863 protein-coding genes, 6 tRNA genes, 1 other RNA gene and 23 pseudogenes (2 of these 893 only partly in view) are annotated in these 894,716 nt (G+C 67.6%); 465 read left to right on the top strand and 428 right to left on the bottom strand.

The features are described from left to right. From EVJ50_RS06065 to EVJ50_RS14550, 3 genes are all read left to right on the top strand, one after another. Positions 1-7,013, top strand: partial view of a DUF5801 repeats-in-toxin domain-containing protein gene (locus tag EVJ50_RS06065; RefSeq protein ID WP_150882959.1) — the 3' end only. The gene continues 27,118 nt to the left of window position 1, outside the view; 7,013 of the gene's 34,131 nt are visible here — the last part of the coding sequence; its start codon lies off the left edge, out of view; the stop codon is at positions 7,011-7,013. Between the two features lie 152 nt (positions 7,014-7,165). After that, positions 7,166-7,843: a response regulator transcription factor gene (locus EVJ50_RS06060; protein ID WP_150882957.1), complete on the top strand. Its 678-nt coding sequence runs from the start codon at positions 7,166-7,168 to the stop codon at positions 7,841-7,843. A gap of 264 nt (positions 7,844-8,107) precedes the next feature. Then, entirely contained in the window at positions 8,108-8,281 is a 174-nt protein-coding gene (locus EVJ50_RS14550; protein WP_191964887.1) for a hypothetical protein, read from the top strand. Positions 8,282-8,507: 226 nt separating this feature from the next. Here the strand turns inward: EVJ50_RS14550 and EVJ50_RS06055 are convergent, their stop codons facing one another. Both EVJ50_RS06055 and EVJ50_RS06050 read right to left on the bottom strand, forming a co-directional pair. After that, positions 8,508-9,602, bottom strand: a complete 1,095-nt coding sequence (locus tag EVJ50_RS06055; protein ID WP_150882955.1) for a hypothetical protein — start codon at positions 9,600-9,602, stop codon at positions 8,508-8,510. A gap of 143 nt (positions 9,603-9,745) precedes the next feature. Further along, the gene (locus EVJ50_RS06050) at positions 9,746-13,762 is read right to left on the bottom strand and encodes a magnesium chelatase subunit H (RefSeq protein WP_150882953.1); all 4,017 of its coding nucleotides are present in this window, start codon (positions 13,760-13,762) and stop codon (positions 9,746-9,748) included. A 99-nt stretch (positions 13,763-13,861) separates the two neighbouring features. On the opposite strand from EVJ50_RS06050, the gene EVJ50_RS06045 reads away from it, so the two are divergent. From EVJ50_RS06045 to EVJ50_RS14545, 6 genes are all read left to right on the top strand, one after another. Next, positions 13,862-16,804 carry an HD-GYP domain-containing protein gene (locus tag EVJ50_RS06045; RefSeq protein ID WP_150882951.1) on the top strand — a complete coding sequence of 981 codons (2,943 nt, stop codon included), beginning with the start codon at positions 13,862-13,864 and terminating at the stop codon, positions 16,802-16,804. Positions 16,805-16,830: 26 nt separating this feature from the next. After that, positions 16,831-17,679: a 4-hydroxy-tetrahydrodipicolinate reductase gene (dapB, locus tag EVJ50_RS06040; RefSeq protein WP_150882949.1), complete on the top strand. Its 849-nt coding sequence runs from the start codon at positions 16,831-16,833 to the stop codon at positions 17,677-17,679. Positions 17,680-17,701: 22 nt separating this feature from the next. Continuing rightward, complete coding sequence (locus EVJ50_RS06035) at positions 17,702-18,364, top strand: hypothetical protein (protein WP_150882947.1); 663 nt, start codon at positions 17,702-17,704, stop codon at positions 18,362-18,364. A 69-nt stretch (positions 18,365-18,433) separates the two neighbouring features. Next, entirely contained in the window at positions 18,434-18,688 is a 255-nt protein-coding gene (locus tag EVJ50_RS06030) for a high light inducible protein (RefSeq protein ID WP_150882945.1), read from the top strand. A gap of 71 nt (positions 18,689-18,759) precedes the next feature. Continuing rightward, on the top strand, positions 18,760-20,067 hold the full coding sequence (locus tag EVJ50_RS06025; protein WP_150882943.1) for an FAD-dependent monooxygenase: 1,308 nt from the start codon (positions 18,760-18,762) through the stop codon (positions 20,065-20,067). Next, complete coding sequence (locus EVJ50_RS14545) at positions 19,991-20,161, top strand: DUF2949 domain-containing protein (protein WP_225323169.1); 171 nt, start codon at positions 19,991-19,993, stop codon at positions 20,159-20,161. Before EVJ50_RS06025 ends, EVJ50_RS14545 begins: the two co-directional genes overlap by 77 nt. Positions 20,162-20,170: 9 nt before the next feature. Here EVJ50_RS14545 and EVJ50_RS06015 read toward each other — a convergent pair whose 3' ends face one another. After that, positions 20,171-20,737 (bottom strand): adenine phosphoribosyltransferase, encoded by a 567-nt coding sequence (locus tag EVJ50_RS06015; protein ID WP_150882939.1) that lies wholly within the window; start codon positions 20,735-20,737, stop codon positions 20,171-20,173. Between the two features lie 41 nt (positions 20,738-20,778). Between EVJ50_RS06015 and EVJ50_RS06010 the strand changes: the two genes are divergently transcribed. The 4 genes from EVJ50_RS06010 to EVJ50_RS05995 are packed head-to-tail and all read left to right on the top strand — an operon-like array spanning position 20,779 to position 22,678. Further along, positions 20,779-21,318 carry a DUF3038 domain-containing protein gene (locus EVJ50_RS06010; RefSeq protein WP_150882937.1) on the top strand — a complete coding sequence of 180 codons (540 nt, stop codon included), beginning with the start codon at positions 20,779-20,781 and terminating at the stop codon, positions 21,316-21,318. Between the two features lie 25 nt (positions 21,319-21,343). Further along, positions 21,344-21,991, top strand: coding sequence for a DUF4335 domain-containing protein (locus EVJ50_RS06005; protein WP_150882935.1), 648 nt, complete (start codon positions 21,344-21,346; stop codon positions 21,989-21,991). A gap of 27 nt (positions 21,992-22,018) precedes the next feature. Then, a complete protein-coding gene (locus EVJ50_RS06000; RefSeq protein ID WP_150882933.1) occupies positions 22,019-22,279 on the top strand; it encodes a hypothetical protein in 261 nt (86 codons plus the stop codon). A gap of 18 nt (positions 22,280-22,297) precedes the next feature. Beyond that, on the top strand, positions 22,298-22,678 hold the full coding sequence (locus tag EVJ50_RS05995; RefSeq protein WP_150882931.1) for a hypothetical protein: 381 nt from the start codon (positions 22,298-22,300) through the stop codon (positions 22,676-22,678). Here EVJ50_RS05995 and EVJ50_RS05990 read toward each other — a convergent pair. Further along, a complete protein-coding gene (locus EVJ50_RS05990) occupies positions 22,660-23,136 on the bottom strand; it encodes an EF-hand domain-containing protein (protein WP_191964885.1) in 477 nt (158 codons plus the stop codon). The two genes, EVJ50_RS05995 and EVJ50_RS05990, sit on opposite strands and share 19 nt — an antisense overlap. Positions 23,137-23,328: 192 nt before the next feature. Here EVJ50_RS05990 and EVJ50_RS05985 point away from each other — a divergent pair. The 3 genes and pseudogenes from EVJ50_RS05985 (at position 23,329) to ppk2 (ending at position 26,589) form a co-directional block, all read left to right on the top strand. Beyond that, a pseudogene (locus tag EVJ50_RS05985) lies at positions 23,329-24,053 on the top strand (response regulator). Next, positions 24,054-25,403, top strand: a complete 1,350-nt coding sequence (locus EVJ50_RS05980) for an ATP-binding protein (protein WP_150882927.1) — start codon at positions 24,054-24,056, stop codon at positions 25,401-25,403. A 295-nt stretch (positions 25,404-25,698) separates the two neighbouring features. Further along, positions 25,699-26,589 carry a polyphosphate kinase 2 gene (gene ppk2, locus EVJ50_RS05975; protein ID WP_370455634.1) on the top strand — a complete coding sequence of 297 codons (891 nt, stop codon included), beginning with the start codon at positions 25,699-25,701 and terminating at the stop codon, positions 26,587-26,589. A 156-nt stretch (positions 26,590-26,745) separates the two neighbouring features. Here ppk2 and EVJ50_RS05970 read toward each other — a convergent pair whose 3' ends face one another. From EVJ50_RS05970 to EVJ50_RS05960, 3 genes are all read right to left on the bottom strand, one after another. Further along, positions 26,746-26,982 (bottom strand): hypothetical protein, encoded by a 237-nt coding sequence (locus EVJ50_RS05970; RefSeq protein ID WP_150882925.1) that lies wholly within the window; start codon positions 26,980-26,982, stop codon positions 26,746-26,748. 118 nt (positions 26,983-27,100) lie between these two features. Continuing rightward, positions 27,101-27,691 carry a thermonuclease family protein gene (locus EVJ50_RS05965; RefSeq protein WP_150882923.1) on the bottom strand — a complete coding sequence of 197 codons (591 nt, stop codon included), beginning with the start codon at positions 27,689-27,691 and terminating at the stop codon, positions 27,101-27,103. A gap of 151 nt (positions 27,692-27,842) precedes the next feature. Further along, complete coding sequence (locus tag EVJ50_RS05960) at positions 27,843-27,986, bottom strand: chlorophyll a/b-binding protein (RefSeq protein ID WP_150882921.1); 144 nt, start codon at positions 27,984-27,986, stop codon at positions 27,843-27,845. 113 nt (positions 27,987-28,099) lie between these two features. Here EVJ50_RS05960 and EVJ50_RS05955 point away from each other — a divergent pair, with 113 nt between their 5' ends. Both EVJ50_RS05955 and EVJ50_RS05950 read left to right on the top strand, forming a co-directional pair. Next, positions 28,100-29,179, top strand: coding sequence for a hypothetical protein (locus tag EVJ50_RS05955; protein WP_150882919.1), 1,080 nt, complete (start codon positions 28,100-28,102; stop codon positions 29,177-29,179). Beyond that, the gene (locus tag EVJ50_RS05950; RefSeq protein WP_150882917.1) at positions 29,179-30,222 is read left to right on the top strand and encodes an amino acid ABC transporter substrate-binding protein; all 1,044 of its coding nucleotides are present in this window, start codon (positions 29,179-29,181) and stop codon (positions 30,220-30,222) included. The genes EVJ50_RS05955 and EVJ50_RS05950 overlap by 1 nt, the downstream gene beginning before the upstream one ends. A gap of 12 nt (positions 30,223-30,234) precedes the next feature. On the opposite strand, the gene EVJ50_RS05945 is transcribed toward EVJ50_RS05950, so the two are convergent. Then, positions 30,235-30,468, bottom strand: coding sequence for a hypothetical protein (locus EVJ50_RS05945; protein WP_150882915.1), 234 nt, complete (start codon positions 30,466-30,468; stop codon positions 30,235-30,237). A 158-nt stretch (positions 30,469-30,626) separates the two neighbouring features. Continuing rightward, a tRNA-Ser gene (locus tag EVJ50_RS05940) sits at positions 30,627-30,711 on the bottom strand. 66 nt (positions 30,712-30,777) lie between these two features. Here EVJ50_RS05940 and EVJ50_RS05935 point away from each other — a divergent pair. From EVJ50_RS05935 to siaD, 4 genes are read left to right on the top strand one after another with little or no spacing between them, the layout of a single operon-like run. Next, entirely contained in the window at positions 30,778-31,938 is a 1,161-nt protein-coding gene (locus EVJ50_RS05935) for a SpoIIE family protein phosphatase (RefSeq protein ID WP_150882913.1), read from the top strand. Beyond that, positions 31,935-32,492: a SiaB family protein kinase gene (locus tag EVJ50_RS05930; protein WP_150882911.1), complete on the top strand. Its 558-nt coding sequence runs from the start codon at positions 31,935-31,937 to the stop codon at positions 32,490-32,492. The genes EVJ50_RS05935 and EVJ50_RS05930 overlap by 4 nt, the downstream gene beginning before the upstream one ends. A 10-nt stretch (positions 32,493-32,502) precedes the next feature. Continuing rightward, on the top strand, positions 32,503-32,895 hold the full coding sequence (gene siaC, locus EVJ50_RS05925; RefSeq protein WP_150882909.1) for a biofilm regulation phosphoprotein SiaC: 393 nt from the start codon (positions 32,503-32,505) through the stop codon (positions 32,893-32,895). Further along, positions 32,892-33,731: a biofilm regulation diguanylate cyclase SiaD gene (gene siaD, locus EVJ50_RS05920; RefSeq protein WP_150882907.1), complete on the top strand. Its 840-nt coding sequence runs from the start codon at positions 32,892-32,894 to the stop codon at positions 33,729-33,731. Before siaC ends, siaD begins: the two co-directional genes overlap by 4 nt. A 33-nt stretch (positions 33,732-33,764) precedes the next feature. Here siaD and EVJ50_RS05915 read toward each other — a convergent pair whose 3' ends face one another. Continuing rightward, positions 33,765-35,471: a SulP family inorganic anion transporter gene (locus EVJ50_RS05915; protein ID WP_150882905.1), complete on the bottom strand. Its 1,707-nt coding sequence runs from the start codon at positions 35,469-35,471 to the stop codon at positions 33,765-33,767. A 109-nt stretch (positions 35,472-35,580) separates the two neighbouring features. Here EVJ50_RS05915 and EVJ50_RS05910 point away from each other — a divergent pair, with 109 nt between their 5' ends. The 3 genes from EVJ50_RS05910 to EVJ50_RS05900 all read left to right on the top strand — a co-directional run bounded on the left by EVJ50_RS05910 (position 35,581) and on the right by EVJ50_RS05900 (position 38,237). Further along, entirely contained in the window at positions 35,581-37,203 is a 1,623-nt protein-coding gene (locus EVJ50_RS05910) for a peptide chain release factor 3 (protein WP_150882903.1), read from the top strand. Positions 37,204-37,321: 118 nt separating this feature from the next. After that, positions 37,322-37,492, top strand: a complete 171-nt coding sequence (locus EVJ50_RS05905) for a hypothetical protein (protein WP_370455613.1) — start codon at positions 37,322-37,324, stop codon at positions 37,490-37,492. A 49-nt stretch (positions 37,493-37,541) separates the two neighbouring features. After that, the gene (locus EVJ50_RS05900; RefSeq protein ID WP_150882899.1) at positions 37,542-38,237 is read left to right on the top strand and encodes a CPP1-like family protein; all 696 of its coding nucleotides are present in this window, start codon (positions 37,542-37,544) and stop codon (positions 38,235-38,237) included. Between the two features lie 28 nt (positions 38,238-38,265). On the opposite strand, the gene hslO is transcribed toward EVJ50_RS05900, so the two are convergent. Both hslO and EVJ50_RS05890 read right to left on the bottom strand, forming a co-directional pair. Then, the gene (hslO, locus tag EVJ50_RS05895) at positions 38,266-39,180 is read right to left on the bottom strand and encodes an Hsp33 family molecular chaperone HslO (protein ID WP_150882897.1); all 915 of its coding nucleotides are present in this window, start codon (positions 39,178-39,180) and stop codon (positions 38,266-38,268) included. A 35-nt stretch (positions 39,181-39,215) separates the two neighbouring features. Further along, entirely contained in the window at positions 39,216-39,860 is a 645-nt protein-coding gene (locus EVJ50_RS05890) for an ABC transporter ATP-binding protein (protein ID WP_150882895.1), read from the bottom strand. A 42-nt stretch (positions 39,861-39,902) separates the two neighbouring features. Between EVJ50_RS05890 and EVJ50_RS05885 the strand changes: the two genes are divergently transcribed. Then, the gene (locus tag EVJ50_RS05885) at positions 39,903-40,364 is read left to right on the top strand and encodes a DUF3531 family protein (RefSeq protein ID WP_150882893.1); all 462 of its coding nucleotides are present in this window, start codon (positions 39,903-39,905) and stop codon (positions 40,362-40,364) included. Further along, the gene (locus EVJ50_RS05880) at positions 40,357-41,151 is read left to right on the top strand and encodes a 16S rRNA (uracil(1498)-N(3))-methyltransferase (RefSeq protein WP_150882891.1); all 795 of its coding nucleotides are present in this window, start codon (positions 40,357-40,359) and stop codon (positions 41,149-41,151) included. The genes EVJ50_RS05885 and EVJ50_RS05880 overlap by 8 nt, the downstream gene beginning before the upstream one ends. Here EVJ50_RS05880 and EVJ50_RS05875 read toward each other — a convergent pair. After that, positions 41,114-41,542, bottom strand: coding sequence for a hypothetical protein (locus tag EVJ50_RS05875; RefSeq protein WP_150882889.1), 429 nt, complete (start codon positions 41,540-41,542; stop codon positions 41,114-41,116). The two genes, EVJ50_RS05880 and EVJ50_RS05875, sit on opposite strands and share 38 nt — an antisense overlap. A 90-nt stretch (positions 41,543-41,632) precedes the next feature. Here EVJ50_RS05875 and EVJ50_RS05870 point away from each other — a divergent pair, with 90 nt between their 5' ends. Next, the gene (locus tag EVJ50_RS05870; RefSeq protein ID WP_150882887.1) at positions 41,633-42,403 is read left to right on the top strand and encodes a DUF92 domain-containing protein; all 771 of its coding nucleotides are present in this window, start codon (positions 41,633-41,635) and stop codon (positions 42,401-42,403) included. Here the strand turns inward: EVJ50_RS05870 and EVJ50_RS05865 are convergent. From EVJ50_RS05865 to EVJ50_RS05840, 6 genes are all read right to left on the bottom strand, one after another. Continuing rightward, positions 42,336-43,160, bottom strand: a complete 825-nt coding sequence (locus EVJ50_RS05865) for a sigma-70 family RNA polymerase sigma factor (protein WP_150882885.1) — start codon at positions 43,158-43,160, stop codon at positions 42,336-42,338. The genes EVJ50_RS05870 and EVJ50_RS05865 overlap by 68 nt on opposite strands. A 100-nt stretch (positions 43,161-43,260) precedes the next feature. Further along, positions 43,261-43,935, bottom strand: coding sequence for a GDSL-type esterase/lipase family protein (locus EVJ50_RS05860; protein WP_150884892.1), 675 nt, complete (start codon positions 43,933-43,935; stop codon positions 43,261-43,263). A 35-nt stretch (positions 43,936-43,970) separates the two neighbouring features. Beyond that, positions 43,971-45,626 carry an ABC transporter permease gene (locus EVJ50_RS05855; RefSeq protein WP_225323110.1) on the bottom strand — a complete coding sequence of 552 codons (1,656 nt, stop codon included), beginning with the start codon at positions 45,624-45,626 and terminating at the stop codon, positions 43,971-43,973. Beyond that, positions 45,623-46,384: a phosphonate ABC transporter ATP-binding protein gene (locus tag EVJ50_RS05850; RefSeq protein WP_150882883.1), complete on the bottom strand. Its 762-nt coding sequence runs from the start codon at positions 46,382-46,384 to the stop codon at positions 45,623-45,625. The genes EVJ50_RS05855 and EVJ50_RS05850 overlap by 4 nt, the downstream gene beginning before the upstream one ends. Before the next feature lie 9 nt (positions 46,385-46,393). Then, on the bottom strand, positions 46,394-47,332 hold the full coding sequence (locus tag EVJ50_RS05845) for a putative selenate ABC transporter substrate-binding protein (RefSeq protein ID WP_370455633.1): 939 nt from the start codon (positions 47,330-47,332) through the stop codon (positions 46,394-46,396). A 47-nt stretch (positions 47,333-47,379) separates the two neighbouring features. Further along, positions 47,380-48,633 (bottom strand): pyridoxal phosphate-dependent aminotransferase, encoded by a 1,254-nt coding sequence (locus tag EVJ50_RS05840; protein ID WP_150882881.1) that lies wholly within the window; start codon positions 48,631-48,633, stop codon positions 47,380-47,382. A 73-nt stretch (positions 48,634-48,706) separates the two neighbouring features. On the opposite strand from EVJ50_RS05840, the gene EVJ50_RS05835 reads away from it, so the two are divergent. The 4 genes from EVJ50_RS05835 to EVJ50_RS05820 all read left to right on the top strand — a co-directional run bounded on the left by EVJ50_RS05835 (position 48,707) and on the right by EVJ50_RS05820 (position 52,557). Beyond that, the gene (locus tag EVJ50_RS05835; RefSeq protein ID WP_150882879.1) at positions 48,707-49,141 is read left to right on the top strand and encodes a VOC family protein; all 435 of its coding nucleotides are present in this window, start codon (positions 48,707-48,709) and stop codon (positions 49,139-49,141) included. A 149-nt stretch (positions 49,142-49,290) separates the two neighbouring features. After that, positions 49,291-49,857: a uracil-DNA glycosylase family protein gene (locus tag EVJ50_RS05830; RefSeq protein ID WP_150884889.1), complete on the top strand. Its 567-nt coding sequence runs from the start codon at positions 49,291-49,293 to the stop codon at positions 49,855-49,857. A 69-nt stretch (positions 49,858-49,926) separates the two neighbouring features. Beyond that, positions 49,927-51,159, top strand: coding sequence for a (E)-4-hydroxy-3-methylbut-2-enyl-diphosphate synthase (gene ispG / locus EVJ50_RS05825; RefSeq protein WP_150882878.1), 1,233 nt, complete (start codon positions 49,927-49,929; stop codon positions 51,157-51,159). 93 nt (positions 51,160-51,252) lie between these two features. Then, the gene (locus tag EVJ50_RS05820; RefSeq protein WP_370455612.1) at positions 51,253-52,557 is read left to right on the top strand and encodes a S41 family peptidase; all 1,305 of its coding nucleotides are present in this window, start codon (positions 51,253-51,255) and stop codon (positions 52,555-52,557) included. Here the strand turns inward: EVJ50_RS05820 and EVJ50_RS05815 are convergent. The 4 genes from EVJ50_RS05815 to mfd form a co-directional block, all read right to left on the bottom strand. Beyond that, on the bottom strand, positions 52,548-53,006 hold the full coding sequence (locus EVJ50_RS05815; protein WP_150882874.1) for a hypothetical protein: 459 nt from the start codon (positions 53,004-53,006) through the stop codon (positions 52,548-52,550). The two genes, EVJ50_RS05820 and EVJ50_RS05815, sit on opposite strands and share 10 nt — an antisense overlap. A gap of 21 nt (positions 53,007-53,027) precedes the next feature. Continuing rightward, positions 53,028-53,519 carry a hypothetical protein gene (locus EVJ50_RS05810; protein WP_225323108.1) on the bottom strand — a complete coding sequence of 164 codons (492 nt, stop codon included), beginning with the start codon at positions 53,517-53,519 and terminating at the stop codon, positions 53,028-53,030. Positions 53,520-53,620: 101 nt separating this feature from the next. Next, positions 53,621-53,773, bottom strand: a complete 153-nt coding sequence (locus EVJ50_RS14540) for a hypothetical protein (protein ID WP_191964935.1) — start codon at positions 53,771-53,773, stop codon at positions 53,621-53,623. A 109-nt stretch (positions 53,774-53,882) separates the two neighbouring features. Then, complete coding sequence (gene mfd / locus EVJ50_RS05805) at positions 53,883-57,473, bottom strand: transcription-repair coupling factor (RefSeq protein WP_150882872.1); 3,591 nt, start codon at positions 57,471-57,473, stop codon at positions 53,883-53,885. Positions 57,474-57,589: 116 nt separating this feature from the next. On the opposite strand from mfd, the gene EVJ50_RS05800 reads away from it, so the two are divergent. Next, positions 57,590-57,877, top strand: a complete 288-nt coding sequence (locus EVJ50_RS05800) for a hypothetical protein (RefSeq protein WP_150882870.1) — start codon at positions 57,590-57,592, stop codon at positions 57,875-57,877. Further along, entirely contained in the window at positions 57,859-58,131 is a 273-nt protein-coding gene (locus EVJ50_RS05795; RefSeq protein WP_150882868.1) for a hypothetical protein, read from the top strand. The genes EVJ50_RS05800 and EVJ50_RS05795 overlap by 19 nt, the downstream gene beginning before the upstream one ends. On the opposite strand, the gene EVJ50_RS05790 is transcribed toward EVJ50_RS05795, so the two are convergent. The 4 genes from EVJ50_RS05790 to EVJ50_RS05775 all read right to left on the bottom strand — a co-directional run bounded on the left by EVJ50_RS05790 (position 58,067) and on the right by EVJ50_RS05775 (position 61,244). Next, the gene (locus EVJ50_RS05790; protein WP_150882866.1) at positions 58,067-58,951 is read right to left on the bottom strand and encodes a hypothetical protein; all 885 of its coding nucleotides are present in this window, start codon (positions 58,949-58,951) and stop codon (positions 58,067-58,069) included. The genes EVJ50_RS05795 and EVJ50_RS05790 overlap by 65 nt on opposite strands. Before the next feature lie 79 nt (positions 58,952-59,030). Next, positions 59,031-59,888 (bottom strand): hypothetical protein, encoded by an 858-nt coding sequence (locus EVJ50_RS05785; protein WP_150882864.1) that lies wholly within the window; start codon positions 59,886-59,888, stop codon positions 59,031-59,033. Between the two features lie 14 nt (positions 59,889-59,902). Continuing rightward, positions 59,903-60,274 carry a hypothetical protein gene (locus EVJ50_RS05780; RefSeq protein ID WP_150882862.1) on the bottom strand — a complete coding sequence of 124 codons (372 nt, stop codon included), beginning with the start codon at positions 60,272-60,274 and terminating at the stop codon, positions 59,903-59,905. A gap of 40 nt (positions 60,275-60,314) precedes the next feature. Beyond that, positions 60,315-61,244 carry an IS3 family transposase gene (locus EVJ50_RS05775; protein ID WP_225323107.1) on the bottom strand — a complete coding sequence of 310 codons (930 nt, stop codon included), beginning with the start codon at positions 61,242-61,244 and terminating at the stop codon, positions 60,315-60,317. 68 nt (positions 61,245-61,312) lie between these two features. Here EVJ50_RS05775 and EVJ50_RS05770 point away from each other — a divergent pair, with 68 nt between their 5' ends. Beyond that, positions 61,313-61,930 carry a transposase family protein gene (locus tag EVJ50_RS05770; protein WP_150882860.1) on the top strand — a complete coding sequence of 206 codons (618 nt, stop codon included), beginning with the start codon at positions 61,313-61,315 and terminating at the stop codon, positions 61,928-61,930. Beyond that, complete coding sequence (locus tag EVJ50_RS05765; RefSeq protein ID WP_150882858.1) at positions 61,924-62,454, top strand: ISAs1 family transposase; 531 nt, start codon at positions 61,924-61,926, stop codon at positions 62,452-62,454. The genes EVJ50_RS05770 and EVJ50_RS05765 overlap by 7 nt, the downstream gene beginning before the upstream one ends. A 210-nt stretch (positions 62,455-62,664) precedes the next feature. Here the strand turns inward: EVJ50_RS05765 and EVJ50_RS05760 are convergent, their stop codons facing one another. Together EVJ50_RS05760 and EVJ50_RS05755 are read right to left on the bottom strand one after the other, a co-directional pair. Further along, positions 62,665-62,793 carry a hypothetical protein gene (locus EVJ50_RS05760; protein ID WP_150882856.1) on the bottom strand — a complete coding sequence of 43 codons (129 nt, stop codon included), beginning with the start codon at positions 62,791-62,793 and terminating at the stop codon, positions 62,665-62,667. A gap of 131 nt (positions 62,794-62,924) precedes the next feature. Then, the gene (locus EVJ50_RS05755; RefSeq protein ID WP_191964884.1) at positions 62,925-63,368 is read right to left on the bottom strand and encodes a transposase; all 444 of its coding nucleotides are present in this window, start codon (positions 63,366-63,368) and stop codon (positions 62,925-62,927) included. Between EVJ50_RS05755 and EVJ50_RS05750 the strand changes: the two genes are divergently transcribed. Next, positions 63,351-64,462 (top strand): IS3 family transposase gene (locus tag EVJ50_RS05750; RefSeq protein WP_370455611.1). Its coding sequence is split into 2 segments (ribosomal slippage): positions 63,351-63,612 and positions 63,612-64,462, totalling 1,113 coding nucleotides; the frame shifts between segments, so codons are not numbered across the junction. The genes EVJ50_RS05755 and EVJ50_RS05750 overlap by 18 nt on opposite strands. A gap of 48 nt (positions 64,463-64,510) precedes the next feature. On the opposite strand, the gene EVJ50_RS05745 is transcribed toward EVJ50_RS05750, so the two are convergent. Both EVJ50_RS05745 and EVJ50_RS05740 read right to left on the bottom strand, forming a co-directional pair. Further along, positions 64,511-65,407 (bottom strand): transposase, encoded by an 897-nt coding sequence (locus EVJ50_RS05745; protein WP_150882850.1) that lies wholly within the window; start codon positions 65,405-65,407, stop codon positions 64,511-64,513. Positions 65,408-65,449: 42 nt separating this feature from the next. Next, entirely contained in the window at positions 65,450-65,689 is a 240-nt protein-coding gene (locus EVJ50_RS05740; protein ID WP_150882849.1) for a hypothetical protein, read from the bottom strand. Between the two features lie 321 nt (positions 65,690-66,010). On the opposite strand from EVJ50_RS05740, the gene EVJ50_RS05735 reads away from it, so the two are divergent. Then, positions 66,011-66,229 (top strand): IS3 family transposase, encoded by a 219-nt coding sequence (locus EVJ50_RS05735; protein ID WP_191964883.1) that lies wholly within the window; start codon positions 66,011-66,013, stop codon positions 66,227-66,229. Positions 66,230-66,414: 185 nt separating this feature from the next. Here EVJ50_RS05735 and EVJ50_RS05730 read toward each other — a convergent pair whose 3' ends face one another. Beyond that, on the bottom strand, positions 66,415-67,341 hold the full coding sequence (locus tag EVJ50_RS05730) for a hypothetical protein (RefSeq protein ID WP_150882845.1): 927 nt from the start codon (positions 67,339-67,341) through the stop codon (positions 66,415-66,417). Positions 67,342-67,905: 564 nt separating this feature from the next. On the opposite strand from EVJ50_RS05730, the gene EVJ50_RS05725 reads away from it, so the two are divergent. Both EVJ50_RS05725 and EVJ50_RS05720 read left to right on the top strand, forming a co-directional pair. Further along, the gene (locus tag EVJ50_RS05725) at positions 67,906-68,010 is read left to right on the top strand and encodes a transposase (RefSeq protein WP_370455610.1); all 105 of its coding nucleotides are present in this window, start codon (positions 67,906-67,908) and stop codon (positions 68,008-68,010) included. A gap of 153 nt (positions 68,011-68,163) precedes the next feature. Beyond that, positions 68,164-68,433 (top strand): annotated as a pseudogene (locus tag EVJ50_RS05720) (transposase); the annotation flags it as partial. A 54-nt stretch (positions 68,434-68,487) separates the two neighbouring features. Here EVJ50_RS05720 and EVJ50_RS05715 read toward each other — a convergent pair. Beyond that, a protein-coding gene (locus EVJ50_RS05715; protein ID WP_370455564.1) for an IS3 family transposase occupies positions 68,488-69,599 on the bottom strand; the annotation gives its coding sequence in 2 pieces (ribosomal slippage) (positions 68,488-69,338 and positions 69,338-69,599; 1,113 coding nt in all). A 107-nt stretch (positions 69,600-69,706) separates the two neighbouring features. Between EVJ50_RS05715 and EVJ50_RS05710 the strand changes: the two genes are divergently transcribed. Further along, positions 69,707-70,516: an IS3 family transposase gene (locus tag EVJ50_RS05710; protein WP_191964881.1), complete on the top strand. Its 810-nt coding sequence runs from the start codon at positions 69,707-69,709 to the stop codon at positions 70,514-70,516. 129 nt (positions 70,517-70,645) lie between these two features. On the opposite strand, the gene EVJ50_RS05705 is transcribed toward EVJ50_RS05710, so the two are convergent. From EVJ50_RS05705 to EVJ50_RS14970, 5 genes and pseudogenes are all read right to left on the bottom strand, one after another. Beyond that, positions 70,646-71,557: a transposase family protein gene (locus tag EVJ50_RS05705; RefSeq protein ID WP_150882837.1), complete on the bottom strand. Its 912-nt coding sequence runs from the start codon at positions 71,555-71,557 to the stop codon at positions 70,646-70,648. Next, positions 71,526-72,092: a hypothetical protein gene (locus EVJ50_RS05700; protein WP_150882835.1), complete on the bottom strand. Its 567-nt coding sequence runs from the start codon at positions 72,090-72,092 to the stop codon at positions 71,526-71,528. The genes EVJ50_RS05705 and EVJ50_RS05700 overlap by 32 nt, the downstream gene beginning before the upstream one ends. A 101-nt stretch (positions 72,093-72,193) precedes the next feature. Then, a pseudogene (locus EVJ50_RS05695) lies at positions 72,194-72,343 on the bottom strand (transposase); the annotation flags it as partial. A 12-nt stretch (positions 72,344-72,355) separates the two neighbouring features. Further along, entirely contained in the window at positions 72,356-73,168 is an 813-nt protein-coding gene (locus tag EVJ50_RS05690; RefSeq protein WP_370455632.1) for an IS3 family transposase, read from the bottom strand. Between the two features lie 69 nt (positions 73,169-73,237). After that, positions 73,238-73,525 (bottom strand): transposase, encoded by a 288-nt coding sequence (locus EVJ50_RS14970; protein WP_225322874.1) that lies wholly within the window; start codon positions 73,523-73,525, stop codon positions 73,238-73,240. Positions 73,526-73,715: 190 nt separating this feature from the next. Here EVJ50_RS14970 and EVJ50_RS05685 point away from each other — a divergent pair, with 190 nt between their 5' ends. Both EVJ50_RS05685 and EVJ50_RS05680 read left to right on the top strand, forming a co-directional pair. Continuing rightward, complete coding sequence (locus tag EVJ50_RS05685; RefSeq protein ID WP_150882833.1) at positions 73,716-74,531, top strand: sulfotransferase family 2 domain-containing protein; 816 nt, start codon at positions 73,716-73,718, stop codon at positions 74,529-74,531. A 323-nt stretch (positions 74,532-74,854) separates the two neighbouring features. Beyond that, positions 74,855-75,507: pseudogene (locus EVJ50_RS05680) on the top strand (IS5 family transposase); the annotation flags it as partial. Between the two features lie 54 nt (positions 75,508-75,561). Here the strand turns inward: EVJ50_RS05680 and EVJ50_RS05675 are convergent. The 6 genes and pseudogenes from EVJ50_RS05675 to EVJ50_RS14960 form a co-directional block, all read right to left on the bottom strand. Beyond that, a complete protein-coding gene (locus tag EVJ50_RS05675; protein ID WP_191964880.1) occupies positions 75,562-76,005 on the bottom strand; it encodes an integrase core domain-containing protein in 444 nt (147 codons plus the stop codon). A 53-nt stretch (positions 76,006-76,058) separates the two neighbouring features. Then, positions 76,059-76,682, bottom strand: a pseudogene (locus EVJ50_RS05670) (transposase); the annotation flags it as partial. A gap of 50 nt (positions 76,683-76,732) precedes the next feature. Next, positions 76,733-77,843 (bottom strand): annotated as a pseudogene (locus EVJ50_RS05665) (IS3 family transposase). 64 nt (positions 77,844-77,907) lie between these two features. Next, positions 77,908-78,830 (bottom strand): annotated as a pseudogene (locus tag EVJ50_RS05660) (transposase); the annotation flags it as partial. 243 nt (positions 78,831-79,073) lie between these two features. Continuing rightward, positions 79,074-79,283: pseudogene (locus EVJ50_RS14965) on the bottom strand (IS3 family transposase); the annotation flags it as partial. Between the two features lie 77 nt (positions 79,284-79,360). Beyond that, complete coding sequence (locus EVJ50_RS14960; protein WP_191964731.1) at positions 79,361-79,639, bottom strand: transposase; 279 nt, start codon at positions 79,637-79,639, stop codon at positions 79,361-79,363. A gap of 63 nt (positions 79,640-79,702) precedes the next feature. Here EVJ50_RS14960 and EVJ50_RS15345 point away from each other — a divergent pair. Next, positions 79,703-79,966: pseudogene (locus EVJ50_RS15345) on the top strand (transposase); the annotation flags it as partial. 241 nt (positions 79,967-80,207) lie between these two features. Here EVJ50_RS15345 and EVJ50_RS05640 read toward each other — a convergent pair. After that, complete coding sequence (locus tag EVJ50_RS05640) at positions 80,208-81,047, bottom strand: IS3 family transposase (RefSeq protein ID WP_225323105.1); 840 nt, start codon at positions 81,045-81,047, stop codon at positions 80,208-80,210. 84 nt (positions 81,048-81,131) lie between these two features. On the opposite strand from EVJ50_RS05640, the gene EVJ50_RS05635 reads away from it, so the two are divergent. From EVJ50_RS05635 to EVJ50_RS14945, 11 genes and pseudogenes are all read left to right on the top strand, one after another. Beyond that, positions 81,132-81,749, top strand: coding sequence for a transposase family protein (locus tag EVJ50_RS05635; RefSeq protein ID WP_150882827.1), 618 nt, complete (start codon positions 81,132-81,134; stop codon positions 81,747-81,749). Continuing rightward, positions 81,743-82,294: an ISAs1 family transposase gene (locus tag EVJ50_RS05630; protein WP_150882825.1), complete on the top strand. Its 552-nt coding sequence runs from the start codon at positions 81,743-81,745 to the stop codon at positions 82,292-82,294. The genes EVJ50_RS05635 and EVJ50_RS05630 overlap by 7 nt, the downstream gene beginning before the upstream one ends. A 35-nt stretch (positions 82,295-82,329) precedes the next feature. After that, positions 82,330-82,617 (top strand): transposase, encoded by a 288-nt coding sequence (locus EVJ50_RS14950; RefSeq protein WP_225323104.1) that lies wholly within the window; start codon positions 82,330-82,332, stop codon positions 82,615-82,617. Positions 82,618-82,636: 19 nt separating this feature from the next. Beyond that, positions 82,637-83,500, top strand: a complete 864-nt coding sequence (locus EVJ50_RS05625; RefSeq protein WP_225323167.1) for an IS3 family transposase — start codon at positions 82,637-82,639, stop codon at positions 83,498-83,500. An 81-nt stretch (positions 83,501-83,581) separates the two neighbouring features. Continuing rightward, the gene (locus EVJ50_RS05620) at positions 83,582-84,133 is read left to right on the top strand and encodes a transposase (protein WP_370455609.1); all 552 of its coding nucleotides are present in this window, start codon (positions 83,582-83,584) and stop codon (positions 84,131-84,133) included. A gap of 209 nt (positions 84,134-84,342) precedes the next feature. Then, on the top strand, positions 84,343-85,176 hold the full coding sequence (locus EVJ50_RS05615) for a methyltransferase domain-containing protein (RefSeq protein ID WP_150882823.1): 834 nt from the start codon (positions 84,343-84,345) through the stop codon (positions 85,174-85,176). Between the two features lie 23 nt (positions 85,177-85,199). Further along, positions 85,200-85,898 (top strand): hypothetical protein, encoded by a 699-nt coding sequence (locus EVJ50_RS05610; protein ID WP_150882821.1) that lies wholly within the window; start codon positions 85,200-85,202, stop codon positions 85,896-85,898. Positions 85,899-85,903: 5 nt separating this feature from the next. Then, the gene (locus tag EVJ50_RS05605) at positions 85,904-86,836 is read left to right on the top strand and encodes a glycosyltransferase family 2 protein (protein ID WP_150882819.1); all 933 of its coding nucleotides are present in this window, start codon (positions 85,904-85,906) and stop codon (positions 86,834-86,836) included. Next, positions 86,821-88,704, top strand: a complete 1,884-nt coding sequence (locus EVJ50_RS05600; RefSeq protein WP_150882817.1) for a glycosyltransferase — start codon at positions 86,821-86,823, stop codon at positions 88,702-88,704. The genes EVJ50_RS05605 and EVJ50_RS05600 overlap by 16 nt, the downstream gene beginning before the upstream one ends. A 116-nt stretch (positions 88,705-88,820) precedes the next feature. After that, a pseudogene (locus EVJ50_RS05595) lies at positions 88,821-89,021 on the top strand (IS5/IS1182 family transposase); the annotation flags it as partial. 337 nt (positions 89,022-89,358) lie between these two features. Continuing rightward, positions 89,359-89,942 (top strand): annotated as a pseudogene (locus EVJ50_RS14945) (transposase); the annotation flags it as partial. A 112-nt stretch (positions 89,943-90,054) separates the two neighbouring features. Here EVJ50_RS14945 and EVJ50_RS14940 read toward each other — a convergent pair. The 3 genes and pseudogenes from EVJ50_RS14940 to EVJ50_RS14935 form a co-directional block, all read right to left on the bottom strand. After that, positions 90,055-90,261 (bottom strand): annotated as a pseudogene (locus EVJ50_RS14940) (DDE-type integrase/transposase/recombinase); the annotation flags it as partial. Positions 90,262-90,285: 24 nt separating this feature from the next. Then, on the bottom strand, positions 90,286-91,119 hold the full coding sequence (locus EVJ50_RS05575) for an IS3 family transposase (RefSeq protein ID WP_255452644.1): 834 nt from the start codon (positions 91,117-91,119) through the stop codon (positions 90,286-90,288). Positions 91,120-91,168: 49 nt separating this feature from the next. Further along, positions 91,169-91,456 carry a transposase gene (locus EVJ50_RS14935; protein ID WP_225323104.1) on the bottom strand — a complete coding sequence of 96 codons (288 nt, stop codon included), beginning with the start codon at positions 91,454-91,456 and terminating at the stop codon, positions 91,169-91,171. A gap of 76 nt (positions 91,457-91,532) precedes the next feature. On the opposite strand from EVJ50_RS14935, the pseudogene EVJ50_RS05570 reads away from it, so the two are divergent. Next, a pseudogene (locus EVJ50_RS05570) lies at positions 91,533-91,739 on the top strand (transposase); the annotation flags it as partial. Between the two features lie 43 nt (positions 91,740-91,782). Here EVJ50_RS05570 and EVJ50_RS05565 read toward each other — a convergent pair. Then, entirely contained in the window at positions 91,783-91,989 is a 207-nt protein-coding gene (locus EVJ50_RS05565; protein ID WP_150882811.1) for a hypothetical protein, read from the bottom strand. After that, positions 91,989-93,598 (bottom strand): annotated as a pseudogene (locus EVJ50_RS05560) (IS3 family transposase). The gene EVJ50_RS05565 and the pseudogene EVJ50_RS05560 overlap by 1 nt, the downstream one beginning before the upstream one ends. 157 nt (positions 93,599-93,755) lie before the next feature. On the opposite strand from EVJ50_RS05560, the gene EVJ50_RS05555 reads away from it, so the two are divergent. Together EVJ50_RS05555 and EVJ50_RS05550 are read left to right on the top strand one after the other, a co-directional pair. Beyond that, entirely contained in the window at positions 93,756-94,373 is a 618-nt protein-coding gene (locus tag EVJ50_RS05555) for a transposase family protein (protein ID WP_150882807.1), read from the top strand. Then, positions 94,367-94,897 (top strand): ISAs1 family transposase, encoded by a 531-nt coding sequence (locus tag EVJ50_RS05550; protein WP_150882805.1) that lies wholly within the window; start codon positions 94,367-94,369, stop codon positions 94,895-94,897. The genes EVJ50_RS05555 and EVJ50_RS05550 overlap by 7 nt, the downstream gene beginning before the upstream one ends. A 9-nt stretch (positions 94,898-94,906) precedes the next feature. Here the strand turns inward: EVJ50_RS05550 and EVJ50_RS05545 are convergent, their stop codons facing one another. After that, positions 94,907-95,725, bottom strand: a complete 819-nt coding sequence (locus tag EVJ50_RS05545; RefSeq protein ID WP_225323164.1) for an IS3 family transposase — start codon at positions 95,723-95,725, stop codon at positions 94,907-94,909. 292 nt (positions 95,726-96,017) lie between these two features. On the opposite strand from EVJ50_RS05545, the gene EVJ50_RS05540 reads away from it, so the two are divergent. Continuing rightward, the gene (locus EVJ50_RS05540) at positions 96,018-96,290 is read left to right on the top strand and encodes a hypothetical protein (protein WP_150882804.1); all 273 of its coding nucleotides are present in this window, start codon (positions 96,018-96,020) and stop codon (positions 96,288-96,290) included. Here EVJ50_RS05540 and EVJ50_RS05535 read toward each other — a convergent pair. From EVJ50_RS05535 to EVJ50_RS05515, 5 genes are all read right to left on the bottom strand, one after another. Then, entirely contained in the window at positions 96,272-98,848 is a 2,577-nt protein-coding gene (locus EVJ50_RS05535; RefSeq protein WP_150882802.1) for a glycosyltransferase, read from the bottom strand. The genes EVJ50_RS05540 and EVJ50_RS05535 overlap by 19 nt on opposite strands. Before the next feature lie 36 nt (positions 98,849-98,884). After that, entirely contained in the window at positions 98,885-99,616 is a 732-nt protein-coding gene (locus tag EVJ50_RS05530) for a calcium-binding protein (RefSeq protein WP_150882801.1), read from the bottom strand. Between the two features lie 103 nt (positions 99,617-99,719). Continuing rightward, entirely contained in the window at positions 99,720-101,024 is a 1,305-nt protein-coding gene (locus EVJ50_RS05525; protein ID WP_150882799.1) for a hypothetical protein, read from the bottom strand. Positions 101,025-101,028: 4 nt separating this feature from the next. Next, complete coding sequence (locus EVJ50_RS05520; protein ID WP_150882797.1) at positions 101,029-102,102, bottom strand: sulfotransferase domain-containing protein; 1,074 nt, start codon at positions 102,100-102,102, stop codon at positions 101,029-101,031. Between the two features lie 6 nt (positions 102,103-102,108). Next, positions 102,109-104,709 carry a glycosyltransferase gene (locus EVJ50_RS05515; RefSeq protein WP_191964879.1) on the bottom strand — a complete coding sequence of 867 codons (2,601 nt, stop codon included), beginning with the start codon at positions 104,707-104,709 and terminating at the stop codon, positions 102,109-102,111. A gap of 47 nt (positions 104,710-104,756) precedes the next feature. On the opposite strand from EVJ50_RS05515, the gene EVJ50_RS05510 reads away from it, so the two are divergent. From EVJ50_RS05510 to EVJ50_RS15265, 7 genes and pseudogenes are all read left to right on the top strand, one after another. After that, the gene (locus EVJ50_RS05510; protein ID WP_150882793.1) at positions 104,757-105,332 is read left to right on the top strand and encodes a hypothetical protein; all 576 of its coding nucleotides are present in this window, start codon (positions 104,757-104,759) and stop codon (positions 105,330-105,332) included. Then, on the top strand, positions 105,296-106,018 hold the full coding sequence (locus EVJ50_RS05505; protein WP_150882791.1) for a tetratricopeptide repeat protein: 723 nt from the start codon (positions 105,296-105,298) through the stop codon (positions 106,016-106,018). The genes EVJ50_RS05510 and EVJ50_RS05505 overlap by 37 nt, the downstream gene beginning before the upstream one ends. Continuing rightward, the gene (locus EVJ50_RS05500; RefSeq protein ID WP_150882789.1) at positions 106,018-106,794 is read left to right on the top strand and encodes a peptidylprolyl isomerase; all 777 of its coding nucleotides are present in this window, start codon (positions 106,018-106,020) and stop codon (positions 106,792-106,794) included. The genes EVJ50_RS05505 and EVJ50_RS05500 overlap by 1 nt, the downstream gene beginning before the upstream one ends. Then, complete coding sequence (locus EVJ50_RS05495; RefSeq protein WP_150882787.1) at positions 106,791-109,751, top strand: peptidase domain-containing ABC transporter; 2,961 nt, start codon at positions 106,791-106,793, stop codon at positions 109,749-109,751. Before EVJ50_RS05500 ends, EVJ50_RS05495 begins: the two co-directional genes overlap by 4 nt. A 106-nt stretch (positions 109,752-109,857) precedes the next feature. Beyond that, positions 109,858-111,084 carry an HlyD family secretion protein gene (locus EVJ50_RS05490; protein WP_150882785.1) on the top strand — a complete coding sequence of 409 codons (1,227 nt, stop codon included), beginning with the start codon at positions 109,858-109,860 and terminating at the stop codon, positions 111,082-111,084. 10 nt (positions 111,085-111,094) lie between these two features. Next, positions 111,095-112,303 (top strand): glycosyltransferase, encoded by a 1,209-nt coding sequence (locus EVJ50_RS05485; protein WP_150882783.1) that lies wholly within the window; start codon positions 111,095-111,097, stop codon positions 112,301-112,303. Then, positions 112,296-112,448: pseudogene (locus EVJ50_RS15265) on the top strand (hypothetical protein); the annotation flags it as partial. The gene EVJ50_RS05485 and the pseudogene EVJ50_RS15265, both read left to right, overlap by 8 nt. A 438-nt stretch (positions 112,449-112,886) precedes the next feature. Here the strand turns inward: EVJ50_RS15265 and EVJ50_RS15260 are convergent. Further along, a complete protein-coding gene (locus EVJ50_RS15260; RefSeq protein ID WP_150882779.1) occupies positions 112,887-114,143 on the bottom strand; it encodes a glycosyltransferase family 4 protein in 1,257 nt (418 codons plus the stop codon). 11 nt (positions 114,144-114,154) lie between these two features. Here EVJ50_RS15260 and EVJ50_RS05470 point away from each other — a divergent pair, with 11 nt between their 5' ends. Then, positions 114,155-116,092, top strand: coding sequence for a glycosyltransferase (locus tag EVJ50_RS05470; protein ID WP_150882777.1), 1,938 nt, complete (start codon positions 114,155-114,157; stop codon positions 116,090-116,092). Here the strand turns inward: EVJ50_RS05470 and EVJ50_RS05465 are convergent. Then, the gene (locus EVJ50_RS05465; protein WP_150882775.1) at positions 116,080-116,781 is read right to left on the bottom strand and encodes a tetratricopeptide repeat protein; all 702 of its coding nucleotides are present in this window, start codon (positions 116,779-116,781) and stop codon (positions 116,080-116,082) included. The genes EVJ50_RS05470 and EVJ50_RS05465 overlap by 13 nt on opposite strands. A 50-nt stretch (positions 116,782-116,831) precedes the next feature. Here EVJ50_RS05465 and EVJ50_RS05460 point away from each other — a divergent pair, with 50 nt between their 5' ends. Together EVJ50_RS05460 and EVJ50_RS05455 are read left to right on the top strand one after the other, a co-directional pair. Continuing rightward, positions 116,832-117,575 carry a hypothetical protein gene (locus EVJ50_RS05460; protein WP_150882773.1) on the top strand — a complete coding sequence of 248 codons (744 nt, stop codon included), beginning with the start codon at positions 116,832-116,834 and terminating at the stop codon, positions 117,573-117,575. Next, a complete protein-coding gene (locus EVJ50_RS05455; protein ID WP_150882771.1) occupies positions 117,562-118,482 on the top strand; it encodes a hypothetical protein in 921 nt (306 codons plus the stop codon). Before EVJ50_RS05460 ends, EVJ50_RS05455 begins: the two co-directional genes overlap by 14 nt. On the opposite strand, the gene EVJ50_RS05450 is transcribed toward EVJ50_RS05455, so the two are convergent. Next, positions 118,467-119,267, bottom strand: a complete 801-nt coding sequence (locus EVJ50_RS05450; protein ID WP_150882769.1) for a hypothetical protein — start codon at positions 119,265-119,267, stop codon at positions 118,467-118,469. The genes EVJ50_RS05455 and EVJ50_RS05450 overlap by 16 nt on opposite strands. Positions 119,268-119,331: 64 nt before the next feature. Here EVJ50_RS05450 and EVJ50_RS05445 point away from each other — a divergent pair, with 64 nt between their 5' ends. Then, on the top strand, positions 119,332-119,691 hold the full coding sequence (locus EVJ50_RS05445) for a DUF6464 family protein (protein WP_150882767.1): 360 nt from the start codon (positions 119,332-119,334) through the stop codon (positions 119,689-119,691). 178 nt (positions 119,692-119,869) lie between these two features. Continuing rightward, a complete protein-coding gene (locus EVJ50_RS05440) occupies positions 119,870-120,292 on the top strand; it encodes a DUF1499 domain-containing protein (RefSeq protein ID WP_150882765.1) in 423 nt (140 codons plus the stop codon). A gap of 19 nt (positions 120,293-120,311) precedes the next feature. On the opposite strand, the gene fmt is transcribed toward EVJ50_RS05440, so the two are convergent. From fmt to EVJ50_RS05385, 11 genes are all read right to left on the bottom strand, one after another. Further along, positions 120,312-121,358, bottom strand: a complete 1,047-nt coding sequence (gene fmt / locus EVJ50_RS05435; protein ID WP_150882763.1) for a methionyl-tRNA formyltransferase — start codon at positions 121,356-121,358, stop codon at positions 120,312-120,314. Between the two features lie 20 nt (positions 121,359-121,378). Further along, on the bottom strand, positions 121,379-122,740 hold the full coding sequence (locus EVJ50_RS05430; RefSeq protein WP_150882761.1) for a TldD/PmbA family protein: 1,362 nt from the start codon (positions 122,738-122,740) through the stop codon (positions 121,379-121,381). A 2-nt stretch (positions 122,741-122,742) separates the two neighbouring features. Continuing rightward, positions 122,743-124,185 (bottom strand): TldD/PmbA family protein, encoded by a 1,443-nt coding sequence (locus EVJ50_RS05425; protein ID WP_370455607.1) that lies wholly within the window; start codon positions 124,183-124,185, stop codon positions 122,743-122,745. A gap of 79 nt (positions 124,186-124,264) precedes the next feature. Further along, positions 124,265-125,350, bottom strand: a complete 1,086-nt coding sequence (gene acsF / locus EVJ50_RS05420; protein WP_150882760.1) for a magnesium-protoporphyrin IX monomethyl ester (oxidative) cyclase — start codon at positions 125,348-125,350, stop codon at positions 124,265-124,267. Between the two features lie 99 nt (positions 125,351-125,449). Further along, positions 125,450-125,878: a DUF2996 domain-containing protein gene (locus EVJ50_RS05415; RefSeq protein ID WP_150882758.1), complete on the bottom strand. Its 429-nt coding sequence runs from the start codon at positions 125,876-125,878 to the stop codon at positions 125,450-125,452. 87 nt (positions 125,879-125,965) lie between these two features. Beyond that, positions 125,966-126,508 (bottom strand): hypothetical protein, encoded by a 543-nt coding sequence (locus EVJ50_RS05410; protein WP_150882756.1) that lies wholly within the window; start codon positions 126,506-126,508, stop codon positions 125,966-125,968. 4 nt (positions 126,509-126,512) lie between these two features. After that, complete coding sequence (locus EVJ50_RS05405) at positions 126,513-127,148, bottom strand: flavin prenyltransferase UbiX (RefSeq protein WP_150882754.1); 636 nt, start codon at positions 127,146-127,148, stop codon at positions 126,513-126,515. 27 nt (positions 127,149-127,175) lie between these two features. Beyond that, entirely contained in the window at positions 127,176-129,491 is a 2,316-nt protein-coding gene (locus EVJ50_RS05400; RefSeq protein ID WP_150882752.1) for an RNB domain-containing ribonuclease, read from the bottom strand. 69 nt (positions 129,492-129,560) lie between these two features. Next, complete coding sequence (locus tag EVJ50_RS05395; protein ID WP_150882750.1) at positions 129,561-129,869, bottom strand: TMEM165/GDT1 family protein; 309 nt, start codon at positions 129,867-129,869, stop codon at positions 129,561-129,563. Between the two features lie 47 nt (positions 129,870-129,916). Further along, on the bottom strand, positions 129,917-130,261 hold the full coding sequence (locus EVJ50_RS05390) for a TMEM165/GDT1 family protein (protein WP_150884883.1): 345 nt from the start codon (positions 130,259-130,261) through the stop codon (positions 129,917-129,919). 11 nt (positions 130,262-130,272) lie between these two features. Then, on the bottom strand, positions 130,273-130,761 hold the full coding sequence (locus EVJ50_RS05385; RefSeq protein ID WP_370455606.1) for a YkgJ family cysteine cluster protein: 489 nt from the start codon (positions 130,759-130,761) through the stop codon (positions 130,273-130,275). Here EVJ50_RS05385 and psb30 point away from each other — a divergent pair. Beyond that, positions 130,760-130,867 carry a photosystem II reaction center protein Ycf12/Psb30 gene (psb30, locus tag EVJ50_RS05380; protein ID WP_150882748.1) on the top strand — a complete coding sequence of 36 codons (108 nt, stop codon included), beginning with the start codon at positions 130,760-130,762 and terminating at the stop codon, positions 130,865-130,867. The two genes, EVJ50_RS05385 and psb30, sit on opposite strands and share 2 nt — an antisense overlap. A 16-nt stretch (positions 130,868-130,883) precedes the next feature. Here the strand turns inward: psb30 and EVJ50_RS05375 are convergent, their stop codons facing one another. Together EVJ50_RS05375 and recJ are read right to left on the bottom strand one after the other, a co-directional pair. Beyond that, a complete protein-coding gene (locus EVJ50_RS05375; protein ID WP_150882746.1) occupies positions 130,884-132,269 on the bottom strand; it encodes a chloride channel protein in 1,386 nt (461 codons plus the stop codon). After that, a complete protein-coding gene (recJ, locus tag EVJ50_RS05370) occupies positions 132,270-134,192 on the bottom strand; it encodes a single-stranded-DNA-specific exonuclease RecJ (RefSeq protein ID WP_150882744.1) in 1,923 nt (640 codons plus the stop codon). It lies immediately after the preceding gene. 52 nt (positions 134,193-134,244) lie between these two features. On the opposite strand from recJ, the gene EVJ50_RS05365 reads away from it, so the two are divergent. The 3 genes from EVJ50_RS05365 to EVJ50_RS05355 are packed head-to-tail and all read left to right on the top strand — an operon-like array spanning position 134,245 to position 136,438. Continuing rightward, positions 134,245-135,042 (top strand): HAD-IA family hydrolase, encoded by a 798-nt coding sequence (locus EVJ50_RS05365; protein ID WP_191964877.1) that lies wholly within the window; start codon positions 134,245-134,247, stop codon positions 135,040-135,042. After that, positions 135,039-135,374 carry a DUF565 domain-containing protein gene (locus EVJ50_RS05360; RefSeq protein WP_150882741.1) on the top strand — a complete coding sequence of 112 codons (336 nt, stop codon included), beginning with the start codon at positions 135,039-135,041 and terminating at the stop codon, positions 135,372-135,374. The genes EVJ50_RS05365 and EVJ50_RS05360 overlap by 4 nt, the downstream gene beginning before the upstream one ends. Next, entirely contained in the window at positions 135,374-136,438 is a 1,065-nt protein-coding gene (locus EVJ50_RS05355) for a hypothetical protein (protein WP_150882739.1), read from the top strand. The genes EVJ50_RS05360 and EVJ50_RS05355 overlap by 1 nt, the downstream gene beginning before the upstream one ends. On the opposite strand, the gene rpmF is transcribed toward EVJ50_RS05355, so the two are convergent. Continuing rightward, positions 136,399-136,578, bottom strand: a complete 180-nt coding sequence (gene rpmF, locus EVJ50_RS05350; RefSeq protein WP_150882737.1) for a 50S ribosomal protein L32 — start codon at positions 136,576-136,578, stop codon at positions 136,399-136,401. The two genes, EVJ50_RS05355 and rpmF, sit on opposite strands and share 40 nt — an antisense overlap. Before the next feature lie 270 nt (positions 136,579-136,848). On the opposite strand from rpmF, the gene ftsH (EVJ50_RS05345) reads away from it, so the two are divergent. Then, positions 136,849-138,636 carry an ATP-dependent zinc metalloprotease FtsH gene (gene ftsH, locus EVJ50_RS05345; RefSeq protein ID WP_304622902.1) on the top strand — a complete coding sequence of 596 codons (1,788 nt, stop codon included), beginning with the start codon at positions 136,849-136,851 and terminating at the stop codon, positions 138,634-138,636. A 22-nt stretch (positions 138,637-138,658) separates the two neighbouring features. Here ftsH (EVJ50_RS05345) and EVJ50_RS05340 read toward each other — a convergent pair whose 3' ends face one another. Next, positions 138,659-139,606, bottom strand: a complete 948-nt coding sequence (locus tag EVJ50_RS05340; RefSeq protein WP_150882733.1) for a cupin — start codon at positions 139,604-139,606, stop codon at positions 138,659-138,661. Between the two features lie 105 nt (positions 139,607-139,711). Between EVJ50_RS05340 and EVJ50_RS05335 the strand changes: the two genes are divergently transcribed. Beyond that, complete coding sequence (locus tag EVJ50_RS05335) at positions 139,712-142,597, top strand: UPF0182 family protein (RefSeq protein WP_225323100.1); 2,886 nt, start codon at positions 139,712-139,714, stop codon at positions 142,595-142,597. An 86-nt stretch (positions 142,598-142,683) separates the two neighbouring features. Here the strand turns inward: EVJ50_RS05335 and EVJ50_RS05330 are convergent, their stop codons facing one another. Further along, positions 142,684-143,283 carry a peroxiredoxin gene (locus EVJ50_RS05330; protein ID WP_150882731.1) on the bottom strand — a complete coding sequence of 200 codons (600 nt, stop codon included), beginning with the start codon at positions 143,281-143,283 and terminating at the stop codon, positions 142,684-142,686. Between the two features lie 137 nt (positions 143,284-143,420). On the opposite strand from EVJ50_RS05330, the gene EVJ50_RS05325 reads away from it, so the two are divergent. Continuing rightward, positions 143,421-143,684, top strand: coding sequence for a hypothetical protein (locus EVJ50_RS05325; RefSeq protein ID WP_150882729.1), 264 nt, complete (start codon positions 143,421-143,423; stop codon positions 143,682-143,684). Positions 143,685-143,689: 5 nt separating this feature from the next. Then, positions 143,690-144,472 carry an ABC transporter ATP-binding protein gene (locus tag EVJ50_RS05320; protein ID WP_150882727.1) on the top strand — a complete coding sequence of 261 codons (783 nt, stop codon included), beginning with the start codon at positions 143,690-143,692 and terminating at the stop codon, positions 144,470-144,472. A gap of 13 nt (positions 144,473-144,485) precedes the next feature. Here EVJ50_RS05320 and EVJ50_RS05315 read toward each other — a convergent pair. The 6 genes from EVJ50_RS05315 to EVJ50_RS05285 form a co-directional block, all read right to left on the bottom strand. Then, positions 144,486-144,559: transfer RNA gene (locus EVJ50_RS05315), tRNA-Met, on the bottom strand. Between the two features lie 50 nt (positions 144,560-144,609). Beyond that, positions 144,610-145,569 carry a M23 family metallopeptidase gene (locus EVJ50_RS05310; RefSeq protein ID WP_150882725.1) on the bottom strand — a complete coding sequence of 320 codons (960 nt, stop codon included), beginning with the start codon at positions 145,567-145,569 and terminating at the stop codon, positions 144,610-144,612. Positions 145,570-145,685: 116 nt separating this feature from the next. Next, complete coding sequence (gene cobU, locus EVJ50_RS15340) at positions 145,686-146,738, bottom strand: bifunctional adenosylcobinamide kinase/adenosylcobinamide-phosphate guanylyltransferase (RefSeq protein ID WP_370455605.1); 1,053 nt, start codon at positions 146,736-146,738, stop codon at positions 145,686-145,688. Between the two features lie 3 nt (positions 146,739-146,741). After that, the gene (gene pxcA / locus EVJ50_RS05295; RefSeq protein ID WP_150882722.1) at positions 146,742-147,890 is read right to left on the bottom strand and encodes a proton extrusion protein PcxA; all 1,149 of its coding nucleotides are present in this window, start codon (positions 147,888-147,890) and stop codon (positions 146,742-146,744) included. 27 nt (positions 147,891-147,917) lie between these two features. Further along, on the bottom strand, positions 147,918-148,613 hold the full coding sequence (gene psb32, locus EVJ50_RS05290) for a photosystem II repair protein Psb32 (RefSeq protein WP_150882720.1): 696 nt from the start codon (positions 148,611-148,613) through the stop codon (positions 147,918-147,920). A 37-nt stretch (positions 148,614-148,650) separates the two neighbouring features. Beyond that, positions 148,651-149,055, bottom strand: coding sequence for a tellurite resistance TerB family protein (locus tag EVJ50_RS05285; RefSeq protein WP_150882718.1), 405 nt, complete (start codon positions 149,053-149,055; stop codon positions 148,651-148,653). A gap of 81 nt (positions 149,056-149,136) precedes the next feature. Between EVJ50_RS05285 and EVJ50_RS05280 the strand changes: the two genes are divergently transcribed. Beyond that, positions 149,137-149,802: a cofactor assembly of complex C subunit B gene (locus EVJ50_RS05280; RefSeq protein WP_191964876.1), complete on the top strand. Its 666-nt coding sequence runs from the start codon at positions 149,137-149,139 to the stop codon at positions 149,800-149,802. Here EVJ50_RS05280 and lptC read toward each other — a convergent pair. Together lptC and metG are read right to left on the bottom strand one after the other, a co-directional pair. After that, positions 149,732-150,958: an LPS export ABC transporter periplasmic protein LptC gene (lptC, locus tag EVJ50_RS05275; protein ID WP_150882714.1), complete on the bottom strand. Its 1,227-nt coding sequence runs from the start codon at positions 150,956-150,958 to the stop codon at positions 149,732-149,734. The two genes, EVJ50_RS05280 and lptC, sit on opposite strands and share 71 nt — an antisense overlap. Next, the gene (metG, locus tag EVJ50_RS05270; RefSeq protein ID WP_150882712.1) at positions 150,955-152,502 is read right to left on the bottom strand and encodes a methionine--tRNA ligase; all 1,548 of its coding nucleotides are present in this window, start codon (positions 152,500-152,502) and stop codon (positions 150,955-150,957) included. The genes lptC and metG overlap by 4 nt, the downstream gene beginning before the upstream one ends. A 101-nt stretch (positions 152,503-152,603) precedes the next feature. Between metG and EVJ50_RS05265 the strand changes: the two genes are divergently transcribed. Continuing rightward, complete coding sequence (locus EVJ50_RS05265; protein ID WP_150882710.1) at positions 152,604-153,224, top strand: Mo-dependent nitrogenase C-terminal domain-containing protein; 621 nt, start codon at positions 152,604-152,606, stop codon at positions 153,222-153,224. After that, positions 153,224-155,038, top strand: a complete 1,815-nt coding sequence (locus EVJ50_RS05260) for an FAD-dependent oxidoreductase (protein WP_150882708.1) — start codon at positions 153,224-153,226, stop codon at positions 155,036-155,038. The genes EVJ50_RS05265 and EVJ50_RS05260 overlap by 1 nt, the downstream gene beginning before the upstream one ends. A gap of 1 nt (position 155,039) precedes the next feature. Here the strand turns inward: EVJ50_RS05260 and EVJ50_RS05255 are convergent, their stop codons facing one another. The 3 genes from EVJ50_RS05255 to rpmG form a co-directional block, all read right to left on the bottom strand. Beyond that, positions 155,040-157,094 carry a ribonuclease catalytic domain-containing protein gene (locus tag EVJ50_RS05255; protein WP_225323099.1) on the bottom strand — a complete coding sequence of 685 codons (2,055 nt, stop codon included), beginning with the start codon at positions 157,092-157,094 and terminating at the stop codon, positions 155,040-155,042. 33 nt (positions 157,095-157,127) lie between these two features. After that, positions 157,128-157,349: a 30S ribosomal protein S18 gene (gene rpsR / locus EVJ50_RS05250; RefSeq protein ID WP_150882706.1), complete on the bottom strand. Its 222-nt coding sequence runs from the start codon at positions 157,347-157,349 to the stop codon at positions 157,128-157,130. 117 nt (positions 157,350-157,466) lie between these two features. Continuing rightward, the gene (gene rpmG / locus EVJ50_RS05245; RefSeq protein ID WP_150882705.1) at positions 157,467-157,661 is read right to left on the bottom strand and encodes a 50S ribosomal protein L33; all 195 of its coding nucleotides are present in this window, start codon (positions 157,659-157,661) and stop codon (positions 157,467-157,469) included. Positions 157,662-157,789: 128 nt separating this feature from the next. Between rpmG and pheT the strand changes: the two genes are divergently transcribed. Next, positions 157,790-160,249 carry a phenylalanine--tRNA ligase subunit beta gene (gene pheT / locus EVJ50_RS05240; RefSeq protein WP_150882703.1) on the top strand — a complete coding sequence of 820 codons (2,460 nt, stop codon included), beginning with the start codon at positions 157,790-157,792 and terminating at the stop codon, positions 160,247-160,249. On the opposite strand, the gene rlmD is transcribed toward pheT, so the two are convergent. Next, positions 160,227-161,642, bottom strand: a complete 1,416-nt coding sequence (rlmD, locus tag EVJ50_RS05235; protein ID WP_225323098.1) for a 23S rRNA (uracil(1939)-C(5))-methyltransferase RlmD — start codon at positions 161,640-161,642, stop codon at positions 160,227-160,229. The two genes, pheT and rlmD, sit on opposite strands and share 23 nt — an antisense overlap. Positions 161,643-161,778: 136 nt before the next feature. On the opposite strand from rlmD, the gene EVJ50_RS05230 reads away from it, so the two are divergent. Further along, complete coding sequence (locus EVJ50_RS05230) at positions 161,779-162,273, top strand: allophycocyanin subunit alpha-B (protein WP_150882699.1); 495 nt, start codon at positions 161,779-161,781, stop codon at positions 162,271-162,273. A gap of 1,210 nt (positions 162,274-163,483) precedes the next feature. Here EVJ50_RS05230 and EVJ50_RS05225 read toward each other — a convergent pair. Continuing rightward, positions 163,484-164,557 (bottom strand): molecular chaperone DnaJ, encoded by a 1,074-nt coding sequence (locus tag EVJ50_RS05225; protein ID WP_150882698.1) that lies wholly within the window; start codon positions 164,555-164,557, stop codon positions 163,484-163,486. Positions 164,558-164,581: 24 nt separating this feature from the next. Further along, entirely contained in the window at positions 164,582-166,216 is a 1,635-nt protein-coding gene (locus EVJ50_RS05220; RefSeq protein WP_150882696.1) for a DUF3370 family protein, read from the bottom strand. 270 nt (positions 166,217-166,486) lie between these two features. On the opposite strand from EVJ50_RS05220, the gene EVJ50_RS05215 reads away from it, so the two are divergent. After that, positions 166,487-166,693, top strand: a complete 207-nt coding sequence (locus tag EVJ50_RS05215) for a sigma factor SigF (RefSeq protein WP_150882694.1) — start codon at positions 166,487-166,489, stop codon at positions 166,691-166,693. On the opposite strand, the gene EVJ50_RS05210 is transcribed toward EVJ50_RS05215, so the two are convergent. The 3 genes from EVJ50_RS05210 to EVJ50_RS05200 all read right to left on the bottom strand — a co-directional run bounded on the left by EVJ50_RS05210 (position 166,642) and on the right by EVJ50_RS05200 (position 169,381). Next, positions 166,642-167,418, bottom strand: coding sequence for a sigma-70 family RNA polymerase sigma factor (locus EVJ50_RS05210; protein WP_150882692.1), 777 nt, complete (start codon positions 167,416-167,418; stop codon positions 166,642-166,644). The two genes, EVJ50_RS05215 and EVJ50_RS05210, sit on opposite strands and share 52 nt — an antisense overlap. 93 nt (positions 167,419-167,511) lie before the next feature. Then, the gene (locus EVJ50_RS05205; protein ID WP_225323097.1) at positions 167,512-168,414 is read right to left on the bottom strand and encodes an ATP adenylyltransferase; all 903 of its coding nucleotides are present in this window, start codon (positions 168,412-168,414) and stop codon (positions 167,512-167,514) included. Further along, positions 168,404-169,381, bottom strand: a complete 978-nt coding sequence (locus EVJ50_RS05200; protein ID WP_150882690.1) for a SpoIID/LytB domain-containing protein — start codon at positions 169,379-169,381, stop codon at positions 168,404-168,406. Before EVJ50_RS05200 ends, EVJ50_RS05205 begins: the two co-directional genes overlap by 11 nt. Positions 169,382-169,536: 155 nt before the next feature. Between EVJ50_RS05200 and EVJ50_RS05195 the strand changes: the two genes are divergently transcribed. After that, positions 169,537-170,283: an SDR family NAD(P)-dependent oxidoreductase gene (locus tag EVJ50_RS05195; RefSeq protein ID WP_150882688.1), complete on the top strand. Its 747-nt coding sequence runs from the start codon at positions 169,537-169,539 to the stop codon at positions 170,281-170,283. Here EVJ50_RS05195 and EVJ50_RS05190 read toward each other — a convergent pair. Next, positions 170,265-170,663 carry a DUF2237 family protein gene (locus EVJ50_RS05190; RefSeq protein ID WP_150882686.1) on the bottom strand — a complete coding sequence of 133 codons (399 nt, stop codon included), beginning with the start codon at positions 170,661-170,663 and terminating at the stop codon, positions 170,265-170,267. The two genes, EVJ50_RS05195 and EVJ50_RS05190, sit on opposite strands and share 19 nt — an antisense overlap. A 133-nt stretch (positions 170,664-170,796) precedes the next feature. Between EVJ50_RS05190 and EVJ50_RS05185 the strand changes: the two genes are divergently transcribed. Beyond that, a complete protein-coding gene (locus EVJ50_RS05185; RefSeq protein ID WP_150882684.1) occupies positions 170,797-171,024 on the top strand; it encodes a hypothetical protein in 228 nt (75 codons plus the stop codon). A 36-nt stretch (positions 171,025-171,060) separates the two neighbouring features. Here the strand turns inward: EVJ50_RS05185 and metH are convergent, their stop codons facing one another. Both metH and EVJ50_RS05175 read right to left on the bottom strand, forming a co-directional pair. Continuing rightward, positions 171,061-174,609: a methionine synthase gene (gene metH / locus EVJ50_RS05180; protein ID WP_370455631.1), complete on the bottom strand. Its 3,549-nt coding sequence runs from the start codon at positions 174,607-174,609 to the stop codon at positions 171,061-171,063. Positions 174,610-174,779: 170 nt separating this feature from the next. Next, entirely contained in the window at positions 174,780-175,703 is a 924-nt protein-coding gene (locus EVJ50_RS05175) for a branched-chain amino acid transaminase (RefSeq protein ID WP_150882681.1), read from the bottom strand. Between the two features lie 114 nt (positions 175,704-175,817). Here EVJ50_RS05175 and cobN point away from each other — a divergent pair, with 114 nt between their 5' ends. Continuing rightward, positions 175,818-179,585 (top strand): cobaltochelatase subunit CobN, encoded by a 3,768-nt coding sequence (cobN, locus tag EVJ50_RS05170; RefSeq protein WP_150882679.1) that lies wholly within the window; start codon positions 175,818-175,820, stop codon positions 179,583-179,585. A 14-nt stretch (positions 179,586-179,599) separates the two neighbouring features. Here the strand turns inward: cobN and EVJ50_RS05165 are convergent, their stop codons facing one another. Genes EVJ50_RS05165 through EVJ50_RS05135 form a run of 7 tightly spaced genes read right to left on the bottom strand, consistent with a single transcriptional unit; the run spans position 179,600 to position 185,835 of the window. Next, positions 179,600-180,136, bottom strand: a complete 537-nt coding sequence (locus EVJ50_RS05165) for a hypothetical protein (protein ID WP_150882677.1) — start codon at positions 180,134-180,136, stop codon at positions 179,600-179,602. A gap of 33 nt (positions 180,137-180,169) precedes the next feature. Next, the gene (locus EVJ50_RS05160; protein WP_150882675.1) at positions 180,170-180,844 is read right to left on the bottom strand and encodes a PHP domain-containing protein; all 675 of its coding nucleotides are present in this window, start codon (positions 180,842-180,844) and stop codon (positions 180,170-180,172) included. A 30-nt stretch (positions 180,845-180,874) separates the two neighbouring features. Beyond that, entirely contained in the window at positions 180,875-181,447 is a 573-nt protein-coding gene (hemJ, locus tag EVJ50_RS05155) for a protoporphyrinogen oxidase HemJ (RefSeq protein ID WP_150882673.1), read from the bottom strand. A 27-nt stretch (positions 181,448-181,474) separates the two neighbouring features. Continuing rightward, the gene (locus tag EVJ50_RS05150; protein ID WP_150882671.1) at positions 181,475-183,046 is read right to left on the bottom strand and encodes a cryptochrome/photolyase family protein; all 1,572 of its coding nucleotides are present in this window, start codon (positions 183,044-183,046) and stop codon (positions 181,475-181,477) included. An 8-nt stretch (positions 183,047-183,054) separates the two neighbouring features. After that, positions 183,055-183,390: a hypothetical protein gene (locus EVJ50_RS05145; RefSeq protein ID WP_225323096.1), complete on the bottom strand. Its 336-nt coding sequence runs from the start codon at positions 183,388-183,390 to the stop codon at positions 183,055-183,057. Beyond that, positions 183,387-185,351: an excinuclease ABC subunit UvrC gene (gene uvrC, locus EVJ50_RS05140; protein WP_150882669.1), complete on the bottom strand. Its 1,965-nt coding sequence runs from the start codon at positions 185,349-185,351 to the stop codon at positions 183,387-183,389. Before uvrC ends, EVJ50_RS05145 begins: the two co-directional genes overlap by 4 nt. A gap of 1 nt (position 185,352) precedes the next feature. Then, on the bottom strand, positions 185,353-185,835 hold the full coding sequence (locus tag EVJ50_RS05135) for a flavin reductase family protein (protein WP_150882667.1): 483 nt from the start codon (positions 185,833-185,835) through the stop codon (positions 185,353-185,355). A 97-nt stretch (positions 185,836-185,932) separates the two neighbouring features. Here EVJ50_RS05135 and coaD point away from each other — a divergent pair, with 97 nt between their 5' ends. Then, the gene (coaD, locus tag EVJ50_RS05130) at positions 185,933-186,424 is read left to right on the top strand and encodes a pantetheine-phosphate adenylyltransferase (RefSeq protein ID WP_150882665.1); all 492 of its coding nucleotides are present in this window, start codon (positions 185,933-185,935) and stop codon (positions 186,422-186,424) included. Between the two features lies 1 nt (position 186,425). Further along, positions 186,426-187,457: a hypothetical protein gene (locus EVJ50_RS05125; protein ID WP_150882663.1), complete on the top strand. Its 1,032-nt coding sequence runs from the start codon at positions 186,426-186,428 to the stop codon at positions 187,455-187,457. On the opposite strand, the gene EVJ50_RS05120 is transcribed toward EVJ50_RS05125, so the two are convergent. From EVJ50_RS05120 to dapF, 5 genes are all read right to left on the bottom strand, one after another. Then, complete coding sequence (locus tag EVJ50_RS05120; RefSeq protein ID WP_150882661.1) at positions 187,402-188,766, bottom strand: D-alanyl-D-alanine carboxypeptidase/D-alanyl-D-alanine-endopeptidase; 1,365 nt, start codon at positions 188,764-188,766, stop codon at positions 187,402-187,404. The genes EVJ50_RS05125 and EVJ50_RS05120 overlap by 56 nt on opposite strands. Before the next feature lie 59 nt (positions 188,767-188,825). Beyond that, positions 188,826-189,332, bottom strand: coding sequence for a DUF4330 domain-containing protein (locus tag EVJ50_RS05115; protein ID WP_150882659.1), 507 nt, complete (start codon positions 189,330-189,332; stop codon positions 188,826-188,828). A gap of 96 nt (positions 189,333-189,428) precedes the next feature. After that, positions 189,429-190,124: a DUF1995 family protein gene (locus EVJ50_RS05110; RefSeq protein WP_150882657.1), complete on the bottom strand. Its 696-nt coding sequence runs from the start codon at positions 190,122-190,124 to the stop codon at positions 189,429-189,431. A 28-nt stretch (positions 190,125-190,152) separates the two neighbouring features. Further along, entirely contained in the window at positions 190,153-191,367 is a 1,215-nt protein-coding gene (locus tag EVJ50_RS05105; protein WP_150882656.1) for a cysteine desulfurase family protein, read from the bottom strand. Then, positions 191,348-192,463 carry a diaminopimelate epimerase gene (dapF, locus tag EVJ50_RS05100; RefSeq protein ID WP_150882654.1) on the bottom strand — a complete coding sequence of 372 codons (1,116 nt, stop codon included), beginning with the start codon at positions 192,461-192,463 and terminating at the stop codon, positions 191,348-191,350. Before dapF ends, EVJ50_RS05105 begins: the two co-directional genes overlap by 20 nt. 28 nt (positions 192,464-192,491) lie before the next feature. Between dapF and EVJ50_RS05095 the strand changes: the two genes are divergently transcribed. The 3 genes from EVJ50_RS05095 (at position 192,492) to EVJ50_RS05085 (ending at position 196,270) form a co-directional block, all read left to right on the top strand. After that, on the top strand, positions 192,492-192,713 hold the full coding sequence (locus EVJ50_RS05095) for a hypothetical protein (RefSeq protein ID WP_150882652.1): 222 nt from the start codon (positions 192,492-192,494) through the stop codon (positions 192,711-192,713). 61 nt (positions 192,714-192,774) lie between these two features. Next, positions 192,775-195,423 carry a leucine--tRNA ligase gene (gene leuS, locus EVJ50_RS05090; protein WP_150882650.1) on the top strand — a complete coding sequence of 883 codons (2,649 nt, stop codon included), beginning with the start codon at positions 192,775-192,777 and terminating at the stop codon, positions 195,421-195,423. Positions 195,424-195,556: 133 nt separating this feature from the next. Further along, the gene (locus tag EVJ50_RS05085; protein WP_370455630.1) at positions 195,557-196,270 is read left to right on the top strand and encodes a helicase DnaB; all 714 of its coding nucleotides are present in this window, start codon (positions 195,557-195,559) and stop codon (positions 196,268-196,270) included. 32 nt (positions 196,271-196,302) lie between these two features. Here EVJ50_RS05085 and EVJ50_RS05080 read toward each other — a convergent pair whose 3' ends face one another. The 3 genes from EVJ50_RS05080 to EVJ50_RS05070 are packed head-to-tail and all read right to left on the bottom strand — an operon-like array spanning position 196,303 to position 199,285. After that, positions 196,303-197,181 carry an N-acetylmuramoyl-L-alanine amidase gene (locus EVJ50_RS05080; protein ID WP_150882646.1) on the bottom strand — a complete coding sequence of 293 codons (879 nt, stop codon included), beginning with the start codon at positions 197,179-197,181 and terminating at the stop codon, positions 196,303-196,305. Next, entirely contained in the window at positions 197,178-198,893 is a 1,716-nt protein-coding gene (locus EVJ50_RS05075; protein WP_150882645.1) for a M61 family metallopeptidase, read from the bottom strand. The genes EVJ50_RS05080 and EVJ50_RS05075 overlap by 4 nt, the downstream gene beginning before the upstream one ends. A gap of 17 nt (positions 198,894-198,910) precedes the next feature. Beyond that, entirely contained in the window at positions 198,911-199,285 is a 375-nt protein-coding gene (locus tag EVJ50_RS05070; protein ID WP_150882643.1) for a DUF1257 domain-containing protein, read from the bottom strand. Positions 199,286-199,293: 8 nt separating this feature from the next. On the opposite strand from EVJ50_RS05070, the gene purN reads away from it, so the two are divergent. Next, the gene (purN, locus tag EVJ50_RS05065; RefSeq protein ID WP_150882641.1) at positions 199,294-199,989 is read left to right on the top strand and encodes a phosphoribosylglycinamide formyltransferase; all 696 of its coding nucleotides are present in this window, start codon (positions 199,294-199,296) and stop codon (positions 199,987-199,989) included. Here the strand turns inward: purN and argC are convergent. Beyond that, the gene (gene argC, locus EVJ50_RS05060) at positions 199,980-201,056 is read right to left on the bottom strand and encodes an N-acetyl-gamma-glutamyl-phosphate reductase (protein ID WP_150882639.1); all 1,077 of its coding nucleotides are present in this window, start codon (positions 201,054-201,056) and stop codon (positions 199,980-199,982) included. The genes purN and argC overlap by 10 nt on opposite strands. Positions 201,057-201,170: 114 nt before the next feature. On the opposite strand from argC, the gene ribBA reads away from it, so the two are divergent. Continuing rightward, a complete protein-coding gene (gene ribBA / locus EVJ50_RS05055; RefSeq protein WP_150882637.1) occupies positions 201,171-202,799 on the top strand; it encodes a bifunctional 3,4-dihydroxy-2-butanone-4-phosphate synthase/GTP cyclohydrolase II in 1,629 nt (542 codons plus the stop codon). On the opposite strand, the gene EVJ50_RS05050 is transcribed toward ribBA, so the two are convergent. Further along, positions 202,774-203,214, bottom strand: coding sequence for a peptidylprolyl isomerase (locus tag EVJ50_RS05050; RefSeq protein ID WP_150882635.1), 441 nt, complete (start codon positions 203,212-203,214; stop codon positions 202,774-202,776). The genes ribBA and EVJ50_RS05050 overlap by 26 nt on opposite strands. Positions 203,215-203,288: 74 nt before the next feature. On the opposite strand from EVJ50_RS05050, the gene mtnP reads away from it, so the two are divergent. Further along, entirely contained in the window at positions 203,289-204,230 is a 942-nt protein-coding gene (gene mtnP / locus EVJ50_RS05045) for an S-methyl-5'-thioadenosine phosphorylase (protein WP_225323095.1), read from the top strand. A 5-nt stretch (positions 204,231-204,235) separates the two neighbouring features. Here mtnP and murQ read toward each other — a convergent pair whose 3' ends face one another. The 4 genes from murQ to dnaK are packed head-to-tail and all read right to left on the bottom strand — an operon-like array spanning position 204,236 to position 208,600. Continuing rightward, on the bottom strand, positions 204,236-205,168 hold the full coding sequence (gene murQ, locus EVJ50_RS14915; protein WP_225323094.1) for an N-acetylmuramic acid 6-phosphate etherase: 933 nt from the start codon (positions 205,166-205,168) through the stop codon (positions 204,236-204,238). Then, complete coding sequence (locus tag EVJ50_RS14910; RefSeq protein ID WP_225323093.1) at positions 205,165-205,587, bottom strand: DUF3110 domain-containing protein; 423 nt, start codon at positions 205,585-205,587, stop codon at positions 205,165-205,167. Before EVJ50_RS14910 ends, murQ begins: the two co-directional genes overlap by 4 nt. Positions 205,588-205,625: 38 nt before the next feature. Beyond that, positions 205,626-206,588, bottom strand: a complete 963-nt coding sequence (locus EVJ50_RS05035) for a DnaJ C-terminal domain-containing protein (RefSeq protein WP_150882631.1) — start codon at positions 206,586-206,588, stop codon at positions 205,626-205,628. Next, positions 206,585-208,600, bottom strand: coding sequence for a molecular chaperone DnaK (gene dnaK / locus EVJ50_RS05030; RefSeq protein ID WP_150882630.1), 2,016 nt, complete (start codon positions 208,598-208,600; stop codon positions 206,585-206,587). Before dnaK ends, EVJ50_RS05035 begins: the two co-directional genes overlap by 4 nt. A 184-nt stretch (positions 208,601-208,784) precedes the next feature. Between dnaK and pstC the strand changes: the two genes are divergently transcribed. The 3 genes from pstC to pstB all read left to right on the top strand — a co-directional run bounded on the left by pstC (position 208,785) and on the right by pstB (position 211,651). Next, positions 208,785-209,738: a phosphate ABC transporter permease subunit PstC gene (pstC, locus tag EVJ50_RS05025; protein WP_150882629.1), complete on the top strand. Its 954-nt coding sequence runs from the start codon at positions 208,785-208,787 to the stop codon at positions 209,736-209,738. A gap of 76 nt (positions 209,739-209,814) precedes the next feature. After that, positions 209,815-210,705, top strand: a complete 891-nt coding sequence (gene pstA / locus EVJ50_RS05020) for a phosphate ABC transporter permease PstA (RefSeq protein ID WP_150882628.1) — start codon at positions 209,815-209,817, stop codon at positions 210,703-210,705. A gap of 127 nt (positions 210,706-210,832) precedes the next feature. After that, positions 210,833-211,651 (top strand): phosphate ABC transporter ATP-binding protein PstB, encoded by an 819-nt coding sequence (gene pstB, locus EVJ50_RS05015; protein ID WP_150882627.1) that lies wholly within the window; start codon positions 210,833-210,835, stop codon positions 211,649-211,651. 43 nt (positions 211,652-211,694) lie between these two features. Here the strand turns inward: pstB and EVJ50_RS05010 are convergent. Then, positions 211,695-211,781: transfer RNA gene (locus tag EVJ50_RS05010), tRNA-Ser, on the bottom strand. Positions 211,782-211,838: 57 nt separating this feature from the next. Between EVJ50_RS05010 and EVJ50_RS05005 the strand changes: the two genes are divergently transcribed. From EVJ50_RS05005 to EVJ50_RS04935, 16 genes are all read left to right on the top strand, one after another. Beyond that, positions 211,839-212,207 (top strand): 2Fe-2S iron-sulfur cluster-binding protein, encoded by a 369-nt coding sequence (locus EVJ50_RS05005; RefSeq protein ID WP_150882626.1) that lies wholly within the window; start codon positions 211,839-211,841, stop codon positions 212,205-212,207. 8 nt (positions 212,208-212,215) lie between these two features. Beyond that, on the top strand, positions 212,216-213,094 hold the full coding sequence (locus tag EVJ50_RS05000) for an inositol monophosphatase family protein (protein ID WP_150882625.1): 879 nt from the start codon (positions 212,216-212,218) through the stop codon (positions 213,092-213,094). A 19-nt stretch (positions 213,095-213,113) separates the two neighbouring features. Then, on the top strand, positions 213,114-214,298 hold the full coding sequence (locus tag EVJ50_RS04995) for an ATP phosphoribosyltransferase regulatory subunit (protein WP_150884876.1): 1,185 nt from the start codon (positions 213,114-213,116) through the stop codon (positions 214,296-214,298). Positions 214,299-214,341: 43 nt separating this feature from the next. Then, on the top strand, positions 214,342-214,566 hold the full coding sequence (locus EVJ50_RS04990) for a ferredoxin family protein (RefSeq protein ID WP_150882624.1): 225 nt from the start codon (positions 214,342-214,344) through the stop codon (positions 214,564-214,566). A gap of 103 nt (positions 214,567-214,669) precedes the next feature. Further along, positions 214,670-216,628, top strand: a complete 1,959-nt coding sequence (gene htpG / locus EVJ50_RS04985) for a molecular chaperone HtpG (RefSeq protein WP_150882623.1) — start codon at positions 214,670-214,672, stop codon at positions 216,626-216,628. A gap of 113 nt (positions 216,629-216,741) precedes the next feature. Beyond that, entirely contained in the window at positions 216,742-216,978 is a 237-nt protein-coding gene (gene rpmB, locus EVJ50_RS04980) for a 50S ribosomal protein L28 (protein WP_150882622.1), read from the top strand. A 52-nt stretch (positions 216,979-217,030) separates the two neighbouring features. Further along, entirely contained in the window at positions 217,031-217,606 is a 576-nt protein-coding gene (locus EVJ50_RS04975) for a peroxiredoxin (RefSeq protein WP_225323160.1), read from the top strand. 82 nt (positions 217,607-217,688) lie between these two features. Continuing rightward, the gene (gene ggpS, locus EVJ50_RS04970) at positions 217,689-219,221 is read left to right on the top strand and encodes a glucosylglycerol-phosphate synthase (RefSeq protein ID WP_150882620.1); all 1,533 of its coding nucleotides are present in this window, start codon (positions 217,689-217,691) and stop codon (positions 219,219-219,221) included. Between the two features lie 10 nt (positions 219,222-219,231). Then, the gene (locus tag EVJ50_RS04965; protein WP_150882619.1) at positions 219,232-220,527 is read left to right on the top strand and encodes an ABC transporter substrate-binding protein; all 1,296 of its coding nucleotides are present in this window, start codon (positions 219,232-219,234) and stop codon (positions 220,525-220,527) included. A gap of 11 nt (positions 220,528-220,538) precedes the next feature. Beyond that, positions 220,539-221,399, top strand: coding sequence for a carbohydrate ABC transporter permease (locus tag EVJ50_RS04960; RefSeq protein ID WP_150882618.1), 861 nt, complete (start codon positions 220,539-220,541; stop codon positions 221,397-221,399). Further along, positions 221,396-222,220: a carbohydrate ABC transporter permease gene (locus tag EVJ50_RS04955; protein WP_225323092.1), complete on the top strand. Its 825-nt coding sequence runs from the start codon at positions 221,396-221,398 to the stop codon at positions 222,218-222,220. The genes EVJ50_RS04960 and EVJ50_RS04955 overlap by 4 nt, the downstream gene beginning before the upstream one ends. Further along, on the top strand, positions 222,217-223,239 hold the full coding sequence (locus tag EVJ50_RS04950) for an ABC transporter ATP-binding protein (protein WP_225323091.1): 1,023 nt from the start codon (positions 222,217-222,219) through the stop codon (positions 223,237-223,239). The genes EVJ50_RS04955 and EVJ50_RS04950 overlap by 4 nt, the downstream gene beginning before the upstream one ends. Before the next feature lie 4 nt (positions 223,240-223,243). Further along, a complete protein-coding gene (locus EVJ50_RS04945; protein ID WP_191964874.1) occupies positions 223,244-225,268 on the top strand; it encodes an NAD-binding protein in 2,025 nt (674 codons plus the stop codon). Between the two features lie 65 nt (positions 225,269-225,333). After that, positions 225,334-225,492 (top strand): hypothetical protein, encoded by a 159-nt coding sequence (locus tag EVJ50_RS14530; protein ID WP_191964873.1) that lies wholly within the window; start codon positions 225,334-225,336, stop codon positions 225,490-225,492. A 120-nt stretch (positions 225,493-225,612) separates the two neighbouring features. Next, the gene (locus EVJ50_RS04940) at positions 225,613-225,849 is read left to right on the top strand and encodes a CorA family divalent cation transporter (RefSeq protein ID WP_191964872.1); all 237 of its coding nucleotides are present in this window, start codon (positions 225,613-225,615) and stop codon (positions 225,847-225,849) included. Positions 225,850-225,979: 130 nt separating this feature from the next. Next, on the top strand, positions 225,980-226,957 hold the full coding sequence (locus EVJ50_RS04935) for a PstS family phosphate ABC transporter substrate-binding protein (RefSeq protein ID WP_225323090.1): 978 nt from the start codon (positions 225,980-225,982) through the stop codon (positions 226,955-226,957). A 6-nt stretch (positions 226,958-226,963) separates the two neighbouring features. On the opposite strand, the gene csaB is transcribed toward EVJ50_RS04935, so the two are convergent. Further along, positions 226,964-228,052, bottom strand: a complete 1,089-nt coding sequence (gene csaB, locus EVJ50_RS04930; RefSeq protein WP_150882613.1) for a polysaccharide pyruvyl transferase CsaB — start codon at positions 228,050-228,052, stop codon at positions 226,964-226,966. A gap of 62 nt (positions 228,053-228,114) precedes the next feature. Between csaB and EVJ50_RS04925 the strand changes: the two genes are divergently transcribed. Genes EVJ50_RS04925 through psaK form a run of 3 tightly spaced genes read left to right on the top strand, consistent with a single transcriptional unit; the run spans position 228,115 to position 229,095 of the window. Beyond that, positions 228,115-228,405 (top strand): DUF2499 domain-containing protein, encoded by a 291-nt coding sequence (locus EVJ50_RS04925; RefSeq protein ID WP_150884874.1) that lies wholly within the window; start codon positions 228,115-228,117, stop codon positions 228,403-228,405. 12 nt (positions 228,406-228,417) lie between these two features. Continuing rightward, positions 228,418-228,780, top strand: coding sequence for a DUF3593 domain-containing protein (locus EVJ50_RS04920; RefSeq protein WP_150882612.1), 363 nt, complete (start codon positions 228,418-228,420; stop codon positions 228,778-228,780). A gap of 57 nt (positions 228,781-228,837) precedes the next feature. Beyond that, positions 228,838-229,095 carry a photosystem I reaction center subunit PsaK gene (psaK, locus tag EVJ50_RS04915; RefSeq protein ID WP_150882611.1) on the top strand — a complete coding sequence of 86 codons (258 nt, stop codon included), beginning with the start codon at positions 228,838-228,840 and terminating at the stop codon, positions 229,093-229,095. Positions 229,096-229,133: 38 nt separating this feature from the next. Here the strand turns inward: psaK and EVJ50_RS04910 are convergent, their stop codons facing one another. Both EVJ50_RS04910 and dxs read right to left on the bottom strand, forming a co-directional pair. Continuing rightward, positions 229,134-230,381, bottom strand: coding sequence for an NAD(P)/FAD-dependent oxidoreductase (locus EVJ50_RS04910; RefSeq protein WP_370455603.1), 1,248 nt, complete (start codon positions 230,379-230,381; stop codon positions 229,134-229,136). Positions 230,382-230,428: 47 nt separating this feature from the next. Beyond that, a complete protein-coding gene (gene dxs, locus EVJ50_RS04905; RefSeq protein ID WP_150882609.1) occupies positions 230,429-232,360 on the bottom strand; it encodes a 1-deoxy-D-xylulose-5-phosphate synthase in 1,932 nt (643 codons plus the stop codon). Between the two features lie 109 nt (positions 232,361-232,469). On the opposite strand from dxs, the gene ilvA reads away from it, so the two are divergent. From ilvA to EVJ50_RS04890, 3 genes are read left to right on the top strand one after another with little or no spacing between them, the layout of a single operon-like run. Beyond that, on the top strand, positions 232,470-234,020 hold the full coding sequence (ilvA, locus tag EVJ50_RS04900) for a threonine ammonia-lyase, biosynthetic (protein WP_150882608.1): 1,551 nt from the start codon (positions 232,470-232,472) through the stop codon (positions 234,018-234,020). Further along, complete coding sequence (gene scpB, locus EVJ50_RS04895) at positions 233,983-234,579, top strand: SMC-Scp complex subunit ScpB (RefSeq protein ID WP_370455601.1); 597 nt, start codon at positions 233,983-233,985, stop codon at positions 234,577-234,579. Before ilvA ends, scpB begins: the two co-directional genes overlap by 38 nt. A 31-nt stretch (positions 234,580-234,610) precedes the next feature. Continuing rightward, on the top strand, positions 234,611-234,904 hold the full coding sequence (locus tag EVJ50_RS04890) for a YggT family protein (RefSeq protein ID WP_150882607.1): 294 nt from the start codon (positions 234,611-234,613) through the stop codon (positions 234,902-234,904). A gap of 33 nt (positions 234,905-234,937) precedes the next feature. Here EVJ50_RS04890 and EVJ50_RS04885 read toward each other — a convergent pair whose 3' ends face one another. Then, positions 234,938-235,267: a nucleoside triphosphate pyrophosphohydrolase family protein gene (locus tag EVJ50_RS04885; RefSeq protein WP_150882606.1), complete on the bottom strand. Its 330-nt coding sequence runs from the start codon at positions 235,265-235,267 to the stop codon at positions 234,938-234,940. A gap of 62 nt (positions 235,268-235,329) precedes the next feature. On the opposite strand from EVJ50_RS04885, the gene pyk reads away from it, so the two are divergent. The 5 genes from pyk to EVJ50_RS04860 all read left to right on the top strand — a co-directional run bounded on the left by pyk (position 235,330) and on the right by EVJ50_RS04860 (position 241,273). Continuing rightward, the gene (gene pyk / locus EVJ50_RS04880; protein WP_150882605.1) at positions 235,330-237,114 is read left to right on the top strand and encodes a pyruvate kinase; all 1,785 of its coding nucleotides are present in this window, start codon (positions 235,330-235,332) and stop codon (positions 237,112-237,114) included. Between the two features lie 179 nt (positions 237,115-237,293). Further along, the gene (locus EVJ50_RS04875; RefSeq protein ID WP_225323158.1) at positions 237,294-238,487 is read left to right on the top strand and encodes an ABC transporter permease; all 1,194 of its coding nucleotides are present in this window, start codon (positions 237,294-237,296) and stop codon (positions 238,485-238,487) included. A gap of 132 nt (positions 238,488-238,619) precedes the next feature. Continuing rightward, positions 238,620-238,877, top strand: coding sequence for a DUF1830 domain-containing protein (locus EVJ50_RS04870; protein ID WP_150882603.1), 258 nt, complete (start codon positions 238,620-238,622; stop codon positions 238,875-238,877). A gap of 84 nt (positions 238,878-238,961) precedes the next feature. Beyond that, a complete protein-coding gene (gene ftsH, locus EVJ50_RS04865; RefSeq protein ID WP_150882602.1) occupies positions 238,962-240,899 on the top strand; it encodes an ATP-dependent zinc metalloprotease FtsH in 1,938 nt (645 codons plus the stop codon). Positions 240,900-241,117: 218 nt separating this feature from the next. Next, entirely contained in the window at positions 241,118-241,273 is a 156-nt protein-coding gene (locus tag EVJ50_RS04860; RefSeq protein ID WP_255452611.1) for a hypothetical protein, read from the top strand. A 36-nt stretch (positions 241,274-241,309) separates the two neighbouring features. Here EVJ50_RS04860 and clpP read toward each other — a convergent pair whose 3' ends face one another. Further along, on the bottom strand, positions 241,310-241,903 hold the full coding sequence (clpP, locus tag EVJ50_RS04855) for an ATP-dependent Clp endopeptidase proteolytic subunit ClpP (protein ID WP_150882601.1): 594 nt from the start codon (positions 241,901-241,903) through the stop codon (positions 241,310-241,312). 107 nt (positions 241,904-242,010) lie between these two features. On the opposite strand from clpP, the gene psb29 reads away from it, so the two are divergent. Next, positions 242,011-242,814 carry a photosystem II biogenesis protein Psp29 gene (gene psb29, locus EVJ50_RS04850; protein WP_150882600.1) on the top strand — a complete coding sequence of 268 codons (804 nt, stop codon included), beginning with the start codon at positions 242,011-242,013 and terminating at the stop codon, positions 242,812-242,814. A gap of 1,408 nt (positions 242,815-244,222) precedes the next feature. Here the strand turns inward: psb29 and cofH are convergent. The 3 genes from cofH to petN form a co-directional block, all read right to left on the bottom strand. Beyond that, on the bottom strand, positions 244,223-245,293 hold the full coding sequence (cofH, locus tag EVJ50_RS04845; protein WP_150882599.1) for a 7,8-didemethyl-8-hydroxy-5-deazariboflavin synthase subunit CofH: 1,071 nt from the start codon (positions 245,291-245,293) through the stop codon (positions 244,223-244,225). A gap of 236 nt (positions 245,294-245,529) precedes the next feature. Beyond that, the gene (locus tag EVJ50_RS14525; RefSeq protein WP_191964871.1) at positions 245,530-245,700 is read right to left on the bottom strand and encodes a hypothetical protein; all 171 of its coding nucleotides are present in this window, start codon (positions 245,698-245,700) and stop codon (positions 245,530-245,532) included. A gap of 18 nt (positions 245,701-245,718) precedes the next feature. Further along, on the bottom strand, positions 245,719-245,820 hold the full coding sequence (petN, locus tag EVJ50_RS04840) for a cytochrome b6-f complex subunit PetN (protein WP_150882598.1): 102 nt from the start codon (positions 245,818-245,820) through the stop codon (positions 245,719-245,721). A 118-nt stretch (positions 245,821-245,938) separates the two neighbouring features. Between petN and clpS the strand changes: the two genes are divergently transcribed. Further along, positions 245,939-246,298, top strand: coding sequence for an ATP-dependent Clp protease adapter ClpS (gene clpS / locus EVJ50_RS04835; RefSeq protein ID WP_150882597.1), 360 nt, complete (start codon positions 245,939-245,941; stop codon positions 246,296-246,298). Positions 246,299-246,303: 5 nt separating this feature from the next. Next, on the top strand, positions 246,304-246,609 hold the full coding sequence (locus EVJ50_RS04830; protein WP_150882596.1) for a DUF2103 domain-containing protein: 306 nt from the start codon (positions 246,304-246,306) through the stop codon (positions 246,607-246,609). 27 nt (positions 246,610-246,636) lie between these two features. Here the strand turns inward: EVJ50_RS04830 and ssrS are convergent. From ssrS to EVJ50_RS04815, 3 genes are all read right to left on the bottom strand, one after another. Then, positions 246,637-246,821, bottom strand: a non-coding RNA gene (gene ssrS / locus EVJ50_RS04825) — 6S RNA. Positions 246,822-246,827: 6 nt separating this feature from the next. Then, positions 246,828-248,135, bottom strand: a complete 1,308-nt coding sequence (locus tag EVJ50_RS04820; RefSeq protein WP_225323089.1) for a 5-(carboxyamino)imidazole ribonucleotide synthase — start codon at positions 248,133-248,135, stop codon at positions 246,828-246,830. Between the two features lie 34 nt (positions 248,136-248,169). Beyond that, a complete protein-coding gene (locus EVJ50_RS04815) occupies positions 248,170-249,060 on the bottom strand; it encodes a carbohydrate ABC transporter permease (RefSeq protein WP_150882595.1) in 891 nt (296 codons plus the stop codon). Positions 249,061-249,097: 37 nt separating this feature from the next. Here EVJ50_RS04815 and aroB point away from each other — a divergent pair, with 37 nt between their 5' ends. Further along, positions 249,098-250,240, top strand: a complete 1,143-nt coding sequence (gene aroB / locus EVJ50_RS04810) for a 3-dehydroquinate synthase (RefSeq protein ID WP_150882594.1) — start codon at positions 249,098-249,100, stop codon at positions 250,238-250,240. A 9-nt stretch (positions 250,241-250,249) separates the two neighbouring features. Here aroB and EVJ50_RS04805 read toward each other — a convergent pair whose 3' ends face one another. Further along, entirely contained in the window at positions 250,250-251,488 is a 1,239-nt protein-coding gene (locus EVJ50_RS04805) for a class I SAM-dependent methyltransferase (protein ID WP_225323088.1), read from the bottom strand. Positions 251,489-251,616: 128 nt separating this feature from the next. On the opposite strand from EVJ50_RS04805, the gene EVJ50_RS04800 reads away from it, so the two are divergent. Continuing rightward, entirely contained in the window at positions 251,617-252,414 is a 798-nt protein-coding gene (locus EVJ50_RS04800; RefSeq protein ID WP_150884869.1) for a TPM domain-containing protein, read from the top strand. Between the two features lie 88 nt (positions 252,415-252,502). On the opposite strand, the gene EVJ50_RS04795 is transcribed toward EVJ50_RS04800, so the two are convergent. The 3 genes from EVJ50_RS04795 to EVJ50_RS04785 form a co-directional block, all read right to left on the bottom strand. Then, positions 252,503-253,249, bottom strand: coding sequence for an endolysin (locus EVJ50_RS04795; protein ID WP_191964870.1), 747 nt, complete (start codon positions 253,247-253,249; stop codon positions 252,503-252,505). Positions 253,250-253,610: 361 nt separating this feature from the next. Continuing rightward, positions 253,611-254,702: a hypothetical protein gene (locus tag EVJ50_RS04790; protein WP_150882593.1), complete on the bottom strand. Its 1,092-nt coding sequence runs from the start codon at positions 254,700-254,702 to the stop codon at positions 253,611-253,613. Next, positions 254,703-255,668 carry a TIGR04168 family protein gene (locus tag EVJ50_RS04785; protein WP_370455600.1) on the bottom strand — a complete coding sequence of 322 codons (966 nt, stop codon included), beginning with the start codon at positions 255,666-255,668 and terminating at the stop codon, positions 254,703-254,705. It abuts the gene before it with no gap. A gap of 14 nt (positions 255,669-255,682) precedes the next feature. Between EVJ50_RS04785 and nadA the strand changes: the two genes are divergently transcribed. From nadA to EVJ50_RS04750, 7 genes are all read left to right on the top strand, one after another. Further along, complete coding sequence (gene nadA, locus EVJ50_RS04780) at positions 255,683-256,645, top strand: quinolinate synthase NadA (RefSeq protein WP_150884866.1); 963 nt, start codon at positions 255,683-255,685, stop codon at positions 256,643-256,645. Between the two features lie 30 nt (positions 256,646-256,675). Further along, positions 256,676-257,665 carry a ligase-associated DNA damage response exonuclease gene (locus EVJ50_RS04775; RefSeq protein WP_150884865.1) on the top strand — a complete coding sequence of 330 codons (990 nt, stop codon included), beginning with the start codon at positions 256,676-256,678 and terminating at the stop codon, positions 257,663-257,665. A gap of 33 nt (positions 257,666-257,698) precedes the next feature. Continuing rightward, the gene (locus tag EVJ50_RS04770) at positions 257,699-259,420 is read left to right on the top strand and encodes an ATP-dependent DNA ligase (RefSeq protein ID WP_150882592.1); all 1,722 of its coding nucleotides are present in this window, start codon (positions 257,699-257,701) and stop codon (positions 259,418-259,420) included. A 26-nt stretch (positions 259,421-259,446) separates the two neighbouring features. Further along, positions 259,447-261,930, top strand: a complete 2,484-nt coding sequence (locus EVJ50_RS04765; RefSeq protein ID WP_150884864.1) for a ligase-associated DNA damage response DEXH box helicase — start codon at positions 259,447-259,449, stop codon at positions 261,928-261,930. 52 nt (positions 261,931-261,982) lie between these two features. Continuing rightward, a complete protein-coding gene (locus EVJ50_RS04760) occupies positions 261,983-262,606 on the top strand; it encodes a glutathione S-transferase family protein (RefSeq protein WP_150882591.1) in 624 nt (207 codons plus the stop codon). Further along, entirely contained in the window at positions 262,603-263,301 is a 699-nt protein-coding gene (gene pdeM, locus EVJ50_RS04755; protein ID WP_225323087.1) for a ligase-associated DNA damage response endonuclease PdeM, read from the top strand. Before EVJ50_RS04760 ends, pdeM begins: the two co-directional genes overlap by 4 nt. 227 nt (positions 263,302-263,528) lie before the next feature. Continuing rightward, the gene (locus EVJ50_RS04750) at positions 263,529-265,007 is read left to right on the top strand and encodes a hypothetical protein (protein WP_225323157.1); all 1,479 of its coding nucleotides are present in this window, start codon (positions 263,529-263,531) and stop codon (positions 265,005-265,007) included. Here the strand turns inward: EVJ50_RS04750 and EVJ50_RS04745 are convergent. After that, on the bottom strand, positions 264,961-265,431 hold the full coding sequence (locus EVJ50_RS04745) for a CBS domain-containing protein (RefSeq protein WP_150882590.1): 471 nt from the start codon (positions 265,429-265,431) through the stop codon (positions 264,961-264,963). The genes EVJ50_RS04750 and EVJ50_RS04745 overlap by 47 nt on opposite strands. 49 nt (positions 265,432-265,480) lie before the next feature. On the opposite strand from EVJ50_RS04745, the gene EVJ50_RS04740 reads away from it, so the two are divergent. Beyond that, on the top strand, positions 265,481-266,011 hold the full coding sequence (locus tag EVJ50_RS04740; protein ID WP_150882589.1) for a CDP-alcohol phosphatidyltransferase family protein: 531 nt from the start codon (positions 265,481-265,483) through the stop codon (positions 266,009-266,011). Here the strand turns inward: EVJ50_RS04740 and EVJ50_RS04735 are convergent. Beyond that, the gene (locus EVJ50_RS04735; RefSeq protein WP_150882588.1) at positions 266,004-266,927 is read right to left on the bottom strand and encodes an NAD-dependent epimerase/dehydratase family protein; all 924 of its coding nucleotides are present in this window, start codon (positions 266,925-266,927) and stop codon (positions 266,004-266,006) included. The two genes, EVJ50_RS04740 and EVJ50_RS04735, sit on opposite strands and share 8 nt — an antisense overlap. Positions 266,928-267,020: 93 nt before the next feature. On the opposite strand from EVJ50_RS04735, the gene hisA reads away from it, so the two are divergent. The 19 genes from hisA (at position 267,021) to fba (ending at position 283,809) form a co-directional block, all read left to right on the top strand. After that, a complete protein-coding gene (hisA, locus tag EVJ50_RS04730) occupies positions 267,021-267,791 on the top strand; it encodes a 1-(5-phosphoribosyl)-5-[(5-phosphoribosylamino)methylideneamino]imidazole-4-carboxamide isomerase (protein ID WP_150882587.1) in 771 nt (256 codons plus the stop codon). Between the two features lie 117 nt (positions 267,792-267,908). Continuing rightward, complete coding sequence (locus EVJ50_RS04725) at positions 267,909-268,307, top strand: Fur family transcriptional regulator (protein ID WP_150884862.1); 399 nt, start codon at positions 267,909-267,911, stop codon at positions 268,305-268,307. A gap of 27 nt (positions 268,308-268,334) precedes the next feature. After that, positions 268,335-270,014, top strand: a complete 1,680-nt coding sequence (locus EVJ50_RS04720) for a DUF3685 domain-containing protein (protein ID WP_225323086.1) — start codon at positions 268,335-268,337, stop codon at positions 270,012-270,014. Positions 270,015-270,046: 32 nt separating this feature from the next. Continuing rightward, entirely contained in the window at positions 270,047-270,634 is a 588-nt protein-coding gene (locus EVJ50_RS04715; protein WP_150882586.1) for a thylakoid membrane photosystem I accumulation factor, read from the top strand. Between the two features lie 58 nt (positions 270,635-270,692). Next, a complete protein-coding gene (locus tag EVJ50_RS04710) occupies positions 270,693-271,868 on the top strand; it encodes a F420-0:Gamma-glutamyl ligase (protein WP_150882585.1) in 1,176 nt (391 codons plus the stop codon). A 99-nt stretch (positions 271,869-271,967) separates the two neighbouring features. After that, entirely contained in the window at positions 271,968-273,029 is a 1,062-nt protein-coding gene (locus tag EVJ50_RS04705) for a hypothetical protein (RefSeq protein WP_150882584.1), read from the top strand. Positions 273,030-273,032: 3 nt separating this feature from the next. Continuing rightward, positions 273,033-273,512, top strand: coding sequence for a Holliday junction resolvase RuvX (ruvX, locus tag EVJ50_RS04700; RefSeq protein WP_150882583.1), 480 nt, complete (start codon positions 273,033-273,035; stop codon positions 273,510-273,512). Positions 273,513-273,531: 19 nt separating this feature from the next. Next, entirely contained in the window at positions 273,532-274,077 is a 546-nt protein-coding gene (locus EVJ50_RS04695) for a DUF3727 domain-containing protein (protein ID WP_150882582.1), read from the top strand. Further along, positions 274,077-274,589, top strand: coding sequence for a YqeG family HAD IIIA-type phosphatase (locus EVJ50_RS04690; protein ID WP_150882581.1), 513 nt, complete (start codon positions 274,077-274,079; stop codon positions 274,587-274,589). The genes EVJ50_RS04695 and EVJ50_RS04690 overlap by 1 nt, the downstream gene beginning before the upstream one ends. Continuing rightward, positions 274,586-275,692, top strand: a complete 1,107-nt coding sequence (proB, locus tag EVJ50_RS04685) for a glutamate 5-kinase (protein WP_150882580.1) — start codon at positions 274,586-274,588, stop codon at positions 275,690-275,692. The genes EVJ50_RS04690 and proB overlap by 4 nt, the downstream gene beginning before the upstream one ends. Positions 275,693-275,745: 53 nt before the next feature. Continuing rightward, positions 275,746-276,774, top strand: a complete 1,029-nt coding sequence (gene lpxD, locus EVJ50_RS04680; RefSeq protein ID WP_150882579.1) for a UDP-3-O-(3-hydroxymyristoyl)glucosamine N-acyltransferase — start codon at positions 275,746-275,748, stop codon at positions 276,772-276,774. Positions 276,775-276,825: 51 nt separating this feature from the next. Next, a complete protein-coding gene (gene leuB / locus EVJ50_RS04675) occupies positions 276,826-277,905 on the top strand; it encodes a 3-isopropylmalate dehydrogenase (protein WP_150882578.1) in 1,080 nt (359 codons plus the stop codon). A gap of 79 nt (positions 277,906-277,984) precedes the next feature. After that, complete coding sequence (locus EVJ50_RS04670) at positions 277,985-278,887, top strand: phosphoribulokinase (protein WP_150882577.1); 903 nt, start codon at positions 277,985-277,987, stop codon at positions 278,885-278,887. Between the two features lie 258 nt (positions 278,888-279,145). Next, a complete protein-coding gene (locus EVJ50_RS15335; RefSeq protein WP_370455599.1) occupies positions 279,146-279,289 on the top strand; it encodes a hypothetical protein in 144 nt (47 codons plus the stop codon). A 14-nt stretch (positions 279,290-279,303) separates the two neighbouring features. Then, positions 279,304-280,104, top strand: a complete 801-nt coding sequence (locus tag EVJ50_RS04660; RefSeq protein WP_150884860.1) for an A24 family peptidase — start codon at positions 279,304-279,306, stop codon at positions 280,102-280,104. A 59-nt stretch (positions 280,105-280,163) separates the two neighbouring features. Continuing rightward, positions 280,164-281,039 carry an acetyl-CoA carboxylase, carboxyltransferase subunit beta gene (gene accD, locus EVJ50_RS04655; RefSeq protein WP_150884859.1) on the top strand — a complete coding sequence of 292 codons (876 nt, stop codon included), beginning with the start codon at positions 280,164-280,166 and terminating at the stop codon, positions 281,037-281,039. After that, on the top strand, positions 281,029-281,481 hold the full coding sequence (locus tag EVJ50_RS04650; RefSeq protein ID WP_225323085.1) for a hypothetical protein: 453 nt from the start codon (positions 281,029-281,031) through the stop codon (positions 281,479-281,481). Before accD ends, EVJ50_RS04650 begins: the two co-directional genes overlap by 11 nt. 27 nt (positions 281,482-281,508) lie before the next feature. Further along, positions 281,509-282,618, top strand: a complete 1,110-nt coding sequence (locus EVJ50_RS04645; RefSeq protein WP_150882575.1) for a Gfo/Idh/MocA family protein — start codon at positions 281,509-281,511, stop codon at positions 282,616-282,618. 117 nt (positions 282,619-282,735) lie between these two features. Next, positions 282,736-283,809, top strand: a complete 1,074-nt coding sequence (gene fba, locus EVJ50_RS04640) for a class II fructose-bisphosphate aldolase (protein ID WP_150882574.1) — start codon at positions 282,736-282,738, stop codon at positions 283,807-283,809. Between the two features lie 99 nt (positions 283,810-283,908). Here the strand turns inward: fba and EVJ50_RS04635 are convergent, their stop codons facing one another. The 3 genes from EVJ50_RS04635 to purS form a co-directional block, all read right to left on the bottom strand. Next, the gene (locus EVJ50_RS04635) at positions 283,909-284,808 is read right to left on the bottom strand and encodes an LD-carboxypeptidase (protein WP_225323084.1); all 900 of its coding nucleotides are present in this window, start codon (positions 284,806-284,808) and stop codon (positions 283,909-283,911) included. Positions 284,809-284,906: 98 nt separating this feature from the next. Next, positions 284,907-285,560 (bottom strand): phosphoribosylformylglycinamidine synthase subunit PurQ, encoded by a 654-nt coding sequence (purQ, locus tag EVJ50_RS04630; RefSeq protein ID WP_150882572.1) that lies wholly within the window; start codon positions 285,558-285,560, stop codon positions 284,907-284,909. Further along, positions 285,557-285,829, bottom strand: coding sequence for a phosphoribosylformylglycinamidine synthase subunit PurS (gene purS, locus EVJ50_RS04625; protein WP_150882571.1), 273 nt, complete (start codon positions 285,827-285,829; stop codon positions 285,557-285,559). The genes purQ and purS overlap by 4 nt, the downstream gene beginning before the upstream one ends. 103 nt (positions 285,830-285,932) lie before the next feature. Here purS and EVJ50_RS04620 point away from each other — a divergent pair, with 103 nt between their 5' ends. After that, complete coding sequence (locus tag EVJ50_RS04620; protein ID WP_150882570.1) at positions 285,933-286,295, top strand: hypothetical protein; 363 nt, start codon at positions 285,933-285,935, stop codon at positions 286,293-286,295. 32 nt (positions 286,296-286,327) lie between these two features. Here EVJ50_RS04620 and EVJ50_RS04615 read toward each other — a convergent pair whose 3' ends face one another. Further along, on the bottom strand, positions 286,328-286,777 hold the full coding sequence (locus tag EVJ50_RS04615; protein ID WP_150884857.1) for a pentapeptide repeat-containing protein: 450 nt from the start codon (positions 286,775-286,777) through the stop codon (positions 286,328-286,330). A gap of 93 nt (positions 286,778-286,870) precedes the next feature. On the opposite strand from EVJ50_RS04615, the gene EVJ50_RS04610 reads away from it, so the two are divergent. Genes EVJ50_RS04610 through ilvD form a run of 3 tightly spaced genes read left to right on the top strand, consistent with a single transcriptional unit; the run spans position 286,871 to position 289,676 of the window. Beyond that, a complete protein-coding gene (locus EVJ50_RS04610) occupies positions 286,871-287,596 on the top strand; it encodes a uracil phosphoribosyltransferase (RefSeq protein WP_370455597.1) in 726 nt (241 codons plus the stop codon). 32 nt (positions 287,597-287,628) lie between these two features. Next, complete coding sequence (locus tag EVJ50_RS04605; protein ID WP_150882569.1) at positions 287,629-287,949, top strand: hypothetical protein; 321 nt, start codon at positions 287,629-287,631, stop codon at positions 287,947-287,949. A gap of 59 nt (positions 287,950-288,008) precedes the next feature. Next, the gene (gene ilvD, locus EVJ50_RS04600) at positions 288,009-289,676 is read left to right on the top strand and encodes a dihydroxy-acid dehydratase (RefSeq protein ID WP_150882568.1); all 1,668 of its coding nucleotides are present in this window, start codon (positions 288,009-288,011) and stop codon (positions 289,674-289,676) included. Between the two features lie 165 nt (positions 289,677-289,841). Here the strand turns inward: ilvD and EVJ50_RS04595 are convergent, their stop codons facing one another. Then, a complete protein-coding gene (locus EVJ50_RS04595; RefSeq protein ID WP_150882567.1) occupies positions 289,842-290,129 on the bottom strand; it encodes a hypothetical protein in 288 nt (95 codons plus the stop codon). 220 nt (positions 290,130-290,349) lie between these two features. Between EVJ50_RS04595 and EVJ50_RS04590 the strand changes: the two genes are divergently transcribed. Continuing rightward, positions 290,350-290,793 carry a hypothetical protein gene (locus tag EVJ50_RS04590; protein WP_150882566.1) on the top strand — a complete coding sequence of 148 codons (444 nt, stop codon included), beginning with the start codon at positions 290,350-290,352 and terminating at the stop codon, positions 290,791-290,793. 6 nt (positions 290,794-290,799) lie between these two features. Here EVJ50_RS04590 and EVJ50_RS04585 read toward each other — a convergent pair. The 3 genes and pseudogenes from EVJ50_RS04585 to EVJ50_RS04575 all read right to left on the bottom strand — a co-directional run bounded on the left by EVJ50_RS04585 (position 290,800) and on the right by EVJ50_RS04575 (position 292,662). After that, positions 290,800-291,353 (bottom strand): annotated as a pseudogene (locus EVJ50_RS04585) (peroxiredoxin). Between the two features lie 20 nt (positions 291,354-291,373). Further along, positions 291,374-292,204 carry a DUF3050 domain-containing protein gene (locus EVJ50_RS04580; protein ID WP_191964869.1) on the bottom strand — a complete coding sequence of 277 codons (831 nt, stop codon included), beginning with the start codon at positions 292,202-292,204 and terminating at the stop codon, positions 291,374-291,376. Continuing rightward, the gene (locus EVJ50_RS04575; protein WP_150882564.1) at positions 292,201-292,662 is read right to left on the bottom strand and encodes a nuclear transport factor 2 family protein; all 462 of its coding nucleotides are present in this window, start codon (positions 292,660-292,662) and stop codon (positions 292,201-292,203) included. The genes EVJ50_RS04580 and EVJ50_RS04575 overlap by 4 nt, the downstream gene beginning before the upstream one ends. A gap of 208 nt (positions 292,663-292,870) precedes the next feature. On the opposite strand from EVJ50_RS04575, the gene EVJ50_RS04570 reads away from it, so the two are divergent. The 6 genes from EVJ50_RS04570 to EVJ50_RS04550 all read left to right on the top strand — a co-directional run bounded on the left by EVJ50_RS04570 (position 292,871) and on the right by EVJ50_RS04550 (position 295,998). Continuing rightward, positions 292,871-293,281: a hypothetical protein gene (locus EVJ50_RS04570; protein ID WP_150882563.1), complete on the top strand. Its 411-nt coding sequence runs from the start codon at positions 292,871-292,873 to the stop codon at positions 293,279-293,281. A gap of 59 nt (positions 293,282-293,340) precedes the next feature. Then, positions 293,341-293,484 (top strand): chlorophyll a/b-binding protein, encoded by a 144-nt coding sequence (locus EVJ50_RS04565; RefSeq protein ID WP_150882562.1) that lies wholly within the window; start codon positions 293,341-293,343, stop codon positions 293,482-293,484. Between the two features lie 4 nt (positions 293,485-293,488). Further along, positions 293,489-293,611: a hypothetical protein gene (locus tag EVJ50_RS15195; protein ID WP_255452604.1), complete on the top strand. Its 123-nt coding sequence runs from the start codon at positions 293,489-293,491 to the stop codon at positions 293,609-293,611. Positions 293,612-293,722: 111 nt separating this feature from the next. Then, a complete protein-coding gene (locus EVJ50_RS04560; RefSeq protein WP_150882561.1) occupies positions 293,723-294,472 on the top strand; it encodes a 1-acyl-sn-glycerol-3-phosphate acyltransferase in 750 nt (249 codons plus the stop codon). Positions 294,473-294,708: 236 nt separating this feature from the next. Then, positions 294,709-295,290 carry an alpha/beta fold hydrolase gene (locus tag EVJ50_RS04555; RefSeq protein ID WP_370455596.1) on the top strand — a complete coding sequence of 194 codons (582 nt, stop codon included), beginning with the start codon at positions 294,709-294,711 and terminating at the stop codon, positions 295,288-295,290. 15 nt (positions 295,291-295,305) lie between these two features. Continuing rightward, positions 295,306-295,998, top strand: coding sequence for a DUF547 domain-containing protein (locus EVJ50_RS04550; protein ID WP_150882559.1), 693 nt, complete (start codon positions 295,306-295,308; stop codon positions 295,996-295,998). Here EVJ50_RS04550 and EVJ50_RS04545 read toward each other — a convergent pair. Both EVJ50_RS04545 and EVJ50_RS04540 read right to left on the bottom strand, forming a co-directional pair. Beyond that, positions 295,980-296,726: a TIGR04283 family arsenosugar biosynthesis glycosyltransferase gene (locus EVJ50_RS04545; RefSeq protein ID WP_150882558.1), complete on the bottom strand. Its 747-nt coding sequence runs from the start codon at positions 296,724-296,726 to the stop codon at positions 295,980-295,982. The genes EVJ50_RS04550 and EVJ50_RS04545 overlap by 19 nt on opposite strands. Beyond that, on the bottom strand, positions 296,723-297,922 hold the full coding sequence (locus EVJ50_RS04540; RefSeq protein ID WP_150882557.1) for an acyltransferase: 1,200 nt from the start codon (positions 297,920-297,922) through the stop codon (positions 296,723-296,725). Before EVJ50_RS04540 ends, EVJ50_RS04545 begins: the two co-directional genes overlap by 4 nt. On the opposite strand from EVJ50_RS04540, the gene EVJ50_RS04535 reads away from it, so the two are divergent. After that, positions 297,921-298,724 carry an alpha/beta hydrolase gene (locus EVJ50_RS04535; protein WP_150882556.1) on the top strand — a complete coding sequence of 268 codons (804 nt, stop codon included), beginning with the start codon at positions 297,921-297,923 and terminating at the stop codon, positions 298,722-298,724. The two genes, EVJ50_RS04540 and EVJ50_RS04535, sit on opposite strands and share 2 nt — an antisense overlap. Here the strand turns inward: EVJ50_RS04535 and EVJ50_RS04530 are convergent. The 8 genes from EVJ50_RS04530 to glpX all read right to left on the bottom strand — a co-directional run bounded on the left by EVJ50_RS04530 (position 298,672) and on the right by glpX (position 306,623). Continuing rightward, the gene (locus tag EVJ50_RS04530) at positions 298,672-299,478 is read right to left on the bottom strand and encodes an EAL domain-containing protein (RefSeq protein WP_191964868.1); all 807 of its coding nucleotides are present in this window, start codon (positions 299,476-299,478) and stop codon (positions 298,672-298,674) included. The genes EVJ50_RS04535 and EVJ50_RS04530 overlap by 53 nt on opposite strands. 168 nt (positions 299,479-299,646) lie before the next feature. Next, on the bottom strand, positions 299,647-300,018 hold the full coding sequence (locus EVJ50_RS04525) for a hypothetical protein (protein ID WP_150882554.1): 372 nt from the start codon (positions 300,016-300,018) through the stop codon (positions 299,647-299,649). Continuing rightward, complete coding sequence (locus tag EVJ50_RS04520; RefSeq protein ID WP_370455629.1) at positions 300,005-300,571, bottom strand: CIA30 family protein; 567 nt, start codon at positions 300,569-300,571, stop codon at positions 300,005-300,007. The genes EVJ50_RS04525 and EVJ50_RS04520 overlap by 14 nt, the downstream gene beginning before the upstream one ends. Positions 300,572-300,585: 14 nt before the next feature. Further along, on the bottom strand, positions 300,586-301,311 hold the full coding sequence (gene pgl, locus EVJ50_RS04515) for a 6-phosphogluconolactonase (RefSeq protein ID WP_150882553.1): 726 nt from the start codon (positions 301,309-301,311) through the stop codon (positions 300,586-300,588). A gap of 27 nt (positions 301,312-301,338) precedes the next feature. Then, the gene (gndA, locus tag EVJ50_RS04510) at positions 301,339-302,757 is read right to left on the bottom strand and encodes an NADP-dependent phosphogluconate dehydrogenase (protein WP_150882552.1); all 1,419 of its coding nucleotides are present in this window, start codon (positions 302,755-302,757) and stop codon (positions 301,339-301,341) included. Between the two features lie 118 nt (positions 302,758-302,875). Further along, positions 302,876-304,171 carry a glucose-1-phosphate adenylyltransferase gene (locus tag EVJ50_RS04505; protein ID WP_150882551.1) on the bottom strand — a complete coding sequence of 432 codons (1,296 nt, stop codon included), beginning with the start codon at positions 304,169-304,171 and terminating at the stop codon, positions 302,876-302,878. Between the two features lie 103 nt (positions 304,172-304,274). Next, positions 304,275-305,582 carry a glutamyl-tRNA reductase gene (locus EVJ50_RS04500; RefSeq protein WP_150882550.1) on the bottom strand — a complete coding sequence of 436 codons (1,308 nt, stop codon included), beginning with the start codon at positions 305,580-305,582 and terminating at the stop codon, positions 304,275-304,277. 36 nt (positions 305,583-305,618) lie between these two features. Beyond that, positions 305,619-306,623, bottom strand: a complete 1,005-nt coding sequence (glpX, locus tag EVJ50_RS04495; RefSeq protein ID WP_150882549.1) for a class II fructose-bisphosphatase — start codon at positions 306,621-306,623, stop codon at positions 305,619-305,621. Positions 306,624-306,860: 237 nt separating this feature from the next. On the opposite strand from glpX, the gene rpe reads away from it, so the two are divergent. Beyond that, complete coding sequence (rpe, locus tag EVJ50_RS04490; protein ID WP_150882548.1) at positions 306,861-307,544, top strand: ribulose-phosphate 3-epimerase; 684 nt, start codon at positions 306,861-306,863, stop codon at positions 307,542-307,544. A 13-nt stretch (positions 307,545-307,557) separates the two neighbouring features. On the opposite strand, the gene ccsB is transcribed toward rpe, so the two are convergent. From ccsB to EVJ50_RS04455, 7 genes are all read right to left on the bottom strand, one after another. Next, entirely contained in the window at positions 307,558-308,466 is a 909-nt protein-coding gene (ccsB, locus tag EVJ50_RS04485; RefSeq protein WP_370455595.1) for a c-type cytochrome biogenesis protein CcsB, read from the bottom strand. Positions 308,467-308,563: 97 nt separating this feature from the next. Then, entirely contained in the window at positions 308,564-309,730 is a 1,167-nt protein-coding gene (locus EVJ50_RS04480) for an LptF/LptG family permease (RefSeq protein ID WP_150882546.1), read from the bottom strand. Continuing rightward, the gene (lptB, locus tag EVJ50_RS04475; protein ID WP_150882545.1) at positions 309,730-310,458 is read right to left on the bottom strand and encodes an LPS export ABC transporter ATP-binding protein; all 729 of its coding nucleotides are present in this window, start codon (positions 310,456-310,458) and stop codon (positions 309,730-309,732) included. The genes EVJ50_RS04480 and lptB overlap by 1 nt, the downstream gene beginning before the upstream one ends. Continuing rightward, the gene (locus tag EVJ50_RS04470; RefSeq protein ID WP_370455594.1) at positions 310,455-310,859 is read right to left on the bottom strand and encodes a hypothetical protein; all 405 of its coding nucleotides are present in this window, start codon (positions 310,857-310,859) and stop codon (positions 310,455-310,457) included. Before EVJ50_RS04470 ends, lptB begins: the two co-directional genes overlap by 4 nt. Before the next feature lie 122 nt (positions 310,860-310,981). Further along, on the bottom strand, positions 310,982-311,380 hold the full coding sequence (locus EVJ50_RS04465) for a DUF309 domain-containing protein (protein WP_150882544.1): 399 nt from the start codon (positions 311,378-311,380) through the stop codon (positions 310,982-310,984). A gap of 66 nt (positions 311,381-311,446) precedes the next feature. After that, entirely contained in the window at positions 311,447-313,261 is a 1,815-nt protein-coding gene (gene typA / locus EVJ50_RS04460) for a translational GTPase TypA (RefSeq protein ID WP_150882543.1), read from the bottom strand. A gap of 90 nt (positions 313,262-313,351) precedes the next feature. After that, complete coding sequence (locus tag EVJ50_RS04455; RefSeq protein WP_150882542.1) at positions 313,352-314,077, bottom strand: D-alanyl-D-alanine carboxypeptidase family protein; 726 nt, start codon at positions 314,075-314,077, stop codon at positions 313,352-313,354. A 112-nt stretch (positions 314,078-314,189) separates the two neighbouring features. Between EVJ50_RS04455 and chlP the strand changes: the two genes are divergently transcribed. Then, entirely contained in the window at positions 314,190-315,578 is a 1,389-nt protein-coding gene (gene chlP / locus EVJ50_RS04450; protein WP_150882541.1) for a geranylgeranyl reductase, read from the top strand. A gap of 91 nt (positions 315,579-315,669) precedes the next feature. Here the strand turns inward: chlP and glyS are convergent, their stop codons facing one another. Continuing rightward, entirely contained in the window at positions 315,670-317,871 is a 2,202-nt protein-coding gene (gene glyS / locus EVJ50_RS04445) for a glycine--tRNA ligase subunit beta (RefSeq protein ID WP_150882540.1), read from the bottom strand. 83 nt (positions 317,872-317,954) lie between these two features. On the opposite strand from glyS, the gene sir reads away from it, so the two are divergent. After that, complete coding sequence (gene sir, locus EVJ50_RS04440) at positions 317,955-319,733, top strand: sulfite reductase, ferredoxin dependent (RefSeq protein ID WP_150884854.1); 1,779 nt, start codon at positions 317,955-317,957, stop codon at positions 319,731-319,733. Here the strand turns inward: sir and EVJ50_RS04435 are convergent. The 11 genes from EVJ50_RS04435 to EVJ50_RS04385 form a co-directional block, all read right to left on the bottom strand. Further along, positions 319,721-320,476 carry a M15 family metallopeptidase gene (locus EVJ50_RS04435; protein ID WP_150882539.1) on the bottom strand — a complete coding sequence of 252 codons (756 nt, stop codon included), beginning with the start codon at positions 320,474-320,476 and terminating at the stop codon, positions 319,721-319,723. The genes sir and EVJ50_RS04435 overlap by 13 nt on opposite strands. Before the next feature lie 71 nt (positions 320,477-320,547). Then, a complete protein-coding gene (gene recG / locus EVJ50_RS04430) occupies positions 320,548-323,079 on the bottom strand; it encodes an ATP-dependent DNA helicase RecG (protein WP_370455593.1) in 2,532 nt (843 codons plus the stop codon). Then, positions 323,037-324,170, bottom strand: coding sequence for a hypothetical protein (locus EVJ50_RS04425; protein ID WP_150882538.1), 1,134 nt, complete (start codon positions 324,168-324,170; stop codon positions 323,037-323,039). Before EVJ50_RS04425 ends, recG begins: the two co-directional genes overlap by 43 nt. A 14-nt stretch (positions 324,171-324,184) precedes the next feature. Continuing rightward, positions 324,185-324,841 carry a translation elongation factor Ts gene (tsf, locus tag EVJ50_RS04420; protein WP_150882537.1) on the bottom strand — a complete coding sequence of 219 codons (657 nt, stop codon included), beginning with the start codon at positions 324,839-324,841 and terminating at the stop codon, positions 324,185-324,187. A 102-nt stretch (positions 324,842-324,943) separates the two neighbouring features. Next, on the bottom strand, positions 324,944-325,654 hold the full coding sequence (gene rpsB, locus EVJ50_RS04415; protein ID WP_150882536.1) for a 30S ribosomal protein S2: 711 nt from the start codon (positions 325,652-325,654) through the stop codon (positions 324,944-324,946). 129 nt (positions 325,655-325,783) lie between these two features. Next, a complete protein-coding gene (locus tag EVJ50_RS04410) occupies positions 325,784-326,716 on the bottom strand; it encodes a glycosyltransferase family 2 protein (protein WP_150882535.1) in 933 nt (310 codons plus the stop codon). Between the two features lie 41 nt (positions 326,717-326,757). Next, positions 326,758-326,913, bottom strand: coding sequence for a hypothetical protein (locus tag EVJ50_RS04405; protein ID WP_150882534.1), 156 nt, complete (start codon positions 326,911-326,913; stop codon positions 326,758-326,760). 57 nt (positions 326,914-326,970) lie between these two features. Next, the gene (locus EVJ50_RS04400) at positions 326,971-327,705 is read right to left on the bottom strand and encodes an ATP-binding cassette domain-containing protein (RefSeq protein ID WP_150884852.1); all 735 of its coding nucleotides are present in this window, start codon (positions 327,703-327,705) and stop codon (positions 326,971-326,973) included. A gap of 55 nt (positions 327,706-327,760) precedes the next feature. Then, on the bottom strand, positions 327,761-328,930 hold the full coding sequence (gene devC / locus EVJ50_RS04395; RefSeq protein WP_150882533.1) for an ABC transporter permease DevC: 1,170 nt from the start codon (positions 328,928-328,930) through the stop codon (positions 327,761-327,763). Continuing rightward, positions 328,927-329,886 (bottom strand): efflux RND transporter periplasmic adaptor subunit, encoded by a 960-nt coding sequence (locus EVJ50_RS04390; protein ID WP_150882532.1) that lies wholly within the window; start codon positions 329,884-329,886, stop codon positions 328,927-328,929. Before EVJ50_RS04390 ends, devC begins: the two co-directional genes overlap by 4 nt. Further along, positions 329,829-330,581, bottom strand: coding sequence for a phycocyanobilin:ferredoxin oxidoreductase (locus EVJ50_RS04385; RefSeq protein WP_150882531.1), 753 nt, complete (start codon positions 330,579-330,581; stop codon positions 329,829-329,831). Before EVJ50_RS04385 ends, EVJ50_RS04390 begins: the two co-directional genes overlap by 58 nt. Positions 330,582-330,639: 58 nt before the next feature. Between EVJ50_RS04385 and EVJ50_RS04380 the strand changes: the two genes are divergently transcribed. Then, the gene (locus EVJ50_RS04380; protein WP_225323082.1) at positions 330,640-331,887 is read left to right on the top strand and encodes a pitrilysin family protein; all 1,248 of its coding nucleotides are present in this window, start codon (positions 330,640-330,642) and stop codon (positions 331,885-331,887) included. Beyond that, the gene (locus EVJ50_RS04375) at positions 331,884-333,176 is read left to right on the top strand and encodes a pitrilysin family protein (protein ID WP_225323081.1); all 1,293 of its coding nucleotides are present in this window, start codon (positions 331,884-331,886) and stop codon (positions 333,174-333,176) included. Before EVJ50_RS04380 ends, EVJ50_RS04375 begins: the two co-directional genes overlap by 4 nt. On the opposite strand, the gene EVJ50_RS04370 is transcribed toward EVJ50_RS04375, so the two are convergent. Then, positions 333,130-333,366 (bottom strand): DUF3148 domain-containing protein, encoded by a 237-nt coding sequence (locus tag EVJ50_RS04370; RefSeq protein WP_150882530.1) that lies wholly within the window; start codon positions 333,364-333,366, stop codon positions 333,130-333,132. The genes EVJ50_RS04375 and EVJ50_RS04370 overlap by 47 nt on opposite strands. A 57-nt stretch (positions 333,367-333,423) precedes the next feature. Here EVJ50_RS04370 and EVJ50_RS04365 point away from each other — a divergent pair, with 57 nt between their 5' ends. From EVJ50_RS04365 to EVJ50_RS04350, 4 genes are read left to right on the top strand one after another with little or no spacing between them, the layout of a single operon-like run. Continuing rightward, complete coding sequence (locus EVJ50_RS04365; RefSeq protein WP_150882529.1) at positions 333,424-333,999, top strand: biotin transporter BioY; 576 nt, start codon at positions 333,424-333,426, stop codon at positions 333,997-333,999. Beyond that, positions 333,996-334,469, top strand: a complete 474-nt coding sequence (gene lspA / locus EVJ50_RS04360; RefSeq protein WP_150882528.1) for a signal peptidase II — start codon at positions 333,996-333,998, stop codon at positions 334,467-334,469. The genes EVJ50_RS04365 and lspA overlap by 4 nt, the downstream gene beginning before the upstream one ends. 28 nt (positions 334,470-334,497) lie before the next feature. Beyond that, positions 334,498-336,615: a transglycosylase domain-containing protein gene (locus EVJ50_RS04355; RefSeq protein WP_150884849.1), complete on the top strand. Its 2,118-nt coding sequence runs from the start codon at positions 334,498-334,500 to the stop codon at positions 336,613-336,615. Positions 336,616-336,618: 3 nt separating this feature from the next. After that, positions 336,619-338,247: a YcjF family protein gene (locus EVJ50_RS04350; RefSeq protein ID WP_150882527.1), complete on the top strand. Its 1,629-nt coding sequence runs from the start codon at positions 336,619-336,621 to the stop codon at positions 338,245-338,247. 84 nt (positions 338,248-338,331) lie between these two features. Here EVJ50_RS04350 and EVJ50_RS04340 read toward each other — a convergent pair whose 3' ends face one another. Beyond that, the gene (locus tag EVJ50_RS04340; RefSeq protein WP_150882525.1) at positions 338,332-339,765 is read right to left on the bottom strand and encodes a pyridoxal-dependent decarboxylase; all 1,434 of its coding nucleotides are present in this window, start codon (positions 339,763-339,765) and stop codon (positions 338,332-338,334) included. A 101-nt stretch (positions 339,766-339,866) separates the two neighbouring features. On the opposite strand from EVJ50_RS04340, the gene EVJ50_RS04335 reads away from it, so the two are divergent. Next, complete coding sequence (locus tag EVJ50_RS04335) at positions 339,867-340,349, top strand: nucleoside deaminase (protein ID WP_150884847.1); 483 nt, start codon at positions 339,867-339,869, stop codon at positions 340,347-340,349. Here the strand turns inward: EVJ50_RS04335 and EVJ50_RS04330 are convergent. Next, positions 340,282-341,475, bottom strand: coding sequence for an alanine--glyoxylate aminotransferase family protein (locus tag EVJ50_RS04330; RefSeq protein WP_225323080.1), 1,194 nt, complete (start codon positions 341,473-341,475; stop codon positions 340,282-340,284). The genes EVJ50_RS04335 and EVJ50_RS04330 overlap by 68 nt on opposite strands. 66 nt (positions 341,476-341,541) lie before the next feature. Further along, positions 341,542-342,066, bottom strand: a complete 525-nt coding sequence (locus EVJ50_RS04325; RefSeq protein WP_150882524.1) for an allophycocyanin subunit beta — start codon at positions 342,064-342,066, stop codon at positions 341,542-341,544. A 282-nt stretch (positions 342,067-342,348) separates the two neighbouring features. Between EVJ50_RS04325 and glnA the strand changes: the two genes are divergently transcribed. After that, positions 342,349-343,767, top strand: a complete 1,419-nt coding sequence (gene glnA / locus EVJ50_RS04320; protein ID WP_150882523.1) for a type I glutamate--ammonia ligase — start codon at positions 342,349-342,351, stop codon at positions 343,765-343,767. Between the two features lie 3 nt (positions 343,768-343,770). On the opposite strand, the gene EVJ50_RS04315 is transcribed toward glnA, so the two are convergent. After that, on the bottom strand, positions 343,771-344,094 hold the full coding sequence (locus EVJ50_RS04315; RefSeq protein ID WP_150882522.1) for a hypothetical protein: 324 nt from the start codon (positions 344,092-344,094) through the stop codon (positions 343,771-343,773). A 185-nt stretch (positions 344,095-344,279) separates the two neighbouring features. Between EVJ50_RS04315 and EVJ50_RS04310 the strand changes: the two genes are divergently transcribed. The 3 genes from EVJ50_RS04310 (at position 344,280) to EVJ50_RS04300 (ending at position 346,107) form a co-directional block, all read left to right on the top strand. Further along, a complete protein-coding gene (locus EVJ50_RS04310) occupies positions 344,280-345,347 on the top strand; it encodes a class I SAM-dependent methyltransferase (protein WP_150882521.1) in 1,068 nt (355 codons plus the stop codon). Positions 345,348-345,601: 254 nt separating this feature from the next. Beyond that, positions 345,602-345,844 (top strand): hypothetical protein, encoded by a 243-nt coding sequence (locus tag EVJ50_RS04305; RefSeq protein ID WP_150882520.1) that lies wholly within the window; start codon positions 345,602-345,604, stop codon positions 345,842-345,844. A 32-nt stretch (positions 345,845-345,876) separates the two neighbouring features. Further along, positions 345,877-346,107 (top strand): hypothetical protein, encoded by a 231-nt coding sequence (locus EVJ50_RS04300; protein WP_150882519.1) that lies wholly within the window; start codon positions 345,877-345,879, stop codon positions 346,105-346,107. A 247-nt stretch (positions 346,108-346,354) separates the two neighbouring features. Here the strand turns inward: EVJ50_RS04300 and EVJ50_RS04295 are convergent, their stop codons facing one another. Next, entirely contained in the window at positions 346,355-346,624 is a 270-nt protein-coding gene (locus EVJ50_RS04295) for a hypothetical protein (RefSeq protein ID WP_150882518.1), read from the bottom strand. Here EVJ50_RS04295 and EVJ50_RS15330 point away from each other — a divergent pair. Beyond that, positions 346,525-347,046: a DUF6439 family protein gene (locus EVJ50_RS15330; protein WP_370455590.1), complete on the top strand. Its 522-nt coding sequence runs from the start codon at positions 346,525-346,527 to the stop codon at positions 347,044-347,046. The genes EVJ50_RS04295 and EVJ50_RS15330 overlap by 100 nt on opposite strands. On the opposite strand, the gene EVJ50_RS04285 is transcribed toward EVJ50_RS15330, so the two are convergent. Next, positions 346,964-347,407 carry an ATP-binding protein gene (locus EVJ50_RS04285; RefSeq protein ID WP_150882517.1) on the bottom strand — a complete coding sequence of 148 codons (444 nt, stop codon included), beginning with the start codon at positions 347,405-347,407 and terminating at the stop codon, positions 346,964-346,966. The two genes, EVJ50_RS15330 and EVJ50_RS04285, sit on opposite strands and share 83 nt — an antisense overlap. Before the next feature lie 47 nt (positions 347,408-347,454). Further along, on the bottom strand, positions 347,455-348,174 hold the full coding sequence (locus EVJ50_RS04280; RefSeq protein WP_150882516.1) for a GUN4 domain-containing protein: 720 nt from the start codon (positions 348,172-348,174) through the stop codon (positions 347,455-347,457). Positions 348,175-348,257: 83 nt separating this feature from the next. On the opposite strand from EVJ50_RS04280, the gene mnmH reads away from it, so the two are divergent. The 3 genes from mnmH to EVJ50_RS04265 are packed head-to-tail and all read left to right on the top strand — an operon-like array spanning position 348,258 to position 350,748. Next, positions 348,258-349,301: a tRNA 2-selenouridine(34) synthase MnmH gene (gene mnmH, locus EVJ50_RS04275; protein ID WP_150882515.1), complete on the top strand. Its 1,044-nt coding sequence runs from the start codon at positions 348,258-348,260 to the stop codon at positions 349,299-349,301. Between the two features lie 24 nt (positions 349,302-349,325). Beyond that, on the top strand, positions 349,326-349,676 hold the full coding sequence (psb28, locus tag EVJ50_RS04270; RefSeq protein WP_150882514.1) for a photosystem II reaction center protein Psb28: 351 nt from the start codon (positions 349,326-349,328) through the stop codon (positions 349,674-349,676). Next, positions 349,663-350,748, top strand: coding sequence for an AI-2E family transporter (locus EVJ50_RS04265; protein ID WP_150882513.1), 1,086 nt, complete (start codon positions 349,663-349,665; stop codon positions 350,746-350,748). The genes psb28 and EVJ50_RS04265 overlap by 14 nt, the downstream gene beginning before the upstream one ends. Here the strand turns inward: EVJ50_RS04265 and EVJ50_RS04260 are convergent. The 8 genes from EVJ50_RS04260 to EVJ50_RS04225 all read right to left on the bottom strand — a co-directional run bounded on the left by EVJ50_RS04260 (position 350,699) and on the right by EVJ50_RS04225 (position 357,185). After that, on the bottom strand, positions 350,699-350,971 hold the full coding sequence (locus EVJ50_RS04260) for a hypothetical protein (protein WP_225323079.1): 273 nt from the start codon (positions 350,969-350,971) through the stop codon (positions 350,699-350,701). The genes EVJ50_RS04265 and EVJ50_RS04260 overlap by 50 nt on opposite strands. Then, entirely contained in the window at positions 350,968-352,005 is a 1,038-nt protein-coding gene (gene secF / locus EVJ50_RS04255) for a protein translocase subunit SecF (protein WP_150882512.1), read from the bottom strand. Before secF ends, EVJ50_RS04260 begins: the two co-directional genes overlap by 4 nt. 7 nt (positions 352,006-352,012) lie before the next feature. Continuing rightward, positions 352,013-353,518 (bottom strand): protein translocase subunit SecD, encoded by a 1,506-nt coding sequence (gene secD, locus EVJ50_RS04250; RefSeq protein ID WP_150882511.1) that lies wholly within the window; start codon positions 353,516-353,518, stop codon positions 352,013-352,015. 3 nt (positions 353,519-353,521) lie between these two features. After that, positions 353,522-354,505 carry a pyruvate dehydrogenase complex E1 component subunit beta gene (locus EVJ50_RS04245; RefSeq protein WP_150882510.1) on the bottom strand — a complete coding sequence of 328 codons (984 nt, stop codon included), beginning with the start codon at positions 354,503-354,505 and terminating at the stop codon, positions 353,522-353,524. A 195-nt stretch (positions 354,506-354,700) separates the two neighbouring features. Next, on the bottom strand, positions 354,701-355,030 hold the full coding sequence (locus tag EVJ50_RS04240) for a DUF3082 domain-containing protein (RefSeq protein ID WP_150882509.1): 330 nt from the start codon (positions 355,028-355,030) through the stop codon (positions 354,701-354,703). Continuing rightward, on the bottom strand, positions 355,027-355,956 hold the full coding sequence (gene ispE, locus EVJ50_RS04235; RefSeq protein ID WP_150882508.1) for a 4-(cytidine 5'-diphospho)-2-C-methyl-D-erythritol kinase: 930 nt from the start codon (positions 355,954-355,956) through the stop codon (positions 355,027-355,029). The genes EVJ50_RS04240 and ispE overlap by 4 nt, the downstream gene beginning before the upstream one ends. Then, positions 355,949-356,800, bottom strand: a complete 852-nt coding sequence (gene rsmA, locus EVJ50_RS04230) for a 16S rRNA (adenine(1518)-N(6)/adenine(1519)-N(6))-dimethyltransferase RsmA (RefSeq protein ID WP_150882507.1) — start codon at positions 356,798-356,800, stop codon at positions 355,949-355,951. The genes ispE and rsmA overlap by 8 nt, the downstream gene beginning before the upstream one ends. Positions 356,801-356,825: 25 nt before the next feature. Further along, complete coding sequence (locus tag EVJ50_RS04225) at positions 356,826-357,185, bottom strand: YraN family protein (RefSeq protein ID WP_225323078.1); 360 nt, start codon at positions 357,183-357,185, stop codon at positions 356,826-356,828. Positions 357,186-357,249: 64 nt separating this feature from the next. On the opposite strand from EVJ50_RS04225, the gene EVJ50_RS14520 reads away from it, so the two are divergent. The 3 genes from EVJ50_RS14520 to EVJ50_RS04215 all read left to right on the top strand — a co-directional run bounded on the left by EVJ50_RS14520 (position 357,250) and on the right by EVJ50_RS04215 (position 358,411). Beyond that, complete coding sequence (locus EVJ50_RS14520) at positions 357,250-357,420, top strand: hypothetical protein (protein ID WP_191964867.1); 171 nt, start codon at positions 357,250-357,252, stop codon at positions 357,418-357,420. A gap of 73 nt (positions 357,421-357,493) precedes the next feature. After that, positions 357,494-357,958: a pentapeptide repeat-containing protein gene (locus tag EVJ50_RS04220; protein WP_225323154.1), complete on the top strand. Its 465-nt coding sequence runs from the start codon at positions 357,494-357,496 to the stop codon at positions 357,956-357,958. 33 nt (positions 357,959-357,991) lie between these two features. Continuing rightward, positions 357,992-358,411 (top strand): hypothetical protein, encoded by a 420-nt coding sequence (locus tag EVJ50_RS04215; protein WP_150882504.1) that lies wholly within the window; start codon positions 357,992-357,994, stop codon positions 358,409-358,411. A gap of 30 nt (positions 358,412-358,441) precedes the next feature. Here EVJ50_RS04215 and EVJ50_RS04210 read toward each other — a convergent pair whose 3' ends face one another. From EVJ50_RS04210 to EVJ50_RS04200, 3 genes are all read right to left on the bottom strand, one after another. Beyond that, a complete protein-coding gene (locus EVJ50_RS04210; RefSeq protein WP_150882503.1) occupies positions 358,442-358,927 on the bottom strand; it encodes a DOMON-like domain-containing protein in 486 nt (161 codons plus the stop codon). Between the two features lie 110 nt (positions 358,928-359,037). After that, positions 359,038-360,192, bottom strand: coding sequence for a phosphotransferase enzyme family protein (locus EVJ50_RS04205; RefSeq protein ID WP_150882502.1), 1,155 nt, complete (start codon positions 360,190-360,192; stop codon positions 359,038-359,040). 35 nt (positions 360,193-360,227) lie between these two features. Then, positions 360,228-360,752, bottom strand: a complete 525-nt coding sequence (locus EVJ50_RS04200; protein ID WP_150882501.1) for a hypothetical protein — start codon at positions 360,750-360,752, stop codon at positions 360,228-360,230. Between the two features lie 68 nt (positions 360,753-360,820). Between EVJ50_RS04200 and EVJ50_RS04195 the strand changes: the two genes are divergently transcribed. Further along, positions 360,821-362,233 (top strand): glycosyltransferase family 2 protein, encoded by a 1,413-nt coding sequence (locus EVJ50_RS04195; protein WP_150882500.1) that lies wholly within the window; start codon positions 360,821-360,823, stop codon positions 362,231-362,233. Here the strand turns inward: EVJ50_RS04195 and EVJ50_RS04190 are convergent. After that, positions 362,197-363,336, bottom strand: coding sequence for a metallophosphoesterase (locus EVJ50_RS04190; RefSeq protein ID WP_150882499.1), 1,140 nt, complete (start codon positions 363,334-363,336; stop codon positions 362,197-362,199). The two genes, EVJ50_RS04195 and EVJ50_RS04190, sit on opposite strands and share 37 nt — an antisense overlap. Before the next feature lie 39 nt (positions 363,337-363,375). On the opposite strand from EVJ50_RS04190, the gene EVJ50_RS04185 reads away from it, so the two are divergent. After that, complete coding sequence (locus EVJ50_RS04185) at positions 363,376-364,353, top strand: bile acid:sodium symporter family protein (RefSeq protein ID WP_225323077.1); 978 nt, start codon at positions 363,376-363,378, stop codon at positions 364,351-364,353. A gap of 16 nt (positions 364,354-364,369) precedes the next feature. Here the strand turns inward: EVJ50_RS04185 and EVJ50_RS04180 are convergent, their stop codons facing one another. Beyond that, on the bottom strand, positions 364,370-364,810 hold the full coding sequence (locus tag EVJ50_RS04180) for a 23S rRNA (pseudouridine(1915)-N(3))-methyltransferase RlmH (RefSeq protein WP_150882498.1): 441 nt from the start codon (positions 364,808-364,810) through the stop codon (positions 364,370-364,372). A 126-nt stretch (positions 364,811-364,936) separates the two neighbouring features. On the opposite strand from EVJ50_RS04180, the gene EVJ50_RS04175 reads away from it, so the two are divergent. From EVJ50_RS04175 to glnT, 4 genes are all read left to right on the top strand, one after another. Next, entirely contained in the window at positions 364,937-365,473 is a 537-nt protein-coding gene (locus EVJ50_RS04175; protein ID WP_150882497.1) for a hypothetical protein, read from the top strand. Between the two features lie 131 nt (positions 365,474-365,604). After that, on the top strand, positions 365,605-366,582 hold the full coding sequence (locus tag EVJ50_RS04170; protein WP_150882496.1) for a fatty acid desaturase: 978 nt from the start codon (positions 365,605-365,607) through the stop codon (positions 366,580-366,582). Beyond that, positions 366,579-367,598: an alpha/beta fold hydrolase gene (locus EVJ50_RS04165; RefSeq protein WP_150882495.1), complete on the top strand. Its 1,020-nt coding sequence runs from the start codon at positions 366,579-366,581 to the stop codon at positions 367,596-367,598. The genes EVJ50_RS04170 and EVJ50_RS04165 overlap by 4 nt, the downstream gene beginning before the upstream one ends. Before the next feature lie 111 nt (positions 367,599-367,709). Next, positions 367,710-369,014 (top strand): type III glutamate--ammonia ligase, encoded by a 1,305-nt coding sequence (gene glnT / locus EVJ50_RS04160; protein WP_191964866.1) that lies wholly within the window; start codon positions 367,710-367,712, stop codon positions 369,012-369,014. 16 nt (positions 369,015-369,030) lie between these two features. Here glnT and EVJ50_RS04155 read toward each other — a convergent pair whose 3' ends face one another. Then, positions 369,031-370,449 carry a cytochrome P450 gene (locus tag EVJ50_RS04155; protein WP_150882494.1) on the bottom strand — a complete coding sequence of 473 codons (1,419 nt, stop codon included), beginning with the start codon at positions 370,447-370,449 and terminating at the stop codon, positions 369,031-369,033. A gap of 74 nt (positions 370,450-370,523) precedes the next feature. On the opposite strand from EVJ50_RS04155, the gene EVJ50_RS04150 reads away from it, so the two are divergent. Beyond that, positions 370,524-371,228 carry a response regulator transcription factor gene (locus EVJ50_RS04150; RefSeq protein WP_150882493.1) on the top strand — a complete coding sequence of 235 codons (705 nt, stop codon included), beginning with the start codon at positions 370,524-370,526 and terminating at the stop codon, positions 371,226-371,228. A gap of 90 nt (positions 371,229-371,318) precedes the next feature. Further along, positions 371,319-373,778, top strand: a complete 2,460-nt coding sequence (locus tag EVJ50_RS04145) for a glycoside hydrolase family 9 protein (protein WP_150882492.1) — start codon at positions 371,319-371,321, stop codon at positions 373,776-373,778. Between the two features lie 53 nt (positions 373,779-373,831). On the opposite strand, the gene EVJ50_RS04140 is transcribed toward EVJ50_RS04145, so the two are convergent. The 7 genes from EVJ50_RS04140 to EVJ50_RS04110 form a co-directional block, all read right to left on the bottom strand. Next, entirely contained in the window at positions 373,832-375,664 is a 1,833-nt protein-coding gene (locus tag EVJ50_RS04140; RefSeq protein WP_191964865.1) for a glycosyl hydrolase family 18 protein, read from the bottom strand. A gap of 196 nt (positions 375,665-375,860) precedes the next feature. Then, positions 375,861-376,628 carry a response regulator transcription factor gene (locus EVJ50_RS04135; protein ID WP_150882490.1) on the bottom strand — a complete coding sequence of 256 codons (768 nt, stop codon included), beginning with the start codon at positions 376,626-376,628 and terminating at the stop codon, positions 375,861-375,863. Positions 376,629-377,196: 568 nt separating this feature from the next. Beyond that, positions 377,197-379,284, bottom strand: coding sequence for a hypothetical protein (locus EVJ50_RS04130; protein ID WP_150882489.1), 2,088 nt, complete (start codon positions 379,282-379,284; stop codon positions 377,197-377,199). Between the two features lie 939 nt (positions 379,285-380,223). Next, complete coding sequence (locus EVJ50_RS04125; protein WP_225323076.1) at positions 380,224-381,321, bottom strand: hypothetical protein; 1,098 nt, start codon at positions 381,319-381,321, stop codon at positions 380,224-380,226. Positions 381,322-381,608: 287 nt separating this feature from the next. Then, positions 381,609-384,935 (bottom strand): calcium-binding protein, encoded by a 3,327-nt coding sequence (locus EVJ50_RS04120; RefSeq protein WP_150882487.1) that lies wholly within the window; start codon positions 384,933-384,935, stop codon positions 381,609-381,611. 19 nt (positions 384,936-384,954) lie between these two features. After that, complete coding sequence (locus EVJ50_RS04115; protein WP_150882486.1) at positions 384,955-385,365, bottom strand: hypothetical protein; 411 nt, start codon at positions 385,363-385,365, stop codon at positions 384,955-384,957. Continuing rightward, the gene (locus tag EVJ50_RS04110; RefSeq protein WP_150882485.1) at positions 385,362-385,859 is read right to left on the bottom strand and encodes a hypothetical protein; all 498 of its coding nucleotides are present in this window, start codon (positions 385,857-385,859) and stop codon (positions 385,362-385,364) included. The genes EVJ50_RS04115 and EVJ50_RS04110 overlap by 4 nt, the downstream gene beginning before the upstream one ends. A gap of 29 nt (positions 385,860-385,888) precedes the next feature. Between EVJ50_RS04110 and EVJ50_RS04105 the strand changes: the two genes are divergently transcribed. Next, positions 385,889-386,449 carry a redoxin domain-containing protein gene (locus EVJ50_RS04105; RefSeq protein WP_225323075.1) on the top strand — a complete coding sequence of 187 codons (561 nt, stop codon included), beginning with the start codon at positions 385,889-385,891 and terminating at the stop codon, positions 386,447-386,449. 17 nt (positions 386,450-386,466) lie between these two features. Beyond that, positions 386,467-386,985, top strand: coding sequence for a WbuC family cupin fold metalloprotein (locus EVJ50_RS04100; RefSeq protein WP_150882484.1), 519 nt, complete (start codon positions 386,467-386,469; stop codon positions 386,983-386,985). Positions 386,986-387,040: 55 nt separating this feature from the next. Here EVJ50_RS04100 and EVJ50_RS04095 read toward each other — a convergent pair whose 3' ends face one another. The 3 genes and pseudogenes from EVJ50_RS04095 to EVJ50_RS04085 all read right to left on the bottom strand — a co-directional run bounded on the left by EVJ50_RS04095 (position 387,041) and on the right by EVJ50_RS04085 (position 390,752). Beyond that, complete coding sequence (locus tag EVJ50_RS04095; RefSeq protein WP_150882483.1) at positions 387,041-387,304, bottom strand: hypothetical protein; 264 nt, start codon at positions 387,302-387,304, stop codon at positions 387,041-387,043. Positions 387,305-387,355: 51 nt separating this feature from the next. After that, positions 387,356-388,466 (bottom strand): annotated as a pseudogene (locus EVJ50_RS04090) (IS3 family transposase). 42 nt (positions 388,467-388,508) lie between these two features. Beyond that, complete coding sequence (locus EVJ50_RS04085) at positions 388,509-390,752, bottom strand: calcium-binding protein (protein ID WP_150882482.1); 2,244 nt, start codon at positions 390,750-390,752, stop codon at positions 388,509-388,511. Positions 390,753-390,941: 189 nt separating this feature from the next. Here EVJ50_RS04085 and EVJ50_RS04080 point away from each other — a divergent pair. After that, positions 390,942-392,053, top strand: a protein-coding gene (locus EVJ50_RS04080) for an IS3 family transposase (RefSeq protein ID WP_370455587.1) whose coding sequence is annotated in 2 segments (ribosomal slippage) — positions 390,942-391,203 and positions 391,203-392,053 — 1,113 coding nt in all. Because the reading frame shifts where the segments join, the coding sequence is not laid out codon by codon here. 226 nt (positions 392,054-392,279) lie between these two features. Here EVJ50_RS04080 and EVJ50_RS15190 read toward each other — a convergent pair. From EVJ50_RS15190 to EVJ50_RS04065, 3 genes are read right to left on the bottom strand one after another with little or no spacing between them, the layout of a single operon-like run. After that, on the bottom strand, positions 392,280-393,137 hold the full coding sequence (locus EVJ50_RS15190; protein WP_304622900.1) for a hypothetical protein: 858 nt from the start codon (positions 393,135-393,137) through the stop codon (positions 392,280-392,282). Next, the gene (locus EVJ50_RS04070; RefSeq protein WP_150882479.1) at positions 393,127-393,489 is read right to left on the bottom strand and encodes a hypothetical protein; all 363 of its coding nucleotides are present in this window, start codon (positions 393,487-393,489) and stop codon (positions 393,127-393,129) included. Before EVJ50_RS04070 ends, EVJ50_RS15190 begins: the two co-directional genes overlap by 11 nt. A 42-nt stretch (positions 393,490-393,531) precedes the next feature. Next, positions 393,532-394,356 (bottom strand): SDR family NAD(P)-dependent oxidoreductase, encoded by an 825-nt coding sequence (locus EVJ50_RS04065; RefSeq protein ID WP_150882478.1) that lies wholly within the window; start codon positions 394,354-394,356, stop codon positions 393,532-393,534. Positions 394,357-394,446: 90 nt separating this feature from the next. On the opposite strand from EVJ50_RS04065, the gene EVJ50_RS04060 reads away from it, so the two are divergent. Further along, positions 394,447-394,908 carry a LexA family transcriptional regulator gene (locus tag EVJ50_RS04060; protein ID WP_150882477.1) on the top strand — a complete coding sequence of 154 codons (462 nt, stop codon included), beginning with the start codon at positions 394,447-394,449 and terminating at the stop codon, positions 394,906-394,908. A 154-nt stretch (positions 394,909-395,062) separates the two neighbouring features. After that, positions 395,063-396,142 (top strand): photosystem II q(b) protein, encoded by a 1,080-nt coding sequence (gene psbA, locus EVJ50_RS04055; RefSeq protein WP_150882476.1) that lies wholly within the window; start codon positions 395,063-395,065, stop codon positions 396,140-396,142. A 71-nt stretch (positions 396,143-396,213) separates the two neighbouring features. On the opposite strand, the gene EVJ50_RS04050 is transcribed toward psbA (EVJ50_RS04055), so the two are convergent. Together EVJ50_RS04050 and EVJ50_RS04045 are read right to left on the bottom strand one after the other, a co-directional pair. Further along, on the bottom strand, positions 396,214-397,794 hold the full coding sequence (locus tag EVJ50_RS04050; protein WP_150882475.1) for a serine hydrolase: 1,581 nt from the start codon (positions 397,792-397,794) through the stop codon (positions 396,214-396,216). 289 nt (positions 397,795-398,083) lie between these two features. After that, positions 398,084-398,275, bottom strand: coding sequence for a DUF3955 domain-containing protein (locus EVJ50_RS04045; protein ID WP_191964864.1), 192 nt, complete (start codon positions 398,273-398,275; stop codon positions 398,084-398,086). Between the two features lie 60 nt (positions 398,276-398,335). Between EVJ50_RS04045 and EVJ50_RS04040 the strand changes: the two genes are divergently transcribed. Further along, positions 398,336-398,704, top strand: a complete 369-nt coding sequence (locus tag EVJ50_RS04040) for a hypothetical protein (protein WP_150882474.1) — start codon at positions 398,336-398,338, stop codon at positions 398,702-398,704. A gap of 54 nt (positions 398,705-398,758) precedes the next feature. Here EVJ50_RS04040 and EVJ50_RS04035 read toward each other — a convergent pair whose 3' ends face one another. The 4 genes from EVJ50_RS04035 to EVJ50_RS04020 are packed head-to-tail and all read right to left on the bottom strand — an operon-like array spanning position 398,759 to position 403,090. Then, positions 398,759-399,574 (bottom strand): SdiA-regulated domain-containing protein, encoded by an 816-nt coding sequence (locus EVJ50_RS04035; RefSeq protein WP_191964863.1) that lies wholly within the window; start codon positions 399,572-399,574, stop codon positions 398,759-398,761. 14 nt (positions 399,575-399,588) lie between these two features. Then, on the bottom strand, positions 399,589-400,635 hold the full coding sequence (locus tag EVJ50_RS04030; protein ID WP_150882472.1) for a DUF952 domain-containing protein: 1,047 nt from the start codon (positions 400,633-400,635) through the stop codon (positions 399,589-399,591). A 5-nt stretch (positions 400,636-400,640) separates the two neighbouring features. Beyond that, entirely contained in the window at positions 400,641-401,582 is a 942-nt protein-coding gene (locus EVJ50_RS04025; RefSeq protein ID WP_225323074.1) for a rhodanese-related sulfurtransferase, read from the bottom strand. Positions 401,583-401,593: 11 nt separating this feature from the next. After that, positions 401,594-403,090, bottom strand: a complete 1,497-nt coding sequence (locus EVJ50_RS04020; protein ID WP_370455586.1) for a glycosyltransferase — start codon at positions 403,088-403,090, stop codon at positions 401,594-401,596. A gap of 286 nt (positions 403,091-403,376) precedes the next feature. Here EVJ50_RS04020 and EVJ50_RS15255 point away from each other — a divergent pair, with 286 nt between their 5' ends. The 6 genes from EVJ50_RS15255 to EVJ50_RS03990 all read left to right on the top strand — a co-directional run bounded on the left by EVJ50_RS15255 (position 403,377) and on the right by EVJ50_RS03990 (position 419,387). Then, entirely contained in the window at positions 403,377-412,439 is a 9,063-nt protein-coding gene (locus EVJ50_RS15255; RefSeq protein ID WP_150882469.1) for a DUF5801 repeats-in-toxin domain-containing protein, read from the top strand. 57 nt (positions 412,440-412,496) lie between these two features. Next, positions 412,497-413,876: an HlyD family type I secretion periplasmic adaptor subunit gene (locus EVJ50_RS04010; RefSeq protein ID WP_150882468.1), complete on the top strand. Its 1,380-nt coding sequence runs from the start codon at positions 412,497-412,499 to the stop codon at positions 413,874-413,876. Between the two features lie 87 nt (positions 413,877-413,963). After that, positions 413,964-415,565 (top strand): ABC transporter transmembrane domain-containing protein, encoded by a 1,602-nt coding sequence (locus EVJ50_RS04005; RefSeq protein ID WP_191964862.1) that lies wholly within the window; start codon positions 413,964-413,966, stop codon positions 415,563-415,565. A 2-nt stretch (positions 415,566-415,567) separates the two neighbouring features. After that, entirely contained in the window at positions 415,568-417,754 is a 2,187-nt protein-coding gene (locus EVJ50_RS04000) for an ATP-binding cassette domain-containing protein (RefSeq protein ID WP_150882466.1), read from the top strand. 86 nt (positions 417,755-417,840) lie between these two features. After that, on the top strand, positions 417,841-418,485 hold the full coding sequence (locus EVJ50_RS03995; RefSeq protein ID WP_150882465.1) for a hypothetical protein: 645 nt from the start codon (positions 417,841-417,843) through the stop codon (positions 418,483-418,485). A gap of 146 nt (positions 418,486-418,631) precedes the next feature. Next, positions 418,632-419,387, top strand: a complete 756-nt coding sequence (locus tag EVJ50_RS03990; protein ID WP_191964861.1) for an MlaD family protein — start codon at positions 418,632-418,634, stop codon at positions 419,385-419,387. A 38-nt stretch (positions 419,388-419,425) separates the two neighbouring features. Here the strand turns inward: EVJ50_RS03990 and EVJ50_RS03985 are convergent, their stop codons facing one another. After that, a complete protein-coding gene (locus EVJ50_RS03985; RefSeq protein WP_225323073.1) occupies positions 419,426-420,082 on the bottom strand; it encodes a hypothetical protein in 657 nt (218 codons plus the stop codon). A gap of 179 nt (positions 420,083-420,261) precedes the next feature. Here EVJ50_RS03985 and glsA point away from each other — a divergent pair, with 179 nt between their 5' ends. Continuing rightward, positions 420,262-422,175: a glutaminase A gene (gene glsA, locus EVJ50_RS03980; RefSeq protein ID WP_150882463.1), complete on the top strand. Its 1,914-nt coding sequence runs from the start codon at positions 420,262-420,264 to the stop codon at positions 422,173-422,175. Here the strand turns inward: glsA and EVJ50_RS03975 are convergent. Further along, the gene (locus EVJ50_RS03975) at positions 422,172-422,927 is read right to left on the bottom strand and encodes a hypothetical protein (protein ID WP_225323072.1); all 756 of its coding nucleotides are present in this window, start codon (positions 422,925-422,927) and stop codon (positions 422,172-422,174) included. The two genes, glsA and EVJ50_RS03975, sit on opposite strands and share 4 nt — an antisense overlap. A gap of 184 nt (positions 422,928-423,111) precedes the next feature. On the opposite strand from EVJ50_RS03975, the gene EVJ50_RS03970 reads away from it, so the two are divergent. From EVJ50_RS03970 to EVJ50_RS14515, 4 genes are all read left to right on the top strand, one after another. Further along, the gene (locus tag EVJ50_RS03970) at positions 423,112-423,714 is read left to right on the top strand and encodes a cysteine hydrolase family protein (RefSeq protein WP_150882462.1); all 603 of its coding nucleotides are present in this window, start codon (positions 423,112-423,114) and stop codon (positions 423,712-423,714) included. Between the two features lie 147 nt (positions 423,715-423,861). After that, positions 423,862-424,239, top strand: coding sequence for a hypothetical protein (locus EVJ50_RS03965; protein ID WP_150882461.1), 378 nt, complete (start codon positions 423,862-423,864; stop codon positions 424,237-424,239). Positions 424,240-424,329: 90 nt separating this feature from the next. Next, positions 424,330-425,430: a hypothetical protein gene (locus EVJ50_RS03960; RefSeq protein ID WP_150882460.1), complete on the top strand. Its 1,101-nt coding sequence runs from the start codon at positions 424,330-424,332 to the stop codon at positions 425,428-425,430. Between the two features lie 148 nt (positions 425,431-425,578). Then, complete coding sequence (locus tag EVJ50_RS14515; RefSeq protein ID WP_191964860.1) at positions 425,579-426,391, top strand: calcium-binding protein; 813 nt, start codon at positions 425,579-425,581, stop codon at positions 426,389-426,391. Positions 426,392-426,477: 86 nt separating this feature from the next. Here EVJ50_RS14515 and EVJ50_RS14510 read toward each other — a convergent pair whose 3' ends face one another. From EVJ50_RS14510 to EVJ50_RS03945, 3 genes are all read right to left on the bottom strand, one after another. After that, on the bottom strand, positions 426,478-426,642 hold the full coding sequence (locus EVJ50_RS14510) for a hypothetical protein (RefSeq protein ID WP_191964934.1): 165 nt from the start codon (positions 426,640-426,642) through the stop codon (positions 426,478-426,480). A 74-nt stretch (positions 426,643-426,716) separates the two neighbouring features. Continuing rightward, on the bottom strand, positions 426,717-427,985 hold the full coding sequence (locus EVJ50_RS03950; protein ID WP_225323071.1) for a patatin-like phospholipase family protein: 1,269 nt from the start codon (positions 427,983-427,985) through the stop codon (positions 426,717-426,719). Continuing rightward, entirely contained in the window at positions 427,880-428,320 is a 441-nt protein-coding gene (locus EVJ50_RS03945) for a hypothetical protein (RefSeq protein ID WP_150882457.1), read from the bottom strand. The genes EVJ50_RS03950 and EVJ50_RS03945 overlap by 106 nt, the downstream gene beginning before the upstream one ends. 33 nt (positions 428,321-428,353) lie before the next feature. Here EVJ50_RS03945 and EVJ50_RS03940 point away from each other — a divergent pair, with 33 nt between their 5' ends. From EVJ50_RS03940 to EVJ50_RS03925, 4 genes are all read left to right on the top strand, one after another. Beyond that, positions 428,354-428,938 carry a hypothetical protein gene (locus EVJ50_RS03940; protein ID WP_150882456.1) on the top strand — a complete coding sequence of 195 codons (585 nt, stop codon included), beginning with the start codon at positions 428,354-428,356 and terminating at the stop codon, positions 428,936-428,938. Next, complete coding sequence (locus tag EVJ50_RS03935) at positions 428,935-429,183, top strand: hypothetical protein (protein WP_150882455.1); 249 nt, start codon at positions 428,935-428,937, stop codon at positions 429,181-429,183. The genes EVJ50_RS03940 and EVJ50_RS03935 overlap by 4 nt, the downstream gene beginning before the upstream one ends. 402 nt (positions 429,184-429,585) lie before the next feature. Then, the gene (locus EVJ50_RS03930) at positions 429,586-430,347 is read left to right on the top strand and encodes a GIY-YIG nuclease family protein (RefSeq protein WP_150882454.1); all 762 of its coding nucleotides are present in this window, start codon (positions 429,586-429,588) and stop codon (positions 430,345-430,347) included. Positions 430,348-430,885: 538 nt separating this feature from the next. Continuing rightward, complete coding sequence (locus EVJ50_RS03925) at positions 430,886-431,152, top strand: DUF3104 domain-containing protein (RefSeq protein ID WP_191964858.1); 267 nt, start codon at positions 430,886-430,888, stop codon at positions 431,150-431,152. A 16-nt stretch (positions 431,153-431,168) separates the two neighbouring features. On the opposite strand, the gene EVJ50_RS14865 is transcribed toward EVJ50_RS03925, so the two are convergent. Then, positions 431,169-431,396: a hypothetical protein gene (locus EVJ50_RS14865; protein ID WP_225323070.1), complete on the bottom strand. Its 228-nt coding sequence runs from the start codon at positions 431,394-431,396 to the stop codon at positions 431,169-431,171. A gap of 324 nt (positions 431,397-431,720) precedes the next feature. Between EVJ50_RS14865 and EVJ50_RS03915 the strand changes: the two genes are divergently transcribed. Further along, complete coding sequence (locus EVJ50_RS03915) at positions 431,721-432,551, top strand: hypothetical protein (RefSeq protein WP_150882451.1); 831 nt, start codon at positions 431,721-431,723, stop codon at positions 432,549-432,551. A gap of 233 nt (positions 432,552-432,784) precedes the next feature. Beyond that, positions 432,785-433,360 carry a hypothetical protein gene (locus EVJ50_RS03910; RefSeq protein ID WP_150882450.1) on the top strand — a complete coding sequence of 192 codons (576 nt, stop codon included), beginning with the start codon at positions 432,785-432,787 and terminating at the stop codon, positions 433,358-433,360. A 304-nt stretch (positions 433,361-433,664) separates the two neighbouring features. Here EVJ50_RS03910 and EVJ50_RS03905 read toward each other — a convergent pair whose 3' ends face one another. From EVJ50_RS03905 to EVJ50_RS03860, 11 genes are all read right to left on the bottom strand, one after another. Further along, positions 433,665-434,090, bottom strand: a complete 426-nt coding sequence (locus tag EVJ50_RS03905; protein WP_150882449.1) for a hypothetical protein — start codon at positions 434,088-434,090, stop codon at positions 433,665-433,667. A 26-nt stretch (positions 434,091-434,116) separates the two neighbouring features. Further along, a complete protein-coding gene (locus EVJ50_RS03900; protein WP_150882448.1) occupies positions 434,117-434,449 on the bottom strand; it encodes a hypothetical protein in 333 nt (110 codons plus the stop codon). Positions 434,450-434,576: 127 nt separating this feature from the next. After that, positions 434,577-434,777 (bottom strand): hypothetical protein, encoded by a 201-nt coding sequence (locus tag EVJ50_RS03895; RefSeq protein ID WP_150882447.1) that lies wholly within the window; start codon positions 434,775-434,777, stop codon positions 434,577-434,579. Next, the gene (locus EVJ50_RS03890; protein WP_150882446.1) at positions 434,774-435,172 is read right to left on the bottom strand and encodes a hypothetical protein; all 399 of its coding nucleotides are present in this window, start codon (positions 435,170-435,172) and stop codon (positions 434,774-434,776) included. Before EVJ50_RS03890 ends, EVJ50_RS03895 begins: the two co-directional genes overlap by 4 nt. Then, positions 435,172-440,085: a DNA polymerase gene (locus tag EVJ50_RS03885; protein WP_150882445.1), complete on the bottom strand. Its 4,914-nt coding sequence runs from the start codon at positions 440,083-440,085 to the stop codon at positions 435,172-435,174. Before EVJ50_RS03885 ends, EVJ50_RS03890 begins: the two co-directional genes overlap by 1 nt. A 234-nt stretch (positions 440,086-440,319) precedes the next feature. Further along, positions 440,320-440,607 carry a hypothetical protein gene (locus EVJ50_RS03880; protein ID WP_150882444.1) on the bottom strand — a complete coding sequence of 96 codons (288 nt, stop codon included), beginning with the start codon at positions 440,605-440,607 and terminating at the stop codon, positions 440,320-440,322. 96 nt (positions 440,608-440,703) lie between these two features. After that, entirely contained in the window at positions 440,704-441,090 is a 387-nt protein-coding gene (locus EVJ50_RS03875; RefSeq protein WP_150882443.1) for a hypothetical protein, read from the bottom strand. Next, the gene (locus tag EVJ50_RS14505) at positions 441,087-441,236 is read right to left on the bottom strand and encodes a hypothetical protein (RefSeq protein WP_191964857.1); all 150 of its coding nucleotides are present in this window, start codon (positions 441,234-441,236) and stop codon (positions 441,087-441,089) included. Before EVJ50_RS14505 ends, EVJ50_RS03875 begins: the two co-directional genes overlap by 4 nt. Before the next feature lie 93 nt (positions 441,237-441,329). Next, positions 441,330-441,767 (bottom strand): hypothetical protein, encoded by a 438-nt coding sequence (locus EVJ50_RS03870; RefSeq protein WP_150882442.1) that lies wholly within the window; start codon positions 441,765-441,767, stop codon positions 441,330-441,332. A 166-nt stretch (positions 441,768-441,933) separates the two neighbouring features. Further along, on the bottom strand, positions 441,934-443,127 hold the full coding sequence (locus EVJ50_RS03865) for a hypothetical protein (protein ID WP_150882441.1): 1,194 nt from the start codon (positions 443,125-443,127) through the stop codon (positions 441,934-441,936). A 238-nt stretch (positions 443,128-443,365) separates the two neighbouring features. Beyond that, entirely contained in the window at positions 443,366-443,707 is a 342-nt protein-coding gene (locus EVJ50_RS03860) for a hypothetical protein (protein WP_150882440.1), read from the bottom strand. Between the two features lie 155 nt (positions 443,708-443,862). Here EVJ50_RS03860 and EVJ50_RS03855 point away from each other — a divergent pair, with 155 nt between their 5' ends. Beyond that, the gene (locus EVJ50_RS03855) at positions 443,863-445,137 is read left to right on the top strand and encodes a Y-family DNA polymerase (RefSeq protein ID WP_150882439.1); all 1,275 of its coding nucleotides are present in this window, start codon (positions 443,863-443,865) and stop codon (positions 445,135-445,137) included. 27 nt (positions 445,138-445,164) lie between these two features. Here EVJ50_RS03855 and EVJ50_RS03850 read toward each other — a convergent pair whose 3' ends face one another. Further along, complete coding sequence (locus tag EVJ50_RS03850; protein ID WP_150882438.1) at positions 445,165-445,938, bottom strand: metal ABC transporter permease; 774 nt, start codon at positions 445,936-445,938, stop codon at positions 445,165-445,167. Positions 445,939-445,985: 47 nt separating this feature from the next. Here EVJ50_RS03850 and EVJ50_RS03845 point away from each other — a divergent pair, with 47 nt between their 5' ends. Continuing rightward, positions 445,986-446,393 (top strand): Fur family transcriptional regulator, encoded by a 408-nt coding sequence (locus tag EVJ50_RS03845; protein ID WP_150882437.1) that lies wholly within the window; start codon positions 445,986-445,988, stop codon positions 446,391-446,393. Between the two features lie 16 nt (positions 446,394-446,409). Here EVJ50_RS03845 and EVJ50_RS03840 read toward each other — a convergent pair whose 3' ends face one another. Genes EVJ50_RS03840 through EVJ50_RS03830 form a run of 3 tightly spaced genes read right to left on the bottom strand, consistent with a single transcriptional unit; the run spans position 446,410 to position 449,261 of the window. Further along, positions 446,410-447,096 (bottom strand): metal ABC transporter ATP-binding protein, encoded by a 687-nt coding sequence (locus tag EVJ50_RS03840; RefSeq protein WP_150882436.1) that lies wholly within the window; start codon positions 447,094-447,096, stop codon positions 446,410-446,412. Between the two features lie 56 nt (positions 447,097-447,152). Continuing rightward, the gene (locus EVJ50_RS03835; protein WP_150882435.1) at positions 447,153-448,352 is read right to left on the bottom strand and encodes a hypothetical protein; all 1,200 of its coding nucleotides are present in this window, start codon (positions 448,350-448,352) and stop codon (positions 447,153-447,155) included. Between the two features lie 54 nt (positions 448,353-448,406). Further along, the gene (locus EVJ50_RS03830) at positions 448,407-449,261 is read right to left on the bottom strand and encodes a metal ABC transporter substrate-binding protein (RefSeq protein ID WP_225323069.1); all 855 of its coding nucleotides are present in this window, start codon (positions 449,259-449,261) and stop codon (positions 448,407-448,409) included. Positions 449,262-449,488: 227 nt separating this feature from the next. On the opposite strand from EVJ50_RS03830, the gene EVJ50_RS03825 reads away from it, so the two are divergent. Next, positions 449,489-450,286: a metal ABC transporter permease gene (locus tag EVJ50_RS03825; protein ID WP_150882434.1), complete on the top strand. Its 798-nt coding sequence runs from the start codon at positions 449,489-449,491 to the stop codon at positions 450,284-450,286. Here the strand turns inward: EVJ50_RS03825 and dnaG are convergent. Beyond that, a complete protein-coding gene (gene dnaG, locus EVJ50_RS03820) occupies positions 450,281-452,371 on the bottom strand; it encodes a DNA primase (protein ID WP_150882433.1) in 2,091 nt (696 codons plus the stop codon). The two genes, EVJ50_RS03825 and dnaG, sit on opposite strands and share 6 nt — an antisense overlap. On the opposite strand from dnaG, the gene EVJ50_RS03815 reads away from it, so the two are divergent. From EVJ50_RS03815 to EVJ50_RS03805, 3 genes are read left to right on the top strand one after another with little or no spacing between them, the layout of a single operon-like run. After that, positions 452,351-455,722: a CHAT domain-containing tetratricopeptide repeat protein gene (locus tag EVJ50_RS03815; protein WP_150882432.1), complete on the top strand. Its 3,372-nt coding sequence runs from the start codon at positions 452,351-452,353 to the stop codon at positions 455,720-455,722. The two genes, dnaG and EVJ50_RS03815, sit on opposite strands and share 21 nt — an antisense overlap. Positions 455,723-455,726: 4 nt before the next feature. Then, positions 455,727-456,617, top strand: a complete 891-nt coding sequence (locus EVJ50_RS03810) for a DMT family transporter (protein WP_225323068.1) — start codon at positions 455,727-455,729, stop codon at positions 456,615-456,617. A gap of 52 nt (positions 456,618-456,669) precedes the next feature. Then, positions 456,670-457,254, top strand: a complete 585-nt coding sequence (locus tag EVJ50_RS03805) for a ferritin (RefSeq protein ID WP_150882431.1) — start codon at positions 456,670-456,672, stop codon at positions 457,252-457,254. Between the two features lie 40 nt (positions 457,255-457,294). Here the strand turns inward: EVJ50_RS03805 and EVJ50_RS03800 are convergent, their stop codons facing one another. After that, entirely contained in the window at positions 457,295-457,606 is a 312-nt protein-coding gene (locus EVJ50_RS03800) for a hypothetical protein (RefSeq protein WP_150882430.1), read from the bottom strand. A gap of 201 nt (positions 457,607-457,807) precedes the next feature. After that, complete coding sequence (locus tag EVJ50_RS03795; RefSeq protein WP_370455583.1) at positions 457,808-458,416, bottom strand: Crp/Fnr family transcriptional regulator; 609 nt, start codon at positions 458,414-458,416, stop codon at positions 457,808-457,810. Positions 458,417-458,698: 282 nt separating this feature from the next. Between EVJ50_RS03795 and cobW the strand changes: the two genes are divergently transcribed. Beyond that, a complete protein-coding gene (gene cobW, locus EVJ50_RS03790) occupies positions 458,699-459,835 on the top strand; it encodes a cobalamin biosynthesis protein CobW (protein ID WP_150882429.1) in 1,137 nt (378 codons plus the stop codon). Positions 459,836-459,892: 57 nt separating this feature from the next. Here cobW and EVJ50_RS14500 read toward each other — a convergent pair whose 3' ends face one another. Together EVJ50_RS14500 and EVJ50_RS03785 are read right to left on the bottom strand one after the other, a co-directional pair. After that, on the bottom strand, positions 459,893-460,066 hold the full coding sequence (locus EVJ50_RS14500; RefSeq protein ID WP_191964856.1) for a hypothetical protein: 174 nt from the start codon (positions 460,064-460,066) through the stop codon (positions 459,893-459,895). Beyond that, complete coding sequence (locus EVJ50_RS03785) at positions 460,063-460,440, bottom strand: hypothetical protein (RefSeq protein WP_150882428.1); 378 nt, start codon at positions 460,438-460,440, stop codon at positions 460,063-460,065. The genes EVJ50_RS14500 and EVJ50_RS03785 overlap by 4 nt, the downstream gene beginning before the upstream one ends. A gap of 571 nt (positions 460,441-461,011) precedes the next feature. On the opposite strand from EVJ50_RS03785, the gene EVJ50_RS14495 reads away from it, so the two are divergent. Further along, positions 461,012-461,161 carry a hypothetical protein gene (locus EVJ50_RS14495; protein ID WP_191964855.1) on the top strand — a complete coding sequence of 50 codons (150 nt, stop codon included), beginning with the start codon at positions 461,012-461,014 and terminating at the stop codon, positions 461,159-461,161. A gap of 67 nt (positions 461,162-461,228) precedes the next feature. Here the strand turns inward: EVJ50_RS14495 and EVJ50_RS03780 are convergent, their stop codons facing one another. The 3 genes from EVJ50_RS03780 to EVJ50_RS03770 all read right to left on the bottom strand — a co-directional run bounded on the left by EVJ50_RS03780 (position 461,229) and on the right by EVJ50_RS03770 (position 462,846). Next, positions 461,229-461,600, bottom strand: a complete 372-nt coding sequence (locus EVJ50_RS03780) for a DUF2834 domain-containing protein (RefSeq protein ID WP_150882427.1) — start codon at positions 461,598-461,600, stop codon at positions 461,229-461,231. Between the two features lie 211 nt (positions 461,601-461,811). Then, the gene (locus tag EVJ50_RS03775; protein ID WP_150882426.1) at positions 461,812-462,330 is read right to left on the bottom strand and encodes a hypothetical protein; all 519 of its coding nucleotides are present in this window, start codon (positions 462,328-462,330) and stop codon (positions 461,812-461,814) included. Positions 462,331-462,390: 60 nt separating this feature from the next. After that, on the bottom strand, positions 462,391-462,846 hold the full coding sequence (locus EVJ50_RS03770) for a hypothetical protein (RefSeq protein WP_150882425.1): 456 nt from the start codon (positions 462,844-462,846) through the stop codon (positions 462,391-462,393). A gap of 23 nt (positions 462,847-462,869) precedes the next feature. Here EVJ50_RS03770 and ruvA point away from each other — a divergent pair, with 23 nt between their 5' ends. The 3 genes from ruvA (at position 462,870) to EVJ50_RS03755 (ending at position 464,386) form a co-directional block, all read left to right on the top strand. Next, on the top strand, positions 462,870-463,508 hold the full coding sequence (gene ruvA, locus EVJ50_RS03765; RefSeq protein ID WP_150882424.1) for a Holliday junction branch migration protein RuvA: 639 nt from the start codon (positions 462,870-462,872) through the stop codon (positions 463,506-463,508). A gap of 71 nt (positions 463,509-463,579) precedes the next feature. Further along, on the top strand, positions 463,580-463,849 hold the full coding sequence (gene rpsO / locus EVJ50_RS03760; protein WP_150882423.1) for a 30S ribosomal protein S15: 270 nt from the start codon (positions 463,580-463,582) through the stop codon (positions 463,847-463,849). Between the two features lie 15 nt (positions 463,850-463,864). Continuing rightward, on the top strand, positions 463,865-464,386 hold the full coding sequence (locus EVJ50_RS03755; RefSeq protein ID WP_150882422.1) for a PAM68 family protein: 522 nt from the start codon (positions 463,865-463,867) through the stop codon (positions 464,384-464,386). Here the strand turns inward: EVJ50_RS03755 and EVJ50_RS03750 are convergent. The 9 genes from EVJ50_RS03750 to EVJ50_RS03710 all read right to left on the bottom strand — a co-directional run bounded on the left by EVJ50_RS03750 (position 464,348) and on the right by EVJ50_RS03710 (position 475,351). Continuing rightward, positions 464,348-467,875 (bottom strand): DNA polymerase III subunit alpha, encoded by a 3,528-nt coding sequence (locus EVJ50_RS03750; RefSeq protein WP_150882421.1) that lies wholly within the window; start codon positions 467,873-467,875, stop codon positions 464,348-464,350. The two genes, EVJ50_RS03755 and EVJ50_RS03750, sit on opposite strands and share 39 nt — an antisense overlap. Positions 467,876-467,981: 106 nt before the next feature. Further along, positions 467,982-469,460: an Asp-tRNA(Asn)/Glu-tRNA(Gln) amidotransferase subunit GatA gene (gene gatA, locus EVJ50_RS03745; RefSeq protein ID WP_150882420.1), complete on the bottom strand. Its 1,479-nt coding sequence runs from the start codon at positions 469,458-469,460 to the stop codon at positions 467,982-467,984. A gap of 33 nt (positions 469,461-469,493) precedes the next feature. After that, positions 469,494-469,745: a DUF1816 domain-containing protein gene (locus EVJ50_RS03740; RefSeq protein WP_150882419.1), complete on the bottom strand. Its 252-nt coding sequence runs from the start codon at positions 469,743-469,745 to the stop codon at positions 469,494-469,496. 128 nt (positions 469,746-469,873) lie between these two features. Further along, positions 469,874-471,766: a 23S rRNA (guanosine(2251)-2'-O)-methyltransferase RlmB gene (gene rlmB / locus EVJ50_RS03735; RefSeq protein ID WP_150882418.1), complete on the bottom strand. Its 1,893-nt coding sequence runs from the start codon at positions 471,764-471,766 to the stop codon at positions 469,874-469,876. Beyond that, the gene (locus EVJ50_RS03730) at positions 471,750-472,208 is read right to left on the bottom strand and encodes a ribonuclease III domain-containing protein (protein WP_370455581.1); all 459 of its coding nucleotides are present in this window, start codon (positions 472,206-472,208) and stop codon (positions 471,750-471,752) included. Before EVJ50_RS03730 ends, rlmB begins: the two co-directional genes overlap by 17 nt. After that, positions 472,198-472,545, bottom strand: a complete 348-nt coding sequence (locus tag EVJ50_RS03725; RefSeq protein WP_225323067.1) for an STAS domain-containing protein — start codon at positions 472,543-472,545, stop codon at positions 472,198-472,200. Before EVJ50_RS03725 ends, EVJ50_RS03730 begins: the two co-directional genes overlap by 11 nt. A gap of 129 nt (positions 472,546-472,674) precedes the next feature. Beyond that, a complete protein-coding gene (carA, locus tag EVJ50_RS03720) occupies positions 472,675-473,850 on the bottom strand; it encodes a glutamine-hydrolyzing carbamoyl-phosphate synthase small subunit (RefSeq protein WP_150882417.1) in 1,176 nt (391 codons plus the stop codon). A gap of 22 nt (positions 473,851-473,872) precedes the next feature. After that, positions 473,873-474,919 (bottom strand): anthranilate phosphoribosyltransferase, encoded by a 1,047-nt coding sequence (gene trpD / locus EVJ50_RS03715; protein ID WP_150882416.1) that lies wholly within the window; start codon positions 474,917-474,919, stop codon positions 473,873-473,875. A gap of 123 nt (positions 474,920-475,042) precedes the next feature. Then, a complete protein-coding gene (locus EVJ50_RS03710) occupies positions 475,043-475,351 on the bottom strand; it encodes a DUF3288 family protein (protein ID WP_150882415.1) in 309 nt (102 codons plus the stop codon). 106 nt (positions 475,352-475,457) lie between these two features. On the opposite strand from EVJ50_RS03710, the gene EVJ50_RS03705 reads away from it, so the two are divergent. The 8 genes from EVJ50_RS03705 (at position 475,458) to EVJ50_RS03665 (ending at position 481,260) form a co-directional block, all read left to right on the top strand. Beyond that, positions 475,458-477,215 (top strand): ABC transporter ATP-binding protein, encoded by a 1,758-nt coding sequence (locus EVJ50_RS03705; RefSeq protein ID WP_150884832.1) that lies wholly within the window; start codon positions 475,458-475,460, stop codon positions 477,213-477,215. Between the two features lie 49 nt (positions 477,216-477,264). Continuing rightward, positions 477,265-477,537: a hypothetical protein gene (locus EVJ50_RS03700; protein WP_150882414.1), complete on the top strand. Its 273-nt coding sequence runs from the start codon at positions 477,265-477,267 to the stop codon at positions 477,535-477,537. 53 nt (positions 477,538-477,590) lie between these two features. After that, on the top strand, positions 477,591-478,310 hold the full coding sequence (gene msrA, locus EVJ50_RS03695) for a peptide-methionine (S)-S-oxide reductase MsrA (RefSeq protein ID WP_150882413.1): 720 nt from the start codon (positions 477,591-477,593) through the stop codon (positions 478,308-478,310). A gap of 11 nt (positions 478,311-478,321) precedes the next feature. Further along, positions 478,322-479,305, top strand: coding sequence for a bile acid:sodium symporter family protein (locus EVJ50_RS03690; RefSeq protein WP_150882412.1), 984 nt, complete (start codon positions 478,322-478,324; stop codon positions 479,303-479,305). An 830-nt stretch (positions 479,306-480,135) separates the two neighbouring features. Next, positions 480,136-480,318: a hypothetical protein gene (locus EVJ50_RS03680; RefSeq protein WP_150882411.1), complete on the top strand. Its 183-nt coding sequence runs from the start codon at positions 480,136-480,138 to the stop codon at positions 480,316-480,318. 19 nt (positions 480,319-480,337) lie between these two features. Then, positions 480,338-480,748, top strand: coding sequence for a hypothetical protein (locus tag EVJ50_RS03675; RefSeq protein WP_225323066.1), 411 nt, complete (start codon positions 480,338-480,340; stop codon positions 480,746-480,748). A 14-nt stretch (positions 480,749-480,762) separates the two neighbouring features. Then, positions 480,763-480,836 (top strand) — tRNA-Pro (locus tag EVJ50_RS03670). 106 nt (positions 480,837-480,942) lie between these two features. Then, positions 480,943-481,260: an STAS domain-containing protein gene (locus tag EVJ50_RS03665; protein WP_150882410.1), complete on the top strand. Its 318-nt coding sequence runs from the start codon at positions 480,943-480,945 to the stop codon at positions 481,258-481,260. 4 nt (positions 481,261-481,264) lie between these two features. Here EVJ50_RS03665 and EVJ50_RS03660 read toward each other — a convergent pair whose 3' ends face one another. From EVJ50_RS03660 to EVJ50_RS03635, 6 genes are all read right to left on the bottom strand, one after another. Beyond that, a complete protein-coding gene (locus tag EVJ50_RS03660) occupies positions 481,265-482,755 on the bottom strand; it encodes a hypothetical protein (protein WP_150882409.1) in 1,491 nt (496 codons plus the stop codon). Next, complete coding sequence (locus EVJ50_RS03655; protein ID WP_150882408.1) at positions 482,752-483,237, bottom strand: ATP-binding protein; 486 nt, start codon at positions 483,235-483,237, stop codon at positions 482,752-482,754. The genes EVJ50_RS03660 and EVJ50_RS03655 overlap by 4 nt, the downstream gene beginning before the upstream one ends. Next, positions 483,237-484,232 carry a sugar transferase gene (locus EVJ50_RS03650; RefSeq protein ID WP_150882407.1) on the bottom strand — a complete coding sequence of 332 codons (996 nt, stop codon included), beginning with the start codon at positions 484,230-484,232 and terminating at the stop codon, positions 483,237-483,239. The genes EVJ50_RS03655 and EVJ50_RS03650 overlap by 1 nt, the downstream gene beginning before the upstream one ends. Continuing rightward, entirely contained in the window at positions 484,229-484,714 is a 486-nt protein-coding gene (locus tag EVJ50_RS03645) for a glycosyltransferase (RefSeq protein ID WP_150882406.1), read from the bottom strand. Before EVJ50_RS03645 ends, EVJ50_RS03650 begins: the two co-directional genes overlap by 4 nt. Positions 484,715-484,762: 48 nt before the next feature. Continuing rightward, entirely contained in the window at positions 484,763-485,206 is a 444-nt protein-coding gene (locus tag EVJ50_RS03640) for a UDP-N-acetylglucosamine--LPS N-acetylglucosamine transferase (RefSeq protein WP_150882405.1), read from the bottom strand. Between the two features lie 96 nt (positions 485,207-485,302). Continuing rightward, positions 485,303-486,259 carry a glycosyltransferase family A protein gene (locus EVJ50_RS03635; RefSeq protein WP_150882404.1) on the bottom strand — a complete coding sequence of 319 codons (957 nt, stop codon included), beginning with the start codon at positions 486,257-486,259 and terminating at the stop codon, positions 485,303-485,305. Positions 486,260-486,334: 75 nt separating this feature from the next. Here EVJ50_RS03635 and EVJ50_RS03630 point away from each other — a divergent pair, with 75 nt between their 5' ends. Next, a complete protein-coding gene (locus EVJ50_RS03630) occupies positions 486,335-487,090 on the top strand; it encodes a PP2C family protein-serine/threonine phosphatase (RefSeq protein WP_150882403.1) in 756 nt (251 codons plus the stop codon). 2 nt (positions 487,091-487,092) lie between these two features. Here the strand turns inward: EVJ50_RS03630 and EVJ50_RS03625 are convergent, their stop codons facing one another. Beyond that, entirely contained in the window at positions 487,093-487,731 is a 639-nt protein-coding gene (locus EVJ50_RS03625) for a Crp/Fnr family transcriptional regulator (RefSeq protein WP_150882402.1), read from the bottom strand. 243 nt (positions 487,732-487,974) lie between these two features. After that, positions 487,975-488,952, bottom strand: a complete 978-nt coding sequence (gene pstS / locus EVJ50_RS03620) for a phosphate ABC transporter substrate-binding protein PstS (protein WP_150882401.1) — start codon at positions 488,950-488,952, stop codon at positions 487,975-487,977. Positions 488,953-489,401: 449 nt separating this feature from the next. On the opposite strand from pstS, the gene EVJ50_RS03615 reads away from it, so the two are divergent. Then, positions 489,402-490,115 (top strand): hypothetical protein, encoded by a 714-nt coding sequence (locus EVJ50_RS03615; protein WP_225323065.1) that lies wholly within the window; start codon positions 489,402-489,404, stop codon positions 490,113-490,115. A gap of 37 nt (positions 490,116-490,152) precedes the next feature. On the opposite strand, the gene EVJ50_RS03610 is transcribed toward EVJ50_RS03615, so the two are convergent. Together EVJ50_RS03610 and EVJ50_RS03605 are read right to left on the bottom strand one after the other, a co-directional pair. Next, entirely contained in the window at positions 490,153-491,178 is a 1,026-nt protein-coding gene (locus EVJ50_RS03610; protein ID WP_150882399.1) for a glycosyltransferase family 4 protein, read from the bottom strand. A 54-nt stretch (positions 491,179-491,232) separates the two neighbouring features. Beyond that, positions 491,233-492,468, bottom strand: a complete 1,236-nt coding sequence (locus EVJ50_RS03605; protein WP_150882398.1) for an oligosaccharide flippase family protein — start codon at positions 492,466-492,468, stop codon at positions 491,233-491,235. 96 nt (positions 492,469-492,564) lie between these two features. On the opposite strand from EVJ50_RS03605, the gene EVJ50_RS03600 reads away from it, so the two are divergent. Further along, positions 492,565-493,935 carry an O-antigen ligase family protein gene (locus EVJ50_RS03600; RefSeq protein WP_191964854.1) on the top strand — a complete coding sequence of 457 codons (1,371 nt, stop codon included), beginning with the start codon at positions 492,565-492,567 and terminating at the stop codon, positions 493,933-493,935. A 5-nt stretch (positions 493,936-493,940) separates the two neighbouring features. Here EVJ50_RS03600 and EVJ50_RS03595 read toward each other — a convergent pair whose 3' ends face one another. The 3 genes from EVJ50_RS03595 to EVJ50_RS03585 form a co-directional block, all read right to left on the bottom strand. Next, entirely contained in the window at positions 493,941-495,947 is a 2,007-nt protein-coding gene (locus EVJ50_RS03595) for a hypothetical protein (protein WP_150882397.1), read from the bottom strand. Next, positions 495,944-497,056: a polysaccharide biosynthesis/export family protein gene (locus tag EVJ50_RS03590; RefSeq protein ID WP_150882396.1), complete on the bottom strand. Its 1,113-nt coding sequence runs from the start codon at positions 497,054-497,056 to the stop codon at positions 495,944-495,946. Before EVJ50_RS03590 ends, EVJ50_RS03595 begins: the two co-directional genes overlap by 4 nt. Positions 497,057-497,158: 102 nt before the next feature. Further along, a complete protein-coding gene (locus EVJ50_RS03585; protein ID WP_150882395.1) occupies positions 497,159-497,968 on the bottom strand; it encodes a WecB/TagA/CpsF family glycosyltransferase in 810 nt (269 codons plus the stop codon). 74 nt (positions 497,969-498,042) lie between these two features. Between EVJ50_RS03585 and EVJ50_RS03580 the strand changes: the two genes are divergently transcribed. Next, entirely contained in the window at positions 498,043-499,080 is a 1,038-nt protein-coding gene (locus EVJ50_RS03580; RefSeq protein WP_191964853.1) for a glycosyltransferase family 2 protein, read from the top strand. A 30-nt stretch (positions 499,081-499,110) separates the two neighbouring features. Here EVJ50_RS03580 and EVJ50_RS03575 read toward each other — a convergent pair whose 3' ends face one another. Together EVJ50_RS03575 and EVJ50_RS03570 are read right to left on the bottom strand one after the other, a co-directional pair. Next, positions 499,111-499,359: a hypothetical protein gene (locus EVJ50_RS03575; RefSeq protein ID WP_150882394.1), complete on the bottom strand. Its 249-nt coding sequence runs from the start codon at positions 499,357-499,359 to the stop codon at positions 499,111-499,113. A 35-nt stretch (positions 499,360-499,394) separates the two neighbouring features. Continuing rightward, positions 499,395-500,282: a 3'-5' exonuclease gene (locus EVJ50_RS03570; RefSeq protein ID WP_370455580.1), complete on the bottom strand. Its 888-nt coding sequence runs from the start codon at positions 500,280-500,282 to the stop codon at positions 499,395-499,397. A 62-nt stretch (positions 500,283-500,344) separates the two neighbouring features. Here EVJ50_RS03570 and EVJ50_RS03565 point away from each other — a divergent pair, with 62 nt between their 5' ends. After that, positions 500,345-500,818, top strand: a complete 474-nt coding sequence (locus EVJ50_RS03565) for a peroxiredoxin (protein ID WP_150882393.1) — start codon at positions 500,345-500,347, stop codon at positions 500,816-500,818. Next, positions 500,815-501,588 carry a DUF1350 family protein gene (locus EVJ50_RS03560; protein ID WP_150882392.1) on the top strand — a complete coding sequence of 258 codons (774 nt, stop codon included), beginning with the start codon at positions 500,815-500,817 and terminating at the stop codon, positions 501,586-501,588. The genes EVJ50_RS03565 and EVJ50_RS03560 overlap by 4 nt, the downstream gene beginning before the upstream one ends. Positions 501,589-501,593: 5 nt before the next feature. Here the strand turns inward: EVJ50_RS03560 and acs are convergent, their stop codons facing one another. Further along, positions 501,594-503,585: an acetate--CoA ligase gene (gene acs / locus EVJ50_RS03555; protein WP_150882391.1), complete on the bottom strand. Its 1,992-nt coding sequence runs from the start codon at positions 503,583-503,585 to the stop codon at positions 501,594-501,596. A gap of 12 nt (positions 503,586-503,597) precedes the next feature. Here acs and EVJ50_RS03550 point away from each other — a divergent pair, with 12 nt between their 5' ends. After that, positions 503,598-504,338, top strand: coding sequence for an HAD family phosphatase (locus EVJ50_RS03550; RefSeq protein ID WP_150882390.1), 741 nt, complete (start codon positions 503,598-503,600; stop codon positions 504,336-504,338). Here EVJ50_RS03550 and sds read toward each other — a convergent pair. Genes sds through EVJ50_RS03525 form a run of 5 tightly spaced genes read right to left on the bottom strand, consistent with a single transcriptional unit; the run spans position 504,322 to position 508,848 of the window. Next, positions 504,322-505,293, bottom strand: a complete 972-nt coding sequence (gene sds / locus EVJ50_RS03545) for a solanesyl diphosphate synthase (protein ID WP_150882389.1) — start codon at positions 505,291-505,293, stop codon at positions 504,322-504,324. The genes EVJ50_RS03550 and sds overlap by 17 nt on opposite strands. A gap of 23 nt (positions 505,294-505,316) precedes the next feature. Then, positions 505,317-506,138 carry a glutamate racemase gene (gene murI / locus EVJ50_RS03540; protein WP_150882388.1) on the bottom strand — a complete coding sequence of 274 codons (822 nt, stop codon included), beginning with the start codon at positions 506,136-506,138 and terminating at the stop codon, positions 505,317-505,319. Further along, on the bottom strand, positions 506,135-507,229 hold the full coding sequence (locus EVJ50_RS03535; protein ID WP_370455579.1) for an N-acetylmuramoyl-L-alanine amidase: 1,095 nt from the start codon (positions 507,227-507,229) through the stop codon (positions 506,135-506,137). Before EVJ50_RS03535 ends, murI begins: the two co-directional genes overlap by 4 nt. 14 nt (positions 507,230-507,243) lie before the next feature. Beyond that, complete coding sequence (locus EVJ50_RS03530; RefSeq protein WP_150882387.1) at positions 507,244-508,062, bottom strand: carbon-nitrogen hydrolase family protein; 819 nt, start codon at positions 508,060-508,062, stop codon at positions 507,244-507,246. Between the two features lie 42 nt (positions 508,063-508,104). Continuing rightward, positions 508,105-508,848, bottom strand: a complete 744-nt coding sequence (locus EVJ50_RS03525) for a 2-phosphosulfolactate phosphatase family protein (RefSeq protein WP_150882386.1) — start codon at positions 508,846-508,848, stop codon at positions 508,105-508,107. Positions 508,849-508,962: 114 nt separating this feature from the next. On the opposite strand from EVJ50_RS03525, the gene EVJ50_RS03520 reads away from it, so the two are divergent. Genes EVJ50_RS03520 through glmU form a run of 4 tightly spaced genes read left to right on the top strand, consistent with a single transcriptional unit; the run spans position 508,963 to position 514,244 of the window. Further along, positions 508,963-510,522 (top strand): UbiD family decarboxylase, encoded by a 1,560-nt coding sequence (locus EVJ50_RS03520; protein ID WP_225323064.1) that lies wholly within the window; start codon positions 508,963-508,965, stop codon positions 510,520-510,522. 29 nt (positions 510,523-510,551) lie between these two features. Next, complete coding sequence (gene aroA, locus EVJ50_RS03515; RefSeq protein ID WP_150882384.1) at positions 510,552-511,874, top strand: 3-phosphoshikimate 1-carboxyvinyltransferase; 1,323 nt, start codon at positions 510,552-510,554, stop codon at positions 511,872-511,874. After that, positions 511,855-512,853 (top strand): MnmC family methyltransferase, encoded by a 999-nt coding sequence (locus EVJ50_RS03510; protein ID WP_225323063.1) that lies wholly within the window; start codon positions 511,855-511,857, stop codon positions 512,851-512,853. Before aroA ends, EVJ50_RS03510 begins: the two co-directional genes overlap by 20 nt. A 26-nt stretch (positions 512,854-512,879) precedes the next feature. Continuing rightward, complete coding sequence (gene glmU, locus EVJ50_RS03505) at positions 512,880-514,244, top strand: bifunctional UDP-N-acetylglucosamine diphosphorylase/glucosamine-1-phosphate N-acetyltransferase GlmU (protein ID WP_150882383.1); 1,365 nt, start codon at positions 512,880-512,882, stop codon at positions 514,242-514,244. Here glmU and murF read toward each other — a convergent pair. The 6 genes from murF to menD form a co-directional block, all read right to left on the bottom strand. Continuing rightward, positions 514,198-515,592, bottom strand: coding sequence for a UDP-N-acetylmuramoyl-tripeptide--D-alanyl-D-alanine ligase (murF, locus tag EVJ50_RS03500; RefSeq protein WP_150884822.1), 1,395 nt, complete (start codon positions 515,590-515,592; stop codon positions 514,198-514,200). The genes glmU and murF overlap by 47 nt on opposite strands. An 11-nt stretch (positions 515,593-515,603) precedes the next feature. Then, a complete protein-coding gene (locus EVJ50_RS03495; protein ID WP_150882382.1) occupies positions 515,604-516,428 on the bottom strand; it encodes a hypothetical protein in 825 nt (274 codons plus the stop codon). 26 nt (positions 516,429-516,454) lie between these two features. Beyond that, complete coding sequence (glgA, locus tag EVJ50_RS03490) at positions 516,455-518,056, bottom strand: glycogen synthase GlgA (RefSeq protein WP_370455578.1); 1,602 nt, start codon at positions 518,054-518,056, stop codon at positions 516,455-516,457. A 59-nt stretch (positions 518,057-518,115) separates the two neighbouring features. Next, entirely contained in the window at positions 518,116-518,751 is a 636-nt protein-coding gene (locus tag EVJ50_RS03485; protein ID WP_150882381.1) for a L,D-transpeptidase family protein, read from the bottom strand. A gap of 62 nt (positions 518,752-518,813) precedes the next feature. Further along, positions 518,814-519,725, bottom strand: coding sequence for a 1,4-dihydroxy-2-naphthoyl-CoA synthase (gene menB, locus EVJ50_RS03480; RefSeq protein WP_150882380.1), 912 nt, complete (start codon positions 519,723-519,725; stop codon positions 518,814-518,816). Continuing rightward, positions 519,722-521,518, bottom strand: a complete 1,797-nt coding sequence (gene menD / locus EVJ50_RS03475) for a 2-succinyl-5-enolpyruvyl-6-hydroxy-3-cyclohexene-1-carboxylic-acid synthase (RefSeq protein WP_150882379.1) — start codon at positions 521,516-521,518, stop codon at positions 519,722-519,724. Before menD ends, menB begins: the two co-directional genes overlap by 4 nt. A gap of 49 nt (positions 521,519-521,567) precedes the next feature. On the opposite strand from menD, the gene lepB (EVJ50_RS03470) reads away from it, so the two are divergent. Next, positions 521,568-522,164: a signal peptidase I gene (gene lepB / locus EVJ50_RS03470; protein ID WP_150882378.1), complete on the top strand. Its 597-nt coding sequence runs from the start codon at positions 521,568-521,570 to the stop codon at positions 522,162-522,164. 59 nt (positions 522,165-522,223) lie between these two features. Beyond that, the gene (locus tag EVJ50_RS03465; protein ID WP_150882377.1) at positions 522,224-522,571 is read left to right on the top strand and encodes a DUF760 domain-containing protein; all 348 of its coding nucleotides are present in this window, start codon (positions 522,224-522,226) and stop codon (positions 522,569-522,571) included. A 22-nt stretch (positions 522,572-522,593) separates the two neighbouring features. Here the strand turns inward: EVJ50_RS03465 and EVJ50_RS03460 are convergent, their stop codons facing one another. After that, entirely contained in the window at positions 522,594-523,790 is a 1,197-nt protein-coding gene (locus EVJ50_RS03460) for a DUF4336 domain-containing protein (protein ID WP_150882376.1), read from the bottom strand. 96 nt (positions 523,791-523,886) lie between these two features. Here EVJ50_RS03460 and EVJ50_RS03455 point away from each other — a divergent pair, with 96 nt between their 5' ends. Beyond that, positions 523,887-524,996, top strand: a complete 1,110-nt coding sequence (locus tag EVJ50_RS03455) for an AAA family ATPase (protein ID WP_150882375.1) — start codon at positions 523,887-523,889, stop codon at positions 524,994-524,996. 8 nt (positions 524,997-525,004) lie between these two features. Here the strand turns inward: EVJ50_RS03455 and EVJ50_RS03450 are convergent, their stop codons facing one another. The 3 genes from EVJ50_RS03450 to EVJ50_RS03440 form a co-directional block, all read right to left on the bottom strand. Next, positions 525,005-525,406, bottom strand: a complete 402-nt coding sequence (locus tag EVJ50_RS03450; RefSeq protein WP_150882374.1) for a type II toxin-antitoxin system VapC family toxin — start codon at positions 525,404-525,406, stop codon at positions 525,005-525,007. Further along, positions 525,403-525,666, bottom strand: coding sequence for a type II toxin-antitoxin system Phd/YefM family antitoxin (locus EVJ50_RS03445; protein WP_225323061.1), 264 nt, complete (start codon positions 525,664-525,666; stop codon positions 525,403-525,405). Before EVJ50_RS03445 ends, EVJ50_RS03450 begins: the two co-directional genes overlap by 4 nt. Positions 525,667-525,744: 78 nt before the next feature. Next, complete coding sequence (locus EVJ50_RS03440; protein ID WP_150882372.1) at positions 525,745-526,269, bottom strand: DUF3122 domain-containing protein; 525 nt, start codon at positions 526,267-526,269, stop codon at positions 525,745-525,747. A gap of 291 nt (positions 526,270-526,560) precedes the next feature. Here EVJ50_RS03440 and EVJ50_RS03435 point away from each other — a divergent pair, with 291 nt between their 5' ends. Both EVJ50_RS03435 and EVJ50_RS03430 read left to right on the top strand, forming a co-directional pair. Then, positions 526,561-527,079: a DUF3365 domain-containing protein gene (locus EVJ50_RS03435; RefSeq protein WP_225323060.1), complete on the top strand. Its 519-nt coding sequence runs from the start codon at positions 526,561-526,563 to the stop codon at positions 527,077-527,079. Then, the gene (locus EVJ50_RS03430; RefSeq protein WP_150882370.1) at positions 527,072-528,364 is read left to right on the top strand and encodes an FAD/NAD(P)-binding oxidoreductase; all 1,293 of its coding nucleotides are present in this window, start codon (positions 527,072-527,074) and stop codon (positions 528,362-528,364) included. The genes EVJ50_RS03435 and EVJ50_RS03430 overlap by 8 nt, the downstream gene beginning before the upstream one ends. A gap of 42 nt (positions 528,365-528,406) precedes the next feature. Here EVJ50_RS03430 and EVJ50_RS03425 read toward each other — a convergent pair whose 3' ends face one another. The 3 genes from EVJ50_RS03425 to EVJ50_RS03415 form a co-directional block, all read right to left on the bottom strand. After that, complete coding sequence (locus EVJ50_RS03425) at positions 528,407-528,622, bottom strand: ferredoxin (protein ID WP_150882369.1); 216 nt, start codon at positions 528,620-528,622, stop codon at positions 528,407-528,409. A gap of 74 nt (positions 528,623-528,696) precedes the next feature. Further along, positions 528,697-528,894 (bottom strand): hypothetical protein, encoded by a 198-nt coding sequence (locus EVJ50_RS03420; RefSeq protein WP_150882368.1) that lies wholly within the window; start codon positions 528,892-528,894, stop codon positions 528,697-528,699. A gap of 6 nt (positions 528,895-528,900) precedes the next feature. Continuing rightward, positions 528,901-529,443 (bottom strand): hypothetical protein, encoded by a 543-nt coding sequence (locus tag EVJ50_RS03415; RefSeq protein WP_150882367.1) that lies wholly within the window; start codon positions 529,441-529,443, stop codon positions 528,901-528,903. A gap of 307 nt (positions 529,444-529,750) precedes the next feature. Here EVJ50_RS03415 and EVJ50_RS03410 point away from each other — a divergent pair, with 307 nt between their 5' ends. Beyond that, complete coding sequence (locus tag EVJ50_RS03410; protein ID WP_150882366.1) at positions 529,751-530,092, top strand: c-type cytochrome; 342 nt, start codon at positions 529,751-529,753, stop codon at positions 530,090-530,092. A 128-nt stretch (positions 530,093-530,220) separates the two neighbouring features. Beyond that, positions 530,221-531,435, top strand: a complete 1,215-nt coding sequence (locus EVJ50_RS03405) for a gamma-glutamyl-gamma-aminobutyrate hydrolase family protein (RefSeq protein WP_150882365.1) — start codon at positions 530,221-530,223, stop codon at positions 531,433-531,435. 18 nt (positions 531,436-531,453) lie between these two features. Here EVJ50_RS03405 and EVJ50_RS03400 read toward each other — a convergent pair whose 3' ends face one another. The 8 genes from EVJ50_RS03400 to EVJ50_RS03360 all read right to left on the bottom strand — a co-directional run bounded on the left by EVJ50_RS03400 (position 531,454) and on the right by EVJ50_RS03360 (position 544,497). Continuing rightward, positions 531,454-531,996, bottom strand: coding sequence for an ecotin (locus EVJ50_RS03400; protein WP_150882364.1), 543 nt, complete (start codon positions 531,994-531,996; stop codon positions 531,454-531,456). Between the two features lie 59 nt (positions 531,997-532,055). Next, the gene (locus EVJ50_RS03395) at positions 532,056-532,358 is read right to left on the bottom strand and encodes a hypothetical protein (RefSeq protein WP_150882363.1); all 303 of its coding nucleotides are present in this window, start codon (positions 532,356-532,358) and stop codon (positions 532,056-532,058) included. A 359-nt stretch (positions 532,359-532,717) separates the two neighbouring features. Then, on the bottom strand, positions 532,718-535,906 hold the full coding sequence (locus EVJ50_RS03385) for a DEAD/DEAH box helicase (RefSeq protein WP_150882362.1): 3,189 nt from the start codon (positions 535,904-535,906) through the stop codon (positions 532,718-532,720). A 186-nt stretch (positions 535,907-536,092) separates the two neighbouring features. Beyond that, positions 536,093-537,391, bottom strand: coding sequence for a sensor domain-containing diguanylate cyclase (locus EVJ50_RS03380; protein WP_191964852.1), 1,299 nt, complete (start codon positions 537,389-537,391; stop codon positions 536,093-536,095). Positions 537,392-537,756: 365 nt separating this feature from the next. Then, entirely contained in the window at positions 537,757-538,551 is a 795-nt protein-coding gene (locus EVJ50_RS03375) for a metal ABC transporter permease (protein WP_150884821.1), read from the bottom strand. A 35-nt stretch (positions 538,552-538,586) separates the two neighbouring features. Then, positions 538,587-539,381 carry a metal ABC transporter ATP-binding protein gene (locus EVJ50_RS03370; protein WP_150882360.1) on the bottom strand — a complete coding sequence of 265 codons (795 nt, stop codon included), beginning with the start codon at positions 539,379-539,381 and terminating at the stop codon, positions 538,587-538,589. Next, positions 539,381-540,343 (bottom strand): metal ABC transporter substrate-binding protein, encoded by a 963-nt coding sequence (locus EVJ50_RS03365; protein ID WP_150882359.1) that lies wholly within the window; start codon positions 540,341-540,343, stop codon positions 539,381-539,383. Before EVJ50_RS03365 ends, EVJ50_RS03370 begins: the two co-directional genes overlap by 1 nt. A gap of 32 nt (positions 540,344-540,375) precedes the next feature. Continuing rightward, complete coding sequence (locus EVJ50_RS03360) at positions 540,376-544,497, bottom strand: cation-translocating P-type ATPase (RefSeq protein WP_150882358.1); 4,122 nt, start codon at positions 544,495-544,497, stop codon at positions 540,376-540,378. A 181-nt stretch (positions 544,498-544,678) separates the two neighbouring features. Here EVJ50_RS03360 and EVJ50_RS03355 point away from each other — a divergent pair, with 181 nt between their 5' ends. The 3 genes from EVJ50_RS03355 to EVJ50_RS03345 all read left to right on the top strand — a co-directional run bounded on the left by EVJ50_RS03355 (position 544,679) and on the right by EVJ50_RS03345 (position 547,291). Next, entirely contained in the window at positions 544,679-545,161 is a 483-nt protein-coding gene (locus tag EVJ50_RS03355; RefSeq protein ID WP_191964851.1) for a YtxH domain-containing protein, read from the top strand. Continuing rightward, entirely contained in the window at positions 545,124-545,486 is a 363-nt protein-coding gene (locus EVJ50_RS03350; protein ID WP_150882356.1) for a hypothetical protein, read from the top strand. Before EVJ50_RS03355 ends, EVJ50_RS03350 begins: the two co-directional genes overlap by 38 nt. Positions 545,487-545,623: 137 nt before the next feature. After that, entirely contained in the window at positions 545,624-547,291 is a 1,668-nt protein-coding gene (locus EVJ50_RS03345) for a heavy metal translocating P-type ATPase (RefSeq protein WP_255452587.1), read from the top strand. A 177-nt stretch (positions 547,292-547,468) separates the two neighbouring features. Here EVJ50_RS03345 and EVJ50_RS03340 read toward each other — a convergent pair whose 3' ends face one another. The 3 genes from EVJ50_RS03340 to EVJ50_RS03330 all read right to left on the bottom strand — a co-directional run bounded on the left by EVJ50_RS03340 (position 547,469) and on the right by EVJ50_RS03330 (position 550,774). Continuing rightward, positions 547,469-547,996 (bottom strand): ferritin, encoded by a 528-nt coding sequence (locus tag EVJ50_RS03340; RefSeq protein ID WP_150882354.1) that lies wholly within the window; start codon positions 547,994-547,996, stop codon positions 547,469-547,471. 125 nt (positions 547,997-548,121) lie between these two features. After that, a complete protein-coding gene (gene psbA / locus EVJ50_RS03335) occupies positions 548,122-549,198 on the bottom strand; it encodes a photosystem II q(b) protein (protein WP_150882353.1) in 1,077 nt (358 codons plus the stop codon). A 187-nt stretch (positions 549,199-549,385) separates the two neighbouring features. Continuing rightward, on the bottom strand, positions 549,386-550,774 hold the full coding sequence (locus EVJ50_RS03330; RefSeq protein ID WP_150882352.1) for a YcjF family protein: 1,389 nt from the start codon (positions 550,772-550,774) through the stop codon (positions 549,386-549,388). Between the two features lie 180 nt (positions 550,775-550,954). Between EVJ50_RS03330 and EVJ50_RS03325 the strand changes: the two genes are divergently transcribed. From EVJ50_RS03325 to EVJ50_RS03285, 9 genes are all read left to right on the top strand, one after another. Then, positions 550,955-551,497: a hypothetical protein gene (locus EVJ50_RS03325; protein WP_150882351.1), complete on the top strand. Its 543-nt coding sequence runs from the start codon at positions 550,955-550,957 to the stop codon at positions 551,495-551,497. A 12-nt stretch (positions 551,498-551,509) separates the two neighbouring features. Next, positions 551,510-552,100 carry a hypothetical protein gene (locus EVJ50_RS14860; protein ID WP_225323058.1) on the top strand — a complete coding sequence of 197 codons (591 nt, stop codon included), beginning with the start codon at positions 551,510-551,512 and terminating at the stop codon, positions 552,098-552,100. A gap of 5 nt (positions 552,101-552,105) precedes the next feature. Next, entirely contained in the window at positions 552,106-553,128 is a 1,023-nt protein-coding gene (trpS, locus tag EVJ50_RS03315; RefSeq protein ID WP_150882350.1) for a tryptophan--tRNA ligase, read from the top strand. 289 nt (positions 553,129-553,417) lie between these two features. After that, positions 553,418-554,218: a glycoside hydrolase family 104 protein gene (locus EVJ50_RS03310; protein WP_225323057.1), complete on the top strand. Its 801-nt coding sequence runs from the start codon at positions 553,418-553,420 to the stop codon at positions 554,216-554,218. 149 nt (positions 554,219-554,367) lie between these two features. Further along, on the top strand, positions 554,368-556,077 hold the full coding sequence (thrS, locus tag EVJ50_RS03305) for a threonine--tRNA ligase (RefSeq protein WP_225323148.1): 1,710 nt from the start codon (positions 554,368-554,370) through the stop codon (positions 556,075-556,077). Further along, complete coding sequence (locus EVJ50_RS03300) at positions 556,074-557,105, top strand: glucokinase (RefSeq protein ID WP_150882348.1); 1,032 nt, start codon at positions 556,074-556,076, stop codon at positions 557,103-557,105. Before thrS ends, EVJ50_RS03300 begins: the two co-directional genes overlap by 4 nt. A 20-nt stretch (positions 557,106-557,125) precedes the next feature. Next, on the top strand, positions 557,126-558,070 hold the full coding sequence (gene thrB, locus EVJ50_RS03295) for a homoserine kinase (protein ID WP_150882347.1): 945 nt from the start codon (positions 557,126-557,128) through the stop codon (positions 558,068-558,070). 173 nt (positions 558,071-558,243) lie between these two features. Beyond that, positions 558,244-559,818 carry an NAD(P)H-quinone oxidoreductase subunit 4 gene (locus EVJ50_RS03290; protein ID WP_150882346.1) on the top strand — a complete coding sequence of 525 codons (1,575 nt, stop codon included), beginning with the start codon at positions 558,244-558,246 and terminating at the stop codon, positions 559,816-559,818. A gap of 109 nt (positions 559,819-559,927) precedes the next feature. Further along, positions 559,928-562,093 (top strand): M3 family metallopeptidase, encoded by a 2,166-nt coding sequence (locus tag EVJ50_RS03285; RefSeq protein ID WP_150882345.1) that lies wholly within the window; start codon positions 559,928-559,930, stop codon positions 562,091-562,093. Here EVJ50_RS03285 and EVJ50_RS03280 read toward each other — a convergent pair. From EVJ50_RS03280 to EVJ50_RS03255, 6 genes are all read right to left on the bottom strand, one after another. Further along, positions 562,083-563,378, bottom strand: a complete 1,296-nt coding sequence (locus tag EVJ50_RS03280) for a diguanylate cyclase (RefSeq protein ID WP_150882344.1) — start codon at positions 563,376-563,378, stop codon at positions 562,083-562,085. The genes EVJ50_RS03285 and EVJ50_RS03280 overlap by 11 nt on opposite strands. A gap of 192 nt (positions 563,379-563,570) precedes the next feature. Further along, a complete protein-coding gene (locus EVJ50_RS03275; protein WP_225323056.1) occupies positions 563,571-564,206 on the bottom strand; it encodes a triacylglycerol lipase in 636 nt (211 codons plus the stop codon). After that, entirely contained in the window at positions 564,203-564,592 is a 390-nt protein-coding gene (locus EVJ50_RS03270) for a dihydroneopterin aldolase (protein ID WP_225323055.1), read from the bottom strand. Before EVJ50_RS03270 ends, EVJ50_RS03275 begins: the two co-directional genes overlap by 4 nt. Next, a complete protein-coding gene (locus EVJ50_RS03265; RefSeq protein WP_150882343.1) occupies positions 564,589-565,902 on the bottom strand; it encodes a glutamate-5-semialdehyde dehydrogenase in 1,314 nt (437 codons plus the stop codon). Before EVJ50_RS03265 ends, EVJ50_RS03270 begins: the two co-directional genes overlap by 4 nt. Positions 565,903-565,945: 43 nt before the next feature. Next, entirely contained in the window at positions 565,946-566,842 is an 897-nt protein-coding gene (locus EVJ50_RS03260) for an ROK family protein (RefSeq protein ID WP_150882342.1), read from the bottom strand. Positions 566,843-566,844: 2 nt separating this feature from the next. Continuing rightward, positions 566,845-571,281 carry a translocation/assembly module TamB domain-containing protein gene (locus tag EVJ50_RS03255; RefSeq protein ID WP_150882341.1) on the bottom strand — a complete coding sequence of 1,479 codons (4,437 nt, stop codon included), beginning with the start codon at positions 571,279-571,281 and terminating at the stop codon, positions 566,845-566,847. A gap of 66 nt (positions 571,282-571,347) precedes the next feature. Between EVJ50_RS03255 and EVJ50_RS03250 the strand changes: the two genes are divergently transcribed. From EVJ50_RS03250 to EVJ50_RS03205, 10 genes are all read left to right on the top strand, one after another. Next, entirely contained in the window at positions 571,348-571,815 is a 468-nt protein-coding gene (locus EVJ50_RS03250; RefSeq protein ID WP_150882340.1) for a Ycf51 family protein, read from the top strand. A gap of 3 nt (positions 571,816-571,818) precedes the next feature. Next, positions 571,819-572,259 (top strand): DUF4332 domain-containing protein, encoded by a 441-nt coding sequence (locus tag EVJ50_RS03245; protein ID WP_225323054.1) that lies wholly within the window; start codon positions 571,819-571,821, stop codon positions 572,257-572,259. 64 nt (positions 572,260-572,323) lie between these two features. Further along, on the top strand, positions 572,324-572,656 hold the full coding sequence (locus EVJ50_RS03240; protein ID WP_370455577.1) for a hypothetical protein: 333 nt from the start codon (positions 572,324-572,326) through the stop codon (positions 572,654-572,656). Beyond that, positions 572,646-574,325 carry a CocE/NonD family hydrolase gene (locus EVJ50_RS03235; RefSeq protein WP_150882339.1) on the top strand — a complete coding sequence of 560 codons (1,680 nt, stop codon included), beginning with the start codon at positions 572,646-572,648 and terminating at the stop codon, positions 574,323-574,325. The genes EVJ50_RS03240 and EVJ50_RS03235 overlap by 11 nt, the downstream gene beginning before the upstream one ends. An 11-nt stretch (positions 574,326-574,336) precedes the next feature. Further along, entirely contained in the window at positions 574,337-575,047 is a 711-nt protein-coding gene (locus tag EVJ50_RS03230) for a DUF3887 domain-containing protein (protein WP_150882338.1), read from the top strand. Between the two features lie 48 nt (positions 575,048-575,095). Next, positions 575,096-577,432, top strand: a complete 2,337-nt coding sequence (gene glgB, locus EVJ50_RS03225) for a 1,4-alpha-glucan branching protein GlgB (protein WP_150882337.1) — start codon at positions 575,096-575,098, stop codon at positions 577,430-577,432. A gap of 24 nt (positions 577,433-577,456) precedes the next feature. Beyond that, complete coding sequence (gene hemE, locus EVJ50_RS03220; RefSeq protein ID WP_150882336.1) at positions 577,457-578,515, top strand: uroporphyrinogen decarboxylase; 1,059 nt, start codon at positions 577,457-577,459, stop codon at positions 578,513-578,515. Beyond that, entirely contained in the window at positions 578,512-579,501 is a 990-nt protein-coding gene (locus tag EVJ50_RS03215) for an NAD(P)-dependent oxidoreductase (protein ID WP_150882335.1), read from the top strand. The genes hemE and EVJ50_RS03215 overlap by 4 nt, the downstream gene beginning before the upstream one ends. 52 nt (positions 579,502-579,553) lie before the next feature. Beyond that, positions 579,554-579,901, top strand: a complete 348-nt coding sequence (gene petE, locus EVJ50_RS03210) for a plastocyanin (protein ID WP_150882334.1) — start codon at positions 579,554-579,556, stop codon at positions 579,899-579,901. A gap of 213 nt (positions 579,902-580,114) precedes the next feature. After that, positions 580,115-580,477, top strand: a complete 363-nt coding sequence (locus EVJ50_RS03205; RefSeq protein WP_225323053.1) for a c-type cytochrome — start codon at positions 580,115-580,117, stop codon at positions 580,475-580,477. 178 nt (positions 580,478-580,655) lie between these two features. Here the strand turns inward: EVJ50_RS03205 and EVJ50_RS03195 are convergent, their stop codons facing one another. Beyond that, complete coding sequence (locus EVJ50_RS03195; RefSeq protein WP_150882331.1) at positions 580,656-580,847, bottom strand: hypothetical protein; 192 nt, start codon at positions 580,845-580,847, stop codon at positions 580,656-580,658. 145 nt (positions 580,848-580,992) lie between these two features. On the opposite strand from EVJ50_RS03195, the gene clpB reads away from it, so the two are divergent. The 3 genes from clpB (at position 580,993) to EVJ50_RS03180 (ending at position 584,409) form a co-directional block, all read left to right on the top strand. Beyond that, positions 580,993-583,614, top strand: a complete 2,622-nt coding sequence (gene clpB / locus EVJ50_RS03190; RefSeq protein WP_150882330.1) for an ATP-dependent chaperone ClpB — start codon at positions 580,993-580,995, stop codon at positions 583,612-583,614. A gap of 100 nt (positions 583,615-583,714) precedes the next feature. Continuing rightward, entirely contained in the window at positions 583,715-583,936 is a 222-nt protein-coding gene (locus EVJ50_RS14855; RefSeq protein WP_225323052.1) for a DUF3721 domain-containing protein, read from the top strand. Then, positions 583,933-584,409 (top strand): hypothetical protein, encoded by a 477-nt coding sequence (locus EVJ50_RS03180; RefSeq protein ID WP_150882329.1) that lies wholly within the window; start codon positions 583,933-583,935, stop codon positions 584,407-584,409. The genes EVJ50_RS14855 and EVJ50_RS03180 overlap by 4 nt, the downstream gene beginning before the upstream one ends. Positions 584,410-584,414: 5 nt before the next feature. Here the strand turns inward: EVJ50_RS03180 and EVJ50_RS03175 are convergent, their stop codons facing one another. Both EVJ50_RS03175 and EVJ50_RS03170 read right to left on the bottom strand, forming a co-directional pair. Continuing rightward, on the bottom strand, positions 584,415-584,702 hold the full coding sequence (locus EVJ50_RS03175; RefSeq protein ID WP_150882328.1) for a 4a-hydroxytetrahydrobiopterin dehydratase: 288 nt from the start codon (positions 584,700-584,702) through the stop codon (positions 584,415-584,417). A 49-nt stretch (positions 584,703-584,751) separates the two neighbouring features. Beyond that, positions 584,752-585,207, bottom strand: a complete 456-nt coding sequence (locus tag EVJ50_RS03170; RefSeq protein WP_150882327.1) for a secondary thiamine-phosphate synthase enzyme YjbQ — start codon at positions 585,205-585,207, stop codon at positions 584,752-584,754. Positions 585,208-585,272: 65 nt separating this feature from the next. Between EVJ50_RS03170 and EVJ50_RS03165 the strand changes: the two genes are divergently transcribed. From EVJ50_RS03165 to EVJ50_RS03145, 5 genes are all read left to right on the top strand, one after another. Then, the gene (locus EVJ50_RS03165; protein ID WP_191964850.1) at positions 585,273-585,518 is read left to right on the top strand and encodes a hypothetical protein; all 246 of its coding nucleotides are present in this window, start codon (positions 585,273-585,275) and stop codon (positions 585,516-585,518) included. 68 nt (positions 585,519-585,586) lie between these two features. Further along, on the top strand, positions 585,587-585,931 hold the full coding sequence (locus EVJ50_RS03160) for a thiol-disulfide oxidoreductase DCC family protein (protein WP_370455575.1): 345 nt from the start codon (positions 585,587-585,589) through the stop codon (positions 585,929-585,931). Continuing rightward, positions 585,928-587,460, top strand: a complete 1,533-nt coding sequence (locus EVJ50_RS03155) for a carboxypeptidase M32 (protein ID WP_150882325.1) — start codon at positions 585,928-585,930, stop codon at positions 587,458-587,460. The genes EVJ50_RS03160 and EVJ50_RS03155 overlap by 4 nt, the downstream gene beginning before the upstream one ends. Positions 587,461-587,552: 92 nt before the next feature. Continuing rightward, positions 587,553-588,140 (top strand): inorganic diphosphatase, encoded by a 588-nt coding sequence (locus tag EVJ50_RS03150; protein ID WP_150882324.1) that lies wholly within the window; start codon positions 587,553-587,555, stop codon positions 588,138-588,140. 67 nt (positions 588,141-588,207) lie between these two features. Beyond that, positions 588,208-588,831: a L,D-transpeptidase family protein gene (locus EVJ50_RS03145; RefSeq protein WP_225323051.1), complete on the top strand. Its 624-nt coding sequence runs from the start codon at positions 588,208-588,210 to the stop codon at positions 588,829-588,831. 4 nt (positions 588,832-588,835) lie between these two features. Here the strand turns inward: EVJ50_RS03145 and hemC are convergent, their stop codons facing one another. Next, positions 588,836-589,783, bottom strand: a complete 948-nt coding sequence (hemC, locus tag EVJ50_RS03140) for a hydroxymethylbilane synthase (RefSeq protein WP_150882323.1) — start codon at positions 589,781-589,783, stop codon at positions 588,836-588,838. 92 nt (positions 589,784-589,875) lie between these two features. Then, on the bottom strand, positions 589,876-591,318 hold the full coding sequence (gene rpoD / locus EVJ50_RS03135; protein WP_150882322.1) for an RNA polymerase sigma factor RpoD: 1,443 nt from the start codon (positions 591,316-591,318) through the stop codon (positions 589,876-589,878). 371 nt (positions 591,319-591,689) lie between these two features. On the opposite strand from rpoD, the gene priA reads away from it, so the two are divergent. Next, on the top strand, positions 591,690-593,966 hold the full coding sequence (gene priA / locus EVJ50_RS03130; RefSeq protein ID WP_150882321.1) for a primosomal protein N': 2,277 nt from the start codon (positions 591,690-591,692) through the stop codon (positions 593,964-593,966). 16 nt (positions 593,967-593,982) lie between these two features. On the opposite strand, the gene EVJ50_RS03125 is transcribed toward priA, so the two are convergent. Genes EVJ50_RS03125 through EVJ50_RS03115 form a run of 3 tightly spaced genes read right to left on the bottom strand, consistent with a single transcriptional unit; the run spans position 593,983 to position 596,589 of the window. Then, positions 593,983-595,095 (bottom strand): DUF3153 domain-containing protein, encoded by a 1,113-nt coding sequence (locus EVJ50_RS03125; RefSeq protein ID WP_191964849.1) that lies wholly within the window; start codon positions 595,093-595,095, stop codon positions 593,983-593,985. A 10-nt stretch (positions 595,096-595,105) separates the two neighbouring features. Further along, positions 595,106-596,014 carry an acetylglutamate kinase gene (gene argB / locus EVJ50_RS03120; RefSeq protein WP_150882319.1) on the bottom strand — a complete coding sequence of 303 codons (909 nt, stop codon included), beginning with the start codon at positions 596,012-596,014 and terminating at the stop codon, positions 595,106-595,108. Then, complete coding sequence (locus tag EVJ50_RS03115) at positions 596,014-596,589, bottom strand: DUF2854 domain-containing protein (RefSeq protein WP_150882318.1); 576 nt, start codon at positions 596,587-596,589, stop codon at positions 596,014-596,016. Before EVJ50_RS03115 ends, argB begins: the two co-directional genes overlap by 1 nt. A 62-nt stretch (positions 596,590-596,651) precedes the next feature. Between EVJ50_RS03115 and EVJ50_RS03110 the strand changes: the two genes are divergently transcribed. Continuing rightward, the gene (locus EVJ50_RS03110; protein ID WP_150882317.1) at positions 596,652-596,879 is read left to right on the top strand and encodes a hypothetical protein; all 228 of its coding nucleotides are present in this window, start codon (positions 596,652-596,654) and stop codon (positions 596,877-596,879) included. An 18-nt stretch (positions 596,880-596,897) separates the two neighbouring features. On the opposite strand, the gene EVJ50_RS03105 is transcribed toward EVJ50_RS03110, so the two are convergent. Beyond that, positions 596,898-597,374 (bottom strand): single-stranded DNA-binding protein, encoded by a 477-nt coding sequence (locus EVJ50_RS03105; RefSeq protein WP_150882316.1) that lies wholly within the window; start codon positions 597,372-597,374, stop codon positions 596,898-596,900. Positions 597,375-597,424: 50 nt separating this feature from the next. On the opposite strand from EVJ50_RS03105, the gene EVJ50_RS14490 reads away from it, so the two are divergent. From EVJ50_RS14490 to cutA, 3 genes are read left to right on the top strand one after another with little or no spacing between them, the layout of a single operon-like run. Next, a complete protein-coding gene (locus tag EVJ50_RS14490) occupies positions 597,425-597,583 on the top strand; it encodes a hypothetical protein (RefSeq protein ID WP_191964848.1) in 159 nt (52 codons plus the stop codon). Beyond that, positions 597,571-598,257 (top strand): precorrin-6A/cobalt-precorrin-6A reductase, encoded by a 687-nt coding sequence (locus EVJ50_RS03100; protein WP_191964847.1) that lies wholly within the window; start codon positions 597,571-597,573, stop codon positions 598,255-598,257. The genes EVJ50_RS14490 and EVJ50_RS03100 overlap by 13 nt, the downstream gene beginning before the upstream one ends. Positions 598,258-598,259: 2 nt before the next feature. After that, a complete protein-coding gene (cutA, locus tag EVJ50_RS03095) occupies positions 598,260-598,700 on the top strand; it encodes a divalent-cation tolerance protein CutA (RefSeq protein WP_150882314.1) in 441 nt (146 codons plus the stop codon). Here cutA and EVJ50_RS03090 read toward each other — a convergent pair. The 4 genes from EVJ50_RS03090 to EVJ50_RS03075 form a co-directional block, all read right to left on the bottom strand. Continuing rightward, positions 598,633-599,661, bottom strand: a complete 1,029-nt coding sequence (locus tag EVJ50_RS03090; protein ID WP_150882313.1) for an adenosine kinase — start codon at positions 599,659-599,661, stop codon at positions 598,633-598,635. The genes cutA and EVJ50_RS03090 overlap by 68 nt on opposite strands. A gap of 22 nt (positions 599,662-599,683) precedes the next feature. Continuing rightward, entirely contained in the window at positions 599,684-600,997 is a 1,314-nt protein-coding gene (locus EVJ50_RS03085) for an adenylosuccinate synthase (RefSeq protein WP_150882312.1), read from the bottom strand. A 137-nt stretch (positions 600,998-601,134) separates the two neighbouring features. Continuing rightward, positions 601,135-601,542, bottom strand: a complete 408-nt coding sequence (psb27, locus tag EVJ50_RS03080) for a photosystem II protein Psb27 (protein WP_150882311.1) — start codon at positions 601,540-601,542, stop codon at positions 601,135-601,137. A gap of 25 nt (positions 601,543-601,567) precedes the next feature. Beyond that, a complete protein-coding gene (locus tag EVJ50_RS03075) occupies positions 601,568-603,400 on the bottom strand; it encodes a proline--tRNA ligase (protein WP_150882310.1) in 1,833 nt (610 codons plus the stop codon). A gap of 260 nt (positions 603,401-603,660) precedes the next feature. Here EVJ50_RS03075 and EVJ50_RS03070 point away from each other — a divergent pair, with 260 nt between their 5' ends. The 4 genes from EVJ50_RS03070 (at position 603,661) to EVJ50_RS03055 (ending at position 605,821) form a co-directional block, all read left to right on the top strand. Continuing rightward, positions 603,661-604,092: a resolvase gene (locus tag EVJ50_RS03070; protein ID WP_150884812.1), complete on the top strand. Its 432-nt coding sequence runs from the start codon at positions 603,661-603,663 to the stop codon at positions 604,090-604,092. Between the two features lie 319 nt (positions 604,093-604,411). Next, complete coding sequence (locus EVJ50_RS03065) at positions 604,412-604,975, top strand: inorganic diphosphatase (RefSeq protein WP_150882309.1); 564 nt, start codon at positions 604,412-604,414, stop codon at positions 604,973-604,975. Positions 604,976-605,052: 77 nt separating this feature from the next. Further along, entirely contained in the window at positions 605,053-605,415 is a 363-nt protein-coding gene (locus EVJ50_RS03060; RefSeq protein WP_150882308.1) for a 2Fe-2S iron-sulfur cluster-binding protein, read from the top strand. Between the two features lie 34 nt (positions 605,416-605,449). Continuing rightward, positions 605,450-605,821 (top strand): arsenate reductase family protein, encoded by a 372-nt coding sequence (locus EVJ50_RS03055; RefSeq protein ID WP_150882307.1) that lies wholly within the window; start codon positions 605,450-605,452, stop codon positions 605,819-605,821. Here the strand turns inward: EVJ50_RS03055 and EVJ50_RS03050 are convergent. Continuing rightward, on the bottom strand, positions 605,803-607,308 hold the full coding sequence (locus EVJ50_RS03050; protein ID WP_150882306.1) for a hypothetical protein: 1,506 nt from the start codon (positions 607,306-607,308) through the stop codon (positions 605,803-605,805). The genes EVJ50_RS03055 and EVJ50_RS03050 overlap by 19 nt on opposite strands. A 73-nt stretch (positions 607,309-607,381) precedes the next feature. On the opposite strand from EVJ50_RS03050, the gene lepB (EVJ50_RS03045) reads away from it, so the two are divergent. Then, positions 607,382-608,119: a signal peptidase I gene (gene lepB, locus EVJ50_RS03045; RefSeq protein WP_370455574.1), complete on the top strand. Its 738-nt coding sequence runs from the start codon at positions 607,382-607,384 to the stop codon at positions 608,117-608,119. Here lepB (EVJ50_RS03045) and EVJ50_RS03040 read toward each other — a convergent pair. Together EVJ50_RS03040 and EVJ50_RS03035 are read right to left on the bottom strand one after the other, a co-directional pair. Further along, positions 608,079-609,398 carry a dihydroorotase gene (locus EVJ50_RS03040; protein WP_225323050.1) on the bottom strand — a complete coding sequence of 440 codons (1,320 nt, stop codon included), beginning with the start codon at positions 609,396-609,398 and terminating at the stop codon, positions 608,079-608,081. The two genes, lepB (EVJ50_RS03045) and EVJ50_RS03040, sit on opposite strands and share 41 nt — an antisense overlap. Further along, positions 609,388-610,770 (bottom strand): histidine phosphatase family protein, encoded by a 1,383-nt coding sequence (locus tag EVJ50_RS03035; RefSeq protein WP_225323145.1) that lies wholly within the window; start codon positions 610,768-610,770, stop codon positions 609,388-609,390. The genes EVJ50_RS03040 and EVJ50_RS03035 overlap by 11 nt, the downstream gene beginning before the upstream one ends. Positions 610,771-610,797: 27 nt before the next feature. Here EVJ50_RS03035 and EVJ50_RS03030 point away from each other — a divergent pair, with 27 nt between their 5' ends. From EVJ50_RS03030 to EVJ50_RS03010, 5 genes are all read left to right on the top strand, one after another. Next, positions 610,798-612,222 carry a type II CAAX endopeptidase family protein gene (locus EVJ50_RS03030; RefSeq protein WP_150882304.1) on the top strand — a complete coding sequence of 475 codons (1,425 nt, stop codon included), beginning with the start codon at positions 610,798-610,800 and terminating at the stop codon, positions 612,220-612,222. A gap of 78 nt (positions 612,223-612,300) precedes the next feature. After that, positions 612,301-612,774 carry a hypothetical protein gene (locus EVJ50_RS03025; RefSeq protein ID WP_150882303.1) on the top strand — a complete coding sequence of 158 codons (474 nt, stop codon included), beginning with the start codon at positions 612,301-612,303 and terminating at the stop codon, positions 612,772-612,774. Positions 612,775-612,790: 16 nt separating this feature from the next. Further along, entirely contained in the window at positions 612,791-614,584 is a 1,794-nt protein-coding gene (locus EVJ50_RS03020) for a penicillin-binding protein 2 (RefSeq protein WP_150882302.1), read from the top strand. A gap of 86 nt (positions 614,585-614,670) precedes the next feature. Further along, on the top strand, positions 614,671-615,843 hold the full coding sequence (locus tag EVJ50_RS03015) for a transaldolase (RefSeq protein WP_150882301.1): 1,173 nt from the start codon (positions 614,671-614,673) through the stop codon (positions 615,841-615,843). Between the two features lie 61 nt (positions 615,844-615,904). After that, entirely contained in the window at positions 615,905-616,285 is a 381-nt protein-coding gene (locus tag EVJ50_RS03010) for a Crp/Fnr family transcriptional regulator (RefSeq protein WP_150882300.1), read from the top strand. Between the two features lie 5 nt (positions 616,286-616,290). On the opposite strand, the gene EVJ50_RS03005 is transcribed toward EVJ50_RS03010, so the two are convergent. The 6 genes and pseudogenes from EVJ50_RS03005 to EVJ50_RS02985 all read right to left on the bottom strand — a co-directional run bounded on the left by EVJ50_RS03005 (position 616,291) and on the right by EVJ50_RS02985 (position 621,442). After that, positions 616,291-617,451: an NAD(P)/FAD-dependent oxidoreductase gene (locus EVJ50_RS03005; protein WP_150882299.1), complete on the bottom strand. Its 1,161-nt coding sequence runs from the start codon at positions 617,449-617,451 to the stop codon at positions 616,291-616,293. A 9-nt stretch (positions 617,452-617,460) separates the two neighbouring features. After that, the gene (gene frr / locus EVJ50_RS03000; protein ID WP_150882298.1) at positions 617,461-618,009 is read right to left on the bottom strand and encodes a ribosome recycling factor; all 549 of its coding nucleotides are present in this window, start codon (positions 618,007-618,009) and stop codon (positions 617,461-617,463) included. Between the two features lie 64 nt (positions 618,010-618,073). Then, the gene (gene pyrH / locus EVJ50_RS02995) at positions 618,074-618,787 is read right to left on the bottom strand and encodes a UMP kinase (RefSeq protein WP_150882297.1); all 714 of its coding nucleotides are present in this window, start codon (positions 618,785-618,787) and stop codon (positions 618,074-618,076) included. A gap of 82 nt (positions 618,788-618,869) precedes the next feature. After that, positions 618,870-619,493: a cob(I)yrinic acid a,c-diamide adenosyltransferase gene (cobO, locus tag EVJ50_RS14850; RefSeq protein ID WP_225323144.1), complete on the bottom strand. Its 624-nt coding sequence runs from the start codon at positions 619,491-619,493 to the stop codon at positions 618,870-618,872. A gap of 246 nt (positions 619,494-619,739) precedes the next feature. Further along, positions 619,740-620,138, bottom strand: a pseudogene (locus EVJ50_RS15325) (class I SAM-dependent methyltransferase); the annotation flags it as partial. Positions 620,139-620,257: 119 nt separating this feature from the next. Then, positions 620,258-621,442, bottom strand: coding sequence for a site-specific integrase (locus tag EVJ50_RS02985; protein WP_150882295.1), 1,185 nt, complete (start codon positions 621,440-621,442; stop codon positions 620,258-620,260). Positions 621,443-621,578: 136 nt separating this feature from the next. Here EVJ50_RS02985 and hemH point away from each other — a divergent pair, with 136 nt between their 5' ends. The 6 genes from hemH (at position 621,579) to EVJ50_RS02955 (ending at position 627,065) form a co-directional block, all read left to right on the top strand. Continuing rightward, positions 621,579-622,754 carry a ferrochelatase gene (gene hemH / locus EVJ50_RS02980; protein WP_150882294.1) on the top strand — a complete coding sequence of 392 codons (1,176 nt, stop codon included), beginning with the start codon at positions 621,579-621,581 and terminating at the stop codon, positions 622,752-622,754. 49 nt (positions 622,755-622,803) lie between these two features. Then, positions 622,804-623,337 carry a M23 family metallopeptidase gene (locus EVJ50_RS02975; protein WP_225323049.1) on the top strand — a complete coding sequence of 178 codons (534 nt, stop codon included), beginning with the start codon at positions 622,804-622,806 and terminating at the stop codon, positions 623,335-623,337. A gap of 29 nt (positions 623,338-623,366) precedes the next feature. After that, positions 623,367-625,220, top strand: coding sequence for a biosynthetic-type acetolactate synthase large subunit (gene ilvB / locus EVJ50_RS02970; protein ID WP_150882293.1), 1,854 nt, complete (start codon positions 623,367-623,369; stop codon positions 625,218-625,220). 71 nt (positions 625,221-625,291) lie between these two features. Then, on the top strand, positions 625,292-625,603 hold the full coding sequence (locus EVJ50_RS02965; RefSeq protein ID WP_370455572.1) for a nuclease: 312 nt from the start codon (positions 625,292-625,294) through the stop codon (positions 625,601-625,603). Further along, positions 625,600-625,851 (top strand): GIVxVP protein, encoded by a 252-nt coding sequence (locus EVJ50_RS02960; protein WP_150882292.1) that lies wholly within the window; start codon positions 625,600-625,602, stop codon positions 625,849-625,851. Before EVJ50_RS02965 ends, EVJ50_RS02960 begins: the two co-directional genes overlap by 4 nt. A 59-nt stretch (positions 625,852-625,910) precedes the next feature. Further along, the gene (locus tag EVJ50_RS02955; protein ID WP_150882291.1) at positions 625,911-627,065 is read left to right on the top strand and encodes a hypothetical protein; all 1,155 of its coding nucleotides are present in this window, start codon (positions 625,911-625,913) and stop codon (positions 627,063-627,065) included. A 5-nt stretch (positions 627,066-627,070) separates the two neighbouring features. Here EVJ50_RS02955 and EVJ50_RS02950 read toward each other — a convergent pair whose 3' ends face one another. Genes EVJ50_RS02950 through EVJ50_RS02930 form a run of 5 tightly spaced genes read right to left on the bottom strand, consistent with a single transcriptional unit; the run spans position 627,071 to position 632,542 of the window. Next, positions 627,071-627,844: an MBL fold metallo-hydrolase gene (locus EVJ50_RS02950; protein ID WP_150882290.1), complete on the bottom strand. Its 774-nt coding sequence runs from the start codon at positions 627,842-627,844 to the stop codon at positions 627,071-627,073. A gap of 36 nt (positions 627,845-627,880) precedes the next feature. Then, entirely contained in the window at positions 627,881-629,572 is a 1,692-nt protein-coding gene (locus tag EVJ50_RS02945; protein ID WP_150882289.1) for an FAD-binding domain-containing protein, read from the bottom strand. Positions 629,573-629,609: 37 nt separating this feature from the next. Then, positions 629,610-630,434 carry a peptidoglycan editing factor PgeF gene (gene pgeF, locus EVJ50_RS02940; RefSeq protein WP_150882288.1) on the bottom strand — a complete coding sequence of 275 codons (825 nt, stop codon included), beginning with the start codon at positions 630,432-630,434 and terminating at the stop codon, positions 629,610-629,612. A gap of 6 nt (positions 630,435-630,440) precedes the next feature. After that, entirely contained in the window at positions 630,441-631,334 is an 894-nt protein-coding gene (locus tag EVJ50_RS02935) for a Tab2 family RNA-binding protein (protein WP_150882287.1), read from the bottom strand. Next, positions 631,331-632,542 (bottom strand): S1 RNA-binding domain-containing protein, encoded by a 1,212-nt coding sequence (locus EVJ50_RS02930; protein ID WP_150882286.1) that lies wholly within the window; start codon positions 632,540-632,542, stop codon positions 631,331-631,333. The genes EVJ50_RS02935 and EVJ50_RS02930 overlap by 4 nt, the downstream gene beginning before the upstream one ends. A 96-nt stretch (positions 632,543-632,638) precedes the next feature. Between EVJ50_RS02930 and EVJ50_RS02925 the strand changes: the two genes are divergently transcribed. The 7 genes and pseudogenes from EVJ50_RS02925 to folE all read left to right on the top strand — a co-directional run bounded on the left by EVJ50_RS02925 (position 632,639) and on the right by folE (position 646,080). Beyond that, positions 632,639-633,466 (top strand): creatininase family protein, encoded by an 828-nt coding sequence (locus EVJ50_RS02925; protein ID WP_150882285.1) that lies wholly within the window; start codon positions 632,639-632,641, stop codon positions 633,464-633,466. A 226-nt stretch (positions 633,467-633,692) separates the two neighbouring features. Next, a pseudogene (locus EVJ50_RS15320) lies at positions 633,693-634,865 on the top strand (fatty acyl-AMP ligase); the annotation flags it as partial. Positions 634,866-635,594: 729 nt separating this feature from the next. Beyond that, complete coding sequence (locus tag EVJ50_RS02920; RefSeq protein ID WP_225323142.1) at positions 635,595-642,422, top strand: type I polyketide synthase; 6,828 nt, start codon at positions 635,595-635,597, stop codon at positions 642,420-642,422. Then, positions 642,413-643,450 (top strand): DUF6208 family protein, encoded by a 1,038-nt coding sequence (locus EVJ50_RS02915; protein WP_150882283.1) that lies wholly within the window; start codon positions 642,413-642,415, stop codon positions 643,448-643,450. The genes EVJ50_RS02920 and EVJ50_RS02915 overlap by 10 nt, the downstream gene beginning before the upstream one ends. 134 nt (positions 643,451-643,584) lie before the next feature. Then, a complete protein-coding gene (locus EVJ50_RS02910; RefSeq protein WP_150882282.1) occupies positions 643,585-644,583 on the top strand; it encodes an acetyl-CoA carboxylase carboxyltransferase subunit alpha in 999 nt (332 codons plus the stop codon). A 34-nt stretch (positions 644,584-644,617) separates the two neighbouring features. Then, positions 644,618-645,328, top strand: coding sequence for an SDR family oxidoreductase (locus EVJ50_RS02905; RefSeq protein ID WP_150882281.1), 711 nt, complete (start codon positions 644,618-644,620; stop codon positions 645,326-645,328). A gap of 8 nt (positions 645,329-645,336) precedes the next feature. Continuing rightward, a complete protein-coding gene (gene folE / locus EVJ50_RS02900; protein WP_150882280.1) occupies positions 645,337-646,080 on the top strand; it encodes a GTP cyclohydrolase I in 744 nt (247 codons plus the stop codon). A 9-nt stretch (positions 646,081-646,089) separates the two neighbouring features. Here the strand turns inward: folE and EVJ50_RS02895 are convergent, their stop codons facing one another. Further along, positions 646,090-646,773 (bottom strand): phosphoribosylanthranilate isomerase, encoded by a 684-nt coding sequence (locus EVJ50_RS02895; protein ID WP_150882279.1) that lies wholly within the window; start codon positions 646,771-646,773, stop codon positions 646,090-646,092. Positions 646,774-646,842: 69 nt separating this feature from the next. On the opposite strand from EVJ50_RS02895, the gene EVJ50_RS02890 reads away from it, so the two are divergent. Beyond that, positions 646,843-648,096, top strand: coding sequence for a site-2 protease family protein (locus tag EVJ50_RS02890; RefSeq protein ID WP_150882278.1), 1,254 nt, complete (start codon positions 646,843-646,845; stop codon positions 648,094-648,096). On the opposite strand, the gene EVJ50_RS02885 is transcribed toward EVJ50_RS02890, so the two are convergent. Further along, complete coding sequence (locus EVJ50_RS02885; RefSeq protein WP_225323048.1) at positions 648,024-648,779, bottom strand: lipoate--protein ligase family protein; 756 nt, start codon at positions 648,777-648,779, stop codon at positions 648,024-648,026. The two genes, EVJ50_RS02890 and EVJ50_RS02885, sit on opposite strands and share 73 nt — an antisense overlap. 43 nt (positions 648,780-648,822) lie before the next feature. Between EVJ50_RS02885 and EVJ50_RS02880 the strand changes: the two genes are divergently transcribed. After that, a complete protein-coding gene (locus EVJ50_RS02880) occupies positions 648,823-649,593 on the top strand; it encodes a sulfite exporter TauE/SafE family protein (RefSeq protein ID WP_225323047.1) in 771 nt (256 codons plus the stop codon). A gap of 3 nt (positions 649,594-649,596) precedes the next feature. Here EVJ50_RS02880 and EVJ50_RS02875 read toward each other — a convergent pair whose 3' ends face one another. Beyond that, positions 649,597-650,097: a CRR6 family NdhI maturation factor gene (locus EVJ50_RS02875; RefSeq protein WP_150882275.1), complete on the bottom strand. Its 501-nt coding sequence runs from the start codon at positions 650,095-650,097 to the stop codon at positions 649,597-649,599. Between the two features lie 86 nt (positions 650,098-650,183). On the opposite strand from EVJ50_RS02875, the gene psaM reads away from it, so the two are divergent. The 4 genes from psaM (at position 650,184) to EVJ50_RS02855 (ending at position 653,272) form a co-directional block, all read left to right on the top strand. Continuing rightward, a complete protein-coding gene (gene psaM / locus EVJ50_RS02870) occupies positions 650,184-650,288 on the top strand; it encodes a photosystem I reaction center subunit XII (protein WP_150882274.1) in 105 nt (34 codons plus the stop codon). Between the two features lie 182 nt (positions 650,289-650,470). Continuing rightward, complete coding sequence (locus EVJ50_RS02865; RefSeq protein ID WP_150882273.1) at positions 650,471-650,830, top strand: hypothetical protein; 360 nt, start codon at positions 650,471-650,473, stop codon at positions 650,828-650,830. A gap of 29 nt (positions 650,831-650,859) precedes the next feature. Beyond that, on the top strand, positions 650,860-651,837 hold the full coding sequence (locus tag EVJ50_RS02860; protein ID WP_150882272.1) for a protochlorophyllide reductase: 978 nt from the start codon (positions 650,860-650,862) through the stop codon (positions 651,835-651,837). A gap of 10 nt (positions 651,838-651,847) precedes the next feature. Then, positions 651,848-653,272, top strand: coding sequence for a cytochrome P450 (locus EVJ50_RS02855; protein WP_150882271.1), 1,425 nt, complete (start codon positions 651,848-651,850; stop codon positions 653,270-653,272). A 33-nt stretch (positions 653,273-653,305) separates the two neighbouring features. Here the strand turns inward: EVJ50_RS02855 and bchL are convergent, their stop codons facing one another. The 3 genes from bchL to EVJ50_RS02840 all read right to left on the bottom strand — a co-directional run bounded on the left by bchL (position 653,306) and on the right by EVJ50_RS02840 (position 657,457). After that, positions 653,306-654,214, bottom strand: coding sequence for a ferredoxin:protochlorophyllide reductase (ATP-dependent) iron-sulfur ATP-binding protein (bchL, locus tag EVJ50_RS02850; RefSeq protein ID WP_150882270.1), 909 nt, complete (start codon positions 654,212-654,214; stop codon positions 653,306-653,308). A 183-nt stretch (positions 654,215-654,397) separates the two neighbouring features. Further along, positions 654,398-656,089 (bottom strand): ferredoxin:protochlorophyllide reductase (ATP-dependent) subunit B, encoded by a 1,692-nt coding sequence (locus EVJ50_RS02845; RefSeq protein WP_150882269.1) that lies wholly within the window; start codon positions 656,087-656,089, stop codon positions 654,398-654,400. Between the two features lie 60 nt (positions 656,090-656,149). After that, on the bottom strand, positions 656,150-657,457 hold the full coding sequence (locus EVJ50_RS02840; RefSeq protein ID WP_150882268.1) for a ferredoxin:protochlorophyllide reductase (ATP-dependent) subunit N: 1,308 nt from the start codon (positions 657,455-657,457) through the stop codon (positions 656,150-656,152). A 163-nt stretch (positions 657,458-657,620) separates the two neighbouring features. Here EVJ50_RS02840 and EVJ50_RS02835 point away from each other — a divergent pair, with 163 nt between their 5' ends. Further along, entirely contained in the window at positions 657,621-658,193 is a 573-nt protein-coding gene (locus tag EVJ50_RS02835) for a hypothetical protein (RefSeq protein WP_225323046.1), read from the top strand. A gap of 32 nt (positions 658,194-658,225) precedes the next feature. Here EVJ50_RS02835 and EVJ50_RS02830 read toward each other — a convergent pair whose 3' ends face one another. Then, positions 658,226-658,690 (bottom strand): hypothetical protein, encoded by a 465-nt coding sequence (locus tag EVJ50_RS02830; protein WP_191964845.1) that lies wholly within the window; start codon positions 658,688-658,690, stop codon positions 658,226-658,228. A gap of 121 nt (positions 658,691-658,811) precedes the next feature. Between EVJ50_RS02830 and EVJ50_RS02825 the strand changes: the two genes are divergently transcribed. After that, a complete protein-coding gene (locus EVJ50_RS02825; RefSeq protein WP_370455571.1) occupies positions 658,812-659,558 on the top strand; it encodes a BMC domain-containing protein in 747 nt (248 codons plus the stop codon). On the opposite strand, the gene EVJ50_RS02820 is transcribed toward EVJ50_RS02825, so the two are convergent. Beyond that, positions 659,548-660,165 carry a non-canonical purine NTP pyrophosphatase gene (locus EVJ50_RS02820; protein ID WP_150882266.1) on the bottom strand — a complete coding sequence of 206 codons (618 nt, stop codon included), beginning with the start codon at positions 660,163-660,165 and terminating at the stop codon, positions 659,548-659,550. The genes EVJ50_RS02825 and EVJ50_RS02820 overlap by 11 nt on opposite strands. 217 nt (positions 660,166-660,382) lie before the next feature. On the opposite strand from EVJ50_RS02820, the gene EVJ50_RS02815 reads away from it, so the two are divergent. The 14 genes from EVJ50_RS02815 to cbbX all read left to right on the top strand — a co-directional run bounded on the left by EVJ50_RS02815 (position 660,383) and on the right by cbbX (position 674,112). After that, complete coding sequence (locus tag EVJ50_RS02815) at positions 660,383-660,694, top strand: BMC domain-containing protein (protein ID WP_150882265.1); 312 nt, start codon at positions 660,383-660,385, stop codon at positions 660,692-660,694. Positions 660,695-660,765: 71 nt separating this feature from the next. Then, positions 660,766-662,178: a form I ribulose bisphosphate carboxylase large subunit gene (locus EVJ50_RS02810; RefSeq protein WP_150882264.1), complete on the top strand. Its 1,413-nt coding sequence runs from the start codon at positions 660,766-660,768 to the stop codon at positions 662,176-662,178. A gap of 90 nt (positions 662,179-662,268) precedes the next feature. After that, positions 662,269-662,610 (top strand): ribulose bisphosphate carboxylase small subunit, encoded by a 342-nt coding sequence (locus EVJ50_RS02805; RefSeq protein ID WP_150882263.1) that lies wholly within the window; start codon positions 662,269-662,271, stop codon positions 662,608-662,610. Between the two features lie 107 nt (positions 662,611-662,717). After that, positions 662,718-665,084: a CsoS2 family carboxysome shell protein gene (locus EVJ50_RS02800; protein WP_150882262.1), complete on the top strand. Its 2,367-nt coding sequence runs from the start codon at positions 662,718-662,720 to the stop codon at positions 665,082-665,084. A gap of 7 nt (positions 665,085-665,091) precedes the next feature. Then, the gene (locus EVJ50_RS02795) at positions 665,092-666,606 is read left to right on the top strand and encodes a carboxysome shell carbonic anhydrase (protein ID WP_150882261.1); all 1,515 of its coding nucleotides are present in this window, start codon (positions 665,092-665,094) and stop codon (positions 666,604-666,606) included. A 3-nt stretch (positions 666,607-666,609) separates the two neighbouring features. Continuing rightward, the gene (locus tag EVJ50_RS02790; RefSeq protein ID WP_150882260.1) at positions 666,610-666,972 is read left to right on the top strand and encodes a carboxysome peptide A; all 363 of its coding nucleotides are present in this window, start codon (positions 666,610-666,612) and stop codon (positions 666,970-666,972) included. Then, on the top strand, positions 666,972-667,223 hold the full coding sequence (locus EVJ50_RS02785) for a carboxysome peptide B (RefSeq protein ID WP_150882259.1): 252 nt from the start codon (positions 666,972-666,974) through the stop codon (positions 667,221-667,223). The genes EVJ50_RS02790 and EVJ50_RS02785 overlap by 1 nt, the downstream gene beginning before the upstream one ends. A 71-nt stretch (positions 667,224-667,294) precedes the next feature. Then, on the top strand, positions 667,295-667,852 hold the full coding sequence (locus EVJ50_RS15250; RefSeq protein ID WP_304622898.1) for a BMC domain-containing protein: 558 nt from the start codon (positions 667,295-667,297) through the stop codon (positions 667,850-667,852). 14 nt (positions 667,853-667,866) lie between these two features. Further along, positions 667,867-668,358, top strand: a complete 492-nt coding sequence (locus EVJ50_RS02775; RefSeq protein WP_150882258.1) for a ferritin-like domain-containing protein — start codon at positions 667,867-667,869, stop codon at positions 668,356-668,358. Positions 668,359-668,411: 53 nt separating this feature from the next. Next, on the top strand, positions 668,412-670,271 hold the full coding sequence (locus EVJ50_RS02770; protein WP_150882257.1) for an NAD(P)H-quinone oxidoreductase subunit F: 1,860 nt from the start codon (positions 668,412-668,414) through the stop codon (positions 670,269-670,271). Positions 670,272-670,277: 6 nt separating this feature from the next. Continuing rightward, entirely contained in the window at positions 670,278-671,780 is a 1,503-nt protein-coding gene (locus EVJ50_RS02765) for an NADH-quinone oxidoreductase subunit M (protein WP_150882256.1), read from the top strand. Then, the gene (locus EVJ50_RS02760; protein ID WP_150882255.1) at positions 671,777-672,931 is read left to right on the top strand and encodes a CO2 hydration protein; all 1,155 of its coding nucleotides are present in this window, start codon (positions 671,777-671,779) and stop codon (positions 672,929-672,931) included. Before EVJ50_RS02765 ends, EVJ50_RS02760 begins: the two co-directional genes overlap by 4 nt. Before the next feature lie 31 nt (positions 672,932-672,962). Continuing rightward, positions 672,963-673,211, top strand: coding sequence for a 4a-hydroxytetrahydrobiopterin dehydratase (locus EVJ50_RS02755; protein WP_150882254.1), 249 nt, complete (start codon positions 672,963-672,965; stop codon positions 673,209-673,211). Continuing rightward, on the top strand, positions 673,147-674,112 hold the full coding sequence (gene cbbX, locus EVJ50_RS02750) for a CbbX protein (protein WP_150882253.1): 966 nt from the start codon (positions 673,147-673,149) through the stop codon (positions 674,110-674,112). Before EVJ50_RS02755 ends, cbbX begins: the two co-directional genes overlap by 65 nt. 17 nt (positions 674,113-674,129) lie before the next feature. Here the strand turns inward: cbbX and EVJ50_RS02745 are convergent, their stop codons facing one another. From EVJ50_RS02745 to EVJ50_RS02735, 3 genes are all read right to left on the bottom strand, one after another. Then, entirely contained in the window at positions 674,130-674,381 is a 252-nt protein-coding gene (locus EVJ50_RS02745) for a DUF3136 domain-containing protein (protein WP_150882252.1), read from the bottom strand. A gap of 130 nt (positions 674,382-674,511) precedes the next feature. Beyond that, positions 674,512-674,919 carry a hypothetical protein gene (locus EVJ50_RS02740; RefSeq protein ID WP_150882251.1) on the bottom strand — a complete coding sequence of 136 codons (408 nt, stop codon included), beginning with the start codon at positions 674,917-674,919 and terminating at the stop codon, positions 674,512-674,514. Between the two features lie 114 nt (positions 674,920-675,033). Beyond that, the gene (locus tag EVJ50_RS02735) at positions 675,034-675,447 is read right to left on the bottom strand and encodes a RidA family protein (RefSeq protein ID WP_150882250.1); all 414 of its coding nucleotides are present in this window, start codon (positions 675,445-675,447) and stop codon (positions 675,034-675,036) included. Between the two features lie 43 nt (positions 675,448-675,490). Here EVJ50_RS02735 and EVJ50_RS02730 point away from each other — a divergent pair, with 43 nt between their 5' ends. Further along, a complete protein-coding gene (locus EVJ50_RS02730; RefSeq protein ID WP_225323045.1) occupies positions 675,491-676,636 on the top strand; it encodes an ABC transporter ATP-binding protein in 1,146 nt (381 codons plus the stop codon). 29 nt (positions 676,637-676,665) lie between these two features. Here the strand turns inward: EVJ50_RS02730 and gloB are convergent, their stop codons facing one another. Beyond that, positions 676,666-677,490, bottom strand: coding sequence for a hydroxyacylglutathione hydrolase (gloB, locus tag EVJ50_RS02725; RefSeq protein WP_150882249.1), 825 nt, complete (start codon positions 677,488-677,490; stop codon positions 676,666-676,668). A gap of 73 nt (positions 677,491-677,563) precedes the next feature. Here gloB and hisG point away from each other — a divergent pair, with 73 nt between their 5' ends. After that, positions 677,564-678,208 carry an ATP phosphoribosyltransferase gene (gene hisG, locus EVJ50_RS02720; protein ID WP_150882248.1) on the top strand — a complete coding sequence of 215 codons (645 nt, stop codon included), beginning with the start codon at positions 677,564-677,566 and terminating at the stop codon, positions 678,206-678,208. Next, positions 678,208-679,995, top strand: a complete 1,788-nt coding sequence (locus EVJ50_RS02715; RefSeq protein WP_150882247.1) for an ABC transporter ATP-binding protein — start codon at positions 678,208-678,210, stop codon at positions 679,993-679,995. Before hisG ends, EVJ50_RS02715 begins: the two co-directional genes overlap by 1 nt. 7 nt (positions 679,996-680,002) lie before the next feature. Here the strand turns inward: EVJ50_RS02715 and EVJ50_RS02710 are convergent, their stop codons facing one another. After that, entirely contained in the window at positions 680,003-680,800 is a 798-nt protein-coding gene (locus EVJ50_RS02710) for an alpha/beta fold hydrolase (protein WP_150882246.1), read from the bottom strand. A gap of 82 nt (positions 680,801-680,882) precedes the next feature. On the opposite strand from EVJ50_RS02710, the gene EVJ50_RS02705 reads away from it, so the two are divergent. Then, the gene (locus tag EVJ50_RS02705) at positions 680,883-681,386 is read left to right on the top strand and encodes a GNAT family N-acetyltransferase (RefSeq protein WP_150882245.1); all 504 of its coding nucleotides are present in this window, start codon (positions 680,883-680,885) and stop codon (positions 681,384-681,386) included. On the opposite strand, the gene EVJ50_RS02700 is transcribed toward EVJ50_RS02705, so the two are convergent. From EVJ50_RS02700 to EVJ50_RS02690, 3 genes are read right to left on the bottom strand one after another with little or no spacing between them, the layout of a single operon-like run. Next, complete coding sequence (locus EVJ50_RS02700; protein ID WP_150882244.1) at positions 681,286-682,089, bottom strand: TIGR04283 family arsenosugar biosynthesis glycosyltransferase; 804 nt, start codon at positions 682,087-682,089, stop codon at positions 681,286-681,288. The two genes, EVJ50_RS02705 and EVJ50_RS02700, sit on opposite strands and share 101 nt — an antisense overlap. Then, complete coding sequence (locus tag EVJ50_RS02695; protein ID WP_370455567.1) at positions 682,077-682,688, bottom strand: TIGR04282 family arsenosugar biosynthesis glycosyltransferase; 612 nt, start codon at positions 682,686-682,688, stop codon at positions 682,077-682,079. The genes EVJ50_RS02700 and EVJ50_RS02695 overlap by 13 nt, the downstream gene beginning before the upstream one ends. Continuing rightward, on the bottom strand, positions 682,685-683,785 hold the full coding sequence (locus EVJ50_RS02690; RefSeq protein WP_150882243.1) for a trypsin-like peptidase domain-containing protein: 1,101 nt from the start codon (positions 683,783-683,785) through the stop codon (positions 682,685-682,687). Before EVJ50_RS02690 ends, EVJ50_RS02695 begins: the two co-directional genes overlap by 4 nt. Positions 683,786-683,913: 128 nt before the next feature. On the opposite strand from EVJ50_RS02690, the gene dnaA reads away from it, so the two are divergent. After that, positions 683,914-685,308, top strand: coding sequence for a chromosomal replication initiator protein DnaA (gene dnaA / locus EVJ50_RS02685; protein ID WP_225323044.1), 1,395 nt, complete (start codon positions 683,914-683,916; stop codon positions 685,306-685,308). 1 nt (position 685,309) lies between these two features. Here the strand turns inward: dnaA and EVJ50_RS02680 are convergent, their stop codons facing one another. The 4 genes from EVJ50_RS02680 to EVJ50_RS02665 form a co-directional block, all read right to left on the bottom strand. Continuing rightward, entirely contained in the window at positions 685,310-685,972 is a 663-nt protein-coding gene (locus EVJ50_RS02680) for a ParB-like protein (RefSeq protein WP_150882241.1), read from the bottom strand. 206 nt (positions 685,973-686,178) lie between these two features. Further along, positions 686,179-686,754, bottom strand: a complete 576-nt coding sequence (locus EVJ50_RS02675; RefSeq protein ID WP_150882240.1) for a DUF2808 domain-containing protein — start codon at positions 686,752-686,754, stop codon at positions 686,179-686,181. A gap of 8 nt (positions 686,755-686,762) precedes the next feature. Then, positions 686,763-688,067: a glutathione S-transferase family protein gene (locus EVJ50_RS02670; RefSeq protein WP_150882239.1), complete on the bottom strand. Its 1,305-nt coding sequence runs from the start codon at positions 688,065-688,067 to the stop codon at positions 686,763-686,765. Continuing rightward, on the bottom strand, positions 688,064-690,052 hold the full coding sequence (locus EVJ50_RS02665) for a mechanosensitive ion channel family protein (RefSeq protein ID WP_150882238.1): 1,989 nt from the start codon (positions 690,050-690,052) through the stop codon (positions 688,064-688,066). The genes EVJ50_RS02670 and EVJ50_RS02665 overlap by 4 nt, the downstream gene beginning before the upstream one ends. Positions 690,053-690,128: 76 nt before the next feature. Between EVJ50_RS02665 and gorA the strand changes: the two genes are divergently transcribed. Together gorA and EVJ50_RS02655 are read left to right on the top strand one after the other, a co-directional pair. Beyond that, positions 690,129-691,496 carry a glutathione-disulfide reductase gene (gene gorA / locus EVJ50_RS02660; RefSeq protein ID WP_150882237.1) on the top strand — a complete coding sequence of 456 codons (1,368 nt, stop codon included), beginning with the start codon at positions 690,129-690,131 and terminating at the stop codon, positions 691,494-691,496. A gap of 194 nt (positions 691,497-691,690) precedes the next feature. Further along, positions 691,691-694,729: an EAL domain-containing protein gene (locus EVJ50_RS02655; protein ID WP_150882236.1), complete on the top strand. Its 3,039-nt coding sequence runs from the start codon at positions 691,691-691,693 to the stop codon at positions 694,727-694,729. Between the two features lie 4 nt (positions 694,730-694,733). Here EVJ50_RS02655 and EVJ50_RS02650 read toward each other — a convergent pair whose 3' ends face one another. The 5 genes from EVJ50_RS02650 to EVJ50_RS02630 form a co-directional block, all read right to left on the bottom strand. Further along, positions 694,734-695,063: a helix-turn-helix transcriptional regulator gene (locus tag EVJ50_RS02650; protein ID WP_150882235.1), complete on the bottom strand. Its 330-nt coding sequence runs from the start codon at positions 695,061-695,063 to the stop codon at positions 694,734-694,736. 120 nt (positions 695,064-695,183) lie between these two features. After that, positions 695,184-697,211: a 4Fe-4S binding protein gene (locus EVJ50_RS02645; protein ID WP_150882234.1), complete on the bottom strand. Its 2,028-nt coding sequence runs from the start codon at positions 697,209-697,211 to the stop codon at positions 695,184-695,186. A 206-nt stretch (positions 697,212-697,417) separates the two neighbouring features. Next, positions 697,418-698,284: a PAS domain-containing protein gene (locus EVJ50_RS02640; protein ID WP_150882233.1), complete on the bottom strand. Its 867-nt coding sequence runs from the start codon at positions 698,282-698,284 to the stop codon at positions 697,418-697,420. 91 nt (positions 698,285-698,375) lie between these two features. Next, complete coding sequence (locus EVJ50_RS02635) at positions 698,376-699,053, bottom strand: pentapeptide repeat-containing protein (RefSeq protein ID WP_225323043.1); 678 nt, start codon at positions 699,051-699,053, stop codon at positions 698,376-698,378. 55 nt (positions 699,054-699,108) lie between these two features. After that, positions 699,109-699,414, bottom strand: a complete 306-nt coding sequence (locus EVJ50_RS02630; RefSeq protein ID WP_150882231.1) for a helix-turn-helix transcriptional regulator — start codon at positions 699,412-699,414, stop codon at positions 699,109-699,111. 111 nt (positions 699,415-699,525) lie between these two features. Between EVJ50_RS02630 and EVJ50_RS02625 the strand changes: the two genes are divergently transcribed. Together EVJ50_RS02625 and EVJ50_RS02620 are read left to right on the top strand one after the other, a co-directional pair. Continuing rightward, on the top strand, positions 699,526-700,269 hold the full coding sequence (locus EVJ50_RS02625; protein ID WP_191964844.1) for a hypothetical protein: 744 nt from the start codon (positions 699,526-699,528) through the stop codon (positions 700,267-700,269). Positions 700,270-700,410: 141 nt separating this feature from the next. Continuing rightward, positions 700,411-700,908 (top strand): hypothetical protein, encoded by a 498-nt coding sequence (locus tag EVJ50_RS02620; RefSeq protein ID WP_150882230.1) that lies wholly within the window; start codon positions 700,411-700,413, stop codon positions 700,906-700,908. On the opposite strand, the gene EVJ50_RS02615 is transcribed toward EVJ50_RS02620, so the two are convergent. The 7 genes from EVJ50_RS02615 to EVJ50_RS02585 all read right to left on the bottom strand — a co-directional run bounded on the left by EVJ50_RS02615 (position 700,851) and on the right by EVJ50_RS02585 (position 708,183). After that, positions 700,851-702,401 (bottom strand): GMC oxidoreductase, encoded by a 1,551-nt coding sequence (locus EVJ50_RS02615; RefSeq protein ID WP_150882229.1) that lies wholly within the window; start codon positions 702,399-702,401, stop codon positions 700,851-700,853. The genes EVJ50_RS02620 and EVJ50_RS02615 overlap by 58 nt on opposite strands. A 46-nt stretch (positions 702,402-702,447) precedes the next feature. After that, positions 702,448-703,077, bottom strand: coding sequence for a heme-copper oxidase subunit III (locus EVJ50_RS02610; protein WP_150882228.1), 630 nt, complete (start codon positions 703,075-703,077; stop codon positions 702,448-702,450). Next, positions 703,074-704,795 (bottom strand): cbb3-type cytochrome c oxidase subunit I, encoded by a 1,722-nt coding sequence (locus EVJ50_RS02605; protein WP_150882227.1) that lies wholly within the window; start codon positions 704,793-704,795, stop codon positions 703,074-703,076. The genes EVJ50_RS02610 and EVJ50_RS02605 overlap by 4 nt, the downstream gene beginning before the upstream one ends. A gap of 18 nt (positions 704,796-704,813) precedes the next feature. Beyond that, complete coding sequence (locus tag EVJ50_RS02600) at positions 704,814-705,752, bottom strand: cytochrome c oxidase subunit II (protein WP_150882226.1); 939 nt, start codon at positions 705,750-705,752, stop codon at positions 704,814-704,816. 72 nt (positions 705,753-705,824) lie between these two features. Continuing rightward, complete coding sequence (locus tag EVJ50_RS02595; protein WP_225323042.1) at positions 705,825-706,463, bottom strand: DUF2231 domain-containing protein; 639 nt, start codon at positions 706,461-706,463, stop codon at positions 705,825-705,827. After that, entirely contained in the window at positions 706,460-706,960 is a 501-nt protein-coding gene (locus tag EVJ50_RS02590) for a DUF2231 domain-containing protein (protein WP_150882225.1), read from the bottom strand. The genes EVJ50_RS02595 and EVJ50_RS02590 overlap by 4 nt, the downstream gene beginning before the upstream one ends. A gap of 122 nt (positions 706,961-707,082) precedes the next feature. After that, positions 707,083-708,183 (bottom strand): calcium/sodium antiporter, encoded by a 1,101-nt coding sequence (locus EVJ50_RS02585; protein ID WP_150882224.1) that lies wholly within the window; start codon positions 708,181-708,183, stop codon positions 707,083-707,085. Positions 708,184-708,294: 111 nt separating this feature from the next. Here EVJ50_RS02585 and EVJ50_RS02580 point away from each other — a divergent pair, with 111 nt between their 5' ends. Both EVJ50_RS02580 and pyrC read left to right on the top strand, forming a co-directional pair. After that, positions 708,295-710,013, top strand: coding sequence for a SulP family inorganic anion transporter (locus EVJ50_RS02580; protein ID WP_150882223.1), 1,719 nt, complete (start codon positions 708,295-708,297; stop codon positions 710,011-710,013). A 90-nt stretch (positions 710,014-710,103) separates the two neighbouring features. After that, entirely contained in the window at positions 710,104-711,186 is a 1,083-nt protein-coding gene (gene pyrC, locus EVJ50_RS02575) for a dihydroorotase (protein WP_150882222.1), read from the top strand. Here pyrC and EVJ50_RS02570 read toward each other — a convergent pair. After that, complete coding sequence (locus EVJ50_RS02570) at positions 711,141-712,613, bottom strand: bifunctional orotidine-5'-phosphate decarboxylase/orotate phosphoribosyltransferase (protein WP_150882221.1); 1,473 nt, start codon at positions 712,611-712,613, stop codon at positions 711,141-711,143. The genes pyrC and EVJ50_RS02570 overlap by 46 nt on opposite strands. Positions 712,614-712,690: 77 nt before the next feature. On the opposite strand from EVJ50_RS02570, the gene EVJ50_RS02565 reads away from it, so the two are divergent. From EVJ50_RS02565 to EVJ50_RS02550, 4 genes are all read left to right on the top strand, one after another. Continuing rightward, complete coding sequence (locus EVJ50_RS02565) at positions 712,691-713,923, top strand: NAD(P)-binding protein (protein ID WP_150882220.1); 1,233 nt, start codon at positions 712,691-712,693, stop codon at positions 713,921-713,923. Positions 713,924-714,104: 181 nt separating this feature from the next. Beyond that, positions 714,105-715,139, top strand: a complete 1,035-nt coding sequence (locus EVJ50_RS02560) for a sensor domain-containing diguanylate cyclase (RefSeq protein ID WP_150882219.1) — start codon at positions 714,105-714,107, stop codon at positions 715,137-715,139. Between the two features lie 110 nt (positions 715,140-715,249). After that, the gene (locus EVJ50_RS02555) at positions 715,250-715,651 is read left to right on the top strand and encodes a GAF domain-containing protein (RefSeq protein WP_370455566.1); all 402 of its coding nucleotides are present in this window, start codon (positions 715,250-715,252) and stop codon (positions 715,649-715,651) included. Between the two features lie 13 nt (positions 715,652-715,664). Further along, a complete protein-coding gene (locus EVJ50_RS02550; RefSeq protein ID WP_150882218.1) occupies positions 715,665-716,699 on the top strand; it encodes a diguanylate cyclase in 1,035 nt (344 codons plus the stop codon). Between the two features lies 1 nt (position 716,700). Here EVJ50_RS02550 and EVJ50_RS02545 read toward each other — a convergent pair whose 3' ends face one another. Beyond that, positions 716,701-717,387 carry a response regulator transcription factor gene (locus EVJ50_RS02545; protein WP_150882217.1) on the bottom strand — a complete coding sequence of 229 codons (687 nt, stop codon included), beginning with the start codon at positions 717,385-717,387 and terminating at the stop codon, positions 716,701-716,703. A gap of 181 nt (positions 717,388-717,568) precedes the next feature. After that, complete coding sequence (locus tag EVJ50_RS15315; RefSeq protein ID WP_225323140.1) at positions 717,569-717,790, bottom strand: DUF3136 domain-containing protein; 222 nt, start codon at positions 717,788-717,790, stop codon at positions 717,569-717,571. Between the two features lie 227 nt (positions 717,791-718,017). On the opposite strand from EVJ50_RS15315, the gene EVJ50_RS02535 reads away from it, so the two are divergent. Then, positions 718,018-718,638: a nitroreductase family protein gene (locus tag EVJ50_RS02535; RefSeq protein WP_150882215.1), complete on the top strand. Its 621-nt coding sequence runs from the start codon at positions 718,018-718,020 to the stop codon at positions 718,636-718,638. Positions 718,639-718,761: 123 nt separating this feature from the next. Continuing rightward, positions 718,762-719,439: a hypothetical protein gene (locus EVJ50_RS02530; protein ID WP_150882214.1), complete on the top strand. Its 678-nt coding sequence runs from the start codon at positions 718,762-718,764 to the stop codon at positions 719,437-719,439. Between the two features lie 12 nt (positions 719,440-719,451). On the opposite strand, the gene EVJ50_RS02525 is transcribed toward EVJ50_RS02530, so the two are convergent. After that, positions 719,452-719,895, bottom strand: a complete 444-nt coding sequence (locus tag EVJ50_RS02525; RefSeq protein ID WP_150882213.1) for a hypothetical protein — start codon at positions 719,893-719,895, stop codon at positions 719,452-719,454. Between the two features lie 59 nt (positions 719,896-719,954). Between EVJ50_RS02525 and EVJ50_RS02520 the strand changes: the two genes are divergently transcribed. Genes EVJ50_RS02520 through EVJ50_RS02510 form a run of 3 tightly spaced genes read left to right on the top strand, consistent with a single transcriptional unit; the run spans position 719,955 to position 722,514 of the window. Then, positions 719,955-720,929: an ATP-binding cassette domain-containing protein gene (locus EVJ50_RS02520; RefSeq protein WP_150884800.1), complete on the top strand. Its 975-nt coding sequence runs from the start codon at positions 719,955-719,957 to the stop codon at positions 720,927-720,929. After that, on the top strand, positions 720,926-721,711 hold the full coding sequence (locus EVJ50_RS02515; RefSeq protein ID WP_150882212.1) for an ABC-2 family transporter protein: 786 nt from the start codon (positions 720,926-720,928) through the stop codon (positions 721,709-721,711). Before EVJ50_RS02520 ends, EVJ50_RS02515 begins: the two co-directional genes overlap by 4 nt. After that, a complete protein-coding gene (locus EVJ50_RS02510) occupies positions 721,711-722,514 on the top strand; it encodes an ABC transporter permease (RefSeq protein ID WP_150882211.1) in 804 nt (267 codons plus the stop codon). The genes EVJ50_RS02515 and EVJ50_RS02510 overlap by 1 nt, the downstream gene beginning before the upstream one ends. A gap of 19 nt (positions 722,515-722,533) precedes the next feature. Here the strand turns inward: EVJ50_RS02510 and EVJ50_RS02505 are convergent, their stop codons facing one another. Together EVJ50_RS02505 and EVJ50_RS02500 are read right to left on the bottom strand one after the other, a co-directional pair. Further along, complete coding sequence (locus tag EVJ50_RS02505; RefSeq protein WP_150882210.1) at positions 722,534-723,436, bottom strand: sensor domain-containing diguanylate cyclase; 903 nt, start codon at positions 723,434-723,436, stop codon at positions 722,534-722,536. 70 nt (positions 723,437-723,506) lie between these two features. Then, positions 723,507-724,070 (bottom strand): 2'-5' RNA ligase family protein, encoded by a 564-nt coding sequence (locus EVJ50_RS02500; protein WP_191964843.1) that lies wholly within the window; start codon positions 724,068-724,070, stop codon positions 723,507-723,509. Positions 724,071-724,104: 34 nt separating this feature from the next. On the opposite strand from EVJ50_RS02500, the gene EVJ50_RS02495 reads away from it, so the two are divergent. Both EVJ50_RS02495 and EVJ50_RS02490 read left to right on the top strand, forming a co-directional pair. Continuing rightward, positions 724,105-725,472: a cytochrome P450 gene (locus EVJ50_RS02495; RefSeq protein ID WP_191964842.1), complete on the top strand. Its 1,368-nt coding sequence runs from the start codon at positions 724,105-724,107 to the stop codon at positions 725,470-725,472. Then, positions 725,469-726,380: a bestrophin family ion channel gene (locus tag EVJ50_RS02490; protein ID WP_150882207.1), complete on the top strand. Its 912-nt coding sequence runs from the start codon at positions 725,469-725,471 to the stop codon at positions 726,378-726,380. The genes EVJ50_RS02495 and EVJ50_RS02490 overlap by 4 nt, the downstream gene beginning before the upstream one ends. Before the next feature lie 16 nt (positions 726,381-726,396). Here EVJ50_RS02490 and EVJ50_RS02485 read toward each other — a convergent pair whose 3' ends face one another. Next, on the bottom strand, positions 726,397-727,218 hold the full coding sequence (locus tag EVJ50_RS02485; protein WP_150882206.1) for a carboxylesterase: 822 nt from the start codon (positions 727,216-727,218) through the stop codon (positions 726,397-726,399). Further along, entirely contained in the window at positions 727,218-727,685 is a 468-nt protein-coding gene (locus EVJ50_RS02480; protein ID WP_150882205.1) for a secondary thiamine-phosphate synthase enzyme YjbQ, read from the bottom strand. The genes EVJ50_RS02485 and EVJ50_RS02480 overlap by 1 nt, the downstream gene beginning before the upstream one ends. A gap of 100 nt (positions 727,686-727,785) precedes the next feature. Between EVJ50_RS02480 and EVJ50_RS02475 the strand changes: the two genes are divergently transcribed. Next, positions 727,786-728,517, top strand: a complete 732-nt coding sequence (locus EVJ50_RS02475) for a type 1 glutamine amidotransferase (protein ID WP_150882204.1) — start codon at positions 727,786-727,788, stop codon at positions 728,515-728,517. A 503-nt stretch (positions 728,518-729,020) separates the two neighbouring features. Here EVJ50_RS02475 and EVJ50_RS02470 read toward each other — a convergent pair. Continuing rightward, entirely contained in the window at positions 729,021-729,407 is a 387-nt protein-coding gene (locus tag EVJ50_RS02470; protein WP_150882203.1) for a cytidine deaminase, read from the bottom strand. A gap of 52 nt (positions 729,408-729,459) precedes the next feature. Between EVJ50_RS02470 and EVJ50_RS02465 the strand changes: the two genes are divergently transcribed. Further along, the gene (locus tag EVJ50_RS02465; protein WP_150882202.1) at positions 729,460-729,996 is read left to right on the top strand and encodes a hypothetical protein; all 537 of its coding nucleotides are present in this window, start codon (positions 729,460-729,462) and stop codon (positions 729,994-729,996) included. Here EVJ50_RS02465 and EVJ50_RS02460 read toward each other — a convergent pair. Continuing rightward, on the bottom strand, positions 729,993-731,105 hold the full coding sequence (locus EVJ50_RS02460) for an NAD(P)/FAD-dependent oxidoreductase (RefSeq protein WP_150882201.1): 1,113 nt from the start codon (positions 731,103-731,105) through the stop codon (positions 729,993-729,995). The two genes, EVJ50_RS02465 and EVJ50_RS02460, sit on opposite strands and share 4 nt — an antisense overlap. 80 nt (positions 731,106-731,185) lie before the next feature. Between EVJ50_RS02460 and EVJ50_RS02455 the strand changes: the two genes are divergently transcribed. Genes EVJ50_RS02455 through EVJ50_RS02445 form a run of 3 tightly spaced genes read left to right on the top strand, consistent with a single transcriptional unit; the run spans position 731,186 to position 734,615 of the window. Then, positions 731,186-731,836 (top strand): class I SAM-dependent methyltransferase, encoded by a 651-nt coding sequence (locus EVJ50_RS02455; protein WP_150884799.1) that lies wholly within the window; start codon positions 731,186-731,188, stop codon positions 731,834-731,836. After that, positions 731,833-734,307 (top strand): type II CAAX prenyl endopeptidase Rce1 family protein, encoded by a 2,475-nt coding sequence (locus EVJ50_RS02450; protein WP_225323041.1) that lies wholly within the window; start codon positions 731,833-731,835, stop codon positions 734,305-734,307. The genes EVJ50_RS02455 and EVJ50_RS02450 overlap by 4 nt, the downstream gene beginning before the upstream one ends. A gap of 47 nt (positions 734,308-734,354) precedes the next feature. Further along, a complete protein-coding gene (locus EVJ50_RS02445; RefSeq protein ID WP_150882200.1) occupies positions 734,355-734,615 on the top strand; it encodes a hypothetical protein in 261 nt (86 codons plus the stop codon). 38 nt (positions 734,616-734,653) lie between these two features. On the opposite strand, the gene EVJ50_RS02440 is transcribed toward EVJ50_RS02445, so the two are convergent. The 3 genes from EVJ50_RS02440 to EVJ50_RS02435 form a co-directional block, all read right to left on the bottom strand. Further along, complete coding sequence (locus tag EVJ50_RS02440) at positions 734,654-735,010, bottom strand: phenylpyruvate tautomerase MIF-related protein (RefSeq protein WP_150882199.1); 357 nt, start codon at positions 735,008-735,010, stop codon at positions 734,654-734,656. Then, positions 735,010-735,165 (bottom strand): hypothetical protein, encoded by a 156-nt coding sequence (locus EVJ50_RS14485; protein ID WP_191964841.1) that lies wholly within the window; start codon positions 735,163-735,165, stop codon positions 735,010-735,012. The genes EVJ50_RS02440 and EVJ50_RS14485 overlap by 1 nt, the downstream gene beginning before the upstream one ends. Positions 735,166-735,339: 174 nt before the next feature. Beyond that, positions 735,340-735,753 carry a tellurite resistance TerB family protein gene (locus EVJ50_RS02435; protein WP_150882198.1) on the bottom strand — a complete coding sequence of 138 codons (414 nt, stop codon included), beginning with the start codon at positions 735,751-735,753 and terminating at the stop codon, positions 735,340-735,342. A 101-nt stretch (positions 735,754-735,854) separates the two neighbouring features. Here EVJ50_RS02435 and EVJ50_RS02430 point away from each other — a divergent pair, with 101 nt between their 5' ends. From EVJ50_RS02430 to fetB, 3 genes are read left to right on the top strand one after another with little or no spacing between them, the layout of a single operon-like run. After that, on the top strand, positions 735,855-736,127 hold the full coding sequence (locus tag EVJ50_RS02430) for a DUF6737 family protein (protein WP_150882197.1): 273 nt from the start codon (positions 735,855-735,857) through the stop codon (positions 736,125-736,127). Continuing rightward, the gene (locus tag EVJ50_RS02425) at positions 736,124-736,786 is read left to right on the top strand and encodes an ATP-binding cassette domain-containing protein (protein ID WP_150882196.1); all 663 of its coding nucleotides are present in this window, start codon (positions 736,124-736,126) and stop codon (positions 736,784-736,786) included. Before EVJ50_RS02430 ends, EVJ50_RS02425 begins: the two co-directional genes overlap by 4 nt. Continuing rightward, complete coding sequence (fetB, locus tag EVJ50_RS02420) at positions 736,783-737,643, top strand: iron export ABC transporter permease subunit FetB (RefSeq protein WP_150882195.1); 861 nt, start codon at positions 736,783-736,785, stop codon at positions 737,641-737,643. The genes EVJ50_RS02425 and fetB overlap by 4 nt, the downstream gene beginning before the upstream one ends. Here fetB and EVJ50_RS02415 read toward each other — a convergent pair. Continuing rightward, complete coding sequence (locus EVJ50_RS02415; RefSeq protein ID WP_150882194.1) at positions 737,564-738,322, bottom strand: triacylglycerol lipase; 759 nt, start codon at positions 738,320-738,322, stop codon at positions 737,564-737,566. The two genes, fetB and EVJ50_RS02415, sit on opposite strands and share 80 nt — an antisense overlap. Before the next feature lie 102 nt (positions 738,323-738,424). Here EVJ50_RS02415 and EVJ50_RS02410 point away from each other — a divergent pair, with 102 nt between their 5' ends. Beyond that, a complete protein-coding gene (locus tag EVJ50_RS02410; RefSeq protein WP_150882193.1) occupies positions 738,425-738,697 on the top strand; it encodes a hypothetical protein in 273 nt (90 codons plus the stop codon). A gap of 51 nt (positions 738,698-738,748) precedes the next feature. Next, complete coding sequence (locus tag EVJ50_RS14480) at positions 738,749-738,979, top strand: hypothetical protein (protein WP_191964840.1); 231 nt, start codon at positions 738,749-738,751, stop codon at positions 738,977-738,979. 25 nt (positions 738,980-739,004) lie between these two features. Here the strand turns inward: EVJ50_RS14480 and EVJ50_RS02400 are convergent, their stop codons facing one another. Further along, on the bottom strand, positions 739,005-739,835 hold the full coding sequence (locus EVJ50_RS02400) for a DUF3598 family protein (RefSeq protein WP_150882192.1): 831 nt from the start codon (positions 739,833-739,835) through the stop codon (positions 739,005-739,007). Positions 739,836-740,120: 285 nt separating this feature from the next. Continuing rightward, entirely contained in the window at positions 740,121-741,014 is an 894-nt protein-coding gene (locus EVJ50_RS02395) for an RNA polymerase sigma factor RpoD/SigA (RefSeq protein ID WP_150884797.1), read from the bottom strand. Positions 741,015-741,546: 532 nt separating this feature from the next. Here EVJ50_RS02395 and EVJ50_RS15310 point away from each other — a divergent pair. After that, on the top strand, positions 741,547-741,981 hold the full coding sequence (locus tag EVJ50_RS15310) for a type IV pilin protein (protein ID WP_150882191.1): 435 nt from the start codon (positions 741,547-741,549) through the stop codon (positions 741,979-741,981). 54 nt (positions 741,982-742,035) lie between these two features. Here the strand turns inward: EVJ50_RS15310 and EVJ50_RS02385 are convergent, their stop codons facing one another. The 3 genes from EVJ50_RS02385 to EVJ50_RS02375 form a co-directional block, all read right to left on the bottom strand. After that, on the bottom strand, positions 742,036-742,284 hold the full coding sequence (locus EVJ50_RS02385) for a chlorophyll a/b-binding protein (RefSeq protein WP_150882190.1): 249 nt from the start codon (positions 742,282-742,284) through the stop codon (positions 742,036-742,038). Positions 742,285-742,543: 259 nt separating this feature from the next. Continuing rightward, the gene (locus EVJ50_RS02380) at positions 742,544-743,533 is read right to left on the bottom strand and encodes a glutathione S-transferase family protein (protein WP_150882189.1); all 990 of its coding nucleotides are present in this window, start codon (positions 743,531-743,533) and stop codon (positions 742,544-742,546) included. A 53-nt stretch (positions 743,534-743,586) separates the two neighbouring features. Beyond that, positions 743,587-744,045, bottom strand: a complete 459-nt coding sequence (locus EVJ50_RS02375; protein ID WP_150882188.1) for a DUF2721 domain-containing protein — start codon at positions 744,043-744,045, stop codon at positions 743,587-743,589. Between the two features lie 219 nt (positions 744,046-744,264). Between EVJ50_RS02375 and EVJ50_RS02370 the strand changes: the two genes are divergently transcribed. Genes EVJ50_RS02370 through EVJ50_RS02360 form a run of 3 tightly spaced genes read left to right on the top strand, consistent with a single transcriptional unit; the run spans position 744,265 to position 745,527 of the window. Then, positions 744,265-744,639, top strand: coding sequence for a VOC family protein (locus EVJ50_RS02370; protein WP_150882187.1), 375 nt, complete (start codon positions 744,265-744,267; stop codon positions 744,637-744,639). Between the two features lie 12 nt (positions 744,640-744,651). Then, positions 744,652-745,035 (top strand): MAPEG family protein, encoded by a 384-nt coding sequence (locus tag EVJ50_RS02365; RefSeq protein ID WP_150882186.1) that lies wholly within the window; start codon positions 744,652-744,654, stop codon positions 745,033-745,035. 42 nt (positions 745,036-745,077) lie between these two features. Next, on the top strand, positions 745,078-745,527 hold the full coding sequence (locus tag EVJ50_RS02360; RefSeq protein WP_150882185.1) for a hypothetical protein: 450 nt from the start codon (positions 745,078-745,080) through the stop codon (positions 745,525-745,527). Positions 745,528-745,555: 28 nt separating this feature from the next. Here EVJ50_RS02360 and EVJ50_RS14475 read toward each other — a convergent pair whose 3' ends face one another. Continuing rightward, positions 745,556-745,705 carry a hypothetical protein gene (locus tag EVJ50_RS14475; RefSeq protein ID WP_191964839.1) on the bottom strand — a complete coding sequence of 50 codons (150 nt, stop codon included), beginning with the start codon at positions 745,703-745,705 and terminating at the stop codon, positions 745,556-745,558. A 192-nt stretch (positions 745,706-745,897) separates the two neighbouring features. Here EVJ50_RS14475 and EVJ50_RS02355 point away from each other — a divergent pair, with 192 nt between their 5' ends. Together EVJ50_RS02355 and EVJ50_RS02350 are read left to right on the top strand one after the other, a co-directional pair. Beyond that, positions 745,898-748,330, top strand: a complete 2,433-nt coding sequence (locus EVJ50_RS02355) for an EAL domain-containing protein (protein ID WP_150882184.1) — start codon at positions 745,898-745,900, stop codon at positions 748,328-748,330. After that, positions 748,327-749,622: a PQQ-dependent sugar dehydrogenase gene (locus EVJ50_RS02350; RefSeq protein WP_225323040.1), complete on the top strand. Its 1,296-nt coding sequence runs from the start codon at positions 748,327-748,329 to the stop codon at positions 749,620-749,622. The genes EVJ50_RS02355 and EVJ50_RS02350 overlap by 4 nt, the downstream gene beginning before the upstream one ends. On the opposite strand, the gene EVJ50_RS02345 is transcribed toward EVJ50_RS02350, so the two are convergent. The 3 genes from EVJ50_RS02345 to EVJ50_RS02335 all read right to left on the bottom strand — a co-directional run bounded on the left by EVJ50_RS02345 (position 749,553) and on the right by EVJ50_RS02335 (position 752,451). Continuing rightward, positions 749,553-750,755 carry an EAL domain-containing protein gene (locus EVJ50_RS02345; protein ID WP_191964838.1) on the bottom strand — a complete coding sequence of 401 codons (1,203 nt, stop codon included), beginning with the start codon at positions 750,753-750,755 and terminating at the stop codon, positions 749,553-749,555. The genes EVJ50_RS02350 and EVJ50_RS02345 overlap by 70 nt on opposite strands. Before the next feature lie 578 nt (positions 750,756-751,333). Further along, a complete protein-coding gene (locus EVJ50_RS02340; RefSeq protein WP_150882182.1) occupies positions 751,334-751,594 on the bottom strand; it encodes a hypothetical protein in 261 nt (86 codons plus the stop codon). 647 nt (positions 751,595-752,241) lie between these two features. Continuing rightward, the gene (locus EVJ50_RS02335; RefSeq protein ID WP_150882181.1) at positions 752,242-752,451 is read right to left on the bottom strand and encodes a hypothetical protein; all 210 of its coding nucleotides are present in this window, start codon (positions 752,449-752,451) and stop codon (positions 752,242-752,244) included. Between the two features lie 149 nt (positions 752,452-752,600). Here EVJ50_RS02335 and EVJ50_RS02330 point away from each other — a divergent pair, with 149 nt between their 5' ends. Next, positions 752,601-753,455, top strand: coding sequence for an MOSC domain-containing protein (locus EVJ50_RS02330; protein ID WP_150882180.1), 855 nt, complete (start codon positions 752,601-752,603; stop codon positions 753,453-753,455). A 30-nt stretch (positions 753,456-753,485) separates the two neighbouring features. Here the strand turns inward: EVJ50_RS02330 and EVJ50_RS02325 are convergent, their stop codons facing one another. Then, on the bottom strand, positions 753,486-754,232 hold the full coding sequence (locus EVJ50_RS02325) for a sulfite exporter TauE/SafE family protein (protein WP_191964837.1): 747 nt from the start codon (positions 754,230-754,232) through the stop codon (positions 753,486-753,488). 197 nt (positions 754,233-754,429) lie between these two features. Between EVJ50_RS02325 and EVJ50_RS02320 the strand changes: the two genes are divergently transcribed. The 5 genes from EVJ50_RS02320 to EVJ50_RS15305 all read left to right on the top strand — a co-directional run bounded on the left by EVJ50_RS02320 (position 754,430) and on the right by EVJ50_RS15305 (position 759,180). Beyond that, positions 754,430-754,990, top strand: a complete 561-nt coding sequence (locus tag EVJ50_RS02320; protein ID WP_150882179.1) for a PilZ domain-containing protein — start codon at positions 754,430-754,432, stop codon at positions 754,988-754,990. Between the two features lie 62 nt (positions 754,991-755,052). Next, on the top strand, positions 755,053-755,736 hold the full coding sequence (locus tag EVJ50_RS02315; protein ID WP_225323039.1) for a hypothetical protein: 684 nt from the start codon (positions 755,053-755,055) through the stop codon (positions 755,734-755,736). Between the two features lie 408 nt (positions 755,737-756,144). Beyond that, on the top strand, positions 756,145-757,512 hold the full coding sequence (locus EVJ50_RS02310) for a TolC family protein (protein WP_150882178.1): 1,368 nt from the start codon (positions 756,145-756,147) through the stop codon (positions 757,510-757,512). A gap of 88 nt (positions 757,513-757,600) precedes the next feature. Further along, positions 757,601-758,851: an IS256 family transposase gene (locus EVJ50_RS02305; protein WP_191964910.1), complete on the top strand. Its 1,251-nt coding sequence runs from the start codon at positions 757,601-757,603 to the stop codon at positions 758,849-758,851. Then, positions 758,848-759,180 (top strand): Nif11-like leader peptide family RiPP precursor, encoded by a 333-nt coding sequence (locus tag EVJ50_RS15305; protein WP_150884793.1) that lies wholly within the window; start codon positions 758,848-758,850, stop codon positions 759,178-759,180. The genes EVJ50_RS02305 and EVJ50_RS15305 overlap by 4 nt, the downstream gene beginning before the upstream one ends. Before the next feature lie 94 nt (positions 759,181-759,274). Here the strand turns inward: EVJ50_RS15305 and EVJ50_RS14470 are convergent, their stop codons facing one another. Beyond that, complete coding sequence (locus tag EVJ50_RS14470; RefSeq protein ID WP_191964836.1) at positions 759,275-759,424, bottom strand: hypothetical protein; 150 nt, start codon at positions 759,422-759,424, stop codon at positions 759,275-759,277. A gap of 232 nt (positions 759,425-759,656) precedes the next feature. Between EVJ50_RS14470 and EVJ50_RS02295 the strand changes: the two genes are divergently transcribed. Further along, positions 759,657-760,862: a serine hydrolase gene (locus tag EVJ50_RS02295; protein ID WP_150882176.1), complete on the top strand. Its 1,206-nt coding sequence runs from the start codon at positions 759,657-759,659 to the stop codon at positions 760,860-760,862. Between the two features lie 109 nt (positions 760,863-760,971). Here EVJ50_RS02295 and EVJ50_RS02290 read toward each other — a convergent pair whose 3' ends face one another. Further along, on the bottom strand, positions 760,972-761,793 hold the full coding sequence (locus EVJ50_RS02290; protein ID WP_150882175.1) for a Dam family site-specific DNA-(adenine-N6)-methyltransferase: 822 nt from the start codon (positions 761,791-761,793) through the stop codon (positions 760,972-760,974). 210 nt (positions 761,794-762,003) lie between these two features. Between EVJ50_RS02290 and EVJ50_RS02285 the strand changes: the two genes are divergently transcribed. After that, positions 762,004-763,569, top strand: coding sequence for a class I adenylate-forming enzyme family protein (locus tag EVJ50_RS02285; RefSeq protein WP_150882174.1), 1,566 nt, complete (start codon positions 762,004-762,006; stop codon positions 763,567-763,569). Positions 763,570-764,195: 626 nt separating this feature from the next. Next, positions 764,196-764,570, top strand: a complete 375-nt coding sequence (locus EVJ50_RS02275) for a hypothetical protein (protein WP_225323037.1) — start codon at positions 764,196-764,198, stop codon at positions 764,568-764,570. Positions 764,571-764,663: 93 nt separating this feature from the next. On the opposite strand, the gene EVJ50_RS02270 is transcribed toward EVJ50_RS02275, so the two are convergent. Beyond that, the gene (locus tag EVJ50_RS02270) at positions 764,664-765,293 is read right to left on the bottom strand and encodes an isoprenylcysteine carboxylmethyltransferase family protein (protein WP_150882173.1); all 630 of its coding nucleotides are present in this window, start codon (positions 765,291-765,293) and stop codon (positions 764,664-764,666) included. A 275-nt stretch (positions 765,294-765,568) separates the two neighbouring features. Between EVJ50_RS02270 and EVJ50_RS02265 the strand changes: the two genes are divergently transcribed. The 3 genes from EVJ50_RS02265 to EVJ50_RS02255 are packed head-to-tail and all read left to right on the top strand — an operon-like array spanning position 765,569 to position 768,536. Further along, positions 765,569-766,285 (top strand): methyltransferase domain-containing protein, encoded by a 717-nt coding sequence (locus EVJ50_RS02265; protein ID WP_150882172.1) that lies wholly within the window; start codon positions 765,569-765,571, stop codon positions 766,283-766,285. Further along, positions 766,282-767,454, top strand: a complete 1,173-nt coding sequence (locus EVJ50_RS02260; RefSeq protein WP_225323036.1) for an NAD(P)/FAD-dependent oxidoreductase — start codon at positions 766,282-766,284, stop codon at positions 767,452-767,454. Before EVJ50_RS02265 ends, EVJ50_RS02260 begins: the two co-directional genes overlap by 4 nt. Further along, on the top strand, positions 767,445-768,536 hold the full coding sequence (locus EVJ50_RS02255; protein ID WP_150882170.1) for a type III polyketide synthase: 1,092 nt from the start codon (positions 767,445-767,447) through the stop codon (positions 768,534-768,536). The genes EVJ50_RS02260 and EVJ50_RS02255 overlap by 10 nt, the downstream gene beginning before the upstream one ends. Before the next feature lie 68 nt (positions 768,537-768,604). Here the strand turns inward: EVJ50_RS02255 and EVJ50_RS15175 are convergent, their stop codons facing one another. Next, positions 768,605-768,736, bottom strand: coding sequence for a hypothetical protein (locus EVJ50_RS15175; RefSeq protein ID WP_255452578.1), 132 nt, complete (start codon positions 768,734-768,736; stop codon positions 768,605-768,607). A 241-nt stretch (positions 768,737-768,977) separates the two neighbouring features. Between EVJ50_RS15175 and EVJ50_RS02245 the strand changes: the two genes are divergently transcribed. After that, a protein-coding gene (locus EVJ50_RS02245; protein WP_150882168.1) for an IS3 family transposase occupies positions 768,978-770,089 on the top strand; the annotation gives its coding sequence in 2 pieces (ribosomal slippage) (positions 768,978-769,242 and positions 769,242-770,089; 1,113 coding nt in all). Positions 770,090-770,811: 722 nt separating this feature from the next. On the opposite strand, the gene EVJ50_RS14465 is transcribed toward EVJ50_RS02245, so the two are convergent. Continuing rightward, positions 770,812-771,468 (bottom strand): hypothetical protein, encoded by a 657-nt coding sequence (locus EVJ50_RS14465; RefSeq protein ID WP_191964835.1) that lies wholly within the window; start codon positions 771,466-771,468, stop codon positions 770,812-770,814. Here EVJ50_RS14465 and EVJ50_RS02240 point away from each other — a divergent pair. The 3 genes and pseudogenes from EVJ50_RS02240 to EVJ50_RS02230 all read left to right on the top strand — a co-directional run. Beyond that, positions 771,451-771,765, top strand: a pseudogene (locus tag EVJ50_RS02240) (transposase); the annotation flags it as partial. The gene EVJ50_RS14465 and the pseudogene EVJ50_RS02240 sit on opposite strands and share 18 nt — an antisense overlap. A gap of 185 nt (positions 771,766-771,950) precedes the next feature. Continuing rightward, positions 771,951-773,252 carry an IS21 family transposase gene (gene istA, locus EVJ50_RS02235; protein ID WP_191964834.1) on the top strand — a complete coding sequence of 434 codons (1,302 nt, stop codon included), beginning with the start codon at positions 771,951-771,953 and terminating at the stop codon, positions 773,250-773,252. Continuing rightward, positions 773,249-773,410, top strand: a complete 162-nt coding sequence (locus EVJ50_RS02230; RefSeq protein ID WP_191964833.1) for a hypothetical protein — start codon at positions 773,249-773,251, stop codon at positions 773,408-773,410. Before istA ends, EVJ50_RS02230 begins: the two co-directional genes overlap by 4 nt. A gap of 182 nt (positions 773,411-773,592) precedes the next feature. Here the strand turns inward: EVJ50_RS02230 and EVJ50_RS14830 are convergent, their stop codons facing one another. Further along, entirely contained in the window at positions 773,593-774,561 is a 969-nt protein-coding gene (locus tag EVJ50_RS14830) for an IS3 family transposase (protein WP_225323035.1), read from the bottom strand. A gap of 32 nt (positions 774,562-774,593) precedes the next feature. Then, a complete protein-coding gene (locus tag EVJ50_RS14825; RefSeq protein WP_150882165.1) occupies positions 774,594-775,100 on the bottom strand; it encodes a transposase in 507 nt (168 codons plus the stop codon). Between the two features lie 78 nt (positions 775,101-775,178). Here EVJ50_RS14825 and istB point away from each other — a divergent pair, with 78 nt between their 5' ends. Both istB and EVJ50_RS02210 read left to right on the top strand, forming a co-directional pair. After that, on the top strand, positions 775,179-775,826 hold the full coding sequence (istB, locus tag EVJ50_RS02215; protein ID WP_150882164.1) for an IS21-like element helper ATPase IstB: 648 nt from the start codon (positions 775,179-775,181) through the stop codon (positions 775,824-775,826). A 230-nt stretch (positions 775,827-776,056) separates the two neighbouring features. After that, positions 776,057-777,205, top strand: a pseudogene (locus EVJ50_RS02210) (transposase); the annotation flags it as partial. Between the two features lie 1,149 nt (positions 777,206-778,354). On the opposite strand, the gene EVJ50_RS02205 reads toward EVJ50_RS02210, so the two are convergent. Continuing rightward, positions 778,355-778,600: a hypothetical protein gene (locus EVJ50_RS02205; protein WP_150882163.1), complete on the bottom strand. Its 246-nt coding sequence runs from the start codon at positions 778,598-778,600 to the stop codon at positions 778,355-778,357. Positions 778,601-778,713: 113 nt separating this feature from the next. Then, positions 778,714-778,947, bottom strand: a pseudogene (locus EVJ50_RS02200) (IS5/IS1182 family transposase); the annotation flags it as partial. 121 nt (positions 778,948-779,068) lie between these two features. On the opposite strand from EVJ50_RS02200, the gene EVJ50_RS02195 reads away from it, so the two are divergent. From EVJ50_RS02195 to EVJ50_RS02185, 3 genes are all read left to right on the top strand, one after another. Then, positions 779,069-779,926: a DUF924 family protein gene (locus tag EVJ50_RS02195; protein ID WP_150882162.1), complete on the top strand. Its 858-nt coding sequence runs from the start codon at positions 779,069-779,071 to the stop codon at positions 779,924-779,926. A 50-nt stretch (positions 779,927-779,976) separates the two neighbouring features. Then, complete coding sequence (locus tag EVJ50_RS02190; protein WP_150882161.1) at positions 779,977-782,196, top strand: cation:dicarboxylate symporter family transporter; 2,220 nt, start codon at positions 779,977-779,979, stop codon at positions 782,194-782,196. Between the two features lie 391 nt (positions 782,197-782,587). Beyond that, positions 782,588-783,040 carry a transposase family protein gene (locus EVJ50_RS02185; protein ID WP_150882160.1) on the top strand — a complete coding sequence of 151 codons (453 nt, stop codon included), beginning with the start codon at positions 782,588-782,590 and terminating at the stop codon, positions 783,038-783,040. A gap of 33 nt (positions 783,041-783,073) precedes the next feature. Here EVJ50_RS02185 and EVJ50_RS02180 read toward each other — a convergent pair. Then, positions 783,074-784,665 (bottom strand): IS3 family transposase gene (locus EVJ50_RS02180; RefSeq protein ID WP_370455565.1). Its coding sequence is split into 2 segments (ribosomal slippage): positions 783,074-784,192 and positions 784,195-784,665, totalling 1,590 coding nucleotides; the frame shifts between segments, so codons are not numbered across the junction. A gap of 91 nt (positions 784,666-784,756) precedes the next feature. On the opposite strand from EVJ50_RS02180, the gene EVJ50_RS02170 reads away from it, so the two are divergent. Together EVJ50_RS02170 and EVJ50_RS02165 are read left to right on the top strand one after the other, a co-directional pair. Next, positions 784,757-785,392: a hypothetical protein gene (locus EVJ50_RS02170; protein WP_150882157.1), complete on the top strand. Its 636-nt coding sequence runs from the start codon at positions 784,757-784,759 to the stop codon at positions 785,390-785,392. Between the two features lie 52 nt (positions 785,393-785,444). Further along, positions 785,445-785,678, top strand: a complete 234-nt coding sequence (locus tag EVJ50_RS02165; protein ID WP_150882156.1) for a hypothetical protein — start codon at positions 785,445-785,447, stop codon at positions 785,676-785,678. Positions 785,679-785,763: 85 nt separating this feature from the next. Here EVJ50_RS02165 and EVJ50_RS02160 read toward each other — a convergent pair whose 3' ends face one another. Then, the gene (locus EVJ50_RS02160) at positions 785,764-786,333 is read right to left on the bottom strand and encodes a uridine kinase (protein WP_150882155.1); all 570 of its coding nucleotides are present in this window, start codon (positions 786,331-786,333) and stop codon (positions 785,764-785,766) included. Positions 786,334-786,532: 199 nt separating this feature from the next. Here EVJ50_RS02160 and EVJ50_RS02155 point away from each other — a divergent pair, with 199 nt between their 5' ends. Beyond that, positions 786,533-787,246, top strand: coding sequence for a tyrosine-type recombinase/integrase (locus EVJ50_RS02155; RefSeq protein ID WP_225323034.1), 714 nt, complete (start codon positions 786,533-786,535; stop codon positions 787,244-787,246). Positions 787,247-787,278: 32 nt separating this feature from the next. Here EVJ50_RS02155 and EVJ50_RS02150 read toward each other — a convergent pair whose 3' ends face one another. Next, positions 787,279-787,497, bottom strand: coding sequence for a hypothetical protein (locus EVJ50_RS02150; RefSeq protein ID WP_150882153.1), 219 nt, complete (start codon positions 787,495-787,497; stop codon positions 787,279-787,281). Between the two features lie 376 nt (positions 787,498-787,873). Between EVJ50_RS02150 and EVJ50_RS02145 the strand changes: the two genes are divergently transcribed. Next, positions 787,874-790,153, top strand: coding sequence for an ATP-dependent RecD-like DNA helicase (locus EVJ50_RS02145; protein WP_150882152.1), 2,280 nt, complete (start codon positions 787,874-787,876; stop codon positions 790,151-790,153). A 234-nt stretch (positions 790,154-790,387) separates the two neighbouring features. After that, positions 790,388-791,131, top strand: coding sequence for a prohibitin family protein (locus EVJ50_RS02140; RefSeq protein WP_150884789.1), 744 nt, complete (start codon positions 790,388-790,390; stop codon positions 791,129-791,131). Positions 791,132-791,592: 461 nt separating this feature from the next. On the opposite strand, the gene EVJ50_RS02135 is transcribed toward EVJ50_RS02140, so the two are convergent. Beyond that, positions 791,593-792,261 (bottom strand): phosphoribosyltransferase, encoded by a 669-nt coding sequence (locus EVJ50_RS02135; protein WP_150882151.1) that lies wholly within the window; start codon positions 792,259-792,261, stop codon positions 791,593-791,595. A 384-nt stretch (positions 792,262-792,645) separates the two neighbouring features. Between EVJ50_RS02135 and EVJ50_RS02130 the strand changes: the two genes are divergently transcribed. Continuing rightward, complete coding sequence (locus EVJ50_RS02130) at positions 792,646-793,074, top strand: Hsp20/alpha crystallin family protein (protein WP_225323033.1); 429 nt, start codon at positions 792,646-792,648, stop codon at positions 793,072-793,074. A 1,793-nt stretch (positions 793,075-794,867) separates the two neighbouring features. Here the strand turns inward: EVJ50_RS02130 and EVJ50_RS02125 are convergent. The 6 genes and pseudogenes from EVJ50_RS02125 to EVJ50_RS14810 all read right to left on the bottom strand — a co-directional run bounded on the left by EVJ50_RS02125 (position 794,868) and on the right by EVJ50_RS14810 (position 801,203). Then, positions 794,868-796,033, bottom strand: a pseudogene (locus EVJ50_RS02125) (IS5 family transposase). Between the two features lie 642 nt (positions 796,034-796,675). After that, the gene (locus EVJ50_RS15300) at positions 796,676-797,080 is read right to left on the bottom strand and encodes a type II toxin-antitoxin system PemK/MazF family toxin (protein WP_150882149.1); all 405 of its coding nucleotides are present in this window, start codon (positions 797,078-797,080) and stop codon (positions 796,676-796,678) included. A gap of 514 nt (positions 797,081-797,594) precedes the next feature. Continuing rightward, positions 797,595-798,706 (bottom strand): IS3 family transposase gene (locus EVJ50_RS02115; protein WP_370455564.1). Its coding sequence is split into 2 segments (ribosomal slippage): positions 797,595-798,445 and positions 798,445-798,706, totalling 1,113 coding nucleotides; the frame shifts between segments, so codons are not numbered across the junction. A 1,184-nt stretch (positions 798,707-799,890) separates the two neighbouring features. Next, positions 799,891-800,580, bottom strand: coding sequence for a DUF1353 domain-containing protein (locus tag EVJ50_RS02110; RefSeq protein ID WP_150882147.1), 690 nt, complete (start codon positions 800,578-800,580; stop codon positions 799,891-799,893). Continuing rightward, on the bottom strand, positions 800,577-800,906 hold the full coding sequence (locus EVJ50_RS14815; protein ID WP_225323032.1) for an integrase core domain-containing protein: 330 nt from the start codon (positions 800,904-800,906) through the stop codon (positions 800,577-800,579). Before EVJ50_RS14815 ends, EVJ50_RS02110 begins: the two co-directional genes overlap by 4 nt. A gap of 87 nt (positions 800,907-800,993) precedes the next feature. Then, a complete protein-coding gene (locus EVJ50_RS14810) occupies positions 800,994-801,203 on the bottom strand; it encodes a hypothetical protein (protein ID WP_225323031.1) in 210 nt (69 codons plus the stop codon). 480 nt (positions 801,204-801,683) lie between these two features. On the opposite strand from EVJ50_RS14810, the gene EVJ50_RS02100 reads away from it, so the two are divergent. Beyond that, complete coding sequence (locus EVJ50_RS02100; protein WP_150882146.1) at positions 801,684-804,116, top strand: EAL domain-containing protein; 2,433 nt, start codon at positions 801,684-801,686, stop codon at positions 804,114-804,116. A gap of 265 nt (positions 804,117-804,381) precedes the next feature. Continuing rightward, positions 804,382-804,813, top strand: a complete 432-nt coding sequence (locus tag EVJ50_RS02095) for an integrase core domain-containing protein (protein WP_370455563.1) — start codon at positions 804,382-804,384, stop codon at positions 804,811-804,813. An 888-nt stretch (positions 804,814-805,701) separates the two neighbouring features. Here the strand turns inward: EVJ50_RS02095 and EVJ50_RS02090 are convergent. Continuing rightward, positions 805,702-806,142 carry a hypothetical protein gene (locus tag EVJ50_RS02090; RefSeq protein ID WP_150882145.1) on the bottom strand — a complete coding sequence of 147 codons (441 nt, stop codon included), beginning with the start codon at positions 806,140-806,142 and terminating at the stop codon, positions 805,702-805,704. A 533-nt stretch (positions 806,143-806,675) separates the two neighbouring features. Between EVJ50_RS02090 and EVJ50_RS02085 the strand changes: the two genes are divergently transcribed. After that, on the top strand, positions 806,676-807,065 hold the full coding sequence (locus tag EVJ50_RS02085) for a hypothetical protein (RefSeq protein WP_150882144.1): 390 nt from the start codon (positions 806,676-806,678) through the stop codon (positions 807,063-807,065). Between the two features lie 118 nt (positions 807,066-807,183). On the opposite strand, the gene EVJ50_RS02080 is transcribed toward EVJ50_RS02085, so the two are convergent. Together EVJ50_RS02080 and EVJ50_RS02075 are read right to left on the bottom strand one after the other, a co-directional pair. Continuing rightward, positions 807,184-809,748, bottom strand: coding sequence for an AAA family ATPase (locus EVJ50_RS02080; RefSeq protein ID WP_150882143.1), 2,565 nt, complete (start codon positions 809,746-809,748; stop codon positions 807,184-807,186). Positions 809,749-811,181: 1,433 nt separating this feature from the next. Then, positions 811,182-811,255 (bottom strand) — tRNA-Pro (locus EVJ50_RS02075). Positions 811,256-811,386: 131 nt separating this feature from the next. On the opposite strand from EVJ50_RS02075, the gene EVJ50_RS02070 reads away from it, so the two are divergent. Continuing rightward, the gene (locus EVJ50_RS02070) at positions 811,387-812,574 is read left to right on the top strand and encodes an aspartyl protease family protein (protein ID WP_191964832.1); all 1,188 of its coding nucleotides are present in this window, start codon (positions 811,387-811,389) and stop codon (positions 812,572-812,574) included. A 312-nt stretch (positions 812,575-812,886) separates the two neighbouring features. Then, positions 812,887-813,516, top strand: a complete 630-nt coding sequence (locus EVJ50_RS02060; RefSeq protein ID WP_150882141.1) for a MarC family protein — start codon at positions 812,887-812,889, stop codon at positions 813,514-813,516. A gap of 18 nt (positions 813,517-813,534) precedes the next feature. Here the strand turns inward: EVJ50_RS02060 and EVJ50_RS02055 are convergent, their stop codons facing one another. From EVJ50_RS02055 to EVJ50_RS02045, 3 genes are read right to left on the bottom strand one after another with little or no spacing between them, the layout of a single operon-like run. Beyond that, the gene (locus tag EVJ50_RS02055; RefSeq protein ID WP_225323030.1) at positions 813,535-813,852 is read right to left on the bottom strand and encodes a hypothetical protein; all 318 of its coding nucleotides are present in this window, start codon (positions 813,850-813,852) and stop codon (positions 813,535-813,537) included. 58 nt (positions 813,853-813,910) lie between these two features. Continuing rightward, complete coding sequence (locus tag EVJ50_RS02050; protein ID WP_150882139.1) at positions 813,911-814,735, bottom strand: fatty acid desaturase; 825 nt, start codon at positions 814,733-814,735, stop codon at positions 813,911-813,913. Between the two features lie 44 nt (positions 814,736-814,779). After that, the gene (locus EVJ50_RS02045) at positions 814,780-815,763 is read right to left on the bottom strand and encodes an orange carotenoid-binding protein (protein WP_370455561.1); all 984 of its coding nucleotides are present in this window, start codon (positions 815,761-815,763) and stop codon (positions 814,780-814,782) included. Positions 815,764-815,885: 122 nt separating this feature from the next. On the opposite strand from EVJ50_RS02045, the gene EVJ50_RS02040 reads away from it, so the two are divergent. The 9 genes from EVJ50_RS02040 (at position 815,886) to EVJ50_RS02000 (ending at position 828,103) form a co-directional block, all read left to right on the top strand. Beyond that, a complete protein-coding gene (locus tag EVJ50_RS02040; protein ID WP_150882138.1) occupies positions 815,886-818,693 on the top strand; it encodes an ATP-binding protein in 2,808 nt (935 codons plus the stop codon). Further along, entirely contained in the window at positions 818,693-819,814 is a 1,122-nt protein-coding gene (locus EVJ50_RS02035) for an HD-GYP domain-containing protein (protein ID WP_150882137.1), read from the top strand. The genes EVJ50_RS02040 and EVJ50_RS02035 overlap by 1 nt, the downstream gene beginning before the upstream one ends. 57 nt (positions 819,815-819,871) lie before the next feature. Then, positions 819,872-820,435, top strand: coding sequence for a sigma-70 family RNA polymerase sigma factor (locus EVJ50_RS02030; RefSeq protein ID WP_150882136.1), 564 nt, complete (start codon positions 819,872-819,874; stop codon positions 820,433-820,435). Between the two features lie 79 nt (positions 820,436-820,514). Further along, entirely contained in the window at positions 820,515-821,303 is a 789-nt protein-coding gene (locus EVJ50_RS02025) for an anti-sigma factor domain-containing protein (RefSeq protein ID WP_150882135.1), read from the top strand. A gap of 10 nt (positions 821,304-821,313) precedes the next feature. Then, positions 821,314-823,518, top strand: coding sequence for an FAD-dependent oxidoreductase (locus EVJ50_RS02020; protein WP_191964831.1), 2,205 nt, complete (start codon positions 821,314-821,316; stop codon positions 823,516-823,518). Positions 823,519-823,612: 94 nt separating this feature from the next. Then, entirely contained in the window at positions 823,613-824,152 is a 540-nt protein-coding gene (locus tag EVJ50_RS02015; protein ID WP_150882134.1) for a DM13 domain-containing protein, read from the top strand. 65 nt (positions 824,153-824,217) lie between these two features. Further along, on the top strand, positions 824,218-824,937 hold the full coding sequence (locus EVJ50_RS02010; protein ID WP_150882133.1) for a DUF4079 domain-containing protein: 720 nt from the start codon (positions 824,218-824,220) through the stop codon (positions 824,935-824,937). A gap of 5 nt (positions 824,938-824,942) precedes the next feature. Continuing rightward, on the top strand, positions 824,943-825,875 hold the full coding sequence (locus EVJ50_RS02005) for an ion channel (protein ID WP_225323029.1): 933 nt from the start codon (positions 824,943-824,945) through the stop codon (positions 825,873-825,875). Positions 825,876-825,934: 59 nt separating this feature from the next. After that, positions 825,935-828,103 (top strand): bifunctional diguanylate cyclase/phosphodiesterase, encoded by a 2,169-nt coding sequence (locus EVJ50_RS02000; protein WP_150882131.1) that lies wholly within the window; start codon positions 825,935-825,937, stop codon positions 828,101-828,103. Here the strand turns inward: EVJ50_RS02000 and EVJ50_RS01995 are convergent. Next, positions 828,051-828,251, bottom strand: coding sequence for a hypothetical protein (locus EVJ50_RS01995; protein ID WP_150882130.1), 201 nt, complete (start codon positions 828,249-828,251; stop codon positions 828,051-828,053). The two genes, EVJ50_RS02000 and EVJ50_RS01995, sit on opposite strands and share 53 nt — an antisense overlap. 231 nt (positions 828,252-828,482) lie before the next feature. Between EVJ50_RS01995 and EVJ50_RS01990 the strand changes: the two genes are divergently transcribed. From EVJ50_RS01990 to EVJ50_RS01950, 9 genes are all read left to right on the top strand, one after another. Beyond that, a complete protein-coding gene (locus EVJ50_RS01990) occupies positions 828,483-828,656 on the top strand; it encodes a DUF4278 domain-containing protein (RefSeq protein WP_150882129.1) in 174 nt (57 codons plus the stop codon). A 189-nt stretch (positions 828,657-828,845) separates the two neighbouring features. Beyond that, complete coding sequence (locus EVJ50_RS01985; RefSeq protein WP_150882128.1) at positions 828,846-829,970, top strand: glutaredoxin domain-containing protein; 1,125 nt, start codon at positions 828,846-828,848, stop codon at positions 829,968-829,970. A 25-nt stretch (positions 829,971-829,995) separates the two neighbouring features. Then, positions 829,996-830,370, top strand: a complete 375-nt coding sequence (locus EVJ50_RS01980) for a cation:proton antiporter subunit C (RefSeq protein WP_191964830.1) — start codon at positions 829,996-829,998, stop codon at positions 830,368-830,370. Further along, positions 830,371-831,654 (top strand): proton-conducting transporter membrane subunit, encoded by a 1,284-nt coding sequence (locus EVJ50_RS01975; protein ID WP_150882126.1) that lies wholly within the window; start codon positions 830,371-830,373, stop codon positions 831,652-831,654. Continuing rightward, the gene (locus EVJ50_RS01970; protein ID WP_150882125.1) at positions 831,648-831,854 is read left to right on the top strand and encodes a hypothetical protein; all 207 of its coding nucleotides are present in this window, start codon (positions 831,648-831,650) and stop codon (positions 831,852-831,854) included. The genes EVJ50_RS01975 and EVJ50_RS01970 overlap by 7 nt, the downstream gene beginning before the upstream one ends. Continuing rightward, the gene (locus EVJ50_RS01965) at positions 831,851-832,279 is read left to right on the top strand and encodes a Na+/H+ antiporter subunit E (RefSeq protein ID WP_150882124.1); all 429 of its coding nucleotides are present in this window, start codon (positions 831,851-831,853) and stop codon (positions 832,277-832,279) included. The genes EVJ50_RS01970 and EVJ50_RS01965 overlap by 4 nt, the downstream gene beginning before the upstream one ends. Continuing rightward, entirely contained in the window at positions 832,276-832,524 is a 249-nt protein-coding gene (locus EVJ50_RS01960; RefSeq protein WP_150882123.1) for a hypothetical protein, read from the top strand. Before EVJ50_RS01965 ends, EVJ50_RS01960 begins: the two co-directional genes overlap by 4 nt. Then, positions 832,521-832,796 (top strand): monovalent cation/H(+) antiporter subunit G, encoded by a 276-nt coding sequence (locus EVJ50_RS01955; protein WP_150882122.1) that lies wholly within the window; start codon positions 832,521-832,523, stop codon positions 832,794-832,796. Before EVJ50_RS01960 ends, EVJ50_RS01955 begins: the two co-directional genes overlap by 4 nt. 192 nt (positions 832,797-832,988) lie before the next feature. Next, positions 832,989-834,068: a hypothetical protein gene (locus EVJ50_RS01950; protein ID WP_150882121.1), complete on the top strand. Its 1,080-nt coding sequence runs from the start codon at positions 832,989-832,991 to the stop codon at positions 834,066-834,068. A 130-nt stretch (positions 834,069-834,198) separates the two neighbouring features. On the opposite strand, the gene tmpT is transcribed toward EVJ50_RS01950, so the two are convergent. After that, positions 834,199-834,813 (bottom strand): thiopurine S-methyltransferase, encoded by a 615-nt coding sequence (gene tmpT, locus EVJ50_RS01945; RefSeq protein WP_225323028.1) that lies wholly within the window; start codon positions 834,811-834,813, stop codon positions 834,199-834,201. 332 nt (positions 834,814-835,145) lie between these two features. On the opposite strand from tmpT, the gene EVJ50_RS01940 reads away from it, so the two are divergent. Further along, on the top strand, positions 835,146-835,364 hold the full coding sequence (locus tag EVJ50_RS01940) for a hypothetical protein (protein ID WP_150882119.1): 219 nt from the start codon (positions 835,146-835,148) through the stop codon (positions 835,362-835,364). Positions 835,365-836,491: 1,127 nt separating this feature from the next. Here the strand turns inward: EVJ50_RS01940 and EVJ50_RS01935 are convergent. The 3 genes from EVJ50_RS01935 to EVJ50_RS01925 form a co-directional block, all read right to left on the bottom strand. Next, complete coding sequence (locus EVJ50_RS01935) at positions 836,492-836,884, bottom strand: hypothetical protein (protein ID WP_191964829.1); 393 nt, start codon at positions 836,882-836,884, stop codon at positions 836,492-836,494. A 240-nt stretch (positions 836,885-837,124) separates the two neighbouring features. After that, a complete protein-coding gene (locus EVJ50_RS01930; RefSeq protein ID WP_150882117.1) occupies positions 837,125-838,354 on the bottom strand; it encodes a HEPN domain-containing protein in 1,230 nt (409 codons plus the stop codon). A 324-nt stretch (positions 838,355-838,678) separates the two neighbouring features. Next, positions 838,679-838,792: a hypothetical protein gene (locus EVJ50_RS01925; RefSeq protein ID WP_370455627.1), complete on the bottom strand. Its 114-nt coding sequence runs from the start codon at positions 838,790-838,792 to the stop codon at positions 838,679-838,681. Between the two features lie 739 nt (positions 838,793-839,531). Here EVJ50_RS01925 and EVJ50_RS01920 point away from each other — a divergent pair. From EVJ50_RS01920 to EVJ50_RS01885, 8 genes are all read left to right on the top strand, one after another. Beyond that, positions 839,532-840,554: a patatin-like phospholipase family protein gene (locus EVJ50_RS01920; RefSeq protein ID WP_150882116.1), complete on the top strand. Its 1,023-nt coding sequence runs from the start codon at positions 839,532-839,534 to the stop codon at positions 840,552-840,554. A gap of 1,296 nt (positions 840,555-841,850) precedes the next feature. After that, positions 841,851-842,477: a hypothetical protein gene (locus EVJ50_RS01915; RefSeq protein ID WP_150882115.1), complete on the top strand. Its 627-nt coding sequence runs from the start codon at positions 841,851-841,853 to the stop codon at positions 842,475-842,477. Positions 842,478-842,900: 423 nt separating this feature from the next. Then, positions 842,901-843,974: a Shedu anti-phage system protein SduA domain-containing protein gene (locus EVJ50_RS01910; RefSeq protein WP_150882114.1), complete on the top strand. Its 1,074-nt coding sequence runs from the start codon at positions 842,901-842,903 to the stop codon at positions 843,972-843,974. Positions 843,975-844,486: 512 nt separating this feature from the next. Continuing rightward, positions 844,487-845,383: a phage terminase large subunit gene (gene terL / locus EVJ50_RS01905; RefSeq protein ID WP_150882113.1), complete on the top strand. Its 897-nt coding sequence runs from the start codon at positions 844,487-844,489 to the stop codon at positions 845,381-845,383. Positions 845,384-845,724: 341 nt separating this feature from the next. Continuing rightward, positions 845,725-846,174: an HNH endonuclease gene (locus tag EVJ50_RS01900; protein WP_150882112.1), complete on the top strand. Its 450-nt coding sequence runs from the start codon at positions 845,725-845,727 to the stop codon at positions 846,172-846,174. Positions 846,175-846,262: 88 nt separating this feature from the next. Further along, positions 846,263-847,513, top strand: a complete 1,251-nt coding sequence (locus tag EVJ50_RS01895; protein ID WP_150882111.1) for an IS256 family transposase — start codon at positions 846,263-846,265, stop codon at positions 847,511-847,513. Between the two features lie 338 nt (positions 847,514-847,851). Beyond that, positions 847,852-848,106, top strand: coding sequence for a peptidyl-prolyl cis-trans isomerase (locus EVJ50_RS01890; protein ID WP_150882110.1), 255 nt, complete (start codon positions 847,852-847,854; stop codon positions 848,104-848,106). Positions 848,107-848,675: 569 nt separating this feature from the next. Next, positions 848,676-849,602: a hypothetical protein gene (locus EVJ50_RS01885; RefSeq protein ID WP_150882109.1), complete on the top strand. Its 927-nt coding sequence runs from the start codon at positions 848,676-848,678 to the stop codon at positions 849,600-849,602. Between the two features lie 19 nt (positions 849,603-849,621). Here the strand turns inward: EVJ50_RS01885 and EVJ50_RS01880 are convergent, their stop codons facing one another. From EVJ50_RS01880 to EVJ50_RS01865, 4 genes are read right to left on the bottom strand one after another with little or no spacing between them, the layout of a single operon-like run. After that, positions 849,622-852,741, bottom strand: coding sequence for a type I restriction endonuclease subunit R (locus EVJ50_RS01880; protein WP_150882108.1), 3,120 nt, complete (start codon positions 852,739-852,741; stop codon positions 849,622-849,624). Continuing rightward, on the bottom strand, positions 852,738-853,679 hold the full coding sequence (locus EVJ50_RS01875) for a DUF4268 domain-containing protein (RefSeq protein WP_150882107.1): 942 nt from the start codon (positions 853,677-853,679) through the stop codon (positions 852,738-852,740). The genes EVJ50_RS01880 and EVJ50_RS01875 overlap by 4 nt, the downstream gene beginning before the upstream one ends. Continuing rightward, positions 853,676-855,040, bottom strand: coding sequence for a restriction endonuclease subunit S (locus tag EVJ50_RS01870; RefSeq protein WP_150882106.1), 1,365 nt, complete (start codon positions 855,038-855,040; stop codon positions 853,676-853,678). The genes EVJ50_RS01875 and EVJ50_RS01870 overlap by 4 nt, the downstream gene beginning before the upstream one ends. After that, a complete protein-coding gene (locus EVJ50_RS01865) occupies positions 855,037-856,788 on the bottom strand; it encodes a class I SAM-dependent DNA methyltransferase (protein ID WP_225323027.1) in 1,752 nt (583 codons plus the stop codon). The genes EVJ50_RS01870 and EVJ50_RS01865 overlap by 4 nt, the downstream gene beginning before the upstream one ends. A 944-nt stretch (positions 856,789-857,732) precedes the next feature. Between EVJ50_RS01865 and EVJ50_RS01860 the strand changes: the two genes are divergently transcribed. From EVJ50_RS01860 to EVJ50_RS01845, 4 genes are all read left to right on the top strand, one after another. Then, on the top strand, positions 857,733-858,278 hold the full coding sequence (locus EVJ50_RS01860) for a hydrogenase subunit MbhD domain-containing protein (RefSeq protein WP_150882105.1): 546 nt from the start codon (positions 857,733-857,735) through the stop codon (positions 858,276-858,278). Continuing rightward, the gene (locus tag EVJ50_RS01855; RefSeq protein WP_225323026.1) at positions 858,275-858,970 is read left to right on the top strand and encodes an MnhB domain-containing protein; all 696 of its coding nucleotides are present in this window, start codon (positions 858,275-858,277) and stop codon (positions 858,968-858,970) included. Before EVJ50_RS01860 ends, EVJ50_RS01855 begins: the two co-directional genes overlap by 4 nt. Positions 858,971-859,051: 81 nt before the next feature. Next, positions 859,052-859,303 carry a hypothetical protein gene (locus EVJ50_RS01850; protein ID WP_150882104.1) on the top strand — a complete coding sequence of 84 codons (252 nt, stop codon included), beginning with the start codon at positions 859,052-859,054 and terminating at the stop codon, positions 859,301-859,303. Between the two features lie 207 nt (positions 859,304-859,510). Further along, entirely contained in the window at positions 859,511-860,836 is a 1,326-nt protein-coding gene (locus EVJ50_RS01845; protein WP_150882103.1) for a GGDEF domain-containing protein, read from the top strand. Here EVJ50_RS01845 and EVJ50_RS01840 read toward each other — a convergent pair. Further along, positions 860,814-861,146, bottom strand: coding sequence for a helix-turn-helix transcriptional regulator (locus EVJ50_RS01840; protein WP_150882102.1), 333 nt, complete (start codon positions 861,144-861,146; stop codon positions 860,814-860,816). The genes EVJ50_RS01845 and EVJ50_RS01840 overlap by 23 nt on opposite strands. Before the next feature lie 156 nt (positions 861,147-861,302). Between EVJ50_RS01840 and EVJ50_RS01835 the strand changes: the two genes are divergently transcribed. Continuing rightward, positions 861,303-862,403, top strand: a complete 1,101-nt coding sequence (locus tag EVJ50_RS01835; protein ID WP_150882101.1) for an ArsJ-associated glyceraldehyde-3-phosphate dehydrogenase — start codon at positions 861,303-861,305, stop codon at positions 862,401-862,403. Positions 862,404-862,406: 3 nt separating this feature from the next. Continuing rightward, positions 862,407-863,690 (top strand): organoarsenical effux MFS transporter ArsJ, encoded by a 1,284-nt coding sequence (arsJ, locus tag EVJ50_RS01830; protein WP_150882100.1) that lies wholly within the window; start codon positions 862,407-862,409, stop codon positions 863,688-863,690. 4 nt (positions 863,691-863,694) lie between these two features. On the opposite strand, the gene EVJ50_RS01825 is transcribed toward arsJ, so the two are convergent. Then, positions 863,695-863,766 (bottom strand) — tRNA-Lys (locus EVJ50_RS01825). Positions 863,767-863,866: 100 nt separating this feature from the next. Here EVJ50_RS01825 and EVJ50_RS01820 point away from each other — a divergent pair. The 7 genes from EVJ50_RS01820 (at position 863,867) to EVJ50_RS01790 (ending at position 868,986) form a co-directional block, all read left to right on the top strand. Next, positions 863,867-864,367: a gamma carbonic anhydrase family protein gene (locus tag EVJ50_RS01820; RefSeq protein ID WP_150884777.1), complete on the top strand. Its 501-nt coding sequence runs from the start codon at positions 863,867-863,869 to the stop codon at positions 864,365-864,367. 72 nt (positions 864,368-864,439) lie between these two features. Beyond that, positions 864,440-864,562, top strand: coding sequence for a photosystem II protein Y (locus EVJ50_RS01815; protein ID WP_150882099.1), 123 nt, complete (start codon positions 864,440-864,442; stop codon positions 864,560-864,562). 22 nt (positions 864,563-864,584) lie between these two features. After that, positions 864,585-865,994, top strand: a complete 1,410-nt coding sequence (trmFO, locus tag EVJ50_RS01810) for an FADH(2)-oxidizing methylenetetrahydrofolate--tRNA-(uracil(54)-C(5))-methyltransferase TrmFO (RefSeq protein WP_150882098.1) — start codon at positions 864,585-864,587, stop codon at positions 865,992-865,994. After that, a complete protein-coding gene (locus EVJ50_RS01805) occupies positions 865,978-866,511 on the top strand; it encodes a hypothetical protein (protein WP_150882097.1) in 534 nt (177 codons plus the stop codon). Before trmFO ends, EVJ50_RS01805 begins: the two co-directional genes overlap by 17 nt. A 68-nt stretch (positions 866,512-866,579) precedes the next feature. Next, on the top strand, positions 866,580-868,076 hold the full coding sequence (crtH, locus tag EVJ50_RS01800; protein ID WP_150884775.1) for a carotenoid isomerase: 1,497 nt from the start codon (positions 866,580-866,582) through the stop codon (positions 868,074-868,076). Between the two features lie 53 nt (positions 868,077-868,129). Continuing rightward, on the top strand, positions 868,130-868,417 hold the full coding sequence (locus tag EVJ50_RS01795) for a hypothetical protein (RefSeq protein ID WP_150882096.1): 288 nt from the start codon (positions 868,130-868,132) through the stop codon (positions 868,415-868,417). An 11-nt stretch (positions 868,418-868,428) separates the two neighbouring features. Continuing rightward, positions 868,429-868,986, top strand: coding sequence for a hypothetical protein (locus EVJ50_RS01790; RefSeq protein ID WP_150882095.1), 558 nt, complete (start codon positions 868,429-868,431; stop codon positions 868,984-868,986). A gap of 27 nt (positions 868,987-869,013) precedes the next feature. Here EVJ50_RS01790 and EVJ50_RS01785 read toward each other — a convergent pair whose 3' ends face one another. Beyond that, positions 869,014-869,802 (bottom strand): response regulator transcription factor, encoded by a 789-nt coding sequence (locus EVJ50_RS01785; protein ID WP_225323024.1) that lies wholly within the window; start codon positions 869,800-869,802, stop codon positions 869,014-869,016. A 199-nt stretch (positions 869,803-870,001) separates the two neighbouring features. Between EVJ50_RS01785 and EVJ50_RS01780 the strand changes: the two genes are divergently transcribed. Beyond that, positions 870,002-870,274: a DUF6761 family protein gene (locus EVJ50_RS01780; protein ID WP_150882093.1), complete on the top strand. Its 273-nt coding sequence runs from the start codon at positions 870,002-870,004 to the stop codon at positions 870,272-870,274. A 15-nt stretch (positions 870,275-870,289) separates the two neighbouring features. Here the strand turns inward: EVJ50_RS01780 and grxD are convergent, their stop codons facing one another. The 4 genes from grxD to EVJ50_RS01760 form a co-directional block, all read right to left on the bottom strand. Continuing rightward, a complete protein-coding gene (grxD, locus tag EVJ50_RS01775) occupies positions 870,290-870,613 on the bottom strand; it encodes a Grx4 family monothiol glutaredoxin (RefSeq protein ID WP_150882092.1) in 324 nt (107 codons plus the stop codon). 60 nt (positions 870,614-870,673) lie between these two features. Continuing rightward, a complete protein-coding gene (locus EVJ50_RS01770; protein ID WP_150882091.1) occupies positions 870,674-870,907 on the bottom strand; it encodes a BolA family protein in 234 nt (77 codons plus the stop codon). 67 nt (positions 870,908-870,974) lie between these two features. Continuing rightward, on the bottom strand, positions 870,975-871,478 hold the full coding sequence (locus EVJ50_RS01765) for a hypothetical protein (RefSeq protein ID WP_225323136.1): 504 nt from the start codon (positions 871,476-871,478) through the stop codon (positions 870,975-870,977). 77 nt (positions 871,479-871,555) lie between these two features. Then, positions 871,556-872,242: a lysophospholipid acyltransferase family protein gene (locus tag EVJ50_RS01760; RefSeq protein WP_370455560.1), complete on the bottom strand. Its 687-nt coding sequence runs from the start codon at positions 872,240-872,242 to the stop codon at positions 871,556-871,558. A gap of 192 nt (positions 872,243-872,434) precedes the next feature. Here EVJ50_RS01760 and EVJ50_RS01755 point away from each other — a divergent pair, with 192 nt between their 5' ends. Both EVJ50_RS01755 and EVJ50_RS01750 read left to right on the top strand, forming a co-directional pair. Continuing rightward, entirely contained in the window at positions 872,435-873,184 is a 750-nt protein-coding gene (locus tag EVJ50_RS01755) for a pyridoxine 5'-phosphate synthase (RefSeq protein ID WP_150882089.1), read from the top strand. Continuing rightward, entirely contained in the window at positions 873,181-873,498 is a 318-nt protein-coding gene (locus tag EVJ50_RS01750; RefSeq protein WP_150882088.1) for an MgPME-cyclase complex family protein, read from the top strand. Before EVJ50_RS01755 ends, EVJ50_RS01750 begins: the two co-directional genes overlap by 4 nt. 6 nt (positions 873,499-873,504) lie before the next feature. On the opposite strand, the gene EVJ50_RS01745 is transcribed toward EVJ50_RS01750, so the two are convergent. Continuing rightward, positions 873,505-873,879 (bottom strand): hypothetical protein, encoded by a 375-nt coding sequence (locus tag EVJ50_RS01745; protein ID WP_225323023.1) that lies wholly within the window; start codon positions 873,877-873,879, stop codon positions 873,505-873,507. Positions 873,880-874,006: 127 nt separating this feature from the next. On the opposite strand from EVJ50_RS01745, the gene EVJ50_RS01740 reads away from it, so the two are divergent. From EVJ50_RS01740 to EVJ50_RS01710, 7 genes are all read left to right on the top strand, one after another. After that, complete coding sequence (locus EVJ50_RS01740) at positions 874,007-874,696, top strand: metallophosphoesterase (RefSeq protein WP_150882087.1); 690 nt, start codon at positions 874,007-874,009, stop codon at positions 874,694-874,696. A gap of 12 nt (positions 874,697-874,708) precedes the next feature. After that, positions 874,709-878,056, top strand: coding sequence for an exodeoxyribonuclease V subunit gamma (locus EVJ50_RS01735; RefSeq protein ID WP_150882086.1), 3,348 nt, complete (start codon positions 874,709-874,711; stop codon positions 878,054-878,056). After that, positions 878,053-881,901, top strand: a complete 3,849-nt coding sequence (locus tag EVJ50_RS01730; protein WP_150882085.1) for a UvrD-helicase domain-containing protein — start codon at positions 878,053-878,055, stop codon at positions 881,899-881,901. Before EVJ50_RS01735 ends, EVJ50_RS01730 begins: the two co-directional genes overlap by 4 nt. 44 nt (positions 881,902-881,945) lie before the next feature. Next, on the top strand, positions 881,946-883,577 hold the full coding sequence (locus tag EVJ50_RS01725; RefSeq protein WP_191964827.1) for an ATP-dependent RecD-like DNA helicase: 1,632 nt from the start codon (positions 881,946-881,948) through the stop codon (positions 883,575-883,577). A 291-nt stretch (positions 883,578-883,868) separates the two neighbouring features. Next, positions 883,869-884,240: a phosphomannose isomerase type II C-terminal cupin domain gene (locus tag EVJ50_RS01720; RefSeq protein WP_150882083.1), complete on the top strand. Its 372-nt coding sequence runs from the start codon at positions 883,869-883,871 to the stop codon at positions 884,238-884,240. 183 nt (positions 884,241-884,423) lie between these two features. Next, positions 884,424-886,061 (top strand): DEAD/DEAH box helicase, encoded by a 1,638-nt coding sequence (locus EVJ50_RS01715; RefSeq protein WP_150882082.1) that lies wholly within the window; start codon positions 884,424-884,426, stop codon positions 886,059-886,061. A gap of 8 nt (positions 886,062-886,069) precedes the next feature. Next, positions 886,070-886,375, top strand: a complete 306-nt coding sequence (locus tag EVJ50_RS01710; RefSeq protein ID WP_150882081.1) for a hypothetical protein — start codon at positions 886,070-886,072, stop codon at positions 886,373-886,375. A gap of 75 nt (positions 886,376-886,450) precedes the next feature. Here EVJ50_RS01710 and EVJ50_RS01705 read toward each other — a convergent pair whose 3' ends face one another. After that, on the bottom strand, positions 886,451-886,648 hold the full coding sequence (locus EVJ50_RS01705) for a hypothetical protein (RefSeq protein WP_150882080.1): 198 nt from the start codon (positions 886,646-886,648) through the stop codon (positions 886,451-886,453). Between the two features lie 270 nt (positions 886,649-886,918). Between EVJ50_RS01705 and EVJ50_RS01700 the strand changes: the two genes are divergently transcribed. Then, positions 886,919-887,221 carry an RNA-binding protein gene (locus EVJ50_RS01700; RefSeq protein WP_150882079.1) on the top strand — a complete coding sequence of 101 codons (303 nt, stop codon included), beginning with the start codon at positions 886,919-886,921 and terminating at the stop codon, positions 887,219-887,221. Positions 887,222-887,550: 329 nt separating this feature from the next. Here the strand turns inward: EVJ50_RS01700 and EVJ50_RS01695 are convergent, their stop codons facing one another. After that, complete coding sequence (locus tag EVJ50_RS01695; RefSeq protein ID WP_150882078.1) at positions 887,551-887,763, bottom strand: hypothetical protein; 213 nt, start codon at positions 887,761-887,763, stop codon at positions 887,551-887,553. A 77-nt stretch (positions 887,764-887,840) separates the two neighbouring features. Between EVJ50_RS01695 and EVJ50_RS01690 the strand changes: the two genes are divergently transcribed. The 5 genes from EVJ50_RS01690 to EVJ50_RS01670 form a co-directional block, all read left to right on the top strand. After that, positions 887,841-889,646, top strand: coding sequence for an ABC transporter ATP-binding protein (locus EVJ50_RS01690; RefSeq protein ID WP_150882077.1), 1,806 nt, complete (start codon positions 887,841-887,843; stop codon positions 889,644-889,646). A 181-nt stretch (positions 889,647-889,827) separates the two neighbouring features. Next, positions 889,828-891,900 (top strand): cation:proton antiporter, encoded by a 2,073-nt coding sequence (locus tag EVJ50_RS01685; protein ID WP_150884771.1) that lies wholly within the window; start codon positions 889,828-889,830, stop codon positions 891,898-891,900. Positions 891,901-892,092: 192 nt separating this feature from the next. Further along, positions 892,093-892,983 carry an LCP family protein gene (locus EVJ50_RS01680; RefSeq protein WP_150882076.1) on the top strand — a complete coding sequence of 297 codons (891 nt, stop codon included), beginning with the start codon at positions 892,093-892,095 and terminating at the stop codon, positions 892,981-892,983. Positions 892,984-893,010: 27 nt separating this feature from the next. Continuing rightward, on the top strand, positions 893,011-893,964 hold the full coding sequence (locus EVJ50_RS01675) for an aromatic acid exporter family protein (protein WP_150882075.1): 954 nt from the start codon (positions 893,011-893,013) through the stop codon (positions 893,962-893,964). Then, positions 893,961-894,716: the 5' portion of an FUSC family protein gene (locus EVJ50_RS01670; RefSeq protein WP_150882074.1), read on the top strand. Its footprint extends 366 nt past the window's final position; the window shows 756 of its 1,122 coding nt (coding positions 1-756); it begins with the start codon at positions 893,961-893,963; the stop codon falls past the right edge of the window. Before EVJ50_RS01675 ends, EVJ50_RS01670 begins: the two co-directional genes overlap by 4 nt.

Here is an 894,716-nt window from a genome sequence, read left to right as displayed (position 1 = left end):
CCGGCGGCGTGATCGAAGGCCGTACGGAGACGAGCGACGACCTGGTGTTCACGCTGAGCGTGGATGCATCGACGGGAGCGGTGACGCTGGATCAGCGGCGTGCTGTGGAGCACGGTCGCAGCGACACGAACGACAGCCCGTCGTTCGACACGGATGTGACGGGTCTTGGCGTTGCGGATGCGGTGCTGCTGAAGGGAACGCTGACGGACGCCGATGGCGACGTGGCGACGGACACGATCGATCTGAGCGGGAACATCAAGTTCACCGATGACGGACCGGTTCTGGATCTGACGCTGGGAGGTGGTCTGCTGCAGACCGACGACGGCGGACTGAGCGGCGGCAACGAAGGCGGAACGACGACGGACACCGAGGGAGCAGGAAGCCTGTTCACCGTGACGAGCGAACTGCCCGGAGCGGACCAGGGAAGCCCTGCACCGGAGGTGACCTACGACCTGGAGGTTGGAAGCAATGCCACGACGTCAGTTGTGGATGTGGCGACCGGTGAGGTTGTGGAACTGAGCGAGACGGCCGGCGGCGTGATCGAAGGCCGTACGGAGACGAGCGACGACCTGGTGTTCACGCTGAGCGTGGATGCATCGACGGGAGCGGTGACGCTGGATCAGCGGCGTGCTGTGGAGCACGGTCGCAGCGACACGAACGACAGCCCGTCGTTCGACACGGATGTGACGGGTCTTGGCGTTGCGGATGCGGTGCTGCTGAAGGGAACGCTGACGGACGCCGATGGCGACGTGGCGACGGACACGATCGATCTGAGCGGGAACATCAAGTTCACCGATGACGGACCGGTTCTGGATCTGACGCTGGGAGGTGGTCTGCTGCAGACCGACGACGGCGGACTGAGCGGCGGCAACGAAGGCGGAACGACGACGGACACCGAGGGAGCAGGAAGCCTGTTCACCGTGACGAGCGAACTGCCCGGAGCGGATCAGGGAAGCCCTGCACCGGAGGTGACCTACGACCTGGAGGTTGGAAGCAATGCCACGACGTCAGTTGTGGATGTGGCGACCGGTGAGGTTGTGGAACTGAGCGAGACGGCCGGCGGCGTGATCGAAGGCCGTACGGAGACGAGCGACGACCTGGTGTTCACGCTGAGCGTGGATGCATCGACGGGAGCGGTGACGCTGGATCAGCGGCGTGCTGTGGAGCACGGTCGCAGCGACACGAACGACAGCCCGTCGTTCGACACGGATGTGACGGGTCTTGGCGTTGCGGATGCGGTGCTGCTGAAGGGAACGCTGACGGACGCCGATGGCGACGTGGCGACGGACACGATCGATCTGAGCGGGAACATCAAGTTCACCGATGACGGACCGGTTCTGGATCTGACGCTGGGAGGTGGTCTGCTGCAGACCGACGACGGCGGACTGAGCGGCGGCAACGAAGGCGGAACGACGACGGACACCGAGGGAGCAGGAAGCCTGTTCACCGTGACGAGCGAACTGCCCGGAGCGGATCAGGGAAGCCCTGCACCGGAGGTGACCTACGACCTGGAGGTTGGAAGCAATGCCACGACGTCAGTTGTGGATGTGGCGACCGGTGAGGTTGTGGAACTGAGCGAGACGGCCGGCGGCGTGATCGAAGGCCGTACGGAGACGAGCGACGACCTGGTGTTCACGCTGAGCGTGGATGCATCGACGGGAGCGGTGACGCTGGATCAGCGGCGTGCTGTGGAGCACGGTCGCAGCGACACGAACGACAGCCCGTCGTTCGACACGGATGTGACGGGTCTTGGCGTTGCGGATGCGGTGCTGCTGAAGGGAACGCTGACGGACGCCGATGGCGACGTGGCGACGGACACGATCGATCTGAGCGGGAACATCAAGTTCACCGATGACGGACCGGTTCTGGATCTGACGCTGGGAGGTGGTCTGCTGCAGACCGACGACGGCGGACTGAGCGGCGGCAACGAAGGCGGAACGACGACGGACACCGAGGGAGCAGGAAGCCTGTTCACCGTGACGAGCGAACTGCCCGGAGCGGATCAGGGAAGCCCTGCACCGGAGGTGACCTACGACCTGGAGGTTGGAAGCAATGCCACGACGTCAGTTGTGGATGTGGCGACCGGTGAGGTTGTGGAACTGAGCGAGACGGCCGGCGGCGTGATCGAAGGCCGTACGGAGACGAGCGACGACCTGGTGTTCACGCTGAGCGTGGATGCATCGACGGGAGCGGTGACGCTGGATCAGCGGCGTGCTGTGGAGCACGGTCGCAGCGACACGAACGACAGCCCGTCGTTCGACACGGATGTGACGGGTCTTGGCGTTGCGGATGCGGTGCTGCTGAAGGGAACGCTGACGGACGCCGATGGCGACGTGGCGACGGACACGATCGATCTGAGCGGGAACATTTCGTTCACCGATGACGGACCCAACCAGCCCGGCCTCACTCTTGATGACCAGACCGCTCTGCTCACCTTCGATGGCGGTCTCACCGGTGGCAACTTTGTGGGTGCTGAACTGGGAGAGGACACGAACCCTTCTTCGACTGTGGCGACCGTGAACCTGGCGGACTTCTACACGGTTGATCCATCGGACCTCGGTGCCGATGGCGCCGGAGGCCGGGACATCAGTCACGCTCTGAAACTGGCCAGCCCGAGTGTTGATTCGGGCCTCACCAGTGGTGGTGAGGCGATCACGCTGACTCAGAACGGTGATGTCATCACGGGTGCCACTACGAGTGGCACGGTGTTCACCCTCACGCTGGATGACACCAACGACACCCTCACCCTCAGCCAGGTGGCGGCCGTTGATCATGCCAGCCAGGACGAATACTCCGGTTCTTACATCAACGACCTTGCCGTTCTTGGTGACGGCAAGGTCAGTCTGACCGTCACGGTGACCGACACCGACGCGGATGGTGACAAGGGTGTTACCGAGAAGGATCTTGATCTCGGCCATCAGATCAAGTTCGGAGATGACGGACCCCAGGTTGCCGATCCCGACCCCACGGCTCTCAACGGCGAGAATGCAGCTCTGGATGAGTCCGAACTCTCTGTCTTCGATGGTGTTTATTCAGCCACTCTCAATGTGAGCCCGGCCTTCAGCCAGCCTGGTGTCGACAATCCGGGTGCCGATCTGCCCGGTACACCGGTCAGCTACGACCTCGAGCTTGTTGGCGACAACGTGCTCTCGGGCCTCTTCATCCTTGACTCCTTCAAGGCGGATGGTAAGGGCAACGAGATTGTTCTCAACCAGGATGCCCAGACAGGTCTGATCACCGGCAGTGCCGAGCTGCAGGTGGATGCCGGAGGGACCACGGAATCAGTCGATGTCTTCACCATCGATGTGGACTCCTCCACGGGCATCATCACCTTCCAGTACAAGGACGACGAGGCTGGTGGCACCGTTGATCCCGGCGACGCAGCCTCCAATCCTTACAACATCTGGCACAGCAACGCCTCGTCTGACGATGAGGCGGCGCTCAAGACCCAGATTCCCAACAGCTTGCTGGTGACTCAGACGCTGGGCGATGCCGATGGAGACTTCGCCGTCAGTTCCGGCCTGGATCTCGGCAACGGCGAACTGCTGTTGATCGAGGACTCCGGCCCCTTCGCTCCCAATCTCACCAACACAGGCACGGCCGAACCACGCGGCACCAACCTGCAGCTGCTGGTGGATGTGACTGGAAGCATGGAGTTCTCCACTGACTTCCCCGATGCTGTCCGCTTTGATCTGCTCAAGAATGCACTGCTGGAGGTCCTGGATCAGTACGAGTCGCAGTACACCGATTCGGCCGATCTGAATGTTCAGATCATTGAGTTCAGCCAACGGAGTGGTCGTGATGCTGACCTGATCACCGTTGGTGGCCAGTCCTGGTACACCGCTGCCGAGGCCAAGGATGTGATCATTGGTTTGGATGCTGGTGGCCGAACCAACTACGACGCTCCGCTGCTCGAGGCTCAGGACACTCTCAATAACACGGGCTTTGATCCCGACTTCGCCAACATCGGCTACTTCATCTCCGATGGCGAGCCGAATGAGAGTGAGTCCTGGCCCACGGCGAACTACGGCGGTCAGGGAACCGTCAGCGTGACAACCGGCAGCGACGGCATCACCAATACCAGCAGTGGTGGCAACATCAGTGAGCAGGAAGCCTGGGCTCGTTTCCTGGAGTCTCAGGAGATGACCTACTACTCGCTGGGTATCTCCGAGGCCCTTGCGGGCAACACCACCGCCAAGGGATTCCTGGACAACATCGCCTATGAGTTCGGAGGCGAAGGTAAGGATGCTGAAGCGATCATTGTGGAGGATGTGTCTCAGCTTCAGGACACCCTGGTGGCGCTGGTTTCCTCTCAGCCTGTTCAGGCCGAGATTCTCACCAGTGACCCTACGGAAACCGCCAAGGCTTATCTCGGTACGGATCTTCCTGGTGATCTGGTCTCGATCACCGATACCGCAACCGGTGATGTCTACACCATCGCAGATGTCGACGCTGACGGGAAGATCACCATTCCTGATGCTGATCCCAATGACGGTATCGGGGGCACCCTCACCGTTCAATTCACTGGACCCGATCGAGGCCAGTATGTGTTCACCCCGACAGACGACATCTCAGACTCCTTCACTTCGTCCTACGGCTATGAAATCGTTGATGAGGATGGAGATCGGGCTACGGAGTCTCTTGATCTCTCCATCGATCTTGAAGGAACGAAAGATGTGATCCGTAACGTACGGATTGAGACCAACCAGGACATCACGTCTGATGGCTCAACGCTGCGCATCCCTGAGTGGGCCCTCCTGGCGAACGACACGTTCCGCTCTATTACAGATCCCACGATCCTGGGTCTCAGCAATGCTGTTGAAGGAACTGTGGTCAAGAACGGCTCCGACGTTGTCTTCACCTTCGATGGTGGTACTGGCGGGATTGAAGGTGCCTTCACCTACAGCGTCGCGGCTGTGGCCACCCCGAACTTCGAGGCCGATGTTGAGATCAACTATGATGAAGGTACTCTCAATGGCTCAGGCTTCTCTGATCTTCTGATAGGACGGTCGGGAGTGGACGACACGATCAATGGTGATGCTGGCGATGACATCATCCTTGGCCTCTCCGGTGACGATGTCATTACCGGTGGCAGCGGAAAGGATCAGATCGTCGGTGGCACTGGCAGTGATGAGATGTTTGGCGATCCCGGTTCGGGGACGCGTAGCACCGACTGGTTCACCTTCATCAAAGGTGAGGGCAGCAGCACAGATGTTGACTTCATCAGGGACTTCAATGCTGGCGGGGTGGATGACTTCATCGTGATTCGAGGTGAGAACTACGATGGCATCACTCTCAGTGGACCTGGTGGGTCAGGTGGCGACGATTACACTCTGACTGTCAGCTACACTGACGCCTCGGATGACACGTTCATCATTGATACCGATGGTGTCACGGTGAACACCGATGATGTATTGCTATCCAACCGCACCGGCACCATTGACGGCCCGATTGCTGACGCCTCGCTCTATCTGGATGCTGACCTGGACGGGGTTCTGGAAGCGAGTGAGTTCATCGGTTCAACTGACACCACAGGTGCCCTGCAGTGGTTTGCTTCTCTATCCCAGCTCGACGTCAACGACGACGGCTCCTTCACACTCGGTGAAGCAAGGGCGGTGCAGACCGGTGGCACCGACACCGAGACCGGTCTCTCATACGACATCAATCTGTACGGCCCGGCCGGCGCTTCTGTGGTGACACCACTGACCAGCCTGCTGCAACCACGTCTGGAGAAGGGTGAATCTCTGGACGAGGCTGAGGCACGTCTCAAGGCGGCGCTCGACATCAAGAGCGATCGCTCGCTGACCAGCCTTGATCCCATGGTCAATGGCGTAGAGGGTCTCATTGCGGCCGCATCCGTGATGACGGCCGCCGTTCAGCTCTCCGAGATTGCTTCCGCCGAAACCGGCAGCACTGAAGCGGCTGTGTCCTACGACGCCTTCTCCGCTCTGTCGGACACGCTGGTCAGCACATCCGACAGCACTTCTGCCCCGGTTGATCTGGCCGACCCCACGGTCCTGAGCCAGACCGGCGAGGCACTCTCCCTCACCACCACCAGCGACAGTGCCGTTCTGGCCTTCATGACGGCCAGCCAGGACGCCCTGCAGGCCTCCATCGCAGACATCGAAGTGATGGATGAGGCCGTGGATGCCATCAGTGCGGTTCAGTCCCTCACCCAGGGCTCCTTCGCTCAGGTGCTTCACAGTGTCGGCAGCGGTGCACTCGATGCGTCACAGCTCAACCCGCTCACCGCCAGCCTCCAGGCTCTCGCAGAGGGAGAGATCAGCGTTGAGGAACTGGCCCCCGTGGATCAGGCCCTCAACGAAGCGCTGGCCAGCAGTGAGTCGGCTGCCGCTGAAGCCGTCGCCTCAGATGCGGCGGATCCAGGGCTCAGTGAGCCTGCCGGCCCGGCCCTCACCCCAGAGGCCCTGGACACCGCCCTGGCCCAGCTGCCGGAGTCGGTCATGGATCGTCTCGTCGAGACGGACCCAGTGGAGTCTGCTGAGTTGGTCGAGGAGTCGGAAACGCCCTCCGGCACCCCTGAGACGGACCTCGATGAGCCACTCGTCGCAGAGACGGATCTCCCCGGCGAGACGGAGGATGGCTCTGGAGATCTGGCTGCGGAGCTGGAGTCGCCCGCTTTCGACGTGTCCGCCGATGGCACTGTGGCTGATGTGGAACTGGCGTCGGCTCTGGAAGAGGCCCTGGCGAACCCGCTCCTGCTTCAGGACGGCGATGCCGGGCTGAGCAGCCTTGAGACGCCTGAGGATCCGACCACGGTGTCTGACGACGCCGTGGCGGAGATTCAGACCGAGTATCTCGTCAACGGTGAGCACAGCATCGGAGAGGAGAGCTCCGATGTGGATCTCGACGCCGATCCCAGCCTGGAGACCTTCCATGCCGAGGACCTGCTCGCGCTGGAAGCGGAGAGCCTGCCGGGGCACGACACGGTGGAAGCCGATGCTCTCGATGTGATCCCACCCCACGAGACCGCCGGCCACGACTACGCCTGATTCCATGCAGTGGTGGGAGGAGGCCCAGGCCGCTCCTCCGGATCAGCAGGGCCGCCCGGAGGGCGGCCCTTTTTTGCGACCATGGAGCCGTGCCTTCTTCAGCATTGGCTGCACCTCCTCCCGCGGCTGAGCCAAGCCAGCCCCTCGCTGTGTTGCCGGGAGAGGCTGACGAGGGCGTGTTGCTGCTCAAGACCCTCGAGGCATCCCACTGGTCGGTTCTGGAAGTGCCGACTCCAGTGGATCTCCCGGATCTGCTCCAGCAGCGACGCCCCTTTGCGGCCCTGATCAACGTGCCTGGACGCGACTCCCCAGCGCACCAGCAGGATGTGGTGGATCTGCTGCAGCAGGTGCGTGAGCGTGGCCTGCCTACGCCGTTGATCTGCCTGGCTCGCGGAGCCGAGGTATCCGAACGGGTGGGCTATCTCAATGCCGGTGCGGATGATGTGCTGGCGCGCCCGTTTGCCTTCGAGGAACTGCTGGCTCGCCTGCGGGTCTGGAGCCGCCGATCCCGCATGGGTCAGCGCGATGTCGCCGGTGATGACCTGCGCTGCAGAGACCTCACCATCAACACGGCCTCACGCGTGGTGAACAGAGCCGGCAGGCTGGTGAAGCTCACCGTGAAGGAATACGACCTGTTGCTTCACTTGATGCGCCATCAGGGACAGGTGCAGGAACGTCTGCAGATCCTCCACGCCGTCTGGGGAGACAACTTCTTCGGCGATCCGAACCTTCTGGAGGTGTACATCCGCTATCTGCGCAAGAAGCTCGAGCGCCCCGAGCTTGCGCCCCTCATCCACACCGTTCGCGGTGTGGGCTACATGCTCCAGTGATCACTGGGAGACGCGGGCATGGTCTGCCATTTTCATCAGTTCTCCCGGGCTGATCGCGTGCAGATAGACCTTCGAGGCGTGCTGCTCCTGCTCGTTGCTGCTTGCGTCCGCAGGGAGCTGGGATCCGGCAGAGACTGGACCCGATGCAGATGCCGCCACGGTGAGCCTGCCGGGACGCGCGCCTCTGCCAGAGTTGGACGAGGTTTGTCCGGGAACAGCCAGCCTCCCGGAGACGGTTCTTGCCCCGCTAGCCCAACCCGGTTGGTGCTGAGCGCTTCGCTGACCCGCTGGCGCTGCACCGGCCGCCGGCGGACCGGGCCGGGGCTCTGGAGCCCCGGCCCGGACCCCGGCAAGGAGGTCATTGAGGTGGTGAATCGCTTCACCGGCCATGAAGCCCAGGACGTAGGTGGCAGCGATCAGCGGTGCCAGCTGTTTTGAGCTGGATTCGAGCCAGGGCCCCCAGTCGGCGCGAACCACAGTGGATGTGGTTCGGCACATCTCCTGCGTTGCGGCTGGAGTCTCACTCATGCTCTCGTTTCCGGTGCTCTGGTGGGCCGTCACCATCGGGCCGACCGGGCCAGATCGACACTATCACCGCTGCGAGGCGATGCCGCGGGCAGGGCCAACGAACGTCACGGTGTCGGCAGGCATGGCCCGGCCCGGCTCAGTCCTCGCCGGATTGGTTGTGACGCTCCTGGAGTTTGCGGAAGGCGTCGAGCCCCCCCATGTTGACCTTCACCTCCTTGATCACCTCGGGTGCATCGGCTTCGGCTGATTCAGGCGCGTCTGGTTGTGAGGCTGGCTCTCCACCATTCAATGGGGTGATGAGCTGAGGTCCTCCCACGACGGCCAGGGCGATGCTGGCCTTCTGCTTCAGGGGTGCTCGGGTGGCGTAGGTGTCGTCCAGACTGACGAAGCGTTGGTGGATCGACGCCACGAAGGCCGGCAGGTCAGCCTGGTAGCTGGTGACCTTCTGCAGATTGCGGGCCACCGCCTGCTGGAGACCGAAGACCCGCTGGCGGTCGTCCGCACCGAGGAAGTCGTGGGTGGAGAGGCGATCGGCGATCACCGGCACGTCGTGGCCGGGGGCCTGCAGATACACCAGGATCTGACGTTCGTCCATGCCGAACAGACAGCGGTGGATCGCACTGAGGCCGGAGGCCTCCATCTGCTTGTAGTGCTGCTTGAGGGCGGGATCGTCGAACAGCTCGTCCCCGTGATGCTTCGCCATCAGGGCACGGTTGTGATCCACCGCCACGCGGAACTCGAGCTTGTCATCGCGCTGGCGCAGCAGCGCAAGATCCATCGTGAGCAGCGCCTCGGTGTTGGCCTGGCGGATCGCGGCGCTGCGCTCGCTGGCCAGCTCGGAGGCGAGCTTGTGCAGCACCATCCAGTTGGCTTCGCTGATGCAGTGGTTGACCCGATCGCCTTCGTCGACCGCGATCAGTGAGCTGTGGTCGTACTGCAACCGGCTGAGACGCTGGCCATTGTCACCACCGGGGTTGCGGCGGGCCTCGTTCACATACTCCGGATCCAGGCCGAGCACCGCACAGGCATCAGCCTCGGCCGGCCGGATGCCGGCGCCGATCGAGGTCAGGTCGTAGCAGCGCACCGTGGCGCCCCAGAAGGGACAGTCGGGCAGCACCCGCACCGGGATGCTCGACTCCTTCAACCGGATGACGAGGTTGCCCCCGATGGTCAGACCGGAGCCGCCAGCGGACGCTGCGGATTCAGAGCTGGCGGCGGGGCTGGATGTCATGTCGGAACGCAGGGCGAACTGGCGCTGCCCATGGCGTGAAGAAGCGGCCGGAGTCTAACCCTTGACTCCATATCTGGATGGACAGTGTGAGCATCGGCACGGGAGGCTCGCCGATGCTCAGGGGTGGCCGTCTTGGCCGGGGCTCACTTCACTCCTTCGATGCGATCCTCCACGTCCTGATAGATCTGCTGCAGGCGTTCGATGTTCTCATCGCTCGTCTCCCAGTAGCCCCGGCCGTGCACCTCCAGCAGGGTGCCCACCATGCGGCGGAAGCTGTTGGGATTGAGCTCCAGCAGCCGCTGACGCATCGTTTCATCGTTGATGAAGGTGTCGTTGGCCTCCTCGTAGACGAAGTTGTCGACCTGGCCCGAGGTGGCGCTCCAGCCGAGGGTGAAATTGAGCCGCTTGGCCACTTCGCGCACGCCCTCGTAGCCAGAATCGAGCATGCCCTCGTACCACTTGGGGTTGAGCAGCTTGGTGCGCGAGTCGAGGCGGATGGTTTCGCTGAGGGAGCGGACCTGGGCGTTGGCGGTGGTGGTGTCGGCGATGAAGCTGGAGGGAGCGCGGCCGTCGTCGCGCAGGCTCTGGATCAGCTTGGTGGGATCGGAATCGAAGTAGTGGCTCACATCGGTGAGTGAGATCTCGGCCGAATCAAGGTTCTGGAAGGTGACATCGGCCGTTTTCATGGTGGCTTCGAACACCTCGCGCTTCTGATTCATCTCGCCCGGGTTGTCGGCGTTGAAGGCGAAGCTCTTGCGCGAGAGGTACATGTCCTGCAGATCGCTCTCCTCCTCCCAGCTGGAGTTCTCCACCGCCAGATTCACATTCGAGCTGTAGCTGCCGCTGGCGTTGCTGAACACCCGGCTTGCCGCCTCCCGCACCGTGGTGCCCTGCTGCTCGGCCTGCTCGAGGCTGTGCTTGCGCACGAAGTTGCTTTCCAGCGGCTCGTCCGCCTCGGCGGCCATCTTCACGCCCTGATCGATCAGGGCCATCTGGTTGATGAACAGATCGCGGAACACGCCCGAGCAGTTCACCACCACATCCACCCTCGGCCGGCCCAGCTCCTCCAATGGGATCAGCTCGAGCCGGTTGACCCGGCCCAAGGAATCGGCCAGGGGCCGCACGCCGATGAACCAGAGGATCTGGGCCAGCGATTCGCCGTAGGTCTTGATGTTGTCCGTGCCCCAGAGCACACAGGCGATGGTCTCGGGCCAGCGGCCCTCATCCTCGCGCTGCCGTTCCAGCAGCTTGTCCACCACTCCCTTGGCGGCGGCCACGGCGGCCCGGGTGGGGATCGCCTGGGGGTCGAGGGCGTGGATGTTCTTGCCGCTGGGCAGCACGCCCGGATTGCGGATCGGATCGCCGCCCGGGCCGGGCAGCACGTATTCGCCATCGAGGGCCCGCAGCAGGCTCTCCATCTCCATGTCGGCGCAGACTTGCTCCAGGCAGAAGCGCAGATAGGCGAACAGGCCGTCGAGCGCCTTGCTGTCCACCTGGGCGAAGCCCGCTCCGCAGCAGGCCCGCAGCCAGGGGGAGGGCAGCTTCATGCCGAAGCGGGAGAGGGCATCCACCAGCCAGCCGAAGTTGCCGCGCAGGTTGACCCGCCCGTCGAGGCCGGTGAGGGAGCGCACCATGGCGCCCACGGCGGCGCGACTGGTCTCGGTGATGCGCTGGTTGAGCGCCACATCGGCCAGGTGGCCGGCGTCGTTGCCGGCGTACACATCCTCGATCCGGCGGCCAACGGCTTCCGCCAGCAGACCCGGCAGGGAGCGGATGCCCTCCTCCTCGCGTTCGAGGGCGGCGATGCTGACCAGCGTGGCGATCGCCTCCTCGGCCGTGGGCGGCTTGCCGATGGTGTGCAGACCGCAGGGCAGCAGCCGGCTCTCGATCTCCATCAGCTGGCGGTACACCGCGCCCACCACCGCATCGCGGGCCTCGAGATTCAGCGCGCCGGCGTCCTGATCCGGCAGGGCCACGTCCTTGTCGAGATTGCACTGGCGGGCCGTTTCCACGATCGCGTTCACGATCGGCACACCGCGGCCGCCCTCGCGCAGCTGCTGATAGGAGCCCACCAGTTCCCCCAGCTCCTTCAGGCCCTTGTAGAGGCCGGCGTTCTCGGCCGGCGGGGTGAGGTAGCTGATGGTGGAGGCATAGCCGCGCCGCTTGGCGATGGTGGCCTCGGAGGGGTTGTTGGCGGCGTAGTAATAGAGATTGGGCAGGCTGCCGATCAGGGAATCGGGGTAACAGGTCTCACTCATGCCCATCTGCTTGCCGGGCATGAACTCGAGCGAGCCATGGGTGCCGAAATGGAGCACCGCATCGGCGTTCCAGATCTTCTCCAGATACGTGTAATAGGCGGCGAAGCCGTGGTGGGGGCTGGCGCTGCGGGAGTAGAGCAGCCGCATCGGATCGCCCTCGTAGCCGAAGGTGGGCTGCACGCCGATGAACACGTTGCCGAAGTGGCGGCCGTAGATGAGCAGGTTCTGGCCGTCGCTGTTGAGCTGGCCGGGCGGTTTGCCCCAGTTCTCCTCCAGCCGCTCGGAGTAGGGGGTGAGGCGCTCGTATTCACTCACGCTCATGCGGTGGGCGATGGCCAGTTCCGGCGCGCCCTCCATCGCCTCGGGGTCCTTGAGCACGGCCTCCATCAGGCCCTTCGGGGTGCGGGGCACGTCCTGCACGTCGTAGCCGCGGCGGCGCAGCTCCTCCAGCACCCGATGGATCGAGCCGAACACGTCGAGGTAGGCGGCGGTGCCGACATTGCCCTTGTCGGGCGGGAAGCTGAAGACGGTGATCGCCAGCTTCTTCTGCAGCCGCGGCTTCAGCCGCAGCGATGACCAGCGGATCGCCCGCTCGGCGATCGCCTCCACCCGGTCCTGCAGGGTGTGGGCCTTGCCGGTGGCATCGTCGCGGCCGCTGAGCACGATCGGTTCGATCGCCCCATCGAGTTCGGGGATGGCGATCTGCAGCGCCACCTGCACCGGGTGCAGGCCCAGGTCGCTGTCCTCCCATTCGCGGGTGGTCTGGAACACCAGCGGCAGCGCCACCATGTAGGGCCGGTTCAGGCGCTTCAGCGCCTCGATTGCCCGCGGATGGTCCTGCCGGGCCGGGCCGCCCACCAGAGCGAAGCCGGTGAGGCTCACCACCCCGTCCACCAGCGGCTGCTCCGGATTGAGCGGGTCGTAGAAGAAGCTGTTGACCGGCCTGGAGAAGTCGAGGCCGCCGCAGAACACCGGGATCACCCTGGCGCCGCGGTACTCCAGCTCCTGGATCACGGCCACGTAATGGGCCTCATCGCCGGTGACGATGTGGCTGCGCTGCAGCACCAGGCCGATCACGGGGCCCCGCTGCGCCGCCTCGGGCAGGTCGCTGCGGCTGCTCGTCCAGTTCAGGTATTCCCGGATGTCCTCGAACATCGCCGGCGCCAGAGGGTGCCAGATGCCGAGATCCGGGAACACCACCGGATCGGCCACCGCGAGCGTGGGGGCGTCGCCCTCGGCACCGGGGAACACGTACTTCTCCGCCAGCATCAGCAGGAAGTTGCGCAGATTTTCCGGTGTGCCGCCCAGCCAGTACTGGAAGCTGAGCATGAAGGAGCGGGCGTCCTGGGCCTTCTCCACTGGCAGGTACTTCAACACCGTGGGCAGGGTGTTGAGCAGCTTGAGCATCGCGTCCTGGAAGCCGGCGCCGCCGGCCTCCTTCCGCTTCTTCATGAAGCTGGCGATGGCGCTCTTGCTCTGGCCCAGCTGGGCCATCGAGAAGCTGCCCAGCTTGTTCAGGCGCATCACCTCCGGCATGGAGGGGAAGACCACCGCTGCCTTGAGCCGCTCGCGGTGCGGGGCCACCGCATCGACGACCTTCTGGGCCAGATCCTCGATGAAGATCAACGAGGCGATGAACACATCGGCCTCGCTCACATCGCGGCAGAAATCGGCGTAGTTGTCCGCATCGCGCAGCTCCTCGATCAGGTAGCCGCACAGATCCACCGCCAGCGGCCCGTCCGCTTCGTTGAGACCCGTCGCGGCCTGGGTGAGGGCGTTCTGGTACTGGGGTTCGAGCACCACGTACACCACCCGCAGCACGCGGCGGGCCTGCCCATCGCTGCTGCGGGGATCCACTCCAGGGCTGACTCGGCGGCTGGCGGAGCGGACCTGAGTGAACATCAGCGACCCTGTTGAGCAATGTGAAGCAGATTACGGGTCAGTCCCCGTTGATGCCGGCGGCCTGAAACAGGCGTAACAAAGGGGTGTCACCGCCTGCCCGTGCCCGCCTCCCGCCGCCGCAGCCTCCCCTTCGTCGCCGCCCTGCTGGGCGTTCTGATGCCCGTGGTGCTGGTGGGCGGCGGGGCTCTTCTGGGGCTCGCGTACAGCGGCGCGAGCGCCATCCTGCGCCGCAGCACTGATGAGCGCCTGGATGCCCTGGTGCAGTCGGTGCGTCAGCAGCTTTCGACTCAGCTGTCCAGTCGCCGCGTGGGCCTTGGTCTTGACTGGTTCGTGACCAACGAGGCGCTGCTGAGGGGCGTCGAGGATCAGTCCGAAGACGCCCAGAGGGAGTTCGCCGCCCTCTTCCTCGGGCCTGAGCAAACCACCTACAGCTACTTCCGCAGGTCCGCCGACGGGAGCTACCTGGCGCTCGTCAATCCGCTCCGGGTTGACGACGTCAGCGTTGCGTCGGTCCCGTACGAGCCCCTGGTCGGCGTGCTGCGGGCCGAGCGCACGGCCGGGGGCTGGAGCTGCCGCTTCACCGTGATTCCGGTCGAGGACTCGATCGCCTTCTCCGAGCTGCCCTGTCGCCGCGAGACGCTTGCCGCCTCGGAAGCCCTTCTCGACCTCGAGCGTCGCCGCTGGGATGCCGACGGCCGGCTTGAGGTGATGGGGCCGTACGAGCTCCCCCTGTTTCCCGGCATCGGTGAAGCCGTTGTGAAGACGCTGCCGGGTGGCGACGAGTTGGTGGGCGCCTCGATTGCCTTTCAGGGCATCTACGAGCGACTGGAGCGTTTGCGCATCACCCCCGGAACCCGCATCGCGGTGCTGAGCGATGGCGGGGTGATGGCATCCAGCGCGGGCCCGGTCACGAGCGTTTTGCTGCCGTCTCTGGCCTCCCTGCCGGATCCGGTGCTCTCCAGGCTCGGTCCGCTGTCCAGACGCGGCGAGGGCCCTCTCACCCGGCTGCGGGTGGATGGGCAGGTCTGGTGGGCCGATGCTCTGGAGCTCCCCGATCCGCTCAGTGCCGGAGGACCCGTGGTTGTTCTGGCCATTCCGGAGGGTGAGCTGCTGGCCGAACCCCGTGCTCTGCTGCATCGCCTGGCCGGTCTGAGCACCGCTCTGGTGCTGATCGGGGCGTTGCTGATGGTGCCCCTGGCGCGTCGCTTTGGCCGGTCGTTGCGTGACCTCAGCCGCCGTGCCCGGCGCATCCGAGCGTTCGAGTTCACCGCCGACGCTCCGGCAGCGAGCCTCATCGCAGAGGTGGACGAACTGCAGGTCACTCTGGCCCGCATGGAGGACAGCATCCGACGCTTTCTTGCTGCTTCCGAATCCCTGGCCTGCGAGCCGGACGTGACCGCTCTGCTGCAGCAGTTGCTCGATGACGCCGTGACGGAGACCAGGGCGAGGTCCGGACGGATGTACAGGGTGGATCGCCAGGAGGGCCGCCTGCACTGCGCCGCCGGAGCGGAGGGTACGGATGCTGAGGCCGCCGCGATCGCTCTGCCCCCGGGGGGTCTCGAGCCGATCCCGCGCGGCCTGCTCGATCTGCCGCCGGCTGCCGGCGGCGGTGTTCTGGAGGAGCAGCTGGCGGCGTCCGCCCCGGAGGATGCCCGTTGCGGCCTACTGCTGCCGCTGCTCAACCGCGACCAGCGCCCGCTCGGTCTGCTGGTGCTCTGGTTCATCGAGCCGCCGGAGCAGCCCCTGATCGCCTTCTGCGAGGCCCTGTCGGGTTCGGCCGCCACCGCGCTGGAGACCCGCAAGCTCCTCGATGACCAGAAGCGCCTCTTCGATGCCTTCATCCAGCTGCTGGCGGATGCCATCGATGCCAAGAGCCCCCACACCGGTGGCCACTGCCGCCGGGTGCCCGAGCTGACCGAGGCGCTGGTGCAGGCCGCCTGCCGCAGCCGGGAGGGCTCCCTCGCCGGCTTCGATCTCACCGCGCGGGAGTGGGAGGCGGTGCATCTGGCCTCCTGGTTGCACGACTGCGGCAAGGTCTCCACACCCGATGCGGTGGTGGAGAAGGCCACCAAGCTGCAGATGCCCTACGACCGCATCCATGAGGTGCGGATGCGCTTCGAGCTGCTCAAGGCCGAGCGCTGCATCGCCCACTGGCGCGACCGGGCCGCCGCCGGCGGAGGAGGCGGCGAGCCGGACGGAGGCGAGGTTTCCCAGCGGCGCCTGGCCGAAGACCTGGCCCACCTCGATGAGGAGTTCGCCTTCGTGGCCCGCTGCAATCTGGGAGCTGAACGGATGGCGCCCGAGGATGCCGAGCGGCTGCGCCGCATCGCCCGCCGCCGCTGGACCCGCACCCTCGACGACCGTCTGGGCCTCAGCCGCGATGAACGTCTGCAGCGCGATCTGGAGCCTGCACCGGCCCTGCCGGTGCAGGAGCCCCTGCTGGCGGACCGCCCGCGCCACCGGATCGCCCGCCCTCCCGCCGAGCAGCTTCCTCCCGGCAACCCCTGGGGCTTCCGGATGGCGGTGCCCGAGCTCAAGGCCGATCACGGCGAGCTGCACAACCTCTGCGTATCGGCCGGCACCCTCACCGAGGAGGAGCGCTACACGATCAATGAGCACATCGTGCTCACCATCAAGATGCTCTCGGCCCTGCCCTTCCCCGATCACCTGGCGGAGGTGCCGGAGCTGGCCGGCGGCCACCACGAACGCATGGACGGAACGGGCTACCCGCGCGGGCTGCAGGCCGCCGCCATGAGCCCGGTGGCCCGCAGCATGGCGATCGCCGACATCTTCGAGGCCCTCACCGCCCCCGATCGTCCCTACAAGAGCGCCAAGACCCTCTCGGAATCGCTGGGGATCATGGCGGGCATGGTGCGGCGCGGCCATCTCGATCCCGAGCTCTTCGCCCTGTTCGTGCGCTCGGGTGTGGCGGCGGACTACTGCCGGCGCTTTCTCGACCCCGCCCAGCTCGATGCGGTGGACGAGTCCGGCCTGCTGGAGGGCCTGAGCGATCCGGCTGGTTCGGTGGCCGTGGCTCCATAGGCTGAGACCCCCCAGCGCTCCAGCGGATGCCCCCGACCGATCCCGGCTCCCAGCCCATCCCCGTGGTGGTGGCCGGAGCCCTCGGGCGCATGGGGGCGGAGGTGGTGAAGGCGGTGGTCAGCGCCGCCGACTGCAGCCTGGCCGGCGCCATCGACACCGGAGCCGGCTCCGAGGGGCAGGACGTGGGTCTGGCCCTCGGCCTGGAGGAGCTCGGGGTGGCGCTGAGCAGCGATTTCGAGGGCAGCCTCTGTCAGGCCTCTCAGGAGGCGCGTCGGGGCGGAGCGGCCGTGCTGGTGGACTTCACCCATCCCTCCGTCGTCTACGAGCACACCCGGGCCGCCATCGCCTACGGGGTGCATCCGGTGATCGGCACCACCGGGCTCACGCCTGAGCAGCTGGCGGATCTGGCCACCTTCTCCCAGAAGGCCTCCATGGGGGGAGCGGTGATCCCCAACTTCTCGGTGGGCATGGTGCTGCTGCAGCAGGCGGCCGCCGCGGCGGCCCGCTTCTACGACTTCGCCGAGCTCACCGAGCTGCACCACAACCGCAAGGCCGATGCCCCCAGCGGCACCTGCGTGAAGACTGCGGAGCTGATGGAGGAGCTGGGCAAGACCTTCAACGCGCCCCAGGTGGAGGAGCATGAATCCCTGCCGGGCTGCCGGGGCGGACGGCGTGAGAGCGGCCTCAGGCTCCACTCGGTGCGCCTGCCCGGGCTGGTGGCCCACCAGGAGGTGATGTTCGGCGCGGCCGGGGAGACCTACACCCTCCGCCACGACACGATCGAGCGGTCCGCCTACATGCCCGGCGTGCTGCACACGGTGCGGCGGGTCCGCGAGCTCGGCGGGCTGGTCTACGGCCTCGAGCGCCTGCTGTGATGACCGCTGCCTGTCGCCTCCGGTGCTGATCCCCATCCCGGCCGCCGAGATGCAGCGGCTGATTCCCGCCGTGGCCTCCGGACCGCAGTTCAAGGTCTGCAGCGGCAACCCCCGCGCGGTGCTGCAGCGCCTGCTGATCGCCGCTATCGGCGGGGTGATCTCCCTGCTGATTTCCCAGAGCCAGCTCAACAGCCGCTGGGGTCCCGCCTGGCTGATCGTCGGCTTCGTGTTTCTGCTGTACATGCTCTGGGGGCCGATCCTCGAGGGCGGCCAGCGCAACGCGCAGCTGCGTCGCTACCCGCAGGCCGCTCTGTTCGAGGGGCGCATCGCCGATCTCCACACCCGGGAGCGGGTCGAGGGGCGGCAGGAGAAGGTGGACCGCCGCGGCAGCCTCGAGCTGGTGGAGAATCGCCGCACCTGGCTCTGCCTCGATCTGGAGGATGAGGACGGCTACCTGGGCCAGCTCCGCTTCCCAATGGAGAAGAAGCATCAGCAGTTGCGTCCGGGCATGGTGGTGCGTGCCCTGGTGCTGAGCGAGTACAAGGACTTCCGCCGCATCGGGGCCATCAGCGATGCCTGGCTGCCCCAGACCCGCGACTGGGTGGGCGAGTACCCCTACCTGATCCGGCCGCTGTTCGAGGAGTTGTGCGAGCGGCGCCTGGGCCGCAGCCGGAGGCGCCGCTGAGCCCCGGAGCAAGAGGCGCTTTACAAACCGAAATAATCGGTTACAGTTCGTTCAGTTCCGGAGAAGACCATGACCCAGGCCACCCCCGCCGCTCCCGCCAGCATCCGCGGTGCCACCGTCACCACCGAAGACGGCGGCCGCCTCAACGCCTTCGCCACCGAGCCCCGCATGGAGGTGGTGAGCCCCGAGCGTGGCTGGGGCTTCCACGAGCGTGCCGAGAAGCTCAACGGCCGCATGGCCATGCTCGGCTTCATCGCCCTCCTGGCCACCGAGTTCGCCCTCGGCGGTGAGGCCTTCACCCGCGGCCTGCTCGGCATCGGCTGAGTGCCTCTGCTCACGGCGCAGCCAGCCGCTGCGCCAGCCTGAACCCTGGCGAGACCCGCCAGGGTTTGTTCATGGGACGCAACCGTCAGCACAGCACGGCCACCAGCAGAGAGCTGCGGGCACGGGTCATCGGAGCCGGACCCACCGGTGCCCTGGCTGCGCTGGCCCTGGCTGACGCCGGCTGGATCGTGGAGCTGCGCGACCGGCTCGATCCATCGGCCCTGCTCGCGCGCGAGCGGGCCTACGCCATCAGTCAGTCCAGCCGGATCCTGCTGCAGCAGCTAGGCCTCTGGGCTGGGCTCCGCCCCAACCTGAGTCCCTTCCAGCGGCTGCAGCTCGAGGACCGGGCTGCTGCCAGGCACGTGCTCTTCGGTCTCGACGACCTCCCGGCCGAAGCCGCCGCCATCGGCTGGATCCTCGGCCACCGGCCCCTCATGGCCTTGCTGCTTGAGCGGCTGTCCGCGGCCGCTTCGGTCTCGCTCCAGCTCGGTGTGGATGGACCTTTCGAGTCGCCGGGACCGGCGCCTGATCTGGTGCTCGCCTGTGATGGACCCCGATCGGGTCTGCGGCGGCAGGCCCGGCTGCCCTGGTGGGAGCACCGCTACGGCCAGTCGTGCGTCACGGCCACGGTGGCCCTGAGTCAGGGCCATGGCGCTCCAACCTCCGGCTGCGCCTGGGAGTGCTTCCGTCCGGAGGGGCCGCTGGCCGTGTTGCCGCTGGAGCGGGGCTGGGCCCAGGTGGTCTGGAGCTGCGGCAAAGAGCGCGCCGAACGCCTGACGGACCTCTCGCCTTCCGCCTTCCTTGATGCGCTGGCGGCCGTGCTGCCCGGAGGCCTGGAGCCCGAGGGCCTGCGCGATCAGCCCAGGGCCTTCCCGGTGGGCATCGGTCTGGCGCCCAGGCTCAGCCGGGGTCGGATGCTGCTGGTGGGGGAGGCGGCCCACCGCTGCCACCCCGTCGGGGGGCAGGGGCTCAATCTCTGCTGGCGGGATGTGGCCACGATCCATCGCCTCGCGGCCCTGGCCAGGGCCGGACGATTGCGGGCCGCCGCCATCCCCAGTCGCTACGCCCTGCGGCGTCGGCTCGATCTGCTGCTCACCCTTCTCAGCACCGATCTGCTGGTGCGGCTGTTCTCCAACCGCCAGCCGCTGCTGCTGCCGCTGCGGCGCCTGGCGCTGGCGCTGCTGCGGCAGCAATCCGCCCTGCGTCGGCTCGCCCTGGCCATGATGGAGCTCGGACTACCGGGTCTGCTCCCGGGCCGCCGTGATCTTCAGCACCACGCCCCAGCCCATGCCGCCTCAGGCCCTGCTGCGCTTTCTGCAGCAGCGTCTGGGCATCAGCGACAACGCCTTGCAGCTGGGGATGCGGCAGGCCGCCCTTGAGCAGGCCCCGCTGCCGGTGGTGCTTTGGCGCTTCGGCCTGCTCTCCATCGATCAGCTCGAGGCCGTGCTCGAGTGGCAGGACCGCCAGCCCTGAGCCTGGGGTTCAGCCGTAGACGATCAGCGACTCCACCGGGGCGCCGTCCGGCAGCTGCCGGCGTCCGGCCAGCCCGGCGAGCTCCACCAGGAAGGCGAAGCCGCACACCCGGCCGCCGGCCTGCTCCACCAGCCGGGCGCTGGCCGCGGCGGTGCCGCCCGTGGCCAGCAGGTCATCCACCACCAGCACGCGGCTCGATCCGCTGAGGGCATCACAGGGGATTTCCAGCCGGTCGCTGCCGTACTCCAGCTCGTACTCCACCCCCAGCACGGCGCCAGGCAGCTTGCCCGGCTTGCGCACCGGAACGAAGCCCAGAGATCGGCTCGTGGCCAGTGCCATGCCCACGATGAAGCCGCGCGATTCGATCCCCACGATCAGGTCCGGTTGCAGGCGCTCGCACACCCCGGACAGCTGCCGCATCGCCTCCTGCCAGCCCCGCGGATGGCGCAGCAGGGGATTGATGTCGCGGAAGAGGATGCCGGGCTTGGGGAAATCCGGGATCTCCGCCACCAGGGAGCGCAGGTCCACCGGAATCGCCCCGGCCTCTGTCTCGCCGGGGCGGCCTGCTGCGGACATGGGCGTGACGGAAGGCCTGTGGCGCTGGCATCATCGCAGCCATGAGTCAGACGATTGCCGCACCGGCGGACGCGAAGCTGGGGCGACGGGGCCTGGAACGGCTCGATCTGCTGCTGCTGGCGGAGGAGGCGCTCGATCTCAACGGCGGCGAGGCGATGGTCTGGATGTGCCGGCAGCTGGGCTACGGCGAACTGCTGCCGGACCGGGTCGCCCTCTGGTCGCGCCGCTGCCACAACCCGCTGCGCCGGGCAACCCGCCGCGGCGGCCTGCCCGCCCGGGACTGCGAGGCTCTGATCCATCTGGTCTGCGCCATGGCGGAACGGCTCTACCCCCTTCTGCGGCAGCTGCTGTCGGGGGCGGAACCGGCGGAGGTGAACGCCCATCGCTGGACCCTCTTCCACAGCCGCCTTCAGGATCTGCTGCATGAGCGCATGAACCTTCGTCGCAGCGGCGTGCAGCGCCTCCTGGCCCCGGATCGGGCCCGCGAGCTTGAGCGGCAGCTGATCCTCACCCTCGCCCTGGTGGCCGGAAATGCCGGCGTGCCGCGCCTGCGGGCCAGCCTGCTTGACTCGGCACCCTGACCTCTCCACCCCCTCTGTTCCGGTCGTGATCCAGCGCTCCCGTCGCTACGAGCAAGCGGCCGTCCGTCTGGTCGTGAGCGGCGTTCCCGATGTCTCCTCCGACCAGGCCGCCGAGACCATCGGCATCGTGACCGGCTGGACGCTGGAGCTGGTGGGACGCCCGCAGCTCGAGGGGCGCCGCGAGCATCTGCAGGCCCTGACCAGCGTGGTGCTGCCCTATGCGCGCCATCTGCTCAGCGGTGTGGCCCTGCCCCGGGGCGGCGCTGACGCCCCGGTGAGCATCGCCCCGGCGGCACCCGGCCATGAGCTGCTGCTGCGCAGCAGCGTCGAGGGGACCGATCCGCTCAGCCTGAGCATCGATGACGGCGAACTGGCCGATCTGGTGCGCTGCCTCGACGCCATGCGTCTGGACCCGCAGCTGAAGGTGACCTTCCCGCTCGAGGCCGACCGCCCGCTGCCCCGGCGTGAGCTGCAGGAACGCGTGCCGCTGCGTCAGCGGCTCAGTGCCCCGGTCTTCGGGGTGGGCAGCGCCGTGGCGGTGGCGGCCCTCGCCCTGGTCGTCCCTCTGCCCCGGTCCACTGAGCCGCCCGCACCGACGCTCGAGACGCCGGTGCCGGAAGCCGGCGGCGAGTCGGGGGATTCCGCGGCAGAGGCCGGACCGGAGGGAGGATGATGGCGACGCTGTGTCCGGGATCCGTCGATGACGATGAGCTGGTCGGAGCTGCGTCGACGGGTCGCCCGTCTGGGTGCCCATCTCGATGTGGTGGTCCGCAGCGATCCTGAGGTCTGCGGTCTGAGCGGGCCCGACTTCCACATTTCCCTCCATCACGGCGGCAGTGGCGACTGCACGGTGGAGGGCCTCTCCCTGGTGGAGTGCCCGAACGAACTGGTGCTGATCGAGTTCGAGCGCTGGATGCGCCGTGCCGGTCACCGGCTGGATGAGGTCGGCGGCACACCCTGACTTGACGCGTCCCGCACCATGCCCACATGGGAGGGGGATGTGACGGGTCCGCGCATGAGGCTGGTGAAACGCGGGTCGTCGCGCGGCCCGGCCCCGCGTCGGCGTCGGCTCAAGCCCCTCTGGCGACGGCTGACGGAGCCGGCCCTGCTGGTGGCCGCAGGGGTGGGGCTGCTGCTGGCGCTGGTGCGGGTGCCCCGGGATCTCGATGTGCTGCTGGTGATCAGCGAGGTGATCGATGAGTTGATCGCTGGCCTGGCGCTGCTGGCCCGCTCGGTGCTGTCTCTCGCCGGCATGCTGCTGATGGTGGGTCTGGCCGTGATGGCGCTGCTGCTGATCGTGGCCGGCCTGGTGCGGTTCGGCCGGGTTCTGCTCTCGCCGTTTCAGTCCCGGCGGCCCTGAGGCGTCGGCCTCGGGCTGAGGGCCCGCTGCAGGATCCAGATCTCCCGCAGGGTGATGCCCGCATCCGCGTCGATGTCGGCGATGCGGAAGCGCTGCAGCAGCCACGGGATGGTGCCGGCCTCGTTGCGGTTCAGGCGGCCATCACCGTTGCGGTCGGCCTCCCGGAAGCGCTGCCGCAGCCGCTCTCCCAGCACCGTGCGCTGGGCCGGCATCAGATCGCTGCGCACCAGGTGGTTGCGGGCGGGCCGTCGGCGCCTGAGCTGGCGCTGCAGGTAGGGATGGCCGTTCACCTCGCCGGCATCCAGCCGTCCATCCCCGTTGCGGTCATAGCGCTGGAACAGCTGCCGCAGTCGCTCCCGGTAGCTGCTCACCCCCTGCACCGCCTGGCCGGAGAGGCCATCGGCCCGCAGCACCGGTGGCGCCGCGAGGGCGAAGGTCAGCAGCGCCGGCAGAGCCAAGATCGCCGCAACCGGCCTCCGTGGCGAGACTGACATCAACGACACCGGCCCCCGCAGCGTTCGGGCACAGCCTGACGCCGTCGCCATGACTGAGGTGTGTCCCGAGCGGCTGCAGCTGTGACCCGATCCCAATTCCTGGGTTCGAGGCCGCTGCGATCCATACAGTCGGGCCAGTCGCTGCCTGACACGGCCATGGGCAAGCCCTCCACCATCTGGGTCGTTGATGATGACCCCGATCTGCGCCAGATGGTGAACACCTATCTGCTCGATCAGGGCTACGAGGTCCGGGCCCTGAGCGACGGCCGTCAATTGATGGCCAGGCTCGAGTTCCAGCGGCCCGATCTGGTGGTGCTGGATCTGATGATGCCGGGCGAGGATGGGCTGACCCTGCTGCGACGGCTGCGCGATCAGGGGGACGATCTTCCGGTGGTGATGCTCACCGCCAAGGGTGAGGCGGTGGACCGCATCATCGGTCTCGAGCAGGGGGCTGATGACTACCTGGCCAAGCCCTTCCTGCCGAGGGAGCTCACGGCCCGGATCGAGGCGGTGCTCCGCCGCCGCGCCCCCCTCCCCCCGGCAGCCCCCTGGCGGAGGGTGAGAAGGTGCTCTTCGGGGAGAACGTGCTCGATCTGGCCGCCCGCACCCTGGAGCGCTCCGGCGAGACCGTGACGATCACCTGCGGTGAATTCAGCCTGCTGGCGGCATTCGTGCAGCATCCCCACCGCCCCCTGTCGCGCGAGCGCCTGATCGAGCTCGCCCGGGGCCCGGAGAGTGAGACCGACACCCGCAGCATGGATGTGCAGGTCTCGCGGGTGCGGCGGCTGATCGAGCCGGATCCGAGTCGTCCCCGCTATCTGCAGACCGTGTGGGGCTACGGCTATGTGTTCGTTCCCGATGGGACACCCCGTTCGCGCTGAATGAGCCGGCTGCCCTGGCGATGGCTGCTGCTGGGCCGGCTGATCGGGGCTTTCGCCGGCAGTTCCCTGGCCAGCCTGCTCGTGTTCCAGCAGGTGTTCGCCCAGCAGATCGAGCGTCTCCAGACCGCCCAGCTCGGCCGCGGACTCGCTCTGACCGTCCGGCTCAGCGAACTGGCGCTGGAGCGCTTCCCTCCCCCCCTGGTCTCCGAACTCACCGGACTCCGGCTGATCGTGCAGCCCGTTCCGGGTGGCATGGCACGCAGCATCCTCAATCCCCGGGCCGGCCCGGCCTCTCTGCGGCGGCAGGGCCTGGCCCTGCAGGGGGAGCTCTGCCGCCGCCTGTCCCACTGCCCGGCGATCCAGATGGCGCAGGGGCCCGAGCGGGGGGTGTGGATCGAGCTGATCTCGCCGCTGGAGCCGGTGTGGCTCTTCGCCGCCCTGCGCTCACCGGTCAGCTGGCCGCCGGCGCCGCTCCTGCTGAGCCTGGCCCTGGTCAGCGGTGCCACCATCAGCGGTGCCGCGTTCCTGCTGTTGGAGGTGGAGCAGCCCCTGCGCGCGCTGGAGCGGGCGCTCGGACGGGTGGGGCGCTCCGGCCGGCAGCCGGCCGTGGAGGAAACGGGTGCTCCCGATGTGCGCCGCCTCACCCGCCACTTCAACGCCATGCTGGCCCGGCTGGAGGCGACTCAGCAGGAGCGGGCCACCATGCTCGCCGGCATCGCCCACGACCTCCGCAGCCCGATCACCCGTCTCCGCTTCCGGCTCTCCCTGCTGGCGGCACCGGTCAGCGGTGCGGACCGGGTGGCCGAGATCCGCGAGAGGGGTGAGCGCGATCTGGATGCGCTCGAGCGCATCACCTCCCAGTTCCTGCTCTTCGCCGGTGGCGGTGAGCACGAGGCGGCGGTGGAGGTGCCGCTCGACGCCCTGCTGGCCGAGGCCCTGGCCCAGCACGACCCCGGGGCCGTGCGCCTCGAGCTGCGGGCGCTCACCGCCCGGGTGCAGCCCATCGCCATGGCCCGGGCGGTGGCCAATCTGGTGGACAACGCCCTTGCCCACGGCACACCACCGGTGGTCGTGCGGCTCATCGAGGGGGAGGAGGGCGGCTTCGCCATTCAGGTGTGGGATCAGGGCGAGGGCATCTCCGCCGAGGCCTGGGAGCGTGCCCTGCAGCCCTTTCAGCGTCTCGACCAGGCCCGGGGCGGACAGGGCCATTGCGGTCTGGGCATGGCCATCGCGGCACGGGTGGCCCGCTGGCACGGCGGTGAGCTGCGCCGGCTCCAGCAGCCCGGCGCCGATGGGCGCTTTGCGGTTGCCCTGGTGGGGCGCTCCCTGGCTTCTGCTGGACCCACCTGAGTCCCCCACATGTGCAGAACGTGTCCGTTTGTGGCGCGGACGCGCCGTCGTCGCCATGACAGAGGCATCAGCGTGGGCCGAGGCGGCGATGGGAAGCAAGCACGACAGGAAGGACCGGAAGGCAGAGGCGGTTGCCTCGGACAGCACCGGAGCGCCCTCCCTCTGGCCGGCGGCCAAGGGCAAGGGAAAGAAGAAGCTGAAGCTCAGCGGCAAGGGCAAGGCCAAGGCCGGCAAGATCAAGGCCGGCAAGCACCGGCGCCGGGGAAGCGGTCATGGCAAGCATCCGGCCTACAAGGTGCCCAGCGATGTGCTGGCCGCGGTGCAGGGCAACGGTGTGGATGTGTTCCGCCCCTCCGAGCTGCTCGAGGATCTGGTGGAGGCCCCGGGCTCGAAGGCCGGCAAACGCCTCAGCCGCAAGGTCTATGAGCACGATCTGGCGCGGCTGCAGACCGAGCTGGTCAAGATGCAGTACTGGGTGAAGGCCACCGGATTCCGCCTCATCGTGCTCTTCGAGGGCCGTGACGCCGCCGGCAAGGGCGGAACGATCAAGCGCCTCACCGAGCCCATGAATCCCCGCGGCTGCAGGGTGGTGGCCCTCTCCAAGCCTTCGGATCAGGAATCCAGCCAGTGGTACTTCCAGCGCTACGTGCAGCACTTCCCCTCAGCGGGGGAGATCGTGGTGTTCGACCGGAGCTGGTACAACCGCGCCGGTGTGGAGCGGGTGATGGGCTTCTGCTCGGAGGCGGATGTGCAGCTGTTCATGCAGTCGTGCCCCGAATTCGAACGCATGCTCGTGCGCAGCGGCATCATGGTGCTCAAGTACTGGTTCTCCGTCAGCGACGAGGAGCAGGAGGCCCGCTTCCGGTCGCGCATCGAGGACCCGACGCGGCGCTGGAAGCTGAGCCCGATGGATCTGGAATCCCGCAACCGCTGGGTGGAGTTCTCCCGAGCCAAGGATGAGATGTTCGCCCGCACCAACATCCCCGAAGCGCCTTGGTTCACGGTGGAGGCGAACGACAAGCGCCGCGCCCGCCTCAACTGCATCCGCCACGTGCTCAGCAAGGTCCCCTACGACGACATGACCCCGCCGGCGATCGAGCTGCCGCCGAGGGCCGAGCAGGGCGATTACGTGCGGCCTCCCATCAACGAACAGTTCTATGTGCCGAACGCCTATCCCTATGTCTGATCTGCCGGGGCAGCCCTGACCCGGCGCGCCTGCCTGAGCGCCGCCGGGGGGCATCCCCTGCATGTCATCCCATCAGGGAGCTGCCGTGAAGACGCTGCAGCCAGAACCCGGCCAGTTGCCAGCTGCTCCAGAGAAACATGGCCAGGAAGGCCCAGTTCAGCCAGGCAGGGCGCTGATCATTTCGGAAGGGCATGGGCCGTCGGATTCCGTGGGTGGGTTGCGCTGGGCTCGCTTGAGATCGTGGAGCCCCTCCAGCTGGTTGTACACGGACACCAGCTGGCGGCGGATGTGATCGGTGCCCTCCAGCTGGGAGAGCCGCATCAGGGTGGCTTCAATGCTGCTCTTGGATTCGATCAGCAGCCGGCAGTCGGAGGTCCCGGGTTCGTAAGGCACCGTTGCTTCGCGTGTGGCAATGACGCTCCATCTCAACCGGCCCGGGCCGATCCGAGCTGTCGGCGTTGCTGCGGTTTGGCGGGTTCGGGGTGGCGGATCGTTCAGGACGCGGCCCTGCTTACGGCAGCTGGTTGCCGCCCTGCTGCTCGATCAGGTTCCAGGGACGCGCGATGCCCTCCGGATGGCTCCGCCAGAAGCCGCGGCCCGCCTTCCTGGCCTCGTTCTGCAGAGCGGGATAGCCCAGATCATCGCAACGGCCCACGTAGCCGTCATGGGCGAAGACCATGCCCCCGGCCACCAGCTGGGCTCCCAGGTCCTGCTGGCCCAGCCGCACGACCGCAACCGTGCGACCGTACACGTCGCGTCCCCGCAGCTCCAGCGACACCGAGTCTCCCGCTCCGACCAGCTCCTCCAGAGCTCTTTGGGCGTCGCCGGCGTGGGGCTGCTGCTCCGGCCGGGGTGCCTGGAGACAGGCAAGGCGCACGCTGTCGGCCTCGTTGTCGAAGCGGACCAGAAGCTCCTGGCCATCCTGAACGGCCAGCACCGTGCCCTCCTGGCGGGGACGTTCGCCAGCAACGAGACGGGCTCCTGAAGCAGCCATGGCCAGAGTCGCGCCCAGCAGGCCCCAGAGGATCAGGGGCGGGCAGTGCCGCAGTCGGGTGGGGTGGTCGCCTCGCATGGCCACAGGCCTCAGGCTCGGGTCCGGCATTGAAGCAGAGGCCAGATGCCAGGTGCCGGGTTCATCGCATCACGACAGGGTTGCGGGCCAATGCACTGAAAGACCCCATGCCGGCGAACGGCTCGTCGGCATGGGGTCTTTGACGAGGGGCGTCTGGACGACCCCTTTCAGGGACGTCGACTCAGCCGAGGCCGATCTGGGAGAGGATGCCCTGACCGGTGAGCAGTTCGGTGGCCAGACCGATCACGAAGCCCATCATGGCCATGCGGCCGTTCCAGGTTTCGGCGAAGGCGACGAATCCGAAGCGGGAGGTGGAGTCGGACATGGAGTTGAAGTGGTCGACTTCTCAAACTGTAACGGAAACCTTGAGAAGTGTTGCGCCCGCGTTCCGGTGATGGCATTCCTTGTCCTGAGCGCCGTTCCCCCCTGGCTGCGTTGATGGCGCGTCGGACCCACGGCAGACCTGGCTGGAAGCGGGGACGGGCCCTCATCGTGGTGATCACGCTGCTGGCTCTGCTGGCCGGTCCCGGCATGCGGGCCGTTCCCGCCCCAGCCGCTGTTCCCTTCGCCTCGGATGATCCGATGCCGGGGCTGCCGGCCACCATCGATCAGGCGCCGCTTCTCCCGGACACCCTGCGGGTGGGGATGTACCTCACCCAGCTGGACGGGATCGATCTCCACAACGCCTCCTTCAACGCTCAGCTGTATCTCTGGACCCTCTGGCCCGGCGATGAGGCCGAGAACCCCAGCGACGACCTGACGGTGCTCAACAGCATCTTCAATGCAGATCTGGACCGCTTCGAACGGCTCAGCCGGGAGCGCATCGGATCGCGGATCTGGTCGCTGTACACGGTCCACGGGCGCTTCGTGCATCGCTGGCGCCTCGACAGCTATCCCTTCGACAGCCATCTCCTCAACCTGCAGGTGGGTTATGCCAACCCGTTGCGCCGAAGCCCCGCACTGGAGGTCGACACGGCCAACAGCGGTGTCAGTCCCACCCTCTATCTCTATGGCTGGCAGCTCGGGGAGAGCGGCATCAGCCTGAACCGGCTTCAGACCCTCAGCAACCTGGGCGACCCGCGCCTGGAGGTCGGCTCGCCCGGGCGGGCCGAGGCGGTGACGAGCACGCTGGAGATCTCCAGACGAGCCTCGCTCTATCTGGTGCCGGATTTTCTCGGCTACATGCTGGCGATCGGCCTCTGCGTGCTGGCACTCGTGATTCATCGCACCCGGGACGATCTGATCCTGGCGGCAGTGGTCTCCGCGGCGGGCAACTACGTCTTCCTGGCCGGCATCCTGCCTGTGGATGCGATGGCCGGGTTCATTGGCCAGCTGCAGCTGGTGATCCTGGTGGGCATCCTCTATGTGATCGGTGCCGATGAGATCATCGATCACCAGATGGAGGGCTGGCCGAGACGGTGGCGCTCCCTGCTCCAGTCCGCCGTGCTGCCCAGCTACCTGCTGCTCACCATGAGCGCCATCTACGCCCTGATCCCCCGCGGGGTGGTGAGCGGCTGATGGGCTGGCGCTCGCGCATCTGGGCCGCCGGCGCCCTGCTGGCCTCGGTCGCCATCCTCGCGGTGGGGTGGGCCCGGATCGAAGATCGCATCCGCGAGCGCCCGACCATCCGTGATGACGATGAACTCACGGTGGATGAGCTGGCCAACGTTCCGCCGGGAACCCTGCGGGTCGTGGTGCCCAGAACGGCCTCCAGCACACCGGATGCCCTGCCCTATCGGGTGCTGCGCCTGGCACTGGAGGCCAGCGGCCGACCCTTTGTGATGGGTTACGCACGCCTGCCCGGCAATCAGGAGATGGCGGTGCAGCGCCTCGCTGCCTCGCCCGATGTGAGCAGCGATAATCCCGCCGGACTCACTGTGGGCTTCTTCGGCGCGGGCCCTGAGCTGCACCGTCGCCTGAGGCCGGTGCCGGTGCCCGTTCTCGGCGGGCTGCTGGGACTGCGTGGGCTCTGGGTCAACCGCTCCAGGCGTGATCGACTGGCCTCCAGCCGACTGCTGGAGGATCTGCAGGGACTGGTTGTGGCCCAGGGGACCGGCTGGAGCGATGCCCGGCTGATGGCGGCTGCCGGCCTGCGCACGTTTGAAGTGGAACCCGATCTCCTGTTCGAGCTGCTCAACGAGAACCGGATCGACATGATCCCCCGCGGTCTGCCGGAGCTCGGCACCGATCACCTCGTCGTGGAACGCCGCTACCCCCGGGTCGAGCTGGACGACCACCTGTTGCTGGCGTATCCCTTCGCGATGATGTTCTACGTCCATCCCAGTCAGGACGAGCTCGCGAGCGCCCTGGATGAGGGTCTGAGGCGGGCGATCGCCGACGGTCGTTACCAGGCTCTGCTGGAGAAGGCCATGGTCAGGCCCTGGTTGCGGCGGCGACTGAACCTGCGCGAGCGCCGCATCGTTGAACTGCCCAACCCGGGTGTGGATGCGCTCCTGGAGGATGTGCCGGACGATGTGTGGATCGTGCCCTGGGACGATCTGGGACCGCTGACCAGCGGGGAGCAGCTGTGCGACCGGCCGGTGCTGAGCGAGCTCTGCTGAGCTGTGCGGTCGTCAGGGTGCGATGGGCTCGGCGTGCCGCTCGCTCGAAAGCTCCACGGGGGACTCAAGGGCCTCCACTTCACTGCTGCGCACACTGAACGTGCGGGACGCGTCGTGTAGGAGGGAGACCTTGAGCAGATCACCCTCCATGGAGATGATCCGCGCCTGCTTTCCGTCCAGGCAACGGCGAACCGGACGGGTGTGACCCTCTCCAAGGCGCACGCGGGCGATGTCTCCAGGAACCATGCGCTGAACGATGACAGGCAGATGATAGGAAAATCCACTCATGCGGCACATCGGCGACGCCCAGCGAACGCTCGGCGTCAGTGCCTGCTGACGTGACGGAGAGCCTCAGCTGCTGTGGCCTGACCGGGCGGCTTCAGCCGTGCATCGGAGAATAGAAGCGGAGGGGGTGGGATTCGAACCCACGGAGGCTTGCACCTCGCTGGTTTTCAAGACCAGAGCCATCAACCACTCGACCACCCCTCCCTGAGCGGATTCTGCCATGGTCAGCCCACTGGGGAATCCCTAGCCTGAGAGAGTCAGGCGCTGAGCATGACCCGTCGGCTCACGATTCAGAAGCTGTTCACCCTGCTGGCGGTGTGCAATGGGATCGTTCTGATTTATCTGTTCGTCGTTGTCCAGGCGCTTGTGGCCAGCCCCTGGCGCAGCCAGGAACTCTTGCCGGTTGCGGGTCTGCTGAGCTTCTTCCTGGTCCTGCTGTCCCTGCTGTCCTACCGGTTGATCTACACCCGGGTGCTCGGCCCACTGAGCGTGCTCTCCCGTGAAGCCCTGCAGATCGAATCCGGCGACTTCAGCTCCCGACTGACCGTGCGTGGCAGTGATGAGGTCTCGGCTGTGGCCCGTGGCTTCAATTCCGTCCTCGAGACGATCAGCAGCTACACCGGCAAGCTCAACGACTACAACGTTGAACTTCGCGCCGCTCAGAATCAGATCGGCGCCTCCATCCGCTACGCCTCCCTGCTCCAGCGAACGATTCTGCCGGACTCCCAGCTCCAGCAGACGTTCGCCGACAATTATTTCGTCATCTGGAAACCACGCGACGGTGTGGGAGGTGATTGTTATCTCTTCCATCGTGAAGGCTCCCGCTGCCTCGCCGGCGTGGCCGACTGTGCCGGCCATGGTGTCGCCGGGGCCATGATGACCATGCTGGCCCGCTCCAGTCTGGACCGGGCCGTTCATCAGGTCGGGATCGCTTCACCGGCCGTTCTGATGGACACCGTGGACCAGCTCATGCGGCCCCTGTTCCGTGAAGCCCACGAATCCAGGGCCCTGGCGACGGGTATGGACCTTGGCCTTGTCATGCTCGACTTCGATCGATCGCTGCTCCGCTTCAGCGGTGCTCACATTCATCTGTTCTGGAGCGATGGCAGCCGTGTGGGCATGATCCGAGGCGACAAGCGTTCGCTCTGGCAGAAGCGACAGGGCCAGTACAGCGATCATGATGTGGTGCTGCGGCCCGGAACGACCTACTACCTCACCACCGATGGCATCCTTGATCAGGCCGGAGGCAGCGATGGCTTCGGCTTCGGCACTGATCGCTTCCAGGACTGGATTCAGCGCAACTCCGCTCTGCCGATTCACCGGCAGAAGGATGTGCTGGCAACCACCTTTGACCACTTCCGGGGTGATCATCAGCAGCGCGACGATGTGACCATCCTCTGCTTCCGCTTCGATGAGGCTGTGATCGCATGAGTGAGGACGCACTTCTGAGCCTGGGCAGGTTGCGGCAGACCTTCAATGACCATCGGATCCTGATGTGCTTCAATGGGTTGATCTCAAGCAATCTCATCGGTGAGATGGGTCTTGCGCTCAAGCGGCATATCGAGTCGGTTCAGCCCCACGCCTCCACAGCTGTCGATGTGTTCAGTGTCTACATCGAGTTCTGTCAGAACATCAGTCACTACGCCCGTACGCATGAGCTCAGTGACGTGCAATCCTCAGCCACGGTTGTGATCAGTGAGACCGATGCCGGCTCCATCAGCATCACCGCCGGCAACTGGGTCCATCCCGAGGATGGCCGGGATGTGATCCGTCGCATCTCCGAGCTGCACGACCTGGACGCCGCGGCGCTCAAACAGCGCTACAAAAAGCAGCTGCGCCGCCCCCGCGTGGATGGGGCCACCTCCGGTGCGGGTCTGGGGCTGCTGCAGGTGGCCCGGACGGTGCGTCAGCCGGTTCAGGCCTACATGGATGAGCAGCTGGTGCCGGATGGTCTTGCGTTCCTGGCTGTGCGGGCGGTGATCTGAGATGAGGTCGATGGTGACGCAAGGCAGTGATCTCCGCGTTGAACCCACATCCTGCACGCCGTTGATTCATGCGGTCTGGCAGGAGGGGTTGCTTCGCATCGAGGGTGAATCGTATCCAGAGAACACCTTCGAACTGTTCGACGATCTGATCGAGTGGACTGAGCTCTATCTCTCAAGCTCATCGGCTCCTCTTGCGTTGGTTCTCTCCCTCACCTATCTGAACACCAGCAGCATTCGGGCAATGATAGATGTCTTTGATGCGCTTGAGGACTCCTTTTCCACCGGGCGGGATGTGAGTGTGCGCTGGTACTACGACCATCGCAATCCTCGCGCTGCCGAGCTTGGCGAAGAGTTCAAGGAGGACTACACCTTCCCCTTCGTGATCACAGCGGAGCAGCCGTGACCCCGGCCCCCGACCTCCCCTCGCTGCCAGCGCCATCCGCCTGCCAGGCCGAGCTCGAGAAGACGATTCAGTCCCTCCTCGAGGATCCTGCTTATCGCAATCACCCCCTGCATCAGGCGCTCGAGAGCCTCTGGAACGATCACGTCGACAAGATCGACCGTCTGGAGCGTGCGACCGGTGCTCCGGAACGCCGCAACAGCAATCGACCCTTCTCCGAACGTCGCAGCGTTGATCAGCGCTTTGAGCGGCTGGAGCGGCAGATCGAGAAAGTCACTCGCATTTCGGATCGCTACCAGTCCATGCTCAAGGACCTCAATGAGGCCCTTGAAGTGGCCTCAACCCGGGACCCTCTGACCAACCTGTGCAACCGCCGGATGATGAACGAACGCTGCCAGGCGGAGGATGAGCGGAGCGCCCGCACCGGATCGGCCTATTGTATTGCCATCCTGGATGTCGACTTCTTCAAGTCCATCAATGACGCCCACGGTCACGATGCCGGTGATGCCGTCCTGGTGAATCTCGCCAGAACGCTGGAAGCCAAGCTGCGTGACTACGACCTCTGCGGACGCTGGGGTGGTGAGGAGTTCCTGATCCTCTTTGCCGGCTCCCCGCAGTCACTGGCCATCCACGGAGCCGAACGCGTCCTCCAGCAGATCCGCCTGATGCAGACCAGCTGCAACGAGGTTGTGATTCAGTGCACCGTCAGCATCGGACTGGCCGAGCATCGGATCGGGGAGCGCTACAGCGACACGATCCACCGCGCCGATGAAGCCCTCTACCGGGCCAAGCACGAGGGACGCGACCGGATCGTTCTGGCCGCTTCCGTCGACAGCTGAGCCCGGCATCGGCGAATCGCCCTGACAGGGGCTTCAGGAGGGCCCGGCGGAGACCTTGGTCAGATCGGAGTGGGCGGCCTCCAGCGCTGACAACCGGCTGGCGAGGATTCCGTGCACCCCGAACCGCTCCAGCCGTTCCCGCACCTTGCCGCCCGCTCCGGCCACGTAGGCAGAGCGCCCCTGGCTGCGCGCCATCTCCACCATGCGTTCGATTGCCAGCGTGGCGGTGACCCCCAGACGCGGCACCTCACTGACATCCAGGATCAGAACGCGGTAGCTGCGCACCAGGGCCATCCGCTCACTGATGCCCCGTGCGGCCCCGAAGCTCAGGGGGCCGCGCAGGCGGAAGAGCATCACGTCGTTGCCGCACTGCTCCAGGAGCTCCTGCTCCTCGGCGGGCAGGGTCATGGATGCCGGCGGCGGCTGCGACCCCTTGCCGCCCGGATTGTCGGCGGCCATCCCTTCCAGCTGGGTTTCGGTGAGCGATTCGATCGTGAGCAGATTCGCCACGAACACACCCACCAGCACACCCCAGATCAGGTCCCAGAACACCGTCATCAGCAGCACTCCGTACATCACCACCGCTGTCTTCATCGAGAGCCGGTGGGCCCGCAGCAGAAAGCCCCAGTCGATGATGTCGATCCCCACCTTGATCAGGATTCCCGCCAGCAGAGCGGTGGGAATCGTGGCGGCGAGCGGCCCGGCACCCAGCAGCACCACCAGCAGCACAAGGGAGTGGACCATGCCGGAGAGCGGCGTGCTCCCGCCCGACTTGATGTTGATCACGGTGCGCATGGTCGCTCCCGCACCGGGAAGTCCGCTGAGCAGGCCGGCGCAGCTGTTGGCCAGGCCCTGGCCGATCAGTTCCCGGTCGGAGTCGTGGCGGGTCTGACTGATGTTGTCGGCCACCAGGGAGGTGAGCAGGGAGTCGATCGACCCGAGCACGGCCAGCACCAGACCGGCACGCATCAGGTCCGGCCAGTGCTGGCCCCAGGCCGGCAGGGTGATGCGCAGGCCACCCTCCGGAATCGCTCCGATCCGGGCCAGAGGAGCCAGATTCATGGCCTCCAGCCGCGCATCGGCGAACAGCAGCAGCGACAGGGGACTGACGATCAGCAGCGCCAGCAGAGGCGATGGCAGCCAGCGGGTGATCCGGCGTGGGCTGAGAAACACGATCGCCAGGGTCATCAGCCCCACCGCCAAGGCGGCGCCATTGGGCTGAAACGACAGCGCCAGCGTCCGCAGCGACTCGACCACGCCGCCGCGGGTGCTGATGCCGAGAAAAGGGCCGATCTGGAGCACCAGGATGATCACCCCGATGCCCGACATGAATCCCGACACCACCGAATAGGGCACGAGCGTGATGTAGCGGCCCAGGCGCAGCACACCGAAGAGCACCTGCACCAGTCCGCCGAGAACCACCGCCGCCATCACCAGGGGCAGGATCTCCCCCGCGGCGAGTTCCCGCGAGACCCCCACCGCAGCCAGGCTGGAGACCACGCCGGCCACCGTGACGCTCATCGGTCCGGTGGGGCCGCTGACCTGGGCGGGGGTTCCGCCCAGCAGGGCCGCCACGAATCCCACCACCACGGCGCCGTACAGCCCGTAGATGGCCCCTCCGGGCCCCAGGGCGGCGTTACCGAAGGCGAGCGAGAGCGGCAGAGCCACCACAGCGGCGGTGAGCCCGCCGAGCAGATCACCGCGCAGGTTGCGCAGATGGAATCCGTGAATCAGCTCCATGGCGGTTCCGGGGCGATGGGCCGTTCCCTGCGCCGATCAGTCTCCGCGATCGGGACGGCCGCGCCGCATCAGCCCGTCTGGCAGGGTGAGCGAATCACCACGTTCATCGATGACCGCTGCCCCCGAGAGCCTGCATGAGGCCGTGGAGCGTCGCCGCAATTTCGCGATCATTTCGCACCCCGATGCCGGCAAGACCACGCTCACGGAAAAGCTGCTGCTCTACGGGGGAGCGATTCAGCAGGCCGGGGCGGTGAAGGCCCGCGGCGAACAGCGCCGCGTCACCTCCGACTGGATGGAGCTGGAGAAGCAGCGCGGCATCTCGATCACCTCCACCGTGCTGCAGTTCGATTACGGCAGCACCACGATCAACCTGCTCGACACGCCGGGCCACCAGGACTTCAGCGAGGACACCTATCGCACTCTGGCCGCGGCGGACAACGCCGTGATGCTCGAGGACGCCGCCAAGGGGCTGGAACCCCAGACCCGGAAACTGTTCGAGGTCTGCCGGATGCGGCGCATCCCGATCTTCACGTTCATCAACAAGATGGACCGCCCCGGCCGCGAGCCGCTCGAACTGCTCGACGAACTGGAAGCCGAGCTCGGGCTGGTGCCCTGGGCGGTGAACTGGCCCATCGGCAGCGGCGACGAGTTCCGCGGCGTGATCGACCGGCAGGGCCATCGGGTGATCCTCTTCGATCGGGCCGAACGGGGTCGTCAGGCCCGCGAGCAGGTGCTGAGCCTCGAGGAGGTTCGCAGCAGCGGCGCTGTCGAGGAGGAGCTGCTCTCCCGGGCCCTGGAGGAGCTGGAACTGCTGGAGGAGGCCGGTGCCGAGCTGGAGATGGATGCCGTGCATCGCGGCGAGCTGACGCCGGTCTTCTTCGGGTCGGCGATGACGAACTTCGGCGTCCGGCCGTTCCTCGATGCCTTCCTCGATCTGGCTCAGAGGCCGATGGCTCGCTCCAGCCGGGAGGGGCCGGTGCCGCCCGAGCATCCCGATTTCAGCGGCTTCGTCTTCAAGTTGCAGGCCAACATGGATCCGCGCCACAGGGACCGTGTCGCCTTCGTGCGGGTCTGCAGCGGCCGGTTCGAGAAGGACATGACGGTGCGCCACGCCCGCACCGGTCGTTCAATCCGTCTCTCGAGGCCGCAGAAGCTGTTCGGCCAGGAGCGCGCCGTGCTGGATGATGCCTATCCCGGCGACGTGATCGGCCTCAACAACCCCGGCATGTTCGCCATCGGCGACACGCTCTACGTCGGCCGGCAGGTGGAATACGAAGGCATTCCCTGTTTCAGTCCGGAGCTCTTCGCCTGGCTGCGCAATCCGAATCCCTCGGCGTTCAAGAGCTTCCGCAAGGGGGTGAACGAGCTGCGTGAGGAAGGTGCCGTTCAGATCCTCTACGACACCGATCAGAGCAAGCGGGATCCGATCCTGGCGGCCGTGGGTCAGCTGCAGATGGAGGTGGTGCAGCATCGGCTGCAGAGCGAATACGGCGTGGCCACTCGCCTTGAACCCCTGGGCTTCAGCCTGGCCCGCTGGGTGGAGGAGGGCTGGCCGGCCCTCGATGCCGTGGGCCGGCTGTTCAACTGCAAGACGGTGAGTGACGCCTGGAACCGACCGGTGCTGCTGTTCAAGAACAGCTGGAACCTTCAGCAACTGCAGGAGGACCATCCGGACCTCAGCCTCAGTGGCGTGGCTCCGGTGGCCAGCGGTGTGGAGCCGATTGCCCTCTGAGGCCACAGTGGCGGGTCGGGCCGGTCAGACTTGACATTCCTTCATGTGTGGGTGCCCGCCTTCCATGGCAGAGACCTTCTGGTTAGTGCGTCGTCGGCAGGACGGAGGGTGTGACTTCGTGAGCTTCGCCCCGGCACCGGACCGGGTTGAGATGCGGGAGGGCAGCCATCTCCCGCCCCAGATGCCTCTGCTCAAGCGCCGCTCCTGGCTGCCGCAGGCCGAGGCGGAGCGTCAGAGCCAGCGCCTGCAGCGGGAGGCCGGTTTCCGCTGCAGCGAGCCCCTGTTCTGAGTCAGGAGCGATACGCTCTCCCAAGATCATCGGCCCGCCCGCTTCCGCCATGACCACCGGCTCGGATCCTTCCCGCGATGGAGCCGGTTCACAGGACCCCTATGAACGGCTCGGCATCCGTCAGGACGCCAGCTTCGAGGCCGTCCAGATTGCCAAGCAGGCCCGGTTACGCGATGTCGGCTCCGATCCAAGGGCCCAGGCCCTGATCGAGGCGGCCTACGACGCCGTGCTGATGGAGCGACTCAAGGAGCGCCAGCAGGGCAAGGTGAGCTCCGCGGCGCGAACCGCCTCTCAGCAGGAGACCACGCCCGCCCGGCCCGTGGCCGCTGCGGGCGGCCCCATGCGGCAACTCCCCAGACTTCCCTCCTTCTCCCTTCCCCAGACATCGCTCCTGCCCCAGATCGAGCCGGCCGCCGGCCGCCAGCTCTGGGTGCCGCTGCTTGTCCAGGTGGGTGTGCTGCTGGTGCTCGTGGCCTCTCCCTCCGCTCCGGCGGACCTGCTGCTGGCCTTCAGCACCGGGGTCTGCGTCCTGGCCCAGGTGCGCCGCCAGCGCAGGCTTCTGCCCGCCCTGGGCTGGAGCGTGGTTCTCCTCTCCAGTGGCCTGATCCTCGGAGAGCTTCTGGCCACGGTCGCCGCCGCCGGCGATGGCGTTCCCTCCATGGCGGTGATGCCCCTCGGCCCCGAGGCGCTGCGCGCTCTCCCCGCCTGGCTGCTGCTTCTGCTCGGCTCCCTGCTGCTCGCCTGACTCAGCGAACCGGCGATCCGGCCCTCACTCAGGCCGCGCTCAGCTCGTCGATCATCCGGCTCAGCTCGTCGCCGCCGACGCGGTAGACCTCCTGGCAGAACTGGCAGGTGAGCTCGGCGCCGCCCTCCTCCTCGAGCATGCTGCGCAATTCGGCCGTGCCCAGGAGCTGCAGGGCACCGAGGCTGCGCCGGCGGCTGCAGCGGCAGGAGAAGCGCACATCGCCGCGCTCCTGACCCTCCTCCAGCAATTTCGGATCCAGGTCCGGCATCACATCCTCCAGAAGCTGCCGCAGGTTCCCCTGACAATCCAGCAGCCTGCGGCTGAAGTGGCCGATCTCACGGCAGCGCTCCTCCAGAAGAGCCACCAGTGCCGGTTCGCGGGCCGCCTTCGGCAGCACCTGCACCAGCAGGCCGCCGGAGATGTGCAGCTCCCGGCTGTCGATCGATTCGCCGACGAACACACCGGACGGGGTCTGTTCCGAGTGGAGCAGATAGGAGGCCACGTCCTCCCCGATGCCGCCGCTCACCAGCTCCACCGTGCTCATGTAGGGCTCACCCTTCCCCACATCCCGCATCACGGTGAGGTATCCGGTGCCGACGGCGCCGGCGAAGTCGAAACCGCCATGGCCGTCGCCGCCGGGGATCGGGTCCAGCTCCAGGTCGGGACGGCCCACATAGCCCCGCACCGTGCCGTCGCGGCCGGCGTCCACCATCAGACCCTTGAGCGGACCATCCGAGCGCAGGCGCAGATTGACCCGTCCGTGAGCCACCTTCATCGAGCTGGCCAGCAGCAGGCCAGCCGCCATGGCGCGCCCCATCAGCGCCGTGTTCAGGTAGGAGAGCCCGTGGCGGCGGCGGCATTCGAGCGTGGCCTCGGTCACCGTGACGGCCACCAGCCGGATCCCACCGTCGGCGGCGGTGGCCCTCACGATCTGATCGGCCATCACCGCACCCTGTCTGGCGGCATCGTACGGAGCGTCTAGGGCGCGATGAGAGCCTGCGCCGTCTCGAGATGACCGGCCTCCAGCCGCCAGCGCTCGCCCACGAGATCCTCGAACAGATCGGGCTCATGGGTGACCACCAGCAGAGCCCGATCGCTGCTCACCGATCGGATCAGCTCCAGCACCTCGCCGCGCACCGACCAGTCGAGGCCCGCGGTGGGCTCATCCAGCAGCAGCACGCCAGGGTCCCGCAGCAGCTGAACCGCCAGCGCCAGCCTTCGCTGCTGGCCTCCGCTGAGTCGCTCCGGTGCCTGCTGCAGCGACAGGCCCGCCAGTCCCACCCGGGCCAGGACCGCCTCCAGCCGCTCGCCCGGCACCCGGCGATGCCCGAGACGCAGCTCCTGACCCACGCTGAGCCCGAGGAAATGGCGTTCGGGAAACTGAAACACCAGGCCGCAGAGCCAGCGCCGCTGACGGTCGCTGACCACCTCCCCCTTCCAGCGGACGCTGCCGGCCGTGGGACGGGCCAGACCGCTGATCACCTCCAGCAGGGTGGTCTTGCCACTGCCGCTGCGGCCCGCCACCAGGGCCGGCACGCCGGGCCGCAGCGCCAGGTTCACACCGGCGAGAAGATCGGCGGGGCTTCCGGCCACCCGATAGCGGATCCCCTCCAGTTCGAGCATGGTGCCGCGGCCGTGTTGGATGGAACGCCATCCTGGGCGGCCATGGACATTCATTTCCGGGAGGTTGATCCCTTCAACTGCTGGCTCTGGCTGCGCTTCCTCAGCAGCCCTCAGGGAGGAGAGCGGGCCTACGTCAACGGCGTGCTCGACAGCTGGTTCGTGCTCGGCAAGCTCGGAGGCTTCAACGCCGGCAACCAGCAGGTGCAGGAGGTGGCCGACAGCCTCAGCTGGATGGCCTACAACCACGATCAGGCCGATCAGGCTCTGCCGGCACTGATGCACAGCATGAGCGAGCCCGAGTACCGCGGGGAATGGATGCGGGTCTGGGTGGACTTCGGCACCAGTGACGCCGTGGCTCTCGATGTGCTGATCAATGCCCTGCGGCAGCTCGATGCCGATGTGGTGCAGCTGCAGACCCTGCTGGTGGGAGGCGAGAACGAGGACTGGCCGGTGGAGGAGCCCGCCGACCTCACCTTCAGCGCCGGCCCGGACCCGGATGCCTGACGGCCGCGGTCGGCGGGAGCGCCGGCGACTCCTGATCGCCCCGGATCGGCTGCATGCCGGTGGCGGCGTGGTGACCCTGCTGGAGCGGGAGCGCCACTACCTGCGCAAGGTGCTGCGTCTGCGCAGCGGCGAGCGCTGCGATGTCGTCGATGGAGCGGGCCATCTCTGGTCGGCGCGGCTGGCCGCGGATGAGACGCTGGCCCTGGAGCCGTCGCTCTCCGAGCCCAGACGGACCGGCACCCCGCCGCGACCGGGGCTGGAACTGGCCCTGGCCGTTCCGCGGCGCTCCTTCGATGAGGGGCTCCGCATGGTGGTGGAGCTGGGGCTGGACCGGCTCACCCTGCTCCGGGCCGAGCGGAGTGTCGCTGCGCCAGGCGCCATCAGCGATCGCTGGCGGCTGATCGTGGCCGAGGCCTGCGAACAGTGCGAACGACTCTGGTGTCCGGCTCTGGAAGGCATCGAGCCGGCGTGCGGTGTGTTCGAGACGCCCCCCGCGGCAGGGGAGCTCCGTCTGCTGGCCACCACCCGCCGGCGCCTCGACGGCCTGATGGATGTGCTGAGGCGGCGATCCGGCGATGGTCTGGTCCGGGTGGTGCTGGCGGTGGGCCCCGAAGGAGGCTGGAGCCCGGCTGAGGAGGCTCGCGCAGAAGGCGCCGGTTGGCTGCCGGTGAGCCTGTCCGATCAGATCCTGCGCACGCCCACCGCCGCCGTGGCGGCAGTGGCCCAGTTGGCAACCTGGCGGGACGGCCTCAGCTCCCCTTGCCCAGCTCCTTCGCCATCGCCTTGAAGCCGGAGAGGTTGGCTCCACCGGTGCGGCGCCGGCGGGGAAGAGCGGCGGACGGGGCCAGACACTCCGGCGCGAAGGTCGCCAAGACCGGCTCGGGCCGCTCAATGGCCTCCAGGCGCAGGGCTTCGGCGGTCGTCATCGGGGCCGGCTCGGCGGGCGCGGCCACCTCCGCCGGTGCGGCTGCTGTTGGTGCTGTGCCCGCCGGGGGAGCGGGAGCTGGGGTGGTCCCGGCCGGCTCAGCTGCGGGTGCCTCCGGCTCCGGCGTCGTCTCCTCGCGTGTGGGGGACACCACCGTGGCTTTCGGGGTGGCCGCCTTGGAATCGGGGGTGTCACCGCCCTCGAGATTCAGGAAGAAGGCTCCCTGACGCTGGAAGAGACGGCGGAGGACCACGGGCCGGAGCGAAGCGGAAGCCATGATTATCCGCTGTCGGATCCGGTCCTGGCCTGCCGGCTTAGGGCTGCGAAACATCCCCCGCTCGCCATGCCCGTGGCTCTCTCGCCTCTGTTCGCCTCGGGACCGGTGCCCGCCGCCGGCTGGCTGGTGGTGGCGCTTCTGCACGCGCTGGTCATCACCGCCCTGCACAGGCTGCCCCTGCTCACGCCTGCGGGCTGGGCCCATGCCGCCGCCCTCGGCACCGTGCTCTGGGGCTGCCTGGGCTGGCGGGGCTGGTTGGCCGTCGTTCTCTATCTGGCGATGGGCTCGGCTGTGACGCGGCTGGGTCTCGCCTGGAAGACGCAGGCCGGTCTGGCGGAAGCCCGCGGCGGTCGCCGCGGGCCCGAGAACGTGTGGGGTTCCGCCGCCACCGGAGCGGTTCTGGCCCTCCTTGCGGCGGCGCTGCCGGCCTCACGCCCCCTGTTGCTGGTGGGCTTCGCCGCCAGCTTCAGCGCCAAGTTCGCCGACACGTGCGGCAGCGAGATCGGCAAGCGCTGGGGCGGTCAGCCGCGGCTGATCACAACGCTCCGGCCCGTGGCCCCCGGCAGCGAGGGGGCCGTGAGCCTGGAGGGAACCCTGGCCAGCGTGGGCGGCAGCCTGGTGATGACGGCGCTTGCGGCAGCCCTGGGCCTGATTCAGGGCGTTGCGGCCCTGGTGGCGGTGGTGCTGGCCGGTCTGGTGGCGACCCTGTTGGAGAGCGTGCTCGGAGCCACGCTTCAGGTGCGAGTGACCTGGCTGAGCAACGAACTCGTCAATGCCCTGCAGACGGTTGCGGGGGCGCTGATCGCCATGGGGCTGTGGGCTGCAATTGCGCCCTGAGCTCCGCCAGCAGCTGGTCACAGCGGCGGTGGGCCAGCCGCGGGTGCATGCCCAGCTCCTCGCCGAGGGCCGACCAGCTCAGACCATCCACCACGCGGCCCTCGATCAGGCGCCGGAGCAGCGGATCGAGCTGCTCGAGCAGCTGGCGCAGCAGGCCCGCTCCAGGGCTCTCCTGCCGCTCCCCAGCGGCCGGATCGTCGGCCTGGCTGCGGGGGTCGGGCAGCTGCTCCATCAGTGTCGGCGCGGCGGCGTCCTGCCCTGAGCCCGCAGCGAGCGGCTGATCGAGCGAGCGCATCTGCAGGCAGTGATGCAGCTGCCTGGCCTCTTGCCACTGCTCCCTGCTGCAGCCCAGCGCCAGGGCGAGCTCCGCCTCGCTGGGGCTGCGGCCCTGGTGGGCCCATTCGGCCGCCAGGCGCATGCCGCGGGCATGAAGATCCCGCTGCCGCCAGGGGCTGCGCAGCGGATGGTGACGGTCGCGCAGGTAATGCAGCATCTCGCCGCGGATCTTGCCGATCGCATAGCTGCTGAAGGCCGCTCCCCGGCCTGGCTCGAAGCCTTCCGCCGCCTTGATCAGGCCCAGGCAGCCCACCTGGAAGAGATCGTCGTAGGGGCAGTCGGTTCGGGCGATCAGTCGTCCGGCCACATGGCCCACCAGGCCCAGATGGTGCTGGACGAGACAGTTGCGCTGCCGCAGAGCCTGCCGTCCATCGACGACACGAAGCGCCGGGCGCGCGAGCGGGACCTGTTTCGGGTGCATGGTGTGGAGACCTCGGGGGATGCCTTCAGCCTCCGCGCGCCGTCCGGAATGCACCTCACCCTCCGGAGGGAACGGCGCTCCCCCCAACGGGGGATCGTGTTCAGCCCGGGGTGGCCATCACCCTGGCCTCCAGCCCGGCCCAGCGCAGCAGGGCCGGCCAGCGGCTGATGCGCCGGTGCAGTTCGGCATGGCCCTCGCTGTTGAGATGGATGCCGTCCGGGCTGAGCCACTGCAGCCAGTCGGGCTCGCCGAGCAGAGCATCGATCAGCGGCAGGAAGGGCACATCCCGCTCCAGGCAGGCCTCCTCGATCAGCGATTCGTACAGCCGCACATCGGCATTGCTGTAGTGGAGCAGGCCGGCGAAGGGCATCATCGACTCGTCCACCGGCGTGAGGCCCAGCACCAGCACCGGGACGTGCTGCTGCAGTTCCTGCAGCAGCTGGTTCAGACCGAAGCCGAAGCCCTCGGGGGAGAGCTGCGGCCGCCCGTTGGCGCGCCCCACCCGGGCGCTGTCGTTGAGGCCGACCTGGAGCAGCAGGCCCTGGGGGATCTGGCGGCGCAGTTCACCGCGCACCTCGAGCTCCGGCAGGCATCGCCGGGCCAGGCGTTCGAGGCCATCGCCGCGGACGCCCAGGTTGTAGATCACAGGGGCCAGGGGCTGAGCCATCCATTCCAGCCGCAGGCGCTCGCACCAGCCTCCGGCCTCGCTGTCCCCCCAGCCCTGCACCGTGCTGTCGCCCATCACCACCAGCTTGCGCGGCACCGGCAGGGTCATGGGTGCGGAGGCGACGCGGCGGCGGTCCGAGGGTCTCACAGCGCGACTGCGGTGGTGGTGCCGGCCTGCGGACCATCGGCCCGCAGCAGCTTCAGGCGCACCCGGTCGCTCAGGGTCTCACCCAGCAGGGTCAGTAGGATGTAGGCGCCCACCACGGCGGCCACCTCGCCCCAGGCGAACGAGCTGAGCGACTCCATCAGCTGGCTGCCGAGGCCGGTGGCTCCCACCAGGCCGACCACCGCCGTTTCCCGCAGGATCACATCGGCTCGGTAGGCCCCGTAGGCCAGGTAGGGCGCCGCCAGGGCGCTGCCGCGTCCGTAGAGCAGGGCCAGGCGGGGCGGACACCCCGCCGCCCGCAGCGCTTCCCAGGTGCGGCCGCCGCGACCCCGGTCCGGCTGGCCGGCCGCGTCGCTCTCCAGAAACAGCCGCATCAGAACGCCGCAGTTGTGCAGGCCCAGCGCCAGGCCCCCGGCCACCAGGCCCGGCTGCATCAGGAAGAGCAGCATCAGGGCGATCAGCGGTGGCGGCAGCAGCCGTGCCAGGGCGGCCAGCAGACTCAGGAGCAGGCGACCGGCGGGCCAGGGTTCCAGCACCAGCCAGGCCAGGGGCGGCAGACCCACCGCCAGACAGGCGGCCAGTGCCGTCATCAGCAGCGTGCGTGAGCAGAGGCTCAACCAGGGCAGGGATCGCAGCGCCTCCAGCAGCGCCGCGCCCGGGTCGCCGGCTGCGATCAGCGCGACCGGCATCGGCCAGCCCTCGCTGCCCGGTCCGAGATCCAGGACCCTGGCTGAGACCAGCATCAGGGCCAGCACGACCAGCAGGCTGACCAGCAGCTCCCGGCCGCGGCGCCCCACCGCCGGCGACGCCGCCACCTGCGCGCTCTGCACGACCAGTCGCTCCGGCGCGGCCCAGCGGGACCGGAGCCGGCTCAGGCCCTGCTCGAGCAGCAGCATCACCGCCAGCAGGGCCCAGAGGCCCGTCCAGAGCTCGCGGAACTGCAGTGACTGCATGGTCAGGCGCAGGGTGGTGCCCAGGCCCCCCAGTCCGAAGATCCCCAGCACGGTGGCGCTGCGCAGAGCGCATTCCAGCCGGTAGCCGCCGTAGCTCAGCAGGGTCGGCAGCAGCGCCGGGGCCAGCCCGGTGAGCAGCGCCTGGCCCGGTGGGCTGCCGCCGCTGAGCAGGGCCTGCAGGCTGCCGGTGGGGAGTGCATCGAGCTGATCGCTCAGCACCCGGGCCACCAGGGCTCCATAGGGGATGGTGATCGCGGCGATGGCCACGGCCGGCTCCAGGCCGAACACCTGCAGCAGGAGCAGGCCCCAGATCAGCTCGTGCACGGCCCTCGGCAGGGCCAGCAATCGCCGCAGCAGCAGCGCCGGCCAGGTGAGTCCGCACTGCACCCGGCAGATGGTGGTGGAGCAGGCCAGGGCCAGCCCCAGCCCCAGACCGAGCGAGAGTCCCCATCCGAGCCAGGCGATGGCGATGGTGCGCGCCAGACCGCTCAGCACGTCCTGCAGCACCAGTGGATCCAGCGAGGGCCGGATCGCTCCCTGCAGCAGGGCGAGCAGCAGGCTGCCGCCGCCGCCGTGCCAGAGCCGGGGCAGCAGCACCAGCAGGGGCAGCAGTCCCAGCAGGGGCAGCAGCGGCAGCAGCGGCGCCGCGGGCAGCCGGATGGTTGCGGCGGAGCGGCTCACGCCGTTTCCGCCGGTTCGCCGACTCCGGCTTCGTAGAAGCGCTCGAGCGCAGCGGGGGCGAGGCTGGCCGGATCGGCATCGAGCACGCAGCGGCCCCCCTCCAGGCCGATCACCCGATCGAATCCGCCGAGCCAGTCGGGCCGGTGCAGGCTCAGCAGCAGGGTGGCCCCGTCGCCGGCCAGATCCATCAGCAGGGCGAGCACCGAGCGGGCCCGCGGTGGATCGAGGGCCGCCAGAGGTTCATCCACCAGCAGCAGCTCCGCCTGCTGGCGCAGGAGCCGGCCGATGGCCACCCGTTGCCGCTGGCCACCCGAGAGCCGTTGCACCGGCAGCGGCAGCAGGCCTTCATCCAGATCGAGCCGGCGCAGCACCTCCCGCCCCGCCGCGGTGTCGACAGGGCCGAGCAGGTTGGCCACCGCACGCCAGGGCGACCAGCGGCCGAGGCAGCCGCAGTTGAGGTTCTGCTGCACCGTCAGTGCCTCGACCAGGCGCAGGTCCTGCCAGAGGGTGCCGATGCGCCGCTGCTGCAGACGCCGGCGCCGCCGGGAGCGCGGGGCCGGTTCGCCGAACCAGCGCACCACTCCCCGCGTGGGTTGCAGTGAGCCGTTGGCCACCGCCAGCAGGCTGCTCTTGCCGGCGCCGCTGGCCCCGATCAGGGCCACCCGCTCCCCCGCCTGCAGGGTGAGGCTGATGCCATCGAGACGGGGCTGGCCGCGACCGGCCAGCCCGACGGCCTTCAGCTCGAGAACGGGGCTCACCGCCGCGGCTCAGCGGATCTTGCCGATCTCGCGGCCCACCGTCTCGATCGGCCGGTATTCCGCCGCCCGGGCGGGGATGAACCGCTCGGCGCCGAAGAGCTCGAGGATGCGCCGCTCGCCGCTGCTGCTGCCGTCCAGCTCCAGGATCGCCTCCTTCAGGTTGACGGTGAAGCCATCACCGAAGCGCTTGTCCAGCCCCGGCTGAGCCACCCAGTGGTAGTCGGGGTAGCCGGGTGTGCGCCAGATCACGCTCACCTTGTCGGCGTCCACCTTGCCCGCCCTGACGTTGCTGAGCCAGACCTGCTCGTTGAGCACCCCGGCCTGATAGGCGCCGCTCTGGACGAGGGCGAGGGTGGCATCGTGGCTGCCGCTGAAGCCGGGCGCTCCCCCGGCGAAGTCCTTGAGGGTCACACCGGCCTGAGCGAGGAAGTGCTGGGGCATCAGCCGCCCGGAGGTGGAGCTCTCCGATCCGAACGTGAAGCGTTTGCCCTTCAGGCGGGTCAGGTCCTTCTGGCTGCTCAGCGGGGTGAGACCGCTGCCGCTGTTGGCGATGAAGACGCTGCGGAAGTCCTTGTCGATGTCGCGCTGGGCAAGCACTCTGGCCCCGGGCCGCTGCAGCCGGGCCTGAACGCCGGTGAGGCCTCCGAACCACACCAGATCGAGCTGGCCGGTACGGAAGGCACTCACGGCGGCGGTGTAGTCGCTCACCGGCACATAGCGCACGGGCACGCCACCCAGGCTTCGGCTGAGATGGTCGGCCAGCAGCTTGTAGAGGCGGTTGAGTTTCTCGGGGTTCTGATCGGGGATGGCCCCGATCCGCAGCAGCTGGCCCTGGGCCACAGCCCCGTGCAGGGCACCCTGCTGTTCAGCCGCGGACCGCTGAGCGGCGGGTGCTGCCGCGGCCAGAGCGGCGGGGTTCCAGGGGAGGAGGGAGGCGGGCCAGAGCAGGGCCAGCGCCAGTGGCAGGCCGAGCCGGCGGGAGGCGGTACGGGGCGTCACGGCTGCGGGGAGGGACGGGTTGACGACATGCCGCTCACCATGGCCGAGGGTGCGGCTGCCTGCAGAGCCCCGTTCCGCAGGCTGTCGATGAAGCGGCCCAGCCGCTCCAGGCCGTCGCGGATGGCGGAGGGCTCGGCCGCGCAGGAGAGGCGGATGCAGCGGTCGTCACCGAAGGCCTCACCCGGCACCACGGCCAGGCCCTGCTCCTCCAGCAGGCGGCGGGAGAACTCCAGCGAACTCAGAGCGAAGCCGCTGATGTCCGGGAAGGCATAGAAGGCCCCGCGCGGGGGCTGCAGTGACACACCCGGGATCGCCTGCAGGCCGCTGCTCAGGAGGTCGCGCCGTTCGTTGTAGGCAGCCACCATGGCCGCCATCTCCTCGCGGCCGCCCTGCAGGGCCGCCAGGGCTCCGTACTGGGCAAAGGTGCAGACGTTGCTGGTGCTCTGACTCTGCAGGGCGACAGAGGCCGCGATCGCATGGGCCGGCCCGCTGAGGTAGCCGATCCGCCAGCCCGTCATGGCCCAGCTCTTGGCGAAGCCGTTCACCAGGAAGCCCCGCTCCTGCAGATCCGGAGCCAGCGCCAGCAGGCTGTGGTGGCGCTCCCCCTCGGCGAGCAGGTGCTCGTAGATCTCATCGCAGATCAGCACCACCCGCGGATGCCGCCTCAGCACCTCCGCGATGGCCTCGAGTCGTTCGCGGCCCAGCACCGTGCCGGTGGGGTTGCCGGGGCTGTTGATCACCAGGGCGCGGGTGGACGGCCCGATGGCCGCTTCCAGTTGCTCCGGCTCGAGCAGGAAGCCGTTGCCGGGCTCACAGGGCAGCAGGCGGACGCTGCCGCCGGCCAGCCGCACCATCTCCGGGTAGCTCACCCAGTACGGAGCCGGCAGCAGCACTTCCTCACCCGGATCCAGAAGGACCTGAAACAGGTTGAACAGCGCTTGCTTGCCGCCGTTGGTGACCAGCACCTGGGCGGGCTCGGTGGCGATGCCGTTCTCCTCGCTCAGCTTCCTGGCGATCGCCTGCCGCAGCGGCGGCTCGCCCGCTGCGGGGCCGTAGCGGGTGGCGCCGCGTTCCATCGCCTCGCTCGCCGCGCGCCGGATGAAGGCCGGGGTGTCGAAGTCGGGCTCGCCGGCACTGAGCACGCAGATCGTCTGACCCTCGGCCCGGAGCTGCTTGGCCCGTGCCGTGATCGCCAGAGTGGGGGAGGGTCTGAGGCCGCGGGCCCGCAGCGAGAGAGGCAGCGTCGACATCGGCGTGCGCCCGATGTGTCGGAACGCACTCACAAACAGTCATCCTGCCTGATGCGCTGCATCGGCCCCTCCCATGCCCTCCACGGCGGATCAGCGGGGCGCAGCGGTGGCCTGCGGCTGGGTTCTGGCCGCGGCGCAGCCCGCTGCGCTGGCGGCGTTCTATGCCCGGCTCCTGCGGGTGCAGGCGACTCAGGGTGCCTCCGAGCGGCACTGGCGCCTGCGGCTCACCAGCGGAGCACTGCTGCAGATCTACAGGCCCTCGCGCCGCAGAGGGGACCTGCCTCCGGCCGATGGTCGCCTGGCGATGGTGCTGACCCGGGAGTCGCCGCCCGGGGCGGAGCTGGAGCGGCTGGAGGCCTGGCGACTTGAGGCGGCGGACCTGGGAGCGGACCTGAGCGAAGCGGCCCGGCGCGAGGTCTTCGGGGCGGAGGCCTGGATCCGGGACCCTGAGGGCAACCGCGTGCTGCTGCTGGTGACGCCGCCCGGCTCCGTGGCAGCCTCGGCCTGAGCCCGTGCACCTCCGCCTCCGTGCCGCCCTCCTCCGGCCGCGCCTCCCGGCCCGATCCCGCCTCCGATCCCGGGCTGCTGGCGCCCTCGCTCTTCGATGCGGCCGGGACGGACCCGACGGAGCCACCCATCGCGGAACCGTCGCTCTCGATGGAGGAGCTGACGGCGCAGTGCCGGAGCTGCCAGCGCTGCGGCCTCGCCGCCACCCGCACCCGGGTGGTGGTGGCCCGGGGCAACCCGGAGGCGCCCCTGATGGTGATCGGTGAGGGCCCGGGAGCCCAGGAGGACGAAACCGGTCTGCCCTTCGTGGGCCGTGCCGGCCAGCTGCTGGACCGCATGCTGGAGAGCGTGGGGCTCGACAGCGAGCGCGACGCCTACATCTGCAACATCGTCAAGTGCCGGCCTCCCGGCAACCGCCGGCCCACGCCGCTGGAGATGGAGGCCTGCCGGCCCTGGCTGCAGGAGCAGATCCGGCTGGTGGATCCACCCGTGGTGCTGCTCGCCGGCGCCACGGCCATGGAGGGAATCCTGGGGGTGAAGGGCGGCATCACCCGATTGCGGGGCCAGTGGCGCGAGTGGGAGGGGCGCTGGCTGATGCCGATCTTTCACCCCTCCTACCTGCTCCGCAACGCCTCGCGGGACCGCGGTTCACCGAAGTGGCTCACCTGGCAGGACCTCCAGGACGTGACCCGCCGCCTGAAGCAGGTGCGGCCCTGAGCCCGCCGCGCCAGTGACGGCCTGGCCTGTGGCAGGGTTGGCGCGTTCCGCCCCACCCCGGCAGACCCCATGACCGGAACCCTGGTCCCCAGCGAACGCTCCGACCGGGAGCTCTCCCAGGATCCGCGCTTCGACACCGCCATCCATCGCCGCCCCACCCGCACCGTCTGGGCCGGCGAGGTGCCGATCGGCAGCCAGCACCCGGTGGTGGTGCAGTCGATGATCAATGAGGACACCCTCGACATCGAGGGCTCGGTGGCGGGCATCCGTCGTCTGGCGGACGTGGGCTGCGAGATCGTGCGGGTCACGACCCCGTCGATGGCCCATGCCCGGGCGATGAAGGAGATCCGGCATCGCCTGCGGGATCAGGGCTGCACCGTTCCCCTGGTGGCCGATGTGCACCACAACGGCATCCGGATCGCGCTCGAGGTGGCGCAGCACGTCGACAAGGTGCGCATCAATCCCGGCCTGTTCGTGTTCGAGAAGCCCGATCCCGGCCGCGACTCCTTCAGCGAGGCGGAGTTCGCCGCCATCGGGGCGCGGATCCAGGAGAGCTTCGAGCCCCTGGTGAGCACGCTCAAGGATCAGAACAAGGCGCTGCGCATCGGCGTGAACCACGGCTCGCTGGCCGAGCGGATGCTGTTCACCTACGGCGACACGCCCCGGGGGATGGTGGAGTCGGCGATGGAGTTCATCCGCATCTGCGATGCGCTCGACTTCCACAACATCGTGGTGTCGATGAAGGCGTCGCGCGCCCCGGTGATGCTGGCCGCGTATCGGCTGATGGCTCACACCATGGACCGGGCCGGCTTCCACTACCCCCTGCATCTGGGGGTGACGGAGGCAGGTGATGGCGATTACGGCCGCATCAAGAGCACGGCCGGCATCGCCAGCCTGCTGGCCGAGGGCCTGGGCGACACGATCCGGGTGTCGCTCACGGAGGCGCCGGAGAAGGAGATCCCCGTCTGCTACAGCATCCTCCAGGCCATGGGCCTGCGCAAGACGATGGTGGAGTACGTGGCCTGCCCCAGCTGCGGACGCACCCTGTTCAATCTCGAGGAGGTGCTGCACAGGGTGCGCAGCGCCACGGCCCACCTCACCGGCCTCGACATCGCCGTAATGGGCTGCATCGTCAACGGTCCCGGAGAGATGGCCGATGCCGACTACGGCTACGTGGGCAAGACGCCGGGTGTGATCTCCCTCTACCGGGGCCGTGATGAAATCCGCAAGGTGCCCGAGGCCGAGGGGGTGGAGGCGCTGATCGCCCTGATCAAGGAGGACGGTCGCTGGGTGGACCCCTGACGCTCCGGTTTCACGGCCCGGCAATGCTGGTTACATTGAAGTGCCGCACTGGAGTCCGCGATGATCCGTCGACGCACTGGTCTGATCGCGTTGATGAGTGTGGGCGGCGGAGTCCTGGCTGTGGCCGTGGCCAGCCCGTTCCTGGGTGCTCCCAGCGTGGCCTCCCTGATCACCGACAGCCCGAAGGAGGTGATGGATCAGGCGTGGCAGATCGTCTTCCGCGACTACCTCGACACCAACGGCAATTACGACGCCGGCCGCTGGCGGACCCTGCGCCGCGACCTGCTGGCCCGCTCCTACGGCAGCCCCGATGAGTCCTACGAGGCCATCCGCGGCATGCTGGCCTCCCTGGACGATCCCTACACCCGTTTCCTGGATCCGCAGGAGTTCAAGGAGATGCAGATCGACACCTCCGGTGAACTCACCGGGGTGGGCATCCAGCTCTCTCTCGACAAGGACACCAAGGAGCTGGTGGTGGTCTCGCCGATCGAGGGCACCCCGGCCTCCCGCGCCGGCGTGCAGCCCAAGGACGTGATTGTGGCCATCGATGGCCGCAGCACCAAGGGCATGACCACCGAGGACGCGGTGAAGCTGATCCGGGGCAAGCGCGGCACCACGGTGACCCTCAGCCTGCGGCGCCGCGGCTCGGTGATGCAGGTGCCTCTCGAGCGGGACCGGATCGAGATCCACGCGGTGAACCATCAGGTGAACACCACGCCTGATGGCCGCAAGGTGGGCTACATCCGCCTGAAGCAGTTCAACGCCAACGCCACCAAGGAGATGCGGGCCGCCATCAAGGAGCTCGAATCCCAGGAGGTGGATGGCTATGTGCTCGACCTGCGCAGCAACCCTGGCGGTCTGCTGATGGCGAGCGTGGAGATCGCACGCCAGTGGCTCGACGAAGGCACGATCGTCTCCACCAAGACCCGCGATGGCATCCAGGATGTGAAGCGGGCCAACGGGCGCGCGCTGACCGAGGCTCCGGTCGTGATCCTGGTCAACGAGGGCTCCGCCAGCGCCAGCGAGATCCTTTCCGGCGCCCTGCAGGACAACGACCGGGCGGTGCTGGTGGGCCAGAAGACCTTCGGCAAGGGTCTGGTTCAGTCCGTGCGCAGCCTGTCGGACGGTTCCGGCATGACGGTCACCATCGCCAAGTACCTGACGCCGGACGGCAACGACATCCACAAGCACGGCATCCGGCCGGACGTTCCGGCCGAGATGACCAAGAAGGAGATCGAATCCCTCACGGTGGAGGATCTGGGCAGCTCCAAGGACAGCCAGTACCGCGTGGCTGAATCCACCCTGGTGAAGCAGCTGCGGGCCGCCGCCGGTGCGGCGACCGGCTTCGACCCCTCCAGCGCCAACCTGCCCGCTGCCCTCGGACCGGCTCAGCGGTAGGGCGCCAGCCCGAATCCCTCCTGCTGGCTGCGGCTGCCCCAGCCGTTGCCCCGGCCGCGGGGCGCCGCAGGTCGGTCGGTCTCCCAGCCAGGCCGGCCCGTGAGCCCATCCAGCTGAGCCACGATGCGGGAGCAGCCGCCGGACCCGGCGATCAGTCGATCGAGGGTATTGAGGGGCACGCGCCGCCCCCAGCCCTGGGGCCATCCCTGGCGCCGCCCCTGGGCCTCCACCAGGCGCACGGCCTCGTGGCGGGGCATGAGGCCCTGACGCATCAGGCAGGTGGCCGTGGCCAAAGTGGCCACCTGGGCGCGGTTCACCGGGGAGCGCCGCACCACGGCCGCGGGCCGGATCGGTTGGAACGGCTGGGCTGGGGAGAGGGTGCTGAGGCCGCCGATGGGAGCCATCTGGCTCAGGGCCGCCATCACCAGTTGCAGAAGGGTGGGATCCATGGGTGCGGTTGCGTTGGGAGCTCAGAGATCGGTCTGTGTGGGGCCGCAGTAGCGGTCGAACAGCTGCAGCACCTGCTCACTGGTCAGCTTGGCCGTGTAGCGGGCCTCCAACTCGGCCAGGTGCTGGCTGCGGGGGTAGGCCCGCAGGGAGCGCAGGTCCGCCGGGGAATGGCGGGCCAGGGCCCGGGCCATGTGCCGGTGATGGCTGGCATGGGTGATCGAGCCACCGGCGCACTGCTGCATGCGATGGGCCGCCTCATGGGCGAGGGTGTCCCACACGTCCTCGGGAGAGGCATGCACGCGGCAGATCACGATCGTGTCGCTGCGGGGGTGGTAGAGGCCCATCAGGTTGCGGCGGCGGCAGTTCTCCTGCCGCACGTCCACGCCGGCCCGCTCGAGGCGGCTGCGCAGGGCGTCGATCGCCTCCCAGGTGCGAGCGGCGGCCGGAGCCGGCAGCGGTGCCGCCGCCAGCACCAGGATCAGAGCCGTGAGGGCATGGGAACGCTTGAGCATCGCCGGCAGGCGCAGCGGAGGGTCTCTCTCCACTCTGATGGCGCCCTGTGGCTGAGGTGTGGCGTTCCCTGAGGGGGATGTGAGCCGATGTGACCGGCGGCTCAGGCCACCGGTTGCATCAGGCCACCGCCGGGGGTGGAGTCGTCATCGTCGTCGCCGTCCTCGTTGAAGAGGGCGAACATGCCGAGGGCCAGAACGCTCACCACGCCGGAGATCAGGCTGAAGGAACTGCCCATGCCCTGAGAGATGTCCACCACTTCACCCATGCGTCAATCCGTCAAGTGGGACCAATGTAACGAGATTTTGCGGTTCTGCAGGGTTTTCTCAGGAAGTGGTGGGTCTCCAGGCACCGTCTGAGCCCGCTCAGACCCGCAGCACCTCGGAATCGGCCTGCGCGACGGCGTTCTCGCGCTCGGTGCTGCTGAGGCCATCGGCGCCCGGCAGCGTGGCGGCCATGGCCCGCAGCCACTCCATCAGCTGCTCCACCTGCCTGTCCATCGGCAGCACGCCCAGACCGCGGGCCAGCACCTTGGCGTTGCTGCCGCTGCCGGCCTGATACACCAGCCGGCCGTGCAGATGCTGGGGCAGACCCTGGCGCAGGCGGCGGAAGGCGGGCTCCTCCATCGGCGTGTCGAGCACGATGTTCGGTTTCTCGGGCCGGATGCGGGCGATGCCGCAGCGGCGGGCCAGCAGCTTGAGCTCCATCAGCTGCAGCAGCGCCTGGGCCGCCGCCGGGATGGCGCCGTAGCGGTCAGCCCAGCCGGCGGCCAGTTCCACCAGGGCTTCGGGTGAGTCGCAGTCGGCCGCGGCCCGGTAGGCGGCCAGCTTCTCGTCGCCATCGCTGATCCAGTCGGCCGGGATGAAGGCGGTGAGGGCCAGATCCACCTGGGTCTCCTCCACCGAGGGGATGTCCTGCCCCTGCATCTCAGCCAGGCACTCCTGCAGCATCTCCATGTAGAGGTCGAAGCCGATGGCCTCCATCTGGCCGCTCTGCTCCACCCCCAGCAGGTTGCCCACGCCGCGGATCTCCATGTCGCGCATGGCGAGCTGGTAGCCGCTGCCGAGCTGGGCGAATTCCTGGATGGCCCGCAGGCGCTGGCGGGCCGCCTCCGACAGGGAGGCATTGCCCGGAAAGAAAAGCCAGGCGTGGGCCTGGATGCCGCTGCGGCCCACCCGGCCGCGCAGCTGATACAGCTGGGAGAGCCCGAAGCGCTGGGCGTCCTCCACCAGGATCGTGTTGACGCGGGGGATGTCGAGCCCGCTTTCGATGATGGTGGTGCAGAGCATCACGTCGGCCTCGCCGGCGTTGAAGGCCACCATGGCGCTCTCCAGCTCGCCTTCGGCCATCTGGCCGTGGGCCACCAGCAGCCGCAGGCCGGGCAGCATCCGGCGCAGGCCGGCCGCCACCTCCTCGATGCCCTCCACCCGGGGCACCACGTAGAACACCTGGCCGCCACGGTCGAGCTCCTGGCGGATGGCGCTGCGCACCGCCTCCTCATCCAGGGGCGCCAGGTGGGTGCGGATCGGTCGCCGCTGCGGCGGCGGCGTGGTGATCAGGCTCATCTCCCGCACGCCGGAGAGGCTCATGTAGAGGGTGCGGGGAATGGGCGTGGCCGAGAGGGTCAGCACGTCCACGTCCTTGCGCAGCACCTTGATCTTCTCCTTCTGGTTCACGCCGAAGCGCTGCTCCTCATCCACCACCAGCAGACCCAGCTGCTGGAAGCGGGTGGCCTTGCCCAGCAGCTGGTGGGTGCCCACCACCACATCCACCACGCCATCGCGCAGCCCATCGAGGATGGTGCGCCGCTCCGTGGCCGTGCGGAACCGGTTGAGCAGCGCCACCTTCACCGGGTACGGGGCGAAGCGTTCGCTGAGGGTGCGCCAGTGCTGCTGGGCCAGAACGGTGGTGGGCGCCAGCATCGCCACCTGACGGCCGGCCGTCACCGCCTTGAAGATGGCGCGGATCGCCACCTCGGTCTTGCCGAAACCCACATCCCCGCAGACCAGTCGGTCCATCGGCTGGGGGCGCTCCATGTCGCGCTTGACATCGCCGGTGGCCTTGAGCTGATCAGGTGTGGGATCGAAGGGGAAGGACTCCTCCAGCTCCCGCTGCCAGGGGCCGTCGGGGGGGAAGGCGTGCCCGCCGGCCTTGTGGCGCTCGGCGTAGAGCTTCACCAGGTCGGTGGCCACCTTGCGGATGGCCTTGCGGGCCCGCTCCTTGGCGCGGGTCCAGGCGGTGCCGCCCATGCGGTTGAGCTCGGGCGGGCTCTCCGAGGTGGCGCGGTAGCGCCCCAGGCTGCCCAGCTGGTCGGCGGCCACCCGCAGAGTGCCGTCGGCGTACTGCACCACCAGGTATTCGCGGGTCTCGCCGCTGATGGCCAGCTTCTCGAGCTTCAGGTAGCGGCCCACGCCGTGGTTGCGGTGCACCACGAAATCGCCGGGCCGCATCTTGTTGGGGTCCACCGTGCGGCTGGCGGCGCGGCGGCGCCGGCGCACGTAGCCCGTGGCGGTGAGGTTGTGCTGCCCGAAGAATTCCCGGTCGCTGATCAGGGCCAGCCGCCAGGCGGGCAGTTGCAGACCCTCGAGCTCGCTGGTGCCCGGCGTCTTGAGCGCCACCGGCGTGCGCTGCTCGATCAGCCGCTCGATCGCCGGTCGGTCGTTCGGGTTGGGCACGAAACGGCAGACGCAGTCGTGCTCCTCCAGCAGCGCCACGGCCCGGCTGGGCTGGGCCGAGAGGAGCCACACCTGGGATTTCTCCTGCAGCAGGCCCTTCACCAGGCCGGCGAGCTTGCCGAACTGGTTCGGGTAGGCGGGCACCGGCCGGCTGGCCAGATCGAGGGCGTTGGAGTGGCTGTCGCTCTCGTGCAGCTCGGCCAGATCGAAACCGGCGAAGGCCTCGGCCAGGGCCAGCGCCTCCTGCACGGGCCGGTGCAGGACGGGGCGGATCAGATCGGCCGCCCCGGGGGGGAGGTCGGCGATCACATCGCCGTGGTGGTCGCTCACGTGGCGGAGCCACTGCTCGCCGTGGGCCAGGAGATGGCGCCGCTCATCGCAGGCGATCAGGGTGTCCGGCGGGAGGTAATCGAGCAGGCTGGCGGGCTCCGGCCAGACCAGGCCCATCAACCGGCGCATGCCCTCGGGTGTGCCGCCCTCGAGCAGCTGGTCGGTCGCCTCCTCCCCCAGCAGGGTCTCGATCCCATCGGGCATCGTGTCCCGCAGGGCATCGGCCACGAGCGTGGCGAAGCCGGTGGGGGTGAGCCGCACGGCCTCCACGGCATCGAGTGAGCGCTGGGTGGCGGGATCGAATTCCCGCACCTTCTCGATCTCCTCCCCGAAGAGCTCCAGCCGCAGGGGCAGTTCGGCGCTGACCGGGAAGATGTCGAGGATGTCGCCGCGGCGGCTCCAGGTGCCCTCCTGCTCGATCGTGGGCACCCGCTCGTAGCCGAGACCCGTCAGGGTCAGGGCCAGCTCATCGAGATCAACGCGGTCACCGCGACTGAGGGTGAGGCAGCGGCGCCGCAGCTGGTCGGGTGGCGGCAGGTGAGGCTGGAGGGCCCGCTCGGTGGCCACGATCGCCAGGGACCGGCCATTGCTTTGGCTTGAACCGGAGCCGGTGGGGCTGAGCAGGTCGGCCAGCACCTGCAGCTGGCCCCAGCAGATCTCGCTGGTGGGATCGAAGGGCTCGTAGGGCGATCCCTCACTGGTGGGGTAGAGCTGGGCCGTCTGCCAGCCCATCAGGCTGAGCAGGCCCGTCCAGCGGCCGGCCTCCTCGAGGGTGGGCACCACCACCAGCAGGGGCGAGCCGTTCAGCCGGGCCAGGGCGCTGCTCACCAGGGCCCGGCCGGCCCGGGAGGCGCCGCCGAGGCGCAGGCGCTCGCTGCGGCGGCTGCGCTCCAGCACCTCACCGGTGAGTGCCGCTTGCTCGAGCTGGCGCACAAGGGCGGTGAGGGGCATCGAGGCGGGTGGACACGCAGCACTCGATTGTGCAATCCCGCTCCCTGCATCGGCGGGGTCACCGGTGCGGGCGGCGGGGATGACTAGGGTCCCGGCAGATCGCCGGGGAGGCTGTGGTGCTGGGGCTGCCTCTGCGCTGGCGCTGCCGCAGCTGCGGCGGACCCTCCATCCCCGTGCCGCGGGGCGGCCGGCCGCCGGTCCACTGCCCGGCCTGCGGCGAGCGCACCGAGTCGGTGCCGCTGGTGCGCCCGGGGGCGGCGGTGGTGGCGCTGCTGGTGGCGGGCGGCCTGGCGGCCTGGAGCCTGCCTCAGCTGTGGGCGCCGGAGCCGCCGCGCCCGCCGATGCCGGATCAGGGAACCGTGGCCAGCGCTCCTGACGGGCGGCCGTGGCCGCCGGCAGACTGAGCCTGCGTGCCGCATCTGCCATGGAGATCGATTTTCCCGGTTCCCAGCCCCTGAACGAGGCTCAGCAGCAGGTGCTGGAGCAGTTCCGGCGCCGGCTGGCGGAAATGCTCGACGACATGGCCCTCAGCAACGACGAGGTGATGAACCTGATGCAGGAGTTCCGCCAGCATCCGGATCTGCGCAACGCCTTCATGGCCGAGCTGCAGAAGGTGCGGAGTCAGCTGCCGGGACCGATCCCCCGGGTGTGGGACTGAGCAGCAGCCATTCGGAGCGGGGCTTGAGGCGTACCGCCGGCCGCTGCTCGGCCAGGCGGCCGCAGCGCTCGCGGAAGGCCGCCAGCCGGGCGGGGAAGCCCTCGATGGCGGCGATGCGCCGGTTGAGCTGCGCTTCCGCCCGCTCGTGGAGGCTGAGATCGAGCTCGGTCACGAACAGGGCCTGGGCCATGGGATCGCCGGAGGCTCCGTTGCTGCCGGAGGGGCGGGCGGAGCGGTTCTGGGGTTCGGGGTAGGCCAGATCGAGCGGCTGGCCGAGGGCTTCGAGGGCGTGCTCGATCACCACCATCGATTCGTCGTAGCGCTCCACCAGGCCCACCACCAGATCGGGCCGTTCCAGATCGATCAGCTCGGGCCGGGCGGCCCAGCCGCGGCGGCGTTGCCAGTCGATCGGTTCCTGGGGCGAGAGGTGGCGGGTCTGGTAGTTGGCCAGGGAGGTGCGCACCAGGCCGTTCACGTAGTCGGCGAAGCTGGAGGCGCTGGTGGAGTGCTGCACCTCCCGCTGGAAGCGGTAGGCCGAGAGGATGCGGGCCAGGGGCCGGCGCAGCAGGGCCACATGCAGCCGGGCCAGGCGGCCGGGCGGCGGCAGGGTGATCAGGTGGGAGCTGGCGGCCGTGGTGCGGCCGTCCTCTGAGATCCCGGGGTGGGCGGCCAGGTGCTGCTCCAGCAGGTGCCAGTCGAGCCGGTCGCCGGGGCCGGGTGATTCCACCTGCAGCAGGGTGCCTCGGGTGCTGTGCTCAAGCGCCCAGATCAGGGTGCTGCCGGCGCACTTGAAGCCGTGCAGGTGGAGCAGGGTGAGCAACGGCCGCGGCTTGGAACTGCGCCATCCCACCACGCGGGGGCTGATGACGGCACAACAGCGTCACAGAATCAAAGAGAGATCAGCCGTTCGAGGGGGCTTCCTCGTAGGCGGCGTAGCGATCGATGATCGATCGGGCCTGGGGGTGCACGGAGGCCGCCCAGGGCAGCAGGCCGGGCAGGTAGCGCTGCACGAGGGAGAGGCGGCCGTGGTGGTGCAGGCCGATGCCATTGCCCACGTAGCTCTGATCCTTCTGCCAGTGGAAGAGGTTCTGGTTGAGGCGGCCATCGAGCACGCTCGCCGCCGTGAGAGTGCCCTGGGGTGCGAGGGAGGCCATGGCCAGGGGCAGGGCGATCTGATCGAGGTAGGGAAAGCGCCGCGGCACCCACTCCAGGTGGTTCACGCGCTCGGCCATCTCCAGCCAGGCGCGGCCGAGGGCGGCGGCATCCGGGGCGGCCACCAGGCCGGCGTTGAACCAGGGACGGGAGGCGGCGCCGCTGCCGCAGAGCTGGCGCAGCTGGGGCTGGGGCAGGCCGCAGGCCTCGTAGAGGCGCTGCCAGGGCAGCTCGATCTGGCCGTGCTCGGGCACGGCGGCGGGGCAGGCCCGCCAGGTGAGGTATTCGGCCGGCAGGGGCCGGTGGAAGAAGAGATCGGAATCGGTGAGCAGGGCAGGCCGCGCCCCGAAGGCCGCCAGGGCCTGCACCTTGTTGAGGATGCGGTAGGGGCGGCCCTCCACCTGCAGGGCGGGGGTGGGGATCTCCAGCAGGGGGATGGCCAGATCGGCGGCGAGGCCGCGCAGGGCGTCCTGGCGCCAGAAGGGGCAGCCACTGGGGGCGGCGAAGTGGTAGCGGCTTTCGGGGAAGGTGCGGCAGGCCACCAGGGCGGCCAGCAGCGCCGCCAGGCTGATGCGCTCGCTGTCGACCACCACCACCACATCCATGGGCCTGCCTCGGTTCAGCCGCCCCGACGGGCGAGGAGGGTGAAGGGATCGAAACGCACGCTGATGCCGAACTCTTCGGCGAATTCGAGCACACGGCACCAGGCCCGGGCCGGTTGCCCAGCCGCCTGCGGGCGAAGGATGCCCCGCAGGATCACCGGCGCGGTGGCGCTCTGGAGGCTCATCTCGAACAGGGGCCAGCCGATGGAGTCCTGGATCGCATCCTCCCGGTAGGCGGGGGCCACATCGAGGGCACCGATGAGGATGCGGCGGAGGCTGGCATCCCAGAGGTATGGAATCCCATAGCGGGCCAGCAGATCGGCCGCCAGGGCCCAGGAGAGGCCGTTGGCATCGATCCACACCGTGAGCGGCTGGCGATCGGCCTGCATGGTGGCCTCGCGGCGGAAGGTGAGGGCGCCTTTGGGACGCTTAGGATCGTCGTGCGCAGACTCTGGATCCCCCTGGAGCAGGGCGCGGATGCGGGATCGAAGCTGGTCGCCGCCATCGAGCGGACCGCCCTGAGGTGGGTGCCTTTTTTTGGACAGTGTTGGCGCCTGACATCGTTAACCCTGGACGGGAGGAACAGGGTTGAGTCTCAGTGTAGACCTGATTGGGAGTTCTGCCTCCCAGAGCACTGTGGGGTCTCACATGGCAGTACCTCCACAGGAAGCGGGCCAGGCTGACTTCTGCTTCCCAGCCATCGCTGTAGGCGTGTAGATAGACCTCCTCATATTTGAGCGTCCTCCAGAGTCGCTCGACCAGGATGTTGTCGTAGCAACGCTTCCTGCCGGACCAGCTGATCCTGATGCTCACCTTCTGCAGCCTGCCGACGAACTCGGCAGACGTGAACTGGCAGCCCTGATCGGAATGGAAGACCTCTGGCTTTCGACCACCGGAGAGGGCCATCTCCAGGGCATCCATGCAGAACTCCGTCTCAAGGCTGTTGGAAAGCCTCCAGCTGAGCACGTGGCGTGAGTGGAGATCCATGATCGCCACCAGGTAGAGAAAGCCCTTACGCAGCGGGATGTAGGTGAAATCGGTGGCCCAGACCTGGTCCACGGCGTGGATCTCATCGATGTCCACCAGGCAGGGGAATCGCTCCGATGGCTCGCCTGGAATCGTGGTTCGAGGTCTCTGGTAGATCGCCCGTAAACCCATGCGGCGCATGAGGTTTCGCACGCGGTCACGGCTGATCGGGATCCCTTCCCTGGCCAGATAGGCCACCATCCGTCGGCTGCCGCTGCAGGGATCCTCCAGGTAGAGGGCATCAATCCTGGCCATGATCCGTAGCGTCGACGAACGGACCGGAGCAGGGCGGTAGTAGAGCGTGGATCGAGGGAGACCCCAGGGCTGATTCAAAGTTCGGCACAGCAATCCTTGCCACGGCTGCCAGCATGGGCTGAGGTCAGCGGGATCGCTCCGTCTCCGTGCCCCAGATCGCCTCTGACGCAACTGATCTCGACCTGATCACCTACCTCCGGGCTATTCCTGATGCCCGCATGCGACGGGGCGTTCGCATCCCTGCCTGGTACCTGCTCCTGGTGGCGGTTCTCGGAATCCTGAGCCGGTGCGAGAGCCTCCGGGATCTGGAGCGCTTTGCCCGGCGCCATCACGCTGTTCTCATCGAGGCGCTTGGGATCGAACTGCGGCGCCCACCGTCTGATTCCGCCTTCCGCTACTTCTTCCTGCAGGTGGATGTCACGGCCGTCTGCGATGCCATTCGCGACTGGACGATCGCTCAGATCCCTGATGGTGCGGCCGATCTCGATCAGCTGGTGTGTGACGGCAAGACGTTGCGGGGCTCGGCAGAACCCACCGCTGGCGGTGGCTCGGCGTTCATTGCCCAGGTGACGCTCTACTCCGCGGCCCTGGGCGTGGCGATTGCTCAGACCTGCACCGCCACAGGCGAGGACCACGAGCGGGCTGTCCTCAGGAGGCTGCTTGGAGAGCTCGACCTCGGCGGTGTGCTGGTTCAGGCCGACGCACTCCACACGCAGAAACCGTTTTTCGGCAGCTCCAGGAGCAGGGAGCCGACTTCCTGCTGACGGTCAAAGCCAACCAGCGGACGCTGCATCGTCAGATCCGCAGCCAATTCCAGGGGAAGCGCCGGATCCCTTTCACCGCAACGGATCACGAGCTTGGCCATGGCCGTGACATCACCTGGAGCATCCGGGCGAAAGAGGCACCCGCTCACATCAAGGAGAACTGGCCCGGCAGTGCCTGGATCGTGGAGGTGAGCGCCACCGGCTCCCGCCAGGGCAAGCCGTTTCAGGCCACCCACCGGTTCATCACCAGTCTGCGCACCCCTCCAAAAGCCCTGCTGCAACTGGTCCGTGACCGCTGGAGCCTGGAAAGCTGGCACTGGATCCGGGACACCCAGCTCAGAGAAGACAACCACCGCTACGGCGGCAATGGCGCCGGAGTGATGGCCACGCTGCGCACCGCCGCTCTCAACATGTTGCGGCTGGCTGGATTTCGCTTCGTCCGCGAGGGACTCCAGGTCGTGATGCACGACATCACCGCGCTGCTGGCGATGGTCAGGAGGCCACCAGGGGGAACGATGGCGTAGAACTTTGAATCAGCCCTGAGGGAGACCCAGCAGGGCACACTGCCGGCTGATGCTGAGCCGGCGGTGGTCATGATCGACGAGGCTGCGGACTTCATGAGCCTCACAGGAGCTGAGACTTTTTCTGAGCCACTCCAGCACCATCTGCAGGCGGCCGATCTGCTGGAACAGCTGCGCCTCTCTGGCCTGACCGTCCTCCTTGTCCTTGCTCTTCTAGCCCCTGGTGAACAGGTCGCTCGCCCCGTCCAGGAGCTGCTTCTTCCACTGGCTCACCTGGATCGGGTGAATCGCGTGGTCTGCGGCGATCTCCTGGATCGTCTTGCGGCCGCTGATCGCCTCCATGACGACCTACCGCAAGCGGAAGCCTTCGGCTAGGAGCGTGTCGCAAGTTGCACCGTGGCCCGGCGGCAGTGGTTGAGCTCCGGGGATTCCGGAACTACCCGATCGCAGCCGTGGCGATCTGAACCAGGCCCTCAGGCCGTTGCCAGCGATGCCCTGAACAGCTTGAGGATGTTGTGGGTGGTGGCCATCAGTGTCCACTCCCCGTTCACCTTCTCAAGCCCTCGCAACCGGAAGCGATCCAACCGCCTGGCTCCTTTGATCTGTCCAAACACGGGTTCGACCACCGTCTTGCGTAGGGCGTAGATCGCCTGGCCGCTCACGGAACGCAGCTTGCGATCCATGCGCCCTCGGGCATCGAGATCCTTGGGCGCTCGACCCCGTGATGGTCTTGGCCGGTGCCCGTGCTGCTGCCGGCTCGTGGAGATATGGGCGTTGAGTCCCCTCTCCTCGCAGGCTTCCAGATTGGCGGTGCTGCAGTAACCCTGACGTGGACCCCGGAAACCGGTCCAGGGTGAATGAGAGTCCTCAACCGGCCAGACTGGGCCGGGGACTTCACCATGAAACGAATCCGTCACACTCCAGAGCAGATCATCCGCAAGCTCAAGACTGCAGAGCAGCTGATCGCCCAGGGCAAGACCGTCACCGAGGTCTGCCGCGTGATCGAGGTGACGCAGCCGACCTATCACCGCTGGCGTCAGCAGTACGGCGGCATGCAGGCCGAGGAGGCCAAGCGGCTGACTCAGCTGGAGAAGGAGAACGCTCGGCTCAAAAAGCTGCTGGCAGAGGCGGAACTGGAAAAGGCGATGCTCAAAGATCTTGCCGAGGGAAACTTCTGAGCCCGGAACGCCGGCGCAGGGCGGTGGTCGTCCTGCAGCAGCGTTACCGGGCATCGGAGCGGTTCACCTGCCGGGTTGTGGGTCAGAACCGCAGCACCCAACGCCATGGCGGCAGGGCCCCTGGGGTCGAGGAGACCAAGCTGCGGCACCGGCTGAGGGAGATCGCCGCTGAGCACATCCGCTGGGGCCGGCGGATGGCCCACCGCGTGCTGCGGCGCGAGGGCTGGAGCGTGAATCACAAGCGGGTGCAACGGATCTGGCGGGAGGAGGGTTTGCAGCGGCCCACCCCCAGAAAGCAGAAGCGGGCACGGCCAGCGGACGGCTCAGTGCGTCGCCATCAGGCCGAGCATCCCCACCAGGTGTGGGCCATGGACTTCCAGTTCGATGCCACGGCCGATGGCCGGCGGCTCAAGTTCCTGAACGTGATCGATGAGCACAGCCGCCTCTGCCTGGCCATCCGGGTGGGCAGGCGTTGCAAGGCCAGGGACGTGGTGGCCGTGCTGGAGGAACTCACCAGCCTCTACCCGGCACCGGCGTTCATCCGGTGCGACAACGGCCCTGAATTCATCGCCCACGCCTTACGGCGTTGGTGCAGGACCAGCGGCACGACAACGGCCACGATCGAGCCAGGTTCCCCGTGGCAGAACGGCTTTGCCGAGTCGTTCAACGGGAGATTCAGGGATGAGTTCCTCAACACCGAGCTGTTCACCACAGCCCCAGAAGCTCAGATCCTGGCCGACCGCTGGCGCTGGGAGTACAACTCCCTCAGGCCGCATTCGGCCCTCCAGGGGCGTACGCCCCTGGAGGCAGCTCAACAAGGAGCTGCTGCATGACCATGACCAACCACTCTCATAAGGCCTGGACCGATAAAGGGGGTCACGTCAACCCGCATCCGCGATGAACACGTCAGGCTGCTGGCCGGTATTCGCCTGGATCCGCTCCAGCATGGGCAGTAGGTGCACCGCATCGCTGGCCTGGTTGCTCACACCGATCGCCACGATTACCTGGTGATCACCATCGACTGCAGCCTGGCAGTTGTAGCCCTGGATCCAGCCGTCACCGCTTTTGAGGATGTGGCTGTCGGGGTCGGTGAAGTTCCTCTGGGCAGAAGGCTTGGGGTTGCCGGCTGCGTCGGTAGGGAGTGTGCGGGCTGGCATCGGCAGCGCATCGCTCTCAGCAGGAGTGGCAACGGTGCTCAGCTCCAGGCCTGAGGCCTCTGCCTTCTCCATCGCCAGCTTCTGGGCGTCATCGGCGCGCTTGCGAACACCACGGGCCCGGCGGGCTGCTCGCTTGCTGCGCTGCTCATCACCACTGGCCTGCGCTTCTGCCGCCTCCTGCTCGGCGACCTCAGCCTGCTCCTCACGCTGACGGGCCTTGGCGGCTGCGGCCTCTGCTTCCAGCTCCGCCTTGGCCTTGCGGATCCACTCCAGACGGCTGGAGCGCCGCTGCAGTTCCTCGGGCAGCTCATCACCTCGTTTGCCCTTGCCGTACTGGCCGTCCTCCTGGGCGTCGATCAGCTCGGCCTTGCGCAGCAGCGCCCGCATCTCACCCTCCAGCTGCCGCTCGGACTTGAGCATCCGCTCGTGGCTCATGGCCTTGTGTTTGCTGGCATTGGCCCGGAGTTTGGTGCCATCCAGCGCCACATGGCCCAGGCTCACCAACCCCGCCTTCTGGCAGACCTTGAGCACCTGGACAAACAGTCCGGCCAGTGCGCCCAGGTGGCGGCGACGGAAGTCGCTGATCCGGCTGTGATCCGGTTGCTGGTTGCCGGTCAGCACCCGGAAAGCCGCGTCCTCCCAGCAGGCCCTCTCGATCTTGCGCTAGCTGGGCAGGCCGACGCAGTAGGAGTACAGGAGTAACACCACCATCATCTGCGGGTCGTACGCCTTCTCACCACGAGGATCCTTCTGGTCGTAGTAGACGTGGATCTCGCCCAGATCCAGCTCAACGATGAGATCGAGCAGGAAGAACACCAGATGGTTCTCCGGCAGCCAATCCACCGGTGAGGGCGGCAACAGCAGCGTCTGCTCGGGGTTCCAGGGGCGGAAGGTCTTGCTCATGCCCCATTGTCGCGCCCAGATCGATTGCGGCAACAGCGATCTGGGCGGATTTAGGGGCGTCTCTGGAGAGGATGGACGCGATCTATGCGCGACACGCTCCTTGGGCCTTGAACTCAGGGCTGTGGGTTCGGCGCTTGCTCATTGGTGGGAGCCCCTTCTCAGGGGCGGTGCCCCGCCTCGGAGGTTAACGATGGGAGCTGTCCAGAAAAACCAGTCCACCTCACAGGGCAGCCAGTACCGGGCCAGCGACTATCTCGCCCTTCTCAGCAAGCATGAGATCAGCGCAGCATGTCCGCCAAGGGCTGTTGTTGGGACAATGCCGTGGTTGAGAGCTTTTTCTCCACCCTGAAACTGGAACTAGATCTCGATGACAATCGAGACGCGTTGATCACGCCCCAGCAGCTGCAGCGTGATCTGGCCTTCTGGATCGAGGGTTACTACGACCGCGAGCGCCGTCATTCAACGATCGGTTACCTCAGTCCGATCGACTACGAGCAGCAGTTCATCGCTGCCCGTACACTCACTCCTGTGAACCCCTGAGACCTGTCCACGAAATCGAGGGAAACCCACAATGATGAAATGGAAAGCTTAGCGCATTCGCTTCAGATTGTATCCATGGCTCACCTGACTAACGAACAACATGCAAGATGCATGAGCTGATGGGCGAATTGCAAGTCGAAGACAGGAAGATGATCCCCTGACACACGCACACAGATAGAGCCTGTTCAGACTGCGAACCTAAGAGCCCTTGAAAGAGAAGGATGGCTTTTGAAGTGGCATGAAATAGCATTTTCTGGAAGACGTATATCCTTAGGAATCCATACGACTGTCTTCGGAACGCCGTGCATAGACACCTCAACAGCACTCTCCGCGTCATAGGCAAGACACAGGCCTTCTTCTGTCACAATCTTCAAGCATTCATGGCGAATAGGCTGGATTAATATATCATGGGGCGGAGGCAGGATGCTAAACTCTTTCAATATCGCCCCTGACTCCCTTCTTGTGACTGGATGAACAGTGATGGTTCCATTGGATCCTGACCCGAGCAAGAACATTTCGCGGGCTAAAAAGAGATCGCAAGGATCTCGATGACACAAGGCCGGCGGCGGATTTTGCAGGCCATTAGACTTCAAAGCCTTCAGGTAATATAAGGCTGTGTCCTCAAGCCTTATAATTTCATTGATTTTTCTTAAGTACTTATTATCGCTTGCGACTCGGGCTGGCTTAAGAGAACGGGATTTCCCTGCGACATAAGGATACGTAACATATGAGATCAAGTTGGTTTTCATCCATGGCATGCTGGGAATCATCGAGATACCATCTGCCACCTCATGGAAGGGAAGCCTGGTCACCATCGCCATTGCATACCTCTTGCTAATGAGATGAGCTTTGGCAGTCCCCCATTCGTCACAGCCGATAAAAATGCCTGGAATAAACTCCTCGCGATCACGTCTCAGAGTAGAAAATAGATGAATTATATCCCAAGACTGATCAGATAGACTTTGAATAACATTCTGGATGCGCTCATTAAAGTCATCAACGAGAACTGCATTATCTTCAAGTACCACATAATACTCACAGCTATCTTTCAATAGCTCTACCACAGAGAGCCAATGGTTTAACTGGCAGCCAAGGGTGCCGGGATAGTACATTCTCTGCTCAAATGAGTAAAGCTTGTCCGATATAAGGTGGGAAGGGAAAAGATCAATAATTCCATTTCTGGCTAGCTGATACTGATCGGGATCAAATGGTGAGCTTATTACCTTAATTGAATCTGCGCATACAGCCGACGATAGCTGCGCAACAAGATGCTCAGACCTGCAGGAGGCTTCATTCGTAAGTACAACATACTTAAAGAGGTGGTCAAGGCAGTTGTTCACAGTAGTGATTTCACTTTGCTGAACCGAGCATCAACCAATGCTCTGTCCTGAGTTATGGGCATTCATTAACTTAGGTACCTCGTGGAAAGGAGGCAAGGCCTGAGGTGGTCTGGTTTTTCTGGACAGGTCCTGACGTGGACCCCGGAGATCGGTCCAGGGTAAATGAGAGTCATCAGCCGGCCAGGCTGGACCGAGGACCGCACCATGAAACGAATCCGTTACACGCCGGAGCAGATCATCCGCAAGCTCTAGCCGAAGGCTCTTGCGAAGCAGTAAACGGCCGAGCAGCTGATCGCCCAGGGCAAAACCGTCACCGAGGTCTGCCGCGTGATCGAGGTGACGCAGCCGACCTACCACCTCTGGCGGCAGCAGTTTGGAGGGATGCAGGCCGAGGAGGCCAAACGGCTCACCCAGCTGGAGAAGGAGAACGTCCGGCTCTAGGAGCCTGTTGCGCGTTGGGCCCAGGCCAACTCGTCCTGAATGAGCCCCTGGTCTGGGATCGAGGGGGATCAAATCCCAGTGACGTGGACCCCGGAAACCGGTCCAGGGTGAATGAGAGTCCTCAACCGGCCAGACAGGGCCGGGGACTTCACCATGAAACGAATCCGTCACACTCCAGAGCAGATCATCCGCAAGCTCAAAACCGCCGAGCAGCTGATCGCCCAGGGCAAGACCGTCACCGATGTCTGCCGCGTGATCGAGGTGACGCAGCCGACCTATCACCGCTGGCGTCAGCAGTACGGCGGCATGCAGGCCGAGGAGGCCAAGCGGCTGACTCAGCTGGAGAAGGAGAACGCTCGGCTCAAAAAGCTGCTGGCAGAGGCGGAACTGGAAAAGGCGATGCTCAAAGATCTTGCCGAGGGAAACTGACGTGACCCCCTTCATCGGTCCAGGCCTTATGAGAGTGGTTGGTCATGGTCATGCAGCAGCTCCTTGTTGAGCTGCCTCCAGGGGCGTACGCCCCTGGAGGGCCGAATGCGGCCTGAGGGAGTTGTACTCCCAGCGCCAGCGGTCGGCCAGGATCTGAGCTTCTGGGGCTGTGGTGAACAGCTCGGTGTTGAGGAACTCATCCCTGAATCTCCCGTTGAACGACTCGGCAAAGCCGTTCTGCCACGGGGAACCTGGCTCGATCGTGGCCGTTGTCGTGCCGCTGGTCCTGCACCAACGCCGTAAGGCGTGGGCGATGAATTCAGGGCCGTTGTCGCACCGGATGAACGCCGGTGCCGGGTAGAGGCTGGTGAGTTCCTCCAGCACGGCCACCACGTCCCTGGCCTTGCAGCGCCTGCCCACCCGGATGGCCAGGCAGAGGCGGCTGTGCTCATCGATCACGTTCAGAAACTTGAGCCGCCGGCCATCGGCCGTGGCATCGAACTGGAAGTCCATGGCCCACACCTGGTGGGGATGCTCGGCCCTGTGGCGCCGCACTGAGCCGTCCGCTGGCCGTGCCCGCTTCTGCTTTCTGGGGGTGGGCCGCTGCAAACCCTCCTCCCGCCAGATCCGTTGCACCCGCTTGTGATTCACGCTCCAGCCCTCGCGCCGCAGCACGCGGTGGGCCATCCGCCGGCCCCAGCGGATGTGCTCAGCGGCGATCTCCCTCAGCCGGTGCCGCAGCTTGGTCTCCTCGACCCCAGGGGCCCTGCCGCCATGGCGTTGGGTGCTGCGGTTCTGACCCACAACCCGGCAGGTGAACCGCTCCGATGCCCGGTAACGCTGCTGCAGGACGACCACCGCCCTGCGCCGGCGTTCCGGGCTCAGAAGTTTCCCTCGGCAAGATCTTTGAGCATCGCCTTTTCCAGTTCCGCCTCTGCCAGCAGCTTTTTGAGCCGAGCGTTCTCCTTCTCCAGCTGAGTCAGCCGCTTGGCCTCCTCGGCCTGCATGCCGCCGTACTGCTGACGCCAGCGGTGATAGGTCGGCTGCGTCACCTCGATCACGCGGCAGACCTCGGTGACGGTCTTGCCCTGGGCGATCAGCTGCTCGGCGGTTTTGAGCTTGCGGATGATCTGCTCTGGAGTGTGACGGATTCGTTTCATGGTGAAGTCCCCGGCCCTGTCTGGCCGGTTGAGGACTCTCATTCACCCTGGACCGGTTTTCGGGGTCCACGTCAAAACTTCTGAGCCCGGAACGCCGGCGCAGGGCGGTGGTCGTCCTGCAGCAGCGTTACCGGGCATCGGAGCGGTTCACCTGCCGGGTTGTGGGTCAGAACCGCAGCACCCAACGCCATGGCGGCAGGGCCCCTGGGGTCGAGGAGACCAAGCTGCGGCACCGGCTGAGGGAGATCGCCGCTGAGCACATCCGCTGGGGCCGGCGGATGGCCCACCGCGTGCTGCGGCGCGAGGGCTGGAGCGTGAATCACAAGCGGGTGCAACGGATCTGGCGGGAGGAGGGTTTGCAGCGGCCCACCCCCAGAAAGCAGAAGCGGGCACGGCCAGCGGACGGCTCAGTGCGTCGCCATCAGGCCGAGCATCCCCACCAGGTGTGGGCCATGGACTTCCAGTTCGATGCCACGGCCGATGGCCGGCGGCTCAAGTTCCTGAACGTGATCGATGAGCACAGCCGCCTCTGCCTGGCCATCCGGGTGGGCAGGCGTTGCAAGGCCAGGGACGTGGTGGCCGTGCTGGAGGAACTCACCAGCCTCTACCCGGCACCGGCGTTCATCCGGTGCGACAACGGCCCTGAATTCATCGCCCACGCCTTACGGCGTTGGTGCAGGACCAGCGGCACGACAACGGCCACGATCGAGCCAGGTTCCCCGTGGCAGAACGGCTTTGCCGAGTCGTTCAACGGGAGATTCAGGGATGAGTTCCTCAACACCGAGCTGTTCACCACAGCCCCAGAAGCTCAGATCCTGGCCGACCGCTGGCGCTGGGAGTACAACTCCCTCAGGCCGCATTCGGCCCTCCAGGGGCGTACGCCCCTGGAGGCAGCTCAACAAGGAGCTGCTGCATGACCATGACCAACCACTCTCATAAGGCCTGGACCGATGAAGGGGGTCACGTCAGCAGGGTGCGCAGATGCCGCTCTCCGTAGCGCTCTGGGTTGTGTTGGATCAGCCGGTCCAGAAGAGTTCTGGCCCTGATCAAGGGCTCGGCTGCCAGCCACTGCTCGATCCGTGCCACATCCGGCTCAAACGGATCGGGCCTGGAGCGTCGACCGTTGCGGGGCCGTGGCTTGCGGCGCCTGGGCTGGTTGCTGTGCCACAGGGCCTGCAGCCCGCCCAGGAACACCTCCAGTGATCGGTTCTCCGCTGCCAGATCCCGGGCCTGGGTGCGGGCTGCTCTCCTGTTCCGTGGTCGCCACTGGCCAGCACGGCCAGCTGCCCCTGACAGCGGGGGATGGTGCTCCGCAACACCACCGGGTCCGTGCCGCGCTGCAGATGCTGCAGCGCCTCGGCCTGCTCAGCAGACAGGGCGCCGCTCCTGATCAACCGCTGCAGAGGTGTGCGGGGCGGGTGGTGCTGCCGCTTGATCCGGCCGCCATCGCGTTCACTGCGTTTGAGCTTGAACGACGGCTGGAACAGATTGGTGAACAGGCGCATCGCGCCATACAGCTCTCCCAGCACCTGGGCGGCGTCCAGGCCTTCCAACCGCTGGTAGCCCACCACCCGGCGAACCAGCATCCCGTTCTTCTGCTCCACCCAGGCCTGGTCGTTGCTCTGGTAGGCCCGAGAGCGGGTCAGCACGATCTGGTGCCCCGGCCGGTCGCACCAGGCCTCCATCAGGCTGTTCATGAACACGGGGTCGTTGTCGGCATCGATGCCCCGCAGCGGGAACGGCAGCTGCCGGCGAATCAGCTGCAGGGCTGTGAGCACAACGGCGCCATCGCGCAGCAGGATCGGCACGCTTTCACTCCAGCCCGTGGCGATGTCGGTGGCCATCAGGGTCCAGAGAAACGGCCCCTGCATCCGCCCGCCGCAGTGAGCCACCAGATCGATCTCCAGCCAGCCAGGCTCGTGATGCTCATCCCAGCCCTTGAACGTGCGCACCGGCACCCGCCGCCGGACGGCGCTGTAGGCCCGCGGTTGGCCGCCTCCAGTTGTTGCCGCCACTGGCTCTGCGAATCGGTGCCAGCAACCGATCGATCGTGGCGCTGCTCATCGAGAGCACCTGCTCGCGCACAGCCGGCTCCAGGGACAGGTGGCCGTGGTGCTCCAGCGATTCCACCAACAGAGGCAGCAAGGCCGCCAGACGCTTGCCGCAGAGCCGGTCACTCGCCTCCCACAGGGGCACCAGGGCCGCTGCAGCCTCCGGGCCATAGCCCCGGCGGGGATGGGATTTGGGCTCAGCGTTCTCATCCATGGCCCGCGCTCCATCCGGCGGCGGGGAGGGACGACGGTTGAGCAGACGCAGCAAGGATTTGCGGTGGTAGCCGGTGAGCAGCTCCAGCTCATCGAGAACTGTCTTCTTGCCCGCAGCGCTCAGGTCCCCGTAGCGCTTGCGGGCCGCCGCCAGAGCGGCGCGCCGGCGCTGCGGATCAGGGCCGGCCGCTCCAGCCTCACGCCACCCACTCGCCGAAACCCTCGGCATGGCCGCCACGCCGAATCAGGCATTGATGCAACAACCCTAGACCGGTAACTGGATCAACGATGCAATGCGCCTCTCAACCAGATTGTCGCCGGACAGGGGCTCAAGCCCACAAACCTGCGGAACAACAGGTTGTAGTCGAGCTGCTCCAACAACAGCCACTCCGAGCGGATGCCGTAGAACGCCTGCAGCAGTGACACCAGAAGCAACTGGTCCGGCGGAACCGATGGCCGGCCTTCTGATGCGTACAGTGAGGTGGGTGCCTTTTATTGGACAGTGTTGGCGCCTGACATCGTTAACCCCGGACGGGAGGAACTGGGTTCGGTCTCATTGTAGACCTGATTGGGAGTTCTGCCTCCCAGGGCACTGTGGGGTCTCACATGGCCGTACCTCCACAGGAAGCGGGCCAGGCTGACTTCTGCTTCCCAGCCATCGCTGTAAGCATGCAGGTAGACCTCCTCATACTTGAGCGTCCTCCAGAGTCGCTCGACCAGGATGTTGTCGTAGCAGCGCTTCCTGCCGGACCAGCTGATCCTGATTCCCTCCTTCTGCAGCCTGGCGACGAACTCAGCAGAGGTGAACTGGCAGCCCTGATCGGAATGGAAGATCTCTGGCTTTCGCCCATCGGAGAGGGCCATCTCCAAGGCATCCAGGCAGAACTCCGTGTCAAGGCTGTTGGAGAGCCTCCAGCTGAGGACATGCCTTGAGTGGAGATCCATGATCGCCACCAGATAGAGAAAGCCCTTCTGCAGTGGGATGTAGGTGATATCGGTAGCCCAGACCTGGTCCACGGTGTGGATCTCATCGATGTCCACCAGGCAGGGGAATCGCTCCGATGGCTCGCCTGGAATCGTGGTTCGAGGTCTCTGGTAGATCGCCCGTAAACCCATGCGGCGCATGAGGTTTCGCACGCGGTCACGGCTGATCGGGATCCCTTCCCTGGCCAGGTAGGCCACGATCCGTCGGCTGCCGCTGCAGGGATCCTCCAGGTAGAGGGCATCAATCCTGGCCATGATCCGTAGCGTCGACTGCCGCACCGGTGTTGGTCGGTAGTAGAGCGTGGATCGTGGGAGACCCAGGAGGGCACACTGCCGGCTGATGCTGAGCTGGCTGTGGTCGTGATCGACCAGGCTGCGGAGTTCATGGCCTCACAGGAGCTGAGACTTTTTTTTGAGCCACTCCAGCTCCATCTGAAGGCGGCCGATCTGCTGGAACAGCTCCGCCTCCCTGGCCTGACCGTCCTCCTTGTCCTTGCTCTTCTTGCCCCTGGTAAACAGGTCGCTCGCTCCATCCAGGAGCTGCTTCTTCCACTGGCTCACCTGGATCGGGTGAATCGCGTGGTCGGCGGCGATCTCCTGGATCGTTTTGCGGCCGCTGATCGCCTCCATGGCGACCTTTGCCTTGAACTCAGGGCTGTGGGTTCGGCGCTTGCTCATTGGTGGGAGCCCCTTCTCAGGGGCGGTGCCCCGCCTCAGAGGTTAACGATGGGACCTGTCCAGAAAAACCAGACCACCTCACAGATCACATCAGGTTGGATTGAGGCGATCGAGACGTAGGAGAACTGAGAACCGCTGCGCTGCTACTGACTTCGCATCTCAGCTGGGCAGTTTCCTGATTTTCGCAGAGGTGAAGGGGGTTTTCAGCGAACTCTTAGGCAGTCACAGCCAGATGCTACGATTAGCGAATAAACCAAACGCCCTGCAACAGGTAAGTACTGCAATCATGATTATCTGCAACTCTAGGGAATATATTTTTATCCATCTCCACAAGACTGGAGGCTCCAGCCTTGAAATTGCAGTCGAGCCTACACTTAAATGGAACGATCTACTGCTGGGGAGCACTCCAATCGGCGAAGAACTAGATAAATACTATCTCAAGAAATTCAAACTGCACAAACACAGCTCTCTCTCTGAAGTACTCGCCACCTGCGAAAATCCGAACTTTCACAATTATCGATATTTATCGATAGTTAGACATCCGCTCGAGCGAGCCTTGTCACTCTTTCGTTTTATTAGCGGTATCATTGATAAATACTCAATAAATACAGGGCTGACGCTTCCTGAATTATCACAAGATTACGATAATTCCAAGCATCTATTCTGGCCTTTACAGTGGCCCGCAGGCGAGGCATACATCAAAGCAACTGGAGATCTCAATGAGTTTTTTAAACAGGATGCTTTGAAAAGGGAAAGAGCGATGAAGACCCAGTATAGCCAGCTTGCCCTCGGAAGCAACCTGCCTGAACAGCTTAGAATCATCAAGCTTGAGGAGCTGGCATCTTGCAAGAATGTGATCTCAGATTATACAGGGAAAACACTAGCAATTCCCCACGAAAACAAAAGCTCCCCCGGAAAAGCATGCATAGAATCACTCTCAGAACACTCGTTGGGTCACCTTAGAGAGATCTTTGCAGAGGATTATCTCGCCTTTAACTATGCCTGAGACAACAAGCCAAGGAAATCTCTTGCTTGGCAACGGCAGGCTGAGCGGTTGTTGATTCAACAAACCAATCCAACTCGACCTCGACGCCCTAATCCGCTGGGCTCAATGGCCGTTAAAGTGATTACCCAGCTCTATTGCTTTCTCCCGAACTTGCTCGTCGGTCTTCTGAGACACGCCGATGGCGTCATGGCTATGTCATTGCCAACGGGTTTCGCTGGGCCAAGAATAGGTTCCTCAGCGCGCCGAGAACATTAGGGAGATCCTGGGAAACCAGCACGGTCCAAGCGAGAATGGTCTCGTGATTACAGACCAGGTCTGCACTGATGGGCAGCAAGCAGCTCGGCTTCTCGGATCATGAGCTGACCACAGCCAAGAGGCAGACCAAACGCGAGAAGTTCCTCTCGGAGATAGAGGCCGTCGTGCCCTGGGAGGCGCTGATCGCCCTGATCGAACCCCACCACCCTAAGACGATCAAGAAGGGGGGCCGGCCTCCGTATCCACTGGCCACCATGCTGAGGATCCACCTGTTGCAGCAGTGGTATTCGCTCAGTGATCCGGCCATGGAAGAGGCTCTGATCAAGTGCCCACGATGCGCCGCTTTGCCGGCATTGAGCTGATTAGTGACCGGATCCCGGATGAGACCACGATCCTGACCTTCCGCCACCTGCTGGAGAAGCACGCGTTGGGCGAGCAGATCCTTGAGGCCGTCAAGGCCCACCTCAGCGCGCGGGGGATGACGATGCGGCAGGGCACGATCGTCGATGCCACCTTGATCGCCGCGACCAGCTCCACCAAGAACAGAGTTGGCAAGCGGGATCCGGAGATGCATCAGACCAGGAAGGGCAACCAGTGGTATTTCGGGATGAAGGCCCACGCAGGCGTGGACAAGGATTCTGGCCTGATCCATTCGGTGGTGGTCACGGCCGCCAATGTCCACGACCTCAACCCAGCTGCCAAGCTGCTGCATGGCGACGAGGAGTGACGTGACCCCCTTTATCGGTCCAATCCTTATGAGAGTGGGTGGTCATGGTCATGCGGCAGCTCCCTGTTGAACTGCCTCCAGGGGCGTACGCCCCTGGAGAGCCGAATGCGGCCTGAGTGAGTTGTACTCCCAGCGCCAACGATCGGCCAGGATCTGAGCCTCTGGGGCTGTGGTGAATAGCTCAGTGTTGAGGAATTCATCCCTGAACCGTCCGTTGAACGACTCGGCAAAGCCGTTCTGCCACGGAGATCCCGGTTCGATGGTCGCGGTGGTGGTTCCGCTGCCCTGGCACCAGCGCCGCAGCGCGTGGGCGATGAATTCGGGGCCGTTGTCGCACCGGATGAACGCCGGCGCCGGGTAGAGGCTGGTGAGCTCCTCCAGCACGGCCACCACGTCCCTGGCCTTGCAGCGCCTGCCCACCCGGATGGCCAGGCAGAGGCGGCTGTGCTCATCGATCACGTTCAGGAACTTGGGGCCTCCTGAGAAATCCACGCCCGCAGCAGAAGTACGATAGCCGGTCGCTAGTCCTCCTGCACGACTGTTCATCAGGCAGGAATCAGGTGGTAGCCACAGGCCGTAGATTCACGCTCATCAGCGACCTCTGTGCCCAGGAGAATCTGCAGCCAAAAGGCGACAAGGACAAAAAGAAGCTCCAGCAGCTTCTCCAGGTTCATCGCCAGCACATTGATCGCAATCGCTGAACCCTGCGTCGCTGCCAGTTTCTCCCGGATCAGGGCGAGGCCAAAGCGGCGTTTGCCCTGGCCGAATTTGCCTTCCACAGCGTTGCGCCGCCGCTGATCTGCGGCAAATTGCTGCCTCTCTGCTGCCACCAGATCAGGATCAGTCTTGGGCCGGCCGAGGCGGGGACCACTCAGGCGAATGCCATGGCGCCGGCAGAAGGAGCGATTCGCCCTGGTTCGATAGATCTGATCGGCACAGATCGCTTCTGGATAAGAACCATGCCGGCGTCGGTAGGCTCTGGCTTGGCTCTTGAGGTCTTCTCCTTCGTTATAGGGGGAATAACTGAGCCGATCCAGGAACGCAAATCCAGTGCCAGTCACCGAGATTGAGATCTTCGCTCCGAATTCCACATTGCTCCTGGCTTTGCCTCGAACGATTGGCCTGATGTGAGATTGAACCAGGCTGACGATCCGATCGGGGATGCTCCTGACGTGACCCCCTTCATCGGTCCAGGCCTTATGAGAGTGGTTGGTCATGGTCATGCAGCAGCTCCTTGTTGAGCTGCCTCCAGGGGCGTACGCCCCTGGAGGGCCGAATGCGGCCTGAGTGAGTTGTACTCCCAGCGCCAGCGGTCGGCCAGGATCTGAGCCTCAGGAGCCGTGGTGAACAGCTCGGTGTTGAGGAACTCATCCCTGAATCTCCCGTTGAACGACTCGGCAAAGCCGTTCTGCCACGGGGAACCTGGCTCGATCGTGGCCGTTGTCGTGCCGCTGGTCCTGCACCAACGCCGTAAGGCGTGGGCGATGAATTCAGGGCCGTTGTCGCACCGGATGAACGCCGGTGCCGGGTAGAGGCTGGTGAGTTCCTCCAGCACGGCCACCACGTCCCTGGCCTTGCAGCGCCTGCCCACCCGGATGGCCAGGCAGAGGCGGCTGTGCTCATCGATCACGTTCAGAAACTTGAGCCGCCGGCCATCGGCCGTGGCATCGAACTGGAAGTCCATGGCCCACACCTGGTGGGGATGCTCGGCCTGATGGCGACGCACTGAGCCGTCCGCTGGCCGTGCCCGCTTCTGCTTTCTGGGGGTGGGCCGCTGCAGACCCTCCTCCCGCCAGATCCGTTGCACCCGTTTGTGATTCACGCTCCAGCCCTCGCGCCGCAGCACGCGGTGGGCCATCCGCCGGCCCCAGCGGATGTGCTCAGCGGCGATCTCCCTCAGCCGGTGCCGCAGCTTGGTCTCCTCGACCCCAGGGGCCCTGCCGCCATGGCGTTGGGTGCTGCGGTTCTGACCCACAACCCGGCAGGTGAACCGCTCCGATGCCCGGTAACGCTGCTGCAGGACGACCACCGCCCTGCGCCGGCGTTCCGGGCTCAGAAGCTTCCCTCGGCAAGATCTTTGAGCATCGCCTTCTCCAGCTCGGCTTCCGCCAGCAGCTTCTTGAGTCGGGCGTTCTCCTTCTCCAACTGGGTCAGCCGTTTGGCCTCCTCGGCCTGCATCCCCCGAACTGCTGCCGCCAGCGGTGGTAGGTCGGCTGCGTCACCTCGATCACTCGGCAGACCTCGTTGACGGTCTTGCCCTGGGCGATCAGCTGCTCTGCAGTCTTGAGCTTGCGGATGATCTGCTCTGGAGTGTGACGGATTCGTTTCATGGTGAAGTCCCCGGCCCAGTCTGGCCGGTTGAGGACTCTCATTCACCCTGGACCGGTTTCCGGGGTCCACGTCACTCCGGCTGCCGGAGTGATGGAGAATCCTCTGCTGCCGGACCAGCTCACTGACCACCAGCAGCTTGCGGTACCAGTGCCGGCCTGCAGCAAGAAGGCAGCCGCCGCAGGCGGTCAGGGCATCAATGCTGGCCAGATTGCGGTCCAGGTGGCTCAGTTGCTGCCCAATGGCCTTGCGAATCCTGCTGATGCGGGGCCGCTTCTTCCGGGCTACCGCAAGGAACTGCTGTCTGGCCTTCCTGCGATGCGTGCGTGGCTTGCCGCCAAAGCAATACCTGACCTGCGGATGCATCGCATCGATCAGCCGCTCGGTGACTTCCCTGGCTTCATTGAGCAGAGACAGATCGGTTGGGTAACGGATGTCAGCTGGGACGCATGTGGCGTCAATCAGAAGCGTGCCCTGATTCTGAGATGGCGTGTCTGGCTGGGTCAGCCGTTGACCACCGCTGGTAGATCCGCCACCACGGCCAGGATCCTCGTCATCACTGGAAGCCGCAGCTTGGATGACATTCAATCCATGTCGCACGATCCGCTCGTTGCAGTCGTTCACCACCGACTCCGGTAATCGCTTGCGGAAATGGACCAGCATCGATGGATCGAATGGAGCAGAGTACTGATAGGCCTCCAGACCAAGGAAAAACTGGAGATAAGGATTCTCCTTGACTTGCTCGACCAGCTCTTCATCGGTGAGTCCCATGCGCGCCTTGATGATCAGAGCTCCAAGCGCCATGCGGAAGGGCTTGGCGGGTGCTCCAAAGCCCTTGCAGAACTGGGCGGCATAGTCGTCCTCAAGCTCATCCCAGGGAATCAGCTCAGCGAGCTTGATCCAGCGATTATCTCCAGAGAGCTCTTGCCGCCGAATGGCAGGAAGAAATCCTCAAACGAGAGCTGATGACGATGCTCACGTCGGTACATGTGGAAAACTCTGGGCAGCTTTTCGGCCGGAATGCGCCGAATTGCCAGCATTTTACTGCGACAAGCTCCTCGGACTCGTTGCAGCGCAGTTGGTCTGGCCTTTCTCAGGAGGCCCAACTTGAGCCGCCGGCCATCGACCGTGGCATCGAACTGAAAGTCCATCGCCCACACCTGATGGGGATACTCGGCCTGATGGCGGCGCACCGACCCGTCCGCGGGCCGTGCCCGTTTCTGCTTTCGGGGAGTGGGCCGCTGCAGACCTTCCTCCCGCCAGATCCGTTGCACCCACTTGTGATTCACAGCCCAGCCCTCCCGCCGCAGCACGCGGTGGGCCATCCGCCGGCCCCAGCGGATGTGCTCAGCGGCGATCTCCCTCAGCCGGCGCCTGAGCTTGGCCTCCTCGGCCCCAGGGACCGTCCCGCCATGGCGTTGGGTGCTGCGGTGCTGACCCACCAGCCGGCAGGCGAACCGCTCAGATGCCCGGTAACGCTGCTGCAGGACGAGGACCGCCCTGCGCCTGCGTTCCGGGCTCAGAAGTTTCCCTCGGCAAGGTCTTTCAGCATTGCCTTCTCCAGCTCGGCCTCGGCCAGCAGCTTCTTGAGTCGGGCGTTCTCCTTCTCCAGCTGGGTCAGGCGCTTGGCCTCCTCGGCCTGCATCCCTCCAAACTGCTGCCGCCAGCGGTGGTAGGTCGGCTGTGTCACCTCGATCACGCGGCAGACCTCGTTGACGGTCTTGCCCTGGGCGATCAGCTGCTCTGCGGTCTTGAGCTTGCGGATGATCTGCTCGGGTGTGTGGCGGATTCGTTTCATGGTGAAGTCCCCGGCCCAGTCTGGCCGGTTGAGGACTCTCATTCACCCTGGACCGATTTCCAGGGTCCACGTCAGGAGGTCGTCTACGGCGACGCTGGCTACCAGGGCATCGCCAAGAGGCCCGAGATGAAAGGCACGAAAGCGGATTTCAGAGTTGAGATGCGACCCGGGAAGCGCCGCGCTCTGCCAGACACACCAGAAGGAAGGCTGCAAGATCTGATTGAGGCTGCAAAGGCACACGTCCGCGCCAAGGTCGAGCACCCATTCCGAGTCATCAAACAGCAGTTCGGATTCCAGAAAACCCGGCTGCGCGGCCTGGCCAAGAATCGCTACAAGATCAATGTGCTAGGAGTCTGTCGCGCGTTGAGCTCAGGCCAACTCATCCTGAATGAGCCCCTGGTCTGGGATCGAGGGGGATCAAATCCCAGCATTGCCGTCAGGAACAAGCCGCCCTCAGGCCATGGCCAGCGAGGCCCGAAACAGTTTGAGGATGTTGTGAGTGGTCGCCATCAGGGCCCACTCCCCGTTCGCCTTCTCCATGGGGTTCCCCCGATTTCGTGGACAGGTCTCAGGGGTTCACAGGGGTGAGTGTACGGGCAGCAATGAACTGCTGCTCGTGATCGATCGGGCTGAGGTAACCGATCGTTGAGTGGCGGCGTTCGCGGTTGTAGTAACCCTCGATCCAGAAGGCCAGATCCCGCTGCAGCTGCTGGGGTGAGATCAAGGTGTCTCGATTGTCATCGAGGTCGAGCTCCAACTTGAGGGTGGAGAAGAAGCTCTCCACCACCGCGTTGTCCCAACAGCAGCCCTTTGCGGACATGCTGCAGGCGATCTTCTGATCCCTGAGCAGATCGCGGTAGTCAGTCGCCCGGTACTGACTGCCCTGATCCGTGTGCAGCAGCAGCTGTTCCGGCTCCACATTCCGGTGACCGAGAGCCCGGCTGAGGGCCTCGATCACCAGGGCGGTATCCATCCGCTGATCCAGCGTCCAGCCGACGACACGGCGGCTGAACAGATCGATCCACACCGCCAGGTACCGCCAGCCGGCCGACGTGCGGATGTAGGTGATGTCGCCTGCCCAACAGCGGTTCGGAGCGGGTGGCTGGAAGTCCTGCTGGAGCTGGTTCTCGACCACACCCGCGGTTCCACTGCTGGCCCTGGAGCAGGGCCGGAACGGCTTGCGGGTCCTGGCCCTGAGCTCAGCCCGTTGCATGAGCCGGGCGACACGGTGGCGTCCGACCTGCCGGCCTGACGCTCGCAGCTCCTGGTGGATCCGAGGGGAGCCGTAGAAGCCCCGGTGCTCCTGAAACACCGCCTCGATCTCAGCGGTGAGCCGAGTGTTCTCGGCCGCCCGCTTTCCCGGCGCCTCCTGACGCTTCCGCCAGGCGTAGTAGCCACTGCGGGCCACCCCAGGGCTGATTCAAAGTTCGGCACAGCAATCCTTGCCACGGCTGCCAGCATGGGCTGAGGTCAGCGGGATCGCTCCGTCTCCGTGCCCCAGATCGCCTCTGCCGCAACTGATCTCGACCTGATCACCTACCTCCGGGCTATTCCTGATGCCCGCATGCGCCGGGGCGTTCGCATCCCGGCCTGGTACCTGCTCCTGGTTGCGGTTCTCGGAATCCTGAGCCGTTGCGAGAGCCTCCGGGATCTGGAGCGCTTTGCCCGGCGCCATCACGCTGTTCTCATCGAGGCGCTTGGGATCGAACTGCGGCGCCCACCGTCTGATTCCGCCTTCCGCTACTTCTTCCTGCAGGTGGATGTCACGGCCGTCTGCGATGCCATTCGCGACTGGACGATCGCTCAGATCCCTGATGGTGCGGCCGATCTCGATCAGCTGGTGTGTGACGGCAAGACGTTGCGGGGCTCGGCAGAGCCCACCGCTGGCGGTGGCTCGGCCTTCATTGCCCAGGTGACGCTCTACTCCGCGGCCCTGGGCGTGGCGATTGCTCAGACCTGCACCGCCACAGGCGAGGACCACGAGCGGGCTGTCCTCAGGAGGCTGCTTGGAGAGCTCGACCTCGGCGGTGTGCTGGTTCAGGCCGACGCACTCCACACGCAGAAACCGTTTTTCGGCAGCTCCAGGAGCAGGGAGCCGACTTCCTGCTGACGGTCAAAGCCAACCAGCGGACGCTGCATCGTCAGATCCGCAGCCAATTCCAGGGGAAGCGCCGGATCCCTTTCACCGCAACGGATCACGAGCTTGGCCATGGCCGTGACATCACCTGGAGCATCCGGGCGAAAGAGGCACCCGCTCACATCAAGGAGAACTGGCCCGGCAGTGCCTGGATCGTGGAGGTGAGCGCCACCGGCTCCCGCCAGGGCAAGCCGTTTCAGGCCACCCACCGGTTCATCACCAGTCTGCGCACCCCTCCAAAAGCCCTGCTGCAACTGGTCCGTGACCGCTGGAGCCTGGAAAGCTGGCACTGGATCCGGGACACCCAGCTCAGAGAAGACAACCACCGCTACGGCGGCAATGGCGCCGGAGTGATGGCCACGCTGCGCACCGCCGCTCTCAACATGTTGCGGCTGGCTGGATTTCGCTCCGTCCGCGAGGGACTCCAGGTCGTGATGCACGACATCACCGCGCTGCTGGCGATGGTCAGGAGTGAGGTGGTCTGGTTTTTCTGGACAGGTCCCATCGTTAACCTTTGAGGCGGGGCACCGCCCCTGAGAAGGGGCTCCCACCAATGAGCAAGCGCCGAACCCACAGCCCTGAGTTCAAGGCCAAAGTCGCCATGGAGGCGATCAGCGGCCGCAAGACGATCCAGGAGATCGCCGCTGACCACGCGATTCACCCGATCCAGGTGAGCCAGTGGAAGAAACAGCTCCTGGACGGGGCGAGCGATCTGTTCACCAGAGGCAGGAAGAGCAAGGACAAGGAGGACGGTCAGGCCAGGGAGGCGGAGCTGTTCCAGCAGATCGGCCGCCTGCAGATGGAGCTGGAGTGGCTCAAAAAAAAGTCTCAGCTCCTGTGAGGCTCATGAACTCCGCAGCCTGGTCGATCACGACCACAGCCAGCTCAGCATCAGCCGGCAGTGTGCCCTCCTGGGGCTCCCGCGATCCACGCTCTACTACCGACCTGCTCCGGTCCGTTCGTCGACGCTACGGATCATGGCCAGGATTGATGCCCTCTACCTGGAGGATCCCTGCAGCGGCAGCCGACGAATCGTGGCCTACCTGGCCAGGGAAGGGATCCCGATCAGCCGTGACCGCGTGCGAAACCTCATGCGCCGCATGGGTTTACGGGCGATCTACCAGAAACCCCGGACCACGATTCCAGGCGAGCCATCGGAGCGATTCCCCTGCCTGGTGGACATCGATGAGATCCACACCGTGGACCAGGTCTGGGCCACCGATGTCACCTACATCCCGCTGCAAAAGGGCTTTCTCTATCTGGTGGCGATCATGGATCTCCACTCAAGGCACGTCCTCAGTTGGAGGCTCTCCAACAGCCTTGACACGGAGTTCTGCCTGGATGCCCTGGAGATGGCCTTATCCACTGGCCGCAGGCCAGAGATCTTCCATTCCGATCAGGGCTGCCAGTTCACCTCTGCTGAGTTCGTCGGCAGGCTGCAGAAGGAGGGAATCAGGATCAGCTGGTCCGGCAGGAAGCGTTGCTACGACAACATCCTTGTCGAGCGACTCTGGAGGAAGCTCAAGTATGAGGAGGTCTACCTGCATGCCTACAGCGATGGTTGGGAAGCAGAAGTCAGCCTGGCCCGCTTCCTGTGGAGGTACGGCCATGTGAGACCCCACAGTGCCCTGGGAGGCAGAACTCCCAATCAGGTCTACAATGAGACCCAACCCTGTTCCTCCCGTCCGGGGTTAACGATGTCAGGGGCCAAGGCTGTCCAATAAAAGGCACCCACCTCAGAGGCCACCAGGGGGAACGATGGCGTAGAACTTTGAATCAGCCCTGGGCTCTCAGGCCTGCAGCTGGTGATCAGCGACGCCCACGCCGGGCTCAAGAAGGCTGTTGCCCGCTGCTGTCAGGGCACCAGCTGGCAGCGCTGCCGCGTGCATTTCGCCCGCAACCTGCTGGTCAAGGTGCCCAAAGGCAGTCAGGACATGGTGGCTGCCGCCCTGTGCTCGGTGTTCGTTCAGCCCGAGGCGGGGGCCGTCGAGCAGCAGTGGGAGCAGGTGATCACGATGCTCCAGGAGAAATTCCCCGCTGCTGCGGCCCTGATGCAGCAGGCCAGGGAGGACGTCCTGGCCTTCCGCTTCTATCCCCCGGAGCATTGGCGAAAGATCTGGAGCACCAACCCCCTGGAGCGGCTCAACAAGGAAATCAAGCGCCGCACGCGTGTCGTCGGCCTCTTCCCCAACGACGCCGCGATCATCCGCCTGGTGGGCGTCCTGCTGCTCGAGCAGCAGGAGGAATGGCAACTCGATGGCCGGCGCGTGTTCTCGGAACTATCGATGGCCAAGCTGGACAACACCAGCGATCAGGGCCAGGATCAACTCACAGCTGCAATCTCAGCAGCTGCCTGATCAGCCATCTCCGATCAGGTCACTGACCTCGGGATTTACACCACTCCACGGGGCGCGACCTAAGCCGGAACTAAACTGAAGGCCTGCCAGGCGGGTTTGAGCTTTGAAGCCGTGCTCATCAAAGGTCACTTCCTATGTAATATGAGTCCTGTAGTGCAAAGTTGGTGGACGGAGTATTGGCCCCAGCCCTGTCGCCCAATGAGAGCCTGATGACACTTCATGAGCTGCACCGGTGCTATGACTGCTTTGACGAGTTCCAAGCCGATCTGCCAAGCTTGATACAACTTGGATCGCTACTCGACGAATGCATCACCATCACCCAAGCACTTGGCATATTGGAGCCCCTTACAGGGGAACATGTACCGCCAGAAACGATGATGATGCAAGGCCAGAACTGGCGCGAGTCACTCATCGGAAATGGGCTTCTTAGTCGAAACCGTGCCGTACTCTGGCTTCTCGAAAGACTCTATGGATCACTTGAAACTCTGAGACATAAAGATGTATATCTAGCTGAGGCGCTGAGCGGTTTCGCTCTTTGGCTTAGGCGCCAGCTTGGACCAAATCGCCTGCTATGCAGTGAGTATCTAGAAGATGCCCAGTCAGCCTTTAGCGATATCTCCCATCAGGATTTGTCAAAGCTCACACTTGCGAGTTCCAGTCTCGATCTTGTGCTCTGCAATGATCTGTTTGAGCATCTGCCACTTTTGGATCGCGCTTTTGTAGAGATCGCTCGGGTACTGAGACCTAGAGGCCGGCTTGTAGCCACTTGTCCAATGGCTTTTGGCCGCCAGATCAGTATTGTCAAAGCCGTCGCTGATCCAGCGACAGGTGAAACCCAGATGTTCGGCGATGCCGAGCTGCACGGTGATCCCGTCCGCCCTGAGTGGGGTTCACTAGTGTATCGCATTCCTGGGTGGGAGATACTAGACCAGCTCAAGGAAGCAGGCATGGCGCAAGCCAAGATTCACCACATTTCCAGCTGGAAATACGGGGTGCTTGGAGCTGATCTCCCAGGCATTCTAGTGATCGAAGCTCAAAAGTAAGATTGTAGTAAGGGTAATTTCCAGTGAACACCAAAACCTTCTACCTTAAGCAGATCAGCTGTCTGCAGACCCCGGCCGACAACCCGGCTTGGCACGAGATCATCCACCACTCACCAGGTGTATCGCACAGCCTTGTTGAAGTAGAGCCTAGATTTCAGAGTGAGTCTATTTCTGTCCACACTGAATCTATTCTAACCGATCAAACCAACAGGCAAAGCCAAGCCGATGAGCCTATTCCCTGGTATCCAAAATCAATCGATCAACAGTTCGGCGAAGAAAGCAAGCCGTTATGTCTGCGCAGATTTACCTATGACTGTAGCTATCTGAGCCCCTTTGTAGGCAATCTTTATTCGCGCGAGCCCTCTGCGAAGGGATGGTACCGCTGGATTGGGCCCAATCCGATTTTGGAACTTAGGCTTCCTCTCGCGCCAGATATATCAGAGAACTGGCTATTTACAGCGACTTTCCATGCCTTCACCAATGAGGAACACGCAGAATGTCTTGCCTTTGAGGTGAATGGCCACCATAAGCCTCTTGAGTGGACAGGAGGTTCCTCCTATCAATGTAAGCTGAAGGCGAAAGACTTCTTAGGAACTTCGATTTCTAAAGGTATTTCTGTTGCAATTATCTCCCTTTCTATACCAGCTTCACGACAAGCCTCAGAAAGCGATCAGCGGATAATTGCTTTTGCCATCCGTTATTTATCCCTCGTTCCCGCTTGAGCTCCATGACAAAGCCTAAGCTCAGTATTGTTATTGCTACATTCAAGCGCTACGATACTTTAGCCAATTCCATCAATAGTGTCCTCACTCAGGAACACGTAGATCGCGAAGATCTTGAGATCATTGTAGTCGACAATACACCTCCCGGAGAGCGGAAGCCAGTTTACAATGCAATCAAATGTGATCAGTTCATCACTGAGGATATTTCAGGCCTAAGCAGAGCGCGAAACATTGGCATTGAGGCTTCTTGTGCCGAGCTTATTGCTTTCTTAGATGACGATGCTATGGCAAGCTCAACTTGGGCATCTGAAGCTATTGACTTGTTCAGTAATAATCCACAATGGGATGTGATCGGCGGGAGAATCCTTGCAAAATATCCAGCGAACCGCAAGCCCGTATGGATCGATTCCAAGCTAGAAGAATTTCTTTCTTGCATTGATTGGCCTGTTGATCAGCCGACGTCGATGGCTGAAGGAGTATGGATAGCAGGGGCGAATATGGTATTCCGTCGGCGGGTATTTCAGCAGGGTATTGGCTTTGATGAGAGACTCGGGCGCAACGGCACAAGTGCACTCCTGAGCAATGATGAAACCGAGCTTTTTGAAGCGATTGGAAAAGATCGAATCTATTATGTCCCACAGATGGCAGTGGACCACTTAATTCCAATAGAGCGCCTCGATCCCCAGTGGTTTCGTAAGCGCATCTTTTGGCAAGCATTATCTGACATCGTGGCTGGCACAGTGTGGCTCAGTTCAAAGGATGCGTCTCAACGCTTTGCGGACGATATTCTTAACGTTCCTGCTGAATATCGCAGTTACAGAGCGATGGAGTTTGAACCATCGAACAGTGAAGACATGAATCGGCAATTGAGGTTAATCTATTCGCAACTAATGATCATGATGAATGGCTCTCCTACCTTTACTTGGCCAAAGAGCTAATGAATTATCTCGGAAACGCTCTGATTCTTTCACCTTTTGCAACCCATCCATTGGATGCAGGACAGCGAAAGCGGGCATTTCAAACCACTTCTCTACTAAGGAAGTGGGGCTTCTCGATTACATTTCTGCACTTCGCTTTCGAAACGCGCTGGTATTGGGGCCACAATAGCGAAGACGATGCGGTGATCAGGAAACAGTGGGAGGGAGATGTTCTTCATTTCTATGCTAGCAAGGCTGTAGGCCTTCCACCAGCAAACGGTGAATCTCATCATTTAGATGAGTGGTGGGACGAAGCTTTGGGTAGCTATATCAGCAATATCTTTAGCAAGCGTCAGTATGATTTATTTGTCTGTCATAATGTCTGGCTTAGCAAGGCATTCGATTATGTACCTAATCGCTGCCTCAAGGCACTTGAGATGCATGATCTCTTCAGTCAAAGAGCAAAAGAATATGAGGCTACAGGAGTGAAGCCTGAATTCTTTTTCTGTAGCGAGAAAGATGAGATATTTGGCTTGAGACGTGCTGACTTGCTTCTAGCTATTAAACAGGAAGATGCAGACTGGTGTATAGCCAGGGGATTCTCTGACATCATCACTATCCCTTACGTTGAGGAGCCCGATCTAGATGTGACAGCCATTAGTCCAATGGCTAATTTGCAGCCACTCCATCCCGGGAAAGTGGTATTCGGAATGATTGGATCCGATATTCACTTCAACCGTCAATCCGTTCATGCCTTGATCAAAGAGTTAGAGGCAGTGGTGCGAGATACTTATGCACCAATTGAATTTGTCCTGGCGGGATCTATCTGCCGATCTGTCGGTGAATGCCCGAGCTTTGTCAAAAAGCTTGGGTTTGTTGATCATGTTTCTACATTCTACTCAGCTGTGGACGTGGTAACGGTGCCAATGTTGCATGGGACTGGCGTCAAGATCAAGTCGGTTGAAGCTCTCGCCTACAGCAAGCCTGTTCTGTTTACAGTTCATAGTGCTGAAGGGACTGGTTTTCATGGACGCATCTGTCAGAGCTTGAGAGAGATGGCATTATGGGCAGCACAAATCTCACTGGATGGAAAGGTTCCTGCTGATCTTGTTAAGGAATGCAATGAAAGCTCTACTCGAGCTTCTGGCTGGATTCAAGGTGCAAAGGACAGACTTATCTTTTGGTACAACTTGGGAAGACCCTCTTTTTTCCAGCTTCTTGGAACTAGGTCTGCTTCTCTATCCAGGGTTATAGTTGAGTCATTTGCAGGACTTGCGCTCTACAAAGAACTTGTCAGCGCCTTTCGACCGCAAGGCATTGCTGTTCAGCCAGAAATGGAGCAATTTATTGCGTCAGTCCCATCAGACCAAATACCTAAGATTCAATCACTGTCCGCGGCTATTGATTCTTGGTCAAGCTCGACGTTTGCAGTCTTTTCATTCGGACAGTATCAGCTGCTAGACATCTTTCTTTCTAATCCTGGTCCTCGGTTGATTCTGCTTGATTGCAGATTCTGCTCCGTTGAAGAGTTAAACTCACTATCTTCGTTGAGCGCTGCAACTATGCACGCAATGATATACTTGCTCACCCCATTGCAAGCATCGCTGATTAACGCGTCTTCCGGGATGAGGGTGGTTGTCTACCCTATCCTCTCTGATCGCTCAACATGGGATCCCCATCTCCATCCTCTGTATGCTGAGATCGCATTGCATGCATCCCACATGTCTAGTGATCCCTATCTAGAAGTTCGCCTAGAAGTAGATGCTTCTGGTCTAGAGAGTGATGATGTTGGCGATAGTCATTTCTTCCCTCTTTCCCCCAGCATGATTATTCGAGAGGCGATTGGGGACATTGACAAGCTTTGCAGGGATACCATGGATAGCAAATAAGCAGACGCAGAGTTTACGGCCGAGTCGTTGGATACTCTCTTGGCCTGAAGAGATCCTGGGAAACCAGTACGGTCCAAGCGAGAATGGTCTCGTGATTACAGACCAGGTCTGCGCTGATGGGCGGCAAGCAGCTCGGCTTCTCGGCTTATGAGCTGACCACAGCCAAGAAGCAGACCAAACGCGAGAAGTTCCTCTCGGAGATAGAGGCCGTCGTGCCCTGGGAGGCGCTGATCGCCCTGATCGAACCCCACTACCCTAAGACGAGCAAGAAGGGGGGCCGGCCTCCGTATCCACTGGCCACCATGCTGAGGATCCACCCAGGACTGATTCAAAGTCTGGCACAGCAATCCTTGCCGTGGCTGCGACCATGGGCTGAGGTCAGCGGGATCGCTCCGTCTCCGTGCCTCAGATCGCCTCTGCCGCAACTGATCTCGACCTGATCAGCTACCTACAGGCGATTCCTGATGCCCGCATGCGACGGGGCGTTCGCATCCCGGCTTGGTATCTGCTCCTGGTGGCGGTTCTCGGAATCCTGAGCCGGTGCGAGAGCCTGCGGGATCTGGAGCGCTTTGCCCGGCGCTGACGTGGACCCTGGAAATCGGTCCAGGGTGAATGAGAGTCCTCAACCGGCCAGACTGGGCCGGGGACTTCACCATGAAACGAATCCGCCACACACCCGAGCAGATCATCCGCAAGCTCAAGACCGCAGAGCAGCTGATCGCCCAGGGCAAGACCGTCAACGAGGTCTGCCGCGTGATCGAGGTGACACAGCCGACCTACCACCGCTGGCGGCAGCAGTTTGGAGGGATGCAGGCCGAGGAGGCCAAGCGCCTGACCCAGCTGGAGAAGGAGAACGCCCGACTCAAGAAGCTGCTGGCCGAGGCCGAGCTGGAGAAGGCAATGCTGAAAGACCTTGCCGAGGGAAACTTCTGAGCCCGGAACGCAGGCGCAGGGCGGTCCTCGTCCTGCAGCAGCGTTACCGGGCATCTGAGCGGTTCGCCTGCCGGCTGGTGGGTCAGCACCGCAGCACCCAACGCCATGGCGGGACGGTCCCTGGGGCCGAGGAGGCCAAGCTCAGGCGCCGGCTGAGGGAGATCGCCGCTGAGCACATCCGCTGGGGCCGGCGGATGGCCCACCGCGTGCTGCGGCGGGAGGGCTGGGCTGTGAATCACAAGTGGGTGCAACGGATCTGGCGGGAGGAAGGTCTGCAGCGGCCCACTCCCCGAAAGCAGAAACGGGCACGGCCCGCGGACGGGTCGGTGCGCCGCCATCAGGCCGAGTATCCCCATCAGATCCCGGTTCGATGGTCGCGGTGGTGGTTCCGCTGCCCTGGCACCAGCGCCGCAGCGCGTGGGCGATGAATTCGGGGCCGTTGTCGCACCGGATGAACGCCGGCGCCGGGTAGAGGCTGGTGAGCTCCTCCAGCACGGCCACCACGTCCCTGGCCTTGCAGCGCCTGCCCACCCGGATGGCCAGGCAGAGGCGGCTGTGCTCATCGATCACGTTCAGGAACTTGAGCCGCCGGCCATCGGCCGTGGCATCGAACTGAAAGTCCATCGCCCACACTGAGGTGGGTGCCTTTTATTGGACAGCCTTGGCCCCTGACATCGTTAACCCCGGACGGGAGGAACAGGGTTGGGTCTCATTGTAGACCTGATTGGGAGTTCTGCCTCCCAGGGCACTGTGGGGTCTCACATGGCCGTACCTCCACAGGAAGCGGGCCAGGCTGACTTCTGCTTCCCAACCATCGCTGTAGGCATGCAGGTAGACCTCCTCATACTTGAGCGTCCTCCAGAGTCGCTCGACAAGGATGTTGTCGTAGCAACGCTTCCTGCCGGACCAGCTGATCCTGATTCCCTCCTTCTGCAGCCTGCCGACGAACTCAGCAGAGGTGAACTGGCAGCCCTGATCGGAATGGAAGATCTCTGGCCTGCGGCCAGTGGATAAGGCCATCTCCAGGGCATCCAGGCAGAACTCCGTGTCAAGGCTGTTGGAGAGCCTCCAACTGAGGACGTGCCTTGAGTGGAGATCCATGATCGCCACCAGATAGAGAAAGCCCTTTTGCAGCGGGATGTAGGTGATATCGGTGGCCCAGACCTGGTCCACGGTGTGGATCTCATCGATGTCCACCAGGCAGGGGAATCGCTCCGATGGCTCGCCTGGAATCGTGGTCCGGGGTTTCTGGTAGATCGCCCGTAAACCCATGCGGCGCATGAGGTTTCGCACGCGGTCACGGCTGATCGGGATCCCTTCCCTGGCCAGGTAGGCCACGATTCGTCGGCTGCCGCTGCAGGGATCCTCCAGGTAGAGGGCATCAATCCTGGCCATGATCCGTAGCGTCGACGAACGGACCGGAGCAGGTCGGTAGTAGAGCGTGGATCGCGGGAGCCCCAGGAGGGCACACTGCCGGCTGATGCTGAGCTGGCTGTGGTCGTGATCGACCAGGCTGCGGAGTTCATGAGCCTCACAGGAGCTGAGACTTTTTTTTGAGCCACTCCAGCTCCATCTGCAGGCGGCCGATCTGCTGGAACAGCTCCGCCTCCCTGGCCTGACCGTCCTCCTTGTCCTTGCTCTTCCTGCCTCTGGTGAACAGATCGCTCGCCCCGTCCAGGAGCTGTTTCTTCCACTGGCTCACCTGGATCGGGTGAATCGCGTGGTCAGCGGCGATCTCCTGGATCGTCTTGCGGCCGCTGATCGCCTCCATGGCGACTTTGGCCTTGAACTCAGGGCTGTGGGTTCGGCGCTTGCTCATTGGTGGGAGCCCCTTCTCAGGGGCGGTGCCCCGCCTCAAAGGTTAACGATGGGACCTGTCCAGAAAAACCAGACCACCTCAATCTCCGTGGCAGAACGGCTTTGCCGAGTCGTTCAACGGACGGTTCAGGGATGAATTCCTCAACACTGAGCTATTCACCACAGCCCCAGAGGCTCAGATCCTGGCCGATCGTTGGCGCTGGGAGTACAACTCACTCAGGCCGCATTCGGCTCTCCAGGGGCGTACGCCCCTGGAGGCAGTTCAACAGGGAGCTGCCGCATGACCATGACCACCCACTCTCATAAGGATTGGACCGATAAAGGGGGTCACGTCAGCGCCATCACGCTGTTCTCACCGAGGCGCTGGGGATCGAACTGCGGCGCCCACCGTCGGATTCCGCCTTCCGCTACTTCTTCCTGCAGGTGGATGTCACGGCCGTCTGCGATGCCATTCGCGACTGGACGATCGCTCAGATCCCTGATGGTGCGGCCGATCCGGTAACTGCCAGGAAAGATGGCGCTCCTGACGCCCATCAGGCGGTCATGGCCAAGGTAGCCGCAGTGATGCCGTTTTCCGGTGGCGGTGGATTGATCCAGACCACCTCCGGCTGCCGCCAGCAGCGGGTGCTGCGACTCCAGCGGCGTGGGTGACGCTGACGAGCCTGCTCGTAGACCCGGGCACGCTGCTGGCAGATGGCGTTCGCCTGTCCGCTGTGGCGTTGGACGGGCGTGACGAACCGGATACCGCTGTGGCGGTGCTGGTGGTTGTACCAGCTCACGAATGACGCCACCCAGTCGCAGGCCTCTGTCCCGCTCTGGAACGGGCGCCGCGGGTAGTCCGGCCGGTATTTCGCGGTGCGGAACAGCGATTCGGAGTAGGGATTGTCGTTGCTGACCCTCGGCCTGGAAAAGGATCTGAGCACCCCCAGTTCCTCCAGCCGGACCTCGAGGGTGGCGGCCCTCATGGCATTGCCGTTGTCGGCATGGAGGATCAACGGTTGGCGGCGGCCCCTACCGATCCGCTCCCTGAGGCAGGCCCTGCTCACGAGATCAGCGGCGATCTGAGCGTCTTCCCGCTCAGCGACATCCCAGGCCACCACCTTGCGGCTCCAGACATCGATCACCAGGTAGAGGTAGAGCCACACCCCCCGCACTCTTGTGGGCAGGTAGGTGATGTCCCAGCTCCAGAGCTGATTCGGACCCCTGGCTTGCAGGCGGGGCACCGGCCGGGGCCCTTGGGGCGGACGGGCACGACCACGCCGATGAGCCTGGCCGTGGGCATGGAGCACCCGATAGAAACTGCGCTCCGAGCCGATATACAGCCCACGGTCGGCCAGGACCGGCACGATCTGGCCCGGCGGCAAGGCCGCGAACTCCGGCTGGTTGCAGGTGAGCAGGATCCGCTGGCGCTCCTCGGCGGTGAGGCGGTGAGAAACGTGACGGGAGCTGCCTTTACGGCGATCCAGTCCGTCCCCATCACCGGCGAACTGACGCCGCCAGCGCTGCAGGGTGCGGAGCCCCATGCCGAGGAGAGCGGCCACCTCACGGGCCCGTGCCCCGGCGGCCACGGCGGCATCAAGGATCTCGAGGGCCTTGCGGCGATCACCGGGAGAGGTCAATCCCCCGCGTCCTCGCCCCAGTAGGCCTGGATCTTTTTTGAGGCGATCAGCAGTGCCGCCGCCTCCGCCAGGGCCTTGTCCTTGCGGCGCAGTTCCTGCTGGAGGCGTTTGATCTCTCGCTGATCGGCCTGGTGGCGCTTCTCCAGGTCCTTCTGCTCGGCCATCGTCAGCCGCTGCTGGGCATTGGCATCCTGGGCTGCCTGTCGCCAGCGGTCCACCTGCTCGGGGAACAGGCCCCGCTCGCGGCAGTAGGCGCCGAGTTCGGTGGCGTTCATTCCCGCGCTCTCCAGCACCACCGTGAACTTGTCGGAAGCAGTCCAGCCCTCAGGATCCTTCTGGGTGGCCGGCACCACCTCCCCCTGCAGCCGCCAGACCTTGCGCCACTTGTAGAGGGTGATCACGTGAATGCCCAGCTCCTGGGAGATGTCAGCCACGCTCTGGCGATTGGGCGGGCTCATCCGACGGCGGACGTCAGCCTTGACGGCCTCGCTGTAACGGTGACTGCCAGGAAAGATGACGCCCATGCCGCCCATCAGGCAGCCCTGGCCAAGGTAGCCGCAGTGACGCCGCTCTCCGGTGGCGGCGGATTGATCCAGACCCAGGGCTGATTCAAAGTTCGGCACAGCAATCCTTGCCACGGCTGCCAGCATGGGCTGAGGTCAGCGGGATCGCTCCGTCTCCGTGCCCCAGATCGCCTCTGCCGCAACTGATCTCGACCTGATCACCTACCTCCGGGCTATTCCTGATGCCCGCATGCGCCGGGGCGTTCGCATCCCGGCCTGGTACCTGCTCCTGGTTGCGGTTCTCGGAATCCTGAGCCGTTGCGAGAGCCTCCGGGATCTGGAGCGCTTTGCCCGGCGCCATCACGCTGTTCTCATCGAGGCGCTTGGGATCGAACTGCGGCGCCCACCGTCTGATTCCGCCTTCCGCTACTTCTTCCTGCAGGTGGATGTCACGGCCGTCTGCGATGCCATTCGCGACTGGACGATCGCTCAGATCCCTGATGATGCGGCCGATCTCGATCAGCTGGTGTGTGACGGCAAGACGTTGCGGGGCTCGGCAGAGCCCACCGCTGGCGGTGGCTCGGCCTTCATTGCCCAGGTGACGCTCTACTCCGCGGCCCTGGGCGTGGCGATTGCTCAGACCTGCACCGCCACAGGCGAGGACCACGAGCGGGCTGTCCTCAGGAGGCTGCTTGGAGAGCTCGACCTCGGCGGTGTGCTGGTTCAGGCCGACGCACTCCACACGCAGAAACCGTTTTTCGGCAGCTCCAGGAGCAGGGAGCCGACTTCCTGCTGACGGTCAAAGCCAACCAGCGGACGCTGCATCGTCAGATCCGCAGCCAATTCCAGGGGAAGCGCCGGATCCCTTTCACCGCAACGGATCACGAGCTTGGCCATGGCCGTGACATCACCTGGAGCATCCGGGCGAAAGAGGCACCCGCTCACATCAAGGAGAACTGGCCCGGCAGTGCCTGGATCGTGGAGGTGAGCGCCACCGGCTCCCGCCAGGGCAAGCCGTTTCAGGCCACCCACCGGTTCATCACCAGTCTGCGCACCCCTCCAAAAGCCCTGCTGCAACTGGTCCGTGACCGCTGGAGCCTGGAAAGCTGGCACTGGATCCGGGACACCCAGCTCAGAGAAGACAACCACCGCTACGGCGGCAATGGCGCCGGAGTGATGGCCACGCTGCGCACCGCCGCTCTCAACCTCCTGCGACTGGCTGGATTCCGCTCCGTCCGCGAGGGACTCCAGGTCGTGATGCACGACATCACCACGCTGCTGGCGATGGTCAGGAGGCCACCAGGGGGAACGATGGCGTAGAACTTTGAATCAGCCCTGGATCCAGACCACCTCCGGCTGCTGCCAGCAGCGCGTGCTGCGACTCCAATGGCGTGGGTGACGCTGACGGGCTTGCTCGTAGACCCGGGCACGCCGCTGGCAGATGGCGTTCGCCTGTCCGCTGTGTCGTTGGACGGGCGTGACGAACCGGATGCCGCTGTGGCGATGCCGGTGGTTGTACCAGCTCACGAACGTCGCCACCCAGTCGCAGGCCTCCTCCACGCTGTGGAACGGACGCCGCGGGTAGTTCGGCCGGTATTTCGCGGTGCGGAACAGCGACTCGGAGTAGGGGTTGTCGTTGCTGACCCTCGGCCTGGAAAAGGATCTGAGCACCCCCAGCTCCTCCAGCCGGGCCTCAAGGGTGGCGGCCCTCATGGCATTGCCGTTGTCGGCATGGAGGATCAACGGTTGACGGTGACCTTTGCCGATCCGCTCCCTGAGGCAGGCCCTGCTCACGAGATCAGCGGCGATTTGGGACTCTTCCCGGTCGGCCACATCCCAGGCCACCACCTTGCGGCTCCAGACATCGATCACCAGATAGAGATAGAGCCACACCCCCCGCACTCTTGTGGGCAGGTAGGTGATGTCCCAGCTCCAGAGCTGATTCGGTCCCCTGGCTTGCAGGCAGGGCACCGGCCGGGGACCTTGGGACGGACGGGCACGACCACGCCGATGGGTCTGGCCGTGGGCATGGAGCACCCGATAGAAGCTGCGCTCGGAGTCGATATAGAGCCCCCGATCGGCCAGGACCGGCACGATCTGGCCCGGCGGCGACGCTGCGAACTCCGGCTGGTTGCAGGTGAGCGGAATCCGCTGGCGCTCCTCGGCGGTGAGGCGGTGAGAAACGAGACGGGAGCTGCCTTTGCGGCGATCCCGTCCGTCCCCAGGGCTGCTTTAAAGTCTCACGAGATCGTCGTTGGCGCTGGTCAGGAAGTCAATAGGGGGGTTCTGTAGAACTTTGAATCAACCCTGCCGGGCCAGTCTCGCCGGTTGAGGACTCTCATACACTCTGGACCAATCATCGGAACCAGGCCAGCAACACCCCGAGCGGTTCGCGATCGACTTGACCCTAAAGCTCAGGCCATTGGAGCCCTTGGGTGTCGTGTTGCAGACCGATCTCGTTGAGCAACCCCTGCAGTTCACCAACCTCAAGCTGGCCAAGGGCCCCTCGGAGAGCAACCTCGCCAGCGCCATTCTCCCTGGCCTGCAGCAGCGCCAGGGCGATCTGCTGATCCTGCACTCCACCCTGGAAGCCCGCCCCGGCCGGCTCCTCGCACAAGGCGGCCGCATATCGCAACCAGGCCTCAGGGTTGTTTTGGTCCTCCCGCTCCGGATAGTGGGGGTGCTGGAGCTCGCTCATCCAGGCAAGGTGTAGAAGGCCAGGAGCTCCTCCTCCCCCGCGCCTGTTGCCGGCGCCCAGCCGTCCTCCGGGGTCGGATCTGCGGGCGACCTGGCAGGCAGATGCACCTGCTGCAACAGCTCTCTCAGGCTCTCCTGGCAGGCCACCTGCCCCCAGCCCCGCTCCAGGTGCGTCTGGGCCGCATCGGCCAGGCCCTGCCAGATGTCGTCGTGCTGGTAGCTGTGCTGCACAGCGGCGGCGAAGGCCTCGGCGTCGGCCGCGATGCGGGCCTGCACCCCATCCCGCAGCCCCAGGCCTTCAGCGGCCACCGGGGTCAGCACCATCGGCAGGCCGCAGGCCATCGCCAGGAGCACCTTGCCTTTCACACCGGCGCCGTAGCGCAGCGGCAGCACCGCCAACCGCATCCGGCTGAGCAGGGCTTCCAGATCGGCCACGTAGCCGTGCACCACCACATCCTCGCCTTCAAGCGTGAGTAGCTCCGGCGGTGGCTTGGAGCCCACCACATGCAGGCGCGGGCAGCAGCCACGCTCCCGCAGCCGCGGCATCACCGCTTCGATGTAGAAGCGCACCGCATCCAGATTCGGCGGGTGCCCGAAGCCGCCCACGAACACCACATCACTCCGCTCTGCGAACGGCACGGTGGAGCGCGTGGCCGAAACCCGTGGCGGCAGCACCGCCAGTACGCAGCTGGGCTGCAGCCGCTCCTCGGCCGCCTGGCGCTCCGCCTCGCTCAGCAGCACCGCCACATCCACCGCGTGCAGGATGCGCCGCTCCAGGGCGTCCATCCGCTGCAGCTCCAGCTCACTCACCTGATCCGGGGCCAGCTGCCGCTGCCGCTCCATCCGCAGGCCATGCAGATCGTGGCTGTAGTACAGCAGCGGCACATAGGGCGCTGCTTCCCGCAGCAGATCCAGGCAGCGCTCCGCCACCTGCGGCCGGCACAGCAACACGGCATCGAAGCTGGCGGCCTGCTCCTGCAGATAGGCCTCCACGTTGCTGATCCAGGGGTGGTGGATCACCTCCACCCCCATCGCCCGCAGCGGATCGCCGTAATCGGGCCGGTCGAGCAAGTTGTCCACCGGCACGTAGGTGAGGTGGTAGCCGAGGGCCCGCAGATCCACCATCAGGTTGTGGATGTAGAGCGAGCCGGCGTCCTGATCGGGGGTGGGCAGGGTCACCTCGAGGATGAGGATCCGGCCCACACAGCGATTCGAGGCTTGCAGCACCTTCGTGGCGTTGGCCTGGTGCTGCTCCAGCACGGAGCTCCACTTGCCGCGGAAGAGCTGCTGGTTGCGGAGCTGGTAGCGCTTCACGCCGCTCTGGGGATCGCGGCCGCTGGAGGCCCCCTCGCAGTGGATCACCTGCGAGAGCGGCTGCACGTACACCCGCAGGCCCAGGGCCCGCACCTGCATGGCCAGGTCGGTGTCTTCGTAATAAGCGGGGGCGTAGCGCGGATCGAAGCCGCCGCTGCGCTCCAGCACGGCCCGGCTGATCATCAGGCAGGCGCCGGAGATGTAATCCACCTCCCGCAGGAAGCGGTAAGCCGGATCGTTGCGTTCCCCGTCGCGCCCGTAGTTCCAGGCCGAACCATCGGCCCACACGATCCCGCCCGCCTCCTGCAGTCGGCCATTGGGATAGAGCAGCTGCGGCCCCACCAGTCCCGCTGCCGGAAAGCGGCGGAAGGTGGCCAGCAGCGGCGGCAACCAGCCGCTGCACACCAGCGTGTCGTTGTTGAGCAGCACGATCCAGGCTCCGCTGGCGCGTGCGGCACCCGCGTTGCAGCTGCGCAGGTAGCCCAGGTTGCTGGCGTTGCGCAGCAGCCTCAGCTGGTGCCGGTGCGGTTCGGCTTCGAGAGCCTGAAACACCTCCGGCGGTGGCTCCGGCGAGCAGTCGTCCATCAGGATCAGCTCCAGGGCCGGGCCTGAAGCCGTGGCCGCATCCAGCAGCAGGCTCCAGAGGCACTGCAGCGTCTGCTGCCAGTTGCCGTAGGAGGGAATCACGATCGACACCCGCTCCCCTGGCTCCGAGGGCGCCGGGCACGTTGCCAGTTGCCGCCAGAGCTGCTGCACCTGCCGCTCCAGCGGCCCCAGAGCTTCGGGCGCCGGCGGTTCGGTGGCGCTCTCCAGCAGCGGCTTCAGCTCAAGCCAGTCGGCCGAGGCGAGGGGCGCCTGCCGCTCGCGCAGGTGGCGGGCGTAGATCGGCTGCAGCAGCGCCAGTCGCTCCGGCAGCGGCAGATGCTCCAGGTCGCCGCGCAGCTCAGCGGGTGAGGTGTAGAGCGTGGCCGGATCATCGGCGCAGAGCTGCCGACTGATGCCCAGGTAGGCCCGCATCGGGCTGATGGACCGGCACTCCAGCGAGGCCGTCAGCTCGGGATCGGAGAGGCAGGTGAGGCCAGGGGCCACCCCTGCTGGCTCAGCGGATGAACCATCGGCGTCGAAATAAACCGTGCTGGTGGGCCAGTGGTTGCTGGCCCGGATCAGCACCGACTCGGAGGTGCCGGGGAGGCTGAGCCGGAACAGGTGGCTGATGGCCGAGCTGGAGGGCACACGGAGCGTGAGTTCCAGCCAAGCCAAGCGTCAGCCCTGGGTGAGGAGGATATCCAGAATGGATCAGACCACGAACTGGATGTCGTCTTCCGACCAGATGTGGCCGTTGGTGGCCGTGAGGGTGATCGTTTCGCCCGCCGTGTTGGTGATGACAAGGGTGTCGGTGCCCAGGCCGCCCACAGGCGACTGAATGTCGGAGGCCAGGAAGGCGATCTGGTCTTCGCCGGCGGTGAAGTCGGTGATGGTGTCGGCATCGCCGGTCACCACCTGGTCGGTGGTGAAGTACAGCGTGTCTTCACCTTCTCCGAGGGACACCTGGTCGCTGCCGGAACCGCCCCGAACCAGGTCGGCGCCGCCGCCGGCCACCACTGTGTCGTCGCCGCCGCCGGCGCGGATCAGATCGTTGTTGCCGGAGTAGGTGATGGTGTCGTTGCCGGCACCGGTGTGGACGTAGTTGTTGATCTCCACGTCATCGGCCAGGCCGCCGGTCACCTGGCTGATGGTGGGCGCAGGGGTGCCCTCGGGAGCGCCGGGCTCGGGAGCGAGTTCCGTGTCCTGACTGATGGCCGGGGGGTCCTCGATCTCCACAGCGGTGATGATCTTGTCGCCGCTCACTTCCTGAGTGGTGGGCAGCGATTCGATGATCGCCCCACCGCTCTCCACAACGATGTTGACGCTGCCGGTGCCGAGGCCAATGGTGGCGTCGTCTGAATTGACGACCACCGTCTGGGTCTCGGAGCCGGTCGGAGTGCCCTCAACGAAAATGGGAGCCTGCTCGCCGGTCTCCTCATCCACAGGAACCTGGGACGTGTCGAAAACAGTCTCGTCTGGCGGGACGACGAAAGACATGACCCAGTCTTATTAGTTGTTGCAACCTACTGATTGGGGTTCAGGGCTGTCAATCGCTGCTGTGTGGGTCTCCTGACGCGACGGATGAGATGCGGCCGCTGCGCAGGTTGTAACCGTTCACGCTGAACACGTCGGCCTGGGAATCGGCGCCGATGGTGCTGCGGTGGCAGAAGGAATAGCTGGCCCGGTTCAACAACTGGCCCAGGGCGTGATGCACGGCCTGGTGTTTGTGTCTGCACACCACCAGGGCAAAGGGATCCGGCAGGGAGCCGGCCAGCGCCTCCAGCGGCTGCTCCGGGGCGGCCTCCAGCCCCAGCGCCTGCAGGCCCTGCTCCACCCCCAGCGGATCCCGGCTGGCGCTGGGGTGGATCACCGTGCCCGTCTCGATCAGACCTTCCGCCAGCAGCCAGTGCAGCGCCTGGAGCGTGCGGCCATGCACGAGCACCAGATGACGTGCCGGGCGGCAGCGTCGGTGCAGGGCCAGCCGCTGCTCGAGGCCGGCGCCGGGCCAGGGCGCGGCGGCCGGAGCGGTGAGTGGCCAGCGCTGCAGCCGGGCGCGCTGGGCCAGCACCGGCTTGCGGTGGGCCGGTTCCCGCGGCAGCAGGTCCTGCTGCTCGATCCAGGCCAGGGTGCGGCAGCCGCCGCTCTCGAGGGCGCAGCGGCTCAGCAGCTGGCGCGGCCACTCCAGCTCCCGGTTCAGCTGAACCGCCTGCGCCGCCGCCAGCCAGGCCTCATCCCACACCCCCTGCCGCAGCCGCAGCCGGCTGAGATGGCACAACACCCCCACCTGCTGCGGCTGCTTGCTGAGGCTGGTGAGAAACCAGCGCTCCGCCAGCCAGAGATCGCCCAGCTGCTCCTGCAGCGAGCCGATCGCGTTGCACACCGCCACCGGCAGATCCTGATCCCGTGCCACCCGCAGATAGGTGGCCAGCGCGGCCCGGGCTTCGCCCGCCTTGGCCAGCCGGTAGGCCCACTGCAGCAGCTGGTGGGGGCCCGGGAAGCGGGCCCGCCCCCGCTCTGCCGCACCCAGCCGCTGCAGGATCGCCTCGGCGGAGAGTGCGTCGGCTCCTGGGCTGGAGCCGGTGGTGTGGCCGGGTCCCTCGGTGGCATCGGTTTCGCTCAGGCGCTGCAGCAACGCCTCCAGGCCGGCCATCAGCGCGGCTGGCTCCGGCGTCAGCAGCGCCCAGCCGCGCCAGCGCGCCGATGCGGAGCCCTCCCCCAGCAGCAGCCACCAGTTGGCGGCTTCCTGGCAGAAGGCGCTGAAGGCCTCCTCCCCCGTCAGGCCGCTGGGGCTGCGGCCCTCCCGCAGGTCGCTGAGGGCCTGCTGCGCCTGGGTCGGGAAATCCATCGTCATGACGTCAGAGCGAGGCCCAGAGATCCAGGGCCTCGGCCAGCACGCCGGCCCGCAGCTCCCGGGCCAGATCGATCGGCAGGGGCTCCGCCGGGGTGCTGGAGGGGTTGTACACGGGGAAGCGGGGCGGCTCCGCGGCATCCGCGGGCAGCTGCAGGAAGTGAACCACCCGGTCCATCACGGCCTCCGGCTGATCGCGCAGGTCTTCAAAGCGCAGCAGCAGCAGGGTGTCCTCCCCGAAGCAGCGCCGCCAGGCCTGCAGGTGCCGCCCGTAGAGGCTCCCCTCCAGGGCTCGCACCGGCGGATGGGCCGCACCACTACCCCCCGCCAGCGCCTCGGCCTCCTCTCGCAGCAGGGCGGCATCGCTCCGGGGCAACGGCGTGAACTGACGCATGTGCCGCAGCCAGCTATGGGCCCGCTCCAGCGGCTCCCGCAGCAGGGCGATCAGCTTCACCCGCCCCAGCGTGCGCTGCACCCGCGCCGGCACGGCCCCATCGAGCAGGTAGCTGGGCGTGGCCTCGGCGCAGAGCATCCCCAGCCCCTCCTCGAACCGGGGAAAGCGCTGGCGGTACCAGCTCGCCCCCAGCGGCCAGCGCTGATCGAAGAAATGCAGCTCCTTGATCGGGTGCATCCACACCTCGCGGTGCCGGGCCAGATAGGCCGCCAGGGATGTGGTGCCCGATTTCGGTGCGCCGATGATCAGCAGCCCCGGCCCCGCCGAGGCTGGCTCGGCCGTGGCCGGGGCTTCCGGCAGCAGGCGCTCGGCCGGCACGGTTCGCTCCCACAGGCAGCGCCGCAGCGCCGCATCCAGCCCCTCCTGCTCCAGCTCGCTGGCCCAGAGCGCCAGCAGGGCCAGCAGCATCGGGGTGATGGCGGGGCTGCTGAGAGCCCGCTGCCGCTGGGCCGCGCTCAGGCTCTGTTCCAGCCGGCCCAGGCCGGCCAGCTCCGCCAGCGCATCCAGCGCCAGGCGTTTCTCCGCCGCCGCCAGGGGCAGGTAGTAGAGGTGCGCCAGGGCGCCCCGGTCGCCCGGACGCTGCTGCAGCTGCTGCAGGCAGCGGCCGGCGGTGCTGGAAAGAGCCATCGCCATTCAGGCTGCCAGGGCCTCCATGGCGGCGCCGATCCGCTCGGGATCCAGCACGATCGGCTCGGTGACCGCACTCTCGAACAGCAGGCTCCTCAGGGCCCGCGGCGCCCGTTCCGGCTGCAGGCAGCGCGCCAGATCCAGCCCCCCCCGGCGGCTGAGCAACAGCGAAAACGGTGGCGTGTAGCCCGGTTGCAGCAGCTCCAGCACCGTGCTGCCGGGCGCGGCGAACACCAGATTGGCCAGCGCGGCGCCATGGGGGATGCAGAGCCGCCGCGCACCGGCCAGCCGCCGGGCCTGCTCCTCCAGCGGCAGACCATCCGGCCGCAGCGCCTCGATCTCCAGCCCCCGGGCGGCGAGGGCGGCCAGGCAGGCCGGTTCGTTCCAGATCGGCCGCCGCCAGGAGGGGGCCCGGCTGAGCCAGAGCCAGCGGCCCGCTCCATCGGCGGCCTGGCCGGGCGGATCCGGCAGCAATGTGCGCCGCAGCCAGCGCCGCCCCGCCGCCGACGGCTGGCCGTAGGGGCCGCAGAAGCCCGGCACGATCAGCTCCTCGGCCCGGATCCAGGGGTACTCGGCGGCGTGGATCTGCCGCTCCGGGCCGAGCCCCAGGCAGCGCTCCAGCAGGGCGCTCAGCTCCGAGCCGCGGCCGCCGTTGTGCCACACCCGCACGGTGTGCCGCTCGGAGCCCAGCGCCTCCAGCGCCAGCCCCAGGCGCGGCAGCCATTCCAGCAGCCGGTGGTAGTGGGTTTCGGCCGAGAGATCGGCCACCGCCAGCACCGGCCCCCGCAGCGGCTGCAGCGCCACCGCCGGCGGCGGCTCCAGCTCGCTGGCCGGCGCCCTGCAGCCCGGCCAGCCGAGCGGGTAGCGGCGCGAGAGCTCCGGCCGGCGCTGCCCGCCGGCCTCCATCACGGCCACGGCATGGGTGTGGCCCCAGGGATTCCAGGCCGGCGGGCGCAGCCAGATGTGCCCGCCGGCCAGCCGCGTCAGCGGCAGCGGGCCCTCGGAGGCCGGCTCGCCCTCCGGCTCTCCTCGGGCGTGCCAGCGCTCCAGCACCGGGGAGCCGCCGGCGCCGCCGGCGACAGCCAGCGGTTGCCGCCGCCAGGCCTGCTCCAGCTCGCCTACGCAGGGCGGGCACCAGGGGCCCTGGCAGCGGATCGGTTCGGCTCTGTCGGGGCTGGAGGGCAGCGGGTCCGCCTGCCGGCAGGGCGCCAGTGCCGAGGCAAGGCCCGGCTCTTCCGGCAGCCGCGCGGCCAGGGCCGCCAGCGCCGCCGCGCCGCCCGGGTAGCGCCGCTCCTGCAGCCGGGCCAGCAGGCCGGCCAGCTCCCGGCACGGGATCAGTTCGAAGGCATCGGCCAGGCGGGCCACGCACGAGGCGGTGTCATGCCGGCTGAAGGCCCCGGCCCAGCCGATCAGGAGCTCCCCCAGCCGGCGGCCCTCGCGGGTCGGCTCCAGCGTGGTGGCCGCCAGGGCGGCCTGCAGCCAGCTGATCACCGCCTGGCGCAGGCCATCGAGCCGGTCCAGATCGCCCGACGCTCTGGCGGCCCAGGCCGCCAGAGCGTCGGGTTGCCACAGCTCTGAACCCGCCGCCAGATCGCGCCGGAGGCCATCCCGCAGCCCGCGCAGGCGCTGGCGGGCACGGGCCGGCCGCTGCAGCTCCTGCGCCACCGTGGCCTCCAGCGCCTGCCAGGGCGCACTGCCCAGCAGGGCGGCCGCGCCGCCTGCGGCGCCCACCCGCCGGTCGCTGCGGGCGGCGTTCTCCGCCAGATGCAGCACCGTGCTGGCCGCGCCGTAGGGGCTCAGGCCCCAGGCCGTGCGCCAGAGGTTGAAGGCCAGCTCGGGCTGCTGCTTCCGCCAGGCCAGCCAGGCCGTCCAGGCCCGGCTGCCGTGCTGGATGCCCCGCTTCTCGCGGGCCGGCAGCCGCCGATCGGGAACGGCCTGCAGCTGCCGGTTCACCACGAAGAGCAGGCTTTCGCACTGCCCGGCTACATCCCGGCTGGCCCCCTCCCCGTGCACCCGGTAGTCGCAGACGCTGGCGCGCAGCCATCGGCCGGCGTGACCGGCCCGGGCCAGCCGCAGCAGCAGGTCCACGTCCTCGGCATGGGCCAGCGCCGGATCGAATCCACCCAGGGCCTCCAGCACGCTGCGCCGGAGCATCCAGGCGCTCGGCAGCACCGCCTTGTGCTGGAAGCTGCCGCGCAGGCTGAAATCCGCCCCCTCCTCCCAGGGCGCCACCCGGGCCAGCGGCCGGCCGCCGGCATCCACCCGCTGCCAGCCGCCCATCACATGGGCCAGGCCGGGCTCCGCCTCCAGAAGGCCCGCCTGCTGCTCCAGCCGCTGCGGCCCCATCCGGTCATCGGCATCGAGGAACGCCACCAGCGGCGCCGCGGCCTGCTGCCAGCCCCGGTTGCGCGCGGCCGACACCCCCGCCCCACCGCCATTGATCAGGCGCACCGGCTGCCGCTGCCGCCGGCTCCAGGCCTCCACCAGCCGGCGCGATTCGTCGTCACTGGCGTCGTCCACCGCCAGCAGTTCCCACTCCGGCAGCGTCTGGCGGGCGAGAGAGGCCAGCGCCTCGCTCAGCCAGCGGGCCGCGTTGCGGAAGGGCATCACAACGGAGACGCGTGGCATCATTGCCGCCATTCCCGGCCGGAACCATGCAACCTCACAGCGATGAGCTGTCGGCGCATGACCGGGCCGTGCTCCGCCGGGTGCGCGCCCGCCGCAGCGGACCCTGCCGCTTCCTGCGGCGCTTTCTGCTGCGGCTCCTCGGCGGTGGCGAGCCCCTCTCCGGCGGAGGGTCGCGTCGCGCCCGCGGCCTGGAGCCTCCCCAGCCGCCGCCAGCCGCGCCCGCCGAACGGGCCCTGGCACCGGCCCTGCCGCAGCTGACGCCGGCCCCCTCCCAGCCTTCTCCGCTGCCGCCCAGCCCCGCGAGTGCGCCGGCCGCCCAGGCCGACCATGCCCGTCTGCAGGCGGAGCGCCTCTTTCTCCAGGGCGATCAGCTCAACAACCAGGGTCAGCCCGAGCTCGCCTCGCTCTTCTTCCGGCAGGCCTTCATCTCGCTCCAGCTCACCGGCGGGGCCGGGGTGCCGCAGGCGGCCTCAGCCGAGCAGCCCCCCTTCCCCGCGCTGACTCAGACCGGCGCACCGCCCCCGCCACCTCCGCCCCCGCCGCCCCTGGCGCCGCCGGCCCCCCGGTGCAACCCACCCCCGCACCGGCCGAACGGCAGCTGAGCTCCGTGTCGCCGCAACGCCTCGCCACCGAGCGGATCGAGAGCCGCATCCGCCCCCTGCGCGAGCGCCTCACCCCCCGCACCGCAGCGCAGGTGGAGGTGGAGGCCCGCCGGCTGCCAGCCGAGCTGGCGTCCCATGAGGAGGGCCTCTGCCTGTTGGCCATGACCCTGCTGCTGCAGAACCGCCCCGGCGAAGCGGAGCCCCTGCTGCGCCAGGCCCTCAGCCGCAACCCCAACCACGCCCGCTCGCTGGTGAACCTCGGCGGCCTCGAGCTCAAGCGGGGCGATGCCCAGGCGGCCAGCGCCACCCTCACCCGTGCCGTGCGTCAGGTGCCCGAGGGCTCCGCCTCCTCCCTGGCCGCCCTCACCAACCTGGCCCTGGCCCTGCTCACCCTCGGCCGCGAGATGGACGCCGCCAAGGTGGTGCTGCGCATCTACCGGGCCAGGCGCGATCACCTCGAACCGGCCAAGCTCGTGCAGGCCGCCACCACCCTCGAGGCCATGGGCAACGACGGCGAGGCGATCGAGATCCTGCTCGGCGTGTACCGCAGCGTGGGCAACATCAGCCTCACCCGGCATCTGGCGGAGCTGCTCGAACGCCGGGGTGACTTCCAGCGGGCCGCCGTGGTGTTCCGCGACCTGTTCGCCGCCGAAGCGAAGGCCGGCGCCGGCTCGGGCGGCCGCTGATGGCCGTGGCCGCCGGACCCGGGGATCTCTGGCAGCAGGTGCCCCTGCCGGAGCCGGCCCTGCTGGGCCCGCTGCTCGAGGCCGAGCTGCTCCAGCCCTGGGCCCGGCGCCAGCTCCAGAACGCCCTGATCCGCCACACCGGCGTGGCGCGCTCCCTGGCCGCCGCGCAGGAGCCGGAGCAGCTGGCGACCCGGCTGCGGGCCTGGGGCCTGCGCTACGGCCTGCGCGATCTCGAGGCGATCGAGCGCGCCTCGGCCGGGCTGGGTCTGCCCCCCACCAGCCTCGATCAGCTGGCCTGCTTCCCCGATCAGCTGGCCGCTGCCGTGCGCCAGGTGTGGGAACCGGAGGTGGCCGGCCACTACATCGAGCGCCGCAACGACCTGGAGAGCGTGAGCTTCAGCCTGCTGCGCCTCCGCGATGCCGATCTGGCCACCGAGTTCTATTTCCAGTTGCAGGAGGGCAGCGTGACCCTGCAGGAGCTGGCCCTGCGCCATGGCGAGCCGGCCGACCGGGCCCGGCGGGGCTTCGTGGGGCCGCTGCCCATCAGCCAGCTCCACCCCCTCATCGCCCGCATCCTGCGCCGCCATGAGCCCGGCACCCTCGTGCCCCCGGTGGACATCGACGGCACCGTGCATCTGATCCGGGTGGAGGAGCGCAGCCCGGCCCGCCTCGATGCGGCCCTGCGCCAGCGCCTGCTCAACGAGCTGCGCGACCGCTGGCTCAACGACCAGTGGCGCGCCTGGTGCGAGGCCCACCTCCAGGTGCCGGCCCCATGAGCAGCCTCGTCACCCTGGTGGCCCGCTCCGGCCTGGGAGCGGGTCTGCCCCAGCCCCTGATCGAGGCCATCGCCGCCGAGGCCGCGATCCTGCGCCTCGATCCCGGCAAGCCCCTGCAGCGGCCCGGCCAGCTGGCTGCCCAGGCCGCCCTGGTGGTGGAGGGGCGGCTGCGGCGTCTGCTGCTGCTTCCCGGCGGCGGGCCCCAGAGCCTGGGCCTGATCGAGCCGGGCGCCTGGGTGGGCTGGACCTCCATCTGGCGCGGTGAGGGGGAGATCGGCGTGGTGGCCTCCCAGCCCACGGTGCTGCTGGCGGTGCCGGCCTCCCCCGCCCTGGCCCTGCTCCAGCAGCACGACGAGCTGCGGCAGGCCTTCATGAGCCATCCCAGCCCGGAGGAATGCGCCGAGCTGGTGGCCGGCCACTGGCGGCGCAGCGGTCAGCGCCGCACGCTCGATCCCCAGGCCCTGGTGAGCCTGGTGGAGGCCTCCCAGGTGTGGCCCGGCGGCGCAGCGGCCAGCGCCGATCCCCTCCTGATCTTCAGCGGGCCGCGCACGCCCGATGGCCTCAGGCCCGGCGCCGTGCTCACGCCCGAGGCGGTGCAGCAGCTGCCGGCCCGGGTGAACCGGCTGCCCACCCGTGTGCTGGCCCTGCCCCGCGCTCTGCTGGGCGACGAGGCGGCCGCCGCGGCAGAGCCCCCCGGCCCGCTGGTGCCGCTGCGGCGGGAGGAGGCCCTCAGTGCCGAGGCGCCCGATCCGGTGGCCCTGGGATTCGAGCCCGACCAGGCCGGTCCGCTGCCCGGAGGCGGCCGCCGCCGGGAAGTGGCCGGCGACCGGGTGGGTCAGGCGTTCTTCTGCATCCGCCAGCTCTGCGAAGCCAAGGGGCTCACCATCGCCGCCCGTCGCATCCGCGAGAGCCTCCAGCTCACCGAGCAGCGCTCCGGCTCGCTGCATCTCACCCACATCGGCCTGATGCTCGAAGCCCTCGGCTTCGACACCCGGCCGCTGCGTGCCCGGGCCTGGGAGCTCACCCGGCTCGAGCCGCCCGCCGTGCTCGAACTGGAGGACACCTTCGTGATGGTGCTGCTGGCCACCCGCGGCGGCGGTCTGCTGCTGGCCCATCCGGAGGAGGGCCAGATCCGCCTCTCCATCAGCCAGCTGGAGCAGCGCTTCCCCGATGGCCTCGATCTGCTGGTGGTGCGGGAGGGTGCCGCCTCCCGCAGCCAGGGCGAGCCCCTCAGCGTGGGCTGGCTTCTGGGCGAGCTGCGCCGCCATCCCGGCGCCACCACGATGATCCTGATCACCGGCTTCGTGGGTCAGCTGCTCGACACGGCCCTGCCGATCTCACTGCTGATCGTGATCGATGTGGTGATCGGCAACAACAACCCCTCGCTGCTGTTTCCAATCATCCTGGTGCTGCTGGCGGCCAATCTGGTGAGCGGTGTGCTCGGTGCCACCCGGGCCCTGGTGACCGCCGATCTCTCCGATCGGGTGGATGTGCGGCTCGGCTCCTCCGTGGTGGAGCAGCTGCTGCGCCTGCCGCTGCCCTACTTCGAATCCCGGCAGGTGGGCACGATTCTCTACAACGTGAGTCAGCTCTACAGCCTGCGCCGCTTCCTAATCGAGCAGCTGCTGGGGGCGGGCCTGAACCTCGTGTTCGCCCTGGTGATTCTGGTGATCCTGCTGCTGATCTCCCCCACCCTCACCCTGATCATCCTGGCCTTCATTCCCGTGGTGCTGGTGCTCAACATCACAGCCAGCCCGATCATTCAGAAGCAGCTGCAACTGAGCAACCGCTACCGCGCCTCCGCCAGCTCCTATCTGGTGGAGGTGCTGAGCGGCATTCGCACCGTGAAGAGCCAGAACTTCGAGGTGGAGGCCCGCTGGCGCTGGCTCGATCGCTACCGCCGCTTCACGGCGGCCAACTTCCGCCTCACCCGCCTCAGCACCCTGCTCAACCAGCTGGCGAAGACGCTCTCCGGCTTCGCCGATGTGGCCCTGATCGGCACTGCCGCTGTGCTGGTGCTCTCCAATCAGCTCAGCATCGGCGCCATCTTCGCCGTGCGGATCCTGTCCGGTCGCTTCGTGCAGCCCCTGATCGGCATCCTCGGCCTCTGGCAGGGGGTGCAGGAGATGCGCCTCTCGCTCGACTGCCTCGATCAGGTGATGCGCGCCATGCCCGAGGCGGGCCCCAGCGAGCAGGACCTGCCCGATCTGCATGCGATCCGCGGCGAGGTGCGCTTCGAGAACATCTGCTTCCGCTACAGCTCCCGCACGCCCCTGCTGCTCGACGGCTTCGACTGCACCATCGAGGCCGGCTCCTTCGTGGGCATCACCGGCCTCAGCGGCAGCGGCAAGAGCACCCTCGTCCAGATGATCGACCGGCTCTACCTGCCGGAATCGGGGCACGTGTACATCGACAACAACGATGTGAGCAAGGTGCGCCTCAGCAGCCTGCGCCAGCTGGTGGGTTACGTGCCGCAGGACAGCCTTCTCTTCGAAGGCACCATCCTCGACAACATCCGCCTCAACAACCCTGAAGCCGATTTCGATTCGGTGATCCGCGCCGCCCGCATCGCCTGCGCCCACGAGTTCATCCAGGCCCTGGAGAACGGCTATGCCACTCAGCTCGGCGAGCGTGGCGCCGGGGTGAGCGGCGGCCAGCGCCAGCGCCTCTGCCTGGCCCGCATGATCCTGCAGAACCCCGAACTGCTGATCCTCGATGAAGCCACCTCGGCGCTCGATGCCGCCACCGAGCTGCGGGTGTTCAGCAACCTGCGCCAGGAATTCGCCGGCAAGACGGTGCTCTTCATCACCCACCGCCTCGCCACGCTGCGCGATGCCGATCGCGTGCTGCTGATGAACCGCGGCCGCATCGATGAGGACGGCCGCCACGAGGCGCTGCTGGCCGCCGACGGCGCCTACGCCACCCTCTTCCGCCAGCAGCAGGGCGATCTCTCCTGAGCGCCGGGAGGCCGCCCGGCTGACCGGATCAGGCCGTGCTGCTTAGGCTCCAGCGCAATCAACCGGCCCTGAGCCCCGCTGCGACGCCTGCCGAGGAACCCACACCATGCCCTTAGGACTCCACAGGCTGAACAAGCTGCGCTTCGGAGGCTCGGCGGCCTCCACCGGCCGGGCGAAGGCCGCCGAGCCCATCCCGGCCCAGCCCCTGCGCGGCTCCGGCGGTTCGAACCCGCGGGCCTTCGCCGAGGATCTGCGGGTGGAGAGCCGTGGGGCGCCCTGGATTCCGCTCGCCGTGGGCGGCAGCCTCTCCTTTCTGGTGCTGGTGCTGGTGGGCGCCGCCGCCCTGATCCGCGTGGACCGGGTGGTGCCGGTGGCCGGGCGCCTGCAGCCGCAGCGCTCCACCCAGGAGATCGCACCGCCCGAACAGGGCGTGGTGCGGCGGGTGCTGGTGGGAGAAGGCGACACCGTGGAGGAGGGCCAGGTGCTGGTGGTGCTCGACACGCGCGTGCTGCAGGCCCGTCAGAGCTCCCTGCTCCAGCAGGCCGAGGATCTGGTGCGCAACTCCCGCGCCGAGGTGGACCGGGTGGCGGCCTCCCTGCAGGAGGAGCGCTCCAAGCTGGTGGGCGACCGCCAGCAGCTGGCGCTCACCGAGGAGCAGCTCGCCCAGCTGCGCCCCCTCGCCGAGGAGGGTGGCTACGGTCAGCTGGCCGTGCTCGACACCGAGAAGAGCCGCGCCCAGCTGCTGGCCCGGATCAGCGAAACCCAGGCCCGCATCACCCGTCTCGAGGCGGAATCCGCGCAGCGCCAGGCCGAACTCTCCGCCGCCATGGCCGGCAACTCGGCCGAGCAGGTGGCCACCGATCAGCGTCTGCGCGAGATCGTGCTGCGGGCCCCGGTGGAGGGCACCATCCTTGACCTGGAGGCCAAGACCGGCCTGCTGGCCCCGGCCACCGAGCCCCTGCTCAAGCTGGTGCCCACCGACAACCTTCAGGCCACGGTCTACGTGCCCGATCAGGACCTGGCCTTCGTGCGGCCCGGCCAGGATGCCGAGCTGGAGTTCCCCGCCTACCGGCGCGACACCTACGGCTGGCTGGAGGGCACCGTGACCACCATCGGCACCGATGCCCTCCCGCCCGATCAGGAATACCAGTACTCCCGCTTCCCGGTGAACCTGGCTCTCGCCCGCCAGTACCTGGAGGCCGATGACCAGCGCTACGAGCTGCAGGCCGGCATGGCCGTGGTGGCCAACCTCCGCCTCGACAAGGCCAGCCTGATGGAGCTCTGGTTCAGCCGCTTCACCGGTGGCGCCCGGGCGGTGCGCACGATCCGCTGAGTGATCCCCCTTGCGGGTTCTCCTGGTTCACCAGAACTTCCCCGCCCAGTTCCGCCATCTGCTGGCGGAACTTCTGCGCCGTGGCGACGAGGTGGCCGCTGTGGGCGCCCGGGCCCGGCCGGAGGCCACGCCCGGGCTGCGCTACCTCGCCACCGGCGGCCAGCCGGCCCTCGAGTTGCGGGCCAGCTTCGCGCGCGAGCCCCTGCAGGCCCAGCTGCGCCAGGCCCGCCGCGCCCGCCGCTGCTTCGCCGCGCTCGCCGCCGGCGGCTGGCAGCCCGATGTGGTGCTGGCTCACCCCTTCTGGGGCGATGTGCTGCTGCTTGATGATGTGTTCCCTGCGGTGCCTCTGCTGGCGGTGATGGAGCTCGATCTGGCCGGGCTCGCCCTCCGCGGCGGGGATCGGGCGAGCATCGGCTCCCGCCAGCTGCTGCAGTGGGCCGAGACCCTGGCCAGCCGCCGCATGGCCGCCGGCCTCACCGCCACCGCCTTTCAGCAGGCCACCTACCCGGCCTGGCTCCGGCCCCGGCTGCACGTGATCCACGAAGGGATCGACACCGACCGCTGCGCGCCCGATCCCTTCGCCGTTCTCACCCTGCCCGATGGTGGCCGCCTCAGTGCCGCGCAGCCCGTGCTCAGCTTCGCGGCCCGCAGCCTGGAGCACACCCGCGGCATCGATCGCTTCGTGGCGCTGCTGCCGGAGCTGATGGCCGCCTTCCCCGAGCTGCAGGTGGTGATCGCCGGCCGCGAGGAATCGCTCTACGGCTCCCCGCCCCCCGGCGGCGGCAGCTGGCTGCGCCACGCCCTGCAGGCCCTGCCCAGGCCCCTGCCCTGGCCGCGGCTGCACCTGGTGGGCCATCTGCCCCACGACCAGCTGCTCAACCTGTTCCGTATCAGCAGCGTGCACTGCTACCTCAGCCGGCCCTACGTGCTCAGCTGGAGCCTGCTGGAGGCGATGAGCTGCGGCGCCCTGGTGCTGGCCGGCCGCACCCCCGCCACCGAGGAGGTGATCGAGCACGGCCGCAACGGCCTGCTGGTGCCGGCCGGTGATCCAGGCGCCACCCTGGCGGCCATCAGCGGCGCCCTGCAGCAGCCCGCCCCGCTGCAGCCCCTGCGGCTGGCGGCCCGGCGCACGGTGGCCGCGCGCTACGGCGTGGCGGAGGCTGTGGAGCGTCAGCTCGCCCTGCTGCGGTCGTTGGCCGCGCCCAATCCCCATGGCTGAGGCGGACCGCTCCTGGCGTTCGGTGATCCTCGCCGCCCTCGAGGCCGGCGACTGGCCCGTGGCGGAAGGCGGCCTGCGGCGGCTGCTGCAGACGGCACCCGAGCGGCCCGAACTGCTCGATCTGCTCGGCTACGCCTGCTTCATGCAGGGCCGCTTCCGGGAGGCGGAAGCCACCCTCCGGCACGCCCTGGATGCGGGCTCCACCAGCTTCTGGACCTGGCACAAGCTCGGCGATGTGCGGCGCGCCCTGCACGATCCCACCGGGGCCCTGCAGGGGTACGAGGCCGCCCTCCGCCAAGGCAGCGACAGCCCGCTCACGGTGCGCAACGCGATGGAGGTGCTCTTCGATCGGCGGCCCGCCGAGGCGATCGAGCGCCTCCAGGCCCTCCTCGCCACCGCCACGGAGCCGGGCCGCCGGGCCCAGATCCTCAGCGGCGCCTGCCAGGCGGCCCTGCGGGTGCAGGGCTCCGAGCTGATCGACTGGCTGCTCCGCCAGGGGCTGGCGGATGCGGCCGTGCAGGCCGACGCCATGCATCACCTGGTGCTGGCGCTCGATCTGGACGAGGCGCTGCAGCACCTGCCCTCATGCGGGCCGTCCTGGGCCCGGGCCCTGCGCGAGCGGCTCCAGGGGCTGGTTGAGCCGGGCCAGGGGCTCCTCGGGCCGGAGCCGGGCCAGCAGCTCCCGCCGCCCGCCCCAGCGCAGCAGTGAGCCGATCTGCTCCCGCACCCGGGCGGCCACCGGTTCGCGACCCAGCACCTCCGCCACCGCCTGCCGCCCGGCCTCCCCGAGGCGCTGCCGGGCTGCCGGGTCGTTGCGGAGCCGTTGCAGGGCCAGGCCGGCGGCGGCCGCATCGGGCTCGGCCCAGTGCATGCCGGCCCGGTAATCGGCGTGGCTGCGGCTCAGCACCACCCGCCGGAAGGGCACCAGCGCCGCGGAACCCTCCGGCATGAACAGCAGGTTTCCGGAGTAGGCGGTGGCCACCACCGGCAGCTCGGCCGCCATCGCTTCGGCGAGCGTCAGCCCGAAGCCTTCGGCCCGGTGCAGGCTGATCAGCGCATCGGCGCCGCTGTAGAGGGCATCGAAGGCCGTCTCGCTCAGGTGCTCCGCCAGCACGGTGATGCGCGGATCGGCGGCGCTGCGCCGCTGCAGCGCCTCGGTTTCCGCCGGAAACTGGCCCGCACTGGTGAGCTTGAGCACGCAGCGCACCCCGGCGTCTCCCTCCTCCGGCGGGAAGGCGAGTTGGAAGGCATCGAGCGCGCCGTGCGGGTTCTTGCGGGCCTCGGTGCTCCAGAAATCGCAGCTGGCCAGCACCGTGAAGGGCCCGCTGCTGCCGGTGGGCTCCTGCCGGCGGCGCTCGAGCCGTGCCTGCCGGATCCGCTCCGCCCGCGGCCAGTCGATCAGGTGGGGCACCACCGCTACCGGCATCGGCAGCCGCCGGGAGAGGGCCGTGGCGGTGTGGGGGCTGGGGCACCAGATCTGGTCATAATCGGCGCAGTCGCGCTCCCAGCCGAAGGGGAAATCCTCCAGCTCCCAGGCCCAGTAGCCGATGCGCAGCGGCGCCCGGGCCCGCAGGGCCTGCTTCAGCCCCTGCGTCTGGCGCAGCACGTTGGGGTTGGTGTGGATCAGATCGATGGCGGCCGCTGCTTCCTCCGGGGCCCCGCCCGCTTCCGGGGAAGGGCCCCCGCCGGCCCCATGGTGGTTGTGGGTGGCCAGCGGCAGATCGCGGCGGATCACCCGCAGGCCGGCGGCCTCCAGCGCCCGGATCGTGCAGCGCGCTCCCTCACCGAGACCGAAGCCCCCCGCCAGATGACCCCAGACGGCGACCGTGAGTGGCGGCATGGTGCGTTGTGGTGTCCATCCGCTCCAGCGGGCAAGCTACGCGCGGCACCCTGGTGCAGCCCGTGGCGGACCCCGGCTCACTCTTCGCGGCAGGCCGGCGGGCCGATGAGGCGGGCGATGCCGCCGCGGCGGAAGCCCTGCTCTGGCGCTGCCTCTGCGAGGACCCCGCCCACGGAGCCGCGCTGCATCTGCTGGGCGTGATCCGGGCCCGGCAGGGCCGACCCGAGCAGGCGCTGGCCCTGCAGCGGGAGAGCCTGCGTGTGGATCCCTCGATCGGTTGGAACGCCTTCCGCTGCGGCGAGCTGCTCCAGGCCCGCGGCTCCTGGCGGGAGGCCGCCGGCGCCTACGCCCAGGCCCGCCGGCGCCTGCCGGCCGAGGCCTGGATCGGCCGCCTGCAGGCGGCCATGGAGGGCAAGGCGGCCCTCGGTGGTGAGGAGCTGCGCCACGGGCTCACCGACCGTTCCTACGCCTGGTGGATCGCCCGGCTCGAGCCCCCTCTGCCTGCGCCGCAGGGTCTGCAGCCCGAACGGCTGCGGCCCGGCTGGCTGTTGCTGCAGGCGCCCGATGCGGTGCTGCGGCCCGGGGCGATCGGCCTGATCAATGCCGCTCTGCAGCAGGCGGAGGCCGCGGCGCAGGCGGCGGGCAGCGAGCCGCCGCCCTGGCTCAGCTGCGACGAAGACCGGCTCTCCGCCCGGGGGCGTCGGCACGATCCCTGGTTCAAGCCCGGCTGGACGCCGGAAACCTTCTGGAGCCTTCCCTGGCTGGAGAGCTTCAGCGTCTGGCGGATCGACTGGCTGCGCCGCCACGACCTCTGGCCGCCACCGCCCGCCTCCGATGCCGCGGCCCGGCTGGCCTGGCTGCTGCGGGCCAGCAGCCGCTCACAGGGCGGCCTCAGCCTCTCGCGGGTGCTGGTGCATCGCCGCGGCCCTGCGCCTGAGCGCCGTGAGCGGGCCCGGGTGATCGGCGCGCACCTGCGCGGCCTGAACGAGCCGATCGCGGCGGTGCGTCCCAGCCCGATGCACCCCGAGGGATTTCAGCTCCAGTGGCGCCCGGCGCCGGGGCCCATCGGGGTGGTGGTTCCCACCCGGGATCGTCCGGATCTGCTGGCCCGCTGCCTCGACACGCTGCGCCGCTGCTGCGGACAGGCACCGCCGTTCGAGGTGCTGGTGATCGACAACGGCTCCCGGCTGCAGGCCACCGCGGCGCTGCTGGCCAGCTGGCGGGAGCGGCCGGGCTTCCGGCTCGCCGTGCATCGCCTGGATGCCCCCTTCAACTGGAGCCGCCTCAACAACACCGCCGCCCGCCGGCTCCGGGAGCCCCTGCTGCTCTTCCTCAACAACGACGTGCATCAGCCTCCCGCGGCGACCGGCCGGCTCCGCGCCGCACCGGCTGGAGCCTGGCTGCAGGAGATGGCGGGCCTGGCCGGCCGGCCCGCCATCGGTGCCGTGGGGGCGTTGCTGCTGCAGGCCTCGGGCCGGATCCAGCACAGCGGCATGCAGACGGGGCTCGCCAGCCCCCTGGCCGATCCGATCGCGCTGCATGCCTACCGCGATCTGCCCGTCGATCACGAGGTCCACCGGGGTCGCTCACGCCTGCTCACCACCTGGCCCGCCGTGACAGGCGCCTGCCTGATGACCCGCCGGGAGCTGTTCCTCAGCCTGGGTGGATTCGATGAATCCCTCCCCCTGGAGGGCAACGATGTGGCCTACGGCCTGGCCCTGCAGCGCCGCGGCTACCGGGTGGTGGTGACCCCACACGCCACCCTGCAGCACCGGGAGACGTCGAGCCGGGGTCCGGCCCGGCCCCGGGAGGTGCAGCAGGCCCTGGCGACGCTGCAGCGGCGCTTCCCCGCCGAACTGGCGCGTCGTCATCCCTGGTGGCCGGAAGCCTCAGGCCGTGGCTTCTGTGACGGGCGGCCGCGGGAGTTCAGCCACCCTCACTGGCTCTGAGCCCCCGGGTTCAGATCGGCGGGCGCGGCGGTGCGCTCGAGCATGAGCTGGAAGCGTTCCACGGCGATCTCGAGCTCCGTCAGCGAGGAGCGCGCCGCATCGAAGTCGGTCGGATCGCGATCCGGCCAGAGCCGCCGGCAGGCCGCGTGCCGCTCCTCCCGCTCGAGGCTGCTCCGGAGGTCGGCCAGGGCGCTCCGGAACAGCTCGGCCTGGGACCCTCCCCGGGCGGACTCCAGTTCGATGGCGGTGCGGAATGAGCCGGTGGCCTCACGGAAGCCCACATCGCGCGCCTGCAGCCGGCCCAGCTCGTACCAGCCCCAGGCGAAGTCGGGAGCCAGCTCCAGACAGCGCCGCTGGGCCTGCATCGCCTCCTCCATCTGCCCCAGAGCGGCCAGGCTGCGGCCGCGGATGTGGTGGGTGTAGGCGAAGTCCTCGCGGCTGCGCAGGGAACGGCTGCTCAGGGTCAGCGCCTGGCGGTGTTCCCCCGCTTCCAGACAGACCTTGGCCAGCAGATACGTTACGTACGCTTCGGCCAGCGAATGTCGGCTGACGCGCTTGAGATGGTCCTGGAAGATGCTGCGAATCTCATCCCAGTTGCCCTCGGCCTCCAGCGGCGAACCGAGACGCTGCAGCATGCTCACGTCATCCGGGAAGCGCCTGATCGCCTCCAGCAGCGTGTCCTTCCGCATGGGCGAACCCTAGCGATGCGGCCCCGTCGATCCCAGTCCGGGGGGGGCTGATGGAGTCTGCCCCCCCCCCGATCGGCCTCTACGGCCTGGCCGGATCCGGTCTGCCCTGGGATCGACCGGCCGGGCTTCCGGCCCTGCACGAGCTGCTGGAGCACGGTCCTGCCGCGCCGATCTGGATCCTCTATGCCCCACCCCAGCGGGCGATCGAGGTCCTCACGGCGCGGCGGGCCTCGATCGGGGGCTGGCTGGAGGATCTCCATCGGGCCGCGCGGCTGAAGTCCCTCTGGAGCGAGCGGGTGTCGCTGGTGAACGTGGCCCAGATCCCCTCCGGCCAGCAGGAGCGTCTCCATCGCGAGCTGCCCGAGTACCTGCCGATGCTCGCTCCGCCGGATGCTCCCTCCAGTCACCTGGTGGATCTGATCGCGGCCACCGCCCTGAGTCGATCCGATCTCGCCGAGGCCTGGGAGGCGCTGGAGGAGCTCCGCCGCCGGGAGCTGGATCTGCCGCCTGAGCCACCTGCTGCCCCCGGCCTCGCCGACTACGAGGCGATTCTCCGGGCGCAGCAGCAGCAGCAGCGGGCCGGCGTTGCCCGGGAGGAGGAGCTGGACAACCTCCGTGAGACCAGCGATCGGCTCCGCCTGGAACTGGAGTCGGTGCGCCGCTTGAATCGCCGCCTCGAGGAGGAGCTTGAGGTCTTCGCGGAAGAGCATGAGCGCTGTCTGGCCCTCTCCCGCCGCATTCCTCCCCTGCTGGATCACGCCCGTCGCCGTCTGGAGGGAGATGGCCGTCTCTGACCCCGGCGATCCGGCGGATCTGCTGGCGCTTCAGGCCCAGCTCGCCGCGATGCCGCTTCCCGCGTCGGCCCGTCGCGTCGCCCGCCTCTGGCTCACGGCCCGGGTGGCTGCGCTGCCCGAGGGTGCGGATCGCGAGGGCCTGCGCCACAGCCTGGACCTTGAGGCCCTGGCCGATCGGCGGTCGCTCTGCCGGCGTCGTGGCGCGGAGGGTCAGTGGAGGGATGCCGCCGGCGAGCACCGGGGCCTGCTGGCACACACACGCACGATCGAGCGGCGCCTGGGCTGCGCGCTGGTGGAGGAGCGGCAGCGGAACCAGGTGTTGGCGGCGTGGCTCAGCCGGCAGTACCTTACCTCCCTGGAGCCGCTCGATGGGCACGCGGGCGATGCCCTTCAGGCGGAGCAGGAGCGCCTCCGCTGGATGGTCGGACTCGTGTCGGCGGCCGATGCGGTGGCGGCCCATCAGATCTTGATCCGGCTCCTGGCGGTGACCCTGCGCCTGCCGACGGAGGCCCAGCCCGATCCCTTCTGGAGTCAGGCCCGGATTCTCTTCGCTGCGGCGCAGCAACTCGAGCGTCTGCGCGGGGGGGAGCCCTGGCGCCGGCACCTGGAGCGGTGTCCCGAGGCCGCAGCACTGCCCGCCTGGGTGATGCTGAGCCTGCGCCGGGAGCTGGCCACGGCCGTGCGCCGGCTCGGGCTGCTCCGCCAGTGCGGTGCCGCATCGTTTCCGTTCCTCGTGAGCGAGGTGCTGCAGTGGGCCTGGACCGTGCACGGGCTCGAGCACGGCTCAGAAGCCACCGCCACCGAACAGCGGCCCCGGCCCCGGGCCCGGGACCGCCTTGAGCAGCTCTGCCGCGCCCTCAACCTGAGCGTCACCCCAGGGGCGGTGGGCGGTCATCCGTTTGCGTGACTCCCGCTCTCCGCCTGCATCCGCATCCACTCCTCCTCGAGACTCATGTTGAAGGCCAGGAGCTGGTCCTCACCGAGCTGCTGGCGGCTCTGCCGGCCGAATCGCTCCTCCAGCCAGGCCCGGCCCTGCCGGGCTGACCAGCCCAGGCGTCCGAGCAGCTCGTCGCTCTGCCGGAGCAGCTCCCGCCGCTGCAGCGGCACTCCCGCACCGGAGGGATCCTCTCCGGTCTCCAGTCTCCGCAGGGCCTTGAGGTAGCCGCAGAGATCCGCGTAGCGGGTGATGCGGCTGCGACTGCTGCAGCCGAGGGCCCGCTCCAGGTAGGTGTTCTCCTGCTCCCGGCCCCACTCCAGACGCCTCAGCTCGAGATCGATGGCGGTCAGCTCCTCGCTCCAGTCCTCGGGGTCCGGATCGGGCTCGTGCTGCGCCGGAGCCGTTGGGGGTGCTGCTGGCGTCGGCGGTGCGGCAGGTGCCGCCAGTGCTGGCGGTTCGGGCGAGTTGGCGTGTGGGGTCGGGATGGGCTCAGGGACCTCCGGGTGGACGTCCGCAGCCGGGGCCAGCCTGTGCCCATCGGCGGTTCGGCCCCGGGACGGAGAGGGTTCCCTGAGGCGCTGTAGCAGACGGGCCACCGCCCGGTCCTCCGCCTCCTCCGCCTCGGGCGCCTCGCCCAGGGCACTGGCCAGGCATGCACCGTCCGTCCAGAGGCTGACCATCACGATCCGGCAGCCCTCGCTGCAGTGCACCAGCTCGCAGCGCAGCGGCCCGGGGCTGGCGTCCGCTTCGGCCATGGTTGGGATCCGGATCGGCGGGGCTGGCTTCAGCCTGCCAGTGTGAGGCGCCGCGCCGAGCCCGATGCCCACCCCCGTGGAACTGCGTCTGGCCGGCAGCGATGCCCTGCTGGATCGCCTGGTGCTCGAGGAGATCCCCCACCCCGGCCGCTGGTGGGAGCACCGGGGACGGCCCTACCTGATCCTGCAGCGGCGTCACCGCTACGGGCTGCGCCGGGGCCGCTACGTGCTCGCCAGCATCGCGCTGCAGGTGCGGCCCCAGAAGCAGCCGGCCGATGCGCAGTGGTGGCAGGGCCGCTGGGTGATCGGCGATCCCGCCTGCCGCTACAACGCACGCTCCCCCCTGCTGCGCTGCGCCGTACTGCCCGAGGGACCCTGCAGCAGCTGCGCCCACCACAGCGAGCGGGGAGCCCAGGCCGGGTGAGGGCGATCGGGCTGCCTAGGGTTCCGGCCAGTGACTCCCGGCCGGGCCGGACCGCAGCGTGGATCCACGACCATCCCGGCCGCTGAGGCCCTCATCCCTGTGGTGGGATTCGGCGCTCCATCGGCTGCGCTCCTGGAGCGTTCCGCTGTGCCTGGGGCTGCTGCTTCTGGGTGTTGTTATGCCGCTACCGCCCGGGAGGATCGCCTCGGCCGGGGCCTCTCTGCTGCACATCAGCGGCCCTGAGCCCGAGACGCTCGGACCCGTCCGGGGAGAGCTGCGCCCGTGCCCCGGCCCGGCCCACTGCGCCACGCGCCGCTGGCCGGTGGCCGATCCGGAGGCCGGCGTCCGGCAGCTGGCGGCCGTCGCTGCCGGCCTGCCCGGCACCATCGTTCGGGAGCAGCAGGATGGCTATGTGCATGCCACCAGCGAGAGCCGCCTCTTCGGGTTTGTGGATGATCTCGAGCTGCTGGCCCGTCCTGCCGAAGGCGTGATCGACGCCCGCTCGGAATCCCGCCTCGGCGACTCGGATCTGGGTGTGAACGCCCGTCGGCTGGAGGCTCTGGCGGCGGCTCTGCCCCTGCAGCCCGCGCCCGAGGGCTGAGCACACCGCTGCGGCGATCTCAGTCGCCGCCGAGCTGGTCTCCCGATGCCAGCTTCAGCTGCTGGATCAGGGTGGCGCCGGAGGCCGGCCGCTTCCCCTCCAGCTGGGCCTCCCGGAGCAGCACCCGTCCGGCGCCGGTGCGCACCACCGGGCCGAGTGCGGGCAGCAGCTGCTCCACGGTTCCGGGCACGCCGCCCAGCGCCGCTCCGGCCGGATCCCGCCCTGATGAGGAGGCGTCGTTCACCAGCGCGGCGGCCTCGGGGCTGAGGGCACCCAGCGCCTCCGGCAGCAGCGGCTCGCTCGCCAGCAGCTTCAGGCGTCGCCCACTGCAGAGGGTCCAGGCGCCGGGGTGCAGCGCCATCACGCGCCGATGCAGGACCAGTGCCGGCTCCTGCCAGTCGATGCGGGAATCCTCCTTCGTCAGCAACCGCGCCTTGGTGGCCAGGGCGTCGTCCTGATGGCGCACCCCAAGCCGGGCCCGCCGCTCCGCCTCGCTGCCGCTTCCGGCGGTGCTGATCAGAGGCATGGCCTCCACCATCAGCTCCGCCGTGAGCTGGCTGAGCCGCTCGCGCAGATGGCTGGCATTGTCCAGCAGGCCGATGGACAGACGCCGCTCCAGCAGCACCGGCCCCGTGTCGAGGCCGGGGTCCATGGCCATCACCCCCACGCCGGTTTCCTGGTCGCCGCTCAGCAGGCTCCACTGGATCGGGGCCGCCCCGCGCCAGCGGGGCAGCAGGGAGCCGTGGCCGTTCCAGCAGCCCAGGGGCGGCATCGCCAGCACCGACGGCGGCAGCAGCTGGCCGAAGGCGACCACCACGAAGGCTTCGGCGTTGAGCGCGGCCAGCTGCTGCTGACAGGCGGCGTCACGGGAGATGCGCTGCGGCGTGAACACCGGCAGGCCCCGCTCGAGGGCCGCCGTCTTCACCGGGGAGGCGGCCAGGGAGGAGCCGCGGCCGCGGCGGCGGTCGGGTTGACTCACCACGCCGACCACGGTGTGGCCGGCCGCCAGCAGCGCCTCCAGGGTGGGCACCGCATAGGCGGGAGTGCCCCAGAACAGGATGCGCATGGGCCGGGTGCCGCAGACCCTCAGGCTTCGCCGGTGATGGAGAGCCCCTCCACCCACACGTGCGGACAGCGGCCACCGGGCAGGATCTCGGGCTCGCCCTCCAGGGCCACGATCGCGTTGAGCACGCTGCGGATGTCACCGGCCACGGTCGCAGCCTCGATCGAGCGCCGCTCTCCTCCGCGGACGAGCCAGCCGTCGAAGGGGAGGGAGAAGGACCCCTGGCTGGCCTTCACGCCGGCGTGAAGGGCCGAGAGGGAGTCGATCCAGACGAAGGTGTCGCTCATGCCGCGGCTCAGTCCGGTGTCGCCGCGTCGCTCGGGCGAGGCGGGGAGCACCTCCAGCCAGTCGGCTCCAACGGACACCTTGGCGCCGAGCCCGGCATGGCCGGTGGGAGCCACCCCGAACTGGCGGGCGGTGGCCTCGGAGTGGAGCAGGTTGGTCAGCAGGCCGTCCTCCACCAGGGACAGGGCGCGGGTGGGGGTTCCCTCGCCATCGAAGGCGGAGGCGCCGACATGGGCGGGATGCAGGCCGTTGTCGCGGATCGTGAGGAAGGGCACCGCCAGGGGCTGGCCCAGGCTCTCGCGTCGCGTCAGGCTCACCCCGTCGAGAACGGCCCGGGCATTGAACAGGCTGCTGAAGGCCCCCATCAGATCGAGGAAGGCCTCCGGCCCGAAGCACACCAGATAGCGACCGGTGTCGATCGCGGCGTAATCCAGGTGGCTGATCGTGCGTTCCGCCGCTTCGGCGACGCAGCCGGCGTGGTCCAGATCGCCGGCGCCGTGGGCCAGGCGCACGGCGCCGGCACTGCGGGGCTTGCGTCCGGCCTCCTCGGCGCGGGCATAGAGGTAGAGGCTGGCGGTGGTGCTGCGCTGCTCGCGCACCGCCCCGTCGCTGTTGATGTAAAGGCGCTCGCTGCGGCTCTCGCCCAGGCCGTTGTACGGCACCGTCTCGATCGCCGGATGGCGCTGCAGCAGGTCGGCTTCGCTGGCCTTGAGGCTGTCGAGGAGGCGGCGGATGCCCAGGTGATCGGCCAGCGGCCGCTCGAGTTCCGGCAGCGGCGCCCGGCAGAGCGGCGAGAAGGCGGGGGTGTCGTCGGGATTGCCGAAGGCGCTGGCCTCCCGGGCGCCCTGAAGGGCCCGCTCCAGTCCGTCGTCGCTGAGATCGGAGCTGCTGGTCACGCCCACCAGCCCGTCGCTGTTCCACACCCGCAGGGTCATGGAGCTGCGCTGGGAGGCCTTGAGCTGCTTCGCTTCGCCGCGATCGACCTGAACGCTGCTGTCTTCGCTGCAGCCTGCACCGAGGTCCCAGCGCTGGATGCCCATGCCGGCGGCAAGGCGGCCGAGGGTGTCGGCCAGGCGATCGCCATTGAGGAGGGTGGACATGCTCAGCGGCCCCCCACGGTGATCGAGTCGACCTTGATGTGGGGCTGGCCCACGGTGACGAAGACGCTGCCGCTGACCGAGCCGCAGAAGCCGGCCGCCAGCTCCAGATCGTTGGCGCACATCGAGATCCGGGGCATCACCTCCTTGGCATCGCCGATCAGGGTGGCCCCCTTGACCGGCTTGCCGAGCCGGCCGTTCTCGATCAGATAACCCTCCTCGACTGAGAAGTTGAACTGGCCGGTGGGTCCGACGCTGCCGCCACCCATCGACTTGCAGTACAGACCATTGTCGACCGATCGGATCAGGTCGCCTGGGCTGTGGGGTCCGGCATCGATGTAGGTGTTGCGCATGCGGCTGGCGGCCGCGAAGTTGTGGCTCTGGCGGCGGCCGCTGCCGGTGCGGGGGTGACCGGTGCGGCGTTCACCGGCCCGGTCGCTGAGGAAGCGCTTGAGCACGCCGTTCTCGATCAGAACCGAGCGCTGCGGTTCCATGCCCTCGTCATCCATCGAGAGGCTGCCGAAGGCTTCGCCGGTGAGCCCTTCATCGATGGCGGTGACGGCCGGGTGAGCGATCGGCTCGCCCACCCTGTCGGCGAAGGGCGTGGTGCCCCGCTCCACCTGGGTGGTCTCCAGCAGGTGGCCGCAGGCCTCGTGGAAGATGACTCCGCCGAAGCGGTTGGCCAGCACCACCGGCATCTGACCGGCTTCCACGTAATCGGCGTAGAGCATGGCCCCGGCGCTCTCGCAGACCTCGGCGGCGCTCGCCTCGGCATCCCAGCGGATCAGGTCATCCGGCCGGTCGCTGCTGCCGTAGCGGCGACCGACGCTGGAGCGGTGCTCGCCATCGGCGGCCAGCACGCTCAGACCGCAGGACTGATGCAGGCGGATGTCGCGCGCCAGCGTGCCATCGCTGCAGGCCACCAGCACCTCCTGCCAGTCGCGGGCGTAGCTGCCCCGGCGCACCTGCAGGTGCTGCCCCACTCGCTCGAGGCAGTGGGTTCCCTCCAGCAGCCGGCCGGTGGAGGTGGCCAGGTCCGGGCAGCGCTCCAGCCAGTCGGCTTTGCGGGACCCGTGGTCCACCAGTTGGCGGAAGCCCGCGAAGCCTTCGCGGGAGGGGCGTGACAGCGACAGATCGAGACCGAGCATGTCCAGCGCGGTGGCCAGGGCCCGCCGGAGGCCATCGGGGCTCAGGTCGTTGGTGCTGACGAAGCCGTCCCGCTGTCCGAGGAAGACCCGGATGCCGGCACCGGCGCCGATGCCCGGCGACACGCTGGTGACTCGGTCCTGTTCCGCCAGGACTCCCACTCGGTCGGTGCGTTCGAGAAAGATCTCCACCAGATCGGCACCGGCCCGGCAACCGGAACCGATCAGATCCTCCAGGGAGGGGAGCCAGGCATCACCGAAGGGTTCGGAGAGGTGCCGGGCGGGTGCGCTGAGCAGGGTCAAGGGCGATGAGGGGCAGAGGGCGTTGGAACGCGGGGATGCTGCGTCGATCTGACGAATCCTGCTGACAGCTTGTCAGGAATCAGCGCACGGCGGGCTGGTAGGCCGAGCTGCGCAGCGGAGCCATCAGGAACAGGCGGGCCATCTGGAGGCCGTTGCCGATCCAGTGGGGCAGCTTGCGCAGCAGTTTCACCGGCGCAGGGGCTTCGGAGGCCACCACCTCGCTGAGGGCGGCGTTGTGCTCGACCAGCCGCTCCAGGCCGGCGAAGAAGCCGGGATGGTCGACGTTGAGCACGACGGGGAAGATGCGGGCCGAGGTCTCGTTGGTCTTGCGGATCACGAGCTTGTCGTAGTCGCGGGCGTCGAGACCAAGAGCCTCGTAGAACTCCTTGCGCGCCACATCGCGCACATACATGGTGGCGAAGACAGCCAGCAGGAAGAAGCGACACCAGAGGCTGGCGATCGGGCCGCGCACCGTATCGGGCTGGGCCTTCATCAGGGCGTCGAAGAAATCACCATGTCGATTCTCGTCCTGGCACCAGTTCTCGAAGAAATTGAAGATCGGGAAGATGCGGCTCTCGGGGTGCTGCTCGAGGTGGCGGAAAATGGTGATGTAGCGCCAGTAGCCGATCTTTTCAGACAGGTAGGTGGCGTAGAAGATGAACTTGGGCTTGAAGTAGGTGTAAGCCTTGTTGGCGGTGAGGAAGCCGAGATCCAGCTGCAGGCCGAAGTCGGCCATGGCTTTGTTGAGGAAGCCGGCATGGCGGGCCTCATCGCGGGCCATGTGGGCGAAGCATTCCGCCAGCAGGGGGTTCTTGGTCTTGATCCGGCGGCTCAGCTCCTTGTAGAGCAGGAAGCCGGAGAACTCGGAGGTGCAGCTCTGCTCGAGGAACTCGACGAAGACCCGCCGGGTCTCGGGGTCCATCGTGTCGGCCGCGCCATCGAAGCTGCTGTCGCGGACGAAGTGATGACGGTTGTAATCCTTGCGGAACTCCTCGCAGATGGCCTCCAGCTCCACCTCATTCGGCCGGAGATCCATCGCCGCCATGGCGTCGAAATCGGTCGTGTAGAAGCGCGGCGTCAGGATCGTGTCCTTGACCGGATCCTTGGTCAGCGGGGCGTCCGGAGTGCCGACCGCTTCGGCCGCCGTGGCAGTGGGAGGCACCATGGACGCTCATCTGTGGCAGTGGCCGAATCGTAAGGCCCGGTTCCCGGCGGCGACGCTGATGTGACGCTTCGCTGCAGTTCTGCGCCGGAGCGGCTGGCCTCAGTTCGGACCGAGCCATTTCTGGCCGTTCAGCCGCTGCGCCAGGCGCGAGACCAGCAGCGCCAGCGACATCCGCTTCTCGTCGATCAGGAAAGATTCCAGAAGCGTGGGCTCGGAGCCCGGCTCGGCGATCGCCACGGTCTTGGCCGAGTCGATGCTGGGCTCGGTGAAGCACAGCCAGAAGCGCCCCCCCGCCGCCAGAGCGCCCATCACCATCCAGCAGGAGCTGCCCACCACCGGCATCGGCCCTTCGCCGAACTCGAGGCTCAGGCCCTCGCCGCCGCCGCGCCGGTCGAGTTCCTGCCGGAGCGCCGGCAGATAGTCCTCAGTGATGAACCGCTCGAACGGCTTGTCCTCGGGCTTGGGCGGTTTGGGTTTGGCCTTCGGCTTGTCCGTCGCCGCGGGCTTGGTCGAAGGGGCGTCGCTCACAGGGCCGTCCGGTTGGGGTCGGTGGCAGAAACTGTATGCCTTGCGCCCGCCGCCCAGCAGCGCCGCTGGTGCCGGATCCGGCCGGGATCACCAGTCGTCGTCGCCGGCATCGGACCAGTCGTCGGCGCCGGATTCAGGCGACGCAGCGGGCCGTGGCGGCCGTGGGGCGGACTCAGTGGGGCGGTCCCACCCGCCGGCGCCGGAGGAGCGGGCCCTGTGCAGCACGCGGAAGGGCACCGCCACCGTGGGTGGCGGCTCTCCGGGAGCACTCGCCGGCCCCTGCCAGGCGCCCCCATCCTCCCGCTCGCGCTCCGGGGACGGGGGGCGGCTGGTGCGACGCTCCGGTTCGGGAGGGGGCGGCCAGTCGCCCTCGCCAGCGGCGCCAACCGGACGACGGACGCTGCGCCGGAATGCCGGTGCCGACGGCCCGGCCAGCAGCAGGCCGGCGGCCGCCAGAAGACTGCCGCCTCCGGAGGCCAGCACCACCCAGGCTCCCAGGGGCCAGGCGGGTGTCTGCCAGGTGAGCAACCGCAGGCGGGTGTTCGGTGAGGTGTTGAGGGCCCCGATCAGCAGCGCGGCCAGCAGGGGCAGCAGCGCGGGAATCAGCAGCAGCGAGCGCCAGCGGGCCATGGGTTCAGCGGCCGGGTCCCGCACGGCGGGGACCCTGCCAGCGCTCGAGCTGGCCGAGCTCCAGACCGAGGCTGTCGAAGATGCGGATCACGAGGAAATCCACCATGTCCTCAAGGCTGCGGGGTCGCTGGTACCAGGCGGGAATGGGTGGCGCGATCCGTGCTCCCGCCTCCGCCAGGGCGGTGAGATTGCGCAGATGAATCAGGTTCCAGGGCAGCTCCCGTGGCGCGATCACCAGGGGCCGGGCCTCCTTCAGGTGCACATCAGCGCAGCGCTCGATCAGATCGAGCGCCACACCCGAAGCGATCCGGCCCACCGTGCCCATGCTGGCCGGCAGGATCACCATGCCCCGGGTGCGGTAGCTGCCGCTGGCGATGGCCGCCGCCTGATCGTTCCAGCGATGGCAGCGCAGGGAGCCGGCCGCCGATCCGGTGCGCTCCCGCCAGAAGCGCTCCTGGCGCTCCGGCTCCACCGGCACCTGCACCCCCAGCTCCGCCTGCCAGACCTGCATGGCGCCCTTGCTGAGCACCAGATCCACCGTCAGATCCGCCTCCAGCAGCAGCTGCAGGGCTCGCTCCGCCAGGGGCTGGCCCGAGGCTCCGGAGACGGCGAGAACCAGGGGTTGCGGCTGGGAACGCACGGGGAAAGATGGGGAACCGGCGGTGGCTCAGGCGTCGGTCAGCGCCACGGGCAGTGGTGCCGACTCGCCATGCTCCGGCTCCAGATCCGCCGACTCCTCCTCCGGCAGTCCGGGCACGCTCAGGTCGATCTGGTTGCGGAGCACATCGACCTTCTCAACCGTCACCTCGACGGGATCGCCGAGCTTGTAGGTGCGTCGGTTCTTCCGCCCCACCAGGCGGCTCTGGCGTGAGCGGTACTCGTACCAGTCGTCCTTGAGGGAGCTGACGTGCACCAGCCCCTCGCACTGGCTGGGCGGGATCTCCACGAAGAATCCGTAGCTCTGGATGCCGCTGATGAAGCCCGGCTGGCTGGTTCCCACCATCGGCTCGGCCTGACGGGCCTGAGCCATCTGGATCAGGTCACGGCTCAGCTCGGCGCTCTGGCGGGTGCGGGCGTTCAGCCGCGGGATCAGCGAGGTCTGAACGGCCTGCTGGAGGGGAGTCAGCAGGCTGGGGGTGAGCACCGGCCAGTCGATCGCGGCGGGACTGCTGGACAGGCCCAGGTCCACGCGGGTCTTGTGGCGGACCGATGGGCGGTCCTTGCCGTCACTCAACAGGGTCGCCAGCACGTGCTGGTTGAAGAGGTCGGCGTAGTGCAGCCCAGCGGCGCACCAGGGGGCGTAGGCCTCGGCCTCGCCGGCCAGCCGGTGCTCACCGGGTGTGGCCGACAGCTGCACCGCCGGCAGGACCCCCGCCAGCTGCTGCTGGAGCACCCGGGCCCGGTCGCTCTGGCGGAAGATGGCGGCCAGGCTGGACACATCCGGGGCGTTGCCGTCGTCATCCAGCTCGACAGGGAGATCGAGGGCGATGGCCGCCTTCGCGACATCGTTGAGATCGTTGTCCTGCGGCGGGCCCTGAACGGCATAGAGGGCCGGCAGGCCGAGGTCTCTGAGATGGCGGCCCAGGGCGACATGGGCCGGCTGCACCAGCTCCGCCAGAACAGCCAGGGGGCCGCGCTGTCCATCGCCGGGCATCCAGCCCTGATGGCTTCCGTCGGGGAACGGGTGCCGCAGGTCGCCGAGGCTGTCGATGCCGGCGGCCGCCAGGCAGAGATCCACCGATCCGGCGGCGAGGCGGCGCTGCCGCAGGCGCTCACTGAGTGCCAGCAGCTCGAGCAGCAGATCGAGCTGGGCCTTGATCGGCTTGAGGGCGGCGGGCACGGCCCGGGAGCCGGGTTTCCGGGCCCGGAGCGTGTCCAGGATGGCGGGGGTCACCGCGGCGGCCGGGCGGATGAGGCTGCGGCAGAAGCGATGAGCGAGCAGATCGCCGTTCTCGTCGATCTCCAGGCACACCGACAGGGCCAGCTGGCTTTCGCCAGGAGTGAAGAGTGCTGCGCTCGCCATCGCGGCCGGGGCGAGGGTCTTCCATTGCTCCCCGAGGCAGAGGCTCTCCCCGAAGCGGCGCATCCACTGATCGAGGGCACCGCCGAAGCCGGTCCGCTCGGCCAGCGAGGGCGCATGCACCCAGAGTCGGGTCAGCTCGCCCTCCCGCTCCAGCCACACGGCGGGCAGGGCCGGAGCATCGGTCCCCTGCCACTCCTCCATCAGGAGGGGCGCCTGGTGGGTGAGGTCCTCCCGCTCCTTCTCCAGCGGGGTGCGCAGGCTGCTGCGGGGGGGATCCGGCCGTTGATGCAGGTTGTGCTTGGCCAGCAGCAGGGCGCTGTCTGCGGCGGAGCCCTCCTCCGGGTTCAGGCGGCGCACCACATGGCCGCGGGCCGGATGCTGGCCGATCGGATAGCGATCGACGCGGACCTCCAGGACCGCGCCATCTGCCGATCCGTCAGGGTCCGGCGCGGCCGGCACGCTGTCGTCCGAGCCGTCCAGGGCGATGGTGGTCAGCAGCCGGTCGTCGAGAGGGACGGCCACCGCGTCCTCGCCGCGCCGCTGGCCCTGGGCCAGCACGCTGCCGCACTGGCGCTCGAGAATGCACTGCACGATCCCCTCCGGCGAGCGGCGGCGCCCACCGTCCCTGTGGATCGTGACCAGCACCCGATCGCCGTTCCAGGCGTGATTGAGGTGCTGATCGCGGATGTAGATGTCATCGCCCTCGTCCTCCCTGAGGGCGAAGCAGAAGCCCTTGCTCGAACAGCGCAGCCTCGCCGGGATGAAGCGGTCGTCCTCCCGCTTTTCAACCTCCTTGCCCTCCTGAGCCACCAGTCCCAGTCGCTCCAGGGCCTGCAGGGCTGTCGCCAGCTGCTGCCGACCCGACTTGCTGGTGAGCCCCAGGGCTTTCTCCAGCTTGGTCAGGCTCAGTGACCCGGTCGCTGGAAGCTGGTCGAGGAGGTCGGCGACCGTGAATGTCATCGGGGCGTTCGAAGGGCCGGCGCGGTGGTGGGGATGGAGCGATCCACCGTCGCTGACCGGCAGGTGAGGTCAGTCCTCGACTGTAGGGAGTGGCGATGCCTCTCCCTCGGCAGGCCGGAGGAGCAGGTTGCCGCCGATGATCAGGAAACCGATGGCCGCGGCCAGCTGCAGCCAGTGGCCGGGCAGCATCGCCGCCAGGGAGCCTCCGGCGGCAGCCCCCAGCAGGCTGGCCAGGACCAGGGCCGTCGAGCTGCCGATGAACACGGCCACGGGGGCATGGGTCGTGCTGCTCAGGGCCACGGTGGCGAGCTGGGTCTTGTCGCCCAGCTCGGCCAGAAACACCGTGATGAAGGTGGAGGCGATCAGAGGGAGCTGCATCGGTGCGGTCGGGCGGGGGCGGGACAGGTTCAGCGGGGCCGGATCGATCAGGACGGCAGCTCCAGCAGGTTGCCGATCGCCTGCACCCCCAGCCAGAGGCCGAGACCGACCATCAGCACACCCGCCATCCGCTCCAGCCGCTCCGGAGGAAGCACAGTGGACAGCCATCGCCCGATCAGAACGCCCACCAGGCTGGAGCTGGTGAGGGCGAGGGCCGCGCCGGCAAAGACCCAGACCGGCCGGCCCGACTCCGCCGAGAGCAGCAGGGTGGCGAGCTGGGTCTTGTCCCCGAGCTCCGCCAGGAACACGGTGGTGAAGCTGGACAGCACCACGGCGCCGAAGGAGCCGGATCGGCCGCGATCGGCCGCGGCCTTCTCGGCCGAGGACTCCATGGACGGGGTGGTCATCGCTGGCGGAGCCGACGGATCGAGGTGTTGAACTGTCGCATCTCCAGGCTGCGGCCGCCGTAGCCCTGCCGGATCTGCTGGCGACAGCAGCTGCAGGCGAAGTCCGCAGCCTTTTCGGCCGGAACGGCGAAGAGGTCGGCGAGATTCTCGACGCGGCAGAAGAACGGCCGCTCGTCGTAGATGCGGCAGCGACGGGAGCCGGTGTCGAAATGGCGGCACCAGCCGTCGGGTCCCACCATCTCCAGGTAGCTGGCCCGGGCGTCCTCATCCAGTGCGGCCAGGGCCTCCTGGCGTTCACCGGGGTCCAGCCGGCAGCAGGCGCCGCAAGTCGGGCTGCAGCGCCAGCCCCGCAGGGAGGCGTCAACCGGCAGGCGCGAGCCGTCTCCGCCTGGATCACAGACTGCGACGGCTCCGGCCGGTTGTGTCCCCGAGGCCTGCGGGTGTGCTGAGATCATGGGCACGTTGTTGTCTGTCCGGCGCTCCATGGGCCTTGATTTCCAGCTGATCGCCAACTTCGTTGCCCTTGCCCTGATCACCCTGGCCGGGCCGGCTGTGATCTTCATCCTCTTCTACCGCCGCGGCGCCCTCTGAACCGGTTCTGCCGGCGTCACTCTCCGCCGCCGGTCCCGTCCCTGCGCGGCGGGTTGAGCCCGTGGCATTCGGCCAGGGCGTGATAGATCGGCTCGTCCTGGAGCAGCCGGGCGGTGTAGGCCGCCACCACGGCTGAGACCACCAGCCCCGGCACCAGCTGCTGGTCGGCTGCCAGCCGCATGCAGAAGATCACCGTCATCGCCGGCAGCTGGGTGGCCCCCGCCAGGCCGGCCGCCATGCCGAGGGCCAGTCCCAGGTGGGGATCCCCACCGAGAGCGGCCAGCCCGCCATGGCCGAGCACGCCGCCCAGGGTGAGGGATGGATCGATCAGGCCGCCGGGCACGCCTGACGCCAGGGGGATCAGGGGGCCGATCCAGCGGCAGAGCGTCACAGCGAGCGTGCTCAGGACCCCGGCAAGTCCCGCGCTCGAGGGATCCGGGCCACCGGCGATGAACGGGGTGTCGCCATCGAGGAAGGCGCTCATCAACCGTTCCCCGTCCCCGGCGCTCACGCCGCGGCTCAGCAGGGCCAGCCCGGCCAGCCCGAGGCCGAGAACGAGCCCGTAGCGGAGCGGCCGACGGCTCACACGCTTTCGCAGGGCCGTGGTGAGGCGAAGCAGCACCCAGCTGAAGGCCCCCCCCACCAGCCCCACCACGAGGCCCACAGGCACGGCCCAGAGCACCTGCTCCGTCTCCGGGCTGAGGGTGTTCAGCCGACCGAGCGCGAACATCGGCTGGCCGCCCAGATCGCTCATCAGGGCCGCCATGCCGCACACCAGCAGCGACGGCCAGACCAGGGTCATGCTGAAGCTGGAGGTGAGTTCCTCGGCCATGAACACCAGCCCCATCAGAGGGGTGTTGAAGCCTCCGGCCAGCCCCGCGCCGCCGCCGATCGCCAGCAGCTGGGAGGGCGACAGCCTCGGCAGCCAGGAGCCGAGGCGATGCCGCAGGCCATGGGCCACCGCCGCACCCACCTGGACCACCGGTCCCTCCCGTCCGAGCGGCATCAGGGCCAGGCTGGCCACGGTCCAGAGCACGGCCCGCTGCAGCGTGGGCGCGGCACCCATGTCCGCGTTCTCCTCCTGCCGGTCGGAGAGGCTGCGGATGCTCTGGGGAATGCCGGAGCCGGCCCCGTCCCGCCAGGCACCGGCCTGAAGCCGGAGCAGAACAGGCATGGCCAGCAGCGGGCTGAGGGCCAGCAGCACACCGGCGCTGCTCCAGGTGTCGCCCGAATAGGCGGGGAGCAGGCCCAGCAGCTCATCCTGGAGCCGGTCGATCACGTTCAGCGGCCAGCAGGCCAGTCCCACCAGCCCGCCCAGCAGCAGCAGCAGCAGGGTGTGGCGCAGAATCCGCGCCAGCCCGTCGCTCAGGTGCCCCAGGCGCCTCGGCAGGGACGATCCCATTCAGCTCACCAGACCGAGGGCCATGCAGGCATCCTGCAGCAACCCGGCCACATAGGGATGGTCCGGATGGTCCGGGTCGCTCGACGGGCCGCCGCCGGCGCTGAGCGTCCGCTCCAGCTCCTCGCCGCGGGTGTTGCGGATGTGCAGATGCCGCCCGTCGAAGCGGCACCAGTAGCGGCGGTTGCGGCGCTCGAGCACCACCCGGGCCTCGGCGCTGCTCGCGCGCACATCCACCAGTTCCAGCTGGAGCTGCTCCCTGTCGCGGAACCGATTGAGGCTGAGGTGAAAGGCCACATCCACCCACTCCGGCAGCACGGAATCGCCATCCCAGCGCCAGGCGATGCCGCGCTGCCGGCATCCGTCCTGCTCCAGGGTGAGCTGCAGATGGCCGCCCCGCACGCGCCGCTGCTCCACCACCCGGCAGCGGGGCGTCCAGAACAGAGGTCGCTCGTGGCCGATGCCGTGGGGTTCCAGACGCCGGCACCCCTGCCAGAACTCCATGGTCAGCTCCCGGAGGCTCAACCGCACCTCCGGTCGCACCGGTACCGCGGCGCCCGCCCCCTCCAGCCAGCGCGCGCCGGTCTCCAGGAGGCGCTCCCGCAGGGCTGCCACCCGATCGGCGCTGACGGTGAAGCCGCCGGCCGCCGGGTGACCGCCGTACCGCTCCAGCAGGTCGGCCGCCTGCCTCAGCGCCTCATCCACCGCGAAGCCTGCCGGGGCGCGCATCGAGGCCCGCAGGCGGCCGCCCCCCTCGGAGGAGAGGAGCGCCACCGGCCGGCCGTAGCGGTCCACCAGACGTGCGGCCACGATCCCGATCACCCCGTGGTGCCAGTGGGGCTGGGCGATGAACAGGAGCGGCGGCAGGGCCTCGCCATCGGCATCCACCAGGGCCAGGGCCTCGGCCTCGATCGCGTCACAGAGCTCGCGACGCTGGCGGTTCAGCTGATCGCAGTCCCGGGCGCAGGCCAGCGCTTCCTCGTCATCGCTGCTGGTGAGCAGGGTCACCACCCGCAGGGGATCGCCCAGTCGTCCCACCGCGTTGAGCCGCGGTGCGATCCGGAATCCCACCTCCTCGGCCCCGACCGCTTGATCCTCCACTCCGGCCACCTGCATCAGGGCCCGGAGACCCTTCAGGCGGGTTCCGCGCAGCTGCGGCAGGCCCTGGCGGAGCCAGTGGCGGTTGACGCCGGTCACCGGTGCCATGTCGGCCAGGGTCCCGATGCAGCAGAGATCGCGGGCGGGCCCGATCGCCTCCGGACGCCGCGCATGGCGGCAGAGGCTCTCCGCCAGCACATAGGCCAGTCCCACCCCGGCCAGGCCCCGGTAGGGGGACCCGGCCGGGGTCGTGGCGGGATGGAGCAGGGCCAGCACCTGCGGTGGCGGCTGCGGCAGCGTGTGGTGGTCGGTCAGCACCACATCGAGCCCACGCTCGCGGCAGCGCTCAAGGCCGGCCTCGGCGCTGACGCCGTTGTCCACGGTCACGATCAGGCTCACGCCGGCATCCGCGAGCCGGTCGACCATGGCGGCATTGAGGCCGTACCCCTCCTCGGAACGCGATGGAATCGCGGCCAGCGGGCTGGCGCCGAGGCTGGCCAGGGTGCCCACCAGCAGGGCCGTGCTGGTCATGCCGTCGGCGTCGTAGTCACCGCAGATGCCCACCTGTTCCCCCCGCCTGCAGGCGGACCACAACCGCTCGACAGCGCCGGGCAGGTCGGGGTAGTGCAGTTCCGGCGGCTCCGGCTCCGGAGGCTCGAGCAGGGACCTCACCGCCTCGGCGCTCTCGAAGCCCCGCCGGCGCAGCAGCGTGATCAGCGCGTCGGGTAGGGGCAGATCCCACGCCTGCTCCAGCGGAGCCAGGGCGCTGGGCAGCAGCCAGCATCGGGGGGGCCGGGCGGGCAGGGCGGACGCTGCGGATGGCCTCATTGTGCGGTGATCCCGTGCGGCCGGGAGAATGGGACCCTCCTCTTCGGTGCCGATGGCCCCGCCGCCGCAGCCGGCTGCCCTGCTCTGGGATGTGGACGGCACCCTTGCCGAAACGGAGCTGCAGGGGCACCGGGTCGCCTACAACCGGGCCTTCGCCGAGCAGGGGCTGCCTTGGCAGTGGGATGAGCCCCGCTACCTGCAGCTGCTGGAGACCAGCGGCGGCCGCGAGCGCCTTCAGCGCCATGCCCGGGAGGTGGACCACCGGGGCGACCTCGATCTGGACGCGTTGATCGCCGCCAAGCAGCGCCACTACGCGCGGATCGTGGATGGGGGTGAGCTGAGCCTTCGCCCCGGTGTGCGGGCCCTCATCGAGGAGGCGCACGCAGCCGGGGTAACGCAGGCCATTGTCACCACCAGTGCCGGGGCTTCCGTGGATGCCCTGCTGGCGCGGCTGGCGCCGGATCTGGCGCCGTGGTTCACGGTGCGGGTCTGCGGCGAGCAGGTGCGCCGCAAGAAGCCCGACCCGGAGGCGTACCGGCAGGCCCTGCAGGCTCTGCAGCTCCCGGCCGCGCTGTGTGTCGCCATCGAGGACTCCCTCGCCGGCCTCCGGTCCGCCGTGGCGGCCTCACTCCCCTGCGTCCTCGTGCGCAGCGCCCTGTCCCGTCCCGTGCCCTGCCGCGATCTGGCGGAGGCGGGGGCCGCGGCCGTGCTGCCCGAGTTCGATTCCGGCGGAACAGCCCTGACGCCGGAGCACGGCTCCCTGCCGCTGCTGAACGGCCGCCTGAGGCTCCGCGATCTGCAGAGCCTGCTGGCCGCAGCCCCGGATCCCCGCGACCCTGACGGGGCATGACACTTCAGCTCACCCGCTACGAACGGCTCCAGCAGCGCGGCCGCGACGTGCTCGCCGGCTGGCTCGGGGGCACCTGGCGACGACGCAGCTTCTCGATCCTGAGCCTTCTGGGAGGCTTCTACGCCGGCAGCAATCTCACCGTTTACTACCTGCAGAAGATCGGTCAGCGCCCCCTGGTGGTGCTGGTCCTGGTGCTGGTGCTTGAGGTGCTGGTGCGGATCCGCAGCCATCTGCGCCTCACGCCGTCGCCGCTCCCCTGGCTGATGGTCGACAACGCCCGCATCGGCGTGGTCTACGCGGTGGTGATCGAAGCCTTCAAGGTGGGATCGTGATGGCTGCCTGCCCCGGTCCCGGGCCGTTCCCGGCGGCGCCGTACCACCGCCTGCTGGCGTCCGTCGGTGTTCAGGACCCCTCCGGATGGATCGCCCACTGGCAGCGGGAGCCGGCACTGGCCGGTCTGCTCACGAGGCATCACGGCCGCGGCACGTCCCTGACCTGGGGGGTGGTGCTGCCGCTGCTGGAGGCGTTGCGCCGCTCGGCTGCAGCGGGGACCCGGCCGGTGGTCGGCCTGAGCGGTCTGCCGGGCTCGGGCAAGACCACCCTGACCACGCATCTGATCGAGCTGGCGGATGCGGTGGGTCTCCGTCTGGCGGTGGCCTCGATCGACGATCTCTACTTTCCGGGCGAGGAGCTGGAGCGGAGCATGGCGGGCAACCCGTGGCAGGCGCCGCGAGCCCTGCCCGGCAGCCACGACGTGGATCTGCTGCTGCAGCAGCTTGCGCGCTGGCGCTCCGGTGCGCCGCTCCGCCTGCCCCGATTCGACAAGTCGCTGCGCGAGGCGCGGGGTGATCGGACCGGCTGGTGGCAGCGGGAGGCGGATGTGCTGCTGCTGGAGGGGTGGTTCCTGGGCTGCCGCCCGCGGGGCGACACGGAGCTGCAGGAACTGCTGCGGGTTGGGTCCCTGAGCTCGGAGCACGGGCTCGATGCGCCCGAGTCGGCCTGGTTGCTGCGAACCGACCGGAAACTCACCGATTACCTGCCGCTCTGGCAGGAGTTCGAGTCGCTGTGGCTGCTGCGACCACTTCGGCCCGCCCTGACCCGGCGCTGGAAGGCCCAGCAGGAAGCCGGCATGCGCCGCGCCACGGGCCGCTGCCTCAGCGGTGAGGACCGTGAGCGGTTCGTGCGCATGATCCTCAATGGACTGCCCGATGCCCTGTATCACCGCCCGCTGCTGGATGACGGGGCGTCATCGGCCGATGCGGTAGCGATCCTGAGCGGGCGCCGCCGTTGCCTCTGGAGCGGGCTGCTGGCGGACCTTCCCGATGGTGGTTTGGCTGCCGGCGAGCCGGCCGCTGCTCAGCTCTCCTCCTCGGCGGACTCGTCGTCCATCGGATAGACGAAGCCCTGGGCCCGTCCACTGAGAACGGACTTGCCGATCGACAGGGCCCGCTGAGCGGCCACCGAGGCCTTGGCCTTCCAGTGGGCATGCCGCTGGTTGCGCTTGCCTTTGGATGTCTTCTTCTTCGGGACGGCCATGCCGCTCGTGCTGCCAAACCCCGATTGTCCGCTTCGTTCCTGACCTTCGTCAACTGGCTACGATTCCGACTCCGTGCCGGTTCGGGTGTGATTGCAGGTGCCAGCTCGTCGTTCACCGCCGCGCGCCTGCTGTTTCTGACGGCCGCGTCGACGGACGCTTCCGGCTCCAGAACCGCCAGCGCGGAAGCCACCCCCGAATCCTCCCCCGAATCCCCGGCACCGGCCGAGAACGACCGCGGCTTCGGCCTCAGGCGCCGGACCGAGCCACCGGTGCCGTCCTACTCGCAGCTCCTGGCCCAGATCAGTGACGGCGGCGTCAAGGAGCTGGTCCTGGTTCCGTCCCGCCGGGAGGTGATCGCCACCCTCAGCTCCGGCGAGCGGGTGACGGTGCCGGTCTTCGCCGACGACCAGCAGATTCTGCGCACCGCCGAAAGCGCCGGTGTGCCTCTCACCGTGCGCGACACCCGCCAGCAGGAGGCGATGGCCGGGCTGTTCACCAACGGAGCGCTGGTCCTGCTCCTGATCGTGGGCCTGAGCCTGCTGCTGCGCCGCTCCGCCCAGGTGGCCAACAAGGCGATGGGCTTCGCCCGCAGTCAGCCGCGTCTCCAGCCCGAGGGCGACGTGTCGATCCGCTTCGACGACGTGGCCGGCATCAACGAGGCCAAGGAGGAGCTGCAGGAGGTGGTCAGTTTCCTCAAGGAGCCCGATCGCTTCACCCGCGTCGGCGCCCGCATCCCCAAGGGAGTGCTGCTGGTGGGCCCGCCCGGCACGGGCAAGACCCTGCTGGCACGCGCCATCGCGGGCGAGGCCGGTGTGCCGTTCTTCTCCATGGCCGCCTCCGAGTTCGTCGAACTGTTCGTGGGCGTGGGGGCCAGCCGGGTGCGCGATCTCTTCCGCAAGGCGAAGGAGAAGGCGCCCTGCATCATTTTCATCGATGAGATCGATGCAGTGGGCCGGCAGAGGGGCGCGGGCATTGGCGGCGGCAACGACGAGCGCGAGCAGACCCTCAACCAGCTGCTCACCGAGATGGATGGGTTCGAGGAGAACTCCGGCGTGATCCTGCTGGCGGCCACCAACCGCCCGGATGTGCTCGACACCGCCCTGATGCGTCCCGGCCGCTTCGACCGGCAGATCGTGGTGGATCTGCCCGACCGCAGAGGCCGTGAGGCGATCCTCGCCGTTCATGCCCGCACCCGCCCGCTCGCCGATGAGGTGTCCCTGGCCCAGTGGGCCTCGCGCACCCCGGGCTTCTCCGGTGCCGACCTCTCGAACCTGCTCAATGAGGCGGCGATCCTCACGGCCCGGCGCCAGCAGCGCCAGATCGGCAACGACTGCCTGCATGACGCGCTGGAGCGGATCACGATGGGTCTGACGGCTGCCCCGCTCCAGGACAGCGCCAAGAAGCGCCTGATCGCCTACCACGAGGTGGGCCACGCCCTGATCACCACGCTGCTGCCCGATGCGGATCAGCTGGACAAGGTGACCCTGCTGCCCCGCAGCGGCGGGGTGGGAGGCTTCGCCCGCACCACGCCGGACGAGGACGTGCTCGATTCCGGTCTGATCAGCCGTGCCTATCTGAGGGCCCGCCTGGTGGTGGCGATGGGAGGACGGGCCGCTGAGCTGGTGGTCTTCGGCCCCAGCGAGGTGACCCAGGGGGCCAGCAGCGACCTCCAGCTGGTGAGCCGGATCTGCCGCGAGATGGTGACCCGCTATGGCTTCTCCAGCCTCGGCCCTCAGGCACTCGAGAGCGATGGTGGTGAGGTGTTCCTCGGACGCGATCTCGTTCACACCCGGCCCCACTACGCCGAGCGAACCGGTCGCCAGATCGACCTGCACATCCAGGGGCTGGCCCGTCAGGCCCTGCAGGAGGCCGTGGCGCTGCTGGAACCGCGCCAGGCGCTGATGGATCAGCTCGTCGACGCCCTGATCGAACAGGAGACCCTCGAGGGCGAGACCGTGCGCGCCATGGTGGCCGCGTTCGACCGGCAGGGGTCACCCGATCCCGATGCGGCAGGGGCCCCGGACCGAACGGCCGATCCTGTGGCGCTGCGGAGCTGAGGGCGCGCCCGCGCTGGTCCGCTCAGCGGAAGCGGATGTCCAGGCTGCGCAGGAAGGCGTGCAGTCCGGCGTCCTGGATCGGCAGCAGGTAGGCCGGCTCGCCCGCGTCGTTCACATGGCTGTGCCAGAGGCCCGGCGGTGTGATGAACACGCCTCCGGGCTCCCAGTCCACCCGCTGGGGATGGAGGATGCGGCCGTTCTCGTCCAGGTCACGGCCCACCAGGGTGTGGCAGCCCTCCGGTGCGGCGACGATCAGATCGAGCGCCACGGACTGATGCCTGTGGGGCGGCTGCACCGTTCCTCCGGCCACGACGCCGAACATGGCCCAGAGGGTGTGGCTGACCGTGCGGGTCCGGGGCAGGTCCCGGTTGGCCAGCAGGACGCTGACGCGGTTCTCGCTCCCGCTGCCCGGCCGTGCCGCGATCGCCCGCAGCTCCCGCAGGAGCCATTCGGCCGGGTAGTGGCAGGGCTCGAAGCGGGGTGTGGTGGCGGTGGCGCCCAGGTAGTGGAGCAATGGTGCGTCGTGCACCCAGTAGAGAACGGCCTCCTGCTCACCTTCAAGGACGGGAGTGGCTCCGGCAGGGAGCACGAACAGATCCCCCTGCCCCCACTCGATCTCCACCGGGGCGGAGCCGCCGCGCGCCGGGCGCCGGCAGCGCCCCGAGCCCTGCAGCACATAGAACAGGGATGAGGTGGCCTCCGCGGCGACCTCCAGACGGTCGCCGCCGAGCAGGCGGATGAAGCTGGCCGCCAGGGCCGGACTGGTGCAGGGGATCTGGGCTCCAAGTTCCTCGCTGAGGTCCAGATCGATGATCCGGCTCGGCCCGCTCGCGTGGAGCGATGCGCTCCACCGGCGCAGGGGCACCGGCTCGCAGAGGCCCGGACGGATGGGGTTGGCGGCCTGGCGGTAATCGAAGAGCTGTGCCGCAGCGCTGACGTCGGCAGGGGCGGAGGCCGGGGAGAGGGCCATGGCCGGGCACGCATCGAGTGGGCCGAACCCTAGGGAGTCCGTGCGTCCTGTTGGCCAGCTCCCCGGCCGCTGTCTACGGTCCGGTGCAGTTGCCGCGTCAGGGGGGTGAGGGAGAAGGCCCTGCGGCGCCGCCACCTCGTGCTGACGCTGCTGATTGCCCTGGCGGTGCTCGCCGGTGCTGCGGTGCTGGGCAGCCGGGTCTGGATCGAATGGGGCTGGTTCGCCCAGTTCCAGCTCACCGCCGTGCTCCGGCGTCGCTGGCTGTTCCAGCTCGCCGCCCTCGCCCTGGGGCTGGTCGTGGCGGTGGCCGCCGAGGTCTGGCTGTCCCGGTTCTGGCGGCTGAGGGATGCCTCCAGCTCCAGCCATCGTCTGCAGCGTCTGCGCGGCAGGGGCTACCTGGCCGGGCTCGGACTGGCCCTGGTCGCCATGCTGCTGCCCACCCAGCTGCTGGCCCGCATGGCCTGGCGGCTGCTGGAGAGCCCCTTCGATGCCCGCCGTCTGCATGGGCTCGTGCTGCTCGCCGATCAGCCCCTCCTGCCGCTGCTGCTGCTGGCCGGGGTGAGCGTGCTGCCGCTGTTGCGCTGGCCGCGCCTGGGGGGCCGGCTGCTGGTGGCGCTGAGCGGCGTGTTTGCCGCCACGGCCCTGGCTCGCAGCTGGGGGGTCTGGGTGCCGGCACTGGCCGCCGAGAGCGCCGGCCGCACCGATCCGGTGTTCGGAGCGGATCTGAGCTTCACGCTGCTGCGGTTCCCGGCCCTGGCGCTGTTGCTCACGGTCGGGCTGGCTCTTGTGGTGACCCTGCTGGGAAGCGCACTCTGGGGCGCGATGGCCACGCCCCCTCAGCTCAGCGACGGCCGCAGCCAGGGGTTCAGCCGCCGCAGCCTCGATGCGCTGCGGCCGCCGCTGGCCCTGTTCGCGGCTCTGGTGGCCCTGTCCTTCTGGCTGGCCCGCCACCAGCTGCTTCTGAGCACGAGCGGCAGTGTGCCGGGAGCCGGCTGGCTGGACCTCCATCTCTCCCTGCCGCTGCGCACCGCCGCCTCTCTGGTGGCAGGCGCCGCCGCGCTGCTGCTGCTCTGGCCGCTGCGGCAGGAGGGACGGCGGGGGCCGGCCGTGGTGGTTCTGGCGCTGCTGGTTCCCCTGTTCAGCGTGATCGAGTCGCTCCTCTTCCCCCTGCTCCAGGCCCTCTACCTGAGGCCGCGGGAACTGGTGCTGGAAACCCCCTACCTGGCCCGATCGATCGAGGCCACGCGACGGGCCTTTCAGCTCGATGCCATCCGCACCCGCTTCGTGACCCCAAGGGAGCGGCTGACGCGCCGGGATGTGGAGAGCAGCGAGGCGACGATCCGCAACATCCGCCTCTGGGACAGCCAGCCCCTGCTGGCCACCAACCGTCAGCTTCAGCAGCTGCGGGTCTACTACCGCTTCTCCGATCCGGTGGTGGACCGCTATCAGCTGAAGCCGCCCGGTCGTGCCGGCCGGCAGCAGGTGATCATGGTTCCGAGGGAGCTCGACCAGGCCGCACTGCCCGAGCGCTCCCGCACGTGGTTGAACCGGCACCTGGTGTTCACCCACGGCTACGGCTTCACCCTCTCGCCGGTGAACACGCGCGGGCCGGATGGGCTGCCCGAATTCTTCATCCAGGATCTCGGCGCCTCCACCCGCGTCAGCGGCTCGCCCCAGCTGGGCATCAGTGCGGAGCGGGTGGCGGAGACCATCCCGATCGGCCGGCCGGCGCTCTACTTCGGCGCGCTCCCCTCCCCCTACGCCCTGGCGCCGAGCGGTGTGGAGGAGTTCCACTACCCCCAGGGTGACGACAACGTCTACACCCATTACGACGGCCGGGCTGGGGTGCCGATCGGGCGCTGGTGGCAGCGGCTCGCCGCCGCCCTGTATCTGGGGGAACCCAAGCTGCTCACCCGCGGCTCTCTGCGGGAGGACACCCGACTGCTGCTGCGGCGGGAGGTGCGGGCCCGCCTGCGGGCGATGGCCCCCTTCATCCGTTTCGATGCCGAGCCCTATCTGATTTCGGTGTCGGTTCCGGGTGATCCGTTCTTCTCAGCAGAGCAGCATCAGTACTGGGTGGTGGACGGATTCACCACCAGTCGCAGCTACCCCTACAGCGCGCCGGTTCCCAGCGATCCGGACATCCGCTACCTGCGCAATGCCGTCAAGGCGGTGGTGGATGCGTACAACGGCAGCGTGCGGCTGTACGTGAATGAACCGGACGATCCCGTGATCCGCACCTGGCAGCGGATGTTCCCGGAGCTGTTCGCGCCTCTGCAGAGCATGCCGGCCGCCATTCAGGCCCATGTGATGTACCCCCGCTTCCAGTTCGAGCGTCAGACCGAGCAGCTGCTTCGCTATCACGTCACCGATCCGCGTGTGTTCTACAGCGGCGACGACGTGTGGCAGGTGCCGCAGGAGCTCTACGGTCGCCGCCAGGTGCCGGTGGAGCCTTACCACATCAGCGCCCAGCTGGACAGCTCACTCCCGCCCGAGTTCCTGCTGCTGCAACCGCTCACGCCTCTGGCGCGTCCCAACCTGGCGGGTTGGCTGGTGGCCCGCAGCGACGCGCCGAACTACGGCGAGCTGGTGCTGCTGCGCTTCCCCAGTCAGACCCCCATCTACGGTCCGGAGCAGATTCAGGCCCTGATCAACCAGAACCCGCTGATCAGTCAGCAGTTCGGGCTCTGGGACCGGGCGGGATCGGAGGTGATCCAGGGCAACCTGCTTGTGGTGCCCGTTGGCGAAGCACTGCTTTATGTGGAACCGGTGTATCTGCGGGCCCGCAACGGCGGCCTGCCCACCCTCACCAGGGTCGTGGTGAGCGATGGACGTCGCATCGCCATGAAGAACAGTCTGGAGGAGGGAATCGACGCGCTGCTCGATCCCGCGCAGTCCGTGCCGGCAACGGTTCCTCTCGATCAGCCCCCCGGAGCGACCGGCGGTGTTGCGGACAGCCCGGAACCCGGCGGTGGGACGACCGTCCCATGACCGCCCGGCTCTGCGGCGTGTTGCCGCTGTGGACGACCGGCGACCGGAGGGCCTGAGCCCGTGCCGGTCGCCGGCGGCTGCGGGGTTCAGCCGATGGCGGCGAAGAACTCCTTGCTGCCCTCCGGATCGGGCTTCATGGTCTTTTCGCCGGGGGTCCAGTTGGCCGGGCAGACCTCATCGGGGTTGGCCTGCACGTACTGGAAGGCCTGCAGCACGCGGAGGGTCTCCTCCACGTTGCGGCCCACGGGCAGGTTGTTGATGGTGGCGTGCATCACCACACCCTCGGGGTCGATGATGAACAGGCCGCGCAGGGCCACGCCGGCGTCGTCGAGGACGTTGTAGGCCGAAGCGATCTCCTTCTTGAGGTCGGAGACGAGGGGATAGGCGATGTCGCCGATGCCGCCCTCGTTGCGAGGGGTCTGAATCCAGGCCAGGTGGCTGAACTCACTGTCGACGGACACACCCAGCACCTCGGTGTTCTTGGAGGAGAAGGCGGCGTACTGGTCGCTGAAGGCGGTGATCTCCGTCGGGCAGACGAAGGTGAAGTCGAGCGGATAGAAGAACAGGACCACATACTTGCCGCGGTACTGGGAGAGGGTGATCTCCTTGAACTCCTGATCCACCACGGCGGTGGCCGTGAAGTCCGGGGCCTGTTGGCCAACGCGCAGGCAGCCGTTGCTGGTCATGTGACAAGACGGAGGGAGGAACGGTCAGCGGGTGCTCTTAAGCGAAGTCGTTCCGACTCCCGCTAACAGCGTCACAATCTATCACTCTTCTCTTGACGGGAGGGGTCGGTCCCTAGGTTGGTGCATTGGGATCGCTCATGGCCTGGGACCCCGCGCTGCTCAAGAAGTTCACCAGTGTCGGCCACTTCCGGCTTCTCAATCAGCTGCGCTCCGAGCTGAAGGACAACCCCCTGCCCAGGCGGGACGCCCGTTCGGGCCGCGGCCCCCAGGGACCGGCCGGCGGCACGGGGCGCTCGCGGCGCTCGCGTGGTTCCCGTCGCGCCGCCGCCGCACCGGAGCCCTCTCCCCAGAGCGAATCCCAGAGCTTCCGCGACCGACTCAACGCGATCGACATGCGCTGACGGCCATGGAGCCGTACCTCGACCTGAAGGCGGTGGAGGCCTACCTGGGAAGCCATCGCGTCTTCCGTGATCTGTCGCTGCAGCTGCATGCCGGCCAGCACACCGCCATCCTCGGCCCCAACGGGGCGGGCAAGAGCGCTCTGCTCAAGCTGCTGACCCGAGAGATCCATCCGGTCGTGCGCGCCGGTTCGCACCTGCGTCTGTTTGGGAGCGAGCGGGTCAACCTCTGGCAGCTGCGCTCACGCATCGGGCTCGTCTCGATGGATCTGCAGGCGACGACCCGGGGCCGGATCCGCGGCGCTGATGTGGTGCTCTCCGGCTTCTTCGGGTCCATGGGCATCGGTCCGTCCCAGCAGGTCACGCCGGAGCAGCGGCAGCGGGTGGGCCGGCTCATGGACGACCTCGGCCTGAGCGATCTGGCGGAGCGCCCCTACGGCCAGCTGTCCGACGGACAGCGCCGCCGGCTGCTGCTGGCCCGTGCCCTGGTGCACCAGCCGGAGGTGCTGGTTCTCGATGAGCCCTGCACTGCGCTCGATCTGCGGGCGCAGCATCAGTTTCTCGGCCTGTTGCGGCGGCTGGCCGCCAGAGGCACCACGCTGGTGATGGTCACCCACCGGGTGGATGCCCTGATCCCGGAGATCGAACGCTGCATCTTCCTGAAGGAGGGTGCGCTCATCGGGGATGGACCAACGGCGTCCATGCTGAGCAGCCGTGGCCTCAGCACTCTGTTCGGAACGCCGCTTCAGGTGTGTTCCGCCAATGGCTACTGGCAGGTGTTGCCGGCATGACGACCGACCACAATGGCTCGGGGGAGACTTGAACTCCCGACCTTGGGGTTATGAATCCCACGCTCTAACCAGCTGAGCTACCGAGCCGCGGTGAGTGGATCGTAGCGGAATGAGGGTCGCCCCCACCTGCAGGCCGCTCAGGCCCGCGACGGAAGCAGCTTGAGCGGATTGATGGCGCCGCGACCGGGGGGGATCACCTCAAAGTGCAGGTGGGGGCCGGTGCTGCGTCCGGTGCTGCCCATCAGTGAGATGCGCTGGCCCTGGGCCACGATCTGGCCCTTGCGCACCAGCATCTTGCTGTTGTGGGCGTACCGGGTGAGGGTGCCATCCGGGTGCCGCAGCTCCACCAGATAGCCGTAGCCCGAGGCCCAGCCGGCGTAATCCACCACTCCCTGCTGGGCGGCCACGATCGGGGTGCCGACGTTGTTGGCGATGTCGATGCCTTTGTGCATGCGGCCCCAGCGCCAGCCGTAGCCGGAGGTGAACACACCCTTGGTGGGCCAGATCCAGCTGGCCTGGAGCACCGGCTGGCTGGGCTTGGTCTGGAAGTCGGGAATCTCGGGCCAGCTGATGCCGCCGCTGGTGGTGGGCCGGATCGCCAGGGTCGTGCGGGCACGACCGAGGGCTCGGGCCTCAGGGGTCTGGACCCGGCCCAGAAGGGCACCCGCGGCGGCACCGGGATTGAGCACCGTGGCCGCCGCCGTCAGACGCTCGTCCTGCCTTGGGGCGGCGGGTTCCGGGGCGGTCCGTCGAAGCTGGGCCTCGTCGAGGGCGCCCACCTCGGCCACACGGTCCGCGCCCGAGGCCTCCAGTGCCACCCAGTCACCCGACTGGAAGCGATGGCTGAGGCTGACATCGTTCAGCTCCGAGAGCTGACTGGGCGAGGTGTCGAGGGCCGAGGCCAGGCCCGAGACGGTGATGGGGTCCACCACCCGGACCCAGATGCGGTTGTCGGGGTTCGGCAGGGCCGCCAGCAGGGTGGGCGCCGCGTCGGCTGCCTGCTCGGGGTCGGCCTGTCCGGGAGTGCCCGACCACAGCGCCAGCATCAGCAGCGGTGTGGCGCTGATGCTGGCCAGGAGCAGGTGAGGAGGCTGCATGCGGGCGGGAGAATGTGAAGAGATCCGAACAACCGTTCGAATCGCGCAGACCATAGCGATTGGTTCAACGTGATACAAGGCGTGGTGGACACTCGCCCCCGAGCTGGCACCGGGGGCTAGTCCAGTCGCCCATCCGTCTGCCGGAGAGCCTCGAACAGCCCGATCGCACAGGCCGAGGCCAGGTTGAAGCTGCGCACCCCGCCCCCCGCGTCGCATCCACCCGGCATGGGGATCGTCGTGCAGACATCCGCCTGCTGACGCACGGCCTCGGGCAGTCCGCGATCCTCCCGCCCGAAGAGCAGCCAGTCCCCGGCCTGAAAGCGCAGCCGGGTCAGGGGCACATCGCCATGGCGGCTGAAGGCCACTAACCGGCCGCCCAGCCTGGCGCGGATGGCTTCGAAGGCCTCCCAGTGTTCGTGCACGGTGAGGTCCACCCAGGGCCAGTAGTCGAGGCCGGCGCGGCGCAGATGGCGGTCCTCGAGGCTGAACCCCAACGGCTGCACCAGGTGCAGCGGCACCCGGAAGCCGGCGCAGCTGCGGGCCACGTTTCCGGTGTTGGGGGGGATCTGGGGTTCCAGCAGCACCACCCGTGGCCGAGCTCCCTCGGCCCTGTCTGCCGGCGTGCCGGCCCCGGCGGGCCACGGCACCCGCTCACCGATCCGGCTGAGGGGCAGCGCGCGCCCCCTCACCACCAGCCAGGACTCGTCCGCGATCTGCTCCAGCTGATCCTGGAGCCGGCCAAGGCGATCCCGGAACCGTCCGCCGATGGCCGTGGGTGGCACGACGCCCCACCCCACCTCCTCGCAGACGAGGATCACGGGCTGGGGTCGCCGCCGCAGCGCCTCCAGCAGTGCCCCGGCGCGCGCATTCCACTCGCTGTCCCCATCCTCCAGGTGATGGGCCAGCCAGGTTCCCAGGGAATCGATGAGCAGTGCCGGGCCGCTGTGGCAGAGCTCCAGGGCTCCCACCAGATCAGCGCCGGCCTCCACGCATGGCCAGGCTTCGGGGCGCCGGCGGCGATGCTCCTCCAGACGGGCCTGCCAGCCGGCATCTCCGGGACGCGGGTCCGATGTGGCCAGGTAGAGCACCGGCCGGCCGCTGCGGACGGCCAGCTCCTCGGCCCAGCGGCTCTTGCCGCTGCGGCTCGGGCCGCTGACCAGGCTGAGCACGCCTTAACCGCCTCCGTTCATGTTGCGCAGGGTGGCCACCGAGGAGGGGGAGACGCGGTTGAGGTAGCGGAAGATCCAGTACTTGAAGATGGTGGCCAGGATCACCGGGAAGGTGGCGATGAACAGGAGGATGAAGTTCTCCCGTGCCGGCAGCCCCAGATGGTGGGCGATCCCGTCGAGCAGAACCGTCCAGCCCTCGGGGCTGTGAAAGCCGACGAAGATGTCGGTGAACAGGATGATCGCGAAGGCCTTGGCGCTGTCGCTCAGGCCATAGACCGTCTCATCCAGAAAGCCCCGCAGGATGCGGATGTCCTCGCGTGAGACCAGACAGACGGCGATGAACGCCAGCAGGGCCGCTCCGTCGGCGAGCACGTTCTTGACGGCCTGGGTGCTCTGCCCGTCGGCCTCGTCCTTGAGTTCCGCCGCCTTCTCGGCCAGCTGAGCCTGCAGCACCTCCGCACTGGGAATCCCCTCACCCCGTAGCAGGGCGTCAAATTCGATTTCGGCCTTGAAGACCCGCAGCTTCTCCACCGCCTCCTCCTCGAGCTGCGGCTTGGTGTAGCTGAGGAAGGGCACCTCGGGCGCGAAGCGGTCGACCGCCGGCGCGATCACGTAGTTGCGGGTGACCTGCTGGGTGATCAGGGGCACGAGGATCAGCAGCAGCAGGACCCGCAGCGACACCAGCGTGGAATCCCGCCGGCGCCGGAACCCAGCCACCATGCTGGCCTCCGCATCGGGATCGAGCTGGCGCCGCAGCCGATCCACCACGCCCAGCAGGGAGCGGGGAAGGGGATCCGGTGCCCGCGTCATCGTCTGCGGCGCATTGCGCCGGCGTCCGTTGTAGCGGGAGGTCACCGCTTCGATCAGCTGCAGCTGTCGCAGCTCCTGGCCATCCAGCTGGCTGCGGCGGGATTCCAGGAAATCCAGGCAGTCGCGGGCGATCTTCAGGGCGGTGCGGAATTTGCGCAGCACCTGGTTCTGCACCGAGCGGGGCACGCTCAGCTCCAGATCCGGTCGCACCGGACGGTCGTTGTAGTACTCCAGCTCGATGCTCTGGATCAGAAGGGCCGCCTCGTAGCCCTTCTCCAGGTCGCTGCTGATCTCCAGGGAGTCGGCCTTGCCGAAAGCTCCCATCCAGTCCGTCAGTCCCATGGCTGGTGGCGGGTGCGGCTTCGCTGGTCAGCGGGAGAACACCCACCAGGTGGCCATCGGAACGATGGTTCCCACCACCAGCAGCACCACGACCCAGGTGAAGGCATTGCTCTCCTGCGTCTCCTCGCGGGTCGGGACGTTGGTCTTGACCAGCGTCTGCTCGACCACCTCCGGCGGGCCGGGGTCCTCACCACCACCCAGCACCGCACCCAGTCGCTCGATCGCCTCCACCGAAGCCTGCCGGTAGCGAGCGCCATCCCGCAGCGCCGGCGCCATGGTGTCGCGGGCCGTGCTGCGCAGGAGCGATGCCGGCAGCTGCCCGGCCAGATCGTCACTGACGGCCACGGCCGCCGACTTGTTCTGGCTGTCGATCAGCAGCAGCAGCAGGCCGGGCTGACCCAGACCGCCCGGTCCGGGCTCATCGGGCTGCCAGCGGTCGATCAGGTCGTTGGCAAGTCCCTTCGGGCTGAGCCCGTAATCCAGTCGCGGCACGGTCACCAGCCGGGCATCCACCCGGGCGCCGTCCGACAGCTCGCCAAGGGTGCGTTCCAGCTCCGAGGTGACCGCGCGGCTGAGCACGCCCGAGCTGTCGAGCACCCGCTCCTGGGGGAGCGAGGCGGGCAGATCGGCAGCGGAGAGCGCCCGGCCGGCGCCCGGGGCGGCCAACAGCATGAGCAGGCAGGCCCCGATCGTCAGCAGGGGGTGCCAGAAGGTTCGCGCCATCGCCCGATCCGCAGGGATGCCCGTCAGTCTGCCCCTCTCAGGCCAGGCTGTCGCGGTGCAGGGTGGCCACCACCTCACAGATGGTGCGCCCCTTCTCCTCCGGCAGGTCCACCAGGGCACACAGCCGCTCCAGGAACGCGGCCTCCTCGCTGGTGACCTCCCGGTCGCTGTGCACCAGCTCGGCGGCCACCGCCAGGGCCGTTTCCTGCTGATGGGGCTCCAGCACCGCCACGGCCTCACGGGCCAGGCTGTCGCAGTCGCTCTGGCGCAGCTTGCCGAGCAGCCCGTCGAAGAGGGCCACCATCGCCGTCTCGCTCTGGTCCTTGTAGGGGGTGCGGTGTTCGAGGGCGGTGCGCAGAGCATGGGCTTCCTCGCGTCCGAGGGCACCGTCGCAGGCCACGGCGGCCAGGGACAGCGCCGCGAACGCCTCGGCTTGATTCATGGGGGGATCGGGTCTCCTGGTCGTATTGCAGCAACGGCCCCGCGATCGCGCAGCATGGGCGGCGTTTGCCAGCCCTCCGGCGTGCCCTCTCCCGCCCGCATCTGTCTCGGCACGGGGGTGCTCGGCCTGCTGCTGGTGGTGGCCAATCAGTGGCAGGCCAGTGCCGCCAGTCCACCCCTCACCCGCGCCGGCACCCTGGCGGCCCTGATGGCGGTGGGGTTGATGCTGGTGGCCGTGCTCTGGACCCGCGCCGTGCCGCTCGCTGCGGAGCGTGCCGCTCTTCAGGGGCGCGAGGGGATCGACCTGGCCGAATCCCTGCCGGCAGCGCTGCGCCAGGAGCTGGGCTGGGGCAGCCAGATGCTTCTGACCGGGACCCCTGCTGCCGTGGTCCTGCTCTGGTGGGATGGACGGCCTCTGCTGCGGCGCGGACTGCTGGCCGAGACCGGCTTCGAGCCCGGGCCCATCTGCGAGCGCTGCCGTGACAGCGGCCGCCGGGTGTCGCTGGTGAATCTGGCCCTGTATCCCGGGCGCGGCGAGTTCGATGCCCTGCTGCCGGGAGTGCCGGCGGTGATGGTGGAGCCGATCGGTCAACGGGGCTGGCTCGTGCTCGGTGGCTGGTCCCCCCGCTGCTTCAGCCGCAGCGATGAGGTCTGGCTCCACGGCTGGGCCTGCAAGCTCAGAAGTCCACTGGAGGCGCTGAACGCGGCTGATCTCTCCCCCCGGGCTCCTCTCCCTCCGTCACCGTGAGCTCCGAGAGCACCCGGCCCCCCGGCGTGCTGAAGGTGGCCCGGCCGTCATCACCCATGCGCCCTTCGAGCCGCTGGGCGCGGGTCACCTGGTCGTTGGCATCGCGCCGGAGCTCCACGGCTCCCTCGGCGAGAAGCCGGTTCTTTTCCCAGTCCCAGCGGCAGCGCTCGGCCCGGAGGCGCTCGCCCGGCTGGCTCAGATCGCAGTCGCTCTCGACGATCACGAGGGTCTTGCTCTCCTCGATCCGGTAGCCCCGCCCCTGGATCGAGATGGCGCCGATCTGTGACCGGAAGGAGTTCGGACTGGTCAGCTCACGCTCGGTGAAGCGCCAGCGCGCCTGACCGCCATCCATCCAGGCCTCCTCCGCCGGGTCCTCCACCCGCACGGGTGCCATCAGATCAATGTAGCCCTCGCGGCTGTTGCCGGACAGGGCGCTGGCCACCAGCGTCTGGGGTTCCGTCTCCTCCTCCCGCCTGCGCTCACCGTTCACCGGCCCCTTGGCGGTGAGGGCACCGCTCTCGAGGTTCCACCGCACCTCTCCGGTGCGGATGTCGATCACCGCATCTCCGGTGTCCGCATCGATCGGGGGGGCCGACTCCTCGCGATCGGGCCAGTGCTCCAGGCGGGCCTCGCCGATGAGCTGGAGCATCTGCTCGTCGACCTGGAAGCGCGCCCGTGTCGCGCGCAGGCGCGATTGGCCGTCGATGGCCACCGGGTCCCGCTCGATCCGCATGCGCTCCTCTCCCGGTTCCCAGATCACTTCCGGGGCCAGGATCAGCAGGGGCTCATCCCCGAGCATCCGGATGCGCACGTCCCCGTTGAGGATCACTGTTTCGCCGTCGTTGATCACCGTGCCGCGCTGGGCGGAGATCCGGAAGCTGGGTCGGCCGTCGTTGTAGAGCGTGCCCTCCGGGTCCCGCGCCTCGGCCCGCCGCTCGTCGATCTCGTAGCGGGCTTCGGGGCTGCGCAGGTCCCAGGCGGGTCGGCCCTCCTCATCGTTCTGGCGCAGATCCAGCGACCGGAAGACGAAGGGCTCCGGCTCCGGAGCGGCCTCCGGTTCCATGCTGCAGCCGCCCATCAGCATGGCGCTGATGGCAGCCAGGGCCAGGGCCCGGCGCCGCCCCGAGGGGGCTCCGCTGCAGGTGGTACGTGTCACAGCGGGCTGTCCAGTTCGAGGCGTTGCATCACCGGCACGGGTTCCGGCAGGGGGCGAGCGGCCGGCAGCCTGCCCCAGTCGAGCTGATCCAGCCAGGTGCCGTGGCCGGCTTCGGCTTCCCCCAGCTGGGTCAGGATCCGGGCACTCAGCTCAGGCACGATCGGGTTCATCAGCAGCCCCGCCACACGCGTGGCCTCCAGAACGGCGTAGAGGTCCTCCCCCACCCGGTCGCGCTCCTGCTCCTGCTTGATCCGCTTCCACGGAGCTCTCTCATTGAGAAAGCCGTTGGCCTCGACCGCCAGCTCGACGATGGCCTCCGCGGCTGCCTTGAAGTCCGGCCGGTCGTAGGCCGCCAGGGTCTGCTCCCGGCAGCGGGCGGCCGCCCGGGCGAGGGGATGGGATGCGGCGAGGGCCTCGCCAGTCGGAGGTACGGAGGCCTCAAACCACTTGCGGGCCATGGACACGCTGCGGTTGAGCAGATTGCCGATCGTGTTCGCCAGGTCGTTGTTGATCAGGTCGGTGAAGCGCTGCTGCTGGAAGTCGCCGTCGTCGCCCAGGGCCACATCGCGGAGGAGGCCCCAGCGCACCGCGTCGCTGCCGCAGGCCTCGAGCAGCCGGTCCGGGTCCAGCACATTGCCCAGCGTCTTGCCCATCTTGCGGCCCTCCCGGGTGAGGAAGCCATGGCCGAACACCGATGCGGGGGGTTCCAGCCCCGCCGACAGCAGCATCGCCGGCCAGTAGACGGCGTGGAAGCGGAGGATGTCCTTCCCGATCACATGGAGCGAAGCCGGCCACCCCCTGGAGCAGGCCAGATCCAGATCCGCCGGATCGTCGGGCTCCAGCAGGGCCGTGATGTAGCCGAGCAGCGCATCGAACCAGACATAGAAGGTGTGCCCGTCGTGACCGGGCACGGGGATGCCCCAGGGCAGATGGATGCGCGAGATGGAGAAGTCCCTCAGGCCCTGGGCGACGAAGTTCTCCACCTCATGACGGCGAGCCGCCGGAGCGATGAAGCCGGGACGACGGATCAGCTCCTCGATCGCGCTCTGGTAGCGGGACAGACGAAAGAAGAGATTCTGTTCATCGCGCCATTCGAGCGAGCGGTGGTGGATGGGGCACTGCGGGTCCTCGGCCGCGTGCGCCACATCCTTGAACTCCTCGCAGGCGACGCAGTACCAGCCCTGCTGGCGGCCTTCCACCACATCGCCCGAGCGTTCGACCCGGCGGAAGAACTCCTGCACCACCTGCCGGTGGCGCGGATCCGTGGTGCGGATGAACCGGTCCAGCCCGATGTTCCAGTGCTGCCAGACCGAGCGGAAGCAGCCGCTGATCCGGTCGGTGTAGGCCTGGGGGCTCTCCCCGGCCGCCTCGGCGGTGCGCAGGATCTTCTGGCCGTGTTCGTCGCAGCCGCTGATGAAGATCACCTCCTCCCCCTTCAGCCGCCGGTAGCGGGCCAGCGCGTCGCAGATCAGGGTGGTGTAAACGCTGCCGAGATGGGGCCTGTCGTTGACGTAATAGAGGGGCGTCGTAAGGGTGTAGGTCATCGGCGGTGATCGTCTGGACGGCTGCGCCGCACATGCGAGCCCGCGCCGACGGCGGATCCTATCCGGCCGCTCCCGCTCCTCCTCCCCACCCCGCGCAGGCCATGTCCTCGCATTCCCCCGCTCTCTCCCAGGCCTGGCTCGGCTGCCTGCACGCTCTGGCCCTGGCCGATGGTGACTTCTCTCCGCAGGAACAGCAGCTGCTGGCGGACCAGCTGCGCGAGGAGCTCCCCGGGCTGAGCCTCGAGGATCTGGTGGCCCCGGACGATGCCGCCCTGAAGCAGGCCTTCGGCGGCGATGGCGAGGAGGCGGAGCAGTTCCTGCGCAGCGCCACGGTGGTGGCCCTCGCCGATGGGCACATCAGCGAACCGGAGCTGGCGCTGTTGCAGCATTGGTCCGAGGTGCTCGGTGTGGGCGGACACGTGCTCGACCATCTGGAGGCCTGTGGGCCGCACACCCATGCTCAGCCGCTGGATCGGCTGCGTCACTGGCTGGATGATTTCCAGCCGACCAATCCCCAGATGGCCCGCTTTCTGGTGAAGATGATTCCCTCCCAGTGTCCGTTCGAGCGGGACATCACCCTGTTCGGCCACAAGCTGGTGCACATCCCGCCGATGTGCAAGATCAACCCCCTCTATGACCAGCTGGTGGGCCTGCGCTTCCGTGCGCTCGAGCGGCTGGAGCAGGACGGCAGCGAGGGCAGCGGCGCCATGGACGCCCGGTGATGGCCATCGCCCAGGCCCATGTTCCCGTCGTGGTCTGGGGCGGCGGCACCGGTGGGGTGGCCGCCGCCCTTCAGGCCGCCCGGATGGGGGCCGCCACCTGCCTGCTCACACCGGGCTCCTGGCTCGGCGGCATGGTCAGTGCCGCGGGGGTCACCTGCCCCGACGGCAACGAACTGAGCTGCTGGCAGACCGGGCTCTGGGGCGCGTTCCTGCGGGCCCTGCGGCGGGCCGAACCCGAAGGACTCGACCACAACTGGGTCAGCTGCTTCGGCTACCGACCGGCCACCGCCGAGGCGATCCTCCGGCACTGGGTGCGGGCCGAGTCCAGGCTCGTCTGGATTCCGGGCTGCCGGCTCCTGGAGATCGGCCGCAGCGGCGACCGCCTCACCCGCCTCAGGGTGGCCACGCCGGAGGGGGAGCAGGGCCTCAGCTTCGACTGCCTCATCGATGGGAGCGACCGCGGTGACACCTTTCCCCTGGCCGGCGTGGCCCATCGCTGGGGCTGGGAACCGCACGAGGCGTGGCAGGAACCCAGCGCTCCTGCGGCGGCCGATCTGGCGCGGGATCCCTTTTTCGCCGCCCACCCGATCCAGTCGCCCACCTGGGTGGTGATGGGTCAGCTCACGGGCGTGGCCCCTCCCAGCGCGCCCCTGCTGCCGATGCCGGATCCCTTCGCCGGCAGCCTCGATCGCTTCGGGCTGGAACGCACCCTCACCTACGGCCGCCTGCCGGAGGGAATGGTGATGCTCAACTGGCCCCTGCAGGGCAACGACTGGGGCGACGGCCTGCAGCGGGCCTTTTCGGAGGATCCGGCGCAGGAGCAGGAGCTGGCCCTCGACATGCAGCGCCACAGCACCGCCTTCGCGGCAGCCCTCGAGGCCGCCTCGGGCGGCTGGGTGAGCCCCGCCGGCTGTTTCCCCGATCCCGAGCCCCGTCCGGGAGGTGTGCCGGAGGGTGTGCTGCACGGCCGCCACTGCCTGGCCCTGATGCCCTACTGGCGCGAAGGGCGCCGCCTGATCGGGCGCGAACTGCTCACCGAGCAGCAGCTGCTGCCGCAGGACGGTGGCTGTGCGATCGCTCCGCTGCCCCGCGACCGCGAGGGCCGCTGTTCGGCGGTGGCGGTGGGCAACTACGCCAACGACCACCACTACCCCGGTCGCGACTGGCCACTGGCCGCCAAGAGCTGCCGCTGGGGCGGGCGCTGGACCGGCACCCCCTTCACCGTTCCGCTCGGTGCACTCATCAGTGCAGAGGTGGGCAATCTGCTGGTGGCCGACAAGGCGATCAGCGTCTCTCACATCGCCAACGGTGCCACCCGCCTGCAGCCGCTGGTGATGAACATCGGCCAGGTGGCCGGTCTGGTGGCGGGCCTGTCGGTGAGCCTGGAGCAGGCGCCGGCCGACCTCGGTCCGGATCTGGTTCAGCGGGCGCTGATCGAGGATCCTCAGGCGCCGGCCGGCCCGTTCCCCCTGTGGCAGCTCTCCTGGCATGACCCACGCTGGCGGGAGTCCCAGCTGTCACTCATCGATCGGCCCGAGCGGCTGACCGAAGCCGGTCTGCTGGAGGACCTGCCCCAGGCCGATCCGGTGAAGGGAGAGTCCGAGCCGTTGGAGCGGCTGCTGCGCGGCCGGCTGCTGGGCTCGGTCTCCGAGGGCTATGCGCTGGAGACCAGCGATGGGCCCCTGCCGGTCATCACCCTGGAGCCGGGCCTGGACCACTGGTTGCGAGGCCTCGAGGCGCCGCGGCCTGTGGAACTGGTGGGCTGCCTCAATCCGGCGGGACCCTGGCTGCGGGCCTCGCGGCTGGTGGGGTGAGTCACAGCCCGCTGGCGGTGAGCTGCAGTCGGTCGGCGATGCTGTCGGCCTCGGCAACAGTCAGCACGAGTCGCTCACCCGGCTGGCAGGCGGCGGGGCAGCCGGCAGCCACCTCGAGGCACTCCTCCTCCAGGCGCACCAGTCCCAGGCCGTCCTGAGGCCTCAGCCAGCGCAGGAACACCGCGGACCAGCGGTCCCGGGCGTGCTGCTCGAACCAGACCTGCTGCCAGTGCCGCTGGTCCTCCCGGGCGATCTGGGAGGCCTGGCGCAGAGGGGGATCGAGGTCATCGAGCAGGGCTCTGAGCTCGGCCTCGTCCATGGCGGCAGCCCCGGCCAGCCCGGCCTGGAGCTGGCGGTGGCAGACCAGGTCGGTGTAGCGGCGGATGGGAGAGGTGGCCTGCACGTAGGCGGGCAGACCGAGGCTGAAATGGGCCTGTGGGGTGGCCGCCATCACGCCGCGGCTGAGGCAGCGCCGGATGGCGCAGTGGCGCACGGGCCCGGCCGGGAGGGCAAGCAGTTCCGTCTCGGGGGGCAGTTCGGCCGGCACCTGGCCGCGGAAGGGCAGGCAGAGCCGCTCCTCGATGGCGGCATGGGCCGCAGCCTCCCCCATCAGGATCATGGCCTCGGCCACCAGGCTGCGGGCGCGGCTGGGCTCAACGACCTCCACCAGGGCGCGTCCCTCTTCGCTGCGCAGGCGACCCTCGTTCTGCTCCATCAGCAGCGCGCCCCGCGTCACCCGGTGCTGGCGATGCCGGTCGAGCAGCCGCTCCAGCCGCAGCAGGTCGTCATCACCGGGTGGGGCCAGCTCCAGCAGCTCCTGACCCTCCTCGTAACTGAGCCTGTAGGTCGGCCGGATCCAGCTGCGCATCAGCTGCACCGACTGCAGGGCGCCCTCCGGACCCAGGCGGATGGCAGCGCTGAAGGCCGGGCAGCGGAGGCCCTGGCGCAGGCTGAAGGGACCCCGGGCAAGGGCCATCGGGAACATCGGGATCGTGCCCGAAGCCAGATAGAGGCTGGTGGCGCGTCGGCGGGCCTCCCGATCCAGCGGGCTCCCCGGCTCGATCAGGCGGGCCGGATCGGCGATGTGCACCCAGATCAGCTCCTCCCCCTCCGGCGTGGTGCTGATGCCGACGGCGTCGTCGATCTCCTCGGTGCCGGGATCATCGAGGGTGAAGCAGCGGAGCCCGCAGAGATCCCGGCGTTCGCGGTCTCCCGGCTGCTCCTCGCCTGCCGCCTCGCACAGCCGCTGCGCCTCGGCCTCCTGGGTCTCGCTGAAGCCATCGAGCCAGGCGCTGCCCTCCATGCAGCGCAGCGCGTGCCGGTCCCAGTGCCCGAGCTCCACCAACAGACGGCGGATCGCGACGGGGCTGATGGTGATGCCGGCAGCCAGGAGGGTGCGGCTGAGGTCCTCCGGCAGCTGCGGCGCCAGGGACGCTTCGGCGCTCGCCGCCCAGCTCTGGAGAAGGCGCAGGTCCTGTCCGGAGTGGGCCTCCGGTGCATGCAGAGCGTCGTTCAGGCGATCCGGATCGCGGCTGGACAGCGCGTCCAGCCATCGCTGCCGGGCGGCCAGGCTCAGGCGTTCCCGCCGGCGCTGGTGCCGCAGCCGGCGGATGTCGGCCATGCCGCGCACCTGCAGGCGGCCGTCGCGTCCCAGCCGGAAGAAGTCCTGGGCTCCGTGCAGGGCCAGCCAGAGCAGGCCGGCACCGGCCGGATCGGGTTCTGTGAGCAGCAGCTCGAGCAGATCCTCCAGCTGGATGGCGTCTTCGCCACCCTGAAGCAGCAGCCAGGCGGCAGCCAGTTCGCGGCGGCATGCCCAGGCCGGCAGTGTCGTGTCCGTGATCGCCCAGGGCCTGGAGGCGACGCTGCGTGCCGCGCCGAGAGGATCATGGCCGAGAAGGGTGAGATCGCGGCCGGGAAGGCTCCGCTCCCGCTGCTCACCCTGGAGCTGGATGGTGATGCGGCGGCCACTCTCCTGCCGGACCACCCCGAGACGGGGATGCCGGTCGATCACCACACCGACCAGATCACCGGTGCTGAAGGTCAGCGGGGCCGGCAAGGCATCAGCTGCGGCGTGGCATCGGGCTGACGATCAGCCCTCGGGATTGACGAACGGCAGCAGGGCCATGATGCGGGCCCGCTTCACAGCGTTGGTGAGATCTCTCTGCTGCCGGGCGGTGAGGCCGGTGAGACGGCGGGGGAGGATCTTGCCGCGTTCGGTGATGAACTTCTTCAGCAGATCGACATCCTTGTAGTCGATCGGATCACCGGGCTTGATCGGCGAGAGGCGCTTCTTGAAAAAGGAACTGGACATCAGTGGCAAGGTGCGGATCGCGAGGGAACGTGTCGTCTGGTGCTGGTGCATGCCGGTCGGCCCGCCGGGTCCCATCGCCGATGCAGGCGAGTGACCTCAACGGACCGGCTCAGCGGCTCACTTGATTTCCTTGTGGGCCGTGTGGCGATTGCAGTGGGTGCAGAACTTCTTGATCTCCAGACGTTCTGTCGTGTTGCGACGGTTCTTCTCGGTGGTGTAGCGGGACACCCCGGGCGACCGCTTGGCGGGATTGGACCGGCATTCCGTGCACTCGAGCGTGATCACGATCCGGACGCCCTTGTTCTTGGCCATGGAAGGACGTAGCGCCGCGTGAGCGAAGCGATTGACAATCGACCAGAGTAGCTCCCGGCCGGGGCCATCCCGGTCGTCGGCCGGTTGGATGCTGATCCTTAAGATCCTGCCTGCTTCCGGACCCCAGCATGCGCGTCTCCCTTCAGTGGCTGAGACAGCTGGTGGCGTTCGATCTCGAAGCCGAGGAGCTCGCGGATCGCCTGTCGGTGGCCGGATTCGAGGTGGAGGAGGTGGAGGACCTCGCCGCGCTGGCCCGGGGCGTGGTGGTGGGAGCCGTCACCGCCTGCGAGCGCCATCCGGATGCCGACAAGCTCAGCGTCTGCACGGTGGCCATCGGTGCCGGGGACCCGCTTCAGATCGTGTGCGGTGCATCGAACGTGCGGGCCGGCATCCATGTGCCGGTGGCCACCGTGGGAAGCCACCTCCCCGCCGTGGGGCTCACCATCAAGGCCAGCACCCTGAGGGGTGTGGCCAGCAGCGGCATGATCTGCTCTCTGGCGGAGCTCGGCCAGAGCGACAGCTCCAGTGGCATCGCCATCCTTGAGGAGCTGGTGGATGGTCCGCTGCGGCCCGGTGAACCGGTGGCACCGCTGCTCGGGCTCGACGATGTGGTGCTCGAGCTGGCCATCACGGCCAACCGACCCGACGGCCTCTCCATGCTCGGGATCGCCCGGGAGGTGGCTGCGCTGTGCGGCAGCGAGGCACAGCCGCCGCGGCCGGCCGAGCTGCCCGCTCCCCTCAGCCTGCCGGTCAGCGCCCAGGCAGCGGCGGCGATGGAGGAGGGAGGCCTCTACAGCCTCACCGAACTGACCGGCATCACGGTCGGTCCCTCACCCGCCTGGCTGCAGCGGGCCCTGCTGAGGGCCGGCCAGCGTCCGATCAACAACGTGGTCGACGTCACCAATTACGTGATGCTCGAGCAGGGCCAGCCCCTGCATGCCTTCGACCGGGAGCGCCTGGCGATGCTCGCGACAGGTTCCGCCGCCCCCGAGGCGGTGGGTCTGCGGATGGCGCGGGATGGCGAGCGGCTCACAGCTCTCGATGGTCAGACCCTCGAGCTCGGAGACCAGGCGCTCCTGGTCACGTTCGGGGATGTGCCCGTGGCCCTCGCCGGGGTGATCGGAGGCAGCGAGAGTTCTGTCCACGAGGGGACCACCTCCATCTGGCTGGAAGCCGCCGTGTTCGCCCCGCCGCGGGTGAGGCTCAGTTCCCGCCAGGCCGGGGTGCGCACCGAATCGAGCAGCCGCTTCGAGAAGGGGCTGCCGCTGGAGGTGGCCGAGCTGGCGGCAGGCCGTGCGGTTGCGCTGCTGCAGGACCTCTGCGGTGCCCGGGTGGGCCACCGCTGGCTGCATCGCCGGGCGGCCGAGCCGGTGGTCCCACTGCTGCTGCGCCGGCAGGCCCTGCATCGCCTGCTCGGCCCCCTGCTGACCCCTGAAGGTGAATCCCCGCTGGAGGACGCGACCATCGAGGCCACCCTCATGGCTCTGGGTTGCGGGCTGGAGCCCACGGAGGCCGGCTGGAGGGTGCAGGTGCCCCCTTCGCGTCGCATCGATCTCCAGCGCGAGGTGGATCTGATCGAGGAGGTGGCCCGGCTGGTCGGCTTTGATCGCTTCTCCAGCCATCTGCCGGCCCCTCTCACCCCGGGCGGGCTCACGGCCCGGCAGCAGGCGGAGCGACGGCTGAGGGTCGCCCTGGTCCAGGCCGGGCTGCAGGAAACAACCAGCGCCAGCCTGGTCAGCGGCACCGGCTCCGGTCGGGTGGCCATCGCCAACCCTCTTCTGGCTGAGGCGAGTCACCTCCGCGACGATCTCATCCCCGCCCTGCTGGCGGCCGCCGGCCGCAATCTCCAGGCCAGTCAGCCCGGCTTCTGGGCCTTCGAGATGGGGCACATCTTCCCTCCCGCCGCCGGCGACAGCGCTGCACTCGATCCCCGCGAACGGCAGGTGGCCCGTCTGGCCGGCGTGATCTGCGGTGAGCGTCGCCTGGAGCGCTGGAGCACCCATGGAAAACCCTCCCCGCCCAGGTACCACGCTGCCCGTGCTGTGCTCGGCCGCGCTCTGCTCGCCATGGGGCTGCCCATCCAGGACCGGCCGCTGACGAACCACCCCCGTCTTCATCCGGGCCGAGCCGCCGAGCTGGTGCTGGAGGGCCGGCCGCTGGGCTGGTTCGGAGCCCTGCACCCGCGCCTGGCCCGGAGCGAAGGTCTGCCGGAGGCGACTCATCTCTTCGATCTGGATCTGGATCGCCTGCTGACCGCCGCCACACGCGCCAACCGCTGGCAGCCCCGCTTCGCGCCGTTCCCCACGGTCCCCGTCGTCGAGCGGGATCTCGCGCTCGTCGTGCCCAGCCAGGTCGGTGCGGCCGAGTTGATTCAGGTTCTGCTGAAGGCGGGCCGGCCCCTGCTGGAGCAGGCGGAGCTGGTCGATCGCTTCGAGGCCGAGCAGCTGGGCGAGGGGGTCTGCAGCCAGGCCTTCCGCCTGCGCTTCCGCGATCGGTCCCGCACCCTCACCGACGGGGATGTGGCCCCCGTCATCGACGCGGTTCTGGCCGCTGCCGGAAAGCGCTTCAAGGCCCGTCTGCGCGAGTGAGCAGGGCCAGACACTCCACGTGGGTGGTCTGGGGGAAGAAATCGATGGGCTGCACGGAGCGGATCTGCAGATCGCTGCCGCTGCTGATGCGCTGCAGATCCCGGGCCAGGGTGGCGGGATTGCAGCTGATGTAGGCCAGCCGCCGTGGCGGATGGGCCGCGATCGCGCTGCACAGAGCAGCCTCGAGCCCGCGTCTCGGCGGATCCAGCACGAGGTCCACACTCCCGGGCGGGGCCCCCGCCAGCAGGTCGGGCAGTCGTTCCGCCACATCACAGGCCTCGAACCGGGCCGTGCCCTCCAGGCCATTGCGCAGGGCATTGGCATTGGCCTGGCCCACCGAACGCTCGCTCTGCTCGAGGCCCAGAACGCCGCCGGGGCACCGCTCCGGGCTGCGCGCCAGAGGCAGGGCGAAGGTGCCGATGCCGCAGTACGCGTCGATCAGCGTCGATGGAGGTCCGGCCGCCGGCCCGGGCACCGGCCCCAGAGCGTCCTCCAGCAGCCCCGCCACCCGCTCGGCCTGAACGGTGTTGACCTGGAAGAAGGTGTCCGCCCCGATCCGCAGGCTCAGTCCGGCGAAGTGCTCCTCCAGCCAGCTGCAACCTGAGATGGTGCGCGTCTCCGGGCCGAGGATCGCGTTGCTGGGTTCGGGCTGGAGATTGAGCAGCACGCCCACGATCTGGGGCCAGCGGGTTCTCCAGCGGTCTGCCAGCTGCTGCAGTTCCGGCAGGTTGTCGTGGCTGGAGATCAGAAGCACCAGCACCTGCCCGGTGCGGGTTCCGATCCGCAGTCCGAGATGGCGCAGACCACCGCCATGGCTCCGATCCACATCGGCAGGCCAGCCCTGGTCGTCGAGCTCCTGCTTCAGCAGGGGCAGCAACCGATCCAGCCGCGGATCGAGCACCGGGCAGCGATCCATGTCCACGATCGTGTGGCTTCCCCTCTGATAGAAGCCGGCCCTGAGACGGCCGTCGCCGGCGCGATCCAGCGGCACCAGGGCCTTGTTGCGGTACCCCAGGCCGGAGGCCGGAGCCAGCAGCGGCTCCACCGCGACGCGCAGCCCACCGATCCGCTCGAGGGCCTGCGCCACCTGGCTCCGCTTCCACTCCCTCTGGCGGCCGTCGTCGAGGTGCTGGAGGGTGCAGCCGCCGCAGCGTGAGGCCACGGTGCAGGGTGGAGTCCGGCGGTGGGGACTCCGGCTGACCCGTTCCAGCAGCTGAGCGCTCCAGTGACGCCGGTGGCGATGGTGCAGCCGCACGCGGCCGCGCTCGCCCGGCAGCAGGTCGGGGACAAAGACCACTTCGCCGCCGTGGCGTCCGATTCCCTCCCCGGCCAGGGTGAGATCCGTGACCTCAAGCTCCACCACCCGGCCCTGATGCGGGGACGCACTGTTCAAGGCGGAAGGGGCGGAGGTCCTCGATGCCATTCTCGCCGGCCCTCAGGAGCCAGCTCAACACTTGATTACGCCTGGCTCCGCCGACCCGTTCCAACGGGCTCCGGTGCCTAGGATCTGCTCCAGTCAGAACCCCGTGATGAGCGTCGTCCGCGATCTGATTCTCCAGGCTGATGACGATCTGCGTTATCCCAGCAGCGGCGAACTGCGTTCGATGGAGGCCTTCCTCGCCGGCGGCGAGAAGCGGCTCACCATCGTGAAGATCCTGACCGAGAACGAGAAGAAGATCGTTCAGCAATCCTCCACCCAGCTGTTCAAGCGCAAACCCGACTATGTCGCTCCGGGTGGCAACGCCTACGGCTCCAAGCAGCGGGCCCAGTGCCTGCGCGACTTCAGCTGGTACCTGCGTCTGGTCACCTACGGCGTGCTCGCCGGCAGCACCGAGCTGATCCAGTCGATCGGGCTGATCGGTGCCCGCGAGATGTACAACAGCCTCGGTGTGCCGATGCAGGGCATGGTGGAGTCCATGCGTTGCATGCGGGAGGCCTCCCTCGACCTCCTGTCCCAGGACGAGGCCGCCATGGCCGCTCCCTACTTCGATTTCCTGATTCAGGGGATGCAGACCAGCAGCTGATCCTCGCTGCCCGGGCGTCCGCCCTTACGACCCCCTCTGATCGTCTGGCGTTGTTGAGGCGACCCTGCCCTGCTGTGGCCTGAGCCGCACTGGGCAGGGTTTTGCTGTGTCTGAGGCTGACCGGCACTCACATCCCACCCGGCACTCACATCCCAGGCGCACGTCGATGTCGGCGCCGGTGCTCTGGTGTGGCGAGGCACCCCAGCCCAGGAGTCCAGGGCATCCCAGGTGGGATCGTCTGCGAGACCGAGGATGAGACCGGCTTGAGATGCCTGCGAGCGCTTCGGCCCGCTCCTGCTTGGTCTCTCGGCTCCTGTGTCCTGTGCTCTGTGCCTTGTCTCGCTGTGTATGGATGGGATCAGGGCTTGGACTCGGTCCGGGTCTCAGGCGAGCTGGCTGCGCCTTTTTCTGGCGCCGCGCTGAGGTGTCTTCCCCGCCTGAGCGCTTGGACTCCCCAGGCCTGTGATGCTCTCTCGGGGGCGCGAGCACGCAGGTCGGTCGTGGCCTGAATCGGTCGACGTTGTCGCGCACTGGTCTGGGTATGGGACCAGGACTGGGTCTCATCTGCGTGGGCTGGGATCGCTCTCCTCGCGGCTGTCGTGTTCTGCTGGCCGTTGTTGGGTTCTCCTGGTCTCTGTCGCGTCCTGCAGGCCACACTCTCCTCGGCCGTCCTGTTGGGTTGTCGCGCAGGCCCCTCTCTCTCCGGCTGCCGTGCTCTCTCACGCGCGCCGTCGCTCTCTTTCACTCTTTCGTCCCCTCAGGCGTTCTCCTTCAGTTCCTGTTGGTGTCTCCCTGAGTTGGTGTTTCTTTCTTTCTCTTCTGGCGTCTCTTTCGCGCGGATCGGGAGGGGGTCGGTTCGCTGTCGATGTCGTTGATTCGATCGGCCGGTGCCGTCAGAGCGCCGACTCGCTGCGTTGTGGTGACCGCGCCTGAGGCTTGCGTATCTGTGTCTTCGACAGTGACGCAGGGCTCTTCATCCCAGTTGTGGCAGGGGTTCTGGTCGGGTCCATCTGGTGTTGGACAGGACAGGGACAGGTTCGGGGCGACGTCATCCGGCGCGAGGCTCTGGCTTGGGCGTTGGTCGCGCCTCTTCGGGAATCAACCCCTGCCTGGACTGCCCAGAAGCGGGTCTCGACTGTCGCGACCTGGTCTCAGTTCTGGTCCAGGGCTGTGTCTCGGCTGATGTCTCTGCGACGTCTCGGTGGGCGGTTCAGCGGCGTGCCCGGTAGCACTCCTTGAGGAGCTGATAGGCCTCGTTGAGGCGGCGCATCTGTTCGGTGGAGCCACCGGAATCCGGGTGGTGGTCCATGGCCTGCTCACGAAACGCATCGCGGATGCGCTGCAGCGTCATCGCTTCACCGGGTGTGGTGGGGAGACCCAGCAGACGCAGAGCGCTGTGGATGCTCATCGTCTGCTCCAGCGCCTCGAAGGAGGTGCCGCGCCGCCGGCGGCGGAAGCGATGCACGAAGCGCCGGATCAGCGTGGGCACCCGCGCCCCCAGGCTGTCGCCACCGAAGGGGTCCTCCAGCATCCCGGCGGCCACGATCGCGCTGGCGAAGGTCGGGGCTCCGACCGGCCAGGACGGGCTGATCGTCACCATCACGCGGTCCAGCTGGTTCCAGGTGAAGGGCTGTCCCTCCGCCAGTTCGCTCTGACCCCAGATCTCCGCCTGGAGCCACTGCAGGGCGGCATCCAGCACCGGTTGTCCGGGAGGCTGGCCGTAGAGGCTCTGCCAGTGCTGGGTCACCTCCAGCAGCGCGGCCTCCAGCTGCTCCTGATTCAGGGCGACCAGGCCCGGATGTGCCTCCTCGAGGGCGTTGCCATTCCGTTCGGGCGGACGAAGACTGTTCCGCAGCCGGCTGGAGCGGGACCGCACGAATCCCGGCAGGTCGATGCCGAGGCCCCGGCCCCGATGGGAAGCTCCAGCCGGTTGCGGAGGCCGTGCTCCTGGCGTCGGCCCAGCGTCCGAAGCGCCGGTTCCCGCCGGCTCGTCGGCCCCAGGGGCGCCCTCGTCCTCCGGTCCGAGGCGTTCCAGATCGCCAGTCCGGAGCAGCACCAGCGCTCCCTGGGTATCGAGCTCGTCCTCGAGGCTGGAGGAGAGCCCATCGTCATCCGCTTCGGAATCGAGCGGCCTGTCTTCGAAGAGCTCCTCCAGCAGCCGGGTCAGGATGTCGCCGCGACTGCGCAGCCCCCATTGCTGCTTCAGCGCATCGATCTGCTCCAGCAGCGTGTCCGGAAGCGTGAGGGTGATGCGCCGGCGGGAAGGTTGTGAAGGCTGCGCCACCCGTCCGCGTTCCGCTCTGGGAGCCTACCGGGCCTGCAGTTCCCGCAACCAGGCCCGCTGGGCTTCGATGGCCTGCTGATAGCGCCGCTGCAGCTCCGCCCGCTCGCTTCGGATCGCCGTGGGAGTGGGTCGGGCGGCGGGGATCGGCGGAAGGGTGCGCACCGGTGGGGCCGCCGCCGCGGTGGGCACCGCGGGGGGGGTGGGCGCCGTCGGCGGTGTGGGACGGGCCGGCATCAGCGTTGTTCCCGTGGTCGTCGGCACGATCGGGGGCGCCGTCGCCGGTGCGGGCTGAGCGGGCGCAACGGCTGGCCGGGGCGTGACCGCCGCCGGGGGGGGCTCGTGTGCGGCGGCCGGCGCGGGCTGAGCCGTCACGCGCCGCTGCAGGAGGGCCAGCTGCTGCCGGGGCACCACGCTCAGAAGGTGGCCGGGCGTGGCATCCGCCGGGTAGACGAGGCTCACCGTGACCGGGTTGGTCACACCCGGCTTCAGATCCAGCGTGGTGAGAGGCAGGCTCTGGCCGGATCGCATGCCCACGTGTACTTCCCGATAGCCCTCACGCGTCTCGATCCCGATCGACCCCCGGAAGGCGGTGAACGCGGGTCGATCGGCGAGCACGGGGTGGCTGAGCACCAGTTCGTGCGGGCCTTCGCCCTGCAGGGCCAGATCCACATCGAAGCGGACTCCGTAGGTGCCGACGTTGTTCACCGACGAGTCGATCATGCGGCTGGCCAGCCGGTTCACCTGGATGTCGTTGGTCCCGAAGTGGGTGCGACGGGTGCTGGTGAGAGGGACGTGCAGCGGGCCCTGGCTGAGGTCGTGGTTGAGGCTGGCGTCGTACGCATCCCCGATGGCCACACCGGCCACGCGGGAGAAGACCGTTCCGTTGCTGATCTCTCCCAGGCGGGAGAGGTAGATGCGCCCGGGAGCCAGCCGGCGGCTGTTGAGCATCGCCAGGATCTCGGCCTCGCTGCTCCGCTCCTCGACCGCCACGACAGCCATGGTGAATGGGCCATCGCTGCGGCCCCGCACCAGGGCATTGACGATGCCGCGCGCTGGAAGGACCTTCTCCAGCAGCACCCTCTGGCTGCGGGGAGGGATGACGAAGGGCTCCCGCAGATCCCGGTCCAGCTTGCCGCGCAGCATCTGCACGGCGGTGGCGTCACCGGGACCCGTGTTCCATGGACGCGGCCCGAGCGGCTTCACCCCCATCAGGTTGTTGGAGAGGTAGGGCGCCTCGAAGCTGTTGCGCACCGCACCGCGATCGAACGTGAGGGTGACCGGAGCCGCCGAGGGATTGGTGACGACGGTGGCGATCGTCAGCAGTCCGCGCCGCCGCCGCCCTCCGAGGCGGCTGCTGTCGGATGGGTAGTACTTGTGGTGGACGTGCAGTCCGAAGTCGCCATTGAAGGTGTAGGTGGCGTTGCCGAGACGCTGGCCGGTCTCGGCTGCGATGGCGCTGCCGGCAGCCGTGTCCACCAGGATTCCGGGGCCATGAACTTCCTCCGGCTGGTTGGAGTGGAGCACCGGAACGCTGTTGAAGCGGCCGTTGAGTGGCCGGGCGGACTGGCCGGCCATCAGGGCCACCGAAGCCCCGGCTGCAGAGGGCAGCAGGCCGGGGGCCAGGCAGCCACCGATCAGCAGAACGACTCCAAACCGCATGGCCTCAGCCCGTGCACCTCTCTCCAACCTGACCAGCGCCCCGCGGGAGGACGCCGATTCTCGGAATTGTTTTGGCTGCCAGGCCCTTGACAGGCGTGGCGAGGGCGTCGAGTCCTCGCGTGCCACAAGCGGATCCGGCGTACTGCGGCGGACCATAAGTGGCCGGGACGCCCGGCCGACCCGGCCCGGCCACCCGGTGAGGCTCACACCCCCGGCCCCGGTGGCCGCAGGCCAGTCGCTAGAACCAGCCCGATTCACTCCTCGCTGGGAATGCTGCCTCCCTTCACCTGCTGCTCCGGGTCCGGCGACCACCTGGACGCCCGTCGCCGCCATCAGCAACGCAAGCTGTCGATGCTGCAGTTCTGGCGGGACGGTCTCGAGCGTCAGCTGGCGGCCCTCGACGGGGCCATCAGCGCCCTCCAGTCTCAGATCGACCGGGATGCGGCCGCACCCTCCGAGCAGGCTCCCCAGTCCTGAAGATCAGCCAGGCTGCGGGCCAGTTCCGCCAGGGCGCTCTTCAGCCGTCGCTGCACCGTCATCGGGCTGATCCCCAGCTCGGCCCCCACCTGCCTCAGGCTCCGGCCCTCCATCACCACGGCGGCAACGATCCGGCGCCTGCAGGGTTCCAGCTGATTCAGGGCACGCGCGACCCGGTCCCGTCGCTCCCTGTTCTCGGGCTCTTCCGAGGGGCTGACATCGGGCCGGTCGATCCCCTCCAGGCTCGTGATCCGGCTGAGCTGCCTGTTGCGCTCGAAGCGCTGCCACGCCGCTGCGTCCATGCCCAGCCGTGCGGCGATCTCCAGGGGCGTCAACGGTGCATCTGCCACGCCGTGAGCCCGGCCCTCCAAGCGCCGCACGCTCTTCTCGAGCTCCACCTGGCGGCGCGGCAGCCGGATGACCGGCGCCTGATCCCGCAGGTAGTGCAGGATCGCCCCCCGGATGTGGGATCGGGCGTAGGCCGGAAAGCAGTCCTGGCGACTGTCGTCGAAGCCCTCGGCGGCCCGCATCAGGCCCATCAGTCCCACCTGGATCAGATCCTCGAGCTCCTGGTTGCTGCAGCGGGCGTAGTGGACCGCCAATGGTCGGACCAGCTCCCTGTAGCGGGCGACCCGTCGGTTGCGCCGCGCCGGTTCCAGGGGGCGAATCGTGTCGGACGGCCGTTCCGGCAGGGGGCGGACGGTGGAGGGGCAGAGCATGGCCATGGCTGGCGGGGTGAGGGAACGGAGGAGCGGCGCTGATCGGCCTCTCCCTCCTTTCAGCCACCCAGAAACGCCCCGCCGCCGACAACCGTGGAACTACGGAACCGTGGCCACCACCTCCTGCAGCAGCCCATCACCCCCATGGCGGCGGAGCCAGTCCCGATCGGCCCGCTCGGTGGTGAGCAGGTAGCCGGCGAATCCGAGCGCGTTGACGCTGATACCGGCCTGCCGTTCACGGCGACGCCGAATGGTGAGAAACCAGTCCGGCGTGATGAGCAGGTTGTAGGGCGCTGCCGGACGGACCTGCTGCTCCGGGCTGCCGCAGTCCAGGACGCCCAGGTGATGCCGGTACAGGCCCGCCAGCTCGCCGGCGCGCCGCGCCGGGTCCCGCTCCCGCCTCGGGCTCACCATCGCCCACCAGGGATCCAGACGCTGATGGCCGCTGCCCCGCGCCGCCCGTTCGGCGCCGAGCCGGTAGCGCTGCTCCAGCGGGCAGGCCCGCTCGGAGCCACTGCGCGGCAGCAGCTGAAGGTGGCGATGGGGCTGGCTCGCTCCGGCCGCGCCGCAGCTGTTGAAGAACCAGAGCCCGCTTGTGTCGCTCTCCATCCGGGCCATGGCGGCCCAGTCCCTCGCGTTGAGCCAGCCGTCCTGAGGCTGCCAGTGGTCGGTGATCAGCAGCAGATGGCCGGGCTGCACGGGGAACTTGTTCAGCAGCACCACGTGACCCGTGTCGAAGCGCTCCACCTCCAGGCGCGAGTCCCAGGGCAGGAAGGGATTCGCTCTCGGACCCGGCTCCCGCAGATGCTTGGGGGTGCGGCTGAGCAGGTGGCGCACCTGGAACGGCTCCAGGGCCGGTTCCCGTTCCAGGCAGGTCTCCAGTGGGATCAGCGCTCCTGCCGACAGGGCGCTTCTGGAGCGCTGCAGCGCCCTCTCCAGCAGGTCCCTGGAGCCGGGCCAGGCTCCAGGCGGGACCGGCGGGAGGGAGGAGTCAGCTCTCACGGCCCGTCGACCGGTTCAGTCGCGCCAGCGACGCGCCCTGGTAGTAGCGCCCCAGAATCTGCACGTAAGTGAGTCCCCGCTCCGCCAGCGTCCGGGCGCCGTGCTGGCTCATGCTGGCGCCGAGGTGGCCATGGGCCTCCCGGCTGATGCCGTCGGTGGCGGCATAGAGGCTCTCCACGATGCCGCCCCGGAAACTGAGGATCATCCCCTCGGTGTCGGCCGCGGCCTGACGCGTGCGCGGATGGCGGCTGGCCAGACCCCGGTATGCCTGCCAGCGGGTGGTGTCGCCGAGGTGGAACAGGGTCGTCGCCGGTCTGGCCATGTGGGCCAGGGCATAGGAGCGTGCGGCCACGGCCTGGGCTCGGAGGGCGTGCTCGGGCCAGCTCGCCGGCATCTCGGCGCCCACCACCGAGGCGATGTAGTCCTCGAGCGGCAGGTTGTTGACGATCGTGGCGCCCCCATCGCCCGCGAACAGCTGCAGCTCACCGGCGTAGGCGGTGCCATTGACCGTGAGCGTTCCACCCGGGACCGACCGGCACAACGCCGAGCCACGGCCGGCGAGGATGGGGCCCAGGCCCCTGCTACCTCCCGCAGGCATCTGCAGCCGCCCGCCATCGGAGCGGGTGCACGTCCAGGCGGCCGTTCCGCCCAGGCTGGCCTGCCGGCCCTGGCTGACCAGCCCCACCCGGATCACCAGCCCCTCGCCGGGCACCGGGATCGGCGGGACGGCAGGAGCCGGCTCGGATTCCCGAGCGGAATCGATGGCGGTCCGCGCAGGGCCTTCGGGCCGCTCCAGCAGGGTGGCCAGCGCGACCTCCGCATCCGCGGAGGCCGCTTCCGGCGCCCATGGCCAGGAAAGAGCGACCCGACCGGCCGGGCCGCTGCGCAGTCGCTCGAGCCCGATGCCCCCGCCCAGGGCGAGCAGCAGGGCTCCGGCCACCGCGAATCCGCGGCTTGAGCCCCTCATGGTGCGCCGGCCCAGGCGACTCCCGTGACCATTGCGGATGGGACCTGGCCAGATCACCGGTGCCCGGACATCACTGCAGCGGCGATCATCGCCGATTCCAGAGCCGCGTGGAACAGACCTCTGCGCCATGGTGAGGCCGACGGCGGCATGGGCGGATGGACTGGGGCCGGTGGAGCGGGACGGCGTTGGTGGTGGGTGCCGGAGGTCTGGGCCATGCCCTCGTGGCGGCCCTGGCCTCCCGAGCACCGGGGCTGCGGGTGTGGGCCACCAGCCGCGATCCGGAGCGTGCGCTCGCGGCGGAGCGGGCCGGTGCGGTGAGGGTGCTGCCTCTCGATGTCCGTGACGGTGACAGCCTGGACCGGCTCGGTGAGGCCGTTCTGGCCGAGGCACAGCCGCTGAGGCTGGTCATCGTGGCTCTGGGGGTGCTGCATGGGGAGGGACTGAGCCCCGAAAAGCGGCTCGACCATGTGACGTTCCACTCGCTGGAGCGGGTCTTCGCTGTCAACGCCTTCGGCCCCCTGCTGCTGGCCCGGGCTCTGGCTCCGGCCATGCCCCGCGACCAGCCCTGTCAGTTCGCCAGCCTCTCGGCCCGTGTGGGCAGCATCGGGGACAACCGCAGCGGCGGCTGGTACAGCTACCGGGCGGCCAAGGCCGCCCAGAACCAGCTCCTCACCTGCCTGGCTCTGGAGTGGCGCCGCCGGCGCCCCCAGACCTGCGTCACCCTGCTCCATCCCGGCACGACGGACACGCCGCTCTCCAGACCGTTTCAGGCGTCCGTTCCCCAGGGCCGCCTGTTCACCCCGGAGCGGGCCGCCGGCCATCTGCTCGATGTGCTCCAGGCCCAGACGCCCGAGCGGAGCGGGGACTTCCTGGCCTGGGACGGTCAGGCCATCCCCTGGTAGGCCCTGGCCTTCAGGGTGGCGATCGGAATGACCTCCAGGGTGCTGATCTCGGTGGCGTCCAGCCGCACCGGTGGTGCCATGCCGTCGTCATGGGCCTGAAGCCAGCGGCTGGCGCAGACGCACCAGTGATCGCCCGGCCTGAGGCCGGGAAAGCCGAAGGCCGGCACTGGGGTGGAGAGGTCGTTGCCCTGAGCCTTGCTGTACGAGAGAAAGGCCTCGTTCATGACGCAGCAGACCGTGTGACGGCCGAGATCGGCGGCATCGGTGCGGCAGCTGCCATCCCGGAACCAGCCGGTCATCGGCTCACAGCTGCAGCGCTGCAGGGGTTGATCGAGAACATTGCGTGCGGTGTCCGGGGCGGATGCAGGCGCCGATTCCATCGATGCCGGATGTGAAGACCTGGGTTCGAGTCTGACGAATCAATGCCGCTGCCTGCCCACAGGCGGTTGACGACACCGGGGGGGCAGGCCTTAAAGGTTTTGAAACAACGCACGGAACGCGGCAGAGCAGCACATGCAGTGGGAGTTTCAGGAAGACGCGGCGTTCCTCGCCCTGTGCGATGCCTTCAAGGAGAGTGGTGAGAGCTCGGCCATCGAATTCCTCGCCCACGGGGAGGGGGCGTTCCATTTCCAGGAGCTCACCCAGAACGCAGCGGGTGAAGGGGTGGACCTGAGCGACTCCGATTCACTCGATGACTTCCAGCAGGAGGTCATCGACACCATGGAAGCCCTCTGCAGCTGAGGAGCCGGCTGGTCCCGACCCCCTCCGGGAGCCGATTCAGGCGCTGAAGTAGCGCGCCTGACTGTGAAGCGCCACAAGCGCGGTGGTGCTCTGTTCGGGATTGAGCTGGTCGCTCTCGTCCATGCTCAGACCGATGGATCCGGCGTCCAGCCACGCCAGCTGCTGGCGCGAGTCGGCCACATTCGGGCAGGCCGGGTAGCCGAAGGAGTATCGGCTGCCCCGGTAGTGCTGGGCGAGCACACCCCGCAGGCTGTCGGGCTCCTGGTCCCCGAAGCCGCATTCCCGGCGGATCCGGGCATGGACCCACTCCGCCAGGGCCTCGGCCATCTGCACCGCGAGGCCATGGAAATAGAGGTAATCGGCGTAGTTGTCGGCGCTGAAGAGGGCCTGAGCGAACCGACTCGCCTCCTCGCCCATGGTCACCGCTTGCATCGGCAGCACATCGCCGGGCCTGCCGTCCTGCAGATCCCTGTAGAAGTCGGCGATGCAGTACCGGTTGCCGCTGCGCTGGCGGGGCAGCTCGAAGCGGCCCAGTTCCGCTCCCCCTGCCGCTCCATCCGGTGCGTAGACCACCACGCTGTTCCCATCCCGGCCGCAGGGGAAATAGCCGTAGGCCACGGCCGGCTGCAGCAGGCCCTCCTCGCAGGCCCGTCCCAGCCAGTGGCTGAGCACCGGTTCGGCCTTCTCGGCCAGCATTGCCTCGTAGTCCTGGCGGCTCTGGCCCTTGGCCTTGCGCAGCTGCCACTGCCCGGCATAGAGGGCATTGCGATCGAGATAGGCCGCCACCTCCTCCAGGGGGATGGCATCGCCGTGCAGATGGCGGCAGCCGAGGAACGGAGGCTCAACCGCCCGCTCCTCCGGCACCGCCTCGGACCGATCGCGACGGATCGGCGCTGAGCCGGTTCCATCCCCCGAGGGACTGCCCTCCCCCGTGCTGCCGGAGTCATCGTCGGGGCCTGCGGCGTCACCGGCGCCGGCATCGCCACCCAGCTGGATACCCTCCGGTGTGCCGGAGAGGAAGCCGCGCCGGTGGTCCCAGACGCCATCGCGCAGGGCCTCGACGTAGGCATCCATGAAACGGAGGTCGGTGAACGCATCGCGCCCGTAGATCACCTTGCCGTCGTAGACCTCGGCGCAGTCGCGATTCACGAAGCGCGGAGTGAGCGCCGCGCCACCGAGCACCACGGGCACATGAATTCCCGCCTCGTTGAAGGCGCTGAGGTTGTCCTTCATGAACGCGGTGGACTTGACCAGCAGGCCGCTCATGGCGATGCAATCGGCCTGATGCTCCTGCTGGGCTTCGATGATGGCTCCCACCTCCTGCTTGATGCCAAGATTGATCACCTCGTAGCCATTGTTGGTGAGAATGATGTCGACGAGGTTCTTGCCGATGTCGTGCACATCGCCCTTCACCGTCGCGATCAGGAACTTCGCCTTGGCGGTGCTGCCCCCCTCGGTCTTCTCCATGTGCGGTTCGAGATGGGCCACCGCCGCCTTCATGGTCTGGGCGGATTGCAGCACGAAGGGCAGCTGCATCTGGCCGCTGCCGAAGAGTTCTCCCACCACTTTCATGCCATCCAGCAGGAAGGTGTTGACGATCTCCAGCGGTGGATGCTGGTTGAGCGCCTCATCGAGAGCCGCTTCCAGCCCGATCCGCTCGCCGTCGATGATGTGACGGGTGAGGCGCTCTTCGACCGGCAGATCCTGCAGGCTGGGACCCGACGCGCGGGCCTCCTTGGCGCTCACCCCCTCGAACAGGCTGGTGAGCTCGGTGAGCGGGTCGTAGATGCATGCGTCACCCTCGAAGCGGCGCCGGTCGTGGATCAGATCGCGGCAGATGCGCTGGTGCTCCTCTGACACCTTCATCAGGGGCAGGATCTTGGCCGGCGAGACGATGGCGGCGTCCATTCCGGCTGCGCAGCAGTCATGCAGGAAGACCGAATTCAGGGTGATGCGCGCGGCGGGTGACAGCCCGAAGCTGATGTTGGACACCCCCAGCAGCACATGCACACCGGGGAGATCGCGGCGGATGCGGCGGATGGCCTCGATCGTCTCCGCTCCGTTGCGCCGGTCGTCCTCGATGCCGGTGGAGACGGGCAGGGCCAGGGGGTCGTAGAAGAGCTCCCGGGCGGGAATGCCGAATTCGAGCGCATCCCTGTAGGCCCGCTGAGCGATGGCGAACTTGGCGTCCGCGGTGCGGGCCATGCCCTGTTCATCGATGGTGCCCACCACCACACCGGCGCCGTAATCCCGCGCCAGCCGCAGGACGCGGAAGAAGCGCTCCTCGCCGTCCTCGTAGTTGGTGGAATTGAGGATGCACTTGCCGCCGGCCACCTTGAGGCCGGCCTCCATTTTCTGCCACTCGGTGGAATCGAGCATCAGCGGCAGCGTCACGTTCGTGACCAGACGACTGACCAGCTCATGCATGTCCCGCTCACCGTCGCGGCCCACGTAATCCACGTTCACGTCCAGAACGTGGGCGTTCTCCTTCACCTGCCCGCGGGCGAGGGCCACCAGACCGTCCCAGTCCTCCACCGCCAGAAGATCGCGCACCTTGCGCGATCCGCTGGCATTGAGGCGCTCCCCGATGATCAGGAACGACTGATCCTGTTCGTAGGTGGTGGTTCCGTAGATCGATGCCGCTGAGGGCTCATAGCCCAGGCAGGGACGTCCGCTCTGATCCCGGGGGCCGCGGATCGCCCGGGTCTTCGGGCTCATCCCCTCCGCCATCTCCGCCAGAGCGCGGATGTGATCCGGGGTGGTGCCGCAGCAGCCACCGATCACCTGCACCCCCAGATCCTCCACGAAGTGGAGCAGCTGCATGCGCAGTTCGATCGGCCGGAGCCGGTAGTGGGCCACGCCGCCCACGTTCTCCGGCAGTCCGGCGTTGGGGATGCAGCTCAGCACGAAGGGGCTGTGGTCGCTCAGGTAGCGGATGTGCTCCTTCATCTGCTCCGGCCCGGTGGCGCAGTTCAGCCCGAGTACGTCGATGGGGAAGGGCTCCAGGATCGCCACCACGGCGGCGATGTCCGAGCCGACGAGCATGGTGCCCGTGGTCTCCATCGTCACCGACACCATCAGCGGCCGCCGGCCGCCCCAGGTCTCGAAGGCGGCCTCGATGCCCTGGAGGGCGGCCTTGATCTGCAGCACGTCCTGGCAGGTCTCGACCAGCAACAGATCCACCCCGCCTGCCAGAAGCCCCTCGGCCTGCTCCTGATAGGCGTTCCTCAGGGTGTCGAAGGGAATGTGGCCGAGGGTGGGCAGCTTGGTGGTGGGCCCCATCGATCCGGCCACGAAGCGCGGTTTCTCCGGCGTGGAGAAGGCCTGCGCCACCTCCTTCGCCAGTTCGGCCGCCCTCCGGTTCAGCTCGTGCGCCCGGTCCTCGAGGCCGTATTCCGCCAGCACCACCGAGGCGGCACCGAAGGTGTCGGTCTCGATCACATCGCAGCCGGCCTCGAGGAAGCGGCGGTGCACCTCCTGAACGGCGTCGGGCCGGGTGACCACCAGGTTCTCGTTGCAGCCCTCCAGCACCGGCCCGCCGAAGTCCTCGGCCGTCAGGTCCATGGTCTGGAGCGAGGTGCCCATCGCCCCGTCGAACACCAGCACAGGCCGGTTGCGGGCGTGCAACCGTTCGAGGAAGGCGCTGGAGCCCTCGGGCGCGGGTTCGGCGTGACGACCCGTCGCTTCAACGACAGGGGCTGGGTGCGTCTCCGCCTGGGCCATCAACTCGATCCGCTCCGCCTGGGCCGATGATCTTAGGAAGCCTGATCGAGGGCGATCCGGGTGACCCAGTGCTCATAGGCCGGTTCGCGCCCCTCGGTGATGGCCGTGAGCTTCTGCTTGAGCGCCGTCATCAGCGGGCGGGGTCCGCTGAGGTCGGTGGTCTCCACCCGGCGGATCGGGGTGATCTTGGCCGCCGTTCCGGTGAGGAAGACCTCGTCGGCCACCAGCAGCTCGGTCTTGTCCACCGCCCGCTCCACCACGTGAATGCCCATGTCGCGGGCCAGCTCGATCACGCTGGCGCGTGTGATGCCCTCGAGAATGTCCTGATCCACGCCGGGGGTGATCAGCACCCCGTCGCGGACGATGAAGAGGTTCATGCCGCTGGCCTCGCTCACCTTGCCGCGGCTGTTGAGCAGCAGGGCTTCATCGAAGCCGCTCTGCACCGCCTCGGTCTTGGCCAGTGAACTGGTGATGTAGGCGCCGCTGATCTTGCCCCGCAGCGGCAGGGAGCGGTCCTCCTGCCGGGTCCAGCTGCTGATGCGGCAGCTGACGCCGTCGGGTGAGAGGTAGTCGCCCAGCTCGATGCCATAGATGAGGAAATCGGTCTCGATGTCGTGCAGGCGCGGTGCGATGCCCAGATCGCTCGTGTACACGAAGGGCCTGAGATAGCTCGGCGTGCTCGGTCGGTTGGCGCGCAGCATGGCCGTCACCGCGTCGAGGACCGTTGCCTCCGCCAGGTCCGTGAGCAGCAGACGCGCGCTCTGGGCGAGACGCCGGGCGTGGCGATCGGCACGGAAGAGCAGGATCTCGGAGGGCTTCTCCGGGTTCGGCAGAGCCCGCATCCCCCCGAAGGCGCCGGTGCCGTAGTGCAGGGCGTGGGTGGCCACCGACACCGTGGCCTCCGCGAACGGCACGCAGCGCCCGCGGAACCAGGCATAGGGGAGGAACGACTGCATGGAGGCGGCGGGCCGGAGCGTGAGGGAGCGATCTTCTCACCGCCCCGGTGGGGCCGCTGCCATCGATGCGGCCGGGTGAGCAGCATGCTCTCCAGATGAGGCCCCACGGTCCGCATGCACCGCCTTGCCGCCGTCCCCGGGGCCTACGAGCCCGATGAACGACCGGCATTCGTCGAGCAGCCGGCGGCTCCACTGCTCGTGCTCAGCAGCGCCGACACCGACCTCTCCGCCCTGGCTTCTGCGCGGTCAGCCCATGCCGCCCGTGGTGGCGCCATAATGCGCGGGCTGAACCTGGCGGCCCTCAGCCATCCGGCGGTGATCGACCACTACGTGCGTCACAGCCTGCCTGCGGCCCGGGTCGTGCTGGTGCGGCTGCTCGGTGGTCGCGGGCACTGGAGTTACGGCCTCGAGTGCCTGCGGGACTGGCAGATGCAGGCGCCCGGTCGCCACCTGATCGTGCTGGCGGGAGCTCCGGAACTGGACGCCAGCCTGCATTACCTCGGCTCGCTGCCCCTGCCGCTGGCCGATGCGCTAGCCGCCAGCCTGCGCATCGGCGGGCCGGCGGTCTGGGGCGGGGCGCTGTCCCTGATGGACCGACTGGCCCGCTCGGAGGATCCGGGTCCGCCGCCGCCCCTGGAGCTGCCGCCGGATCCCGAGCCCTGGGACTGGCGGGATGATCCCGGCCCCCGGGTGGGGGTGGTGCTCTACCGGGCCTGGCTCCAGGCCGATGACCTCCGCTTCCCCCGGCTGCTGCTGCGCCAGCTGCGGGAGGCGGGCCTCTGTCCCCGCCTGCTCTGGGTGAGTGGCCTGCGCGATCCGGGCGTGCAGGAGGGGGTGCGCGACCTGCTCGGCCGGGAACGGGTGGATCTGGTGCTCTGCGGCACCTCCTTCGCGTCGGTGCGGTTCGAGGAGGCGGGCCTCGGGGCCCCCCTCTGGGAGGCCCTCGACGTGCCGGTGCTGCAGGTGCTCACGAGCACGCAGCCGCGCAGCGCCTGGCAGGGGCGCAGCACCGGTCTCGCTCCCCTGGATCTGACGATGCAGGTGGCCCTGCCGGAACTGGACGGCCGCATCACCACCCGGGTGGCCGCGTTCAAGGAGCCGATCGGCGTCGATGCTCACCTGGCCACGGCTCTCCAGGGGCTGGTGCCGGACCCGGAACGGCTCGACTTCATCGTGCGTCTGGCCCTGGCCTGGGTGCGCCTGCGCCGCTGCTCGCCGGCCGAGCGACGCATCGCCCTGGTGCTGGCCAACTACCCCAGCCGGGATGGGCGGCTGGCGAACGGGGTCGGTCTGGACACCCCCGACAGCGCCGCGGCCATCCTCCACTGGCTCGTCGAGGCGGGGTATCGCCTCGACGATGGGGATTCCTCCGCGCCCCTCCCCCGGGACGGCCGCGAGCTGATGGCCCGGGTGCTGGCCTGCCGCACCCACGATCCGGAAGCCGGGTCCCGGTCCGCCGGCGACTGCCTGCCGCTGGAGCTCTACCGGCGCTGGTGGGACCGGCTGCCCGAGGCCCTGCGCAGCGATGTGGAGCGCCGCTGGGGACCGCCCGATGCCGACCCGAGCCTGGTCGAGGGCGGCTTCCCGATCGCCATGGTGCGTTTCGGCCATGTCGTGCTGCTGGTGCAGCCGCCCCGCGGCTATGACCGCGATCCCGCCCTCAGCTACCACGCCCCGGATCTGCCCCCCACCCACGCCTATCTGGCCCATTACCTCTGGCTGCGGGAACGGCACCGGGCCCACGCCGTGGTGCACGTGGGCAAGCACGGCAACCTGGAGTGGCTGCCCGGCAAGGGGCTGGGTCTCTCGCCCGCCTGCCACCCCGAGCTCGCCCTGGGGCCCATGCCCCATCTGTACCCCTTCATCGTCAACGACCCGGGCGAGGGCACACAGGCCAAGCGACGGGCGCAGGCGGTGATCATCGATCACCTGACGCCGCCCCTCGATCGCGCCGGACTGCATGGTCCGCTGCAGCAGCTCGAGGCGCTGATGGATGAGTACTGGGACTGCGTCCAGCTCGGGGGCGAGCGGGCCGGCCTTCTCGCCGGGCGCATCGAGACCTCCCTGGAGGCCCTGGCCCTGCCGGAGCTCAGCGGAGAGGAGGAGCGGGAGGAGCGCTTCGCGGCCGCGGACGGCTATCTGTGCGAACTCAAGGAGGCCCAGATCCGTGTCGGCCTGCACCGCTTCGGGGTGCTGCCCGAGCGGGAGCGGCTGCTGGGGCTGCTGGCCTGCCTGTGCCGGCCGCCTCTGGCCGGTGAACCGGGACTGCCGCAGGCCCTCGCGCTGGACCTGGGTCTGGAGCTGGACCCCTGGAGCGCGCCGGAGGAGGCGCCACTGGCTGCCGGCGACCGGGAGCGCCTCGAACCGATCCGGCGTTGCCTGATGCAGGGACCGGCTGCCATCAGCGGACTGCCGCCGCTGCGTCTGACCGGGGATGCGGTGACGCTGCTGGAGGCCCTGGCGCGGCCGCTGCTGGAGGCTCTGCTCGATCGCGCCCGGCTGGAGCATGCGCCCGCTGTCCTCTCTGCGCCGGTCCCGGAGGCCGCCGCCGGAGCGACCACCGCGGCCTGCCTCGAGCGCCTGGCGGCCACGGTGCTGCCACCCCTGCTGATCAGCCCGGAGCGGGAGCGGCAGGGGCTGCTTCGCGGGCTGGCGGGCCGGCGGGTGGCGGCCGGTCCCTCGGGGGCTCCCACCCGGGGGCGTCCGGATGTGCTCCCCACCGGCCGCAACTTCTACAGCGTCGATCTGCGCGGCCTGCCCACCGAGGCGGCCTGGAGCCTGGGGGAGCGCAGCGCGGCCCAGCTGCTCGACCTCTACCTGCTTGAGGAGGGCGAGCCCCTGCGCAGCCTGGCTCTCTCGGTCTGGGGCACGGCCACCATGCGCAACGGCGGGGAGGACATCGCCCAGATGCTGGCTCTGATGGGGGTGCGCCCGGTCTGGGATGGCCCGACCCGGCGCCTGGTGGGCCTGGAGGTGATTCCCCTGAGCCTGCTCGGACGCCCGCGGGTGGATGTGACGCTGCGCATCTCCGGTCTGTTCCGCGATGCCTTCCCGCAGCTGGTGGGCTGGGTGAACCGGGCCACCGCCATGGTGGCCGCCCTCGAGGAGAGCGAGAGCGACAACCCCCTGGCGGCAGCCCTGAGGAACGAGGGTCAGGCGGCAAGGGTCTACGGCTCGGCCCCCGGCGCCTATGGAGCCGGCCTGCAGGGCCTGATCGAGAGCGGCGAGTGGGAGGACCGGACGGATCTGGGCCAGGCCTACCTCAACTGGAGCGGCTGGCGCTACGAGGGCGATGGCGAGCCGGTGGCCGATCGGGCGGGTCTGGAGCGCCGTCTGGCCGGACTGCAGGTGGTGATCCACAACCAGGACAACCGCGAGCACGACCTGCTCGATTCCGATGACTACTACCAGTTCCACGGCGGCCTGGCCGCTGCGATCGCTGCGGTGGGCGGCCGCAGAGCCCAGCTCTGGTTTGGCGACCATTCCCGCAGCGAACGGCCGCGTCTGCACCGCGTCAGCCGCGAGCTGGACAAGGTGATCCGCTCACGCCTGCTCAACCCCCGCTGGCTGGAGGCGATGCGCGGTCACGGCTACCGCGGCGGCTTCGAGATGGCCGCCAGCATCGATTACCTCTTCGCCTACGACGCCAGTTCAGGCGAGGTGCCGGCCTGGAGTTATGGCGCTCTCTGCGAGAGCTGGTTCACGGATCCGGAGATCCTGGCCTTCCTGCAGCGCGACAATCCCTGGGCCCTGCGTGACATGGCCGAGCGGTTGCTGGAGGCCCACCACCGTGGCCTCTGGACTCAGGCCGGTGATGCTCAGCTGGCGCTCTTGCGCCAGCTGGTGCTGGAGAGCGAGGCGACGATTGAACGGGGAAACTGAGGGCTGCTGGGCTCTCAGCTGTTCAGATCCCGGGCCATGTTGCGGAAGGGATCGATCGAGCCGGCAGGCTGCTGGGAGGGTGAGACCGGTGCGGCTGTCGCTTCGGAAGCGCTCTCACCAGCGGATGCCGCAGCGGCTTCCGGCGCCGGAGCGTTGGCCGGTTTCACCGCGGAACCCCGCAGCCGCTCCTGCAGCTGGGCCTGGCTCATGGGGGAGGCGAAGGTCTTCTTGACCTGCTTGGGCACGCCCGGTGTGGCGGTGCGGCGGGGCTTTGCAGCCGGCGCGGCCGGCTTGGCGACGGGCAGACCCTCGCTCACCTTGTCGGTGCGGGCCGCCATCGAATCGACCTCCTGCACCATCTCCTTGTTGCCGGGATTGTCGGCCGTGCCGGGGAAGGTGTGGCGGATGGTGTTCGAGCGCCGCATGTAGTTGACGTCGCCGAGGCTGGTGGAGGCGTCGGCGTCCAGAAAGAACTCCTTGGATCCGGAGCCTCCGTCAGAACCGGCACTCCCCTTCTTGTTCTTCCGGAACAGACCATCCAGCAGACCCATGTGTGTCACCAACCACTGACATACCTGTCCATTCTACCGGCCCCGCAGGGAATAACCGTGGCTGTCGGTTCCGCCGCTGCGCAGCAGTCCCAGCTCGCCGGCCAGGGCATCGATGGCCTCGCAGACCAGCGGGGTCGGCTGCCAGTGGGGCTGCATCTCGTAGTCGTACCAGGTCTCGGCACCGTCGAAGCCGAGGGACGCCGCTTCCTCCAGCAGGGGCTGGAAGGGGAGGCGGTAGCGGGCCGGGTGCGCCAGCACCACCAGCCCGCCCGCCTCATGCACCGCGTCGCGCACGGCGGCCGCCTGCAGCAGGGAGCCGCTGACGCTGTCGCCCTGGAGGTAGGGCCGGATCGAGGGGGCATCCGCCTGGAATCCCAGGGCCAGCACATGCACGAGGCAGCGGCGCAGCAGGCAGCTGATCTCCACGCCGGTCCAGAGGGTCGGGCGGGGCTGACCATCGGCCGACCCGGCGGCGAAGACCGCCTCCAGCCGGCTGTGGGCCGCCAGGCTGTGGTGATCGGTCACCGCCAGGTGCTCCAGGCCGATGCCGAGAGCCTGCCGGGCCAGCGCTTCCGGCTCGAGGCTGCCGTCGCTGCAGACCGTGTGGCAGTGGAAGTTCACCCGCTCCGGGCAGCAGTCCGGCCCCACCGCGGCCAGCACCCGGGCCAGGGGATGCCGGAGACGGGGAGGGCTCTGCAGGGTGGTCATCGGGGTCGGCTCGGCGGGACGGGATCGCGATCAGGCCTGGGCCTGGGCTTCCGCCCGCAGGCGCCGCCAGCGGGCATAGAACTGGATTGAGCCGGCCATGGCCACCACCAGGGCTGCGATGAACCAGGTGGCGGCGCCTGTGGGGAACTGACCCTTGAAGACCACCAGCATCACCACGAGCACCAGCAGCAGGGTCGGCAGTTCATTGAGGGCGCGCAGCTGCCTGCCGGTCCAGCCGCAGGTCCCGGATGCCAGCTGGCCCATCAGGCGATAACAGAACACGTGGTAGGCCAGCAGCGCAGCCACCAGGGCGAGCTTGGCGTGCATCCAGCCCTCCCTCAACCAGCCGGGCTGGCTGATCAGCAGCCCGATCGCCATGCTCACGGCCACCACCATCCCCGGGGTGGTGATGATGTTGGCCAGGCGTTTCTCCATCAGGGCGTACTGCTGACGGAAGGGCTCCCGCAGGGCCGGCTCCAGGGCTTCGGCCTCCACGTGATAGATGAACAGGCGAACGAGATAGAAGAGCCCGGCGAACCACACCACCACACCCACGATGTGGAGGGTCTTGAACCAGAGATAGGCCTCGGCCGGTAATGCCATCGGTGAGCCAGGGCAGGCCCGCTGACCTTAGGAAGCGCCGGTGCCCTGCAGATGCCGTGCTGCCGCTGCGCGAGTGGCCTCCAGTTCCCCGGCGGGGATCTTCTCGAGCTGCTTGTAGACCAGCGCCATGCGCGGATGGGCGCCGAAGCGGTCCCGATGCCGGGCCAGGAAGTCCCAGTAGAGGGAGGTGAAGGGGCAGGCCTCCTCGCCGCTGCGCTGCTTGGGCTTGAAGCGGCACTGGCGGCAGTAGTCGCTCATGCGGTTCACGTAGCTGCCGCTGGCGGCATAGGGCTTGCTGGCGAGCCGGCCACCGTCGGCGTGGAGCGCCATGCCGATCACGTTGGTTTCCATGACCCAGTCGGCCGAATCGATGAACAGCCGGCGGAACCAGCCGGTGAAGGCCTGGGGATCCAGGCCCGCCAGCAGCCCGTAGTTGCCCAGGATCATCAGCCGCTGGATGTGGTGGGCGTAGGCCGAGTCGCGGATCTCCCCCAGCACCGTGTCCATGCAGGCCATGCCGCTGCCCCCGAGGGCCTCGAGCCAGTCGGGGAGGGGGCGATGGGCGTCCAGGGCGTTGCTGCGGCCGTAGTCCTCCCCGAACCAGTGGTGCAGGCCATGGGTGTACTCCCGCCAGCCGAGGATCTGCCGGATCACCCCCTCGAGGGCGTTGAGGGGCACGTCGTCCTCCAGGCCGCGCTGCTCCAGCCGGCGGATCACCTCCAGCGGCTGCAGCAGGCCCAGGTTGAGCGAGGAGCTCAGCAGGGCGTGCCACATGGTGGGCTGGCCGCGCACCATGGCGTCCTGGTAGGTGCCGAAGTCCGCCAGGCGGGTGGCGATGAAATGCTCCAGGGCCTCGAGCGCCTGGGCCCGGGTCACGGGCCAGCCGAACCCGTCCACGCTGCCGGGCAGGTCAGGCAGGCTCGCCACATGCTCGATCACCTCCGCCGTGATCGCGTCGGGGGTCCAGCGCAGCGGTGGCGGCGGCGCCAGGCCCTTCCGAGGTGGGCGGCGGTTCTCCTTATCGAAGTTCCAGCGTCCCCCCATCGGTGTGGCGGCGGCTCCCTCTCCCTCCATCAGCACACCGAAGCGGCGCCTCCCGTCCCGGTAGAAGGACTCCATCCGCAGCTGCCGGTGCCGGCCGGCCCAGCCGGCAAAGGCCTCCCGGCTCCAGAGGAACGCGTTGGAGGGCACCCAGACCAGCTCGGGTGGATTCGGGATCGGCTCGAGCAGACCCATCACCAGGGAGCGGAATCCGCGGTCGGCCGGCTCCATCAGTCGCAGCTCCTGCACCCCGTGGGCCTCGATCCAGCGGCGCAGGCCGCGGCCGTAGCTCTCGGCGCTCACCGCATCCACCACCCACCCCGCGGCCCTCAGTTCGGCCGCGAAATGGCGCATCGCACTCCAGACCAGCACCAGCTTCTGGCGGTGGCAGCGGCGCCGGGCCGCCTGATCCAGGCTCTGGAGCAGCAGCACCCGACAGTCGCCGGGTCCGCTGGAGGCGAGGGCTGCCTGCCCGGCGTGGAGCTGATCCCCCAGCACCCAGATCCCCAGCCTGCGCTGGCTGGATGCCTCCCTTCGCCCGTCGCTCGCCCCGGCCATGGCGCTCCTCAGCTCTGACCCACCAGCCTGCAGGCCTTCCGGGCCACCGCCGCGCCGTAGCGGCGATCCACCACCCCCAGCTCCGGGCTCAGCCGCCCGTTGCGGCAGTCGACGGTGATCCGTTCGCGCTGGCCGCGCTGATCGGCCAGCCGCAGCCGCAGCTGCCAGTGATGCTTGGCGCTGCGGCTGATCTGATCGGCGCAGATCGGTCCGATGCACAGACCCGGATCGGCATGGGCCGGCAGCGCCGGTGCGGCGGCGAACCCGAGGATCGCCACCAGCAGCCAGCCGACGAGGCGCGTCAGTCCCCGGGGAGCCCCTTGTCGGTGAGGTGGGAGCCTCATGGCTGTGCAGCCGGCTCTGCCGGGATGCCGTCAGGCTCGCTCTCCGGGTCGCGCGGGTGGAAGTGCTCCCAGATCTGTCCGGCCAGGGCGGGCCCCACCCCCGGCGCCTGGCGCAGCTGCTCGGGTGTGGCCAGCTGGATGGCGTCAATGGAGCGGAAGTGAGCCAGCAGGTCCTTCTGCCGGCGCGGTCCGAGTCCCGGCACCTCCCCGAGCCGGGATCGGGTCATGCGCTGCCCGCGCTGCTGGCGATGAAAGCTGACCGCGAAGCGGTGCGCTTCGTCCCGCAGGCGCCGCAGCAGCATCACCCCGAGCTGGTCGGCCTCGCTCTCCAGGGGGGCACTGACGCCGGGCACGAACACCTCCTCCCGCTGCTTGGCCAGGGAGCAGACCACGAGATCCTCGTGCAGGTCGAGTTCCCGCAGGGCCTCCATCACCGCCGAGAGCTGGCCCTTGCCCCCGTCGATCATCACCACGTCGGGCCAGTCGTGAAAGCCGCCGTCGCCCAGCACCTCGGAGGCTTCGCGCCGCAGGCGGGCGAGATCGTGACCCTCGGCCTTGGCGGTGGCCCAGCGGCGGAAGCGCCGGCGCATCACCTCGGCCATGGCCATGAAGTCGTCGCTGTGGCCGCTGACGATGCTGCTGCTGCGCAGCCGGTACTTGCGGTAGTGCTGCTTGGCCGGCAGCCCGTCGATGAACACCACCTGGGAGGCCACCGCATCGCTGCCCTGGATGTGGCTGATGTCGTACCCCTCGATCCGCCTGGGCGGCTGCGGCAGCTCCAGCAGCTGGGCCAGGTCTTCGGTGGCGAGCTGATCCTGATCGGCCCGGCGTTCGGCCCGGGCCAGCTCGTAGGCGGCGTTCCGCTCCACCAGCTCGATCAGCTCCGCCTTGCGCTGACGCCGGGGCAGCTCCAGATGCACCCGGCGGCCACGCCGCTCCCCGAGCCAGCCCTCGATCAGCTCCTGTTGCGGCAGCCGGTGCTGCAGCAGCACGGTGGGGGGGATCTCCACCGGATCCACCTGGCTGTAGTGCTCCTCCATCACCCGCTGGAGGATGGTGCCCTGGCCGCCATCGCGCGCATCGGCCGTGAAGCCGAGGCGTCCCACCAGCTTGCCGGCCCGCATCTGAAAGAGCTGCACAGCCGCCACGCGCTCGTTGGCGGCCAGGGCAAGCACATCGTGGCTGACGCTGCTGTCGGCGATGCTCATCTTCTGCTCCCGGGTCAGGTCATCCAGGCCCCTGAGCTGATCGCGCAGGTGGGCTGCGGCCTCGAAGTCGAGACGCTCCGCATAGCGCTCCATCTGCTGTCGCAGCAGGGTCTGCAGCTCATCGCTGCGGCCCTGGAACACCATCGCCACCTTGCGGAGCGTGGTGCGGTAGGCCTCGGGCGTGACCCGCGACTGGCAGACCCCCGGGCAGCGGCCGATGTCGTAGTTGAGACAGGTGCGGTCGCGATAGAGGGGCTGGGGCCGCTGGCGGAGGGGAAACATCCGCTTGACGAGGAACAGGGTGCGCCGCAGCAGACCCACATCCACGTAGGGGCCGTAGAAGCGATCCTCCGGCTTGCGGAAGCGCCGGCGCCGCGTGATGAAGATGCGGGGATAGTCCTCGCTCCAAGTGATGCAGAGATAGGGGTATTTCTTGTCGTCCTTCAGCAGGATGTTGAAGTGGGGCTGGTGCTCCTTGATCAGGTTCGATTCCAGGGCCAGCGCTTCGGCTTCGCTGTCGGTGACGATGATCTCGATCTCGCACACCTGCCGCACCATCAGGCTGATGCGCGGACTCAGCTCCCGGGGTGAGCGGAAGTAGCTGCGCACGCGGCTGCGCAGGCTCTTCGATTTGCCGATGTACAGGATGCGGTCCCGCTCATCCCGCATCAGGTAGCAGCCGGGCTCGGTCGGCAGTTCGCCCAGCCGCTCGCTCAGCCGCCGCTCGTCGAGGATCAGCGGCCCGCGCTGCACGTCAGCCGCCGTAGGACCAGCCGGTGGAGGCCAGGTCGAGGGCCGCGACGTCCTGATGCAGGACGGCGGTTCTGACCTCACCGACGAAGACGCTGTGGTCGCCGTGCTTCACCTGGCCCACCACCACGCATTCGACGCCGCCGACGGCCTCCTCCAGAATCGGCAGGCCAAGCTCGCCGAGCTTGAACGGCGTCGCATCGAAGCGGCCACCGACGGCCGTCTGCGGCTTGAAGAACACGGCGGCCAGGTCCTTCTGATCGGCCCGCAGCACGTTCAGGGAGAAGCGACCGCTGCGCTCGATCATGCCGTGGGATGTGGAATCGGCCCGCACCGCCATCACCACCAGCGGTGGTTCGAAGGATCCCTGGGTCACCCAGCTGGCGGTGAAACCGTTGATGTGATCGGCCTCGGCGACGCCGCAGATGAACAGACCATGGGGGATCTTGCGCAGCAGGGTCTTCTTCGCGGCGACGTCCAGGCTCATGTCGTGTGGTGCGTTGCGGCGACTGTAGGAATGCGGCCGCGCTGCCAGGTGCTGCCTGGCCCACCTGCATAGGATCCGCCGGCCAGATCGCTCCAGGATGCAGGCCCTCTACCCGGGCAGTTTCGACCCCCTCACTCTCGGCCACCTCGATCTGATCCAGCGCAGCACGGGCCTCTTCGACCGCGTGGTGGTGGCGGTGCTGCGCAATCCCTCCAAGACGCCCCTGTTCAGCCTGGACGAGCGGCTGCGGCAGATCCGGCAGGCCACCGCCGGGCTGCCGGGGGTGGAGGTGGGCAGCTTCCAGGGCCTCACGGTCGATTACGCCCGCCGCTGCGGCGCCACCGTGATCCTGCGCGGCCTGCGGGCCCTGAGCGATTTCGAGTTCGAGCTGCAGATCGCCCACACCAACCGCAGTCTCGATGCGGGCATCGAGACCTTGTTCATGGCCACCTCCGCCCACCACAGCTTCCTGAGCAGCTCGGTGGTGAAGGAGGTGGCGCGCTTCGGAGGCGATGTGAGTCACATGGTGCCGGCAGCGGTGGCGCATGACCTGCGCGGCCTCTTTAATGCGCCCAGCCTGTCCCCATGAGATGACCGAGACCCGCCTCACCGTTCTGGATCAGCTCGATCAGCTGGAGGAGGTGATCCTCGATGGCAGTCGCATCCCCTTCAGCGGCGGACGGCTCGTGAATGAGCAGGAAGCGGAGGAGTTGCTCGACGCCGTGCGCGATGCCCTGCCGGTGCAGATCGGGCAGGCCGATGCCCTGCTCCGCCAGCGCGAGGAGTTCGTGGCCCAGGCCCGCAAGCAGGCCGACGAGATCCGCAGCCAGGCTCAGCAGCAGCGCGAGCAGCTGATCAGCTCCTCCTCCGTGCGTCAGGAGGCGGAGAAGCAGGTGGCCGAGCTGCGGGAGCAGACCCGTCAGCACTGTGAGCAGCTGCTGCAGACCACCCGCCAGAAGGCTGCACAGGCCGAGCAGGACCTGCAGAGCCGGCTGGCCCAGATGGAGCAGCAGATGGCCAGTCGCCGTCAGCAGCTCGAACAGGAGGCGGTGCAGCGTCGCCAGCAGCTTGAGGCCGAGCACGGCGAGACCAAGCGCCAGATCGGCGAGCAGCACGAACGGGCCCGTCAGCAGGCCCAGGCCGAGCTGGAGCAGATCCGTCAGGAGGGGCTGCGGCTGCAGAAGGAGGCCCAGGCCGAGGCCGAACGGCTCCGCAACGACGCCCTCCAGTTCCGCCAGCAGACCCAGCAGCAGTGCGAGAGCCTGATCCAGCGCACCCGCAAGGACGCCTCGGTGGTCCAGGAGGGTGCCGATCGCTATGCCGAGCAGACCCTCGGTGAGATCGAGCGCCGCCTCAAGGAGATGGCCCAGGTGGTGCTGGCCGGCCGGCGTGAGCTGGTCAAGCTGCAGGCCGTGGATCCGGCCGAGCTGCCCATGAGCCTGATCGAGGGCGGGCTGGACGGATCTGTGGAGGCCTCCGGAGGTGGTGACGGTGCCCTCTCCCTCGGTGTGGAGCGGCCTCGCCCGGTGCGTCAGCGAGGTGAGCGCAGGGGCGAGGCCGTGCCCATCAGCCGGGCACGGCGGGCGGCCGACCGGCTGCGGCAGGTGCGGGGCAGGGGCTGAGCGCCTGGGTCTGGCGCAGCAGCTGCCCGATCGTGGTGTTGGGCGTTGCTGCGCCGTTGGCGATCATGCTGATGTGGCGCGGCCCGGCGGCCGTCTCAAGGGTTCCCGAGATCGATCGCACCCCCCGCAACGTGCCCGTCTTGCCCCGGAAGCGACCGGCCAGGGCTGGGTCCCGGTAGAGCGAGCGCAGGGTGCCCCGCTGGCCCGCGATGGCCATCGAGGCCCGGTAGTAGGGGGCGTAGGGGTGATGGGCCATGCGCACCAGCAGGCCCGTCACGGCCCGACTGGTGAGGCGATTGCCCCGGTCGAGTCCTGAGCCGTCCGCCAGCCGCACGCCCTGGAGGGGGAGATTGAGATCGGCGAGCCAGGCCTGCTGCATCCGCAGGGCCTGAGGGAGGTTCCAGGTGCCCGCCGCCTGGCGGAGCAATACCTCCGAGGTGAAGTTGTGGCTTTCGGAGTTGGCCAGGCTGAGCAGGGCATGCATGGGGGCCGAGGGTTCCTCATGCAGCAGCACGGCCTCGCCGGACGCGGGGCTGCGATCGCTCGCCTGCACCAGTTCCAGCTGGGGCTGGCCGCCCTGGCGTGTGATCTCGCGGCTGAGCAATGTCCGCAGCCGTCCGGCGGGATTGGCGATCGCCTGGCCGAGCGCATTGCTGGTGAGGGCCAGACGGGTGATCGGGGCTCCGTAGGCGTACTGGCGGTCGGCGGGATGCCATCCGGCCGGCCACCACTGCGAGGCTGGCAGCTCGGCCAGCTTGAGGTGCACCGCGCCGGGGGCGGCGCCGGAGGACCCCCCCTGACCGAGGGCCAGCTTGGCGAGCCTCTGCAGCTGGGCGATTCCCAGGTCGGGGTCCCCTTCGCCCGTGAGCATCAGGGCTCCGCTGTCCAGCCGCCACAGCCGGGTGGTGAGTCGGTGATCCGGGCCGAGACGATCGAGGGCGAAGGCCGTGGAGAACAGCTTCTGGTTGGAGGCCGGCACCCTGGGCACCGTCCCGTTGATGTCCGCCAGCACCAGACCGGTGCCGTCGGCCACCGTCACGCTCCAGCGCGACTGCTCGCCGCCGAGCACCGCCCTCAGCCGGCTGTCCAGGGCGGGGCAGGCCCGGCCCCCGTGCAGCCGCGGCAGGCCGATGGGGGCCTGCGGCACAGCAGCGGGTTCGCTCGCGGGCGCCGCCGCCGGCACCGGTCGAGGCGGCACGCTCCAGCCATCGGCTTCGGCTCTGGCGGCCGGCGTCCCCAGCAGGCCACCGACGAGGGCCGCCAGGGTCAGGCGACCGGCGAGCCGGCGGGAGCGGGCGGGGATCGGCATGACGACGGAGCGGAGGACGGGACAGGGAGGAGGCGGCTGATCGAGCGGGCGACGGGGGCTCATCCGGCGCTGATGCCGCTCACGGTGCCGTTGATGCGGTAGGTGGGGCCCTCGAGTTCCACCGGGGACCCGATCTTCAGCTTCTGGTTGCCGAAGACCACACCGCCATCCACGAGGCGACCCTGCCCCTCCAGCAGGAAGCGGGCGTCCAGGCTGCCGCGGCGGGCGTTGTTGGGGTTGTCCGCACTCACCACGCTGCCGTCGGGCTGAACGGCCACGAGACGGCGCGTGGTGTCGACAACCTCCTGCACCGCCACCCGCCCGTGGGGCTGGTTGCGGATCACGATGCTGGTGCTGCCGGCCTCCACCGCGTCACGGATCAGGGCGGCGGGATCGGCCACCGGAATGCCGCGCACATCCACGCTCACCTGCACCGGCTTCACGGCCCCGCTCACCTGGGCCACCGCGCTGGTGAGCTTCGGGCTCCAGGCCACACCGGCCAGTGCCAGCAGAACGGCCGCGGCGGCACCCACGTCCACAACTGTCCATGAACGTTTGACAGGCATGGCCGCCCTCGAAGGCGAGCGAATCTTACGGGTGGTCTCCGGGGCTGGCCAGAGGTGTCACGCCGGGCTTCGCCTGGCCTCGGACGGGGCCGGCCCTCAGCTCTGCAGGGCCCCGAGAAAGCGGTCCACCGCCTTGAGTCCGGCGGCCAGGCCGCCACTGCCGCCGGGATCCAGCGCCGTGCCGATGGCCTCGGAGTCGGGGCGCTCCTGGGCGGTGGCCACCAGCCTGTAGCCGTCCGGATCCTGCCGGTAGATCTCCCAGTCGGCGGGAAGGCAGTGCTGCAGCGCGCCGCCGGCCAGGGGCTGCAGGGTGTAGGCCGAGGACCAGGTGCTGATGAAACCCTTGCGCCGCTCGCGCGCGACGCTGCCGATCCCCACCGCTGCATCCTCCAGCCGGCCGTTGAGCATCAGCACGCTCCCGGGGTGGGCTTCGCACACCTCCTGCATCAGCTCGTAGTCGGAGGGATCCGGCCCCACCGCGATCAGCAGGCCGTTGCAGGGCGACCCTCCCTTCTGACGCTCCCGCTCCTCGCGCAGGGTGGAGATGCGCGTGGCCAGATCCGGTGCATCGCGACGGGCCAGGGCGGCGGCGCCGGCATCCGGCAGCAGCAGCAGGCCGGGATCGGGCTCCTCCAGCCGCGTCTGCAGCCAGCGCAGGGCGAGGGGCAGCAGCTTGAGCCCCTCAAAGCGGAACTCGGCCGTCCAGCGCCCGTTCTCCTGCTGCGCCAGGGCCGCCTGAAGGGCCTGTTGAGCATCGCGTTCGGCGCTGCGCAGGTCGGCGGGGAGGGGCATCGGAGCGATTCGGGGCGGAGGCGGGACCCTAAGGCGCTGAAACCGGTTCAGCCGCCGCCACCTCCGTCATCGCGGCCTGCAGCAGGGATGGCACCGGATCCAGCAGGGGCTCGTCCAGCCAGGCTCCGAGGCTCAGCCGCAGCCCGCATCCGGCCTCACCGTCCTCCAGGCCCATCGCCCGCAGGATCGGGCTGCCGCCGCTGCCGCCGGAGCGGCAGGCGCTGCCGCTGCTGGCGGCCACCCCCCGCCGCCCCAGGGCCCGCACCACGGCCCGACCGTCCAGTGGCCGGCCGGCCGCATCGTGAAGGCCCAGGCAGAGGTGCTGAGGCAGCCGATGCACCGGGTCTCCCAGCAGGACGACTCCGGCGAGAGCCAGCAGCCGGTCCTGGAGTCTGTCGCGCGTCAGGGCGATGGGATCATGCCCCCCGTGGGCCGTCAGTCGGCTGGCGGCCTGCTCCAGGGCCACCGCCAGCCCGCAGGCCAGGGCCACCGGCACGGTGCCTGAACGCAGTCCTCCCTCCTGCCCCCCGCCACCGAGCAAGGGGGTCAGCGGGCGATCCAGCCGGTGCAGCAGCACCCCGATTCCCTTCGGGCCCCGGATCTTGTGGCCCGAGATCGTGAGCAGATCGAGGGGCAGGCTGCTCCAGTCGATTGGCAGGTGTCCGGCCACCTGGACCGCGTCGCTGTGGATCACGATGCCCCGGTTGCGACAGGCCTCGCCGATCCGCGCCACCGGCTGCAGGGTCCCCACCTCGCTCTGGCCCCAGATCACCGACACCAGCCGGGTGGGCGGTGCGAGCAGATCCTCGAGAGCCTCCAGGCGCAGGCGGCCGCTGCGGTCCACCGGCCAGACCGCCACGGTCCAGCCCTCGCTCTCCAGGGCCCGTGCAGCCGCCTGCACGGCCGGATGCTCCACGGCGGAGATCACGATCCGGCCCGGCACCAGCGATCGGGCGGCGCCGCGGATGGCCAGATGGGCCGCCTCAGTGCCGCCGGAGCAGAACACCACCTCATCGGCGCCGGCTCCGAGGGCCGCGGCCACGGTGAGGCGGCTGCGCTCCAGCACCTCGGCGGCCTTCAGGCCGATCGGGTGCAGGCTGGCGGGGTTGCCCCAGGCGCTGACCTCCACCGCCGCCATCGCCTGGCGGACCTCCGCCAGCGGTGGGGTGGTGGCCGCTCCATCGAGGTAGATGCAGGGCGTCTCCGCCGGCTGCCGGCGGGGCTCAGGCCTGGGGTTCGCCATCTCTGCGCTGGCGCGCCAGGGTCCGGGCGGGCAGGGAGTCGTTGGCGAGCCCGATCATCTCGTCGAGGGAATGGCCTTCCAGAAACCGGAGGGCTGCGGTCCCCGCGCCGTCCGCTTCTCCATCGGTCGGGCCCGCCGGAGCCTGTTCCGACATCGCCGGTTGCGGAGCCTCCACCGCAGGCCGCTCCACCACCGCCGGGCGGTCCTGAACCGCGTCAGCTGGCTCGGGCAGCGGCGGTGTGAGCTCTGGGGCGAGCACACCATCGAACACCGGTTCGGCGGGGCCACGCATCAGCACGGGTTCTTCCGGTCCCTGCCAGCGGATGAACAGTGGGCCTCCGGGGAGATCGACCCGGGCAGCAGCGGCGCACCGTCCCAGCAGGCGCAGGCCGACGAGGGTGGCGCAGGCGCCGGTGCCGCAGGCCAGGGTGGGACCGGCGCCCCGTTCCCAGACGCGCATGCGCAGATGATCCGGCGCCAGAACCTCCACCAGATGCACATTGGTTCGGGCGGGGAAGGCCGGGTGGACCTCCAGTGGTGGCCCCACCACATCAATGGCGTGGCTGTCCAGCGAGGCCACGGGCACCACCAGATGGGGATTGCCCATGCCGACGGCCACCGCCGGGTGGGGCACGCCGTTGAGGGTCACTTCGAGCTCGGGGCAGCCGCTGCCGCCGACGCGCGCCGTGGTGGGTACCTGATCCGGAACGAGCCTGGGTGCGCCCATCGACACCTCGATGCTGCCGTCCTCGAGCCAGCTCGGGGTCAGCACTCCGGCCCCGGTCTCGATCGACCAGGACCCCTCCGGTGGGATCCCCTCGCTGTCCACCAGGAAGCGGGCGAGGCAGCGGATGCCGTTGCCGCACATCTCCGCTTCGCTGCCATCGATGTTGAAGATGCGCATCCTCAGGTCGGCCTCACCCGAGGGCGGCAGGGCCAGGATCACACCATCGCCACCGACCCCGAAGCGACGGTCGCACACATCGCGCACCCAGTCGGGGTCCGGGCCCGTGACGGCGGGGGGCAGGCCGCCGCTCCTGGCGTCGACGATGATGAAGTCGTTGCCAAGCCCCTGATATTTGCTGAACTGAAGCATTGATGACCCGGCACCTCCTGCGGATCCTATGGAGACCTTGACCCTGGACCCCAGTCTGCCGGGAGTCCGTCAGCTGCAGCAGTGGATCCGGGAAAAACGCGCGGTGAGCATCGAGCTGCCGAACGGTCGCATGGTGGAAGGAACGATCCGCTGGCAGGACACCGAGTTCATCGCCCTGAGCATGAAGGCGGGCCGCGGGCCCCTGATGATCAATCGCCGCACCCTCTCCCTGATCCGGCCGCTCCCCTGAGCGCCGGTCCCCCGACCGCTGCTGCGGTTGTGCAACGATCGCGGCTCTTCATCGGTCCGTTGTGACAGACCGCAGCCCCGCCAGCCAGACCTCCCGCTACGAACCGGCCCGCATCGAGCCCCTCTGGCAGCAGCGCTGGCAGGAGCAGGGCCTGGATGCGACCCCCGATCCGGCCGGGCCGTCCGATGTGCAGGGCGAGCCGTTCTATGCCCTGTCGATGTTCCCCTACCCCTCGGGGAGCCTGCACATGGGCCATGTGCGGAACTACGTGATCACCGATGTGATCGCCCGCACCCGCCGGCTGCAGGGGCGCCGCGTGCTGCACCCGATGGGCTGGGACGCCTTCGGTCTGCCGGCGGAAAATGCGGCGATCGAGCGGGGCGTGGATCCGACCACCTGGACGGACACCAACATCGCCCAGATGCGCGGCCAGCTGCAGCGTCTCGGGCTCTCGATCGACTGGTCGCGCGAGGAAGCCACCTGCCGCCCCGACTACTACCGCTGGACCCAGTGGCTGTTTCTGCAGTTCCTCGATGCCGGCCTGGCCTACCGCCGCGAGGCGACCGTCAACTGGGACCCGGTGGATCAGACGGTGCTGGCCAACGAACAGGTGGACAGTGAGGGCCGCAGCTGGCGCTCCGGTGCCCTGGTGGAACAGCGCCAGCTGCGGCAGTGGTTTCTGCGCATCACCGACTACGCCGAGCCGCTGCTGCAGGACCTGGAACAGCTCTCCGGCTGGCCGGAACGGGTGCGCACCATGCAGGCCAACTGGATCGGCCGCTCCGTCGGCGCCGAGGTGTCCTTCCCCTGCCCGGCCGCCGCTCAGCCGATCACGGTGTTCACCACCCGGCCCGACACCCTCTTCGGCGCCACCTATCTGGTGCTCGCCCCGGACCATCCCCTCGTGGAGGGCCTTACCAGTCCCGATCGCCGGGACGCGGTGGCGGCCTTCGTGGCGGAGGTGGCCCGCGAGAGCGAACAGGAGCGCACGGCGGAGCATCGGCCCAAGCGGGGCGTGCCCCTCGGGGCCACGGCGCTCCACCCCCTGACCCGGGAGGCCCTGCCGGTCTGGATCGCGGATTACGTGCTGCGGGAGTACGGCACCGGAGCGGTGATGGGGGTGCCGGCCCATGACGAACGCGACCACGCCTTCGCCGGCCTGCACGGTCTGCCGGCCCCGGTGGTCATCCGTCCGCCCGAGTCGGACTCCTCAGCGGCCGGCGCCACCGGCCCGGCGGCCGAGGCCGGTCAGGCCTACACCCAGCCGGGCATCCTCTGCGGCTCCGGCCGCTTCGACGGGCTGGCCTCCGAGGAGGCCAAATCGGCGATCGTGGCGGCTCTGGAGGAGCGGGGTGCCGGCCGCCAGCGGATCACCTACCGGCTGCGCGACTGGCTCATCTCCAGGCAGCGCTACTGGGGCTGCCCGATCCCCGTGGTCCATTGCCCCTCCTGCGGTGTGGTGCCCGTTCCGGAGGATCAGTTGCCGGTGCTGCTTCCCAGCGGCGTGCCGCTGAGCGGCCGGGGCGGCTCGCCGCTCGCCCAGGACAGCGAATGGCTGGAGACCACCTGCCCCACCTGCGGTGGCCCGGCCCATCGGGAGACGGACACCATGGACACCTTCATGTGTTCCTCTTGGTATTTCCTCCGCTTCTGCGACGCCGGCAACGACCGCCGACCGTTCGATCGTGAGGCGGTCGACCGCTGGATGCCCGTCGATCAGTACGTCGGCGGCATCGAGCACGCCATCCTCCACCTTCTCTATGCCCGCTTCTTCACCAAGGTCCTGCGCGACCGCGGCCTGATTGGGGTCACCGAACCCTTCCGCAGGCTGCTGACGCAGGGCATGGTGCAGGGCCTCACCTACCGCAGTCCCAGCAGCGGCCGCTATGTGGCGAGTCCGAGTCAGGGCCCGGACGGCGAACCGCAGGACCCGGACACCGGCGAGACGCTGGAGGTGGTGTTCGAGAAGATGTCGAAATCCAAGGGCAACGGCGTGGACCCGGCCGGCGTGATCGACCGCTTCGGAGCCGACACCGCCCGCATGTTCATCCTGTTCAAGGCGCCGCCGGAGAAGGATCTCGAGTGGGATGACGCCGACGTGGAGGGGCAGCACCGCTTCCTGCTGCGGCTCTGGCGCCTGATCGCCCAGGCCGCTGAAGCCGGCCTGAGCCTGCCGGCCGGCCCCCTCCCCGCCGGCGAGGGGCTCAGCCCGGATGAGCGGGAGCTGCGCCGCGCGGTTCATGCCGCCATCGCGGCCATCAGTGAGGACCTCGGCGATCAGCTGCAGCTCAACACGGCCATCGCCGAGCTGATGAAGCTCAGCAATGCCCTGGCTCCGGCTCTCGAGCCACGCTCCGAGGCCCTCTCCCCGGCGGTGCTGGAGGAAGCCCTCGAGGCCCTGCTCCTGATGCTCTCCCCGTTCGCTCCCCATCTGGCCGAGGAGCTCTGGCAGCGGCTGGGCGGTGTGGGCAGCGTGCACCGCCAGCGCTGGCCGGTGCTCGATCCCACCGCCCTCACCCGCGACACGCTCGATCTGGTGATTCAGGTCAAGGGCAAGGTTCGCGGCAGCGTGCAGGTGCCGGCCGGTGCCGATCGCAGCGAGCTGGAACGCCTGGCCCTCGCCAGCGAGGTGGCCCGCCGCTGGCTGGGCGATGCCGCACCGCGGCGCGTCATCGTCGTTCCCGGCAAGCTGGTGAACCTTGTTCCCTGATCAGCGACCCTCACCGGCCGTGCTGCGCCCCTCCACTCCGCGTCTGGTTCCCGCCATTCCGGTGCTCATCACCGCGCTGCTGGCAGGCCTCTCCTGGCGCGTCCTGCAGCCGGAACCCCGGCCGTCCGCGGTCGTGCCCCCGCTCAACCCCGCGCTGTCCCTGGCCGAGGATCCGGCGGCTCTGAGCGTGGAGGGCCAGCGCCCGGATCCCGTCGATTTCACTCCCGAGGAGCTGCGCGAACTGCAGCGGCGTTTCGGTGTGCACGGTCCCCAGACCCGACTGGCCCAGCTGTTCACCGAAGGGCTCGATCAGCTGCAGCCGCTCCGGAGCCGCACCCTCTCCCGCCTCGAGGCGATGCGGCCGCTGATCCTGCAGCAGGCCCGGCGCCAGAGCGTGAACCCCATGCTCCTCACCGCGATCCTCTTCGATGAGATGCAGCACGGCAAGCCGGGAGAGAACCTGCCCTTCCTGGCCCACTCGGGACTCTTCCGAACCCTGGGGCCCGCCCAGCTCGGCGTGGGTGAGCTCCAGCACCAGGGGCTGCTGAGCGATTCCCCCAGCGACGCCGAACTCGCCGCCGCCCGGGAACGGCTGCTTGATCCAGCCAGCACCGTCGAGCTCCTCGCCGCCAAGATGGCGCGCCTGAAACGGGCACTCGATCTCCCGGCCGATCGCATGCTGCAGAGCAGTGTCAGTCCGCGGGACGCCAAGGGCCTGGCGACGTTGGCTTACCTCCACAACGGCAAGCTCGACTACCCGGCGCGGATTCTCTCCTACATGCACGATGCCGAGCTGCATGCCCTGATCTACTCCAGACGCCAGCCCATCCGACCGCCGCTGGTCTGACGCGACTGGTCAGCGGCCATGTGCCAGACCGTTCAGGTCGGGCAGAGGCGATCGAGGGCGGCGAGACGGGCCTGAAGGGCCGACCAGTCGAAGCTGCGGGGGTCGGATCGCTCTCCTCCCAGATCCACGGCCGCGTGGCTGGTGACCGCGAACGGCGTCAGTCCGTAGCGCTCCATCCAGTCGTCGAGCACCAGGGCCAGGGCGTCGTACTGGGATGGGGTGTAGCCGGAATGGCCGAGACCGTCGTCCGCACCGTCCCTTGGTGTCTCCAGGCTCACGTGCAGGGCGAAGTTGTTGACCGAACCCCGCAGCCCGGCGTTGGTGATCGCCCATTCGCCCTGAAAGGCGGAGTTGCCGGCCCCGAAGGCGCGACGGGCCGGGTCCACCAGCACCACGATCGTTCCGTCATCGCCGATCACGGTGTGATACGAGACCTGGTCCTCATCTCTGGGGTGAGTGGTGAGGAAGGTGTTGATCGCCGATTCCATGCTGAACACGGTCTCGTGCAGCACCACCACCCGGGGTGTGGGATCGAGGGGGTTCCCATAGGCATCCAGCCGGTGCCGGCGTCCGTAGTTGGTGGGATCGATCAGCACCCGCTGCGCCCGCTCCGGCAACTGCTCGCGGCCGCGGCTCAGCCGCTGGCGGAGGCCGGGATCGATCCCCTCGCACTGACGCCGAAGCGGCGAGCGCCAGGGTGGATGGGGAGGCGGATCCGGTGCCGGTTGCCGTTCGGGATCGGCCTCGGGTCGGGCCACCTGTTCCAGCAGTTCCAGCAGCGAGGCGCTGCGTGCATTGCCCTCGGAGCCGCCGCCCCCACCTCCGGCGAGCAGGAGCGCCAGGCCAGTCAGCAGGGTGATGCTCCCGATCAGGCCGGCACCGGCCAGGGTCTGGCGCTGGCGGGGGGTCATGGCACCAGCTGAAGCCAGCGCTCGCGGGCGCGGTGAGCGTCCGGCGGTGCCGCGTCGTTCAGCTCCAGGGTCCAGTGGCCGGTGCCGCTCTCGGCGCAGTGAAGGGGGAGGCTGTGCAAACGCCCGCGACGGCTGATCAGCAGCTCCTGCCGGCTGCCGGGCCGGAGCTGCTGATCGAGGTCCTCGGGGCGGCGCAGGCGCCAGCCATCGAGGGCCAGCAGTTCATCGCCGCTCAGGCAGCCGGCCCGGGCTGCGGCGCCGTCGCGCTCGACCCGCCGCGCCAGAAGGGGAGCACCGCCATCGGCGGAGACCCGGAGACCGGCGAGGGCCGCGCCGGCCGCGCTGTGGGGGCGGAGCGCAAGGCCCACGTCGGCGAGATATCCATCCAGATCCGGATCCTCGCAGTCATCCAGCCAGATCGGCAGCAGCAGGGCCAGATCGGCGGCCGTCGCGGCGAAGGCACTGATCAGATCCTCGCGGCTGTAGCCCCCTCCATGGCGCCCGAAGCGCTGCCAGAGCGAACGGAGCACGGTCAGGAGCGCCTGCCCGTGGCGCCGCAGGTGCAGGTCCAGGCAGAGGGCCACCACCGCCCCCTTGAGGTAGTAGCTCACCTGGCTGTCCGCGGCGTTGTCGTGGCGGCGGTAGAGCTTGACCCAGGCCTCCTGGCTGCTCAGGGAGAGCGACTGGTGGTGCCGTCCCGGGGTGAGCCGGTAGCGGGAGAGATCCCGGCCGAGATCGCTGAGGAGATCGGCTTCCCGGGCCTGCCCGATGTGCAGTGGCAGGAACAAATCCAGATAGCTCGTGATGCCCTCGGCGAACCAGAGGTCGGCGGTGATCACCGGCCCGCCGTAGTCGTAGGGCACCAGCGCCCGGGGCCGCAGACGACGCACGTTCCACTGGTGCAGGTACTCATGGGCCGCCAGCTGCAGCAGGTGGCGCAGCCCGTCTGCTTCGGCCAGGTCCCGCCAGCTGAACTGGAGCACAGAGCCCAGGTCGTGCTCCAGTCCGCCGTAGCCCTGCTCGAGCAGGTGAAGGATGAAGAGGTAACGCTCCGCCGCCGGCGCCGCCTCCCCCATGAGCTCGCAGCAGCGATCGCAGACGGCCTGCAGCAGCGCGATCCAGTCGGAGGGCAGGCCCGGTTCCGGCGCCTCGCTCCAGCAGACCCACCGGTGCGGCACCCCACGCACTTCGAAGGTTTGGCTGAGATGCGGCCCCAGTTCCAGCGGGGTGTCGACTAGGGCGTCGAAGTCGGCTGCCAGCCAGCCGCCCCCGTCCTCCGGTGCCCGTTCCGGAAGGGGCAGGAAGGCGTGCCAGTCCTCGGGAAGGTTGAGGCTGAGCTGGTGGGGGGTCCAGCGCTGCCCCTCCACTTCCATCACCACCGCCGCCAGGGCCAGGAAGCCGTGGCTCCGGTCGAGGTGGCAGGTGCGCACCGTCAGCTCACTGGCCTGGATGCGGTAGCGGAGTGTGAGCGGTTCGAGGTGGGGCAGGTCCACCTGCCAGCGGTTGACCGCGATGCGACGCACCGCCCGGGGGGCGTCGTTCTGGGAGAGCTGGAGATCCTCCAGCCACTGGACGTAATCGCGGATCAGATATGAGCCAGGAGTCCAGCTCGGCAGTTGCAGCACCTGTCGCCGGTGGTGGGGAGTCCAGCTGATGGAGACGCTGACCAGCTGGCGGCCCGGCTCCTCCAGGCTGAGTTCAACCGCGACCACGGGCTTGGGACGGGGGGTCAGGGGGATGTCGAGACGGGGGTCGCCGGCAGCTCGCCCCAGTCGACCCTGGCCTCGGGAAGATCGCTCAGGGCCCGGCCCATAGCCTCGCGCAGGGCGTAGCGACGGCCCAGATCGGAGAGCAGGCGCTCGAGACGGCTGTGAACCGCCAGACGCGCCAGGTCGGCCACCACCTCCAGATGCCCGTCGCTGCAGCGCCGCCAGCCGATGCAGGGGCCACCGGGAAGCTGCACCGCCAGCACCACCGGCACCGTCTGATCGCCGAAGCCGTGGAGGGTGTGGGCCGGCAGGGGGGTGAGTCCGAGGTCCGTCAGAGCCAGCTTCAGGATGTCCGCATCGCGGAGCACCGTGGGCAGGATGGAGAGGTGGGACATGAGAGGCGATGCCCGCTGCAGCAGACCCTAGCCATCACCTGGGGTCCGTCCAGTGGCCGTTGCCACTGCAGGACCCCACTGCCGGGGACCTTTCGGGACCTCCTCTGCGGCTGGGGGTGATGGCCTCCGGCCGCGGCTCCAACTTCGAGGCCCTGGTGCGGGCCTGCCGCCGTGGGGAGCTGCAGGCCGAGGTGGTGCAACTGGTGGTGAACGTGCCGGACTGTCCGGCCCGCGGCAGGGCTGAGCGGCTCGAGGTTCCATGCACCTGCCTCGACCATCGCCGATACAGCGATCGCACGTGCCTCGACGAGGATCTGATCGCCCTCTTCCGGCGTCGGTCGGTGCAGTTGGTGGTGATGGCCGGCTGGATGCGCATCGTCACGCCCCGGCTGGTGGAGGCCTTCGCCGGACGGCTGATCAACATTCACCCTTCGCTTCTCCCCGCCTTCCGCGGCATGGATGCCGTGGGCCAGGCCCTGCGCGCCGGTGTGCGGCTGAGCGGCTGCACCGTGCACCGGGTCACGGCGGAGGTGGATGCCGGGGAGATCCTGGTTCAGGCGGCGGTTCCTGTGCTGGACGGCGACAGTGCCGTGAGCCTCGCAGCCCGCATCCAGGAGCAGGAGCACCGGATCCTGCCGCTGGGTGTTCAGCTGGCCGGGGAGCGCCTGCCGCGGGATCCCGGTCCGGGGCCGATTCAGGGATAGAAGGGCGCCAGCGGCAGGCCGCACGGGCCGTCGAGCCCGGCCATCAGGTTGAGGCACTGCAGGCCCTGGCCGGCCTGGCCCTTGATCAGGTTGTCGATCGCCGAGATCACCACGAGCTGGCCCGTGCGCTGGTCCACCTGGACCGAGAGCTGGGCGAGGTTGGTCTGCCGCACCCATTTCGTGCTGGGGTAGGTGCCCACCGGCAGGATCGAGACGCAGGGCGAGTGCCGGTAGGCGGCGCTGAGCACGGTGGAGCAGTCCTCGGCCGTGAGGCCGGGATCCCTGAGCTGGCCGTAGACGGTGGCCAGCAGGCCCCGGACCATCGGCATGAGGTGGGGGGTGAACTGCAGCTGGACGGCATGGCCGCAGGCGAGGGAGGCCTGCTGTTCGATCTCGGAGGTGTGGCGGTGGCCGATCACGCCGTAGGGCGCCACCGCCTCGCCGGCCTCCGCCAGCAGCAGGTGCTCGCGGGCGGCGCGGCCCCCGCCGGAGCTCCCCGTCTTGGCATCGATGATGATCCCCTTGGTCTCGATCAGTCCCTGATTGAGAAAGGGGAGCAGGGCCAGCAGGCTGGCGGTGGGAAAGCAGCCCGGTGCCGCCACCAGGTCGGCCGCGGCGATGGCCTCCGGATTCCATTCCGGCAGGCCGTAGACCGCCTGGCTGCACAGGGCCACATCGTCCCTCGGGCTGGCGGAGGCTTCGGCGGCGTAGACCTCCTTCCAGCGGTCCAGTGACCGGTAGCGGTAGTCCGCCGAGAGATCCACCACGCGCACGCCCCGCGCCAGAAGATCCGGCACCAGGGTGCAGGCCACACCGTTGGGAAGGCTCAGCACGGCGAAGTCGGCCTGATCGGCGATGGCCTCGGCATCGGGAGGCTGCACCGTCAGGTCCTGCTCAAGGGGCAGGAACGGGACCAGGCTGCTCCAGGCCCGGCCGGCGCTGCGTTCGCCGCAGAGCATGCTCACCCGCAGCACCGGGTGATCCCGGAGCAGACGGATCATCTGAAGGCCGCCGTAGCCACTGGCGCCGATGACGGCCACGCGATGGGAAGCGCCGGGCTGGCTCATGGAGCGGAGATGGCGGAGGCGAGCGGGGATCGTACCGGCCGCTGCGGGGGCCCGATCGATAAGGTCGAAGCATGCCGCGAGCAGCTCATCTCCAGCAGCGACACCCCGGCCCCGATGCCGCTTTTCGACAGCATTGCCGACGCGCTCGCCGCGATCCGCAACGGCGAGTCGGTGGTGGTTGTCGACGACGAGAACCGGGAGAACGAGGGTGACCTGATCTGTGCGGCCCAGTTCGCCACGCCCGAACAGATCAATTTCATGGCCACCGAAGCGCGGGGCCTGATCTGTCTGGCGATGGAGGGTGAGCGCCTCGATGCCCTCGATCTCCCGCTGATGGTGGATCGCAACACCGACAGCAATCAGACGGCCTTCACCGTGAGCGTGGACGCCGGTCCGGAGCACGGCGTGGGCACCGGCATCTCAGCCGAGGATCGTGCCCGCACCATTCAGGTGGCGATCCATCCGTCCACCGCCCCCGCCGATCTGCGGCGACCCGGTCACATCTTTCCTCTCAGGGCCCGCCCGGGCGGTGTCCTGCGGCGGGCCGGCCACACGGAAGCCGCCGTCGATCTGGCCCGTCTGTCAGGCCTCTACCCGGCCGGGGTGATCTGCGAGATCCAGAACCCGGACGGTTCCATGGCCCGCCTCTCCGAGCTGAGCCTCTACGCCAGGCGCCACGGCCTGCGCCTGATCAGCATCGCTGACCTCATCCGCTACCGGCTGGAGACCGAGCGTTTCGTGCGCCGCCATGCCGAGACGGCACTGCCGAGCCGCTTCGGAACCTTCCGGGCCATCGGCTACCGCAACGACATGGATGGCACGGAGCACGTGGCCATCGTCAAGGGGCACCCCGAGCGCTCGGCCGATCCGGTGATGGTGCGGGTGCACTCCGAGTGCCTCACCGGTGATGCCTTCGGTTCCCTGCGCTGCGACTGCCGGCCTCAGCTGGAGCAGGCCCTGCGCATGATCGAGGCCGAGGGTGAGGGCGTGGTGGTCTACCTGCGCCAGGAGGGTCGCGGCATCGGGCTGATCAACAAGCTGCGGGCCTACAGCCTTCAGGACGGCGGCCTCGACACCGTCGAGGCCAACGAACGGCTCGGCTTCCCGGCCGACCTGCGCGACTACGGCGTCGGCGCTCAGATCCTCACCGATCTGGGCATCTCGCGCCTGCGGCTGATCACCAACAACCCACGCAAGATCGCGGGCCTCGATGGCTACGGCCTGCGGGTGGAGGGCCGGGTGCCCCTCGAGGTGGACCCCGGCCGCTTCAACCAGGCCTATCTCGAGACCAAGCGCCGCAAGCTTGGCCATCTCTTCTCGGATCCGTCCGTTCCAACGGCCGTTCTGGGCTGGCATGGGCCCACCTCCGATCCACTGCACTGGCTGCCCCGCTGGCAGGACCTCTGCGCCCTGGCCTCCGCCGCCGGGCTGGAACTGGTGCCGGAGCGGCGGCCGCGGGTGCTGGCCCTGCTGGGTCAGCCGGAACTGGCGGCCCGGGTGTCCTCGGATGATCTGGCCCCGCCGCAGGTGCTCTGCCGGATGCTGAACCTGATGGCGGGGTGGGATGAATCCGCGGCCGTGTCCCTGCTGCTGGACGATGGCGCGGTGCATGCCACACACCCCAGCGGGAGCCTGGACCCGGAGCGCCGCGACCTGGCGGAGCTCCGGGATGGCGAGACCCTGCAGCTGCCTCAGAGCGGGCTGCTGCGCTGGGGGGTCACGGCTGGATCGTCACCGTTTTGATGCGGGTGCCCTGGCGGATGGCCAGGACCACATCGAGATCTCCGGTCTGACCGAAGACCGTGTGCACCCCGTCGAGATGGGGCTGGGATTCATGGCAGAGGAAGAACTGACTGCCACCGGTGTCCCGGCCGGCATGGGCCATCGACAGGCTTCCGGCCATGTGCTTCCGGCTGTTGATCTCGCAGGGGATCGTGTAGCCCGGGCCGCCGGTGCCGGCCATGCCCGGTGCACCATCGCGGCTGTTGGGGCAGCCGCCCTGGGCCATGAAGCCGTCGATGACCCGGTGGAAGCTGAGGCCGTTGTAGAAGCCGTCCTCGGCCAGCTTCACGAAGTTGGCCACCGTGTTGGGCGCGTCCCCGTCGAACAGCTCCAGCGTCACGCTGCCGGCATCGGTCTCCATCACAGCCTTGGTCACGGCGCGTCTCGCAAACCGCAGACTGTATCGACAGGCAGGGAGAGGATGGGTGCGCCCGCCCGCTTCTCCCTGCCTTGAGCGCCCCGTCTTCCTCCGACGATCGACCCTCCCTTCCCGGCGGGCTGGACACCGCCCGGCTGGGGGTGATCGGTGGCAGCGGCCTCTATGCGATCGAGGGCCTGGAGGAGGTGAGCGAGCACACCGTCCGCACACCCTTCGGCGAGCCGTCCGATGCGCTGCGGCTCGGGTGCCTGGGCGGCATGGAGGTGGTCTTCCTGGCCCGCCATGGACGCCATCACCACCTGCTGCCGGGCGAGGTGCCCTACCGGGCCAACATCTGGGCGCTGCGGTCGATGGGCGTGCGCTGGCTGCTCTCCTTCTCCGCCGTGGGCTCGCTGCAGGAGGCCTGCCGGCCTCTGGACGTGGTGGTTCCGGATCAGTTCATCGACCGCACGCGCGACCGCCCGGCCAGCTTCTTCGGCCATGGGGCCGTCGCCCACGTGAGCCTGGCCGATCCGTTCTGTCCGGTGCTCTCCGGGCACCTGGCCGAGGCGGCGGCCGGCTGTGTGCCCGCCGGCCGGCAGCTGCATCGCGGCGGCACCTACCTCTGCATGGAGGGCCCGGCCTTCTCCACCCGGGCCGAATCGCAGCTGTACCGGAGCTGGAGCTGCACGGTGATCGGCATGACGAACCACACCGAGGCCCGACTGGCCCGGGAAGCGGAACTGGCCTACGCCTGTCTGGCCATGGTCACGGATTACGACTGCTGGCACGCCGGCCATGCCGATGTGAGCGTGGACCTCGTCATCGACAACCTGCGGGCCAACGCCTCCCTGGCCCAGCAGGTGGTGCAGGCCTGCGCCACGCGGCTGGCCGCGGCCCGTCCGGCCTGCCCCGCCCACGCGGCCCTGCGCGATGCCCTGATGACCCCACCTGCCCAGGTGCCGGCCGACACCCGCCGCCGGCTGGATCTGTTCACGACGCCGTACTGGGGCCCGTTCGCTGGGCCCGGCTGAGGCCCTCAGGCGATCGGGAGGCTGGCGCTCGCCGCTTCCAGCGCCACCCGCAGGGAGGGGCCGTGGCGGGCCAGATGCTCCGTGGCCGCTCCCCGGTCCAGTCCGCTGGCCAGCATCAGCAGCGCCAGCTTCACCGACCCACCGGCGGCCTCAAGCGCCACACCCGCCTCATCGCCGCTCACTCCGGCCAGGTCGCGCACGATCCGCCGCGCCCTGTCCAGCAGCTTGCTGTTGGTGGCGGCCACATCCACCATGCGGTTGCCGTGGACCTTGCCGAGGCGCACCATCACGCCCGTCGAGAGGATGTTCAGGGCCATCTTGGTGGCTGTGCCCGCCTTCAGCCGGGTCGATCCGGTGAGGAGTTCAGGGCCGGTCAGCAGGCGGATGTCGATGTCGCAGGGCATCGGGGCCTGCTCCCGCGGCACACAGGCGAGGGCCACCGTCAGGGCGCCCACGCTGCGGCCGTGCTCGAGGGCCCCCAGCACGAAGGGGGTGGTGCCGCCGGCCGCGATCCCCACCAACGCATCGGAGCTGGCAAGGCCGCGGCCGCGCAGCTCCTCTTCCCCCGCCTGCCGCTCATCCTCGAGGCCCTCCGAACTGCGCAGCAGGGCCGGGGGACCACCGGCCAGCACCCCCTGCACCTGATCCGGATCGCTGCAGAAGGTGGGAGGGCACTCCACCGCATCGAGAACCCCGAGCCGGCCGCTGGTGCCGGCACCGATGTAAAAGAGCCGCCCGCCGGCCTGGAGCCTGGCGGCCACCGCATCGATGGCCCGCGTCAGCTCGGCTGCGGCGGCCTGCACCGCCTCCTGGGGACGCCGATCCTCGCGGCAGAAGAGGGCCACGAGGTCCGCCGTGGCCATGGAGTCCAGGTCGCTGCTGGCTGCGTTGCTCTGTTCGGTGAGCAGATGACCCCGGTCTGCGCCCGGTCCGCTCACAGCAGGCCCTCCAGCTGGCGCCGGAGCGCATCGAGCGCCTCGGAGGAGGAGGCCCTGTCCTCCGTCGCCGCGCCGGCCGGATTCGACGCGTCCGCTTCCCGGGCCTCCTTCCAGTCGCTCACATCCCTGTTGGAGGGTGGCGGCGCCAGCATCAGGCGCTCCTCGTCGGTGCTGGGCCGGAAGGCTTGGGGCACCAGGCGACCCTCGTATCCCGACTGCTCGCAGAAGGCCTCCATTTCGCTGCGTTCCACCGCCTCCACCGTGGGGGTGGGGAAGTCCTGCGCCTCGAGAAGGCCGGCATAGCGCTCGGCGTCGTCGGCATCCTCGAACAGCAGCACCACCGTGCGCCCCTCGATCTCCAGGGAATGGATGCCCTCGCTGTCGGTGCCGGCATCGAAGAGCAGCACATGCACGCGCATCGGAGGATCCTGGTCTCGGGCCGAGTCTGGCACTGCCCTCAGGCCTCCTCGAGGGCCACCTCCTGCAGGCGGCGGTACAGAGCCTCCTCCGCATCGCTGATCGCATCGGGCACCACGATCCGGATCAGGACCCACTGGTCGCCCCGCTCGCCATCCTCCAGCTCCAGCCCCCGTCCCCTCAGCCGCAGCAGGCGGCCGCTGGAGGAGGACGGCGGAACCCTCAGCCGCACCGGCCCCGCCAAGGTGGGCACCTCGACCGTGCAGCCGAGTACCGCGTCAGCGGGCTGCAGCTCCAGGTCGTACTCGACCCGCAGCCCCTGGATGCGCAGTCCCTCCTCCGTGCGCACCCGCAGCTCCAGGAAGTGGTCGCTGCCGCCCGGCCCGACCCCCGCCAGACGCAGGCGCCAGCCATCGCCGGCGAGGGGCGGGGTCCACACCTCCACCACCGTGCCGTCGGGGAGCGTCAGCTCGACCCGGGCACCCTGCAGGGCGTCCTCCACGCTGAGGTCGACCTGGCTGACCAGATCGTCGGAGCGGGCCACCGGCGGGGGTGACGGCGGCGGCGGTGCCGTGACCTCGGAAGGCCGGCGGGCTCGTTCCTCCGCCGCCTGCCGCGGCGGCTCGCCCGGATCATCGGCCTCCGCCGGGTCGGCGCCGCGCTCGGAGCGGCGTGCGCGGCCGAGCACCACGGCGATGTAGTCCTCGAAGTGCGGGAAGCCCTCCGCAAACGGATCGCGGGGCCCCGCGCCCGCCCCACCGGGCGTCCCGGCCACTCCCCGCTCCTCCTCCCAGGCCCGTCGGCGGCGCGGGTCCGTGAGCACCGCATAGGCCTCGTTGACCCGCTTGAACTGTTCCTCGGCGACCGGGTCGTTGCCGTTGAGATCCGGATGCCAGCGGCGTGCCTGGGCCCGGAAGGCGCGCTTGAGCGCTTCGGCGGAGGCATCGGGGCTGAGCCCCAGCACCTGCCAGTGATCCGTTCCGCCCTGGGCACGGCCGCTCATCGGCGCCGGATCGGATCCTCATCCCAGCCGCCGCGGGAACCCGACACCTCCCAGGGGTCATCGCGGGACCAGCGGTCGCGTTCGACACGGCCCCGGCCATCCCCGTCCCAGTCGTCCCAGTCGTCGTCGGAGAAGAGCTCATCCTTGAGCGATCCAAGCGTGCTGCGGATGCCCTGCAGTGGTCCCGACTCGGCCCGCCGCTCGGCGGCCAGCATCCGGTTGAGGCCGAACAGGGCTTCCTGGAGCTGGCTGCTGGCCAGCTCCAGCTCCCTCAGGTCGGATCCGGAGAGCAGGTCCTGCACGTCGCGGATCGCGAGCTCCACGGCCCGCTGCTGGCGTTCGGCTCCGTAGGGGCCGAGCTCGAGTGCGGCGTCCCGCAGGCGACGCTCGGCCTGGGCCACCAGGGTCATGGCGCTGTTGCGCCGGTCCACCTGGGAGCGCCGCCGTCGATCCGCCGCCGCGTTCGCCTCGGCTTCGCTGAGGAGGGCCTGCAGCTCGTCCTCGCTCAGGGTGGAGGCGCCCTGAATCGAGACCGACTGGCGCCGGCCGGTGGTGCGATCGGTGGCCGAGACCTGCAGCAGTCCGTTGGCATCGATGTCGAAGGCCACCTGCACCTGGGGCACGCCCCGGGGTGCCGGCGGGATGCCGGCCAGCTTGAAGCGTCCGAGCGACTTGTTGCCATCGGCCATCTCCCGCTCGCCCTGGAGCACATGGATCTCCACCGACGACTGGTTCGCTTCGGAGGTGCTGAACACATCCGACTTGCGCACCGGGATCGAGCTGTTGCGCGGGATCAGCACCTTGGTCACGCCCCCCACCGTCTCCAGCCCCAGGGAGAGCGGTGTCACGTCGTTCAGCAGGAGATCACGCAGCTCGCCGGTGAGGATGCCGGCCTGCACCGCTGCGCCCACCGCCACCACCTCATCGGGATTGACCGACTGGCAGGGATCGCGTGGCACCAGGGTGCGCACGAGCTGCTGCACCATCGGCATGCGGGTGCTGCCGCCCACCAGCACGACGTCATCAATCGATTCCGGCGGGATTCCGGAATCGCGCAGGGCCTGCTGCACCGGGCGCAGCAGCCGGTCGAGCAGGTCCGGGCACAGATTCTCGAAGCGGCTCCGCTCCAGGCTGGTCTCGATGTGGAGCGGTCCGTCGCTGCCGGTGGCGATGAAGGGAAGGGAGATCTCCGTGCTCTGCACCCCGGAAAGTTCCTGCTTGGCCCGTTCGGCCGCTTCCGTGAGCCGCTGCAGGGCCTGGCGGTCGCGGCGCAGGTCGATGCCGTGCTCGGTTTCGAAGGTTTCCGCCAGCCAGTCGACGATGCGCCGGTCGAAGTCGTTGCCGCCGAGCTGGGTGTCACCGCAGGTGGCTTTCACATCGAAGACACCGTTCGCGATCCGAAGCAGCGACACATCAAAGGTGCCGCCGCCCAGATCGAAGACCAGCACCGTCTTCTCGGCGCTGCGATCGAAGCCGTAGGCCAGGGCTGCCGCCGTGGGTTCGTTGAGGATCCGCTCCACCCGCAGGCCGGCCAGCCGGCCGGCGTCGCGGGTGGCCTGCCGCTGAGCGTCATTGAAGTAGGCGGGCACGGTCACCACCGCCGCTTCGATGGTCTCCCCGAGGAAGGTGCCTGCGTCGTCGACCAGCTTGCGCAGGATGCTGGCCACCAGCTCCTCCGGCGCGTACTCCCGCTCGGTGGCCGGACACACCACCCGCACGTTGCCGCGGTCGTTGGCCCTCACCGTGTAGGGAACGCCGAGACTCACCTCGTCCAGTTCGTCCCAGCTGCGGCCGACGAAGCGCTTGAGGTTGGCGAAGCTGTTGCGCGGGTTGAGCACCAGCTGACGGCGGGCCAGCTGTCCCACGAGCAGTTCGCTGTCGCGGCTGAAGCCGACCACCGAGGGGGTGGTGCGGCTGCCCTCGGCGTTGGCGATCACCTGAGGCCTGCCTCCCTCCAGCACCGCGACCACGGAATTGGTCGTTCCCAGATCGATGCCGACGATGCGACCCATGGCCTCGCTACGGAAGACCCAAGGTAGCGAGCGGAGCCCGTGCAGCCCTGTCGCCAAGGGCGTCCTTGTGGCTCCTCGGTGGCCCGCTTAAGCGAACCTTAGTGCTGTTCTGCCCATCGCCGCATAGGTTCTGTTTGCCCGGGCTTGCGGGTCGTCGGCCTCGGTTTCCCCCCAGCCACAGTCCATGACCTCGGCCTCACCCCAGGACTCGTTCACCCTCCGGCGGCGGCCTGCCAGCGAGAAGCTGCTCGACATCGGCTTCCGCCAGCTCACCACCGCCCTGGCCTCGATGGTGGCCCTGATCCTGATCGGCATCCTGCTGGTGGTGCTCTTCGGCTCGTTCGAATCGATGCGGCGCTATGGGCTGGCGTTCATCACCACCTCCAGCTGGAATCCGGTGGAGGACGAATACGGCGCCTTCACGGCCATCTACGGAACCCTGGTCAGCTCGCTGCTGTCGCTGCTGATCGCCGTGCCGCTGGGCGTGGGAACAGCGATCTTCATCACCGAGAACATCATCCCTCTCAAGGTGCGTCAGGTGATCGGGGTGATGGTGGAGCTGCTCGCCGCCATTCCGTCGGTGGTGCTCGGCCTCTGGGCCATCTTCGTGATGGAACCGTTCCTGCGGCCGGCCTTTGTCTGGTTGCACAACAGCCTCGGCTTCATTCCCCTGTTCGGCACCATGCCCCTCGGGCCCGGTATGGCGCCGGCGGTGCTGATTCTGGTGGTGATGATTCTGCCGATCATCACGGCGATTTCGCGGGATTCCCTCAACCAGGTGCCGCCCGAGCTGCGGCAGGCGGCCTATGGGGTGGGCACCACCCGCTGGGGCGCGATTCTCAATGTGCTGCTGCCGGCAGCCGTGTCGGGCATCACCGGTGGCGTGATGCTGGCCCTGGGCCGTGCCATGGGCGAGACCATGGCCGTGACGATGATCATCGGCAACTCCAACACCTTCAGCTGGTCGCTGCTGGCTCCGGCCAACACCATCGCCTCCCTGCTGGCCAATCAGTTCGGTGAGGCCGATGGATCGCAGGTGTCATCCCTGATGTATGCCGCCTTCATCCTGATGGTGCTCACCCTGATCGTGAACATCTTTGCCCGCTGGCTGGTGAAGCGCCTGAGCCTTCGTTATTGACCCTGCCGCTGGCGCGGGTCCGCTCCGCCTCCCCCACCCCACGTCCGCCTTCGCGTCTCCACCAGTCCACAGCCCCATGTCCATCTCCGCCGCTCCCGCCCAGCGATCGCTGAACTACAAGCCGGGACTGCTGCGCAACCGCCTCAGCCGCCTGCTCACGATTCTGATGGGCCTCTTCGCGGGCATCTCGGTGCTGCCCCTGGTGCTGGTGCTGATCTATGTGCTGCTCAAGGGGGGGCGTTCCATCAGCCTCTCCCTGTTCACCCAGTTGCCGCCCCCTCCGGGGCTGGAGGGAGGCGGCATCGGCAACGCCATTCTCGGCACCTTTGTGGTCACCGCCATCGCTGCGGCGATCGCCGTTCCCGTGGGCGTGGGGGGTGGGGTTTATCTGGCGGAGTACGCCAAAGGGCGCGGCTTCTCCCAGTTCGTGCGGTTCGGCAACGATGTGCTGGCCGGCGTGCCGTCGATCATCGCCGGTGTCTTCATCTACGGGATCATCGTCGCGACACGGCTTCTCTTCGGTCAGTCCTACAGCGCCATCGCCGGAGGCATGGCCCTGGCCGTGCTGATGCTGCCAACGGTGATCAAGACCACGGATGAGGGCCTGAAGCTGGTGCCGGCCGAGCTGCGCTGGGGGGCCCTCGGCGTGGGGGCCTCGAAGTTCGTCACCGTCATCCGCATCACACTGCCCACGGCCTTTCCGCCGATTGCCACCGGGGTGGTGCTGGCGTTGGCGCGCGCCGCCGGGGAAACCGCTCCCCTGATCTTCACCGCCCTGTTCTCCCCGTTCTGGCCGGAGGGCATCCTCGCTCCGATCGCGACGATGTCGGTTCTGATCTACAACTTCGCGATCATGCCCTACGAGGCCCAGAACGAGCTGGCCTGGGCAGCCTCCTTCGTGCTGGTGCTACTGATCCTGGCGGCCAATCTCTTCGCCCGCTGGCTGGGGCGTTTCGCGAACCGCTGATGGGCCGACCGATGATCGTCCTCCAGACCGACGGCTCTCGATCCATGGGTTCCCTGCCACCCTGACGGCCCAGCACCCTGCACCCCGTCCTTCTTCCTCGATTCCTCGTTCGCCTCAACCGCCGGTCATGACCATCACCGCATCCAGCTCCGATCAGCAGGTCAGTCCGGACACCTGCCTCTCGATTCAGAACGCCACCATCTCCTACGGCAGCTTCGAGGCAGTGCGCAATGTGTTCTGCGACATTCCGCGATCGAAGGTCACGGCCTTCATCGGCCCCTCCGGTTGCGGCAAATCGACGGTGCTGCGGGCTCTGAACCGGATGAACGATCTGATCGAGGGCTGCACCCTCAAGGGGAGAGTCCTCTTCGACGGGCAGGACATCTACGCCCGCTCGGTGGACCCGGTGGAGGTGCGTCGCCGGATCGGCATGATCTTCCAGAAACCCAACCCCTTCCCGAAGAGCATCTACGAGAACATCGCCTTCGGTGCCCGGGTCAACGGCTACAAGGGCGACATGGATGAGCTGGTGGAGACATCCCTGCGCAAGGCGGCGATCTGGGATGAGACGAAGGACAAGCTCAATGAGAGTGGCTATGCCCTCTCCGGCGGTCAGCAGCAGCGACTCTGCATCGCACGCACGATCGCGATTCAGCCTGAGGTGATCCTCATGGATGAGCCCTGCTCGGCCCTCGATCCGATCTCAACGCTGAAGATCGAGGAGATGATGCATGAACTCAAGAAGAGCTTCACCATCGTCATCGTCACCCACAACATGCAGCAGGCCGTGCGGGTCTCCGACATGACCGCCTTCTACAACGCCGAGGCGGTGGATGGCGGCTCGGGCAAGGTGGGCTATCTGGTGGAGTTCAACGACACCACCGAGATCTTCAATGCTCCCCAGGAGCAGGCCACTCAGGACTACGTGTCCGGCCGGTTCGGCTGATCCCGCGCATAAAAAAGGCCGACCCTTCGGTCGGCCTGAAGCACGGAGAGGGAGGGATTCGAACCCTCGATAGAGTTGCCCCTATACAGCATTTCCAGTGCTGCGCCTTCGACCACTCGGCCACCTCTCCAGTGGCTCGGCCTGCCAATGTAGCAGCCGTTGTGTGGGCGCCCTTCAACCCCGATCCATGACCATCCGGCATCGCATCACGGTTCACTGGCGTCAGCAGGGACGCACCATCAGCCACGATGTGCCCGAGGGCGAGTACATCCTCCGCAGCTTCGAAGCCCAGGGGGATCCATTGCCCTTCAGCTGCAGAAATGGCTGCTGCACCACCTGTGCCGTCCGTGTGCTCGACGGCACGATGGATCGCCGTGAGGCCCTGGGGCTCTCCCGGGAACTGCGGGAGAAGGGCTACGGGCTGCTGTGCGTGGCCCGGGCCATTGCACCGCTCGAGGTGGAAACGCAGGACGAGGATGAGGTCTACAACCTGCAGTTCGGACGCTTCTTCGCACGCGGTCAGGTGCGCTTCGGCCTTCCTCTCGACGACGAGTGAAGCGCCCCATGGCCTCCCCGGAATCCCCCCAGCCCGGCCGCAGTGAGCTCCTCTGGTGGTCGCAGACCGCCCGAGAGGCTGCGGCCGCCGGTGCGGCCGTGCTGCAGCGCCACGTCGGCCAGCTGCGCTCGGTGCGGGAGAAGGGTCGCCCGGGTGATCTGGTGACCGAGGCGGACCTCGCGGCGGAGCAGGCCGTGCTCGCGGTGCTGCGCCGGTCCACCCCGGATCTGGCCATCCTCGCTGAGGAAAGCGGTGCCCAGCCCGGCTCGGCCGATCTGCTCTGGTGCGTGGATCCCCTGGACGGCACCACCAACTACGCCCACGGCTTTCCCCTCTTCGCCACCTCGGTCGGCCTGCTCCATCAGGGCGTGCCCCTGCTGGGAGCCGTGAGCGTTCCCGCCCTGAACGAGCTCTACTGGGCGGCGCCGGGCTGCGGTGCCTGGTGCAACGACCGCCCGATCACGGTGAGTGGTGCCGATCGACTGGATCAGGCCCTGCTCACCACCGGCTTCGCCTACGACCGCAGCCAGCATCTCGACACCAACTACGCCCAGTTCTGCTGGTTCACCCACCGCAGCCGCGGTGTGCGGCGTGGCGGGGCTGCGGCGGTGGACCTGGCCTTCGTGGCCTGCGGCCGACTCGACGGCTACTGGGAACGGGGTCTGGCGCCCTGGGATCTGGCCGCCGGAGCCGCTCTCGTGCGGGAGGCCGGCGGTGTGGTCAGCGCCTACGACGGCGGACCGTTCCAGATCGACAGCGGCCGGATCCTCGCCTGTGCCCCCGGCCTCCAGCAGCCCATGATCGAGGGTCTCGCCAGCGTGCAGCCCCTGCCTGGCCACAGCTTCGGCGCGCCCGAGCTCGATCAGGCGACCGGGATGGGATCCTGACCCGAGCGCCCTGATGGTGATGGCTCTGCAACCCGCTGCCGGCGTCCGCGACCTGAATCCCAGGCAGGTGGCGATCAACCATCGCCTCACGCGTGCCTTCGCATCGGTCTATCAGCGCTGGGGCTACGAGGAGGTCAGTCCACCCCGCGTCGAGAGGCTCGACACCCTGCTGGCCGGCGGCGCCATCCGCCAGGGCGATGTGGTGCAGCTGGTGGCCGATGAGCCGCTGGGGCTCAGGCCCGAGATGACGGCCTCGATCGCCCGTGCCGCCTGCTCCCGCCTCGCCGCCCGCCCGAGGCCTCTGAGACTCTGGAGTTCGGGCACCACCTTTCTGGGGCGTCGCGATGAGGCCGGCGGGCTGCGGCTGGAGGAGCGGCTTCAGAGCGGTGTGGAACTGATCGGTGAAGCCTCCACCACGGCGGACCGGGAACTGCTGCATCTGTTGCTGGATGCGTTGGCCAGCATTCCTCTGGAACCCGCCCACCGGCCCCAGCTGCTCCTGGGCCATCACGGCCTCGTGATGGCCGTGCTCGATCGGGTGGCCCCCGGGCAGCGCCGGGCCCTGCACGATGCGCTCACCGGCTTCGATCCTCTCGCCCTGGCCCGGCTGGATCTCGAGCCCGATCAGCGCGCCTGGATGCAGCAGCTGCTGCGCCTGCGCGGCGAGCCGGAGTCGGTGCTGCCCGAACTCACCCGTCTGCTCGGTCCCCATCGCTCGATCCGTGCGATCGAGGAGATCGCCGGCTCCGTCGTGCAACGGGCGGGAGACCTGGGCATGGCGGTGCAGATCGATCCCACCTTTCAGCCTCACTTCGAGCTCTATGACGGCATGGTGTTCCAGCTCGTCTGCCAGGGCCGGGCCGCGCCGGTGATGCTGGCCAGCGGCGGCCGCTACGACGGCGTGCTGCAGCGCTTCGGCGCCTCCGGACCGGAGGCGGCCGGCGTGGGCTTCTCGATCATGGTGGACGAGATCCGCGATCTGCTCGAACCCGGCAGCGTGGCGGCGGCCACACCGGAAGCCCCCCGGCTGGTGGTCTATGGCGCCGCCCAGTCGCTCGAGCAGGCCTTCGCCTGCATGCGTCGCCTTCACGCCAAGGGTCAGCGCGCTGAAGTGCATCTGCCGGTCTGCGCCGGGGAGCAGGAGGCGGCGGCGATCGCCGCGGCGCGGGGCTGCGCGGGTGTGAGCTGGGCCGGGTCCGCCTGAGCCTGCTGCCGCTTTCTAGGCTGCGTCAGCTCGCCTGAACCCGATGCCCCACACGATTGTCAGCGACCGTTGTGAGGGGGTGTCCGACTGCGTGGATGCCTGCCCGGTGGCCTGCATCCACCCCGGACGGGGCACCAACAGCCGCGGCAACCCCTTCTTCTGGATCGATCCGGACACCTGCATCGACTGCGGCATCTGTCTTCAGGTCTGCCCCGTCGAGGGTGCGGTCCTGGCCGAGGAGCGCCCGGAGCTGCAGAAGCGACCCTGACCTTGCTCCCGGAGGCACGCCTCTCGGTTCGGTCACCCCACCCGAAGAGCGCTTGAGCCCTGAGGCGCCGCCGTCTTGAATGGCTCGAGCCAGAAGTGGATGCATGACGGTTCTCGAGCAGGGCACGATCGAGATTCATACCGAGAACATCTTCCCGATCATCAAGAAGGCCGTCTATTCCGGCCATGAAGTCTTTCTGCGGGAGCTCGTCAGCAATGGCGTCGACGCCACCAGCAAGCGCCGGATGGTGGCGATGGCGGGGGAGTGCAGCGAAGCCGAGAATCCCGCCATCTCGATCCGCATCGATCGCGAGAACAAGACCCTCACGGTGAGCGATCAGGGCATCGGCATGACCGCCGATGAGGTGAAGCGCTACATCAACCAGGTGGCCTTCTCCAGCGCCGAGGAGTTTCTCGAGAAGTACAAGCAGGATTCCGAAGCCATCATCGGCAACTTCGGCCTCGGCTTCTATTCCAGCTTCATGGTGGCCCGCGAGGTCGAGCTGCAGACCCTCAGTGCCCGCGAGGGGGCGGAGCCAGTGCGCTGGACCTGCGATGGCTCGCCCCGCTTCACCCTGGAGGAGGGCAGCCGCAGCGAACCCGGCACCGATGTGATCCTGCACCTGATGGACGAGGAGCTCGAGTACCTCGAGCCCGCCCGCCTGAAGACACTCATCACCCGCTACTGCGACTTCCTCGCAGTGGATGTGCAGCTGGAGGGTGAAAGCGTCAACCGGCGCAATGCTCCCTGGAAGCGCAGCGCACGTGAGCTCAAGGATGAGGATTATGTGGAGCTCTACCGCTACCTCTACCCGTTCCAGGGCGACCCCCTGCTCTGGGTGCACCTGAACACGGATTATCCGTACAGCCTGCAGGGCATCCTCTTCTTCCCCAAGATCAGCGGCCGAGCCGACTGGGAATCAGGTGAGATCCGGCTCTACTGCAACAACGTCTTCGTCAGCGACAGCATCAAGGAGGTCGTTCCCCGCTATCTGCTGCCGCTGCGGGGTGTGCTCGATTCGCCCGATATCCCACTGAACGTGAGCCGCAGCGCGCTGCAGACCGACCGCCGTGTGCGCTCGATCGGTCAGTTTGTGGCTAAGAAGGTGGCCGACCGGCTGCGCCAGCTGCATCGCGATGAGCCGGAGCGCTACGCCCGCATCTGGGATTCCCTCGCCCCCTTCATCAAGATCGGTGCGATGGAGGATGAGAAATTCGCCGATCAGGTGGCTGATGTGGTGCTCTTCGCCAGCACCGCTGCCTGTTCGAAAGCTGATCCGGATGGGGAGTCCGCCGAGGCCGAGAGCGGGGCAGCGGCCGATTCGGAGTCCGATCCGATCGGGGTGGATGGCAAGACCTTCACCACCCTCGATGGCTACCTCCGGCGCAGCGCATCGGCGGGAGGCGATCAGGCCTCCAAGGTTCTGTACTGCACCGATGAGGCCGCCCAGGCCGGCGCCCTTGCCCTCTGGCGCGGTCAGGGCCGCGAGGTGCTCATGGCCGACACCCTCATCGACGCCCAGTTCATCCCCTGGCTCGAGGCCCTCCGCGAGGAGCTCAGCTTCCAGCGTGTGGATGCCGAGCTGGACGAGAGCCTGCAGGAGAAGGAGAGCGAACTGACCGACGCGGAGGGCGGCAATCCCAGCGAGGACCTGCGCAGCCTGTTCAAGACCGCGCTCGCCAACGACAAGATCACCGTCCAGGTGCAGACCCTCAAGGGAGAGGAGGCGCCGGCGGCCATGATTCTGCTGCCGGAGCAGATGCGACGCCTCAATGACATGGGCGCCCTGATGGACCAGCGCCTGCCGGGTCTGCCCGAGCATCACGTGCTCCTGGTGAACCGCCGCCACCCCCTGGTGGAGGGGCTGCTCAAGCTCTCCAAGGGGGCTCTGATCACCGGTTCCGGTGCCTCGCCCACCCAGCAGCTCTCGGAGGATCTCTCGCGCCACCTGTACGACATGGCCAGGCTTGGCATCGGTGGTCTGGAACCCAACGAGCTGGCCGGCTTCCAGTCCCGCAGCGCCACGCTGATGGGCCGCCTGCTGGAGAAGGGGCTCCTCTGAGGCGTCCCTCCGGGGCCCTCCTTTAGGATTGGCCACGATCTCAGGCGTTGTCGCTGCGGGCTGCAGCCCACGCCGTGCGAGTCCGGTCAGAACCTCCACCCGTTCCCTTCACCATGTCCCGCGTCTGTCAGCTCACCGGAAAGCGTGCCAACAACGGCATGGCGGTGAGCCATTCGCACATCCGCACCAAGAAACTGCAGCAGGTGAACCTGCAGCAGCGGCGCCTGTGGTGGGCTGAAGGTCAGCGCTGGGTGCGGCTGCGGGTGTCCACCAAGGCGCTGCGCACGATTCAGAAGAAGGGCCTGGCGGCCTTCGCCCGCGAACAGGGCATCAATCTGGCCTCGTTCTGACCGGCCTGATCCGAGGCCCCGCTTCCGCATCCCCACCCGTTCCATGGCACTCCTGACCCGCCGTGCTGTGCTGGGAGGTCTTCTGCTGGCCGGAGGTCTGGCCGCCCTGCCCAGGCCGGCGCGCGCCCTGGGGGGCACCCTCCCGACGCTTGATGCCCCGGCGCCGGACTTCGACCTGCCCGGCAGCAGCAGCGTGGAGCCGGATCGCACGCGCTGGCGGCTGGCCGACTTCGCCGGCAGCTGGCTGGTGCTCTACTTCTATCCGAAGGATTTCACCGGTGGCTGCACGCTCGAGGCCCGCGGCTTTCAGGCCAGCCTGGAGGGTTTCCACTCCCGCGGTGCCGAGGTGGTGGGCGTGAGTGCCGACTCAGCTGAACAGCATGAATCGTTCTGCAGCAGTGAGGCCCTGGCCTTTCCGCTCCTCTCCGACAGCAATGGTTCCGTCAGCCGCACCTACGGCTCCTGGATCGCACCGTTCTCCCAGCGCCACACGTTTCTGATCGACCCGGAAGGGCGTCTGCGCCGGATCTGGACCGCTGTTCGACCGACCGGCCACGCCGCGGAGGTGCTCGCCGTGCTCACGGAGATGCAGGCCTCAGGCAGCAGCGTCAGGACCGGAACCGTGTGAGTGGCGGTTAAGTTGGCCGCACCTCAAGACATGTGACGCCCGCCCCTCGGCCCGATCCCTCTGACCTGCTCGCTGCTTCCGCATGACGCTTGCTCCCGCCCAGATCAACCCCAACGACAACCAGCCGACACAGCAGTCAGACCGGGGCCGGAGCGATTTCATCCTGCTCTACCACCGCTCCCCCTACGACGAGGCCTGGACCGAGACCGGCGAACGGGAGTGGCGCGATCAGAAAAGCCCGAACGGCATCATCCCAACGCTCCGCAATCTGTTCCTCACCCGCACCAGCGGAACCTGGATCGCCTGGCGGCAGGTGGATTGCCTCGAGGGCAGTGAGGATGAATGCGTGGCCATGGACCGGCCGGCTCCCTTCACGCTGCGGCGCATTCCTCTGGTTTCGGAGCAGATCTCCAGCTTCTATCACGTGACATCGAAGGAATCGGTCTGGCCGATTCTTCACACGTTTCCGACGCACTTCAACATCAACAACGCCGACTGGGACACCTTCCAAGATGTGAACAGGCGCTTTGCCCTGGCGGCCTGCGCTGAGGCGGCTGAGGGCGCTGTGGTGTGGATTCATGACTACAACCTCTGGCTGGCTGCCGCCACGATCCGTGCCTCACGGCCCGATCTGAGAATCGCCTTCTTCCATCACACGCCCTTCCCCAGTGAAGACGTGTTCGCCATCCTCCCCTGGCGAGAGCAGATTCTCGACAGCCTGCTCTGCTGCGATCTGGTTGGCTTCCATATTCCCCGCTACCTGGAGAATTTCGCCCGCGCCGCCACCTCCCTGCTGGGAGCCGAGAAGGCCGGCAAACGAGCGGTGGATCCGATGTTCCGTCCCACCGGGAGCGCCCTGGCCGAGCCGTTGGTCACCCCCACCCTCCGCTACCGCGATCGCGAGGTGGGCCTGCTCGCCTCTCCAGTCGGCACCGCGCCCGATGTGATCCAGAACCTGCGCAGCAGCGATCACGTCCAGGCGATGAGCGCTCGGATCGATGCAGACACCAAGAAGAACCGCAAGCTGATCTTCTCCGCCAGTCGCGTCGATTACACCAAGGGCAACGAGGAGCTGCTGCTGGCCTTCGAACGGCTGATGGAGCGCCGTGAAGATCTGCACGGCGAAGTGGTGTTGATGCTGGCCTGCGTTGCTGCGGCCACCGGCATGAAGATCTACGAGGACACCCAGCGGTCCATTGAGGAGACAGCCGGTCGCATCAACGGGCGTTTCGGCCGTATGGACTGGGTGCCGGTGCGCCTCTCCACCCAGCGCATTCCCTACGAGGAGATGGTGGCCTGGTTCAGCCGCTCCGACATCTGCTGGATCACGCCCCTGCGTGACGGACTCAACCTCGTGGCCAAGGAATACGTGGCCAGCCGTCGCGACATGGATGGTGTGCTCGTGCTGTCGGAGTTCACCGGTGCCTCGGTGGTGCTCGACGGCGCCATCCTTACCAACCCGTACTCGCACCGCCGCATGGATGACGCCATCGAGCAGGCCCTGGCGATGCCCGCCGATGAACAGCGTCGCCGCATGGCGACCATGACCGCGGCGGTTGAATCCTTCACCGTCAGCCACTGGGCCGACCATCAACTCGCGGCGATCGCAGCCTGAGTCGGCCGTCATGGGCCGTGCCCTGAACCAGCGCCTGCGCCGCCCGGCCCTGCTGCTGCTGGCCGCCGTTCTGGCGGTGCTGACGCTGCTGGGGGGACGGGTCTGGTCGGCACGGCCCGACCCGGTCACGGTCAACGTGCTGATGGCGGCACCCTTCGCCGATGCCACCGCGGGGCTGGTGGACCGGTTCAACCGCAGCCACGACGACCTGCGCATCCGCGTCACCCGCGGCCCGATGGAAACCGAGTCCGTTTCCGATCTGGCGATCAGCAGCCTGCTCCTGGGCAACAGCCCCTACGACCTGCTGCTGATGGATGTGACCTGGACGGCCAAGTACGCCGCAGCGGGCTGGCTCACGCCCCTCGATCCCCTGCTGGGTGAGGACCCCCTTGCCGGTGTGGTGGCGGGAGCCCGGCTGGGCAACCGCATCGATGACCAGCTGTGGCGCGTGCCCCTGCTGGCCTCCATGGGCCTGCTCTACTGGCGCACCGACCTCATGGATCAGCCGCCTCGCACCCCAGCAGAGCTGGTGGCCATCTCGCGCCAGCTGCAGCGCGACGGCCGCGTGCCCTGGGGCTACCTCTGGCAGGGCCGCCAGTACGAGGGCCTCAGCTGCGTGTTCCTCGAGGTGCTGCAGGGCTTCGGAGGCTGGTGGTGGGAGCCCGGCGCCAGCCCATCGCTGGGACTGAACCAGGCGCCGTCCATCCGTGCCGCGGCCTGGCTGGGCTCGCTCATCGATGAGGGCGTCTCCCCGCGAGCGGTGGCCAATTTCGCCGAGCCGCAGGTGCTGCAGAGCTTCGAGAACGGCCAGGCCGCCTTCATGCGCAACTGGCCGTACGCCTGGAGCGAGCTGCAGAAGCAGGGCAGTGCGGTGGCGGGCAAGGTGGGCGTCACCACGATGGTGGCCGAGCCCGGTGAGCGCCCGGCAGCCACCCAGGGCAGCTGGGGCCTGTCGGTGGTCTCCCAGAGTGAACATCCCCGCGAAGCCGCCGCCGTGCTTCGCTACCTGACCGGGGCCGACAGCCAGAAGACCCTGGCGATCGACTGGGGTTATACCCCCACGCTGCGCAGTGTCTTCACCGATCCGGAGGTGATTGCCGCCAATCCCGTGATGCCCGAGCTGCAGCGAGCCCTGGATGACGCGGTGCTGCGGCCCGTCACCCCCCTCTACGCCCAGTTCAGCGACATCCTGCAGCGCCAGCTGAGCAGCGTGCTCACCGGATCGATCGATGCCGAGCGGGCGATGGGCCGAGCCGGCGGCGCCACCGAACGGTTGCTGGATGCGGCCGGCGCCGGCTCCCGATGATGGCGGGACCGATGCCGTTGCTGCTGCTGCCGGCCCTGCTGCTGCTGGCCGTGGTGTTCGGCTGGCCGATGCTCCGCTATGGCTGGCTGAGCTTCCACGCCGATTCGGTGCTCACCAACCTGGTGGCCGTGCCGAACGGACTGGGCAACTGGCGGCGATTGCTGGCCGATGGCCGCTTCTGGCAGGACGCCTTCCAGACGCTGCGCTTCGCTTCGGTTTCGGTGGGTCTGGAACTCCTGCTGGGCCTGGCGATCGCCCTGCTGCTGCATCAGAGCTGGCGCGGCCGTGGCGGTGTCCGGGCTCTGGTGCTGATGCCCTGGGCGCTGCCCACCACGGTGATGGCCCTGGGCTGGCGCTGGATCTTCAACGACCCCTTCGGACCCATCAATGCCCTGCTGGGCACCCTGGGACTGACACCGGTGCCCTTCCTGGCCACCCCCTCCATCACCTGGATGATGACGGTGCTCGCCGATGTCTGGAAGACCACCCCCTTCATGGCCCTGATCCTGCTGGCCGGGCTGCAGGCCATTCCCGCCGATCTCTACGAAGCCTTCGAACTCGATGGCGGAACCCCCCTGCAGGCTCTGCGGCGCATCACCCTGCCGCTGCTGCGGCCCTACATGATGCTGGCGGTGGTGTTCCGCCTGGCCCAGGCCCTCGGTGTGTTCGATCTGATCCAGGTGATGACCGGCGGCGGGCCGGCCAGCAGCACGGAAAGCCTGGCCCTCTACGCCTACCTCAACGCCATGCGCTTCCTCGATTTCGGCTACAGCGCCACGGTGATGCTGGGCACCTTCGCCCTGCTGCTGCTTCTGAGCCTGGCGGTGCTCTGGCTGTTCCGTTCCCGCGCCGGCGCGGAGGAGCCGGCGTGAAGACGCCCCAGCGCGCTCTGGTGGTGGCCGCCCTGCTGGCCTGGACGCTCGGACCGCTGCTCTGGCAGCTGTACACCTCGTTGCGCGATCCCTCGGCCCTCGTGGGCCAGGCCGCCGCGGATCTCGCCAGCGGCTGGACCCTGAGCAACTACAGCCAGGTGCTCTCGGGTCAGCCCCCGTTCTGGCGCTATCTGCTCAACAGCACGGTGGTGGCCTTCAGCGCCACCCTGCTCACCCTGGTGCTGGCGCTCCCCTGCGCCTATGCGATGAACCGCTGCCGCCGGCTGCTGCGCGCCGGCATCCGTCTCACCGTGCTGGCGGCGGCCGTGTTCCCCTACGTGCTCCTGTTCCTCGCCCTTCTGGAGCTGGCCCGCACCTTCTCCCTGGCCAACCATCTGCTGGCCCTGACGCTGCCCTATGCCGGGCTCTCCCTGCCCCTGGCGGTGCTGCTGCTGCAGTCGGCCTTCGCCGATCTGCCGCCCGAACTCGAGGAGGCCGCCCGGCTGGAGGGGATGGGCCTCTGGAGCCGGCTGCGCTGGGTTCTGATCCCCCTCATCGCTCCGGCCAGCGCCAGCACGGCGATCCTCGTGTTCCTGTTCTGCTGGAACGAGTACCCGATCGCCCTCACCTGGATCAGCCGGGCCGAGCTGCTCACCCTGCCGCCGGCGATGGCTCGGATTGCCGGGTCCTCGGTCTTCACCGTTCCCTATGGCGCCTTCGCGGCGGCCACGGTGCTCGGCAGCCTGCCCCTGCTGCTGATGGTGCTGCTGTTTCAGCGTCAGATCGTCTCCGGTCTCACCCAGGGGGCAATCAAGGGATGAGCGATCCGATGACCACCCTCGGCAACGGTCTGGCCCTGGAGGCGATCAGCCGCAGCGTGGGCGGTCGCACGATCATCGATCGGGTCTCCCTGCAGGTGGAGCCCGGGGAGTGCCTGGCCCTGCTGGGGCCGAGCGGGTGCGGCAAGAGCACCATCCTGCGCCTGATCGCCGGCCTCGATGCGCCCAGCTCCGGCGAGATCCGCCTGGCTGGAGAGGCCATCACCCACTGGCCTCCGGCCCGGCGCCGCGTGGGCATGGTGTTCCAGAGCTATGCGCTCTATCCCCACCTGGATGTGTGGCGCAATCTGACCCTCGGCCTGCAGGTGCGGGGAGTGCGTCCCACTCAGCAGCAGGAGGCGGTGGAGCGGGTGCTGAGCCTGCTCCAGCTGGAGGAGGTGCGCCACCGGCGTCCCTCGGCCCTCTCCGGAGGCCAGAGGCAGCGGGTGGCCCTGGCCCGGGCGCTGCTGCGCTCCCCCAGCCTCTACCTGCTGGATGAACCGATGAGCAACCTCGACGCCCAGCTGCGGGAGGACCTGCGGCCCCAGCTGCGGCGCTGGCTCTGCGGCGGTGAGCAGCCCGTGGTCTACGTCACCCACGATCAGCAGGAGGCGATGGGGCTGGCGGACCGCATCGCTGTGCTCCTGGGCGGCCGGCTCCAGCAGGTGGGAACCCCCCAGGAGCTCTACGAGCGACCGGCCTCCCTGGTGGTGGCCTGTTTCATCGGCCGGCCCCAGATCAACCTGTTCCCGGAACAGGGCGGCCGGGTCCTGGCCGTGCGTCCGGAACATCTCCATGCCTGCGATGACCCGGATGCAGGGCTTCCGGCCCGGGTGGTGTCGCGCGAGTGGCTGGGGGCCACCCAGCTGGTGAGCGTGGACACCCCGCGGGGAGCCCTGCGCTGGCTTGCCGATGGCAAGGTGGCTGTACCGGACAGCCTCAGGCTGGGCTGGCGGCCGGAGCGGGAACACTGGTTCGAGGCCGGCAGTGGGGCTCGGCTGCCGGTGCCGCCCAGCGCCTGAAACCATGGCTGCTGCCCCGCCCTCCGGACTGGTGCTGGTCTGCGGGCTCGGCTCCCTCGGGCAGACCTGCCTCCGGCGTCTTCTGGCGTTTGATGTGCCTCTCTCCTGTCTGGACTGGCAGCCGCCACGCTGGAGAGACGCGGAGCTGGAACGGCGCCTGGCGCCCAGTTTTGTGCTGGGAGACATGCGCCAGCCCAGGGATCTGCTGGCTGCGGGTGTCGATCAGGCCCGCAGCATCCTGCTGCTGAGTTCCGACAGCACGGTGAATCTGGAGGCGGCACTGCAGATCCGCCCGCTCAACCCCAGGGCCACCGTGGTCGTTCGCTCCTCCAGCCAGCGGGCCTCCCTCGGTGTGCTGCTTGAGCAGCGGCTGCCGGGAGTCGCCGTGGTGGACCCGATGCTGCTCACAGCATCGGTGTTCAGCCAGTCCCTGCGGCCGAGCCGGGAGGCCGCCACGATCCGGCTCGGTCGCCACCGCTTCGAGTTGCGTGAACGGCGTGAAGGGGAGGGGGTCAGCGGGGGCCGTCGCCTGGATGGATCCCCTCTCCAGGTGTGCCTGGCCACACCCGGGAGAATCCGCCGGCCACCGTGGCCGCAGGCTCTGCGCAACCAGCTGCAACGCCGCGCCGGTTCGCTTCGAGAGAGGCTCGAGTTCTGGAGCGGCAGCGCTCCGCTGGCGCGGCTTGCGGCGCTCGGGCGGCGTCGGATCTGGTGGTGGGTGGGCTTGCTTGCCGCCCTGGGACTGGTGCTGACGGGTGTGGCCCTGTTTCGCGCTGATCGGGGCTGGCTTCTGGGGTTGTTCGTGACCCTGGGCCTGCTCAATGGTGAGTACGTGGACCCGGCCTCCGTTGTGCTGGAGCGGGGTTCCCTCCTGCAGTCCGGGACTCCCTGGACCGTTGCCCAGCAGGGCCGGTTGCTGGCGCTGATGCTGGTCTATGCGCTGGCGGGCACCGTGCTCACCTCGGCGCTCACAGCACTCATTCTTGAACGGCTGCTCAGTGTGCGACTGGGGCTGAGGCGGGCGCGCTCGTTTCCCCGCGACACCCATGCCGCGCTCCTGGTTGAGGGTGGTTCCCTGGCTCCTCTGATCGCCGAGCAGCTGCAGGCCGACGGCATCGGGGTGGTCTGCCTTCGGGCCGGTCCCTCTGAGGGGGATTCCGGACCGATCGGATCGGTGCGAGGCCCGGTCGCCGATCCCTCAGGGACCCGTCCGGCTCATCGGATCCGCAGGCGCGATGTGCTGCAGCTGCCGGAGGCCTTCCGACTCCTGCGCCGCTCCCGCGTGGCTGGTGTGGCTCTCCTCTCGGACGATCTACTGATGAATCTCCAGCTCGCCCTGGATCTGGAGCGCCGCTGGCCCGAAGCCCGCCTGTCTCTCAAGGCCAAGGAACTGCCTGCGGCCGAAGTGCTCGGCGATCTCCTCGGCGGCCTGTCCCTGATCTCCTCGGTGGATCTCGCGGCGGATGCGCTGGTGGCAACGGCCTTCGGTGAAACCGTGGAGGAGGTGCACCGCGTCGAAGGCCGGAATCTGATGCTGGTGCGCTATCGCGTCGAGGCGGGGGACACCCTCGCCGGTCTGAGCATCGCCCGCGTGCAGGGGGGCTACGGGGTCACGGCTGTGGCCCTGAAAACCCGGACGCGTTCGGAGCTGGTGGCCCTCCCGGCCCTCGAGCGTGTGCTGCGCCCCGGGCAGGACCTGCTGGTGCTGGCGGATCTGGAGGGTCTGCGCCGGGTGGAGATCGGCGAGCAGCGCCCACCGGCCTGGCGGGTGCGCCTCCAGGCTCCTCTGGCGTCCGAGTGGATGTTCGAGACCCAGCAGTGTCTGGCGCGGCACCTCGGCGGTGCTCCCGGGACCATGGCCCCTTTCCTGGACGGCACCCCGCAGCTGACCCCCGCGCTGGATCAGGATCTGGCTGAGCAGCTGGGGCGTGAGCTGCGTCGGCGCGGCGTTCAGGCCGACCTGGTGCCTGAGCCGGTCGAGAGCGCTGATGAGTCGTCCGCCAGTGTCCAACCACCACTCCGGGAGTGATGTGATGTGGCCCACGTCGCTCCCAGGCGGGTTCCATCTTGAATGGCCGCCCCGGCACTTCAGGCATGGTGAGGCTGTTGTGGATGCGCCGGGCTGATGTGGTGAGTTGTCTGTTGATTCAGCTGTTGCTGATCGGTGGCGGGGAACTGCTCCGTCTCAGCCACTCGTCCCCATCCTCCGGCTTCGGGGATGGGTCCGTGAGCGCGCTGGTGGATGGGGCCTGATGACGGCGTCGCGACCGGTCGTGGACTCCTCGCGTGGTCGTGCTGAGCTGCTGCGTCATCAGAGTGAATCCGTCCACGATGCTCCCGGGACCAGAACGGGAGCATCGCAGGAATCAGGTCATGACAATCCTGGCGGTTGTTTCCAGTGTGTTCGCGCTATTGACATTCATTTCAGGCCGACAGGGAATGGACTGTGCAGCCATGCCTGAGCTGAGCAGGCGCGACGTCTGTCTCTACAGCCTGATGCTGATGGTTGCCGCCGCTCTGATCCAGGTCACGATCCTGTGGAGGCGGGCTGGTTTCAGGGGGGTGGCGGGATCGCTGATCAAAGCTGATCCAATGACCATAGGCTTCTGATAAATCCTGCTTAACCCTTTGTCTTCCCTCCGAAGAGAGGATGGTTCTGTCTCGGCTGAGGCCAATGACTCCGGATCTCGTTCACTCGATTCGACGGCAGTGTCCACGAGCCGGAGGCATCGTCGCAGTGATGGTGGCATTCTTGCTTCCCGTCGGCCTGCAGGCGAAGACCATCCGGATCTCCGGTTCCAGCACGGTCTACCCGATCACCAGGGACGCCATCGCGGCCTTCCGGCGCACCCCGCGAGGTCGTGCCGTGCGGTTTGATCTTCAGGAGACCGGCAGCAGTGCGGGACTCCGCGAGTTCTGCTCCGGTCGGATGCCGATGGTGAATGCCTCCCGGCCGATCAGCAGCTCGGAGCTCCAGCGCTGTGAGGCCAGTGGGGTTCGATTCATTGAGTTGCCGATCGCCTTCGATGCCATCTCGATTGTCGTCAATCCTGCCAACACCTGGGCAGAGCGGATCAGCACAGCTCAGTTGCGTCGTCTCTGGAGCAAACCGGCTCAGGGCCGGATCAACCAGTGGCAGCAGGTGAACAGCGCCTGGCCGGCCCGGCCGATTGCACTCTGCGGGCCTGGTAAGGACTCCGGTACATTCGATATCTTCAATAAGGCCATCAACGGCTCGAAAGCAAATTCGCGAACAGACTATCTCGCCAGCGAGGACGACAGTCAATTGGTTCGATGTGTAGCGAACAATGTGAATGCCCTTGGGTATTTCGGTTTTGGCTACTATCGATCCAATGCCAGGGATCTCAAGGCTCTGGCTGTTGTCGGTCCCGAGGGAGCCGTGCCCCCATCGGTTCAGAACGTGCAGAAGGAACGCTATCTGCCCCTGTCGCGGCCGCTGTTTCTCTACCTCAACGCCGAGGCCGTCAAGCAGGAGGCGTCTCTGCGACGCTTCGTAAGCTTCTACGTGCGTAACGGTCTCAAGATTGTGAAGGCTTCCAATTACGTTCCCCTGCCATCCAGCACCTATGCCCTGGTGGAGCAGAAGTTCTACAGACAGATTCTTGGAACATCCTTCGGCGGAGATCTGCCGGTGGGCCTCACCATCGGTGCCGCCCTGGATCGCAGTTTCGACCAGCACAAACGGCCGGGATTCTGAAAGGAGTTACTCCAGCCCCTGCAGCAGACAGCGCCGGTGCAGTTCCGCTGCCTGTCCCAGCCCCCGGATTCGTGCCGGGTCCGGCGGTGCATCCAGCTGGCGCTGCCAGCGCATCCAGAGATCCGGATCCCGGCTGCCCGATCCCACCTGCGCCAGGTCAAGCGAGGGGATCGCGGCGGCGGCCGCCGCCACCTGCACCTTCGGGTCGTAGCTGAAGGCCAGCACCGGCGCACCGCTCACCGCCGCCAGGATCAGCGCGTGCAGGCGCATCGCCAGCACGAGGCCCGCCCGCTGAAACAGATCCATGGCCTGCTCCGGGCTGTCGGCGCTGACGGAGCGGCTGCGCCGCTGCAGCCCCGCCGGGATCCCGACCGATGCCTCCAGCCGTTCCGCAAGCCCGCTGTCCTGATCGCGGTGGAACGGCAGCCAGAGCACGGCGCGATCGCTGGCCGCGGCCAGGGCATCCAGCTGATCGAGCAGCCAGCGCCAGCCGGCCCGGTCCAGGTGGGACGTGTCACGCCAGCAGATCACGATGTCCCCGCCGCGCCCGTTCCAGCTGCCGGCCGGGACACTCCACACCGGGTCCGGCGCCCAGCGGCTGGCCCCCGGCCGCCAGCGTTCGGCCGCCGCGGCGCTGGTGGCGTCCCTCCAGCTCACGGCGCTGACCTGCCCCAGCGCTCCGCCGACCAGCCTGCGGCTCAGGGGCCTGTGGAGCGGGCCGTAGCCCTGGGCCCAGAGGATCACCGGGATGCGTCGCAGGCGGGCCAGCGCCATCAGCATCAGGTAATAGAAAAGGCTCTGCAGGCTGCTGCTGTCCTGCAGCAGGCTGCCGCCTCCCAGCACCAGGGCGTCACAGCGCAGCAGAGCCCGGGCCATGGCCCGGGGATTCCGTCTCGGGCAGGTGGCCACACCGTGGCGCTGCCGCACCTCCCGGCCATCGTGCGCGCTCACCAAGGGGCGGGTGCCCGGCGGCAGCTGCTCCAGGAGCACCGCGAGGAGCGCGTCATCGCCCAGGTTGTGCTCGCCGTAGTAGCCGCAGAGCAAGGGTCGCAGCCGTGTTGCGCCGGCGCGTTCACGACCCCGGGATGCCCTCATAGCGGTCAGGCCACCACCGCGATCGCCGTACATTACTGGCCCTGATGGAACACGCCGGGCCGGTGCACGTGCTTTCACTCCCCACCTGGTGGATTCACATCACCTCCGTTCTGGAATGGATCACCGCCATCGTTCTGGTGACTCTGCTGGCCGAGCGTCGCGGTGAAGGGGAGTGGCGCTGGCTCGCCCTGGCCATGATTCCGGCCCTGGTGAGCGCCATGGCGGCCTGCACCTGGCATCTGTTCGACAATCCGGCCTCCCTCGAGTGGCTGGTGACGCTCCAGGCGGGCCTCACCCTGGTGGGCAACGGTTGCCTGGCGGCCGCGGCCTGGCGGCTGCTGCCGGCCCGCTGACGCTTTCAATCCATGTCCCTGCCCGATCCCGCCGATCTGCTCCGGATCGACCCGGCTCCCCTCTTCGCCCTCTCGCTGCTGCCCTACCTGCTCTTCCTGCGCTGGGCCGCGCGCAGCGGCAGGATGCCCCCCCTCGCTCTGCTGGGCTTCCGGCTCACCCTGCTGTTCGTGGCGGTGACCATTGCGGCCTCGATCTGGGCCGAGCTTGGCTTCGGGGCTTCGCTGGTTCAGGTGGATGCCCTGCACGGCGGAGCCGAAGCCTTCCTGACCCTGAGCAATCTGATGGTGGTCACCGGCTTCGCGCTGGCGCTGAAGGCCGCGGCGGATGGGACCGATGCCGGGACGGGCGACGCAGGCGGCGTGAATAAGTCTTAAGGCGCTGAACCAGGGCCAAGGCCAGGCCCGGAAGATGAGGCGTCTTCCGTGCCGACGATGCTCCCTTCCCTTCTGGCCATCGCCCCCGCCACCCTGAGCTGGACCCCGAAGGTCGCCCTGGTGATGATCATCTGCAACGTGGTGGCCATCGCCATCGGCAAGGCCACGATCAAGTATCAGAACGAGGGCGCCAAGCTGCCCAACGCCACCTTCTTCGGCGGCATGAGCCATGCCTGCCTGCTGGCCACCACCAGCCTGGGCCACGTGTTCGGTATCGGTGCCATTCAGGGCCTGGCCGCTCGCGGCGTTCTCTGATCCCCTCAACCCGACTCTGAGCCCCGCCAGCCGGCCCCTCACCGGCCGGCTGCCGGACCCCCCGCGCCGCGCCTGAAGCCAAGCCAATAGGGCAGAGCACGAAGGCCGTAGCGCTCGAAGCGGTAGTCGAACAGCAGTTCGGCCAGGTCGGACGCACTGGCCCGATCCTCCAGCTCATCCATCAGCCGCTGCAGCCTCCGGTCACCGCGATCGGAGTCGAGGCCGCACCAGGTGCGCACGGCCAGCCGTCCGCTCAGACCCCAGCGCCAGCCCAGTGCCTGGCGCAGGCGCTGGGGGTAGGCCCTGAGCCCGGCGCCATCCCCGACCCTGAGCGCCCGATCGAGCAGCTCGGCCAGGATCCGGCCACTGACCATGGCGTGCCGGATTCCTTCGCCGCCCAGGAGGTTGGCCGTGCTCACCGCATCGCCCACCGCGAGCAGTTGGCCGATCTGGTGAGGGTCCCCGCGGTGGACCCGGCTGCGGATCCGCCCGCCATGGCGGTCCACCACTGCCGCCTGCGCCAGACCGGTGTGCTGCAGCAGGGCCCTCAGATGGGCGGCGTAGGGAGCTGCATGGCTCTTCCGAAACGGGCCGCGGGCCGGCCCATCGACCTCCAGCCGGCAGAGCCCCAGCTTGAGCATCCCCTCCTGCATCGGGAAGATCCAGCCGTAGCCCCGCGGGATCCAGCGGCTGCCGAGAAAGAAGCTGAGCTGCCGCGACCAGCGCCGCCACTCGGCCCCGTCCACCCGCAGCAGCCATTCCACGCCGCTGCCCCGGATCAGCGGATCACCGCTGTCGGTTTGATCTGAGGTGGCGGCCTGGGCGCTGATCAGGGCGCGTCCCTGGCCGCTCGCATCCACCACGTAGCGGCTGCGAACCCTGCGCCGGCCGCGGCCGCGGCAATCCCGCAGCTCGGTCAGGGCGCCCTCGCGTCCGTTCCGGATCACGGCCTCGGCGCTCCAGCCGAGCAGCACCTGAGATCCCCAGCCGCGCACCTCCCCGGCCAGCCAGCCGCGCAGGGCGGCGAAGTCGAGCACGGCGCCAAGAGGGCGCCGCTGCTGCCAGAGCCGTTCGCGCCCATCGGGTCCCACCAGCCGCCAACCGTTCCAGCGGCTGGCCACACAGCCCGCCGGCAGGCCCAGATCCGCCACGGAGGCCAGCGGCAGGGCCGCGCTGCTGAAGGCGGCCTGGTCGAGGCCCGTCAGACGGTCGACCAGGCAGACGTGATGGCCGGCCAGGGCCAGCCGCCGGCTCAGCTCACCACCGGCCGGGCCGGCGCCCACCACCAGCACATCGCACTGGTCAGGAGGGTCCGCGCTGGGCAGGCCGGCGGTCAGACCCCGAGGGAGGCCTCCTCCGGGGCAGCCCTGCCGCTGGAGAAAGCGGAGCCGAAGTGATCGAGAATGCGGCGCTGCATCTGCGGGGGTGTGAGGCCCAGGCTCTCCTTGCTCTGCTGCGGGCTGGCATGGTCCACGAGCACATCGGGGATGCCGATTCGGAGGGCGGGCACGAGCACGCCGTTGTCCATCAGCGCTTCCACCACGGCGGAGCCGAAACCGCCCGCCAGGGCACCCTCCTCCATGGTGACCACCCGGCCGATCCGGCGGGCCATCGGCAGGATCAGGGCCTCATCGAGCGGACGCAGGAAGCGAGCATTGATCACCGCGGCGTGCACACCGTGCTCCTGGAGCAGGCCGGCGGTGGCCATGGCCGGGGCCACCATGGCGCCATAGGCCACGATCAGCAGGTCGTCGCCATCGGTGAGCAGTTCGCCGCGACCGACCGGAACCGGTTCCCATCCCTCCTCGGCCAGCGGAACCCCCTCGCCCTGGCCGCGGGGGATGCGGAGGGCGGCCGGGCCGTCCAGCTGCAGGCAGGTCACGAGCATGCGCTGGAGTTCCGCCTCGTCCTTCGGGGCCATGACCGTGAAGTTCGGCACGGCGCGCAAATAACTGATGTCGTACTGCCCCTGGTGGGTCGGGCCGTCGGCGCCGACGATGCCGGCCCGGTCGAGCACGAAGGTGACCGGGAGCTTCTGGATGCCCACGTCGTGGATGAGCTGGTCGTAGGCCCGCTGCAGGAAGGTGCTGTAGATCGCCACCACCGGCCGCAGCCCCTCGCAGGCCATCCCGGCCGAGAGGGTCACCGCATGCTGCTCGGCGATGCCCACGTCCACGTACTGGCCCGGCAGGGCCTTCTGGAGCAGATCCAGACCGGTGCCGGTGGCCATGGCGGCGGTGATGCCCACCACCTTCGGGTTCTGTTCGCAGATCTTGACCAGGGTCTGGCCGAAGACCTTGCTGTAGCTGGGTGGCTTGGGCTTGCTGGAGGGCGGGGCCTTGCCGGTGTCGAGATCGAAGGCCGACTGGGCGTGATAGCCCACCTGATCGGCCTCCGCATAGGGATACCCCTTGCCCTTGGTGGTGACCACGTGCACCAGCACAGGCCCCTCGCAGCGGTGAGCCGACTGGAACGTGCGGGTCATCTCGGCGATGTCGTGCCCGTTCACCGGACCCATGTAGGTGAAGCCCAGCTCCTCGAACACCGCGCCCACCTTGGGAACCGCGAGCCGGCGCATGCTCTCCTTGAGCCGTTCGAGTTCCGCCGGTAGCTCACCTCCCATGAAGGGGAGATGCTTCATCGCCTCCTCGGCGCTGTCGGACAGGAACTGGACGGGCGGGCTCAGCCGCATCCGGTTGAGGTAGGTCGAGAGCGCTCCCACGGGAGGGGAGATCGACATGTCGTTGTCGTTGAGCACCACCAGCAGGCGGGTGCTCGGCAGATGGCCGGCGTGGTTGATCGCCTCCAGCGCCATGCCCCCGGTGAGGGCCCCGTCGCCGATCACGGCGACCGTCTTGAAAGTCTCGCCCCGCACGTCGCGGGCCAGGGCCATGCCGAGGGCCGCGGAGATGCTCGTGGAGGCATGCCCGGCGCCGAAGTGGTCGAAGCGGCTTTCGGAGCGCTTCAGGTAGCCGGCCACCCCGTTCTGCTGACGCAGGGTGTCGAAGCGTTCGTAGCGCCCGGTGATCAGTTTGTGGGGATAGGCCTGGTGGCCCACATCCCAGATGACCCGGTCCTGGTCAAGGTCCAGGGTCTGGTACAGGGCCAGGGTCAGCTCCACCACGCCGAGGCCGGGACCCAGGTGCCCACCGCTGGTGGAGACCACCTCCAGGTGGCGCTCGCGGATCTGGGCGGCGATGGCCTCCAGTTCAGCCACGGAGCATCCGTGCAGCTGATTGGGGTGGCTCAACTCGCTGAGGTGCATGCACGACCTTGCCGTGATGTGCAATCTACGGGGTGTGGCCCGGGGCCAGCAGCGTGCGACCCACCCGTTCCGGGGTTGATTGCAACACTGGTGCGATCACGCAGACCCGATGCACGACCTCCTACAGCGCATCCTCAGGGCCCGGGTCTACGACGTGGCGATCGAATCCCCGCTCGACGCGGCGCCCTGCCTGTCGGCGCGGCTGGGTAACAGGGTCTGGCTCAAGCGGGAGGATCTGCAGCCGGTCTTCTCCTTCAAGCTGCGCGGGGCCTACAACCGCATGGCCCAGCTCTCGCCGGAGCAGCTGCAGCGGGGTGTGATCGCCGCCAGCGCCGGCAACCACGCCCAGGGGGTCGCCCTCGCCTCCCAGCGTCTCGGCTGCCGGGCCGTGATCGTGATGCCCCTCACCACGCCGCGGGTGAAGGTGGAGGCCGTGGCCGGCCGCGGCGCCGAGGTGGTGCTGCACGGCGAGACCTATGACGAGGCCTACGCCAGGGCGCGGGAGCAGGGGGTGCGGGACGGCCTCAGCTTCATCCACCCCTTCGATGATCCCGATGTGATCGCCGGGCAGGGAACGGTGGGTCTGGAGATCCTGCGTCAGAGCCGGCGGATTCCGGATGCCATCTACGTGGCCGTCGGCGGCGGCGGCCTCATCGCCGGGATCGGCACCTATGTGAAAAGCATCTGGCCGCAGGTCTCGATCATCGGGGTGGAGCCGGTGGATGCCGATGCCATGAGCCGCTCCCTGCACGAGGGTCGGCGGGTGCGTCTGGATCAGGTGGGCCTCTTCGCCGACGGGGTCGCCGTGCGGGAGGTCGGGGAGACCACCTTCGCCCTGGCGCGCCAGTGCGTCGACGCCATGATCACCGTGGACACCGATTCCATCTGCGCCGCCATCAAGGATGGCTTCGAGGACACCCGCTCGATCCTGGAGCCGGCCGGCGCCCTGGCCATCGCCGGCCTGAAGCAGGACGTGGAGCGGAGGGGGCTGCGGGACCGGGATCTGGTGGCGGTGGCCTGCGGGGCCAACATGAACTTCGACCGGCTTCGCTTCGTGGCCGAGCGGGCCGAGCTCGGTGAAGGGCGTGAGGCGATGCTCGCCGTGGCGATCCCGGAACGGGCCGGGAGCCTCAGGGGGCTCTGCCGGGTGCTGGGATCCCGCAGCCTCACGGAATTCAGCTATCGCATGGCCGACCCGGCCACGGCCCACATCTTCATGGGGGTGCAGATCAACGGCTCCTCCGACACCGCTGAATTGGTGTCGGAGCTCGATCGCGCCGGCTACCCCTGCCTGGATCTGAGTGCGGATGAACTGGCCAAGTCCCACCTGCGGCACATGGTGGGGGGGCGGCTGCCGGCCTCAGCGGCCGTTCACTGCGGTGATGACCGGCGCGAGCTGATCTACCGGTTCGAGTTCCCCGAACGTCCCGGGGCTCTGATGCGCTTCGTCAGCGCGCTCCAGGCCGACTGGAGCATCAGCATCTTTCATTACCGAAACCACGGCGCCGATGTCGGGCGCATCGTGGTCGGAGTGCTGGTCCGCGACCGGGAGCGTGAGGCCTGGCAGCAGGTGCTCGATGGCCTCGGCTACCGCTGCTGGGAGGAAACCCACAACCCGGCCTATGCCCTCTTCCTGGGAGGCGGTGATGGCGGGGTCTGACGCCGCGGCCCACCCGCCGCGCTCGGTCTCGCTGCCGGCCCGGCTGGAGGCCATCCTCTATCTCAAGGGCAGGCCGCTCACCCTCTCCGAACTGGCGGAACTGGCCGGCACCGATGCCGATGCGGTCGAGATGGCGCTGATCACGCTGATGGCCGATTACGCCCACCGCGACACCGCCCTGGAGATCCGCCACGAGGACCAGTGCTACGCCCTACAGCTCCGCGATGGGCTCGACAGCCTCGTGCAGGATCTGGTGCCGGTGAACCTCTCCACCGCGGCACTGCGGACCCTGGCCACAGTGGCGCTGCGGCGCCGCCTGCTCCAGTCCGAACTCGTGGAGCTGCGCGGGTCGGGCGCCTATGAGCACATCAAGGAGCTCCTGGCCCACGATTTCATCGAGCGGCGCCGCCAGAGCGATGGACGCTCCTTCTGGATCAGCCTCTCGGAGACCTTCCATCGCACCTTCAAGGTGCGGGACGGTCAGCTTGAGGCCGCTCAGGCCCGCTCCCAGGCCCAGCGGGCCGGGAAACCGGAATCCACCGGCGAGAGCGCTTCCTAAGCTCAGGCATCAACGCACTGCGGAGCTCCCCATGGATGTGGTGGCCACCCTTCTGGCCGTGCTGGCCAGAACGCTGAGCATCTACACGGTGATCCTTGTGGTGCGGGTGCTGCTCAGCTGGTTCCCCAACCTCGACTGGAGCAATCCGCTCCTGGCCACGGTGAGTTCCATCACCGATCCCTACCTCAATCTCTTCCGGGGCCTGATCCCACCTCTGGGCGGGCTCGATCTCTCAGCGATCCTGGCCTTCATCGCCCTCAACCTCGTGCAGACGTTGATGGCCCAGGCCAGCTTCGCTCTGGCCGGCAGCATGCTCTACGGCTGAGCAGCCCCGCCACGGATTCGGTTGCCGCTTGGATCAGCGGTTGTCGCCATCGCCTCCGAGGGTGCCGCGCTCGGCCCTTCCGGCCAGCTTGCTGAGATTGGCCTGGCCCACCTGCTCCAGGCTGAACCCCAGCTCGGAGGAGAGCTGGGCCACGTACCAGAGCACATCGCCGAGCTCCAGCAGCAGCTGATCGCGGCTGGCCTGATCGAACACGCCGCCTCGGTCGCGCATCACCTTCTTCACTTTCTCGGCCACCTCACCGGCCTCACCGCAGAGGCCGAGGGTGGGATAGATCGCATTGCGGCCCGCATCCGGGTACCGGGCCGTGTGTCGGGCAGCCGTCTGATACGTGTCGAGGTCCATGGCGACCGGCAGAGCGGCTCTGGCAGCCGGATGGTAGTTTCCGGCCTGAGCCGGTCCCGCGCATGGCCACGATCGATCTGTCGCGTCGCACCAAGATCGTTGCCACCATCGGCCCCTCCACCGAATCCCCCGAGGTGCTGCGTCGCCTGATCGAGGCCGGCGCCACCACCTTCCGTCTCAACTTCTCCCACGGCGATCACAGCGATCACGCCACGCGCATTGCCACGATCCGCCAGGTGGCCCACGAGCTGGGCACCCACATCGGCATCCTCCAGGATCTGCAGGGCCCCAAGATCCGCCTCGGCCGTTTCGAGGAGGGGCCGATCACCCTGCAGAACGGTGACGCGTTCGCCCTCACCTCCAGGGACGTGCGCTGCAATCAGAGCGTGGCCACGGTCACCTACGACCGGCTGGCGGAGGAGGTCAGTGCCGGCAGCCGCATCCTGCTCGATGACGGGCGCGTCGAGATGCAGGTGGTGCGGGTCGACAACGACGAGCACACCCTTCACTGCGTTGTGACCTGCGGCGGTGTGCTCTCCAACAACAAGGGGGTCAACTTCCCCGACGTGCAGCTCTCGGTGCGGGCCCTCACGCCCAAGGACCGGCGCGATCTGGCCTTCGGGCTGCAGCAGGGCGTGGACTGGGTGGCCCTGAGCTTCGTGCGCAATCCCTCCGACATGGAGGAGATCCGCGAGCTCATCCGGGAGCACGGCTACACCACGCCCGTGGTCGCCAAGATCGAGAAATTCGAAGCCATCGATCAGATCGACGCCATTCTCCCGCTCTGTGATGGCGTGATGGTGGCTCGCGGTGACCTGGGCGTGGAGATGCCCGCCGAAGAGGTGCCGCTGCTGCAGAAGGATCTGATCCGCAAGGCCAACAGCCTTGGAATCCCGATCATCACGGCCACCCAGATGCTCGATTCCATGGCCTCCAGCCCCCGCCCCACCCGGGCCGAGGTGAGCGATGTGGCCAATGCCATCCTCGATGGCACCGATGCGGTGATGCTCTCCAACGAGACCGCTGTGGGCGATTTCCCCGTGGAAGCGGTGGCCACCATGGCCCGCATCGCCCGCCGCATCGAGAAGGACTATCCCCAGCACGACGGTGAGAGCCACGTGGCCTGCACCATCCCCAACGCCATCAGCCAGGCGGTGAGCAACATCGCGCGTCAGCTGGATGCAGCCGCCATCCTGCCGCTCACCAAGTCGGGAGCCACAGCCCACAACGTGAGCAAGTTCCGGCCGTCCACGCCGATCCTGGCCATCACCAGCGAGGTGCCGGTGGCGCGCAAGCTGCAGCTGGTCTGGGGCGTGAACCCGCTGCTGATCTCCGAGCAGACCACCACCACCGGCACCTTCACCGTGGCGATGGGGGTGGCCCAGGACATGGGCCTCCTCAAGGATGGCGATCTGGTGGTGCAGACCGCCGGCACCCTGGCCGGGGTGAGCGGTTCCACCGATCTGGTGAAAGTGGGCATCGTCTCGGCCGTGCTGGGCCGCGGCCTGGGCATCGGCAGCGGCCAGGTCAGCGGACGGGTGCGACTGGCCCAGACCTCCGACGATGCCGCCCGTCTGGAACCGGGCGAGATCCTCGTGGTGCGCGAGACCAACGCCGCCTATCTCGAGGCCATCCGCCAGGCCTGCGGTGTGATCACCGAGGCCGAGGGCAGCGGCAGCCATGCCGCCGTGATCGCCCAGCGCCTCGGCATTCCCGTCATCGTGGGGGTGCGGGGCGCCACCATGGATCTCCGCCAGGGTGAAGTCATCACCATGCAGCTGCGCGAGGGACTGGTGCATCGCGGCACCTCCCATCCCTTCAGCAGCCGCTTCGACTCGGTGTTCTAGACCGCCCCGCCGCTGTTCTCCGCTTCCGCCACCGTGAGGTCTCCCGTGCATGCACCCAGGCGGCCGGTCGTGATGCGGGTGCTGCCATGACGATCGCCACCCGTCCACCGACCAGGGCCCGTTCCCCTCAGCGCACGCTGCAGGCCCGATCTCGTCTCCCCATCCGTGAAACGGTGTCGATGGCGCTGGCCACGCTGCGGGCCAACCGCATGCGCAGCCTGCTCACCATGCTCGGCATCGTGATCGGCAATGCGTCGGTGATCAGCCTGGTGGGCATCGGTCAGGGGGCTCAGAACCTGGCGGAGCGGGAGCTCGGCACCCTCGGGGCCAACGTGCTGTTCGTGGTTCCCGGCAACAACGACACCCGCCGTCAGGGCATCAACCGCCCCCGCACCCTCGTGCTCGAGGACGCCGTCGCCATCGCTGAGCAGGTCCCCAGCGTGCGGCGGGTCGCGCCTCAGATCGCCCTCACCGAGGTGGCCCAGGTCGGCGGTCGCAGCGCGAGCACCACGGTCACCGGAACCACGGCCGAGTTCCTCCCCGTGCGCCGCTTCGAGGTGGCCCGGGGCCGCTTCATCTCGACGGAGGACAACCGCTCGGCCCGCAATGTGGTCGTGCTCGGGCCCGACATCAAGGACACCCTCTTCGGTCCCGCCAGGGCGATCGGACAGCGGGTCCGGCTGCGCAACCAGTCGTTCGAGGTGATCGGGGTGCTGGCGGCCAAGGGAGCTGTGTTCGGCTCCAACCAGGACGAGAACGTCTACATCCCGATCAACACCATGGTGAACCGGCTCAGCGGCCGGGATCCCACCTACGGCGTCTCCCTCACCTTCATCAGCGTCGAAGCCCGCGATGAGGACAGCGTCGGCGCCGCGAAGTTCCAGATCACCAACCTGCTGCGCCAGCGGCACCGCATCCTGCGGGAGGACGACTTCGCCGTGCGATCCCAGCAGGATGCCCTCACGATCGTGGGCACGATCACCGGTGGCCTCACCCTGATGCTCGCGGCCATCGGAGGGGTCTCCCTTCTGGTGGGCGGCATCGGAATCATGAACATCATGCTGGTGTCGGTCAGCGAGCGCACCGAGGAGATCGGTCTGCGCAAGGCCCTCGGCGCCCGCAGCGGTGACGTGCTCGGCCAGTTCCTGGTGGAGTCGCTGGTGCTCGCCAGCCTCGGCGGTGTCGCGGGGGCCACGGTCGGCCTCGCCGTGGTGACCGGGGTCGGCCGGTTCAGCCCCCTGCCCGCCTCGATCGCTCCCACCACCGTTCTGGGCACCGTGCTGGTGTCGGGATCAATCGGCCTGTTCTTCGGCGTGATCCCGGCCCGACGAGCCGCCCGCCTTGATCCGATCGTGGCCCTGCGCAGCCTCTGACCCCGACTCCGGTTGCCCATGGCAGCCGGCTGGGCGACCGGTCTCGGTTTTTTCCCGATTCGTGTTCCTCCGTACAGATCCGAGCCGGATCGGGTGGCTGGATAGGGGTGGCGCATCTCCGTTCCCCTCCGCATGGTCGGCTGCTCATATCGGAACACCTCCGACCGGATCCTGATCATCAAGTGCTGCGGCGATCAGCACTTCTTCCTCGAACGTGTCGTCTTCCCCTTCGAGCTGCTCAGCTTTCAGGCACCGAAGCAGGCGCTGGTCGAGGTCTGGACCCATGGTCTGGGAGGCCCGGAGCTGATCGCCCGCCACGGAGCCGAGGAACTGAGCAGCGAGGAGGGCGTCGACGCGGTGTCCGGCGCGGGCTCACAGGCCCCGGAGTGAGGCACGATGGAGCCGGATGAGCGACGGCGCGGCGCCCGGAGCGCCTGAGCAGCGCTTTACAATTGTTCAAATTCCACGACAACGATGAACCGACGCTGGCGTGTCCTGGCCCTGTGGTTGCTGCCCCTGGGGATCGCTCTGTTCTTCGGATGGCAGGTGCTGAGCAACGCCGGTTCCGGCGGCATGACCGGCGGTGCCGGTGCCCGGAACACCGCTGTGGCCCGGATGAGCTATGGCCGCTTCCTCGATTACGTCGAAGCCGGCCGGGTCACTGCCGTTGACATCTACGACGGCGGCCGCAACGCGGTGGTGGAGGCCATCGATCCCGATCTCGACAACCGCGTCCAGAAGCTGCGGGTCGATCTGCCCGGCCTGGCCCCTGAACTGATCAACACCCTCAAGGAGCAGGGCATCAGCTTCGACCTGCACGCGCCGCGCACCACGCCGCCGGCGCTCGGTCTCCTGGGCAATCTGCTCTTCCCGCTGCTGCTGATCGGCTCGCTGATCTTTCTGGCCCGCCGCTCGTCGAGCATGCCCGGCGGCCCCGGCCAGGCGATGCAGTTCGGCAAGAGCAAGGCCCGCTTCCTGATGGAAGCCGAAACCGGCGTCAAATTCGACGATGTGGCGGGCGTCAAGGAGGCCAAACAGGATCTCGAGGAGGTGGTCACGTTCCTGAGAACCCCTGAGCGGTTCACCAGCATCGGGGCCAAGATTCCCAAGGGTGTGCTGCTGGTCGGCCCTCCCGGAACGGGCAAGACCCTGCTGGCCAAGGCCATCGCCGGAGAGGCCGGAGTGCCCTTCTTCTCGCTGTCCGGTTCCGAGTTCGTGGAGATGTTCGTCGGTGTCGGTGCCAGCCGTGTGCGCGATCTGTTCAAGCGGGCCAAGGAGAACAGCCCCTGTCTGATCTTCATCGACGAGATCGACGCCGTCGGTCGCCAGCGGGGTGCCGGTGTCGGTGGCGGCAACGATGAGCGCGAGCAGACCCTCAACCAGCTGCTCACCGAGATGGACGGCTTCGAGGGCAACAGCGGCATCATCATCATCGCGGCCACCAACCGGCCTGATGTGCTCGATTCGGCCCTGCTCCGTCCGGGCCGCTTCGATCGTCAGGTCACGGTCGATGCTCCCGACATCAAGGGTCGCCTCGACATCCTTCACGTTCACTCCCGCAACAAGAAGCTCGCCGAGGATGTCTCACTTGAGGCGATCGCCCGTCGCACACCCGGTTTCACCGGCGCGGATCTGGCCAACCTTCTGAACGAAGCGGCGATTCTCACCGCGCGGCGCCGGAAACCGGCCACAACGCTGGGCGAAATCGACGATGCCGTGGACCGCATCATCGCCGGCATGGAGGGCAAGCCCCTCACCGATGGCCGCAGCAAGCGCCTGATCGCGTACCACGAAGTCGGCCATGCGCTGATCGGCAGCCTGGTCAAGGATCACGACCCGGTCCAGAAGGTGACCCTGATTCCCCGCGGTCAGGCCCAGGGTCTCACCTGGTTCGCCCCCGATGAGGAACAGTCGCTGGTCAGCCGTGCCCAGCTCAAGGCCCGCATCATGGGCGCTCTGGGCGGACGCGCCGCCGAGGATGTGGTCTTCGGCCACGCCGAGGTGACCACCGGCGCTGGTGGAGACATCCAGCAGGTGGCCTCCATGGCCAGGCAGATGGTCACCCGCTTCGGCATGAGCGATCTCGGCCCGGTCTCGCTGGAGGCCGGCAATCAGGAGGTGTTTCTCGGTCGCGACCTGATGACCCGCAGCGACGCCTCCGATGCCATCACCCGCCGCATCGATGAACAGGTCCGTTCGATCGTTCAGGCCTGCTACCGCGACACAGTGGCCCTGCTGGCAGGCCAGAGGCCCTGCATGGACAGGCTGGTCGAACTGCTGATCGACAAGGAGACGCTGGACGGCGATGAGTTCCGCGCCATCGTCGCTGAGTTCACCGACCTGCCCGAGAAGGTCCGCTTCTCCCCGCTGCTCGATGCCCCTGTGTCGGAGGCGTCCGCCCCGTCGGCGTGAGGCGTCGCGGGCCTGCTCTGCCCGATCGCATCAGTGTCCCTAAGCTCGGCTCACGCAAGACACCGTGAGCCCCCGTCAACCGTTGGTCTGATGTTGTGCACTCACCATCAGACCCTGCTCCGTTCGATCCTTTGACCAACCGCCCTGTGGATGGAATCCGCTCTCCCCTTGAAGCGCACAGCGGCTACAGGGGATCTGACTGGACTCCAGAGCGTCTGATGTTTCATCAGAATCTGGAGCAGTTCGCCGAGCGGGTGGGCCTGATCGTCGGGCTGCAGGCGAACGGCAAGATCAGTCAGGAGCTGGCCTACGACCAGATCAAGTCGCTCTGGAAGGAACTCAAATCCAGCCGATCCAGTCTGCAGGATGAGTGATCATGCAGGTGGAGTGATCACTCCACCTGCCGTCGCTCAGGCGATGGAGTGCACCGGTCTCCGGTCGATCACCTTGTCGATGAGGCCGTAGGTCATCGCTTCCTCCGGTGACATGAAGAAGTCGCGATCGGTGTCCTGCTGAATGCGGTCCAGCGGCTGCCCGGTGCGGTCGGAGAGCTCGCGGTTGAGCCGGTCCTTCAGGAACAGGATTTCATCGGCCTGAATGCGGATGTCGCTGGCCTGACCCCTGGCCCCGCCGAGCGGCTGGTGGATCATGATCCGTGAATGGCCGAGGCTGCTGCGCTTGCCCTTGGCACCGGCGCAGAGGAGAAAGGCACCCATGCTGGCCGCCAGGCCCACGCACACCGTCTGCACATCGGGCTTGATGTGCTGCATGGTGTCGAAGATGCCGAGCCCGTCATACACCGAGCCACCGGGCGAATTGATGTAGAGGAAGATGTCCGAGTCGGGGTCTTCCGCTTCCAGGAAGAGCAGCTGGGCCACGATGCGGTTGGCTGACTCGGCCGTCACCTGTTCGCCGAGAAAGATGATGCGTTCCCGCAGCAGGCGCGAGTAGATGTCAAATGCCCTCTCGCCGCGGCCGGATTCCTCGATGACGATCGGGATCATGGAGCTGACTGTCAATCTCCGGACTCTACCGAGAGCATGCGGGCGCGTGGGCCCCCGCATCCCGCGGGGGCCCACGGCTGCGGCGCTAGGGTCGATTGAGACAGGTGATGAACGTTGTGAGCGTCTGCCCCACCGTTGCCGACAGCAAGCGGTCCTTCCACCAGGCGTTCCCCTTTGTGATTGCGCCTCTGTACCGGCGCATGGTCGATGAACTGCTGGTGGAACTGCATCTTCTCAGCCGGCACGAGGGCTTTCATGCCGATTCCCTCTTCGCCGTCGGCCTGACCCAGGTCTTCGACGCCTTCTCCAAGGGCTATCGACCCGACCATCACCGCCAGCCTCTGTTCAGTGCCCTCTGCCGCGCCAACGGCCTGGATCCCGATGGCCTCCGTCGCATGCGCGACGACGCCCTGCAGGTGGTCGGTCATCACCAGATCGAGGAAGTGAGCGGTTGGGTGGCCAACGCTGGCGATGGGGCACCCGATCTGCTGCGGGATGCCCTCCAGGCCGCCAGAGCCCCTGGATTCCACTATTCCCGCCTCATGGCCGTGGGTCTTCTCAGCCTCCTGGAGGGGGCCAGAGGAGCGGATGCGCTCGATCCCCAGGCTCTGCGCTCCCGCGCCCACGACATGGCCGAATCGATGGGTCTGATGCGTGACCGCGTGGACAAGGACCTGGCGCTGTACACCACGAACCTCGAGAAGATGGCCCAGGCCGTCGAACTGATGGAGGAAACGGTGGCCGCCGACCGCCGCCGCCGCGAGCGTCAGGAGCGCTCCGCCGGCCCTCAGGGGGATGCCGGCAGCGACGCTGGTTCAGGCACCGGCTCGGGCCCGGGCGCCGGTGATGGAGCCGCCACCGCAGGGTCGGCCGCCGCTGGTGGCACAACCAGCCAGCCGCTCAGCTCGTAGCTCGGAGCCGCCTCCGGCCCCTGGCCGAGTCCCACCCGCCCGCTGAAACCGGATGCCATCCGGATCGGCGGGGGCAGGCGCCTGGGCAGAAGGTTGAGCCGGGCCAGCTCGTCCGGCTTGGCGTCGATCAGGATCGCCGCCCCCTCCCCCTCCAGGCGGTCGACATCCACCGGCGCGGCGGTGAGTGCGGCCCCATTGAGGTCGGCAGCTCCGCCCTGGTCGGGCGAGCTCTCCATGCCCAGCTCCAGCGCCAGCCCCCAGGGCTGCCATCGCCACTGGGCCACGGGCTGCCCCTCGGGGTCCGTCAGCACCACGCTCTCTCCGCCGAGGTCGTCCATCCGGAACCCGTCCGCCTCCAGCAGCCGCGCCAGGGACCTGGAGCGCTGTTGCCAGCCCGCCTGATCGGCAGCGCTGAAGATCACGCCCAGCTCCAGCACCGCCTTGAACCGGTTCGCCTCACTGGCGCGGATCCGCAGACGGAAGGGTGCATCGCTGAGCTGGGAGAGTTCCGTTGCCGTGAGCCCGTAGCGGGACTCGAGCGGCGAACGGATCGCCCGCCGCTCCAGCAGGTCATCGAGGAGCCAGCCGAGCCGCTGCCCCTCCAGCTGCAGCAGAACGTCCGGTTCCAGGCCGGGTTGTGACCCGGCTCCCGCCGGCACCGTTGCCGGTCCGGCCGGGCCGTCTTCGAGGGTGGCCTGGGCCGTGGCCGAGAGGGCACTCGTGGTGCCCACGCCCTGCCAGTCCATGCGGCGCCCCTCGAAACTGAGGCTGAGGCAGCCCCGTCGGATCGGCTGCATCAGGGGTACGAGCGAACCGAGCATGCCTTCCAGGGCGCTGTTGCTCCACAGCACCGCCGGTCCGCTGAGCAGGCGTGAACGGCACAGCTCGACCCAGCCGCTGCCCATCGGACGCGGTGCCGCCGCAAGCTGACGGGCCAGTTGCTGGATCTGCAGCGCCTCCGCCGCCACCAGCAGCAGCTCTCCCTCAAGGCGGCTGTGGGGCGGGAAACCGCGTGCCTCGCTGGGCCACCAGCGTGCCGGGAACGCGAGCACGGGAGCAAAGTCACCGCTGCTGGGCCAGAACTGCCACCAGAGGCTGCGGCGCCCGGCCCGCTCCCACACGCGTTCGACCATCTCCTCGCCCAGGCGGTCACGCCAGAGTTCGGGCGGACTCCCCTCCGGACGGATCGGGAAGGCCTGCATCAGCTCCGCCACCTCCGGCAGGCGTCCCAGCGGGTCGCCTGAGCCCGGAGGGCTCAGTCTCAGGGCGATGAGCGGGGCGAAGGTCAGCAAAGCCGCCAGTGCCGCACTCGTGGGCAGGGGCCAGCGCGAGCGTTTGAGGGCCCGGGGAAGGGCCACCTTGCCGAAGTGGGACAGTCGCGCTGCGAGCCGCGGTTGGGTCGGTCGGGTCATGCTGCGGCGACCGGCTGGTACACGGTGCTGCGCTCCTGCGCGGGGCGGCCGACCCGATGGGCGGCCTGACGCAGCTGATCGACCGAGAGGCAGGTGCCGCCCTGAGCGCCGGCCATGGTGGTGATGTGTTCCTCCATCAGAGTGCCGCCCAGGTCGTCGCAGCCCCAGCTGAGGGCCTCCGCGGCCGTGGCGAGCCCGAGTTTCACCCAACTGGGCTGATGGTGACGGATCCAGCGGCCCAGCACCAGCCTGGCCTGTGCCGTGAGGGTGAGCATGTCCGTGGGGTCGGGCTGATCACGACCCACCCTGGAGCGCAGGGAGGCCGGAGCGAAGCGACCGACGAAGGGGAGCAGCACGAATTCGGTGAATCCGGTGGCACCGTGGCCGTGGGCCTGCTGTTGCAACCGCACCAGCGTCAACAGGTGTGCCGCCCGGTCCGCCGCCGCCTCGATGTGGCCCGCCATCAGGGTCGCCGTGGTGGGCAGCCCGCTGCGATGGGCCTCCAGAATCACCGCACACCAGGCCCGGGCCGACAGCTTCTCGGGGCAGAGCCTCCTGCGCACACGGCTGCTGAGCACCTCGGCGGCGGTGCCCGGCATCGATCCGAGGCCCGACTCGATCAGGGTCTCCAGCACCTGCTGCACCCCGATACCGTCCTGCCGGGCGATGAAGAGAACCTCCTGGGGGGAGAAGGCATGCAGGTGCACGTCCGGCCAGGCCCGGCGCAGCTCCCTCAGCATCCCGGCGTAGTAGCGCAGGGCGCTCCCCTCCGTTCTGGCCTCCGGGTGAAGACCCCCCTGGATGCAGAGCTCGCTCGCTCCGAGCCGGCGCGCCTCCTCGGCCTTGGCCAGGAGCGCATCGATGCTGTGCCAGTAGGCGCCGGCCTCGTGGCTGTCGCGGCGGAAGGCGCAGAAGCCGCAGTGCTGGTTGCAGATATTGGTGAAGTTGAGGTTGCGGTTCACCACGTAGGTCACCGTGTCTCCCACCAGGTGCCGTCTGAGATCGTCGGCGTGCCGTCGCAGAACCGCTCGCATCGGCGAATCCGATGGGGCCGCAAGCACCGCCATCACCGCAGCCGGGTCCGGCCCAGCGACCGCCGCGGTCCGTCCCGCCCGGGACAGCTCATGCAACGCCTGCTCAACGGCCGAGGCCTCTTCGGACTGAGGGGAGCGCGGTCCGGCTGGCGTGTCCAGGCCGGCCGGGTCCACCAGACAGTCTCCTGCCAGCCTCCAGGCCCAGTCAGCGAAGTGAGGGATTTCGCCGGACGGCTCCTGGATCGCGCCGGTGAGAGCGCCGCTGCGTCTCAACGGGAGGAGGACCGACTGGTTTCTCGATTCCGCCGGCGCCGGTCACGCCAGTCGATCAGGGACAGGTAGATCACCCCCGCCGTGACGAAGAGAAGCAGGGCGGCCGCCGTGGGAAACAGCAGGGCGCTCAGCGGAATGCCGGCGATGCTGAGGGGGGAGGCCTCCATGGCAGGGGTGCCGCCGGATCAGAACTTGAGCGTGCCGTCGCCGTTGCGGCCCCAGACCACCATGGCGATGGAGAAGCTGAACAGAGCCGCGAGTGAAGCCCAGCCGAAGGTGATCAGCATGCCGTTGGTTAACGCCGTCGGCGCAGTTTAACTACAGTTGCTCCACTGCTTCTGCCCGCCTGAGATCCTGCCGACTGCGGAGGCTCCGGCGGTTGACCGCTCCGCCTGCCGTGCCCGGATGGATCGCACTTTCCCCACCCTGACCGCCCATCCCATCTGCGGCTCCGCCCGCGGGGCGGTTCGTCTCGGACCCGGTCCCAGCCCCGTTCTGGACCGGGACGGCGCCACCGTGCTGCAGCGCTATCCCCATGCCCGCGTCATCGTCCTCGACGACGACGTCAACACCTTTCAGCACGTCGTCGATGTGCTGCGTCGCTACATCCCCGGCATGAGTGAGGAGAAGGCCTGGGCCCTGGCCAATCGCATCGACTCGCAGGGGTCGGCCGAGGTCTGGTCCGGTCCTCTCGAGCAGGCCGAGATGTACCACCAGCAGCTCGCGGCCGAAGGCCTGACCATGGCCCCGCTCGAGCGCAACTGAAAGCCGTGGGTCGCGTTGTCATCACCCACAGCACCTATGTGGAAGGGCTGATCCCGCTGCTGCGGCGTCTGGTGCGGCACGGGGGCATCGACACGGCCACACCCGCGGTGATCTCCCGCGTTCGTGGTCGCTCACCGCAGCTGAGCCTGCGCATCTCAACGCCCATCCGCGGTGGCCACAAGCTGGTGGCGCGCCGGGGCAGCCTGGTGCAGGAGGTGTTCGTCACCACAAGCTGCAGCCGTGAGGACCTTCAGGCCCTCCTCGACGAGCTGCTGCAACCGGGACGCAGCCGTCAGAAAGCCCGGAGCTGACACCCCGGGCCTGGATCGCTCGGAACAGGGTGGACCACAGTGCCGTCTTGCCCCAGTGTTTCGACCTGGTCGTGCCAGAAGGGGCGGAACAGTGGCGTTTCGTTTCCGGCTGCGAAGGCCGGTTTACGTCCCAACCACGACATCCTCCCCATGTCGAAAAGAGAGTCAGATCAGAAAACTGTGAAAGGCAGTCACCAACGCCGCAGTCCGCGACCAATTTAGGCGGAGGCGAGCCCGGGCAGTGGCCAGATCGCGCGGATCTGACCGAGATGCTCCATCGCCTCCCGCCGGCGTGAGCCGGCATCGAGCTCCTTCAGCGGCAGGGTGATGTGGCCGAGCTTCCGGCCCATGGCGCCGGATGGCTTGCCGTACCAGTGCAGCTCGGTTCCGGGCAGCCGGCGCAACTGGGCGCGCCGCGTCTCCATCTCCGCCTCGCTCAGATCGAGTCCGAGCAGGTTCACCATCAGGGCTCCGGGCACGGTCAGATCCGTGTCGAGGAGGGTCTCGCCGTTGACGATGCGCAGCTGCTGGTCGAACTGGCTGCTGCGGCAGGCCTCGATGCTGTAGTGACCGGAGTTGTGGGTTCTCGGTGCCAGCTCGTTCACGAGCAGGCCGCGGCGACCCCAGAAGAACTCGATGGCCAGGACCCCGACATAGTCGAGATCGGTGAGCAGCGAGGCCGCCACATTGCGCGCGTGGGCCTGAAGGGCCGGCGAGGCCTCGGCCGGCGCCAGCACCCAGTCGCAGACGTGACCGTGCTGATGCGTTTCCACCAGGGGGTAGACGGCCACGGTGCCGAAGCGATCGCGGCAGGCCACCAGGGCCAGTTCCCGCTCGAACGGGATGAACTCCTCCAGCAGCCAGTCATCGGGCGGCACCTCCTCCATCAGTCGCTGCAGAGCAGCGGCATCGGGAACCAGGCGGGTGCCCCGGCCGTCGTATCCACCCCGACTGGCCTTGGCCATCACGGGGAAGCTCCAGCCATCGGGCAGGCGCACGCGGGCAACGGCCCGCCTGGGCGGAGTCACCGTGGCGGTGGCGGTGCCAGCCTGCTGGTTCCCCGGGTCCGGGGACGCCAGCGGTTCAGCGCCGGGCTGCTCCCCGGTCGGGTCCGGTTGCAGGCGGCTCAACGGCAGCCAGCGCGGGCAGGGGATGGCCATCGCCTCCAGCAGCTCCCGCTGGTGCCGCTTCGAGATGAGCCGATCCAGCGCTGCCGGCGAGGGCACGAACCGGCAACCCTGCTGCTCCAGGTCGCTGAGAGCGGCCAGGTCGAGCCATTCGTGCTCGAAGGTCACCGCCCGGCAGCGATCGGCCAGCTCCCGCATCGCGCGCGCATCGCCGGCTGTGCCGAGCACGCTGCTGGTGGCGACGGCGGACGCCGGCTCCGCCTCGCGCGCCTGCAGCACGTGGCAGGGGATGCCGCGGCGCCGGGCCGCCTGGCCCAGCATCAACGCCAGCTGGCCTCCCCCCACCACACCGATGCCGCCCTTCATCACTCCCCGTCGCGCGTTGTGACTCTCCGTCACCTCCCATTCTCCCCGCTGGTCCGCCCCCGGCCGGTCAGATCAGCGGCCGTTCCGATCCCGTTCCCAGCCTGAAGGCCGTGAGCAGCATCACCAGCAGAAACAGGGCCAGCCCCACCGTGCAGGCGTAGCTGATCTCCAGCTCCGAGAAGGCCAGGTCGTACACGTAATACACCAGGGTCCGGGTCGAATCCGCCGGCCCGCCCTGGGTCATGAGAAACACCTCCTCGAACACCTTGGTGGCGGCGATGGCGGAGATCACGCCCACCAGAGTCAGGTAGGGACGCAGCAGCGGCAGGGTGATGTCCCAGTGACGCCGCCAGCCCGTGCTGCCATCCAGGGCCGCGGCTTCGTAGAGCTCGGCCGGGATCCCCTGCAGGCCGGCCAGGAAGATCACCATGTAATACCCCAGCCCCTTCCAGAGCGTGACCAGCATCACGGAGGGCAGGGCGAGGCGCGGATCGGTCAGAAACCCAAGCGCCGGGAGCCGTCCACCGGTCACGGCCACCAGCCAGCCGTTGAGCAGACCGTTCTCGGCATACAGCCAGCGGAAGGCGATCGCCGCCACCACGATCGACACCAGCACCGGGGTGTAGAAGGCAGCCCGGAAGCCGTGCATCCCCGGCAGGGCCCGGTTGACCAGCACCGCGAGGGCGAGGGAACCCAGCACGATCGGAGGCACCACCCCCACCAGGTACAGCAGCGTGGTGCCCAGCACCCTGTAGAAGATCGGATCCAGCAGCAGGCGGCGCAGATTCTCCAGACCGATGAAACGCAACGGCTCACTCACGTCGAGCCCCGTGCGGGTCATGCTCAGCAGCAGGGCCATCAGAGCCGGGATCAGCACCGAGAGGCTGAGCAGCACCAGCGCCGGCGTCAGGAAGGCCCAGGCCGTGAATGTGCCGCGCAGCCGCCGGGGCGAGGGCATGGAGGTGGAGGGTCAGACTGAGCCCAGCATCCCAGTCATGCCCCGCTCTGTGTCTGCCTCCCCTACCGCCGCAGCGATCGCGCCGCTCCAGACCGTCACGGTGGACCTGCCGGCGGGGGGCTATCCGATTCACATCGGCTCCGGTGCCCTCTCACGGCTCGGGCCGCTGCTCCGGGAGCGGGGCTGGACGGAGGGCCGCCGCGTTCTGGTGGTGAGCAATCCGGACGTGGCCGGCCCCTACGGAGCGGCTGTGCGCGCCTCGCTCGAGTCGGTGGGCCTGCTGGTGCATCAGCTGGTGCTGGAGGCGGGCGAGGAGCAGAAGACCCCGCGCAGCATCGGGCTGATCCATGACGCGGCCTTCGCGGCCAGGCTCGAACGCAGCTCCCTGATGCTGGCCCTCGGTGGCGGGGTGGTCGGGGACATGACCGGCTTCGCCGCTGCCACCTGGTTGCGGGGCCTGGCGGTGGTTCAGGTGCCCACCACCCTGCTGGCGATGGTGGATGCCGCGATCGGCGGCAAGACGGGTGTGAACCACCCGGGGGGGAAGAACCTCATCGGCGCCTTTCATCAGCCCGATGCGGTGGTGGTGGACCCCGACACCCTGGCCACCCTGCCCGTGCGGGAATTCCGGGCCGGGATGGCGGAGGTGATCAAGTACGGCGTCATCGGCGATCCCGCGCTGTTCGAGAACCTCGAGGCTTCGGAGGATCCCTCCAGCCGGGAGGGTCTCGGAGCGGAGCGGCTGCAGGAGGTGCTGCAGCGCTGTGCCGCTGCCAAGGCGGAGGTGGTCGCCGCCGATGAACGCGAGGCCGGGCGCCGGGCCGTTCTCAACTACGGCCACACCCTCGGCCATGTGGTGGAGACCCTGAGTGGGTACGGCCGGGTGTTGCACGGTGAGGCGGTGGCCATCGGCATGGTGGCCGCCGGTGCCCTCAGCGTGGAGCTGGGCCTGTGGTCCCCCGCGGACCAGGAGCGCCAGCGCCGGCTGATCGCGGCCTGCGGCCTGCCGGTGCGCTGGCCGGGCTTCGAGGCGGAGGCCGCGCTGCGCTGCCTGCGCAGCGACAAGAAGGTGCGCGACGGCCGGGTCCGTTTCGTGCTCCCCAGCGGGCTCGGGTCGGTGGTCATCCGGGATGACATCAGCGACGCCCGGGTGCTGCAGGTGTTGGAGCGACTGGTCTGAGCCCGCTCGTCAGGGTCCGGCCGGCTCCCGCAGAAACAGGGGCGGATCCGCGGCCTCGCCGGGGATCTCCGGCTGCCGTTGCTGGGGGCTGCGGGCGAACGCATGCCAGCGGAAGCCCCCGAGGGCATGGGGATCCACCAGCCGCAGCAGCTCCTCGCGTCGCCGCAGCCGTTCGGTCAGGTCTGGGCCGGAGGGCTGCTGCAGGGCGTGCAGCGCCTGGCTGAGCCCGAGGGCCAGCAGGGCTTCCCCCTGGCTGGTGCTGCCCAGGTCCTGGAAGCCGGCATCGGCGGCCGCCAGGCTGAGGCTGTCGCTGCAGAGGTGGGCCGTGAGGTCGCAGTGGCCCGGGTCCTGCAGGGGATCGCCGTGGGCCCGCTGCTGTCTGTAGGCCAGCAGCGTCCCCTCCCGGGCGAGTGGGGCGTAGTAGCGCGCGGCGTCTTTGGTGTAGTCGATGACCAGCAGCTGCCCCCGGCGCAGGGCCCTGCCGCAGGCCCCCAGCCAGGGCGTCAGCTCCACATGCACCTCGCTGCACCAGCCGTGCGGGCGCCCGGGGCCGGGAACCGCCAGCCCCAGGCGGGTCAGCAGCGCAAGCGCCGGATCGTCCGATGTCAGCTCCGCTCCCCGGGTCAGCTCCAATCGCGGTGCGGGCTGGCCGGTGAGCAGCACCTCCTGACGGCACCAGCGCTCGCCGCCGGAGACCACCCGCTCCACGGCCAGGGCATCGAGCACCTCGTGGGCCAGCACCACCCCCTGCACAGGAGAGGAGGCCAGATCGTCGAAGCGGCACCAGCGAACCGGTACCGGACAACCCTCCAGCCGCTGCCGCTGCCGCCGCTCCATGCCCGGATTGGGCTCGATCAGAACCAGCTCCAGCCGCTCCTGCCATCGGTCCGGCTGCCGCAGCAGCAGGGCCCGGACCAGCTGATCGGCCAGATCCCCTTCGCCCGGACCCGTCTCCACCAGGGACAACCGCTCCTCAGCGGCCACCTCGCCGGGGCCGGCTGGGTGTGCCTGCGGCTCCGCGCGATCCAGCTGCTCCAGCCAGCTGGCCACCTGAGCCGCCAGGAACTCCGCCATCGCTCCCCCCATGGAGGGCGCCGTGACGAAGTCGCCGGCCGGCCCGATCCGCAGCCGCCCGGCGCCGTAGGCCCCGTGCTCGGGATCGTGCAGCACCCATTGCATGTAGGTGCGGAAGGGCACACGCCCCCCCGCGGCCGTCAGGCGCTGCAGGAGCCAGTCGGGAACCGTCACGGGCGGCGGGGCGGCGAGGGGAGAATGGTCCCACTGCGCGCTGGCGGTTCATGGTGGTTGTTGCCCAGGCTCCCGGAGAACCGGCCCGGCCGGCCAGGTTCGGCTTCCTGCGGCCGCTTCAGGCCCTGATGCTCGTGCTGGCCGCGGTCGTGCTGGTGCTCACGGCAGCCGTGCCGACGGCTCTGGCCTACGACAACCCCGATCTCCTGCCGGATCACCCCACTCCGGTGATCGATCTGGCGCGTGCCCTCACCGACAACCAGCGCGAGGCCATGGAGCGGGAGCTGGAGGCGTTCGAGGAGCGCTCGGGCTGGAAGCTGCGGGTGCTGACCCAGTACGACCGCACGCCGGGTCTGGCCCTGCGCGAGTTCTGGGGGCTGGATGAGCGATCCCTGCTTGTGGTGGCCGATCCCCGCGGCGGCAACCTGCTCAATTTCAACGTGGGTGATGCCCTCTTCGCCCTGATGCCCCGCACCTACTGGGTGGAGCTGCAGACGCGCTACGGCAACCAGTACTACGTCCGTGATCACGGGGAGGACGGTGCGATCGAGGCCGCTCTCGGTGCGGTCACCACCTGCCTTGATCGGGGCGGGTGTCAGGTGGTGCCGGGTCTGCCGCGGGAACAGTGGTTGCTCACCCTCGGCACATCCATCTTTGGCGGCGTGGTGGCCGGAGTCGCGGCCTTCCCGCGCCGACCCGGACAGCGCATCGCCTGGGCGTGGCTGCTGCTGCTGTCTCCGCTCTGGCTGATGCTCTTCGGGGTGTTCGGTGTGGCCCCGGTCATCACACGTACATCCGATGTGCTGCCGCTGCTGCGCAACGCGCTCGGCTTCCTCGGTGCGGCGGTGGGCGCCTACCTGGTGGCCATGCAGACCATGGGTCTTCCGGTCAGCAGCGAGGGGGCATCCGGTTCAGAGGGTTCCTGAACCAGATCTGTCGAATCACTCCCTGATCCGGATGCGCTGATGGAACGCGTCAGCTGGCTTCGCTGAGGCGCAGCGGTGTGGCCTCTGATCAGAAGCAGAGAACAGTCGGCCCGGTGCAGACCGGTTGCTGAGGACCGCCAGCAGTCTGGTTGTCGCTCTGCTGGGCCAGCCGGTCGCGTTCACGCTCCACCCGCTCACGCACTTCGGTGAGGCTGTAGTTGTAGAAGCGCCGCAGGTCGGCGAACCGCTTGACCGGCTGCCCGTAGAAGCTGTGGCCGGAGAGCGTCGGGAACGAGGCCCATTCGGGCGCCAGCTTTGCGGCCAGGGTGGGGCTCATCTGGCCCCGGTCGGCCAGACCGAGGGCCTTGCGCCGCTGTACCAGAAAGAGGGCGCCCTGGTCCTGCTCGATCGGCCCGAAGCGGCGGAATCCCAGCTTCCGCTGAACCATGTTCCAGGTGAAGGGCATGAACTGATAAGCCCCGGCGGCGGCACTGGCGTAGCCGGGCGTGCGCATCACCCGATCCGGATGGCGCTCCAGCGACGGCATCAGGCTGCCGCCGAACATGACCTTGTAACCGAGGTCGTCGCCGTTGAGCCAGGTGCCTTCAGCGAAGCGGATCGTGTTGAGCAGAGCCCGACGTTCGGGCGTGATGATGTACGGCAGAGCGCTGATCGGAACGACTTCCTGATCGCTCGTCTTCAGGGCGCGGCTGGTGCTGGTGGACTCGGCGGCGGGATGGCGGAAGGCGGCCCGGCCCGGCTGGACGTCGAGTGCGGTGAAGGCGGTGGTGCTCAGCGCCAGAGCGCCCAGAAATCGTGTGGCGGAACGCAGCATCGTGCTCGAGGTTTCTCCAGAATTGGTGAGTGGCTCATCCGGCAGGAAACCTCCTCAGCCGGAACGGCCCGCCCTGAATGGATCGCGGACCGGACGGAACAGGACCGGCGGGTGAAGAACCCGTTGGAACTGACTCCGCCAAGCGGTGAACACGCGGCACGTTGTCGAAGCGGGGTCAGAGACCGAAGATGCCCTGTGCCGGATGGCCATGTGTCCATGCGGCCAGTCGGTCTGTTCCGGCCGCTGAGGGTTGGTCCCGGCAGGGATCTGGCCATTGATCAGCAACGCTCATGCCGTCAAGCCCAGTGGCGCGGCATGGCGCACTGGCACAGCCTTCGGGGCGAACTGTCACAAATCGGCATCATGGCCGTTCGGCGCAGCGCGCCAGGGCGGCGGCGGCCGCCAGAGCCCCATCCGCAGCCAGCGGCGCGGCGGATGGGGCCAGCAGTGGCTCATTCAGACGCCAGGAACCGCTGCGCAGCTCGTCGGGCTCCAGTTCCCGGTGCCAGGCATGGCGGCGCAGTCCTTTCTCCAGGGCGGCCACCTCGGCGAAGCGTCGCCGCTTCACCACCACCAGTCCAACCCCGCAGGCCATCGCCTCGCAGAAACTGCTGTAGCCGGGTTTGGTGATCAGGCGGCCCGCCAGCGGCATCACGTCCAGGGGCCTGAGATCCGCGGGCAGCCTGCACACATGGGCCGGATCGGCGTGGCCTCCGCCGCTGGCAGCAGGCCCGCCCGCCACCAGAAAACGATGCTCCGGCCAGCTGCGGAACAGGTCTCCCTCCAGGGGCAGGCCGATGCCGCCGAAGGCCACGATCACCAGCCGGTTCCGCTCCGGGGCCTCACTCCAGCCCAGCCGGGCCAGCACCTCGGCGGCCGGGCGGCGCGGCTGCGGCACCGTGAGTCCCACCGGCAGCTCCGGCACCTGCCACGGCATGGACAGGGAGAAGGGGCAGCGCACCAGCAGCTGCCCCTGGCGGTAGCGCTCCCGGCAGGCGGATGCGGCGCCGGCCAGAGCGGGCCCCATGTCGGCGTAGATCTCGTCCCAGCCGAAGTTGGCCACCCACGCCAGCGGTGCCCCCAGGCCCCGTGCCAGATCGGCGGCGGCGGGGGCCACATCTCCCACCACCAGGACCGGCTCGTTCTGCTGCTGCAGCCAGAGCTGCTCCTCTGCGAGCTGGCTGGGCAGGTGCTCTCCCAGATCCTGTATCGCTGACAGGGTGGCGCCGGGGTCGCTGTCGAGGGCGTCGGCCTGGATCACGCCCACATCCCAGCGGCAGCGGCGGCGTTCATGGGGAAGGCCGGCCAGCACCAGATCCAGAAAGGCGTCCGGCAGGTCGGTGGAGACCACCAGGCGCCAGTGGGGCCGCAACCCATGCAGGGCAGCGAGGATCGCCGCCTCCCGTGCTCCATGACCGAAGCCGTGAGCGCTGATGCAGACGTAGACCAGCATTCAGAGGTGGCGCGATCCGGTCGCCGGGGAGGCGGTCGTGCGGGCCCGGGGGGCGTCCGGCGGGCGGTTGAGCAGCGATTCCCGGTAGAGGAGGCGGCCGCTCCGGTCGTACCAGCGATGGGAGAGCTCGCTCAGGGCGCCGGACTCGAACCGCGCCCAGGAGAAGTGGTGCAGGCTGTTGCCGGCCGGGTCGCGCTGATGCCGGGGAACGCAGGCCGCGTTGATGTAGGCCGTGCCGGATCGGTCGACGTGCAGGCTGCGGCGGGTGCCGCCGCCGCGCCTGAGGCGATGGTGCATGTGCCCGAACACCACCAGATCCACCGGCCGCTGCCGGCGGATCGTGTGAATGGCGATGGAGAGGTCCTGATCGCCCCAGTCCCGGGCCGGCCGCTGCCAGTCGCGGCCGCAGGGATCGGCCGCTTCACTCCCCAGGCCACTGGGGCCGCAGTGGGCCAGCAGCACCAGGGGCTGGTCGAGCGGTGCCTCCAGCGCTGCGGCGATGATCCGGTCGGCGGAGCTCTGGCAGCTCATCGGCCCGTACACCGCCTCCACCGCCGGAGACACCCGGAATCCCCCGCCGGCTGAGCCGGCCCGCGCGCCCACCACGGCGAGGGCCGGCTCACTCCAGCCGCGGCTGCGCCAGGCGCAGTGCCGCTCCCCGAGCAGCGCGATCTGCCGTTCCAGGCGACCACCGCTGCGGTCCCAGCCGGTGTCGTGATTGCCCAGAACACAGGCCACCGGCAGGGTCAGGTCCGCCAGTTCGCGGGCATAGCGGCAGTCACCGTCGCTCAGATCGCCCACCACCAGCAGGGCATCGGCTGCGGCGGACTCCAGCACCAGGGCGTCGTGACGGTCCCACTGACCGTGCAGATCTCCGGCGATGGCGATGTTCAGGCTGACCAGCGCCGTCTGCCTAGGCTCTGCACATCCTGCACCATTCGGCCGCCTTGAGCGCTCGGCCCACACGATCCGTCGACGCCATCGCCCCGGCGGTCGCCCCCAGTCCCGTCCCGCCGCCCGCCGCCGAGCTCACCGCCGCGATCAACGCTCTTCGGCGCGAACGCAACGCGGTGATCCTGGCTCACTACTACCAGGAGCCGGAGATCCAGGACATCGCCGATGTGATCGGCGATTCTCTGGAGCTCGCCCGCCGTGCGGCCAGCACCGACGCGGAGGTGATCGTCTTCTGCGGCGTTCACTTCATGGCGGAGACCGCCAAGATCCTCAATCCCGACCGGATCGTGCTGCTGCCGGATGCCGATGCCGGCTGCTCCCTGGCGGATGACTGCCCCGCCGACGACTTCGCCGCCTTCCGCGCCCGCCACCCCGATCATCAGGTGGTGAGCTACATCAACTGCACGGCGGCGGTGAAGGCCCAGAGCGACCTGATCTGCACCAGCAGCAACGCTGTGGATCTGGTCCGCCAGCTGCCGGAGGATCGCCCGATCCTGTTCGCCCCGGACCGCAACCTGGGCCGCTGGGTCGAGCGGCAGAGCGGCCGATCCCTCACGCTCTGGCCCGGCCGCTGCGTGGTGCACGAGACCTTCAGCGAGGAGGCGCTGCTGCGGCTGATGGCCCGTCACCCCGATGCGGAGGTGATCGCCCATCCCGAGTGCGTCGAGCCGCTGCTGGACCACGCCGATTTCATCGGATCCACCAGCCGCCTTCTCAGCCATGCCGAGACGAGCCCGGCCAGCTGCTTCATCGTGCTGACCGAGCCCGGCATCCTGCATCAGATGGAACGGCGCCTGCCCCAGAAGTCCTTCCTGCCGGTGCCCGGCACCGACGGCTGCAGCTGCAATGCCTGCCCCTACATGCGCCTGAACACGCTCGAGAAGCTCTGGAGCTGCCTGGCCACACTCGAGCCCAGGATCGAACTCGATGAAACCATCCGTCAGCAGGCGCTGCGGCCGATCGAACGCATGCTCGCCATGAGCCGCTGAGTCCAGGCGGAGCGTGAGCGGTCCATGGCCCTGATCGAACGGACCCCTGAGGGCCTCTATTGCCCCGCGGCCCGGGCCTGGCTGGATCCCTGGCGTCCGGTGCCCAGAGCCCTGATCACTCATGCCCATTCCGATCACGCCAGGCCGGGTTGCGGCCACTACTGGGCCGAGGCCAGCGGTGAGGGCGTGCTCCGGCAGCGGCTGGGGCGCGACATCCGGCTGACCCCCGTGGCCTACGGCGAACCCTTCCGGCTGCATCAGGCCTGGGTGTCGTTTCATCCGGCCGGACATGTGCTGGGTTCCGCCCAGATCCGTCTGGAGGCCGATGGGGAGGTCTGGGTGCTGAGCGGCGACTACAAGCGCGATCCCGATCCCAGCTGCCAACCGTTCGAGGTGGTGTCCTGTGATGTGCTCATCAGCGAGGCCACCTTCGCGCTGCCGATCTACCGCTGGCGCAGCGGGCGGGAGCTGGCGGAGGAGATCGTCTCCTGGTGGCAGGGTGATCGATCACGCGCCTCGATTCTCTTCTGCTACGCCTTCGGCAAGGCCCAGCGCCTGCTGGCGGAGCTGAGGGCGCTGGGGCTGGAGGAGGAGGTGCTGCTGCATGGCGCCCCGGAGGCCATCTGCCGCAGCTATCGCGAGGCCGAGGTGCCCATGCTCCCCACCCGACCCGTGAGCGCCCTGCCGAGAGCCGAGTCGCTGGCGGGGCGCCTGGTGCTGGCCCCGCCCTCCGCCCACCGCTCGCCCTGGATGAAACGCTTCCGTTCGCCTCAGACCGCCTTCGCCTCCGGCTGGATGGCCGTGCGGGGTGCCCGGCGGCGGCGCGGTTATGAACGGGGCTTCGTCCTCAGCGACCATGCCGACTGGAACGGTCTGCTGCGCACGGTGAAGGAGTCGGGGGCGCAGCGGGTGTTCCTGACCCATGGCCAGAGCGATGTGCTGGCCCGCTACCTGCGGGAGCAGGAGGGCATTCGGGCCGAGCCGCTGGCCACCCTGTTCGAGGGAGACGCCGAGGCATGAGCAGCGTGGCGAGCCCGGCGTGGTGAGAGGGCGATGAGATCCTTCCGGACCCTGTTCGACGCGCTCGATGGCGTGACGGGCACCCGAGCCAAGGTGGAGGCGCTGGCTGCACATCTGGCGACCACCCCGGCCGCGGACGCCGCTTGGGCGGTGGCCCTGCTGCTGGGCCGACGCCGCCGGCGCCTGATCACCGGCCGGCGTCTGCGGGAGGTGCTGCGGGAGCGATCGGGGCTGCCGGCATGGCTCATCGACGACTGCCATGCCCATGTGGGCGATTCCGCCGAAACGATCGCCCTGCTCTGGCCGCAGGTGAGCGTCCCCCCGGGGCCGGAGCCTGGCGGGCGGGTGGCCGCCCTGCCGGATTGGCTCGTCTCCCCGGAGCCGGACGCCCTCGCCCGCCGGCCTCTGCACTGGTGGATGGAGGTGGCGCTGCCGCAGTTGGCCGCCCTCGAGGGAGAGGAGCAGGCCGATGCGCTGGTGGCCCTCTGGACGGCTCTGCCCCGGGGCGATCACTTTCTGATCAACAAGTTGCTCAGCGGTGGATTCCGGGTGGGGGTCTCCTCCGGGCTGGTGGCCCGGGCCATCGCCCGGGCCTTCTCCCTGGAGGAGACGCTCGTGCTGCAGCGACTGATGGGGGGCTTCGATCCCTCCGCCGGCCGCTTTGCGGCGCTGGTGGCCCCGGCCGGAGCCGGAGAGGAGGCCACCGGCGGCCGGCCGTACCCGTTCTTTCTGGCGAGTCCCCTCGATCCGGCTGCCCTGACGGACACGCCGCCGCAGCACTGGTGGCTCGAGTGGAAGTGGGATGGCATCCGGGGTCAGCTGGTGCGCCGGTCCGGGGCCATCTGCCTGTGGAGCCGCGGCGAGGAGTTGATCAACGAGGCCTTCCCGGAACTGGAGGCGATGGCGGAGGCCTTGCCGGCGGGCACCGTGCTCGACGGGGAGGTGATGGTCTGGGCCGCCGGCGAGGAGCGCCCCCGGGGCTTCGCCAGCCTGCAGCGCCGTCTGGGGCGCAAGCGGGTCGATGCCGCACTGCAGCGCGAGCTGCCCGCCTGCTTCGTCGCCTACGACCTGCTCGAGCAGGGCGGTGAGGACCGGCGCCAGCAGCCGCTGCAGCAGCGCCGGGAGGCGCTGAACGCCGTGGTGGAGGCCATCAGCCGGAACGAGCGCGATCGCTGCCTTCGCCGGTTGCGGCTGAGTCCCGGCTGGCCGCTGGAGGCCTGGGACCAGCTCGACACGCTCCGGGAGGCCGCGCGCGACCTCGGCGCGGAGGGGCTGATGCTGAAGCGGATCGATTCGCCCTATCTGGCCGGCCGCCGCCGCGGCCACTGGTGGAAGCACAAGCTCGAGCCGATGACCCTGGATGCGGTGCTGCTCTATGCACAGGCCGGCAGCGGCCGCCGCGCCAACCTCTTCACCGACTACACCTTCGCCCTGTGGGACCGGCCCGGGCACGAATCCGGAGATCGGCGCCTGGTGACCTTCGCCAAGGCCTACTCCGGTCTGGATCAGGCCGAGATCGAGCAGCTGGACCGCTGGATCCGCCGCCACACGATCGATCGCTTCGGTCCCGCCCGCTCGGTGAGTCCGGAGCTGGTCTTCGAGCTGGGCTTCGAGGGCATCCATCCCTCCAGCCGGCACAAGTGCGGTCTGGCCGTCCGCTTCCCCCGCATCCTGCGCTGGCGGCACGAGAAGCCGGCTGAGGAGGCCGATTGCCTCCAGGCCGCGCAGGCGCTGATGGGAACCTCCCACCCATGACGCAACCCGCTCCCGGAACCCTCCCGATGCGCGCCGACGCGGAGGCCGGCGCCGCGGATCCCAGGCTGGGCCCGATCGAGGCCTGGTTCGCCACCCGGGGATGGACGCCGATGCCGTTCCAGCGCCGCGCCTGGCAGGCGGAGCTGGCGGGCCGCGAGGGTCTGATTCAGGTGCCCACCGGCTCGGGCAAGACCTACGCCGCCGTGATGGGCCCGATCGCCAGCATGCTCGCGGACGACCCGGCCCGTCCCGGCCTGCGGCTGGTCTACCTCACTCCGCTGCGGGCCCTCAGCCGCGACCTGGCCCTGGCGATCCGGGAACCGATCGAGGCCATGGGCTGGCCGCTCCGCGTGGCCATCCGCAACGGCGACACGAGCAGCAGCCAGCGCAGCCGTCAGCTGAGCAGCCCGCCCCACATCCTCATCACCACGCCGGAGTCCCTCTCTCTGCTGCTGGCCAACCCCCGCGCCGAGCAGCTCTTCGCCGGTCTGGAGTCGGTGATCCTCGACGAATGGCATGAGCTGCTCGGCAGCAAACGCGGCATCCAGTGCGAGCTCTGCCTCAGCTGGCTCAGGCAGCAGCGTCCGCAACTGCGCACCTGGGCCATCAGCGCCACGATCGGCAACCTGGAGGAGGCGGCCCGGCACGCCCTGGGTCTGGGCTCGGAGCCCGTGTTGATCGGCGGCGCACCGGAGCGCGCCACCGAGATCCGCAGCCTGCTGCCGGAGAGCATCGACGGCTTTCCCTGGGCCGGTCATCTCGGGCTGCGCATGTACGAGGAGCTGGTGGGGGCGCTGCGGCCCGATGTGAGCACCCTGCTGTTCACCAACACCCGCAATCAATCGGAACGCTGGCAGCAGTGCCTGCGCTTCGCCTGCCCCGAGATGGAGGATCAGCTGGCGCTGCACCACAGCGCCATCGATCGCGGCGAGAGGGAGGCGATCGAGGCCGGAGTCAAGAACGGCTCGATCCGATGGGTGGTGTGCACCAGCTCCCTGGATCTGGGGGTCGATTTCCAGCCTGTTCAGCAGGTGGTGCAGATCGGCAGCCCCAAGAACCTGGCCCGCCTGCTGCAGCGGGCCGGCCGCTCGGCCCACACCCCCGGCGGAACCTCCCAGGTGCTGTTCATGCCCACCAACGCCCTGGAGCTGCTGGAGGTCAGTGCCGTGCGCCGCGGCCTGGCCGAGGGTCTGGTGGAGGAGCGCCGTCCGCCGCAGGCGCCTCTGGATGTGCTGCTGCAGCACCTCACCAGCCTGGCCTGCGGACCCGGGTTCGAGCCCGGTCCCGCCCTGGCGGCGGTGCGTCGCTCCTGGAGCTACCGCCATCTCAGCGATGCGGAGTGGGTCTGGGCCCTGGAGTTTCTCGAGAGTGGCGGCGCCTGCCTGGCGGCCTATCCCCGCTACCGGAAGCTGGAGCGCCAGCGCGATGGGGGCGGCGCTGAACGGCTGCGGGTCCGGGAGCAGGCCATCGCGCGCCTGCACCGCCTCAACATCGGCACGATCACCGCGGCCCCGGCGATCACCGTGCGTTTCGTGCGGGGGTCGGTGCTCGGCCATGTGGAGGAGACCTTCATCGGTCAGCTCAAACCCGGCGACGTCTTCTTCTTCGCCGGCCGGCAGCTGGAGTTCGTGCGGCTGCGCGACATGACGGCCCATGTGAAGAGCAGCACCCGACGCACCCGCACCGTGCCGGCCTGGGCCGGCGGTCAGATGGCGCTCTCATCCCTGCTGACCGAGCACCTGCGGCGTGAGGTGGACCGGGCCGCCCGCGGCGAGCTGGACACGCCGGAGCTGCAGGCCCTGGCGCCGCTGCTGGAGCGGCAGCAGGACCTCTCCCGTCTGCCGCGGCTCGGCGAGCTGCTGATCGAGACCTGCCGCACGCGGGAAGGGGTGCATCTCTACGCCTATCCGTTCGAGGGGCGCTTCGTGCACGAGGGACTCGGGTTCCTCTGGTCCGCCCGGCTGACGCGCCTGGAGCGGGGCACTCTCACCGTCTCGGTGAACGATTACGGCTTCGAGCTGCTCGCGCCCCGCGGCTACCCGATGGCCGAGCTGGTGGAGAGCGCCCTTGAGGACCTGCTGGATCCCGGCTCACTCGAATCCGATCTGGAGCAGGCCCTCAACCTCTCGGAACTCTGCCGGCGGCGCTTCCGGGCCATCGCCCAGATCGCCGGCCTGATCCAGAGCGGCTACCCGGGCCAGAACCGCAGTGCCGGTCAGCTCCAGATCAGCTCTGCCCTGCTGTTCGATGTGTTCCAGCGCCATGAACCCGGCAACCGGCTGCTGGCTCAGGCCAGGCGGGAGGTGCTGGAGGAGCAGCTGGAACTGCCCCGCCTGCGGGAGGCCCTCGGCCGCCTCGGCCGCTGCACGGTGAGGCACGAGCGCACGCCCCGGCCCGGCCCCCTGGCGTTCCCGCTGCTGGTGGAGCGGCTCAACAACCGCATGAGCAACGAGAGCGTTCTGGAGCGGGTGCAGCGCCTGATGGCCGAAGCCCAGCGGGCCGAGGCCTGAGGGAGCGGCTCCCTAGCCTCGCTGGCCTCCCATGCCCCACCCGGCAGCGCCCATGCCGAGCTCCTCCGAAGACCGTTCCGGCCCCGCTCCCAGCGGCCTCACGCTGCACGGGGCTCCCCGTTCACGGGCCTCGATGCCCCGCTGGTATCTGGAGGAGCGGGCCATCCCCTACCACTGGCATGAGCTGGATCTGAAGGCCGGCGAGCACAGGCAGCCGCCCTTCCTCGCGATCAATCCCTTCGCCAAGGTGCCCGCCCTCACCGACCACGGCTTCAGGGGGCCGGATGGCGGCCCCCTGCACCTGTTCGAGAACGGAGCGATCCTGCTGCATCTGGCCGAGAACCACGGCGGCGATTTCGCCGATCCGGTCGAGCGCAGCCTGGCAATCCAGTGGGTGCTCTTCGCCAACTCCACCCTCTCGATCGCCCTGTTCGTGCCCAGCAACCAGGAGCGGGAGTTCCCCGCCCTGATGACACGGCTCGATGCCCTGCTGGAGCCGGATCGCCCGCTCGTGGGCGATCGCTGGGGCGTGGCCGACTGCTCCGTGCTGTCGCACCTGGCCTATCTGCCGCTCTTCTTCCCGGACCTCGATCTCTCCCCCTACCCCTCGGTTCAGGCCTGCATCGCCGCCACCCGGGCGCGTCCCGCCCATCAGCGGGTCATGGGCGCCCGGTGAGCGCCCTGCCCCCGGGGATTGAGGGCCTCCGCTGGGACTGGCAGGGCCACGATCTGATGCTGCTGGGCGACCGGGCGCTCTGGGATCCCGCGCAGCGACTCCTGCTGGTGGCCGATCTTCACCTCGGCAAGGCCGAGACCTTCCAGGCCCACGGCATTCCCCTCCCCAGTGATGGCGATCGCACCACCCTGAACGCGCTGATCGCCCTCAGCCATGCACTGCAGCCCTCGGAGCTCATCGTGCTCGGCGATCTGTTCCACAGCCGTCTGGGCCTGACCCCGGAGCTCCGCCAGACCCTGGCGGCTCTGCCCGAGCTGCTCGGCTGCCCCCTCTGCTGGATCGAGGGCAACCACGACCGCCGCATCCATCTCGAAGGGCTGCGCTCGCAGCCGTCCCACGGGCGGGGACCCCTCTGGCTGAGCCATGAACCGCAGCCCCCGCAGCAGCGGCCCCCGCAGGCGGCCGCCGGGCTGGGGGTGTGCGGTCACCTGCATCCGGTGGTGCGACTGGGTGATCGCACCGACCGTCTGCGCCTGCCCTGCTTCGCCTTCGCCGAGGAGCTGGCAACACTGATCCTGCCGTCCTTCGGGGCCTTGACGGGCGGCCATCCCGCTCGCGACCGTTGGCGCACCTGGGTGGTGGCCGACGGCAGCGTGCTGCCCTGGCGCCCCCGCACTCCCTCAGGCCGCCGGTGACCTCAACCCTCCCGCGTCGCCGCAGGCGAACGGCCCCGCCACGGCCCTCGCCGTCGTCGCGAGCTCAGGCGTCGCCCCGCCCCGGCCGCGCCCGTGGTCAGGCCCGCCCCGCTGCGGCGTCAGCCCGCCGCCGCCGTGTGCGGCGCCCGTCCGCCCGTCGCAGGAGCGGCGGACTGGGACGGATCTGGGTCGTGCTCGCCCTCCCGCCCCTGGTCCTCGGCGGTCTGATGGCGCTGGCGCCCCCGCTCCCCAGGGCCGATGAGGCCGCGGCTCCGGCCAGTGTCCGCCCGGTGGCAGCTGTGGCGTCTGCCCTCCGCTATGCCCCCGACGACGAGGTCTATGCCCTGGACCTGGATCCGCGACGGGTTGCGGTGTCGCTCTTCGAGGGCTGGGACCGGGAGCCGGAGGCCTTTGCCGACACGGGCGCGCTGGCCTTCGTCTCCGGGCCGATGTACGAGAACCACATCCGCCCCGGCGGCGAGGAGTTCACTGTCCCCCTGGGCGATCTGAAGCTCGGCTCCCGCATCGTGCGCGGCCTCAACCGCAGCGCCGCCCGCCAGCGGGCCTACATCGCCATCCGGCCGGATGGGGCCCTGGTGTTCTCCTACGGCGAACTCACCCCGGAGCGGGCGAACCGCTACGACACCTTCATCGGCGGCCTCCACAGCCTCTACAACGATCTGGAGGCTCCGCCCGACACCTATCGCGGCGCCTACAGCGCCGGCATGGGCCAGCGGATCCGCTACCACCTGCCCCGCATCCGCATGGTGATGGGCCTGCGCGAGGACGGCCGGCTGGAGGTGCTGATGAGCCGCGAGGGCCTCACGCTCGATCAGACCCGTTCCCTGGCCAGACGACGGGGCTTCCTGGCGGCCTACATGCCCGACCACGCCTCCAAGAGCCGGCTGATCGTGCCCGGCCGCAAGGCCTTCACCGAGGCCGATGCCAACTGGATCAGCGGCGGCGCCACCAGCTTCGCCCACGTGCCCTATCTGCTCCGCCTGGAGGAGCGGCCCCGCCCGCTGCAGGGAACCCTGCTGGCGGCCCTGCGCCCACGCCTGCCCCGCCCCGCCACCTGCGGATCACCCGGCGACTGCCTGAGTGCCCTCGGTGTGGGCCTGCTGGACCGGAGCCTCGCCGGCCTGAACCGTGTGATGGAGCGCGGTGTGGAGCCGATCGCCCGGCGTCTGAACGCAACGGATGCGGTGCCCGCAGCGGCGGTGTCGGCGGCCCCGCCGCGGCCGGAACCGAGCGGCGCCGTCGCACCGCTGCCGCCTCCGCTCGAGGTCGCTGCCCGGTTCACCGATGCTGCTGCCGACACGTTGGCCCCATCAGCGCTGGCTCCATCGGAGCTGGAACCGGATCGGGCTCCGATGGTCACCGGGCCGCCCGCAGCGGCGGATGCGCCCGGCCCCGCCGGGCGCATCCAGAAGCCCGAGGCTCAGGCCGAAGCACCGCCTGCCCCCGAGATCTCCTTCCCCGATCCGGCCACCGGCTTTCTGCCGGCTGCCCAGGCCTCCGGTCCACCCGACGCGCCGCCGCGGCCGATTCCGGCACCCGTGCTGCACCCCGATGCCCCGCCCCCACCGGTGCTGCCGCCGCCGCCACTGCCCGCTGCGGCGGTTGAGGTCGACGGGGCCGGGGAGGCCGCCGAACCGGTCAGTCGGCTGCCTTCGCCAGCGCCCGCACCACATCCCCTCGGGTGATCACACCGATCGGTCGACGCTCGCCATCCACCACGAACAGCCTCTGGGTGCCGCTCTCATGCAGCAGCCGCGCCGCCTGGGGCAGGCCCAGATCCGGACTGCAGGAGTGGGGATGCTGGCCCATCAGGTCGCTCACGTGGGTCCCCAGCACCTGATGCACCTGCTTGTCCCAGGCCAGGGGATTGCGGAGGTAGATGACGCTGTCGAGCAGCATCACGTAGGGCCCGGCGTCGAAGCCGCTCTCGCGGATCATCAGGTCCTGTTCGCTCACCTCTCCCACCAGGCGCCCGTCGCCATCCACCACCGGCAGGCCGCTGATGTGGTGCTCGCTGATCAGACGCACGGCGTCCTGCAGGGCGGATTCGGGGGTCACACTCATCACCGGAGCGCTCATCACATCGGCGACCCGTTGCTCGACGGCCATGACCTCAGGACGGTTGGCGCCATTCTGAGCGTCAGCCGTGCCCCAGCCGATGCGAGCGCTCGCGGATGGCCTCACGCTCGCCCGGGCTCTGGCCGCCCTGCCCCTCCTGCTCTGCCTGACTCAGGGCCGCTGGGCGCTCGCCTGGTGGCTGCTGTTGCTGGGGGCGGCCACCGATGCCCTCGACGGCTGGCTGGCCCGCCGGGCCGGTGGCGGCACGGCCTGGGGAGCCCGCCTCGATCCCCTGGCCGACAAGCTTCTCGTCAGCGCACCGCTGCTCTGGCTGCTGCAGGCCCAGCGGCTGCCGGTGCTGCTCGTCTGGCTGCTGCTCAGCCGTGAACTGCTGGTCTCTGCCTGGAGGAGCACCTCCGCGACGGGTGCCCCGGCCGCCCTGGCGGGCAAGGTCAAGACCGCTCTTCAGCTGATCGCCCTGCTGCTGCTGCTCTGGCCGCCCGCGTGGGGACCGGCGGCTCTGGTGGCGCTGCTGCAGGCCGCCGGCTGGTGGCTGCTCTGGCCCATGCTCGCCCTCAGCCTGCTGTCGGCGTGGCAGTACCTCAGGCCCCCGGCGGCCCCCCTCAACTGAAGGCGAACAGGGCGTCGTCGCCGCTGAAGTCGGGAGCGGCCCCCTGCCTCAGGCTGTAATCCCGCTGGTGGCTGTCGCGCAGGCTGGCCGCCACGTCGTAGCGGGGAGACCAGGCCAGCTCGCTGCAGAGACGCTGCACATCGGTGAAGAAGTGGCTCATGCGCAGCGGGAAGGCCTTGCGCGCCTTCAGGTCCAGATCGCCGGGATCGAAGTGGCGCCGCTCCACCGACGACGGATCCCGCCCGCAGGCCGCCGCTGCGGCGTCGATCAGGGCGTTGAAGGTGATTCCCCTGCGGCCGGAGCAGTTGTAGATGCGGTTGGTGGACGCATCCACCTCCAGGCAGCGGGCCATCGCCTCGGCCAGATCCTCCACATGGCCCAGCTGGGTGATGGTCTCCCCCGTGCCCGGCACGGGCACCGGACGTCCGTGGCTGATGCGATCGAAGAACCAGCCCTCGATCGGGTTGTAGTTGCCGGGCCCGACGATGTAGGTGGGCCGGAAGCTGGTGAAGGGAATCGCCTCGCGCCGCAGCCAGACCTCCGTCTCCGCCTTGCCGGCATGGCGGCTGGCCGGATCGAGCGGGCTGGTCTCATCGAGGGGATGGATGCCGGTGTCGGCGTAGACCCCGGCCGAGCTGACGTAGACCAGCCGGTGGGCGGGCGGGCCCGTGCGGTCGATCACCGCCTCGGTCTCCTCCTGCCGCCGGCCGGAGCTGTCGATCACCACATCGAACCGCCGGCCCCGGAGCTGATCGAGATCGTCCGCCTGGCTCCGGTCTCCCTTCACGTGCTCCACGCCAGCCGGAACGGGCTGGCGGCCGCGGGTGAACACGGTGAGGCTGTGGCCCTGCTCCAGCAGCCTGGGGATCAGGGGAACCCCGATGAAGCGTGTGCCGCCCATGAGCAGGATCTGCATGCCGTTCTCATCGCCGGCGGGCATTCAAGGGCCGGGCCGGGGCTCCTGGCAAAGCGGACGGGGCGGGAGAATCCCGCCAGGCATTCCAGCGCCATGGAGATCATTCCCGCCATCGACCTGCTCGGCGGTCGCTGCGTCCGGTTGCGCCAGGGCGATTACGACCGGGTCACCGCCTTTTCGGATGACCCGGTCAGCCAGGCCCTCAGCTGGCAGCGACAGGGGGCCGGCCGTCTGCACCTGGTGGATCTGGATGCCGCCCGGGATGGGTCCGGCGGCAATGACGATGCGATCGCGGCCGTGGTCAGAGCGATCGGCATTCCGGTGCAGGTGGGCGGCGGCGTGCGCAGCGAGGCCCGGGCCCGGGAGCTGCTTGATCAGGGCGTGGACCGGGTGATCCTGGGCACCGCTGCCCTGGAGCAGCCCGAGATGGTGCTGGATCTGGCGGCCCGTCTTCCCGGTCGTCTGGTGGTGGGCATCGATGCCCGCGATGGCCGTGTGGCCACCCGCGGCTGGATCGAGGACAGCGCGGTGGCCGCGGAGGACCTGGCGACCCGCTTCGAGGGATCCGCCGTGGCGGCGATCGTCAGCACCGACATCGCGACCGACGGCATGCTGCAGGGCCCGAATCTGGAGGCGCTGCGCCGCATGGCCCTGGCCACCACCGTGCCGGTGCTGGCCTCCGGCGGCGTCAGCGATCTCACCGATGTGCTGTCACTCCTGGCTCTGGAACCTCTGGGAGTGAGCGGAGTGATCGTGGGCCGCGCCCTCTACGACGGCCGGCTCGATCTGGCGGAGGCGCTGCAGGCGGCCGGCGAGGGACGCCTGCAGGACCCCCTGCGCCCGTCCGGCGTCCAGCCGACCTAGGTTGAAGCGACTCCGGCTTTCAGGACGGCCGTTTCTCTCTTGACCGCCTCCACCCCCCCCACCGGCAGCCCCCCACGAGACCTGGATCAGGTGTTCGAGCGCTGCCGCGAACTGGGCATGCGCCTGAGCCGACAGCGACGGATGGTGCTTGAACTGCTCTGGCGGGAGCGCAGCCATCTCAGTGCCCGCGACATCTACGAGCATCTCAACGCCAGCGGCCGCAGCATCGGCCACACCTCCGTCTACCAGAACCTCGAGGCGCTGCAGTCGGCCGGGGTGATCGAATGCCTCGATCGGGCCAACGGCAGGCTCTACGGCTACCGCAGTGACCCCCACAGCCATCTCACCTGCCTGGACTCCGGCGGCATCCGCGACCTGGACATCGAGCTGCCCCCCGGCCTGCTGGCCCGGATCGAGGCGGAGACCGGGTACCGGATCGATTCCTACACCCTTCAGCTGAACGGCAGGCCCCTCCCGGGCCATCCCGCCCTGGAGAAGCCCTCTCCACCCCGGTAGCGTCGGGCGGATTTGATCGGGGTCCCGGTGAGCTCTCCAGCCGAACGACGCGATGGAGGCCGATCCGGTTCCCTTCTCATCCTGGTTCAGGCCCCCGGCTGGATGGATCTGGCCCTGCGCCAGCTGCTCACGGAGCGCTTCCCCGGCGCCGTGGTCTGCCGGGAGCCGGATGGCCTGCCGCGCCATCCCGATCTGGTGATCCTCTCGCTGGCCTCGGCCTCGGACAGCGACGGGTTGCGGGAGCAGCTCGAACGCCTGCAGGAGCGCTGGCGACCGGCGCCGCTTCTGCTGCATCTGGATGCGGCCGGGCGCATGGGCCGCGACGGGCTCCTGGCCCTGCCGGTGCAGGGGCTGCTGGTGGCCGCCGAGCCCGAGGCGCTCGTCGAGGCGGCCACAACCCTGCTCGCCGGTGGACGCGACGTCCGGCTGCCGGCGTCAGTCGGAGCCACGTCCCGTTCCACCGCACCCCGTCCACAGGGTTCCCGGCCCGCGTCGACGGGGCTGGCCCGCCGGCTTCTGGATTCGGCGCTGCAGCAGATCGAGACCGATCTCGCGCTGATCTCCCGTCTGCTGGACCCGCCTCCGTCCTCGCGCCTGCTCAGGCTGCTCCTTGAGGGGAGATGCCGCGAACTCCTGATGGCCCGCGACTGGGTTCGCTGGCTCTGGGCTCCGATGGCCATGGCCTGGGGTGCGGACGACCCGGATGCTGCCTCCACCGCCTCAGGTGCGGAGGTCACCGCGTTGGCGATCCGGCTGCCCGGCAGGGATGCGGGGTCGATCTGGCAGAGCCTCAGGCAGCGCCTTGAGGCCGCCAGCCGGGAGGAGCTGATCAACAACACCGGTCAGCTGCTGGCCCTGGAGGGTCTGCATCCCGGGCGGCGGATGGATCTGCTCGAGGCGCTGCTGGAGCAGCTGGATGGGGTGCTCACACGCCTTCGGGCGGATGGATTGCGCGGCGAGGAGCTGGAGCTGCGCTGGCAGGCGCTGCAGGGGGAGGTGCAGGATGCCGCCCTGCGCCGGGTGGCCGGGGCCTACGTGCGCTTGCCGCGCGAGGGAGCCCTGGAGCCCGTGGCACCCCGCCTGCTTCGCCCGGGGCGCCCGGTGCCCGACCTCTCACCCTGGTCTCCCTCGCTGCGCATGCTCGGGCCGCTGGTGCGCTCCGAGCCCCTGCTGGTGGATGGCCAGCTGCTGCCGCCGGACGATCCCAGGGCCCTGCTGCATCTCGAAAGTCTGGTGAGCGACTGGATGCTGCGCACGGCCGAGGGACTCAGTGGTGAGATTCTCGCGGCCTGCGGCGACTGGCCGGAGCTGCGCCGATACCTGCTGGCCCGTGAGCTGCTGGCCACCCGCTCCCTCGAACGCCTGCGCAACCGCCTCAACAACCGGGACCGCTGGTTCGGCTTGATCGAGCGCCCGCTCCAGCTCTACGAGAGCCGCCGCGACCTGCTCTGCCTGCAGGCCGGCGCGATCCAGCCGCTGCGCCTGACGGAGGCTCGCGATCAGGAGCTGCGCCAGCTGCGCGGCCTGCCGCTGCTGGTGACCCTGGCTCTGGAAGCCCGCGATGCGATCGCTCCACAGCTGCGCGCCCTGCTCCGCAGGGTGGGGGATGTGCTGGTGGTGCTCCTCACCCAGGTCATCGGTCGCGGCATCGGCCTGATCGGCCGCGGCATCCTCCAGGGCATGGGGCGGAGCCTCTCGCGCCCCTGACGGCGCCACAATGGCGCCGATCCGTTCGCGCCATGCTCTCCCGACCCGTTTCCAGGCCCGCCCCGTTCCGCCTGATCGGCCTTCTCACCGGCGTCGTCCTCAGCCTGGCCCTGGTGCTGCTGCCGGCGGGACCGGCCCAGGCCGGACGCGACACCGACAGCTACGACGGCAACGTCTTCGCCCTCTACGCCGGCAACGGCTCGCTCGTGCCTCCGGCCAATGATCTGGGGACGGCCCTGGCGGATCACAGGGTCACCCTGCTGGCCTTCTATCTCGACGACAGTGCGGCCAGCAAAGCCTTCGCCCCGGTGCTCTCGGAGCTGCAGCGGCTCTGGGGCCGCTCCGTCGAGCTGATCATCCTGCCGACGGATCCCCTCGGGTCGGCCTCCGCCGCTGATGCGGCCGATCCGGCCCGCTACTGGTCCGGTCTGGTGCCTCAGGTGGTGGTGTTCGACCGGACGGGAACCGTTCTGTTCGATCAGAGCGGCCGGGTGCCGCTCCAGGCCATCAACGCCGCCCTGGCGGAGGCGGTGGGAGATGCGCCCGACGGCGCTCTCCTCGCCCCTAGCACCAGCGCCAGCTTCAACGAGGTCAACAGCGACCTGATCACGGCCCCCTGAGCCGCGGCTCCGCCCCCAGCGGTCCCGTACGCTCCGCCAGCGCCGTCCGTTCCGGTTCATGCCGCTGTTGAAGACCCTGGCCGTGGCCCTGCTGGCCTACCTGGTGCTGCTTCTGTGGCTTGAACTGCGCCACCGGCTCCGGCCCCGCTCACCGCTCACCCTCACCCCCCGCGAGTGGGCGGTCACGGCCCGGGGCGACGATCGCCTCGTGATCGAGGGTCTGCTCGAGCTGCACAACCCGCACCGGCGCATGGAGGTGATGGTGCCGGAGCTCGAGGTGCGGCCGGTGCTGATCGGCCAGCAGGGCACACGCTCGCTGCGCCGCCGGGTGCGCGTGATCGCGGAGCATCCCGACAGCCCGGCCCGTCCCGATGGCTACTGGGTCGCCTACATCATCAAGGCCGGAGCGAGCACCCAGGCCAGGGTGCGGGTGACGCTTCAGGGCACGGACCGGGCGCCGGTCGAGGTGGCCGACACCCTCTGGCTGGAGGTCAACTGGGTGAACTACGGGCCCTTCGGTCGCCTGCCGCGCCGTGACGGCGTGCTCGTTCCGCTCCGGACTCCCGCCCCTCTCGGCGCCGATGAGGCCACCTGGCAGGAGGGAGACGGATTCCGGGTGCTGCCCCTGGGCACCCACCTGCTCGGACCTCTGGATGATCCGCTGGCGGTGCTGCAGCGCTACGCCGCGCCCCTGATCCGTCCCGGCGACATCCTCACGATCGGGGAGACGCCGCTGGCCGTGATGCAGGGTCGCTTCCACCACCCCGCCACGGTGCAGCCCGGCTGGCTGGCCCGTGCCCTCTGCCGCGTCTTCCACCCGACCAGCAGCCTGGCTACCGCCTGCGGCATCCAGAGCCTGATCGATCTGGTCGGCCCGGCTCGTGTGCTCAGCGCCTGGGTCCTGGGAAGCCTGCTGAAGCTGGTGGGCAGCCGGGGCGGCTTCTACCGGCTCGCCGGCGAGCAGGCCCGCCTGATCGATGACATCACCGGCACCACGCCTCCCTACGACCAGACCATCGTTCTGGGTCCCCTCGAGGCGGAGCGCTGCTGTCGCTCCCTGGCCGAGTCCCTCGGGGTGCACGTGGCTGTGGTGGATGTGAACGATCTGGGGCGGGTCAAGGTGCTCGCCTCCGATCCGGGTTGCGATCACCGCCTGCTCGCCGCGGCCCTGCGCCCCAATCCGGCGGGCAACGCCGATCAACGCACACCCCTGGTGCTGGTGCGTCCGGCCTGACGGCCCGCTCGCCCCGACCCATGGGGTCTGGATACAGTGTGGTGGTGTGCAGCGGGTGAGGTCGTGGGCAGTCCGAACAGCCCAGTCCTGCCGGAACCGATGGTGGTCGAGACGCTCGACCCCAGTCATCTCGCTCTGATCGCCGCCCAGCCCTCACCGGCGCTCCAGGAGACGGCCCCCCTGATCCCCCATCTGCGCCGCTGGCTGCTGGGGGCGTCGCTGCGTCCGATCCTCACCGCGCTGCTCCCCTTCGCCACCCATCAGGAGCTGATTCTCACGGCGCGCGAGGGCAACCGGGTTCTCGCTCTCTGCTGCTGTTCGCCGGCCAACCGCCGCCGCAGCTGCTGGCAGCTGGATGATCGACTGGTGCTGGCGGCCTCCGCCACGCTTCCCCGCCGCCAGGTGGAGCGCTCCCTGCTGCAGGAGGCCATGCACCGGGTTCAGGGTGCCGGCAGCTGGATGGCCCGGATCGATGCCGCCGACGGCGATGGACTGTCCCTCCTGCGCGAGCTCGGATACCAGTCCCTCCGGCACAGCTCGCTCTGGAGCCTTCCGGCCGTTGCCCCCCGGTCCACGCGGCCGCCGCTCCCACCGCTGCCGGATGGCCTGGAGCTGATGCCGATCGATCGCTCCCAGCTGAACCTGTTCCGCCAGCTGGAGCAGAGCGCCTGTCCGCCCGCCCTCAGGGAGCTCCTCGACCGGCGTCTGGAGGATCTGCTCGACCAGTGCGGCCGCGGCAGTCGTCTGCTGGTGGATCGTCGCCGGCAGACCGCTCTGGCCGCGCTGCGCCGCATCCCGGATCGCTGGCGTCCCGCGGGTCCGGCCACCCTGGAGCTGCTCTGCCACCGCGCCTGGGACTCCCGGCTCGACCAGGGACTCGCCTGGCTGCTGCAGGTCCGCCCCCGCGGTGCCTCCTCCGCCGTCGTCCGTGTGGATGATCCCTGTGGAGAGCTCCGGAGCTGGCTGACCCGGCACGACTGCGAGCCCGTCGGCGATGAGGTGCTGATGGCCCGCAGTGTCTGGCGCCGGCAGCAGCGGGCCCACGCCGTTCCCGCCACCCGCCGCCTCGAGGTGATGCTCGGCAAGCTCCAGCCCGGCCGCACGCCCCTGCCGACGCCCGCCACACCATTGCCTCCCTCTCCAGGAACGCTGCTGCGCTGAGGGATGGGCGCCCCTTACGAGTCCAGCGGCCGTTCAAGGGCCGCCCTGGCCCTGGACGTGGGGCGTCGGCGCATCGGCCTGGCCGGCTGCGATCCGCTCGGACTGGTGGTCACGCCCCTGCCCTGTCTGCAGCGATCCCGCTTCCCCGATGATCTGGTGATCTTCCGGACCTGGGTGGAGCGCCGCTCACCCCAGCAGCTGGTGGTGGGCCTCCCCCTTGATGCGGCCGGCCGGCCCACGGCCCAGGCGGGCCATTGCCAACGCTACGGAGAGCGGCTCTCGCGCCTTCTGGACCTTCCCGTGTTCTGGGTCAACGAGCACGCCAGCAGCTGGGCGGCCGCGGAAGCCCATGGACTGCATGGGGATCGCAGCGGCCGGCTGGACAGCGCCGCCGCGGCCCTGTTGCTGGAGCAGTGGCTGCGGGAACCACTCAGGACGGCGGCCATCCCCTCCGGACCCGGCCCGGGCTGTGCTGCATCCTGAGGGAATCGATGCGGCGTCCATGAGCAGCGAGTCTCCCTCCATCGGCGGTGATGTCCCCACCGTTCTCGTTCGGGACAGCCTCGGACGGGCCCTGCTCTGCTACCTGGAGGAGCTGATCCCGCTGGAGGGTCGGGACTACGGCCTGCTCACGCCGGTGGATACCCCGGTGAGCCTGTTCCGCCTGCCGGCGGAGGGTGAGCCGGAGCTGGTGGAGAGCCTCGAGGAGAGTGAACCGATCCTCTCCCAGGCCGATGTGGTGCTGCAGGAGTTCGACCTCACCCTGGTGCGATCCGCCGTGACCCTCACCGTCAGCGGTGAACTGGAGGACGGGGATCCGGAGGATCTCGAGGATGAGGAGGACCTGGTCGATGACGCGGAGACCTACGAACTGCTGAAGGAGTTTCAGTTCAGCGATCAGAACTACGGCCTCTACATCCCGCTCGATCCCTTCTTCGTCGTCGCCCGCATCCAGGGCGGCGCTGCCGAGCTGGTGGAGGGTGACGAGTTCGACCGCCTCCAGCCGCTGATCGAGCGCGAGCTTGAGGAACGGGATGCATCGGGTTGATGCTCGCTTCCCTGCTCACCCCTGACTGGGACACCCATGCGGTGCTCCCCGGCCTCTCGATCGATCGCCTCGATGAGCTCGGGATCCTGGCCCTGGTGCTCGATGTGGACCGCACGCTGCTGCCGCGCCGCAGCGACCGGCTCTCATCCGAGATGGAGCGCTGGCTGGGCCTGGCCAAGAGCCGCTTCCATCTCCACCTGCTCAGCAACAACCCCTCGCGGCGCCGCGTCGGGGGCCTCGCCGGAACCCTGGAGGTTCCCTTCACCGCCGCGGCGGCCAAGCCCCGCCGGGCCGCCCTTCGGCGCGTGCTCAACGACCTGGGCCACCCGGCCGAGCGGGTGGCGATGATTGGCGATCGCCTGTTCACCGATGTGCTGGCCGGCAACCGGCTCGGCATGTTCACCGTGCTGGTGCAGCCCGTGGCCGCCGATGGCTCCGCCTGCAGCCACGACTGGCTCCAGGCCACGGAACGCCGGCTCGCGGGCTGGCTGGGCATGAACCGGAGCGCGTGACGATCCGCCGTGTGATCAAGGTGGGCACCAGCCTGCTGCGGGGCACGACGGAGCGCCCAACGGCCGCTGTCGTGGCCGAACTGGCCGCCACGATCGCCGCCCAGCAGCAGCGGCGGCAGCCGGTGGTGCTGGTCACCAGCGGCGCGGTGGGCCTGGGCTGTTCGCGGCTCTTCCTGAAGCGCCGTCCCTCTGAGGCCAGGGCGCTTCAGGCGGCCGCGGCCGTGGGTCAGAGCCGCCTGATGCGTCTGTACGACGACGCCTTCGCGGCCCACGGGCAGCCGGTGGCCCAGGTGTTGCTGACGCGGGCCGATCTCGCCTCCCGGCGCCGCTATCTGAAAGCCAGTCGCACCCTGGAGCAGCTCCTGGACTGGGGTGTGGTGCCGATCGTCAACGAGAACGACACCGTGGCCATCGATGAGCTCCGCTTCGGGGACAACGACACCCTCTCGGCCCTCGTGGCCGTTGCCGTGGGCGCCACCGAGCTGATCCTGCTCACCGATGTGGACCGCCTTTACACGGGCGACCCGCGCCAGCAGAGCGATGCCCGGCCGATCGACGAGGTGCGCACCCGTGCAGAGCTCGATGCCCTCTGGACGGCGGCGGGAGCGCCCAGCCGCTGGGGCACCGGTGGCATGACCACGAAGCTGGCCGCCGCCCGGATCGCCACGGCCAGCGGCGTGAGGGTCCGGCTGGCGGATGGCCGCGACCCCGCCGTGCTCACGGCCCTGCTGCACGGCGAGCCCTCCGGCACCCTGTTCCATCCCTGCCCCCGTCCCTACGGCGATCGCAAGAGCTGGCTGGCCCATGCCCTGCACCCCGAGGGTGTGCTCGCCATCGATGCCGGGGCCGAACGGGCTCTGCGGGAACGGGGCGCCTCCCTGCTGGCGGTGGGGATCCGCTCGGTGCGCGGCGAGTTCCCCCGCCGCTCGGCGGTTCGCCTGGTCGGCGAAGCCGGGGAGGAGGTCGGCCGCGGCATCTCGGCCCTGAGCAGCCTCGAGATCCATCAGGCCATGGGACGCAGCAGCCCCCAGCTCGGACCCCTGCGCGATCCCCTGCTCAGCGATGCGGTCGTGCACCGCGATGAACTCGTGATCACCGCCTGAATCCGCTCCGCTCCGGGCCGGCCACCTACGATCGCGGCCGTCCGGAAGGGGTCATGCGCTTCAGCGAGCTGCTCTCCCGCCTGTCCATCCCGGTGTCCGAGGACTGGGTGCACCTGGGCTCCGACCCGGAGATCGAGCGCTGTGCAGCCCTGGATGCCGATGCTGCGCAGGCCCTCAGTTTCCTCGAACCGGGCAGCGGCCTCGATCAGGCCCTGGAGGCCACAGGCGCTGCGGCGGTGCTGCTGCCGCGGGAGGCCTCTCTGCTCGAGCTCGCCGGCCGGGGCGATCGGGCCTGGGCGGCCGTCGACCAGCCACGTCTGGTCTTCGCCCGGGCGCTGGCTCTGCTTCATCCCCTGCCCCGGCCCGAGCCGGGCGTCCACCCCACCGCCGTGGTGGATCCCTCCGCCCAGCTCGGGCAGGGCGTCTCGATCGGTGCGCGTGTGGTCATCGGTCCCGCCTGCCGGCTGGCGGACGGCTGCGTGGTTCACGCCGGTGCCGTGCTCTACGGCGATGTGGCGCTGGAGGCTGACTGTGAGATCCACGCCAACGCGGTGCTCGAGTGGGGCTGCCGTCTGGGCCGGGGCTGCGTGATCCAGGCCAATGCGGTGATCGGCGGCGAGGGATTCGGCTTCGTTCCCACCGCCGAGGGCTGGGTGAAGATGCCCCAGACCGGCCGTGTGGTGCTGGGAGACGGCGTGGAGGTGGGCAGCTGCTCCACCATCGACCGTCCGTCCGTCGGCGAGACCCTGGTGGGGCCCGGCACGAAGATCGACAACCTGGTGCACGTCGGCCACGGCGTGCGCATCGGCTCCGGCTGTGCCCTGGCGGCGCAGGTGGGCATCGCCGGCGGGGCGGAACTGGGCCATGGCGTGATCCTCGCCGGCCAGGTGGGCGTGGCCAACCGCTCCCGCATCGGCGACCGGGCCATCGCGTCTTCCAAATCCGGCATTCACGGCGAGATCGCCGCCGGCGAGGTGGTGAGCGGCTACCCGGCCATCCCCAACCGGCTCTGGCTGCGCTGTGCGGCGGCGTTCAACCGACTGCCCGAGATGGCTCGCACCCTCAAGCGTCTGCAGCGCTGACGGGGCGAGTCGTATGGTCCTGCGTTGGCCTCACCTGAACCACGGAGCCCCATGACCGCTTATCGCATCAGCCTTCTGGCTGGAGACGGCATCGGTCCTGAGATCACGGCGGTGAGCCGTCGTCTGCTCGAGGCCGTGGCGGCGCGTGAGGGCTTTGCGCTCCAGTTCGAGTCCTGGCCGATCGGAGGGGCGGGCATCGAGGCCTGTGGCCAGCCCCTGCCGCCCGAAACCCTGGCGGCCTGTCAAGCCAGCGACGCGGTGCTGCTGGCGGCGATCGGCAGTCCCCGCTACGACGCTCTTCCTCGCGAGCAGCGCCCGGAGAGCGGCCTGCTGGCGCTGAGGGCGGGCATGGATCTGTTCGCCAACCTCAGGCCCGTCACGATCCGGCCGGCGCTGATGGGTGCCAGCAGCCTCAGGCCGGAGGTGATCGAGGGCGTGGATCTGATGGTGGTACGCGAGCTCACCGGCGGCATCTACTTCGGCCGTCCCAAGGGACGGGTGGAGAGCGAGGGCGGCATCCGGGCCTTCAACACCATGACCTACAGCGATGCGGAAATCGACCGCATCGCCGCGGTCGCCTTTGATCTGGCCGGCAACCGGCGCCGCCGCCTCTGCTCGGTGGACAAGGCCAACGTGCTCGATGTCAGCCAGCTCTGGCGCGATCGGGTCAACGCCATGGCGGCCGACCACCCGGACGTGGAGGTCAGCCACATGTACGTCGACAATGCCGCCATGCAGCTGGTGCGTGCTCCGCGCAGCTTCGACGTGCTGCTGACCGGCAACCTCTTCGGCGACATCCTCAGCGACGAGGCGGCCATGCTCACCGGCAGCATCGGCATGCTGCCATCAGCGTCGCTGTCCGCCGAAGGTCCGGGGCTGTTCGAGCCGGTTCACGGCTCGGCCCCGGACATCGCCGGCCAGGACCGGGCCAACCCTCTGGCGATGGCCCTCTCCGCCGCCATGATGCTGCGCGTGGGCCTGAAGCAGGAGTCGGCGGCGGCCGCCATCGAAACCGCCGTGGACCGCGTGCTTGAACGGGGTTACCGCACGGTCGACCTGATGCAGGAGGGCTGCACGGAGGTGGGCTGTCAGGCCATGGGAGAGCACCTGCTCACGGCGCTCGCCGGTTGAGCCCGGGCTCCGGAGCGGCCCGCCCGGAGCCGGCCGACCTGCCGAATGCGACACTGCCTGCATTCTTCAGCCAGCGTCGATGTCGAAGCGTCACCCGGTCGTGGCCGTCACGGGCTCCTCAGGGGCCGGTACCAGCACCGTGAAGCGGGCCTTCGAGCACATCTTCGCCAGGGAAGGCATCGTCCCGGCCGTCGTGGAGGGCGACAGCTACCACCGCTTCGAGCGGATGGCCATGAAGCAGGCCATGGCGGATGCCCTCAGCCGGGGTGAGAACTTCTCCCACTTCGGGCCCGAGGCCAACCTCTTCGACAAGCTCGAGGAGCTCTTCCGCACCTACGGCGAGAGCGGTGGCGGCCAGAAGCGCTACTACCTGCACAGCCCGGAGGAGGCGGCGGAACACAATGCGCGCCTGGGCACCGACCTCGGCCCCGGCCAGTTCACACCCTGGGAGGACATCCCGAAGGACACCCATCTCCTCTTCTACGAGGGACTCCATGGCGGGGTGAAGGGCGAGGACTACGACGTGGCGGCGCTGGCCGATCTTCTGGTCGGGGTGGTGCCGATCACCAACCTGGAGTGGATTCAGAAGATCCATCGCGACAACGCCGAGCGGGGCTACTCGGCCGAGGCGATCGTGGACACGATCCTGCGCCGGATGCCGGATTACATCAACCACATCTGCCCGCAGTTCAGCCGCACCGACATCAACTTCCAGCGGGTGCCGACGGTGGACACCTCCAACCCATTCATCTGCCGCAACATCCCGACGCCGGATGAGAGCTTCGTGATCATCCACTTCCGCAAGGGTGCACGCGAGAAGTGGGGCATCGATTTCCCCTACCTGCTCAGCATGATCCACGACTCCTTCATGTCGAGCCCCACCAGCATCGTGGTGAACGGCGGCAAGATGGGCTTCGCGATGGAACTGATCCTCACGCCGATCATCCACCGCATGATCGAGGAGAAGCGCCACGCTCACTGACGGTTTGCTTCCCTGCCCGCAAACGGCTGCTGGCTGAGAGGTTCACAGCCGTTACGATGCCCGCTATCAGCGGCAGGCCTCATTTCCGCAGATCGCCCGTCACGACCCTCCCCATCGTTTGACATCGCCGGCCCGCGGTCCGCTGCTTCCTCCGGGCCGCGATGGGATCGGGTCAACAGCCGCGATCTCCTGGCCCGGGCCCGCTCGATCTATTTCGCGTTCCTCACCGCCCACCCCGGCAGTCCCGACCCGGTCGGGGTGGTCCTGACCGAGGCCGAGTCCTGCGGACGCGTCGTCTTCTCGGTTCCGGTGCTCCTGCCGGACGAGCAGTTCCTGGCATTGGACCTGATCCGTCCCCGTCCGGCCCGGCAGCGTCCGGTCCGGCCGATCGTGCGGCCGTGATCACCGCGCTGCCCATGGCCGCTCTGGCCTTCCCCACCGCTGTGCTCGGAGCCTGTGTGGGCAGTTTTCTCAATGTGGTGGCCTGGCGTCTCCCACGGGGCGAGTCCCTGCTGCATCCCGGCAGCCATTGCCCCCGCTGCGGCGCCGGCCTGACCTGGATCGAGAACCTCCCGGTGCTGGGCTGGCTGCGTCTCCGGGGACGCTGTGCCCACTGCAGCGCCCCGATCGCCGCGCGATACCCCGCCGTGGAGGTCCTCACGGCCGGTCTCTGGGTCAGTGTCCTGGCCGCCGGGCCGGGCAGCTGGAGCGAGCTGCTGGCGGGCTGGCTGCTGCTCAGCTGGCTGCTGGCTATGGCGCTGATCGACCTGGATCACCTCTGGCTGCCCGAGCCCCTCTGCCGCTGGGGAACCATCGCCGGAATCGTCGCCACCCTGCTCCTGGCTCCGGCCGGGTCCCTGCGGCCGCTGCTCCTGGCCCATCTGCTGGCGGCCGCCCTGGCCCTGCTGGCCCTGGAGTCGCTCAGCGCCCTGGCCGAGCGGGTGCTGGGCCAGCCGGCTCTGGGTCTGGGTGACGCCAAGCTGGCTGCCATGCTCGGGGCCTGGCTGGGACCGCTGGGCGTGGCCATCGCCCTGGCTCTGGCCGTGTTCAGCGGAGCGGTGTACGGCCTCACCGGCCGGTTGAGCGGGCTGCTGGCCCCCCGCCAGGCCTTTCCCTTCGGTCCCTTCCTTGCCCTCGGCGGCTGGCTGGTGTGGGTGCTGGGGCCCCAGTGGTGGCTCCGGCTCTGGCTGGAGTGGCCTCTTCTGATCCAGGGCTGAGGGCCGGCGGCGGCCCAATCCCCACCGGGCCTTTGAATGGGTCCATCTCAACAGTGCCTGTGTCCCTTTTCGACTGGTTCGCCGATCGGCGCAAGACGCAGCCCGCCGTGCGCGGGACCCAGGAGATCGACGACACCGATGCCCTGTGGAGCAAGTGCCCCGAATGCGGGCTGGTGGCCTACCGCAAGGACCTGATCGCCAATGCCAGCGTCTGCAGCGGCTGTGGTCATCACCTGCGCATCGACAGCGCCGCCCGGATCGCGGTGATCGCCGATGAGGGGTCGTTCGATGCCCTCGACAGCGATCTGAGCCCCACCGATCCACTCGGGTTCAAGGACCGGCGCAGCTACGCCGACCGGCTTCGCGACACCCAGCGCAACACCGGTCTCACCGATGCCGTGATCACGGGCCTCTGCCGGGTGGAGGGAATTCCCCTGGCCCTGGCCGTGATGGACTTCCGCTTCATGGGCGGTTCGATGGGATCGGTGGTGGGAGAGAAGATCACCCGCCTGATCGAGGAGGCCACGTCCCGCGGCATGGCCGTGATGGTGGTCTGCGCCTCCGGTGGCGCGCGCATGCAGGAGGGCATGCTCAGCCTGATGCAGATGGCGAAGGTGTCGGGTGCGCTGGAGCGGCACCGGGAGCGCGGCCTGCTCTACCTGCCGCTGCTGACCCATCCCACCACCGGCGGTGTCACCGCCAGCTTCGCCATGCTCGGGGACCTGATCCTGGCGGAGCCCAGAGCCATGATCGGCTTTGCCGGCCGGCGGGTGATCGAGCAGACCCTGCGCGAGAAGCTGCCGGACGACTTCCAGACCGCCGAATACCTGCAGGACCACGGCTTCGTGGACATGATCGTGCCCCGCACCCAGCTGCGCCGGACCCTCTCCGACCTGCTGCAGCTCCACGGCGCAGCCCCGGCCCATGCCGCCTGAGTTCCCCCACGCTGGCCCGGCCCGCATTCACCGCCGGCTTCGCTCCATGGGCGTGCTCCTCGGCAGCGCTCTGATGGTGCTGGCCCTCTGGCTGGTCACTCCGCCATCGCCCGCCCAGGCCGGCCCGGTGGACTGGGTGGAGCTGCCCCCCTCGAAGGACGGCCGCCAGTGGTGGGATCGCGGCAGCCTGCGTCCCACGCGCGATGGCCATCTCTCGGTGCTCAGCCGCTTCAGCCCGGCGGCGGGCGATTCCGAGACTCCTGAGCGGGGGTCGCTTTACGTGATGGAGGTCGATTGCGACCAGGCGCTGTACCGAGACGTGTCGGTGAATGGTCTGCCCCGCTGGCGTGCCTCCTGGCAGCTGGTGACCGGAGATCCCCTGCTGGAGCATCTGCTGGATGCGGTCTGCGCCGCAGACCGTGACCCGGCCGCTGCCGCCTGACGCTCTCCCCCCTTCCTCGCACCCGACATGACGACCGGTTCCCCCATCGGAGTGGCCATCGCCGGCCTCGGTTTCGGCCTCAAGGTGCACCTGCCGGCCTGCAGGGCCTCGGCCGAGGTCGAGCCGGTGGCCCTGTGGCACCCCCGGGCCGAACGGCTGGAGGAGGCCTGTCGTGGGGCGTCCCTTCCCGGTACCGACGACTTCAGTGCACTGCTCGCCATGCCCGGTGTGGAGGCGGTGATCATCGCCACACCCCCGGCTGCGCGCTTCGATCTGGCCCGCCGGGCCCTCGAGGCCGGCCGTCACGTGCTGCTGGAGAAGCCGGTGGGGCTCAACGCCGGGGAGGCCGAGAGCCTGCAGCGGTTGGCTCTGGAGCGGGGTCTGAGCGTGGCAGTGGATTTCGAGTACCGGGCCGTGCCCCTGTTCCAGCAGCTGGCGGCCCTGCTGGAACAGGGGGTGCTGGGCGACCCCTGGCTGATCAAGCTCGACTGGCTGATGAGCAGCCGTGCCGATCCGGCCAGGCCCTGGAACTGGTATTCCGATGCCGGGCAGGGCGGGGGTGTGATCGGTGCCCTCGCGACGCATGCCGTGGACATGCTGCACTGGCTCATCGGACCGACGGAGTCGATCAGCGGCCGCCTCGCCACCGCCATCGGCGAACGACCCGATCCGTCCCAGGGCGGGGTGCCCCGTGCGGTGAGCAGCGAGGACGTGGCTCTGGCCCAGCTGACCCTGCGCCCGCGTGAGGGGCTGACGGTGCCCGCTCAGGTGAGCCTTTCGGCCGTGGCCCGCCAGGGCAGGGGCTGCTGGCTCGAGTGCTACGGCAGTGAGGCCACCCTGGTCCTCGGCAGCGACAACCAGGCCGATTACGTCCATGGCTTCGGGCTGTGGATGGCCGCACCCGGCCAGCCCCTGCGCAGTGTGGCCGCCGATCCGGCCCTCGCCTTCCCCACCACCTGGAGTGACGGGCGCATCGCACCGGTGCTGCGGCTGCTGGACTGGTGGGCGGACAGCATCCGTTCCGGACGGCCGATGAGCCCCGGTCTCAGTGAAGGGGTGCTCAGTCAGCGGGTCTGCGACCTCTGGCGGAGCTCGGCCGAATCCGGAATGAGCCTGACGATCGGGGGCGGGGACTGAAGCCCGGACCGGAAGCCCGCGAGGGATCGTGACAATTGTTATGGCTGCCGACTACAGTCTCGCCCTGAAACGGTCTCGACGCTGAGACCGTGACATTCCGTCCTTCCGGAGACATCGATGGCCCTGGTTCCCCTGCGGTTGCTGCTTGACCACGCCGCTGAAAACGGCTACGGCATTCCAGCCTTCAACGTCAACAACCTGGAACAGGTCCAGGCCATCATGGAGGCCGCTGACGAGACCGACAGCCCGGTCATCCTCCAGGCCTCACGCGGTGCCCGCTCCTATGCCGGTGAGATCTTCCTGCGCCACCTGATCCTGGCGGCCACCGAGACCTACCCCCACATCCCGGTGGTGATGCACCAGGACCACGGCAACGAGCCGTCCACCTGCTACTCCGCCGCCATCAACGGGTTCACCTCCGTGATGATGGACGGCTCGCTCGAGGCTGACGCCAAGACCCCCGCCAGCTACGAGTACAACTGCAACGTCACCCGTCAGGTGGTGGACTTCGCCCACGCCGTCGGCGTGAGCGTGGAGGGTGAGCTGGGCTGCCTCGGCTCCCTGGAGACCGGCAAGGGCGAGGCCGAGGATGGCCACGGTTTCGAGGGTGAGCTGAGCAAGGACATGCTCCTCACCGATCCCCAGGAAGCCGCTGACTTCGTGGCGCGTACCAAGGTCGACGCCCTGGCCATCGCCATCGGCACCAGCCACGGCGCCTACAAGTTCACCCGCAAGCCCACCGGTGAGGTGCTCGCCATCTCCCGGATCGCCGAGATCCACAAGGCCATCCCCAACACCCACCTGGTGATGCACGGCTCCAGCTCCGTTCCCCAGGAATGGCTGGACATGATCAACAAGTTCGGCGGCAACATCCCCGAGACCTACGGCGTTCCGGTCGAGGAGATCCAGGAGGGCATCCGCAACGGCGTCCGCAAGGTGAACATCGACACCGACAACCGCCTGGCCTTCACCGCCGCCGTGCGGGAAGCCGCCGCGGCCGATCCGGCCAACTTCGACCCCCGCCACTTCAACAAGCCGGCCCGCAAGTACATGAAGCAGGTCTGCCTCGACCGCTACCAGCAGTTCTGGTGCGCCGGTCAGGCCAGCAAGATCCAGCAGGGCTCCATCAGCCACTACGCCGGCCTCTACGCCAAGGGTGCGCTCGACCCCAAGGTGGCCGTCGCCGCCTGAGCCTTCCCAGGCCCGTTTCCCTTCCGCGCAGCCTGCCGGCAGGCCCCTCGTTCTCCCTCAGCGCCTCACGGCCGCTGGGGGAGTTTTTTTGGCCCGCCCTCAGCTGGATCCGGTCTGGCGGATCAGGCTGAGGCGGCCCTGGCTGCCATCAAGCCGCGCCGGCACGCCCAGGGGCAGGGCCTGGTTCGGCAGGCCATGACCGAGCGGAAGATCCAGCACCAGCGGCACGCCCAGATCGCCCAGGCGCTCCTCGAGGATTTCGCTCATGCTGAAGTCGCCGGGCTCCGCCTCTCCCGTCCAGCTGAACCGGCCGCAGGCCACGCCGGCCACCCCGTCCAGCAGCCCGCTCGTGCGCCACTGGGTCAGCATCCGGTCCACGCGGTAGGGGGCCTCCTCCACGTCCTCCAGCACCAGGATCGTGTGGCGCAGGGAGGGCAGCCAGGGCGTGCCGATCAGATGGGTCGCCACGGTGAGATTGGTCACCAGCAACGCGCCCTCCGCCCATCCGGGGCGAACGCCGCGGCCCTTCAGATCAGCGACCGCCCGACCGGCCAGCAGATCGGCCGTGCGGCGCCACTGCTGCTCAGGCCCGCCGCTGGAGCCATGGATCGCTCCCCCGAGGCCAGCGGCGCACTGGGCCAGCAGCAGAGCGCTGCAGTCGGAGAAGCCCAGGGCCCAGCGGGGGCGCTTCGGAAAGCGGAAACCGGCCTCCAGCACCCGGGCGCTGCCCCAGCCGGCTCCCACATAGAGCACCGCCTCCACGGCGGGATCCGTCCAGGCCTCCTCCATCTGCCGGCGACGGGTGCTGTCGGTGCCGGAGAAGTAGCGCCACTGGCCCAGCACCCCATCGAGCCCCTCAAGCCTCCACCCTTCCGCCGCGCAGCGTTGCTGCAGGGCCATGAAGGTCAGATCCTTCGGCAGCCAGGTGCCCGGGTTCACCGCCAGGATGCGGGAGCCCGGTCGCAACGGCGCCGGCTGGGGCAGCCCGTTCCGTGCCATCGGCCTCCCCTGCGGGGCTCTTCCGGCCGCTCGCCCCGCACTCGCAGCGAGGCCGGTGCCCAGTCCCGCTGCCAGCGCGCTGAGCAGAGGACGCCGCTTCATCCCAGAAGGGAGTCCAGCAGCCGCCTTCCGTCCAGTCCGCCTGTCTGGGGATCGCAGGCCCGTTCCGGGTGGGGCATCAGGCCCAGCACGGTGCCGGCGGCGTTGGTGATCCCCGCCACATCGCCGACGGAGCCGTTCAGGGGCTGGCGGTAGCGCAGGGCGATCCCGTCGCTGTCCTCCAGACGGCGGAGGGTGTCGGCGTCGCACTGATAGCGCCCCTCGCCGTGGGCCACCGGCAGGGTGAGGGTCTGGCCGCTGCGGCAGCCCCCCAGCCAGGCGGAGCGGTGGCTCACCACCTCCAGCTCCACGTCCTGGCAGATGAAGTGAAGGCTGCGGTTGCGGGTCAGGGCTCCCGGAAGCAGGCCCATCTCGGTGAGCACCTGGAAGCCGTTGCAGATGCCGAGCACCCGTCCGCCACGCTCCACGAAGGGTCCCACCTCCTCGAGCACCGGAGCAAAGCGGGCGATGGCACCGCAGCGCAGGTAATCGCCATAGCTGAAGCCGCCGGGAAGCACCAGTGCATCCAGGCCACTCAGGTCCCGCTCCTCATGCCAGAGGTATCGGCACGGCAGCCCCAGGCAGCCACTGAGGGCCCAGTGCACGTCCCGATCGCAGTTGGACCCCGGGAAGACGACGATGCCGATGCTCATGCCGGACGGTCCTCCGCTGCGGAGGCCAGTTCCAGATGCCAGTCCTCGATCACGGGGTTGGCCAGCAGCCGGTCACTGAGCAGCTCCAGCTGGGCGCGGGCATCCGATTCGTTGTCGGCCTCCAGATCCACCTCCACCGCCCTGCCGATCCTCAGCCGCGAGATGCCGGTCACGCCGAGCCGGTCGGCGGCCGCCCGGGTCGCTTCCCCGGCCGGGTCCAGGACGGATGGGCGCAGCGACACCAGCACTCGGGCGCGGTAGAGCGGCACGGGACCTCGCTCGGGACAATCGTTAAATCTTGGCAGCCCGCTCCACCGCGCCCCTCTGCGCGAGCCACGGTGGAAAGAGCGGTCGAGGGATGCCCCACAGGTCATGAGCGGAAGGCTGCAGGCGGATGGTCTCGCTGCGGCGCTGGCTGTGGCCGGCGGGCTTCTCAGCGTGACCGTGCCGCTCAGAGCGATGGAGGAGGTGCCGCTTCAGTGCCGGCTCGAGAAAGGGGCCTGGCAGCCCTGCCGCATGGGCGTGGAGGACGTGGGGCGGCGCTGGTGGCTCCAGCTCGATTCCCGCCGCTGGCAGTTCCAGCACGACGGCAGCGGTCGGGTCCGGATGCAGGCACCCGATGCCGGCTGGCGCAGCGTCGAGCCGCGCTGGGAGTCGATCACCGCCGTCGAGCCGGCGTCCCACGCCTTGTGCTGGGATGGGGTCTGCGCCCTCGGGCCCATCCCGCTGGACTGAGGCCGCGCCCACTCGCTGCGGTGGTCCGGTCGTCAGCGGCAGGCGAGGCTGTCGCGGGTGCTCACACCGGTGCGGGAGTTGACCCCGCTGGCCCGCTGGCAGAGCGCTTTCTGCTGAGGCAGGTCCAGCACCGCGTCGCTGAAATCGGCGCCGTCGATGCGGGCCTCACTGAAGCGGCTCTGCATCAGCATCGCGTTGCGGAACACGGCGTCGCGCAGATCGGCGCCATCGAAGCGGCTGGCGAAGGCCACCACGTCCTCGAGGTCGGCCCCGCGCAGATCGGCGTCACGCAGCTGGGTGGTGTTGAACACCGCTCCGCGCAGATCGCTGCCCTGCAGGTTGAAGCCGCTGAGGTCGGCCTTGATGAACTCCTGCTGCTGCAGGTCGCTGCCCGGCATCTCCGGCTGGAGATCCTGGAGCGCCCGCTGGCCGCGCAGTTCCGGCGCCGTGATCGCCATCGCCGGGGCCAGGGGCTGGAGCATCAGCAGAACACCGACCAGAAAGGTCAACAACCGGCGCCACACCGTCGTTCCGATCCGTCCCGTCACTCCCTGCAGTCCTCAACGTCACACTTGGTGACACGTTACGCAGCCCGCGGGGGGGCGATGGCCATGAGCAAGGCGATGCGCGTGGTGGTGCCTCCCCATCCCCTGATCGCCCACTGGCTCACCGTGCTGAGGGACCGGGCGACGCCCGCTCCGCTGCTGCTCACCGCCCTTGAGGAACTCGGCCACTGGCTCTGCTACGAGGCGCTGCGCGACTGGCTTCCCCACCGCCCGGCCTCGGTGGAGACCCCCCTTGGCACGGCCCGGGGCCAGGTGATCGATGCCGGCGTTCCCCTGATGGCGATTCAGGTGGTGCAGGGGGGGCAGGAACTGTGGAACGGAGCCCGCCGGGTGCTGCCCATGAGCCGCCTGGTCCATGTGATGGCCGGATCGGCCCCGGCCGGTGAGGCCGGCGACCCGGAGCGGCAGGCATGGGCCCGGATGGTCGCCGCACAGCTGCCCGGGCGGATCGATGCGCGCGAGGGGGTGATGCTGCTGCTGCCGGTGATCGGCAGCGGAGCCCTGGCGCAGGCGCTGCTGCAGGGTCTGGCGGAACGGGGCTGCAGCGGCCGCCGGGTGCGGCTGCTCACCGCCATCGCCTGCCAGCCGGGGTTGCAGGCCCTGGCCGAACTCTGGCCCGATCTCACCATCCACACGGCCTGCATCGATCCCGACTGCGACGAGGCGGACCGGCCTCTGCCGGGCGTCGGCGATCTGCCGCAACGGCTCTATGGCCTGCCGGCCCGCTCTTCCTAGGGTGAATGGATTGTCTCAGCGTGCTCGAGAGGATGGGATCGGCAGGACGCACAACCGGTTCCTCAGCGGCGGGCACCATCGCCATCAGCCTTGCGGCCGGTGTGGTGCTGGGGGCTGCCGGCCTGGCGGGCTGGCTCTGGCGCCGGGCCGAGCGCCGCGGCCGTGCCCGCCGTCATGAGGCGATGCTCTTCTCCTCCCGCCTGCAGGATGGCTCCGAGGCGGCCGGGCCTCTGTCCCGGACCGGCGCCGATGCCGGAGGTGTCCGCCGCGAGCTTCAGGAACGGGTTGAGGAGCTGAACCTCGCCATCGATGATGTGCGCCGTCAGCTCGAGGCCCTCACCACCGGTGGCTGAACGGAGGAGCCGCAGCGAGCCGTAGGTTCTGAACAGCGACCTCCGCTGCGGCCACGCCCATGCTTCGATCCGCTGCCATCACACAGGGTGTTCAGCGCTCACCCAACCGCGCCATGCTCCGGGCGGTCGGCTTCGGTGACGACGACTTCGGCAAGCCGATCATCGGCATCGCCAACGGCTACAGCACGATCACGCCCTGCAACGTGGGTCTCAACGATCTGGCCCGCTGCGCCGAGGAGGCCGCCCATCGCGCCGGGGGCATGCCTCAGATGTTCGGCACGATCACGGTGAGTGATGGCATCTCCATGGGCACCGAGGGGATGAAGTACTCGCTGGTGTCGCGGGAGGTGATCGCCGATTCGATCGAAACGGCCTGCAACGCCCAGAGCATGGACGGCGTGCTCGCCATCGGTGGCTGTGACAAGAACATGCCCGCGGCGATCATCGCCATGGCCCGCATGAACATCCCCGCCGTCTTTGTGTACGGCGGCACGATCAAACCCGGCCGGCTGGAGGAGGAGGACCTCACCGTTGTCAGCGCCTTCGAGGCGGTGGGAGCCTTCACCAGCGGCCGCATCGATCAGACCCGGCTGGATCAGGTGGAACGCCACGCCTGTCCGGGTGCCGGCAGCTGTGGCGGCATGTTCACGGCCAACACCATGTCCTCGGCGATCGAGGCGATGGGCCTGAGCCTGCCCTACAGCTCCACGATGGCCGCGGAGGATGGGGAGAAGGCCGAGAGTGCCGCACGCTCGGCCGAGGTGCTGGTGGAGGCGATCAAAGCCGACATCCGCCCGCTGGATCTGCTGACCCGCGAGGCCTTTGAGAATGCCATCAGCGTGATCATGGCGGTGGGCGGATCGACCAATTCCGTGCTGCATCTCCTGGCGATCGCCCGCACTGCCGGTGTTCCCCTGAGCCTCTCGGACTTCGAGGCCATCCGTCAGCGCGTGCCGGTGTTCTGCGATCTCAAGCCCAGCGGCCGCTTCGTCACGGTCGACCTGCACCGGGCCGGCGGCATCCCCCAGGTGATGAAGCTGCTGCTCGATGCCGGTCTGCTGCACGGTGAGTGCCGCACCATCGAGGGCCGCACCCTGAAGGAACAGCTAGCGGATGTGCCCTCCCAGCCCCCGGCCGGGCAGCAGGTGATCCGTCCGCTGAGTGACCCCGTCTATCGCAAAGGGCATCTGGCCGTGCTGCGGGGCAACCTCGCGCCGGAGGGCAGCGTCGCCAAGATCAGCGGCGTGAAGACGCCGGTGCTCACCGGCCCGGCGCGCGTGTTCGAGAGCGAGGAGGACTGCCTCAAGGCGATCCTGGCCGGGGCCATCGCCGCGGGCGACGTGGTGGTGGTGCGCAACGAGGGCCCGGTTGGTGGCCCGGGGATGCGGGAGATGCTCGCTCCCACCTCCGCCATCGTGGGCCAGGGGTTGGGTGAGGCGGTGGCCCTGATCACCGACGGCCGCTTCAGCGGCGGCACCTACGGCCTCGTGGTCGGCCACGTGGCGCCGGAGGCGGCGGTGGGCGGGCCGATCGGCCTGGTGCAGGAGGGTGATTCCATCACCGTGGATGCGGATCAGCAGTTGCTGCAGCTCAACGTGAGCGATGCGGAGCTCACCGCCCGCCGCGAGCGCTGGCAGCCCGCCCCGCCGCGCTACCGCCATGGCGTTCTGGGCAAGTACGCCAAGTTGGTGGCGAGTGCCAGCGAGGGGGCGACCACCGATCGCTGATCGCCTTTCGCTCGCCTGCTCCAGTGACTGTGAGGCACGCAGGCCAGTGCGTGGCTGATCCCTCCTGCCCCTGGGTCGTCAGCCCAGGGGCTTTCGTTCCTGCGGTTCAACGCACGTCATCCTGCACAACAGCCGCCTCTCTCTCAGAAGCAGACAGGTCTGTGATCAACCTCCGTTGCATTCCTCCACGGCTTCAGCTCTGGCCTCCCGTGTTTGGGCCTTTCGCTCCTCCGCTGGTGTTGCCTCGTTGACTCCGATCTCCTTGAGCCGGCTTTCCACTTCAAAGGCCAAGCACTGATGCCATCGGATCGACTGCAGCGCTGACGGCACCTGTGTGATGGCCAACAGCAGCACACCTGCGGCAACGAGAATCTGCATGTCAGGGAGGTGAATCATCCACTCTGCCTGCGTTGCCCAGGCCACGCCACTGGGCGGCACGCTGCTCCAATCCATCGCTCCCAAACGCGATCAAGGATGGCAAGCACTGCAGGACCCAGTTGCGTGAATCCAGCCGGAGCGATGCACTGCCATCGATGGCTGGGATGATCCAACCCATCCCGACCAGGGATGGTCTTCGTGAACGATCAGCCCACTAGCATGGATCCCTGCAGCGCCGACAAGTGTTGCGATTCAACAGTCTGTCTCAAGCATGTCGCCGCGATCTCGCTTCCTGATGCGCCGAGCGCTGCTGTTGCTGCGAATGTTGATCTGGATCGTGGCATTGACCTACCTGGCCATTGAGATCCGGGAGGTCATGGAGGTGCGCCAGGTTGTGCATGCCACGATCTTTGCTCTCTTCTTCCTGATCGCTGCGTTTCAACTCGGATCGGCTCGCTTCCTGCTCGGCTTGCACAAGCCCGTGATGGCACGCTGTGCCTTCCGTGCCGCCATCTGCATGTTTGCTGCTTCCCTGTTCGATGCGATCGACACGGCGCTGGATTCGGCCGTTGGTGAAGCCATGGGCGAGATCGTGCCTGGCTTGCTGGGGTACGCCTACTTCGGCGGGAGTGCTCTAGTTGTTGTTGCGGCGATTGCCTTCGCCGTGTATTCGATGGAGTTGTACAGGAGGATTCTCAATCCTGTCCTGCTTGGTGGCTATGTCCCCAGAGCACTCTGATCCGGTTCAGCCCACAAACTCCCGCCGTGGCGATGACACTCCTGACGGGCTCACCCCTTTCAGGTAGGCCAGCATGGTGTCAGCATCGGACACTTCGAACGGATCGGCCGGGCAGTTGTCGGCGAAGCCGGGCTCGATGAAGGCCTTCTCAATCTGCCTGTCGTTCACCAGCATCGAATACCGCCAGGACCTCTGACCGAAGCCGAGATTGGCCTTGTCGACGAGCATGCCCATCTTGCGTGTGAACTCGCCGTTGCCATCGGGAAGCAGGAACACATGGTTGGCGCCCACTTGCTTCCCCACTGGAACATCACAAAAGCATCATTCACCGACACGCAGATGATCTGATCGACGCCCAGCGAACGGAACTGCTCGTAGAGCTCTTCGTAGCGGGGCAGATGGTTGGATGAGCATGTCGGCGTGAAGGCGCCGTGGAGGGAAAAGAGAACGGTCTTCTTTCCGGCAAAGATGTCGGCGCTGTTCACATCCTGCCAACGGAAGGGATTCGGGCCGGCGACGGATTCATCCCGCACCCTCGTCTTGAACACCACATCCGTCAGCCTTCACATTATCCCGCTGCTCACAGGCCTGATTCTCCCTGGCCGTGCTCCCGGATTTCACGACAGCCCTGCCTCTTGCCCCTGGCTTCGAGCAGGGCCTGATGGATCCCGTTCCACAGCGCCAACCGTGCCCCCAGGGCCTGCTGCTCTGCCGCCTCGCTCAGACTGGCCTCGTTTGCTGATCCCCGGCGAAGCGACTGCACGAGGGCAAGGGATTGAGGCCCGTGGGTGTCGCCGTCCACGGCGATGTGCCGTCTGAAGTACCAATGCAGACCCGGCGCCTGTTGGGCTGGAATCAGGCTGCGGTCGAGGATCGCCTGGAACAGCTGGGGCACCAGCAGCTCCCGACCATGCGCAAAGGCAGCGGCCATCACACTGGCTCGGCCCGTGTGGATCATCGCGAAGGTGTTGGTCAGGAACCTCAGCGACGGCTGTGGAATCGGCAGCCTTTCCAGCCGCCTCAGGGCGTCTTCGCTGGTGAGGCTCCCCACCTCGGCGGCCTCCAGCCGCTCCATCAGCCGCTGGATCGGACCTGTGTCGGCCCCCACTTCGTTCATGGCCTGCAGGTAGATCTCCAGGTGACTGACCCGGGACGCACCGGAAGGATTGTCAGGAGCCTCATCTGCTTCCTCTTCTGCAACGATCCGGTTGATCGCTGCCAACCCGCTCCCATCAACGGCAGGGTCACCCGAGTGATGGGCATCAGCGAGGCTGGCCTGGAGCGCCTTGAGCAGGGCCAGGAAATCCCAAACGGCGAAGACATGGTGCTCCATGAAGAGCCTCAGACTCGCTCGATCCCGGATCTCCTCGGCCAGGGGATGGTTCTTCAGGCTCGCTGGCGACGCGGTCACAGCCCCAGGTCTGTGAGCCCGGGGTGATCCGCCGGTCTGGGACCCTGAGGCCAGTGGAACAGGCGGTCGCTCTCACGAATCGGCACGTCGTTGATGCTGGCTTCACGCCGGCGCATCAGTCCCTGTGGGTCGAACTCCCAGTTCTCATTGCCGTGGGCCCGAAACCAGTTTCCCGAATCGTCGTGCCACTCGTACTGAAAACGCACGGCGATTCTGTTCTCGTGCCAGGCCCACACCTCCTTGATCAGGCGGTAGTCCAGCTCACGGGCCCACTTGCGCTTCAGGAAGGCCTCAATCTCGGCCCGTCCCCGGATGAACTCGGCTCGATTCCGCCAGATGCTGTCCTCGCTGTAGGCCAGGCTCACCCTGCCTGGATCCCTGGAATTCCAGGCATCCTCAGCCATCCGCGCTTTCTGGATGGCGGTGGTGCGATCAAACGGGGGTAGAGGTGGCTTCATGGCTGGCCTGAGGCTCCGAGTCGGGATGGTGCCGATCGCGGCAGGCAGTCCTTCGGCCCGTCTGATGGCTGATGCCGCTGCCGCCGTGTGCACGTTCCACTGCTAGCCATGCCAGGAGATCTGTCAGCCACCGTTGCCGCCTGGCCCCATCGCAGCGTGGCCGTGTCGGAGGGCTCTCGCTAGGACAGGGGTTGAGCGGTGAGCCGGTATGAGCGAGGAGGAGCTCCTGGCATCGGAGATCCCCGAGATCAGGGAGGTGTACCAGGTCGGCAACCGCGTGTTTGCCAACAAGAGCGAGGCCGTTGACTACGTGAAGTGGGATCAGGCCGAACGCCACGTGCGCGATCTCATTCATCAGGCTGTTCAGGAGACCGCCACAAGCGTCGAAAGCAAAAGCCCGGCTCCTGTGTTCCGCGATTACGACCTCGGTGCGATCGAAGGCAAGGCGGCTGCCATCGCCAGGTTGCTGATCCGCCATCCCGCCTTCTGCAAGGAGATTGCCGCCGTGGCCGCCAGCCTTCATGAGCCCAGTAGCGGGGTTCCGGGCGCCGGCTCCGCTCGCCCCCTGAAGCGTGGCCGCGCTGCGGAGGAATCCCCAAGGGATCTCTGGTCTCGCTGACCCGACGCCGTGCAGGCAATGTTACGGAGTGTTAAGGTTGGGGAAGTTGGTTCTTCCCCATGGACAACGCGCCTTCCCGCTTCGGGTTCGTTGGCTTCGCCGAAACCTGGAACGGTCGCCTCGCCATGCTCGGCTTCGTGATCGGTCTGGCCACCGAGCTCCTTACCGGTCAGAGCATCCTCGGTCAGATCGGACTCGGTTGAAGCCATGGAATCCGATTACAGCGCCGCCATTGCAGGACTGATCATCGTCGTCGTCGCACTGACGTCCATGGTGGTCTTCGTTCTCTCCCGTCCCAGCGATCTGGCCCCCAGTTCCAGGGAAGCCTGATCTGTCCCGATGGACCGCCTCCGGTTGCGCCATTCCCGGAGGTGGTCGTGCCATTCCTCGTTCATCGCCCCAGATCGACACAGGCGCTGATCGCTGCGAGTCTTGCGCACGATGACTCCGTTCCAGACCCTGAATCGATCAGCCAGCCCTCCGCTGCTCGCTTCTCGCGCTCTGCTGCGGGCCCTGAACACCTCGGTGTCGATCGAGCATGCCGATCGTGTGCCGGAATCCAGTCGTGTTGTGGTGGTGAGCAATCACCGCAGCCTGCTCGATGTGCCCCTGGTGATGGCTCTGCTCAACCGTTCCGTGCGGTTTGCAGCCCATGCCTACATGGGCAACGTGCCGGCTCTCAGGGAGTTCGTCACGGCCATGGGCGCCTACCCCTTCACCGCAGGTGGCAACAGGAACGCCGACTATTTCCGGCAGACCAGCGACCTGCTTCTGGCCCGCCAGACCGTCGGCATCTTCCCGGAGGGACCGCAGCCGATGACCCAGGCCGGCAGCCCGCCGGCAAGTCTCAGCCCGTTTCACCGGGGCTTCGCCCACCTGGCCTACAGGGCTCCGGTGGATCGGTTGATGGTGCTGCCCGTGGCCATCGCCTCACGGGATGAGCATGCGTTCGGCCTGGCGCCGTTCCGTCTGTTCCAGTGGATGGACCCCAGCGAACCGTTGTTCGCGCAGCAGGGATGGCACCACGCCACGGTCTACCGGCAGGTGCACCTGACGGTGGGACATCCCGTTCTGATCGATGAACCGGCTCGCCGCCGCTATCGGGGCCGCCGGGGCGCTCTGCTGGCCCGGGAGCTCACCCGGCACTGCCGGGACGACATCGCCGCCATGCTCCGCCGTGCCTGTGTCTGACGCCCTGCCTCCTGCCGTGATCCTGACGTGACATGAGCCTCCGTCTGAGCACTCTGTGGCCGCGGGCACCTCGTGACGCCGGTTCAGGGCGGCCACAGCTCGTCTATCTGCCGGGCATGGACGGCACAGGCGATCTGATTCGTCCCCAGCTGTCCGGCCTGACGGCCAGGGTCGACGTCCAGGCCGTGTCCATTCCCCCGGATGATTGCTCGAGCTGGGACAGCCTTCGCGCACAGATGGTCGACCTGCTGACTGCGGGGAACCGCTTCGCGCGCCGCGCACCCCGGATTCTCTGCGGCGAATCCTTCGGAGCCTGCCTGGCTCTGCAGGTGGCGGCGAGCCATCCTGAACTGATCGATGCCCTGATCCTGATCAACCCCGCCTCCTCGGCCATGGGGCAGCCATGGATTCGCTGGGGAGCGGACCTCGTGTCCTCGCTGCCGCGCGCCATCTACGGCCTGTCGGCTGCGGCCCTGCTGCCCTTCCTGATTGCGCAGCATCGCGTGTCCCCGGCCAATCAGAGGGCCCTGCTCCAGGCGATGCGCTCGGTGCAGCCCCGCAGTGCCGCCTGGCGCCTCTCCCTGCTGGCGGACTTTTCAGCCCGGCAGCTGCCGCTGGAGCGGATTGAGCAGCCGGTGCTGCTGCTGGCGTCGGGGGCTGATCGTCTGTTGCCATCGGTGGCCGAAGCCGCAGCCCTCAGCCAGCGTTTCCGCAGGGCTTCCACCGTTCAGCTGCCCGGCAGCGGTCACGCCTGCCTGCTCGAACGCAAGATTCGCCTCGGTGCCCTGGTGAACGAGCACGCCGTTGCGTTGGCCTGATCCATCCATACCGCAATGCGTGATCCGCTGATCTGGGACGGGCTGCTGCGTCGCTACGTCGATTCGGCCGGCCGGGTGGATTACGAGAACTGGCAGCGGCACGATCGCGACACCCTGCAGTCGTGGCTGGAGGGCCAGTCACGTCACACGTCTGATCGTGCGGACCATCTGGCGCACTGGATCAACCTCTACAACGCCTTCACGATTCAGGCCGTTCTGCGGGCCTATCCGATCGCCTCCATCCGTCCCACCCTGCTGGGGCTGCCCAACTGGCCCGCTCTGCTGGCCTTCTTCAACCGGCGGCTGCATCGGCTGGATGGAGCGTCCATCAGCCTGGCCTGGATCGAGAACGTGATGCTGCGGCGTCTGGGGGATCCGCGCATTCACTTCGCCATCGTCTGCGCCTCGCGGGGCTGTCCGCTGCTGCGAAACCATGCCTATGAGCCCGGACGCATCGATCGCCAGCTCGATGAGGACCGCAACCGGTTCATCCGCAATTCCGAGAAGGTTCACCTCGAGGGGGATCGGGGCCTTCTCTTCTGCAGCCGCATCTTCCAGTGGTACCGCTCCGATTTCCTGGCCTCCGCCAGCTCGGTGGCGGAGTACATCCTTCCCCACCTGGACGATGCCGCTGCGGTCTCTCCAGCGGCGCTTCGCCTGGTGCATCTCCCCTACGACTGGGGCCTGAATCAGCGCACGTCCTCGTAGAAGCGGCGCATGCGCTCCGGGGCCACCCCGAGGCCCCAGAGAATCCCGATCGACAGATAGGTCGTGATGGCCCTGAATGAACCCCAGGCCCGCACCCGTCGCCCGGAACTCTCCACCAGACGGGGGATCAGTGTCAGCCGGCCCTGGTTCACGATCCTCAGGCAGAGGTCGCCGTCCTCCAGAAGGGTCAGGCGTTCGTCAAAGCCACCGTCGGCCCAGAAGGTCTCGCGCCGCAGGACCATGACCTGATCGCCGAACAGCAGCCGCAGTCCCCTGCAGAAGGCGAGCGGGCGGAACAGCAGGGGTGCCAGATGGGTCTTCAGCAGGTTCATGGCGGTGACCACCCAGCAGACCCGGCCTCCCGTGCGCATGACCGAGATGAAGCCGGCGCAGGCGATCGAGTGGTCCGAGAGCGTCCGGGCGGCGAGCCGGGTCAGATCCGGCGGAATCAATGTGTCGGCATGGAGGAAGCACAGCAGGGTGCCGCTGGCGGCGCGGGCGCCGGCATTCATCTGAACCCCCCGGCCGGCTCTGGCACACCGCAGCACCGTCGCCCCCGCCGCCTCGGCGATCCGGATGGTGCCATCGCGGCTGCCTCCATCCACCACCAGCACCTCCCATGCGGGCGGGTCCAGCGCCTGCACACTCCTGAGGGTGCGGGCCAGGCAGTCCTCCTCATCGAGGGTGGGGATGATCACCGACATCCGCTCTGGTGCATCGGCGCTCATGCGGGCGTCGGCATGCCGAAGCACTGGCCTGCCCTGCCGAGCCGCGGCAGCAGCCCGCCGATCACGGCCGCGCAGACCAGAAGGGAGACGCCGGCGATCAGCAGAACCCTGGAGGCCAGCGGCAGAGGCAGGGGCACAACGACCCAGCCCACAGCCACCAGCACCGGTTGGTGCAGCAGGTACAGCGGCATGCCGGCCCAGGCACCGGTGTGGAGCGGTGTGCCCGGCGCGGCCAGAAAGCGGCGTGCCAGGGCCAGCAGGGCCAGCACCACGTACCACGTGTTGGCGCCGCGGAAGGCCTGAAACAGACGGGCCGGCCAGGAGCTGTCCAGAGCGGGCGCTGCTCCGCTCAGCTCGAGTGCCGCAAACACCCCCATCGTGAGACCAGCCAGCAGAACCAGCGGCCAGCGGAACCGATCGAGCGACTGCCAGGGCCAGGCCAGGTGGCAGAAGAGAAAGCCGCCGAGGAAGTAGAGGCCATACAGGCTCACGTTGGCCCAGTCGTCCACCAGGTTCTGGAAGCCTGGCCAGCGCGGGCGCAGCAGCGCTTCGGAGAGCATCAGGGGCAGGGCCGGCAGCAGCAGGGCGACCCACGCGGGGCACCCAGCGGTGGGCCATCCGGGTGCTCCGCGACCGGGCCTGGTGAGCCACTGCATCAACGGCAGGAACGCCAGCGTGATCGCCAGCAGATAGGCGAGAAACCAGAGGTGGCCCCACTCGAAGTGGCCGGCCGGTCTGACGCCATCGAAGAAGTGGGGATAGAAGCGAAGAAAGCCACCGACCGGCTCCCCGCTCTGCACGGCGTGCACGTACACCTGTGGCGGCACCAGCAGCAGCGTTCCGACCACCAGGGGCAGCAGAAGCCGCTGCAGGCGCTGCCGCAGGAAGGACACTGCGGTTCGCTGCTGCAGGGAGTGCCAGCTGGCGGCTCCGGCGAGCAGAAAGAACAGGGGCATGTGCCACTGATGCACCAGCAGCACGAAGGCGCTCAGCACGGCACTGCTGGACGGGGCTGTCAGGTAGAAGCTGCCGAGATCGCCGCGGTAAAAGATCGCGGCGGTGTGAAAGGGAATCAGCAGCAGCACCGCCAGGAAGCGGGTCGCATCAAGCGCCTCACAGCGATCCGGAGCCATCGAGAGCGGCGTGCCCGCCGATGCGTCACCCTGCAAGTCTGCATCGGAGAGCGTTGCCGCCATGGGAGCCCTGCGCCTGCTGCCGCTGCTGGCCGGCGGGCTGGCGGCCTATGCCGCAGTCGCGCTCTGGGTTCGTGTGCAGCAGCGGCGCCTCATTTATCACCCCAGACCCGCGGCCGACCCATCCGGACGGCTCGCCCTGATGGTGAATGGCACCCGGGTGATGGTGTCCCATCGCCCCCATCCGGGACCCTGTGCCCTGATCTACTTCGGCGGCAATGCGGAGGATGTGTCCGTCACCCGCGCCGAGCTGGCCGCCCTGCTGCCCGACACCGCTCTTTATCTGCTCCATTACAGGGGCTACGGCGGCAGCGACGGATCGCCGAACGAGCGATCCCTGCGAGCGGATGCTGAGGCGCTTCACGCTCTCGTGGCGCGGCGCCACCCCAGCGTGATCGTGGTGGGTCGCAGCCTCGGCACCGGGCCTGCCGTGCATGTGGCCGCCAGCCGGCCTGTGGTGCAGCTGGTGCTTCTGGTGCCGTTCGACAGCCTGCTCGCCGTGGCCCGCCGGGCTCTGGCCTGGTTGCCGGTGGATCTGCTGCTGCAGGACCGCTGGGATGCGGCCGCCGAGGCCCCGCAGGTCAGGGCGCCCACCCGCATCGTCGCTGCCGAGCGGGATGCCGTGGTGCCCCCGGAGCATGCGGTGGCACTGCATCGGGCGTTCCGGGAGGGCCTGGCAGAGATGGTTGTGGACCCGGAGATCGCTCACACCACCCCGATCTCCCTGTCCCGGTCGATGCGCGAGGCTCTGCTCAGGGCTGCCAGCTCGGCCTGTCCTGCCAGTCCTCGAACTCAGCCGCGGTGAGCGGCTTGGAGATGAAGTAACCCTGCAGCAGATCAACACCGGTGTTCACGGCGATGTCGTAATCGGCGCGGGTTTCGAGGTTCTGAACAATGGAGAGTTTGTTCGCCTTGCGCACACCGGCCACGAACCGTTCCGTGCTGTGGGAGAGCCGGTCACCACGGGTGCTGGGATGCGCCAGACGGAAATCGATGCGGAATTCATCGAACAGGCTGTAGCCCAGTCTGGAGAGGGTGAAATCCGTCATCAGCAGCGGGCAGAGCGCTGAAAGACGGAAGCCGCTGTCGTGCAGTTTGCCGAGCGTGGTCTGCTGGGCCGGGATCAGGCTGAGATCCGCCGGCAGCGACTCGATGTGGAAGACGATGTGGCTCGGTTTGACCGACGACTGAAGCACCTGCTCGGCGATGGCGTCGACCACGGCGGGGGCGATGAGCACAGGACCCGGCAACTTGATGCCGATGCAGACCGGCAGGTCCTTCTGCAGCCACGACCGCAGCTTCTTCAGCGTCCGCGCCATGATCGCCTTGGTCACCGACGGCCACAGCCGGTCCTTCTCCACGGCTTCCATGACGGCGCTCGGTGGGAGCGTCACCCCGGAGGCGTCCTGCCAGCGCAGAAACGCTTCGGCCCCACGCACGCCGCCACCCTGGCTGAACACCTGAGGCTGAAACACGACCCGGATCGCATCCGAAGCGAGGCCGTCGCGGATCTCGAAGCCCGACAGCCGTGGCTCCGGCCTGACCCTCGCTGTCGGCATCGACGGGGGCGGTGGCAGTGGCGGTCTGTTGTCCTGTTCCGGCATGGGTGGTTCAGTGATCCCGGTCGGGAGGACCTGGCCGCTGCGGATGCTGACCGTGGGCCGACCCTAGACCCGTCGCTGCAGTGGCCCCAGTCGGCGTCGCGCCGGCGAGGCGGGTCATTGCTGTCACCCCGAGGGATTCAGCAGAGCCCGCAGCCGGCGGGCCAGGGCTTCCAGGGCATCGCTCTCCCCACCCGGGCTGCTGCAGCGCTGGCCGGACTGGGGGTCCATCCAGACCGGATGGCGTCCCTGCCAGAGCATCGGTGCCTCGGGCTCGGACGGCCAGCTGAGCATCAGGTGCAGATCCCGGCCGCTGCGGTAGAGCTCCAGTTCCAGGTCCCGGCCGGGCTGACGCGAGCCGTCGCCGTCGCGGCATTCGAGCCTCAGGCAGAGCTCATCGGGCAGGGCGCTGTCATCGAGCACCACCACGCCGTGACGCCAGGGCCGCAGGCAGAGATCCGCCGCCGTGGCGATGACGGAGGGATCAGGGAACGGCATGGATCGCCTCCAGCAGCAGGCGGATCGGACCGGCCCGGAAGCCCGGGTTGTCGTCGCCACGGGTGCCGAAACGGGAGTGGAGCAGCTGCAGCCGGGTCAGGCCCGCCTGATCGAAGCGGGGCGAGAAGCCCACGGGCCTGGCCCGGATCGACGGTGTGAGCGCGGCGAAGGGCACTTCCACCACGGTGCGGCCCTCGGCCTGAGTGGGCACCTCCGCGACCCAGCGCAGCCCGCTCGGGATCAGCTCGGTGAGCCCCAGGGCCCCGTCCCGGGTGGCCACCGCCAGCTTGTAGGTGCGGCCATCGCCCCGCAGCTGCAGCCGCAGGGCGCGGTAGGCCGACAGATCCAGCGGCGGCGAGAACAGCGGTGAGCGGCAGCTGACGAAACCGCCACCCGCCTCGATGACCTCCCCGGCCAGCAGCAGACCCTCCGGGGTGAGGCTGCAGGCCGCACTGCTGCGACCGCCCATCACGGTGTCGTTCAGGGCGAGCCAGCCGCTGAAGGCCGCCCCCGTGGCGATCTCGAGGGCCCCGGCCGGCAGGGGCGGCGGCACGGCGGGGGGAGGCGTCACGCGGACCCCGCAGCGGCCTCGTCCGCCAGGATCAGCACACCGCGGGCCGGTTGCACCAGCCGGGCCGGTGTGCGCTCAGCCGGTTCGGCAGGGTCCTGCAGCCGCTGCAGCGCCTGCTGTTTGCCCGCTCCGGCCACGAGCATGATCACCTGACCGGCTGCCGACAGCACAGGAGCGGTGAGGGTGATGCGAGGCAGGCCCTTGCCCTCCCCGATCGTGACCCAGCGGTCGCGCACCGTGGTTGCCGCCGTACCGGGGAAGAGGGAGGCGGTGTGACCGTCCTCCCCGAGTCCCAGCAGCATCAGATCGAAGATCGGCGGCGCACCGCGGCAGGCGCGCTGGATGGCCTCCTCGTAGAGCCTGGCCCCGTCCTCGGGACTGGCGCTCGAGGTGGGAACCGGATGGAAGCTGGCGCTGGCGCCAGGCCCCTCCGCCAGCAGGGTCTGGCGCAGAAGCCGTGCATTGCTGGCGGGATCCTCGCTGTCCACCCAGCGTTCATCGCCGAGGAACACATCCACCCGGTCCCACGGAAGGCGCTCCTGAGCCAGGTGCCGGTAGGTGGCGGCCGGCGTGCCGCCACCGCAGAGCGCGATCTGGGCCCGGTCCCGCTGATCGAGGGCCAGATCGATGTGGCTGGCGATGGTCTCGGCGGCACGTCGCGCCAGATCCTCGGAGGAGCTGGCGCGGACCACCCGGTAGCCGCTGGAGCTTGGTGCCGTCATGGCTGAGGTGCGAGCTGCACCGTGGGCTCAGTCGAGCCACTCGGTGTGGAAGGTTCCCTCCTTGTCTACCCGCTGGTAGGTGTGAGCGCCAAAGCAGTCCCTCATGGCCTGAACGAGGTTCTGGGGCAGCCGCGCCGTGCGGTAGCTGTTGATGTAGTCGAGGCTGCTGCTCAGGCAGGGCACGGGGATGCCGCTGCGACTGGCCGCCGCCACCACCGCGGCCAGGGAGGGCAGGCGCCGGTTCACCTGGTCGGCGAACCAGGGATCGATGAGCAGATTGGCGAGGGAGGGATCGGTGTTGTAGGCGTCCTGGATGCGTTTCAGCAGCCTGGCGCGGATGATGCAGCCGCCTTTCCAGATCTGAGCGATCGAGGGCATGTGCAGGTTGTAGCTGTGCAGGCTCGAGGCCTCCTGCATCAGGGCCATGCCCTGGGCGTAGCTGGCCATGCAGGCCAGCACACAGGCATCCATCAGGGGCGCCATGCCAGCGGCCGGATCTCCCAGGACGGACGCCTCCACGGGGCCGGGGCCCTGCAGAATGCCCTCGGCGATTTGCCGCTGGGGCCTCAGTGAGCTCATCACCCTGGCGTTGAGGGCGGCATAGATCGTCGGCACGGGCACGCCCATCTCCAGGGAGCTGATCACGGTCCACAGACCGGTGCCCTTCTGGCCGGCCTGATCGACGATCGCCTCCACCAGATCCGTGCCGTCGTCGTCCCGGCGGCGCAGACAGACCTCGGTGATCTCCACCAGATAGGAGGCCAGCTCCTCGGTGCTGTTCCAGTGGGCGAACACATCGGCCATGGCGCTGCCGCTGAGGCCGCCGATGCGCTTCATCAGGTCATAGGCCTCGGCCAGCACCTGTTCGATCCCGTACTCGATGCCGTTGTGGACCGTCTTGACGAAATGGCCGGCACCGCCGGGTCCGATGTAGGTCACACAGGGGCCGTCCTCCACCTGGGCCGCCATCGTGGTCACCAGGCTTTCGATGGCGTCGTAGGAGGCCTTCGTTCCGCCCGGCATCATGCTCGGACCCTCCAGAGCGCCCTTGGCTCCACCGGAAACGCCCATGCCGATGTAGCCGAAACTGCGGCTCTCCAGGCGGGCGACGCGGCGTTCGGTGTCGGTGTACAGCGAGTTGCCGCCATCGATCAGCAGGTCGCCCTCCTCCAGGAGCGGATCGAGCTGGTCGATCACCGCATCGATGGCCGGACCGGCCTTGATCATCATCAGAATCCGCCGTGGCCGTTCCAGGCTGGCCACGAACTCCTCCAGGGTCGCCGCACCAACGATCTGCTTGCCGGCACCACGTCCGGCGAGGAACTCATCGGTCTTGGACGTGGTGCGGTTGTAGACCACGCTGGAGAACCCATTCCGTTCGGCGTTGAGGACGAGGTTCTCGCCCATCACGCCCAACCCGATCAGGCCGAAGTGTGCCTTTGCCATGCAGGAAATGCCGGACCTGTCGCCAGTGTGACCATTCCGGGCCGCCCCGACCGCCCGTCGGCACGACTGTCAGCGATGGGTCACAGCCTTCTGCCCGGCTGCCGCGATGGGTGCCGGGTCAGATCACCGTGCCGTCGGCGACGCTGCCGTTCTTGACGATCACCACGATTCCGTTGCGGATGTAGAACCCGAGCTCCGGCCGGTCGGCTTCCTCAATGCGGTCCTTGTTGACGATGGTGACGTTGTTGCCGATGCGGACGTTCTTGTCGAGAATCGCTCCCTTCACGGTGGTGCCCGAGCCGACGCCCACAGGGATGCCACCCCTCGCACGCAGGGCGGCCCGTTCTTCAGCGGACTCGAAGAAATCAGCGCCCATCATCAGGGAGTCCTGCAGCACGCATTCGCTCTCCACGCGGGAGCGCACACCCAGCACGCAGCGGTGCACACTGCAGGCCTTGAGCATCGACCCTTCGCCGATGATCGACTCCGTGACCTGCGTGTCGAGCAGTTTGCTGGGAGGCAGGTAGCGGGGCCGGGTGTAGATGGGGAATTCCTCGTTGTAGAACGAGAACGGCGGATCGGGTTGCTGGGTGAGAGCCAGATTGGCTTCGTAGAAGGCCCCGATCGTGCCGATGTCCTCCCAGTAATCGTTGAAGACATAGCTCTGCAGCTTGTCGCCCCGCTTGAGGGCCTCGGGGATGATCTCCTTGCCGAAGTCCTTGTGGCCCGGGTTGCTGTTGATCAGATCGAACAGGGTCTCGCGGCTGAACACATAGATGCCCATCGATGCCAGATAGGGGCGCTTCGCGGCGTCCTCGCCAGAGAGGCCGAAGCGGGATGTGTCCACGGCCATGGCATGCAGCGCCTCTCCCTTGGGCTTCTCGCTGAATTCGAGAATCGAGCCTTCCACATCGGTGCGCATCAGCCCGAAGGCCTGAGCCTGGGCCTCATCCACCGGCAGCGCCGCGACGCTGAGATCGGCCCCGGTCTCGATGTGATGCTTGACGAAGAGGCTGTAGTCCATCCGGTACAGCTGGTCGCCGGAGAGGATCAGGTACTGATCCACGTCCCATTCCTGGAACAGCCACTGGTATTTGCGCACGGCATCCGCCGTGCCCCCGAACCAGCTCGGACTCTCCGGTGTCTGCTGGGCGGCGAGGACTTCAACAAAACCCTGGCCGAAACCGGCGGAAAGGTTGTAACTCTGGGTGAGGTGCCGATTGAGCGAGGCGCTGTTGAACTGCGTCAGCACGTACATCTTGTTGATGCCGGAGTTGATGCAGTTGCTGATGGGGATATCAATCAGTCGATACTTGCCGGCCAGAGGCACCGCCGGTTTGGCGCGCATCTTGGTGAGCGGGTACAGGCGGGTTCCCGCGCCACCTCCCAGGATGATCGACAGAACTCGCTTCATGGCATTCCCCTCGGGCTGCAGGCCAGGCCTGCCGAACTTAACGGATCATGGTGGGCGGAGCTGGCATCGCTGCTCACCTCAGCGACTGCCCCTGCCGTGAACTTCAGGCCTCCGGCGGCTGCTCCAGTGCGAACAGTTCCTCCACCACCCGCAGGGCCTGGTGCCGCTGCGGCCTGGGCTGGGCGGCACGGAGGTTGGTCACCGGTGTGTGCAGGATCTTGTTGATGATGCCCTTGCTCAGGGCTTCAACCACCTTGCGTTCACGGGCGGAGAAATCCGGCCCCATGCGGCTGAAGGCCTTCTGGAGTTCCTGTTCACGAATCGCCTCGAGATGGGTGCGCAGGCGGTTGATGGTGGGAACCGCCTCCAGGCCATCCCACCACTCGAGAAACAGGCGCGATTCCTCGGCCAGCAGACCCTCGGCCTCTTCCGCGATCTGGCGTCGTGACTCCTGGTTGCGGTTGACCACTTCCTGAAGATCATCCACATCGAACGCGTCGACGCCCTCGATCTGCTCCACATCGGCGCTGATGTTGCGCGGTACCCCGATGTCGATCAGCCGAAGCGACGCGCGGCGATTGAGGGGCTGCAGCCGCGCCGCATCGATCAGGGGCTCATCGGCGGCCGTGCTGGTGAAGATCAGCGAGCAGGTGCTGAGGCACTGGTCGAGATCCGACAGTGGCCGCACCTGCACGGGCAGATCGGGGAAGTCCGCGGCCAGCCGCCGGGCGGTTTCGATCGTCCGGTTCAGCAGCACCACACCGGCGCAGCCCTTGGCCTTCAGGTGCTGGATCAGCAGCCGGCTCATCCGACCGGCGCCCACCACGGCCACCTGCTCCTGATCCAGGCTGACCAGCGCATCGAGACCACGGGCCTGGCCCACCTTGAGCTGGGCCAGCTCCACGGCGGCCGAGCTGATGGACACGGCGCCCGTGCCCAGATTGGTTTCGCTGCGGACCCGCTTGCCGGTGCTCACGGCCTGGGTGAGCAGTCGGTTCAGGATCGGCCCGATCGACCGGTGCTCCTGTCCGAGCCGCACCATGCGCTTCACCTGGGACAGGATCTGACCCTCCCCGAGCACCAGGCTGTCGAGCCCGGCCGCCACCCGCAGCAGGTGGTTCACGGCATCCCGGTGGTGGTACGTGAACAGGTGCGGGGTCAGCTCATCAATGCCCAGGCCCGAGTGCCGGCTGAGGAATTCCCCCACCGCATCCAGTCCCTGGTCGGGATGGCGCAGCAGGGCGTAGATCTCCAGCCGGTTGCAGGTGCTCAGGATCGAGGCTTCGATCACCTCGTCGTCGCCCTTGAGGGCGTTGAGCGAGGACTCGATCGTCTGCTCGGGGATGCTGAGGCGCTCCCGAACCTCGACCGGAGCCGTGCGATGGCTCAGTCCAACAACGGCGATGTGCATGGCAGGTGACGCGGTGCCTCGGGGAACCGATCGGTGTCAGCGCAGAGCCACTTTCTGGGCGCCGGGCTTGATGTGGATGGTGTCGGTGAAGCGGGCCGTGCTGTCCAGCGAACTGATGATCAGCGAGCTGGTGCGGAGGCAGTCCCGTTCGAAGCGGACGCCCTTGAACAGCAGGCCGTCGGTGATGCCGCTGGCCGCGAAGACCACGTGCTCGCCGCAGGCCAGTTCACTGGCTTCATACACCTTGTCGGGGTCGGTGATGCCCATCTCGCTCAGCCGGGCCAGGTTGCCCTCCCGGGTCAGGCCTTCCCATTCCTTGGTCTGGGCCACAGCCGGGTCGTAGACGAGCTGACCCTGGAAGTGGGCACCGAGGCAGCGCAGTGCCGCAGCGGAGATGACGCCCTCGGGTGCGGCGCCGATGCCCATCAGGGCATGGGTGCCGGTCCCCTCGAACCCGCAGGCGATCGCCGCGCTCACATCGCCGTCGCTGATGGGCTTCACCCGGGCGCCGGTCCCGCGGATCTCGGCGATCAGGCCCTTGTGGCGCGCCCGGTCCATGCAGACGATCACCAGCTCGCTCATGGCCAGGCCGAGGCAGTCGGCCAGGATCTTGAGGTTCTCGGTGGCGCTGTTGCGGATGTCCACCTTGCCCTTGGCGGCCGGGGGTGCCGCCAGCTTGTTCATGTAGAAGTCGGGTGCGTTGAAGAGTCCGCCCCGCTCACTGGCCGCGAGAACGGCCATCGAGCCGTCCTGGGCGTTGGCGCAGAGGTTGGTTCCCTCACAGGGGTCCACGGCGAAATCGACCCCGGGGCCCGTGCCGCTGCCCACTTCCTCACCGATGTAGAGCATCGGCGCCTCGTCGCGCTCGCCCTCGCCGATCACGATCCGGCCCTGCATGGCGATCTGACCCATGCGCTGGCGCATGGCCTCGACCGCGGCCTCATCGGCTTCGTTCTTGAGGCCCTGCCCGGTGAGCTTGGCGGAGGCGATGGCGGCCTGCTCAACGACTTCGAGCAGTTCCTGGATGAGGGTGCGATCCACGACGGGGGGGAGAAGGGCAGAAGGGGTTGGGGCTCAGGACGGAACCCATGCGACCCCGGCCGGACTCCCGGGTGACGGCATCCCTGAGGGAATGTCGCCGGTGTGTCGGGTGTGGACGCAGCGGCGGCCGCAAGGCACCTCTCGGACCTGGCCAGGAGGAAATGGTATCAGCGACGGCAGTGGGATTTCTGGCGGCGGGAGCTTCTTACAATCGCCCGGTCCGAGCGTCCCCGTCCGATGAGCAGCAAGTCACTGGTGGTTTCACCCTCCATTCTCTCCGCCGATTTCGCTCGCCTCGGTGAAGAGGTCCGGGCCGTGGACGCCGCCGGTGCCGACTGGATCCACGTCGATGTGATGGATGGGCGTTTCGTGCCCAACATCACGATCGGTCCCCTCATCGTTGAGGCGCTGCGTCCGGTGACGAGCAAGCCGCTTGATGTGCACCTGATGATCGTGGAGCCGGAGAAGTACGTGGCCGACTTCGCCAAGGCGGGCGCCGACATCATCAGCGTGCAGGTGGAGGCCTGCCCCCACCTGCACCGCAACCTGTCCCAGATCCGCGACCTCGGCAAGAAGGCCGGAGCGGTGCTCAACCCCAGCACGCCGCTCGACACGCTGGATTACTGCCTGGAGCTCTGCGACCTGGTGCTGATCATGAGCGTGAACCCCGGATTCGGTGGCCAGAGCTTCATCCCCTCCCAGGTGGAGAAGATCCGCGAGCTGCGTCGCCGCTGTGATGAGCGCGGCCTCGATCCCTGGATCGAAGTGGATGGCGGCATCAAGGGGGCCAACGCCTGGCAGGTGATCGAGGCTGGGGCCAACGCGATCGTGTCGGGGTCGGGCGTGTTCAACCAGCCCGATTACGCCGAGGCCATCCGTGGCATCCGCGCCAGCCGGCGCCCTGAGGCTGTGCTCGTCTGAGCCGGCTCTCGGATCAGGCCTGCAGGAACCAGCCGTAGCTGTGCAGTCCGATGCCCAGCAGGTTGACGCCGATGTAGCAGACCAGGATCACCACCAGCCCCGCCACGGCCACGATGGCGGGGCGTCTGCCCTGCCAGCCCCGGCTGAGCCGCATGTGGAGATAGGCCGCGTAGACGAGCCAGCACATCAGGGCCCATGTCTCCTTCGGGTCCCAGCTCCACCAGCTGCCCCATGCCTCGTTGGCCCAGACCGCACCGCTGATGATGCCCACCGTCAGCAGCAGGAAGCCGACCGTGATGGTGCGGTAGCTGAGGCTGTCGAGCTGCTCGCTGCGGCCGATGGCCACCGGTCGCAGGTCCAGGGGCCCGTCGGTGGCCTGCAGCAGCGCCTGACGGAAACCGCCGCTGCCGATCGAGCTGCTCCTCAGCTCCAGCGCCTGACCGGGCTCCAGGCAGAGCACCGCCAGGGAGAGCAGCGAACCGACAGCCAGGGCGGCGTAACTGACCATGATCACGCTCACGTGCATGACCAGCCAGCTGGAGCGGAGGGCCGGCACCAGGGGCGCGGCATCCTGCAGTGTTCCCGGCAGAACGAAACTGGCGAAGGCCACGCAGCCCAGGGCCATCGGCGTGGTGGAGGCGGCCACCAGAGGTGAGGGCCACTGGCGCTCCACCAGCAGCTGGGTGAGGCTGCAGGCCCAGGCGAGAAAGCAGAGCGATTCGTAGAGATTGGAGATCGGGAAATGACCCGATTCCCACCAGCGCAGCACCAGCTGAGCTGTGAGGGTGAGATTGGCACTGGCCACCAGCACCCGCACGGCGGCCATCGGCTTCTGGCCGCCGCTGGCCCAGAAGGCCAGAGGCAGGGCCAGCAGCAGCAGAGAGAAGCCGAGAAGGCCCAAGGCGATGACCGGGTCGCTCACCAGGCGGGATCACTATCACTGGGGCCAGTCTGCCGGGTCCGGGGGCGATCCCGCCGCAGCACGCGGCCCGGTGCGGTTCCAGAAGGCTGATCGCTGATCAGCGGCTCGCGAGGCGGAGCAGAACGGCACCGAAGCCGAGGCTGATCGCCACGGGCGACCAGGCGGCCAGCATCGGGGAGAGGGTGCCCTTCACCCCGAGGGAGCTGAAGCTGAAGCTGAGGATGTAATAGATGAGGATCAGAACCACGCTGATGCCGAAGCCCTGGCTGCGGCTGGTGCGGGCGTTCGGCCTGGCTCCCAGGCTGCTTCCGATCAGGCCGAACACCAGGCAGGCCATGGGCAGGGTGAATTTCTCCTGGATCCGCACCCGCAGGCGACGCGCCTCCTTCTGATCTCCGGCCTCCAGCAGCAGGCGTTCCGCGCTCCTGGCCTGAGCCAGCGTCATGTGAGCCGCGTCGTCGGGCAGTTGGGCCACCTCGATCGGTCCGCGGCTGAGGGGGTAGAAATAGCGATCGAAGTTGGCGGAGGTGGCGGCACCCTCCTCACCGGTGAGGGTCACCACACGTCCGTCGCGGAACTCCCAGAGAGCCCGCTCCTCGTTCCAGACCCCCCGCTCGGCCATCAGCATCTGGGTGGTGTCGGCACGGGAGAAGTCCAGCACCGTCACCCCCTGCATCTCACCGTCATCGAACCGGCGGGCGTAGAAGAGCTGCACCAGGCCGCGTGCGGATTCACCGTCCTCGGCATTCACGATCCTGCCGAAGCGGGAATAGACCACGTTCTTGCCCTGCTCCGTGGCGATCGCCTTGCCGAGTGCCCGGCGCAGATTCACCTCCGCCATCGTGTTGGTGCGGGGAACGATCACGTCGTTGAAGACGAAGGTCAGTCCCGTCATCAGCAGAGCCACCGCCAGCGCGGGCGCCACGATCCGGCTGGTGCTCAGCCCGACACTGCGCAGGGCGGTGAGCTCGCTGTTGCCCGACAGCCGGCTGTAGGCCAGAAGGGTGGCCATCAGGGTGGCCATGGGAAACGACAGCACGAGAAAGCCCGGCAGCCTCAGGCCGAGGATTTCCACCGCCACGGTTACCGGCAGGCCGGACTCCACGACCCGGCGCACCAGTTCGAACATCACCCCCACCGAGAGCGACACCACGGTGAAGGCCGCGATGGCGAAGAGCAGGGGGCCAACCAGCTCGCCCACCAGCCATCGGTCCATGATCGTGGGCCGCAGCCAGCGGGGCGGCTTCAGAGTGGCGCGTCCCATCACAGCTGGAAGGCCTCTCCGAGATAGTGACGCCGCACGAGCGGATCATGGGCCACCTGATCGGATGCACCGGAGGCCAGGATCATCCCCTCGGTGAGGATGTAGGCCCGGTGGGTGATGGCGAGCGTCTCCCGCACGTTGTGGTCGGTGATCAGAAGTCCCATCCCCCGCCGCTGCAGGCCGCTGATCAGATCCTGAAGGTCAGCCACCGCCAGGGGGTCCACGCCGGCGAAGGGTTCATCCAGCAGCAGGAAGCGTGGCCCCTCTCCGCCCATGGCCAGAGCTCTGGCCACCTCGCAACGGCGCCGTTCGCCGCCGGAGAGCTGGTAGCCGCGGCGGGAGACGAAGGCCGTCAGGTGAAAGTCCTCGATCAGCTGGTCGAGCCGGTCCCGCCGCCGTCGCGGTGCGACGCCGCTCTGCTCAAGAACCAGCAGCAGGTTGTCGCGCACGCTGAGCTGGCGGAAGACGCTGGCTTCCTGGGGCAGATAGCCGATGCCCAGCCGGGCCCGTTCCGGCATGGAGAGATGCTCCACCGGCTGTCCGTCGAGGGTGACGCGGCCCCGGTCGGGACGGAGCAGCCCGGTGATCAGGTTGAAGGTGGTGGTCTTGCCGGCACCATTGGGTCCCAGCAGGCCCACCACCTCTCCCGGGTCGAGCTCCAGGGACACATCGCGCACCAGGGGGCGGCCCGACAGGGTCAGGGCCACGTCGCTGAGGGCCAGCGTCATGGGGTGAGCGGTTCCGGAGCGGCGGTGTCCGCAGCGGGGGGGGGAATGAAGAGGGTGCTGAACACCTGCTCACCGGGCAGGGGGTCGGCAATGGCCCGCTCCTCATCCACGAGGTAGGTGACCCGCTCGGCCCGCAGACTGTTGCCGTCCTTCTCGATCACGTCCACATCCCCGCTGAGGACGATCCGGTTCTCGCGGGTGAAGAACTGGGCCTGCCTGGAGGTGGCCACCACGCCCCGGTCGGGGTAGATGATCCGCACGTTGCCGATGGCGGTGATCACACCGGTGGTGTTGTCGGCCGTCTGCACGTCCGACTCGATCGTCACCAGACCGGTCTCCGGCTCGGGATCGGGCACCACCTCGCCGGGAGCGGCCACGGTGGGGGTGGGTGCGGCTGGCACAGGCAGTTCCTGTGAGATGACCGGCGGAGATGTGGCGAATCCTGCCAGAGCCGCAAGGAGAGACAGTCCAGCGATCTGGCGCCGCTGCTGCCATGCCTGGTGACCGATCAAGCGCAGCACAGTCAATCTCGCGAATGTACCGGAGCCACCAGCTCCGGCAAGGGCAGGGCCGTTGGGTCTGCGCCGTTCTGCAGGGCCGTGAGCCGGTCCTGCACCGTCTCCCGCAGCCTGGTCAGATCGATCCCACAGGCCTCGTCGCCGCTGCCCCGGAGCCGCCCGAGACCTTCGCCCATCAGCATCGTGGCCCCGCGGCTGTTGCCCCGTTCCAGATGGAGGTGGGCGACCGCGATCTGCAGCAGGCCCTGCAGGAGGACCCGCTGCGGTCCGCTGGTCTCGAACCACAGAGCCTCGAAGGCGTCGTGACAGGGGTACCAGTCGTGCCGGTTGAACAGCTCCACGCCCTCGCGAAAGCGTGGATCGCTGCGGATCGGGTCTTGGCTGGGGGAGGGATCGACCTCCATGGGCTGGATCGGACGAGAGCGGGGATTGGAGTGCGGCTGAGGCGGGATGGGCGCAGTGGCCGAGGGTCAGCCCTTGCTCTTGGCCATCCGGCGCATCGGCAGCTTGCGGAGGCGGATCGATTCGGGTGTGACCTCGAGCATCTCATTGGAGCCGATGTATTCCAGGGCCCGCTCCAGCGTCATCTGCATGGGCGACTGGAGGGTGTCGAGTTCCTCAGCGCCGGCGGAGCGCATGTTGGTGAGCTGCTTGGTCTTGCAGACGTTGATCTCCAGATCCTGGGGGCGATTGTTCTCGCCGATGATCATGCCTTTGTAGACCTTGGTCCCCGGCGAGATGAAGAACTGCCCCCTGTCTTCGGCGTTCTTGAGTGCGTAGAAGGTGGCCGTGCCCTCTTCGAAGGCGATGAGCACGCCGTTGCGCCGGGTTTCGAAGTCGCCCTGCATCGGGCGGTATTCAAAGAAGGAGTGGCTCATGATTCCCTCGCCACGGGTTGCGCGCACGAATTCGCCGCGGAAGCCGATCAGGCCGCGCGAGGGCACGATGAACTCGAGCTGGGTGCGGCCGTCACTGCCGGTCTCCATGTTCTGCATCTCGGCCTTGCGGGTGCCGAGGCGCTCGATGCAGGTGCCGACGGACGCCTCGGGCACGTCCATCACCAGGGTTTCGACGGGCTCGCAGGGGGTTCCGTCGATGGTGCGGAAGATCACCTGGGGCTGGCTGACCTGGAACTCGTAACCCTCACGCCGCATGGTCTCGATCAGGATCCCCAGATGCAGCTCACCGCGGCCACTCACGGCGAACCGGTCGGGCGAGTCGGTGTCCTCGACGCGCAGGGCCACGTTCGTGAGCAGTTCCCGCTGGAGACGGTCGCGCAGCTGGCGGCTGGTGACGAACTTGCCCTCCTTGCCGGCGAAGGGTGAGTCATTGACCACGAAGGTCATCTGCAGGGTGGGTTCGTCGACCCGGATCAGGGGCAGGGCCTGGGGCTCATCGGGACAGGAGATGGTTTCGCCGATGTTGACCTCGTCGAAGCCGGCCACGGCCACCAGTTCGCCCGCGCCCGCCTGGTCGATCTCAACCCGCTGCAGGCCCTCGAAGCCGAGCAGCTTGCTCACCCGGCCCCGCTTGATGCTGCCGTCGTCCTTGATCAGCGCGGCCGACTGGCCGTTGCGGATGGTGCCGTTGTGCACGCGTCCGATGACGATTCGGCCGAGGAAATCGGAGTAGTCGAGCGTGGTGACCTGGAGCTGCAGCGGCTTCTGAGGGTCTCCGACCGGTGGCGGCACATGGCGGAGGATCGCGTCGAACAGGGGACGCATGGTCTCGCTCTCGTCGCCCATCTCGCTCTTGGCGAAGCCGCCGAGGCCGCTGCCGAAGAGGTAGGGGAAATCGCACTGATCGTCGTCAGCGCCCAGCTCGAGGAACAGGTCGAGCACCTTGTCGACTGCGGTTTCCGGCTCGACGCGGGCACGGTCGATCTTGTTGACGAACACGATCGGCCGGAGCCCCTGCTCCAGGGCCTTCTTGAGCACGAAGCGCGTCTGCGGCATCGGGCCTTCATTGGCATCCACCACAAGCAGGCAGCCGTCCACCATCCCGAGCACGCGCTCCACCTCGCCGCCGAAATCGGCGTGGCCCGGCGTGTCGACGATGTTGATCCTCGTGCCTTCGTAGGTGACGGCCGTGTTCTTGGAGAGGATGGTGATGCCCCGTTCCCGCTCCAGATCGTTGGAGTCCATCACACAGGTCGGGACCGCCTCGTTGTTCCGGAAGATCCCCGACTGGCTCAGAAGTGCGTCAACCAGAGTGGTCTTGCCATGGTCGACGTGGGCGATGATCGCGATGTTGCGAATCGGTGCGCAACGGGCCTCAGGGGTCATATGGAAACGGCTGGCGTCCTGAATGTGACGTTCGGCAACACTATCCCAGTCCAGGCCGGACCAACTGCCTAACGCGCCGGCAGATCGGGATCAGGGCTCCAGCTTCTGGGCGGCCTGGAACAGGTGCAGCGCCGCCACACTGCCCTCGTAACGCCAGTGCCAGGGTTCGTAGCTGACGCCCTGGGGGTTGTCCGGCGGGAAGGAGAGGGTGAAGCGGTGGCGCGGAGCGTGGTGCTCCATCCAGCGGAAGGCAGCCGTGTTCTCGAAGGAGACCGAGAAGTCGGCCTCCGGCTCCAGCCCGTCGCCCACATCCACGGCGAAACCGGTTCCGTGTTCCGAGTAGCCGGGCGGGGCACTCACCAGGGCCCGCTCCCGGGCGTTCTGGTTGCGTTGCTCCATGACATCGAAAAAGATCGACTCCTGCAGCGACACCGACCGGAAGGCGCTGAGCAGGCGCAGGTCCACGCCGTCGGCCGCTGCGGCGTCCTGCATGGCCAGAAAGGCTTCGGCCGCATCGCGGTGAAGCCTGTGGCTGGCATCCACCTGCACCAGATCCGCAGCCGAGGCTTCCGGGTAGGGCAGATGGCCGAAGAGGCGCCCCTCCTGATCGGGAGGCCCGAGCCGGGCGATCCGGTCCTCGGCCACCGGAGCCTGCGGGGCGAGACGAGGCCGCCCTCGCAACACGAGCAGGGCGGACGCGGCGCACACGGCCAGGCTGGTCAGCAGGATCAGACGGGAGCCTCGCCGCCTGCGCCGCTGCTGGGGGGCAATCCTCCTGGCGACCGGGATCTCATCCTGAACGGCGGCCCTGGGCACCGGAACATGAACAGGTTGTTTCAATCGTACGGATCCATGCCAGCCCGGGCCGTCCGGCACCGAACAGCGGTGATAGCTTCCGGGCACTCCGATCGGATCAGGCAGCAGGCTGATGACATTGCGCGTCGCGGTTGTGGGCGGAGGCCCCAGTGGATCCTGTGCAGCCGAGGTGCTGGCCCGGGCCGGGATTCAGACCTGGCTGTTCGAGCGCAAGCTCGACAACGCCAAGCCCTGCGGTGGTGCCATTCCTCTCTGCATGGTCGATGAATTCGATCTGCCTGAGACGATCATCGATCGCAAGGTGCGCAACATGCGCATGATCTCGCCTTCGAATCGCGAGGTTGATATTCACCTCGACAACCCGGATGAATACATCGGCATGTGCCGGCGTGAGGTGCTCGACTCCTTCCTCCGCAACCGTGCCGCCGATCTGGGGGCCCATCTGATCAACGGCCTTGTGCAGCGCATCGACACCGGCGCGGGCCGCCAGGGCCCGTACACCCTTCATTACGCCGATTACGGCGGTGGCGGCCCGACCGGAGTGGCCAGCACCCTTGAGGTGGATCTGATCGTCGGTGCTGACGGGGCCAACAGCCGTGTGGCCAAGGCCATGGACGCGGGCGATTACAACGTGGCCATCGCCTTCCAGGAGCGGATCCGCCTTCCGGATGAGGAGATGGCCTATTACGAAGATCTGGCCGAGATGTACGTGGGATCGGATGTCTCCCCGGACTTCTACGCCTGGGTCTTCCCCAAGTACGACCATGTGGCGGTGGGCACCGGCACCATGCAGGACAACCAGTCACTGATCAAGAGCCTGCAGAGGGGGATTCGGGACCGGGCCAGCGAGCGACTTCTCGGCGGCGAGGTGATCAAGGTGGAGGCCCATCCCATTCCCGAGCATCCCCGTCCTCGCCGTGTGGTGGGGCGGATGGCGCTCGTCGGCGATGCCGCCGGTTACGTGACCAAGAGCTCCGGTGAGGGCATCTACTTCGCCGCCAAGAGCGGCCGCATGGCCGCTGAGCAGATCGTCGCCACCAGCAAGGGCGGCCAGCGAATCCCCTCCGAGCGTGATCTCAAGGGCTACCTGCGCCAGTGGGACCGCCGCTACGGGGCGACCTACAAGGTGCTGGAACTGCTTCAGGCGATCTTCTATCGCAACGATGCGGCTCGTGAGGCCTTCGTGGAGATGTGCGATGACAGCGACGTTCAGAAGCTGACCTTCGACAGCTATCTGTACAAGCGGGTCGTGATGATGAACCCCTGGCAGCAGATCAAGCTCACGTTGCGCACCCTCGGGGCCGTGCTGCGCGGCAACGCCCTGGCTCCCGCCAGCTATCACCCCGTTGCCAGCGCCGTTCGCGATCCCGATGAGATGGCCTCGCGGCTCCGTGAGATCGAGGCCGCCATCCTTGAGGCCCATGCCGAGGCCCGGGCCTCCCGCATGGCCGCCCAGCGCCGGGATTCCACCGAGGAGCCCGTTCTCGCCTCCCGCTCCTGAGCCGGGCTGAGGGACGGGCCCACCCCGTCCTCAGCACACCCATCGGTGAGCTGCCCCTCCGAGGAGCGGCTCACAGGTGGGCCAACCGATGTCAGGTTCGCTCCGTGCTGTCGGCCTGGAGCGCTGTGAAGTCGCCGAGTCGTGCAGCCTGATTGCGCAGCACCGACAGCAGGTGCAGCCGGTTGCGCCGACGGGTCGCGTCGTCGCACATCACCATCACGCTGTTCTCCCCATCGAAGAAGGACGCCAGCACTGGGGCGCTGCTGATCAGACCGCTCGCCAGTCGTGCGTAGGACGTGACCCCCTCGGCCTGCGCCAGGGGCGCCAGACGCTGAAGGGTGGTCAGCATCTCCGACTCGGCCACGGATTCGAACAGACCCGGGTCCACCAGGCCCTCCGGCTGAATCGCGTCGCTGCCGGGTTCGGCGCGGGCGGCGAGGTTGGCCGCCCGCTGCACCACGGCCTGGACGGCGGCCAGCTGGCCCTGACGCCTGAGATCCTGCAGCAACTGGGCCCGGGCCCGGGCATCGCCCACATCCTTCAGCGGTCTGGCCAGGGTCGGGTCGGACCCGTCGTCGCCGGCCCGTCCTGCCACCGCCTGCACGATGTCACCGTCGAGGCCGCCGTCCTCCAGCAGGGTGCCGACCCGCTGCAGCAGGTCTTCGGCGATGGCGCGCGCCAGGGGCGACCCCAGGAGGGGCAGCCCGGGCAGCAGGCTCTGCCAGTGGCGGCTCATCCGTTCCAGCGCCGCGCCGAGATCCAGGCGCCAACCCATCGACCAGAGGATCTGAACCACGCCGTTGCCGGCTCGGCGCAGGGCATAGGGGTCCGACGAGCCCCGCGGTCTCTCCCCCTTGGCGTAGACGCTCAGCAGCAGCTCCAGTCGTTCGGCAACGGCGAGCACCGCTCCGGCAGGGGTTCCGGGCAGCGCATCGCCGGCACCCCGGGGCCGGTAGTGCTCCAGCACCGCCAGAGCCACCGGTCGTGATTCTCCTTCCGCCAGCAGGTACTTGGCTCCGATCACTCCCTGCAGCTCCGGGAACTCGCCCACCATCTGGCTCACCAGGTCGTGTTTGCAGAGGTGGGCGGCGCGCCTCGCCGCCACGGCGTCCTCGGGCGTCAGCGGCAGCAGCTCGATCAGCACGTCCGTGATCCACTCGAGCCGTTCCACCCGATCCAGCAGCGATCCCAGACCGGCGGCGAAGGTCACCCGCGCCAGCTGATCGCGGCGATCGATGCTGGGAACGGCCTGATCCGCCGCGAGGAAGAAGGCGGCATCCGCCAGGCGCGCGGTCAGCACCCGCTCGTTGCCACGCCGGATTCCGTCGGCAGCGCCCGGCAGGCCGCTGGCCACGAACAGAAACCTCTCCGAGACGCAGTCGCCGGCGGCGAGAGCGAGCGGGTCACGCTGACCGCCGGCCAGGAAGAGGGGCACGTAGCGCTGATGCGAGCGCATCACGGTGGTGAGCAATTCCGGTGGCAGCTCCAGGAACCGGCTCGGGATGGAGCCCTCGAGCACCATCGGATCCTCCACGAGGTCCACCAGTTCGTCGTTGAGTGCCGCCGGAAGATCCGGCGTGAGGCCCGCGGCCTCGGTCGATTGCGCCAGAGCCTCATGGATGCGCCGCTCCCGCTCCGCCCGGTCCACCACCACCCCCGCGGCGGCGAGCGTGCTGCGGTAGGCCGCTGGTTCGGCGATCGCCACGGCCTTCGGGTGCAGCCGGTGGCCCCGGCTGAGCCGGCCGCTCTCCACCGGCGGATCACTGCCCTCGAGCTGAACGGGGATCACATCACCATCGAGGAGGGCCACCAGCCAGCGGATCGGGCGACTGAAGCGCAGGTCGCCGGCACCCCAGCGCATGAAGCGGCGGCCCTGCAGGCCCGCGATCCAGGCGGGAATCAGGCTCGCCAGCAGCTCCGAGGTCGGCCGCCCGGGCTCCTTCACCCGCGCGAAGACGAACTCGCCCTTGTCGGTCGGCCGGATCTCCAGCTCCGCCGGCGTCAGGCCGCAGCGCCGGGCGAAGCCCTCCGCCGCCCGCGTGGGCTGCCCGTCCCGGAAGGCGGCCCCGGCGGGCGGTCCCTTCCGCTCCTCCTCGAGGTCGGGCTGCCGGTCGGGCAGGCCCTCCACCAGCAGGGCCAGCCGCCTGGGCGTTCCCAGGGCTTCGATCCCCGCGTGAGCGAGGCGCGCCTCCTGCAGGTCCCGTTCCGCCAGGTGCTGCAGCTGCGGCAGGGCGAGGCGGGCGAAGTCGGCGGGGAGCTCCTCGGTCCCGATTTCGAGCAGAAAGGTGGCCAATCCCTGCGCACAGCAACAGCTGACTGTAATGAAGCCTTTCGTTCGCTACGGTCGATTTTCGTTTCGTCCCATCCGCCGTGACCCTGACCTCGGAGGCAAGCCTCGCGCCAGCCGCTGACGCGAAGCCGGCACCGAAGGCAGGCCTCAGCCGCCTGGAGACCCTGAAGACCGAGAGCGGCTATCTGCGCGAGCCGTTGTTGACGGAGCTGGCGAATGAGGAGCCCTGCTTCAGCGAAGCCGCGGTGCAGATCCTCAAGTTTCACGGCAGCTATCAGCAGGACGATCGCGACAACCGGCGCAAGGGGGAAAGCAAGGACTGGCAGATGATGCTGCGGCTGCGCAACCCCGGCGGACGGGTGCCTGCGGCCCTGTTCGTCGCGCTCGACGACCTCTCGGAGCGCTACGGCAACGGCACCCTGCGGCTCACCACGCGTCAGGCCTTCCAGATGCACGGCGTGGCCAAGGCCGACCTGCGTGAGGTGATCGGCACGATCGTGCGTCACCTGGGCTCGACCCTCTCCGCCTGCGGCGATGTGAACCGCAATGTGATGGCCCCCGCCGCCCCGTACGACAAGGGCGCCTACCCGGCGGCGCGGCGGCTGGCGGCCGACATCGCCGACCTGCTGGCCCCCCGCCGGGCCGAGGACACCTACCTGGATCTCTGGGTGGATGGCGAGCCGGCCTACCGCATCCAGCCGAGCGAGCCCGTGGAGGCCGCGCGGGCGATGCAGCGCTCCGGCGCGGTGTACAGCGGTGATGCGAATGAGCCCCTGTACGGCACCACCTACCTGCCCCGCAAATTCAAGGTGGCCGTCACCGTGCCGGGGGACAACTCGATCGATCTTCTCACCCAGGACATCGGCCTGGTGGCGTTCTGCGACCCGAACGGTGAGCTGCGCGGCTGCAACGTGCATGTGGGTGGCGGCATGGGCCGCACCCACAACAACGAGAGCACCTTCGCCCGCACGGCCGATCCGCTGGGCTACGTGGCCGCCGAGCACGTGCTCGAACTGCTGCAGGCGATCCTGGCGCTGCAGCGCGATCACGGCGACCGCCGCATCCGCCGGCATGCACGCATGAAATACGTGCTGCAGGATCGCGGCATCGACTGGTTCCGGGAGGAGCTGACGCGCTACTTCCCCCATCCGCTCCTGCCCCTGCAGCGGGAGCCCCGGGCTCGCCTGGAGGATTACCTGGGCTGGCATCGTCAGGCCCGCGGACTCTGGTTCGTGGGTGTGCCCCTGCTGTGCGGCCGCCTCAGCGGCGAGACGCGCCGCGCCCTGCGCCGCATCGTGGAGACCTACCAGCTGGAACTGCGGCTGACGCCCAACCAGGATCTGCTGCTCTGCAACATCGGCACCGCTCAGCGCTCCAGCGTCCGGCGCGATCTTGAAGCGATGGGCATCAGCGAGCCCGAGGCTCCGGCGCGTCTCGCCCGCCATGCCATCGCCTGCCCCGCCCTGCCGACCTGCGGTCTGGCGATCACCGAGTCCGAGCGGGTCCTGCCCGAGGTGCTCGAGCGTCTCGAGGCCCTGCTGCAGCGGCTGGGGATCAGCCAGTCGATCCTGGTGCGCATGACCGGCTGCCCCAACGGTTGCGCCCGGCCCTACATGGCTGAACTGGGCCTGGTGGGCAGCGGTCCCGCTCAGTACCAGCTCTGGCTGGGCGGCACACCCAACCTGTCCTGCCTGGCCCGGCCCTACCTCCAGCGTCTACACCTCAACGATCTGGAACGGGCGCTCGAGCCCCTGCTGAGCGACTGGCAGGCGTCCGGAGTGCGCCGCAGCTTCGGGGCCCACATCGGTCGGATCGGCCCGGAGAAGGTGCAGGCGCTGCTGGAGGGGGCCCTTCAGCCCGCCTGATCCGCGCCCCGAACGGCAGCCTCCATGCCGCCGTAGCGGGCCGTGGCCGCGCCGGCCCGCCAGGCCCAGAGCTGGTCTCCCCAGCTGAAGTGCCACCACTCGTTGGGATGCTGCCGGAAGCCGGCGGTCTCCATTGCGGCGCGCAGCAGGCAGCGGCGTCCGTGCCAGAGGGCGGCGTCCCCGCCGGGGTCCAGGGTCGCGGCCGCGGCGTGATGGTCCGGTTCGGAGATGGCACCGATCGCGTCGATGGCTCCTCCCATCGCCAGAAGGGTGCCGTCATCGCCCGCCAGGGTGAGGTCCACGGCCGCTCCGGTGCTGTGGGGCGGCGGGGTCCCCGGGTCCCGGCTGGGTGCGGCCCAGAACCGGTCCACCCGCTCATGCACCTCCTGCCGCTCGGGGCTGTCCCGATCCGGGTCGATGCCGCAGCGGAGGCATTCCTCCCGCCTGGCGTGCCGCACCATGAAGGCCTGCACCGCCACCGGGCGCCAGGCATCGAAGATGGCCAGACGGCAGCTGGGCACCCGCCGCTGCAGATGGTCCTGGGCCTGAAGCAGCCGCTCCACCACGCCGCGCCGCAGCCGGAACGGATCCGCCCCGTTGCCGTAGGGCGCCCCGAGTCGGGCGTAGGGATGGGGCAGCAGCCGCTGCAGCGAACCGGGCAGAGGCGTCAGGGGTTCGCCGCAGTCCTCGATCGGAATCGGGTGCCAGGGCCTGGCCGGCAGCGTCTCCTCTGGCGGAATCATGGTGGGGCCCCCCGGATCGGCGCGCCAGTCTGGCCGCGGGGCGGGACAGGTCGGTTCCGATCAGGGCCGGATCAGTTGAGGATCGGCGAGCCGGCGCCTCCGTCCGGACCGGCCAGGGCCTGGCGCAGCAGGGGCGCGGACTCCAGATCCGGGTCGTTCTCGATCAGGGTCTGGGCCATCTCGCGGGCCTCCTCCAGCACCGAGCCGTCGTCACTGAGGCTCGCCAGGGCCAGATCGGGCAGGCCCGACTGGCGGGTGCCGAGCACCTGGCCCGGACCCCGCAGGCGCAGATCCATGTCGGCCAGCTCGAAGCCGTCGTTCGAGCGCACCATCACCTCGAGTCGCTGCCGCGCCTGGGGCTGCCGGCTGTCGTTGATCAGGATGCAATGGGACGGGCGTTCGCCCCGGCCGACGCGGCCGCGAAGCTGGTGCAGCTGGGCCAGTCCGAAGCGGTCGGCATGCTCGATCACCATCACGCTCGCCTCCGGCACATCCACCCCCACCTCCACCACGGTGGTGGAGACGAGCACCTGAGCGTCGCCGGCGGCGAAGGCCTCGATCGCCGCCTGCTTGTCCTGGCTGTTCAGCCGTCCATGCAGCAGCCCCACGCCCAGATCGGGGAACACCTCGGCGCTGAGATGCTGATGCACCTCCACCGCGGAGCGCAGATCCAGCGTCTCCGACTCCTCCACGAGGGGGAGGATCACGTAGGCCCGCCCGCCGGCCTCCACCTCGCGCCGGATCAGGCCGTAGGCCTCGTCGCGCCGGCTCGCGGCCAGCAGCGATGTGGCGATCGGGCGACGCCCGGGGGGGCGTTCATCGATCTGACTCACATCCAGGTCGCCGTGCAGGGCCAGTGCCAGGGTGCGGGGGATCGGGGTGGCCGTCATGGTGAGCAGGTGGGGCTGAAGTCCCTTCCCCAGCAGCCGGTCCCGCTGCCGCACGCCGAAGCGGTGCTGTTCGTCCACCACCACGAGCCCCAGCCGCGCGAAGGACACCGGGTCCTCCAGCAGCGCGTGGGTTCCCACCAGCACCCGCAGCATGCCGTTCTCCAGGTCCTGCAGCAGCTCCCGGCGCTGCGGCCGCGGCGTGGAGCCCGTCAGCAGGCCGACGCTCACGTGCAGCTGGGGCAGCCAGCGGGCGAGGGAGCGCATGTGCTGCACGGCCAGCACCTCGGTGGGGGCCATCAGCACGCCCTGGCAGCCCGCGTCCACGGCGATCAGCAGGGCCGCCACCGCCACCACGGTCTTGCCGCTGCCCACATCGCCCTGCACCAGGCGCGCCATCGGGTCCGCCCGGCCCATGTCGGCCTGGATCTCAGCCAGTACCCGCCGCTGGGCTCCTGTCAGGCTGAAGGGGAGCCGCCGCAGGAAGCGTCCCAGCAGCCCGCCGCCGTCGTGGGGCACCGCCAGCGGCGGTGAGTGACGTTGGCGCAGGCGCTGGCGCCGCTGCAGCAGGCGCAGCTGCAGCAGCAGGAACTCATCGAAGACCAGCCGATGGCGCGCGGCCTCCAGGCTGGCCCTGTCCTCCGGCTCATGCATCTGAACCAGGGCCTCACCGCGCTCCATCAGCCCGGCCGCCTGGCGGGTGGCCTGCCCGAGCGGGTCGGGCCAGCGGCGCATGCTCGGCAGCAGGCCGGCGATGGCCCGCCGCAGCCGCTCCGCCGTGAGCCCCTCGGTGAGGCCGTAGACCGGCTGAAGCCGGCCGATCACCGACGAGCGCACCGCCGCTCCCGGATGGTCCAGCCGCTCGATCAGGGGATCCTGGAGGCGGGGCCCCTGCCGGCTGTCCTTCACCAGGCCGCTGAGCACCAGCAGGCTGCCCGGCGGGTAGAGCCGCTCCTGACTCTTCAGCCATCCGCCCTTGCCGTAGCGCCGTCCCGTGAAGAAGCGGGTGACCCGCAGGCTGCCGCTGACATCCCGCAGCAGGATCTCCAGCACCGACAGGCTCGGGTTGCGGCTGCTGGTGAAGCTGTGGCAGCGCCGCACGGTGGCCACCACGGTGGCTGTGGTGCCCGGCTCCAGATCGGCGATCCGCACCCTGTTGGAGTAGTCGAGATAGTCGCGCGGGTAGTGGCGCGCCAGGTCGCCGGCCGTCACCAGGCCGAGCCCGATCAACCGGGTCGCTGTGGCGGCACCGATCCCGGGGCATTGCGCCAGGGGCGTGCCCGCCGGCACCACAGCCTCCCGGGCTGCGGCGCCGGCGGGCGTCCGAGCGTCGGATCGACCGAGATTCAGGCGCGGCGGTGCGGCGCTCCGGTCGGGTGAGGCCGGCCGCAGGCTCTGCAGGAGCTGCTGGGTGCGGACCACCAGATGCCGCCGGGCCGGCTCCTCCATGCCGCCGTAGCCCGAGAAGCTGGTCGCGAGATCCCGCAGACGGCCGCGGTCCCCCTCCGCGAGCCGGGGATGCGGACTGGCCAGGCTCCGGGCCAGGAAGGCGCTGAAGCGCTCCCGGCGTCCCATCAGATCGGGCCAGCCCCGCTCGGCCTCCAGGCGCAGGGCCCTGAACAGGAGACGGATCCACTCCTCCAGCCCCGCTGCGGCCTCAGGGCCCGCGGCCGTCAGGGACGCGGCCGGCTGGTCTGTGCCACGTCCCTGGCCCACGCCTGCTCCACCTCCATGGTCCGGGCCCGTCCGCTCCAGTAGCGATGCTGGCGTGCCATGCGCCTGAGCTGGCGGCGCCGCTCCTCCAGCCGCTGCCGGCACTGCCGCAGCCGCGGCAGCGTCTCCTCCAGATCCGCCGGTCGCAGCAGCAGGGCCTGGGTCTCCAGCAGCGTCCCGCCCTGGGGCGACGGCACGGGCACCGAGAGGGTCAGCAGATTGGCCCGGGCGGCCTGGGGTTCCACCTGCCCGTCCAGCACGGCCTGCAGCAGCGACAGCGGCAGCAGGCTGGTGCTGAAGCGACTGCGCATCAGTTCGGTGTTCACCGCATGGGACAGATTGCGCAGCCTGCGGCTGAGGGCCTGCTCCAGCCGCTCCCACCACGCCAGCAGATGCTGCGGCTGCCGCGGCAGCAGATGACCGGTCTCGACGAGCAGGCTGAAGCTCGCGTCGTTGATCTCCCCTGAACCGCCCGGGTGCTGCTCGCTGTCCTCCGGTTCGGCCGGCTCGCCGCCGGATGAGGCGCCAGCCGGCCGCTCCGATGGCTGGGCGGCCAGCTGCAGAAAGGCATCGAGCATGGGCAGATCTCCCCGGGCCGGCATCGGCACCACGGCTGCGGTCTCCTCACCTGGCTGGGATGAAGAGGACCCGGGGTCGGTGAATCCCGACGCGATCCAGGGACTGTCCAGCGGCGGCTGCATCGACAGCTCCACCGAGCCGTTCTGGACCGGGGCCGGCGGCCGCACCTCAGTCGCTTCGACAACGACCCGCCTGGCCTGCCTGAGCCACTCAGCCCTCTGCTCCGCCTCCACCACGCTGGCGAGGGCCAGGAGCTGCTCCACGGTCAGGAGGCTGCCGCAGCGCTGGATCGCCCGCTCCAGGAAGCGGTGGAAGGAGCGCCGGCCGGCATCCGAGCGCTCCAGGTAGGCGGACGGCGCCTGGTGGACCAGCAGCTGCAGCACGGCATTGCGGGTGGCCGGGAGCAGCTCCTGCCGCAGCACCTGGAGGTAGAGCGCCAGGTCGCGATACAGAACGGGTGCCAGACGGCTGGTCTGCATGTGGAGCAGATCCAGCTGCTGGCCGGGGTCTCTCACCGTGTGGTGAGTGCTCAGGCACCCATGGCCGCCACTTCGGCGGCGAAGTCGCTGCCGGCCACCTCGATGCCCTCCCCGAGCGTATAGCGCGTGAAACGGCGCACCTGGATGTTCTCGCCGATCTGACCGGCCACCTGCTTGACCATCTCCGACACGCTCATGGTGCTGTCCTTGATGTAGGGCTGCTCCAGCAGAGCGAGCTCCTTCAGGCGCTTGCCGATGCGGCCGGACACGATCTTCTCCTTGATCGCCTCGGGCTTGCCCGCGAGATCGTCGCGACCCATCTCGATCGCCTTCTCGCGCTCGCTCACCGCTTCGGGGATCTCCTCGGTGCTGACGTACTCCACGTTGGGGCAGGCCGCCACCTGCATGGCCACGTTGCGGATGAGCTCCTGGAAGAGATCACCGCGGGCGACGAAGTCGGTTTCGCAGTTCACTTCCACCAGCACACCGACACGGGCGCCGGTGTGGATGTAGCTGCCGATCGCCCCTTCGGCGGCGGTGCGGCCCGCCTTCTTCTCGGCGCTGGCGATTCCCTTCTGACGCAGCCATTCCACGGCCTTGGTCATGTCGCCGTCGTTCTCGGCGAGGGCCTTCTTGCAATCCATCATTCCTGCGCCGGTCTTGTCGCGCAGGTCCTTCACGAGCTTGGCGGAGACGGCCATCGAGATGCAGGTCGGGGGAGAGTCGGGGTTGGAGAGGGTTCGGGCCCCCTGAGGCAGGGGACCCGGGTTGGGGCTGGGGGCTGGAGAGAACCCCTGCGGCAGCGGTGATCAGTCCTCGATGCCGCGCTGGTCCTGGGAGCCGTGGCGGCCTTCGTTGATCGCGTCCGCGAGCCGGCTGAGCACAAGCTGCACCGAACGCACGGCGTCGTCGTTGCAGGGGATGGGCACGTCGGCGAGGTCGGGATCGCAGTTGGTGTCGAGCATCGACACCAGAGGGATGTCGAGCTTGCGGCACTCGAGCACCGCGTTCGATTCACGGCGCTGGTCCACGAGCACCACCACGTCGGGCAGGCGGCGCATGTTCTTGAGGCCACCGAGATACTTCTGGAGTCGCTCCAGCTCACGGCGCAGAACCGAGCCCTCCTTCTTCGGGCGCATGGCGATGGCGCCGGAGGCCTCCATCCGCTCGAGGTCCTTGAGGCGGTCGATGCGGGCCCGCATCGTGGTCCAGTTGGTGAGCATGCCGCCCAGCCAGCGCTGGTTGACATAGGAGGCGCCGCAGCGGGCCGCCTCCTGGGCGATCACTTCGGAGGCCTGCTTCTTGGTGCCGACGAAGAGGAAGCGCTTGCCGCTGCGGGCGGCACCGCGCACCCACTTGTAGGCGCTGTTCATGCAGACGGCGGTCTGCACGAGATCGATGATGTGGACACCGTTGCGCGCGCAATAGATGTAGCGCGACATCTTCGGGTTCCAACGACGGGTCTGGTGCCCGAAGTGGGCACCCGCCTCCATCATCTCGGCGAGTGTGACAACAGCCATGGGGTTCGGTTGTGGGTTTCGGGTTCGCCTCCACCTGTCAGGGACCGCGACGCGGTCACCCGAAACGGACAGATGTGCGGTTTGAGTGAACCCCCGAACGGTAACAAAGCGTTGGTGGCGGCCCGGGCCTCAGCGCACCCCTGCCAGCCGCGCCTCCCGCTGCAGGCTGCGCACACCGACCAGGTTGAGGCTGACGCGGAGAACCTCCAGGGCCAGGGCCGGCCGCCCCTGACGGATCAGCCAGGCCAGCAGGGGCCGCAGTGAGCGTTCGTTGAGCAGACCTCCGAGGGTCAGCAGTTCCCAGAGCAGGCGATGCAGCCAGGTGAACTGGATGATCATCCGAACCCGGCCGGTGGGATGCTTCCGGTAGAAGACCAGCCCCATGCGGGCCCGCTGGCGCTCCACCTCCAGCAGGCGGGGGATCTGGTCCAGGCTGAAGGCCGGATGCCAGTGGTAGCCAACGGCCTCCGGGCAGCGGATCAGGGACACACCCATCTGCCTGAGGCGCTCGCCCAGCTCCAGATCCTCCCAGCCGTAGAGGCGGAAGCTGGTGTCGAACAGGCCGGACTGCTCGAGAACCGCTCGGTCGATTCCCACGTTGCCGGTGGCGAAGTAGGCCCAGGAGAGATCCGAGAGCTTGTGGGGCTCGGAGCAGGGATCATCGAAGCGGCTGGTGTTGATCACGGCTCCGTAGGTGAAACAGAGCCGATCGCCCCGCCGCGACCAGGCCGCCTCCAGAGCCCGGGCGTGGGCGCCGAGGAAGGAGGGCGTCACCACCAGATCGCTGTCGATGAAGACGATCACATCGCCGCGGGCGTGGGCCACGCCGCGGTTGCGGCCTTCGGCCGGGCCACCGTGCTCCTGCTGGATCAGGCGGACATGAGGCAGCTCCGCTGCCGCGGCCCTCAGCCAGCCGACGGTGTCGTCGGTGGAGCCGTCATCGACCACCACAACCTCATAGTCCCCCACCAGCGGCGAGGCGTCCTGTCGTTCCAGAGCCCGAAGGGACTTCTGAAGGATGGGGAGGCGGTTGTAAGTGGGGATGACGACACTGATCTGCATCAACCCGTCCTCCCCTCCAGTGCGTCCGGCTGAACCCGGGCTCAGTCGGCGGCTCCGCCATTGTTGGCCGTGCCGGTCACGCCGTTGCCGGCGCCTTCACCGCGGCCGTCATTGCGGAGTTTGCGCTTCTTGAACCGGCGGGCGTAGGCCCTGTTGCGCTCCTGTTTCTCCTTCTTGAGGTTGCGGCGTTTGGCCATGCAGCGGAAATCTGTGGACGTTCAATGTAACGGTTCACTCCACATGGCCCCGGCTGTTCAGCCGGGGCCGGACAGGGCAAAGGTTCCCGCTCCATTGCCGACAGCCATGTCGGGGGCTTCCGTCTCCCGCAGCCGGCCGTCCTCCATCTCGAGCAGGCGATCGGCCACATCGAGGATGCGTGGATCGTGGGTCACCATCAGCACGGCGCACCCCTGGTCCCGCGCCAGCCGGCGGAGCAGCTCCACCACCTCCCGGCCGGTCCGGCTGTCGAGGGCGGCGGTGGGTTCATCCGCCAGCAGCAGACGCGGCCGGGCGGCCAGGGCCCTGGCGATGGCCACCCTCTGCTTCTGACCGCCGGAGAGATCGTGGGGGAGCTTGCGGCGTTCGTCCGCCAGGCCCACCGCCTCCAGCCAGTGCTGTGCCTGGCGACGCCGTTCGCGGTAGGGCAGGCCCGGCAGCAGGTCGGAGCCCATCTGCACGTTCTGCTCCGCACTCAGGCAGCGCAGCAGGTTGTGGCCCTGGAAGATCATGCCGATGCGGCGCCTGACCCGTTGACGCAGCGCCCGGCCGGAGCCCTGCAGTTCCTCGCCCAGCACACGCACCGACCCCTGCTGCACCTGCCTCAGGCCGCCCACCAGGGTGAGCAGGGTGGTCTTGCCGCAGCCGGAGGGACCGGTGAGCAGCACCACCTCGCCGGGGGCGATCGCGAAGCCCACCTCCTGCAGCACCCGCCGCCGGGTCTCACCGCGGCCGTACCAGTGGCTGAGCCCCTCGACCGACACGGCCGCCATGGCGGCGCCGGCGGGCTGCAGGGTCACTGGGGAAGGGCTGGAGGGGAGCATGGCTTCAGAAGATCTCCGCCGGATCGGCATCCGCCAGACGGCGCATGGCCATGGCGGCGGAGCCCATGCACATCACCAGGATCATGGTGAACACGAGGCTGGATCGCGCTCCGGTCATGCTCACGGGCAGACGGGTCGAGCTGCGCACCAGGGCGTACAGGACCTGACCGGCGGCGTAGGCGGGCAGATAGCCGAGCACAGCCAGCAACAGGCCTTCGCGGGCGACCACCCCCAGGAGGGTTTTGAGCCGGTAGCCCATCGCCATCAGCGTGGCGTACTCGGGCAGGTGATCACTCACGTCGCTGTGGAGGATCTGATACACGATCACGCAGCCCACCACGAAGCCCATGGCGGCCCCGAGGGAGAAGATGAATCCGATCGCCGTGCTGGTGCGCCAGTAGTTCTTCTCGAACTCGATGAAGTCCTGCTTGGTCTTCACGGCCACATCGTCCGGCAGCAGGGCCTCCAGGCGCGCTGCCACATCTGCAGGGTCGGCATCCGGCCGGAGCCGCACCAGACCCAGCTCGATGCTCCCGGGCGGATTGTCCGGCGTGAGCCTCAGGAAGGTCTCGCGGCTCGTCAGCAGGTTCCCGTCGGCGCCGAAGGAGGGGCCGAGGGTCACCAGACCGGAGACCCGCACCCGCTTGCCGGCCACCTCGGTCTCCACGGTGCGGCCCTCGCGGAACCACTCGGCCACCGGACCGAACTCCTCCCGCGAGCGCTCGTCGAAGAGCACCCGACCGCGGTTCACCAGGGTTTCCCCCTGGCCGTCGAGACCAGGCTCCACGAACAGGGGATCGCCGGGCTCGAAACCCAGGGCGAGGATCGAGCGGGTGCGCCGGGTCTCGGGGTTGCGCCAGAGCAGGAAGTTCCAGTGCACCGGCGTGATTCCCGTCACCTCCGGTGCCGCCATGGCCTGCACCAGCCGTCGCTCGGGAAAGCCGGCCATGCTGATGGAGCTCATCGAGCGGGGACTCAGCAGCACGAGGTCGGCGTCGAAACGCTCGTGCACGGTGACGCTGGCATCGAACAGGCCGTCGCGGAAACCGAGCTGCATGAACATCAGGATTCCGGCGAAGCTGATGCCCGCCAGAGCCACCAGAAGGCGCATCGGCTGCCGGGTCAGCAGCAGCCAGGCCAGGGGAATGCTGCGCCGCTCCCAGAACCGGATCATTGCGGTTCGAAGCGGGCGATCAGCTTCAGACCCGCCAGACGGGAGACCCGGGCCGCATCCTCGGGATCGAGGCTGGCCCGCACCTCCACGATGCGTGCGTCCACATCACCGGTGGGGTCGGTGGCCAGCACCTGCCGCTGCCGCACCTGGGGGCTGATGCGCAGCACGCGCCCGCGCAGCTCCCCCTCGAAGCCACCGCTCTCGCTGGTCAGGCGCACCGGCTGACCGACCGCGACGCGATCGATGTCGGTCTCGTAAACCTCGATCACCGCCTGCATCCGGTCGCTGGCACCAAGCTCCAGCACCCCGTCGCTGCCGGGTCGCTCACCGGCGCGGGCATGGAGCCGCAGCACGGTGCCGGCGAAGGGTGCCCGCAGCTCCGTGTCCTTCAGGTCCGTGTCCAGTTCCCTGAGTTCGGCGCGAGCCTGATCGAGCCGGCCCTGGATCTGCACCAGCTCCAGCTCCCGCTGGTCGAGGTCATCCGAGGAGGTGGCACCGGCTTCCGCGAGGCGCCGGTACCGGGCGGTCTCGCGCTGCTGCAGCTCCAGCTCGGTGCTCAGGCTGCGCAGGCGGGTGGTGATCACAGCCCGCTCCGCCAGCAGATTGGCCCGGTTGTCGAAGGTGGCCAGCAGTTCACCAGTGCCGACCCGGTCGCCCTCCCGCACGTGCAGGGTCTCGATCCTCGGCGTGCCGCCGAAGCCGGAGACGGGAGCGGCCAGATTCCGGATGTCCCCTTCGGGTTCCAGACGACCCAGGGCGGCCACCGATCTGGGTGGAGCCGGGGGGCGCTCAGCCGTCTCCGGCCCGGCTGCGGTTGGAGCGGTGACCCGTTGCTGGAGCAGCACCGCGCCGCCGCCGATGATCAGGGCGGCGGGGATGAGCAGCAGCAGAGGCCGTCTCAGGCCGGCCGCGGCGGGTCGTCGAACAGGAGCGTCTCGATGTAGCGGTCCGCCCATGAGGGATTGAACGCCTTCTCCAGGGCTCGTCGTGTCTTGTCGTTGCGCTTCTGCTGAAGGCAATACGAAAGTTGCATCTCGTAACGATGCACCGTAGCCGGGTCGTCGGACGCCTGGGGCCGGCTGGAGGCCACGGCATCCGCGATCAGATCGAGAAACAGGCGCACATCATCGAGAAACCAGCCCTCCTCCTCGGGCCCCACCGGCCGGACGAAGCGGACGAAGGGGGAGAAGATGTCGCCCCAGGCCGGAAGCTCCCTGGGCTGGCTGTAGGGGGGCTCCGGGCGCTGGCGAAGGGCGCTGCTCAGAGCGGCCGGCAGCTCCGCTGCAACGGGCGAGAGGTCGGCGATGGCGGCCGAGACCCCGGCCCGGCTGGCCACCACGTCCGCCCCGAACAGGGGCAGATCGTGGCGTGGATCGGGGAAGAACACGCAGTGCAGGATCTGAAGGCCGGCCCCGAGGCGGGCGGTCTCCAGGTGCATCTTCCGGTAGCCGCGGGCGCGCCGCAGGCTGTTGCGGATGAAGAGGTCGTCGCCATCGAGGGACCCGCTGATGGCCTCCAGCTCCGGATCGATCGGCAGCGGCTCCAGATCCGGCAGACGGCTCCAGCTCTCCGTGATCAGGTCCGCCAGGGCATCCGCCAGCGGATTCAGGCGGGTGTCGGTCGAGGCGTCCGAACCGGTGGCGATGGGCATCACGCGGTCTGGGGGGTGTGGCACAGCACAATGATCGTCCCACGCACAGCCACTGCCGTTGCCCGGCCAGCAGCACAGTCCCGATCTGGAGGTGCACCAGCTCGGCAACGGCGCCTCCTGGGTGGCGGCCTCCATGCCGGAAGCACCGCTGACCTGCCTCGATTTCTGGTGCCGGGCCGGCAGCGTCAGCGAAACCCCCGCCCAGCGGGGCATGGCCCACTTCCTCGAGCACATGGTGTTCAAGGGCAGCCCGGATCTCCCGGCGGGAGCCTTTGACCGGGCGATCGAGCAGCTCGGCGGCAGCAGCAATGCGGCCACCGGCTACGACGATGTGCACTACCACGTGCTGGTGCCTCCCGAGCAGGTGCCGCGGGCTCTCGAGCTGCTGCTGGACCTGGTGCTCCACCCGAGCCTGGAGGCGGAGGACTTCTCCATGGAGCGCCGGGTGGTGCTCGAGGAGATCGCCCAGTCGAACGACCAGCCCGAGGAGCGGGTGATTCAGAGCCTGCTGACCCTCTGCTGCCCGGACCATCCCTACGGCCGGCCGATCCTCGGGGATCCGGAGGTCCTGCTGGCCATGACCCCGGAGGCCATGGGCGCGTTCCATGCCGACCGCTACCGGGCCGGCAACTGCTGTCTGGCCGTTGCCGGCAGCCTGCCGGCCGGCCTGGCCGGCACCATTGCCGGCAGCGCCCTGGCCGATCTCCCCTGCGGCGGCGCAGCGCCACCCACCGCTTCGATCCGCTCGCTTCCCCGGCGCAGCACCCTGCCCGTTCCCCGCCTGGAATCGGGCCGCCTGCTGATGGCCTGGCACCAGCCCGCCGCTGCCGATCTCGACGGCGTGGTGGGCGGTGATCTGATCACCAGCCTGCTCGGCGAGGGCCGGGGCAGCGTGCTGGTGCATCGCCTGCGCGAGGAGCTGCGGCTGGCCGAGAGCGTGGATCTGGATCTCAATGTGATGGAGGCGGGCAGCCTCGCCCTGCTCGAGGTGGCCGCCCCGGCCGGGCAGCTCGATGCGGTGGAAGCCGCCGTCGGCGAGGCCTGGCAGGAGCAGATGGATCGGGGCTGCGATTCCGGGGCTCTGGCCCGGGCCGGGCGCATGGTGGCCAACGGGTTGCGGTTCGCCCTGGAAACCCCCACCTCGGTGGCAGCCATGGCGGGAAGCGGCCTGCTCTGGGGTCGCCGCCAGGCACTCGATCACCCTCTTTCCCTGATCGACGGCTGGACGCCGGATCGCCTCCGCAGCACCCTGCTGCCCGCCCTGGATCCCGCGGCGGCCACGGTGCTGCGGGCGGTGCCGGCGTGAGCCCGTTCCGACCGGCGGCGCGCGACGGGGTGTGGCTGCACAGCCATCAGGGCCCGGCCATCCTGGCGGCGCGGCTCTGGCTGGAGGGAGGCAGTGGTGGTGATCCCCTCGGCGCCAGGGGCGCCCATCAGCTGCTGGCGGCCTGCCTCACCCGGGGCTGCGGAGACCGCGATGCCCGGGCCATGGCCGAGCTGGTGGAGGGCCTGGGTGCCGCGCTGCGCTGCGACGCCCACGAGGACGCCCTGGTGCTCAGCCTCAAGTGCGCTAGTGATGACGCCTCGACCCTGCTGCCGCTGCTGGAGGCCATGGTGCGGCGGCCCCGGCTGGATCCGGACCAGGTGGATCTGGAGCGCGATCTGACCCTGCAGATGCTGCGCCGGAACAGGGAGGATCCGTTCCAGCTCGCGCTTGAGCAGCTCCGGCCTCTGCTCTATGAGTCCGGCCCCTACGGCCACGACCCCCTGGGTACGGAGCCGGGTGTGGCGGCCAGTGACGACGCCCTGCTGGCCGGGCTGGCCCACTCCCTGCCGGACCGGCCGGCGGTGCTCGTGATCGACGGTGTGGTGGACCCCGGCCTCGAATCCCGCCTCACTGAACTGGTGTCGCTTCCCGACCGGCCCCTGCCCGCGGCCTCGGACGGGCCGCCCCCGATCCCGGGCGACGAGCTTGCAGGCAGCGGCTGCAGCGTGGCCATCGCCCCGGCTGACACCGAGCAGCTCGTGCTGATGCTCGGCCGGGCCAGCGTCCCTCTGGGCCATCCGGACGACCTGGCCCTGCGACTGCTCGACTGCCACCTGGGCGCAGGCATGTCGTCGCGTCTGTTCCAGGTGATGCGGGAAGAGCGGGGTCTGGCCTACGACGTGGGCGTGCAGCACGCCCCCCGCCGGGGTGCCTCCCCGTTCGTGATGAGCCTCTCGACCGGGGTGGAGCGGGGCGAGGAGGCCTGCGCCTGTCTGCTGGAGGAGTGGGATCGGATGGGCAGCGTTCCCCTGTCCGCGCGCGAGCTGGACCTGGCGGTGGCCAAGTTCCGCGGGCAGCTGGCCCACGCCAGGCAGACCTGCAGCCAGAGAGCCGATCGAACGGCCCTGCTGCTGACCCATGGCCTGCCGCTGGACTTTGACGATCAGCAGCTGGAGGCCGCCGCCCACCTGACTCCGGAGGCGGTGATGGCCTCCGCCCGGCGCTGGCTCAGCCGGCCGATGCTCAGCATCTGTGGCCCGCAGCCTGAGGCCGAGGCTCTGCTCAGCTCCCTTCCTCCCGGCTGGAACGCAGCCAGCCCTGCTCCATGAGAAAGGTGCCGCGGCGGAAGCGCACAGCCAGTGTTCCGGTCGCCCTGAGTTCCAGCACCTGCCCCTCCTCATCGAGGCTCACCAGGTCGGAGGGCCGGAGCATGGGCATGGGGTCCGCCGTCTTCAGATAGGGCAGAACGGCGCTGAGCCGCACCCGATCGCCCGGGGAGAGCTGCTTGGTCTCGTCCACCTGCCTCTTTTCAGGCTCTTCCTCCTACAGCAGGATGGCCCCATCCGTCGGAGCTGGATGCGAGCCCTGGTGACCTGGAGTGGAGCCCTCTGCGGGGTGCTGCTGATCCTCCTTGGCAGCATGGTGCCCGCGGCACTGGCCTTCCCTGATCGCACCGGTCAGCTGCAGCTGCTCGAGCTGCCCACCACCCTCCAGGTGCCCGCCCTGCTGCTCACCGCGCTGCTGTGCGGTCCGAGAGGGGCCTTTCTGGCCGCGGTGGCCTATCTGACGGTGGGCCTGTGGCAGCTGCCGGTCTTCACCGGTGGCGGCAGCGGCAGCTACCTGCTCAATCCCGAGTTCGGCTTTCTGGCCGGCTTCCTGCCCGCGGCCTGGGTCACCGGGCGCCTCGCCCGCCAGCCCGGCATGGAGGACCCCCTCGCTCTGACGGGCGCCGCCGTGGTCGGCCTCTTGGTGATGCAGCTGTGCGGGGCGCTGAACCTGGTGCTGGGCCATCTGCTGGGTCGCTGGAATGAGCCCCTCGGCGCCATGCTCTACACCTACGCCCTCGGCCCCCTCTGGGGTCAGCTGCTGGTGTGCTGCGCCATCGGCGTGGTGGCTCTGCCGCTGCGGCGTCTGCTGCTGGTGGACACGTGAACCGGCGCCCCGACCGCTGGCTGCTCCTGCTGGTCGCGGCCGGGATCGTGGGCCTTGATCAGCTGAGCAAGCACTGGGCCTCCACCGAGCTGCTGACGGGCGGCCCCAGGCCCTGGATTCCCGGCCTTCTCGGTCTCCGTTACGCCACCAACACCGGAGCGGCCTTCAGCCTCTTCACCGATCTGACGCACCTGCTGGCGCTGCTGAGCCTGGCGGTGGCCCTCGGGGCCGTGGTCTGGATCCTGCAGGGCCGGGCCCGACGCCCCTGGCAGGGTCTGGCCGTGGCCTTCCTGCTGGGCGGCAGCCTGGGGAACGGCCTCGACAGGCTGCGGCTGGGCTACGTCGTGGACTACCTGGAGTTTCTGCCTGTCTCCTTCCCGATCTTCAATGCGGCGGATGTGGCCATCAATCTGGCCGTGGCCTGCTTCGCCGTGGATCTGCTGGTGAATCGTGGGCAGCGCTCCTCCTGAGTCCCGGCCCACCGCTGCCGCGGCCTGGATCACCGGCACCGGTTTCGCAGGCGAGGATCCCCGCTGGGATCTGCACGGGCATCACTACCGCATCGGTCGTGAGAGCGGACTGGAGATCCGGCTCGACCACCCATCGGTCAGCCGTCGCCATGCCGTTCTGCAGCGGCTTGGGCGGGCCTGGCTGCTTCAGGATGCGGGGTCCACCAACGGTCTCTGGTGGCGCGGGCGACGGGTGCGCGAGCTGTGGCTGCGGGACGGGGATCGGGTGGCGTTCGCCCCGGCCGAGGACCCGTCGGCGCCGGTTCTGGTGTTCCATCAGGCGCCCTCTCCGTTCCGCCGCCTGCCGGGGGCGGTCTCAGGCGCCCTCCTGGCCATTGCACTGGCCGGCGTTTCGGCCCTGACGGCCGGCCTGCTCACCACGCCGGTGTCGCGGCAGCTGGCGGGGGCCCGCGGCCCCCTGCTGCTGTTCGATCGCACCGATCAGCCGCTGGCCTCGCCGGAATCCGAAGGCGGCGGCGATCAGCGCCGCCTCGAGGACGGGTCCGAACGGCTCGTGCGCGCTCTTCTGGCCAGTGAGGACGACCGCTTCTGGTGGCATCCGGGTCTCGATCCGATCGGCACCACCCGTGCCCTGCTCACCAACATCAGCGGCGGACGGGTGCTCGAGGGCGGCAGCACCCTCACCCAGCAGCTCGCCCGCAGCCTCTACCCGGAGCAGGTGGGACGCAGCGACACCCTCTCCCGCAAGTGGCGCGAACTGCTGGTGGCACTGCAGCTGGAAGCGCGCTTCAGCAAGGAGACCCTGCTGCTCGCTTACCTCAACCGGGTGTATCTGGGAGTGGGCTGGGGCTTCGATCAGGCCGCGCAGCATTACTTCGGCCGCCCGAGTGCAGCGCTCTCGCTCGAGCAGGCGGCCCTGCTGGTGGGGCTGCTGCCATCGCCCAACGGCCACGACCCCTGCCGCCATCCCGAGCGGGCCCTGGAGGCGCGCAACCGCGTGCTGCAGAAGATGGCCGACAGCGGCCGGCTCTCCCACGAGGCCGCCCGCCAGGCCAGGCGTCGCCCGGTGGAGCTGGATGCCGGCGCCTGCAGGCCCCGGCAGGGCCTGCGCCAGGCGCCCTTCTACACCGATCAGGTCCGGCGCGACCTGGCCGACCTGCTCGGGCCGGCCGTGGCCGATGAGGGCAATTTCCTGATCGAGACCCATCTCGATCCGTCCGTTCAGTCGGCGGTGGAGCAGCAGCTGGAGCGCCTGCTGGCTCGCGCTGAAGGGCTCGGGGTGAGCGAGGGCGCCGTTGTGGTGCTCGACTACCGCAACGGCGGCATCCTTGCTCTGGCGGGCGGGCGTGACTACCGCCTCAGTCAGTTCAACCGGGCCACCATGGCCCTGCGCCAGCCCGGCAGCACCTTCAAGCTGATGCCGTATCTGGTGGCTCTGGGCGAGGGCCTCTCGCCCGCCGATGGCGTCGACTGTTCGCCCCTGACCTGGGCCGGCCAGACCTTCGGGAGCTCCTGCAGCGGCCGGCTCAGCCTGCGCGCCGCCTTCGCGGTCAGCAGCAACACCGCGGCCCTGAGGCTGGCCCGGCAGGTGGGGCTCGATCAGGTGCTGCGCCAGGCCAGGGACCTGGGCATCAGCACGCCTCTGAGCCCGGTGCCCGGCCTGGTGCTCGGTCAGAGCGAAGTGACCCTGCTCGAGCTCACGGCGGCCTATGCCGCCGTGGCCAACGATGGTGTGTGGCATCAGCCCACCACCATCCGCCGCCTGCTGGATGTGGAAGCCTGCCCCGCCGGGACCGTGGCCTCCTGCCGTGAGTCTCCCGAGCGAGCGTCCCTCTCCCTGGCGGCCCCGCGACCGGTGCTCCGTCCGGATGTGGCGCGGCGGATGCAGGAGCTGCTGCGCGGCGTGGTGCGCACCGGCACCGGCCGCGCGGCCTCCCTGGGAGGCCAGGAGGGGGGGAAGACCGGCACCACCAACGACAGCCGCGATCTTCTGTTCGTCGGCTATGACCCGGCGCGGCACTGGGCCATGGGCATCTGGCTGGGCAACGACGACAACAGCCCCACCCGCAGCTCCAGCGCCCTGGCGGCATCGCTCTGGGCCTCGATCATGCGGGAGGCCGGCCGCCCCGGTGCCGCGGCGGACTGATCGATGAAGCGTCCCGGCCTCTGGTGGATCGCGGCGGGCGCCCTGCTGGCCCTTGTGGTGCTGACGCTGGTGCTCCAGGCGGTCAACAGCCTGATCTGGAACCTGCAGCTGCTGCTGCCCGCCTGGATGGTGGGTCCCCTGCTGCTGCTGGTGGTCGGGGGCTGCGGCCTGCTGCTGGCCCGATGGTTCTGGCCACGCCGGAATCGGCTTCCCTGGCGGGCCTCACCTTCGCGGACGAGCGCCGCTGACACGCCCCCCGGCGAGCCGTTGCGCTCCCGCCGCGAGGCGGCCGGCCGGCAGCTGGAGGGCATCGACCGGGTTCTGGATCGGGTGCGTGATGCCTCGGAGGCCGAGCGCCTGCGCCGCGAGGCCCGGCGCGTGGCCAGGGACCTGGAGCGGGGTGATCTGGAACTGGTGGTGTTCGGCAGCGGCTCCAGCGGCAAGACCTCCCTGATCCGGGCCCTGCTGCAGGAGGTGGTGGGCGAGGTGGGCGCGGCGATGGGGTCCACCGATGCCTGCAGCCGCTATCGGCTGCGCCTGCAGGGGCTGGACCGGGGCCTGGTGCTGGTCGACACGCCGGGCATTCTCGAGGCCGGAGCGGAGGGCCTCGACCGGGAGCAGCGGGCCCGCCACCAGGCCAGTCGTGCCGATCTGCTGCTGGTGGTGGTGGATGCGGACCTGCGCGCCTCCGAGATGGCGGCCCTGCGCAGCCTCGCGGCCCTCGGCAAGCGTCTGCTGCTCGTGCTCAACAAGTGCGATCTGCGAGGCGAGGCGGAGGAGCGCCGGCTCCGGCAACGTCTGGCGCAGCGCTGCGGCACGCTTCTGGAGCCGGCCGATCTGGTGGCCGTGAGCGCCGCACCGCGGCCGGTTCCCCGCCCGGGACAGCGGCCCGTTCAGCCTGAGCCGGAACTGGAGGAGTTGCTGAACCGCATCGCTGAACTGCTTCACCGTGACGGTGAGGAGCTCATCGCCGACAACCTGCTGCTGCAGTGCCGCCACCTGGGCCGGGCCAGCCGGATGCTGCTGGCCCGGCAGCGACAGGAGGATGCCGAGGACGTGGTGGACCGTCAGGCCTGGATCAGCGGTGGCGTGCTGGCGCTCACGCCCCTGCCCGGCGTCGACCTGCTCGGCACGGTGGCCGTGCAGGTGCAGATGGTGATGGAGATCGCCCGGATCCACGGGGTGGAGCTCTCGCGTGACCGCGCCACCGAGCTGGCCCTGACGCTGGGGCGGGCCCTGGCGGCACTCGGGGTGCTGAAGGGCGGGGTGGCACTGATCGGGTCGGCCCTCACCCTCTCGGTGCCGACCCTTCTGCTGGGGCGCGCCGTCCAGGGGGTGGCCGGCGCCTGGCTCACCCGGGTGGCGGGCCGGAGTCTGATCGTCTACTTCCAGCAGGATCAGTCCTGGGGCGACGGCGGCATCCAGGACGTGGTTCAGCGCCAGTACGACCTGAACCGTCGCAGCGAGGCTCTGGCGGCCTTCCTGGACACCGCCCTGCGCCGGGTGGTGGAGCCCCTCAGGCGACGGGAGCGCCAGCTGCCGCCGCAGGGGAGGGAGCGCCAGTGGCCAGAGCCCCCAGGAGAGCCTCCGGCGGCGGCGGACGGAGCGGACCCCGGGCGTCGAGCACGCTGATCATCAGCAGATAGAGCACCCCGATCAGGATCGACACGGCGCCGGTGATGATCGCTGTCCAGCGCCCCCGGCCCGGCCCGGAGCTCATGACGACAGTGCCGAGCGGTTGAGCAGCTCGGCCAGCTCGGTCAGAAGCCCCGCATCGGTGTAGGGATTGCCCAGGACGGCCTTCAGCCAGGAGCGCCCACGGTAGTGAGGCCGGGAGAGCATCAGATGGCGCTCCAGCAGGACGCGCCGGGTCTGCTCGGCCCATCGCTCCGCCCCTTCGGGGGGGAGGTGGCGGGGGGTCACGGCCAGCAGGTGCAGCGGTCCCCCCGCGATCTGCAGGCTCGTGGCATCGAGCTGACGCTCCAGGGTGCGCCTGCGCTCCAGGGCCCCTCTGAGCACGGCTTCGATGCCGTCGAGCCCGAGCTGCCGCAGCCCCAGCCAGAGCTTCAGCACCTCAGCCGGCCGGCTCCCCTGGAGTCCGCATTCACCGCCGTGGCCGCCACCCCAGCTCGGTTCCATGTAAGGCAGGCCGGTCTGGAAGGCCTCCCTCAGCCAGGCCGGATCGCGCAGGAGCAGAAGGGAGGAGGTCTTGCTGATCCCCAGCAGCTTCTGGGGGTTCACCGTGAGGGAGTCGGCCATGGCCAGCCCCGGGACCCGTGTGCGCTCCCGCCGGCTCAGACCGAAGACGGCCCCGATGGCCCCATCGATGTGGAACCAGAGCTGCCGCTCCCGGCAGAGGCCGGCGATGGCCCCGAGCGGGTCCACCGCTCCACGGACGGTGGTCCCGGCGGTGGCCACCACCGCGATCACCGGCCGGCGGGTCTGCTCCAGGGCCGCCAGTTGCCCGGACAGGGCATCGACGCAGAGGCGGCCCTCACCGTCGGTGGGCACGCTCACCAGGCCATCGGCGGCGAGGCCCATCACCGCGGCGGCCTTGGCCAGGGAGACGTGGGCCTCCTCGCTGGCGACGATGACCGCGTCCGCTCGGCTCTGCAGGCCCTGCCGGCGCCGGGCGCAGACCAGGGCGTTCAGGGTGCTGAGGGTGCCGCCACTCGCGGCCACACCGCCGGAGCCTTCTGGAAAGCCCAGTCGCCGTGCCATCCAGGTGCACACGCCGCGTTCCAGGCGGCTGAGGCTGGGCGCCAGTTCCTCCGCCAGCAGGTTGTTGTTGAGACCGGCGGCGATCAGTTCCGCGGCCAGAGACGAGGTGAGAGGGGGCGGATCGAGGTGGGCCAGAGCGCCAGGGTGGTGGGGCTGGTAGGCCCCCTCCATGGCTGTGCGCAGGTCGGCGAGGAGGCCGTCGGCATCCCTCCCGATCGGTTCCGGTGCCGCATCGAGAAGAACGCTCAGCCTGGGCAACGGGCCGTGGTCGCTCTTGGCGGCGATCCACTCGCACAGCATCTGGCTGCTGCTGGCCAGGAAGGTCGTGAGCGCCCGGTCCAGCTGACCGCTCCCGGCGAAGGGGGAGAGCCCTTCGATCGGAGGAGCGGCGGAGTCCAGCTGCACAGGCGAGCGCACGTCATGCTTCATTCTCCCCTCCTGGCCTCGCACCGATGCCATCCCCCTGCGATCTCCGCGGGAGCCGCGACCCCGAGCCGCTCAGGGCGTCGGACGCCACCGCGGTGTTCTGGATGACCCGTCTGCTGCGGCAGGCCCGCCGCTGCGGCATGGGCGGAGAGATTCCCGTCGCTGCGGCGGTGCTCGATGCCCGGGGCCGCTGCCTGGGCTGGGGCAGCAACCGGCGTGAGCAGGACCAGGACCCCCTGGGCCATGCGGAGCTGGTCGCCCTCCGGCAGGCGGCACGCCTGCGCCGGGACTGGCGATTCAATGACTGCACGCTGCTGGTGACCCTGGAGCCCTGCCCGATGTGCGCGGGGGCCCTGGTTCAGGCCCGTCTCGGCGCCGTGCTCTACGGCAGTGCCGATCCCAAGCGCGGCGGCCTGGGCGGCACGCTCGATCTGAGCCGCCACCCGAGCGCCCATCACCACATGCGGGTTGAAGGCGGTGTGGAGGCGGAGGCGTCGCGCCAGCTGCTGCAGAGCTGGTTCAGGCGACGGCGGCAGCAACGGGAGTCGAGGACCGAAACGCCGGGAGCTCCTGCTCGAACAGGTTGAGCAGACGGTCGACATTCTCCTGGCGGCTGTTGTAGCCCATCAGCCCGATGCGCCAGATCCGGCCGGCGAGCTCGCCCAGTCCGCCGCCCACTTCGATGCCATGGCTGTTGAGCAGGTGCTGGCTGAAGGCCTTGCCGTCCACCCCCTGGGGGATGCGGACGGTGGTGAGGCTGGGCAGACGCAGCGGTTCGGCCACGTGCAGCTCGAGACCGAGTCGCTCCAGGCCGCTCCAGAGGCGCTCGGCATTGGCGCGATGCCGCTGCCAGGCCTGCTCGAGTCCTTCGTCGGCGAGCAGCCGCAGCGCCTCGCGGATGCCGAAGTTCATGTTCACCGGCGCCGTGTGGTGGTAGACGCGGTCGCTGCCCCAGTACTGGTTGAGCAACGACACATCGAGATACCAGTTGGGCACCTTGCCGCCGCGGGAGGCGAGCTTGGCCTCGGCCCTCGGCCCCATCGTGAAGGGTCCCAGGCCCGGGGGGCAGCTCAGGCCTTTCTGACTGCAGCTGTAGGCCATGTCGACGCCCCAGGCATCCAGGTGGACCGGCACCGCGCCCAGGGATGTGACGGTGTCGAGCAGGAGCAGGGTGCCGTGGCGGCGGCAGAGGTCGCCGATGCCCTCCATCGGCTGGCAGACCCCGGTGGAGGTTTCGGCGTGAACGATGGCCAGGATGGCGGGCCGGTGCTCATCAAGGGCCGCCTCGAGCGCCTCCAGGCTGAAGGCCTCTCCCCAGGGGCAACTGATGGTGACGACGTGGGCCCCGTAGCGGCTGGCCATGTCGGCCAGGCGGAGGCCGAAATAGCCCTTCACGGCCACCAGCACCGTGTCACCCCGCTCGACCGTGTTGGCCAGGGTGGCTTCCATGGCCGCGCTGCCCGTTCCGCTCATGGGCAGGGTGAGGCGGTTGTCGGTCTGCCAGGCGTAGCGCAGCAGCTCCTGGACCTCACCCATCAGCGCCACGTAGGCCGGGTCCAGGTGGCCGATGGGTGGTCGGGCCAGCGCATCGAGCACCACCGGATCGGCGTTGGAGGGGCCTGGACCCAGCAGCAGGCGCTCAGGCAGGGCGAGAGGGGCGAGCCTGGAGCGATGGCTGCTGTTGACCGGATGGGCAATGGGAGGAACTGACAAGTCCGGAGCCGCTGGACGGGGATGAAGGACGAGAAACGCGGTTCAGCGTAGGGATGGGGGTCGCGCTCAGCGGGCCCTGAGGTTGCACTGAGCCAGGCCCCGGGCCATGTGATCGAAGGGCTCGCGCACGATGGAGAGATCTTCGGAGGGCACGCCCTCATCCAGGAGCAGCTCGCAGAGCACATCCGCCATCAGCACCATGCTGCGCACCGTGGGTCCCGTGGGCACCCCCAGGCTCTTATAGGTGTCGTCGAGGCCGTTCAGCACCCGCTCGTTGAGGATGGTGGGGTCGCCGGCGATCAGCGCGTAGCTGCCATAGCGCAGGAAATAGTCCATGTCCCGCAGACACGCCGCCAGCCGGCGGGTGGTGTAGGCGTTGCCGCCGGGGAGAAGCAGTTCGGGATCCTCAAGGAACAGGCGCTGACTGGCCTCCCGAACGATTTCGGCCGCCTCGCGGTTGATGCACTCTACGGCTTTGAGCCGGGTGGTGGCCTGGTTGTAGTAGCCGCGGACGGATGCGATGGCCTCGTTGTCGAGGTGGCGGCCCTGAAGGTCGTAGCGACCGATCAGACCAGTGACGGCATCACGCATGAGCCCGGGCTTGCTTCAGCCGGAACGTAGCACCCACGCCTGTGCAAAAGCCGCTCCAGAGCAAGGTTTCTGGCGATCTGACAGAAACGGTTACGCCCCGTTCCGGCGCCGCGGCGATCTCTGCTGATCACGGCCGGTTGGAGCCGTTCCCGGGTTGGGGTCGTGCTGAAGCGCGGACGTGGCCCGGCAAATGGTCACTGCGGATACAAAAGCTCCTCAGGGGCCATCACTACGGTCCGCCCCATGTCAGTGCCGGTGCGCGTGGTTCCGGCTTCCCCACCCATGGCTTCCAGCCCCCAGGACGTTCTCCGCACCATCAAGGATGAGGGGATTGAACTGATCGATCTCAAGTTCACCGATCTCCATGGCAAGTGGCAGCACCTGACGGTGTGCACCGACCTGCTCGATGAGGCGGCCTTCAGCGAGGGGGTGGCCTTCGACGGCTCCTCCATCCGGGGTTGGAAAGCGATCAATGAGTCGGACATGGCGATGGTGCCCGACCCCAGCACGGCCTGGATCGATCCCTTCTACAGCCACAAGACCCTCAGCCTGATCTGTTCCATCAGCGATCCACGCACCGGTGATCCCTACGGCCGCTGTCCGCGTTCCCTGGCGGCCAAGGCCCTCTCCTATCTGGAGAAGACCGGAATCGCCGATACGGCCTTCTTCGGCCCGGAGCCGGAGTTCTTCGTCTTCGACGACGTTCGCTATGAGTCGGGCTACGGCAGCAGCTCCTACAGCGTCGATTCGATCGAGTCGCCCTGGAACACCGGTCGCATGGAGGAGGGCGGCAATCTGGCCAACAAGATTCAGCTGAAGGAGGGCTATTTCCCGGTCTCTCCCAATGACACCGTGCAGGACATGCGCAGTGACATGCTCCTCACCATGGGATCCCTGGGGGTTCCCATCGAGAAGCACCATCACGAAGTGGCCAGCGCCCAGCACGAGCTCGGCATGAAGTTCGCCCAGCTCATCGGCGCTGCGGACAACGTGATGATCTACAAATACGTTGTTCGCAACATTGCCAAGAAGTACGGCAAGACCGCCACGTTCATGCCCAAGCCCGTGTTCGCCGACAACGGCACCGGCATGCACGTGCACCAGAGTCTCTGGAAAGCGGGCCAGCCACTCTTCTTCGGCGAGGGAACGTACGCCAACCTGTCGCAGACGGCACGCTGGTACATCGGCGGCCTGCTGCGCCACGCCCCCTCCTTCCTTGCCTTCACCAATCCCACCACCAACAGCTACAAGCGACTGGTCCCAGGGTTCGAAGCACCGGTGAATCTGGTGTATTCCCAGGGCAACCGCTCCGCTGCCGTTCGCATTCCCCTCACCGGCCCGAATCCCAAGGCCAAGCGGCTTGAGTTCCGCTCCGGTGATGCCCTGGCCAACCCCTATCTGGCCTTCAGCGCCATGATGATGGCCGGCATCGATGGTGTGAAGAATCAGATCGATCCCGGTGACGGAACTGATGTGGATCTGTTCGAGCTTCCGGCCGAGGAACTGGCGAAGATCTCCACGGTGCCAGCCTCACTCAATGGGGCGCTGGAGGCTCTCGACGCCGACAAGCACTATCTGATGGAAGGCGGCGTGTTCAGCGAGGATTTCATCAGCAACTGGATCGACCTCAAATACGAGGAGGTGCAGCAACTGCGCCAGCGGCCCCACCCGCACGAGTTCACGATGTACTACGACGCCTGATCCTCAGACCACCGCGCTGCGCTGAGCTCTGAGATGGGTCAGCGCACTGCGGTGGAGCCTGTTCGTCCGGGTCCTCCGCTTCGCCCAGGCCCTGGTCTGGGCAATTGCGTTCTGCTCCTCCATCAGGTCGGGGTGGGTCGTGATCTGGGCCAGACCGGCATCGTGCAGCCGCGTCTCCCGGCCGTGCTCCTCAGCCCAGGTGAGGAATTCCCGGGCCGCATGACGACGACTCTTGGCGATCCCCCTGTCGTAGTGGAGAACTCTGGAGCTCTCCACCGGCTTCACCAGCGGCGTGACGGCCTGGCGCGGGGTTGTGATCGTGGTCATGGCAGCCTCCGGACTCCCGCCGTTCGGCAGGCAGGGAGCTCTTTTCCTGTGTTCATTCTGTAGCAACGGCTACCAGTTCTGAACTGTGGCAATCATTTGTGATTGGCCAGCGGGGACACGGGCCCGGTGCCCCTCACGCTCTCCGGTTCCCATTCGCTGAAATGGCCCCAAAGCCGCAACGGGGCATGCCCGCCACCCTTCCTTATCTCGCCTACCAGCTCCTGCAGGACGGCAAGAGCGTGCTCGGCCTCACCCACAAAACCGTGGTCAGCCGGGTGATGACCCTGATGGCTCCGGAGGGAGCTGCCGAGGCCCAGCCCCTCTCCATGGAAGCCCTCCAGGCGATTCAGGCCTCCTCGCGGGAGCTGCTCCGACGCGACTGGCAGGACATGGAGTCGGGTCAGTACCCCGAGTCACTGCTGTTCGATGACCCCTGGGGCACCTGGCTGAGTCGCTACCCCCTGCTCTGTCTGGACATCCCGGCCTTCTGGGATCGCCGCCGTCGCGGTGACACGCGTGACCTCCCGGCTCGTCCGGCGGGAGCGTCGCTGCCGGCCTACTACCTGCAGAACTTCCACCACCAGACCGACGGCTACCTCAGCGACCACTCCGCCAGGCTCTACGACCTGCAGGTCGAGATCCTCTTCAACGGGCTGGCCGGCGCGATGCGCCGGCGGGTGATCGCTCCGGTGCGGCGCGGCCTCGAGGCCTTCGCAGACCGGCCCGCCGGGGCCTGCCGCATCCTCGATGTGGCCACCGGCACCGGAGCCACGCTCCGGCAGCTGATGGGGGCCTTCCCCGAGGCGCAGCTCCTCGGCCTCGATCTGTCGCGCGCCTACCTGCGCGAAGCCAGCCGGCGGCTGGGCGAGGTGCCCGGCGCTCTGCCTCAGGTGCTGGAGGGCAATGCCGAGGCCATGCCCTACGCCTCAGGCAGCATGCAGGCCGTCACCAACGTGTTCCTGCTGCACGAGCTGCCCGGACCGGTGCGCCAGAAGGTGCTCGCCGAGTGCTTCCGGGTTCTCGAACCGGGCGGTGTCCTGGTGCTGGCCGATTCGGTTCAGCAGGCCGATGCCGCGGCCTTCCAGCCGGCCCTGGAGAACTTCTCCCGTGCCTTCCACGAGCCCTTCTACAACGATTACGTCCGCGACGACATCCCCGCCCGACTGGCCCAGGCCGGGTTCACCGACATCGAGGCCGAGTCCCACTTCATGACACGGGTCTGGTCAGCGCGCCGGCCCCTGAGCGAGGCGTGAGCCCAGCCGCAGTCGCTGGTGGGGCACGACGGGTGCCATGGGCTCGGATCCCAGTGCCGGGCCAGTGACTCCGGCAGGATTCCAGCCTCTGCAGCCCAACATTGAGAGTCGCCCTCGCCCTCCTGGTCATCGCCCTGGGCGCGGGTGCCTGCACTCCTGGGCAGCACAAGCCGAGTCTCTCGGAAGCTGAAGGCCAGGAGCTGCGAACCCGGCTGACCCGGAACTTTGAGACGGTGCGGGCCTACCACTCCGTCATGATCCAGGGCCAGGATCCCTGCCCGTTCGCTGAGGGCGTGATCGAGTTGGCACCCGGTCTTGTTGAGGATCTGAGGGAAACCAAGCTCCTTGTCCAGCCCTTTCTCGACGACCCGAAGGAAGCTCCGTCCGTCGCCTCCGGCCTCAAGATGCTTGATGCCTGGGAAGCGGAGGTGAGGGATTCCCGTGATCTGGCTTTCGAGGTGCTGCAGGAGCAGTGCGAACGAAAGCCGGTGCGCTGAACACCGGCTCGCTGCCAAAGGAGTGATCGCGGATGACCCTGCCTGATGTGAAGCCAGAGGGCTGGTTGATGCTGATCCGTGTGGATTGTGCCGCTGTGCTGGAGCACCGCTCAGACAACAGCGGGGTGCTCATTCAGATCACACTTGCCCTGGTCAAGCTGCTGTTTGGCCTGCAGGGCGGCCACACGGCGCAGCTGGGAGGGAACAGTCGCGCCACGCTGCTCAAGCCAGGCAACGAGTTGGACACGATCGCGGTGCATTGAGGTGTCTCAGAGACCTCTCCATTCAACTGCCAGAGGTCACCCCAAGACATCCGATCCACCTGCAGAAGTGTTTGCAGGTGCGACTGTGCAGCGGTGGGATCGGGCAGCAACTCGTTCCCACGTTGAGTTCCCCGATCGACCCATGACAGAACCATGGTTCGATGAGCCTGGTGACGACGATCTCTGCCGACGCAGTGCTGGCGGTGGTCGATCGCGGCCCTGGCGCCTTTGCCGGCAGGGCCTGCCCTCAGCGGACCGATCCGAGCCAGGCGCCGAGCGCCAGGGCCGGCCCCCCCCAGCGCAGCGCCTTCCAGAACGGATGGTCCTGACGTGGGGGAATCAGTCCGGCCCACTCCGTGGCCTGCAGCAGGTCCTTCAGGGTGCGCTCCCGTTGGCGGGCGCGACGCGTCCCGCTCGATGCAGTCGCAGCAACCGTGCCGTGCCGGCTCCGCAGCCGATGCACCCGGTGGACGGTCATCAGACGACCGATGGCATGCAGCCAGCGCACCGGTCTCATGCTCCCCGAGCCTCAGACCGGACCCCAGGGGGCGACCGCCTCGCCCCGGTCCGGCCAGGATGGCGGCTGCGAGTGTCTGCTTCCCCGTGTCTCCATCCACCGCCTGGCCTGCCGGAAGCCTCGACCGGGCGCGTTCGCTGCACGACCTGCTGAGGCTGTCTGATCGCGACTGGCATGCCCTCAAGTCCGATCGCCGTCGCCGTGGGGCGGAGCTTCTGGCCGCGGCTCTGACCCAGCTTCTCTCCGGTGGCGATCCACAGGACGTCACAGCCCTGGTGGATCAGGCCGGTGGCTGGCTCAGGGGTGAGCTGAAGGACCCTGGCTGCCCCGATCACGGTGTCAGGCGGAACGGCGCCGCGCGCCGAGCTGAAGCCGGTTCCCCCGCGGGCTCCAGCGCACATCATCAAAGCAGTGATGGATGAGAAACAGGCCCCGTCCACAGGTGGCCTCCGGCTGCTCCGGCAGCAGCGCATCGCGGGATCCGGACGGCACACCGCCCCCCTCGTCCTGGATCTGCCAGACCATCCAGTTGGGTGTCATCACCCGGCGGATGCGCACCACCTTGCGGGGGTCGCAGCCGTTGCCATGGCGCACGGCATTGACCAGGGCCTCCTGAAGTCCCAGCTGCAGTTCGGCTGTGTGCTCCTTGCAGGGAACCGGCTCCAGAAGCACCTCCAGCAAGGGAGAGAGCTGAAGGGTGGAGGGGAGGATGAAATCGGCCCAGCGGAAACTCAGGCGGGAGAGGAGGGAGGCCAGCGGCAGGCGGACCGTTCGAGAAGCCATCGGTGCTCAACGCGCCGCGAAAAACCTAAGACCCTCAAAGCCCCGCGTCACGCCACGCGTGCCGCCAGTGCCGGGTGGTTGAGCAGGGCGTCCATCAGGCGCACACCCCGCAGCTGGTTCACCAGGGGCATGTGCCCCTCGGGTGCCTCAAGCGTCCAGGTGAAGGATCCGGGATAGCGGGTCCAGACACCGTCGGCCTTCCAGCCGATGCGCGGCCAGAGCCGATCCCAGCGACCTCCCGCCGCCTTGAGCAGCCGGCCCTGAACACTGAACCCGAAACGCCCCTGCGAATAGGTGAGCCAGAGGCGGTCCAGCGTCTGCAGATCCAGGGCCGGCATCGGGGCGACCTCGCTGTAATACACGTACCCCCGCCGGATGGCGCCATCCCCGGCCAGGGCGCGCAGCGTCTCGCTGGTGATGCGGTCGGCCTGCTCGAAGTCGCAACGGAGCAGGGCCAGCTGCAGGGGAGCGTGATCGATACCGGCCGCCGAATCCGCCCTGAGCCAGCCCTCGGGCCAGCGGGCCAGCGGTGCATCGCTTCCGTCGGGATTCTCCCTCTGGGCCAGCTGCAGGAGCCAGCCTGCGGCCCAGTCATCACCCTCCGGATTGAAGCCGCTCAGCAGCTCACCCAGCCGGCCGGCGATCGCACCGGCCTGACTCTCGATGGTGGTGGCCAGGGTGCGTCGCTGCCTCGCCGAGCCTGTCAGGAAGGCCTCGAGCTGGTCATCGGAACGGAGGGAGCGGGAGGTGGATGGACCGCTGAGCATGAAGACAGGCCGACCGCGCAGCCGATCCGGCGCTGGCCCACTATGTCAGGCGTGGTGATGGGGAGCGGCCGTTCCGGCTGGTCATGGCGCAGTGTCAGGAGGTGAGCGCATTCCTCGCCGGCAGCGGTGCTCTCCTGGATGTGCGCAGCCCGTCCGAGCACGCGCAGGGACGGCTGCCGGGCAGCCGCAATCTGCCCCTCTTCGATGACGCGGAGCGGGCCGCCGTCGGCACCGCATACAAGCAGCAGGGCCGGCAGCAGGCCATCCAGCTTGGCCTTGAGCTGGTGGGACCGCGGCTGGGGGCCCTGGCGGAGGAGCTTCGCGATGAGGACGCGTCCCAGCCTCTGCGTCTGTACTGCTGGCGCGGCGGCATGCGCTCGGCGAGTGTGGCCTGGCTGGCCGAGACCGTCGGCCGGGAGGTGCGATTGCTGGAGGGCGGCTATAAGCGGTTCCGCCGCTGGGTGCTCGACGCGTTCGCTCGGGAGTGGCCGCTGCGGGTGCTGGCCGGTCGCACCGGCACCGGAAAGACGGCCCTGCTGCAGGCCCTTGCCGCCCGTGGTGTGGCGGTGGTGGACCTGGAGGGACTGGCGCAGCACCGCGGCAGCAGCTTCGGGGGCCTGGGTCTGCCCCCTCAGCCCAGCAGCGAGCAGTTCGAGAACCGGCTCGCCCTGGCGCTGCACGCCCATCGCGATGCCCCGGAGATCTGGCTGGAGGCGGAAAGTGCCCAGATCGGCCGCTGCCGCCTGCCGCTGAGCCTGTTCCGGTCCATGGGGCAGGCGCCCACCCTCGAGATCCTCCGCCCGCGCGCCTGGCGACTCGATCAGCTGGTGAGCGATTACGGCCACCATCCGCCCGATCAGCTGCGGGAGGCGACTCTGCGCATTCAACGGCGCCTGGGTCCCCAGCGCACGGCGATGGCTCTGACCGCTATCGATTCCGGCTGCTGGGCGGAGGCGGCTGAGCCGATGCTCGCCTACTACGACCGCTGCTACGACCACGAACTGCAGCGCCGGCCGAAGCCCGACAGCATCGATCTGGAGGGGCTCCCTGCCGCGGCGGCGGCGGAGCTTCTGATCCGCCGAGGCCATTGCCACAGCGGCAGCGGGAGCACGGAAAAGGCCCCTTAAGCTGACGTTTTGGCGGGGTGCCGGATGGCGGCGATTCAGTTCTTCCGGGGTGTGGACGAACCCGTGGTGCCCGACATCCGGCTCACCAAATCCCGTGACGGCATCACCGGCCAGGCGATTTTCGTGTTCGAGGAGCCGCAGGCTCTGGCCCCGGAAACCATGGGCGACATCACCGGCATGTTCATGGTGGATGAGGAAGGCGAACTCGTCACCCGCGAGGTGAAGGCCCGCTTCGTCAACGGCAAGCCCTTCGCACTCGAGGCCACCTACACCTGGAAATCCGCCGCTGACGGGGATCGGTTGCTGCGGTTCGCCCACCGCTACGCCGAATCCGCCGGCCTGGGCTACACCGGCAAGGACGGTGAAGCTGGCTGACTGGATCGGACTGCTGGGGCTGATCACGGCCCTGCTTCTGCTCTGGAGCCTGCGCGATGTCCTGATCCTGCTGTTTGCGGCCATCGTGATCGCGATGGCCATCTGCACTCTTGTGGGCGTCCTGCAGCAGCGCACCAGCTGCAGCCGCCCCCTGGCGCTCCTGCTCGCCCTCCTCTCCCTGGTGCTGGTGGGCATCACGGTGGCCACGGTGGTGATCCCGCCGTTCATCAGTCAGTTCCAGCAGTTGCTCGAGCAGTTGCCCGAGGCGGCGCGGACCCTGGTGGGGTTGATCCGCGAGTGGCAGAGCTGGGCCACCCAGGCGGTCTACGGCCGGGGGGGCAGCGGCGCCATCTGGCTGCAGCAGCTGTTCCCCGAGGGCTGGCCGGGCAGTTCGGCCCTCAGCGACGGACTCAGCAGTGGACTGGGCGGCGGCGTGCGCGGCCTTCTCGGTCTGGCGGGCAACCTGGGCAACGGCCTGCTGCGGCTGCTGTTCGTGCTGGCCGTCAGCCTGATGATCGCGGTGCAGCCCGGGGCGTACCGGCAGGTGTTCGTGCTGCTGGTGCCCTCCTTCTACCGCCGGCGCTTCCGCGCGATTCTCACTCTCTGCGGTGAGGCTCTGAGCAGCTGGATGGTGGGGCTGCTGATCAGTTCTCTGTTCGTGGCGATCCTCGCCGGCCTCGGTCTGCTCATGCTCGGGGTGAAGCTGGTGGTGGCCAATGCGTTGCTGGCCGGACTGCTCAATGTGATCCCGAACGTGGGGCCCACCCTGAGCACGGTCTTCCCGATGGCGGTCGCCCTGCTGGAGAACCCCTGGAAGGCTCTCGCCGTTCTGGTGCTCTACGTGCTGGTGCAGAACGTGGAGAGCTATCTGATCACCCCGTCGGTGATGCAGCACCAGGTCCAGTTGCTGCCGGGACTCACCCTCAGCGCCCAGTTCGTCTTCACCGTGCTGTTCGGGCCGCTGGGCCTGCTGATGGCCCTTCCGCTGGCCGTGGTTCTCCAGGTGTTCATCCGGGAGATTCTCATCCACGACATCCTCGATCCCTGGCGGCAGCGCCGTCGTCTCGCCTGATCGCCTGCCGGGGCAGCGGGGCCCGACCGGGCGCGGGACCGAATCCGAAGCGCCTCAGCAGCGAGACGGACGAGAGCAGCACCATCACCGCCAGCGGGTGATCGCGGCTGGCGAACCAGACGGCGGACCAGGTGAAACCGTCGCGCAGCAGGGCGAATTCACCCCTGAGATCGCGCAACGCCAGAAGAATCAACAGGACCGGCAGGGCCGCCGCCGGCCTCATGAACGCTTCTGCAGCAGTGCCAGCAGGGTCGGTGCGATCGCGATGCTGGACCAGCTGCCCACCACCACGCCGCTGGCCAGGGCAACCCCGAACCAGACCAGGGTGCTGCCTCCGAACAGGATCAGGGCCAGGAGGGGCAGCAGGGTGGTGGTGGAGGTGTAGATGGTGCGGGTGAAAGTGGCCGACACGGCGGTGTCGATCGACTGCACCAGGCTCGGTTCGCCCGGACCGGTTGCGTTGGGCTCGCCATCGGCTGTCTGGACCGCACCGCTCTGGCGCTGCTCCCGGATCCGGTCGAAGACCACCACGGTGTCGTTCACCGAATATCCGGCGATCGTCAGCAGGGACACGGCGAAGAGGCTGTCCACCTCGATGCCGGCCAGCAGGCCGAGCCAGGCGAACAGCCCGCAGATGATCAGCACATCGTGGCCCAGGCAGAACAGGGCCAGGCCCGCATAGAGGCGGTCGTAGCGGACGCTGATGAAGACCGCGATGCCGGCGAAGCTGACCAGCAGGGAGATCAGGCTGCTGCGCAGCAGCTGGGCCCCCAGCGTCGGCCCGATGGTGTCCACGGCGGTGGCGCCCTCCTCCAGCGGGCCGGTCACCTCGCTCAGGGCGGTGATCACCGCCTGGCTCTGGGATGGGGCCAGGGCGGGCAGGCGCAAAACGAGCGTGCGGCCCTGATCCACGATCTGGATCCGGGCGCGCGAGGGGTCGGGGGTCGGGCGATCCGGCGACTCCGGCAGCGTGATGGCAGCGAGCCGCTCCTGCACGACACGGCTCTCCAGCGGGTCACAGGCGGGATCGCAGACGCGCTCCAGCTGGATCTGGGTCCCGCCGGTGAAATCGAGGCCCGGCCGGAGTGGAGCGCCGATGGAGGGCCGACTCCAGCTGATGGCCATCGCCATCAGGCTCAGGCCGCAGGCCAGCAGCGAGATGGTCCAGACCAGGCGCCGATGCCGGTTGATGCGGAAGCGCAGCATCCGGCGGGCGGGAACCTGGGGGACAACCGGGGTGGACGGGGTGGTGGCCATCGGTGGCTCAGGTGCTGGCGGGATGGACCGGTGCGGCCGGCAGCTGGGAGCTGGAGAGGAAGAGCTCGGGGCGGCGCAGCGACTTGTAGCTCATCAGCAGACGCAGCAGGGTGCGGGTGCAGGTGAGTGCGGTGAACAGGCTGAGGATCACCCCGATGCCCAGGGTCAGGGCGAAGCCCTTGACCAGGCCGATGCCGAGGGAGAAGAGGGCCACGCAGCTGATCAACGTTGTGAGATGGCCGTCGAGGATGGAGGAGAACGCCAGCGAGAAGCCGGCATCGATCGAACGGATCAGGGTGTTACCCCCGCGCAGTTCCTCCTTCACCCGCTCGAAGATGAGCACGTTGGCATCAACCGCCATGCCCACGCTCAGGATGAAACCGGCCATGCCGGGCAGCGTCAGAGTGACCGGCACCAGCGCGTACATCGCCAGGTTGAAGAGCGCATAGAGCGCGAGGGCCACCACCGCCACGACGCCCGAGAGCCGGTAGATCAGCACCATGAACACGGCCACCAGGGCCAGGCCTCCCAGGGTCGCCACCAGCGAGCGGCGGATGTTGGCGGCGCCGAGGGTCGGGCCGATCGTGCGTACCTCCTGGATGAGAATGGGAAGCGGCAGCGCGCCGCCGCGGAGCTGAACCTCGAGGTCCCGGGCCTCCTCGGCGGTGAAGCGCCCCGTGATCGAGGCGCCGCCGCCGGTGATGCCCGCGGCCTGGAACTGCGGTCCCACGCTCGCTTCACTGATCGAGCGTCCATCCAGAACGATGCCGAGCAACCTGCCAGTGCCGGCGATGCGGCGGGTGAGTTCGGCGAAGGCCTCACCCCCCTCGCGGTTGAAGGTGAGGGTGACTTCCCAGGCCTGGGAGTTCTGCTCCTGCTGCCGTCCAGCCGTCACCAGGTCCTTGCCGGTGAGTTCCGCCGGTTCGTAGAGGGCCACGATCTCCTCGTTGACCCGCTGCAGGATTGCCCGCAGCTGATCCCGCTCGCTCAGCTGGCCGTCGTTGTCCAGGGAGATGGCGCTGCTCAGCTCGGCGATCACCTCGGGATCGAGCGTGGTGGGCTCGTCGGCATCGGCACCACCAGACCCGCCCTCCTCCAGCACCTGAAGCACGGCGCGGGCCTGGGCCCTGAGGCCGAGCAGGGAGCGCATCGATTCCTCGGTTCCCTCCCTCTGGGCCCGGAACTCGAGCAGGGCGGTGGAGCCCAGCACCCGGGCGGCCCGGGTCGGGTCCTGTTCGCCGGGCAGCTCAAGAACCAGCTGGTCGTCACCGACCGTGCGCAGGGTGGATTCGGCAACCCCGAGCCCATTGATGCGGCGTTCGAGCACCAGCTGCACGGCCTCCAGTTCCTCGGGCCCGACGCGGCTGACCGAACCCGCGGGCAGCGCCTTCAGCGTCAGTTGACTGCCGCCGCGGAGGTCGAGCCCCAGTTGGAGTGGAAAGGTGGTCAGCACCGAGGCCGCCGCAATGGCGAGGGCCAGAATCAGGGCGAACCAACCCTGTTGCCGGGCCATCTGTCAGACCTCGCCCGCCATCAGCTGACGCGCGGCATCGACGATCTGGTGGGGCTGGATGATGGTGTGGTTCTCCAGGGTCCCGTTGTAGGGCGTCGGGATGTCCTGGCTGGACAGCCGGATCGGGCGCGCATCGAGATCGTCGAAGCAGTGATCGGTGATCGTTGCGATCAGCTCGGCGCCGATACCACCGGTCTTCATGCATTCCTCCACCACGATCACCCGGTGGGTTTTCCGGATCGAACGGCAGATGGTCTCCAGATCGAAGGGCTTGAGGCTGATCAGATCGATGAGCTCCACGTCCACACCCTCCTGCTCGAGCTGGCTCACGGCCTTGAGGCAGTGATGGCGCATGCGCGAGTAGGTCAGGATCGTCAGATCTCTGCCCTCACGCACCAGATCGGCCTGATCCAGGGCGCAGGTGTAGTCGCCGCTGGGAATGGTTTCGCTGAGGTTGTAGAGCAGAACGTGCTCGAAGAAGAGCACGGGATTGTCATCGCGGATTGCAGCCTTCAGCAGCCCCTTGGCGTTGGTCGGCGTGCTCACCGCCACGATCTTGATGCCGGGAACAGCGTGGAAATAGGCCTCGAGGCGCTGGCTGTGCTCAGCTCCCAGCTGGCGGCCGACGCCACCCGGGCCCCGCACAACCGTGGGGATGGTGTAGTTGCCGCCGCTGGTGTAGCGCAGCATCCCCATGTTGTTGGAAATCTGGTTGAAGGCCAGGAGCAGAAAGCCCATGTTCATGCCTTCCACGATCGGCCGCAGACCGGTCATCGCAGCACCGACAGCCATGCCGGTGAAACTGTTCTCGGCGATGGGGGTGTCGAGCACCCTGAGGGCGCCGTATTTCTCGTAGAGATCCTTGGTGACTTTGTAGGAACCGCCGTAATGACCGACGTCCTCACCCATGACACAGACATGGGGATCGCGGGCCATCTCCTCGTCGATGGCTTCGCGCAGGGCGTTGAAGAGAAGTGTCTCCGCCACGTGGTGATCCCGGTATTCCGGCTCAGCCGGTGAGGGGCCAACCTATCTCAGCCGCCGGCGGCGAAGGTGAACAGCAGCAGCACGGAAAGCAGCAGTCCTGGCATCAGCAGCAGCGCGAGCTGGCCGAGGTCGTGAGGGGTCATCGATGGGGCTGGGGCCCGCTGCCGGGTTGGTGCAGTCGGGATCGCTGGAACCCTAGGCGGCTTCTCCGCTGCTGCCCGTGATCAGTCGGCGACCCAGCACGAGCAGCAGGCCAAGGCCGATGAAGGCGAAGCTGAAGGTGGCCAGGAACGCCATCCCCACCAGCAGCGTGCGCAGCCCCGAGGCGATGCTCTCGCCGATCGCGGAGCCCTGATAGCCCCCGTGCAGGGCGAAGTAGTGCACGAGTCCGCCGCTGAGCCTGAGGCTGATCCAGGCCAGCATGCCGCTGGTGAGTGCCCCCAGCAGCAGGCTCAGGCTGCTTTTGGGCTGTTCGGTCGGCTCCGCATCCGTTCCTGAGGGGCTTGATGGGGGTTGATCGCTCATGGCTCCAGGCTGATGCCTCGATCGCGCAGGCTGCAGCACCAACTCTGAAGCCCGGCGGCGTCGATGGCGCTGGCGAGCTGCTGCTGCGCCGTCAGAGCGCTGTCGGGGTCCGGAAACAGTGCGAAGCAGCTCGGTCCGGATCCGCTCATGGCGGCGCCGAGGTTGCCGGACGCCCGTGTCAGCAGCTCGAGTGCGGTGCGGACCGTGGGAGTCGCCTCCGCCACCAGCGCCTGCAGGTCATTGCGCAGGGGCGGCGGCTCGTTGCTGGCCGCGCTCCGGAGCCAGGTGGCTGTGCGCAGCGCCCGGCGGCGGCCGTCCCGCTCGGCTTCTTCGCTCAGGTAGCGATCGGAGTTGGAGTCCCGGTAGCGCCCGTAGGCCCAGGGGGTGGAGACGCTCACCCCGGGATGCTTCAGAAGCAGCAGGGCCAGAGGGCTCTCCGGGACCGGCACCGGTTCCAGCCATTCGCCGCGACCGAAGCAGAGCTGCCGCCCGCCCCGCAGGCAGAAGGGCACATCGGAGCCGAGTGCGGCCGCCAGCTCATGCAGTTCCACCGGCGTGAGCTGCAGCTGCCAGAGACGGTTCAGTCCCATCAGGGCCGCGGCCCCGTTCGAGGAGCCCCCCGCCAGCCCGGCGCCGATGGGAATGCGCTTGCGCAGGTGCATGCGCGCGCCCAGATCGGGCCGGGCCACGTGGCGCCGCAGCAGCTCGGCGGCTCGCAGGATCAGGTTGTCGGGCCCGCAGGAGAGAGCGCTGATGTCACTGCTGAGCTCCAGCGCGCCATCCGCTGCCCGCTGCAGCTCGAGTGTGTCGGCCAGGTCGATGCTCTGCATCACCATCGCCAGCTCGTGGAAGCCGTCGGGCCGCAGGCCGAGCACCTCCAGGTGCAGGTTCACCTTGGCCGGTGCCGTGACGATCAGCTCAGCCATCGACGTGCTGGGGGGTGGACGGGCCGGAGTCCAGCACAGCCTGGGCGAGAGCGAGCCATCGCTCTGGTGCCAGGTCCTGGGGACGCTGAGACAGGTCCACGGATGCCTCCGAAGCGCAGCGGAGGAGTGCGTCGTCTGGAACCGCGGCCGGCAGGGTGTTGCGGAGCATCTTGCGCCGGGAGGCGAAGGCGGCGCGCAGCAGACGCTCGGCGGCACCGGCCAGGGGCGCTGCCGGTCGCTCCTCAGGCGGCCTGGGTTCCAGCAGGACCACCTGGGAATGCACGCGCGGAGGTGGCCGGAAGCAGCGCGGGGGCACGTTGCAGACCGATCTGCATCGCATCAGCAGCTGCATGCGCACACTCAGCCCGCTGTAGGCCGGGCTGCCGGGGGCGGCATGCAGGCGTTCCGCCACCTCCCGCTGCAGCAGCAGCACCAGCCGCTGGAACGGTGGCTCAAGCGGCCGGTTGAGCGGTCCCACCAGACGCTCGAGCAGGGGGCCGGTGATGTTGTAGGGGATGTTGGCCACCACCTTGGTCGCGGCCTCCTCGCCCTCCGGTCTGAGGGGGACGCGAAGCACATCCCCTTCGATCAGCCGGAAGCGGGGCTCATCGCGGTAGCGCTGCCGCAGGCCCGCCGCCAGATCCCGATCCAGCTCGATCGCCCGCACCTCCGCCACACCGGCTTCCAGCAGCCGATCGGTGAGGGCTCCCCGTCCGGGGCCGATCTCCAGCACCCGATCGGCCCGCCCCAGATCGCCTGCCGTCACGATCGATCGCAGCACACCGGCATCGGTGAGCCAGTGCTGGCCGAAACGCTTGCGGGCCCGGTGCCCCGAGAAGCTCATGGAACGGAAGGCCGGCAGCTCACTGTCACAGAGCCTGCATCCTCAGCCAGCGCACCGGCAGCCGGGAGGGCGGCAGCGGCACCAGGGCCACCACCAGTTCCACCGTCGCCCCACTCCAGTGCGGGTGGTCCTGGAGCCAGCAGCCGTAGGCGCGCTCCAGCGGGCGCCGCTGCCCGCGCCGGAACCGGGCCAGGCCCCACTGGTCCGGGCCCTGACGCCGCCGGCCCTTCACCTCCACCAGCAGCAGCCGGTCCCCCTTGCTCATCAGCAGGTCCATCTCGCCCCAGCGACAGCGCCAGTTGCGCGCCTGCAGGGTCCAGCCCCGCGCCAGGAGCAGGCGCAGAGCGCGGCCTTCGGCCAGGCGTCCGCTGCGGAGGGCGTTCACGGGTGAAGGGGGTGTCGTGCGCCCACGGGATTCCCCGCGTCCGACCTCGTCGGTGACCAGATCCATGCCGGTGCGTGACACCTTCACGGCCGAGGAGTTCGCCAGCGCGGTGGAGCTGCGCTGGAAATCGTGCGCCCAGGGCGTCTCTTTCCTCTACGGATTCCGCTTCGTCAAGCCCCAGTCCTTCAAGGACAGTCACCTGGCCGTCATCATGAAGCGGCACTGGGCTGAATGAGGCCTTCTTCATGACGCGCGTTCGCAGGTTGGATCAGGACTTCCGGCTCCTCTGGAGCCGTGTTGGCTCCGGGATGGTTCTCGCGGTTCTCGCGGTGCTGCTGATCAGCGGCCTTCCCACTCCCGCTTCGGCGGCGATGGACTACGCCAAGCAGGTGCTGATCGAGGCGGATTTCTCCGATCGTGATCTGCGCGGGGTCACCTTCAACCTCACCAATCTGCGCGAGGCCAACCTCTCCGGCTCTGATCTGCGCGGTGCCAGCCTGTTCGGCGCCAAGCTCCAGGACGCTGATCTGAGCGGCACGGACCTGCGGGAGGCCACGCTCGATTCAGCCGTCTTCAATGGAACCGATCTCAGCGGCGCGGTGCTGGAGGACGCCTTTGCCTTCAACACCCGCTTCGAGGACGTGCGGATCGAGGGGGCCGACTTCACCAACGTTCCCCTCCGCGGTGACGTGCGCAAACGGCTGTGTGCCACGGCCAGTGGCACCAATCCGATCACCGGACGCGACACGCGCGACACCCTGGAGTGCGCCTGAGGGCCCGATGGCCACGCCTGAATCCGCCGAGTCATGAGCTTTGATTCCCGCAGCCTCGAGCGTCTCCGGGCTCTCGGCCGCCAGTTGCCGAAGGCGCTGCCCCAGCCGGAGACCCGCATGGACACCGAACCAGCGGATGGCACTCGCTCCTCCGGGAGCAGGAGAGCGCGCCATGCCGTGGAGACCGAGCAGGATCCCGAGGTGCTCTTCCGGGAACTGATGAAGGCCAGCCCCGACGGACGGGTGCCGCCTCATCTGCTCAGCCGGCTGCGCGAGGCCGAGATGCGCCGCCTCACCCCTCCGCCCGGGTCTCAACCGGCAGAGCCTGCGCTGGATCGCTCCTCCCGGTCCAGCCGCTCCAAGAGATCGACAACCGAGGCGGCGGAGGCCGATGAGCAGGCCCGGCTCTACACCGCCTTCCAGCAGTTGCTGCTGGAAAACGACGAGGACTGAGCGAATCAGCCCTCAGCTGCGCCCCGCTCCTCAGAGCCTGATCCTCAGGCTGTCCCGCCGATGAAAATCGGCCTCCTCGCCGCAGTGGGCCGTGGCCCAGTGGCTGATGTGATCGGCGTCTCCGGCATCGGCACACTCCAGCACGAGGCAGACCGACAGATCGAGCGCGGACGCTCGCTGGAGTTCGTCCGGCAGCCTCCAGCGCAGGCTGCCGGACATGACGCAGTCCTGGTCGGGTGAAGCGAGCGGCGCCCCGCCGCGGGCCAGGACGGCGTCCGGATCGGCGATCGCCTCCGGGCTCTCCCGCCCGCTGCGGTAGCCGCTGAAGCGGTAGACGGCCCAGTCGCCGTTCGGAGCACCGTTGATCTCCCAGTAGGCCCCGCTTCCAGGCAGAGCCACGAAGGCCTCCAGGCAGGTGTGCTGCCACAGGCCGTCCCGCCGCTGCGGCGGGGCCTGCCGCAGCCCGGGGCTCCCCAGCTCCGGCCGCAGCGCTCCCTCCATCCACAGGCTTACCACGAGGCAGCCCTCGCGGCGGGTTGCCTGTCCCCGGATCGCGGGCCGGGTCAGGCCGGAGGACCAGCGGAAGGGGTGAAGCCGGAATGGCTGGGGCGTCGCTGCTGATGCCGTCATGAGCGGGTCTGAACCGTGTCCGCCAGGCGATCGATCCTGGCTCTGATGTCCTGCTCCTGGGCCTCAATGCTGGCCGTGAGCTGAAACTGCACGCAGGCGCGGCGCAGATTGTGGCCGCGGAAGCGGGTGCGGAAGTAGGTGTCGCCGCGCAGGTGATCCGTGAGGAAGCGCAGCCCCAGTTCGAAGCTGATCAGACGGGCCGCACCATGGAGATGCTCCTGCTCGGCGGCACTCAGGGCGCCGCCCATTCCGCGCAGGTAGCCCTCCAGCACCGCTTCGCAGAGATCGGCATCGAAATGCACCGCATCCGGCACGTCGGTCTCCTCGCCGAGGCGGTTGCAGGCCGAGCGCAGACAGTCGCCGATGTCGGTGTGGGGCAGGCCCGGCTTGACCGTGTCCAGGTCGATCAGGGCCACGGCCTTCCCGGTTGCGGCATCGAGCAGCACGTTGTTGACCTTCGGGTCCCCATGGACGGGCCGCAGCGTGAGTGCACCGCGTGAGCGGGCCTCCTCCAGCAGCGGTGCCAGATCACGCCTCATGCGAACGAAGGCGTGGCAGAAGCGCTCCTCCGCCCCATCCGTCGCCCCGCAGGTCTCCATGGCCTCGTCGTACGCCATCAGTGCCAATGGAGTGACGTGGAAGCCCGGCAGGGTGTCGTGCAGATGCTCCGGTGGCAGATCGCCGATCAGGTTGTGGAACAGCCCCAGGCCGAACCCCAGCTCCCGGGCCCGGCCGGGATCGTCCACGGCCTGAACCACGCGGCTGCCCTCCACGAACCGCTGCGCCCGCCACAGCGCCCCGTCCTGCTCCACGAGCGAGCCGCCGTCGCGGGAGGGGATCAGGGAGGGCACCTCCCAGCGCTGATCATCGAGGGCCTGCGGCGGGCTGGAGCGCAGCCGCTCCTCCAGGTGGAGGCAGCAGCGCTCCATGTTCTCGATCACCAGCTCCGGGCGCGGGAACACCTCGGTGTTCAGCCGTTGCAGCACCACCCGGTTCACGGGCCCGCCGCCCATGGCGACGCAATAGGTGGTGTGCACATTGCCCTCGCCGAGGGGTTTAACGGCCTGGGCCTGCTCGCAGCCCTGGAAGCGCCGGGCCAGCTCCAGCAGATCGGCTGGTGTGCCGGGCCGGGAAGGGGAGATCCCGTCCATCGATGGGGGCTGGCGTCAGCCGGGACCGTAGGCAATCAGCGATCGCCGCTCTCGCCGGCCAGGGTCCGGGCCAGGGAATCCGCCAGGGAGGTGAGCGCGCGCCGGACCCCGTCCAGCGGGTAGGGATCGTCCGGATGGGGAGGCTGGCCGTCGCGATCGAAGAAGGGCGGTTCATCGAACTGCCGACCCCAGGCGGCATCCACCTCCCGCACCAGCTCCTTGAGACGGCTGGCGGAGTCCAGGATCCGCCGGATGTCGCTCTCCAGGGCGACAAGGGGCTGCTCCGGCATGCGCATCAGCTCGCGGCTGTCGGCAACCCGGCGGCGCAACAGGGTCAGCAGCACCCCCTCGGGGTCATCGAGGTGATCCTTCAGAGCCTCCTCGGCGGCAGCGATGGCCTGCCGGTGCCGGCTGATCGGGGAACCGCCGCGCATCATTCCCGGACCGGCGCTGCGTCCGATCGCCTCGGCCATGGTGAAGCGCCGCCCCTGCAGGATCGAGCCCTCCAGGTCGCTGGGGCCCTCGCTGGCCTCATCCGCTGCGCCGGGCTTGAACTCCATCGCGCGATGCTGCAATCACAGGCCTTCATGTCACAGGATGACAGCGGCCTTGACTCACTGCATCCGCCATGGTCCAGCTCACGGCAGGCGCCTGGCGCCTCCGATGGCCGCGGCTGCGGGCCCCGGCGTTCTGGCTGCTGCTGGCCGCGGGCATCGGCCTGATGCTGGCCATCAGCCTTGCCGTGCGGTCCGGGCGCGCTGAGCTGCTCGCCGCTCTGCTGGCGGGCTGGATGGCTGTTGACACCGCCGTTCAGGCGGCCCTGATGGCCATCGCCTCGCGGCGGACCCTGGCACCCGGCAGGCCCGGAGCCCTGAGCCGCGCGGCTGCCGAGCCCGGTGCGGACGCGGCGATCACTGCGATCGTTCCGGCCTGGAACGCGGGTGAGGCGCTCCTCACCACCGTGGCCAGCCTGCTGGCGCAGGAGGACGGCCCCGATCTGATTCTCGTGGCCGACGACGGGTCGACCGACGGCAGCATCGGCCGCCTCGCCTCGCACCACGGACTGGATGACGCCGGCCGGCCGGCTGACCCGCTCAACCGATCCCGGGCCCAGTCCCGGCTGCAGCTGCTGCGCACCGGTCACAGCGGCAAGGCCGACACCCTCAATCAGGCCCTGGCGGCGGTGCGGACGCCCTGGCTGATGGTTGTGGATGCCGACACCCGGCCGCTGCCGGGTGCCTGCCGCTCCCTGCGCGAGCGTCTCAGGCGTGATCCGGGCTGCGATGCGGTCGGAGGGGTGCTGGTGCCCGTCTGCGGTCCCGGCCGGCTCGCGCGGTTGTTCTCCTTCTTCCAGCGGCGCGAGTACGTGGGAGGCCAGGCCTTCCGCCTCGCCTGGAGTGCCCTGGATGCCACCCTGCTGATCGCCGGCGCCTGCAGCGCCTTCCGCACCAGCGCGCTCCGACGGGTGGGCGGATTCAGCGTGTCCAGCTGGACCGAGGACTACGAGGTGATGTTCCGCCTCCACGGCGCGGCCCGTCGCCTCGGCCGGCCCCTGAAGGTGGCCGTGGAACCCGGCTTCCTCGCCCGCACCGATGCCCCCGGTGCTCCGCTGCCCTTCCTGCGGCAGCGCCGTCGCTGGGCCGGCGGACTGCTGGAGACCCTGCTCGAGCACCGCACGATGGTGGGCAACCGCCGCTTCGGCGCCCTCGGACTGCTGTCGCTGGCGCGCACCAGCTTCACTCTGCTGCAGCCCCTGCTGCTGCTGCAGCTCCTCACGGTGACGCTGATCACCGCCGGCTCACCCTTCAGCGACCGGCTCTTCTCCCTGCTGCTGCCCGTGCTGCTGCTGCGGCTGCTCTGGAGCGTGATCGCCTCCCTCTGGTCACTGGGGCTCTACCGCGGCTCCGGCTCCGGTCGCGGGAGTTCGGCCGCGGCCATGGTGCTGCACGCGCTGCTGCAGCCCCTCCTCTACGCGCCGCTGCAGCTGCTGGCGGTGGTCTGGGGTCACATCAGCGTGCTGAGGCGCGAGCGCAGCTGGTGATCCGCACGCCAGCGCTGCAGCCGGCTCCCGTTGCGGTCGGTGAGGGAGGGCGGCAGGCCATTGAGCCCAATCACCCGGCCGGTGCTCAGATCGATCGTGGTGGGAAGGGGACGCCCGTCCACCAGGTCGATCACGGTCAGGGTGTGGCGCCCGGCGGCGGAGGTTCCCAGCAGCCGCCTCGGTCCGTTGCCTGCCGCTCCCAGATGCAGGAGATCAAGGCCTCCGGCCCGGGCGGGGTACCAGGCGTGGTGGTGGCCGCTGATGTAGGCCTGCGCGCCTGAGCTCTCGAGCATCGCCAGCAGCGAAGGGCCGCCGTGGAGCACCTCTCCGTCTCTGTCCCGACCCCGGGCCACGGCGTGCAGGGGCAGATGCCCCATCACCAGCCGCGTCCTGGCGCTTCGGGCTTCACCGCGCGTCAGCATCCGGTTGGCCCAGGCGGCCTGCCCATCGGGCAGCCCGGCGCTGGAGGCATCCCAGACGAGCACGGCCAGATCCCCGTGGCGCACGCCATAGGCAAAGGGGAAGGTGCTGCTCTCGAGATAGGTGAGCCCCAGAGCATCGCGGCGGGCGCTCCAGAACCGGAGCGCTTCGGCCCGGTCATCGGGGAAGAGCCAGCCGCCACCGGAGCGAAGCGAGGAGGCATCGTGGTTCCCCATCGCCGGCAGGAAGGGCAGCCCGCGTCGCCGCAGCGGCGACAGCACATCCCGCTCGAAACCGGCCCACATCGCGGCCACTCGGGTGCGGCCCAGCCCCCGCTTCTGCCCCGCCACCATGTCCCCTGCGCAGAGCACCAGATCCACGTCCAGCTCAGGGATCATCGCCACGGCCCGGTGCACGGTGGGGATGTAGCCGGTTGTTCCGTAGGGACCGTTCAGATCGCTGATGCAGGCCAGCCGCAGGCCCCGCTTGCGCGGCAGGGTCGGGAGCGATCGGGCGGTGGTCCGTGCCGGGGCGGCCGCGCGGGTGGGCAGGGCACGGCCCAGGCTCAGGGCGGCAGCGGTGCCGCCCAGCAGCGCCAGGCTGTGGCGCCGGCTCAGAGCGGCGGTCCCTCCGCGCGGCTCCCGCTGCGGCGAGGCGGCTGTTTCGCTCGGCTCCGAATCCATGCCAGCGGCCGGTGGTTGGGGGCATGCTGACGTGCAGCGATGGCGGTCGGCTCGGTGATGGGTGCGGTGCTGGAACGGTTCACGCTCCTGTTCCCCCTCTGGACCGCCCTGGCTCTGGTGCTGTCCCTCTTGGATCCAGGCCTGTTCACGTGGCTGAAGGGCCCGCTCATCACCGCCGCCCTGGGTCTGATCATGCTCGGCATGGGCCTGGGCCTCGAGCTGCGCGATTTCCGCGAGGTGTTCCGCCGGCCCCGGGCGATGGTGATCGGGGTGGCGGCTCAGTTTCTGGTGATGCCCTCCCTGGCCGCTCTGATCGCGTGGGCTCTGCGGCTTCCCGCGCCCCTGGCGGTGGGCCTGGTGCTGGTGGGCTGCAGCCCGGGAGGAACCGCCAGCAACGTGGTGGCCCTCATCGCCCGGGCCGATGTGGCGCTCTCGGTGGTGATGACCACCATGAGCACCGTGCTGGCCGTGGCCCTCACACCCCTGCTCAGCAGCGCACTCGCGGGCCGCTACGTGCCGGTGAATGGCTGGACCCTGCTGCTGAGCGTGGTCCAGGTGGTGCTGCTGCCGCTGGCCGTGGGCCTCTCTCTGAAGGTGTTCTGGCCGCGCACCAGCGAACGGGTGGAGGCGGTGATGCCGCCGCTGGCCGTCATTGCCATCGCCTTGATCGTGGGCAGCATCGTCGGCAGCCAGCGGGAGGCCCTGGCCTCCCGGCTGCTGCCGCTGCTGCTGGCCGGCCTGCTGCTGCATGTGGGCGGCTTTCTGCTCGGCTACCTGATTCCCGCACTGCTGGGCGAGCGCCTGCGGGTGCGCCGCACCGTGAGCATCGAGGTGGGCATGCAGAACTCGGGGCTGGCCGTGGTGCTGGCGCGGGCGGCCTTCCCCGATCCCCTCACCGCGCTGCCGGGGGCCATCTCGGCGGTGATCCATGCCCTGCTGGGTGCCTGTCTGGCCGCGATCTGGCGCGGTGGCTGGTCGCTGCGCGGCTTCCGCCTGCGCTCCTCCCAGGCCCGTTGAGCACGGGACGGCCCCCTCAGGCCCGGTGGTACGGCCCCCCCTCGGCGATGGTCCGGGCTCTGTAGATCTGTTCGATCAGCACCAGCCTGGCCAGATCGTGCGGCAGGGTCATGGCCGAGAGGCTCAGGCAGCAGCTCGCCCGGCTAATCACGGACTCGATCAGGCCATCGGCCCCGCCGATGGCGAAGGCGACCCGATCGCAACCCCAGCGGCTCAGCTGCCGGGAGAAGGCTTCCGAATCCAGGCTCCGGCCGGTTTCACTCAGGGCCACCAGCCGCTCACCGTCGCTCAGCCGGGCCAGAATCTCCCGGCCCTCGCGTTGGGGGGTGCTGTCGCGGATCTCCACCAGCTCCAGGCCAGGCAGACGCCGGTGGTACTGGGCGACGCCGTCAGCCAGCCAGGAGCGCCTGAGGCGGCCCACCGCCAGAATCCGCACTCTCGAGGGCTGGAACACCATCGCTATGGCTGGTTCACCGGTGCTGTGCTCCTCTCAGCCTGCTTGCCCGGGAGGGGGCAGTGATGTTTGCTTAGGCCGTCGGAACGTCGCACAGTTCACAGGGTCGGGATGGAGCAACGGTCAGCCGTGGACGATCGCCTCTTTCCTGCCGCCCTCGATCTGGCCCGGCAGAAGGGGCTGATCAACAGCGACCGCATGCCCGATGCGGAGCACTCCTACAGCACGAAATCGAGCTTTGTGCTGCGCGACGACGACAGCGAGATGATCGCCCGTGTGCCCCTGCGGGCCGTGAGGCGCCTGGCCGATCAGCGCCAGACATTGCTGGTCTCGATCCTCACAGAGATGGAGGACAACCTCGGCCCCTCGCCCAGCAAGGATGCGCAGCGCAGCTACCTGCGCAAGCAGAGCAAGGAGAAACGGGCTGTCGTCTGGGCGATCAGCAGTGGCCGGCGCCTACCGCAGGGCGAACCCTTCACTCGCCGCAAGCTGCTGATCACCCTGCTGCTCTTGCTGCTCGGGGTGATCCCCGGGCTGGTCTACGGCGTGTTCCAGCTCTACCGGGCGAACATGTATGCCCAGAACTTCACGGGCCTGGTGGCGCGCTGGCGGCGGGCCGGCTCGCCGCTGCCCTTTGAGGATCTTTTTGCACTCACCCGCTCCTGAAGGCGCTCCAGCCCGGACTCCGTGGCTACCGCGGCAGGACTGCCTCCCTGATTAGAACGCTCGCAGTGGAGGCTCCCCGGCCCGTCCGGCACGGCAGAGCGCCACGGCTATCCCAATCAGTGGGCAGAGCGATGGATGAGCAGCAACCGACGGAGCGTCGCGGACCGGTGCTACTGAGCCGGGAGCAACTGCGTGATCTCAATGCCGGCTCCGATGGGCCGGCCGCAGTCCGCTGCATCGCTCACCTGCTGGTGATCGGCGCCGGCGGCTGGCTCTGGCGCCAGCCTGATCTGCCCTGGTTGATCCGGCTGCCGGCGCTGCTCTTGAGCGGCATCGCTCTGGCCACCTGCTTCGCCCCGATGCATGAGTGCGGTCACCGCACGGCCTTCCGCAGCCAGATCCTCAACGACAGCGTGGCGTGGGTCTGCGGTCTGCTCAGCTTTTACAACGCCGACTTCTACCGCCGCTACCACCAGTGGCACCACCGCTTCACCCATCAGCCCGGCCGCGATCCGGAGCTTGATGATGTCGTTCCCACCAGCCTGGCGGCCTATCTGCTGCAGCTCAGCGGCTTGCCCTGGTGGGCCGGCAAGGTGCAGACCCACCTGAGCCTGCTGCTGGGCCGCAGCGCAGGCATGCCCTATCTGCCGCCGGAGGCCCTCGGCCCCGTGCGCCGCTCCGTGGCGCTGCAGCTCAGCCTCTATGGCCTGATCGGCGCTGCGTCCTGGTGGAGCCACACCGGACTGCTCTGGTGGAACTGGCTGCTGCCCCTGGCCCTCGGCCAGCCGTTTCTGCGCTTTGTGCTCCTGGCCGAGCACACCGGCTGCGCTTACAACAACGACCCGCTGGCCAACACCCGCACCACCCTCACCCTGGCGCCGCTGCGCTGGCTGATGTGGGAGATGCCCTTCCACGCCGAACACCACCTCTATCCCTCGGTGCCGTTTCATGCGCTGCACCGTCTCCACGCTCTGGTGGCACCGCGTCTGGAGCACTGCGCGCCCGGCTATCTCGCCGTGCACAGAGGGCTGCTGGCCCGGCTCGATCAGCTCGCTCCTCCGGCCGCCGCAGCGGCGGATCCCGTTGCTCCCGCCCTGTCCCGCTCGTGACGGCGGCGGCCGGGACCGGCGACAGGCTTCACTCCCTCGGCCGCTTCCGCTTCGCCTGCGGCCGGGAGCTGGAGCGGGCCGAGCTCCGCTACCGCTGCATCGGCCGGCTGCGCGACGACGGCTCCAATCTCGTGCTGGTGCCCAGCTACTACGGCGGCAGCGCGGCCGACCTGGAGTGGCTGGTGGGGCCGCTGCTCGATCCGCAGCGCCACTGCGTGCTGCTGGTGAACAGCTTCGGCAACGGCCGCAGCAGCAGCCCCGGCAACAGCGCCATGGGCCTGCAGGAGCAGGGCTGGCGGATCCACCACAGCGACAACGTGCGCGCCCAGAGGCGTCTGCTGCAGGAGGTGTTCGGCCTCGAGCGGGTGCCGCTGATCCTGGGCTGGTCGATGGGGGCGCAGCAGGCCTACCAGTGGGCGGTGCAGCAGCCCGAGCGGGTGGAACGGCTGCTCTGCATCGGCGGCACGGCGCGCACCAGCCCCCACAACCGCCTGTTTCTGCTCAGCCTGCGCCAGGCCCTCACCACCGACCCCCACTGGACCGGTGAGGGGTTCACAGCGGAACCGCTGGCGGGGCTGCGCCAGTTCGCCACGATCTACGCCAGCTGGGCGGCCAGCCAGGCCTTCTACCGCGCCGGCGGTCACCTGCAGGCCGGTTGCGACTCCGTGGAGGAGTACGTGGAGCGCTTCTGGCTGCCGCTGTACCGGCGCCACGATCCGCGCAACCTGATCGCCATGCTCGACACCTGGCTCGCCCATGACGTGTCGCAGTGGCGGCATGGCGGGGACCTGGCGGCCGCACTGGCGGGCATCCGCGCCCGGGTGATGGTGGTGGGGTGTGAGCAGGATCTCTACTTTCCGCCCGAGGATCTGGCCGCCGAGGCGGAGCGCATCCCGGGCGCCCGCTACCGCAGTTTCGCCTCGGTTCTGGGGCATCGCGCCGGCAATCCCCGCGAGGCGCCCGAGGAGCAGGGGCAGCTGCGAGAGGCCCTCGAGGTGTTGCTGGCGGGTTGGTGACGTCTGCGCCGTCCGCTGGAACGCCAACCGCTGGACCAGTGACCGCAGCAATGACGACCGCAGCCTGAGCCGGCCGAGGAGAGGCTGGCCGATGCCTCCGTCCGCTGCCCCTTGAGCCGCCTCGAAGCCCTGGCCGACCGCCATGGCATCCGCTTCTTCCTGATCTCCTTCGCCGATGGCTTCGGCGTGCAGCGGGCCAAGCTGGTGCCCCGCAGTGCCATCGCCGCGATGGAGCGGGAGGGCGCCGGCTTTGCGGGCTTCGCCGCCTGGCTGGACATGACGCCCGCCGACCCGGATGTGCTGGCTATCCCGGATCCCGACAGCGCCATGGTGCTGCCCTGGCAGCCGGAGGTGGCCTGGGTGGCGGCCGATCTCCGGGTGGGCGGTGAGACGGTGGACGAGGCGCCGCGGGCGGTGCTGCTGCGGCAGCGGCAGGCGGCGGCGGAGCGAGGCCTGCAGCTGCGCAGCGGGGTGGAGGCGGAATTCTTCCTGCTGGATCCCGAAACGCCCACCGTCGCCGACCGGCGCGACATCCAGGAGAAGCCCTGCTACGACCAGCTGGCCCTGATGCGCCGCTACCCGCTGATCAGCAGCCTGATCGACGGCATGGAGCAGCTGGGCTGGGGCCCCTACCAGGCGGATCACGAGGATGGCAACGGCCAGTTCGAGATCAACTGGAGCTATGCCGACGCCCTGGTCACGGCTGATCGGCATGCCTTCTTCAAGGTGATGGCCAAGACCCTGGCGGAGCAGCAGGGTCTGCGGGCCTGCTTCATGGCCAAACCCGTGGCCGGGCTCACCGGCAACGGCTGTCACTGCCATGTGTCCCTCTGGACCCCTGAGGGCCGCAACCTGTTCCACGACCCCGATGGCGAGCTGGGCCTCTCCCCGCTGGCCTACCGCTTCCTGGCCGGTGTGCTGCACCACACCCCGGCCCTCTGCGCCCTCACCAATCCCTCGGTGAACAGCTACCGGCGCCTGGCCGCTCCCCCCACGCTCTCGGGGGCCACCTGGTCGCCGGGGGGCATCAGCTACAGCGGCAACAACCGCACCCACATGGTGCGCATCCCCGATGACCAGCGCTTCGAGCTGCGTCTGCCCGACGGCTCCGCCAATCCCTATCTGCTCCAGGCCGGGATCCTGGCCGCAGGTCTCGATGGCATCGAGCGGGAGCTGGATCCCGGGTCGCGTCTCGACACCAACAGCTACGTGGACCCCACACCGGTGGGCAGCCAGGTGGCGCCCCTGCCCGGCAGCCTCGGGGAAGCGCTCGAGGCCTTCGGCCGCGATGCGGTGCTGCGGAAGCGGCTGGGTGAGGGGTTCTGCCGCTCCTACGAACGGCTGCGGCGGCGCCAGTGGGAGCGCTCCCAGACCGGTGTGAGCACCTGGGAGCTGGAGCAGGGGCTGGAAGCCTGAGGTCCCCTGAGGTCGTTCAGGGCTCCCGCCGGCTCACCAGCACCCGCAGGCCGTCCCGGGGGGTGGGGCTGGGAATCACCTCCAGGCTCAGGTCCTGATCGGGGGCGAGGGAGAAGCGCAGGCGACGCAGCACGCCCACGGCAAGCAGCCGGATCTCCAGCTCCGCCAGAGCCTTGCCGAGGCAGACCCGCTCGCCGCCGCCGAAGGGCAGCAGCGTCACACCGCTGCCTCCCGGCTCCAGATGGCGCTGGGGCCGGAAGCGATCCAGGTCGATGATGCCGCTGCGTTCCTGGTCGCCGTCGCCGTCCGCCAGCTGATTCGTGGCCGCCAGGCTCACCTGGATCACCTGCCCGGCCGGCACCGCCACCCCCGCCAGGGCGATGGGCTCCTGGCTGCGGCGGAAGAAGCCGCCCACCGGAGGTGTCAGCCGCATGACCTCCCGCACCACCGCGTCCAGCCGCGGTGCCCGGCTGGCGTCGTAGGCGGTCAGGGCCCGCTCCGGCTGCGGAGGCCAGCTCAGGCCCTCGAGCTCCTCGTCCAGCCAGGCCGCGGCCTCAGGCTGCTGCAGCAGCGCCAGCATCAGGCAGCTGAGGGTGGAGGCGGTGGTTTCGTACCCGGCGAAGAGCAGCAGCAGAAGCTGCTCCACCACGTCGTCATCGGTGAGCGACAGGCCGGCCTCATCCAGGCCGCCGCTGAGCAGATCGAGCCCCCCACTCACGGGAGGGCCTCCGGCTGCCACAGCCCGCCGCGCCTGCTCGAGGATCGACTGCAGGCGGCTCAGCAGGCGCACCCGGGCGGCCTGGGCCCGTCGGAACCGGCCGCCGGGCAGGTTCACCGGCGGTGCGAACAGACCGCGCGTCCAGATCTGGAAGTCGGCGAACAGGGCGTCGCGGTCCTCCGGCCCGAGCCCGAGCACCGTGGTGGCGATCACCTGGAAGGCGAAGCGGCGCATCAGAGGGGCCAGGGCCACCGGCTCCCGGCTGCCGGCCTCAGCCGGATCGGCGTTGCGGCTGAGCTCCTCCGCCAGGCCGTCCACCAGCGCGATCAGGGACGGGCTGTAGCGCCGCAGCGCCGCTGTGGTGAAGAGCTGCCCCACCACCCGGCGCCGCGCCCGGTGGGCGTCACCGGTGCGGTTGGCGAGGGACAGGGGGCCGAGCAGCTGGCGAACGCTGCCCGGCCACCAACCGCTCAGGCGATCGCTCTGGGCGAAGAGGTCCTCGATCGCGCGGCCGCCGCGCACGAACACCATCGACTCCCCGAAGAGCACCGTGCGGAACACATCGCCATGTTCCGCGAAGCGGCGATCGGCGAAGCCCGGGTCCCTCAGGAAGGCCAGGCCCTCCAGCAGGCCGCTGCGGGCCGCGGTGGCGGGCAGAGGCTTCAGCGGCACGGCACTGCTCTGGCTCACGATCGCTTGGCGGGACTGGCCGGACATCCTCGTGCGGGCGGGGGCGGAGGCGCGGAATGCCGCCGATAGGATCACGTCAGGGATCAGGCATAACAGGCGCGATGGAGCTGGATCCCCACGCCGAGACCTTCATGGCCCGCAGCGATCTGTTCCGCGTGCTGCTCCGGGATGTGAACCTGCTCTGCTGTCTCTATCCCAGGCTCTTCGCCGTCACCTCGGCCCGGCTGGTGAGCATGGTGCCTTGCACGCGCCGGGTGGAGATCTGCACCAGTGCCGCCGAGGCGCTGGCCTACATCGAGGAGCAGCGCGAGCCGCACGTGGCCGTGGTGAGTGAACACCTGGAGGACGGCAGCGGGCTCGAGCTGATCCGCGCGCTCAAGCGCCACGATCCACCGCTGCGCTGCATGCTGCTGCTCACCCACAACCACCGGGTGATCGTGGATGAGGCCGTGGATTGTGGTGCGGATTGTGTGTTTCTCGAGAGCAGTCTGGGCACGGGCGTTGTCAACCATGCCGTGGAGGCGATGCTCTGCGGCGAGCGCTATCTCGATGAGAATCTGATCCGCCGCTCGCGGCGGGCCTCCTCCGATCCGGAGCCTGCCGGTGGGCGGATGGAGCTCAGCCGAAGGGAGGTGGACGTGCTCAGTCATGTGGGGGAAGGCCTCACCAATCTCGAGATTGCTGAGCGGATGCATCTGGCCCCTTCCACCGTGAGGGATTATCTGCAGTCGTCGATGCGCAAGCTCGGCACGCGCGATCGGGCCTCCTCCGCGGTGGCCGCTTTGCGGGAGGGTTACCTGAACTGAGGCTGTTGCGCCGCCCAGAACCCGACAGATGCACGGTGTTCACGCCCGGCCCATCTGCCGTATGGCTGTCGGAGACGCGATGACAGTCCCATGTCCACGGCATCAGCAACGGCGGTCCAGCTGTTGGCGAATGGTCGGCACAGCACAGACCTGGAGCTTGCGCTGGCCGGTTCCATCTGGTGGGGAGGCTTCACGGCCGAACTCACGCTGATCAATCGCGGTGATGTCCCGATCAACGACTGGACGATCCGCTTCGTGACGCCGCATCGGCTTGAGGGCGATCCCTGGGGAGCGACAGCGCAGGTTGAGCCCGGCGTCGACGGTCTGAACCGGATCCGCCTGAGCGGCAGCGACTGGGCGGCCTCCATCCCCGCCGGCGGGTCGATCCGCATCGGCTTCAACGGCCGGCAGGGGGTCGATCTCGGCGCGGGGGGGAGCCTGAGCCTGAGTGATCTGGTGGCGTCCGGCGTTCCGGAGAATCCCCCTGAGCCTGACCCCATCGAGCCGCAGCCCGGTCCGCCTGCGGATGCCCCACCCGCAGATGCTCCACCGGCAGATGGACCGGCGGCCGCGGCGGATCTGGCCGTGACGGTGGGCGGAACGCGCTGGTGGGATGGCTTCACCGCCGAGCTCACGATCGAGAATCGTTCCGGCCGCGATCTCTCCGGCTGGAGCCTCAGCTTCGACAGCGTTCATTTCATCAGCGACACCCCCTGGGGGGCCTCGCTGCGGTCTGAGGATCTGGGCAACGGCGTGACCCGCTACCACCTGAGCGGCGATGGCTGGGGTGCGGTGCTCCCCGCCGGTCAGGCGGTGACGGTGGGCTTCAACGGTCAACAGGGCCGCTCCATCGGCAACAGCGGTGCTCTGGAGGAGGCCATGCTCTGGTGCCGTGTGGATGGCGCTGCGGCCATCCCCGGTGTGGATCCGTCCCCCCCTCAGGATTCACCTGCTCCGATGGATCCGCCTGCACCGGCAGAACCCCAACCGGTTCCCGATTCACCCTCCGCAGAGCCGCCACCCCCGGGGACTGGCGAGCCTCCTTCAACCGGTGCACCCATCAACGCCGCCGAGGCGCTCCAGCTGTCGCTGCTCTTCTACGAGGCCAACCGCTCCGGCGATCTGGATGAGACGAGCAACCGCATCGACTGGCGCGGCGATTCGGGCCTCACCGATGGCCGCGACGGGGTGTACTTCGGGGGGATGCAGTCTGAGAACCTGCAGCCGGGCCTCAGCCTCGATCTCAGCGGCGGCTATCACGACGCCGGTGATCACGGCAAATTCGGTCTGCCGCTGGCCTCCAGCCTGATGACCCTGGCCTGGGGCGGCCTGGAGTACGCCGACGGCTTCGCTCTGGCCGGCGAGACGGATGCCCTGCTCGAGACGGTCCGCTGGGGCACGGACTATCTGCTGCGGGCCCATGAGCAGAACCCGGACGGCAGCACCCGCTTCCTCGTCGCCCAGGTGGGGGATGTGGCGGCTGATCACGCCCTCTGGAGCGCTCCGGAGACCCAGACCATCCTCCGGCCCGCCCTGGCGATCACCCCCGATCAACCCGGATCGGACCTGGCCGGCATCACCTCGGCGGCTCTCTCCTCCGCCTCGGTGCTGTTCCGGCAGGCCGGTGAGAGCGCCTATGCCGACACCCTCCTCGAGGAGGCCGAAGCCCTCCACGACTTCGCCCACAGCCACCGGGGCCGCTACTCCGATTCCATCCCCGAGGTTCAGGCCTACTACAACTCCTTCAGCGGTGATGAGGACGAGCTCACCCTCTCCTCGGCCTGGCTGGCGCGGGCCCTCGAAGCTGATGGGCAGCCCGGTCATGAGGCCCTGCGGCAGCAGGCCCTGCAGCGCTTTGAGAGCGGGATCGGCGGCCTCAGCGCCGGCTGGACCCACAACTGGGACGACAGCTCCTACGCCGCGGCGGTGCTTCTGGCGCAGGACAGCGAGGATCCGGCCCTGCGCGCCTCGATCGAGACCTGGCTCGACAGCTGGCAGGAGGGCGGCAACGGCGTGCAGCTCACCGAGGGTGGCCTGCGGTTCATCAGCCCCTGGGGTTCGCTGCGCTACATGGCCAACACCGCCCTGCTGGCGGGCATCTATACCGACACGGTGACCGGGGCTAGCACGGGCTACGACCTGCTGGTGAACGACTCGGTTGCCTACATCCTCGGGGACAATCCCCTCGCGATGAGCTACGTGGTCGGCTACGGCGATCGCTTTCCGCTCCAGCCCCATCACCGCGCTGCCTCCGGCGTGGGCTGGGAGGACTTCGAGTCCGATCAGCCCAATCGTCATGTGCTGCATGGTGCCCTGGTGGGCGGTCCCAGTGCCGCCTCCGACACCGTCTATGTGGATCGGCGCAGCGACTACATCAGCAACGAGGTGGCTCTCGATTACAACGCCGGCCTGGTGGGGGCTCTGGCCCGCTCCGTGCAGACCCTCGGCGGCACGCCCCTGAGCGATCAGCAGCTGGATGCCCTGCCTGGGGTGAGCGTGCCTGGGCTGGGAGGAGATGCCTCCTCCGATGGGGTGCTGCTGCCTCTCTGACGCTCCTGTGGGGCCGGTGGGCGGCACCGATTCCGCCCACCGGTGCACCCGGATCAGACGCCCCAGATCACGAGGGAGCCGCCATCGAGCGCAGAGGCGTTCACGCCGGGCAGGCTGATGGTCTGCTGATTGAAGGGCAGATCCACCATCGCCCCGTCCGGCGTCTGCAGCACCCGGGCCTGCTGGCCCTCGGCCCAGAAGCCGGTCAGATCCAGCACGTCCTCTCCGGGCAGGAAGCCCTCGATCACCAGATCGCGGCCCCAGGCGTAGGAGGGGCGGAAGCGTTCGGCCACTCCGGCCTGGGCGGTGAGCCGCAGGCTGGCTCCACCGATCTCCACCAGCTGCTCGCCACCGCCACCCGGATTGGTGACGGGGTCCGCCGGATCAGCGGGCCCGCCGCCGGTGCCCGGATCGCCCCCGGGGGTGTCGCCGCCGCCCCCGCTGATCACCGGATCGATGCCGTAGTCCTCCCAGATGGCGGCAAAGCTGCCAGCGGCGGCGTCCTGGCCGGAGTGCACCGGGCTCACCTGGCCGATCGGTCCGGGGGTGTCGCGGGCCATCGACCACATCGAGAGCATGCCGAGGCCCTGCTGCCGGGCGAAGTCCTCCACCAGCTGGGCATCGGCCGGCGTGAAGATGTGGCTGGTCACATCGTTGACGCCGATCATCGGGGTCACCCCCATCTGATCCCAGCCGAAGCTCTGCCCATAGCGGCCGAACAGCTCCGACATCTGGGCGAAGGTGCTCTCGGCGGCATCGATGGCGTACTCGCCCTGGCTCTGAAGTCCGGGGGGCGCCACGATGTCGCCGTAGTTCATGGCCATCACGTTCACCCCGTCCAGGCGCACCCCCGCCTGAAGGGCGGCCTCCACCACGTTGAGCCCATCGAGGGTCAGCCCCTGCGGCAGCACCGGCAGGGTGTACCAGGTGGCCACGTCGGGCCGGGCCGCCTGCATCAGGGCCAGGGCCTCGCTGTTGAGGGCGTTGGCCACAGGGTCGGCCACCGCAGCGCCTTCGATGTCGAAATCGATGGCCTTCAGCCCCAGCGCGTCCACGATGGCCACGTAGGTGTCGGCCAGCTCGGCAGCGCTGCGGCCCGATGCCGCGGCCGACTGGGAGAGGCTGATGCCGGAGGCACCGCCCAGGGACACCATCACATCGCCGCCGGCGGCACGCAGCTGCTCGATCTCCCGGCGGATGGCGATGGCCTGCTCGTTGCTGCTGTCGAGCGAGAGGGCCGGCAGGCCTGCCCAGGCCGGCGTTCCGTCCTGTGTGGCCTGGAGAAAGCCGAGGGTGAACATGCCCACGCCGTTGGCCCGGGCCAGGCCGTCGAGATCCGGCACGGGATACAGGGTCATGTCCACGTAGGGCGCATAGAAGGAGCCCGACCAGAGGCCGCTGTCACCGCTGCCGCTGGTGGGCGGCAAGGGGTCGACAGGAGTGGGGTCGACCGGTGCGGGATCCACGGGTGCGGGATCCACTGGATCCGGATCCGCCGGTGCCGGATCCACTGGTGCCGGATCCACGGGGCCTGGCTCCACCGGCGGCGTGCCGCTGCCGTCGCTGCTCAGCAGGCTGGCGGTCTCCGCGAGATCTGGGAGCAGTCCGCCACCGGGAATCAGACCCTGCGCGTAGGAGCTGGAGCTGGACCCCGGCGCCAGGGCCCCCCCCCAGTTGGGAGGGGTGAGGGTGATTCGCCAGCTGCCATCGGCCTGTTGCTGCTGGTTGAGAGTGAAGTCAGAAACGGAGCGCAATTCGAAGGGACTGCTGAAGACCAGCGACCAGTCATTCAGCGTTGTGCTGCCGGTGTTGGTGATTTGAAGCGTGCCTTCAAACACCCCAGACCACTGGGATGTGGGGGAGAAGGAGAGAGACAGTTGAGCCACGATGAGGACCTCTCGGGACGGGCTCACTCTCCCGGCGAGGGTCGGGCCGCGTCACCCTTCATCTGAAGGGTTTTGCGTGCGCTGGTGGACGCCATGACGGGCGCCCACCGTCAGAGAGCCGGTCTTCTGGCTGTCCCCCTGGGGAGAGTCACATCCCAGTCACATTCGTTGTGAGTTTGCAGCGCAGGGATCGTCGTCAGGTGTTGGTCCAGTGCAGATAGCCCTGTCTTACGCCGGCAAGAACAGCAGCAGTGCGGTTGTCAACACCAAGTTTGCGCAGGATCTTCTGCACATGATCTCGCGCGGTGACATCCGCGATCACCAGCTGCTGGGCGATCTCCTTGTTGGAAAGGCCTTCGGCCACCAGTTGGAGAATCTCCACCTCCCGCACGGACAGCTCGTCACTGGCCGTGCTCTGATCCGCCAGGGCGGCGCGGCAGTCGCCGTCGATGTATCGATCGCCTTGCTCCATGGCTTGGAGGGCCTGCAGCAGGGCACCCTGCCCGATGTTGGCCTGCACCGCCACGGCGTTGGCGCCGGCCTCGAGCACCGACTGCACGGTGGTGCGGTGCGCTGAATCCATGACCACCAACACATCGGTGGGAGTGGGGCGCTGAGCGAGTTCCCGCAGCCAGTCATGCACCGGTCCATCGCTGAGGGACACGGTGGTGATGACCAGGAGGCGACCGGTCACCCGCCCGATCAGGGAGCGTCCCTCGTCGCTGGAGTGGGCCACACCCAGCAGTTGCTGCGCCGGTCCCTGACGGGTCAGCGCACTGAGCTGAGTGATCAGCAGATGCCCGAAGGTTCGGTTGGGATTGCAGACCAGCACCTGGTAGTGGCTGAGGCGCTCAAGCACCTCGCGTGTGCGTTCCAGAAGACCGATGTGCTCCGACGCATCGCTCAGGCCCTGGAGCATGGACAGCATGCCGGAGTCCGGCTGCTTCTCGGCCTGCGTGCTCATGGGCTGACGCGCAGCCGGAACCGCGGGGGCAGGGCGGCCACAGGGCCGGTGCAGTTGTTGTCGTGCAACAGCGCTGCAGTGTCTGAGAGCACTCTAGTTGTTCTGCAGTCGCAGGCCGGCCGAAAGGCTGCCCGAGTGCGTTGAGCGGCCGGCGCTGGATCGTTGGACTCCGTGACCATGGCCATCCATGATCCGATCGGGAGATGGTTGATGCCTTCACTGGACAGATCAAGGTGCCGCTATTGGTGTGAGATCCAGTGCTGGATGGATGGCGACTCTATGGCTCTCCCATGGCAACCCATTGATCAACAATGGGACGATCGCGATGAATACTCCCTGCATCGACCATGGTCGACTCATCCTGCTGTTCAGGATCTCCATGTGGACCTGAGGCAAAGGCCGTTGTGAACTCAGAGCTGCTGTTCGATTCGTTCGTTCATTCGATCCATGTGCTCTTTCGACCTGGCGGTTGAGAGCTTCCTCATTTCGAGTGCTCATGAGACCCCCCCCCCGGAGTGAGAGCCGAGGGGGGGAGTGAACCTCTGACCTCACCTGAGGTCTCGGTGGATCAGACGATCACCACTGACTGCTCGGCGACCAGTTGATCGGCCGTGACCCCGAGGAAGGTGGTGGTGCCGACGTCGGTGACCAGCTGGGCGTCGGAGCCGGACTGGACGATGGCGTAGCTGGTGTCGGCGGTGATGTGGAACAGGTCGCCGTGCTCAAAGGAGAAGCCCTTGACCAGGTCGTTGCCTGCGGACCAGTGGAAGGTGTCCGCCGCATCAGTGCCCATGAGGATGTCGTTGCCATCGGTGCCGGTGATGGGATCGCCGGGCAGCGGATCGGTGCCGGGGAGTTCGGGATCGATCGGCGGATCGACGGGCACATCAAAGGTGAGGTCGGCATCGAGGCTGTTGCCATCGGCATCGATGATGCGGATGCTGGTGATCGGATCGAAGCCGCTGCCCTCCTGGTCGTTGAGCGTGGCCACCAGATCACCGCCACTGGAGGTGATGGTGCGGTCGCCGTTGCGATCGATCTCGGAGATGAGGAAGGCTGGCTGGCTGCCGGAGAAGCTGTAGGCGTCGGCGAGGATCTCGACGCTGTCCTCCCCGCTGGCGTCCTCGATGGTGTTGCTGCCGCCGCTGAGCACGAAGGTGTCGGCACCACCGCGGCCGGCGAGGATGTCGTCTCCCTCGCCGCTGGTGAGGATGTTGTCGTTGTCATCACCGCGGATCACATCATCGAACATGCTGCCGGTGATGTTCTCGATGTCGAACAGCTGGTCGGTGAAGGCCTGGGCATTGGTGATGTCGGCCACGGTGCCGTGGTCGACGGTGAAGTAGGTGCCCGAGTTGCCGTTGCCCCAGCTGACGGTGGTGGTGTCGGCCATGTCGACCGTGATCCCGAAGGCGCGGCGGTTGCCGGCGAGGTCGGTGTTGTAGAAGGCGGTGTCGTTGCCGTCACCGCCGTGGAGCTGGTTGTTGCCGCCCCCGCCCATGAGGATGTCGTCCCCTCCGAAGCCATAGAGGCTCACGTCGTGATTGAGGGGTGATTCCGGCCGCCAGGACTCGGTGGAGAAGCCGGCAATCAGCTCGGCGCCGTTGGTGCCGGTGAGGTGATTGATGTTGACCAGCCCGCCCATCTCCAGCAGGGGAGCCCCCACCGCCCCAAAGGACGCCATCTGGTTGTGGCCGAGCCAGCCCAGGTCGGTGGAGACGGCATTGTCCAGCTGGGCGCCGGTGGCCACCGAATCGTTGGCGCCATCGAGGTAGAGGTAGCTGCGCTGGATGGAGTTGAGCAGGGCCTCGCTCAGGTCACGGTCGCTGAGGGAGCCGTAGGCATTGCCGAGCTGCTCCTTGACCTCATCGAGGTTGAGGGTCACATCGAGCAGGGGTGTGGCCATGTTGACTTGGTGGATGTGGAATCCGAAGCCCTGCTGGGGGTCCTTGGCCTTAAAGGTGAGGCGTGTGTCGTTCTCGGGCACCAGATCAACGATCAGCACATCCTCGAGGGGATTGAAGTCGGTGATGATCTGCGACTTCTCCGGTGCGGGGATGTCCATGGTGAGGGAGGGAGGCGTCCAGTCGAACTGCTTGTAGGTGGGACTGGTGTAGCCGCCGATGACGCGGCTGACCTCGCCGACAACATCGATGAAATCGCCGATGACGGGCGTCTTGGAGCCGATCTTGATCCCGATATCACGGGTATCGTCCGTCCAACTGTTCTGGTTGCTGAATTCCCGGAAGGAGCCTGGGTCAAATTCGTAGCTCAGCATCTGCTGGGCAAAGGTGCTGACGATGAAGGTGTCGGAACCCTCGCCACCGGTGAGTGTGTTCTGATCGAAGTGCCAGGTGTTCGGATCGTAGCCACCGATTGAATCATCAAACTCAGGGGTGTATTTCCCCATCCCATCCACCCAGATGACATCATTGCCGGAGCCACCGTCGACGAGGTCGCTGCCGTAGCCGGTAACGATGAAGTCGTCACCAGCACCACCATTCATGATGTCGGAGGTGTAGCCAACACCATCGAAGACCGTGCGGTCACGCTCAATGTCAAAGATGGTCGAGGCATCGGCAGCCAGCCAGTCGGCATGACTCATCCCTGTCCAGTTGGCGATGAAATCCGATCCGCCACCCCCTTCCAGAACCATCGGATTGGAGCTGTATCCCCCGAGGGGGATGTCGGCGATGATGATCGCGTCCTGGTTACCCTGAATCTCGACACGAGCCGCACCTGTTGCGCGGATGAGCGTTGGCTCCTCGTTGCCAGGGCTATCGATGACCTGCAACCATTGATGGTGTGTGCTGTATTTCTGTCCAGCTGAGGCAACGACCGGAGCATCGAAGTCGGGAACACGATTGAAGATGTCGTTTCGATCGCCCAACATGCTGATGGATGCTGGCTCAGAATCTGGTGCAACCGGTGCATGCAGCTGTGGTTGATCCGGAACTGGTGCTGTCGGTGATCCTGGCGAAGTGTCTTGATCAGTCGGGACGTCTTCCGTCTCGATGATCCCTGCTGCGCCGGTCAAGGGGTCGATGACGACCGGTCCAACACCCAGAAATGAGTTGTTGGTCTCTAATGCGTGCTCGCTGCTGTACTGCGTGATGGGGTCAATGAATGTGTCGGCCATGGTTGTGCTCCAGAAATGATGGTGCTGATGAACCAGGGCCGGAACGAAGCAGGCCTGCCGTGTTGAGCGTCGGGTCTTCTGCTCCTGTCCTGTGATCTCATGCTCTCCCTGCGCGATGAGTCCTCCATCCTTCATCTGAAGGATCGGCTGGAAGAATCCTTCATCTGTAGGGGGGCGGTGGCACTTTCTTCTCTGCGATGGCGCATCCCAAGCGCCGCATCGCCCCAGGATGTGTCACCCTTGCGACATCAAAGCAGCGATTCACCGTTCAGTCACACTCTCTCGCCGTGTCAGTCACAGCGTCCTGGCCCTGATGCTGGTCCCGCTCTTTCAGGATCGATCGATCTTCCGGTCATCGCCTGGGATGGGCTGATCATTCCATGGGCGCCTGTCTTTCCTGACAGATCCCTCTGGATGAGCTGCGTCATCCAGGAGCCCAGTGGCGGGCTGGCGGGATCACTGGGCCCTGATGGTCCTGAGCCGGGCTCTGATCTCCCCCCTGAGGTTGGCGGCACGATCGCGAAGGCGGTCGATCTGCTGAACGGTTGAGCGGGCACCCACCTCGCCATACCAGAAGAAGTGGTTGCCCGGTACCCGGGCGTTGAGCAGCCCTGACGTGGCGCTGTCCATCATGTCCATCAGGGCCTGCCAGTCGCGCGGATCAATGGACTCGGACTGGCTCAGGACGGGCAGAACAAGGCTGCGGTACAGATGCTGAATCTGGTAAAAACCCCAGTTGCCACGGTCGGTGAGCGCATGGTCGTTGTCCAACACCCTGTCACCTGAAATCGTCACAGCGAAGGGGAAATCCCTGTACTTCAGGGCACCGGTGTCGTTGATGGCCCATTCCAGGTCCTGGACGAAAGTGCCGTTGCTGTAGCGCGAGGCAATCATGATGGCATTGAGCGCCACCGGGATGTCTCCCAGAACGTCCCGTTCAAACCGATCCCAGGGGATGATGGTGTGACCATTCATGGCGTCCTGGGCCCGCACGTAGCGCCGGAAGAGGCTGTAGAACTGCGGCGCTGATGACAAGCCATTCTCCTCCCTGGAAATCGCTCCTGGCGCAGAGAGCAGCAGTGGGACGGGTGGTGTGGAGGCCAATGAGACGTAGAGACTCATCCTCAGCCCCGCTTGCTGGCAGGCCTCGTAAACGGATTGGGCAATCTGACCGCCCGCACTCCAGCCCAGAACGATCACCTCGCCCGACAGCCCGTTGCGGTCGACGTAGTGCCTGGCGACTGCCGCAACCTGCCGGCCCCAGTCGCGGATGGAAAAGTCGGGGTAGACCCTCGAATAGACCGCGTTGCCCGTGGGATAGGACGTGCCGAGGAACGAGTAGCCACGCTTGCCCAGCCAGTGGGCCAGGAAGTCGCTGTCGTTGGCCCCAGGCACGCCATAGGCCACCCGCGCCAGATGGAAACCTCCTGGCACGAAGATCACCAGTGGCCGGTCCGGATCCCCCCGCCGGAAGTAGTTCAGTGATTCGATGCCGTTGGTGGCGAGCATCTCCTCGCCCGGAAACAACGCGGCGCTCGCAGCAAGCCGCTCCACCGGCCAGCTCCCGGTGGCCAGCACCGATCGGCCCGAGTCCAGCTCGGCCTGCGGCCTGACCCGCTCACTCGCTCGCGCAGCCGTCGCGACCTCAGGTCCGGCCGATGCGAGCAGGAGCACGAGGGCCAGCACGTTGGTCCACTTCATCGCACCACTGTGGTGAGATGAGCATTCTCATCCGGCTCATCCTGGCGCAGGCGGGCCGGACCACCCGCCAACCTTGGGCTGAGCGCCGCTGTTCGCCGGCGCCAGCCTGGCATCAGGCGATGGATGCTGCTCAGGGAGCTTCAGATCACCTCGATCGCCGCTGGATTGGCCTGCTGCAGGGCGATCAGGTCGGTGTTGAGCAACCGTGTGACCCCGAATCCATCGCGGCTGATCAACAGGTCGCCACCGTCCTGAGAGAAGGTGAGCGGTTGTCCTGCCAGCACAACCAGCCGGTCCCCCTGGGCGAGATCGAAATCCGTGATCAGATCGTTGCCGCGGTTGAGCAGGAACCGATCGGCCCCAAGGCCCCCGGTCATCGTGTCGGAGCCCTGGTTGCCGTTCAGCACGTCGTCTCCATCGCCGCCCAGCAGCACGTCCGAGCCCAGCCCGCCCGACAGCAGATCATCGCCCTGGCCTCCGTTGAGGCGGTCCCTTCCCTTCCCACCGCGGAGCGCATCGGATCCCGACCCACCGATCAGCACATCTGAGCCGTCGTTGCCGCGCAGATCGTCATTGCCGCGTTCTCCACTGAGCACATCATCGGCTCCGCGCCCGGCCAGAAAGTCGCCGGCGCCTGTGCCGTTGATGGCATTGGCGGTGTCGCTACCGATGGCGATGGTCCGCAAGCCAGGAGCTGCTGTTCGAGGCAGCAGCCCACGGTTGCCTGGATCGAGCAGTTCTGGAGCCGGGGATGGCGATGGTGTTGGAGTGGGGGATGGAGGAGGAGTCGGAGTTGGCGCTGGGGAGGGAGCGGGCGCCGGGGAGGGCGGCGGTGTGGCTGCGGAGCGGTAGTCGGGGAAAAAGCTGGTGCTCCCTCCCTCGAACCCTCCGATCTGGAATTCCGCGAACAGGGGATACAGGCTGCTCACCGAGGCTGAGGCCGCATCGGTACGGATGAAGGCATCCGCCGCTGAGGTGGCCTGTGGGTTGAACTGCAGCAGCTGCACCTCGCTCTGCTGCTCCGGGCTCAGGTCTCGTCGCTCGAGATTGAAGGGAACGTTGTAGCCGTCGCGGAAGCGGTCGCTCAGGCCGAAGCCATACACATTCGGTGCGTAGGCATTCACCTGGGATGCCCAGGTGTTGAAGTAGGGGCCCTGGGATGCGGAGCTGCTGTCATCCCACACCGATGCACCGAAGAGCCCAGCGGCCACAGGACCGGCTTCCTTGTCGAACCAGGGCGAGACGGTGACCGTTCCGTTGCTGACGGTGTAGCTGGGATCCAACTGAGCCAGCTGGCCCACCGGCAGAGTGTTGCCGTCGTAGGTGAACGACCGCGGTGCGCCCAGCAGGCCGGCATTGACCAGGGAGACAAAATCCCCGACGATCGTGCCCAGCACATCGTTGGTGAGATCAGGCTGGAGGGTGAAACCGCCACTTCCGTTCTCCTGGTAGAGATACCCCGCTGCTGCACCGAGGATGCCCACCGTCGTGGCGAGATAGTTCACCGCTTCGTTGTTGATCAGCTGATTGGCCTTGAGCGGATCCTTGAGGTTGAGAGTGATGGCCTCACCAGTGGCTCCATTCGGCCTGAGTTCGAACCGATCGATGGGTGTGTTGGCCTGGGGATCATTGGTGATGAACTGGAGCTGCTCCAGATCGCTCACCCCGGTGGGTGCCTGCGTGATGCTGACGCTGGCCGTGATTTCGCCCGGGAGCTGCCCGCCGCCCGGCAGTTCGAAGATGCTCCCGGAACCGATGCCGTTCCACTGCGGCCCGCTGCCCCGCATCGCCCACTCCTGGCTGTCTGCGTCGTACGAGACCTGCAGGGAATAGGTGCTGTCGTCGCTCCAGGGGAGCGCGGTCCAGTCGATGGAGGCCGCGGGTGTGCCGCTCACGCTGAGGCTGAAGGGCTGCCCGGCTGTGTTGGGCTGCAGGGGGAGTTCTGTCGTCAGCCAGTCGAGTAGGCCAGGGCTGCCGCTGAAACCGGCCAGCTCCTCATAAAACTGGTAATAACCACCCAGGGAATAGCTGCCGCTGAGGAGGGGGACCGATGTGTTGCCCTGTTGGGCCTGCAGCGTGCTGGTCTGGGGTGTGAGCGCCACCGTGCTCGTGAACGTTGACGGCGCCTGCAGGGACCAGCCACCGGTGGGCTGACTGGTGAGGGTCGCGTCATTGAGGATCCGGTAGCGATTGGCCGCAGGTGCCGGATTGGATGGATCCACGCCTCCCACTCCGCTGAGATCGGGCAGGCCGTACCAGGGAAGGATCAGCGTGACGCTGTCGGTGAGACCGTTCTCTGAGGGAGGCTGACCATTGCTGTAGGCCCCGGTGCGCGCCTCGATGCGCACATAGGCCTGCTGATCAAAGAGATCGGGGAAGGGAGTGGTGACGTCCCCGAATCCCTCGAAGGTCACATTGCTGATCCGGTAGGCCGTCTCCTGGTTGAACTGACCGGACCAGCGGATCGGCCACTGACCCGATGGGAGGCTGCTGAGTGTGTGGAAAGCGTCGTAGAAGTCGCCGAACTCCGGCGCCACAATGCTGTTGGTGGCGCCGCGGTAGGTGTTCTTGGGGCTGATGTAGAGCGTGCCGTCCTGCTTCGGGTTCAGCAGGCTGGAACGCAGCGGGTCAAACTCGGGTTGCACCAGCTCGGCCGCGAAGGCGGAGCCGTTGTTCACCGCTGTGAGATCACCGCTCAGATAACTGCCTGTGCCCGGCACGCTCAGTGCAGCCGCATTCTCGTCGGTGACGCCTCGATACAGGTTGCCGCGGCCATCCCCGTACCAGATGTTGAAGCTGGCGGGGATGCCGAATTGCTCGATGTAGGTGATGTCGCCGTTGTTGGTGTTGACCCCGGCCGTCACCGGGCTCTGGCCCACATAGAACTCCGAGAGGATGTAGTTCGCTTGCGAGACGGACGGATCCGGGGCGCCGGCATCACTGTTGATGAAGCCGTTGTCTGTGCTGCCTTCGAACACCGCGCTCGGGCTCTCGGTGGCGAAGAGCAGCTGACCGTTCTGGATGTCGCGCAGCCAGAAGACAGGGAAATCCTCCTGCAGTGACAGAAGGTCCTGATTGCTGGCCCTCGGATCCAGGACTTGACCGATGGCAGCCTGGCTGGCGGCGTAAGCCTGGACGTAATCCGGGTTCCCGGATGGGTCGTTCAGAGCCGGAAGCAGACCACCGGAGCGCTTGAGCGCCTCACTCAGGTGGGTCTGGCTGAGTGTGACGCCAGTGCTGCCTCCCTGAAGATCCTGGAAATCGGTGCCCGTGGGGCTGCCGACGGTGTTGCCGGCCCCCAGATTGAAATTGCCCCGGGCTGCATCTCCGAGCAGCTGGACGGTCCAGGTGTCGAAGATGCTGTCCTGGGTTCCGTTGAGCCGATCACTGTCGATGGTGTGACTCAGGGTCAGCACCATCGGGATGGCGCCCAGCGTGTTGGCTGTGCGGCTGGCCGGTTCCGTCATCGCTGCCCTGCCGGTGCTGTCACCAGGCCTGCCATCGCATCGGTTCCCGCTTGGCGATCGTCAGGGTCCAGCCGCGCGGGCAGATGCGGCGGAGGCCCTCCAGCAGTGCGGCTGTCTCACCGCTGCGGATCCATTTGGCTTTCAGAGCGGGCAGATCCTCAGGCAGACGTTCCATCGGCACCTCCAGGATCAGGAGGCTGTCGTTGCCGCTGGTCCGCTGCAGCGGTCCATCGTCGCTTCGCTGCCAGATCCGCAGCAGCAGTTCGAGCGCCAGGGTGCGAGCGGCTTCCGGTGGCTCAGCCATGGTGGATTCGGAGGTGGCCTTCGCCTCCTCGCTCAGTGGTGCCTGCGACTGGCCGGCCAGGGGCATGGCCCGCCGTTCCCCCTGGCCAACGAGGGCCAGAGCGACCAGGTAGGGACGATCCGTCATGTTGAGTCTTCCTTGTGGTCAAGCCAGAGGATGAGGGCGGCCTGTTCGCTCTGATTCAGGCGCAGATAGCTGGTCAGCAGTGAGGCGATAGCGGCATCCTCTTCCCAGAACGCGTCGGCCAGCTCACGTTGCACGGCCACTGGCAGACGTGTGAAGGCTCGGATCAGAAACTCGTCGCGAAAGGGCTCACTGACCCCATTCGCTCGCATCAGCTGAATGGCACCTTTGAGAAAGCCGTGCAGCTCACTGGCGCCTTCCTCTCTCGATTCCAGATCCACCTCCAGGGCCTCGTAGTGCTCCAGCTCGCGTTCTCGACTCGCTTGGCCAGCCAGCTCCATCAGCGTTTCGATCTGGCTGACATCAGCGCGCTGGTCATCGCTGAGGAGTCCCGCGAGTGTGGTTTCGAACACATCCCTGTTGGGTGCGGGCATCACCGGAACCTGTTGCTCAACGGTGAGCTTACGAGTTGCACCGTCGTTGGCCGGGCCAGTCACAATCCAGTGCAGAGCTGTTGCCTGATCCCGTGCCGACCTCCGCTGCTGTGCTCAAACTCCAGGCCGGAGCGCCCTTTCCGGTGCTGCCCGTGCTCTCGGAGCAGGGTGAGCGCGTCGACATCGGTCAGGCGATGGCCCCGGCCAGCTGGCGGATCCTGGTGGTGTACCGGGGGCGCCATTGCCCGCTCTGCACCCGCTACCTCAATCAGCTGGAGGCATTCGTCGGTCGTCTGCAGGCCATTGCCACCGACCTGGTGGCCGTGTCGGCCGATTCTTTGGAGCAGCTGCAGGAGCACCGCCAGCGGCTTCAGCTGACCTTCCCGCTGTTTCACGGGCTCAGCGATCGCCACATGGTGGAGCTGGGTCTCTACATCTCCAATCCGCGCTCCGAGAAGGAAACGGATCACCGCTTCGCGGAACCAGGTCTGTTCGTGATCAACGAGCAGCGCCGTATCCAGGTGGTGGATCTGTCCAACAACCCGTTTGTGCGGCCGGACCCGGAAACGCTGGTCTCCGGCCTGGAGTGGATCCGCAATCCCGAGAACCACTATCCGATCCGCGGCACATGGTGGCCTGAGGCCGCGCAGTGACGACCCGGCCGCCACACATGACACCGGACTCCACGTCAGCCGAACCGACTGAGCCTGACTACACCCGCCTGGATCAGGAGCTGTTTGCCGCTGTGGCCGGGCAGGCCCACCGCTCGCCCCGACGGCGCATGAATCACAACCTGCATGAGCCGCACGATGTGGTGCAGCGCTTTCTCAACGTCTTGCAGCCCGGCACATACGTGCGGCCCCACCGCCATCTGCGCGGGCAGCCCGGCACGGGGTTCGAATGTGTGGTCGTGCTCCAGGGGGCGATCGGGCTGATCCTGATGGATGGCAACGGCACAGTGATCGCTCAGGAGCGCCTGGAGGCGGATGGACCGCTCCGCGGTGTGGAGCTTCGCCAGGGCCAGAGCCATACCCTTGTGGCCCTGAGCCCTGATTCGGTGCTGTTTGAGCTGAAGCAGGGACCCTATGACCCGAGAACCGACAAGGCCTTTCTTCCTGGATTCCCCGCTGAGTGCACACCGGAGGCCGCCGAGCAGGAACGGATCTGGCGAGCACTGTTTCGCGATTGATTCCCCCCTTTGAGGCCTGGCGGAACTGGAGTCAGTGGACGCTGCTGTGGTCCGATCAGACGACGACCAACGCTTGCTCGGCGACAAGCTGATCGACAGTCATGCCGGTGAAGGTGGTGGTGCCGACGTCTGTCACCAACTGGGCGTCGGTCCCCGACTGCAGGAGTGTGTAGCTGGTGTCGGCTGTGATCTGGAACAGATCGCCATGCTCGACGCTGAAGCCTGAGACGACATCGTTTCCAGCGGACCAGTGGAAGGTGTCGGCTACTTGCGTGCCGACCAGCACATCCTCGCCGCTGGTCCCGGTGATCGGATCCATTGACGTGACCCCCTTTATCGGTCCAGGCCTTATGAGAGTGGTTGGTCATGGTCATGCAGCAGCTCCTTGTTGAGCTGCCTCCAGGGGCGTACGCCCCTGGAGGGCCGAATGCGGCCTGAGGGAGTTGTACTCCCAGCGCCAGCGGTCGGCCAGGATCTGAGCTTCTGGGGCTGTGGTGAACAGCTCGGTGTTGAGGAACTCATCCCTGAATCTCCCGTTGAACGACTCGGCAAAGCCGTTCTGCCACGGGGAACCTGGCTCGATCGTGGCCGTTGTCGTGCCGCTGGTCCTGCACCAACGCCGTAAGGCGTGGGCGATGAATTCAGGGCCGTTGTCGCACCGGATGAACGCCGGTGCCGGGTAGAGGCTGGTGAGTTCCTCCAGCACGGCCACCACGTCCCTGGCCTTGCAACGCCTGCCCACTCGGATGGCCAGGCAGAGGCGGCTGTGCTCATCGATCACGTTCAGAAACTTGAGCCGCCGGCCATCGGCCGTGGCGTCGAACTGAAAGTCCATGGCCCACACCTGGTGGGGATGCTCGGCCCTGTGGCGCCGCACTGAGCCGTCCGCTGGCCGTGCCCGCTTCTGCTTTCGGGGGTAGGCCGCTGGAGACCCTCCTCCCGCCAGATCCGTTGCACCCGTTTGTGATTCACGCTCCAGCCCTCGCGTCTGAGCACGCGGTGGGCCATTCGCCGGCCCCAGCGGATGTGGTCGGCAGCGATCTCCCTCAGCCGGCGCCGCAGCTTGGTCTCCTCGGCCCCAGGGACCGTGCCGTGATGGCGTTGGGTGCTGCGGTTCTGACCCACAACCCGGCAGGTGAACCGCTCCGATGCCCGGTAACGCTGCTGCAGGACGAGTACCGCCCTGCGCCGGCGTTCCGGGCTCAAAAGTTTCCCTCGGCGAGATCCTTGAGCATCGCCTTCTCCAGCTCGGCTTCCGCCAGCAGCTTCTTGAGTCGGGCGTTCTCCTTCTCCAACTGGGTCAGCCGTTTGGCCTCCTCGGCCTGCATCCCCCCGAACTGCTGCCGCCAGCGGTGGTAGGTCGGCTGCGTCACCTCGATCACTCGGCAGACCTCGTTGACGGTCTTGCCCTGGGCGATCAGCTGCTCTGCAGTCTTGAGCTTGCGGATGATCTGCTCGGGCGTGTGTCGGATTCGTTTCATGGTGAAGTCCCCGGCCCAGTCTGGCCGGTTGAGGACTCTCATTCACCCTGGACCGGTTTCCAGGGTCCACGTCACCATCGGGCCTGAATCCTCATGCGGGGGGATGGGAGCGCTGGGATTCAGTTCGTCGTTCTCAGCCAGAGAATCATCAAAGGCAGCGCTGTTGGTGCGGAAATCAAAGTCCCTGAGGACCTTGCCATCAGAGTCAATGAGTTGAATCCAATGAGGGTTGTCACTGATGACGCCTTCCAGCTTGGCGACAATCTTGATCTGACCGTCGCCTGTCGTGAAACGGACATCCATGGTCCCGCTGTCCCGGCCGTTGGTTCGATACCAATCAGCGATATTGGTGTTGCTATATGCGTCGACGTTGATCTGGACGACGTCGCCCTCAGCTGCCGAGTAGTCCTCGATGACGTTGAGACCCCCATTGAGAATGAAGGTGTCGCTTCCTCCTCGTCCGGCAAGGACGTCGTCCCCAGTGCCACTGATGAAGATGTTGTCGTTCTCGTCACCTCGAATCACGTCGTCAAGGCGACTTCCTTGGATGTTTTCGATGCTATGCACTGTGTCTCGGTCTGCATTCGGATCGCTGAGGTCTGGACTGCCTTCAATCCGGATGCCGTTGTGAATGGTGCCAGTCGCGAGATCGGCCTTGATGCCTTGGGTTGATGCATTGATCTCATAATCATATGAGATCCAGTCAGATTCATCGCCGCCATAGATGAAGTTTCTTCCTCCCCCCGTCATGAACAGATCGTCGCCGCCAAATCCCCAGACTTCAACGCCACCCATGTCTGGATTTTTCGCATTGGCCTGGTTGTAGGCATGGAAGACATCGTGCAGGGCAGTGCCGGTGAGTTGACTCTCTCTGGCAGTGGTCCTGGCGATGGATGAGCTTCCGTACGCGCCGAAGAGCAGAATCCCGTTGTTGCCAAGCTGCCCGGCTCCATCCACGTTGCCTGAGACCGACGAGCCCAGTGTGACCGAGCCTTCCTGTCCGTTGACGCCCAGCATGCTGTTCTTCAGCGTCCTGTAGGAGAGATCGAGGAGATCTCTCTCGCTCATCTGTTCCATTCCCGTCTCGGAGAGATAAGCCCTCATCTCGCTGACGTTAAATGTCACATCCGCCAGCGTCGACCAGAGCCCGTTGACTTCCTGTCGCACGAGGAAGCCATCACCTGCAGGTATCTTTTGAATCACATCGAGGTTCGTCCTGCTGGGATCGAAGTTGAGGATCAGCGAGTCGGTGAATGGATTGAAGTCGCTGATGGAATCCGGATTGGGCCAGTTCAGGTTCAGGCTCGGCGGCTGATTGCTGGTGGGATTCAGCAATGTCGCCAGCCCTCCAACGGCTTTGGCGGCGCTACCCAATGGCGACATGCTCCTGGAGAGGCTCAGCAGAGAGCCAAGGACGCTGAGTCCCCCTGAGACTTCATTGCCAAATCCCTCGGGACCATACGAACCTGGATTCAGATCAACCCAGTTCTCCCCGTTCATCGGAGCGAGCACGAAGGTGTCAAATCCAGTCCCGCCCTGCAGCTGGTTGCGGTCGCTGTCGCGACGTTGATCAACAATCAGCCAGTCATTACCCTCTCCCCCATCCAGGCTGTCGCTGTCGCGTCCGGCAATCAGAACATCATTGCCAGTTCCCCCGCGCAAGGTGTTGTTTCCCTCATAGCCATAGATGGTGTCATTCCCCGCTCCCCCGGTGATCGTGTCTCCCATTGCCCAATACCAGTTGCTGTTATACGTGCCCACAAACTGCCATCTCCCCGATCCATGCAATGTGTTGTCCAGATCGTTGCCAACCGCACCCACATAGACGGAATAATCCCATGTCGTGTGCCAATTCTTTGGGCCTCCCGGTCGCCATTCCCAGCCTGGGTCCCGCGCTTCGAAGTCCTTCTCGCCTTCTGCCAAGACACGAATTCCACGAGAGTAAAGGGTGTGCAGAGAGTGATGGGGTGGGAATGATCCTGGATGCTTGTATTTCAGCTGAGTGATTCTGCCTGATGCAGAGCCCCTGACCAGCACCTCGGTGGATTGGTCCATCATCTCCTCGCTCGTGTTCACTGTCGGCGGGATTTCATCGTTGACTCCTGCCTCGTCGTTGATCTCGTGGCCTGAGAGTGCATCTTGCCTCGTGATCGATGCGAGACCAGGGGATGCTGGCTCCTGCAGGCCAGCGGTGTGAGAACCAGCTGCTGACGCTGACGGCGTGATCGCCTCTAGCGCATGCTCGCTGCTGGTGCCGGTCACTGGGTCGATGGCTGTGAAGGTCATGATCATCACTTGGCGATGGAGTAAAGGAGTCGTGATGTCTGACTTGCCCAGACGATCTCTGTTGCAGGTCGCTTTCCTTGGCTCCTGATCTCATGCTCCCCCTGTCAGCCGAATCTGACGTGGACCCCGGAAACCGGTCCAGGGTGAATGAGAGTCCTCAACCGGCCAGACTGGGCCGGGGACTTCACCATGAAACGAATCCGACACACGCCCGAGCAGATCATCCGCAAGCTCAAGACTGCAGAGCAGCTGATCGCCCAGGGCAAGACCGTCAACGAGGTCTGCCGAGTGATCGAGGTGACGCAGCCGACCTACCACCGCTGGCGGCAGCAGTTCGGGGGGATGCAGGCCGAGGAGGCCAAACGGCTGACCCAGTTGGAGAAGGAGAACGCCCGACTCAAGAAGCTGCTGGCGGAAGCCGAGCTGGAGAAGGCGATGCTCAAAGATCTTGCCGAGGGAAACTTTTGAGCCCGGAACGCAGGCGCAGGGCGGTGGTCGTCCTGCAGCAGCGTTACCGGGCATCGGAGCGGTTCACCTGCCGGGTTGTGGGTCAGAACCGCAGCACCCAACGCCATCACGGCACGGTCCCTGGGGCCGAGGAGACCAAGCTGCGGCGCCGGCTGAGGGAGATCGCTGCCGACCACATCCGCTGGGGCCGGCGAATGGCCCACCGCGTGCTCAGACGCGAGGGCTGGAGCGTGAATCACAAACGGGTGCAACGGATCTGGCGGGAGGAGGGTCTGCAGCGGCCCACCCCCAGAAAGCAGAAGCGGGCACGGCCAGCGGACGGCTCAGTGCGGCGCCACAGGGCCGAGCATCCCCACCAGGTGTGGGCCATGGACTTCCAGTTCGATGCCACGGCCGATGGCCGGCGGCTCAAGTTTCTGAACGTGATCGATGAGCACAGCCGCCTCTGCCTGGCCATCCGGGTGGGCAGGCGCTGCAAGGCCAGGGACGTGGTGGCCGTGCTGGAGGAACTCACCAGCCTCTACCCGGCACCGGCGTTCATCCGGTGCGACAACGGCCCTGAATTCATCGCCCACGCCTTACGGCGTTGGTGCAGGACCAGCGGCACGACAACGGCCACGATCGAGCCAGGTTCCCCGTGGCAGAACGGCTTTGCCGAGTCGTTCAACGGGAGATTCAGGGATGAGTTCCTCAACACCGAGCTGTTCACCACAGCCCCAGAAGCTCAGATCCTGGCCGACCGCTGGCGCTGGGAGTACAACTCCCTCAGGCCGCATTCGGCCCTCCAGGGGCGTACGCCCCTGGAGGCAGCTCAACAAGGAGCTGCTGCATGACCATGACCAACCACTCTCATAAGGCCTGGACCGATAAAGGGGGTCACGTCAAATCCTTCATCCTTCATCTGAAGGATCCGAGGACCGAACCCTACAGATGAAGGGGTGTGATGCTCATCAGCCCTGAGCAGGCTCGCTTTTGTGATGTCCCTGATCCGTGATCTGGCCTTTCTGATGCCTCAGGCATGCGGCGATTCATCACTGAGTCGTACATACGCATGCTCTGTCACACATCAGTCACAATCCGTTGGCGCCTCGCGGCGGACCGGTTCAGGTTCAGTCGCGCAGCGCAGCGAGCGAAGACGTCCCTCCTCCTTCCCCCTTGGATCACCACGATGGCGCCGCTGGCCTCCAGCTGCTCGGGGCTGATGCCGAGGATGGTGCTCACCCCCAGCTCCCGGATCAGCTGGGTGTTCCCGTCCGCGGTGGCGTTCAGGCTGAAGCCCTGGCCACCGCTCACCAGCAGCCGGTCGCCCACCAGCACGCTGAAGTCATTGATTGCATCGTTGCCGCGCGAGAGCAGAAACAGGTCAGCTCCCTCGCCGCCGATCAGAACGTCGTTGCCGCCGTTGCCGTTGATCCGATCGTTGCCGGCACCGCCCCGGATCACGTCATCCCCGTCCCGGCCGGAGAGCACGTCGTTGGCGCTGGCGCCGCTGAGGGTGTCCGCGCCGCCTGAGCCCACGACCGGTGCCGGTCCGAGCAGGGCTTCGCCGGGCCGGCTTTCGGCGAGTCGGTTCCGTGCAGCCTCCGCATCCAGTTGCACGATGCTGCCGTCCGGATCGCGGAACAGCCACTCCTGCTCCGCCTCCAGCCCCCAGCGTGCGGCCAGGGCTGCGAGATCCAGCGGTGTGAACGTGGTGCTGTATGCCCCCTCCGGAGGCACGTAGGACATGAGCGTGATCGATGCATCCGGTTCATCGCTGCTGATGTCGCCGTCTTCGGCATCAAAGGTGTGCTCCAGCCCGAGCGTGTGGGCGAATTCGTGCAGGATCGTGGCTCGGCGTTCGTCTTCTCCGTCGAGCGGCGCTTCATTGATGATGATGTCAGCGCTGTAGCTCAGCCAGCGGCCGTCACGGCTCAAGTCGCCGCTGGAAGCCGCCAGAAGCCGCCAGGCCAAGCAGCGTGCCCGGCTCACGTGAGAAGAACGAACCGTCGTCGAGATAGAGGCGAATCGCGGCGTCGCTTGCATTCCCCACCACCTCGAAATCCAGGGCGAGGATGTTGTCCAGCCAGGCCAGCTCCTGCAGCCACCAGGTCTGCTGAGATTCCGTGAACGGCAGTGTCGCCAGGATCTGCAGCCGGCCCTCGCTGTTGCGGATCAGGGCGGGACCGCCGGCGGTCTGGGCGTACACCCGAAGCAGGGTCTGATCCGGAGCGGTGGCGAAATCCGGGAAGGTGCCGTCGATCAGCTCCCGGGCGCTGGTGGCCGTCATCGCTGCCAACCGCTTGTCATCCCCACCGTGGCCAGTCCTGGTCTACCCCGTCATCGATCGACCCAGCATCCAGTCCCACAGCGGTGTCGGCATCAGGTTGCGGGCCAGGACCGTGCCGGAGAGATGGCCGCTGAGGTAGCGATCCTGTGGGTTGGTGGCAGTGAGTGCCGTCTCGATCGTGCGGGCCACCACCGACGGATCTGAGGCGCCACGGAAGATCGCCGTCCAGGTGGCGTTCACCCGCTCCATCATCCGGCCGTATTCCTGCGACTGCCCTGCCGCCGCTCTGGAGGGCGCGACCCGGTCGGCGAATTCGGTCTGGATCAGCCCCGGTTCCACCAGCACCACCTGGATGCCCAAGGGCCGCAGCTCCAGCCGCAGGGCATCGCTCAGGCCCTCCAGGGCGAATTTGCTGGCGCCGTACCAGCCGGAACCGGGCGTCACGTAGCGCCCGGCGATCGAGGAGAGGTTGACGATGCGGCCCCGCCCTCGCCGTCGCATGGATGGCAGGAGCAGCTGGGTCAGGCCCATCAGGCCGAACACGTTCACCTCGAACAGGGCCCGGGCCTGCTCCAGGCTCATGGTCTCGAGCGGACCCACCGCGCCGAAGCCGGCGTTGTTGACCAGCCCATCGAGCTGAGGATGCTGCTGCTCCACGGCCTCCACCAGGGCCCGGCGGGACTCGGCATCGCTGATGTCGAGTGGCAGCACCGTGGCTCCCAGCCGCTGCAGCTCCTGCATCGCCTCCAGCCGGCGCGCTGCGGCGATCACGGTCCAGCCCCGCTGCAGCAGGTGCCGCGCTGTGGCGGCTCCGATGCCGGAGGAGGCACCGGTGATCAGAACCGTGCCGCGGGAGGTAGAGGCCATCAGATCGATGCACGAGCGCGGATCCTGGCAACCGCGACCCTCTCTCCTGGCAGTACGCCCGTACCATTGCCGTCGATCCCCGTCCCGGCCATGACTCCCAGCGACCTGCCGCCCGAGTCCGTTGCGGCGTCGCCCCCGCAGCCGCTGCGGTTGCGGCGCCGGCGGCTGCTGCTGCCCCTGCCGGAGGAGTCCGTGGCGGCGGGCTTTCCCTCGCCGGCGGACGACTACATCGATGTGGGCATCGATCTGAACGAGCAGCTGATCCGCCATCCGGCCAGCACCTTCTTCCTGCGCGTCAGCGGTGAGTCGATGACCGGGGCCGGCATCCACCACGGTGACCTGCTGGTGGTGGACCGCAGTCTCGACCCCCGGCCCGGTCGGGTGGTGGTGGCCGTGCTCGACGGCGCCTTCACCCTCAAGCGCCTGGTCCGCCGCGGCGGCGTGCTGCAGCTGGAGGCGGCCCATCCCGATTACCCGCCCCTGGATCTGCGCCGCAGCGGCGATGTGCAGCTCTGGGGCGTGGCGATCTACGCCATCCATCAGCTGCGCTGATGGATGCCATGAGCAGAGCGGATGGCCGCCGTTGCGGGCGCCGTCGTGAAAGCCCGCAATATTCCGTTACTATCGTTACACCGGTTCATCCCCGGTCATTCATCCCGTCTCCCGCGGCGGTTCTTTCGTCACGCGAGACACCTCCAACGACCTCATGACCACCACCATTCAGCAGCGCTCCGGCGCTTCGGTGTGGGACCAGTTCTGTGCATGGGTCACCTCCACCAACAACCGTCTGTATGTCGGTTGGTTCGGTGTGCTGATGATCCCCACGCTGCTGGCCGCCACCATCTGCTACATCGTCGCCTTCATCGCGGCACCCCCCGTCGACATCGACGGCATCCGTGAGCCGGTTGCCGGCTCGCTGCTTTACGGCAACAACATCATCTCCGGTGCTGTTGTGCCTTCGAGCAACGCCATCGGCCTGCACTTCTACCCCATCTGGGAAGCCGCTTCTCTGGATGAGTGGCTGTACAACGGCGGTCCTTACCAGCTGGTTGTCTTCCACTTCCTGATCGGCGTCTTCTGCTACATGGGCCGTGAGTGGGAACTCTCCTACCGCCTGGGCATGCGCCCCTGGATCTGCGTCGCCTACAGCGCCCCCGTGGCTGCTGCCAGCGCCGTGTTCCTGGTGTACCCCTTCGGTCAGGGCTCCTTCTCCGACGGCATGCCCCTCGGCATCAGCGGCACCTTCAACTTCATGCTGGTGTTCCAGGCTGAGCACAACATCCTGATGCACCCCTTCCACATGCTGGGTGTGGCGGGTGTGTTCGGCGGCAGCCTGTTCTCCGCCATGCACGGTTCGCTGGTGACCTCCTCGCTGGTTCGTGAGACCACCGAGAGCGAGAGCCAGAACTATGGCTACAAGTTCGGACAGGAAGAGGAGACCTACAACATCGTGGCTGCCCACGGTTACTTCGGTCGCCTGATCTTCCAATACGCCAGCTTCAACAACAGCCGCAGCCTGCACTTCTTCCTGGCTGCCTGGCCTGTGATCGGCATCTGGTTCACCGCCCTTGGCGTGAGCACGATGGCGTTCAACCTGAACGGCTTCAACTTCAACCAGTCCATCCTTGATGGACAGGGCCGTGTGCTGAACACCTGGGCTGACGTGCTGAACCGCGCCAACCTGGGCATGGAAGTGATGCACGAGCGCAACGCTCACAACTTCCCGCTGGACCTGGCTGCTGCCGAGTCCACGCCTGTGGCCCTGACCGCTCCGGCGATCGGCTGATCCACCCCCACTGCCAGGGCCGGATCACCCGGCTGCCTGTAGACCGGCCCCCGCACACGCGGGGGCCTTTTTCATGGCGAGCGCAGCCGCTGCAGCGTTCCCATGCCGGCGCCATCGAGCGCATCGATGCTGACGCGGCTGGCCTGCCCGTCGGCTCCGATCGTGAAGCGCACGGCACTGGGCCCGCCGGCGTTCTCGCCCCAGGGCTGGTACGAGAAGCGATGGCCGCCATGGGCGGTGAGCGGTGCGGGGCGGCCCTTCGGCCCCAGCCGCAGCTGCAGGCCGGCCGGCCCCCGTTCCACCACGGCGTCACCGACATAGCTGTTGCGGTAGGTGCCCGTGTACCGCTCGAGCGGCAGCTCGGCGGTGGCGGCTGGCTCGCGCACCGGCTCGTAGTCGGGCTCGAGCGAGGCGGCGAAGGCGGGCGCCATCGCGGCGGCGTAATCCCGGCGGATGGTGCCGTGCAGCACCAGGTCGAGAAACGAGGCGATCACCGACTCGGGCACCCCCATGGGCGTGCCGTTGCTGAGCACCGCGATGCCGAGCCCGCGGGCAGGGATCAGGGTCACGGCGGTGGCCGCCCCCAGGGCGAACGCACCGGAGTGGCTGAGGCGCACCGGGGCGACGCCGTCATGCGTCACGTTCCAGCCCAGGCCGTAGAGGCCGGCCCGATCGCGGCCGGAGTCCAGTGGCGGCCGGCTGATCGCCTGGGGCCGGTGGCTTTCCGCCAGGGCGGCCTCCGCCACGATCCGCCGGCCGTCCAGCGTGCCGCCATTGAGATGGAGCCGCATCCAGCGGGCCAGATCGCGGGCCGAGGCGCTGACGCCGCCGGCCGGTGACTGGGCATCCGGCTGACGACCTTCGCTCACCTGCCAGCGGCCATCGAGTCGCTGATGCAGGGAGGCGCGGTTGGGCTCGGCGACGAAGGCCGCATGGCGGGAGCTGGTGCGCTGCAGCCCCAGGGGTTGGTACAGGCGCTCCTCGGAGAGCTCCTCCCAGCTCATGCCGGCGGCTCGGGCAGCCGCTTCTCCGGCGGCCGCGAAGCCGAAGTTGGTGTAGGCGTAGGCCGCGCGGAAGCGGTTGCCGGTGTCCAGCGCGGCCAGGCGCTGCAGGATCGTGTCGCGCGGGAAGCCGAGATCCTCCAGGTCGTCGCCGGCGTGATCCGGCAGGCCGCTCCGGTGCGAGAGCAGGTCCCGCAGGGTCACCCGGGATGCCACGTCCGCTGACCCGATCCTGAGCTCCGGCAGCCACCGCATCACGGGCTCATCCCAGTCGATCAGTCCGTCGCCCACCGCCGCGGCGATCACCGTGCTCGCCACCGGCTTGGAGAGCGAGGCCAGCTGGAACACCGTGTCGGCATCCACCGGTTCGCCGCTGCCCAGCCGGCGAGTCCCGTAGCCCTGCAGGAGAACGGCCTCATCGTTGTGCACCACCACCACGGCCAGGCCCGGCAGCCCGGTGCGCTCCATCGCCGTGCTGATCAGACCGGGCAGCGCTGCCAGCGCCCGATTCAGCGCCTGGGTGTCGGCGGCCGGACTCACTGCGGTGGGGGAGGGCGTGGCCGCCCGGGCGGGTGAGCCTGGGGCGGCCAGCAGCAGGCCGCCGATCAGAGCCAGCGCCGGCGTGGCCTGGCGGAGGGAGAGGTTGGCCATGGAGTCGCCGCGGAGGGAGGGCTGGAGCAGAGCTCAGTGGCGCAGGTCGATTCGGTCGACCCCCTGAGCCTGGCTTCACCGTCACTTTCCACCCGTCGCTGCTGCCGCGCACGGCTGCACCGATCAGGGGCTCAGTGGCCAATGAGGGAACCCTTCCCGACATAAGCCACTCCCTGACTGCGTACCAGGCGCCGTGCCCCGTGCCTGCATCGTCACGGGTGGGTGAAGAGCATGCAAGGCGGACTCGTCCATTGCTTCCGCACCGTCATCCTGTCGCGGATGCTGATTCTCAACGCTTTCTTGTCGCCAGGCTGAGTGCGGCGCTCACTCCTGAGACAGCGGTCAGCGTATAGGCCATCGGGATGAGGACGAAGGGTTCGCGAAGGATGCCATCGTCATCAACTTCTGAGCCGATGAGTGTGTAAGCACCGCCGCTGATCACAGCGCCGCCCAGGGCAATGACAGCGACGATTGTTGGCAATCTCAAGGTCAGCACTGGTTTCTATTTATGGTGAGGAGAATACAGTCACCAACTCACTCTTTGAGCAACTCCGCTGCTCCTGCACTCAGCCTGCTGCTTCTCGCTGCTTCCATCGCTCTCCCGGCCAGCTCCGCTCCACTGTCGGCTGAGCAGCTGGGCCGGCTGCGGATCAGCCAGAGGCCCTGTTCGCTCAACAAGACGAGACAGACCTGCGTGATCACCGTCCCGGAGGGCAGCGAGGTGATGCGGATTGACTTCTCGGCTGGGGATCAACCCTTCTGGGTGTTCACTCCCACCGGTGCCCCCACCACTGATCGGCGCCCTTACCGCGATGCCCAGGGCCGCACCTGGCTGTTCTCCGGACACCGTTCCTTCCAGCTGGTGGAGCAGGGGCCGTTCCGCAATGTGATCGAGGTGGAGTCTCCCTGACCCTCGCAGCGGAGAACGACCGCTTGTGGGTGGGTGCATCGCAATGCACAGCGCTCAGTGGCGCAGGTCGAACACGTACAGCCTGGCTTCACTGTCACTCACCACATACAGACGCTGCCGCTGCGGGTCGACGGCCACGCCTTCGGCTTTGTCGATGCAGTGCAGTTCGCCGCGGCGTCCATAGGCCAGCAGGGCGCTCTGGATCACGGCATCGTTCTGCCAGTCGTAGAGAAACAGCCGGCTCGCCCGGTCGCTGATGATCCAGAACCGGTCTCCGCCCGGCTGGTGGCAGAGCCCGGAGAGATCCAGTTCGGCATCGGAGATCACGCTGTCGACGAAGCCCTGGCCCGGGCCGAGCCGCCGCACGTGGCGGATGGCGCTCAGGTCGGGAGCGATCTCCAGCATCAGTCGCGGCTGGCCCTCCTTGAGGGCGAACAGGGCGCCGCTGCCGCTGTGGACGCTGAGCCCTTCCAGCCCCTTGTTGGCCGGACCCTGCTCGAACAGCTCCGCAACGGCGGCGTAGCCCTCCATCGCCGCCAGCGGCTGCCGCTGCACCACCCGCTGATCCTCCAGATCAAGGCTCAGAAGGGTGGTGGTGTCTTCCTGCACGGCGTGGAGGATGCGTCCGGCAGGGTCCAGCGCCAGGGCTTCCAGCCCCTCTTCGCCGGTGCGGAAGCTCCGACCGGGGATGGGTTGTCCCTCCGGATCGATCAGCACGAGATGGCGGCTGTCGTCGCTGACCGTCCACAGGGCCGATCCGTCGGGGCAGAGGGCCAGACCGGAGGGCTCCCTCAGCGCGTCGCCCTCACCCCGCAGTTTGTGGCGATCGAGGTAGGTGAGCGAGAACCAGGGAACGGCGGAAGCGGCCATAGCGGAAGCTGTCGTCAATGTGGGGGAGGGATGGGGCGCACGGCGTCCACCGCCGTCAGCGGCAGGGGGCCGTAGATGTGCGGGAAGCATTCCGGCTCTCTACCGGCAGCCATGGCCTCGTCGATGGCTGATCCCGCTGACGGCGGCTCCTCACGCACCGGGCAGGAGAGCCGAGCCGGGTCGATCACCAGCTCCAGCAGGGGTCCGGCATCGCTGTAGAAGCGGCAGCGGGTGGCGGTGAGCTGGTGCTCGCGGCAGGCATGGATGAAGCCCACCTGCTCGAGGGTGCGGCCGCGGGTGGAGATGCGGTACTCCCCGTTGGCTTGAGCCCGCTCCCAGTCGTCCGGCAGGGCCAGGTGATGTAGCCGCTCGCCGGGGGCCAGCCGCAGTTGACGGCTCCCGGCAGGGAAGGCCGGTCCCGGCTCCGGGGGCTGCCAGGGCGCGTGTTTGGTCATCACGGCTGCCAGCTCCGGGCTGGCCAGAAAACGCCCCAGCCACTGCTGCAGGGGAGCCAGATCGGCCAGTGCGTCGAAGTCGGTGGGATCGGCGATGCGGAACTGGCGCACGAAGGGCAGCAGCGCCCAGTCGGCCAGGCAGGGCCGATCCCCCAGCAGCCAGCCGCCCGGCGCCAGGCGTGCGTTCCACTCGCGCAGCACGGTCAGCGCCGCCCGGTGGTGCTCCTCCCGCTGATCAGCGCCATCCGGATAGCGGCTGGCGTACTTGAAGCGGTCGAGGTGAGGCTTGAAGCGATCGTCGTTGCTGGCGATCAGGCTGGCCATGGCCTGCTGCGCGGCGGAATCGCCCCGGCGGCACCAGTCGTGCGGATCGCCCTGGTGGAGCGCCCAGCCCATCACCTCCAGGCTCTCTTCGATCACCTGCCCGTCCGGCAGCAGCAGAACCGGCACGGTTCCTTTCGGAGACGCCTTGAGCAGTGCCTCGGGTTTGGCCTTCAGCGCCACCTCGCGCAGCTCCACCACCACCCCCGCCGCCAGCAGCGCCAGGCGGGCGCGCAGCGCGTAGGGGCAGCGGCGGAAGCTGTAGAGCACCGGCAGCTCCGCCACTCGCTTCAGCCCTCCTGCGGGAAGACCCGGCCGATGTGGGGCTCACCCCGGGCTGCGGCCAGCACCATCTGCTGCTGGCGCTCCCCGAAGCGGCGGCGGTCGGCGGCGCTGCGCTGATCGATGCAGTGGCGGCAGCTCAACCCTTCCACATAGCTCTGCAGCTGCCGGTCGGCGGGGCTCAACGGCATGCGACAGGCATGGCAGAGGCTGTGCTCGCCCGGCTCCAGCTGGTGGTTCAGGGCCACCCGCTGATCAAACACGAAGCACTCACCCCGCCAGCGGCTGCCCTGCTCGGGCCGCTCCTCCAGATAGCGGAGGATGCCGCCCTGCAGATGATGCACCTCGCTGAACCCCTGCTCAACCAGGTGACTGGTGGCCTTCTCGCAGCGGATGCCGCCGGTGCAGAAGAGGGCCAGACGCTGCGGCCGTTGCCGCGCCACCAGCGGCCGCAACTCGCGCTCCACCCAGCTAGGGAAGTCGTGGAAGCTGGCGGTGTGGGGATCCACCGCACCCTCGAAACTGCCCACCGCCACCTCGTAGGCGTTGCGGGTGTCGATCACGAGGGTGCCGGGATCCGCGATCAGAGCATCCCAGTCGTGGGGGCTCACGTAATGGCCCACCCGGATGCGGGGGTCCAGCGCGGGCGCGCCCATGCTCACGATCTCCCGCTTGAGGCGCACCTTGAAGCGATGAAAGGGTGCCGTGTCCGCCCGGCTGAAGCGCACCGGCAGATCGGCAAACCCCGGTCGGGCCTGAAGCGTCTTCAGCAGTTCGCCCACGCCGCTCTCCGGCCCGGCCACGGTGCCGTTGATCCCTTCCGCGGCCAGCAGCAGGGTGCCCTTCAGGCCCTGCCGCCGGCCCAGCTCCTCCAACTCCTGCTTCCAGGCCCGGCGACCAGTCCCCAGCGGTGCAAAGCGGTAGAAGGCGGCGATCAACACCGGGGGCATGCCGTCGGTCATCAGGCCGCGCGTCGGCTTCCGATGCTGGCATCGCCCGCGGCTCCAGAGCCGCTCAGACCCTGGCCCGAAGCCCACCGCTCCGGCACAACGCCCATCTGCAGAGAGGCCATCGCTGCCCTGGCGGTTGCGTCGTTGGGATGGAGCGTGAGAGCGCGCGCCAGCCAATCCATGGCCTGCTGACAATCCGACCCGGCGGCTGCATCCATGGCCAGATCCGTCCAGACCTCACACTCCAGACCGGGCCAGAAGTAGTGCCGCAGGTGGCGGTTGCGGAAGCCTTGATCGCTGCAGGCCAAGGGTCGGATCGTGCCCTGGGTGTGATGCTTCCGGATCACCCGATCCGCATGCTCCAGCCACATCCGTGCAGAGGCGTGTCTGCCGAGTTGCCGGAGCGTGAGCGTGAGCAGCCTGCAGGAGGGCAGATGATCCGGATCATGAGTCAGTCCTTCGAGCAGGGCTGTCATGGCGGCGCTGAGATCGCCGCTGTGAAAGAGGTGATGGGCTTCAACGAACAGCCGCGCCACGCTGTAGTCCGTGCTCTCCGGTGGTCGCAGAGAGGGGAGCACGTGAGGCAGAGCCTGCACCAGCGGCAGGCCCGCCTGTGGGTCCAGCTGGCGGGCCTGTTGCAGTAGGGCCTCATCCACCATCGGTAGCCAGGGCCGATAGCGCTCGAAGAACAGCGCCATCTGCCTGTTTCTCTCGCAGGGGGTCAGGCCGATGGCGCTGAGGTGCTCATCCAGGGCCGCCTTCTCGTGTTCCAGTCGGCTCAGCCCTCCGTTCAGTGCCGCTGGCCCGTAGTCGGCCGAGAGCTGTTCACAGACCAGCTCGAACGTGGTGTCGTCGTAGAGGATGTAGCCGCAGCGCAGGCTGTTCATCAGCATCCGTTCCGCGGAATTCACCGCTGCGGCTGGCTGCGCGGCTGTCCCGCGGGCCGTGGTCTTGTAGGGATGCCAGACCTGCAGCTGCTGATAACTCCGGACCCGGAAGCCCCGATAGTGGGCGACGGTGCTCAGGAACCGGTCTTCGTGCCCCCAGCCCTCGATGAAGTCAGGAAATCCCTGCAGCGCGTCGTAGCAGGCTCTTCGAATCGCGAAGAAGCCGCCATTCACAAACGGAACACTCACGCCCTCCAGCGGGCCATCCGCTGCCCTCAGCCAGGCCATGGCCTGGTGGCAGATGTGCTGGCTGGTGTAGATGAATCCCGCAGTGCTGATGCCTGAGCTGCTGTCGGCGCAGTCAATGCCCAGAAGGTCGCAGTCACCGCTGGTCAGCACTCTGTGAACGTTGTTCAGCAGGTCTGGCTGGGGGAAGCTGAGATGGGCATCCATGAACACCAGCGTGTCGCCACAACTCCTGCTGGCACCGAGGCGTCTGGAGCGTGAGATGCCCTGCGTCGTCTCATGTCGGAGATGAGTGATTCGCGTGCCATTGGCTGAATCAGTCCAACCCCTTGTCTTCAGGAAGGCGAAGCTGGCGTCGCTCGAACCATCGTCCACCAGGATGATCTCGAGTCCTCCGTCGGGTTGGCTGAGCGTAGCAGCGATCGAACGGTGTTCTCAAGCTGAACCCCTTCGTTCAGGCTTGAGATGACGATGCTCATCATCGCTTGTCTTGCTGCCCCTGATGCATTGTCCAGTCTGCAGTGATCGGCACCCTCGTGGTGTCGGTTCTCACGCTCATTCATCACCATGACAAGTCCGGACTGTTGCCCTGTTGCGGATCGGCAGCGTCATTACGCTTTGAGATGCGCCTCCTCCGGATTCCACAGCGCCGCTGCCGCCCATGTCTTCCGACGCTGACAACAGCCTGCTGGGACGCATCAGACGCCGTCTGGACCGGTTGTCCAACCTTCATGCGGGCGACCGGGAGCAGTACGACCCCGCCACCAGCTCGGTGGATGAGGGGGCCGTCAGCCAGGAGCCGGACGTTCCTCCCAGCGCATCACCAGCGGGCTGGGACGGCGGCGACGACGTGGACCTGGTGCGGGACCACGTGGGCACCGAGCCGTTGCCCCAGCTTCGCGAGCCTGAGCTGACCAGGGACCCCGGAGCTGCACCCAACGATCAGCCGCAGGCTTTCCCGGACTCTCCAGAGCTGGTTGGGCTCCATGGAGCTGGCCTGGCTGCGGCGACGGAGGCCGCCGCTCTCGGTGGTTTTCAGATTCCGCATGCCACGGCGGCACCGGCCGATGCTCAGACCTCCGGACTGACCGGCTCGCCAGAGGCCGACCCCCAACCCTCGCCGGGCACGCCTGAGCAGGCGACGCCCGGGCTGGTTCCGCAGCCGACGCCGGGGATGGTGCCTGAGCTGACGCCTGGCATGACGCCGGGCCTGGTGCCGGAGATGACGCCTGGGATGACACCCGGGCTGGTTCCCCAGCCGACGCCGGGGATGGTGCCGGAGCTGACACCTGGCATGACGCCTGGCCTGGTGCCGGAGATGACGCCTGGGATGACACCCGGGCTGGTTCCCCAGCCGACGCCGGGGATGGTGCCGGAGCTGACGCCTGGCATGACGCCTGGCCTGGTGCCGGACATGACGCCTGGGATGACACCCGGGCTGGTTCCGCAGCCGACGCCGGGGATGGTGCCGGAGCTGACACCTGGCATGACGCCTGGTCTGGTGCCGGACATGACCCCGGGGATGACACCCGGGCTGGTTCCGCAGCCGACGCCGGGGATGGTGCCGGAGCTGACACCGGGCATGACGCCTGGCCTGGTGCCGGACATGAGGCCTGGGATGACACCCGGGCTGGTTCCGCAGCCGACGCCGGGGATGGTGCCTGAGCTGACGCCTGGCATGACGCCGGGCCTGGTGCCGGACATGACGCCTGGGATGACACCCGGGCTGGTTCCGCAGCCGACGCCGGGGATGGTGCCGGAGCTGACACCGGGCATGACGCCGGGCCTGGTGCCGGACATGAGGCCCGGGATGACACCCGGGCTGGTTCCGCAGCCGACGCCGGGGATGGTGCCGGAGCTGACACCTGGCATGACGCCTGGCCTGGTGCCGGACATGACCCCGGGGATGACACCCGGGCTGGTTCCGCAGCCGACGCCGGGGATGGTGCCTGAGCTGACACCGGGCATGACGCCTGGCCTGGTGCCGGACATGACGCCCGGGATGACACCCGGGCTGGTTCCGCAGCCGACGCCGGGGATGGTGCCTGAGCTGACACCGGGCATGACGCCTGGCCTGGTGCCGGACATGACGCCTGGGATGACACCCGGGCTGGTTCCGCAGCCGACGCCGGGGATGGTGCCGGAGCTGACACCGGGCATGACGCCGGGTCTGGTGCCGGACATGACGCCCGGGATGACACCCGGGCTGGTTCCGCAGCCGACGCCGGGGATGGTGCCGGAGCTGACACCTGGCATGACGCCGGGTCTGGTGCCGGACATGACGCCTGGGATGACACCCGGGCTGGTTCCGCAGCCGACGCCGGGGATGGTGCCGGAGCTGACACCGGGCATGACGCCGGGTCTGGTGCCGGACATGACGCCCGGGATGACACCCGGGCTGGTTCCGCAGCCGACGCCGGGGATGGTGCCTGAGCTGACGCCTGGCATGACGCCTGGCCTGGTGCCGGACATGACGCCCGGGATGACACCCGGGCTGGTTCCGCAGCCGACGCCGGGGATGGTGCCTGAGCTGACGCCTGGCATGACGCCGGGTCTGGTGCCGGACATGACGCCCGGGATGACGCCCGGGCTGGTTCCGCAGCCGACGCCGGGGATGGTGCCTGAGCTGACGCCTGGCATGACGCCTGGCCTGGTGCCGGACATGACGCCTGGGATGACACCCGGGCTGGTTCCGCAGCCGACGCCGGGGATGGTGCCTGAGCTGACGCCTGGCATGACGCCGGGCCTGGTGCCGGACATGACGCCTGGGATGACACCCGGGCTGGTTCCGCAGCCGACGCCGGGGATGGTGCCGGAGCTGACACCGGGCATGACGCCGGGCCTGGTGCCGGACATGACGCCGGGGATGACACCCGGGCTGGTTCCGCAGCCGACGCCGGGGATGGTGCCGGAGCTGACGCCTGGCATGACGCCGGGTCTGGTGCCGGACATGACGCCCGGGATGACACCCGGGCTGGTTCCGCAGCCGACGCCGGGGATGGTGCCGGAGCTGACACCGGGCATGACGCCTGGCCTGGTGCCGGACATGACGCCGGGGATGACACCCGGGCTGGTTCCGCAGCCGACGCCGGGGATGGTGCCGGAGCTGACGCCTGGCATGACGCCGGGCCTGGTGCCGGACATGACGCCCGGGATGACACCCGGGCTGGTTCCGCAGCCGACGCCGGGGATGGTGCCTGAGCTGACGCCTGGCATGACGCCGGGCCTGGTGCCGGACATGACGCCGGGGATGACACCCGGGCTGGTTCCGCAGCCGACGCCGGGGATGGTGCCTGAGCTGACACCTGGCATGACGCCTGGTCTGGTGCCGGACATGACGCCTGGGATGACACCCGGGCTGGTTCCGCAGCCGACGCCGGGGATGGTGCCTGAGCTGACGCCTGGCATGACGCCGGGCCTGGTGCCGGACATGACGCCTGGGATGACACCCGGGCTGGTTCCGCAGCCGACGCCGGGGATGGTGCCGGAGCTGACGCCTGGCATGACGCCGGGCCTGGTGCCGGACATGACGCCTGGGATGACACCCGGGCTGGTTCCGCAGCCGACGCCGGGGATGGTGCCGGAGCTGACACCGGGCATGACGCCGGGCCTGGTGCCGGACATGACGCCGGGGATGACACCCGGGCTGGTTCCGCAGCCGACGCCGGGGATGGTGCCGGAGCTGACACCGGGCATGACGCCTGGCCTGGTGCCGGACATGACGCCGGGGATGACACCCGGGCTGGTTCCGCAGCCGACGCCGGGGATGGTGCCTGAGCTGACGCCTGGCATGACGCCTGGCCTGGTGCCGGACATGACGCCGGGGATGACACCCGGGCTGGTTCCGCAGCCGACGCCGGGGATGGTGCCGGAGCTGACGCCTGGCATGACGCCTGGCCTGGTGCCGGACATGACGCCGGGGATGACACCCGGGCTGGTTCCGCAGCCGACACCGGGGATGGTGCCGCAGGCGACGCCTGGGCTGGTGCCGGACCTGGTCGAGGCAATGACCTCCCTGTCGACGACCCTTCAGACCGATGACTCCGAAACCCGCGGGGGGTCTCAGGCGACGCCTTCTGGGCAGTCCACCGACGTGGATCAAGCGGGCGCCTGGCGAGGTGCTCTGACGCAGGTCGCCGCTGGTCAGTTGGCCCCACAGCTGGGTGGCGGGTCAGCCCTCTCGCTGACTCGGCTCTCGTTTGCCGTGAATGGTGCCCAGCCCGGACAGGGTGTGGTGTCAGGCATGACGAGCAATGGTCAGACGATCTATCTGCACCAGCAATCCCCTTCCGTCGTTGTTGGTTCGCTTCAGGCCGCAGGGCCAGGCACTTCTCCTGTTTTCGTCCTCGATGTTGATGCTGCTGGTCATCCCCGTCTGACGCAGCTCCAGGAGATCGATCATCCGGATACAAGCAATGTCGACGAAGTGGTCAGCCTCCCCAGCGGAAAGATTGCGTTGGTGGGTGAATTCACAGGCTCCCATGCCGACCAGTCTCCCTACTCAGGCTCGGTTCGTGCCGACCTCGGTGGCCATGTGTCGTTCCGGGATGATGGTCCATCGGTGATCGATCAGACGATCCAGCTGCAGACGCAGTTGGAGACGGACGATACGGAAACGGCTGGAGGCCAGGTTTCGGTCGCCACCGATCCGACGGGTGCGATTGCGCAGGAGTTTGCGCGTGCGGCGGGAGCAGGGATTGGGCTTGGAGCGGATGCTGGCGCTGGAGCTGTGGCGGCGAGCGTCAGCGGCTATGGGCTGTCGGTGAAGGGCTATGACCCCAGTGCTGGTCAGGGCGTGGATTCGGGTCTGACGCAGAACGGTCAGACGATTTATCTCCACGAGGTCTCCGGCGGTGTTGTTGGCTCCACGGAACAGGGAACCAACGCCTTAGCAGGGGCGAACACCGTGTTTGCTGTCCGGATGGATGGACAGGGTCGGCCCAGCCTGATCCAGGTGCACCAGATCGATCATCCCGATACTGGATCAACGGATGAAGCGATCCCTCTTGGCTCGGGCCTGGTGGAGATGACGGCTCAGGTGAGCGGTCAGGACGCCGATGGCGATCCGTTGAGCGGCACGATCCGTGCGGATCTGGGATCGCATCTGTCGTTCCGGGATGATGGTCCATCGGTGATCGATCAGACGATCCAGCTCCACACGACGCTGGAGACCGATGACACCGACATCGCCGCTGGCGGCATGACCACCGCAACCGATCCAACGGGTGCCATCGCTCAGGAGTTTGCCCGTGCAGCGCAGACCGGCTTCTCTCTTGGTGCGGATGATGGCGCCCCAGCGGTGGCACCAACCATCAGTGGGTTTGGTCTGACGGTCAAGGGCTATGACGTTCGCACCATGCAGGGCGTGGATTCGGGTCTGACGCAGAACGGTCAGACGATTTATCTCCACGAGGTCTCCGGCGGTGTTGTTGGCTCCACGGAACAGGGAACCAACGCCTTAGCAGGGGCGAACACCGTGTTTGCTGTCCGGATGGATGGACAGGGTCGGCCCAGCCTGATCCAGGTGCACCAGATCGATCATCCCGATACTGGATCAACGGATGAAGCGATCCCTCTTGGCTCGGGCCTGGTGGAGATGACGGCTCAGGTGAGCGGTCAGGATGCCGATGGCGATCCGTTGAGCGGCACGATCCGTGCGGATCTGGGATCGCATCTGTCGTTCCGGGATGATGGACCGTCGGTGATCGATCAGACGATCCAGCTCCACACGACGCTGGAGACCGATGACACCGACATCGCCGCTGGCGGCATGACCACCGCAACCGATCCAACGGGTGCCATCGCTCAGGAGTTTGCCCGTGCAGCGCAGACCGGCTTCTCTCTTGGTGCGGATGATGGCGCCCCAGCGGTGGCACCAACCATCAGTGGGTTTGGTCTGACGGTGAAGGGCTATGACATTCACACCATGCAGGGCGTGGATTCGGGTCTGACGCAGAACGGTCAGGCCATTTATCTGCACAAGGTCTCCGGCGGTGTTGTTGGCTCCACGGAACAGGGAACCAACGCCATTGCAGGGGCGAACACAGTGTTTGCTGTCCGGATGGATGGGCAGGGTCGGCCCAGCCTGATCCAGGTGCACCAGATCGATCATCCCAATACTGGATCGATCGATGAAGCGATCAGTCTGGGTTCGGGCCTGGTGGAGATGACGGCCCAGGTGAGCGGTCAGGATGCCGATGGCGATCCAGTGAGCGGCACGATCCGAGCGGATCTGGGAACGCATCTGTCGTTCCGGGATGATGGCCCGTCGGTGATCGATCAGACCATCCAGCTGCGAACGCAGTTGGAGACCGATGACAGCGATGTTGCCGGTGGCGGCTTGTCGACGGCCACGGATCATTCCGGGTTGATGGCCCAGCAGTTCGCCCAGGCCGCCCAGCAGGGCGTCTCACTCGGTGCCGATGATGGATCGGGGGCGGTTGTACCGACCGTCAGTGGGTTTGGCCTGGCGGTGAAGGGCTACGATCCCAGTGCGGGGCAGGGGGTGGATTCGGGCCTGACGCAGAACGGTCAGACCATCTATCTGCACCACAGGGCTGGTTTTGTCTTCGCGTCGACGGCGCAGGCCACGAGTGGTCTGACCACCGAGAACACGGTGTTCAACGTGCGCATGGATGGACAGGGCAGGCCCACATTGATTCAGACGCATCAGATCGACCACCCCAACACCGCATCGACGGATGAACCCATCAGCCTTCGCGATGGCCTGGTGGAGATGACGGCCCAGGTGAGCGGTCAGGACGCGGATGGCGATCCCCTGAGCGGCACGATCCGCGCCGATCTCGGTAGCCACCTCTCCTTCCGCGACGACGGGCCGGAGATCACACAACCCACGCTGGTGCATGTGGAGGGAGGTGTGTCCGTTCCTGGAACGGTGGCCACAACCACGGGACAGGGAACGCCTCCCTCCCATGCGGTGACGACCCATGACTATGGACCGCACCAGAACATCGGTCTGGTGCTCGACTACAGCGGGTCCATGTGGGAGACCGTGGATGGATCACGAAAGGCTGACTATGCCTCACACCATGCGCCGGGAGAACAATGGGGCTCTCATAGCCATCACCATGAGATCGATGACAGTTATCGCATCAGCCAGCAGCTGGAATCCACCGCGTCAACCATCAAACAGGCATTGACGAACGCCGGCTACAAGGTGACCACAGGCCAGGACGTGACCGACATGAGGCATTGGCACATCGAAACTCCGGGTCCCGACGCAACACCTGGCAATGTGCACATCGCTGTGGCCCGTTTCGGTACTTCAGGCGTTGCTCCCCACTATGTTGACATCACCCCGGCGATGGTGGATTCAACTGGCGGTCAGCATGGCCAGCCTGCCTATGCGCAACTCCTCGGTGGGCTCGAGAGCTATCTCCGCCACAAGTCTGACGGAAGCACCAACCATGCTGAGGCCTGGGACCTGGCCCATCAGATGGCGCAACACTGGCGAGGTGATGCCTCGGATCCGCTTCATCCCCAGGGTGCAGGCTCCGGTGTCACGATCGGTACGGACACCAATCTGCTGTTCATGACGGATGGTCAGACCACCACTGGCGATGATGTGATCCCCGGGCAATCAGTCGTGCTTGCTCATGATCGTGACGGACGCCTGCACGACAAGTTGACGGACGGCAGTCGTTTTGATAGCGATGACAAGGAAGATGTCTTCAATCTCATTGGCGATCGGATTCCAGGCTGGAGCCGTGTCAACTACGACCACAGCAGCTCACAGCGCAACCACAGGATTGATGTTCAGTTCACAAGGGGCGGATCCACTGAGCATGTTTCCGTCACTGCTGCTGACCTTCGCAATGCGCTTCACAATGATGATCTGACTCGTGGCTCGAGGCATGGCAATGCTGAAGGAATGGCTGTTCGTGATGGTCAGAATGAGATCGTTGGCTGGCTCACGCTGCCGCAGATGCACCACGGCTCAGGCAGCGACGGCAGCAACCCCCTCGTGTTTGTTCCCAACCAGGTCGGTGGAGTGCAGGTCACGGGTCTGACCATTGACGGTCACGCCCACGCCGTTGATACCATCCATGACCTCATCGCCAGGGGCCAGTACAACAGCGAGGGCGTCGCCGGCTCCGAGCAGCTCCAGAGTGCCCTTGATGCACTGAACCAGGAGCCAGGCCATCGGGACCCCTTGCTGCTGGCCATGGGTCTCACCGGCTCCAAGGATGAGCTGGCGGCCCAACTGGAGCAGTTGTTCAGTGGCAGCCTTCCCAAGGGCAGTGTGGTGGAAACGGTCACCGATGCCGGTGGCGTGGCGCAGCAGATCCAGCATGTGGTGGCCCAGCACGTGGCACCGAAGCCGGACCCCTTTGAGGCTTCGTGGGCCTTCACCTACGACATGGGTGCCGATGATGGGTCTCATGCCGCGTCAGCGAGCGGCGCTCCTGCCGCATCGGGGCACGCCCCCGGATTCCAGCTGGCCCTCGAGCATGTGGTGCTTGCGACCCAGGGAGCCACAGCGGTTCGCCCCTTCACGGCGAGCTTCGATGCCTCGGGACAGAGCTCCAATGTGCAGGACCATGGCAATGGTCAGTTCGAGATCACGGTTCCCGGCCTTGGCAGCTTCGATGTGAGGCTCGGATCCGATTTCACCCAGGCCGGCTCACGCCAGGGCGCGATCAGTTTCCATCCGCTCCCTGGCGTGCACCTGCCCAACGGGTTGCAGGATCTCAAGCTCACCATCAGCGATGGCGACCAGGACCGGGGCAGCACCCAGTTCTCCGTTCCCGCCTTCGACAATCGCGGCGTCGCGGACAGCGCACCCGCCCAGGCGGACAGCCCTGCGGACGATGCCGCCTCGCTCGAGGCCATGGCCGCCTCCTACGGCTTTCAACTGTCGCTCGGACAGCAGGCTGACGACGCCCAGCTTCTGGCCACTGTTGCGCCTGATCTTCTCGAGGATCTGGGAGGCCGGACCATCAGCGGCGTTCACATGGAACAGGGTGCGGACGGCCAACAGCACCTGGTGGTGGAGACCGAGCAAGGCGCGCTGATGGTCACCGCCTCTGCGGATGACCAGGCCAGCTGGCAACCGGCTGATGACGCGGCAGCCGGTCCTGACCAGGACTCAGGCGACCCGCTGGACTGGTTGCTGGGTTCCGCCGATCAGCCCAACACCGACGATCCGGCAGCCTCGGTGGTGCTGGAGCAGGAGAGCGCCCCTGTGGGAGGGGGGTCCTCGGAGCCGGAGTCCCCGGATTCCGGTAACGCTGTGGCCTCTCAGCCGGAACCCGCCGCGGGCACCAGCGAAGGACTGGGCGCAGATCTGCTGGCCAGCAGCCAGGCTCTCATCGCTGATCCGGACCCCTCATCCGAGGCCGGCCCGGCTGTGCTCCAGCCGGGTGCGGATGAGCTGCAGACCCCCGATTCGGCGCCGGAAGGGGATGCCGTGCTGCAGGCCGTCTCCGAGCTTCTCTCGGCAGAGAGTGCTGCTCCGGATCCCCTGAGTGAGGACCCTTCGGTTGACGACGATGCCGCTTCTCTGCTGGAGACGCCCACCGACCCCTTGTCGCTTGATGCCGCTCAGCCCGAGCCGCCTCCTGAAACCGGTGACCCCCTCGTGGACGGCATGGGGCTCGATGATTCACAGGATATGGATGTTGCCTCCATGGAGCCTGAACCACCGCTGATGGAGGAACCGAGACAGGCTCTGGACGAGCAGCTCGGCGATATGGGCTCCTGAGCACGATTTCACACCCGCTCCTACGATCACGTGGGAGCTTCGCCATTCACCGATGCGATGACCACTCACTCCGCTCACGATTCCTCCGCGACGCCCCGTTCGTCCAACGGTTCCAATGACCGCTCCACCACATCGTGGCGCCTCACGAAGAGTGAGTCGGAGGGATTCAGTCAACCGGATGAGTTGATCGCTGCCGATCAGCTCGGCCGCACAACAGGTGAAACGAAAGCCAGGCGCTGGTTGCTGACCACCACCTACGGCCTGGGCGGGGCTCTGGTGTTGTCGTGGCTGATTCCGATTCAGAACTATGTGATCGCCTCCGGGGAGATCGAGCCTCTGGCTGAGCTCCAGGATGTGGCCCATCTCAATGGCGGCATCGTCAAGCGAATCCGCGCTCCGGAAGGCACCTCGGTGCGCCAGGGCGATCCGATCCTGGAACTCGATGAGGTGGCCACCAGCGGTCAGCGGCAGCAGACGCAGACGCGCATCACCAATCTCCTGCTCGAACAGCGCGAGCTCAGGAATGCGATCGGTGAGGAGGCCCCCTTTGCGGAGACCACCCCCAGCGTGCCATCGGCCTCTGTGGCGAAGGCCTTTCGTGATCTGACCGACGCGCGGGCGGAGTTTCTGCAGCAGCAGCAGGAGGTGCAACGCCAGCGGGTTCAAACCCTCGAGGACCAGCGTGATGAATACCTCGACGAGATCGCTCTGCTGAAGGAGCAGCTGAGCGGCTATTCGATGCTGGAGGCGGAGGGGGCCATCTCCCACAACGACTTCCTTGAGGCGCAGCGGCGCATCGCCAGCACGGAGACTCAGCTGGCTGAACTGAACGGCCACCTGGCCGAGCAGAAGCTGTCCCTTCTTGAGCTGGGCCGCAAGCAGATCCTGGATGATTACAGCCGCCTGGTTCAGGTGGCCAGTGAAAAGGCTGAACTCGATAGTGTTCTCGGCCGCAACCTCTCCGATGAGGATCGGCTCACGGTTCGCTCACCTGTGGATGGCATTGTCAACCGTCTGCCGGTCCGAACCATCGGCGGGGTCATCGCCCCCGGGTCGGTTGTGGCCCAGGTGGTTCCGACGGGCAGTGAGATGATCGCCCTGACCCGCGTGCGACCGGCGGACGTGGGCAATGTGCAGGTCGGTCAGACCGCCTCCCTCAAGGTGGAGGCCTACGACTACACCCGCTATGGCACCGTCGATGGACGTGTGAAGCGCGTGTCTCCTTCCACCTTCACGGATGAGAGCACCGGTCAGCCCTACTTTCAGGTGGTGATTGAACTCGACCGGACCTCATCGCAGCTTGCGGACACCTCCTATCCGCTCACAGCCGGCATGACTGTGACCGCTGACATCCTGACCGACCGAACCAATCTGTTCCTCTTCCTGTTGGCACCGCTGCGCCGCAGCGTCGACGACGCCTTCGCTCAGGGTGGTTAGGGGGTGCAGCCCATGATAGGCCGTGTTGACCCATCGCGATCCGGAGCTCAGCCGTTCTGGTCGGATCCGGATTGCCGCAGTGTGGTGTTGTCCACGATTGCGATCAATCTTCTGGCGCTCGCGGTGCCCCTGTACATCAACACCATTTATGTCGCCGTCATCCCGCGCCGTTCCACCGAGGCCCTCATCGTTCTCTCCGCCCTGCTGCTGCTCGCGTTCGGCGCCAGCCTGTTCTTTCTCTTTCTGAAGTCAAGAGTTCTGTCGTGGTACACGGCATCGCGCGAGCACCAGCAGCGCGTGGATCTGCTCAAGGGTTGGCTGGGATCGGCCTACGTACACCTCAATGACACCAGCAGGGGGCTGCGCTTCCGCCAGCTGAATTCCGGATCCGTTCTGGCTCGCACCTTTGAGCAAAAGTGGATTGTCGAACGCATTGACCTCCCCTTCGCGGGTCTCTACCTGATCGTTCTCCTGCTCATCGGCCACTGGCTGGTGCTCATTCCCCTGGCTGTGGCTCTTCCTGCCTCGTTTTGCTCCTGGACCCTGGCCAGGCAACTGGCCCGTCTCGAGCGCGACAAGGTGCTGGCGGAGGTTCACTGCCAGGACGTGATGGCCTCCTCTCTGGTCGGGGCCGGACCCCTCAAAGATCTCAACCTCGAGGCCTTCACCTGCCGGCAGATCGAGTCGAACGAGCTGGCCGAATCCAGGCGCAGGCGCCTGGCTTACGCCTCCACCCAGGCGGCGCTGCAATCCAGTTCGTCGATCGTGTCGCAGTGGACCCAGATCATCATCGTGACGGTGGGCGGCCTGTTCGTGATCAACGGCCGCCTCACGGTGGGTGCGCTGGCGGCCTGCACCCTTCTGTCGGGGCAGGTCACAGGACCGGTGGTGCGTTGGATCGGATCGCTGGCCTACGCCAACTCCGCCCGCATCGCGGCCGATCTCAGCGATGCCGTGCTCGGTTTGCCTGAGGATCCGGCGATCGTGCATGACGAGCGTCCTGACGTGCCGGCTTCCGGTGAGCTATCCGCCCGCAATCTGAGCTTCAAGCTGCTGGATCAGGACCAAAGCCTCAGTGTTTCCGATCTCGCCGTCCCGGTGGGCGCGCGCATGTTGATCCGTGGCGGCCATCCCGGACACAACCGCCTTCTCTTCCTCACCCTGATCGGCCTCCATCCGATCCAGTCCGGTTCCCTCACCTATGCCTCACGGCCCACCTCGGCCTACGACGGGCCCACGCTCCGCCAGAGAATGCCGCTCCTGGCGCCGGAGTATCGCCTGCCGGGCGGCACCATCCTGGAGTGGATCACCACCGGCCGAGTCGAGCGCCTCGGCAAACCCGCGGTTCAGCTCTGCGATGACCTGGGCCTCAGTTCAGCCATCGGCCTGCTGCCGTCCGGTTACGACACGGTGGTGGGTCCTCAGCAAACCGTTCATCTTCCCCGTCTGCTGCTGTTCCAGTTGCGGGTGGTTTCTGCCCTCCTGAATGGCGCCGCCATCCTGCTGGCGGATTTCAGTGAGGTGTACATGAGCAGTGAGGCGATCAACTGGCTTCTGGCCCTGCCGCCGCCGTGTTCGATCGTCATCGCCCATCGCAACCCCCGCCTTCCGGTGCCGCCAATGGTGAGTCAGGTTCATGACTGGCAAGAGGGCCGCCTCATGGCCGCCCGCAGCGCGATCGCCCAGTGACCATGCCCAACGGAGCCAACGGAACCGGGCCATCGCAGCCCGATGCAGCGGCTGCACATGCCGGGGCCGAAGCCTCACCGGTGAGCGCTGTGCTCGGCAGGTTCCCCGACCGCAACAGCCGCATCCTCTCCCGTCTCCTCAGCGAGCTGGGTTGGCAGGGCGAGGCGATTCAGTTGCGCAACGCTCTGAACGGCAGCGACAGCGCACGCTCCCTGGCCGACATCCTCGCCACGCTGGACACACTCGGCTACGACGCCCAGCCGCATCCGATGGCGGACAGCGTTGGCACGGTCACGGGCACGGCACCGTCCATCCGCCAGTCGGTGCGCCTGTTCGTGGCGCAAGACGGGCAGCTTTTTCTGCCGACTGACGCCAGCCCACTGGATTCCGACCTGACCACCCCTCAGGGAACGGCACTGACGACGGTGCTGGCGTTCCGAAAGCGTCCCTCCGCTGCGCGAACCCGCTCGAAGAACTGGTTGCTGAAGCAGGTGGTGCTTGATCGCCACCTGTTCACCAGGCTCCTGCTGGCCTCGCTGGGCATCAACCTGCTTGCGCTGGTTCTTCCCTTCTACATTCGAGCCGTCTACAACATCGAGATTGCCGGCGACAGTGCCCGCAATCTCCTGGCCCTGTTTCCGATCCCTCTGCTGGCCACCTGGCTGCAGGTCTGGATCGAACGTCGCCGGCGGATCAGCCTGGATCAGGCCTCAGCCCGGCTTCAGTTCAAAGCCTCCAGTGGTGTGCTCGAGAAGCTGTTGCGGTCGCGCCTGGGCACAGTCAACCGCGTGTCTGCCCTCAGCCTGAACCGGCGCCTGCAGACCTACGACCAGCTCTCCACCTACATCTACGGCCCCCTGGCCCTGTCACTGCTGGATCTGCCCTACGTGCCGATCTACCTGCTGGCGATTGCCAGCATGAGCATCCCGCTGATGTTCATCACCGTTGCGGCGATCGCCATCTGTTTCGGTGGCATCCTCGCCTTCGCCGGCATCACCCAGACCCTGTTCTCGGTGTCCCAGCAGGCCTCGCATGCCAATTACGAAACGCTGCTGATGGATGCGATTGAGCAGTATCCCACCATCAAGAAGACCGGTCAGGAACGCATCTGGTTCAATCGCCTCAAGCTGGCCTCAGCCCAGTCCCTCGCCGATGGTCTGCCCAACCGGCGCCTCCAGGCCCGGCTCGGGGCGCTCACGGTTCAGTTTTCCCAGATCGCCGGCGCCCTGGTGCTGGCCGTGGGGGCCGCGGTGTCGATCTCCTCGGCCGAACCCGTGGCGAGCACGGTGATTCCGCTGGGCAGCCTGATCGCGGCCATGTTCTTTGTCTGGCGCATCTTCCGTCCGATTCAGAGCCTGTATCAGGCCATCAGTCAGTGGTCTCGCATGCGGCCGGTGGCCCTGCAGCTCAACCAGTTCATGGAGGCCCCGGCAGAAGAGAGCACGCCACTCACCACGCAATGGGTGTTGCCGATGCCGCGCCAGTCGCTGGAGTTCCGCTCGGTGAGCCTCCGCCTCAATGCCCTGCAGGGTTATCAGCTGAGCAACCTGAGCTTCAAGGTGCAGCGCGGTGAGATTCTCGCCCTCACCGGCAAGGAGGACAGCGGCCGCCACAACCTGCTTGACCTGCTCTGCGGCCATGTGGATCCCAGCTCCGGTGAGATCCTGCTCGACAGCATCAGCCACCGCCAATATCCGTTGACCCAGCTGCGTGAGGCGGTTGGCCTGGTCACCCGCGATCACCACCTCATCCCGGGCACGGTGCGCTCCAACTTCCTGGTGAGCAATCCGAACCTCTCCGATCAGGCCATCCTCGATCTGGCGGCCCGCCTGCGCATTCCGGGTCTCACCTCTGCGGCCGACCTCGATCAGGCGGTGGATCCCACCCGTCCGGCCAGCTTCTCCTTCGCAACCGCAGCCGGCATTTCCCTGGCTCGCTGCCTCCTGAGTGAGCCAACCATCGCCATCCTCGATCACCCCTTCAACTCCTACACCGCGGATCAGGTGCAGGCTGCGCTGCGCTATCTGCAGGAGAGCAAGCAGTGCCGCATCACCCTGATCTCCAGCGAACTGCCGGAGGTGCTGGAACTGGCTGACACCATTCTGGTGATGGATCGCGGGACGGCACGCTTTGTCGGCACGCCGGCCGAGCTTCTTTCCGCTCGTCAGTCCACGCCGGTGACGCGCTGATCCGGCCTGGTGACACTCTGAATCCGGTTCGCATGAGCTCAGCTGCACCGAGTCCGGACCCAGCGCGCCTTCATGACCCGCTGCCCATGCGATCGACCGGACGGCTGCTTTCCAGACAGATCGGACGGTCTGCCCCGCTGGCCCTGATCTGCGGGGCCTGCATCGGAGCGGCCATCGTCTACGGGCAGTCTTCCATCCTGGGCGTGAGCACGAATCAGAGCCTCAAGTTGCTGACGCTGTTCACGCTGCAGTTTGTGACCCCCTTCGGCGTCAGCCTGATCTGGGCTCTGCGCTGCGCCCCTCTGCATCTCCATTCCAGGCGACCGACTGGCCCGGCCAGTTCCGTCCGGGGCCATGACGTGCTGGCCTGGCCCGGATGGGTTGCAACCGCCGTGCTGGCCTCGCTGCTTCTGCTGCCCTGGTTTCAGGGTGGGGCGATCCTCGGCGGTCTGCTGATGGCCCCTCGATCCGGCCAGGGCCTTCAGAGTGAGCTCTACGAGATCATTCGTTTGTCCAGGCCTGGTCTTGTGCTCCAGTGCTTCGGTCAGGCCGCCGTGTTCACCGCCACCTGTTATCTCATCCTGCAACGCAAGCTTGCGGCGATCACACGCTCGGCTGGTCACGTCGCTCTGCAGCTGGCTGATGCTCTGACGGAATGTCTCATGGCGCTTCTCATTCTCCAGGCCATCCTTCTGCTCGTCCTGCCTCCCTTCTCAGGATCCCGCGCATGACGAACCCCATGGATTCAGGCCGCGACCGGCGGATCACGGTCAGCGATCGATTGGGCGCGTTTTTCCTGCTGGCGTCCATCGGCCTCTCCCTCTGGGTGGCTGCGTCGCTAACGCAACGGTCTCTGAAGTGGCGAGACAGCACAGTGGTGCGATTCCGCACGGATGATGCCACCGGCCTCTGGCCAGGCAACAACGTCACCCTGTCGGGCTTTCGGATTGGCAAGGTGTCCGAGGTGTCGATGGCCAGCGATGGCCTGGTCGATGTCACCCTGTTGATCCTGCCGCGTTACCGCAGACTGATCGGCCCTGCCAGCCATGCGAGCAGTGCTCAGGAGGGGCTGGTGGGAGACACCGTTGTGATCCTCACGCCGGACATCACGCCAGCCGGTGAGAGTGCTCCGGTTGTTGATCTGCGTCTGCCCTTCCAGCCGGCCAGCCGCCCTGCCGACCTTCTCAAGGATCTGGCCGAAACGCGCCTGCAGCTCGACACCACACTCCAGGCGATTGCCTCTGTGGTGGAGGAGGATCTGCCCGATGCCGTCGATCAGGTGGATGGCACCCTCACGGACGTCAGACGGCTCGCCCGGACCGCCGAGTCCGAGACGGTTCGGACGGCGTCGGTGACACGCGAGACGCTGCGTCTGTACCAACAGACGGGCGAACAGATCGGTTCCGCTTCCGACGAAGCCAGCACGGCTCTGCAGGAGACGTCTCCGGCTCTTTCAGAGACTTTGAGAGAGATCAAACAACTCTCCGCCAATGCCAATCGCATCCTCCAGCAGCTGGCGGGCACGTTTCTCTTCCCGCCGGACGAACCTCAATCCGTTTCGCCAGACGAACCCCCTGTTCTGCCGGTCACCGAGCCGCTCTCGGACCAGGAGTCAGCCCCCAACAAGGACTGAGCCTGATCCCGTTCTGATGGCGGTTCCGGCTCGCGCTGTCAGCCTCCGATCACCAGCGCATCGGGAATCCGGTAGCGCTCCGGGCCATAGCGAATCTCGTTCCAGTCGTCCTCACGTTCCACCGTGAAGTCCCAGCCGGCAGAGCCGTCGGCCTCCGCACTGTCCGCTCCGTAGGGAGTCACCCCCTGGAAGTAAATCGCTCGGGCTCGACCATCCGGCTTCTGGATCTCCACCAGCGTGGTGCCGTCACTGCCCCAACGCCGTTTCACGCCGGCGGAACAGCGATCGGTCGGCTCCGCACCCGCAAAACCGCAGAAGACGTCTGCTGTGGCGTTGTAGCCCGTTTCCGGGTCCGGTGGGTCAGGCCACTCCTCCACCACCGCGGCGCCACTCTGAGGGATCGACACGAGGGTGATCCCGTCGATCACGGCGATGGTGCGGCCCTCCAGAGCTCCGGCTGCGGCGGGATCGGGGCAGCCGACCAGGGTGGTCTCATGGTCGAGGAACGGCCGCGTGGTGTCGCTCTCACCCAGGCGCCTGCAGGGATCTCCCGCTCCGGGATAGCCCTCTCCGAAGGGCGCGAACGTCTTGGGAATGGCGACGGTGGAGGGCTCGTCCCCCTGCGGCTCGGCTGGCCCGACCTCCGGACCCGTGCCACATCCTGCGAACACCAGGGCCAGCGGCAGCCAACCCATCAGCTCCAGAGCTCTCCACCGCCTGAGCTTGGATCGCATCGCCGGACTCACCCCACCCAGACGAAGGTTATGGGAGGACCACCGGAGCAACCGTGATCGCTGATCGGCGCTGGTTGGCAGGGTCTGCTTGACCAGCCCTCGCCCCGTTCTGCAGGCTGGCCCGGGCGCAATCGGATCCCGTGCTGACGCAGGACAAGGAACGCAAGGGTATGTCGGCCTCGCCGCAGCCGCCCCGCAATGAGGACGAGCAGCGCCTGTTTGATTCGCTGGATCTCAATCACGACGGCCGGGTGTCGCTGCGCACGCTGCAGCATGTGTTGCGTCTGGCAGGAATCGATCCGAACCGATCACAGCTGGCGTCCTCCTTTGCCCGAATCGCGGCGCTGACGCCGGAGCAGCAATCCGGCATGGATGCCACAACCCTGCTGGAGTGCATCCGCTCCAACATCTCCCTGTTCACGCGTGTGGTGCAGGGTCGCGTCACCATTCCGGACTTTCATCTGTTCTCCAACCAGATCCGCCAGCTCTACAGCGAGTGTCTGGCCAACAGCGGCGGTGCCAATGCGGCTTACATCCCCGAGCTTCGAGATGCGGATCCCGATCGCTTCGCGGTGGCGGTGGTCACGGTGGACGGCCAGCAGCTCCTGCTCGGTGACTGTGAAGCGCGCTTCAGTGCCCAGAGCACCTGCAAGACCATCAACTACTGCCTGGCGGTGGAGCAGAACGGCCTGGCCAGGGTGCACGCCCACGTGGGCCGCGAGCCGTCCGGCCGGGTGTTCAACGAGCTGACCCTCAACGGCGCCGGTCTGCCACACAATCCGATGATCAATGCGGGCGCGATGATGGTGTGCTCGCTGGTCGAGCGTGGGCTGCCCGTGGATCAGCGTCTCGAGGCCGTGCGCGCCGCCTGGCAGCGGCTGTGCGGCGGCGAACCGGTGGGCTTCGATGCGTCGGTCTGGCGTTCGGAGTCGGGCACGGCGCACCGGAACTGGGCTCTGGCCCACTACATGATGGAAAAGGGCGCGTTTCCGGACGAGACGGATCTGAATGCCACGCTCGATTTGTACTTCCGCACCTGCTCGCTGCAGGTCAACAGCCTCCAGATGGCCACACTGGCCAGCACCCTGGCCAAGGGAGGCACCAATCCCATCACCAACGACCGCCTCTTCACGCCCCTCACCGTGCAGGCCTGCCTGTCGTTGATGAGCAGCTGCGGCATGTACGACTACAGCGGTGAATGGGCCTTCCGCGTGGGGCTGCCGGCCAAATCAGGCGTGTCCGGCGCTGTGATGGTGGTGGTTCCCAACGTGATGGGGATCTGCATCTTCTCGCCCCGCCTGGATGGCTGCGGCAACAGCGTGCGTGGCGTGCAGTTCGCCAAGGCTCTGGTGGATCGCTTCAGCCTGCATGCCTTCGATTCGATTGATCTGCGCAGCACCAAGCTCAACCCCTTGGTGAGTTACATCCAGATCGAATCCCAGGAGAAGGCCACCTTCATCGAAGCCGCCAGCCACGGCGACATCATGGCGGTGGAGCATCTGCTCTCCATGGGTGCCGATCCTTCCGCACCCGATTACGACGGCCGCACGGCTCTGCATTTGGCTGCCGCTGAGGGGCACTGCGATGTGGTGCACCTGCTGCTGGATCAGGGTGCCGACGCGCTGGCGCTCGATCGCTGGGGCAACACCCCCCTGGATGATGCGCTCCAGTTCGGCCAGAGCGAGGTGATGGCGCTGCTGCAAGCCCGCTCACGCCCTGGCCGGCACGACGGGGCCATGCGGTCGCAGCAGCGCTTCCGGGTGCAGAACCAGGTCACGACCGACCTGATCGCCTTCATCTGGGCCGCCAGCCTGGGTGATCTGACCAGCATGCGCCGGTTTTTCGCCCGCGGCGTGAACCCCAACCACTCCGACTACGACGGCCGCACGGCCCTGCACCTCGCGGCATCGGAAGGGCACGGAGGCGTGGTGCGTTTCCTGCTGGGCTACGGCGCCAGCCGCACGGCCCGCGACCGCTGGGGCAACACGCCGCTGGACGATGCAGTGCGGGAAGGCCGCAGCAGCACCGCCCGCCTGCTGCGGCCGACTCCTTAATCGCAGCTGCTGCGATCGGCGTAGACGATCTTCTGGTAGCGGCCATCGGACGTCTCAATGCCGACGCAGTTGCCGGTGCCGGGTTGCTCCCAGAAGGAGAACTTGCTGGAGATGCCGGTGCTGCCGCCGCGATAGATGTAGCCCCGGCGCACAAGGTTGGGCTCAGCCTGGCCGCCCTTGCGACCAACGAGATCCTGCAGCTCACCCACCGGAGCCCCGACGCTGGCGCTCTCACGGGAGCGGCTCGTGCTGGTGCTGCTGTCGCCGCCGCCGATGAGGTTGCCGATCAGGGCGCCCACGGCTGCACCCACCAGGGCTCCTGTTGAGGCCTGCTGGGGCTCATCCTCGAACGTCACATCCGGGTTCTGGACGTGGTCCAGCCGCACCGACAGGCGTCGGCGTTCACCCTCATCGTCCCAGATGAACACGTCGTGATCACGCTCCGCTTTGTGCCGCACATTGCGGATGCCGCTGTAGGTCTGTACCGAAAGGGCCTGGGTGTTGGGCCCGCGGAAGACGAAGTTCGACCCGTCGTCCAGCCGCACCACGAACACATCGCTGCCACCGGCGGCCTTGTGCTTGAACAGGCAGTGGCCGTTGTAATCCTTCAGCCCGCCGCTCACCAGCTTGCAGCGGCCCTGGGCGCGCACCAGCACCTCGGCCCGGCTCGGTGGGGCGATGGCGGCTCCGATGCTGCTCAGCAGCAACGCGGAACTGAACAGGGACGCAACGCGACGTCGGGCAGTGCGCATGACGGATGGTGTGGATGAGCCGGAGTGCTCGGAGTGCAGTGACCCGAAGCCCCGATTGGAACGTATCACCGTGTCCCAGCCGCAAGTCCTCTGACCCGGTGCTGGCCCTCTGACCTGGTGCTGGCGACAGTGGGGCGGCTGGTGTGACCCGCCCCCCTTCTCCATGGGCTGTTCCCCTGACTGCATGGACTCCTGGCCTGATCGTGCCGCCCTCCTGCTGGTGGACCTGCAGCACGGCACCTGCGGTCTCGATCAGCCGCCCCGGGATGGGGCCTTCCGGCAACGCTTCACGGAGCAGACCCTGCCGAGGCTCCAGCAGGCCCTCGCCCTCTCTCGCCGGCACGGCCTGGAGGTGATTCACACCGTGATCGCCAACCTCACGGCCGACGGACGGGACCGGAGTGCGGATTACAAACGCTGCGGCATGGGCTTCGCGCCGGGGTCCCGTGCGGCCCGGGTGATCCAGCCGCTCCGGCCGCTGGCCGATGAACTGGTGCTGCCGAAGAGTTCCTCCTCGCCCTTCTCCTCCACGACCCTGGATTACCTGCTGCGCAACATCGGCATCGAGGTGCTGATCGTGGCCGGCCTGCTCACGGACCAGTGCATCGATCACACCGTGAAGGATGCCGCCGATCGCGGCTATCGAGTGATCTGCCTGCACGATGCCTGCATGGCGGAGAGCCTCCAGCGCCATCAGGCGGCCCTGTCCTGCTTCAAGGGGTATGCCGATCTGATCAGCGTTGCCCAGCTGGCGGAGCGTCTTGCTGACTCGGGCGCGAGCGGATGATTGGGCCGAGCAGGAGCTGGCTGATGGCCGGACTGCGCGACCCTGTTGGTAGCAACCGATACGAATCGTGTGCATCAGGGCGGGTCTCTGGCAGGGGCTCACCCGCTGTTCCTAGACCCGCAACAGCCGTTCAGTACTGGAGGAACCATGGCGCGTGCAGCTGCCTGCTATCCGATGGCGTTCGAGGGAAGCTTTTCGGAGTTCAAGGAACGGCAGCTGGTGTTTCAGCTGGCCCGTCAGCTGGTGGAGGCCCAGTTCATCCGTGCCGATCGGCACCGCACCGAGCGGCTCTGGCAGGAAGTGGCCGCCGAGGGCATGGACACCGATCGCGTGATCGCCTTGCTGTACGGGGTTTCGGACCACGACGACGATGCGGCGATGGAGGCGGTGGATCGGCCCTACCGGGACCAGTGCCGCCGCCGGGCCCGCCGTCAGCATTCGCCGCTGGCCCGGCTGGCCACGTTCGTGCGTCGCTCCGCTGCTCCCGCCCGCCATTCCGCCGGAGCGCCACTGGCCGCGATCTGAGCTACAGGACGGGGAGGAGCGCTCCTCGCCATGACTGGTTGCGGCATCCCGTGTCTGCAGCAGGGACTGACCCGGCGTCGATTCCGGACCGTGGCTGCCGCACTCGCGGTGTCCCTCGCTTTGCCGCTGCCCGCTCATGCCGACACCCCCTCCTCGGCGGTGGTGCAGGAGGTGCTCGATGGCGATGAGCTGTTCATCGATGCCCGCCGTGCGGCCGTGCCCGACCGCGCCATCACGCCCCAGGCGGTGCGCACCGGCGAGAGCCGCGCCCAGCTCGGGTTCGACACCGGCGCGTCCGGCCGTCTGAACCGCTTCTCCACCATCCGGCTCGGCAGCGCCTGCTTCCTGCTGCGGCAGGGCCAGATCCTCGTGTCCGGCCGCCAGAACGGTTGCGTCCGCTCGGCCCGGCTGAGTGTGCGCGGCACCAACTACGTGATGGGTCAGGCTGACGGCGCCGCCGCGGCTGACGGCGCCGAGGAGACCGAGGTGCTCGTGCTCGAAGGCAGCGTGGAGGTGCAACCTCTGCGCGATGGCCAGCCGGATGGAACCCCCGGCACCGTGCTGGCGGAGGGGACCCGCTCACGGCTGGCTCCTCACGGTGCCGTGATCGCCAGCCGCCGCCTCACCGCTGCCGAGATTCAGGAGGTGCTCGATGGCCCCCTGTTCGACGACTTCACCACGCCTCTGGCGGATGAGGACGAGCTCCGGCGCTCGATCGAGCGCAACTGGCCGGAACTGCCGCCACCCTCCTCCGGTGTTCCCGCCGAGGCGCTGCAGCCGTCACGGGATCCCCTGGTGGCCAGCATCAACCGGGTCCGGGCCGACAACGGCCGACCGGCGCTGCTGCCCCTGCCCGCTGCGCTGGCGCAGACCAACATCACCTATCTCCAGCCCGTGCTCGTGGGCATCCTGCGCAGCAACCGCTGCGACCACGACGAGGCGCGCTGGACGGCCGTGCAGCAGTTCTCCGCCAGCCGGTACGAACTCATGCCCACCAGTGAGGTGATCGCCTGCCCCCACCCCACCGGCCAGTGGAACACCGATCGGATCGTGGAGACCTGGCTCCCCTCACCCCTTCACCGCAGCATCCTTCTGGATCGACCGAATGCGACCCACATCGGTTGCCTGCGGGCGGACATCGGCCGTCGCTCGGCGGCGATGTGCACGTTCTGGTCGGCCAGACCACGTTGACCTTGATCCAGATCACACCTGCGCCTGTCCGCAATCACATGGACCTGTGATTCTTTTCTGACGGGTTAATTCGCGGCTCGATCAGCAACAGGCTGTGGAGGAGATGAGACATGACCCTCTCGTCTCTGATCCACCGCTTGCATGACCCATGACAACTCCAAGCCCGATCGCCAACCAATTCATCGTTGACGCCGATGGCGTCGTCAACTTTTCCGATCTCACCGACACGATTGATGTCGATGCCGGTTATGAGACCATTCGAGGCCAGTGGTTCCGTCTTTTCAACGGCAACGACAGCTTCACCGGCACCAGCTTTGACTCTCCCGGCTGGGACAACCAGGGGAATGGCAACAAAGGCTCTGACACCATGTTCGGCAAAGGCAACAGCCGCGACTACTTCATCGGCGGGATGGAGGCCGATTCCCTCTACGGTGATGTCGGCGGTGCCGACTGGCTGAACGGCAACAAGGGCAACGACACTGTGGTCGGCTCCAACAACGGTAAATCGATCCTCAGGGGAGGGCAGGACAACGATGACCTCATCGGTGGGACCAACCGTGACATCCTCATTGGCGACCTCGGCAGTGATGAGCTCTGGGGGAACGGAGGCAGCGACTTCTTCGTGATGCGTACGGATGCCACAGCGGCTGGTGCCAATCTCACGCCCAACCTCGCCGAGGCGGATGTCATCAAGGACTACGACGTCACCAGTGACTATCTGGTGCTCCCGGGAGTCAGTTCGCTTGCCGATCTGGTGGTCGTCGCCAACGGCGCCAACACCGTTCTGGGCGTGAACGATGGTGGCCTGCAGATCGCTGCTCTGGTGGAGGGAGTGGCCCCCGGGGCCATCGACCCTGGCCGCCTGATCGTGGGCACGCTCGCGGATCAGATCCTTGCTAGTGCCAATCCCGGCAGCTTCGCCGGCGCCCCCGACCTCATCGACAGCTTTGGGTTGGTCTGACCCTCGGCACCGGCAGGCCACCCGGCTTTCGGTGCCGGGGACCCGGAGGCCTGCCCACTCGATTCCGTGGTGACGCAGCCCGAGGCCTACGGCAGTGTGAAGCCCGAGTTCATGTGCTTCACATCAAGCATCACCACGGTGATCCAGATCAGGAAGGCCGCAATGCCTGAGCCGGCTGCAATCTTCGCCAGCGATCGCAGCACCATTTCCAGCAGGCTCACCTCTTTCATGGCTTGGATCGTTTCACTCATCGCATTCTGCTGCAGCGGGGGGCCTGGCCGCCCCGCTGCTTTGTGCCAGGTGTTTCAGCCCTGGCCTCGGCGCGTCAGGGCCGGACCCACTCCCTCCGGTCCAGGCTGGGCGGACGGGCTTCCCAGTCGTAGCCGGTGCGGGCTGCGTTGTAGGCGAAGTCATAGAGCTCCTGCATGGCGCCGGTGTCGAAGCGCAGGGCATCGAAACCCGGGAAGGCCCCGTCGGGAATCGCTGCCAGATGGAAGTCCAGATCGCGGCGCTCGGCGAGCATGTAGGCGCGGAACAGGCTGGCATCGTTGCTCAGTTCCACCAGCTGATCGATCGTGGCCGATGCGATGGCGATCGATGAAGGCTCCACCACATCCCGCACGATCGCCTCATTGATCCACCCGTTGCGGATCAGGTACACCGACCATTCCGATGGCGCATCGCGGCGCTCCCGTTCGATTCCGTCGATGATGTCGAGCATGAATCCCCGCAGAAACAGCTGCGCCTGGATGCCGCCATCCACATGCATCTCGTGATACGTGCGCCCGTCGATCTGCACCGGGAAGTACACCGGCGGGAACAGCACCGGAATCGAGGCGGAGGCCAGCAGCACCTGCCGGTAGCGCTCCAGCCGGTCGGGCCGCCCGCTGCTGGCGATCGCCCCCATGTCCCAGATGGTGAAGGCATCGGTGTCCATGTTCGCGGTGCCCACGAACAGGCGATGGCCGCGGGCGTGCCGGGCCGCCACCGCATCGAGCAGCTCGCTCGTGATGTGGCGCTCCAGCAGGCGCTGCAGCGGCGCCGTGTCCCACATCGATTCCCGCAGCAGGGCGCTCAGCAGATCGCGCTCGGTGTAGATGTCCTCGGTGCTGGTGCGCGTGTAGAGCGCGGCCAGATCGGCGTCGTGCTCCGGGCCGAGAAAGGCGAAGGTCGCCTGCAGGGAGCCGGTGCTGATGCCGGTCACGATCTTGAAGTCCGGCCGGTCACCGGCCTCGCTCCAGCCCGCCAGCACCCCCGCTCCGAAGGCGCCGGTGTCGGGCCTGAGATCCCAGTTGTGTCCTGAGTTGTTCTCCGGATGCCCGGGAAAGGTGTGCAGATCGTGTGTAGCTCCCCTGTTTGGGGCCCTCAGCCCCCCTCCTGCTCGGCCAGGGCGTGCGTCCGGGCTGACTGGCCGGCGATGGTGGTGGGTGCAGAGGACACGGCGACTTGTTGCAGGAATTGTGCCGGACCGTAGGACTAGTCGCGCGACTAGTCGTAGTCGTATACCGTGTAATTGAAGGTCTGCCCACTCAGGCGCTTCACAGACTTCGGGAGCGCGGGAGCCTTGGCCGCTAGGTCGGCTATTTCCCGACACATCGATGGGGACTTAATGAAGAGTTCTACCAGTTCCGAGATGGAGAGACGTTGTCTCCACGCATCGTTATCATCAAGATCCACGCGCCAAGAACCGTCGTCATCACTGTCTGAACTATTGGCTGCAATTAATAGTACGGCTATCTGCCTTGCGATTTGCATCCACTCTGCGCAGGCTATGGCATCCTCCTCCTTCTTGATATCAGGGAAACCATGTACTTGGTAGACCTTTCTGATGCGTGGTTTATCCGGCATCGGTGGGATGGCCCACACGGCTTGTTCCTGACTCGGCTTGTCCGGCATGGACTGCATGGCTTGTTTCTGGCTCGGCCCCATCGATAGCTCTTGATATCCCCCTCTGCCAGGACCATGCCAATGCCGTTGACTGGATCAGAGCCGCTTGCCGGGGGCACCCTCCTCGATTTCTGGCGCTGGAGCGGCGGAAACCTTCTGGACAACACCCAGCGAGGCCTCCTCGCCGAGTTCCTCGTCACCAAAGCCCTGGGGGGCGCTCATAGCGCCCGCGAAGAGTGGGCCGCTGTTGATGTGGTCTGCCCTGACGGCACGAAGGTGGAGGTTAAGAGCAGCGCCTTCCTGCAGAGCTGGCCCCAGCGCCAACCCAGTCGCCCGTCGTTCGGGATCGCACCGACCCGCGCCTGGGACAGTGCGACTGGGAAGTACGAGGCCGTGACCAAACGTCAGGCGGACGTCTACGTCTTCGCCCTGCTCGCACACAAGACTTTCGCCACGGTGGTCCCCACCGACCTCAGCCAGTGGGAGTTCTACGTGGTGCGCACCGGTGACCTGCCGCAACAGAAGACCATCGGGCTGAGGCCGCTTCAGGCCATTGCTGGGGCCCCTGTGGCCTACGAGAACCTGGCCGAAGCTGTGCGGAAAGCGGCAATGCGAGCCGACCCTGAAGGATCCACAGACCCCTTGCCTTCCGACCGATGAACCGATCCCTCGTCGCCCTGGCCGCAGCCCTGCTGGTGGCGCCCACGGCCGCGGCCGATGGATACGGCTACGGCCACCGACGGCCTGCCATCCGCGACCGCCACGTTCTGCCGAACACGACCTACAGCCGCCAGCGAGTCGGCGCCGTCACGGTGGAGAGCTGGCGTCCCGCCCGAGGCGGCGGCAAAGGCCGCACCTGCACCAGCCAGACCGTGGGCGGGCAGTTCTTCCGCAACTGCTTCTGAGCCGGAAACAAATCAGCGTGCACCGCCCCATACACCTCAGACCACCGGTGACCTCCGCAGCTGAACCCCTCCGCCAAGCCGACCCGACCGCCTTCCTCCGGGTGAAGGTGAGAGACACGGTGCTGGTGGAGGATCCTGTTCTGACCGGGGAAGCTGCCTCGAGCTGGATAGGGCTACTTATCCCCTCCTCAGTCCGGCAAAGTTCTACTTACATGACATCCTCAGCGGTACTAGTCTGCTGTGATGTCTTGCTGCCGTCATGGTGGTTAAGGTTGCTTGTCACTCGACAGGCTCCGGGATCGACGTCCCCTCAGATTGAGCAGGAGCTTGATCACAGCAATACCCGCAGTATTGCGTGTCACCTGCAGGCCGAGTCTCTTGTCCCTCATAGGTCCTCAGCTGATGGCTAGACGACCGAGAGCTAGATGGCTTGGCGATGACCGAGGTGGACTGATAAAAACAGTCCCAAGCATCAAGGATCCCGACAAGATCGACATATATACTGTCTTCTGGCGCGACCTCGACAACAAAGAGAAAGGAACGATCTGGATCTACCATTCAGCCTCGCTCATGAAAGAAGGTGGCTTCCAGGCTGATGAAGACATCCCCTGGAGACTGAAGGGCCAAAGCCCATCGATCATCAGAGCCAAGGGCAAGAAGTGGGAGGCGATTTACTCAAGCGGTGAGCGATACAAGTTTTTGTCCAGTCCGATGGCGACCAAAGCCATCATGGCTGATATAGCAAAGCGGTGGAAGAACCCACCTCATATGCTGAAACCCGAGAGTGGCTCTGCTTTCGCTGTTAAGACCTTAGACGAGGATACCTCTAGCTATGTATACCTTGTGCAGTTGATGACGTTTGATATGACCATCAGCGGAAGAAGCTACTACAAGATAGGCAAGGCCAGATCAATTCCTAAGAGGATAAAACAGTTTGGCCCTTGTCGCTTGCTTGCGTCGCTGAGGCTCCAGGACGAGGAGTCCAGCTTGAGAGCAGAAGCAAGGCTGCACAAAGAGTTCGCCAGCCTAAGGCGGCCCGACACAGAAATCTTTTGCATGAACGATCAAGAGCTACAGAGGGTGGTTGCAGAGTTCGATCTTTACGACGCTACAACCCAGGCATTCGAGCGGTGCTCCTCAAGCCGCGATGATGTGACAATGTGATGCTTCTTCTGATGCCAACTGTGGCCTTTGTATAGCGAATCTATCGGAATCAGGACATGGAACCTGAGCAGGCTAAATCGATGAGGATTGAAGCGGCTGACTGCGTCTTGGTGGAGGTGGAACGGAAGATCCGATATGCCAATCCTGCCTTAACACATGTCCTCAAGCGTGATGAATTCTGCCTCTGTGCCACGCCAGGTCGGACCGTAGCTGACGTTCTGCTGTTCTTCGGCAGTCCGCTCGCACACCGAGCCCGCTGAGTCCATCGGGGCTGCTGCAGCGCTCAGTGCTGCCTCCCACGCTCAGGGGTAGGTATCTGCTGCGTACGAGCCATCACCACTGCTGACAGCGACGCCACACCACCGGCTGCGCGGCCCTGTGCCAGGCGACAGAAAGGTCGGGCCACCCAACAAGTGACCCAACCCAGTGCCGTGTGACCCGGATTCCCGGGCACTAGTAGTGATACCGGCTGCTGGTTGTCTTGGGTGCCGAGCGCCCTGCGCTCTCGCGGCAGGATGCAACTACACGTGACCCGCTGGTGCCGTCTCCCACCGATGCGCTCAGACAGGCTGATCCGACCGCCTTCCTTCGGGTGCAGGTGGGCGACACGGTGCTGGTGGAGGATCCCGTTCTGCCCGGAGAGACAGCCTCGACCTGGGTGGGGCTGGTGATCCACGCCGAAGGCGGCGCCCGAGGGCCGGAGCACTCCTACTTCCAGATCGCAGACGTGGACACCGGCCTCGTGAAGACTCTCTCCGCCGATGCGGTGGTGGCGGTGGTGCAGGCCGTCGGGCAGCAGCAGTAAGCAGAGGGAGACTCAATCAGCCCTGCTCCAGGGCTGCATTACCCACAGCCTCGGCCAGACCCTCGTAGGCCACAGGCTCTCCAGATATGGCCTGAAGCGGCCGCAGCCCGATCGTGTCCTGCTTTGGCAGAGCACTAGCTCGAGCCACATAGAACTGCCAATGGCTCAGATCTCGCGGGTTCACCGTGGCACGGTCCCGATGGGCGAGCAGGGCGAAGACGTAGACATCTGCTTGGCGCTTCACGGTGACCTCGTATGTGCCGGTTGTCTTGTCCCAGCCACAGGTCGGGGCGATTCGGAACGATGGGCGGCTGAGTTTCTTCTGGTGCCAACCCTGCACATAAGCGCTGGATTTGACTTCCACTGTGGTCCCGTCAGGGCAGACCACATCGACGGCCGCCCACTCCTCTCGAACGCCGTCCGCAGCTCCCAGAGCCTTCGCGACCAGGTACTCAGCCAGGAGCCCCCTCTGTGTGTTGCTGAGTAGGTCGCTGCCAACCCAGTGCCAGTAGTCGCGCAGGGTGCCGCCAGCCAGTGGTTCAGACCCTTCCTAGGGCCTGACTGGTCGATGAGGATTGATACACTTCCCAAGCATCTGTTTATGCATTCAATGGACAGTGCATTTCTCAAAGTCAAGAGGGCCGAAACTCATCTCGCTGAGCTTCGTGCAGCATTCAAGACACATCAGCCTTTCAGCTATTGGCTAAGAACAGACTACGCACGTCACGAGAGATCTACGTTCGCCAAGAGAGATGAGCTAGCGATCGAGCAGATCGCGGTCATTGCTGGAGATGTTGTTCACAACCTTAGAGCCGCGCTTGATCACGCATACTGGAAGTGCACTCAAGCCCATGCCAGGTCTGATAAGGAGAGAAAACGCATACAGTTTCCAATCTTTTCTTCTGAGCAAGCTTTAAAAAGCTATCTGCCTGGCCTGCCTGCTCGAGTCTCGCAGGCCTTTGCAAACGCCCTGACGACTCTGAAGCCCTATAGAGAGGGGGGGAGCATCCATCTGTGCTCTATTCACGATCTGGATATCAAGGATAAGCACAAGCTGCTTATCCCGGTTGGAAACTATACAGTGATTAACAGCTCAAGCATGCAACGTCTCGTGCCAGACTTTCCATCTGGGCTGGCAAACTGTGGCTTTGGGGGATCATCTCGTGATGTTGTGTGGAGAATACCCCAATTGAATAGGTCACAACGAAGGGCGATGAAGCTCCCTGCTTCGGGCATTCTGGAAGAGAAGTTGAACCTCCCAATCGATTCTGTTCTTTCAGAGGTCGATCCTACATTGTCTATCGATAGAACTCTCAAGCTGATGCTTGACTGCACTGAGGGAGCGATCAGAGTGCTCTATGCTGCCTGCTCTTTGGTCCCTATGGTCCCGAGTAGGTAGTACTTATCACATGTTTCTCGATTGATAGAAAGGCGTGGCTGGATGGTCAACGCAGCATCAAGTGCTCACTGCCTGTATTGACTGGGTCCGGAGACCTCGCTAGTTCAGGTCTGCGCCAACGCGAAGCATGCGAGCCTCAACACCATGAAGTGAAGAACTGCAATAAATACTTGTCATCAATTGGTAGAGCAAGGCTATTGTGAACCCATTCTTCAGTGTTTAACCTGTCATCAATGCAAGAGAATTTACAGACTCAGGGCGCTGCAAGTCCGAAATACAGCGCTGATCCCTTGATCCATGCAGATAACTCCGCAGTCTATGTATTGGAAGATCCTAGCAACTTCCAAGAAAGCTCTATATTGCAAGTAGCTGATCTAGATTCTGCCGAGCTAGAAGGTCTGAACTTTCGTGTTGATAACAAGGCCGAGCTTTCGGCCACAAGCGGACCAAGGATCGTCGGTCGCGACGTCTTTGACCATAGCCCGATGAGGTATACGGATATAGTGCTGATATTGCGCCATGATGGTACTTGGACATATAGCCATACAGCAGCAAACCGCTCACGCCATAGCGACTGGGATGTATGGATCAATCCCATCTGGTTTGAAGATGATAGAGGGAATTCTGCAGGAGAACTGCATGATGATGATCGCAGAATCTGCTACAAAGATATTGATAGCGGCGAAAGATTTAATCTCCGAGCGACTGGAAATAGCAGCTTCTTGCGAGCCAATTGGCGATTCATACGAAGTGACGCTGAACGCAGATGGAAGGTCAATGTGGTTTTCCGCAAGAGAAGAGATAATTAGTATGCTTAATGACTATGAGCTATCGAGAAATCTGTGCAGTTATCGCGATTGTGGGCGTCCCTGAAGTGATCGCGAGCCCAGCTGCTCTGTCCCGCTTAAGGAGGTAACCCTGAAACCCATTGCAGTTCAGTCCATAAGGCTCCCACACGGAGATCGGCAGCGAACTCTCTCGAGCTTCTCCTGACTAGACTCTTCCTAACGGTTGCGGTCGAGTTGAGCTGAACTACAAACAAGCAGGCAGTCACCTACTCGAACTGCTCCTTCCTTCCAATCCGCTCCCTTCGAAAAAGATCGGCCGAGGTGCTCATGTGGGCACCTCGGCACAGTGGCCGGCCTGCTCCTCCACCTGGGCCTGGAGCAGCCCAAGGGTGGCCTTCAGCTCCACCAGCTCCTCAGCCTGGAGCCGCTGCTCCTTGTAGGCGGTGTGGAGGGCGAAGATTCTGGTAGCGGCCCCGAGGCGCACCCCGTCCTGATCGGAGTCGAGCAGGGCCACCAGGGTCTCCATGGCCTTGCTCAGGTTGGTTCGCATGGAGTCCTCGGCCTCGCGCTCCATTCGCCGGAGGGCCCGCTCCAGTGCCAGGGAGAACTCGGGCACGTTGTCCCGCCAATGGCGGATCGTGTCGGGCCCTGAGTTGATCTCACGCCCAGTTCCCCGGATCGTGTGGCCCTGGGCCAGCAGCACGATGGCCTTACGTTGCTTGGCTGTCAGACCCTGGGGGCCTTCCGCCACTGATCGTCCTGCTCTGTCACGGCTCATCAGACGACACCCTTGCCGAGACCTGTGGCATCCAACTGAGCCTTCACGGCAGCGGTGGCCTGACCCCAGTTCTTCGTCAGCAGTGAGCCGGCGATCACCCGATCGAGGACCGCCAGCCTGGAGGCCAGGTACTCGGGGCGCTCTGTTGTCCCCATGTCGGCGGCCAGCTCGGCGTGGCCCCGGCTCACCAGCGCCCGAGCGTCATCACGGTTCAGGCCCCATGTCTCGCACGCCCCATCGATCACATCCCGCGGAGGGGTGCCGGTGGCAAGCTGCCGCGCCACACGATCCAGGCGGGAGCGAAGATGCTTGGCGCTGGTGCGTCGGCTCATGACCCCGATTCTGCCCCGATTGCACACGGTTCTGCACATTCTCGGCCCGGATCCGGGTAGTAAGGGTGCACCAGGGCTGGGATCTTGCCCTCTCCAGCCCTTGCTCCGGAAGCAAAAGCAGGGGGGGTCAGTCCACCAGCTCCTCTTCGCCCGGAGCCTGCCAGTTCTCTGCGTCGGCGTGGAACACCAGCAGCCGGAGATCAAGCCAGACCCCCACCAGGACGGCGGCCATCGCCCGCGGGCCGTCAGGATCCCCCGCACGGGCCAGCGCGATCGACGCTTCGGCGGCGGCGGGCAGCACATTCGCCAGGCAGTCGTCCACGCTCATGGCCGGGCCCTCCGTGCGGCCCGCTCCAGGGCCTGCTCACGCTGCCTAGTGGCAACGGCGATCAATCGCTGGAACGTCACCGGATCGAGCTGCTGCTTGGCCTGGCGCACCACGTAGCTCTCCAGCGGCTCCACAGCATCAAGGGGCGTCGGGGGAGCCTCGGCTTGGCCCTGTCGCTTCAGCACAGCGAGGGCCTGACAGTGCTCCTGGATCCGAGCGCCGATGCTGCGGATCCGATCGGTCAGCAGGGTGGCCTGGCCGCGGCCATAGGCGCCAGCGGGCAGGGCAGCCTTCTCGGCCTTGAGGCCGGCCAGCTCGTCCTGCAGGGCGCGGATCTCCTCCAGGTGCTGCCGCATGGCCGGGGTCTGGACCACGAGCTTGGGGGTGGTGGTCATCAGTGCACCTCCCCCCAGGAGGGGCCGATGGAGGCATCTGCCTCCAGGGGAATGTCGCCTAGATACTTGATCTTCAGTCGGGCGCTGGTCATCACCTCCAAAGCGAGCCGCTTCACATCCTCGGAGCAATGTTCGGGGCAGTGGAGGAGAATCTCATCGTGGATCAGGCCGACAACCCTCACCCCGGGGAAGGCGTCGAGCCGTTGCCACAGCTCGCCTACGGCATCGGCCAGCAAGTCCTTACCGCTGGCCTGGATCGGGAAGTTGATCCCGTTGGGGCGGGATAGGGGGAAGGTCCGCAGCTTCCCGGTGGCCGGGTCAACGGCGCGGGATTGGAGCCGGACCCGACGGCCGGAGACCGATCGCTCCTCGAACACATTCGAGGAGCCATAGCGGTCCATCCGGGCGCTGATCTCGGGGTGGAAGTTGTGCCAGGCGGCATAAACCCGTTGGGCCTCCCGGGCGTTCACCTTTCGCCCTTGGGCCGCGGCCAGCTGGGCCCGGAGGCTCCGGACCCCGCACCCGTAACTGAGGCTGAAGTTGCTGACTTTTCCGATGGACGCGCGTTCCGGGTCGGCCTTGGTGATCTCCCTGCCGCACACTTGGCTGGCGATCACGCAATGGGGGTCGAGGCCCTCAAACAGGATCCGCCGCTGGCCCGAGTCCCGATACAGGCGCTGGCTCGCCTGGAGCCGCACCTCGATGGAGGACCAGTCCAGGTCGATTAGCTCGTGGCCCGGGTCGGCCACCAGGGCCGCCTTGCTGCGGCCCGTGAGTCCCTGGAAGTTGAAGCCGAGCTGGGGGAGCTTGACCGGCTTGGGCTGGCCCGCTTTCTGGGCGGTGGGGCCGAAACGTTGGTTGTCACTGGGGACCGAACGGAGCTTGCTGCTGGATCCCAGCTGGGCCGAGGTGGTGGTCCTGCCGGTCGTGGCGCCGAGGATCCGGTAGCTGGGGCGGGTGCGGCCCCCGCAGTGCGCCGCGTCCCGCCGGAGCCAGGCGGTCTCCTTGAGGGTCTGGTCCAGGTCGCGCAGCTCCAGGAGGAGGGCCACGGCCGGGAGGGCGGCAAAGGGGCGCAGGGTGTCGCTGCTGGTGGAGGGCTTGTCCACCCGCTCGCCGCTGGCCTTGTCCACCTTCCACTCCACCAGCGGGGCGCCGCAGGCCGCCTCCAGAGCCGGGTGGAGCTGGGGGGCCGAGCGGTAGTTGGAGATCCCGAGCAGGGCGTGCAGCTCGGCCGCCTTGGCGGTGTGGGAAGTGAGGGCCGCGGCCTCCACCTGGGCCAGGGCCTCGGTGTCGATCGCCAGGCCCGCCTCCTGGCCGTCCGCGCAGGCGCTGACCATGCCGCACTCCAGGCGGTGGGCCTCCCGCTGCCCGGTGCGGTCCAGGGCGCCGCACAGGGCATGGAAGAGGGGGCGCAGGATCTGGGCGTCCCGTGCGGCGTAGGCCACCTGCTCGGGGGTTAGGGCGCCGCCCCACTGGCTCGCCTGCTCGGTCTTGTCCAGGGGGCGCTCCAGGTAGTTGGACGCCACCGCCTCCAGGGAGTGGCTGGGAAGGTCACCGATCAGCTGGGAGGCCAGCATCGTGTCCCACCACTTGCAGAGCGGGCGGATGCCGGCAGCGATCAGGTGGGTGGCGTCGAAGAGGAGGTTGTGACCGATCAGGGTCCGGTGGGGGTTCCTGGCCAGGGCGCGGAGCCACTCGATGGCAGGGGCGCCGATCACGGCCACATCCACCACGTAGGTCTCGCGGCCGGGCAGGGCCAGCTGGGCGGTGCGGATCCGGCCGCCGAGGAACGGGAACAACGCTCCAACGTGGCGCCACAGGTCGGTGCGGGCGGAGAAGCTCTCCAGATCGAAAGCGAGGATTCGGGGCAGGAGGTCGGGGTCGGGGAGAGCCTCCGCGGTGGACACGTAGACCACGCCCTCGGGAAGAGGCCCCTCGTAAGGGGCCGGGGTGGGCGCCTCGATGTCCGGGGCCGTGTGGAAGTCGAGGTAACCCGGGTCGTCGGCCTTGGGCTCTGCGGAGCGGCGGGGCTTGGGAGGCGACGGGCTGTCGGTGGTGGCGCTCGGGCGGAACCGCTGGGGCTCGGCCTCCTCCAGATGGCCCCAGCTGGTCAGGCGCTCCAGCGCGGGGAGGGGGTCGGGGAGGCCGGCCTCGGTTGCGTCCGCGGGGGAGGTCAGCTGGCCGGCTTGCCACCGCTGGCGGACCAGGGAGAGGAGGCGGTCGTGGGTGGCTTGGGGGCGGGGCTCAAGCGCGCTGGGCGGCGGGTTCCATCCGGTGGTGGCGGGAGCTGTCTGGGGTGTCCTCTCCCCTGCAACGTGTGTCCTCGGGGGTGCGGGGGTGTCCTCTCCCCCAACCCCCTCGCCTCGCGCGCGGGGAAATACATAAAACCTGTCCTTAGTGTCCCCTCCCTGTTCCCACGGTGAGGAGAGGACACTTGTTGCAGGGGTGGGGGACACCCCGGCCTGGGGGGTGTCCTCTCCGGAAGTTGCACCCGGGGGGACAGGAAGGACAGGGTTTGGGAGTAATACCCCGGCCTCTGCGGTTTTGGGGCCCTGTTCGGGCTCCGAGGGGGTGGGCTCGGGTTCCTCGGAGGGGGTCGCTGGGGTGGCGTTGGACGGCCAGAACTCCTCCTCCTTTGTCTTGCTCGTGGCCACCACCTGGCTCTCCAGGAGCCCCCGCCGCGAGAGCTGCTGGAGGTTCCGCCAGAGGACGTTGCGGGCGGCCTTGTTCGTGAGCCCCAGATCCGCCACGGCTTGCTTGGCGGTGGTCCTCTGCCCGTGGTCCTCCCACCTCCGGCGCACCGCGCCCAGCAGGAGGACCTGGCGGTCGGTGGGGGGTGCCGGGTCAGGGGCAGGCCCCTCGCTCTCCTCGGGCTGGGAGGGCTCCTCTGCGGGCGCAGCAGGCTCGCCAGAGGAGCCCTGTGGGGTGGCGCCAACCGGCCAGAACTCACGCTCCTGGGAGTCGTCAGTCGGGACCACCCGGCTCTCCAGGAAGCCCTTCCGCTCCAGCTGCTCCAGGTTCCGCCGGATGGACCGGAGGGCGTTGGCCCCAGGAAGCCCCAGCGCCTCGGCAGCCTGCTTGGCCGCTGTCCTCTGGCCGTGGTGCTCCCACCGCTGGCGGACCACCGACAGGGCGTCCTGCTGGCGGTCGTTGAGCTTGCCCTCCTGATCCTTGAGTCGCTGCTCTCGCTGCACCCCCTCGGCGGACCCATGGGAGACCCACACCCCGTCCCGGCGCTCCATCACCAGCTGGACCGGCTCCCCGCCACGGCCGTCTGAGGAGAGGATCCGGCGACGGTCGTCGGCCCAGTTGTCCCCCTTGGCCACGCCCGTGATCTTGAGGAGCTGGGAGGCCAGGGCCGGCAGGGCGGTGGTCCCTCGGCTGGCCTCGGAGGCGGCGCCCCCGGACAAAGCCTTGCCCATGTGATGCAGCAGCACCAGGGTGGCGCCAAGAGGGAGCACCTCCTCGAGGAGGTCGGAGGCGGGCTCGGCAAAGTCGGCGTCCTTCTCTTCGACCCCGAGGCCCCGGGTCAGCTCGGCATAGGAGTCCCCGATGATCCAGAGGCCGGGGTGCTGCTCGGCATAGCTGGCGATCCGCTCCACGCCCTCGGGGTCCAGGGTCAGCGGTCGGCCCTTGTGGAACAGACCCACGATCGGCTCCCGAAGAACGTTGTCGGGGCCGATCAGATCCACCTGCCGCAGGAGGCGCCGCCAGTCGGCCTCTGGCATGTCCACGCCCACCACCAGCACCGGCGGGCAGGGGCCGATCAGGGGCAGGCCCAGGAACTCGGTCTCGCCCCGGTGCCAGCGGGCGAGCAGATCCATCACCAGTGAGGTCTTGCCCGACTTGGGCAGGCCGAGAAGCAGGTTGAGGCAGCCACGGAGGAGCAGCCCCTCCCAGCCCCACTCGGCGTCCTGGCCGGCCACCACCTCCCCGGGGGCCATGGCGTCAAAGGCCCCGCGGGCGGCGCGGCGAGCGGCCCAGATCGCCCGCTGCAGCTCCCCATCGGTGAGGCGGAGATGCAGCTCCTGAGAGCGGGCCCGAAGCAGCGGGATCCGGTCGGTGGAAACCACGGAGCGGTCGGCCTGCAGCTCGGCCGCCTCGTCGTGGACAAGGTCCAGGCGCTGCTTGGCCGGGAGACTGTCGGGGTCCAGCTCCTCGGCCCCGGGCACCTCCTCCCGGGCCGCCTCGATCAGGCGCACGATCTCCGCGCCGCGCTCGCTGGGGGCCAGGGCGGCCAGGTGGTCATCCAGCCCGGTGTTCTCGCCCTCCTCGGCCGGGATGGAGACCACGGCCACCCGGGCGGCGCCGCGCTTCCGCAGGGCCGCCTGGAGCCCGGAGATTCCCTTGTGGACTCCGGCCTTGTGGGCCACGTCGCCATCGGGGATGACCACCACTTGGCGGCCCTCAAAGGGGATCTGATCCAGGCAGTCGATCTCGCCGCCGCCCTTGGCTTTGCCGATCTTCCAGCCCCAGCAGCCGGCCAGGCGCACGGCGACGGCTTCGCCGGCCAGGGGGCTGCGGGCCAGGGCAGAGGCCCCCGCCAGGCTCTGCTTTGTGCCCTCGATGATGACCAGCAGCTTGGCGGGATCCGCCACCAGGGGGCGCTGGCTCGGGAGGATCCCCAGCCCCATCTGGATCTGGAACGGGAAGCGGTAACCGCCCCGACCCTTCTCCGGGTGGGCCTCATCCTTGAGGAGCTTTGTCGAGCGCAGCTGGGCGAACGCCCGGCCGCCAAAGGTCTTCCAGACAAACCCCAGGGCCGGCAGCTGGTGCACGTATCGCCCGAGGGTGGCAGGGAGGTCCCCAGGCCCTTGGATGGACCACACCTGCCCCTCAGTCACCCACGGGTCAATCCCGGCCTCCAGCAGATAGGCGCGGTCCTCGGGGGTGAGCCAACCGCTGGTGTCCACGTCGGGCGGGGGCCCGTGGCCGTTGCGCGTTTGCTCCCCAGGCGGAGCCGCCCCGTTCGAGAAGGCAGGCCCGGGCTGGACCCCGATGGCGGAGGGGCCGCCTGCCTGTGCAGATCCGTGTGCAGAGGCCGGAATGTGGGATTGGGATGGCATGGTCTGAGGCAGATGCGGGAGCCCCTCCGGGGGCACTCAGCGAGGGGCCCGGTTCACGCCGGGCCTTTCGTGTGTCTGGGGTCAGATCAGGCGCCAGGGCTCAGCCACAAGCAGGGGCGCCGGGCGGTCCATCAGGTCCAGCAGCAAGCCCTCGGGTCCCTCCCTCAGCTCGTCGAGGGCGTCCTTGGGGCGAATGTCCGCGCGGAGGGGCCAGAGGTTGAGGTCCCCCGGCTCCTCGCCCTCCTCCTGGGTAAGGACCAGCAGCAGGGCCGCGGTCACCGCTCGGGCGTAGGGCTCCAGGTCGCGGTCGGCCAGCCGGTCGGCCAAGGCGGGGCCGATCAGGGCGGCGAGGGTGGTGGTGGTGGTCATCGGTCCGAAAAGCAGGTGAACGGGTCCACCCCGCGCCAACAGGGGCGCGGAGCAGGAAGGACAGAGGGGAAGGCGGCAAGGGCTGAGCGGCGGGGCTCAGCCATCGGTCGGCTCCTCGCGCCAGTGGGCCGCCTCCAGGGCGGAGACCAGCTGGGCTCGGCGGGCATGGGAGACCGGCTGGCTGCCGATCCGGCGGATGCCTCGGGAGCGAGCCAGGGAGCGCAGCTGGTGGACCGTGCGGGCCGCCAGAGCGGGGTCCGACCACGGCGCTGGGGTCAGTTCCACCGGCATGGGCTCAGGGGCCGCAGCCAGCAAAAGGCGAGGGCCGGGGAGGGCCAGGGTCGGGGGCAGCAGCAGGGCGTCGAGCAGGCGGAGCAGGGCCACCCCGAGCCCGACGGCGATCGCCGCAGCGGTGGCCGCGGTGAGGGCGAGCGGCTTATGGCGCCGCTTGGGAGCGGGGCCGAATCCGATGGGGCGGCTCATGACGCCACCTCCCGGAGAGCCCGATCGGGGGCCGAGCGGGCCAGGAGCGTCCTGTGGATTGCTTCCACCTCCCAGGACCAGGAGGCTTTCGGGGCCCATCCCCGGCGGTAGTGCTTGCCCTCACTGAGGATCCCGCGCTGGGCCATCGCCCTCAGCGAGGAGCGGGCAACGCCTAGGGCCTCCGCAGCCCGGCCGGTTGGAAGCCAGCGGGGCTCTGGGGTTCGTGTTCTGGCCATAGCTCAAGCTCCGACCAGAACGCCATCGAACGCCCCGGCAAGCCGGCGCGCCCTCTCCTCGACAAGCTCCTGCTCCAGCTCGGCTATCTGGTGCTCCACCTCGGGGTCGGGATCGCCCAACAGGGCCTTGGACAGGGGACCCAGGGAGGGGTGCGGGGAGCGGTGCCCCTCGACCAGCGTTTGCAGGCAGAACAGGCTGGAGGCCGCAGAGAGCAACTCCTCGAAGTGCAACTCGGGCAGTGGCTCGCCCTCGATCGCAGAGAGAATCTCGCCGCGGCGTTGGAGGTCTCTAAGACGCGCTTCTCGGCCGCGATGTTCCTCGAACACAGGTCGGAAGCGTGGATCCCGCAGGATCGGAGGCAAATGGGTCTGGAGGACTCGGCGCTGCTTGCCGTTTTGCAGTAGCAGCTCAAGCCCCCAGACCTTGGCAGTGCAAGGCATGGATGTAGATGCGGGTTTGAGCCTCTCCCCGTGTTGCGGGGCAGCAGTGCTACTGGGCTATAGAGCCTGACCCACCGAGGAGGCGGGAGTCCTTCTGCTGAGCGCAGCTTAAGCACACTGCCCGGGGCCGGTCAACACGGGAGGGGCGGAATCGTGATCCGGAGGCTTATGCCAGGTCCGGTACTTCCGTGCTGGAAAGCCTTTTGCGGGCCCGGGCGATTGCGTCAGCCACAGTGGAATCATCCACCCACCGGCCATACACGCTCAGGTGTGTTGCTGGGGAGTGGCCCATCAACGAGGCCGCAACCCTGGGCGATAACTCATACAGCTGGTGGGCTCGTAATGCGAACCCGTGGCGCGCTCCGTATGGCTTCAGGGCATTGCCCTCAGCCACGTATCGCTCCCGGATGGCGCACCACAACGGCTCACGATTGAGCAGGTGACGGGTGGTCTGGGAAGGATTGTTGGGGTCGGTGACCCTGGGCAAACCCTCGGCCCCGCGCTCACGGAGCTGAGCCAGGAGATCGGCGCTCATGCCCTCGGCCAGGTGTGGATCCAGGCCGGTGATGAGCCGGGTGGGGGTGTAGCCGCGGCTGTTCCGCTTGCCCTTCAGCACCTCCAGCCGGCCGTCGCTGGTGGGCCGGCAGCAGTACACCTCCCAAGGCCGGAGCCCGAAGCAACCTTGGAGGCCCAGCCATAGGCGCAGCTTGGGGTCGCTCAGGCCCCGAACCAGGGAGACCAGATCGCCGTCGGCGAGGGGCACGGTCAGGGCCGGCGGTGTCTGGCTTTGGCCAACGATCTTGGCCAGGGAGGCCGGCGGCGCCCAGACCCCGGGGAGGCCTTCCTCCTCCACTGCCCAGCGCAACAGGGCGGCCGCGGTCTGGATCGCCTGCTGCCGGCCTCTGGATCCAGGCGCCCCACCGTGGAGCCGGGCGACGCGCTCCAACAGAGCCTTCCCCGTGGCGGGCTTCGGCCGGCCGGCAGCGGCCTGGCACAGCAGCGCCATGGGGGCCCGGTAGATGTTGGCCCAGGTTCTCTCGGCCACCTGGCCGGTGCCGACCTTGTGGCTGTGGAAGCCCTCCACCAGAGCCGCCCAGTCGATGCCACTGGGTCGGACGGGAGTGGCGGCGCCGGTGGCGGGCAGATCGGCCCGGGCCAGGGCGTCCTTCAGATCGAGGCCCTGGTGGATCCCTTCATGGAGCTGGCCCACCAGCTGGAGGATCGTGGAGGCATTGGCCGGGCTCCAGGCGATGGGGGCCATCACGGTGGAGCGGGATCCGTCGGGCCAGGTGAGCGTGATCCGGCAGCGGCCCCGGAGCTGGGCAACGCCCCAGCAGTCGGCCACCTCGGCTCGGACCATGGAGCGGAGACTTTTCTCCCACGCGGGAGCTGCCCGGCGCCTGCCGGGGGATGATGAGGTCATCGGTCGCGGTTTGGTCGTGACTGGTCATGGGCTCGGGGTGTTGTCAGCACCGCCGGGCCCCACCCAACACCTCGGGGAGGTGTGTGGGAGGTGCGCAGGCCGGGTATGGGCTGCGCGCTATGTGCACAGTACGCCATGCGGGCCGTGTGCGGCCAGCGAGGGCAGATCCGGGATCTCAAACTGGGCCTGTGATCTCAGACCTGCCCGCGTTTGCTCCGAAGGCGCCGGCCGAGCCGCCGCCCGAGAGCACCAGCACCGCGTAATCGTTGTCGCCGTCTCCGTCCTGATCAAAGCGGCCCTTCGCTTCGCTCTGGAACGATTCGCGGATGCTGCGCTCCAGGTCGGACTCCGGCTCGTCGTTGTCCGTGTCCAGGTTCATCGCCCCCCACGGGTAGACGATCGGACTCCCCTCCGGCGGTGGCGGCGGCCGTCTGCCCCGCACCGAGGCCAGAGCCCACCAGCCTCCGGCCAGCAGCGCTCCGGCCAGCAGCGGAGCCAGCAGCCAGCCTCGCTTCATCGGCCCCGCCGCGCCATGCCCCCATGCTGCTCACGCCTGCACAGGCTCGCCCCGGCCCCGCCGCGCGGCAGCATCTTCGCGCTGGTTCAGACGTACTAGCCTGAGCGAGTCCGCGCTTTCCGGCCGGGCCGCCCTGTTCCGGTCGCTGCTCCCCCATGCCGCAGGCCATCGCTCTGATCGACGGCAACAACTTCTATGCGGCCTGTGAGAAGAGCCTGGAGCCGGCCCTGATCGGCCGCCCCCTGGTGGTGCTCTCCAACAACGATGGCTGCATCGTCGCCCGCAGCGCCGAGGCCCGCGCTCTCGGCATCGCCATGGGCACCCCCTACTTCAAGGCCCGCCCGGAGCTGGAGCGCCACGGCGTCGTGGTGCGCAGCTCCAACTACGCCCTCTACGGCGACATGAGCCAGCGGCTGATGAGCCTGCTCGAGCTCCACTGCGACGAGCTGGAGATCTATTCGATCGATGAGGCCTTCGCCCGCATCACCCGGCCGGCCGACGGCGACCTGCGGGGCTGGGCCTCCGGCCTGCGGGCCCTGGTGCGCCGCGATCTCGGCCTGCCGATCGCCATCGGCATCGGTGCCAGCAAGGCCCAGGCCAAGCTGGCCAACCGCCTGGCCAAATCCAGCCCCGCCCACGCGGGGATGTTCGATCTCGGCCGCTGCGACGATCCCGACCTCTGGCTGGAGCGGATCGCCATCGAGGACGTGTGGGGCATCGGCCGCCGGCTGTCCCGCTGGTGCCGCCTGCGCGGCATCCGCACCGCCCGCCAGCTGCGCGACATGCCCAGCGGCGAGCTCAGGGCCCGCTGCGGTGTGGTGGGGCTGCGCCTGCAGCGGGAACTGCACGGCCACGCCTGCCTGCCGATGGATCTGGCGCCCTCGCCGAAGCGGGAAACCTGCGTGAGCCGCAGCTTCAGTCGGCCGATCACCCGGGCCGCCGAGCTGCGGGAGGCGGTGGCCACCTATGTGAGCCGTGCCGCCGAGAAGCTGCGCCGGCAGCGGCAGCGGGCCGGAGCCCTCACCGTGTTCGCCCGCACCAGCCCCTTCGCGCCGGGCTTCTACAGCAATGCCGCCAGCGCCCGGCTCGATCTGCCCAGCAACGACACCGCCGTGCTGCTGGCCGCCGCCCTGCCCCTGGCCGACCGCCTCTTCCGTCCCCACCGCCGGCTGGCCAAGGCGGGGGTGCTGATGCAGCAGCTGCAGGGCAGCGATCAGCTCCAGCAGCACCTGTTCGCGTCGCTGCCGCCGGCCGAGCAGCAACGGCGCGAACGCCTGATGGCCACGATCGATCGCCTCAACCACCGCTACGGCCGGGGCACGGTGGCATGGGCCGCCTGCGGCCTGCAGCCCGGTTGGGCCATGCGCCGCCAGTGCCTCAGCCGCGCCGCCACCACCCGCCTGGCGGATGTGCCCCTGGTGCGGGCCTGACCCGCTCAGCCGGTGCTCAGCCCGTGTTCAGCCGGCGCGCCGCGGCGGCAGCAGCAGGGCCATGCAGAGCACGCCGATCAGGGGTCCGGGCGGCCAGTTGAGCGCCAGGGCCAGCAGGAAACCGCCGCCGCTGAGCAGGGCCCCCAGCACCGAGGCCCGCAGCATGGCCCGCTGCAGGCTCACGGCGCCGGAGAGGCCCACCAGTGCGGGGGCGCACATCAGGCCGATCACCAGGATCACCCCCACCGCCGTCATCGCGGTGGTGACCACCAGCGCGGTGCAGAGCGCCAGCAGCAGCCGCAGCCGCCCCACCGGCACGCCGCAGGCCTCGGCCCCCTGGGGGTCCACCCCGAGGAACACCAGCTCCCGCCGCCAGCGCAGCACCACCCCCAGCAGCAGCAGCAGGGCCAGCAGCGCCCAGAGCAGGTCGTTTGGCCCGCTGAGCAGCAGATCGCCGAAGAGGAGCGCCTCCAGATCCACCCGCACCTGCAGCAACGGGATCAGCAGCACCCCGAGCCCGAGGAAGCCCGCCAGCACCGTGTTGGTCACCGCATCGCGCTCGCGCCCGGCGGGTGCGGCGAACAGGCGTTCGGAGAGCAGCACCGCCAGCAGGCCGCTCAGGGCACCGCCCAGCAGGGGCGAGAGCTTCAGGGCCACCGCCACCGCCAGCCCCGGCAGCACCGCGTGGGAGATCAGGTTGCCCAGGAGCACCCGGCGCTGCACCAGCAGCAGGGTGCCGCTCAGGGGCGCCAGCAGCCCGGTGAGCAGAGCCATCAGCAGCGGCGTCAGCCACCAGGTCATCCGCGGATCCGGAGTTCGGCTAGAAGGGAGAGACGCCCATGCAGCAGATGGCGATCAGCGTCAAACAGGACCGCATCCTCGAGGCGCTGGAGCGCAGTGAGGATGAGGTGAGCGGCCAGGCTCTGCACCGCGCTCTGGCCGATGCGGGCCACGGCATGGGGCTCGCCACCGTCTACCGGCACCTGAGAGCGCTGCAGCAACAGGGCCGCATCCGCTGCCGGGTACTGCCCAACGGTGAGGCGCTCTATGCCCCGGTGGACAGGGATCGCCACCACATCACCTGCGTGGACTGCGGCCGCAGCGAACCCCTGGCGGGTTGTCCGATCGAGGAGGTGCATCTGCCACATGCGGAGCACCAGGGGTACCGGATGCTGTTTCACACGCTGGAGTTCTACGGCCTCTGCGAGCCCTGCCGGCGCCGGCAGGAGCAGGGTGGGGGCGGTTCAGCGGGCTGACGGCGGCGGGGTTCGCTCATCCGCAGCGGTGGTTGCCCATCGACACCGCCCCGAGGGTCCGGCGGATCGTGTCCGGTGGACCGTCCGCCAGTACCGAGCCATCGAGCACCACCACCCGGTCGTAGGCATCGAGGGCCGTGCCCCAGTCGTGGCCGCTCACCAGCAGGGTGAGGCCGGCCCGGCACACCTCACGCATCACCCGCAGCAGCTGCTCGCGTGAGGGGGGATCAATCGCGGCGGTGGGTTCATCGAGCAGCAGCACATCGGCTGGCTGCACCAGGGTGCGGGCCAGCAGGGTGCGCTGCTGCTGGCCGCCGGAGAGCTGATCGAGCCGCTGGCCGGCCAGCTCCGTGAGGCCCACCCGCTGCAGGGCGGCCGCCACATCGCAGCAGCCATGCCGCTTCCCGCTGCGGTGGCCCAGCTCCACCATCCCCGCCACGGTGATCGGGAAGTGCCAGTCGATCTCGCCCCGCTGGGGCATCAGCGCCACCCGGCTCCGCTGGCCCCGGATCGGGGCTCCGTCCAGCTCCACGCTGCCGCGATCGGGGGCGAGTTGCCCCTGCAGCACCTGGAGCAGGGTGGTTTTGCCGGCGCCGTTGGGCCCCACCAGGGCGGTGAGGCTGCCGGGCTCCAGGGTCAGGGATACATCGCGCAGAGCCTGGCGCGTTCCCCGGCTGAGATGCACGCCCTTGGCCTGCAGCATGCATCTGGGTGACATCGATGGGGAGCTTAGGTGTGGCCTGGCGGGGTGATCGGGCCTCAGAAGCTGAAGGTCACACCCGTGCCCACGTGATGCTGCCAGCCCTCGCCCCAGCCGGGGCCATCCTGGGAGCTGTAGGCCGGTTTCCAGTGGGCGAACAGCACCACACTCTCGGCCACGGGAACGGCCACCTGCACCTCGCCGGCGAAGTCGGTGCGCTGCTCCAGGCCTGAGTAGCTGCCGGGGGTGTAGAAGCGCGGGCCGGCATCGATGCGGATCGACACCAGATCGATGTTGAAGCCGAAGCCGAACCGGGGATCGGTGTAGTTGCCGATCCAGGTGCCATCCGATTCCCAGCCCTGCCGGTGATCGACTGACAGGTAGATCCCATCGATCACATCCTGCAGGCCATCACCGAGAGCGAAGTTCACATCACCATCGCCGAGGGCCCACACCACTTTGGCTCCGATCTCGTTCTTCAGGCCGCGGATGTCCTCGTCCTGATCGCGGGTTACGTAATAGGGCTTGTATTCCAGTGACAGGCTGAGCCGATCATTCGGGGCGTAGCGCACCTGCAGATAGCCCTTGATGTCTGTGCGCTTGAACGTGGTGTCGTGACCATGGGCGTGGCCGCCGTGACCATGACCGCCATGATCGTCATGGCCGTGATCATCGTGACCATGGTCGTCGTGATCATCGTGATGGGCGTGCTCATCGTGGTGATCGTCATGCCCATGATCGTCATGGTCGTGATCATCATGATCATCGTGGTCGGCATGATCGTCGTCATGCCCGTGATCATCGTGGTCGTCATGATCATCGTGGTCGTCGTGATCGGCATGGTCATCGTCATGCCCGTGATCATCGTGATCGTCATGGTCATCGTGATCGCCGTGGTCGTCGCGATGCACGCGTCCGTAGAAGTGCTCGGCCTCGCCCCACACCAGGGCCGGGCCCACCGCCGCCTCGATCGTGAGGCTGCTGCCGTTGCCCAGGCCCCACTCCATCACCGCGCCGAACATGCCGTCGATGGCGTAGTGCTCGGGCCGGCCTTCCAGGTTCAGCTCATAGCCGCCATGGCCCTCGATCGTGATCACCGGCGTGGCCCGGAACTCGCCGCCCTCCAGGGGCTCGCCTCCGGCTCCCCCGTGGGTTCCGTGGGCCCGGCCGGTGGGGGCCAGCGCGCTCTCAACGGCCAGGGGGCTGAGCAACAGGGCCAGCAGCAGGGCGTGGCGGGGCTGCAGAAAACGGGCAAGCATCAGAACAGCGGAGCGAGGGAGCAGATGGGGAGGGGGTTGGTTGAAGCGGTCTGATCAGCGGATTGCGTCCCACTGCGACTCCAGGGCATCGGCCTTGGTCTGATCGCACTGGCCGCCCTGGCCCTTCACCACGGTGCAGATGTTCCAGGTCGCGGTGGACACCGTGGAGCGATCCGGGCCGAGTCCTTCCGGATAGAGCGGCGTGTCGTTGACCGGTATGCCGGTGCTGCGGCTGATGCGGCGCAGGGTCTTGTTGGCCGGCAGCGATTCCGGAAACAGCGTTTTGGCGCCGGAGGCCTTCACCGCCGAGGTGATCGCCCTCAGGCTGGAGGGCCGCAACACACCCTTGCTGGTGAAGCTGTCCAGCATGGTGATCTGGGTGATGTCGTAGCGATCGGCCAGGTGGCTGTAGGCCTGGTGCTCACTCACCAGCACGCGCTGGGGCTGCGCCAGGGTGCCGAACTGGCTGCCGCCCCAGCTGCCCAGTTGAGAGAGCACCGCGTTCGCCTTGCGGCCTCGCGCCTGGAGACCCGCGTGTTCCGAAGCCGGCAGCACGCTCTGCAGGCGTGCGGTCACCACCTCGGCCATGGCGGCGGTGTTGGCCGGATCGTGCCAGACGTGCGGATCGGCGCCGTCGTAGTTGGGCATCGCCAGCTCCGCCACGGCCACGACCTTCGGGTTGCCCTCGAGCTTCATCGCGGCCGGCGAGAGCTTGAAGCCGTTGTGCAGCACCAGATCGGCCCTGGACAGGGCCCGGCGATCGCTGCCGCGGAAGCGGAAGGTGTGGGGGTCGGCGCCGGCCGGGATCAGGCAGATCACCGAGGCGGAGGAGCCGGCCAGGGTGCGGGTGAGGTCGCAGAGCACCCCGTCCACGGCCACCACGGTGGGTTTGCCGGCCTGGGCCTGCACCCCGGCAGGGGCCAGGACGAGGGGTGCCGCTGCAAGACCAGCGGCGCACAGCGCAAGGACGGATCGGAACGGGAGCCGCAGCACAGGCCATGAAAGAGAATCGTTCTCATTGTTGGGAGCTCCCCGGATTTGTCTTCGCTTGGCTCCACGCCAGTCACAATCCGTGACCACTCCCGTTGCCACACCGCCATGAATCCGGATCGGGCCACCGCGTTCGGAGTGGTGGGATGACAGCGGTGGATGCCGAGATCTGGTGGCTGACGCCGCTGCTGATGGTGGTGCTGGTGGGCCTGGTCTGCCCCGCCACCGGGGCGTTGCTGGTGACGCAACGGCGTGTGCTCCAGGCCAACCTGATGGCTCACGCTGTGCTGCCCGGCCTGGTGCTCGCCCTGGCTCTGGGCCTGGATCCGATCCTGGGCGGGCTCATCAGCGGTCTGCTGGGCTCCCTCTTGGCCGAGGTCCTCAGCCACCGCTGCTCCGGCCGTGAGGAGAGCGTGCTCAACACCGTGTTGGCGGGTTTTCTGGCCCTCGGAGTGCTGTTGGCCCCCCTGCTGCAGCTGCGGATCGACCTGGAGGCCCTGCTCTTCGGGGATCTTCTCGCGGTGGGCCCGGCCGATCTGGTGCGGATGCTGGTCGCCGCCGCGGTCCTCGCGGTGCTGGTGCTGAGCTCCTACCGCAATCTGGTCTTCGTGGGGGTGGATGCGGCCGGGGCCGAGGCCGCCCGCCTGCCGGTGCGGCGCCTCAAGCTCGTGCTCACCTTCACCACGGGCCTGGTGGTGATCAGCTCGATGGCGGCGGTGGGGGTGGTGCTGGTGATCGCCCTGCTCTGTGCGCCTGTGCTGATGCACATCGAGGCCAGCCGCAGCCTGCAGCGGCTGATGCTGCGGGCCGCCGCCACCGGCCTGCTGCTCGGTGTGGGCGGCCTGCTGGCGGCCGTTCTGGTGGATGCGCCGCCGGGCGCCCTGATCGGTGTGCTCTGCCTGGGTTTGCTTGTCTTCAAGCGGCCGCTGCCGACGACCTCATGAGGCGGCCGCGGCCGGCTCCTGCGCCGGCACAGGCTCGCCCCCGCCCGGCAGCCGGCTGAAGCCGGCGCAGCGCTGCCGGTCGAGATGGCCGATGTGGCGCCGCTCGCTGTAATACAGCTCCTGGAACGAGAGCACGTCCTGATTGAGGTCGCGGAACAGGTGCTCCACCTGGTCCTCCATGGCGCCGTCTGATCGGGCGGACGGATCCTGCTGCTCGAGCAGCTGGGCGAGGCAGGTCTCCAGGGTCTGCAGCCGCCGGCTGCTCCAGGCCTCGAGCAGGTGGCGGCAGCGGCGCAGGCTGCGCTGCCGCTCCAGCGAGGCGGTGGCCCCCTGCAGGCTCAGCAGCGGTTCGGCCAGCGCCAGCCGATCCAGATCCGAGGGCAGCAGCAGCCCCTGCAGCCGATCCAGCAGGGCCGGATCGTCGCTGAGCAGCTGGTCGCTCAGGGCAGCGGCGAGATCGAACTCCGCCAGGAGGTCGTCGCTGCCCTGTCCCCGGCTGATCGCCTGCAGGGCCTCCACCCCGAGCCGCTCCTCCTCCAGTTCGCTCAGCGACGCCCAGAGGCGGCGGTGGTGCTGCAGGGCGAAATTCTCCAGATCGCGCTGGTGCAGCTCGTGGCGGATCGTGCCCCGCAGCCGCGGGTGGTGCAGGTAGAGCCGCAGGATCAGGGCTTCGGCCCGCTCGCGCTGCCCGGCCTCGCCGGGCTGATCGAAGCGCTGGGAGCGCCCGTGCCAGCGCTGGCCCTTCACCTGCTGGCGCAGGTCCTGCTCCAGCTGCAGGGCCAGGCGGGCCTGGCCGCCGCTGAGCCGTTCGGCCACCTGCTGCAGGTAGTGGCTGCGCACGGCGCTGGCCGGCAGGCGGCCGAGCAGGGTCACCAGGTCGGCCACCGCCTGCTGGAACTGATCGGCCCGCCGCAGGTCCTTGCCCTCCAGGATCGTCTCGATCTGCCAGTCGAGCCAGAGGGGTGCCTGATCAAGCAGGGCCCTGTAGGCCTCGGGCGTGCGCTCCTTCAGGAACTCATCGGGGTCCTTGCCGGAGGGCAGGTGCAGCACACGCAGCTGCAGCTGCCCCTGCAGGGCCAGCTGCTCCACCTCGCCGATGGCCCGCTGGGCCGCGCGCACGCCGGCGCCGTCGGCATCGAAGTTGAGCACGATCCGCTTGCTCTCGCAGCAGCGGCAGAGCTGGGTGATCTGTCCGGCGTTCAGGGCCGTGCCGAGAGCGGCCACGGCGTTCTCGATGCCGGCGGCGTGCAGGGCGATCACATCGAAGTAACCCTCCACCACCACGGCCCGGTCCGCCTTGCGGATCGCCGACGCCGCCAGGTCGAGCCCGAACAGATGGCGGCCCTTCTCGAACAGTTCGGTTTCGGGCGAGTTGAGGTATTTGGGTTCGCCGCCATCGAGGCTGCGGCCGCCGAAGGCGATCACCCGGCCCTGACGGTTGCGGATCGGCACCATCACCCGATGGCGGAAGCGGTCGTAGAAGCCGTTGCCTCCCTTGCGGGCCACCACCAGCCCGGCCGCCTCCAGCAGCTCGGGGCGGATCCGCTCCACCCGCTGCAGATGGTCGAGCAGGCCATCCCAGCGCTCGGGCGCATAGCCGAGCTGGAAGCGCTCGATCGTGGCCGCGCTCAGGCCGCGCGTGTCGCGCAGATAGCCCAGGGCGCCGCGCCCGGCCTCGCTCTGGAGCTGCTGCCGGAACCAGCCGCTGGCCAGATCGAGCACCCGGTGCAGTTGCTCGCGGCGGGAGAGCTGCTGCCGCAGCCGCTCCTGCTGGGGCCCCTCCACCGTCTCCACCGGCACCTGGTAGCGCCGCGCCAGATCGAGCACCACCTCGGAGAAGTTCTGGCGCTGGAACTCCATCAGGAACTTGATGGCGTTGCCGCCGGCACCGCAGGAGAAGCAGTAGTAGAACTGCTTGGCGGGAGACACCGTCATCGACGGTTTGCTGTCGTCGTGGAAGGGGCAGATCCCCACGAACTCCCGGCCCTTCTTCTGCAGCACCACGTGGTCGCCCACCACATCCACGATGTCGGCCCGGTCCTTGACCGCCTCGATCGTGCGCGGGTGGAGGCGGGGCTGGCCCATGGACGACGCGGCGGCCGGCTGCGGTCTTCACACTACATCTGGTGTCGAGATGCCTGCCTCACGCTTTCCCTGCTGGTCTCGCTGCTGCTGCCGGGCCGCAGCCTGCCGGCGGCGGCGGCCGAGTCCGGCCCGGCCAGCCCGCTGCCGGCAGCCGACGGAGCCGCCTCGCCCGAGCAGCTGGACGCGGCTGCGGTGGCCGCCTTCCGGCTTGGAACGGCCGCCGGCTGGCGGCAGGCGATCACCCTCTGGCAGGCCCTGCTCCAGCGCCTGGGGCCCGAGGCGGATCCCAGCCGGCTGGGCCTGATCCACACCCTGATGGGCAATGCCCACTCCCTGCTCGGGGAGAAACCCCGGGCCGGCGAGCGCTACCGCCGGGCGCTGGAGCTGCATCGCGCCGCCGGCGATCGCCCGGGGGAGGCCGTGGTGCTCAGCAACCTGGGCCAGCTGGCGTCCGAACTGGGGGAGATGGAGCAGGCCCTGGAGCTGCTGGAGCAGTCGCGCAGCCTGCACCGGCAGTTGCAGAACCGGGCGGGCGAGGCCACCAGCCTCAACAACATGGCGGTGGTGCTCGAGGGCATGGGCGAGCGGCGCCGGGCCCTGGCGCTGCACCGAAGGGTTCTGGCGATCCGTCAGCAGTCGGCGGATGCGGCCGGTGAAGCCCTGAGCTGGAACAACATCGGCGCCATCCTCGATGACCTGGGGGATGGGGCCGCGGCGCGCTCCGCCTACGGCCGCAGTCTTGAGCTGCGGCGGCAACGGGGCGATCCCCTCGGCGAGGCCACCGTCCTCAGCAATCTGGCCCTGCTGGAGAAACGGCTCGGACGGTTGGCGGAGGCCCAGGCCCTGCTGGAGCGGGCCCTGGTGATCCAGCGCCAGGCCGGTGCCCCAGAGGGCCTGGCGGTGAGCCTGGCCAACCTGGCCGCCTTGCATGACGATCTCGGCCAGCCTGCCCAGGCCCGGGCGCTTCTGGAGGACTCGCTGGCGATCCGCCGCCGCATCGGCGATCGCCGCGGCGAGGCGGTGCTGCTCTCCAACCTCGGCCTGCTGCAGCTGCAGCAGGGCCGCCCCCGGCAGGCCCGCTCCAGCTTCGAGCGGGCCCTGGCGATCGCGCGGGACACGGCCCACCCGGCGGCGGAGGCTGCCGCGCTGATCAACCGGGCCTCGCTCGAGGAGACGGTGGGCGAGTTTCAGGCCGCTCTGGAGTCGCTGCGGGCGGCCGTCGCCATCCTGCGCCGCATCGGCGATCCCCTCGGCGAGGCGGTGGTGAGCGGCAATCTCGGCGCCGTGTACGAGAGCGTGGGGGAGGGCGAGCAGGCGGAGTTGCAGCTGCGCCGGGCCCTGGCCGCCTACAGGGAGCTCGACTCCCCGTCCGGCATCGCGGTGAGCCGGAACAATCTCGGCAGCCTGCTCAACCGGCGGGGCCGGCCGGAGCAGGCCCTGGTCCCTCTGCGGGCCGCCGAGGCCATGCACCGCGCCAGCGGCGATCGCGACGGCCTGGCCCGTGCCCTCAACAACATCGGGGCGGCCCACGTGCTCGCCGGCCGCCCCGAGCCGGCTCGACGCGCCTATCGCCAGGCCCTGGCGATCAAGCGGCAGCTGGGCGACCGGCGCGGTGAGGCCGTGACGCTCAACAACCTGGGCAATCTGGAGGCGGTGGGCTCCACACCCCGCCGGGGCCTCGAACCGCTCGATGCCGCCCTCGCCCTGCAGCGCGGCGTCGACGATGCCGAGGGGATGGCCACCACGCTGCTGAACCGCGGCCGGCTGCACCGCCGCCTGGGGGATCACCAGGCCGCTCTGAGCGATCTGGCCGAGTCGGTGCGCCTGATCGATGGCCTGCGCAGCCGCCTGGCCGACGACGATCTGCGGGCCTCCTTCCTGGCCTCGGCCCATGAGCACATCGATGCCCTGATCGATCTGCTGATGGAGCTGCACCGGCTGGAGCCCGGCGCCGGCCATGCCCTGCGGGCCTATGCCGTGCAGGAGCAGTCCCGCGCCCGGGGCCTGCGCGATGGCCTCGCCCGCCAGGGCGACCGCCCCGGCCGCGAACAGCGCCAGCGGCGCCGCGCCATCGAACGGGAGCTGAGGGCCCTGGGGCCGCCGTCCGAGGTCAGCGCCGCCAGGCGCCAGGCGCTAATGGATGCCGATCTGGTGCTGCAGCAGGAGCTGCACGGACTGGCGGGCGCGGCCGTGCCGGTTCCCGGCAGCCCCGTGCCCAGCCTCGAGCAGGCCCGCCGCCTGATCGAGCGGCTGCGCCGCGAGTTGCTGCAGGAGGGCGACGTGCTGCTGCAATACAACCTCGGCCCCGAGCGCAGCACGCTCTGGGTGGTGGACCGCGACGGCCTGGCGGTCCATGCGCTGCCGCCGGGCCCCGAGATCAGCGAGCAGGTGCAGGCCCTGCGCCGATCCCTGCTCGGGCTCCCCGATGCCGCCCTGCTCAGCCGGCTGCACGCGCTGCTGATCGGCCCGGCCGATCTGCCGGCGGACACCCGCCGCCTGATCCTGGTGCCCGACGGTGCGCTGCAGGTGCTGCCCTTCGCTGCGCTGGAGGATCCGGCCAGCGGCGAGCCGTTGCTGGCCCGCTTCTCCCTCGCTCACCTTCCCTCGGTGCAGGCGGTGCTGGATCGCCCGGCCTCAGCCCCGCCGGATGCCGGCGGCGATGGCCGGCTGCCGATGCTGATCGTGGCCGATCCGGATCTGGGGGCGGGGCGCCCCCACGGTGAGCTCAGGGCCGGCCCGAGCCGGCGCAATTGCAGCCTGGCGTGGCAGCCCCTGCCGGGTACCGGCCGGGAGCTGGAGGCCATCGCTCAGGTGGTGAGCGAGGCCGATCGGGTGGTGGCCCGCGGCGCCGAGGCCACCGCCGCTCGTCTGCTGGCCCTCGATCCGGCCCGCTTCCCGGTGCTCCACTTCGCCACCCACGCCTGCGTGAATGCCCGCCGGCCCGACTTCTCCGGCATCGTGCTCGCCGCCGAGCGCAGCCCGGCCGGAGTGGCCGACCCGGCGGTGGATTTCCTCTACCTGCAGGAGATCCTGGATCTGGAGCTCGACTCCGAGCTGGTGGTGCTCAGCGCCTGCGACACCGCCCTGGGCCGCCAGCTGGAGGGGGAGGGGCCCCTCAGCCTCAGCCGGGCCTTCATGCTGGCGGGGGCCCGCACCGTGCTCTCGAGCCTGTGGAGCGTCGACGACCGCAGCACCGCCGCCCTGATGGCGGCCTTCTACCGCCACTGGATCGATGCTGGCCTGCCACTGGATGCCGCCCTGCGCCAGGCCCAGCTCGAGTTGATGCGCACCCCGCGCTGGCGGGCGCCCTACCACTGGGCGGCCTTCCATCTGCACGGCCGATGGCGCTGAGGTCGTGAAGGGCATCCTCGGACCGGCCGCCCTGGCCGGCGGCTCGAAGCGCTTCGTGGTGGCCTCGGCCCTCAGCTTCAGCCTGATGACCGTGTGCGTGAAGCAGCTGGCCGGCCGGATTCCGGTGGCCGAGGTACTGCTGGCCCGCTCCCTGATCACCTTGGCGATCACGGCCGTGCTATTGCGACGTGAAGGCGTTTGGCCCTGGGGCCACCGGCGCGGCTGGCTGGTGCTGCGCGGGCTGGTGGGCACCGGCGCCCTGCTCTGCGTCTTCGCCGCGATCACGCGCCTGCCGCTCGCCACCGCCACGGTGCTCCAGTACACCTATCCCACCTTCACGGCGGTGATGGGCTGGCTGCTGCTGAAGGAGCAGGTGGCCCGCCGGCTGGCCGTGGCCGTGCTGCTGGGCTGGACGGGCGTGCTGCTGGTGGTGGAGCCCTCCTGGCTGAGCGGCGCGGCGGCGCGGGGTCTCGATCCCCTCTCCGTGGCGATCGCCCTCGGCGGCGCCCTGATGACCAGCCTGGCCTATGTGTGCGTGCGCCATCTGGGCCGCAGCGAGCACCCGCTGGTGATCGTGTTCTATTTCCCGCTGGTGTCGGTGCCGATCGTGCTGCCGGCGGTGCTGGGCAACTTCGTGATGCCGATCGGCAGCGACTGGCTCTGGCTGCTGGGGGTTGGTGTGTTCACCCAGCTGGGCCAGGTGTGGATCACCCGGGGGTTAACGCTGCTGCCGGCGGCCCGGGCCACCGCCATCAGTTATGTGCAGGTGGTGTTCGCCAGCCTCTGGGGCGTGTGGCTGTTCGCCGAACCGATCGATGGCTGGATGGTGAGCGGTGCGGCGGTGGTGCTGCTGGCGACCGTCCTCAGTGCCAGCGCCAGGTCGCGTAACATTTGATACGGGCCCTGCGTGGGCCAGCATGCGGAACTGTTAAGGAGGCTTGAACACGATGACCACCACAACCACCGCTCAGGTGCTCAGCGATCTGCCCCAGCGCAGCGTGGCCGAGCCGATGGACGCCGGCATCCTTGAGCAGCTGCAGCAGCACCTCCATCTGGAGACCCAGGCCTCCTATCACTACTGGGAGCTCTCCGGCCGTTTCGCCTCGCGTGAGCTGCGTGGTTTCGCCAGTTTCCTTCAGAACGAATCCGATTCCGAGCGCGAGCACGCCGGCCGCTTCATCGATTATCTGAACGACCGCGGCGCCAGCTTCCGCCTCGGCAGCCAGACCCCCTTCCAGGGCGATGCCTCCAGCGTGGTGGCGGTGTTCGAGGCCGTGTTCGGCATGGAGCGCGACGTGACCAGCTCCCTCCAGCAGATCCACCGCCTGGCCGAGGAAGCCGGTGACACCCGCACCGCGGTGTTCCTTGAGCCCCTGATCGAGGACCAGATCACTTCGGAAGGCAATGCCGCCCACCTGCTGGGCCGCCTCCGTATCGCCGCCGGCAATCCCGCCGCCCTGCTGCTGATCGATCAGGAACTGGGCGAAGGCCACGATGCGCCGCATCGCCTGGCCGGCGATTCCGACAGCTGAATTCGGTAGAGCTTCCCCTGGCCTGGTTCCGGTCGGCTGCTCAGTCCGGCCGGAGCGTCCGCAGAGGCTCCTCTGCGCAGCGGCGCAGCAGTTCACTCAGCAGTGCCGCACTGCTCCAGCTGTTCCGGCTGACTCCATTCCGAGAGGTGTTGAAGAGGCATCGGAGTCCGGCAACGCGGCTCTGAATCTCGGACTGCTCCCAGATCAGCCGGCTCCGCAGCTGCGGGCAGCAGTTGCTCTCCAGCTGTTGGGAGATGCGGCGTTGACGGCCCAGGAGCCGATGACCGTGGCGAATGAGATCGCCCATCAGCACCGGGCCTGTGGAGGGTGAGGAAGCGGAGCGGGTCTCCATCGTGTGGCGTCAGCGGGCGTCAGCGGGCGTCAGCGAGCGTGAGGGGTAAGCGGTGGTGTCACTCGCGCCCGCAGCGGCAGGAGCTGCCCTTCCACTTGGAGCACTTGCTCTTCTTGCAGCCCTTCTTCTTGCTGGGCTGGGGCAGGGACTCGTTGCGGCTCATGACGGGAACAAGGGGTGAGGAACGGAGGAGCGGGGGACTCAGAAGGTCAGCGGACAGGCGGCGATCCAGTCGGGACAGAGGGTGAGCCCCTCCCGGCTGCCGCTGCCCTGCTGGAACACGCCGCGCTCGCGCAGCTTCGAGGCGATGCGGCTAGTGGTGACCCGGGTGGCACCGATCAGCTCACCCAGGCGCTCATGGGTCAGGCGGAAGGGGAGCTGACAGCCGGCGCGGGTGCGCCGGCCGATGCGGTGCACCAGCAGCGAGAGCAGCGCCTGCAGCCGCTGCTCGGCACTCACCAGGTGGCGGATCCTGAGCAGCTGCAGCGTCCACTCATTCACCGGGTCGCTCAGCCCGGCTTCACTGCGTTCCAGGCGTCGGAAGGAGAGATCGGTGAGGGCCTCCAGGCAGACGCCATCGCTGCAGAGGCGGTCGAACTGGAGCGTGTCTCCCTTCTGCAGGAAGGCCAGACTCATGCCATCGGTTTCCGGGCAGGCGCAGAACACACGGGCGATGCCGTCGTGCACCTGCAGCAGGGTGTCGCTCGCCTGGGAGGCCGGATCGAGCAACAGGGTTCGGCCCTCGGCCAGATGGATCACCGGGGTGGTGTCCGGATCGACGGGGCTGGTTGTGGTCCGCAGCGGGACCACAGTGCGCGTTGGGGGCTTTGAGGGAGCGAGGGTCAACGGGTGGGCTCCTGGGTGAGGGCAGGGCGACAGGGGTGTGCCGGAGGCAGGCTTCACCTGCACTTGAAAACCAATCGCAACTTACAGAGCCTCCCCGCCCTCTTGCAAGCGATTCGCAATAGCAGCTGTTGCTGCAACTGGATCTGTTCGCGGACCCTGATCCACGCAGCCACCGCGGCCTGAACAGTCCAGTGACGGCGTTCGCCCTGCGGCGCTTCAGGATGGGGCTGACAACGCACCCCTGGCATGAGTCACGCCCCCAGTTCCACCGGCCGCCTTCCGGTCACGGTGGTCACGGGTTTCCTCGGAGCTGGCAAGACCACCCTGCTGCGCCATCTGCTGGTGGAGAGCGGCCAGCGCCTGGCGGTGCTGGTGAACGAGTTCGGTGAGGTGGGCCTCGATGGCGAGCTGATCGCCTCCTGCGGCTTCTGCCCCGAGGAGGAGATCGAGGGGCGCCTGGTGGAGCTCACCAACGGCTGTCTCTGCTGCACCGTGCAGGACGACTTCCTGCCCACAATGGAGCGCCTGCTGGAGCGCCGCGAGCAACTGGATGGAATCGTGGTGGAAACCAGTGGCCTGGCCCTGCCCGAGCCGCTGGTGGATGCGTTCAACTGGCCCGAGATCCGCAGCCGCACCAGGGTGAACGGTGTGGTGACCGTGGTGGACGGCGAATCCCTGGCGGCCGGCTCCGTGGTGGCCGATCCCGCCGCTCTCGAGCAGCAGCGCCTGAATGATCCGAGCCTCGATCACGCCACCGCCATCGACGAGCTCTTCCGCGATCAGCTCCGGGCCGCCGACATGGTGCTGGTGAGCCGTTCCGATCGGATCGAAGCCGCCGCGCTCGACGGTGTGCGTCAGCAGCTGGCCCCATCGCTGCGCCAGGGCGTGCCCGTGCTCGGCATGGCCCGCGGCGAGGTGGACCCCGAGCTGGTGCTGGGCCTCAGTCCCCTGCCGCAGCACACCCATGCCGAGCACGACCACTCAGTGCACGACCACAGCCATGACGGCGGGGACCACGGCCATCACCATCACGATGACGACCACCACGAGCATCACGACCACACCCATGTGGCCATGCAGTCCCACATCGTATCAATTGATTGGGCCGTGCAGCGGCCTGAGTTGGAAGCGTTGGTTCGGCAGCTGATCGCCGATCAGGCCGTCGTGCGCCTCAAGGGGCGAGCACGGCTGCCGGGAAAACCTCACCCCCTGCATCTGTCCGCCGTGGGTCCCCGCCTCGACACCTGGTTCGAGCCCGCTCACGGCCTGCAGGAGGAGGCCCGTGACGGCGTGGAGTTGGTTCTGCTGGGACTGCAGCTGGATCGCGCCGCCATCGACGCTGCTCTGGAGGGCCTGCGGCGTCCGGCTGTCGCTCTTGGCTGAGCCCTCTCGAGTCGCCCGGATGAGGTCACATCGCTTCGGTGGGGCGACCGGGGGTCCTCAGAACTTGCGGTCGACCCACTGGGTGAACACGTACACGCCGATGAACATCGGCAGATAAGCGATCCACATGGACGGCAACTGCAGGCCGCTGTTGTTAATCAGCACCAGCCCCCCGTAACTCACCACCGCGTAGATCGATGCCCGCCGGATGGCGCCCACAGCCGGTTTCATTGCTGGACGGCCTTCAGAGCCTGCAGAGCCATCATCAGGTGGGCCCGGCACGCGCCCAGAGCCATCACCTGCTGCGGAGTCCGGCCTTCGGCCACCCGATCTGATCCGGCAGACACCTCTTGCATCAGCGTCGTCAGAGCGGCGGCCCACTCGGCGGGTGTCTCAGCCACGCTTGGTTTGTCGCTGTTGGCTTGATCGGCCACAGCGTCCTTCAGCAGACCCTGAAGACTCCTGTGGCTGATGGCGTCGGGAATGCTGGCCTCCATCCGTTGAATCCGAAGACAGGTTGACAAGCTATGCCGGTTGGCTCTGATGCTCCAGTTCGGTTGATGGCGCGGAAACCGACCATTGGCGTGACCCTGCTTGGCAATCACTGGTCTGACAGGTGACACCAGCTCCTCACGGTTCCGGGCCAGATCCTGCCAATGAGGAGCCCCACCATCAGCGGGGCACGAGCAGCGAGTCGCGCCCCTGATCCCCTTGAACAAACGCCTGCTTCGTGACCACCCTCCGAAGCTGGGGTGGAACGTTGGCTCCCCGGCTTTCAAGCCAGGCCACCAGCTGTGCACGGTTCCGGGGAATCGGCTGCTGTATCAAGGTCGTGATGTCTTGTTGTATCCATCGATACCATCAGCTCGCTGGAGCGCTCAAGTGCGGATCTCACATAAGACGTGAGGCATAGAGCTCACCCCTCAGGCTGTTGTGGCTCCGTGTTCAATGCGCTCTGCGCTTCCTCCAGGGCATGGCGGGTCTGCCGTTGCTGGGGCGTCGACGCCGGATGGCTGAAGCAAGCTCCAGCTGGCGCCAGCTGGAGCCCTTTGTGTTGTCTTCGCCGCATTGATGGCTACCAGTCGGAGGTCAAGCCAGAGAGATGAGTACAACGGCTCATCCCGCCGGGGCATCGGCAGGGCTAAATCTAAAGAGAACCTAAAGAGGCTCGAGCCGATGGGGATCTCTCGCAACCGCCACACGCTCATCGTCTATATCGATCGGCAGCCCTTCGCCTGCTGTCATGACCGTGGCGAGGCCCTCAGGGTCACCTCGGGCCTGCTGGGCACCCATCATCCCAAGCGCATCGCGGTTCTGCATGCCTGAAGGCCAGCTGGCACCTGGCCTGTGTCGTTCGATCGACGCCAAGGGCCAGGTGCCTGATGCTGTGGAATCAGGCCTCGCTCACCGTCGCTGCGCCTTGACCCATCAGCTTCTCCCTGTTGAACATGAACAGGCCGAAGGAGAAAGCGAAGGAGATGGCAAAAGTTGCCGGAATGTACAGATACCAGCGCTTCATCCCGATCCGCATGCCCTCCACGGCATAGAAGAGGAATGAGGCGATCAGAACCAGGGTCAGATCGGCGGCGATGAAGCCGGCTGATGCATTGGCCCAGACGCCGGCGGAAAACAGGTTCACGATCTCAATCGGATCGGTGAGGCCCAGGGCTTCGGTTTCCTTGATGAACTGAACAATGCACCACCACGGCCAGCCGATGCCGGCAAGTGTGACCAGTCCGTAGACAGCGAGCCGCAGCTTCTGCATGGGTCTCTTTAAGTTTCGTAAATCATCTCATGGCAAGAGTCGACGCTTTGTCTCATGCGGCACAGAAGGATGCTCCGTCCGGTTCCAGCACCCGAAGAGATGAGTCAGGCGATGGCCGGTGTCTGACGGTTGACGTCCGTCGATGGCGTCCGTGGATTGAGACTCTGCGCGGATTCAGAACTGGCCGATTCAGAGCTGCCCCAGACCGCGTTCACAGCTGGCTGAGATCGAGTCGCACCGGCCGGTAGGTCAGCAGGAAGTCCTCGCCCGGGATGCGCAGAGCGTGGATGCAATCGTCCTGGGTCATCCACATCCAGTCCTGGGAGCCATCCTCGTGGCTGGTGCTGACCGGGGCGCCATAGCGGGCCCGCAGGGCGGCGAGCACCTCGGAGCTGTCCTGCGGGGGAAGGGCCACAACCAGCCGCTGCAGTCCGGTTTCCGGTGCGATCAGCGCCCGCAGCCGGTGCACTGGCAATGCGCCCAGGTGCAGGTCCTCGCCGGTGTACACCACGCCCTCATCGCTGTGCTCGTGGATTTCCAGATCACAGTCGAGCTGCTGGCGCACGTCCACCACACCGCTGCCCCAGGCGAGGCCCATGGCGGCACTCCAGGCCGGCTGGGGGATCGCCAGTGTCATCACCACGGCCAGCAGGCAGGCCACCAGCGCTGGCTGGGGCCAGGCCAGGAACCACGGCCGACGCCAGCGGCCGGGGCTGGGGAGGGCGTTCATCGAATGGGCGCCGGAATGCTTCCCATGCTGGCCGCTGTCAGCCGTTCCGGCCCGGTCCTGTCAGGTTTCGCCGGGCAGGGGCAGGGGATACGTGCGCCAGGCCCGCTCGCCCTGGCCCGCCGGCGGCATCGGCAGGGGCCGGGCCAGCCGCCAGCTCTGGCGTTTCTCGCCCCGGGTCAGCACCAGATCGAAGGGGCTGTTGACCCGAACGGCATCGCCGGGGAGACGCCAGTCGAACTGACCGCTCAGATGCAGGGCTGCCGCGCCATCGATGCGCATCACCTCCTGGTCGCTGAGCCGCACCCGGCTCACCACTGGGGCGCCTTCCGCATCCAGCCGCAACGCGTCGGCGATCGAGGTCTGGGTCAGCTCGATCTGGAGGGCCAGCGCCTGCAGCACCACCGCGCGCGGCGGGTCCCCAGGCCCACCACAGGCGGTGAGCAGCAGGCTCAGCCCGATGGCGCTGGCCCAGCGGAGCAGCTGGCGGACGGGTCGGCTGGACGGACCGGGCAGCATGGGTGCGCAGGGGGGACACCACCATGATCGGCTGGCTGCGGGGCACGGTGCTGGAACGCTGGCAGGAGGGCACCCGGCTGGGGCTGCTGCTGGAGTGCGGCGGGGTGGGCTACGAACTGCAGGTGTGCCGCCGGGTCTGGGGTGCCCTGCCCGCGCCCGGACAGGACCTCTCGATGCATGTGCACACCCTGGCGCGCGACGAGGGCTGGCAGCTGATCGGCTTCGCCCGCCGCGCCGAGCGGGACCTGTTCCGTGATCTGATCGCCGTGAGCGGCATCGGTCCCCAGGCGGCCATGGCCTTGCAGGGGGAACTGGAGATGGAGGCCCTGACCGAGGCGATCGTGGTGGGCGACATCAAGGCCCTGACGCGCGCACCCGGCGTGGGCAAGCGCACGGCCGAACGCCTCTGCGTGGAGCTGCGCGAGCGTCTCTCCCGCCGCTTCGCGCTCGAGGCCCCCGGCGACAGCGGGCCGGTTCCTCTGCCGACCGCGGCCTCGGTGCACCTGGAGGTGCGCGAGACGCTCGAGGCCCTCGGCTACGACAGCCTGGAGATCCAGCGGGCCCTGCATGCAGTGGCCGGCCTGCCGGGTCTTCAGAACGAGAGCGATGGCGACGTGTGGGTGCGCGAGGCACTGAGAGCCCTCAGCCGGGCTGCGGCCTGATCCGGACTGGGAAGTTGGCGCGATACAGTGGTCAGCTGTGTTCAGCACCGCGTTCACTCACCGATCACCGCATGACGCTTGATACCGCCGCCAAGCAGGAGCTCATCAACACCCACCAGGTGCACAGCACCGACACGGGCTCTCCGGAGGTTCAGGTGGCGATGCTGAGTGAGCGCATCTCCCGCCTCAGCAGCCATCTGCAGAAGAACAAGCACGACTACTCCTCCCGCCAGGGCCTGCTGAAGATGATCGGCCAGCGCAAGCGTCTGCTCGGCTATGTGCGTGCCCACAGCGAGGAGCGCTACAGCACCCTGATCGGCAAGCTCGGCATCCGCGGCTGATCCGCGATCGCATCCATGGGCAAAGGCAAGGGCCGGGCCAGGCCGAAGGGCGGGGCGAACAAGCGACAGACCGCCCCGAAGCGCAGCCAGGCCGATCGGCCCCAGCCCGGCGGTGAGCCGTTCGCCGCCAGGGCCACTCCTCCCCAGAAGCCGGCCAGGCCGGCTCCCGCGCGCCGGAGCAGCCCCATTCCGGCTCAGGTGAGCGGACGGATGGCACGGCGGGTCGCCGTGTTCACCGGGGTGCCCTCCCTGCTCGCCATGGGCGTGTTCGTGGGCAGCTACCTGCTGGTGAGCCGCGGCGGCATGGAGATCCCTCCGGCGCTCACCCTGCTGGTGTCCGGAGCCTTCTTCCTACTCGGCCTGGTGGGACTCAGCTACGGCGTGCTCTCCGCCAGCTGGGACACGAACGCCCCCGGCAGCCTGCTCGGCTTCGAGCAACTGGGCGTGAACCTGGCCCTGCTGCGGGCCTCGATCCGGGTGCGGCAGGCCCCGGCCGCCTCAGGCGATCAGGGGGTCGCTGAGGCGCGCGCGAAATGACTCCCGCTCCAGGGTGGTGAGAGCCGCCTGGGGATCGGCCACGCAGAACTGGTGCCCCAGCCGCACGTACTGCGCCCCCCCGCCCACACGCACTTCGGCCACCACCGGCACCCGCACCCCGGCCTGATCCTGCTCCGGCCGGTGGCGCTGCAGGCACTCCCGCAGGCGGTGCTGAATCGCGATGTCGCCGGCCTGATCGCCTTCCAGCTGCACCAGCAGCAGACGCAGGTCATCGATGCTGCGGCAGTCCTCCACGATCAGCTGCACCCGGTCATCGCGGCGATCGACGTTGGCCCAGATCAGCAGCCGCGCATCCACCATCACGTGATCGGCCAGACGGGCGTAGGCCTTGGGGAAGAGCACCGCCTCACAGCTACCGCTCAGGTCCTCCAGCTGCAGCACAGCCATGCGGTCGCCCTTGCGGGTCGTGACCTGCCGCAGCTCCGGCACCATCGCCACCACACTGACGCGGGCCCGATCGGCCTGCTCCTCCAGGCTGCCCAGGCCGATGGGCGCCAGCAGCCGGGCCGGTGCACCCAGCTGACGCAGGGGGTGGTTGGAGAGGTAGAAGCCCACCAGCTCCTTCTCCAGCCGCAGCTTCTCGGTGGGCGGATAGTCCGGCACCGGGGCGGCCTTCGGGGCGGTGCTCTGGTCCATGCCGCTGGCCGCGGGGCCGGAATCCGTAGCGCCGCCGCCCATCAGGTCGAACAGGTTGCCCTGGCCGCTGGCCCGGTCGCGGGCGCGCGAGGCGGCCCAGTCGATCACCAGATCCAGATCCGCCATCAGCTGGGCCCGGTTGGCGGCCGGCTCGAGTGCATCGAGGGCGCCGCAGTGAATCAGGGCCTCCAGGCTGCGGCGGTTGAGCACGGTGGAGGGCAGCCGATCGCAGAGATCGGCGAGGGAGCGGAACGGCCCCTCCCGCTCCCGCTCCTGCAGCAGGGTGCGGATCGCGCCGTCGCCGAGATTGCGCACGGCGGAGAGGCCGAAGAGGATCCGATCGCCGGTGGGGGTGAAGTCGATGCCGGAACCGTTCACATCCGGCGGCATCACCTCGATCCCCATGGCCAGGCAGTTGGCGATGTAGCGCTGCACCTTGTCGGTGGAGCCGGCATTCACCGTCAGCAGGGCGGCCATGTAGGCCACCGGGTAGTGGGCCTTGAGGTAGGCCGTCTGATACGTCACCGCGCCGTAGGCGGTGGAGTGGCTCTTGTTGAAGCAGTACTCCGCGAACAGCACCATCTGATCGAAGAGGGCGTCGGCCACCGCTTCGTCCACACCGCGTGATGTGGCTCCCTCCACGAAGATGCCGCGGTGTTTCTGCATCTCGGCCACCTTCTTCTTGCCCATGGCGCGGCGCAGCAGGTCGGCCTCACCGAGGGAGTAGCCGGCCAGATCCTGGGCGATCCGCATGATCTGCTCCTGGTAGACCATGATTCCGTAGGTCTCACGCAGGATCGGCTCGAGCGCCTGGTGCGCCACCTCGATCACCTCGCGCCCGTGCTTGCGGTTGATGAACTTGGGGATCAGCCCGGCATCGAGCGGCCCCGGGCGGTAGAGCGCCAGGATCGAGGAGATGTCCTCCAGGGAGGAGGGCCGCAGATCGCGCACGATCTGGCGCATCCCGCTCGACTCCAGCTGGAAGATGCCCTCCAGATCACCCCGGGCCAGCAGGGAGAAGGTCTCCTCGTCCTCGAGGGGCAGATGCTCCGGATCGAGCCGTTCGCCGGTGCTCTGCTGCACCAGCGTCACGGTCTTGTCGATCATGGTGAGGTTCTTGAGGCCGAGGAAGTCCATCTTCAGGAGTCCCATCGACTCCACGTCCTCCATGAAGTACTGGGTGATCACCTGGCCGTCGTTGTTGCGCTGCAGCGGCACCAGTTCATCCAGAGGCTCCGCGGCGATCACCACCCCCGCGGCGTGCACCCCGAAGGTCTTGTTCGTGCCCTCGATGCGCCGGGCCATGTCGACCCAGTGGCGCACCGCCTCATCCTGCTCGTACTTCTCGCGGAACTCCGGACTCGGTGATTCCGGCCCGATCATCTCCGCCAGCTTGGCCGGCTTGCCCCGCACCACAGGGATCAGCTTGGCCAGGCGATCCGCATCGCCGTAGGGGATATCGAGCACCCGGGCCACATCCTTGAGCACCGCCTTGGAGGTCATGCGGTTGAAGGTGATGATCTGGGCCACCTTGTCCTCGCCGTAGCGGCGGGTCACATAGTCGATCACCTCGCCGCGGCGTTCGATGCAGAAGTCGGTGTCGATGTCAGGCATCGAGCGGCGTTCCGGGTTGAGGAAGCGCTCGAACAGCAGCCCGTTCCGCACCGGATCGATGGTGGTGATCCCGAGGGCGTAGGCCACCAGCGATCCGGCCGCCGATCCCCGGCCGGGTCCCACCGGGATGCCCTGTTCACGGGCGAAACGGATGTAGTCCCACACCACCAGGAAGTAGGTGGGGAAGCCCATCTGTTCCATCACCTCCAGCTCGTAGGTAAGGCGGGTCTGATAGCTCTCCTCGATCGGCGCATCGGGTTGCAGCTGCAGCTGCTCTCTCAGGCCGTTGTGAGCCACCTCGCTGAGATAGCTGAGGGGGGTGTACCCCTCGGGCACCGGGAAGCGAGGCATCTGCTGCCGGCCCAGGATGTCGTACGCCTCCACCTTGTCCGCCACGGCCACGGTGTTCGCCAGGGCCCGCTCCACCACGGCCGGATCGAGGTGGTCGGCGAAGAGCTGCCGCATCTCCGCCTCACTCTTGATGAACTCCGTGCCCGTGTAGCGCAGCCGCTTCGGTTCACTCAGCAGCTTGCCGGTGAGCACGCAGAGCAGGGCGTCGTGGGCCTCCACATCCGCCTTGCTGAGGTAGTGCGCATCGTTGGTGGCGACGATCTCGATGCCCAGCTCCCGGCCCAGGCGCACGATGCCGGTGTTGACGATGCGGTCCTCCGGCGAGCCGTGATCCTGGATCTCCAGATAGAAGTCGTCGCCGAAGACGCTCTGATACCAGAGGGCCACCTCGCGGGCCACCTCCGGCCGGCCCCGCAGAATCGCCTGGGGGATCTCACCGCCGAGGCAGGCGGTGGCCACGATCAGGCCCTCGCTGTGGGCCTTGAGGGTCTCCTTGTCGATGCAGGCCCTGGAGAAGATGCCACGCCCGCGCATGCCCTGCAGGTGGCTGATGCTCGTGAGCTTCACGAGGTTGCGGTAGCCCTGGGTGGTCTTGGCCAGCACCACGAGGTGATAGCGGCGCTCCCGCTTCTGCTGGGGGTCCTGCAGAGAGCCGTTGATCACGTACATCTCGTTGCCGATGATCGGCTTGATCCCGGCCGCCGTGCAGCGCTTCAGCAGCTCGATCGCGCCATACATCACGCCGTGATCCGTCAGGGCCAGCGCCGGCAGGTTGAGCTCCTTCGCCCGCTCCACCATCTGGGGCAGCTGGGAGGCGCCGTCGAGAAGGCTGTAGTCGCTGTGGTTGTGGAGGGGAACGAACGCCAAGGCCACCCGATCACAGGCGCACCCACCTTAGGGGCCGTCGCCACCGGTGGTGCCCGGCAGGGCGCTGGTTCTCCGGGTGCCCCAGATGTGGTGCCCTGATCGGCGCTCAGGCGAGCAGGGGGGCCTCCGGGATGCGGGCGCCCGCCGGAGCCGTGGCGCTCACCGCCGCGGCGCTCTCGTACTGATGGGCCAGCTGCAGCAGGCGGGGCTCATCGAGCACATTGCCGATGAGCTGCAGGCCGATCGGCAGCCCGGCGCCATCGAAGCCGCAGGGCAGGCTGATGGCGGGCAGGCCCGCCAGGTTGGCCGGGATGGTGAGCAGGTCCGCCAGGTACATGGCCAGCGGGTCATCCGCATGGCTGCCGGCGCTGAAGGCGGTGGTGGGTGAGGTGGGTGTGAGCAGCACATCCACCTGCTCGAAGGCGGTGTCGAAATCGCGCCGGATCAGGGTGCGGAGCCGCTGCGCTTTCTTGTAGAAGGCATCCACATAGCCCGCCGAGAGGGCATAGGTGCCGATCAGGATGCGGCGCTGCACCTCCTCGCCGAACCCCTCGGCCCGGCTGCGGGCGGTCATGGCGGCGAGGTTGTCGCAGTCGGCGGCGCGGTAGCCGTACTTCACGCCGTCGTAGCGGGCCAGGTTGGCGGAGGCCTCCGATGGGGCGATCACGTAATAGGTGGCGATGCCGGCGGTGAAGCGCGGGCAGCTCACCTCCACCAGCTCGCAGCCGAGACGCTCCAGCTGGGCGGCGGCGGCCCGCACCGAGTCGGCCACCTCGGGGCTGAGGCCCTCCTGCTCGAAGCACTCCCGGATCAGCCCCACCCGGAGCCCTTTCACGGGGGCCTCGAGACCGGAGCGGTAGTCGGGCACCGGCACATCGAGGCTGGTGGCATCGCGCGGGTCATGGCCGGCGATCACCTGCAGCACCTCGGCGGTGTCCGCCACCGAGGTGGTCATCGGGCCCACCTGATCCAGGGAGCTGGCGAAGGCCACCAGTCCCCAGCGGCTGACGCGGCCGTAGGTGGGCTTGAGCCCCACCACACCGCAGAACGCCGCCGGCTGACGGATCGAGCCGCCGGTGTCCGAACCGAGGGCCGCGACGCAGCTGCCGGCCGCCACGGCGGCGGCGCTGCCGCCCGAGCTGCCGCCGGGCACCCGGCCCAGGTCCCAGGGGTTGGAGCTGGCGCCGAAGGCGGAGGTCTCGGTGGAGCTGCCCATGGCGAACTCATCGAGATTGGTCTTGCCGATCAGCACCGCACCGGCATCCCAGAGCCGCTGGGTCACCGTCGATTCGTAGGGGGGAACGAAGTGCTCGAGCATGCGGCTGGAGCAGGTGGTGCGGATGCCGCGGGTGCAGAGGTTGTCCTTGATCGCGATCGGCAGTCCCGCCAGCGGCGGCAGGCTCTCGCCCCGGGCCCGGGCGGCATCCACGCGATCGGCATCCGCCAGGGCCCGCTCGCTCGTCACCTCCAGGTAGGCGTGCACATCGCCGTCCACGGCACGAATCCTGGCCAGTGCCCGCTCGGTCAGATCACGGGCGGACACCTCGCCACGCTCCAGGCGTGAGCGCCACTCGGCGATCCCCATTCTTCCGCTGCCTGCTGGTTTTGGCCGACGCTATCAGCCGGGCTCGGCCTCGATCGTGAGGGGTTCGCCGCGCCGGGTGCGCAGGATGGCGTGATCCATCGAGCCGGGAGCCTCCTCCTTCAGATCCGCCAGAAAGCCCGCCAGAGCCTTCTCCAGCCCGGAGCGACGCAGGAAGGGGCCGAACCAGTAGGTCACATCGGGAGAGCGCGTCTCCACCCGCGCCCACCAGGCCACCCCAAGTCCGTTGGCGATGGCGCGGAGAGGCCGGATCAGCAGTGCCGTCATGGCTGGGGAGGGGGGAAGGAGGGCTCTGGCGGAGCCAACGGGCTCATTCTGGTGCCCGGCCCTCCGACGGCCTGTGCTCCAGGCAGCCGGAAGCGGGGGGACAGAGAGCGGGCATCGGAGTCCGGGCGTCAGAGGCTGATGTCGTCGAGGAAGGGGCCGGTGGATCCGGACTCCGCTGCTGCTGGGGGCCAGAGCGGCTCCGGTTGGTCTGCAGCCGGTTGGTCTGCAACCGGTTGCTCCGCGACCGCCGGCTGCGCGGATGGGTTCTCCGGCTCCGGGTTGTCCGGCTGGGCAGGTGCTGCGCCGGACAGCGGTGGTTGGTCCGTCTCCGGGGTGGTGGTGGCCTCCGGTTGGTCAGAAGGCTCAACACGCTCAGAAGGTTCAGCAGCCACCGAGTCAGCGGGCTCAGCAGGCTCAGCGACCACCGAGTCACCGGTCGCCACCGGGTCCTCGGAAGCCACCGGGTCTGGGGCATCCACAACGTCCGCGGGGGCCACCGGCTCGGGCACCTCAACTGTGTCCACGGTGCCCCCCTCCGCGTCCCAGGCGTCATCCGCTCTTGGGGCGCCCTCCATGGATGGCTCTCCAGGGGCCTGTGCCGCTTCCTCCGCAAGGACCGCCGCAGAAGCTGGCGTCGCTGCTGCGTCCGCTCCAGGAGACCCGTCCGCCAGCTCGCTCAGCGTTGTGGCGGTTGCAACAGCCGGGACCGCGTCGACGCCGGGTCCCGGCTCCGGCGGCGCGGGCGGGTTGGGGGCCGCCACCTTGGGACGGTTGATGCGGGGGGCGCGGGCCTGTCCGCTCAGACCGCGCATCCAGCCGCGCCGCGCCACCTCGTACACCACGATCGCCGTGGCGACCGAGGCGTTGAGGCTCGGTGTCACACCGCGCAGCGGGATGCGCACCAGCTGGTCGCAGTGGCGCCGCGTGAGAAGTGACAGGCCGCTCTCCTCCGAGCCGGTCACCACCACCAGGGGGCCGTCGAGATCGGCTTCCGCCAGCGTCAGCTGGCCCTCCTCCGCCAGCCCGATCACGCGGTAGCCGGCCTGCTTCAGCGATTCGAGCGACCGGTTCAGATTCACCACCCGCGCCACCGGCAGGTGCTCCAGGGCCCCGGCGGCCACCTTGGCCACCGAGCCGGTGAGCCCGGCGGCGCGGCGCTGGGGCAGCACCATGCCGTGGGCCCCGAAGGCCTCGGCGCTGCGCATGATGGCTCCGAGATTGTGGGGATCGGTCAGGCCGTCCACCGCCATCAGCAGCGGCGGCTCGCCCAGCTCGCCGCAGGCCTCGATCAGGGTGGGCAGGTCCAGGCACTCGGCGGCTGCGGTCTGCAGGGCGATGCCCTGGTGCACCGCACCGGAGGTGATCTGACCGAGCCGGGCCCAGCTCACCTCCTCCACCAGCACGCCCGAGCTCTTGGCGTCGCGCAGAAGCTGCAGGAACCGGCCCGAGGAGCGGATGTCGCCGGTGCACCAGATGCGGTGGATCGGCCGGCCGCTCTCCAGGGCCGCCTGCACCGCATGGCGGCCCCAGAGGATGTCGTCGGCCCGGGTGGCCTCGGCGCTGAAGCGTTCCGCCTCCCCGGTCGGTGCCGGCAGGTTGCGCTCAGGGGTGCGGTCCGCACCGGGCCGGCGGATCAGCGAGGCCCGTGCCTGGCTGTGGCGGGTGTCCGGGCGCCGGCCGTCGAAACGGCGGCTGTCCGGCCGGCGTCCCTCGAAGCGCCGGCTCTCGAAGCGTCGGCCCTCGGGGCCACTGCGCGGCGTGCGAGGCCGGTCGCTGCGGAAACGATCCCCCCTCGGACGATCGGAGCCGAAGCGATCGGAACCGAACCGATCGCTGCCCCCGGCGCGCTCACCCGACCCGCCCCGGTCGCGGCGGTAGCGCTCGCCGCCCCCGCCCCCGCCCCCACGACTGCGGTCCGCCCGGCCGTCCCGACCCTCCCTGGGCGGGCCCTCCCTCGGCGGACCCTGACGAGGCCCGTCCCAGCGCGAGGGTTTGCGGCGACGGTCAGGATGGGCGCTCATTGGAGGCGAGGGAGGGTTCGGGATCGGGCACGCTCTCCTCCAGCTGCTCCAGCAGCTGCGCCAGACGGCAGGGATTGACGAGAAAGAGCCAGCCGATCATTGTCTCAAACCCCGTCGCCTGCGCATAGGTGGCCGGTGGGATCGAGCGGGGTCCCCGCCCGGCCCGGTTCCTGCCCCGGCGAGCCATCTCCCTCTCCTGGTCGTTCAGCCATGGATCGAGGCGCTGCAGCTGCTGCGCCTGGGTGCCGGCCCGCACGCTCTCCACCGTGGCCGCATGGAGGGCACCGGCCCGGGCGGCCTGGAAACAGCGGCGTCGCCGCTGGTGCAGCTCCCAGACCGCATCGCCCAGCCAGGCCAGCTGAAGCGGGCCCAGGTCGGAGGCATCGCCCCGACGTGCGGCTCCCGTCAGCCAGTCGGTGCTGCTTGGTGCCTCAGGCCGCAAGATCCTGCAGAGCCGAGGCCAGGTCGTCCTTGAGGTGCAGGAACGACTCCAGCCGCACCAGCTTCACGGTCTGGACCACCCGGGCGTTGCCCACCACCAGGAAGCGAACCCCTGCCTCGCTGCACTGGCGGGCCACCTGAACGAGGGAGCCCAGGCCCGAGGAATCGATGAAATCGATCTTGCTCAGATCGACGATCACCGGGGAGGACTCGCCCTCGAGCCCCTCGCGCACGAAATCCAGGAACTGCTTCTCGGAGTAGGCGTCGAGCTGTCCGGTGAAGTGGAAGACGTGACAACCCTCCCTGGACTCCATGCCGCCTCGCAGAGAGACGGTCAAGCGCTGAAGGTCGCTAATGGCTCCTGGCCCCTGGCGAGACTTGCGCAGGAGTGTAGTGATGCGGACCGCTCCGCGCCCGAAGCCACAACAGGGCGTTTCATCCCGCCCGCCCCAGGAGCGGGCGGGCGGCTAACGGCGGCTGGCCATCAGGGCCACGAAGCGGCCGAAGTGATGGTCCGCATCATGCGGGCCGGGACTGGCTTCCGGGTGGTACTGCACCCCGATGATCGGCTTGTGCCGGTGCGCCAGCGCCGCCACGGTGCGGTCGTTCAGGTTGAGATGTGTGATCTCCAGCTCCGAGGCATCGAGGGAATCCGGATCGAGCGCGAAGCCGTGGTTCTGGCTGGTGATCTCCACCACGCCGGGGCGACCGCAGGGGTGGTTGAGGCCGCGGTGGCCGTAGCCCAGTTTGAAGGTGGTGCCGCCGAGGGCCAGGCCGAGGATCTGATGGCCCATGCAGATGCCGAACAGAGGCAGGTCGTCCTGAGCGATCAGGCCTTTGGCCAGCTCGATGCCGCGCTTGACCGCCGACGGGTCTCCGGGGCCGTTGGAGAGAAACACCCCCTCCGGCCGGTGCGAAAGGATTGCCTCCACGGTGCTGGAGGAGGGCACCACGGTGACCTCACAGCCGTGGGCCACCAGTCGATCGAGGATGGCCCGCTTGATGCCGAAGTCCACCGCCACCACGCGATGGGGCTCGCCGCCGGAGGCCTTCAGGCGCTGGTCGAAGCGGGCTTCACAGGGGCGGCTCCAGGTGTAGGGCTCGGCGGTGCTCACCGTGTCCGCCAGGTTGAGGCCGCTCATCTGGGGCGCGCTGCGCACCTGCTCCAGTAGCTCCGCCGGTGCGGTGCCGTCGCTGCTGATGGCGCCGTTCATGGCACCGGTCTCCCGCAGGTGACGCACCAGCCGGCGGGTGTCGAGGCCCGAGATGCCCACCACCCGGTGCTCCTCCAGCCAGTCCGCCAGGGTCTGGCTGGAGCGCCAGCTGCTCGGCACCGGCGCGAGCTCGCGGGCGATCACCCCCCGCACCTGCGGCCGGCTGGCCTCCATGTCCTCCTCATTGACGCCGGTGTTGCCCAGCTCCGGGTAGGTGAAGGTGACCAGCTGGCCCGAGTAGCTGGGATCGGTCATCACCTCCTGGTAGCCGGTCATGCCGGTGTTGAAGACCACCTCACCGAGGCTGGTGCCGCAGGCGCCGAAGGCCTGACCGCGGAACACCAGCCCGTCGGCCAGCACCAGAACCGCCTCCCGCGGTGCACCGCCGGTTCCGGTGCTCGCAGGGGCTGCGGAAGCGGTTGCCGTCATCAGGACGCTGCCAGTGAATGGATCATGCCCCGTCCCCGGTGCTCAGAACGTTCCTGAGGGACACAAGCCGCTGCCAGGGCTCCCCGGCCGCCAGGCTGCCCCGGGCCCGCGCCAGTCCCTCGCTCCAGGATCCGGCCGTTCCCGCCGCCCAGAGCACCAGGGCGGTGTTGAGGGCCACCACATCGGCCTGGGGCCGGGTTCCCTCTCCCCTGAGCACGGCCTCCAGGATCGCCGCGTTCCGCTGACGATCCCCCCCCGCCAGTGCCGCCAGCGGAGCGGTCTCCAGTCCGAGGCTGTCCGGGTCGAGCCGGTCCGTCCGCACGGCACCGTGCTCCACCAGGCGCAGGTCGCTGGGGCCGGAGAGCGACGCCTCGTCCAGGCCGCCGGCTCCGTGCACCACCACGGCCCGCTGCATGCCCATCCGTGCCAGGGCCTCGGCCATCGGGTCGAGCAGGTCCGCCCGGGCCACACCCAGCACCTGAGCATCCGGGCGCAGCGGGTTCACCAGCGGTCCCAGCAGGTTGAAGACGGTGCGGATGCCCAGTTCCCGCCGCAGGGGAGCCAGGGAGGCCAGGGCCGGATGCCACGACGGCGCGAAGAGAAAGGTCAGCCCGGCCGCATCGATGGCGCCCACCACCTGTGCCTGGCCCGCGCTCAGGTTCAGGCCGAGATCCTCGAGCACATCGGCTGATCCCACCCGACCGCTGGCGCTGCGGTTGCCGTGCTTCGCGATGCGCACCCCGCAGGCGCTCGCCGTGAAGGCCACTGCGGTGGAGATGTTGAAGCTGTCGGCTCCGTCACCGCCCGTGCCGCAGGTGTCCACCAGGGCACCGGCCGGCCGGGGCACCTCCAGGGCACTGGCGGCCTGCAGCACCCGGGCCATGGCGGCCAGCTCGCCGCCGCTCAGGCCCTTGGCGCGCAGGGCGGTGAGCAGCGCTGCCCCGAGGACGGGGCTGAGGGCGCCGGCGAGCCAGGCCCGCATCAGGGCCTCCGCCTGTGCCTCCTCCAGATCGGTTCCGGCCAGAAGCTGCTCCAGCAGGGCGGGCCAGGAGGCGATGGTCTCGGTCATGGGGCTGGGTGGAGGCAGAAAAAAACCCGGGTGCAGGGCACGCCGGGCCGGGTGATGGGGACGATCTCATGATCCCCCATTCCTGCATCGGCGAGGCCGACGTCACGACATGGCGACGGCCGTTCAGGGGCCGGTCTGATCGGCCGTGTCGAAGCCGGACCCCACGGCCTCCTGCTGGCCGGAGCCCGGCCGGTGGCCGCTCTCCCACAGGGCGCGGGCCCTGCCGTTGAGCTCCTGCCGGCTCAGGCCCCAGAGCCGCAGCGCCTTGCTGAGGTCATCCCGGATGTCGGCGGCGCCCGGAAACCCGTCGTAGCGGATCAGCAGCCGGGCCAGATCGACCACATCGTCGCTGCCGGGCTCGGCCGCCGCCAGGAGACGGTCGGTGATGGCCCGGTCCTGTTCATAGAGAGGATGGTTCTGCTCGTCGCTCATGGCGGGTCGTGGGTTCGGTGGAGACGGTCACTGCTGCACGGTCACTGCGGCAGGGTCACTGCGGCAGGGTCACCCTGCGTAGGTTGACCGGATGCCTCAGCGCTCCATGCCCGCCATCCGGCTCGATCTGATCGCCCGCTATCTGCGGCCCCACAGGAGGGCCGTGATCAAAGGTGGTGTGGCGCTGGTGGCGGTGAACCTGCTGGGAGTGCTGATCCCCCTCCGGGTGCGCACGGCCATCGACGATCTGCAGGACGGCTTTCAGCTGGACGACATCCTCGTTCAGGCGGCGATCATCGTGGCCCTGGCCACCGTGATGGGCGGGGTGCGGCTCTGGTCGCGGATGCTGGTGTTCGGAGCCGGCCGCGATGTGGAGGTGGGTCTGCGCCAGCGGATCTTTTCCCACATGCTGCGCCAGGACCCCGGCTGGGTGCAGCGCACCGGCAGCGGTGAGGTGATCAGCCGGGCCACCAGCGACGTGGAGAACGTGCGCCGGCTGCTGGGCTTCGCTGTGCTCAGCCTCACCAACACCCTGCTGGCCTACGCCTTCACCCTGCCGGCGATGCTGGCGATCGACCCCTGGCTCAGCCTGGCGGCGGTGGCGGTCTACCCGGTGATGCTGATCACCGTGGGGCGCTTCGGTGGCCGGATGATGCGCCAGCAGCGCCAGCAGCAGGAAACCCTCGCCGGCCTCAGCAGCCTGATTCAGGAGGACCTCTCCGGCATCGGCGCGATCAAGATCTACGGCCAGGAGCCCACCGAGCAGGAGGCGTTCTCCTCACGCAACCGTCGCTATCGCGATGCCGCCCTCTCCCTGGCCCGCACGCGCAGCATCCTCTTCCCGCTGCTCGAAGGTCTCTCCTCCGTGAGCCTGCTGCTGCTGCTGGCCCTCGGCAGCGGCCAGCTGGAGAGCGGCCGGCTCAGCATCGGCGCGCTCGTGGCGCTGATCCTCTTCGTGGAGCGGCTGGTGTTCCCCACCGCTCTGCTGGGCTTCACCCTCAGCACCTTCCAGACCGGCCAGGTCAGCCTCGAGCGGGTGGAGCAACTGCTCTCCCGCGAGCCGGCGATCCGCTCCAGCGAGCGTCCTCTTTCTCCCCCGGTGGATGGACCCGGGCGGCTTCAGGCCCGCAACCTCACCGTCCGCTACGACGAGCAGAGCGACCCGGCCCTGAGCGGTCTCAGCTTCGATCTGCAGCCCGGCGAGCTCGTGGCGGTGGTGGGTCCGGTCGGATGCGGCAAGACCACCCTGGCCCGCGCCCTCGGCCGCATGGTTCCGGTGGCCTCCGGCCAGCTCTTCCTCGATGGTGTGGATGTGACGGCCATGGAGCTCGGCGATCTGCGCCGGCACGTGGCGATGGTGCCCCAGGAGGGCTACCTGTTCACCGCCAGCCTGGCCGACAACATCCGCTACGGCGAGCCGCACGCCGCCCGGGAGCGCGTCGAGACGGTGGCGGAGCAGGCCCGTCTGGCCGGCGACATCCGCGGCTTCCCCGATGGCTTCGAGACCCTGGTGGGGGAGCGCGGCATCACCCTCAGTGGCGGACAGCGCCAGCGCACCGCCCTGAGCCGGGCCCTGATCATGGATGCGCCGATCCTTGTGCTCGACGACGCCCTGGCCAGCGTCGACAACGCCACAGCGGCCGCGATCCTCGAGGAGCTGCGCCATCAGCGCCAGCGCACCATCCTGCTGATCTCCCACCAGCTCTCGGCTGCCGCCGGCTGCGATCGGATCCTGGTGATGGAGGACGGACGCATCGTCCAGGAAGGGGAGCACCGCACCCTGCTGGCCCGCAGCGGCACCTACCAGCGGCTCTGGGACCGGGAACAGGCGGAGGAGCGGCTGCGAACTGTTGTGAGGGCCTGATGCAGCAGGCCCTCAACCGGCTTCACTGGAGCTCTCTGCCCGGCCCGCGATGGAGTCCACCAAGGCCTTCAACCCCTCCGCGTTCAACGTCCGCTGCACCCTGACCTTCGGGGACATCTACGGCCAGATCATGCTCTGGATGCTGGTGATCTTCGCCAGCCTCGCCGCCGGTCTGGCCCTGATGGGCTCGAGCCGTCCCCTGTTCGCTCTGGTGGGGGTGGGCCTGATCCTGGTGCTCTCGCTGCCCTTCCTCCTCTTCGCCTTCACGACCACGCTCCTGAACCACATCGCCCTGGAGGCGAGGGAGGGAGAGCCGTCCTGACGCGGTTCCGGCGCCATTCCTAGGGTCAGACCCCATCTTCCGGAGCCGGTTTCATGTTTGCCCGTTTCCTGGGCCAGCCCCCCGCGGGTCGCGCCACGGCCATCCCCACCGCCGAGCGCCATGCCGTTCTGGGCACACCGATCCAGGCGCCTCCGGGGCCCGGGCAGGAGGAGGTGCTCTTCGGCTGCGGCTGCTTCTGGGGGGCGGAGAAGGGCTTCTGGCGCCTTCCGGGCGTGGTGAGCACCGCCGTGGGTTACGCCGGCGGTCAGGTTCCCAATCCCACCTACGACGAGGTCTGCAGCGGCCTCACCGGCCATTCGGAGGTGGTCCGCGTGGTGTGGACCAGTGATGCGCTGGATTTCAGCGATCTGCTGAAGCTCTTCTGGGAGTGCCACGACCCCACCCAGGGGGACCGTCAGGGCAACGACCGCGGCAGCCAGTACCGATCGGCGATCTTCACCTTCAGCCCGCGCCAGCAGGAGCTGGCCCTGGCCAGCCGGGACGCTTATCAGGCCGCCCTCGGCGCGAAGGGCTACCCGGCGATCACCACCGAGATCGCGGCCGACAGGACCTTCTACTTCGCCGAGGCCTATCACCAGCAGTACCTGGCCAAGCCGGGCAGCCGGCCCTACTGCTCGGCGCAGCCCAGCGGCCAGCCGCTCGGGTCCTTCCCCGGTTCCGACTACCGCCTGCCGGCCTCCGTCTGGGATCACTTCGACTGGTCCGTTCAGCACTGCGTGCTGCGCGGTGACAATGCCCCGATCAGCGTCTGAGGCTTCCGCCCGTGTTCACCGTCGCCCTGCCCCTGGCGCTGGCCTTCATCATGGCCACCCTGGGCCTCGGTCTCACGGGCGCTGACTTCCGTTTCGCCCTGCGTCGGCCGCGTCCCCTCCTGGCCGGTGTGCTGTCTCAGGTGGTGCTGCTGCCGCTGGTGGCCCTGGCCCTGATCCAGCTCAGCGGCCTGCGCGGTGAGCTGGCCGTGGGGGTGCTGATCCTGGCCTGCTGCCCCGGCGGCATCACCTCCAACGTGATGACGAAGCTGGCGCGCGGAGACGTGGCCCTCTCGATCTCCTTCACCGCCCTGGCCAGCCTGATCACCAGCGTGAGCCTGCCTCTGATCCTTCAGACCACCGCACCGCTCCTGACCGACGGCGGCCTGCCGCAGGTCTCGGTGGCGGGGCTCAGCCTGCGCATGTTCGCCATGACCACCATTCCCGTGGTCCTGGGGGTGGCGCTGCACCGCATGCGGCCGTCGCTGGCCCTGGGGCTGGAACGCCGTTTTACGCCCGTGGCCAACGGCCTGTTCGCCCTGATCCTGCTGATCACGATCATCAGCCAGTGGTCCACGCTGATGGCGCAGCTCGGCCGGCTGGCTCCCCTGCTGCTGCTGCTCAACCTGGTGATGCTCGCCATCGGCACCCTGGTGGCCGGCGCCATGGCCCTGCCGGTGCCGCAGGTGAGCACGGTGGCCATCGAGAGCGGCTTCCAGAACGGCACCGTCGGAATCGCAGTGGGCGCTGTGCTGGCGACAGCCACCGCAGCGGCCACGGGGGCCGGCACCGGTCCGGCAGCGGCACTCAGCCCCTACAGCCTTCCCTCAGCGGTCTACGGGGTGGTGATGATGCTCACGATCGGCCCCTACGTGCTCTGGCGGCGTTCGCTCAGCCACGCGGTCACCGCGTCCAGGCTGGCGGACGCCGATTCCCAGGGCAGTACGTTGCGCCCCGGCAGCAGCCGTGAGACCGCTCCAGGCAGCCGCTCCTCGTAGAACGCGGCCTTCTCCTCCAGGCTCTCCCGCCGGCCCCTGCGGCTGATGGCCGAGGCCTCCTCGCCGAAGAGGGCCAGCACCGGCGTGTTCAGTGAGGTCATCTGGGGCACATAGTCACCTCGCCAGAAGCCGGCCAGGAAGGCGAACACGGCCCAGCGGGTCTCCATGTCGGCCGCACCCTGCTCGAGCATGGCCAGCCAGGCGTCGTCCACATCGTCGGGACGGGCGAAGAGCTGGCGTTCCGAGAAGGAGCTCAGGAAGGCCCGGCGTCGGGCCCAGCGGTAGAAGAGGGCGCCGAGCGGCCCGCTGAACCAGCCGTTCCAGAGAAGCCGCGCCAGCCGCTCCGGCATCGGCTGACTCATCACCCGCCAGGCCGGCGGACCGAACAGCACCAGGCCCGACACCAGCTCCGGTTCCAGTCGCTGCAGCTCCAGGGCGATCGGCAGGGACGCGCCCTGAACGAGCAGGAGCGAGGGGCGCTGCAGGTCGCCGCGCAGATGCAGGGCCAGGGGTTCGGCCCACTGGCGTGGTGTGAGCGGCAGGCGCGGGCAGCTGGAGGCTCCGCAGCCGAGCAGATCCGGCAGCAGCACGGCGCCCGGCCAGTTCCGGCGGCTGCCGGCCTCGAGGAAGCGGTCCCAGAAGGCCGAGGAGAGCCCCACCCCGATGGGATGGATCGCCAGCCAGGGGTCCGGCCCTTGGGTCGGATCGCCCACCAGCCGGGCCTGGCTGAGCCCCAGATCCGTCTTTCGGGACAGGGTGGTGGCCTGCATGGCCGTGGGGTCGCGAAACGGTGATGTGGATGCAAGCATGGCGCCGAGGGATCGCACCGCATGACTCCCCTGCCGGATCGGATCGTGTTGCTTCTGCTGGCGGGAACCGTGGGTGTGTGTTTTCTGCTGGCCGCACTGGTGGCCCGGCAGGGCGGTGAGCCACCTCTGCCGATGCTCTGGAAGGACGGTGGAGCGGATGCCCCGCCCCTGACCCGGCTCCACTCCCGCCCGACCGCGGTGTGACCCCGCCGGACGGCCACCGATGACGGATCGCCAGCTGCCGGCCGCCCCAGGCGGGTCGCGCCGGTTTCACCCCCTGCCGCGCGGCCTGGTCCAGCTCTACGGCCTGGTGGCGGTGCTGATGGTGCTGATTCCTGAATGGATGGCCGGCGGCACGCTGCAGGGTTTCCGGGATTGCCGCGTCGGCTCGGCCCTGCCGGTCACAGCGGCGGCCTGGGGCCGGATCCCGGAACTGAGGCTGGCGGCCATGAGCCTGGCCGAACTGCGGCAGCTGGCGCGGCGTCTGCGGGTGGGGGGGTATGCCTCCATGGGGCGCGAGGCGCTGCAGCAGCGACTGCTGCGGCCGCTGACCCGTCTGAGTCGTCCACCGGGGCCTCTCAGACGCCTGGCGGCCATGGGTCAGGCCCGCTCCCGGCAGCGCAGATCGCTGTGATAGCTTCCCCTCATCGGGGCGTAGCGCAGCTTGGTAGCGCACCACTTTGGGGTAGTGGGGGTCGTGGGTTCAAATCCCGCCGCTCCGATTGATTTCTTCCGGTCGCCTCAGCCGGTCAACCGCAGGCTCCCCAGGCAGCGGTCGGGCATATCCAGGCCCCGCTGACTACGATCAGCCCAGACGTCGGCTCCGCAATGACCGCCAGCGGTGCGCAGGGTTCCGAATCCGCCGCGGATGTGGCACGGGTGCTGGCCGATCCCGGCCTCGGCCTCGGAGACAGCGACACCCTAAGCACGTTGGCCGAGGAGGCCATCTCCGGCGGAGCGTCCACGATCGAGCTCGACTGCGGGGCGATCAGCTTCATGGACAGCCGTGGTTTCGGATCCCTGATCCAGTTCCGCAATGCCCTCTGCGAGAAGGGCACGGTTCTGAAGCTGATCAACATCCCCAGGCAGATGGAGATGCTGCTGGAGATCACCGGCACCGCCGACCTGCTCAAAGCAGGCGGCTGATCGATCAGCGCACCGGCCGGCAGAGCAGCCCGGCCATCAGGGCCCGCATCCCCGGCTCCCCGCCCTCGGCTGCAGCCGGGGACCCCAGCTCCGCTGTGGTGCAGCCGGTCTCCAGCAGGCTCAGCCCATCCCCGGCCTCGGCACCACTCAGGCGACGGCAGAGCCGAGTCAGCAGCGCTTCGGCCTCATTGCGGCTGAATCGGGGCAGCAGCACCCCGACAGTGCACAGATCGAGGCGGCCGATCAGGGCCTCCGGGCCCAGTTCTTCCGAGAGGGGCTTCAGAGTTGCCTCCAGCGCTCCCGGCACCGACGGACCATCGGCGGCCTCCTGCTTCAGGGCCGTGCCCGGAGCGAAGCGGAGCATGAGCAGCGACAGCGCGTCGCCACGCCTGCGGGACAGGTGCAGCAGATGCTCTCCCAGGCCGAGGAACAGGCCGCGGGGCAGCAGGAGGGAGCCGGGCTCCACCCCCGCATCCTGCTCCCGTTCGAGCGTGAGTCCGCGCAGCTCCCACTCCAGCCGCTCGAGCCGGTCATGCGCCTGGCGCAGTTCGCGTGTCTTGCTCTCCACCAGGGTCGCCAGCAGATGGCTGTCCTCCGAGGCCGCCGCCATCCGGGCGGCATGGGCGGTCGCCATGTCGAGAACGATGAAGGCGTAGAGAAACAGCGACACCACCAGGGTCAGGGTGCCGAGCAGCGGTTCGCTGTCGGTCAGCATCCAGTTGCCCGGCAGGCTCCCCGCCGGTAGCGCCGCCAGGAGCACAAGCAGCAGGCCCACGAGGGTGAATTCGCAGCAGAGGCTGTAGAGGGAGGCCCGGAAGGCCAGAAACAGGGCCAGCACCGGCAGCAGCAGCACCAGGGGCGTGCGCAGGGCCTCGTTCTGCACCACGGCCACCACCACGCCGAACACCAGCAGGGCCGAGGCGCTCAGCCTGGGCAGGTCCGCCACCAGAACCCGCCGGTCGGAAGCGCGCATCAGGAACAGTGGCGCCAGCAGATAGATGGCCGTGAGGCGGATGATGAACAGCTGGCCGTAGGCCACGCTGCCGGCCGCCGCCCCGAGCTGCAGGCTGAGGGCCAGCCAGCCGACGGCCGCTCCGGCCAGGCCGGCCAGCGGTCCGGAGCGCAGCACCAGCGAGCGGATGTCGAGCGGGGCGGCGTCCGGGGAACCGTCGCGCCCCGGCCTGCGCAGCGTGAAGCGTTGACTCAGCAGCGACTCGAGCACGCAGGCTGCGGTCACCAGGCTGGCGGCCGCGAGGCTGAGGGGCGAACGGGTCCAGCTGTCGGCGCGGCTGGCCATCGAGAGCACCGTGCCCACCCAGATGCCGGGCAGGGTGTGGACCCAGGCGGGTCGGCCCTTCGCCAGATGGAGACCGACGCAGATGCCGCTGACCGGCCAGGCCAGGGGCAGCAGCACATCCCCGGTGAGTCCCATCGCCACCACGACGCCGGCCAGCAGCAGGTTCAGCCCGAGGACGGCCCGCAGGTTGGCTGTCATGCCGGTCCGGCCCCCGCGGGCGATGGCTTGCGCAACCGGATCAGCCGTGTGCCGGGATCCGGCAGGCAGGATTCGATCGACCAGCCGCGCTGGTCCACGAGATTGGCCAGGATTCGAAGGCCCCAGTGGCGCTCATGCTCCAGCGGCGAGTAATCGCTGGAGCGCATCAGCCGCCGCCGCTCCTCCAGCTCCTCGCTGACGTCGAAGCGAACGTCATGGGAGTGGGCCTCGATCAGCAGAGCCGCCTCGCTCCAGGTCACCGCGATCGCGATCGGCGTGTCCGGCGGCAGGTGGGCGTGGCCGTGGCGGGCGATGTTGGAGAAGATCTCGGTCACGGCGATCTCCGCCTCGAGGACGAGGGCGCCGCTCAGCCGCGATCTGAGGCCCTCACTCAGCCACTCCATCACCGCGGGCAGGGCGGCGATGTCGCTGGGGAAGCTGCGGCGCAGCACCCAGCCGGAACCCTCGGGTGGCGGGGCCATCACATGGCACCCGATTGCTTGGAGAGCAGCACCCGGAAGGTGCGGACGATCAGGCGCAGGTCGTAACTGAAACTCCAGCGGCGCTGATAGCGCAGATCGAGTTCGATGATGTCCTCGAAACTGGTGACTTTGGAGCGCCCGTACACCTGCCACTCACCGGAGAGGCCGGGCCGCACATCAAACCGCCGCCATTCGGGCACGTTGTAGATCTCCACCTCATCGGGTGTGGGCGGCCGGGTCCCGATCAGGCTCATGTCGCCGATGAAGACATTCCAGAACTGGGGCAGCTCATCGAGGCTGGTGCGGCGCAGAAACCGCCCGACCCGGGTGATGCGGGGATCGTTCTCGTTCTTGAAGATCGCGCCGCTGGCCTGATTGGTCACCGTGTGCTTCAGCGCCTCGGCATCGGTGACCATCGAGCGGAACTTCCACAGCCGGAAGCGGCGCCCCATCAGCCCGCAGCGGGTCTGGCTGAACAGGATCGGGCCCTTGCCCTCGGAGCGGATGGCGATGGCGATCGGAATGAACAGCAGAGCCGTGATCACCAGGCCGATGCCCGACCCCACCACGTCGATCACCCGTTTGGGCCAGCAGCGAACCGAGGGGTGGGTGAGCGAGCCCCGCTCCGGCACCGCGTCCAGCGTGCTCTGAGTGATGGCATCGGAGCCGTCCACCAGGGTCAGCATCTGGTCCAGCCCGGCCAGGGAGAGTGCCAGCTTCAGCTGGTCATTCACGCTCCAGAGCTCCATGGCGAGGCCGGCCTGATTGCATCGCCGCAGCAGCATCACCAGGGAGCCGACGCCGCTGCTGTCGATCATGCGGGTCTGGGCGCAATCCAGGATCAGGCGTTTCAGCCCCTCCGCGCCGTTCAGTCGTTCCTCCAGGAAGGAGCGGAAGGCATCGGCCTCATTGACGGTGAGCAGCTGAGGCACGGTGATGATGAGGCTGCCGCCGGCCTCGCTCACCAGGTAGGGATGGTCGGGGATCAGGCTCATCGTTCGATCCGGCCGGCGTACTGCTCGAGGCTGCGGCACAGGAAGGCGGAGGACCGGCTGGGCAGATCCTCGAGGGCGGAGCGCCTGGGCTCGCTCAGGAAGCGCAGCAGGTCGGTGGGGCTCCAGGCCACCGGCACCCCGAGCTCCTGCAGGGCGCGGCCCAGCTCCACCTGGTGGTCGTCCACCTGCTCGCCGTAGCGGGCCGCGCGGGGCACCAGCACGAAGGGCATGCTCCGCTGCTCCAGCAGGCCGAGCACATCCTCGCCGCAGTGACTGATCACCAGCTCCGCCTCCTCCAGCAGGCGGTCGAAGTGGTAACTGTCCACGTCCCGGTAGATGCGGGCTCCCTCGGGAATCACGCCGCAGCGGCCGATCTGGATCACCACCTCACTGCCGAACAGCTGACGCTGGATGATCAGGCCGACCCACTCCATCAGCCGATCGAAGGGATAGGGGTCGTTGCCCGCCGCCACGAGAATCATCGGACCGTCGCCTCCGGTTGTGCAGTGCCGTTCATGGGCCGGTTCACCTCAGTGTTCGATCAGGATGCTGCGGGGGTGCAGCGCCTGCAGCTGGGGCCAGTGCACGTAGAGCCTGGAGAGAAAGGGCAGGCAGAGGCGTGCCGAGAGCGAGAGCGACCGGGTGCGGGTGATCGATTCGATGAACACCGTGCGGCTGCCCAGCACGCGGGCCAGGCCGATGAACGGCACCGCCACTGCCGTTCCGGTGCTGATCACCAGATCGGGGCGCTCCCGTAGCAGCACCTTGAAGGCCAGGCCGAGGTTCCGCAGCAGGTTGGGGATGTTGCGGTGCGTGGGGCCGTGGGCCCACACCACCGTTTCGCCGTCGAGCTGATGGCGGGTCACGTCCGTCGGCAGCGTCACCCAGACCCGCTCGTGCTGCGACCAGAAGTCGGTCAGCTGATGCAGCGCCCGGAACTGTCCTCCCGCCGAGCAGACCAGCAGCAGCTTCATGGCTGATCCGGGCAGAGGCGTTTTGAGGGTCCGCAGGCCCCTTCGGTGGCCCTATCGCTGCGGTTCAAGGATGCTCTCCTCTCCTCTGGCCGCAGGCTACGAACGGAGTCTGGGGCCGGCAACGCCGCGCCTCAGGCGTGTCAGCCGCTCGCGCAGGCTCACCAGCAGGGCCGCCGCGATCGTGAGCAGGGTGCGGCGGGGCTCCTGCAGCGGCAGCCAGGGGCTGCAGCGCAGGCTGCGGGAGAGAAAGCCCCAGACGCGCCGGGCCGGCTGCTGCAGCCGGATCGCGCGTCGGGCGAGGTAGCGCAGATGCACCGCTTCGGCGTGAGCTCCGTGGCGGGCCACCACATCGGGCGCGATCGTGCGGGCCCGATCCATCAGGGCCTGCCAGCCGTCCTCCATCCGCTCCAGATCAGCGGAGAGGCCCCCCTCCTGGGTGCGGTAGCCGGTGAGGGGGGCCTTCAGACCCTCGATCTCCCAGCCGGGCTGGAGGCTGGCGCGGAAGAGCCACTCGAGATCCTCGCTGTACTGCATGCCCACGGTGAAGCCGCCGACGCTGTTGAACACGCAGCGCCGCACCACCCAGCTCGAGGTGGTGCAGGTGGGGTTCTCCTCAAGGAAGTGCTGCGGACGCAGCCGGTGCAGCCGGGCGCTGGAGATCACGCCCGTGGGCTGGCCATCGGCCCTGAGAAAGGCGACCCGGCTGAAGGCCACTCCGAGCTGGGTGTGAGCCGCGAACTGAGCCACGTGGGCGGCCAGCTTGGCGGGTCTCCACAGATCGTCCGCGTCGAGAAACGCGATCAGCGGGGCTGAGGTGGCGGCCACGCCGGTGTTGCGGGCCCGCGAGACGCCACCGTTGGAACACTGCAGCAGCTGAATGCGCGGATCCCTGTCGCTCCAGCCGCGCACCAGCTCGGCCGTCCCATCGATGGAGCCGTCGTCCACCACCACCAGTTCCCAGTCCGTCAGGGTCTGGTCGCGCACGCTGGCCAGGGTCCCCTCGAGCGTGGCGGCCGCGTTGTAGGCCGGGATCACCACCGCGACCTGGGCCATGGGCGTGCTCCCACTCCGCCTGCAGGATGGCGGTATCGCTCCTGCGCCGCCACGGCGGCTCCTCCGGCTGTGTTGTTGGGCCGCGTTCCCGCCTGGATGGGCAACAGCGTTGACCTGCGCTGTGCCTTTCATTATTCGGGTTCCCTCGGTGGCGGCGATTTCGCCGAGGTGGTTCCCCTCTCACCGCACCTGCTCGCCTTCTACCTGGTGGACGTCACCGGCCACGGCGACGCGGTGCAGGGGTTCTGCCCCCTGATCCGGGCCTACATGCGGGCCGTGCTCTGCACGGGGGTCTCACCCCTTCCGCCCGAGGCGCTGCTGCAGTGCATGAACCAGGACCTCTGCTCCCGCGGCCATGGCCTGAGCACCTTCGCCATCTGGTTCGCCGTGTTCGACAGCGAACGCCGCATCCTGCGCTACTCCAGCGCCGGCCATCCCCCCGCCTACCTGATGGAGCCGGTGCGCCGCAGCGTGGGGTTGCGCTTCTGGGAACGCTCCCGCCCGGCCCGCGAGAGCCTGACGGCCCGCGCCCTGAGCTGCCGCACCCCGGCCATCGGCATGGTGCCGGACCTGCGCTTCCGCGGCGCCGATGTGGCCGTTCATCACGGCAGCCGGTTGTACCTGTTCAGTGACGGGCTCTATGAGTGCGCGGATGCGCCTGACGACTGGAACCTCACCGCCCTGGTGGATCTGCTGCGCGAGCGCGACGGTGAGGCGGCCCGCGGCGGCAGGCCGGCCGACCCATCAGCCCTGATGCAGGAGGTGGAGGGGCGGATGGGCCGGGCGGGATTCGACGACGACGTCTCCCTGCTGACCCTGCATTTCCCCTGAGCTCAGCGGGCGCGCCGCTGGGGCTGGAGCACGATCAGGTGACGCTCGTTGTCGAAGGCGATCACGTTCTGGTCCCTGAGGATCCCGATCACCCGGGTCACGGTCACCCGGGTGGTGGAGAGGGCGCCGGCGATGTCCTGGTGGGTGAGCCGCATCGTGAGCCTCAGCCCTCCCTGGCAGGGCGTGCCGTAATCCCGCGCCAGCAACTGCAGAAAGCCCCGCACCCGTTCCTCCACCCGCCTCAGGCCGAGCAGGGCCAGCAGCGCTTCCGACTGCCGGTAACGGGCGGATGTGGCCTTCCAGAGGGCGAGCGCCAGATGGGGGCTGTTCTCGATGTCCGCGCAGGGAAGGCAGAGCAGATCGCTGTCGGTCAGCGCCACCGCCTCGTAGGCCTCCACGGTGCTCAGGGGTTCCCCGAAGGGTTCGTTCGGACCGGCCAGACCGAGCAGCAGTTCGTCTCCGTGCACGGACAGGGCAGCCAGTTTCACCATGCCGCGCACCACCAGCCAGAGGCTGTCCTTCAGGAGGGGCACGGCATTGCCCGCACCCACATGCACCAGGGAGCGCTGCCGGTAGTTGCGTTCGAGCAGGTCAAGGACGGCCTGCTGGCGAGCGTTGTGGCGGTAGGGAACGGAGACCATGAGCCTGCAGCGCTGGATACGGGTTCAATGTATGAAGCGCCACATCGTTGTCCAACCAAGACAAGATCAGAAGCTGATTAAGGCTGCTCTAAGAGATCCTCAAGACTGCAAAAAGGGAGAAAGGCATCGCCTTTCTCCCTCGTCGTTTCCAGTTGAGGGCATGGAATGCCCAGCTTCAGGTGTCAGACCAACGTCAGCACCTGAACGAGAGCGCCCTCATGCCCGCCTCGCGTCAGCGGAGGATCACTTGATCTGGTTCACCGCGGCCTTGGCCTTGGCCAGGATCGATCCCTTCAGCGGCACGTAGCCGAGATTGTCCGCCAGATCCTGAGCTGCGGGGCTCAGCATGTAGTTGAGGGTTTCCCGGATCGTCTTGGCCTTGTCGCCGTTACCGGTCTTGTAGGCCAGCACCCAGGTGAGGGTGGCGATGGGATAGCTGCCTGCTCCGGCGGGGTTGGGGTCGGAGCCGGCGAGGTTGCTGTCGAGCTTCACATTGTTGAGTGCCGCAGCACCACTCGTGAAGCTGGGCTTGACGTACTTGCCGGCCTTGTTCTGCACGGCAGCGGCCTTGATCACCCCCTTGACGAAGGCCTGGTTGACGTAACCGAGGGAGCCGGGCTTGCTCTTGATCACACCAGCCACCCCCTCGTTGCCCTTGCCGCCGACGCCGACGGGCCACTTGAGCGACTTGCCTGTGCCCACCTTGCTCTTCCATTCGGGAGAGAAGGCCGACAGAGACTGGGAGAAGGCCTTGGTGGTGCCGGAGCCGTCCGAGCGGTGCACCACGGTGATCTTGCCGCTGCCGCAGCCGAGGCTCTTCCAGTCGCTGATCTTGCCGAGGAAGATGTCGGCCACCTGCTTCTGGGTCAGCCTGAGGTTGCAGCCGGGTTTGTTGTAGGCGATGGCAATGGTTCCTCCCACCATCGGGATCTGCACCACGCCGCGCTTGACCTTGGCCATGTCGGCCGACTTCATCGGATCATCGCTGGCGCCGAAGTTCACGGTGCCGGCGATGAACTGCCGGCGACCGGATCCGGACCCCACGGACTGATAGTTGACCTGAGGACCACCTTTTCTGGCCAGATCGGCGAACCAGCGCTGGTAGATCGGAGCGGGGAAGGAGGCGCCGGCTCCGTTGATGCGGGGAGCTGCGGTCGCTGTGACGCCGCCCGCGAGGGCGACGATGGAGCCGAGGGCGAGGGCCGTCCTGGCGAGAGTCATGTCCGGACACAAAGTGTGACCATCCGTTGATACCCGCGTGCCGGGGGTGCTGACGTTAGATGTCAGTTAAGGTCTGGTCATCATTGCTTCAACCCGCCCCTTTCGGCTTCGAGATCATCCAGCAGCTGCAGCCAGGTCTCCACATAGGTCGGCCAGGCCAGCCCCGCCTGGCGGCGCGCTGATGCTCAGCCGCGTCCAAGCCCCTGGTTTTCATCACCAGGGCCCTGACCCAGCGCCCTGAGCGCCCAGACCCTCCGAACGTGCCCCAAGCCCAGACCGTGCAACTCCGTCGCAGCCGCGGTCCCTGGCCGTTCATCACGTGGAGGGTCTTCCAGGGTCTGGATCAGGACCTCATCGTCTGGCGCTCTCGGCATCACCGCAAGCGCCTGCCGATCCGCCCCCGGGGTGTGAGTGCACGGCCGCCGATCAACCTGCTCCGTTGCCTGTGGATGCCAGCCGAACTGAACTGGTGGATCGGTGTGGTGTTCGCCCTTGGTTCCCTCTGCTTTCTGATCGGCAGCCTGCTCAGCCTCTCCCCGCCCGTGTCGATGCGCTTCGGGCTGGCAACTGCCGATCTCAATGCCATCTTCTTCATCGGCTCCATCCCTTTCACCACCGCCGCCTATCTGCAACTGCTGCAGGCGGCCAACAGCGGCAGCATCGAGTCACTGCGACAGCGTCCTCGTGAGCGCCTCCCCGCAGGTCGACTCCGCGCTGAACCAGCACGCTTCCATTGGTTCGGCTGGAAACCAGCCGACATCGGCTGGTTGAGTTGTGCTCTGCAGTTCCCCGGCACCCTGCTGTTCAACATCAACACCTTCAACGGCATGCGCGCAGGACTCGGCTGGACCCAGCAGGAGGTGCTGATCTGGATTCCCGATGTCCTGGGCTCGGTTCTGTTTCTCCTCTCGGGAGCCCTGGCCTTCATGGAAGCGGGCCACGCCTACTGGTCCTGGAAGCCCGGCCATCTCTCCTGGTGGGTCACACTGATCAACCTGATCGGTTGCATCGGCTTCATGCTTGCGGCGATCAATGGCACCATCCTGCCGTCCACCCATGCACAGGCCGATGCCAGCCTCTCCCTCGTCTACACCGCAGTGGGGGCGATGGGATTTCTGATCGGTTCGCTGTTGATGTTGCCGGAGTCGCTGATTCCCTCCTGATGGATCCCCTAGCTGTTGTCCAGAGTCTCCCGGGCCATCACTGCTTCATCCCGCTCCTCCCGGCTTCGAGATCATCCAGCAGCTGCAGCCAGGTCTCCACATAGGTCGGCCAGGCCAGCCCCGCCTGGCGGCGCCCCTCCTCGCCCCAGGCCCGTCGCTGCTCGGGCCCGCAGCGGATCAGCTGGGCGATGGCGCCGGCGAGCTCTCCGGGCCCGGCCGTGGCGATCAGTCCGCAGCCTGAGGCCTGTTCCGTCAGGCCATCCACCTGGGTGACCAGCACCGGCCGGCCGCTGGCCTTCGCCTCCAGGGCGACATTGCCGAAGGGCTCCCAGCGCGATGGGACCACCAGTGCATCGATTCCGGCGAAGAAGGCGGGCAGATCGGTGATGACTCCGCTGAAGCTCACATGGGGCAGGTCGGCGGCCGCCCGGCGCAGGGCCTCCTCCTCATCGCCACCGCCACCGAGGCGCAGCTGCACCTGGGCCGGATCGAGCCGGCGCATGGCCTCCAGCAGCAGGTCAAACCCCTTCTGCTCGCTGAAGCGTCCCAGGGCACCGAGCACCAGTGGGCCTGCATGGGGTTCGGGCAGGGCCAGGGCTTCGAACTCGTGCACCTCGCGCGACGTGCACACCGTCGCCAGCCGTTCGGCCTTCACCAGGCTGCGCCGTCGCATCCACTCGGCCTGGCCCCGGCTCACGGCCACCACGCGGTCGAAACTCCGGTAGCTCAGCCGCAGCATCCATTCCAGTCGGGCCAGCGGCTTGCCGTATCGGTGCTGCATGTGGAGGGCAAAGCCCTCGCAGTAGTGGTGCTCCACCAGCAGCCGGATCGGCGCCTTCAGCCGCCGGAAACTCAGCAGTGATCGCCAGGAGGACGGCGCGTTCACCACCAGCACATCGGGCTTGAGCTGCGGCAGCCGCTCGGCCAGCTGATCGTGCCGGCAGACCTCCAGCCGGTGACGCTGCGGCGGGGTGGCGGCGATCAGGGCATCGATCGTCCAGCGGATGCCGCTGGCCCAGGCCTCCTTCTGGGTGTTGTCGGCGAAGAGAACGGTGAGGGCCATCGCGGAACCGGGCGAAGGATCAGGCGGGCTGCGACAAGGGGCGGCTGGGCGGCGTCATGACGCCGGTGCCGCCAGCAGGCGCCGGCTGGCCCAGAGGTAGTAGATCCCCTGCACCAGCCAGTGGGCCGCGCAGACCGCGGCGGCGACGCCGAGGATGCCGTAACGCGCTCCAGCCAGCACCCCGATCACCAGCACCACGGTGAGCACCACCTGGTACTGGAGATCCAGGCGGGGCCGGTCGATCGCGCGCACCAGGGAGGTGACGGCCACGGCGAAGGGACGGGAGAGGGCGGAGAGGCAGATCAGCTGCAGCACCGGCACCGCCCCATCCTCGACCCAGCGCTGACCGAACAGGATCGGCACGTACAGCGGTGCCACCACCACCTGCAGCAGCACGAAGGGGATGAAGATCTTCATCACGATGCGGAGATTGCGGCGGAACACATGGGCCATGTCCTGCCCTCCCTGACGCGCTTCACAGAGGTCGGTGTAGAACGCCGGCATCAGGGTGCTGATCAGGGCCAGTGAGAAGCCGAGACCGGCGTTGAAGGCGAAGTAATAGAGGCCCAGCTGGGCGGTGGAGAGCAGCAGCCCGATGAGCAGGTAATCCAGATTCGACTGGAAGGTGGTGAGCAGCTCGCTGCCGAGAATCTTGCTGCTGAATCCGATCAGAATGCGGGAATTGGTGAAGGACAACCGCTTTGGAATCGGCCAGGGGCGGAAGCGATAGAGCATCAACGGCCAGATCGGCGTGATCAGAATCTTCGGCAGCACGATGGCCCACAGCCCGAATCCCTGATACGCCAACAGCGCGCTGAGCATGTTGTCCGTGCCGATGCTCACCAGCACCGTGAGGCTGAGGGGCTTGAGCTGGTTGTCGATCATGATCAGCGAGGTGGGCACCACGCTGAAGGGAATGAACAGGTAGCCCACGCTGATGCAGACGATCGGCCAGAACAGGGCCTCCTGCTGATAGACGCGCACCATCACCGCTGCCGCCACCACGCTGCCGAGGCAGAGCAGCAGCGACAGCACCAGACTGAGGGAGAAGGCTGTGGGGATCAGCTCATCCACCTGGCGGGGATTGCGCAGCTGCACGAGGCGATCCACAATGCCGTTGCGCGTGAACACCACCAGCAGCTCATTGACCGACAGCACCAGAGCCGCCAGGCCGTAGTCATTTTCGGTGAGGAAGCGTGCCAGCACGGCCGTGGCGAAGAGGCGGGTGACGCGCACGCCGATCTCGGCCGCTCCGGTCCAGCTGATGTTTCGCAGATAATTGCGCTGCATGTCGTGTCCGGTCCCGGCTCTGCCACACTGCCCGGATTCTGCCGGATTCCGCCAGCCCTTCAAGCGATCTGAGGCCTGGCCGATGCCCGAGTTCCCATGACGCCGATCTTCTTCCTGAAAGGCTGCAAGGACATCGCGCCCGAGAATCTGGCCGAACGCCTGATCTGGTGGTCGATTGTTCTCACCTACCCGATCTACATCATCGGTGGGTTGTACATCGTCGGCTCGGTGCTCTCCTGGCTGCTGCTGCTGATCCTGCTGATCAAGATCCTCGGCACCGAGAATGCCCAGGAGCGTCCCAGCATCCACTGGAGTCTGTGGGTGTGGATCGTGGCCATGCTGGTGATGGAAGTGGCCCTGCTGGTGGGGCACACCAACTTCAACTTCGGCACCGCTCAGATCATCAAGAGCAGCATCGGCTGGGCCAAGGGCTGGGCGGCTCTTGCCCTCTATCCCCTCGCCGGTTGTCTGCGCATCCGGCCGCAGCTGCTCTACCGAGCCGGTTGCATCTTCGCGATGCATTCGATCTTCTGGTTCGTGCTCTGCACGGTGGCCTTCGCTCTCAAGATCCCCCCACCCTCCGGTGGCGAGGGTCTTGTGTATGTGTCGCCCCTCAAGGCGCTCGGTGGCAGTGGTGAGAGCTTCTTCCAGCTCACCATGTATGAGATCGATCCGGAAAGCGGTGCCTCCCGCTTCCGCTTCTTCGCGCCCTGGGCTCCGGCCGGCGGCATGGTGGCCAACACCTATCTGGTGATGGCGATCCGGGAACGCAAGCTGTCCTGGAAGCTGCTCGGTCTGCTGGGGACCTTCCTGATCGCGGTCGGCACCAAGAGCCGCCTGGGCCAGCTCGGCTATCTTGTGATCCCTCCGATCACCTTCTTCCTCAGCCGCGCCAGCCGCCCCTGGATGCTGTTCGGCCTGAGCGGCGTGAGTTATGTGATGGGGTTCGTGTTCCCCACGCTCAAGACCGCCCTCGAGAACTTCTACCGCGATTTCAAGGGCCAGAGGGCGGGCAGTTCAGCGGTGCGTGCAGCCCTGAAGGAGATCGCCTTCTACCGCTGGTACAAGGAGGCGCCGATCTGGGGCCACGGCACCGTGGAGCGTGGGCCCAAGCTGGTGGAGCACATGCCGATCGGCTCCCATCACACCTGGGCCGGCCTGCTGTTCGCCAAGGGAATCGTGGGCTTTCTGGCCTTCCTCGTGCCGGTGATCGTGACGCTGGGCGTGCTGCTGCAGAAGGCCTGGGATCAGCGCCATGAGCATGCCTCCGCCGGCATCGGAATCATGGTGATGGTGCTGCTCTACACCTTTGCCGAGAACATGGAGACGCTGATCTATCTCTACTGGCCCGGCGCCATCCTGCTGGGCATCGCCCTCAACGAGCCGGCTCAGCCCAGGGCGTCCCCGCCGCAACCCCCCGGGCCCGGGCTGCTGGAGCCGGCCGCCGGTCGTCCTGCCGCAGCCTGAGGGCGTCAGGTGTCCACCCACCGGGACAGGCTGCGCAACCAGGGCTTGCGCGACCAGAGCAGCCAGAGGGCGACCGAGCTGAGGATGGTGGCCATCATCGAGCCGGCCAGCACCAGGGCGGGCTTGGGAGAGGCGGCCTTGCGCGGCAGGTTGGGCGGCTCGATCACCTGAACGATCGGATAGGCGGCGAAGCGTTCGGCCTGACCCAGGTCGATCTTGGCGAGGGTGGAGGCGAAGATCGCCTCGGCGATTTCCACATCCCGCTGCAGCACCTCCAGTTCCGCCAGGGTTTCGGCTCCATCGGTGAGGCGGCCTTCCAGCTCGCTGATGCGCTCCTCCAGGGTGGTGTACTCCTGCAGGCGTGAGCGGGCCTCCGCCGATTGCTGCACCAGGGTCTCCAGCAGATTGCCGCGTCCGGTGGGGCCTTCACGCACCGAGAGACGACTGAGGCTCACGCCATCGAGGCGCTGCCCGATGAGTGCCTCCGCTCTCGTGCTGGCCTTGTTGAAGGCGCCCTGCTGGCGAGCGAAAGCGGCCTTCACCTTCGGATGGTTCGGGCCGAGGGTCTCCTGAAGCGTTCCCAGCTCGGCCGAGGCGGCCCCGTACTCCTTGAAGGCGGCCTGGAACACCGTGTCGTTCTGGAGTTCGAACGCTTCGGCGGCCTGGCCGGGGGAGAGACCGAAATAGGAGCCCAGGGCAGCCGCCTCCTCGGCCGAACGCTGGGAGGCGGCCTGCACGCTCACCGCCTGCTGCCGCAGTTTCTCGATGTTGAGGTTCAGCTCCTGCAGCATGTCGGGATAGGTGAGACCGGCCTCCTTCTTGAAGCGCGCCACGTCCGACTGGGCCCGCTGCAGCTTCAACTGGGCCGAATCGGCGATCGAGCGGTTGGGACGCTCCTTGGCTTCCACCTCACCATCGCGCAGCTGGTTGAGACGGCGGTTGAACGATTGCTGCACGGCTTTCGCCAGCAGCTGGGCGGTTTTGGCATCGTTGGCCGACACCGAGAGTTCCATCGCGGTGGTGTTCTCCACCAGGGTGATGATCGGTTTCTCCACCGCATCCGGTTCCCAATCCATCAGTGCAGCCGCGCCTTCCAGCACCGTGGGGGTGAAGTAGATCAGTTTGAAGTTCTCGCGCGGGTCGTAGGTGCTCGTCGCGGCTGCAGCGGCGTAGCTGGTGTCCGCGATGCCGATGTCCGGCAGGGACACCTTGGATGCGCTCTTGCCCACGGGCAGGTTGATGATCCACTCCGACACATAGGTGCGCGGTGCGTGCCGGATCACGGCGATGCTGGTGATCCAGATGAAGCTGTTGATTCCGATCGCGAGGATGGCGTAGCGATTCCAGCGCAGGCGCGCCAGGGGCAGATTGCGGAGGCGGAAGAGCACCGGCCCGAGGGCGCGGCGCGGAACGATCACCGTGGTGCGCAGCAGCCGTTTCAGGGCCACCCCCGCAGGACCGAGCGCTGCGGGCGACCAGGTGGATCCGGTGGCTCCCTCGGGCGTGGTCTGCTCCGGCGACCCGGGCGCAGCCGGCGTCTCGGGGGGCTGCGGCGGCGGAGGTGGGGTCTTCGGCGCGGCTGCTGATGCGCCCTTCTCCGGCGCGGCTGCAGACACGACCTCCGCCGGCGGCGCTGCCAGGAGCTGTTCGCTCAGTGCATCAACGAAGGCACTGTTCAGGGGCCGGCTGAGGGTTCCCAGGCAGCGCAGGCCGCAGCGTCGGGCGTCCGCGACGCGCTCACCCGTTCCGGGGGTTTCCTCCCCATCGACCAGCAGCAGCACGGCCGGAGCGAGCGGCAGGCGGCCCATCTGGCGGCCCAGTTCCGCCAGCTCCAACCCCGGCAGCTGTTCATCGAGCAGGATCAGATCCCAGCCCTTGGCGAGCTTGGCGATCAGGCGTTCGGCGCTGGCGGCGAAGCCATAGCGCGACACGCGGCGCTCCCCGGCCAGGACGCGTGCCGCCAGGGCGGAATGGTCCTCATCCCGGTCGGCAACAAGAACCCGGAGGCTCATTGCTGAAAGCGCGGCCAGAAGAAGGAGCCCCGCATCAGATTCACCGGTGAGAGAATCAGGCTCACGGCGCGGCCCACCTCACGCAGGCTGATGAAGCGGCTGTCGTAACAGGCCACCACATCGTTGTTCATCAGCAGCGGGTTGTTGGTCTCCCCATTCGCCGCCGTGGTGCCCTTCAGCACATCCTCGATCGGTCGGCGCATCCAGTACACCTCCCCCGTGGCGCGGTTGGCCCGGCCGTGCACCACGAAGCGGTCCTTGTTCACATTCGAGCCCCCCACGCAGGCGGCACTGGTGATGGCCTGCACCAGCCGGGATCCGTAGGAGAAACCGGTGGCTTCCTTGGATCCGGACAGAGCATTGCTCTGAGTGGGTTCGGTGAGGTTGGACAGGTACACCTTCACCCCCGGCGGAGAGATCTGGGAGGTGCGCATGATGTCGGGATTGGGGTTGGCCGACACCGGAACGATGACCTGGTCCCCTGCCAGCAGGGGCACATCCCGGAACGGTTCACCCGAGAACACACCGCTCACGTCATGCAGGGAGCGGCGACCGCTGCGGATCAGCTCCACCGCCGTCAGGTCCGCGTCCGGCCGCACCCCACCGGCGTTTCGGATCGCCGTGGTCAGAAAGCGGCCCGGGGCTGAATCGCCGCTGCGCTGGGGCACGTCGCTGAACTGCTGTTCCGGGTCGATGGCATTGATCGTGACCCGGCCGGGGTCGAACACCTGGCCCTTGACGAACACATCCACCGGCGCCCACAGCTGCACCTCCAGCCCCACATCCGCATAGGCGGGCTGCACGAATCCCTGATCCACGAGGGCCCGTTCGATGGCGGCCTCCGCTTCGTGGGGCTCGAGGCCCTCCAGCTGAATCGGCCTGAGGTGGGGGATCGGCAGGGAGCCGTTGAGATCGATCTGGTAGGTGCCGGTGAACTGCTCGTCGCCGTCGAGCACGTCCAGCCGCACCCGGTCGCCGCGGGACAGGGGCAGGGCGGAGCTCTCCACCGGCAGTGCCACCAGCAGGGCCAGACCGGCCGCAGCGCGGGCCAGCCAACCGATGCGCCGCACTCCGGTTGCTGTGGGCTGCGGGCGGCGGAGCTCCTCCATCGGTGTGGGATCAGGCGCGCGACAACCCTGCCAAAGCAACCGTGATGTTGGCGGCCCCCCCTGGCCTGTCAAGCGGGGGCGTCGCCTGTGGCGCAGGCCGATTCAGGCGCGGCCGCCGCGCCCGGCCCACCATTCCTGCAGGATCACGCCCAGAAAGCGCAGATCGCCCAGGTAGCGCCGCCAGAGTCGACCGGGCTCCTGCAGCAGCCTCCAGATCCACTCCGCACCCGCCTGCTGGACCCAGCGCGGCGCGCGGCGCACCGATCCCGCCGCGAAGCCGATCGCCATGCCGCAGGCCAGATAAGCCGCCACCGGCAGCTCCGCTCTGTGGGCCAGCAACCAGTCCTCCTGCTTGGGGCTGCCCACCCCCAGGAACACCACGCTGGCTCCGGAGCTGCGGATCGCTTCGAGCAGGGCGTCGCTCATGGCGGGATCCCGCTCGAAGCCGTACTCCGGGTAGTGGCCGAACACAGCAAGCGTTGGGTGAGTGCTCCGCAGGGCTTCGCAGGCCGCCTCCAGCACCGCCGGTGTGTCGCCGCCGGCCAGAAGCACCGCCTCGCCCCGCCGTTCCGCCTCCGCGCAGAGGGCCGGCAGGAGATCCGCCCCGGTCACCCGTTCGGGCAGAGGGGAGCCCATCAGCCGGGAGGCCAGCACGATGGGCATGCCATCGGCGTAGAGCAGATCGAAACGTTGCAGGGCCTGCAGATAGGCCGGCGTCCGGCGGGCCCGCATCACGTGGTTCACGTTCGGCGTCGCCACCAGGGTCCGGTGGCCGGCGTCCAGGCGTGCCGCGATCTGTTTCACGGCACCGGACTGGCTGGTGCGCTGATACCGCAGCCCAGAGAACAGGAAGCCGCCACCGCGATCCCCGGATTCCGGCGTGGGGGAGGGTTCGGTCGGGCGGTCGGCCATGGTGCGGAGGGGCACTGCTTCATTGTGCCCATCCGCCCGAGGCTGCCAAGCTGACGCCAGAACAGGCTGCAGCCGTGGCGGAGACCCCTCTGGTTTCAGTTGTGATTCCGGTGTACAACAGCGCGCCGTTTGTGGCGGCGACACTGGAATCCGTGCTCGCTCAGACGTACCGGAATCTCGAGATTCTGATCGTGGATGACGGCAGTCAGGACAAGAGCATCGCCATCTGCCGGGGATTCGATGATGCGCGGATCCGGATCCTGCATCAGAGCAATCGCGGACTGGCCGGTGCACGCAACACTGGCATCCGCCATTCCCGAGGCTGTTTCGTCGCCCTGCTCGACAGCGACGACATCTGGCGTGAGACCAAGGTGGAACGGCACGTGGCTCACCTTGAAGCTCGCGAGAGTGTGGGGGTGAGTTTCTCCAACTCCGAATTCATCGATGAATCGGGCCGCAGCCTCGGCCTTTACCAGATGGGCAAGCTCGAGGGGATCACGGCCCGCGACATCTTCCTGCGCAATCCCGTCGGCAACGGCTCCAGCATCGTGCTGCGCAAGCGCATGCTCGACGAGATCGCCACCGTGGCCACCCTTTATGAGGAACCGGAAGCCTTCTACTTCGATGAGAGCTTCCGCCAGTCGGAGGATGTGGAGTGCTGGCTCCGCATCGCCCTCACCACCTCCTGGCAGTTCGAAGGTCTGCCCGAACCCCTCACCCTCTACCGGGTCAATGCCGGCGGCCTCTCGGCCAACCTGATCAAGCAGTACAGCTCCTGGGAGCGGTATGTGGAGAAGACCGCCACCTACGCCCCCGATTTCATCCGCACCCACATCCGCAGGGCCCGCGGCTACTACCTGCGCTACCTGGCCCGACGCGCCACCTCCCAGGGCAATCGCCGCACGGCCCTGCACTTCCTCGTTCAGGCCCTGCGCACCTCGCCCCTGATCCTGCTGCAGGATCCCCTCCGCACCCTGGTGACCGCCGGAGCGGTGCTCTCCCTGCTGGTGCTGCCCCGCGCCCTCTATCGGCGCCTGGAGGCCACGGCGATGGCGTTCACCGGCCGCAGCCAGCGCCGCCGCATGGCGCGGGAATGCGCCGCCGCGGCATGAGCCGGGAGGGACCTCCGCCGGCAACCGCCCTCAGGCCCGCTGGTCGATTGCCGCTCCCGAGAGCTCGAAGCGTGTGGAGGCGCTGTAGCCCGCGAGCCAGCGGTTCACCCGCCACCGCATCGCCGGCGGCACCTCCTGCAGCAGCTGGGCCAGTTCGAGGGCGCCGATGCGGCGCAGGTCGCGCACATCCACATGCCAGAGGGCTTCCGCCTCACGGATCAGCCGGGCCCAGGTGCGGGCCTGCTGCCAGCGGCTGAGTTGTCCGTGCAGAGGAGCCATGGGCACAGCCTGTTGCGCCCCGCCTGCTGCTCAGGTCAACCCCCCATCTCCCTTCGCTTTGCTGAAACAAAGCTTGCGTTCTCATCCACCGCGACGACGGGAAAGCTCAGGCCCTGCCGCTGCCGCTCGGACAGGCGCCGGCTCCAGGCCCCGGGCACCGCATCGTTCCAGCGGAATCCGGCCTGGCGCGCCAGCTGGCGGTCCTCGTAGCTGATGCAGGCGCGGTACAGATGCCGGGGCTCGAGGCCCTCGCGCACGAGCTGATCGAGGTTGTCGCAGCGCTCGAACACCTGGGCCAGGTAGGTGCAGTCGGTCAGGGCCCGGTGGGCGGCCCAGACCGGTATCCCGTGAGCCAGCGCCAGGTCCCGCACCGATGGGCGCGGCTTCAGACCGAGAGTCCCCGGCCAGCTGATGTCCTCCATGGTGCAGAGCCAGCGGTGCGGAACCGCCGGCAGCGGCGGACGCCCGAACCAGCGGCGATCGAAGGCCGCGTTGTGGGCCACCACCAGCTGGGCGCTGTCCAGCAGGGCGGCGAAGGCCTGCAGCCCCTCCCGCCAGGGCATGGGCAGCCGGCTCACGGCCGCCGGGATGCCGTTCACCGGCTCCGCCGGATTCTCGGGGCAGGGCAGAAGGGTGGAGAGCTGGGCCAGCACGGCCCGGGCGGGCAGGTGGAAGAGGATCGCCCCGAGCTCGATGCAGCGCCCCTCGTCGGGGTCGAGGTGGGTGGTCTCGGTGTCGATGATCAGCAGCCGCTCCGGCAGGCTCCCGGCCGCGGTGCATTCAGCCCCTGCCGCGGAGCGGGAGTCGCGGGGTGCGGGTCCGGGGGCCGAAGCGGGCTCCGGCGGCGCTCCTGAGGGAGGGGCGCCGGCCTCCAGCTCCAGCAGGCTGGGCTGGCTCCAGGCCGCGGGGTCCTCGTTCACCACCGCTGCACCTCCGCCGGCCGGCACCGTCTCGATAGCGTGTCGGCCCTGACTCCGCCCTGCACGTGGCTGCCTCGCTCGCTCCCGGTGACCATGCTCCCCTGATCGCCCTCACCGATCAGAACGGGGTCGAACGCCGCAGCGATCAGCTGGAGGGTCGCCCGCTCGTGCTCTTCTTCTACCCCAAGGACGACACCCCGGGCTGCACGATGGAGGTCTGCGCCTTCCGTGACAACCACGCCAGCCTGACGGACCTGGGCGCCGAGGTCTGGGGCGTGAGCGGAGACGATGCCGCCAGCCACCGGCGCTTCAGCGATCGCCACAGCCTTCCCTTTCCCCTCCTGGCGGACAGGGGCAACCAGCTGCGCCGTGCCTTTGGCGTTCCCAATGCCCTGTTCGTGCTGCCGGGTCGCGTCACCTATGTGATCGATGGCTCGGGGGTGATCCGTCATGTCTTCGAGAACCTGCTCGATGCGGCCGCCCACGTGCGCGAAGCCCGCACCGCCCTGGAGGCTCTGACCTCCGCCTCGCCCGGATGAGCGCCCCGGACTGGCGACAGCGCGGCACGCTCTGGTGCCTCACCCCGAACCGCGCCGTCGGCGTGGTGGAGATGATCGGTGGCAGCTACCTGGCCGCCACGCCCCATCTGAGCTACCGGCGCCTGCTGGAGGCGCTGGCTGAGCAGGACTGGGCCGTGCGGGCCTGGAGCTACGTGCCGGGCTTCGATCATCAGGCCCAGGCCACCGATGCCTGGCGCAGTTTCCGGCGCCAGCGGGCCCAGGACCGGGATCGCGGCCGGCTGCCGGCCGATCTGCCCGTGCTCCGGCTGGGCCACAGCCTCGGCTGCAAGCTGCATCTGCTCGCCCCGGACGGTGGCCGGGCCTGCTGTGGTGTGGTGGCCATGAGCTTCAACAACTTCTCCGCCGATCGCTCCATCCCCCTGCTCGGTGAGCTGGCTCCGCGCCTGCAGTTCACAACCGAGTTCAGCCCCGGCCCGCAGGAGACGCTGCGCCTGATCCGTCAGAGCCACCTCTGTCCCCGCAACCTGCTGATCCGCTTCGGCGAGGACGCCCTCGATCAGAGCCCGGCCCTGCTCGATTGTCTGCAGGACAGGCCCGACGACGCCAGCCGGCTGCTGCAACTGCCGGGCGACCATCTCTCTCCGGCCAGTGCCGGCTTCAGGCGGCAGGTGCTCGGGGCCTGGGCGGATGATCCGGCCCGGGGCCGCAGCCTGCGCCAGCTGGCCGCCACCATCTCGCAGACGGCGCTGGCCTGGATCGGCCGGCCCCAGCCCAGCACCGTCGGCTGAGCGGCTCAGCCGCGCAGCCGCTCCAGCACGCTCCGGTCCTCCAGGGTGCTGGTGTCGCCCTGCACCTCCTGACCCGCCGCCAGGGCCCGCAGGATGCGGCGCATGATCTTGCCGCTGCGGGTCTTGGGAAGGCCGTCGCTGAAGCGCACCTCGTCGGGCCGGGCGATGGGGCCGATCTCCTCACCCACGTGGCCGCGCAGCTCGCGGGCCAGGGCATCGCTGCCCTCGCGGCCGGCCTCCAGCATCACGAAGGCCACCACCGCCTCACCCTTGAGGTCGTCCGGACGGCCCACCACGGCCGCCTCGGCCACCGCCGGATGGCTGACCAGGGCCGATTCGATCTCCATCGTGCCCAGCCGGTGCCCGGAGACGTTGATCACGTCATCCACCCGGCCCATCACCCAGAAGTAGCCGTCGCCGTCGCGGCGGGCGCCATCGCCGGCGAAATAGATGTGGCTGCCGTCCTCGGGACGGATGTGTTCCCAGTAGCTCTCCCGGAACCGCTTCTCGTTGCCGTGCACCGTGCGCATCATCCCCGGCCAGGGGCGGCGCACCACCAGGAAGCCCCCCTCGTCGGTGCCGGCCCGGTGACCATCGAGATCCACCACGTCCGCGTCGATGCCGGGCAGGGGCAGGGTGGCCGATCCCGGTTTGGTGGGTGTGGCGCCCGGCAGCGGGCTGATCATCACTCCACCCGTCTCCGTCTGCCACCAGGTGTCGATCACCGGGCAGCGGTCGCCCCCGATCACCTCCCGATACCACATCCAGGCCTCGGGATTGATCGGCTCACCCACCGTTCCCAGCAGACGCAGGCTGGAGAGATCCGATTGATCGGGCACCTCGCGGCCGCTCTTCATGAAGGCCCGGATCGCCGTGGGCGCGGTGTAGAAGATGGTGATCCGGTGCTTCTCGATCAGCTCCCAGAAGGCACCCGGCTTCGACGGTCTCGGCGCGCCCTCGTACATCACCGTGGTGGCTCCGTTCGAGAGGGGGCCGTAGACGATGTAGCTGTGGCCGGTGATCCAGCCCACGTCGGCCGTGCACCAGTAGATGTCGTCCTCGCGGATGTCGAAGATCCACTGGAAGGTGAGATGGGCCCAGAGGTTGTAGCCGGCGGTGGTGTGCACCACCCCTTTCGGCTTGCCGGTCGAGCCGGAGGTGTAGAGCACGAAGAGCCGGTCCTCGCTCTCCATCGGCTCGGCCGCGCAGGTGTCGCCCGCCCCGGGCACCCGGTCGTGCCACCAGAGGTCACGCCCCTCCTGCATGGCCACGGGCTCCTTGGTGCGCTGCACCACCAGCACGTGCTCCACCGAGGGACAGGCACCATCGGCCAGGGCCGCGTCCACGGCCGGCTTGAGGGCCACGGCCTTGTCCTTGCGGAAGCCGCCATCGGCGGTGATCACAGCCCTGGCCTGGCCATCGACGAGCCGGTCCCGCAGGGCTTCAGCCGAGAAGCCACCGAAGACGACGGAGTGGGGCGCGCCGATGCGGGCGCAGGCCAGCATCGCGATGGCGGCCTCCGGAATCATCGGCATGTAGAGGGCCACCAGGTCGCCCTTTCCGATGCCCAGGCCGCGCAGCGCGTTGGCGGCACGGCAGACCTCGGTGTGCAGCTCCCGGTAGGTGAAGCGGCGCACATCACCCGGCTCCCCCTCCCAGATCAGGGCGCACTTGTCGGCGCGGGGTCCTTTGAGGTGGCGATCGAGGCAGTTGGTGGAGAGGTTGGTGCGACCTCCCTCGAACCAGCGGGCCGTGGGCGGCGCACTCCAGTCGAGAACGGTGTGGAAGGGCTCGAACCAGTGCAGTTCGCGGCGCGCCGCCTCGCCCCAGAACCGCTCCGGGTCCTCGAGGGCCTCCCGGGCCATGGCCTGATAGGCCTCCATGCTGCCGATCCGGGCCGAGGCCGCCAGATCGGCCGGAGGGGAGAACACACGCTGCTCATGCAGCACCGATTCGATCGTCACGTCTGCGGGAGTAGAAGAAGGCTCACGCCGCATTGCATTCAAGCCATGGGCAGCCACGGCGGTCGGGCCGGTGACACGGTTGTTCAACAGCCGCCCGCGGCCTGTCTGTTCGATCTCGATGGCCTGCTGCTGGACACCGAGCCCCTGCATGGCCGGGCCTGGCGCGAGGCGGCCCGACACTTCGGGGTGGAGCTCAGCGAGGCCCGGCTGCTGCAGCTGCGGGGCCGCCGCCGTCTCGACTGCGCGGCCGCGGTGCGCGGCTGGCTGCAACGCGATGCCGGACTCACCGTCTCCGATGAGGCCCTGCTGGCGGTGCAGCAGCCCGTCGTGCGCGCCCTGCTGCCGGCGGCCCGGCCGATCCCCGGGGCCCGCCGGCTGCTGGAGCACTGCCGCGACCTGGGCCTTCCGGCCGCCATGGTCACCAGCAGCACCGCGGCGGCGGCGGCCCTGAAGCTGTCGCCGCACCCGTGGCTGGAGGCCCTGCTTCCCGTTCGGGTCCATGGCGATGACCCCGATCTGCGGGCGGGCAAGCCCGAGCCCGACCCCTACCTCCTGGGTGCTCTGAGGCTCGGTGTGCCGCCCGATCGCTGCTGGGCGTTCGAGGACTCGCTGGCCGGTGCCCGTTCGGCGGCAGCCGCCGGCTGCACGGTGATCGTGCTGGTGGCTGAGGCGGTGGAGCCGGATGGTTTTCCACCCGGCTGCCGCCGGGTGCGCCACCTGGAGGAGGTGCTGGCCGACTGGCCCGCCCCGTGCGATCCCTCTGCCGCCCTCAGGACAGGCGGCTGAGCACCACGTCCGGCAGGGCCAGCAGAGCTGAGGTGGAGGCGCAGGGCCGCAGCCAGGCGATGGCCCGGCGGGCATCGGAGGCGAAGCCCTCGGCCAGGGCCCGGGACCGGGCGATAGCGTCGGACCCGCGCACCAGCTCGAGGGCCTGCTCGAGATCGTGCTCCTCGGAGAACTCACGCTCGATCAGGCCGCCGAGCGCCGGCCGCTCCTCCAGGGCGTAGAGGGCGGGTGCCGTGAGGTAGCCCGAGGCCAGGTCGCTGGCGGCCGGTTTGCCGAGCTGCTGGTCGCTGCCGGTGAAATCGAGGATGTCGTCCACCACCTGGAAGGCCAGGCCGAGCTGACGGCCGAAGGTTGTGAGGGCCTCGAGCCGCTCCTCGGGAAGGCCACTGAGCACACCGGCGGCGCGGGCGCTGTTGGCGATCAGCGAGGCGGTCTTGCAGTAGCTCTTCTCCAGGTAGGTCTCGAAGGTCTGGCCGGTGTCGTAGCGGAACAGGCCCTGGCGCACCTCGCCGTCGGCGAGATCCATGATCACGCGCGAGAGCAGCTTCACCACCACCAGATCGTCGAGATTGGCGAGGTGCCAGCTGGCCTGGGCGAAGAGGAAATCGCCGGCGAGCACCGCCACCCGGTGGTTGAAGCGACTGTGCACCGTGGCCACGCCACGGCGGGTGGCTGCTTCATCAACCACATCGTCATGGACGAGGGAGGCGGTGTGGATCATCTCGGTGATCTCCGCCAGCCGCCGATGGCGGGGGCTGAGTTCACCGTCCTGCGCGAGCGAGCGTGCCAGAAGCAGCACGATTCCCGGGCGGATGCGTTTGCCTCCGGCCGTGAACAGGTGTTCGGCCGCCGCCTGAAGAATCGGGTGACCGGCGCCGATCAGGCTGCGCAGATCGCTGAGAAGAGTCTCAAGATCGTCTTCAACGGGTTGGAGCAGCTCCGCAACCGTTTCCATGACTCCTCTCCTCAGAGGCGATCCTAGGAGGCGCGGGCCTCGGCCCGCAGGGTGACCGACTCCACCATCGGCCGGGTTCCCAGCCAGGGTTCGGCCGCCCGGGCGAAGGCCTCCGGCGATCCGGTGACGCAGAACCGGCAGCCGCTGAGATCCAGGGGACGCGGCCGGGTGGAGAGATGCAGGGGCACCTCCGGCCGGCCGAGCAGGGAGTCGAGCCGTTCGGTGAGGGCCTGGGCGGGATCCACCAGAGCCACCGAGTCCGGCAGCAGCTCGCACAGCAGCGGTTCCAGCAGGGGGTAGTGGGTGCAACCGAGCAGCACGGCCTCCACCCGCGAGGCCAGCAGGGGAGAGAGATAGCGCTGGGCCTCCCGCCGCAGCATCGGGTCCTCGAGCCGACCCGCTTCGATCATCGGCACGAACTGGGGGCAGCCCTGCTCGTGCACCTGGGCGTGGGGCCGGTAGCGACGGATCTGGTCGGCGTAGGCACCGCTGCGGGCCGTGGCGGCGGTGGCCAGCACACCGACGCGCTGCCAGCGGATCGTCCGGGCCACGCTGTCGATCAGCCCGTAGACCGGAACATTGGCCACGCTTGTGGCTACGTCGTAGGCGAGGGCGTTGGTGGTGTTGCAGGCCATCACCACCGCATCGATCCGCTGCTCGATCAGCCAGCTGATCACCTCTGCCGCGATGCTGCGGATCTGCAGCGGGCTGCGGCCGCCGTAGGGCACCCGGGCGCTGTCGGCCAGATAAAGGCAGGGCTGTCCGGGGTGGCGCTCCAGCAGACGCCGCAGCACGGTGAGCCCACCCACGCCGCTGTCAAACAGGCCGATGCGGAGCCCGTTCATGAGCCGCCGCGGAGGTAGTTGAGGATGCCCGTGGCGATGGCGTACGAAAGCCGCTGCCGGTGGGCCGGCGTGGCCAGCCGGCGCGAGTCGAGGTTGCCGGTCACAAAGCCGGTCTCCACGAGCACCGAAGGCATGCGGGTGCGGCGGATCACGTAGAAGCGCCCGCGTTTGACACCCCGGTTGGGACTGCCGGGCGACACGTTGAGCACCTGTCTCTGAATCGCTGTGGCCAGGCGTGCGGAACGTGGATCACTGAAATAGAAGGTCTCGATCCCGTTCACATCCGGCCTGGACATACTGATCGCATTGGCGTGAATGCTCACGAAGGCAGTGGCACCCACGCGATTGGCCAGGCTGACCCGGGGGGGAAGATCCACATCCACCTCCGATGTTCGGGTCATGGTGACCTGCACGCCCCGGGCCTGAAGCAGCCTCGCCACCTGCAGGCTCACATCGAGAACGATGTCGGTCTCCCTGAGGCCGCCGATGCCCACCGCGCCGGGATCGGGACCGCCGTGCCCGGGGTCGATCACCACCCGGTAGCGCCCGCGGGGCACCGTCGGCAGCCCTTCCGGGGAGACCGGGGTCGTGGTGGGCCGGAAGGTTGTCGGTGGACGCCAGGCGACCGAGGGGCGGTTGAGATCACCCTCCCCGATGGCCCTCAGGCCCCGGGTGGAGAGGCCCTTGAACTCCATCTTCCAGCGGTTGCTGGCCGTGCCCACGAGCCTGAGGTCCGCCGGGTCGAGTTCCACGCCGGGGTCGAACTCCACCACCAGGCGGGTGTTGCCGGGGGTGGGCTTGCCCAGCCGGATCTCACGGATGGGTCCCGATCCCGGCAGCGTTCGGGGGCGGCTCAGTTCACCGGGGAAGTCGATCCAGACCCTCGGGCCCCGCCCCGCCTCGCCGTCCTCGAAGAAGGCGCCGAGCCGAGCACCGGCGGAGGTGCGCAGCAGCAGTTCGCCCTGGCTGCTGATGCGCCATGCCGCCAGGGCACTGGCCGCCCGGGCGGGGAGCACGAGCACACCCTGGAGCAGCAGCGCCAGAAGGGGGCCAAGCAGCGGCAGGGAACGGCGGAGAGTCACCGGCGTCAACGCGGAAGGCCCCCTCAGAAGAGAGCGGGCTGCTGGTGGCGCAGGCTGGGCATCTGGTCGCGCACCCGCTCCAGGTGGCCGATGGCGATGGGGGCGATCGCCGCCCCGGGCACCAGGCCTGCATCGGAGAGCACCGTGCCCCAGGGGTCGATCACCAGGGCGTGGCCGTGGGTCTGGCGCCGGTCGTAGTGCAGGCCGGTCTGAGCGGGGGCCACCACATAGGCGGTGTTCTCGATCGCGCGGGCCTGGAGCAGCACCTGCCAGTGGTCCTTGCCGGTGAAGGCGGTGAAGGCGGCGGGGATCATGAGCAGCTCGGCGCCGGCGCCGACAAGGTGGCGGTAGAGCTCAGGGAAGCGCACGTCGTAGCAGATGGACAGTCCCACGCGGCAGAGCCCTGGCACATCCACCACCGGAGGTGGCTCCTGCCCCCGCCGCACGCTCTCGGATTCCCGGTAGGTGATGCCGTCGGGCAGGTCCACATCGAAGAGGTGGATCTTGTCGTAGCGGGCCAGGATCTGGCCGTCGCGGCCCACCAGCTCCGAGCGGTTGAAGGTCTGCCCTTCCCCGGCCGGCACCGGGAAGCCGCCACCGAGCAGCACCACCTGGTAGCGGCGGGCCATGGTGACCAGGAAGCGGGAGCAGCGTTCCCCCAGCTCGGGGGCCAGGGCCAGCCGCTGGCTGTCCTCACCCATGAAGGCGAAGTTCTCGGGCAGTCCCACCAGTTCGGCCCCGCGGCGTGCGGCCAGCTCGATCTGCTCCTCGGCCGCGCGGAGATTAGCTTCCGGATCCGGGGTGCTGGTGAGCTGCAGAGCCGCCGCCAGAAAGCTGGACACGGGCGCGATCGAAGGGCTGGCGAACTGTAGTGGTGCTCGGTGTCAGGCCAGGCCCAGCACCCCGGGTTCGGTCTGGACCGGCACCACATCCAATCCGTCCACCTGGCTGCAGCAGCGGAAATCGGCATCGTGATCGCCGAGGCGCTGCAGACGGCGGCCGTGGCTGGCCTGCCGCAGAGCCTCCTCCGGCCGCTCACGCCACTGCTGCCAGAGCGCCAGCGCCGCTAGCGCCTCATCATTGCCCCACTCGAGCGAGCCTGCCGGTGCACCGGCCAGCAGCCCCTCGATCACCGCTCCGGCCGCCAGGGTGTCCTCCAGCGAAAAGGCGCCCTCCCAGCCGCTGCCCAGCAGCCAGAGCCGGTCCGGGTTCGCCTGCAGCAGGCGCTTCACCACGGCGGCCCGGTTCGGCAGGCAGGCGGTGAGGAGAAGCGGCACCGCCTGCAGCCGGTTCAGGGCGCGGGTGCCGTTGGTGGTGCTCATGAACAGCCGCTTGCCGGCCACCACGTCGGCGCTCACGGCCAGGGGTGAATTGCCCAGGTCGAAGCCCTCCAGGCGCTGGCCGCCCCGCTCTCCCAGCCGCAGGCGCCGGTCCTCGGGCCAGGCGCTCCAGGCCTCCGCCAGGCTGCCGAGATCGGCGAACGCCGCCACGCTGCCGGCGCCGTTGTGGAGCGCCCAGGCGATGGTGGTGGTGGCCCGGAGCACGTCGATCACCACCCCCGCATCGGCCTGGGGAGCCTGCGGATCGCCGGGCACATCGCCGGCCGCGTGGAAGACGAACAACTGCATCCCGATCACCTCTGCATGGATCCGGGCTAGGGCCTCAACCCCGGGGGCGCGATCGCCCGGTTGGGTGCGTCACAGTACACATCACCACCCTTGACACCAGCGATGCCCGCCGCCATGACCCGAGCCGCCGTACGGGATCTGCGCGGTTTTCTCACCCTGCTCGAGGACCGGGGGCAGCTGCACCGGATCAGCGCTCCGGTGGACCCGGATCTGGAGCTGGCGGCCATCGCCGACCGCGTTCTGGCCCGTGGGGGGCCGGCGCTTCTGTTCGAGAACGTGATCGGCTCCTCGATGCCCGTGGCGGTGAACGTGCTCGGCACCGTCGAGCGGGTGGTCTGGAGCATGGGGCTGGAGCGGGCCGAGCAGCTGGAGGATCTCGGCAGTCGCCTGGCCCTGCTGCAGCAGCCCCGACCGCCCAAGGGCCTGCAGGAGGCCCGGCGCTTCGCGTCGGTGGCCTGGGACCTGATCAAGGCCCGCACCGATCTCGATCTCTTCCCGCCCTGCCAGCAGGAGGTGATCCGCGGTGATGCGGTGAATCTCGATGCCCTGCCGCTGCTGCGGCCCTGGCCGGGCGATGCCGGCGGCGTGATCACCCTCGGCCTGGTCATCACCAAGGACCCGGAGACCGGCACACCCAACGTTGGGGTGTACCGGCTGCAGCGCCAGTCCGCCACCTCCATGACGGTGCACTGGCTCAGCGTGCGCGGCGGTGCCCGCCATCTGCGCAAGGCGGCGGCCATGGGCCGCAAGCTGGAGGTGGCCGTGGCCATCGGGGTGCACCCCCTGCTGGTGATGGCGGCCGCCACGCCGATTCCGGTGCAGCTGAGCGAGTGGCTGTTCGCCGGGCTCTATGCGGGCGAGGGCGTGCGCCTGGCCCGCTGCAAGACCGTGGATCTGGAGGTGCCCTCCCACAGCGAGGTGGTTCTGGAGGGAACGATCACTCCCGGCGAGACCCTCACCGACGGCCCCTTCGGCGACCACATGGGCTTCTACGGCGTGGCCGAGCCCTCGCCCCTGGTGCGCTTCCACTGCCTGACCCAGCGACGCGATCCCACCTTCCTCACCACCTTCAGCGGCCGTCCCCCGAAGGAGGAGGCGATGCTCGCGATCGCCCTCAACCGCATCTACACCCCGATCCTGCGCCAGCAGGTGAGCGAGATCGTGGATTTCTTCCTGCCGATGGAGGCGCTCAGCTACAAGCTGGCCGTGATCAGCATCGACAAGGCCTACCCGGGCCAGGCCAAGCGGGCTGCGATGGCGTTCTGGAGCGCGCTGCCCCAGTTCACCTACACCAAGTTCGTGGTGGTGGTGGATGCCGCGATCAATGTGCGCGACCCGCGCCAGGTGGTGTGGGCGATCGCCGCTCAGGTGGATCCCCAGCGCGATCTGTTCGTTCTGGAGGACACCCCCTTCGACAGCCTCGATTTCGCCAGTGAGCGGCTCGGCCTCGGCGGCCGCCTCGCCATCGACGCCACCACCAAGCTGGGACCGGAGAAGCGCCACGACTGGGGCGAGTCCCTCAGCCGCCCGGCTGATCTGGAGGCCAGGGTCAGCGACCGCTGGGAGGAGCTCGGTCTGGCCGGCCTCGAGGATCGCCCGGCCGACCCCACCCTCTTCGGCTATGCCATCGAGCAGGTGCTCGATCGGCTCAGGGGCAGCAAGGCGGCTCCATAGGATCCGGTTCCGCCCCACGCCCTGAGACCGTGACCGCCAGCGCCGCCGTGACCTCGCGACCGCTGAGCAGCGGCGGCCGCCTCCGGGGCCGGGTGCGGGTGCCCGGCGACAAGTCCATTTCCCACCGGGCGCTGCTGCTGGGCGCCATCGCCGAGGGCACCACCACCATCGAGGGACTGCTGCCGGCGGAGGATCCTCTCAGCACCGCCGCCTGCCTGCGGGCCATGGGGGTGACCGTCAGCCCGATCGAGGTCGGGCTGACGGTGCGGGTCGAGGGGGTCGGTCTGGATGGTCTGCAGGAGCCGAACAACGTGCTCGACTGCGGCAACTCCGGCACCACCATGCGCCTGATGCTGGGCCTGCTGGCCGGGAGGGTCGGGCGGCATTTCGTGCTCACCGGCGATGCCTCCCTGCGGGGCCGGCCCATGCGCCGGGTCGGGCAGCCGCTCGAGACGATGGGCGCCTGCATCGGCGGGCGCGACCGGGCCAATCTCGCGCCGCTGGCCATCGAGGGACGCCCCCTGCGGGGCGGGGTGATCGGCACACCGGTCGCCTCGGCCCAGGTCAAGTCGGCGATCCTGCTGGCCGGCCTCACCGCCGAGGGCACCACCACGGTGATCGAGCCCTCCCGCTCCCGCGACCACAGCGAGCGCATGCTGCGCGCCTTCGGCGCCGACCTGGAGGTGCGGGGCGAACTGGGGCGCCACGTGCACCTCAGCCCCGGGCCGGCCCTGCGGGGGCAGGAGGTGGTGGTGCCCGGCGACATCAGCTCGGCGGCGTTCTGGCTGGTGGCCGGCTCGGTCCTGCCGGGATCGGAACTGGTGGTGGAGAACGTGGGCCTCAATCCCACCCGCATGGGCGTGTTGCAGGTGCTGCGCGCCATGGGTGCCGACATCACCGTTCAGAGGGAGCGGCTGGTGGCCGGCGAGCCGGTGGCGGATCTGCTGGTGCGCCATGCGCCCCTGGAGGCCTGCCGCATCGGCTCCGATCTGATCCCGAGCCTGGTGGATGAGATCCCCGTACTGGCCGTGGCCGCCTGCTGCGCCCGCGGTCAGAGCCGCATTGAGGGGGCCGCGGAGCTGCGGGTGAAGGAGACCGACCGGCTGGCGGTCATGAGCCGGCAGCTGGAGCGCCTCGGCGCGCGGGTGGAGGAGCGTCCCGATGGCCTGCTGATCGAGGGCGGAGTTCCCCTCCGGGGCGCCGGCCTCGACAGTGAGACCGACCACCGCGTGGCCATGAGCCTGGCCGTGGCGGCGCTGGTGGCCAGCGGCGAGAGCCGGTTGGAGCGCAGCGAGGCAGCGGCGGTGTCGTACCCCGGCTTCTGGACCGACCTTGATCGCCTGCTCTGCTGACGCGCCGGGCGATGGGCCGGGGCCCGGCGAGCTGCACCGCCGGCTCACGGCGGACGGCAGCCCCACCCTGATCAGCGGCAGCGCCGGCGAGCCGTTCCACAGCCTCTGCGGCGCCATGGCGGAGGCCCGATGGAAATACGTGGCCCCGGCCGGGCTGAGCCGGCTGGCCCCCGGCACCCCCCTGCGGGTGCTCGATGTCTGTGTGGGGCTCGGCTACAACAGCGCCTGCCTGATGGACAGTCCGGCGGCGGCGGAGCTGCCGCTGCACTGGCGCGGCCTGGAGAACGATCCCCGGCCCCTGGACCTGGCGCTGGCGGATCCCTCCTTCCGCGCCTGCTGGTCGCCGCGCACGCTGCGGCGCCTGGAGGCGTTGCGCCGGAGCGGTGGCTGGCGCGAGGGTGGCAGCGACGGCGCCCTGCTCTGGGGCGATGCCCGGCGCGAAGTGCAACGGCTGGGCTGCGATGACGCATCGCCGGACACCGCGCAGGGTTTCGATCTGATCCTGCTGGACCCCTTTTCGCCGCGCCGCTGCCCCCAGCTCTGGAGTGCCGAGTTCCTCGGCCGGCTGGCGCGGCTGCTGCGGCCGGGGGGACGTCTGCTCACCTACAGCCGGGCGGCCGCGGTGCGGGCGGTGCTGCGGGATGCGGGCCTGCAGCTCCACTCGCTCCGGCCCGCTCCGGGGCAGCGCGCCGACTGGAGCGGCGGCACGATGGCGGTGAAGCCGGCCGGTGGCGCGGGGGCCACGCTGCCGGAGCCACCGACCAGCACCGACCACTGGAGCCCGCTGAGTCCGATGGAGGAGGAGCACCTGCGCTGCCGGGCGGCCATTCCCTACCGCGATCCGGAGGGCACCGGCACGGCCGCCGAGCTGATCCGGCGGCGGCAGCAGGACCAGGCCCGCAGCGCCCTGGAGAGCACCGGTGCCTGGCAGCGGCGCTGGCCGAGGGAGCGCTGGGGCGGCAACAAGGACCCCACGTAGATTCCGCGCCAGCCGCCCTGCCGTCGATGCTCGCCGTCGCCATCCTCGCCGCCGGGAAGGGCACCCGCATGCGCAGCGACCTGCCGAAGGTGCTGCAACCGATCGCCGGAGCCACCCTGGTGGAACGGGTGCTGGCCAGCTGCGGTCCCCTCGCGCCGGAGCGCACGCTGCTGATCGTGGGCCACCAGGCCGAGCGGGTGAGGGGCCAGCTCAGCCATCGCTCCGACCTCGACTTCGTGCTGCAGCAACCCCAGAACGGCACGGGTCATGCCGTGCAGCAGCTGCTGCCGGCCCTGGAGGGTTTCGAGGGGGATCTGCTGGTGCTCAACGGGGATGTGCCGCTCCTGCGCAGCGAGACGCTGGAGGCTCTGGTGGCCGAACACCGCAGCGGCGGTTCAGCGGTGACCCTGCTCACGGCCGAACTGGCCGATCCCACCGGCTACGGCCGGGTGTTCGTCGATGCCGACGGTGTGGTGCAGGCGATCGTGGAGCACCGCGACTGCACCGATGCCCAGCGCAGCAACCCCCTGATCAATGCCGGCATCTACTGCTTCCACTGGCCCCGGCTCGCCTCCGTTCTGCCGCTGCTCTCCAGCGACAACGACCAGGGGGAGCTCTACCTGACCGACACGGTCGCCCAGCTGAACCCGGCGCGTCACATCGTGGTGGCGGATGCCGATGAGATCGCCGGCATCAACGATCGCCGTCAGCTGGCCGCCTGTGAGGCCACCCTGCAGGAGCGGCTGCGCAGCCACTGGATGACCCAGGGCGTCAGCTTCATCGACCCGGCCAGCTGCACCCTCAGCGATGGCTGCCAGCTGGGTCGGGATGTGGTGATCGAACCCCAGACCCATCTGCGAGGCGCCTGCCGCATCGGCGACGGCTGCCGCCTGGGGCCGGGAACGCTGCTGGAGAACGCCCAGCTGGAGCGCGATGTGCGGGTGCTGCACTCGGTGGTGCGCGACTGCCACCTGGCGGCGGGGGTGGAGGTGGGGCCCTTCGCCCACATCCGCCCGGGCTCCGAGCTGGGTGAGGGCTGCCGGGTCGGCAATTTCGTGGAGGTGAAGAACAGCCGCGTCGAGCCCGGCTGCAAGATCAATCACCTCAGCTACATCGGCGACAGCGACCTGGGCGCGCGCGTCAACGTGGGGGCCGGCACGATCACGGCCAACTACGACGGACAGCGCAAGCACCGCACCGTGATCGGCAGCGCCTGCAAGACGGGCGCCAACTCCACCCTGGTGGCCCCGATCCGACTGGGCGACGGCGTCACCGTGGCGGCCGGATCCACCCTCACCGAGGACGTCCCCGCCGGATCGCTCGCCCTGGGTCGGGCCCGTCAGATCAACAAGGCGGACTGGCCGGGTCCCAGCTCGGCAGCAGCGGAATGAGGCGCTCGAGCGCCACACCCCGGCTGGCCTTGAGCAGCACCGTGTCGCCCGGCTGAAGCCAGTCCGTCAGCACCGCGGCGGCGCCCTCCAGCTCCGGCGCCCGCTGCAGGCGGGCCAGGGGGGCCGCCGCCTCGAGCATCGCGTCACCCTCCGGGCCTCCGTCCAGCACCAGCAGGCCATCGAGACGCAGCTCCGCGGCGCGGGCGGCCACGCGCCGGTGCAGTTCCACACTGCGATCGCCCAGTTCGAGCATGGTGCCGAGCACGGCGAAGCGCCGTCCCGGCTCGCTGGCCAGCTGCTCCAGCGAGGCGATCACCGCCTCGGGCGAGGCGTTGTAGGTCTGATCGAGCAGGGTCAGGCCCCCCTGCACGCGGCGCTGGCTGCGCCCGTCCGGCAGGTCCAGCCGGCTGAGATCGAGGCGGCTGTCGGGCAGGCCCAGCTCGCGGGCCACGGCCACGGCCAGCAGCAGATTGCGGGCGTTGTGACGCCCGTCCAGCGGCAGCGGCAGGCTCACCCCCTCCAGCTCCAGGCTCGGGCCCTGCTCATTGCGGCCGAGGGCAGCGATGCAGTCCGCGGCCGGTCCGCCCCGGTGCTCATCGCCCTCGAGGGCCACCCGCCGCACCCGCCCGTTCCAGACGCGGCCCAGGGCCTCCTCCAGCAGGGGATCCCCGGCCGGGATCACCACCAGCCCAGCAGGGCGCAGGGCCGCCGTGATCTCGCACTTCGCCGTGGCGATCGCTTCGCGGCTGCCGAGCCGCCCGATGTGGGCGGTGCCGATGTTGGTGATCACCGCCACATCGGGCTCGCTGCAGTTGGAGAGCCGCTCGATCTCGTGCAGTCCCCGCATGCCCATCTCCACCACCAGCGCCGCCTCCGCCTCACCGGCCCGCAGCAGGGTCCGGGGCACACCGATGTCGTTGTTCTCGTTGCCGACGCTGGCCACCACGGGTCCGAGGGCGGAGAGCAGGGTCCGGATCAGCTCGCGGGTCGTGGTCTTGCCGGCCGACCCGGTCACGGCCACCACCGGGGCCGCCAGGCTGCGGCGATGCAGCAGGGCGAGGGTCTGGTAGCCCGCCAGGGTGTCGTCCACGGCCCAGCCCGGCAGACCCGGCGGCAGCCGCCGCTGCTGAGTGCGGGAGATGAGGGCCAGCTGAGCTCCCCGCTCCCGGGCCTGCTCCAGGAAGGCGTGGCCATCGAAGCGTTCGCCCTCCAGAGCCACGAACACATCACCCGCCTGCAGCTGCCGGCTGTCGGTGACGAGCGGGCCGAGACGGGTTCCCGGTGGCGGCGCTCCCTCCCCGAGCGGCTCTCCCCAGAGGCGCCGGAGATCGTCGCTGCTGAGGGCCATCCCTGCCTCGCTCACAGATTCCCCAGGATCATGCCGTCCCCGATCAAGGCCTGACGGCCGATCAGGCGGCCGTCGACGAGGCGCAGCTCGAGCCCATCGATGCCCTGCTCCCGCGCGCTGTTCAGCCACGCCTCGGCCTCCTCCGCCTGCGGTCTCGCCCGCAGCTGCAGCAGCAGGGCCTGCGAAGCGTCGCTGAAGCAGACCGCCTCGATCAGCCCGCGCCGGTCGCTCAGGGAGACGGCGTCCGGCTCCAGTGGCTCCGGGCAGAGGCTCGAGCCGACCGGCGGCACCGGAGCACTCGGAGGCACGGCCAGCGGTGATTGGGCCTTGGCCTGGGTCTGGGCCCGGGTCGCCGCACCGGTCGACGCGGTCGGCTCCGGTGCCGCCGGGCGGATGGGCTCCGGTGCAACGGCGGTCGGTTCCTCGGCCTCCCGGTCGGCGATGGATGGCGTCAGGGGCGATGTCGGCTCAGGAACCGTCGCCGGGAGGTCGATGCGGCCCGCCACCTCCGGATCGACCTGACGGGGTTCGGATGCATCCGGCACGGCTGTCACGGTCGACCCGGGCCCGGTGGCTGTCCCGTCCGCTGTCGGCTCGCTCCCGCGCCAGAGGACGCTCCCGAGAAGTGCCAGCAGGCTCAGCACGCCCACCAGCAGCAGCGGCCAGAACAGGCTGCTCAGGCTCTCCGGCCAGCCGCGTGGATGCGGCAGCTGGCCCTCCCGGTTCAGGCGCCAGAGGCGCCGCAGCCGCAGGGCGATGTCGGCTCCGACGGCCTGGAGGTCTCCGGCCAGCCGGTTCCAGGGGCTGCGGTACGGAGCCGGCAGCTCGTTCCGCACCCGGTCCTCCGTCCGCCCCTGGTCCTTCAGCCCCTGGTCCGCCGACGCAGCAGGGAGAGCGGTCCGCGCCGGTTGCCGTTGCCGCCGTTGGTTCCCGGTGCCGCCGGAGGGCTGGCCGCAGCGGCAGCAGCGTCATCGGTCGACTGGCCTGCGGCATCCCGGTCCTGGGCCTGCTGCCGCTCGGCCCGGTGGCCGGCCATCTGGGGCGAGCTGGCCAGCAGCTCCTCCACGGCGGCGGCATCCGGAGCCGGCTCCTTGCTGCCGCACACCTCCCGGTACATGGCGTCGTAGGCCAGAGCGGAGCGGGTCCAGCTGAAGTCCTGGGCCATGGCCCGGCGCTGCAGGGCCTGCCAGCTGTCGCGATGGCGGTATGCCTCCCAGGAGCGCACCAGGGAGGTGTAGAAGTCGATCGGCTCGTAGCGGTCGAAGCAGAAGCCCGTGCCCGACCCCGCGGCGGGATCGTGGGGTGGCACGGTGTCCACCAGCCCACCCACCTTGCGCACCACGGGAATGCAGCCGTAGCGCATGGCCAGCATCTGGCTGATGCCGCAGGGCTCGAAGCGGCTGGGCATCAGGAAGGCGTCGCAGCCGCCGTAGATCAGGCGGGAGAGAGCGTCGTCGTAGGTGAGGAACACCGCGAAGCGGCCGGGATGGCGGGCCGCCATCTGCCAGAGGCCCGACTCCAGACCCCGCTCACCGGTTCCCAGCACCACGATCTGGCTGTCGGTGAAGGCCAGCAGCCGGTCGGCCACCTGAAGGAGCAGGTCCACACCCTTCTGATCCACCAGGCGGCTCACCATCCCCATCAGATAAGTGGACGGGGAGGGGGTGAGGCCCATCCGCTCCTGCAGGGCCTGCTTGTTGATCGCCCGGCCGGAGAGGTCCTCGGCGCTGAACCGGGCCGGGAGGCTGGGATCGCTCGACGGGTCCCAGCTGCTGACATCGATGCCGTTGAGGATGCCGCGCAGCTTGCCCTGAATGAAGCTGAGCAGCCCCTCGAGGCGTTCTCCGTACTCACTCGTGCAGATCTCCCGTGCATAGGTGGGCGAGACCGCATTCACCCGGTCCGCATACAGGAGCGCCGCCGCCATGGTGTGGTCCCCCTGCATGTACCAGGGGCACCAGGTCATGCGGTCGAGCTTCCAGCGCCAGGGGCCCTGATAGCGGAGGTTGTGGATGGTGAAGACCGTGCTGATCTCCGGGTCCTGGTGCATCCAGACCGGGATCATGCCGGTGTGCCAGTCGTGGCAATGGAGCACCTGCGGCTTCCACACGTTCCAGGCGAATTCCGCCGCTGCGCTGGCGAAGAAGGTGAAGCGCCAGTCCTCATCCTCGCCGCCGTAGATCCGCTCCGGATCGAACACGGGATGGCCCACCAGATAGAGGGTCAGTCCGTTTCTGGGGTGACGGGTCTCGTACACCGCGAAGCCGGTGCCCATCGTGTCGGCACGCCAGATCGGCTCCTCCGGCACATCGAGCTGGCTCCAGAGCTTGCCGTAGCCCGGAAGGATGACCCGCACATCGTGTCCGAGGCGGGCGAGGGCGGGAGGGAGGGACCCCACCACATCACCCATGCCACCCACCTTGATCATGGGGGCACATTCGGCAGCGGCGAACAGCACCCGCATCGGGACCCCGTCAAAGGGCTCCGACTTTACGGGTGTTGTTTTCCCGTCCTCGGCGCCGCTCAGGGCAGCACGGTGACCGGCATGCCCATCTCGACGATGTCGTAGAGGGCTCTCACATCCTCGTCGTAGAGGCGCACGCAGCCATGGGAGACGGCGCGGCCCACGGTCCAGCGGTGCGGAGTGCCATGGAAGCCGGCCGAGACGCAGCCATCGATCGAGAGCACACGCTCGCCGTTGTGGGCCTCCCGGCCGAGGCAGTCCTGATGGAAGCCGATCCAGCGGCTGCCGAGCGGGTTGGCGGGGCCGGCGGGCACGCGCCGGCCGGTCTCCGGGTGCTCCCAGATCGGGTGCGGCGTCATCTCGATCACCTCGAAGCGACCGGTGGGCGTCTCCCAGCCGGGCATCCCCACCGCCACCGGGAAGAGCCGCAGCAGGCTGCCGCTCTCGAGCACGTACAGGCGCCGCCGCTGCCGGTCGAGCACGAGATGACGGCCGTTCCTCTGCCGCAGATCCGTCGGCAGCAGGGCCAGGGCGCGGGTTCCGCCGGGTTCCGCCGCGTCACCGGCGGGTGCCGGCGCTGTGGTGGACGGTTCCGGCTCGCCGGCGGGTCCGGCGGCCGCGCGGCCGGCCGCCGGTGCCAGCAGAACCGATGCGCCCGCCAGAGCGGCCAGCAGGGGACGGAAGGCGGGTCGCATGACCGGGCGGAGGCTGAATCGGGCGGAGCCAGTCTGTCGGGGCCGGCCGTTGCCAGCCGGGGTCACGGCAGCCAGTCGGCGTCAGAAAAGTCAGGCTCCCGCTTCTCGAGGAAGGCATTGCGCCCCTCCTGGCCCTCGGCGGTCCGGTAGAAGAGGTGGGTGGCCTGACCGGCCAGTTCCTGCAGGCCCGCCAGACCGTCGGTCTCGGCGTTGAAGGCCGCCTTGAGGCAACGGATCGCCGTAGGGCTGTGGCGCATCACCTCGCGGGCCCAGCGCACCCCTTCGCTCTCCAGCTGCTCCAGGGGCACCACCGCATTCACCAGGCCCATCCCGAGCGCTTGGCGGGCGTCGTAGCGGCGGCAGAGAAACCAGATCTCACGGGCCTTGCGCTGCCCCACCACCCGGGCCAGGTAGCCGGCCCCGAAGCCGCCGTCGAAGCTGCCCACCCGCGGTCCGGTCTGGCCGAACACCGCGTTCTCCGCCGCCAGGCTGAGATCACAGAGCAGATGCAGCACTTGTCCGCCGCCGATGGCGTAGCCGGCCACCAGGGCGATCACCACCTTGGGCAGGCTGCGGATCTGCCGCTGCAGATCGAGCACGTTCAGCCGCGGCAGACCGTTCTCGCTCAGGTACCCACCGTCTCCCCGAACGCTCTGGTCGCCGCCGGCGCAGAAGGCGTAGCCGCCGTCGGCTGCCGGGCCCACCCCGGTGAACAGCACCACACCCAGAGCCGGATCGTCGCGTACGCGGGCGAAGGCATCGCAGAGTTCCTGCACCGTTTCCGGCCGGAAGGCATTGCGCCGCCGGGGCCGGTTGATGGCGATGCGGGCGAAGCCCTCGTCGCAGCGATCGAGGCGGATGTCGCTGTACTGACCCCACGGTTGCCAGTCGGCGCTCACCGGTCCCGGCAGCACCGCGGCGGCGGCTACAGGGCTTGCCGGCAGGGGCGCGGAGACGCCGTCGATGTCGCTCATGGGCCGGGCTGTTGTGCCGCGCTCTGGGCCTTCATCCTGACGCTCACCGTCTGCGCAAGGCTGCGGCGCCGGGCGGCATCGGCCCGGCGGTGGGTGGGCAGATGCAGCAGAGCCAGGGGCTGCGCCAGGCTCCACTCCAGTGCCGCTGGCAGATCCTCCAGGCGCTGCAGCACCCGGGAGGGCACCCCATGGGCGGCCGCCAGGGTGCGTGGGTTCACGCTCTGCGGCATCGCGAACAGCCGCTCGAACCGTTCGTCCTCGCCGGTGTCCTGCTCCAGACGGATCGGCAGCTGCTCGAAGATGCCACCACCCCCATTGTCGATCAGCAGAACGGTCAGCGCGGCGCCGAGCTCCCGGCCCCAGAGCCAGCCGTTGCTGTCGTGCAGCAGGGCCAGATCGCCGCAGACCAGCACCAGTCGCCCGAGGCTGCGGGCCAGCCCCATCGCCAGCGAGAGGGTCCCATCGATGCCCGAGGCCCCGCGGAAGCCGTCGATCCAGCGCTGCGGGGCATCCCCCGGGCCGTAGCGCAGCCAGTCGCGCACCGGGCTGCTGCTGGCCAGCATCACCGGCCAGGCCTCCGGCAGAAGCCGCGGCAGCCAGCGGGCCAGCGCCGGTTCGCTGATCGGGCCCTGCAGGGGCAGAGCCGCTTCGAGCACAGCCTGGGCGGCCGCCTCGGCCGCCAGCCAGTCCTGGCTGTGCCGTTGGTTGCCGGCCATCGGCTCCGGTGGCGCGCCGGCTTCCCTGTCGCGCCACCAGGAGAGCAGTCCATCGCTGCGCTGCAGGGCGCGTCGCAGCGGATCGTGCGGGCGCGCGTCACCTTCCATCAGCAGCAGCTGGGCGGTCTGGAGGCTGCTCAGCCACCTCTGGAGGGGGCGGCTGGCGGGCATCGGTCCGAGCCGCAGCACCTGGCTGGCGGCCGTGAAGGCCGGTGGCTCGGCCAGCACCAACTCGTGGCTGAGCACGGTGTCGATGCCCGGAGCACCCCGCACGCCGCTGAGGGGATCGGCCAGCACCGGCCAGGCCAGCCGCCGGCTGATCCGGCCCAGCTGCTCCAGCCAGGCGGGGTGGTCCTGCGGCCGGCCCCGCCAGGGGCCGGCCACGATCACGCCCGGCTCGCTCAGATCGAGGGGATCGGCCGGCGGGGCGGTTCCGGTTGGGGCCGGTCGGTCCACGTCCCCGACCGACAGCGGCCGTTCAGCCGGGTCCGCCGCTGCGGCATCCAGATCCTGGAGGGCCTCGGCGCCGGGGTGCAGGGGTTCCTCGAAGGGCAGATTGCCGTGCACCGGGCCGGCGGGCCGGCCGTGGGCGTGCTGCCAGAGGCGGCCGGCCATCGCGGTGAGATCCGCCGGCGACGCCATGGCCAGTCCGGCCTCCGGGCCCGGCTCCAGCCAGCGGCAGCAGGGCTCGAGGAAGCGCTCCTGGTCCACCGTCTGATTGGCGCCGCAGTGCTTCAGGCGGCGGGGCCGGTCGGCCGTGAGCAGCAGCAGGGGCAGGCCGCTGTGGTGGGCCTCCACGGCGGCCGGCAGCAGGTTGGCCACGGCGGTGCCCGAGGTGGTGATCACGGCGGTGGCCCGGCCGGCGCCGCGGGCCATGCCCAGGGCGTGAAAGGCCGCCGATCGCTCATCGATGCAGGGGTGAAGTCGCAGCTGCCCGCGCTGCTCCAGTTGGTGGGCGGCACTGGTGAGGGGGCCGGAGCGGCTGCCCGGGCAGATCACCGCATCCCGCAGGCCGCGGGTCACCAGCGCCGCCAGCAGCCCGCGGGCGCTGCGCAGGTTGTCCGTGGCCAGCGACACAGGCCCGCGGGGTGGCTGCCACGATCCTGAGGCACAGCTGCGAGGGGTGATGGCCGGGCCGGACGGAGAGGCGACGCCGGAGGAGGACGGTCGCCCGGGCGTGCTGGCCTGGCTCAGGTCCCTGCTGCTCTGGCTCGGCCTGGCGCTGCTGCTGCGCTGGCAGGTGCTGGAGCCGCGCTGGATTCCCTCCGGCTCGATGCTGCCGAGCCTGAACCTGCAGGACCGGGTGCTGGTGGAGAAGCTGAGCCCGCACCGCTCACGTCCCCCGCCCCCCGGCAGCGTGGTGGTGTTCCGGCCACCGGATGCCCTGGTGGACGCGGGCTACGACCCGACGAGCGCCCTGATCAAGCGTGTGGTGGCGGTGGCCGGCGACGAGGTGGCGGTGAGGGACGGGGCCCTGGTGCGCAACGGCACGATCTGCGCTGAAGCCTGGCTGCAGGAACCGATGCGCTACGAGCTGGCTCCCGTGATCATTCCGGAGGGCAACATCCTGGTGCTCGGTGACAACCGCAACGCCAGCCTCGATTCCCACCTCTGGGGGCCTCTGCCGAGCCAGCGGATCATCGGCCGGGCCATCTGGCGCTACTGGCCACTCCGTCGGTTCGGGCCTGTCGCCGTGCGGGACGGTTGCCCTGCGGCGTCCTGAAGAGGCCTGCGAAAGAAAACGTGTTGTAGGGTTTGGCCAGTAACACAGAGCACACGGGCATGTTCAACCCGGAGTTCCTGACCACTGATCAGGACCCCAACTCCCGGAATGCTCTGATTCAGTACCTGCAGGGCCAGTCGCCCGATGTGCTCCAGAGGGTCGCCAGGAGCGCCAGCGGCGACATTCAGGACATCATCCGCCACAACGTCCAGGGGTTGCTCGGCATGCTGCCGGGCGAACAGTTCGAGGTGAAGATCCAGACCTCCCGCGATCATCTGGCCGGCCTGCTCGCCTCGGCGATGATGACCGGCTATTTCCTGCGCCAGATGGAGCAGCGCATGGAGATGGAGGCCACTCTGATGGCCGACGAGGAAATGGCCGTGAACCCCGACGAGCTCACGCTCTGACTGTGGTTCCGCCGGCAGCTGTTCAGCCCGCCGGCTCCGGATCCTTCGGCACCAGGCCGAGATTGAGCAGGCCCTGATCCAGGCCAGCGAGGAACGCCCAGGAGCCGTCGCTCGGCGCCCAGGTGCGGCCCTCCAGTCGCTGCCGGAATCCGGCGAGCATCTCGCTGCTGCAGGCGATCGGCGCGCTGTAGTGGGCGGGCACCAGCCAGCGCAGCCCGGGCAGCCGTTCGAGCTCCTCCAGCCAGCGCAGATAGGTGCGCCGGGCCCGCGGGAACACGAGCCGCTCCAGCACCGGAGCCACCTGCAGCCTCGGCGCGTCGCCACCCATCAGGGCCTCGGCCTCGATCTGCCATCCCTCCTGCCAGGCGAAGGGATAGAGGCCGAAGTGGGCCTCGGCACGCCGCACCCCCCTGCGGAAGCTGCCGGCCAGCACGCCCGCCGCACCCCGCACGTCCAGCGGGGCGGGGCGGAGGTAATTGGCGAACAGCACCAGCCGTGCCCAGCCGCGGCGCCGCTGCTCGACTCCGTCCTGCAGGGGCTGCTCACCCCGTTCGCGGGCATGGAACAGCAGCGGTGTGGGGTCGAGATCGAACAGCTGCGGCGGTGTGGCCTCCAGACCCACCAGCCCATCCACCAGCAGCAGGGCGCCGCTGTCCCGGTGCAGGCAGCTGCACTCATGAAAGCGGCCCAGCCCCAGCTGCAGGGGCCCCAGATCGCACCAGGTCAGTTCGTCCGGATGGGGCCATCCCTCCTCCCCGAGCACCCGGGTCCGCTGGCGCGGAATCCCCTGCCAGGCCTCGGGCAGCGGCAGCGGGAAACTCCATTGCCCCGGGCTGATCCACACCTCGGCCTCCGGGAAGGCGCGGGCCAGGGGCGGCAGCGGCAGCTTGTGCTCCAGCCCGGAGGTGGTGGGAAGCACGATCGTGCGCACCGGACCGTGCTCCCGCTCGAGCTCGGCGATGGCCTGTCGCACCTCCCGGGTGGGGGCCACCGGTGCATAGAGCATCAGCCCGTGGCGGATTCGCACCACGCTCATGCGGATCGGCACGGCCACGTAGTACACCCCCTGCAGCTGCTCCACCGACCAGATCTGTCCGGGGATCAGGCAGCGCACCAGGCTGCGGCGCCTGCCGTAGGGATAGAGGGGCAGCAACGGCCACCAGGGCCACTGCTGCTCGGCAGCCGGGACGCTGTTCGCGGCGCTGAGATCGCTGGCCATGGCTCCAGTATCCCCACAGCGTTGACTGGGGGTGACTGCTCCACCGGAGGGCCGGCCCGTGCGGATGCACCCACCCCTGCCCCTGCCTGAGCGCTGATGGGGATCCGGCTGCTGGCCGTGAGCGGCTACCGCTCCCTGCAGGATGTGGTTCTTCCGCTGGATCAGCTGACGCTCGTGAGCGGCGTCAACGGCAGCGGCAAGTCGAACCTGTACCGGGCGCTGCGCCTGATCCTCGCTGCCGCCCGCGGTGACCTGGTGGGGGTTCTGGCCCGCGAGGGCGGGCTGCCGGCGGTGATGTGGGCGGGGCCGGAGCGGCTGAGCCGCGAGATGCGGCAGGGCGAGCGGCCGGTTCAGGGCGGCCCCCGCCAACAGCCGGTCCGCCTGCGGCTGGGCCTGGCGGCCGATCCCTTCTCCTATGCGATCGAGCTGGGCTACACGCAGGATCCGCAGTCGGCCTTCGCGCTCGATCCGGCCCTGAAGGGGGAATGGATCTGGGCGGGCGGCCGCTTCCATCCCCGGGCTGTGCTCAGTCAGTCGCGCGGGCAGTGCGATCCCGACCGGAGCCTGTTCCAGAGCGGCGCCGACCCCCAGCAGCAGCCCGAGGTGCATGCGCTGCGGGAGGAGATCCTGGCCTGGCGCTTCTACGACAGCTTCCGCACCGACAGCGCCGCCCCGGCACGCCAGCCCCGGGTAGGCACACGCTGCTTCGCCCTGGCGGGTGACGGCGGCGACCTGCCGGCGGCCGTGCAGACGATCCTCGAGAGCGGCGACGGCAAGGGCCTGCAGGAGGCGATCGCCGACGCCTTCCCCGGCTGCCGCCTGAGCGTGAGCACGGACGCGGGAGTGTTCCGGTTAAACCTCCATCAGCCCGGCCTGCTCAGGCCGCTGGAGGCGTCGGAACTCTCCGACGGCACGCTGCGCTACGTGCTGCTGACGGTGGCGCTGTTCAGCCCGCGGCTGCCGCCCCTGCTGGTGCTCAACGAGCCGGAGAGCAGCCTGCATCCGGATCTGCTGCCGCCCCTGGCCCGTCTGATCGGTTCAGCCGCCGATCGCACCCAGGTGTGGGTGATCGCCCATGCCCCGGCGTTGATCGATGCGCTCGCCGGGCTTGCCATCTGCCGCCACGTGCAACTGGAGCGCGAGCTGGGGGCGACCCGTGTTCACGGCCAGACCACCCTGGAGCGCGGCGCCTGGCGCTGGCCGTGAGGGTTGCATCACCACAGCGTCCGACAGGGAAAGCCGGAGAGCTGAGGATCGGCGGTGATCAGCAGCAGCTGTTCCAGTTCGGCCTGTGCAGCCAGCATCCTGTCGAACGGATCTCTGTGCGCCTGCCTGTAGGCGCCGGCATGCAACCCATGCTCGATCGAGATCGGCAGAGAGCTGAAACCGTCAGCCTGCAGCAGCTGCGCCAGATCTCCGATCGCGCCGGTCAGTTCGGGGAGCTTGCCCTGGTGGTGCTTGAGGCTGAGTTCCCACACCGTTGCGGCACTGACATGCACGGGGGTTCCGGGATCGCTCATCCGGGCCATCGCCCCAGTGGACAGGCGCTGGGGTTCAAACCACCACCACAGCAATACGTGGCTATCGAGCAGGACGGCTCCAGGGGTGGTGTTCACGGCCCAGACCTCTCAGGTTCCACAGCAGCGCCGTCCCAAAGGGCCCGTTCGCTGTCGGTCATCGGCTCCAGCAGAGCGTCGGGCTTGCTCAGGGGGCCCAGGTCGCGGAGGCGGCCAGGAACGCGGCGAGGCTGTGCAGGCTCCAGCGGCATCAGTCGGGCCCAGGGTTTGCCGGCCTTGGCAAGCAGGATCGTGCTGCCGGCATGGGCCTCATCGATCAGGCGGGAGAGGTGGGTCTTGGCTTCATGGACGTTGACCATCCGCATGACAGGGGCCACAGGTCGATTTAGTTAGCTTAGTCCATGACTAAGTCCATGCCGAGCCTGCGCTCTGGCGCATCAGGACTCGGGCAGCTCGTGCAGCAGCGCCGCCGGCTCCGCTCCCAGCAGCAGCGAAGCCATCGGCTCATCGCTTCCGGACGCCGGAGCCAGACGCGCCTGGAGAGGCAGGAAGCCTGCCGGTCTGGGTTCCAGTTCGCCCAGATCGAACTGCGCGGACTGCGGCGGAAGCACCGTCTCCCCCTGCGGCACCAGCTCGCTGCTGACGTTCGCCAGGGACCAGCGCCGGGTCGGGCTCTCCCGGATCTCCAGGGGGAGGCTGTGGGAGACCGCGGCCTGCGGATCAAGGTTGGTGAGCCGCAACCGCCAGCCGCCGGCATGGTCAGGATCCGGCTGGCGGAAGATGCGCAGCTGGTAGCTGCTGCCATGGCTGTCCTGAACCGAGAAGGGACCCGAATCCGCCTCAGCAACAGCCGCTGCCGGTCCAGCGACCAACCAGAGCGCCGCGATCAGTCCGACCAGCCAGCACCTGAGCTCGCAGAGCCAGTGCCGGGCCCAGACGAGCGAAGGGAGGGAGCAGCGCATTGGACCGGGCCAGCAATAACGACATCACGCTACCGTGTTGCCTGATGGGCCGGCCGGCTGAGGCGCGGCCTTCGCCTTCTGTTCGCTCAGTCCACGGTGATGTTCCTTTCGCGTTCTGTGTTGGATTCCGGTCTCCGGAGGACCTGCCGGGTCGGTACCAGTCGGGCCCTGCCGAACACGCCTGAGCTTCTGCCAAGCCAGTCCTGGCGACAAGTGCTGGCAGCCATCGGTCTGTTGGTGCTCCTCGCGCTCTGGCCCCAGCCGGCCTCGGCCGCTGGTTCTGAGGCGCCGGTGGACCCAGCTGTTCTGGCCCGTGCCGTGAGCGAGATGGAGCAGGTCGACCGAATGCGTGCCAGTCGGGTCACGATGCTTGAAGGCCTGGCTGAGGAACCCACGCTGGAGACGATGCGGGAGGTCTGCATGCCCGTCGGCCAGCGGATCATCGCGATTGGAAGGGAGAACGGCTGGACCGTGCGTCAGGTGGCCACGCAGTACCGGAACCCGAACCATGCGCCCGCCGACTCCCAGGAGGAAGACGTGCTCGATCTGTTGGCCAGGCACCCGGAGGTCACCGGCCTCTGGGAGTCCTCCAGGCCCGACCAGGCCAAGGGGCTCCGCTACTACCGGCGGATCGATGTGCAGCCGGGCTGCCTGGCCTGTCATGGCAGCAAGGACAACCGCCCTGCGTTTGTAAGAGAGCGCTACCCGGATGACAGAGCCTTCGACTTCAAGTCCGGTGATCTCCGTGGGATGTACGCCGTGTTCATCCCCGAGGTGCTGGAGGTGATGGAGAGCACCTCCCATGGCTGAGGCTCATGCCACGGTGCTGATCGCCGGTGGTGGAACAGGCGGCATCACCCTGGCCAGCTGGCTCCGGCGTCTGCGGCCCGATCTCGACGTGGCCGTGATCGAGCCCTCAGAAGCCCACGACTACCAGTCCGGATGGGTCCTGGTGGCTGGGGGCTTCATCGAGCTCAGCAGCACCCGCCGTTCGGAAGCGAGCGTGATGCCGGCCGGAGTGCGCTGGATCCGAGCCGCTGTGGATCGGTTCGACCCGTTCGGCAACCGGGTGCAGCTGAGTGACGGCGACTGGATCGGTTACGACGTCCTCGTTGTGGCCCTGGGCCTGCAGCTCAGGTGGGAGTCGGTGAAGGGTCTGCCTGAGAGTCTTGGGCGCCATGGCATCACCAGCATCTACCGGCGTGAGTTGGCCATGTACACACGAGACTGTCTGAGTCAGTTTCGGGGGGGCACAGCGATCTTCACCCACCCGAAAACGGCGATTAAGTGTGGTGGTGCTCCACAGAAGATCATGCACCTCGCGCAACAGCAGTTCCAGTCACGCAGCGGTGTGGGCGTGCGCTCCAGGCTGCTGTTCTGCACCGCTCAGCCAGCACTTTTCCCAGTGGCGGCCTACAGCGACAAGATGGTTCTCATTGCGGATGAACGGGGCGAAGACGTTCGCTACCATCGGGATCTGGTGGGCGTGAATGGGCCGGAGCGATTGGCCACGTTCCGAGTTGACGAACCCGGCTCGCGACCGCGTGAGGAGATCATTCCCTTTGACATGCTTCACGTCGTGCCACCGATGACGGCTCCATCGGTGGTGGCGCGAAGCCCATTGGTTGATGCCCCTGATCCGGGATGGGTGGCTGTGGATCCGAACACTGCGCAGCATCGGCACTTTGCCAACGTGTTCGCCATTGGTGATGTGGGCTCCTTCCCAACAGCGAAAACCGCAGCCGCAGTGCGCCTGCAGGCTCCTGTTGTGGCGGACCATGTGATCGCCGTGTTGGACAAGAATCCCCTGCTGCAGTGGTATCAGGGGTACAGCGCCTGTCCACTGATCACCAGTGATCATTCCGTGATGCTGCTGGAGTTCGACTACACCCATCAACCAGTCAGCAGCTTCCTGGTGAATCCAGTGAAGGAACGCTGGTTGGGCTGGCTGCTGGAGCGTTTTGCCTTCCCCTGGATCTACTGGAACCGCATGCTGCGAGGCTTGCCGCATGAGGGCGGGCTGCTGGAGCCGTTTCAGGGCCTCGCCCGTCGCCTCGGCCTGATGCGGTGGCAGAGGCCTTCCTCTGGAGACTGAGGATCGACTCCAGCGCCGGGATCCCGATCCCCTGCCGCAGCCTCAGCTTTGGCCAGGCGGCGGATAGAGATGCCGCTCCACTTTGCGGCCCTCCACCATGTGGGATTGAACAATCTCCCTGGCCACCTCCGGGGTGACGCGGGTGTACCAGGTGCGGTCGCCGGAATGGAACACCACCGGACCCAGCTTGCACACCTCCAGACATCCCGCGGTGCGCACGGTGATGTCCAGGCCGGCTTCGGTAACCGCCTCCTGCAACGCCTGATGAATCGGCTGCCAGTTGCGGCAGGGATAGCAGCGACTCGAACGGCAGATAGAGATGTAGGGGCGTTTCAGAGGGTTGTCGTCATACGGAATCGGGCGCTTCCCGAGCACATCGATGCGGCGCAGCTCCTCGTACAGGCCCAGCTTTGCCAGCCTTCGGTCACAACGGTGAGGTAGCCGTCGTAGAGGAGGCAGATTGTCGGGGCCTGCCTGAACTCCAGCTCCAGCACATTGCCTTGCAACACGTGGCCGATGACATCGATCATGCCCCCTCAGGCCAGCCTGCGGGCCATCTGCAGGCGCATCAGCAGGCCATGCCCGAGTGCCATCCCCCCGGCCCAGACCGCCTGCTTGCGGAACACGCTGGCCACCACGTCCAGTCCCATGAAATGGCCGTCCAGGATCACGGGGTAAGCCAGCGAGATCAGTCCCTGATACAGCACGAAGCCGCCCACCAGCGCGATCACGCACCAGAGGGCGTGACCGGTCATGGAGGACCGGCTGAAGGGAGGGCGAATGCTGGCCAGGCTCACCACCAGCAGTGTTCCCACTCCCATCAGGCTGCCCCAGGTGAAGGCCATGCCGCTCAGGGGGTAGCCACGGATTCCGAAGCCGATCGCCTGGTTCACCAACCAGATCAGCAGGGCCACCACCACAGCCCGGCGCGGCTTCAGCATCACGCCGCTCATAGCGGCGAAGGCCACCAGGGGCGCGTGGGCATGCACCGCACTGCTGCAGGTTCCCAGGCCCAGCAGCAGCAGGGGCAGCCAACGGCTCGCCGCCAGCGCCTGCCACGCCTCCGGAACGTCCGACACGCGATCCGAGGGGAGTGAGAGGGGTGCCAATGCGCGTCTCCCGATGCAGGTCTGGAAGGATCCGGATCGTACGGGGGCCATCCCGTCGCCATCGGGGCCGGGACCGAGTCCGCTTCGGTGGCCTCAAGACCCAGCTTTCGCTCAAGGCAGGGAATGGTCTGCCGCTCGCCGAGCGAAGTGATGGCTCTCCACGATCGCCACGATGACTCAATCTGACGGCATCGTGATGAGCCCATAAGAAAGGTCACGACTGGTCGGCGGCCTCCGGGCATTCCCGTGAGAATCGATCTCAGATCCTTCCCCCGCTGTGCGCCTCGTCCTTTCCCTCGCCCTGGCAGCTCTGATCGGTCTGCTCGCACCCTCTGTGGCCAGCGCTGCGGACGTGGCCCATGGCGAACAGGTGTTCTCTTCCAACTGTGCGGCCTGTCACATGGGCGGCGGCAACGTCGTGAACGCCCAGCGGACCCTGAAGCAGGAGGATCTCCAGGCGTACCTGGCCAACTACGGCGACGGCCACGAGGAGGCGATTGCCTACCAGGTGACCAACGGCAAGAACGGCATGGCGGCTTTCGGCACAAGGCTCAGCGCGGACGAGATCGCCGATGTCGCCGCCTACGTGGAGGCTCAGGCGGCCAGGGGCTGGGCCTGACGAGGCCCAACTGCCGGTCCTGCTCCAAGGGCTTCGCGTGGTCAGGCGCCGTCCCTTGGCCAACTCCATACTGAAGAGGAGAGCTGAAGGCGCCGCGATCCCGTCGCTGGCGACCGCTCCGGGGACTTATGTCGCATCGCTTCATCCGCCTGCTCGCGTTGACGCTGCTGGCCACGGCGGCGATCGGACCGGTGGCGCAGGCCCGCCCGCAGGGGGGCATCGACGTGCTGGTGGTGACCGATCGCGCCGAAGCGCGGATGCAGCCGGAGATCTTCCATGCCTTCCGCACCGCCGCGCGCACCGTTCCGGCCCTGACCCGCCCCCGGCTCCGGTTCAGCGTCTTCAATCCCCACATCCCCGATGAGAAGCCCGCTTCACCGATGGGCCTCTCGAACCAGGTGATCCGGAGCCAGCTGCCGCTGGTGGTGGGTGTGGTGTCCGATCTCAGGCAGCGTCTGCCGGCCGGTCAGTCGCTGGTGGACGCGGTGATGGATCATTCCCGCCGGCATCCCCGTTCCTCGCTGGCGGCGCTGCAGCGTTCACTGGCCGAGGTGATGGCTCGACACGATGGCCTGATTGTGGAATCCACCGGTGAGACGGTGATTCACCCGATCTTCTACAACCCGGCGGTGCGGGAGCTCGAGGTGGGTTATGCGTCGATCGACGACGTGAAGGACACCCTCTATGGCCTGTTTCTTCTCGATGCCGCGCTGGAGCAGGGCAAGCCGATCTTCGGCACCTGCCATGGCGCCCAGCTCGGCTGGATGCTGCTTGGCGGCGGGCTCACCCGCCTGTTCCCGTACACGGAGGAGGAGCCCAGCGGGGCCTATGTGGCGCGACGCAATCCCCACACCGGAGCGACCGAGTTCTGGTGGATGGACCGGATGCTCAATTCCCGCGACCCGCTGGATCCACGCGTCTACGGCGATGTGGCCTACCCACTCACCGAACCCTTCGCTCAGGGACGGGACGGCCGCCTGGTGAACAAGGACTTCAATCACACGCTGGCGATGACCACACCGATTCCCTCCGGCGTGGAGGTGCTCTCGTATCACCCGCTCAGTCAGCACGCGCAATCCACAGCCGGGGAGGAGATCACAACCCCGATCGAGGGCTACCCGATGGTCACCGATGCATCGCGCGCCCGCTTCTGGGCCCTGCTCAGGGACATCGTGATCGTGGACGCCTTCGTGCACCGGACCCTGTTCGGGTTCCAGTTCCACCCGCAGTACACGGTGGAGGATCGCTCCACGCTGGCCATCTTCGAGGTTCTGCTGCAGCGAGCCGTTGAGCGCTCAGCGATTCCCGATGCTCCTGCACCGGGGCCAACAGCCGATCCCTGAGTGCAGGTCGGGGTGGCCTCAGAGCTGCTGCGCTTCGCGGCTGGCGGATTCCGCTTTCCAGAGGCGCCAGCGCACCTGCAGCCCCTCGGGCGCGTACACCACGATCGGCAGGCTGGGGTTGTAGCGGAGCAGGGTCGGTTCACCGGCCAGCGGCACGAAAGCCGTGCGCTTCGGTTGATCCGGCGGGCAGGCCATGAGGGTGGAGATGGCCTGTGTCCCGCCGCTCACCCGGTAGATGCTGTAGCCCCAGCCGGGCACGCTCTCCCGCTCGATCCGTCCCTGCAGCATCTGCCGGTTGCAGTCCACCTCCATCTCGCGTCCCACGATCAGCTGCACCCGCCAGTCGGCCGGATCGCCGGAGATGGCCGGGTCCTCACTGGGTTCCAGCAGGCCGGACAGCTGGATCACCCAACGCGATTCTCCGGACGCGGCCGCCGGATAGGGCTTCAGGTCGAGCCGGGGAATCGCTCCGACGGGGCCAGCGGCTGCAGCCATCAGCAGCGGCAGGCCCAGGGCCAGGGATGCCGCGCGGCGGCTGCGGTGGATCGGGCGCCGGACCATGGCGTCGTTTGCTTGGCTGCGGCCATCCTCACAGGGTGGTGGGTTTCGGCATCCGCGGATCAGTCGAGCTCGCCGGCTTCCACCTTCTCGCGGATGCGCCTCAGGAGTGATCGGATCGGCTCCTCCTCGAAGCCCCAGCCGCCGGAGTGGTGATCACGCCGGTATTCGAAGGACAGGGCGCAGCGCAGTTCCGTCAGCGTGCTGGCGGTGCCCATGTTGGCCAGATCGCCGCAGGCTTCGAAGGATCCGGCCACCTCGTAGCCGTTGATGGTGGCGGCAAACTCGATCCAGTCGTGCAGGTCGCCCTCCGGATCGGGAATCAGGGCGGGGTTGAGTTGATCGTTGCTGAGGTTCTTTGTCATTCGGCCCCGGTGTGCGCGCCTTCCACCATTTTGCGGCGCAGACGATCACTAGGGCCGGGAGCTCTGCTGTCTTGCCAGGGCCAGCGATCACTGGGCATCAAGCCAGAGGATCACACCAGCACAACTGGATGATTCAGCTCTCCGGTGACATGGCTCAGGGGTGCCTGTCGATCTTCGGGCTCAAGAGCAAGACGATTACTGAGGATCTGTTCGGGGGTGAGACCAGACGCATACAGATCCAGGCCATCGTTCACGCGGTTCCCCGCATCCCTCGGATGGAGAGCTTGCCGGCGCACTGGCCTGGGTTGTGAGTGATGCGGGCATCAGCCATGCCGACAAGTTGGCTGCTGCAGCGGATCTCACACTGCCAAGGACATTGCCGGTAGCCATGCGGCTGGGATCTCACGTTCGAGCCGCCAGCGGATCGCCATGGGCCGCTCGCCTTCGTGGGTTTCATATCTGGCGAACCCAAGGCAGCGGAACGGCTGCGTGACACCCCCCGCCCGGCCATCAAGCTTGCGGTGCTCTCGAACAAACAACAGCACGCGACTGCCGCGCTCGGCGTGATGGATGTAACGCTGGCCTGTCGGTGAAGACTTGGTTGTGGTGCTCTGGCTCTCCCAATGGAACTGTGAGGGACCGATGGCCAGGTCTCGGTATCGAGTGGTGGGAGAGAAGAGCGACTCACTCTTCTTGAGGGTCACGAAGAGCAGATCACACTGGCTGGCTTCGTGCCAGAGCACGCCTTCGCGGTGTATCCAAGGGGCTTCGTCGTGAAGGATCCCAAAGGCTGCCTCGATCTCGGCACGGCTGTAGTGCCCGTGGACCCTCAGGGGGATGGGCTGTGCCCATGGCAATGAGTAGAGACGGTGGTCAGCGCGATCGGCCAGCAGCTCCAGCAGCTTCTGAAGTTCGTCGCGCCAGGCAGCGGCTTGCCAGAGCACGTCCAATGCCTCGCGCAGGGACCGCCAGCGGCGGCCGGTCCCGAAGAGCTGCACGGTGAGCATTAACCACTGACGCTGCTCGCGTTCGCCAAGGGCCTCCAGCTTTGGCGGGTAGGGAGCACTCAGGCCGGTGGCGAGGAGGCGGAGCCGGTCGGGGTCGTCGCCGTGGAGTAGGCCAGCAGCGATGGCGCGGGTAAGGCGGTCTTCCTCCGGGTGGGGCCCATCGCTGAGCCAGCCCAGCTGGCGCCGAAGGGCGGTGAAGGAAGCGCCACGGATTCCGTAGAAGTCGGCCGGCTCCATGGCCAGAGCTTCCAGCCAGTTGGCCAGGCCGCTATCCGCTGTGAGCACGGATTCGGCAGCCAAAACCCTCAACTCATCCAGCAACTGGGGCCCGCGGCTGGGCAGGCATTGGCGCAGGTTTGTAAGCACCCGCTCCCTCGCCACCCGGTCGAGCACCAGTCGGCACCCCGGCGGCAGGAATGGGAAGCCCTGCTCAAGCTGTATCTGCAACTGGCGGTGACTACAGCCAAGAAGGGTGCGGTAGCGCAGATCAAAGCGAAAGTGGCGGTGCTGCTGGCCGATGAAATCGAGAACGGTCAGGCAGCTCTTCCCGGTTTCGGGGGAGAGGCGCAGACCTCGACCCAGCTGCTGCAGAAACACCACGGCGCTCTCGGTGGGCCGAAGCAGCAGCACGGTGTCGATGGCAGGGATGTCGAGCCCCTCGTTGAACAGGTCAACCGCGAAGAGGATCTGCAGCTCTCCGGCCTGGAGGCGGCGCAGGGCATCTCGGCGCTCTTCGGAGGGGGTAGAGGCATCGAGCGCCTCAGCCGCGAAGCCGGTCGCGCGGAAGCGCTCCGCCATGAAACGGGCGTGCTCCACGCTCACGCAGAAGCCCAGGGCGCGCATCCGCAGCGGCTCGGCTACGGCCTTCTGCAGCTCACTCAGGATCAGATCCACACGTCGGTGGTCACCGGTGTAGAGCTTGCTGAGCTCGGCCGGCACATAGCCGCCTCGACGCCATTCCAAGGCGGAGAGATCGGTGTCGTCTGCAACGGCGAAATAGTGGAAGGGGCAGAGCAAGCCCTGGTCGAGGGCAGACCAGAGGCGCAGCTCCGCAGCGATGCGGCCGCCGAACCATTGGAGGATGTCGAGCCCATCGGCCCGCTCAGGGGTGGCTGTCAGACCAAGTAGCAACTTGGGACGAAGGTGATCAAGCCAGCGGCGGTAGCTGCTGGCAGCCGCGTGGTGAAACTCGTCAATGATCACGACCTCGAAGCGATCGGCGGGTATTTCACCCAGATCGCGCTGGGCGAGAGACTGCACCGAGGCGAACACGTGGCGCCATTGGTTGGGGACCTCGCCATCCACGTAGAGCTCGCCGAAGGAGGGATCGCGCAGCACCTGACGGAAGGTGGCCACTGCCTGTTGCAGGATCTCCTTGCGATGGGCGATCAGCAGAAGGGACGGCGGATCTGGTGAGGTGAAGTGTTCGTGGAAGTCTGCGTGCAAGCGAGCCAGATCGAAGGCGGCGAGCACGGTTTTGCCGGTACCGGTGGCGGCAACCACCAGGTTGTTCCAGTTGTGGTGGAGGGAGCGCTCGGTGGCAAGCTGATCGAGCATCTCCCGCTGATACGCATAAGGCCGTAGATCGAACCAAACGGGCAGGGCGGTGTCGACAGTGCTGGCCGCATCGCCACGAGCCAGAGCGAGCTGGTGATCAAGTCGGGCCTGCTGATCCTTGGTGGCGTCGTAGGGCTCAAACTCGCCTTCCTCCCAGTAGGCATCGAAGGTGGCTTGGAACTTGGCCAGCATCGCCGGAGTTTCCAGAGCCGCTATGCGCACGTTCCATTCCAGACCATCCACCAGTGCCGCATGAGACAGGTTTGACGAGCCGATGTAGGCCGTGCTGGTGCCACTGGCACGGTGAAAGAGCCAGGCCTTGGCGTGGAGGCGGGTACGGCGGGTGTCGGTACTGACGCGCAGCTGGGCGCCTCGCTCAACCAGCCAATCGAGGGCCTTGCGATCAGTGGCTCCCATGTAGACGGTGGTCAGCACGCGAAGGGGCCGGCCGGCGTTGAGGTGGGCGCTCAGCTGCTCCTGGAGCAGGCGCAGACCGCTCCACTTGATGAAGGCACAGAGCAGGTCGATGCGATCGGCCGATGGACACTCCGCTTCCAGGGCCTGCCCGATGCTGGGCTCGCTGGGAGCGTTGATCAGGAGGGTGCCATCGGCGAGGGGGATCAGGGGACGGGTTAGTGGGCTTTGGTTCGGTAGTAGCGGCGCAGCACGCCATTCCTGCAGCAGCCGGGCACTGGGGTGCAGCTGGTCTGCGCGGCTGATGGCATTGGGTGCTTCCTTCTGAAGCAAAGCCACGATCTGATTCACCAGCGCCAGTTGCTTCTGCTGACGTTGGTTCTCTGGCAAGGCGGCCAAGGCGATCTCGCTGAGCTGACGCAGATAGCGGGCCAAACGTGCGGGAGCTTCAGCCGGGTCGAGATGAGGAGGCTCCTCCTGCAACCCTGCTGGCTGCTCAGCAAGAGCTTCGTGCCATGACTCACTCAGTAGGTGGTCATAGAGGCCAGGGGTGAGATCCTGCGGGCGCATGGGTTGGGGCCGATACAGGAACCGTTCCAGTCGTAGCAACACCGAGGGGGCGTGGCAGTCGTCCGCAAGGATGGTGACTACCAACGAACAATGGTTGAGGCGTTCTCTGGTTCTACTGCATGTGGGACTGCGGCCCCAGGATGAAGGATGTTGCGTGCAGTTGACTGGATCCGACCTCCCTGTTGCTCACCCCTGGTTGTAGATCGTCGTACGGTTGCGTCCCAGCGACTTGGAGCGAGCGAGAGCCTGATCGGCATGTGAAATCAGTTGCTCGGCGGTGCAGTGATAGTTGGCGAAGGTGGCGACGCCCAGACTGGCTGTGATGGTCAGGAGCTGTCCGCCCGTGCTGATCTTCGTCTCCTCGATTCTGCATCGGATCCGTTCGGCAAGGCTGTTGGCGTCCTTGATGGCGGTGTCCGGCAGGGCGGTGATCAGCTCTTCCCCGCCGTAGCGGCCGGACAGATCCGAGTCCCTCGTCTCAGCCAGAAGCACCGCGGCAATCGCCCTGAGCACGTCATCACCGGCGTGATGGCCGTGGCGGTCATTGAGTCGTCTGAACTGATCGAGATCCAGCAGGATCAGCGACAGCTCATGTCCGTACCTGAGCGCGCGACTGTGTTCCCTGGCGTAGCGGCGCTCGAATTCGCGACGCGTGAGCAGAGATGTGAGCGAGTCATGGGTGGCTGTGCGTTTCAGTTCAAGCTCCAGCTCCTTCCTGCGTGTGATGTCGTGAATCATGCCTTCCAGCGCAAGGCTCTCGTTCTCACTGACCGCACGACTGCTGGAGATCTCCGCGTAGCGTGTCTGCCCGCCGGGATGAACGAACGCGTACTCGCCGTGGCAATGATCGGCGTCTCCGCACAGAAGCGCATGCGAGTCCTGCCCGAGGCGCAGCCTGCTCTCGTCTGTCCACTCAACAATGTCCTCCAATCGCCTGGAGAGAGCCTGGGACGCCTCGACGCCGAAGATCGCCTCGAAGCCGTGACTCAGGAATTGCAGGGTTCCTTCCTCGTTGCTTCGGCTGAACACGGCATGCCTCTCGCCCAGGTTGTCGATGAGCTGCTGCAGCCTGTCTTTGGAGGCCTGAATCTGCTGAGTCTTCTGATCCAGCTCGTCTGTGACATCGCCCACCACATCGCAGACTTCCTTCAGCACTGTTCTCAGCAGAGCGGCGTCGTTGTTCATCCAGTCCTGCGGGGCTGGCTGGCTCTGCAATCGATCCAGGCGGAGGACGTCAACCATCACCGTGCTGGTCTCTGCCTGGGCCTCCCTCTGAGGCTGGATCATCCAGTTCTCTGCCGTGTCGCCGAATCGGTTGCAGAGTCCTCTGACGATCCCGAGATCCTGATCAGGCGGATGGGGTGTGGTGCATGTGAGTGAGTATCGGGACTCCGACAGACGCTCGGCGGTGTAACAGCCGATGTCGCCATCGCCGCGATGATGGTGATGGTAGACGTCGTTCAGCGATTCAAGGGCGGCCCACACACTGTTGATCTCTTCGGGCCAGCGCGCCTCGCTGGCGATCCCGCAGCCAAGACAGAAGACCGTTGCATCGCCGAAACGGTCGCGGATCTCCCAGATCGCATCGAGATAGCTCTGAAACGAGAACCAGTCGTCGCTGCTGTTGAGATCAATGCCGCTGGCGATCAGGGCCTGGTGGAAGACACGGCCCAGGCCCGGCCGATCCCTGTCAACACCGACGCCATCGCGGGCGATCTGCATCCCGGGCCCATAGGGCCCGAACGTTCTCTGCCGCTCCATGCTCTGGACACAGCGTTCTCAGTACTTCAACAGTACGAACTGCTGCAGAGGCAGCGTCGCCTCTCTTCTCTGATCGCAATGGTGGCGGCTCAGCCGAACACCCGGCTGAGAATCCCGTGCCGTGGCGCGAGCAGGAAGGCCAGCAGGAACAGAAGGGTCTGCACCACCACGATGCAGCCGGCGGTGGAGCTGTCGGTCCAGTAGCTGATGTACACGCCCAGCAGGCTGGAGAGGATCGCGCTGGCCACCGCCAGCCAGGTCATCCGGTCGAAGCGGTCGGTCAGCAGGTAAGCCGTGGCACCGGGGGTCACCAGCATCGCTACCACCAGGATGATCCCCACCGTCTGCAGCCCGGCCACCGCCGCCAGCGACAGCACCGAGAGCAGCAGGTAATGCAGCACGCCGGTGTTGATGCCGATCGAGCGGGCGTGGGTGGGATCGAAGCAGAACAGCATGAAATCGCGCCGCAGCACCAGCAGCACCGCCAGCACCAGGCCGCTGATCAGCAGGGTCTGCTGGATGTCCTGTGGCGAGATGCCCAGCACATTGCCGAAGAGAATGTGGGTGAGGTCGATGTTGCTGCGCACCTTCGACACCAGCACCAGCCCGAAGGCGAAGAAGCCGGTGAAGACCAGGCCGATCACCGTGTCCTCCTTCACGCGCGACATCTGCTTCACGTAGCCGATCAGCGCCACCGATCCCACACCGAACACGAACGCGCCCAGCGCGAACGGCAGCCCCAGCGCATAGGCCACCACCACGCCCGGCATCACCGCGTGCGACACCGCATCCCCCATCAGGGCCCAGCCCTTCAGGGTCATGTAGCAGGAGAGCAGGCCGCACACGCCCCCCACCAGGGCGCTCACCAGCAGGGCCCGCACCATGAAGGCATGGCTCAGGGGGTCCAGCAGCAGCTCGCTCACGGCCGCCCCTCCGGGCTCGGTGCAGGCCCCTGCAGCAGATCGGGCGGCAGCCCGCCGAAGGTGAGGGCCAGGTTCTCCGGCGTGAACACCTCGGAGGTTTCGCCGTAGGCCAGAACGGTCTTGTTGATCAGCACCACCCGGTCGCAGAAGCTGCGCACGTGGCTCAGATCGTGGGTGGAGATCAGCATCGAGCGCCCCTCGGCCCGGAACTGCTCGAACAGCCCCGCCATCAGCTTCTCGGTGCGCACATCCACGCCGTTGAAGGGTTCATCCAGCAGCAGCACCGAGGCGCCCTGGGCGATCGCCCGGGCCAGAAAGGCCCGCTTGCGCTGGCCGCCGGAGAGGGCCGCGATCGGCCGCTGCCGCAGCTCCGCCAGATCCACCCTCTGCAGGGCCTCCTGCACTGCCAGCCGGTCGGAACGCCGCGGGATCCGCAGCAGATTCATGGCGCCGTAGCGGCCCATCATCACCAGATCCCAGACGTTGATCGGGAAGTCGGTGTCGATGCCCTCGTTCTGGGGCACATAGGCCACGGCCTGCTCCCGCTGGGCCCGGCGCAAGTCGAGTCCGTTGATGCGGATCCGGCCGCTGCTGGGCCGCAGGAACCCCATCAGCGCCTTGAACAGGGTCGTCTTGCCGGCGCCGTTCATGCCCACCAGGCCGCAGATGCAGCCGGGCTCCAGCCGCAGCGAGGCATCGTGCAACGCCACCGTGCCGTGGTACTCCACGCACACCTGATCGGCCTCGATGCGGAAGCGGGCCTCACCCCGGGGGGGCGGTGCGATGGGCATCACGAGTCCTGAGCGGCTCCGGGCATCAGTCCCTGCTGGATCAGACGCACGTTGTGGCGTTGCAAGTCGAGCAGTGTGGGGGCGGGGCCATCGGACTCCGAAAGAGAATCGACATAAAACGTTCCCGCGAAACGGGACCCGCTGGCCCGGGCCACCTCCTCCTGGGCCTCGGAGCTCACCGTGCTCTCGCAGAACACCGCCGGCAGCTGCCGCTCCCGCACCAGATCGATCAGCCGGGCCATCCGTTGCGGCGTGACCTGGCTCTCGGCGTTCACCGGCCAGAGGTAGGCCTCCTCCATTCCGTAGTCGGTGGTGAGGTAGGTGAAGGCCCCCTCGCAGCTCACCAGCACCCGCCGGGATTCCGGCAGCTGCGCCAGCGATTCGCGCAGTTCATCGTCCAGGTCCTGCAGCTGCTTCTTGTAGGTCGCGCCGTTGGCGGCGAAGGCCTCGGCACCGGCCGGATCGAGCTCCGAGAAGGCCTCCACCATCCGGTCCACATAGGCCATCGCCCGGCGCGGCGACATCCAGGCGTGGGGGTTGGGCTTGCCGGCGTAGGCGTCATCGGCGATGAGTAGCGGCTCCATGCCCTCGCTCAGGGTCACGGTGGGCACATCGCCGGCGGCCGCGGTGAACTTCCGCGCCCACAGCTCCAGACCCAGGCCGTTCTCCAGGATCAGATCGGCTCCGCTGGCCTGCTCCACGTCGCTGGGGGTGGGCTGATAGCCGTGAATCTCCGCTCCCTGCTTCGTGATCGAGCGCACCTCGAGCTGGTCACCGGCCACGTTGCGGGCCATGTCGGCCAGCACGGTGAAGGTGGTGAGCACCAGGGGGCGCTCCTCCTGCGGTGCCGCTGCGGGGGCCTCGCTGCTCGGGTCCGGCGACGGCCGGCTGCAGGCGCTGCTGAGGCTGAGGGCGGCGAGGCCGAGGGCGAGCCCCAGGCCGGGTCCAACGCGCAAGACCATTGCGGTGATTGGGTCTCAGCGTAGGCAGGGGCTCAGCGGTGGGACACCGCCACCAGCTGGGCCAGCACCGTCACGGCGGCCGCCGGCAGCAGCTGGGCGCCCGTGAGAGGAGCGCAGCCCAGGGCCCGGCTGGTAGCCGGCACCTGCACCAGGCCCAGCAGGGCCAGCACCGAGCCCGCCGCTGCGGCCAGCGTGGCGGCGTCACCGCCGCTGCGGCCGGCCATCTGGCTCAGCTGGCTGGCCACCAGGGTCAACAGCCCCACCGTGTCGGCCTGATCGGGCCGGGCGCCGGATCGCACCAGCTGCCGCGCCACCAGGGCCGCTGCAGCCGAAATCACGCCGGTGCGCAGGATGTCGCGATCGAGGGCGCGGCCGAGGCTGGCGCTGGGCCCCTCATCGGCCAGAGCGGCCGGATCGCCCTCGGCCGGTGGCCGCACGGCCAGGGTGAGGGCCGGGGCCACATCGGTGAGCAGGTTCACCAGCAGCAGCTGGCGCGTGTTCAGAGCCGAGCGACCCTCCATCAGCGCCGTGGCGGCGGTGAAGCCGATCTCACCGAGGTTGCCCCCCACCAGCAGCGACACCGCATCCCGCACCGAGCGCCACAGGGCCCGGCCCTCGATCACCGCCCGGCCGATGGTCTCGATGCGGCCGTCGGTCACCACCAGATCGGCCGCCCGCCGCGCCGCCTCCGTGGCCCCCTCGCCGAGGGCGATCCCCACCTCGGCCAGGCGGATCGCCGGAGCGTCGTTGGCGCCATCCCCCGTCATCGCCACCACCCGGCCGTCCGCCTGCAGCGCCCGCACCAGGGTCACCTTCTGCTGGGAGGTGACCCGCGCGAACACCGAGCTCCGCCGCACGGCCTTCCGCAACGCCTCCGGATCGAGCCGCTCCAGCTCCGGCCCGGTCAGCAGGGGCCCGGCCTGGGGCAGCTTCAGCTCCGTCGCCACCGCCGCCGCCGTGGCGGGATGGTCGCCGGTGATCACCTTCACCGCCATGCCGGCGGCACGCAGATCCTGCACCGCCTGCCGCGCCGTGGTGCGGATCGGGTCGGCCAGCAGCACGAACCCCAGCAGTTCCAGCCCCCCGATGGCGCTCTCGGCCAGCGGCATGGGCTCGCCAGCGTCTGAGGCCAGCGACCGCTGGGCCACCGCCAGCACCCGCAGGCCCCGCGCCGCGCCCTCCCGCGCCAGGGCCTCCACCCGCGCCCGCTCGCCGGCATCGAGCGGCACGGTGGACCCTCCCGGCCGCCGGCAGCGGTCGCAGGCCGCCAGCAGCACCTCCGGTGAGCCCTTCACGCACAGCTGCCGGCCCCCGGCCCCGGTCTGCCCCAGGCCGGCGTGATAGCCGCGCTCGGGATCGAAGGGCAGACTGTCGATCAGCTGCCACGCCCCCGCCGGCAGGCTCAGCCCCCCGGCGCCCTCCCACAGCGCCCGGTCGGTGGGGTGGGCCAGGGCCTTGCCGGGTTCGGGCACCGGTGTGGCCCGCAGGGCGGTGGCCAGCACCGCCAGACTGCCCGCTCCCAGGCGGCCCAGGGGCTCCAGCCGCTCCAGATCGCACACCTCGCTCAGGGCGATGCGGCCCTCGGTGAGGGTGCCGGTCTTGTCGAGGCAGAGCACATCGGCCCGGCCCAGGGCCTCGATCGCCCGCGGCTGGCGCACCAGCACGTTGTGATCGGCCAGGCGCCGGGCCGCCGCCCCCTGGGCCAGGCCGGCGATCAGGGGCAGCCCCTCGGGCACCGCCGCCACCGTGAGGGCCACCGCATCGGCCAGGGCGCCGCGGGCGTCCTGCCCCCGGGCCACCGCCGCCACCAGCAGGGCCACGCCCGCGGCGGCCGCCACCGGAATCGTGGTGTCGGTGAGGCCGCTGAGGCGCGCCTCCACCCCGGCCGAGAGGCCGGCCTCACCGATCAGCGCCGCCGCCCGCTGTGCCTGGGTGGCCTCCCCCACCGACACCACCAGGGCGCTCGCCTCGCCCGACACCACCGTGGTGCCGGCATGCAGCATCGAGCGGCGATCCGCCAGGGCGGATGCCGGGCAGGCCTCGCTGGCCTTGGTCACCGGGAAGGATTCGCCCGTCAGTGCGGATTCATCCACCTGCAGCCCTTCGGCGCTCAGCAGGCGGCAGTCGGCCGGCACCACCTCGCCGCTGGCCACCAGGATCACCTCCCCCACCCGCAGGCTCTCGGCCTCGCGCCGCTCCAGGCCGGCCGCCCCGCGGACCCACACCGGCGCGGCATGGCGGTCCTGCAGCTGGTTGAGGGCCTGCTCCACCCGCAGGCGCTGGGTACCGCCCACCACCGCATTGAGCCCGAGCACCCCCAGGATCAGCCCCGCATCCAGGGGGGCGCCCACCAGCCCGGAGAGCACGGCGCCGGTGCCGAGGATCGGGGTGAGCGGCGTGTCGAGTTCCGCCAGGATCAGAGAGCTCAGCGATGCGGGCCGGTCCGGGTCCTCGCGGGGGCGGTTCCCGTCCAGCAGCGGTGTGGCGCTCTCCCGTTCCGCCGCGGCGTCCATGGCCTCCAGGGCCTCCTCCACACTCAGCTCGTGCCAGGCGATCGGATCGCTGGCCGGCAGCGGCGCCCGGTCGCCCACCGAGCGGGCCAGCCGGAGGCCGTTGGCCACCGCCACCAGGCTCAGCAGATTGGTGGCCTGGTTCACGCCGGCGCTGGTGGGGGCACTGAGGCCGTCCAGGCAGAGGGTGAGCCCCACCACGGCATCGAGGGCGGCGGTGGTGACCCCCTGGGCAGCGCACTCCCGCGCGGTGGCACAGGCTGGCACCAGCAGCCAGCTCACCAGGGCGCCGCTGGGGGCCAGCAGGTGGGCGTGCCACGGCGGCGGGCTGCCGGGGCGGTGGATGCCCACCGCCAGATCGGCGGCGGCGAGGGCGGGCAGGCTGCCGTCCGCCAGCACCATCACGGTGTGCCCCTCAGCCTGCAGGCCGCGCAGGGCCTCGAGCGAGCCGGGGCCCTGGGGCACCTGCCGCAGGCCGTTGGCCCCAGCCCCCTCGCCCGGATCGTTGGCGCCATCCCGCGCCACCACCGCCTCCAGCCCCGCCTGGCGGATCGCCGCCAGCAGCGCCTCGCCCCAGACCGACTCCAGCAGCGGCGCATCCAGCAGCACCAGATCGATCCGGTCGAGCCGCTCCAGCGCCTCGGGATCCAGCAGCAGGGTGCCGCTGTCCTCCAGCCGGCGGCCCAGCTCCAGGCAGAAGGCGCTGCGGCTGAGCAGGGCGGGCCGGGGCAGGCCCGCCAGCAGGGCCGCCGCCGGGCCCTCCACGTTGCCGAGCGAGGCCAGGCCGAGCCCGAAGGCCCCGAAGGAGAGCAGGGCGGATTTCTCCAGGTGGCGCTCGATCGGCCCCGGCGGAATCGGCCGGGCCCGCTCCGGCAGCTCCGGGATCGCGTGGCGGTGGTCGTCGGGCCGGCCGTTCCAGTGGGCTTCGATCAGCTGCCAGCGCCGGCGCCGTAGCAGCAGGCCCCGCAGGCGCAGCCCCTCCTCCAGCAGGCTCACCAGGGCGCCGGAGAGGCCCCGCAGCAGGGCGAAATCGGCCGCGTTCGCCAGCTTCAGCAGCAGATCGGCGGCGCCGGGGCCGAGGCGCCGCTCCAGGCTGGCCTTCACTGGCGGCAGCGACTCCACCACCCGCAGCACCACCGCCAGGTCGATGCCCAGGCGGGTGGCCACGGGGGTGCTGCGCAGGGCCAGGGCCGCCCCGGTGCCCACCAGCTCCACCGCGATCTCCGAGAGGGAGCGCAGGATCGGCTCCACGTCGGCCGGGTGGTCCCTGTGCCTGGGTCCCGGCCCGTCGCCGCCGCCGTCGTCTCCCCGCGCGGCGGTCGCCGCCCGATCGGCCAGGGCGCGCTCCAGCCGGGCGATGCGGCTCAGAACGTCCTGGGGGTCCCGCTCCACATCCGGCCCGTGCACCACCACGCGTGCGGTGTCGGCGTTCCAGCGGGCCCAGTCCACGCCGCTGCGGCCCTCAAGCTCGTCCCGCAGGGACTGGGCGAAGGCCGTGTGAGCCGCCGCCGGCGGCCTGGCTTCCGCATGCAGCCGGGAGCCGCTCCGCCAGACCCGCCGGCCGTCGCTGCGGGCGGCCAGCAGCAGCTGGGCGGCGAGATCGGCGAGATCGGCGAGATCCGGAACCATGGCCTCCGCCTCCATGGCGTCACGATGACAACGCCGCTCATCAGCGGCATCCCGACAGGGCTGGTTGTCATCTGCGCCGGGCCCTCACCGGAGCGCTGCGACGCTTTGTGACCGGCCCGAGGACAGCCGGGCAGCCGATTTCTAGCGTCGGGCCATCGGCCGGAGCAGCCTCTGGCGGCCAGGCCGGCGATGACCCATGGAGCGGCTGATGGGATCCGACCACAACGAGGCGCCCATGGACGACAAGGATCTGCTGCAGGCGGCCCTGAGGGTGCTGCTGGGCGCGAGCGGAGCCCAGGCGGCTGGCCCTGCCACCAACGGCGCCGCTCCCCAGACCCCCTACGCCAGCAACGGCTGGCAGCCCGCCAACGGCACGGGCAGCTGGCAGGCGGCCAATGGCAACGGCAGCTCGGCCGGCTGGGCCGACCCGCCCAGGCAGGCCCCACCAGCTGCGCCCCAGCCCACCTCCACGATGCAGCAGGCCCTGATCTGGCTGGCGATCGGGGCCGCCATCGCCTACATCCTCAGCGACCGGGAGATCCGCGACAAGCTGCTCCGCCAGATGATGAAGCTCTACTCCGATGTGGTGGTGGGCTTCGAGGAGATGAAGGCCACCGTGTCCGATATGAAGGCCGAGGTCGATGCCGGTCACGCCAGCAGCAACAGCAGCGCCTCCTGAGCGCCTCGCCGGCGCCGGCTTCTCCGGGCTGACGCTGCTGCACGCCCTGCCCGGTCGGCTGCGCTGGCGCTACGACCTGCCCCTTAGCGGCGACGGGCAGGAGCTCGATGCCGCCCGCCTGCGGCGCCGGCTGCTGGAGCAGCCCGGCATCCACGAGGTGACCCTCAGCCCGGCGATCCATTCCCTCGGCATCCGCTTCGACCCCGCCGCGCTGGATCGCGAGCGCCTCGAACGACTGCTGCTGGAGGAGCCCCTGCCCCTGCGGCCCCGCCTCGCTGCCCCCCGAGCGACGGCAGCGACCGCGCCGCGGCGCTGGGGGGGCTGAACCTGCTGCTCAATCCGCTGCTGCCGCAGAAGCTGCAGACGCCGGCGGCCGCCCTCACCGCCCTGCCCGTCTGGGGCCAGGCCTGGCAGGAGCTGGGCCGGCTGCATCTCGGCTCCCACCTGCTGGAGGCCTCAGCGGTGCTGGTGTCGCTGCTGCGCGGCGACCGCGGTGCCGCCAACACCACCACGGCCCTGCTGCTGCTGGGCGAACACCTGGAGGCCGGCATCCGGCGTCGCTCCGATGCCCTGCTGCTCGCCCTGCTGCGCCCGCTGGACGATCACGTGGACCTGCTGGTCGATGGCCATCAGCAGCGCTGCCCGCTCGAGGCACTCCGCGGCGGCGAGAGCGTGGTGGTGGAGCATGGCAGCGTGATTCCGGTCGATGGCACCGTGCTCAGCGGTGAGGCCAGCGTCGATGAAGCCGCCATGACCGGCGAGAGCCTGCCGGTGACCCGCCGGCGGGGCGACCGGGTCATGTCCGGCACCGCGGTGCTCGAGGGGCGGCTGATCATCTACGCCGAGCGGGTCGGCGCCCAGACGGCGGCCTCCCGCATCGGCGCCCTGGTGGAGACGGCGCTCACTTCCAAGGGGGAGGTGCAGCTGCAGGCCTCCGCCCTGGCCGACCGCCTGGTGCCGGCGGTGTTCGGCCTGGCGCTGCTCACCCAGCTGGCCAGCGGTGACTGGACGCGCACCGCCGCCGTGCTCCAGGCCGACTACTGCTGCGCCCTCAAGCTGGCGATCCCCGTGGCCTTCAAGGCGGCCATGGCCCGGGCCGGCCGGCGCGGCTGCCTGATCAAGGGAGCCGCCGCGCTGGAACGCCTCGCCGCCGTGGACACGGTGGTGTTCGACAAGACCGGAACCCTCACCACCGGTCGTCTCGCGGTGACCGACAGCCTCTCCTTCGACGGCGGCACCAGCGCCGACGACCTGCTCAGCCTGGCGGCCTCGATCGAGGAGCACAGCGTCCACCCGCTGGCCCTGGCTGTGGTGGAGGCGGCCTGCGGCCGGGGCTACCACCACTTCCGCCACAGCGAGGTGGAGTTCATCGTGGCCCACGGTGTGGCCGCCACCATCCAGGGGGAGCGGGTCGTGGTGGGCTCGCGCCACTTCGTGGTGGAGGACGAGGGGGTGGACGACACCCCCCATCGCGCCGCGATCGAGGCGCTGTGGCGCCAGGGCAAGAGCCTCCTCTACATCGGCCGTGGCCGCCGTCTGATCGGAGTGCTCGCCCTGGAGGACCAGGTGCGGGCCGGCAGCGCCGCCACGGTGGCGCGGCTCCGCTCCCTCGGCGTGAAGGAGGTGCTGATGCTCAGCGGCGATCAGCGCGATGTGGCCGAGCGGATCGCGGCCCACTGCGGCCTCGACCGGAGCCTGGCCGAGCTGCTTCCCGAACAGAAGGCCGAGATCGTGCGGGCGCTCTGCCGCGACGGCCGGACCGTGCTGTTCGTGGGCGATGGCATCAACGACGCCCCCGCCCTGGCGGCCGCCGATGTGGGGCTGGCGATGCAGCGCGGCGCCGACATCGCCCAGCTCTCGGCCGACATCACCCTCCTGGAGGACGACATCGGCTGTGTGGCCGAGGCGATGGAGCTGGCCGGCTGTGCCATGGGCCGTGTGCAGCGCAACGCGGAAGCCACGGTGGTGGTCAACACCGGCCTGCTCATCAGTGCGGCCCTGGGCGGTCTCACGCCGGTGCAGGCCTCGCTCCTCCACAACGGCAGCACCCTGCTGGTGCTGCTCAGTGCCCTGCTGGCGGGCAGCGCCACTTCGGAGACGGGACCGGCGACCGGACAGCAGCCGCACTGAACCGTTGCTGCACAAATGATGCGCGGCTGCGTATCAGCTGCGCGGTGCCGATGTGCTGTTCCGAACCGGCTGAGTTTGTCGTCTCATTAGTTTGTGGCGGGACGAATTCGTGGGCCGGTGTGATGCACTGGCCCCGTTTTTCTGCCGTCCCGTTTCTGCCCTCCCGGATGGCCGGAGTCAGACCTGCCCGGCGGCCGTGATGCCACCTTTCACATGCGTGAGGGCCGTGCCTTCGAGGAACTGCTGGTCGAGCAGCAGCAGGGCAGCGGTGTTGTCCCCGGCGAGGCGCAGACGCTTGCGCACGAAGCGGGCTTCCGCCTCCTCCTGGATCTGCTCGTTGACGAACCAGTCGAGCATGGCGGTGGCGCTGCGCTCCATGCCGCTCTCGGCCAGGCTGTAGAGATCGTTGATCGAGGCGGTGACCCCCTTCTCCATCTCGAACACCTGGTCGAAGAGCTGCTGCACCGATGGCCAGGAGCGCTCGGGCGAGTGAATCGTGGGCAGCTCCACCTGTTCGTCGCAGTCCACCAGGTAGGCGATCATCCGCGCGGCATGCTGCCGCTCCTCGTGGCTCTTCTGCAGCATGTACTGGGAGAAGCCGGCCAGGTCCTTCTCCCGCAGCCAGATCGACATGGCCAGATAGGCATGGCTGGCCTGGAATTCCGATGCCAGATGGCTGTTGATCGCTCGGGTGAGCTCCTTCATCGCGGCCTGTGTTGTGGGCTGGAGAGGTCATCTCCTTGCTAGCAACAGCCATGAAAAAAGCCCCCGCAGACGCGGGGGCTCCTGTGCAGGCAGCAGGGTGAACCGGGCCTGAATCAGTCGAAGGATCAGCCGATCGACGGAGCGGTCAGCGCCACGGGCACCGAGCTGGTGGCGGCCAGATCGAGCGGGAAGTTGTGCGCGTTGCGCTCGTGCATCACTTCCATGCCCAGGTTGGCGCGGTTCAGCACGTCAGCCCAGGTGTTCACCACCTTGCCCTGGGTGTCCAGGATGGACTGGTTGAAGTTGAAGCCGTTCAGGTTGAAGGCCATGGTGCTGATGCCCATGGAGGTGAACCAGATGCCCACCACCGGCCAGGCAGCCAGGAAGAAGTGCAGGCTGCGGCTGTTGTTGAAGCTGGCGTATTGGAAGATCAGGCGACCGAAGTAACCGTGGGCAGCCACGATGTTGTAGGTCTCCTCTTCCTGGCCGAACTTGTAGCCATAGTTCTGGCTCTCGCTCTCGGTGGTCTCACGCACCAGCGAGGAGGTCACCAGCGAACCGTGCATGGCGGAGAACAGGCTGCCGCCGAACACACCGGCCACACCCAGCATGTGGAAGGGGTGCATCAGGATGTTGTGCTCAGCCTGGAACACCAGCATGAAGTTGAAGGTGCCGCTGATGCCGAGGGGCATGCCGTCGGAGAAGGAGCCCTGACCGAAGGGATAGATCAGGAACACCGCGAAGGCGGCCGACAGCGGTGCGCTGTAGGCGACGCAGATCCAGGGGCGCATGCCCAGGCGGTAGGAGAGCTCCCACTGGCGTCCCATGTAGGCGGAGATGCCGATCAGGAAGTGGAAGACAACCAGCTGGTAGGGACCGCCGTTGTACAGCCACTCATCCAGGGAAGCGGCTTCCCAGATGGGGTAGAAGTGCAGGCCGATGGCGTTGCTCGAAGGCACAACAGCACCGGAGATGATGTTGTTGCCGTAGATCAGCGAGCCGGCAACGGGCTCACGGATGCCGTCGATGTCCACCGCCGGGGCGGCGATGAAGGCGACGATGTAGCAGATGGTGGCGGTCAGCAGCGTCGGGATCATCAGCACACCGAACCAACCGACGTAGAGACGGTTGTTGGTGGAGGTGACCCAGGAGCAGAAGGAGCTCCAGGCACTGGACCGGCCGCTGCGAATTGCGGTGGCCATGAAGTCAGATGAGGACGGTTAGGGATGTCCTGTGTCCAGGGACCACAGCAGGCACCACGCACACAGAACCTGCTTGACGCTATTCAGACCCCGCTGCCTTGCCTGCCCTGGCGCCACAAAGCAACGCACGACTTCATCTGGCTTCATGTGAATCTGAGTCAACGCAACATTCCGTTGCATTCGCTCGTTACATCCCGTTGGCTGTAGCGGTCTGTCCGGTCGACCAGCGCCTGGCCTGCTCGAGGAAGCCGGCCCAGTCGAGTCGTTCGCTGTCCGCGGCCCGAGCCACCAGCAGCGGCGCCTCGCGCCTGAGCCGCTCCAGGTCATCTCCCGACAGCCCCTGGGACCGTGCGAGGAGGTCGGCCATCGACCGTCCCACCACCCGTGTGAGGTAGGCGGCGCTCAGACCCTGCATCGCTCCGGCCACCAGCCAGCTCGTTCCGTCCAGCTTGGCCAGCCCCAGCAGGGCCTCGCTGCTCCACTCCACCACTCCCAGCGCCAGGGCGGCCTTGCCCAGCTCGGCGGCGGCCTCCTTCAGCTGATCCAGGCTCCAGCTGCACTGCCAGAGCGTGGCCATCTCCTTCAGCATCAGTCCGTTGGCCACCGTGGCGGCCAGCAGGTCCACGGCCGGAACCGGCGAGGCGACCACCGCAGCGGCCACGGCCCACTGGGTCGTCTGCACCAGATCCCGGCAGCGCTCGCGCCGCAGCCGTTCCAGCTCGCACTGCCACTGGTGATCGAGATGGCGCAGCAGGCGGCCCTCGGTGCGGCGGATCCGCTGCCGCGGCTGCTCCATCAGGCTGGCGCGCACCTCAGCCAGCGCCGGGCCGGTTCCCCCGGCATCCGCTCCGCCGCCGGTCCAGACATCCAGCAAGGTCCAGGAGCGCCCCTGGGGCAGCTGGGCCTGCACCTCCTCGGCGCCTCCCTCGCGGCTCAGGGCGCTGCGGGTGGCGGCTAGATCGCTGCGCAGCAGCAGCCACACCGGCATCTCCTCCGGCAGGGCCTGCAGCCAGCAGCGATCGGCGGCCGTCAGCGGCAGGGTGATCGCGTACAGCAATCCGTCACAGCGGATCAGGTCGGCCGGCCAGCGATGGCTCGGATCCCGGCTGGTCAGGGGCCGGGCCCGGTGCAGGGTCAGGCCCACCGCTCCCGAGAGCTGCGTCTGCAGCCGGGCGAGCCCGTCGGCGGGAAAGTCCTGCGTGCCCACCACCGCCAGCTCGAGGCCGGCCCGCCCGTGCCGCCCCAGCAGCTGCTCCAGGGCATCGCGCCGCTGGCGGGTCTGCGCCGGTTGCCCATCAGCCCGGACCGGGGCGCCGCCCAGTTCCTGCTCGAGGGTCTCCAGCTGGCTCAGGGAGGCCCGGCAGCGTTCCGTGAGGGGTTCGAGTCCGTCGCCGGCGCGGCCGGGACGACCGGCGGCCGGCTTCGGTCGCCGCCACAGCCAGACCCCACCGGCCAGGGCCACCAGGCTCAGGCCTCCGCCGGAGGCAGGCAGCAGCTGCTGCAGCAGCCAGTCACCGATCAGGAGGCCGCCACCGGCCAGCGCCAGGGGCTGCCAGTGGCGGACACAGAGGTCCAAGAGCAGCTGGGATCCGGAGCGGGAGGGATCTGTGGAGCGGGGCAGTGGAGGGGATTCCACGTCCGATGGACCGACGGGCGACACCCATCAGGCAAGCAGATCGGCGGCGAATCGGCGCACCCGGCGCCTGCAGCGGCTCACAGCGGCCAGGATGGTCCGGACCGGTGCCACCAGTGAACGATGCCTCTGCTGCCCGAGTGCAGCGACGCGCAGACGGCCGCCAGCCTGGGTCCTCAGCTGCTGGAGCGGATGCAGGAGTCCCTCTCGCTGCTCCGCAGCAGCCCCGGCTGGCATGGCGGCCTTCCCGTGGGCGTGCTGGATCGCTGCTGGCGGTCGCTGCGGCTGACCAGCCTCGACGACCTGCCGGCCGAGCTGCCTCCGGATGCCAGCGGGGAGGCGCCGGAACTGGTCCGCTACCGCGACTGCCTCGAACGGGGGCTGAGCCGATGGCGGGCGGAGCTGGTCTGCAGGGAGGAGTTCGGCGACGAGCCCTGGCGCTGGGCCCTGCGCCGCTACTGGACGGCCCTCGATGAGACCCGGGGGCGCTGGACGCTGGCCTCCTACCTCGCTCTGCGCCATCGCTACCGGGAGCGGTTCGGGTCAGGGCCGGCGGATCGCTGCTGCCCCGTGCTGATCCTCGCCAGACCCGGGTCCGGAGACAGCCACCAACTGGGCTGGCTGCCTGTCCGCCACCGAGCCATAGGGCACACTTGCCCTCACTGATTTCTGCCCCCGATGGTGGACCACAACGCCTCCTCCTCCGAGAGCTCACCCCAGTCCCAGGAGGGTCGTTCCCGAGGCGGCCGCGGTCCCGGCAACCGTGAGGGGGGCGGCGGGTTCCGCATCCGCCTGAGCGACAACGAGATGCGTGCGGCGCGGGCGGTGCAGGAGGCCTTCGGGCTCCGCTCCACCGTGGCGGTGCTGGGCTTCTCGATCCGCACCATGGGTCAGATGCTCGAGGACGGCCGGCTCGATGAGCTGGTGGCCGAGACGCGCAACCAGGGGGGTCCCCGCCGGGGCCGGGGCGAAGGCGGTGGACGCCGGGGCGAGGGCGGTCGTGACGGCCGCGACCGTGACGGCGGTGGACGCGGCTGGCGCGGAGGCCCCCGCCCGGACCCCTTCGCCCGGCCGCCCCGGCCCGGCCAGGCGGCTCCGGCTCAGGAGGAGAGCCCGGCCGAGCCGGTGGATGCCCCCGCTGCTGATGCCCCCGCCGCTGCTGCGGCTGACGCCGGCGAGAGCACCCCTGCACCCGCAGAAGAGACCGCAGTGGCGGCCGTGGCGGACACGCCCGCGCAACCAGCCGCTGACGAGACGACCGGCAGCTGAAGCCGATGAGCAGACCACGGGTGCTCTCCGGTGTGCAGCCCACCGGCGCCCTGCACCTCGGCAACTGGCTCGGCGCCATCCGCAACTGGGTGGATCTGCAGCACAGCCATGACACCTACGTGTGTGTGGTGGATCTGCACGCCATCACGGTGCCCCACGATCCGGCCCGCCTCGCGGCCGACACCCGCAGCACGGCCGGGCTCTATCTGGCCTGCGGCATGGACCCCGACCTCTGCACGGTGTTCGTGCAGAGCCACGTGAGGGCCCACAGCGAACTCTGCTGGCTGCTGAACTGCATCACCCCCCTCAACTGGCTGGAGCGGATGATCCAGTTCAGGGAGAAGGCCGTGAAGCAGGGCGACAACGTGTCGGTGGGGCTGCTCGACTACCCCGTGCTGATGGCCGCGGACATCCTTCTCTATGACGCCGATCTGGTGCCGGTGGGCGAGGACCAGAAGCAGCACCTCGAGCTCGCCCGCGACATCGCCCAGCAGCGCATCAACAGCGGCTTCGGCAGCGAGGACCATCCGATCCTCAAGGTGCCCGAACCGCTGATCCTCAAACAGGGTGCCCGGGTGATGAGCCTCACCGATGCCCGGCAGAAGATGAGCAAGAGCGACCCGAATGAGGGGAGCCGCATCAACCTGCTCGATCCGCCGGATCTGGTGCGGCGCAAGATCAAACGGGCCAAGACCGATCCGGTCATGGGGCTGGAAGCCGGCAATCCGGAGCGCCCGGAGGCCAGCAACCTGCTCGGCCTCTACGCCTCCCTCACGGCGCAGACCACCGCTGAGGCGGAGCAGGCCTGCGAGGGGATGGGGTGGGGGCGCTTCAAGCCCCTGCTGGCCGATGCCGCCGTGGCCGCCCTTGAGCCGATCCAGAAGCGGCATGCCGAACTGATGCAGGATCCCGCCTACCTCGATGGTGTGCTGGCGGCGGGCGCCGAACAGGCCTCCCGCGTGGCGGACGCCACCCTCGCCCGGGTTCAGACCGCCCTCGGGCTGCTCGGAACAGCTGCCTCGCGCTGATCAGCGTCTGTTCCACCGATCACCCCAGCTGATCGGTTCGTCGTCGGATCGGCCTGTCCATTCCGCCGCAGCGGTGTCACCAGGCCGCTGACCCGCAGCCTCCGCCCCCGATGCGATGTCCGCCCAGGTCAGTGGTGACGCGACCTCCGGCGGGCGAAGCCCGTAACGCGAGCGAAGAAATCCTGATTTGCTTAACGCTCTCGGCGTCCCTGTCAAGAGCAGTTGTGCCGCACTCGCTCGTGATCTGTGCCGGACGCCACACTCAGGCGTCTTGATTTGTCACAGCGCATTGCCCTCACCCCGCACTGGTCCCCTGCTCTGTGCCCTGCAGCGGCGCCTGCCCACCGGCCTCGCCCTGCGCGGCATGGGTGTGGCCACGGGTGTGGCGATGCTCGCCGGCATGGGCTCCACCGGTGAGGCCGAGCGGCTGGGGGAGCGTCTGTCCAACACCGCCCGGCTCGAGCGCATGCTCCTCGCTGCGCCCAACCCCGAACCCGAGCCGCAGCCCCTCAGTCGGGCCGCTCTGGTCGACAACGGTGATGCTGCCGATGGCGTGTACCGCATCACCCCGGAGCGCCGGGCCCTGCTGAACACGATCCGTTACGCGGAGGGCACCTGGCTGGAGGGCAGCGATCGCGGCTACCGGATCCTCTACGGCGGTGGTGAGTTCCAGGATCTGGCCCGCCATCCCGAGCGGGTGGTGGTGCGCCGCTACAGCAGCGCCGCCGCCGGCGCGTATCAGTTCCTTCCTGCCACCTGGAGCGCCGCGGCTCAGAAGCTCAGCCTGCGCAGCTTTGAACCGCAGGCCCAGGATCAGGCGGCCCTCTATCTGGTGGAGAAGCGCGGCGCCCTGGCCGAGCTCGACCGGGACGGCCTCACCGATGGGGTGATGGCCCGTCTGGCACCCGAGTGGGCCTCCTTCCCGACCCGTGCCGGCGTCAGCGCCTACGGCCAGCCGGTGAAGGGCCACCGTGAACTGGCCGCCTTCTACGACAGCAACCTGCAGGAGCTGCGCCGCAACCGACTGGCAGCCCTGGCGTCCCAGGAGAGCCCGCTGCCCTCCTCACGCCGACGGATCCGGCGCAGCTGAACCACATACACTTCCACTCCGATTCCGCCCCGCCGTTGAAGACCGCTGTGGACGCCATCCCCTCCGCCCCCGAGGCGGCGCGTGAGACCGCAGCGGTGAAGCTTCCGAAGACCAGCGAGAGCGACCGGTTGCTGCGCATCCGCCACTCCATGAGCCATGTGATGGCCATGGCGGTGCAGGCCCTGTTCCCGAAGGCCCAGGTCACGATCGGCCCCTGGACGGAGAACGGCTTCTATTACGACTTCGATAATCCCGAGCCCTTCACGGAAGCGGATCTCAAGGCCATCAGGAAACAGATGGTGCGGATCATCAAGCGCCGTCTGCCGCTCGAGCGGATCGAGGTGAGCCGGGAGGAGGCGCGGCGGCGGATCGAGGCCCAGAACGAGCCCTACAAGCTCGAGATCCTCGAGGGGCTGCAGGAGCCCATCACGCTCTACACCCTGGGCGAGCAGTGGTGGGATCTCTGCGCCGGCCCCCATGTGGCCGACACCGGTGAACTCAACCCGGCCGCCTTCGAGCTGGAGAGTGTGGCCGGGGCCTACTGGCGCGGCGATGAGACCAGGGCTCAGCTCCAGCGCATCTACGGCACCGCCTGGGAAACGCCCGAGCAGCTGGCGGAGCACCAGCGCCGGCGTCAGGAGGCCCTGCGCCGCGATCACCGGCGGCTGGGCACCGGTCTCGATCTGTTCTCGATCGAGGAGGAGGCCGGGGCCGGCCTGGTGTTCTGGCACCCCCGCGGCGCCCGCATGCGGCTGCTGATCGAGGAGTTCTGGCGCCAGGCTCACTTCGAGGCGGGCTACGAGCTGCTCTACACGCCCCATGTGGCCGATCTGGGTCTCTGGAAGACCTCGGGCCACCTCGATTTCTATGCCGAGAGCATGTTTGGCCCGATGGCGGTGGATGAGCGGCAGTACCAGCTCAAGCCGATGAACTGCCCCTTCCACGTGCTCACCTACTCCAGCCGGCTGCGCAGCTATCGGGAGCTGCCGATCCGCTGGGCCGAGCTGGGCACCGTGTATCGCTACGAGCGACCGGGCGTCATGCACGGCCTGATGCGGGTGCGGGGCTTCACGCAGGACGACGCCCACGTGTTCTGCCTGCACGATCAGATCAGCGATGAGATTCTCGCCGTGCTCGATCTGACCGAGCGCATCCTGTCCCAGTTCGACTTCCGCAACTACATCGTCAAGCTCTCCACCCGACCGGAGAAGGCCATCGGTGAGGACGCCGTCTGGGATCTGGCCACGAAGGGACTGATCGAGGCCCTCGAGCGCAAGGGCTGGGCGTACACGGTGGATGAGGGGGGCGGCGCCTTCTACGGGCCGAAGATCGATCTCAAGATCGAGGACGCCATCGGCCGCGAGTGGCAGTGCTCCACCATCCAGCTCGATTTCAACCTGCCCGAACGGTTCAACCTCGAGTACGTGGCGGCGGACGGCAGCCGGCAGCGGCCGATCATGATCCACCGGGCCATCTTCGGCTCCCTGGAACGGTTCTTCGGGATCATGACCGAGAACTACGCCGGCGATTTCCCCTTCTGGCTGGCGGCTGAGCAGATCCGACTGCTGCCGGTCACCGACGAGGTGCGGCCCTATGCCGAGGACGTGCAGCGTCAGCTTCGGCAGGCGGGGGTCCGGGCCGCGGTCGACCTCAGCGGCGACCGCCTCGGCAAGCAGATCCGCAACGGCGAGAAGCTGCGCATCCCGGCCCTGGGGGTCATCGGTGCCAAGGAGGCGGAAGCCGGTAGCGTCAGCGTGCGCAGCCGGCACGGTGGTGAGCACGGGGCCGTGCCGCTCAACCGGCTGATCGAGGCCGCCGGCGCCGCCAATGCCGCCCGGGCCACTGCCCTGGCGCTGTGAGCACCGTTCTGGCAGGGGATCTCGGCGGCACCAAGACGCTGCTGGGTCTCTACCGCGCCGAGAACGGTCGCCTGCGCCAGCTGGTGCGCCGGCGCTACGCCTCGGCTGAATGGAGCTCCCTCGGCCCGATGCTGGCCGACTTCCTGGCCGGTCTGCCCTCCGGCAGCGAAACCCCCTCCGCAGCCTGTCTGGCCGTGGCCGGCCCGGTGCAGCGGGGCGAGGCCCGCATCACCAACCTGCCCTGGACCCTGGAGCGGGAGGCCCTGGCCAGCCAGGCCGGCGTCGCAGCGCTGGAGCTGGTCAACGACTTCGCTGTGCTCGTCCACGGCCTGCCCCATCTGGAGCCCCATCAGCAGGTCACCCTGCAGCCGCCCGGAGAGGCCGCCGATCCGGCCGGTCCTGTGGCGATCATCGGAGCCGGGACGGGTCTGGGGGTGGCCCGCGGGCTGCCCGGCCCCGATGGCCTGGAGGCCCTGGCCAGCGAAGGCGGCCACCGGGAGTTCGCCCCCCGCAACGAGGAGGAGTGGCAGCTGAGCCGCTGGCTGCTGCGGCAGCTGGATCTCGATCGCCTCTCCACCGAACGCATCGCCAGCGGCACCGGACTGGGCTGGATCGCCCTCTGGCTGCTCGACACCTCCCCCGCCGAGCACCCCCTGCGGGATGCCGCCCTGGCCTGGCGGGCGGGCATCGGAGCCGATGGCGATCGCCCCGACCTGCCGGCCCTGGTGTCGCAGGCCGCCGACGCCGGTGACCCGCTGGCCGGCCGGGCGCTCGAGCTCTGGCTCGGGGCCTACGGCTCGGCCGCCGGCGATCTGGCCCTGCACGAACTGGCCACCGGCGGCCTCTGGATCGCCGGCGGCACGGCCGCCAAGCAGCTGGACCGGCTCCGCAGCCCGGCCTTCCTCGCACCGCTGCGGACGAAGGGCCGGTTCCGCCCCCTGCTGGAGCAGATTCCGGTGCGGGTGCTGCTGGAACCGGATGCCGGACTGTTCAGCGCAGCCTGCCGTGCCCTCCGGGTGGGACACTGACCCAGCGACACCCCATCCCGATGGCGCGCCCACGCATCGGCCAGAGCGTGGTGGCCGACGTTCCGGCCACCACGGCCAACCTGGGACCAGGCTTTGACTGCCTGGGTGCGGCGCTGGATCTCAACAACCGCTTCGAACTGCGCTGCATCGAAGGCGGGGCCGAGCGGTTCGAGCTGATCATCGAGGGCAGCGAAGGCAGCCACCTCCGCGGTGGTCCCGACAACCTCGTCTACCGGGCCGCCCAGCGGGTCTGGAGGGAGGCGGGCCTGGAGCCGGTGGCCCTGGAGGCCCGGGTGCGGCTGGCCGTGCCCCCCGCCCGCGGCCTCGGCAGCAGCGCCACGGCGATCGTGGCGGGGCTGATGGGAGCCAACGCCCTGGCCGGCGAGCCCCTGAGCCTGGAGAAGCTGCTGGAGTTGGCCATCGACATCGAGGGCCACCCGGACAACGTGGTGCCCTCCCTGCTCGGGGGCCTCTGCCTCACCGCCAAGGCGGCCTCGCGCCGCTGGCGCGTGGTGCGCTGCGAATGGTCCGACAAGGTCGGGCTGGTGGTGGCGATTCCGGCGATGCGCCTGTCCACCTCCGAGGCCCGACGGGCCCTGCCCCGCTCGGTGTCGGTGAAGGATGCGGTGGTCAACCTGGGCTCCCTCACCCTGCTGCTGCAGGGGCTGCGCACCGGCAACGGCAACCTGATCGCGGATGGCATGCACGATCGCCTGCACGAGCCCTACCGCTGGGGGCTGATCCGTGGCGGTCGGGACGTGCAGGCGGCCTGCGTCGAGGCCGGAGCCTGGGGCTGCGCCATCAGCGGCGCCGGCCCCAGCCTGCTGGCCCTGTGCCCGCCGGAACTGGCCGGCCGGGTCAGCCGGGCCATGGTGCAGGCCTGGGAGTCGGCCGGGGTGGCCAGCCGCGCGCCGGTGCTCTCGATCCAGAGCCGGGGCAGCCAGTGGCAGGAGACCGTGGCCTGATTCGCCGGCCCGGCGGTGGGTTGATCACTCCCATCAGCAGAACCGAAGACACCAATGGGTAGAAGTACCCAGAACCCCGAGCCACACTGTTACATTGTCGCTGCTTCAACACATCCCCGCTGCGAAAAGGGTGTGATGGAGCCCAAAACCGTTGTCTCCCGGCCCTGATCGCGATGGACGCCAATCTGCCCGTCTTGGCCGCGTCCAGCCTCGCGAGTCCCTTCCCCTGGCTGAGTCTGATCGCTCTGCTGCCGGCCGCCGGGGCCCTGCTGCTGCCGATCCTGCCCGGCGATGGCGCCGATCCGAGGCCAGCACGGGCGGTGGCGCTCACCGTGCTGCTGATCGACCTCGTGCTGATGCTGGTGGTCTTCAGCCAGGTGTTCCAGCCCGACCACAGCGGCCTGCAGCTGGTGGAGCGGGTCAGCTGGCTGCCGATCATCGGCCTGGAGTGGTCGCTCGGGGCGGATGGCCTCTCGGCTCCCCTGGTGGTGCTCAGCGGGCTGGTCACCTTTCTCTCCGTTGCCGCCAGCTGGTCGGTCACCAACAAGCCCCGGCTCTACTTCGGTCTGCTGCTGCTGCAGGCTTCCGCCCAGTCGCTGGTGTTTCTCTCCCAGGATTTCCTGCTCTTCTTCCTGGCCTGGGAACTGGAGCTGGTGCCGGTGTACCTGCTGATCGCGATCTGGGGCGGCAAGGCGCGTCAGTACGCCGCCACCAAGTTCATCCTCTACACCGCTCTTGCCTCCCTCCTGATTCTGATCAGCGGTCTGGCCCTCGCCCTCTCCGGTGACAGCTTCACCCTGAACATGAGCGAGATGGCGGCCCGTTCGCCCGGAGGCACCTTCGGCGTGCTCTGCTACCTCGGTTTCCTGGTGGGTTTCGGGGTCAAACTGCCGATGTTCCCGCTGCACACCTGGCTGCCCGATGCCCACGGCGAAGCGAATGCTCCTGTGTCGATGCTGCTGGCCGGAGTGTTGCTGAAGATGGGCGGCTACGCCCTGCTGCGCTTCAACGTGGAGATGCTGCCGGAGGTGCACCTGCGTCTGGCCCCGGCCCTGATGGTGCTCGGCATCGTCAACATCATCTACGGCGCCCTCAATGCCTTCGCCCAGGACAACGTCAAGCGCCGCATCGCCTGCAGCTCCGTCAGCCACATGGGCTTCGTGCTGCTGGGCATCGCCGCGGTGAACAGCCTCGGCATCAGTGGCGCCATGCTTCAGATGATCAGCCACGGCCTGATCGCGGCGGCCCTGTTCTTCGTGACCGGCGTGTTCTACGGCCGCACCAAGACGCTCTCGATTCCCAACATGGGCGGACTGGCGAAGGTGATGCCGATCACCTTCGCCTTCTTCCTGGCCAGCTGCCTTGCCTCTCTCGCCCTGCCCGGCATGAGCGGCTTCATCAGCGAGATCACCGTGTTCCTGGGCATCACCAGCCAGGAGGCCTTCACGGTGCCCTTCCGCGTGATCGCCATCGTCCTGGCCGCCATCGGCCTGGTGCTGACGCCCATCTACCTGCTCTCGATGTGCCGCCGCGTCTTCTTCGGCCCCAGGATTCCGGCCCTGGCTGTGGTGGGCGACATGTCACCGCGCGAGCTCACCATCGGACTCACCCTGTTGGTGCCCACCCTGGTGATCGGGTTCTGGCCGCGGGTGGCGATCGACTTCTACGAAACCAGCACCACGGCCCTGGCCGACCTGCTCGCCTCGCAGCCCCTGGTGGCCATCAGTTCCGCTCTGCCCCTGGGCTGAGTTCCGCTCCGCCCACCCCTCCGGCGACGGTTATCCACTCCCCGCAGCGCCCCGGGTCGGTGCCCCGATCGCTGGAATGGGAGCCGGTGATTTGCTTTCAGCTCGTCCCATGCCTCCCGTGACCGTGGCCTCCGCTCCCGCCGCCGCCTCTCCCCTGCTCCGGGGCTCCGGCCTGCCGGACTTCGAGGCCATCACCCCGGAGATGGTCAGCCGTGACATTCCGCTCCTGCTCGAACAGCTCGATCGGCGCCTGGCGGACCATGAAGTGCGGCTGAAGGGCGCCCTGGAGTCCGATGCAGCGCTCGGCTGGGACGAGGTGATGGAACCGCTGGAGCGGATCGGTGAGCATCTCCGCTGGAGCTGGGGTGTGGTCGGCCATCTGATGGGGGTGCGCAACAGCCCCGAGCTGCGGGAGGCCCACCGTTCCCAGCAGGCCGACGTGGTGCAGTTCAGCAACCGCATGGCCCAGAGCCGGGCTCTCTACGACGCGATCTGCCGCCTCGACTCCCAGGACCGATCGGCATCGGAGGGCAGCCCGCAGCAGCTCGATGCCACCCAGCGCCGCATCCTGGCGGCGGAACGGCGTGACATGGAGCAGCGCGGTGTGGGCCTCGATGGGGCTGAGCGGGAGGCCTTCAACAGCGCCAGTCAGGAGCTGGCGGCCCTCTCCACCCGCTTCAGCAACAACGTGCTCGATGCCACCGATGGCTGGAGCCTCACCCTGCGCCGGCGCGAGGAGGTGGACGGCCTGCCCGACAGCCTGCTGGCCCTGCTGGCCGATGCGGCCCAGCGGGCCGGTGAGCGGGCCGAGGACGGGTCCGATCCCTCAGCGGAGCATGGCCCCTGGCGGCTGGGTCTGGACATGCCGCGCTACGTGCCCTTCCTCACCTACAGCCGGCGCCGCGACCTGCGCGAAGCGGCCTACCGGGCCTATGTGAGCCGGGCCAGCTCCGGCGAACAGGACAACAGTCCCCTGATCGAGCAGATCCTGAGCCTGCGCGGGCAGCAGGCCCGCCGGCTGGGCACGGCCAACTGGGCCGACCTCAGCCTCACCAGCAAGATGGCCGGCGGCGTCAATGAAGTGGAGGGCCTGCTGGAGGACCTGCGGCGTGCCGCCCACCCCGTGGCCCTGGAGGAGCTCGACGACCTGCGGGCCTGTGCTGGACGCCACGGCGCCGATGAGGCCGGCGATCTGCAGCCCTGGGATGTGGCCTTCTGGGCGGAGGCGCTCCGCCGAGAGCGCTTCGATCTCGATCGCGAGGCCCTGCGTCCCTGGTTTCCCCTGCCCCGGGTGCTCGATGGCCTCTTCGCCCTGAGCGAACGGCTGTTCTCGATCCGCCTGGTGGCCGCCGATGGGCAGGCCCCCGTCTGGCATCCCGATGTGCGCTTCTTCCACGTGCTCGACCGGGCCAGCGGTGAGCGGCTGGCGGCCTTCTACCTCGACCCGTACAGCAGGCCGGGGCAGAAGCGGGGCGGGGCCTGGATGGACGACTGCCTGGGCCGCAGCCTGACGCCGGCCGGGGAGCCGGTGCTGCCGGTGGCCTACCTGATCTGCAACCAGACGCCGCCACTTGGCGATACCCCGAGCCTGATGACCTTCGAGGAAGTGGAGACCCTCTTCCACGAGTTCGGTCACGGCCTGCAGCACATGCTCACCACGGTGGAGCGGCCGCAGGCCGCCGGCATCAACAACGTGGAGTGGGATGCGGTGGAACTGCCCAGCCAGTTCATGGAGAACTGGTGCTACGACCGGCCCACCCTCTCCGGCATGGCCCGCCACTGGCAGACCGGGGCACCCCTGGCCGAGGCGGACATGGACAAGCTGCTGGCCGCCCGCACCTTCATGGCGGGCAACGCCACCCTGCGCCAGGTGCACTTCGCCCTCACCGATCTGCGGCTGCACAGGCAGTGGAGCCCCGACCTGGGGATCAGTCCGGATGAGCTGCGGCGCCGGGTGGCCGAGACCACCACGGTGCTGGGCCCGATCCCGGAAGACCGCTTCCTCTGCAGCTTCGGGCACATCTTCGCCGGTGGCTACTCCGCCGGCTACTACGCCTACAAATGGGCCGAAGTGCTCAGCGCCGACGCCTTCGCCGCGTTCGAAGAGGTGGGTCTGGAGAACGAAGAGGAGTTGCAGCAGATCGGGCGGCGCTTCCGCGACACGGTGCTGAGCCTCGGCGGCAGCCGCTCACCCTCCGAGGTGTTCTGCCGCTTCCGGGGCCGGGAACCCCGGGCGGATGCTCTGATCCGCCACTCGGGTCTGGTCAGGAGCTGAGGCCGACCCTGCTGCCGGGCTGCCCATCCGTCATCGCGACGGTGCCCAAGGCACCGGGGTCGGCGCAGACCCGGTTCCGGCCGCTGCGCTTGGCCCGGTAGAGGCAGCGGTCGGCACCCTCGATCAGACCGGCCAGCGGCGTTCCGAGGGCCGGTGTGCAGGTGGCCACCCCGATGCTCACGGTCACGGCGTCGAGGAGCTGGGAGCCCATCGGCTGAGCGTTCAGCTCAGCCAGCCGCTGCCGGATGGCCTCGGCGATGTGCAGCGCCCCCCGCTGATCGGTGTCGGACAGGACGCAGGCGAACTCCTCACCGCCGTAGCGGGCCACCAGATCCGTGGGGCGCTGCACCACCTCAGCGATCAGGCGGGCGATGGTCACCAGGCAGGCATCCCCGGCGGGATGGCCGTGGCGGTCGTTGTAGGCCTTGAAGTGGTCCACATCGATCATCAGCAGCGAGAGCGGGCGGCGGCTGCGGGCCAGCCGGCGCCACTCGCTCTCGAGGAATCCATCCAGTGCCCGCCGATTGGCCACCAGGGTCAGGCCATCGATCCGGGCCTGTCGGGCCAGGTCGTTCCGGGCGTTCTCCAGCTGGACGGTGCGCTCCTTCAGCTCCCGCGTCCGCTGCTGCACCTGCTCCTCCAGGTGGCGGCGATGGGCCTGCTCAGCTTCCAGGGCATTGAACTGCTCCACAGCCAGCGCCGTGATCAGCCGCGCGAATCCCACCAGGAAGCCCATGATGCTCGGCACCAGGGCCTGTTGCACAACGGGGACTTCACTCAGGGCCTCCAGATAGGCCCGTTCATCGAAGCCGAAGCCGGCGGCCTGCTGCCGGAACTGGTCACGATCGGCCTCCTCGAGCAGGAACTGACCGATGAAGAGATTGGCCACATGCTCACCCTCGATGATGATCGGCGAGGCGCAGTCGGTCAGTCCGTTGCGGCAGCGGTACATGGTGAAGTCGCTGCCCGCCTCAAGCTGATTGGCGAGCTGGGTGTCGCTCTCCGTGCAGCGCCGGCAGCTCTCGGCATGCTCCCGGTGGAAGTCGCGGCAGATGCGCTGCCAGCGCGACGAGGCGAGCACATTGCCGGCCAGATCGACGATGGCGGCTGGGACGCCGACCATGTGGAAGAAATCCTCGAACAGGTTGTTCAGGCGGCCCTTGCGGCAGAGGTCGCGCAGCAGCAGGTAGACGGTCCGGAACCGGGGAGTTGCCGCCTGCACATAGAGGGGGATATCGGTGAGGGCATCCACCTCACCCCTGGCGATCCGGATGTCTCCCTTCATCGATCGGGGGCCGTGGAATGGCCGCGAATGAGTAGATGTGCTGAATGCCGAGGTGGACGACGATTCGTCCCGTTGACAAGCGTTCTCACTGAAACGTAGCCAGAGGGCCGTTGCATCACAGTGGGATTTCGCTGGAAGATTGTTGGAACATCTGCGGCCCGGCGGGTGTCATCCGATCTCGTCCAGCCGTGATCAGGGAGGCTCCTGGAGCAGGTCCCGCACCAATCGTTCAAGGGCCGCCGGTGCAGCGATCATCCGGTGGTGCAGCAGCACCGGCAGACGGGAGCGCGATCCCAGCGGCAGCACCGCCTGCCAGCCCGGCATCACCATCAGGTCCCACGTGCAGCTGTAACTGCGGCAGTCCACCCCCACCAGCTGCTCTGAGCCCGCCGCCAGCTGCCGCAGCAGGGGGCTGCCGGGCTTCATGTCGGCCAGTCCGGCGAAGAGGGCCGCGGGCATCGGCAGGGCCGTGAGCGTGCCCGTCTGTGGGCTGGCCACGCTGAGGAAGCGGCGGGTGCGGCGGGCGCCACCCCACTGCTGCAGCCAGGTGCGGGCCACCACCCCGCCCATGGAGAAGCCCAGCAGGTCGAGCGGTTCCTCCTCGCCGAAGGCGGTGCGGATGTGTCCGTTCAGCGCGGCGGCCAGGCTGGTGAGGGAGCGCCGGCCCAGCTGGTGGGGCAGGTGGGGGGCCAGCAGCCGGGGCCTGCGCCCGGCCAGGGCCCGCAACAGGGGGTGGAACACCCGGGGCGTGTCCCAGAGACCATGCACCAGCACCAGCGGCGTGGTGTCCGGCCGATCCGGCTCCAGGCCGGTGGGGGGCTCGCTCACCAGCGCCGTGCCCGCTCCACCGACACCAGCCCATCGAATCCCGGAACCGGCGCCCGGCACTTGCTCAGTTCGAGCCACATCGGAAGAGGTCCGAAGCAGTCCTCGAGGCAGTCGAGGGCCCTCTCGGAGAAGTGCTCGATCGTGCGGCAGCGCAGGCCGGCGGCCAGCGCCTGCAGGGCGGCGATGCCGCGGGCGTAGTCGCTGCTGGCCTCCAGGTCGTCGGCCCGGCCCGCGGCGCTCAGGTCGCGGCGCAGGCTGAAGCTGAGCTCGAACCACTGGCCATGGGTCCGTTCCTGCTCAAGCACCCCCACGTGGGCCCAGAGCCGCAGACCCCGCACATGGATGGCATCCACGGGCTTCGGTGGTGGCGTCCCGTCGCTGCTCACAGGGGCAGGCTCCGGTGCAGGAACCGCTTCTCACCGCTGGCGTAGGGCGCCACGGTGTGGCCCCGGCCCCGCAGGCGGTACTGATAGGTCACCAGGCCGTCGAGACCCACCGGACCGCGGGGCGGCAGGGTCTGGGTGCTGATGCCCACCTCGGCACCGAAGCCGTAGCGGAAGCCGTCGGCGAAGCGGGTGGAGCAGTTGTGGAACACGCCCGCACTGTCGACCGACAGCAGGAACCGGTCCACGGTGTCCTGATCGCTGCTCACGATCGCGTCGGTGTGGCGCGAGCCATGCCGGCGGATGTGCTCCAGGGCCTCCTCCAGGCTGGCCACCTGCTTCACCGCCAGGATCAGGGCCAGGTATTCCGTGTCCCAGTCCTCCTCGCTGGCGGTTCCCGGAACCCCGAGCGCCCGGCAGGCCGCGTCACCGCGCAGCTCCACCCCGGCTGCGGCGAAGGCCCGGCAGGCCTCCGGCAGAAAGCTGGGTGCCACCGCTTCATGCACGAGCAGGGTCTCGATCGCGTTGCAGGCGGCCGGGTACTGGGTCTTGCTGTCCAGGGCGATCGCCAGGGCCTGCTCCGGATCGGCCGCCCGGTCCACATAGAGGTGGCAGATGCCATCGGCGTGGCCCAGCACCGGGATGCGGGTGTTGTTCTGGATGAACCGCACCAGGGCATTGCTGCCCCGGGGAATGATCAGATCCACCAGCCCCTCCAGACGCAGCATGGCCATGCTCTCCTCGCGGCTGGTGAGCAGCTCGAGGGCCTCGGCCTCCAGAGGCGAAGCGGCCAGGCCCTCCCGCAGGGCGCGGTGAATGGCCTCGTTGGTGCGGCCGGCCTCCCGGCCCCCCTTGAGCAGGGCGCCGTTGCCGGAACGGATCGCCAGGGCCGAGATCTGCACCACGGCGTCCGGCCGGGCCTCGAAGATCACCCCCACCACGCCCAGGGGCACGGTGAGGCGCTCGAGCACCAGACCGTCGTCGAGTTCGCTGTGGAGCTGACGCCGGTGCAGGGGATCGGGCAGCGCGGCGACGCCGCGCACCCCCTCGATCGCCTGGGTCAGCTTGCGCTCCCCCAGCTGCAGGCGGGCCAGCAGCGCGTCGGCGAGCCCCTCCCTTTCCGCCTGCTCCAGATCGGCCGCATTGGCCTCCAGGATCGCGCTCCGGTGCCGTTCCAGTGCATGGGCCATGGCCTTGAGCGCCTCGCGGCGATCCGCATCGCTGCTGCCCGCCATCGAGGTGGCGGCCCGCTTCACGGCGGCAGCCCGGAGCATCAGATCGTCTCTGGCTTCCGGTACCGCACTGAAGGTCATCGGCAGGGTTGGGCTGAAAGGGGCATCATCCCAATCCGCCGCCTCAGGGGGTGCCCCTGAGGAAGCGTTCCCGGGCCACCCAGGCGGCGCCCAGCCGGCCGGCGCCGTTTCCGAGAGCGCAGCGGCGGATGCTCAGACCCTGCCGGCTCACCGCCAGCACGCGGGTCTCAAGCTCCTGCTGCAGGGACGGCAGGAAGTGCTCGATGGCGCCGCTCAGGCCACCGCCCAGCAGCACGGTGGAGGGGGTCAGCACATACACCAGCGAACTGAGGCCGATGCCGAGGCGGCGGCCGTACTCCCGCCAGGCGGCCAGAGCGGCGCTGTCGCCGCCGGCGGCATCCGCCGCCAGCCGGTCCGGGCTCCGGTCGCAGAGACGCCGCAGCCCGCCGATGCTGCAGAACTGCTCCAGGGATCCGCGGTTGCCGCTGTTGCAGGCGGGACCCTCCGGATCGATGCAGATCAGTCCCGGTTCCGCCGCGGCTCCATGGGCTCCCAGGAACAGACGCCCATCGAGCATCACCGCTCCCCCCACGCCCGTTCCCAGGGTGAGGAGCAGCACATCGCGGCAGCCCCGCGCCGCCCCCAGCCAGCTCTCGCCCATCAGGGCACAGCTGGCGTCATTCATCAGGGTCACCGGCCTGTTGAGGCGCGGCTCGAGCCAGTCGACCAGCGGAACGTCCTCCCAGCCCGGCAGGTTGATGGCGATGCGGGCCACCCGCGAGCGGGCATCCGTGGGTCCGGGCACCCCGATGCCCACCACGCCGGCGCGTCCATCGGGGTCCAGCTGCCGCACCGCCTCCTCGATGGCCATGGTCACGGCCCCGGGCACCGAGGGTTGCGGCGTGGGCACGCTGGCGGCCTCCAGCAGGGTGCCGTCCTCCAGGAACCGACCGAGCTTGATGGCGCTGCCGCCGATGTCCACCCCGAGGATCTCGGCCATGCTCAGAAGCGCAGGAACACCTGCAGCTGGCTCTGCCAGCTGCCCTGGGTGTCCACCGATCCCTCCACCGAGAGATTGGGCGACACCTTGTAGGTCACGGTGCCCTGGGGGGGGATGTCGTTGCGGTTGGGGGCGGCGAGCACCGAGAAATTGAACCGGTCGGTCACGTCCAGCCCCACCTCGGTGCCGAGCACCAGCTGGGGCGGCACCCGGCGGCTGTTGGTCTCCTCCTGATCGGCCACGAACGGGGTGGCGTAGGTGGGATAGAGGGCGAAGCTCAGGCGCTGGTTGAACGCCTCGCTGAGGGTTCCGAGCACGGGGGAGAGCAGCGACTGGCCGAGCACGGCGGCCAGGGCGGCGCCCGCATTGCCTCCGCTCAGGCCGGCGAGGGAGTTGCCGCCGATCAGGGCCAGCAGCTGGCTCGGCGGCAGGGGTGGTGAGCTGCGCAGCTGGATCGTGTCCGCCAACTGGTCGGCCGGGCCATGGGCTTCCAGCACCACCTTCACGAGCTGCAGCTGGCCGCCCGCCCAGCCCAGTCCGCCCGTGCCGTTGCGCTCGAAGATGTCGCTCGAGAGGCCGTTGCCCACGTTCAGCGACTCCGACACCCGGCTGGTCAGCACCACATCCACGTAGGGCATCAGGCCGAGGCCACGGGTGAACACCGCCACGTTGGCTGCCGTTGGATCGAGGTTGAAGGTGGTGGTGAAGAGGCTGATGCGGCCCCGGGTCAGGCGGATCAGGCCCTGGGCCACCAGGGTCTCGTCCAGCTGGCCGTTGAGGGTGAGCAGCCCGCTGGTCTTGAACTCGGCCACCGGTGTCACAGCCACGCTGAGCTCCGGCCCGATGCGCACCCGCAGGTCGTCGAAACCGATGAAGGAGAGCCTGGGCACCCGGTCCCGCAGCTCCAGCCCGCGCTGGCTCTCCACCTCGGGGCCCATCAGCACCAGCGGCTCGCTGAAGTCCCAGTTCTCCTCCCGGAAGGCGTCGGTCCGGATCTCACTGGTGCCGGCCGCTGGCCGCGCTGAGACGGAGATCCCATCTCCGTCGCTCTCATCCCCGTCGATCCGGGCCGACATCAGAGCGGCGCGGGCGGGGGTGATCGCACCCCGCGCCAGATCCAGCTCACCGCTCAGGCGCATGGCCGGCAGAGCGCCCGCCACGGTCAGTTGGGCATCGGCCTCCACATCGGCGATGGGGAACACGAAGCGCGCGCGCTCGCTGGTCACCTCGAGCAGGTCGGGCCGGTTCACCGGTCGGAGCAGGCCGATGGCCCCCTTGGCGCTGATCGTGCCCTCCGGCCCCATCCGGGCCGTGAAGCTCTGCACGTCGAGCGTGTCGAAGTCGAACAGCACGGTGGAGTCGATCGCTTCCATCGTCTGGCCGGCCAGATCCAGCTGTCCCTCCCGGATGCGGAGGAAGCCGTTGGCCTGGGGTTCGCTCAGGGCGCCCTGCACGATCAGGCGCACGTCAGCGGTGCCCTGCTGCCAGTCCACCTGATCCCCGGCCAATGCGGTGAGGAAGCTGAGGGAATCCCCCCGTCCCACCAGGCGCAGCTCCAGGCCCTCCGATCCGGCCTGAAGCGGAACCGTTCCCGCCAGCGTCACCGGCTCCTCGGCACCCTCCGCCCGCAGGGCCAGATCCAGCTCCAGCCCGTCCTCGTTGAGGGCCACCCCACCCTTCTCCAGCGTCAGCGCCCGCTCTCCCAGGCGAGCCTCATCGAACCGCAGCTCCGTCGACAGCCGCGGAACAGCCCCCCCCAGGCTGTAGCGCCCCGCCAGCCCCAGCCCGCCCCTGAGGGCCGGCGGCACGGGAGCGAACAGGGCCAGCAGCGAGAAGGGGAGATGGGCCAGGGAGAACTCCCCATCGCCGGATTGCACCGGTCCGCTCCAGCGCGCCTCGAAGGGCTGCAGGGCCAGGGCCTGATCGCGGTCCTGTCCCTCGGCCCAGAGGTGACCGCTGGCACTGGCCTCCAGATCGAGCCGTGAGGGATCGGGACCCCTCAGCACAAGATCGGCATCGACCACACCACGCAGATCATCCGGATCGAAGGGCCGCGTGCCGCTCCGGCGGGCCTCGCGCCAGGCCTGCACCTGCCGGCGGGCCGCCTTCAGGGCGCTGAGCTGATCATCGATCGTTCCATCGATGGCGCCGATCACCAGGTCCGCCAGATCCGCGGCCCGGCCGGTCCCAGGCGTCCGGCCCCGCCGCAGACCCGGGAGGTCGGTGGCCACCCGCGCCAGCCAGCGGGCGGAGAGGCCCCGGGCCGTGGCCTCGGCCTCCAGCGCTCCCCCCAGGCGCGCATCCGCAGTCAGGTCGATGCTGCCGCTGGTGGGGGGGGTGATCGTGCCCTCGAGGTTGAGGCGCTGGTCCGCCAGCTGTCCGCTGAGGGCGATCTCGCGCACCTGAAGCCCGGCCACGCCCGGCCGTTCCAGGTTCACCGTGCCCTCCATCGCCAGGGGCTGGAGATCGAGGGTTCCTTCTCCGCTGAGGAGACCCTGCAGCCCGAGGAACGCCGCATCGGCGGAGGGCGCCACCTCCAGGCCCTGCAGCGGCATCCGGCTCGCCTGCCAGCGGTAGCGGCTGGGATCGCCACTGAGGCTGAGGCTGCCGCGCTGCCGGGTCAGGGTCACGCTGGTCGGCATCCAGCTGCGGTTGAGGTCGGCGCTCAGGCTGCCGGGCAGCGACGCGATTCCCGAGCGAAGCCGCAGCTGTCCGCCGCCGCCGGCGGACCCGCTCAGGCTGCCGGTCCAGACCTCGAGCAGCCGCACGGGCCCGGCCAGGGGGTCCTCCAGCCGCATGGTCAGTTCCGGCTCCACGGCGTTCCAGGCGCCATGCAGGCTGCCGCTGGCGCTGAACCGACCATCCAGCGGGGTTCCCAGCAGCCCACCGAGTCGCTCGAGCGGGAAGGACTCCAGGGCCAGCGAGGCGTCCAGCGGCCCGGTCTCGGGGCCTGCGGCGGCCAGGGCCAGCGGCATCCGGCCCGTCAGCGTCAGCTCGGGCGATCGGAACTCCTCCAGCCGCAGCACGGCCTGATCCCATGTGGCCTGCAGGGCCCAGCGCTCCAGGATCAGATTGGTCGCCTGAGCCAGGTTGAGGCTGACCACGGCGTCATCGGGCTCCCCCTCGAGCCGGAGAACGCCGTTCAGCGGCGCCTCCTGCCCCAGCAACTGGCCGGCCGCGGGCGAGAACCCCCAGAGCCCCGGGTTCAGCTCGAGTCGGCTGCTGCGCACCGAGAGGGCCGGCAGCAGGGGCCCCGCGGCATCCAGCGCGAAGGACGGCCCCCTCAGGCTGGCCTCATCGAGACTCAGGGCCAGCCCATCACGCCGGTCGCTGCTCACCCGGGCGCGAAGCGTGAGCGGGCCCTTCACCGGCAGCTCGGAGCCCGGCTCCCAGCTGCCGCTGGCCTCCAGCACCGGCTGCAGCCAGGGCCCCTCCAGACGGGTCTCGACCCGCTGGGCCCGGGCGGGGTTCTCCGCCGCCAGCGTCAGATCGAAGGAGCGCAGCAGGGCCACCTCCCCGGCGAGGGAGGCCCCCCAGTCGCCCATCCGCCACCGGGACGGCTCGAGGGTGATCCGCTCATCGCTGCAGCGCAGGGACCAGCGGCCGGTCGAGAGGGGTGCCGGCAGGGCCTTTGCGTCGACCCTGAGGCCGCGGATTCCGATGCCCCCCCGGCAACGCGCGGCTCCCTTCTGCCAGCCCAGATCCAGCCGCCCCGAGAGTTCGCCGTCGAGATCCAGCGGCAGCTCCCCGGGGGCCAGGCCCTCCAGCCCGGCGAGCATCACATCGTCCAGCCGCAGCTGAGCCCGCGCTGTGGCCGTGCCCCAGGAGCCGGCACCCCGCAGATCGATCCGCCCCGCTTCACCGAGGCTGAGCCGCGCCCGCCCCCTCAGGCGCTCCTGCTGAAGCTGGGCCTCGCCGTCCAGAGCCAGGCTCAGCAGCAGGCCGGCGGGCTCGATGGCGATGGCCACCGGCTGGCGGGTCCGCAGCCGCAGATCGAGCGGCGGCGGGCTGGCGGGCGCGCGGTCCGGCAGCACCCAGTAGGCGCCGTCCGGATTGCGGCGCAGGTCCACCCGGGTGGCGCCGATGGCCAGATCCACCACCGCCCGGCGGCGGCCGATGGACGCGAGTGGGGCGAGGGCCACGCGAACCCCCTCGATCGAGACGGTGGAGGCGTCCTCGGGACCCTCGGCCACCGATGAGGCCCCAACGGCCAGACCCCAGGGGCGCAGACCTCCATAGGGGCCGAGGCTCACTGGATGACCGAGGCTGCCGCTCAGCTGCTTCTCCAGGCCGGCACGCACCCGCCCGTAGACGGTCCGTGCCGCGCGGTCCACACCCCAGAACCCTGCCGGAAGCACGAGTCCGACCCCCAGGGCGACCAGGCCCAGGCGGCGGACAGCAGGTGTGAGCAGGGGATGGAAACGCCGGCTCGGGCCCATCGGCAGCACGCATCACCGATGACGGCCGGCGCAATATAAGGAGCGTGTTCGCCGCTCACCAGCCCCATGCCACCGGTCTCTCTCCTCCTGCAGGCCGGCCTCTGGCTGGGGGTGGCTGGCGCCGCGCTCACCGTGCTCACCGTGGTGGCCTTCCTGGCCCGCTGGGGTCCCCGCTTCCGCCTCGTGGGCATCAGCAGCTTCACCGTGCTGCTGGCGATCTTCTGCTGGGCCTTCGCCATCAGCTACGTGCCGCGCCAGAGCGTCGAGGGCGCCCTCACCGTGCCGATCGTCTTCGACAACGGCTCGAATCTGGTGGTGGCCGCCTATCCGGCCGATGCCCCATCCGAGGCGGTGCTGCCCACCCTCCAGCAGCTGGCCCTCAATCTCCGGCCCCAGGGGCGAACCAGTGAGGACGGCGTGATTCACATCCGCCTGCGACGGCTGGACGCCGCCGCCGATGGGGCCTCCCGGCCGGTGGTGCTGGCGGAGGCGACCCGTGATCTCACCAGCGGCGAGCTGCAGCTCGAGCCCTGAACCTTGAGCCCTGAACGCCGCTCCGATCAGGCGGATGGCCTGCCCCGGCTGCCGCCCACCTACCGCCACGAACAGGAGGTGCTGGAGGCCGCCGGAATCCGCAGCTGGAGCCGGCTGGCCGCCCTCGCCGATCGGGACCTGGACCGACTCAGCGCTGCGGGCCTGGCCACGGCCGCTCGGCTGCGTCGCCTGCGCGGCCAGGCCCGGATGATGGCGGAGACCGGACTGCCCCATGAGGTGGCGGCGCTGCTCCTCCATGCCGGCATCCCGGACGCGGCCAGCCTGGCGGCTGCCAGACCCCAGGACCTGGTCACCCAGGTGGGCCGGCTGCGGCGCCGGCTCTTCCGCGGCGCCGGAGGAACTCCCGATCTGCAGCAGGCCCGGTCCTGGATCGCCGCCGCGCACTCAGGACGCATCCGGTCACAGAGTCGGCCGCCGAACTGACCCAGCCATGGGAACATCTCGCCGCCGCTGGATCTGGAATGGAGGGGACCCAGGAGGAGGTGCCATGCCCACCACAACCCTCCGGACCCCACCGGCCCGGCCATTCCGTTTCCGCCGAGGCCGTGCCGTCGCTCTCGGCCTGGTCTGCCTCGGCCTCGCCGGTCTGAGCGGCCTCCCCGCCCTGCGCGCCGCCTCGCCCATCCTCGAGGAGGTGAAAAGCAACCCCGGCAAGGCCCGCGCCCTCTGCTCCCAGTTCAAGGCCCTCAACAACTCCGGCCAGCAGGCCACGTCCCAGGCCGCCATCGCCCAGGTGGCCCGCCAGGAGAACCTCTCGCCGATGGACGCCGAGATCCTGATCACCTACGTCATCGGGCTCCACTGCCCCGATGTCCGCTGAGCTCGTCACCCGGGAGCATCGGATTCCCTGCCCGGATGGCGTGCAGCTGGCCGCACGCTCCTGGAGAGCCGCCGGCACCATCCCCCTGCCCACCCTGCTGATGCGTCAGCCCTACGGGCGGGCGATCGCAGGCACCATCACCTACGCCCACCCCAGCTGGTACGCCGCCCATGGCTACTGGGTGATCGTGCAGGACGTGCGCGGCCAGGGCGATTCGGATGGCCGGTTCGGCGGCTTCGCCCAGGAGGCCGGGGATCTGCACGCCACCCTGGCCTGGCTCCGGCGCCAGCCGCTCGGGAACGGCCGGATCGGCCTCTACGGCTTCTCCTACCAGGGGCTGACCCAGCTGCTGGCCCGGCCGGACACCCCCCCGCCCAGCTGCATGGCCCCGGCCATGTGCGGTCCGGATGAGCGCAGCCACTGGGCCAGCGAGGGAGAGGCCCACTGGTGGGGGCTCGGACTCGCCTGGGCCCTGCAGCTGGCCGCACTGCAATGCCGGCGAGGCGGCCGGAACGATGACTGGTGGCGCATCCGCACCAGCCTGGAGAGCGGCGCCTTTCTCAGGGAGGGGCCGGCGCTGCTCGAGCAGATCGACCCGGATGGCATGGGCTGGCGCTGGCTGCGGCAGAACCCGGCGGACCCATCGGCCTGGGTTCGCCATCCGATCCCGGCCGCCTGGCTGCGGCGGCCGCTGCTCCTCATCGGCGGCTGGTTCGATCCCCACCTGCGGGGCACGCTCGACCTCTGGCGGCGAAGCGTGGCCGCCGGGGGGAGCCCGGAACTGCTGATCGGCGCCTGGTCCCATCTGCAGTGGGACCGGCGCTGCGGCAGCCTCGATCTGGGCCCGGGGGCCGCCGGAGGGGTGGACCGGCAGCAGCTGGCCTTCTTCGAGCGCCACCTGCGCGGCGACGAGGCGTCCGATCAGCCCGCCGGCCGTGCCTTCGACCTGGGTTCCAGCCGCTGGCGTGATCTGACGCGGGGCTCTGCCGGCGGCACTCCGCCGGCCTGGGAGCTGGCGGGGAACGGCCTGGCGGCCTCCAGCACCGATGGTGGCCTGCTGGTGCCCCGGGGCGAGATGTCCCTGCCGCCGGCCGCCGTCCCAGCGCCGGAGCCCCCTGCGCCGCCGGTTCTCTCCCTGGTGCACGACCCCTGGCGGCCGGCGCCCGGTCGGGGCGGCCATCTGGGCCTGGATGCCGGACCGGTGGATCGCGCCGATCTCGATTCGCGCACCGACGTGATGGTCTTCACCGCCTCCCCTGAGGCCGCGCCCCGCACCCTGTTCGGTCAGCCGCTGCTGCAGCTGGAGGGCTGGAGTGATCAGGAGGGATTCGATCTCTGCTGCACCCTCTCGCTGCTGGAGGCCGATGGCCGCCGCTCGCTGCAGATCAGCAGCGGCGTGGCCCGCTTCCTGGGCGAGGACTGCCGCAGCCCGCGCCGGCGCGAGGTGAGGCTCCAGCCGCTGCTGGTCACCCTGCAGGCCGGGCAGGCTCTGCGCCTCTCCATCGCCCTGGCGGCCTGGCCGCAGATCGCCGTGAACCCGGGCAGCGGAGCCATGCCCTGGGGCCCGGCGGGCCCGGATCATCGCGTGATCACGTTGTCGCTGCGGCCGGCCGGCAGCGCCCTGATCCTCGAGCCCATGCCATCGGTCACACTGGCCCCAGCTGACTGAACCGGCCCGTGATGCTGCGCGCCCTTCTGGCAACGGCTGTGCTCGGCCTGCCGCCGCTGCTGACCGCTCCGCTGGCCGAGGCGGCGCCGATCACCGAGCTGAGCACCTCGCCCCAGCAGGTGCTGGCGGCGGCGAGCACCCTGCTCAAGGCCGTCCAGATCGGGGACGCCCAGGCGGTCTACGACGCCCTTGCCCCCTCCGTGCAGCAGGGCACCAGCCCGGAGCGGGTGCAGGCCCGCCTGGGCGAGCGGGGCGCGATCCGCTCCACCCGCATCACCCACCTGCACAGCGGCGTGGACGACAGCACCGTGGAAGCGGTGCTGGTGGATGAGAACGGCAGCCACCCCCTGACGATGGTTCTCGACGGTGGCGGCAAGCTGCTGGCCTGGGAATGGCACGGCGAGGAGAGTTCGCTCGAGCGGAGCGCCATCGGCTTCGTCGAGGATGTGTCCGCCGGGCGCTGGCTGAGGGCGCGGGAGCGCATGGTCCTGTCGCTGCAGGAGGATCTGCCGCCCGAATCGATGCAGGAGCAGTGGAACGGCCTGCAGGAGAGCACCGGTCCGTTCGAGGGGGTGCGGGGCGCCGTGGTGGCGAGCGAGGGCGGCGATCAGCAACTGGTGCTGGTCACCACGGACTTCGGACGCCTCACCGACAACATCTTCGTGATCTTTGATCGCCAGGGCCGCATCAGCGGCGTGGATTTCCCGGTTGTGGAACCCTGAGCCCGGTGGGGGTTGCGCCTTAAGCTCCCGCTCACCCGCTGCCTCTCCATGACCGCCACTGCACCGCTGGAGTGGATGGTCGACGACGGACAGCGGCTGGCGGAATGCCGCCACGACCATCCCTATGCGGTGCTCGGCCCGCAGCGCACCAGTGAGGGCTGGGTGGTGCGGGTGTGGATGCCCGAGGCCGACTCGGTGCTGCTGCTGACCAACGGGCAGGAGCAGCCGATGGACTGCCCCCATCACCCCTGGGTCTTCGAGGCCCGCCTCGCGAGCGACCCCGGTGCCGCCTACCGGGTGCGTGTGCAGCGCGGCGGCATCGAACATGAGCAGCACGATCCCTGGGCCTTCAGGGATGAGTGGATGGGCGAGCTCGACCGCCACCTGTTCGCGCAGGGCAACCATCACCACGTCTGGACCCGCATGGGGGCCCATCCCGGTGAGCGACACGGGGTCGCCGGCGTGCAGTTCTGCCTCTGGGCTCCCAATGCCCGCAGCGTGGCGGTGCTGGGCGACTTCAACTCCTGGGATGGCCGCCATCACCCGATGCAGCAGCGGCTCGGCGGAATCTGGGAGCTGTTCATTCCCGGCCTGGCGGAAGGCCAGATCTACAAATATGAGGTGCGCGCCCCGAACGGGGACTGCTACCAGAAGGCCGATCCCTACGGCTTCCAGCACGAGGTGCGGCCCAACCACGGGTCCGTGGTCTGCGGCCGTGGGCGCTACCAGTGGGACGACGAGGCCTGGATGGCCCGCCGCGACAGCCGCGATCCACTGGATCAGCCGATCTCGGTCTACGAGGTGCATCTCGGCAGCTGGATCCATGCCGCCGCCGACCAGCCGTTTCTCGAGCCCGATGGCCAGCCACGCCCTCCGGTCCCGGCGGCGGATCTGAAGCCCGGCGCACGGCTGCTCACCTACAGCGAGCTGGCGGACCGGCTGATCCCCTATGTGAAGAAGCACGGCTTCACCCACATCGAGCTGATGCCCATCTCGGAGCACCCGTTCGATGGCTCCTGGGGCTACCAGGTCACCGGCTGGTATGCGCCCACCAGCCGCTTCGGCAGACCCGACGAATTCCGGGCCTTCGTCGATCGGGCCCATGCCGAGGGCATCGGCGTGATTCTCGACTGGGTGCCCGGCCACTTCCCGAAGGACAGCCACGGGCTCGCCTTCTTCGATGGCGACCATCTCTACGAACACGCCGATCCCCGCATCGGTGAGCACAAGGAGTGGGGAACGCTGATCTTCAATTACAGCCGCAATGAAGTGCGCAACTTCCTTGTGGCCAACCTGGTCTTCTGGTTCGAGGAGTTTCACATCGATGGCATCCGTGTCGATGCGGTGGCGTCGATGCTCTACCGCGACTACCTCAGACCCGATGGGGAGTGGATCGCCAACGACGAAGGGGGCAGGGAGAACACGGAGGCAGTGCATTTCCTCCAGCAGGCCAATCATGTGCTGTTTCAGCACTTCCCCGGTGCCCTGTCCATCGCCGAGGAATCCACCACCTGGCCGATGGTGACCAAACCCACGCACATGGGCGGGCTCGGCTTCAACCTGAAGTGGAACATGGGCTGGATGCACGACATGCTCGATTACTTCGAGCTCGATCCCTGGTTCCGGCAGTTCCATCAGAACAACATCACGTTCTCGATCTGGTATCACTACACCGAAAACTTCATGCTCGCCCTCAGCCACGACGAGGTCGTGCATGGCAAGAGCAACCTGCTTCACAAGATGCCCGGCGACGACTGGCAGAAGTTCGCCAATGTCAGAGCGCTGCTCACCTACATGTGGACCCACCCGGGGAAGAAGACGATCTTCATGGGCATGGAGTTCGGTCAGCGGGCCGAATGGAATGTCTGGGGTGATCTGCAATGGTCCCTGCTCGACTACGAGCCGCACCGTGGCCTTCAGGCTCTGGTCTGTGATCTCAATGCGCTCTACACCTCGGAACCGGCGCTCTGGCACGACGACTTCGATGAATACGGGTTCCAGTGGATCGACTGCCGTGACAATCGCCACTCCGTGATCAGCTTCATGCGCCGGGCCAGCGGTGACCGAGGCTGGCTGGTGGTGGTGGCCAACTTCACGCCGCAGAGCCATGCCCACTACCGCGTCGGAGTGCCCCTGCCGGGCTTCTATGAAGAGGTCTTCAACAGCGACAGTGAGCGCTACGGCGGCAGCAACCTCGGCAATCTCGGTGGTGTGGCCAGCGATGCCTGGCGCATCCACGACTACGAGGATTCCATCGATCTCTGCCTGCCGCCGCTGAGCGTGCTGATCTTCCGTCTCGATCCGAGCCGGCCAGCGAGTGGCAACGGTGAAGGACGCTCAGTGGCGGCCACCGCCGCCGACGGCTCGAGCAAAGCGCTCAGCTAGGTTTTTCGCACCCTGTCTCCGTTCATGGCCGAGTCCCTCCCTCTGCTGCTTCGCGCTGCCCGCGGTGAAACGGTGGAGCGTCCGCCGGTCTGGATGATGCGGCAGGCGGGGCGCTACATGAAGGTGTATCGCGACCTGAGAGATCGCCACCCGGGCTTCCGGGAGCGCTCGGAGAATCCCGATCTCTCCTACGCCATCTCGATGCAGCCCTTCGAGGCCTTCCAGCCCGATGGTGTGATTCTGTTCTCCGACATCCTCACTCCCCTGCCCGGAATGGGCATCGATTTCGACATCGTCGAAAGCAAAGGTCCCCTGATCGAGCCGGCCATCCGCACGGCCGAACAGGTGGACAATCTCCGGCCCCTGGAACCGGCCGAAGCGCTCCCCTTCGTCGGTGAGGTGCTGACGCGGCTGAGGCAGTCGGTGGGCAACCGTGCGGCGGTGCTCGGTTTCGCCGGGGCCCCCTGGACCCTGGCCGCCTATGCCGTCGAGGGTCGCAGCAGCAAGAACTACGCCGTGATCAAGGCCATGGCCTTCCAGGAGCCCGAGCTGCTCCACCGTTTGCTGAGCCATCTGGCCGACGCCATCGCCACCTACATCGGCTACCAGATCGACAGCGGTGCCCAGGTGGTGCAGCTGTTCGATTCCTGGGCCGGCCAGCTCAGCCCCATCGATTACGACACCTTCGCCGCTCCGTATCAGAAGCGCGTGTTCGATGCGGTCCGGGCCAGCCACCCGGACACTCCCCTGATTCTCTACATCTCAGGCAGTGCGGGTGTGCTGGAACGGATGGCCGCCACCGGTGTGGATTTCGTCTCACTCGACTGGACCGTGGACATGGCCGATGGCTGCGCCCGCCTGCCCGAATCCGTGGGTGTGCAGGGGAACGTGGATCCAGGTCTGCTCTTCGGCACCCCGGAGGCGATCCGTGAACGCATCTGCGACACCGTGAGAAAGGCGCGGGGCCGCCGCCACATTCTCAATCTGGGTCACGGGATCCTTCCCGGCACTCCCGAAGAGAACGCCCGCGTCTTCTTCGAGGCCGGCAAATCGGTGAACGACCTCCTGGGTGCCACCGCTTGAGGATCCTGATCACAGGCGCCAGCGGCTGCGTCGGTCAGCACGTGGCCGCACGCCTGCTGGAGCAGAGCGATGCCGAGCTGATCCTCTGGCTGCGGGATCCGTCGCGACTGACCGCCGTGTCCGCGGATCACCCCAGGGTCCGGCTGCTGGTCGGTGATCTGCGCGAGCCCGAACCCCATGCCGAGGTGCTGGCCACGGTGAACCGGGTGATCCACACCGCCACGGCCTGGGGCGATCCGGAGCTGGCCCTGGCGGTGAACGTGGTGGCGGTGAAACAGCTGCTCGATCACCTCGATCCGTCGTGTCTCGAGCAGATCCTCTACTTCTCCACGGCGAGCATCCTCGATCGGCAGCTCAAGGTTTTGCCCCAGGCGCTGCGCGACGGCACCGAATACATCCAGACCAAGGCCCAGTGCCTGGAGCAGCTGGAGTCCCATCCCCTGGCCGATCGGATCATCGCCCTCTTCCCCACCCTCGTCTTCGGTGGCCGGGTCGATGGCAGCGGCCCCTTTCCGCGCAGCTATCTCACCGCCGGTCTGGTCGAAGCCTGCCGCTGGCTCTGGCTGGCCCGCTGGCTGCGGGCCGATGCCAGTTTTCACTACATCCACGCCGAGGACATCGCCCGGGTCTGCGCCCACCTGGCTCTGCACCCGCACGAACCGAACCGGGAGCCTGGCCAGGGGGCACTGCGGCGGATCGTTCTCGGCCAACCCGCGGTGAGCGTCAACCAGACCGTGGCGGCCCTCTGTCGCTGGCGCCGCACCTGGCGGCCGCCCGGCATTCCCCTCAAGGGCTGGCTGATCGAGGGCCTGATCCGCATCCTCCCGATCGAGATGACGCCCTGGGACCGCTTCAGCATCGGCTATCGCCATTTCCTGCATGAGCCGGTCAGTCCTCCGGAGCGTTTCGGACTGAGCAGCCATGCCGCCAGCCTCGAGGCGGTCTTCGAGGATGCGGGCCTGAAACGCAGCGGACGCGCCTTATAATTTCGCCAAACTTCAATCCTGCTTCAGCATGGTCAGGTTTGCATCCAGGGTCATGCGTCAGCTGCTCACAGCGGCCGTCGCCCTGGTTCTTTTTGCCGGTCTCGGTCTGCAGTCCGTTCAGGCTGCCACCTCTGAGGTGAAGCTCGGCGCCGACAGCGGCATGCTCGTCTTCGAACCGGCCAACGTCACCATCAAGAAGGGTGACACCATCCGCTTCGTCAACAACAAGCTGGCCCCTCACAATGTCGTGTTCGACGGTCACGATGAGCTGAGCCACCAGGAGCTGGCCTTCAGCCCCGGCGAATCCTGGGAGACCACCTTCAACGAGGCCGGCAGCTTCGAGTACTACTGCGAGCCTCACCGCGGCGCCGGCATGGTCGGCACCATCACTGTTGAGTGAGGTCTGAGTCTGGGCGCTCCCCGCACCGTCCCAACCTTCACAAGCGGCTGTCAGCAGCCGCTTTTTTCATGCCCGGACGCACCGATTGTGTCGATCGGCCTCCGGCGGCTGGTCGGCACTGCGCGCGATTCATAGCTTGAACGCAGCGCTGGAGATCGATCCATGCCATCCCTCCGACGGTGGCTTGCCCCAACCCGGCTCCTCCGTGCCGGGGTGCTGCTCCTGCTGGTGGCACTGCTCACGCTGGGGCCCAGCAGCGCGCAGGCCAGTGAGCCCGGCCAGGGCGCCCGGGTGTTCTCCGCCAACTGCGCCGCCTGCCACATGGGGGGCGGCAACGTGGTTCATGCCAGGCGGACGCTGAAGCAGGAGGCCCTGGCCCGCTATGTGGAGAACTACAGCAGCGACCACCGCGCGGCGATCGCTGAACGCATCCGCAACGGCCACAACGCCATGCCCGCCTTCGCCGGCAGGCTGAGCGAGCCGGAGATTCAGGCGGCCGCCTCCTATGTGGACCGGATGGCCCTGCAGGGCTGGGGGCGCTGGCCCCGTCCCGAGGAGGGGTCGCGCCATGCCTGAGCCCACTCCGTCCTGGACCCCGTCACCCGAGCCACGCCCCCGCCGCGTCAGCCGCCCCGCTTCTCCACAGCCCCCGGCTCCGGCAGCAGATCGGGATCAGCAGCGCCGGCTGGAGCCGCTCAGGCGGTTCATGGCCTCCAGCCGCATCGCCCCGATCCGGCGGCTCAGCTGAGCCGGCTCAGCTGCCGCGCCGACGCTCGAGCACGGCGAGATAGAGCTCTTCCGGCACCTCGCGGATGTCGTATTCGCTGGGCAGCACCCCATGCACATGGCGATGCACAGCCATCCAGCAGTTGCGCTCGGGATCGGCCCCGGTTCCATCAAATTCGCGAGAGGCCGCAACAAGGGAGTCGATCAGGGCGTCATCCATCGGCACAGCAGGCGAGGGGGCACCATCCTGACCCGCGGCGGCCTGCGGTGGGGATCCCCACCGGAGCGGATCGGCCAACCCGACTGGGCATGGCCGGACACCAGCCATACGGTCGTTTCACCAGCGTTGTCAGGAGAGCGTCCCGATGAATCCCACCGCCGAGCAGTTCACCGAAAAGGCCTGGGCGTCCATCGTGGCGTCGCAGCAACTGGCGCAACAGAGGCGTCACCAGCAGATGGAAACCGAGCATCTGCTGCTGGCTCTGCTCGAGCAACAGGGCCTGGCGGGGCGCATCCTCGACAAGGCCGGAGCCTCCGTTGCCACGCTGCAGGAGCAACTGGATCAGCACCTTCGGCAGCAGCCATCACTGGCCACACCACCGGAGAGCGTCTATCTCGGCAGTGCCCTCAGCAGCACTCTGGATCGTGCCGATGCGCTCAAGCAGCGCTACGAGGACCACTACATCTCCATCGAGCACCTGCTGCTGGCCCTGGCGGAGGACGATCGCTGCGGCCGGCGTCTTCTCAGCCAGAGCGGTGCGGATGTGGCTGGGCTCCGGCGGGCGATCGAGGCGGTGCGCGGCAGCCAGAAGGTGACCGACCAGAACCCGGAAGGCACCTACGAGTCGCTGGAGAAATACGGCCGGGATCTCACGGCCGCCGCCCGTGATGGGAAACTCGACCCCGTGATCGGCCGGGATGAGGAGATCCGGCGCACGATTCAGATCCTCTCCCGCCGCACGAAGAACAATCCCGTGCTGATCGGTGAACCCGGCGTCGGCAAGACCGCGATCGTGGAGGGTCTGGCGCAGCGGATCGTCAACGGCGATGTGCCCCAGGCGCTGCAGAACCGTCAGCTGATCGCCCTCGACATGGGGGCCCTGATCGCTGGAGCCAAGTACCGAGGTGAATTCGAGGAACGCCTCAAGGCGGTGCTCAAGGAGGTCACCGCCAGCGACGGTCAGATCGTTCTATTCATCGATGAGATCCACACCGTGGTGGGCGCCGGTGCCACCGGCGGTGCCATGGACGCCAGCAATCTGCTCAAGCCGATGCTGGCCCGCGGCGAGCTGCGCTGCATCGGTGCCACCACCCTCGATGAGCACCGCCAGCACATCGAAAAGGACCCGGCTCTCGAGCGGCGCTTTCAGCAGGTCTTCGTCGATCAGCCCAGCGTGGAGGACACGATCTCGATCCTGCGCGGCCTCAAGGAGCGCTATGAGGTGCACCACGGCGTGCGCATCGCCGACAACGCCCTGGTGGCGGCGGCGATGCTCAGCAACCGCTACATCGCGGATCGCTTCCTGCCCGACAAGGCCATCGATCTGGTCGACGAATCGGCCGCCCGGCTGAAGATGGAGATCACCTCCAAGCCGGAGGAGATCGATGAGATCGACCGCAAGATTCTGCAGCTGGAGATGGAGAAGCTCTCCCTCGGCCGTGAATCGGACTCCGCCAGCCGCGAACGGCTCGAACGGCTCGAACGGGAGCTGGCTGAGCTCTCCGAGCAGCAGAGCGCCCTCAATGCCCAGTGGCAACAGGAACGGGGGGCCATCGATGAGCTCTCCACCCTCAAGGAGGAGATCGAGCGGGTCCAGCTGCAGGTGGAGCAGGCCAAGCGGAGCTACGACCTCAACAAGGCCGCCGAGCTCGAATACGGCACGCTGGCCGGCCTGCAGAAGCAGCTGGCCGACAAGGAAGCGGCGCTCTCGGCCGCCGAGGGGGGTGAGAAATCCCTGCTGCGGGAGGAGGTCACCGAAGAGGACATCGCCGAGGTGATCGCCAAGTGGACCGGCATCCCGGTGGCACGACTCGTTCAGTCGGAGATGGAGAAGCTGCTCCAGCTGGAGGACCAGCTGCACGAGCGCGTCATTGGCCAGGAGGAGGCCGTGCGCTCGGTCAGCGATGCGATCCAGCGCTCACGGGCCGGCCTGTCCGACCCCAATCGTCCGATCGCCTCCTTCCTGTTCCTCGGTCCCACGGGGGTGGGCAAGACCGAGCTCAGCAAGGCCCTGGCGGCCCAGCTGTTCGACAGTGACGACGCCCTCGTGCGCTTCGACATGAGCGAATACATGGAGAAGCACGCTGTCAGCCGGCTGATCGGTGCGCCTCCGGGCTACGTGGGGTATGAGGCCGGCGGTCAGCTCACGGAAGCGATCCGGCGCAGGCCCTATGCCGTGATCCTCTTCGACGAGGTGGAGAAGGCCCACGCGGATGTGTTCAACGTGATGCTCCAGATCCTCGACGATGGTCGGGTGACCGACGGGCAGGGACGCACGGTGGATTTCACCAACACCGTTCTGATCCTCACCAGCAACATCGGTAGCCAGTCGATCCTCGATCTGGCCGGCGATGACAACCGCCACGGTGAGATGGAGCGGCGCGTGAATGATGCGCTGCGCAGCCACTTCCGACCGGAATTCCTCAACCGCCTGGATGAGAAGATCATCTTCCACAGCCTGCGCGGCAACGAACTGCGCCAGATCGTGGAGTTGCAGGTGGAACGGCTGCGTCGCCGGCTCGAGCAGCGCCATCTCGGCCTGGAGCTCAACGGAGAGGCGCTCGACTGGCTGGCCTCAGCCGGCTACGACCCGGTCTATGGCGCCCGGCCGCTCAAGCGGGCGATCCAGCGCGAACTGGAGACCCCGATCGCCAAGGCGATCCTCGCGGGCAGCGTCAGCGAGGGCGGCTTCGTCTCCGCCAGGGTCGACAACGAACGCCTCGCCATCAGCAGCGGACAGGCGGTGTCGGCGCCGGACGGGGTGTGAGTTCAGGCCATAGGGTTTGTCTTCGTGATCCGGTTGCCCCAGCGGCCGCACCCCCCTGACCCGCCTGCACCCTCACCAGCGCTCCACGCTGATCCGGGCCGTGGCCACCACGGCCGCCCTGCTGGCCGGCGCTGCCGCCGGCCTTCCGACTCCTGTCTTCAGCGGCGAGGGCCATCGGAACGGCAAGCCGATGCAGGCCCTGTTCGATCGCCGTGAGGATGCGGAGCGAGCGGCACCGTCCTTCGGCTGCACCGGTGCCCACCGCATGGGCAACCAGTGGATGCCCTGTGCTGCCCACTCCGAGCACACGGGGATGGAATGAGCAGCACCGTGCCGACCGATCAGCCTGAACAAACCGCGGAACCCTCCACCGCCGGCCACTGCGGCAGTTCCCCGAGGCGTGTGGCGATCGGGATCGCTCCCCTGGGCTTCATCTCGATCGGCATCGTGCCGATGGGGGTGATCACCATCGGCGTGGTGCCGATGGGGGTCGTGTCCGTGGGGGTGGTGGCCATGGGTGTGATCAATGCCGCCGTGGTGGGCATGGGCGTGCTCGCCGCCGGCTGGACCACCATGGGCGTCTGGACCTGGAGCCCGGCGGGTGCCGGTCACGGGGCCCACCACCACGGCGGCCATGGCGCAGCGCAAGGAGGGGCGACCAGCGACGGCGGATCGGCCAACACCCTCGCCTACCCGACCCGGGCGGAAGCGGAGCAGCGGGCCCTCGAGATCGGATGCGAGGGGGTGCACCGGATGGGCAACTTCTGGATGCCCTGCAGCGAGCACCCGGAGTGAGCCCCTCAGGGCAGCAGGGCGTTGATGCGCTCAGCCAGTTCCCGATCGAGTGACGACAGCCCGCCGCAGTCGTGGGTGGTGAGATCGATCACCACCCGGTTGTAGACGTTGCTCCATTCGGGATGGTGGCCCAGGCTCTCGGCCAGCAGGGCCACCTGGGCCATGAACCCGAAGGCGGTTACGAAGGAGGAGAAGCGCAGCTCCCGGTGCAGCTTGCCCTCCTTGAGCTCCCATCCCGGCAGGGCCTGGGGCAGGGCGGCAATCGCATCGGCGGTGAGGGGCTCGGCAGCCATGAATGCGTCAAGATGCGGACTGACCCAGTCTCCCAGCCGGAGATCAGGCTCAGTCCTCTCCCAGCCAGTGCAGGGTCAGCCGGCGCCTCAGGCCGCTCTGGTCACGGTGTTCCCAGAGGTAGACCGCCTGCCAGGTGCCCAGCAGCAGCCGCCCCTCCCGGAAGGAGAGCCCGAGGCTGGTCGCGGTAAGGGCAGTCCGCAGGTGGGCCGGCATGTCGTCCGGGCCCTCGTCGGCATGGGAATAGGGCCTGAGGGCGCCCTCGCCACTGATCGGGCGGGAACCCGCCTCGGGCACGAGGGCCCGGAAGTGGGCCTCGAGATCGGCCCGCACGCGGGGATCGGCGTTCTCGTTGACCGTGAGTGAGCAGCTGGTGTGCAGGCAGCTGATCTGCACCAGCCCCTCCCGCAGTCCGCTAGCGGCCAGATGCCGCCGCAGGGTGGGCGTCAGGTCGTGGAAGCCCCTGGCTCCCGTTGCGATCGTCAGGTCCTCGAACAGTTGCCGCATGGGTGGGTGCCCTCCGGTGCCGTGTCACGCCAGCGCCAGAATGGCGGCGATCCGATCACGGGAGCATGGCCCGGCTCATCCCAGCCCCTCCGCTCCTGCTGGCTGTTGTGGGCCTGACCCTGGCGCAGCCAGCCCTGGCTCAGCGCGTGGTGCCCAAGCTCAAGCAGGCCTGCCCCATGGGCTACGTGGACACGGCCAACGGCAAGTGCAGCACCCTCGGGGTCATGACCTACACCGTCGCCCCGCGCCAGGGCCACGGTTGCCCCCAGGGATGGATGAACGTGGGGGGTGGATACTGCCGCCGGAAGTGATCAGCCCACCATCCCAGCCCGACCTCACACTGCTTTTCGATGGAGGCTGCCCGCTCTGCCTGAGGGAGGTGCGCTGGCTGGAACGCCGCGACGGCGGCCGGGGGCGCCTGTGCTTCGTCGACATCGCCGCACCGTCCTACCGGCCTGAGGACCATGCCGGCATCACCTACCGCCAGGCGATGGCCACCATCCACGGGATCGGTGCCGATGGGGAGGTGCTCTCCGGGCTGGCCGTCTTCCGGCGGGCCTATCAGCTGGTGGAGCGCGGCTGGATCTACGCGCCCAGCACCTGGCCCCTGCTGCGGGGCCTCTGCGATCGGCTCTACAGCCTCTGGGCCGGCTGGCGTCTGCGTCTGACGGGCCGGCCCAGCCTTGATCAGCTCTGCGACGAGCGCTGCCGGATTCCGTCATGAGCGCCGAGAGCTCCGCCTTCAGCGAGCTTCGCGGCCACCTGCATCGCACCCGTCTGCTCCGCTCGATCAGCAACACCCTCAGCTACGACCAGCAGACGGCGATGCCGCCTGCCGGCAGCGACTGGCGTGGCGAACAGCTGGCCCTGCTGGCCGAGCAGCTCCATCAACGCCAGAGCAGTGAGGGCTACGGCGACCTGCTCGCCGCTGCCGAATCGGAGCTGGCCGAGCAGGCTGGGGCCTCTCCGGACCTGGGACGCACCCTGCTGCTGCTGCGGCGGGAGTACGAAAGGCAGCGGGCTCAGGATCCAGCGCTGGTGGTGCGGATCGCCGAGGCCAGGGTCCGGGGGTCGTCGATCTGGCAGGAGGCCCGGCGGCGCAACAGCTTCCGGCTCTTCGCGCCCGCCCTCACCACTCTGATCGAGCTGAGGCGGGAGCAGGCCCGACAGCTCGCCTCCGCCGAGCCCGGGGCGAACGGCTGCTGGGAGATCCTTGCCCAGCCCTTCGAGCCCGATGTGCGGGCACCGCGGCTGGAGCAGCTGTTCACGCCTCTGCTGGATCAGCTGCCGGCGCTGCTGGAGCGGGCCCGGTCCCGGGCGGCGGAGACCGCCGCTCCGGCGCTGCCGGCCGACCTGCAGGAGCGGCTCTGCCGCGATCTGCTCCGGGGCTGGGGCTATGACCCCTCCCGTTGCAGCCGGGCCCTCTCAGCCCACCCGTTCTCCAGCACCCTCGGCCCGGCGGACTTCCGGATCACCACCCGGATCGTCCCCGATCAGCCCATGGCCTCACTGCTGGCCACCGCGCACGAATGGGGCCATTCCCTCTACGAGCAGGGTCTGCCCCACAGCGACGAGCAGGACGCGCCCTGGCCCCTGGGTCAGGCCACGTCGATGGGCGTGCACGAATCCCAGGCCCTGTTCTGGGAGTGCCGCGTCGCCCGCAGCGAGGCGTTCGCACGCCGCTGGCACCGGCCTCTCGTGGAGGGTCTGGGGGCGGACCCGTGGGAGAGCCCGGGCGGGCTGTGGCGCAGCCTCAATCCGCTCCATCCCGGCCTGATCCGGGTGGAGAGCGGCGAGCTCGGCTACTGCCTGCACATCGTGCTCCGCTTCGAACTGGAACGCGCTCTGCTCGAGCAGGATCTGCCGGTGGAGGAGCTGCCCGAGCGCTGGAACCGGCGCAGCAGCGAGCTGCTGGGGATCACGCCGCCATCGGATGCCCAGGGCTGCCTGCAGGACATCCACTGGGCCGAGGGCCTGTTCGGCTACTTCCCCTCCTACGCCCTCGGTCATCTGATCAGCGCTCAGCTGAGCGAGGCGATGGAAGCGGAGCTCGGTGCCGGCACCGAAGCCCTGATCGAACGGGGAGAAGACGCGCGCATCCTCTCCTGGTTGCGCCACCACGTGCACCCGCTCGGACGACGGGTCAATGGGGAGCAACTGGTGCAGCAGGTCAGCGGCAGACCCCTGGAGGCCACAGCGTTTCTCCGTCACCTGAGCGGGAAGCTGGAGCGGCTGCTGAGCAGCGACCGCTGAGGTGGCCGACGGTTGAGCGCGGCTGGCCGCAGACGGAGGCGGACAGCCCTGCCCCGTAGGATTCCGGCCCGAAATGGTTGTCATCACCCCCCATGGCCAACGTCGACAGGGCTCCGAGCCGCAGCATGCCCAACCTGCTGCATGTGCTTCCCGCCTTTGCCGATGAGGGCGAGCTGAGGTTGAACACAATCGTTGAACTCAACTCCGGAACGATCAACAAGTACGAGCTGATCACCGAGACCGGCCATCTCAAGCTCGACCGCGTGGGCTACGCCTCGCTGGCCTACCCCTTCGCCTACGGCTGCATTCCCGGAACGTGGGATGAGGATGGCGATCCGCTCGACATCGAAATCGTCGGCGTGAGTGAACCGCTGGTGCCCGGCTCCGTGGTTGAGGCCCGCATCATCGGGGTGATGACCTTCGATGACGGGGGTGAGGTGGACGACAAGGTGATCGCCGTGCTGGCCGATGACAAACGCATGGATCACATCAGCAGTTATGAAGAGCTGGGTGCCCACTGGCTCAAGGAGACCCAGTACTACTGGGAGCACTACAAGGACCTCAAGAAGCCCGGCACCTGCACCGTGAACGGTTTCTTCGGCGTCGAGAAGGCCATCAGCATCATCAAGGCCTGCGAGGCGCGCTACGCCGAGACCATCGCCCCCACCGTGGTCGACTGAGCCGCTCGTCCGGCGGCTCTGCCGCTGCAGTGCCCTTAGAATCCCGCCGCAATTCCAAGGCGACGCTGTGATCAGGCTGCTTCAGGCATGCACCGTTCTTGCCGCCGGTTCCCTCCTGGCCGGGGTGGTGCCGGCCATGGCGGCCTCACCGGGCGGCAGTGCCGCTGATGAGGCCGGCGCTCCCCAGGCGCTCCCCGCAGAAGGCGCCGGCGACACGGACACGGCCCTTCAGACCTCCCCCTCAACCCTGACGGAGGGCAGCGGCTCGGAAGCGGTTCAGGAGGAGCCGGTGCCTGCGGTCAGCATCCTGCTCGATCTGAGCGACCGTCAGATCGCGGTGCTCCGCGATGGTGTGAAGCAGGGCTCATGGCCCGTCGCCATCGGTGATCCCAGAACGCCCACCCCCACCGGCACCTTCCGGATCGAGAACAAGGTGGTGAATCCGCAGTACCAGAGCACCAGTTCGGGCAAGGTCAACCCCACCATCGGCCCCTCCAGCCCACTGGGAGACCGCTGGCTCGGCTTCCTGCAGAGCGGCCCGAACCAGTTCGGCATCCACGGCACACCCTGGCCCCACTGGGTCAACACCCGCGCCGCCGTCACCAACGGCTGCGTTCGCATGAAGCACGACCACGTGCGCCGTCTGTTCGACCTGGTCGACATCGGCACGCCGATCGTGATTCAGCCCTGAGGGGTCAGGCGCGGGCTTCGGCGAAGATCTCGGCCAGGATCTCGCCGGCGCCCTGCTGCCTCAGGCGAGTCGCCAGCTCGATGCCCACCGCCTCGGGATCCGTGGTGGGGCCACTGACCTCATCCCGCAACAGCCGGGTGCCATCCACGCTGGCCACCATCCCCGTGAGGGTCACATCCGCTCCATCGATGCGGCTGTTCACGCCGATCGGCACCTGACAGCCCCCTTCCAGCGCTCTCAGAAAGCTGCGCTCAGCCAGGCAGCGCTGGCTGGTGGGTTCGTGCTGAAGCAGGCGGATGGTCTCCAGGATGCTGTCATCGCCGGAGCGGCACTCGATGCCGAGGGCTCCCTGGCCCACGGCGTGGAGGCTGATGGAGGGATCGATGGTTTCGTGGATCCGCTCGGCCAGGCCAAGCCTGGTCAGCCCCGCCGCCGCGAGGATCAGGGCATCGAACTCGCCGCTGTCGAGCTTCTCCAGGCGTGTGATCACATTGCCGCGCACATCCTTGAAGCGGAAGTGCGGGAACCGATGGCGCAGCTGAGCCAGGCGGCGCAGGGAACTGGTTCCGATCACCGCTCCGTCCGGCAGGCTGGTGAGGGTCTGATCCCTGTGCTTCTCGTGCACCACCAGGGCATCGGCCGGATCCTCCCGTTCCGTGATGCAACCCAGCATCAGGCCGTCAGGCAGCTGTGTGGGGAGATCCTTGAGGCTGTGAACGGCGATGTCGGCGCGGTTCACCAGCATCTGGGCTTCCAGTTCCTTTGTGAACAGCCCCTTGTCACCGATTTTGGCCAGCGCCACATCCAGGATCTTGTCACCCTGGGTGGCCATCGCTTCGATCGTGATCGTCAGATCCGGGCGGGCGGCCTGAAGCGTGTCGCGCACCCATTCGGCCTGGACCATGGCCAGACGACTACGACGGGACGCGATGCGCAGGGTTGCGGGGGCCATCGGATCGGCGCTGCAGCCTGAGGCTGACCGGAACGGAGCTCACAATACGCAGCCGCTGACCCCGAAGTTCAGCGCCGATCCGAAACAGGAGCTTATTTGATGTACTCCTTCAGAACCCCGTTGCGGTTGGGATGCCGCAGTTTGCGAAGAGCTTTGGCCTCGATCTGACGAATGCGCTCACGGGTCACATCAAAGATCTGCCCGATCTCCTCAAGGGTCTTCATGCGACCGTCATCCAGGCCGTAACGGAGCCGGAGAACATCGCGTTCACGGGGGCTGAGGGTGGCGAGAACGCCCTCAAGATCCTCGCGCAGGAGGTTCTTGGCCACATCCTGCTCGGGGTTCTCAATGTCGGCTTCGATGAAGTCGCCGAGGCGTGAATCCTCCTCCTTGCCGATGGGCGTTTCCAGAGAGATGGGAAGTTGCGCGCTCTTGGCGATGAAACGCAGCTTCTCGATCGTCATCTCCATGCTTTCAGCGATCTCCTCTTCTGTCGGTTTGCGGCCGAACTCCTGGCTGAGGACCTTCGTGGTCTTCTTGATGCGGGAGATGGTTTCGTAGAGGTGAACAGGAAGCCGGATTGTGCGGCTCTGGTCTGCGATCGCACGGGTGATGGCCTGCCGAATCCACCAGGTGGCGTAGGTGGAGAACTTGTACCCTTTTTCGTGATCGAATTTCTCAGCGGCACGGATCAGCCCGAGGCTGCCTTCCTGGATCAGGTCCTGGAAGGACAGACCACGATTCATGTATTTCTTGGCAATCGAGACAACCAATCGCAGGTTGGATTGCACCATCTTCTCCTTGGCCCGGCGACCGAGCATCAGCCGCCGACGGAACTTGATCAGTGGCATGTCCACGAGCGCCGCCCATTCCTTGTTGGAGGGAAGGTGGTCGTGGTCGCTTTCAAACTGGGCGGCCAGTTCCTCCAGATGGAGGAGATCGGCGATCTTGCGCGCCAGTTCGATCTCCTCATCCGGGCGCAGCAGGCGGATGCGACCGATTTCCTGCAGATAGACCCGGATGGAATCCTCGGTGTAGACCCCCTTCGGCCCCACCTTGATGCTTGCCAGGGCTTTGCTGGCCTTGTCCTCAGCTGTGGCGGCCGGACGCGCCGCGGCGCTCGCGGCAGGAGCCTTGCCTCCGCCGGCCTTCGCTGATGGTGCCGTGGTCGCCGCTGTCTCGGCTGCACCCTTGGTCGCGGCCGCTTTGGCTGTCGTCCGCTTGGAGGTGGCACGTTTGCCGGAGGCGGCCCCGGTCGAGCCGGATCCCGCGGCCTTGGCCTTGCTGCCGCCGGAGGCAGCGCGGCTCCGGGTCCCCGACGCGGCAGGGGTCTTGGCGGCTGTGCTCTTGGCAGCAGCAGTCTTGGACGCGGACCCCTCGGCCGACTTGGCGGTGCTCTTGCGCGTCCGACTGCCGCCGGTCGTCTTGGTGGTGCTTGCCGCGGCGGCCGCCTTGGCCGGCACTTCGGTGGGCTCTCCTCCTTGTGGCGCGAGCATCACGATCTCGGGCTTGGACTTCGCGGCGGCAGGGCTCATGGACGCAGTCGTTGAGGAAGCGGGTGGAGCGATTGGGCGTGCTGTCATGTCCGAAACCGTGCCCCCGGGCTCCTTCCACACCTTCTGTAGCCATGGCCTCCGGGAACGACCACGTTCCGGAATCGGAGCCAGGGCGGATGACAAGCAGGCGGAGCTGAACCGACAATCGGGTCAGCGGAAGGTGCAGGAGATCGATTGATCTCTCGCGGAGGGCGACGGGAGGTACAGGCAGCTGTCCGGGGTGTTCGCAGACCGGAGAGAGAAGGGCGCCTGGCCGTCTCGTCGTCTCGTGTCTTCCCGCTGGACTGAGCTGAACTGGTGCTCCTGACGGATCCAAGAATGTCCCAACCACAAAATTTTAATCATTCGCTTTGTCAGCTGCAAGTTCGCCCGTCCTGGACGTCTGGCTGCATGCCGGGCGCGACGGCCGGGTGTTCAGTTACCGCAACCACCCCGACACACCCGCCCGGCGTGGAGACCTGGTGCGCGTGCAGCTGCGGGGCGCCAGCCACAGTGGGCTGGTGGTGGCCGAACGCCCCGCAGGATCCGGGCAGGAGATCGCCCGGCTCAGGACCATTGATGCCCTGCAGGAAGTCGGGGTGCTGCAGGAGGACTGGTGGCGCTGGCTGCAGGATGTGGCCCGGTTGTGTCACTGCAGCCTGTTCCGCACCCTGAGGGCGGCCCTCCCGCCTGGTTGGCTCGGCCGCGCCCGGCCGGCGGCCGGCGGAAGCGATGGTCGGCCGCGTCAGCCGCTGATGGTCCGTCTCTCCCCGGGCGGTCGGCAGCTGGCGGAGGGGGTTGGGCACCACGCGCTCACGGTCCGGCAGGGGCAGCTGGTCGCCCAGCTGTGGCGACACGGTGGTGGGCGCCCCCTGCGCCAGATCACAGCGGGCGACGGCTTCAGCCGTTCGGTCGTGCAGGCGCTCGAGCGGCGGGAGCTGGTGACGGTCCGTCCGCAAGACACCGCATCGGCCAGTGCAGCAGCGGCGGAGCAAGAGGCGGTGGACGCGGGAGCGTCCCTGCCGGAACTGACCGATGAGCAGCAGCGGGCGATGGAGAGCGTTCACGCCCTGGCCCCCGGAGAGGGCCTGCTGGTCTGGGGGGTGACGGGCTCAGGCAAGACCGAGCTCTACCTCCGCGCTGCGGCGGCGGTTCTGGCCCGTGGCGAGTCGGTGCTGATGCTCGCCCCCGAGATCGGCCTGGTGCCGCAGCTGCTCGATCGCTGCCGCCAGCGCTTCGGTTATCGGGTTCTCGAGTACCACAGCGGCTGCAGTCCCGCTCAGCGGGTGCGCACCTGGCAGCGCTGCCGCCGGCAGGTGCCGGACCGGCCCCTGCTGGTGGTCGGCACCCGCTCGGCCATCTTTCTGCCGCTGCCCCGTCCCGGCCTCATCGTGCTGGATGAGGAGCACGATCGCTCCTACAAGCAGGAGGCTCCGATGCCCTGCTACCACTGCCGGGAGCTGGCCCGCCTGCGCTGCCGCCGGAGCGGTGCCCGGCTGATCCTCGGCAGCGCGACACCGTCGCTGGAGAGCTGGCGGGACTGCCGCAGCGGCCGGGGTCTGCGGCTGGCGCGGCTGCGGCGGCGGGTGCACAGCCGGCCCCTGCCTCCCGTGCGCGTGGTGGACATGCGTCTCGAGCTCGCCGCCGGTCATCGGCGCCTGGTGAGCCGCGCCCTGAAGCAACGGCTGGAGCGCCTCCGGGAGGCGGGGAATCAGGCGGTGATCCTCGTGCCCAGACGGGGCTTCAGCAGTTTCGTGAGCTGCCGCAGCTGCGGAACGGCGGTGCAGTGTCCCCACTGCGATGTGAGCCTGACGGTCCATCGCCGCGCGGACGGTGCGGCCTGGCTGAGCTGCCACTGGTGCGGCCATCGCGAGCCCTGCCCCACCGCCTGCAGGGCCTGCGGGTCACGGGCGTTCAAGCCCTTCGGAGCCGGAACGCAGCGGGTGGTGCAGGAGCTCGGTGAGGACATCGAGGGACTGCGGCTGATGCGGTTCGATCGCGACACCACACGGGGCCGCGACGGCCACCGCCGCCTGCTCACCGCCTTTGCCTCCGGCGCAGCCGATGTGCTGGTCGGAACGCAGATGCTGGCCAAGGGCATGGATCTGCCCCGGGTGACGCTGGCCGTGGTCCTGGCGGCCGACGGACTGCTGCATCGGCCCGACCTCCGCTCGGGGGAGGAGTGTCTGCAGCTGCTGCTGCAGCTGGCGGGCCGGGCCGGCCGGGGTGAGCGTCCCGGTGAGGTGATCGTTCAGACCTACAGCCCCGACCATCCCGTGCTGCGGCACTTCGTCGAGGGGGCCTATGAGCCCTTTCTGGAGGAGGAGCTGAGCCATCGCCGCGCCGCCGGCCTGGTGCCCTTCGCCCGTGCCTGCCTGCTGCAGGTTCATGGCCTGGGTGCCACCGCCACGGCCACCGCTGCCACGGCCCTGGCGGAGGGGCTGGAGCCCTACTGGCGTGAGCGCGGCTGGCTGGCGATCGGTCCGGCCCCGGCCCCCGTTGCCCGCGTGGCGGGCCGCAGTCGCTGGCAGCTGCTGCTGCACGGGCCGGAAGCCGACCCCCTGCCGCTGCCGGCCGAGAGCGTGATGCGGGGGCTGATCGGATCGGGCATCGGGCTGACGATCAACCCGGACCCCCAGGAGCTCTGACCCCGGAGCGCCGGATTCAGGCGGGGAGACCCGGATAGCCCCCTCCGGCACGCAGCTGCAGCCGGCGCAGAGCCAGGCTGATTCCAAGAAGCGCGGCGATCACCAGACTGCCCAGCCCCAGTGGGCTCCAGCGCCAGCAGCGCCATTCGAGGGCGTTGATCTGGCCCAGCCGCAGCGGCCAGATCAACGCTGGGCCGTCCCAGGTGGGTGGATCTCCCTGCACCTGCCGGAGAGCGCGGAGCGGGAGCGGCTCCAGTCGTACGGAGGCATTGAAGCCGGGGAGCGGTCCGAGGGGTTCGAGGTCCAGCCGGATCCGCCCTCTCTGCACCACTCCGATCCACCAGTTGCGCTCCTCGATGGAAACCTCGGGCGGCGCCAGGACGACACCCAGGCGTTGGGCCGTCTGCTCCAGACTCCGCATCACCAGGGCCGTGGCCTCGGGCAGAGGCAGCACCGCCGAGTCCAGGCTCACGGACGTGCCACCGCCCCTCGCCCGATCCACGCTCGACCGGTGCGGCCGGCCTCCCCGCTCACTCCAGGCCTCCTGAACCGCTCGCTGCCAGGGAACCGTGGTCGGGGACGGAGCGATCAGCGTTTCCTGCACCCGCAGCCGACCCGGGCCCCCGAACTCGAGCGCCAGTTCCACTTCCGCGCAGCCGGAGAGCAGAACGGTCAGGGCCAGCAGCAGGGCCGCCACCAGTACGGCGAAGCCCACCGGCAGCCGCGTGGCTCCCACCGGTGGTGGCGGCGGCGGCGGTGGTGCGGGACGCCGCCGCCGCCGCACCGCACCGCCGCTGCCCTCGAGGCTGCCCACACCGGCCAGGTCCGGCAGCGACATCGACCAGGCCGCCGGGCGCTCCAGCGTCGGTGCCTCGAGGATCGCGACCAGCTCCCGCGCCCGCGCCCGCAGCCGTCGATCGCCGCAGCGGGCGATGAGCCGGACCTGCGCCAGCGCCTCGGCATTGCGCCCGAGACCCATCAGGGCCGTGCTCATCAGAAGCCGCACCTGGGTGCCCTCCATCCCGCTGACGGGGTGCCCGTCCGCCAGGACCTCCAGCGCACGCAGTGCCTGGCCGTAATCCCCGCGCTCGATCGCCTGCCGCGGCGGCGTCAGCTCCGGTATGGCCATGCCCGTGGATTCAGCTCGGAATGCGACGCCCCAGCAGCATCGTGCCGATCCCGGCGTCGGTGAACACCTCCAGCAGCAGGGCGTGAGGGACGCGCCCATCGATGATGTGAGCCGCGGCCACACCCTGGGCCAGAGCCCGGATGCAGCAGTGGGTCTTCGGGGTCATGCCCCCGCAGACCACCCCGGTGCTGATCAGATCCCGGGCACCCGCCAGATCGACCTGCCGGATCAGGGATGCCGGGTCGTCGCGATCCCGCAGGATGCCGGCGGTGTCGGTGAGGAGGATCAGCTTCTCCGCCTGCAGCGCCGCTGCCAGTTCGCCGGCGGCCGTGTCGGCATTGATGTTGTGGGCCCGCCCGTCCCGATCGGCCGCCACGCTGGAGATGACGGGGATGTAACCCCGCTCCAGCAGGGGCGCCAGCAGGTCGGGGTTCACCGCCGCCACATCGCCCACCAGCCCGTGGCTGCCCTCGTCGTAGGAACGGGCCTCGATCAGGGAGCCGTCGCTGCCGCAGAGGCCCACCGCCCGTCCGCCGAGGCGATTCAATCCGTTGACGATCTGCTTGTTGACACGGCCGACCAGCACCATCTCGACCACATCCATGGTGTCCGGCCCCGTCACACGCAGTCCGTTTCGGAACTCCGGTTCGATCTGGAGTCGGTTGAGCCAGTGGTTGATCTCCGGGCCGCCGCCGTGCACCACCACCACCCCGACGCCGACCGAGGCCAGCAGGACCACATCGCGGAACACCGCATCCCTCAGTTCGGCCCGGGCCATGGCCGCACCGCCGTACTTCACCACCACCCGCTTACCGGCGAAGCGCTGGATGTAGGGGAGCGCCTCGCTGAGAACGGAGACCCTCAGTGCCTCCGGGTCGGCGGCCTGGAGCGCCGCGCCGCGAGGGGATGGGACCACCATCAGGAGGGTGCCGTCTCCGGCTGCGGTTCAGCGGCGGCTGCGGTCGCAGGCACGAGATCGAGTTCCATCCGACTGCCGCCCAGCTCGCGCAGATCGGCCCGCAGACCCTTGCCGAAGAAGCGGCCCAGTCGCTCCTGTCGCTCGACCCAGCGGCTGTAGGGCACAGCGCCGAGGCGGAAGCGCAGCCTGAGTCCGTAGCCACCGTGGTCGATCTCCTCCACGCTTTCGAGCTGGGGGGGGTCGTCGTCATCCCACAGCTTGAGGGCCTCCAGGGACGACTCGAGATGGGCTTTCTGGCCATAGCGCCAGCGGGTCACATCGCCGAGCAGCTTCGGCAGTGCATCGGCCGGCTGGGTCTGCCGGAGAGCCTTCAGCGCCCCCGGGGGCGTGAGGCGGCGGGCCGGGGGCAGTTCGGATGACTTCAGGGCCAGCCCCCCGAGCAGCACCGGCACCCCGTAGAACACGCCGGCGAGGCTGAGGTTGGGGCTGTCGGTGGCGTAGGCGATCGAGCCGACCACGGTGAGGCTGGCACCGAGTACGGTCACCAGACTCCCTGGCGAGAACAGGGCATTCATGGGCCCATTCTCCGCCATGGGGGTGCCCCGTGTGTCCTCTCTGTACTCCCATCCGGCATCCCGTGACCTCTGCTCCCTCCCCAGACGTCGAGCCCGGAGTTGAGCCCGCCAGCGGGAACGCCCCCGCGGAGCTCAGCAACGCCGAGCTGCTGCGTCGTCTCTCCGACGACCGGTTGTGGCTGCTGCAGCAGATCGACCAGGGACGCTGGCCATCGCTGCGGCTCGACCTGGCGGCTCTGGAGCGGGAGCTGGGCCACCTGCTGGAACGCGCTGCCGACCGTCTGGACTGATCCGCAGCAACCTGCGCTTCAAAAGGGAATCTCGTCCTCGTCAGGCAGGGGGTCGTCCGGCACCAGGGGCGCGGCATTCCAGGTGGGGGCCGCCTCGGCTGGGGCGGGTGCCGGTGGACGCTGGCCGGGCCGCCCTGACGCCCCGGCGGCGGCTGGGGCCATCGGGGCCGGGGCGGACCCTCCGGCGCCGCGGCCGCTCAGGGGATGCAGCCGGGAGAGCGTCAGCTCGGCCCGTTTCTCACGCATGCCATCGCTGCGGGTGAGGGTGGACATCCGCAGCCGCCCCTCCACCAGCAGACGCTGCCCCACCTGCACCCTGTTCTGCAGATCCTGGGCCAGGTTGCCCCAGCCGACCACCTTGAGACGGCCGGGGGGATCGTCCGGCCTGAGACCGTCGAAGGAGACCGTCATCTCCCCGATCGGGGTCTGATTGTCCTGGGTGAAACGCACCTGGGGTGCCTCCAGCACCGTCACCTCCAGCAGGGTGTGGTTCAAGCGGAGCGGCAGCGATTGCCTCCATCCTGGGGCACGGATCGACACCGCTGATGGGCAGGCTGTGGATGCTGGCGGGCACCGGCGACGGCCCTCCCCTGGCCGCTGCACTGCTGGCCCGGGGCTGGCGCATTCAGCTCAGCGTGGTCAGTGCCAGCGCCGCGGAGGCCTACCCCCGCATGAGGCGCTGGCGCTGCGGGTGGGCCCGCTGAAAGGAGCCGGGGCCGTGGTCCGGGAGCTGCGGCAGGCCCGGGCAACCGGCGATCCGTTCAGCTGGGTCATCGACGCCACCCATCCCTTCGCCACCACCGTGAGGGGGCAGCTGCTGGAGGCCTGCAGCGCGGAGGCCCAGCCCCTGATCCGTCTGCTTCGCCGCGACGGCGGCATGGCGGTCGCCTCCGGGACCGAATCGGCCGCGCCCATGCTGCGCCTGAAGCAGATGCAGGATCTGGTCGAGGTGGATCTGCGCCGCCGCCGGCTGCTCCTGGCCATCGGCAGCCGGCACCTGGCCGCACTGGTTCCGCTGCTTCCCGGTGCCGTCCTTCATGCCCGGGTGCTGCCGGAGCCGCGTGCCATCCGGCTGGCCCTCGCCGCGGGGATCCGGGCCGGGCGGCTGGCCTGTCTGCGCCCCGGGCCCCTCGCCACGGGCGGCCTCCCCGGGGCGGTGGAGGCCGGACTGTGCCGCCGCTGGGGCATCGAGGCTGTGCTGTTCCGCGCCTCCGGGGGAGCCAATGAAGAGAGCTGGCACCGCATCGCCCGGGCGGGCGGGCTCACCCGGCTGATTCTCGAAGCGCCTGCTGCTCCCCCCGTGCCCCGCGGGCTCACCCATCACCGGCTCACCGCACCGGCCCTGCTGCAATGGCTGGGCAGGCCCGGTGACCGCTGACGATGTCCTCCGCCCCCCAGACACCTCCGGCGAGTCCTGAAGCCAATGCTCTGCCGGAGCCAGGAGAGGCACCGCTCGCCGTGGCCCTGGTGCTCGCCACCGAGCGCGACGCCCCCTCCGCGCGCCGCCTGGCCGAGGCTCTGCTGGAGCGGAATCTGGTGGGCTGCGTCAGCTGGAGCCCGGTCACGTCGCTCTACCGCTGGCAGAGCTCACTCGAGCTCGGTGAAGAGGTGCAGTTGCTCCTCAAGACCTCTCCCCGGCAGCTCCCGGCCCTTGCCCGGGCCCTGGATGAACTGCACAGCTACGAGACACCGGAGTGGATTCACTGGATCGGCTCCAGCGGCGGTGCCTATGGCCAGTGGCTGATGGAGGGACTCAGAAGCCGAGGTGCTGACGCACCAGCTCCCGCAGGGGACGCTGGCAGCGGGGGCCCAGCTGGGTGACCACCTGCCCGGCGCAGAGGGATCCCACATGGCCGCAGCGCTCCAGCGGCTCATCGCGGCAGTAGGCCCAGAGAAAGCCGCCGGCGTAGAGATCCCCGGCGCCGGTGGTGTCCACCAGGGGACCGAGGCTGTAGGCCGGGATCGAGACCACCGCATCGGCCGTGGCCACCAGAGACCCCTGATCGCTGCGGGTCAGAGCCGCGATGCGGCAGCGGCCGCGCACCTGGTCGAGGGCATCCTCGAACCGGTCGCAGCGGTAGAGGGCGGTGATCTCGGATTCGTTGGCGAAGAGCAGATCCACATGGCCGTCCACCAGCTCGAGGAAGCTGTCGCGATGCCGCTCCACACAGAATCCGTCCGAGAGGGAGAGGGCCACCTCACCCCCCTGCTGACGCATCACCTCGGCCGCGGTGATGAAGGCCCGCTTGGCCTCCGGGCTGTCCCACAGATACCCCTCCAGGTAGAGCACCCGCGCCCGACGCAGCAGCGCCAGATTCAGATCGTCCGGATCCAGCTGCACGGAGGCCCCGAGATAGGTGGCCATGGTGCGCTGGGCATCGGGCGTGACCAGGATCAGGCAGCGGGCGGTCGGCGGGCCGGAGGCTGCCGGGGGTGTCTCGAAGCGGGCCCCGGTGGCGCGGATGTCATGGCTGAAGATGCGCCCGAGCTGGTCATCGCGCACCCGTCCGATGAAACCGGCCCGGCCGCCGAGCTGGGCCAGTCCGGCGAGGGTGTTGGCCGCGGAACCGCCGGAGGTCTCGAGGCCGGGGCCGCTGGCGCCGTAGAGGCGCTCGGCCTGCTCAAGGTCCACCAGCGTCATGGCTCCCTTGCTGAGGCCCTGCTGCTCGAGGAAGCCGTCCTCGGCCTGAACGAGCACATCGACGATGGCATTGCCGATGCCCACCACGTCGAGAGTGTCGCCGGCCGCAGAGGCTGCGGGGGCTGTGGTGGATCCGGTCATCGAGGCAGGGTTGGCTGGTGGATCAGAGACTGAGCAGGGCCCGCTTGGGTCCGTGGATGGGATCCTCCACCACGATGGTCTGATCCCGGTTCGCCCCGAGTGAGACGATTGCGATCGGAACCTCCATCAGCTCAGCCAGGAAGCGGAGGTAGGCCATCGCGGTGTCGGGCAGCTCCTCCAGCCGTCGGCAGTCGGCTGTGGAGCACTGCCATCCGGGCAGCGTCTCGAACACGGGCCGGCATCGGGCGAAGTCGTCGGCACTGCCGGGAAAGGATTCGATCCGGCGCCCATCCAGCTCGTAGGCCACGCAGACCTGGATCTCGCTGAGCTCGTCGAGAACGTCCAGCTTGGTGATCGCCAGGCAGTCCAGACCATTCACCTCGACCGCGTAGCGGCCGATCACGCCATCGAACCAGCCGCAGCGGCGTCGCCGGCCCGTCGTGGTGCCGAATTCGCCGCCGCGGTCGCAGAGATGGTCATTGAGACTTCCCTGAAGCTCGGTCGGGAAGGGGCCTTCCCCGACCCGTGTCGTGTAGGCCTTGGCCACACCGATCACCCGGTCGATGAGGGTGGGCCCGACACCGGCACCCACACAGGCCCCCCCCGAGACGGGGTTGGAGGACGTGACGTAGGGATAGGTGCCGTGGTCGAGGTCGAGCAGGGTTCCCTGAGCACCCTCGAAGAGAATGTTCTTGCGGTTGCGGGCGGCGTCATGAACGGCCCGGGTTCCGTCCACCACGTGGGGAGCTAGACGGCGCCCGTAGCCGGCGTATTCCTCCACAACCGCCTCGAGGTCGAGCGGCTCGAGGCCGAAGACCGATGTGAGCAGATCGTTCTTCTCGGCGAGGGGGTCCTGGAGCCGGTCCCGCAGCCGATCCGGATCCATCAGGTCGATGACCCGGATGCCGCTGCGCTGGGATTTGTCGGCATAGGTGGGCCCGATCCCACGTCCGGTGGTTCCGATGCGTCGCTCGCCCCGACGCTCCTCCATCGCCCGGTCGAGCAGGCGGTGGTAAGGCATGGTCACGTGCGCCGTCGAGGCCACCTGCAGCCCGGAGATATCAATCCCGTTCTCGAGCAGCATGTCGAGCTCCCGCAGCATCACACCGGGATCGATCACCGTGCCGGCTCCGATCAGGCAGATGGTGTCGGGATAGAGAATCCCGGACGGGATCAGGTGCAGCTTGAGCACCTTGTCGTCCACGACAATGGTGTGGCCGGCGTTCACACCGCCCTGATAGCGGACGACCACATCGGCCGAACGACTCAGCAGATCGGTGATCTTTCCCTTGCCTTCGTCACCCCACTGAGCGCCGATGACCACAACATTGGCCAATGAGTCCGCGGCTCTCAGCCGCCAGTCGCACAATCCACCATCTTCTTCCAGGCGCCTGCCAGCTGTCAAGCAATCAGGCAGGAATGATGCCCTCAGCTCAGCTCGCCGCTGCAACGAATGCAGCGGCGCCGCATCACTCAGGCACCGCGCGTCGCCGAGGTCTCGGCCTTCTTGAGCTCACGCTCCAGGCGAGTGCGCAGCGTGTCGGGCAGTGGACGGTTCGCGTAGGAGGCGTAGTGGCCGGCGAGGGAGTTCAGGGCCGTCTGCATCGTGGTGAAGGAGCTCCGTCCGTTGATCGATGGCTGGGGCCGATAGCGCGAGATGTAATCGTTGATCAGAGCCTTGGCTTCGGTCTCCGCCGCGCCCCGGGCGGGATCATCCTGATCGAGGGCGATGGTGGCCATCAGCTGATCGGCCACAGCGATCGTGTCATCCACGTAGGAGCCGCTCAGCAGTGAGCTCGTGGAACAGGCGCCCAGCGCGAGGGTCAGGCAGAGGCACAGCGTCAGCGCAAGGGCGCGGCAACGATGCAGCAGCGAGGACATGGACCCTGAACGGTTGGGCCGGACTCTACGGGTCGCCGGCTGGGCAGCGACCCAGGCGAACACGATCCACAAGCAGAGCAATCGCCTCGGAGGAGTCGAGCTCCCGGCTCTCGCGGGTGCGTCGTTCCACCAGTTCGACCCTGTCCTGCGCTGCACCGCGCCCCACGACCACGCGCCATGGAATGCCGATCAGATCCGCATCCTTGAACTTGACGCCGGCGCGTTCGCGGCGATCGTCCAGCAGAGCATCGATGCCGGCCTCGCGAAGCCTGGCGTACATCGCCTCCGCCAGGGCCAGCTGAGTCTCATCCGCGGCATTGGCGATCACCACAATGGCCTCGTAGGGGGCGATGGGCAGAGGCCAGCAGATGCCCTGGTCATCGTGGTGCTGCTCCACGGCCGCCTGGGCCAGACGCGACACTCCGATGCCGTAGCAGCCCATCCAGAGGGACTCCTCCGCTCCGGTCTCGCTGCTGAAGCGGGCGGCGAGAGCATCGGAGTACTTGCGACCCAGCTGGAAGATGTGACCCACCTCGATGCCGCGGCTGGCCTGCAGCAGCATGGCCGGGTCGTGGCAGCAGCGGTCTCCGGGCAGAGCCGAGCGCAGGTCCACAGCCGTGCCCATGCCCGGCAGCCGCTCCCAGCTCACACCGCTGCGGTGCCGATCCTCGAGATTCGCCCCGCAAATGAAGCTGGGCAGATCGGCTGCCGTGGCATCGAGCAGGCGTTCAAAGCGTGGCTGCCAGGTCCGGGCCCCCCCAAGCACGTCGTCGGGCAGGTCGGGTCCCAGGAAGCCCCAGGCCATCGCGCCCAGTCCCTGCGCCGACCAGCCGGCGGCGTCGATCGGGCTCACATCGAGCACGGAGCCTGCCGCCGCGGGCAGACGTTCACTCAGCACATTGGAGAGCTTGGCCATGTTCAGCTGCTGATCGCCCCGGATCGCCACCAGGACGGGTTGCGGGGCGGCGTCGGACAGGCGGGCAACCAGCAGCAGCACCTTCACGATCTGACTGGGATGCAGACCGTGGGCCGCGCACAAGTCGTCGATGCTGGACTGCCCGGGGGTCGCCATCAGCTCAGGGGCCTCACCCGAGCCCGAGGCAGGCGCGGGCAGTGGCACCGCGGCGGCCGCCAGGGACACGGCCCGCTCCTGGTTGGCGGCGTAGCGGCCGTCGGCGCTGGTGAGGATCAGGTCCTCGCCTGCCTCGGCCGTGACCATGAATTCGCGCGAGGCGGCGCCACCGATGGCGCCGCTATCGGCCTCGACGCCGAGAACATCGAGACCACAGCGCCGGAAGATGCGGCGGTAGGCGCCATCCATCCGGTCGTACATCTCAGCCAGATCGGTTGAATCGGCGTGGAAGGAATAGGCATCCTTCATGATGAATTCCCTCGACCGCATCAAGCCGAAGCGCGGTCTGATCTCGTCTCTGAATTTCGTCTGGATCTGATAGATCGAAACCGGTAGCTGGCGGTAGGAGCGCAGCAGTTCTGCCGCCAGGGTGGTCACCACCTCCTCGTGGGTGGGACCGAGACCGAAACAGCGGTCCTGTCTGTCGCGCAGGTGAAACATGATGCCTTCACCGTCGGTGTAGGCCGACCAGCGCCCGCTCCTCTGCCAGATCTCGGCGGGCTGAAGCTGCGGCAGCAGGGTCTCAAGGGCCCCCAGGGCCTCCATCTCCTCGCGGATCACCGCCGAGATCCTGTTGAGCACGCGCCAGAGCAGGGGCAGGTAGGCGTACACACCCGACGCGAGGCGGCGCATGTAGCCGGCCCGGAGCAGGAGGCGGTGGGAGGTGAGTTCCGCCTCGGCAGGCACATCCCGCAGCGTCACCAGCATCAGGCGGGAGACGCGCATTGCAGAAGCTTCTCAAAAGCGGACGTTATCACCGGCGCGACCGGCTTCAGAGAGTGGATCGATCCGGTGGACGCGCCGCCTTTGATGGACGATCAGGCAAGTTTCACAGCCATCCGCCTCAGAGCTGGCGAGGCCATTTCTGACTGCTACTGTCGGCCAATCGCAAGCGTCTCAGGCTCGGTCTCATGCCTCCATCCTCCACCCCCTCCGGCACGGTGGTCGCCTGGTCCGCAGCAAAGAGTGACCAGCCCGGTGACCCGATGGCCGCGGTGGAGGCAGCAGGCCAGGCCCCTGCTGATGCCATCGCGGCAGAGCCCTGCCTGGTCGGAATCGAGGACGTGCAGAAGTGCCTGAACCGTTCCAGGGCCTCGGTCTACCGTTACACCAACACTGACACCCGATCACTCAATCCACCCTTCAATCCCCGCAAGCTCAATCCCGAGTTTCGCAGCGATCAGAAGGATCCGCTCCTGTTTCATCCCAACGAAGTGGCCCGTTTCGCCAGGGATGTGCTCCGGATCAAGGAAGTCACTGTTGAGGTGCTGAATTCACCCTCCACCGCCACGCAACAGATCCTCTCATCGATTCTCGACGAGCTTCGCCTGATCCGCTCTCAGCTTGAGGGTGGTCCGAGCGAGCTGGCGCTGCGGCGCGAGCACCAGCAACACGGCCAGAGTCGGCCGGCCGCCTGAGCCGTTCGCCCCTAGGCTTCATCCACACCTGAATCCAGCCACGACGCTGGCTGTGGACGTCTGTCCATCTCCATGACAACCGAGTCGCGCCCGGGCCCCGGGAGTGTCCTCACACCATTCGCCGGCCCGAGCCCCATCTCTCCGGGCCCACAACCGAGGGATGTCCCCAGTGGCCCGCTCGTGCGCCTCGTGGGCTGGAGCATCGCCCTCCTCGCTCTGGCCCTCCCCCTGGGCGGAATCCTCAGCAACCGCGAGCCGGGCCGGGCCGTGACAGCCGACGCTCTGGATCGTCCAATGGCGGCATCCGTAGGATCGCAGGATGGATCTCAGGCATCTGGAACCGTCGCCGGCGCCCGGTCTGCTCAATCTCATCGTTGAGATTCCGGCCGGTAGCCGCAACAAGTACGAGTACAGCGAATCCGCGGGCGTGATGGCCCTCGACCGGGTGCTGCATTCCGCGGTCCGATACCCCTTCGACTACGGCTTCGTGCCGAACACCCTGGCCGAGGACGGCTCGCCCCTCGACGCGATGGTGATGATGGAGGAGCCGACCTTCGCCGGCTGTCTGATCCGGGCCAGACCGATCGGCGTGCTCGACATGATCGACTGCGGCGCGTATGACGGCAAGCTGCTCTGCGTTCCCGAGGCGGACCCGAGGCAGCGGAACATCCGCAGCATCCAGCAGCTGGCACCCAACCAGCTGGAGGACGTGGCCGAATTCTTCCGCACCTACAAAAGCCTCGGGGGCCGGGTGACCACCATCAACGGCTGGCGCGACGCAGCGGCCGTTCCGGGCCTGCTGGAGCGTTGCGTGGCCGCTTACCGCAACCGATGCGGGACGGCGGACCGGCGCGACCCGGCGGCCGAGCCGTCACCGGTGTGATCTCTGATCCGGATGCAGGGAGGAATACCCGGCACAGCTTGTAGCGTGGGGCCGCTGCGTCAGTCGTCCGCCACCCCATGCCCACCATCCGCTTTGAAAACGAAGGCCAGCAGGTCGGCTGCATCGAAGGGGCCAATCTGCGCCGGGCCACCATGGATGCCGGCCTCAATCCCTACAGGGGTCTGAACAACTTCAACAATTGCGGTGGACTGGGCCAGTGCGGCAGCTGCGTGATGGAGATCAGTGAGGGGGCTCAGAACCTCTCACCCCGCACCGACATCGAGAAGATCTATCTGGCTGACCGGCCCGCCAACTACCGCCTCTCCTGCCAGGCCAGCGTCACCGGTGATGTGACCGTGCGCACGCGCCCCAGCAACGCGGTCGGGACAGGCTCCAACAGCGTCGTCGGCGCCATCAAGTCCGTCTTCGGGATCTCCTGAAGCGACACCCGACCTCTCTCAGCCCAGCGGTGCCATGGAGTTCTACGGCTACACCCGTTGCTCCACCTGCCGGAAAGCGCTCGCCTGGCTGAGGGAGCGGGGGCTGGAGCCGCGTCAGCACGACATCACCGTCACGCCTCCCTCCGCCGAACGGATCAGCGGGGTTCTCGCAGCCTCAGGGGGTAAACGCACCGGTCTGCTCAACATCAGCGGCATGAGCTACCGGGCGCTTGGAGCCGATGCCGTGAAAGCGATGACGGATGACCAGCTGATCGCTGCTCTGCTGGCCGACGGACGGCTTCTGCGGCGGCCGTTCCTGGTGCTGGACGACGGACGGGTGCTGACGGGCTTCCGGCCGGATCAGTGGCAGGCGGCGCTGGAGGGCGTTCAGCCGGCCGACTCCTGATCGCGCGGACCAGGCTCGGTGAAGCTGAGGTCGTCGAGCTCGGCCATGAGGTTGTCGATGCCGGACCGGCTCATCTGAGCGATGTAGGTCAGTTTCAACTCCTCCAGGAAGGAGCCGAGCAGATCCTGGCTTCGCTCCAGCACCGGCCCCTGCTCCAGGGCCGAGGCGAGCTCCTCCCAGAAGCGATCGCCGAACTGCTGCAGCAGATCCTCCTGCTTCCGGTCGAGGAGGCGCATCTGATCCGCCGCGGAACGGCCCAGATCCAACAGGCTCTCCACGATCCCTTCAGCCAGCCGGCGGCTCAGGCTGCTCTCGACCCGCAGCAACGGAGCCACATCCCGCAGCCCTGGCGGGACGACGCTGCCGCTGAAACTCCGCTGCAACGCATAGCCCACCACAGCCTCCATCTCCGGCGCCAGCCGCGGACCGACCCTGGTGAGGATCAGCGGCGTCCAGAGGCGCAGCAGCTCCACGAGTTCCTGCTCCTCATTGATGGCCACCGTCTGGTGACTGCACATGCGGCGGATCCGCTGGGGCCAGATCGGCGATCGCACCAGCTGCTGCACCCCATCCAGCAACTGCAGGGCGAGCACTTCGAACAGCTCGAGTGCCAGCAGGGCCACCACAGCACGGCTGACGGCAGCCCGCAGCGGCTCGAGGTTGACCATGCGGCTGGAACTGAGGCGCTCCAGGACCGGAACGACCCGAAGCAGCCTCCAGGCCGGCAGGAAGAGAGGCAGATCAATCCAGCGGCGCAGCAGGGCATCCCGCCAGGACAGTCCCGGCAGCTGGCGCCTCAGCCGCCAGGCCCGCAGCAGGACATCGAGAAGGAACACCGACTGGAACAGCAGCAGATCGATGGCCCAGAAGCGATCCGTGGGTTGGCCGCTCTCATCGATCGAGCGCCAGTAGTTGATCGCCACCAGAGGGATCAGCTCGTCGTTCCAGAAGCGGCGTTCCTCCTGCCAGCCCTGTCCCTCCAGGCGCCCATCGGCAAGGAGTGCTGCGGCCGAGTCCTTGGCGGAATCCAGGCCGGCGCGATCGCGTAGCCGGTTCTTGAATTTCTCCAGGGTGCCGGCGTTGCCGGAGACGAGGAACGGGTTCTCGTCGATCATGCGATCGGTCAGCTGCAGCTGCCGATCGCGGAGTCGGCGGGCGCGCTCCGTGCTGATCCCCTCCTCGAGCAACGACCGATCCATCTCCTCGAAGGCGGCGATGTAGGCCGTGGTGTCCCGATGGGGCTCGATCCCCTTGACCGGGTCGTACCAGGGCGTCACATCCGGGAGAAACGGCATCGGAATGGACAGAGGCACCGATGGCAGCGGGTACAGATTCCGTTGCAGCCAGAACGCGCGCAGGGGCACGTAACTGAGATCGAACAGCACCAGAGCGAAGTTCAGCGCGGCCCAGCTGGCCACAGCCCTGTCCCACCAGAACCAGCGGCGCATACTGCGCGGCCTGAGGGACTGCCAGCGGGGACGAACCATCCGGGACGCCTGCGGACACTGCAGGCCAAGGGCGCCCCTATGGTGAAGCCCCGATTGCTGGGCTGCACCACCCTTGAGCCGACAGGCCCCGAGCGACGCACCTCATCCCTCGGATCCACCACCAGCGAGCCGCCGCAATGCCCTGCTGGACTTCTGGGGTCCGGTGCTGGTCACACTCGCCCTTTACATGGGCATCCGACAGTTTCTCGCTGAGGCCCGCTTCATTCCCTCGGGCTCCATGCTGCCCGGCCTTCAGGTTCAGGACCGCCTGCTGGTGGAGAAGCTCAGCCTGAGGGGGCGTGCGCCGAAGCGCGGGGAAATCGTGGTGTTCCACTCCCCCTATTCCTTCGATCCCGCTCTGCGGAGCGAACCCGAACCGGGCCGGCTTCGCTGCCTGCTGGCCAACCTGCCTCTGATCAGCTCCGTGCCGGGGCTGCACCACCCCGCCTGCGATGCCTACATCAAACGGGTGGTGGCCGTGTCCGGCGATCGGGTGAGTGTCGACCCCAGAGGTGAGGTGCGCATCAATGGTGAGCGGCTCGAGGAGCCCTACGTCTCCAACTTCTGTCCGGTGACAGCGGAGGGGGTCGGTCCCTGCCGCACGCTGGAGGCCGTCGTTCCCGACGAGCACGTTCTCACGCTAGGGGACAACCGTGGCAACAGCTGGGACGGACGCTTCTGGCCCGGCGGTGCCTTTCTTCCCAACGATCAGATCATCGGGCGGGCCGTGTGGCGGTTCTGGCCGCTCAACAGGGCCGGCTCGCTGCTGATCAGGGATCCCCTGCCCCAAGGCGCTCAGGCACAACCCTGAGGCCTCCGGCCAGCCCGCAGCCCACCACGCGGCCCAGCAGGGGCTGATCCAGCAGGGGCTGGTTCGCCGCCAGACAGCTGTCCGGGTCCTGCTGCCGCGGAATCCAGCGGTGGGCCGGGTCGAACAGCAGCCAGCGATTGCTGCCCTCCAGCAGCTGCTCCGGTTCACGCCCGATCAGGGCGGAAGGTCCCCAGCTGAGGGCCTGCCAGAGCTCGCTCACGCTCCAGCCGCGCTGCCGCACCAGCGCCTCCCAGAGCATGGGCAGAACGAAGCGATGGCCCGCCAGCCCGGGACGCCTCTGATCGGGGGGCAGGCCCTGCTCCTCGGCATCGAGCGGTTCATGGCTGACGGCCACGGCTGTGATGACCCCCCGGCGCAGCGCATCGATCAGGGCCTGCCGGTCCCCGGGACCGCCGAGGGAGGGAACGAGCGTCCAGCCTTCATCCGCCGGGGCCAGCAGGGAGGTGTCCCGCACCAGGGACCACCAGTGCGCCGTGGCCGCGCGGCAGTGGCCGGCCTCGACGGCGGGGGCCAGCAGGGTGACGCCGGCCTGAGTGGAGAGGTGCATCGGCACCAGCCGGCGGGACGGATGCACCTCCGCCAGGGTGAGCAGGGTCCGGAGCGGCAGCAGCTCGCTCACGGCGGGGTCGGTGGGCCAGCCGGCCCGGATCGACTCGATCCCCTCACGCACGAAACCGCCGGCGGAGAGAGAGGGATCGCGGGGGGCGAGCAACAGCGGTGCCTCACCCATCTCGCCCAGCAGGAGCCCCCGGTCGAGCAGGGCCGGATCCGGCAGAACGAGATCGTCCGCCAGACCCACCACACCGGCGCCGAGCAGGTCCCGGTGCGGCGCCAGATCCCTGCCGGCGCCATCGAGGGAGAACCCCCCCCAGCAGTGGAGCCGCACCGGGTGCTCGTGGTGCTGCAGCAAGCGATCGGGACGATCCCGCCAGGACGCCGCCCGCGGCAGCAGCCCCACCTGGCCGTACCCCGCCGCTGCGGCGGACCGGAGCAGCGAATCGAGGGTCTCCTCCACGCCATCGCGCGGACGCTCGAGCACGCTGTGGGGGTCGACAAGACAGGGGGCCAGCAGACAACCCGCCGCAGGGCGAGGCGCCAGACCCATGCGCCGGCCCTGCTCTGCAGCCCCTTCGCCCAGGGCCACGAGGCGTTCACCCTCCAGCAGCACATCCTCCGGCTCCGGCGAGCGGTGAGGATCGCGGAGCACGCTGACTCCGCGCAGCAGCACGCTCTCCGGCACGCCGGCGTCAGAGCGCACCGGCAGCGGTGCGATCGAGCACCCCGCCGAGGTGGGCGGTGATGTTCAGAGCCGTGACCACGCCCACCCCCTCGGAACCCTGTGGGTAGTCGATCACGCTGACGCCACCGTTGCCCTGCTTGATCGACCAGATGGCCGCGGGCGTCATGCCCAGGAGCTCGCAGAGGATGGTCTTGTTCACCGCGTCGTGAGCCACCACAAGCACGGTCTCGCCGGGCACCAGGGCCGCCACGATCTCTCTCCAGCAGGCCACGGCCCGGTCGGACACCTGCTGAATCGTTTCCCCTTCCGGCATCGTTACTGTCTCCGGCGCCCGCTTCCAGGCATCGAGCAGATCGGGCCAGTCCGCCCGGATCTCCTCCTCCAGTCGCCCCTCCCACAGACCATGGCCGATCTCCCGCAGGCCATCGGTGAGGCTCAGGTGCACGGCAGGGTGGTTTCTGAGAATGATCTCAGCGGTCTCGCGTGGCCGCGACATGCGGCTGCTCCAGGCACGCTGCAGGGACACCCCCTCCAGGCAGGAGCGGGCGGCGTCGGCCTGCTCACGGCCCCGGTCGTTCAGCGGGATGTCGATCTGCCCCTGGAACCGGCCCTCCCGGTTCCAGTCGGTCTCGCCGTGACGCACGAGGAGAAGGCGGAGCCCCTCGGGCGGACGCTCCAGCCAGCCGTCACCCAGGTGGGTCGTGCCATTCACCGATTCGAGCTGCACACTGTGGCGCTCGCAGAAGCGGAGAGCCGCAGCGGGTGCAGCGCCGGAATCCGGACCGGCCAGCGCGGCCACGTTCACCACGGAGATGGAGGCGTTGTCGAGGCGGAGGCTGCGGAGGCTGGAGAGGTCTCGCCCCAGCATCGCCAGCAGCATCACCTTGAGAATCATGTTGTGGGCCACCACCACCACGGTGCGGTCCGCGCCGCGGGCAGGGTGACGGGCCACGAGGGCGGCCAGAGCCCGCTCCGCCTGCGCCATCAGCTCCTGCAGCGGGAAGTAGGGCGTGCCATCGGCCCGTTCCAGCTGCAGCACCGAGGGATCGCGCCGCCAGGTGGCCCACGCCTCGGGATGGTTCTCCTGCAGGTCGGCCGCCGTGGAGCCGCTCCACGGACCGAGGTCCACCTCCAGCAGATCGTCCGACCAGGTGATCCCCTCCTCAATCCCGGCCAGGGAGGCGGCGACCGACCGGGCGGTCTCCGCCGCGCGTTTGAGAGGAGAGGCCCAGAGCGCCTCAACGCTCAGCCCCTCAAGGGCCTGCCCGGCCCGGCGGGCCTGCCCCCGCCCCTCGTCGGTGAGGGTGGAGAGATCGTCCCGTCCCTGGATGCGCCGTTCGACGTTGAAGGTGCTGAGGCCGTGTCGGATCAGGATCAGACGCAGAGTCAAGGGGCCGGCGGAGGGGGTCGTCATCGTATGGGGGACCCCGCGGCCAGAATCAGCGCCGACGACCCGCCCGGGGCCACCGCCATCACCAGTCCCACCACCGCGTCGGAGCGCGACGCCACCTGGAAGCAGGTGCTCGCCCTGCTCAGCCTCAGCCTCAGCCTCCTGCTCTGGACGAACGGCCTGCTGGACAGCCTGCAGCGGCCATCGGTCAGCCCTGCCCTCGATCGGCGCCAGCTGGAACTGGCCGTGCTCGCCGCTCCGGCCCTGGAGGGGTCGGTCGGTTCGGCCGTGGTGGGTTCCGATCCGCAAGAGAGGCTGCTGGAGGCCCTCCTGGACGACCCGGCCAGTCTTCAGAGCGGGCGTGAGCGGGTGCTTCTGGAGCTTCTGGCGCGACGCACCGGCCGCTCTCTGCCTCCGTCCCTGCCCGAGCTTCCCAGCGGTGACCCGGGCCCGGCCGGTGCCCTGGCCCGGGCCCTGAGCGACCCGACTCCCGACGCGGCATCGCTTCCGGACGGGTCCGGCGCGGAGGACCCCCTGCTCGCCCGCCTCAGCTGCCAGGTGCTGGGGGCAGCTGCCCCGGAGGACTGCGTCGCTGCCGGTGAGGCGCGGGCGGCTGCCGTGAAGCTGGCGATGGTCAGCGTGCTGCCCCTGCTGCTGCTGCTGGGCGGGCTGGGGCTGATCGCCAGGCTGGCCTGGTGCCGGTGGCGTAGGTCACTCCCCCCGGAGCCGCCTCTGCGGGGCCCGGACCTGACGCTTGTGGACGTGACCCTTCTGATCGCCGGAGGATTCGTCGTTCTGGGTGAGACCGTGGTGCCGCTGCTGGCGCTGCCGCTGGCTCAGGCGGTCACCACGGCTCTCGGCCTGGAGCCTCCCCGCTCGGAGGCCCTGGGGGTGGTGCTCCTCTACAGCAGCCTGATGGCCCTGCCCCTGATGATCCTGGCGCTCATGCTGCGGGGACGGCCCCCGATCGAGGGGGGCCTGCTGCAGTGGCGCTGGAGACCGCTGGGCTCGGGGCTGCGACTGGCCGGCGGCGGCGTGCTGATGGTGCTTCCCCTGGTGAGCCTGGCCGGCTGGCTGGCCCAGCGCTGGTTCGGCGAGGGTGGGGGCAGCAACCCTCTGCTTGAGGTCGTGCTCGGGAGTCGGGACGGGCTCTCGCTGTTCTGCCTCGCCTTCACGGCCACCGTGCTGGCGCCGTGGTTCGAGGAACTGCTGTTCCGCGGCGTGCTGCTTCCGGTTCTCGTCCGCCGCCAGAGCCGACTGCTGGGGCTCGTGGGGAGTGCGCTGGTGTTCGCAGCAGCCCACCTCAGCCTGGGGGAGCTGCTGCCGCTACTGGTGCTCGGCTTCGCTCTGGGCTGGCTGCGGCTCTCCAGCGGACGCCTGGCCCCCTGCGTGTTGATGCACGCCCTCTGGAACGGCTTCACCTTCGCCAATCTGATCGTGCTGGGTGGCTGACCGGACCGGCCCCTGCGCACCCGATCGCCCTTGAAGCGGACCGATGCACATGGTTCACTTGCGCAGCGAGGCAGGACCATGGCCGCGAGTCGTCAGTTCCGGGAGGACCCCGGCCATCGCAGCGCCAGCAGCGGCACCCGTGCTCTCGCCCTGATTCAGGGCTCCCTCTCCGGTGCCCGGGTCGATCGCCGTTCACCCTGGCTGGCCGGCCTGCACCGGCTGGTGGACGGCAGCCTCATCGGCGTGGGAGCGGCCGTGCTGATCCTGGCCGGCCTGACCCTGCACTGGCAGCACCGCTGGAGCCGCGGTTTCGAGGCTCTGGAAACCGCCCAGCTGCTGGAGCATCGCCTCAGGGAGGCCACCGCCACCCTGGAGCGGGCCTACACCGGCCCCACCAGCCGACCGCCGCAGATGGTGGCCACCAGCACCGCCAACCTGATGTATCTGCCCCGGCCGGCGGAACAGGCGCCCGAGCCCGAGCCCGGCTTCGCCATGGCGGAGATGCCCGATCTGGGCGCTCTCGCCCAGCGACCCGTCCGTTCCGGCTACTGAGCCGTCCGAGCCCCGCATGACGGTCGGTCTGTCCCGAGCTCAGCGTCCCCGGTCCGGCGGTCGCGTTCTGCAGCTGAAACCCGTGCCGGGCGGGCGCCTGATCGCGGTGTACACCCTGATGGCTCTCGGGCTGGTCGGCCTGGGTGTGCGACTGGCCTGGCTCCAGCTCCGGCAGGCCGACAGCCTCGAGGAACGGGCCCGTTCCATCCAGACGCAGACCACCGAGCCCCTCGGCCAGCGGCGCTCCATCGTCGATCGCAGCGGCCGACTGGTGGCGCTCGACGAGCAGCGCTACACCCTCTGGGCTCACCCCTACTACTTCAGCTTCGCCGGCGATGACCCGGGGGGACGGCGCAGCACTGAGGAGGTGGCCGCACGGCTGGCCGAGGTTCTCGCAGAGCCGGCCGAGGCGCTGATCGCGGAAATGGGAGAGCAGCCCACCGGCATCCGGCTCGCCACCGATCTCACGCCGGAACGGGCCGACGCCATCCGCCGCCTCGGCATCAGCGGGCTCGACCTGGAGGCCTACGCCCAGCGCGTCTATCCCCAGGGGCCGCTGTTCGCCAATGTGGTTGGCTTCCTCAATCTCAACCGGGATCCCCAGGCCGGTCTCGAACAGAGCCGGGATGGGGATCTCAGGCGCCACGAGCTGACCCGCCGGGTGCGGCGCGGCGCGGATGGCACGCCCCTGCCCGCCGCCATGGCCCCCGGCACCCTCTGGAGCGACGATCTTCAGCTTCAACTCACCCTGGACGCGCGCCTGCAGGAGCTCACTGCCAAGGCCCTGGCGGCCCAGGTGAGCAAGTGGAAGGCCAAGCGCGGCGCGGCGATGGTGATGGATGTGAACAGCGGCGCGCTGCTGGCCCTCACCTCCACGCCCACCTACGACCCGAACCGGTTCTGGGAGTTCGAGACGGCCCTGTTCCGGGAATGGTCGGTGCAGGACCTCTACGAACCCGGCTCCACCTTCAAGCCGATCAACCTCGCCATCGCGCTGCAGGAGCAAGCGATCGATCCGAACGGGACGGTCAACGACACCGGTCTGCTCCAGATCGGCGGATGGCCCATCTACAACCACGACCGGCAGGGCAACGGCGTGATCGACTACCCGACCGTGCTTCAGGTCTCCAGCAACGTGGCGATGGTGAAGGCCATGAACCGGATGGAGCCGGCCCTCTTCTGGAGCTGGCTCGACCGTCTCGGCATCGATGAGCGGCCCGACACCGACCTGCCGGGCGCCGCCGCGGGCTGGCTCAAGACCCGCACCCAGTTCGTGGATCAGCCGATCGAACCGGCGACCGCGGCCTTCGGCCAGGGCCTGTCCATGACCCCGCTCAAGCTGGCCCAGCTCCACGCCATGCTGGCCAACGGCGGTCGTCTGGTGAGCCCCCACATCACCCGGGGGCTGCGCGCCGGTGATGGGCTGGCTCCCAGCGATGCCCCCGACGGTGTTCAGGTGCTGGATCCCTCCGTGACGGCGACGGTGATGGACTGGCTGGAGACGGTGGTGGACAAGGGCAGCGGCAAGGGCGTGAAGATCCCCGGCTACCGCATCGGTGGCAAGACCGGCACCGCCCAGAAGGCAGAGAACGGCCGCTACATCCCCGGTGCCCGCATCACCAGCTTCGTGGCCCACCTGCCCATCGATGATCCCCGCTACGTGGTGCTGGTGGTGGTGGACGAACCCCAGGGCGGCAATGCCTACGGGTCCACCGTGGCGGTGCCTGTGGCCCGCAGCATCATCGAGGCCCTGCTGGTGCTCGAGAAGATCCCCCCGAGCTCGGGGGCTCCGGCCAGCCCGGCCGGCTGAAGCGAGCATTTGCGCGGCCACGCACAGAGCGGCGGTCAGCGCAGCCGCGATGGCTACGTTACGGAGACACCTGGGTGCCGCTCACGATGGCCAGCCTGCTTGACCAACTCTCCGCCATGACTGTGGTCGTGGCTGACACAGGCGATATCGATGCGATCGCCCGTTTCACCCCGCGGGATGCCACCACCAACCCGTCGCTGATTCTGGCTGCGACACAGATTCCCACCTACCAGAACCTGATCGATGAAGCCCTGCGGGCGTCGCGAGCCCTCATCGGCTCCGATGCTCCGGCGGAGGAGGTGGTGCATGAAGCCCTCGATGAGATCTGTGTGATCTTCGGCAAGGAGATTCTCAAGATCGTTCCCGGCCGCGTCTCCACCGAAGTGGATGCCCGGCTCAGTTACGACACACAGGCCACCATCGAGAAGGCGCGCAAACTGATCCGTCTGTACAACGACGCCGGCATCAGCAACGAGCGGGTGCTGATCAAGATCGCCTCCACCTGGGAGGGCATCAAGGCAGCCGAAGTGCTCGAGAAGGAGGGCATTCACTGCAACCTCACCCTTCTCTTCGGCTTCGGTCAGGCGGTGGCCTGTGCCGAGGCCGGTGTCACCCTGATCTCCCCCTTCGTCGGTCGCATCCTCGACTGGTACAAGGCCAGCACCGGACGCGACTCCTACCCGGGCCCCGAGGACCCCGGCGTGCTCTCGGTCACGCGCATCTTCAACTACTACAAATGCCATGGCTACGGCACCGAGGTGATGGGCGCCAGCTTCCGCAACATCGACGAGATCATCGAACTGGCCGGCAACGATCTGCTCACGATCTCGCCCAAGCTGCTGGAGCAACTGCGCAGCAGCGAGGGTGTGCTCGAGCGTCGGCTCGACCCCTCAGCGCCCGCCCAGCGCGAGGAGCGGATTCATGTCGACGAACCCACCTATCGCTCGATGCTCGCCGAAGACCGCATGGCCAGCGACAAGCTCGATGAAGGCATCCGCGGCTTCAGCAAGGCCATCGAAACCCTCGAAGCCCAGCTGGCCCACCGGCTGGCCGTCCTCGAGGGTGGCGCCGCCTTCACCCACGCCGTGCAGGAAATCTTCCTTCTCAACGACCTCGACGGCGATGGCTGCATCACCCGGGAGGAGTGGCTCGGCAGCGATGCGGTCTTCGATGCCCTTGATGGCGACCATGATGGCCGACTGCAGCAGGAGGATGTGCGCTCCGGACTCGGCGCCGCCCTCGCCGTTGCCGGCACCTGAGGGCCATTGCCTGATCTTCACCTGCGGGGGCGAGGATCAGGCCCAGTGACGGCGGTCCGGCATGCACGCTCTTGAGACGATGAAGGCGCTCGCCGCTTCCGGCGACACGATCCATCTCTCCGCCGGCGCGTCCATCTTCCGCGCCGGTGACGCGGGCAGCACGATGTACGGCATCCTTGAGGGCACCGTCCGGCTCAGCTGGGATGGCGACCGCGCCCACGAGGACCTGACGGCCGGTGATGTGTTCGGTGCCGGAGCGCTCGTTGTGGACGATCACACCCGCTTCGGCACCGCCATCGCCAGCAGCGACTGCGGCCTAATCGTCATGAACCGGGAGAAGTTCCTCTTCGCGGTGCAGGAGACGCCGATGTTCGCCATTCAGCTTCTCGCCTCGATCGATGAGCGCCTGCGTTCTCTGAAGCGCGCGGCGGTCGCGGCCTGACCTCGTCAGGATCGCTGCAGCAGCAGGCGTCGGATCACCCGCTGGGCGATGTCGCCGTATCCCATCGAACCGGACAGGATCTGGGCGATCCGTTGCGGCGCCGTGGGTCGTTTGATGCCGAGCTGATAGCCCACTCCCGGGAAGCGATAGAAGACCTGGGCGATGCGTCTGCCCCAGGCCATGGAGTCGCCCCAGTCGCGGCGGATGCGGGCGCTGTAGTGCTGCAGCGATTCCGCATCCCCCGCCAGCCATCCATCCAGGGCTTCCGCCGCCAGGGTCCCGCTGAGCAGGGCCGGACGGATGCCCTCGGCCAGAAAGGGATCACAGAGCGACGCGGCATCCCCCACCGCCACGATTCCCTCCCGATGCAGGCGATGGTGACCGTTCCAGATCCGCAGATTGAGCAGGCGTCGCTCCCCCTGATCGGCGCCGCAGCCGAGGGCGGGCAGCAGCCGGCCCAGCACCGCCTGAAAATCGACACCGTCACGACCCTGATCCAGAAAGGTGCCCACGCCGATGCTGTGGCCCCGCCGCCGCGGGAAGACCCAGCTGAAGCCGTGATGCACCAGACCGAACTCAAACCAGGCCGTGGCCTCCGGCGGCTCCGCCGTGGCGCTCGCTCCATCGGACGCCGGGTCCACCGCAGCGGCCATGGCCGTGGCGAACCGCGGTCGCGACGGCCCCAGGCCCAGGGCGGCCGGCAGCGGTGAGCTGGACCCGCTGGCGAGCACAACGGCAGGGGCCCGCAGTGGCTTCCCTGTGGCCGTGCTGGCGCACCAGAGCGATCCCTCCCGCTGCAGGCTGGTGACCGAGGCGCCCTCCTGGACCGTGGCCCCGTGCTCCACCGCTCTGGCCAGGAGGAGACGGTCGAGAGCGGGCCGATCGACGATCCAGAACGGTGCCTCGCCGGGCAGATCCGCCACCACCGGATCGGCCAGGTTCCAGGTGAACCGCACCCGCCGGATGACCTGCTCCACGGCCGGAGCCAGATCGAAGGGGAACCAGCGCTGCACCGAAGCGGCCATGCCGCCGCCGCAGCCGGGAGCCGGAGCTCCGCACTGCTGCGTGAGGACGTGAACGGCACGGCCCCGCAGGGCCAGATGCACGGCAGCGGCGGCACCGGCGGCACCGCCCCCGACAACGATCACCTCGGCATCGGCGCTCACCGGGGCCGCTCAGACCTTGAGGATGTCGGCCTCCTTGTCGGCGAGATGTCGCTCGATCTCGGCGATGAAGCGATCGGTCAGCTTCTGGACCTCGCTCTGACGGTCATGGCTCTGGTCCTCGGAGAGTTCTCCCTCCTTCTCCTGCTTCTTGACCTTGTCGATCGCATCGCGGCGGATGTTGCGCAGCGCCACCTTGCCCTCCTCGGCGTAGCGGGCCGCCAGCTTGCAGAGCTCCTTGCGCCGGTCCTCGGTCAGGGGAGGGATGTTGATGCGGATCAGGCGGCCGTCGTTGTTGGGGGTGAGACCGAGATCGCTCATGGCGATCGCCTTCTCGATCAGGCCGATCGAACCGGCGTCGAAGGGCTGGATGCTGATGGTCTGGGCATCGGGGGTGGAGAGGGTCGCCAGGGACTTGAGTGGTGTCTCGGCGCCGTAGTACTCGACCTGGATTTTGTCGAGCAGCGAGGGATTCGCGCGGCCGGTGCGGATCGTGTTGAAGGTGCGCTGGGTCGACTCGACCGACTTGCGCATACTCGCTTCGATGTCCTTGCTGGCCATGGAGGGATCCGGTGGTTGGTGTGGGCGGTGGACGGCGGTGGCGCCCGGTTCAGAACGGTCTGGCTCAGACGGTCTGAGCGATGCGGGTTCCGATCGATTCACCCGAGACGGCCCTGGCGATGTTGCCGGGGCCGAAGAGATCGAAGACGACGATCGGGATGGCGTTGTCCTTGCACAGCGCGATGGCGGTGCTGTCCATCACCGCCAGCTCACCGCTGAGCACCTGCTGGTAGGTGAGATGGTCGAAGCGCACCGCGTTGGCATGCAGCACGGGGTCACGGTCGTAGACGCCATCGACCTTGGTGGCCTTGAAGATCACGTCGGCGTTGATCTCAGCGGCCCGCAGGGCGGCGGTGGTGTCGGTGGTGAAGAAGGGATTGCCGCAGCCGGCACCGAAGACGACCACCCGGCCCTTCTCCAGATGACGGATCGCCCGCCGGCGGATGTAGGGCTCAGCCACCTCCTGCATGGCGATGGCCGTCTGGACCCGGGTGGGGACTCCGGCCCGCTCCAGCGCGTCCTGCAGGGTGATGGCATTCATCACCGTGGCGAGCATGCCCACATAGTCGGCGGTGGCCCGCTCCATGCCGGCGGCCGAGCCCTTGAGGCCTCGGAAGATGTTGCCGCCGCCCACCACAATCGCCAGCTGGGTGCCGGACTGGACCACGGCCGCCACATCGGAGGCGATGGCCTGGACGATCGAGGGGTCGATCCCGAAACCCATCTCGCCCATCAGCGCTTCGCCGCTGAGCTTGAGAAGCGCTCGCCTGTAGGCCATGAGTCTCCCTGTCGGCCGAACAGTAGCAACCACGCACGGCGACGGACCGGGGACGCGGCCGGCCCGCGCCATCAGCAGGGGCTCAGAATTCGACGCCGGCCTGAGCCTTGACGCCCTGCTCGCGGAAGGGGTGGCGGCGCAGCGTCATCTCGGTGACCAGATCCGCCCGTTCGATCAGCCCCTCAGGAGCGCCACGGCCGGTCAGCGCCACGTGGGTCAGAGGGGGCCGCAGCGCCAGACCCTCGAGCACCTGATCCAGCTCCAGGTAGCCCAGCTTGAGCGCCACGTTGACCTCGTCGAGCACGACGAGCCGCAATCCGGGATCCGCCAGGCAGCCGCGGGCGCGGGTCCAGGCCGCCTGAACCAGTTCACGGTCGCGCTCCCGGTCCTGGGTCTCCCAGGTGAATCCCTCCCCGAGCGCATGCCAGGTCACCGCATCCCCGAAGGCCTGCAGCGCCCGGGCCTCACCCGGCTGCCAGCCTCCCTTGATGAACTGGATCACCGCCACCCGCTCGCCATGGCCGACCGTGCGCAGCACCATCCCCAGGGCGGCGGTGGTCTTTCCCTTGCCGTGGCCGGTGAACACGATCACCAGACCCTTCTCCACGTTGCGGGAAGCGACGCGCTGCTGCTGCACCTCCCGGCGACGGGCCATGCGCCGGCGGTAGGCCTGGGCATCGCTCTCCGGCGCCAGGGTGCCGCCCATCCCCAGCTCACCGGCGAGCGCATCCAGGTCAGGCTGAGGCGTGTCGGTCGCCTCCCCCGGGGCTGCATCCGGGGCCGCATCCGGCCCTCCGCCGCGGGGTCGCTGGGCCAGGATCCGCTGAAGGCTGCCGCCGGCCAGAAGCTGACGCTCGAGATGGACGAAGCCGATCCGCTGCAACAGATCCATCGGGTCCGAATCGAGGAAGTCGCGGGCGGTCTCGGTCTCGAACAGATGGCAGAACAGCTGCTGGGGAGCCTGCAGCAACGGCGGGGCCGGGTGCAGATCCACCACCACCAGCCAGCCTCCGGGGGCCAGCAGCCTCAGGCAGCTGGCAAGCACCCGTTCCCGCTCGGCTCCGCTGAACTCATGCAGCGCCAGGCTGATCTGAATGCCCTGGAAACTCCCGTCCGGCAGCGGCGGTTGCTCGGCCGTGCCCTCCACCGCCGTGAGCCCCGGGCAGCGGCGCACCGCTTCCTCAAGGGCGCGGGCCGACACATCCAGCCCGCTGACCACCAGGCCCCGGCTCTCCAGGGGGATGGCGGCATCACCGGCCCCGCAGCAGAGATCCAGGACCGGCGCCCCGGTCGGCAGGCGGGAGGCGAGCGCGTCGGCCCCCAGACGCCTGAGGCGGTCGGGGCCGCCCACCGAGAGGGAAGCGGCGGCGGTGACGCCGTCGTAGACCCAGCGATGGCGGTAGGCCAGGGTTCGCAGCAGAGGAGTCAAGGGGCGGTGTCCGGGCCGAGCAATCCTCGCTGCAGCACCGCTCAGGCCGTCAGGCCCTGGCTGCGGGCCAGCGCCGCATCCACGGCCTGCTGCTGATCCCGACGCGTGATCCAGTGGTGGTAGGTGCGCGTGTGGATCGCCACCGAGTGGCCCATCATCCGCGCCGCCACCGTGTCCGGCAGGCCGATGTGAATCGTCCGCACGGCCCAGGCATGCCGCAGGTCGTACGGAGTGTGAGAGAGCCCGTAGCGGCGGAACTGCTCGCCGACCCGTCGTCCCACCTGCTGCAGGGTGGTGCGGTTCAAGTCCAGGCACACCGCCGGCAATGCAGCGGGCTCGGCCGCCAGGCGCTCGAGGCCGAACCGATCCACCCAGCGCGGCGGGAAGGGCCACACCTGATGTTCTCCGGTCTTGCTGGTCGGCAGCACCCGCAGGACCCGGTCTCCCCCCGGAGCCAGGGCGGAGAGGTCACAGAAGAAGATCTCGTGATTCCTCAGGCCGTAGGTGGCCATGAGGCCGTAGGCCAGAGCCCAGGCCGGATTCGGGATGCGGGCGATGGTGGCCTCGATCCGTTCATCGCTCGGCAGCTGGCGGAAGCGGGCGCGATGCAGCCCGTAGCCACCGGCCAGGCTCTGCCAGTCCGCCGGCAGCTCGAGCCCCAGATGGCGGGCCAGAGCGGCGAGGGCCGTGCCGCACTGGGCCCGGCTGCGACTGGCCTGGGGGTAGCTCTCCAGCACTTGAAGCAGCAGGCCGGGCTCCAGAGGGCGCCCCGGCGCGGCCATGGCCTGGAGCCGGCGCAGGTAGGGCCTGTAGGCCGTGGCCCACGTGGAGCGTGTGCCGGCCGGGTTGTACCTGCGCCGCGGTTCGGCGAGAAACGCCGCCTGAAACCGCAGGATCAGCTCCGCGGTGGAGACCTGCACGGACGCCGGCGCACCCCCCGCCGTGCGCCGACCGCCCCAGTCGTCCCATGCGAACCGGCCCTGCTGCAGCTGCCGCTGCACCTGGAGCACTCGGCTCCGGGCCTCCTCCATGCCGCTCGTCGACGCCTTCAGGCCCAGGCTCAGACGCTGGGTCCGGTAGGGGCCGGAACCATGGCGGGGCGGAAGAGGCCCCCGGATCGCGAGGGAGGCGCCACGCTGCTCCAGGCGCAGGGCGATGCCGCGATCCTGAAGGGCGCTGTTGGCCTGTGCCAGCTGCGGACCCAGATCCGGTGGGGGGCCATGCATGGGCTGCGGCAGGCCGGGAGGGACGGACGGTAACGACCCGATCGCCCGACGACCAGGCCTGCCGGCCAGACCCCGTGACCATCCCGGCAGCGTTACGCTCACCCGCACTGATGTATGGCTCGGCGACCACGAAGGAATGGCAAGTGTCGGCGTGGTGCTGCTCAATCTCGGCGGTCCGGAGCGCATCCAGGACGTCGGGCCGTTCCTCTACAACCTCTTCTCCGATCCGGAGATCATCCGCCTGCCGATCCCCTCGCTGCAGAAGCCTCTGGCCTGGCTGATCAGCAGCCTGCGCAGCGGCAAGTCACAGCAGGCCTACGCCTCCATCGGCGGCGGCTCTCCGCTGCGACGCATCACCGAGCAGCAGGCCCGGGAGCTCCAGAGCCTGCTGCGGCAGCGGGGCATCGAGGCCACCACCTATGTGGCCATGCGCTACTGGCACCCCTTCACCGAGTCCGCCGTCGCCGACATCAAGGCCGATGCGATCGATGAAGTGGTGGTGCTGCCCCTCTACCCCCACTTCTCGATCAGCACCAGTGGCTCCAGCTTCCGCGAGCTGCAACGGCTGCGCCAGGCCGATCCCGCCTTCTCCAGGCTCCCGATCCGCTGCATCCGCAGCTGGCATGACCATCCGGGCTACATCGATGCCATGGCCCAGCTGATCGCCCGGGAGATCCGCTCCTGCCCCCAGCCCGACGCGGCGCACGTGTTCTTCAGTGCCCACGGCGTGCCCCGCAGCTACGTCGAGGAGGCCGGCGATCCCTATCAGAAGGAGATCGAATCCTGCAGCGCCCTGATCATGCGCCGCCTCGCCGAGATCCTCGGCCACGACAACCCCCACACCCTCGCCTACCAGAGCCGGGTCGGTCCGGTCGAATGGCTGCGGCCCTACACCGATGACGCCCTGCGGGAGCTGGGGGAAGCGGGCGTCGACGATCTGGTCGTGGTGCCGATCAGCTTCGTGAGCGAACACATCGAGACGCTCGAGGAGATCGACATCGAATACCGCGAGATCGCCACCGAGGCCGGCATCGCCCGCTTCCACCGCGTTCCCGCCCTCGACACCTACGCCCCCTTCATCAGCGGCCTGGCCGATCTGGTGCAGACCGCCCTCGACGGTCCGGAGGTGAACCTGGATCAGGCCGCCGCCCTGCCGCGCCGGATCAAGCTCTATCCCCAGGACAAATGGGCCTGGGGCTGGAACAACAGCTCTGAGATCTGGAACGGCCGGCTGGCCATGATCGGCTTCTCCGCTTTTCTGGTGGAGCTGCTCAGCGGCCATGGCCCTCTCCATGCCCTCGGACTGCTCTGACCCGGCGGCGAGCCGAACCCCCTCGCCTGGGCACGCCGGACGTTGGAGCGTGGCCGCCGCCCTGGCACTGATCGTCGGCGGGGGGGCCTCCCCGGTCTTCGCGCTGGACCAGGTGTGGGCGCGCGGCGTGTTCCCCATCCGGGACTTCCACGGCTTCACCAGCCATTACGGCCCGCGCCGGCTGAACGGCGTGCCGGGGATGCACCGCGGCATCGACATCGCTGCCCCCAGCGGTGCCACCGTGCAGAGCTGGTGGTCGGGCGTGGTGGTGGACGTGATCGACGACGGTCTCTGCGGCATCGGTCTGGTGATCCGGTCCGGTGCCTATCAGCACATCTACTGCCACCTCCAGGGCCAGACGGCGAGCGGGGTCTACCGCTTCGCCGGAGGTGCCGTACGCCGCGGGCAGCGGCTGCGGCGAGGCCAGTGGATCGGCAGGGTGGGGCTCACCGGCCGAACGACCGGCCCTCATCTGCACTGGGGCATCCGTCACAACGGGCAGTGGCTCGATCCCGCACGCATCCTCAGGGCCATGGCCAGGGGGCGCCGGCAGGGCCATGCCCGGGTTCAGCCCCTAGGCTGACTGGATCATCGACACGGTCCCCTTCCGCCGTGACACTCACCAGCAGCCCCATCGCGTCAACCGGCGCCGCCAGCGGCGATCCCGTCACCATGACCGGGGCCGATGCCCTGATGGACGCGCTGCACCGCCACGGTGTGGAGTGCATCTTCGGCTACCCCGGCGGGGCGATCCTGCCCGTCTACGACGCTCTGCACCGGGCGGAATCTCGAGGGCTGCTGAAACACGTGCTCGTGCGGCATGAGCAGGGCGGCACCCATGCCGCCGATGCCTACGCCCGGGCCACCGGCCGCGTCGGGGTGTGCTTCGGGACGTCAGGACCCGGTGCCACCAATCTGGTCACGGGGATCGCCACGGCCCAGATGGATTCCGTGCCCATGGTGGTGATCACCGGTCAGGTGCCCCGATCGGCCATCGGCACCGACGCCTTCCAGGAGACCGACATCTTCGGCATCACGATGCCGATCGTGAAGCACTCCTGGGTGGTGCGCGACCCGGCCGACATCGCCCGGATCGTGGCGGAGGCCTTCCTGATCGCCGCCACGGGCCGTCCCGGCCCCGTGCTGATCGACATGCCCAAGGACGTGGGCCAGGAGAGCTTCGCCTACGTGCCTGTGGAGCCGGGCACGGTGCGGCCGGCCGGCTTCCGTGTCCCGGCCAGCCCCGGCTCCCGGGAGGTGACCGAGGCGCTGGAGCTGATCCGCTCCGCCCGCCGCCCTCTGCTCTACGTGGGTGGCGGTGCTGTGTCAGCCGGCGCCCATGATCCGCTCAAGGCCCTGGCCGAGCGCTTCCAGATTCCCGTCACCACCACGTTGATGGGCAAGGGCGCGTTCGACGAGAACCATCCCCTCGCCCTGGGCATGCTCGGCATGCATGGCACGGCCTATGCCAACTTCGCCGTGACCGAATGCGATCTGCTGATCGCCACCGGCGCCCGCTTCGATGACCGGGTCACCGGTCGCCTCGACACCTTCGCCCCCAGAGCCCGGGTGGTGCATCTTGAGATCGATCCCGCCGAAGTGGGCAAGAACCGCCGGCCCGACGTGGCCGTGATGGGCGACGTGCACCAGAGCCTGGCCCTGCTGGTCGAAGCGAGCCTGATGGCGGATGTGGAGGTGCGCACCGGGGCCTGGCTCGAGCGGATCGCCGAGTGGAAGCGTCGCTACCCCCTCACCACACCTCCGGAGGAAGGCACCATCTATCCCCAGGAGGTGCTGCTCGCGCTCCGGCAGCTGGCCCCCGGAGCCTTCGTCACCACGGACGTGGGTCAGCACCAGATGTGGGCAGCCCAGTACCTGAACTGCGGGCCGCGTCAGTGGGTCAGCAGTGCCGGTCTGGGCACCATGGGATTCGGGATGCCGGCAGCCCTGGGAGTCAAGACGGCACTGCCCGGCGAACAGGTGATCTGTGTGGCCGGTGATGCCAGCATCCTGATGAACATCCAGGAGCTGGGCACCCTGGCTCAGTACAACATCGCCGCCAAGGTGGTGATCATCAACAACCACTGGCAGGGGATGGTGCGGCAGTGGCAGGAACGCTTCTACGAGGAGCGGTACTCCGCGTCGGACATGTTGCCGGGGATGCCCGACTTCGTCGCCCTGGCTGAATCCTTCGGGGTGCGCGGACTGCTGATCCAGGAGCGATCCGAACTCAGAAGTGGCCTGACGGCGGCACTGAACCATCCCGGTCCCGTGCTGGTGGATGTGCACGTGCGGCGCAACGAGAACTGCTATCCGATGGTGCCGCCCGGTCGCAGCAACGCACAGATGGTGGGGTTGCCGAGCCACCCTGAACTGGCCCTGGACACCACGCGGGAATGCCACGAATGCGGCGCCACCACACTGGACGAACACCTCTACTGCCCCAACTGCGGCGCCAAGCTCTGACGATCCGCCTGCGCCGGCTGAGCTGCGCCGCCGTCGCCCTGGTCGCGGCGCTGGCGCTGCAGGTCATCGCGTTGCCGGTCGCGGCTGTGGCTGCCGCCGAGGTGCTGCAGGTCCGTGGGCCCGGCCTGCTCCAGGTCGGTGACCGCAACCGCAGCATGCCGGTGGCCATCTCCTGCCTCGACGTGGAGGCCGAGGCCGCCCCGGAGGCCACCGAGTGGCTCAGGCAGGAGCTGCCGCGGGGGACACGGGTCAACCTCAGGCCGCGCGGCAGCAGCGACGGCGTTCTTCTGGCCGATGTCACACGTCTGGACGACGGCAGCGACATGGCGGAGGCGATGGAGCTGGCCGGACTGGCCCGCCGACCCTGCACGGAGCCCGCATGAGCCTGAACCGCACCGCCAAGGGCATCGTGCTCGTGCCGAGTCTGCTGCTGGGAGCGGCCTTCCTCGCGGCGGCCGCCTGGGGAGGCGGGCCGGAGTCGGCCAACCGATCCCTCGCCCTCGGGCTGGGGCTGAGCCTGATGGCGACCGGACTGCTCACCCAGCTCTTCCCCGACCGTCCCGAGCGCTCCGACGACGACACCCCGGCTCCAGGCCCGGGGCAACCGGACACAGCCTCCGGTGACTCCTAGGCTCTGCCCGATCGCTGGTCCGACCCCTGGCCCGCACGTCCCGACCCACCCCTGAGCGGATGGCCGACGACACGGCCCGGCCCGTCATGCGCGCCACCGGTGTTCTCTGTGCCGTGGTCGCCGTGCAGGGGCTGGTGTCCCTGCAGCCGCTCCGGCCATCGGTTCTGATCATTCACGGCTCGGACCGCCAGGGATCGAGCCTGGCGGCACCGTTTCAACGGGGCTTCGAGGTCGCTCTCGAGGAAGCCGCTGATTGCGGCCATGCCTCGGAGCCGGTGGGAATCACCGCGCTCCCGGCCCTCGCCGATCCGGAAGCGGCCCTGGCTCAGGACCCGCGTGCCGGAGCCCAGCTGACCCTGGTGGTGGCCCCGCCCGGAGCGGACCCGCTCGCCTACGGCCGCTGGGCCCGCCGGCGGTCCGTGCCCGTGCTGCTGCCCCTGACCCGGGGGCCGGCGCTGGACGCCCTGCCCACGGCGAGCGATCGGGACCACCTCTGGCTGCTCTCACCGGCACGCAGCGAGGGGCTCGCCAGCCTGGCCGAATCCGCCCTGGATCTCAACTGGAGGCGGATCATGCTGGTGGAGGAGAGCGGCAGCAGCGACAGCCGCCGGGACAGCGCCGTGTTCCTGGATCGCTACGAGGCAGCCGGCGGTCTCGTGGTCAGTGCCGGAGGAGGACCGGTGCAATCCGTCGGATCGGGGGATGGCGAGGGGCTGGATCGGCTGGTCGCCGACGTGGACTGGCTCCAGCCCGATGCCGTGGCGGTGATCGCCTCATCGACTTCGCCGCTGCTGACGGAGCTGAGCGAGCGCCTGAGCGGTCAGAGCCGCTGGTGGAGCCTGGGCACCATCAGCGGCGCCCCGGCGGTGCCTGGAACCCTCGCCCCGTCTCTGGCGCTGGATGCGGGGAGCCGCGGACCGGGCTGGACCGACTTCGCGGAGCGCTTCATGACGCGCTGGGTGGAGCTGCCGGGTCCTGTGGAAGCCGCCGGCTACGACGCCGGCGTGATGACCGTGCTGGCGATGGCCGATCCGGGCTCGCTCGATCCCTCCGACTGGCTGGATCCGGAGGCCACACCGGTGCCTCTCTGCGAAGGGCTGAGGCTGCGGGCGGAACAGCAGCGCATCCGGCCCAACGGCGCCTCGAGTGAGATGAACATGCGGCCGGGTCGGCCTCCCGATGGACGCTTCGATGTGAGCTACCAGGCGCTCTGAGGCCCTCAGGCCGTCGCGGGAAGCGCCTCTCTGGCGATGCTGTAGGCGTGACCGGGTTCCGGGTCGATGAACCGGCAGCCCGGGGCCTGCTCAGCGATCAGGGCTTCGGCCTCGCTCAGGGATCCCTTCGCCCAGAACAGCCGGCTGATCAGCCCGCTGAACGCCACGTTGCCGCCTGTGGTGCTGGCCATCACGACGCGGGGCCGGAGGGTGCTGAGCAGGCGCGGCAGCAGCTGACGCCCCTCGATGAAGGCGCCGGCCAGCGGCAGGCCCAGATCGAGCACGGGGGTGATGGCGAGATCCACCGCCCCCCCCGCCACGGCGGCCGGCATGAAGCCGTGGGGTTCCAGGTAGACGCGGCCCGCCTCATGGCTGAGCACATAGCCGTTTTCGCGGTTGGGCACGGCCGCACCCTCGGTGGCATCGATGCGGAGCGGCCCCTGCTCCAGAGCCTCGCCGGGACTGAGGGCATGGACCTGCTCGAACCCAAGAGCCCGGCAGCGCGCAGCGGCGCCGGCGGAACCCACCACCGGGCAGGTGCGCGGCAGACGATCCAGGGTGGGCTCATGGCAGTGATCCGGCAGTCCCTGGGTGAGCAGCAGCAGATCCAGATCGGCGGGAATGGGCCAGTCCCGGGGCAGGCGACCCTCCAGCAGCCAGGGTCCCGGGGGGAAGCGGAGAGATCCGACCAGCCAGGGATCCACCAGCACCCGCATCGGGCCGAACTGCAGCAGCCAGCCGTTGGCCCCGAAGTAGGTGGCCTGGAGAGAGGCGGACATCGCTGCGCTGCACGGTGGGCGCACACTGTGGCGCACTCAGAGGGCGAACAGGTCCAGCTGTCCGGGTGCGGGGGCCCTGCGCGACGAGCGCCGTGCCGGACGCGCCGGAGGACGCCGCCTGGACACCCGGTTGCGGTTGCCCGGAAACCAGCTGAGCAGGGCCCGCTCCTCCTCAGGCGTCAGTCCATCCAACGGCAGAGCCGGAGGGTGCAGCGCCTGGCCCGGGGCCTCACTCCAGTCGACCACCGCGTGCGGGAAGCGCTCGGCGGCGAATGGCCGCAGGGACTGCGGCAACCTGGCGAGCTGGCCCACGCCGTGACCGGGGATGCCGGCGCGACGTTCGAGCAGCCATTGCTCCCGGCGCTCACGGCACTGCTCATAGCGGACGATCGGCGCGGGATAGCCATCCAGCGGTGGCGGCTCTCCCAGCTGATCATTGGTCAGGTGGGCCACCTCGGGCACCCAGCGCCGGATGAACAGACCGTGGGGATCGCACCGGGTCACTGCCGTCTGGCCGGGGTGATAGATCCTTGACCAGCCGCCCGGACGGCCGTCGGTGACCCCCGCCTGCATCGCCCACTGGTAGTGATCGATCGCGCAGTCTCCGTCGATCAGATGGCGCATGTAGTGCAGCGCTCCATAGCGCCAGTCGATGCCGCAGAGGTTGGAGAGGAAGCTGGAGTGGATCGCCCTGGCCCGGAAGTTGAGCGAACGCCAGCCGCCTTCGGCCAGCAGGCAGCGCGCGGCGGCATCCACGATCGGGTATCCGGTTCGCCCCTCTCTCCAGGCGGCGTAGAGGGCCTCATCCAGCGGCGCTTCGAGCTCGCTGGGGTCTCCGCCGGCATCGAAGACGCTCCAGAGCGAGCACAGTTCAAGCTGCGGCAGATAGCGGAAGCGCTGGTGCATGCTTGCGGCCCATCGCAGGCGGCTGAGCAGCTGCCCCACCGACCGGCGGGCCCGTGGACCCGTGTGGGCATGGGCCGAGCCGCGCAGCCGCTGCACGACCTCCCGCGGACTGATGACACCGAACTTGAGGTAGGGGCTCAGGCCGGAGCTCACCCGGGCGGCGGGTTCGCTGAGCTGCCAGTAGTAGGTCTCGCTGGCACCATCCTCGAGGAAGCTGCGCAGCCGCTCCCTGGCCGCGTCGGTGCCCGCCTCGGGCTGGGGCACGTCCGAGGGCGGCAGGCCCAGGGCGCTGAGGCTGGGGATCCTGGTGGCGCCTTGGGGGGACTGTGGCGGCGGCGGGAGCCGGGCCGGCGCCTCGAGGATCGGCATGGCCATGGAGGCGATCCAGAGCCGGCGCCAGTGGGAGTGGGAGAGCAGGTCCGGCGTGCTGCCGGGCGGATCGAACCAGCGCAGGCGCACCCCGAGCGGCCCGAGCCGCTCCGCCACGCGTGCATCGCGCACGCGACCGACCAGGCGTTCGCAATCGCTGTGGACCATCACGGTGCTCGCACCGATCTCCCGCACCAGCTCGGCGAGCACGGCCGACGGCTCGCCGATTCGCACAGTCAGGCCCGAGCCCCGCGTCTTCAGATCATGGTCCAGGGCACGGAGAGACCGGAGCAGAAAATCGACCCTGGCGGGACCGGTCTCCGGGTGATGGAGCAGGGCCGGGTCCAGGATGAACAGAGGCAGCACCGGGCCGTGAGCGGCCGCCTCCCGCAGCGGCGCGTGATCGTGCACGCGCAGGTCACGGCGGAACCAGACCACGGTGGGAGCAACCATCGGATCATGCTGGCGGCCGCGGGTGCCCGGCGCGGCCTCAGGCCTGCGAGACGATGCCGCTCCACTGAACGGCCCGGACGCCGTCGCGGCGCCAGGAATGAAACAGCTCGGTTTCCCGGGCCGTGCAGAGCGGGCAGTGGCTGATCCGCTCCTCCGGAATCCCGCAATCGAGCAACTGAAGCGCGGCCACCCGACGGATGTCCAGTCGGTCCCGTCCCGGTTCGGCATCCTCCAGCACCGCACCGGCGTCGAGGAGGCGCTGAAGGGGATCCGCTGGCTGTGCCGTCGGCCGATCACTCAGAGAGGCCGCCACGGCGAGCGTCACGGTTCGCTCCACCTGGTAGCGACGGCCGTCGATGGCCGGCCCGAGGGCCACCAGCAGATCCGAGGGATCACAGCCGACATCGCGGAGGCGGGCCACGGCCTCGATCAGGATGCCGCCGGCGACACCACGCCAGCCGGCATGGCAGGCGGCCACGCGCCCACTGCGGGGGTCGGCCAGAAGAACCGGGGTGCAGTCGGCACCGCAGACCCAGAGGCTCTGGGCTCCGCCATCACTCACCAGCCCATCGGCCTCGGGCCAGGGATGGCGCACCGTTGAGGCCGCGAGGACCAGGGGACCGTGCACCTGCCTGACGCGGTGCACGCTGACGCCGGCCGAGATCATCCCGGCCAGCTCATCCGGCTCGCGTCCGTGCCAGAGCCGGGTGAAGAAACCGTGCTCGAACGCCGCCAGCTGGTCGCACTGCAGGAAGCTGCCGCCGTAGGTGCTCACCCAGGTCCATCCGGCCAGGGTGTTGAACCGGCTGTCAGGGCGATCAAACGGGCCCCGCTGGGGCGCGATGGGCTCCCGATTGCTCATCGGCCTCTACAGATCGGGTCGGTCCTGCAGCATCCAGAAGCCCGCCATCCGTTCCGAGTCCGCACGGCTCTGGACGGCGATGAACTGCAGCCCGGCCACCTCGGCCCGCGACTGCTCCAGGGCAGCCCGGGCCGCACCGGCCTCCTCAGGCGAGAGCCCGGAGAGACGCCAGCGGTCCTCCAGGCCAGCCTCGAGCACGAGCTGGTCGTCATCGATCACCAGCCGCAGGGGTTCAAGGCCGGACAGCCAGCCGGCGATCGCCAGGGCCCGGCCCGGGTCGAGGATCTGGATGCCGGGAACGCTGAGGCCTGATTCGAGGCCCGACGGCACGGGCAGCAGAGCCGGGAAATCCACCTCCCAGTCCGCCGCGTCACGCAGCAGCTCGAGCGGAAGCCTCACCCACTGCCAGCGCTGCCCCCGTGCCGCTTCCGGCAGCGGCAGAGGAGCCGGACGCACCGGCTCTGGCGGCGGAGCCAGGGGACCGGCCAGGTAGCCCTCCTCACCCGGATAGACCTCCTCCTCCCGCTGCCGCAGCCAGTCGCTCAGGGCAAAGCAGCGGCGGCTCGGGACCAGCTCGAGACCGAGGGCCTGTGCGGAGCGCTGGACCATGGTGCGCATGGACCCGCGCCAGCTGCGGATGCGCCTTGGCCGGCCGAAGCCGGCCGCCTCGGCCGCGGTGAGAGCTTCAGCCAGGGCGGCCTCCAGCCAGATCGAATTGACGCTGTCGGCAGGACAGGGCTTGACGTGGCGAAAGCCCGATTGCTGGTCAGAGGAGGGGGTCGAGCAGATCAGGAGCTCCCAGCGCTTGCGCCCCTCGGAGTCCTGGACCGGCCTGGAATAGAAGTCGAGCTCCCAGTCCGGGGACACGAGCGCGGCAGATGGGGTGGCATCAGGGCTCATCCGGCCTCCTGCTCCTGCTGCCGGAGGATGCTCTGGGCGCGCTTGGCCCGGTCCTCCGCCTCGGCCATCACGCGATCCCGATCGGTGAGCAGTTCGCCGGGCTGACCCTCCAGCAGAGCGGTGTTGAGGGCGATGCGGCCCCGGCCAGGATCCAGCTCCGTGATCAGGGCCCGCACCGGATCCCCCTGGGAGAAGGCGTCCCTGAGGTGGCGCAGGTGTCCGCCGGTCACGCAGGACTGGTGCAGCAGACCACTCACACCGCCGAGATCGATGAAGAACCCATAGGGCTTGACCGAGGCCACATGCCCCTCCACCAGCTGGCCCACCTCCAGCTCGCTGAACCGGGCCGCACTGCTGGCCTTCTTCTCGGAGAGCACCAGCTTGCGGGTCTCGGGGTTGACCTCCAAAAAGGTCACGCCCAGGGTTTCCCCGACCAGGGATTCGTGCTGTTCGCCCCGGAGCAGCTGGGAGCGGGGCACGAACCCCCGCAGTCCCTCCAGATCACAGGTGATGCCGCCGCGGTTGAAGCCGTTCACCTTGACCTGGACCACGGCGCCGGCCTCGGCCAGGCGACGCACCTTCTCCCAGCTCTGACGCAGGGCCAGGGCCCGACAGCTGACGGTGACCATTCCGTCCGCGTTCTGCTCGCGGGTGACGAGAACCTCCACAGGCAGCCCCTGGGGGAAGCGCGAGCGGAGATCGGTCATCACGCCGAGGCCGCACTCCTTCTTCGGCATGAAGGCGGGCGCCTTGCCGCCGATGTCGACATAGACGCCGTCGCCGTCCTGGTTGATCACCGTGCCGGTCACCACCTCCCCGGTCGTGCCCACCGGTTCGTTCTCATCGAGGGCGGCCAGGAAGGCGGCCTCATCGAAATCGAACTCATCGACGGTGCGGGGGCCGGCCGGTGAGGACCGCCTCCGGCCGGCTGCGGCCGCAGGGCCATCGGGACCCAGCAGATCCGCCATGGTGAGACCCTCGAGCCCGTCGCTGTCGGGGTCGACCCGGGCTGCCGGGGAAGCATCGGGCGGGCTGACCGGTGCAGTGGCCATCGCCGGAGCGTCGGCTTCCACAGGGGCCTGGAGGTCGGCCGGTGACTCCTCCTGCTGATCGCGGCGGCTGATGTGCATCACCAGCGGCGGCTTGCGGCTTCGGCTCGGTGGTGTGGGCTGAGGGCCCCGAGGCCTCGGGGTGCCTGAACCGGCCATCAGAGAAGAGGATCGCAGCACCACACTCTAGGGAGAGAGCCCTTGAGCGTTCCGATGTCCCCATCCGCACCACCGGAGCGAGAGCGCGCGGCATCGATGGCGTCCGCGTCCTGGACGGACCTGGCGGCTCTGGCAAACCGGGCCGGTTCCACAGCCGTCTGGCCGATGGGAGCGCTGGAGCAGCACGGCCCCCATCTCCCCCTGGCGACCGATGCGATCTTCGCCGAGCGGGTCTGCACCGCCGTTGTGAGCCGGCTGGACCCCGACCTGCCGGTGACGCAGCTTCCGACCCAGGTGCTCGGCTTCTCGCCGGAGCACGCGAGCTTTCCGGGCACGCTGACGCTGCCGGCTGAACTGCTGATCGGGATCGTGGTGGAAGTGGGCCGGCAGCTCGCTTCCATGGGATTCCGCCGGCTGGTGCTGCTCAATGCCCACGGCGGCCAGATCGCTCTGCTGCAGGTGGCCGCCCGGCAGCTGCGCCTGAAGGCGACCGGCCTGGGGGTGCTGCCGTGTTTTCTCTGGAGCGGTCCCGAGTCGATCGCGGGGCTGATTCGGGAACCGGAACGCAGCCAGGGCCTGCATGCCGGTCTTGCGGAGACGAGCCTGATGCTGCATCTGGCCCCGGACCTCGTGGGAGAGGAGCGGCCGGTGGATGGGCTGCTTCAGCCCCCCCACGCCGTGGGGCCGCCACCGGGCTGGCAGCTGGAGGGAGCCGTGCCCTCGGCCTGGCTCACCGAGGACCTCAGCCGCTCTGGTGTGATCGGCGACAGCAGGGGGGCTGGCGCTGATCTGGGAGCCTCCCTGTTTGAGGCTCTGGTGGATGGCTGGCATCGCCGGTTCGATGGACTGCTGCGAAGCGACTGGCCACCGCTCCCTACCGACTCCGAGGCGAGACCGGGCGGGCCATCCAGCCAACCGAGGTGAGGGTTCGGGCAGAACCGGCAGGGTGCCGGGATCTGATTGGTAAGCTGAGCGGCGATTATTCCTCGAAAGAAGCAGTGGAGGGGCTGGGGACATCGGTTGCAGAGTGCCGGCCCGGTCATCTCCATGCCGCAGGGGTTGTCGATGATGAGGGCATTCGTGCAGGCCAGCTGACGCAGGTGCACACCGATTCGGGTCCTGTTCAGTCACAGGACGGTCATTGCCCCTGATGCCGCACGCTTCGACATTCGTAGAGCTGCTGCAACACCGCGCAGGCCTTCATCCCGAACGCATCGCCTTCAGGTTTCTCAGAGACGAGAGCACCAGTTCGGGAGAACTCAGCTACGGCGAGCTCGATCGTCGTGCACGGGCGATTGCGGCCCGTCTGCAGCAGGCGGGCATGGTGGGCGAGCGGGCCCTGCTGCTCTTCAATCCGGGGCTGGACTTCATCAGCAGCTTTTTCGGCTGCCTCTATGCCGGCGTCACGGCTGTGCCGGCCTACCCACCCGGATCGAAGCAGCTGCTGCATCGGCTCGGTGCGATTCTCAAGGACTGCAAAGCCAAAGTGGCTCTCACGGCCTCAGGTTCTGCCGAGACCATCGCCGAACGACTGAGTGGTCTCGGCGACAGCCTCACAGGCCATCTGATCAGTTCCGACCGGATCGACGACGCTGAGGCAACGGCATGGCGGCCACCCGATCTCAGTGGAGACGAACTGGCCTTCCTGCAGTACACCTCGGGATCCACCGGCAATCCGAAGGGAGTGATGGTGAGCCACAGCAATCTGGTTCACAACTCGGGGCTGATCAACCGATGCTTTCGTGACACCGAAGACTCCGTCATGGTGTCGTGGTTGCCACTCTTCCACGACATGGGACTGGTCGGCGGTATCCTCCAGCCGCTGTATGTGGGCTGCACGATGGTGCTGATGGCCCCGGCCACCTTTCTGCAACGCCCCCTGCGTTGGCTCAAGGTCATCTCCAAGTACCGGGCGACGACGAGTGGAGCACCGAATTTTGCCTACGACCTCTGCGCCAACAGGATAAGCAAGTCTTTTGAAGACAACATTGACCTGAGTTGTTGGGATCTTGCTTTCTCAGGGGCAGAGCCAGTCCGACCTGAAACAATTGACCGTTTCACCACGCTGTTCGAGCCCTACGGCTTCAAGCGACAGGCTTTTCTTCCTTGCTACGGTTTGGCTGAGTCAACACTGCTTGTCAGTGGCATTGGCCGCAATCAGCCGCCGCTGGTCAAGCAGTTTGATGCTGAGGCGTTGGCGACCAATCAGGCCGTAGAAACCCAGCAAGGCGCCCCTGCAGATGGCCGCGCGCTGGCGGGGTGTGGAGCTGCCATCAGCGACGTCCGCTTTCGAGTCGTTTCTCAGGACACGCAACAGGTCCTCAGCCCGGGCCTCATCGGAGAGGTGTGGGTCTCCAGCCCCAGTGTGGCGAAGGGCTACTGGGGCCAGGACGATCTCAGCTCCGCCACGTTCGGCAGAGAACTTCCCGGCGAAACCGGCATCTTTCTCCGCACAGGCGATCTCGGATTCCTCTGGCAAGACAAGAACGGCGATGAGCAGCTCTTCATCACGGGACGAAGCAAGGATGTCATCATCATCAGAGGTAGGAATCTTTACCCGCAGGACATTGAGGTCACGGTTCAGGACGCTCACCCAGCCCTCCGAGCCGGCTGTGGCGCTGCATTTTCGACCGATATTGACGGCGAAGAAAAGCTGATCATCGTCCAGGAAATTGAGCGTTCTGCTTTTCGACGTCTTGATGTGAAAGCCATCACGGACGCTGTTGCCAGTGCTGTATCTGAAGCCCATGAGCTGCAGCCCTGGGAAATTCTGCTCCTGAAACCGGCGTCGATTCCCAAGACATCCAGCGGGAAGATTCAGAGGCACGCGTGCAGGAACGCTTATCTCAGCAACGGTCTCGCTTCCGTCGGTTCTTGGCAGCGTCCGCTGCCCAGAACTGAATTCAACACGCTCTCGCTGTTGAGGTCGTCGGACCATCGGGAGTCGCATCGCTCCTCACGGAATCCGGTTGATTCAGATCATGGGGCTTCCCTGGGATCCCCCGGTCATGGAGGCCGGAGCAGACAGCAGTCCGACTTCAAGCTGAGAGTGATGCTCTGGCTGCGTGACAGCGTGAGTGCACAGGTGGGGTTGCCAGCGCAGCAGATCGACGCCGATAGACCCCTGTCGCAGTTCGGCCTTGAGTCCGTCGCGGCCGTTCAGCTGACGGCGGCTCTGGAGGACTGGATCGCGGACACCTTTCCGGCTCTGCCTCACCTGGCTATCCCGCCCACCCTGGCGTACGACTATCCCACCATCGAATCGATCGCCTCCCACCTCAGTGGGCTGATCGAACCGGACGACTCCGCAGTCGAAGGCGGGCACCGTGAGGCTCCGCGGAGCACGGCAGTTGACGAGGCGGGACGCTCGACCGATCGCTGTGCCGTTGCCGTGGTCGGGATGAGCTGCCGCTTCCCCGGCGCGGCCGGTCCGGAGGCTTTCTGGCGACTGCTCTGCAACGGAGACGAGGCGATCGAACGCGATCTGTCACGCCGAGAGAATCACGACCGGGGATTCGGCCGGGCTCCGGCTGAGGCAGCCGGCCTGCTGAGTGATGTTCAAGCCTTCGATGCCGAGTTCTTCGGCCTCAACCCGAGGGAGGCCGAGCAGATGGATCCCCAGCAGAGGCTCCTGATGGAGCTGAGCTGGGAAGCGTTCGAACAGGCCGGCATCCAGCCCAGGGATTGGGCCGGCAGCACCACAGGGGTGTTCACAGGTGTGAGCAGCAACGATTACGCCCACATCAACGCCGAGCCCTCATCGCCCGGCGTCTACTGGGGCACAGGCAATGCCCACAGCGTCAGTGCCAACCGCCTCTCCTACTTCTACGACCTCCGCGGGCCGTCGATGGCCGTCGACACGGCCTGCTCATCGTCTCTGGTTGCGGTACATCTGGCCGTGCAATCGATTCAGTCGGGTGAGAGTGACGCGGCCATCGCCGCCGGCGTCAACCTGCTGCTGTCCCCCGTTCTGACGGACACATTCCGCCAGGCCGGCATGCTGGCTGGTGACGGGACATGCAAAGTTTTTGATGCCGACGCCGACGGATATGTGAGAGGCGAAGGGGCCGGAGTCCTCATCCTCAGACCGCTTGATCAGGCGTTGCGGGACAACAACACCATCCTCGGTGTGATCAGCGGAACCGCCATCAATCAGGATGGCCGCAGCAATGGGCTGACGGCGCCGAACGGGCTGGCCCAGCAGGCTGTGGTCCGAACGGCCCTGGCACGAGCGGGCCTGGATCCCAGTGAGATCAGCTACCTGGAAGCCCACGGCACGGGCACGAGCCTGGGCGATCCGATCGAGGTGAATGCCCTCGGCGCTGTGTTTCAGGCCAGGCCTGAGGAGAGCGCCCCGATCCGGCTGGGTTCAGTCAAGGCCAACCTCGGACATCTGGAGGCGGCAGCGGGCATCGCCGGCCTGATCAAGGTGTTGCTGGCCATGCAGCATCAGGCGATTCCACCTCAGATCAACCTCCGGCAGCTGAATCCATTGATTCAGCCTGCGATCGGAGTCTTCACGATTCCAACGGAGCTGACGCCCTGGCCCGGGACCTCCCGGCACGCGGGCATCAGTTCCTTCGGCTTCGGCGGAACCAACGCCCACGTCATCGTCACGGCACCGGAGCCGGCTCCGGAACCACCCGTCGCTGCCACGGATCGCGCTGATGACGGGCAGTCCCTCCCACAGCACATCCTCAAGCTCTCGGCCCGGAGCCATGGCTCGCTGGAATCCCTGAAGCAGAGGCTGATTCAGCAACTCGAGGCGGCCCGCGGCAAGGCCACGCCCGACCACGAGGTTGCTTCCATCTGTTATTCCGCCAACACGACGCGGCAGGACCACAGCCTCCGGCTCGCCGCCAGCGGCTCAGGCCTGGATGGCCTGATCACGGCCCTGGAGCGATCCGAGCCGGCTTCCGTGCCCGCAGGATCAGGCATCGAACTGGCGTTTCTCTTTTCCGGCCAGGGCTCCCAGTTCCCCGGCATGGGCCATGAGCTCCTGCGCTGCCAGCCCGTGTTCCAGGAGGTGATCGACGCGTGCGACGCCGCTCTGGCCGAGCTGGAAGCGGAGCTGGCAGCGTTGACCGGGCCGGGCTCGGAACCCGGTGCAGCGACCCTCGCACCGGCCGTGCTCGCGACGGTGATCGGCGATCCCGAGGGGGCCGGCATCGACAGCCCCTGGCTGACCCAGCCGGCGCTGTTCGCCTACGAGGTCGCACTGGCACGGCTCTGGCAGCACTGGGGCCTTCAGCCCGACTGCCTGCTCGGCCACAGCGTCGGTGAGTACGCCGCAGCCTGCATCGCGGGCGTGTTCAGCCTCAAGGACGGCATCAGGCTCGTCGCCTCCCGCGCACGACTGATGGCTGGTCTGCCGTCCAGCGGCTCGATGCTGGCCGTGCTGGACACCAGAGAGCGACTGGAGTCAGTACTGACCCGCTGCGGGGCCAACCTCGCCGTAGCGGTGGAGAACGGCCCGCAGAACACGGTCCTGTCCGGGACCACCGCCGAGATCGAGCGGTTCCAGCGTGCCGCTGGCGAGGCGGGGCTTGAGACGCGGCAACTCAATGTCTCCCATGGGTTCCATTCCCCCCTGATGCAGCCGATGGTCGATCGCTTCCGCGCCGTCGCGGAACGCGTCCGCTTCAGCCATCCCCAGCTGCCGATCGTTTCTTCGGTGAGCGGCGAGCGGATCGGAGCGGAGATCGCCACTCCCGAGCACTGGTGCCGCCACATCCTGGAGCCCGTCAGATTCTCCGCCGGCGTCAGCACGCTGAATCAGCGCGGTGTGTCCGCCTATCTCGAGATCGGCCCGAGAGCCACGCTGATCAAGCTGGGCCAGAGCAGTCTGGGCAGGGACGACATCACCTGGTTGGCCAGCTCGAGGCCGGGCACCCCGGGCATGGCCCAGATGTTCGAGAGCCTGGCCGCGCTGTACAGGCTCGGCGTCGATGTGGACTGGCCGCAGCTCTACGGATCGGCGCCTCCGGAACGGGTGGCCCTCCCCACCTATCCATGGCGGAAGACGCATCACTGGATCGCCGCGCCAGCCCAGCAGGTGTCGGACGCCGCTGATGCGGTCGCCGACCTTCTCTACCGGGTGGATTGGCAGGCTGCCCCCCTGAACCCCGGCTTGGATTCCGCGGAACCCAACCCGCCGGGGACATGGCTGCTGCTCGCCGATGAAGCAGTGCACGAGGCGTTTGTCTCCACCCTTCCGGATGGACAGAGCTGCATTCGCCTGGTTCATGCTCCCACCTGCGAGCGCGTCTCCCGGCAGCACTGGCGTCTCAACACCGGAGAGGTGCGCGACTGGGAACGCCTGCTGGGCGAGACCGGACGCAGCGGGCCCGTTCTCGGGCTGCTTCAGGCCCCCGCACCGGCTGCGGACGAGCACATCCCATCCTCAGGCCATGAGGCCTTCCGCGTCATGCAGATGGCTCGGGCTGTCCTGCAACAGCGCGAGATGCAGCCTCCCCCGAGGCTCTGGCTCATCAGCAACACAGCGGCCGTGCGGGCCGCCGGCCGTTCCCCCCGCTTTCAGGACGCCCTGCTCTCGGGGGCCTGGCGAACGCTGGCGCTGGAGCAGCCGCGTCTGTGGGGTGGGTGCATCACCCTCCCGGACCTCGCCTCACCCGAGAGCCACCAGCTCCTGCAGCGGGAGTTGCAGCACGCAGGCACGCGCGGGGCCTCCGAGGTGCACATCCGCCACACGGATGGCCGGCGCCTGGTGCCCAGGCTCACGGCAGCGGCAGCCCACGCCCAGGGGCCCTCAACCCCCTCCTCCCGGTCCCGGATGGAGAGCCAGCCCAGGCTGGACGGTCATGTCCTGATCTCAGGCGGTCTGGGCCACCTTGGCCTGGAGACCGCCGCCTGGCTCATCGACGAGGGCGTGCGGGCCCTGATCCTGATCGGCCGCGGAGACCCCGGAGAGGCCGTGGCGCGGAGGCTGAGCGCCTGGCGGGACCAGGGCATCCAGATCAATCTGGTCAGGGGTGACATCGCCGAGCGTGAAACCTCGAGCGCCGTTGAGTCGGTTCTCGCCGAATCCGGCCTGCCCCTCAGGGGCATTGTTCACGCCGCCGGTGTGCTCGAAGACAGCCTCATTGCCGACCTGACGGAAGACAGCTGGACCTCCGTCATCCGGCCGAAGGCCATCGGCGCCTGGCGGTTGCATGAGCTGAGCCTGGACCACCCGGTCGATCAGTTCCTTCTCTTCTCCTCGATCACCAGCGTGATCGGATCGCCCGGCCAGGTGGCCTATTCCGCTGCCAATGCGGCTCTCGATGCGCTGGCTGAGTACCGCCACAGCCAGGGGCTGCCCGCCGTGAGCCTGAGCTGGGGACCATGGCAAGGCGGCGGCTTCGCGGATCCCTCGCGTCATGCCTCTGCCCGGCTGCCGGAGCAGCGTGGAATCCGGGCACTTCCGGCTCAGCGGTACCGGGAGGTGCTCAGCCATCTGTTCCACCGGGAAGCGTCCGACGGCTGGCATCTCGCGGTCTGCGCCATTGAGATGGAGACCCTCCGGCGCGTGGTCCAACGCACCGCCCAGGAGGCCCTGCTCTCGGATCCTGCAGTGGGCCCCGCACGCTCCAGGCAAGGCGCGGCACAGCTCAGCGATGCCCCGGCTCCGGCCACCGCATCCGGCACCCCGGGTCGTGACAGCACCTCACCCAGGGACCAGCTGCTGCAGCTGGAGCCGCAGGACCGTCCTGATGCGATCAGGGTCTACCTCAGAGGTGTCATCGCTGCGGGCCTCACCATCCCGCCGGAGCAGGTGGGCGATCACGAGAGCCTGGAGAGCATCGGAGCGGACTCGTTGATGGTCATGGACATCATTTCGCAACTTCAGCGCGATCTGGATCTGATGATCTATCCGCGCGAGTTCTATGAACACCCGGATCTCGACTCACTCTCCACTCACCTCGCCAGGGAGCTGGATCGCCTGCACGGCACCAGCCCAGCGGCGGCGGCCGGTGCAATCGCGTTGTCCACGTCGACCGGCGGGACCGCATCGCTCCTGCCCCCGCTCTCCCTGGGGGACACACGCACCTCACGGAGAGCGGCACGGAGTGCGGCACCATCACCAACGCTGGCGCCGATCATCTTCATCCTCTCCTCCCCGAGGGCGGGATCCACGTTGCTGCGGGTGATGCTGGCCGGGCATTCGTCGCTCTACTCACCACCTGAACTGCATCTGCTCCCATTCGCCACCATGGGCGAACGGGCACGCAAGCTCAGCCAGACCGGCATGGGTGAAGGCCTGGTCAGGGCCCTGATGGACCTGGAGGGTCTCAGTGCGGAGGACACGACGCGCCTCGTGGCGTCCTGGGAAGAGCAGGACATGCCGATTGAACAGGTGTACGCCCGGCTTCAGTCCTCCCTCGGGACCCGCACCCTGGTCGACAAATCACCGACCTATGCGCTCGAGCGAAGCACCCTCAGCCGGGTCGGTGAGCTTTTCACTGACGCCCACGTCATCCACCTGGTGCGCCATCCCTACGCCGTGATCCAGTCCTTCGTGGATCTGCGCATGCAGCATCTGTTCGCGGTGGGTGATGTCGATCCCTACGCCCTGGCCGAATCGGTCTGGACACGATCCAACCTCAACGTCACCAGCCTGCAGTCCGCGCCAGGCACTCCGGAACGCGTGCATCGGGTCCGGTACGAAACCCTGGTGCGTGACCCCGGCTCCGAGCTGCGTTCCATCTGTTCCTTCCTGGGTTTTCCCTTCGAGGCGAGCCTGCTCTCCCCCTATGACTCCGGTCGCCTGACCGATGGTGTGCACGGCACGTCGATGTCCATCGGCGATCCCAATTTCAGGAAGCGTCAGTCGATCGACCCGGCTCTCGCCGACAGGTGGAAGCAGGTCCGGCTGCCCCGGCCTCTGGAGTCCGCAACGGCCGAACTCGCCATCAGCCTCGGCTACAGCCTCCCCAACGACCCCACTAGCCGGCAGGAGCCTGCCGCATCGGAACCGGCCAGGGAGTCGACCCTCGATGTCCAGGGGATCCGTCTGGGAGTCTGCGAATGGGGGCCTGAGGATGGCCCCCCCGTTCTCTGCATCCACGGCATTCTCGATCAGGCGCTGGTGTGGGAACCGATTGCGGGGCCTCTGGCGGAGGCAGGGTTCCACGTGATCGCTGTCGATCTGAGGGGCCACGGGCGGTCCGACCACGCCGGACCCGGCGGCACTTACCAGCTGACCGACTTCATCCGCGATGCCGTGGGTGTTGTCGACACCCTCGCCCTCCGCGACCTCACCGTGATCGGTCACTCGCTCGGATCGGTCGTGGCCAGCACCCTGACGCGGCTCCGCTCCTCCGTGGTCCGTCGCCTGATCCTGGTGGAGCCGGTACTGCCCGGAGAGCCAACGGAGCGCGATGTGGTCCAGAGCGTGAGCAGCCTGGTCAGCAGCTCCCTCACACCGCCTCAGCATGAGGTGATGCCGGATCAGGACCACGCCAGGCAACGGCTGCGAACGGCTCTCCCCTCCCTCGCTCCCCAGCACGCCGAAAGACTCGTCGCCCGCGGCACGGTCAGCTGCCAGGGCGGCTGCATCTGGAGCTGGGATCCGGTGCTGAGGCTCCGCACCACGCTCAACCTTCAGGGAGGCCCCCTGCAGCGCGAGGCTTATCTGGATCTTCTCTCCGGGTTGGAGGCCAGCACCCTCGCCATCCACGGGTCCGACAGCAGCTTCAACCGGCCCGAAGACCTGCAGGCCGAACAACAGGCCCTGCGCCATGCCGAGCATGTGACCCTCAAGGGCGGCCACACCCTGATGATCGACGCGCCGGCTGCCCTGAGCGACTGCATCCTCAGCTCGCTGCGCTCGGACGCCAATGCACCCCCCCGGATTGAGGAACCCCAACCTTGGCGCTGAACCCGCAGATCAGATCCGTCTCGCTCGATCTGCTCTGGCAACTCCCGGTCGCGATCGTCTCCTGGCTGAGCTTTCACATCAGCAAGTCGATCATCTCATCGCTCTACAAACGCCATATCTCCAGGGATCCACTCAGGCGCACCTCGTGGCAGCTGTTGTCGCAACAGACCTTCGAGCGGGCCATGAGCCTGCCGGTGCTGATGACCCGCGGTCCACGCTGGAACACCCATGCCACCATCGGCACACTCGGACCCGTCAGCATCCGCAGGCAGCTGAGTGTTGACACGCACGAAGCACGGAACAGCGCTGACACCTGGACAGTCGCCGTCTATGCCTTCCCATCCTTCCGAACCGTCGCTCATCTTCAGTCTCTCGACCCGGAATCGAGTGACCAGTGGAGCACCATCGACCTTGCGGCCGGCGACTACATCCTCGGCATCCGCTACTACGACCTCGCGCCATCGGCTCGCATGCCCGCCGTGCTGGCCGATTCCGAGCCGGTGGCCTCACCACTGGCCGTGGATCATGGCACGAATGCCGTCTACAACGACCTGGCTCGCCACACGACACTGTTCTATCGACTGATTCACTTCTACGTTCATCCGATGCTGCGTCTGCGCGGCATCCTGCCGGATCGCTTCATCGAGTCCGAATACCTCCCGGCCGGTGATCCATGCACCCTGTTCCGCTACGACTGGTTCCCTGCAGACTGCTCGCTCGAGATCGAAGCCTCCTCCGCCCTGCTGGCCTCGTTCGAGATCTACGTCACTGTGTACAACCGCGCCAGCCTTCCCATCCACTCCTGCCGGCTGATGGCCAGCCCAGTCAGGGCTGATGCATCAGTGACTGCCGGCGATGCAGGTTCCGCCGCTCCGTTGTCTGCGATCACGACCCCGGTCTTGTCCTGTGCAGGGTTCTATCTGATCCGACTGCGGCCGCATACGGAGAGCTTCGAGCCATCTCTTGCTGATGATCTGGTCATCCGCAGACGCGTCACTGCATCGCCTGCGAACCACGTCTCTGCCTGACACGGAGTGCTTCTGCAGCCTGATTTACGATCGGACTTCAGCGCTTCATCGAAGGCCTGAACCGATCAGTCGCCGCTGACGCCCCGACGTCATCACCGCACAGCGCCGTCTCATCCCCGACCATTGCGATCGCCATGCCCGCCCGACGCCCTCTGCTCGAGTTCGAGAAGCCCCTCGTGGAGCTTGAGCAGCAGATCGAGCAGATCCGGCAGCTGGCCCGGGATTCGGAAGTGGATGTGAGCCAGCAGTTGCTGCAACTCGAGAGCCTGGCCGCCAGGCGGCGCGAGGAGATCTTCAGCGGCCTGACGCCGGCCCAGAAGATTCAGGTCGCCCGCCATCCGCAGCGCCCCAGCACGCTCGACTACATCCAGCTGATCACCGATGGTTTCCATGAGCTGCATGGGGATCGCCGCGGCAGCGATGACCGCGCCCTGGTGGGCGGCATCGGCCGGCTGAACGGACGGGCGGTGCTGCTGCTCGGGCATCAGAAAGGCCGGGACACCAAGGAGAACGTGGCCCGGAACTTCGGCATGGCCTCACCCTCCGGATACCGCAAGGCGCTTCGGCTGATGCGCCACGCCCACCGCTTCCGGCTGCCGATCCTCTGCTTCATCGACACGCCCGGCGCCTATGCCGGACTCCGGGCCGAGGAGGAGGGCCAGGGGGAGGCGATCGCAGCCAATCTCCGGGAGATGTTCGGCCTCTCGGTGCCCGTCATCGCCACGGTCATCGGCGAGGGGGGCTCCGGCGGCGCCCTCGGGATCGGTGTGGCCGACAGGCTGCTGATGTTCGAGCACAGCGTCTACACCGTGGCGAGTCCGGAGGCCTGCGCCTCCATTCTCTGGCGGGACGCCGCCAAGTCGGCGGAAGCGGCTCAGGCCCTGCGCATCACAGCCCAGGACCTCACCAGGCTCGGCATCGTCGATGAGATCCTCGACGAGCCCTGCGGCGGCAACCACTGGGCCCCGACCGAGGCCGCCGAGACGCTGAAGAGCGCCCTCTCCCGTCACCTCACGGAGCTCCTCGGACTGAGCCCCGAAGCCCTCAAGGAGCAGCGCTACGGCAAGTACCGGCGCATCGGTCAGTTCAGCCACGACGGACTGGCCAGCCCGGAATCCATTCCGAGCGTTTAAGATTTGCTTCAGGACGCCCGAAGGGCTTGACCACGTGCCCACTGCCCTGATCACCGGTGCCTCAAGCGGCATCGGATCGGCATCCTGCAAGGCTTTCGCGCAGGCCGGCTGGGATCTTCTGATCACCGGCCGCAATGCCGAGCGCCTTGCCGGGCTGGCGGAGTCCCTTCGTGGGACCGGCCGGCGGATTCACTCGGAATCCTTCGATCTGGCCGATCCGACCGCGATCTTCCCGGCCATCACGGCCCTGCTGGACCGCGGCGGCACACCCGATGCCGTCGTGAACAACGCGGGTCTTGCCGCAACCGGGCCACTGCTGACCATGGCTCCGGAGACCTGGGACACCCTGATCCGGGTGAACCTGACCGGCGTGATGCAGCTCTGCCAGGCGGTGCTGCCGGCGATGATCCGTGCCGGCGGCGGTCTGGTGATCAACGTGAGCAGCCACGCCGCCCGCACCGCCTTCCCCGGCTGGGGCGGCTACTGCGTCAGCAAGGCCGCTCTGGACATGTTCAGCCGCTGTCTGCGGGAGGAACACCGGGGTGACGGGATCCGGGTGAGCACGCTCACTCTCGGCGCTGTCGACAGTCCCCTCTGGGACAGCGATAACGTGGCGGCGGATTTCGATCGCGGCTCCATGCTGGGCGTGGACCAAGCCGCAGCCGCTCTGCTTCATCTCGCCCAGCAACCGTCCAGCCAGGTGATTGAAGACCTGACACTGATGCCCGCCGCGGGCGCTCTCTGACCTCCCCCATGACCTCCACATTGCCCAACGCCCTCAATGGGCTCGCGATCACCCCTGAGGTGACACCCAAGCCCGTGAGCGTCCGTCTGCGGGAGCGCCTCAGGGATGCCGGCGTCTCGTTCCTGGCCAACGACAACATCTCCGAGCACATCCAGCCGGGTGAACTCGAACAGCTCGAGATTGAAGTGACCGGCAAGGTGCGGGATCTGCTGCGCAGCCTCGTCGTCGATATCGACAACGATCACAACACCGAGGAGACCGCCGAGCGTGTCGCCCGCATGTACCTGCATGAAGTGTTCAAGGGTCGCTACCACGAGCAGCCCAAGGTGGCCAGTTTCCCCAACGTCAAGAAGCTGGACGAGATCTACACGGTCGGTCCGATCACCGTCCGCTCCGCCTGCTCCCATCACCTGGTGCCGATCCTGGGCAACTGCTGGATCGGCATCAAGCCCGGTGAGCGCGTGATCGGCCTCTCCAAGTTCGCCCGTGTGGCCGACTGGGTCTTTTCCCGCCCCCACATCCAGGAGGAAGCGGTGATGATCCTCGCCGATGAGATCGAGAAACTCTGCGAGCCGCAGGGTCTCGGCATCATCGTCAAGGCCCAGCACTACTGCATGAAGTGGCGCGGTGTGAAGGAGCCCCAGACCAGCATGGTCAACTCCGTGGTGCGGGGTGATTTCCGTCACGATCCAAGCCTCAAGCAGGAGTTCTTTGAACTCGTTCGTCAGCAGGAGGCCCTCCTGAGCACCTGAGGCCCGGCCTCAACCGGATCCCGCTCCGGGCGGTCGGTCGAAGGCTTGCACGGCATCGACCAACCGCCGAACGCGATCCAGATCCTTGATCCCCGGGCTCCGCTCGAGGCGACTGGAGGCATCCAGACCGCTCGGGCGGACCCTGCTCAGCATCTGCGGGAGCGCTTCTTCGCACACGCCGCCGGCGAGCCACCAGCGCCCCAGACTCCCGGCATCCGCCAGCCAGTCCAGCGGCAGCCGGGTTCCGGTTCCTCCCAGCTGCTGCGGGTGCCAGGCATCCAGAAGCAGGGCCTGCACGTTGTGGCGGTAGGTCAGCAGCAGTTCAATCTCCTCCGGTGCCCTGAGCCGCCAGGCCTTCCAGAGCGTCAGGTCGGGCAGCAGCCGGCTGATCGCGGCACAGCGTTCCGGTGTCTCCCCGCCATGCAGCTGCAGCACTGTGGCCCGGGTACGGCCAGCGGAAGCCACACTCTCCAGCTCGGCATCGCTCGGATCGGCCAGCACGAGCACCCGCTCGCAGTCCGGAGCCACGCTGGCGACGGCATCGAAGACCCGATCGCGCTGCTCGGAATCAAGGCAGCGGGGGGATCCCGCCACGCCGATCACGCCGATGGCCTCCACCCCCATGGCCGCCACCGCGGCGGCCTGCTCCGGCTGGGTCAGGCCGCAGATCTTCAGCTGCAGGGCATCCGGCACGGGCGGCTCTGGGGAAGTTTCTAGGATTGAACAACCATTGGTCGGCCCTCAGGCAGGAGCGCACGCGCGGTGAAGGAGAGCTGGCAGCTGATGACGATTCGCGGCATCCCGCTGCTGGTGCATCCGAGCTGGTTTCTGATCCTGGCCCTGGCCACTCTGGCCTTCCAGGAGCAGTACCGCAGCCTGGGCGACGGAGCCGGAGCACTCAGCTGGGCTCTGGGCTTCACCACCGCCCTGCTGCTGTTCGTCTCCGTTCTCCTGCATGAGCTGGGCCATTCCCTGGTGGCGCTCCGCCAGGGGGTGAAGGTGCGCAGCATCACGCTGTTCCTGCTCGGCGGGGTCGCGCGGGTGGAGCGGGAGTGCTCCACGGCACTGGGATCGCTGATGGTGGCAGCGGCCGGGCCGCTGGTGAGTCTGGTGCTGGCGGGCCTGCTGCTGGCCAGCGTGCACCCCGCCGACCATGTCAGTCCGCTGCTCGGCCGGATGGTGGCCCAACTGGGGTCACTGAACCTGGTGCTGGCCCTGTTCAACCTGCTGCCCGGCCTTCCCCTCGACGGCGGGCTGATTCTCAAGGCCCTGGTCTGGCACTGGACCGGCAGCCAGCGGCAGGGCACCCGAGTGGCCGCCACCAGCGGCCGTGTTCTCGCTCTGCTGGCCATCGGGCTGGGAAGCCTGCTCTTCCTGCGGGGTGGCGGGATCGGTGGCCTCTGGCTGGTGCTCCTCGGCTGGTTCGGCCTGGGCGCCTCCCGGCAGCAGAGCCAGATGCTGGCGCTGCAGAAAGCCCTCACGGATCTGCGGGTTCACGAGGCCGCCAGTCGTCGCTTCCGCGTGCTCGAACAGGACCGCCCCCTGCGGGACCTCAGCCGCCTCCGGCTGCACGAGAGCGAGGGGCCCAGCGACTGGGTGCTGGTCTGCAGCCAGGGCCGCTGGAAGGGGTACGTGGACGACGCTCCGCTGCGGGACCTGCCCGTTCAGCGATGGGACAGCGATCGCGTGGCCGACCACCTGCGTCCCCTCTCGGACCTGTCCTCCATCAGCGCCCAGGCGCCGCTCTGGCAGGCCGCTCTGGCCCTTGAGCAGGCGGCCGGCGGCAGGCTGCTGGTGCTTGGCCCGGCCGGGCTGCCGGAGGGAACGCTGGAACGCTTCGAGCTCAGCGAGCGGGTGCTTCGGCAGATCGGCCTCAAGCTGCCGCCGCCGTTGATCAAGGCGGCGCGGCAGCAGAACACCTATCCGCTGGGGCTCTCGCTGGCTCAGGTCGCCCAGGGGATGGTCACCAGCGGACTGGTGTCACCCCAGGCCGATCCCCAGGGTGCGCCCTCCTGATCGGGCCATCCCTGCGGCAACAGGCGATCGGACCAGAGCCGACCCTGAGCCAGGGTCACGAGGCGATGCTCCAGCGCCTCCACAGGCACCGGCAACGGCCGCAGTTCCGGTGCAGGCGAGCCGAACAGGGCCTGCCAGAGATCGCCCGGAGGCTCCAGCAGGATCTCCCCGTGCTGCAGCAGGTCGGCCCCGTGCCAGCGCTGGGCACTGCCGATGCGCTTGACGCCACCGGCTTCCACCAGATCGGCCGGGGTGGCCGTGCCGAAACAGTGGCTCGGCTGGTGACGCTGCCAACCACCGCCAGGTTCCAGTGGGATCCCGAGAGATGCGAAGGCGTCCATCAGCCAGAGGCTGATGGCGCGGTAGGCCTCGGCCGCCGGACGGGGAGCCCGTGGCCAGACGACGGCGTACGTGAGTCCACCGGCATGAAGAACGGCCCTTCCCCCCGATGGACGCCGCACCACCGGCAGATCCAGCTCCTCGGCGAGAGAGGGCCAGTGGGCGGGCCAGTGCCGTTGATGGCGCCCCAGGGACAGGGTCGGTGCGCTCCAGTGGTACAGCCGCAGCATCGGCCGGTCGGCCCGCCTCAGCAGCCAGGCATCAATGGCCATCTGACGCCGACCATGGTCCCGCAGGGTCGGCAGCAGGACCGCTGAGGCAGCCGTGGGGTCAGAAGCGGGCACGGCAGGTGCTGGACTGGACTGCGTGATGACGGGGGCCGCATCGATGGCAGACCTGCTGCCATTGCTGCCCCTCGGGATCATGGCGGGGCTGCTCTCCGGGCTGGTGGGAATCGGCGGTGGACTGGTCTTCTCCCCTCTGCTGCTGGCGCTCGGCCTGGATCCCCATCAGGCCCTGGCCACCAGCACGATGGCCATCGTTCCCACCACGCTCGGCGGCACGACCGCGCACCTGCGCTCCCGCAGCCTGCCGTTGAAGGGGTCGATCGGCATCGGCGCCGCGGCTCTGCTGGCGGCCCTGCTGTTCAGCCGCATGGGCCGGCTGATGGAGGGCTGGCATCTGCTCTCCCTCCAGGCGCTGATGTACGTGCTGCTGGCCCTGAGCATCCGCTCCGCCGATGGTGAGCGCGGCGAGATCCCGGGCCCGGGCATGGCCCAGCCGATCCTCGGACTGGCCGGTGTGGGAGCGGTGGCGGGCTTCGCCGGCGGCCTGCTCGGACTGGGGGGAGGGCTGGTGATGGTGCCGCTGATGGTGCGGGGCCTCACCCTGCCGATTCACCTGGCCATCCGCTTCAGCACCCTGGCGGTGGCCTGCTCCGCCAGCGGCGCGTCCCTTCAGTTCCTCTCCCAGGGCCGGGGTCTGCCGGCGACGGCCCTGATCCTCGGTGGGACCGCCGCGCTGGCGGCCCAGTGGTCGGCCTCCAGGATGGATCGGGTCAGCGGGCCGCGACTGGCGGGGATCCTCCGAGGCCTGGCCGTGCTGCTGGCTCTCGACAGTGGCCGGCGGGCGCTGAGCCTGCTGCTCTCGGGCGCCTGAGGCTCAGCTGCCGGGTCGGGCCGCCAGGTCCCAGAAGCTCTCCTCGAGGGCGAAGCCGAGCACACCGGCCATCTGGGCCAGGTTCTGGCGCACCACCAGCCCCTCACGCGTGGCGAGGTGGTCGAGCAGGAAGAGGCGGTGCGTGATCCAGAGCTCGAGACTCTCCGGTGCGAAGCGCAGACCCTCGCTGCGGCTGAAGGAGTGGGGCAGCAGCATGGCCACGTGCCGGGCCAGCTGACCGCTGCCGCGCTCCAGCACCAGCGGCAGCCAGGGATGCAGGGCATCGAGGTGAAGCGACCAGAGCCGCGGCTCCGGGCATTCGGAGAGTTCGCGCGGATCCTCTGCACTTCTGGGCCAGTCGATGGTGAGCTCCAGAACGGGTCCGGCGGCGAGCCGCTCGGCCAGCCCCGCCGAGAGCCAGGGCGCCAGGGGGGAGACATCCAGGCTGCGGACGGCGTCGCTGGAGACGCGGATGGCATCGGGAAGGGACACGTCAGGCGGCATCAAGAGCTGTGACAGGAGGCCAGGGCCAGCGAGGACGGTGGGCCGGCAGCCAGGACAATGATCGCGATCCTGCCCTCCCGAACATCATGGTGAGCTCCCTGACCCAGGCCGAGATCTACATCGCTCTGGTGGTCGCCGCCCATGCCGCGGTGCTCGCCGTGCGTCTCTGCGTGAGCCTGTACCGGGCCTGAGCCCCGGTTGACAGCGGGGGTACAACCAGGAGGTTCCCGAGGTCCAGATGGGCCATCCATCCCCCGCTCCCCTGCCGGCCGGAACTGCGCAGCGACGCCCCGGTCGGTCGCGTCCGAGTCGCTCCGAGCAGCGTCGTGCCCGACGACGCCATCGCCCCGTCGGTGAGCTCGGCTCCGTTCCGATGCCCTCCCAGGCTTCGTCGGCTGCATCGGCGGCTGAACGGGCCGCTGCGCTGCAGCTGCAGCAGGACCGGCGTGAGCTGCTCTGCAGCAGCATCGGCCTGGGCGTGAAGATCGGGCTCCTGCTGGTCAGTGGCGTCAGCGTCGTCCGTCTCGCCGGCGCCTACCAGGAGCGGTTGGACCGCCATCACGAGCTCACCGCCATCCTCCAGGTGCAGGACGGCCGCCTTCAGCGGGCCCAGGAGCGCTTCGACTCCCTCTTCAGCATCGGTGGCGAGCGCGTGGTGATGCAGGAGCAGGATCAATGGATCCACCCGAACCGGCTGCGGGTGCTGTGGACCGGAAACGATGCGACTCCCTAGGTTGACCTTCCCCTGACTGCACTGTGAGCGTGAGCGCGACGCCCGGGACCGTTCTGATCACCGGCACCACATCCGGGGTGGGCCTGCACGCCACCAAGGCCTTCGTGGACCGTGGCTGGACGGTGGTGACCCTCAACCGGGATCCCGTCCGCGCCGCGGAGGCCGCCGCCACCCTCTCGATCCCACCGCAGCAGCTGCATCACCTGCGGGTCGATCTGGGCGATCTGGAAAGCGTCCGCAGCGGCGTGGAGACGCTGGTGGATTCGCTGCCCATGCCGATCGACGCCATGGTGATCAACGCCGCGGTCTACAAGCCGAGGCTCAAGCAGCCGGAGCGCTCGCCCCAGGGCTACGAGATCTCGATGGCCACGAATCATCTGGGCCATTTCCTGCTGATTCAGCTGATGCTCGAGACCCTCGGGCGTTCCACGCACCCCTCCCGGCGCCTGGTGATCCTCGGCACCGTCACCGCCAATTCCAAGGAACTGGGCGGCAAGATCCCCATTCCGGCCCCGGCGAATCTCGGCGATCTGTCCGGATTCGAAGCCGGCTTCCTGGCCCCGGTGAGCATGGCCGACGGCAAACCCTTCAAGCCCGGCAAGGCCTACAAGGACAGCAAGCTCTGCAACATGATCACCACCCAGGAGCTGCACCGGCGCCTGCATGGGAGCAGCGGCATCGTCTTCACCTCCCTCTATCCGGGCTGCGTCGCGGACACACCCCTGTTCCGCAACACCCCGAAGCTGTTCCAGCGCATCTTCCCCTGGTTCCAGAAGACGATCACCGGCGGCTACGTCAGCCAGTCCCTGGCCGGCGAGCGGGTGGCGCAGGTGGTGATCGATCCGGAGTTCGCCGTCTCCGGTGTGCACTGGAGCTGGGGGAACCGCCAGAGCCGCAACGGACGGCAGTTCAGCCAGGAGCTCTCCGATCAGGCCACCGATCCCCGCACGGCCGAACGGGTCTGGGATCTGTCGATGCGCCTGGTGGGCCTGGACGCCGGCGCCTGAGGATCGCCCGGTGGGACGCGTCAGCGAGGATCTGGTCGTTCATGAGCCGGGCAGCGAGCCCGAAGGCCGCGCGGTCGAACTGCCGCCGGGAACGCCCGGCTGGCTGGACACCATCGACTTCATCCGCGACCCCGATCGCTTCTGCCTGGAGCGGGCCGGCCGGCACGGACCGATCTTCCGCACGGGGGTCTTCGGCGGCACCACGGTGTTCGTGGGCTCACCGCGCGCGGTGGAGATGGTGCTCAACGGCGACAACCAGTACACGGAGATCGGCCTGCCCGCCACCACGCTGGCGATGTTCGGTGAGTACAGCCTCTTCCAGCGCCCGGATCTGCACCGCCAGCGCAAGAGCGCCCTCCAGCCTGCCTTTGCCGGCGTAATGCTGGAGTCGTACATCCCGCGTCTGCACAGGGTGGTGCGGCGACACCTGGACTCCTGGCGGGGGCAGGCGGCGTTGCCGGTGCTCGACAGCGTTGAGGCCCTCTCCTTCGATCTGCTGGCGCCGCTGCTGCTGGGCGTGAGCCTGCGGGAGGAGCAGGGCGCCGGCGACGACGGCATGGCCGGGCTGCACGGGCTGCCCATCACCAGCGCCAGAGAGCTCAAGAGCCTCTACCGGCGCTTCTTCGATGGCTTCTTCGGCCTGGTGCCCTTCGACGTGCCCGTGACGGCCTTCGGGCGGGGCATGGCGGCGCGCAGGCGGCTGATCCGGTTCATGGAGGCGGTGATCGAGAGGCGCCGCACGGAGGAGGCGCCGCCGCCGCGTGACTTCCTCGGGATGATGCTGCACGAGCGGGCCCTCAATCCCGACGGCGTGTTCAGCGATCCCCTGATGGCCAACCAGTGCCTGCTGCAGCTCTGGGGAGCCCACTACGAGGTGACCGGCCTGCTCGCCTCCTGGATGGTCCAGGTGGCCGGCCATGACGATGTTCTGGAGCGGCTGCGTGAGGAAGCATCGGCCCACAGCGCCGTCCTCGGCAGCGAGCAGGGACTGGCCATGGACGCGATCAGGGCCACCCCCGTGCTGGGGGCCACCATCAGCGAGACCCTGAGGTTGCAGCCACCCTCCTCCACCGCGACACGGCGACTGACCCGCACGGTCGAGCTCGATGGCCTGACCTACCGCAGGGGCTGGGGGCTGATCGCTGAGCCTCGACTCGCCCACGCCCTCGCCAGCAACTTCCCGGAACCCGATCGCTTCAATCCCGACCGCTTTCTGGGAGACGCACCGGTCGACCGGCGGTACAGCTTCATCCCATTCGGTGGTGGCGTGCATGCCTGCCTCGGGGCTCAGCTGGCCGTGACGATCGCCAAGGTGTTCGCGCTCGAACTGATGGCCCGCACCCGCTGGCACCGTCTGGATGAGCCCAGCTACGTCAAGTTTCCGCTCCGCCTGCTGCAGCGCCGCTGCAGGGTCCGCCTCGAACCCTGCAGCTGATCGGCGCGCGGGTGGCGGCTCCGCCGGAGCCGCTCAGTCGAAGCCCAGCAGGTCAAAGATCTCCCGGTCCTTGAGGGAAACCGCCTCCAGCGGCTGGACGCTCTCCACCATCGCCCGGGCCAGGCGCAGGTATTCGTTCTGCACCGCCTCCACCTCCGGCGTGGGCTCCATCTCGAAGATCGTGCACTTCTTCAACCGGGAACGACGGATGGCGTCCAGGTCCGGGAAATGGGCCATGGTCTTCATGCCCACCCGCTCATTGAACCGGTCGATCTGATCAGTGTCGCGACTGCGGTTGGCCACCACGCCGCCGAGCCGCACCTTGTAGTTCTTCGCCTTGGCCTGGATGGCCGCGATGATGCGATTCATCGCGAAGATCGAGTCGAAGTCGTTGGCGGTGACGATCAGGCAGTAATGGGCGTGCTGCAGTGGCGCGGCGAAACCGCCGCAGACGACATCGCCCAGCACGTCAAAGATCACCACATCGGTATCCTCCAGCAGGTGATGCTCCTTGAGCAGCTTCACCGTCTGACCCGTGACATAGCCGCCGCAACCGGTCCCTGCCGGCGGCCCGCCGGATTCCACACACTGGACGCCACCGAAGCCCTCGAAGACGAAGTCCTCGGGCCTGAGTTCCTCGCTGTGAAAATCCACCTCCTCGAGAATATCGATGACCGTGGGCACCATCTGCTTGGTCAGCGTGAAGGTGGAGTCGTGCTTCGGATCACAGCCGATCTGCAGCACCCGCTTGCCGAGGCGTGAAAAGGCGGCTGAGAGATTGGAGGAAGTGGTGGATTTGCCGATGCCTCCCTTGCCGTAGACCGCGATGACAAGGGCCCCCTCCTCGATGCGCAGGGAGGGATCCTGATGCACCTGCAGGCTGCCTTCCCCGTCCTCACCCCGGGAGGGGGTGACCGCCGGCGGTTTGAGCGTGCTGGTCATGCTGAAGACCCCGAGTCGATGTCACTGATTCCATGCAAGGTCAGCGGCCTGCCCGAAGGCCATGCTTCATGCAAACCGATACGAATCGATCTGAGCATCCACTCACAGCCTCACGCCACAATCGGAACACAATGCGGTGTATGCCTCATCCAGAGCCTGACTGTGGGCAAGCGGCGCACCGGATCAGCGGCTGAAGTGGGCCTTGGCGTCGTACAGCGTTTCGGCGTCGATCGCCACCAGGCCCCGATCCCGGGCGAAGGATTCGGTGTTGCGGCGGACCTTGCCCCGCACGAAGAAGGGAATGCGGTTCAGCTCCGCCTCGCCGTCCGCCGTCCACTCGGGAGCACCGCCCGCCGGCGCGAACGCCTCGGCCACGGCCACCGTCGTGGCCAGGGCCTCAGCCGCATCGGCAGGGGAGAGATCCTGCAGCGGGGTGGAGAAGGTCTGTGCAGGCGGAGTTGCCGCAGCTGGCGTGCCCGGCGAAGCGGTTCCTTCGCCGAGGTGACTGCGGTGACCGTCGACGAACTCGAAATCGTGCCGGAACATGCCGATCAGATGCTCCTCCAGACCCATCATCAACGGGTGGACCCAGGCATCGAAGATCACATTCGCCCCTTCCCAGCCCATCTGGGGTGAGTGGTGGGCCGGCACATCCTGAACGTGCAGGGGTGCACTGATCACGGCGCAGGGAAGTCCCAGCCGCTTGGCGCTGTGCCGTTCCATCTGGGTGCCCAGCACCAGCTCCGGGGCGGCCTCCGCCATCGCGGCCTCCACGGCGAGATAGTCATCGGTGATCAGGGCGTTGAGCCCGAACTCCCTGGCGGCCGCGCGGACCTCCCGGGCCCGTTCCCGGCTGTAGCTGCCCAGGCCCACCACCTCGAAGCCCAGCTCGTGGCGGGCGATGCGGGCGGCAGCGATGGCATGGCTGGCGTCGCCGAAGATGAACACCCGCTTGCCCGTGAGATAGGTGGAATCCACCGAGCGGGAGTACCAGGGAAGCTGTGAGCGCCGCTCGGCCTCACAGGCGCCGCCGGCATCAGGAACCAGCTCCGGCGGCAGCTCCAGCTCGAGCAGGCCATGGATCTCCCGCAGGAAATCGGCTGTGGCACGGATGCCGATCGGCACCGTGCGCACCCAGGGCATGCCGAAGCTGCGCTCCAGCCAGCTGCAGGCCGTGCCCGCCACCTCGGGCGTCAGACAGACGTTGACATCGGCATCGGGCAGGCGCTCCAGATCGGCCGGTCGGGCACCCAGCGGCGCGGTCACGCTCACATCGATGCCATGGCTGGCCAGCAGACGGGTGATCTCGCGCACGTCATCCCGACAGCGGAAGCCCAGCAGGCTCGGCCCCAGCAGGTTCACCCGCGGCCGGCGGCCCTCCCGGCGCCAGCGGCCGGGATCGGGCCGGGGCTGGCCGGGCGGGGGCATCTGGGGTCTGAGCAGCGCCCGGACCAGCTGGTAGAAGGTTTCGGCAGCCCCCCAGTTCTCCTTCTTGGAATAGGCCGGCAGCTCGAGGCTGACCACCGGCACCCCGCCCAGGTCCATGCCGGCGGCCAGCGCTCCGGGTTGGTCCTGGATGAGCTCCGCCGTGCAGCTCTCGCCCACCAGCAGGGCTTCCGGAGCAAACCGCTGCACCGCATCGGCGATCGTGCGCGTCACCAGGTCGGCGGTGTCGCCTCCCAGGTCTCTGGCCTGGAACGTGGTGTAAGTGACCGGCGGCCGGCAACCGCGTCGCTCGATCATCGTGAACAGCAGGTCGGCGTAGGTGTCCCCCTGGGGGGCATGGAGCACGTAGTGCACGCCCTCCATCGAAGCGGCGATGCGCATCGCGCCCACATGGGGTGGGCCCTCGTAGGTCCAGAGCGTGAGTTCCATCGGGGGCGGGAGTGAACGGGGAGACAGTGGGTGTGGAGGGGGTGGAGATGAGCGCCGGAGTCAGGCGACCTGCAGCCGCTCACGCCGTCGGAGCGGGCGGGCGAACAGCTCGGCCAGGTCCGCCGCCTGATCGCAGCCGTGGATCGGACTGAACACGAGTTCGATCGACCACTTGGTGGCGATGCCCTCCGCCTCGAGCGGATTGGCCAGACCCAGCCCGCAGAGCACCAGGTCCGGTCGGGCCGCGCGCAGGCGTTCCAGCTGACGGTCCACGTCCTGCCCCTCGCTCAGGCGGGTTGCGGGCGGCAGCCGGGACAGGTCGGCCTCCATCAGCCGCCGGTCGAGATAGGGCGTTCCCACCTCCACCAGCTCCATGCCGCATTCCCGGTGAAGGAAGCGGGCCAGTGGGATCTCCAGCTGGGAATCGGGCATCAGGAACAGGCGCTTGCCGGCCAGCACCTCCCGGTGCGGGGCCAGAGCCTCTCGGCCCCGCTTCACCAGCGGGTCGAGCACCTCGCGCACACGAGACTCGGGGATGGCGAAGGCCGCAGCGGCGGCCTCCATCCAGGCGGCACTGCCCTCCACCCCCAGAGGGAACGGTGCCGACACCAGCTCGGCACCCCGATCGAGAAGGGCCCGGGCCGTGCCGGACAGGAACGGCTGGGCCAGCAGGACCCGGGTGCCCGGTCCCACGGCGGGCAGCTCGGTGGAGCGCCGGGGCGGCAGGCTGCGCACCCGCTCGATCCCCATGCGGCGGAACAGGCCGGTGAGGCGCTCCTCCACCGCATCGGCCAGGGTTCCGACAATCAGCAGCTGATCCGCAGAATCACCAGACGCTGCAGCGTCCGGGAGCAGGGGCAGCATCGCCTGCAGGGCGGCATCCTCCCCCTGGGTGAAGGTGGTCTCGATGCCACTGCCGCTGTAGCTCAGCACCATCACCCGTCCGGAGTGGGCATGGTTGAGGCGTTCGGCCGCCTTGGCCAGATCCAGCTTGATCACCTCGCTCGGGCAGGACCCCACCAGAAAGAGCGTGCGGATCTCCGGGCGCCGCTCCAGGAGCCGGGCCACCAGGCGGTCGAGCTCCTCGTTGGCATCGGCGAGCCCCGCAAGATCCCGCTCCCCCAGGATCGCGGTGCCGAAGCGGGGTTCGGCGAAGATCATCACGCCGGCGGCACTCTGGATCAGGTGGGCGCAGGTGCGGGAGCCCACCACCAGAAAGAAGGCATCCGGCATGCGCCGGTGCAGCCACACGATCGAGGTGAGGCCGCAGAACACCTCGCGCTGACCGCGCTCGCGCACGATCTCGTGACCCTCCGGGGCTGGAGGTGTGCTCAGGGAGGTCGGGATGGATGGTGCGCTGACGCTCATGCGGGGTCGCTGCGGCCACGCCCCACCGTGGAGCGCGGGATGAGGCGCGACAAGCAGCCCACCACAAGTCTTCGGGATCAGGCGACCACGGGCGTTGTCCGGGACGCGTCAGATCCCCTGATCCGATCTACGGTCGAGCAGACGCTGCACCCGAATCGCCTCCATGGCTTCTCCCTCCGGACCGGCCTGCCTGCTGCTGAGCGGTGTGGCGCTGATGATGCTGACCACCGCCTGCCGCAGCCCCGAGCAGAGGGCCGAATCCGACGAGCAGGCCGTGATCGCCGATGTGGCTGCGGTCTGTGCGGCGCGCGCCGCGGTGGAGGAGGCCGTGGCCGGCGTGGAAGGCCTGACGCCGGAATCGACGGTGGAGGACGCCGAAACGGCCGGCACGAAGCTCGATCAGGCGATGGCGAGCCTGAGGGACGCCAACACTGAGCTGGAGAAGGCCGAGGTGAAGGAGTTCAGGGACCAGGTGGAGCTGTTCCGGCAGGCCGTGGCTGAGGTGCGGCGGCAGAAGGACATGACCCTGGCCGATGCCAGCGTGGCGCTCCAGCTGGAGGCGGCCTCCGTGCTCGCGGCCCGGGCCCAGCTGGATTCGGTGGTGATCTGTGCCGAGCCCGAGGCAAGCGAACCCGCCGCTTCCGCGAATGAGGACGCGGATGACAGCGCACCGGACGGGGCCTCTGGCGACAACGGTGCTGCCGGCGAGAACGGGGACGCCGGCAGCAGCGAATGAGCCGCTGAACGGAGTTCGATTCGGGTCTCGATTCAGAGGCGGCGGCGACGGCCCGCCGCTTCGCTGAAGCCGGCGTTCATCCGGCCGCCATCGACCTCACGCCCGGAGGACTCGACCCGGCTGAGACGCCAGACATTGCGGCTCAGACGCTCGGCCTGAACATCGCCCCGCCGCGCCCGGTCGGAGCCGGGCCGGGCACCGAGGAGCTGGCTCACCTCCTGGGTGGTGAGCGGAGCGCCGGTGTTGATCGCCAGGGCGATCGTCTCGAGGCGACGACGCAGGCCATCCAGCCGAGCTTCCGTTCCATCCTCCGGTTGAATCCAGGACCATTCGGATTCACTGGAGGAGCCGGTCATCCGCCCGACCAGGCCTATGCCGATCAGGGCGAGAGCCCGTTCCGGCGTGGCTTCTCCCTCCATCATTTCCTTCATCCAGGCCCGCATCGCGGAGGGTTCGCCGGCGCTGGGCCTGGCGGCGGAGGCGGGTGTGCTCACCATCGACGTGCCGGAGTCAGATCTGGTGCGAATGTATCGGCTGAGTCCAGGTCCGCAAGTCACGGCTGCAGGTCGGCCGGTAGGATCGCGCGCCATGCAGGGCAGGGCCACGTTCCAGCAACCGATGGGACGACGTCCTTCCGGCTCGGTCAGGGTGACCGGGACCCAGAGCCGGCCGGAGGCCGCCGGCGGTCCCAGCTGCGTGATCACCACCGACGGCGAAACCACCCGCCAGGTGCGCCAGTCGAGTCAGGTGCAGTCGATCGAGCTGCGCACCTACGTGTTTCTCGACTCGCTGCAACCCCAGCTGGCGGCCTACATGGGCACCGTCTCGCAGGGGTTTCTGCCGATCCCCGGTGATGCCTGTCTCTGGCTGGAGGTGTCTCCCGGCATGGCGGTCCACCGGGTCACCGACATCGCCCTCAAGGCCAGCACCGTTCGCCTCGGCCAGATGGTGGTGGAGCGGGCCTTCGGCTCTCTGGCGATCTATCACCGCGACCAGAGCAATGTGCTCCACTCCGGCGATGTGATTCTCGATGCCATCGGCAGCAGCGTGGAGCGACGCAGCCGCTGCGATGTGAGCTGGACCGAGATCATCCGGGCGATCACGCCCGATCACGCGGTTCTCATCAACCGGCAGAACCGCCGCGGCTCGATGATCCAGGCCGGCATGAGCATGTTCATCCTCGAGACCGAGCCGGCCGGCTATGTGCTGATCGCAGCCAATGAAGCCGAGAAGGCCTCGAACATCACCGTTGTCGATGTCAAGGCCGTCGGAGCCTTCGGCCGCCTGACCCTGGCGGGCCGGGAGGGTGATGTGGAGGAGGCCGCCGCGGCGGCCATGCATGCGATCCAGCTGATCAACCGCTGATCAGGGCCCGCAGCCGCTCGGCCATCTCACGGGCGGCCCGGCCGCGGCTGCCCAGCTTGAAGCGCAGGTGCTGGGGCAGCTCGGCGTAGGTCATCGCCGCCTCCCGCAGCCAGAAGAGTGCGGCATAGCCCTCGCAGGGACCGATCGGCCGGGTCAGGATCGAGCCTCGGCAGGCTCCTTCCGCCTCGAGGACCACTGCTCCTGACGGGTCGGCCAGGGCCATGGCGCTGACGAACGCGGCGGACCGGTAGGGCACCGATCCCAGCTCCTGCAGCAGGCGGGCGTTGCGTTCAGCCGCTGTCGGGGCGTAGCGGGCCGACAGCACACCCGGCGCTCCACCGAGAGCATCCACCTCCAGGCCCGAGTCATCGGCCAGGGACCAGTGACCGGTCACGCGGGCGACACCGCTGGCCTTGAGGCGGGCGTTCTCCGCATAGGTGCTGCCGGTCTCCTCGATCTCGAGCCCTTCCGGCAGGGGAAGAATGCCCAGCCCGAGGGGCTGCAGCATGGTGGTGAGATCCTCCACCTTGATCGGATTGCTGCTGGCGATCACCAGCTCCTGCAGGGGAGAAGGGCCCGGCACGGCGGCAGAAGAAGGTCCGCTCATGGGGCGATTGTGAGGGACGGAGGGTCCGTCTTCCGCTTCCGCAGAGGCGTTCGGAGGCCGGATCAGCCGGCACGCAACGTTCCACAACGAATTAATCAGTTCTGCTTATTCCGTTCACAACGGACCATCATTGCCGGAACACCCCGGATCGCTTGACGGAGGGGATGGCCGACAAGCATTGTCATTCGCGAACAAATCAACCCCTTTCCGGCAGGCAATGGCTAACGAAACCATGGGCATCGCCCTCGGCATGATCGAGACCCGCGGTCTCGTCCCGGCCATCGAGGCGGCTGACGCCATGACCAAAGCCGCGGAAGTGCGCCTGATCGGACGCGAGTTCGTCGGCGGCGGTTACGTGACCGTTCTCGTCCGCGGTGAGACCGGTGCTGTGAACGCTGCCGTCCGCGCCGGAGCCGATGCCTGCGAGCGGGTCGGTGACGGTCTGGTGGCCGCCCACATCATCGCCCGCCCGCACCGTGAGGTGGAGCCTGCGCTCGGCAACGGCAACTTCTCTGGTCAGAAGGACTGAACGGACTGAATCGCCAGGCACGGCCCAGGCGGCCTTCCCGTCATTTCCCACGACCACAACGGAGTTAACCCATGAGCAAGAAGTACGACGCAGGGGTCAAGGAGTACAGAGACACCTACTGGACTCCCGACTACGTTCCCCTCGACACCGACCTGCTGGCCTGCTTCAAGTGCACCGGCCAGGAAGGGGTGCCCCGCGAGGAAGTCGGTGCCGCCGTGGCGGCCGAGTCCTCGACCGGCACCTGGTCCACGGTCTGGTCCGAGCTGCTGACCGACCTGGATTTCTACAAGGGCCGCTGCTACCGGATCGAGGATGTCCCCGGCGACAAGGAGTCCTTCTACGCCTTCATCGCCTATCCCCTCGATCTGTTCGAGGAAGGGTCCGTCACCAACGTGCTCACCTCCCTGGTGGGCAACGTCTTCGGCTTCAAGGCCCTGCGTCACCTGCGGCTTGAGGACATCCGCTTCCCGCTGGCCTTCATCAAGACCTGCATGGGTCCGCCGAACGGCATCGTTGTCGAGCGCGACCGCATGAACAAGTACGGCCGTCCGCTACTTGGCTGCACGATCAAGCCGAAGCTCGGCCTCTCCGGCAAGAACTACGGCCGGGTGGTCTACGAGTGCCTGCGGGGCGGTCTCGACTTCACCAAGGACGACGAGAACATCAACTCCCAGCCGTTCCAGCGCTGGCAGAACCGCTTCGAGTTCGTTGCCGAAGCTGTGAAGTCGGCCGAGATGGAGACCGGTGAGAAGAAGGGGCACTACCTCAACTGCACCGCCGCAACTCCCGAGGAGATGTACGAGCGGGCCGAGTTCGCCAAGGAGCTCGGGCAGCCGATCATCATGCACGACTACATCACCGGTGGCTTCACCGCCAACACCGGTCTGGCTAAGTGGTGCCGCAAGAACGGCATGCTGCTCCACATCCACCGCGCCATGCACGCGGTGATCGACCGTCATCCCAAGCACGGCATCCACTTCCGCGTGCTGGCCAAGTGCCTGCGCCTCTCCGGTGGCGACCAGCTGCACACCGGCACCGTGGTGGGCAAGCTCGAAGGCGACCGTCAGACGACGCTGGGCTTCATCGACCAGCTGCGTGAATCCTTCATCCCCGAAGATCGCACCCGCGGCAACTTCTTCGACCAGGACTGGGGTTCCATGGGCGGGGTCTTCGCCGTGGCCTCCGGTGGTATCCACGTGTGGCACATGCCGGCCCTCGTCACCATCTTCGGCGACGATTCCGTGCTCCAGTTCGGTGGTGGCACCCACGGTCACCCCTGGGGATCGGCCGCCGGCGCCGCCGCCAACCGTGTGGCTCTGGAAGCCTGTGTCAAGGCCCGCAACGCCGGCCGTGAGCTGGAGAAGGAAAGCCGCGACATCCTGATGGAGGCCGCCAAGCACAGCCCCGAACTGGCGATCGCCCTGGAGACCTGGAAGGAGATCAAATTCGAGTTCGACACCGTCGACAAGCTCGACGTCAACTGACCTGACCCGGCCGATGACGGCGGATTCCGATTGTGAATCCGCCGTCGCGGTCACTTCGCCTCAACACCACCACCCTCAGCAAGGACTCCCATGCCGTTCCAGAGCACCGTGGGTGACTATCAGACAGTCGCCACCCTGGAAACCTTCGGCTTTCTGCCGCCGATGACCCAGGACGAGATCTACGACCAGATCGCCTACATCATCGCCCAGGGCTGGACGCCCCTCGTGGAGCACATCCACCCCAGTCGTTCCATGGCGACCTACTGGTCGTACTGGAAACTGCCCTTCTTCGGTGAGAAGGACCTCGGCGTGATCGTCAGTGAACTCGAGGCCTGCCACCGCGCTTATCCCGATCACCACGTGCGCATGGTCGGCTACGACGCCTACACCCAGAGCCAGGGTGCAGCCTTCGTGGTCTTCGAGGCCCGCTGAACGCCGCTTCGGCAATCGGGGATCTCCGGGCTCACTGACGGAGGTCTCCCGCTGTCCCGAGCGGGATGGCAACACGCGTTGGATCACTGCACACATCACCCGGGGACATGGCACGCACGTCGAGTCGCGAGGCGGCACTGGAGAGGCGCAAGGCTCTCACCACAGCCGGCAAGAAAGCCGCCGGCCGCTACACCTCGAGCCCCGAGCGCGTGCGCGGTGCCGCCGATGCCCGGCCCAGCCGCACCAAGGCCGCAGCGGTGACTCCGCGGGAGACCCGTCCGAGCACGCCCAGGACCCGCGCTGCTGCTCCCGCTCCGGCGCCGGTGTCCCTGCCGCGGCAGGAGAGCACCAGCAGAACCCTGCAGCGCATCCCCAATCCCAGCCGGGACCTGGTGCTGGCCCGCCGGGAAGCCCTCTCCAGGCGTGGCAAGCGCGCCGATGGCAGCCGCGACCGCACCCGTGTGGACGTGCATCAGGCCAGCCGTCAGGCCGCCGCTCAGGCGCCCGCCCCCACTCCGGCCGCTGCCCCTGCGACTCCGGCCCGACCGGCCGCCTCCGCCCGCTCTCTGCAGCCCGCCGACATCCAGCGCCGCAACGTCAAGCGCCGCGCCATCGAGAATCCCAGCCGCTCCCTGGTGCTGGCCCGCCGGCAGGCTCTCTCCAAGCACGGCAAATCCGCCAGCCAGTCGAGCCCGACACCGGCGTCCATGGCCCGGCAGGCCAATCCCGACCTCACCAGCCGTGAGCTCGCCCAGCGGGTCCGCGAGCTGCGCAGCCGCTCCGGCGCCTGCGGCAGCCAGCGCAGCGGCGGCACCCGACCCACAGGACCCCGCCGGGGCATCAATCGCCCCACCGAAGCCGCCGACGCCCACTGGAAGGTGGGAGCCAGTGAGACCAGCACCGGCCAGACCGTGACCGGCACCCAGGCCAACCGCTCGCCCCGCACCACCGGCAACGAGGCCAGCACCTGCCGCACCATCACCGGAACCCAGTACATGGGAGCCGAGATCTTCCGCGACTTCTGCCAGGCCGAGCCCGAACCCAGCCAACCCCTGAAGGTGCAGGTCACCAGCACCAGCCATGGCAACCGTGTGACCGGCAACGAAGTGGGCAGATCCCACAAGGTCACCGGCGATGAGCCCGGCACCTGCAAGAACGTGACCGGCACCGAGTACATCGGCGCCGATCAGATGACCAGCTGGTGCGGTGGGTCGATCCCCTCCAACCCCAAGGTGGGTCTGAGCCGCACCGAAGCCGGGCGGCCGGTGACCGGGGTGATGGTGGGTCGTTCCGAGAGGGTCACCGGTGATGAAGCCGGCTCGGCCCGGACCCTCACGGGTGATCAGTACCTCGGCCGGGACCCTCTCCCCGGCGGCCGACCGGCCGAGAAGGTGGGCAACCTCCAGACGCTTCGCGGTGCCGGCGTGACCGGCACCATGGTGGGGCGCTCCCCCCATGTGACCGGCAACGAGCCCGGCAGCTGCAAGCGGGTCACCGGAGACGAATACGTCGGACCGCAGCAGTACGAGGCCTTCTGCGGAGCGCGTCCGCAGCCCGAGGCCGCGAAGGTGGGCTTCAGCGTCACCAACCGCTCCCAGGTGGTGAGCGGCACCCAGACCGGCCGATCCGGCCGTGTCACCGGCGATGAACCGGGCACCTGCAAAGCCGTGACCGGCACGCCCTACGCCGGCCTCGAGCAGGCCGGAGCCTGGTGTGGCAAAGAGCAGGTGGAGTCGATCCGGCAGCGCACCCCCGTGGGTGCCGGCACGCCGGGTCCCGGTCTGACCGGATTGCAGCCCGGGCTCGGTGGCGTGATGACCGGAGCCGATCGCGGCGCCTGTGAGCCGATCTCCGGCACGCCCTATGTGGGCCCCGAGCACATCGGCGAGGCCTGCGGTGCTTCCACCGACAACGCCGCTGATTTCCCTCAGCCCCTGGCCGACGCCCCCTGGCAGCGGTTCAGCGTCCAGTCGCCGGCGCGGGCAGCCCAGGTGGAGCGGCAGCGGAGCCGCGCCGTCACGGGCAACCGCTACGAACAGGGCTCCCGCATCACCGGACCCTTTGACATGGCCCCGGACAAGGTCACGGGAACCGAGCAGTTCCGGTTCGACCGCCCGGGCCGTCAACCCCGGGCCCTCCCCGCCCGGCCCGAGCCGGCCGGCGCCGGCCCCGCACTGGCCGGACAGCACGATGTGGGTGCGGTCCGCACCAGCCCCAAGGTGACCGGTGAGGGCTCCTCCACAGCCCACCGCATCACCGGCGATGACTGGGACCGCGGCCAGCATGTGACCGGCACCGAGGGCGCCTCGGCCCGTCGCCGCAACCCCAGTCGCCCAGGCCCGATGACCGCGATGCCGGCCTTCGAGCCGAAGCGCAACCGGGACCGCGATCAGCCCGTCAGCCCGATCACCGGCTCCAGCGGCAACACCGAGAAGGGATCCCTCGTCACCCTGTCGGGCGGAGCCCGGGGCTGAGGTGTCCATGCGCGGAGCCCGCACCCTCCCCCAGCGACCACTGGCCCCCACGGCACCGTCCCGCCGGCAGCTGCAGCGGCCCGGCGGGGCCGGTGGCTCCGGCTCCAGGCCCCATCGGGCTCACCCCCTGACCGATCAGCGGGAGAACGCTCTGCTGATCGACTACGAAGAGCGGATCAAGGGCTGCTTCGATCGGATCGTGCCTTTGCTGCAGCAGCTGGCCAGCCTGCAGCGCGAGCCCGACTTCAGCGCCCGCGCCCAGGAGCTGGCCCGGGCCCAGCTGGGCTTCAGCCTGCCCCAGTTCGTGCTCGACCAGACCTGGGTGGAGGGGCTCGACATGAAGCGCCTCTACGCCTGGTGCGTCTTCCGCGCCTACGAGGCCATGAGCCGTGATTTCTTCGGCCATGACCCGCTGCGGGGAGCCCGCTCGCACGAGCGCACGGCGGCCATGGGCAACACCCTGCTCGAGCAGGGATTCCACCTGCTCGACATCAGCCCCTGCGCCGACGGGCGCCTGGCCCACACGGTCAGCTCCGTGCTGCGCCTGCCCTACGGCCTGGTGCGACGCCGCTCCCATGCCGGCGCGATGTTCGACGTGAGCCGCAGCGTCAAGCGCTGGGTGGGCACCGAGCACCGCCGCTTCCGTGAATCAGTGCCCAACGCCGCCACGGAACCGACCAGCTATCTGAAGGTGGTGGTGTACCACTTCAGCTCGCGCGATCCCTCCCACCAGGGCTGCGCCGCCCATGGCAGCGATGACGCCGCCGCTGCTGCCGCGGGCCTGCAGAGGCTTCAGGACTTCCGCCAGGCGATTGAGAACGGCTTCTGCTGCGGCGCGTCGGTTGATCTGCTCCTGATCGGGATGGACACCGACACCGATGCCATCCGCGTGCATGTGCCGGCCGCGGATCACGTGATCGACCTGCTCCACTGGGTCGATGGCCTGGCCCTCTACGAGGACAGCAGCAGCCTCAGCCCCCAGCAGGGCCGCGAGCTGATCGCCCAGCGCGTCGCCGAAGCGTGCCCGGGTCAGTGCGATGAGGGCATGCAGCGGTTCATCGCCCTGCTGTTGGAGCACAACATCTCCCAGATCGACCTGGTGCGCAGCCACTTCGGCGGCGCCTACAGCGATGCCGGCCACGCCGAACGCTTCATCGGCGTGGGCATCGGCTTCAAGGAGGTCCATCTGCGCAACCTCACCTATTTCGCCCATCTCGAGACGGTCGAGGAAGCCGCCTCCGACCTGGACGTGGGCATCAAGATCTTCCGCGGCCTCAACGTGTCCCGCGGTCTGCCGATCCCCGTGGTGATCCGATTCGACTACAGCGGCAGCATCCCCGGGGCCCGTGAACGCGCCATCGCCGACTGCGAGCGGGTGCGTGAGGCCATGCACGTGCGCTACGGGGATCTGTGCGATCGCGGTCTGCTGCACACCCTGCTCTCGATCCGCGACCGGGATCGGGGCGAACCGGCGGAAACCATCGCCATGTCCATCCCGCTCGCGCCCGAGGCCGCTCACTGAACGATGCTGATCTGCAAGGTGGTGAAACCCCTGGTGGCGACGAATCGGATTCCCGATTTCGAGCACAAGCACCTCCAGGTGGTGCTGGATGGCAGCACCAAGAAGGTGGCGGTGGATGCCGTGGGGGCCAAGCCCGGCGACTGGGTGATCTGTGTCAGCAGCTCGGCGGCCCGCGAAGCGGCCGGCAGCAAGTCGTATCCCAGCGACCTGACGATCGTGGGGATCATCGACCACTGGGAACCCGACCCACCCAAGGCCCCCAGCGGCTCGACCGGCAGCCCGAGCTCCGGAGCACCGGCAGCCGGCTCCCCGGCCACAGGTGCACCGGCCACAGGGACACCGTCCAGCGGAGGCGCGCGACGCTGATGGAGATCATGCAGGTGACCGGTTCCCTGGTGTGCACCGAGCGCGTGGCCGGCATCGGCCACATGCATCTGCGCCTGCTGCGCAACAACAAGGGCAAGCAGATGGTGGCGGTGGATCCGGTGGGCGCCCGCCCCGGCAACTGGGTCTTCACCGCCAGTGGCTCGGCGGCTCGCTTCGCCTGCCCGGACCCGGCCACCATCACCGATCTGACCATCGGCGGGATCATCGACCACTGGTGTCCGGACGGATGAGGCCCAGGGCCAGGCCGCCGCAGGCGCCGCCCCGGCCTCACGCTCCGCTCCCCACCACCCTTCACCGACCCATGGCCACCGCAAGCACCCCCGCCAGCCCCGATCCCAAGAGCGCCGCACCCGCACCGGCTCCGGCGGCCCTCCCGGCAGCGGCAACGCCGGCGGCCACCGGCCGCAGCACCACCAGCCGCGCGGCCAGCCCGGCCCGGACCACCACCCGCCGCAGCGCTCCGCCCGCCCGCTCCACACCCGCCAGGCGCGGCGGCAGTGCCGCCCGCGGCACCCCGCCCCGATCCAGCGGCGGAGCGGCGGCCGGCCCGGCTCCGGAGCCCCGCCCATACGGCATCGCCCTGGGCATGATCGAGACCCGCGGCCTGGTTCCCGCCATCGAGGCCGCCGACGCCATGACCAAGGCCGCCGAGGTGCGCCTGATCGTGCGCGAGTTCGTCGGTGGTGGCTACGTCACCGTGATGGTCCGCGGCGAGACGGGGGCCGTGAATGCGGCTGTCCGCGCGGGCGCCGATGCCTGCGAGCGGGTGGGTGACGGTCTCGTCGCCGCTCACATCATCGCCAGACCGCACGCCGAGGTCGAATCGGCTCTGGTGCCCACCCACGCGACCCGCTACTGAGCGCCGATCCGCCCATGACCGTGACCCCCTCTGTCCACCCGCGCGTTCTCGGCCTGCTCGGACGCGCCCTCAGCCTGGAGCTGACCGCGGTGCAGCAGTACATGACCCAGGCCAGCCTGCTGGACCTCTGGGGCGACAGCGAGTCCGCCGAACGCTTCCGCAAGGAGACGGTGGAGGAAATGCAGCACGCCGAGTCGATCGTGCAGCGCATGTTGCAGCTCGGTGCCGCCCCCGCCGCCTCCCAGCTGCGCCCCGTGAGTGTTGCCGCCGATCTGCTCGGCCTGCTGGAGGGCAACATCCGGCTGGAGGACGATCTCATCCACCATTACGCCGAGAGCCACCGCCACTGCACCCTGATCGGCGATGGCGAGAACGCCGCCTTCTTCGAGACCCTGCTCAACGAGGAGCGGGCCCACGGGCGCGATCTGGAGGAGTGGCTCAAGGCCCTGGGTGGCTCGGTCGGCCGCGGTCGGGGTTACGCCGCGTACCAACGCGCGCGCTTCTGAGGGGAACGGGCCGCTTGCCGACCTAAATTCCGGCCCGCCCCCTGCCCCAGCCCCTGAGCTCTGACCTCGCCCTGCCGACCCAGCTGAGCTGGTGCATCCCGCTCTACGGCTTCGCGGGCATGCTGCTGTCCCTGCCCTGGGCCACGGGCTGGCCGTCGCGCAACGCCTCCCGTCCGCCGGCCTACGGCAACGTGCTCCTCAGCCTGCTGGGCGTGCTGCACGGGGCGATCGTGCTGAGGGATGTGGCGAGCAACGGCGCCCGCCATCTGCAGTGGTCCTGGCTGCAGGTGGGAGATCTCGACCTGGTGATCAGCTTCGATCTCTCGACGGCGTCCCTGGGCGCGCTGGAACTGATCACGGTGCTGAGCCTGCTCTCGCAGGTGTACGCGCTCGGCTACCTCGACAAGGAATGGGCCCTGGCACGCTTCTTTGCCCTGGCGGGGTTCTTCGAGGGAGCCATGGTGGGCGTGGTGCTGAGCGACTCCCTGTTCCAGTGCTACTTCCTGCTGGAGATGCTCACCCTCTCCACCTATCTGCTGGTGGGGTTCTGGTACGCCCAGCCGCTGGTGGTCACCGCCGCCCGCGACGCCTTCCTCACCAAGCGCGTGGGAGACATCGCCCTGCTGATGGGTGTGGTGGCCCTCTCGGCCAGCTCGGGAGTGATGAGTTTCGAGGAGCTTTACAGCTGGGCGGCCGGCTCGCCGCTGCCGCCCCTGGCCATGACCCTGATCAGCCTCGCCCTGATCGCGGGACCGACCGGGAAATGCGCCCAGTTCCCGATGCACCTCTGGCTGGATGAGGCCATGGAGGGCCCAAACCCCGCCTCGATTCTGCGGAATTCGGTGGTGGTCACCTGCGGCGCACTGGTGCTGCTGCGCCTGATGCCGATCCTGCAGCAGGCACCGGTCAGCCTGGTGGTGCTCGAGCTGATCGGCACGGTGAGCGCCCTGGGGGGATCCCTGGTGGCGCTGGCCCAGGTGGACATCAAGCGGACGCTCTCGTACTCCACCACCGCTTATCTGGGGCTGGTGTTCCTCTGCATCGCCCAGCGCCTGCCGGCGGTGGCCCTGCTGCTGCTGCTCTCCCATGCCCTGGCGAAGGCACTGCTCTCGATGAGCACCGGCGCCGTGATCGCCGTGAGCAACGCCCAGGACATCACCGAACTCGGTGGCCTCGCGCCCCGCATGCCCGCCACCACGACGGCCTTCCTGGTGGGCAGCGCCGGTCTCACGGCCCTGCTGCCCCTGGGCGGCTTCTGGAGCAGCGGACTGGCCCTCGACCTGCTGACCCCGGCAGGCCTGAGCCTGGCCCTGGTGCTGCTGCTCACCAACCTGCTCAGCGTCTGGAACCTCACGCGGGTCTACCGGCAGGTGTTCCTCGGCCCGGCCCGGCCCAAGACCCGCCGCACGCCCGAGGTGAACTGGCAGATGGCCCTGCCGATGGTGACGCTCACCGTGATCGTGCTGCTCACGCCTCCGCTCATGGCCCGCCTCGATCCGGTGCCGGGCATCGCGTCGTTCTCCCCCACCACCGCCCTGCTGCTGATCGGCAGCGGCCTGGCCGGCCTGCTGGCCGGCGCGCTGCAGCCGCTGAGGAGTTCGCAGCAGCCCTGGCCCCAGCCGGCCCTGCGCTCCCTGCGGGATCTGCTCGCCTTCGACTTCCACACCGAGCGCTTCTACCGGCTCACGATCGTGAACCTGGTGGCCTTCCTCTCCCGATCGGTCAGCTGGTTCGATCGCACCGTGGTGGACGGAGCGGCGCACCAGCTGGCAAGGATCTCCCTCGGCAGCGCCGAGGCCCTGCGGCTCAGCATCAGCGGCCAGAGCCAGGCCTACGTGCTCACGGCTGTGGCCGCGATCGTGATGCTTCTGGCCGGCCTGGCCTGGGTCCTGCCCGCCACCACCTCGTTCTGACCTCCCATGCTCAGCGCCCTGCTGCTGATTCCCCTGCTCGGAGCCCTCGCCCTGGTCCTCTGGCCGGGTGAGCGGAGCCCCGAGCGGCTGCAGCGCACCGCGGCGGCGCTGCTGATGCTCCAACTGCTGTGGAGCGTGCGGGTTCTGCTCCAGTTCGATCCCCTCGATGGCGGGATGCAGATGGTCGAATCGGTGGTCTGGATCGAACGGCTGGGGCTGCTCTACCGGCTCGGGGTCGACGGACTGTCCCTGCCGCTGCTGCTGATCAATGCCCTGCTCTGCCTGGTGGCGGTGGTCTGCACCGGGCCGATCCAGAACCGCCCTCGCCTGTATTACGCCCTCCTGCTGCTGATCAGCGGTGCGGTGAACGGCGCCTTCCTGGCCCAGAACCTGCTGCTGTTCTTCCTCTTCTACGAGCTGGAGCTGATCCCGCTCTGGCTGTTGATCGCCATCTGGGGTGGAGAGCGCCGGGCCTACGCCGCCACCAAGTTCCTGCTGTTCACGGCCGTCTCCGGCGGGCTGATCCTGGCCGCCTTTCTCGGCCTGGCCCTCACCACCGGCTCGGTGGACTTCGGCGTGCATCCCCAGCTGGCCGCCCTGCTCAGCCCCGGGACCCAGCGGCTGCTGATGCTGGCGCTGCTGCTGGGCTTCGCCATCAAGATCCCGCTGGTGCCCTTCCACACCTGGTTGCCGGATGCCCACACCGAGGCCAGCACGCCGGTGTCGGTGCTGCTGGCAGGGGTACTGCTGAAACTGGGAACCTACGGCCTGCTGCGCTTCTGCCTCGGCCTGTTCCCAGAAGCCTGGAGCGATCTGGGGCCGGTGCTGGCCGGCTGGGCGGCGGTCTCGGTGCTGTTCGGGTCGCTGGCCGCCATCGTGCAGACCGACATGAAGCGGATGGTGGCCTACAGCTCGGTCGGTCACATGGGCACGGTGATGCTGGCCGCCGCCGCCGCCACACCCGTGAGCCTGAGCGGGTCCCTGTTTCAGATGCTCAGCCACGGCCTGATCTCGGCCCTGCTGTTTCTGCTCGTCGGCGTGGTCTACCGGGTCACCGGCAGCCGGGATCTCACCGTGTTGCGCGGCCTGCTCAATCCCCAGCGCGGCCTGCCCCTGACGGGGTCCCTGATGGTGATCGGGGTGATGGCCAGCATGGGCATCCCCGGGATGTCGGGCTTCATCTCCGAGTTCCTCATCTTCCGCGGCAGCCTGGCCCGCTTCCCCATCCCGACCCTGGTCTGCATGGTGGGCTGCGGCCTCACGGCGGTGTACTTCCTGCTGCTGGTGAACCGGGCCTTCTTCGGCCGGCTCACGCCGGAGCTGGTCAGTCCCACGCGCACCCTGCCGGTGGTGGCCCTCTCCAGCCAGGTGCCGGCCCTGGTGCTCACCTCCGCCATCGTGATCCTGGGCCTTCTGCCCCAGCCCCTGGCCCGCCTGATCGAAGCCAGCAGCCAGGCCCAGAGCCAGCTGCCCCGGATGCTGCAGCAGGCCAGCGGAGGCCTGCTGTGAGCGCGGCGATCGCCGCGCGGCTGCAGGAGCAGCTGCTGGCCGGCCGGACCCTGGTGGATGACACCGCCGATCACCTGCTCCAGGTGGTGGGGGTGCTCGACAGCTACGGCGTGGTGCTCGATGCCTACAGCCGCAATCTGATCGATCAGGCCCAGCGCCAGTTCCTCAATCCGCTGCCGGCCCTGCGCTTCTTCAACGGCCAGCTCACGGCGGCGGGGTTGCTGCGCCACCTCAACGGAGACCGCATCAACTTCGAGTACGCCGAATACTGCCAGAAGGCGATGCTCTGGCACGGCACCGGCGGCCTGGACGCCTATCTCGACTCGCCGGCCTTCCAGGAGACCTGCCGGGCGATCGTGGCCCATCGCCGCCGGCGGGATCCGCTGGTGCGGCTGCTGGATCCCCTCTTCCCCGGCTTCCTGCCGGAATACATCCGCTCCTCGGCCACCACCCACGCCCTCGGCCTGTTCTGGCGCGTGATGAGCGATCTGTTCGCCAGCCTGGCCGATCGGCATCGCCGGGGCCGGGTCCGCTCGGTGGACGCGGCGGTGGACACGATCCGCGACGGGCTGGTGGCGGCTGCGGCCGACCCGATCCGCTACAGCGTTCATCTGGACGGGGTCTGCTTCGAGGTGCTGCCCGCCGAGGCGGACCTGCGCTTCCTGGCGGACGTGGCCGTTCCCTATGTGGAAGCCGTGTTCCTGCGGGGGATGCCCTTCCTCGGCACGGTCTCCTTCAACGCCCAGGCGGGGCAGATTCCCAGCGAGCAGGCCGAGTTCCGCTACGGGGCGCTCTACGCCGATCCACTGCCGACCATGGGGGCCGGCATTCCCCCGAGCCTGCTGATGCAGGACATGTACCGCCACCTGCCACCGGCGCTGGACCAGTGGTATCTCAGCCATGGCCGCGGTGCGGCCGACGCCAAGGTTCAGATCTGCGTGAGCTTTCAGAAGGCGATGTTCTGTGTCACCAACGCCGCGATCCGGGGCACGTTCCCCCACCCCCTCACCAGTGAGGCGCCGGACGCCAGGCAGGCCAACCGGGCCCATGCCGCAGCCTGGGCCACCCGCCTGAGCGACAGCCGGCTCGATGCCCTCACCGACCCTGACCGACCCGGGTTGTTTGCCGATCTGGCGCAGGGCGTAGGTTGATTGCTGCAGTGTGAACGGGGGCATCCGGCGGGTGGAACAGCCATGGACCCAGCGATCGCGACCGGAACGCCTGGAGCGGCGTCTGGAATTCGAGAGCTACGAGGCCACGCGCGACTTCCTCGATCGGCTCGGCAGCCTCTGCGAGGAGCACAAGCGCTTCCCCGACATCAGCTTCGGGCGCACCTATGTGAATCTCACCCTCAGGCCCGAGTCGGATGACGCACCCCTTGGAGACGGCGACCAATCCTTCGCCGGAGCCATCGACACCCTCACCGCCTGACAGCACCATCACCCTGTCGGAGTCATACAACGCCTCCGGCATTCAGGAGGTGCTCGACCAGCTCGACCGCGAGCTGGTGGGCCTGAGGCCGGTGAAGACCCGGATCCGTGAGATCGCCGCCCTGCTGGTGGTGGCCCGAGCCCGCACGGAGATGGGACTGCCGTCGGCATCGCCGAGCCTTCACATGTCCTTCACCGGCCGGCCCGGCACCGGCAAGACGACGGTGGCGGGGCGGATGTCGCAGATCCTCCACCGCCTCGGCTACGTGAGGAAAGGTCACGTCGTCACCGCCACGCGCGATGACCTGGTGGGGCAGTACATCGGCCACACCGCCCCGAAGACCCGCGAGATCCTGAAGAAGGCGATGGGCGGCGTGCTGTTCATCGATGAGGCTTACTACCTGTACCGACCGGAGAACGAGCGCGACTACGGCGCCGAGGCGATCGAGATCCTGCTGCAGGTGATGGAGGAGAAGCGGGATGACCTGGTGGTGATCTTCGCCGGCTACAAGGAGCGGATGGATGTGTTCTATCAATCCAATCCCGGGCTCTCTTCCCGGGTGGCCAATCACATCGACTTTCCCGACTATCAGCCCGGCGAACTGCTGGCCATCGCCCGGCTGATCCTGGCTTCGGAGCACTACCGCTTCAGCGAGGCCGCCTGCGATGCCTTCCAGGCCTACATTCTGCGGCGCATGCAGTTGCCCTTCTTCGCCAATGCCCGGTCGATACGCAATGCGATCGACCGGGCCCGCATGCGTCAGGCGCGACGGCTGTTCGAGCGGATGGGCGCCCCACTGAGCCGCACCGACCTGATGACCATCGAAGCCGAGGACATCACCGCCAGCAGGGTCTTCCAGGGAGAGTTGGAGGGACTGGATCCGGCCCGGCCCCTCAGCTGACGGGCGGCCGGGGCCGATCAGGCCAGGGCGGTGAGATCGCGCCGCATCAGCACGATCAGGTAGGTGGGGCACTTGTAGCGACCGGGCAGGCAGCGGTGGAGCAGCGCCAGACGCTCCCAGCAGACCGTGCGCGCAATCTGGTCATCGCTGCGGCCGTCGCGCAGGAGTCGCCGCAATGCCTTGCAGTAGAGCGGGTATCCCGCTTCCAGCTGACCGATCGTGAGTCCGGAGGTGCCGGTGGCATTCGGGGAATCCTGAGCCTTGACCACGGCAACCTCATCAGGTGATGTCCAACCCTATGAAGGGATCGGGCCAATCCCATGTCTCGGCTGAGACAGCACGGGGCGGCGCAACGGAATGTCACAAAACAATGCAACGCTGAACTGGAAGACCAGACCATCAGCTGCCTGGACCCAACCCAGCCATGTGCAGGACCACCTGGGCCCCTGAAGCCAGAGCCACCTCCTCGATCTGCCGGATGGGCCCCTGCAGCCAGCGCGCCACATCGACCATGTCGCTGAGGCGAAGCGGTTGGCCCATCGCAGCCGGGAGGGCCCCTTCGCAGGCTTCCAGCCACAGGTCCCAGTCGGTGCTGTCGCCCGCCAGGGGCAGTTGAAGGGTCAGCTGCAGCCGTTCACTCGGATCGAGCAGTGTCACGCTGATCCGCTCACTGGTGCTGATGGCATACAACCGGCTCCACCCCTGGCTGATGAACGGGGCCGCCGCCATGTCCCTCAGCTGCAGAACAGAGACCACATCCCCCCGCTTCGAGGAGGGGAGGCTGCGGGCAGGTGAGGTGGCGGCCATGGGGCGAAGCCGGACGGACTGGATCGACGATTGAAGCGTGATGCAGCGATGCAGCTCGAGGCGTTGCGGGGGACACAATGTCCGTACGTGCTCAAGCGGTTGGGGGAGCCGATCTCAACCCTGCTCGCTGCCCAGCCAGGCCACGCAGTCGATCTCCACTGCCGCCCCCTTGGGCAGGGCCGCCACCTGCACGCAGGCGCGGGCGGGGGGGACCGGTCCCTGGAACACCTCGGCATAGATCGCATTGACCCGGGCGAAGTCCGCCAGGTCCACCAGGAAGACGGTGGTGCGCACCACCTGGTCGGGGCTGGCCCCCGCCGCCGCCAGCACAGCGGTGAGATTGCTCAGCACCTGGCGCGTCTGAGCCTCCACGTCCCCCTCGCCGACCATGGCACCGCTGGCCGGATCCAGGGGGATCTGCCCGGAGCAGTGCAGCCAGCCACCGGCCCGCACCGCCTGGCTGTAGGGGCCGACGGGAGCGGGTGCCCTCTCGGTCTGCACGGACACCGGAGCGAAGGAGGAGGCCATCAGAACGCCACTAGGCTGCCGCAGTGTCGCAGGAGGGGAGAGGGTGCAGTCCCCAGCACAGCAGGTCTCCACCATCGAACCAGGCTCCGTCATTGAGCCGGCCGTGACGGTGCAGGACCTGTGGCATCGCTACACGAGCGGGGGCGACTGGACCATCGCCGGCCTCAGCCTGGACCTGGCTCCCGGCGAACTCGTGGGCCTGCTCGGGCCCTCAGGCTGCGGCAAGACCACACTCCTGCGCCTGATCGCCGGATTCGAGTGCCCCAGCCGGGGAACGGTCCGGATGGCCGGGCGGGATGTGGCCGGTGCCGGACGCTGGCTGCCGCCGGAGCGGCGCCGGGTGGGGATGGTCTTTCAGGACTACGCCCTCTTCCCCCACCTGGATGCCTGGGCCAACGCCTGCTTCGGGCTGCGGGCGGGTGCAGATCGCGATCGGGTCCGCTGGCTGCTGGAGCTGCTCGGGCTGGAGGGCCTGGCCCGTCGCTACCCCCACGAACTCTCCGGCGGTCAGCGCCAGCGGCTGGCCCTGGTGCGGGCCCTGGCGCCCAGGCCGGCGGTGCTCCTGTTGGATGAACCCTTCTCCAACCTGGATGTGGAGGTGCGGCTGCGGCTGCGCAGTGAGCTGCAGGGGGTGCTGCGGGAATGCGGCACCAGTGGCCTGCTGGTCACCCACGACCCCGAGGAGGCCCTGGCCGTCTGTGACCGTGTCGCGGTGCTGGAGAAGGGTGTGCTGCAGCAGTGCGCCACGCCGCACGAGCTGGTCGCCCGGCCGGCCACCCCCTTCGTGGGGCGCTTCGTGCTCCAGGGCAATCTGCTGCCGGCCGGGCGAGACGGCGGAGGGATCAGCACGCCGCTGGGCCCGATGCAGTGGCTGGAGCCGCCGGCCGTCGGCGCCGGCCCCGCCGCCGGCTCCAGCGAGGTGCTCATCGCCCAGGCGGATGTGGCCTTCACCCCGAGCCGGGAGGGCCGGGCGGAGGTGATGGGCCGGGAATTCCTCGGTCAGGACTGGCGCTACCAGGTGCGCTGCGACGCGCTGCGGCTGCGGCTGCGGCTCCCCCTCTCCGAGGATCTGCCGCGGGGCTGCCGCGGGGATCTGAGCCTGCGCCAGGGCGCCCGGGGCCAGCTGTTCTGCGGCGGTGAGCCGCTGCCGGTGATGGCCGTTGCCGCCGCCGATCCCAGCCCGGACTGAGGCGTTCGATCGCTCGGGTCCGGGGCGGCTCAGCCCTGCCAGCGATCCTTGGAGGCCCGCAGGGCGCCGAGTTCCTCGGGCGTGCGGCTGGTGAGGAAAAGGTTGCTGCGCCGCTCCTCCGCCAGCAGGCCCGGCACGGTGGGTCGTCCCGCGGCAGCACAGGCCATGGCCCAGGCCAGCCGCTCGCGCACGGCCGCGTGATCGGGCCGCTCGCTGGCGGCCCAGCGGTAGTTGCTGAGGGTGTATTCGTGGGCGCACCAGATCCGTGTGCGCGCATCGAGCGCCGCCAGCTGCTGCAGGGAGGCGTGCATCTGGGCGGGCGTGCCCTCGAACAGACGGCCGCAGCCACCGAGGAAGAGGGTGTCGCCGCAGAAGAGCTCGCCGCCACCGGCATCGACATCGCCATCCCCGCAGGCGCTGACGGGCGCGACGTGATACGCGAGGTGGCAGCGGGTGTGACCGGGCACCGCCATCACCCGGATGCGGCGGCCGAGCAGCTCCAGAACCTCGCCGCCGCGCAGGGATCGGTCCTGGAAGGGGATGCGCTCGCGATCCGCTTCCGCGGCCCACACCGTGGCGCCGGGCCAGCGGCGCTTGAGCTCAAGGCTGCCGCCGATGTGATCGCGGTGGTGATGGGTCTGCAGGATCCCCGCCAGCTCCAGGCCACGCTGCTCAAGCCAGCGGCGCACCGGGCCCGCCTCGCCGGGGTCCACCACCAGCGCCGAAGGACCGTGGCAGGGTCCGGCGGGATGCAGGACAAAGGCGTAATTGCCCGAGAGGATCGAGATCGCCGTCACCTGCGTGGCGATGGCGGAACCGTCGGCCTGCCGGACAGAGCGGCTCGGGGTTCCCATTGGTGATGGTCTGAATCGTTACAGTCCCCACACGAACACATGGCGTCACAAGGGCCACGCCACGGAGGTGCGAATGATCACCGTAGCCCTCGCCAAGGGAGCGCTGCTGGCCGATTCGGTGAGTCGCTTCGCCGCGGCGGGACTGGATTTCTCCGCCCTTCTGGACGGTCAGAACCGGCAGCTCATGGTGCCCAGCCGCTGCGGCAGGGCCCGGGCCCTGCTGGTGCGGAACGCTGATGTGCCCGTCTACGTGGCCTACGGACGGGCCCAGCTCGGCGTCGTCGGCGACGACGTGCTGCGGGAACACCAGCTGCCCGTCTCCCAGCTGGTGGATCTGGGGTTCGGTGGCTGCCGCATGGCAGTGGCGGTGAAGCAGAAGAGCGGGTACCGCAGCAGTGCCGACCTGCCGGCCCACTGCCGCATCGCCAGCAAGTTCATCCGCTGCGCCACCGCCCACTTCAGCGCCATGGATCTGCCGGTGGAGGTGATTCATCTCACCGGATCGGTGGAGCTCGGGCCGATCACCGGCATCTCCGAAGCGATCGTGGACCTGGTCGCCACCGGACGCACCCTCCGGGAAAACGGCCTTGTGGCGATCGAAGACCTCTTCCACAGCACGGCCCGCCTCATCGGTCATCCCCTGTCCATGCGTCTGGACCGGGGCGAGCTGCAGGACATCGCCGACCGCATCACCGCCGCCACCCCCGCCACCGTCTGATGGCCCGCAACGACCTCCACCACCTGGGCCGTCTGGTGCCCTACCTGCGTCGGGACCGTCGCCGGCTGCTGTTCACCCTGATGCTGCTGATCCCCGTCGCCCTCTCGGCGGCGCTGCAGCCCTGGCTCATCGGCGAGGCGATCTCGGTGCTGCGGGGTGAATCGGGCGTGAGCTGGCTCAGCGACCGGCCGGTCGGTGCAGCGCTGCGTCTGCTGGTGCTGATGCTCTCGGGCACCGTTCTGGTGCGCCTCGCCCTGCTCGGGCTCCAGAGCTACAGCGTGCAGTCGGTGGGACAGCGCCTCACCGCCCGCATCCGCGAGGACCTGTTCCGCCACGCCCTCAGCCTGTCGCTCCGCTTCCACGACCGCACGCCCGTCGGCAAGACCCTGACTCGCCTCACCAGCGATGTGGATGCCCTGGCCGAGGTGTTCGGCAGTGGTGCGGTGGGGATCCTCGCCGATCTGGTGACGCTGCTGGTCATCGCCATCACCATGCTCTCGATCGAGCTGAGGCTCGGGGCCCTGCTGCTGGCCACCCAGATTCCCGTCACCGTCGCCGTGATCTGGCTTCAGCACCGCTACCGCCTGGCCAATTACCGGGTGCGGGAGGAGCTGGGCCAGCTCAACGCCGATTTCCAGGAGAACCTCCAGGGCCTGGAGGTCGTTCAGATGTTCCGGCGCGAACCGTTCAACAGCGAGCGCTTCGCCGGCACGGGCGGGCGGTACCGCAGCGCAGTGAACCGCACCATCTTCTTCGACAGCAGCATCTCGGCCCTGATCGAGTGGGTGGCCCTGGCCGCCGTGGCGATGGTGCTCTCCCTCGGCGGCTGGATGGTCACCAGCGGCGCCATGGGCCTGGGCACCCTCACCACTTTCATCCTCTACTCCCAGCGTCTGTTCAACCCCCTCCGGCAGATGGCGGAGCGCTTCACCCAGATCCAGGGCGGCCTGACCGCCGTGGAACGGATCGGTGAACTGATGGAGGAACCGATCGAGATCATGGATCGCCCCACGGCCCATGCCGCCCTCGATCCGAGGCCCATGGCGACAGCGGGCGAGGTGGTGTTCGAGGACGTGAGCTTTGCCTATCGGCCGGATGAGCCGATCCTGCAGAACCTCAGCTTCCGGATCGCCCCCGGCGAGCACGTGGCCCTGGTGGGGCCCACCGGGTCTGGCAAGAGCACCGTGATCCGGCTGCTCTGCCGCCTGTATGAACCCCAGCAGGGCCGCATCCTGCTCGATGGCACCGACATCCGGGATCTGCCCCAGCACGCCTTGCGCGAGCGGCTCGGGGTGGTGCTGCAGGACACGTTCCTGTTCAGCGGCAGCGTGGCGGACAATCTGCGTCTCAGCAGCCCCCTCAGCGATGGCGAGCTGGAGCACCTCTGCCGGGAGCTGGGCCTCGATCCGCTCGTGCAGCGCCTTCCCCAGGGGCTGGCCACCGAGCTCCGGGAGCGGGGGGCCAATCTCTCCTCGGGCGAGCGACAGCTGCTGGCGGTGGCCCGGGTCGCCGTGCGCCGGCCGTCGGTGCTGGTGATGGACGAGGCCACAGCCTTCATGGACCCCTCGACCGAGGCCACCCTGCAGCGCGACCTGGACCGGCTGCTGGAGCGTCGCACCGCGATCGTGATCGCCCACCGGCTGGCGACCGTTGAGGCGGCCGATCGGATCCTGGTGCTGCAGTGCGGCCGGCTGGTGGAATCCGGCACCCACCGGGAGCTGCGCCGCAACCAGGGCCTCTACGCGGAGCTGGCCCACCTGCAGGAGCGCGGCCTGGTCTCCCTCTGAGGCCGGCTCAGAGCCCGAGACCCGCCAGCCAGTCCTGGATCACCGCCACCAGCTCCGGGCCGGAGCGGCGCAGGGGAAGATGCCCCGCACCCTCCAGCACATGCAGGGCATGCCCGGGTGCATAGCCGGCCAGATGCCGCACGTAGCGGGGGTCCATCACCCGGTCGCGGCTGCCGCAGATCCAGAGGCTCGGCACCGTGAGCGCACCCACCAGCTCAGGAAGCTGCCGCACCGCCCGCTCCGTGGTGCTGCTGAGCAGCAGACCCATCGCCGTGCGCCGCTCGGTGGCCAGCGGACCGGCCACGCCATCGAGGGCCGGCCAGCGACCGAGGGAGGTGGGACGAACCAGCACCGCCCAGCGCCCCGCCCGGCGCAGGATGCGGAAGGGTCTCGGCTGGTAGACGCCGCCGCCTGCCGCCAGCTGAACCATCCCCGCCAGCTGGGGGCCGAGGTCGCGGGCGGCGTGGAGCGCGATGCTGCCGCCGAGGGAATGGCCCATCAGCACGATCGGTGCACCGGCCGCCCGCCGCCGGGACTCCGCCGCCAGCCAGTGGCCGTAGGCCGCCAGGGTCGGTTGCAGACCGGCCGGGCGGGGCGCGGTGCCGCAGCCCGGCAGATCGGGCGCCCAGACGCGCCGGTGGCGGCTGAGGGGCTCGATCACGGGCTGCCACAGCCTGCCGCTGAGGAGCCAGCCGTGCACCAGCACCAGCAGGGTGTCCCCGCCGGCCTCCCCCGGACCGGCGGCAACGGATGGCTGCAGGGTGGAGGCGGTGGACAGGGATCGGCCGTCGCCGGGCCCGTTCATGCTGGCCGACGGTCCGCCGCGACCGCCCGCTCCCGGCGACGATCCGCCAGGATCGTGATCCGGTGTTGCCCAGGCCAGGCCCTTGACCGCCCTTGTGGCTCCCTTCGACAGCGATCTGCAGCAGGCCTACGGGCCTTCGGCCTGCCTGTGCCCCTGCCGGAACGAGACCCTGACGCTGGTGCTGAGCCAGGACCGGACCATCGACCTCTACGAGCTCGAGCGGCTGCTGGAGTCGGTGGGCTGGAGCCGCCGGCCGCTGCGGCGGGTGCGGCGGGCCCTGGAGCACAGCGTGATGGTGGTGGGCCTGTGGCGGCACGATCCCCGCATGCCCCGGCTGATCGGGTTCGCCCGCTGCACCGGCGACGGTGTGATCGAGGCCACGATCTGGGATGTGGCCATTCATCCCAGCTACCAGGGGGCAGGCCTCGGGCGAGCCCTGATGGACTATGTGCTGGCTGAGCTGCGGCGGCGGGAGGTGGAGCGGGTCAGCCTGTTCGCCGATCCTGGCGTGGTGGACTTCTACGCGCGCCAGGGCTGGGATCTGGAACCGCTGCAGCGGCGCTGCGCCTTCTGGTACGCGACCTGAGCCGAGCCGGCGCTCCGTAGTACAGGCCGGCCAGCTGATCCGGCGGCAGACCCCGCCGCCAGCGGCGCCGCAGGCGGTGGTTGAGCCAGGCCGCACGCCAGACTCCGTGCCGCCGCCAGCGACGGCCATCGCAGAGCAGGGGCAGACCCAGGCTGGCGATCCGGCCGCTCCGGCCCAGGCGCTGCACCAGATCGAGGTCCTCCATCAGGGGCCAGGGGCGGAAGCCACCCACCTCCTCATAGAAGGCCCGCGGCAGCAGCAGACCCTGATCGCCGTAGGGCCGATGCAGCAGCCGGGTGCGCAGGCCCACCGCCAGCTCCAGCAGCCTCAGCGACCAGCCGGCACCCTCCACGGCCAGATCGAAACACCAGGCGCGGTGTTGCGCCGCATCCCCATGCAGGCAGGCAGCCACCGCCGGCGCCCAGCCCGGCGGCAGGCGGCAGTCGGCATGGAGAAACCAGAGCCAGTCGCCGCGGCTGCGGCGGGCGCCGAGATCCAGCTGAAGTCCCCGACCGGGGGCGGAGGCGAGAACGGTGGCACCCGCCAGCCGGGCGATCGAGGGCGTGGCATCCCGGCTGCCCCCATCCACCACGATCACCTCGCTGTCCGTGCCGGGCAGAGGTGCCGCCGCCAGATCCGCCAGCAGCAGCGGCAGGCGCGGCGCCTCATCGAGCGCCGGAATGATCACGCTCAGCCGCGCCACGAGGCCAGATCGCTCTTTCGGTCGAGATCATTGCGGGCCATCAGCAGGCCCGCACGCCAGCCATGGGCGGCGGCCCGCTCCAGCGTGGCGGCCTGCACGCCGGGACCACCCCAGGGGATGCCGGAGAACAGCCAGGCCGGTGCGCTGCGCAGACCGAGCAACCAGTAACCACCATCGTCCGAGGGACCGAGCACGATCGGGTGCTGCTCCAGCAGCCGGCCGGCCCGCTCCAGGTCCTGGCACTGCAGCTGCGGCAGGTCCGTGCCGATCAGCAGCACCCCGCGCCGCCCGTCGGTCAGGGCCGCCAGCGCCTGGCGCCTGAGCCTCACACCCAGGCTTCCACGGCCCTGATCACAGGCGGCGGGCAGGCCGAGCTGCGTGCGCCAGCGGCGACGGGCATGGGGTCCGGCGCCGGAGACCGCCAGCAGCACCTCCATCCCGAGCTGCCGCTGGGCCTCACGCAGCACCGCGGCGGTGTGACCGGTCAGACGCCGCTGGATGGCCGCCGCCCGCCGTGGACCCAGATCCGCCGCCAGACGCCGCTTGCAGCGCAGCGGCGCCGGCCAGCGGGCCATGGCCACCAGGCGCAGCCCCCTCACCCGCGGCGGGGCAGTTCCTGGGGCTCCACGGTCAGGGTCTGCCGTTCGCCCTGCCGCTCCACCACCAGGGTCATGGCCTCGCCGACCCGGCCGCGATCCACCGCCACCTGCACCTCGGAGGGATCGGTCACCGCCTCGCCGGCCACCTCCACGATCAGATCGCAGGTCTCGACGCCGCCGCGGGAGGCCGGGCTGCCGCCGACCACCTCCACCACCAGCACACCGACTCTCTCGGGCACCGTGCATTCGGCCTCGGTGGCGTTGATCTCCCGCGCCAGCTGCGGGGTCAGCGCCTGCAGGCGCACCCCGATGTAGGGATGGGAGGCCTCCCCCTTCTCCAGGATCTGGGCCGCGATGCGGCTGGCGAGGTTGATCGGCACCGCGAAGCTCAGGCCCGCACCCGGCGCGTTGCGGATGGCGGTGTTGATGCCGATCACCTCACCGCGACCGTTGATCAGGGGCCCGCCGCTGTTGCCGGGATTCACCGCGGCGTCGGTCTGGATGAACGGGACCCGCAGGCCGTCGGCCACGGCGTTGGTGCGCTCCACGGCGCTGATGATGCCGGAGGTCACGGTGTTGTTCAGCCCCAGCGGGTTGCCGATGGCGATGGCGGTCTCACCCGGCCTCAGCTGGGAGGAATCGCCCAGGGGGGCGACCGGCAGATCGGTGGCCACCACCTTGACCAGCGCCACATCGGTGAGGGGATCGCTGCCGAGCACGCGGCCATCGAAGCTGCGGCCGTCGGGCAGGGTCACACCCACCTCATTGGCCCCCTCCACCACGTGGGCGTTGGTGAGGATCAGGCCATCGCTGTGGCTGATGAAGCCGGAGCCCTGACCGGCCTGCTGCTGGATCGACGGCCTGCCGCCGAAGAGGCCCCCCAGGGGATTCACCACCCGCTTGACCGTGTCCAGCCGCACCACGGAGGGGCCGACCCGCTCCACGGCGGTGACGATGGCGTTCTCGCCGCTGGGCAGGGGCTGGGGCCGGGGAGCGTTGCTGATGCTGGGCTCCACGCGGACCGGCTCCGGGCGCTCGCTCAGCCCGGGCAGCTCCCGGATCGAGTTCAGGGGCAGCCCGCAGCCGCTCAGCACCATCAGTCCGACGGCCGCCGCAGCACAGTTCAGGGGGCGCCGGGCGGCGCTGGGGACCGGCCATGGGAGTGGTGTGGGGCGCATCAAGAGCGTCCGGAGGATCTGCGTATATTCGAGCCTCCCGGGTGAGGGTGTGCGTGCCGCAGGCAGAGGAGCTCTGGCAGAACGTGCAGCACGCTCTGCAGGCGAACCTCAGCAAGCCAACCTTCGAAACCTGGATCCGGCCGGCCCGCTGCGACGGACTGCGCGGTGGCGTGCTGCACCTGGTGGCCCCCAACAACTTCGCCTGCGGCTGGGTGCGCAAGAACTACCTGAGCACGATCTGCAGCGTCGCCAGCGAGATCGCCGGGGAACCGATCAGCGTCTCGGTGAGCAGCGAGCAGGGCGAGAGTAGCGAGCCGGTGCCGGCCGAGAACGGGGCCGGCCCGGCGGCGCCGTCGGTCAACGGGCAGGAGCGGGTGCCGGCACCGGAGCGGCGCACGCCGCGGCGCATCCTGCCCAACCTCAACCGCCGCTACGTCTTCAACCGCTTCGTGGTCGGTCCCAACAGCCGCATGGCCCATGCGGCGGCCCTGGCGGTGGCCGAAGCCCCGGGGCGGGAGTTCAACCCCCTGTTCATCTGCGGCGGCGTCGGCCTGGGCAAGACCCACCTGATGCAGGCCATCGGCCACTACCGGCTGGAGATCGATCCGCAGGCCCATGTCTGGTACGTCTCCACCGAACAGTTCACCAACGACCTGATCCAGGCGATCCGCAAGGACGGCATGCAGGCCTTCCGCGACCGCTACCGCGCCGCGGATCTGATTCTGGTCGACGACATTCAGTTCATCGAGGGCAAGGAATACACCCAGGAGGAGTTCTTCCACACCTTCAACGCCCTGCACGAGGCCGGCCGCCAGATCGTGCTGGCCAGTGATCGTCCCCCCAGCCAGATTCCGCGCCTGCAGGAGCGCCTGATCTCCCGCTTCTCCATGGGGCTGATCGCCGACATCCAGACCCCGGACCTGGAGACCCGCATGGCCATCCTCCACAAGAAGGCCGAACAGGATCGGGTGGTGCTGCCTCGCGACCTGATCCAGTACATCGCCGCCCGCTTCACCTCCAACATCCGCGAACTGGAGGGAGCCCTGACCCGGGCGGTGGCCTTCGCCTCGATCACCGGCATGCCCATGACCGTGGAATCGGTGGCGCCGATGCTCGACCCGGGCGGCTCGGGGATCGAGGTCACCCCCCAGCAGGTGATGGACAAGGTGGCCGAGGTGTTTCAGGTGAGTGTGGAGGAGATGTGCAGCAGCAGCCGCAAGCGTGCCGTGAGCCAGGCCCGGCAGGTGGGCATGTATCTGATGCGCCAGGGCACCGATCTGAGCCTGCCCCGCATCGGCGACACCTTCGGCGGCAAGGACCACACGACCGTGATCTATGCGGTGGAGCAGGTGGAGCGGAAGCTGGCCAGCGATCCGAAGCTGGCGGCCCAGGTGCAGAAGGTGCGCGATCTGCTCCAGATCGACTGCCGCAACCGGGTCTGAGTCAGCCCTGGGACTCCCCCTTCCAGCCGGGAAGGTGGGATGCCGCCGCCGAGCGGGTCAGGGCCCGGGCCGCGGGCAGCGCCGGTTCGAGCCGGGCCGAGCTGAAGGGCGGCAGGCAACGGCTGCGCAGCCAGGCACCCCAGCGGAACTCGTGATATGGGATGTGGGGCTGGGGCTGGATGCGACTCTCCTGCTTCAGCTTCCAGACCAGGCTGCGGTAGGGGTCGTCCTGCAGATCGGTGAGGCTGCGGGGCAGCACATCCGCCAGAAGGGGACCCTGGCCGCGTCCGTCGTACAGGTAGAGCCAGCCGCGCTGATCGAGCAGCCGCAGGCACGCCAGCCTGTCGCTCTCCTTCAGGTTGTGGGCGATGTAGGCGAAGACCAGGCCGTCGCCGTCCAGCTCGATCAGGGCCCTGAGGCGGTGGTGGCGATCGAGCATCCAGAGATCGCCTGCGGCGTTGCGCACCAGGGGAACCGGCTTGCGCCGCAGGTACTGGCGCCGCTGCTCAGCGGGCTCGAGGGCGAAGTCCCTCTGGCGGCTGTGCACCTCCGCCAGGCCCACGCAGAGCTGGGTCGGCTGCAGCGCGCTGATCGGCACCTCCAGCAGGTCGCTCTGGCGCCCCGGTGGCGGAATCGTCTGATACGGGCTTAACCGCAGGGCCACGCGACCGTGACGTTCAAACCACCATCATCGTGAATCCGGCCCGCCGCCGCGTCCATTCCGGATTGTGTGCATTGCCTGAACGCTGCAGACCGGCCCAGGCAGCAGGGCTATGACGGAAATCCCGACGCAGCGCCACGCCGTCGGTCCGAGCGACGCCACGACCCGCTCCGGAAACGCCCCCGGCCCCCGGGGGCGTTTCTGTTTGGTCACCAGGGTGTGAACACCGACATCCGCACGACGCCCACCGGCTGCGAGACCGGCCCCGGACCGGCCGGAAGGGCCGCGACGGTGAACATGTAGAGATCGGCGGCCGGGTTGATGCCGATCGGGAAGGCCACCGTCACCTGGGTTCCAGGGGGCACCGGCTCCGGAAAGCGCACCGCCACGAGGCGGGCGTCCTCACTCGCCTCGACCGAAACGGGGAGCTCGGCGCCGCGGGCCCGGGGTCGCCCGATGAAGGCATGGGCCCTGCGGATGCCCCCTTCGAGGGCAGCCTCCACGCCCCGGATCTGCTGCACGGTCAGGCCCCCCAGAGACACACCCGCTCCGGTGGGGAGATCGAGGGTGATGAACACCTCGGCGCCACCCGCCCCTCGCTGCCAGCGGTAGTTGCGCAGGCGCACCTTGGTGGGCGGTTCCAGGAAGAAGGTCTGCCCCCGCAGTTCGATGGCCCGGGCCGGCGGCGCGACGGGTGGGGGCGCCAGGAGCGACAGCACGGGCACGGTGCCGATGCTGAGCAGGGCCGCCAGGTGGCTCAGCAGCAGGGTGCGGCCACACGCCATGGACCGCCTCATCGCCCCGTCACCGCATCCGACATCGCATCGGCAACGGCCGTGGCGGCCGCCGCGAAGGCAGCCGGATCCTGATCAAGGCGATGCTCCTGGGGCAGGGGCGGCGCAGCGTCCGGTCCGTCGAGGGCAGCGGTGGCCTCCAGGGAGGCCCGCAGCAACCGGGCCGCCGGCAGGCTCATGTCCCGGGGAACGCTGATGCGGTCACGCAGGGCGCGCAGGGCCGGTGCCGTGCCGGTCGGCGGCACGATCGCCTGCCCGGTGGCCAGGTGCGTCAGGGCGCAGCGGTAGGCACCATCCACCACCTCGAGCGCGTCCGAGCTGCCGCCGCTGCGCTGAGCCGAAAGCAGCATCAGGGCGCCGTGATGCCGGGTCAGGCGCCGGATCGCTTCGGAGCGAGCCTCGGCATCGACGCGGCGGCTCGATTCCAGACCCCCGAGATCGCCCAGCTCGCCGCGGTCGATGGCCGCCGCCAGCCGCTGCTGATCGGGCCGGCCGTTGCTGGCGCAGCAGCCCATCTGGGGGGGCAGGTCGTGGGCGTGGGTGTGCCAGTCGCCCTGGGTGCCGCGGTAGGCCGCCGTGCCCTCGAGGGCCGTGAGCCAGCGGTGCAGCAGGGGATGCTCCCGGCGCAGCAGATAGCCCTTGTAGTAGGCCAGGCTCGCCGCCATCCGCTCCACGAACGGCAGGGCCACCGCATCGCGGGCCCCGAGGGTGTCGGGTTCAGTGTCACCGGGGCTGCGGTGCAGGGCCTGCTCGAGGGCCGAGGCCTCCCGCCGGAAGCGCTCCATGGCCCGGCGATCGGCCCGCTGATCGCCGCCGGTGCGGCAGAGCCAGTCGCACCAGGCCCCGAAGAGGCGCCGCTCCTGCTGCCGCCAGGCCTGCATCGCTGGATCGCCCAGCGAGGCGCCGAGGGGGCCGAAGCTGCGTTCGAGCTCCTCGAGGATCCGGTCGCTCTCGGTGATCAGGCGCTCGTCGATCTTCAGGGCCGGCAGCATGCCGGAGGGCACCAGGGCCCGGTACCACGGCTCCTTGCGGCCGTAGCAGTGCATGCTGACCTTGCGAACCCGGTAGGGCAGCCGTTTGCCCTCCAGCCAGAGCCACACCTTCTGGCAGTAGGGGCACCAGGCGTGGTGGTCGCGGTAGAGGGTCACGCGCACGGCGCTCTCCGGCTGACCGAAGAGGCGCAGGCCGGCCTGGGCGTTGCAGGCACCGTTCACCCGGTCCGGCGCCGTCCCGCCGAGGGCCTCCAGTTCGGCCCAGTCGAAGGGGGCGGAGGGGCTGCTGACCGGTACTGCGGACTGGCTCATGGCCGGGTGGTGAGGGGGTGTCGCTGGATGGAGAGATCCTGGCGGGGAATGCCCAGGGGAATGCCGGCCGCATCGAGGGCCTGCTTGACCCGCAGCCGGAACTCCCGGCCCACCAGCCACTGGGCCAGGGGCGCGGTCTTGATCCAGACCCGGATCAGGCAGCCGGAATGGTGCAGCCGGTCCACCCCCAGCACCTCGGGCACCTCCAGGATCCGCTCCTGCCAGAGCGGGTCCCGGCTCAGGGCCTCGGCCACCCCGCCGATCACCGCCAGGGCCCGGGGCAGGTCGGTGCCGCTGGAGACCTCCACCTCGAAGTTGACGCGCGACCAGTCCTTGGTGAGGTTCTCCACCACCTTGATCTGGCCGTTGGGAAGGGTGGTGAGCTGACCATCCAGACCCCGCAGATGGGTCATGTAGAGGTTCATGTGCTCCACGAAGCCGCCCTGGCTGCCGATGGTCACGACATCACCGATGGCGAACCGGTCCGTGCTGAGGATGAGGACACCGTTGATCATGTCCTCCAGCAGTCCGCGCGACAGGAAGCCCACGGCCACGGCCACCACGCCGGCTCCCGCCAGGATCGTGCGGTCGACCTGGAGCGCCACCAGGGTGAAGTAGACGCCGAGAGCCAGGCAGATGGGCCGCACCGCACCGGTGAGCACCCGCCCGTAGGTCTGGGCGCGCATGGCATAGCGGCTGGACTCCGGATCGCGCAGGCGGGCCTCCGCCAGCCAGCGGGCGAGCTGACGCTCGATGCCCAGCTGCAGCAGCACCTGGGCCACCACCACGGCGACCCACACCACGGGCACCAGCAGCCACTGGCGCACCACCACCAGGGCCAGAGTGCGGGCCTCGGGCAGCACCAGCAGCGCCAGGATCACGGCGGCCACCATCAGGCTGATGCGCAGGAAGGTGAGCAGCTGCAGCGCGAGATCGAGCAGGTTGCTCACGCGCCGCAGCAGCACGAGCCGGGGCCGATCACCCTTCAGGAAGCGCCGGAGGCGGACGCGGCGCGACGCGGACCGGACCGGGCCGCCACCGGCCGCATGATCCGCCGCGTTCACCTCGATGGCTTCGCTCGCCTCGCGGGCCTCACCCACCTGGAGCCGATCGAGCGCCTGCTCCCGGGCCGTGCGATCGAGGCTGCGGCGCAGCTGCTGCACCCGGCCGCGCAGCTGGCGCAGCCGTGAGGCGAGCAGCCCCAGCAGCAGCACCCCTCCCAGCCCCAGCAGCAGCGGCAGCGCCATCACCAGCAGGCGGCCGGCGGGAAAACGTGCATCGAAGCTGAGGCCCCAGAGGGCTTCGCTGAGGTTCACCTCCAACCGCTCGCGCCAGCGCTCGGCGAGTTGATCCAGGGGCAGGCCGGCATGGGTGGCATCCGGCGCCGTGACGGTGACCAGGGTGCGGGAGGCCAGCCCGAGGTCGGGATCGGCCACCACGAACACCACGGTGCTGTCGTTCTTCACCCCCACCGCCAGCCTCGGCGTGAGCGGATGGAGGGGGTTCGGCCTGCGGTACCACCAGAAGCGCAGGCCGGTGGAGGAGCGGCCGGCGGCGGTGTCTGCCTCCTCGGCGGCAGCGAGCAGCTGCGGCTGGGGCCAGCGCCGCAGCTGCTCCACCACGGCCTCGAAGGTGAAGCGCACCGTGTCGGAGCGGCGCTCGGCCGCCCGGGCCAGATCGGACTGGGAGTCCTGCAGGGTGCCTTCCACCGCCACCACGATCGAGTCGGCGTGCGGGCCCCGCAGCACGTAGGGGAGCACCACGCTGCTGCACCAGAGCCGGCCGCAGCGGTGCGCCTTGCCCGGATCCCACCAGGGCCGGACCTCGGCGCCGGCCCCGCCGCCGGCATCCGCCATGGGCAGGGGCAGCGACTGGGCCACGGCACCCGCCCGGTCAAGGGCGACGGCGGAGGCAGCGGCCAGCAGCAGCCCGCACAGCAGCAGAGCCAGCCGCCGGAGCTGGAAGCGGTCCGGGCCGCGTGCCACAGGGGAACGTCGCAGGGGAAGCCCCACGCTGGCAGTCGGTGCGGCGGGCATGCTGGGCGGAACGTCCATCCCCCCGATGAGCAGCTGTTACGACCTGGTGGTGATCGGCGCCGGCTCCGGTGGCCTGGCCGCCGCCAAACGGGCGGCCTCCCACGGCGCCCGCGTCGCGATCGTGGAGGGCGATCGGGTGGGCGGCACCTGCGTGATCCGGGGCTGCGTACCCAAGAAGCTGCTGGTCTACGGATCGCTGGTGCACGAGCAGATGCGCGATGCCGGCAGCTACGGCTGGCCGGTGCAGGAGGTCGCCTGCGACCAGGCCCGCTTGCTGAGCAGCGTGCGGGCGGAGGTGGACCGCCTCAACGCCCGTCACATCGAACTGCTGGCGACCGCCGGCGTGGAGCTGATCCGGGGCTGGGCCCGCTTCAGCGGCCCGAACACGGTGCAGGTCACACCCTGCCACGGTGACGACAGCGGCCGGGAGCTGGTGCTGGAGGGCCGCCGCCTGCTGATCGCCGCGGGCGGCAGGCCGCACCGACCCGCCATCCCCGGGGCCGACCTGGCCTGGATGAGCGACGACATGTTCCTGCAGCAGCGCTTCCCCGAGAAGGTGGTGGTCGTGGGAGCGGGTTTCATCGCCTGCGAGTTCGCCGGCATCCTCACCGGGCTGGGGGTGCGTGTGACCCAGCTCGTGCGCGGCGACCACCTGCTGCGGGGATTCGACCGGGAGGCCTCGGCCATGGTGCTCGAGGGCATGCGGGACCATGGTGTGGACGTGCGCCTCACCCACAGCCCGGCGGCGATCGAGGGCAGCCCCGGCGCCCTGACGGTGCTCAGCCAGAGCGGCGAGCGGCTCGACTGCGGCGGCGTGCTGCTGGCCACGGGCAGGAGGCCGGCGCTGGCGGGGCTCAATCTGGAAGCGGCGGGCGTGGCGGTGGAGGGACACCGCATCCCGGTGGATGCCGATCAGACCACCAACGTGCCCCACATTCATGCGGTGGGCGATGTGACCGACCGGGTCAACCTCACCCCCGTGGCGATCGATGAAGGCCGCGCCTTCGCCGACACGGTGTTCGGCAACCGGCCCCGACGCGTGAACCACGATCTGGTGGCCAGCGCCGTGTTCAGCCAGCCGGAGCTGGCCGGTGTGGGCCTCAGCGAGGAGCAGGCCGTGCAGCGCCACGGCGAGGCCGGTGTCAAGGTGGCCCGTGCCCGCTTCCGCTCCATGGCCAGGGCCCTGCCCAAGACCGGCAGCCGCTGCCTGCTGAAGCTGGTGCTGCGCGCCGACGATGAGCGGGTGCTGGGCTGCCACATGGTGGGCGAGCACGCCGCCGAGATCATTCAGATGGCGGCGATCGCCGTGGGCATGGGTGCGACCAAGGCCGATTTCGATCGCACGATGGCGCTGCATCCGACCGTGTCGGAGGAGTTCGTGACCATGGGTTGAGCGCTGGCCGGCACTCTGAGATTCACGCTTCGGAAGCAATCGGAATCATTCGTAATCCGAGGCCGATCTTCAGGGTTCCACTGGGCGGATCCGGATGAAGACACCATGGAACCGGCCTGATCGCATTGAGCGGTTGTTGATGACCTGCCTAGGCATGAATACGTTGCGGGTGAGGCCCATTCTCAGCGCCGGTCATGGCCCAGCAGCTCAGCCAGCATCCCGCCACCGCCGCACACCGTGATGCCGAGTCCGACCTGACCGGGGCGCGGCGGGAGGCCCCGCGGGACCGGCTGGAGATGAGCACCGAGCATCTCGAGCGACCCGATGCCATCCAGGCGGGCGTGTACGTGCTGGTGCTGGAGCGTGACGGCCGCCTGCTCGCCTGGTCGGCCAACTGCAACGAGCTGGCGGCGGGCCAGGCGTCCGCCGGCGCCTGGGCTCTGGCGGATCTGCTCGATCGACCCTCCCGCCGCCGCGTGGAGGAGGCCCTGATGCTGGAGGACGCCAATCTCGGCTTTCACTGCCAGGCCAGCAGCGGCATCAGCCTCTGGGTGAGCGGCTTCGCCACCGATCGCGGCCTCGGGCTGCTGCTTGAGCCCACCGGAACCGGCGACGTGGTGGAGGGCGCCGGGGAACGGGGCGGCGAGGAGCGCCTGCCGCAGCGCAGCACCGACAACGAGCGCCTGCTGTTCAAGGTGATGGAGCGGATCAAGGTGCTCCAGAACTCGATCCATCCGCTCGATCAAGCGATCGATGCCTTCGCCACCGGCGTGGTCGACATCCTCCACACCATCGCCGGCTACAGCCGCACGATGATCTACCGCTTCGATGACGACTGGAACGGCACGGTCATCGCCGAGGCCCGGCAGCCGCAGGTCAGCACCTCCTATCTCGGCCTCAGCTTTCCCTCCACCGACATCGGCCCGAAGGCGCGGGCGGTGTTTCAGCGCATCGGCGTGCGGCCGGTGAATGACATCGAGGCTCCCGGCGTGGAGCTGATCTACCGCGAGCGCGAGGGCAGTGCCCATTCCCTCAGCCTGGCGGACTGCTATTTCCGCGATGTGGCCCAGTGCCACCGCCAGTACTTCCGCAACATGGGAGTGCGCTCCTCGCTGATCATCGCCCTCGTGGCCAACGGCCGCATGTGGGGCCTGATCGCCTGCCACAACGAGGGTGAACCCCGCCAGATCGGCCCGATCAAGCGGGCCGTGCTCAACGGCGTGGCCGACATCATCTCGATCGCTCTGAGCCGGGTGATCGATCGCCACGAAAGTGCCACCGTCCAGAAGCTGCAGAGCACCCTCAACAGCCTCCTCAGCGACAAGGTGGAGGGCATCGGTTCCATCAACACCTTCGGCCAGGCGCTCAACGCGATCATGGGCCTCTGCCGCGAGCTGCTCTGCTGCACCGGTCTGGCCTGGGTGGATGGCGATGAGGTCACCGTGCGCGCCAACGCCCCCAGCGAGGCGGGCGTGCTCACAATCGCCGCCTTCGTGCGCAGCTGGTGCGCGGAGCACGGCCGTGAGAACCTCAGCACCGGCGCCCTCACCGCCTACGGCCTCGAGCTCGATGCCGAGGACGCCACCCGGGCCGCCGGGGTGGTGAGCAGCGGTGGCAGGGGCAGCAACCCGATGCTGCTGCTGTTCAAGGCGGCGGCCCGGTTCGATGTCACCTGGGCCGGGGATCCCGATCAGCGGGTCAAGGCTCCTGACGGCTGCACCTGGCTGCATCCCCGGCTGTCGTTCGAGCAGTACGTCTCGGAGCACCGCAATCAGTCGCTGCCCTGGGATGCCATGAGCGGGATCCTCAGCCGCACCGCCTACACCTCCCTCAGTCAGCTGCACTGGCTCAAGCGCAGCGAGGCGGATTCACGGGCGATCGAGAAGGCGCGGGTGGAAGCGTTGCTGGCCAAGGAGGAGATGGCCCATGCCGCCATGCACGACGCCCTGACCGGGCTGGGCAACCGCCGCCTGCTCGACAGCCGCATCAACAAGCTGCAACTGCTCGGCCGCCGCTACTGCGCCCGGGTGGGGGTGCTGCTGCTCGATCTGGATCGGTTCAAGGCCGTGAACGACACCAAGGGCCACGATGTGGGCGATCTGCTGCTCAAGCGGGTGGCGGCGATTCTCAACGATTCGGTGCGCGGCCACGATCTGGTCTGCCGGCTGGGCGGCGATGAATTCGTCGTGCTGGTGGGTGGCTTCAAGGAGGAGGAGCGGCTGCATCCGGTGCTGGAGAGACTCTCCGATCGCATCATCGCCAACATCTCTGAACCCCAGCACATTGATGAGCACATTTGCCATGTGGGCACGAGCATCGGCGTCTCGGTGAAGGAGATCGAAGCGGTGAATCTGGTCGACATGCTGCGTGAGGCCGACATCGCCCTCTACGAGAGCAAGCACCAGGGGGGCAGCTGCTGCACCTTCCACACCAGCCAGCTCGATTCCACCATCACCCAGGCGGTGCAACTGGTCGACGAGCTGCGCCGGAGCATGGCCGAAGAGCAGCTGGAGATGCACTACCAGCCCCAGTTCGATGTGGCCAGCGGCCGCATCGTGGGCGCCGAATGCCTGATGCGCTGGCGGCACCCGAGCCATGGTCTGCTGCGCCCCGATTCCTTCCTGGCGATCGCCCAGAAGAACGGCCTGATGCGGGAGCTCGACATCATGGGCATCCGGTCGGTGGAGCGGCAGTACCTGCGCTGGTGCGAATCAGGCCTCAGCATCGAGCGTCTCAGCGTGAACATCTCAGCCGAACTGATCGGTCATCCCTCCCTGCTGGCCCTGCTGGCCGAGCTGCGCATTCCGCGCGAGGTGCTGCGGCTGGAGCTGCTGGAAACCATCTATCTCGATGGCCTCAACGACACGATCAAATCGACCCTCACGGCCCTGCGTGAGATGGGCATCCTGGTGGAGCTCGATGACTTCGGCACCGGCCGCTCCTCGATCCTCAGCCTGGTGGCCACCCGGCCCGCCGCCCTCAAGATCGACAAGGATCTGGTGATCCCGGCGCTCTCCTCCGATGAAGCGCGGCAGCTGCTGCAGCTGGTGGTGCTGATGGGTCAGAGCAGCAACGTGGAGGTGACCCTGGAGGGTGTGGAGAACGAGGGCCACATCGCCCTCGCCCGGGAGCTCGGCTGCGACACCATGCAGGGCTACGCCCTCAGCCATCCGCTCAAGGCCGGGGCCTTCGAGGCCCTGCTGAAGGAGCAGCAGTCCCGGTCTGAAGGCTGAGGGCTCAGCCGGCCATCTGGTCGAGCTGGGACTGCAGCCGATCCCGCAGCCGCCCCTGCACGAGGTTGCAGAGATCCTCGATCAGGGGATCGTCGGCCCGGTAGAGGAAGCGGTTGCCATCGCGCTGCACGCTCACCAGACCGGCCTTCTGCAGCTGGCCCAGCTGCCGGCTCAGGTGCGACTGACTGAAGCCTGTGCGCTCGATCAGGCTCGACACATCGAGCGCTTCCTCCCGCAGCGCGCAGAGCAATGCCAGCCGCGCCGGTTCACTGAGCAGCCGGAAGAACTGACTCAATTCCTCCAGCAATCTGGGATTGGGTGCGAGACCGGCCATGGTCGACGAGGCGTGTCGCAGCAACGCCCGCGGGCATCAGAAAACCATTGAACACCAGCACTACGCCTAGGTATTTCGGCGTTGCTGCATGCCCACAGCCACCAGCACCGGCGCCGTGATTCAGGGCAGCGCCACAAGCCAGCGGCCCCACAGCGCCGCCAGCAGAACCAGGCCTGCCCCCGCCAGCTGGAGCGGCCGCCGTCCGGGGAGCATCCGCCGCAGCATCAGCAGCGAGGCGAGCGCCGCCGCCAGCACAACGCCGCTCTGACAGAAGGCGATCACAGCCGGTTCCGCCTGCCAGGCCGGCAGCCGCGCCAGCGCCCCCTCCGGCAGCCAGGGCGAGAGGCTCACCGGCAGCAGCCGGCCCGCCTCCGCCATGCCCATCGGCAGATGGTCGGCCAGCATCAGACCCCACACCAGCGGCAGCAGGGCGAACAGGGCGAGCCGCACCGATCCCGGAGCCGCCCAGCGGGCCGGCAGCCCCACCCCGCCGATCCAGGCGCCCAGCAGCAGCGGCAGCCCGAGCGACAGGAGAACCCCCGCGCCGGAGGCGTGGGCCAGGGGCACGCTGCCGGCCAGCACCAGCAAGAGCATGCTGTCGCCGGGCGGAGCCTCCATCGCCGGCTGCAGATCGGCCGCCGGCGGGCGCAGGCGCAGCTGCACGGAGCGGTGCGGGCAGGCCTGGGCGCAGGTGAGGCAGAGCACGCAGTTGCGGTTGTCGCGCAGGTGGGCCGGATGGGTGCCGAGCGGGCAGCCGGCGGTGGCCAGGCCCTCACCATCGGCCGGTCCGCCCTTGAAGCAGGCGTAGCTGCTGCAGGTGCCGCTGCAGGTGCCGGCCTGGGCCCGCAGCTCCAGGATCGAGAGCCGGGCGAAGAGACCGTTCATCCCGCCGATCGGGCAGAGGTGGCGGCACCACCAGCGCTTCTCCAGCAGCAGCGAACAGAGCACGGCGCCGGCGGTGATCAGCAGCAGCAGCAGGCTGCTCAGGCGCGCCACCTCGGGCAGGGCGGCCTGGTGTTCCCACAGCAGGATGGCGGCAAAGCCCGTGGCCAGGGCCGGAGCCGCCCAGGCGTCCTGGTTGCCCCGCGGCCAGGCGGCCGGCCGCCAGCCGAGGCGCCGCACCAGCCACTGGCTGATCTCACCCCAGACCATGAACGGGCAGAAGGAGCACCACAGCCGGCCCACCAGGGGATAGCCGAGCAGGATCAGCGGCCACCACCAGGCCCAGAACAGATTGAGGGCACCGTTGTGGGCCCGGTCCTGCGGACCGAACCAGAGCCAGAGGTTCACCAGCACGAACACCCAGCTCACCAGCCCGAAGAGCAGGCCGCGCCAGAGGCGCGGATCCCGCATCACCCCCCGCAGGGCCGGCCGCCAGCGCCAGAGATCGAAGCGGAGCCCGTCCCGTCGCTGCGGCAGCCAGAACACCTCCTCCGGCAGGCAGGGCCGCGTCGCCGCCGCGGACGTGCGGGGCAGACCCTGGTCCTCCGCCTGGCGCAGGGCCCGGCTGAGCATCAGCTCCAGCTCGCGCAGGTTGCCGGGGAAATCGTGGCCCTGCAGCAGCCGCAGCACGGCTGGCGCCACATCCGGAGCCTGGGGCCACCCCTGCAGACGGGCCTGCTGCCGCAGGCCGTAGCGGACCCAGTCGCCCAGGTCGCGCCGCCGCACCCGCAGGGGCGGCACCCGGATCAGCTGAACGCAGCCATCGAACTCCGGCAGCGTCCGCTCGGCAGTGAGCAGCAGGCGTGGGCCGCTGACACTTGCGCAGCTGCTGCCGTTGGCATGGCCACTGCCCTGCTCCAACAGCTCCCGCAGCTCGGCGCGCACGGGTTCGGAGGCCCGGTCCACCCCGCAGATCAGCAGGCTGCCGCCCGGGCAGGCCGCCAGCGCCTGCCGCAGGTCCTCACCACCGGGCCGCAGAAGGGCACCCTGCGCACTCACCATGCAGGCCTGGCGGCGCGACGAGCCGAAGTGGATCAGAGCAGCGAGGTTGTCCTTCTCCAGACCCGGTTCGCCGCTGATCAGGACCGGGCGCTGACCGGGATCGGCGGCGGCCTGGCGGATCTCGGCCCGCAGCCGCACGGCGAAGCGGCTGCCGCCCACCACGCCGCGCCGGGCGCGGCCGACCGGCTGGGTCCGCTCACTCATGGCCGGGGCCCACGCCCGGTGCGGCGACGGGAAGCGCGGCGGCGTGCCGCCAAAGGCGGCCGCGGGAGCGGAAGAACCACGTGGAGCGACACCGGGGCGAACCAGCGGGGAGCACCTCCCCGGACGCGGCCGATGGAGGTGCGAATCACTTCCACACTCGCAGAGCGGTCCGGCGATGCAGGCCAGCACAGGAGTGTGATGTCGCCCTAGAGGCGAATGGTTGCCGGCTTCTGCCTGGGCTCCTTCTCCGGCAGAGGCTCAAACCCGGCCTCTGGCTCAGGCTCGGTTTCGGGCGCGACCGGCTGAACCGCCCGCTCGATCAGCTCCGGTACGACCTGGGGCACGTGGCTCAGCTGATCGAGCAAGTGGCAGGCTTGCTGCCGGGCCTCCAGGAAGGCTCGCCGGGCTTCGGGATTGAAGTCCGGATGGCGCACCATCTCCCGCTCCACCACCAGCAGCTGGTTCAGAAGGGTGTTGATGATGTGCTCGGCCGCCCACACCGTGGCCCGGTACACCTCGTAGGTGCGCGAGAGGGCCGCGATCTGGGCATCCTCCAGAGCCCTCTCTCTTGTGATGTCCTGCGTTGCGCCGTAGAGGGTGAGGGGGCGTCCCTCCGCATCGCTGAACAGCGCGCCATGGGCGCGGATGGTGCGCACGCTGCCGTCGTCCAGAACGATGCGGTAGTCGAACGGGTCGAACGGACCGCCCATCAGCCACTGGGAGGTGAGGGCGTGGTGACGCTCCACATCATCCGGATGCAGGCGCGCCACGATCCGCTCGTAGGTGACGGGCGAGCCGATCTCGAAGCCGTAGTTCCGGTACACCTGATCGCTCCAGGTGACCGCATTGGTGACCACATCCCAGCGCCAGAACCCGATGGACGCCAGGCGCGCCGCCTGATCGAGGTACAGCTGGGCCTCCCTGGCCTGTTCGAAGGCCTCAGCCGGGCTGCCCCGGGCTCCGGCTCGCTCACTCGGCAGCTGGGGGTGGGTTACACCCGCCGGATCAGGCCGCACAACGCCCTCCTCGCCGGAGGCCTCCGGTTCAGGGCGCTCTGGAGCCAGGAGGGACATGCGTGCCTCACCCCACCGGTTTCACCCTAAGAAGGGTGAGATCGATGGCGCCATGGGTGAATCCACCCAGGCGGCAGGGGGGCTGCGGAGCTCAGGTCGGGATGGCCGGCGGCAGGCGGGCCCCGTCGAAGCGGGCGCCCTCGAGCCGGGCCCCCTCCAGGCAGGTGTCGCGCAGGTCACAGCCGCTCAGGTCGGCGCCGCTGAGATCCGCACGCCGCAGGCTGGCGCCGTAGAGGCAGGCCTCCCGGAAGTCAGTCCGGGGCAGCCGGGCACCATCGAGGCGGGCGAAGCTCAGGTCCGCGCCGCGGAAGCTGGCCATGCCCAGGTCGGTGAGCTGGTCGAGGCCGGAGCGGAAATCGGCCTCCACCAGACGTGCCCCCTGCCAGTGGCTGCCGGGCGCCACCACCCCGCGGAGGCAGCAGCGGTGCAGGATCGCCCCCTGCAGATCCGCTCCCTGCATGCGCGATCCGGAGAGATCGGCGTCGTGCCACTGGGACCCCCGCCCCTTGAGCTCGGAGAGATCGCTGCCCCAGAACAGGGCCTGCTGAAAGCACACCCCCTCCACATCGGCACCCTGCAGGCAGGCGTGACCGAAGCGACCCTCCTTGAAGCAGCCGCCGCTGAACACGCAGGCCGCCAGGTTGAGATCGCCCGCGTCCGGCGCCTGCAGCGACAGGCCCTCGAAATGCCGGGACCCCGCGGCGACGGCCCGGCGCAGATCCTCGATCGAGCGCGGCAGGTCTGAGGACTCGTGGGCGGGAGCGGTCAAGAGGAGATCGGCAAAGGGGGGGCCGGCGCCGGCCCGCCGACGCCGAACAGCAGCTTCAGAGGCTGGCCGCCAGGGCATCGAGCTGCTGACGGCGGGCGGTGGTGAGCAGCTCCTCGGCCCTGGCCAGCAGATCGAACACCTGGCGGTTGATCACCTCGTAGAACACCAGGCTTCCCTCGGGCCGGCGCGACACGACGCCGGCCACGGTGAGGATCTTGAGGTGCTTGGAGACCAGGGCCTGACTGAGCCCAGTGCTCTCCACCACCGCGGTGACGTTGCGGGGCCCATCGCGCAGGGAATCGAGCACTGCCAGGCGGTTGGGCTCGGAGAAGGTCTTGAAGTACTCCGCGAGGGTCTCCATGGGAGGAAGGGGGGAGGGCCTGCGGCCGCAGCATACACACTTCTGCAGAAGCACGGGCTTGCGCAGCCGCGCAACGCTTATATCGTGACACCGTGTTGCCGTGATCAGACCATGGTCTCCGCCGTTCTCTCCCCCGCCCCAGCGCCCCAGGCGTTCAGCGGCCTCGATCTCCCGCAGGTGTACATCGGCTACGACCCCCGCGAGACGGCGGCCGTGCATGTGCTGGCGGAGTCGATTCAGGCCCGGGCCTCAGTGCCGGTGCGGATCGCCCAGGTGCGCCTGAGCCAGCTGAAGGCCGTGTTCCGGCGTCCCCACAACCCGCTGCAGAGCACGGCCTTCTCCTTCAGCCGCTTCCTGGTGCCCTGGCTCAACGGCTACAGCGGCTGGGCCCTGTTCATCGATGCCGACATGCTCTGCCTGGCGGACATCGCCGAGCTCTGGGCCCTGCGGGACGAGCGGGCGGCGGTGCAGGTGGTGAAGCATGATCACACCTGCACCGCCGGCCAGAAATTTCAGGGAATGCCCCAGACCCCCTACCCCCGCAAGAACTGGTCCTCGGTGATGCTGTTCAACTGCGCCCGCTGCCGTCAGCTCACGCCGGAGCTGGTCAGCACCGCCTCGGGTCTGCACCTGCACCAGTTCCAGTGGCTGGAGGACGGCGAGATCGGCTCCCTGCCGCCGGAGTGGAACGTGCTGGTGGGGGTGCAGCCGATCCCGGAGCGGCCGCGGATCCTGCACTACACCCTCGGCGGCCCCTGGTTCGACGACTGCCGCACCATGCCTGAATCCGAGCAGTGGTGGCTGGGCCTCGATGCGCTCATGGCCCCGCTGTCAGCAGGGCACGCCAGAACATGAAGAAAGGATGAGAAGGCCCGGGCGGCCGAGGACTGCCGCGGAGATCGACGTAAACCGGTTAAGGCTCGGTTAACCACCGCGTTCCATCCACCGGCCCCGACGGCGATGCTCCTGAGCCTGCCTGCAGCAGTTCTGGCCTCCATGCCCACTGCCGCACTGCTGGTCACGGCCAGCCTGAGCGGCCTTCAGGTCCGGGGCACGGACGCGTTCTGCCGGGAGCACCGCAGCACCGGCGGCACCTTCGAGAGCGACCGGCAGGAGGTGGTGCTGTGCGAAGACAACCTGGATCGCCTCGCGATCAACCGCAGCGAGGTGGTGCGGCATGAACTGCTCCACGCTCTCCAGCACCGGCTGAAGGGGGGAGAGAACCTGCTGCCCATGGGCGTGCTCGAGCCCCTGATCCGGCATCTGCTGCCTGATGAGGAGACGATGGCCGTTCTGATGCTCTACCCCGACGTCGAGAAGGACAGCGAGCTGGAGGCTCGCCTGCTCAGCCGCATGCTGCCGAACGGGGCCATCGCTGCTCTTCTGCTGGCCACCGGGTCATCGGTGTCGGGCACGTCCGGCGCTGACGGGAGCGATCAGACCGTCGCCACGCCCGGCACGGACGGACCTTCGAGGCGATCCCTGAGCAGGTGATCCGCCAGCCTGAGGCTGTTGGCGATGACGGTGAGCGCCGGTCCCACGGCCGGGCAGCTGGGGAAGACGCTGGCATCGGCGACGTAGAGGTTGTCGAGCTCGTGGCTGCGGCCGTTGCCATCGACCACCGAACTGGTGGGATCGCTGCCCATGCGGCAGGTGCCGCAGGCGTAGCCCACCACGCTGATCGGGGCCTCGCCGCGGGGGTGCACCGGTGCCGAGCGCACCACGCGGGTCTCGGGGTCCTTCTCCACCGCCTTGAGGGTATCGATCCAGCGGTAGACCAACCGGTCGTGAGCCTCCCGGTTGTTGGCCAGGTAGTTGATGTGGATCTGATCCCCCCGCACCCAGACCTTGTTGTGGGGATCGGGGTGCACCTCACTCATGGCCCACCAGGCCACCGAACGGGAGGCGAGCCGCTCCAGGCCCACATCCGGCATGAGCCGGCTCACCAGCGAGAGCACCGGCGGGGATTCGGCGAACAGAGCGTCCTGCAGAACCCCGCCGGCGCTCTGCACGTGGCCCAGGGGATAGGACACGTTGCGATCGCCCCAGTAGAAGTCGTTGATGCCGAAGCTGCGGGCGAAGCGGCCGCTGTTGGGATCGCGGGCCAGCTGCAGGATGGAGGTGAGCTGGAGCTGCATCAGATTGCGGCCCACCTGATCGGAGCCATTGCCCAGGCCGCGCGGATGCAGCGATGAGGCCGAGCGCAGCAGGATCGCCGGGGTGTTGATCGCTCCGGCGGCCAGCACCACCAGATCCGCCCGGAACAGCCAGATCTCTCCCTTCACCATCGCTTCCACGCCCCGCACCTCGCGGCCGCTGGGGTTCACGTGCAGGCGCAGCACGCGGGCATCGCTGCACACCCTGGCCGAGCCGGCGGCCCGGGCCGCCTTGATGCCGTAGAGCTCCGCATCACCGGTGGGATCCTCCGGGTCGTCGCTCCAGCTCAGGGGCAGCCGATAGGGGCGGCAACCGTGGCGCTGCAGCGCCTGGCCGAGCTGCTCCAGGAACGGCTCCAGAGCGCGTGGCTCCTGCGGATAGGCCGAGGCGCGCGTCGGCTCGGTGGGGTCATCACCGGAGCGGCCATGGACCCGGTACAGCTGCTCGGCGCGCTCGTAGTACGGGGCCAGCTCGCCGTAGTCCCAGGGCCAGGGCTGGGAGGGAGCCTCCTGCAGGGGGTGGGAGCGGAAGTCGTCCTCGCGCATGCGCTGCAGCACGGCCCCCCAGATCTTGCTGTTGCCACCCAGGGCGTAGGTCGTCTGGGGCGGGAAGGGGTCGCCGTCGGGTCCGAACCAGCGCTCGTCGGGGTGGTAGCGGTCCTTGCGAAACAGGTCGGCATCCGCCACGTTCTGATCGGCCAGGGGCAGAGCGCCGCCCCGCTCCAGCAGCAGCACCCGGCGGCCGGCCGCCGCCAGGGTGCCGGCCAGGGTGCCGCCTCCGGCGCCGCTGCCCACGATGAGCACGTCGTAGTGGGTGTCGTCGAGAATCATCGCGATCCGGGAGAAGGGGGCTGGGTCCGAGTCGAGCGGAAGCTGATCAGTTCGGCTGCCAGACGTAGATGAGCAGGAACAGCACGATCCAGATCACATCCACGAAGTGCCAGAAGAGCGACACGGAGACCACACCGCTGTCGCCTCGCTCGTAGTTCCCAGGCACGAAGGAGCGCGCCAGCATCAACAGCATCAGCACGATGCCGGTGATCACATGCAGGCCGTGAAAGCCGGTGAGCAGATAGAAGGTGCCGCCGAACACCCCGCTGCCCAGGCCGAAGTTGAGGCCCTGCCACTCGATCGCCTGACCGACCACGAAGACACTGCCCATCGCGATCGTGAGCAGCCAGAACAGACGGAACCGCAGCAGCTGACCCCGCGCCAGCGCCCGCTCCGCCAGCCAGATCACACCGCTGGAGCTCACGAGCACCACGGTGTTGATCAGGGGGAACATCACCTCCAGTCCCTCCACCCCGGCGGGCAGCCACTGGGGTGTGGTGGTCTTCAGCACCGCGTAGCCGGCGAAGAAGGCCAGAAAGATCACGCTCTCCGAGCAGAGAAAGATCACGAACCCCGTCAGGGTGTGATCGGCGTGGCCGCCATGGGCGGAAGGATCGGCTGAAGCGGTGGCCGCATCGCCCTCCGTGGGGGCGGGGCCGCTGGAGAGGCTGGTCATGCGGGGTCGGAGGTGGGGCTGGCGGCGGGCTGGGCGGCGCGGGCGATGAAGCTCTCCTCGTGCTCGACGAGGGGGCGGCCAAGGCCGTAGCCGTAGGGACCGGAGATCACGGTGGGCACGTTCTCCTCGAAGTTCTCGGCCGGTGGCGGTGAGGGAAGAAGCCACTCCAGGCCGATGGCCTGCCAGGGATTGGCGGGGGCGCGTCGCCCGCGCGACCAGGAGCTGACCATGTTGAGCAGGAAGGGAATCGTGGCCACCCCGAGCAGGAAGGCGCCCAGGGAGGCGAGCACGTTGGCGAAGGCGAACTCGGGGTCGTAGGAGGCCACACGCCGGGGCATGCCCATCAGGCCGGCCCAGTGCATGGGCAGGAAGTTGAGGGTGCTGCCGATGAAGGTGAGCCAGAAATGAAGCAGACCGAGGCCCTCATAGGGCATGCGTCCGGTGAACTTGGGGAACCAGTGGTAGATGCCCGCGAACACACCGAAGGTGATGGTGGAGAAGATCACGTAGTGGAAGTGCCCCACCACGAAGTAGGTGTTGCCCACGTGGATGTCCACCGGAACGGTGGCGAGCATGATGCCGGTGATGCCGGCGAAGATGAAGTTGAACACCCCGCCCAGGCAGAACAGCATCGGCGTTGTGAGGCGCAGCCGACCCCGCCAGAGCGTGCCCAGCCAGGCGAACACCTTGATGCCGGTGGGCACGGCGATCAGCATCGTGGTGTACATGAACAGGTTGCGCATCCACATCGGTGTGCCGCTGTAGAACATGTGGTGCACCCACACGATCAGACTGAGCCCGGTGATCGCGAACGAGGCGATCGCCACCACCGGATAGCCGAACAGCGGTTTGCGGGCATAGACGGGAAAGATCTCCGAGAAGATGCCGAACACCGGCAGCACCATCACGTACACCGCCGGATGCGAATAGAACCAGAAGAAGTGCTGGTAGAGCACCGGATCACCGCCCCCCTCGGGGCGGAAGAAGGTGGTGCCGAGGCAGAGATCGAACAGCAGCATGATCGCGCCACCGGTCAGAGCCGGCAGCCCCACCAGCTGGATGGTCTGGGCTGCGGCGGCGGTCCAGCAGAAGATGGGCATGCGGAAGAAGCCCATGCCCGGTGCCCGCATGCGCAGGATCGTGGTGGTGAAGTTCACCGCACCCATGATCGAGGAGATGCCGGAGAGGGCCACCGCCAGGATCCAGAGCGACTCCCCATTGATCAGATGCCCCACCGGGTTCTGCAGGCTGGCGGGGGGGTAGGACCACCAGCCCGTGCTGGCAGGCCCACCCGGCACGAAGAAGCTGGCCATCAGGATCACGCCGAACAGGGGCACCAGCCAGAACGCCGCCGCATTGAGCCGGGGGAAGGCCATGTCCGGCGCCCCGATCATCGGAGGGATCAACAGGTTGTTGAAACCATTGAGGATGGGAAAGAGAAACAGGAACAGCATCACTGTTCCATGCATCGTGTAAAGACCGTTGTAGACCGTGGGGTCCACCAGATCCGATGGCGGCGTGATCAGCTCACCGCGCATGATCATCGCCAGCACACCACCCACCAGCAGGAAGAAGAGCGAGGTGGCGATGTACTGGATGCCGATCACCTTGGCATCGGTGTTGAAACTGAAGAACCGCTTCCAGTTGTCGGGAGCACCCGGAACGGGATGGGGAGCCTTGAGCACCCGCGGGTCGAAGGAGGCCGTGGAGGAGGTCATGGTGCGGGAGATGAAGGCTCAGGCGTCGTGGGGCCGGGAGGGGTCCTGGGAGGCATTCACCAGCGGTGGCGGCGCCGGCGGCACCGTGGCCCAGCCCCGATCGCCCTTGCGCAGCCGCAGCTGATGCAGCTCATCGGCCGGGTTGTAGCTGGGCCGCAGCGGCTGACGGGCCGAGTCGGCGAGCCAGCCGTCGAAGGCCTCGCGCGACTCGACCACCACATCGGTCTGGTTGGCGGCGAAGTAGCCGCCGCTGAACTGGGAATCCCGCAGCCGGTACACCCCTTCGATGGTGGGGGTGAGGCTGTAGCTGATCACGCTGCCGGGCACGAGATCCTGCTTGAGCCGGAAGGCGGGAATGAAGAAGCCATGGATCACATCCTCCGATTGCAGGCGGAAATGGGTGCGTTCATCGAGGGGCAGATGCAGTTCACTGCTGCGCACACCATTGGGGTAGATGAACTCCCAGGACCACTGACGGGCGATCACGTCGACCGGACCGTATTCCCCCTCGGCGGTGAGCAGCTGCGGCGCCTCACCCGGCATCAGCTTCACCTTGGGTCCAAGGGTGGCAAGAATGTCATTGACCCGGAAGGAATAGGTGGCGATCGCCATCACGATCACCAGGGGAATCACGGTCCAGATGATCTCCAGCCTGAGGTTGCCCTCGATCGGAGCTCCGTCATCCATGTCGTACTTGTCGGCACGGTGGAAGAGCAGGCTCCAGGCCATCGCCGTGCAGCAGCCGAGGAAAATGAAACAGCCGATGCCCACCTCGAGGGCGAACACCCCATCCACGTAGGGCGCCGCCGTGGAGGCCTGCGGCGGCAGGAGCTTCAGGCTGAGCTCGGCGGCCTTCACGCTCAGGATCGTGTCGATCCCGGCGGCGAGGCTCACAAGCCCCACCGCCTTCAGGTCGGGGCCGGGCCGTGGTGCCAGCGACGGGGAGGAGGGCGACATCGGGCTGGAGCGGGGGATCAGGGAGAGGTGAGGCAGGCCGACGCCGCTCGCTCAGCGGCGCGGGGTTGACGTTCAGGGCAGCTCAGCGAGGGGACTGAGGCCCTGATCCAGCAGCTGATCGGCGGTGACATGAACACCGAACTCGGCCCCCAGCTCGGCGCCGAGGGTTCCGTGCAGCCCCATCACACCCAGGAGCAGCACGCCCGCGATCAGGTAACTCCAGTCGACCTGACGGCCGTAATCCCGGCGCCAGACGAAGCGCTGATAGCCGCGCCAGACGGTCATCGCCACGATCAGCAGCAGCAGCACCACACCACCGACGCCATGCCAGAGCATCGTGCTCATGGCCCCGAGGCCGAGGGGACTGGTGACCCCCTGAATCGGCACGGCCAGCATGATTTCGTAGAAGCCGGCGCCCACGGTGAAGAAGCTCACCGCGCTGCAGGCCAGCAGGTTGTACCAGCCCACATCGTGGAAGCCCACCCGCGTCACGGGCAGAGCCAGGAAGCGGAACACCCGCTTCTCGAGCGGATAGAGGGCCCCCACCACATCGAAAGCGATGCCGATGGCGAAGAGTCCGATGGTGAGGTGGACCAGATTCGGGTGAACCGGCATCGAATAGGGCAGACCGTTGGGCCCGAGGCCCTCGGCCAGCTCCTGGATCGGTGAGAGCAGTGCGGCCGGCACGGCCGTGGCAATCGGCGGGATCACGAGATCAGGCCCTCCCGCACGGCGCGAACCACGGGAACGGTGTGAAGGCCGTAGATCCAGATCAGCATGTTCCCCAGATAGATCTGAACCAGCACCAGGGTGGCCAGGCCCGCGTCCAGGGCCAGGAAACCTCGCGGCAGCACCAGGGGATCTCTCTGGCGCACCACGTAGCGCCAGCCGGTGACCAGCGCCAGCACCCCGGCGAGGGTCCAGCCGAGCGTGCTGTGGAGATTCAGCACATCCCTGGCACCGCCATAGGGAGAGGCGAGACCCGCCTCGATCTGGCCGAAGATGATGGCGATGAAGATGGCCACCGTGGCCACGATCAGGTTCCAGAAGCTGACTTCGAAGAGGTTGGGGCGTCTGGCCACCACCCCCACCAGATCAAAGACCACGCTGATCAGCGCCATGGCGATCACGAAGTGGACGACGATCGGATGGATCGTGTCCATCCAGGGCAGGTTGTGCTCGTTGAGGGGAGGCAGCAGCTCCAGCATCGGCGCCTCGGAGAATCCAGGCCGGCCCCATCAGATTGCTGAGCACGCGCGCGGACGTCACACGATCGTCATGAAGATGACATCGTTTCCGGGGCCACTTCGGCTGGGGCACCCGCGCGCCGTCAAGCCTGCTCCCGCTTCCTGCGCCGCTGTTGCCAGTAGATGATGGCCTGCACCAGGATCAGCACCAGCACCGCAGGCAGCACCAGACAGAGCACCACCAGCCGGAACTCGTCCCGCCAGGTGGGCAGGGTGTGGGGCAGCACCTGATCGCAGAGGTACAGCACATAGAGGGTGAGCAGCACGCCCCCCTCCAGGCGGCTGATGCGCCCCCGGGTCCAGAAGATGGGCAGGCAGGCGAAGGTGGCCAGCAGCATCACGGGCATGTCGCGGTTGATCAGCACCGGGTCCACCTGCAGGCCCGCCCCGCCCGACACCAGGCCGCAGGAGCCGAGGATCAGCAGCTGATTGAGCAGGTTGCTGCCGATCACGTTGCCGATGGCCAGATCGGTGGCCCCCCGCAGGGCCGCCACCACCGAGGCCACCAGCTCGGGCATGGAGGTGCCGGCCGAAACAATCGTCAGGCCGATCACGGTCTCGCTCACGCCGAGGGTGAGGGCGGCGCCGCTGGCCCCGATCACCAGAATCCGCGAGCCGATCACCAGCAGCGCCATGCCGCCCGCCAGACGCAGCGCCGCCGGCGCCCAGCCACCGCTGGCCGCCTCCTCGGAGACCTCCGGCTCCGCCTCTCCCGATCCCTCGGGGTCCTCCCGGGCGGTGCGCACCTCCCAGATCGTGTTGATCACCAGGGCGGTGACGAGGGCCAGGCCCGCCTGCCAGGTGACCACGCCGGCCGAGGCCATGCCCCAGACCGCCATCGACACAGCGATGAGGATGGGAACATCGCGCCGCACCAGGCGGCTCTCCACCTTCAACGGCAGGATCGCAGCGCTGCAGCCCAGCACCACCATCACATTGAAGATGTTGCTGCCCACCACGTTGCTGGTGGCCAGATCAGCTGACCCCTTCGCGATCGATCCCAGGCTCACGAACAGTTCCGGGGCGCTGGTTCCCAGAGACACCACCGTCAGGCCGATCACCAGCTGGGGTACCCCGAGGATCAGGGCGATGGCCACCGACCCCTGAACGAACAGTTCACCGCCGAAGAAGAGCAGCAGGATGCCCACCAGCACCTGCACAACATCGATCAGGAAATCGGTCACGCCCGCCCTGCTTGAGCGACCCACTCTGCTCCCGGGCCGTGCAGGCGAGCGGGGTGCCGGAACGGCGCCGGAGTGACGCGGGAGGCGGCAGCGACGTCGATACGACCCGTCATGCCCTTAATCTCCCCCCATCAAAGGGGTGCACGCGTGCAGATTCTGAACCGGATCAACGCCAACAACCTGCGCGGCGATCTGTTCGGAGGTATCACCGCCGCGGTGATCGCCCTGCCCATGGCCCTCGCCTTCGGCGTGGCTTCGGGTGCCGGGGCCGCCGCCGGTCTCTGGGGCGCGGTGATCATCGGCCTTGTGGCCGCCCTCTTCGGCGGCACCCCCACCCTGATCTCAGAGCCCACCGGTCCGATGACCGTGGTGTTCACCGCCGTGATCGCCAGCCTCACGACCAACGCTCCGGATGCGGCCACGGGCATGGCGATGGCCTTCACCGTGGTGATGCTGGCGGGCTGCTTCCAGCTGCTCTTCGGCTTCTTCCGGCTGGGGCGCTACATCACGATGATGCCCTACACGGTGGTGTCGGGCTTCATGTCCGGCATCGGCATCATTCTGATGGTGCTGCAGCTGGCCCCGTTCCTCGGCCAGTCCAGTCCCAAGGGGGGCGTTGTGGGCTCCCTCCTGGCCCTGCCTGAACTGCTTGCCGGTATCCAGCCGATGGAGACCGCCCTGGCCCTGCTGGCCCTGGCCATCCTCTGGTTCACCCCAAGGAGCATCAAGAAGGTCTGCCCGCCCCAGCTTCTGGCGCTGGTGGTGGGAACCATCGTCTCGATCACCCTGCTCGGCGATGCCGACATCCGCCGCATCGGTGAGATCCCCTCGGGCTTCCCCGCCCTGAGCATGCCGACCCTGGGGCTGGGTCAGCTGCAGCTGATGGTGGTGGATGGCCTGGTGCTGGGAATGCTGGGCTGCATCGATGCTCTGCTCACCTCGATGGTGGCCGACAGCCTCACCCGCACCGAACACAACTCGAACAAGGAACTGATCGGCCAGGGCCTGGCCAACCTGGCCTCCGGACTCTTCGGAGGCCTGCCCGGGGCCGGCGCCACCATGGGCACGGTGGTCAACATCCAGAGCGGTGGACGCACCGCCCTCTCCGGCGTGAGCCGGGCGGTGATCCTGATGCTGGTGATCCTGCTGGCGGCCCCCCTCGCCGCTCAGATCCCCCTGGCGGTGCTCGCCGGCATCGCCTTCAAGGTGGGCATTAACATCATCGACTGGAGCTTCCTCAAGCGGGCCCATCACCTGTCGGTGAAGGGGGCCCTGATCATGTATGGCGTGATCGTGCTGACGGTCTTCGTCGATCTGATCTGGGCCGTGGGCATCGGCGTGTTCGTGGCCAACATCCTCACGATCGATCGCATGAGCGCCCTGCAGTCGAAGTCCGTGAAGACCATCAGCACCGCCGACGATGACGTGGAGCTCAGCGACGAGGAGCAGGCCCTCATCGATCGCGGCCAGGGTCGGGTGCTGCTGTTCCAGCTGGCCGGCCCGATGATCTTCGGCGTGGCCAAATCGATCTCCCGCGAACACAACGCCATCAGCGGCTGCGACGCCGTGGTGTTCGACATGCGCGAGGTGTCCCACCTGGGCGTCACCGCCTCCCTCGCCCTGGAGAACGCCGTGACCGAGGCCATGGAGGCCGGCCGCCGGGTGTTCCTGGTGGGGGCCAGCGGCAGCACCCTCAAGCGCCTGGAGAAGCTGGGCCTGGTGGATCTGCTGCCCGACGGTCACCTCACTGCCGATCTGATCAGCAGCCTGCGGCTGGCCGTCGACGGGCTGCCCGCCGCCGGGCCCGAACTGCAGGTGGCGGCCCGCTGAGGCACCGGCTCCGGGCGACTCGGTCAGCACCGTGATGGCGATGATGGCGAAGGGGGACTGAACCGCCCTTCCGCTGACCCGCCGCCCACCATGCCGAACCGTCCGGTTGAACGCTCCGTCACGGAACTGACCATCCGTCAGCCCGACGACTGGCACATCCACCTGCGGGACGGCGAGATGCTCGAGGCGGTGCTGCCCCCCACCGCGGCCGTGTTCGCCCGGGCGATCGTGATGCCGAACCTGCGGCCACCGGTCTGCACCGTCGCCGCCGGGCGGGCCTACCGCGAGCGCATCCTGGCGGCTCTGCCGAAGGGCAGCGGTTTCACCCCGCTGATGACGGCCTACCTGACCGACGACCTCGATCCCAGCGAACTGGAGCGGGGCCACGCCGAGGGGGTCTTCACCGCCGCCAAGCTCTACCCGGCCAATGCCACCACCAACTCCGCCTCAGGGGTGAGCGATCTCTCCCTGATCGAAGCGGTGCTGGAGGCGATGGAGCGCATCGGTATGCCGCTGCTGATCCACGGCGAGGTCACCGATCGGGATGTGGACATCTTCGATCGCGAGGCGGTGTTCATCGAACGGCACCTGAAACCGCTGCTGGATCGTCACCCCGATCTCAAGGTGGTGTTCGAGCACATCACCACCGAGCAGGCGGTGGACTTCGTGCTGGCTGCCGATGCCAATCTCGCCGCCACGATCACGCCTCACCACCTGCACATCAACCGCAACGCCATGTTCATGGGCGGCCTGCGCAGCGACTTCTACTGCCTGCCGGTGGCCAAGCGGGAACGGCACCGTCTGGCCCTGCGCCGGGCCGCCACCAGCGGCGATCCCCGCTTCTTCCTCGGCACCGACTCCGCACCCCACCCCCGCAGCGGCAAGGAGACCGACTGCGGCTGCGCCGGCATCTTCAATGCTCCGAACGCGCTCGAGAGCTACGCCCAGGTGTTCGAGGAGGAGAACGCCCTGCAGCATCTGGAAGGCTTCGCCAGCGAACACGGCCCCCGCTTCTACGGCCTGCCGCTCAATGAGGGCCGGCTGCGGCTACGCCGGCAGCCCACTGCGGTGCCCAGGCGCTTGGAGCTGCCCACCGCCAGCGGCTCAGCGGTGCCGCTGGTGCCGTTTCATGCCGGTGAGAGCCTGTCCTGGTGCGTCAGCAGGGAGGCCTGATCGGCGCTGAGCCGCCCCGCCGCCTGCAGCACGCCGGCGAGATGCGGCAGCGACGACACCACATGAACCCGGTAGCCCGCCGCCTCCACCCGCTGGCGACCGCCGCTGCCGTGGTCGAGGAACACCACCACGTCCTCCACCTCGAGGCCGGAACTCTCCAGCTTGGCGATGCCGTCGAGCAGGCTGCCGCCGCTGATCAGGATGTCGTCCACCAGCAGCACCCGGTCCCCCTCCTGGAAGTCGCCCTCGATCAGCCGGCGGGCGCCGTGGGCCTTCACCTCCTTGCGGGGGTAGATCAACGGTGTGTGGAGCTGCAGCGACAGGCCCGTGGCCGTGGGCAGGGAGCCGTAGGGGATGCCGGCGACCCGATCGAAGCGCAGACCCTGCATCGCATGGGCGTAGGCATGCAGCACGCGATGGAACAGGTTGGGATCGGAGATGATCTGGCGCAGGTCGATGTAGTGGCTGAACACGGCACCGGAGGCCTGCACGTGATCCCCGAAGAGCAGGCAACCGATGTCATGCAGATCCACCAGCAGGGCATCGAGCCCCTCGGGCTCCTCCCGCTCCCGCGGCAGCCACAGATCGCACTGGGCCGAAGGGGGCTGATGGCCTTCGCGCATGGCCCCGATCTCGGCCTTGAGGGCGGCGGCCCGCTCCCCCAGGTGCTCCTCCACCAGCAGGTTCTGGGGCAGTGGCAGCAACAGGCCGTCGCCGGCATCGCTGAGCCCGGCCTCCACCATCTCCCGCAGCCGCTCCTCCACGGCCCACAGGCTGCGCAGCACCATCACCCGGCTCGGAGCCTCGCGGCGCACCGTGGCCAGCAGTGCCGGATCGGTGGTGCCCACCTCGAGCATCAGCTGCTCGGGGGTGGCCCAGAGCTGGCTCTCCCGCACGATCCGCAGATACAGCGGCTGACTGTCGTCGGGATGGTGCTGCAGCACGCGGGCGCCGGGGTTGGAGCTGTGGCAGCTCATCACCACCGCCTTGCCGGGGTAGAGCAGGAAGGGAGCGGCGATGTCCTGCCCGGCCAGGGGGGTGAGGGTCACCGCGTCCACCAGCAGGTCCTCGAACCAGTGGCGGGCCAGCGCCGAACTGCTGTTGAGGTCGCCGTGCTTGGCATCGAGGATCAGGGGGATCTCGAGCGGCACGAGCTCCCGCACCTCCCGCAGCAGATCCAGCCCGATCGGACCCAGCGCCTGATAGAAGCCGAGGGTGGGTTTGTAGGCGCAGACGTGATCGGCCGTGGCCTCGATCACCGACTTGATCCAGCGCCGTGCCACCGCCAGGAACGAGGCCGAGGCCACTCCCTCGCGCCGGCTCCAGCTGCCGAGCATCTCCGGATTCGGATCGAGGCCGGCCACGAGCAGCGAGCCGCGGTCCGCGATCGCCTCGGTGAGTTTCACAAAACAGGACGGGCCCGTCATCGCGGCAACCTCCCCGGGGTTCGGCTCCCCCCTCCTGCACCGAACCCTCGCACACCGGCGCCGCCGGCCGGCCGCCCATGAGCCACATCGCCATCATCGGAGCCGGTGTGGCCGGCTGCAGCGCCGCCGCCAGCCTGCGTCGGCATGGCTTCAGCGGGCGGCTCTCGCTGGTGGAGATGGGCCGCGGTCCGGGCGGACGCTGTGCCAGCCGCCGCTCCCGGCATCGACCTGAGGAGACCGTGAACCACGGCACGCCCTGGTTCACGGTCTCCAGCCCCGAGGCACGCCGGCTGCTGCAGCCGCTGCTGGCGGGCGGCTGGCTGGAGGAGCGGCCGCTGCGCCTGGCGCGGGCCAGCAGCAGCCAGCCGCCCCGGCGCTCCGCCGAGGCAGCACCGGCCGAGGCCGTGCTGATGGGCCGCCCCGGCATGGACGGTCTCTGCCGGGGCCTGCTGGCGGATCCGATCGCGCCGCTGGAGACCCGCTATGGAACGCTGGTGCACCGGCTCCGGCCGCAGCGATCGGGCGGCTGGAGGCTGCTCGGTGCGGAAGGAGAACCTCTGCTCGATCCCTGCGATGGGCTGGTGATCTGCGGGTCGCTGCTGGCCCATCCCCGCGGCGCCGCGAGCTTCGGCTGGTCGTCGCCGCCCCTGCGCCAGGCCCTGCGCGAGCTGGAGACCCAGGCCGCCGCGGAGGACGCAGCGTCCTGCCGGAGGCTGGATCAGGCGCTCGACCTGCTGGCCCGGCAGGGGACGGAGGCGCGCCTGGTGGCGGTGCTGCGCTTCGAGGGAGCGGATGCAGAGCCCTGGCGGGCCCTCGGCCTTGATGCGATTGAGCCGGCGGAGGGAGACGGGTCCATCGATCGCCTGCGGCTTCAGCCTCAGCCCGATGGATCGATGGCGCTGCTGCTGGAGGCCAGCGCCGCCTTCACCGCCGCCACCGGGCCACTCACGCCGCGTGGCTCCGCCAGTGCCCGTCAGCGGGCGGCGCTCGGCCTCGAAGACCGAGGGCCGGATGCAGGCGCAACGGAGGCGAGCGTTCTCAGCCAGCTCCAGCAGGCGCTGCTGCAGCTCAGTCGGGCCTGGTGGCCCGGCGGCGGCCCATCGCCCCACCCCAGCGAAGCCTGGCTGATGCGCTGGGGAGCCGCCCGTCCCCGCGGTGCGGGGCTCAGCCCCGCGCTGAGCCTGCACCCCCGCTTCCGGCTCGCATTCTGCGGCGATTGCATCGCCGGTGCGGGATTCGGGCAGGTGGAGGGGGCCCTGCTCTCGGGTGAGCGGGTCGGCCGCTGCTGGCGGGAGTGGCTCGTCGCCTGAGGCGTCCTCCCCGGAAGGGGGTAGTCGCCTGCGGCGCAGGGGATCTAGAGAGGTGGATGGGCCGTTGAAGCCGGCACCGCCCCGTGCGGGAAGCGGGCGTCATCGGCCCGCGCCACGGCCATCGGCCGGCCCGGGGACACTCCTCACGTCGGGAGCACCCTCACGACCTCCTGACCCTCTGATGAACGAAGCGGAACGCCTGAATGCCCTGCGGCGCCTGTGTGTGCTCGATACCCCGCTCGAGGAGCGCTACGAACGGATCACGCGCATGGTCTGCCAGGCTCTCCGGGTGCCGATCTCGGCCATCTCGATGGTGGATGCCTCGCGGCAGTGGTTCAAATCGATTCAGGGGCTCGATGCAGCCGAAACGCCCAGAGAGGTGGCGTTCTGCTCCCATGCCATCAAGAAGCCGGAACCGATGGTGGTGGCGGACGCCCAGCGCGACCACCGCTTCCGCGCCAATCCGCTGGTGACCGGCCCACCCAACATCCGCTCCTACGCCGCCGTGCCCCTCGCGCTGGAGAGGGATCTGAGGGTGGGAACGCTCTGCGCGATCGACCGGGTGCCGCGGGCGTTCAGCAGCACGGAGCAGGCGATTCTCAAAGACCTGGGTGAGGTGGTGCTCTCCGAGCTCCGCTCACTGGCTCTCACCGAGGTCAACGCCCAGCTGGCCACCGATCTGGATGAAGCCCGCCGCCAGGCGCTCATCGATCCGCTGACGCGGATCTGGAACCGGGCCGGCATCGAACTGGCGCTGCAGCGGGCCTGGGACGAGGCACGCCGCCATCAGGACGTGCTCTCGATCGTGATGGTGGACTGCGACGGCTTCAAGCAGATCAATGACCTGCATGGCCACCCATGCGGTGATGCCGTGCTCAGAACCATCACCAGAACCCTGCTGCGGGAGCTGCGCCGAATGGACGTCCTGGGGCGATGGGGCGGCGATGAGTTTCTGATCGTTCTGCCGCGCTCCGCCCTGCATGAAACCGAGCGGATCATGGCGCGCATGCAGAACGCCATCTGCGGCCAATCGATCGATGGCTCCGCTGGACCGATTCACTGCTCCGTCACCATGGGAGCGGTGACCATGGTGCCCGGCGATGACGACAGCCTCAGCGAAGCATTGCGGCAGGCCGATGACACCCTGATTCGCCTGAAGCATGCGATCAAGGGCAGCAACGCCGTCCGCTCGCTGCAACGGCCAGAAGTGGCATGAGTGATCTCTCCGGGCAGGAGATGCAGGAGCAGCAGCGCCTGGCCCATCTCTACAACCTCTCCATTCTGGATTCAGAACCCGATCCGAAATTCAGCCGCATCGTGCGACTGGTGAAACGGGTTCTGGATGTTCCGATCGCCGCCATCAGCCTGATCGATCAACGGCGGCAGTGGTGCCTGGAGCTTCAGGGAGCGGATTTCGTTGAGATTCCCAGGCATGACTCGTTCTGTCAGCACACCATCCAGCAAGGCTCGACGCTGGTGATTCCGGATGCCCGGGCCGATGCCCGTGTGGCCGGCTCGCCACTGGTCAGCGGTGACGCAGGCATCCGTTTCTATGCTGGGCATCCACTGACGTTGTGTCCGGACATCCGCCTTGGAGCCCTGTGCGTTTTCGACACCAAGCCCCGCAGCATGGGCGAGGAGGATATCCAGTTTCTCGCTGATCTGGCCGAGACCGTGGTGAATGAACTCAAGGCCAGCATGTTGATCAATATCATGGCTCAGCGTTGAGCCGGGATTCCGAATGAAAGCACCCCTCCCCGCCAATGAATCGGATCGGCTCAATGCTCTGCGCCGGCTGAAGATTCTCGATACGCCCCTGGATGAGCGTTTTGAACGCATCACCCGCATGGTGTGTCGCTCACTGCAGGTGCCGGTGGCTGCGGTGTCCCTGGTGGATGAGCAGCGGCAATGGTTCAAGTCGATTCAGGGCCTTCCCGTTGCAGAGACCAGCCGGGATGTCGCGTTCTGCGCCCACGCCATCCTCGGCGATTCGATGATGGTGGTTCCCGATGCCCGCAAGGATCCGCGCTTTGCCGACAATCCCCTTGTGACGGGGGAACCGGGCATCCGCTTCTACGCCGGCTACCCGCTGAAACTCTCGGACACCATCAAGCTGGGAACCCTCTGCGCCATCGGTTGGGAACCCCGCGAGATGCCGGACTGCGACCGGCAACTGCTAGAGGATCTCGGCAAAACCGTGGAGTCCGAACTGCAGGCCCTGGCCTTGTCCCACCAGCAGTCGGAGGTGATCGATGAGCTGAACGAGCTGGCCCGCCAGGCCCTGGTGGACCCCCTCACACGGCTGTGGAACCGGGAAGGGTTGAACCGGATGCTGCACAAGGAGTGGGATTACGCCATCCGCAAGCAGAACAGCCTGGCCCTGGCCATGATCGACTGCGACGGCTTCAAGCAGATCAACGACAGGCATGGCCATCTCATCGGCGACGCCTACCTGCGTCAGCTGGCCGGCATTCTCCTGAGTCGGCTCCGCCCCTACGACACGATCGGTCGCTGGGGGGGCGATGAGTTCATGGTGATCATGCCCGCCACAACGGCGGACGAAGGGCTGAGCGTGATGCAGAGGCTGCTGGCGACCATCGCCGATCGCACCATCGACACCGAGGCCGGCCCGATCCAGCCGCGCGTCACCATCGGTGCGGCAGCAGCGATCCCCGACCCCGGGTCGTCGGCACAGGCGTTGCTGGGAACGGCTGATGATGTGCTCATCGCCCTCAAGCAGCGCGCCAAGGGAACGGCCGCCGTGCATCGGGTCTGATTCAGAGGTTCACCATGCCGCAGCGCATGCCCTTGAGCACCGCCTGCACCCGATTGCTCACCTCGAGAGTGCGCAGCAGCCGCTTGCTGTAGGTGCGCGCGGTTTCCTCACTCACACCGATCTGAGTGGCAATCTCCTTGTTGGTGAGCCCATTGGCCACCAGGTCGAGCACCTCATACTCCCGTGGCGTCAGCCTCGGACAGCTGAGATAGGGAAGCGATCCACTCCGCAGTGAGCTGCTGCGGTAGGAGCGACCTCCCATCACCGCCAGCACCGCGGCTTCCAGAGGCTTGTGATCCTCGATCACATCCGCTTCGGCCACCACAGCCTGCAACCAGGGCGCATCGGCATATTCCATCGGGATCACATCCTTCAGGGCCATCACCACCACATTCAGGCCCGGCTGGAGCGTCTTGGCCCGGCGGGCGAGATCGAAGCCGTTGCCGGACTCCAGCGTATCCGTGCACAACAGCAGCGTGTAGGGATCGCGCTCCAGATGGACCAGGCAGGAGTCAACATCGGTCACTGCACAGCCGATGTCCCCCTGCCTGCCGAGGCTCTCGCAGAAGCAACGCAGCAGCAAGCGTCCTTTCATCGCCAGAGCGACACGGCCATCAACAGCGACCGACAACAGGCCCGCCTGCTGATCCTCGTCGACGAGCTGATGAAGGTAGGGAGTGAAATCCATGCACAAACGTTGTGCCAGACGAAGCAGATCCTGCTCATCCAGGCCTGCGTCAATCCTTGCCAACCAGTGGCGTCACCGCGAGCGGCGTAACGCAGTCAAAGCATCTCTCAACACAACTTCAACCGGCAGGGACGAAGCGCAGTTCCGGCTTCAGAACCAGCCGAAGCCAGCGCATCAGGCCTCATGCAGCACCAACGGCGGGGTCGACTGGATCAGACCCCCTTGATGCAACCAGCTCGCTCTGGGCGGCCAGAACAAGCACATCGGGTGCGGGGAATGTGGATGGAGCCAGACCGTGGAGGGCGACCAACCAGCGCCAGCAGCTGCTGAGCTTCAGATCAGGAATGGTGGTGCCCTCCTGCACGGCAATCCGGAGGTCAGTGACAAAGTACCGGTGATACATCTTGAGTTCACTGGCCACACATTCGCGTCTGACGTTGTGATCGGAAGCCCGCTCGCCTGCGTCGCCCATGCATCCCCTGGTTCAGTCCCACTGTCATCGCGCCGCTGCATCGATGGCTACCCCCGAAAGGGAAGGGGGTGAGCGACAACACGCTTGCCGCAGCACCCTGCCCGCCAGAGCCCAAGGACAAGCGCTGATACGTTGATCGCGACCGTCGGCCTTGCTGCATGGACACGCTCAACGCGATTCACTCCCGCCGAGCCGTCAAGCATTTCGATCCCGACCACCGGCTCACGGCAGAGGACGAAGACACCCTCCTGCGGGCCACGATCCAGGCCCCGACCAGCTTCAACATCCAGCACTGGCGCTTCGTGATCCTCAGGGATCCGGCCCTGCGCCAGACCATCCGCAAGGAGCACGGCTTCGATCAGGCCCAGATCACCGACGCCTCCCTGCTCATCCTGTTCACGGCCGACACGAAGGCCTGGCAGAAGAACCCCGGCCGCTACTGGGCCAATGCGCCGAAGGAGGTGGCCGATCTCCTGGTGGGCTGGATGGGCCCCTTCCACGAAGGCCGTGAGTGGCTGCAGCGCGATGAGGCCCAGCGGTCGATCGGCATGGCCATGCAGACCCTGATGCTGGCCGCCCAGGACCTGGGGCTCGACAGCTGCCCGATGATCGGCTTCGACATCGACAAGGTGGCGGAACTGGTGAATCTCCCGCCCGACCATGTGATGGGCCCGCTGGTGGCCGTGGGTCGCAGCATCAAGGATCCCTGGCCCAAGCCCGGTCAGGTGCCCCTGAGCGAACTGGTGGTGGAGAACGCCTTCAGCGCGCCGGGTGGCTGATCGACTGTCCGGCTTTCCCCACCTTGGAGGTGGAGTCCTCCCTCTGGGCGTGAGCGATCGGCCGCGACAGGCTGGACTGACCTAAGAGTGTGGGAGGAGCGAAACATGCGTTCAGAGCGACCCATGGCCTCTGCCGTCACCCACCGCCGCTCAACCACCGCCAGGTTGAGCCTCTGGCGGCGGGTCCGGCGGCGGCTCAGCGGCCTGCTGCTGCACCTCGCCGAACGGTTGGATGTGCGCCTGCCGGCCTCAGGGCCGGCCCCCCGATCGCTCCCCTCCCCCAAGCTGGTGGCGACCGCCGCTGAGCTGGAAGCCACTGCCTGTCCGGCCCTGCGGCCACCCCTCTCGGCCGAAGATGCGGTGCTGGGGAGGGATCTGTCCGTGCTCAGGCGGGAAGCCGCCGATGCCCTGGCGGCCTTCGGTGCCGCCCACGCCCTGATCTCCTCAGCCCGGCTGGCCCAGCTCCAGGCGGTCCAGAACCAGATAGAGCGTCAGCGGGGCGAAGGGGGGCCACCCGAGGAGCTGGTTCACGCCGCCCGCGACTATCAGGGCTGGCAGAGCGATCAGGTGCGTCTGTTCGACGCCCTCAACCTGGTGATCCAGATGCGCATCCCGGCCGGGCGTGCCCTCGAACAGGTGCCCGACGAGCTGCAGAGCCAGGCGCGCCAGCATCTCCAGTCCCTCTCCACCGAATACCAGCGCGGCCTGCTGGTGCGCCAGATGGCCGCCGACGAGCAGGAGAGCAGCGGCAGCGACGACGCATCCGCCACCGATGATGCGCCCGCCGACGAGCGCGACTGAGTGAGCGCGGCCTCAGCGGCAGCGCTGCTCCATGGCCCGCAGCAGGATCGGCACGGCATCGGGCTGGCCCTGCAGATGGAACGCTTCCCGCTCCACGGCCCTGTTGCCGCTGTGCCGGTAGCTCTTGAGCAGGATGGCGCTGATCTCCCGCTCCACCACGGGGTTCAGGCTCACGGTCACGCCGATCGGGGAGAGCCGGCCTGAGGGGCAGCTCTGCACCGCGTGGGTCGCCTCGTGGATCAGGGTCTGGCGGGCGATGCCGAGCGGGATCGTGACCGGCGCCACCCACAGACGGCGGCTTCCGGATTCGTAGAGGCCGTAGACCCCGCGGCGGGGCGGCGGAGCGAAGCGCACCTCGAAGCCGTGGCCCTCCAGGGCGCGCACCAGACGGCTCAGATCCTCGGGCAACCCGGTGGGCAGGGTGGCCAGCACCGCGCCCAGAAGCGGCAGCAGCATCGGGAAACGCTCTCCGGCGGTGCTGCCTAATGTGCCAGCTGAGGCCGGGGGTGGTGGCACTGATCGAGGCCAGGGGCCTGCGCAAGACCTACCGGGTGGCCGAGAAGCAGCCGGGCTGGCGCGGCACGCTGCGGCACCTGGTGGCCCGGCGCAGCCGCGATGTGAACGCGGTTCAGGATGTGAGCTTCCGCATCGCCCCCGGCGAGATGGTGGGCTTCCTGGGGCCGAACGGCGCCGGCAAGACCACCACCCTCAAGATGCTCTGCGGGCTGATCCATCCGAGCGGCGGCGACGTGCGGGTGGCGGGTCATCAGCCCTGGCGACGCCAGTCCGCCTTTCTGCGTCAGATCACCCTGGTGATGGGGCAGAAGCAGCAGCTCCTCTGGGATCTGCCACCGCTCGATTCCCTGCGGGTCAACGCCGCGGTTTACGGCCTCAGCGATGGCGAGGCCCGTCGCCGCATCGACGAACTGGCCGACATGCTCGAGCTGGGGGAGGAACTCACCCGTCCGGTGCGCAAGCTCTCCCTCGGGCAGCGGATGAAGGCCGAACTGCTGGCCGCCCTGCTGCATCGTCCGGCGGTGCTGTTTCTCGATGAACCCACCCTCGGACTCGACGTGAATGCCCAGGTGCGGGTGCGGGACTTTCTGGCCCGCTACAACCGCCGCCACGGGGCCACCATGCTGCTCACGAGCCATTACATGGCCGACATCACGGCTCTCTGCCCGCGCGTGCTGCTCATTCACCGGGGCCGGCTGATGCATGACGGTGCCCTCGACGCGCTCACCGAGCGGCTGGCCCCCTGCCGTTCGGTGCGCCTGGAGCTGCGCCAGCCCCAGCCAGCGGAGGTGTTCGCCGCCTACGGGGAGATCGAGGAGCACGACGGCACCCTGGTGCGCCTGCGCATCCCGCGCGATCAGCTCACCGAGGCGGTGGCGCAGCTGCTGCAGCGCTTCGAGCTGGAGGATCTCGAGGTGAGCGATCCGCCTGTGGAGGAGCTGATCGGGGACCTGTTCCGCCGGGGGGCGGCATGAGGCTCTGGCGGCTGGCGCGGGTGCTGCTCGGCAGCCAGTACGCGGTGATGCTCGAGTACCGGGCCGAGATCGCCCTGTGGGCGCTCGCGGGTGTGCTGCCCCTGATCATGCTGGGCCTCTGGAGCGATGCGGGCGCCGCGGCGGCCGCCGGGCTGAGCGGCTCCCAGCTGAGCCGTTACTTCCTCTCGGTGTTCGTGGTGCGGCAGTTCACCATCGTCTGGGTGATGTTCTCCTTCGAGGAGGACTCGCTGGAGGGTCGGCTCTCCCCGTACCTGCTCCAGCCGCTGCCCCCCTTCTGGCGCTACGTGAGCGCCCACCTCTCCGAACAGCTCACCCGGCTGCCGTTCGTGGCCCTGATGCTGGCGGGGGTGGTGATGGTCCATCCCGCCAGCTTCTGGCGACCCAGCCCCGTCGGGGCCCTGCTGGCGCTGCTGGCCACCATGGCCGCCTTCTGGGTGCGCTTCCTGCTGCACTGGATCTTCGCCATGCTCTGCTTCTGGAGCGAGCGCGCCAGCGCCGTGGACCGGCTGCTGCTGATTCCCTATCTGTTCCTCTCCGGCCTGGTGGCCCCGCTGGAGACCTTCCCAGAGAACGTGCGCCGGTTGGCGATGGCCACGCCCTTCCCCTACTTCCTCGCCTTCCCGGCGCGGCTGCTGGCGGGGGAACCGGTGGATGTGGCCGCGGGTTTTCTGGCTCTCGCGGGCTGGGGCCTGCTGCTGCTCCCGATCAGCATCGCCGCCTGGCGGCTGGGCGTGCGCCGTTATTCGGCCATGGGCGCCTGATGGAACCGGTGCGGAAGGCCAGGCTGGCGACGCTGCTGGGCCGCTTCTGGAGCAGCAGCCTGGCGAGCGAGCTGGAGTACCCGCTCAACGTGGCGGTGGAGGTGCTGGCGGTGGCCGGCAATCTGGCGGGCAGCCTGTTCGTGCTCTCGCTCTTCTTCGGCGAGGGCCGCAGCCTCGGTGGCTGGAGCTGGCCGGCCTCGCTGGTGGTTCTGGGCTGCTACACCCTGCTCGAGGGCTTCACGGTGATGCTGCTCCAGCCCAACCTGAGCCGCATCGTGTCCCATGTGCAGAACGGCACCCTCGATTTCGTGCTGCTCAAGCCGCTCGACAGCCAGCTCTGGGTGTCGCTGCGGCTGATCTCACCCTGGGGGCTCCCCTCGATCCTGGCGGGGGCCTCCCTGATCGGAGTGGGACTGGCCCGCAGCGGAGGCGGCGGCTCGCTGGCCACAGCGGCCGCCTCTCTGCTGATGCTGCTCTGCAGCACCTTGATCCTGTACAGCCTCTGGTTCCTGCTGGCCACCACCAGCATCTGGTTCGTGAAGGTGTGGAACGCCACGGAAGTGCTGCGGGCCTTACTGATGGCGGGCCGGTATCCGATCTCGGCCTTTCCCAGCGGCCTGCGGCTGGTGTTCACGTTCCTGCTGCCGGTGGCGTTCCTCACCACCGTTCCGGCGGAGGCGCTGCTCGGGCGGGCCAGCCTGTCCTGGCTGAGCGGCGCCCTGGCCATGGCGGCGGCCCTGCTGCTGATCAGCCGCCTGTTCTGGCGCTTCGCCCTGCGCTTCTACACCTCAGCCTCCAGCTGAAGCCCGCCTCAGCCGCTGATCAGCCCATGGTGATGCGGTTGCGCCCGTCGGCCTTGCTCCGGTAGAGGAGATCGTCGGCACGCTTCACGAGCGAGTCCTGATCATCGTCCGGAAGCACGAGGGTGGCGCCCACGGAGATGGTCACCTTGAGCTTGGTGCGCTCGTGGCTGAGGTAGGAGTGTTCGATCAGCATGCGCATGCGATCACCGGTGGCCCGCAGATCGTGCGGCGTCACATTGCGGATCACGGCAAGGAACTCCTCGCCACCCCAGCGACCGAAGAGATCGAAGGGCCTGGCATTGGTGGTGAAGGTGTTGGCCACCAGCTGCAGCACCTGATCACCCACGTCGTGGCCGTAGGTGTCGTTGAACCGCTTGAAGTGATCGATGTCCATGAACAGCACACCGAAGGGAACGCCATAGCGCTCGTGCTCCTGGAAGCGTGCGGTCAGTTCCTGGGTGATGTAGTTCCGGTTCGCCAGCCGCGTCAGCGGGTCCAGGTAGGCCATGCGCTCGAGCTCCTTGACCCGCAGCTCGTTGGCAGCCTGATTGCTGATGTCGTTGAACAGCTCAATGCCACCGGTGATGCGGCCCTGGTCATCGGTCATCGGGCTGACGCGCACCGCCACCGGAATGCGATGCCCATCCTTGTGGTGCATGTACACATCCGCTTCGCGCGGGCTGCCATCGTCCATCGTGGCCGCGAGCGGACACAGACCCAGGCAGAGCTGATTGCCGTCCGCATCCACATGGGTGAGGATGTTGTCAGAACAGGATCGGCCCACAACCTCCTCTGCCTTGTAACCGGAGATGCGTTCAGCCGCGTGATTCCAGAAGGTGATCACACGATTGCGATCAACGAAGTACAGACCATCGTGCAGATGCTCGATGATGTCCTGGTAGGAATCCAGAGTCGCTTTCATGCCTTCATCCCAGGCACACTCATCACCCTAGACACGGCCGTCTCCAGGGCACCACATCGGCCGCGAAGGGTCATGCAGACCCAACCGCACTGAAGGGTCTGCGCTCCACGATCCGGAACAGTCGCCTCGAGCGCTCCTCCGCCCAGGTGTAGAGCGCCAGCTCCTCGAAGCGCACCGGATGATCGGGAACCGGGGCGGTCCGCAGCCAGCGGTCCATCGCGGGCTTCAGGGCAGCAGCGCGGCGCCGGGGCGGACGGGTGAGGGTGATGTGGGCCAGCGGCGGGCGGCGGTCCCGGGGCAACCCGGCGGCCTCCAGCGCCGGTTCCCGCCACCGGCCGATCAGCCTCTCAAGGGTGCCCCGGCCCATCCCCGGCACCAGCGCGTAAGCGGACGGACGCTCGGGGGATCCCATCGCCCGCCAGCCGGCCGCGGTCGCCTCGATCGGGGGATGCCGCTGCTCCGCCAGGGCGCGCCAGGCCGCCAGGGCGCGGGCCTCACCGCAGGCGCCGAGAAAGGCCACTGTGGCGTGGAGGTCCTCAGCAGCCAGCAGCCGCATGCCCGGAGGAAGCCCCTGGCAGCACGATGGCCAGCCCGCGCTCCCGGGCAACGCCAGTGCGATGAACCAGTTGGCCATGGCAGGACAATGCCCCCGAATCGCGTCCGCGCCCATGGTTGCCCGGCCCATTCCCGCGCTGGAGTTGGGAGCCCGCACGCAGACGCTGCAGGTGGTGCTCGATCCGATCGGGTATTACCGGCGCTGCTTCCAGGCCCACGACGGGGCGGTGCGGGTGCGGATGTCGCCGACGCTGCCGCCCCAGCAGGTGCTGATCAACGACCCGGCAATCCTGCAGGAGCTGATGGGCCGCGACGCGGGCCGTGGGATCACAGCTCCCGGTCGGCTCAGCGGACTGCTCGCGCAGGTGGTGGGCGAGCAGTCGATTCTGCTGCTGGAACCCCGGCCCCACCGGGCCCGGCGCAAGCTGCTGACGCCACCGTTTCACGGCGAGCGGCTGCGCGCCTACGGCCAGACAGTGATCGGCCTGACCCGCGCCGCCATGGCCGACCTGAGCCCCGGCATGCGCTTCGATGCGCGCGAGCGGATGCAGACGATCACCATGGGCGTGATCCTCTCGGCCGTGTTCGGCCTGAGCGAGGGGCAGCGCCACCAGCGGCTGCGCCGGCTGCTGGGCACCAGCATCGAGATGCGGGCCGGGCGGATCGGTTCCCTGCTGCTGTTCTTTCCTCTCCTGCGACGGGACGTCGGCCCCTGGAGTCCGGGCGGCCGCCTGCGCCGGATCAGCGCCGAGATCGAACAGCTGCTGCTCCGGGAGATCGCCGAGAGGCGAAAGGAGCTGGAGGGCACGGGCCAGGCGGAGCCGCGATCCGATGTGCTCAGCCTGCTGCTGGCCTGCCGCGATGAGCAGGGGGAGGGCCTCAGCGACGCCGAACTGCACGACGAACTGCTGACGCTGCTGTTCGCGGGTCACGAAACCACCGCCACGGCACTCACCTGGGCGCTCTACTGGCTGCATCGCCAGCCGGAGGTGACGGCCACGCTCAGAGCCGAGCTGGCCGACAACCCGGGGCTGGACCCCGACACCCTCAGCCGGCTGCCCTATCTCGCGGCTGTGGTGAACGAAGTGCTGCGCATCCATCCGGTGGCGATGCTGATGCTGCCGAGGCTGGTGGAGGAACCGTTGAGCCTGGCCGGCCATGCCTTCGAGGCGGGGGATGTGCTGATCGGCTGCATCCAGTCGGTGCACGAGCGCAGCGACCTCTATCCCGAGCCACTCCGCTTCAATCCGGATCGCTTCCTCGGGCGCAGCGTCGAACCGGGGGGATTCCTGCCCTTCGGCGGCGGCGTGCGCCGCTGCATCGGGGCCTCCCTGGCGCTCTACGAGATGAAGCTGGTTCTGGCGACGATCCTGAGCGAGCACAGCCTGCAGCTGGCGCCGGAGAGCGATCGTGCGATCGCGCCACGGCGGCGCGGCTTCACCCTCGGCCCGGCCCGGCCCGTGCGGCTCGTGGCGACATGACCCGAGCGGATCCACCCCGCACCGGCCGTCGCGATTACGCCCTGGTGCTCTGGCAGCTGCTCTGGCGCATGCGCCTGGACCTGTTGCTCTTCGCGCTGCTCTACGGGGCGGTCGCCGTGAGCGGATCGACCCTGCAGAGCCTGTACCTCACCGGCACCGGACTGTCGGTCCTGGGCATCGCCGTCTCGATCTTCATCGCTTTCCGCAATACGCAGGCCATCGGTCGCTGGTGGGAAGCACGTCAGCTCTGGGGCGCCATGGTGAACAGCAGCCGTCAGTGGCGCGACACACTCACAGCCCACATCCCCCGCAACAGGCGCGATGGCCCGAGGCTCCGCCAACTGCTGCAACTGCAGGTGATCCAGGTCTGGTTGCTGAACTTCGAGTTGCGCAATTTCTGGCGCCCCGAGTTGCGGCAGGCCGTGGACCAGCACCTGGATGCGTTGCTGCTGAAGCGCAGCCTGTCCCTGCAGCAGCTCTGCCGTCTCCGGGCTGAGGCCATCGGCGAGCTTCACGACGACGGCTGGATTGATGCCTTCGGGCGCCAGCAGCTGGTTGGAGTGGCCAATGCCAGCCTGGAGGCCATCGGCGGTCTGCAGCGCATCCGCAACACCCCGATTCCTGCCAGCTATGATGTCTTCGTGCGGCTGATCACCTGGGTCTACGGACTCGAGCTGCTGCTCGAGTTTCACCGGGGCGCCTCCCAGCTGATCGGGGGGGTGCTCTGTCTGGGCTTCCTGGTGGCCGAGCGCATCGGGTCGTACGTGGAGGGCCCCTTCGACCGCGACGGCAGCAGCTTCTCGCTGCCGCTGAACACCATCTGCGACACGGTCACCGCCGATCTGCTGGACCATCCGCTCCTGCCGGGTGGGCTGCCGAGCGGCAGTGATCCGGTTCGCTGGGACTGAATGGCCCTCCCAGCCGTCACGACCATGACGCCAGCGCCGCCAGGCTGAGGTCGGCTAGCTCGGGCCACTGAAGATCGAGGGTGAGCACGTGGCCGCTGCGGTCCAGCCAGTGCAGCCGGCTGATGGTCGGATCGAGCCGCTGGGCCAGCCATTCCAACCCGGTGGCGCTCACCACCGGATCGCGGCGGCTGCCCACGAGCAGCGTCGGCAGGGGCAGCACCGGCCGTGCCAGGGCGCGACACTGCCGGCGCACCTCACCCATCAGGCGCAGCAACTCCATGCTGCAGGCCGCGGGAAAGCGGTCGTAGGACCACATGCCGGCAGCGGCGTCGGGATCGGCGAACCAGTCGGTCTGCTTGGGCAGGGTGGTCACCAGCCGCACCAGCAGCGGGGCCAGGAAACGGCGTGGATCGCGCACCCCGATCGGCGGAGCGAACAACAGCAGGCCGCGCAAACGACCGGAGGGGCCTCCCTGGCGCAACCCCTCCTGCAGGGCCAGCAATGCCCCGAGCGACAGCCCACCCAGCACCAGCGGCCCCCGCTTGCCGAGCTGTTCGCACCACTGCGCCACCTGGGCCGTCCAGTCGGAGCGCCGCACCGGCATCAGATCCTCCAGGCGGGTGCCGTGGCCCGCCAGCAACGGCGCTTCCACCCCATAACCCCGCGCATGCAACTGGTCGGCCACCGGCCTCAGGCTGGAGGGGGAACCGGTGAAGCCATGCAGCAGCAGCACGGTGAGGGGAGCGTCACGCCAAGGCACCCGACCATCCGGGCCGAGCCAGCCATCGGGATGTGCCGGCAGGGAGATGGGTCCCGGATCCGCCGTCGTCACCCCCATCAGCCCCAGGAGATCGGTTCCTGCGGCTCATGACTCTCCGGTTGCAGCTGCACCACCACCTGGCGGCGGCGGGGCCCATCGAGCTCCACCAGGATCACGTCCTGGTAGGTGCCCAGAGCCAGCTCACCCTCGATCAGGGGCAGGTGCACCTGGTTTCCCAGCAACAGGGCCTGGAGATGGGCGTGGGCGTTGCAGGGTTCATCGGCAGGGATGTCGGGTCGCAGCTCGAGATCGTTGTGCTTCCAGGGCTCTGCCGCCGGGGCCAGCCGCGCCAGCCACTGCTCCAGGTCCATCAGCAGGCGCGGTTCCATCTCGTTCACCACCAGAGCCATGGTGGTGTGCAGACCGCAGGCCACCAGCAGGCCGTCGCGGATGCCACTGTCGGCCACGAACCGGCGCAACCGGTCGGTGACGGGGTGGCAGGAGACGGGACCGGATGTATCGATGCTGAGGCGCAGGCTCGGCATGGCGGAACGCTCCGGCACTCACCCCACTTTCGCTGCGGGCGGAAGCGCTGCAACAGCCGCAGAGACCGTCAGAGTGGGGCGGCTGGATCGAAGTGGCGTCATGGCACGGTTATGGGTCCTGCAGCACCTGGCGCGGGAGGGCCCCGGGCTCTTCGCGTCCATGGCGAAGGCCCACCGCCTTGAGGTGGAGGTCCGGCGACTGGATCGTGGTGATCCACTGCCGGAGCCGGGGGGCGGAGACGGCCTGCTCGTGCTGGGAGGACCCATGGGTGTGGGCGATCTGGAGAACCCGGCCTACCCCTGGCTGAAAGCCGAGTCCGACCTGATCCGCCACTCGCTGGAGAAGGGCACACCCGTGATCGGGGTGTGCCTGGGGGCACAGCTTCTCGCCCACGCCGCCGGCGGCAACGTGGAGCCGCTGCTGGGAGGGCGTCCGCCCAGGCCCCAGCCGGAGGTGGGCTGGGGAGCGATCGAGCTGATGGCGGAGGAACGCACCGATCCGATGCTGGCGGGGCTGCCGAAGCGGCTGGATGTGCTGCACTGGCACGGAGACCGCATCCTGCTGCCGGCGAGCGCCCGCCTGCTCGCCCGCAGCGAGCGCTGCCTGGAGCAGCTGTTCCGGATCGGGGAGACAGCCTGCGGCCTCCAGTTCCATGTGGAGGTGGAGCGGGAGGGAGTGGAGCAGTGGATCGAGGAGGACGGCGCCTTCATCCGCAGCGCCCTCGGCGATGGCGCCGCCATGCTGCTGCGCAGCCAGCAGGAGCGACACGGCGCAGCCACCGGGGGAGCACGACGGCAGCTACTGGAGAATCTCTTCAACGTGTTGTGGTGAACAAGAATCACGCTGAGTGAAGAGCCATGTCGGCCTGGTCAGACCCCCTTGCTTCCCTGCACAGATCGGGGTGAAAGTGTTGGCAACGGGATTCAGGAGGCGCCAGCACATGGATGACACCCCGCCGCAGCAGATGTCAGGAGTGAGCTGACGTTTCGGACCCTGCTCCAACACTCTCAACCGATTCCTGGCCTCCCTGGCGTGTTGCTCAGTCGCCGTCCATTGCACCGTCCCAGGTGCCCCGGACCCAACGGGAGTCCCCACTGGTTACCTGGCCCCAGGGCCAGCGCCAGCAGCTCCGACCCCTCTGAAAACTGAACAGTTTTGATCGATCCTTTCACAGATCGACGCAGCCACCTTTGAGCGGTGGATGATTCCAGGGCCCGGGGCGTTTGCTCCGGGCTTCGGTCATGAATGGGCCTGTTGATGGATGATCAGGCCGCCCCGATCAGCAGGCCGATGGGGCATGTCGTCGCCTTCTGTGTTCCGACGCCCGGAGTGGCTCAGTTCAGACGAAACGGCTCCGGCATCAGGTCGCTGACGCGGAACACGCCCACACCATCCACATGCACGCGGCTCTCGGGCGGCATCAGTTCGGCCATCACCTGCCGGCAGGCCCCGCACGGCATGCGGGATCCCGCCGGCGCGTCGGCACCAGCCGAGGCGCAGCAGACCGCCAGCTCCACCGGTTCCCGTCCAGCCGCCACTGCGGCGGACAGCGCCACCCGCTCGGCGCAGAGGCAGAGCCCGTAACTCGCATTCTCCACATTGCAGCCAGGCAGCACCGTCCCGTCGCGGCAGCGCACCGCCGCCCCAACGGCGAAGTGGGAATAGGGGCAATGGGCACGGCGGGCTGCGGCCCGCGCCGCCTCGATCAGGGGGTCGACCATGGCGCTGCTGGGCCTGGATTCATGATGCTGGGCCAAGGTTCAGAGGTCAGGCATGCCGTCACCAACCCAGGCTGACTTCTTCCCGGATCGATTGGATGGCATCCCGGAGGTCAGCCTCGATGACCATGGGGTGCCACTGGTGTTTCGTCGACACTGCGCCCGCTGGGAGGGCACGGCCCGCCGCATCTCACGGGAGGGGCAGTGCATCGATACCGACAGGGTGCGGGTGGAAATCAGCATCGATGGGGCCCGTTACGTGCAGACGAACACGGTTCGCATCGGAAGCGAGTCGGAGCGGGTCAGCAGCTACCACGGCCACTTCATCGAGGGGAAGCTGGTGTTTCCCCTCACCGATGAGGTGTACACACTGGCCGGGGAAAAGGCCAGGGCATTCTCCGGTGTGGCCTGGGCGGTGAGCGACAGCCTGATTCTCTACAACGGCAATCGCACGCTGAACGGTGTGGCGACGCACTACAACGAAGTCATCACGCTGATCAGCGAGCGTGAGCGGGTCCGCACCACCCAGTTGTTCGAAAACGGCATCTACCGCCACGTGACCATGATCGACGAGGAGGCCCTCCTTCGTTAATTGGCTGGTGCCGTCCCCGCCGGGCGCCGACGCCCCACCTTGCTGCTGACCTCCCGGCTCCGCTGCTGGTAGCGGTGCACCACGGGGAGTCGCTCCTGCTCGTAGCGGTGCAACGCGAAGGCAAGACCTCCGCTGCCGGTGCCGATGCAGTGGGCCAGACAGACGGCATCCTCCAGGCCCGCCGTCATGCCGCGCGCCTGGGAGGAGCTCATGGCATGGGCCGCATCGCCGATCAGAGCCACGGGTCCACGGCTGAGGCACGGCAGCGGCTCGATGTCGAAGGACCAGTTGGCCACCACCTGATCCGCTGGTGTGGAGGTGATCAGGGCCGCCGCATCGGCACTGAGCTTGGCGATCGCCTCCTCGGGGATCGGCTGCGTGAGCTTCTCACGCTGGCTGGCTCGATCGGGCGGCAGCCGCTCCTCATTGAAGAAGCCCCAGTGGGTGCGAAGAACACCGCCGGGTCCATGGCCCAGGTGGAAGAAGTTGGCGTAGATGCCCCGCCCGCGGGCATACACATAGAAATCGCCTTCGCCGCAGAAGCCCTCCGGGTCGTCCACCACCCCCCGCCAGACCCGATCGCCGAGGTAATGCAACTCGCGATCGGCCGTCACGGCTGGGGCCACCCGGGAGAACAGGCCGTCGGCTCCGATCAGGCCGTCGCCCCGCCAGGTGGAGCCATCCTCCAGCTGCACCTCCACGCCATCCGCCACCGTCCGGCACCCGGTCACCGCCGAGCCGCAGTGCAGGCCGACCGGATCGATGCGGCTCAGGAGCGCTCGCATAATCGCCCCGCGGTGAATGAGCAGGCTGGGGGGGAGCTCCGGGTCGTGGTCCGCATCGGCCACGTTGATCACATCCCCGCGCAGGTTGCGCACATGGAAGCGCTGCACCGGAGCGCCGCAGGCCAGAAGGGCATCCAGCAACCCCGGCTCACCCGCCTCGGCCACGGCCTGCAGACCCCGGCTCACCAGCAGGATGCCGCAGCCATCGGTACGGGGAGCCGGGGCCCGCTCGAACAGGGCCACGTCGTGACCGGCCCGTTGCAGCATCAGCGCCAGCAGGAGACCGGAGCTGCCGGCTCCGGCGATGGCGATGCGAAGAGCCATGGGCCTGCGGAACGGCGCGGCTCGACCGTACTCAGACCATGCCGCCGGCCACCAGGATGGAGGCCACCGTTCCGAGCGCCATGGTGGTGACCGTGCTCAGCGACGCCCAGCGCCGCAAGCTCGACGACAGCGATGACAGCCTCTTCTACGCCGAACCCCGCTTCGTGCAGCACCTGGACGGAGGCTTCCGCCAGCGGCTGACCGAGCTCTACAGGGAGCGGCTGCCACCCTGCGCCACCGTGCTCGATCTGATGAGCAGCTGGGTGAGCCACCTGCCCGACGACATTCGCTACGACCGGGTGATCGGCCATGGCCTCAACGAGCAGGAGCTGGCCGCCAACCCCCGGCTCGACCAGCGCTGGGTGCAGAACCTCAACCGGGATCAGACCCTGCCGCTGGACGATGGCAGCGTCGATGCAGCGCTGATCGTTGCCGGCTGGCAGTACCTGCAGCAACCTGAGGCCGTGGCCGCGGAACTGCTGCGGGTGGTGCGACCCCACGGCCAGCTGATCGTGGCCTTCAGCAACCGCATGTTCTTCACCAAGGCACCGCAGGTGTGGACCGATGGCGGCGACAGGGACCACCTGCTCACCATCAGCAGCGTCCTGATGGCCCAGGGCTGGCCCCGCCCACAGCTGCTGGCGGAGGACACCCGCGCTCCCGGACCGCTCGGCTGGATCGGCGGCAAGGGCGATCCCTTCTTCGCGGTGATCGCCGAGAGGCCTCAGTGAACCCGATCCGCCGATCCGCCCGCGCCGTTCTGCTGGCGTTGCTGGGACTGCTTCTCGCCGCAGCGCCCGCCGGGCTGGTCCCATCCATCACCACCCTGCCGCCGGCCAGGGGCGAGCCCTCAACGCAGACGCAGGGCACGCCGCAGGCTCCGCTCGCCAGCAGCAGCGACGCCCTCATCCGTCGCTCTCCCTGGAGCAGGCCGGAGGCTTATCCGATCGACCTCGAGCCTGCGGACGGTCTCTACCGGCCGCACGCAGCCTGGATGGGGCGACTGATCCTGCCTTCCGCCGGCGATGGCGGTGACTGGGTCTGGATTGAGCTGGAGCAGGCACCGGAACCCCACCGGGAGCTGGTGGGACAGACACTCAGGTTGGGCTGGGCGGACCAACCCGAGCTGGACCGCCTGGTGCGGGCCGTCACCACCGACATCCGCTTCGGCGAGAGCGCACGGCAGGCCCGGGAGGACCACAACGTGGTCCCCGATCGGCTCAATGGCCGGAGCGCCATCGGCCCGCTGCAGTCGCTGGCCGGAGCCCGCCCCGACGACGATGTGACTGTGGCCCTCGAGGGGGTGAGCGTCACCGCTGAAGGCCTTTCAATCGCGCTTCCGCCGGTGCAGATCACCGGCCGATGGGAGGGGCTGGTGCAGGTGCTCGAGCCCCTGCCGGCCGCGGGCGATGGCGACCTGTTCCGGGTCCGGCACTTCGAGGCAGGCAGCGGCGACTTCAGCGGACCCGAGGAGACCATCCGGATTCCGCAGTTGCCGCGCGATCGCTTCGGGCGACGGGTGATCGATCCCCTGGGCCTGGCCGCCTCACCGCTGAACCGGGAGGGCTGGTGGATCAACGGGGCACCAGCCGCCGATGGGATCTTCACCGTGCAGGCGATCGACCCCCGCGCTGTGACACTGGTGGAGGCCGGCCGGACGATCGAGGGGAAGGGCGCTGCGCTGCGTTACATCCACCGCGACAACTGGGATCCCCGACGCCGCCAGCGGGGTCGGGCCGACAGCACGGAGCTGCATCCAGGCCACCGACCCGACTGGAAAGAGGGCGACCGGGGCCTGCTGATGCACAGCTTCGGTGGAATCGGCGGCGTCGATGGGGAACGATCGCCGGCCTGGACCGTGAGCGGGCATTTCGCCTTCGGCGAGGCAGAAGTGGTCCGCGATCCCCTCAGTCGGGATCTGCGCTTTCAGATCACCTACCACCAGATCTATGCCAACAACCCCAACGGCATCGTCTCCGGCAGCCAGGACCGGTCGACCTACGCCGGAGATCTCCGGCGCGGCTGGGTGGGATTGCGGCCCATCTCGGATGCGCTCGTCCCGCTTCCGGACCAGGCCCTGGATGCCCTGGCTCTGCAGACCGAGCTGATCAGTGCCCGCTACCGCAGCGGTGACGGCGGCGGGGTGGCCCTGGTGACCCCGGCCACCTCCTGCGTTCAGGACTCGAGCCAGGCTCTCTGGATCGCCCTGAACAGTGCCGACGGACCGGTCGGCTCCCTGGGAGAGGCCCTCAATGACCTGCTGACGCCCTTCGGCACCGCCCGCAGCGACTGGCGCCGCAACGCCGATGTCACGCGGCTGGCCAGAACGGGCGAGCCAGGGTCTGTGGCGGAATCCGGCCTTGGCCTCAGTGCCGGCACAGGACGCTGGCAGGGGGAGGCGGACACCGGCTGGAGTGCGGGCTTCCAGAGCAGCCAGCGGCTGCTCGACGCCCTGCTCAGCCTGCGCTCGATGCTGCCGCGCCGGGCCTTCGATGCCTACGCCGCCACCTTCCTTCAGCACGGTCTGCCGCTGCGGCTTCTCAACACCGACCAGATCCCGGGCCGGGATCCCCGCCTGGACCCGGTGCCGGCCACGGGAGTGCTGGGCGGCCTGCGGCCGGTCGGCGAAGCGCTGCGACGGCTCTCCGATGCCCTGATCCCGCCGCTGCGGCGTGGCTCGATCGGGCCGTCGCTGCTGGTGCTCGGCTTCTATGCCGCCGTGGCGATCCCGATCGGCCGCACCAGCGGCTTCCTGATCCCCCCTCAGCCGGGAGCCAGCGGTGAGGCGCGCTCGCGGAGCCGTCTCCTGCTGCCACTCCGGGCGCTGCAGCTGCTGATCACACCCGCTCTGCTGGAGGAGGTGCTGTTCCGCGGGCTGCTCCTGCCCCATCCCCTGGAGGGGTTGAGTCCCTGGCGGATGGCGGCCTGGATCGCTCTGAGCACGGGCCTGTTCGTGCTCTACCACCCGCTGGCCGGCCGGCTCTGGTACCGGCCGGGCCGCACGCTCTTCCGCGATCCCCGCTTCCTGACCCAGGCCACGCTGCTGGGGCTGGCCTGCTCGCTGGCCTACGGGCTCAGCGGCTCCCTGCTGCCCGCGGTGCTGATCCACTGGCTGGCGGTGCTGATCTGGCTCGAGGCTCTCGGTGGCGCGGCGAGGCTGCATCCGCAGTCACCGCTCCCGGAGCGCAGGGCCGCGCCGTGACCGGCGGGGATCGAACGCCAGAATCGTTCCCCATCGCGCCGGTTCCGATGCTCCTTCCCGTGCCCCTGCCGCTACCGCTGCCCTGCCCGATCAGCGCGGCGACCATCGCCGGCCTCAAAGCCACGGTGCTGCTGCTGCTCACCCTGCTGATCAAGGCGCAGGTGCAGATCAAGGTGGCCTCGGCGATCGGCCTGCTGCTGCTGGCGCTCCAGACCCTGCTCTTCCTGGCGGCAGCCGGCACCCTCACCCTGGCGGCCGCAGGAGGCGTGGCCTACGGCGTCAGCCGCCAGCAGAGCGCCACGGCCTGATCGGTCGTGCACTCCGCTGCCGGCCTCAGGGGCCCCGCTCAGCCGAAGGTGCTGCCGTTCCAGCCCCAGAGATGCCCCTGAGCCGGAGTGAAGGCGATGTAGGTGCGGTCGGCCGGAACGCCCAGATGCTGCTCCACCAGAGCGCAGAAGGCGGCACTGATCCGGCTCGTCTGCTCCGGCTTCAGCTGGCCCACGCTCGCCACTTCCATGTAGCACGTGGGCTGGCTGGCATCACCGCCGAAGCCCATGGTGAGGCCCGTCTCCAGCAGGGTCATCACGTAGCGCTCAGGCTTGCCGAGCAGGCTGGCCGCGCTGGAGGAAAGAGCCCCCTGGAGGGCAGCGAGCACATCCGTCGTGGGGGCGGGGGCGGAGGTGTGGAGACGAACCAGGGGCATCAGTCGGCCGCCGTGAGCAGCTCAGCGCCGGTGATGCGCAGCAGGTCGAGATTTGCCTGGGGATCCCACTGCATCAGGCGCAACACCACGCTGCGATAGTCGCTGTCGTCGAGCTGGCCATTGGCTTCCCAGCTCAGACACTGAACCGAAACCATCGGCAACGTTTCAGAGAGCATGGGTGGGCAGGTCGTGACGTCGGTCGCGTCAGTGTGCAACCGTGCACCCCTGGATTCGGTGTGCTCACTCACACTTTTGGTTAAGAGATTCTGAAGCGCCCTGGCATCTGCTCCACGAGGCGGTATCCACCCAGGCTGGTGAGCCACGAGGGCTCAGAGGGGGATGTCCTCCAGGCTGGTGTGCAGCACATCCATCACTTCGATGATCGCCCGGGTCTGCTGGGTCTCCAGGCCGAGCAACTGGGAGAGCCGGCCCAGGATGCGCTCTTCCTCCTCCTCCAGGCTGCCGTCCGAGCGCATGATCTCCGCCGCCGTGGCGAAGGCGGTCTGCCGGAGGTGAGCGGGCAGCTCACGCGAGGCCTCCGCCATCAGGGCCTCGGGTCCCATCTCCCGCAGGGAGACGAGGAGCCCATCCATGAGTGACACCATCCGGCCATCGCTCCAGGAGGAGTAAGGCTGGCGGTAGTCGAGAACGTGGCGCAGGGAGCGCGAGCCCGCCTTGGTGAGCCGGCCGTCCCAGGAGACGGCCGCCAGGGCGATGGCCGCGAAAGCTGTTGGACGATCCATCCACTCGGGCATGAAGGGCATCCTTCTCGCCCGCGGCCCGCACCGTGCGCTGTGCGCGTCGCCACCAAGCGGGCAGGATGAGCCCAGTGCCGGCGGCCCGCATGAGCGCTCCCTCACAGGATCAGCCTTCTGCCGCCCCTGCCGGCACCGGATCGGGGACCGATGGCGGCTTCTGGAGCCACAAGCCCTGGTGGTGCCAGCCCTGGACCCTCCTGCTCACCGGCTCCGCGATGATCGCGGGGTCCTGGCTGCTGCTGCACCGGATCTGGCTCTCCAGCCTGGTGGGTCTGGCCGTGCTGGGCTGGTGGACCCTCTTTCTCGTGCTGGCTCCCATCGTGCACGAGCAGGGAACCCTGCGTGGGCCGGACGCGTGATCCTGGAAGCCCGCAATCTCAGCTGCCGGCTGGCGGGAGCCTGGCTGTGGCATGGGCTGAACCTGGATCTTCGCGCGGGTGAGCGGGTCGGGCTGATCGGTCCCTCCGGCAGCGGCAAGACGCTGCTGCTGCGTCAGGTGGCCCGTCTCGAGCGGCTGCAGAGCGGCACGCTCCAGCTGGCGCAACGGTCGCCGGAGCAGTGGGGCCTGCAGGAGTGGCGCTCCCGCGTGAGCTACGTGCCCCAGCAACCGGTGGCACTGGGCGGCACGGTGGCCGATGACCTGCGCCAGCCCTTCCGCTATGCCGTGCACCGCCACCGCGGCTGGCCGCAGCGACGCCTGGAGCAGTGGCTGCGGCACCTGGGGCGCCCCGAGTCCTTCCTGGAGCGCCGCACGGAGCATCTCTCCGGCGGTGAACGTCAGCTGCTCGGCCTACTGCGGGCGCTGCAGCTCGATCCGGCCGTGCTTCTGCTGGATGAACCCTCGGCCTCCCTGGATCAGGCCACCTGTCACCGTCTGGAGCAGTTGCTGCTGGCCTGGCAGACGGGCGGCGAGCGCGCGCTGCTGATCGTGAGCCACGACCCGCGTCAGATCCGCCGGCTGTGCGGGCGGGTGCAGCCACTGCCCGCCGCGTCGTCGGCGGCCGCGATGACGCGATGAGCGGTTGGCTCCTGGGCACAGCCGCCGCAGGCGGCTCCGGAGCGATCCCGATCGGCCCCCTACAGCTGGTTGGAGCCGCCAGCCTGATCCTGGTGAACGTGGGCCTCTCGGCCCTGCTGCAACTCGGGCTGGCCAGGGGGCTGGTCACCGCCTCCCTGCGCATGGTGGTGCAGCTGCTACTCACCGGAACCGCCCTGGGCTGGGTGTTCCGGCAGGACAGCCCCGGCGTGATTCTGCTGCTGGCGCTGCTGATGGGCAGCGTGGCGGGCCACTCGGCCGTGAGCCGCACCCGCCAGCGCTTCCCGGGCATTCACCTGAGCAGCATGGTGTCGGTGCTCACGAGCGCCGCACTGGTCACGGGCGTGGCCGTGGGCGGCATCCTCCGTCCGGCCCCCTGGTACGACCCCCAGTACCTGATTCCTCTGCTGGGCATGGTGCTGGGCAACACCCTCAACGGCATCTCCCTGGGGCTCGACACCCTCATGGGAGGCCTGCAGGAGGGGCGGCATCGCATCGAGCAGGCTCTGGCGGTGGGGGCCGGTCGCTGGGAGGCCTCCGCGTCGGTGGTGCGGGAGGCCGTGCGGGTGGCCATGGTGCCCACGATCAACGCCATGACCGTGATGGGGGTGGTGAGCCTGCCGGGAATGATGACCGGCCAGATCCTGGAGGGAGCCCTGCCCGCCGCAGCGGTGCGCTACCAGATCGTGATCATGTTCATGATCGCGGCAGCCACAGCGCTGGGCGTCGTGGCCGTGGTGGTGCTGGGATTTCTGCAGCTCAGCCACGCCGACGGCCGCCTTCGCCTGGAGCGGCTGCAGCCGGCGGATCGGCCAGGACGAAGGGCCACCACTGGCTGAGGCGCTCGGGCGAGCCATACCAGTGATCGCCGAACAGGCGCCCATGGGCCGTGTCCTCGAGCACCAGCTGGCGGGAGTCCGCCAGCAGAGCCGAGGCGACCGGAACCAGGCCATCCCCCTCCATCCCGTCGGCAGCGTCGCCGGCAATGGTGCGGTACGAGCGCCGCGCCCCCCGGCGGGAAAGTGCGCTCGCGGAGCTCCCCTCCAGATTCAGACGACCGGCGACGGAGACGTAATCCACCTGATCGGCAAAGGGACATCCCGGATAGCGACGGTCCACCAGGGCGCGCAGGGGGGTGGCTCGCACCGCCTGATGGGGCCCGCCCAGCATCACCAGTCGGTTGCAGCGGCGGCGGCCGTCGTAGACCCGGCCGGCGAAGGGCTCCGGCCCCAGGAACAACCGCAGCATCACCGCCCCGGAGCTGTGGCCGATCAGGGTGATGCGGCCACTGGGGGAGCGGGCCTGCAACCGGCGAACGGCGTCATCGACCCGATCAAGCAGCCGGCGCCATCCGATGGCCCACACCGTGAGCAGCCAGTCCGCCCGGCTCACGGGCACCACCTCCACCTCCACCCCCTGGCGATCGCGCAGCCCATCGGCCATCGGCCCGTAGGCCTCCGACGCGATCAGAAACCCACCCAGGATCAGCACCGGCTGAGCGGCAGTGGGCTGGGTCATGGCTCGCCGGAGGGTGCCTCCGCGCAATCTATGGAGCAGCCGACATCCGGGCCGCCGTTTCGCCGGTAGTGAATCAGCAGAGCAACCTCAGGCGATTCAGCCATGCCCAACGCCAGCACGAGCACAGCCCGCGGCGCGATCAACCGGCTGCGCAGCCAGCGGAACGCGCTGGCCGGCACGCTCAACAGCGCCCTGCGGGGCCTCGACGACGCCGAGCGGATCTGCCCCAGGGACTGCCGGGCCGAGCTGGAGCACGAAAAGGCTCTGGTCCTGGAGGCCTACCGCACCCTGCTGCAGCCGGGACTGCCCAGCCTGTCGCTCCAGCGCCGCGACCGGGATCATCAGGCACTCGAGCAGGCCCTGGCCGGCGGCTGACAGGCTCCGCCATCACGCCGACCATGGGAGGAGGCCGCATCTGGAGGTCGCATGCCGCTGCACCTGTCGTTCCTCGTGACCGGACTGATCAGCGTGGTGATGCTGGCAGCGTCATCAGCCGGCGCCGGGAGCCACCGCTACGGTCTGCCGCCGGGCTACCGGATGCAGCAGCAGCAGATCCAGCACCAGGAGCTGCAGCTGCGCCGGCTGCAGCGCCAGCAGCGGCTGCAGCGCCACCAGCGCCGGTTCTCGCCCGATGCTCTGCACAATCCACGGCCATGAGCCGACGGCTGACGGCTGCGGCTGATCAGCCGACCCGCCGCAGCACGGCATGGCTGGAGTGGAGCCATTCGCCACGGTCGTTGTAGGTGCGGATCAACCGCTGCAGCACACCCGGCTCACTAAGCCAACCGACCGACAGGCTGAAGCCATCGCGGTGGCTCACCTGCCCGGGCACATCGCTGAGGCCGCCATCGGCCATCAGATGCCAGGCGCTGGGCCGCTCGCCCTCGAACGCCACGCCATGGCTGGTCACCCTCCCCTGGCGGCATCGCCGCTGGCCGTCCTCCTCCTCAACGACCGTGATGCCGTCAGAGCCCTCCCGGCGCACCTGAAGGCTGCAGGATTGCGTCTCCGGCTCCGGCCAGTCGGCCGCGATGCGTTCCCGCTCCCCCTGCCAGTCACCGACCAGCGCCTCCAGCTTGAGCGGGGGCCGCTCCTGTCCGTCGCTGCCGGCAAGAACCTCACGGATCAGCACATGGCGGTCGAACCGGCCCGCCTCGTCGAACAGCTGCACCAGACGCAGGCGACGGTCTGATGTGAGGAACCCGTATTCGGCGCCGAAGGGCGTGATGGGCGCCACCTGTTCATTGCCCTTGCAGAAGCAGCCACTGGAGAAGAACACCACCTGGCGACCCAGGGCGCGGTAGTCCTGCCGGTTATCGCTGACGACCGGCGAGTCGAACGTGTCGTCGGCGTGGCGCACCAGTCGGAAGTGCACCAGGTCACGATCGGGGTTGGCCTCGAGCGTCAGCACCGAGGCCGTTTTCGACACCGGCTCGCCCTCGCCATTCAGGGTGGTGAAGGACCCCCTCCACTCACCCAGATTGCGGAGGAAGTTCTCCCATTTGCTGCCCACGGTGCGCCCTTTCAACAAGCCGTCGCGAAGCTAGGAAGCCGTAACGATCGGCACGGGCGGGAAGCCGCCACGCAGGAGGGTGTCAGACCCGACTCGGGGGGGTGGCGGCGTAACCCTGCGCCATCTGAGGTGCCGCTTCGACCGGCGGCAGGCTTTTGAACTGGAACAGAGACTGGGCGCTGATCAACAGACCCGTGGCTCCTGCAAGCGCCACGACAAGACGAAGAGGAGCACTGGCAGTCATCGACGCGGGGCGGCGGTGCCGGATCGGAACGTGGCGAGACGTTAGGCGGATTTCCGGCAGACGGCCCTGCTGGGCGGGGCTGCGGAGTCGTTGCCGCTGGCCATGTGATCCCGCAGCCGGTTGAGCGCGCGCCGTTTGGTGGCAGACACCGCGGCTGAGGAACAGCCCAGCTCGCGCGCCATCTCCCGCAGCGGACGGTCCTCGAAGACCACTCCCCGGATCACCTGCCGCTCCCGGACAGTGAGGGGCTTGAGGGCCAGTTCGGTGATGGTGGGGTCCAGGCCCGGTTCCCGCCGGGCATCGGGCTGCAGCTCCAGCAGGGTGCTGCCTTCACCGCCGTGGAGCCGCACATCGCCACTGGTGGTGCGCAGGGCGGCGGCCCCGAGCACGCCCCGCAGGCGATCCGGGCTGAGGGCCATCGCCTCCGCCAGTTCACTGCGGCTGGGGAGGCGCCCCCGTTCCTGAAGGCTGCTGCGGCGGATCGCCGACGCCTTCTGAATCAGCTGGGACACCTGCAGCGGCAGACGGATCAGACGGCCCTGCTCGGCCAGGCACCGGCCCATCGCCTCGCGAATCCACCAGGTGGCGTAGGTGGAGAAGCGGTAGCCCTTCTCCGGATCGAAACGGTCGGCAGCGCGGGCCAGACCGATGTTCCCTTCCTGGATCAGATCCGAGAAGCTCAACCCCAGCCGTGCAGCTCCGTCGCGGTAGGAGCGGGCGAGGGCCACCACCAACCGCAGGTTGGCCGTGATCATCCGATCGCGGGCCCGGCGGCCGCGGCGCCGGCAGGGCCCATCCGGGTCGGCGGAACGGCGCCAGAGCTGGATGCGCCGGCCGAGTTCGATCTCCTCAGCGGTGGTGAGGCGGGAGATGGAACCGATGGAGCCCATGTAGGCCGTCAGTCCACTGGTGGGAACACGGGAAGGGGTGGCCATGGAAGGGATCGCTGCGGGGGCAGGTCGGCTGATGGAGTCAGCATCTGCCGGCCCTGATGGATCCGCCGTGATGCCGATCAGGAGTGATTGTGAGGTTGATCACATCCCCGTTGTCCCGCCTGGCGGGGGTGAACTGAACCCGTCAATCTCGCGCTGAGGAGGACTGAGCGCGCATCAGCACAGATCGGCCTGAAGGAGGGATGCTTGCCTCTCGCTGCCGGCCATGGCTCTGTCGAACCCTCTGGTGGCGAGTGTGCTGCCCGGAGCTGATCAGCCAAGACGTCGCTGTATCACACAGCCCGGATGATTCTGTTTCTGAGGTGGGCGCGTGCTGCTCCCGCTGGCCTCCAAGTAGTCCAGTATGCGTGATTTCTACGATCTCGCTGATCCCATCCAGATGGAACCAGCAGAGGAGCAATCATGATTTGAGGAAAGCCATTGGCCAGATACACGAGGGCAGATCCTGCGTCTTGACAGCGTCGAGATTCATTATTAATATAGAGCCGTGATATCACTGCTCTGGAGCTGCACCATGAGTGGTCTGCAAGACATTGCTGATTCCGAGTCGCATCAGCGGGGATTCACCCTCGTTGAGGTGATCGTGACCGTGGCCATCCTGGGAGTGCTGAGCGCCGTATCCATCCCGATGTTTCTCGGAGTTCGTGATCGGTCTGATCGAACAGCCAAAGTGGCTGAAGCCGTGGCCGTCGCCCGCGAGTGCGTTGCCGCCAATCAGGAAACACGGGATGGACCAGGGGTGACCCTGCTGAATCCGCGCAACGGCAGAGAAAGAGTGTGCGGAGGGGCGCAGCAGGGACGACGTGGGCGACGAGTCAACTTTCGGTCGAAGCGCTTTTCGTCCAGGGGGCCTGTCAAATGCCTGGACTCAACCTTTGCCAATGCCGGAAGCGTGGTCGTTCGGGTTGAGAGGGATAACAGCTTGCGCTGCATCCGTCGCAACCGTTGAACCGGGTGAACCACCACGCCGGCAGTGGACTCCGCGGATGACCCCCGAGACGGCTCAGAAGCAGAACGGGAGCATGGACGTGCGGCAGGCCGCGTAGCCGTCAACGAGCGCCCCAAGACCGATCTGATGGGCGATACCCATTCCGGTCAGGCCCTCCACCACCACGCCGATCACCAGACCGAGCATCGCAGCTCGCCCGTTGAAGCGCTCGGCCCGACGCAGCTGCTCGGCGTGGGAAGCACGGGTGTCAGCCACAGACGCGGCCTGAGGAGTGGAGGAACGCTCAGAGAAGGAGGCTGCCATCGGGTCAAGGAATCTTTACGTACCGTAACACTGATACGGTTGTAGTGCGCATCCCTGTGAGAAACCTCACAGGTGGACCTGAGAGGGATCACGGACCAACCCCCCAGGGCGGGGCGACGGTGTGTCGTGATCAGCCGCAACAGGCCCACCCATGGATCCCCTCAGCCTCTTTCTGGTGTCCAGCTTTGGCTTCTCCCTGCTCTGCGGCTGCCTGCTGGGCGTGGATGACCGGAGCGTGTCCAGCACACCACCATCGCGATCAGGTCATCGTTGAGAGGGCCTCACGGCCATGGGGGGCGCCGTAGTCGATCTCGGGGCCCACGGGCACGACGCCGGTGGGGTTGATCGTGTGATGGCTCTCGTAGTAATGCCGCTTGATGTGATTGAGATTCACCGTGGCTGCCACGCCGGGGTGCTGATAGAGATCGCGGGTGTAGGCGAACAGGGCCGGGTAGTCGGCGATGCGACGCAGGTTGCACTTGAAGTGCCCCACATACACCGGATCAAACCGCAGCAGGGTGGTGAACAGGCGCACGTCCGCTTCCGTCAGCTCGGACCCCAGCAGGTAACGCTGCGCGGTGAGTCGCTGCTCCAGCTGATCCAGGCTGTCGAACAGCGGCGTGAGGGCCTCTTCGTAGGCCGCCTGAGTAGTGGCGAAGCCACAGCGGTAGACACCGTTGTTGATGGTCGGATACACCACATCGTTCACGGCATCGATCGCTGAGCGCATCGCAGCCGGGTAGTAGTTGCCCTCACGCGCGCCCAGGCCGTCGAAGGCACTGTTGAACATGCGGATGATCTCGGAGGATTCGTTGCTCACGATCGTGCGGGTCTGCTTGTCCCAGAGCACCGGCACGGTCACGCGGCCGCTGTAGGTGGCCTCCGCACGGGTGTAGAGCTGATGCAGCATCTCCACCCCCTCGTTGGGATCGGGAATCACACCCTCGCCATCGGCGAAGGTCCAGCCGTCCTTGCCCATGTACCAGTGCACCACGGAGATGGGGATCAGATCGTTCAGCCCCTTGAGGGCGCGCACGATCAGTGTGCGGTGCGCCCAGGGACAGGCCAGCGACACGTAGAGGTGGTAGCGGCCTGCCTCGGCCGCGAAGCCGCCCCGGCCGGTCGGCCCGGGGGAGCCATCCGCGGTGAGCCAGTTGCGGAAGACGGCCCTGGAGCGCTCGAAGCGGCCGCCCGTGCTGCTGGTGTCGTACCACTGATCCGTCCAGACCCCGTCGACAAGCAGTCCCATCGGTTTGATCCCGCGTTTCTGCGACGGTACAAACGCGGTGGGTCCGGCGTGCGTCAGTAATAGCGATGCGGGTTCTGGCGAATCGCCATCTGCACCTCCAGCAGAAAGAGCACCAGACCGGAAATCAGCGACAGCATCGCCAGCACGAACACCGGAACCACGATCACCGCCAGGTCCAGGGCCGCCACGGCGCTGATGAACAGCACCGCCACCACGCCGGCCACCAGCAGAGCGGTGATCCCGGTGCAGAGGATGGCCCGGTTGATCAGAAACGTGCGGCGCCGCTGCACCTGCAGGGCGGCCTCCATCCGGGCCCGATCCACCACCTCGGGGCGGTCCAGAGCGTTCTGCAGGTTTCTGGCGCGATCGACGATGCGCGTCAGGCGTCCGGTGAAGAGGTTCAGAAGGCCGGCGATGCCGGTGAGCAGGAACACCGGAGCCACCGAGAGCTGAATCGCGCGGGCGAGTCCGGCCACCGACGAAGGCTGTGTCACCGCGGCCGCTGCGCTCACGGGCAAGCTAACCGCAGGCTCCCGGTGTGAGCAGGATCACGGCTGGGGGCGGTGTCGATCACAGCTCTGGTGGTGCTCACGGGTTGACGATGCCCTTGGTGCAGCAGACAGCTCCATGGATCCGATCACACTCGTTCTTGGCTTCGGCTTCGGCATGTCGGTGCTCAGCCTGCTGCTCTGAACGCCATAGCCTGAACCCATCCTTGATCGGATCGGTCCATGCCCGGCAACCCCGTCAGCTGGTTTGAACTCGGCGTGAGCGACATGGCCAGGGCCCGCCGCTTTTACGAAACGGTGCTGGGAGTGAGCCTCACCAACATGCCCACCGAGGAGGTGCCGGACTACTGGGCCTTCCCGATGCGGGACGATCAGGTGGGCGCGGGTGGTGCCCTGACCCTGATGCCCCAGATGCCACCGGGGCCTGGAGGAACGCTGGTCTACTTCCAGTGCGACGACTGCTCCGTTGAGGAGGGACGGGTCGAACCGGCAGGAGGCAGGGTGCTGCGCAGCAAGCGCCGGGTGGGTCACTACGGCTGCATCGCCATCTGCGAGGACACCGAGGGCAATCCCTTCGGGCTGTACTCACAGGCCTGACAGCGGAACCTCATGATCTGGCCTCTCTTCGCCGCAGCCATCGCCCTGCTGTTCGTGGTGCTGAGCCTGCGCACGATCCGCCTGCGCAACCGCTTCCGGGTGGCCCTCGGCGACGGCGATCGGGTCGACCTGCAGCGGGCGATCCGGGCCCATGCCAACTGTGCTGAATACGCGCCGTTCGGCCTGCTGCTGCTGATGGCCTGTGAGCAACTGGGAGCGGCCACCGCAGTGCTGCTGGTGGATGGCGCCCTGCTGCTGATCGGCCGGGTGGTGCATGCGCTGGCGGTCTCCAGGCGGGCGGAGCGCATCCGCCAGAGGGTGGTCGGCATGGCCTGCACCTTCGCCAGCCTGCTGCTGAGCAGCGGCCTCATCCTCCTGCTCAGCCTCAGCCCCTGAAGCGCCGGCTACGGTCAGCCCAGCAACAGGAGGGGCAGCAGGATGAATCAGCTGGTTGTTGTGGGCTTTGCCGGGCGTCACCGGGCCGATGAGGTGATGCTGGACGCTCTCAAGGCCAACAACGACGCCCTGGCCTTCCTCGAAGACGCGGTGGTGGTGACCCGCGACCGATCAGGCAAGCTGCGCATCAAGCCCTATGCCGACATCATCGGCGCCATCACCGGCCATCGCACCCGGCTCTGGGGTGAACTGATCAGCACCATCCACGAGAAGGACGACAAGACCGCCCTGGGCAGGGTGGGCATCAACCTGACGACCTGCCAGGCCATCGACGCCCTGATGCAGCCGGACAGTTCCCTGATCTACCTGCTGCTCAGCCGAGCGGATTTCAGTGAGCTGCAAGAGCGGGTGCATGACCTGGGCGGCAGGGTGATCCTGGCCTCACTGATCGATGCCGAAGACCGGCATGTGGCGGACCTGCTGGCCCTCTGAATCGGGGCAGGCGGCTGGGAAGGGTCCCTCAGGCGTGCAGCAGGGCGATGCGTTTGGCGTGGTGGTCCTTGAGCAGCCCGGCCGTGACACGGAGCGCTTCGCTGCGGTCGTGACAGAGCGCGTAGGGCTGCTTGTCGAGGTAGACGACGTGGAGATTGGGCTGGCGGGAGATGACCATGACTCAAGCCCTTCAGGTTCTCTTCAGATTTAGCGCGGCGTGGGTCCCGGCGCCTCACAGCGGTCGGCCGAGGAGGCCGCTGAGCAGCCAGACCACGGCTGTCAGAGCCGAAACGGAGATCTAGCCTGAGCAGGAGGCAGTCCGCCGCGCGACCGACACCGTCAGGCCGCGCCGTGCAACCGAATCATCGTCATGCAGGACCGGGCCGAGGTCTACAGCGATTCATTGCAGGAGGCGGAGCATCGCTTCCGCCGCTTCGCGAACGGCATCCCGGGGGCCATTTTTCAATATGTGCTCAATACCGACGGTACGGACACCGTCAGCTACATGAGCAAGGGCTGCATCGATCTCTGGGAGATTCCCGCCAGCGATGTGGTGGACGATGCCTCCGCGCTGTCGAGCCAGGTGCTGGCCGACGATGTGAAGGGGCTCGCCGAGTCGGTGCAGCGATCGGCCGACACGCTGGAGTTCTGGAGACACGAGTGGCGCATGCGCACCCCCTCGGGGCAGATCAAATGGGTCAGCGGCACCGGCACACCCAGGCGCCTGGCGGATGGTGGCACCGCCTGGGACAGCGTGATCATCGATGTGACCCGGGAACGGCAGGACCAGCTGGCGCTCAACCAGTTCTTCGAGCAGGCCAACACGCTCAACCTGATCACCGACCTCGACTGGCGCATCCAGCGCGCCAATCCGGCCTGGGCCCGGGTGCTGGGGCTGCAGCCCGCGGCGTTGCTCGGCCGTGCGGCCACCGACCTGATCGATCCCATCGACCGGACGCTGTTCCTTGAGCGGTTCCGCAGCTGCCAGCGCGAGGGGACCACGATGGAGCTGGACTGTCGGGTCAGGGACGCGGGCGGGGCCCTGCATCAGTTGACCTGGTCAGCGGAGGCCCGAGTCGAGCACGACCTGATCTTCATCGTGGCCAGGGATGTGACTCGGGCCCGCCAGGATCAGCGCCGCCTGCAGCAGGCCGCTGCCGTGTTCGAATCCACCGCCGAAGGGGTGATCATCACCGATCTCAACGGCAGCATCCTGGATGTGAACGACGCCTTCTCCAGAGTGACCGGCTACAGCCGGGAGGAGGTGATCGGCCGCAATCCCAACCTGCTGCGATCCGGTCGTCACGACGCCCGCTTCTACGAGGCCATGTGGCAGGAGGTGCAGCAGCAGGGCCACTGGCATGGTGAGATCTGGAACCGCTCCAAAGACGGCGCCATCTTTCCTGAACTGCTGACCATCAGCACCGTTGTGGATGAGGCTGAGCAGCCCAGCGGCTATGTGGGCGTGTTCTCGGACATCAGCCTGCTCAAACAGCACCAGGAGCGGCTGAATCATCTGGCGCACCACGATCCCCTCACCGATCTGCCGAATCGCACGCTGTTCACCTCGCGGCTGCAGCACAGCATCGAGCGATGCCGTCGCGCCGGCAGCAGCCTGGCGGTGCTGTTCATCGATCTCGACCGCTTCAAGCACATCAACGACAGCCTGGGCCACAGCACCGGCGATGAGCTGCTGATCGAGATCACCGCCCGCATCCGTCAGCGGGTCCGCGCCAGTGACACCCTGGCCCGGATCAGCGGCGATGAATTCGTGGTGCTGCTGGAGAACGTCAGCTCTCGTGAGGCGGCCAGAGCTGTGGTGGACGATCTGCTGGCGGCCTTTCAACACCCCTACACGGTGAATGGGATCTCGATCAGCATCACCGCGAGCATGGGGCTGAGCTTCTATCCGGCCGACGGGGCAGACGTGTCCAGCCTGCTGGCCAATGCCGATGCGGCGATGTACAAGGCGAAGGATGAAGGCCGCAACACCGTGCTCTTCTATTCCTCCGAGTTCACGGCCGAGGCATTTGAGCATGTGTTTCTCGAAACGGGGCTCAAGCAGGCGCTGGATCGGCAGGAACTGTTCCTCGTCTATCAACCCCAGTTCGATCTGCAGTCGCGGCGGGTCAGCGGCATGGAAGCCCTGCTGCGCTGGCGCCATCCCCAGAACGGTGTGATCGCACCGTCGCGCTTCATCCCCTTCGCCGAGCGGAGCGGCCTGATCCGCCCCATCGGTCGGTGGGTGCTGGAACAGGCCTGCCGGGATGGCAGAGCCTGGCTGGAGGCCGGGCTGGCGATCGGACACATGGCCGTGAATGTGGCCACACCGGAGCTGCTGCGCAGCAGCTTCGCCGAGGACCTGGCGATGGTGGTCTCCGCCACGGGATTTCCGGCCGATCAGCTGGAGATCGAGATCACGGAATCATCAATCATGAAACAGCCCGACCGCAGCATCGCCCAGCTGGATCAGGTGCGTGCAACCGGGGTGATGGTCTCCGTGGATGACTTCGGAACCGGCTATTCATCCCTTGGCATGCTGAAGAAGCTACCGATCAATCGCCTGAAGCTTGATCAATCCTTCGTGCGCGACCTGCCCGATGATCCGGACGACATCGCCATCGCCGAAGCGATCATCTCCCTGGGCCATGCCATGAATCTCGAGATCATCGCCGAAGGAATCGAGCGCACTGAGCAGGAAGCCTTTCTCCGGCAGCGCGGTTGCCACTTGGGCCAGGGGCACTGGTTCAGCCGCCCCCTCCCCGCTGAGGCCATCCCTGAGTTCATGGCGAGCCACCGGTGACTCGGAGCTGGCACAGAGGCGCCGGCCTGCTGATGCTGCTGGCGGCCCTCACGGCCGCGCCGGCCTGCAGCCGCCCGGCAGGCGTCGAGTTGCTGCCGGTCCCCTACACACCGTCCGACGCCCGGACCGCTCCCGCGGACGCTGCATCGCTGCAGGCGGAGGTGATCGTCAGCGGACTTCGGCATCCCTGGAGCATGAGCTGGCTGCCGGACGGGGCCCTCCTGATCAGCGAGCGTGACGGGGCGTTGAAGCTGTTCCGGCACGGGCAGGCCACGCCCGAGCTGGTGAGTGGCGTGCCCGAGGTCTTCGCGTCGGGCCAGGGCGGCCTCCTGGAGGTCGCCGTGCATCCGCAGTTCGAGCGCAACGGCTGGATCTACCTCACCTACGCCGCGGGCGACACCGAACGGAACCGCACCACCCTGGCCCGGGCCCGCCTCGAGGGCACGCGGCTGATCGAACCGGAGGTGCTCTACGCAGTGCCGCAGTGGAAGCGGGGCAGCCAGCATTTCGGATCGAGGCTGCTCTGGCTGGAGGACGGCACCCTGCTGATGTCGGTGGGGGACGGGGGCAATCCGCCCCTGACGCTGGATGGGGCACTGATCCGTGAGCAGGCCCAGAACCAGGGCAGCGCCCTGGGCAAACTGCTGCGCCTGCGCGACGACGGCTCGATTCCCGCCGACAACCCACTGGTGGGAGACGCGGGGGCCGAGCCGACGGTCTGGAGCCTCGGGCACCGCAACATCCAGGGGCTGGCCCGTGATGCCGGCGCAGGAGCCATCTGGGCGAGTGAACACGGCGCCCTCGGAGGTGACGAGCTCAACCGGGTCGGCCCGGGCGGCAACCATGGCTGGCCCCTGGTGACCCACAGCCGGGAGTACTCGGGAGCCGAGATCACACCCCGGCGATCAGCGCCGGGCCTGCAGGATCCGCAGCACGTCTGGACCCCGGCCATCGCACCATCGGGACTGGCGGTTCACGGTGGCGGCATGACGCGGGCCTGGCGGGGCGACCTGTTCGCCGGCGGGCTGGTGTCACGGGATGTGCGTCACCTGCGCCGCCTGAGTGATGGGAGTGTGGTCGAGTTGGGCGCCCTGCGGATCGGGCAGCGGGTTCGTGATGTGCGGGAGGGACCGGACGGATGCCTCTACGTGCTCACCGACAGCGGCCACGACGGACGCCTGCTGCGGTTGGTTGCGGGCGGAGACGTCGCCGGGGAGGCGGATCAGGAGACAGCGACCGAAGCGCGGTGCCAGGCCTCGAACTCAGCGGGGAAAAGCGGCTTGGAGACATAGAAGCCCTGCACCACATCGACGCCCGCATCGATGGCGATCTGGTAATCGGCATCGGATTCCAGATTCTGGGCAACAGCGAGTTTGCTGGCATCGCGGACCGCCGTCACGAAGCGCCGGGTGGATTGCATCAGCGAATGCGACAGTGTTCCCGATTGGGCCAGTCTGAAATCGATGCGGTACTCATCGAACACCACGCGCGAGAGACGCGAGAGCATGAAGTCGTTCGGGATGATGATCGGGCAGAGGGCTGAGAGCAGAAAGCCGTCGTCGTGCAGATCGCTCAGTGTTTTCTGCTGCACCGGTACCAGGCTCCGGTCGGGCGGCAGCGATTCGATGTGGAGGATGATGTCGGATGGCTTCACCGACGCGTCCTCCAGCAGCGTCATCAGCGCTTCGACCGTTTCCTTGCCGTGCAGCATCGGGGCGGGCATCTTCACGCACAGGCGCAGGGACAGGCCCTTGGCGTGCCAGTCAGCCAGTTGCTTCACGGCACGGGCCAGCACCTGATCATTGATGGCGGGCAACAGGCCGCAGCGCTCGGCGATGGGAAGCACGGTGACCGGAGGCTGAATGGCGCCACTGGGATCACGCCAGCGCAGGAAGGCCTCCACGGCCCGCAGTTTGCCCCCCTTGCTGAACAGCTGGGGCTGGAAGGCCACAGCCACGGCATCGGAGCGAAGGCCCTGCCGGATCTGCGCTGCATCGAGGGGAACCGGTGGGGCGGCGACGGGCGTGAAGGAGGGCACCGGAGGCGGAGCCGGATGCAGCAGACCGTTCAGCTGCTGATCGGTGAAGGGTGCGGGCAGTGAGCCGAGAACCTGCATGTCGCAGGAGTGGCAGAGGCTCATCACGGCGCCGAGATCCGCGTCCGGGTCCGGAGTGAGCAGGCCCAGATCGGGGCATCGGCTCTGGCCGGCCAGAGACCGCAGCAGCGGATCGAGATCGAGATCGGTGGTGGCAGGGTCGATCAGGAGCAGATCCCAGCCCTTCGGGAGCTTGCGCAGCACGTCCTCGGCGCGACGGGCGTAGCCATGGCGGGCCACAAACGCACAGCGCCTCAGGGTCGTGTCGATCTGCTTGGAGAGGGGCCCGTCGTCCACCAGGACGAGAACGTTGAATCTCCTTCCAGCCATGGTCGGGTGCTCGGGGTCAGCGGATGGGGCGTGGGGATGGGATGGGGTCCGCGCAGGGCGCTCACACCCGGCTGAGAACTCCATTCTGCCTGCCGGAGCCCACGGCATCCGGGACCGGATCGGGCCGGACGAGCGCGGCAATGTCAATAACGTTTGTAAAGATGGTTGCGGTCCTTCATGAATCCATCGTCAGCCCGGGTTTTGCGGCTGTCATGATGAAAAGAGAGACGCATCAGAGGAACTCAGGCGTCGCTGAATCAACCTCCAGACTGCTGATCAGCTTCGGAGGGATGTGAACAGCGCGCACGTTCGGATCATGCGTCGAACCCAGCGCCATTGATCCGGCCGCTGAGTCATCTGAACCTCAGGCTGTACAGGCCGGATTCGGTCCTGGAGGCCGAGGTGATCGGCTGTTCGTTGCTTCGGAGGTTGAGATCGTGATGATGGTCTTCACGATGTTTGTGACCATCTGCCTGGTGGTTGCCGTCTGCCTGTTGGCAGCACGTCCCGCTCCGGTGGATTCATGAGCGTGCGGCTGGCCGCCCCAGCCGCACGCTCATGAATCCGGTGATCGGTGATCAGGCTGCTCGCGTGGCCTGCCTGGATCGACCGAGAGAGAAGACAAAATCCTTGAGCTCATCACTGGAGCCCATGAACACGCACTCCGGTGCCGTGAAGCCGGCGCGGGCATGGCCAGGAGTGGGGCGCGCCACCACAACGCTGTAAGTGGTGCAGCCATCGCCACGGTGGGCATCGATGTGCACCAGGGCGAGCTTCGGTGGATGTCCCGGACGATGCATGCCGTAGCGGGCAGCGAGTGTTTCAGCCAGGTAGGGCATGGGGGCCACCTCAGCGAGGGAAGAAGCAAGACCCTGTCAGGGTCTGAGCACATTTCTGTCCTACGCCTTTTCGGAGGGCTCAAACATGAAGGCTTTCGGGAGAGTTGATTCACTCTCGGCCTTTCGCTGCTGGCGCACGGACTGAGATCTAGCCGTGCCAGCCGTCCCAGTGATGCCGGTCTCGATCGCGGGCACTTCCGACCACGAAGGACGGGCGACTGGGTGGATCCGGCAGGGAGGGAGCGGCCGGACCTCCGCTCGCCGCCTCGGCGGCCTTCCTGGCCATCAGCTGGTGGCGAGCCGCAGCGAGATGATCTCTGTGCTGCCGGCGCTTGCGCAGAGGGCTCGTCTGCAGTCTTTTCGTCTCAACATCGGCGGCTGAGATAGCAGCCTCAGAGGCCGGCTCCCATTCACCGCACCAGTCGAAGGGGGAGGTCTGCGGCTGCAGCCAGATCACATGCGGATTGGTCTGACCGGCCTGGTAGTCATGCGCCACGAGCACGGGCGGTCGTCTGCGGCAGTGGGACTGGCCGTTTCTGCCGTCTTTCTCCTGCCAGAACCGACAGTTGCAGCACTGTTCAGTCATCGTGCGCACCCTCTCCCCCTAGTGCTAGCCGCGGACCGGGATGGAAGCCAGGAGGGTGTGGTCAATCGGAACGACGATCGCTTCCCTCGATCGTCTCCAGGGCAGCCAGGTGGTTGTCGATGCACTCCTGGGCGCGAAAGAGGGCTTCCTCTTCGTTCTCCTCCCGGCCGCAGCCGATCTGTTCGCCATCGGCGGGGAAGAAGGCGGCCCACTGCCCGGACGCATTGCCGGTGATCTGGCCGCCGTGATAGGGACGGATGGGCTCGGTCATCTGAAACAGCCTGAGCTGGGGTTTCACCACCCTGACGGAAAGAGCGCCATGACGTGGTGTTTGTGGCTGGATCGATGATTCGGTCCAGACCGTTCCTCTCCCACCACTCCGCGCTGGAGACTGATGCACGGACGACGACGAAGCATCCGATGACCGCACCGGAACCGGGCGCCCTGGTGGGACACATTCGCGGGCTGTGGCGCTACCCGGTGAAATCCATGCTCGGGGAACGGCGGCAGAGCCTGGATCTGGACGCACGTGGGGTACAAGGTGATCGGAGCTATGCCCTCTGGGATCCGGAGGCCCGACGGGTCGCCAGCGCCAAGAATCCCCGACCCTGGGCTGGGTTGCTTGAGTACCGGGCGCGCTTCCTTGAAGAACCCGCCCCCGGCACGCCACTTCCGCCAGTGGCGGTGGAAGGCCCGCTGGGACAGGCCCCGGATGCCACAGAAATGCTGACGAGCGAGGACCCCAAGCTCGCAGAACGTCTCAGCGCACGGTTCGGACGAGCCGTGCAGTTGATCCACCAGCCGCCGAAGGGGGCAAGCCTGGATCAGTACTGGCCCCCGGTCGAAGGACGAGCCCACCAGAACGTGACGAATGAGCTCGTGCTGCCGGAGGGCACTTTCTTCGATGCCTGCGCCATCCATGCGATCAGCACCGCCACCCTCAGGCGCCTTCGGGAGCTCGAACCCGACCATGACTTCGCTGTGGAACGCTTCCGCCCCAATCTCCTGATCGAGCCCACGGTCAGCGAGAGCGGCTTCGTGGAGGAAGGCTGGGAAGGGGGTGTGCTGAGGATCGGGGCAACCGCCCGGCTGCATGTGGATGGTGGATGTCCGCGCTGCGTGATCACAACCCTCGCGCAGGGAGATCTGGTCGAGAATCTTGAGATCCTTCGCGCGACGGCTCGACACAACCGGGTCACGGCTGGAATCCGTCTGAGCGTGCTCACGCCGGGCCCGATGGTCATGAACGATCCGGTGCACTGGGAGCCGACGTGAGCCAGCCAGGCACACCAGTGCTGCGCGGCATCAGAACCGAACGGCCAGCAGTTTCACGCTGGCGACAAGAAGCACGAGCGCCAGGAGCCGGCGAATCCAGCGGGGCGGGATCGCGTGGCTGCCGCACCAGGCCCCGAAAGCCCCGCAGACCATCACCACGAGAGCCATGGGAACCAGGCTGGCTGGGGAGGGAAGGAGCTCGGGACCCTGCCGGACCAGCAGCCCGGCCAGACCGGACAGGGAGTTGACGAGGATGAACACCGCTGAAATGGCTCCGGCCTGACGCGGCGACAGCCAGCCCCTCAGGATCATCCAGGGAGTGAGAAAGATGCCTCCACCGGTACCGGTGAGGCCAGCCATGAAACCGAGCCCGGCGCCGGTGACGCTCACCACGGCGATCGGCGGAACCCCGCGCAAGGGACGGTCCAATGCTGGGTTCCAACACAGGCGCACGGCGGACAGGAGGAGGATGATCCCGAGTAGGGGCTGGAGCGCCCTGTTGGGAAGAGCGATCGCTCCGCCCAGGGCGGCAGCGGGGATGGATGCAAGAAGCAGCGGTGGCAGAAGACCGGGACGAAGGTGGCCGGCTCGATGGAAATGAAGCGTGGCGAGGCTGGCCACCAGCACATTGAGCACCAGGGCGATGGGTCTGATCGCGCTGCCCTCATAGCCGGCGAGGGCGAACACAGCGATGTAACCGGAGGCTCCGGCATGGCCGACAGTGGCATACAGCCCGGCCACACATCCCAGGCCCATCAATAGCCAGGCCAGAGTCATGAAAAGAGGTCACTGACAGGATTCCAGACAGAATGCATGGTCGCGCGATCAGTCGAATCGATTATCAGATCGCCGTGGAGCATCAGGAACAGCAGTGCACATCGCTGTCCCGGGGGCGCTTCTCGAGCTCAGGCCCCGACATCGGAGATGGCGGAGCCGATCGGGCGACAGGAATCGCCCAGCTCAGATGAGCATTGGTGGTCAGAACGGAAGCTGATCGGTATAGTCGTGGCACGATGGGTCAGACGCAAAAGCTTGCTGTCTGGACGTCCAACCACCGGGAGGCCAATCGGATGAACAGCCTTCAACCGCATAACAACGGTCCTTCTGACGAAACGTCTCAATCCGTGCGCGTCGACACAGAACTCCGGCCAAGCCTTCTTCCACAGGCGTCTGAGCCGAGCGGCGGCAGCCGGCGGGACAGCGAACGTTTTGATGTCGTCTCCTGCGCGCCGCTTCGCATCCGCAGCGATTCGACCGACAGCGACCAGTGGATCGTGGCCGATCTCCTGGATGTGAGCCTGTCCGGGTTCTGCCTCCTGTTGATCGGAGATCACAAACTCGAGTCCGGCACAGAGGTGACGCTTGATGTGAGCAACCATCCCGACATGGGAGCCCGGGATCTGAAAGGCTCGGTCTGCTGGTGTGTGGCCGACATCTTCGTTTGCACCATCGGAGTGCGCCTGTCCGAACCGCTGGCACGCCTGCCGAAGCTGGCGCCCGCCGAAGACGCGCCGATGGAACTCCTGGCGGGGTGAACTCAGCCGGCTCCATCCGAGCGCGACGGGAGCGACGGCGCATCCGTCTGATCGGATGCCTGGTGGCACCGCTGATCTTCTGGAACGGTGTCTGCGACAGCCTCTACGGCTACGCGGCCGGTCTGTCCGGATCGGACTACTTCTCCCCGCAGATCGCGGACGTGATCATGACGGCCGCGGGGCGTCCGCACTGGCAGATCATGATCGCTCAGACCGCTGGTTGGCTCTATCCGCTCTATGCCCTCAGCCTCTATCCGTGGTGGGTAGGGCTGCGCCAAGCTGGCTTCTGGTGGTCGACGGCACCCTGCCTGCTGCTGGCCTACGCCCTGCTGATGATCGGAGGAATCCAGCACGCCGGCTGGGCCTTTCTTAGTGTGCTCGCTCAGGCCCAGTCGCTGGTGGGCTCGACAGACCCAGCCTTTCACGCCATGGCCAATCGCCTGATCGTGGAGCATTTCATCATGGGGGATTTCACGGCCATGGTGGCGTTCTCACTCGGAACGCTCTGGCTTGCGGCGGCGCTCCTGCGTGGTGACACGATGTTCCCGCGTTGGTTCATCCTCGTGTCACCACTGGCCGTGCTCATCGCGACTGGGATTGTTGGATCCCTGCTGCCGGCACCCATCGCAGGTTGGCTGATCGCACCTTTCGGCACCTGGTTCATGCTGATTCCAACGATCACCAGTTGCCTGTGGCTTTGGAATGGCTCCGCCCCACTGATGACCAACGCAAGGAAGGCGTCCTGATCGAAGAAGGTTCCCCAATCGCTGGAGTGGACTCTGTTGTCGATGTAAGCGTTGGCGCTATTAGTGACGTTATCGAACAACATTACGGCGCCAGAGTGATCCCCTGAAACCAATCGTGAACCATAGCTTGACGCTGCCAATCCAAGGGATAACATTCACATCTAAGTTGCACTGGAAGTGGCGTCCTCTGCGCAGCAGCGCCTTCGGAAATGGTCGATTGCCACTCTGGCGATTGCCTTTGCGCAGACCAGCCAACTCAACACGGCGAGCCTTGCCGCAGATTGGGGACGATCAGCCCAGACCCAGGAGCTGACGCCCCTTCCATTCAATCCGTCGAGCGCTGCTCCCGATCCAGGGCCGCTGGTCGACACACTGAACAGCCTGCAGGAGCTGGTCCGCTCGAAAGCGGTGGACCTCAGCCTGAGCGAGGCCATCCGGCTCGGCCTCGAGAACAATCCAAGACTCCTGGAAGCCTTCAGCACCATTCAGCAGTTCGAATGGCAGTTGATCGCCGCACAGCGCCAGTGGTATCCCACCCTGCAGCTCTCGAACGGTGTTCCCTTCGCCGGCTATCAGTGGGGCACCTTTGTCCGCAACGCCTATGCCCTGCCCGGCGCCCGCCTTGGCGACCAGCAACGCCAGGTCGCCACCAAATCCCAGGCCCTGGCGCTGCAGAGCGGAGCGAGTGTGAACTGGACCATGCTTGATCTGAGCCGGCAGCCCAACATCAATGCCGCCTCTGAAGCCCTCAGACAGCAGAAGTACCTGTTTGACATCAGCGCACGCAACATCATTCTGGAGATCCAGCAGGAGTACTTCGCCATTCAGAGCAGTCAACTCCTGATTGACAACTTCCAGCAGATCTACGCCATCAACAGGCAACAGCTCAGCATGCTGGAAGCTCAGCAGAGCGTCGGCATGGTGACCGTGCTCGATGTGGAGCAGACCCGATCGCAGCTGTTCAGCCAGCTGAGCCAGCTGGTTGATTTCACCAATCGCTACATCCAGCAATCGGCCCGGCTCGCTGAAAGCCTGGCCCTTCCCGCCGACAGCCTCGCCATCCCCAGTGAACGGGCCCGGCTTCAGGGGGAGTGGACCCTGTCACTGCAGGACACGATTGACCAGGCCCGCCGCCAGCGGGAGGAGATTCTGGCCAGCCTGGCGGCGGCAGAAGCCGCTGACTGGAGCGGCATTGCGGCCCTGCGCAGCACCCTGCCGGTGGTGTCCCTGGTCGGAACGGGCGGGCTCAACCTGCTCAACGGTTACGAATCGGTGGCTGTTCCGGAGGACCCCGGTGAGCGCTACGCCCTCAGCCGTCAATGGAGTGCCGCTGCGGGGATCGGATTCACCTGGTCGATCTTCGACGGTGGGATTCAGGCCGCCAACGCCCAGGCGCTACGGGCCCAGGCCCGGGAGCAACGGGCCAGAGCGATGACCAGTGAACTGCAGGTGACCCAGCAGGTTCGCTCCTCCTACGCCAAGCTCCGGACCGCACGCGTGGCCGTGGAGAGTGCTGAGCAGGCCTATCGCAGCGCCGAGCTCGCCCAGGAGGCGGCGCGGGCACGCTTCCAGGTGGGGGTCGGTGACATCACCAGCGTCGTGCAGACCATCCAGCAGCTCTCGCAATCGGTGCAACAGCGGGCCAACGCGATGCTCAACTACAACAGTGCCGTTGTTGAGCTCTATCGCTTCTCCTCCACCTGGCCCGGAGACAGCGGGGGCGTCCCACCAAGTGGTGTAAATCCTGAGGAGCAGCACCGGCGTAGCCGGTGCTGACGGTCTCGTCCTCAGATCCCCTGCGGGGGAATGGGTGGGCTGGTCTGTGACCCTGGTCGGAGCACTACCATCGTCCTGAGACCAGACCATACCCATTTCTGATTCTGCCGCCAGCGAGCTGGCCCAGCTGCTTGGCAGCGGCAGCGCCGGTGACCTGATCCCTGAACTGGTGCGCCAGGGACTGCAGGCCCTGATCGAGGCCGAGGCCGCTGCTGCCCTTGGCGCCGATCGCCATCAGCGCACAGCTGAGCGTCGGGGCCATCGCAATGGCAGCCGTGACCGGCTTCTGGCAACGCCAGCCGGCGACATCCAGCTGCGCATCCCACGCTTTCGCACAGGCAGCTTCTTCCCCTCCCTGCTGGAACCCCGCCGCCGCGTGGATCGGGCCCTCTGGGCCGTGGTGATGGAGGCCTACGTCTCGGGCGTCTCGACGCGCAAGGTCGATGAGCTGGTGGTGGCGCTGGGCTGTGAGAGCGGCGTCTCCAAATCGGAGGTCAGCCGCATCTGCCAGGGCCTCGACACCCAGGTGCAGGCCTTCCTGCAGCGCCCTCTGGAGTTCAGCCGCTACCCGTACGTCTACCTCGATGCCACCTACCTTCACGGCCGGGATCCGGCCCGCAGGCAGGTGATCTCCAGAGCCGTGATCGTGGCGGTCGGCATCACCGGCAACGGCCAGCGCGAGGTGCTGGGGATCGAGGTGGGCGACAGCGAGGATGAGACGTTCTGGACCGCCTTCCTGCGCCGCCTGCGCGAGCGCGGGCTCTCAGGCGTGCAACTGGTGATCAGCGACGCCCACGCCGGCCTCAAGAAGGCCATCGCCCGGTGCTGCCAGGGCTGCAGCTGGCAGCGCTGCCGCGTCCACTTTGCCCGCAACCTATTGGCCAAGGTGCCCAAGGGAAGCCAGGACATGGTGGCTGCCGCCCTGCGCTCGGTGTTCGTTCAGCCCGAGGCCCGGGCCGCAGGGCAGCAGTGGGAGCAGTGGGAGCAGGTAACGACGATGCTCACCGAGAAATTCCCCGCTGCTGCGGCGCTGATGGAGCAGGCCAAGGAAGACGTCCTCGCGTTCCGGGCCTTCCCGCCGGAGCACTGGCGCAAGATCTGGAGCACCAATCCGCTCGAGCGGCTGAACAAGGAGATCAAGCGCCGCACCCGCGTCGTCGGCATCTTCCCGAACGACGCCGCGATCATCCGACTGGTGGGAGCACTGTTGCTGGAGCAGCAGGAGGAGTGGCAGCTCGATGGCCGTCGCGTGTTCTCTGAACAGTCGATGGCCAAGCTGGACAACACCAGCGAACCGGTCCAAGATCGGGCAACAGCTGCACTCGCTGCAGCTGCCTGATCACTGATCTCCGATCAGATCACAGGCCTCGGGATTTACACCACTCCAAGCGACGCAACCAAGCCAAGCTCAAGCAGGCAGCACAGTCAGCCGCAACAAGCGAACAGGTTTCCCTCATTGCCAAGGAGGCAGGATTTGAGATCTCCGCGGCTGACATCAGAGCCATCAAGGCTGAATCCTCCAAAGTTCAGCAGCTTTCCGACCAGGAGCTTGAAGCGGTGAGCGGCGGAGGCACCCCTGTGGCGGTATCGCTATGGGTCTGCGGCGAAGTCGTGACTCTGGGCATTGGCCCTCAGTGCATTGATTACCACACGTTCACGTGCTTATGAGTTGATCTCAACACAGCAGCGTGACGGCCCCTCACAAGCACTGGTGCCACTCATTCGGTCACCCTTGTGAGGGCGCTGCATTGATGCTTCCCCCTCAGGCATGCAACATGGCAATCTGCTTGGCCTGATGGGTCTTGAGCAGAACGGATGAGAGCTTCAGCGCCTCAGCTCGGTCGCTGCAAAGCGCAAAGGGTTGCTTGTCGAGATAGACGATGTGGAGATCGTCGGTTCTGGTGATGGCCATAGCAGCCGGTTGCATCGACTTCCACGGTCTAGCCAGCCCTCGCTGATGGCGCGAGGTAGAAAACCGACATCCCACACAATCCACCAGCCCCAGCGCAGATCGAAGGGATGGGTATTTCTACCTTCATCTGGTGCCTGACAACATTTGTGAGGGACTGACCTGGGTTGCCCATGTTGCGTCAACGGACTGGGTACTTGCCCATGGCTACACATGGGGCCCAGGAGAAGCAGCCATGGCAGGGTTCTGGTCGATGGGGCTCATCCGTCCTCTGCTGGGTTTGGTGCTGGTGATGGCGGGGGCTCCAGTTCTGGGGCAGACCCAGCCAGCACCCTGCCGGGTCGAGACCGTCAGCCTTGGAGGCGCCGGAGCCACGGCCAGCCGCATCATTCAGAAGCAGGTGGACCAGCGAGGCCTGGCGGCAGCCTTGTATCGCATCACGCAGAGCGGGACGCTGATCGCGGAAGGGCTGGTCGGGGAGAACCAGGTGGGTGTGCCGTTGACCGGAGCCGAGCGCTTTCGCAACGGCAACGTGGCCTTCGCCTACATGGGCACGCTCCTGATGCTGATGGCGGAGTCGGGGGAGGTCTCCCTGACTGATTCGCTCTCGCGCTGGCTACCCCATCGAGAGCTGCCCAACGCGGACCTGGTGACACTGGGGATGCTGGCCCGACACATGTCCGGCTACCCGGACTACGTGCCGGACGAGGGCTTCCTCACGACATTCGCAGACGACCCCTTTCAGGCGTTCTCGCCCGAGCAACTCCTGACCATCGCCTTCGCCACGCCCCCGCTGTATCCGCCGGGTTCAGCCTGGAACTACTCCCACACCAACTACGTGCTGCTGGGCGAAGCCCTGGCCAGGGCGGGAGGGAAGTCCCTGGCTGATCTGCTGCTGGAGCGGGTGATCGAGCCGATGGGTCTGGCACACACCATCCCAGTCACAACGCCGGCTCTGCCCCCGCCGGTCCTGCACACCACCACACGGGAGCGTGGCCCCTTCGAGGAGTCGACCTTCTGGAATCCGTCCTGGCAGACGGCTCCTGGCGCAGTGCTGGCCACAACGCTCTGTGACCTGTCTCGCTCGGCAACGGCTGTCGGGACCGGAGAGCTGTTGAGAGAGACCTCCATGGCAACCATGACCGTGGACTCGCCAGTTCAACACAGATCGCCGCCCGAAGAGTGCCCTGCCACGGTCTGCCGTTCCTTTCCCGATGGTGTGCATTTCGGTCTCGGCGTCGTTCTGATCAATGGATGGGTCGTCCAGACGCCGCTCTTCGGGGGGCAGGGGGTGTTGCACGGCTACCTACCAGACCAGCAGCTGAGCGTCGCGATCGTGACTGTGAGCGGACGGGACTCGGAGCCCGACACCAACCATGCGCAGGAGATCTGGAAGCGGCTGGCTGAGGAACTCACCCCGGAGAACGTTCCGCCCTTCTGAAGGCCTCGATCACTGTCGTGGCCCCCTGGAGTGGGCCCGGGTCCACGTCAGGATCATGATGGCTCTGGTAAACAGACCGACTATCCAATATTTCAACAGAAAGTAGCCATCACCCATCATCATCCAGGCGGTCGTTCGAGATCAGAAGTTCACGAACACCCCGTCGTCTCGAAACAAGGTTGATGTCACGCCGGTTGGCGATGGAGCGAATGGAGTAGCCAGCGAATAATCTGCGCACATAGTCCGTGTCGCTGTTGCTGACAAACCAGCGGATGTTCATGGCATCCAGCTTACGGCACAGGGCCGCCAGCCGCTCGTGATCCGGCTCTCTGAACTGTGCAGAGGTGTAGCGATTGAAGTCGGAATAGCCGCCGAGCTTGTAGTAGGGAGGATCGAAGTAGACAACATCACCCGGGCGGGCACCGGCAAGCGAGCACTCGAAGTCTGTCGAACGAAGCTGGGCCGAACGAAGGCTGTCAGAGACCAACGCGAGGTTGTTCTCATCAAAGTACCTGCGGTTGTAGGCGCCATAGGGCACATTGAAATGGTTCTGCCTGTTGACCCGATACAGCCCCCTGAAGCAGGTCTTGTTAAGATACACGAAATAGGCCGCCCTGCGCCACGGAGAGGTGCAGGTCCTGCTCTCAAGCCGAATCCGCAGGTAGTCGGCCCTGGTGTTCGGCAGCTCGTGCAGAATGGCGGCAACCGCACGCCAGTTCTCACGGACGGCGATGTACGTGTCGATCAGCCAGGAATTGGAGTCGTTCAACACAGCCCTGGCCGGCCTGAGCCTCATGAACACACTCGCTCCCCCGAGAAAAGGCTCGTAGTAGGTGCCTGAGATGGAGGGAAAGCAGGACACAATGCTGTGGGCAATGGCCTGCTTGCCGCCAGCCCACTTGACAATCGGACGTGGCTGAGCACGACTCATGCAGAGTCAAAGACATCAACATCCCAGACAACTCTAATCCCTGAATCTTGGTTGGACAGTGATGCGAAGCGCTGACACAGCGGCACTTCAAGGGCGCAGAGGGCCATGGCGTCCCGGAGCTGGATCGTGACGCTGGCTCCAGCACAAGGGACGGCCGGGAGTGGCTGTCGACGGTGGCAACCTTGAGGAGCGGGCCACGAACGCAACACCATGCACGGGGAACAGGAGGACGCGACCCTTGGTGGGGAGCTGAGGTCACAGGCCCGGGCGCATCCGCATCAGGTGGCCATCCGCTACCGGGCGTCCTCCATCAGTTACGCCGAGCTGGATCAACACGTGGACCGGGCAGCGGCACTGCTGCAACGCCGGGGCATCCAGCGGGGAGATCGGATCGCGCTGCTGCTGCCCAACGTCCCGGAGGTGCTGATCCTTGATTTCGCCTGCTTTCGTCTTGGGGCCGTTTCAGTTCCGGTCAACACGCGCTACCGCCGGCCGGAAATCATCTATGCCCTCGCCCACTCCGGCGCCAGGCTGCTGATCGCCCACGCGGCTAGCAGGTCTCTCGTGCAGGGGCTTGTTGGAACGATCAGCAGTCTCGAGCAGATCTGGTTTCATGTTGCCACCGAAGGGTATGGGGAAGGCCCGAGCGGCGAAGACCTGGCCAGCCTGCTGAGTGCTCAGAGCAAAGCGCCTGTCCCCGACGCCGCCTCGGCCAGTGACCCCGCTGTGATCTTCTACACATCGGGCAGCACAGGTCGGCCCAAGGGAGTCGTTCACAGCCACAGGAGTCTGCTGGGGGCGGCGCGCTGCCAACAGAGCACACGCGACATGCAACCCGGCCAACGCTGGCTTGTGGCCACCGGGCTTGGCTATGTGGCAGGTCTGGCTGGACTGAGCCTTCCCTGCCTGATCAGCGGTGCGACGGTGTTGATCGAAGAAGACCGTGATCCGAAGACTCTTCTCCTGGCCGTGGAACGGGAACAGGCGAGTGGCACCTTGATCCTCCCAACCAGTCTGCTGGACATGCTGGAGTGCCCCGCGGCTGAGCATCTCGACCTCAGCAGCCTCAGGCAGGTGTTCGTGGGTGGCGATGAGTGCTCGGATGCTCTGTACGCCAGGTTCCGGGCGCGCTTCGGCTATGACCTGGCCCAGGTGCTGGGGATGACCGAATGCGAGGGCTTTCTCTCGAATCGGTCGGATGGGCGCAATCGACCGGGATCAATCGGCCTGCCCGCCGATGGCGTCAGCATCCGGCTGATCGGCAACGACGGGACCGATATACGCGGGCCTGGAGTCGGGGAGATTCAGGTGCGCGCACCAGGGATGATGGAGGGCTATTGGAAGAATTCTGCCGCCAGCGCAGAAACCCTCGCGGATGGATGGCTGCGAAGTGGTGACATCGCTCGGCGCGATGCAGAGGGCTACTACTGGTTCGTGGAACGCCAGAGAGAGATCGTGATTCGCGATGGGTCCAACATCAGTCCCCACGAAGTTGAGAACGTGATCGACTCTCACCCGGGCGTTGCCCGCTCGTGTGTGGTCGGCGTTACAGATCCCCATCACGGAGCCATTCTGCAGGCCTTCGTGGAAAGGGAACCCGAAGCGGCTGCCCTCAGCGGTGAGTCACTCCGGCAGTGGCTGTCCTCACGTCTGGCCGCCTACAAGATCCCGGATCGTTGGGACGTGGTTGACGAACTGCCCCGCACCGCGACAGGCAAGCTGGATCGAAAGGGACTGCACCAGCGTGCCGCACTCGAACAGACTCAGAGCCAGTAGTCAGGAGTGTCTTGGAAGAACGCTGATGCATCTGAGCCGAGTTAGTGTTGATGCAACAACTGGTCGCGGGAGGCACAGAATCCTTGTCTACTTGTGCAATCTGTGCGCTTCACGCCAGCGCAGCCCGCGACCGTGCCGACATCATCGCCGAGCATCCACTGTGGCTGCTCAGGCACCATGCCGCACCATCTCCCCTGGTCGGCTGGATGCTTCTGGATGCCAGGCGCCACTGCCCTGGCCCGGCCGAGTTCAGCAGGAGCGAAGCGCTGGATTGGGGAGACGCAGTTCAGGCCTCGAGCAGGCTCGTCCGCCAGGTCACCGGCTGTGATCGGGTCTATGCGATGGCCTTCGGCGAAGGTGCACCGCACCTCCATCTCCATCTGATCCCCCGCCATGCCGGCGCGCCAGAGACGGAGGCCTGGGCCGTGGCCGATCTCTACAGATCCGTCGCGAGCGGCACACGGGCCTGTGCTGATGGTGATGCCGTGGCCAACTGCATTCAGATGGCTCGAACAGTGGCCAGTCAATGGGCCAGGCCCTGGAGCACTGGCCTGACATCACACCAACAACAACAGTGAACACCGCTCAGCCACGTCAGGCAGACCCCGTCATGATGGTCCAGGACATTGCGCGACTCTGCCGTGACGGGCTTCTGTGCCGTGATCCTGAGCCTTGTGCTTGTTCTGGCCCTGCCCCTGGCCGCTTGGGCGGATTGGCTGTGTGATGGGGATCCACTGCGGGTGGAACGCATCAACGGGCTGATGGATGCCAGCGGACCAGCCACGGCGATCCCGAACGCTGCGGATGGGACGCTGCCGGGAGATGGGCTTCTGATCCACTGGCGCGGTGAGACCCTCCAGCTGCCACGGACCAATAACGCCGGCACGCCCAGCTACACCGATGGCCGCTGGTGGTGGCGTGCGGAGGATGCTGATCATCCGGAATTCAACCAGCGCCGAGGCGGCCTGGTCAGCTACACCTGCGAGCCGATGGGGGAGTAACGCTGCCTCACCGGGCGTTGGGTGGACATGGAAAGGCCGGTCACTGACCTGAACCGATCTCAACCGCCGGCAGACCCTGAAAGACAGGGTCCGTCACCAGAACCCCGGCAACAGACGATTGCTCTGCTGGCGGTACGTCTCGAAGTCATCATACTTCTGTGACATGGAGCGCTCTTTCGTGCTGATGCGCTGGATGTACAGAATAGCGATAGAGCCGGGGACCAGGAAAGCCCAGGGGGATCCGGCAATGACCGCAAAGCTGAGATAGCGCATCAGGTCTCCGGTGTAATTCACATGACGCACTTGACTCCAGATGCCATCACTTACAAGACCAACTCCGTTTGCCTTGGCAGTCATCTTCTGTACATCAGCAGACGTATTGATCAAGCTGCCGAAATAAAAGAGCGGGATGGCCGTTGCCGTCGCAGCAACCGAGAGATCGGCCGGATTGGCAAATGCGAGGAAGGCGGGTAGCGCATAGAACACACCGATCACCAGCAACGCCGCGAGAAACCCCCACGTGCCGACCGGTTCCGTAAAGATCTGACGGCGGCGCTCAGGATAGAAGCGTTGCTCCAGCAACCACCAGCTGCAGTAGCTGATGTGCATGCAGGCGTAGAGGATCTGTCGCTGGCCCGGTAGTCCGTGGATCAGCATCAGGACAACCACCATACCAATCGTCAGGACCTTGGCCCAGTTGATGGCGGTGAGCTGAGTGGTCATCCCTTGGCGAGGTCAGTACTGCCGATCAGTCGATCCAATAATGCGGTTCGCGGAGCGAGCAGTGGCTTCACTTGTTCCGCTTCAACGACGGCAGGTCGGTCGGCTGAGCGAGCACGTAAACGACCGCTGATGTAATCACCAGGACGAGGGCAATCATTGCGATGATCAGTGGTGTGTAGTCGGTCATCGTCTCGAACCAATTGGTGAGACACTAACCCTGTTCACAGTCACCCCGTGGCCTGCGGTTGAATGCTGTGGACAGCAGCGCGGTTCCCATGCGCCCGGGCAAGGCCCTGAATCAGCGCGATCGTCGGCCGGAGGTGATGGATCAACCGGGCCTCGATCCCCGCGAGCATGAACGAGCGCTGGCCGGACTCCGCCGGATCAACGCCGTAAGTCGCTGCTCCGCCGGCTTGCTTGAGCCCATTGCCCAGTTAGCGAGGAACCACCCTGATGCTCCGCTCTCGGTGCTCGAGCTGGCCTGCGGTGGAGGCGACACGGCCATCGATCTCGCGCAGATGGCCGAACGACGCGGCATCGATCTGCGGATCCGTGCCTGCGACATCAACCCGGAGGCCATCCGCATCGCCACCGCGAACGCCAGGCGCCGAGGCGTGGAGCTGGATCTGTTCGTGGCCGATGCCCTGGAGCCCCCCACAGACGCGACTGCCGATGTGGTGCTGTGCACCCTGTTCGCGCACCATCTCGATGGGCCGGACGTGATCCGCCTGCTCCTTGGGATGGCCGCGCGGGCCAGACGGCTGGTGCTGGTGGACGACCTGATCCGCAGCCGCCTGGGCTACGCCCTGGCCTGGATGGGAACCCGTCTTCTCAGCCGCTCCTGGGTTGTGCACACCGACGGCCCCCTGTCCGTGCGTGCCGCCTTCACGGCGAGCGAGATCCTGGAGCTGGCGCACCAGGCTGGCCTGTCTTCAGTACGGCTCCAGCGCACATGGCCCGAGCGGTATCTCCTCAGCTGGAGTCCGGATTGAGCACTCAGGCCGGGGCCACGCGATGGGATGTGGTGGTGGTGGGCGCCGGGGTGGCCGGAGGCCTGGCAGCGCTCGACTGCGCCCGCCGGGGCCTGCGCGTGCTGCTGGTGGAGAAGCGGTCCTTTCCCCGCTGGAAGGTCTGCGGCTGCTGTTTCAACAACCAGGCGCAGGCAGTCCTTGCCGCCGTCGGCCAGCAGGAGCTGATCGCGGACCGGGGCGGGCTGCCTCTGCACCGGCTGCGTCTGGGGTTGAACGGCGTCGAGGCCACGGTCGGCTTGCCCGGCGGCCAGGTCCTCTCCCGCGAGAGGTTCGATCAGGCCCTGGCGGAGGCAGCCGCTGCGGCTGGAGCCAGCGTTCGATTCCAGACGAGTGCAGCGATCGAAGCCTCTGAGAGGGGCTGGCGCACGGTGCGCCTCACCCCCTCGAACGGACGTGCGGCCTCTCGGGTTCAGGCGCGGGTGGTGCTGATCGCTGCAGGCCTAGTGCACCACGTGGTCCCCGATCAGGAGGGCTGCCAACCCTGGGTGGCCCCGCGGTCCCGGGTGGGGGCCGGTTGCGTCCTGCGGGCCCGAACGGCCGGCTACGAGCCGGGCACGATTCACATGGCGATCGGTTCCGGCGGCTATGTGGGGCTGGTGCGTCGGGAGGACGGGGAGTTGAATCTGGCCGCAGCGCTGGATCGCTCTGCCGTTGCCGAGGCAGGAGGTGCGGCTGGAGCCGTGCGGGCCGTGCTGCATCAGGCCGGCTTCGCTGCACTGCAGGGGATTGACTCCGCCCGCTGGCAACTGACGCCACCCCTCACGCGTCGCAATGGCCGGTTGGCGGGCGATCGCTTTCTCGTTCTCGGCGATGCAGCGGGCTATGTGGAGCCCTTCACCGGCGAAGGCATGGCCTGGGCCCTCACCGCTGGCGCAGCAGCAGCCCCGTTCGTGCTGGAAGGGCTCCAGCACTGGAGCCCCGATCTGGAACGTCGCTGGCAGCAGAGGATGCGGCGCTCCCTGATCCGGCGACAGAGGATGTGTCGTTCGCTGGCCTGGTTGCTGCGGCGGCCGGCGCCGACGTCCGCGGTCTTTGCGCTCGTCCGGCGATGGCCACACATCCCCGAGCGGATCGTGAGTGGCCTGAACCGTGTGTCCCTGCCGCCGATGGGGCCGACGTCATGCCCCTGACGCTCCACGGGATCGGCACGGCCGTGCCGGAACAGGCGGTGAGTGCCGAGGAGTCCATCGCCCTGGCGGAGCGTGTGAACGCGGAGCGGCCCGAGCAGGCCGGACTGGTGCGCAGAATCCACCAGCGATCCCAGGTCCACAGACGGGGCTCCGTTCTGCTCGAGGGGTCCGGCCGGCAGCTCCCGATCCAGCAGCGCCTGCCGTTCTACGGCGAGGAGAGCCCGGGCACGGCAGACAGGATGCGCGCCTTCGCTCGTCATGCCACGCCGCTGGCCCTGAAGGCCTGCCGGGCTGCATTCAGGGATTCCGGATTGCGGCCGGAGAGCATCACCCATCTGGTCACGGTGAGTTGCACCGGCTTCGAGGCACCCGGAGTGGATCTCGCCCTGATCGAGACGTTGGCTCTGTCTGCTTCTGTGCAGAGAACCCATGTGGGGTTCATGGGCTGCCACGGAGCCCTGAACGGGCTTCGCGTTGCCCGGGCCTACGCGGAAGCGGATGCAGGAGCTGTGGTGCTGCTGTGCTCGGTGGAGCTGTGCAGTCTTCACCTGCACTACGGCTGGGAACCGGAGAAGCTGGTCGCCAACGCCCTGTTCGCGGATGGAGCCGCAGCGGTGGTGGCCTCGGCGTCACCTCCAGCAACGGGCAGGTCCCTCGTGCTTCGCGCCAACGGCGCCACAGTGATTCCCGGCAGCCGAAACCTCATGCACTGGCAGATCGGCGATCACGGCTTCTCGATGGGCCTCTCGCCCAGGGTCCCGACCGTGGTGGCTGAGGCTCTGAAGCCCTGGCTGGAGGGTTGGCTGGACACTGCGGCACTCCGTGTCGAGGCCATTCGCAGCTGGGCCCTGCATCCCGGCGGGCCGAAGATTCTCACGGCCTGTGCCGAGGCCCTGAAGTTGTCTCCCGCGCAGCTGACGGCATCACGAGAGGTGTTGCACGATCACGGCAACATGTCGTCGGCGACCGTGCTCTTCATTCTTGAGCGGTTACGCCGCAGCGCTGAGAGCGGACCCTGCCTGGCTCTGGCCTTCGGCCCCGGGCTCAGCGCCGAGGCCGCTCTGCTCGATCTCTCGGACTGAACAGCCAGTCGTGTGAACAGCAGGCGAGGCAGAGCCGGCCTGGCCCTGTCCTCAGGGCAAGGCCGAGCTCACTCCTCAGGCTGGGTCGCGGCGGGAACCTGATCGTTGGTGTGGTGATGGGCCTGCAGCGGGCTGGCAGCCCAGCCAGTCGCCACGGAGAGCACCAGTGCGGCAAGGGCCAGGGCGGCGGGACGCTTCATCGGAATTCAGGTCCAGGGACCGGGAACTACTGAAAAGGTACACAGGCGTCCCGGAAGGTGACCTGAGGCGTCACGCGGGTTGCGCGGCAGGGGTCAGGACTGCCGGGGGGCGGGGGCGGGGCGGGGGCGGGGGCGGGGGCGGGGGCGGGGGCGGGGGCGCCCCAGGGTGACGTGGACCCCGGAAACCGGTCCAGGGTGAATGAGAGTCCTCAACCGGCCAGACTGGGCCGGGGACTTCACCATGAAACGAATCCGCCACACACCCGAGCAGATCATCCGCAAGCTCAAGACCGCAGAGCAGCTGATCGCCCAGGGCAAGACCGTCAACGAGGTCTGCCGCGTGATCGAGGTGACACAGCCGACGTACCACCGCTGGCGGCAGCAGTTTGGAGGGATGCAGGCCGAGGAGGCCAAGCGCCTGACCCAGCTGGAGAAGGAGAACGCCCGACTCAAGAAGCTGCTGGCCGAGGCCGAGCTGGAGAAGGCAATGCTGAAAGACCTTGCCGAGGGAAACTTCTGAGCCCGGAACGCAGGCGCAGGGCCGTGGTTGTCCTGCAGCAGCGTCACCGGGCATCGGAGCGGTTCGCCTGCCGGGTGGTGGGCCAGCACCGCAGCACCCAACGCCATGGCGGCAGGACCCCTGGGGTTGAGGAGACCAAGCTCCGGCGGCGGCTGAGGGAGATCGCCGCCGACCACATCCGCTGGGGCCGGCGGATGGCTCACCGCGTGCTGCGGCGCGAGGGCTGGGCCGTGAACCACAAACGGGTGCAACGGATCTGGCGGGAGGAGGGTCTGCAGCGCCCCACTCCCCGCAGGCAGAAACGGGCACGGCCCGCTGACGGCTCGGTGCGTCGACACCGGGCCGAGTATCCCCACCAGGTGTGGGCCATGGACTTCCAGTTCGATGCCACCGCTGATGGCCGGCGGCTCAAGTTCCTGAACGTGATCGATGAGCACAGCCGTCTCTGCCTGGCCATCCGGGTGGGCAGGCGCTGCAAGGCCAGGGACGTGGTGGCCGTGCTGGAGGAGCTGACCAGCCTCTACCCCGCGCCGGCGTTCATCCGATCGGACAACGGCCCCGAGTTCATTGCCCACGCGCTGCGGCGGTGGTGCAAGACCAGTGGCACGACAACGGCGACCATCGAACCGGGATCTCCGTGGCAGAACGGCTTTGCCGAGTCGTTCAACGGGAGATTCAGGGATGAGTTCCTCAACACCGAGCTGTTCACCACGGCTCCTGAGGCTCAGATCCTGGCCGACCGCTGGCGCTGGGAGTACAACTCCCTCAGGCCGCATTCGGCCCTCCAGGGGCGTACGCCCCTGGAGGCAGCTCAACAAGGAGCTGCCGCATGACCACGACCACCAACTCTCATAAGGCCTGGACCGATAAAGGGGGTCACGTCAATCGAACCTAGGCTGCAGGGAGTAAACAACCATCAGCATGGCAATCCAGGTAAGCGAAGTGGAGATTGCTAGTGAAACCAAGAAGGCACTTTTGGCAGCATACTCTGCACGCATACAACTGCTCGGATCTAACCTGAATACCGTTTGGCTTACTGCTCACTCTGATGATGAGCGAGCCGACGCATTACGTCGATATCGCATCGGCCTAGATACCGCCAGGGACGTATTAAGTGCTGCAATAGACAGGAGCAACTAAGGAGATAGTTGGATTTAGGACTTGTATCTCACGACGTGATTCTGAAGAGCAGTTCCTTGAGTCGCTGCTGAGGTGAACGCCAGCTGAGGACCAGTGATTCCGTTGACCTTGCTCAATAGCTCTCTCTGTGGGTTCGACGCCTGCTCATTGGAGGGAGCCTCTTCTCAGGGGCGGTGCCCCGCCTCAAAGGTTAACGATGGGACCTGTCCAGAAAAACCAGACCACCTCAGCTGGGAGGGATCGTGGTTACATCTACATGCTGGAGGACACTGGCAATGAGGATGCATCGAGCAGTTGCCAACACATCTTGACGGAGCCAGGTACCGAGTAGACATGATTATAAACGGGCAGATGGAGGCAATGCGACCTGCACTGATCATCGCCAGAAGGCGACTCTTAACCTATGACAAGTAGCTTATCTCCCGGCTGGTCTGCAGACAGAAAGACTGAGATAAGGTGGGATAAGTTCACCACCATGGTCGTGATGCGGGAACTCATCGGTCGTATGCGTGTGGAGTCGAGCCTCTCTAGATAAACCTGTTGATGGGCTGAGGCCTGGAAGAAATGTCTCCACACCAATCTCGATATCATCAGTGGTTCTGTGATTATGCAGCCCATCCGGCTTGATCGATGTATCTCCGCCGTAAGAATTGACTGGATAATCAGGCGAGGCACCGAGAATATAGTTACCAAGTGAATAAGGATGTCTTTCCCATCCGATGGGACATGAAGAAGTCTCGAACAGTAGAACAGGCCTGAAAGGAATATTGGTCCATTCTTCTTCCTGGCCTGGTGTGGTAATTGTACGAGAACCACCTGTTGTAGTTACTGTCAGAGTGGCTGGCATGTAAACCTGAGGCCCAACCAGGCTGGTCTCATCCTGATCTTGTCGAACAGGTAATCGATCACAGCTGATCGTAATATTGTCGCCAGTAATTAGGGCTTCCTGAGAAAGACAAGACCCGCTGCGCTGCAGCGAGTCTGAGGAGCTTGTCGCTGTAAAATGTTGACCATTCGGCGCAATCCGGCCGAGAAGCTGCCCAGAGTTTTCCACATGTACAGGCGTGAGCATCGACATCAGCTCTCGTTTGAGGATTTCTTCCTGCCATTCGGCGGCAAGCTCTCTGGAGACAATCGCTGGATCAAGCTCGCCGAGCTGATTCCCTGGGACGAGCTTGAGGATGACTATGCCGCCCAGTTCTGCAAGGGTTTTGGAGCGCCCGCCAAGCCCTTCCGCATGGCACTCGGGGCGCTGATCATCAAGGCTCGCATGGGGCTCACCGATGAAGAGCTGGTCGAGCAAGTCAAGGAGAATCCTTATCTCCAGTTTTTCCTTGGTCTGGAGGCATATCAGTACTCTGCTCCATTTGTCAGCCGACAGGAGGAAAGTCACCAGATCCGACACGAAAAGGTCCTCACTCGGAACCGGTGACTCCGCCATCCATCCCTGCCCCCAGGCTCACGCCAGCCGAACGGATGCCTGGTTCGGCGGCCCCCATCACTGCTGCTGCCAGGAGCACTACAGCCAGGGCAGACCGCCGAGGCGAGGGCGCGATGGAAACACCCCAGGAGGTGGAGCGGATGCTGCAGCTCCATGCCCGCGGCCTCAGCCAGCGAACGATCGCCCATGAACTGGGCTGCTGTCCGCGGACCGTTCGCCGCTATCTGCGCCAGGGCGGCTGGCAGCCCTACGGCCAGCCCCGGCGCAGCCGGCGCCTCGATGAGCAGATCGCCTGGCTGCGCGAGCAGTTTGAGCAGCATCGCGGCAATGCCGAGGTGCTCCGCCAGGAACTGCTGCGGCAGAAGGGCATTGATGTGTCCCAGCGCACGGTGGAACGGGCCGTGGCGGCCTGGCGCCGCGAGCTGCGGATCCGTCAGCTGGCCACCGTGCGCTACGAGACGCCACCCGGCCGGCAGCTCCAGGCCGACTTTGGCCAGTGCGCCGTGAGCATTGGTGGGGAGCGCCGTCGGGTGCACCTGTGCGTGCTCACGCTCGGCTACTCGCGCCGTCTGGTGGTGCGGCCGTACGGCCATGAGCGGCAGGCGAACTGGCTGCAGGCGATGGAGGAGGCCTTCCGACACTGGGGCGGCATTCCCGAGCAGGTGCCGGTGGACAACGCCCGCGCCCTGGTCCGCCGGCACGATCCCGCCAGCGGTGAGCTGGTGTTTCATCCCACCTTCCTCGCCTTTGCCGAGCACTGGGGGTTCACGCCCCGTGCCTGCCGCCCCTACCGGCCTCGCACCAAGGGCAAGGACGAGCGAGGGGTGCGCTACGTCAAGGGCAGCGGTCTGGCCGGACACACCTTCCGCAGCTGGGGTGCCATGGAGGCCCATCTGGCCTGGTGGATGCGCGAGGTGGCGGATGTCCGTCGTCACGGCACCACCGGAGAACGGCCCCTGGAGCGGTTCCAGCGGGACGAGGCCAGTGCCCTGAGGCCGCTGTGCGGCAAGCCCTCGTTCCTGGCTGAGCGGGAACAGAAGCGAGTGGTGGCCAAGGACTGCTGCATTCAGCTGGAGGGGAACTGGTATTCCGCTCCCCAGCAGCTGATCGGCCAGCGGATCACGGCGCAGGTCCGCCATCAGACGGTGCGATTGCTGCACCGGGGCCGGATCGTGGCGGAGCACCCACTCCAGAGCGCGAACCACCGCTGCCGTCAGGTGATCAGAAGCCACTGGCAGGGCCTGCTGCCGGCCGAGCAGCTGCAGCAGGCACGCGCTTCCCTGCAGCCAGCCATCCCCGACAGGTGTCAGGCGACACCCGCTGTTGGTCCTCCGGCGACACGAGCGGTGCGCACCTCCAGCCTGGCCCGATCCCTGAGCGACTACGCCGCCGTGCTGACGGAGGTGGAGGCATGAACCGCAGCCGCACCACCACCGCACCGCTGGAGAGACCGGCGGAACTGGCCGCCCTGGTGGCTGACCTGGAGGCGATGCTCACCCGCCTGCGGCTCACCGCCATCCGCGACCGCCTCGACAACCTGCTGGAGGAGGCCTCCCGCAGCGTCATCAGATGACGCTGCGGGAGGCCCTGGCCTGGCTGTGTGGTGCCGAGGTGAGCCGCAAGGACCAGAGCCGGTGACTTTCAGGAAAGTTGTCACTCCTGGGCTGCTCTTCAGGCGGCCTGACCCAATGGTATGGCCAGTGCCCTCTGCGGCTCTTCTGGTGGCTTGTTGATCCACACCACCGCTGGCTGACGCTAGCAGCGGGTGGATCGGCTCCATCGACGCGGGTGCTTCTGCCGGGCCTTCTCGTAGACATCGGCACGACGCCGGCAGAGTTCGGCCGCATCCCCGCTGTGGCGCTGGTCCGGCGTCACGAACTTGATGCCGCTGTGGCGGTGCTGGTGGTTGTACCAATCCACGAACGACGCCACCCACTCGCAGGCCTCTGCCTTGCTGGTGAATGGCCTTTTCGGGTAGTCAGGACGGTATTTGACGGTTCGGAACAGGGATTCCGAGTAGGGATTGTCGTTCGACACCCGGGGCCGGGAGAACGAACGCAGCACCCCCAGCTCTTCCAACCGGGCCTCGAGGGTGGCGGCCCGCATGGCGTTGCCGTTGTCGGCGTGGAGAACCAGCGGTTGGCGGCAGCCTCTGCTGATCCGCTCCCGCAGGCAGGCCCGACCCACCAGGTCAGCGGCGATCTGCGCGTCTTCTCGTTCGGCGACATCCCAGGCCACCACCTTGCGGCTCCAGACGTCGATCACCAGATAGAGGTACAGCCACACACCCCGCACCGTGGTGGGCAGATAGGTGATGTCCCACGACCACACAGCATTGGGGCGATCCGCTCGCAGCCGTGGCACAGGCCGTGGCTCCTGTGGTGGTCGTGCACGGCCCCGGCGATGGGCCTGACCATGCGCGTGCAGCACCCGGTACAAGCTGGACTCGGAGCCGATGAACAGGTCCTGATCGGCCAGTGCGGGCACGATCTGTCCCGGCGGCAGCGAGGCGTACTCCGGTTGGTTGCAGGTGAGCAGGATCCGCTGGCGTTCTTCCTCGCTCAGGCGGTGGGCGACATGGCGAGGGCTGCCTCTACGGCGGTCTTCTCCGTCCCCATCACCCAGAAAGGCCTTCCGCCAGCGCTTGAGGGTGCGCAGGGAAATGCCGATCTCCCCGCAGGCAGCGCTGAGGGTGGCTCCGCTGGCCTTGGCCTCACCGATCAACGCGATCGCCTTTTGCCGATGCGCGGCACTCGTCAGCCTTCCGCGTCCTCCGAGCAGAAGGCCTCCCACTTTTTTCGCAGCACCAGCAGTGCTGCTGCCTCCGCCAGGGCCTTCTCCTTGCGCTGCAGCTCCTTCTTGAGGGCCTTGATCTCTCGCTGGTCCCGGGCGCGGAGCCTCTCCAGATCCTTCTGCTCGGCCCTCGTCAGCACTGGCGCGGCGTTGGCATCGGTGGCGGCCTGACGCCAGCGGCTCACCTGCTCAGGGAACAGCCCCCGCTCACGGCAGTAGGCACCGAGCTCGGTGTCGTTGAGGCCAGCGGTCTCCAGCACCACCGTGAACTTGTCGGCAGCGCTCCAGCCTTCTGGCTCCCTCTCGGATGCGGGCACCACCTCTCCCTGCAGACGCCAGGCCTTTCTCCAGTTGTAGAGGGTCACCACGTGGATGCCCAGCTCCTCGGAAATCCGAGCCACGCTCTGTCGCTCGGGCGGGCTCATTCGTCTCTTGACATCAGCCTTGACGGCCTCGCTGTAACGACGCATTGAACTGCTCCATCAAGCCCCCGGGTGTGCGATTGAGAGGGGTGACAACTTTCCTGAAAGCGGGGGAGCCGGTTCGAGATGGCCATGCGCCTGGCCCGTTTCCCATGCGTCCGGACGCTGGGGGGATTCGAATTCGAGGCCCAGCCCTCGATCGATCCCGCCCAGATCCGGGAGCTGGCCACCTGCCGCTGGATCGCCAACGGCGACAACCTGGTCCTGCTCGGCCCACCCGGGGTGGGGAAGACCCCTCTGGAGGTGGCGCTGGGACGGGAGGCGATCCGTCTGGGCCACAGCGTGCTGTTCTGTTCCGCCGCCGAGCTGATCGGCAGCCTGGCGCGGGCCCAGCAGCAGGGCGAACTGGCGCGGCAGCTCACGTACTACGGCAAGCCGAGGCTGCTGATCATCGACGAGCTGGGCTATCTGCCCCTGGAGCACGACGCCGCTTACCTGTTCTTCCAGCTGATCTCCCGCCGCTATGAGCAGGGCAGCGTGCTGATCAGCTCCAATCGGGCGGTCACGGAGTGGGGAGAGGTGTTCGGTGATCAGGTGGTCGCCACCGCGATCCTCGATCGCTTGCTGCACCACAGCCATGTGCTGACGATCCGGGGCGACAGCTACCGGCTCAGGGAAAAGCGCCGATCGGGCCTGATCCGCTCACCGCAGGCCACCGCCCCCAGCTCCGGAGCCAACAGCAGTGCTTCCCCATCCCCAGAAGAGAAGTCCTGAGGGCGGAACCGTCACCCCACCTGGGGCAACCGACTCTCAGGACCAGTCACCAGTCACCAGCCAACGACCAACACCGATGAGCACAACGAACGACCGCTGCACAGCAGCCATCAGCACCAAGCAGACAACAGACCATCAGCCAACGGAAGGGTCGCTGACCGCCGCATCCAGTGAGGACTTTTTCGTGTCGGCAGTGAGGACTTTCCGCATGTCGGTTGACAACAATCGTTCCATCGATGCTGGTCCATTTCCGCAAGCGATTACCGGAGTCGGTGGTGAACGACTGCAACGAGCGGATCGTGCGACATGGATTGAATGTCATCCAAGCTGCGGCTTCCAGTGATGACGAGGATCCTGGCCGCGGTGGTGGGTCTGTCAGCGGGGGCGAACGGCCGCCCCAGCCAGATGTGTCATCTCAGAACCAGGGCACGCTTCTGATCGACGCCACCTGCGTCCCGGCCGACATCCGTTACCCAACCGATCTGTCTCTGCTCAATGAAGCCAGGGAAGTCACCGAGCGGCTGATTGATGCGATGCATCCGCAGGTCAGCGACTGCTTTGGCGGCAAGCCACGCACCCACCGAAAGAAAGCCAGACAGCAGTTCCTGGCGGTAGCCCGGAAGAAGCGACCCCGCATCAGCAAGATCCGCAAGGCCATTGGACAGCAACTGGGTCACCTGGACCACAACCTGGCCAGCATCGATGACCTGATCGCCTGCGGTGGCTGCCTTCTGGCCGCAGGTCGCCACTGGTACCGCAAGCTGCTGGTGGCCAGTGAGCTGGTCCGGCAGCAGAAGATTCTCCATCACTCCGGCAGCCGTAGCATCCCCGATCGGATCGTCAGCCTGGTTCAATCTCACATCAGGCCAATTGTTCGAGGCAAAGCCAGGAGCAATGTCGAATTCGGAGCGAAGATCTCAATCTCGCTGACTGGCAATGGATTTGCGTTCCTGGATCGTCTCAGCTATTCGCCCTACAACGAAGGAGAAGACCTCAAGGGCCAAGCCAGAGCTTACCGGCGCCGATATGGTCATTATCCAGAAGTCATCTGTGCCGATCAGATCTATCGGACCAGGGCAAATCGCGCCTTCTGCCGGCGTCATGACATTCGCCTGAGTGGTCCTCGCCTCGGTCGGCCCAAGAATGATCCCGATCTGGTGGCAGCCGAGAGACAGCAATTTGCCGCAGATCAGCGGCAGCGTAATGCGGTGGAGGGCAAATTCGGCCAGGGCAAACGCCGTTTTGGCCTGGCCCTGATCCGTGAGAAGCTGGCAGCAACTCAGGGTTCAGCGATTGCGATCAATGTGCTGGTGATGAACCTGGAGAAGCTGCTGGAGCTTCTTTTTGCCCTTGTCATGCTTTGGCTGCAGGTTCTCCTGGGGACAGAGGTCGTTGATGGAAGCGACTCTGCGGCCTCTGATTACAACGCGGTGCCGGCCTGATGAACAGCCGTGCAGGAGAACTGGCGACCGTCCACTGCGCTCTTGCTTGGCGTGTGGGCTTTTCAGGAAGCCCTAATTATATATTGCCTAGCCCCAACTGTGTCTGCCGTCTCCTTGGTTACGCGTGTAGCAGGTGACGGTACAGCGCCTTGACCCTTCATTGAGACTGCACACGATAGGCCTAGAGGCTTGATTCCTGTCAGAGTATGACTCCCTCCACCAATAGTCGACAGGTCGACTGTAACCCGATTATGGAAGATTGCTGGGGTTACAAGAGGACCTTTGCGTGCAGAGACCTGACATTGATTCCACGAATCGAGGATAGCCTTACTTGCACGTCGCATTTCTTCCTGTGAGTATGAGCTCCCTTCTGCATAGTCCTTGTTTGTCTCACACCATTGCTCAATCTGTCGGAGTGCTGGTCGCGACTAACTTCTGCACCAGCGCTTTTAGGGATAAGCCTCAGGTGAGCTTCTGCTCGGATATCATCGTTATAAGCATAACTCTTATTGGCGCAATACTTTTGATACTCATACGTTAACTGATCCGACGCAGTAAACTTCGACTCACTCTCCATAATGTCTCGTTCCAGCAGCTTATTGCAATGCATAAACTCTGATGCAGACACCGCAGAAGAGAAGGCAACCGCTAGCACAACAGGGGCAATATGTGGTATGTCCATTAGTAGCTCCTAGGTGAAAGTGCAGCAAGCGAGATACATGCCAATAAGCGTAAGCCTTGGATGTGTTCTCTCATGTAAGACTAGACATCACCATGTGCACTTCAAGCATGTTTTACCTAGCGTGATGCAGGTGCTGGCATCTCCTAACCATCCATTAGGGGTCAGGCAATTGACAGCTCAGAGGTTCCCAACGTCCTGTGAAATTAATAACTATGCCAATGGCGCCTAGCTTCAAACCAGTGCAACTGTCTCTGTCTGACTTTCCAGGTGGTCATGATATCGCTTACGCTTCACTGATACTAAGGACTGACCAGCCTTGAATCCGTAAGTAGGGCTTCCTGAAAAGTCCACACGCTCAGCACCAGCGCGTTTGCCGATCGGGAGTCCTGCTGCACGACTGTTCATCAGGCAGGAACCACGCGGTAGCCACAGGCCGCAGATTCCCGCGCATCAGCGACCTCTGTGCCAAGGAGAACCCGCGACCAGAAGGCGACAAGGACAAAAAGAAGCTCCAGCAGCTTCTCCAGGTTCATCACCAGCACATTGATCGCAATCGCTGAACCCTGAGTTGCTGCCAGCTTCTCACGGATCAAGCGAGTGTCTCTCGCCAGCCGGGTTGACAGGTGGAGGTGGGTGTACAACATGCTCATGCCGTATTCGGCCCTTCAGGGCCTCCGCTCCTGGAGACAGCTCAACAAGGAGCTGCCGCATGACCATGACCACGCACTCTCATAAAGCCTGGACCGATGAAGGGGGTCACGTCAGGATCATCCGGGCTCAAGCCGATAAACCAGCAAAACAACAGGTTGTAGTTGAGCTGCTCCAAAAGTGAGGCCAGCAGCAACTGCTCCGGCGGAACTGATGGTCGGCCTTCTGAGGCGCATAGATCTCCAAAGGGTGGATTGAGGCGATGGAGAGCCTGATTCAGCAACCTGAAGATACAGAGCAAGGGATGGCTAGCCAGGATCCGGTCCTCGATCGTGACGTAGGAAAACAGTCAAGGGCTACGCTTCTGATGACCTCTCATCTCATATGGGCCGTTTATCCATTATGGCAGATTTCGGAGTGTCACTCGGCAGACGATTAACCTACTAGAGTGTGGTGAAGAGTTTTCCACAATGAGTCAGCCTACGTACCGGCTTCTCTGTTCCCTCGCACTAGGAGTTGCTTGCATTCTCCCTTTCGCCCGTTTCGCCGCTGCGGATGAAAACGTTTTTGCCGGTCAGCTCTCAGAGACCCTGGATGAGGGGGCGAACGGTACGGCATGCGCAGACGTCACGTTCAAAGCACGCCAGAGACATCTAGCGAGTACAGACCCCGCAGCAATGACAGTACTTCGTTTCTGGTTTGAAGAGTGGGATGAAGACATGATTGAGGGCGGAAAAGGGCGATATAATGAAAAATGGTTTCCCCACGGCGCGAAAGGGATTGAGGGAAGCAAGGAGGTCGACAGGATTATAAGGGAGAGATTCATGACCATCTTTGAGGCCGCAACGAATGAAGGCTCAGGGCACTTGGTTCAGGGGTGGGATATTCGGAGTAATCCATATGAGAACCTGGCTTTCATCCTCTTGATCGATCAGTTTGCAAGGAATATGTTTCGAGGTACTGAGCGTTCCTATCGGCATGATCACCTAGCACTACAAGCGGCCAGAATCAACCTCCAGAAATGCTTCTATTCCTTTTATTTTACTGGTTATCAGAAGCTCTTCGTGGTTTATCCGTTCATGCACGATGAAGAATTGAACTCACAGATCATCTCATTGCTCTATCTCAGAAGGCTTAATGAAGACGATGACCACCAGTTTGAGTTTCTCAACGCTTTTGAAAAAGGGATGGAGCACTTTCAGATCATTTTAATGTTTGGTCGTTTTCCCCATCGAAATGTCAGACGTGGACGTCCAAGCACTGCTCAAGAGGAGACATATCTTGAAAGATATGGAGAGCCTGGGTTTATTGATGGTTCGAAGTGGTAGCACTCTCCTGCTAAACACCTCAGCACTCATTCAAGAGAACTTATCAAGGTATGAATCGCTCTCTGCGACTGCGACTCCAATTACCATGGAATTATGATCTGCCGACGCAAGTTCTACTGGGCTTCATCCTAGGCATTCTTGCCGGAATATTGGTTGGAGAGATGGCTGAGTCTCTCCAGTTCATTGGAGACATCTATATCCGACTCATACAGATGCCAGTACTTCCCTACATCATTACTTCGCTGGTGGCAGGTCTGGGTAAACTTGACTATAGAGAAGCTAGGACACTGTTCACTAGAGCTGGGTTCGTGATGGTTGTCCTCTGGAGCATCGTTATCTTTCAGCTACTGATTGTCCCTCTTGCATTTCCTGCTTGGGATGCGTCGTCTTTCTTCAGTAGCAGTCTACTCAACGAAGCCAAGGCGATCAGTTTTCTTGATCTTTTCGTGCCGAGCAATCCCTTCGCGGCGATGGCCCAGACGATTATTCCAGCTGTTGTTCTCTTCAGCATCACATTGGGTCTAGCCATCATTGGAATTCCAGAGAAGGGAAGGTTGGTCGAATATATGGATGGGCTCACACGAGCCCTGACGCGGATCGTCAACTTCGTGGCAAGGCTTAGTCCAATAGGCGTATTTGCTATCAGCGCCAGTGCTGCTGGCACTCTTAATCCCGATGACTTTGGGAGACTCCAAGTCTATATTGTAGTGCAAGCAGCTATGGCTCTTTTCCTTTCCTTTTGGGTGCTGCCGGGCCTGATAACGATCCTTACAGGAATATCTTATCGTAAGCTCCTTACTCCCTTACAGACATCTCTTGTTACGGCCTTTGCGACAGCAAACCTGTTGATCGTCTTGCCATCACTAGTTGAGACGAGTCAGCGTTTGTTTAAAGAGCTTGCGTCTAGTACTGAAGCTGAAGAAGGTCGATCTGCGATTGAAGTCCTCGTCCCGACATCCTTCAACTTTCCCAGCACGGGTCGTCTTCTTACCCTGTTCTTTCTGCCTTTCGCGGCCTGGTATGGAGGCTCACAGCTGCCTTGGAATGACTACCCAGTCTTGATCTCTGCTGGCATTGCAAGCCTGTTTGGCAGCTCAGTTGTATCGGTACAGTTCCTCCTTGATTCGCTGCAACTACCTGCAGATATGCTGCAGCTCTATATCGCTGCAGACGTCTCGTCTTCTAGGTTTACAACTCTAGTGGCGGCTGTTCATACCGTGGCTATAGCGCTACTGGGTACCTGCGCTATGACTGGGTCGCTCAAATTTCCCCGCCGCAGACTGATCCGCTTCTCGCTGGCTACTGTACTTCTTAACCTGATGCTTGTTGGCATCATCCAGGTTGGTTTTACCTACGGATTCTCGGATGGCTATACGAAAGATCAGCTGCTCAAGAGTCTTGGTTTTCTGCGCGCCAGACCATCAAGCCCGGCCCCAGTCGATAGGTCATTTCTGACATCTGACTCGCAGTGGCCGTCAGCAGCTAATGCAAACAAAGCTGCATATCCTCCTGCAGTCTTGCGCGCATGTTATAAACCCAATACATATCCCCTGGCGTTCACCAACAATTCAGATCAACTTGTTGGTTTTAACATTGAGATGGCTTATCTCATGGCCAAGAGCCTTGAGCGTGATCTCACGCTGGTACCAATTCCATCACGGGTGAGATCAGCAGAAGAACTGGCATCCTTTCTTCGGCTTGCTCAGTGCAATATCAGTGTTAACGAAACGCCTGTTACCCCAGATCGAATCGGCTGGATCGACTTTGCTCCGGCAATCAAGAACTATTCGCTGGGGTTCGTGATGCCCGACTATGCAAGAGGCGACTTCAGTGACTGGACCAAGATCAAACGTCTTGGTTCCGTACGTATTGGTGTGACAGCGGACGTTCCCTACTACGAGACGCTGCTTCAAACGATGCTCCCTGAGGCAAAGCTTATTGCTGTCGACTCACCAGATGTGTTACTTGATCCGGAGAAGTCTGGATATCTTGATGCGCTTGCAACCTCTGCGGAAACGGGATCTGCCTGGACCCTCTTACACCCGAGCTATGGAGTCACTATCCCAAAACCACTGGTGTCTGTGCCAGTCGCCTATCCTTTACCAAAGACTGATGATCAGCTGAATGAGATTATTTCAACATGGGTTCGCCTAAAGCTCTCTGATAGAACGATCGATGATCTGTTCGGCTACTGGATTGAAGGCAATGTCGATGAAGTCACTCCACCACGTTGGTCTGTCCTTCGGGACGTTCTGGGCTGGGTTCATTAATGGCGGCCTATGGCTATGAACTGGCCTTTCGCTATTGACGCTGAGATGACTCTGCAGTTCCCAGGCAGTGTGCAACTCATCGCCTGCGTTTGTACTGAGTCTGTTTTGGCGCGACAAACAAGATGTTGTGACACTTCTGCCACGGCTTGCCATTCTTATGGTCACTGGGTTATACCCACCCGCTTCTCAGTCTTCGAGGGACAGCGGGTGTGGTAGAAGCTCCATGTCTCGCTACCACACCGAGCAGATGATCGAGTTCTGCGTCGGAGGGCGACCGCCGGGGCGCCCGGCCCGCTTGGGGGATGAGCCCAGGGCTGATTCAAAGTTCGGCACAGCAATCCTTGCCACGGCTGCCAGCATGGGCTGAGGTCAGCGGGATCGCTCCGTCTCCGTGCCCCAGATCGCCTCTGACGCAACTGATCTCGACCTGATCACCTACCTCCGGGCTATTCCTGATGCCCGCATGCGCCGGGGCGTTCGCATCCCGGCCTGGTACCTGCTCCTGGTGGCGGTTCTCGGAATCCTGAGCCGGTGCGAGAGCCTCCGGGATCTGGAGCGCTTTGCCCGGCGCCATCACGCTGTTCTCATCGAGGCGCTTGGGATCGAACTGCGGCGCCCACCGTCTGATTCCGCCTTCCGCTACTTCTTCCTGCAGGTGGATGTCACGGCCGTCTGCGATGCCATTCGCGACTGGACGATCGCTCAGATCCCTGATGGTGCGGCCGATCTCGATCAGCTGGTGTGTGACGGCAAGACGTTGCGGGGCTCGGCAGAGCCCACCGCTGGCGGTGGCTCGGCCTTCATTGCCCAGGTGACGCTCTACTCCGCGGCCCTGGGCCGGTGACTTTCAGGAAAGTTGTCACTCCTGGGCTGCTCTTCAGGCGGCCTGACCCAATGGTATGGCCAGTGCCCTCTGCGGCTCTTCTGGTGGCTTGTTGATCCACACCACCGCTGGCTGACGCCAGCAGCGGGTGGATCGGCTCCATCGACGCGGGTGCTTCTGCCGGGCCTTCTCGTAGACATCGGCACGACGCCGGCAGAGTTCGGCCGCATCCCCGCTGTGGCGCTGGTCCGGCGTCACGAACTTGATGCCGCTGTGGCGGTGCTGGTGGTTGTACCAATCCACGAACGACGCCACCCACTCGCAGGCCTCTGCCTTGCTGGTGAATGGCCTTTTCGGGTAGTCAGGACGGTATTTGACGGTTCGGAACAGGGATTCCGAGTAGGGATTGTCGTTCGACACCCGGGGCCGGGAGAACGAACGCAGCACCCCCAGCTCTTCCAACCGGGCCTCGAGGGTGGCGGCCCGCATGGCGTTGCCGTTGTCGGCGTGGAGAACCAGCGGTTGGCGGCAGCCTCTGCTGATCCGCTCCCGCAGGCAGGCCCGACCCACCAGGTCAGCGGCGATCTGCGCGTCTTCTCGTTCGGCGACATCCCAGGCCACCACCTTGCGGCTCCAGACGTCGATCACCAGATAGAGGTACAGCCACACACCCCGCACCGTGGTGGGCAGATAGGTGATGTCCCACGACCACACAGCATTGGGGCGATCCGCTCGCAGCCGTGGCACAGGCCGTGGCTCCTGTGGTGGTCGTGCACGGCCCCGGCGATGGGCCTGACCATGCGCGTGCAGCACCCGGTACAAGCTGGACTCGGAGCCGATGAACAGGTCCTGATCGGCCAGTGCGGGCACGATCTGTCCCGGCGGCAGCGAGGCGTACTCCGGTTGGTTGCAGGTGAGCAGGATCCGCTGGCGTTCTTCCTCGCTCAGGCGGTGGGCGACATGGCGAGGGCTGCCTCTACGGCGGTCTTCTCCGTCCCCATCACCCAGAAAGGCCTTCCGCCAGCGCTTGAGGGTGCGCAGGGAAATGCCGATCTCCCCGCAGGCAGCGCTGAGGGTGGCTCCGCTGGCCTTGGCCTCACCGATCAACGCGATCGCCTTTTGCCGATGCGCGGCACTCGTCAGCCTTCCGCGTCCTCCGAGCAGAAGGCCTCCCACTTTTTTCGCAGCACCAGCAGTGCTGCTGCCTCCGCCAGGGCCTTCTCCTTGCGCTGCAGCTCCTTCTTGAGGGCCTTGATCTCTCGCTGGTCCCGGGCGCGGAGCCTCTCCAGATCCTTCTGCTCGGCCCTCGTCAGCACTGGCGCGGCGTTGGCATCGGTGGCGGCCTGACGCCAGCGGCTCACCTGCTCAGGGAACAGCCCCCGCTCACGGCAGTAGGCACCGAGCTCGGTGTCGTTGACTCCAGCGGTCTCCAGCACCACCGTGAACTTGTCGGCAGCGCTCCAGCCTTCTGGCTCCCTCTCGGATGCGGGCACCACCTCTCCCTGCAGACGCCAGGCCTTTCTCCAGTTGTAGAGGGTCACCACGTGGATGCCCAGCTCCTCGGAAATCCGAGCCACGCTCTGTCGCTCGGGCGGGCTCATTCGTCTCTTGACATCAGCCTTGACGGCCTCGCTGTAACAACGCATTGATCGATTCCATCAGGCCCCCTGGTGGGTGAAGTGGTCGGGATGGAGAGGCGTCATCTTTCCTGGCAGAGGGGGTGCCCTCACCACCAATGTGGGGAAGCTGCTGAGCTTCGCCAGCGGGGTGCAGTTTGAGCCTCCGGTCTTTGGAATCGTGCCTCCCTACTCCCTGACGATGGTGGCTCTGTGCCTGACGATGGCCTACAGCCATCACAGGGCATGGGTCCAATGCGGACGCAACAACGCCATTCTCAAGGTCGAACGACTCTCGGCGCTGGTGGATGGTGCCATCAGTGCCGGAGTTGGCGTTGCGTTCTTGCTTGCACCTCTTCTTATACCAACGCCACTGGGCCCGTTGGTTCCAGTGACCGACGCCATTCTTGTGGTGATTCAGTGCCTGCTGACCGTGAGAGATCCGTTCCTAATTCTGCAACGCAGATTCTGGGAACTCAGCGGTGCTGTGGCTGAGAGCAAGACCCGCGATTCGTTGCTGCAGGAAGCCCGGCCGTTTCTGTCTAAGGCTGGTCTGTCCGTGGTGGACCATGCCATTTTTCAGATCGGTCGCTCGGTGCAGGCCATCCTTTACGTCCATCCGACGCAGAGTGTGGCGCCAGCCGACTTCGATGGTTGTCGGGCAGCGAAAGAAGAGCGGCTCCGCCGACTCTTCCCTGTTGTAACAATTGTATTGTCAGTCACTCAGGATCCTGTGGCACGCCAGACAGACAGCTGACGCCGAAGGACGGGTTGGCTAGACAGGCAGAAGACTTCTCAGCTACTGACTGATGGACATTGAACGGCCCGGCCGCGCCCCACTCACAGAAGACCAGATGACAGTGTTGAACCATTTCCGTTCACAAGTCGAGGCCATCTTGTCCGATGGACGAGTCGATGCCGCAGAGCTGCAGACTCTTGTGCAGCGCTTTCGCGCTCATCGAGATATCAGCTCAGAGTTGATGGATGTTCTTGGTGAGCTGTGGCCTGGTGACCTTGACCTGATCAAAACCGACTGGGATTAAGCCAGGAACGATCTTCTGACCTCGGGGATGGCTCGCCAGATCTGCGACTCAGGAAGCCTTGTTGGTGAAAGCGTGGTGCTCCTCGTTAACTAATTCTGCGCCTATCGTCATTGTCATAGATCAGGGTTGCCATCTCTTTCGGTTTGTCGCGAGTCATATGGAGACGCTGTGCCGCGTGGTAGATACTATTGTAGTCCTGCAGAATCTCCTCTACCCCCAGACCTTCTTGATTGCGCTCGATGGCCCTCGCCAGGGCTGTTTCGAAGCTGCAGTCAACCCAGATGCTGTAGTCAAAGGCAAAAGGAGGCTGAAACAGAAAGATGCCTTCAAAGACAAGGATCTCGGGCCCCTTGATCTGATAGTGATAATCGACATATTCCGCCTCGTTGCCTGGTCCTGAGTGTTGGGTTATGAGATCCAAAAAACCTGTTTGCGAAAGGGGAGCAAAAACAAGATGATAGAAATCATGCAATCTGATGCCATGGTCAAGAAAATGCTGAGCTGGATCGGTCTTGCTGAACCTCTCGCATGGCCTGGCAAGCCAGCCGTCAATGCCAATGACCTCCACTGACCGGTTGCTCTCTCTCAGCCTTGTTGCAATCAGACTGCTGATATATCCCTTTCCTGATCCGTCGATCCCGGAGACACCGATCACAAATGGAGATTTTGATCGAGACTTTAGACAGATATCTTGAACCAATTCATTCATGACATCTGCATGCGGGTGGTGAGACTATACGTCTACCTGCTGTGGCTCGTCACGTTGTTCAGCAGAGGATTGACGTGACCTCCTTTATTGGTCCAGGCTTAATGAGAGTGGGTGGTCATGGTCATGGTGCAGCTCCCAGGTGAGTTTGCGGGAGATCTACTGTGGTGTGGGAAGGATTCGTTTCATAGTGAGCTCCACGGCCCAGTCTGGCCGGCTGAGGACTCTCATTCACCCTGGACCGGTTTCCGGGGTCCACGTCACCCTCACCGATCAACAGATCCTGGAGCTGCTGGACGCACTGCCTCGGGACTCAGCTGGTGAACGCTGGCGGTACGCCATCAGACTGCTGGCGGTCTACGGGCTCAGGCCAGAGGAGCTGAGGCACCTCTGCATCAAGGAGGGAACCCATGGCCCGGAGCTATGGACGACGTACCGCAAGAGCAAAGGTGGGCGCAAAGGCGAGCGAACAGAGCCACGTCGTCTCCACGCTCTGCTGCTCCGGGATTCCAGCGTAGATCCAGTCTACTGGAACCTGCAGGACTGCGTTGCCCTGGGGGCTGCGCTGCCAGCGCTTGGGAAGGAGGGGAAAGGAGGAGAGGCCGTCGGGACCTATCTCCGGCGGCAGGACTGCTGGAACAACCTGCGAACACAGGCGGAGCAACAGGCAGAGCAGCTCACCCCCTACGCCTTCCGGCACCGCTATGCCAAACGCAGCCACGCCCTCGGTCTGCCGATCGCCAACATCGCCCAGGCCATGGGGCACACCATCGAGGTGCATCTACACAGCTACGCCCGCTTCACGCCGGATGCGACGGCGGATCTGTACGAGCGCGCTAACGACAGGCCTCAGAACAGCTGAGGAAGGCAGATCAGAGACGTCCAATCAACCTCTCAGAGCTGCTGCCGAATCAGCCAGCGGGTCGCGGCCCGCTGCAGGAACCAGGCCCTGATCAACTGCTGAGTGAGCTGCTTGATGGCCTGCAGATCATCTGTTGATTCAACGGCTCGCGACATCTGCTCGATGGCAAACTGGTCGTTGAGGGTGAGTGTCATTGAGGACTTCATGATCCGGTCTCCACTATTGTGTGCAGGCGGACAGACCACATGCACGGAACCTCTTCATCCATCATGCAGGTGATCACCGTCAAAATGGGCACAGCAGACAGCTGCATCGGTGAACGGCGAGTGAACCCCTGCGGTGGTGACAACTGTCAGACATCAGATCGATTGCAGCGGAGGGACTCTGAAACGACTGAGAGAAGACTGAGACCAGGCAGCATGTTGCGATGTCAGCGTGGTCAGCAATAATCTGTGCATAGAACGACATGATCCGCAACTGAGCTGGAGAGCCCTATCGCGAGACTGTGCACCTCACAACGTGCGTTAGATCAATCGGTCCTGCGAATGCTTTGCGATCACGGGAGCAGCAGCCCAGGCTGCTTTCGGGTGCTGTTGATGCAGGCTGGGAATGCAGCGGCTCTCCTGCATGGCCGGCCCTCCTCACGCATCCGGGCCACAGGGGCAGTCGACTGAGGTGCTGGCCGGTGCGATCGAGCGCGTCACCTTCCACAACCCAGCCAACGGCTTCTGCGTTCTGCGCATCAAGGCGCGCGGCCACCGCGATCTGGTCACGCTCGTGGGCCATGCCGCCGAGATCAGCGCTGGCGAATGGATCACAGCCAGTGGCACCTGGGTGAACGACCGGCAGCACGGTCAGCAGTTCAAGGCGTCCTTCCTCAAGGCGTCGGCTCCAACCACGGCGGAAGGCATCGAGAAGTACCTGGGCTCTGGGATGATCCGCGGCATCGGCCCCATCTACGCCAGCAAGCTGGTGAGCGCCTTCGGGGCGGAGGTGTTCGATGTGATCGAGCACGCCTCCGAACGCCTGAGGGAGGTGCCCGGCATCGGCAAGGTGCGCGCAGGCCGCATCGCCCAGGCCTGGGCCGATCAGAAGGTGGTGCGCGAAATCATGGTGTTCCTCCACAGCCATGGCGTCGGCACCGCCCGTGCGGTCCGGATCTTCAAGACGTACGGCAATGACGCCGTGCAGGTGATGGCGGAGAACCCCTACCGCCTGGCGCGCGACATCCGCGGCATCGGCTTCCGCACAGCCGATGCCATCGCCGGGCGGCTCGGGATCGACCCCACAGCCATGATCCGCCTGCGGGCCGGCATCAGCTACGCGCTGATGGAAGCCAGCGGCGAGGGCCACTGCGGTCTGCCCACCGCCGAGCTGCTCGACCTGGCCGCTGAACTGCTCTCCGTCGAGCGCACCGATGAGACCGGCGCGAGCAGCCGCGTCCGTCTGGAGACCAGCCTGATCCAGAGCGCCCTGGATCTGGAGCTGAGCGAGGGCTCGGTGGTGGCAGACGAGCTGGAGGGGCAACCGGCGATCTTCCTGTTTCACCTGCACCGGGACGAGCAGGCGATCGCCACCGCAATCAGCAGCCTCAACCAGGGTGAGCCGGCGTGGGGAACGATCGATGCCGAAAGAGCCATCCCCTGGGTCGAGCAGCGCCTGGGCATCGAACTGGCGGAGAGCCAGAAGATTGCCGTTCGCCAGGCTCTGGGCTCCAGGCTGCTGGTGATCACCGGTGGTCCTGGCGTGGGCAAGACCACCCTCATCAACGCCATCCTCCAGATCCTGGCGGTCAAGAAGCTCCGCATTCAGCTCTGCGCCCCCACCGGCCGGGCAGCCAAGCGGCTGAGCGAAACCACCGGGCTGGAGGCCAAAACGATCCACCGGCTGCTGGAGTTCGATCCGACGGCCTTTGGCTTCAAGCGCAACGGTGAGCTGCCGCTGGAGGCGGATCTGGTGGTGGTCGATGAAACCTCGATGGTGGATGTCCCCCTGATGGCATCGCTCCTGGCCGCCGTCCCTCGTGAAGCGGCCCTGCTGCTGGTGGGGGATGTGGACCAACTGCCCTCCGTCGGACCCGGGCAGGTGCTGGCCGATCTGATCAACAGCGGCGCGGTGCCGGTCGCCCGGCTCAGCGAGGTGTTCCGGCAGGCCGCCAGCAGCCGCATCATCACCACCGCGCACACCATCAATGCCGGCTCCATCCCCGACCTGCGCCCGCCGCCGCCTGAGGCCACAACGGACTTCTACTTCCTGCCTGCCGAGACGCCGGAGCAGGCAGTGGAGCTGATCCTCAAAGTGGTGGGACAGCGAATTCCGGCCCGATTCGGCCTCGATCCGATCGGCCAGGTTCAGGTGCTCACACCGATGGCCCGTGGCGGCTGCGGCTCACGCTCGTTGAACATCGAGCTGCAATCACTGCTCAACCCCGATCCGGCAGAACAGGTCGAACGCTTCGGCTGGCGCTTTGCACCCGGAGACAAGGTGATGCAGATGGCCAACGACTACGAGAAGGAGGTCTTCAATGGGGATGTGGGCACCGTTGCAGCGATCGATGCCGATGCCAGCGAACTGACGGTGCGGTTCGATGCTCGCGAAGTGGTCTACGGCTGGGGAGAGCTGGACAACCTGGTGCCGGCCTACGCCTGCACGATTCACAAGAGCCAGGGCAGCGAGTACCCGGCTGTGGTGATCCCGCTGCTCACGCAGCACTACACCATGCTCCAGCGCAACCTGGTGTACACCGGCATCACGCGCGGCAAGAAGCTGGTGGTTCTGGTGGGCCAGAAGAAGGCTCTGGCGATGGCAGTCAGGAACCATCGTTCGCGGCGACGGCATACCAAGCTGGCGGACTGGCTCAGGCTGAACCAGGTGTCGAGTCGTCCGAAGTTATTCAACAGCGATTGAGGATACCGATCTACTGACCAACATGGTGAGTGAGGATGCTTAGAGACCGCCTCAACACCTCTGGCTTCATGAGGAGGGATCTGCAGGATCACTGCATCTCAGTGGTTGGCTGTCAGATCTGCCAGATGGGTCTACAACATAGATAGACGATTTTAGGGGGCATCAGTGAAACAGACCCGCATCCCTCGTCTGGTCAGTGGGGCAGGTCGATGGAGACCCCGACGGGGAGCCCGCCTGGGGATCACCGCCCTTACAGCTGGTGTGCTCTTGAGCCAGTCGCTCTTCGTCGTTCGCGCAGGCAACGTTGCCGTGGTCACCACGCTGGGAAAGGTCACCGGCAGCTCGAGATCGGCGGGCTTACATGTCAAGATCCCTTTTCTTCAGAACGTGCACCGCTTCTCGATCAAAACCCAGGTGCAACCTGAGGAATTTGCCAGTCTGACGAAGGATCTCCAGGTCATCCAGGCCACTGCGACCGTGAAGTACGCCCTCATCCCGGATGAGGCCGGGCGGGTGTATAAGCAAATTGCTTCGCAGGACGCTAACGTCTATCCGAAGATAGTGAAGCCATCACTACTCAAAGCGTTGAAGTCTGTCTTCACCCAGTACGAACTGGTCACTATCGCCGCGGAATGGGGAAGCATTTCCGAGAAGGTTGAGGATCAGGTTGGCGATGAGTTGGAGCGTTTCGGTTATGTCAGCGTGATGGGCCTTGATCTTACCGGCCTGCAGATTGCCGAGGAATACCGAGCGGCCATCGAAGAGAAACAGATTGCTCAGCAGCGCCTACTGAAAGCGCAGACTGAGGTTCGCATCGCCAACGAAGAGGCCAAGAAGTTCCGCACCCTGGCCGCCAGTCTTGATGAGCGCGTACTGTACAAACTCTTCCTTGACCAGTGGAACGGTCAGACGGCAGTTGTGCCAGGTGTGCCCGGCAGCGGCGGCAACCCACCGGTCATCGTCGATGGGAGTAGATGAACACAACCGCCACTGCTTGCATCCGTGACTTTCACTGGCAGACAGTCATTCGGTGTAATTCTCCTTCTGGCCATCCCCATCAGGTCATCACCTTTGCCACGGTGCGGCCGTACTGGTCGTTGGAGATCGGCTCGATGCGTACGCCAGTGGTCACAATCCAGCGGAGGCCCTGGACCTCAGGACACTGGGCTCAGCGCGCAGCGGGGCATCGATATAAGCCATGCGCTACCCGAATCCGTTGCGCAGCACCAGGGTATCGGCGTTGATCACATACGCCCGTGGTTGCATTGCCGGAGCCGCTGCTCACCAGCAAGGCGGCAGCGTGGACGAGGAGACCGCGCTTCACCAGCCCGCCTACAGACACTGATGCGTTCGAGATCCTTGACGCTGCTCGGGCCACCGGTGGAGGCCAGGGTCTCGATGGATGCACCAACATCACTGTCGCCTCCGCCAGGAGCCTTCTAGTGATCGTGATTGTGAGACGTCAAGAGAGCGCGTACTTCTGTGTCGGTGAGTTGGGCAAACTGTTCGTACCACTCACCGACGGACACAAGATTCGGAACTGAAGCAAGCACAAGGAGGTGATCTACTAGTTGCTTCAGTTGTCGTGCCACGACACGATCCACAACGGGTACGGCGAGAACCAGTGATGCTGGACCGACTCTCCTCAGGGACAGCAAGGCTGCTTTGACCGTCATACCGGTCGCGACCCCGTCATCCACGACAACGAGGTGGCGCCCAGTCAACAACCGTCCAGCTGGATCGCCATACAACTGCTGACGGCGCTCAAGCTCCTGCTGCTGCTCCCGCAACCAGCCGTGTCTGATCGCCGTTGTGGCACGCCATACAGCTCCACCACCGTTGCGCCACACCACCACGCCACCTGGGGCGACGGCACCCAGGGCGACCTCTGGCCACATCGGATCGGCAATCTTGCGTACAGACCAGGTGAGGAGGGGTCTACCCAGCTGTTGGGCCATCGCCGCCGCAACGGGAACCCCGCCGCGCGGCAGACCCACGATGCAGGACGAGTCACTCTCGAATCGGTCATCCCCCGCGAAGACGGTGGCCAGAGCACGACCCGCCTGCTGACGATCAGCCCAGAGTGGAGACGAGAGGTGCTCAGTCATCGCTGGACAGGGCAAGAGCAACCCTGGATTGCACGGAAGGAGGCGATTCATGCATGGGAGCGAGCAGCCATACGCGCTTCCTGATATGTAGTCGTGTAACGGCCGCTGTTACCTCTGCATCAGGTTGCCCCGCGGGTACAGAGCGTGGTCCATTCTCGCTTACTCAGGCATGTGCAGGGCAATCTACGATTCCCTTTGTACTCCGGAAATCTTCTATGGTGTGTATACCTGCCCAAACAGTACGGCTTTCTTCATCGAAGCAGCCTTGATCAGACAGCGCAGCGGGTGCAGAGTATTACTTGAGTCTAGGTGGCGTGGACAGACGCTCTATGGGGATCCTCGCTGCCTTTAGCACTGTAAACGGAGGATCAAGCTGTGAAACTCATGCGTTGGCAATCGCCACTTCGGGAGATCGATGATCTCTTTGACCGCACCGCTCGAGCGTTCGGGGGTGCGGGCCGAGATTGGTTGACCCCACAGGAGTGGAATCCACGTGTTGATATCGTCGAGAAGGACGATTGCTTCACGATCAACGCCGACCTACCAGGTGTCGACAAGGACGACCTCTCCATCACCCTTGAAGATGGTGTCCTTAGCATCAAAGGGGAACGTCACCAGGAGTGGGACGACGACAGTGGCCAGGTGCACCGGATGGAGTGCTTCCATGGTAGTTTCCATCGAAGCTTCACCATCCCAGACAACGTCGATGCGTCTGCGCTGACCGCGACAGCCAAGGATGGGCAACTGGTGATCCAGTTGCCCAAGAAGGCCAAGGAAGAAGCCTCAGAAGCACTGACCATTCCGATCGGCTGAGAGCACAAGGGCCCCGCTGGCTGAAGGCAGTTGGGCCCTTGCTGATCGCCCTGTCGGGCCTGGTTGTCTGCTGGGTCGCTCCACTGAGGTGCTAGCTCTCCACCGAAGACCTGAGGGCCGGCGATGTCACTGCAGAGTCGGCCTGCTGTTTCAATCCGTCACCTATCCAGGCCAAGAGGACACAACAATCCAGAGACGCGCTAGACCAATATGTAGAAGGTCTGCGATCCCCCCTTAGAGGCCTTCTATAGAAGGGGCGTCACGCTGCGTGCTGGACGTCCCCCCTATTCCTTGGAATGCCTCTGGTGCAGCAGTGCAAGCTTCTCCTGTTCTTGGTTGCCCTGCCCGCTCTAGACAACTGGCGCGAGTGCCAGATTGACGCTCAATCACTGCAATGCTGCAGCTGTCCCGCTCGATCGAGCCGGACGAGTTCATGGGATTGGGAATCGAACGAGGTCAACAAACTCTGTGAACGTATCCCGCTGTCGCTCACGGTCTTCCGTCAGCACCAGGGCGCGCAAGAGCTGAGGCGGGACAGTGCAACCATCCGCCTTCATCATTGAAACAGCCCTGTTAAGGCGGGTCAGGCGGGCCCACGCTCCGTCATCAAGCGAAGAGTCCAAGGGTGTGATAGAGCCCGCCTGCTACCCATTCTGACTGACAGGGAGGTCATCAGGCCGCCTTCGCCAGCTCAATGGCCAGACTCGAACCCACTACCGACTGCTGAGGGCCACCAGCTGCTCCAACGATCAGCTAGTTATCGGCGCAGCTGCGCGGTGACGGCCTATCCGCCCCCTACTTGAAGGATGATCGCCGATAGCCTACGGACTGCTCTCCAGCTGTCTTCATGGAATGGATGCCTTGGTGGCCTTCCATCATCCAGGGATAGCTGGCGGGGGCGCATACAACACGCGGCAACATAGCTCCGGGTCTTGAGAATGCGACTGCTGCGGACGCTGGCGGACCGATGAGAATCTCAGCTGGTGCGGCATCCGCTGCGTGGTCTTGAGGAAGGGAACCGCCTTCCACACGCTGGATTCATCAGCCATCGCTGCCACCATTCATTCATCCCTCATTAGCCATGGATCTGCTGTTGGTCAGCCTCGGAGCGTCATACAACCGATCTTCAACGAAACCAAACCCTTCAGGTAAGCACCAAGTCGCCTCGTGAGCGCTCACCGCTGCTGTGAGCAGCCGGAACACTCCCTTGGCTGACCTGTCTGATGTGAACTTTCTGAGCGTGACCACAACGTGGTGTCAGCGCAGTGCCTTGGCCATCACTTGCCTCATCTGCTTCATTGGCTGCCAACCCGCCCTGCAACCCAGCTCTCGCAGGAACACGGTCGAACTCGCTGGAAGGTGAGCAGTCCTGTTCCGACTCGGGCATGACGGACGGGCGAACGACACACTCCCGGCGCAGGGGGACCTCCTCCGTCAGCCACGCCGTTGTGAGAAGGGGCTTACGACCTAGCGAGAACGCAAAGTCCTTGAGGTCTGACGCTGGCCCGACAAACACGCACTCCGGAAGGTCATAGGTGTGCGGCATTCCATCGTCCGTTGGCCTGGCCACTACGACGCTGTAGGTGGTCGGCCCGTTGCCCTGATGAGCGTGGACATGCACTAGGAGGCTGCTGAAATTGCAGCCGAGACAGGAGCTGGTCCTGCTGTTTCCCACCTCGGTGCTTCTGGCAGCGATTCCCGAGTCGCCGGAGTGACGGCTTTGATGCAGCCGCCAGCCGGCACTATGTCGGAGAAGGCTCTTATTTGCATCGGACCACCCGGTTGCCTGCGTTTCATGCCATGGCCTCCCGTGAGCTGAGCAGGTTGGCCAGTCGGATCAGGTTGTAGGCCGCCACATGCAGCCGGAATACTGCCCCGACCCTGGATCGCCCTCTGGCCTTGAGCTGCCGCAGCCCCGCAGCCTGTTTGATCCAACCAAACACCTGCTCGATCCGCTTCCTGGCCTTGATCGATTGGCCGTAGCCCGCATGGCGGACGGTACGGCCATCAATGGCGGAGCGGCGACGCGGGCCGCTGTTCTGGGCGACATGCGGCGTGACGCCGGCAAAGCGAACACCTGCCACGAAATCCCTGGTGTCGTAGCCCTTGTCCGCGGCGAGAGTCTTCTGGTGAGTACCCGGCAGAGCCTTTGCCATCCGCAGCGCAGCGGTTCGTTCCCCATGGCCATCCGCCCGGGTCACTTCACTGGCGACCACCAGGCCATGGCGGTTCTCCATCAGGCAATGACCCAGATAGCTGAGAAACGCTCCAGTGCCGCTGGATTTGCGGAACAGCCGCGCATCGGCGTCACTGCCGGATCGATGGGTCCGGTTGGAGAGCAGCAGCCCCCTGAAATCACCTCTGGTCCGTTTGCGGCCTTTCGCGGGAGCCCCACCAAATCCATGGCCACCACTGGGCGGTGGTGGACCGTCACCGTCATCCACTCCGTCCAGACGCTCGAGAGAGCTGTGGGATGCCCAGGCCCGCAGCAGGGTGCCATCGACCGAGAAGTGCTCGGAACTCAGCAGCGGCTTGACCTCGGGCGAGGCCAGCAGCAGCTCAAGGAACCGGGCCATGAGGTCCTCATTGAGCAACCGATCCCGGTTCTTGGTGTAGACGAAGTCGGCCGGAGGCCATAGGTGGTCGGATGCCAGACGGGATCGTCGGGGTTGAGGCCGACGAACCAGCGGAACAGCAGGTTGTAGTCCAGCTGCTCGATCAGCATCCGCTCCGAGCGGATGCCATAGATCGCCTGCAACAACAGGGCCAGCAGCAGCTGTTCCGGTGGGATGGAGGGACGACCACCCTCGGGATAGAGCCTGCAGAAGGTGGGATTCAGTCGGTCAAGGGCGTGATCCGCAAGACGCCGCACCTGCCTCAGGGGATGGGCCTTGGGAATCCGATCCTCGGTGGAGACATAGGAGAACAGGGGACCGGTCCGCTCCTGCTGTCCGCGCATTCGCCTGGTGCCGTTGGCTCATTCTCCCGCAGCTGACAGGGTTTTTCAGCGGCCTCCTAGGGCATGCCGGATGGGCCGGCCCTGGCGGCGCAGCCCGTAGCGAGCCGCAATGATCTGGGCGAGGAATGACATGACTCACACGGCATCTGAGCAAACGGGCGCCCTTGTCAGGGACTCATCACATTCCTGGTCTAAGCCTGGGCACACACTCCACGCATTAAGGGTTTCCATACTTCTTGCCGGAGTCCCGCCAACACCCGCCATGCACCCATGCGTCTCTCCGCATGAAAGCGGTGGGATCGATTCTCCAGCACATCACAACGCCGTTCAGTACCCCAAGGGCTCTGGAGAGAATCGACAGGAGTAAGTTCAGCGATCGCTTTGCCTACGGCGAACAAGCAGCGGCTCCAGCTTCACGAAGGAAAATCAGTCGCCTCGAAGCGCTCGTCCAGTTGTCGGCTCGCGCGGCGTCTCAGCAGCGTAGGCAAACAAAGAAACCCCGGCCGGTTAGCCAGGGCTCTTGTGGTCTGTCGCCTCGGGCAGCTGGTTAGCAGGCCCGGAGCGGCCTCGCGTGCGAGGACTTTTCCCGATGGCATGCCAGTGCGGGTACACCTCAATAGTACGGCACGCTTCCCGAGGGGGCTATGAGATGCCGAGGACGGCCTTGACCTTCGCCCTGATGATATTCAGATCATCTTTGGAGACGAAGACATCCTGAAAGACCCTTCGACCGCCAGGTGTGGTCCTCTTGCTGAAATTGGTCAGGCGGTCCTGAACGCTTACAGTCGCTGGAAGGTCACATAACGCCCACATCCTTGTTGCTGGATACTTGGGGTGAGGGAGCGGGCTGCTCAGCACAACCAGGTGATTGGTCGGTCCTGCGGGGCGCCAGGTTGTACTAAATGGAATAACGGTGCATAGCCACGCAGTAACCTTTCTTGGTCTTGGAGAAATAACGACAACGGGTCGATGCTTGATGATTTCGGGCTCCCGGTAGCCGCCAAAGTCGCAGACAACAATCTGCCCAGCGTTTGGTATTACCTTCACCGATCACACCTTCATCCGATTCTCGCCTGGTCAGAGATCCTGGGGCATATTGCATCTATAGCAAGAGCATCCCCCTCCAGGACACTCAAGAGTTCACCAGCAAGGCCCAAGCCGCCCAATGGTGCTGCTGTCCTCCTGCTGTCGTGATGGCAGTGCATGGGCAATGAGAGCTTCCCTGAGCCCACCTGCACCACAAGCGTGATGGACTGAATCCCTGCGTCTGCCGGCGAGCGACCTCCGTCCGGTGCGCTCGGTGCCAACGTTCCGGCTACTGACAGCATGGCCCTCCAGCGACGACAGGGTGGAAATGGTCAAAGGGAAGAAGCCTTGAGCTGCCGAGGCGGTGTAGGCCACATCGGTTGGTTGAACAGCGGGTGGTGTCGGAGCAGGCGCCCTGATGGAAGTTGAACCGTGCTGCAGGACGGGGAGGGTGGCGATCCGCGGTCCGGCAGCGTGATGGTCATGACGTGACCCCCTTCATCGGTCCAGGCCTTATGAGAGTGGTTGGTCATGGTCATGCAGCAGCTCCTTGTTGAGCTGCCTCCAGGGGCGTACGCCCCTGGAGGGCCGAATGCGGCCTGAGGGAGTTGTACTCCCAGCGCCAGCGGTCGGCCAGGATCTGAGCTTCTGGGGCTGTGGTGAACAGCTCGGTGTTGAGGAACTCATCCCTGAATCTCCCGTTGAACGACTCGGCAAAGCCGTTCTGCCACGGGGAACCTGGCTCGATCGTGGCCGTTGTCGTGCCGCTGGTCCTGCACCAACGCCGTAAGGCGTGGGCGATGAATTCAGGGCCGTTGTCGCACCGGATGAACGCCGGTGCCGGGTAGAGGCTGGTGAGTTCCTCCAGCACGGCCACCACGTCCCTGGCCTTGCAGCGCCTGCCCACCCGGATGGCCAGGCAGAGGCGGCTGTGCTCATCGATCACGTTCAGAAACTTGAGCCGCCGGCCATCGGCCGTGGCATCGAACTGGAAGTCCATGGCCCACACCTGGTGGGGATGCTCGGCCCTGTGGCGCCGCACTGAGCCGTCCGCTGGCCGTGCCCGCTTCTGCTTTCTGGGGGTGGGCCGCTGCAAACCCTCCTCCCGCCAGATCCGTTGCACCCGCTTGTGATTCACGCTCCAGCCCTCGCGCCGCAGCACGCGGTGGGCCATCCGCCGGCCCCAGCGGATGTGCTCAGCGGCGATCTCCCTCAGCCGGTGCCGCAGCTTGGTCTCCTCGACCCCAGGGGCCCTGCCGCCATGGCGTTGGGTGCTGCGGTTCTGACCCACAACCCGGCAGGTGAACCGCTCCGATGCCCGGTAACGCTGCTGCAGGACGACCACCGCCCTGCGCCGGCGTTCCGGGCTCAGAAGTTTCCCTCGGCAAGATCTTTGAGCATCGCCTTTTCCAGTTCCGCCTCTGCCAGCAGCTTTTTGAGCCGAGCGTTCTCCTTCTCCAGCTGAGTCAGCCGCTTGGCCTCCTCGGCCTGCATGCCGCCGTACTGCTGACGCCAGCGGTGATAGGTCGGCTGCGTCACCTCGATCACGCGGCAGACCTCGGTGACGGTCTTGCCCTGGGCGATCAGCTGCTCGGCGGTTTTGAGCTTGCGGATGATCTGCTCTGGAGTGTGACGGATTCGTTTCATGGTGAAGTCCCCGGCCCTGTCTGGCCGGTTGAGGACTCTCATTCACCCTGGACCGGTTTTCGGGGTCCACGTCAGTCATGGGCCAGGTCGTCGGGATTGAGGAACTCCCGTTACCAGGTGCGGAAGGTGCCGCGCACTCCCTCGAGAGATACGGCCGAGGCATTGGGCCATCCGTCCAGTTGAGTTGAGAAGATCCCGCAGCGTTGCGCCTGCTCGTGGATGAACTGACGCGCTGGCGTAGCTCCCTTGCGCGCCTCTCATCACGACGATGCTCCTGTCGAGGGACCGCGCACGGCTGGCTAGGTGTCATTGGTCCCCCGTCCCAGCACCAAAGCGGCTGGGCCATTACCAGGAAAGAGAGGGGGGAGGGGCGTTTGTCTCTCGCGGGCTGCCCCTCCTTCAGGAAGCCCGGTCGAGTGCAGGGCGGCGGGCTTCCCTTCAGTCCCGGTCTAGCGAGTCTCGCGGAACCGTGCCACTGGCACAACTACCCATGAGACGAATGAGTTAGAGGTGGCCGAAGACGGCTTGAACAGACTGGCGAGCTTGAGCAGGTGGGCGCTTCTCAACGGGGGAGACGAGGCAAGGGCGCAGTGGCATCTGACACACCGCTGTCGGGATTCCCGCGTTGAGTGAAGGTGTGCGGAGCCCTGTCAGCCACGAGCGGACGTCACCTGGAAGGGAAGCGCCCTGAGCCGAACCAGCTTGTCCAGGCCACCACGCTTCTCGGCCCACTGCGTTGCAAGCTGTGAAGCAACGTCGACGCTCCCAAAGAACCGGCTGCTCTCACCGTTCTTGGCTGTGACCTCCCACATGTAGATGACAGCCATGACGGGCCCCCATCGTCTACCTCCATCCTCGCAGACAGAGGGGGATGGCGGCACCGAGGCGAGGATGCTCCTCAGACGCGACAACCAGCAGCAATCTCCCCGGACCCAAGTGGTTTCAGGCAGGCGAGCCTCTCGTAGCCGTCTCGCTGCTGGGCCCATTGAGGTGGATGTCGCTTGCTAGACATCCTTGGGCAAGACTGCGGCTGGCTATCAGAATTGTAAACGCTGACTGCAACGTTGAACGGGTGGGCAATGATAGAAGTGCCAAGCGGAAGGGAGTGATTCACACATCATGCCAAAACAGCGTTACCCAGGCTTTCCACCAAACAGGCTGCTAGACAGCGATACCAGACTTTCTCAGTCGATTGCTGCACGTACGGTGTAGGCCAGTGCATAGATCGCTACTGTCAATAAGACGAATGTCGTCAAGCCGAGAGTATTGACAATCAGAGTGAGGGCTGTGATGACTGCGAATAGAACCACTAGTGGGAGCCAAGGTGGGCTCTCAGTAAAGCGCTTACCCGCATACTTGATCCCAATTACCCACCCTAGTCGGACGGCACACCAAGCCAAGAAACCCCAGAAGGGCATCTCGTTCACGTCTGTAACAATCTCCCGGAAGAGCCTATCCGCTTCTTGTCGAGTAACGACACGGAAGGAATCACCGGACGAATACTTAAGCCCACCTGCGCAGAAAGCGTAGTCGTGAACGATCGAGGCCGTCAGAAGAATACCAAGGGGACGCAAGACCCCGAAGCTGAGCATTCCAACGAGCCAAGGCATCGGGACTGAAGCTCCGTCGAACTCTAATGGCTTGCCACCATGCTCAACAGGTATAATAATCTCTCCATTGAGATGAGACGCGAAGTTGGCATTAGCTATCGTAGCCTTCCACTCATATTCAAGAGTGAATGATCGTCGGCGACTTGCTGCCCAAATTCGACCCAACGCTCCCTTCTCGGTTGTAGGCAACAAAATCGGCTTCAGCAAAGGAAGCCTGTTCCTGTCAAAGATGAAACTAAACTTGCCCTGGTAGTGGCTGCTCATGAATCAAAGCAGGAGGGTGAACGTAACGTGTCACAATGCTGTTGCACGCGACCAGAAGAAGGTAGCGATCCATTCATATCGAATCTATCATTCAGGAACTCCAATCCGTTATCAAGCACAGAGCCGAAGCCGGCGTGCTTCCTCAGCTGGTTATAGATCGACAGGCAGCGAGGCCGCCAACGGTTGCGCTCCTCCGAGTTCTGAAGGGCCATGGCGTATGCACACTCTCGGCAAAGCATCTGGATGAATCGCTCTGTCTTGCCGTTGGTCCTGGGGGTGTACGGCCTGGTCCGGATGTGATTGAGCCCGATGGCCCTACATGACACGGTGAACTGCCAGGAGACGTACGCCTATCCATTATCCGTCCTCAACCGCCGGCACTCGAACCCTTGCCCGCTGAACCAGGGGACGGCTCAGGGCAGGAAGCCGATGACGGTGGGCTTCTGCGCGTCGGCCTCCACCTCCACGTAAGCCTGGTGTGTGGCGTCGTCCACCGCGACGTAGATCAGGGTGACCGCTCGCTTCCACACATAGCGCTTGACCAGCGGTCTGGCCTCCAGGATGAGGAGCCGCCAGCAGTCGGGCGATGTGGCGCAGATGCCACCGCTGTTAGCGCCGAACACTCCGCCGATCTTCCAGTGCCGCTGGACCGCCTGACCGGAAGCGCGCCAGCCAATTGTGGGGCGCAGCGCAGGCTGATCCCAGCGTCAGCAGCGAGTTCAGGCAGAGAACGGCCCTGAACGAGGTGCTGGCAGATCAGCCGATGACGACCCCGCTGAGTCAGGCGGGCATTCGGATGGATATGCCTAGAGGTGTGAGATCTGGGTTGGCGGGTCGCACCTCACCCATAGCGGCATCACACCTCATTGGCCTTTGAAGAACCTACAGAGACAGAACGCCTAGCGCCAACTTGAGCCAGAGAATGAGAACCATTACTGTGCAGCTCGTCGCTACCTAAAGTCGAGCCTCCAGGGCATATGGATGACGCGTTCACTGTCTATGCCCGGCTCAACAGGGCATGTGATCCGAACTCGGCCCTGTATTGCCAGAGCCGCGACATGTGGGCACCATTGACATAGAAGGTTTCTCCTTGCCATCCACGAATGAACGCGAACCAACCGAGTGGAAAGTCAGAGGGCGTAGATCGGAATAGATTCCGTGAGATTGTTGACGGTATTCCAGCTGCTGTCTTCCAGTATCGACGCTATGCAAGCGGTCATGACTCAGTTTCTTACACCAATAAAGGTTGTGAGGATCTTTCGGAGATTCCTGCTGATCAAGTGTCCTCAGATGCAACCCCTCTATGGGATCTAGTCGTTCAGGACGACGTGATCGGGCTCTACAGATCGATTAAGACCTCTGCTCGTGAACTCACCTTTTGGAAGCACGAGTGGAGAATCAAGACCCCTTCAGGCAGGCTAAAATGGCTCAATGGAACTGGGACGCCAACTCGCCAGGAGAATGGCGATACGATTTGGGACAGTGTGATTATTGACGTCACATCTGAGCGTCAGAGCCAGCTCCGTATGGATGGCTTCTTTAATCAGCAGATGTCCCTTAATATCATTGCCGACGGCAATTGGAAAATACTGCGAGCCAACGAAGCCTGGTCAGATCATCACAAGCCAAAGGGGACTAGCCGATTAACAGGTGCGTCACTTATCAACCTTGTCCATGATGAGGACAAAGAGCAGTTCAACAGACTACGCGAGAACAGGCTGGAGAGTCCAGAGGGACAACCCTGTCAGTTCCGTCTGCTCCTTGATGGTGATTCTTATGTCTACCTCAACGCGTCTGTTGCGTATTCAGAGACCGAAGAACTCTTTTATATGGTGGCTCAGGACGTAACTGAGCTAAAGCAGTCCCATGAGCGACTTAGGCGTGCGTCAACCGTCTTCAACAGAACATCAGAAGGGATTCTGATTACGAGTCCCGACGGCGAAATCAGGGAAGTCAACGACTCGTTCCTGCAAATCACAGGATACAAGAGAGAGGAGATCATTGGTCAGAATCCAAGAGTCCTGAAGTCGGGTCGTCATTCGACTTCCTTCTATCAGGATCTCTGGAGATCAGTCCGTGAACACGGAAGCTGGAGTGGGGAGATCTGGAACCGACGGAAGGATGGCACAGTCTACCCCCAGCTCCTAAGCATCAACGCCGTCACCGACGACAAAGGCATGACTGAGGAATACATAGGCATCTGTGCCGACGTGAGCAATGTTAAGCGCGACAAGGAGATGCTTGAGTTTCTCGCACACCATGATCCACTGACCGGGCTCCCCAATCGTTTGCTGTTTGACTCGAGGCTGAGCCTTAGCATGCAGCTAGCTGCTCGAAACCAGACACAACTGGCAGTCGCATTTCTAGACTTAGATCATTTTAAAAACATTAACGACACCTTGGGGCACGCTGCGGGAGATGAGCTGCTTTTGCAGATCTCGAAGCGACTCGGCAGCTCAGTCCGATCAAGTGACTGCGTTGCACGCATCAGCGGCGATGAGTTTGTCATCTTGCTGACCGAAACAAAGGGGCCAGAGAATGTTTCCCAGATTATCCAGATGATCCGAGGCATTTTTGAGAAGCCATTTGTATTACCTGGACTGGAGACACACGTTACTGCAAGCATTGGCGTTGCACTGTATCCCGATGACGGCAACACGTCATCCGAGTTGTTGGCCAACGCCGATGCAGCGATGTACCACGCGAAGGAGAACGGTAGAAACAATTATCTCTTTTACTCTCCCGCGTTCACAGAGAGGGCCTATGAACACCTGTTCCTGGAATCCGCAATTCGAGATGCCATTGCCGAGAGGCAGTTCTTCTTGGCGTATCAACCGCAGGTCAGCCTGTCTAGCGGAAAGACAACAGGGCTAGAGGCTCTTCTCCGCTGGAGGCATCCTAAGAAGGGAATCATCACTCCTACGCGTTTTATACCTGTGGCTGAGCAGACTGGACTGATCAGGCCCCTAGGCGTTCTTGTTCTTAAGATGGCATGCACTCAGGCAAAGGCCTGGATCGATGCTGGAGTTCCCATCGGTCGTATAGCGGTCAATGTCGCGGCCCAACAGTTTCACCATCACGACTTTGTCTCCGATGTGAGAGAGGCGCTCAACGAATCCGGACTCCAGCCAGACCGGCTGGAGCTTGAGTTGACAGAGAGGTTTGTGATGCACCTTGATGAAACCTCGGTAGCTCAGCTCAAGGCTTTAAGGGCTCTGGGGATAATGATCTCAATTGATGACTTTGGGACGGGTTACTCCTCGCTGATTTATCTCAAGACTCTGCCAGTCGACAAGATCAAGGTCGATCAGTCTTTTGTGAGAGACATACCAGAGGATAGAGACGATGTTGCAATCGCAGATGCCGTTATTGCTCTTGGTTCTGCTCTGGACCTGCTTGTTATTGCAGAAGGGGTTGAGACTACGGAACAGCTTGCTCATCTGAAAGGGAGATCCTGCGCCCAGGGGCAAGGGTACTTCTTCAGTAGACCCCTCAAAGCCGAGGCTGTTCCCGGCTTCCTTAGCAGGCAGGACTGAGCTGGTGGCGTGAACCTGGTCCAGACATATCTTGTTCTTTCAATCACGGGTGAAAGGTTTTCTACGAAGATAAGACTATCGCCTGTCGATGGAGCGGCCAGCCACCTGTATCGCGCCAATCACTTATTCGTCTGAAGCAGGGCTTACTGAGAAAGTCCGGACCAACTGGGCCGCAACGAGTCTGCGGAGGTTGGGGCAGTAGACTGTTAGCAAGTTGGCGCATTCCGCCCGAAAAAGCTCCCCAGGGTTTTCCACATGTACCGGCGTGAGCATCGTCATCAGCTCTCGCTTAGGGATTTCTTTCTGCCATTCGGCCGTCAGCTCTCTGGTAACATTATTCATCGTGATCGGCTTTCTGGCCAGAGCCGTCGCGTGGTTCAACGAACAGAGGATCGAGTGCCGGCGGGTGATGTCGGACAACGGGCCGGCATACGTCTCCAGGCAGTTCGCCGTGGCCTGCGTGGCCATGGGGCTCAGGCACATCCGGACCAGGCCCTACACCCCCAGGACCAACGGCAAGGCAGAGCGATTCATCCAGACGCTCTGCCGGGAATGGGCCTACACCATGGCGTTCCAGAACTCGGAGGAGCGAAACCGCTGGCTCCCTCGCTACCTGTCGATCTATAACCGACTGAGGAAGCACTCGGCCCTCGGCTGGCGTTCACCTCAGCAGCGACTCAGGGAGCTGCTCTGCTGAACAACGTGGTGAGATACGACACTTAGTGATGACCTGCCCGGTCCAGGCGGGGATGCAGCTATTCACTGCGACCACATCAACGGCACCGATACTCAGGGTTCTCGACGAGGACAAGCAGTGGCACCAGGGTGTTTTGCCTCCCCATGAGGCTGCTTGTAAGGGAGAGCAGAGCGTGTAAGCCCAGGACCTTTCCTCCTCTACCCTAAGGGGGAGAGGAGGATCGAAGCATCGACGTCCCCAGCAACGAATGCGAAGGGGATATGCCCTTCAAGATCGACGATCCAATGGCTCAGGCGTAGACATCCGGTCTTGGCCTGGGTCATTCGCGAACGGTCGCAGTCGGGCCTCGATGTACCCGCGGAGTCGCCCCTCCCGCCAGCGGTAGCCGACCGGGCGTCGAGGCTGTCAGCCGGCAGACTAGGCAGCAGCAGATCATGGGCCTCGGTGAGCTGCTGGAACCAACCGCAATTCCCGGCCCTGGCATCCGGGTGCGCCTGTGCAGCAAGCTTCCGGAAGGGCATCACGGATGGAATTGCGGATGTCACCCTTCTCCAGCAAGCCGAGTAGCTCACGGGCCTTTTCGCCGCGAACGCTCTATCGCCCCCCCCGAAGAATCCGCCAGCCCGACCGCCATCGGTGGTGCGACTGGGATTCCCCTGATTTCGTGGACAGCAGTCAGGGGCGCATAGGGTTGAGTGTGCGGACTGCGGCAATCTGGATGCCTGGGCCGTCAATCCTCGGACATTGAGCGACAGACGTCCCTACGCCATCCATGGGTGAACGGTCGGCCACGTGATCTACACCAGAGCAATCAACGCCTGGAGGCAGCTCGAGCTGGTACGCGACCTAATTGTTGGGGCAACTCATGCTCCTCACTCAGACCGCACCTCAGGCTGCCCCCTCCGCGAAAGTCTCAAGCGCGTCCTCCAGTCCTTGTCGCATGAGCTCTTCCACCCGTCTTGGGTCGGTCTCAGCAGCCACCAGTGACGCCACCCGCACGGGCACATTCAAGATTCGATCGCGCAGCTCGCGAAAGCTCAGCTCTACCTGCCGTCGCACCTTGTCAGCGTCCAGCAGCTGTCCTTCGCGCTCCAGCACCTCTAGTTCAAGGAGGTGAGCCTGAAGACTCACCTTCGCTGCCACTCCCTCGGCATGGGTGAGGCGCTTGACACTAGACAGCGTCGGCCGGTGGGAGGCTTCCGTGGGCCGGCAGGTCGGCCTGGTGTTTGCCTTCCACTCAGCATCGGCCAGCTCCGGGTTAATCAAATATCGCGAGCCCTTTCTGGTCACTGACTCACTCAGTCGGCCGTCATGGATCGACTTCCTCACGGCGTGGCCAGTCACACCTCGGCGGCGACCGTACTCATGAGGTGAAATCACCACAGTCCCTCGAAATCATGACTCAGCCTACCGAGCATCCGTAACCAGAAGAAACCAGTTACAAACAATGCCAGACATGGTCTCTCTCGCGCGTTCGTTGTGATCCAGCTGCCACAGCCGCTTACCACAATCAAAGTTCCGTAATCCCGTTTGAGGTGTGGCGCTACCCAGAACTTGGGGCCTTGGCACCCGAAGGGGTATGTGGGCCGGGAGGACCCGCGAGGCGATCGGTGGAGAGTTCCAATCCGGTTCCGATAGAGGGGGAGTAGGGGGCCTTTTGTTCTGCGGCCTGCCTCTGCTCTCGGCGTTCGCGCTCTCTTCGCTTGAATTGTCGAGTGAACATCGCTTCGATTGCTCTGAGGTCTGTCTTCGTCATTCCTCGATCAAGCTCGAAGGGTCGAAGCGCCTCGAGACAGCTAGGCATCAGACGAGCGGTGGCTCAATCGGTTGCTCTCACGAACTCAGCGACGTCCAAGGAGCGGATGAAGACCTCGACCTCCTGTTCGACCTCGATACGACGATCAGCGTCGGGCATCACGGGAGCCGGGAGGGAAGTCATCGAGCAGGAGGTCATGGAGCCGGCCGTGAACTTCGACGAGGAGGCCCCGGGCGAGCAAGGTTCGAGGATCCCGGCTCTGAAGATCACGGACGACGTGCATCGCGAGCGGAACGGCTTCCAGCGCGGACAGCAGCGGCTGAGCTTGGGAAGCGACTTCGAAGGGCGAGACGGTCTCCATCGCGGAAGGAGGCAGCCCGGACGACGAGTGAGATGGGCGGAGGTCATCGGAGGAGGCGGCGGGAGGTTGTTGCCAGAAAGGGAGACGGGTCGCGTAGCCGAGTTCGTCGAGCTCGAGCGGTTCGCCGGGCCGTAGCGGGATCGATCTCCCGAGGCCCAGGGCGTCGAGCTCGGCCTCCGTAGGCGGGCGGGAGGGAATCTTCGGGCTGGAAATCAATGCCTCGAACTCGTCAGGCGCCGAAGGGCCGCGGCCGTCATTCCGCCTCTTCCCCGGCCTCCTGCTTCGGTTTGGCCGGTTCGTCAAGGATGTCCACCGGGATCGGCATGTTCCGGCCGGCGTAGGCATGAAGGCGGGCAGGCGCGAACGCCGCACAAGTCCGCCGGAGACGGTCGGTGCGTTGAGGCACGGCCTTTGAAGCGTCGATCAGGCAGTGAGAGAAGTCGCCGCGGGCTTCGGCCTCCTCCAGGGCCTTCTCCTTTGCGTCGTCGGCCTCGATCTTGTCAGCAAGCCAGTTGAGGCCGATCTCGCGGAACCAGGCGCGAAGTCGATCTCCTTTCAGCTCGACGGTGTCGTCCGGGACCTCGACGTTCCACAAGGGTGTTGGGAAGGGGCTGTCGTGCCAGATGGGGTCGTTCCAGTTCGGGTCCTTGTAATCGACCTGTCCGGGCGATCGGGGATTGGTCTTTCCGGCCTCCGGGTTGCGGACGTCGCCGCGCGGGAGACGGAGCTCCTCGCCGGTGTCGTCCCGAGTGACGAGGACGAAGGGCCCTCCGGTCGCCGAAATGCCGGGGCCGATCTGCCGAAAGCCCTTCTGCCAGGTGCCGTCGATTCGGACCTCGACGGGCGGATGAACCGACTTCGGAGGTTCTGACGGAGAGGGGAGGGGGCAAGGGGACCACAACTCTCTCTCCTCTACCTCTCTCTCCTCTCTCTCACTACGTTCTCTCGCTTCGCCCGGGGTGCCGAAAGTGGGTACCGCAGGGGTACCGGAAGGGGGACCGAAAGACCGAAATGAGGGGGGACTTTCGGTACTTTCGGTACTTTCGGCATGGTTACCCCGTAACGCGCGCGAGGGGAGGCGGAAGTAGCCGTAAGCCTTCCGACCGCGGGACGACGGGAGCTCCTTCCGCTCGACCTCTCCGGCCCGGTACAGCTCGCCGCACAGCTTCCGGACGTACCGCTCATTTCCGATCCGCATTTCCCGATTGATCTGAGCGGGCGAGAACGCCGCGGGCGCCCGAGATGCCAGGAACCTGCGGACCCGACCTCGGGTCGTCTTGATCTCGTCGAGCGTCACGGTTCGGTCCGCCATCCCGCGATAGACGAGGCGGAGGTCTTCGCGGTTGCCTTCGAACTCGTACGTCGTACCCTCCTCTACCAGGCCAGAGCGGCTCTTAAGGCAGCGAAGGGAGAAGACCTTCTCCGGGTTCCCGTCCTCGTGGTCGCACCAGAAGCCCCAGACGTCGGAGGCTCCGTTGACGACATAGGCCGATCCGAAGATGTCGTGCTTCGTGATGTCGACCCGCTTCTTCGCTCGCTCGCTGGGCTTCGTGACGTGGTGCATCAGGATGATCGTCACGGCAAGCTCGTCGGCGAGATCGTTCAGGCGATAAACGAAGAGGCCGAAGTCCGGATCGCCCGCCTTGATCTGACCCCCGAGAATGCGGACCATCGAATCGAGGACGACGACCTTCGCGCCGGTTTCGATGATCCGCTGCTTTAGCTCCGGAAGCATGTGAGCGGTCATCGCCCAATCGACAGTCAGTGTTCCCGCTTCCGGCTTGAGGTCCATCTGCCGCCACTTCGTGAGGGCGTTCGTCGGCGACTCGTCGACCTGAACGATCAGGACCGGAGACTTCTCCGCCTTGAATTGCCCGGCGAACTTCTCGCCCTGCGTTACGGCTTCGGCGACGAGGTACCCGAGGGCCGTCTTCCCGGCTCCTCCCTCCCCGGCGATGACGGTGAGGCCCGACGAGAAGAGATCCTCGACAGCGGGCTTCGGCGCTTCGCTACCGCCGGCCATGAGCTCCTCGAAGGACGAGGGACTCATCGGTCGTCGCCGCCGCATGATCGCGTCGATCAGGGCCCCGAACTCGGCATCGCGTAGGCCGAGAGTCTTCTTGAGCTGGACCATCGCCACGGCCCGAACGGACGGATCGGGAAGGTCGTCGATCTGTCGGAGTCCTTCGTCGAGTCGTCGATGAAGGTTCCCCGCGTCGTCGAGGACGGAGCACGTCTCGTCGTCCGGATCCCCTCCGGCCTCCCCGGGCCGCTCTGAAGCGAGCTGCTCGAGCTTGCGCGCGATCGCTCTTTCAATCGCCTCACGCCGCTCCTCGGGCGTTCCGGGTGCTTCGTCGATGTTCCCATGGTCGGGGAGACGGGGCCAGATCTCCGTGGCGGGGAGGTGTAGGAAGGGGAGGCCGACGGTTTCCGCCACTTCGGCGCACTTCTCCGCCTTCCGCCGTCCCTGGTCGTCGTTGTCCGAGATGTAGACGATCCCTTCGCCGCCGGCCTCTAGGAGCTCCCGGTAGCGGCGTTCGATCTCCGGGGATCTGTGGTCGTGGCCGGGCTGTGTGATCGCTGCGAGGTTCGCCTCAAGGACCAAGCCGACGCATCGCTCGCCCTCCTCCTCGATGAGCCAGCCAGGCACGACCGTACCGAAGAGAGGCCAGGGGTCCGAACCCTTCCCTGGTCTCCACCCGCCGGGACCTCGACCGGGAACGTAGGGCATGACCTTGCCGGTCTGCTTCGGGTCGCGTCTCGTCTCCTGCGAAGGCCCATAGCGATAACGGGCCCGCTCTCGATCGAGGTCGACCATCGTGGTCCCCTCAGGGACCGTGGAGAGGTCAATCCGATCGGGCAGTCGAGTGGTTGCCGATGTCACCTGACTCTGCGTCGAAGAGGGAAACGAGCTGAGGGGAGCAAACCAGGAGTTCTCTCCTGATGCAGACGGAAGGAAGACGTCCTCCCATCGACATTGCGTCGCAGAAACGCCCACTCACGGCCATCAGCGCCGGGGCCATGATCGCCGGGTTTCCGGGCCCAGTTGGGTGGATGATGGGTGGTCCCGTGATGACAGAAAACAAGACCTTGGTCCCCGATACGACAAGAGCCCTTGTTTTCACGACCGCAAACAGGGCAAGGATGCGTCGGGGAGCTCGGGCGAAATCGCTGCCTCCCAGGATGTTTGCGGTTTGTAGATAAAGATGGTGACATGGATTCACGGCATAATGTGCTTGAAATAGATACCCGCACAGACTTTCATGCTCGACACACAAGGCGAGCGCCTCTAGATATTGTGCTAGTCAGCTTTGATTGCCTAGACCAGGCTCGCTGTAAGTTTCAATATTGGGACCATCTGAATACACTCTACGAGTGTTATCTCTTAATGCCTCAAGGCAAGCAATCACATTCCACCGATGAGGGGCAGAACGCTTGGTTCCGATAACGATAAAGTGGAGACCCGGCTGAAGAATGCCCGCAGCCTTTAACGTCCAGAGGGACTTCTCCGACGGAAGCCCTATCGCCTTACAAGCAGCTGGAGTTGGCACCCACAAGGGTGCAACGTCTGTATTTTGATCCATGACCAGTTGCTGATCAGGCTTCTCGCAGCTGACACGGAAGAAACTCAAGAAGTTTCTTACATGTAGTCTGTGTTATGTAGCCACCAAGTCCCGGATACTTGGGATTAAAGATCAGCTTCCGCCTATATTGACTGCTTTCGGCGTTGGCTCTTACTTCCGCCCTAAAGACAGGATCTCGTTTGCACAAGTCAAGGCAGTAACAGAACATGTCTGCCTGATCTATAGGAAGCGTCACCCGGCGGCCATGAATATACCTGGTTACCGTCTTCTTCATGCTCCCATCAGGATTCCTAGGAGCAGGCCGCTCTTTCTTCTTCCGAAAGTCTCTGAAGAGGGGGTATTGACGCTGAGATTGATCGTGATTGGGGTGTTCCATAAGGGATGCATTGCGCAGGGCGCCCCCTGCGTATCAACTCCCCCTGAAGCGGACCCAAGGAAGTGGCGACATCAGGCAGGTCAGGAGCTTGCGTGTCTCCCAACCCTGGCGGAGGTGGCATGCCCCCCCGCTCGGTTGCTTTGACTATAGCCGCGTCTTCCGCCATATGCCCAGCCATCACCACCACATATGGGGCCCTAGGCGACCTGGGAACCCAGATGTGGCGCAGGCGCAGCGCAAGAGGGGCATGAATTGGGGCATACCCTGCCCTCAAAACCTCTGAGATCTCAATCGGGGCGACAGGATTCGAACCTGCGACCTAGTGCTCCCAAAGCACCCGCGCTACCAAACTGCGCCACGCCCCGGTCCTCGCAGTGTAGGGGCGCGTCCGTTGGCCGAATCCCCGAGGAGCCCGGGCAAGCTGGACGGATACCGCAGGATCTCCTTGATCAGGATGGGGCCGGCTGAAGCGGTTCAAGCCTCGGGAGCACCCGGCATGCAGCGGAGCCAACCGAAACGCGGCATCCCCGGCGGCATCATGCTCAGCCTCGCCGCGCTGCTCTCCCTGGCCTCATGCCCCCCGGCTGTCAGCCAGCCGCTGAGGCAGCAGGCCGTGATCCAGGTCGAGGGAGAGGAGCTGGCCGCTGGCCGGCTCAGCGGCTCAGGCCAGGTGCGGCTGGAGCGCGCCGCGGCTGGCGACACGCCGGTGCTCGGCTTCCAGGCCCTCACAACACCACCGCATCGGGTCCGGCTGCTGCTGGACACCGGCGCCACAAGCCATCTGCTCAGACGGAGCGCCTCCGAACGCCTAGGCCTGGCCTCCACGCCGATCCCCGAGGGAGACGTCGGCTTCAGCGGCGCGGGGGATCACTGCCGGCCGGAGCTGGCGAAAGGCAGCTTGCCGCCGCTGCGGCTGCTCGGCGATCGCGGCAGTGTGCGTCTGGAGGGCGCCGAAACCGTGATCCTCCCCATGGCCGGACTGCCGGAGGGCGTGGATGGGGTGCTGGGAGCACCAGCTCTGCGGCAGCTGCCGCTGTGGGTGGATCCGATCGCAGGCAGCGTGGGCTTCGGTGCGCGAGCTCTGCAGCTGGCGGATCAGGCCCTCGGGCAGAGGGCTGCACAACCGAACCACCAGCACAGGCTGCAGTGGAAGCACGGAGCTCCGATCACCGAGATGCAGCGAAACAACGGGGCACGGGTGGCCGCGCTGGTGGACACCGGCGCTGAAGGGATCTTCATCACGCCGGAGCTGGCCGGAACGCTGGACTGGGGCTTCGGGCCGCCGCAGCGGATCCGGGTGACGGGCTTCTGCGGCATCCAGAACGCCGTGCGGGCCAAACTCGGCGGCCTGGTGCTCGATCAACCCTCGGCGCAACAGGCCCCTCAGGAACAATCGGTGATCATCACCCGCAATCCGGTGTTTGAGGACCTTGGCGTGGAGCTGATAGTGGGGCAGGGCTGGTTGCGCCATCGCCGCCAGCTCTGGCGGCTGGATGAGAAGCCTCCGGTGTTGCGCCTGGACGCGCCACGGCTTCCGAAGCGATCGCCACCGTCAGAGACGGGCGCAGGGCATCCAGCCTCTCGTGGGGTGCACGGCGCAGTTCGCGTTCCAGGGACTGAATGCGCAGCTGCCGCAGACAGAACTTGCAGCCTCCTGTGGTCTGGAGGTGTCGCTCCGGAGTGATGCTGATATCGCGGACGGGGTGAATGGTGCAGCGGATCTTGATCGGAGTTTTATAACTCTTGTACACCATGTCTGTGTAATCATAATGTTCACCGAAGCGTTCCCTGGCACGTGCCAGGAACGTCTCTCGCGGGATCGGGCTACCCATGGCTGCAGCAGAAACGCGATGAGACGGAGAACAGGTCAGACCACACAGGCAGCGGCGGCAGAAGCGGGCCGGTCCAGGCTGAGACAGCCCGATGGTATGCAGCTTCGGGAAGCCGACGGTTGGAGGCTCGCCTGGCTTGACGATTCGTCACCGGGGCAACGCCGATGAGTCTTCCCGGCGACCCCACCTGGCTGATGACCAGCGCCATCGGCGTGCTGGCCGTGACCGATCCCATCGGACTGATCCCGGTGATGCTGGCGGCGAGCGAACGGGATCCGGCCCGTCTGCGCTTCATCGTGGGGCGGTGCTGCAGCACCTTTGCCGTGACCCTGGTGCTCATGGCATGGCTGGGAAGCGGTCTTCTGGGTGTGCTCGGCATCAGCATCGAGGCGTTCCGCATCGCCGGCGGTCTGATCGTTCTGCCCCTTGGGCTGCGCATGCTCAACGGCCAGTCGATCGACCTGCGCCGCAAACAGACCCATCCCGCCGACATCAGTGACGCCCAGTACGCCGTGGTGCCCCTGGGAATCCCGATCATGGCCGGACCGGGCACGATCTCCCTGGTGATCTCACAGGCCCCGGATGCGATGCCGGGTCTGCTGGCCTTCAGCGGCGTGCTGCTGGCGGTGAGCGTCTTCGTGTATGGGGTGCTGCGGCAGGCGGTGCGGATCAGCCGCCTGCTGGGTGAGATGGGGATCAGCATCCTCACCCGCATCATGGGGATCCTGCTGGTGGCGATCGCCGTTCAGGTGATCCTCGAAGGGATCACCGGATTCATGCTGCAGGCTCCGTAGCTGAGGAGCCGAGCAATCTCAGGCCATCTTGGAGAGGGCGATGATCTTGGCGATCTTGTCGGCCGAGAGTCCTTCGAGCTCCGAAGCAGCCAGAACGCCGTCCTTGAGGTTGGAGGCGAAGAGAAAGAGGATGTCGTCCAGATCGAAGACGTACTTGCCCTCGTGCTCGAAGCGGCGGGCGCTGAGGTAGTCGTGCAGCTGCCAGATCGCATCCAGGTCGGTGGCCGAGGCGCTGTGCTGCTGCACGGTCTCCAGCAGAAGAGCGGCTTCCCGCCGGCGGGCCAGATCAAAGGCGCTGCGTGCCACGGCTTGTTCCGCCTCACTCCAGTGGGTCACGGGCGGGGCGGACTGAGGGGGAGCAGCAAGCAACGTCATGAAAACTTGTTACGTCCTCTCATTTTATGGAAAGGGGTCCGGGAAGGCGCGAGCGGGTCGGCAATGCCAGAAACATTTCGTTATTGATGGCCGTCGAGCGGTCCGTGGCGGGCAGGGCGTACCAGGGAAGCCAGGGCTGCTCGTGGTGCGCGCGGTGATGGCCGAAGTGGTAGCAGGCCAGCAGCGACAGCCAGCCCGGCCAGTTCAACGACGCCACGACCGGAGACCGGCGATGCGGCAGATAGGTGCCCACCACGAACAGCTGGGCGGAGCTCAGCACCAGCGGCAGCAGCCAGTGGCTGAGGGGAGCCAGCAGCGACCCGACCGGACCGAGCGGGGTCCAGTGCCAGAGCACGGCGGCGACCGCCCCATAAAACAGAGCGATGCCGATCAGTTGCGCCCGCCCCAGATAGCGGCCCATGAAGCTGGCGTACCAGTGCAGGGAGCGGAACGGCACCAGGCACTTCACCGGCGAGCGGCCCGCCCCTGGCTCAGGCCAGTGATCCGGGTCTCCGGCCTGGCCGCAGTGGCGATGGTGGCGCCGGTGCAGACGGCAGCAGCGGCGGTAGGGCAGGCCGGCGTAGAGGAGCAGCAGCAACGACCCCGCCATCCGGTTCCAGTGCCGCTGCAGCGGAAACAGGGAGCCGTGCATGGCGTCGTGGGCCCCGATGAACAGACCGGTGTGCAACCAGGCCCGCAGGGGCAGCAACAGCAGCAGGGCGGCGATCAGAAGCGGGCGATGGCCGCTGGCCGGAGCCTCGAGACGCAGCCAGAGCCAGAGGGCCAGAGCCAGGCTGAGCGCTCCCAGACCCAGCACAAGAATGAGAAAGCCTGCCCCGATCATCCCCTGCAGGGAGGTGGGCAGGCCTGAGGAACGAACCGCCGCCGTCAGCGGGCCAGATTCAGCAGCTCCTTGGGTGAGGCGAGCAGGTCGATGGCAACGAAGAAGATCTTGCCGCTGGGATCGAGCAGGAACCGCCAGGCCACGTTCATGCCCACGTTGGCGCCGAACCATGGAGTCTGAACCTTGCCGGTGACCTTGATCTGGGTGAAGCCGTCGTCAGCCGGTTCGCTGACGCCGTTGGAGGGAATCAGGTTGAGGTTCTGGCAATCCTCCCGGAAAAACGCCAGCACCTTCTCGCGGCCGATGATCGGCTTCTGGAACGGCGGCTGCAGGGCACCGTCCGGCAGGAACAGATCGATCAGATTGTCGAAGTCGTTGGCGTTGAGCAGGTTCATGTAGTTGATCACCGTGGCGTTCTCAACGCCCTCGATGCTCACGGAGCTCCGCTCGGATTCGGCCGTCGGGGCCACCAGCGGCTCCGACACCTTCGTCATGTTCTCGATCTTCGCCGGGTCGTAGCCCATGTCGACCACGCAGCTGCGCAGGATCGAGATCTGCTGGCCGGATTCGCTCTCCCGGATCCCGGCCAGAACCGCCGCGGCGTTGGCGGAGAGCTGATAGGCCTCGGGGATGCCGGCGACGCTGCCGTCATCCATCCATTCGCCCAGCTTGTACCAGAAGCCGAGCTTGATGTTCACCGACCAGGTGGCATAGACGCGGTTGATCGGCGTGTCGGTCTTGCCGGCCAGCTCGAACATCACCTTGGTCTGATCCTCCGCCTCCAGCGAGCGGATCGAGTTGAGGGTGGGTTCGGCGAACTGCATGCGGGCCGCGCCGAGAGCAGCCGGGGTGATCTGGCTGCCCATCTCCTTGTAGGCGAACCAGATCAGGGCCAGCTGGTCCTCGATCGTCAGCTGGTTGAAGCGGGCAACGAGAGCGGGCACCACATCCGCGGTGCGCGTCTGCGGGAAAATGTTCCTGGCGGCATCGATCGTGGGGGCCACAGGCTGGTGCTCCGCGGTAGGCATGGCTGCAGAAAACCTACCCGACGTCCCCGGGGTGCTGACCCCGTCGGGGCTGACAACCAGGACCTGATGGCCATAGTTGGGAGTGTGCGGCGGCGTCCATGGCCCGCGGGGTGCAGACCGGCATGGCGAGGGTCCGGTGGCAGGCCGCCGCTGGGATCACCCTGCTGGCCCTCAGCACCACTCTGGCCGTCGGCGCCGTGGAGAGCCGTCCAGCGGCCATGGGCAGCCCCCCCGAAGCCCCTGCCACGGCTGCGGAGCGGGAGCCCCGATCCGGGGGCAGCGGCCCGCTGCTGACCCTCTCCGGCATGGGGGGCCTGGCACTGGGGCTCGCTCTGGCATCTGGTGTGGCGGGTCTGCGCCGCCGCAGCAGCACCGGCCTGGAGGCCCTGCTGGCCGAACTGCCCCTGCCGGCGCTGGTCGCCGAGCGCGACGGGGGCCGCATCCGCAGCACCAACGACGCCTTCCGGGCCCTGTTCGACGGCCTGCCCGCCGACCTCGCGGATCTGCGAGACCGGCACGGCCAGCCGGAGTCGGAGGACGTCGTGCTGGCGGGCGACGGGCGTCGCCTCCGGATCGATCCGATCGCTGCGGGGCGTCCGGGCGAGGCGCTGGAGCTGGTGCTGTTCCACGATCTGAGCCGGGAGGACCGGCAGTCCCAGCGGCTGGAGGAAGCGCACCACCGGCTGGAGACGGTTCTCAGCACGGTGGAGAGCCTGTTCGTGGTGCTCGGCGAGGACGGGCGCATCGAACTGCTCAATCCGGCCGGTGAGACGCTGCTCGGCGTGCAGCCGGGCGACTGGCTCGGGCAGGACTGGTTCGAGCACTACATCCCCGCCGGACAGCGGCAGGAGCTGCGGGAGCTGTTCCGCACCTGCTTCGATCAGCCCCACTCCGGCACCTGGAGCGAGCACGAGAACGAGATCCTCCTCAGCGACGGCAGCACACGTCTGCTGCGCTGGCGCAACGGCGTGATCCGCCGCAGCGATGGATCGGTGCAGGCTGTGGTCTGCACCGGCACCGACATCAGCGACCTGCTGCGCAAGGAGCGGCTGCTTCAGGACGCGCAGGCACAGGCCGAACGGGCGAATGTGGCCAAGAGCGAGTTCCTCTCGCGCATGAGCCACGAGCTGCGGACCCCGCTCAACAGCATCATCGGCCTGAGTCAGCTGGCGATGCGGCGCACGCTCGAACCGCGCCAGTACGACGCCCTGGACAAGATCCACGCCGCCGGCTCGCACCTGCTCAGCCTCGTCAACAACATCCTCGACATCGGCCGCATCGAATCGGGTCAGCGGGACCTGGAGCGGCTCGAGTTCTCCCTCACCGAGGTGCTCTCGCGCACGTCCGATCTGATCGGCAGCCAGGCCTACGACAAGGGGCTCGATCTGATCCTGCAGGTCGACCCGCTGGTGCCCACGGCCGTGCGGGGCGATCCGACCAGCCTCCAGCAGGCCCTGGTGAACCTGCTCGGCAACGCCGTGAAGTTCACCAACGAGGGTCAGGTGCGCCTCAGAGTGCAACGGCTGAGCAGCAACCACGACCTGGTGCAGCTGGCCTTTCTGGTGGAGGACACCGGCATCGGCATCTCGCCGGAGGCCCAGGCCCACCTGTTCACCCCCTTCGCCCAGGCCGATTCCAGCATCACGCGGCGGTTCGGCGGCAGCGGCCTGGGGCTGGCCATCACCAGCGACATCGCCCGGGTGATGGGCGGCACTCTCTCGGTGACGAGCACCCCGGGAGAGGGCAGCTGCTTCACCTTCACCTGCACCCTGGAGCGCATCCCCGCCGACCACCATCCCGCCGGCGCCCGCCGGGATGACCGCCTCGACCAGCCCCGCCAGGACCCGAGCGAGTGGGGGTTGAAGGGCCTCAGGGTGCTGCTGGTGGAGGACAACCCGATCAATCAGCAGGTGGCGCAGGAGCTGCTGCATCTGGTGGGCATCGAGGCCACCACGGCCGAGGACGGGCAGCAGGCCCTCGAGCGGCTGCAGCGCGATCCGCATGTGGACCTGGTGCTGATGGACCTGGAGATGCCGGTGCTCGATGGCTGGCAGACCCTGAAGCGCCTGCGCCACAACCCGGCCACCACGGAGCTGCCGGTGGTGGCGATGACGGCCCACGCCGGCGTGGAGGTGAGCAACCGCTGCCTGGCGGCGGGCATGCAGGCCCACCTGAGCAAGCCGATCGAGCCCGACCGGCTCTATGCCTGCATCGCCAGGGTGAGCGGGCGCCCGCTCAGTCCGGAAGCCAGGGCCGGCCTGCCCGCCAGCCTCCACCCGGACTGGGGCTCGCACCTCACCGGCAGCCGGCCGGAAACGCCCAGGGCACCCGCCGCCCGTGAGAGCCTGCTGGTGCGCGAGCAGGGGTTGCGCCGCATGGGAGGCAACCGCGATCTCTACGAGCGGCTGCTTCAGGAGACCGTCCGCCAGCAGCGGCCGGCTGCCGGGCGCTTTCAGGCGGCCCTCAGCCGTGGCGATCGGAGCGAGGCGCGGCGGCTCTGCCACAACCTGCGGGGCGTGGCCGGGAGCGTGGGGGCGCTGCAGCTCGAGCAGGCCGCCGCCCGCCTGGAGCAGCGCTTCGACAACGGCTCACCGGATCCGGAGGAGACGGCCAGCTTCCAGGACCTCTGGCAGGCGACCCTTGACGCCATGGCCCGGACCACCGGCTCCGAACCCGACCCTGCGGCGGGCCGCCGGCTGCCCGAAGCGGAGCTCACGGCCCTGCTGAGCTCTCTGGAGGAGCTGGCGGCCATCAGCGATGCCGGGGCCCTGCGTCGCTTCCGGAATGCGGAGGCCGATCTGCGCGCCAGCCTGCCCCGTGAGGTGTTCAGCGCCCTGGAGAACGCCCTGGGCGCCTACGACTTCGAGACGTTCCTGCGCCTGAGCCGCCGCGAACGGCTGGGGCGGCCTTCAGCGGCGGGGGCGAGCTGATGAATCACGGCACGCGGCCACTGGTGCTGGCGGTGGATGACTCGCCTGAGGTGCTGCAGTTCATCGACTCGGTGCTGGGCGACGACTACCGGCTGCGGCTGGCCACCAGCGGCCGCCGCGCCCTGCAGCTGGCCCGTCAGCGGCCCGTGCCCGACTGCATCCTGCTGGATGTGGTGATGCCGCACCTCGACGGCTTCTACGTGTGCAAGCAACTGCACAACGATTACGCCAGCCGCAACATCCCGATCATCATCGTCACCGCTTCCGATGACCTGGTGGCGGAATCACGCGGCTTCGCCTGCGGCTGCCGGGACTTCATCAAGAAGCCGATCTCCGCTCCGATCCTCAGGGCGCGCGTCAATGCCCAGATCGAACTCAAGCGGGCCCGCGAGGAGCTGGAGGACTACAGCCATCAGCTGGAGCTCGATGTGGCCAAGCGCACCAACGAGATCCGGCTGCTGCAGGACACCCTGGTGGTGGCCATGGGCCACCTGGCCGAGCTGCGCGACAACGAGACCGGCCTGCACATCCAGCGCACCCGCTACTTCGTCCAGGCCATCGGCCGTCAGCTGATGCGCCAGAGCGGCTTCCGCGAACGCATCAGCGATGCGCTGGTGGACATGATGTTCAGCACCGCGGGTCTGCACGACATCGGCAAGGTGGGCATCCCGGACGCCGTGCTCCAGAAGCCCGGTCCGCTCACCGACGCGGAGTTCGAGATCATGAAACGCCACACGGCCCTCGGCCTGGAGGCCATCGAGGTGGCCGAGCGCACCCTCAATGCCGACGCCAGCCTGATGCCGGTGCTGACGGTGGCCAAGCAGATCATCTACAGCCACCACGAGCGCTGGAACGGCCTCGGCTATCCCCAGGGCCTCGCCGGGGAGGACATCCCTCTACCGGCCCGGATCATGGCCGTGGCCGACATCTACGACGCCCTCACCAACGAGCGGGTCTACAAGGAGGCGATCCCCCACCAGGAGGCGCTGGGGATGATCGCCGAGCTGGCCGGCAACCACCTGCAGGCCGAGATCGTGGATGCCTTCCTCAGCATCGCCCCGGCGGTGAAGCAGATCGCCGAGCGCTTCCGGGAACCCCGGCTGCCGGTCGCCGTTCCGTGAACGGCATCCGCCGCGCCGCCCCGCCGGTAGTTCCAGGGTCAACCGCCGCCTGATCCCATGATCGACGCGCCACGGGACGCCGGCGTCGGCGAGCCGCAGGTCCGTGAACCCGACCCCACCGACCTGGCCGCCCTCTACGACGCGTGCAGCCCGGCCGTGTTCCGCCTGGCCCGCCGTCTCTGCCGCTCCAGCCAGGAGGCGGAGGATCTCACCCACGACGTGTTCCTGCGCTACTGGAAGCAGGGGCGCTACGAACCCAGCCGCGGCCCGGTGCTGGCCTATCTGCTGCTGATGACCCGCTCGATGGCCCTGAACCGGCTGGAGCAGAAGGGCAACCGCTGGCAGATCCTGCAGCGCTGGTCGCACATGTTCCGCGGCGGCGGCCAGGCGGGCCCGGAGGGCTTCGCCGAGGTGGATGAGCTGACCCGGCGGGTGCGCGACGCCTTCGCGGCGATCCACCCGAACCAGCGGCAGGTGCTCGAGCTCGCCTACTACGAGGGCCTGAGCCAGTCGGCGATCGCTGAACGGCTGCAGCTGCCCGTGGGCACCGTGAAGAGCCGGGCGCGCAAGGGGCTGATGGCCCTGCGCAGCCTCCTGATCGACTTCAGCTTCGAGCCATGACCGCTGCCGCCACCTCCCTCTCCACTGCCGCCCTCTCCCCTGCCCTCACCGCAGACCGATCCCCTGTCCCCGCCCGCCCATGACGCCCGATTCCACCGACCCCTCCCGCACCGATCTCGGCGACGCCCGGCTCGACGCCCTGCTGGCCGGCCATGCCCTCGGCGATCTCGATGAACAGGAGCGGGGCGAACTGCAGGCCGCCCTCGCCGCGGACCCGACCCTGCAGGCCCGGCTCGAGGAGTTCCGCACCACCCTGCAGCTGCTGCCCCTGGCCCTGCCCCGCGGCAAGGCGCCGCCCTCGCGGCTCCGCCACAGGCTCCTGAGCGAGGCCGGATCGGCGCCGGGCCCGGCGGACCGCAGGAACAGGCCCGCGCGCACGCCCTGGCTGCTGGCCGGTGGCCTGGCGCTCGCCCTCGCCCTGCTCGGAGGCGACTGGCTCAGCCTGCGCGAACGGCTGGCCGATGCTGACCCTGCCCCGGGCGGCGGCCCCACCGTGGCGCTCCAGCCCCTGGAGGGCGTGCAGCGGGTGCAGCGCACCATGACCCTGCATCCGGCCGGAGCCGAGCGCCCGCCGCACGGCATGGGGGACACCAGCGGCAGCGTTCAGGTCAATCCCGGCGGCAGCCACAACCTGCTGGTGATCGAGGGGCTGCCGGATCCTCCTCCGCGCCACAGCTACCGGCTCTGGGCCCTGATCGACGGCCAGCACGTGGGCTGCGTGCGCTTCGTGCCCGATGGCAGCGGCCGGGTGCACCTGCCGATTCCCACCAATCCCACCAGCCAGGCCAGCGGAGTGAGCATCAGCATCGAGCCCCTCGGGCCGGTGCACGAGGTGCCCGCCGGCCGCGATGTGCTCACCAGTCTCTGAGGACCGACGCATGCCTGCCTCCACCCCTGCCCGGCTGCTGCCGCGCCTGCTGCTGCTGACCGCCGTGGTGGCCCTGGTGGCCGCCTTCTTCGGGCTGGGCCTGCACCGCCAGCTCAGCCTCACCAACCTGCAGATGGCCCGGGGCGACCTGATCGCCTGGCGGGAGAGCCGGCCTCTGGCGGTGAGCCTGATCTACGGGCTGATCTACGTGGTGGTGACCGGTCTGTCGCTGCCGGGAGCGGCCGTGCTCACCCTGGCCGGCGGTGCCGTGTTCGGCCTGATCTGGGGAACGGTAATCGTGTCGCTGGCCTCCACCCTCGGGGCCACCCTGGCCTTTCTGCTCTCCCGCACGCTGCTGCGTGATCTGGTGCAGCGGCGCTTCGGCAGCACCCTCACCGCCATGGAGGAGGGCATCGAGCGCGATGGCGTTTTCTATCTGCTCAGCCTCAGGCTGGCGCCCGTGGTGCCGTTCTTCGTGATCAACCTGGTGATGGGTCTCACCGCCATGCCGGTGCTGCGCTACGCCCTGGTGAGCCAGGTGGGCATGCTGCCCGGCACCGCCGTGTATGTGAACGCGGGCACCCAGCTGGCCGGGCTGACCAGCCTGAGCGGCATCCTCTCGCCGGCGGTGGTGGGTTCCCTGCTGCTGCTGGCCCTCTTCCCCTGGCTGGCGCGCCTGGCGGTGCAGCGCTGGAAGCGCTGGCAGCTGTACCGGCCCTGGCGGCGGCCCGGCTCCTTCGACCGCAATCTGATCGTGATCGGTGCCGGCTCCGCCGGCCTGGTCACCGCCTACATCGCCGCCACCGTGAAGGCGCGGGTGACCCTGATCGAGCGCGAGCGGATGGGAGGCGACTGCCTCAACACCGGCTGCGTGCCCAGCAAGGCCCTGATCCGCACGGCCCGGCTGGCGGCCCGCATCCGCGACGGCCGGCGCTACGGACTCACCGACCGCGATCCCCAGGTGAACCTGCAGCAGGTGCTGGAGCGGGTGCACGACAAGGTGGCGGCCGTGGCCCCGCACGACAGCGTCGAGCGCTACCGGGGGCTGGGGGTGGATGTGCAGCTGGGTGAGGCCCGGCTGATCGATCCCTGGACCGTGGCGATCCGCGCGGCGGATGGCAGCGAAACGCAGCTCACGGCCCGCTCGATCGTGCTGGCCACCGGCGCCAGCCCGATCATCCCTGCGATTCCCGGCATCGACGACGTGCCGCTGCTCACCAGCGAGACCATCTGGGACAGCCTGCGCCGGCGGCGGGAGCCCCTGACCAGCCTGCTGGTGCTCGGCGGCGGGCCCATCGGCTGCGAACTGGCCCAGGCCCTGGCCCAGCTGGGGGTGCGGGTGACGCTGGTGCAGCGCAACAGTCAGCTGCTGCCGCGGGAGGACCCTGAAGTCGCCGACCTGGTGCGCCGCAGCCTCGAACGCGACGGGGTGAGCGTTCACACCGGGGCGGTGGTGGAGCAGCTGGAGCCGCTGGCCGCTGGCCGGCTGCGGGCCACGCTGCGGCTCTCAGCCGAGCAGGGCGCGGCGCAGCCGCTGAGCCTGGAGGCCGATCAGCTCCTCTGCGCCATCGGCCGCAGGGCCCGCCTGGAGGGATTCGGGCTGGAGGAGCTCGGCATTCCCAGCGGCCACACGGTGGAGACCGACGCCTACCTCACCACCCTCTACCCCAACATCTTCGCGGCCGGCGATGTGGCCGGCCCCTGGCAGTTCACCCACACCGCGGCCCACCAGGCCTGGTACGCCGCGGTGAACGCCCTGTTCGATCCCCTGCGCTTCAAGGTGGATGGCCGGGTGATTCCCCACGCCACCTTCACCGATCCGGAGGTGGCGGGTGTGGGCCTCAACGAAACCGAGGCCGCCCGTCAGGGCGTGCCGGTGGAGGTCACGCGCTACGAGCTCAATGAGCTCGACCGGGCCATCGTCGACAGCGAGACGAGCGGGATGGTGAAGGTGCTGACCGAGCCGGGCAAGGACCGCATCCTCGGGGTGTCGATCGTGGGCGATCACGCCGGCGAGGTGCTGGCCGAATTCGTGCTGGCCATGCGCTGGGGCCTGGGCCTGGGCCGCATCCTCGGCACGATTCACCCCTATCCCACCTGGGTGGAGGCCAACAAATACGTGGCCGGGGCCTGGAAGAAGGCCCACGCCCCCGAGCGGCTGCTGGGCTGGGTGGAGCGGTTCCACCGCTGGCGGCGGGGCGGCGGCCAGGCCTGACGGCACGCCCCCCTGAGGTCGGGTCCTGTTTCCGGGCATCCGGAACCCGGGGCCACCGGTACTCCCAACATCCCAAGCCTTGCCGCCTCGTTCAATGGCCCATCCCTCCGACAGCGACCAACCCCGCTCCAGCCGCCGGCAGCCGCTGCGGCTCACCGGCTTCGGCCTCGGCCTGGCCGTGATCGGCCTCGGCGTGGCCGGCCTGGGCGCCGCCGCCGCTCTGCGGCCCCAGCTCCAACCGGCCCCGGCGGCCCCGGTTGCATCGGCACACGTCGCCGCGGCCGTCGAGCAGGGCCGTTTCCGGGCCGCCGAGGCGCCGGTGCAGGGCGGCTTCCGCATCGAGCGCCGCGGCGGGCGGCAGCTGCTGCACCTCAGCGCCGATTTCCGCACCAACGAGCGGGCGCCCGATCTGAAGATCACCTTCGGTCGCTCCGCCACACCGATCGCAGGCAGCCCCGCCCCCGCCTTCCCCCTCCGGCAGGGGAGCTACACGGTGGTGGCACCACTGCAGGCCAGCGCCGGCAGCCAGACTTATGAGCTGCCCGCCGATCTCGACCTGAGCCGCTACGGCTCGCTGATCATCTGGTGCGAACAGTTCAACGCCACCATGGCCTGGGCTCCCCTGCAGGGCTGAGCAGCCGCCCGGCTCCGGGCCACACTGACCGCACAGCGCACTCCTTCCTCCCTCCTCTCCGCTCGATGGAAACCAAGGACTGGCTCTGGATCCTGCATCCGGCCCTGGCCGTGGTGGTGATCTACCCGCTGCTGGGGATCGTGCTGCGGCTGTCGCTGCAGACGCGCGAGCGCCGCACCCGCCGCGCCAGCAAGCTGCCCGCCAGCGTCGGCCGGGAGCACACGGACCTGGGCCACTGGCTGGCCGCGGGGGTGGTGGCGATCATCCTCATCGCCCTGGCGGTGGTGATCGCCACCAAGCAGGCGGATGCGGGCTACGCCGCCGGAGCCGCCCATCTCAGCCTGCTGCTGCTGGTCTGGCTGGGCACCGCCACCGCCCTGGTGGCCCTCTGGCGGGCGCGCCGGCCGCTCTACCGCGCCAGCTTCGCCCTGCTCTGCTGGCTGGGGCTGATCGGCCTCGGGCTGCAGCCGGAGGTGTGGCGGCTGAGCGACAACCCCCTGGATCCGGCCTTCTGGCAATCGCACTTCTGGGGCGGCACTGGCCTGGCGGGCCTGATGCTCTTCTCGATCGCCTCAAGGCCGGAGATCGTGCGTCAGCTCACCTGGCGCCGGCTCCACATCGCCGCCAACAGCCTCGCCGCCCTGATCTTCCTGGCGCAGGGCATCAGCGGCGCCCGGGATCTGCTGGAGATCCCCCTGAGCTGGCAGGCGGGTCTGCTGGGGGCGTGCAACTGGGCCGAGCGCACCTGCCCGGACCCGGCGTCGGTGCCGCCCCCCGCTCCATGAGCGGCATGAGGCGACCGGCGCGCCCGCTGCAGATCCGCTCGGTGCGCCTGCGCAAGCGCGGCGGCGTGTATCAGGCCGAGGATCTGCAGCGCTCCCGCCGCTACTGGCGTGAGCCCTACCGCTTCATGCTGGCCGTGCCCTGGCCGGGCTTTCTGCTGAGCATCGCCGCCAGCTACCTGGTGCTCAACCTGATCTTCGCCGGCCTGGTCTCCCTCGACCTCCAGGCCATCGGCGGCATTCCGGAGGGGCGACGGGCCACGGCGCTCGATGCCTTCTTCTTCAGCGTCCAGACGCTGGGCTCCATCGGCTACGGCGTGCTGCACCCCACCGGCCTCTGGCTGAACCTGGTGGTGACGGTGGAGGCCCTGTTCGGCCTGCTGTTCATCGCCATCACCACCGGACTGGCCTTCGCCCGCTTCTCCCGCAGCCGCGTGCGCCTGCGCTTCAGCCGCGTGGCGACGATCGAACCCTGGCAGGGGATCCCCACCCTCACCTTCCGTGTGGCCAACGTGCGCCAGAACAGCCTGGTGGATGGGCGCATCCGGGTGTCGCTGGCCCTGGACGAGCCGGACCCGGACGGCGAGCCCGGTTCGATGATGCGACGGGTGCTCAATCTGCCGCTGGTGCGGGACCAGTCGATCACCTTCCAGCTGATGTGGACGGTGATGCACCGGATCGACGCCGACAGCCCCCTGCATGGGCTGAGCCTCGAGCAGCTCACCAGCCGCCATGCCGAGATCCTGGTGGCCTTCCAGGGCATCGACGAGATCCTGCTCAGCCCGGTGCACTTCCGCTGCAGCTACGGCCCCGCCGACCTGCGGCCCCAGGCGCGCTTCCAGGATGTGGTGCGCTCCGACGGGCCCGACAGCCTCTGCCTGGATTTCAGCCGTTTCGACGCCACCGAACCGGTGGACCCACAACAAACGACACAACGCTGACGTGGTATGTCGCAGATGGGGTAGATAGGCTGGGCACTGGTCTCTGAGCTCTCCTTTCCGTGCAGCCGAAGGCCGATCTGATCCCCGCCGGCACGGGACCGCCGGCCGCCACCGCCGGGCCGGTGCTGGCCGAGCTGCTGCGGAACCTCGACCTGCTGGTGCTGCAGCTCGATGCCGCCGGCACGGTGGTCTGGCTGTCGGAACCCGCCGATGCGGACCTGGCCCGTCTGGGCAGCGGCTGGCTCGGGGCGCCCCTCGGGCGCAGCTGGGCGGCATCGGCCCGCAGAAGCCTGCGGCAGGGTCTGGCCAACGCCGCCGTGGGGGTTCAATCCGAACTGCTGCTGCGGCGGGAGGAACTGACCGACAACAGCACCGCCGGCAGCGACGATCGCCAGCTGCTCTCCCTCTCGCTGGCGCCGCTGCCGGAGGGGGGCAGCGTGGGCTGGATCCGGGGTGTGGATCGCCTCAAGGCCAGCATCCGGCAGGCCGACCGGCTCGCCTACCGCTACCGCATGCTCGCCGAGCTGGGCTCGGATGTGATCTGGCAGGCCGATGCCGCGGGCCGGCTCCGCTGGATCTCCCCCTCCATCCGCCGCCTGAGCGGCCACCATCCGGCCGACCTGGTGGGCTGCGCCCTGCCGGATCTGGTCTGCCCGGAGGACCGGCACCGGCTGGATCGGGCCTGGAGCGACCTGGAACGGCGGGAGCGTCTCAGCCTGGAGCTCCGCCTGGCGCGCCAGGCGGGGGGAGAGCCCGTCTGGGTGGCCCTCAGCCTGCGCCGCGTTCCGGACGGCCCGCAGCTCCCCGACGGCGAGGACGGCATGGTGGTGGGCAGCCTGCAGGACATCGGCCCCGAGGTGGAGGCCCGCCAGCGGGAGCGCGCCATCGTCGACGAGCTGATCGCCTCCGAGGAGCTGTTCCGCCTGGCCATGGAGCACGCCCCGGTGGGCATGGCGCTGCTGGGCGCGGATGGCCGGGTGACGGCGGCCAACCAGGCCTGCTGCCGGCTGTTCGCCCGCACGGAGGAGGAGCTGAGCGGCCGCCACTGGCTGGAGCTCAGCGATGACGACGACGGCGATGGGGAGCGCCTGCTGCTGGATGCGGTGCGGCATGAGGATCTCGAGCACTACCGGCTGCGCCGGCGGCTGCGCTGCGCCGACGGCCGGGCGGTGTGGGGCGATGTGTCGGTGTCGGCCCTGCGGGAGGAGAACGGCGCGATCCGCTGCCTGATCGCCCAGATCGTCGACATCACGGCCACGCTCGAGGCGCAGGAGAAGCTGGCCGCCGAGGAGGCCCACTTCCGCCTGTTGGCGGAGAACAGCTCCGATGTGGTGGTGCATCTGGGCCAGGATCAGGTGATCCGCTGGGTGTCGCCCTCCCTGGAGCCCTGCCTGGGCTGGGCTCCAGGCCAGTGGATCGGCCAGCCGATCGAGACCTTCCTCAGCGGGCCGGTGCCGTCGCTCCGGTCCAACGGCACCGGCAAGGGCCACCAGCTGGAACGGCTGCGGGTGCGCGGAGGCGATGGCAGCAGCCACTGGATGGAGAGCACGCTGCGGCCGTATCGCAACGGTGGCGGGGCTGATGAGGGGCTCATCGCCTCACTCCGCCTGGTGGATGACAAGGTGCGGGCGGAGCAGGAGCTGGAGCACCGGGCCCGCTTCGATGCCCTCACCGGCCTGCTCAACCGCAGCGAGATGCTGGAGCGGATGGGGCGGCAGCTGCATCAGCGGCGCCGCGGCAGCCGGGTGGCTGTGCTGTTCTGCGATGTGGACCACTTCAAGTCCATCAACGACCGCCATGGCCATGCGGTGGGGGATGTGGTGCTGCAGGTCACCGCGCAGCGGATCCGGGAGGCGATCCGCACCAACGACTGGGCCGCCCGGATGGGAGGCGATGAGCTGGTGGTGGTGCTCAACGGCCTGCGCGATCTCGCCGATGGGACGGCCATCGCCCGCAAGATCCGGCACGGCGCGATGCAGCCGATCGCCTGCCCCGGCGCCGGCTCCGAGGCCTCCGTCTCGGTGACCCTCAGCATCGGCCTGGCCCTGGCCAGCCCCGGCGACAGCTCGGACGATGTGCTGGCCCGGGCCGACCGGTTGCTGTACGAGGCCAAGCGGCAGGGACGCGACAGGATCGTGGCCGCCGAGCCGCAGGAGAGCCCCCTGGACGGGAAGCTCAGCCCCAGCGCAGAAAGCGGTTCGCCCAGTCGACCAGGTCGTTCTCACTGACCCCCTGCACGCTGGCCTGACCCACGCTCAGGTCATAGAGGGGGGTGTCGCCCGGTCCGAGATACCCCTTCAAGGTGGCGTGGGGAGCGGCCTGGGCCAGGTTGTTCATCACGTGGTCCGCCACGTCCAGGGCACTGGCGAAGAACATGACCCCATCTCGACGCCATCACGATACCGAGCTGGACCAGAGCGTCCGCCCGCCCGGCCCTGTCAATGGGGTGGCATGCCGACCCCGGCGGGTGGTTATCCGTAGCGCGCGAAACAGTAGCAACCGCTACCGCACTCTTAAATTGAGGGCACGTTGAGGCAGAGGAGTTCCTCGGTCCGCAGGTCGATTCCGGTCAGGCAACGGGGGCCGGAGCACGCATGGAGCCCTTCCATGAACGTCCTGTCACTCATCAAGAATCAGATGGATCGTCAGCATCGTCTGAGCGAAGCACAGAAAATCCAGCTCAAGGCCTACCGCGGCGTCACCTACACCGACGCCCCCAAGGAGTCGCACCTGGCGACCGAACTCACCTACCGGGGTCAGGCCTACCACATGGATCGCTGAAGCCAAACAGGCGCCCCTGCTGGCGGCCCGGTCCCCACCCCAATGATTCAGAACCCGTGCCCTGCTGACAGGGGCACGGGTCTTTTTTTGGCCACTGTCGCTTTGGCCACGGTGTGTCAGCCGCTGATGAAAGGGCGTTCTGGCGGGACCGAGCCGGCAGTTCCATGATCGGGTCGGTTCTCGACGGCCATGGCCCGCCGCTCGCTCCGACGCAGCCTGACCCGGTGGCTGGCGGCACTCGGCGCGGCTCTGCTGCTGCTGGCGGGGGTCGCCCCTGCAGCCACCCCGCCCCTGCAGGTGTTCGTGCGGGAGGGCTGCCCCCACTGCGCCGCGGCGAAGGCCTTCCTGCCGGAACTGCAGCAGCAGCACCCCGAGCTGCAGATTGTGGTGCGGGACCTCAGCCACGACGCCACCGCCGCTGAGGAGCTCGAGGCCCTCAGCCGTGAAGCGGGCATTGCCGCCCCCGGCGTGCCCAGCTTCGTGCTCGGCGGCGAGCTGCTCGTGGGCTACGACAACCCCGAGGGCCGCGGCCGCCAGCTGCTGGCGCTGGTGGAACGGGCGGGCACTCCCGCCCCGCCGCGGCCGCCGCCGGGCCTGGCCGGCCTCAGCGCCCAGCAGCTCGGGCTGCCCCTGTTCACGCTGCTGGTGGGGCTGGTGGATGGCTTCAACCCCTGTGCGATGTGGGTGCTGCTGTTTCTGCTCTCCCTGCTGGTGCACCTGCGGGACCGGCGCCGCATGGCCCTGATCGCCGGCACCTTCGTGCTGGTGAGCGGCGCGGTGTACTTCCTCTTCCTCGCGGCCTGGCTGAACGTGTTCTGGCTGCTGGGCATGTCCACACCGCTGCGGCTGCTGCTGGCGGCTCTTGCCCTTGGGATCGGTGCGATCAACCTGCGCGACGGGCTGCGCCGCAGCGGGGGCTTCACGCTCTCGATCCCCGGGTCCGCCAAACCCGGGCTTTACCAGCGCATGCGGGGAGTGCTTCAGGCCCCCTCCCTCGGGCCGGCCCTGCTGGGGGTGGCCGCCCTCGCCGTGGTGGTGAACACGGTGGAGCTGCTCTGCACCGCCGGCCTGCCGGCCCTCTACACCGCCGTGCTGGCTCAGCAGCAGCTGCCGGCGGCCGGCCACGCCGCCTATCTGGGGCTCTACATCGCCGCCTACATCGCCGACGACGCCCTGATGGTGGGCCTGGCGGTGCTGGCCATCTCCAGCCACCGCCTCGGCGAACGAGGCGGGCGGCAGCTGAAGCTGCTCAGCGGCGGCGTGATGGCCCTGCTCGGAACCGTGCTGCTGCTGCGCCCGGGCTGGCTGCTTTGAGCCCGACACCGGCATGATGAGCGCCATGAACGCGTTCCGGCTGCTCGCCATCCCCGTCCTGCTCACCCTGCTGGCGGGATTTCTGGGGCTGATGCGACAGCGCAATCTCCTGCTCAAGGCCCTGGCGATGGATGTGATGGGCACGGGAGTGATCTCCCTGTTCGTGCTGGTGGGAGCCCGTCACGGCCTGCGCAGCCCGATCCTGAACAACGCCTCGGGCCTGCTGTCCGAGGGACCGGCCGGCACGGCCTACTGGGCCGATCCGCTGCCCCAGGCCGTGATCCTCACCGCCATCGTGATCGGCTTCTCGATCCAGGCCCTGCTGATGGTGGTGATCGCCCGCCTGGCGGAACGGGATCCGAGCCTCGATCTCGAGGCCCTGGAGCGGATCGAGCCCTAGATGAACCGGAGCGATGCTCTCCTGGTGGCCTGGCTGGTGCTGCCCTTCGCAGCCGCCTTCCTGGCCGGATTGCTGCCGAGCCTGGGCCGGTTGCTTGGCCTGGCCGGCGCCGCCGCCACCGCGGCAGTCGGCGTGGCCTGCGGGCTGGGCGCCTTCCCCATGCCCCTGCAGCTGCTGGGAACGAGCGGCATCCAGCTCGAGGCCGACCCCCATGCCGCTCCCTTTCTGCTGCTGAATGCCACGGTGAGCGCCACCGTGCTGCTGCACCGGCCACCCCAGAGCGGTCGCCGCGGCCCCTTCGCCCTGCTGCTGCTGGTCCTGCTGGGCAGCCTCAACACCGCAGCGGTGGCGGTGGATCTGATGAGTCTCTACGTCACCCTCGAGATCAGTGGCATCGCCGCTTTTCTGCTGGTGCTGATCCAGCCGGATGGGCGCCGGCTCTGGGTGGCCCTCCGCTATCTGCTGGTCAGCAACGTGGCCATGACCCTGTTTCTGGTGGGGGTCGCCCTGGCCAAGCTCCAGCACGACAGCTTCCTGCTCGCCGTGGTCACCGGCGAAGGCCAGGCCGTGACCCTGGCCCTGCTGGTGGTGGGTCTGGCCACCAAGGCGGGCCTGGCCCCGGCCGGTCTCTGGCTGCCCCAGACCCATGCGGAGGCCCCGACCGAGGTGTCGGCCCTGCTCTCGGGAATGGTGGTGGCCGGAGGCCTGGCGCCCCTGCTGCGCCTGCTCGAGGTGGCACCCCAGCTGCAGGAGCCCGTGCGGTGGCTGGGCCTGTTCTCGGCCCTGCTCGGCATCCTGGCGGCGCTGCGGGAAGCCGATGCCAAACGCCTGCTGGCCTGGAGCACCGTCTCCCAGCTGGGCCTCACCGTGCTGGCTCCGGCGGTGGGCGGCTTCATGGCGCTGGCCCACGGGCTGGCGAAGACCGTCCTGTTTCTGGTGGTCGGCCAGGCCCCCAGCCGCCAGCTCTCCCGCTGGCCGGTGCAGCGCCTGGCCGCACCGCTGGCCTGGCCGCTGCTGATCGCGGCAGCCTCGATCGCCGGCCTGCCCGGTCTGATCGGCGGGCAGGGCAAGAGCCTGCTCGAAGCCGCCTCGCCCCCTGGGTTGGCACCAGCGTCTCCCTCCTGGGCATCGGCAGCACCGCCCTGCTGCTGCGGCTCTGGCCCTGGGGTTCGGCCGTGGAGTCCCCGGATTGCTCTACTCGCCGGCAGCTGCCTCTGCTGCTGCCCCTGGCCGGCGTGCTGCTGCCGACGCTGCTGTTACTGGGCGCTCACACCGGGGTGCTGACCCCCTTCGCCGTGCCCCTCGATGCTGGCAAGGCCGCCAATGGGATGCTCGTGCTCGGGGCCGGCACCCTGCTGCATCTGAGCCTGAGGAAACAGCAGCCCCAGCCCGCCGGCGGCAGCATCGCCCTCGAGGGCTTCGAGGAGCTGCTGGGAATGATGGCCCTCACAGGAGCGGGCCTGGTGCTGGTGCTGAGCCGATGAACAGCGCCATCACCCTCAGCATCGGCCTGGCGATCCGGCTGTTGTTCTGGTGCCTGCTCACGGCCGACGTGGGTCCGGCGAATCTGGCGATCGGCCTGGCCCTGGCGGCCCTGCTGCCCAGAAGCCGCCGGCCGGCGCCATCGCCCCGGGCCCTGGTTCATGCCTTCTGGGACAGCCTGGTGGCCATCCCCCAGGCCTATGCGGAAGCCTTCGCCCTGATGGCGTTCCCGCACCATCGCGCCAGCCACGAGGTGCAGCCCCTCAGCGGTGAGCACCACCCCCTGATCGTGTTCCTCGAGGTGTTCCGGGTCACCCTCACCCCGTTCACCATCGCCCTGGGGGTCACCTCCAGCCCGGAGGCCCTGCGCATCCACCGGCTGATGCCGCGCCGGCTCTCGTCCCCCTCGCAGAGGCCAGACCGATGACGGCCCTGCTGATCGCCATGGTGCTGGCACTGATGATCCCGATGAGTGTCGCCCTGCGCCCCGCCGACATCTGGGAGCGCCTGACGGCCTTCGCCAGCGCCTCCACCAAGGTGGCGGTGATCATGCTGGTGGTCTCCGTCATCCGGGACGACTGGATGGTGGGACTGGTGGGCGTGCTGGTGCTGAGCGTGGGCAACGCCAGCCTGCTGCTGCTGGCCCACCTGCTGCGGGGGCTGCGGCGATGAACGTGCTCAGCCTGCTGCTGATCGGGGCCGGAGTGGTGTTCTGGGTCTGGGGAAGCTGGCCGCTGCTGCAGCGCGGCCATCTGCTGGCCAAACTGCACGCCCTCTCGGTGTCCGACACCCTGGGCTCGGCCCTGATCCTGGTGGGCCTGCTGCTGCTGCGCAACCGGGAGTGGCCGCTGCTGCTGCTCGCCCTCTCCGCCCTGACGGTGTGGAACACGATCTTCGGGTACGTTCTCGCTCATACCAGCAGCAGCAGGCACTCTGACGACTAGAGGTTGCTCTATCGTTTGCTCTATGGGGTCAGGGGCAGGCAGATGGGAAGGCGCTACGTGGGGCCCAGAAGGCTCAGGTCAGGCAGTGACGTGTGGTACGCCCAGTGGATGAGGCCAGGGGACAGGAGACGCTTCACGGTCTCTCTGCGAACGACGGACCACACAACAGCCCTGAAGCGGTGGCCTGCCGCGATGGAGGCTCTTGAGCAGCAGAACCCTCTGGATTCAAGTCTCGTAACAAAGCAGAGGTACCACCAGCCGATCACGTGGTCCGAACCTGTGGTCACGGAGGACGGGGAGGTCGCCGAACGAGAGGTCAGGGGGTACACAGAGGAGTTGACCAAACCATCCGCACTGCGGCCGCCCGAACTGACCTGGGAGGAAGCTGTGGAGATTCACCGCGAGAGGCACCGGCATCGGACGGGAGCAGATCTCTCTGAGGCCTGGGGCGAGAAGGTCGCCAAGGCGATTCAGTACATGAGGGAACTGGTGCCTATACGAGCGGAACCAGAACTGGAACCAGAGCCGGCCTCCTGGGGAGGACCAAACAGACCAGCTCGGCTTGAGCCACAGCATGTTAGGGCATACATCAAGGGGTTACGAGACAAGAAGAAGCTCTCAGCCAACAGCATCGAGACAAGCTGCGCACTGCTATCAGGTGTTCTGACGAGCCTGAAGAAAACAGGTGAATGCCCAGACATAGAGAATCCATTCTCGCAAGTCGACTACACAACGAGGGACAAGGGACACCTGTACTCGCCAACCAAGGAGGACTACAGGAGGATTGGCTTCGCCCTGAAGGAGATGGACCCGAGATATGCGACAACAATACGGTGGCTAGCCTTCACAGGAATGAGACTCAACGAGCTTCTGACGAGGCAGCCCGAGGATTACGATGAGGAGAATCACGCCATTCGCATCGGGCCTCGGGATGGGTGGAAGCCAAAGACATCAACAAGCAATCGTGTCATCCCAACCCCCGAAGACTTTGTTTGCCTGGGAAACAAGGGGAGAGCGAGAGGGGGATGGGCATCAGGCTTCAGCATTGCGAAACAGCTCAAACAGGTAAACCCCAGACTCAGTGCACACTCCCTACGGCACGGATGGAAGACAGCGGCGAGAGAGGCTGGTGCAGACGAGATCATGAGTGAACTGTACTTGGGTCACAGAGCAGGCAGCGAGATGAGCAGGACATACGGGGAGGTGACAGCAACAGCGCTAAGGAGAGAAGCCATGAAGGTTTGGGCAGTGATGGAAGAATGGATGAGATAAGGCCGCAAGGACGAAGAGTGGAGTGGGATAGGCATCCAAAACAAAGACCCGGTAATCGAAGCGACGAGAGGGTGAGGCCGTTGTGTCGAGGGAGCTAGCAGTCAGGAAAGACCATCAGAAGCGGAAGTGATCAGGAGAGGTACCAAATCTGTTCAGTGAAAGGCGTTGCTCCTTTGAAGCCACCCGGCACAGGGAGCTCCTCAAGCAGTTCGGTGTCAAAGGAAGAGGCATAGAGCGAAGTGACCTCGTCCGCACCAACAGAGAAGGGAGGCCCCTCCATCAAGACTTGGCTGTAATCGAAGGTGATGAGGAGCTGGGGCGAACTGTTCGAGAGTTCTAATAAATGCTCTGAATACCTAGATCTCATGTGATGAGGCAGCGCAACAAGGGCAGCGCGGTCATAGACAGCTTGGACCGGTCCCAGCACGTCTGCAGTTAAATCAAAGAAGTCACCTACATAGACAACAAGCCTTGAGGCGCTGTAGATACGGAAGGAATTGACCTGGGTAATCGCTGGTATCAGCCCAAGATCATCGAAAAGCTGGTCGATGGCGAGGGAACTCAGCTCTGATCCAACTACAGTCATCCCTTGTGAGAGGAGCCAAGACAGATCGTGGGACTTACCGCAGAGTGGAATAAAGACAGTCTGCCCCTTCTTAAGCGGAAGCTTGTGGAACCACTTACGAAGGAGAAAGTGGCCTTCCGGCTGATGGAAGGCAATCTGGTTGGTGTCCCATCGATGCAACCAGTAGTTAGTGTCCAGAGGTCAGGGCTCCGAAGAAGAGGCTAGATGATGCGTGTCAGCAGCTTGTTCAGCGGCTAATCAGGTATAGGCAGCTAAGGGATGAGGTGGGCCCCATCTACTCTGCACCAGTAGGCGGGTGGCTCTCTACTGTGGGAACTTTGGAGTTGAAGACCCGGGAAGTGACGTTAGCACCCACTGGATCTCTGTCAGAGCGGTTTAGTCTAATCTGTTCGCTGCATCAGAAATCGGCAAGATCAGCCGTCTCCACTCATCTGTGCTCTCAGAAGAGGCAGGTCGTTCTCCAGGAGGTCATCCAGCATGCCTTGAACCAAATGGAGATCATTCCGCAGATCCTTGGCCAGGTCCCTCATGGAGTCCTCCGACTCATCGTCGAGGTCATGATCGTCGAAGTGCTCAGCCCTCGTTCGAGCTACGGATCTGGCCTGGTCGAGCCGGTGGATGATGGCCAGGAGAAGGTCTTCTGTCTGGTGAGCGGCAGTCATGGGCAAGGAGTCGCCAGTATTCACGATGTAGCAGTGGGGACTGTCTGACCAGACCGCATCTGCAACTCAGCTTTACCGCCCAGCGCTTGCTCACCCCTGACGAGCAGCTACGACGGGTGAACCCACGTCCGCTTCGGAGGCCCACTCGTGCCCGATTGGCTCAAAGATCTGCTCCCCTCTGTGATTGCCGGTGGTTTGGCAGGCGGGTTGGGTGTTTACGTGTTGGGCCGGGCGCGCCATCTGCAGAACAGGCGTGACCAATGAATCAGAAGCAGATTGCGCTCTCGATGCCTTGAGGTGTGCCATCTGGATTGTTGGGTCGACATCGACCTACAGTTAACTCATACCCAGTTGACTGTTAACCACCTCTTGAGCACAGACAGAGTCGTTAGGCGCACGTTCTCTGAGGAGTAGGTCGACAAGGCTTGATTGGTGTGGCTTGATGGGTTGTACTCAGCCACAATCCGATCCCAACCATGGCTCCCGTCATCCTGCTTCGCGACGGCAGCAAGCGTGAATGCAGTGCCGTTCCAGATGACCTGGATCTGAAGGAGTACCAAGATCAGCGTGGCCAAAGCGTCAGGGCACTTCTGGATCCAGCCAGTCAGAAGCACCTGCTCCGCGCACAGCCCAGGTTGGTTGTGTTGCCAGGTAGGAGAGGTTTAGCTGAACGAGTGAAGGGAGCTGAATCCGGGCAAGCTGAGTGGAAGACTGTCGCTGCCGAAGATCATGCGGCATAGGCTAGGGGCCTGAGCCATGGTGTAGGGAACTCACAAGAGCGGCACCTCTGGCTGGCAAGCAAACCGGCATTAGACTACCGTCCAAAGAGGAACTCATCCCTGTTCTGGCATTTACGTATGCAGCACTTCGGAGGGCTGCACTGCTGAGCAACATGGTGATGCAAAACATCTAGCTGATCGCAAGACTCAGCGCAGACCGCACAATGTACTCGGATTCCAGCAAATAATCAGCTTAGGCCAGAACCCAGAGTTACCAACTCAGACTCAGGAGATTCATTGCTTCCTGACTACATCATAGTAGCCTGGCTGATGTCTTGTGCCTGCACCGAGATTGTCTGCAAACACAGGAAGAGTAGAGCAGAAAGAAATCTCACAATCGGTTCTCCGGAAGGGCGGGAAACTCAGAATCGGCAGGTCATCGTAATCTCTCTAACGTCAGCCTAGAGGCGCTCCCGAGTCGCAACCGAAGCTTTGGCCGGCTTCTGTTGGTCTGGGCACTTCACCGGAGAAGGCGACGCACAGAGACGCCACCGACAAGCTTCCTGCAAGAACTCCTATCACAATTGGGATGAGGCCAGAAGCACCCAGCAGTCCTCCCCCAAACTCGGCGCTGCGCCGTGCGGCCTGAAGGCAGTGGATGCCGTAGACCACCAGCAGGGCTTCCAGCGGGGCAAGTAGACAATGTGTCACGCGTAGTGTAGTGCGAACGGTCGTGTTCGGGCGCATGAGGCGCACCCCCAGGACCACTAGCCAGATGAGCGCGGGAACGACGACCGGAATGGTGAAGAAGCCGAGAAAGGTAGAGACGGGCAGGAGAGCGATCGCCACCAGCAGATGCGACGTGCCAAGGACACTCAGGAGAACGCGTGTGCTCCGTTTCACTCTTTCAGTCTCCTTGCGCAGAACGCTGCCCCTGAGTAGCAGGCCATCAACCATGAGCGGAGTAGAAATCTCATGGTGGACTGTCCACTCGAGGGACTTGTTAGGATTGCAGGAGCCAAGCGTCAAGTATAGATTAGCGAATCAGTTATAGAATTATAATGCACTTTGCCAAGCTGCTGGCAGCATTTAAAATGCTCTGCAAGAATATTTGGCCTCTTTAGTCAGTTGATACAACTGCTCTACAGAGGCTAGCTGCTTAAGCTCCTCGCAGATTAGCAACTTGCGTGCCACTGAACTGGCCAAGGAAATCATTTTCTTTCGGTCAGAGTTGCTTATGTGTGTGTTCCCTGAGTGAACGATAGAAGAGCGAAGGCTATAGAGCCTTTTAGCCTCTTTCTCCAAATGAAGACGTTCATGCACATTTGATCCAAGCAATAGGGCGGAACCCTCGGATATCTGACTTAAGATCGATGGATTGATAATGCTTTTCTCATTATGCGTAAAAATAATTTCGAGAGAGATGGCCGCCTTCAGGAATGAGCTTTGTGGGGCTGCTTCAGATATTGCCTGCCCAATCCACTCGATTGCTAGACGCAGCCTCTGCTGGAACTTGTTTGGGCTTAGCAGACTTGTGAGACACCATGCATATTGATTGCCATTGTTTTGATTTGTTAACCAAGGATCGCATATTGGAAGATCTTCAAAAGCTCCGTGGTTCGATGCTGAAGTACCCGCAGCTCCGTCTGTGCTATATACATACGCCCTTGCCCTTCTAAGACCTTGATAGTTAAGAACACCGACTTCAAATCGCGATGAGATTCCTAGCATAAAACGGAGAAAGTTCTCAAAGACTTCAAACTGCCTATCTGCATGTGCTACTGCTTTTGCTTGCTCCCTAGCATGAGCTCTCCACTCGATAAGATATGAGGGTTCATGGCCAAGCCAGAGATCGTCATCATCTGCGTCTAGAAATCTTCTCCTTGACTGAATTAGTTCAGGATGACTGGTTGGCGAATGCACCGTAAATCCGCCCAGCTTTACTGGTGCATTCAGGTTGTCAACTTTAATGCCAAATATCTCTCTGGATACTGAAAACTCTTTAAGTGGCGCCGAGAGGAGAGATGCAATGAACTGTTTGACATCATTCGCCGAGGCATGACTGTCCTGTAGAATAATAGGCCTGAAGCAATCAATAAGCCTCGATTCAAATGTTTTGGGAGTATACGATTTTTCGACTTCCTTGTTTTCGCTATAGGCCGCTAGCAAGGCAGCGTAGTACTTATCAAGGTTTTCTCCAGAGAATGAGATTGAGCTTGGCCCCATTCCAAAGAACTTGCTTCTTCCAGACTGCTCATCAGGTCTGATACCAACCTCTGCAAGGACAATGATCTCGTTGACCTTGGAAAGGATTTCCATCTTGTACCCATCATCCTAACTACTAGCTGAGCCGCACAGCCGTTCGTGACGAACGGCGTTCGGCTAGCAGGCGGTGTCGGCTCGAGCTTGTTGTTGCTTAGCCGTGCGAGCATCCTAGGCAACTAGAACAACCGTATAAACACGGACGAAGCAACAATTATTAGGCTGATCCGCTATGCAGACAAGAGATGCTGATGCTGACCGCGAATGAGAAGTAGCCTCGGCTTGACACAAGGCCATGACGCTGATTCGAAGGCAACACTCATCGTTCATCGACCGCAACCATCATCTTATTAGAGCTCGCCAATCGCACTGTTCGTTGCGCTACAGAAGGTCTGTCGGGCTCGAGACACCCAGAGGACCAGAATTGAGAAGATGTGTTGAGAGCATGGTGGTCATCACATCAGTGTGACCCAGCTGCTCCTGGATGGTGCGGATGTCCAGTCCCCGCTCAAGGAGGTGGGCAGCAAGGGAGTGATGCAGGCTGCTGCTGGTTGCTCGCTAGCTCAACCAGAAACCAATACGGCAGGATCGTGGGCGATTGGGGCTTGGTCACAGCTCTGGAGGAGGTCGTCCTTAGGATTGGTAATAACGAGCTCAGTTATCAGCGGTAGTTTTAATGAATGTTGCAAACGTAGCGGACTCACACGTCATCAGCCGCTGTACAACCTGCTGAGACAGACACCTAAAGAGGTAGGCGGGCCGTTGTCTGAAATCACACTATGGCACTCGGTCGCTTGTCCGTTGACGAGACAACGGCCCTGTCCAGAAAGCTGATCACGAGAACTTCAATTCGATGTCAACTGACAGCGGAAACTGGGCCGGCAGGAGGCGACACGTAGGCTGTCCACACCTACCGCGAGGCAGCCAGGCAGACAGAGGGGCTGGGCCATCTCGCTGGCGGCAGAATCAGACGTGCGAGCTCTGATCTCGTGACGGTGATGCTGCACCGACCAGGACCACATACCAGCCACCAATTCCGAATGGGATCTAGAACTACACCGTCAGCATTAGCAGCGCCGTTGCTGCTCTAGAGGGCTCACAGCACTCGGTGAGGCACCCTCTCGTGTCACCCTTTGACAAATCCGAGTATCCACTAGGAGTGTGCACTGCGAACAGATTTTTGCGTGCAACAGTGAGATTGTAATACTACGAGCAATGTGTACGGCCTAGAGCAATGAACAAGATGATCCTCTCATTGGATGGAGGAGGAATTAGAGGAGCTGCATCAGCGCAGTTCCTCTCACGTGTTGAGGACAGACTTAAGAGGGAATACGGAAAGTCTATTAGAGACTATGTTGACTTCTACGCAGGAACAAGCACTGGAAGCATAATCGCCCTCGCGCTAGCCACTACGAAGCTAACGGTGAATGAGATTTGCAACCTGTACAATCACGAGAATGCAAGAGCAATCTTCACCGACAATCGAGGCTTCTTGGAAATTGACGGGATTAATGCGCCGAAATATGAGTCAAAGAACAAGACAAGGGTGCTGAAGAATGCGATGAGAGAGGCCAGATTGAGAGATGTAGCTTCAGGCAAGCATGTCTTGGTTGTCACCTACGCTATCGAGAAACGCCAGCCGATGGTCATCAAATCAACCGATACGGCTTATAGGGAACTGCTGTCTTATCGCATTGCAGACGCTTCAAGCGCTGCACCGACTTACTTCCCTACCAGAAGGCTTTCTATAGGGAATGAAAGGAAAGAAGTCTGGCTTGTTGACGGTGGCGTGGTCGCCAACAATCCGACTATGTGCGCTATAGCAGAAGCAAAGCGTGAGTGGGACACCTCAATTGACGAAATGCGAATCTTGTCGGTTGGGACAGGTTACCGCTCACGAAAGATAAATGGACCCGAATCTCGGAACTGGGGTGCCATTGGTTGGTTTGTAAGGGGCCAGATATTGGATCTTTTGACCGACGAACGTATCGTTGCGTATCAGGCAATAACTCTGGCCCGTAAGGGGACTTACATCAGAGTCGATTCTGATATGGAGAAGAAGAGTTGGATGCAAGAGCCTCCAGATGACGCAATGGATGACATCAGTCGGTCAAATATTCTGAAGCTAAAAAGGATGGGCGACTACTGGTTTGAGCAATACGGTGATAGCACCGTTGCTCTCCTGACTAGCCGCTATTCTGGGCCATCTCTAGACAGCATTGAAAGATCCACTGGCATGCCAAAGCGGCATGGTTAGAGCATAACTCTAGGACTTAGGACGATCTGGGTTAACATAGTGAATCTGAGATTTTCTCTGGAAACGCTGTCATATAAGCATTGATTCAGGCTAGGCAACTAATCCTGGCGCTTAGACTCCCTGACTCCCTATTCACTTCTCGCTCCACAGCACTTGATGTATCCTTATTCCCGTCAGCTATTGGGTGTAGGTATTGAGACAACTTACATGTAAATGACCAGCGCTCTACAGATCCCAGACTATTCAATTCTAACGTCAACAGGCTTGTTGGTAGTCAGGGGCGGTGTTGTAGCAGTTTCGCCCACGTGGATGTAGAGCGAGTTGCAATTTACTTGATCCAAGCCAGAATAGGGTGCTCGTCAATAGAACACGTCAATGGTAACTCACCTGCGTCCTCATACTCCGACTTGGCTGTATCGGCTGGATTTCCAGCAGACCTTCACCCCCAGACTTATTAAGGCACGGTACGGCCAAGTGTAGTCTAGGCGAAACTTAGTCCAAATCCACAACTGTCGATTCTTGCCAGAATGGTTACTCCGAAGACACTTGTTATAGGGTCATCGTTGGCTTTGCTCACATCTATCACACTTTGCGGATTTGGTGCACTCTCTATTGGCGGAGGAATGAAGCAGAATCAGATTGGTGGACTACGTCAATCGATGGGAGACCGGCTATTGAGGTCTCAGTCATCACTGAGCTCGTCTGCTCCACCGCTTAAAGTCAGAATGCAGGTAATCTTCGCAAGGGAGAGGGATATATGTCGTCCAAACGGATACGTACCAGGAATGCGTTGCAAACCATTGAATTACAGTGATTTTCAGTGGCTGTCTAAGCAGCGAGGTGTAGTACAAGCAACACCGACTGTAACGCTAGGACCCAGTCCTGAGTATACCGCTATAGATTCTTGTCTGCCGTTGGGAGAAGAGCTGTTTAGCCGATTGAAAGACTATCAAGATAGCACCGTAGAAACCAATAGGTGGAGCCATCTCGAGAATCGCAGGGCAGTTGCTGTATGGGTTGAGGTTATCAATCCCCCCAAAGGAAATCTCACAGCCAAGATAGACTTTACAGGGGAGAAATACAAGGGAAATAGCAACAAGACAACAATCCAGCAGAGCGACTCTCCGTTTGGATACATTGACCACTTCGGGGCGGACTTGTTTTATCCCGGCAATGCCACTCGCTGGAGGCTCACCATATCAGACTCAAGAGATAGGGTGACAGAGTGGCTTTTCTCAACCGATCGACACTGTGGTGCTACGCCAGCACAGGCTTAGGTACTATCTGACTGCTGGTATGAAGTTCGGACGCTATGTGATTCAGCCCAAAGACACCAGTCGCAATCATCTTGTCGATAGACTTGTTGACAAGACTGTCATCGGTGTCATTGCTGCTGCTCTGCTGGCGATTACCCAATGCGTGGCTGAAACTGTTCAGAAGCGACAACTTGAGATAGACACGATTCGAAGAGACGATATTAATACGATTCTTCGAAAGCGCGATAAGCTCGAAAAAGAGATGGCAACGTTGCTTCAGATCTCATATAAGGGAGTGGATACACAGAACCCTGTAAGCGAGTCTGACAAAAAGACATTGGAACGCATTTCCAGGAATCTTGAGATTGCCTCCTCAGAGATAACCCAGCTTAGCCCATGCGTTGCATCAGAAGTAGATGCTTTCATGCAAGACGTGCGGGTTACGAAAGCGGATCTAAGTTCTGGCCTCTCAATGCATAAAGACGAAACCCAGCAATCCTTGTATACGAGTTACTACGATCTCCGCAGGGCACTTACTGCTGTAGCTGCTGAAGCCCTTGGAGGTAGCCAGGACTATCTGCACAAGCAGTGTAGTCAGAACGAACCAACACCTCGGGCTCGATATAGGTCGTTGAAAAGAAAAAGAGAGACTCCCGCAAATGAATAAGTGAGTAACCCGTAACCTGGAGTCGAAGGAAGAGTTTGGCGAGAAGGGGGGCGGAAGCTGATACAGGAGGTGGCCGTTAACAAAGCAAGTCGATCAATATCAATCAGTGGATGTTAGCTATAGGGGCTCCGATTGATATTAGCATAGATCAAAGCGTTAGTAGCAAACCAGGTAACGACACCGTCTGTGGTTTCGCGAGTCGTTCTGGTGTTATTGAACTTGTCGTAAGGACTTAATGCGGTATCGCCAAGGTTCTGGAGGACTGGGATTGATCACTAGACTCTCAGAGTCGATTTCTGACCACCTGAGAAATTACTCTGCCCAGAATGGCATTCACCTCAGCAGCGCTCCGGGAAGGAGCTGCTTCGCTGAACGACATGGTGAGAGATAAGGACTAATCTATGCCCAGTCAGGCTATCAACCATGGTAGAGAACATCAGTCGTAGAGAGGCTAGCTCTGGAAATCTAAGCTATGGGGATCAGGTTGTTCATCACGAGTGTAGAAGTTCACGAATTGTTTTCGTGCCATTCTTTATTCAGCACTCCGACCATCAGGAGATGACAGTAAAGATACAGACATACAGAAAGGGCAAGCCCCCCGTCGAATGGATTCTAAGAGAAGAGAAGTCGGTGTCGCTGCAAGAAGCCGCGGCACGGAGACTGCTTCCAGCACTAACAAGTCACTTACAGATAGCCAACCGAGAAGACGGAAACTACATTGTAGTTCGGGTTGACGAAGGAGTGGCGGATCTTGGAGAATACGATCCCGAGTATTTGGCAGGGGCCCTTGCAACGGTACTTGGGAGCAAGGATGTCGTATCTCATATTGGGACCTGTGACCAATCAGACGAACTTGTCTCGGCTTTGAAAGGCGCAATAAGGCTTAGAGAAATGCAATCTGCCGTCATGGCCCTTAGAGGTTACCTTGAGCAGGAAGAGAATAGTGAAGCGACATACCAACGGTGGATTGAACAACATCCTTGGGCACTTGGCAATGCTTATGTTGTATCTCCAGAGGATGTTAGGGCGATCAGTCCGCATGATCAGCTTGATATGATGCTATCAAACGTGATCGCAGGGTACAGGGATATTGCTGAACTGAAGCGGCTAGACATGGCTGTCTTAATTCGTGATGAGAGCCATAGAAGCTACTACTTCTCCTCCGAAGTCTCAAAGGCCATAGGGCAGTGCCATCGGTATATGGATGTCCTTCACTCTGTAGCCGAACAAGGAATGCGGGATCACCCTGAGATCGTTGCATACCACCCACGAGCAACAATCGTCATTTGCAGGTCAGTCAGTTGGAGCACAGAGGAGCACAAGGCTTTGCACGGACTTAACTCGAGACTATCTGGGATCAGGATAATGACTTATGATCACCTGTTAGCACAAGGGGAGCGCCTCCTTTCGGTTGTTTCGCACAGTGAAGCAGCTAGCGAACAGCCAGAGCAGGAGGATAGTGAGGCTTGGGAGAGCGGAGTACCAGAAGATAGCTGATAGACTGCGAATACACAGCGCAGATACTCAATGGTATGAGCATTCATCTATCATGGCTTCTCACGGCAGAATAGTGCTGTTCACCTCTGTCTAGTTGAGTTACGTTCCACCATAGACTGAGAACCTGATGGTGCGAGATTCCTCCAGGCCTCAGGCGTTTTCATTTACTTGTTGAAGCGGCCTTCGTGATGACTTGAAGACGAGTCTGTCCTCCCCCAACAGCACACTAGGCGGTTGCTCTACCTGGGAAAGCCCCCAAATCATGTCCTCTGTCTACCGCGACCTGGAGGAACAAGGCTATGAGGCCTATGAATGGCCTAGCCGCTACCCCAATGACATCATCCTGTACGAGGGAAGGCTGGCCCCTGAGATTGAGGAAGATCTGAACAAGGGAGCAAAAGCTGGTTCCCCCGCTGACTCACGCTTCAGTGATCGGGAGTTGATGGAGAGGGAGTGCCACATGGGCCGCTCCAACTTCCAACTCCAGTTCCAGCTCAACACCACCCTGTCGGATGCGGAGAAGTTCCCACTGCGGTTCTCCGATTTCGTCGTCACTGGCCTCTCAGAGACCTGTGCACCCCGCTATCAGTGGTCGTCGGACCCCAAGATACCTGTTGAAGGATCTGCCCGCTGTAGGCCTTCCTGGGGACCGCTGGTACAGCCCGATGTACGTCGAGGAGGGGATCAGGGACTACACAGAGACCATCCTGAGTATCGACCCCTCCGGTCGAGGCAAGGACGAGGCCACAGCCTGTGTCCTGAGCCAGTGCAACGGCTACATCTTCCTGAGGGCCATGGATGCCTGGAGGGACGGCTACAGCGATGCCACCCTGGTCGCCATGCTCAACATGGCCAAGAAGTACAAGGCCACCACCATCCTCTACGAGTCCAACTTCGGGGATGGCATGTTCGGGGAGCTGCTCAAGCGGCACATGGTCCAGATGCAGGTTCATGCAGGGGTCGAGGAGGTCCGTGCCTCTGTCCGTAAGGAGGAGCGGATCATCGACGCCCTGGAGCCCATCCTGAACCAGCACAAGCTGGTCATTGACCCCAAGGTAATTGAGTGGGATTACCACTCCAACCCAGAGGAAGCCCCAGAAAGAAGACTTGCCTACATGCTCAGCTACCAACTGACACGCATGTGTCGGGAGAAGGGAGCCGTCAAGCATGACGACAGAGCCGACTGCCTGGCCCAAGGGGTCCAGTGGTTCATCGACGCCCTGGCCATCTCAGCTCACAAGGCAGAGGCCCAACGGAAGGCAGAGGAGTTCAGCATTATGATGGACCTCTTCCTTGAGGAGCCCCAGACTGCTGTAGACGCTCTGGCCATGGGCATCCCCCTCAGAACAGCCCAGAGACGCCTCAGTGGATCGGGTCGGATTGAGACCTGGACAAAAGCCAGGCCCTGACTGGGATCTGAGAAGTGTACCGTAACGGAAGAGACCCATCGCTCAGACGTGGGTCCATCTGACTAAGACAACTGGACTGGCTAGTAGCTGAGAGGGAGATAGGGCCTCTCTCAGGAAGACCAGTCCTTAAATAAGACAACAATGACAAGGGCTGTTCCCTGCCCGTTGGGCGAGTCCCGAAGGGGGGAGACCACCATCGGGCTCCAACGAGTACCGAAGGTAGGAGGCAGGATCACCGACACAACACCCACTATTGGGGTGTTTGCCGATTGAGTAGTGGTCGATGACAGGCTTGTGATTTAAGTCACAGCCGATTGTACCGATACATTCAGTACATTCCAATGACAACTGAAGAACAGTGGAGACCTATCCCCTTTGAGCTTGGGTATGAGGTCTCTGATGCTGGGAACGTGAGGAACGCTAAGACTCTTAGAGTCCTCAGACAACAAAAGACTGGTTACAAGAAACGCTACAAGCAGGTCAACATCCTCAAGAAGACCTACCAGGTCCACTGCTTAGTGTTGTCTGCCTTCGTAGGTCTAAGGCCAAGCCCAGCCTATGAGGGCCGTCACCTGAATGGTGTCGGTAGTGACAACCGTCTTGAGAACCTCGCCTGGGGAACCAGGAGAGAGAACATGGAGGATGAGTTGAGGCTAGGGAAGTGGCACAAGCATGTGGAGTCCTTCTACTACAGGCTCATCTTCAAGAGTGATGGTGTTGTGAGGGATGATGGGGGCGTCCCACCGAGTGGTGTAAATCCTGAGAAGCAGCACCGGCTACGCCGGTGCTGACGGTCTCGTCCTCAGATCCCCTGCGGGGGAATGGGTGGGCCGGTCTGTGACCCTGGTCGGAGCACTACCACCGTCCTGAGACCAGACCATGCCCATCTCTGATTCTGCCGCCGCGGAACTGGTGCAGCTGCTTGGCAGCGGCACCGCCGGTGACCTGATCCCTGAACTGGTGCGCCAGGGACTGCAGGCCCTGATCGAGGCCGAGGCCGCTGCTGCCCTTGGCGCCGATCGCCATCAGCGCACAGCTGAGCGTCGGGGCCATCGCAATGGCAGCCGTGACCGGCTTCTGGCAACGCCAGCCGGCGACATCCAGCTGCGCATCCCACGCTTTCGCACAGGCAGCTTCTTCCCCTCCCTGCTGGAACCCCGCCGCCGCGTGGATCGGGCCCTCTGGGCCGTGGTGATGGAGGCCTACGTCTCGGGCGTCTCGACGCGCAAGGTCGATGAGCTGGTGGTGGCGCTGGGCTGTGAGAGCGGCGTCTCCAAATCGGAGGTCAGCCGCATCTGCCAGGGCCTCGACACCCAGGTGCAGGCCTTCCTGCAGCGCCCTCTGGAGTTCAGCCGCTACCCGTACGTCTACCTCGATGCCACCTACCTTCACGGCCGGGATCCGGCCCGCAGGCAGGTGATCTCCAGAGCCGTGATCGTGGCGGTCGGCATCACCGGCAACGGCCAGCGCGAGGTGCTGGGGATCGAGGTGGGCGACAGCGAGGATGAGACGTTCTGGACCGCCTTCCTGCGCCGCCTGCGCGAGCGCGGGCTCTCAGGCGTGCAACTGGTGATCAGCGACGCCCACGCCGGCCTCAAGAAGGCCATCGCCCGGTGCTGCCAGGGCTGCAGCTGGCAGCGCTGCCGCGTCCACTTTGCCCGCAACCTATTGGCCAAGGTGCCCAAGGGAAGCCAGGACATGGTGGCTGCCGCCCTGCGCTCGGTGTTCGTTCAGCCCGAGGCCCGGGCCGCAGGGCAGCAGTGGGAGCAGTGGGAGCAGGTAACGACGATGCTCACCGAGAAATTCCCCGCTGCTGCGGCGCTGATGGAGCAGGCCAAGGAAGACGTCCTCGCGTTCCGGGCCTTCCCGCCGGAGCACTGGCGCAAGATCTGGAGCACCAATCCGCTCGAGCGGCTGAACAAGGAGATCAAGCGCCGCACCCGCGTCGTCGGCATCTTCCCGAACGACGCCGCGATCATCCGACTGGTGGGAGCACTGTTGCTGGAGCAGCAGGAGGAGTGGCAGCTCGATGGCCGTCGCGTGTTCTCTGAACAGTCGATGGCCAAGCTGGACAACACCAGCGAACCGGTCCAAGATCGGGCAACAGCTGCACTCGCTGCAGCTGCCTGATCACTGATCTCCGATCAGATCACAGGCCTCGGGATTTACACCACTCCAAGGGACGCAACCGGGATGATGTCCTTCTCACCTCTCTTGAGAGGCGGATGCTGCCCTCTGAGTGGGTAGAGCAGGTTCCTCCAGTCTTCAAGCAGCTCAAGACACCCAGACCGAAGAAGGGTCCGAACCATCGGCCTGCTCACTTCCATTACACACAGAACAATTCATGGAGGAACCCTGACTATGTCTAAGCTGGAGAGAGGACTACTCATCTGGAGAGTAGTGACAGTGCTCAGCCTCACATTCCTTGTGTATGTGGGGATGACAGGAGGGTGCCTTCAGTGATGGAGATGGAGAGGATTGAAGGGATCTGGATTAGCCAACTGAAGCCAGGTGATGTGGTGGCTGAGGTCGTTAAGCAGCCTGGTGGTTGGCACGTCCTTTCTGTGGATAGGCCAGTGTCGTCTGAACCCATGGATTGGGAGGAGTTCAAGAAGGACAAGAACCTGAATGACAGTGTTTTCTACGGAGTGCCCTGTGTCAAGAAGGCCTTCTACGCAGGCTTTGAGCGTGGTCGTTGGGAGGAGGCACATGGACACAACTGACTTCATGGCCCATGTCAATGCGGCCATTGAGAGGTGTGGGGATGAGATGGAGTTCCTTGATGCCTGGAATAGGTACTGGGATGAGAGGGAGAGGAATGACTACCTCTTCCGTCGATACCTGGATCAACAACTGATTGAACTTGAACTTGAAAGGAGGTCTGTAAGTGCTCGTCTACGTCGTCTCGTCTGTTGCTTTGATGCTTGCTGCGGTTTCGTTCTACAGCTTATGGAGTCTGGTGTGCACCGACGGGCCTGGGATGCGAAGAAGGGAACCAGCCATAGCTATGAATTAACTGGATTGAGATCATGCCGCACGACTGAAGACATCGGGGTCTCCTGACCAAGCAGTATGTCAAAAGTGGAAGGTGGAAGCATCTTGATTGGCCATTACAGCCATTGCAGGTGGAGCATTCACACATCGGTAATGCTGGCTGACTTAAATGTGCGACAGTCTCGCCACTTGTTCTTGCAGGGCAATAGCGCACGGTAATTACTACTGGCAACAGCAAATCGATGATAGCTATCGCTAAAGTAGTGGCAGGTACTACTCATGCCGTCTGTCAGGACAAGTGACCAGCAGGCGGTATGCAGTTCAATCCCAGTACGTTACCGAGCGGGCCCTACACCTGCGAGTTCCGTATCGATACGGAACTGGGGCAGCAGATAGACCAATGGCACTTCTAGAGATCTACGACAACACCACTACGGATGAGACATTTCTGAACTTCCTTGCCTCGATCAAAAAGAACGTCGAGACCTACAGCCAAGCCAAGAGCACAGCTCAGCGAGAACGGATGATCATCATCGGGAAGATCAGCGACTATCAGCGGTCATTTCCACAGCGTTCCAACGAGCACCGCGCCTTAGCAAAGGCCATGGAGAGCGAGGGTTGGAGCAGAGACTGCATCGACAATAATAAGGCCGCGTTCAGATGGTATTCCAGGACGGTTAATAGCGAGTACACCGACAAGTTTCAGCTAGAGATGGCCGAGACTGCGAGCGTTACGCATATGGCGATTCTCGAGCGGGCACAGAGCGGCGCACTGGAGGAGGCAGTGTATAAGTACTACAAGCGAAACAAGAAGATGCCGGCAGTCTCCTCCTTACGCGGCTGGCTTGGTGGATTCTTTACTGATAAGTTTGAATCGCTGAGTGCAAGAAGGCATCAGACGTGTCAGAGATATGACAGCTTCACTCCAGCTCTGAACAAGGAGAAGGGAAAGCAAGAAATAGATGAAGGGGGGATAGAGGCAGCCATCACTCACACACAATCCACCAGGGTGACGGAGGGTCATACGCATAATCAGGCAACTGGAGGCAACGGCGGGCTACCTAGAAGCCTAAGCCAATATTCTGAGGAGCAGAAGGTCATGATGTGGATAAGACTTCTAGGATCAATTGACTGGGATGAAGCAAAGACCAAAGAGAATCTACACCTGTTTCTATGCGGGTATCGCCGTATTCTGAGTAACATCTCTGACTGGATAAGGGAATAGACACAAGCGACTCGTGGGCTTACACAGCCTGCTTGTCTCTAAGTGACTCCCAGAGGCCATAGTTAGTGAGAAGTAGCTCAAGGATCCTTGCTTGCAGATCAGGGTTATTGAGAGCCTGTGAGCTCATGGCTTGATGGGCATCCAGGGCATCGATTATGGCGTCCTGGTGTGCCTTGATCAGGTCAGGTGAATTAGCGAACTGTTCCTTGCTGTTGCTTGCTGCCTGTTGTTGAAGAGTCTTGGACTCCAGCAGCTTGCCACGAATGACTGTACCGACATAGATGATCTTGTCGTCGTCGGACAGGTCTCCAGTGAAGAGGTCATTTAACTTGGAGATGATCTCAGAGAGCTTGGCCTTCTGCTGGTCCTGTACTGAGCCTGTCCCCGAACCAGTGCTTGGGTCAAGTTTCGGAGTCTCACCAATTCCAAGATCAAGGTTTGTCTCACCAAGCTTCCGAATCTGATGGTGAGTCAGGACGACCTTAGAAAGATCGACACCAGGTCGATCCCTGCCGAAATCAAGAGCACGAAGGAGGCTCCTAAAGAAGAGAGCTCGCTTCTCTATGCCTGTGTTGCCGTAGTCAAAGATCTGAGAAAGGAATGTGTAGAGTCTGACGTATGTACCAATGTCTGCTCTGAAGAGCAACAACGAGTCCATCTCGTCCTTTGATTCTTTGGCAGAAGACTCATCGTTGATATCCAGTGCATGACGATAGGCTGCTCGTGCTTCCTTGTACATATTGACTAGTCGATCTGCAACAGGCTCGATTGCTTCCTCAAGCAGTCCTTGTTTGCTCTTTGGATCAAGAAGGACCTTCATGACACGTTCGATCTCGAACTCGTCGTAGTAATTCTGAGAATCAAGCTTAGCTTTGAGACCAAGGATGAGGTTCGGATCGGTAGCTGCAGATAGCTCAGCAGTGCTGAAGTAGGTCTTGAAAGCAGCCAAGACATCCTTGGGGTCATTAGCAAAGTCGACTACGTAGGTCGTGTCCTTGCCTGGGTAGCAGCGGTTAAGTCTCGAAAGGGTCTGGACAGCTTGAATGCCAGCAAGCTTACGATCGACGTACATGCCGCATAGCAGAGGCTGATCAAAACCCGTCTGGAACTTGTTGGCCACCAGCAACACCTGGTACTCGTCACCCTTGAAGGCTTCGCGGACATCACCCTTGAGCTTCGGATTCAGGGACTGCCCCCGCTCGCTGAAGGGCTCAGGACCGGACTCTGGGTCATTCACCTCCCCACTAAAGGCCACCAGCGTCCCAAGAGAGTAGTTACGAGAGGTGATGTACTTGTCCATCGCAAGCTTCCAGCGCACTGCTTCTTTCCGACTCCCAACGACAACCATTGCCTTGGCCCTTCCTTCTAGTAATGGCCAGACAAAGCGACGGAAATGCTCAACAACGATCTCGACCTTCTGTGCGATGTTATGCGGATGTAGCTTGACCCAGCCCATCAGCTTCTTAAGGGCCTCATTACGCTCGACTTCCGTCTCATTCACAGACTGCCCCTCATGAGCAAGGCGAAAGGCTAACTTGTAGGAGGTGTAATTCTGAAGAACATCGAGGATGAAGCCTTCTTCAATCGCCTGCCGCATCGAATATACATGAAACGGCTCAGGGAGGTTAGTCTCACTGCTTGGTTCATCAGGATTCGGTCTTCGTCCAAACAGCTCTAGGGTCTTAGCTTTTGGCGTAGCAGTGAAGGCGACGTAGGTAATCCCGCCACTCTCTACTCTGTCGGACATCTCGGCTGCAAGGAGAGCCTCGACGTCAACATCACCCCCATCAGCAAGATCAGCGGCTTCTGCTGCACTGAGAACTTGCTTGAGCTTGGTAGCAGCTTGACCCGTCTGGGAGCTGTGAGCTTCATCAGCAATGACAGCAAACCTCTTGCCTTGAGTCGCAGCCAGCTCTCTCACCTCCTTGATAGCAAAGGGGAAGGTCTGAATAGTGCAGACGACGACCTTCTTGTCCCCACCTAAAGCCTCTGCAAGCTTGGCACTCTTGCTTCCTTCCTCACTGGTGATCGAAGCCACAACGCCCTTGCGACGTTCGAAGGCTTCGAGGGCTTCTTGTAGCTGGGTATCAATGACGTTCCGATCACTGACCACAAGCACTGAGTCGAAGACTTTCCTGTCGTTGGAGTCGTGCAGCTCAGAGAAGAAGTGAGCTGTCCAGGCGATTGAGTTGGTTTTCCCAGAGCCAGCCGAGTGCTGGATCAGGTACTTCTGTCCTGGTCCCTCTTCCCTTACGGCCTCCTGCAATTGCCGAGTTACAGCGAGCTGGTGATAGCGAGGAAAGAGGACCCTCCTGATGTGCTTCTTCTTGTCTCTTTCAGAAATGCAGTAGCGGCCAAGGATCTCAAGCCAGCTCTCTCGTTCCCAGACCTCCTCCCACAAGTAAGCAGTAGGGTGCCCGTCTCCAACGGGATTACCTCCTCCACAGTTCTTCCCTCCAGGATCACTGCCCTTATTGAATGGGAGGAAGGTCGTTGCTGGTCCTTTCAGGTGAGTCGTCATGCGCACCTCCCTGTTACTGACCGCAAAGTGAACTACGGCTCCACTAGGGAAGGAGAGTAGTGGTTCAGGTGGTTTGCCTTTGAGCTGTGGGAGTCGATCAAACCGATACTGATCAACAGCATTCCCGACGTTCTGGGTGTTGTCGGTCTTCAGCTCGACGGTAGCAACAGGGATACCATTCAGGAACAGCACCAGATCGATGCAGTTCTGGTTGTGAAGTGAATAACGGACTTGCCTGACGACACGTAGTCGATTGGCGTTGTAGCGGGCGAGGATGTCAGGGTTAATCCCTAGTGCAGGCTTGAACTCAGCGAGCTTAAGAGCTTTGCTTAGCCCCAGCAGCTCAATCCCATGTCGTAAGACATCGAGGGTGCCCAGCTGATCAAGCTGACTACGAACACGGAGAAGGAGGGTCTCCTCAGCCTTGGAGCCGTGATTCTTCTGAAGCGTCTCCCAGGCTTCTGGGTGGGAGTCCTGGACCCAACTGATTAGATCTGGTGGGAACAGGGCAAGGCTGCGGTCGTAGCTAGCAGCATCACCTTTCTCGTACAGCCAGGAGTTGCTGCCTAGGTACTGACAGATCTCGTCCTCGAACTTAGCCTCTGTGTGAAGGCTCATGACTTTGCAACGCTGAAAGACTTGAGGGGCTGGCTCAAGGCGTGCTGAAGCTTGTTCATGGCGTCGACAATCTTCTCTTGGATTGGTGTCCACTCTTCTTGTGGGGAAGCATATCCACCTTGAATCTCAATGCGGACTCGACAAGCACGCCGCCCATCCAGGGGTTGCCAGAGGACGGAATACCCAATAGAAGCATCGATCTCAGTCCGTGAAGCGACTAGATGATCAAAGAATAGACGATTCGTCTCGTCGTGCCCCTTGCCCTTGTCGATATAGAGTTCAGCAGAAGAAGTTGACTTCGTTACGCCATACCAGTATCGGCATCCAGATACTCCCGAAGACAAGCCAAGCCAAGGGGAAGTGTTAGCAGTAGCGTTGGCATAGGATTTGGCAGTTGGCAATGAGAGCAGGGTGGTCCACCACTGCTTTCTGATCTTATGGCGCTCAGTAAGTTCTTGCTTAGCTTTCCCAGACTCCTTCGCTTCCTCTGATGGTCCAACGATCAATGTGAGCAGAGGAGCTGCTGGAGAATCATCAATACGTACAGCTTCGATCTTGACCAGGTAGAAGTCGGCATTAGCTGACTCGTTAAGCCATCCCATAGCCGCAATGTGCTCAGCTCTTGGATACGGAGTAATCCAGACAGCCCCTTTGGCAGCACGAGCAGTTAGGTAGGTAATGAGCTTACCTAGATGATCGTGATCACTCTTCTCTAGTTGGTTCTCGATCACATAAGGCATACCACCTTCATCTTCTGCGACAAGATCGATACTGAAGGAACCGGCTGCTTGCTCACGTTCTGCAGAGACCAGCTCTAGATCAAGTGTCTCATTGAGTATCTCGATATTCTCCTGGAGCCACTGGGTGAAGTCATAAGCCTCATGCTTCCAGACCTCTCTGAGAGGCACACGAACTAGCTTGCCGATAGGGAGGCTCATGTCGCTACCTCATCGGTTACAAGCCCTCGTACGTCGATCTGGCCGGTTACAGCGGCAGAGATGAGGGCTGAGCGGCGCTCCTGGAGAAGACCTATCAGTGAGCCTGCGATAGATGAGGCATTGTCGAGCTCTCTCTCAGTAGACGCTAAGTAGTCCTGAATGGACTCCTGCTCAGTCAGTGGTGGTATTAGGCATTTGATTGCGGAGAGTCTACTTGCCTTTAATCCAAGCGCTGTCGAGCCAGTACTCATTGATTGGAGTTGTGCCTGACAGTGCGTGCCCATAAGCCACCACTTCAGATAGTGGGTTCTAACTGTGCAGGGAATGCCCCTAAACTTGACTACTCTCTGAGCGAGAGCTATGTCTTCCCTGTCAACAATCGCAACCTGCCCAAGTGGTGCCTCCATTGTGAAGAGAAGATCTCCCTGTTGGGGCCTGCCCCTTTGGAGTAACGCCTCTGCTTCTGATGGGTCAACATATTCCTCTGATGCGTCGTAGTCAATCTTTCCATTCTTAATGTTCTTCGCTGTTACAAGTCGCATGCCCGACTCTCCTTTAGCGGGTGTCTTGCCTCGGTAGTCGACTACCGGGCCAATGCATTTTGTGAGGCCCATAACTCGCCACCCCTCCGGCACCTCTCCTAACCACTCCACCCCTGAATCCCTCATCGGTGCATAAGGATTCAGCCCCTTTGTAACCGCATGAGAGATCACAGCCTGACGCTTCTCTTGGAGTAGCTCGATTAGGCGCTGTTGTTCTGTGATGAGGGCGTCGATCTTGGCGGTTTCCCGGTCGAGGAAGGCGGCGATGGCTTCCTGCTCGTCAATGGGAGGGAACGGCGAGAGTTCATTAAGGTATTGATGCTGGTCGAGATTCTGAATCCCAGACGTCTGCTTAATAGAACGTGTGCTTACCCCTGAGCAATAACAACCGTAATGTACATATCTCCAGAAACTGGCATTCATTTCGTTCTTCAGGCGCATTCTCGCAATAAAGTTCGAGCAAATGGCGGGATGATCATCGTTATACAACACAACTGCACCAACAGGTTGTTGGTCGCCTCCACCCGATTTCTCTAGGAGCAGGTCGTTTCGGCTTAGAAGACGCTTCTCGATATCTCTTTCTGTATAGTTCCGGACTGTGGGATTCTCAGGAATCGCCGCACAAAGATTTTCACGATCAAAATCAGCTACACGTATACATGGCAAGTCGCCACTGTCTCCCTGCTGTTCTATCCCCCACGCACCATTCAGACAGCTTGCAACTGAGACCTTAGTCCTGTAGCAAGACCAATGATCAGGAAGTTCGTCAAACCAGACCCCAGGCTGTGGCTTATACTTACCGTATCGCTCATACCTCATGAGGACAGCCCTCTAATCATCTCCATAATGCTTCCACTTAAGTGACTCAAATCAGAGTCAATCTCTTGCAGCGACCGTGGAGGCTGATATACGTAGAAGTGCCGATTGAACGAAATCTCATATCCAGTCTTTGTTTTACTATCGTCGATCCAGGCATCACAGACGTGCGGCAGGACTTCTTGAGCAAAATAGTGCTCAATCTCTTCTGAAAGGGGTACGTCCTCTGTATCTCGCAAGCTGCTGTCAGCCTGTGGTTTCCCTTTCGACTTGCCTCTCTGTCCTAGCACTACCTCCCCGTTTTCATCCCGCAGTGGACGCTCGACGGTAATGGTCTGGTATCCGAACTCTTCATTCCTGAGGATCTTGCTGACTGGCTTTCCGTCCTTCTCTACAGATTCGAATGAGCCAAAGAGCTGAGTGATCTCCTCGATGTGCTCACTGCTCATCTCCTTCCTCTTGCTTCCTAAGGTCTTTCGCATCTTCTGCCAGTAGCTGCTGGCATCGATAAGCTGCACCTTACCCTTACGAGGCTGTGACTTCCTATTCGTCAGAATCCAGATGTAAGTGCTTATAGGTGTGTTGTAGAACATATCAGTTGGCAAGGCAATGATCGCCTCAAGCAGATCGTTCTCCAGAACATACCGTCGAATCTCGCTCTCTCCTGAGCCTGCTCCTCCAGTGAAGAGCGGTGAACCATTAAGAACGATCCCGAAGCGACTGCCTCCCTCACTCGCAGGCCTCATCTTCGAGATCAAATGGAGGAGGAACAGTAGAGACCCGTCACTGACTCTTGGCAGACCCGGTCCAAAGCGCCCTGCGAAGCCCATCGCCTCGTGCTCTGCCTTGATCTCCTTTTGGATCTTCTTCCATTCCACTCCGAAAGGTGGATTGGAGAGCATATAGTCGAACTTCTCTTCCGGTAGCTGGTCGTCCGAGAGGGTGTTTCCGAAGCAGATGTTCTTGATGTTCTGCCCCTTGATCAGCATGTCCGCCTTACAGATGGCGTAAGACTCAGGGTTCAGCTCTTGACCGCTCAGCACCAGACGAGATGAGGGGTTGTGCCTGGTCAGATGCTCATCTGCAACACTAAGCATCCCTCCTGTCCCAGCTGCTGGGTCATAGAGAGTCCGTACGACCCCTGGCTGAGTAAGGGCCTCGTCGTCCTCAATGAAGATGAGGTTGACCATCAACCTGATCACCTCACGAGGAGTAAAGTGTTCTCCTGCTGTCTCATTAGAGAGCTCCGCGAACTTCCGTATTAGCTCCTCAAAGACCAGCCCCATCTCAGCATTGCTGATCTTGTCAGGATGAAGGTCGATGTTGGCGAACTTCTCAGTGATGAGATACAGCAGATTGGCTTTCTCAAGCCTGTCGATTTGAATGTGGAACTCAAAGCTCTCGAAGATGTCTCTGACTTCTGTGGTAAAGCCCTGGATGTAGGAGCGAAGGTTCTCCCCGATATTGTCTTGGTCCCCCATCAGACGCTTCACGTCTAGTGGTGACGTATTGCAGAAGTTCAGTCCTGCTTTACGCAGAAGAAAGGGTTTCGGATCGAGTCCCTGCCCTTCTCGTAGCTTCTTCTCGTCAAGAACAGCAGCCTTAGTCGGCTCCAGGACACAGTCCAGACGACGGAGCACAGTGAAGGGCAGGATGACTTTCCCGTAGTCGCTCTGCTTGTAGTCGCCTCTGAGGAGGTCTGCTACGGACCAGATGAAGGAGGAGAGGTTCTGCTGCAGCTCGCTGGCCACGAAGGACAGTGAATCTCAAGATGAAACATAGACATCTCTGTCTGGTTCACCACCAACCGTAACGAAGGCGTCATAGTCCACGGAATATCAAGCCAGCGCCAGTCCCCTGTCACCGCGAGCGACTGGGGATGTCTTCAAGATAAGTTTTTGCTGCTCGGATCTGAACACACTTACGAGAGGAGATTCGGCCGTGCATCCCCCACTGGGGGGTGGTTCCTGACCGGGGAGGTGGGTCTTCTAAGCAGCCCAGGTCTCCTTACACCCCCGCAGTTGCTGTCTTGGAGCCGCCCAGGGAGTCGGCTGAGCCCTGTGGCACAAGGACACCTACAGATCCACGGAGCCCGTCCTAAAGGCACCCAGCTCGCTCTTAGGGGCTTCTGCGTGCCTCGACTCAGCCGTCCTGATGGGTCCGCGTCTCTCCCTGGCATCAGCGGAGAGTTCCCCTGTATGACCGAGACAGCAATCCGATACCTCCAGAGCAGACCATGGAGGAGTGGCCGGGCATTGGTGGAAGAGGACCTTCCTGTCTGAATCCAGTGCCAACAACGGTGGGAGGAGCGTTGGTCCTCGACCAGAGTTGCTCTATTTGCTCTACGGCGTTCTGGCGAAGGACACGGACGCGCTCCAAGCCTGAGACACCCAGGATCAACCCGACGAAGGCCATCAGGGCAGCCTCCGGCAAGTCAAGAACTGTGTATCTTCAGCCGCCTCACCAGCGCATCTGCGGACTCTCATCTGTATGCGTCAAAATCGCCTGTGCCGCAGGGGTTCCGAGCAATCCGTCGTCACTCGAGTCGTGGTTGCTCTATCTGCTCTATGGTTTGCGCTATTCGCACGGTCGAGGCCTCAGATCCCTTGCTATCACTGAGATCTCAGGCGGAACTTAGGAACACGATCTTCGGGTACGTGCTGGCCCACACCAGTTCCCAGCGCCACCGGGATCCATGAGCCCACCCGACGTTCTCACCATCGCCTCCGAGCTGGGTCTGCTGCTGCCGGTGGCCCTGCTGCTGCCGGCGATGGCGATCCTGATCGTGCGGCAGAGCGATCCGGTGCAGGCGCTGGTGATGCGGGGCCTTCTCGGAGCCATCGCCTCGCTGCTCTACGCCTGCCTGGGTGCGCCCGATGTGGCCCTCACCGAGGCTCTCGTGGGCAGCCTGCTCTCCACCACCCTCTATGCGGTGACGCTGCGCTCCTCGATGGCGATCCGGATCGAGCGCGCCGGAGCCACCCTCTCCCTGGAGCAGCGCCAGACCCTGGATCAGTGGCTGGCCGGCCTGCACATCCGGCTGGAACTGCTCGAGCCCTGCGATGCGCACGAGGAATGCCAGCCGGCCCACGGACTCCTGCACGACAACGGCCGGCTCGTCCTGCGCAACGCACGGCTGGTGCAACGCCTGGAGGAACTCGACGGCTCCCGCCGCTGGCGCGCCCTGGGCGGATCCCTCGAGGCGGCGGTCCCCACCCCCGCCGCCATGGAGCAGCCATGAGCAGGCCACGGGCCCTCACCACCCGCTCGCTGCTGCGCCCCCTGTGCCTGGCGGCAGCGGTGCTGCTCTGCCTGGCGCCGCTGAGCGTCAGCCTGCCGCCGCCCACCAACCTGGCCGGGCTGGTGGAGGAGCTCGCCACCCAGACCGGCGTGCCCAACCTGGTCTCGGGCGTGATCCTGCACGTGCGCCTGTTCGACACCATCGGCGAGGTGGTGGTGTTCACCCTGGCCTCCCTGGGGGTGCGCTGGCTGCTGGGTTCGGAGCGGGCGGTGCGCGACATCCGGGCCCTCAGCGATGACCCCTCCGTGGTGCTCTGCCAGTGGGGCGCCACGATCGCGACCCTGGTGGCGGTGGAACTGGCCCTGCGCGGTCATCTGTCGCCCGGCGGTGGATTCGCCGCGGGAGTGGCGGGAGGCACCGCGATCGGCCTGGTGCTGATCAGCGGCGGTGCGGCGGAGGCCGAGAGCATTCACCGCCGCTGGCGCGCCGATCTGTGGGAGAAGGGCTCGGTTCTGGCCTTTCTGCTGCTCAGCCTGCTCGCCCTCTGGGGCCTGGCGCCCCCTCCCGGCCGCTTCGGCACCCTGCTGAGCGGCAGCTGGATTCCCGTGCTGAACGTGCTCGTGGCGATCAAGGTGACCCTGGGCTCCTGGTCGATGGTGCAGCGCCTGGTGCGGGCCCGCGGTCTGCTCTGAATCAAGGCTTGTGTCAGGCCCTTCCCGGCCGCGGCCAGCCACGGAAGGCCCGGCAAGACTGAGGCCAGTGGTGGCCTGCCGATGGCCGAGAACACAGGCGTCGCCGCAGGGGCAGCGGCGAACTCCACCCCGGGGCCGCCGGGGCTGCTGCAACGGCTGAGGCCCTCGTCGCGTCGGGCCCTGCAGCTCTCGGCCCTGGTGTTCGCCCCCGCGGCAGCGCTGGCGCTCGGCTTGCTGGCCACCGTGACCGGTGTGCAGGTGAGCCGGATCCGCTCCATCACCCGGGTGGTGGAGCAGCAGGCCGTCGCCGGCGGCATCGAGGCCCTCGACTAGCACCTGCGCTTTCTGGTCAACGAACTCGTCTATCTCGCCAGCGAGCCCTCCCTGCAGGACCTGGTCAACGGCGAGACCGGCTCCACCGACGCGCTGATCCGCCGCTGGGAAGCCTTCAGTGGCGCGCTCGGGATCTATGACCAGATCCGCTGGCTCGATGAGAGCGGCCAGGAGCGGATCCGGGTCAACGCCTCGGCCACCGGACCGGTGGCCGTTCCCACAGCCGAGCTGCAAAACAAGGCCGACCGCTACTACTTCAGTGAAGCGATGACCCTGCCTCCAGGGGCGGTGTATCTCTCGCCGCTGGATCTCAACAAGGAGCGCGGCCAGATCGAGCAGCCGCTGAAGCCGATGATCCGCGTGGCGATTCCCCTCTTCAGTGAGGCCGGGGAGCGGCGCGGCATCGTGATCGTCAACTACCTGGCCAGCAATCTGCTCGACGACCTCAGCCGCTCCTCCGAGCAGCTGGAGGAGAATCCGATGCTGGATCCGCACCTGATACTGATCAACCGGGAGGGCTTCTGGTTGCGCGGCCCCGATCCGGCAACGGACTGGGAATTCATGTACGAGCGCGACTCGAGCTTCCTCAGCCGCTACCCGGAGGTGTTCGCGGCCATGCGGCGCAGCCCCCAGCGCCAGCTGCAACAGGAGCGTCTGGCCACCGGCCTCTGGACCTGGCAGACGCTCAACCCGCTCGATCGGATGCTGGAGGCCCAGAACCCCCGCTTCTGCCCCGATCCCCAGCAGGCCCAGGCCTCCAGCCGCAGCATCAACAGCTGCCTCTGGATCGTGGCCTCACGGGTGAGTCCGGCCCAGCTGACGGCGATCACCAGGGCCGGCTACCGCAGCACGCTCGGCGTGGCCGCGATCCTTCTGCTGACCCTGGCCCTGGCCAGCCTGGCCGTGGGCAACCTGCTGGAGGAGCGGGCCCGCCAGCAGCGCGAACTGAAACGGCTGGCCAGCACCGACACCCTCACCGGGCTGCCCAACCGGCGCACCTTCATGACGGAGCTGCGGCAGGCGACCCGGATCGTGCGCCGCCACCCCCACTTCAGCGTGGGGGTGATCATGCTCGACCTCGATCACTTCAAGGCCGTGAATGACACCTACGGCCACGCGGCGGGCGATGCCGTGCTGAAGCACGTGAGCGCCGTGATCCGCCGCAGCCTGCGGGAATCCGACACGGGCAGCCGCCTCGACAGCATGGAGTTCGCCGACAGCAGCGGCCGGCTCGGCGGCGAGGAATTCGCCGTGCTGCTGCGGTCCACTTCGCTCACCGGAGTGCGAGAGATGGGTGAGCGGCTGCGCCGCGCTCTGGAGAGCAGCCCGGTTGCGATCGATGACGGGACCCTCACGGTCACCATGAGCCTGGGGGGCAGCCTGATCGATGCCGCCGATGTCAGCGGGGAGGAGGCGCTGATGCGGGCGGACCGGGCTCTGTACGCCGCCAAGGACGGCGGCCGCAACCGGATGGCGACCCTGGAAGCGGGCGATGCCGAACCGAAACCCGTCAGCAGCAGCGCGACGGACTGAGCGGGGCGCCCCGTCCAAGGCTGGTCAGCCAGGTGCTCAGGCTCTCCAGCGCCGCCGGCTCGAGGCGGTAATAGACCCAGCGGCCCTCCTGGCGGTCGCTGAGAAGACCCGCCTCGCGCAGCACCCGCAGGTGAAACGACAGCCGTGACTGGGCCAGGCCCAGATCGGCGGTGAGATCGCAGACGCAGCGCTCCCCGCCGCCGAGGGCCTGCACGACGCTGAGGCGCACCGGATCGGCCAGGGCCTTGAGCCGTTGCCGGGCCAGCTCGGCGTCGAGCACAACAACGGGAGACGGGGAGGACGCGCTCATGCGGCCGCGCGATGGATGAGCTCATCAAAGCGCCGCAAGGGCGCCGCTGCCGGCGGGCCCGGGGAGCCATGCCGCCGGGAGCGGCGTGCTCCAGAACACATTGCATCAACCATTCTTGATGCATCAAGTTATTTTGATGGGAGATCGCCGCTCGTCATGCCCATCGCTTCCTCTCGGCGCCAGCGTCTGGCCATCAACGGCTTCGGACGCATCGGCCGTCTCGTGCTGCGAGCCCTCTGGGAGCGGGAGGGCATCGAGGTGGTCCACGTCAACGATCCCGGCGGCGATGCCGCCGCTGCGTCCCATCTGCTGGAGTTCGATTCGGTGCATGGCCGCTGGCGCCGGACGATCGAGGCCGACGCCGCCGGCTTCCGCATCGATGGTCAGGGGGTCAGCTGGAGCCGGAGCGCCGATCCCGCCGCCGTTCCCTGGCGGGACATGGGGGTGGACCTGGTGCTCGAGTGCAGCGGACGCTTCAAGACAGCCGACGCCCTGGAGCCCTACTTCGAACGGGCCGGTCTGTCCCGGGTGCTCGTGGCCTGCCCGGTCAAGGGCCAGATCGCCGGCGCCGAAGCCCTGAACATCGTTTACGGGATCAACCACCAGAGCTACGACCCGGCCCGGCACCGGCTCGTGACCGCCGCCTCCTGCACCACCAACTGCCTGGCCCCGGTGGTGCAGGTGGTGCACCGGAGCTTCGGCATCCGCCACGGCGCGATCACGACGCTGCACGACGTGACCAACACCCAGGTGCCGATCGACACGTTCAAGGGCGATCTGCGGCGGGCCCGCAGCAGCCTGCAGAGCCTGATCCCCACCAGCACGGGATCAGCCCGTGCCATCGGCCTGATCTTCCCCGAGCTGCAGGGGCGGCTCAACGGCCACGCCGTGCGGGTGCCGCTGCTGAACGCCTCCCTGACCGACGCCGTGTTCGAGCTGGAGCGGCCGGTGACGGCCGAGCAGGTCAACGACGCCTTCCGCGAGGCGGCCGCCGGGGCCCTGAAGGGGATTCTCGGCGTCGAGGAGCGCCCCCTGGTGTCGGTCGACTTTCTCAACGACAGCCGCAGTGCCATCGTCGATGCCCTGTCCACCCTGGTGGTGAACGGGACCCAGCTCAAGGTCTACACCTGGTACGACAACGAGTGGGGCTACAGCTGCCGCATGGCCGACCTGGCCGTTCACCTGGCGGCCGCCGACGCCGACGGTGCCGCCGGCGCGGCGCAGCCTGTGGCGGCAGCCGCCGTTGTGGGGGGCTGAACGATGGCTTCAGCGCTCCGGCTGGCCCGACCCCTCTCCAACCTGCAGCAATACGCCATCGTCACGGCCAATTACTGGGCCTTCACCCTCACCGATGGAGCGCTGCGCATGCTGGTGGTGTTCCACTTCCATGAGCTGGGCTACTCCACGCTGGAGATCGCGTTTCTGTTTCTCTTCTACGAATTCTTCGGCATCCTCACCAACCTCACCGGCGGCTGGATCGGTGCCCGCTACGGCCTGAGGCTGACGCTCTGGGTCGGAACGCTGCTGCAGATCCTGGCCCTGCTGATGCTCGTTCCCGTGGCCGCCACCTGGCCGAAGCTGCTCAGCGTCGCCTACGTGATGGTGGCTCAGGCCATCAGCGGCATCGCCAAGGATCTCAACAAGATGAGTGCCAAGAGCGCCATCAAGACCGTGGTGCCCGAAACACCGGGCGCCAGCCGGGGCGACCGACAGCTGTTCCACTGGGTGGCGGTGCTGACCGGCTCCAAGAACGCGCTCAAGGGCGTGGGGTTCTTCCTCGGTGGCCTGCTGCTCACCCTGGTGGGATTCAACGCCGCGGTGGCCTGGATGGCGGCAGGCCTGTCGCTGGCGTTCCTGCTCACCTTGGTGCTTCCCGACGGCATGGGCCGGATGAAGCGCAAGCCGGCCTTCAGCAGCCTGCTCTCGAAATCCAGAGGCATCAATGTGCTCTCCCTGGCCCGCTTCTTTCTCTTCGGTGCGCGAGACGTCTGGTTCGTGGTGGCCCTGCCGGTGTTTCTCGGCTCCGCCCTCGGCTGGCGCTTCTGGGAGGTGGGCGGCTTCATGGGCCTCTGGCTGGTGGGCTACGGCATCGTTCAGGGCGCCGCACCCGGCATCCGCCGGCTCTGGGGCAGCAGCGAGGCTCCGGGGCCGAGCGCCGTGACGTTCTGGAGTGCTGTTCTGAGCGCCGTGCCGGCCCTGATCGCCGTGGCGCTCTGGCGCAGCAGTGACCCTGGCGTGGCGATCACCGCAGGACTGGCCGGCTTCGGCGTGGTCTTCGCCATGAATTCCTCGATCCACTCCTACATGGTTCTCGCCTACACCGATGCCGAGCAGGTGAGCCTGAATGTGGGCTTCTATTACATGGCCAACGCCGCCGGCCGACTCGCCGGCACCCTCCTTTCCGGTGGGGTGTTCCTGCTCGGTGGTGGCGGCAGCGGCGGCATGCAGGCCTGCCTGTGGTGCTCCACGCTGCTGGTGCTGGCCTCCTGGATGGTGAGCCTGCGGCTGCCCTCACCGCAGTCGCAGCGGGAGGCTCTGGCCTGAAGAATGGGTCGCCTCGGATTCGAACCGAGGACCAATCGGTTAAAAGCCGAGTGCTCTACCGCTGAGCTAGCGACCCGAACCGTTCCATGGGCTGCTCAGCCCGGAACAAGCTGAACGTATCACGCGGCTGCATGGCGTCCGGAGCGGCGGAGAATGCCGTGAGCCGACCCACCCCCATGCGCGCCGCACCCTGGCCGGAACCGACCATCGATCCGGAGGCCTGGGTGGCGCCCCAGGCGCTGGTGGTGGGCGATGTGACCCTCGAGGCAGGAGCCAGTCTCTGGCCGATGGCGGTGGCTCGCGGCGATCTGAGCGCCATCCATGTGGGCGCCGGCAGCAATGTGCAGGATGGGGCCGTGCTGCACGGCGATCCGGACCAGCCGGTGCGGATCGGCGCCGATGTGACCGTGGGGCACCGGGCGGTGATTCATGGGGCGACCCTGGCCGATGGCTGCCTGATCGGCATCGGTGCCGTGGTCCTGAACGGAGTGCACGTGGGCGAAGGCGCCCTGGTGGCCGCCGGTGCGGTGGTGACGCGGGATGTGCCCGAGCGCACCCTGGTGGCCGGGGTTCCGGCGCTGAGCCGGCGGGAGATCAGCGCGGCGGATGCCGAGAAGCAGCGGCAGCACGCACGGCATTACAGCGAGCTGGCGCGGCTGCACCGCAGCGCCGGGTGAACGATCACAGCAGCGCCGGCTCGAACCGGCGGGCTCTCCGTAAAATCGCCGCGCAAAGCCCGCTTCGAACCGATGGACCTCCGGCTGCTGATCGTTGCCTTTCCGGTGCTGCTGGCCCTCGGCTGGGCGCTGTTCAACATCGGCCGGGCCGCCGTGGGCCAGCTGCAGATGATGCTCGACCGCCCACGCGCCTGAGCCGCCTGACCCCGTCCCACCCGTGAGCACCGCTGCTTCGGTCCTGGTGGTGGGTGCCGGCCTGGCCGGCACGGAGGCCGCCTGGCAGATCGCGGCTGCCGGGGTGGATGTGGAGCTGGTGGAGATGCGCCCGCTGCAGCGCTCGCCGGCCCACCATTCCGACCAGGCGGCCGAACTGGTCTGCAGCAACAGCTTCGGTGCCCGCTCCAGCGACCGGGCTGCCGGCCTGCTGCAGGAGGAACTGCGCCGACTCGGCTCGCTGGTGATCAGCACCGCCGACCATCACGCCGTACCGGCCGGTGGCGCCCTGGCGGTGGATCGCGGCCACTTCAGCGGCGACCTGACCCGCCGGCTGGCGGATCACCCCCGCATCCAGTTCCGGCGCGCGGAACAGCGGCAGCTGCCCGAGGAGGGCCGGATCGCGGTGCTGGCCTCCGGACCGCTCACCAGTGACCCTCTGGCCGAGCAGCTGAGGGCCTTCACCGGCCGCGAGGACTGCCACTTCTTCGATGCCGCCAGCCCGATCGTGCAGGGCGAGAGCATCGACATGGCGGTGGCCTTCCGCGCCTCCCGCTACGACCGCGGCGATGCCGACTACATCAACTGTCCCCTCAGCCGCGAGCAGTACGGCGCCTTCCGCGAGGCCCTGCTGAACGCCGAGCAGGCCCCCCTCAAGGACTTCGAGCAGGACACGGCCCGCTTCTTCGAGGGCTGCCTGCCGATCGAGGAACTCGCCCGCCGCGGCGAGGACACCATGCGCTACGGGCCGCTGAAGCCGATCGGCCTCTGGGATCCGCGCTGGGGCGACGTGAACGACCGCGATCTGCGCCGGGCCCGGCGGGCTCACGCGGTGGTCCAGCTGCGCCAGGAGGACCGGGCCGGACGGCTCTGGAATCTGGTGGGCTTCCAGACCAACCTCCGCTGGGGCGAACAGCAGCGGGTGCTGCGGCTGATCCCCGGCCTGGAGCGGGCCGAGTTCGTGCGGTTCGGGGTGATGCACCGCAACACCTTTCTCGAATCGCCCGAGCTGCTCTCCCCCACCCTCCAGTTCCGGCGGCGCCCATCGCTGCTGGCCGCCGGTCAGATCACCGGCACCGAAGGGTATGCCGCCGCCGTGGCCGGCGGCTGGCTGGCCGGCACCAATGCGGCACGGCTGGTGCTGGGCCTCGAGCCGATCGTGCTGCCGCGGACCACGATGATGGGCGCCCTGACCCACTTCGTGAGCGAGGGATCGGCCGGGGGCAAGGGCAGCTTCCAGCCCATGCCGCCCAACTTCGCCCTGATGCCTCCCCTGCCGGAGCGCGTCCGCGACAAGCGCGCCCGCTACGGCTCCTACCGCGACAGGGCCCTGCGGGATCTGGACACCGGTCCGGTCCCGGCGGCGATGCGGTCCATGCCCGCGGCGACCGGCGGCCATGGTGAGGCAGCTTGAGATCCAGGGACAACTCAGCAGCGGCAGGGATGCGGTCCGCCTGCGGGAGCAGCTGATTCAAGCCCTGGAACGGGAGAGGTTCCTGATCGAGTCCGTGGAGACTGCGCCGCGACGCCAGCGGATCCAGGCCCGTGAACGGCCTCGCTGGATCAGCGGCGCAGGTTCCCCCGCCCTGCTGCCGGTCCATCTGGACTGGACGCTGAAGCCCGGACCGGCCCCAGCAGGGACGACCGTGCAGCTGACCGGCCGGCTCGAGCTGATGGGCGCTGGTGGTCAGGCCCTCCGGCTGCGTGGGGCGATGCTGCGCGTGCTGCGCCGCGCCGGCCTCAGCGGGCCGGACGTGACGGCCCTGAGACAGCGACAGCGACGGGATCTGCTCCGTGGCGGGCTGGCCATCACGGCGGCGCTGGCCGTTCTCGCAGGAGGCCTGAGCGCCGTGGTCCGGCTCGCTCCCGGCAGCGAGCGAGCGGAGCCGGCTTCCGCCGGCCGTCCCTCTCCGCCGCCGGTTGACCCCTAGGGTTCCAGCACCGTTCGGAAGAGCACGTGCAGGGCCAGGACTGGGATGTGATCGTGATCGGCTCCGGCATGGGCGGGCTGGTGAGCGCGACCCAGCTGGCCGCAAAGGGAGCGAAGGTGCTGGTGCTGGAGCGGTACCTGATTCCGGGAGGCAGTGGCGGGGCCTTCCAGCGCGAGGGCTACACCTTCGATGTGGGCGCCTCGATGATCTTCGGCTTCGGCAGCAAGGGCACCACCAACCTGCTCACCCGGGCCCTGGCGGCGGTCGATGAGCACTGCGACACGATCCCCGACCCCGTTCAGCTGGAGTACCACCTGCCGGGAGGTCTGCAGCTGGCGGTGGATCGGGACTACGAGACGTTCCTGGCCACCCTCACCAACCGCTTTCCCCACGAGGCGACCGGCATCCGCCGCTTCTACGACACCTGCTGGCAGGTGTTCCGCTGCCTCGATGCGATGCCGCTGCTGTCGCTGGAGGATCCCGCCTATCTGACCAAGGTGTTCTTCCGGGCTCCGCTCGCCTGTCTGGGCCTGGCCCGCTGGCTGCCGGTCAATGCGGGCGATGTGGCCCGGCGCCACATCCGGGACCCGGAACTGCTGCGCTTCATCGACATGGAGTGCTTCTGCTGGTCGGTGATGCCGGCCGACCGCACCCCGATGATCAATGCCGGCATGGTGTTCTCCGATCGCCATGCCGGCGGCATCAACTACCCCCGCGGCGGTGTGGGCACCATCGCCACCCAGCTGGTGCGGGGCCTGGATCGTCACGGCGGTGCAATCCGCTACGGCGCCCGGGTCACCCGGGTTCTGCTGGAGCAGGGGCGTGCCGTGGGCGTGGCCCTGGCCAGTGGCGAGGAGCTGCGGGCACGGCGGGTGATCTCCAACGCCACCCGCTGGGACACCTTCGCCGGAGGAGGAGCCTCCCAGGCCCTGGTGGATGAGGCCCACACCCCGGCCTCCGAGGAGCGCTGGCGCCGCCGGTACGTGCCCTCGCCCTCCTTCCTCTCCCTGCACCTGGGCGTGCGGGCGGATGTGATCCCGGCCGGCAGCCATTGCCATCACCTGCTTCTGGAGACCTGGGAGGAGATGGAGGCTGAGCAGGGCACCGTGTTCGTGTCGATTCCGACGCTGCTGGATCCGGCCCTCGCCCCCGACGGGCACCACATCGTCCATGCCTTCACCCCCTCGTCGATGCAGACCTGGACGGACCTGGGGCCCAGCGCCTATGCGGCCCGCAAGCAGGCGGCGGCCGATCGATTGATCTCCCGGCTGGAGGCGATCCTGCCCGGGCTGCATCAGGCCATCAGCCACCGGGAGGTGGGCACACCGCGCAGCCACCGGCGCTTCCTCGGGCGCTTCCAGGGGAGCTATGGCCCGATCCCCGCCCGCAGGCTGCCCGGCCTGCTGCCGATGCCGTTCAACCGAACCGGGGTCCCCGGGCTCTACTGCGTCGGCGACTCCTGCTTCCCCGGCCAGGGGCTCAATGCGGTGGCCTTCAGCGGCTTTGCCTGCGCCCACCGGGTCGGTGCCGATCTGGGTCTCAATCCCTGGGCCCTGCCGGCCTGAGCCCCGGCGGCCAGGCCATCCCCCATAGGCTGCGCTGAACCGTGGTGTTCCGCATGTCCGAGGCGTCGCCGCCCCCCTCATCCGCCGATCTGGCCCGTTACCTGGAGGCCCGCGGCGAGCTCAGCAAGCCCTGGATGCTGCAGATGCTGCGTCTGGCCCGGCTCAAGGAGGAGAAGGACACTCTCGATCCGGACACCTACCTCGAACGGGTGCGCGAAGCCCACAGCGACCTGATGAAGCTGGGTGCGTTCTGGGAGGGTCGCGAGGCCGAGGTGTTCGGGGGCGTGTATCAGCCGCCGTCGTTGATCGAACCGCTGCCCGGCTCAGCGGACGATCGCTGAAGGACCCCGCCATGTCAGCCGAAGCCGGAACGGAACGGACCAGCGAGAGCTTCGGGCTCGATCCGTTGATCCGCACCACTCTGATTCTTCTCTATGGCGCCCTGGCGTTGCCGCTGCCGCTGATGGCCAGCGGCAACGCCAGGCTGCTCATGCTGCTGGCCCTGCCGTTGGGGCTGCTGCTGGTACTGGCCTTGCTGAGCGAGCGGGTCACGGTGAGCGCGGAAGCCCTGGAGCGCAGCTGGCCGGCCTGGGCCGCCGCGGCCTTCCGCGGTTCGTCGTGGCGTGTGGAGTGGCCCCTGGTGGAGCGGCTGGTGCCGGTCACCACCAGCCAGGGGGGACGGGTGCACTACATCCGCACCGGGGATGGCCGCCATCTGCTGCTGCCCCAGCGGCTGGAGCGCTTCGATCGGTTCCTCGAGCTGCTGCACGAGCGCAGCGGTCTGGATCTGGCTGGCGTGGGCCGGCTCACCCCGCCCTGGACCTACCGGCTCCTCGCCGTGCTCAGCGGGCTGATGCTGGCCGGGGAGATGACCGCAGGCGCGCTGGGTTGGACCAGCGGCCCAATCTGACCATCGGCTGCCGGCGGAGCACCGGCGTCAGCCGACCGCCTGATTGACCGGGGCCCCGACACCGCTGCTGCGGCTGTCGTCCGAGGGCTCGAGGGGAATGGTGTCGAGGCTGAAGCGATAGCCCTGCTGCCTCACGGTGGTGATGCCACCGCCCTCGCCGAGGCCGGCCTGCTCGAGCTTGCGCCGCAGGGTGAGCACCTGGGTGTCGACCGAGCGGGGGCCGCCGCTGAAGGGTGGCCAGGCCATGCGCAGCAGCTGCTGACGGCTGCGGACCATGCCGGGCGGCATCAGCAGGGCGCAGAGGAGGGCGAACTCCCTGGGGGACAGCTCAACGGGCTGATCCTGAAGCGTGACCTGGCGCAGCAGCAGATGCACCTTCAGGGGCCCGACACAGACCTGTTCCTGGAGTCCGGTGTTGCCGCGCCGCAGCATGGCCCGGCAGCGGGCGGCCAGTTCCTCGAGACCGAAGGGCTTGCGCAGCACATCCTGAGCGCCGGCGTCCAGCAGGGTAACCACCGGCTCGGCGCCGGAGCGGGCCGTGAGCACGATGGCGGGGCAGCGCAGCTGGGTGGCCAGCCGCAGAGCCGAGCTGTGCTCGAGGATCTCGGCGCTGACCAGAAGATCCGGCGACTGATCCGCGCAGAGATCGAGCGCCTCACGGGCGGAGGCGACCGCCGCGGTGAGATGGCCGTCCTGACGCAGCCTCTGGGCCAGGACCGTGCGCAGGGTGGGGTGCGGCTCGACCACCAGAACCCGCTTGGGGGAGGGATCGGCCTCAGCGCCTGGAGGGAGAGAGGGATCGGTCTGGGAAGTCACGCGCAGATGGATGTCGGATGAAGGAACGGGGCGGAGGACATCCCGTGACGGGATCTCACAGAACGTGGTTGCGCTCGGTACGGTAAGGGATATTGCATGGCCGGCCAGTAGTCGTCACTGCAGCGCCCGTCCCAACGGTCCGAGCCGCTGCTTCCCGTCGCACCCGGCCCCTGCATCGACCACCGCGGCGCTCATCGCCATGACTGCCCTGGAGAATCCCGAGGCCATCCGTCACTTCCAGTCGTTGTGCGATGCATGCCAGGAGCTGACGAGCCGCTATCACAGCCCCAGTGAGCTGCGGCTCTACGCCGACGGCTATCTGCACGCCCTGAGGCGCTCCGGCCAGCTGGACCCCCGCGACCAGCACCGGCTGGAGCAGGTGGTGGATCGCTGGATCATGGATCCCTCCAGCTTCATCGGCCCCGATGGCGATGTGGCGGTGCTCTACGAACCCAGAAGCCACCGGGGCTGAGGCTGGCCGCCGCCTTCAGGAGGCCAGGGCCACGGTGAGCTTCTCGCGCAGCTCGCCGGAGTTGTACATCTCGATCAGGATGTCGGAGCCGCCGATGAACTCACCCTTCACGTACACCTGAGGGATGGTGGGCCATTCCGAGTACTCCTTGATTCCCTGACGCACATCCATATCGCTCAGGACATCGAAGGTTTCGAAGCTGATGCCGAGTGAGTTGAGGATCTGCACCACGTTGTTGGAGAAGCCGCACTGAGGCATCAGCTTGTTCCCCTTCATGAACACCACGACGGGGCTAGATTGAATGATGCTCTCGATGCGTTGCTTGGTGGCGGGTTCCATGGAACTGGAGAAAGGAGACAACAGTGGGAGTGAGGCCGCCGCGTTGGCTGCGGCGATGCGTCAGGCCGGGGTGGCCGTGTTCAGAGCAAGCGCGTGAATGGCCTCCGTGGCCAGCTCACCCTTGAGGGCGGCGTAGACCATCTGATGCTGACGAATGCGGCTGAGGCCGCTGAAGCGACTGGACACCACCTTCACCGAGAGATGATCACCACCGCCGGTGAGGTCTTCCACCTCAACGGATGCATCCGGCAGAGACGACTGAATCGCCTCGCGCACCTGATCCGGCGTCACCATGGGCTGATCGGGCTCATCAATGCCCTGGAATGTACGTGCTGCGGAGGGTCAACTGACGCCGGCCGGATCAGGAGCCACCCAGAGGGGGAGCCGTGTAGGGGGTGTCGACGAATCCCAGTTCGATCAGGGACTGGTAGGCCTTGCGGCCCTCCTCGCGCGACGGGGTCATCAGCTTGACCACCTCCACCAGCACCGGAACAGCCACCTCGGGCTGGTTCTGACGCCGGAACAGGGCCGCCAGGCGCAGGTTGGTCTGGGCGAGCAGTTCCAGGGAGGTGCGGCCCCGCTGATCCATCTCACGCGGGATGCGGGCATCGAGACCGCGGAAGGAGCCGCCCAGGTCGCGGTAGAAGCCCAGCAGCTTGCGGGAGGCGTCACGGGCCTTGTCGTAGCTGGCCCTCGCTTCTGCGAAGTTGCCGGCCGCGGCCGCCGCATCCCCCTGGGCCAGGAAGGAGCGAACCGCATCGTTATTGAAGCCGGTCTGGGGCTGGGCCAGCACCCGGCCGGACTCGTCCTGAGCCTGGATCGGCGCGACCGGCAGCAGGCAGGCGGCGACCAGCGCCGGAGCCATCCACAGCCGGTTGCGCAGCGACTGGCGGCGGAGGACGAAGGCGGGCAGCACGGCTCGGAGGCGATGAGGCCGGAATGTTAAGCCGAGGCGATCGGCCTCCCCACGTGGCGTCGGGCACGCTGCTCGGCGGCGGCCATCGCGGCCGAGAGCTGCTGGGAGAGGCCGGTCACGGCCGATCGGCCCGACCCGCTCACCGCCAGCGGTTCACCGAAACACAGGGCCGCCGCGGCCCGGGGTGCCGGTCGCGAGCGGCTGTAGCCGATGCCCACCGGCACCACCTGCACCGGCACCCCCCGGGCATGGGCCATCAGGGCGAGCCGGGCCAGACCCTGCTTGATGCGGATCGGTTCATCAGCACGGCGGATGCGTCCCTCAGGGAACAGCACCACCTGCTGATGCTCCCCGAGCAGGTCGATGGCATGGCGCAGGCTGGCCATCGACGGGCGGCTCTGATCGACCGGGAAGCAGCCCAGTCGCTTGAGGAACCAGCCCTGCAGTCCGGCCATCTCATCGCGGGTGACCATGAAGCGGCAGTCACGGCCGGTGACCCGGCGGCCGGCCGCGTGGGGGAGCAGCAGAGCATCCCAGCGCGCCCGGTGGGTGGGAGCCAGCAGCAGCGGACCCTGCCGGGGCAGGTTGCCGGCGCCGATCACGGTCACGCTGCGGAACTGGAGCGGCAGGATCACGTCCTGGGTGAGCACCATCGCCAGCGGCGCCAGCCTGGGATCGATGCCGGTGCAGAGACTGGCCTCCCGGCGGGTCATCGCTGGCGTGGGAGAACCGGAGTCGGTAGGGGCACTCGTGGCCGACACCATGTCCGCTGACGCACCACCTCACGCTACGGAGCCGGGGGCGGCCACCCGGAGCGTGTCGTGCAGTTGCACCAGCGGCCGCATCACGGTCGGCGGCAGCGAGGCGGGAGCATGGATGGTTGTGAACGACCCCAACCGTCCGCGATGGCCAGCCTCGGCGTGAACATCGACCACATCGCCAACATCCGGCAGGCTCGCCGGACGGTGGAGCCGGATCCGGTGACCCACGCGCTGCTGGCCGAACTCGGGGGCGCCGATGGCATCACCGTCCACCTGCGGGAGGACCGCCGCCACATCCAGGACCGGGATGTGGAACTGCTGCGGGCCACCGTGCGCACCAAGCTCAACCTGGAGATGGCGGCCACCGAGGAGATGGTGGCGGTCGCCACCCGGATCCGGCCGGACATGGTCACCGTCGTGCCGGAGCGCCGTGAGGAGGTGACCACCGAGGGGGGCATGGACGTGGCGGCGCGGGAGCGGGAGATCAGCGCGATCACCGCGCGGCTGCAGGAGAGCGGCATCCCGGTGAGCCTGTTCGTCGACCCGGAGGCCCGTCAGCTCGAGGCCTGCGCCCGCACCGGCTGCCGCTGGATCGAACTGCACACCGGCGGCTACGCCGAGGCCGCGGCGGAGGCGCGCACCGCTGAACTGGCCCGTCTGATCGAAGGCACGGCCCGGGCGCGCGCGCTGGGGCTGCGCGTGAACGCGGGCCACGGCCTCACTTATCAGAACGTGGAGGCGGTGGCGGCAATCGAGGGCATGGAGGAGCTGAACATCGGCCACACGATCGTGGCCCGGGCGGTGGCCGTGGGGCTGCAGGAGGCGGTGCGGCAGATGCGGGCGCTGATCCAGAATCCCCGCTGTTCTGAGGATTCCGGAGTCAGACCCGCATGACCACCTACCACTTCGTGGCGGCCAGCGAGCGCTTCCTCACGGAGGAGGAACCCCTGGAGGAGGTGTTGCGCGAGCGGGTGGAGCACTTCGCCAGCCGGGGCAAGGAGAAGGACTTCTGGCTGCTGCGGCGCCCGGCCTTCCTCGAGAGCGCGCCCCTCAGCGCGGTGGCCGGTGATGTGCCGAGACCCGCGGCAGCGGTGGTGTCCACCGATGCCCGCTTCATCGATTTCATGAAGCTGCGGCTGGAATTCGTGGTGCGCGGCAGCTTCGAGGCGCCGTCCGCCTCCATTCCCGATCCTCTGGCCGAGGGCTGAAGCGGATCAGAACAACCCGAGGAAGCGCCGGCGCCGGGGCGTCTCACCCGCCGCCGCGTCGTCCTTCGCCGGCTGCGGCGGCGCAAGCCGGTCCTGCTGGTAGCGGGGGCGATCGTCGCCGATGGTCAGCAGGGCGCTGTTGCCCTTCCACCAGATCCAGTCGCGGATCGGAGGCGTCCGCATCAGATCATCGCGGCTGAGGGCCAGTCCGAGCCTGGCGGAGGCATTGAGAAGCACGGCCACCAGCTCATCGCCGGTGCGGCAGGCGGCCAGGGCCTCATTGGTCTTCTTGGCGCCATCGAGGGCGCGAACCAGGATCTGCACCCGCCGGGCCACCGGCAGGGAACGGGGGTCGATCGCGTCCGGTTCCGTGCCGGCCATGCCGTCTGCTCCCGTCAAAGGACAGCCGTCTTACCACCGGTCGCCGGAGCCGGTGGTTCAGCCGTTCGTTGTGGGACGGCTGGGAGCGGGGCAACAATGGAGGACGATCTGGCGCGTTCTGTCCCACATGCCGGCTTCCGAGAGCACCTCCGGCGGCAGGCACTGGGTCATCGGTGATGTGCACGGCTGCGGCGAGGCCCTGCGACTGCTGATCGGCCTGCTGCCGAGGGAGGACCGGCTGATCCTCTGCGGTGATGTGATCAACCGCGGGCCACGGATCCCCATGGCCATGGAGCTCGCCTGGCACCTGGTGCGTCAGGGGCGCGGCGTGTGGCTGATGGGCAACCACGAACGGGATCTGCTGCAGGGCCTGGATGGACGGAGCACCGAGGCCGTCTGGCGGCTCCGGTCCAGCCGGACCTATCAACAGTTGGGCGAGACCCACTGCCGGGCCTGGGCTCCGCGGCTGGCCCAGCTGCCGACCACCTATCGGGGTGATGGGTGGATGGCCACCCATGCGGGCCTGGAGGACGACGACACGGTGAACCTGTCGGTGCGCGCCCCCTTCTGGCGCCACTACGACGGCCGCCACGGTGATGTGATCATCGGCCACACGCCGGGCCCCGCCGTCCGCCGCATGGGCTCGATCGTGTTTGTGGACACCGGGGCCTGCTACGGCGGCCAGCTCAGCGCCTACTGCCCTGAGACCGGCGAGGTGCGCAGCGTGCCGGGCGCGGCGAGGCCCGGCCACGCCGGCCGCCCCAGAATCCTGCAGGCCACATCGGGGGCGTCACCAGCAGCGCTGGTGCCCCGCTGACGGCCTGCCGCCGTGCTGGTGCTTCACCGCAGCAACCGGGCCGAGTGGCTGGCGGCCCTGCTCGCTGAGCAGCTGCGCCTCGACCCGCCATCCCCCTGGCAGACCCTGGAGGTGATGGTCAACACCTGGCCCACCAGCCGCTGGCTCTCCGAGCGGCTGGCACTGGCGCTCGGAACGAGCGCCCAGGTGCGCTTCCCCTTCCCGGGCAGCCGCCTGCGGCGGCTGGTGGATGAGCTGCTGGCTGAGGACGAGGCGGCCGCCGACGACTGGCGCGCGAACCGACTGGTCTGGGCCGTGCTCGATCAACTGGAGGACCTCATGGCGACGCCGGAGGGAGCTGTGCTGGCCGGTGCGCTGGGGCCGGAACCACGGCCTGGACCCGCGCCGGTGGACCGGAACCTCTGGTCGCTGGCGAGAGCGATCGCCGATGCCCTCGACGACTACGGCCTCTACCGGGTGGACGAGCTGTCGCGCTGGTGGATGCGTGACGAGCTCAGCAGTGGGGACGGCTGGCAGGCGCAGCTGACCCGGCGCCTGGCCGCCAGGCTGGCCGGAGTCCCATTCGGGTTGCGGGCGCGGCGCGCCATCGAGGCGCTGCGTCGGGGTCGCGTGCAGTGGCCGGCGGAGGCCGGACCGCTGCGGCTGTTCGGCATCAGCAGCCTGGCTCCGATCCAGATCGAGCTGCTTCAGGCGGTCTCCGGGATCACCACCGTGGAGATCTATCTGCTCACACCGGGACCCGACCTGTGGCAGCGCTGCGCCGACCGGAGAGCGCAGCTCAGCGAAGGACTGACGACAACGCAGCAGACGGACCCTGACTGGCTCCTGCAGATGCCCACGCTGGAGGGACGCTTCGGCCGGCTCGGGGCGGAGTTCCAGCAGCTGCTCGAGGGCACGGGCGTGGCGCAGCTGGGGCCGGTGCGCGAGGAGGGGCTGTTCCACCGGCCCGCCCACGGCGATGGAGCGCCGCTCCTGCTGCATCAGCTGCAGCAGCGCCTGCTCGGTCCGGACCAGGAGGCCCCCCTGCGCCGGGCACCGGAGGACACCTCCCTGGAGTTTCACGCCTGCCCCGGTCGCCTGCGGCAGATCCAGATCGTGCGCGACCGCATCCTGCAGCTGCTGGCCGCCGACCCGACCCTGCAGCCGCGCCATGTGCTGGTGATGACCCCCCAGGTGGATCGCTTCGCGCCGCTGCTGGGCTCGGTGCTCTCCGACAGCGGCGCCACGGGAGTGACCCTGCCCTGGCGGCTCACCGACCGCAGCCAGGACGGCGAGGCCGGCCCGGCGGTGCTGCTGCTGCGGTTGCTGCGCCTGGCCGACGAGCGGGTCACCGCCTCCGAGCTGGAGACCCTGCTCAGCCTTCCCTGCCTCCTGCAGGCCTTTGCCCTGGAGGCCAGCGACAGCGAGGCCCTGAACCGGGCGCTGCAGGAGGCCGGGTTCCGCTGGGGCTGCGATGGCCGCGAGCGCGGCGGAGACCCGCGCCACACCCTCAGCTGGGCCCTCGAGCGGCTGCTGCTGGGCCTGGTGCTGCCGGAGGCCACGTTGACGGAGCCGGTGCCGGACGTCCTCCCGGCCGCTGCGCCCGCACCCTTCCCGGTGGAGATGGACCTGGAGCGTCTCGGGCCCGGCCTGCAGCTGCTCCTGCATCTGCGCGACACCCTGATTGACTTCCGCAGGCCCCGGCCCGCCCGGGAGTGGTGCCACGAACTCCGCGATCAGGTGGCGCGGCTCTCGGGCGGAGCGGCCGGCGGCTCCGAGGAGCCGCTGGAGCTCGAGCGGGCGATCGCGGCCTGGGGGGAACGGGCGGCGGGCCACCACCGCCAGCTGACCGCCGCGGTGGTGGCCGACGGCCTCGAGGAGGACCTGGCGGCCGACAGCGGCCGCTTCGGCCATCGCAGTGGTGCCCTCACGATCAGCGCCCTGGAGCCGATGCGGGCGATCCCCCACCGCGTCATCGTGCTGATGGGTCTGGATGCCACCTGCTTTCCGCGCCACCAGAACCGGCCGGGCTTCCATCTGCTGGAGCAGCAGCGGCGGCTGGGAGACCCGAGCCGGGCCGACCAGGACCGCTATGCCCTGCTCGAGGCGCTGATGTCGGCCCGCCAGCACCTGGTGGTGACCTGGACCAGCCGGGATGAGCGCAGCGGTGAGCCGCTGCCGCCGGCGCTTCCCGTGCAGCAGTGGATCGACCTGCTGCAGCTCGACCTGCAGCAGGCGGCCCCGGACGGCCCGGCCCGGCCGGCAGTGGACCTGGTGCAGGAGCACCCGGCCAATCCGCTCGAGCGCAGCACGTTCCTCGGCGCTCCGCCGCGGCCACCGGCCAGCTGCGACCGCCGCCTGCTGGCCGCCCGGCGGCAACTGGAGCAGGGATGGCTGGAGGAGCGGCGCCGTGCCAGCAGCGACCGGCCCACGCCGCCGGCGGCACCAGACCGGCCGCCGCTCGTGCATCAGGCCTGCCCACCGCTGCCGCAGACCCGGGAGAGCCGCGGCACGGGCTGGGAGGAACTGATGGCCTGGCTGCAGGCCCCGCAGCGGCTCTGGCTGCGCCGACGGGGACTCAACGCCGCTGAGTGGGTCGAGGCGGTGGAGGATCTCGACCCGATCGAACTGGCCGGGGACCGGCGTCGCTGGCTGCTGCAGGAGGCGCTGGAGGCCGGGCTTGCGGACGGGAAGCCGGACCCCCTCGCGACGGATCCACCCGACTGGCCGCGGCCGCTGCAGGGAACAGGAGACCTGCCGGGAGGCAGCGCCGCCGAGCTGGCGATCGAGGACCTCGATCGGAACTGGCGCCAGCTGGTGGAGCGGATCTCCCCGCTGGGAGCCGGCGGTCTCCGCCGCTGCCGCTGGAGGACCCTGGAAGCCGACAGCCGCCTGCATGGCGACACACTCCTGCTGGTGGAGCTGCGGCGATCCGGCGGGCCGGCCCATCTGGAGCTCTGGGCCCGTCTGCTGCTGGCGCTGGCCTCGGGCCAGGCAGTGCGCCGGGCGCTGCTGATCGGCCGCGAGGGGGACAAGATCACGACCCTGGCCGACCTGCAGGCGCCGGAGCCGGGCGAGGCGGTTCCCCTGCTGGAGCAGCTGCTGGAGCTGATGGCGGGCTCAGAGGAGCGCTGCTGGCCGGTGCCCCCCCGCTCCGGCTGGGCCCATCAGACGAAGGAGCACGGGTCGCCGGGCAAGGGCTTCGAGGCGCTGCGCGAGACCTGGGAGGGAAGCGGGCAACCCGAGGCCTGGAGCGAGCGTGAGAGGGCGGAGATGCTCCTCTGCTTCGGCGAGGACTGCGCCGCCGAGGAGCTCTGCAGCGAGGAGTTCCTCGAGTGCTGCCGGGCCCTCTACACCCCCCTGCTGGAGCGGCTGAGGTGACAGCGACACCGGCCGGCGATCGCGCCCGCGCGCGCGACTTTGATCCGAACCGCTTCGGGCTGGACCCCGGCACCCGGCTGCTGGAGGCCAGCGCCGGCACCGGCAAGACCTATGCCCTGGCCCATCTGGTGCTGCGCCTGGTGGTGGAGCGCGGCCTGTCGCTGCAGCAGCTGCTGGTGGTGACCTTCACCGAGGCGGCGGCGGCGGAGCTGCGCGACCGCATCGGGCGGCGCCTGAGTGAGGCGCTGCACGGCCTCCAGCGAACACCGGACGATGCGGTGCTGGCGCAATGGATCGAGCAGCGCCGCAGCAGCCGGGGTGGAGCCGTTCAGGCGGATCGGGGCCGGCTGCTGCTGGCGCTTGAGGAGCTGCACCGGGCCGACATCACCACCATCCACGGCTTCTGCCTGCGCAGCCTGCAACGCTCGGGCCTCGAGGCCGCTCTGCCCCTGCACTGCAGGCTGGAGCGGGATCCCACCACCCTGCTGCAGGCCATCAGCCACGACTACTGGCAACAGCAGGTGCTGCCCATGCCGGCGTGGCTGCTGCGGGGGCTGAAGGCCAGCCGCATCGGCCCGGATGCGCTGCAGATCCTTCTGGCCCGCTGGGACGCGGATCCCTCCCTGGAGCTGCCGCCGCTGCCGGCTGGGCTCCTCCACGATCAGCCTTTGACCGACCAGCTGCCGGTCCTGGTCGAACGGGACTGGCAGCGGATGCGCACGCTCTGGCACGAGCAGGCCGGTGCGCTTCAAGAGGGCCTCTGCGCCGCGGCCGCGCGCTGGAAGCAGGAGGGCCAGCCGACGTCGCCTTACACGGTCAAGCCGCGCAAGGACCGGGTCGCACCGATCAGCGGCTGGCTGGCCGCCCACCGGGAGCCCGATCCGGCGGCTCTGGGGAAGGGCAGGGAGCTGGAGGATCTCTGCGCCTACTTCCACCCGGGCGCCTATTGGAAAGCAGCCCTCAAAGCCGGGGAGCTCAGTCCGCGGCTGCCGGAGGCCGGCCTGCAGAAGGCGATCGCCCGTGTGTGCGAGGGCCCCGGTGAACGGCTGCTGCTCCATTTCAGTCACTGGGCTCTGGCCGAGCTGGATCGGCGCCGGCATCGCCGCGGCGCCCTCGGCTACGGCGACCTGCTGCGGGGCCTCGATCCCCGTGGGCCCGCCCGGGGGGCGGACGCGCTGCAGGCCGCACTGCGGAAGCGCTACCGGGCCGCTCTGATCGATGAGTTTCAGGACACCGACCCGCTGCAGTGGCGAATCCTGGCGGGGGCCTTCGCCGGCCAGCCCGGGCATCTGCTGGTGATGGTGGGCGATCCGAAGCAGGCCATCTACCGCTTCCGTGGCGGGGATCTGGACACGTACCGCCGGGCCCGTGCCGGGGCCGACCGGGTGGTGTCCCTGGCCGACAACCACCGCACCGACCCGCCCCTGATCGACGCCCTCAATGCCCTGATGGCACCCGGGCTCCGGCGCAGCGATCTACCGGTGCCACCGGTGCGGGCCAGAGCGCGGGGACTTCGGCTGCAGCTGCCGCAGGGCGAATCGCCACTGCAGCTGCTCTGGCTGCCGGAAGCGCAGGCGGACGGCATGGAGCCGCAGGGGAAGGGGGAGCTGGACCGCACCATCCCCGGCCGGGTGGCCGCAGCGGTGCGGAACCTGCTGGACCGCCGACTCGAGCTGGTTCCCGCCGACGCAGACCCCTCTTCGGGCCCGACGGGGCAGCCGGGTGGCCGCTGCCTGGGCGCCGGTGATGTCTGCCTGATCGTGGACACCCACCGTCAGGCCGAGGCCCACCGGCATGCCCTCGAGCGGGTCGGCCTGCCCAGCCGCCTGGTGAGCAAGGGTGATGTGCTGGCCAGCCCCGGAGCACGGGTGCTGCAGCGGCTGCTCGATGCTCTGGCCCATCCGGGTGATCCGGGCCGGCTGCGTCTTCTGGCCGTCTCACCACTGCTGGGCTGGAGCGCCGCCCGGCTGAGCGAGAGCGAGTGCTGGGATCGTCTCGCCGCCCACATCGATGGGCTGGCACGGGTCCTGCCGGAGAGGGGTCTGCTCGGCTGCCTCTCGGAGCTGCTGGAGGACGGCGCCCTGGCCTTTCTCGCCCGCGACGGGCGCCTGCTGGCGGACCTGCAGCAAAGCACCGAACTGGTGCAGGACGCGATGCACCGGCAGGGGCTCGGGGCCCTGGCCGCGGTCGACTGGCTGCGCCAGCAGCGCCTGGCACCCGAGCAGGGAAGCGTGGCCGATGAACGCCAGCCCAACAGCTCTCTGGCCGAGGACGCCGTGCGGGTGATCACCGTGCATCGCAGCAAGGGCCTGGAGTTCCCGGTGGTGATCTGCCCCACCCTGTGGGCCGGGATCTCGGCTGGTCCGAGGGGGGGGCTGCCGCTGCCGCGCTGGCAGCCGGAGGGCGCCGAGGCACCCCGCATCGATCTCCATCTCGACCCGCGCTGGGGCGACGGCCGGCTGGCCGCTGAAGAGGATCGGCGCGCCCGCGCCGCGGAGCGGGAACGGCTGGCCTACGTGGCGATGACGAGGGCCCGGCACCTGCTCCTGCTGGCCTGGACGCCGGTGAAGCGGCGGGGCGGCGGCGAGCCCGGCCCCCTGAACGGCCTTCTGTTCCCGGATCAGATTCCCGAGAGTGAACCCGGCACGGTGGGCGAATGGCGGGCCTGCCTTGAGGCAGCCGTGGCGTCACGGGGGCTGCCGCTCCGGATCTGGGATGGTGGCAGTGAGGGCCGCGAGGCGGCGCCATCGCCGTCAGTCGCTGGCCAGGGAGCAGGCGAGGACCTGGGGCTGGGCCCGGTGCCCGATCGCCCCCTCGGCCAGCGCTGGGCCCGCAGCAGCTACTCAACCTGGGTGCGACAGGCCGCGGCCGTTCCGGCGCTCGAGCGGGAGGAGGGCCGGGACGTGGATGCCGCCGACGGCAGCGCGAGCGATCAGAGCAGACCGGTGGAGGAAGCCGGGGACCTCCCCGCCATTCCGTCGGACTGGCCCCGCCATGGACCGCTGGAGAGCTTCCCCCGCGGCGCCCGGGCGGGCGACTGTCTGCACCGCATCCTCGAGCGACTGGAGTACGGCCCCTCAGCCGATCTCCAGGCCCGGGAGCGGCTGGTGGATCAGACCCTCGAGGAGGCCGCGCTCCCGGCCGAGCAGCGCGGCCCGCTGCTCAGGGCCCTGGAACAGCTGTTCGCCACTCCCTTCGGCGGCGCACTGGGTTCCCTGCGGTTGGCCGATCTGCCGCGAGAGAGGCGGCTGAACGAGCTGGCCTTCGATCTGCCGCTGGCGATCCGCTCCGACTTCGGGGAGGAGCCCGAGCCCAGCGGCTCCCCCGTCTCCAGCAGGGCACTGGCGCGACTGTTCCGGCGTCATGGCGGCGTGCACACCCGGGCCTACGCCGATCGGCTCGAGCGCCTGACGGTGTCCACCCGCGGCTTCCTGACTGGAGCCATCGATCTGGTGTTCTGCGATGACCGCGGCGATCGCCCTCCCCGCTGGTGGCTGCTGGACTGGAAGAGCACCTGGAGCGGCGAGCGGGATGCGGACGGGGCCGTGCAGGCCTGCGGGCCGGCCCACTACAGCCGGGAGCGCATGGCAACTCTGATCGAGGAGCACCACTACCCCCTGCAGACCCAGCTCTATCTGGTGGCCCTGCACCGCTATCTCCGCTGGCGGCTGCCCGGCTACGACCCCGCCCGCCATCTCGGAGGCAGCGTCGTGGTGTTCCTGCGCGGGGCGCCGGGGCCCTGCCCTGCGGACCCATCCGGCGTACCGGGCATGTGGGTGGAGCCGGTGCATCTGGAGCGGCTCCTGGCCATCGATGCCCTGATGCACGGGGAGGAGGCCGCTTGAGGCCGTCAGCACCCGGACCGATCGATCGCCCCTGGCTGAGCCCGGTGGCGCAGGCCCTGGGCGAGGCCCTGGCGCGGCGGGGTGCCCAGGGGGGATTCGGCTCTGCCTCCAGCCTGCAGCCGGAGGAACGGGAGCTGCTGCATCAGCTGAACCGTTGCCTGCTGCAGTCGCTGGCGGAGGGAGGGCTCGATCTCGACATCGCAGCCGGGCCTCCGGCTGAGGTGGATGGGACCGGCTGGCCGGAGCGCCACCGGCAGGTGCTGCAGGCGGCGGGCTGGCTGCACGAGCGGGGCCCGCTGGTGGAGAGCAACGGCCGCTGGAGCTGGCGGCGCTGGCACCAGCGGCAGCTCCGGGTCCGCCACCTGCTCGAGCGGCACGCCGCATCCCGGTCCGCCCCGGAGAGGCCGGCACAGCCTGACGGCGGGGACAGAGCGGGGGGGGATCCACTGCTAGCCGAGCTCTCCATCGGACTGGACCCGCAGCAGCGACGCGCCCTGAGCCTGATCGTCAGCGAGCGGCTGATCCTGCTCAGCGGCGGTCCCGGAACGGGCAAGACCAGCACCGTGGCCCGCATGCTGGTGGCTCTGCACCGCCGGCAACCCGCGCTGCGGCTGCAGCTGGCGGCACCGACCGGGAAGGCCGCCACCCGCCTGAGTCAGGCCATCAGCGAGGCCTGGCACGCCCAGGGGCTGGAGGACCCTCCGCCGTCGGCCACCCTGCACCGGCTCCTGGTGGGCCGAGGCAGCGACACGGGAAGCCGCCGGCGTGAACCGCTGCCGATCGACGTGCTGGTGATCGATGAGATGTCGATGGTGGATCTGGTGCTGCTGGAGCGCATGCTGCTGGCCCTGCCTGCGGACGCCCGCCTGGTGCTGGTGGGCGACCCGGATCAGCTCGCACCGGTGGCCCCCGGTGCGGTCTGGCAGGAGCTGCAGGACCGCCGCGGCGGAGCGGTGGAGGGCGCGGTCCGGGTGCATCTGCAGCAGGTGCACAGGAACCGGGGAGCGATCGCCGATCTGATCGGCCTCATCCGGCGGGAGGGCCCCGGGGCGCTGACGCACGGACTGGCGGCCCTGGCGCCGGAGGCGAACGTGAGCTGGACGCAGGCGCCGGCCGGGAGGGGCCCTCAGGCCGCCATCGCAGCGATGCGACGACACGCCTCCCGCCTCGCTGAACTCGCCGCCGCGGCGACGTCCGGCGATCCCAGCCCGGCCATGCGTCTACTGGAGGAACTGGATCGGGTGGTGGTGCTGGCCCCCAGGCGCCGCGGCGCCTGGGGGGTGGAGACCCTGCAGCGGACGGTGCTGGGCGAGCGGTTCGATGCTTCGGTGGAGCACTGGCCCGTGGGCACTCCGGTGCTCTGCTGCCGCAACCTGCCCGACTGCGATCTGGTGAATGGCGATGTGGGCGTGCTGGTGGAACGCGATCACACGCCCTGGCTGCTGTTTCCGGAGGCATCGGGCCGCAGCCCCCGCTGGCTGCCACCCGCTCGCGTTCCCGAGCTGGAGCCGGCCCTGGCGCTGACCATCCACAAGGCCCAGGGAAGCCAGTACGGGGCCGTGACCCTGCTGCTTCCCCCCGGTACGGAAACAGACGCCCGACTGCTGTACACGGGACTGAGTCGGGCGCGAGACCACCTGACCGTGATCACGACCCCAGCCATCGAAGAACTGTGAAGCGGAGGCCGCAGCACGGAGAAGCCGTCCCATACTCAAGCCACAGGAGAGATCCTCCTCCCACGGAGGAGATCCAGACCAGCCCAGTGCTGATCTGGACTCTCACCTGCTCAACAGAGCTCCCCGCTCCATTAGTCTCGTTTCAAGGTCCGCCGCAGTCCACGGCAACGTGGTGAGTCAACGCGCCGAATCAGGTGCCCCTGGCGATTGCGGAAACCCCCTGGTCTCCCTGGCCCCAGGGAGTTCTGTTCCCACTCTTTTCTAGAGAGCGTCATCAGCGAGTCCCCTCGATTGCAGCGGGTTGTCAGACCCTGGGGCTGGTATGAAACGCTTCTGGATGTTGCCGGCACCCGGGTCAAGCGCCTGCACGTCGATCCACTTCAACGGCTGAGTCTTCAGCGCCACCGGCATCGCTGCGAGCACTGGGTGGTCACAGCGGGCCAGGGCTGGATTCACAGGCCGAGCGGTCGTGAGCCGCTGGCGCCGGGTCAGTCCTGCACCATCCCGCAGGGGGCCTGGCACCGCGCCGAGGCGGGAGCCGAGGGGCTGGAGATCGTGGAGGTGCAGCGGGGAACCCTCCTGATCGAGGAGGATGTGGAACGGAGCGAGGATGATTACGGCCGCGTGACAGAACCCGGCGGCCCTGGACCGAACCCGGGTTGATGGTATCGTTTTGCTACAACCTTTGAAATCGGCAGGCAGTCACCGGGTGAGCGCTGCCAGTCCTTCCGGTTTGAAGGCTCCCGGCTCCACCGGGTTTTCCCTCTGACATTGCCTGTGACAACTGTTCTTCATTCAGCGGACCGCGGCAACGGGTTCGCCGGCTTCGGCCTGTCCGACCCCCTCATGCAGGCCCTGCAGGATCGCGGCTACAGCCAGCCCTCCCCGATCCAGGCGGCGGCCATCCCCGAGCTGCTACTGGGTCGCGACCTGGTGGGCCAGGCCCAGACCGGAACCGGCAAGACCGCAGCCTTCGCGCTGCCCCTCCTGGAACGGATCGATCTGCAATGCGCAGCCCCCCAGGTTCTGGTCCTCGCTCCCACCCGTGAACTGGCCGGTCAGGTGGCCGAAGCGTTTTCGGCCTATGGCGCCCACCTCAAAGGTCTGCGAATCCTGCCCGTGTACGGCGGCGCCGACTTCCGCGACCAGATCCATCAGCTGCGCCGCGGCGTGCATGTGGTGGTGGGCACGCCGGGACGGGTGATGGACCACATGCGCCAGGGCACCCTCGTTCTCTCCGGGCTCAGCTGCCTGGTGCTCGATGAAGCCGACGAGATGCTGCGCATGGGCTTCATCGACGATGTGGAGTGGGTGCTGGAGCACCTGCCCGATGAGCGGCAGCTGGTGCTGTTCTCCGCCACCATGCCCCGCGAGATCCGGTCCATCTCCCGGAGCCATCTGCGGGAGCCGGCGGAGATCACCATCAAGGCCGATGCCCGTGATTCCGGCCGGATCCGTCAGCGCCATCTGATCGTTCAGGGGCCCCACAAGCTGGAGGTCCTCAGCCGCGTCCTGGAAGCGGAGAGCGACAGCGGCGTCATCATCTTCGCCCGCACCAAATCGATCAGCGTCACCATCTCCGAAGCGCTGGAGCGGCACGGTTACAACGTCGCCGTCCTCAACGGTGATGTGGCCCAGGCCCAGCGCGAGCGCACGGTGGAGCGTCTCCGCAACGGCAGCGTCGACATCCTCGTGGCCACCGACGTGGCGGCCCGTGGACTGGATGTGGACCGCATCGGTCTGGTCATCAACTACGACGTTCCGTTCGACAGTGAGGCCTATGTGCACCGGATCGGCCGGACGGGCCGCGCCGGGCGCCGGGGCGACGCGATCCTGTTCCTGACTCCCCGTGAGCGCCGCTTCCTCAGTGGTCTCGAGCGTGCGGTGGGCCAGCCGATCGAAGCGATGGAGGTGCCCTCCAACAGCGCCATCAACCAGCACCGGCTCGACCGGTTGCGCTCCCGCCTCACCGATGCCGTCCGCCACGACTCCGGCAGCGCCGACGAGCGAGCCCTCCTGAGCGAACTGCTGCAGCGGGTGGCCGGCGAACTGGACTGCTCGGCCGATGAGCTCGCCCTGGCGGCCCTGCAACTGGCTGTGGGCGGCAAGCCCCTGCTGGTTCAGGGCGATGAGCCCTGGCGGCGGATGGCATCCACCAGAACCGTGGGACGCAGCACCGAAGGACGGCGTGAGCGCAGGGGAGGCAGCTCCAGGCCCCGACCCGATCTGGATGAGCGCCCGATCGAAGCCGACATGCAGCGTTACCGCATCGAGCTGGGCTGGAGGGACCGGGTCAAGCCGGGCAACATCGTGGGTGCCATCGCCAACGAAACCGGCCTGCAGGGGAGGCGGATCGGCCGCATCCGCATCTTCGATGCCCACAGCACGGTCGACCTGCCGCGGGACATCAGTCCCGAGATGGTCACCTCGTTGCATCAGCTGCGGGTGATGAACAAACCGCTCCAGCTCAGCAAACTCGCCTGAGAGCCGTCGTGACCGTTCTGCGTTCCTCGCTGCTGGCCTGCGTTTCACTCGCTCTGCTGCTGCCGGGTGGGACCGGCGGCAGCGCCATGGCCATGGAACGGGACGGCGAGGCCAACCTCTTCCGCGGTGGTGTGGTGATGGAGCTCTGCCGGGTCGGCTTCGATGCGGCCATGGCGGAAGCCGGGAAGACGCCACCGGCCGGCATGGCCGACTGGACCTGCAGCTGCTTCCTGACGGAGGTCAGGGACGGCCAGAGCCTGGCGGGAGCGGAACGCCACTGCCGAAGCCTGGCCAGCCGTCGCTACAGCCTCTGAACCGCCCGGGGGCGATCCCCATGCCCCTGCAATGGTCAGGGGCCGCTGACCATTGCAGACGCTGTCAGCCGACGATCAGCCGCTGAGAATCTGCGTGACGGCCCCGGTGAGGCTGACCTGTTCCAGGGTCAGGCGCTCGATGGCAGCGATCAGTTCCATCTGGACGCAGTCGTTTTCAGTGAGCATCAGGTTCTGGAGCAGGTCAAATCGGTCCTGGGCGTCCAGCTCACCGTCGTCGTTCCAGGCGAGAGCTCTGGGTTCCGGCACAGCCACGGTCGCATCGGTTGGTCAGAGGATGATGACAATGAGACGGATCCCGGGATCCCCGGATCTTTTTCAGATTTTCTGCGGATGTCGGCAACGGCTCGCAATCCTGTGCCGCGCGGGCGCGGCTGGACCAGCGGAAGCGGGGCCGCTGGCAGGTAGGGTGTAATTGCTTCAGACCCCGTGACCGGACGGCGGGCTTCGGGGGATCCACCCCTCCCCGAGCTGGTGCTTCACAGACGGCTGGCGCGATCTCCCTACTCCGGACCCAATCCAGGAATGACCATTTACGTTGGCAACCTCTCGTTCCAGGCCGAACGCGAGGATCTGCTCGACCTGTTCGCCCAGTACGGCGAGGTCAAGCAGTGCAGTCTCCCGCTTGATCGTGAGACGGGCCGCAAGCGGGGCTTCGCCTTCGTGGAACTGGCCAACGACACCGAGGAGCAGGCCGCCATCGACGACCTCCAGGATGTGGAGTGGATGGGCCGCATGATCCGTGTGAACAAAGCGACCCCCCGGGAGCGCAGCAGCGCCCCGCGTCGGTCCTACGGCGGCGGGGGCGGCGGCGGCGACCGCTGGTGATCGCTGAGGCGTCACACCCTCAACGGGCCCGGGCGGCTTGAGACCAGTGTGGGTCTCCCGCCCGGTCCACAACGCCAATGCCTTGAGCGCCGTTGGCACCGGCGATAGTCGTCAAACACGCATCTCCGTCGACCCGTCTGAGCGGAAAGGGGGCAGGCCAATAGCAGCCGTTCTGCTGGAAGCAGCCGTTCGGCACCTTCAAGAAGCCGCACTTTCTGCAACAGACTGCGCTGTTCGGATGATCAGCCCGGGATCGTGTCGTTGATGAAGACCCGGTCCCGACGTCCCGATTCAGACTGTGCTTTCCGGCCAGCGAACGCGTTCCGGAGTCAACCGAAGGCTTCCTCCACCAGGGCCGGATCCTCCAGCTGGGAGAGCTGGTCTCTCTGCCAGGCCAGCCGTCTGAGCTCATCCCCACTCTTCATCTTGGGGGGCTCGGGGAGATGCCAGAGCTTCTCCTCGGGCAACGCTGATCTGAGATGACGCCGGCGCACCTTGGCGGTCCAGCGGTGAAAGCGATTCAAGGCTCTGGAACGGGTCATGCGCCCTCCTTCCTGAGATGACCTCGGTCTACTCCCGCCAGGGTGGCTGCACCGGCGCGTCGACAAACAGCTTCACCATGCCCTCCCGATCCAGCTCTCGCACCGTTGCGCCGCTGCAGCGTCTGCTGGCCGCCCTGAAGCCCCATCGCCGAACGGTGCTGCTGGCCAGTGCCTGCTCGGTGCTCAACAAGATCTTCGATCTGGCACCTCCGGCCCTGATCGCCCTGGCGGTGGATGTGGTGGTGCAGCAGCAGACGTCGTTCTTCGCACGGATCGGGCTGGTCACCGTGCCCCAGCAGCTGCTGGCCCTGGTGCTGCTCTCCTTCCTGGTCTGGACCGCGGAATCCCTGTTCGAGTACCTCTACGCCCTGCTCTGGCGGAATCTGGCCCAGACGGTGCAGCACGAACTCCGTCTCGAGGCCTACGACCACGTCCAGCATCTCGAACTGGCGTTCTACGAGCGCGGCAGCACCGGCCGCCTGCTCACCATCCTCAACGACGACATCAACCAACTGGAGCGCTTCCTCAACCAGGGCGCCAACGAACTGCTCCAGCTGGCCACCACCGTGCTTCTGGTGGGGGGCGCCATGCTCGCCCTGTCGCCCGGCGTGGCCGGCATCGCGTTCCTGCCCATTCCGGTGATCCTGGCCGGGTCGCTGCGCTTTCAGAGCCGTCTGGCACCGCGCTACGCGGAGGTGCGGGATCAGGCCTCGGCCATCGCCTCGCTGCTGACCAACAACCTCGGCGGCATCGTCACCATCAAGAGCTACGCCACCGAGGCCCGTGAAGCCGTGCGGCTGGCCGAGCAGAGCCATCGGTACCGCACTGCCAATTCCAGGGCCATCAAACTCTCGGCGGCCTTCATCCCCCTGATCCGCTTCGCGATCCTCTTCGCCTTCCTGGCGATCCTTCTGCTGGGAGGCCTGCAGGCCTGGCGGGGCGCTCTGGCGGTGGGCAGCTACAGCTTCCTGGTCTTCATCACCCAGCGCCTGCTCTGGCCTCTGACTCGTCTGGGCAACACGCTCGACGAGTACCAGCGCTCGATGGCCTCGGTGAAACGGGTCCTCGATCTGATCAACACGCCCATCAGGATCGCCACCGGCGAGACGGCCCTGCCCAAGGCCCGGGTGCGCGGTGCCGTGGAATTCCGGGATGTGCACTTCGCCTATCAGGGCCGCGAGCCCCTGCTGAACGGCTTCAGCCTTGCCATTCCCGCCGGTCAGACCCTGGGGATCGTGGGAGCCACCGGCTCCGGCAAGAGCACCCTGGTGAAACTGCTGCTGCGCCTCTATGCCATCAACGCCGGCCGCATCCTGCTGGACGGCATCCCGGTGGAGAGCCTGAGGTTGCAGGATCTGCGCCGCGCCATCGCTCTGGTGAGCCAGGAGGTGTATCTCTTCCACGGCAGCGTGGCGGCGAACATCGCCTACGGCAGCCCTGACGCCACCACGGCCGAGATCCGGCGTGCCGCGCGACTGGCCGAGGCCGCAGCCTTCATCGAGGAGCTGCCCGACGGCTACGAGACCACCGTGGGGGAGCGCGGCCAGCGCCTCTCCGGCGGCCAGCGCCAGCGCATCGCCCTGGCCCGCGCGATCCTCAAGGAAGCTCCCGTGCTGGTGCTCGACGAGGCCACCGCGGCGGTGGACAACGACACGGAAGCGGCGATCCAGCGCTCGCTCGATGCCATCACGCACGAGCGCACCACAGTTGTGATCGCTCATCGCCTCAGCACGGTCCGTCACGCCGATCGCATCGTGGTGATGGAGCAGGGCCGGATTGCGGAATCGGGCAGCCACGACCAGCTGCTCCACGCCGACGGCGCCTACGCCGGTCTCTGGCGCGTTCAGGCCGGTCTGCGGCCCGATGAGGCCCTGGCGCTCTGAGCGCAGGGCCCCGGTCGCGGGCAGGATTCCCACAGCGACGCTGCCGACCATGCCCCGTTTCGGGCCTGTGCCGACGGCCGTGCTGTCGCTGAGCATCGTTGCGGCCCTGGCCGTTACCGGAGGCGGCGCTCAGCTGGTGCTGGCCTCGGGGGCGGCCGGCGAGAGCCTGGCGCCAGGGGGGATGGAGCACTCGCTGGCCGATCAGCCCCTCTCGATCTTCGCCCTGCTGCTGGCGATCACGGTGGTGGTGCCGCCGCTGGTGCGGCGCCTGGGCCTGCCCGAGCTGGTGGGGCTCCTGCTGGCGGGGATCGCCGCGGGCCCGCATGTGGCCGGCTGGCTGGACCCGGCCAGCGAGACGGTGGAGCTGCTCTCGGAGATCGGGGCGGTCTACCTGCTGTTCACCGTGGGCCTCGAGATCGATCTCGATGAATTCAGCCGCGTGCGGGGCCGCTCGGCCCTGTTCGGCGTGCTGGTGTTCGTGCTGGGGGTGAGCACGGGCTTCGGCATCGGCTGGGGCTTCGGCTACCCGCTGGTGGCCTGCCTGCTGCTGGGCGCCCTGATGGCCACCCATACCCCACTGGGTTATCCGATCGTGCGCAGCTACGGCGCCATGGCCGATGAATCGGTGATCGTCAGCGTCGGCAGCACGATCCTCACCGACATCGCCGCGCTGCTGCTGCTGGCGGTGGGCCTGGGCATGGGCCGGGGCAGCCTCAGCGGCGAGGGGCTGGCCGGCCTGCTGCTGGGCATCGGCCTCTTCGCCGTGGTGGTGGTGTGGGGCATCCGCTGGAGCGGACGCCGGCTGATTCAGATGGGTCTGAGCGATGACAACCGCTTGTTCCTCGCCGTGCTGCTGGCCCTGTTCCTGGCCTCGCTCGGGGCGGAACTGGCGGGGGTGGAGAAGATCGTCGGCGCGTTCCTGGCCGGCCTGGCGGTGAATTCGGTGCTGCCCGAAGGCCGGGTCAAGGAGCAGGTGATCTTCGTGGGCGGGGTGCTGTTCATCCCCATCTTCTTCATCCACCTCGGCCTGCTGCTCGACCTGGGGGGCCTGCTCAACACCCTGGCCAGCGCCGAGTTCACCGTGGTGATGCTGGTGGGGGCGATCGCCAGCAAGGGACTGGCCTCCGCCCTCGCCGGTCGCCTGTTCGGCTACAGCCGGCCCCAGGTGCTGATGATGTGGTCCCTGGCGATGCCCAAGGTCGCGGCCACGCTGGCGGCGGCGTTCGTGGGATTCCGGGCCGGCCTGCTCGATGAGCGGGTGCTGAGCAGCGTGCTGGCGGTGATGGTGGTGACGGCCACCCTCGGGCCGATCCTCACCGCCCGTGCCGTGCCCCGGCTGGTGGAGGGTGACCCGCTGCAGAGCCTCGAGGACGAGGGGCAGGACCCCGACTGGAACCACTCGGGCGCCGTGGCGCCGCGATCTCTCACGGTGCTGGTGCCCATCGCCAACCCGCGGACGGAGGCCGGCCTGCTGGCGATGGCCGCCCGGCTGCTGCCCGGAGAGGGGGGCGGCGCGGGCAGCCTGGTGCCCCTGGCCGTGGTCTGCCCGAGCCTGGAGGAGAGGCGGGGCGGTCTGGGCCGGGCCATGGCCGCGGCCCGGGCGCGGCTGCGGATGGCCGACGCCCTCGGCGGCGAGCTGCAGGTTCCCACCTCCACCATGCTCCGCCTCGATGAGGACATTCCCGGGGGCATGAGCCGATCGGCACTCGAGCGCGGGGCCGACTTGGTGCTGATGGGCGGGCGCCGCCCGGACCGGCTGCGGCGCTGGCTCTTCGGCGATCTGGTGGACGGGGTCTGCCGGACCGCCCACTGCCCGGTGGTGGTGGTGAGCCTTCAGGGCCTCGACCCGGGCGGGATCCGCACCGTGCTCGTCCCCCTCAAGGACCTGAGCGCCAGTGCCCGCGAGCAGTTCGGGCTGGCCCTGCGATTGCTCGGCACCAACAGCCAGGGAGTGATCACCCTGCTGCACGTGCACGACCCACGCCTCGGCAGCGCCGAACGGTCACGGCTGCGGCAGGAGCTGGAGCACTGGGCCCCGCCGCGCGCGGGCCACCCGCGGGTGCGGGCCGTGGTGCTGCCGGGACCGGGCGTGGAGGAGGCGATCCGGCGCCTGTCCGGCTCCCACGAGCTGGTGATCCTGCGCTCCCAGCGACGCAAGGTGGCCGGACTGCCGGTTCCGGCCAGCGATCTGGCCAGCCGGCTGGTGGCGGGCCTCTCCGCGGCCTCGATGGTGATCAGCGAGCCGATCCACTGATGCCGGGTGCCACGCGGCTGAGTGGCACCTGAAACGGTCCAGAGGGGCGGTCCGGGCGCGATAAGGGGGGTGATGGGTCCAGTCGGACCCAGATCGGATTCGGATCCCCCCCTTTCCTCCCCTGCTTAGGACGATTTGCCCCTTGCGATGAAGCCCATGGCCGTGCGACAACCGGCGGGTCTCCCCAGCCCCATGCGTGTCGCCGTCCCTCTGGCCATCGCAGCAGGCCTGGCCGGAGGCCTCGCGCTGGCCAGGCCCCTGATCTCCCTGTTGAGCGAAGCTCCCCTCGCGGCACCGGAACAGGGCCGGCCCAACCTCACAGCCGCGATCAATCCCTTCCGCAACTGGATGGGGCAGACGGGTGAGGTGTTCCTGGTGCTCGGCACCGATGCCAGCGGCACCAACACCGATGTGATCGTGGCGCTGCAGGTGAATGACGGCGTCACCCGGGCCTTCCAGATCCCCAGGGACAGTTACATCGAGAGCTGGGGGTATGGGGCCCTCAAGGTCAACGCCCTCTACGCCTACGGGGGAACCGAAGCGGTGAAGTCCGAGCTCTCCCACCTGCTCGGCGTCACGATCGATCACCACATCGTGGTGGACCTCGACGGCATCCGCTCCCTCAGCGATCTGATCGGCGGCGTGGAGGTGGACGTGCCCAAGCGTCTGTACTACGTCGACAACAGCCAGGATCTGCTGATCGACCTGCAGCCAGGTCCCCAGGTGCTGCGGGGCCGGGATCTGGAGGGATTCCTGCGCTGGCGCCACGACGAGGAGGGTGATCTGGGGCGGCTGGATCGTCAGCAGCTGGTGCTGCATGCCCTGGTCAAGAAACTCACATCTCCCGAGATCGTGCTGCGGCTGCCCGTGCTGCTGGGGGCCGCCAGCCAGAACATCCGAACCGACCTGGGTCCGATGGAGCTCGGCGGCCTGATCACCCGGATCGGCACCACCGAACTGGAGGCCGAGCGGCTGGACGCCAGGCCCTTCATGCTCAACAACATCAGCTATCTGGAGACCTATTGGCCGGATCTGAGCCGGTGGGAGCCGCGGGAGAGGGAGGACGACGCCTTCGTGTTCTGACCAGGCGGGAGGCCCCACCGCCCCGGCATGGCACACGAAGCCCTGCGGCAGAGCCTGAGGCTGGGATTGAGCGCCGCGATCGCCTGCACCCTGGCCATCCACTGGCAACGGGTCGATTTCGTCTGGTACCCGCTGCTGGCGATCCTCTTCGTGATCGACGACCGGGATGAATCGACCCTGAGAGCGGCGCGGGGCCGCATCCTCGGCACGATCACCGGCGGTCTGGTGGCCTTTCTCGTGCACACCATCCTCGTTGGATGGCCCGGTGTGCTCGTGAGTCTCCTGATCACCATCCCCCTGGTGCGGCGGCTGGGCTGGAGCCCGGGGCTCTCCACCGCGGCGGTGATTCCCGTGATCTTCCTCTCGGTGGAGGCCTACAGCGCCCTCGACTGGACCTACGTGTTCAACCGCGCCCTCGACACGGCCGTGGGCATCGCCGTGGCGCTGCTCGTGTGCCGGCTGCTCTGGCCCCGCAATCGTCTGCAGCAGCTGTGCCAGCTGGACGCCGAGCTTCACGCGCTCCTGCTGCAGCGGCGTCAGCGCATCGCCGACTGGCTGAGACGCACCGGCAGCCCGCCGGAGCCGATCCGGCCGGCACAACTGACCAGCCGCCTGCTCGAAGCGCAGAGGCTCCTGGCCAGCGAAGAGGCCAGCCATGGCGGGCCGCTCAGCCCCGCACGACAGGAGCGCTGGCCGCAGCGGCTGCTGCTGTGGCAGGTGCTGATCCAGCGCTGGATGCTGTGCGAGCGATTGCTGGAACGGCTCGGCCGCCAGCCCTCCCTGCAGCCGCTGCCCGGCCTCGCCGCCGCCCTGACCGGCGCCGCGGATGCATCGGCCGCGATGGCGGACCTCGCCTCCCGCAGCCCGGATCTGGGCCCCTTTCTGGCCCTCTCGCTCGAGGAGGAACTGACACGCCTGCTGCTCCTGCTGCGTCGTCAGCAGCGACTGGAATCAACGCTCGTGGCGGAGAGACGCCCATGAGGGCCCGGCAGCCGCTGACGACACGGCGCGAGCTGCGTCTGGCGGTGATCACGGGCCTGGGCGCCGGCTTCGCACAGCTCAATCCGGTGCCGGACGCGTACTACATGCCCCTGGCGATCCTGGCGGTGCTCTCCGGGAGCTACGGCGGCACGCTCAACATCGGCATGCAGAGGGTGCTGGCGAGTGGCCTCGGTGCCCTGATCGTCGTGGTCTTCCAGAGAGGCCTGTCGCTGCCGCTGCCCCTGGGGATGGGGATGGCCCTGGCGACGACACGGCTGCTGGGGGCCGCCCTGGGGCTGCAGGTGGGGTACAAGGTGGCGGGCAACATCGTGGTGATGGGCTGGCTGGTCCATTCCCGCGATGTGCTCGTGTGGGGCCCGCTGCGGGTGGTCTGGACGATCGTCGGGGTGATCGCGGCGCTGCTGGCCGTGCGCCTGATCTGGCCCGACCGGGCCATTCCGCTCCTGCACGGGCGGCTGGCCGATCTGTTCAGAGAGCTGGCCCGCGACCTGATCGAGGAGGCGGAGCGGCTGGAAGGACCGGCCGCTGCCACCCGGCGGAGCAGCGCCTGGCGGCGGCAGCGCCGCAGCACCCTGCTGGGAACACTCGATCGCTGCCGGCAGGCCCTGCCGGATGCACGGCGGGAGCTGGGCAACCGCCCGGAGGATCACCCGCTGAACCGGATCTGGAGCCGGGCCGAGCTGCTGGCCTCCCAGCTGATCACCGCCCTCGACGGGCTGCGCAGCCTCAGG

The organism is Synechococcus sp. RSCCF101 (genome assembly GCF_008807075.1).
In the GTDB taxonomy this organism is placed as follows: domain Bacteria; phylum Cyanobacteriota; class Cyanobacteriia; order PCC-6307; family Cyanobiaceae; genus RSCCF101.
This window is presented reverse-complemented; position numbering and strand designations above follow the sequence as displayed.

What these genes read in the sequence shown, in the direction of transcription:
- EVJ50_RS06055 (WP_150882955.1), bottom strand. Translation starts at nt 9,602, where the DNA reads ATGACATCCAGCCCCGCCGCCAGCTCTGAATCCGCAGCGTCCGCTGGC.
- EVJ50_RS06050 (WP_150882953.1), bottom strand. Translation starts at nt 13,762, where the DNA reads ATGTTCACTCAGGTCCGCTCCGCCAGCCGCCGAGTCAGCCCTGGAGTG.
- dapB (WP_150882949.1), top strand. Translation starts at nt 16,831, where the DNA reads ATGCCCCCGACCGATCCCGGCTCCCAGCCCATCCCCGTGGTGGTGGCC.
- EVJ50_RS06030 (WP_150882945.1), top strand. Translation starts at nt 18,434, where the DNA reads ATGACCCAGGCCACCCCCGCCGCTCCCGCCAGCATCCGCGGTGCCACC.
- EVJ50_RS06025 (WP_150882943.1), top strand. Translation starts at nt 18,760, where the DNA reads ATGGGACGCAACCGTCAGCACAGCACGGCCACCAGCAGAGAGCTGCGG.
- EVJ50_RS06015 (WP_150882939.1), bottom strand. Translation starts at nt 20,737, where the DNA reads ATGTCCGCAGCAGGCCGCCCCGGCGAGACAGAGGCCGGGGCGATTCCG.
- EVJ50_RS06010 (WP_150882937.1), top strand. Translation starts at nt 20,779, where the DNA reads ATGAGTCAGACGATTGCCGCACCGGCGGACGCGAAGCTGGGGCGACGG.
- EVJ50_RS06000 (WP_150882933.1), top strand. Translation starts at nt 22,019, where the DNA reads ATGACGATGAGCTGGTCGGAGCTGCGTCGACGGGTCGCCCGTCTGGGT.
- EVJ50_RS05995 (WP_150882931.1), top strand. Translation starts at nt 22,298, where the DNA reads ATGCCCACATGGGAGGGGGATGTGACGGGTCCGCGCATGAGGCTGGTG.
- EVJ50_RS05980 (WP_150882927.1), top strand. Translation starts at nt 24,054, where the DNA reads ATGAGCCGGCTGCCCTGGCGATGGCTGCTGCTGGGCCGGCTGATCGGG.
- EVJ50_RS05965 (WP_150882923.1), bottom strand. Translation starts at nt 27,691, where the DNA reads ATGCCGGACCCGAGCCTGAGGCCTGTGGCCATGCGAGGCGACCACCCC.
- EVJ50_RS05960 (WP_150882921.1), bottom strand. Translation starts at nt 27,986, where the DNA reads ATGTCCGACTCCACCTCCCGCTTCGGATTCGTCGCCTTCGCCGAAACC.
- EVJ50_RS05955 (WP_150882919.1), top strand. Translation starts at nt 28,100, where the DNA reads ATGGCGCGTCGGACCCACGGCAGACCTGGCTGGAAGCGGGGACGGGCC.
- EVJ50_RS05950 (WP_150882917.1), top strand. Translation starts at nt 29,179, where the DNA reads ATGGGCTGGCGCTCGCGCATCTGGGCCGCCGGCGCCCTGCTGGCCTCG.
- EVJ50_RS05945 (WP_150882915.1), bottom strand. Translation starts at nt 30,468, where the DNA reads ATGGTTCCTGGAGACATCGCCCGCGTGCGCCTTGGAGAGGGTCACACC.
- EVJ50_RS05935 (WP_150882913.1), top strand. Translation starts at nt 30,778, where the DNA reads ATGACCCGTCGGCTCACGATTCAGAAGCTGTTCACCCTGCTGGCGGTG.
- EVJ50_RS05930 (WP_150882911.1), top strand. Translation starts at nt 31,935, where the DNA reads ATGAGTGAGGACGCACTTCTGAGCCTGGGCAGGTTGCGGCAGACCTTC.
- siaC (WP_150882909.1), top strand. Translation starts at nt 32,503, where the DNA reads ATGGTGACGCAAGGCAGTGATCTCCGCGTTGAACCCACATCCTGCACG.
- EVJ50_RS05915 (WP_150882905.1), bottom strand. Translation starts at nt 35,471, where the DNA reads ATGGAGCTGATTCACGGATTCCATCTGCGCAACCTGCGCGGTGATCTG.
- EVJ50_RS05910 (WP_150882903.1), top strand. Translation starts at nt 35,581, where the DNA reads ATGACCGCTGCCCCCGAGAGCCTGCATGAGGCCGTGGAGCGTCGCCGC.
- EVJ50_RS05900 (WP_150882899.1), top strand. Translation starts at nt 37,542, where the DNA reads ATGACCACCGGCTCGGATCCTTCCCGCGATGGAGCCGGTTCACAGGAC.
- hslO (WP_150882897.1), bottom strand. Translation starts at nt 39,180, where the DNA reads ATGGCCGATCAGATCGTGAGGGCCACCGCCGCCGACGGTGGGATCCGG.
- EVJ50_RS05890 (WP_150882895.1), bottom strand. Translation starts at nt 39,860, where the DNA reads ATGCTCGAACTGGAGGGGATCCGCTATCGGGTGGCCGGAAGCCCCGCC.
- EVJ50_RS05885 (WP_150882893.1), top strand. Translation starts at nt 39,903, where the DNA reads ATGGACATTCATTTCCGGGAGGTTGATCCCTTCAACTGCTGGCTCTGG.
- EVJ50_RS05880 (WP_150882891.1), top strand. Translation starts at nt 40,357, where the DNA reads ATGCCTGACGGCCGCGGTCGGCGGGAGCGCCGGCGACTCCTGATCGCC.
- EVJ50_RS05870 (WP_150882887.1), top strand. Translation starts at nt 41,633, where the DNA reads ATGCCCGTGGCTCTCTCGCCTCTGTTCGCCTCGGGACCGGTGCCCGCC.
- EVJ50_RS05865 (WP_150882885.1), bottom strand. Translation starts at nt 43,160, where the DNA reads ATGCACCCGAAACAGGTCCCGCTCGCGCGCCCGGCGCTTCGTGTCGTC.
- EVJ50_RS05860 (WP_150884892.1), bottom strand. Translation starts at nt 43,935, where the DNA reads ATGACCCTGCCGGTGCCGCGCAAGCTGGTGGTGATGGGCGACAGCACG.
- EVJ50_RS05840 (WP_150882881.1), bottom strand. Translation starts at nt 48,633, where the DNA reads ATGTCGACGCTGCCTCTCTCGCTGCGGGCCCGCGGCCTCAGACCCTCC.
- EVJ50_RS05835 (WP_150882879.1), top strand. Translation starts at nt 48,707, where the DNA reads ATGCCCTCCACGGCGGATCAGCGGGGCGCAGCGGTGGCCTGCGGCTGG.
- EVJ50_RS05830 (WP_150884889.1), top strand. Translation starts at nt 49,291, where the DNA reads ATGGAGGAGCTGACGGCGCAGTGCCGGAGCTGCCAGCGCTGCGGCCTC.
- ispG (WP_150882878.1), top strand. Translation starts at nt 49,927, where the DNA reads ATGACCGGAACCCTGGTCCCCAGCGAACGCTCCGACCGGGAGCTCTCC.
- EVJ50_RS05820 (WP_370455612.1), top strand. Translation starts at nt 51,253, where the DNA reads ATGAGTGTGGGCGGCGGAGTCCTGGCTGTGGCCGTGGCCAGCCCGTTC.
- EVJ50_RS05815 (WP_150882874.1), bottom strand. Translation starts at nt 53,006, where the DNA reads ATGGATCCCACCCTTCTGCAACTGGTGATGGCGGCCCTGAGCCAGATG.
- EVJ50_RS05810 (WP_225323108.1), bottom strand. Translation starts at nt 53,519, where the DNA reads ATGCTCAAGCGTTCCCATGCCCTCACGGCTCTGATCCTGGTGCTGGCG.
- mfd (WP_150882872.1), bottom strand. Translation starts at nt 57,473, where the DNA reads ATGCCCCTCACCGCCCTTGTGCGCCAGCTCGAGCAAGCGGCACTCACC.
- EVJ50_RS05785 (WP_150882864.1), bottom strand. Translation starts at nt 59,888, where the DNA reads ATGGATGTGGTGGTGGTGGTCGACAGCGAGCGCATCAGCCTGGCGGCG.
- EVJ50_RS05780 (WP_150882862.1), bottom strand. Translation starts at nt 60,274, where the DNA reads ATGCAGGCCGATCGCCAGCCGCTCACGGTGTGGATCGATGCCAACGGC.
- EVJ50_RS05760 (WP_150882856.1), bottom strand. Translation starts at nt 62,793, where the DNA reads ATGGAGGCGATCAGCGGCCGCAAGACGATCCAGGAGATCGCCGCAGAC.
- EVJ50_RS05740 (WP_150882849.1), bottom strand. Translation starts at nt 65,689, where the DNA reads ATGAGCAAGACCTTCCGCCCCTGGAACCCCGAGCAGACGCTGCTGTTG.
- EVJ50_RS05730 (WP_150882845.1), bottom strand. Translation starts at nt 67,341, where the DNA reads ATGTACTATCCCGGCACCCTTGGCTGCCAGTTAAACCATTGGCTCTCT.
- EVJ50_RS05700 (WP_150882835.1), bottom strand. Translation starts at nt 72,092, where the DNA reads ATGCCGAGGGTTTCGGCGAGTGGGTGGCGTGAGGCTGGAGCGGCCGGC.
- EVJ50_RS14970 (WP_225322874.1), bottom strand. Translation starts at nt 73,525, where the DNA reads ATGAGCAAGCGCCGAACCCACAGCCCTGAGTTCAAGGCAAAGGTCGCC.
- EVJ50_RS14960 (WP_191964731.1), bottom strand. Translation starts at nt 79,639, where the DNA reads ATGAAACGAATCCGCCACACACCCGAGCAGATCATCCGCAAGCTCAAG.
- EVJ50_RS14950 (WP_225323104.1), top strand. Translation starts at nt 82,330, where the DNA reads ATGAGCAAGCGCCGAACCCACAGCCCTGAGTTCAAGGCCAAAGTCGCC.
- EVJ50_RS05615 (WP_150882823.1), top strand. Translation starts at nt 84,343, where the DNA reads ATGACACTTCATGAGCTGCACCGGTGCTATGACTGCTTTGACGAGTTC.
- EVJ50_RS05605 (WP_150882819.1), top strand. Translation starts at nt 85,904, where the DNA reads ATGACAAAGCCTAAGCTCAGTATTGTTATTGCTACATTCAAGCGCTAC.
- EVJ50_RS14935 (WP_225323104.1), bottom strand. Translation starts at nt 91,456, where the DNA reads ATGAGCAAGCGCCGAACCCACAGCCCTGAGTTCAAGGCCAAAGTCGCC.
- EVJ50_RS05565 (WP_150882811.1), bottom strand. Translation starts at nt 91,989, where the DNA reads ATGGGCGTCAGGAGCGCCATCTTTCCTGGCAGTTACCGGATCGGCCGC.
- EVJ50_RS05525 (WP_150882799.1), bottom strand. Translation starts at nt 101,024, where the DNA reads ATGACGATGGATTTCCCGACCCAGGCGCAGCAGGCCCTCAGCGACCTG.
- EVJ50_RS05520 (WP_150882797.1), bottom strand. Translation starts at nt 102,102, where the DNA reads ATGGCTCTTTCCAGCACCGCCGGCCGCTGCCTGCAGCAGCTGCAGCAG.
- EVJ50_RS05515 (WP_191964879.1), bottom strand. Translation starts at nt 104,709, where the DNA reads ATGCCCTTCCGCAACGCGGCCCGCTGGCTGAGCGAGGCGCTGGCCTCT.
- EVJ50_RS05510 (WP_150882793.1), top strand. Translation starts at nt 104,757, where the DNA reads ATGCAACCTCACAGCGATGAGCTGTCGGCGCATGACCGGGCCGTGCTC.
- EVJ50_RS05500 (WP_150882789.1), top strand. Translation starts at nt 106,018, where the DNA reads ATGGCCGTGGCCGCCGGACCCGGGGATCTCTGGCAGCAGGTGCCCCTG.
- EVJ50_RS05495 (WP_150882787.1), top strand. Translation starts at nt 106,791, where the DNA reads ATGAGCAGCCTCGTCACCCTGGTGGCCCGCTCCGGCCTGGGAGCGGGT.
- EVJ50_RS05490 (WP_150882785.1), top strand. Translation starts at nt 109,858, where the DNA reads ATGCCCTTAGGACTCCACAGGCTGAACAAGCTGCGCTTCGGAGGCTCG.
- EVJ50_RS15260 (WP_150882779.1), bottom strand. Translation starts at nt 114,143, where the DNA reads ATGCCGCCACTCACGGTCGCCGTCTGGGGTCATCTGGCGGGGGGCTTC.
- EVJ50_RS05465 (WP_150882775.1), bottom strand. Translation starts at nt 116,781, where the DNA reads ATGCGGAAGGACACGCTGCTGGAGGCGATCAGGCGCTTCCCGGATGAC.
- EVJ50_RS05460 (WP_150882773.1), top strand. Translation starts at nt 116,832, where the DNA reads ATGGAGTCTGCCCCCCCCCCGATCGGCCTCTACGGCCTGGCCGGATCC.
- EVJ50_RS05455 (WP_150882771.1), top strand. Translation starts at nt 117,562, where the DNA reads ATGGCCGTCTCTGACCCCGGCGATCCGGCGGATCTGCTGGCGCTTCAG.
- EVJ50_RS05450 (WP_150882769.1), bottom strand. Translation starts at nt 119,267, where the DNA reads ATGGCCGAAGCGGACGCCAGCCCCGGGCCGCTGCGCTGCGAGCTGGTG.
- EVJ50_RS05445 (WP_150882767.1), top strand. Translation starts at nt 119,332, where the DNA reads ATGCCCACCCCCGTGGAACTGCGTCTGGCCGGCAGCGATGCCCTGCTG.
- EVJ50_RS05440 (WP_150882765.1), top strand. Translation starts at nt 119,870, where the DNA reads ATGCCGCTACCGCCCGGGAGGATCGCCTCGGCCGGGGCCTCTCTGCTG.
- fmt (WP_150882763.1), bottom strand. Translation starts at nt 121,358, where the DNA reads ATGCGCATCCTGTTCTGGGGCACTCCCGCCTATGCGGTGCCCACCCTG.
- EVJ50_RS05430 (WP_150882761.1), bottom strand. Translation starts at nt 122,740, where the DNA reads ATGTCCACCCTCCTCAATGGCGATCGCCTGGCCGACACCCTCGGCCGC.
- acsF (WP_150882760.1), bottom strand. Translation starts at nt 125,350, where the DNA reads ATGGTGCCTCCCACTGCCACGGCGGCCGAAGCGGTCGGCACTCCGGAC.
- EVJ50_RS05410 (WP_150882756.1), bottom strand. Translation starts at nt 126,508, where the DNA reads ATGGCCCGCTGGCGCTCGCTGCTGCTGATTCCCGCGCTGCTGCCCCTG.
- EVJ50_RS05400 (WP_150882752.1), bottom strand. Translation starts at nt 129,491, where the DNA reads ATGACATTCACGGTCGCCGACCTCCTCGACCAGCTTCCAGCGACCGGG.
- EVJ50_RS05395 (WP_150882750.1), bottom strand. Translation starts at nt 129,869, where the DNA reads ATGCAGCTCCCTCTGATCGCCTCCACCTTCATCACGGTGTTTCTGGCC.
- EVJ50_RS05390 (WP_150884883.1), bottom strand. Translation starts at nt 130,261, where the DNA reads ATGGAGTCCTCGGCCGAGAAGGCCGCGGCCGATCGCGGCCGATCCGGC.
- psb30 (WP_150882748.1), top strand. Translation starts at nt 130,760, where the DNA reads ATGGGCCTTGATTTCCAGCTGATCGCCAACTTCGTTGCCCTTGCCCTG.
- EVJ50_RS05385 (WP_370455606.1), bottom strand. Translation starts at nt 130,761, where the DNA reads ATGGAGCGCCGGACAGACAACAACGTGCCCATGATCTCAGCACACCCG.
- EVJ50_RS05375 (WP_150882746.1), bottom strand. Translation starts at nt 132,269, where the DNA reads ATGGGATCGTCCCTGCCGAGGCGCCTGGGGCACCTGAGCGACGGGCTG.
- recJ (WP_150882744.1), bottom strand. Translation starts at nt 134,192, where the DNA reads ATGAGGCCATCCGCAGCGTCCGCCCTGCCCGCCCGGCCCCCCCGATGC.
- EVJ50_RS05365 (WP_191964877.1), top strand. Translation starts at nt 134,245, where the DNA reads ATGGCCCCGCCGCCGCAGCCGGCTGCCCTGCTCTGGGATGTGGACGGC.
- EVJ50_RS05360 (WP_150882741.1), top strand. Translation starts at nt 135,039, where the DNA reads ATGACACTTCAGCTCACCCGCTACGAACGGCTCCAGCAGCGCGGCCGC.
- EVJ50_RS05355 (WP_150882739.1), top strand. Translation starts at nt 135,374, where the DNA reads ATGGCTGCCTGCCCCGGTCCCGGGCCGTTCCCGGCGGCGCCGTACCAC.
- rpmF (WP_150882737.1), bottom strand. Translation starts at nt 136,578, where the DNA reads ATGGCCGTCCCGAAGAAGAAGACATCCAAAGGCAAGCGCAACCAGCGG.
- EVJ50_RS05340 (WP_150882733.1), bottom strand. Translation starts at nt 139,606, where the DNA reads ATGGCCCTCTCCCCGGCCTCCGCCCCTGCCGACGTCAGCGCTGCGGCA.
- EVJ50_RS05330 (WP_150882731.1), bottom strand. Translation starts at nt 143,283, where the DNA reads ATGACCAGCAACGGCTGCCTGCGCGTTGGCCAACAGGCCCCGGACTTC.
- EVJ50_RS05325 (WP_150882729.1), top strand. Translation starts at nt 143,421, where the DNA reads ATGGCCTGGGACCCCGCGCTGCTCAAGAAGTTCACCAGTGTCGGCCAC.
- EVJ50_RS05320 (WP_150882727.1), top strand. Translation starts at nt 143,690, where the DNA reads ATGGAGCCGTACCTCGACCTGAAGGCGGTGGAGGCCTACCTGGGAAGC.
- EVJ50_RS05310 (WP_150882725.1), bottom strand. Translation starts at nt 145,569, where the DNA reads ATGCAGCCTCCTCACCTGCTCCTGGCCAGCATCAGCGCCACACCGCTG.
- pxcA (WP_150882722.1), bottom strand. Translation starts at nt 147,890, where the DNA reads ATGGGACTGACGGACTGGATGGGAGCTTTCGGCAAGGCCGACTCCCTG.
- psb32 (WP_150882720.1), bottom strand. Translation starts at nt 148,613, where the DNA reads ATGGCGCGAACCTTCTGGCACCCCCTGCTGACGATCGGGGCCTGCCTG.
- EVJ50_RS05285 (WP_150882718.1), bottom strand. Translation starts at nt 149,055, where the DNA reads ATGAATCAAGCCGAGGCGTTCGCGGCGCTGTCCCTGGCCGCCGTGGCC.
- metG (WP_150882712.1), bottom strand. Translation starts at nt 152,502, where the DNA reads ATGACCTACACCCTTACGACGCCCCTCTATTACGTCAACGACAGGCCC.
- EVJ50_RS05265 (WP_150882710.1), top strand. Translation starts at nt 152,604, where the DNA reads ATGTCCTCGCATTCCCCCGCTCTCTCCCAGGCCTGGCTCGGCTGCCTG.
- EVJ50_RS05260 (WP_150882708.1), top strand. Translation starts at nt 153,224, where the DNA reads ATGGCCATCGCCCAGGCCCATGTTCCCGTCGTGGTCTGGGGCGGCGGC.
- rpsR (WP_150882706.1), bottom strand. Translation starts at nt 157,349, where the DNA reads ATGTCCAGTTCCTTTTTCAAGAAGCGCCTCTCGCCGATCAAGCCCGGT.
- rpmG (WP_150882705.1), bottom strand. Translation starts at nt 157,661, where the DNA reads ATGGCCAAGAACAAGGGCGTCCGGATCGTGATCACGCTCGAGTGCACG.
- pheT (WP_150882703.1), top strand. Translation starts at nt 157,790, where the DNA reads ATGCGCGTCTCCCTTCAGTGGCTGAGACAGCTGGTGGCGTTCGATCTC.
- EVJ50_RS05230 (WP_150882699.1), top strand. Translation starts at nt 161,779, where the DNA reads ATGAGCGTCGTCCGCGATCTGATTCTCCAGGCTGATGACGATCTGCGT.
- EVJ50_RS05220 (WP_150882696.1), bottom strand. Translation starts at nt 166,216, where the DNA reads ATGCGGTTTGGAGTCGTTCTGCTGATCGGTGGCTGCCTGGCCCCCGGC.
- EVJ50_RS05215 (WP_150882694.1), top strand. Translation starts at nt 166,487, where the DNA reads ATGCTGCCTCCCTTCACCTGCTGCTCCGGGTCCGGCGACCACCTGGAC.
- EVJ50_RS05210 (WP_150882692.1), bottom strand. Translation starts at nt 167,418, where the DNA reads ATGGCCATGCTCTGCCCCTCCACCGTCCGCCCCCTGCCGGAACGGCCG.
- EVJ50_RS05200 (WP_150882690.1), bottom strand. Translation starts at nt 169,381, where the DNA reads ATGAGGGGCTCAAGCCGCGGATTCGCGGTGGCCGGAGCCCTGCTGCTC.
- EVJ50_RS05195 (WP_150882688.1), top strand. Translation starts at nt 169,537, where the DNA reads ATGGACTGGGGCCGGTGGAGCGGGACGGCGTTGGTGGTGGGTGCCGGA.
- EVJ50_RS05190 (WP_150882686.1), bottom strand. Translation starts at nt 170,663, where the DNA reads ATGGAATCGGCGCCTGCATCCGCCCCGGACACCGCACGCAATGTTCTC.
- EVJ50_RS05185 (WP_150882684.1), top strand. Translation starts at nt 170,797, where the DNA reads ATGCAGTGGGAGTTTCAGGAAGACGCGGCGTTCCTCGCCCTGTGCGAT.
- metH (WP_370455631.1), bottom strand. Translation starts at nt 174,609, where the DNA reads ATGGGCACCTCGCTCCAGACCATGGACCTGACGGCCGAGGACTTCGGC.
- EVJ50_RS05175 (WP_150882681.1), bottom strand. Translation starts at nt 175,703, where the DNA reads ATGCAGTCGTTCCTCCCCTATGCCTGGTTCCGCGGGCGCTGCGTGCCG.
- cobN (WP_150882679.1), top strand. Translation starts at nt 175,818, where the DNA reads ATGCACCGCCTTGCCGCCGTCCCCGGGGCCTACGAGCCCGATGAACGA.
- EVJ50_RS05165 (WP_150882677.1), bottom strand. Translation starts at nt 180,136, where the DNA reads ATGGGTCTGCTGGATGGTCTGTTCCGGAAGAACAAGAAGGGGAGTGCC.
- EVJ50_RS05160 (WP_150882675.1), bottom strand. Translation starts at nt 180,844, where the DNA reads ATGACCACCCTGCAGAGCCCTCCCCGTCTCCGGCATCCCCTGGCCCGG.
- hemJ (WP_150882673.1), bottom strand. Translation starts at nt 181,447, where the DNA reads ATGGCATTACCGGCCGAGGCCTATCTCTGGTTCAAGACCCTCCACATC.
- EVJ50_RS05150 (WP_150882671.1), bottom strand. Translation starts at nt 183,046, where the DNA reads ATGGCCGGGGCGAGCGACGGGCGAAGGGAGGCATCCAGCCAGCGCAGG.
- EVJ50_RS05145 (WP_225323096.1), bottom strand. Translation starts at nt 183,390, where the DNA reads ATGAGGCTCCCACCTCACCGACAAGGGGCTCCCCGGGGACTGACGCGC.
- EVJ50_RS05135 (WP_150882667.1), bottom strand. Translation starts at nt 185,835, where the DNA reads ATGAGCCTGGACGTCGCCGCGAAGAAGACCCTGCTGCGCAAGATCCCC.
- coaD (WP_150882665.1), top strand. Translation starts at nt 185,933, where the DNA reads ATGCAGGCCCTCTACCCGGGCAGTTTCGACCCCCTCACTCTCGGCCAC.
- EVJ50_RS05125 (WP_150882663.1), top strand. Translation starts at nt 186,426, where the DNA reads ATGACCGAGACCCGCCTCACCGTTCTGGATCAGCTCGATCAGCTGGAG.
- EVJ50_RS05120 (WP_150882661.1), bottom strand. Translation starts at nt 188,766, where the DNA reads ATGCCGATCCCCGCCCGCTCCCGCCGGCTCGCCGGTCGCCTGACCCTG.
- EVJ50_RS05115 (WP_150882659.1), bottom strand. Translation starts at nt 189,332, where the DNA reads ATGCCTGTCAAACGTTCATGGACAGTTGTGGACGTGGGTGCCGCCGCG.
- EVJ50_RS05110 (WP_150882657.1), bottom strand. Translation starts at nt 190,124, where the DNA reads ATGCCCCTCCCCGCCGACCTGCGCAGCGCCGAACGCGATGCTCAACAG.
- EVJ50_RS05105 (WP_150882656.1), bottom strand. Translation starts at nt 191,367, where the DNA reads ATGGCGAACCCCAGGCCTGAGCCCCGCCGGCAGCCGGCGGAGACGCCC.
- dapF (WP_150882654.1), bottom strand. Translation starts at nt 192,463, where the DNA reads ATGCTTCAGTTCAGCAAATATCAGGGGCTTGGCAACGACTTCATCATC.
- EVJ50_RS05095 (WP_150882652.1), top strand. Translation starts at nt 192,492, where the DNA reads ATGGAGACCTTGACCCTGGACCCCAGTCTGCCGGGAGTCCGTCAGCTG.
- EVJ50_RS05080 (WP_150882646.1), bottom strand. Translation starts at nt 197,181, where the DNA reads ATGACCCCCCGCCAGCGCCAGACCCTGGCCGGTGCCGGCCTGATCGGG.
- EVJ50_RS05070 (WP_150882643.1), bottom strand. Translation starts at nt 199,285, where the DNA reads ATGTCCCACCTCTCCATCCTGCCCACGGTGCTCCGCGATGCGGACATC.
- purN (WP_150882641.1), top strand. Translation starts at nt 199,294, where the DNA reads ATGCCCGCTGCAGCAGACCCTAGCCATCACCTGGGGTCCGTCCAGTGG.
- argC (WP_150882639.1), bottom strand. Translation starts at nt 201,056, where the DNA reads ATGAGCCAGCCCGGCGCTTCCCATCGCGTGGCCGTCATCGGCGCCAGT.
- ribBA (WP_150882637.1), top strand. Translation starts at nt 201,171, where the DNA reads ATGCCGCTTTTCGACAGCATTGCCGACGCGCTCGCCGCGATCCGCAAC.
- EVJ50_RS14910 (WP_225323093.1), bottom strand. Translation starts at nt 205,587, where the DNA reads ATGCGCGTGCATGTGCTGCTCTTCGATGCCGGCACCGACAGCGAGGGC.
- EVJ50_RS05035 (WP_150882631.1), bottom strand. Translation starts at nt 206,588, where the DNA reads ATGAGCGGCCGTGCCCAGGGCGGAACGGATCACTGGCAGGTGCTGGGG.
- dnaK (WP_150882630.1), bottom strand. Translation starts at nt 208,600, where the DNA reads ATGGGTCGCATCGTCGGCATCGATCTGGGAACGACCAATTCCGTGGTC.
- pstC (WP_150882629.1), top strand. Translation starts at nt 208,785, where the DNA reads ATGACCTCGGCCTCACCCCAGGACTCGTTCACCCTCCGGCGGCGGCCT.
- pstA (WP_150882628.1), top strand. Translation starts at nt 209,815, where the DNA reads ATGTCCATCTCCGCCGCTCCCGCCCAGCGATCGCTGAACTACAAGCCG.
- pstB (WP_150882627.1), top strand. Translation starts at nt 210,833, where the DNA reads ATGACCATCACCGCATCCAGCTCCGATCAGCAGGTCAGTCCGGACACC.
- EVJ50_RS05005 (WP_150882626.1), top strand. Translation starts at nt 211,839, where the DNA reads ATGACCATCCGGCATCGCATCACGGTTCACTGGCGTCAGCAGGGACGC.
- EVJ50_RS05000 (WP_150882625.1), top strand. Translation starts at nt 212,216, where the DNA reads ATGGCCTCCCCGGAATCCCCCCAGCCCGGCCGCAGTGAGCTCCTCTGG.
- EVJ50_RS04995 (WP_150884876.1), top strand. Translation starts at nt 213,114, where the DNA reads ATGGCTCTGCAACCCGCTGCCGGCGTCCGCGACCTGAATCCCAGGCAG.
- EVJ50_RS04990 (WP_150882624.1), top strand. Translation starts at nt 214,342, where the DNA reads ATGCCCCACACGATTGTCAGCGACCGTTGTGAGGGGGTGTCCGACTGC.
- htpG (WP_150882623.1), top strand. Translation starts at nt 214,670, where the DNA reads ATGACGGTTCTCGAGCAGGGCACGATCGAGATTCATACCGAGAACATC.
- rpmB (WP_150882622.1), top strand. Translation starts at nt 216,742, where the DNA reads ATGTCCCGCGTCTGTCAGCTCACCGGAAAGCGTGCCAACAACGGCATG.
- ggpS (WP_150882620.1), top strand. Translation starts at nt 217,689, where the DNA reads ATGACGCTTGCTCCCGCCCAGATCAACCCCAACGACAACCAGCCGACA.
- EVJ50_RS04965 (WP_150882619.1), top strand. Translation starts at nt 219,232, where the DNA reads ATGGGCCGTGCCCTGAACCAGCGCCTGCGCCGCCCGGCCCTGCTGCTG.
- EVJ50_RS04960 (WP_150882618.1), top strand. Translation starts at nt 220,539, where the DNA reads ATGCCGTTGCTGCTGCTGCCGGCCCTGCTGCTGCTGGCCGTGGTGTTC.
- EVJ50_RS04950 (WP_225323091.1), top strand. Translation starts at nt 222,217, where the DNA reads ATGAGCGATCCGATGACCACCCTCGGCAACGGTCTGGCCCTGGAGGCG.
- EVJ50_RS04945 (WP_191964874.1), top strand. Translation starts at nt 223,244, where the DNA reads ATGGCTGCTGCCCCGCCCTCCGGACTGGTGCTGGTCTGCGGGCTCGGC.
- EVJ50_RS14530 (WP_191964873.1), top strand. Translation starts at nt 225,334, where the DNA reads ATGGTGAGGCTGTTGTGGATGCGCCGGGCTGATGTGGTGAGTTGTCTG.
- EVJ50_RS04940 (WP_191964872.1), top strand. Translation starts at nt 225,613, where the DNA reads ATGACAATCCTGGCGGTTGTTTCCAGTGTGTTCGCGCTATTGACATTC.
- EVJ50_RS04935 (WP_225323090.1), top strand. Translation starts at nt 225,980, where the DNA reads ATGGTGGCATTCTTGCTTCCCGTCGGCCTGCAGGCGAAGACCATCCGG.
- csaB (WP_150882613.1), bottom strand. Translation starts at nt 228,052, where the DNA reads ATGAGGGCATCCCGGGGTCGTGAACGCGCCGGCGCAACACGGCTGCGA.
- EVJ50_RS04920 (WP_150882612.1), top strand. Translation starts at nt 228,418, where the DNA reads ATGTCCCTGCCCGATCCCGCCGATCTGCTCCGGATCGACCCGGCTCCC.
- psaK (WP_150882611.1), top strand. Translation starts at nt 228,838, where the DNA reads ATGCTCCCTTCCCTTCTGGCCATCGCCCCCGCCACCCTGAGCTGGACC.
- dxs (WP_150882609.1), bottom strand. Translation starts at nt 232,360, where the DNA reads ATGCACCTCAGCGAGTTGAGCCACCCCAATCAGCTGCACGGATGCTCC.
- ilvA (WP_150882608.1), top strand. Translation starts at nt 232,470, where the DNA reads ATGCACGACCTCCTACAGCGCATCCTCAGGGCCCGGGTCTACGACGTG.
- scpB (WP_370455601.1), top strand. Translation starts at nt 233,983, where the DNA reads ATGCCCTCTTCCTGGGAGGCGGTGATGGCGGGGTCTGACGCCGCGGCC.
- EVJ50_RS04890 (WP_150882607.1), top strand. Translation starts at nt 234,611, where the DNA reads ATGGATGTGGTGGCCACCCTTCTGGCCGTGCTGGCCAGAACGCTGAGC.
- EVJ50_RS04885 (WP_150882606.1), bottom strand. Translation starts at nt 235,267, where the DNA reads ATGGACCTCGACACGTATCAGACGGCTGCCCGACACACGGCCCGGTAC.
- pyk (WP_150882605.1), top strand. Translation starts at nt 235,330, where the DNA reads ATGGCCACGATCGATCTGTCGCGTCGCACCAAGATCGTTGCCACCATC.
- EVJ50_RS04875 (WP_225323158.1), top strand. Translation starts at nt 237,294, where the DNA reads ATGGCGCTGGCCACGCTGCGGGCCAACCGCATGCGCAGCCTGCTCACC.
- EVJ50_RS04870 (WP_150882603.1), top strand. Translation starts at nt 238,620, where the DNA reads ATGGTCGGCTGCTCATATCGGAACACCTCCGACCGGATCCTGATCATC.
- ftsH (WP_150882602.1), top strand. Translation starts at nt 238,962, where the DNA reads ATGAACCGACGCTGGCGTGTCCTGGCCCTGTGGTTGCTGCCCCTGGGG.
- EVJ50_RS04860 (WP_255452611.1), top strand. Translation starts at nt 241,118, where the DNA reads ATGTTTCATCAGAATCTGGAGCAGTTCGCCGAGCGGGTGGGCCTGATC.
- clpP (WP_150882601.1), bottom strand. Translation starts at nt 241,903, where the DNA reads ATGATCCCGATCGTCATCGAGGAATCCGGCCGCGGCGAGAGGGCATTT.
- psb29 (WP_150882600.1), top strand. Translation starts at nt 242,011, where the DNA reads ATGAACGTTGTGAGCGTCTGCCCCACCGTTGCCGACAGCAAGCGGTCC.
- cofH (WP_150882599.1), bottom strand. Translation starts at nt 245,293, where the DNA reads ATGGCGGTGCTTGCGGCCCCATCGGATTCGCCGATGCGAGCGGTTCTG.
- EVJ50_RS14525 (WP_191964871.1), bottom strand. Translation starts at nt 245,700, where the DNA reads ATGGAGGCCTCCCCCCTCAGCATCGCCGGCATTCCGCTGAGCGCCCTG.
- petN (WP_150882598.1), bottom strand. Translation starts at nt 245,820, where the DNA reads ATGCTGATCACCTTCGGCTGGGCTTCACTCGCGGCTCTGTTCAGCTTC.
- clpS (WP_150882597.1), top strand. Translation starts at nt 245,939, where the DNA reads ATGGATCGCACTTTCCCCACCCTGACCGCCCATCCCATCTGCGGCTCC.
- EVJ50_RS04815 (WP_150882595.1), bottom strand. Translation starts at nt 249,060, where the DNA reads ATGCCCTCGCCCCGGCGGCTGCGCGGCACATTCACGGCCTGGGCCTTC.
- aroB (WP_150882594.1), top strand. Translation starts at nt 249,098, where the DNA reads ATGCCCCGCTCTGTGTCTGCCTCCCCTACCGCCGCAGCGATCGCGCCG.
- EVJ50_RS04800 (WP_150884869.1), top strand. Translation starts at nt 251,617, where the DNA reads ATGCTCGTGCTGGCCGCGGTCGTGCTGGTGCTCACGGCAGCCGTGCCG.
- EVJ50_RS04795 (WP_191964870.1), bottom strand. Translation starts at nt 253,249, where the DNA reads ATGCTGCGTTCCGCCACACGATTTCTGGGCGCTCTGGCGCTGAGCACC.
- EVJ50_RS04790 (WP_150882593.1), bottom strand. Translation starts at nt 254,702, where the DNA reads ATGCTGGTCTACGTCTGCATCAGCGCTCACGGCTTCGGTCATGGAGCA.
- EVJ50_RS04770 (WP_150882592.1), top strand. Translation starts at nt 257,699, where the DNA reads ATGAGATCCTTCCGGACCCTGTTCGACGCGCTCGATGGCGTGACGGGC.
- EVJ50_RS04765 (WP_150884864.1), top strand. Translation starts at nt 259,447, where the DNA reads ATGCGCGCCGACGCGGAGGCCGGCGCCGCGGATCCCAGGCTGGGCCCG.
- EVJ50_RS04760 (WP_150882591.1), top strand. Translation starts at nt 261,983, where the DNA reads ATGCCGAGCTCCTCCGAAGACCGTTCCGGCCCCGCTCCCAGCGGCCTC.
- EVJ50_RS04750 (WP_225323157.1), top strand. Translation starts at nt 263,529, where the DNA reads ATGGCGCTGGCGCCCCCGCTCCCCAGGGCCGATGAGGCCGCGGCTCCG.
- EVJ50_RS04745 (WP_150882590.1), bottom strand. Translation starts at nt 265,431, where the DNA reads ATGGCCGTCGAGCAACGGGTCGCCGATGTGATGAGCGCTCCGGTGATG.
- EVJ50_RS04740 (WP_150882589.1), top strand. Translation starts at nt 265,481, where the DNA reads ATGCGAGCGCTCGCGGATGGCCTCACGCTCGCCCGGGCTCTGGCCGCC.
- EVJ50_RS04735 (WP_150882588.1), bottom strand. Translation starts at nt 266,927, where the DNA reads ATGCAGATCCTGCTCATGGGCGGCACACGCTTCATCGGGGTTCCCCTG.
- hisA (WP_150882587.1), top strand. Translation starts at nt 267,021, where the DNA reads ATGGAGATCATTCCCGCCATCGACCTGCTCGGCGGTCGCTGCGTCCGG.
- EVJ50_RS04725 (WP_150884862.1), top strand. Translation starts at nt 267,909, where the DNA reads ATGCGCCTGAGCCGACAGCGACGGATGGTGCTTGAACTGCTCTGGCGG.
- EVJ50_RS04715 (WP_150882586.1), top strand. Translation starts at nt 270,047, where the DNA reads ATGCTCTCCCGACCCGTTTCCAGGCCCGCCCCGTTCCGCCTGATCGGC.
- EVJ50_RS04710 (WP_150882585.1), top strand. Translation starts at nt 270,693, where the DNA reads ATGCCGCTGTTGAAGACCCTGGCCGTGGCCCTGCTGGCCTACCTGGTG.
- EVJ50_RS04705 (WP_150882584.1), top strand. Translation starts at nt 271,968, where the DNA reads ATGGTGGTCGAGACGCTCGACCCCAGTCATCTCGCTCTGATCGCCGCC.
- ruvX (WP_150882583.1), top strand. Translation starts at nt 273,033, where the DNA reads ATGGGCGCCCCTTACGAGTCCAGCGGCCGTTCAAGGGCCGCCCTGGCC.
- EVJ50_RS04695 (WP_150882582.1), top strand. Translation starts at nt 273,532, where the DNA reads ATGAGCAGCGAGTCTCCCTCCATCGGCGGTGATGTCCCCACCGTTCTC.
- EVJ50_RS04690 (WP_150882581.1), top strand. Translation starts at nt 274,077, where the DNA reads ATGCTCGCTTCCCTGCTCACCCCTGACTGGGACACCCATGCGGTGCTC.
- lpxD (WP_150882579.1), top strand. Translation starts at nt 275,746, where the DNA reads ATGCGCTTCAGCGAGCTGCTCTCCCGCCTGTCCATCCCGGTGTCCGAG.
- leuB (WP_150882578.1), top strand. Translation starts at nt 276,826, where the DNA reads ATGACCGCTTATCGCATCAGCCTTCTGGCTGGAGACGGCATCGGTCCT.
- EVJ50_RS04670 (WP_150882577.1), top strand. Translation starts at nt 277,985, where the DNA reads ATGTCGAAGCGTCACCCGGTCGTGGCCGTCACGGGCTCCTCAGGGGCC.
- EVJ50_RS04660 (WP_150884860.1), top strand. Translation starts at nt 279,304, where the DNA reads ATGGCCGCTCTGGCCTTCCCCACCGCTGTGCTCGGAGCCTGTGTGGGC.
- EVJ50_RS04650 (WP_225323085.1), top strand. Translation starts at nt 281,029, where the DNA reads ATGCCGCCTGAGTTCCCCCACGCTGGCCCGGCCCGCATTCACCGCCGG.
- EVJ50_RS04645 (WP_150882575.1), top strand. Translation starts at nt 281,509, where the DNA reads ATGACGACCGGTTCCCCCATCGGAGTGGCCATCGCCGGCCTCGGTTTC.
- fba (WP_150882574.1), top strand. Translation starts at nt 282,736, where the DNA reads ATGGCCCTGGTTCCCCTGCGGTTGCTGCTTGACCACGCCGCTGAAAAC.
- EVJ50_RS04635 (WP_225323084.1), bottom strand. Translation starts at nt 284,808, where the DNA reads ATGGCACGGAACGGGCTGCCCCAGCCGGCGCCGTTGCGACCGGGCTCC.
- purQ (WP_150882572.1), bottom strand. Translation starts at nt 285,560, where the DNA reads ATGAGCATCGGCATCGTCGTCTTCCCGGGGTCCAACTGCGATCGGGAC.
- EVJ50_RS04620 (WP_150882570.1), top strand. Translation starts at nt 285,933, where the DNA reads ATGAGCGGAAGGCTGCAGGCGGATGGTCTCGCTGCGGCGCTGGCTGTG.
- EVJ50_RS04615 (WP_150884857.1), bottom strand. Translation starts at nt 286,777, where the DNA reads ATGCTCCAGCCCCTGGCCCCGGCGATGGCGATCACGGCGCCGGAACTG.
- EVJ50_RS04605 (WP_150882569.1), top strand. Translation starts at nt 287,629, where the DNA reads ATGGGATCGGCAGGACGCACAACCGGTTCCTCAGCGGCGGGCACCATC.
- ilvD (WP_150882568.1), top strand. Translation starts at nt 288,009, where the DNA reads ATGCTTCGATCCGCTGCCATCACACAGGGTGTTCAGCGCTCACCCAAC.
- EVJ50_RS04595 (WP_150882567.1), bottom strand. Translation starts at nt 290,129, where the DNA reads ATGGATTGGAGCAGCGTGCCGCCCAGTGGCGTGGCCTGGGCAACGCAG.
- EVJ50_RS04590 (WP_150882566.1), top strand. Translation starts at nt 290,350, where the DNA reads ATGCGCCGAGCGCTGCTGTTGCTGCGAATGTTGATCTGGATCGTGGCA.
- EVJ50_RS04575 (WP_150882564.1), bottom strand. Translation starts at nt 292,662, where the DNA reads ATGAAGCCACCTCTACCCCCGTTTGATCGCACCACCGCCATCCAGAAA.
- EVJ50_RS04570 (WP_150882563.1), top strand. Translation starts at nt 292,871, where the DNA reads ATGAGCGAGGAGGAGCTCCTGGCATCGGAGATCCCCGAGATCAGGGAG.
- EVJ50_RS04565 (WP_150882562.1), top strand. Translation starts at nt 293,341, where the DNA reads ATGGACAACGCGCCTTCCCGCTTCGGGTTCGTTGGCTTCGCCGAAACC.
- EVJ50_RS15195 (WP_255452604.1), top strand. Translation starts at nt 293,489, where the DNA reads ATGGAATCCGATTACAGCGCCGCCATTGCAGGACTGATCATCGTCGTC.
- EVJ50_RS04560 (WP_150882561.1), top strand. Translation starts at nt 293,723, where the DNA reads ATGACTCCGTTCCAGACCCTGAATCGATCAGCCAGCCCTCCGCTGCTC.
- EVJ50_RS04555 (WP_370455596.1), top strand. Translation starts at nt 294,709, where the DNA reads ATGGTCGACCTGCTGACTGCGGGGAACCGCTTCGCGCGCCGCGCACCC.
- EVJ50_RS04550 (WP_150882559.1), top strand. Translation starts at nt 295,306, where the DNA reads ATGCGTGATCCGCTGATCTGGGACGGGCTGCTGCGTCGCTACGTCGAT.
- EVJ50_RS04545 (WP_150882558.1), bottom strand. Translation starts at nt 296,726, where the DNA reads ATGAGCGCCGATGCACCAGAGCGGATGTCGGTGATCATCCCCACCCTC.
- EVJ50_RS04535 (WP_150882556.1), top strand. Translation starts at nt 297,921, where the DNA reads ATGGGAGCCCTGCGCCTGCTGCCGCTGCTGGCCGGCGGGCTGGCGGCC.
- EVJ50_RS04540 (WP_150882557.1), bottom strand. Translation starts at nt 297,922, where the DNA reads ATGGCGGCAACGCTCTCCGATGCAGACTTGCAGGGTGACGCATCGGCG.
- EVJ50_RS04530 (WP_191964868.1), bottom strand. Translation starts at nt 299,478, where the DNA reads ATGCCGACAGCGAGGGTCAGGCCGGAGCCACGGCTGTCGGGCTTCGAG.
- EVJ50_RS04525 (WP_150882554.1), bottom strand. Translation starts at nt 300,018, where the DNA reads ATGCCGTTCCCTGATCCCTCCGTCATCGCCACGGCGGCGGATCTCTGC.
- pgl (WP_150882553.1), bottom strand. Translation starts at nt 301,311, where the DNA reads ATGACGGCACCAAGCTCCAGCGGCTACCGGGTGGTCCGCGCCAGCTCC.
- gndA (WP_150882552.1), bottom strand. Translation starts at nt 302,757, where the DNA reads ATGGCAAAGGCACACTTCGGCCTGATCGGGTTGGGCGTGATGGGCGAG.
- EVJ50_RS04505 (WP_150882551.1), bottom strand. Translation starts at nt 304,171, where the DNA reads ATGAAGCGAGTTCTGTCGATCATCCTGGGAGGTGGCGCGGGAACCCGC.
- EVJ50_RS04500 (WP_150882550.1), bottom strand. Translation starts at nt 305,582, where the DNA reads ATGCACATCGCCGTTGTTGGACTGAGCCATCGCACGGCTCCGGTCGAG.
- rpe (WP_150882548.1), top strand. Translation starts at nt 306,861, where the DNA reads ATGAGCAGCAAGTCACTGGTGGTTTCACCCTCCATTCTCTCCGCCGAT.
- EVJ50_RS04480 (WP_150882546.1), bottom strand. Translation starts at nt 309,730, where the DNA reads ATGGGACGCGCCACTCTGAAGCCGCCCCGCTGGCTGCGGCCCACGATC.
- lptB (WP_150882545.1), bottom strand. Translation starts at nt 310,458, where the DNA reads ATGACGCTGGCCCTCAGCGACGTGGCCCTGACCCTGTCGGGCCGCCCC.
- EVJ50_RS04465 (WP_150882544.1), bottom strand. Translation starts at nt 311,380, where the DNA reads ATGGAGGTCGATCCCTCCCCCAGCCAAGACCCGATCCGCAGCGATCCA.
- typA (WP_150882543.1), bottom strand. Translation starts at nt 313,261, where the DNA reads ATGACCCCTGAGGCCCGTTGCGCACCGATTCGCAACATCGCGATCATC.
- chlP (WP_150882541.1), top strand. Translation starts at nt 314,190, where the DNA reads ATGACATTGCGCGTCGCGGTTGTGGGCGGAGGCCCCAGTGGATCCTGT.
- EVJ50_RS04435 (WP_150882539.1), bottom strand. Translation starts at nt 320,476, where the DNA reads ATGATTCCGCCAGAGGAGACGCTGCCGGCCAGGCCCTGGCACCCGATT.
- rpsB (WP_150882536.1), bottom strand. Translation starts at nt 325,654, where the DNA reads ATGGCTGTTGTCACACTCGCCGAGATGATGGAGGCGGGTGCCCACTTC.
- EVJ50_RS04410 (WP_150882535.1), bottom strand. Translation starts at nt 326,716, where the DNA reads ATGCAGATCAGTGTCGTCATCCCCACTTACAACCGCCTCCCCATCCTT.
- EVJ50_RS04405 (WP_150882534.1), bottom strand. Translation starts at nt 326,913, where the DNA reads ATGGCCAAACGCCGCAACCTCAAGAAGGAGAAACAGGAGCGCAACAGG.
- EVJ50_RS04400 (WP_150884852.1), bottom strand. Translation starts at nt 327,705, where the DNA reads ATGGCGGCCGTGTCGGTCGAGGGGCTCAGCCACTGGTACGGCCGCGGT.
- devC (WP_150882533.1), bottom strand. Translation starts at nt 328,930, where the DNA reads ATGATCCGGTTCTGGGAGCGGCGCAGCATTCCCCTGGCCTGGCTGCTG.
- EVJ50_RS04390 (WP_150882532.1), bottom strand. Translation starts at nt 329,886, where the DNA reads ATGGGCGGACCGCTACATCGAGACGCTCCTGTTCGACGACCCGCCGCG.
- EVJ50_RS04385 (WP_150882531.1), bottom strand. Translation starts at nt 330,581, where the DNA reads ATGCCCATCGCCACCGGTTCGGACGCCTCGACCGACACCCGCCTGAAT.
- EVJ50_RS04365 (WP_150882529.1), top strand. Translation starts at nt 333,424, where the DNA reads ATGCGAGCCCTGGTGACCTGGAGTGGAGCCCTCTGCGGGGTGCTGCTG.
- EVJ50_RS04350 (WP_150882527.1), top strand. Translation starts at nt 336,619, where the DNA reads ATGAAGCGTCCCGGCCTCTGGTGGATCGCGGCGGGCGCCCTGCTGGCC.
- EVJ50_RS04340 (WP_150882525.1), bottom strand. Translation starts at nt 339,765, where the DNA reads ATGAAGCATGACGTGCGCTCGCCTGTGCAGCTGGACTCCGCCGCTCCT.
- EVJ50_RS04335 (WP_150884847.1), top strand. Translation starts at nt 339,867, where the DNA reads ATGACCCGTCTGCTGCGGCAGGCCCGCCGCTGCGGCATGGGCGGAGAG.
- EVJ50_RS04325 (WP_150882524.1), bottom strand. Translation starts at nt 342,066, where the DNA reads ATGCGTGATGCCGTCACTGGTCTGATCGGTCGCTACGACCTTCAGGGC.
- glnA (WP_150882523.1), top strand. Translation starts at nt 342,349, where the DNA reads ATGGCTTCCAGCCCCCAGGACGTTCTCCGCACCATCAAGGATGAGGGG.
- EVJ50_RS04315 (WP_150882522.1), bottom strand. Translation starts at nt 344,094, where the DNA reads ATGACCACGATCACAACCCCGCGCCAGGCCGTCACGCCGCTGGTGAAG.
- EVJ50_RS04310 (WP_150882521.1), top strand. Translation starts at nt 344,280, where the DNA reads ATGCCCGCCACCCTTCCTTATCTCGCCTACCAGCTCCTGCAGGACGGC.
- EVJ50_RS04305 (WP_150882520.1), top strand. Translation starts at nt 345,602, where the DNA reads ATGATCCAGGGCCAGGATCCCTGCCCGTTCGCTGAGGGCGTGATCGAG.
- EVJ50_RS04300 (WP_150882519.1), top strand. Translation starts at nt 345,877, where the DNA reads ATGACCCTGCCTGATGTGAAGCCAGAGGGCTGGTTGATGCTGATCCGT.
- EVJ50_RS15330 (WP_370455590.1), top strand. Translation starts at nt 346,525, where the DNA reads ATGCAGTCGCAGCAACCGTGCCGTGCCGGCTCCGCAGCCGATGCACCC.
- EVJ50_RS04295 (WP_150882518.1), bottom strand. Translation starts at nt 346,624, where the DNA reads ATGAGACCGGTGCGCTGGCTGCATGCCATCGGTCGTCTGATGACCGTC.
- EVJ50_RS04285 (WP_150882517.1), bottom strand. Translation starts at nt 347,407, where the DNA reads ATGGCTTCTCGAACGGTCCGCCTGCCGCTGGCCTCCCTCCTCTCCCGC.
- EVJ50_RS04280 (WP_150882516.1), bottom strand. Translation starts at nt 348,174, where the DNA reads ATGCTCAGCGGTCCATCCACCTCCCGCTCCCTCCGTTCCGATGACCAG.
- mnmH (WP_150882515.1), top strand. Translation starts at nt 348,258, where the DNA reads ATGGCGCAGTGTCAGGAGGTGAGCGCATTCCTCGCCGGCAGCGGTGCT.
- psb28 (WP_150882514.1), top strand. Translation starts at nt 349,326, where the DNA reads ATGGCGGCGATTCAGTTCTTCCGGGGTGTGGACGAACCCGTGGTGCCC.
- EVJ50_RS04260 (WP_225323079.1), bottom strand. Translation starts at nt 350,971, where the DNA reads ATGAGGCCGGCGGCGGCCCTGCCGGTCCTGTTGATTCTTCTGGCGTTG.
- secF (WP_150882512.1), bottom strand. Translation starts at nt 352,005, where the DNA reads ATGGCCACCACCCCGTCCACCCCGGTTGTCCCCCAGGTTCCCGCCCGC.
- secD (WP_150882511.1), bottom strand. Translation starts at nt 353,518, where the DNA reads ATGGCCCGGCAACAGGGTTGGTTCGCCCTGATTCTGGCCCTCGCCATT.
- EVJ50_RS04240 (WP_150882509.1), bottom strand. Translation starts at nt 355,030, where the DNA reads ATGAGCGATCAACCCCCATCAAGCCCCTCAGGAACGGATGCGGAGCCG.
- ispE (WP_150882508.1), bottom strand. Translation starts at nt 355,956, where the DNA reads ATGGCTGAGCTGATCGTCACGGCACCGGCCAAGGTGAACCTGCACCTG.
- rsmA (WP_150882507.1), bottom strand. Translation starts at nt 356,800, where the DNA reads ATGAGCTTCTCGGGGCACCGGGCCCGCAAGCGTTTCGGCCAGCACTGG.
- EVJ50_RS14520 (WP_191964867.1), top strand. Translation starts at nt 357,250, where the DNA reads ATGCCGGTGCGTGACACCTTCACGGCCGAGGAGTTCGCCAGCGCGGTG.
- EVJ50_RS04220 (WP_225323154.1), top strand. Translation starts at nt 357,494, where the DNA reads ATGGTTCTCGCGGTTCTCGCGGTGCTGCTGATCAGCGGCCTTCCCACT.
- EVJ50_RS04215 (WP_150882504.1), top strand. Translation starts at nt 357,992, where the DNA reads ATGAGCTTTGATTCCCGCAGCCTCGAGCGTCTCCGGGCTCTCGGCCGC.
- EVJ50_RS04205 (WP_150882502.1), bottom strand. Translation starts at nt 360,192, where the DNA reads ATGGACGGGATCTCCCCTTCCCGGCCCGGCACACCAGCCGATCTGCTG.
- EVJ50_RS04200 (WP_150882501.1), bottom strand. Translation starts at nt 360,752, where the DNA reads ATGGAGTTCAAGCCCGGCGCAGCGGATGAGGCCAGCGAGGGCCCCAGC.
- EVJ50_RS04195 (WP_150882500.1), top strand. Translation starts at nt 360,821, where the DNA reads ATGGTCCAGCTCACGGCAGGCGCCTGGCGCCTCCGATGGCCGCGGCTG.
- EVJ50_RS04190 (WP_150882499.1), bottom strand. Translation starts at nt 363,336, where the DNA reads ATGGATTCGGAGCCGAGCGAAACAGCCGCCTCGCCGCAGCGGGAGCCG.
- EVJ50_RS04185 (WP_225323077.1), top strand. Translation starts at nt 363,376, where the DNA reads ATGGCGGTCGGCTCGGTGATGGGTGCGGTGCTGGAACGGTTCACGCTC.
- EVJ50_RS04180 (WP_150882498.1), bottom strand. Translation starts at nt 364,810, where the DNA reads ATGGTGTTCCAGCCCTCGAGAGTGCGGATTCTGGCGGTGGGCCGCCTC.
- EVJ50_RS04170 (WP_150882496.1), top strand. Translation starts at nt 365,605, where the DNA reads ATGGATGAGCAGCAACCGACGGAGCGTCGCGGACCGGTGCTACTGAGC.
- EVJ50_RS04155 (WP_150882494.1), bottom strand. Translation starts at nt 370,449, where the DNA reads ATGTCCGGCCAGTCCCGCCAAGCGATCGTGAGCCAGAGCAGTGCCGTG.
- EVJ50_RS04150 (WP_150882493.1), top strand. Translation starts at nt 370,524, where the DNA reads ATGGAGCTGGATCCCCACGCCGAGACCTTCATGGCCCGCAGCGATCTG.
- EVJ50_RS04145 (WP_150882492.1), top strand. Translation starts at nt 371,319, where the DNA reads ATGTCCACGGCATCAGCAACGGCGGTCCAGCTGTTGGCGAATGGTCGG.
- EVJ50_RS04135 (WP_150882490.1), bottom strand. Translation starts at nt 376,628, where the DNA reads ATGAGCACGCAGGCCGAGAAGCAGCCGGACTCCGGCATGCTGTCCATG.
- EVJ50_RS04130 (WP_150882489.1), bottom strand. Translation starts at nt 379,284, where the DNA reads ATGGTTCTGGAAGGGGGTGGCGGATCGGATTTCATCGCCAACTGGACA.
- EVJ50_RS04120 (WP_150882487.1), bottom strand. Translation starts at nt 384,935, where the DNA reads ATGACGGAACCGGCCAGCCGCACAGCCAACACGCTGGGCGCCATCCCG.
- EVJ50_RS04115 (WP_150882486.1), bottom strand. Translation starts at nt 385,365, where the DNA reads ATGACGGATCGTCCCTACCTGGTCGCTCTGGCCCTCGTTGGCCAGGGG.
- EVJ50_RS04100 (WP_150882484.1), top strand. Translation starts at nt 386,467, where the DNA reads ATGACACCGGACTCCACGTCAGCCGAACCGACTGAGCCTGACTACACC.
- EVJ50_RS04095 (WP_150882483.1), bottom strand. Translation starts at nt 387,304, where the DNA reads ATGGATCCGATCACCGGGACCAGCGGCGAGGATGTGCTGGTCGGCACG.
- EVJ50_RS04085 (WP_150882482.1), bottom strand. Translation starts at nt 390,752, where the DNA reads ATGACCTTCACAGCCATCGACCCAGTGACCGGCACCAGCAGCGAGCAT.
- EVJ50_RS04070 (WP_150882479.1), bottom strand. Translation starts at nt 393,489, where the DNA reads ATGACGGCCACCAGCGCCCGGGAGCTGATCGACGGCACCTTCCCGGAT.
- EVJ50_RS04065 (WP_150882478.1), bottom strand. Translation starts at nt 394,356, where the DNA reads ATGGCCTCTACCTCCCGCGGCACGGTTCTGATCACCGGTGCCTCCTCC.
- EVJ50_RS04060 (WP_150882477.1), top strand. Translation starts at nt 394,447, where the DNA reads ATGACTCCCAGCGACCTGCCGCCCGAGTCCGTTGCGGCGTCGCCCCCG.
- psbA (WP_150882476.1), top strand. Translation starts at nt 395,063, where the DNA reads ATGACCACCACCATTCAGCAGCGCTCCGGCGCTTCGGTGTGGGACCAG.
- EVJ50_RS04050 (WP_150882475.1), bottom strand. Translation starts at nt 397,794, where the DNA reads ATGGCCAACCTCTCCCTCCGCCAGGCCACGCCGGCGCTGGCTCTGATC.
- EVJ50_RS04035 (WP_191964863.1), bottom strand. Translation starts at nt 399,574, where the DNA reads ATGGCCGCTTCCGCCGTTCCCTGGTTCTCGCTCACCTACCTCGATCGC.
- EVJ50_RS04025 (WP_225323074.1), bottom strand. Translation starts at nt 401,582, where the DNA reads ATGCCCCCGGTGTTGATCGCCGCCTTCTACCGCTTTGCACCGCTGGGG.
- EVJ50_RS15255 (WP_150882469.1), top strand. Translation starts at nt 403,377, where the DNA reads ATGTCTTCCGACGCTGACAACAGCCTGCTGGGACGCATCAGACGCCGT.
- EVJ50_RS04010 (WP_150882468.1), top strand. Translation starts at nt 412,497, where the DNA reads ATGACCACTCACTCCGCTCACGATTCCTCCGCGACGCCCCGTTCGTCC.
- EVJ50_RS04000 (WP_150882466.1), top strand. Translation starts at nt 415,568, where the DNA reads ATGCCCAACGGAGCCAACGGAACCGGGCCATCGCAGCCCGATGCAGCG.
- EVJ50_RS03995 (WP_150882465.1), top strand. Translation starts at nt 417,841, where the DNA reads ATGCGATCGACCGGACGGCTGCTTTCCAGACAGATCGGACGGTCTGCC.
- EVJ50_RS03985 (WP_225323073.1), bottom strand. Translation starts at nt 420,082, where the DNA reads ATGGGTTGGCTGCCGCTGGCCCTGGTGTTCGCAGGATGTGGCACGGGT.
- EVJ50_RS03975 (WP_225323072.1), bottom strand. Translation starts at nt 422,927, where the DNA reads ATGCGCACTGCCCGACGTCGCGTTGCGTCCCTGTTCAGTTCCGCGTTG.
- EVJ50_RS03970 (WP_150882462.1), top strand. Translation starts at nt 423,112, where the DNA reads ATGGACTCCTGGCCTGATCGTGCCGCCCTCCTGCTGGTGGACCTGCAG.
- EVJ50_RS03965 (WP_150882461.1), top strand. Translation starts at nt 423,862, where the DNA reads ATGGCGCGTGCAGCTGCCTGCTATCCGATGGCGTTCGAGGGAAGCTTT.
- EVJ50_RS14515 (WP_191964860.1), top strand. Translation starts at nt 425,579, where the DNA reads ATGACAACTCCAAGCCCGATCGCCAACCAATTCATCGTTGACGCCGAT.
- EVJ50_RS14510 (WP_191964934.1), bottom strand. Translation starts at nt 426,642, where the DNA reads ATGAGTGAAACGATCCAAGCCATGAAAGAGGTGAGCCTGCTGGAAATG.
- EVJ50_RS03945 (WP_150882457.1), bottom strand. Translation starts at nt 428,320, where the DNA reads ATGGGGCCGAGCCAGAAACAAGCCATGCAGTCCATGCCGGACAAGCCG.
- EVJ50_RS03940 (WP_150882456.1), top strand. Translation starts at nt 428,354, where the DNA reads ATGCCAATGCCGTTGACTGGATCAGAGCCGCTTGCCGGGGGCACCCTC.
- EVJ50_RS03935 (WP_150882455.1), top strand. Translation starts at nt 428,935, where the DNA reads ATGAACCGATCCCTCGTCGCCCTGGCCGCAGCCCTGCTGGTGGCGCCC.
- EVJ50_RS03930 (WP_150882454.1), top strand. Translation starts at nt 429,586, where the DNA reads ATGGCTAGACGACCGAGAGCTAGATGGCTTGGCGATGACCGAGGTGGA.
- EVJ50_RS03915 (WP_150882451.1), top strand. Translation starts at nt 431,721, where the DNA reads ATGAGGATTGATACACTTCCCAAGCATCTGTTTATGCATTCAATGGAC.
- EVJ50_RS03910 (WP_150882450.1), top strand. Translation starts at nt 432,785, where the DNA reads ATGCAAGAGAATTTACAGACTCAGGGCGCTGCAAGTCCGAAATACAGC.
- EVJ50_RS03900 (WP_150882448.1), bottom strand. Translation starts at nt 434,449, where the DNA reads ATGAGCCGACGCACCAGCGCCAAGCATCTTCGCTCCCGCCTGGATCGT.
- EVJ50_RS03895 (WP_150882447.1), bottom strand. Translation starts at nt 434,777, where the DNA reads ATGAGCGTGGACGACTGCCTGGCGAATGTGCTGCCCGCCGCCGCCGAA.
- EVJ50_RS03890 (WP_150882446.1), bottom strand. Translation starts at nt 435,172, where the DNA reads ATGACCACCACCCCCAAGCTCGTGGTCCAGACCCCGGCCATGCGGCAG.
- EVJ50_RS03880 (WP_150882444.1), bottom strand. Translation starts at nt 440,607, where the DNA reads ATGACCACCACCACCACCCTCGCCGCCCTGATCGGCCCCGCCTTGGCC.
- EVJ50_RS03875 (WP_150882443.1), bottom strand. Translation starts at nt 441,090, where the DNA reads ATGAGCCGCCCCATCGGATTCGGCCCCGCTCCCAAGCGGCGCCATAAG.
- EVJ50_RS14505 (WP_191964857.1), bottom strand. Translation starts at nt 441,236, where the DNA reads ATGGCCCAGCGCGGGATCCTCAGTGAGGGCAAGCACTACCGCCGGGGA.
- EVJ50_RS03870 (WP_150882442.1), bottom strand. Translation starts at nt 441,767, where the DNA reads ATGCCTTGCACTGCCAAGGTCTGGGGGCTTGAGCTGCTACTGCAAAAC.
- EVJ50_RS03865 (WP_150882441.1), bottom strand. Translation starts at nt 443,127, where the DNA reads ATGGTCCGAGCCGAGGTGGCCGACTGCTGGGGCGTTGCCCAGCTCCGG.
- EVJ50_RS03860 (WP_150882440.1), bottom strand. Translation starts at nt 443,707, where the DNA reads ATGAAGCGAGGCTGGCTGCTGGCTCCGCTGCTGGCCGGAGCGCTGCTG.
- EVJ50_RS03855 (WP_150882439.1), top strand. Translation starts at nt 443,863, where the DNA reads ATGCCGCAGGCCATCGCTCTGATCGACGGCAACAACTTCTATGCGGCC.
- EVJ50_RS03850 (WP_150882438.1), bottom strand. Translation starts at nt 445,938, where the DNA reads ATGACCTGGTGGCTGACGCCGCTGCTGATGGCTCTGCTCACCGGGCTG.
- EVJ50_RS03845 (WP_150882437.1), top strand. Translation starts at nt 445,986, where the DNA reads ATGGCGATCAGCGTCAAACAGGACCGCATCCTCGAGGCGCTGGAGCGC.
- EVJ50_RS03840 (WP_150882436.1), bottom strand. Translation starts at nt 447,096, where the DNA reads ATGCTGCAGGCCAAGGGCGTGCATCTCAGCCGGGGAACGCGCCAGGCT.
- EVJ50_RS03835 (WP_150882435.1), bottom strand. Translation starts at nt 448,352, where the DNA reads ATGCTTGCCCGTTTTCTGCAGCCCCGCCACGCCCTGCTGCTGGCCCTG.
- EVJ50_RS03825 (WP_150882434.1), top strand. Translation starts at nt 449,489, where the DNA reads ATGACAGCGGTGGATGCCGAGATCTGGTGGCTGACGCCGCTGCTGATG.
- dnaG (WP_150882433.1), bottom strand. Translation starts at nt 452,371, where the DNA reads ATGGGCCAGCCCCGCCTCCACCCGCGCACGATCGAGGCGGTCAAGGAC.
- EVJ50_RS03805 (WP_150882431.1), top strand. Translation starts at nt 456,670, where the DNA reads ATGACCACCACAACCACCGCTCAGGTGCTCAGCGATCTGCCCCAGCGC.
- EVJ50_RS03800 (WP_150882430.1), bottom strand. Translation starts at nt 457,606, where the DNA reads ATGGAGACCCGCTCCGCTTCCTCACCCTCCACAGGCCCGGTGCTGATG.
- cobW (WP_150882429.1), top strand. Translation starts at nt 458,699, where the DNA reads ATGAGTCACGCCCCCAGTTCCACCGGCCGCCTTCCGGTCACGGTGGTC.
- EVJ50_RS14500 (WP_191964856.1), bottom strand. Translation starts at nt 460,066, where the DNA reads ATGAAACCGGCTGTGGGCGCCATCCGGCGGGCATCGATCTACGCGGTG.
- EVJ50_RS14495 (WP_191964855.1), top strand. Translation starts at nt 461,012, where the DNA reads ATGGGGATCTCTCGCAACCGCCACACGCTCATCGTCTATATCGATCGG.
- EVJ50_RS03780 (WP_150882427.1), bottom strand. Translation starts at nt 461,600, where the DNA reads ATGCAGAAGCTGCGGCTCGCTGTCTACGGACTGGTCACACTTGCCGGC.
- EVJ50_RS03775 (WP_150882426.1), bottom strand. Translation starts at nt 462,330, where the DNA reads ATGAACGCCCTCCCCAGCCCCGGCCGCTGGCGTCGGCCGTGGTTCCTG.
- EVJ50_RS03770 (WP_150882425.1), bottom strand. Translation starts at nt 462,846, where the DNA reads ATGCTGCCCGGTCCGTCCAGCCGACCCGTCCGCCAGCTGCTCCGCTGG.
- ruvA (WP_150882424.1), top strand. Translation starts at nt 462,870, where the DNA reads ATGATCGGCTGGCTGCGGGGCACGGTGCTGGAACGCTGGCAGGAGGGC.
- rpsO (WP_150882423.1), top strand. Translation starts at nt 463,580, where the DNA reads ATGACGCTTGATACCGCCGCCAAGCAGGAGCTCATCAACACCCACCAG.
- EVJ50_RS03755 (WP_150882422.1), top strand. Translation starts at nt 463,865, where the DNA reads ATGGGCAAAGGCAAGGGCCGGGCCAGGCCGAAGGGCGGGGCGAACAAG.
- gatA (WP_150882420.1), bottom strand. Translation starts at nt 469,460, where the DNA reads ATGGGGATCGCCGAGTGGCGCTCACGCCTGGAGCGTGGCGAGGTGTCC.
- EVJ50_RS03740 (WP_150882419.1), bottom strand. Translation starts at nt 469,745, where the DNA reads ATGACGGCACTGCTGATCCGGCCTCTCCGCGCCATCGCCAACGGACTT.
- rlmB (WP_150882418.1), bottom strand. Translation starts at nt 471,766, where the DNA reads ATGAGCGCCCATCCTGACCGTCGCCGCAAACCCTCGCGCTGGGACGGG.
- carA (WP_150882417.1), bottom strand. Translation starts at nt 473,850, where the DNA reads ATGACGGCAACCGCTTCCGCAGCCCCTGCGAGCACCGGAACCGGCGGT.
- trpD (WP_150882416.1), bottom strand. Translation starts at nt 474,919, where the DNA reads ATGACCGAGACCATCGCCTCCTGGCCCGCCCTGCTGGAGCAGCTTCTG.
- EVJ50_RS03710 (WP_150882415.1), bottom strand. Translation starts at nt 475,351, where the DNA reads ATGAGCGACGAGCAGAACCATCCTCTCTATGAACAGGACCGGGCCATC.
- EVJ50_RS03705 (WP_150884832.1), top strand. Translation starts at nt 475,458, where the DNA reads ATGCCCGCCATCCGGCTCGATCTGATCGCCCGCTATCTGCGGCCCCAC.
- EVJ50_RS03700 (WP_150882414.1), top strand. Translation starts at nt 477,265, where the DNA reads ATGGAGTCCACCAAGGCCTTCAACCCCTCCGCGTTCAACGTCCGCTGC.
- msrA (WP_150882413.1), top strand. Translation starts at nt 477,591, where the DNA reads ATGTTTGCCCGTTTCCTGGGCCAGCCCCCCGCGGGTCGCGCCACGGCC.
- EVJ50_RS03680 (WP_150882411.1), top strand. Translation starts at nt 480,136, where the DNA reads ATGACTCCCCTGCCGGATCGGATCGTGTTGCTTCTGCTGGCGGGAACC.
- EVJ50_RS03675 (WP_225323066.1), top strand. Translation starts at nt 480,338, where the DNA reads ATGACGGATCGCCAGCTGCCGGCCGCCCCAGGCGGGTCGCGCCGGTTT.
- EVJ50_RS03665 (WP_150882410.1), top strand. Translation starts at nt 480,943, where the DNA reads ATGACCGCCAGCGGTGCGCAGGGTTCCGAATCCGCCGCGGATGTGGCA.
- EVJ50_RS03660 (WP_150882409.1), bottom strand. Translation starts at nt 482,755, where the DNA reads ATGACAGCCAACCTGCGGGCCGTCCTCGGGCTGAACCTGCTGCTGGCC.
- EVJ50_RS03655 (WP_150882408.1), bottom strand. Translation starts at nt 483,237, where the DNA reads ATGGCCCCGCCACCCGAGGGTTCCGGCTGGGTGCTGCGCCGCAGCTTC.
- EVJ50_RS03650 (WP_150882407.1), bottom strand. Translation starts at nt 484,232, where the DNA reads ATGAGCCTGATCCCCGACCATCCCTACCTGGTGAGCGAGGCCGGCGGC.
- EVJ50_RS03645 (WP_150882406.1), bottom strand. Translation starts at nt 484,714, where the DNA reads ATGATTCTCGTGGCGGCGGGCAACGACCCCTATCCCTTCGATCGGCTG.
- EVJ50_RS03640 (WP_150882405.1), bottom strand. Translation starts at nt 485,206, where the DNA reads ATGAAGCTGCTGCTGGTCTGCTCGGCGGGAGGACAGTTCCGGGCGCTG.
- EVJ50_RS03635 (WP_150882404.1), bottom strand. Translation starts at nt 486,259, where the DNA reads ATGGCCCAGGTCGCGGTGGTGATCCCGGCCTACAACGCGGCCGCCACG.
- EVJ50_RS03625 (WP_150882402.1), bottom strand. Translation starts at nt 487,731, where the DNA reads ATGGTCTCCGTTCCCTACCGCCACAACGCTCGCCAGCAGGCCGTCCTT.
- pstS (WP_150882401.1), bottom strand. Translation starts at nt 488,952, where the DNA reads ATGACTCTCGCCAGGACGGCCCTCGCCCTCGGCTCCATCGTCGCCCTC.
- EVJ50_RS03615 (WP_225323065.1), top strand. Translation starts at nt 489,402, where the DNA reads ATGCCAGCCGAACTGAACTGGTGGATCGGTGTGGTGTTCGCCCTTGGT.
- EVJ50_RS03610 (WP_150882399.1), bottom strand. Translation starts at nt 491,178, where the DNA reads ATGGCCCTCACCGTTCTCTTCGCCGACAACACCCAGAAGGAGGCCTGG.
- EVJ50_RS03605 (WP_150882398.1), bottom strand. Translation starts at nt 492,468, where the DNA reads ATGCAGCGCAATTATCTGCGAAACATCAGCTGGACCGGAGCGGCCGAG.
- EVJ50_RS03600 (WP_191964854.1), top strand. Translation starts at nt 492,565, where the DNA reads ATGACGCCGATCTTCTTCCTGAAAGGCTGCAAGGACATCGCGCCCGAG.
- EVJ50_RS03595 (WP_150882397.1), bottom strand. Translation starts at nt 495,947, where the DNA reads ATGAGCCTCCGGGTTCTTGTTGCCGACCGGGATGAGGACCATTCCGCC.
- EVJ50_RS03590 (WP_150882396.1), bottom strand. Translation starts at nt 497,056, where the DNA reads ATGGAGGAGCTCCGCCGCCCGCAGCCCACAGCAACCGGAGTGCGGCGC.
- EVJ50_RS03585 (WP_150882395.1), bottom strand. Translation starts at nt 497,968, where the DNA reads ATGGCCGACCGCCCGACCGAACCCTCCCCCACGCCGGAATCCGGGGAT.
- EVJ50_RS03575 (WP_150882394.1), bottom strand. Translation starts at nt 499,359, where the DNA reads ATGGCTCCTCTGCACGGACAACTCAGCCGCTGGCAGCAGGCCCGCACC.
- EVJ50_RS03560 (WP_150882392.1), top strand. Translation starts at nt 500,815, where the DNA reads ATGAGCGCCCCGGACTGGCGACAGCGCGGCACGCTCTGGTGCCTCACC.
- acs (WP_150882391.1), bottom strand. Translation starts at nt 503,585, where the DNA reads ATGCGGCGTGAGCCTTCTTCTACTCCCGCAGACGTGACGATCGAATCG.
- EVJ50_RS03550 (WP_150882390.1), top strand. Translation starts at nt 503,598, where the DNA reads ATGGGCAGCCACGGCGGTCGGGCCGGTGACACGGTTGTTCAACAGCCG.
- sds (WP_150882389.1), bottom strand. Translation starts at nt 505,293, where the DNA reads ATGGAAACGGTTGCGGAGCTGCTCCAACCCGTTGAAGACGATCTTGAG.
- murI (WP_150882388.1), bottom strand. Translation starts at nt 506,138, where the DNA reads ATGAACGGGCTCCGCATCGGCCTGTTTGACAGCGGCGTGGGTGGGCTC.
- EVJ50_RS03525 (WP_150882386.1), bottom strand. Translation starts at nt 508,848, where the DNA reads ATGCAGTTGTTCGTCTTCCACGCGGCCGGCGATGTGCCCGGCGATCCG.
- EVJ50_RS03520 (WP_225323064.1), top strand. Translation starts at nt 508,963, where the DNA reads ATGACCCGAGCCGCCGTACGGGATCTGCGCGGTTTTCTCACCCTGCTC.
- glmU (WP_150882383.1), top strand. Translation starts at nt 512,880, where the DNA reads ATGCTCGCCGTCGCCATCCTCGCCGCCGGGAAGGGCACCCGCATGCGC.
- murF (WP_150884822.1), bottom strand. Translation starts at nt 515,592, where the DNA reads ATGGCCCTCAGCAGCGACGATCTCCGGCGCCTCTGGGGAGAGCCGCTC.
- glgA (WP_370455578.1), bottom strand. Translation starts at nt 518,056, where the DNA reads ATGCGGGTGCTGTTCGCCGCTGCCGAATGTGCCCCCATGATCAAGGTG.
- EVJ50_RS03485 (WP_150882381.1), bottom strand. Translation starts at nt 518,751, where the DNA reads ATGCGACCCGCCTTCCGTCCCCTGCTGGCCGCTCTGGCGGGCGCATCG.
- menB (WP_150882380.1), bottom strand. Translation starts at nt 519,725, where the DNA reads ATGAGCGACATCGACGGCGTCTCCGCGCCCCTGCCGGCAAGCCCTGTA.
- lepB (WP_150882378.1), top strand. Translation starts at nt 521,568, where the DNA reads ATGGCCGGGCCGGACGGAGAGGCGACGCCGGAGGAGGACGGTCGCCCG.
- EVJ50_RS03465 (WP_150882377.1), top strand. Translation starts at nt 522,224, where the DNA reads ATGTTCAACCCGGAGTTCCTGACCACTGATCAGGACCCCAACTCCCGG.
- EVJ50_RS03460 (WP_150882376.1), bottom strand. Translation starts at nt 523,790, where the DNA reads ATGGCCAGCGATCTCAGCGCCGCGAACAGCGTCCCGGCTGCCGAGCAG.
- EVJ50_RS03455 (WP_150882375.1), top strand. Translation starts at nt 523,887, where the DNA reads ATGGGGATCCGGCTGCTGGCCGTGAGCGGCTACCGCTCCCTGCAGGAT.
- EVJ50_RS03445 (WP_225323061.1), bottom strand. Translation starts at nt 525,666, where the DNA reads ATGGTCAACGTCCATGAAGCCAAGACCCACCTCTCCCGCCTGATCGAT.
- EVJ50_RS03440 (WP_150882372.1), bottom strand. Translation starts at nt 526,269, where the DNA reads ATGCGCTGCTCCCTCCCTTCGCTCGTCTGGGCCCGGCACTGGCTCTGC.
- EVJ50_RS03430 (WP_150882370.1), top strand. Translation starts at nt 527,072, where the DNA reads ATGGCTGAGGCTCATGCCACGGTGCTGATCGCCGGTGGTGGAACAGGC.
- EVJ50_RS03420 (WP_150882368.1), bottom strand. Translation starts at nt 528,894, where the DNA reads ATGATCGATGTCATCGGCCACGTGTTGCAAGGCAATGTGCTGGAGCTG.
- EVJ50_RS03405 (WP_150882365.1), top strand. Translation starts at nt 530,221, where the DNA reads ATGTCGCATCGCTTCATCCGCCTGCTCGCGTTGACGCTGCTGGCCACG.
- EVJ50_RS03400 (WP_150882364.1), bottom strand. Translation starts at nt 531,996, where the DNA reads ATGGTCCGGCGCCCGATCCACCGCAGCCGCCGCGCGGCATCCCTGGCC.
- EVJ50_RS03395 (WP_150882363.1), bottom strand. Translation starts at nt 532,358, where the DNA reads ATGACAAAGAACCTCAGCAACGATCAACTCAACCCCGCCCTGATTCCC.
- EVJ50_RS03385 (WP_150882362.1), bottom strand. Translation starts at nt 535,906, where the DNA reads ATGCGCCCGCAGGATCTCACCCCTGGCCTCTATGACCACCTACTGAGT.
- EVJ50_RS03375 (WP_150884821.1), bottom strand. Translation starts at nt 538,551, where the DNA reads ATGGTGCGGGCCCTGCTGGTGAGCGCCCTGGTGGGGGGCGTGTGCGGC.
- EVJ50_RS03370 (WP_150882360.1), bottom strand. Translation starts at nt 539,381, where the DNA reads ATGCCCATCGCACCGCCCCCCCGGGGTGAGGCCCGCTTCCGCATCGAG.
- EVJ50_RS03365 (WP_150882359.1), bottom strand. Translation starts at nt 540,343, where the DNA reads ATGGTCTTGCGCGTTGGACCCGGCCTGGGGCTCGCCCTCGGCCTCGCC.
- EVJ50_RS03360 (WP_150882358.1), bottom strand. Translation starts at nt 544,497, where the DNA reads ATGGAGGCGGAGGCCATGGTTCCGGATCTCGCCGATCTCGCCGATCTC.
- EVJ50_RS03355 (WP_191964851.1), top strand. Translation starts at nt 544,679, where the DNA reads ATGGAGCGGCTGATGGGATCCGACCACAACGAGGCGCCCATGGACGAC.
- EVJ50_RS03350 (WP_150882356.1), top strand. Translation starts at nt 545,124, where the DNA reads ATGCCGGTCACGCCAGCAGCAACAGCAGCGCCTCCTGAGCGCCTCGCC.
- EVJ50_RS03340 (WP_150882354.1), bottom strand. Translation starts at nt 547,996, where the DNA reads ATGAAGGAGCTCACCCGAGCGATCAACAGCCATCTGGCATCGGAATTC.
- psbA (WP_150882353.1), bottom strand. Translation starts at nt 549,198, where the DNA reads ATGGCCACCGCAATTCGCAGCGGCCGGTCCAGTGCCTGGAGCTCCTTC.
- EVJ50_RS03325 (WP_150882351.1), top strand. Translation starts at nt 550,955, where the DNA reads ATGCCTCTGCTGCCCGAGTGCAGCGACGCGCAGACGGCCGCCAGCCTG.
- EVJ50_RS14860 (WP_225323058.1), top strand. Translation starts at nt 551,510, where the DNA reads ATGGTGGACCACAACGCCTCCTCCTCCGAGAGCTCACCCCAGTCCCAG.
- trpS (WP_150882350.1), top strand. Translation starts at nt 552,106, where the DNA reads ATGAGCAGACCACGGGTGCTCTCCGGTGTGCAGCCCACCGGCGCCCTG.
- thrS (WP_225323148.1), top strand. Translation starts at nt 554,368, where the DNA reads ATGAGCCATGTGATGGCCATGGCGGTGCAGGCCCTGTTCCCGAAGGCC.
- thrB (WP_150882347.1), top strand. Translation starts at nt 557,126, where the DNA reads ATGGCGCGCCCACGCATCGGCCAGAGCGTGGTGGCCGACGTTCCGGCC.
- EVJ50_RS03290 (WP_150882346.1), top strand. Translation starts at nt 558,244, where the DNA reads ATGGACGCCAATCTGCCCGTCTTGGCCGCGTCCAGCCTCGCGAGTCCC.
- EVJ50_RS03285 (WP_150882345.1), top strand. Translation starts at nt 559,928, where the DNA reads ATGCCTCCCGTGACCGTGGCCTCCGCTCCCGCCGCCGCCTCTCCCCTG.
- EVJ50_RS03280 (WP_150882344.1), bottom strand. Translation starts at nt 563,378, where the DNA reads ATGAAGGGAGACATCCGGATCGCCAGGGGTGAGGTGGATGCCCTCACC.
- EVJ50_RS03265 (WP_150882343.1), bottom strand. Translation starts at nt 565,902, where the DNA reads ATGACCTTCAGTGCGGTACCGGAAGCCAGAGACGATCTGATGCTCCGG.
- EVJ50_RS03260 (WP_150882342.1), bottom strand. Translation starts at nt 566,842, where the DNA reads ATGGCCGAGATCCTCGGGGTGGACATCGGCGGCAGCGCCATCAAGCTC.
- EVJ50_RS03255 (WP_150882341.1), bottom strand. Translation starts at nt 571,281, where the DNA reads ATGGGCCCGAGCCGGCGTTTCCATCCCCTGCTCACACCTGCTGTCCGC.
- EVJ50_RS03250 (WP_150882340.1), top strand. Translation starts at nt 571,348, where the DNA reads ATGCCACCGGTCTCTCTCCTCCTGCAGGCCGGCCTCTGGCTGGGGGTG.
- EVJ50_RS03240 (WP_370455577.1), top strand. Translation starts at nt 572,324, where the DNA reads ATGCCCACCACAACCCTCCGGACCCCACCGGCCCGGCCATTCCGTTTC.
- EVJ50_RS03235 (WP_150882339.1), top strand. Translation starts at nt 572,646, where the DNA reads ATGTCCGCTGAGCTCGTCACCCGGGAGCATCGGATTCCCTGCCCGGAT.
- EVJ50_RS03230 (WP_150882338.1), top strand. Translation starts at nt 574,337, where the DNA reads ATGCTGCGCGCCCTTCTGGCAACGGCTGTGCTCGGCCTGCCGCCGCTG.
- glgB (WP_150882337.1), top strand. Translation starts at nt 575,096, where the DNA reads ATGACCGCCACTGCACCGCTGGAGTGGATGGTCGACGACGGACAGCGG.
- hemE (WP_150882336.1), top strand. Translation starts at nt 577,457, where the DNA reads ATGGCCGAGTCCCTCCCTCTGCTGCTTCGCGCTGCCCGCGGTGAAACG.
- petE (WP_150882334.1), top strand. Translation starts at nt 579,554, where the DNA reads ATGCGTCAGCTGCTCACAGCGGCCGTCGCCCTGGTTCTTTTTGCCGGT.
- EVJ50_RS03195 (WP_150882331.1), bottom strand. Translation starts at nt 580,847, where the DNA reads ATGGATGACGCCCTGATCGACTCCCTTGTTGCGGCCTCTCGCGAATTT.
- clpB (WP_150882330.1), top strand. Translation starts at nt 580,993, where the DNA reads ATGAATCCCACCGCCGAGCAGTTCACCGAAAAGGCCTGGGCGTCCATC.
- EVJ50_RS03180 (WP_150882329.1), top strand. Translation starts at nt 583,933, where the DNA reads ATGAGCAGCACCGTGCCGACCGATCAGCCTGAACAAACCGCGGAACCC.
- EVJ50_RS03175 (WP_150882328.1), bottom strand. Translation starts at nt 584,702, where the DNA reads ATGGCTGCCGAGCCCCTCACCGCCGATGCGATTGCCGCCCTGCCCCAG.
- EVJ50_RS03170 (WP_150882327.1), bottom strand. Translation starts at nt 585,207, where the DNA reads ATGCGGCAACTGTTCGAGGACCTGACGATCGCAACGGGAGCCAGGGGC.
- EVJ50_RS03165 (WP_191964850.1), top strand. Translation starts at nt 585,273, where the DNA reads ATGGCCCGGCTCATCCCAGCCCCTCCGCTCCTGCTGGCTGTTGTGGGC.
- EVJ50_RS03155 (WP_150882325.1), top strand. Translation starts at nt 585,928, where the DNA reads ATGAGCGCCGAGAGCTCCGCCTTCAGCGAGCTTCGCGGCCACCTGCAT.
- EVJ50_RS03150 (WP_150882324.1), top strand. Translation starts at nt 587,553, where the DNA reads ATGGCCAACGTCGACAGGGCTCCGAGCCGCAGCATGCCCAACCTGCTG.
- hemC (WP_150882323.1), bottom strand. Translation starts at nt 589,783, where the DNA reads ATGGCCCCCGCAACCCTGCGCATCGCGTCCCGTCGTAGTCGTCTGGCC.
- rpoD (WP_150882322.1), bottom strand. Translation starts at nt 591,318, where the DNA reads ATGAGCCCTGCCGCCGCGAAGTCCAAGCCCGAGATCGTGATGCTCGCG.
- EVJ50_RS03125 (WP_191964849.1), bottom strand. Translation starts at nt 595,095, where the DNA reads ATGGCCATACCGGAGCTGACGCCGCCGCGGCAGGCGATCGAGCGCGGG.
- argB (WP_150882319.1), bottom strand. Translation starts at nt 596,014, where the DNA reads ATGGTGGTCCCATCCCCTCGCGGCGCGGCGCTCCAGGCCGCCGACCCG.
- EVJ50_RS03115 (WP_150882318.1), bottom strand. Translation starts at nt 596,589, where the DNA reads ATGAATGCCCTGTTCTCGCCAGGGAGTCTGGTGACCGTACTCGGTGCC.
- EVJ50_RS14490 (WP_191964848.1), top strand. Translation starts at nt 597,425, where the DNA reads ATGGGCAGGCTGTGGATGCTGGCGGGCACCGGCGACGGCCCTCCCCTG.
- cutA (WP_150882314.1), top strand. Translation starts at nt 598,260, where the DNA reads ATGTCCTCCGCCCCCCAGACACCTCCGGCGAGTCCTGAAGCCAATGCT.
- EVJ50_RS03090 (WP_150882313.1), bottom strand. Translation starts at nt 599,661, where the DNA reads ATGACCGGATCCACCACAGCCCCCGCAGCCTCTGCGGCCGGCGACACT.
- psb27 (WP_150882311.1), bottom strand. Translation starts at nt 601,542, where the DNA reads ATGTCCTCGCTGCTGCATCGTTGCCGCGCCCTTGCGCTGACGCTGTGC.
- EVJ50_RS03075 (WP_150882310.1), bottom strand. Translation starts at nt 603,400, where the DNA reads ATGCGCGTCTCCCGCCTGATGCTGGTGACGCTGCGGGATGTGCCTGCC.
- EVJ50_RS03070 (WP_150884812.1), top strand. Translation starts at nt 603,661, where the DNA reads ATGGCCGCGGTGGAGGCAGCAGGCCAGGCCCCTGCTGATGCCATCGCG.
- EVJ50_RS03065 (WP_150882309.1), top strand. Translation starts at nt 604,412, where the DNA reads ATGGATCTCAGGCATCTGGAACCGTCGCCGGCGCCCGGTCTGCTCAAT.
- EVJ50_RS03060 (WP_150882308.1), top strand. Translation starts at nt 605,053, where the DNA reads ATGCCCACCATCCGCTTTGAAAACGAAGGCCAGCAGGTCGGCTGCATC.
- EVJ50_RS03055 (WP_150882307.1), top strand. Translation starts at nt 605,450, where the DNA reads ATGGAGTTCTACGGCTACACCCGTTGCTCCACCTGCCGGAAAGCGCTC.
- EVJ50_RS03050 (WP_150882306.1), bottom strand. Translation starts at nt 607,308, where the DNA reads ATGGTTCGTCCCCGCTGGCAGTCCCTCAGGCCGCGCAGTATGCGCCGC.
- EVJ50_RS03030 (WP_150882304.1), top strand. Translation starts at nt 610,798, where the DNA reads ATGGGGGACCCCGCGGCCAGAATCAGCGCCGACGACCCGCCCGGGGCC.
- EVJ50_RS03025 (WP_150882303.1), top strand. Translation starts at nt 612,301, where the DNA reads ATGGCCGCGAGTCGTCAGTTCCGGGAGGACCCCGGCCATCGCAGCGCC.
- EVJ50_RS03020 (WP_150882302.1), top strand. Translation starts at nt 612,791, where the DNA reads ATGACGGTCGGTCTGTCCCGAGCTCAGCGTCCCCGGTCCGGCGGTCGC.
- EVJ50_RS03015 (WP_150882301.1), top strand. Translation starts at nt 614,671, where the DNA reads ATGGCCAGCCTGCTTGACCAACTCTCCGCCATGACTGTGGTCGTGGCT.
- EVJ50_RS03010 (WP_150882300.1), top strand. Translation starts at nt 615,905, where the DNA reads ATGCACGCTCTTGAGACGATGAAGGCGCTCGCCGCTTCCGGCGACACG.
- frr (WP_150882298.1), bottom strand. Translation starts at nt 618,009, where the DNA reads ATGGCCAGCAAGGACATCGAAGCGAGTATGCGCAAGTCGGTCGAGTCG.
- pyrH (WP_150882297.1), bottom strand. Translation starts at nt 618,787, where the DNA reads ATGGCCTACAGGCGAGCGCTTCTCAAGCTCAGCGGCGAAGCGCTGATG.
- cobO (WP_225323144.1), bottom strand. Translation starts at nt 619,493, where the DNA reads ATGGGCGGCACCCTGGCGCCGGAGAGCGATGCCCAGGCCTACCGCCGG.
- EVJ50_RS02985 (WP_150882295.1), bottom strand. Translation starts at nt 621,442, where the DNA reads ATGCATGGCCCCCCACCGGATCTGGGTCCGCAGCTGGCACAGGCCAAC.
- hemH (WP_150882294.1), top strand. Translation starts at nt 621,579, where the DNA reads ATGGCAAGTGTCGGCGTGGTGCTGCTCAATCTCGGCGGTCCGGAGCGC.
- EVJ50_RS02960 (WP_150882292.1), top strand. Translation starts at nt 625,600, where the DNA reads ATGAGCCTGAACCGCACCGCCAAGGGCATCGTGCTCGTGCCGAGTCTG.
- EVJ50_RS02955 (WP_150882291.1), top strand. Translation starts at nt 625,911, where the DNA reads ATGGCCGACGACACGGCCCGGCCCGTCATGCGCGCCACCGGTGTTCTC.
- EVJ50_RS02950 (WP_150882290.1), bottom strand. Translation starts at nt 627,844, where the DNA reads ATGTCCGCCTCTCTCCAGGCCACCTACTTCGGGGCCAACGGCTGGCTG.
- EVJ50_RS02945 (WP_150882289.1), bottom strand. Translation starts at nt 629,572, where the DNA reads ATGGTTGCTCCCACCGTGGTCTGGTTCCGCCGTGACCTGCGCGTGCAC.
- pgeF (WP_150882288.1), bottom strand. Translation starts at nt 630,434, where the DNA reads ATGAGCAATCGGGAGCCCATCGCGCCCCAGCGGGGCCCGTTTGATCGC.
- EVJ50_RS02935 (WP_150882287.1), bottom strand. Translation starts at nt 631,334, where the DNA reads ATGAGCCCTGATGCCACCCCATCTGCCGCGCTCGTGTCCCCGGACTGG.
- EVJ50_RS02930 (WP_150882286.1), bottom strand. Translation starts at nt 632,542, where the DNA reads ATGGCCGGTTCAGGCACCCCGAGGCCTCGGGGCCCTCAGCCCACACCA.
- EVJ50_RS02925 (WP_150882285.1), top strand. Translation starts at nt 632,639, where the DNA reads ATGGCGTCCGCGTCCTGGACGGACCTGGCGGCTCTGGCAAACCGGGCC.
- EVJ50_RS02920 (WP_225323142.1), top strand. Translation starts at nt 635,595, where the DNA reads ATGCTCTGGCTGCGTGACAGCGTGAGTGCACAGGTGGGGTTGCCAGCG.
- EVJ50_RS02910 (WP_150882282.1), top strand. Translation starts at nt 643,585, where the DNA reads ATGCCCGCCCGACGCCCTCTGCTCGAGTTCGAGAAGCCCCTCGTGGAG.
- folE (WP_150882280.1), top strand. Translation starts at nt 645,337, where the DNA reads ATGACCTCCACATTGCCCAACGCCCTCAATGGGCTCGCGATCACCCCT.
- EVJ50_RS02880 (WP_225323047.1), top strand. Translation starts at nt 648,823, where the DNA reads ATGGCAGACCTGCTGCCATTGCTGCCCCTCGGGATCATGGCGGGGCTG.
- EVJ50_RS02875 (WP_150882275.1), bottom strand. Translation starts at nt 650,097, where the DNA reads ATGCCGCCTGACGTGTCCCTTCCCGATGCCATCCGCGTCTCCAGCGAC.
- psaM (WP_150882274.1), top strand. Translation starts at nt 650,184, where the DNA reads ATGGTGAGCTCCCTGACCCAGGCCGAGATCTACATCGCTCTGGTGGTC.
- EVJ50_RS02865 (WP_150882273.1), top strand. Translation starts at nt 650,471, where the DNA reads ATGCCCTCCCAGGCTTCGTCGGCTGCATCGGCGGCTGAACGGGCCGCT.
- bchL (WP_150882270.1), bottom strand. Translation starts at nt 654,214, where the DNA reads ATGACCAGCACGCTCAAACCGCCGGCGGTCACCCCCTCCCGGGGTGAG.
- EVJ50_RS02845 (WP_150882269.1), bottom strand. Translation starts at nt 656,089, where the DNA reads ATGGAACTCACGCTCTGGACCTACGAGGGCCCACCCCATGTGGGCGCG.
- EVJ50_RS02840 (WP_150882268.1), bottom strand. Translation starts at nt 657,457, where the DNA reads ATGAGCGTCAGCGCACCATCCATCCCGACCTCCCTGAGCACACCTCCA.
- EVJ50_RS02835 (WP_225323046.1), top strand. Translation starts at nt 657,621, where the DNA reads ATGGCTTCTCCCTCCGGACCGGCCTGCCTGCTGCTGAGCGGTGTGGCG.
- EVJ50_RS02830 (WP_191964845.1), bottom strand. Translation starts at nt 658,690, where the DNA reads ATGGTGAGCACACCCGCCTCCGCCGCCAGGCCCAGCGCCGGCGAACCC.
- EVJ50_RS02825 (WP_370455571.1), top strand. Translation starts at nt 658,812, where the DNA reads ATGGGACGACGTCCTTCCGGCTCGGTCAGGGTGACCGGGACCCAGAGC.
- EVJ50_RS02820 (WP_150882266.1), bottom strand. Translation starts at nt 660,165, where the DNA reads ATGAGCGGACCTTCTTCTGCCGCCGTGCCGGGCCCTTCTCCCCTGCAG.
- EVJ50_RS02815 (WP_150882265.1), top strand. Translation starts at nt 660,383, where the DNA reads ATGGCTAACGAAACCATGGGCATCGCCCTCGGCATGATCGAGACCCGC.
- EVJ50_RS02810 (WP_150882264.1), top strand. Translation starts at nt 660,766, where the DNA reads ATGAGCAAGAAGTACGACGCAGGGGTCAAGGAGTACAGAGACACCTAC.
- EVJ50_RS02805 (WP_150882263.1), top strand. Translation starts at nt 662,269, where the DNA reads ATGCCGTTCCAGAGCACCGTGGGTGACTATCAGACAGTCGCCACCCTG.
- EVJ50_RS02800 (WP_150882262.1), top strand. Translation starts at nt 662,718, where the DNA reads ATGGCACGCACGTCGAGTCGCGAGGCGGCACTGGAGAGGCGCAAGGCT.
- EVJ50_RS02795 (WP_150882261.1), top strand. Translation starts at nt 665,092, where the DNA reads ATGCGCGGAGCCCGCACCCTCCCCCAGCGACCACTGGCCCCCACGGCA.
- EVJ50_RS02790 (WP_150882260.1), top strand. Translation starts at nt 666,610, where the DNA reads ATGCTGATCTGCAAGGTGGTGAAACCCCTGGTGGCGACGAATCGGATT.
- EVJ50_RS02785 (WP_150882259.1), top strand. Translation starts at nt 666,972, where the DNA reads ATGGAGATCATGCAGGTGACCGGTTCCCTGGTGTGCACCGAGCGCGTG.
- EVJ50_RS15250 (WP_304622898.1), top strand. Translation starts at nt 667,295, where the DNA reads ATGGCCACCGCAAGCACCCCCGCCAGCCCCGATCCCAAGAGCGCCGCA.
- EVJ50_RS02775 (WP_150882258.1), top strand. Translation starts at nt 667,867, where the DNA reads ATGACCGTGACCCCCTCTGTCCACCCGCGCGTTCTCGGCCTGCTCGGA.
- EVJ50_RS02765 (WP_150882256.1), top strand. Translation starts at nt 670,278, where the DNA reads ATGCTCAGCGCCCTGCTGCTGATTCCCCTGCTCGGAGCCCTCGCCCTG.
- cbbX (WP_150882253.1), top strand. Translation starts at nt 673,147, where the DNA reads ATGACGCACCCCTTGGAGACGGCGACCAATCCTTCGCCGGAGCCATCG.
- EVJ50_RS02740 (WP_150882251.1), bottom strand. Translation starts at nt 674,919, where the DNA reads ATGGCCGCCACCTCACCTGCCCGCAGCCTCCCCTCCTCGAAGCGGGGG.
- EVJ50_RS02735 (WP_150882250.1), bottom strand. Translation starts at nt 675,447, where the DNA reads ATGGCCTCCTCCTTCGCTCCGGTGTCCGTGCAGACCGAGAGGGCACCC.
- gloB (WP_150882249.1), bottom strand. Translation starts at nt 677,490, where the DNA reads ATGGGAACCCCGAGCCGCTCTGTCCGGCAGGCCGACGGTTCCGCCATC.
- hisG (WP_150882248.1), top strand. Translation starts at nt 677,564, where the DNA reads ATGATCACCGTAGCCCTCGCCAAGGGAGCGCTGCTGGCCGATTCGGTG.
- EVJ50_RS02715 (WP_150882247.1), top strand. Translation starts at nt 678,208, where the DNA reads ATGGCCCGCAACGACCTCCACCACCTGGGCCGTCTGGTGCCCTACCTG.
- EVJ50_RS02710 (WP_150882246.1), bottom strand. Translation starts at nt 680,800, where the DNA reads ATGAACGGGCCCGGCGACGGCCGATCCCTGTCCACCGCCTCCACCCTG.
- EVJ50_RS02690 (WP_150882243.1), bottom strand. Translation starts at nt 683,785, where the DNA reads ATGGTGCTGAGCGGCTGCGGGCTGCCCCTGAACTCGATCCGGGAGCTG.
- EVJ50_RS02675 (WP_150882240.1), bottom strand. Translation starts at nt 686,754, where the DNA reads ATGGCGTGTGGCCGCACCCTGCTGCTGAGCCACCTGGCGGCCCTGCTC.
- EVJ50_RS02670 (WP_150882239.1), bottom strand. Translation starts at nt 688,067, where the DNA reads ATGAGCCAGTCCGCAGTACCGGTCAGCAGCCCCTCCGCCCCCTTCGAC.
- gorA (WP_150882237.1), top strand. Translation starts at nt 690,129, where the DNA reads ATGAGCAGCTGTTACGACCTGGTGGTGATCGGCGCCGGCTCCGGTGGC.
- EVJ50_RS02655 (WP_150882236.1), top strand. Translation starts at nt 691,691, where the DNA reads ATGGCCCAGCAGCTCAGCCAGCATCCCGCCACCGCCGCACACCGTGAT.
- EVJ50_RS02650 (WP_150882235.1), bottom strand. Translation starts at nt 695,063, where the DNA reads ATGGCCGGTCTCGCACCCAATCCCAGATTGCTGGAGGAATTGAGTCAG.
- EVJ50_RS02645 (WP_150882234.1), bottom strand. Translation starts at nt 697,211, where the DNA reads ATGAGTGAGCGGACCCAGCCGGTCGGCCGCGCCCGGCGCGGCGTGGTG.
- EVJ50_RS02640 (WP_150882233.1), bottom strand. Translation starts at nt 698,284, where the DNA reads ATGTCCCTCCTGGCTCCAGAGCGCCCTGAACCGGAGGCCTCCGGCGAG.
- EVJ50_RS02630 (WP_150882231.1), bottom strand. Translation starts at nt 699,414, where the DNA reads ATGGAGACCCTCGCGGAGTACTTCAAGACCTTCTCCGAGCCCAACCGC.
- EVJ50_RS02625 (WP_191964844.1), top strand. Translation starts at nt 699,526, where the DNA reads ATGGTCTCCGCCGTTCTCTCCCCCGCCCCAGCGCCCCAGGCGTTCAGC.
- EVJ50_RS02620 (WP_150882230.1), top strand. Translation starts at nt 700,411, where the DNA reads ATGCCCACTGCCGCACTGCTGGTCACGGCCAGCCTGAGCGGCCTTCAG.
- EVJ50_RS02615 (WP_150882229.1), bottom strand. Translation starts at nt 702,401, where the DNA reads ATGATTCTCGACGACACCCACTACGACGTGCTCATCGTGGGCAGCGGC.
- EVJ50_RS02610 (WP_150882228.1), bottom strand. Translation starts at nt 703,077, where the DNA reads ATGACCAGCCTCTCCAGCGGCCCCGCCCCCACGGAGGGCGATGCGGCC.
- EVJ50_RS02605 (WP_150882227.1), bottom strand. Translation starts at nt 704,795, where the DNA reads ATGACCTCCTCCACGGCCTCCTTCGACCCGCGGGTGCTCAAGGCTCCC.
- EVJ50_RS02600 (WP_150882226.1), bottom strand. Translation starts at nt 705,752, where the DNA reads ATGTCGCCCTCCTCCCCGTCGCTGGCACCACGGCCCGGCCCCGACCTG.
- EVJ50_RS02590 (WP_150882225.1), bottom strand. Translation starts at nt 706,960, where the DNA reads ATGCTGGAGCTGCTGCCTCCCCTCAACGAGCACAACCTGCCCTGGATG.
- EVJ50_RS02580 (WP_150882223.1), top strand. Translation starts at nt 708,295, where the DNA reads ATGCCCTTAATCTCCCCCCATCAAAGGGGTGCACGCGTGCAGATTCTG.
- pyrC (WP_150882222.1), top strand. Translation starts at nt 710,104, where the DNA reads ATGCCGAACCGTCCGGTTGAACGCTCCGTCACGGAACTGACCATCCGT.
- EVJ50_RS02570 (WP_150882221.1), bottom strand. Translation starts at nt 712,613, where the DNA reads ATGACGGGCCCGTCCTGTTTTGTGAAACTCACCGAGGCGATCGCGGAC.
- EVJ50_RS02565 (WP_150882220.1), top strand. Translation starts at nt 712,691, where the DNA reads ATGAGCCACATCGCCATCATCGGAGCCGGTGTGGCCGGCTGCAGCGCC.
- EVJ50_RS02560 (WP_150882219.1), top strand. Translation starts at nt 714,105, where the DNA reads ATGAACGAAGCGGAACGCCTGAATGCCCTGCGGCGCCTGTGTGTGCTC.
- EVJ50_RS02550 (WP_150882218.1), top strand. Translation starts at nt 715,665, where the DNA reads ATGAAAGCACCCCTCCCCGCCAATGAATCGGATCGGCTCAATGCTCTG.
- EVJ50_RS02545 (WP_150882217.1), bottom strand. Translation starts at nt 717,387, where the DNA reads ATGGATTTCACTCCCTACCTTCATCAGCTCGTCGACGAGGATCAGCAG.
- EVJ50_RS15315 (WP_225323140.1), bottom strand. Translation starts at nt 717,790, where the DNA reads ATGTATCACCGGTACTTTGTCACTGACCTCCGGATTGCCGTGCAGGAG.
- EVJ50_RS02535 (WP_150882215.1), top strand. Translation starts at nt 718,018, where the DNA reads ATGGACACGCTCAACGCGATTCACTCCCGCCGAGCCGTCAAGCATTTC.
- EVJ50_RS02530 (WP_150882214.1), top strand. Translation starts at nt 718,762, where the DNA reads ATGGCCTCTGCCGTCACCCACCGCCGCTCAACCACCGCCAGGTTGAGC.
- EVJ50_RS02525 (WP_150882213.1), bottom strand. Translation starts at nt 719,895, where the DNA reads ATGCTGCTGCCGCTTCTGGGCGCGGTGCTGGCCACCCTGCCCACCGGG.
- EVJ50_RS02515 (WP_150882212.1), top strand. Translation starts at nt 720,926, where the DNA reads ATGAGGCTCTGGCGGCTGGCGCGGGTGCTGCTCGGCAGCCAGTACGCG.
- EVJ50_RS02510 (WP_150882211.1), top strand. Translation starts at nt 721,711, where the DNA reads ATGGAACCGGTGCGGAAGGCCAGGCTGGCGACGCTGCTGGGCCGCTTC.
- EVJ50_RS02505 (WP_150882210.1), bottom strand. Translation starts at nt 723,436, where the DNA reads ATGAAAGCGACTCTGGATTCCTACCAGGACATCATCGAGCATCTGCAC.
- EVJ50_RS02500 (WP_191964843.1), bottom strand. Translation starts at nt 724,070, where the DNA reads ATGGCCAACTGGTTCATCGCACTGGCGTTGCCCGGGAGCGCGGGCTGG.
- EVJ50_RS02495 (WP_191964842.1), top strand. Translation starts at nt 724,105, where the DNA reads ATGGTTGCCCGGCCCATTCCCGCGCTGGAGTTGGGAGCCCGCACGCAG.
- EVJ50_RS02490 (WP_150882207.1), top strand. Translation starts at nt 725,469, where the DNA reads ATGACCCGAGCGGATCCACCCCGCACCGGCCGTCGCGATTACGCCCTG.
- EVJ50_RS02485 (WP_150882206.1), bottom strand. Translation starts at nt 727,218, where the DNA reads ATGGGGGTGACGACGGCGGATCCGGGACCCATCTCCCTGCCGGCACAT.
- EVJ50_RS02480 (WP_150882205.1), bottom strand. Translation starts at nt 727,685, where the DNA reads ATGCCGAGCCTGCGCCTCAGCATCGATACATCCGGTCCCGTCTCCTGC.
- EVJ50_RS02475 (WP_150882204.1), top strand. Translation starts at nt 727,786, where the DNA reads ATGGCACGGTTATGGGTCCTGCAGCACCTGGCGCGGGAGGGCCCCGGG.
- EVJ50_RS02470 (WP_150882203.1), bottom strand. Translation starts at nt 729,407, where the DNA reads ATGGTCGACCCCCTGATCGAGGCGGCGCGGGCCGCAGCCCGCCGTGCC.
- EVJ50_RS02465 (WP_150882202.1), top strand. Translation starts at nt 729,460, where the DNA reads ATGCCGTCACCAACCCAGGCTGACTTCTTCCCGGATCGATTGGATGGC.
- EVJ50_RS02460 (WP_150882201.1), bottom strand. Translation starts at nt 731,105, where the DNA reads ATGGCTCTTCGCATCGCCATCGCCGGAGCCGGCAGCTCCGGTCTCCTG.
- EVJ50_RS02455 (WP_150884799.1), top strand. Translation starts at nt 731,186, where the DNA reads ATGGTGGTGACCGTGCTCAGCGACGCCCAGCGCCGCAAGCTCGACGAC.
- EVJ50_RS02445 (WP_150882200.1), top strand. Translation starts at nt 734,355, where the DNA reads ATGCTCCTTCCCGTGCCCCTGCCGCTACCGCTGCCCTGCCCGATCAGC.
- EVJ50_RS02440 (WP_150882199.1), bottom strand. Translation starts at nt 735,010, where the DNA reads ATGCCCCTGGTTCGTCTCCACACCTCCGCCCCCGCCCCCACGACGGAT.
- EVJ50_RS14485 (WP_191964841.1), bottom strand. Translation starts at nt 735,165, where the DNA reads ATGGTTTCGGTTCAGTGTCTGAGCTGGGAAGCCAATGGCCAGCTCGAC.
- EVJ50_RS02435 (WP_150882198.1), bottom strand. Translation starts at nt 735,753, where the DNA reads ATGGATCGTCCAACAGCTTTCGCGGCCATCGCCCTGGCGGCCGTCTCC.
- EVJ50_RS02430 (WP_150882197.1), top strand. Translation starts at nt 735,855, where the DNA reads ATGAGCGCTCCCTCACAGGATCAGCCTTCTGCCGCCCCTGCCGGCACC.
- fetB (WP_150882195.1), top strand. Translation starts at nt 736,783, where the DNA reads ATGAGCGGTTGGCTCCTGGGCACAGCCGCCGCAGGCGGCTCCGGAGCG.
- EVJ50_RS02415 (WP_150882194.1), bottom strand. Translation starts at nt 738,322, where the DNA reads ATGACCCAGCCCACTGCCGCTCAGCCGGTGCTGATCCTGGGTGGGTTT.
- EVJ50_RS02410 (WP_150882193.1), top strand. Translation starts at nt 738,425, where the DNA reads ATGCCCAACGCCAGCACGAGCACAGCCCGCGGCGCGATCAACCGGCTG.
- EVJ50_RS14480 (WP_191964840.1), top strand. Translation starts at nt 738,749, where the DNA reads ATGCCGCTGCACCTGTCGTTCCTCGTGACCGGACTGATCAGCGTGGTG.
- EVJ50_RS02395 (WP_150884797.1), bottom strand. Translation starts at nt 741,014, where the DNA reads ATGGCCACCCCTTCCCGTGTTCCCACCAGTGGACTGACGGCCTACATG.
- EVJ50_RS15310 (WP_150882191.1), top strand. Translation starts at nt 741,547, where the DNA reads ATGAGTGGTCTGCAAGACATTGCTGATTCCGAGTCGCATCAGCGGGGA.
- EVJ50_RS02385 (WP_150882190.1), bottom strand. Translation starts at nt 742,284, where the DNA reads ATGGCAGCCTCCTTCTCTGAGCGTTCCTCCACTCCTCAGGCCGCGTCT.
- EVJ50_RS02380 (WP_150882189.1), bottom strand. Translation starts at nt 743,533, where the DNA reads ATGGGACTGCTTGTCGACGGGGTCTGGACGGATCAGTGGTACGACACC.
- EVJ50_RS02370 (WP_150882187.1), top strand. Translation starts at nt 744,265, where the DNA reads ATGCCCGGCAACCCCGTCAGCTGGTTTGAACTCGGCGTGAGCGACATG.
- EVJ50_RS02365 (WP_150882186.1), top strand. Translation starts at nt 744,652, where the DNA reads ATGATCTGGCCTCTCTTCGCCGCAGCCATCGCCCTGCTGTTCGTGGTG.
- EVJ50_RS02360 (WP_150882185.1), top strand. Translation starts at nt 745,078, where the DNA reads ATGAATCAGCTGGTTGTTGTGGGCTTTGCCGGGCGTCACCGGGCCGAT.
- EVJ50_RS14475 (WP_191964839.1), bottom strand. Translation starts at nt 745,705, where the DNA reads ATGGTCATCTCCCGCCAGCCCAATCTCCACGTCGTCTACCTCGACAAG.
- EVJ50_RS02355 (WP_150882184.1), top strand. Translation starts at nt 745,898, where the DNA reads ATGCAGGACCGGGCCGAGGTCTACAGCGATTCATTGCAGGAGGCGGAG.
- EVJ50_RS02345 (WP_191964838.1), bottom strand. Translation starts at nt 750,755, where the DNA reads ATGGCTGGAAGGAGATTCAACGTTCTCGTCCTGGTGGACGACGGGCCC.
- EVJ50_RS02340 (WP_150882182.1), bottom strand. Translation starts at nt 751,594, where the DNA reads ATGCCCTACCTGGCTGAAACACTCGCTGCCCGCTACGGCATGCATCGT.
- EVJ50_RS02335 (WP_150882181.1), bottom strand. Translation starts at nt 752,451, where the DNA reads ATGACCGAGCCCATCCGTCCCTATCACGGCGGCCAGATCACCGGCAAT.
- EVJ50_RS02330 (WP_150882180.1), top strand. Translation starts at nt 752,601, where the DNA reads ATGACCGCACCGGAACCGGGCGCCCTGGTGGGACACATTCGCGGGCTG.
- EVJ50_RS02325 (WP_191964837.1), bottom strand. Translation starts at nt 754,232, where the DNA reads ATGACTCTGGCCTGGCTATTGATGGGCCTGGGATGTGTGGCCGGGCTG.
- EVJ50_RS14470 (WP_191964836.1), bottom strand. Translation starts at nt 759,424, where the DNA reads ATGGCCATCACCAGAACCGACGATCTCCACATCGTCTATCTCGACAAG.
- EVJ50_RS02295 (WP_150882176.1), top strand. Translation starts at nt 759,657, where the DNA reads ATGGCAGGGTTCTGGTCGATGGGGCTCATCCGTCCTCTGCTGGGTTTG.
- EVJ50_RS02290 (WP_150882175.1), bottom strand. Translation starts at nt 761,793, where the DNA reads ATGAGTCGTGCTCAGCCACGTCCGATTGTCAAGTGGGCTGGCGGCAAG.
- EVJ50_RS02285 (WP_150882174.1), top strand. Translation starts at nt 762,004, where the DNA reads ATGCACGGGGAACAGGAGGACGCGACCCTTGGTGGGGAGCTGAGGTCA.
- EVJ50_RS02270 (WP_150882173.1), bottom strand. Translation starts at nt 765,293, where the DNA reads ATGACCACTCAGCTCACCGCCATCAACTGGGCCAAGGTCCTGACGATT.
- EVJ50_RS02265 (WP_150882172.1), top strand. Translation starts at nt 765,569, where the DNA reads ATGCGCCCGGGCAAGGCCCTGAATCAGCGCGATCGTCGGCCGGAGGTG.
- EVJ50_RS02255 (WP_150882170.1), top strand. Translation starts at nt 767,445, where the DNA reads ATGCCCCTGACGCTCCACGGGATCGGCACGGCCGTGCCGGAACAGGCG.
- EVJ50_RS15175 (WP_255452578.1), bottom strand. Translation starts at nt 768,736, where the DNA reads ATGAAGCGTCCCGCCGCCCTGGCCCTTGCCGCACTGGTGCTCTCCGTG.
- EVJ50_RS14465 (WP_191964835.1), bottom strand. Translation starts at nt 771,468, where the DNA reads ATGCTCACGCCTGTACATGTGGAAAACTCTGGGCAGCTTCTCGGCCGG.
- istA (WP_191964834.1), top strand. Translation starts at nt 771,951, where the DNA reads ATGGAAACACCCCAGGAGGTGGAGCGGATGCTGCAGCTCCATGCCCGC.
- EVJ50_RS02230 (WP_191964833.1), top strand. Translation starts at nt 773,249, where the DNA reads ATGAACCGCAGCCGCACCACCACCGCACCGCTGGAGAGACCGGCGGAA.
- EVJ50_RS14825 (WP_150882165.1), bottom strand. Translation starts at nt 775,100, where the DNA reads ATGCGTCGTTACAGCGAGGCCGTCAAGGCTGATGTCAAGAGACGAATG.
- istB (WP_150882164.1), top strand. Translation starts at nt 775,179, where the DNA reads ATGGCCATGCGCCTGGCCCGTTTCCCATGCGTCCGGACGCTGGGGGGA.
- EVJ50_RS02205 (WP_150882163.1), bottom strand. Translation starts at nt 778,600, where the DNA reads ATGAGCATGTTGTACACCCACCTCCACCTGTCAACCCGGCTGGCGAGA.
- EVJ50_RS02195 (WP_150882162.1), top strand. Translation starts at nt 779,069, where the DNA reads ATGAGTCAGCCTACGTACCGGCTTCTCTGTTCCCTCGCACTAGGAGTT.
- EVJ50_RS02190 (WP_150882161.1), top strand. Translation starts at nt 779,977, where the DNA reads ATGAATCGCTCTCTGCGACTGCGACTCCAATTACCATGGAATTATGAT.
- EVJ50_RS02165 (WP_150882156.1), top strand. Translation starts at nt 785,445, where the DNA reads ATGGACATTGAACGGCCCGGCCGCGCCCCACTCACAGAAGACCAGATG.
- EVJ50_RS02145 (WP_150882152.1), top strand. Translation starts at nt 787,874, where the DNA reads ATGGCCGGCCCTCCTCACGCATCCGGGCCACAGGGGCAGTCGACTGAG.
- EVJ50_RS02135 (WP_150882151.1), bottom strand. Translation starts at nt 792,261, where the DNA reads ATGACTGAGCACCTCTCGTCTCCACTCTGGGCTGATCGTCAGCAGGCG.
- EVJ50_RS02130 (WP_225323033.1), top strand. Translation starts at nt 792,646, where the DNA reads ATGCGTTGGCAATCGCCACTTCGGGAGATCGATGATCTCTTTGACCGC.
- EVJ50_RS02110 (WP_150882147.1), bottom strand. Translation starts at nt 800,580, where the DNA reads ATGAGCAGCCACTACCAGGGCAAGTTTAGTTTCATCTTTGACAGGAAC.
- EVJ50_RS02100 (WP_150882146.1), top strand. Translation starts at nt 801,684, where the DNA reads ATGAACGCGAACCAACCGAGTGGAAAGTCAGAGGGCGTAGATCGGAAT.
- EVJ50_RS02085 (WP_150882144.1), top strand. Translation starts at nt 806,676, where the DNA reads ATGAAGACCTCGACCTCCTGTTCGACCTCGATACGACGATCAGCGTCG.
- EVJ50_RS02080 (WP_150882143.1), bottom strand. Translation starts at nt 809,748, where the DNA reads ATGGTCGACCTCGATCGAGAGCGGGCCCGTTATCGCTATGGGCCTTCG.
- EVJ50_RS02070 (WP_191964832.1), top strand. Translation starts at nt 811,387, where the DNA reads ATGCAGCGGAGCCAACCGAAACGCGGCATCCCCGGCGGCATCATGCTC.
- EVJ50_RS02060 (WP_150882141.1), top strand. Translation starts at nt 812,887, where the DNA reads ATGAGTCTTCCCGGCGACCCCACCTGGCTGATGACCAGCGCCATCGGC.
- EVJ50_RS02050 (WP_150882139.1), bottom strand. Translation starts at nt 814,735, where the DNA reads ATGATCGGGGCAGGCTTTCTCATTCTTGTGCTGGGTCTGGGAGCGCTC.
- EVJ50_RS02045 (WP_370455561.1), bottom strand. Translation starts at nt 815,763, where the DNA reads ATGCCTACCGCGGAGCACCAGCCTGTGGCCCCCACGATCGATGCCGCC.
- EVJ50_RS02040 (WP_150882138.1), top strand. Translation starts at nt 815,886, where the DNA reads ATGGCGAGGGTCCGGTGGCAGGCCGCCGCTGGGATCACCCTGCTGGCC.
- EVJ50_RS02035 (WP_150882137.1), top strand. Translation starts at nt 818,693, where the DNA reads ATGAATCACGGCACGCGGCCACTGGTGCTGGCGGTGGATGACTCGCCT.
- EVJ50_RS02030 (WP_150882136.1), top strand. Translation starts at nt 819,872, where the DNA reads ATGATCGACGCGCCACGGGACGCCGGCGTCGGCGAGCCGCAGGTCCGT.
- EVJ50_RS02025 (WP_150882135.1), top strand. Translation starts at nt 820,515, where the DNA reads ATGACGCCCGATTCCACCGACCCCTCCCGCACCGATCTCGGCGACGCC.
- EVJ50_RS02020 (WP_191964831.1), top strand. Translation starts at nt 821,314, where the DNA reads ATGCCTGCCTCCACCCCTGCCCGGCTGCTGCCGCGCCTGCTGCTGCTG.
- EVJ50_RS02015 (WP_150882134.1), top strand. Translation starts at nt 823,613, where the DNA reads ATGGCCCATCCCTCCGACAGCGACCAACCCCGCTCCAGCCGCCGGCAG.
- EVJ50_RS02010 (WP_150882133.1), top strand. Translation starts at nt 824,218, where the DNA reads ATGGAAACCAAGGACTGGCTCTGGATCCTGCATCCGGCCCTGGCCGTG.
- EVJ50_RS02005 (WP_225323029.1), top strand. Translation starts at nt 824,943, where the DNA reads ATGAGGCGACCGGCGCGCCCGCTGCAGATCCGCTCGGTGCGCCTGCGC.
- EVJ50_RS01995 (WP_150882130.1), bottom strand. Translation starts at nt 828,251, where the DNA reads ATGTTCTTCGCCAGTGCCCTGGACGTGGCGGACCACGTGATGAACAAC.
- EVJ50_RS01990 (WP_150882129.1), top strand. Translation starts at nt 828,483, where the DNA reads ATGAACGTCCTGTCACTCATCAAGAATCAGATGGATCGTCAGCATCGT.
- EVJ50_RS01985 (WP_150882128.1), top strand. Translation starts at nt 828,846, where the DNA reads ATGGCCCGCCGCTCGCTCCGACGCAGCCTGACCCGGTGGCTGGCGGCA.
- EVJ50_RS01980 (WP_191964830.1), top strand. Translation starts at nt 829,996, where the DNA reads ATGAACGCGTTCCGGCTGCTCGCCATCCCCGTCCTGCTCACCCTGCTG.
- EVJ50_RS01975 (WP_150882126.1), top strand. Translation starts at nt 830,371, where the DNA reads ATGAACCGGAGCGATGCTCTCCTGGTGGCCTGGCTGGTGCTGCCCTTC.
- EVJ50_RS01965 (WP_150882124.1), top strand. Translation starts at nt 831,851, where the DNA reads ATGAACAGCGCCATCACCCTCAGCATCGGCCTGGCGATCCGGCTGTTG.
- EVJ50_RS01960 (WP_150882123.1), top strand. Translation starts at nt 832,276, where the DNA reads ATGACGGCCCTGCTGATCGCCATGGTGCTGGCACTGATGATCCCGATG.
- EVJ50_RS01955 (WP_150882122.1), top strand. Translation starts at nt 832,521, where the DNA reads ATGAACGTGCTCAGCCTGCTGCTGATCGGGGCCGGAGTGGTGTTCTGG.
- EVJ50_RS01950 (WP_150882121.1), top strand. Translation starts at nt 832,989, where the DNA reads ATGGAGGCTCTTGAGCAGCAGAACCCTCTGGATTCAAGTCTCGTAACA.
- EVJ50_RS01940 (WP_150882119.1), top strand. Translation starts at nt 835,146, where the DNA reads ATGGAGATCATTCCGCAGATCCTTGGCCAGGTCCCTCATGGAGTCCTC.
- EVJ50_RS01930 (WP_150882117.1), bottom strand. Translation starts at nt 838,354, where the DNA reads ATGGAAATCCTTTCCAAGGTCAACGAGATCATTGTCCTTGCAGAGGTT.
- EVJ50_RS01920 (WP_150882116.1), top strand. Translation starts at nt 839,532, where the DNA reads ATGAACAAGATGATCCTCTCATTGGATGGAGGAGGAATTAGAGGAGCT.
- EVJ50_RS01915 (WP_150882115.1), top strand. Translation starts at nt 841,851, where the DNA reads ATGAAGTTCGGACGCTATGTGATTCAGCCCAAAGACACCAGTCGCAAT.
- EVJ50_RS01910 (WP_150882114.1), top strand. Translation starts at nt 842,901, where the DNA reads ATGGTAGAGAACATCAGTCGTAGAGAGGCTAGCTCTGGAAATCTAAGC.
- terL (WP_150882113.1), top strand. Translation starts at nt 844,487, where the DNA reads ATGCGGAGAAGTTCCCACTGCGGTTCTCCGATTTCGTCGTCACTGGCC.
- EVJ50_RS01900 (WP_150882112.1), top strand. Translation starts at nt 845,725, where the DNA reads ATGACAACTGAAGAACAGTGGAGACCTATCCCCTTTGAGCTTGGGTAT.
- EVJ50_RS01895 (WP_150882111.1), top strand. Translation starts at nt 846,263, where the DNA reads ATGCCCATCTCTGATTCTGCCGCCGCGGAACTGGTGCAGCTGCTTGGC.
- EVJ50_RS01890 (WP_150882110.1), top strand. Translation starts at nt 847,852, where the DNA reads ATGGAGAGGATTGAAGGGATCTGGATTAGCCAACTGAAGCCAGGTGAT.
- EVJ50_RS01880 (WP_150882108.1), bottom strand. Translation starts at nt 852,741, where the DNA reads ATGAGCCTTCACACAGAGGCTAAGTTCGAGGACGAGATCTGTCAGTAC.
- EVJ50_RS01875 (WP_150882107.1), bottom strand. Translation starts at nt 853,679, where the DNA reads ATGAGCCTCCCTATCGGCAAGCTAGTTCGTGTGCCTCTCAGAGAGGTC.
- EVJ50_RS01870 (WP_150882106.1), bottom strand. Translation starts at nt 855,040, where the DNA reads ATGAGGTATGAGCGATACGGTAAGTATAAGCCACAGCCTGGGGTCTGG.
- EVJ50_RS01860 (WP_150882105.1), top strand. Translation starts at nt 857,733, where the DNA reads ATGAGCCCACCCGACGTTCTCACCATCGCCTCCGAGCTGGGTCTGCTG.
- EVJ50_RS01855 (WP_225323026.1), top strand. Translation starts at nt 858,275, where the DNA reads ATGAGCAGGCCACGGGCCCTCACCACCCGCTCGCTGCTGCGCCCCCTG.
- EVJ50_RS01850 (WP_150882104.1), top strand. Translation starts at nt 859,052, where the DNA reads ATGGCCGAGAACACAGGCGTCGCCGCAGGGGCAGCGGCGAACTCCACC.
- EVJ50_RS01840 (WP_150882102.1), bottom strand. Translation starts at nt 861,146, where the DNA reads ATGAGCGCGTCCTCCCCGTCTCCCGTTGTTGTGCTCGACGCCGAGCTG.
- EVJ50_RS01835 (WP_150882101.1), top strand. Translation starts at nt 861,303, where the DNA reads ATGCCCATCGCTTCCTCTCGGCGCCAGCGTCTGGCCATCAACGGCTTC.
- arsJ (WP_150882100.1), top strand. Translation starts at nt 862,407, where the DNA reads ATGGCTTCAGCGCTCCGGCTGGCCCGACCCCTCTCCAACCTGCAGCAA.
- EVJ50_RS01820 (WP_150884777.1), top strand. Translation starts at nt 863,867, where the DNA reads ATGCGCGCCGCACCCTGGCCGGAACCGACCATCGATCCGGAGGCCTGG.
- EVJ50_RS01815 (WP_150882099.1), top strand. Translation starts at nt 864,440, where the DNA reads ATGGACCTCCGGCTGCTGATCGTTGCCTTTCCGGTGCTGCTGGCCCTC.
- EVJ50_RS01805 (WP_150882097.1), top strand. Translation starts at nt 865,978, where the DNA reads ATGGTGAGGCAGCTTGAGATCCAGGGACAACTCAGCAGCGGCAGGGAT.
- crtH (WP_150884775.1), top strand. Translation starts at nt 866,580, where the DNA reads ATGGGCGGGCTGGTGAGCGCGACCCAGCTGGCCGCAAAGGGAGCGAAG.
- EVJ50_RS01795 (WP_150882096.1), top strand. Translation starts at nt 868,130, where the DNA reads ATGTCCGAGGCGTCGCCGCCCCCCTCATCCGCCGATCTGGCCCGTTAC.
- EVJ50_RS01790 (WP_150882095.1), top strand. Translation starts at nt 868,429, where the DNA reads ATGTCAGCCGAAGCCGGAACGGAACGGACCAGCGAGAGCTTCGGGCTC.
- EVJ50_RS01780 (WP_150882093.1), top strand. Translation starts at nt 870,002, where the DNA reads ATGACTGCCCTGGAGAATCCCGAGGCCATCCGTCACTTCCAGTCGTTG.
- grxD (WP_150882092.1), bottom strand. Translation starts at nt 870,613, where the DNA reads ATGGAACCCGCCACCAAGCAACGCATCGAGAGCATCATTCAATCTAGC.
- EVJ50_RS01770 (WP_150882091.1), bottom strand. Translation starts at nt 870,907, where the DNA reads ATGGTGACGCCGGATCAGGTGCGCGAGGCGATTCAGTCGTCTCTGCCG.
- EVJ50_RS01765 (WP_225323136.1), bottom strand. Translation starts at nt 871,478, where the DNA reads ATGGCTCCGGCGCTGGTCGCCGCCTGCCTGCTGCCGGTCGCGCCGATC.
- EVJ50_RS01760 (WP_370455560.1), bottom strand. Translation starts at nt 872,242, where the DNA reads ATGACCCGCCGGGAGGCCAGTCTCTGCACCGGCATCGATCCCAGGCTG.
- EVJ50_RS01755 (WP_150882089.1), top strand. Translation starts at nt 872,435, where the DNA reads ATGGCCAGCCTCGGCGTGAACATCGACCACATCGCCAACATCCGGCAG.
- EVJ50_RS01750 (WP_150882088.1), top strand. Translation starts at nt 873,181, where the DNA reads ATGACCACCTACCACTTCGTGGCGGCCAGCGAGCGCTTCCTCACGGAG.
- EVJ50_RS01745 (WP_225323023.1), bottom strand. Translation starts at nt 873,879, where the DNA reads ATGGCCGGCACGGAACCGGACGCGATCGACCCCCGTTCCCTGCCGGTG.
- EVJ50_RS01740 (WP_150882087.1), top strand. Translation starts at nt 874,007, where the DNA reads ATGCCGGCTTCCGAGAGCACCTCCGGCGGCAGGCACTGGGTCATCGGT.
- EVJ50_RS01715 (WP_150882082.1), top strand. Translation starts at nt 884,424, where the DNA reads ATGCAGGCCCTGCAGGATCGCGGCTACAGCCAGCCCTCCCCGATCCAG.
- EVJ50_RS01700 (WP_150882079.1), top strand. Translation starts at nt 886,919, where the DNA reads ATGACCATTTACGTTGGCAACCTCTCGTTCCAGGCCGAACGCGAGGAT.
- EVJ50_RS01695 (WP_150882078.1), bottom strand. Translation starts at nt 887,763, where the DNA reads ATGACCCGTTCCAGAGCCTTGAATCGCTTTCACCGCTGGACCGCCAAG.
- EVJ50_RS01690 (WP_150882077.1), top strand. Translation starts at nt 887,841, where the DNA reads ATGCCCTCCCGATCCAGCTCTCGCACCGTTGCGCCGCTGCAGCGTCTG.
- EVJ50_RS01685 (WP_150884771.1), top strand. Translation starts at nt 889,828, where the DNA reads ATGGAGCACTCGCTGGCCGATCAGCCCCTCTCGATCTTCGCCCTGCTG.
- EVJ50_RS01680 (WP_150882076.1), top strand. Translation starts at nt 892,093, where the DNA reads ATGCGTGTCGCCGTCCCTCTGGCCATCGCAGCAGGCCTGGCCGGAGGC.
- EVJ50_RS01675 (WP_150882075.1), top strand. Translation starts at nt 893,011, where the DNA reads ATGGCACACGAAGCCCTGCGGCAGAGCCTGAGGCTGGGATTGAGCGCC.